Source organism: Cytobacillus oceanisediminis 2691, assembly GCF_000294775.2.
Lineage (GTDB): Bacteria > Bacillota > Bacilli > Bacillales > Cytobacillaceae > Cytobacillus > Cytobacillus pseudoceanisediminis.
Genome location: NZ_CP015506.1, coordinates 1,133,259 through 2,056,004, shown reverse-complemented (window position 1 = coordinate 2,056,004; position 922,746 = coordinate 1,133,259). Strand labels below are relative to the sequence as shown.

Annotated in this window: 919 protein-coding genes, 19 tRNA genes, 3 rRNA genes, 5 pseudogenes, 6 riboswitches and 2 other annotated features (2 of these 954 running past the window's edge); of the genes and pseudogenes, 233 read left to right on the top strand and 713 right to left on the bottom strand. The window is 40.7% G+C overall.

Annotation, left to right across the window (positions count from 1 at the left end; genetic code table 11):
- From A361_RS10435 to A361_RS10405, 6 genes are all read right to left on the bottom strand, one after another.
- A protein-coding gene (locus tag A361_RS10435) for a hypothetical protein (RefSeq protein ID WP_019381841.1) crosses the window boundary here: on the bottom strand, positions 1–635 show its 5' portion. Its footprint begins 448 nt before the window's first position; 635 of the gene's 1,083 nt are visible here — the first part of the coding sequence; its start codon is at positions 633–635; its stop codon lies beyond the left edge, outside the window.
- 667 nt (positions 636–1,302) lie between these two features.
- Positions 1,303–1,746: a GIY-YIG nuclease family protein gene (locus A361_RS10425; protein ID WP_019381839.1), complete on the bottom strand. Its 444-nt coding sequence runs from the start codon at positions 1,744–1,746 to the stop codon at positions 1,303–1,305.
- A 232-nt stretch (positions 1,747–1,978) separates the two neighbouring features.
- Positions 1,979–2,296, bottom strand: a complete 318-nt coding sequence (locus A361_RS10420) for a hypothetical protein (protein ID WP_019381838.1) — start codon at positions 2,294–2,296, stop codon at positions 1,979–1,981.
- A gap of 13 nt (positions 2,297–2,309) precedes the next feature.
- Positions 2,310–2,567, bottom strand: coding sequence for a hypothetical protein (locus A361_RS10415; protein WP_019381837.1), 258 nt, complete (start codon positions 2,565–2,567; stop codon positions 2,310–2,312).
- A 27-nt stretch (positions 2,568–2,594) separates the two neighbouring features.
- Complete coding sequence (locus A361_RS10410; RefSeq protein ID WP_019381836.1) at positions 2,595–2,837, bottom strand: hypothetical protein; 243 nt, start codon at positions 2,835–2,837, stop codon at positions 2,595–2,597.
- Positions 2,838–2,958: 121 nt separating this feature from the next.
- Positions 2,959–3,204, bottom strand: a complete 246-nt coding sequence (locus A361_RS10405; RefSeq protein ID WP_019381835.1) for a hypothetical protein — start codon at positions 3,202–3,204, stop codon at positions 2,959–2,961.
- Positions 3,205–3,366: 162 nt separating this feature from the next.
- Between A361_RS10405 and A361_RS10400 the strand changes: the two genes are divergently transcribed.
- Positions 3,367–3,588, top strand: coding sequence for a helix-turn-helix domain-containing protein (locus A361_RS10400; RefSeq protein ID WP_019381834.1), 222 nt, complete (start codon positions 3,367–3,369; stop codon positions 3,586–3,588).
- A gap of 662 nt (positions 3,589–4,250) precedes the next feature.
- Here A361_RS10400 and A361_RS30825 read toward each other — a convergent pair.
- From A361_RS30825 to yneA, 8 genes are all read right to left on the bottom strand, one after another.
- On the bottom strand, positions 4,251–4,448 hold the full coding sequence (locus A361_RS30825) for a hypothetical protein (RefSeq protein WP_019381833.1): 198 nt from the start codon (positions 4,446–4,448) through the stop codon (positions 4,251–4,253).
- Between the two features lie 5 nt (positions 4,449–4,453).
- Positions 4,454–5,377, bottom strand: coding sequence for a tyrosine-type recombinase/integrase (locus A361_RS10390; protein ID WP_019381832.1), 924 nt, complete (start codon positions 5,375–5,377; stop codon positions 4,454–4,456).
- A gap of 194 nt (positions 5,378–5,571) precedes the next feature.
- Positions 5,572–5,787, bottom strand: coding sequence for a YneF family protein (locus A361_RS10385; RefSeq protein WP_009330559.1), 216 nt, complete (start codon positions 5,785–5,787; stop codon positions 5,572–5,574).
- Positions 5,788–5,873: 86 nt separating this feature from the next.
- Positions 5,874–6,311 (bottom strand): sporulation inhibitor of replication protein SirA, encoded by a 438-nt coding sequence (gene sirA / locus A361_RS10380; RefSeq protein ID WP_009330560.1) that lies wholly within the window; start codon positions 6,309–6,311, stop codon positions 5,874–5,876.
- Positions 6,312–6,586: 275 nt separating this feature from the next.
- Positions 6,587–8,593 (bottom strand): transketolase, encoded by a 2,007-nt coding sequence (gene tkt, locus A361_RS10375; RefSeq protein WP_009330561.1) that lies wholly within the window; start codon positions 8,591–8,593, stop codon positions 6,587–6,589.
- Between the two features lie 230 nt (positions 8,594–8,823).
- Positions 8,824–9,057, bottom strand: coding sequence for a DUF896 domain-containing protein (locus A361_RS10370; protein ID WP_009330562.1), 234 nt, complete (start codon positions 9,055–9,057; stop codon positions 8,824–8,826).
- A gap of 143 nt (positions 9,058–9,200) precedes the next feature.
- Positions 9,201–9,848, bottom strand: a complete 648-nt coding sequence (locus tag A361_RS10365; RefSeq protein ID WP_009330563.1) for a YneB family resolvase-like protein — start codon at positions 9,846–9,848, stop codon at positions 9,201–9,203.
- Positions 9,849–9,857: 9 nt separating this feature from the next.
- The gene (yneA, locus tag A361_RS10360; protein ID WP_009330564.1) at positions 9,858–10,190 is read right to left on the bottom strand and encodes a cell division suppressor protein YneA; all 333 of its coding nucleotides are present in this window, start codon (positions 10,188–10,190) and stop codon (positions 9,858–9,860) included.
- Positions 10,191–10,345: 155 nt separating this feature from the next.
- Between yneA and lexA the strand changes: the two genes are divergently transcribed.
- Together lexA and A361_RS10350 are read left to right on the top strand one after the other, a co-directional pair.
- Complete coding sequence (lexA, locus tag A361_RS10355) at positions 10,346–10,969, top strand: transcriptional repressor LexA (protein WP_009330565.1); 624 nt, start codon at positions 10,346–10,348, stop codon at positions 10,967–10,969.
- A gap of 285 nt (positions 10,970–11,254) precedes the next feature.
- Positions 11,255–11,539 carry a DUF4257 domain-containing protein gene (locus A361_RS10350; protein ID WP_009330566.1) on the top strand — a complete coding sequence of 95 codons (285 nt, stop codon included), beginning with the start codon at positions 11,255–11,257 and terminating at the stop codon, positions 11,537–11,539.
- A gap of 837 nt (positions 11,540–12,376) precedes the next feature.
- Here the strand turns inward: A361_RS10350 and A361_RS10340 are convergent.
- The 7 genes from A361_RS10340 to hflX all read right to left on the bottom strand — a co-directional run bounded on the left by A361_RS10340 (position 12,377) and on the right by hflX (position 18,730).
- The gene (locus A361_RS10340) at positions 12,377–12,844 is read right to left on the bottom strand and encodes a CBO0543 family protein (protein ID WP_019381830.1); all 468 of its coding nucleotides are present in this window, start codon (positions 12,842–12,844) and stop codon (positions 12,377–12,379) included.
- Positions 12,841–13,332: a CBO0543 family protein gene (locus tag A361_RS10335; RefSeq protein WP_009330567.1), complete on the bottom strand. Its 492-nt coding sequence runs from the start codon at positions 13,330–13,332 to the stop codon at positions 12,841–12,843. Before A361_RS10335 ends, A361_RS10340 begins: the two co-directional genes overlap by 4 nt.
- Positions 13,333–13,448: 116 nt before the next feature.
- Positions 13,449–13,679: an HNH endonuclease gene (locus A361_RS29355; protein ID WP_019381829.1), complete on the bottom strand. Its 231-nt coding sequence runs from the start codon at positions 13,677–13,679 to the stop codon at positions 13,449–13,451.
- Positions 13,680–14,152: 473 nt separating this feature from the next.
- Positions 14,153–15,487 (bottom strand): type I glutamate--ammonia ligase, encoded by a 1,335-nt coding sequence (glnA, locus tag A361_RS10325; protein ID WP_009330568.1) that lies wholly within the window; start codon positions 15,485–15,487, stop codon positions 14,153–14,155.
- A gap of 105 nt (positions 15,488–15,592) precedes the next feature.
- On the bottom strand, positions 15,593–16,000 hold the full coding sequence (locus tag A361_RS10320) for a MerR family transcriptional regulator (RefSeq protein ID WP_009330569.1): 408 nt from the start codon (positions 15,998–16,000) through the stop codon (positions 15,593–15,595).
- Between the two features lie 188 nt (positions 16,001–16,188).
- The gene (locus A361_RS10315; RefSeq protein WP_019381827.1) at positions 16,189–17,460 is read right to left on the bottom strand and encodes an aminotransferase class I/II-fold pyridoxal phosphate-dependent enzyme; all 1,272 of its coding nucleotides are present in this window, start codon (positions 17,458–17,460) and stop codon (positions 16,189–16,191) included.
- 13 nt (positions 17,461–17,473) lie between these two features.
- On the bottom strand, positions 17,474–18,730 hold the full coding sequence (hflX, locus tag A361_RS10310; RefSeq protein ID WP_019381826.1) for a GTPase HflX: 1,257 nt from the start codon (positions 18,728–18,730) through the stop codon (positions 17,474–17,476).
- Positions 18,731–18,968: 238 nt separating this feature from the next.
- Here hflX and A361_RS10305 point away from each other — a divergent pair, with 238 nt between their 5' ends.
- Entirely contained in the window at positions 18,969–19,586 is a 618-nt protein-coding gene (locus A361_RS10305; protein ID WP_009330572.1) for a trimeric intracellular cation channel family protein, read from the top strand.
- 17 nt (positions 19,587–19,603) lie between these two features.
- On the opposite strand, the gene A361_RS10300 is transcribed toward A361_RS10305, so the two are convergent.
- From A361_RS10300 to A361_RS10290, 3 genes are read right to left on the bottom strand one after another with little or no spacing between them, the layout of a single operon-like run.
- Positions 19,604–20,884 (bottom strand): TRAP transporter large permease, encoded by a 1,281-nt coding sequence (locus A361_RS10300; protein WP_019381825.1) that lies wholly within the window; start codon positions 20,882–20,884, stop codon positions 19,604–19,606.
- Positions 20,885–20,903: 19 nt separating this feature from the next.
- Positions 20,904–21,476 carry a TRAP transporter small permease gene (locus A361_RS10295; protein ID WP_019381824.1) on the bottom strand — a complete coding sequence of 191 codons (573 nt, stop codon included), beginning with the start codon at positions 21,474–21,476 and terminating at the stop codon, positions 20,904–20,906.
- Positions 21,477–21,495: 19 nt separating this feature from the next.
- On the bottom strand, positions 21,496–22,491 hold the full coding sequence (locus A361_RS10290) for a DctP family TRAP transporter solute-binding subunit (RefSeq protein WP_019381823.1): 996 nt from the start codon (positions 22,489–22,491) through the stop codon (positions 21,496–21,498).
- 404 nt (positions 22,492–22,895) lie between these two features.
- On the opposite strand from A361_RS10290, the gene A361_RS10285 reads away from it, so the two are divergent.
- Both A361_RS10285 and A361_RS10280 read left to right on the top strand, forming a co-directional pair.
- Complete coding sequence (locus A361_RS10285) at positions 22,896–23,960, top strand: YeiH family protein (protein ID WP_009330576.1); 1,065 nt, start codon at positions 22,896–22,898, stop codon at positions 23,958–23,960.
- A gap of 157 nt (positions 23,961–24,117) precedes the next feature.
- A complete protein-coding gene (locus A361_RS10280; RefSeq protein ID WP_009330577.1) occupies positions 24,118–24,813 on the top strand; it encodes a FadR/GntR family transcriptional regulator in 696 nt (231 codons plus the stop codon).
- 68 nt (positions 24,814–24,881) lie between these two features.
- Here the strand turns inward: A361_RS10280 and A361_RS10275 are convergent, their stop codons facing one another.
- From A361_RS10275 to miaA, 8 genes are all read right to left on the bottom strand, one after another.
- Positions 24,882–25,967 (bottom strand): Ldh family oxidoreductase, encoded by a 1,086-nt coding sequence (locus A361_RS10275; protein WP_019381822.1) that lies wholly within the window; start codon positions 25,965–25,967, stop codon positions 24,882–24,884.
- A gap of 74 nt (positions 25,968–26,041) precedes the next feature.
- On the bottom strand, positions 26,042–27,199 hold the full coding sequence (locus tag A361_RS10270; RefSeq protein ID WP_019381821.1) for a UxaA family hydrolase: 1,158 nt from the start codon (positions 27,197–27,199) through the stop codon (positions 26,042–26,044).
- A 2-nt stretch (positions 27,200–27,201) separates the two neighbouring features.
- Positions 27,202–27,546 carry a UxaA family hydrolase gene (locus A361_RS10265; protein ID WP_019381820.1) on the bottom strand — a complete coding sequence of 115 codons (345 nt, stop codon included), beginning with the start codon at positions 27,544–27,546 and terminating at the stop codon, positions 27,202–27,204.
- Positions 27,547–27,657: 111 nt separating this feature from the next.
- Positions 27,658–28,608, bottom strand: a complete 951-nt coding sequence (locus A361_RS10260; protein ID WP_019381819.1) for a hydroxyacid dehydrogenase — start codon at positions 28,606–28,608, stop codon at positions 27,658–27,660.
- Between the two features lie 326 nt (positions 28,609–28,934).
- Positions 28,935–29,168 carry a glutaredoxin family protein gene (locus A361_RS10255; RefSeq protein WP_009330583.1) on the bottom strand — a complete coding sequence of 78 codons (234 nt, stop codon included), beginning with the start codon at positions 29,166–29,168 and terminating at the stop codon, positions 28,935–28,937.
- A 78-nt stretch (positions 29,169–29,246) separates the two neighbouring features.
- Positions 29,247–30,197, bottom strand: a complete 951-nt coding sequence (gene spoVK / locus A361_RS10250) for a stage V sporulation protein K (RefSeq protein ID WP_009330584.1) — start codon at positions 30,195–30,197, stop codon at positions 29,247–29,249.
- Between the two features lie 414 nt (positions 30,198–30,611).
- Entirely contained in the window at positions 30,612–30,845 is a 234-nt protein-coding gene (gene hfq, locus A361_RS10245) for an RNA chaperone Hfq (RefSeq protein ID WP_009330585.1), read from the bottom strand.
- Between the two features lie 27 nt (positions 30,846–30,872).
- Positions 30,873–31,835: a tRNA (adenosine(37)-N6)-dimethylallyltransferase MiaA gene (gene miaA / locus A361_RS10240; protein WP_019381817.1), complete on the bottom strand. Its 963-nt coding sequence runs from the start codon at positions 31,833–31,835 to the stop codon at positions 30,873–30,875.
- Positions 31,836–32,110: 275 nt separating this feature from the next.
- Here miaA and mreBH point away from each other — a divergent pair, with 275 nt between their 5' ends.
- On the top strand, positions 32,111–33,118 hold the full coding sequence (gene mreBH / locus A361_RS10235) for a rod-share determining protein MreBH (RefSeq protein ID WP_009330587.1): 1,008 nt from the start codon (positions 32,111–32,113) through the stop codon (positions 33,116–33,118).
- 193 nt (positions 33,119–33,311) lie between these two features.
- Here the strand turns inward: mreBH and mutL are convergent, their stop codons facing one another.
- From mutL to A361_RS10220, 3 genes are all read right to left on the bottom strand, one after another.
- On the bottom strand, positions 33,312–35,234 hold the full coding sequence (gene mutL, locus A361_RS10230) for a DNA mismatch repair endonuclease MutL (RefSeq protein ID WP_009330653.1): 1,923 nt from the start codon (positions 35,232–35,234) through the stop codon (positions 33,312–33,314).
- 15 nt (positions 35,235–35,249) lie between these two features.
- Positions 35,250–37,853 (bottom strand): DNA mismatch repair protein MutS, encoded by a 2,604-nt coding sequence (gene mutS / locus A361_RS10225; RefSeq protein ID WP_009330654.1) that lies wholly within the window; start codon positions 37,851–37,853, stop codon positions 35,250–35,252.
- Positions 37,854–38,229: 376 nt separating this feature from the next.
- Positions 38,230–38,553: a YvbH-like oligomerization domain-containing protein gene (locus A361_RS10220; protein WP_082919431.1), complete on the bottom strand. Its 324-nt coding sequence runs from the start codon at positions 38,551–38,553 to the stop codon at positions 38,230–38,232.
- Between the two features lie 332 nt (positions 38,554–38,885).
- On the opposite strand from A361_RS10220, the gene A361_RS10215 reads away from it, so the two are divergent.
- From A361_RS10215 to A361_RS10200, 4 genes are read left to right on the top strand one after another with little or no spacing between them, the layout of a single operon-like run.
- Positions 38,886–40,097, top strand: a complete 1,212-nt coding sequence (locus A361_RS10215) for a tyrosine-type recombinase/integrase (RefSeq protein WP_019381814.1) — start codon at positions 38,886–38,888, stop codon at positions 40,095–40,097.
- Positions 40,033–42,339, top strand: coding sequence for a site-specific integrase (locus A361_RS29350; RefSeq protein ID WP_162272002.1), 2,307 nt, complete (start codon positions 40,033–40,035; stop codon positions 42,337–42,339). The genes A361_RS10215 and A361_RS29350 overlap by 65 nt, the downstream gene beginning before the upstream one ends.
- Positions 42,320–44,113, top strand: coding sequence for a hypothetical protein (locus A361_RS10205; protein WP_019381812.1), 1,794 nt, complete (start codon positions 42,320–42,322; stop codon positions 44,111–44,113). Before A361_RS29350 ends, A361_RS10205 begins: the two co-directional genes overlap by 20 nt.
- Position 44,114: 1 nt before the next feature.
- A complete protein-coding gene (locus A361_RS10200; protein WP_019381811.1) occupies positions 44,115–44,594 on the top strand; it encodes a DUF6262 family protein in 480 nt (159 codons plus the stop codon).
- A gap of 222 nt (positions 44,595–44,816) precedes the next feature.
- Here the strand turns inward: A361_RS10200 and A361_RS10195 are convergent, their stop codons facing one another.
- The 11 genes and pseudogenes from A361_RS10195 to A361_RS10150 all read right to left on the bottom strand — a co-directional run bounded on the left by A361_RS10195 (position 44,817) and on the right by A361_RS10150 (position 54,296).
- The gene (locus tag A361_RS10195; RefSeq protein WP_019381810.1) at positions 44,817–45,704 is read right to left on the bottom strand and encodes a hypothetical protein; all 888 of its coding nucleotides are present in this window, start codon (positions 45,702–45,704) and stop codon (positions 44,817–44,819) included.
- A gap of 478 nt (positions 45,705–46,182) precedes the next feature.
- A complete protein-coding gene (locus A361_RS10190; RefSeq protein WP_019381809.1) occupies positions 46,183–46,641 on the bottom strand; it encodes a putative iron-sulfur cluster-binding metallochaperone in 459 nt (152 codons plus the stop codon).
- 43 nt (positions 46,642–46,684) lie between these two features.
- Positions 46,685–47,080, bottom strand: coding sequence for an Hg(II)-responsive transcriptional regulator (gene merR / locus A361_RS10185; protein ID WP_019381808.1), 396 nt, complete (start codon positions 47,078–47,080; stop codon positions 46,685–46,687).
- A 93-nt stretch (positions 47,081–47,173) separates the two neighbouring features.
- Positions 47,174–47,794 carry a class I SAM-dependent methyltransferase gene (locus A361_RS10180; protein WP_019381807.1) on the bottom strand — a complete coding sequence of 207 codons (621 nt, stop codon included), beginning with the start codon at positions 47,792–47,794 and terminating at the stop codon, positions 47,174–47,176.
- A gap of 163 nt (positions 47,795–47,957) precedes the next feature.
- Entirely contained in the window at positions 47,958–50,090 is a 2,133-nt protein-coding gene (locus tag A361_RS10175; RefSeq protein WP_081836702.1) for a heavy metal translocating P-type ATPase, read from the bottom strand.
- Entirely contained in the window at positions 50,083–50,451 is a 369-nt protein-coding gene (locus tag A361_RS10170; protein ID WP_019381805.1) for an ArsR/SmtB family transcription factor, read from the bottom strand. The genes A361_RS10175 and A361_RS10170 overlap by 8 nt, the downstream gene beginning before the upstream one ends.
- A 173-nt stretch (positions 50,452–50,624) precedes the next feature.
- Positions 50,625–51,281, bottom strand: a complete 657-nt coding sequence (locus A361_RS10165) for a CadD family cadmium resistance transporter (RefSeq protein WP_019381804.1) — start codon at positions 51,279–51,281, stop codon at positions 50,625–50,627.
- Between the two features lie 848 nt (positions 51,282–52,129).
- Positions 52,130–52,420 (bottom strand): annotated as a pseudogene (locus A361_RS10160) (PH domain-containing protein); the annotation flags it as partial.
- A 117-nt stretch (positions 52,421–52,537) separates the two neighbouring features.
- Entirely contained in the window at positions 52,538–52,987 is a 450-nt protein-coding gene (locus tag A361_RS30695; RefSeq protein ID WP_372675451.1) for a VOC family protein, read from the bottom strand.
- Between the two features lie 288 nt (positions 52,988–53,275).
- Positions 53,276–53,587: pseudogene (locus A361_RS31390) on the bottom strand (VOC family protein); the annotation flags it as partial.
- A 163-nt stretch (positions 53,588–53,750) separates the two neighbouring features.
- The gene (locus A361_RS10150; protein WP_019381802.1) at positions 53,751–54,296 is read right to left on the bottom strand and encodes an outer spore coat protein CotE; all 546 of its coding nucleotides are present in this window, start codon (positions 54,294–54,296) and stop codon (positions 53,751–53,753) included.
- A gap of 316 nt (positions 54,297–54,612) precedes the next feature.
- Between A361_RS10150 and A361_RS10145 the strand changes: the two genes are divergently transcribed.
- From A361_RS10145 to A361_RS10135, 3 genes are all read left to right on the top strand, one after another.
- A complete protein-coding gene (locus tag A361_RS10145) occupies positions 54,613–54,987 on the top strand; it encodes a hypothetical protein (RefSeq protein WP_009330658.1) in 375 nt (124 codons plus the stop codon).
- Positions 54,988–55,031: 44 nt separating this feature from the next.
- Entirely contained in the window at positions 55,032–55,328 is a 297-nt protein-coding gene (locus A361_RS10140) for a hypothetical protein (protein ID WP_009330659.1), read from the top strand.
- Positions 55,329–55,393: 65 nt separating this feature from the next.
- On the top strand, positions 55,394–55,744 hold the full coding sequence (locus tag A361_RS10135) for a hypothetical protein (RefSeq protein WP_009330660.1): 351 nt from the start codon (positions 55,394–55,396) through the stop codon (positions 55,742–55,744).
- 101 nt (positions 55,745–55,845) lie between these two features.
- Here A361_RS10135 and A361_RS10130 read toward each other — a convergent pair whose 3' ends face one another.
- From A361_RS10130 to A361_RS09475, 132 genes are all read right to left on the bottom strand, one after another.
- Complete coding sequence (locus tag A361_RS10130) at positions 55,846–56,271, bottom strand: RicAFT regulatory complex protein RicA family protein (protein WP_009330661.1); 426 nt, start codon at positions 56,269–56,271, stop codon at positions 55,846–55,848.
- Positions 56,271–57,821 (bottom strand): tRNA (N6-isopentenyl adenosine(37)-C2)-methylthiotransferase MiaB, encoded by a 1,551-nt coding sequence (miaB, locus tag A361_RS10125; protein WP_180321087.1) that lies wholly within the window; start codon positions 57,819–57,821, stop codon positions 56,271–56,273. Before miaB ends, A361_RS10130 begins: the two co-directional genes overlap by 1 nt.
- A gap of 460 nt (positions 57,822–58,281) precedes the next feature.
- Positions 58,282–59,148, bottom strand: a complete 867-nt coding sequence (locus A361_RS10120; RefSeq protein ID WP_009330663.1) for a 2-oxoacid:ferredoxin oxidoreductase subunit beta — start codon at positions 59,146–59,148, stop codon at positions 58,282–58,284.
- A complete protein-coding gene (locus A361_RS10115; protein ID WP_019381801.1) occupies positions 59,149–60,885 on the bottom strand; it encodes a 2-oxoacid:acceptor oxidoreductase subunit alpha in 1,737 nt (578 codons plus the stop codon).
- 300 nt (positions 60,886–61,185) lie between these two features.
- Positions 61,186–62,142: a dipeptidase gene (locus A361_RS10110; protein ID WP_051005555.1), complete on the bottom strand. Its 957-nt coding sequence runs from the start codon at positions 62,140–62,142 to the stop codon at positions 61,186–61,188.
- Positions 62,143–62,263: 121 nt separating this feature from the next.
- Complete coding sequence (gene spoVS, locus A361_RS10105; protein ID WP_009330666.1) at positions 62,264–62,524, bottom strand: stage V sporulation protein SpoVS; 261 nt, start codon at positions 62,522–62,524, stop codon at positions 62,264–62,266.
- Positions 62,525–62,804: 280 nt separating this feature from the next.
- The gene (locus A361_RS10100) at positions 62,805–63,602 is read right to left on the bottom strand and encodes a TIGR00282 family metallophosphoesterase (RefSeq protein ID WP_009330667.1); all 798 of its coding nucleotides are present in this window, start codon (positions 63,600–63,602) and stop codon (positions 62,805–62,807) included.
- A 129-nt stretch (positions 63,603–63,731) separates the two neighbouring features.
- Positions 63,732–65,294, bottom strand: coding sequence for a ribonuclease Y (gene rny, locus A361_RS10095; RefSeq protein ID WP_019381799.1), 1,563 nt, complete (start codon positions 65,292–65,294; stop codon positions 63,732–63,734).
- Between the two features lie 774 nt (positions 65,295–66,068).
- Complete coding sequence (recA, locus tag A361_RS10090) at positions 66,069–67,109, bottom strand: recombinase RecA (RefSeq protein WP_009330669.1); 1,041 nt, start codon at positions 67,107–67,109, stop codon at positions 66,069–66,071.
- A 271-nt stretch (positions 67,110–67,380) separates the two neighbouring features.
- The gene (locus A361_RS10085) at positions 67,381–68,631 is read right to left on the bottom strand and encodes a competence/damage-inducible protein A (protein ID WP_009330670.1); all 1,251 of its coding nucleotides are present in this window, start codon (positions 68,629–68,631) and stop codon (positions 67,381–67,383) included.
- Positions 68,632–68,658: 27 nt separating this feature from the next.
- Entirely contained in the window at positions 68,659–69,237 is a 579-nt protein-coding gene (gene pgsA / locus A361_RS10080; RefSeq protein WP_009330671.1) for a CDP-diacylglycerol--glycerol-3-phosphate 3-phosphatidyltransferase, read from the bottom strand.
- A gap of 120 nt (positions 69,238–69,357) precedes the next feature.
- Complete coding sequence (locus A361_RS10075; protein ID WP_019381798.1) at positions 69,358–70,278, bottom strand: helix-turn-helix domain-containing protein; 921 nt, start codon at positions 70,276–70,278, stop codon at positions 69,358–69,360.
- A gap of 21 nt (positions 70,279–70,299) precedes the next feature.
- A complete protein-coding gene (locus tag A361_RS10070) occupies positions 70,300–71,091 on the bottom strand; it encodes a YmfK family protein (protein ID WP_009330674.1) in 792 nt (263 codons plus the stop codon).
- 233 nt (positions 71,092–71,324) lie between these two features.
- The gene (locus tag A361_RS10065; protein ID WP_009330675.1) at positions 71,325–71,582 is read right to left on the bottom strand and encodes a DUF3243 domain-containing protein; all 258 of its coding nucleotides are present in this window, start codon (positions 71,580–71,582) and stop codon (positions 71,325–71,327) included.
- Between the two features lie 116 nt (positions 71,583–71,698).
- Positions 71,699–72,421: an elongation factor P 5-aminopentanone reductase gene (gene ymfI / locus A361_RS10060; protein WP_019381797.1), complete on the bottom strand. Its 723-nt coding sequence runs from the start codon at positions 72,419–72,421 to the stop codon at positions 71,699–71,701.
- A gap of 58 nt (positions 72,422–72,479) precedes the next feature.
- Positions 72,480–73,769, bottom strand: a complete 1,290-nt coding sequence (gene yfmH / locus A361_RS10055; protein ID WP_019381796.1) for an EF-P 5-aminopentanol modification-associated protein YfmH — start codon at positions 73,767–73,769, stop codon at positions 72,480–72,482.
- Positions 73,769–75,049, bottom strand: coding sequence for an EF-P 5-aminopentanol modification-associated protein YfmF (gene yfmF / locus A361_RS10050; RefSeq protein WP_019381795.1), 1,281 nt, complete (start codon positions 75,047–75,049; stop codon positions 73,769–73,771). Before yfmF ends, yfmH begins: the two co-directional genes overlap by 1 nt.
- Positions 75,050–75,638: 589 nt before the next feature.
- Positions 75,639–76,598, bottom strand: coding sequence for an ABC transporter permease (locus tag A361_RS10045; RefSeq protein WP_009330679.1), 960 nt, complete (start codon positions 76,596–76,598; stop codon positions 75,639–75,641).
- Entirely contained in the window at positions 76,599–77,645 is a 1,047-nt protein-coding gene (locus A361_RS10040; RefSeq protein WP_019381794.1) for an ABC transporter permease, read from the bottom strand.
- Complete coding sequence (locus tag A361_RS10035; RefSeq protein ID WP_009330681.1) at positions 77,638–79,173, bottom strand: ABC transporter ATP-binding protein; 1,536 nt, start codon at positions 79,171–79,173, stop codon at positions 77,638–77,640. Before A361_RS10035 ends, A361_RS10040 begins: the two co-directional genes overlap by 8 nt.
- Before the next feature lie 238 nt (positions 79,174–79,411).
- Positions 79,412–80,518: a BMP family lipoprotein gene (locus tag A361_RS10030; protein WP_009330682.1), complete on the bottom strand. Its 1,107-nt coding sequence runs from the start codon at positions 80,516–80,518 to the stop codon at positions 79,412–79,414.
- Between the two features lie 68 nt (positions 80,519–80,586).
- Positions 80,587–81,312 (bottom strand): GntR family transcriptional regulator, encoded by a 726-nt coding sequence (locus tag A361_RS10025; RefSeq protein WP_009330683.1) that lies wholly within the window; start codon positions 81,310–81,312, stop codon positions 80,587–80,589.
- A gap of 427 nt (positions 81,313–81,739) precedes the next feature.
- Positions 81,740–84,067 (bottom strand): DNA translocase FtsK, encoded by a 2,328-nt coding sequence (locus A361_RS10020; RefSeq protein ID WP_019381793.1) that lies wholly within the window; start codon positions 84,065–84,067, stop codon positions 81,740–81,742.
- A 164-nt stretch (positions 84,068–84,231) separates the two neighbouring features.
- A complete protein-coding gene (locus tag A361_RS10015) occupies positions 84,232–84,453 on the bottom strand; it encodes a YlzJ-like family protein (RefSeq protein ID WP_019381792.1) in 222 nt (73 codons plus the stop codon).
- Complete coding sequence (locus tag A361_RS10010) at positions 84,450–85,202, bottom strand: ClpP family protease (RefSeq protein WP_019381791.1); 753 nt, start codon at positions 85,200–85,202, stop codon at positions 84,450–84,452. Before A361_RS10010 ends, A361_RS10015 begins: the two co-directional genes overlap by 4 nt.
- 127 nt (positions 85,203–85,329) lie before the next feature.
- Positions 85,330–86,997, bottom strand: coding sequence for a ribonuclease J (locus A361_RS10005; protein ID WP_019381790.1), 1,668 nt, complete (start codon positions 86,995–86,997; stop codon positions 85,330–85,332).
- 356 nt (positions 86,998–87,353) lie between these two features.
- Positions 87,354–88,220 carry a 4-hydroxy-tetrahydrodipicolinate synthase gene (gene dapA, locus A361_RS10000; RefSeq protein WP_009330688.1) on the bottom strand — a complete coding sequence of 289 codons (867 nt, stop codon included), beginning with the start codon at positions 88,218–88,220 and terminating at the stop codon, positions 87,354–87,356.
- Between the two features lie 126 nt (positions 88,221–88,346).
- Positions 88,347–89,591: an aspartate kinase gene (dapG, locus tag A361_RS09995; protein ID WP_009330689.1), complete on the bottom strand. Its 1,245-nt coding sequence runs from the start codon at positions 89,589–89,591 to the stop codon at positions 88,347–88,349.
- Positions 89,592–89,632: 41 nt separating this feature from the next.
- Complete coding sequence (gene asd, locus A361_RS09990) at positions 89,633–90,682, bottom strand: aspartate-semialdehyde dehydrogenase (RefSeq protein ID WP_019381789.1); 1,050 nt, start codon at positions 90,680–90,682, stop codon at positions 89,633–89,635.
- 291 nt (positions 90,683–90,973) lie between these two features.
- Positions 90,974–91,573 carry a dipicolinate synthase subunit B gene (gene dpaB / locus A361_RS09980; RefSeq protein ID WP_019381787.1) on the bottom strand — a complete coding sequence of 200 codons (600 nt, stop codon included), beginning with the start codon at positions 91,571–91,573 and terminating at the stop codon, positions 90,974–90,976.
- The gene (dpaA, locus tag A361_RS09975; RefSeq protein ID WP_009330693.1) at positions 91,570–92,472 is read right to left on the bottom strand and encodes a dipicolinic acid synthetase subunit A; all 903 of its coding nucleotides are present in this window, start codon (positions 92,470–92,472) and stop codon (positions 91,570–91,572) included. Before dpaA ends, dpaB begins: the two co-directional genes overlap by 4 nt.
- Positions 92,473–92,840: 368 nt before the next feature.
- Positions 92,841–93,095, bottom strand: a complete 255-nt coding sequence (locus A361_RS09970) for a YlmC/YmxH family sporulation protein (RefSeq protein ID WP_009330694.1) — start codon at positions 93,093–93,095, stop codon at positions 92,841–92,843.
- A gap of 148 nt (positions 93,096–93,243) precedes the next feature.
- Positions 93,244–94,479: a M16 family metallopeptidase gene (locus A361_RS09965; RefSeq protein ID WP_019381785.1), complete on the bottom strand. Its 1,236-nt coding sequence runs from the start codon at positions 94,477–94,479 to the stop codon at positions 93,244–93,246.
- 40 nt (positions 94,480–94,519) lie between these two features.
- Positions 94,520–95,536, bottom strand: a complete 1,017-nt coding sequence (locus tag A361_RS09960) for a polysaccharide deacetylase family protein (RefSeq protein WP_019381784.1) — start codon at positions 95,534–95,536, stop codon at positions 94,520–94,522.
- A gap of 180 nt (positions 95,537–95,716) precedes the next feature.
- On the bottom strand, positions 95,717–97,837 hold the full coding sequence (gene pnp, locus A361_RS09955; protein WP_009330697.1) for a polyribonucleotide nucleotidyltransferase: 2,121 nt from the start codon (positions 97,835–97,837) through the stop codon (positions 95,717–95,719).
- A gap of 317 nt (positions 97,838–98,154) precedes the next feature.
- The gene (rpsO, locus tag A361_RS09950; protein ID WP_009330698.1) at positions 98,155–98,424 is read right to left on the bottom strand and encodes a 30S ribosomal protein S15; all 270 of its coding nucleotides are present in this window, start codon (positions 98,422–98,424) and stop codon (positions 98,155–98,157) included.
- A 122-nt stretch (positions 98,425–98,546) separates the two neighbouring features.
- Positions 98,547–99,497, bottom strand: a complete 951-nt coding sequence (gene ribF, locus A361_RS09945; protein WP_019381782.1) for a bifunctional riboflavin kinase/FAD synthetase — start codon at positions 99,495–99,497, stop codon at positions 98,547–98,549.
- Positions 99,498–99,562: 65 nt separating this feature from the next.
- Entirely contained in the window at positions 99,563–100,480 is a 918-nt protein-coding gene (gene truB, locus A361_RS09940) for a tRNA pseudouridine(55) synthase TruB (RefSeq protein WP_009330700.1), read from the bottom strand.
- Positions 100,481–100,543: 63 nt separating this feature from the next.
- Positions 100,544–100,924 (bottom strand): 30S ribosome-binding factor RbfA, encoded by a 381-nt coding sequence (gene rbfA / locus A361_RS09935; protein WP_009330701.1) that lies wholly within the window; start codon positions 100,922–100,924, stop codon positions 100,544–100,546.
- A 16-nt stretch (positions 100,925–100,940) separates the two neighbouring features.
- Positions 100,941–101,222 (bottom strand): DUF503 domain-containing protein, encoded by a 282-nt coding sequence (locus tag A361_RS09930; protein ID WP_009330702.1) that lies wholly within the window; start codon positions 101,220–101,222, stop codon positions 100,941–100,943.
- Positions 101,222–103,459, bottom strand: a complete 2,238-nt coding sequence (gene infB / locus A361_RS09925) for a translation initiation factor IF-2 (protein ID WP_009330703.1) — start codon at positions 103,457–103,459, stop codon at positions 101,222–101,224. Before infB ends, A361_RS09930 begins: the two co-directional genes overlap by 1 nt.
- 19 nt (positions 103,460–103,478) lie before the next feature.
- Complete coding sequence (locus A361_RS09920; RefSeq protein WP_009330704.1) at positions 103,479–103,781, bottom strand: YlxQ family RNA-binding protein; 303 nt, start codon at positions 103,779–103,781, stop codon at positions 103,479–103,481.
- Positions 103,778–104,062: an RNase P modulator RnpM gene (gene rnpM, locus A361_RS09915; protein ID WP_009330705.1), complete on the bottom strand. Its 285-nt coding sequence runs from the start codon at positions 104,060–104,062 to the stop codon at positions 103,778–103,780. Before rnpM ends, A361_RS09920 begins: the two co-directional genes overlap by 4 nt.
- A gap of 17 nt (positions 104,063–104,079) precedes the next feature.
- Positions 104,080–105,237, bottom strand: coding sequence for a transcription termination factor NusA (gene nusA / locus A361_RS09910; protein ID WP_019381780.1), 1,158 nt, complete (start codon positions 105,235–105,237; stop codon positions 104,080–104,082).
- 259 nt (positions 105,238–105,496) lie between these two features.
- A complete protein-coding gene (gene rimP, locus A361_RS09905; protein ID WP_009330707.1) occupies positions 105,497–105,964 on the bottom strand; it encodes a ribosome maturation factor RimP in 468 nt (155 codons plus the stop codon).
- Positions 105,965–106,376: 412 nt separating this feature from the next.
- Positions 106,377–110,687 (bottom strand): PolC-type DNA polymerase III, encoded by a 4,311-nt coding sequence (locus tag A361_RS09900; RefSeq protein WP_019381779.1) that lies wholly within the window; start codon positions 110,685–110,687, stop codon positions 106,377–106,379.
- Positions 110,688–111,127: 440 nt separating this feature from the next.
- Entirely contained in the window at positions 111,128–112,831 is a 1,704-nt protein-coding gene (locus A361_RS09895; RefSeq protein WP_019381778.1) for a proline--tRNA ligase, read from the bottom strand.
- A 139-nt stretch (positions 112,832–112,970) separates the two neighbouring features.
- A complete protein-coding gene (gene rseP / locus A361_RS09890) occupies positions 112,971–114,233 on the bottom strand; it encodes an RIP metalloprotease RseP (protein WP_019381777.1) in 1,263 nt (420 codons plus the stop codon).
- Between the two features lie 81 nt (positions 114,234–114,314).
- Positions 114,315–115,457 (bottom strand): 1-deoxy-D-xylulose-5-phosphate reductoisomerase, encoded by a 1,143-nt coding sequence (locus A361_RS09885; protein ID WP_009330711.1) that lies wholly within the window; start codon positions 115,455–115,457, stop codon positions 114,315–114,317.
- A gap of 132 nt (positions 115,458–115,589) precedes the next feature.
- Positions 115,590–116,384, bottom strand: a complete 795-nt coding sequence (locus A361_RS09880; RefSeq protein WP_009330712.1) for a phosphatidate cytidylyltransferase — start codon at positions 116,382–116,384, stop codon at positions 115,590–115,592.
- 17 nt (positions 116,385–116,401) lie between these two features.
- Entirely contained in the window at positions 116,402–117,181 is a 780-nt protein-coding gene (locus A361_RS09875) for an isoprenyl transferase (RefSeq protein WP_009330713.1), read from the bottom strand.
- A 350-nt stretch (positions 117,182–117,531) separates the two neighbouring features.
- Positions 117,532–118,089, bottom strand: a complete 558-nt coding sequence (gene frr / locus A361_RS09870; protein ID WP_009330715.1) for a ribosome recycling factor — start codon at positions 118,087–118,089, stop codon at positions 117,532–117,534.
- Complete coding sequence (gene pyrH, locus A361_RS09865; RefSeq protein WP_009330717.1) at positions 118,089–118,814, bottom strand: UMP kinase; 726 nt, start codon at positions 118,812–118,814, stop codon at positions 118,089–118,091. Before pyrH ends, frr begins: the two co-directional genes overlap by 1 nt.
- 119 nt (positions 118,815–118,933) lie before the next feature.
- Positions 118,934–119,815 (bottom strand): translation elongation factor Ts, encoded by an 882-nt coding sequence (gene tsf / locus A361_RS09860; protein ID WP_009330719.1) that lies wholly within the window; start codon positions 119,813–119,815, stop codon positions 118,934–118,936.
- Positions 119,816–120,005: 190 nt separating this feature from the next.
- Positions 120,006–120,707: a 30S ribosomal protein S2 gene (gene rpsB / locus A361_RS09855; RefSeq protein WP_009330721.1), complete on the bottom strand. Its 702-nt coding sequence runs from the start codon at positions 120,705–120,707 to the stop codon at positions 120,006–120,008.
- 147 nt (positions 120,708–120,854) lie between these two features.
- Positions 120,855–121,454: a DUF6115 domain-containing protein gene (locus A361_RS09850; protein WP_009330724.1), complete on the bottom strand. Its 600-nt coding sequence runs from the start codon at positions 121,452–121,454 to the stop codon at positions 120,855–120,857.
- 9 nt (positions 121,455–121,463) lie between these two features.
- Entirely contained in the window at positions 121,464–121,775 is a 312-nt protein-coding gene (locus tag A361_RS09845) for a hypothetical protein (RefSeq protein WP_019381776.1), read from the bottom strand.
- Positions 121,776–121,831: 56 nt separating this feature from the next.
- The gene (locus tag A361_RS09840) at positions 121,832–122,191 is read right to left on the bottom strand and encodes a hypothetical protein (protein WP_236888016.1); all 360 of its coding nucleotides are present in this window, start codon (positions 122,189–122,191) and stop codon (positions 121,832–121,834) included.
- A 151-nt stretch (positions 122,192–122,342) separates the two neighbouring features.
- Positions 122,343–122,537, bottom strand: a complete 195-nt coding sequence (locus A361_RS29865; protein WP_009330730.1) for a hypothetical protein — start codon at positions 122,535–122,537, stop codon at positions 122,343–122,345.
- Between the two features lie 4 nt (positions 122,538–122,541).
- Positions 122,542–123,297 (bottom strand): FliA/WhiG family RNA polymerase sigma factor, encoded by a 756-nt coding sequence (locus A361_RS09835; protein WP_019381774.1) that lies wholly within the window; start codon positions 123,295–123,297, stop codon positions 122,542–122,544.
- Positions 123,298–123,507: 210 nt separating this feature from the next.
- A complete protein-coding gene (locus A361_RS09830; protein ID WP_009330734.1) occupies positions 123,508–124,005 on the bottom strand; it encodes a chemotaxis protein CheD in 498 nt (165 codons plus the stop codon).
- On the bottom strand, positions 123,998–124,639 hold the full coding sequence (locus A361_RS09825) for a chemotaxis protein CheC (RefSeq protein WP_009330735.1): 642 nt from the start codon (positions 124,637–124,639) through the stop codon (positions 123,998–124,000). Before A361_RS09825 ends, A361_RS09830 begins: the two co-directional genes overlap by 8 nt.
- Entirely contained in the window at positions 124,636–125,112 is a 477-nt protein-coding gene (locus A361_RS09820) for a chemotaxis protein CheW (protein WP_009330736.1), read from the bottom strand. Before A361_RS09820 ends, A361_RS09825 begins: the two co-directional genes overlap by 4 nt.
- Before the next feature lie 32 nt (positions 125,113–125,144).
- Positions 125,145–127,181 carry a chemotaxis protein CheA gene (locus tag A361_RS09815; protein WP_019381773.1) on the bottom strand — a complete coding sequence of 679 codons (2,037 nt, stop codon included), beginning with the start codon at positions 127,179–127,181 and terminating at the stop codon, positions 125,145–125,147.
- Between the two features lie 19 nt (positions 127,182–127,200).
- On the bottom strand, positions 127,201–128,298 hold the full coding sequence (locus A361_RS09810) for a protein-glutamate methylesterase/protein-glutamine glutaminase (RefSeq protein ID WP_019381772.1): 1,098 nt from the start codon (positions 128,296–128,298) through the stop codon (positions 127,201–127,203).
- Between the two features lie 6 nt (positions 128,299–128,304).
- Complete coding sequence (locus A361_RS09805) at positions 128,305–129,177, bottom strand: MinD/ParA family protein (protein ID WP_019381771.1); 873 nt, start codon at positions 129,175–129,177, stop codon at positions 128,305–128,307.
- Positions 129,174–130,322 carry a flagellar biosynthesis protein FlhF gene (flhF, locus tag A361_RS09800; RefSeq protein WP_019381770.1) on the bottom strand — a complete coding sequence of 383 codons (1,149 nt, stop codon included), beginning with the start codon at positions 130,320–130,322 and terminating at the stop codon, positions 129,174–129,176. Before flhF ends, A361_RS09805 begins: the two co-directional genes overlap by 4 nt.
- Positions 130,319–132,355 (bottom strand): flagellar biosynthesis protein FlhA, encoded by a 2,037-nt coding sequence (flhA, locus tag A361_RS09795; RefSeq protein WP_009330741.1) that lies wholly within the window; start codon positions 132,353–132,355, stop codon positions 130,319–130,321. Before flhA ends, flhF begins: the two co-directional genes overlap by 4 nt.
- A gap of 192 nt (positions 132,356–132,547) precedes the next feature.
- Positions 132,548–133,633 carry a flagellar biosynthesis protein FlhB gene (gene flhB, locus A361_RS09790; RefSeq protein ID WP_019381769.1) on the bottom strand — a complete coding sequence of 362 codons (1,086 nt, stop codon included), beginning with the start codon at positions 133,631–133,633 and terminating at the stop codon, positions 132,548–132,550.
- A 1-nt stretch (position 133,634) separates the two neighbouring features.
- Entirely contained in the window at positions 133,635–134,411 is a 777-nt protein-coding gene (fliR, locus tag A361_RS09785; protein WP_019381768.1) for a flagellar biosynthetic protein FliR, read from the bottom strand.
- A gap of 4 nt (positions 134,412–134,415) precedes the next feature.
- Complete coding sequence (gene fliQ, locus A361_RS09780) at positions 134,416–134,685, bottom strand: flagellar biosynthesis protein FliQ (RefSeq protein ID WP_009330744.1); 270 nt, start codon at positions 134,683–134,685, stop codon at positions 134,416–134,418.
- Positions 134,686–134,702: 17 nt separating this feature from the next.
- Complete coding sequence (fliP, locus tag A361_RS09775) at positions 134,703–135,368, bottom strand: flagellar type III secretion system pore protein FliP (protein WP_009330745.1); 666 nt, start codon at positions 135,366–135,368, stop codon at positions 134,703–134,705.
- Positions 135,361–136,047, bottom strand: coding sequence for a flagellar biosynthetic protein FliO (locus A361_RS09770; RefSeq protein ID WP_019381767.1), 687 nt, complete (start codon positions 136,045–136,047; stop codon positions 135,361–135,363). Before A361_RS09770 ends, fliP begins: the two co-directional genes overlap by 8 nt.
- A 26-nt stretch (positions 136,048–136,073) precedes the next feature.
- Entirely contained in the window at positions 136,074–136,436 is a 363-nt protein-coding gene (locus A361_RS09765; protein ID WP_009330747.1) for a response regulator, read from the bottom strand.
- Positions 136,437–136,454: 18 nt separating this feature from the next.
- Positions 136,455–137,753, bottom strand: coding sequence for a flagellar motor switch phosphatase FliY (gene fliY, locus A361_RS09760; RefSeq protein ID WP_009330748.1), 1,299 nt, complete (start codon positions 137,751–137,753; stop codon positions 136,455–136,457).
- Positions 137,743–138,741 carry a flagellar motor switch protein FliM gene (fliM, locus tag A361_RS09755; RefSeq protein WP_009330749.1) on the bottom strand — a complete coding sequence of 333 codons (999 nt, stop codon included), beginning with the start codon at positions 138,739–138,741 and terminating at the stop codon, positions 137,743–137,745. Before fliM ends, fliY begins: the two co-directional genes overlap by 11 nt.
- Before the next feature lie 40 nt (positions 138,742–138,781).
- On the bottom strand, positions 138,782–139,210 hold the full coding sequence (gene fliL / locus A361_RS09750) for a flagellar basal body-associated protein FliL (protein ID WP_019381766.1): 429 nt from the start codon (positions 139,208–139,210) through the stop codon (positions 138,782–138,784).
- The gene (locus A361_RS09745; protein ID WP_009330751.1) at positions 139,197–139,421 is read right to left on the bottom strand and encodes a flagellar FlbD family protein; all 225 of its coding nucleotides are present in this window, start codon (positions 139,419–139,421) and stop codon (positions 139,197–139,199) included. Before A361_RS09745 ends, fliL begins: the two co-directional genes overlap by 14 nt.
- Before the next feature lie 54 nt (positions 139,422–139,475).
- Complete coding sequence (gene flgG, locus A361_RS09740) at positions 139,476–140,282, bottom strand: flagellar basal body rod protein FlgG (RefSeq protein ID WP_009330752.1); 807 nt, start codon at positions 140,280–140,282, stop codon at positions 139,476–139,478.
- Positions 140,283–140,359: 77 nt separating this feature from the next.
- Positions 140,360–140,749 carry a TIGR02530 family flagellar biosynthesis protein gene (locus tag A361_RS09735; protein WP_019381765.1) on the bottom strand — a complete coding sequence of 130 codons (390 nt, stop codon included), beginning with the start codon at positions 140,747–140,749 and terminating at the stop codon, positions 140,360–140,362.
- 14 nt (positions 140,750–140,763) lie between these two features.
- Positions 140,764–141,216 carry a flagellar hook assembly protein FlgD gene (flgD, locus tag A361_RS09730; protein ID WP_009330754.1) on the bottom strand — a complete coding sequence of 151 codons (453 nt, stop codon included), beginning with the start codon at positions 141,214–141,216 and terminating at the stop codon, positions 140,764–140,766.
- 12 nt (positions 141,217–141,228) lie between these two features.
- Positions 141,229–142,482: a flagellar hook-length control protein FliK gene (locus A361_RS09725; protein WP_019381764.1), complete on the bottom strand. Its 1,254-nt coding sequence runs from the start codon at positions 142,480–142,482 to the stop codon at positions 141,229–141,231.
- A gap of 29 nt (positions 142,483–142,511) precedes the next feature.
- Positions 142,512–143,123: a MotE family protein gene (locus A361_RS09720; protein ID WP_009330756.1), complete on the bottom strand. Its 612-nt coding sequence runs from the start codon at positions 143,121–143,123 to the stop codon at positions 142,512–142,514.
- A gap of 8 nt (positions 143,124–143,131) precedes the next feature.
- The gene (gene fliJ, locus A361_RS09715) at positions 143,132–143,575 is read right to left on the bottom strand and encodes a flagellar export protein FliJ (protein WP_009330757.1); all 444 of its coding nucleotides are present in this window, start codon (positions 143,573–143,575) and stop codon (positions 143,132–143,134) included.
- Positions 143,576–143,578: 3 nt separating this feature from the next.
- On the bottom strand, positions 143,579–144,895 hold the full coding sequence (fliI, locus tag A361_RS09710) for a flagellar protein export ATPase FliI (RefSeq protein ID WP_009330758.1): 1,317 nt from the start codon (positions 144,893–144,895) through the stop codon (positions 143,579–143,581).
- Positions 144,892–145,677, bottom strand: coding sequence for a flagellar assembly protein FliH (gene fliH / locus A361_RS09705; protein ID WP_009330759.1), 786 nt, complete (start codon positions 145,675–145,677; stop codon positions 144,892–144,894). The genes fliI and fliH overlap by 4 nt, the downstream gene beginning before the upstream one ends.
- Positions 145,661–146,677: a flagellar motor switch protein FliG gene (gene fliG, locus A361_RS09700; RefSeq protein WP_019381762.1), complete on the bottom strand. Its 1,017-nt coding sequence runs from the start codon at positions 146,675–146,677 to the stop codon at positions 145,661–145,663. The genes fliH and fliG overlap by 17 nt, the downstream gene beginning before the upstream one ends.
- 12 nt (positions 146,678–146,689) lie before the next feature.
- Complete coding sequence (gene fliF, locus A361_RS09695; RefSeq protein WP_019381761.1) at positions 146,690–148,291, bottom strand: flagellar basal-body MS-ring/collar protein FliF; 1,602 nt, start codon at positions 148,289–148,291, stop codon at positions 146,690–146,692.
- A gap of 152 nt (positions 148,292–148,443) precedes the next feature.
- Entirely contained in the window at positions 148,444–148,749 is a 306-nt protein-coding gene (gene fliE / locus A361_RS09690) for a flagellar hook-basal body complex protein FliE (protein WP_009330762.1), read from the bottom strand.
- A 12-nt stretch (positions 148,750–148,761) separates the two neighbouring features.
- Complete coding sequence (flgC, locus tag A361_RS09685; RefSeq protein WP_009330763.1) at positions 148,762–149,214, bottom strand: flagellar basal body rod protein FlgC; 453 nt, start codon at positions 149,212–149,214, stop codon at positions 148,762–148,764.
- 2 nt (positions 149,215–149,216) lie between these two features.
- On the bottom strand, positions 149,217–149,612 hold the full coding sequence (gene flgB / locus A361_RS09680; RefSeq protein WP_009330764.1) for a flagellar basal body rod protein FlgB: 396 nt from the start codon (positions 149,610–149,612) through the stop codon (positions 149,217–149,219).
- Between the two features lie 429 nt (positions 149,613–150,041).
- On the bottom strand, positions 150,042–150,821 hold the full coding sequence (gene codY, locus A361_RS09675) for a GTP-sensing pleiotropic transcriptional regulator CodY (protein ID WP_009330765.1): 780 nt from the start codon (positions 150,819–150,821) through the stop codon (positions 150,042–150,044).
- A 136-nt stretch (positions 150,822–150,957) separates the two neighbouring features.
- Positions 150,958–152,361, bottom strand: a complete 1,404-nt coding sequence (hslU, locus tag A361_RS09670) for an HslU--HslV peptidase ATPase subunit (RefSeq protein ID WP_009330766.1) — start codon at positions 152,359–152,361, stop codon at positions 150,958–150,960.
- 18 nt (positions 152,362–152,379) lie between these two features.
- Positions 152,380–152,922 carry an ATP-dependent protease subunit HslV gene (hslV, locus tag A361_RS09665; protein WP_009330767.1) on the bottom strand — a complete coding sequence of 181 codons (543 nt, stop codon included), beginning with the start codon at positions 152,920–152,922 and terminating at the stop codon, positions 152,380–152,382.
- Positions 152,923–152,994: 72 nt separating this feature from the next.
- Positions 152,995–153,897, bottom strand: coding sequence for a tyrosine recombinase XerC (gene xerC / locus A361_RS09660; protein WP_019381760.1), 903 nt, complete (start codon positions 153,895–153,897; stop codon positions 152,995–152,997).
- 64 nt (positions 153,898–153,961) lie between these two features.
- Positions 153,962–155,269 (bottom strand): FADH(2)-oxidizing methylenetetrahydrofolate--tRNA-(uracil(54)-C(5))-methyltransferase TrmFO, encoded by a 1,308-nt coding sequence (gene trmFO / locus A361_RS09655; RefSeq protein WP_009330769.1) that lies wholly within the window; start codon positions 155,267–155,269, stop codon positions 153,962–153,964.
- A 247-nt stretch (positions 155,270–155,516) separates the two neighbouring features.
- Positions 155,517–157,592 (bottom strand): type I DNA topoisomerase, encoded by a 2,076-nt coding sequence (topA, locus tag A361_RS09650; protein ID WP_009330770.1) that lies wholly within the window; start codon positions 157,590–157,592, stop codon positions 155,517–155,519.
- Between the two features lie 499 nt (positions 157,593–158,091).
- Complete coding sequence (gene dprA / locus A361_RS09645; protein WP_009330771.1) at positions 158,092–158,967, bottom strand: DNA-processing protein DprA; 876 nt, start codon at positions 158,965–158,967, stop codon at positions 158,092–158,094.
- A 114-nt stretch (positions 158,968–159,081) separates the two neighbouring features.
- Entirely contained in the window at positions 159,082–159,984 is a 903-nt protein-coding gene (gene sucD, locus A361_RS09640) for a succinate--CoA ligase subunit alpha (protein ID WP_009330772.1), read from the bottom strand.
- A 109-nt stretch (positions 159,985–160,093) separates the two neighbouring features.
- Positions 160,094–161,254 carry an ADP-forming succinate--CoA ligase subunit beta gene (gene sucC, locus A361_RS09635; RefSeq protein ID WP_009330773.1) on the bottom strand — a complete coding sequence of 387 codons (1,161 nt, stop codon included), beginning with the start codon at positions 161,252–161,254 and terminating at the stop codon, positions 160,094–160,096.
- Between the two features lie 304 nt (positions 161,255–161,558).
- Entirely contained in the window at positions 161,559–161,855 is a 297-nt protein-coding gene (locus A361_RS09630; RefSeq protein ID WP_009330774.1) for an EscU/YscU/HrcU family type III secretion system export apparatus switch protein, read from the bottom strand.
- On the bottom strand, positions 161,852–163,711 hold the full coding sequence (locus tag A361_RS09625; RefSeq protein ID WP_019381759.1) for a hypothetical protein: 1,860 nt from the start codon (positions 163,709–163,711) through the stop codon (positions 161,852–161,854). Before A361_RS09625 ends, A361_RS09630 begins: the two co-directional genes overlap by 4 nt.
- An 11-nt stretch (positions 163,712–163,722) precedes the next feature.
- Positions 163,723–164,502: a ribonuclease HII gene (locus A361_RS09620; protein WP_009330776.1), complete on the bottom strand. Its 780-nt coding sequence runs from the start codon at positions 164,500–164,502 to the stop codon at positions 163,723–163,725.
- A gap of 86 nt (positions 164,503–164,588) precedes the next feature.
- Positions 164,589–165,461, bottom strand: a complete 873-nt coding sequence (gene ylqF, locus A361_RS09615; protein WP_009330777.1) for a ribosome biogenesis GTPase YlqF — start codon at positions 165,459–165,461, stop codon at positions 164,589–164,591.
- A 42-nt stretch (positions 165,462–165,503) separates the two neighbouring features.
- Positions 165,504–166,055 carry a signal peptidase I gene (gene lepB, locus A361_RS09610; protein WP_009330778.1) on the bottom strand — a complete coding sequence of 184 codons (552 nt, stop codon included), beginning with the start codon at positions 166,053–166,055 and terminating at the stop codon, positions 165,504–165,506.
- Positions 166,056–166,254: 199 nt separating this feature from the next.
- Complete coding sequence (gene rplS / locus A361_RS09605) at positions 166,255–166,599, bottom strand: 50S ribosomal protein L19 (protein ID WP_009330779.1); 345 nt, start codon at positions 166,597–166,599, stop codon at positions 166,255–166,257.
- A 137-nt stretch (positions 166,600–166,736) separates the two neighbouring features.
- Complete coding sequence (trmD, locus tag A361_RS09600; RefSeq protein WP_026041703.1) at positions 166,737–167,474, bottom strand: tRNA (guanosine(37)-N1)-methyltransferase TrmD; 738 nt, start codon at positions 167,472–167,474, stop codon at positions 166,737–166,739.
- Positions 167,474–167,995 carry a ribosome maturation factor RimM gene (gene rimM, locus A361_RS09595; RefSeq protein ID WP_009330781.1) on the bottom strand — a complete coding sequence of 174 codons (522 nt, stop codon included), beginning with the start codon at positions 167,993–167,995 and terminating at the stop codon, positions 167,474–167,476. The genes trmD and rimM overlap by 1 nt, the downstream gene beginning before the upstream one ends.
- A 12-nt stretch (positions 167,996–168,007) precedes the next feature.
- The gene (locus A361_RS09590; protein ID WP_019381758.1) at positions 168,008–168,394 is read right to left on the bottom strand and encodes a YlqD family protein; all 387 of its coding nucleotides are present in this window, start codon (positions 168,392–168,394) and stop codon (positions 168,008–168,010) included.
- Positions 168,395–168,831: 437 nt separating this feature from the next.
- Complete coding sequence (locus A361_RS09585) at positions 168,832–169,062, bottom strand: KH domain-containing protein (protein ID WP_009330783.1); 231 nt, start codon at positions 169,060–169,062, stop codon at positions 168,832–168,834.
- An 11-nt stretch (positions 169,063–169,073) separates the two neighbouring features.
- Entirely contained in the window at positions 169,074–169,346 is a 273-nt protein-coding gene (rpsP, locus tag A361_RS09580; RefSeq protein WP_009330784.1) for a 30S ribosomal protein S16, read from the bottom strand.
- Positions 169,347–169,456: 110 nt separating this feature from the next.
- Complete coding sequence (ffh, locus tag A361_RS09575) at positions 169,457–170,809, bottom strand: signal recognition particle protein (protein WP_009330785.1); 1,353 nt, start codon at positions 170,807–170,809, stop codon at positions 169,457–169,459.
- Positions 170,810–170,821: 12 nt separating this feature from the next.
- Complete coding sequence (locus tag A361_RS09570) at positions 170,822–171,154, bottom strand: putative DNA-binding protein (RefSeq protein ID WP_019381756.1); 333 nt, start codon at positions 171,152–171,154, stop codon at positions 170,822–170,824.
- 266 nt (positions 171,155–171,420) lie between these two features.
- Positions 171,421–174,201: a VWA domain-containing protein gene (locus tag A361_RS09565; protein ID WP_019381755.1), complete on the bottom strand. Its 2,781-nt coding sequence runs from the start codon at positions 174,199–174,201 to the stop codon at positions 171,421–171,423.
- A complete protein-coding gene (locus A361_RS09560; RefSeq protein WP_019381754.1) occupies positions 174,185–175,957 on the bottom strand; it encodes a vWA domain-containing protein in 1,773 nt (590 codons plus the stop codon). Before A361_RS09560 ends, A361_RS09565 begins: the two co-directional genes overlap by 17 nt.
- Before the next feature lie 7 nt (positions 175,958–175,964).
- Positions 175,965–176,831: a DUF58 domain-containing protein gene (locus A361_RS09555; RefSeq protein WP_019381753.1), complete on the bottom strand. Its 867-nt coding sequence runs from the start codon at positions 176,829–176,831 to the stop codon at positions 175,965–175,967.
- Entirely contained in the window at positions 176,831–177,835 is a 1,005-nt protein-coding gene (locus tag A361_RS09550) for an AAA family ATPase (protein WP_019381752.1), read from the bottom strand. The genes A361_RS09555 and A361_RS09550 overlap by 1 nt, the downstream gene beginning before the upstream one ends.
- 5 nt (positions 177,836–177,840) lie before the next feature.
- Positions 177,841–179,427 carry a hypothetical protein gene (locus A361_RS09545; protein ID WP_236888014.1) on the bottom strand — a complete coding sequence of 529 codons (1,587 nt, stop codon included), beginning with the start codon at positions 179,425–179,427 and terminating at the stop codon, positions 177,841–177,843.
- A 56-nt stretch (positions 179,428–179,483) separates the two neighbouring features.
- Positions 179,484–180,332, bottom strand: a complete 849-nt coding sequence (locus tag A361_RS09540) for an ABC transporter permease (protein ID WP_009330793.1) — start codon at positions 180,330–180,332, stop codon at positions 179,484–179,486.
- A complete protein-coding gene (locus A361_RS09535; RefSeq protein ID WP_019381750.1) occupies positions 180,329–181,264 on the bottom strand; it encodes an ABC transporter ATP-binding protein in 936 nt (311 codons plus the stop codon). The genes A361_RS09540 and A361_RS09535 overlap by 4 nt, the downstream gene beginning before the upstream one ends.
- The gene (locus tag A361_RS09530) at positions 181,261–183,636 is read right to left on the bottom strand and encodes a hypothetical protein (RefSeq protein ID WP_026041702.1); all 2,376 of its coding nucleotides are present in this window, start codon (positions 183,634–183,636) and stop codon (positions 181,261–181,263) included. The genes A361_RS09535 and A361_RS09530 overlap by 4 nt, the downstream gene beginning before the upstream one ends.
- Before the next feature lie 291 nt (positions 183,637–183,927).
- Complete coding sequence (gene ftsY, locus A361_RS09525) at positions 183,928–184,932, bottom strand: signal recognition particle-docking protein FtsY (protein ID WP_019381748.1); 1,005 nt, start codon at positions 184,930–184,932, stop codon at positions 183,928–183,930.
- A 71-nt stretch (positions 184,933–185,003) separates the two neighbouring features.
- Positions 185,004–188,570 carry a chromosome segregation protein SMC gene (gene smc, locus A361_RS09520; RefSeq protein ID WP_019381747.1) on the bottom strand — a complete coding sequence of 1,189 codons (3,567 nt, stop codon included), beginning with the start codon at positions 188,568–188,570 and terminating at the stop codon, positions 185,004–185,006.
- Positions 188,571–188,613: 43 nt separating this feature from the next.
- On the bottom strand, positions 188,614–189,354 hold the full coding sequence (gene rnc / locus A361_RS09515; RefSeq protein ID WP_009330798.1) for a ribonuclease III: 741 nt from the start codon (positions 189,352–189,354) through the stop codon (positions 188,614–188,616).
- 615 nt (positions 189,355–189,969) lie between these two features.
- Positions 189,970–190,203, bottom strand: a complete 234-nt coding sequence (locus A361_RS09510) for an acyl carrier protein (RefSeq protein WP_009330799.1) — start codon at positions 190,201–190,203, stop codon at positions 189,970–189,972.
- A gap of 90 nt (positions 190,204–190,293) precedes the next feature.
- Entirely contained in the window at positions 190,294–191,037 is a 744-nt protein-coding gene (fabG, locus tag A361_RS09505; protein WP_019381746.1) for a 3-oxoacyl-[acyl-carrier-protein] reductase, read from the bottom strand.
- A complete protein-coding gene (fabD, locus tag A361_RS09500; protein ID WP_019381745.1) occupies positions 191,034–191,981 on the bottom strand; it encodes an ACP S-malonyltransferase in 948 nt (315 codons plus the stop codon). Before fabD ends, fabG (A361_RS09505) begins: the two co-directional genes overlap by 4 nt.
- A 26-nt stretch (positions 191,982–192,007) precedes the next feature.
- A complete protein-coding gene (plsX, locus tag A361_RS09495) occupies positions 192,008–193,012 on the bottom strand; it encodes a phosphate acyltransferase PlsX (RefSeq protein ID WP_019381744.1) in 1,005 nt (334 codons plus the stop codon).
- Between the two features lie 20 nt (positions 193,013–193,032).
- Positions 193,033–193,593 carry a transcription factor FapR gene (gene fapR / locus A361_RS09490; protein ID WP_019381743.1) on the bottom strand — a complete coding sequence of 187 codons (561 nt, stop codon included), beginning with the start codon at positions 193,591–193,593 and terminating at the stop codon, positions 193,033–193,035.
- A 263-nt stretch (positions 193,594–193,856) separates the two neighbouring features.
- Positions 193,857–195,905 carry an ATP-dependent DNA helicase RecG gene (gene recG, locus A361_RS09485; protein ID WP_019381742.1) on the bottom strand — a complete coding sequence of 683 codons (2,049 nt, stop codon included), beginning with the start codon at positions 195,903–195,905 and terminating at the stop codon, positions 193,857–193,859.
- A gap of 232 nt (positions 195,906–196,137) precedes the next feature.
- Complete coding sequence (locus tag A361_RS09480) at positions 196,138–197,814, bottom strand: DAK2 domain-containing protein (RefSeq protein ID WP_019381741.1); 1,677 nt, start codon at positions 197,812–197,814, stop codon at positions 196,138–196,140.
- A gap of 16 nt (positions 197,815–197,830) precedes the next feature.
- The gene (locus tag A361_RS09475) at positions 197,831–198,193 is read right to left on the bottom strand and encodes an Asp23/Gls24 family envelope stress response protein (RefSeq protein WP_009330806.1); all 363 of its coding nucleotides are present in this window, start codon (positions 198,191–198,193) and stop codon (positions 197,831–197,833) included.
- A gap of 448 nt (positions 198,194–198,641) precedes the next feature.
- Between A361_RS09475 and rpmB the strand changes: the two genes are divergently transcribed.
- On the top strand, positions 198,642–198,830 hold the full coding sequence (rpmB, locus tag A361_RS09470; protein WP_019381740.1) for a 50S ribosomal protein L28: 189 nt from the start codon (positions 198,642–198,644) through the stop codon (positions 198,828–198,830).
- Between the two features lie 146 nt (positions 198,831–198,976).
- Here rpmB and spoVM read toward each other — a convergent pair whose 3' ends face one another.
- The 17 genes from spoVM to A361_RS09385 form a co-directional block, all read right to left on the bottom strand.
- A complete protein-coding gene (spoVM, locus tag A361_RS09465; RefSeq protein ID WP_019381739.1) occupies positions 198,977–199,057 on the bottom strand; it encodes a stage V sporulation protein SpoVM in 81 nt (26 codons plus the stop codon).
- Positions 199,058–199,234: 177 nt separating this feature from the next.
- A complete protein-coding gene (locus A361_RS09460; protein ID WP_019381738.1) occupies positions 199,235–199,882 on the bottom strand; it encodes a thiamine diphosphokinase in 648 nt (215 codons plus the stop codon).
- 70 nt (positions 199,883–199,952) lie between these two features.
- On the bottom strand, positions 199,953–200,603 hold the full coding sequence (gene rpe / locus A361_RS09455; protein ID WP_009330809.1) for a ribulose-phosphate 3-epimerase: 651 nt from the start codon (positions 200,601–200,603) through the stop codon (positions 199,953–199,955).
- Positions 200,604–200,606: 3 nt separating this feature from the next.
- Positions 200,607–201,488 carry a ribosome small subunit-dependent GTPase A gene (gene rsgA, locus A361_RS09450; protein ID WP_019381737.1) on the bottom strand — a complete coding sequence of 294 codons (882 nt, stop codon included), beginning with the start codon at positions 201,486–201,488 and terminating at the stop codon, positions 200,607–200,609.
- Positions 201,489–201,503: 15 nt separating this feature from the next.
- The gene (gene pknB / locus A361_RS09445) at positions 201,504–203,498 is read right to left on the bottom strand and encodes a Stk1 family PASTA domain-containing Ser/Thr kinase (RefSeq protein ID WP_033196565.1); all 1,995 of its coding nucleotides are present in this window, start codon (positions 203,496–203,498) and stop codon (positions 201,504–201,506) included.
- Positions 203,491–204,255 carry a Stp1/IreP family PP2C-type Ser/Thr phosphatase gene (locus tag A361_RS09440; protein ID WP_019381735.1) on the bottom strand — a complete coding sequence of 255 codons (765 nt, stop codon included), beginning with the start codon at positions 204,253–204,255 and terminating at the stop codon, positions 203,491–203,493. Before A361_RS09440 ends, pknB begins: the two co-directional genes overlap by 8 nt.
- Before the next feature lie 4 nt (positions 204,256–204,259).
- Complete coding sequence (rlmN, locus tag A361_RS09435) at positions 204,260–205,345, bottom strand: 23S rRNA (adenine(2503)-C(2))-methyltransferase RlmN (RefSeq protein WP_019381734.1); 1,086 nt, start codon at positions 205,343–205,345, stop codon at positions 204,260–204,262.
- Positions 205,346–206,701: a 16S rRNA (cytosine(967)-C(5))-methyltransferase RsmB gene (rsmB, locus tag A361_RS09430; RefSeq protein ID WP_009330814.1), complete on the bottom strand. Its 1,356-nt coding sequence runs from the start codon at positions 206,699–206,701 to the stop codon at positions 205,346–205,348.
- Positions 206,698–207,648 (bottom strand): methionyl-tRNA formyltransferase, encoded by a 951-nt coding sequence (fmt, locus tag A361_RS09425; protein ID WP_019381733.1) that lies wholly within the window; start codon positions 207,646–207,648, stop codon positions 206,698–206,700. Before fmt ends, rsmB begins: the two co-directional genes overlap by 4 nt.
- Entirely contained in the window at positions 207,645–208,130 is a 486-nt protein-coding gene (gene def, locus A361_RS09420) for a peptide deformylase (RefSeq protein ID WP_009330816.1), read from the bottom strand. The genes fmt and def (A361_RS09420) overlap by 4 nt, the downstream gene beginning before the upstream one ends.
- 187 nt (positions 208,131–208,317) lie before the next feature.
- Positions 208,318–210,732: a primosomal protein N' gene (gene priA / locus A361_RS09415; RefSeq protein ID WP_019381732.1), complete on the bottom strand. Its 2,415-nt coding sequence runs from the start codon at positions 210,730–210,732 to the stop codon at positions 208,318–208,320.
- On the bottom strand, positions 210,729–211,937 hold the full coding sequence (coaBC, locus tag A361_RS09410; protein WP_009330818.1) for a bifunctional phosphopantothenoylcysteine decarboxylase/phosphopantothenate--cysteine ligase CoaBC: 1,209 nt from the start codon (positions 211,935–211,937) through the stop codon (positions 210,729–210,731). The genes priA and coaBC overlap by 4 nt, the downstream gene beginning before the upstream one ends.
- A 197-nt stretch (positions 211,938–212,134) precedes the next feature.
- A complete protein-coding gene (gene rpoZ, locus A361_RS09405) occupies positions 212,135–212,356 on the bottom strand; it encodes a DNA-directed RNA polymerase subunit omega (protein WP_009330819.1) in 222 nt (73 codons plus the stop codon).
- A gap of 2 nt (positions 212,357–212,358) precedes the next feature.
- Positions 212,359–212,973 carry a guanylate kinase gene (gene gmk, locus A361_RS09400; RefSeq protein WP_009330820.1) on the bottom strand — a complete coding sequence of 205 codons (615 nt, stop codon included), beginning with the start codon at positions 212,971–212,973 and terminating at the stop codon, positions 212,359–212,361.
- Positions 212,974–212,983: 10 nt separating this feature from the next.
- Positions 212,984–213,247, bottom strand: coding sequence for an extracellular matrix/biofilm regulator RemA (gene remA, locus A361_RS09395; RefSeq protein WP_009330821.1), 264 nt, complete (start codon positions 213,245–213,247; stop codon positions 212,984–212,986).
- A 60-nt stretch (positions 213,248–213,307) separates the two neighbouring features.
- Positions 213,308–214,180: a YicC/YloC family endoribonuclease gene (locus tag A361_RS09390; protein ID WP_019381731.1), complete on the bottom strand. Its 873-nt coding sequence runs from the start codon at positions 214,178–214,180 to the stop codon at positions 213,308–213,310.
- A 178-nt stretch (positions 214,181–214,358) separates the two neighbouring features.
- On the bottom strand, positions 214,359–217,037 hold the full coding sequence (locus tag A361_RS09385) for a calcium-translocating P-type ATPase, SERCA-type (protein WP_019381730.1): 2,679 nt from the start codon (positions 217,035–217,037) through the stop codon (positions 214,359–214,361).
- Positions 217,038–217,496: 459 nt separating this feature from the next.
- On the opposite strand from A361_RS09385, the gene A361_RS09380 reads away from it, so the two are divergent.
- Positions 217,497–219,212, top strand: coding sequence for an Rqc2 family fibronectin-binding protein (locus A361_RS09380; protein WP_019381729.1), 1,716 nt, complete (start codon positions 217,497–217,499; stop codon positions 219,210–219,212).
- 54 nt (positions 219,213–219,266) lie between these two features.
- Here the strand turns inward: A361_RS09380 and pyrE are convergent, their stop codons facing one another.
- From pyrE to spoIIGA, 24 genes are all read right to left on the bottom strand, one after another.
- On the bottom strand, positions 219,267–219,899 hold the full coding sequence (gene pyrE / locus A361_RS09375) for an orotate phosphoribosyltransferase (RefSeq protein ID WP_019381728.1): 633 nt from the start codon (positions 219,897–219,899) through the stop codon (positions 219,267–219,269).
- Complete coding sequence (pyrF, locus tag A361_RS09370) at positions 219,889–220,605, bottom strand: orotidine-5'-phosphate decarboxylase (RefSeq protein ID WP_009330826.1); 717 nt, start codon at positions 220,603–220,605, stop codon at positions 219,889–219,891. The genes pyrE and pyrF overlap by 11 nt, the downstream gene beginning before the upstream one ends.
- Positions 220,577–221,518, bottom strand: coding sequence for a dihydroorotate dehydrogenase (locus A361_RS09365; protein ID WP_019381727.1), 942 nt, complete (start codon positions 221,516–221,518; stop codon positions 220,577–220,579). Before A361_RS09365 ends, pyrF begins: the two co-directional genes overlap by 29 nt.
- Positions 221,515–222,291, bottom strand: a complete 777-nt coding sequence (locus A361_RS09360) for a dihydroorotate dehydrogenase electron transfer subunit (RefSeq protein ID WP_026041700.1) — start codon at positions 222,289–222,291, stop codon at positions 221,515–221,517. The genes A361_RS09365 and A361_RS09360 overlap by 4 nt, the downstream gene beginning before the upstream one ends.
- Entirely contained in the window at positions 222,291–225,503 is a 3,213-nt protein-coding gene (carB, locus tag A361_RS09355; RefSeq protein ID WP_009330829.1) for a carbamoyl-phosphate synthase large subunit, read from the bottom strand. Before carB ends, A361_RS09360 begins: the two co-directional genes overlap by 1 nt.
- Positions 225,482–226,588 carry a carbamoyl phosphate synthase small subunit gene (locus A361_RS09350; RefSeq protein WP_019381725.1) on the bottom strand — a complete coding sequence of 369 codons (1,107 nt, stop codon included), beginning with the start codon at positions 226,586–226,588 and terminating at the stop codon, positions 225,482–225,484. The genes carB and A361_RS09350 overlap by 22 nt, the downstream gene beginning before the upstream one ends.
- The gene (locus tag A361_RS09345) at positions 226,585–227,871 is read right to left on the bottom strand and encodes a dihydroorotase (protein WP_019381724.1); all 1,287 of its coding nucleotides are present in this window, start codon (positions 227,869–227,871) and stop codon (positions 226,585–226,587) included. The genes A361_RS09350 and A361_RS09345 overlap by 4 nt, the downstream gene beginning before the upstream one ends.
- Positions 227,834–228,772 carry an aspartate carbamoyltransferase catalytic subunit gene (locus A361_RS09340; RefSeq protein ID WP_019381723.1) on the bottom strand — a complete coding sequence of 313 codons (939 nt, stop codon included), beginning with the start codon at positions 228,770–228,772 and terminating at the stop codon, positions 227,834–227,836. The genes A361_RS09345 and A361_RS09340 overlap by 38 nt, the downstream gene beginning before the upstream one ends.
- A 150-nt stretch (positions 228,773–228,922) precedes the next feature.
- A complete protein-coding gene (locus A361_RS09335; RefSeq protein WP_009330833.1) occupies positions 228,923–230,227 on the bottom strand; it encodes a solute carrier family 23 protein in 1,305 nt (434 codons plus the stop codon).
- A 139-nt stretch (positions 230,228–230,366) separates the two neighbouring features.
- Positions 230,367–230,912 (bottom strand): bifunctional pyr operon transcriptional regulator/uracil phosphoribosyltransferase PyrR, encoded by a 546-nt coding sequence (pyrR, locus tag A361_RS09330; protein WP_009330834.1) that lies wholly within the window; start codon positions 230,910–230,912, stop codon positions 230,367–230,369.
- Positions 230,913–231,121: 209 nt separating this feature from the next.
- Positions 231,122–232,033, bottom strand: a complete 912-nt coding sequence (locus A361_RS09325) for an RluA family pseudouridine synthase (RefSeq protein WP_019381722.1) — start codon at positions 232,031–232,033, stop codon at positions 231,122–231,124.
- On the bottom strand, positions 232,005–232,502 hold the full coding sequence (lspA, locus tag A361_RS09320) for a signal peptidase II (protein WP_009330836.1): 498 nt from the start codon (positions 232,500–232,502) through the stop codon (positions 232,005–232,007). Before lspA ends, A361_RS09325 begins: the two co-directional genes overlap by 29 nt.
- A 79-nt stretch (positions 232,503–232,581) precedes the next feature.
- Entirely contained in the window at positions 232,582–232,869 is a 288-nt protein-coding gene (locus A361_RS09315) for a hypothetical protein (RefSeq protein WP_009330838.1), read from the bottom strand.
- A 199-nt stretch (positions 232,870–233,068) separates the two neighbouring features.
- Entirely contained in the window at positions 233,069–235,840 is a 2,772-nt protein-coding gene (gene ileS / locus A361_RS09310) for an isoleucine--tRNA ligase (RefSeq protein ID WP_009330839.1), read from the bottom strand.
- A gap of 95 nt (positions 235,841–235,935) precedes the next feature.
- Positions 235,936–236,198, bottom strand: a binding site (T-box leader).
- 51 nt (positions 236,199–236,249) lie between these two features.
- Positions 236,250–236,768, bottom strand: a complete 519-nt coding sequence (locus A361_RS09305; RefSeq protein WP_009330841.1) for a DivIVA domain-containing protein — start codon at positions 236,766–236,768, stop codon at positions 236,250–236,252.
- Positions 236,769–237,021: 253 nt separating this feature from the next.
- The gene (locus A361_RS09295) at positions 237,022–237,795 is read right to left on the bottom strand and encodes an RNA-binding protein (RefSeq protein WP_009330844.1); all 774 of its coding nucleotides are present in this window, start codon (positions 237,793–237,795) and stop codon (positions 237,022–237,024) included.
- 62 nt (positions 237,796–237,857) lie between these two features.
- On the bottom strand, positions 237,858–238,121 hold the full coding sequence (locus tag A361_RS09290) for a YggT family protein (protein ID WP_009330847.1): 264 nt from the start codon (positions 238,119–238,121) through the stop codon (positions 237,858–237,860).
- Between the two features lie 6 nt (positions 238,122–238,127).
- Complete coding sequence (locus tag A361_RS09285; RefSeq protein ID WP_009330849.1) at positions 238,128–238,571, bottom strand: cell division protein SepF; 444 nt, start codon at positions 238,569–238,571, stop codon at positions 238,128–238,130.
- Between the two features lie 4 nt (positions 238,572–238,575).
- A complete protein-coding gene (locus A361_RS09280; RefSeq protein WP_019381718.1) occupies positions 238,576–239,262 on the bottom strand; it encodes a YggS family pyridoxal phosphate-dependent enzyme in 687 nt (228 codons plus the stop codon).
- Positions 239,263–240,090 (bottom strand): peptidoglycan editing factor PgeF, encoded by an 828-nt coding sequence (gene pgeF / locus A361_RS09275; RefSeq protein ID WP_009330853.1) that lies wholly within the window; start codon positions 240,088–240,090, stop codon positions 239,263–239,265. It abuts the gene before it with no gap.
- 69 nt (positions 240,091–240,159) lie between these two features.
- Entirely contained in the window at positions 240,160–240,429 is a 270-nt protein-coding gene (locus A361_RS09270; protein ID WP_009330854.1) for a YlmC/YmxH family sporulation protein, read from the bottom strand.
- Positions 240,430–240,523: 94 nt separating this feature from the next.
- Positions 240,524–241,303 carry an RNA polymerase sporulation sigma factor SigG gene (gene sigG / locus A361_RS09265; RefSeq protein WP_026041699.1) on the bottom strand — a complete coding sequence of 260 codons (780 nt, stop codon included), beginning with the start codon at positions 241,301–241,303 and terminating at the stop codon, positions 240,524–240,526.
- Between the two features lie 167 nt (positions 241,304–241,470).
- Positions 241,471–242,190 carry an RNA polymerase sporulation sigma factor SigE gene (gene sigE / locus A361_RS09260; protein ID WP_009330857.1) on the bottom strand — a complete coding sequence of 240 codons (720 nt, stop codon included), beginning with the start codon at positions 242,188–242,190 and terminating at the stop codon, positions 241,471–241,473.
- Between the two features lie 44 nt (positions 242,191–242,234).
- Positions 242,235–243,173, bottom strand: coding sequence for a sigma-E processing peptidase SpoIIGA (gene spoIIGA / locus A361_RS09255; protein WP_009330859.1), 939 nt, complete (start codon positions 243,171–243,173; stop codon positions 242,235–242,237).
- A 394-nt stretch (positions 243,174–243,567) separates the two neighbouring features.
- Between spoIIGA and hmpA the strand changes: the two genes are divergently transcribed.
- Positions 243,568–244,797 (top strand): NO-inducible flavohemoprotein, encoded by a 1,230-nt coding sequence (hmpA, locus tag A361_RS09250; RefSeq protein WP_019381716.1) that lies wholly within the window; start codon positions 243,568–243,570, stop codon positions 244,795–244,797.
- 114 nt (positions 244,798–244,911) lie between these two features.
- On the opposite strand, the gene ftsZ is transcribed toward hmpA, so the two are convergent.
- The 24 genes from ftsZ to A361_RS09130 all read right to left on the bottom strand — a co-directional run bounded on the left by ftsZ (position 244,912) and on the right by A361_RS09130 (position 271,567).
- On the bottom strand, positions 244,912–246,057 hold the full coding sequence (ftsZ, locus tag A361_RS09245) for a cell division protein FtsZ (protein WP_009330863.1): 1,146 nt from the start codon (positions 246,055–246,057) through the stop codon (positions 244,912–244,914).
- Positions 246,058–246,208: 151 nt separating this feature from the next.
- Positions 246,209–247,495 (bottom strand): cell division protein FtsA, encoded by a 1,287-nt coding sequence (ftsA, locus tag A361_RS09240; RefSeq protein WP_009330865.1) that lies wholly within the window; start codon positions 247,493–247,495, stop codon positions 246,209–246,211.
- A 123-nt stretch (positions 247,496–247,618) separates the two neighbouring features.
- Positions 247,619–247,987 carry a small basic family protein gene (locus A361_RS09235; protein WP_019381715.1) on the bottom strand — a complete coding sequence of 123 codons (369 nt, stop codon included), beginning with the start codon at positions 247,985–247,987 and terminating at the stop codon, positions 247,619–247,621.
- On the bottom strand, positions 247,987–248,718 hold the full coding sequence (locus tag A361_RS09230) for a DUF881 domain-containing protein (RefSeq protein ID WP_019381714.1): 732 nt from the start codon (positions 248,716–248,718) through the stop codon (positions 247,987–247,989). Before A361_RS09230 ends, A361_RS09235 begins: the two co-directional genes overlap by 1 nt.
- A gap of 74 nt (positions 248,719–248,792) precedes the next feature.
- A complete protein-coding gene (locus A361_RS09225) occupies positions 248,793–249,524 on the bottom strand; it encodes a DUF881 domain-containing protein (RefSeq protein WP_009330872.1) in 732 nt (243 codons plus the stop codon).
- The gene (locus A361_RS09220) at positions 249,472–250,263 is read right to left on the bottom strand and encodes a cell division protein FtsQ/DivIB (RefSeq protein ID WP_009330874.1); all 792 of its coding nucleotides are present in this window, start codon (positions 250,261–250,263) and stop codon (positions 249,472–249,474) included. The genes A361_RS09225 and A361_RS09220 overlap by 53 nt, the downstream gene beginning before the upstream one ends.
- A gap of 287 nt (positions 250,264–250,550) precedes the next feature.
- Complete coding sequence (gene murB / locus A361_RS09215) at positions 250,551–251,459, bottom strand: UDP-N-acetylmuramate dehydrogenase (protein ID WP_009330876.1); 909 nt, start codon at positions 251,457–251,459, stop codon at positions 250,551–250,553.
- 66 nt (positions 251,460–251,525) lie between these two features.
- Positions 251,526–252,629 carry an undecaprenyldiphospho-muramoylpentapeptide beta-N-acetylglucosaminyltransferase gene (gene murG / locus A361_RS09210; RefSeq protein WP_019381712.1) on the bottom strand — a complete coding sequence of 368 codons (1,104 nt, stop codon included), beginning with the start codon at positions 252,627–252,629 and terminating at the stop codon, positions 251,526–251,528.
- Positions 252,630–252,931: 302 nt separating this feature from the next.
- Positions 252,932–254,032: a stage V sporulation protein E gene (gene spoVE, locus A361_RS09205; RefSeq protein WP_009330880.1), complete on the bottom strand. Its 1,101-nt coding sequence runs from the start codon at positions 254,030–254,032 to the stop codon at positions 252,932–252,934.
- A 170-nt stretch (positions 254,033–254,202) separates the two neighbouring features.
- Positions 254,203–255,555, bottom strand: a complete 1,353-nt coding sequence (gene murD / locus A361_RS09200) for a UDP-N-acetylmuramoyl-L-alanine--D-glutamate ligase (RefSeq protein ID WP_009330883.1) — start codon at positions 255,553–255,555, stop codon at positions 254,203–254,205.
- Positions 255,556–256,530 carry a phospho-N-acetylmuramoyl-pentapeptide-transferase gene (mraY, locus tag A361_RS09195; protein WP_009330885.1) on the bottom strand — a complete coding sequence of 325 codons (975 nt, stop codon included), beginning with the start codon at positions 256,528–256,530 and terminating at the stop codon, positions 255,556–255,558. It lies immediately after the preceding gene.
- Positions 256,531–256,532: 2 nt separating this feature from the next.
- Positions 256,533–256,982 carry a hypothetical protein gene (locus A361_RS09190; RefSeq protein ID WP_009330887.1) on the bottom strand — a complete coding sequence of 150 codons (450 nt, stop codon included), beginning with the start codon at positions 256,980–256,982 and terminating at the stop codon, positions 256,533–256,535.
- A 1-nt stretch (position 256,983) separates the two neighbouring features.
- Positions 256,984–258,444, bottom strand: coding sequence for a UDP-N-acetylmuramoyl-L-alanyl-D-glutamate--2,6-diaminopimelate ligase (locus A361_RS09185; protein WP_019381710.1), 1,461 nt, complete (start codon positions 258,442–258,444; stop codon positions 256,984–256,986).
- Between the two features lie 236 nt (positions 258,445–258,680).
- Positions 258,681–260,597: a stage V sporulation protein D gene (locus A361_RS09180; RefSeq protein ID WP_009330892.1), complete on the bottom strand. Its 1,917-nt coding sequence runs from the start codon at positions 260,595–260,597 to the stop codon at positions 258,681–258,683.
- Between the two features lie 97 nt (positions 260,598–260,694).
- Positions 260,695–262,917, bottom strand: a complete 2,223-nt coding sequence (locus A361_RS09175; protein ID WP_019381709.1) for a penicillin-binding protein — start codon at positions 262,915–262,917, stop codon at positions 260,695–260,697.
- Entirely contained in the window at positions 262,917–263,279 is a 363-nt protein-coding gene (gene ftsL, locus A361_RS09170) for a cell division protein FtsL (protein ID WP_019381708.1), read from the bottom strand. Before ftsL ends, A361_RS09175 begins: the two co-directional genes overlap by 1 nt.
- 54 nt (positions 263,280–263,333) lie before the next feature.
- Positions 263,334–264,266 (bottom strand): 16S rRNA (cytosine(1402)-N(4))-methyltransferase RsmH, encoded by a 933-nt coding sequence (rsmH, locus tag A361_RS09165; protein ID WP_009330901.1) that lies wholly within the window; start codon positions 264,264–264,266, stop codon positions 263,334–263,336.
- A gap of 111 nt (positions 264,267–264,377) precedes the next feature.
- Complete coding sequence (mraZ, locus tag A361_RS09160) at positions 264,378–264,809, bottom strand: division/cell wall cluster transcriptional repressor MraZ (protein WP_009330903.1); 432 nt, start codon at positions 264,807–264,809, stop codon at positions 264,378–264,380.
- Between the two features lie 277 nt (positions 264,810–265,086).
- Positions 265,087–266,721 carry a bacillithiol biosynthesis cysteine-adding enzyme BshC gene (gene bshC, locus A361_RS09155; protein WP_019381707.1) on the bottom strand — a complete coding sequence of 545 codons (1,635 nt, stop codon included), beginning with the start codon at positions 266,719–266,721 and terminating at the stop codon, positions 265,087–265,089.
- A gap of 144 nt (positions 266,722–266,865) precedes the next feature.
- Positions 266,866–267,252, bottom strand: coding sequence for a DUF3397 domain-containing protein (locus A361_RS09150; RefSeq protein ID WP_009330907.1), 387 nt, complete (start codon positions 267,250–267,252; stop codon positions 266,866–266,868).
- A gap of 24 nt (positions 267,253–267,276) precedes the next feature.
- Positions 267,277–268,161 (bottom strand): 2-dehydropantoate 2-reductase, encoded by an 885-nt coding sequence (locus tag A361_RS09145; protein WP_019381705.1) that lies wholly within the window; start codon positions 268,159–268,161, stop codon positions 267,277–267,279.
- Between the two features lie 187 nt (positions 268,162–268,348).
- A complete protein-coding gene (locus A361_RS09140; RefSeq protein ID WP_019381704.1) occupies positions 268,349–269,890 on the bottom strand; it encodes an acyl-CoA carboxylase subunit beta in 1,542 nt (513 codons plus the stop codon).
- Between the two features lie 105 nt (positions 269,891–269,995).
- A complete protein-coding gene (locus tag A361_RS09135) occupies positions 269,996–270,208 on the bottom strand; it encodes an acetyl-CoA carboxylase biotin carboxyl carrier protein subunit (RefSeq protein WP_009330910.1) in 213 nt (70 codons plus the stop codon).
- A 15-nt stretch (positions 270,209–270,223) separates the two neighbouring features.
- Positions 270,224–271,567 carry an acetyl-CoA carboxylase biotin carboxylase subunit gene (locus A361_RS09130; RefSeq protein WP_019381703.1) on the bottom strand — a complete coding sequence of 448 codons (1,344 nt, stop codon included), beginning with the start codon at positions 271,565–271,567 and terminating at the stop codon, positions 270,224–270,226.
- Positions 271,568–271,830: 263 nt separating this feature from the next.
- Between A361_RS09130 and A361_RS09125 the strand changes: the two genes are divergently transcribed.
- Entirely contained in the window at positions 271,831–272,304 is a 474-nt protein-coding gene (locus A361_RS09125) for an N-acetyltransferase (protein ID WP_009330912.1), read from the top strand.
- Between the two features lie 77 nt (positions 272,305–272,381).
- Here A361_RS09125 and A361_RS09120 read toward each other — a convergent pair whose 3' ends face one another.
- The 4 genes from A361_RS09120 to A361_RS09105 all read right to left on the bottom strand — a co-directional run bounded on the left by A361_RS09120 (position 272,382) and on the right by A361_RS09105 (position 274,865).
- Entirely contained in the window at positions 272,382–273,014 is a 633-nt protein-coding gene (locus A361_RS09120) for an RsfA family transcriptional regulator (protein ID WP_019381702.1), read from the bottom strand.
- 134 nt (positions 273,015–273,148) lie between these two features.
- On the bottom strand, positions 273,149–273,907 hold the full coding sequence (locus A361_RS09115; RefSeq protein WP_019381701.1) for an enoyl-CoA hydratase/isomerase family protein: 759 nt from the start codon (positions 273,905–273,907) through the stop codon (positions 273,149–273,151).
- Positions 273,908–274,048: 141 nt separating this feature from the next.
- The gene (gene rpmF / locus A361_RS09110; protein WP_009791160.1) at positions 274,049–274,222 is read right to left on the bottom strand and encodes a 50S ribosomal protein L32; all 174 of its coding nucleotides are present in this window, start codon (positions 274,220–274,222) and stop codon (positions 274,049–274,051) included.
- 118 nt (positions 274,223–274,340) lie between these two features.
- Positions 274,341–274,865, bottom strand: a complete 525-nt coding sequence (locus A361_RS09105) for a YceD family protein (protein WP_009330916.1) — start codon at positions 274,863–274,865, stop codon at positions 274,341–274,343.
- Positions 274,866–275,067: 202 nt separating this feature from the next.
- Here A361_RS09105 and A361_RS09100 point away from each other — a divergent pair, with 202 nt between their 5' ends.
- On the top strand, positions 275,068–276,282 hold the full coding sequence (locus tag A361_RS09100; RefSeq protein WP_019381700.1) for a nucleotidyltransferase: 1,215 nt from the start codon (positions 275,068–275,070) through the stop codon (positions 276,280–276,282).
- 115 nt (positions 276,283–276,397) lie between these two features.
- Here A361_RS09100 and A361_RS09095 read toward each other — a convergent pair whose 3' ends face one another.
- Both A361_RS09095 and A361_RS09090 read right to left on the bottom strand, forming a co-directional pair.
- Complete coding sequence (locus tag A361_RS09095) at positions 276,398–277,408, bottom strand: SepM family pheromone-processing serine protease (RefSeq protein WP_009330918.1); 1,011 nt, start codon at positions 277,406–277,408, stop codon at positions 276,398–276,400.
- The gene (locus tag A361_RS09090; protein WP_019381699.1) at positions 277,405–278,196 is read right to left on the bottom strand and encodes a patatin-like phospholipase family protein; all 792 of its coding nucleotides are present in this window, start codon (positions 278,194–278,196) and stop codon (positions 277,405–277,407) included. The genes A361_RS09095 and A361_RS09090 overlap by 4 nt, the downstream gene beginning before the upstream one ends.
- A gap of 338 nt (positions 278,197–278,534) precedes the next feature.
- On the opposite strand from A361_RS09090, the gene ylbJ reads away from it, so the two are divergent.
- Positions 278,535–279,752, top strand: coding sequence for a sporulation integral membrane protein YlbJ (ylbJ, locus tag A361_RS09085; protein ID WP_009330920.1), 1,218 nt, complete (start codon positions 278,535–278,537; stop codon positions 279,750–279,752).
- An 82-nt stretch (positions 279,753–279,834) separates the two neighbouring features.
- Here ylbJ and coaD read toward each other — a convergent pair whose 3' ends face one another.
- The 4 genes from coaD to A361_RS09065 all read right to left on the bottom strand — a co-directional run bounded on the left by coaD (position 279,835) and on the right by A361_RS09065 (position 283,159).
- Positions 279,835–280,314: a pantetheine-phosphate adenylyltransferase gene (coaD, locus tag A361_RS09080; protein ID WP_009330921.1), complete on the bottom strand. Its 480-nt coding sequence runs from the start codon at positions 280,312–280,314 to the stop codon at positions 279,835–279,837.
- A gap of 60 nt (positions 280,315–280,374) precedes the next feature.
- Positions 280,375–280,929 carry a 16S rRNA (guanine(966)-N(2))-methyltransferase RsmD gene (rsmD, locus tag A361_RS09075; protein ID WP_009330922.1) on the bottom strand — a complete coding sequence of 185 codons (555 nt, stop codon included), beginning with the start codon at positions 280,927–280,929 and terminating at the stop codon, positions 280,375–280,377.
- Between the two features lie 345 nt (positions 280,930–281,274).
- Positions 281,275–282,687, bottom strand: a complete 1,413-nt coding sequence (locus A361_RS09070; protein WP_019381697.1) for a stalk domain-containing protein — start codon at positions 282,685–282,687, stop codon at positions 281,275–281,277.
- A gap of 178 nt (positions 282,688–282,865) precedes the next feature.
- Positions 282,866–283,159, bottom strand: a complete 294-nt coding sequence (locus A361_RS09065; RefSeq protein WP_236888012.1) for a hypothetical protein — start codon at positions 283,157–283,159, stop codon at positions 282,866–282,868.
- A gap of 150 nt (positions 283,160–283,309) precedes the next feature.
- Here A361_RS09065 and A361_RS09060 point away from each other — a divergent pair, with 150 nt between their 5' ends.
- Positions 283,310–283,699 (top strand): DUF7147 family protein, encoded by a 390-nt coding sequence (locus A361_RS09060; RefSeq protein WP_009330925.1) that lies wholly within the window; start codon positions 283,310–283,312, stop codon positions 283,697–283,699.
- A gap of 40 nt (positions 283,700–283,739) precedes the next feature.
- On the opposite strand, the gene A361_RS09055 is transcribed toward A361_RS09060, so the two are convergent.
- From A361_RS09055 to A361_RS09035, 5 genes are all read right to left on the bottom strand, one after another.
- A complete protein-coding gene (locus A361_RS09055) occupies positions 283,740–284,015 on the bottom strand; it encodes a YlbG family protein (RefSeq protein WP_009330926.1) in 276 nt (91 codons plus the stop codon).
- A gap of 122 nt (positions 284,016–284,137) precedes the next feature.
- Positions 284,138–284,578 (bottom strand): YlbF family regulator, encoded by a 441-nt coding sequence (locus tag A361_RS09050; protein WP_009330927.1) that lies wholly within the window; start codon positions 284,576–284,578, stop codon positions 284,138–284,140.
- A 59-nt stretch (positions 284,579–284,637) separates the two neighbouring features.
- Entirely contained in the window at positions 284,638–285,066 is a 429-nt protein-coding gene (locus A361_RS09045; RefSeq protein WP_019381695.1) for a hypothetical protein, read from the bottom strand.
- Positions 285,067–285,244: 178 nt separating this feature from the next.
- A complete protein-coding gene (locus tag A361_RS09040) occupies positions 285,245–285,487 on the bottom strand; it encodes a YlbE-like family protein (RefSeq protein ID WP_009330929.1) in 243 nt (80 codons plus the stop codon).
- 12 nt (positions 285,488–285,499) lie between these two features.
- A complete protein-coding gene (locus A361_RS09035; protein WP_009330930.1) occupies positions 285,500–285,907 on the bottom strand; it encodes a YlbD family protein in 408 nt (135 codons plus the stop codon).
- 162 nt (positions 285,908–286,069) lie between these two features.
- Between A361_RS09035 and A361_RS09030 the strand changes: the two genes are divergently transcribed.
- Positions 286,070–286,567 (top strand): PaaI family thioesterase, encoded by a 498-nt coding sequence (locus A361_RS09030; RefSeq protein ID WP_009330931.1) that lies wholly within the window; start codon positions 286,070–286,072, stop codon positions 286,565–286,567.
- A gap of 14 nt (positions 286,568–286,581) precedes the next feature.
- Positions 286,582–286,962, top strand: a complete 381-nt coding sequence (locus A361_RS09025; protein WP_009330932.1) for a hypothetical protein — start codon at positions 286,582–286,584, stop codon at positions 286,960–286,962.
- Positions 286,963–286,975: 13 nt separating this feature from the next.
- Here the strand turns inward: A361_RS09025 and A361_RS09020 are convergent, their stop codons facing one another.
- The 3 genes from A361_RS09020 to A361_RS09010 form a co-directional block, all read right to left on the bottom strand.
- A complete protein-coding gene (locus tag A361_RS09020) occupies positions 286,976–288,073 on the bottom strand; it encodes a CAP domain-containing protein (RefSeq protein WP_019381693.1) in 1,098 nt (365 codons plus the stop codon).
- A 235-nt stretch (positions 288,074–288,308) separates the two neighbouring features.
- Positions 288,309–288,740 carry a CBS domain-containing protein gene (locus A361_RS09015; protein WP_009330934.1) on the bottom strand — a complete coding sequence of 144 codons (432 nt, stop codon included), beginning with the start codon at positions 288,738–288,740 and terminating at the stop codon, positions 288,309–288,311.
- A 3-nt stretch (positions 288,741–288,743) separates the two neighbouring features.
- Positions 288,744–289,385: a CAP domain-containing protein gene (locus A361_RS09010; protein WP_009330935.1), complete on the bottom strand. Its 642-nt coding sequence runs from the start codon at positions 289,383–289,385 to the stop codon at positions 288,744–288,746.
- Positions 289,386–289,620: 235 nt separating this feature from the next.
- Here A361_RS09010 and A361_RS09005 point away from each other — a divergent pair, with 235 nt between their 5' ends.
- Entirely contained in the window at positions 289,621–289,980 is a 360-nt protein-coding gene (locus tag A361_RS09005; RefSeq protein WP_009330936.1) for a YugN family protein, read from the top strand.
- Positions 289,981–290,080: 100 nt separating this feature from the next.
- Here A361_RS09005 and A361_RS09000 read toward each other — a convergent pair whose 3' ends face one another.
- A complete protein-coding gene (locus tag A361_RS09000) occupies positions 290,081–290,431 on the bottom strand; it encodes an Asp23/Gls24 family envelope stress response protein (RefSeq protein ID WP_019381692.1) in 351 nt (116 codons plus the stop codon).
- Positions 290,432–290,589: 158 nt separating this feature from the next.
- Between A361_RS09000 and ytvI the strand changes: the two genes are divergently transcribed.
- Positions 290,590–291,648: a sporulation integral membrane protein YtvI gene (ytvI, locus tag A361_RS08995; RefSeq protein ID WP_009330938.1), complete on the top strand. Its 1,059-nt coding sequence runs from the start codon at positions 290,590–290,592 to the stop codon at positions 291,646–291,648.
- Between the two features lie 72 nt (positions 291,649–291,720).
- Here ytvI and A361_RS08990 read toward each other — a convergent pair whose 3' ends face one another.
- The 8 genes from A361_RS08990 to cyoE all read right to left on the bottom strand — a co-directional run bounded on the left by A361_RS08990 (position 291,721) and on the right by cyoE (position 299,812).
- A complete protein-coding gene (locus A361_RS08990; RefSeq protein ID WP_019381691.1) occupies positions 291,721–292,893 on the bottom strand; it encodes a GNAT family N-acetyltransferase in 1,173 nt (390 codons plus the stop codon).
- Between the two features lie 130 nt (positions 292,894–293,023).
- Positions 293,024–293,491, bottom strand: coding sequence for a DUF420 domain-containing protein (locus A361_RS08985; protein WP_009330940.1), 468 nt, complete (start codon positions 293,489–293,491; stop codon positions 293,024–293,026).
- Positions 293,492–293,726: 235 nt separating this feature from the next.
- Positions 293,727–294,629: a cytochrome c oxidase assembly factor CtaG gene (ctaG, locus tag A361_RS08980; protein ID WP_019381690.1), complete on the bottom strand. Its 903-nt coding sequence runs from the start codon at positions 294,627–294,629 to the stop codon at positions 293,727–293,729.
- A 191-nt stretch (positions 294,630–294,820) separates the two neighbouring features.
- Positions 294,821–295,156, bottom strand: coding sequence for a cytochrome c oxidase subunit IVB (ctaF, locus tag A361_RS08975; RefSeq protein WP_009330942.1), 336 nt, complete (start codon positions 295,154–295,156; stop codon positions 294,821–294,823).
- Positions 295,157–295,160: 4 nt separating this feature from the next.
- Positions 295,161–295,790, bottom strand: coding sequence for a cytochrome (ubi)quinol oxidase subunit III (locus A361_RS08970; RefSeq protein WP_009330943.1), 630 nt, complete (start codon positions 295,788–295,790; stop codon positions 295,161–295,163).
- Positions 295,790–297,658 (bottom strand): cytochrome c oxidase subunit I, encoded by a 1,869-nt coding sequence (gene ctaD / locus A361_RS08965; RefSeq protein WP_009330944.1) that lies wholly within the window; start codon positions 297,656–297,658, stop codon positions 295,790–295,792. Before ctaD ends, A361_RS08970 begins: the two co-directional genes overlap by 1 nt.
- 27 nt (positions 297,659–297,685) lie before the next feature.
- Positions 297,686–298,762: a cytochrome c oxidase subunit II gene (coxB, locus tag A361_RS08960; RefSeq protein ID WP_019381689.1), complete on the bottom strand. Its 1,077-nt coding sequence runs from the start codon at positions 298,760–298,762 to the stop codon at positions 297,686–297,688.
- A 111-nt stretch (positions 298,763–298,873) separates the two neighbouring features.
- Positions 298,874–299,812, bottom strand: a complete 939-nt coding sequence (gene cyoE, locus A361_RS08955; protein ID WP_019381688.1) for a heme o synthase — start codon at positions 299,810–299,812, stop codon at positions 298,874–298,876.
- A gap of 648 nt (positions 299,813–300,460) precedes the next feature.
- Between cyoE and A361_RS08950 the strand changes: the two genes are divergently transcribed.
- Positions 300,461–301,438, top strand: coding sequence for a COX15/CtaA family protein (locus A361_RS08950; protein ID WP_019381687.1), 978 nt, complete (start codon positions 300,461–300,463; stop codon positions 301,436–301,438).
- A 193-nt stretch (positions 301,439–301,631) separates the two neighbouring features.
- On the opposite strand, the gene pyc is transcribed toward A361_RS08950, so the two are convergent.
- From pyc to glsA, 4 genes are all read right to left on the bottom strand, one after another.
- The gene (pyc, locus tag A361_RS08945; protein WP_019381686.1) at positions 301,632–305,072 is read right to left on the bottom strand and encodes a pyruvate carboxylase; all 3,441 of its coding nucleotides are present in this window, start codon (positions 305,070–305,072) and stop codon (positions 301,632–301,634) included.
- A gap of 180 nt (positions 305,073–305,252) precedes the next feature.
- A complete protein-coding gene (locus tag A361_RS08940; protein ID WP_009330949.1) occupies positions 305,253–306,455 on the bottom strand; it encodes an FtsW/RodA/SpoVE family cell cycle protein in 1,203 nt (400 codons plus the stop codon).
- Between the two features lie 258 nt (positions 306,456–306,713).
- Positions 306,714–306,995 (bottom strand): YlaN family protein, encoded by a 282-nt coding sequence (locus tag A361_RS08935; protein WP_019381685.1) that lies wholly within the window; start codon positions 306,993–306,995, stop codon positions 306,714–306,716.
- A gap of 127 nt (positions 306,996–307,122) precedes the next feature.
- Positions 307,123–308,055, bottom strand: coding sequence for a glutaminase A (glsA, locus tag A361_RS08930; protein WP_019381684.1), 933 nt, complete (start codon positions 308,053–308,055; stop codon positions 307,123–307,125).
- 138 nt (positions 308,056–308,193) lie between these two features.
- Between glsA and A361_RS08925 the strand changes: the two genes are divergently transcribed.
- Positions 308,194–308,691, top strand: coding sequence for a hypothetical protein (locus A361_RS08925; protein ID WP_019381683.1), 498 nt, complete (start codon positions 308,194–308,196; stop codon positions 308,689–308,691).
- A 460-nt stretch (positions 308,692–309,151) separates the two neighbouring features.
- Here the strand turns inward: A361_RS08925 and A361_RS08920 are convergent, their stop codons facing one another.
- Positions 309,152–310,483, bottom strand: coding sequence for a PhoH family protein (locus tag A361_RS08920; protein ID WP_180321099.1), 1,332 nt, complete (start codon positions 310,481–310,483; stop codon positions 309,152–309,154).
- 338 nt (positions 310,484–310,821) lie between these two features.
- Here A361_RS08920 and A361_RS08915 point away from each other — a divergent pair, with 338 nt between their 5' ends.
- Complete coding sequence (locus A361_RS08915; RefSeq protein WP_019381681.1) at positions 310,822–311,427, top strand: YhcN/YlaJ family sporulation lipoprotein; 606 nt, start codon at positions 310,822–310,824, stop codon at positions 311,425–311,427.
- Between the two features lie 92 nt (positions 311,428–311,519).
- Here the strand turns inward: A361_RS08915 and A361_RS08910 are convergent, their stop codons facing one another.
- A complete protein-coding gene (locus tag A361_RS08910) occupies positions 311,520–311,975 on the bottom strand; it encodes a pyridoxamine 5'-phosphate oxidase family protein (protein WP_019381680.1) in 456 nt (151 codons plus the stop codon).
- A 237-nt stretch (positions 311,976–312,212) separates the two neighbouring features.
- Between A361_RS08910 and A361_RS08905 the strand changes: the two genes are divergently transcribed.
- Positions 312,213–312,413 carry a YlaI family protein gene (locus A361_RS08905; RefSeq protein WP_009330956.1) on the top strand — a complete coding sequence of 67 codons (201 nt, stop codon included), beginning with the start codon at positions 312,213–312,215 and terminating at the stop codon, positions 312,411–312,413.
- A 148-nt stretch (positions 312,414–312,561) separates the two neighbouring features.
- Here A361_RS08905 and A361_RS08900 read toward each other — a convergent pair whose 3' ends face one another.
- Genes A361_RS08900 through typA form a run of 3 tightly spaced genes read right to left on the bottom strand, consistent with a single transcriptional unit; the run spans position 312,562 to position 315,047 of the window.
- The gene (locus tag A361_RS08900) at positions 312,562–312,852 is read right to left on the bottom strand and encodes a hypothetical protein (RefSeq protein WP_009330960.1); all 291 of its coding nucleotides are present in this window, start codon (positions 312,850–312,852) and stop codon (positions 312,562–312,564) included.
- Positions 312,853–312,867: 15 nt separating this feature from the next.
- Positions 312,868–313,182, bottom strand: coding sequence for a YlaH-like family protein (locus A361_RS08895; RefSeq protein WP_009330961.1), 315 nt, complete (start codon positions 313,180–313,182; stop codon positions 312,868–312,870).
- Positions 313,183–313,208: 26 nt separating this feature from the next.
- A complete protein-coding gene (typA, locus tag A361_RS08890; protein WP_009330962.1) occupies positions 313,209–315,047 on the bottom strand; it encodes a translational GTPase TypA in 1,839 nt (612 codons plus the stop codon).
- Positions 315,048–315,261: 214 nt separating this feature from the next.
- On the opposite strand from typA, the gene A361_RS08885 reads away from it, so the two are divergent.
- The gene (locus A361_RS08885; protein ID WP_019381679.1) at positions 315,262–315,447 is read left to right on the top strand and encodes a YlaF family protein; all 186 of its coding nucleotides are present in this window, start codon (positions 315,262–315,264) and stop codon (positions 315,445–315,447) included.
- Positions 315,448–315,485: 38 nt separating this feature from the next.
- On the opposite strand, the gene A361_RS08880 is transcribed toward A361_RS08885, so the two are convergent.
- The 3 genes from A361_RS08880 to A361_RS08870 all read right to left on the bottom strand — a co-directional run bounded on the left by A361_RS08880 (position 315,486) and on the right by A361_RS08870 (position 317,163).
- Positions 315,486–315,956 (bottom strand): GNAT family N-acetyltransferase, encoded by a 471-nt coding sequence (locus A361_RS08880; protein ID WP_019381678.1) that lies wholly within the window; start codon positions 315,954–315,956, stop codon positions 315,486–315,488.
- Positions 315,943–316,743 (bottom strand): inositol monophosphatase family protein, encoded by an 801-nt coding sequence (locus A361_RS08875; RefSeq protein WP_009330965.1) that lies wholly within the window; start codon positions 316,741–316,743, stop codon positions 315,943–315,945. The genes A361_RS08880 and A361_RS08875 overlap by 14 nt, the downstream gene beginning before the upstream one ends.
- Before the next feature lie 225 nt (positions 316,744–316,968).
- On the bottom strand, positions 316,969–317,163 hold the full coding sequence (locus tag A361_RS08870; RefSeq protein WP_009330966.1) for a hypothetical protein: 195 nt from the start codon (positions 317,161–317,163) through the stop codon (positions 316,969–316,971).
- 195 nt (positions 317,164–317,358) lie between these two features.
- Here A361_RS08870 and A361_RS08865 point away from each other — a divergent pair, with 195 nt between their 5' ends.
- The gene (locus A361_RS08865) at positions 317,359–317,979 is read left to right on the top strand and encodes a YktB family protein (protein WP_009330967.1); all 621 of its coding nucleotides are present in this window, start codon (positions 317,359–317,361) and stop codon (positions 317,977–317,979) included.
- 78 nt (positions 317,980–318,057) lie between these two features.
- On the opposite strand, the gene A361_RS08860 is transcribed toward A361_RS08865, so the two are convergent.
- Together A361_RS08860 and A361_RS08855 are read right to left on the bottom strand one after the other, a co-directional pair.
- Positions 318,058–318,333: a UPF0223 family protein gene (locus A361_RS08860; protein ID WP_019381677.1), complete on the bottom strand. Its 276-nt coding sequence runs from the start codon at positions 318,331–318,333 to the stop codon at positions 318,058–318,060.
- A 57-nt stretch (positions 318,334–318,390) separates the two neighbouring features.
- On the bottom strand, positions 318,391–319,350 hold the full coding sequence (locus tag A361_RS08855; protein WP_009330969.1) for an NAD(P)H-dependent flavin oxidoreductase: 960 nt from the start codon (positions 319,348–319,350) through the stop codon (positions 318,391–318,393).
- A gap of 329 nt (positions 319,351–319,679) precedes the next feature.
- Here A361_RS08855 and A361_RS08850 point away from each other — a divergent pair, with 329 nt between their 5' ends.
- Positions 319,680–321,149, top strand: a complete 1,470-nt coding sequence (locus A361_RS08850; RefSeq protein WP_009330971.1) for an aminotransferase class I/II-fold pyridoxal phosphate-dependent enzyme — start codon at positions 319,680–319,682, stop codon at positions 321,147–321,149.
- Between the two features lie 41 nt (positions 321,150–321,190).
- Here the strand turns inward: A361_RS08850 and A361_RS08845 are convergent, their stop codons facing one another.
- Together A361_RS08845 and A361_RS08840 are read right to left on the bottom strand one after the other, a co-directional pair.
- Positions 321,191–321,325, bottom strand: a complete 135-nt coding sequence (locus A361_RS08845) for a GapA-binding peptide SR1P (RefSeq protein ID WP_019381676.1) — start codon at positions 321,323–321,325, stop codon at positions 321,191–321,193.
- Positions 321,326–321,535: 210 nt separating this feature from the next.
- Positions 321,536–321,835: a DUF3055 domain-containing protein gene (locus tag A361_RS08840; RefSeq protein WP_009330973.1), complete on the bottom strand. Its 300-nt coding sequence runs from the start codon at positions 321,833–321,835 to the stop codon at positions 321,536–321,538.
- A 171-nt stretch (positions 321,836–322,006) separates the two neighbouring features.
- Between A361_RS08840 and A361_RS08835 the strand changes: the two genes are divergently transcribed.
- Positions 322,007–322,444, top strand: a complete 438-nt coding sequence (locus A361_RS08835) for a DUF1885 family protein (protein WP_009330974.1) — start codon at positions 322,007–322,009, stop codon at positions 322,442–322,444.
- 39 nt (positions 322,445–322,483) lie between these two features.
- Here A361_RS08835 and A361_RS08830 read toward each other — a convergent pair whose 3' ends face one another.
- The gene (locus A361_RS08830; RefSeq protein WP_019381675.1) at positions 322,484–323,341 is read right to left on the bottom strand and encodes a polysaccharide deacetylase family protein; all 858 of its coding nucleotides are present in this window, start codon (positions 323,339–323,341) and stop codon (positions 322,484–322,486) included.
- A gap of 371 nt (positions 323,342–323,712) precedes the next feature.
- On the opposite strand from A361_RS08830, the gene A361_RS08825 reads away from it, so the two are divergent.
- Positions 323,713–325,239, top strand: a complete 1,527-nt coding sequence (locus A361_RS08825) for a glycine betaine uptake BCCT transporter (RefSeq protein ID WP_019381674.1) — start codon at positions 323,713–323,715, stop codon at positions 325,237–325,239.
- Positions 325,240–325,289: 50 nt separating this feature from the next.
- On the opposite strand, the gene A361_RS08820 is transcribed toward A361_RS08825, so the two are convergent.
- Complete coding sequence (locus A361_RS08820; protein ID WP_009330977.1) at positions 325,290–325,535, bottom strand: hypothetical protein; 246 nt, start codon at positions 325,533–325,535, stop codon at positions 325,290–325,292.
- Positions 325,536–325,823: 288 nt separating this feature from the next.
- Between A361_RS08820 and A361_RS08815 the strand changes: the two genes are divergently transcribed.
- The gene (locus A361_RS08815) at positions 325,824–326,210 is read left to right on the top strand and encodes a hypothetical protein (protein WP_009330978.1); all 387 of its coding nucleotides are present in this window, start codon (positions 325,824–325,826) and stop codon (positions 326,208–326,210) included.
- A 47-nt stretch (positions 326,211–326,257) separates the two neighbouring features.
- Here the strand turns inward: A361_RS08815 and lpdA are convergent, their stop codons facing one another.
- From lpdA to A361_RS08790, 5 genes are all read right to left on the bottom strand, one after another.
- Positions 326,258–327,667 carry a dihydrolipoyl dehydrogenase gene (lpdA, locus tag A361_RS08810; RefSeq protein ID WP_009330979.1) on the bottom strand — a complete coding sequence of 470 codons (1,410 nt, stop codon included), beginning with the start codon at positions 327,665–327,667 and terminating at the stop codon, positions 326,258–326,260.
- 6 nt (positions 327,668–327,673) lie between these two features.
- The gene (locus A361_RS08805; RefSeq protein ID WP_009330980.1) at positions 327,674–329,020 is read right to left on the bottom strand and encodes a dihydrolipoamide acetyltransferase family protein; all 1,347 of its coding nucleotides are present in this window, start codon (positions 329,018–329,020) and stop codon (positions 327,674–327,676) included.
- Between the two features lie 87 nt (positions 329,021–329,107).
- Positions 329,108–330,085: an alpha-ketoacid dehydrogenase subunit beta gene (locus A361_RS08800; RefSeq protein ID WP_009330981.1), complete on the bottom strand. Its 978-nt coding sequence runs from the start codon at positions 330,083–330,085 to the stop codon at positions 329,108–329,110.
- Positions 330,086–330,088: 3 nt separating this feature from the next.
- On the bottom strand, positions 330,089–331,204 hold the full coding sequence (gene pdhA, locus A361_RS08795; RefSeq protein WP_009330982.1) for a pyruvate dehydrogenase (acetyl-transferring) E1 component subunit alpha: 1,116 nt from the start codon (positions 331,202–331,204) through the stop codon (positions 330,089–330,091).
- A 601-nt stretch (positions 331,205–331,805) separates the two neighbouring features.
- Positions 331,806–332,474 carry a YkyA family protein gene (locus tag A361_RS08790; RefSeq protein WP_019381672.1) on the bottom strand — a complete coding sequence of 223 codons (669 nt, stop codon included), beginning with the start codon at positions 332,472–332,474 and terminating at the stop codon, positions 331,806–331,808.
- Between the two features lie 264 nt (positions 332,475–332,738).
- On the opposite strand from A361_RS08790, the gene A361_RS29345 reads away from it, so the two are divergent.
- Both A361_RS29345 and def (A361_RS08785) read left to right on the top strand, forming a co-directional pair.
- Positions 332,739–332,873: a YjcZ family sporulation protein gene (locus A361_RS29345; RefSeq protein ID WP_019381671.1), complete on the top strand. Its 135-nt coding sequence runs from the start codon at positions 332,739–332,741 to the stop codon at positions 332,871–332,873.
- Between the two features lie 170 nt (positions 332,874–333,043).
- Entirely contained in the window at positions 333,044–333,595 is a 552-nt protein-coding gene (def, locus tag A361_RS08785; RefSeq protein WP_009330984.1) for a peptide deformylase, read from the top strand.
- A 67-nt stretch (positions 333,596–333,662) separates the two neighbouring features.
- Here the strand turns inward: def (A361_RS08785) and A361_RS08780 are convergent, their stop codons facing one another.
- Entirely contained in the window at positions 333,663–334,439 is a 777-nt protein-coding gene (locus tag A361_RS08780; RefSeq protein WP_009330985.1) for a Cof-type HAD-IIB family hydrolase, read from the bottom strand.
- 614 nt (positions 334,440–335,053) lie between these two features.
- Between A361_RS08780 and A361_RS08775 the strand changes: the two genes are divergently transcribed.
- Both A361_RS08775 and rnjA read left to right on the top strand, forming a co-directional pair.
- Positions 335,054–335,266, top strand: a complete 213-nt coding sequence (locus A361_RS08775; RefSeq protein WP_009330986.1) for a DNA-dependent RNA polymerase subunit epsilon — start codon at positions 335,054–335,056, stop codon at positions 335,264–335,266.
- Between the two features lie 3 nt (positions 335,267–335,269).
- On the top strand, positions 335,270–336,937 hold the full coding sequence (rnjA, locus tag A361_RS08770) for a ribonuclease J1 (protein ID WP_009330987.1): 1,668 nt from the start codon (positions 335,270–335,272) through the stop codon (positions 336,935–336,937).
- Positions 336,938–337,028: 91 nt separating this feature from the next.
- Here rnjA and A361_RS08765 read toward each other — a convergent pair whose 3' ends face one another.
- From A361_RS08765 to A361_RS08755, 3 genes are all read right to left on the bottom strand, one after another.
- Positions 337,029–337,688, bottom strand: coding sequence for a potassium channel family protein (locus tag A361_RS08765; RefSeq protein WP_009330988.1), 660 nt, complete (start codon positions 337,686–337,688; stop codon positions 337,029–337,031).
- Between the two features lie 133 nt (positions 337,689–337,821).
- Positions 337,822–339,645, bottom strand: a complete 1,824-nt coding sequence (locus A361_RS08760) for an ABC transporter ATP-binding protein (RefSeq protein WP_009330989.1) — start codon at positions 339,643–339,645, stop codon at positions 337,822–337,824.
- An 11-nt stretch (positions 339,646–339,656) separates the two neighbouring features.
- Positions 339,657–341,411: an ABC transporter ATP-binding protein gene (locus A361_RS08755; RefSeq protein ID WP_019381670.1), complete on the bottom strand. Its 1,755-nt coding sequence runs from the start codon at positions 341,409–341,411 to the stop codon at positions 339,657–339,659.
- Positions 341,412–341,748: 337 nt separating this feature from the next.
- On the opposite strand from A361_RS08755, the gene A361_RS08750 reads away from it, so the two are divergent.
- Entirely contained in the window at positions 341,749–342,609 is an 861-nt protein-coding gene (locus A361_RS08750) for a mechanosensitive ion channel family protein (RefSeq protein WP_019381669.1), read from the top strand.
- A gap of 108 nt (positions 342,610–342,717) precedes the next feature.
- Here A361_RS08750 and A361_RS08745 read toward each other — a convergent pair whose 3' ends face one another.
- The 8 genes from A361_RS08745 to A361_RS08720 form a co-directional block, all read right to left on the bottom strand.
- Positions 342,718–343,842, bottom strand: coding sequence for an N-acetyldiaminopimelate deacetylase (locus A361_RS08745; RefSeq protein ID WP_019381668.1), 1,125 nt, complete (start codon positions 343,840–343,842; stop codon positions 342,718–342,720).
- A 120-nt stretch (positions 343,843–343,962) separates the two neighbouring features.
- On the bottom strand, positions 343,963–344,673 hold the full coding sequence (gene dapD / locus A361_RS08740; protein ID WP_009330993.1) for a 2,3,4,5-tetrahydropyridine-2,6-dicarboxylate N-acetyltransferase: 711 nt from the start codon (positions 344,671–344,673) through the stop codon (positions 343,963–343,965).
- 92 nt (positions 344,674–344,765) lie between these two features.
- Positions 344,766–345,662, bottom strand: a complete 897-nt coding sequence (locus A361_RS08735; protein ID WP_019381667.1) for a LysR family transcriptional regulator — start codon at positions 345,660–345,662, stop codon at positions 344,766–344,768.
- A 151-nt stretch (positions 345,663–345,813) separates the two neighbouring features.
- Positions 345,814–347,313, bottom strand: coding sequence for an MDR family MFS transporter (locus tag A361_RS08730; RefSeq protein WP_033196564.1), 1,500 nt, complete (start codon positions 347,311–347,313; stop codon positions 345,814–345,816).
- Positions 347,314–347,458: 145 nt separating this feature from the next.
- Entirely contained in the window at positions 347,459–347,905 is a 447-nt protein-coding gene (cbpB, locus tag A361_RS08725; RefSeq protein ID WP_009330996.1) for a cyclic-di-AMP-binding protein CbpB, read from the bottom strand.
- A 71-nt stretch (positions 347,906–347,976) separates the two neighbouring features.
- Positions 347,977–348,120, bottom strand: coding sequence for a hypothetical protein (locus tag A361_RS29695; RefSeq protein ID WP_019381665.1), 144 nt, complete (start codon positions 348,118–348,120; stop codon positions 347,977–347,979).
- A gap of 51 nt (positions 348,121–348,171) precedes the next feature.
- The gene (locus A361_RS29860; RefSeq protein WP_019381664.1) at positions 348,172–348,321 is read right to left on the bottom strand and encodes a hypothetical protein; all 150 of its coding nucleotides are present in this window, start codon (positions 348,319–348,321) and stop codon (positions 348,172–348,174) included.
- 104 nt (positions 348,322–348,425) lie between these two features.
- Complete coding sequence (locus tag A361_RS08720; RefSeq protein ID WP_019381663.1) at positions 348,426–348,662, bottom strand: YkuJ family protein; 237 nt, start codon at positions 348,660–348,662, stop codon at positions 348,426–348,428.
- Between the two features lie 184 nt (positions 348,663–348,846).
- Here A361_RS08720 and A361_RS08715 point away from each other — a divergent pair, with 184 nt between their 5' ends.
- Both A361_RS08715 and A361_RS08710 read left to right on the top strand, forming a co-directional pair.
- Positions 348,847–349,797 (top strand): MBL fold metallo-hydrolase, encoded by a 951-nt coding sequence (locus A361_RS08715; protein WP_019381662.1) that lies wholly within the window; start codon positions 348,847–348,849, stop codon positions 349,795–349,797.
- A 59-nt stretch (positions 349,798–349,856) separates the two neighbouring features.
- Positions 349,857–350,099 (top strand): glutaredoxin family protein, encoded by a 243-nt coding sequence (locus A361_RS08710; RefSeq protein WP_009330999.1) that lies wholly within the window; start codon positions 349,857–349,859, stop codon positions 350,097–350,099.
- An 85-nt stretch (positions 350,100–350,184) separates the two neighbouring features.
- On the opposite strand, the gene A361_RS08705 is transcribed toward A361_RS08710, so the two are convergent.
- From A361_RS08705 to A361_RS08695, 3 genes are all read right to left on the bottom strand, one after another.
- Complete coding sequence (locus tag A361_RS08705) at positions 350,185–350,892, bottom strand: DUF3993 domain-containing protein (RefSeq protein WP_019381661.1); 708 nt, start codon at positions 350,890–350,892, stop codon at positions 350,185–350,187.
- A 255-nt stretch (positions 350,893–351,147) separates the two neighbouring features.
- The gene (locus A361_RS08700) at positions 351,148–351,387 is read right to left on the bottom strand and encodes a hypothetical protein (RefSeq protein ID WP_019381660.1); all 240 of its coding nucleotides are present in this window, start codon (positions 351,385–351,387) and stop codon (positions 351,148–351,150) included.
- Positions 351,388–351,465: 78 nt separating this feature from the next.
- Positions 351,466–352,683, bottom strand: coding sequence for an EAL domain-containing protein (locus tag A361_RS08695; protein WP_009331002.1), 1,218 nt, complete (start codon positions 352,681–352,683; stop codon positions 351,466–351,468).
- A gap of 180 nt (positions 352,684–352,863) precedes the next feature.
- On the opposite strand from A361_RS08695, the gene A361_RS08690 reads away from it, so the two are divergent.
- Positions 352,864–353,646: a C39 family peptidase gene (locus A361_RS08690; RefSeq protein ID WP_009331003.1), complete on the top strand. Its 783-nt coding sequence runs from the start codon at positions 352,864–352,866 to the stop codon at positions 353,644–353,646.
- 45 nt (positions 353,647–353,691) lie between these two features.
- On the opposite strand, the gene fadH is transcribed toward A361_RS08690, so the two are convergent.
- Positions 353,692–354,456, bottom strand: a complete 765-nt coding sequence (gene fadH / locus A361_RS08685; RefSeq protein WP_009331004.1) for a 2,4-dienoyl-CoA reductase — start codon at positions 354,454–354,456, stop codon at positions 353,692–353,694.
- Positions 354,457–354,704: 248 nt separating this feature from the next.
- On the opposite strand from fadH, the gene A361_RS08680 reads away from it, so the two are divergent.
- From A361_RS08680 to A361_RS08660, 5 genes are all read left to right on the top strand, one after another.
- A complete protein-coding gene (locus A361_RS08680) occupies positions 354,705–355,580 on the top strand; it encodes a metallophosphoesterase (protein ID WP_019381659.1) in 876 nt (291 codons plus the stop codon).
- A 124-nt stretch (positions 355,581–355,704) separates the two neighbouring features.
- A complete protein-coding gene (locus A361_RS08675) occupies positions 355,705–356,202 on the top strand; it encodes a L,D-transpeptidase family protein (RefSeq protein ID WP_009331006.1) in 498 nt (165 codons plus the stop codon).
- Positions 356,203–356,338: 136 nt separating this feature from the next.
- Positions 356,339–356,953: a helix-turn-helix transcriptional regulator gene (locus A361_RS08670; RefSeq protein ID WP_009331007.1), complete on the top strand. Its 615-nt coding sequence runs from the start codon at positions 356,339–356,341 to the stop codon at positions 356,951–356,953.
- Positions 356,950–358,224, top strand: a complete 1,275-nt coding sequence (locus A361_RS08665) for an MFS transporter (RefSeq protein WP_009331008.1) — start codon at positions 356,950–356,952, stop codon at positions 358,222–358,224. Before A361_RS08670 ends, A361_RS08665 begins: the two co-directional genes overlap by 4 nt.
- 96 nt (positions 358,225–358,320) lie before the next feature.
- The gene (locus A361_RS08660) at positions 358,321–358,788 is read left to right on the top strand and encodes a YkyB family protein (RefSeq protein ID WP_009331009.1); all 468 of its coding nucleotides are present in this window, start codon (positions 358,321–358,323) and stop codon (positions 358,786–358,788) included.
- A gap of 383 nt (positions 358,789–359,171) precedes the next feature.
- On the opposite strand, the gene A361_RS08650 is transcribed toward A361_RS08660, so the two are convergent.
- From A361_RS08650 to A361_RS08635, 4 genes are all read right to left on the bottom strand, one after another.
- Positions 359,172–360,077, bottom strand: coding sequence for a chemotaxis protein (locus A361_RS08650; protein WP_009331010.1), 906 nt, complete (start codon positions 360,075–360,077; stop codon positions 359,172–359,174).
- A gap of 269 nt (positions 360,078–360,346) precedes the next feature.
- A complete protein-coding gene (locus A361_RS08645) occupies positions 360,347–361,666 on the bottom strand; it encodes an MFS transporter (protein ID WP_019381657.1) in 1,320 nt (439 codons plus the stop codon).
- Positions 361,667–362,069: 403 nt separating this feature from the next.
- Entirely contained in the window at positions 362,070–362,534 is a 465-nt protein-coding gene (locus tag A361_RS08640; RefSeq protein ID WP_019381656.1) for a DinB family protein, read from the bottom strand.
- Between the two features lie 395 nt (positions 362,535–362,929).
- The gene (locus A361_RS08635) at positions 362,930–363,469 is read right to left on the bottom strand and encodes an RDD family protein (protein WP_019381654.1); all 540 of its coding nucleotides are present in this window, start codon (positions 363,467–363,469) and stop codon (positions 362,930–362,932) included.
- A gap of 278 nt (positions 363,470–363,747) precedes the next feature.
- Here A361_RS08635 and A361_RS08630 point away from each other — a divergent pair, with 278 nt between their 5' ends.
- Positions 363,748–363,951 (top strand): hypothetical protein, encoded by a 204-nt coding sequence (locus tag A361_RS08630; protein ID WP_009331014.1) that lies wholly within the window; start codon positions 363,748–363,750, stop codon positions 363,949–363,951.
- Positions 363,952–364,060: 109 nt separating this feature from the next.
- A complete protein-coding gene (locus A361_RS08625; protein WP_009331015.1) occupies positions 364,061–365,212 on the top strand; it encodes an aminotransferase A in 1,152 nt (383 codons plus the stop codon).
- A 120-nt stretch (positions 365,213–365,332) separates the two neighbouring features.
- Here the strand turns inward: A361_RS08625 and A361_RS08620 are convergent, their stop codons facing one another.
- The 14 genes from A361_RS08620 to A361_RS08555 form a co-directional block, all read right to left on the bottom strand.
- Positions 365,333–365,512 (bottom strand): hypothetical protein, encoded by a 180-nt coding sequence (locus tag A361_RS08620; RefSeq protein ID WP_009331016.1) that lies wholly within the window; start codon positions 365,510–365,512, stop codon positions 365,333–365,335.
- 74 nt (positions 365,513–365,586) lie between these two features.
- Positions 365,587–366,465, bottom strand: coding sequence for an NAD(P)-dependent oxidoreductase (locus A361_RS08615; protein WP_009331017.1), 879 nt, complete (start codon positions 366,463–366,465; stop codon positions 365,587–365,589).
- A 194-nt stretch (positions 366,466–366,659) separates the two neighbouring features.
- Positions 366,660–367,121, bottom strand: coding sequence for a hypothetical protein (locus A361_RS08610; protein WP_019381653.1), 462 nt, complete (start codon positions 367,119–367,121; stop codon positions 366,660–366,662).
- A gap of 501 nt (positions 367,122–367,622) precedes the next feature.
- A complete protein-coding gene (gene ptsP / locus A361_RS08605) occupies positions 367,623–369,338 on the bottom strand; it encodes a phosphoenolpyruvate--protein phosphotransferase (RefSeq protein ID WP_009331019.1) in 1,716 nt (571 codons plus the stop codon).
- On the bottom strand, positions 369,338–369,604 hold the full coding sequence (locus tag A361_RS08600; protein ID WP_009331020.1) for a phosphocarrier protein HPr: 267 nt from the start codon (positions 369,602–369,604) through the stop codon (positions 369,338–369,340). Before A361_RS08600 ends, ptsP begins: the two co-directional genes overlap by 1 nt.
- A 454-nt stretch (positions 369,605–370,058) precedes the next feature.
- On the bottom strand, positions 370,059–370,349 hold the full coding sequence (locus A361_RS08595) for a hypothetical protein (RefSeq protein WP_009331021.1): 291 nt from the start codon (positions 370,347–370,349) through the stop codon (positions 370,059–370,061).
- 85 nt (positions 370,350–370,434) lie between these two features.
- The gene (locus A361_RS08590) at positions 370,435–371,232 is read right to left on the bottom strand and encodes an ABC transporter permease (protein WP_009331022.1); all 798 of its coding nucleotides are present in this window, start codon (positions 371,230–371,232) and stop codon (positions 370,435–370,437) included.
- Between the two features lie 11 nt (positions 371,233–371,243).
- Positions 371,244–371,903: an ABC transporter ATP-binding protein gene (locus tag A361_RS08585; RefSeq protein ID WP_009331023.1), complete on the bottom strand. Its 660-nt coding sequence runs from the start codon at positions 371,901–371,903 to the stop codon at positions 371,244–371,246.
- A 114-nt stretch (positions 371,904–372,017) separates the two neighbouring features.
- Complete coding sequence (locus A361_RS08580) at positions 372,018–372,332, bottom strand: hypothetical protein (protein WP_019381652.1); 315 nt, start codon at positions 372,330–372,332, stop codon at positions 372,018–372,020.
- Between the two features lie 25 nt (positions 372,333–372,357).
- Positions 372,358–373,257, bottom strand: a complete 900-nt coding sequence (locus A361_RS08575) for a hypothetical protein (protein WP_019381651.1) — start codon at positions 373,255–373,257, stop codon at positions 372,358–372,360.
- On the bottom strand, positions 373,254–374,450 hold the full coding sequence (locus A361_RS08570) for a DUF58 domain-containing protein (RefSeq protein WP_019381650.1): 1,197 nt from the start codon (positions 374,448–374,450) through the stop codon (positions 373,254–373,256). The genes A361_RS08575 and A361_RS08570 overlap by 4 nt, the downstream gene beginning before the upstream one ends.
- Before the next feature lies 1 nt (position 374,451).
- Positions 374,452–375,390 carry an AAA family ATPase gene (locus tag A361_RS08565; protein WP_019381649.1) on the bottom strand — a complete coding sequence of 313 codons (939 nt, stop codon included), beginning with the start codon at positions 375,388–375,390 and terminating at the stop codon, positions 374,452–374,454.
- Positions 375,391–376,063: 673 nt separating this feature from the next.
- On the bottom strand, positions 376,064–376,807 hold the full coding sequence (locus A361_RS08560) for an SDR family oxidoreductase (RefSeq protein ID WP_009331027.1): 744 nt from the start codon (positions 376,805–376,807) through the stop codon (positions 376,064–376,066).
- A gap of 148 nt (positions 376,808–376,955) precedes the next feature.
- Entirely contained in the window at positions 376,956–377,150 is a 195-nt protein-coding gene (locus A361_RS08555; protein WP_009331028.1) for a hypothetical protein, read from the bottom strand.
- A 275-nt stretch (positions 377,151–377,425) separates the two neighbouring features.
- Between A361_RS08555 and A361_RS08550 the strand changes: the two genes are divergently transcribed.
- Positions 377,426–377,614 carry a YkvS family protein gene (locus tag A361_RS08550; protein ID WP_009331029.1) on the top strand — a complete coding sequence of 63 codons (189 nt, stop codon included), beginning with the start codon at positions 377,426–377,428 and terminating at the stop codon, positions 377,612–377,614.
- Positions 377,615–377,814: 200 nt separating this feature from the next.
- Here A361_RS08550 and A361_RS30820 read toward each other — a convergent pair whose 3' ends face one another.
- A complete protein-coding gene (locus A361_RS30820) occupies positions 377,815–377,925 on the bottom strand; it encodes a DUF6254 family protein (protein ID WP_019381647.1) in 111 nt (36 codons plus the stop codon).
- 252 nt (positions 377,926–378,177) lie between these two features.
- On the opposite strand from A361_RS30820, the gene A361_RS08545 reads away from it, so the two are divergent.
- Positions 378,178–378,789, top strand: coding sequence for a CPBP family intramembrane glutamic endopeptidase (locus A361_RS08545; RefSeq protein ID WP_019381646.1), 612 nt, complete (start codon positions 378,178–378,180; stop codon positions 378,787–378,789).
- Positions 378,790–378,996: 207 nt separating this feature from the next.
- Entirely contained in the window at positions 378,997–379,671 is a 675-nt protein-coding gene (locus A361_RS08540; RefSeq protein WP_236888010.1) for a hypothetical protein, read from the top strand.
- A 49-nt stretch (positions 379,672–379,720) separates the two neighbouring features.
- Here A361_RS08540 and A361_RS08535 read toward each other — a convergent pair whose 3' ends face one another.
- The gene (locus tag A361_RS08535; RefSeq protein ID WP_019381644.1) at positions 379,721–380,779 is read right to left on the bottom strand and encodes a GerAB/ArcD/ProY family transporter; all 1,059 of its coding nucleotides are present in this window, start codon (positions 380,777–380,779) and stop codon (positions 379,721–379,723) included.
- 197 nt (positions 380,780–380,976) lie between these two features.
- Here A361_RS08535 and A361_RS08530 point away from each other — a divergent pair, with 197 nt between their 5' ends.
- Complete coding sequence (locus A361_RS08530; protein ID WP_019381643.1) at positions 380,977–383,121, top strand: ATP-dependent Clp protease ATP-binding subunit; 2,145 nt, start codon at positions 380,977–380,979, stop codon at positions 383,119–383,121.
- A 51-nt stretch (positions 383,122–383,172) separates the two neighbouring features.
- On the opposite strand, the gene A361_RS08525 is transcribed toward A361_RS08530, so the two are convergent.
- The 3 genes from A361_RS08525 to A361_RS08515 all read right to left on the bottom strand — a co-directional run bounded on the left by A361_RS08525 (position 383,173) and on the right by A361_RS08515 (position 387,144).
- On the bottom strand, positions 383,173–384,867 hold the full coding sequence (locus tag A361_RS08525) for a M3 family oligoendopeptidase (RefSeq protein ID WP_009331037.1): 1,695 nt from the start codon (positions 384,865–384,867) through the stop codon (positions 383,173–383,175).
- 135 nt (positions 384,868–385,002) lie between these two features.
- The gene (locus A361_RS08520; protein WP_009331038.1) at positions 385,003–385,458 is read right to left on the bottom strand and encodes a MarR family winged helix-turn-helix transcriptional regulator; all 456 of its coding nucleotides are present in this window, start codon (positions 385,456–385,458) and stop codon (positions 385,003–385,005) included.
- A gap of 102 nt (positions 385,459–385,560) precedes the next feature.
- Positions 385,561–387,144: a bifunctional metallophosphatase/5'-nucleotidase gene (locus A361_RS08515; RefSeq protein ID WP_019381642.1), complete on the bottom strand. Its 1,584-nt coding sequence runs from the start codon at positions 387,142–387,144 to the stop codon at positions 385,561–385,563.
- A 130-nt stretch (positions 387,145–387,274) separates the two neighbouring features.
- On the opposite strand from A361_RS08515, the gene A361_RS08510 reads away from it, so the two are divergent.
- Positions 387,275–388,777: a PAS domain-containing sensor histidine kinase gene (locus A361_RS08510; protein WP_009331040.1), complete on the top strand. Its 1,503-nt coding sequence runs from the start codon at positions 387,275–387,277 to the stop codon at positions 388,775–388,777.
- Positions 388,778–388,812: 35 nt separating this feature from the next.
- Here A361_RS08510 and A361_RS08505 read toward each other — a convergent pair whose 3' ends face one another.
- Positions 388,813–389,805 carry a phosphotransferase enzyme family protein gene (locus A361_RS08505; RefSeq protein WP_019381641.1) on the bottom strand — a complete coding sequence of 331 codons (993 nt, stop codon included), beginning with the start codon at positions 389,803–389,805 and terminating at the stop codon, positions 388,813–388,815.
- Positions 389,806–389,951: 146 nt separating this feature from the next.
- On the opposite strand from A361_RS08505, the gene A361_RS08500 reads away from it, so the two are divergent.
- Both A361_RS08500 and A361_RS08495 read left to right on the top strand, forming a co-directional pair.
- Positions 389,952–391,187 carry an MFS transporter gene (locus A361_RS08500; protein WP_019381640.1) on the top strand — a complete coding sequence of 412 codons (1,236 nt, stop codon included), beginning with the start codon at positions 389,952–389,954 and terminating at the stop codon, positions 391,185–391,187.
- Positions 391,188–391,364: 177 nt separating this feature from the next.
- On the top strand, positions 391,365–391,685 hold the full coding sequence (locus tag A361_RS08495; RefSeq protein ID WP_009331043.1) for a hypothetical protein: 321 nt from the start codon (positions 391,365–391,367) through the stop codon (positions 391,683–391,685).
- Positions 391,686–392,128: 443 nt separating this feature from the next.
- Here the strand turns inward: A361_RS08495 and A361_RS08490 are convergent, their stop codons facing one another.
- The 10 genes from A361_RS08490 to A361_RS08445 form a co-directional block, all read right to left on the bottom strand.
- A complete protein-coding gene (locus tag A361_RS08490; RefSeq protein ID WP_019381639.1) occupies positions 392,129–392,413 on the bottom strand; it encodes a ferredoxin family protein in 285 nt (94 codons plus the stop codon).
- On the bottom strand, positions 392,413–393,708 hold the full coding sequence (locus A361_RS08485; protein WP_019381638.1) for an FAD-dependent oxidoreductase: 1,296 nt from the start codon (positions 393,706–393,708) through the stop codon (positions 392,413–392,415). Before A361_RS08485 ends, A361_RS08490 begins: the two co-directional genes overlap by 1 nt.
- The gene (locus A361_RS08480) at positions 393,701–394,726 is read right to left on the bottom strand and encodes an electron transfer flavoprotein subunit alpha/FixB family protein (protein WP_019381637.1); all 1,026 of its coding nucleotides are present in this window, start codon (positions 394,724–394,726) and stop codon (positions 393,701–393,703) included. The genes A361_RS08485 and A361_RS08480 overlap by 8 nt, the downstream gene beginning before the upstream one ends.
- A 24-nt stretch (positions 394,727–394,750) precedes the next feature.
- Positions 394,751–395,569, bottom strand: a complete 819-nt coding sequence (locus A361_RS08475) for an electron transfer flavoprotein subunit beta/FixA family protein (RefSeq protein ID WP_009331051.1) — start codon at positions 395,567–395,569, stop codon at positions 394,751–394,753.
- A gap of 250 nt (positions 395,570–395,819) precedes the next feature.
- Complete coding sequence (locus A361_RS08470) at positions 395,820–396,053, bottom strand: aspartyl-phosphate phosphatase Spo0E family protein (protein WP_009331053.1); 234 nt, start codon at positions 396,051–396,053, stop codon at positions 395,820–395,822.
- A gap of 304 nt (positions 396,054–396,357) precedes the next feature.
- Entirely contained in the window at positions 396,358–396,900 is a 543-nt protein-coding gene (locus tag A361_RS08465; RefSeq protein WP_009331055.1) for a 1,2-dihydroxy-3-keto-5-methylthiopentene dioxygenase, read from the bottom strand.
- 53 nt (positions 396,901–396,953) lie between these two features.
- Positions 396,954–397,589: a methylthioribulose 1-phosphate dehydratase gene (locus A361_RS08460; RefSeq protein ID WP_009331057.1), complete on the bottom strand. Its 636-nt coding sequence runs from the start codon at positions 397,587–397,589 to the stop codon at positions 396,954–396,956.
- Positions 397,586–398,248 carry a 2-hydroxy-3-keto-5-methylthiopentenyl-1-phosphate phosphatase gene (locus tag A361_RS08455; protein WP_009331059.1) on the bottom strand — a complete coding sequence of 221 codons (663 nt, stop codon included), beginning with the start codon at positions 398,246–398,248 and terminating at the stop codon, positions 397,586–397,588. Before A361_RS08455 ends, A361_RS08460 begins: the two co-directional genes overlap by 4 nt.
- Positions 398,241–399,473, bottom strand: coding sequence for a 2,3-diketo-5-methylthiopentyl-1-phosphate enolase (locus A361_RS08450; RefSeq protein ID WP_019381635.1), 1,233 nt, complete (start codon positions 399,471–399,473; stop codon positions 398,241–398,243). The genes A361_RS08455 and A361_RS08450 overlap by 8 nt, the downstream gene beginning before the upstream one ends.
- Positions 399,474–399,559: 86 nt before the next feature.
- Positions 399,560–399,663: riboswitch (SAM riboswitch) on the bottom strand.
- A 92-nt stretch (positions 399,664–399,755) separates the two neighbouring features.
- On the bottom strand, positions 399,756–400,928 hold the full coding sequence (locus A361_RS08445) for a pyridoxal phosphate-dependent aminotransferase (RefSeq protein WP_019381634.1): 1,173 nt from the start codon (positions 400,926–400,928) through the stop codon (positions 399,756–399,758).
- Between the two features lie 143 nt (positions 400,929–401,071).
- Here A361_RS08445 and A361_RS08440 point away from each other — a divergent pair, with 143 nt between their 5' ends.
- Entirely contained in the window at positions 401,072–401,857 is a 786-nt protein-coding gene (locus A361_RS08440; protein WP_019381633.1) for a carbon-nitrogen family hydrolase, read from the top strand.
- A 36-nt stretch (positions 401,858–401,893) separates the two neighbouring features.
- Here the strand turns inward: A361_RS08440 and A361_RS08435 are convergent, their stop codons facing one another.
- From A361_RS08435 to A361_RS08420, 4 genes are all read right to left on the bottom strand, one after another.
- Complete coding sequence (locus tag A361_RS08435; RefSeq protein WP_019381632.1) at positions 401,894–402,475, bottom strand: metalloregulator ArsR/SmtB family transcription factor; 582 nt, start codon at positions 402,473–402,475, stop codon at positions 401,894–401,896.
- 124 nt (positions 402,476–402,599) lie between these two features.
- Positions 402,600–403,100 carry a methylated-DNA--[protein]-cysteine S-methyltransferase gene (locus tag A361_RS08430; protein WP_019381631.1) on the bottom strand — a complete coding sequence of 167 codons (501 nt, stop codon included), beginning with the start codon at positions 403,098–403,100 and terminating at the stop codon, positions 402,600–402,602.
- Positions 403,097–404,932, bottom strand: a complete 1,836-nt coding sequence (locus A361_RS08425) for a PAS domain-containing sensor histidine kinase (RefSeq protein WP_236888062.1) — start codon at positions 404,930–404,932, stop codon at positions 403,097–403,099. Before A361_RS08425 ends, A361_RS08430 begins: the two co-directional genes overlap by 4 nt.
- Positions 404,933–405,097: 165 nt before the next feature.
- Positions 405,098–406,903 carry a methyl-accepting chemotaxis protein gene (locus A361_RS08420; RefSeq protein ID WP_019381629.1) on the bottom strand — a complete coding sequence of 602 codons (1,806 nt, stop codon included), beginning with the start codon at positions 406,901–406,903 and terminating at the stop codon, positions 405,098–405,100.
- A 507-nt stretch (positions 406,904–407,410) separates the two neighbouring features.
- Here A361_RS08420 and A361_RS08415 point away from each other — a divergent pair.
- Both A361_RS08415 and A361_RS08410 read left to right on the top strand, forming a co-directional pair.
- Entirely contained in the window at positions 407,411–408,451 is a 1,041-nt protein-coding gene (locus tag A361_RS08415) for an acyltransferase family protein (protein WP_019381628.1), read from the top strand.
- A 254-nt stretch (positions 408,452–408,705) separates the two neighbouring features.
- A tRNA-Arg gene (locus tag A361_RS08410) sits at positions 408,706–408,779 on the top strand.
- A gap of 407 nt (positions 408,780–409,186) precedes the next feature.
- Here A361_RS08410 and A361_RS08405 read toward each other — a convergent pair.
- From A361_RS08405 to A361_RS08380, 6 genes are all read right to left on the bottom strand, one after another.
- On the bottom strand, positions 409,187–410,443 hold the full coding sequence (locus A361_RS08405; RefSeq protein ID WP_019381627.1) for an amidohydrolase: 1,257 nt from the start codon (positions 410,441–410,443) through the stop codon (positions 409,187–409,189).
- A 229-nt stretch (positions 410,444–410,672) separates the two neighbouring features.
- Positions 410,673–411,668 carry a type II asparaginase gene (locus A361_RS08400; RefSeq protein ID WP_019381626.1) on the bottom strand — a complete coding sequence of 332 codons (996 nt, stop codon included), beginning with the start codon at positions 411,666–411,668 and terminating at the stop codon, positions 410,673–410,675.
- 46 nt (positions 411,669–411,714) lie between these two features.
- Positions 411,715–412,818 (bottom strand): threonine synthase, encoded by a 1,104-nt coding sequence (locus A361_RS08395; RefSeq protein WP_019381625.1) that lies wholly within the window; start codon positions 412,816–412,818, stop codon positions 411,715–411,717.
- A 64-nt stretch (positions 412,819–412,882) separates the two neighbouring features.
- Positions 412,883–413,257 carry a RidA family protein gene (locus A361_RS08390; protein ID WP_019381624.1) on the bottom strand — a complete coding sequence of 125 codons (375 nt, stop codon included), beginning with the start codon at positions 413,255–413,257 and terminating at the stop codon, positions 412,883–412,885.
- Positions 413,258–413,404: 147 nt separating this feature from the next.
- The gene (locus tag A361_RS08385; protein WP_019381623.1) at positions 413,405–414,421 is read right to left on the bottom strand and encodes an ornithine cyclodeaminase family protein; all 1,017 of its coding nucleotides are present in this window, start codon (positions 414,419–414,421) and stop codon (positions 413,405–413,407) included.
- Between the two features lie 101 nt (positions 414,422–414,522).
- Complete coding sequence (locus A361_RS08380) at positions 414,523–415,629, bottom strand: D-TA family PLP-dependent enzyme (RefSeq protein ID WP_019381622.1); 1,107 nt, start codon at positions 415,627–415,629, stop codon at positions 414,523–414,525.
- Between the two features lie 372 nt (positions 415,630–416,001).
- Between A361_RS08380 and A361_RS08375 the strand changes: the two genes are divergently transcribed.
- Both A361_RS08375 and A361_RS31445 read left to right on the top strand, forming a co-directional pair.
- Positions 416,002–416,652 (top strand): helix-turn-helix transcriptional regulator, encoded by a 651-nt coding sequence (locus tag A361_RS08375; RefSeq protein WP_019381621.1) that lies wholly within the window; start codon positions 416,002–416,004, stop codon positions 416,650–416,652.
- 422 nt (positions 416,653–417,074) lie between these two features.
- Positions 417,075–417,170, top strand: a pseudogene (locus A361_RS31445) (hypothetical protein); the annotation flags it as partial.
- 465 nt (positions 417,171–417,635) lie between these two features.
- Here A361_RS31445 and A361_RS08365 read toward each other — a convergent pair.
- The 9 genes from A361_RS08365 to A361_RS08325 form a co-directional block, all read right to left on the bottom strand.
- Positions 417,636–418,325 (bottom strand): N-acetylmuramoyl-L-alanine amidase, encoded by a 690-nt coding sequence (locus A361_RS08365; protein WP_019381619.1) that lies wholly within the window; start codon positions 418,323–418,325, stop codon positions 417,636–417,638.
- A gap of 121 nt (positions 418,326–418,446) precedes the next feature.
- Complete coding sequence (locus A361_RS08360; protein ID WP_026041693.1) at positions 418,447–418,713, bottom strand: phage holin; 267 nt, start codon at positions 418,711–418,713, stop codon at positions 418,447–418,449.
- A gap of 2 nt (positions 418,714–418,715) precedes the next feature.
- Positions 418,716–418,991, bottom strand: coding sequence for a hemolysin XhlA family protein (locus tag A361_RS08355; RefSeq protein ID WP_019381617.1), 276 nt, complete (start codon positions 418,989–418,991; stop codon positions 418,716–418,718).
- Positions 418,992–419,220: 229 nt separating this feature from the next.
- Positions 419,221–419,430, bottom strand: coding sequence for a hypothetical protein (locus tag A361_RS08350; protein WP_019381616.1), 210 nt, complete (start codon positions 419,428–419,430; stop codon positions 419,221–419,223).
- Positions 419,431–419,466: 36 nt separating this feature from the next.
- Positions 419,467–419,667 carry a hypothetical protein gene (locus A361_RS08345; RefSeq protein ID WP_019381615.1) on the bottom strand — a complete coding sequence of 67 codons (201 nt, stop codon included), beginning with the start codon at positions 419,665–419,667 and terminating at the stop codon, positions 419,467–419,469.
- A 135-nt stretch (positions 419,668–419,802) separates the two neighbouring features.
- Positions 419,803–420,249, bottom strand: a complete 447-nt coding sequence (locus A361_RS08340) for a hypothetical protein (protein WP_019381613.1) — start codon at positions 420,247–420,249, stop codon at positions 419,803–419,805.
- Positions 420,250–420,417: 168 nt separating this feature from the next.
- Positions 420,418–421,137, bottom strand: coding sequence for a LutC/YkgG family protein (locus A361_RS08335; protein WP_009331075.1), 720 nt, complete (start codon positions 421,135–421,137; stop codon positions 420,418–420,420).
- Entirely contained in the window at positions 421,134–422,564 is a 1,431-nt protein-coding gene (locus A361_RS08330) for a LutB/LldF family L-lactate oxidation iron-sulfur protein (protein WP_009331076.1), read from the bottom strand. The genes A361_RS08335 and A361_RS08330 overlap by 4 nt, the downstream gene beginning before the upstream one ends.
- A gap of 131 nt (positions 422,565–422,695) precedes the next feature.
- Positions 422,696–423,412 carry a (Fe-S)-binding protein gene (locus tag A361_RS08325; protein ID WP_009331077.1) on the bottom strand — a complete coding sequence of 239 codons (717 nt, stop codon included), beginning with the start codon at positions 423,410–423,412 and terminating at the stop codon, positions 422,696–422,698.
- Between the two features lie 205 nt (positions 423,413–423,617).
- Between A361_RS08325 and A361_RS08320 the strand changes: the two genes are divergently transcribed.
- Positions 423,618–425,366, top strand: coding sequence for a B12-binding domain-containing radical SAM protein (locus A361_RS08320; RefSeq protein ID WP_009331078.1), 1,749 nt, complete (start codon positions 423,618–423,620; stop codon positions 425,364–425,366).
- A 30-nt stretch (positions 425,367–425,396) separates the two neighbouring features.
- Here A361_RS08320 and A361_RS30440 read toward each other — a convergent pair whose 3' ends face one another.
- Positions 425,397–425,552, bottom strand: coding sequence for a hypothetical protein (locus A361_RS30440; RefSeq protein WP_009331079.1), 156 nt, complete (start codon positions 425,550–425,552; stop codon positions 425,397–425,399).
- On the bottom strand, positions 425,552–425,713 hold the full coding sequence (locus tag A361_RS30435) for a hypothetical protein (protein WP_019381612.1): 162 nt from the start codon (positions 425,711–425,713) through the stop codon (positions 425,552–425,554). The genes A361_RS30440 and A361_RS30435 overlap by 1 nt, the downstream gene beginning before the upstream one ends.
- Before the next feature lie 168 nt (positions 425,714–425,881).
- On the opposite strand from A361_RS30435, the gene A361_RS08315 reads away from it, so the two are divergent.
- Positions 425,882–426,232: a DUF3905 domain-containing protein gene (locus A361_RS08315; RefSeq protein ID WP_019381611.1), complete on the top strand. Its 351-nt coding sequence runs from the start codon at positions 425,882–425,884 to the stop codon at positions 426,230–426,232.
- Between the two features lie 72 nt (positions 426,233–426,304).
- On the opposite strand, the gene A361_RS08310 is transcribed toward A361_RS08315, so the two are convergent.
- The gene (locus A361_RS08310; protein ID WP_009331082.1) at positions 426,305–427,669 is read right to left on the bottom strand and encodes a TrkH family potassium uptake protein; all 1,365 of its coding nucleotides are present in this window, start codon (positions 427,667–427,669) and stop codon (positions 426,305–426,307) included.
- A gap of 138 nt (positions 427,670–427,807) precedes the next feature.
- Here A361_RS08310 and A361_RS08305 point away from each other — a divergent pair, with 138 nt between their 5' ends.
- The 4 genes from A361_RS08305 to A361_RS08290 all read left to right on the top strand — a co-directional run bounded on the left by A361_RS08305 (position 427,808) and on the right by A361_RS08290 (position 432,085).
- Positions 427,808–428,926 (top strand): CdaR family transcriptional regulator, encoded by a 1,119-nt coding sequence (locus A361_RS08305; protein WP_019381610.1) that lies wholly within the window; start codon positions 427,808–427,810, stop codon positions 428,924–428,926.
- A gap of 105 nt (positions 428,927–429,031) precedes the next feature.
- On the top strand, positions 429,032–430,444 hold the full coding sequence (glcD, locus tag A361_RS08300) for a glycolate oxidase subunit GlcD (protein ID WP_009331084.1): 1,413 nt from the start codon (positions 429,032–429,034) through the stop codon (positions 430,442–430,444).
- The gene (locus A361_RS08295; RefSeq protein WP_009331085.1) at positions 430,441–431,772 is read left to right on the top strand and encodes a (Fe-S)-binding protein; all 1,332 of its coding nucleotides are present in this window, start codon (positions 430,441–430,443) and stop codon (positions 431,770–431,772) included. Before glcD ends, A361_RS08295 begins: the two co-directional genes overlap by 4 nt.
- 112 nt (positions 431,773–431,884) lie before the next feature.
- Complete coding sequence (locus tag A361_RS08290) at positions 431,885–432,085, top strand: alpha/beta-type small acid-soluble spore protein (protein ID WP_009331086.1); 201 nt, start codon at positions 431,885–431,887, stop codon at positions 432,083–432,085.
- A gap of 49 nt (positions 432,086–432,134) precedes the next feature.
- Here the strand turns inward: A361_RS08290 and A361_RS08285 are convergent, their stop codons facing one another.
- The 7 genes from A361_RS08285 to A361_RS08255 form a co-directional block, all read right to left on the bottom strand.
- On the bottom strand, positions 432,135–433,280 hold the full coding sequence (locus tag A361_RS08285) for an anti-sigma factor domain-containing protein (RefSeq protein WP_019381609.1): 1,146 nt from the start codon (positions 433,278–433,280) through the stop codon (positions 432,135–432,137).
- Positions 433,277–434,020, bottom strand: coding sequence for an RNA polymerase sigma factor SigI (sigI, locus tag A361_RS08280; RefSeq protein ID WP_009331088.1), 744 nt, complete (start codon positions 434,018–434,020; stop codon positions 433,277–433,279). Before sigI ends, A361_RS08285 begins: the two co-directional genes overlap by 4 nt.
- A gap of 117 nt (positions 434,021–434,137) precedes the next feature.
- Complete coding sequence (locus A361_RS08275; protein ID WP_162272001.1) at positions 434,138–435,346, bottom strand: DUF5667 domain-containing protein; 1,209 nt, start codon at positions 435,344–435,346, stop codon at positions 434,138–434,140.
- Between the two features lie 202 nt (positions 435,347–435,548).
- Positions 435,549–436,025: a hypothetical protein gene (locus tag A361_RS08270; protein WP_009331091.1), complete on the bottom strand. Its 477-nt coding sequence runs from the start codon at positions 436,023–436,025 to the stop codon at positions 435,549–435,551.
- A 162-nt stretch (positions 436,026–436,187) separates the two neighbouring features.
- Positions 436,188–439,475 (bottom strand): efflux RND transporter permease subunit, encoded by a 3,288-nt coding sequence (locus A361_RS08265; protein WP_026041692.1) that lies wholly within the window; start codon positions 439,473–439,475, stop codon positions 436,188–436,190.
- 205 nt (positions 439,476–439,680) lie between these two features.
- Positions 439,681–441,078, bottom strand: coding sequence for a Na+/H+ antiporter NhaC (gene nhaC / locus A361_RS08260; protein ID WP_019381604.1), 1,398 nt, complete (start codon positions 441,076–441,078; stop codon positions 439,681–439,683).
- A 446-nt stretch (positions 441,079–441,524) separates the two neighbouring features.
- Positions 441,525–443,102: a peptide chain release factor 3 gene (locus A361_RS08255; protein WP_009331094.1), complete on the bottom strand. Its 1,578-nt coding sequence runs from the start codon at positions 443,100–443,102 to the stop codon at positions 441,525–441,527.
- 458 nt (positions 443,103–443,560) lie between these two features.
- Between A361_RS08255 and A361_RS08250 the strand changes: the two genes are divergently transcribed.
- Complete coding sequence (locus A361_RS08250) at positions 443,561–444,436, top strand: metal-dependent hydrolase (RefSeq protein WP_019381602.1); 876 nt, start codon at positions 443,561–443,563, stop codon at positions 444,434–444,436.
- Between the two features lie 188 nt (positions 444,437–444,624).
- A complete protein-coding gene (locus A361_RS08245) occupies positions 444,625–445,842 on the top strand; it encodes a NupC/NupG family nucleoside CNT transporter (RefSeq protein ID WP_009331096.1) in 1,218 nt (405 codons plus the stop codon).
- Positions 445,843–445,890: 48 nt separating this feature from the next.
- Here A361_RS08245 and treC read toward each other — a convergent pair whose 3' ends face one another.
- The 5 genes from treC to A361_RS08220 all read right to left on the bottom strand — a co-directional run bounded on the left by treC (position 445,891) and on the right by A361_RS08220 (position 452,075).
- The gene (gene treC / locus A361_RS08240; RefSeq protein ID WP_019381601.1) at positions 445,891–447,576 is read right to left on the bottom strand and encodes an alpha,alpha-phosphotrehalase; all 1,686 of its coding nucleotides are present in this window, start codon (positions 447,574–447,576) and stop codon (positions 445,891–445,893) included.
- Positions 447,577–447,615: 39 nt separating this feature from the next.
- On the bottom strand, positions 447,616–449,292 hold the full coding sequence (locus A361_RS08235; protein ID WP_019381600.1) for a glycoside hydrolase family 13 protein: 1,677 nt from the start codon (positions 449,290–449,292) through the stop codon (positions 447,616–447,618).
- 88 nt (positions 449,293–449,380) lie between these two features.
- Positions 449,381–450,787, bottom strand: a complete 1,407-nt coding sequence (gene treP / locus A361_RS08230) for a PTS system trehalose-specific EIIBC component (RefSeq protein WP_019381599.1) — start codon at positions 450,785–450,787, stop codon at positions 449,381–449,383.
- Between the two features lie 283 nt (positions 450,788–451,070).
- Positions 451,071–451,244, bottom strand: coding sequence for a twin-arginine translocase TatA/TatE family subunit (locus A361_RS08225; protein ID WP_009331100.1), 174 nt, complete (start codon positions 451,242–451,244; stop codon positions 451,071–451,073).
- Positions 451,245–451,361: 117 nt separating this feature from the next.
- A complete protein-coding gene (locus A361_RS08220; protein WP_009331101.1) occupies positions 451,362–452,075 on the bottom strand; it encodes an NAD-dependent deacylase in 714 nt (237 codons plus the stop codon).
- 146 nt (positions 452,076–452,221) lie between these two features.
- Here A361_RS08220 and A361_RS08215 point away from each other — a divergent pair, with 146 nt between their 5' ends.
- The 7 genes from A361_RS08215 (at position 452,222) to A361_RS08185 (ending at position 457,401) form a co-directional block, all read left to right on the top strand.
- Positions 452,222–452,635: a YkvA family protein gene (locus A361_RS08215; RefSeq protein WP_019381598.1), complete on the top strand. Its 414-nt coding sequence runs from the start codon at positions 452,222–452,224 to the stop codon at positions 452,633–452,635.
- Between the two features lie 73 nt (positions 452,636–452,708).
- Positions 452,709–452,817: riboswitch (TPP riboswitch) on the top strand.
- 108 nt (positions 452,818–452,925) lie between these two features.
- Entirely contained in the window at positions 452,926–453,930 is a 1,005-nt protein-coding gene (locus A361_RS08210) for an ABC transporter substrate-binding protein (RefSeq protein ID WP_019381597.1), read from the top strand.
- A gap of 13 nt (positions 453,931–453,943) precedes the next feature.
- Positions 453,944–454,237, top strand: a complete 294-nt coding sequence (locus A361_RS08205) for a thiamine-binding protein (RefSeq protein WP_009331104.1) — start codon at positions 453,944–453,946, stop codon at positions 454,235–454,237.
- Positions 454,234–455,001 (top strand): ABC transporter permease, encoded by a 768-nt coding sequence (locus A361_RS08200; RefSeq protein ID WP_009331105.1) that lies wholly within the window; start codon positions 454,234–454,236, stop codon positions 454,999–455,001. Before A361_RS08205 ends, A361_RS08200 begins: the two co-directional genes overlap by 4 nt.
- Positions 454,998–455,732 carry an ABC transporter ATP-binding protein gene (locus A361_RS08195; RefSeq protein ID WP_019381596.1) on the top strand — a complete coding sequence of 245 codons (735 nt, stop codon included), beginning with the start codon at positions 454,998–455,000 and terminating at the stop codon, positions 455,730–455,732. The genes A361_RS08200 and A361_RS08195 overlap by 4 nt, the downstream gene beginning before the upstream one ends.
- A gap of 11 nt (positions 455,733–455,743) precedes the next feature.
- Positions 455,744–456,511 (top strand): TatD family hydrolase, encoded by a 768-nt coding sequence (locus tag A361_RS08190; RefSeq protein WP_019381595.1) that lies wholly within the window; start codon positions 455,744–455,746, stop codon positions 456,509–456,511.
- 146 nt (positions 456,512–456,657) lie between these two features.
- Positions 456,658–457,401, top strand: coding sequence for a hypothetical protein (locus A361_RS08185; protein ID WP_009331108.1), 744 nt, complete (start codon positions 456,658–456,660; stop codon positions 457,399–457,401).
- A gap of 100 nt (positions 457,402–457,501) precedes the next feature.
- On the opposite strand, the gene A361_RS08180 is transcribed toward A361_RS08185, so the two are convergent.
- The 5 genes from A361_RS08180 to A361_RS08160 all read right to left on the bottom strand — a co-directional run bounded on the left by A361_RS08180 (position 457,502) and on the right by A361_RS08160 (position 462,038).
- Entirely contained in the window at positions 457,502–458,371 is an 870-nt protein-coding gene (locus A361_RS08180; RefSeq protein WP_009331109.1) for a carbohydrate ABC transporter permease, read from the bottom strand.
- A complete protein-coding gene (locus A361_RS08175; protein WP_309246103.1) occupies positions 458,368–459,354 on the bottom strand; it encodes a sugar ABC transporter permease in 987 nt (328 codons plus the stop codon). The genes A361_RS08180 and A361_RS08175 overlap by 4 nt, the downstream gene beginning before the upstream one ends.
- Positions 459,355–459,405: 51 nt before the next feature.
- Positions 459,406–460,701, bottom strand: coding sequence for an ABC transporter substrate-binding protein (locus tag A361_RS08170; protein ID WP_019381593.1), 1,296 nt, complete (start codon positions 460,699–460,701; stop codon positions 459,406–459,408).
- Between the two features lie 217 nt (positions 460,702–460,918).
- Positions 460,919–461,527 carry a hypothetical protein gene (locus A361_RS08165; protein ID WP_019381591.1) on the bottom strand — a complete coding sequence of 203 codons (609 nt, stop codon included), beginning with the start codon at positions 461,525–461,527 and terminating at the stop codon, positions 460,919–460,921.
- On the bottom strand, positions 461,502–462,038 hold the full coding sequence (locus tag A361_RS08160; protein ID WP_019381590.1) for an RNA polymerase sigma factor: 537 nt from the start codon (positions 462,036–462,038) through the stop codon (positions 461,502–461,504). Before A361_RS08160 ends, A361_RS08165 begins: the two co-directional genes overlap by 26 nt.
- A gap of 724 nt (positions 462,039–462,762) precedes the next feature.
- Between A361_RS08160 and A361_RS08155 the strand changes: the two genes are divergently transcribed.
- Positions 462,763–467,058, top strand: coding sequence for a S8 family peptidase (locus A361_RS08155; protein WP_180321098.1), 4,296 nt, complete (start codon positions 462,763–462,765; stop codon positions 467,056–467,058).
- A gap of 50 nt (positions 467,059–467,108) precedes the next feature.
- Here A361_RS08155 and abc-f read toward each other — a convergent pair whose 3' ends face one another.
- From abc-f to A361_RS08130, 6 genes are all read right to left on the bottom strand, one after another.
- A complete protein-coding gene (abc-f, locus tag A361_RS08150) occupies positions 467,109–468,887 on the bottom strand; it encodes a ribosomal protection-like ABC-F family protein (protein WP_019381588.1) in 1,779 nt (592 codons plus the stop codon).
- A gap of 337 nt (positions 468,888–469,224) precedes the next feature.
- Positions 469,225–469,425: a hypothetical protein gene (locus tag A361_RS08145; protein ID WP_019381586.1), complete on the bottom strand. Its 201-nt coding sequence runs from the start codon at positions 469,423–469,425 to the stop codon at positions 469,225–469,227.
- A gap of 319 nt (positions 469,426–469,744) precedes the next feature.
- Positions 469,745–469,882, bottom strand: a complete 138-nt coding sequence (locus A361_RS29330) for a YjcZ family sporulation protein (RefSeq protein WP_019381584.1) — start codon at positions 469,880–469,882, stop codon at positions 469,745–469,747.
- A 48-nt stretch (positions 469,883–469,930) separates the two neighbouring features.
- The gene (locus tag A361_RS29325; protein ID WP_019381583.1) at positions 469,931–470,032 is read right to left on the bottom strand and encodes a YjcZ family sporulation protein; all 102 of its coding nucleotides are present in this window, start codon (positions 470,030–470,032) and stop codon (positions 469,931–469,933) included.
- 175 nt (positions 470,033–470,207) lie between these two features.
- The gene (locus A361_RS08135; protein WP_009331117.1) at positions 470,208–471,764 is read right to left on the bottom strand and encodes a flotillin family protein; all 1,557 of its coding nucleotides are present in this window, start codon (positions 471,762–471,764) and stop codon (positions 470,208–470,210) included.
- A 15-nt stretch (positions 471,765–471,779) separates the two neighbouring features.
- A complete protein-coding gene (locus tag A361_RS08130) occupies positions 471,780–472,301 on the bottom strand; it encodes a hypothetical protein (RefSeq protein WP_019381582.1) in 522 nt (173 codons plus the stop codon).
- 296 nt (positions 472,302–472,597) lie between these two features.
- Here A361_RS08130 and A361_RS08125 point away from each other — a divergent pair, with 296 nt between their 5' ends.
- Positions 472,598–472,900 carry a hypothetical protein gene (locus A361_RS08125; RefSeq protein ID WP_019381581.1) on the top strand — a complete coding sequence of 101 codons (303 nt, stop codon included), beginning with the start codon at positions 472,598–472,600 and terminating at the stop codon, positions 472,898–472,900.
- A 121-nt stretch (positions 472,901–473,021) separates the two neighbouring features.
- Positions 473,022–473,828: a glycerophosphodiester phosphodiesterase gene (locus tag A361_RS08120; RefSeq protein ID WP_372675452.1), complete on the top strand. Its 807-nt coding sequence runs from the start codon at positions 473,022–473,024 to the stop codon at positions 473,826–473,828.
- Between the two features lie 182 nt (positions 473,829–474,010).
- On the opposite strand, the gene A361_RS08115 is transcribed toward A361_RS08120, so the two are convergent.
- Both A361_RS08115 and A361_RS08110 read right to left on the bottom strand, forming a co-directional pair.
- On the bottom strand, positions 474,011–475,474 hold the full coding sequence (locus A361_RS08115) for a UDP-N-acetylmuramoyl-L-alanyl-D-glutamate--2,6-diaminopimelate ligase (protein WP_019381579.1): 1,464 nt from the start codon (positions 475,472–475,474) through the stop codon (positions 474,011–474,013).
- 222 nt (positions 475,475–475,696) lie between these two features.
- Positions 475,697–476,437 carry a hypothetical protein gene (locus A361_RS08110; RefSeq protein ID WP_009331122.1) on the bottom strand — a complete coding sequence of 247 codons (741 nt, stop codon included), beginning with the start codon at positions 476,435–476,437 and terminating at the stop codon, positions 475,697–475,699.
- A 280-nt stretch (positions 476,438–476,717) separates the two neighbouring features.
- Between A361_RS08110 and A361_RS08105 the strand changes: the two genes are divergently transcribed.
- The 4 genes from A361_RS08105 (at position 476,718) to A361_RS08090 (ending at position 479,194) form a co-directional block, all read left to right on the top strand.
- The gene (locus tag A361_RS08105; RefSeq protein ID WP_019381578.1) at positions 476,718–478,154 is read left to right on the top strand and encodes a carbon starvation protein A; all 1,437 of its coding nucleotides are present in this window, start codon (positions 476,718–476,720) and stop codon (positions 478,152–478,154) included.
- A gap of 198 nt (positions 478,155–478,352) precedes the next feature.
- Positions 478,353–478,475: a hypothetical protein gene (locus A361_RS08100; RefSeq protein WP_019381577.1), complete on the top strand. Its 123-nt coding sequence runs from the start codon at positions 478,353–478,355 to the stop codon at positions 478,473–478,475.
- A gap of 14 nt (positions 478,476–478,489) precedes the next feature.
- Entirely contained in the window at positions 478,490–478,756 is a 267-nt protein-coding gene (locus A361_RS08095) for a hypothetical protein (RefSeq protein WP_009331124.1), read from the top strand.
- Between the two features lie 15 nt (positions 478,757–478,771).
- Positions 478,772–479,194, top strand: coding sequence for a pyridoxamine 5'-phosphate oxidase family protein (locus A361_RS08090; RefSeq protein WP_009331125.1), 423 nt, complete (start codon positions 478,772–478,774; stop codon positions 479,192–479,194).
- 89 nt (positions 479,195–479,283) lie between these two features.
- Here the strand turns inward: A361_RS08090 and A361_RS08085 are convergent, their stop codons facing one another.
- Positions 479,284–479,847 carry an HAD hydrolase-like protein gene (locus tag A361_RS08085; RefSeq protein ID WP_009331126.1) on the bottom strand — a complete coding sequence of 188 codons (564 nt, stop codon included), beginning with the start codon at positions 479,845–479,847 and terminating at the stop codon, positions 479,284–479,286.
- A gap of 196 nt (positions 479,848–480,043) precedes the next feature.
- On the opposite strand from A361_RS08085, the gene A361_RS08080 reads away from it, so the two are divergent.
- Together A361_RS08080 and A361_RS08075 are read left to right on the top strand one after the other, a co-directional pair.
- Positions 480,044–480,280: a helix-turn-helix domain-containing protein gene (locus A361_RS08080; RefSeq protein WP_009331127.1), complete on the top strand. Its 237-nt coding sequence runs from the start codon at positions 480,044–480,046 to the stop codon at positions 480,278–480,280.
- 154 nt (positions 480,281–480,434) lie between these two features.
- Complete coding sequence (locus tag A361_RS08075; RefSeq protein WP_009331128.1) at positions 480,435–480,764, top strand: hypothetical protein; 330 nt, start codon at positions 480,435–480,437, stop codon at positions 480,762–480,764.
- A gap of 142 nt (positions 480,765–480,906) precedes the next feature.
- Here the strand turns inward: A361_RS08075 and A361_RS08070 are convergent, their stop codons facing one another.
- Genes A361_RS08070 through A361_RS08060 form a run of 3 tightly spaced genes read right to left on the bottom strand, consistent with a single transcriptional unit; the run spans position 480,907 to position 483,919 of the window.
- Positions 480,907–481,635, bottom strand: coding sequence for an exonuclease domain-containing protein (locus A361_RS08070; RefSeq protein WP_019381576.1), 729 nt, complete (start codon positions 481,633–481,635; stop codon positions 480,907–480,909).
- Complete coding sequence (locus A361_RS08065; RefSeq protein ID WP_009331130.1) at positions 481,635–482,615, bottom strand: DUF294 nucleotidyltransferase-like domain-containing protein; 981 nt, start codon at positions 482,613–482,615, stop codon at positions 481,635–481,637. Before A361_RS08065 ends, A361_RS08070 begins: the two co-directional genes overlap by 1 nt.
- 35 nt (positions 482,616–482,650) lie before the next feature.
- The gene (locus A361_RS08060) at positions 482,651–483,919 is read right to left on the bottom strand and encodes an ammonium transporter (protein ID WP_019381575.1); all 1,269 of its coding nucleotides are present in this window, start codon (positions 483,917–483,919) and stop codon (positions 482,651–482,653) included.
- Positions 483,920–484,197: 278 nt separating this feature from the next.
- Between A361_RS08060 and A361_RS08055 the strand changes: the two genes are divergently transcribed.
- A complete protein-coding gene (locus tag A361_RS08055; RefSeq protein WP_009331132.1) occupies positions 484,198–484,392 on the top strand; it encodes an alpha/beta-type small acid-soluble spore protein in 195 nt (64 codons plus the stop codon).
- Positions 484,393–484,491: 99 nt separating this feature from the next.
- Complete coding sequence (locus A361_RS31220) at positions 484,492–484,617, top strand: hypothetical protein (protein WP_019381574.1); 126 nt, start codon at positions 484,492–484,494, stop codon at positions 484,615–484,617.
- Between the two features lie 68 nt (positions 484,618–484,685).
- On the opposite strand, the gene A361_RS08050 is transcribed toward A361_RS31220, so the two are convergent.
- The 5 genes from A361_RS08050 to A361_RS08030 form a co-directional block, all read right to left on the bottom strand.
- Entirely contained in the window at positions 484,686–485,606 is a 921-nt protein-coding gene (locus tag A361_RS08050) for a COX15/CtaA family protein (protein WP_236888008.1), read from the bottom strand.
- A 164-nt stretch (positions 485,607–485,770) separates the two neighbouring features.
- A complete protein-coding gene (menC, locus tag A361_RS08045) occupies positions 485,771–486,880 on the bottom strand; it encodes an o-succinylbenzoate synthase (RefSeq protein ID WP_019381572.1) in 1,110 nt (369 codons plus the stop codon).
- Positions 486,881–486,892: 12 nt separating this feature from the next.
- Positions 486,893–487,711, bottom strand: a complete 819-nt coding sequence (locus A361_RS08040; protein WP_019381571.1) for a GNAT family N-acetyltransferase — start codon at positions 487,709–487,711, stop codon at positions 486,893–486,895.
- 72 nt (positions 487,712–487,783) lie between these two features.
- Positions 487,784–489,166, bottom strand: a complete 1,383-nt coding sequence (locus A361_RS08035; protein ID WP_019381570.1) for a YjiH family protein — start codon at positions 489,164–489,166, stop codon at positions 487,784–487,786.
- A 48-nt stretch (positions 489,167–489,214) separates the two neighbouring features.
- Complete coding sequence (locus tag A361_RS08030; protein ID WP_019381569.1) at positions 489,215–490,069, bottom strand: MurR/RpiR family transcriptional regulator; 855 nt, start codon at positions 490,067–490,069, stop codon at positions 489,215–489,217.
- Between the two features lie 507 nt (positions 490,070–490,576).
- Here A361_RS08030 and A361_RS08025 point away from each other — a divergent pair.
- Together A361_RS08025 and A361_RS08020 are read left to right on the top strand one after the other, a co-directional pair.
- On the top strand, positions 490,577–492,217 hold the full coding sequence (locus A361_RS08025; protein ID WP_009331138.1) for a PTS transporter subunit IIBC: 1,641 nt from the start codon (positions 490,577–490,579) through the stop codon (positions 492,215–492,217).
- A gap of 2 nt (positions 492,218–492,219) precedes the next feature.
- Positions 492,220–493,005, top strand: coding sequence for an endonuclease/exonuclease/phosphatase family protein (locus A361_RS08020; protein ID WP_009331139.1), 786 nt, complete (start codon positions 492,220–492,222; stop codon positions 493,003–493,005).
- A 35-nt stretch (positions 493,006–493,040) separates the two neighbouring features.
- On the opposite strand, the gene A361_RS29320 is transcribed toward A361_RS08020, so the two are convergent.
- The 5 genes from A361_RS29320 to A361_RS08000 all read right to left on the bottom strand — a co-directional run bounded on the left by A361_RS29320 (position 493,041) and on the right by A361_RS08000 (position 498,565).
- Entirely contained in the window at positions 493,041–493,223 is a 183-nt protein-coding gene (locus A361_RS29320) for a GNAT family N-acetyltransferase (protein ID WP_257781379.1), read from the bottom strand.
- A 63-nt stretch (positions 493,224–493,286) separates the two neighbouring features.
- Positions 493,287–494,261, bottom strand: coding sequence for a proline dehydrogenase family protein (locus A361_RS08015; RefSeq protein ID WP_009331142.1), 975 nt, complete (start codon positions 494,259–494,261; stop codon positions 493,287–493,289).
- 596 nt (positions 494,262–494,857) lie between these two features.
- Entirely contained in the window at positions 494,858–495,988 is a 1,131-nt protein-coding gene (locus A361_RS08010) for a Ger(x)C family spore germination protein (protein WP_019381566.1), read from the bottom strand.
- A 14-nt stretch (positions 495,989–496,002) separates the two neighbouring features.
- Positions 496,003–497,085: a GerAB/ArcD/ProY family transporter gene (locus tag A361_RS08005; protein ID WP_019381565.1), complete on the bottom strand. Its 1,083-nt coding sequence runs from the start codon at positions 497,083–497,085 to the stop codon at positions 496,003–496,005.
- Positions 497,086–497,122: 37 nt separating this feature from the next.
- The gene (locus A361_RS08000) at positions 497,123–498,565 is read right to left on the bottom strand and encodes a spore germination protein (RefSeq protein WP_019381564.1); all 1,443 of its coding nucleotides are present in this window, start codon (positions 498,563–498,565) and stop codon (positions 497,123–497,125) included.
- A 169-nt stretch (positions 498,566–498,734) separates the two neighbouring features.
- On the opposite strand from A361_RS08000, the gene A361_RS07995 reads away from it, so the two are divergent.
- Entirely contained in the window at positions 498,735–498,953 is a 219-nt protein-coding gene (locus tag A361_RS07995) for a hypothetical protein (RefSeq protein ID WP_019381563.1), read from the top strand.
- Positions 498,954–498,990: 37 nt separating this feature from the next.
- Here A361_RS07995 and A361_RS07990 read toward each other — a convergent pair whose 3' ends face one another.
- The 29 genes and pseudogenes from A361_RS07990 to A361_RS07860 form a co-directional block, all read right to left on the bottom strand.
- On the bottom strand, positions 498,991–499,995 hold the full coding sequence (locus A361_RS07990) for a DUF3231 family protein (protein ID WP_019381562.1): 1,005 nt from the start codon (positions 499,993–499,995) through the stop codon (positions 498,991–498,993).
- A gap of 314 nt (positions 499,996–500,309) precedes the next feature.
- Complete coding sequence (locus A361_RS07985) at positions 500,310–500,999, bottom strand: N-acetylmuramoyl-L-alanine amidase (protein ID WP_019381559.1); 690 nt, start codon at positions 500,997–500,999, stop codon at positions 500,310–500,312.
- Positions 501,000–501,228: 229 nt separating this feature from the next.
- Positions 501,229–501,709, bottom strand: a pseudogene (gene tnpA, locus A361_RS07980) (IS200/IS605 family transposase).
- A 161-nt stretch (positions 501,710–501,870) separates the two neighbouring features.
- A complete protein-coding gene (locus A361_RS07975; protein ID WP_019381556.1) occupies positions 501,871–502,137 on the bottom strand; it encodes a phage holin in 267 nt (88 codons plus the stop codon).
- Position 502,138: 1 nt separating this feature from the next.
- Positions 502,139–502,375, bottom strand: a complete 237-nt coding sequence (locus A361_RS07970) for a hemolysin XhlA family protein (RefSeq protein ID WP_051005558.1) — start codon at positions 502,373–502,375, stop codon at positions 502,139–502,141.
- A gap of 83 nt (positions 502,376–502,458) precedes the next feature.
- Positions 502,459–502,605 (bottom strand): hypothetical protein, encoded by a 147-nt coding sequence (locus A361_RS29850; protein ID WP_019381554.1) that lies wholly within the window; start codon positions 502,603–502,605, stop codon positions 502,459–502,461.
- Positions 502,606–502,706: 101 nt separating this feature from the next.
- Positions 502,707–503,099, bottom strand: a complete 393-nt coding sequence (locus A361_RS07965) for a hypothetical protein (protein ID WP_019381553.1) — start codon at positions 503,097–503,099, stop codon at positions 502,707–502,709.
- 20 nt (positions 503,100–503,119) lie between these two features.
- Positions 503,120–506,965 (bottom strand): phage tail spike protein, encoded by a 3,846-nt coding sequence (locus A361_RS07960; RefSeq protein WP_019381552.1) that lies wholly within the window; start codon positions 506,963–506,965, stop codon positions 503,120–503,122.
- Positions 506,962–508,386, bottom strand: coding sequence for a distal tail protein Dit (locus tag A361_RS07955; RefSeq protein ID WP_019381551.1), 1,425 nt, complete (start codon positions 508,384–508,386; stop codon positions 506,962–506,964). Before A361_RS07955 ends, A361_RS07960 begins: the two co-directional genes overlap by 4 nt.
- A gap of 1 nt (position 508,387) precedes the next feature.
- On the bottom strand, positions 508,388–511,093 hold the full coding sequence (locus A361_RS07950; protein WP_019381550.1) for a phage tail protein: 2,706 nt from the start codon (positions 511,091–511,093) through the stop codon (positions 508,388–508,390).
- 3 nt (positions 511,094–511,096) lie between these two features.
- Positions 511,097–511,327 carry a hypothetical protein gene (locus tag A361_RS07945; protein ID WP_019381549.1) on the bottom strand — a complete coding sequence of 77 codons (231 nt, stop codon included), beginning with the start codon at positions 511,325–511,327 and terminating at the stop codon, positions 511,097–511,099.
- A gap of 110 nt (positions 511,328–511,437) precedes the next feature.
- Positions 511,438–511,890 carry a tail assembly chaperone gene (locus A361_RS07940; RefSeq protein ID WP_019381548.1) on the bottom strand — a complete coding sequence of 151 codons (453 nt, stop codon included), beginning with the start codon at positions 511,888–511,890 and terminating at the stop codon, positions 511,438–511,440.
- A gap of 62 nt (positions 511,891–511,952) precedes the next feature.
- Positions 511,953–512,210 carry a hypothetical protein gene (locus A361_RS29690; RefSeq protein ID WP_099049170.1) on the bottom strand — a complete coding sequence of 86 codons (258 nt, stop codon included), beginning with the start codon at positions 512,208–512,210 and terminating at the stop codon, positions 511,953–511,955.
- A 10-nt stretch (positions 512,211–512,220) separates the two neighbouring features.
- Positions 512,221–512,478: a phage major tail protein, TP901-1 family gene (locus tag A361_RS29685; RefSeq protein WP_099049169.1), complete on the bottom strand. Its 258-nt coding sequence runs from the start codon at positions 512,476–512,478 to the stop codon at positions 512,221–512,223.
- Positions 512,479–512,490: 12 nt separating this feature from the next.
- A complete protein-coding gene (locus A361_RS07930) occupies positions 512,491–512,895 on the bottom strand; it encodes a DUF3168 domain-containing protein (RefSeq protein WP_019381547.1) in 405 nt (134 codons plus the stop codon).
- 1 nt (position 512,896) lies between these two features.
- Entirely contained in the window at positions 512,897–513,316 is a 420-nt protein-coding gene (locus A361_RS07925) for an HK97-gp10 family putative phage morphogenesis protein (RefSeq protein ID WP_019381546.1), read from the bottom strand.
- Positions 513,309–513,635 carry a phage head closure protein gene (locus A361_RS07920; RefSeq protein ID WP_019381545.1) on the bottom strand — a complete coding sequence of 109 codons (327 nt, stop codon included), beginning with the start codon at positions 513,633–513,635 and terminating at the stop codon, positions 513,309–513,311. The genes A361_RS07925 and A361_RS07920 overlap by 8 nt, the downstream gene beginning before the upstream one ends.
- Entirely contained in the window at positions 513,622–513,963 is a 342-nt protein-coding gene (locus A361_RS07915; RefSeq protein ID WP_019381544.1) for a phage head-tail connector protein, read from the bottom strand. Before A361_RS07915 ends, A361_RS07920 begins: the two co-directional genes overlap by 14 nt.
- Before the next feature lie 10 nt (positions 513,964–513,973).
- Positions 513,974–514,279 carry a hypothetical protein gene (locus A361_RS07910; RefSeq protein ID WP_019381543.1) on the bottom strand — a complete coding sequence of 102 codons (306 nt, stop codon included), beginning with the start codon at positions 514,277–514,279 and terminating at the stop codon, positions 513,974–513,976.
- A gap of 17 nt (positions 514,280–514,296) precedes the next feature.
- Entirely contained in the window at positions 514,297–515,271 is a 975-nt protein-coding gene (locus A361_RS07905; RefSeq protein WP_019381542.1) for a phage major capsid protein, read from the bottom strand.
- A 16-nt stretch (positions 515,272–515,287) separates the two neighbouring features.
- Complete coding sequence (locus A361_RS07900; protein WP_026041686.1) at positions 515,288–515,881, bottom strand: DUF4355 domain-containing protein; 594 nt, start codon at positions 515,879–515,881, stop codon at positions 515,288–515,290.
- A 163-nt stretch (positions 515,882–516,044) separates the two neighbouring features.
- A complete protein-coding gene (locus A361_RS07895) occupies positions 516,045–516,227 on the bottom strand; it encodes a ribosomal-processing cysteine protease Prp (protein ID WP_019381540.1) in 183 nt (60 codons plus the stop codon).
- A gap of 11 nt (positions 516,228–516,238) precedes the next feature.
- Positions 516,239–517,252, bottom strand: coding sequence for a phage minor head protein (locus tag A361_RS07890; protein WP_019381539.1), 1,014 nt, complete (start codon positions 517,250–517,252; stop codon positions 516,239–516,241).
- The gene (locus A361_RS07885; RefSeq protein WP_019381538.1) at positions 517,249–518,625 is read right to left on the bottom strand and encodes a phage portal protein; all 1,377 of its coding nucleotides are present in this window, start codon (positions 518,623–518,625) and stop codon (positions 517,249–517,251) included. The genes A361_RS07890 and A361_RS07885 overlap by 4 nt, the downstream gene beginning before the upstream one ends.
- A 9-nt stretch (positions 518,626–518,634) precedes the next feature.
- Complete coding sequence (locus tag A361_RS07880) at positions 518,635–519,837, bottom strand: PBSX family phage terminase large subunit (RefSeq protein WP_019381537.1); 1,203 nt, start codon at positions 519,835–519,837, stop codon at positions 518,635–518,637.
- Entirely contained in the window at positions 519,837–520,649 is an 813-nt protein-coding gene (locus tag A361_RS07875; protein WP_019381536.1) for a terminase small subunit, read from the bottom strand. Before A361_RS07875 ends, A361_RS07880 begins: the two co-directional genes overlap by 1 nt.
- A gap of 49 nt (positions 520,650–520,698) precedes the next feature.
- Positions 520,699–520,929 carry a hypothetical protein gene (locus tag A361_RS07870; RefSeq protein WP_019381535.1) on the bottom strand — a complete coding sequence of 77 codons (231 nt, stop codon included), beginning with the start codon at positions 520,927–520,929 and terminating at the stop codon, positions 520,699–520,701.
- 73 nt (positions 520,930–521,002) lie between these two features.
- Positions 521,003–521,194, bottom strand: coding sequence for a hypothetical protein (locus A361_RS07865; RefSeq protein WP_019381534.1), 192 nt, complete (start codon positions 521,192–521,194; stop codon positions 521,003–521,005).
- A gap of 131 nt (positions 521,195–521,325) precedes the next feature.
- Positions 521,326–521,793: a LuxR C-terminal-related transcriptional regulator gene (locus A361_RS07860; protein WP_019381533.1), complete on the bottom strand. Its 468-nt coding sequence runs from the start codon at positions 521,791–521,793 to the stop codon at positions 521,326–521,328.
- Positions 521,794–521,956: 163 nt separating this feature from the next.
- Here A361_RS07860 and A361_RS30430 point away from each other — a divergent pair, with 163 nt between their 5' ends.
- Positions 521,957–522,130 carry a hypothetical protein gene (locus tag A361_RS30430; protein ID WP_019381532.1) on the top strand — a complete coding sequence of 58 codons (174 nt, stop codon included), beginning with the start codon at positions 521,957–521,959 and terminating at the stop codon, positions 522,128–522,130.
- Between the two features lie 7 nt (positions 522,131–522,137).
- Here the strand turns inward: A361_RS30430 and A361_RS07855 are convergent, their stop codons facing one another.
- Positions 522,138–522,320 (bottom strand): DUF3954 domain-containing protein, encoded by a 183-nt coding sequence (locus A361_RS07855; protein WP_019381531.1) that lies wholly within the window; start codon positions 522,318–522,320, stop codon positions 522,138–522,140.
- Positions 522,321–522,492: 172 nt separating this feature from the next.
- Here A361_RS07855 and A361_RS31215 point away from each other — a divergent pair, with 172 nt between their 5' ends.
- On the top strand, positions 522,493–522,651 hold the full coding sequence (locus A361_RS31215) for an aspartyl-phosphate phosphatase Spo0E family protein (protein ID WP_019381530.1): 159 nt from the start codon (positions 522,493–522,495) through the stop codon (positions 522,649–522,651).
- Between the two features lie 123 nt (positions 522,652–522,774).
- On the opposite strand, the gene A361_RS07850 is transcribed toward A361_RS31215, so the two are convergent.
- From A361_RS07850 to A361_RS07840, 3 genes are all read right to left on the bottom strand, one after another.
- Positions 522,775–523,458: a DUF421 domain-containing protein gene (locus A361_RS07850; protein ID WP_019381529.1), complete on the bottom strand. Its 684-nt coding sequence runs from the start codon at positions 523,456–523,458 to the stop codon at positions 522,775–522,777.
- Between the two features lie 23 nt (positions 523,459–523,481).
- Positions 523,482–524,060, bottom strand: coding sequence for a CBO0543 family protein (locus tag A361_RS07845; protein WP_019381528.1), 579 nt, complete (start codon positions 524,058–524,060; stop codon positions 523,482–523,484).
- Between the two features lie 205 nt (positions 524,061–524,265).
- Positions 524,266–525,753 carry a phospholipase D-like domain-containing protein gene (locus A361_RS07840; protein ID WP_019381527.1) on the bottom strand — a complete coding sequence of 496 codons (1,488 nt, stop codon included), beginning with the start codon at positions 525,751–525,753 and terminating at the stop codon, positions 524,266–524,268.
- A gap of 241 nt (positions 525,754–525,994) precedes the next feature.
- On the opposite strand from A361_RS07840, the gene A361_RS31210 reads away from it, so the two are divergent.
- Positions 525,995–526,126 carry a hypothetical protein gene (locus tag A361_RS31210; protein WP_019381526.1) on the top strand — a complete coding sequence of 44 codons (132 nt, stop codon included), beginning with the start codon at positions 525,995–525,997 and terminating at the stop codon, positions 526,124–526,126.
- Between the two features lie 24 nt (positions 526,127–526,150).
- Here A361_RS31210 and A361_RS07835 read toward each other — a convergent pair whose 3' ends face one another.
- The 9 genes from A361_RS07835 to A361_RS07790 all read right to left on the bottom strand — a co-directional run bounded on the left by A361_RS07835 (position 526,151) and on the right by A361_RS07790 (position 532,664).
- The gene (locus tag A361_RS07835; RefSeq protein WP_236888006.1) at positions 526,151–526,444 is read right to left on the bottom strand and encodes a hypothetical protein; all 294 of its coding nucleotides are present in this window, start codon (positions 526,442–526,444) and stop codon (positions 526,151–526,153) included.
- A gap of 69 nt (positions 526,445–526,513) precedes the next feature.
- Positions 526,514–526,601, top strand: a riboswitch (cyclic di-GMP riboswitch).
- A gap of 723 nt (positions 526,602–527,324) precedes the next feature.
- On the bottom strand, positions 527,325–528,350 hold the full coding sequence (locus A361_RS07825; RefSeq protein ID WP_019381522.1) for an HTH domain-containing protein: 1,026 nt from the start codon (positions 528,348–528,350) through the stop codon (positions 527,325–527,327).
- Between the two features lie 159 nt (positions 528,351–528,509).
- Positions 528,510–529,439, bottom strand: a complete 930-nt coding sequence (locus A361_RS07820) for a recombinase RecT (RefSeq protein WP_019381521.1) — start codon at positions 529,437–529,439, stop codon at positions 528,510–528,512.
- A complete protein-coding gene (locus A361_RS07815; RefSeq protein ID WP_019381520.1) occupies positions 529,439–530,380 on the bottom strand; it encodes a YqaJ viral recombinase family protein in 942 nt (313 codons plus the stop codon). Before A361_RS07815 ends, A361_RS07820 begins: the two co-directional genes overlap by 1 nt.
- Positions 530,381–530,490: 110 nt before the next feature.
- A complete protein-coding gene (locus A361_RS07810; protein ID WP_311315958.1) occupies positions 530,491–530,712 on the bottom strand; it encodes a YqaI family protein in 222 nt (73 codons plus the stop codon).
- A 373-nt stretch (positions 530,713–531,085) separates the two neighbouring features.
- Entirely contained in the window at positions 531,086–531,349 is a 264-nt protein-coding gene (locus A361_RS07805; protein WP_009330644.1) for a helix-turn-helix domain-containing protein, read from the bottom strand.
- Between the two features lie 143 nt (positions 531,350–531,492).
- Positions 531,493–532,194, bottom strand: a complete 702-nt coding sequence (locus A361_RS07800; protein ID WP_019381516.1) for an ORF6N domain-containing protein — start codon at positions 532,192–532,194, stop codon at positions 531,493–531,495.
- Positions 532,195–532,383, bottom strand: coding sequence for a helix-turn-helix domain-containing protein (locus A361_RS07795; RefSeq protein ID WP_026041684.1), 189 nt, complete (start codon positions 532,381–532,383; stop codon positions 532,195–532,197).
- Between the two features lie 53 nt (positions 532,384–532,436).
- On the bottom strand, positions 532,437–532,664 hold the full coding sequence (locus A361_RS07790; RefSeq protein ID WP_019381514.1) for a helix-turn-helix domain-containing protein: 228 nt from the start codon (positions 532,662–532,664) through the stop codon (positions 532,437–532,439).
- Between the two features lie 193 nt (positions 532,665–532,857).
- On the opposite strand from A361_RS07790, the gene A361_RS07785 reads away from it, so the two are divergent.
- The 5 genes from A361_RS07785 (at position 532,858) to A361_RS07765 (ending at position 537,571) form a co-directional block, all read left to right on the top strand.
- Positions 532,858–533,286 carry a helix-turn-helix domain-containing protein gene (locus A361_RS07785; RefSeq protein WP_019381513.1) on the top strand — a complete coding sequence of 143 codons (429 nt, stop codon included), beginning with the start codon at positions 532,858–532,860 and terminating at the stop codon, positions 533,284–533,286.
- Positions 533,287–533,291: 5 nt separating this feature from the next.
- Positions 533,292–533,732: an ImmA/IrrE family metallo-endopeptidase gene (locus A361_RS07780; RefSeq protein ID WP_019381512.1), complete on the top strand. Its 441-nt coding sequence runs from the start codon at positions 533,292–533,294 to the stop codon at positions 533,730–533,732.
- 248 nt (positions 533,733–533,980) lie between these two features.
- Positions 533,981–535,981 carry a DEAD/DEAH box helicase gene (locus A361_RS07775; protein WP_019381511.1) on the top strand — a complete coding sequence of 667 codons (2,001 nt, stop codon included), beginning with the start codon at positions 533,981–533,983 and terminating at the stop codon, positions 535,979–535,981.
- Positions 535,982–535,985: 4 nt separating this feature from the next.
- Entirely contained in the window at positions 535,986–536,267 is a 282-nt protein-coding gene (locus A361_RS07770) for a hypothetical protein (protein WP_019381510.1), read from the top strand.
- Positions 536,268–536,371: 104 nt separating this feature from the next.
- Positions 536,372–537,571, top strand: coding sequence for a tyrosine-type recombinase/integrase (locus A361_RS07765; protein ID WP_019381509.1), 1,200 nt, complete (start codon positions 536,372–536,374; stop codon positions 537,569–537,571).
- A gap of 98 nt (positions 537,572–537,669) precedes the next feature.
- On the opposite strand, the gene A361_RS07760 is transcribed toward A361_RS07765, so the two are convergent.
- Positions 537,670–537,742: transfer RNA gene (locus tag A361_RS07760), tRNA-Val, on the bottom strand.
- A 245-nt stretch (positions 537,743–537,987) separates the two neighbouring features.
- Here A361_RS07760 and A361_RS07755 point away from each other — a divergent pair.
- The 4 genes from A361_RS07755 to A361_RS07740 all read left to right on the top strand — a co-directional run bounded on the left by A361_RS07755 (position 537,988) and on the right by A361_RS07740 (position 540,622).
- Complete coding sequence (locus tag A361_RS07755) at positions 537,988–538,752, top strand: SurA N-terminal domain-containing protein (RefSeq protein ID WP_009331163.1); 765 nt, start codon at positions 537,988–537,990, stop codon at positions 538,750–538,752.
- Between the two features lie 166 nt (positions 538,753–538,918).
- On the top strand, positions 538,919–539,533 hold the full coding sequence (locus tag A361_RS07750) for a YczE/YyaS/YitT family protein (protein WP_009331164.1): 615 nt from the start codon (positions 538,919–538,921) through the stop codon (positions 539,531–539,533).
- 109 nt (positions 539,534–539,642) lie between these two features.
- A complete protein-coding gene (locus A361_RS07745) occupies positions 539,643–539,861 on the top strand; it encodes a hypothetical protein (RefSeq protein ID WP_009331165.1) in 219 nt (72 codons plus the stop codon).
- 176 nt (positions 539,862–540,037) lie between these two features.
- Positions 540,038–540,622 carry a hypothetical protein gene (locus tag A361_RS07740; protein ID WP_019381508.1) on the top strand — a complete coding sequence of 195 codons (585 nt, stop codon included), beginning with the start codon at positions 540,038–540,040 and terminating at the stop codon, positions 540,620–540,622.
- Between the two features lie 67 nt (positions 540,623–540,689).
- On the opposite strand, the gene A361_RS07735 is transcribed toward A361_RS07740, so the two are convergent.
- From A361_RS07735 to A361_RS07725, 3 genes are all read right to left on the bottom strand, one after another.
- Complete coding sequence (locus A361_RS07735) at positions 540,690–542,648, bottom strand: TRAP transporter permease (protein ID WP_019381507.1); 1,959 nt, start codon at positions 542,646–542,648, stop codon at positions 540,690–540,692.
- On the bottom strand, positions 542,638–543,168 hold the full coding sequence (locus A361_RS07730; protein WP_009331168.1) for a DUF1850 domain-containing protein: 531 nt from the start codon (positions 543,166–543,168) through the stop codon (positions 542,638–542,640). The genes A361_RS07735 and A361_RS07730 overlap by 11 nt, the downstream gene beginning before the upstream one ends.
- A gap of 136 nt (positions 543,169–543,304) precedes the next feature.
- Positions 543,305–544,300 carry a TAXI family TRAP transporter solute-binding subunit gene (locus tag A361_RS07725; RefSeq protein ID WP_019381506.1) on the bottom strand — a complete coding sequence of 332 codons (996 nt, stop codon included), beginning with the start codon at positions 544,298–544,300 and terminating at the stop codon, positions 543,305–543,307.
- A gap of 267 nt (positions 544,301–544,567) precedes the next feature.
- Between A361_RS07725 and A361_RS07720 the strand changes: the two genes are divergently transcribed.
- From A361_RS07720 to A361_RS07705, 4 genes are all read left to right on the top strand, one after another.
- The gene (locus A361_RS07720) at positions 544,568–545,293 is read left to right on the top strand and encodes an alpha/beta hydrolase (RefSeq protein WP_019381505.1); all 726 of its coding nucleotides are present in this window, start codon (positions 544,568–544,570) and stop codon (positions 545,291–545,293) included.
- A gap of 186 nt (positions 545,294–545,479) precedes the next feature.
- Positions 545,480–545,998: a YjcG family protein gene (locus A361_RS07715; protein ID WP_009331171.1), complete on the top strand. Its 519-nt coding sequence runs from the start codon at positions 545,480–545,482 to the stop codon at positions 545,996–545,998.
- Positions 545,999–546,004: 6 nt separating this feature from the next.
- Entirely contained in the window at positions 546,005–546,427 is a 423-nt protein-coding gene (locus A361_RS07710) for a GNAT family N-acetyltransferase (protein ID WP_019381504.1), read from the top strand.
- A 102-nt stretch (positions 546,428–546,529) separates the two neighbouring features.
- Positions 546,530–547,204 carry a DUF421 domain-containing protein gene (locus A361_RS07705; RefSeq protein ID WP_019381503.1) on the top strand — a complete coding sequence of 225 codons (675 nt, stop codon included), beginning with the start codon at positions 546,530–546,532 and terminating at the stop codon, positions 547,202–547,204.
- Positions 547,205–547,220: 16 nt separating this feature from the next.
- Here the strand turns inward: A361_RS07705 and A361_RS07700 are convergent, their stop codons facing one another.
- Positions 547,221–547,505 carry a hypothetical protein gene (locus A361_RS07700; protein WP_019381502.1) on the bottom strand — a complete coding sequence of 95 codons (285 nt, stop codon included), beginning with the start codon at positions 547,503–547,505 and terminating at the stop codon, positions 547,221–547,223.
- Between the two features lie 201 nt (positions 547,506–547,706).
- On the opposite strand from A361_RS07700, the gene A361_RS07695 reads away from it, so the two are divergent.
- On the top strand, positions 547,707–550,025 hold the full coding sequence (locus A361_RS07695) for a UvrD-helicase domain-containing protein (RefSeq protein WP_009331175.1): 2,319 nt from the start codon (positions 547,707–547,709) through the stop codon (positions 550,023–550,025).
- Positions 550,026–550,062: 37 nt separating this feature from the next.
- Here the strand turns inward: A361_RS07695 and A361_RS07690 are convergent, their stop codons facing one another.
- The 7 genes from A361_RS07690 to A361_RS07665 form a co-directional block, all read right to left on the bottom strand.
- Positions 550,063–550,317, bottom strand: a complete 255-nt coding sequence (locus A361_RS07690) for a stage VI sporulation protein F (RefSeq protein WP_009331176.1) — start codon at positions 550,315–550,317, stop codon at positions 550,063–550,065.
- A gap of 144 nt (positions 550,318–550,461) precedes the next feature.
- Positions 550,462–550,575, bottom strand: coding sequence for a YjcZ family sporulation protein (locus tag A361_RS29310; RefSeq protein WP_019381501.1), 114 nt, complete (start codon positions 550,573–550,575; stop codon positions 550,462–550,464).
- A gap of 158 nt (positions 550,576–550,733) precedes the next feature.
- On the bottom strand, positions 550,734–551,090 hold the full coding sequence (gene spoVAE / locus A361_RS07685) for a stage V sporulation protein AE (RefSeq protein WP_009331177.1): 357 nt from the start codon (positions 551,088–551,090) through the stop codon (positions 550,734–550,736).
- Between the two features lie 28 nt (positions 551,091–551,118).
- Positions 551,119–552,132, bottom strand: coding sequence for a stage V sporulation protein AD (gene spoVAD, locus A361_RS07680; RefSeq protein WP_009331178.1), 1,014 nt, complete (start codon positions 552,130–552,132; stop codon positions 551,119–551,121).
- Positions 552,132–552,602: a stage V sporulation protein AC gene (gene spoVAC, locus A361_RS07675; RefSeq protein ID WP_009331179.1), complete on the bottom strand. Its 471-nt coding sequence runs from the start codon at positions 552,600–552,602 to the stop codon at positions 552,132–552,134. Before spoVAC ends, spoVAD begins: the two co-directional genes overlap by 1 nt.
- 15 nt (positions 552,603–552,617) lie before the next feature.
- Complete coding sequence (locus tag A361_RS07670; RefSeq protein WP_009331180.1) at positions 552,618–553,088, bottom strand: YhcN/YlaJ family sporulation lipoprotein; 471 nt, start codon at positions 553,086–553,088, stop codon at positions 552,618–552,620.
- Between the two features lie 335 nt (positions 553,089–553,423).
- Entirely contained in the window at positions 553,424–553,777 is a 354-nt protein-coding gene (locus A361_RS07665) for a DUF1360 domain-containing protein (RefSeq protein ID WP_019381499.1), read from the bottom strand.
- Positions 553,778–553,908: 131 nt separating this feature from the next.
- Between A361_RS07665 and A361_RS07660 the strand changes: the two genes are divergently transcribed.
- Complete coding sequence (locus A361_RS07660) at positions 553,909–554,412, top strand: CotY/CotZ family spore coat protein (RefSeq protein WP_009331183.1); 504 nt, start codon at positions 553,909–553,911, stop codon at positions 554,410–554,412.
- Positions 554,413–554,477: 65 nt separating this feature from the next.
- Here A361_RS07660 and A361_RS07655 read toward each other — a convergent pair whose 3' ends face one another.
- The 4 genes from A361_RS07655 to mgtE all read right to left on the bottom strand — a co-directional run bounded on the left by A361_RS07655 (position 554,478) and on the right by mgtE (position 559,296).
- Entirely contained in the window at positions 554,478–555,020 is a 543-nt protein-coding gene (locus A361_RS07655) for a CotO family spore coat protein (RefSeq protein ID WP_009331185.1), read from the bottom strand.
- 116 nt (positions 555,021–555,136) lie between these two features.
- On the bottom strand, positions 555,137–555,907 hold the full coding sequence (fabI, locus tag A361_RS07650) for an enoyl-ACP reductase FabI (RefSeq protein ID WP_019381498.1): 771 nt from the start codon (positions 555,905–555,907) through the stop codon (positions 555,137–555,139).
- A 137-nt stretch (positions 555,908–556,044) separates the two neighbouring features.
- Entirely contained in the window at positions 556,045–557,904 is a 1,860-nt protein-coding gene (locus A361_RS07645) for a monovalent cation:proton antiporter family protein (RefSeq protein ID WP_019381497.1), read from the bottom strand.
- 12 nt (positions 557,905–557,916) lie between these two features.
- Positions 557,917–559,296 (bottom strand): magnesium transporter, encoded by a 1,380-nt coding sequence (mgtE, locus tag A361_RS07640; protein ID WP_019381496.1) that lies wholly within the window; start codon positions 559,294–559,296, stop codon positions 557,917–557,919.
- A gap of 386 nt (positions 559,297–559,682) precedes the next feature.
- Here mgtE and prpE point away from each other — a divergent pair, with 386 nt between their 5' ends.
- The gene (gene prpE, locus A361_RS07635; protein ID WP_019381495.1) at positions 559,683–560,417 is read left to right on the top strand and encodes a bis(5'-nucleosyl)-tetraphosphatase PrpE; all 735 of its coding nucleotides are present in this window, start codon (positions 559,683–559,685) and stop codon (positions 560,415–560,417) included.
- Positions 560,418–560,443: 26 nt separating this feature from the next.
- Here prpE and A361_RS07630 read toward each other — a convergent pair whose 3' ends face one another.
- The 4 genes from A361_RS07630 to A361_RS07615 all read right to left on the bottom strand — a co-directional run bounded on the left by A361_RS07630 (position 560,444) and on the right by A361_RS07615 (position 563,350).
- On the bottom strand, positions 560,444–561,328 hold the full coding sequence (locus A361_RS07630) for an RluA family pseudouridine synthase (protein WP_019381494.1): 885 nt from the start codon (positions 561,326–561,328) through the stop codon (positions 560,444–560,446).
- 77 nt (positions 561,329–561,405) lie between these two features.
- Positions 561,406–562,200, bottom strand: a complete 795-nt coding sequence (locus A361_RS07625) for an NAD kinase (protein WP_009331194.1) — start codon at positions 562,198–562,200, stop codon at positions 561,406–561,408.
- Between the two features lie 25 nt (positions 562,201–562,225).
- Positions 562,226–562,864: a GTP pyrophosphokinase gene (locus tag A361_RS07620; protein WP_009331195.1), complete on the bottom strand. Its 639-nt coding sequence runs from the start codon at positions 562,862–562,864 to the stop codon at positions 562,226–562,228.
- Between the two features lie 120 nt (positions 562,865–562,984).
- Positions 562,985–563,350, bottom strand: a complete 366-nt coding sequence (locus A361_RS07615) for a hypothetical protein (protein ID WP_009331196.1) — start codon at positions 563,348–563,350, stop codon at positions 562,985–562,987.
- Positions 563,351–563,573: 223 nt separating this feature from the next.
- On the opposite strand from A361_RS07615, the gene A361_RS07610 reads away from it, so the two are divergent.
- The 5 genes from A361_RS07610 (at position 563,574) to A361_RS30425 (ending at position 567,038) form a co-directional block, all read left to right on the top strand.
- On the top strand, positions 563,574–564,164 hold the full coding sequence (locus A361_RS07610) for a CYTH domain-containing protein (RefSeq protein ID WP_009331197.1): 591 nt from the start codon (positions 563,574–563,576) through the stop codon (positions 564,162–564,164).
- 33 nt (positions 564,165–564,197) lie between these two features.
- Positions 564,198–564,839 (top strand): lytic transglycosylase domain-containing protein, encoded by a 642-nt coding sequence (locus A361_RS07605; protein ID WP_019381493.1) that lies wholly within the window; start codon positions 564,198–564,200, stop codon positions 564,837–564,839.
- A 448-nt stretch (positions 564,840–565,287) separates the two neighbouring features.
- Positions 565,288–565,692 (top strand): protozoan/cyano globin family protein, encoded by a 405-nt coding sequence (locus A361_RS07600; protein WP_009331199.1) that lies wholly within the window; start codon positions 565,288–565,290, stop codon positions 565,690–565,692.
- Positions 565,689–566,564 carry a ClpXP adapter SpxH family protein gene (locus A361_RS07595; RefSeq protein WP_019381492.1) on the top strand — a complete coding sequence of 292 codons (876 nt, stop codon included), beginning with the start codon at positions 565,689–565,691 and terminating at the stop codon, positions 566,562–566,564. The genes A361_RS07600 and A361_RS07595 overlap by 4 nt, the downstream gene beginning before the upstream one ends.
- A gap of 300 nt (positions 566,565–566,864) precedes the next feature.
- Entirely contained in the window at positions 566,865–567,038 is a 174-nt protein-coding gene (locus A361_RS30425) for a hypothetical protein (protein WP_019381491.1), read from the top strand.
- 102 nt (positions 567,039–567,140) lie between these two features.
- On the opposite strand, the gene pepF is transcribed toward A361_RS30425, so the two are convergent.
- From pepF to A361_RS07570, 5 genes are all read right to left on the bottom strand, one after another.
- Positions 567,141–568,958 (bottom strand): oligoendopeptidase F, encoded by a 1,818-nt coding sequence (gene pepF, locus A361_RS07590; protein ID WP_019381490.1) that lies wholly within the window; start codon positions 568,956–568,958, stop codon positions 567,141–567,143.
- 121 nt (positions 568,959–569,079) lie between these two features.
- Positions 569,080–570,270 carry a competence protein CoiA gene (locus A361_RS07585; RefSeq protein ID WP_019381489.1) on the bottom strand — a complete coding sequence of 397 codons (1,191 nt, stop codon included), beginning with the start codon at positions 570,268–570,270 and terminating at the stop codon, positions 569,080–569,082.
- Positions 570,271–570,457: 187 nt separating this feature from the next.
- The gene (gene mecA, locus A361_RS07580; protein WP_009331203.1) at positions 570,458–571,120 is read right to left on the bottom strand and encodes an adaptor protein MecA; all 663 of its coding nucleotides are present in this window, start codon (positions 571,118–571,120) and stop codon (positions 570,458–570,460) included.
- A gap of 415 nt (positions 571,121–571,535) precedes the next feature.
- Positions 571,536–571,931, bottom strand: coding sequence for a transcriptional regulator SpxA (gene spxA, locus A361_RS07575; RefSeq protein WP_009331204.1), 396 nt, complete (start codon positions 571,929–571,931; stop codon positions 571,536–571,538).
- 474 nt (positions 571,932–572,405) lie between these two features.
- Positions 572,406–572,981, bottom strand: a complete 576-nt coding sequence (locus A361_RS07570) for a GNAT family N-acetyltransferase (RefSeq protein WP_019381488.1) — start codon at positions 572,979–572,981, stop codon at positions 572,406–572,408.
- Between the two features lie 248 nt (positions 572,982–573,229).
- On the opposite strand from A361_RS07570, the gene A361_RS07565 reads away from it, so the two are divergent.
- Complete coding sequence (locus A361_RS07565; protein ID WP_009331206.1) at positions 573,230–573,418, top strand: hypothetical protein; 189 nt, start codon at positions 573,230–573,232, stop codon at positions 573,416–573,418.
- A 115-nt stretch (positions 573,419–573,533) separates the two neighbouring features.
- Here the strand turns inward: A361_RS07565 and A361_RS07560 are convergent, their stop codons facing one another.
- The 6 genes from A361_RS07560 to A361_RS07535 form a co-directional block, all read right to left on the bottom strand.
- Positions 573,534–574,739, bottom strand: coding sequence for a putative glycoside hydrolase (locus tag A361_RS07560; protein WP_019381487.1), 1,206 nt, complete (start codon positions 574,737–574,739; stop codon positions 573,534–573,536).
- A 400-nt stretch (positions 574,740–575,139) separates the two neighbouring features.
- On the bottom strand, positions 575,140–576,075 hold the full coding sequence (locus tag A361_RS07555) for an ABC transporter ATP-binding protein (RefSeq protein ID WP_009331208.1): 936 nt from the start codon (positions 576,073–576,075) through the stop codon (positions 575,140–575,142).
- Positions 576,076–576,077: 2 nt separating this feature from the next.
- On the bottom strand, positions 576,078–577,145 hold the full coding sequence (locus tag A361_RS07550) for an ABC transporter ATP-binding protein (RefSeq protein WP_009331209.1): 1,068 nt from the start codon (positions 577,143–577,145) through the stop codon (positions 576,078–576,080).
- Between the two features lie 12 nt (positions 577,146–577,157).
- Positions 577,158–578,075, bottom strand: coding sequence for an ABC transporter permease (locus A361_RS07545; protein ID WP_026041682.1), 918 nt, complete (start codon positions 578,073–578,075; stop codon positions 577,158–577,160).
- Positions 578,075–579,010: an ABC transporter permease gene (locus tag A361_RS07540; protein ID WP_009331211.1), complete on the bottom strand. Its 936-nt coding sequence runs from the start codon at positions 579,008–579,010 to the stop codon at positions 578,075–578,077. Before A361_RS07540 ends, A361_RS07545 begins: the two co-directional genes overlap by 1 nt.
- Positions 579,011–579,105: 95 nt before the next feature.
- Complete coding sequence (locus tag A361_RS07535; RefSeq protein ID WP_019381486.1) at positions 579,106–580,752, bottom strand: peptide ABC transporter substrate-binding protein; 1,647 nt, start codon at positions 580,750–580,752, stop codon at positions 579,106–579,108.
- A gap of 612 nt (positions 580,753–581,364) precedes the next feature.
- Positions 581,365–581,584, top strand: a binding site (T-box leader).
- A 110-nt stretch (positions 581,585–581,694) separates the two neighbouring features.
- Here A361_RS07535 and trpS point away from each other — a divergent pair.
- Entirely contained in the window at positions 581,695–582,684 is a 990-nt protein-coding gene (gene trpS, locus A361_RS07530) for a tryptophan--tRNA ligase (RefSeq protein ID WP_009331213.1), read from the top strand.
- Between the two features lie 32 nt (positions 582,685–582,716).
- Here trpS and A361_RS07525 read toward each other — a convergent pair whose 3' ends face one another.
- The 9 genes from A361_RS07525 to A361_RS07485 all read right to left on the bottom strand — a co-directional run bounded on the left by A361_RS07525 (position 582,717) and on the right by A361_RS07485 (position 593,063).
- Positions 582,717–583,463, bottom strand: coding sequence for a YjbA family protein (locus A361_RS07525; RefSeq protein ID WP_009331216.1), 747 nt, complete (start codon positions 583,461–583,463; stop codon positions 582,717–582,719).
- 506 nt (positions 583,464–583,969) lie between these two features.
- Entirely contained in the window at positions 583,970–584,890 is a 921-nt protein-coding gene (opp4C, locus tag A361_RS07520) for an oligopeptide ABC transporter permease (protein ID WP_009331218.1), read from the bottom strand.
- 12 nt (positions 584,891–584,902) lie between these two features.
- Positions 584,903–585,868, bottom strand: coding sequence for an oligopeptide ABC transporter permease (opp4B, locus tag A361_RS07515; protein ID WP_019381485.1), 966 nt, complete (start codon positions 585,866–585,868; stop codon positions 584,903–584,905).
- A 99-nt stretch (positions 585,869–585,967) separates the two neighbouring features.
- The gene (gene opp4A / locus A361_RS07510) at positions 585,968–587,698 is read right to left on the bottom strand and encodes an oligopeptide ABC transporter substrate-binding protein (protein ID WP_019381484.1); all 1,731 of its coding nucleotides are present in this window, start codon (positions 587,696–587,698) and stop codon (positions 585,968–585,970) included.
- A gap of 35 nt (positions 587,699–587,733) precedes the next feature.
- On the bottom strand, positions 587,734–588,753 hold the full coding sequence (locus tag A361_RS07505; protein ID WP_009331221.1) for an ABC transporter ATP-binding protein: 1,020 nt from the start codon (positions 588,751–588,753) through the stop codon (positions 587,734–587,736).
- Positions 588,750–589,775, bottom strand: coding sequence for an ABC transporter ATP-binding protein (locus A361_RS07500; protein ID WP_009331222.1), 1,026 nt, complete (start codon positions 589,773–589,775; stop codon positions 588,750–588,752). The genes A361_RS07505 and A361_RS07500 overlap by 4 nt, the downstream gene beginning before the upstream one ends.
- A gap of 157 nt (positions 589,776–589,932) precedes the next feature.
- Entirely contained in the window at positions 589,933–590,601 is a 669-nt protein-coding gene (locus A361_RS07495; RefSeq protein ID WP_051005554.1) for a DUF2268 domain-containing protein, read from the bottom strand.
- A gap of 242 nt (positions 590,602–590,843) precedes the next feature.
- The gene (gene fabF / locus A361_RS07490) at positions 590,844–592,082 is read right to left on the bottom strand and encodes a beta-ketoacyl-ACP synthase II (RefSeq protein ID WP_009331224.1); all 1,239 of its coding nucleotides are present in this window, start codon (positions 592,080–592,082) and stop codon (positions 590,844–590,846) included.
- A gap of 48 nt (positions 592,083–592,130) precedes the next feature.
- Positions 592,131–593,063, bottom strand: coding sequence for a beta-ketoacyl-ACP synthase III (locus A361_RS07485; RefSeq protein ID WP_009331225.1), 933 nt, complete (start codon positions 593,061–593,063; stop codon positions 592,131–592,133).
- Between the two features lie 215 nt (positions 593,064–593,278).
- Here A361_RS07485 and A361_RS07480 point away from each other — a divergent pair, with 215 nt between their 5' ends.
- Positions 593,279–593,662, top strand: a complete 384-nt coding sequence (locus A361_RS07480) for a hypothetical protein (protein ID WP_009331226.1) — start codon at positions 593,279–593,281, stop codon at positions 593,660–593,662.
- A gap of 14 nt (positions 593,663–593,676) precedes the next feature.
- On the opposite strand, the gene A361_RS07475 is transcribed toward A361_RS07480, so the two are convergent.
- From A361_RS07475 to A361_RS07450, 5 genes are all read right to left on the bottom strand, one after another.
- Positions 593,677–594,576: a nuclease-related domain-containing protein gene (locus A361_RS07475; RefSeq protein ID WP_236888003.1), complete on the bottom strand. Its 900-nt coding sequence runs from the start codon at positions 594,574–594,576 to the stop codon at positions 593,677–593,679.
- Between the two features lie 607 nt (positions 594,577–595,183).
- Positions 595,184–595,378, bottom strand: a complete 195-nt coding sequence (locus A361_RS07465; protein WP_009331228.1) for a ComZ family protein — start codon at positions 595,376–595,378, stop codon at positions 595,184–595,186.
- Positions 595,379–595,404: 26 nt separating this feature from the next.
- Positions 595,405–596,364 carry a BMP family ABC transporter substrate-binding protein gene (locus A361_RS07460; protein ID WP_019381479.1) on the bottom strand — a complete coding sequence of 320 codons (960 nt, stop codon included), beginning with the start codon at positions 596,362–596,364 and terminating at the stop codon, positions 595,405–595,407.
- A gap of 118 nt (positions 596,365–596,482) precedes the next feature.
- Positions 596,483–597,316, bottom strand: coding sequence for a hypothetical protein (locus A361_RS07455; RefSeq protein WP_019381478.1), 834 nt, complete (start codon positions 597,314–597,316; stop codon positions 596,483–596,485).
- A gap of 81 nt (positions 597,317–597,397) precedes the next feature.
- Positions 597,398–598,135, bottom strand: a complete 738-nt coding sequence (locus A361_RS07450) for a serine aminopeptidase domain-containing protein (RefSeq protein WP_019381477.1) — start codon at positions 598,133–598,135, stop codon at positions 597,398–597,400.
- A gap of 214 nt (positions 598,136–598,349) precedes the next feature.
- Here A361_RS07450 and A361_RS07445 point away from each other — a divergent pair, with 214 nt between their 5' ends.
- Positions 598,350–598,541: a DUF2929 family protein gene (locus A361_RS07445; RefSeq protein ID WP_009331232.1), complete on the top strand. Its 192-nt coding sequence runs from the start codon at positions 598,350–598,352 to the stop codon at positions 598,539–598,541.
- A gap of 69 nt (positions 598,542–598,610) precedes the next feature.
- On the opposite strand, the gene clpB is transcribed toward A361_RS07445, so the two are convergent.
- Together clpB and A361_RS07435 are read right to left on the bottom strand one after the other, a co-directional pair.
- Positions 598,611–601,208 carry an ATP-dependent chaperone ClpB gene (gene clpB, locus A361_RS07440; protein ID WP_019381476.1) on the bottom strand — a complete coding sequence of 866 codons (2,598 nt, stop codon included), beginning with the start codon at positions 601,206–601,208 and terminating at the stop codon, positions 598,611–598,613.
- Positions 601,209–601,373: 165 nt separating this feature from the next.
- Positions 601,374–601,553, bottom strand: a complete 180-nt coding sequence (locus A361_RS07435; RefSeq protein WP_009331234.1) for a YjzC family protein — start codon at positions 601,551–601,553, stop codon at positions 601,374–601,376.
- Positions 601,554–601,724: 171 nt separating this feature from the next.
- Here A361_RS07435 and A361_RS07430 point away from each other — a divergent pair, with 171 nt between their 5' ends.
- Positions 601,725–602,537: an undecaprenyl-diphosphate phosphatase gene (locus A361_RS07430; protein ID WP_420480832.1), complete on the top strand. Its 813-nt coding sequence runs from the start codon at positions 601,725–601,727 to the stop codon at positions 602,535–602,537.
- A gap of 36 nt (positions 602,538–602,573) precedes the next feature.
- On the opposite strand, the gene argF is transcribed toward A361_RS07430, so the two are convergent.
- The 10 genes from argF to glp form a co-directional block, all read right to left on the bottom strand.
- Positions 602,574–603,530, bottom strand: a complete 957-nt coding sequence (gene argF, locus A361_RS07425) for an ornithine carbamoyltransferase (protein ID WP_019381474.1) — start codon at positions 603,528–603,530, stop codon at positions 602,574–602,576.
- The gene (locus A361_RS07420; RefSeq protein WP_019381473.1) at positions 603,527–606,652 is read right to left on the bottom strand and encodes a carbamoyl phosphate synthase large subunit; all 3,126 of its coding nucleotides are present in this window, start codon (positions 606,650–606,652) and stop codon (positions 603,527–603,529) included. Before A361_RS07420 ends, argF begins: the two co-directional genes overlap by 4 nt.
- The gene (locus A361_RS07415; RefSeq protein ID WP_019381472.1) at positions 606,645–607,724 is read right to left on the bottom strand and encodes a carbamoyl phosphate synthase small subunit; all 1,080 of its coding nucleotides are present in this window, start codon (positions 607,722–607,724) and stop codon (positions 606,645–606,647) included. Before A361_RS07415 ends, A361_RS07420 begins: the two co-directional genes overlap by 8 nt.
- A gap of 77 nt (positions 607,725–607,801) precedes the next feature.
- A complete protein-coding gene (locus tag A361_RS07410) occupies positions 607,802–608,959 on the bottom strand; it encodes an acetylornithine transaminase (protein ID WP_019381471.1) in 1,158 nt (385 codons plus the stop codon).
- The gene (gene argB / locus A361_RS07405) at positions 608,956–609,729 is read right to left on the bottom strand and encodes an acetylglutamate kinase (RefSeq protein ID WP_009331242.1); all 774 of its coding nucleotides are present in this window, start codon (positions 609,727–609,729) and stop codon (positions 608,956–608,958) included. Before argB ends, A361_RS07410 begins: the two co-directional genes overlap by 4 nt.
- Positions 609,730–609,741: 12 nt before the next feature.
- Positions 609,742–610,971, bottom strand: a complete 1,230-nt coding sequence (gene argJ, locus A361_RS07400; RefSeq protein WP_019381470.1) for a bifunctional ornithine acetyltransferase/N-acetylglutamate synthase — start codon at positions 610,969–610,971, stop codon at positions 609,742–609,744.
- A 13-nt stretch (positions 610,972–610,984) separates the two neighbouring features.
- Positions 610,985–612,016, bottom strand: a complete 1,032-nt coding sequence (argC, locus tag A361_RS07395) for an N-acetyl-gamma-glutamyl-phosphate reductase (RefSeq protein WP_019381469.1) — start codon at positions 612,014–612,016, stop codon at positions 610,985–610,987.
- A gap of 196 nt (positions 612,017–612,212) precedes the next feature.
- Positions 612,213–612,932 carry a YwiC-like family protein gene (locus A361_RS07390; protein WP_019381468.1) on the bottom strand — a complete coding sequence of 240 codons (720 nt, stop codon included), beginning with the start codon at positions 612,930–612,932 and terminating at the stop codon, positions 612,213–612,215.
- Between the two features lie 158 nt (positions 612,933–613,090).
- Complete coding sequence (gene mobB / locus A361_RS07385; protein ID WP_009331246.1) at positions 613,091–613,633, bottom strand: molybdopterin-guanine dinucleotide biosynthesis protein B; 543 nt, start codon at positions 613,631–613,633, stop codon at positions 613,091–613,093.
- Positions 613,621–614,886, bottom strand: coding sequence for a gephyrin-like molybdotransferase Glp (gene glp, locus A361_RS07380; protein ID WP_019381466.1), 1,266 nt, complete (start codon positions 614,884–614,886; stop codon positions 613,621–613,623). Before glp ends, mobB begins: the two co-directional genes overlap by 13 nt.
- Positions 614,887–615,399: 513 nt before the next feature.
- Between glp and ric the strand changes: the two genes are divergently transcribed.
- A complete protein-coding gene (gene ric, locus A361_RS07375; RefSeq protein ID WP_009331248.1) occupies positions 615,400–616,092 on the top strand; it encodes an iron-sulfur cluster repair di-iron protein in 693 nt (230 codons plus the stop codon).
- Between the two features lie 112 nt (positions 616,093–616,204).
- On the opposite strand, the gene moaA is transcribed toward ric, so the two are convergent.
- Entirely contained in the window at positions 616,205–617,221 is a 1,017-nt protein-coding gene (gene moaA, locus A361_RS07370; RefSeq protein ID WP_019381465.1) for a GTP 3',8-cyclase MoaA, read from the bottom strand.
- A gap of 286 nt (positions 617,222–617,507) precedes the next feature.
- Between moaA and A361_RS07365 the strand changes: the two genes are divergently transcribed.
- Positions 617,508–618,209: a Crp/Fnr family transcriptional regulator gene (locus tag A361_RS07365; RefSeq protein ID WP_009331250.1), complete on the top strand. Its 702-nt coding sequence runs from the start codon at positions 617,508–617,510 to the stop codon at positions 618,207–618,209.
- Between the two features lie 29 nt (positions 618,210–618,238).
- Here the strand turns inward: A361_RS07365 and A361_RS07360 are convergent, their stop codons facing one another.
- From A361_RS07360 to A361_RS07350, 3 genes are all read right to left on the bottom strand, one after another.
- Positions 618,239–619,366, bottom strand: a complete 1,128-nt coding sequence (locus A361_RS07360) for a TIGR04053 family radical SAM/SPASM domain-containing protein (protein WP_019381464.1) — start codon at positions 619,364–619,366, stop codon at positions 618,239–618,241.
- A gap of 217 nt (positions 619,367–619,583) precedes the next feature.
- Positions 619,584–619,892 carry a metal-sulfur cluster assembly factor gene (locus A361_RS07355; RefSeq protein ID WP_009331252.1) on the bottom strand — a complete coding sequence of 103 codons (309 nt, stop codon included), beginning with the start codon at positions 619,890–619,892 and terminating at the stop codon, positions 619,584–619,586.
- Between the two features lie 73 nt (positions 619,893–619,965).
- Positions 619,966–620,733: an alpha/beta fold hydrolase gene (locus tag A361_RS07350; RefSeq protein WP_019381463.1), complete on the bottom strand. Its 768-nt coding sequence runs from the start codon at positions 620,731–620,733 to the stop codon at positions 619,966–619,968.
- A gap of 280 nt (positions 620,734–621,013) precedes the next feature.
- Between A361_RS07350 and A361_RS07345 the strand changes: the two genes are divergently transcribed.
- The 3 genes from A361_RS07345 to A361_RS07340 all read left to right on the top strand — a co-directional run bounded on the left by A361_RS07345 (position 621,014) and on the right by A361_RS07340 (position 622,301).
- On the top strand, positions 621,014–621,832 hold the full coding sequence (locus A361_RS07345) for a Cof-type HAD-IIB family hydrolase (protein ID WP_009331254.1): 819 nt from the start codon (positions 621,014–621,016) through the stop codon (positions 621,830–621,832).
- 128 nt (positions 621,833–621,960) lie between these two features.
- Positions 621,961–622,113 (top strand): hypothetical protein, encoded by a 153-nt coding sequence (locus A361_RS30420; protein ID WP_009331255.1) that lies wholly within the window; start codon positions 621,961–621,963, stop codon positions 622,111–622,113.
- A 2-nt stretch (positions 622,114–622,115) separates the two neighbouring features.
- Entirely contained in the window at positions 622,116–622,301 is a 186-nt protein-coding gene (locus A361_RS07340; RefSeq protein ID WP_009331256.1) for a DUF3813 domain-containing protein, read from the top strand.
- A gap of 38 nt (positions 622,302–622,339) precedes the next feature.
- Here A361_RS07340 and A361_RS07335 read toward each other — a convergent pair whose 3' ends face one another.
- Positions 622,340–623,095 (bottom strand): BsuPI-related putative proteinase inhibitor, encoded by a 756-nt coding sequence (locus tag A361_RS07335; protein ID WP_009331257.1) that lies wholly within the window; start codon positions 623,093–623,095, stop codon positions 622,340–622,342.
- A 19-nt stretch (positions 623,096–623,114) separates the two neighbouring features.
- Positions 623,115–623,945, bottom strand: a complete 831-nt coding sequence (locus A361_RS07330) for a YitT family protein (RefSeq protein ID WP_009331258.1) — start codon at positions 623,943–623,945, stop codon at positions 623,115–623,117.
- Between the two features lie 357 nt (positions 623,946–624,302).
- Here A361_RS07330 and A361_RS07325 point away from each other — a divergent pair, with 357 nt between their 5' ends.
- Both A361_RS07325 and A361_RS29300 read left to right on the top strand, forming a co-directional pair.
- On the top strand, positions 624,303–625,157 hold the full coding sequence (locus A361_RS07325) for a DegV family protein (protein ID WP_009331259.1): 855 nt from the start codon (positions 624,303–624,305) through the stop codon (positions 625,155–625,157).
- A gap of 106 nt (positions 625,158–625,263) precedes the next feature.
- Entirely contained in the window at positions 625,264–625,395 is a 132-nt protein-coding gene (locus A361_RS29300) for a DUF3941 domain-containing protein (protein ID WP_009331260.1), read from the top strand.
- A gap of 45 nt (positions 625,396–625,440) precedes the next feature.
- On the opposite strand, the gene A361_RS07320 is transcribed toward A361_RS29300, so the two are convergent.
- A complete protein-coding gene (locus A361_RS07320) occupies positions 625,441–626,304 on the bottom strand; it encodes a S1 RNA-binding domain-containing protein (protein ID WP_009331261.1) in 864 nt (287 codons plus the stop codon).
- A gap of 158 nt (positions 626,305–626,462) precedes the next feature.
- Between A361_RS07320 and A361_RS07315 the strand changes: the two genes are divergently transcribed.
- Positions 626,463–626,954 carry a YajQ family cyclic di-GMP-binding protein gene (locus A361_RS07315; protein ID WP_009331262.1) on the top strand — a complete coding sequence of 164 codons (492 nt, stop codon included), beginning with the start codon at positions 626,463–626,465 and terminating at the stop codon, positions 626,952–626,954.
- A 118-nt stretch (positions 626,955–627,072) separates the two neighbouring features.
- On the opposite strand, the gene A361_RS07310 is transcribed toward A361_RS07315, so the two are convergent.
- Positions 627,073–627,576 (bottom strand): GNAT family N-acetyltransferase, encoded by a 504-nt coding sequence (locus A361_RS07310; protein WP_019381462.1) that lies wholly within the window; start codon positions 627,574–627,576, stop codon positions 627,073–627,075.
- Positions 627,577–627,696: 120 nt separating this feature from the next.
- Between A361_RS07310 and A361_RS07305 the strand changes: the two genes are divergently transcribed.
- Entirely contained in the window at positions 627,697–628,566 is an 870-nt protein-coding gene (locus A361_RS07305) for an SDR family oxidoreductase (RefSeq protein ID WP_019381461.1), read from the top strand.
- 183 nt (positions 628,567–628,749) lie between these two features.
- Here A361_RS07305 and A361_RS07300 read toward each other — a convergent pair whose 3' ends face one another.
- From A361_RS07300 to A361_RS07280, 5 genes are all read right to left on the bottom strand, one after another.
- Positions 628,750–629,796 carry a LacI family DNA-binding transcriptional regulator gene (locus A361_RS07300; RefSeq protein WP_009331265.1) on the bottom strand — a complete coding sequence of 349 codons (1,047 nt, stop codon included), beginning with the start codon at positions 629,794–629,796 and terminating at the stop codon, positions 628,750–628,752.
- 120 nt (positions 629,797–629,916) lie between these two features.
- Complete coding sequence (locus A361_RS07295) at positions 629,917–631,455, bottom strand: alpha-amylase family glycosyl hydrolase (RefSeq protein ID WP_019381460.1); 1,539 nt, start codon at positions 631,453–631,455, stop codon at positions 629,917–629,919.
- Positions 631,456–631,549: 94 nt separating this feature from the next.
- Positions 631,550–632,392 carry a sugar ABC transporter permease gene (locus tag A361_RS07290; protein ID WP_019381459.1) on the bottom strand — a complete coding sequence of 281 codons (843 nt, stop codon included), beginning with the start codon at positions 632,390–632,392 and terminating at the stop codon, positions 631,550–631,552.
- Between the two features lie 2 nt (positions 632,393–632,394).
- The gene (locus tag A361_RS07285; RefSeq protein ID WP_009331268.1) at positions 632,395–633,678 is read right to left on the bottom strand and encodes a carbohydrate ABC transporter permease; all 1,284 of its coding nucleotides are present in this window, start codon (positions 633,676–633,678) and stop codon (positions 632,395–632,397) included.
- A 300-nt stretch (positions 633,679–633,978) separates the two neighbouring features.
- Positions 633,979–635,271 (bottom strand): extracellular solute-binding protein, encoded by a 1,293-nt coding sequence (locus A361_RS07280; protein WP_009331269.1) that lies wholly within the window; start codon positions 635,269–635,271, stop codon positions 633,979–633,981.
- Positions 635,272–635,588: 317 nt separating this feature from the next.
- Here A361_RS07280 and A361_RS07275 point away from each other — a divergent pair, with 317 nt between their 5' ends.
- Together A361_RS07275 and A361_RS07270 are read left to right on the top strand one after the other, a co-directional pair.
- Entirely contained in the window at positions 635,589–637,358 is a 1,770-nt protein-coding gene (locus tag A361_RS07275) for an alpha-glycosidase (RefSeq protein ID WP_019381458.1), read from the top strand.
- 125 nt (positions 637,359–637,483) lie between these two features.
- Complete coding sequence (locus A361_RS07270) at positions 637,484–638,833, top strand: MATE family efflux transporter (protein ID WP_009331271.1); 1,350 nt, start codon at positions 637,484–637,486, stop codon at positions 638,831–638,833.
- 176 nt (positions 638,834–639,009) lie between these two features.
- Here A361_RS07270 and asnB read toward each other — a convergent pair whose 3' ends face one another.
- Entirely contained in the window at positions 639,010–640,857 is a 1,848-nt protein-coding gene (gene asnB, locus A361_RS07265) for an asparagine synthase (glutamine-hydrolyzing) (RefSeq protein ID WP_019381457.1), read from the bottom strand.
- Positions 640,858–641,014: 157 nt separating this feature from the next.
- On the opposite strand from asnB, the gene A361_RS07260 reads away from it, so the two are divergent.
- Positions 641,015–641,578: a DUF2777 domain-containing protein gene (locus tag A361_RS07260; RefSeq protein WP_009331273.1), complete on the top strand. Its 564-nt coding sequence runs from the start codon at positions 641,015–641,017 to the stop codon at positions 641,576–641,578.
- 355 nt (positions 641,579–641,933) lie between these two features.
- Here the strand turns inward: A361_RS07260 and A361_RS07255 are convergent, their stop codons facing one another.
- From A361_RS07255 to A361_RS07235, 5 genes are all read right to left on the bottom strand, one after another.
- Positions 641,934–644,855, bottom strand: a complete 2,922-nt coding sequence (locus A361_RS07255) for an EAL domain-containing protein (RefSeq protein ID WP_019381456.1) — start codon at positions 644,853–644,855, stop codon at positions 641,934–641,936.
- Positions 644,856–645,058: 203 nt separating this feature from the next.
- Positions 645,059–645,415, bottom strand: a complete 357-nt coding sequence (locus A361_RS07250) for a YisL family protein (protein WP_009331275.1) — start codon at positions 645,413–645,415, stop codon at positions 645,059–645,061.
- A gap of 195 nt (positions 645,416–645,610) precedes the next feature.
- Entirely contained in the window at positions 645,611–646,519 is a 909-nt protein-coding gene (locus A361_RS07245; protein ID WP_019381455.1) for a fumarylacetoacetate hydrolase family protein, read from the bottom strand.
- An 84-nt stretch (positions 646,520–646,603) separates the two neighbouring features.
- Positions 646,604–647,791, bottom strand: coding sequence for a DUF418 domain-containing protein (locus tag A361_RS07240; protein WP_019381454.1), 1,188 nt, complete (start codon positions 647,789–647,791; stop codon positions 646,604–646,606).
- Positions 647,792–647,989: 198 nt separating this feature from the next.
- On the bottom strand, positions 647,990–649,582 hold the full coding sequence (locus A361_RS07235; protein ID WP_009331279.1) for a long-chain-fatty-acid--CoA ligase: 1,593 nt from the start codon (positions 649,580–649,582) through the stop codon (positions 647,990–647,992).
- A gap of 205 nt (positions 649,583–649,787) precedes the next feature.
- Here A361_RS07235 and A361_RS07230 point away from each other — a divergent pair, with 205 nt between their 5' ends.
- Genes A361_RS07230 through A361_RS07205 form a run of 6 tightly spaced genes read left to right on the top strand, consistent with a single transcriptional unit; the run spans position 649,788 to position 651,712 of the window.
- Positions 649,788–650,009, top strand: a complete 222-nt coding sequence (locus A361_RS07230; protein WP_009331280.1) for a spore germination protein — start codon at positions 649,788–649,790, stop codon at positions 650,007–650,009.
- Between the two features lie 12 nt (positions 650,010–650,021).
- Positions 650,022–650,261, top strand: a complete 240-nt coding sequence (locus A361_RS07225; RefSeq protein WP_009331281.1) for a spore germination protein GerPB — start codon at positions 650,022–650,024, stop codon at positions 650,259–650,261.
- A gap of 30 nt (positions 650,262–650,291) precedes the next feature.
- Complete coding sequence (gene gerPC, locus A361_RS07220) at positions 650,292–650,903, top strand: spore germination protein GerPC (RefSeq protein ID WP_009331282.1); 612 nt, start codon at positions 650,292–650,294, stop codon at positions 650,901–650,903.
- Complete coding sequence (locus A361_RS07215; RefSeq protein ID WP_009331284.1) at positions 650,900–651,076, top strand: germination protein GerPD; 177 nt, start codon at positions 650,900–650,902, stop codon at positions 651,074–651,076. Before gerPC ends, A361_RS07215 begins: the two co-directional genes overlap by 4 nt.
- 6 nt (positions 651,077–651,082) lie before the next feature.
- On the top strand, positions 651,083–651,481 hold the full coding sequence (locus tag A361_RS07210; protein WP_009331286.1) for a spore germination protein GerPE: 399 nt from the start codon (positions 651,083–651,085) through the stop codon (positions 651,479–651,481).
- A gap of 12 nt (positions 651,482–651,493) precedes the next feature.
- A complete protein-coding gene (locus A361_RS07205) occupies positions 651,494–651,712 on the top strand; it encodes a spore germination protein (protein ID WP_009331287.1) in 219 nt (72 codons plus the stop codon).
- A gap of 35 nt (positions 651,713–651,747) precedes the next feature.
- On the opposite strand, the gene A361_RS07200 is transcribed toward A361_RS07205, so the two are convergent.
- From A361_RS07200 to addB, 3 genes are all read right to left on the bottom strand, one after another.
- Complete coding sequence (locus A361_RS07200) at positions 651,748–652,059, bottom strand: hypothetical protein (RefSeq protein ID WP_009331289.1); 312 nt, start codon at positions 652,057–652,059, stop codon at positions 651,748–651,750.
- 191 nt (positions 652,060–652,250) lie between these two features.
- Positions 652,251–656,009, bottom strand: coding sequence for a helicase-exonuclease AddAB subunit AddA (addA, locus tag A361_RS07195; RefSeq protein WP_019381453.1), 3,759 nt, complete (start codon positions 656,007–656,009; stop codon positions 652,251–652,253).
- Entirely contained in the window at positions 655,987–659,493 is a 3,507-nt protein-coding gene (gene addB / locus A361_RS07190; protein WP_019381452.1) for a helicase-exonuclease AddAB subunit AddB, read from the bottom strand. Before addB ends, addA begins: the two co-directional genes overlap by 23 nt.
- A gap of 147 nt (positions 659,494–659,640) precedes the next feature.
- Here addB and A361_RS07185 point away from each other — a divergent pair, with 147 nt between their 5' ends.
- Complete coding sequence (locus A361_RS07185; protein ID WP_019381451.1) at positions 659,641–660,795, top strand: MFS transporter; 1,155 nt, start codon at positions 659,641–659,643, stop codon at positions 660,793–660,795.
- Between the two features lie 33 nt (positions 660,796–660,828).
- Here A361_RS07185 and A361_RS07180 read toward each other — a convergent pair whose 3' ends face one another.
- From A361_RS07180 to fabG (A361_RS07170), 4 genes are read right to left on the bottom strand one after another with little or no spacing between them, the layout of a single operon-like run.
- Positions 660,829–661,209: a GNAT family N-acetyltransferase gene (locus A361_RS07180; protein WP_236888001.1), complete on the bottom strand. Its 381-nt coding sequence runs from the start codon at positions 661,207–661,209 to the stop codon at positions 660,829–660,831.
- On the bottom strand, positions 661,161–661,466 hold the full coding sequence (locus A361_RS30810; RefSeq protein WP_236887999.1) for a hypothetical protein: 306 nt from the start codon (positions 661,464–661,466) through the stop codon (positions 661,161–661,163). Before A361_RS30810 ends, A361_RS07180 begins: the two co-directional genes overlap by 49 nt.
- Positions 661,447–662,625, bottom strand: coding sequence for a thiolase family protein (locus A361_RS07175; protein ID WP_019381450.1), 1,179 nt, complete (start codon positions 662,623–662,625; stop codon positions 661,447–661,449). The genes A361_RS30810 and A361_RS07175 overlap by 20 nt, the downstream gene beginning before the upstream one ends.
- Positions 662,626–662,679: 54 nt before the next feature.
- Complete coding sequence (gene fabG / locus A361_RS07170; protein ID WP_019381449.1) at positions 662,680–663,420, bottom strand: 3-oxoacyl-ACP reductase FabG; 741 nt, start codon at positions 663,418–663,420, stop codon at positions 662,680–662,682.
- Between the two features lie 251 nt (positions 663,421–663,671).
- Here fabG (A361_RS07170) and A361_RS07165 point away from each other — a divergent pair, with 251 nt between their 5' ends.
- Positions 663,672–663,998, top strand: coding sequence for a hypothetical protein (locus A361_RS07165; protein ID WP_019381448.1), 327 nt, complete (start codon positions 663,672–663,674; stop codon positions 663,996–663,998).
- A gap of 148 nt (positions 663,999–664,146) precedes the next feature.
- Here the strand turns inward: A361_RS07165 and lepB (A361_RS07160) are convergent, their stop codons facing one another.
- The 4 genes from lepB (A361_RS07160) to A361_RS07145 all read right to left on the bottom strand — a co-directional run bounded on the left by lepB (A361_RS07160) (position 664,147) and on the right by A361_RS07145 (position 668,958).
- Positions 664,147–664,701, bottom strand: coding sequence for a signal peptidase I (lepB, locus tag A361_RS07160; RefSeq protein WP_009331306.1), 555 nt, complete (start codon positions 664,699–664,701; stop codon positions 664,147–664,149).
- Positions 664,702–664,728: 27 nt separating this feature from the next.
- Positions 664,729–665,352, bottom strand: coding sequence for a TVP38/TMEM64 family protein (locus tag A361_RS07155; protein ID WP_019381447.1), 624 nt, complete (start codon positions 665,350–665,352; stop codon positions 664,729–664,731).
- A 131-nt stretch (positions 665,353–665,483) separates the two neighbouring features.
- Positions 665,484–666,413 carry an LCP family protein gene (locus tag A361_RS07150; RefSeq protein ID WP_026041679.1) on the bottom strand — a complete coding sequence of 310 codons (930 nt, stop codon included), beginning with the start codon at positions 666,411–666,413 and terminating at the stop codon, positions 665,484–665,486.
- Between the two features lie 559 nt (positions 666,414–666,972).
- Positions 666,973–668,958 carry a S9 family peptidase gene (locus A361_RS07145; RefSeq protein WP_019381445.1) on the bottom strand — a complete coding sequence of 662 codons (1,986 nt, stop codon included), beginning with the start codon at positions 668,956–668,958 and terminating at the stop codon, positions 666,973–666,975.
- Between the two features lie 232 nt (positions 668,959–669,190).
- On the opposite strand from A361_RS07145, the gene A361_RS07140 reads away from it, so the two are divergent.
- Positions 669,191–669,580, top strand: coding sequence for a hypothetical protein (locus tag A361_RS07140; protein WP_009331313.1), 390 nt, complete (start codon positions 669,191–669,193; stop codon positions 669,578–669,580).
- A 98-nt stretch (positions 669,581–669,678) separates the two neighbouring features.
- Here A361_RS07140 and A361_RS07135 read toward each other — a convergent pair whose 3' ends face one another.
- The gene (locus A361_RS07135) at positions 669,679–670,233 is read right to left on the bottom strand and encodes a competence protein ComK (protein WP_019381444.1); all 555 of its coding nucleotides are present in this window, start codon (positions 670,231–670,233) and stop codon (positions 669,679–669,681) included.
- A gap of 199 nt (positions 670,234–670,432) precedes the next feature.
- Here A361_RS07135 and A361_RS07130 point away from each other — a divergent pair, with 199 nt between their 5' ends.
- Positions 670,433–670,669 (top strand): IDEAL domain-containing protein, encoded by a 237-nt coding sequence (locus A361_RS07130; protein ID WP_009331381.1) that lies wholly within the window; start codon positions 670,433–670,435, stop codon positions 670,667–670,669.
- A gap of 63 nt (positions 670,670–670,732) precedes the next feature.
- Positions 670,733–671,377, top strand: coding sequence for a Type 1 glutamine amidotransferase-like domain-containing protein (locus tag A361_RS07125; RefSeq protein WP_019381443.1), 645 nt, complete (start codon positions 670,733–670,735; stop codon positions 671,375–671,377).
- Positions 671,378–671,422: 45 nt separating this feature from the next.
- Here A361_RS07125 and A361_RS07120 read toward each other — a convergent pair whose 3' ends face one another.
- The 3 genes from A361_RS07120 to A361_RS07110 form a co-directional block, all read right to left on the bottom strand.
- Complete coding sequence (locus A361_RS07120) at positions 671,423–672,715, bottom strand: M48 family metallopeptidase (RefSeq protein WP_009331383.1); 1,293 nt, start codon at positions 672,713–672,715, stop codon at positions 671,423–671,425.
- 166 nt (positions 672,716–672,881) lie between these two features.
- Entirely contained in the window at positions 672,882–673,187 is a 306-nt protein-coding gene (locus A361_RS07115; protein WP_009331384.1) for an AzlD domain-containing protein, read from the bottom strand.
- Positions 673,180–673,908, bottom strand: coding sequence for an AzlC family ABC transporter permease (locus A361_RS07110; RefSeq protein WP_019381442.1), 729 nt, complete (start codon positions 673,906–673,908; stop codon positions 673,180–673,182). Before A361_RS07110 ends, A361_RS07115 begins: the two co-directional genes overlap by 8 nt.
- Positions 673,909–674,043: 135 nt before the next feature.
- On the opposite strand from A361_RS07110, the gene A361_RS07105 reads away from it, so the two are divergent.
- Positions 674,044–674,595: a helix-turn-helix domain-containing protein gene (locus tag A361_RS07105; RefSeq protein ID WP_009331386.1), complete on the top strand. Its 552-nt coding sequence runs from the start codon at positions 674,044–674,046 to the stop codon at positions 674,593–674,595.
- A gap of 99 nt (positions 674,596–674,694) precedes the next feature.
- Here A361_RS07105 and A361_RS07100 read toward each other — a convergent pair whose 3' ends face one another.
- The 7 genes from A361_RS07100 to A361_RS07070 form a co-directional block, all read right to left on the bottom strand.
- Positions 674,695–675,489: an ABC transporter ATP-binding protein gene (locus A361_RS07100; RefSeq protein ID WP_019381441.1), complete on the bottom strand. Its 795-nt coding sequence runs from the start codon at positions 675,487–675,489 to the stop codon at positions 674,695–674,697.
- Entirely contained in the window at positions 675,464–676,486 is a 1,023-nt protein-coding gene (locus A361_RS07095) for an ABC transporter permease (protein WP_019381440.1), read from the bottom strand. The genes A361_RS07100 and A361_RS07095 overlap by 26 nt, the downstream gene beginning before the upstream one ends.
- Before the next feature lie 55 nt (positions 676,487–676,541).
- Positions 676,542–677,552 (bottom strand): ABC transporter substrate-binding protein, encoded by a 1,011-nt coding sequence (locus A361_RS07090; RefSeq protein ID WP_019381439.1) that lies wholly within the window; start codon positions 677,550–677,552, stop codon positions 676,542–676,544.
- Positions 677,553–677,743: 191 nt separating this feature from the next.
- Complete coding sequence (locus tag A361_RS07085; protein ID WP_009331393.1) at positions 677,744–678,520, bottom strand: enoyl-CoA hydratase-related protein; 777 nt, start codon at positions 678,518–678,520, stop codon at positions 677,744–677,746.
- Between the two features lie 126 nt (positions 678,521–678,646).
- A complete protein-coding gene (locus A361_RS07080) occupies positions 678,647–680,203 on the bottom strand; it encodes a fatty acid--CoA ligase family protein (protein ID WP_019381438.1) in 1,557 nt (518 codons plus the stop codon).
- Positions 680,204–680,407: 204 nt separating this feature from the next.
- A complete protein-coding gene (locus tag A361_RS07075; RefSeq protein ID WP_009331397.1) occupies positions 680,408–681,397 on the bottom strand; it encodes a lipoate--protein ligase in 990 nt (329 codons plus the stop codon).
- Positions 681,398–681,409: 12 nt separating this feature from the next.
- A complete protein-coding gene (locus tag A361_RS07070) occupies positions 681,410–682,144 on the bottom strand; it encodes an MBL fold metallo-hydrolase (protein WP_009331399.1) in 735 nt (244 codons plus the stop codon).
- 227 nt (positions 682,145–682,371) lie between these two features.
- Here A361_RS07070 and yhfH point away from each other — a divergent pair, with 227 nt between their 5' ends.
- On the top strand, positions 682,372–682,506 hold the full coding sequence (yhfH, locus tag A361_RS29130) for a protein YhfH (RefSeq protein ID WP_019381436.1): 135 nt from the start codon (positions 682,372–682,374) through the stop codon (positions 682,504–682,506).
- Positions 682,507–682,558: 52 nt separating this feature from the next.
- Here yhfH and A361_RS07065 read toward each other — a convergent pair whose 3' ends face one another.
- From A361_RS07065 to hemE, 5 genes are all read right to left on the bottom strand, one after another.
- Positions 682,559–684,727 (bottom strand): YhgE/Pip domain-containing protein, encoded by a 2,169-nt coding sequence (locus A361_RS07065; protein ID WP_019381435.1) that lies wholly within the window; start codon positions 684,725–684,727, stop codon positions 682,559–682,561.
- 73 nt (positions 684,728–684,800) lie between these two features.
- The gene (locus tag A361_RS07060) at positions 684,801–685,373 is read right to left on the bottom strand and encodes a TetR/AcrR family transcriptional regulator (protein WP_009331405.1); all 573 of its coding nucleotides are present in this window, start codon (positions 685,371–685,373) and stop codon (positions 684,801–684,803) included.
- Positions 685,374–685,486: 113 nt separating this feature from the next.
- Positions 685,487–686,926, bottom strand: a complete 1,440-nt coding sequence (gene hemY / locus A361_RS07055; RefSeq protein ID WP_019381434.1) for a protoporphyrinogen oxidase — start codon at positions 686,924–686,926, stop codon at positions 685,487–685,489.
- A 30-nt stretch (positions 686,927–686,956) separates the two neighbouring features.
- Positions 686,957–687,889, bottom strand: a complete 933-nt coding sequence (hemH, locus tag A361_RS07050) for a ferrochelatase (RefSeq protein WP_019381433.1) — start codon at positions 687,887–687,889, stop codon at positions 686,957–686,959.
- 126 nt (positions 687,890–688,015) lie between these two features.
- Entirely contained in the window at positions 688,016–689,062 is a 1,047-nt protein-coding gene (hemE, locus tag A361_RS07045) for a uroporphyrinogen decarboxylase (protein ID WP_019381432.1), read from the bottom strand.
- A gap of 304 nt (positions 689,063–689,366) precedes the next feature.
- Between hemE and A361_RS07040 the strand changes: the two genes are divergently transcribed.
- Positions 689,367–689,879: an antibiotic biosynthesis monooxygenase family protein gene (locus A361_RS07040; protein WP_019381431.1), complete on the top strand. Its 513-nt coding sequence runs from the start codon at positions 689,367–689,369 to the stop codon at positions 689,877–689,879.
- A gap of 192 nt (positions 689,880–690,071) precedes the next feature.
- Here A361_RS07040 and A361_RS07035 read toward each other — a convergent pair whose 3' ends face one another.
- Genes A361_RS07035 through liaF form a run of 3 tightly spaced genes read right to left on the bottom strand, consistent with a single transcriptional unit; the run spans position 690,072 to position 692,584 of the window.
- Entirely contained in the window at positions 690,072–690,710 is a 639-nt protein-coding gene (locus tag A361_RS07035; protein WP_009331415.1) for a response regulator transcription factor, read from the bottom strand.
- Positions 690,707–691,753, bottom strand: coding sequence for a sensor histidine kinase (locus A361_RS07030; RefSeq protein WP_009331416.1), 1,047 nt, complete (start codon positions 691,751–691,753; stop codon positions 690,707–690,709). Before A361_RS07030 ends, A361_RS07035 begins: the two co-directional genes overlap by 4 nt.
- 6 nt (positions 691,754–691,759) lie before the next feature.
- Entirely contained in the window at positions 691,760–692,584 is an 825-nt protein-coding gene (liaF, locus tag A361_RS07025) for a cell wall-active antibiotics response protein LiaF (RefSeq protein ID WP_009331418.1), read from the bottom strand.
- A 249-nt stretch (positions 692,585–692,833) separates the two neighbouring features.
- Between liaF and A361_RS07020 the strand changes: the two genes are divergently transcribed.
- On the top strand, positions 692,834–694,240 hold the full coding sequence (locus tag A361_RS07020) for a hypothetical protein (RefSeq protein ID WP_019381429.1): 1,407 nt from the start codon (positions 692,834–692,836) through the stop codon (positions 694,238–694,240).
- A gap of 38 nt (positions 694,241–694,278) precedes the next feature.
- Here A361_RS07020 and A361_RS07015 read toward each other — a convergent pair whose 3' ends face one another.
- The gene (locus A361_RS07015) at positions 694,279–694,941 is read right to left on the bottom strand and encodes a phosphatase PAP2 family protein (RefSeq protein ID WP_019381428.1); all 663 of its coding nucleotides are present in this window, start codon (positions 694,939–694,941) and stop codon (positions 694,279–694,281) included.
- A gap of 149 nt (positions 694,942–695,090) precedes the next feature.
- Here A361_RS07015 and A361_RS07010 point away from each other — a divergent pair, with 149 nt between their 5' ends.
- Complete coding sequence (locus A361_RS07010) at positions 695,091–696,299, top strand: M20 family metallopeptidase (RefSeq protein ID WP_019381427.1); 1,209 nt, start codon at positions 695,091–695,093, stop codon at positions 696,297–696,299.
- Between the two features lie 305 nt (positions 696,300–696,604).
- On the opposite strand, the gene A361_RS07005 is transcribed toward A361_RS07010, so the two are convergent.
- From A361_RS07005 to A361_RS06995, 3 genes are all read right to left on the bottom strand, one after another.
- Entirely contained in the window at positions 696,605–697,330 is a 726-nt protein-coding gene (locus tag A361_RS07005) for an EcsC family protein (RefSeq protein WP_009331422.1), read from the bottom strand.
- 63 nt (positions 697,331–697,393) lie between these two features.
- Positions 697,394–698,614, bottom strand: coding sequence for an ABC transporter permease (locus tag A361_RS07000; protein ID WP_019381426.1), 1,221 nt, complete (start codon positions 698,612–698,614; stop codon positions 697,394–697,396).
- The gene (locus A361_RS06995; RefSeq protein WP_009331424.1) at positions 698,607–699,347 is read right to left on the bottom strand and encodes an ABC transporter ATP-binding protein; all 741 of its coding nucleotides are present in this window, start codon (positions 699,345–699,347) and stop codon (positions 698,607–698,609) included. The genes A361_RS07000 and A361_RS06995 overlap by 8 nt, the downstream gene beginning before the upstream one ends.
- 647 nt (positions 699,348–699,994) lie before the next feature.
- Here A361_RS06995 and A361_RS06990 point away from each other — a divergent pair.
- The 3 genes from A361_RS06990 (at position 699,995) to A361_RS06980 (ending at position 702,327) form a co-directional block, all read left to right on the top strand.
- Positions 699,995–700,414 (top strand): HIT family protein, encoded by a 420-nt coding sequence (locus A361_RS06990; protein ID WP_009331425.1) that lies wholly within the window; start codon positions 699,995–699,997, stop codon positions 700,412–700,414.
- Positions 700,415–700,588: 174 nt separating this feature from the next.
- Positions 700,589–701,671, top strand: a complete 1,083-nt coding sequence (gene serC, locus A361_RS06985) for a 3-phosphoserine/phosphohydroxythreonine transaminase (protein WP_009331426.1) — start codon at positions 700,589–700,591, stop codon at positions 701,669–701,671.
- Positions 701,672–701,799: 128 nt separating this feature from the next.
- Entirely contained in the window at positions 701,800–702,327 is a 528-nt protein-coding gene (locus A361_RS06980) for a tryptophan transporter (RefSeq protein WP_009331427.1), read from the top strand.
- A 42-nt stretch (positions 702,328–702,369) separates the two neighbouring features.
- Here A361_RS06980 and A361_RS06975 read toward each other — a convergent pair whose 3' ends face one another.
- On the bottom strand, positions 702,370–702,561 hold the full coding sequence (locus A361_RS06975; protein WP_009331428.1) for a hypothetical protein: 192 nt from the start codon (positions 702,559–702,561) through the stop codon (positions 702,370–702,372).
- Positions 702,562–702,750: 189 nt separating this feature from the next.
- Between A361_RS06975 and A361_RS06970 the strand changes: the two genes are divergently transcribed.
- The 4 genes from A361_RS06970 to A361_RS30805 all read left to right on the top strand — a co-directional run bounded on the left by A361_RS06970 (position 702,751) and on the right by A361_RS30805 (position 705,086).
- Positions 702,751–703,107 carry a YtxH domain-containing protein gene (locus A361_RS06970; protein WP_009331429.1) on the top strand — a complete coding sequence of 119 codons (357 nt, stop codon included), beginning with the start codon at positions 702,751–702,753 and terminating at the stop codon, positions 703,105–703,107.
- Between the two features lie 288 nt (positions 703,108–703,395).
- Positions 703,396–703,971 (top strand): HTH-type transcriptional regulator Hpr, encoded by a 576-nt coding sequence (locus A361_RS06965; RefSeq protein WP_009331430.1) that lies wholly within the window; start codon positions 703,396–703,398, stop codon positions 703,969–703,971.
- Positions 703,972–704,201: 230 nt separating this feature from the next.
- Positions 704,202–704,750, top strand: coding sequence for a DUF3267 domain-containing protein (locus tag A361_RS06960; protein WP_009331431.1), 549 nt, complete (start codon positions 704,202–704,204; stop codon positions 704,748–704,750).
- Between the two features lie 156 nt (positions 704,751–704,906).
- The gene (locus A361_RS30805) at positions 704,907–705,086 is read left to right on the top strand and encodes a hypothetical protein (protein ID WP_009331432.1); all 180 of its coding nucleotides are present in this window, start codon (positions 704,907–704,909) and stop codon (positions 705,084–705,086) included.
- A gap of 87 nt (positions 705,087–705,173) precedes the next feature.
- Here A361_RS30805 and A361_RS29290 read toward each other — a convergent pair whose 3' ends face one another.
- Positions 705,174–705,266: a YjcZ family sporulation protein gene (locus tag A361_RS29290; protein ID WP_019381425.1), complete on the bottom strand. Its 93-nt coding sequence runs from the start codon at positions 705,264–705,266 to the stop codon at positions 705,174–705,176.
- Positions 705,267–705,331: 65 nt separating this feature from the next.
- Positions 705,332–705,415 (bottom strand): YjcZ family sporulation protein, encoded by an 84-nt coding sequence (locus A361_RS06950; RefSeq protein ID WP_019381424.1) that lies wholly within the window; start codon positions 705,413–705,415, stop codon positions 705,332–705,334.
- 360 nt (positions 705,416–705,775) lie between these two features.
- On the opposite strand from A361_RS06950, the gene A361_RS06945 reads away from it, so the two are divergent.
- On the top strand, positions 705,776–706,672 hold the full coding sequence (locus tag A361_RS06945) for a peptidylprolyl isomerase (protein ID WP_009331433.1): 897 nt from the start codon (positions 705,776–705,778) through the stop codon (positions 706,670–706,672).
- A gap of 59 nt (positions 706,673–706,731) precedes the next feature.
- Here A361_RS06945 and A361_RS06940 read toward each other — a convergent pair whose 3' ends face one another.
- From A361_RS06940 to A361_RS06915, 6 genes are all read right to left on the bottom strand, one after another.
- Positions 706,732–706,917, bottom strand: coding sequence for a sporulation YhaL family protein (locus tag A361_RS06940; RefSeq protein WP_009331434.1), 186 nt, complete (start codon positions 706,915–706,917; stop codon positions 706,732–706,734).
- 264 nt (positions 706,918–707,181) lie between these two features.
- Positions 707,182–708,126, bottom strand: coding sequence for a 3'-5' exoribonuclease YhaM (gene yhaM / locus A361_RS06935; protein ID WP_019381421.1), 945 nt, complete (start codon positions 708,124–708,126; stop codon positions 707,182–707,184).
- Between the two features lie 207 nt (positions 708,127–708,333).
- Positions 708,334–709,023, bottom strand: a complete 690-nt coding sequence (locus tag A361_RS06930; protein WP_009331436.1) for an LrgB family protein — start codon at positions 709,021–709,023, stop codon at positions 708,334–708,336.
- A complete protein-coding gene (locus A361_RS06925) occupies positions 709,020–709,358 on the bottom strand; it encodes a CidA/LrgA family protein (protein ID WP_226280758.1) in 339 nt (112 codons plus the stop codon). Before A361_RS06925 ends, A361_RS06930 begins: the two co-directional genes overlap by 4 nt.
- 172 nt (positions 709,359–709,530) lie before the next feature.
- Positions 709,531–712,524, bottom strand: coding sequence for an ATP-binding protein (locus tag A361_RS06920; protein WP_019381420.1), 2,994 nt, complete (start codon positions 712,522–712,524; stop codon positions 709,531–709,533).
- Positions 712,525–712,547: 23 nt separating this feature from the next.
- The gene (locus tag A361_RS06915) at positions 712,548–713,768 is read right to left on the bottom strand and encodes a metallophosphoesterase family protein (RefSeq protein ID WP_009331439.1); all 1,221 of its coding nucleotides are present in this window, start codon (positions 713,766–713,768) and stop codon (positions 712,548–712,550) included.
- A 212-nt stretch (positions 713,769–713,980) separates the two neighbouring features.
- Between A361_RS06915 and A361_RS06910 the strand changes: the two genes are divergently transcribed.
- Positions 713,981–714,613: a LysE family transporter gene (locus A361_RS06910; protein WP_019381419.1), complete on the top strand. Its 633-nt coding sequence runs from the start codon at positions 713,981–713,983 to the stop codon at positions 714,611–714,613.
- 297 nt (positions 714,614–714,910) lie between these two features.
- Here the strand turns inward: A361_RS06910 and A361_RS06905 are convergent, their stop codons facing one another.
- Together A361_RS06905 and A361_RS06900 are read right to left on the bottom strand one after the other, a co-directional pair.
- A complete protein-coding gene (locus tag A361_RS06905) occupies positions 714,911–716,161 on the bottom strand; it encodes an ABC transporter permease (protein WP_019381418.1) in 1,251 nt (416 codons plus the stop codon).
- A complete protein-coding gene (locus A361_RS06900; RefSeq protein ID WP_019381417.1) occupies positions 716,154–717,053 on the bottom strand; it encodes an ABC transporter ATP-binding protein in 900 nt (299 codons plus the stop codon). Before A361_RS06900 ends, A361_RS06905 begins: the two co-directional genes overlap by 8 nt.
- Before the next feature lie 180 nt (positions 717,054–717,233).
- On the opposite strand from A361_RS06900, the gene A361_RS06895 reads away from it, so the two are divergent.
- Positions 717,234–717,419, top strand: coding sequence for a YhzD family protein (locus A361_RS06895; RefSeq protein WP_009331443.1), 186 nt, complete (start codon positions 717,234–717,236; stop codon positions 717,417–717,419).
- 202 nt (positions 717,420–717,621) lie between these two features.
- Here the strand turns inward: A361_RS06895 and A361_RS06890 are convergent, their stop codons facing one another.
- The 4 genes from A361_RS06890 to A361_RS06875 form a co-directional block, all read right to left on the bottom strand.
- A complete protein-coding gene (locus A361_RS06890) occupies positions 717,622–718,413 on the bottom strand; it encodes an enoyl-CoA hydratase (RefSeq protein WP_019381416.1) in 792 nt (263 codons plus the stop codon).
- A 164-nt stretch (positions 718,414–718,577) separates the two neighbouring features.
- A complete protein-coding gene (locus tag A361_RS06885) occupies positions 718,578–720,203 on the bottom strand; it encodes a long-chain fatty acid--CoA ligase (RefSeq protein WP_019381415.1) in 1,626 nt (541 codons plus the stop codon).
- A gap of 147 nt (positions 720,204–720,350) precedes the next feature.
- Positions 720,351–721,865: a coproporphyrinogen III oxidase gene (locus A361_RS06880; protein ID WP_009331446.1), complete on the bottom strand. Its 1,515-nt coding sequence runs from the start codon at positions 721,863–721,865 to the stop codon at positions 720,351–720,353.
- A gap of 214 nt (positions 721,866–722,079) precedes the next feature.
- A complete protein-coding gene (locus tag A361_RS06875) occupies positions 722,080–722,946 on the bottom strand; it encodes a Cof-type HAD-IIB family hydrolase (protein WP_009331447.1) in 867 nt (288 codons plus the stop codon).
- Positions 722,947–723,175: 229 nt separating this feature from the next.
- A riboswitch (TPP riboswitch) is annotated at positions 723,176–723,277 on the top strand.
- Positions 723,278–723,365: 88 nt separating this feature from the next.
- Here A361_RS06875 and A361_RS06870 point away from each other — a divergent pair.
- The 5 genes from A361_RS06870 to A361_RS06850 all read left to right on the top strand — a co-directional run bounded on the left by A361_RS06870 (position 723,366) and on the right by A361_RS06850 (position 727,460).
- On the top strand, positions 723,366–723,971 hold the full coding sequence (locus A361_RS06870) for a YkoF family thiamine/hydroxymethylpyrimidine-binding protein (RefSeq protein ID WP_019381414.1): 606 nt from the start codon (positions 723,366–723,368) through the stop codon (positions 723,969–723,971).
- Position 723,972: 1 nt separating this feature from the next.
- A complete protein-coding gene (locus A361_RS06865; RefSeq protein ID WP_009331449.1) occupies positions 723,973–724,569 on the top strand; it encodes an ECF transporter S component in 597 nt (198 codons plus the stop codon).
- Positions 724,553–726,253: an ABC transporter ATP-binding protein gene (locus tag A361_RS06860; RefSeq protein ID WP_019381413.1), complete on the top strand. Its 1,701-nt coding sequence runs from the start codon at positions 724,553–724,555 to the stop codon at positions 726,251–726,253. The genes A361_RS06865 and A361_RS06860 overlap by 17 nt, the downstream gene beginning before the upstream one ends.
- Positions 726,240–727,019, top strand: coding sequence for an energy-coupling factor transporter transmembrane component T family protein (locus tag A361_RS06855; RefSeq protein ID WP_009331451.1), 780 nt, complete (start codon positions 726,240–726,242; stop codon positions 727,017–727,019). The genes A361_RS06860 and A361_RS06855 overlap by 14 nt, the downstream gene beginning before the upstream one ends.
- 240 nt (positions 727,020–727,259) lie before the next feature.
- The gene (locus tag A361_RS06850; RefSeq protein ID WP_009331452.1) at positions 727,260–727,460 is read left to right on the top strand and encodes an alpha/beta-type small acid-soluble spore protein; all 201 of its coding nucleotides are present in this window, start codon (positions 727,260–727,262) and stop codon (positions 727,458–727,460) included.
- Between the two features lie 70 nt (positions 727,461–727,530).
- Here the strand turns inward: A361_RS06850 and A361_RS06845 are convergent, their stop codons facing one another.
- The 3 genes from A361_RS06845 to A361_RS06835 all read right to left on the bottom strand — a co-directional run bounded on the left by A361_RS06845 (position 727,531) and on the right by A361_RS06835 (position 729,786).
- Positions 727,531–728,055 (bottom strand): D-glycero-alpha-D-manno-heptose-1,7-bisphosphate 7-phosphatase, encoded by a 525-nt coding sequence (locus tag A361_RS06845; protein WP_019381412.1) that lies wholly within the window; start codon positions 728,053–728,055, stop codon positions 727,531–727,533.
- Positions 728,056–728,184: 129 nt separating this feature from the next.
- Entirely contained in the window at positions 728,185–728,535 is a 351-nt protein-coding gene (locus A361_RS06840; protein ID WP_009331454.1) for a YlbF family regulator, read from the bottom strand.
- A gap of 105 nt (positions 728,536–728,640) precedes the next feature.
- On the bottom strand, positions 728,641–729,786 hold the full coding sequence (locus A361_RS06835) for a DUF445 domain-containing protein (RefSeq protein ID WP_019381411.1): 1,146 nt from the start codon (positions 729,784–729,786) through the stop codon (positions 728,641–728,643).
- 224 nt (positions 729,787–730,010) lie between these two features.
- On the opposite strand from A361_RS06835, the gene A361_RS06830 reads away from it, so the two are divergent.
- The 4 genes from A361_RS06830 to A361_RS06815 are packed head-to-tail and all read left to right on the top strand — an operon-like array spanning position 730,011 to position 735,027.
- Positions 730,011–731,426, top strand: a complete 1,416-nt coding sequence (locus tag A361_RS06830; protein WP_009331456.1) for a YheC/YheD family protein — start codon at positions 730,011–730,013, stop codon at positions 731,424–731,426.
- Complete coding sequence (locus tag A361_RS06825) at positions 731,386–732,489, top strand: YheC/YheD family protein (RefSeq protein WP_009331457.1); 1,104 nt, start codon at positions 731,386–731,388, stop codon at positions 732,487–732,489. Before A361_RS06830 ends, A361_RS06825 begins: the two co-directional genes overlap by 41 nt.
- Positions 732,467–733,831, top strand: coding sequence for a YheC/YheD family protein (locus A361_RS06820; RefSeq protein WP_009331458.1), 1,365 nt, complete (start codon positions 732,467–732,469; stop codon positions 733,829–733,831). Before A361_RS06825 ends, A361_RS06820 begins: the two co-directional genes overlap by 23 nt.
- The gene (locus A361_RS06815; protein ID WP_019381410.1) at positions 733,828–735,027 is read left to right on the top strand and encodes a YheC/YheD family protein; all 1,200 of its coding nucleotides are present in this window, start codon (positions 733,828–733,830) and stop codon (positions 735,025–735,027) included. Before A361_RS06820 ends, A361_RS06815 begins: the two co-directional genes overlap by 4 nt.
- 57 nt (positions 735,028–735,084) lie before the next feature.
- On the opposite strand, the gene A361_RS30415 is transcribed toward A361_RS06815, so the two are convergent.
- Positions 735,085–735,258, bottom strand: coding sequence for a hypothetical protein (locus A361_RS30415; RefSeq protein WP_009331460.1), 174 nt, complete (start codon positions 735,256–735,258; stop codon positions 735,085–735,087).
- Between the two features lie 96 nt (positions 735,259–735,354).
- On the opposite strand from A361_RS30415, the gene A361_RS06810 reads away from it, so the two are divergent.
- On the top strand, positions 735,355–735,561 hold the full coding sequence (locus tag A361_RS06810) for a YheE family protein (RefSeq protein ID WP_009331461.1): 207 nt from the start codon (positions 735,355–735,357) through the stop codon (positions 735,559–735,561).
- Between the two features lie 90 nt (positions 735,562–735,651).
- A complete protein-coding gene (locus A361_RS06805) occupies positions 735,652–735,837 on the top strand; it encodes a hypothetical protein (RefSeq protein WP_009331462.1) in 186 nt (61 codons plus the stop codon).
- Between the two features lie 311 nt (positions 735,838–736,148).
- On the opposite strand, the gene A361_RS06800 is transcribed toward A361_RS06805, so the two are convergent.
- Positions 736,149–736,409, bottom strand: a complete 261-nt coding sequence (locus A361_RS06800) for a metal-sensitive transcriptional regulator (protein ID WP_009331463.1) — start codon at positions 736,407–736,409, stop codon at positions 736,149–736,151.
- A 128-nt stretch (positions 736,410–736,537) separates the two neighbouring features.
- Between A361_RS06800 and A361_RS06795 the strand changes: the two genes are divergently transcribed.
- Positions 736,538–737,431 carry a PucR family transcriptional regulator gene (locus A361_RS06795; RefSeq protein ID WP_009331464.1) on the top strand — a complete coding sequence of 298 codons (894 nt, stop codon included), beginning with the start codon at positions 736,538–736,540 and terminating at the stop codon, positions 737,429–737,431.
- A gap of 113 nt (positions 737,432–737,544) precedes the next feature.
- Positions 737,545–738,654, top strand: a complete 1,110-nt coding sequence (locus tag A361_RS06790) for an ABC transporter ATP-binding protein (protein ID WP_009331465.1) — start codon at positions 737,545–737,547, stop codon at positions 738,652–738,654.
- A 49-nt stretch (positions 738,655–738,703) separates the two neighbouring features.
- On the opposite strand, the gene A361_RS06785 is transcribed toward A361_RS06790, so the two are convergent.
- Positions 738,704–738,946, bottom strand: coding sequence for a hypothetical protein (locus A361_RS06785; RefSeq protein ID WP_019381408.1), 243 nt, complete (start codon positions 738,944–738,946; stop codon positions 738,704–738,706).
- 295 nt (positions 738,947–739,241) lie between these two features.
- Between A361_RS06785 and A361_RS06780 the strand changes: the two genes are divergently transcribed.
- A complete protein-coding gene (locus tag A361_RS06780) occupies positions 739,242–739,460 on the top strand; it encodes an alpha/beta-type small acid-soluble spore protein (protein WP_009331467.1) in 219 nt (72 codons plus the stop codon).
- Between the two features lie 68 nt (positions 739,461–739,528).
- Here the strand turns inward: A361_RS06780 and fumC are convergent, their stop codons facing one another.
- From fumC to A361_RS06730, 10 genes are all read right to left on the bottom strand, one after another.
- The gene (gene fumC / locus A361_RS06775) at positions 739,529–740,911 is read right to left on the bottom strand and encodes a class II fumarate hydratase (protein WP_009331468.1); all 1,383 of its coding nucleotides are present in this window, start codon (positions 740,909–740,911) and stop codon (positions 739,529–739,531) included.
- 428 nt (positions 740,912–741,339) lie between these two features.
- Entirely contained in the window at positions 741,340–743,352 is a 2,013-nt protein-coding gene (locus A361_RS06770) for an ABC transporter ATP-binding protein (protein ID WP_019381407.1), read from the bottom strand.
- On the bottom strand, positions 743,349–745,106 hold the full coding sequence (locus A361_RS06765; RefSeq protein WP_019381406.1) for an ABC transporter ATP-binding protein: 1,758 nt from the start codon (positions 745,104–745,106) through the stop codon (positions 743,349–743,351). Before A361_RS06765 ends, A361_RS06770 begins: the two co-directional genes overlap by 4 nt.
- An 884-nt stretch (positions 745,107–745,990) precedes the next feature.
- Positions 745,991–746,779: an alpha/beta fold hydrolase gene (locus A361_RS06760; RefSeq protein WP_009331471.1), complete on the bottom strand. Its 789-nt coding sequence runs from the start codon at positions 746,777–746,779 to the stop codon at positions 745,991–745,993.
- Positions 746,780–747,266: 487 nt separating this feature from the next.
- Positions 747,267–747,584, bottom strand: coding sequence for a YbjQ family protein (locus A361_RS06755; RefSeq protein WP_019381404.1), 318 nt, complete (start codon positions 747,582–747,584; stop codon positions 747,267–747,269).
- The gene (locus tag A361_RS06750) at positions 747,565–747,768 is read right to left on the bottom strand and encodes a hypothetical protein (protein WP_019381403.1); all 204 of its coding nucleotides are present in this window, start codon (positions 747,766–747,768) and stop codon (positions 747,565–747,567) included. Before A361_RS06750 ends, A361_RS06755 begins: the two co-directional genes overlap by 20 nt.
- A gap of 14 nt (positions 747,769–747,782) precedes the next feature.
- Complete coding sequence (locus A361_RS06745; RefSeq protein WP_009331473.1) at positions 747,783–747,983, bottom strand: hypothetical protein; 201 nt, start codon at positions 747,981–747,983, stop codon at positions 747,783–747,785.
- Positions 747,980–748,330 carry a YxlC family protein gene (locus tag A361_RS06740; protein ID WP_019381402.1) on the bottom strand — a complete coding sequence of 117 codons (351 nt, stop codon included), beginning with the start codon at positions 748,328–748,330 and terminating at the stop codon, positions 747,980–747,982. The genes A361_RS06745 and A361_RS06740 overlap by 4 nt, the downstream gene beginning before the upstream one ends.
- Positions 748,284–748,874, bottom strand: coding sequence for an RNA polymerase sigma factor SigY (sigY, locus tag A361_RS06735; RefSeq protein ID WP_019381401.1), 591 nt, complete (start codon positions 748,872–748,874; stop codon positions 748,284–748,286). Before sigY ends, A361_RS06740 begins: the two co-directional genes overlap by 47 nt.
- A gap of 124 nt (positions 748,875–748,998) precedes the next feature.
- Entirely contained in the window at positions 748,999–750,285 is a 1,287-nt protein-coding gene (locus A361_RS06730; protein ID WP_009331476.1) for an MFS transporter, read from the bottom strand.
- A gap of 269 nt (positions 750,286–750,554) precedes the next feature.
- Between A361_RS06730 and A361_RS06725 the strand changes: the two genes are divergently transcribed.
- Positions 750,555–750,878, top strand: a complete 324-nt coding sequence (locus tag A361_RS06725; protein WP_009331477.1) for an HPr family phosphocarrier protein — start codon at positions 750,555–750,557, stop codon at positions 750,876–750,878.
- A 351-nt stretch (positions 750,879–751,229) separates the two neighbouring features.
- Here A361_RS06725 and A361_RS31205 read toward each other — a convergent pair whose 3' ends face one another.
- Both A361_RS31205 and A361_RS06715 read right to left on the bottom strand, forming a co-directional pair.
- Complete coding sequence (locus tag A361_RS31205; RefSeq protein WP_256815488.1) at positions 751,230–751,355, bottom strand: hypothetical protein; 126 nt, start codon at positions 751,353–751,355, stop codon at positions 751,230–751,232.
- Between the two features lie 50 nt (positions 751,356–751,405).
- Positions 751,406–753,493, bottom strand: a complete 2,088-nt coding sequence (locus A361_RS06715) for a transglycosylase domain-containing protein (protein WP_019381399.1) — start codon at positions 753,491–753,493, stop codon at positions 751,406–751,408.
- A 498-nt stretch (positions 753,494–753,991) separates the two neighbouring features.
- Between A361_RS06715 and A361_RS06710 the strand changes: the two genes are divergently transcribed.
- Complete coding sequence (locus tag A361_RS06710; RefSeq protein WP_019381398.1) at positions 753,992–754,528, top strand: universal stress protein; 537 nt, start codon at positions 753,992–753,994, stop codon at positions 754,526–754,528.
- A 52-nt stretch (positions 754,529–754,580) separates the two neighbouring features.
- On the opposite strand, the gene A361_RS06705 is transcribed toward A361_RS06710, so the two are convergent.
- Positions 754,581–755,048, bottom strand: coding sequence for a helix-turn-helix transcriptional regulator (locus A361_RS06705; RefSeq protein WP_009331481.1), 468 nt, complete (start codon positions 755,046–755,048; stop codon positions 754,581–754,583).
- A gap of 270 nt (positions 755,049–755,318) precedes the next feature.
- Here A361_RS06705 and A361_RS06700 point away from each other — a divergent pair, with 270 nt between their 5' ends.
- From A361_RS06700 to A361_RS06675, 5 genes are all read left to right on the top strand, one after another.
- Positions 755,319–756,458 (top strand): histidine kinase N-terminal domain-containing protein, encoded by a 1,140-nt coding sequence (locus A361_RS06700; RefSeq protein ID WP_019381397.1) that lies wholly within the window; start codon positions 755,319–755,321, stop codon positions 756,456–756,458.
- A gap of 131 nt (positions 756,459–756,589) precedes the next feature.
- A complete protein-coding gene (locus A361_RS06695; RefSeq protein ID WP_019381396.1) occupies positions 756,590–757,132 on the top strand; it encodes a GNAT family N-acetyltransferase in 543 nt (180 codons plus the stop codon).
- 244 nt (positions 757,133–757,376) lie between these two features.
- Positions 757,377–758,669, top strand: coding sequence for a hemolysin family protein (locus A361_RS06690; protein WP_019381395.1), 1,293 nt, complete (start codon positions 757,377–757,379; stop codon positions 758,667–758,669).
- Positions 758,670–759,021: 352 nt separating this feature from the next.
- A complete protein-coding gene (locus A361_RS06680; protein WP_082919370.1) occupies positions 759,022–759,423 on the top strand; it encodes a MerR family transcriptional regulator in 402 nt (133 codons plus the stop codon).
- Positions 759,424–759,487: 64 nt separating this feature from the next.
- Positions 759,488–760,843: a hemolysin family protein gene (locus A361_RS06675; RefSeq protein ID WP_009331486.1), complete on the top strand. Its 1,356-nt coding sequence runs from the start codon at positions 759,488–759,490 to the stop codon at positions 760,841–760,843.
- Between the two features lie 47 nt (positions 760,844–760,890).
- On the opposite strand, the gene A361_RS06670 is transcribed toward A361_RS06675, so the two are convergent.
- Positions 760,891–762,312: a sensor histidine kinase gene (locus A361_RS06670; RefSeq protein ID WP_019381393.1), complete on the bottom strand. Its 1,422-nt coding sequence runs from the start codon at positions 762,310–762,312 to the stop codon at positions 760,891–760,893.
- On the bottom strand, positions 762,302–763,003 hold the full coding sequence (locus A361_RS06665; protein WP_009331488.1) for a response regulator transcription factor: 702 nt from the start codon (positions 763,001–763,003) through the stop codon (positions 762,302–762,304). The genes A361_RS06670 and A361_RS06665 overlap by 11 nt, the downstream gene beginning before the upstream one ends.
- A 183-nt stretch (positions 763,004–763,186) precedes the next feature.
- Here A361_RS06665 and A361_RS06660 point away from each other — a divergent pair, with 183 nt between their 5' ends.
- The gene (locus A361_RS06660; protein ID WP_019381390.1) at positions 763,187–763,825 is read left to right on the top strand and encodes a hypothetical protein; all 639 of its coding nucleotides are present in this window, start codon (positions 763,187–763,189) and stop codon (positions 763,823–763,825) included.
- A gap of 82 nt (positions 763,826–763,907) precedes the next feature.
- Positions 763,908–764,225 (top strand): ArsR/SmtB family transcription factor, encoded by a 318-nt coding sequence (locus A361_RS06655; RefSeq protein ID WP_009331490.1) that lies wholly within the window; start codon positions 763,908–763,910, stop codon positions 764,223–764,225.
- A 13-nt stretch (positions 764,226–764,238) separates the two neighbouring features.
- Here A361_RS06655 and A361_RS06650 read toward each other — a convergent pair whose 3' ends face one another.
- Entirely contained in the window at positions 764,239–765,162 is a 924-nt protein-coding gene (locus A361_RS06650) for a cation diffusion facilitator family transporter (RefSeq protein WP_009331491.1), read from the bottom strand.
- Positions 765,163–765,363: 201 nt separating this feature from the next.
- Positions 765,364–766,659, bottom strand: coding sequence for an NCS2 family permease (locus A361_RS06645; RefSeq protein ID WP_009331492.1), 1,296 nt, complete (start codon positions 766,657–766,659; stop codon positions 765,364–765,366).
- Between the two features lie 89 nt (positions 766,660–766,748).
- A riboswitch (purine riboswitch) is annotated at positions 766,749–766,850 on the bottom strand.
- Positions 766,851–767,136: 286 nt separating this feature from the next.
- Here A361_RS06645 and A361_RS06640 point away from each other — a divergent pair.
- The gene (locus A361_RS06640; RefSeq protein ID WP_019381389.1) at positions 767,137–767,451 is read left to right on the top strand and encodes a DUF948 domain-containing protein; all 315 of its coding nucleotides are present in this window, start codon (positions 767,137–767,139) and stop codon (positions 767,449–767,451) included.
- A gap of 31 nt (positions 767,452–767,482) precedes the next feature.
- On the opposite strand, the gene A361_RS06635 is transcribed toward A361_RS06640, so the two are convergent.
- Positions 767,483–768,385, bottom strand: a complete 903-nt coding sequence (locus A361_RS06635; RefSeq protein ID WP_019381388.1) for a YihY/virulence factor BrkB family protein — start codon at positions 768,383–768,385, stop codon at positions 767,483–767,485.
- A 349-nt stretch (positions 768,386–768,734) separates the two neighbouring features.
- Between A361_RS06635 and A361_RS06630 the strand changes: the two genes are divergently transcribed.
- Positions 768,735–769,628 (top strand): YitT family protein, encoded by an 894-nt coding sequence (locus tag A361_RS06630; protein ID WP_009331495.1) that lies wholly within the window; start codon positions 768,735–768,737, stop codon positions 769,626–769,628.
- 170 nt (positions 769,629–769,798) lie between these two features.
- On the opposite strand, the gene A361_RS06625 is transcribed toward A361_RS06630, so the two are convergent.
- The 11 genes from A361_RS06625 to A361_RS06570 form a co-directional block, all read right to left on the bottom strand.
- Positions 769,799–770,575, bottom strand: coding sequence for a sulfite exporter TauE/SafE family protein (locus A361_RS06625; RefSeq protein WP_019381387.1), 777 nt, complete (start codon positions 770,573–770,575; stop codon positions 769,799–769,801).
- A 61-nt stretch (positions 770,576–770,636) separates the two neighbouring features.
- Positions 770,637–770,864: a sulfurtransferase TusA family protein gene (locus tag A361_RS06620; protein WP_009331497.1), complete on the bottom strand. Its 228-nt coding sequence runs from the start codon at positions 770,862–770,864 to the stop codon at positions 770,637–770,639.
- A 58-nt stretch (positions 770,865–770,922) separates the two neighbouring features.
- Complete coding sequence (locus tag A361_RS06615) at positions 770,923–772,044, bottom strand: MBL fold metallo-hydrolase (protein WP_009331498.1); 1,122 nt, start codon at positions 772,042–772,044, stop codon at positions 770,923–770,925.
- A 40-nt stretch (positions 772,045–772,084) separates the two neighbouring features.
- The gene (locus A361_RS06610; protein ID WP_009331499.1) at positions 772,085–772,663 is read right to left on the bottom strand and encodes a sulfurtransferase TusA family protein; all 579 of its coding nucleotides are present in this window, start codon (positions 772,661–772,663) and stop codon (positions 772,085–772,087) included.
- 30 nt (positions 772,664–772,693) lie between these two features.
- Entirely contained in the window at positions 772,694–773,170 is a 477-nt protein-coding gene (locus A361_RS06605) for a DsrE/DsrF/DrsH-like family protein (protein ID WP_009331500.1), read from the bottom strand.
- Positions 773,171–773,886: 716 nt separating this feature from the next.
- A complete protein-coding gene (locus A361_RS06595; RefSeq protein ID WP_009331501.1) occupies positions 773,887–775,299 on the bottom strand; it encodes a SpoVR family protein in 1,413 nt (470 codons plus the stop codon).
- 128 nt (positions 775,300–775,427) lie between these two features.
- Positions 775,428–775,979 (bottom strand): PepSY domain-containing protein, encoded by a 552-nt coding sequence (locus tag A361_RS06590; protein WP_009331502.1) that lies wholly within the window; start codon positions 775,977–775,979, stop codon positions 775,428–775,430.
- Between the two features lie 95 nt (positions 775,980–776,074).
- On the bottom strand, positions 776,075–776,767 hold the full coding sequence (locus A361_RS06585; RefSeq protein WP_009331503.1) for a PepSY domain-containing protein: 693 nt from the start codon (positions 776,765–776,767) through the stop codon (positions 776,075–776,077).
- Positions 776,768–776,837: 70 nt separating this feature from the next.
- The gene (locus A361_RS06580; RefSeq protein ID WP_009331504.1) at positions 776,838–778,190 is read right to left on the bottom strand and encodes a HAMP domain-containing sensor histidine kinase; all 1,353 of its coding nucleotides are present in this window, start codon (positions 778,188–778,190) and stop codon (positions 776,838–776,840) included.
- On the bottom strand, positions 778,187–778,882 hold the full coding sequence (locus A361_RS06575) for a response regulator transcription factor (RefSeq protein WP_009331505.1): 696 nt from the start codon (positions 778,880–778,882) through the stop codon (positions 778,187–778,189). Before A361_RS06575 ends, A361_RS06580 begins: the two co-directional genes overlap by 4 nt.
- A 126-nt stretch (positions 778,883–779,008) precedes the next feature.
- The gene (locus tag A361_RS06570; RefSeq protein ID WP_009331506.1) at positions 779,009–779,326 is read right to left on the bottom strand and encodes a DUF3889 domain-containing protein; all 318 of its coding nucleotides are present in this window, start codon (positions 779,324–779,326) and stop codon (positions 779,009–779,011) included.
- Positions 779,327–779,531: 205 nt separating this feature from the next.
- Between A361_RS06570 and A361_RS06565 the strand changes: the two genes are divergently transcribed.
- Complete coding sequence (locus A361_RS06565; protein WP_009331507.1) at positions 779,532–779,786, top strand: YhdB family protein; 255 nt, start codon at positions 779,532–779,534, stop codon at positions 779,784–779,786.
- Between the two features lie 59 nt (positions 779,787–779,845).
- Here A361_RS06565 and A361_RS06560 read toward each other — a convergent pair whose 3' ends face one another.
- The 6 genes from A361_RS06560 to A361_RS06535 form a co-directional block, all read right to left on the bottom strand.
- The gene (locus tag A361_RS06560) at positions 779,846–780,382 is read right to left on the bottom strand and encodes an NADPH-dependent FMN reductase (protein ID WP_019381385.1); all 537 of its coding nucleotides are present in this window, start codon (positions 780,380–780,382) and stop codon (positions 779,846–779,848) included.
- Between the two features lie 141 nt (positions 780,383–780,523).
- Positions 780,524–781,171 (bottom strand): response regulator, encoded by a 648-nt coding sequence (locus A361_RS06555; protein ID WP_019381384.1) that lies wholly within the window; start codon positions 781,169–781,171, stop codon positions 780,524–780,526.
- Positions 781,172–782,302 carry a GAF domain-containing sensor histidine kinase gene (locus A361_RS06550; protein WP_019381383.1) on the bottom strand — a complete coding sequence of 377 codons (1,131 nt, stop codon included), beginning with the start codon at positions 782,300–782,302 and terminating at the stop codon, positions 781,172–781,174. It lies immediately after the preceding gene.
- Between the two features lie 147 nt (positions 782,303–782,449).
- Positions 782,450–783,172 carry an SDR family oxidoreductase gene (locus A361_RS06545; protein WP_009331511.1) on the bottom strand — a complete coding sequence of 241 codons (723 nt, stop codon included), beginning with the start codon at positions 783,170–783,172 and terminating at the stop codon, positions 782,450–782,452.
- 42 nt (positions 783,173–783,214) lie between these two features.
- Positions 783,215–784,960, bottom strand: a complete 1,746-nt coding sequence (locus tag A361_RS06540; RefSeq protein WP_019381382.1) for a phospho-sugar mutase — start codon at positions 784,958–784,960, stop codon at positions 783,215–783,217.
- Between the two features lie 158 nt (positions 784,961–785,118).
- The gene (locus A361_RS06535) at positions 785,119–786,621 is read right to left on the bottom strand and encodes a bifunctional GNAT family N-acetyltransferase/carbon-nitrogen hydrolase family protein (protein ID WP_009331513.1); all 1,503 of its coding nucleotides are present in this window, start codon (positions 786,619–786,621) and stop codon (positions 785,119–785,121) included.
- Between the two features lie 382 nt (positions 786,622–787,003).
- Between A361_RS06535 and A361_RS06530 the strand changes: the two genes are divergently transcribed.
- Both A361_RS06530 and A361_RS06525 read left to right on the top strand, forming a co-directional pair.
- Positions 787,004–787,444: a disulfide oxidoreductase gene (locus tag A361_RS06530; RefSeq protein WP_009331514.1), complete on the top strand. Its 441-nt coding sequence runs from the start codon at positions 787,004–787,006 to the stop codon at positions 787,442–787,444.
- Positions 787,444–787,914 (top strand): thioredoxin family protein, encoded by a 471-nt coding sequence (locus tag A361_RS06525; protein WP_019381380.1) that lies wholly within the window; start codon positions 787,444–787,446, stop codon positions 787,912–787,914. The genes A361_RS06530 and A361_RS06525 overlap by 1 nt, the downstream gene beginning before the upstream one ends.
- A gap of 30 nt (positions 787,915–787,944) precedes the next feature.
- Here the strand turns inward: A361_RS06525 and A361_RS06520 are convergent, their stop codons facing one another.
- Positions 787,945–788,343 (bottom strand): YhcU family protein, encoded by a 399-nt coding sequence (locus A361_RS06520; RefSeq protein WP_009331516.1) that lies wholly within the window; start codon positions 788,341–788,343, stop codon positions 787,945–787,947.
- A 344-nt stretch (positions 788,344–788,687) separates the two neighbouring features.
- On the opposite strand from A361_RS06520, the gene A361_RS06515 reads away from it, so the two are divergent.
- Positions 788,688–789,608, top strand: coding sequence for an RluA family pseudouridine synthase (locus A361_RS06515; protein WP_033196558.1), 921 nt, complete (start codon positions 788,688–788,690; stop codon positions 789,606–789,608).
- Between the two features lie 115 nt (positions 789,609–789,723).
- Here the strand turns inward: A361_RS06515 and A361_RS06510 are convergent, their stop codons facing one another.
- The 3 genes from A361_RS06510 to helD form a co-directional block, all read right to left on the bottom strand.
- Positions 789,724–789,984, bottom strand: coding sequence for a GlsB/YeaQ/YmgE family stress response membrane protein (locus A361_RS06510; protein ID WP_009331519.1), 261 nt, complete (start codon positions 789,982–789,984; stop codon positions 789,724–789,726).
- A gap of 220 nt (positions 789,985–790,204) precedes the next feature.
- Complete coding sequence (locus A361_RS06505) at positions 790,205–791,026, bottom strand: aldo/keto reductase (RefSeq protein WP_019381377.1); 822 nt, start codon at positions 791,024–791,026, stop codon at positions 790,205–790,207.
- A gap of 300 nt (positions 791,027–791,326) precedes the next feature.
- Positions 791,327–793,594, bottom strand: coding sequence for an RNA polymerase recycling motor HelD (helD, locus tag A361_RS06500; RefSeq protein WP_009331523.1), 2,268 nt, complete (start codon positions 793,592–793,594; stop codon positions 791,327–791,329).
- Between the two features lie 392 nt (positions 793,595–793,986).
- Between helD and A361_RS06495 the strand changes: the two genes are divergently transcribed.
- The 4 genes from A361_RS06495 (at position 793,987) to A361_RS06480 (ending at position 796,835) form a co-directional block, all read left to right on the top strand.
- Positions 793,987–794,250, top strand: a complete 264-nt coding sequence (locus tag A361_RS06495) for a CD3324 family protein (RefSeq protein WP_019381374.1) — start codon at positions 793,987–793,989, stop codon at positions 794,248–794,250.
- A 138-nt stretch (positions 794,251–794,388) separates the two neighbouring features.
- Positions 794,389–795,027 (top strand): FusB/FusC family EF-G-binding protein, encoded by a 639-nt coding sequence (locus A361_RS06490; protein ID WP_019381373.1) that lies wholly within the window; start codon positions 794,389–794,391, stop codon positions 795,025–795,027.
- A 179-nt stretch (positions 795,028–795,206) separates the two neighbouring features.
- On the top strand, positions 795,207–795,824 hold the full coding sequence (locus A361_RS06485) for a DUF47 domain-containing protein (protein ID WP_009331529.1): 618 nt from the start codon (positions 795,207–795,209) through the stop codon (positions 795,822–795,824).
- Positions 795,825–795,836: 12 nt separating this feature from the next.
- Positions 795,837–796,835, top strand: coding sequence for an inorganic phosphate transporter (locus A361_RS06480; protein ID WP_009331531.1), 999 nt, complete (start codon positions 795,837–795,839; stop codon positions 796,833–796,835).
- Positions 796,836–796,872: 37 nt separating this feature from the next.
- Here A361_RS06480 and A361_RS06475 read toward each other — a convergent pair whose 3' ends face one another.
- Both A361_RS06475 and A361_RS06470 read right to left on the bottom strand, forming a co-directional pair.
- On the bottom strand, positions 796,873–797,532 hold the full coding sequence (locus A361_RS06475; RefSeq protein WP_009331533.1) for an HAD family hydrolase: 660 nt from the start codon (positions 797,530–797,532) through the stop codon (positions 796,873–796,875).
- An 84-nt stretch (positions 797,533–797,616) separates the two neighbouring features.
- Positions 797,617–799,287 carry a M20 family metallopeptidase gene (locus A361_RS06470; protein WP_019381372.1) on the bottom strand — a complete coding sequence of 557 codons (1,671 nt, stop codon included), beginning with the start codon at positions 799,285–799,287 and terminating at the stop codon, positions 797,617–797,619.
- A 279-nt stretch (positions 799,288–799,566) separates the two neighbouring features.
- Here A361_RS06470 and A361_RS06465 point away from each other — a divergent pair, with 279 nt between their 5' ends.
- Positions 799,567–800,868: an NCS2 family permease gene (locus tag A361_RS06465; RefSeq protein ID WP_009331536.1), complete on the top strand. Its 1,302-nt coding sequence runs from the start codon at positions 799,567–799,569 to the stop codon at positions 800,866–800,868.
- Positions 800,869–801,003: 135 nt separating this feature from the next.
- Complete coding sequence (locus A361_RS06460) at positions 801,004–801,585, top strand: YitT family protein (protein WP_009331538.1); 582 nt, start codon at positions 801,004–801,006, stop codon at positions 801,583–801,585.
- A 41-nt stretch (positions 801,586–801,626) separates the two neighbouring features.
- Here the strand turns inward: A361_RS06460 and A361_RS06455 are convergent, their stop codons facing one another.
- On the bottom strand, positions 801,627–803,015 hold the full coding sequence (locus A361_RS06455) for an L-cystine transporter (protein ID WP_009331540.1): 1,389 nt from the start codon (positions 803,013–803,015) through the stop codon (positions 801,627–801,629).
- A 219-nt stretch (positions 803,016–803,234) separates the two neighbouring features.
- Positions 803,235–804,050, bottom strand: coding sequence for a pyrroline-5-carboxylate reductase (proC, locus tag A361_RS06450; RefSeq protein WP_009331542.1), 816 nt, complete (start codon positions 804,048–804,050; stop codon positions 803,235–803,237).
- A gap of 132 nt (positions 804,051–804,182) precedes the next feature.
- Between proC and A361_RS06445 the strand changes: the two genes are divergently transcribed.
- The gene (locus A361_RS06445) at positions 804,183–804,788 is read left to right on the top strand and encodes a DNA-3-methyladenine glycosylase (protein WP_019381371.1); all 606 of its coding nucleotides are present in this window, start codon (positions 804,183–804,185) and stop codon (positions 804,786–804,788) included.
- Between the two features lie 77 nt (positions 804,789–804,865).
- Here the strand turns inward: A361_RS06445 and A361_RS06440 are convergent, their stop codons facing one another.
- A complete protein-coding gene (locus A361_RS06440; RefSeq protein WP_019381370.1) occupies positions 804,866–806,008 on the bottom strand; it encodes a cation:proton antiporter in 1,143 nt (380 codons plus the stop codon).
- Positions 806,009–806,301: 293 nt separating this feature from the next.
- Here A361_RS06440 and A361_RS06435 point away from each other — a divergent pair, with 293 nt between their 5' ends.
- Entirely contained in the window at positions 806,302–806,535 is a 234-nt protein-coding gene (locus A361_RS06435) for a hypothetical protein (protein WP_019381369.1), read from the top strand.
- Positions 806,536–806,941: 406 nt separating this feature from the next.
- Here A361_RS06435 and A361_RS06425 read toward each other — a convergent pair whose 3' ends face one another.
- Positions 806,942–808,156 (bottom strand): homoserine dehydrogenase, encoded by a 1,215-nt coding sequence (locus A361_RS06425; protein WP_009331550.1) that lies wholly within the window; start codon positions 808,154–808,156, stop codon positions 806,942–806,944.
- Positions 808,157–808,268: 112 nt separating this feature from the next.
- Positions 808,269–808,370, bottom strand: a riboswitch (SAM riboswitch).
- Positions 808,371–808,445: 75 nt separating this feature from the next.
- The gene (locus A361_RS06420; protein ID WP_019381367.1) at positions 808,446–809,084 is read right to left on the bottom strand and encodes an NUDIX hydrolase; all 639 of its coding nucleotides are present in this window, start codon (positions 809,082–809,084) and stop codon (positions 808,446–808,448) included.
- 203 nt (positions 809,085–809,287) lie between these two features.
- Here A361_RS06420 and A361_RS06415 point away from each other — a divergent pair, with 203 nt between their 5' ends.
- Positions 809,288–809,902, top strand: coding sequence for a general stress protein (locus tag A361_RS06415; protein ID WP_019381366.1), 615 nt, complete (start codon positions 809,288–809,290; stop codon positions 809,900–809,902).
- 58 nt (positions 809,903–809,960) lie between these two features.
- Here A361_RS06415 and yhbH read toward each other — a convergent pair whose 3' ends face one another.
- The gene (yhbH, locus tag A361_RS06410; RefSeq protein ID WP_019381365.1) at positions 809,961–811,133 is read right to left on the bottom strand and encodes a sporulation protein YhbH; all 1,173 of its coding nucleotides are present in this window, start codon (positions 811,131–811,133) and stop codon (positions 809,961–809,963) included.
- Between the two features lie 304 nt (positions 811,134–811,437).
- A complete protein-coding gene (locus A361_RS06405; RefSeq protein WP_009331558.1) occupies positions 811,438–811,623 on the bottom strand; it encodes a hypothetical protein in 186 nt (61 codons plus the stop codon).
- 118 nt (positions 811,624–811,741) lie between these two features.
- Here A361_RS06405 and A361_RS29845 point away from each other — a divergent pair, with 118 nt between their 5' ends.
- Entirely contained in the window at positions 811,742–811,882 is a 141-nt protein-coding gene (locus A361_RS29845; protein ID WP_019381364.1) for a hypothetical protein, read from the top strand.
- Between the two features lie 401 nt (positions 811,883–812,283).
- Here A361_RS29845 and A361_RS06400 read toward each other — a convergent pair whose 3' ends face one another.
- The 5 genes from A361_RS06400 to queG form a co-directional block, all read right to left on the bottom strand.
- The gene (locus A361_RS06400) at positions 812,284–814,179 is read right to left on the bottom strand and encodes a PrkA family serine protein kinase (RefSeq protein WP_009331560.1); all 1,896 of its coding nucleotides are present in this window, start codon (positions 814,177–814,179) and stop codon (positions 812,284–812,286) included.
- A gap of 409 nt (positions 814,180–814,588) precedes the next feature.
- Positions 814,589–815,338: an oxygen-insensitive NADPH nitroreductase gene (gene nfsA, locus A361_RS06395; protein WP_019381360.1), complete on the bottom strand. Its 750-nt coding sequence runs from the start codon at positions 815,336–815,338 to the stop codon at positions 814,589–814,591.
- Positions 815,339–815,435: 97 nt separating this feature from the next.
- Positions 815,436–815,909 (bottom strand): tRNA (uridine(34)/cytosine(34)/5-carboxymethylaminomethyluridine(34)-2'-O)-methyltransferase TrmL, encoded by a 474-nt coding sequence (gene trmL, locus A361_RS06390; protein WP_019381359.1) that lies wholly within the window; start codon positions 815,907–815,909, stop codon positions 815,436–815,438.
- 62 nt (positions 815,910–815,971) lie between these two features.
- The gene (locus A361_RS06385) at positions 815,972–816,850 is read right to left on the bottom strand and encodes an amidase domain-containing protein (RefSeq protein ID WP_019381358.1); all 879 of its coding nucleotides are present in this window, start codon (positions 816,848–816,850) and stop codon (positions 815,972–815,974) included.
- A gap of 200 nt (positions 816,851–817,050) precedes the next feature.
- The gene (queG, locus tag A361_RS06380; RefSeq protein WP_019381357.1) at positions 817,051–818,184 is read right to left on the bottom strand and encodes a tRNA epoxyqueuosine(34) reductase QueG; all 1,134 of its coding nucleotides are present in this window, start codon (positions 818,182–818,184) and stop codon (positions 817,051–817,053) included.
- A 107-nt stretch (positions 818,185–818,291) separates the two neighbouring features.
- Here queG and A361_RS06375 point away from each other — a divergent pair, with 107 nt between their 5' ends.
- On the top strand, positions 818,292–818,960 hold the full coding sequence (locus A361_RS06375; protein WP_019381356.1) for a B3/4 domain-containing protein: 669 nt from the start codon (positions 818,292–818,294) through the stop codon (positions 818,958–818,960).
- Positions 818,961–819,084: 124 nt separating this feature from the next.
- Here the strand turns inward: A361_RS06375 and A361_RS06370 are convergent.
- From A361_RS06370 to A361_RS06325, 10 genes are all read right to left on the bottom strand, one after another.
- Positions 819,085–819,158: transfer RNA gene (locus tag A361_RS06370), tRNA-Gly, on the bottom strand.
- Positions 819,159–819,505: 347 nt separating this feature from the next.
- Positions 819,506–820,474: a sugar phosphate isomerase/epimerase family protein gene (locus A361_RS06365; RefSeq protein WP_019381355.1), complete on the bottom strand. Its 969-nt coding sequence runs from the start codon at positions 820,472–820,474 to the stop codon at positions 819,506–819,508.
- 18 nt (positions 820,475–820,492) lie between these two features.
- Positions 820,493–821,530, bottom strand: coding sequence for a Gfo/Idh/MocA family protein (locus tag A361_RS06360; RefSeq protein ID WP_019381354.1), 1,038 nt, complete (start codon positions 821,528–821,530; stop codon positions 820,493–820,495).
- A 9-nt stretch (positions 821,531–821,539) separates the two neighbouring features.
- A complete protein-coding gene (locus A361_RS06355; RefSeq protein ID WP_019381353.1) occupies positions 821,540–822,568 on the bottom strand; it encodes a Gfo/Idh/MocA family protein in 1,029 nt (342 codons plus the stop codon).
- Position 822,569: 1 nt separating this feature from the next.
- On the bottom strand, positions 822,570–823,310 hold the full coding sequence (locus A361_RS06350; RefSeq protein WP_019381352.1) for a ThuA domain-containing protein: 741 nt from the start codon (positions 823,308–823,310) through the stop codon (positions 822,570–822,572).
- A 16-nt stretch (positions 823,311–823,326) separates the two neighbouring features.
- Positions 823,327–824,055, bottom strand: a complete 729-nt coding sequence (locus A361_RS06345; RefSeq protein ID WP_019381351.1) for a response regulator transcription factor — start codon at positions 824,053–824,055, stop codon at positions 823,327–823,329.
- Position 824,056: 1 nt separating this feature from the next.
- Positions 824,057–825,847 carry a sensor histidine kinase gene (locus A361_RS06340; protein WP_019381350.1) on the bottom strand — a complete coding sequence of 597 codons (1,791 nt, stop codon included), beginning with the start codon at positions 825,845–825,847 and terminating at the stop codon, positions 824,057–824,059.
- 147 nt (positions 825,848–825,994) lie between these two features.
- On the bottom strand, positions 825,995–827,281 hold the full coding sequence (locus A361_RS06335; protein ID WP_009331572.1) for an ABC transporter substrate-binding protein: 1,287 nt from the start codon (positions 827,279–827,281) through the stop codon (positions 825,995–825,997).
- Between the two features lie 69 nt (positions 827,282–827,350).
- Positions 827,351–828,178, bottom strand: a complete 828-nt coding sequence (locus A361_RS06330) for a carbohydrate ABC transporter permease (protein WP_019381349.1) — start codon at positions 828,176–828,178, stop codon at positions 827,351–827,353.
- Positions 828,178–829,119 carry a carbohydrate ABC transporter permease gene (locus A361_RS06325; protein WP_009331574.1) on the bottom strand — a complete coding sequence of 314 codons (942 nt, stop codon included), beginning with the start codon at positions 829,117–829,119 and terminating at the stop codon, positions 828,178–828,180. Before A361_RS06325 ends, A361_RS06330 begins: the two co-directional genes overlap by 1 nt.
- Positions 829,120–829,303: 184 nt before the next feature.
- Here A361_RS06325 and A361_RS06320 point away from each other — a divergent pair, with 184 nt between their 5' ends.
- A complete protein-coding gene (locus tag A361_RS06320) occupies positions 829,304–830,212 on the top strand; it encodes a nuclease-related domain-containing protein (RefSeq protein ID WP_019381348.1) in 909 nt (302 codons plus the stop codon).
- 467 nt (positions 830,213–830,679) lie between these two features.
- Here A361_RS06320 and A361_RS30215 read toward each other — a convergent pair whose 3' ends face one another.
- The 22 genes from A361_RS30215 to A361_RS06215 all read right to left on the bottom strand — a co-directional run bounded on the left by A361_RS30215 (position 830,680) and on the right by A361_RS06215 (position 838,690).
- Positions 830,680–830,880, bottom strand: coding sequence for a hypothetical protein (locus A361_RS30215; protein ID WP_019381347.1), 201 nt, complete (start codon positions 830,878–830,880; stop codon positions 830,680–830,682).
- Between the two features lie 53 nt (positions 830,881–830,933).
- A tRNA-Leu gene (locus A361_RS06310) sits at positions 830,934–831,015 on the bottom strand.
- A gap of 23 nt (positions 831,016–831,038) precedes the next feature.
- Positions 831,039–831,127: transfer RNA gene (locus A361_RS06305), tRNA-Leu, on the bottom strand.
- Positions 831,128–831,155: 28 nt separating this feature from the next.
- Positions 831,156–831,229: transfer RNA gene (locus A361_RS06300), tRNA-Cys, on the bottom strand.
- An 18-nt stretch (positions 831,230–831,247) separates the two neighbouring features.
- Positions 831,248–831,322 (bottom strand) — tRNA-Gly (locus tag A361_RS06295).
- Positions 831,323–831,326: 4 nt separating this feature from the next.
- Positions 831,327–831,401 (bottom strand) — tRNA-Gln (locus A361_RS06290).
- Between the two features lie 58 nt (positions 831,402–831,459).
- A tRNA-His gene (locus A361_RS06285) sits at positions 831,460–831,535 on the bottom strand.
- Positions 831,536–831,546: 11 nt separating this feature from the next.
- Positions 831,547–831,620 (bottom strand) — tRNA-Trp (locus A361_RS06280).
- A 7-nt stretch (positions 831,621–831,627) separates the two neighbouring features.
- Positions 831,628–831,711 (bottom strand) — tRNA-Tyr (locus tag A361_RS06275).
- 17 nt (positions 831,712–831,728) lie between these two features.
- Positions 831,729–831,804 (bottom strand) — tRNA-Thr (locus A361_RS06270).
- Positions 831,805–831,822: 18 nt separating this feature from the next.
- Positions 831,823–831,895, bottom strand: a tRNA-Phe gene (locus tag A361_RS06265).
- A 23-nt stretch (positions 831,896–831,918) separates the two neighbouring features.
- Positions 831,919–831,995, bottom strand: a tRNA-Asp gene (locus A361_RS06260).
- A gap of 3 nt (positions 831,996–831,998) precedes the next feature.
- A tRNA-Met gene (locus tag A361_RS06255) sits at positions 831,999–832,072 on the bottom strand.
- Positions 832,073–832,081: 9 nt separating this feature from the next.
- Positions 832,082–832,157, bottom strand: a tRNA-Val gene (locus A361_RS06250).
- Between the two features lie 4 nt (positions 832,158–832,161).
- A tRNA-Glu gene (locus A361_RS06245) sits at positions 832,162–832,236 on the bottom strand.
- Between the two features lie 16 nt (positions 832,237–832,252).
- A tRNA-Ser gene (locus tag A361_RS06240) sits at positions 832,253–832,343 on the bottom strand.
- 3 nt (positions 832,344–832,346) lie between these two features.
- Positions 832,347–832,421: transfer RNA gene (locus tag A361_RS06235), tRNA-Asn, on the bottom strand.
- 20 nt (positions 832,422–832,441) lie between these two features.
- A 5S ribosomal RNA gene (gene rrf / locus A361_RS06230) occupies positions 832,442–832,558 on the bottom strand.
- A gap of 186 nt (positions 832,559–832,744) precedes the next feature.
- A 23S ribosomal RNA gene (locus A361_RS06225) occupies positions 832,745–835,680 on the bottom strand.
- A complete protein-coding gene (locus A361_RS31200) occupies positions 835,675–835,806 on the bottom strand; it encodes a hypothetical protein (protein WP_257780738.1) in 132 nt (43 codons plus the stop codon). Before A361_RS31200 ends, A361_RS06225 begins: the two co-directional genes overlap by 6 nt.
- 181 nt (positions 835,807–835,987) lie before the next feature.
- A 16S ribosomal RNA gene (locus A361_RS06220) occupies positions 835,988–837,537 on the bottom strand.
- The 16S, 23S and 5S rRNA genes sit together here with 16 tRNA genes alongside, the layout of an rRNA operon.
- A 277-nt stretch (positions 837,538–837,814) precedes the next feature.
- On the bottom strand, positions 837,815–838,690 hold the full coding sequence (locus tag A361_RS06215) for a nucleotidyltransferase-like protein (RefSeq protein ID WP_019383518.1): 876 nt from the start codon (positions 838,688–838,690) through the stop codon (positions 837,815–837,817).
- Between the two features lie 150 nt (positions 838,691–838,840).
- On the opposite strand from A361_RS06215, the gene A361_RS06210 reads away from it, so the two are divergent.
- Positions 838,841–839,197 (top strand): YgzB family protein, encoded by a 357-nt coding sequence (locus tag A361_RS06210; protein ID WP_009335859.1) that lies wholly within the window; start codon positions 838,841–838,843, stop codon positions 839,195–839,197.
- A gap of 113 nt (positions 839,198–839,310) precedes the next feature.
- Here A361_RS06210 and perR read toward each other — a convergent pair whose 3' ends face one another.
- The 7 genes from perR to A361_RS06170 form a co-directional block, all read right to left on the bottom strand.
- Positions 839,311–839,748, bottom strand: coding sequence for a peroxide-responsive transcriptional repressor PerR (gene perR / locus A361_RS06205; protein WP_162272000.1), 438 nt, complete (start codon positions 839,746–839,748; stop codon positions 839,311–839,313).
- A gap of 108 nt (positions 839,749–839,856) precedes the next feature.
- A complete protein-coding gene (locus tag A361_RS06200) occupies positions 839,857–840,414 on the bottom strand; it encodes a cob(I)yrinic acid a,c-diamide adenosyltransferase (protein WP_019383517.1) in 558 nt (185 codons plus the stop codon).
- Between the two features lie 606 nt (positions 840,415–841,020).
- Positions 841,021–841,491: a thioredoxin-dependent thiol peroxidase gene (gene bcp, locus A361_RS06190; RefSeq protein WP_019383514.1), complete on the bottom strand. Its 471-nt coding sequence runs from the start codon at positions 841,489–841,491 to the stop codon at positions 841,021–841,023.
- Between the two features lie 73 nt (positions 841,492–841,564).
- Positions 841,565–841,978, bottom strand: coding sequence for a potassium channel family protein (locus tag A361_RS06185; RefSeq protein WP_009335854.1), 414 nt, complete (start codon positions 841,976–841,978; stop codon positions 841,565–841,567).
- Between the two features lie 139 nt (positions 841,979–842,117).
- A complete protein-coding gene (locus A361_RS06180; RefSeq protein ID WP_009335853.1) occupies positions 842,118–842,903 on the bottom strand; it encodes an ABC transporter permease in 786 nt (261 codons plus the stop codon).
- A gap of 3 nt (positions 842,904–842,906) precedes the next feature.
- Positions 842,907–843,698, bottom strand: a complete 792-nt coding sequence (locus tag A361_RS06175; RefSeq protein WP_009335852.1) for an ABC transporter permease — start codon at positions 843,696–843,698, stop codon at positions 842,907–842,909.
- Positions 843,699–843,731: 33 nt separating this feature from the next.
- A complete protein-coding gene (locus A361_RS06170) occupies positions 843,732–844,739 on the bottom strand; it encodes an ABC transporter ATP-binding protein (RefSeq protein ID WP_009335851.1) in 1,008 nt (335 codons plus the stop codon).
- 193 nt (positions 844,740–844,932) lie between these two features.
- On the opposite strand from A361_RS06170, the gene A361_RS06165 reads away from it, so the two are divergent.
- The 3 genes from A361_RS06165 to A361_RS06155 all read left to right on the top strand — a co-directional run bounded on the left by A361_RS06165 (position 844,933) and on the right by A361_RS06155 (position 852,706).
- Positions 844,933–846,225 carry a glutamate-1-semialdehyde 2,1-aminomutase gene (locus A361_RS06165; RefSeq protein ID WP_019383513.1) on the top strand — a complete coding sequence of 431 codons (1,293 nt, stop codon included), beginning with the start codon at positions 844,933–844,935 and terminating at the stop codon, positions 846,223–846,225.
- A gap of 414 nt (positions 846,226–846,639) precedes the next feature.
- Positions 846,640–851,112 (top strand): glutamate synthase-related protein, encoded by a 4,473-nt coding sequence (locus tag A361_RS06160; RefSeq protein ID WP_026041856.1) that lies wholly within the window; start codon positions 846,640–846,642, stop codon positions 851,110–851,112.
- 514 nt (positions 851,113–851,626) lie between these two features.
- Complete coding sequence (locus A361_RS06155; protein WP_009335847.1) at positions 851,627–852,706, top strand: FUSC family protein; 1,080 nt, start codon at positions 851,627–851,629, stop codon at positions 852,704–852,706.
- A gap of 59 nt (positions 852,707–852,765) precedes the next feature.
- On the opposite strand, the gene nikC is transcribed toward A361_RS06155, so the two are convergent.
- The 10 genes from nikC to fabL form a co-directional block, all read right to left on the bottom strand.
- Positions 852,766–853,626: a nickel transporter permease gene (nikC, locus tag A361_RS06150; protein ID WP_050807843.1), complete on the bottom strand. Its 861-nt coding sequence runs from the start codon at positions 853,624–853,626 to the stop codon at positions 852,766–852,768.
- Positions 853,627–853,680: 54 nt separating this feature from the next.
- On the bottom strand, positions 853,681–854,685 hold the full coding sequence (locus A361_RS06145; RefSeq protein WP_009335845.1) for an ABC transporter permease: 1,005 nt from the start codon (positions 854,683–854,685) through the stop codon (positions 853,681–853,683).
- Positions 854,686–854,804: 119 nt separating this feature from the next.
- Positions 854,805–856,415 carry an ABC transporter substrate-binding protein gene (locus A361_RS06140; protein ID WP_019383508.1) on the bottom strand — a complete coding sequence of 537 codons (1,611 nt, stop codon included), beginning with the start codon at positions 856,413–856,415 and terminating at the stop codon, positions 854,805–854,807.
- Between the two features lie 78 nt (positions 856,416–856,493).
- Complete coding sequence (locus A361_RS06135) at positions 856,494–857,462, bottom strand: ABC transporter ATP-binding protein (protein WP_009335843.1); 969 nt, start codon at positions 857,460–857,462, stop codon at positions 856,494–856,496.
- A complete protein-coding gene (locus A361_RS06130) occupies positions 857,437–858,453 on the bottom strand; it encodes an ABC transporter ATP-binding protein (protein WP_019383507.1) in 1,017 nt (338 codons plus the stop codon). The genes A361_RS06135 and A361_RS06130 overlap by 26 nt, the downstream gene beginning before the upstream one ends.
- A gap of 320 nt (positions 858,454–858,773) precedes the next feature.
- A complete protein-coding gene (locus A361_RS06125; protein ID WP_009335841.1) occupies positions 858,774–860,522 on the bottom strand; it encodes an ABC transporter ATP-binding protein in 1,749 nt (582 codons plus the stop codon).
- A 175-nt stretch (positions 860,523–860,697) separates the two neighbouring features.
- Positions 860,698–861,228: a DUF402 domain-containing protein gene (locus A361_RS06120; RefSeq protein WP_009335840.1), complete on the bottom strand. Its 531-nt coding sequence runs from the start codon at positions 861,226–861,228 to the stop codon at positions 860,698–860,700.
- Positions 861,229–861,519: 291 nt separating this feature from the next.
- On the bottom strand, positions 861,520–861,771 hold the full coding sequence (locus tag A361_RS06115) for a YgaB family protein (protein ID WP_009335839.1): 252 nt from the start codon (positions 861,769–861,771) through the stop codon (positions 861,520–861,522).
- Between the two features lie 209 nt (positions 861,772–861,980).
- Positions 861,981–862,172: a gamma-type small acid-soluble spore protein gene (locus A361_RS06110; protein WP_009335838.1), complete on the bottom strand. Its 192-nt coding sequence runs from the start codon at positions 862,170–862,172 to the stop codon at positions 861,981–861,983.
- A gap of 86 nt (positions 862,173–862,258) precedes the next feature.
- Positions 862,259–863,008 carry an enoyl-[acyl-carrier-protein] reductase FabL gene (gene fabL, locus A361_RS06105; protein WP_009335837.1) on the bottom strand — a complete coding sequence of 250 codons (750 nt, stop codon included), beginning with the start codon at positions 863,006–863,008 and terminating at the stop codon, positions 862,259–862,261.
- A gap of 281 nt (positions 863,009–863,289) precedes the next feature.
- On the opposite strand from fabL, the gene A361_RS06100 reads away from it, so the two are divergent.
- Positions 863,290–863,514 (top strand): hypothetical protein, encoded by a 225-nt coding sequence (locus tag A361_RS06100; protein WP_019383506.1) that lies wholly within the window; start codon positions 863,290–863,292, stop codon positions 863,512–863,514.
- A gap of 32 nt (positions 863,515–863,546) precedes the next feature.
- On the opposite strand, the gene mutY is transcribed toward A361_RS06100, so the two are convergent.
- A complete protein-coding gene (gene mutY / locus A361_RS06095; protein ID WP_019383505.1) occupies positions 863,547–864,647 on the bottom strand; it encodes an A/G-specific adenine glycosylase in 1,101 nt (366 codons plus the stop codon).
- Positions 864,648–864,880: 233 nt separating this feature from the next.
- Here mutY and A361_RS06090 point away from each other — a divergent pair, with 233 nt between their 5' ends.
- Positions 864,881–865,861 (top strand): metal-dependent hydrolase, encoded by a 981-nt coding sequence (locus tag A361_RS06090; protein WP_019383503.1) that lies wholly within the window; start codon positions 864,881–864,883, stop codon positions 865,859–865,861.
- 32 nt (positions 865,862–865,893) lie between these two features.
- Here the strand turns inward: A361_RS06090 and A361_RS06085 are convergent, their stop codons facing one another.
- On the bottom strand, positions 865,894–866,163 hold the full coding sequence (locus A361_RS06085) for a YfhJ family protein (RefSeq protein ID WP_009335833.1): 270 nt from the start codon (positions 866,161–866,163) through the stop codon (positions 865,894–865,896).
- A gap of 128 nt (positions 866,164–866,291) precedes the next feature.
- Here A361_RS06085 and A361_RS06080 point away from each other — a divergent pair, with 128 nt between their 5' ends.
- Complete coding sequence (locus A361_RS06080; protein ID WP_009335832.1) at positions 866,292–866,462, top strand: small, acid-soluble spore protein K; 171 nt, start codon at positions 866,292–866,294, stop codon at positions 866,460–866,462.
- 20 nt (positions 866,463–866,482) lie between these two features.
- The gene (locus A361_RS29285) at positions 866,483–866,641 is read left to right on the top strand and encodes a YpzG family protein (protein ID WP_019383502.1); all 159 of its coding nucleotides are present in this window, start codon (positions 866,483–866,485) and stop codon (positions 866,639–866,641) included.
- 43 nt (positions 866,642–866,684) lie between these two features.
- On the opposite strand, the gene A361_RS06075 is transcribed toward A361_RS29285, so the two are convergent.
- Positions 866,685–867,014: a YfhH family protein gene (locus tag A361_RS06075; protein ID WP_009335830.1), complete on the bottom strand. Its 330-nt coding sequence runs from the start codon at positions 867,012–867,014 to the stop codon at positions 866,685–866,687.
- A 227-nt stretch (positions 867,015–867,241) separates the two neighbouring features.
- On the opposite strand from A361_RS06075, the gene A361_RS06070 reads away from it, so the two are divergent.
- Positions 867,242–867,913: an SDR family NAD(P)-dependent oxidoreductase gene (locus A361_RS06070; protein ID WP_019383501.1), complete on the top strand. Its 672-nt coding sequence runs from the start codon at positions 867,242–867,244 to the stop codon at positions 867,911–867,913.
- 18 nt (positions 867,914–867,931) lie between these two features.
- Here A361_RS06070 and recX read toward each other — a convergent pair whose 3' ends face one another.
- Positions 867,932–868,735: a recombination regulator RecX gene (gene recX / locus A361_RS06065; protein WP_026041855.1), complete on the bottom strand. Its 804-nt coding sequence runs from the start codon at positions 868,733–868,735 to the stop codon at positions 867,932–867,934.
- A 259-nt stretch (positions 868,736–868,994) separates the two neighbouring features.
- Between recX and A361_RS06060 the strand changes: the two genes are divergently transcribed.
- The 3 genes from A361_RS06060 to A361_RS06055 all read left to right on the top strand — a co-directional run bounded on the left by A361_RS06060 (position 868,995) and on the right by A361_RS06055 (position 870,380).
- Positions 868,995–869,900: a TIGR01777 family oxidoreductase gene (locus tag A361_RS06060; RefSeq protein WP_019383499.1), complete on the top strand. Its 906-nt coding sequence runs from the start codon at positions 868,995–868,997 to the stop codon at positions 869,898–869,900.
- Positions 869,901–869,973: 73 nt separating this feature from the next.
- Positions 869,974–870,099 (top strand): YfhE family protein, encoded by a 126-nt coding sequence (locus tag A361_RS29280; RefSeq protein WP_019383498.1) that lies wholly within the window; start codon positions 869,974–869,976, stop codon positions 870,097–870,099.
- 92 nt (positions 870,100–870,191) lie between these two features.
- Positions 870,192–870,380, top strand: coding sequence for a YfhD family protein (locus tag A361_RS06055; RefSeq protein WP_009335826.1), 189 nt, complete (start codon positions 870,192–870,194; stop codon positions 870,378–870,380).
- A 309-nt stretch (positions 870,381–870,689) separates the two neighbouring features.
- Here A361_RS06055 and A361_RS06050 read toward each other — a convergent pair whose 3' ends face one another.
- A complete protein-coding gene (locus A361_RS06050; RefSeq protein ID WP_019383496.1) occupies positions 870,690–871,193 on the bottom strand; it encodes a DoxX family protein in 504 nt (167 codons plus the stop codon).
- A gap of 308 nt (positions 871,194–871,501) precedes the next feature.
- Between A361_RS06050 and A361_RS06045 the strand changes: the two genes are divergently transcribed.
- Both A361_RS06045 and A361_RS06040 read left to right on the top strand, forming a co-directional pair.
- The gene (locus A361_RS06045; protein ID WP_019383494.1) at positions 871,502–872,563 is read left to right on the top strand and encodes a M20 family metallopeptidase; all 1,062 of its coding nucleotides are present in this window, start codon (positions 871,502–871,504) and stop codon (positions 872,561–872,563) included.
- 73 nt (positions 872,564–872,636) lie between these two features.
- Entirely contained in the window at positions 872,637–873,305 is a 669-nt protein-coding gene (locus A361_RS06040; protein WP_019383493.1) for a vWA domain-containing protein, read from the top strand.
- Positions 873,306–873,392: 87 nt separating this feature from the next.
- Here A361_RS06040 and A361_RS06035 read toward each other — a convergent pair whose 3' ends face one another.
- The 8 genes from A361_RS06035 to A361_RS06000 all read right to left on the bottom strand — a co-directional run bounded on the left by A361_RS06035 (position 873,393) and on the right by A361_RS06000 (position 882,756).
- Positions 873,393–875,222 carry an ABC transporter ATP-binding protein gene (locus tag A361_RS06035; RefSeq protein WP_009335822.1) on the bottom strand — a complete coding sequence of 610 codons (1,830 nt, stop codon included), beginning with the start codon at positions 875,220–875,222 and terminating at the stop codon, positions 873,393–873,395.
- Positions 875,215–876,945: an ABC transporter ATP-binding protein gene (locus tag A361_RS06030; protein WP_009335821.1), complete on the bottom strand. Its 1,731-nt coding sequence runs from the start codon at positions 876,943–876,945 to the stop codon at positions 875,215–875,217. Before A361_RS06030 ends, A361_RS06035 begins: the two co-directional genes overlap by 8 nt.
- A 164-nt stretch (positions 876,946–877,109) precedes the next feature.
- Complete coding sequence (locus tag A361_RS06025; RefSeq protein WP_019383492.1) at positions 877,110–878,090, bottom strand: glycerophosphodiester phosphodiesterase family protein; 981 nt, start codon at positions 878,088–878,090, stop codon at positions 877,110–877,112.
- Between the two features lie 105 nt (positions 878,091–878,195).
- Complete coding sequence (locus A361_RS06020; protein ID WP_009335819.1) at positions 878,196–878,906, bottom strand: ABC transporter ATP-binding protein; 711 nt, start codon at positions 878,904–878,906, stop codon at positions 878,196–878,198.
- Positions 878,899–879,672, bottom strand: a complete 774-nt coding sequence (locus tag A361_RS06015) for an ABC transporter ATP-binding protein (protein ID WP_009335818.1) — start codon at positions 879,670–879,672, stop codon at positions 878,899–878,901. Before A361_RS06015 ends, A361_RS06020 begins: the two co-directional genes overlap by 8 nt.
- On the bottom strand, positions 879,644–880,621 hold the full coding sequence (locus A361_RS06010; protein ID WP_019383491.1) for a branched-chain amino acid ABC transporter permease: 978 nt from the start codon (positions 880,619–880,621) through the stop codon (positions 879,644–879,646). The genes A361_RS06015 and A361_RS06010 overlap by 29 nt, the downstream gene beginning before the upstream one ends.
- A gap of 12 nt (positions 880,622–880,633) precedes the next feature.
- Positions 880,634–881,509: a branched-chain amino acid ABC transporter permease gene (locus A361_RS06005; protein ID WP_009335816.1), complete on the bottom strand. Its 876-nt coding sequence runs from the start codon at positions 881,507–881,509 to the stop codon at positions 880,634–880,636.
- A 92-nt stretch (positions 881,510–881,601) separates the two neighbouring features.
- Positions 881,602–882,756 carry an ABC transporter substrate-binding protein gene (locus tag A361_RS06000; RefSeq protein WP_009335815.1) on the bottom strand — a complete coding sequence of 385 codons (1,155 nt, stop codon included), beginning with the start codon at positions 882,754–882,756 and terminating at the stop codon, positions 881,602–881,604.
- A 299-nt stretch (positions 882,757–883,055) separates the two neighbouring features.
- Here A361_RS06000 and A361_RS05995 point away from each other — a divergent pair, with 299 nt between their 5' ends.
- From A361_RS05995 to A361_RS05985, 3 genes are all read left to right on the top strand, one after another.
- Complete coding sequence (locus tag A361_RS05995; RefSeq protein ID WP_009335814.1) at positions 883,056–883,973, top strand: proline dehydrogenase family protein; 918 nt, start codon at positions 883,056–883,058, stop codon at positions 883,971–883,973.
- A gap of 153 nt (positions 883,974–884,126) precedes the next feature.
- Positions 884,127–885,590 (top strand): sodium/proline symporter PutP, encoded by a 1,464-nt coding sequence (putP, locus tag A361_RS05990; RefSeq protein ID WP_009335813.1) that lies wholly within the window; start codon positions 884,127–884,129, stop codon positions 885,588–885,590.
- Positions 885,591–885,712: 122 nt separating this feature from the next.
- Complete coding sequence (locus tag A361_RS05985; protein WP_019383490.1) at positions 885,713–886,942, top strand: PucR family transcriptional regulator; 1,230 nt, start codon at positions 885,713–885,715, stop codon at positions 886,940–886,942.
- Between the two features lie 547 nt (positions 886,943–887,489).
- Here the strand turns inward: A361_RS05985 and A361_RS31195 are convergent.
- Positions 887,490–887,624, bottom strand: coding sequence for a hypothetical protein (locus A361_RS31195; RefSeq protein WP_019383488.1), 135 nt, complete (start codon positions 887,622–887,624; stop codon positions 887,490–887,492).
- Between the two features lie 88 nt (positions 887,625–887,712).
- Positions 887,713–887,898, bottom strand: a complete 186-nt coding sequence (locus tag A361_RS05980) for a hypothetical protein (protein ID WP_009335811.1) — start codon at positions 887,896–887,898, stop codon at positions 887,713–887,715.
- Between the two features lie 226 nt (positions 887,899–888,124).
- Here A361_RS05980 and A361_RS05975 point away from each other — a divergent pair, with 226 nt between their 5' ends.
- From A361_RS05975 to A361_RS05955, 5 genes are all read left to right on the top strand, one after another.
- Positions 888,125–888,973 carry a YitT family protein gene (locus A361_RS05975; RefSeq protein WP_009335810.1) on the top strand — a complete coding sequence of 283 codons (849 nt, stop codon included), beginning with the start codon at positions 888,125–888,127 and terminating at the stop codon, positions 888,971–888,973.
- A 198-nt stretch (positions 888,974–889,171) separates the two neighbouring features.
- Positions 889,172–889,801: an NAD(P)H-binding protein gene (locus tag A361_RS05970; RefSeq protein WP_019383485.1), complete on the top strand. Its 630-nt coding sequence runs from the start codon at positions 889,172–889,174 to the stop codon at positions 889,799–889,801.
- 15 nt (positions 889,802–889,816) lie between these two features.
- The gene (locus A361_RS05965) at positions 889,817–891,424 is read left to right on the top strand and encodes an FMN-binding glutamate synthase family protein (protein ID WP_019383484.1); all 1,608 of its coding nucleotides are present in this window, start codon (positions 889,817–889,819) and stop codon (positions 891,422–891,424) included.
- A 224-nt stretch (positions 891,425–891,648) separates the two neighbouring features.
- Positions 891,649–892,026, top strand: coding sequence for a hypothetical protein (locus tag A361_RS05960; protein ID WP_019383483.1), 378 nt, complete (start codon positions 891,649–891,651; stop codon positions 892,024–892,026).
- On the top strand, positions 892,023–892,526 hold the full coding sequence (locus tag A361_RS05955; RefSeq protein ID WP_019383482.1) for a hypothetical protein: 504 nt from the start codon (positions 892,023–892,025) through the stop codon (positions 892,524–892,526). Before A361_RS05960 ends, A361_RS05955 begins: the two co-directional genes overlap by 4 nt.
- Positions 892,527–892,677: 151 nt before the next feature.
- On the opposite strand, the gene A361_RS05950 is transcribed toward A361_RS05955, so the two are convergent.
- From A361_RS05950 to A361_RS05925, 6 genes are all read right to left on the bottom strand, one after another.
- Positions 892,678–893,460 carry an alpha/beta fold hydrolase gene (locus tag A361_RS05950; protein ID WP_019383481.1) on the bottom strand — a complete coding sequence of 261 codons (783 nt, stop codon included), beginning with the start codon at positions 893,458–893,460 and terminating at the stop codon, positions 892,678–892,680.
- A 16-nt stretch (positions 893,461–893,476) separates the two neighbouring features.
- The gene (locus A361_RS05945) at positions 893,477–893,806 is read right to left on the bottom strand and encodes a GNAT family N-acetyltransferase (protein ID WP_082919369.1); all 330 of its coding nucleotides are present in this window, start codon (positions 893,804–893,806) and stop codon (positions 893,477–893,479) included.
- A 205-nt stretch (positions 893,807–894,011) separates the two neighbouring features.
- Positions 894,012–894,620 carry an ankyrin repeat domain-containing protein gene (locus A361_RS05940; RefSeq protein WP_009335798.1) on the bottom strand — a complete coding sequence of 203 codons (609 nt, stop codon included), beginning with the start codon at positions 894,618–894,620 and terminating at the stop codon, positions 894,012–894,014.
- Positions 894,621–894,662: 42 nt separating this feature from the next.
- A complete protein-coding gene (locus A361_RS05935) occupies positions 894,663–895,886 on the bottom strand; it encodes an amidohydrolase (RefSeq protein ID WP_019383479.1) in 1,224 nt (407 codons plus the stop codon).
- A 27-nt stretch (positions 895,887–895,913) separates the two neighbouring features.
- Positions 895,914–897,152 carry an amidohydrolase family protein gene (locus A361_RS05930; protein WP_019383478.1) on the bottom strand — a complete coding sequence of 413 codons (1,239 nt, stop codon included), beginning with the start codon at positions 897,150–897,152 and terminating at the stop codon, positions 895,914–895,916.
- A gap of 80 nt (positions 897,153–897,232) precedes the next feature.
- Positions 897,233–898,810 (bottom strand): glutathione ABC transporter substrate-binding protein, encoded by a 1,578-nt coding sequence (locus A361_RS05925; RefSeq protein ID WP_009335795.1) that lies wholly within the window; start codon positions 898,808–898,810, stop codon positions 897,233–897,235.
- 279 nt (positions 898,811–899,089) lie between these two features.
- Here A361_RS05925 and A361_RS05920 point away from each other — a divergent pair, with 279 nt between their 5' ends.
- The 7 genes from A361_RS05920 (at position 899,090) to A361_RS05890 (ending at position 905,835) form a co-directional block, all read left to right on the top strand.
- Positions 899,090–899,995 carry an ABC transporter permease gene (locus tag A361_RS05920; RefSeq protein ID WP_009335794.1) on the top strand — a complete coding sequence of 302 codons (906 nt, stop codon included), beginning with the start codon at positions 899,090–899,092 and terminating at the stop codon, positions 899,993–899,995.
- Between the two features lie 22 nt (positions 899,996–900,017).
- The gene (nikB, locus tag A361_RS05915; protein ID WP_009335793.1) at positions 900,018–900,938 is read left to right on the top strand and encodes a nickel ABC transporter permease; all 921 of its coding nucleotides are present in this window, start codon (positions 900,018–900,020) and stop codon (positions 900,936–900,938) included.
- Positions 900,939–900,958: 20 nt separating this feature from the next.
- Positions 900,959–901,975 (top strand): ABC transporter ATP-binding protein, encoded by a 1,017-nt coding sequence (locus A361_RS05910; protein ID WP_009335792.1) that lies wholly within the window; start codon positions 900,959–900,961, stop codon positions 901,973–901,975.
- 1 nt (position 901,976) lies between these two features.
- Positions 901,977–902,972, top strand: coding sequence for an ABC transporter ATP-binding protein (locus A361_RS05905; protein ID WP_019383477.1), 996 nt, complete (start codon positions 901,977–901,979; stop codon positions 902,970–902,972).
- Positions 902,973–903,065: 93 nt separating this feature from the next.
- Positions 903,066–903,836, top strand: a complete 771-nt coding sequence (locus tag A361_RS05900; protein WP_019383476.1) for a sensor histidine kinase — start codon at positions 903,066–903,068, stop codon at positions 903,834–903,836.
- On the top strand, positions 903,833–904,525 hold the full coding sequence (locus tag A361_RS05895) for a response regulator transcription factor (protein WP_019383475.1): 693 nt from the start codon (positions 903,833–903,835) through the stop codon (positions 904,523–904,525). Before A361_RS05900 ends, A361_RS05895 begins: the two co-directional genes overlap by 4 nt.
- Positions 904,522–905,835: a hypothetical protein gene (locus A361_RS05890; protein WP_019383474.1), complete on the top strand. Its 1,314-nt coding sequence runs from the start codon at positions 904,522–904,524 to the stop codon at positions 905,833–905,835. Before A361_RS05895 ends, A361_RS05890 begins: the two co-directional genes overlap by 4 nt.
- 110 nt (positions 905,836–905,945) lie before the next feature.
- Here A361_RS05890 and A361_RS05885 read toward each other — a convergent pair whose 3' ends face one another.
- The 9 genes from A361_RS05885 to A361_RS05845 all read right to left on the bottom strand — a co-directional run bounded on the left by A361_RS05885 (position 905,946) and on the right by A361_RS05845 (position 916,428).
- On the bottom strand, positions 905,946–906,314 hold the full coding sequence (locus A361_RS05885; protein ID WP_019383473.1) for a cupin domain-containing protein: 369 nt from the start codon (positions 906,312–906,314) through the stop codon (positions 905,946–905,948).
- A gap of 26 nt (positions 906,315–906,340) precedes the next feature.
- A complete protein-coding gene (gene allE / locus A361_RS05880) occupies positions 906,341–907,105 on the bottom strand; it encodes a (S)-ureidoglycine aminohydrolase (protein WP_009335786.1) in 765 nt (254 codons plus the stop codon).
- Between the two features lie 24 nt (positions 907,106–907,129).
- Positions 907,130–908,392, bottom strand: a complete 1,263-nt coding sequence (allC, locus tag A361_RS05875; RefSeq protein WP_019383472.1) for an allantoate deiminase — start codon at positions 908,390–908,392, stop codon at positions 907,130–907,132.
- Positions 908,393–908,435: 43 nt separating this feature from the next.
- Entirely contained in the window at positions 908,436–909,827 is a 1,392-nt protein-coding gene (gene allB / locus A361_RS05870) for an allantoinase AllB (protein WP_019383471.1), read from the bottom strand.
- Between the two features lie 133 nt (positions 909,828–909,960).
- Positions 909,961–911,196, bottom strand: coding sequence for an amidohydrolase (locus A361_RS05865; RefSeq protein WP_019383470.1), 1,236 nt, complete (start codon positions 911,194–911,196; stop codon positions 909,961–909,963).
- A 72-nt stretch (positions 911,197–911,268) separates the two neighbouring features.
- The gene (locus A361_RS05860; protein ID WP_175502135.1) at positions 911,269–912,816 is read right to left on the bottom strand and encodes a glutathione ABC transporter substrate-binding protein; all 1,548 of its coding nucleotides are present in this window, start codon (positions 912,814–912,816) and stop codon (positions 911,269–911,271) included.
- 140 nt (positions 912,817–912,956) lie between these two features.
- Positions 912,957–914,429, bottom strand: a complete 1,473-nt coding sequence (locus tag A361_RS05855; RefSeq protein WP_009335781.1) for an amidohydrolase family protein — start codon at positions 914,427–914,429, stop codon at positions 912,957–912,959.
- Entirely contained in the window at positions 914,426–915,910 is a 1,485-nt protein-coding gene (locus A361_RS05850) for an amidohydrolase family protein (protein WP_019383468.1), read from the bottom strand. Before A361_RS05850 ends, A361_RS05855 begins: the two co-directional genes overlap by 4 nt.
- 152 nt (positions 915,911–916,062) lie before the next feature.
- The gene (locus tag A361_RS05845; protein WP_009335779.1) at positions 916,063–916,428 is read right to left on the bottom strand and encodes a DUF488 domain-containing protein; all 366 of its coding nucleotides are present in this window, start codon (positions 916,426–916,428) and stop codon (positions 916,063–916,065) included.
- A 115-nt stretch (positions 916,429–916,543) separates the two neighbouring features.
- Here A361_RS05845 and A361_RS05840 point away from each other — a divergent pair, with 115 nt between their 5' ends.
- On the top strand, positions 916,544–916,768 hold the full coding sequence (locus tag A361_RS05840) for a hypothetical protein (protein WP_009335778.1): 225 nt from the start codon (positions 916,544–916,546) through the stop codon (positions 916,766–916,768).
- Positions 916,769–916,806: 38 nt separating this feature from the next.
- Here A361_RS05840 and hemG read toward each other — a convergent pair whose 3' ends face one another.
- From hemG to A361_RS05825, 3 genes and pseudogenes are all read right to left on the bottom strand, one after another.
- Complete coding sequence (gene hemG, locus A361_RS05835) at positions 916,807–918,192, bottom strand: protoporphyrinogen oxidase (protein WP_009335777.1); 1,386 nt, start codon at positions 918,190–918,192, stop codon at positions 916,807–916,809.
- A gap of 144 nt (positions 918,193–918,336) precedes the next feature.
- Positions 918,337–919,398, bottom strand: a pseudogene (locus tag A361_RS05830) (C45 family autoproteolytic acyltransferase/hydolase).
- A gap of 175 nt (positions 919,399–919,573) precedes the next feature.
- Positions 919,574–920,590 carry a DUF1835 domain-containing protein gene (locus A361_RS05825; RefSeq protein WP_236888061.1) on the bottom strand — a complete coding sequence of 339 codons (1,017 nt, stop codon included), beginning with the start codon at positions 920,588–920,590 and terminating at the stop codon, positions 919,574–919,576.
- Positions 920,591–920,734: 144 nt separating this feature from the next.
- Here A361_RS05825 and A361_RS05820 point away from each other — a divergent pair, with 144 nt between their 5' ends.
- From A361_RS05820 to A361_RS05805, 4 genes are all read left to right on the top strand, one after another.
- The gene (locus tag A361_RS05820; protein WP_019383464.1) at positions 920,735–921,211 is read left to right on the top strand and encodes a glutathione peroxidase; all 477 of its coding nucleotides are present in this window, start codon (positions 920,735–920,737) and stop codon (positions 921,209–921,211) included.
- A gap of 27 nt (positions 921,212–921,238) precedes the next feature.
- Entirely contained in the window at positions 921,239–921,679 is a 441-nt protein-coding gene (locus A361_RS05815) for a MarR family winged helix-turn-helix transcriptional regulator (RefSeq protein ID WP_019383463.1), read from the top strand.
- Positions 921,680–921,766: 87 nt separating this feature from the next.
- Complete coding sequence (locus A361_RS05810; protein ID WP_019383462.1) at positions 921,767–922,069, top strand: DUF5634 family protein; 303 nt, start codon at positions 921,767–921,769, stop codon at positions 922,067–922,069.
- A 94-nt stretch (positions 922,070–922,163) separates the two neighbouring features.
- Positions 922,164–922,580 (top strand): VOC family protein, encoded by a 417-nt coding sequence (locus A361_RS05805; protein WP_019383461.1) that lies wholly within the window; start codon positions 922,164–922,166, stop codon positions 922,578–922,580.
- Between the two features lie 41 nt (positions 922,581–922,621).
- Here the strand turns inward: A361_RS05805 and A361_RS05800 are convergent, their stop codons facing one another.
- Positions 922,622–922,746: the 3' portion of an AAA family ATPase gene (locus A361_RS05800; protein WP_009335770.1), read on the bottom strand. Its footprint extends 628 nt past the window's final position; 125 of the gene's 753 nt are visible here — the last part of the coding sequence; its start codon lies beyond the right edge, outside the window; its stop codon occupies positions 922,622–922,624.

Sequence of the window (922,746 nt, the reverse complement as noted above, 5' to 3'; positions counted from 1 at the left end):
TACGGTTCAAAAAACAATCCATCCATTTCACCACTCTCATAAGTTTCCAGAGACCGATGAAAGTGCTTAACGGGATACTTAACTTTGTAGTTTCTACCCTTTTCCCGATACATAAGGGTTCTTGTCTCAGGTTCTGCATCACTTAACAACATAAATTCAAGCCCATTAAAATCATCCATTTCCCATGCAATTGGATAATCAGTAGTTGTCTGAGTGTAGTTTATCTGATCAAGTATGCCATTCTTTTTTATTATGTAATCAACTTCTACGCTAGTTCTGGCATATCCGAGGATTTCCTTAATGTCCTCTACATTGATTTTGAATTGACCGTATTTAACGTATCTGTATAGCCAGGTGATGAAGTAATAGTACGAGTAAGCAAAAGCTATATGTGTGGAATTGGCACCCTCATTCTGTCCTCTTTTATTTCTTATCCCTTTTAAAGTCTCAACTTTGATAAATTTATGGGGTCGATTTCTTACTTTTTGTGCTGCTATTTCTTTAAATGGCTTTTGAATATCACTAAATATTTCATTAGGCATAAAGACGTTTGATTCTTCCTCTTGATAATTTAAGAATTTGGCAATGACTGCTTCCCGGTACTTTAATACCTTCTTAGTTTTTTCTTCTTCCATTAAGTTACCTCCGATTGTTTCATTTTGATTTTATTTGGATTATGTTATTTGCTTAATTTGTATTGCTCTAGAGCAGTTTGAAGCTCCTCATTTATGAAATACAACGAATAAATTTTCCCTGACTTAGGTTCCTGGCCGATATGTATAAAAGGAACTCCTTGGCTAGTTAACCAGTCAGATACGTGCTTTTTATAACAATAAAAGAAATTACTGCGAGTTAATGTCATTTTTGATCCACCTCCTTTCTCAACTTAATCATTTTGTATTTTTTCTGAAATATCCCTTTAACAAAAATTTGTTAAACTATAGTTAGCCAAAATGCAGTATAGCTTTTAATCTAGACCCCCTAGATATATATTCAGTCCGATCACCTTAGTGAGTGGTCGGATATTTTTTTATTCCCGATAAAATCAGTATTTTAATGTGTTTTATATCTTACTAGTTGAATTACGGTATAATCGTACTTATATAGGTAATTTAGTATTGCTTTTTACATTTACCGATGATATACTTTGAACATAAGGAAACTGGATAAATATATCCTCAAAGCTAAAAAGAGAATAAAAAACTAAGACGACATCAAAAGATGGATCGTCTATTTAGCATTTATATAGTCATACTTAATTGTATTAAATTATTTAATTTTAGTCCATACTTTTTTATCAAATTAAGACTCTCTAAAACTGTTATATGGGGTCTGTAATTTCATAGCTACATAAACCTCAAATAATGTTCGAGCATATTCGTTATCTATTTCAATCATTCTTACAAAGAAGTTTTCATACATAAAAGACCTTGCTTCAACTGGAGTGATATTCTTTTCTTTAGCAATTTTATAAGTAAGATTCGCTTGAGCTTTTTGTATTGCTCTATGGTCAACTCCAATTCGTACAGCCATATTTCTAGATCTTCCAACATACAAAGGGTTGTCACTTTTGTTACTAATTAAATATATACCATGTATTGGATCTTTCTTGTTAAATACTCTTTCTATTGTACTTTTAGTAAGTGTGCTGAAATTAAGTCTGTCGCTGCCAGTTAATTTTTCAAAAAGTTCCGGGAAGGATTTAACCAAGTCATCAAAGGTTTCAATATAGTTTTCGTAATTCAATGCGATACCCCTCTTAAAAATCTTAATTTTTTATGCTTTTTGCAAATTTAACCTTATTATACTGTAAATATTTGAATAAAATATAAGCAATTTTCCACTTTTTTAATGATTCTACAATTTGAAATGATTGATTTAATTGATTTCAGTCTATATAATAACGACATTAGATAATGATCTATTCATAAATGCACTGGCCTCCAAACCTCGCATTTATGAATAGATCATTTTTTATTTAAACCCTCTTAGGTATGCTGCTTATAATATCTGGATCTGATTGGAAGCCCTCAATGAGCAGCTGAGTGAGTTTATAATAAGTACCTGATGAAATGTATTCCACGATACTTCCCTTGCTTTTTTCAGCCAATACTAGGCTCATAATTTTAAAAGTAATCGTTTCAATGATATAAGTTACATCAGGTTGTTTTAAAGCGTTAATCATTTGAATAACTGATTCTTTGTTCTCCTGAATACATTCGGCTGCGAAAAGCTGTAAAACCTCTGTATCGGTCTCCTGGGGCTTCAAGCAAGGGAATTCTAAGACGCTATTCATTTATACTCCTCCATTAGCTAACTACTGATAATTTAATTAGTCTAGCTGCTGCTTGTTTTATTTCTTCATCTGAAATTGAAAACTCTTCAATAATTTCTGAAATTTCTTCTTGGAAGCCTGCATATTCTTTTTCATCTAGATTACTTAAGTAGTCCAAATAATGGTCTTCAAGATCCCCCTGAAGGATGAAGTCTACTGCAAGAATATATTTTCTCATTAACTTTAAAGGGGAATCGCTGTAATTGTGTATTGATTGATCTTTTGAATACATTATTTTACCTCCTAAGAATCTGTTGAGTTACAAAGTATAATTTATATCGTCACTGAGAATTGGTAAGCCTGTTTCTGGGCACAAGGTATCAAGCTGCACATTTTCAAATTCATTTACATCTAAAGTAATTTCCTGACCATCTGCCAAAACCAGTTTGAGCTTGCCACCGATAAGAGTTTGAGGATGTAGCTTAGTCTTTACATCCGCTGAAGACATTTCACTTATTAGAGCAGAGACATTTAACGTAATTGATCCATTTAAGAATTTCATTTTCATTTCCCCCTATTATGTAATATTTAGTTTTTTAACTGGCCTGAACGATCCATCCCCAAGAATAATCCGACTAAAAACGTGAACAGACTGTAAATCAGCATCCAAATAAACAATTATTTCACTCTCCCTTCTCAATTTCATCACATACTGCAATAATTGCTTGAGCAAAACTCCTTGCATCCATTGTAGATACGCTGATTAATGCATCAATAGCGTTTACATCTTCATGACCCATGTAAATACTTACAGCATCTTTTTCCCCTTTGCCTTCTACTGGATTGACATAGGTGGATTCAACAGCAGCGTAACAAGTTGGATTGTCAGATAACTCGTATATGTGTGAAGCTGTTGGACTGTTTGACATATACACCCTTCTTTCTTTTGATTTATGAATATTTCTTTAACTTTCTAAAGATAGTATATACTTTACTAAACAAAAACGTCAAGGGATTTCCGAAAGTTTTTTTAATCTTTTTAAAGATGTGATACAATATAGTAAAGAAATCTTTAGAAAAGGAGAATGAGAATGATTTCTTATGCACCCTTGATGTCCACATTACATCAGAGAAAGATATCAAAGACTGATCTACAAAAGCTTATAAATGTTTCTTCAGCAACAATAGCTAAGATAAGTAAAGATGAATTAGTATCATTAAAAGTAATTGATGATATTTGCACAGTTCTAAATTGCAAAATTGAAGATGTTATTGAACATGTTAAAAAAGACAATAATAAGACCACTGAATAATCAGTGGTTATTTTTTTGCTTTATTATGATGTTTTTATTTGATTTTGCTTTTGGTTTTTGGCTTGATGGGTTGAAAATTTAGGAAACGGCTTGGGTGAAAAATTGGCTACCTACTAACGAAACATTGAAAAAAGAATCGTTAGCAAGTAGCAGACGATTCATAAAATACTTGATGGTATATCAAACTAGGTATCCGTATTGTAATGCCCTATTAATCGCTAGAGTCTCCTCTAAACAAGCCTACTGTAATCAAGTAGCCCTAACAGTTTGGATTAACTTAAATCCTCTGTGGCTTGTCCTACAGCGTCCGTAAACGCTCTACCCTTCCTTCGATCAGCACTTAAAGGCAGCTTTCTCCTTTCAACAGGTTCAGTAATAGGAAACTGATTAACCTGCCTATCTCCATTTGTCGCTTTGGCTGGATCAATACCTGACGTAATTTATTTACTTGTGTTTAACGGCTACTCACAAGGGAATTCCCCTAAAAAAAGACAATACTTAATAAACCTTGCATCATCAAATTTTTTTCGATAAAATAAGGGTAGGGAAAATTCCATATTCAATTTTAGGGTTAGTTCCATATTTTTGTTTATGGGATTGATAATTCGTCTGAGATCCGAGCTGCAACTCGGGTCTTATTTTTTTGTTTACTATTTGTTAACTTAAAAATTCTTCCTATAAAAATCTAAATTAGGTTTTTCTCCTCGTATTATTTGTTCAACCCAATTACTTAACTCCTTTTGATCATCTGTAAATCTGAAATTCGGATTATGTTTGACGGTGTAACATAACTGTCTAATTTCTGTTAATATATCTTCTGGTTCTGCTTCATCAAAATTGTCTAAGATGTCTGGTTTCATTGTAATTATCTCCTGTTCAAATTCATTAAAGGACTAGAAGGCATAGCTTTCTCTATAAGTTCGAAATCTTCTAGTGTTGATAAATATCTCTGAGTAGTACTGATTTCGGAATGTCCAAGGAGTTTACTTAAAGTGTAGATGTCTACATTTCCATGAAAGTTAGCATTCAATAAAAATTGAGTTGCAAAGAAGTGACGAAAACTATGAGGAGATACCCTTTTCCCTTCAACCCCTGCCTTATTCCCAGCTAATTTAATCACGTTGTCCAAACCAACATGCGATAACTCTGTACCTTTATAAGATAAGAAGTAATGATCTGTTGTAATCTTATCTTTAAAGTGTTGATTCTTAATTCGCTCATACTTAATTAGAATTCGCTTTAAAGCTGGACTAATAAAAATTAATCTCTCCTTATTCCCTTTACCATTAACTAATATTGAGGTTTCTTTAACATTTACATTTAACAAACCTCTCAACTCCATTGCACGAAGTCCACAATCTGCGAGCATCGCAATAATTGTCTTGTTCCTTGCTTCTATATAATTTTTAAAAGTAAAAGCATTTATCATTGCTTGAATTTCACTAGCATTAAACCCTTTCAGAACCTTCTTTGGAACCTTCGGAGTCTCCACTCTTTTAGCTATATTCTCTTTTAAGTACCCTTCTTTTTCGCACCAGGAAAAGAATGCTTTTATCATCTTGAACATTGAAACGATACTCTGAGGCTGCAATCCCGCCTGCTGCTTAAATCGAACATAAGCCTTCAAATCAAATGGAGTAACACTTTCGAGTTCATTAATCCCTCTCCGCTCCACCAAGTATTCTTTGATTTGCTTCAGTTCCTGTCGCTTATTTTTCATCGTCTTTTGTGTATAGCCCTTTGCCATACAGTGATAGAGATACTCATTTAAAACATCCTCTAAAAACACAAAAAACCACCTCTCTCCGTTGAATCTTTCAACAGAAAAAAGTGGTTAGTTGTAAAATGATGAAGGATAAAGCAATTCGATAATAAATTATGATGAAAGATTCACCATTTCACACTTAAAGTTTGTGAATTTTATTAATCTAAATTACTTTTAACCCTTTAGAAACCCTTTTATATCAAGGTTTGTGTCCCTGATTACTTGCCAGTCTGCTTGTTCATGGCATTCATCATTTGGTTGATCTTCTTCTGAGATGGCTTCATGCCCATTTGCATCATCATCATTTTAAGCATTTGTTCATTAATTGGCGGATTTTTCTCCAGGTAGCTCATCATATATTTTCGAGCAATGAAAAATCCTAGTGCTACACCGGCAAGAAGCGCCAGTACACCAACTAGAATGTACATACCCATACTAACTTCCTCCTTCATGTTGTCTATCATACAGTGTACTAGACCAAAGGTTATTATACAATATTTGCTTCATTTTTTCTCATATTTTAGACGAATTTTCTCTCTTTTATCGGTTTTAGCCACCCATAGCGCTTATGCTTGAGGTCAACAGCCAGGAAGGAGGACTCGCTTTTTCGCAGTACTTCGAAAAATACCGTCTCTGCCTCATAGCTGCCGGCCGCTTCTAAAACCAGGCTCCGTTCAAATACTTCAAGCTTCGCCCTGCTTCTTTTGCTCATCTCTATATAGTATGCACTTTTTTCTATGATAAAGTCCTTTTTTCGCTGCAGCTGCTGATGGATGTATTGATGCACTTTCAAACCCGGGATTGGCTTAGTCACAAAATCAATTTGCTTCGATAGAATAGACTTCATTTCACCTGACGAATGCTCATACTCTTCAAACAACTGAAAAAACATCCGCTCTCTGCCAAAATAATGGGCCGCAAATTCATCTTCTATTAAATACAATTGATAAGCTCTCATCTGGCCCCTCCTTCCGGGACAATCCATTTCTTTCAATTATAAGCAACCAAAAATAAGGAATGTGTCTGAAGATGTTAAAAACTTTCACTAATTTTGTCGAAAACGAAGAATTCAGTTGATTATGAGGATTCTTGCTGGGAGAACTGCTATAATAGCTGCTCAAAATATTTACTTCGTCATTTTCCCGGTTTTACTGAAATTCAATCCTGTTTTTTAAATATATACCTATCTCACAAAAAAGGAAGAGCCTCTCAGCTCTCCCTTTCCGGTAAATATTATCCCTGCAGCAATGCTTTTACGCGTGCCACAACGTTTTCAACTGTGAATCCGTATTCTTCCATGATCTTCTCACCTGGTGCAGATGCGCCGAAGGTATCGATTGCAAGAACATCGCCTTCGTCTCCTGCATAGCGGTGCCATCCAAGTGAAGATCCCATTTCAATGGCAAGACGCTTCTTGACTGTCTTAGGAATTACGCTTTCTTTGTACTCTTTTGATTGAGCTTCGAAGCGGTCCCAAGCAGGCATGCTCACTACAGATGCATGGATGCCTTCGCCTTCAAGCGCTTTTTGTGCTTCAACAGCCAGGCTAACCTCAGATCCAGCAGCAAGCAATAATACATCCGCGTTGCTGTTGGAAGCTGGTGAAACAACATAAGCACCTTTTTGTACTCCTTCGTATGCCGCTGAATCCGTTCCTTTTAATGTAGGAAGGTTTTGACGGGTCAATACTAATGCAGTTGGCTTGTTTGTTGATTCAATTGCTGTTTTCCATGCAGCTGCTGTTTCATTTCCGTCAGCAGGGCGGACAACAGATAGGTTTGGCATTGCACGCAATGCAGCAAGCTGTTCTACAGGCTCATGTGTAGGTCCGTCTTCACCTACAGCGATACTGTCATGTGTGAATACATACGTAACAGGCAGGTTCATAAGTGCAGCCAGACGGATTGCCGGGCGCAGGTAATCAGAGAACACGAAGAATGTTCCGCCGAATACTTTTAATCCGCCGTGAAGGGCCATACCATTAAGTGCAGCACCCATTGCAAATTCACGTACACCAAACCAGATGTTGCGGCCGTCAAATGACTCAGCTGTAAAGTCGCCTGTACCTTTAATCATTGTTTTGTTGGAGCCTGCAAGGTCTGCAGAACCGCCAAAGAAGGAAGGCAGGTTTTGTGCGATTGCATTTAGCACTTCTCCGGAAGAAGCACGACTTGCAAGGCTCTTTCCTTCTTCATAAACAGGGATGTCTTTATCCCAGCCTTCTGAAAGCTCGCCATTGATTGCCTGCTCCAGCTGTTTTCCTAACTCAGGATGCGCTTCTTTATACTGTGCAAAAAGGTCTTCCCATTCCTGCTGCTTCTTAGAGCCGCTATCTACAACCTGCTGCTTGAAGTGATCATATACTTCCTGAGGAACATGGAAATCCTCTTCGAAAGTCCACTTATAGGCTTCTTTCGTTAATTTCAATTCATCAGCACCCAGTGGAGCGCCGTGAACATCAGATTTACCTGATTTGTTTGGAGAACCGTAGCCAATGACTGTTTTAACCTCAATCATTGTTGGTCGGTTTTCATCCTGCTTCGCTTCCTCAATTGCTTTTGCAATTTCGTGAAGATCATTGCCGTCTTCTACGCGGATATACTGCCAGCCGTATGATTTGAATCGCTGTTCAACACTTTCAGAGAAAGACTTATCAAGGTCACCATCAAGTGAGATATCATTTGAATCATATAGAACAACCAGTCTTCCAAGCTTTAAGTGGCCAGCAAGGGAAGCAGCTTCAGCCGAAACGCCTTCCATAAGGTCTCCGTCACCGCAGATGCTGTATGTATAGTGGTCAACAACATTGAAGTTGTCTTTGTTGTATGTTGCAGCCAGGTGGCGTTCAGCCATTGCCATACCAACAGCCATTGCAATACCTTGACCTAATGGGCCTGTTGTTGCGTCAACACCTGGAGTATGGCCATATTCAGGGTGACCTGGCGTCTTGCTTCCCCACTGTCTGAACTCTTTAATGTCATTCATGGAAACATCATAGCCAGAAAGATGAAGAAGGCTGTATAAAAGCATGGAGCCATGTCCAGCAGAAAGGACGAAACGGTCACGGTTGAACCATTCAGGATTTTTCGGGTTATGGTTCATGAAGCGTGTCCAAAGCGTATAAGCCATTGGCGCTGCACCCATCGGCATCCCCGGATGGCCGGAATTCGCCTTTTCAATGGCGTCGATTGATAAAGTACGAATGGAACTGATGGATAGTTCATCTGTGTGATTAAACATTCAATACATCCTTTCGAGTAGTAATTCTTTACTCTTTTAATATTATCGGGTGTCCTTTTTTTTCACAACCAATAGGGTCAGGAAAAGGACAAAAAAGCCGGTTTGTTACTATATTGACACAAAAAGACCCGGCGTATGTAAAAAAAGCGGAGATAGCCGGTAATAGAAGTCATCTCCGCTTTCTATTAAAAGAAGGAATACAGCATTGTGTATCCCTTGCAATTATAATATTAGTGAAGGCGGTTTTTATTTTGGAACTCTTTTAGCTTTTTCGGAGTTACGTCATTTCCTTTCGGGTCAACGATTGTAACACCTTTAAGCGTGTTCAGCATGCCAGAGCGAAAAGTCTCCAAATACTCTTTGCGGAGAGAAGTCTGTTCTTTTGCTTCTGCTTCTGTTAAACCTGATTCCTTTGCCTTCTTTGCCAGTTCATTAATTCGGGCAAGTTTTTGTTTTGGCAGCATATATTAAAGCTCCTTTATATCAAAAGTTTACCTTTGGATATTCTGATAGAAGTTTTTATTATACAATAGCTTCAGATATGGAACAATACTGAAACTCAACTGCCATCATACTAAAAAAGAACACTTTTGACAAGAAAAGTGCTCTATTCAGCAAGTGATTCCATATACTCTTTATACCTTCTGTGGACTGTTGCTTTTGAGATATTATAGCCAAAGCCTCTGAGTGTTGCAGCAATCTCTGCAAATGTTAACTCGTTTTTCCTTAGCCGGACAATTTCCTCTATCGGCACCTCTATTCTTTCCCTGCCGCCATTTGCTCCCTGATTGCTTAAGTTCTTCTCGGGGCGGTATCCCTTATCAACAGCCCGCTGCATGCCGCGTCTAATTTTGATGTTATGAAGCTTTCTCTGATATTCTTCTACCATCCCAACAATGTTCAGCACCATCGAATCTGATTCCGAAAGCTCGAGCTGGCCGTTATTCGAAATGCTGTACAGCTGAACTTCTTCCTTTAGGATGCAATGGAGTATCGCTATCTTTGCATTACCCCGCCCCAGCCTGGTTTCATCCTGAATGAGGACAACCTTGATATCCTTTTCTTTAATTAAGTCTAAAAGCTCCAATATACCGTCTCTTTCAAGGTCATATCCACTGGCCTGTTCGCGTATCACCTTGACTACTTCAAAACCATGCTTTTTCGCCAGATTCACCAGCTCTTCTTCCTGTCTTGAAAGGGACGTTTCCTGAGTATCCTTTGTTGTACTAACCCTGCAGTAAATAATTGCTTTCATAACTTCTCCTTATTCGTAAAGGTCTGAACTGGCAAGCTCTTTATAAGGCTCGTCATCCAGTGCTTTTACTGGAATAACAATTTCATCGCCCGGAAAAATCCTGCCTGCCGCTATCTCATTATTTTGTTCGACCCAATTAATAAATTGATCTGTAGACAGCGAATGTTCAGCCGAAAAACTCTCAGCAATTTCCCATAAAGAGTCACCTTCTGCAACAGTGACTTTCACAAACTTTTCCGTATCAGGTGTCTCTATCTGAATGAGCATAATAAACGATGCTGTCAGGCTTAAAACGAAGAGAATAATAGCATAAGAATATGATTTCCACAATTTTTTCAGCATGATATACCACCTCTAAAAGAATGTATGTTCGCATTTGATGTTTTTATTATAGACCGAACATTTGTTTTGTGTCAATAAAAATTCGAACTTATGTTTGTATCATATGGTAATTGATGCTATAATTGAGACAACAAAAACATACGAGGTGCGTAAAGATGGTGAAATTATCAAAAAGGCAGCAAGATATATTAGAGTTTATTAAGGAGGAAGTTAAATTGAGAGGCTATCCGCCTTCTGTAAGGGAAATCGGGGAAGCAGTCGGCCTGGCTTCAAGCTCAACAGTTCACGGCCATCTCGCCCGTCTTGAAAGCAAAGGGCTGATCCGCAGAGATCCTACTAAACCGCGCGCCATTGAAATTTTAGATCTGGACGAGTCTTCTCACATCCCTAAGGTCAGTGCAGTCAATGTTCCGATCGTCGGTAAAGTAACTGCAGGGCAGCCGATAACAGCCATTGAAAATGTTGAAGAATACTTCCCGCTTCCAGAAAGAATGGCACCAGCTGATGAGCATGTATTCATGCTTGAAATCATGGGGGAAAGTATGATTGAAGCCGGAATCCTTGATGGCGACTATGTCATCGTCAAACAGCAGAGCACTGCTAATAATGGAGATATCGTGGTTGCCATGACAGAGGAAGATGAAGCAACTGTCAAAAGATTCTTTAAAGAAAAAGACTATATCCGGCTTCAGCCGGAAAACTCTACAATGGAACCTATCATCCTTCGAAATGTTTCCATCCTTGGCAAAGTTATAGGTGTATACCGCCATATGCATTAATAGAATGATAAAAAGCAGGCAGCCACTGCCTGCTTTTTATTTTTTCCAATTTTAAGAAGGTTATCAGTTCCTATTACCTGATGCTATTAGCGAAATCATACGAAAGTAACTGATACCTTTTCTGTTGGTACTAAGTTACAGTCATGTATGACTATTTTATTATTCAGAAAATTCGGTATTTTTATGCATATTATTTTATAGCCACTTTCTATATAATGGTAATACACCGAGAATCAACCTAAGGTCGCTTGTCCAAAATCTCGACTTTAGGAGTGTGAAGAAAAAATGTTTTTGAACATTACCTTCGCTTTGTTGATTGGTGGGCTGGTCGGTGTCGTTGGACATATTCGGAAAGAAGGCAAAATGGTCAAACCCAGAAGGACAAAAAAATTCATCTATCTGGGGGTCTTTGAAGAAGTAATCATGGGGGCTTTAGCGGCTGTTTTTTTGGTCGTATCTTCAGATCCTGACTCTGCCTTAAAGGTAGTGCTCCTTGCGGTGATTGCAGGATTTGGAGGAGATGCACTGCTGACATGTCTCGATTTCCTAAAGATCAGACATAAAGAATAGAGAGATGCAGGGAAATACAAATTAGTTAAAACCTCGTTCACTTAGAAACGGGGTTTTTGTATTTGAGCTATGTAAAAACCCCCTGCTCATGCAAACAGAGTGTTTTCGAATTTTTAAAGTAATTGCTCATGTAGTGTTCGTTGCTCCAAGGGATGTACTTGCGTACGAAACATAAATACTAATCCTTGCCGTTGGAAATCCCATTTTTTTTACTCTTTAACTATTTTTTCAAAACTGCTCCTTCTGCTGAACCAATGGGCAATTAAGTATAGTGAAACTAAGATAAAAAAGGAATAAGTATAGGCCCAGTCGATTTTTTTATATAAGTGCAGCATTGGTGTTTTATATCTTTCACAAACCCTTGAAAACAGGACTAAACCGGCTAGCAACCATATTTATTCTTATCTTAGCTTTAGGGAATATTGTGACTGGCTTTATACCAGCAGATATAAATCTATTTTGGCATTCAATAGCAGCTCAACTTGACATGATAACTGTTTTGCCCGGTCTTTGGCTATACGCAAAATCTTTAGAAATTGGAAAACGCTGGACTCAATACTGTTTAGTTACATTACTAGTCATAGTCACACTCTATATGTTAATAATTTTCATCCCTATGCACGCCGGTCTATTGCAAAGGTTATACTATTTAGTGATTTTCATATGGGGCACTGTACTGGCGTTTATTTTAAGTAAATGATTTGTTGCCACGCCTTTATCGCCTGAGCTCTTAATTCTTATTCTTAATTTACGCCCTCTGCCTTGGTTAAATTAGTCATCTAACACAGAATCCTTACTCTTAATATTTCTTGGGGGGAACCTAGATATTTCAACTCGTTACACCAGACCTTTTTTAAACCAAAATATATATATCTTTACAACATAAAGAAGAATCATGTTGGTAATTAATCCAAAGAACCAGTTCCAGTGAATATAGTGATACAATGAACTAAATTTTTCGAGAAGATAGGAGTAAGTTGTTATCCCCATTGAAAATAGTAAGTAGTACAAAAATGTTCTTCTTGTCCCTTTTTCTTTTGGATAAAAAAGTATAAAAAACACCGCAATTGTGGGATAAACAATATAATGCAATGAAAAGCTCATATTTGTCGCTTTATTAAATTCTCTATAAGGAAACTCAACTAATCCAAATACCAATTGTATATATTCATGTATCCATGCTATTGCTTGAACAAGTATAAAGGTTATCCAAGATAACCTTTTACTTTCGGTTGGGATGTATCTTAACAACAAGTACAATGATAAAATCCACGAACATACTAAAATCAGGACTTCTCTGGTCATTTTAAGTCCACCAAAATTAATCTTTTAGAAAACCATCGATAAAATTTATCATTTATATATAGAGAAATCATTACTGTTACTAGTGTCCAATACCATTTCCATTCGTGGTACTCAACCAGTTTGGTTTTAGATTCTAATACAGCCTCTAAGAAGGTAAAAAATCCAGCAAAGAAAACATAATACAATAGTGAGCCAAACCCTTTTTTCTTCCTTGGAAAATACAAACTAAAAATAATGGCGACTACCGGGAATAGGAAGAACTCAAAGGAAAAACTAGTCCTATTATATAAATTTGCCTTAGGGTACAATTGAATCGGATATTCAATCCAACCCATTTCTACTGCTATTAAACCGGCTGGCCATGTAATGACCTGCAGAAATAAAAAGATAACCCACGCTTCTCTAACCTTGTCTCGCGGCACTAGCAGCTTGAGGCACATGATACTTAGTATTAATACCCCCAATATAATCCATCTTTCAAGATTCATTTAAGTCACCTTTCATTGGAATTATTTAATACTATTTGTTCACATAATTTAAAAAATCGATACTTAAAATCATGCTGCCATTTGTTTGGCTTCATATTTTTGAAGTCTGGGCCATGTTATTTGTTATGGCAATCGACACAAACAGTATCCATGTTATCTTCACCAAACGCTAAGTCTGGATGAAGCTCGAGCTCCTTGATATGGTGAACAAGCAACTGGATCTTCCTACCCTTACCACTCTCACTGTATTCATTTGTTTCAATGCTTAAGCGCCCCTTCCGTTTACATTCCTGGCATTCATAGTTGTCACGCTTCTTGATTACTACTCGTAGCTTCTTCCATTCCACACTGTTATAAAACTACTCATAATGTTGCCTGAAATTTACGATTATTTTTAGGAAGGTATAAATTTGGTTTCTTTTTACATCATTTTAGGAATCCATGTTACTTTAATAATTGATGCCCTTAATTTTGGAAATTTGGTATAATTCAGAAAAAAGGTGTGATAAGAGTGTCACTTGCCTATTTGCTAACTTTTATTCCTCTTTTGATTATTGGTATGATAATTTCAAGATTTGAAAACCTCTCAGCTAATGCAAGGGTTTTTCTTCCCATATTACTTGTAATTCCAATTTATTACTTAATAACTAAGATTCCTGGAACCGATTATAGAATTAAAAAAGGTTACGGAATTACATCGATTGGCTTGATTGTTGTATTTTTTTTCTTACTATGAACTAAGGTTCTTGTGGTAATTTTTTAAATAATTTACCCGAAAACAAAAACCCCTCAACACCTATGGTGTCAAGGGGTTTACTTATTAGTACATGCTCAGGTACTGCTCGCGCTCCCATGGATGCACTTGCGTACGGAACATATCCCACTCAATTTCTTTCGCTTCAATGAAGTGTTCAAAGATATGGTCGCCTAGTGCGGATACGATGACTTCATCCTTCTTAAGCTCATCAAGGGCAGCAGCCAATGTAGCCGGAAGATCCTTGATGCCTTCTTCTTCACGTTCCTGCTTGTTCATTACATAGATGTTGCGGTCTACAGGTGCCGGTGGAGTCAATTTGTTCTTGATTCCGTCAAGACCAGCTTTTAGAAGTACAGCCATAGCAAGGTATGGGTTAGCAGCAGGGTCAACGCTGCGAACTTCAACACGTGTGCTTACACCGCGTGAAGCCGGGATACGGATAAGCGGTGAACGGTTTTGAGCAGACCATGCAACATAGCAAGGTGCTTCATAACCAGGAACCAAGCGCTTATAAGAGTTAACGATTGGGTTTGTTACAGCAGTAAATGCTGTCGCATGGTTAATGATGCCTGCGATAAAGTGGCGAGCATCTTCACTTAATTGAAGATCGCTTGTTTCGTTGAAGAATGCATTTTTGCCATCCTTAAATAATGAAACATTACAGTGCATACCTGATCCGTTAACACCGAACAGCGGTTTTGGCATGAATGTCGCGTGCAGGCCGTGCTTGCGGGCAATTGTTTTAACAACAAGCTTGAATGTCTGGATCTGGTCACAAGCTGTTAATGCATCCGCATATTTGAAGTCGATTTCGTGCTGTCCAGGTGCAACCTCATGGTGGGAAGCTTCAATTTCAAAGCCCATTTCTTCAAGCTCAAGCACGATATCGCGGCGGCAGTTTTCACCAAGGTCAGTTGGCGCAAGATCGAAGTATCCGCCATTATCGTTCAGTTCAAGAGTTGGCTCTCCAGCCTGGTCAAGCTTGAATAGGAAGAATTCCGGCTCAGGCCCTAAGTTGAAATCAGAGTATCCTAACTCTTCCATCTCTGCCAAAATACGTTTTAAGTTGCTGCGCGGATCGCCAAGGAATGGAGTTCCATCCGGATTGTAAATATCACAGATCAGACGTGCAACTTTTCCTTTTTCTGCTGTCCAAGGGAATACCACCCATGTATCAAGGTCTGGATATAGATTCATGTCTGATTCTTCAATACGCACGAAACCTTCGATTGAAGATCCGTCAAACATCATTTTGTTATCAAGCGCTTTTTCAAGCTGGCTGATCGGAATTTCTACGTTCTTGATTGTTCCAAGAATATCCGTAAACTGTAAACGGACGAATTTTACATTTTCCTCTTCTGCAATACGCTTAATGTCTTCTTTAGTAAACTTTGCCACTGGTAGTTCCTCCCTTAAAAAATTACATGAGTGATTTATTTTTTGCTCTGTTAATGTTTCTCTCAGAAATCCAAGACAATATCAACGAGCTTAAAAACGGCGTTTTTAATGGAAAAAGCGGTGCATGTTGCCTTGCCTCAATGATGAGCGATTAAACCGGCCTGCCTGCACAATTTCCTTGCGAAGAAGTTTCCGGATTTCTTCATCTGATAGATCGCGTCTCGCTTTTTCTGCCTGCTTATTCAAGTTTTCGGTTATCGCTTGCTGTTCTTTCACGAAAAATAGCTGCTTGATCCCAGCCATGTTCACGCCTTGATCAATCAAATCTTTGATTTCCAAAAGGACATCGATGTCGTTTAAGGAAAAAAGCCTTCTATTTCCGTCAGTTCTAGCTGGAGAAATTAATTGGTGCTCTTCATAGTAGCGAATCTGCCTGGCGGTCAGGTCAGTCAGCTGCATGACAGTACCAATCGGGAAAAGCGGCATGGAACGTCGAATTTCGCTTCCAGTCAACTATTTCTCCCCCTTTTCAATTACTTCTTGAGATTATTATATGTAATGTCAGATAATCTGTCAACTATATGTTAGCTTTTATAACATGATTTTTTCAAAAAATTTTTGCCTTTCATATTTTCATATAATTCTCTGTAAAGCAACAGAAAAGGACAACTAACTATGTAGCTGTCCTTTTTAATATTCACCTAATTTATTTGGACTAAACCTTTTTCCAGCAATTGGTCCAGCGCGATGCATACAGCCATTTTCACATGTGAATAAGTCAGCCCGCCCTGAACATAAGCAACATAAGGCGGCCTGATAGGACCATCAGCGGTCAGTTCAATGCTTGCACCCTGAATAAAAGTCCCAGCTGCCATGATTACATCGTCTTCATATCCAGGCATATAAGCAGGATAGGCAGTTACATGTGAATTAACAGGAGATGCAAATTGAATTGCCTGGCAAAACGCCACCATTTTTTCTTTATCATCAAATTGAACAGATTGGATTAAATCAGTTCTATTACTGTCCCACTTTGGGTTGGAGTTCATGCCAAGCCGTTCAAGAAGCGCTGCTGTAAAAACAGCCCCTTTCAGCGCCTGGCCGACAACATGGGGAGCCAGGAAAAAGCCCTGATACATTTCCTGAAGGCTGTAAAGGGACGCACCCGCTTCTGCACCAATTCCCGGTGAAGTCATTCGGTAGGAGCAGGCTTCCACCCATTCCTTCTTCCCGACAATATAACCGCCCGTCTTTGCAATCCCGCCGCCAGGGTTCTTGATGAGCGACCCGGCCATCAAGTCTGCCCCAACATGGCAAGGCTCACGGTCTTCAACAAACTCACCATAGCAATTGTCAACAAACACAATCGTATCCGGCTTAACTTCTTTTACAAACTGGATCATTTCTTCAATTTGTTCAATTGAAAAAGAAGGTCTTGTCGCATATCCTTTGGAACGCTGGATACCAATCATTTTCGTGTTCGGCCTGATTGCTTTTTCAACGGCAGGATAGTCGATGCTTCCATCTTCGTTCAGCGGGATGCTATTGTATCCAATGCCGAACTCTCTCAGCGAACCGTTACCTGTTCCCCGAATCCCAACAATTTCTTCCAGTGTGTCATATGGCTTGCCGGTGATATACAGCAATTCATCACCTGGCCGCAGTACGCCAAAGAGTGCAATGGAAATGGCATGCGTGCCTGATATTATCTGCGGGCGGACCAATCCTGCTTCCCCGCCGAAAACTTCTGCATATATTCCCTCAAGCGTATCCCGGCCGATATCATCATAACCATAGCCGGTTGAAGGATTGAAATGCGAATCGCTGACTTTGAAATTTTGAAAGCTCTTTAAAACACGGAATTGATTCTCATCAATCCGCTCATCAATGCTCTTTAATACCTCTGAAATTTGCTGCTCCACTTCTTTTACAATCGGCTGGAGCTTTTCCCCTTGTGATAACTGTTGAAACATGATGTTCTCCTAACTATACGGTATATTTCATTAAAGGCCCTGAAATCTGATGGTCTTCGAGGTAATAGCCCTTGCAAACATAAAGTTCTTTGTCTTCGTTGAAAGTCAATTCCCGCAGGATGGTTTCGTTCTTGAGCTGCGACAGCAGCTTTCCTTCTGTTGACGGCACCTCTACATGGTAATGCTTCATCATTCCCAGAATCATCTGCTCGATTTTCCGTTTCAGCTCATTGCGGTCATCTTCTTCAAAGGCACTGATCTGAATCGTTTCTGTTCTGGCAGTCGGGACAAAATCAGGATGCTTTAAATCTCTTTTATTATATACCGTCAGCTGCGGTATTTTATCATTTTCCAAATCTTCTATCAGTTTATTGACTGTCTGCTCATGCTGGTAATAATCCGGATTGGACATATCGACCACATGAAGAAGAAGATCTGCTTCATTAACTTCTTCCAGAGTGGAACGGAAGGCTGCAATAAGAGTAGTCGGCAAATCCTGAATAAAACCGACCGTGTCTGTCACAAGTGTAATAAATCCGCTTGGCAAAATCAGTTTGCGGGTCATCGGATCAAGTGTGGCAAACAACTGGTTCTCTTCATAGGATTCCGCCTCAGATAGCCTGTTAAAAATGGTGGATTTACCTGCATTTGTGTAGCCGACAAGTGCAATTTGAAATGCTTTGTTTTTCTTCCTTCGTTCACGATACCTGTCACGGTGCTGCACAATGACGGAAAGCTGGGTTTTAATATCATCAATACGGCGGCGGATATGCCTGCGATCTGATTCAAGCTTGGACTCACCTGGTCCCCTTGTGCCGATTCCCGCTCCAAGTCTTGAAAGCTGAACACCCTGGCCTGACAGGCGCGGCAGCATATACTGCAGCTGTGCCAATTCGACCTGCAGCTTCCCTTCTTTAGAGCGCGCCCTCTGCGCAAAGATATCTAAAATCAGCTGTGTGCGGTCAATGATCCTGGCATCCAAATCTGCTGATAAGTTGCGCACCTGGCTTGGTGAGAGCTCATCGTTAAAAATGATAATATCTGCTTCCATTTCTTCCTGAAGTGCAGCCAGTTCCTCCACTTTCCCCTTTCCTATATATGTAGACGGATGAACTCGTTCCCTTTTTTGAGTAATCGAAGCTAAAACTTTTCCGTTTGCCGTTTCAGTCAGCGATTCCAATTCTTCCATTGAATATTCAAACCGCTGGTCATCTTCATCAGTATGGCAGCCGACAAGAATGACTTTTTCATAATCTGGCTTACGTTCCAACCAGCATCCCTCTTTCATATGCTTATTTTAATTGATAACATCATAACAAAAATCATATTCAAATACTAATTTTTACCGCTAATCACAGGCCTTTGCACCGTCCATTTGAAATGATAAAAAAAATGGTTGTATTTCTTTTTTTCCGTGTTAAAATCATATTGTTTGGAAAGAATTTACGTTTTTAAATAACTTAAACTTAAATAGATTTATAGATCTGCATCAAGAGGAGAAATGGCATATGACATGGGAAGTTTTAAGTATGATCGGCACTGTTGCTTTCGCTGTCAGCGGTGCAATTGTGGCGATGGAAGAAGAATATGATATTTTAGGTGTATATATCCTTGGGATTGTCACCGCTTTTGGCGGCGGAGCGATCCGAAACCTGCTAATCGGTGTTCCTGTCTCTGCCCTTTGGGAACAGGGTTTATTTTTTCAGATTGCCCTTTTATCCATCACAGCAGTAATGCTGTTCCCGAACAACCTGCTCAAACACTGGCAAAGATGGGGCAATTTCACTGACGCAATCGGGTTATCCGCCTTTGCCATCCAAGGAGCACTGTACGCAACGGAAATGAACCATCCTTTAAGCGCCGTAATTGTGGCTGCTGTATTGACTGGAAGCGGAGGGGGCATCATCCGTGACCTTCTTGCAAGAAGAAAACCGCTTGTATTGCGGTCTGAAATCTATGCGGTCTGGGCTATCCTTTGCGGTTTTGGAGTCGGACTCGGAATCGCCTCAGCACCATTTGAACTTTACACTTTGTTCATTATTATTACAGCTTTACGGGTTTTATCTTACACATATAATTGGAAGCTTCCGGTTAAGAGGCTGGGAACAAGTAAAAGCATCGGCTAGCCGATGCTTTTAAATATTTATAGGGTTGTTAAAAACATTGATATAGCAGGGAAATAAGTAATAATAAATAAATCAAAAACCATTACAGCAATAAAAGGAATTACAGCCTTTATTAATTTATCATAGGAAACTTCAGCTATTCCCTTCACTATAAACAAATCCAATCCAACTGGAGGTGTAATTAAACCGATTGATAAGTTAACAACCATGATTAATCCAAAGAAAACCGGGTCAATGCCTGCTCCGAGAGCAATCGGGAGAAGCAATGGCGTTAGGATTGTAATCGCTGCTGATGCGTTCAGGAAGCACCCTGCAATAAAGAAAATAATATTGAAGATAAATAGTATCAAATATTTATTTTCTGTTGCGTTCATGACAAGCTGTGCAAGCTGCTGCGGAATTTGTTCAGCCGTTAATAACCATCCGAATAAATTTGCCCCGGCTATAATAAAGACAACCATCGCAGACATTTTTCCTGCGTTTATAAACGCTTCGGGTATATCCTTCCAATCCATATCTTTATAAACAAACTTATTAATGATAAAAGCATATGCAGCTGCTACTGCACCGGCTTCAGTAGGAGTAAAGATCCCTCCCCTGATGCCGAAAATAATGATTAACGGCAAGAGCAAAGCCAATATCCCTTCATATAAAGTTTTCCGGAATGTTGTGAATTCGAATGTCCTTTTTTCTTCAGAATAATTGTTTTTCCTGGTTAACCAGTAATTTAACATCATTAAAGACAAGCCTATTAATATCCCGGGTATGATGCCTGCTGTGAACAGGTCTCCTATGGATACTCCTGCGGTTACACCGTATACAATCATGGGAATGGATGGAGGTATAACCACAGCTATTGTTCCTGCACTTGCAACAGTGGCAGCTGCAAACCCTTTATCATATCCCTTTGACTCCATCATCGGTATCATCATTTTACCTACAGCAGCTGTATCTGCAGCACCTGAACCGGATATCCCTGCAAAAAACATACTTGTTAAGGTTGAAACCTGTGCAAGACCTGCCCTTACCCAGCCCACAGCAGCAAAAGCAAATGCTGCTATTCTTTTCCCCATGCTTCCTGACATCATAAATTCCCCTGTAAGCATGAAGAATGGAATTGCCAGCAGCGGAAAGGAATCAACTGATGTAATCAAACGCTGTGGAACCACTTCAAGAGGAATATAATATATGCTTGATATAAATCCGGAAATGGAAGCTATAATTAAAGATATTGCAATTGGCACACCCAGAATCATTAATAAAAACAATACAGCCAATATTATTATTGCTACCGTCATCAATTTCCCTCCCTTTCAACTAACCCATATTTGTATTTTGGGATTCTGCTTGAACGACCACTCTTTCATCTCTTTTTGCAGTGCGGAGCTCCAAAATATTGACCGATGAGTGAACAAAACAGACAATTGAACTGACTAGGACTGCTCCGTAAATAAAAGTCATATTCAGCCCAAGCGAAGGAGAAATCTGCTGAATGGAGAACTTCAATATTCTTGATCCATAAATAATGAGAAACAGAAAAAGTGCACTGTTAATACATTCAACCAGCAGCATTACTTTACTTTTCCATTTTTCAGATAAATAATGATGGAGAATTTCTACTTTTGCATGCCCTTTGCTTTTATATACGATTCCGATTCCTAAGAACACGATCCATACAAACATGTACCTGATAAGTTCTTCAATCCAGGTTAAGTTGAAAATACTGAAATCTGCAAAAGGGAGTATACTTTTTGCAAACGCACTTTGCAGGACGTATCTTGAAAATACTTGATACACTGTGGAGATAAAGGCAATGACAAAAAATAAGATAACAATTTTTTTCGATATCTTATCCGCTTTGTCACTCAATTTCCTGAAAAATTCACTCATTTTTCTACACCCCCGTCATTTATTTTAAGCTTTCTATCTTATCAAACAGTTCCTTTCCTATCGTTTCTTCATATTCCTCATAAACCGGCTTTACTGCTTCTCTAAATGAATCCAAATCTGGATTTTCTTCAATTTCTATCTCCGTCTTTTTAAGGTCCTCCAACAGTTTTTTCTCATCCTCCATTGCTACTTTGCGTTCATAATCAACTGCTTCTGCAGAGGCTTCAGATACTGCCTTTTGCAGTTCTTCAGGCAATGTGTCGAATGTTGTTTTACTCATAAGAAAAACAGCAGCATCATAGTTATGGGCAGTTAATGTCAAATAGCTCTGCACCTCTTGAAATTTATTTAAATAGATTTGCGCAAGGGGATTTTCCTGGCCGTCGACCACTTTCTGTTCCAAAGCAGTATATAGTTCACCGAATGGAACAGGAACAGGAGTTGAGCCAAGAGCTTTAATGAATGAGATGTATGGAGGTGACTCCTGGACCCTCAATTTTAATTTCGCTGCATCGGCACTTGTCTTAATGGGTTTCTTATTATTCGTCATATGCCTCCAGCCGTTCTCCATATAGCCGAGGTTGATAAGGCCCCTGTTCTCTAAATCAGAAGCTATCTCTTTGCCGATCTCCCCATCCAGGACCCGAAAAGCATGCTCCCGGCTTTCAAATAAATATGGAAGGTTAAGCAAATTAAATTTAGGGGCGAAATTGGTTACTGGTGCTACTGAGCCAATATGAAAATGGATGGAGCCAATTTGCGCTCCTTCTATTTGGTCTCTTCCATTTCCTAATTGGCTGCTTGGAAATATATCGATTCTTATCCGCCCGTTAGATTTTTCTTCCACCAGTTCTTTAAACTTCAATGCCCCTTTGTGGTAAGGGTGAGTTTCCGTTTGAAGATGGCCCAGTCTCAAAACATATTCTGCATCCCGCTCTTTGCCATTAACATTGCTGGAGCAGCCGCTCACAAATATTAACAATAGGATTGATAAGATAGACAGGTATACTCTCATATAATTCGCCTCCCGCACTATATTGTAAGCCCTTACAAATACATGATTGAAAAACTGCTAATATCCTCAGATTTACCGCCGCCAAGTCTACACAAATAAGTTGTTAATTGATTAGACTAAATTGATTTTCACTTAAAATTCCTCCTTTTTATTCACTAGCCTGCTGATCTATTAAAATCTTTATGGACTGACTTTTCTTAAAGGAGAATACTTAAGTTATGGTACAGTCACCCAACCACTATCCATATTCTATTTATAATTTTCTAAAAAATCAATACTTTCTAAATTTTTTTGTTTAATTTTTATATTTTTCTTGATAACTCTTTTTAAAAATGCTTAAATGAGATTATATTGGTTGGGTTTCCTGACCATTGGACCAATTTTGCGGAAAAGGAGGCAGAAGATTGAGCAATGCTGGAGCAACAAAACTGCATAAAGCAAAAACAGTTCCCCTTCACACAAGAAAAAAAATTAAAACCCTAAAGTTGCAAAAGGGCTGGCTAAAAGGAGTCCTGCTAACTTTAATACTTGCTGTATTAGCTGGTTCCATAGCGAAATTGCCTGTTTTTTCAGTAATGGGAATTATGATTGTTTCCATACTGCTTGGCATGAGCTGGAAAGGAATAATGGATGTACCAGCCGATGCATCTGCAGGGATCACATTCAGCAGCAAGACTCTTCTTCGTGCGGGTATTATTCTGATGGGATTAAGACTGAATGTTGAACAAATCTTTGCCGCTGGTTTCTCTCTTATTATTGTCGATATCCTTGTAATCGCTTTCACTCTTGTCCTTATGATGTATATCGGAAAACTTCTCTCGATCGACCGCCATTTATCAGCACTGATTGCCGTTGGAACAGCAATATGCGGGGCTGCTGCCATAGTTGCTGTTGCCCCCCTGATCCGGGCTAAAAATGAGTTTACTGCAATCTCCGTAGCTTTTATTGCCATTGTGGGTACTATTGTGACAATCATTTATACTTTTTTGTTCCCCGTACTGGGCCTGAGCCCTTATGATTATGGAGTTTTAACAGGGGCAACCTTGCATGAGCTTGCGCATGTCATTGCAGCTTCTGCTCCAGGAGGAGATGTGAGCAGTGATACTGCCATTCTGGTAAAACTGGGACGTGTAGCATTATTAATTCCTGCAGCGATTATACTTGGAGTGATATTTAATAAGAACAGCTTAAAGAAACAAAAAACAAGATTCAGAGATTTGCCGGTCCCCTGGTTCATCTTCGGCTTTCTGATTATGTGCCTGGTTAATACGGCTGGCATATTATCTGATAGAATGACCCAAATGCTGATCGCACTAAGTATCTTCTTATTATCCATGGCCATGGCAGGCTTAGGTTTAGGAGTTAATTATACTGAATTTAAAAAGTTAAACAGCAAGGTGATTTTTACTGGAACTTTCGGAGCTGCCGCCTTAGCAGCCTTGGGATTTTTAATCGTTTATTTCATTTAAAGCTGCCTATGAAGGCAGCTCTATTTACCTTTTTGAGAAAATTAAGATAGCGGTGTTGATTACTTGACCCGTTAATGATTTAATAAAATAGGTTGGGCCATTGAACCATTTTTCCTATATAAAAAGCCCATCAGTAAATTTGCATGGAGGGGTATATTTGGACATTAATAGAAAAGGAATTTCGGAGCAGGTAGCCGATAGTATAAAGAAAAAGATCCACAATGGCGAATACAGAGCAGGTGAAAAAATCCCCGGCGAAAGAGAAATGGGGATGGAGCTTTCTGTCAGCAGAAATACAGTAAGGGAAGCCTATAAAATACTCGAAGCATATGGTTATTTAACCGCCAAACATGGAACAGGGGTCTTCGTCGCTTCTCCTGAGCAGCAGATACAAAAAATGACTGAAGCTTTTTTTGTATCCTCTGATCAATTTAAGGATTTCTTCTCCGTCAGAAAAATTCTTGAGGAATGGACAGTAAAATGGTCCATAGAGAATTCAAGCCCGGATCTTATTCAGCAATTAGATCAAATCCTAAAGGAAGCAAACGAAATTGTAAGCGGTGACCAGGATTTTGACCGTCTGGCTGAGTTGGACCATAAATTTCATATGACGCTTGCTGATCATTCAAATAATGTGGTTCTAGTAAGGATTATGCACTTTTTAATCGATCTTCTGTCAGAGTCACGTACAAAATCAATTAACATTCCGGGCCGTGCTTTAAAATCTGTCCAGGAGCACGAAAGGATTCTTGAGGCAATAAAACAGAACAACATTGAGTTGGCTCAGGAACGTATGATTGACCATATTGAAAGTGTAGAATGTTCGATTTCTCAAAATACATTATCCAGCTAAAAAAAGCTGTTATGGTGTTTATATGCCTCATCCAATTGGATGGGTCAATAATCACCATACAGCTTTTATTAAAGAGAAAGGCTTTTACTGGAATGATCAAGTGACCTTGCCTCAGGAAACGGGATATTGAACTTCTCCCCCAAATCTTTTAATTCCTGTTCAACATTGCCTGATAATTCAATACCTGTTAATAGCCTGCTGGCACTTTCTCTTTTTCTTCTTTCTCCCGGATAGCGTATTTCACTTACATCTGGTTTCTTAGGAACTTCTTTCATTTCCTGCAGCAGATTTTGAATAGAGGTAAAGAACAATGTTAAATCCATAAATTTTTTAATATCTAATAACAAAAAGAAGTGTCCAACATTCGCATTCTCTGTTTCATTGTCATCATAAAGATTTTTCACATGGGGGCCAAATGCTGCTCCTGAAAGTACACCAGTTAATATCTCAACAGCAAGCGCGAGTGCAGCCCCTTTTGCTCCTCCAAGCGGAAATACAGACCCTTTTAAGGCAGCCGCCGGATCCTTGGTGGAATTCCCATCTTCATCAATTGCCCAGTCACCAGGTATTTCATTCCCCTGCTTTGCGGCCAATATGATTTTCCCTCTGGCCACTATACTGGTTGATAAATCAATAATTACAGGCTGTTCGTTGCCAGTTGGAAAGCCAAAGGCGATTGGGTTGGTGCCAAAGAAAGCTTCCTTCCCTCCCCAGGGTGCGATCCCTGGCGGGGAATTAGTAAAGCCTATACATGCGAGATTCTGCTCGCATGCCATTTGGCAAAAATACGAAGCAGTCCCAAAATGATTGCTATTACGAATCGCGATTGCTGCTGTGCCATTTTCTTTTGCAGCTTCTATGCCTTCTCTAATTGCCTTCCAGCTGACTACATGGCCCAGGCCATTATCGCCATCAATCTGGAGCACGGATGGGGCTTTTTTTGTTACTTTAATATCCGGATTCACATTTATTCTTTTATCCATAAATCGTTTGGCATAAATGGGAAGTCTGCTGATCCCGTGGCTATCCGTGCCTTCTAGGTTTGCTTTTACCAGTGAATCTGCGACAACTTCCGAATAATCTTTCCGCATTCCCATTTTTTCAAGAACTTTTTCACAGAATTCCTTTAGATCCGACTCATTATATGTGTTCATGTCTAAACTCCTTTTTTTGTACTCTCTTTAAAAAAGGATTCTCCCTGCTCAAAAATGTGCAGGGAGAAATTGAATCAGGCGCTTCGGTATAGTTTTGTCATGACAAATTCACGATGTCCCAAAGCTTCAGCACTGGTCAAGCGGCCATTTACCGTGCGGCAAATAACTTCCATTAATTTGTCGCCTGCTTCTTCCAGGGAAATCTGACGGGACAATAATCCCTGTACATCTACATCAATATGCTCGCTCATTGTTCCTGCAGTTATGGGATTTGCGGTAATTTTCACAACAGGCTCAATTGGATTTCCGATAATGTTCCCCTGCCCTGTTGGGAAAAGATGGAGTACTGCTCCGCCAGCTGCCATTAACGTAATGCATTCTGCGGCTGCAGAAGAAGTATCCATAAAATACAATCCACTTCCATTATCTGGATTTTCTGCCGGATCAAGGACCCCAATTACTTCCTTTGTACCTGTTTTGGCGATATTACCAAGAGCCTTTTCTTCTATAGTTGATAGGCCTCCTGCAATATTTCCCTGTGTTGGCTGTGAACCTAGCAAATCTACTCCTTTGGATTCGATTTCGCCAACATAATCTTCATAAATAGCCATAAACTTTTCATGAAGTTCAGGAGTTGCCATTCTTTGTGCGATTAGATGCTCCCCACCAGTCAATTCAGATGTTTCCCCAAAGAATACCGTCGCACCGGCATCAACCAGGCGGTCAACTGCCTGAGATACTGTTGGGCATGATCCCAGTCCTGTAGTCGTATCCGATTCCCCGCACTTAATGCTGATCGTTAAATCTTTTAGTTCAATCGGTTCTCTCTGCAGTTCAGATGCCCATTGAACATACTCTTTTGCTTTCCATGATGCTTGACGGATGGTTTCAAAGTCGCCATTTCCCTCGATAGAAAAATAGGATACAGGTTTGCCAGTTTCTGCAATACCTTCCGCGATCTTCTTGGACCAGTTTTCTTCAATGCCGATGACAATAACCGCTGCCACATTTGGATTTGAGCCGGTTCCTATCATTGTTCTGAAATGAAGATCAAGGTCCGGTCCATACTGGAGTCTTCCATATGCGTGTGGAAGTGCCATCGTTCCTTGAACTTGTCTTGCAACAGCCTCACAGGCAGCATTTGAGATATCATCAACAGGCAAAATGATGACATGATTGCGTATTCCAACTTTTCCATTTTCTCTGCGGTAACCCATTAGTGTATTATTCATTTCTACCACCTCGCCGTTTTAATATTATGAGTATGGACATAATCTCCTACAGCCCATTCTGTTGTAGTTAAGCCAATTTGAATTCCGTATTTTAAGACTGGCTGATTACTCTTTAAGTCTACTAATGAAATTTTATGCCCTAAAGGAATATCCCCGCGAGACTTTACAGACACCTCAGAATTATCATCCATAAAGATTCCGATAACCTGTTCTCCTTCTTTTATTGGACTAGTCGCTACCCCTACATGATCTCCCTTATGATGAATTAAAAACTTATGTGTGCTAACCTCTTTAGACTCAGGAGAATGCGTGTCTGCCAGAGTTGTAGATTGACTGTTATTACTCATTCAATTGCCTCCTTTTGTATTTGGTTGGGTGACCCAACCACTATTTATAGGTTAATTAAACCACTCCCAAATGTCAAAGTCAATTATTTATTTAAATTTTCGGAAACTTTTTTAAATTACACATAATGACGGCTGATTTTTCATAACCTTTGCTACTTCCTTTGCCACCAATAAGGAAGTTCTAATTTGTGATTCTTCAGTTAAACCAGCAATGTGCGGAGTAATAACAGCATTCGAGCATGTCAATAGTTTGTTCGACGGAAGGATTGGTTCTGTCTCAAGCACATCCAGAAACGCTCCTGCAATCGCACCATTGGTTAAAGCAGCTGCAAGATCACGTTCATTTATAATACCGCCTCGGGAGGTATTAATAATATAGGAAGAAACCTTCATTGAATGAAGTTCTGACTCGGAGATTAAATACTTGGTTGAAGGTGTAAGCGGAACATGCAAGGAAATAAAATCAGATTCAGCAAGCAGATCTGCTAATGATTCTATTATTTGAACCCCTGTTTCAGAAACAATGTGATCATAATCCGCAATAAAGGGATCATAACCAGCCACTTTCATTCCAAACGATATTGCTCTTTTAGCAACGCGATGAGAGATTTCCCCTAATCCTATAAGGCCCAGCGTTTTACCCGCAAGTTCCATGCCGGTGTATGTTTTTCTATCCCAATTGCCGTTCCTGACATCATAATCAGCAAGATGAAGAGGCCGGGAAACACTTAACATGGCCATCATCACATACTCGGCCACCGAAGTAGCATTGGCATTTTTAGCATAAACCACTGGGATTCCCATTTTCTTTGCTGATGCTGTGTCTATATTATCAAGTCCAACTCCAAGCCTGCCTATAACCTTTAATTGAGGACCAGCTGCCATTAATTCCTGATCTGCAATTGTTTGATTTCTTACAATTAAACCATCGTAATTGCTGATTTTTCTTAATAATTCTTCACGGTTACTCCATAGATTCTCGTCATAATCCACTTGGAAGCCATTGTTTATTAACTCTTCAATTCCTTCTTTCCAGATTAATTCAGTAATTAGGATTTTCATTTTCTCAAGCTCCTTCCAAAATAAATGGTTAGGTGACCCAACCACTATAATTATTAAAACACCCCCGGGAAGTTCGGTCAATGTTTTTAGAAAATTCTTTCTTTAAAATCAAAAACATCAGATTATCCTGATATATTTTTAAACTTATACATAGATATTTATTTGCCGGTTTAAGCTGTTTGTTTGCAAGTTCATGTACTTTCATTGCAAAATTTCCTATTTATTTGCGAATACAGCTGCTTTTTTTGCTAGTATGCAATTTTATTTGCAGAGTTCACAATTCAAAAAAAAAGACCTGCTCAATCCACGAGCAGGTCCCCTCTATATTATTGCTTCACATTTGCCATAATCGTATTTGGATCAAAGCCAATGACCCAATTGCCATTCACATTGATCTGCGGCACTCCCATTTGTCCAGTGGTTGCAACCAGTTTTTGTGCCTCTCGCTGGTCATTCTGCACATTAACCTCTTTATACTCCAGCCCTTTCTCATCCAGAAAATTCTTCACCATCGTACAGTAAGGACATGTATTGGTCGTATAAACCGTAATATTATTCATTTTATATTCCTCCTTCAGTAAAAAGACAATGCCAATGTTCTTTGACACTGTCTTTTTTATTACAATATCAATATCCCCTTAATCGGCTTCTTCAAACAACAAATCATTGCTTCTGATGGTCATCAGATCATGTTTGTCATAGCTGTTTTGCATTAATAGGCGCATGGCCTGTGCCCGTATAGATTTTTCAATGATATTCCGGATATAGCGCCCATTCGAAAAACTGTTTGGGCTGAGATTATTTTTCACAAAATGTAAGTGCTCTCTCAGCTTCTTTTCAGATTCGTGGCTTAATGTATATTCCCGTTCCTTCAGCATCCGCTCGCCGATTTCCATCAGCTGCTCAATCGAGTAATCAGGGAAGTCAACAACCAGGGGGAACCGGGAATGAAGACCAGGATTCAGCGTCAGGAAGTGATTCATTTCTCTTGAGTAGCCCGCCAGTATCAGAATAAATTCATGCTGGCGGTCTTCCATATGCTTTACGAGAGTGTCAATGGCTTCCTTGCCAAAGTCTTTTTCTCCGCCTCTTCCTAAAGAGTATGCTTCATCGATGAACAGGATCCCGCCTATCGCTTTTTTCACCAGATCCCTTGTCTTCTGGGCAGTATGACCAATATATTCACCAACAAGATCAGCCCGCTCAGCTTCAATCAGATGGCCTTTTGACAGTACATTCATTTTTTGAAAAAGCTTGCCTATTAATCGGGCAACCGTTGTTTTACCGGTGCCGGGATTGCCTTTGAACATCATATGCAATGCCTGCTTTCCAGCTTTGAGACCGGCTTCCTCCCGCTTTTTATTCACATAAATCCACGCATAGATCTCCTTGATCATTTTCTTCATCTCTTCCATTCCCACAAGAGCGCCAAGTTCTTCTTCAATTTCTTTCAGAGCTGTATGCTCAGGCGGAATGGCTTTTGGAGCCGCTTGGGATTCGGGAAGCTCTTTTGTGTATGTTTTTCTCTTTTGTGAATTGAGCACGATGCTGATCTGTCCGTTATTCTTCAGGCGAATCGGCTGGTCCAAAAGCTATCACCTCACATTCTTAGCACAGTATACGCATAGAAGTAATCGTTGTGACAAAAGCCTATATGCATCCGCGAGTTTACGGTTATTAGGCTAAAATCCGACATATTCCCGCGCATTTCTGCAATCACTGATGCAGGAGTGTCGGTTCATGCGGTTTCCCGAGAAATAAGGTGAAATTTTCACCTCTTCGGGCTTTCCTCCGCTTTAGATGCTGCTGATACCTGGGAGCATACTGCCTGTTCATGGGAAACAAGCCCTGCAGTCAGGCTCCCTCATATCTACAATAAATTCTCATATCTATATGTATTCAGCCAACCTCCATTTCATTAAAAATATTTGTGCTGTCTTTGCATAAGAAAATAGCCCGCTTCAATCAAAGCGGGCTTTTCTTGTGCATGTGCAACTTTTATATTATTGCTGGTTTTCCATATCCAGCTGAACATTGCGCTGTGGAACGAAGGTAGAAATGGCATGCTTATAAACGAGCTGCTGCTTGCCTTCTGACTCGAATAATACCGTGAAATTATCAAAGCCTTTGATTTGGCCTCTAATTTGGAATCCATTTAACAAAAATACAGTACAATTAATATTATCCTTGCGTAGCTGATTAAGAACCTGATCCTGAATATTGATTGCTGATTTCATTATAATCCTCCTCTTTTATCTCTATCATTATGTATTCGATTTTATTTTCAGCTTTCCTTCAATATGAGCAGAAATTTCAGCGAATTTTTTTTCAAACTCATGAGGGTCGGCTGTACCGGACATATCAAACCATTCCACATTCATCTTGTTTCGAAACCATGTTAGCTGCCTTTTTGCATATCTTCTTGAATTTTGCTTCAGATTTCCAACGGCATCCTCCAGTGATACACGTCCATTAAAGTATTCATACAGTTCTTTATATCCGATGGCCTGTATGGACTGGCAATCCTTTAATCCCAGATCATACAGGGCTCTCACCTCTTCAAGCAAGCCTTCCTTCATCATGATCTCAACCCGGAGATTGATGCGTTCATATAAGGTATCCCGGTCCATGGTCAACCCAATCAGCGCCGTATCATAAAGAAGTGCTGGATCCTGATTCTCCTGATACTGAGACATCGTTTTCCCTGTGCAATGGTAAATTTCCAATGCCCTGACCACTCTTCGAATGTTATTGGGGTGAATTTTTTCCGCACTTTCAGGGTCTATGGCCAAAAGCTCCTTGAAAAGGGCATCGTTCCCTTCCCTTTCGGCGCGTTCCTCCAAAGTTTTTCTGAATTCTTCATCTGAAGAGGCATCAGAAAATTGGTAATCATAAATAACGGATTGAATATACAATCCAGTGCCTCCAACGATCATTGGAAGTTTGCCTCTTGAAGTGATCTCTGTGATTTTGCTGCGGACCAGTTCCTGAAATTCAGCTGCCGAAAAGGGATCTTCAGGATTTTTGATGTCAATTAGATGATGCGGAATTCCTTCCATTTCTTCTTCTTTAATTTTCGCCGTGCCGATATCCATGCTTTTATATATTTGCATAGAATCTCCGCTGATGATCTCAGCATTAAAACTTTTCGCCAGAAGAATGCTTAATTTTGTTTTTCCTACAGCTGTAGGGCCAATCAGCACTGCAAGCTTTTCTTTTTCACTCATCTGTTCACTGCCTTTACTGCCATTCTAATTATTATCCTACCATATAGCAGGAAAATTTTTCAGGTATCATCTTACCATTCTTTTTATAAAAACAGAACATTTATGCATTATGAACAAGTTTCACCTTTCCTATTCGACAAGTTTCCTAAAATTTTCTTATAAAATTACATTTTATTAACGATTCCATAACAAACAAAGGGTAACCCCCAAAATCATGTTAATTTATTAGAAGGTTATATTGTTACAATATAAATTTGAAATTGGGTGAAGAATTCATGTTAAATACATCTGAAATTGGAATTGACTTAGGAACTGCTAATATACTTGTATACAGCAAAACAAAAGGCATCATCCTTAATGAACCTTCTGTAGTAGCAATTGATACAGAAACGAAAAAAGTGTTAGCTGTTGGTAAAGAAGCAAAGGAAATGATCGGGAAAACACCAGGCCGCATCGTTGCCATCCGTCCGCTCAAAGACGGGGTTATTGCCGATTATGACACCACTACTGAAATGCTTCGCCAGGTTATGCGAAAAGCATCGAAAAAAGTAGGATTTGCAATCAGAAAGCCGAATGTCGTTGTTTGTACGCCATCTGGTTCGACAAGTGTTGAAAGAAGAGCCATCCATGATGCTGTCCGCAATGCGGGGGCGAAGAAAGTACATCTGATCGAAGAGCCTGTGGCAGCAGCAATTGGTTCAGGCATGCCTGTCGATGAGCCTGTCGCGAACGTGGTTGTTGACATTGGCGGGGGCTCAACAGAAGTAGCCATCATCTCTTTCGGCGGAGTGGTAGCCTGCAATTCCATCCGGATTGGCGGCGACAGACTTGACGATGATATTATTCAATATGTACGTAAAGAATACAACGTTCTGATCGGAGAGAGAACAGCCGAACATATTAAAATGGAAATCGGCTACGCGCTGGTTGACCATGAAGAACTGACAATGGAAGTGCGCGGCCGCGACCTTGTTACCGGCCTGCCTAAGACGATTACTCTAACTTCCTATGAAATCCGTGATGCAATCAAAGAATCATTGCTTCACATTCTTGAAGCAATCCGCGCAACATTAGAAGACAGTCCGGCTGAACTCAGCGGAGACATCGTAGACCGCGGTGTGATCCTTTCCGGCGGCGGTGCCCTTTTAAACGGCATGCAGGAATGGCTTTCACAGGAAATTGTAGTCCCTGTACACCTTGCACCAAGCCCGCTTGAATCTGTAGCGGTTGGAACAGGAAAAGCCCTGCAATTTATTGATAAGCTGCATACGGCAGTGAGATAAGCTATAAGAAAAGCATCCATTCCGCGAAATGGATGCTTTTTTGTTTTGTATATTGTCCTTTTGAGCGAAATAAAGTTTTATGAGCGAAAAAAGAAAAAATTATGGACCAAACACCACTTAGTTTACATAATAGAATTATCGTCGTCTATGAATAAAAAAACGCCGAACCACTCTGGTTCAGCGTCGTTCTTTTCTACATTACCCTCTTAAACATTTTCTCCATCTCATAAGTGGAGTAATGTATGATGATCGGCCGTCCATGCGGGCATGTGAACGGATCGGAAGACCTCCGCAATTCATCAAGCAGCGCCTGGATTTCATCATTGCGGAGATGGTGATTCGCTTTAATGGAAGCTTTACAGCTCATCATAATGGCAGCTTCCTCACGCAGCTTTTTAATATCGACTCTCTTCATGGCTAAGAGCTGTTCAATCATATCCTCAATAATTTCCTGTTCCTCGCCTTTAGGCAGCCATTGCGGATGAGAACGGACAATAAAGCTGTTATGTCCGAACTGCTCCAGAAATACCCCCACTTTTTCAAGCTCGCCTTTGTATTCATCAATTTTAATATAATCATCCGTTGAGTATTCAAATGTCAGCGGTATAAGCATTTCCTGCAATTCACTTTCAACCTGGCCGACTTTCTCCCTGAAATACTCGTACTTGATCCGCTCCTGGGCGGCGTGCTGATCAATGATATAAAGGCCCCGGTCATTTTGGGCAAAAATATATGTCCCATGCATTTGCCCAATCGGATAGAGCGGCGGCACCCGGGATGGCTCATCCACTGTGGCGGTCTCTGCCAAAAACTGTTCCAGTCCTGCAGCTCTCGGCTCTTCGGGCTGGAATATGTGCTGATCAGCTTCAGGCAATTCTTCAGCTGAGGGGCTTAAATCTATGAGAGGAGCATCCTGCAAATCAGGATATTCAGCTGCTGCCGGTTCACCTGGTAGACTTTGCGGGCTTTGCGGATCTGCCCCATTCGGGTACTGCCGGATAGCATCCTCCCTCGCTTCACGAACAAAAGAAGGCACATGCTCCCGATGCTCAGGCAAATGATCCAGTTCAAGAGCCGTCTGTTCTGACTTAGGCTTCATGGTCTTCGGCTGTGTAAATCCGGATGGGATCAGTTCCTCTTTTTTAAATGCAGCCTTCAAAGCATCTGATACAAGCTCATTCAATTCATGTTCCTTGCTTAAGCGTACCTCCATTTTCGACGGATGGACGTTCACATCGACAAGGAGCGGATCCATTTCAATGTTCAGGAGCACAATCGGGTAGCGGCCGATTGGCAGCAGAGTATGATACCCCTCCTGAATGGCTTTGGCCAAAGAATAATTCTTGATGAAGCGGCCGTTGATCATGGTAGAAATGTAGTTTCTTGATGCTCTTGTAATCTCCGGCATTGCTGCATATCCGCTGATTTTAAAATCAAGTGAGCTTGCTTCAATCCGAACCATCTTTTTCACAATATTGAGCCCATAAATAGCTGCAAGCACCTGCCGGACATCCCCGTTTCCGTTCGTCTGCAGGAGCTTTCGCTCATTATGGATCAGGCGGATGGCGACCTCCGGATGGGCGAGCGCCAGCCTGTTAACCACATCTGTAATATTGCCAAGTTCTGTGTGAATCGTCTTCATATACTTAAGCCTTGCCGGCGTGTTGAAAAATAAATCCGTCACTGTCAGGTCAGTCCCTTTTCTGCCGGGTGCCTTTTCCATCACTTCCACTTTTCCGCCTTCTATGACAACACGTGTGCCGTCATCCCCAGTTGAGGTTTTCATTTCAATCCTCGATACCGACGCAATACTTGGCAATGCCTCGCCGCGGAATCCGAGCGTGCGGATGCGGAAAAGGTCATTTTCGTCTTTAATTTTACTGGTGGCATGGCGATGAAAGGCATTCAGGACATCATCTTCCTCAATGCCATCGCCATTATCGATAATGCGGATTTTGGCCAGGCCGGCTTCTTCCGCTTCAATTTCAATAATAGTACTTCCGGCATCGATCGAATTCTCCATCAATTCTTTTACCACCGATGCTGGCCGCTCCACCACCTCGCCGGCAGCAATTTTATTAGAAAGCGCATCATCCAGCTGAATGATTTTCCCCATCTCGTCACCCCCTGTTTATTGATTCTTCAATTTTCTGTGCAGTTCATATAATGTATTTAATGCCTGCATTGGCGTCATATCAAGGATATCGAGCGCTTTGACTTTATCAATAATCTTTTTTTCCTTAGAGCTTATTGAAGGTTTCTTCACATCTTCAGAATCCTCAAAGAAAGATAATTGGGCAGCAGGCTCTGCCATTTTTTCTGCGGCAGGAATCTCTTTTTTCACAGGAGCGGGATCGTTCGATTCCAGTCCCGTTAAAATTTCATTTGCCCTTACAATTAGTTCATTAGGGAGCTCTGCAAGCTGGGCAACATGGATTCCGTAACTCTTATCTGCCGCTCCTTCCTTAATTTTATGAAGGAACACAACCCGTCCATTTTGCTCGACTGCGCTGACATGGATGTTTTTCACCTTCTGCAGTTCTTCTTCAAGCACCGTCAATTCATGATAGTGCGTGGAAAATAAAGTCTTCGCACCAATCCGGTTGTGAATATACTCAATGATTGCCTGCGCCAATGCCATCCCATCATAGGTGGATGTTCCGCGCCCGATTTCATCGAACAGAATCAAACTGTTTTGAGTGGCATTCACAATAGCATTTCGCGCTTCAAGCATCTCGACCATGAATGTACTCTGGCCGGAAATAAGGTCATCGGCGGCTCCGATTCTCGTAAATACCTGGTCAAAAATCGGCAGCACGGCTTCAGAAGCAGGTACATAGCAGCCGATTTGGGCTAAAATCGCAGTCAGGGCGATTTGCCGCATATACGTACTTTTACCGGACATATTCGGCCCTGTAATCAGCAGCACTTCCCGGTCCGCATCCATATAACAGTCATTCGGCACATATTCTTGTGCGTTCAGCACTTTTTCAACGACTGGATGGCGGCCGTCTTTGATATAAACCCGTCTTTCATTTGAAAAACTTGGCTTTATATAATGCCTTTGCTCGCTGACAGCGGAGAAGCACTGAAGAACATCCAGCTCACTTACCGTTTTCGCCAGCTTTTGCAATCTCGGAATAAATTCTTTTACATGTTCGCGGACATTCGTAAATAATTCATACTCGAGCTCCACACACTTTTCCTGTGCTTCCAGTATGAGTGATTCTTTTTCCTTTAATTCAGGCGTAATAAATCGTTCGGCATTGGTCAGGGTCTGTTTGCGCTCATATTGCCCTTCTTTTAGAAGATGAAGGTTAGCGCGAGTAACTTCAATATAATAGCCAAACACACGGTTAAAACCGATTTTCAATGATTTAATGCCTGTTTTTTCACGTTCCTGCTTCTCAAGCTGGGCAATCCAGGTTTTCCCGTTGCGGCTGGCATCACGGTATTTATCCAGCTCTTCATGATAGCCGTCCTGAATGATGTTTCCATCCTTCAATGACAGCGGCGGATTTTCCATTATCGCGCTTTCCAAAGTATCCGTGACTTCTTCACACGCATCCAGGCGCTCAGCAAGCCTCACTGCTTCCTCATTCGGCAGATTTGAGACCATTTCTTTTAGAACAGGTATCTGCTGAAGAGATTTCTTAAGCTGCACAAGGTCGCGGGCATTTACATTTCCAAACGCCACTCTTCCTGCAAGGCGTTCCAGATCATAGACTTCCTTCAGTTTTTCTCGGATTTCTTCCCGTTCAAAGAAAGAGTGAATAAGCGTTTCAACCAGCGAATGGCGGCGTTTGATTTCCTGTTCATCAATAAGCGGCCTGTCGATCCATTGCTTTAAAAGCCTGCCGCCCATGGCAGTCTTCGTTTCATCCAGGAGCCATAACAGCGAGCCCTTCTTGCCTTTGCTGCGGATGGTTTCTGTCAGCTCAAGATTCTTTTTAGAAAAATAATCGATTTTCATGTATTGATTAATCTGATAAGTAGCCACCTTTTGAAGGTGATCCAGGCTCCTCTTCTGCGTACGGTACAGGTAATTAATCAGTCTGCAAGAAGTTGTCCTGAGCTTGTCCTGATTTAAATCAGCCAGAAGTCCCTCGAAAGAGTCCCGGACTCCGCAATCATCCTCGAATGAAATCGCCATGACGGAGCGTTCTTTCATTCTCCTCTGCCATTCTCCATCAAAGTCGGAAGAGATGACTACTTCCTTTGCACCTGACATAGACAGCTCGTTTAAGACCTCATCAAACCCGCTGCTTAACATCGTTACCTTCGTCTCACCTGTTGATAAATCATTGGTGGCAAATCCAAAGGTTTCATCTTCAAAGACCGAAATCGATGCAATATAGTTGTTTTCTTTTTCCTGAAGGCCTTTGCCTTCCATCATTGTTCCAGGTGTGATAAGCTGAACGACTTCCCGCTTCACAACTCCTTTTGCCTGTTTCGGATCTTCTGTTTGCTCGCAGATTGCGACTTTGTATCCTTTTTCAATCAATTGTTCAATATAAACCGGTGCTGAATGATACGGCACCCCGCACATGGGAATCCTTTCTTCCGTGCCTCCCTCGCGGCTGGTTAATGTGATTTCAAGCTCCTGTGATGCTTTAAGTGCATCATCGAAAAACATTTCGTAAAAGTCTCCAAGGCGAAAAAATAAAAAGGCATCCTGATATTCTGCCTTTACCCTTAAATATTGCTGTATCATAGGCGTGTATGCTGCTGCCATAACTTCCTCCAACGATCCATAATCTATTATTTTATAATCCTGTTTTAGAGATTTCCTCTAAAAACGTCTTTTTCATTATATCATAGATTATCGGCTGACTCAGAGGTGCAATATTTGCCTTGGCTATTCTCTTATATTGATAGGCTTATATATTATGCCGTTGATTTCAGCACGGGACACTTGCTTTCCGCGGGTAGGTTCCCGAGCCTCCTTGGCTTTGCCTGCGGGGTCTTTCACTTCCCTCTCCTCCCGCTTGAGTCAAATATCCTCCGCTGCGATCAAAGCAGTGGTTAAACTATACTTGCGTTTAATGAGCAGTAGAAAGTCTTGCCACAAAAAAAACAGCAGCCCCCAAATGGAGAGCTGCCAGGATTTCTTAGTTATTTATGTATTTTTCAAACACATATCCGAAGTCTTTCACATTATATTTCTTGCGGCTGTTCATCAGCCAGTTGAAGGCTGTTTCATTTAGTACACGGAAATTGTCCACCACATTGGCGTCCTGATTGGACACTGAACGTCCAAGAGTGCTTGATGCCAAATTCAGGCTTTTTTCAGCATACTCCATGGACACTTCATTTTCGCGGCAGATTTCGGAAATGCGGATCAGTGCTTTATATAAATCTTTCAATTCTTCGATATGCTTTTTATGTACGTCAATAGAGAATGCCTGAGATCCAATCACGAATTTGATTTCCACATCCAAATCTTTAGTAAACTATCTGTCTACCATTAATATAATCGTAGACAGCTTCTATTTATATCCTATTTTATTGTGGATTAATAGTATACAAATAATTTTATATGTACACTTTACAAAATATTCATAACATTATATGATATCTGTAAAGTTTAGAGGCAAAAATAGTATTTCGAGGGCATATTTGTATTTTTATTGGAGGGCAAATTCCCGCAGCGGGTAGCGGAAGCTCTAAATAAAAGTAATAGTAAATATAAGGATTAAAATAAAAAATAAAGAGAAACATTACTAGATAGAATTACTATTAAAGAAAGGGGGAGAATTCAATTAGAATGACTAGTAATAAAAAAAGAGAAACATATGGTTTAGTGGTTGAAAAGGGTCTAAAACATATTCCTAATACTGGTGAAACAAGAATACAATATTACATTACTGAAGATGATCTACCCCTTTATGAAATTAATAGATGGTTAGAAATTGTGAGTTTAGGTAGCTATAAAACCGGTGAAAGCTATGCTAACAAATTAGTTATATTTCTTAGGTATTTAAAAGTTAAATATCAAATGCATTATAGAGATGTTCAATCAAAGGCCATTATAGAAGAGTATATTAAATATCTTTTATATGGCGATGAGGTAATGGTAAAAATGGAGGGAAAACGATCACTAAGTTCGATTGAACAATATATTAGCGTTTTAAAGGGGTTTTACGAATGGTTAGAAGATCAAAAGGAAATAGAACAAAACCCTATAAAATATGGAGTAAAAAGGAATAAGAAAACTGGTAATAGACATCTAAAAAAGAGGTTTCTATACGGACAAATATATAATTTCGAAATAAATGAAAACAACATTACAGGTAAACTCAGATATAAAGAAAGACGTAGCCATTTAAAATGGTATAGCGAATCCCAAACTGAAAGAATAATTGATTCCCTTCCATCCAGACGGGATAAAATAATTTTTAAAATCTTACTAGAAACTGGAATGAGGATTGGAGAATGTCTTGGACTCCACTTAAAACATCATGATTTTCATGAAGGAATTTTGAGTTTAGAAAAAAATTATGATAACCAAAATGAAGCTACTGTTAAGTCAAAAGAACGTGAATTATACATTAGCGATTCGTTAAACGATGAAATTCTTGATTATATCCGGTCAGATAGACATGAGGTGGACAATAAATTATCCGAGTTCCTATTCCTAAACCATAAAGGTCCAACAACAGGAAATCCTGTAGAACGAAGAAACTATTTAAAAATTTTAAAAGAGGCTGCAGAAAGAGCAGGTTTTGATCCAAAAAAGATTATAACACATGCCGGAAGAAGTACTCATGCACAATACCTTTTAGATTTACTTGAAGAAGGTAAAATAACAGAAGGTTTTATCAAAGAACAGATGGGTTGGAATTCCATTGATACTCTTAAAAACTATGTAAAAGTGTTCGATTCAAGAAAAAGAGCTGAGATTGCAAAGGATATTGTCGAAAGGAAAGCTAAAAAGCGTACAAAATCTAGAAAGGAAAATTCAATTGTACACGATTAGTATTTTAGACAAACACATTACTAATGGCCTGATATGTTTCAAAATAAACGAATATGAATTTCAGATAAGAAGAACAGTTAATTTTATAGAAAATGAGCTTTTAAAAATACTGACAAAGCTAAAAAAACGTCTCGCTGATAAAGATACTGCAGGTATCGCCAAGATATTAGACGATAATAAAAACATTAATACAACATTATTTCGTTTTATGGAATTTTTGTGTCCTACTGAATTTGAAAACTATTGTTCATACCTCTGCCATTATTTTTTCGACGATTTAAAGGAACCAAAAATTAGTTATAGAACTATTTTTAGATTTATGAAAACTAATGATGTAAAAGAAGCCTTAAATGGCATATTGACAATGAGAACCGATTTTATCAACGAGATAAAAACACCAAAAAGAGTAATTCAGAGACACTTAGATGAAAGATTTAACAAATTTATTGTTGCCTGTAAAAATGATGATATTGAATCAATCCGAAAACTCTCCCCTCCGCTTGGTGATAAGTCTTTAATTAAAAGGATTTATTCAACTAATGAATACATTAAAGTCTTTGAATCATTTGTCCGAAGAATTGGAGATAGATTAATAAAAGAAGATCAACCATTATCAAAGATTGAAGTCGCAAGGTATATTTTTAAAAATACCACCAAAAAGAGTGAGGTTGGGGATGCACTTACTCAAATTGGAAGATTAAATATTTTTAACGAGGTTGCCTCCCATGTTTATAGTACATTGAGTAGTAAGCCATCATCATATAGGTATGAAGACGATATATGGATTATTAGAGAAAAAAATTTGCAAGGCTTCGGAAATCATACATTAGATTTTTCACCCCTTTCAGATATTGATAAAAAGCATTTAAAAGCCCATATTCATGAATTAATAAAAAAAACTGCTATCAAAGAAAGGGCATTATATACGCGTGTGTATGCCGTAACAACCATTTATAACAGGTTTACTGAACTCCCTTATAAAGACGTTTATTCTATTTTCGATATAAATTACTATCACCTTCTTCACCTATTAGACTATTTACAACAAATCAAAAAGGTTGATGGTCAAGATTACTACAATTTAACAAGTATTTATAATCTATTCCAACAGACTAGATTATTTTTTGACTGGTATATTGAAAATATAGATTCAGAGCAGAACAATTCATTCAGAGAAATTGAAATGCATAATATAAAGTCGTTTAGTGAAAGCACAGATTATATGCCAGAGGAAGTAATTGGAAAACTAGAAGAAGTAATACATGAATTACCGGAAATGTACCAGAATGCTTGGACCATTATGATGAATACTGGATTACGCTTTTCAGACATTCAAGAACTCAGTTCTGAATGCATTACCTACGATGAAGAGAGTCAGTCCTATTTATTTACATATTTAAATGTAAAAATGGAAAACCAAAGAGTTCAAAGCGGGGAGTCAAAATATCATACAATACCTGTTTCCCATGTCGTTGTCGAAGCTGTAGAAAAACAAAAAGAATTAACTGCTGATTTAAGAATCGTAGCGGATACCGATAGAATATTTATCACCCTTAATAAACATTCAAAGGTTGTAGAATTTGTCGGAAGACCCCTAGCGAGAGCTATCAATAGGTTGATTAAAAAACATAATATACGAGACGGAAACAACGAACTCTTCCATTATACTAATCACCAGTGTAGAAAGACTATCATCGTGGACTTATTATCGAAGGGACATTCTTTAAGAAAAGTTGCTGATTACATTAATCACTCGGAGGAAACATCAGCACGTTATTACAGGGATCTTGAATTAAAAAAGATAGCTGAATTAGACAGTAAGCTTTTCCAGCAATTATTTGAAGAAACGATTGATAAGGAAATCAAGAATCAATACACCGAAGAGGAAAAAAAGGCCCTATTTAGAGAAATAAAACTCGGTGCTAGAGAAACACCAGAAGGACACGGAACCTGTGTAAAGCATGTATCTTTTGGTCCCTGTCATAAGAAAAAATGCGTTGGCTGTAAAATGCTTATATCTGGCCCACAAAAGTTACCCAAATGGTATGACTTATATAGAGAGCAACAAGATTTTCTTAAAGAGTTAGAAGTGGAATATAAAAATTCTGGAATTGACAATTATCAAGAACACCGTGTATATCAACAAGAATTACATTTGCTTAAAGTCTATTCTGAAACAATTAAGAAAATGGAGAGTTTTGCTAAAGAGAGAGGAATTTCTATTGAACAATATAAAAAATAAGCTAAGTGAGACGCCTGTAATTAATACCGGTTTAGAAACATTTAAACAACAGCTAAAGTTGAAAGTACACCAATATGGAGACTTTCAATTTGAAGATGATTCATGGTATTACAGTAAAAAACATAGAACTACTGCCGAGAAAGCTGCTTACACAATAAACTTTAGTACAATTCCACAAGAATTTAAAGTTTTGATAAAATACTTCGCTCTCATGCTAGATTATGGTGTACCAGTAATCAAAGGAAAAATTAGTCGTATAAATCTCTTTTTAGAATTTTTTCGAAATGAATTTCCTTCCATGCCTCTTTCAAAAATCAATCGGAAAATTATCGACTACTACGAAAAGTATTTAAGAGAAAAAGATGACCTTTCAGACAATATAAGGAATAGACGCTATGGGGTACTACAAGATTTCTTTTCAAAGATGAGTGCATTTCCAGAATTTCCAAATAAAGTATCAATCAAAAGTAAAAATCCCTTCCAAGTAGAATCAAAGACAGACCCTAACAAATATATTCCTACTGAAGTGGTTAAACAATTTGATGAAATAATGAAGAATGAAAATCATGAAATTCCAGATGCCTTTAGACTTGCTTATTGGTTGCAACGCTCTTTTCCAAATAGAATCACAGAGGTCACTTCTATACCATTTAATTGCCTTAAACCGCTTTACAATATGTATGTAATTAATATTCCAACTCCCAAACAGAGTGGCGGATACATTACAGCAGAAATTAAAACTATACCAGTGTTAAATTCAGGTCACGGTAAATTTATAGTTGAATTAATAAAAAAGGTTCAAAAACAAACAAAAGAGTTATTAAAAAAATATTCAGTTGATGACAAAGATAAAAATTTCCTCTTACTATCATTGAGGTTTAATTTGACTAGTAACAATGGAAAGATCGTTTCTTATTCATCCGGTGAAACATATCATAAGTTACTAGAATTTCGAAAAAAATACCCTAACGATACCAATAAACAATTATCTGCAAAACTAAATTTGGCGGGGTACTCTATTCCCAAATATACAGTTAGAGATAGATTAAGAATGGGAATAAGCGAAGAATATATTACATTAGAGCCTTATACAAGTCCAAGATTTAACAACACATTAAATAGAATAGCAGAATTGTGTAATGTTACAGATAGTAACGGCAAAATTTACAAAATTTCAAGTCATCAATTTAGGCATAATGCAACAACTGACAGACTTTATATTGGCGGGTACACAATGGATCAGGTAATGGCAATCAGGAATGATAAAGGTACAACGATGCCAATGCATTATGTCCACCAACAAAAAGAAATGCATAAACAGATGTGGATGGAGTCAACAGGATTAAAAAGCCCCACAGAAGCTCCCGTTGAGTTTAAAGGGCGAATATTCAACCTAGATGACCCAAAAGTGATAGAACGCCTCTCCAAAGATCCAAGAATGTACCTTACATGGGAAGCCAACAGTAAAAAAGGGGTTGGTTTGTGTAGTATGATTTCAAGTTGCAAACCAGATGGAACTTCAATTCATTTTGAGTGCTATGAATGTAATTGGTTTGTTCCTAAAGCTCAATATTACGAGGATTATAAAATTGAACTATCATATTGGCAGGATATTATGAATAATACTGCCGGTCAACCAAAACGTGCAGCTACTTTTGAGAACGCAACAAAAAATGTGAATTGCTTAGAGAGAATTATTCAAATATGTGAAAATGGTATTGAAAGGCATACAGAAGAAATTAGACAAAAGGTGAATACCGGAGTGATACAGTAAAATGATAAAAATTAATAAAGGTATTGAAAAGCATCAAAATGAACAAAGGCAAAAAACAATCGAAACAATTAATCAAGCCATACAAGATATAAAAGATATGGAAGGTGAAAATTGCTTTATTACTGCAAGGAAACTTCAAGAATATACTAACCTATCTCGTTCTGCACTTTATAAAGAACATGCCCTGAAAATATGGAATAAAAAGTTATGGGAAGAAAGATATGTAGAAAAATCAAGAATTGAAAAGAAATTAGAAGTTAAATTTTCACAGGAATACGAAGTACTTCAAAAACAAATTGAAGGTTTAAACAATCAACTTATTAAATATCAAAAAAGAATTAGCAAATTAGAAGCTGATTTGGACCTTGAAAAGAAGCGAAGAGAAGTAAAAGAAGTAGAGCTTGATGAATCTAAAGAAAAAAATATGAAACTCTTAGCTGAATGCCAAAGATTAGAGAATATAATTCATGTGCGTAGCTAAGTAAGGAAGCTTTATTTCGGAATTGGTAAAAGTATTTGAGAGATTTTGACATTCCTTACCTTCAACATTTGGATATTTTGGTGGCTAACACTTCATAAATACCCATAAAAAAATCACTTTCCTCTATTAAAATAATATGATGTAAAGCGTAAAGTTTCCAATCGAAAATTTTATGCTTTACATCATATTATCTCATGTTTTGTTGAATAAAACTTGTATGGATTATTTTGACTTGTAATTCTTTGTTCTTTCTTCAGTTAATTGACGTTGCAGTTCTTCAATTTTTTTCTCGTATGATTGACGTTGTTTATCCATGTTCTCGTAAAATTCTTTGAGCTTGTTGCTATACTCATTATTAGCGTTCGCAAGAGCCTTCTGGTGGTCTCTTTCAAGAGCTAACAGAACTTTCTCCTGCTCGACATCCTTACGCTCTTCAAAACGCTCTAAGGCCGTTTTATGAGCCTCTATGAGCCTGTCCGTTTGCTGTTCAAGCTCTTTGATAATAGATGCCTTTTCATCGTTCTGATGGCCTAAATCAGCAACCTGCGATTGATGCGAGCTTCGCTCATTTGCCAATATTTCTTTAAGCTGTTCATTTTCTTTGGCATAACCTTCATATTTGGCAACCAACCCTGTGAGTGTGTCGTTTTTTATTTTGTATTCACTGATTAATAGCTTGTTTGTCTCCAAGATTTCACGGAGTTCCTCTAATTGCTTTTCGAGATCAACCTGTACTTTTTGTGATTCTTCAAGTTTTACGCTTGCTTGTTCTTTTTGCTCGGTCATTTCGTGGAGTTTTGACTGAAAGCTTGCAGTGATTTCACGTTGTTGTTCCAACAATTTCTCTAAGTCTCCAACAGCTTTATCCCTTAAATAGATACTTTTTTGAACCATGTTTGACATCAATTCAAAAATTCTCGTTGTATGTACTTCCATTTCACTTAAATCTGATGCGTAATCCGATGCTCCTTCTTTAACCGACTGCAATTCAGCTGTTGCAACAGCTTTCTGGAACCATTCTTTTGCCGTCATTCCTGAAGCCTTGATTAAATTTTGAGCCTTTTCTCTCAATTCATCTTCAACTTTGAACGAAATCGTTGTGTCAGCCACATTTACCATCTCCTAATAGTTTACCTTTTGCTCCTTGATATATAAGGGGTTTACCTAGTTTCTCCAAGTTTACCTATATTTTACCATTTTGCTCGATTTGAAACTATTACTTTATCAAAATTTAAAATACGAAAATTTGATAGTTGAACAATGTTGCGTAGATATGGAATATATCAAAGAGAGCATTAAAGAGACGGAATAAAATTCGGCTCTTTGTTATACTAGCGTATCTGTTAAATAAGGTAAAAGAGGCATGATTTGGCTATGAGAATGGACCACATATTTCGTGTTTTTGACTATCATTTGACACAGAATTTACCACCTATTGCCAAAGCGTTTACCAACAAAGTAATGCCAAGAAAAATAGATGTGTCATAGAATTTTGGGAAATAAAATAAGTCTAATTCCTCTCCATTTTTACCGAGGAATTAGACGAATGATACACAACAATCGCGCCCTTTAATTGAGTATATACAGGTTAGGTTAGTTCTTTGATATAGCTTGTAACATTTGCCAAGCAACAACTACCTTGAGGGTTATTCACATCACAACCACATCGGTTTTCCTTTATGTTCTCTCGAATATGTTCTACTGGATTAGGAGTAAGGCCTTTTTCTACGTATTCCTTTATTTTCTCTTTTGTCCAATCAAAACAATAACAAATCGGTGTAGTTACTGAGGCATCTTTTTGATGAACGACCACCTTTATGTCAGATAAAAGGTACTCTTTATTATTCGTATCAAAATAGACTACATCACAATCTTTGGTTGAACAAAAATAGTGATTTTCTTTAGCATTTAATGTTTCTAATGCAGATGGTTTAAGCATTGATTTTAATGTTATCAACTTTACATTTTTAGATCTATTTTTACAAGATGGACACTTTACAACATTTTCATTTTTAATTTCTTTAGTGTTATTACAACAATCTGACATCATTCTCCCACCTTATTATGATACATATTTTGTGCTATCTTTTCTAATTCATCAAAGTTTCAATAATAGGACATTCATGTAGAGATTTTTCATCAGGACAACAATCTTTTAAATTAATTAGCATGTGTTCGATTCTTTTTAAATCCTTAATTTTCTTTTGAACTTCATCAATTTTATGAACAACAAAATCATACATATCCTTACATCGTTCGTCGTCTTTATCAACAACTCCAAGTAGTTTATCGATCTCGGCTAAAGAAAAACCTAAATCTTGCATTCGTTTAATAAATTGTAGGCGATCCACAGACTCTTCTGGATACATCCTATATCCAGCTTTTGTCCGAGAAGGTTCCGAAAGGAGACCCAATCTTTCGTAATATCTTATAGTTTCTTTATTGACCCCACACCTTTCTGCAAGTTCACTAATGCGATAATTCATTTCATTCACCTCAGATAAATTATAAACCCTGTACCATAGTACAGGGTAAAGAGTAAAAGGTAATTTTGAAATTTTTAATTTGCTCAAACATAATCAACTAACTTTACTAATTATTATTTTTCTGTACATTCCATTCATCATTACATTTTTATCTTCGTTTATCATTAGATTTATACTATTTCTACGGTACAGATCTTCAAAATTCAATCCAATATCTGTTCCTAATACTTTTATTAGTGGTCTAAGAAGCTTTTTTGAAAAAGATAATTTATGTTCTTCAGATACGAATTTGTCAAAAATAATTATTTTGCCTCCTTTTCTTAAAACCCTCGTCATTTCTGTTAAACACTTATCTGCATCAGGCACTACAGAAAGAATTAGACTAGCAACTACATAATCAAATGTTTCATTATCAAACTCCATATTTTGAGCATCCATTTCTATGAATTTAATAGGTGAATTTTTAAATTTCGCACTTGCCTTTTTAAGCATATCAGGTGAAAAATCAATTGCCTTTATATCTAAATCAGATTGAGTTATTAACTCTAAATCAGCACCTGTTCCTACACCAACAAAAAGTACCTTTTGATTACTATGAAAGGGGATATCTAGAAATATTTGTCTGCGTGCATTTAAAAAAACACCCGAATTAAAAATCTTATCATAAATTGGAGACCAAATTTTATAAATCACTCGATTCCAAGAATTATTCATTATCTTCACTTCCGAATGACTGAATTTAAATATCCTTTAAGAGTATCCCTTTTTTAAAAACAAGAAGGGCGAAAAATCACATTGAAGCATCATACCTTTTCATTCAGTAAGAAATCATATAAAGGGATAATAAAACCATTATCCCTTTATATGAAACAGTATTTTATTCTTTAACTTTTAATAATCGTAAGCTGTTTAAAGTTACAAGCAATGTTGCCCCCATATCGGCAAATATAGCTATCCATAACGTTAACCAACCCGGTACAACTAAAAGTAAAGCAATAGCTTTAACTACTAGAGAGAAGGTAATATTTTGCTTAATGGTTCTCAATGCTTTTCGACTTAGTTTCATCGTAAACGGTAATTTACTTAAATCATCTGACATTAAAGCAATATCGGCTGTTTCAAGTGCTGTATCCGTTCCAGCTCCACCCATTGCAACCCCAACTGTTGATGCCGCAAGAGCTGGAGCATCATTTACTCCATCTCCAACCATCGCCACACTATGATACTTTTCGCGAAGTTGTTTAATATAGTTCAATTTATCTTCTGGAAGGAGATCGGCCTTAATATCAGATACACCAACCTCTTTACCAATTGCTTCTGCTGTACGTTGGTTATCACCAGTAAGCATAACAGTTTTTTCAATTCCTAGTTGATGAAGTTTTTGAATAACTTCTTTAGATGTTTTTCTTACTTGATCAGCCACAGCAATTAAACAGAGAATTGCGTTGACGGTTCCAAGAATCATGACCGTTTTTCCTTGTGTTTGTAGGGTTGAAATTTGTTCAGAAATGGTTTTATCTATACCATTTGGAAGAATTTCCTCAAACATACTAGGACTTCCTACATAATACATCTCGTCCTTAACTTTTGCTTTTATACCCTTACCAGTTATAGATTGAAAATCTTCAACAGATACTTCATTATAATTTAATCCGTTTGCTTCTGCTTTTTTCATAATTGCTGAAGCAAGTGGATGTTGTGATCCTTTTTCCAACGCTGCTGTGATGGTCAATAACTCATTTTCATTTCCGCCAAATGTTACGATTTCTGTTACTGCTGGAACCCCTTTTGTTAATGTTCCTGTTTTATCAAAAGCAATAACCTTCAATGCACCGGCTTCTTCTAGGTGGATTCCACCTTTGATTAAAACACCATTTCTTGCTGCGTTTCCTATTGCGGTCACAACAGAAACAGGCGTAGAAACAACTAATGCACAAGGACAACCAACGACTAGTACGGATAACCCTTGATATATCCATTCGCTCCAATCTCCGCCAAATAATGGTGGGACAATAGCGATTAAAAAGGCTAATACAACAATTGCCGGAGTATAATATTTGGCAAATTTATCAACAAATGCTTGAGAAGGAGCGCGTTCTGCCTGAGCTTCTTCTACTAAATGAATTATTTTCGAAAGAGTAGTATCTTCCACTAATTTAGTTACTTTTACTTCTAATAATCCTTCTTCGTTCAAAGTACCAGCGAATACTTCATCATCAATGGTCTTTGTCACCGGGACAGATTCACCTGTAATCGCAGCTTGGTTTAAGGTAGATGTCCCTTTTACAACGATTCCATCCATAGCCAACTTTTGACCCGGTTTCACGATCATAATGTCGCCTACTTGAATGTCATCAACGCTAATCATTAACTCTTGATTTCCACGTCGTATTAAAGCTTCCTTTGGAGCTATATCCATCAAGGACTCAATGGATTGACGAGCTTTGTCCATAGAATAGCGTTCTAAAGCTTCACTAATGGCAAAGAGAATAACAACTGTTGCTCCTTCTCCCCATTCACCAATTAATGCAGCCCCAATAATAGCGATTGTCATAAGAGTATTCATATCAAACTTAAATCTGCTTAGATTTTTAAAGCCTTTAATAAATAAGGAGTAGCCACCAATTAATATAGATGCCGCATATCCGATTGTTGGTACAATATGACCTTCTCCGAGTTGTTCTCCTAATAACCAACTAACGATTAATAATAGGGCTGAAATATACACTTTAACGTTTTCTTTTTGCTTCCAAAAAGGTTCACGTTCTACTTTTTGTGCTTTTTCATCTCGTAATTTTAAGTTATCAAAAGCTCCTGCTTTTTCAAGCGCTTCAACCGTTGTATTTCCTACAACTGTTATTTTAGCAGCACCAAAATTAACTTGTGCATCCAAAACGCCATCCAGACGTTTCACGTTCTCTTCGAACGTTTTTGAACAGTCTGCTCAGGTGAGTCCTTGAACTCTGTAAGTTTTAGCTTCTTGGTTGTTTATTTTAGCTTGTTCAGACATTGACTTTCATCTCCTTTTTATGAGTTAATGCAATAACCATTAACTGTCTAATATGTTCATCATCAAGCGAATAAAAGGCTAGTTTGCCTTCTTTTCGGTATTTTACAATCCCTTGTTTATGAAGGGTCCTTAAATGGTGAGATGTCGTTGCAACAGTAGCCCCAATGATATTAGCTACATCACACACACAAAGTTCATCATCTTGACATAATGCATAGGAAATTTTTGCCCTATTTTCATCTGCAAGTGCTTTAAATAATTGGGAAACACTAGATATATCTTCTTTTTGCATCTCACCTTGTATTCGTTTGACTTTTGCTTCGTCATAACAATAAATATCACAAGTATCTTTCTTACTCATTACTCATTATCCCTCCTTTTATTCAAGTGTATGTTTGAATATATTATATATTATTACCCTAACATTATTCAAATGATTATTTGAATAATGGATAAAAAATTAAATAACTCAATAAATTCCATATCCAAACCTACTTATATTAGCAAATGATCATAACGATCAAAACTGTTACATTATTTGAATAGATTTATCAAAGAAGTAAATAGTTCATTTTCTAGCATGATATATATTCCCAATCCTATAAATACAATTGGAATAATCCATCGCCCGTATTTCTCAAGTGTTTCAGAAACAAATCTGAATCTCGCAAGACGGTAACCCAGTAAACACCAAATTGCAACCATTATAAAGAATGTAACTACAGTAATAATTAATTGATTTGTTTCTAACGTTGAAAAAATCGGAACATAAATTCCAATATTGTCTCCACCATTAGCAAAAGTGATAAAGGCTACACTTAAATAAAACTTATTAAATTTGTTTAACCTAGAAAGAATATTATCATCATCATCATCTTCACCTTTGATGAACAGTCTAACTCCTAAATACATTGGAATTAGGCCAAGTAAACCAACCCATTGATCAGCAAGAAGTGTTATCCCAAAGGTTGCTAAAAGACTGATTAAAACTAGAAGTGCAAAACCTAGATATTGACCAATTACTATATCTCTTGAGTTAATACGTTTCGAAACCTTGTTAACCGTTTGACCATTACTTGTTTTAGATTGTGACCTTGCCATAGAGAATAACATCATCAAGACAAAAATATCATCAATATTGGTTACAATAAAAGCACCAAGAGCAGAGATGATTATTAAAATTAAATCCACCTGATTCAACCCCTTTATTTTTTATTAATAATTTAATACTCATTAACATTCAAATATTTATTTGAATGTTAAATTTCATTTTCTATTTTACGTTTACATAAACAAATAGTCAAATGGATATTTGAATAAAGAATAAATCGACATGAAATTAGCACTTTGAAACTAAAAAAGGATGATTACTTTTCTATTAGGTAATCATCCTTTTTGGTTATCCAACCATTATTTATTATGAACTGTTACTGTAAATACCATGTAACCCTCTGGACTGTCAGGATCATAAGAGTCGATTTTTATTGCTTCTTTCTGAGTATCCGGACCATCTATTCTGGGGATTTTTGGTATTGTTTATATCTAATTGGGAACGTTCCGTTAGGTTTGGTTTGGGTGTACAACAATTATCAGTCATAATTTCTCCTATATTTCACAATAACATTGTTAATTAACTTACTATGTATTATCAATAACTTTCTTTATAGGTGTTACTCAATTATATGGCCCGATTGTAGAACAAGAAAAAACCCTACATATCAATATACAGGATTTATGATCAAAATTTATACAAATTATAAAACCTTATTATAAATGGTCAGACTTTTTATAATTAATTAAGGAATTCCCAAAGAAACAATTATGAAACTAGTTAGCATTTATATATAAAAAACTCTAGGATTTAATTTCGACATACCTTAAAAAAATTTTCTAATTGAAAAGCGAATAAATTGATTATTGAGACTGAACAAGAAACGACTGACTCTTTTCTAAATCATAATTTCTATTTTAACAAAGTTGTGAAAGAATTTACTATTTAATAGTGTACATTAATCGTGTACAGAGTATAGTTAACTAAATAAATCGACTGTACCAGCTGTTTCCAGCATCACATTTGAAATGCTGTATTCGCGGTAGCTGTAGCGCTTTAGAGTTCGTTTTTTGCTGACAGCACTTGTACCATCCAGATGAATTAGCGCCTTATTCGTAAAGCAGTATTCATCCGATTTGGACTTAATCAGGAAGTAAATTTTCTCATTATCTTCGTGAAGGACGTAATCGTCAGCATCAACTTTGTCATAGTCAGCCGGCTGGATGACGCTTCCCACATCGCTTAATCCCAGCACATCAGAGGCAACCTTTTTAAACATAACCCCTCAACCTTTCTGCATTCATTTTACTACTTTGCTATTTTAACATATTTAGGAAAACGATGGCTTATTCAATTAAAAATTTACGCTGGAAAAGCTCCCGGCAAACCGGAAGCTTCATATTCCTGGCGTATTCATTAATACAATCGGCCATCCATCTGGATCTTCTATTGTCACTCCGCCTCTGCCCCAATATGGATTTTCCGGTTCTGTTTCCATATACCCATAAGCAGCAAGCCTTTCGGCAATGTTATCACGCTCCAGGCGGTCTCCCACATAAAAAACTAATAGATGCTCCTTTGTCGGCTGCGGAAGCTCCATTTTTTCCTTAGATTGAGTAAATTCAAGATGGTATTGGCTATCAGGCAGACCAATCATAATACCATCATAGCCTTCATGATTCCAAAACTCGCCAACTCTCTTCAGACCCAGTCCTTTTTCATAAAAGGAAATGAGTTTATCAAGCTGGTTTGTCGGACGTGCAATGCGAAATTGCACAGCCGGGATGCTCCCTTCCCATTCCTTCCTCACAATCACTTCATAAGGATATTCCTGATGCTGAAACATAACATCCCTTGGTCCTGATGCAAATACTTTAATTGGTGAAATAACGGAAGCCCTTTCTGTTGGATACCAGTTCCGCCCTTCCTTTACAAGCACAAAAACCCCTTTCCTGTCTCCGTAAAAAGCAAACGTCTCACTGGAATCCATCTGTTCATTGTACAGATACTGATCTAATTCCTGCTCCATTGCAGCTACATCATTGACTGGCAAGCCAACTTCCCCAACATCATGCCAGCGGAGACCATCCTTTTTCACACCATCCAAAGGCCGCTCGAGCATCTCCATAATATTTCCGTCCGGATCGATAAAATATGCCTGCTTTCCTTTCCAAAACATACTGTACTCGCCGCTCTCATTTGGCAGCAGCACACTTTCAGCACCTAATTTCTGATACATATGTTCAAAGTATTCAGCATTAGTCCGGAAACACACATGATAAAAGGGGATTGCTGCATCTTTCTCAAAAAGAATCTTTGTTGAACCGGCCATAATCGTAAAATAACTCTGAGTCTCCGTCAACAGTTCCATCTCCAGCACATTTGTATAAAATTCTTTCATCCTGTCTAAATCATGGCACTTCAAATTCAATTGAAATATTTTCATCCTCGCCTCTCCCCTTTACATCTTATACCTCCATTCTAAGGTAAGGCTCTGCAGATGCATTCAGACTAAAGGCGGAAGGTGCTGTCATTAATTCGCTTGAATTTGGCTGACATTATGAAAATATAAAAAGAAAAACTAGGAAGCAAAACCTCCTAGTTTGTCATTACTCTTCTTCAGTTCCCACCAAGAAATCCGGATTTAAATCCTCGAATTCTTCATCCTCCACATCAAGTCCCCAAGCGTCATCATCGCACTCGCACTTGTCTGGATGAACAGCTACACAAACTTTTGTTTCGCCGATCACCTCGACCATGAACTCTCTTTCCACAGTGACGATGATTTTGTTGCCATTTGGAGAAATGACTGCTTCACAGCAGCTCGGCTGCTGCAGAACACGGGCGATGACATCATGATCATCCAAACAGTCCGGATCACGGTACTTCAATTTAATGACATCTTTATACTCAACCCGTTCGGTAACAACTTCGGTTTTTGTATTATTGTTGAAAGAGTACCAAACGTTAATGTCATAATGGCCGCAGATTTCCACTGTTTTTCCAGCTTTTTTCGCCTCGTACGTATGGTTTATGATCCAGCAGCCAAGTATGCTTGACGGATGGTGTGACGGGCAGATCGTATGATTGGACTGTGTGAATTTACGTCCTTTCGCAACGACCGCTTTCGTTATAATCTCTCTGTAATCTCCCATTGCGAGCGAACCCTCCTCATTCATTTTCAATTCATCCTATGCGGGATATTAGACTAGTGTGCGATAATTTTTATGAATGTTAGGCAAAAGTATTGGCATGATTTATAGTATGCCGGGAGCGGGCGAATGTTCCGGTCTGAACAAATCCAGCAGGAGAATTCTCTATATAAATAAGGAAACTGCCTGCCTATGGTAAGGACTTAAAACTCACTAATAGGTATGTAATTGAAAAATGCACGTTTGTCCTACTGCATTTGCGGAGACAGCTTGGCTCTTGAATCAATATAATAAACTATCGATAAGGAGGTGAACAGGAATGGCAGACAAGGAGAACTCCAACTATAAAGTTTCAATCAATGGCAAAGAGATGACAGGGGAAGAAGCAAAACAATATGCAGAAGAAATGGTGGCCAAGTTTACGGAAACATTGGGCGGATTCTATACAAAAGGATTAGAAAAAATTCAGTCTGAAGAGTTAAAAGGAAATCTTATGGAATCTCTTAAGCCGTTGAGAAACTTAGAAGGGCTCTTCACAAAAAATTCCTCCGGGATCGGGAATATGATTCCTGCATTAAAAAATCTGCTGCCTGTTGTGGAAACATCCGAGGATTATAAACAGGTGAAACTATCTGTAAACGGTAAGAAACTTCTGGATCTGGATCTTTCAGACATGATGAAGAAAGACTCATAATCTGGAAAACAGCCACTTCAATCAATTGAAGGAGGTGAAAAAATATGCTATCAAGATGCTATGATGATTACGAAAAAGACAATGGCGTATTGCCGAGCGGCGGAGCAGTAAATGGAGCAGACAGCGGCAATGAAGCGGAAGCTTTTACTTTCGCTGCACAAGCAAACCTTCCTCAAACAAACCTAAACGGCCAATTGCCGATTTCTGGTGGAGGATTTGCTGTTAACGCTGCACTGATCAACATTCCAATTCTTTCAGCCCAATACAATATTGCAAATGGAGGAGACTCCACAGCCATTTCTGTGAACACTACAACTCAGCAGCAAAGCAACAAAGCGTAATTAAAGATAAAGCAATTCTTTCTATGCAGAGTCTAAAAATGTCCAAAAAGAAGGGAGGGAGTACCATGCTAAGTCAAAATATGCAAAAGCTGGATCTGGATCCGGAAGTCCTCAAGCAGCTGGGTATTCCAAAGGAGTTTATTGATATGGCTGCAGAAGCCGGAATACCGTCGATTAATAACCATGCTGCCGGCGGAAAGGGCGGACGGGCCATCAATCTCACATATGTGGATAATTACTCGACATTGCTTCTTGTGTATACTTTTCTCCTCAACTTTTTGGACAAAAAATCTGATGATGCAGGGACTAAAATGCTGAATCAATCCCTGCTGTCAACGTTAAATGCAGCAATCATCGAACAGCAGGAGTACAGAAAAGAATTTTTAAAGGCAGTAGAACTATTGCGAAACCAATAAAAGGCCCCCCACAACCCATGGCCAATACCAATTCCTCCCTTAAATATAGAACGTAAAAACACCCTGCACCAATTGGTGCAGGGTGTTTCACTATCTGTTTATTAATGTGTACAGCTGCTGTTGCTGATTTTTGATCCTGTTTCGCCGCTCAGGAGATTTCCGCCTGTAGAAGTAATGACTTCGTCTGTTACAGTGTTGGAAATCGTATTAGCCACAATCTGCAGCAATTCATTAACATCCACCTGGGATTGCTTGAATTCCTGAACAACCGGGATTTCATCCAGCTGCTGTTCCAATTGGGCAATTTTTTCTTCCGTTTTCTTTAATGCTTCAGCTTTACCATAGTGCTGAAGATTCACAGCCTGCTTTTGCAAGCCTTTGATTGTTGTAATGGTAGCACTAACCTTATCGTTTTCATTAATCTGTGCTTCAGCACGCTTGAAGAAATCCACTTCTTCTGTCTCTGCAATCATGCGTGCCAATTCCTTAGCACGTTCTACAATCTCATCTTTTGTGTATTTAGCCATTACTGCTTCACCTCAACCGCGTCTAGTTCTTCTACCATTTCTCCGTTTAGGGACCAAGTCTTCGCATCAGTTACTTTGACATTCACAATTTTGCCGATCGCTGTTTTCGGTCCCTTAAAGTTTACCAGCTTGTTCTTTCTTGTGTACCCTGCAAGAATTTCAGGATTGTTCTTGCTTTCCCCTTCCACAAGAACTTCGACAGTCTGGCCTTTATATTTTTTCATTGCTTCTGCCGATAATTCATTAACAACTGCATTCAGGCGCTGAAGACGTTCTTTCTTCACTTCCATTGGCACATTATCCACCATTTTGGCCGCTGGTGTGCCTTCACGAGGTGAGTAAATGAATGTATAAGCAGCTTCAAAGCCTACCTCCCGATACAGGGATATTGTTTCTTCGAATTGCTCTTCTGTCTCATTAGGATAGCCGACGATGATATCAGTTGTGAAAGTAGCCTCTGGAATAGCCGCTTTAATCTTGCGAACAAGTTCCAAGTATTGTTCCCTTGTATATTTACGGGCCATGATTTTCAGTACATCTGTTGAACCCGATTGAACTGGAAGGTGAATATGCTCTACCAGATTGCCGCCTTTGGCCAGCACTTCAATCAGATGATCATCAAAGTCGCGCGGATGACTTGTTGTAAAGCGGACTCGCGGAATGTCTATTTTGCGCATTTCATCCATTAAATCGCCAAGACCGTAATTCATATCCTCAAAGTCTTTTCCATACGCGTTTACGTTTTGCCCAAGCAGGGTAATTTCCTGGTAGCCCTGTGCCGCTAACTGGCGCACTTCCTGAATGATATCCTCAGGACGTCTGCTCCGCTCTTTTCCTCGTGTATAAGGTACGATGCAGTACGTACAGAACTTATCACAGCCATACATAATGTTGACCCATGCTTTAATATTGCCGCGGCGCACTTTTGGAAGGTTTTCAATAACATCCCCTTCCTTAGACCATACTTCTATAACCATTTCCTTCGACATATACGCTTCTTGAAGAATGTTAGGAAGACGGTGGATGTTGTGTGTTCCAAATATCATATCTACCTGGTTATATGTTTTAAGAATCTTGTTAACAACAGATTCTTCCTGTGACATACATCCGCAGACACCAATTAGAAGATCGGGATTTTCCTTTTTTAAATGTTTAAGATGGCCAAGTTCGCCAAATACTTTATTCTCCGCATTTTCACGGATGGCACATGTATTAAGCAAAATGACATTTGCATCTTCCACTGATTCTGTATGCTCATAGCCAAGACCAAGGAAAATACCAGCCATAACTTCGGTATCATGCTCATTCATCTGGCAGCCGTAAGTGCGGATATAGAATTTGCGGCCATTCCCCATTCCATGAAATTCTTCTGGAATGTTAAAGTCTTTATGATATTTCACTTCTTCTTTACCGCGTTTTTTCGCTTCCTTTAAGGAAGGTGCAGTATAAACAGTTTCAAAGTATTTGCTGTAATCCTTGACGGATTTTTTGTCCGAAGGATTTGCTGTTTGCACTTGCTGGCTTTCTAAACGCTGTTTTTCGTTCATCATGTATCCCCTTTCTCTTTCTCCTGAGCAGCATCTATCATTTAAACTCATTTTTCATCTATTATTGGTGTGCATTTTATATATGTGCACATTATTATAGTATAAGGCTTTCTTATAGTTAAAACAATAGAAAACCGCACTCAGCCTCTTATCAGCAGCTATTACTTGTATGTACGTTCTGGTAAAGTTTTAACCCTTCACAACCACTAATACTAGACTAAAATTAACATTTTGTGTGTGATAAGTGTCACATTATATTCAATCTCCCTAAGCTTCGTCTCTGGTGGAATGCTTTCCCCATTTTGCAGATTTTTATCCCGGATTACTCTAAACTTTCCCTATTTTTCTGATTGCTACTTCAATCCTGCTTTCATATCCCCAGTTTTTACATATTATTCGCCAAATTCACAATAGCCGTATCTGCCTCAAAAAAAGAAGCCCGGGAGCCCCGAGCTTCTTTCCATTACATAAATTCAGCTGCAAGTTTATCAAAGTGAGCTTGATCTAGTTCAAGATCTGCTTGTGATAAAGGAGTTTCAGAGTAACCTGAAAGCAATTCCTGATAAGACTTCCGCTCTGTGTCCTGATAGATTAATCCAGTTACAAGGCCGCTGTGCTTCATAAGAGTCTGCATGGCCATTTCACGGCTTGAATTATCATAGCCTTCCACATCGCTAAGCTTTGTCAGATTTTCTTTAAACCAGTCATATGTGTTTACTTTATTGTATGTAACACATGGGCTGAACACATTAATTAAAGAGAAGCCATCATGCTTAATGCCAGCTTCGATTAACGCAGTCAGATCTTTAAGGTCAGTTGAGAAGCTTTGTGCCACGAAAGTCGCACCAGCAGTTAATGCCATTTCCATTGGAGAAATCGCCTGCTCAATAGAACCTTGAGGAGTGGACTTAGTTTTGAAGCCAGCCGCAGAACGCGGTGAAGTCTGTCCTTTTGTTAAACCATAGATTTGGTTATCCATGACGATATAAGTGATGTTCACATTACGGCGGATCGCATGGATCGTATGGCCCATACCGATCGCGAATCCATCTCCGTCACCACCGGATGCGATAACTGTTAAATCGCGGTTTGCCATTTTCACACCCTGGGCGATTGGAAGTGAACGCCCATGAATGCCGTGGAAACCGTAAGAATTGATATAGCCGGAAATACGTCCGGAACATCCGATGCCTGATACAACAGCTAAGTTCTCAGGCTCTAAACCAACATTTGCTGCCGCACGCTGAATCGCAGCCTGCACGGAGAAGTCTCCACAACCTGGGCACCAGTTTGGTTTTACATTATTACGAAAATCTTTAAATGTGGCCATTTAGAACAACTCCTTGCATTTTGTGTGAATTTCATGCGGCAAGAATGGATTTCCGTCGTACTTTAATAGCTTATGTACTTTCTCAGCATGTCCGACGTTCATCTTCATGATGTTCGCTAATTGTCCTGTAGCGTTGTTTTCAACTACAGCGATTTTCTTAGCTGATTTCACAAGCGGCAATAACTCATCAGTTGGGAAAGGATGAATCAGGCGAACTTGTGCATGGTTCACTTTAATACCGTCCTGTTCCAGTCTGCTCATTGACTCCTCAATTGCACCGCGTGTTGAGTTGAAGCCGACAATCAGCAAGTCTGCTTCTTCATGAGGAGCATGCTTGTGAACAGGTGTATTGAATTTAATATTTTCAATCTTGCGGAAACGCTTATCCATTTGCGCATTCCGGTTTGCAGCTGATTCTGAAGGTTTTCCAGTTTCATCATGTTCCACACCTGTCACATGGTGAATTCCGTTCTTCATACCTGGGATTACGCGAGGTGAAACTCCATCTTCTGTAACCTCAAAGCGCTTGAAGTAGCCTTTGTTTTCAATTTCAGGAAGATCTTCTGTAACAAGCTTTCCACGGCGGATTTCCACTTTGCTGAAATCAAGCGGCTCCACTGTCTGCTTTCCAAGGGAAAGCTGCAAATCTGAGAGAACAATAACCGGGCACTGATATTCTTCCGCAAGGTTGAAAGCTTCAGCCGTATCATAGAATGCTTCCTGTACCGTACTTGGAGCAAGCACGATTTTTGGAATTTCGCCATGAGTTCCGTAAATCATTGCCATTAAGTCAGATTGCTCCTGCTTTGTCGGAAGTCCTGTAGAAGGGCCGCCACGCTGCGTATCAACGATAACAAGCGGTGTTTCAGTAATCCCTGAAAGGCCTATCGCTTCCATTTTAAGGGAAAGTCCCGGACCAGCAGATGCTGTAAGTGAGCGGACACCTGCGTAGTTTGCACCTATTGCCATAGTAACTGCGGCAATTTCATCTTCTGTCTGGATGACAGATCCGCCAAGTGCCGGAAGCTTTTTAATCAGATATTCCATGATTTCGGATGCAGGTGTTATTGGGTAAGCGGCCATGAAGCGGCATCCGCCTGCCAGCGCACCAAGAGCGATTGCATCGTTTCCGATCATGAATAAACGCTTCAGCCCGTCAGCTTTTTCAAGCTCCATTAATTCCACATCATCACTAAGCTTTTCTTTCATGAAATCAAAGCCAGCCTGAATGGCTTCCATGTTCTTATCGACAACCTGCTGTCCTTTTCGCCCAAAAATCTCTTGAACTACTTCTTCAAATACTTTAATATCTAAATTTAGAACCGCACATGTCGCACCAACAGCAACCATGTTTTTCATCAGGGATGTTCCAAGCTCTGTAGCAATCTCTGTAAAAGGGACTGCAAACAAAGCTGCATTCGTATCTTCTGGCTGTTTAGGATCAAACTTTGCATCTGCAATCATGATCCCTTTATCGTGTAGTTCTTTGTAGTTTAAATCGATTGTTTCCTGGTCAAAAGCTACCAGAATATCTAAATCGTCCGAAATAGAACGAATTTGTGACGTGCTGACGCGAATCTTGTTGTTCGTGTGCCCGCCCTTAATACGTGATGAAAAGTGGCGGTAACCGTACAGGTAGTAGCCTAAACGATTTAGCGCAATGGAAAAAATCTCCCCGGTACTTTCAATACCTTCCCCTTGCTGTCCTCCAACTTTCCATGAAAGTTGATTGATCATGTCTTACACCCCTTTAGATACGTTAAGAAATTATGTAAAAACGTTTATTTAATATAAGTGTAGTACTTGTCCAGTCAAACCGGTCATTCAACATGCCTTTAAGGCTATATTTTTGGAAGATGGATGGGTACTAAACGCTTTCAATTCTAGACCTATGCGTCTAAAAAAGCAACCCTTTCTGAATATTTATTGGCTAAAAGATGAATATTTTTTTATTTTTTGAAAAATACTAAAAAGATCATTCTATTTTGGATTCAATAGGTCTCTAACAACCCTTGATATACAGTTTTTTCACCATTTTCACCTTGGAAATCTGCTATAAAAATTCCGAAATAGAAAATTTTCAGCTTGTATATCAGAATAATATTTTATTAGTTCATTTATCAGGCTGTCGTATTTTCTTGCATCCTCCAAACCTGTAACTCTTCCATCGGTGCCGTCAAAATCCGAACCAAATCCAACATGATTTTCTCCTCCAAGTGAACAAACATGTTCAAGATGTCTTAGGATATCAGTAATTGTGGCTGATTGTTTTCCTGATAAAAACTCCGTCACAAATGTAATGCCCATAACACTGTCCCGGTCAATCAGGGCTTCAATCTGTTCGTTTGATAAATTGCGGGGATTTGGGCACAGCGAATAGCAGTTCGAGTGAGAGGCAAAAGGATAATCCGCCCATTCCATCACATCCCAGAACCCGCGTTCAGAGAGATGGGATACATCGCACCATGCTTTGCTGGCATTTAATTCATAAACCACTTGTTTGCCAAACGAGGAAAGCCCTGCCCCCCTCTCTTCAAGCACTCCATCAGCAGCACAGTTTGCATAATTCCAGGTCAGTCCCACTGAAGACACCCCCAGCCTGAGAAGCGTCTTTAATTTAAGCAGATCGCAGCCAACGGCATCACATCCCTCCAGTGTCAGCACTGCCCCTATTTCATCATCCTGCAGCAGGTCGATGTCCCGGCTGCTTCTAATGAGCTTTAATTGAGGGCTGGGCTTAAGCACTTTGTCGTAAAACAGATCGGCCATATATAGGGCCGCGTTGAACTTCATTTCCGGATGTACAGTTTCAGGAACATATATGGCAAAGCACTGAACTTTGAAACGGGAGGCCTGCAGACCTTCCATGTTTACCTGAAGACTTCCTGAATTTTTAAAATCAACCTCTCTGTTCAAAAACATTTTATATAGGACATCACAATGTGCATCAAATATTTTCACGCTGTCTTCCTCCCTTTTTCTGTATAGCTTCATCTTATTAAAAAAAGAACCTGTTTGCCTATGATGCAAACAGGTTTTAATATTTTTTCACGAATTTATATTTTGCTGACTTATGCATATGACAATGGATGATTTCCCATTCTGAAGCTTTTGGCTAACGCGGCTCCACAATCAGCTTAATGGCAGTCCGCTCTTCGCCGTCAATCAGAATATCCGTGAATGCAGGGATACAAATTAAATCCACTCCGCTAGGCGCTACGAATCCTCTTGCGATCGCTACTGCCTTAACAGCCTGGTTCAATGCACCCGCACCAATTGCCTGGATTTCTGCATTTCCTCTTTCGCGAAGAACTCCAGCAAGCGCACCAGCTACAGAATTAGGATTAGATTTTGCTGAAACTTTTAATATTTCCATTCCTAGCTCCTCCTCGTTTTACCCCTCCTGTATGCATTGCTCAAAGCGCTGATTCGCCTTCTGCAAAGGCCGAATGCCTTCAGAGAGGCAATTACTTTCCGTTCATGTCATACTGCTTTGATGGAATTTAGCACCAGGTCTATATATCATTCCATTGCTACTATATTCAGCTTGGAATTCACATATTCCGGCTTGGACAAAAAAAGCAGGGTTTCAGGCTGATTTTCATGAAAAAAACTAAAAACTGCATTCGGACATCCGAATGCAGTTTTTTATCTGTTTATGTGTAAAAAGGGTGGTCATCGTTAATTAAGATCCGGTCAATTTTTTTTGCGAGCCCCGTTTTTGGGTTCAGCTCAATGAATGCTGCACTTAATTGGGTCCTGCCTTCTTTCGGAACCTCAAATCGAACCGGTAATCCAGTCAAAAACCTTTTGATCACAGCTTCTTTTTCAACACCAAGGATACCGTCATAAGGGCCTGTCATTCCTACATCAGACATAAAAGCTGTCCCGCCAGGCAAAACACGGTTATCGGCTGTCTGCACGTGCGTATGCGTACCTACTACTGCTGATACTTTTCCATCCAAATACCAGCCCATTGCCTGTTTTTCACTTGTTGCTTCCGCATGAAAATCAACAAAAATGAACGGAGTCCTTTCACGGGCTTCCTTTATCAGTTCATCCGCCTTTTGGAAAGGACAATCACTTGTATTCATAAAAGTCCTGCCCTGAAGGCTGATAACCGCTACTTCCTCTGTATTGAATTTTAAAAACACCATGCCTTTGCCAGGATTATTTGAAGGAAAATTGGCCGGACGGACCATGTATTTAGCGCGGTCAATGAATTCAAAAATCTCCCGGTTATCCCATGTATGATTACCGAGCGTTACCGCCTGAGCACCGGCCTCCAGAAATCCCCGGTATATCTTTTCTGTTATTCCCTTTCCCCCTGCTGCATTTTCCCCATTAATAATCGTGATATGCGGGCGGTATTTTTCTTTTAGCTTCGGTACATATTCAGTGATCATATCACGCCCCTGGGATCCCACTACATCTCCGACAAACAATATATTCATGTCATATCCCTTTCTGTTTTTAAAGATATATGTATGCTTTTCCAGTCTTTTTTATTAGTTTAACACAGTTTCCTGCATCAATATAAAGCACACCCCGAAAAAGAAATAAAGCGATGCATGTGCATCGCTTTATTTTGCATATTCAACGGCCCTCGTTTCACGGATAACCGTGACCTTGATGTGGCCCGGGTAATCAAGTTCCTCTTCAATCTTCTTACGGATATCCCTTGCCAAACGATGAGATTCAAGGTCATCAATTTGTTCAGGCTTAACCATAATGCGAATTTCCCGTCCTGCCTGAATGGCAAATGATTTTTCAACGCCATCATAGGATTCTGAAATCTCTTCAAGCTTTTCCAGACGTCGAATATAATTTTCAAGAGTCTCTCTTCTTGCTCCAGGTCTTGCTGCTGATAAAGCATCAGCTGCAGCGACAAGCACGGCAATGATCGAAGTAGGCTCTGTGTCACCATGGTGGGAAGCAATACTGTTGATGACAACAGGATGCTCCTTATACTTAGTGGCAAGTTCCACACCGATTTCAACATGGCTTCCTTCCACCTCATGGTCGATTGCTTTTCCAATATCATGAAGCAATCCAGCACGGCGTGCCAATGTTTCGTCCTGTCCTAATTCGGCCGCCAGCAAACCTGAAAGCTGAGCCACTTCCATTGAATGCTTTAACACATTCTGACCGTAGCTTGTACGGAATTTTAAACGGCCAAGAATTTTGATTAAATCTGGATGCAGACCGTGAACACCAACTTCGAAAGTAGTTTGTTCACCAATTTCGCGGATGTGTTCATCCACTTCACGGCGGGCCTTATCAACCATCTCCTCAATCCGAGCTGGATGGATGCGTCCGTCCTGAACCAGTTTGTCTAAAGCTAAGCGTGCAGTCTCACGGCGAATCGGATCAAAACCGGATAAAATAACCGCTTCCGGCGTATCATCGATTATGAGATCAATTCCAGTCAGAGTTTCAAGAGTACGGATATTACGGCCTTCACGGCCAATAATGCGCCCTTTCATCTCATCATTTGGCAGGTTGACAACTGATACTGTAGTTTCTGCTACATGATCAGCTGCACATCTTTGGATAGCCAGTGACAAGATTTCCTTCGCTTTCTTATCTGCGTCCTCTTTCGCTCTAGTCTCGCTCTCTTTTACCATAATAGCGACATCGTGAGCCACTTCCTGCTCCGTGCGCTCTAAAATGATGGACTTTGCCTCTTCACGAGTCAAGCCTGAGATGCGTTCCAGCTCAGCTTGCTGCTCTTTAATCATCTCGTCCACTTTGCTTTCCATCTCTTCAATATGCTGTTGTCTTTTGCTAAGAGAATCGTCCCTCTTTTCTAAAAGCGCTTCACGTTTATCTAACGTTTCATCTTTGCGATCAAGGTTCTCTTCTTTTTGCATTAAGCGATTTTCTTGTTTTTGCAGTTCATTTCTTCGATCACGAATTTCACTTTCCGCATCTGTGCGAAGCTTGTGAATTTCATCTTTCGCTTCAAGCAGGGCTTCTTTCTTCGTAGCCTCAGCTTCTCGCTTTGCGTCTTCCAAAATCTGCTCAGCAGCATCTTTAGCTCCTGCAATTTTTGCTTCGGCAATAGATTTGCGAACAAAATAGCCAACAATAGCACCGACGATTAGGCCAAGCAAAATGGAGATGATTGCTGTTACTAGATCCATCATTTCACCTCCTCTTGCTATGAACTTGTTTGTGTTACGTTTTTTAAAGTGTCGGCATGTACATTGTCCAATTCAACATACAGCACTAAGGCTTTTAAACGTTTCAATCTCAATAAAGCACTGGGCATCCATTTGAGGGCTGGCATAATATTAACGTATGAATAGCCAATGGAGCCTGGAGAAAGACAAAGTCTAACTCAGTAAGAATTTCTTTACATATAAAATGTAAAATATACATTTTTAATTGTAAAGCTGTGGAATTTCATTGTCAAGGGTTTGTCCTATAGGCTTTTCTTAATATTTCGATTGGTTTGAACACTTTTGATCATTTAGTCAATTCATTTTTTTATGTCTTAAGATTACAACTGGTTACAATTAAGATTTTGTTTAGCGTCCGTTGAATATGGGTGTTGATTTCTGATGCAGTCACTCAGCGGCCGAGGGCGGTCCGGGAGCCTCCTCAGCGCATTCGCGCCAACGGGGTCTCCCGTTTACCGCACTCCCGCAGGACATTGAGTAAGCTCCTCTGTTAAACACCGCACGAAGAAAATGCGTTAGCATTTTCGAGGATCTCGCGCCTTCCACTACAATCAGCATGTACTAATTAAGTAATTTTAGTTATCAAAACCCTTAAACCGATATTTCAAAGGATATTTTCAATACTACTGATGAACTGTCGTACCATGAGCTCAAATCCACATGTAACCTTCCCGTTTACATAATTTCATACCTATAAGAAAAGCAAAGCCGCCCGGGCTTTGCTTTTGCTTTGTATTAATCGATCAGCTCGAATTCTTCCTGCTCTTCGTCTCCGCTGATTACTTTATCTCCATCAAGTCCATAGTGTTCACGGATTTGTTTTTGGATAGTGAGGCGGATTTCAGGGTTTTCTTTTAGGAATACTTTGGCGTTTTCACGGCCTTGGCCAAGGCGCTCTTCATTGTATGAGTACCATGAGCCGCTCTTTTGGACAATATCCAGTTCAGAGCCAAGATCGATGATTTCGCCTTCCTTAGAGATTCCTTCACCGTACATGATATCTACTTCCGCCACTCTGAACGGAGGAGCGACTTTGTTTTTGACAACTTTGATCTTTGTCTTATTACCAACCATTTCATTGCCCTGCTTAAGAGTTTCTGCACGGCGCACTTCAAGACGGACAGAAGAGTAGAATTTCAAAGCGCGTCCGCCAGGAGTGGTTTCAGGGTTTCCGAACATAACTCCGACTTTTTCACGGATCTGGTTAATGAAAATCGCAATGGTTTTAGATTTGTTGATTGCGCCTGATAGTTTACGAAGTGCCTGGGACATAAGGCGGGCCTGCAAACCAACATGGGAATCACCCATTTCCCCTTCAATTTCAGCCTTTGGCACAAGGGCTGCAACAGAGTCAATTACCAGAATATCAACAGCTCCGCTTCGAACAAGTGCTTCTGCAATTTCAAGCGCCTGCTCTCCTGTATCCGGCTGGGAAAGTAAAAGCTCATCAATATTCACACCAAGATTTTGTGCATAAACAGGGTCTAGAGCATGTTCAGCATCGATAAAAGCAGCTTGTCCGCCGCTTGCCTGAACCTCTGCAATTGCATGCAGGGCTACAGTTGTTTTACCTGAGCTCTCAGGTCCATAAATTTCAATAATGCGTCCTCTTGGATAGCCCCCTACCCCAAGAGCTGCATCAAGGGCAAGGGATCCGCTTGGTGCAGTGGAAATTTTCCGGTCAGTCTGTTCACCAAGCTTCATAATAGAACCTTTACCAAATTGCTTTTCTATTTGTTTTAACGCCATTTCAAGAGCTGCTTGACGATCACTCACTAATAGTTCCTCCTTTTATATAGACGAATCTATCTTTTGATTAGATTCGTTTTGTCTCATCTCAAAACCTAACTCTACTATAAACCTTTTCAATGCATTTGTCGAGCAAAAAGTCGAACATCCATTCGATTTTTTTCACCAGGACATTTTGCCCGAAAATATCAATTCATGCTGTGGAAAATGTAATTTTCAGATGTGAATCAATAGAAGAAATGGCATTTCGATAAGAATTCTGTCTATTTTTCAGGCTATTAAAAAATCAGAACGCTTTTCAGGCGCTCTGACATTCTTTTAATGCTTTTATAAGAAAATGGCAGCCATATTTTACCGTACGGACACGGTTTGCCGCCCTGGTTCCCCCAAGGTTCAGCTTTTCAGTCTGGACAGGCTTACCTTTTATCCAGATGCCTATATATACGGTTCCCACCGGGTTGCCTTCCAGTTCGTCAGGACCAGCAACACCTGTGAAGCTGATTCCGATATCTGAGTTAGTCAGACTGGCGACATTCTCAGCAAGCTCTGCTGCACACTGAGCACTGACGACCCCCTCGTTATCAATCGTTTCTTTGCGAACTTTTAAAACCTCAGCCTTAACTTCGTTTGTATAGCAAACCACTCCGCCTTTTAGAAGTCCGCCTGCTCCCGGAATGGATGTAAACTCCTGCTGAAACATGCCGCCTGTTAAACTCTCAGCAGCGGAAATAGTCATATTGTTTTCCTTGATCAGCTTGGTGAGCTCATGCATCAAGGAAGTGTCATCGTAGCCATAGAAGAATTCGCCGACACGGCCGAGGATTTTAGCTTCAGTTTCATCCATCAGCATCATTGCCGTGTTAGGCTGGCTATGCTTTGCCGTAAGCCTTAGCGTGACTTCTCCGTCAGAGGCAAGCGGAGCAATTGTTGGATTACTCTGCGCATCGATAATATCTTCAATCTCAGTTTCAAGCATGGCTTCTCCAATCCCGAAAAAGTGCAATACCCGGGAAACAATCACATCATCTGTGCCCAGCTTGGATTGCAGGGCCGGAAAAGCATGTTTCAGGAACATAGGCTCCATTTCATTTGGAGGTCCCGGAAGTAGCATAAAAACATGCCCGCCATTATCGGAAATCATTCCAGGAGCCATTCCATGCTCGTTAGGAAGTACTTGTGCATCCTCAAGTACAAGTGCCTGTTTTTTATTATTCTCAGTCATCTCTCTGTTGGTCCGTTTAAAATACATCTGTATGGATTCAAGCGCCTGCTCATCCATGACAAGCTCTTTGCCTAGATGGCGGGCAATCGTTTCTTTCGTCAAATCATCCTTTGTCGGCCCCAGCCCGCCAGTGAAAACGATCAGATCTGATCGATCTTCCGCAATTTTGATCACAGACTTCAGGCGCTCAGGGTTATCGCCAACCACTGAATGGTAAAAAACATTAATGCCCAGTTCAGCAAGCTGCCGGGAAAGAAAGCGGGCATTTGTATTAACGATTTGTCCAAGTAAAAGCTCAGACCCGACAGCTATAATTTCTGCATTCATTCAAAAGCCCCTTTCTGGCTAAAAAAATTATTTTGAGTTAATGAAGGCCTGCTTGTTTTTTGCAAAATAGTCCCAGCCGGACCAGATGGTAAAGAACATCGCAACCCAAAGGGCAATCAGATCAAACGGAATTGAAACCATTTCAAAAATAATATTATGTAAAAGCAGTGAAGAAATGGCCACAATTTGAGCCCATGTTTTGATTTTGCCTAGCTGATTCGCTGCGACTACTTCTCCTTCCCCCGCCAGAACAAGCCTTAAACCTGTTACGGCAAATTCACGGCTAATGATAATAATCACAATCCAGGATGGAGCCAGCTCAAGATCAACAAGGACAATCAATGCTGCAGAGACAAGGAGCTTGTCTGCAAGCGGATCAAGAAACTTACCTAAATTTGTAACCAGATTGTATTTGCGGGCAAAATAGCCATCAACCCAATCGGTAACTGAAGCAATGATAAAGATAAGAGCTCCAATCAGGTGGGTTACCGGCATTTCCGCTCCAAGGAATTCTATATTTCCCCACGAAAAAGGAACAAGCATTACGAGCAGAAATACGGGTATCATCATGATACGTGACACTGTAATTTTATTTGGCAGATTCATGTTTTACCTCCAAGTATAGTAAATGAAGCTTCTTGCAGAAAAAGGTGTCAGACATTCGCTGCAAACCTTTTAATGATAATTTTTACATAAAAAGCGAAAATAGTCATCTAAAGAAGATGACTATTCGGTCTTCGGCGCGTACTTAATGGTTATATCCTGCTTGACGGATTGTGAAGGCGGCACCTTATACTCAATTTTTTCGCCGTTTACATAGATTTCAGTTTGAGTCGAATTTCCGACTACAATAGAAGCTTCCGTTTCCTTTGAAAAGTCTACCTTCTGGCTTTTCGTGCCATCAGCTGTCAGCATTCCCTGGTAGAAGGAATTTCCTTTGCCGTTTTTGATATTCACCCAAGTTTCTCCTGTAGACACAACTTCCAGTTCAAACTTGTCCGCATTTTTCAATTCATAAACCGTTCCATTTCCGCTGGATTGCACCACAGCAACCTCCTGCTTTGGCGCTTCCTCGGCTTCTTGATCCTCGGCAGTTTCCTCAGCAGAGTCTTTGTCAGCAGATTCTTCTTTCTCTCCTGCTGATTCATCTTTATCATTTTCATCTTTTTTACTATCTGAAAGGTTTTCAGACTCTTCTATGACCGTCTGCCCATCTGTCCGATCAGATGGCTGCTCTTCATTATCCGCCTGATCTTTGGCACCCAGGAAATTATAAAGGACTGCGATGAGACCAATTATAAAGACACCAATAAGTACCTTTGGGAGAATATCGAATACCTTTGAAGTCCTGCCAGAAAGATCTTTTCTGGATTGAACACGGGATAGCTTTTCCGGAATATCATCATTCATCTGTGCCGGAATGTCATTTTTATACTGCTCGAAAATTTCTTCAGGCTCAATTCCCACCGCTTCAGCATACTGCTTTATAAATGCCCTGACATAAAACTTCCCGGGCATCATGCTATAATCGCCCTCTTCAATACCCATCAAATAGCGCTTTTGTATTTTTGTGACCTTTTGCAGATCGTCAAGGCTCATATCCTTAGCCAGCCGCGCTTCTTTTAAACGATTTCCTAGTTCTGTCAATTTACAACACCTTCCAACTTACTAAAAATCAAAGCCTCCAAAATCAGATTCAGAGAACATACTGTTTTTCTCTACTACATCATAAGTAATCTCTTCCTCAGGATCGTGTCGGAGCTCAATAATATAATCGAAATCATTAAGGGAGTATTCAGTGTTTTGCACAAAGATATCCGGATGCTCTACTACTTTTACTGCAGGAAGGCGCATAATTTCCCGCACAAGCTGCCAGTGACGTTCATTTGCACGTCGGGTTGAGACAATTCCGTCTATTATGAACAAATTGTTTTCATTATATTCATCCTCGATCAGCTGGTTGCGTATCGTCTGCTTTAGCAGAGTGGATGAAACAAATAGCCATCGTTTGTTGGCACAAACACTTGAGGCCACAATGGATTCAGTTTTTCCAACCCTTGGCATTCCCCTGATCCCTATAAGCTTGTGCCCTTCCTGTTTAAATAATTCCGCCATGAAGTCGACTAATAAACCAAGCTCGTCCCTGACGAACCTGAACGTTTTCTTGTCGTCGGCATCCCTTTGAATGTATCTTCCATGGCGCACAGCAAGACGGTCTCTAAGTTTAGGCTCCCGGAGCTTAATCACTTTAATTGTATCCATAGTATTTAAAATCGATTTTAAGCGTTCAATCTGTTCGTGGTCTTTAGCCAGAATCAGCAATCCTCTTCGGCCTTCATCCACACCATTGATGGTAACGATATTTATGGAAAGCATACCCAGCAGGGAAGAAATGTCACCAAGCAAGCCGGGACGATTCTTTTGGATTTCATATTCCAAATACCATTCTGTTTTCTCCACCGGAAAACCTCCTCCTGCATGATGCGCGGCTCATTGCGCATTTTATATGTATATGTATATCTTTTATTAATGTAAATTTTTATTAAACCTACCCTGAATTTTCATCTAGATTCTATAATATATGATTTTTTACCAATATGAAAGGAAAAACCCGTCTGGCTGTGGAGGAAATTCTTTTTGGGGAAAACGAAAAGAGAGGATTTCCTCTCTTTTCGCTGATTTACATTAAATTCTTATTGAGAGCCGTCGTTTTGAACAAGCTTTACCATCATATTTGCAATGGCATGCTGCTCATCCGGGCTTGCTACAGACCAAAGATCAGCCAGGATTTTTTCCTGGTCATTCTTCGGCTCCACTTGCTTGGCTAAATAATCGCCGATTTGGTAAGCAAGGTCATTTACAGTTTCCTTATTCATCCCCTGGTTCTGTCCCTGATGAAGACGATCTCCAAGGAAGTCTTTCCACTGCTGCCAGTTATCTAGTACAGACATAATTATTGCCTCCTTTAAATGTTGTACAATTATATTGTGCTTAGGGGCTGAATAAAATATGCATGCACTAATACACATGAACAAAAAATATGTGAAACTTCAATGAACGATAGGAGTTACGTATACCAGCCGCCATTTACAGCCAAGACCTGTCCGGTAATATACGAGGCCCTTTCTGAAAGAAGGAAGGAAACGGAGTTGGCAATGTCAGCAGGCAAGGCAAGCCTGCCCATAGGAATATCGCTTTTTACGGCATCCAGCTCCTCTTCAGTAAAATCATTCAGCATAGCTGTCTCGACTGCACCTGGGGCAACCGCATTAACCCTCACTCCGCTTAGGGCAACTTCCTTGCTTAAAGCTTTTGCAAAAGCAATTTGGGCGCCCTTAGCTGCCGAGTAAGCAACTTCACAAGCAGCACCCGTCTGGCCCCATATAGAGGAAATAACGATGACATTCCCGCTGCCCTTTGAAATAAGTTTTGGCAGAAGCTCTTTGGTCAGCAGAAGAGGTGAGGTCACATGAAGGTTCATCAGCGCCTCAGTTTCCGCTTCCGGCAATTCCGTCAGAAGTCCGTATTGTGCTGACCCGCTATTATGGATAATGGCATCAAGCGAAAAGATATTTGGTATAATTTTTTTATAGCCGCCTTGTACAGACAGGTCTGCCTGGATTGGAATATATTCTCCATCAAAGGCCTGCAGGCGGTCCAGCAGACTGTTTATACTTCGCTTATTTTGATTGTAATGCAAATAGAGCGAATAGCCTTCCTCCGCCAGTTTAATGCTGATTTCCTGGCCGATTCCTCCGCTGGCTCCAGTTATTAACGCAAATTTCCTCATTTCATACACTCCCGAAAAAAGCAAAGCGCCTTTTATGGCGCTCTGCTGAAACAGCTTTTTATTTTTTAGGCACAACCTGACAAACCGTAAATCGTTCTTCGCTAATCAAATGACCAGCCGCATTTTCCACATCCTCAAGTGTGATGCTTTCAAGCGTCGGCACAACATCAAACAAATCCATCTCATTAAAAGCATACCGGGTAAATTGATTGGCTATATACTCAGGTGAATTGACAGCACGCAGGAATGCACCTATTTTCTTCTTTTTTGTCCGATCAAGTGTTTCCTGTGAAATAGCTCCCTTTTCCCTTGCATCCAGCAGCATCTTTTGCAATGTATCAGCTAAACGGTCAGGATCATTTGTGTCCCCGCCGACCATGGCAAATCCAAAGCCCTGTTCCTGTGTATAATCAAAGGAGAATGTGTCATCAATTAACCCTTCATTATACAGTGAGCTGTAGTGCTCAGAGCTTTTACCGAATAAGATATCCAGCAGCACATTCAGACTCAGTTCATTTTTGAGCATTTCTTTGCCGGACTGATTTGCATTACTGCTCTTTATCCCAACAAGGCACTTTGAGGTCTGAACATTCATCTCAAGAACCTTTTTCTTTTCGGCCGCTTCAGCAGGCTCTTCTTCGAATTGGCGTTTAATTTCCTGCATCTCTTTATAATCCTTCTTGCTTTGATTCGTTCGAACCTGAGACATAATCTGATCCGGATCAACGGGTCCAACGATGAACAGCAGCATGTTGCTTGGGTGGTAGAAGGTTTCATAGCATTCATACAGCATATCTTTTGTAATATGGGAAATGGACTCGATCGTACCTGCTATATCGATTTTAACCGGGTGGTTTTTATACATATTTTCGATCAGTCCAAAATATAAGCGCCAGTCAGGATTGTCATCATACATGGTGATTTCCTGGCCGATGATGCCTTTCTCTTTTTCAACAGTCTTTTCTGTAAAATAAGGGTCCTGCACAAAATCAATCAGAGTCTCAAGGTTCAACTCTACGTTCGATGTGCTGGAGAATAAATAAGCAGTCCTCGTAAAAGAAGTAAATGCATTGGCTGATGCTCCCTGCTTGCTGAATTGCTGGAATACATCTCCGTCTTCTTTTTCAAAAAGCTTGTGCTCCAAAAAATGGGCAATCCCATCAGGAACATTTACAAAATCATCTTTCCCGGGGGGCAGGAAATGATTGTCGATCGAACCATATTTCGTTGTAAACGTGGCATAGGTCTTGTTAAATCCCTTTTTCGGCAAAACATATACATCCAGCCCATTTTCAAGGTTTTCATAATACAGCTCTTCCTGAAGCTGGTCAAAAGTGATTTTTTCCATTACTTGCCCGCCTCCTTTCCTGTCAGGAAATACACTGTATCCAAACTGACCTTCTTAGCTGTTTCGGCAATTTCCTCTTTAGTTACCTTATTCATTTCATCCATCCAGGTTTGAAGCGTAATTTCTTTGCCTGACACAACATTATGATAGAGGACTTCGACAATCCCGCGGGCTGTATCAACAGTCTCCAAAAGCTGATTTTTTATGACAGCTTTGGTCTGCTCCATTTCCTGTTCCGTAAAGTCCCCGTTTTTCATGGCTTCCAGCTGTTCTTTAATAATATTAACTGCCTGGTCATAATTACTATTATCGATCCCCGACATAACCATCATTAAGCCTTTATGGCTTTCAAGGCGGCTGGCTACATAGTATGCGAGACTGGCTTTTTCGCGGACATTCAAGAACAATTTTGAGTGTGAAAAGCCTCCAAAAATTCCATTGAATACCTGCAGGGCATAATAATCAGAATCACCGTAAACGACTTTTGTCCGATAGCCGATATTTAGTTTCCCCTGCTTCACATCCTGTTCTTCCCTGACTTCGTTAACAGATTCTCTGATTCTTCCTCTAGATGCCGGCGCTGCCTGCGGGGTTCTTTCCTCTAAAGATAAAAGCTCCCTTGCGTAGGATTCGGCATCTGCCTCGTCCACATCACCTATTACATATAAATCAAGTTCATCCTGCGCCATTGCCTGCTGATAATATTCATATAGACTTTCAGGCGTAATTTTATCCACATCTTCTTTCTCGCCATGCACATGGAGCGCATATGGCTCATCCTTGCACATTTCCTGTACCAGCCGAAAATTGGAATAGCGCATTTTATCATCATAAACGGATTGAATCCGCTGTTTCAGCGTCCTTTTTTCTTTTTCAACCGTATCCTGGTCAAAAGCCCCGCCTTGCACATTTGGCTTAGTCAGGATCTCCGATAAAAATTGGAACGCTTTTTTCAATAGAGGCGTTGGGTCTGAAAGAAACTTCTCATTTGCAATTTCAACAGAAATGGTAATGACATGATACTCACCCTTTTTCGCCAAATCGACAAAAAGAGTTGCACCATATAATTCATCTAGATAAGAGCGCAGCTTTCCGGTTGCAGGGTATGACGAACTGCTGCTTTGCAGGACATGCGGCAATAAAGATCTTAATGTAACAGTATCCTTTTCAAGCGGAGCTTTCATTTTCCAGACCAGTGTATTGGTTTTATATTTCTCTGTTTTAACTACATGAAGCTTAAAGCCATTCATGGCTTTTACGGATTCAGAGATTACAGCCATTTCTTTTCCTCCTGTCGGTAGATTGATGAGTCCAAAGTACGGTCAGTATTAAGAATAGGGATCAACACCTATATGTAAACACTTTGCTGCTATCTTCTATAATATCCTTTGTATTAAATCATATTCTTACTATACCTTGCCCTATTTCTTTATTTCAAGTTATTGGCTGTCTTGGAAGGTTATAGAACAAAATAAAAACCCCTTTTAGGGGTTAGCTTACAAAGACTGACTTAAGTTTAGTATCATGATTTTTCATCACTTTTCCGCATTCAAAATGCACCTGGTTTTTCCCGGTATTCTTCGCCTGATACAGATACTAAACGATTCACTATTCCATCGTAAAGTGCCGGAAAGTACCGGCAAATAAAACAACAAAGCCGCAGCGGCCAAAAAAAGCCAGCGCAAATAGGAAAAAATCTTTTCTGTTTCATAATCATCTATATATAAGGAAAAACGCATAATCAAACCTCTAATCTCTTATCTAATTAACAAAATATTAACACATTTGCCTCAATGAATCACAAATTAAAATAGGATAAGATTTGCGCTGAAAAAAGCCCCATTTCTAAATGAAATGAGGCTTTGCTGTTTAGCGCTTTCCTTTTATATATGGAGTACCAGATGCTTTTGGAGCATCGGCGCGTCCTATGAAACCAGTCAATGCCAGAATCGTTAAAACATATGGTGCTATGAGAAGATATACATTTGGAATATTCTCAAGGAATGGAAGGCTCGAGCCGATGATACTCAAGCTTTGCGCAAACCCAAAGAATAAAGCCGCCCCCATAACACCAAGCGGATGCCATTTACCAAAGATCAATGCTGCCAATGCCATAAATCCCTGGCCGCTGATCGTTGCATGGCCGAAATCTGAAGAAATGGATTGTGCATACACACCGCCGCCGATTCCTGCTAGGGCACCGGAGATTAATACCCCAATGTATCTCATTCGGGTAACATTAATACCCATTGTATCTGCAGCCATTGGGTGTTCACCAACCGCTCTCAGCCTTAGCCCGAATGGAGTTTTAAACATCACAAACCAGGCAAGAAATGCCACGGCAATCGCTGCAAATGAAGTATAGTATGTGTTTGAGAAAAACAGTTTTCCTATTACGGGTATATCGCTCAAAAATGGTATATCCACCTTGCTGAACCCTTTTTGAATAATATCCGTCTGGCCTTTTCCATAAATGAATTTAACCAGGAACAGTGCAGCTCCAATTGCCAGAAGGTTAATCGCAACACCTGAGACTACCTGGTCTGCTCTAAACGTAATGGAAGCAACAGCATGCAGGATGGATAAAAGTGCTCCTACAACCATAGCTGCCAATAATGCTACCCATGGGGTCATGCTGCCAAATACATCTACGAACGTAAGGTTAAAGACTATGGCAGTGAATGCTCCAATTACCATCAATCCTTCTAAACCAATATTTACAACACCGGAGCTTTCTGAAAAGTTTCCGCCCAAACCAGTGAAAATAAGCGGGGCTGCCCAAAGCAATGTTGATGGAATAATAATTAATAGGATCTCCATTAAGCCCACTTACTTCACCCCCTTTTTGCTGATACGGTCAATAAAGATGCGAATCATATAGCTTGCTGCAACAAAGAACACAATAAGAGCAATGATAATATCCACCAGTTCATTTGGAACTCCAGCTTCAAGCGGCATGTTTAAGGCGCCGACCTTCAAGCTTCCGAATAGCAATGCTGCAAAAATAATTCCGATTGGACCGTTACCGCCCAGAAGGGCAACCGCAATACCATCAAACCCTACTCCGGTAAATCCGCCTTTGATGGCTGCGTATCCGAATGTACCCAAAGCTTCCATCGCACCTGCAAGACCAGCAAATGCTCCTGAGATTACCATTGAAAGAATAATGTTTTTGCTGACGCTCATGCCTGCATATTCAGATGCATGCTGGTTAAAGCCTACAGAGCGCAATTCGTATCCCTTTGATGTTTTTTCTAATAGGAACCACATTATAAACACACAAGCTAAAGCAATTAAAATTCCCCAGTGCAGACGGGAATAGTCAGTTAAGCCCTCAAGAAATGGGGAACGCAGTGATGCAGAGTCTGCAATCATCTCCGTACGGTCACTTTTGTCTGAAAGGACCGTACGGATTATATAGTTCGTTACATGCAATGCCACATAGTTCATCATGATCGTGACAATTACTTCATGGACTTTAAACTTGGCTTTCAGCAATCCCGGAATAAATGCCCATAGTGCACCCGCTGCTGCAGCTGCAAGAACAGCCAGCGGCAGATGGATGAACTTTGGAAGTTCAAATGCAACCCCTACCCAAACAGCAGCAAGCCATCCGACGATTAGCTGCCCTTCAACACCGATGTTAAATAAGCCTGTACGGAAAGCAAATGCAACTGCCAATCCGGCAAGAATATAAGGTGTGACCTGTCTGACGACTTCACCAGTGTAGTAGATTTCTCCAAAAGCACCGTTCCATAGGGCATTAAATGCAGATCCGGCATTATACCCTGTTGCTATCATTATGATTGTACCTACTAATACGCCGAGCAGAACGGCAACTAGAGGCACGACAATATTCTTCATGCGATTAGACATGGTTTTCGCCACCCGCTTCCTTCCGTTTAGAACCGGCCATCAATAAACCTAATTCTTGTTCAGTTGTTTGTTTCGGGTCAACTACTGCTACAATTTCACCCTCATAAATAACAGCAATACGGTCGCTGACATTCATGATTTCATCCAATTCAAATGAAATAAGCAGCACAGCTTTCCCCTGGTCACGCTGTTCAATCAGACGCTTGTGAATGTATTCAATTGCTCCGACATCCAATCCGCGTGTCGGCTGAGCAGCGATCAGGAGATCTGGATTGCGGTCAATTTCACGTCCGATTATGGCTTTCTGCTGGTTACCTCCGGAAAGTGCCCTAGCAAGTGTATATTCACTTGGGGTTCTGACGTCGAATTCTTTAATCAGCTTTGTTGCTTTGCTGTAGATTTCTTTAAAGTTCAGAACACCTTTTTTAGAGAATGGAGCTTTGTAATAGGTTTGCAGAACCATATTCTCTCCAATTGGAAAATCAAGTACAAGTCCATGCTTATGACGGTCCTGAGGGATATGCCCTACGCCCGTCTCCGTTACTTTCCGCGGTGACATATTAATAATTTCTTTGCCATTCAATTTAATTGAACCGCTTTCAGACTTCCTCAAACCTGTAATAGCTTCTATTAACTCAGACTGTCCATTTCCATCTACACCGGCAATACCGACAATTTCCCCGGCCCGTACATTAAGGTTAAGCTTATTAACCACGCCAAGCCCCCGGGAATCTTTTACATTTAAATCCTGAATTTCAAGCACTTGCTCCTGTGGCTTCGATACTGTTTTATCCGTTTTAAAAGTAACTTCCCTTCCCACCATTAAACTGGCAAGTTCATTAGGATTCGTCTCGCTGACATTAACCGTACCGATGCCGACCCCTTTGCGGATGACCGTTACTCGATCACAAACTTCCATTATTTCCTTCAGCTTGTGGGTGATTAAAATAATAGATTTGCCTTCCTGGATTAAGGTTTTCATGATCTGAATAAGCTCTTTAATTTCCTGTGGAGTAAGAACTGCAGTAGGCTCATCAAAAATAAGGATTTCTGCTCCCCGATAAAGGGTCTTTAAAATCTCTACCCTCTGCTGCATTCCTACAGAAATATCTGAAATTTTCGCCTGCGGGTCAACAGCAAGTCCATATCGCTCAGAAATTTCCCTGACTTCCTTCTCAGCCTTTTTAATATCTATTTTTCCGCCTTTAGTCGTTTCTTTTCCTAGAATAATATTTTCAGTGACGGTGAAACGGTCTACTAGCATGAAATGCTGGTGGACCATCCCGATGCCCAAGTCGTTTGCTATATTTGGATCGGTGATGCGCACCGGCTTTCCTTTAACTTTTATTTCACCCTTTTCAGGCTGATATAAGCCAAAAAGGACGTTCATTAATGTTGATTTGCCCGCACCATTTTCGCCAAGCAGCGCATGAATTTCACCTGGTTTCAGCTGAAGCGTGATATTATCATTTGCTACGATTCCAGGAAACTCCTTGCGGATGTTGAGCATTTCAATAACATAATCCATTTGTTTCACTCCTTGCTCAAAATATATGGAAATCATTAGTAGTAAGAGGTCAGACCTTGGCAATTCTTAGAAAAACCTGGCCAAAATGCCAAGCTCATCTTAATGAATAGAAAAATATGATTATTGCATTAAAAATCTAAGTGAAATACAGAATTTTTTCTGTCCTTCAATTAAACTTTTAATTTTAAAAAAAGGAATAAGAGGCCGCAGTGCAACCTGCTTATTCCTTGTAAGTAAATTATTCAGCTGAAAAAGAAGCCAGTTCATCTTTTGTAGATGGAACAGTCAGGTCACCATTCTTGATCTTTTCCTGCCATTCTTTAACTGCACCTTCGATTTCTGCTTTAGTAGATACTTCCGGATTGATAGTAGCAAGGCCTACACCGTCTTCAGCCAATCCGTAAGTAGTCGTTTCTCCGCCAGGGAAGCTGCCGTCTTTTGCCTTTGTAGAAAGGTCCTTAACAGCATTGTCTACACGCTTAAGTGCAGATGTAAGGATTACATTGTGCTCTTTGCCATCGATTTCAACTACACCTTCAGCTGTCTGGTCTGAGTCAACACCAATTGCCCAAAGTTCTCTTGCCGGGTCTTTCTTTTTAAGGTCACGAGCTTCCTTGAATAGACCGTTGCCTGTTCCGCCAGCAGCGTGGAAGATTACGTCTACGCCAGAAGAGTACATTTTAGAAGCAATTGTCTGACCTAATTCAGCTTTATCAAATGCTCCAGCATATTGAACTTCTACTTTAATATCAGGGTTTACCGCTTGAACACCAGCAAGGAATCCAGATTCGAATCGCTCGATAACCGGAATCTCCATTCCGCCGATGAAACCAATTTTGTTTTCTTTAGTTGCTTTTGCTGCAGCAACACCTGCAAGGAATGCAGCTTCCTGCTCTTTGAACATGATGCTTGCTACGTTTGGCTGATCAACAACCGCGTCAACGATTCCGAAATGCGCATCCTTTTGCTGCTGGGCAATCTCATTGATTGCACCTTCCATTAAGAATCCGATACCGAAAACAAGATCAAAATCTTGACGAGCTAATGTATTAAGGTTTGTAGAATAGTCAGCATCTGACTGTGATTGAAGATAGTCAAATCCGCCTTTTCCTTTTTCAAGTCCATTCTCTTCACCAAATGCCTGTAATCCTTCCCAGGCAGATTGGTTAAATGATTTATCATCTACACCGCCGACATCTGTTACCATCGCTACAGAGAATGCTTTTTCTTTTTCGTCTCCGCCAGCTGTTTCTCCGCCTTTTTCTTCGCTTTTGCCGCAAGCACCCAGAATCGTTCCAGCAGCAAGAACTAAAGATAGCGCCAATCCGAATTTACGCTTTTTCAAGGTTGGTACCCCCTAAGAAATTGTTTTTGCATTAGCGGAATAATTGTGTTTTCGTATATCCCCAAAAGCTAGATTCTCTTTCTGAGGACATGGAAACTGAACTTATCAGCTCTGAAATAATTGACCGAATAGAGAATCGGTGTATCCGCTTCATCGAAATGCATCTGCTTTAATACCAGCAATGCAGTTTCAGGGTCACATTCCAGAATAGGTGAAATTTTCTCGTGATAGCCAATAGGCTCGATTTGGGCAACAGCATAGGTGATTTTCCGGTTTGCCTCTTCTTCAAGCATGTTGAGGAGCGACTCTTGTTCGTGGGAAAATGTGTCCGGGAGAATATCCTCAGGAACTTTATCCACACAATAAACGACCGGTTCACCATTTGCAGTTCTCACCCGCTCAATCACGGCAATCTCCTGGTCTAACGAACATGAGAATCTGCGGATATCATCTTCAGTCGGTCCCATAGTTACAGAACTTAAGAAAACGGTTCCCGGCTTCATCCCTGCCTGCAAAATCATATTTGTGACACTATTAAGCTGTTCGATGCCTGATGTGAAAAGCGGCTTTGCATTGACAAAGGTGCCTACACCATGACGGCGGATAATTACGTTTTCTTCTTCAAGAATGCGCAATGCCTCCCTCAGTGTAGCTCTGCTAACACCAAGCTGTTTGGCAAGATCAAATTCAGACGGAAGTTTTTCTTTTTCTTTATAAACTCCATCTTCAATGTCTTGTTTTAATCGATCGATGACTTGCAAATATAAATGCCGGTTATCTGACTTAATAGACATGCAGGGTTCCTCCAACTTCAGTTCTCAAGACATCAGACCTCTGATGTTCAATCATTCCTACTAATCGAAAATACTATAACACTTTTTACCCAATAAAGAAATAGAAATTTATCAATTTGTCGAAAAAAGGTGAAAAGAACAAAATGTTTGTGAATCCCTCTGTACCAATTCCTTTTTTCTGGTATAATACTACTTTGAAAACGATTACATTTAAGATTTCTGCTAAAAAAGTAACTGACAATGAATCCTATTTTGTGATGAGTTGAAAGTACCATACCTCTTCATTTTATGTAAGCGTTTTTAGTAGTATGGCATATTCCCATACCTTTTTTTATTGACGTCATTTTTTTGCCCTATATCTCTCAAATACATTAAAAAATGGCCGTCCGAAGACTGGCCATTTTTTAATGTGTCATTCTTATAAAGTTTAGGAACTTGCTTCTTCCGAAGGCTTGCCCTGCAGCACAGCTCTTGGCTTGCTGCCTTCATATGGACCGACAATGCCCCTTGCTTCCATTTCATCAATCAGCCTTGCAGCTCTGGTATAGCCGATCCTGAATCTCCTTTGAAGCATGGATACAGAAGCAGTCTGCATTTCCAGAATCAATTCAACAGCTTCTTCATAAAGATCATCATCCACTTCTCCTGACGCTTCAGGGATATCCTCTGGAATCATCTCTTCCTGATATTGTGCCTTCTGCTGACCAATGACGAAATCCACGATCTCTTCTACTTCTTCATCAGACAGGAATGCACCCTGTACACGGACTGGCTTGGAAGCACCTACAGGCAGGAAGAGCATATCGCCTCTTCCCAGAAGTTTTTCAGCACCGCCCATATCTAAAATGGTTCTGGAATCCGTCATGGATGAAACGGCAAATGCAATCCTTGATGGTATATTCGCTTTGATCACACCTGTGATAACATCTACTGACGGACGCTGGGTTGCGATGATTAAATGGATGCCCGCTGCCCTTGCCATTTGAGCAAGGCGCGTGATGGCATCTTCGACATCGGAGGACGCTACCATCATTAAATCTGCAAGCTCGTCCACTATAACTACAATGTACGGCAGAAGGGGCTGCTGTGCTTCCTCTTCGGCATTATGCCTTTTTACATACTCATTATAGCCTTCGATATTTCTTGTCCCGGTATGGGAGAAAAGCTCATAGCGCCTTTCCATCTCATTGACGACTTTTTGCAGCGCCTGAGCTGCTTTCTTCGGATTTGTCACTACCGGCGCCAGCAAATGCGGCACCCCGTTATATACATTCAATTCCACCATTTTTGGATCGATCATCATTAATTTTACTTCATGCGGTTTTGCCCTCATCAAAATGCTGGTAATGATTCCGTTAATGCACACACTCTTCCCGCTTCCTGTTGCACCGGCAACAAGAAGATGGGGCATTTTGTTGAGTTCTGCAAGGACAGCCTCTCCGGTAATATCACGGCCAAGCCCGATTAATAGCTTCGAGTCCGGTTTGTCGTTTTGCTTGGATTCAATAACTTCCCTAAGAGAAACCATGGCTACTTCAGAGTTAGGAACTTCTATTCCTATGGCGGATTTTCCGGGAATTGGTGCTTCTATCCGGATATCCTTGGCTGCCAGTGCCAGTGCCAAATCATCATTCAGACTAACGATTTTGCTTACCTTTACCCCAACATCGGGATGAACCTCATATTTTGTAACAGCGGGTCCTAAATGAACCTGTGTCACTCTCGCTTTTACCCCAAAACTCTGAAATGTTCTTTCGAGCTTAGCAGCATTCGCATGGATAAGCTCATACTCACCACTTTGATCCGTCTGCCTTGGCAATTTCAATAGTCTGATTGGCGGCAGCTCATAGTCTTTGTTTTCCACTTCAGTAAACGTAATTGGCGGCGCATTCTCATCCTCCGGTTCAGTCTCTGCTGCTTCCTGAACCTGATTAGAAGCCGCTTCCTGAGGATCCTCCTGATAAGCTCTTTCGGCAAAGCTTGAAATAATCGGTTCTGGCGCCGGTTCAGCAGTATTATTGATGGTAATAACAGTCTCTGGTTCTTCTTCGTGCTGGAGAGCCTGCTGTTCTTCTTCTCTTCTTGACTGTCTTTCTTCTCGTCTTGCCCTGCTTTTTTGTTTCCATTCTTTCATATCATCTATAAAAGCAGCCCATTGTTTTTTACAGAAATTCAGCATTGCGGCCATCATTTTTCCGGCAGCATCTCCGAACGTTTTTCCTGTAATGAGAACGAAACCGATAATAATTAATAAAAAGGCCACAATCTTTGAACCTGCTTCATCAAAAAGATAATAAAACAGTGCGAAAAAAATTGCCCCCAGCATTCCGCCGCCTAAATCGGTTGTGCTTGTTTCTCCCCGGACCTCCATCCGGAATAGTTCCCATGTATTGGCTATCACACTTGGATCATCAAACTTCCCGCCATTTGAGAGAAGCTGAAATAATGTGACATGGCTTAACAGCAGCAGGGAGCTGATAATGAGATAAATGCCAATTAATTTTGTGTGGAATAGATAGGGAAGAGATCTCTTCCACATCAGGTAACCTGAAAATATGACTAATCCTATCAGGCTGAGCATGTACCATTCTCCCATAAAGAAACGGAAAAAAAGCACGGTTGCTTTGCCGACCGCTCCCAGTTTAGCAATTGATATTACAGCAAGTGCCAGTATGATCAGCGCAATAAGTTCAAATTTCATTGTCCGTTTCAGTGTTTCGCTCTTTTTAGATTTTCTTTTCTTTCTTTTGGCCATTTTATCACCTTATCATTGTTCTTATTAACAGCATCATCAAAAATCCATTATGTAATACATCATGTCTGCTATGAAAGAAGAAGCAGCCATTTTTTGGCTGCTTCTAAAGTTACTTTTATTATATCATATCAATTCTTAATTAAGTTGTTTTTTGAATGTATTTCTCAGCTTAACTGCGTCAAGGTGATCATGGACCCGGGAGTATATCTTTCATCCATATAATGGGAGGGGTCGCTGCTCATGATTCTTAAGATTCGGCATTCCTGTCCTGAGTTCATTTCAACTAAGAGCGGGATTCCTTCATAAGACACAATTTTCTGTTTGCCAAAATCATCCTGCTCATTTTGGTAAATGAGCTCTTGGGGCATCATTGTATAAATGATCATTGAACCATCACTTCTTCTTTAGGTTTATTCATATCTATCAGCTCATTCAGCTTTGCCAGCGCAGGCCCTACCCCGCCAACTTCATCAATCAGGCCATATTCAACAGCATCCCTGCCGACCACGTTTGTCCCAATATCCCTGGTTAGGTTGCCTTTATCAAACATCAGGTCTTTAAATTTCTGTTCGGAAATATTTGAATGCTTTGTTACAAAATTAATAACCCGATCCTGCATTTTATCCATATACTCAAAAGTTTGCGGCACACCGATTACCAGGCCGGTCAGTCTTATAGGGTGGATGGTCATCGTAGCCGTCTCTGCAATAAATGAATAATCGCATGAAACAGCAATAGGCACACCAATGGAATGGCCTCCTCCAAGGACAATGGAGACGGTTGGCTTTGATAAAGATGCCAGCATTTCTGATATTGCCAGTCCGGCTTCCACATCACCGCCTACTGTATTCAAAATGACCAAAAGACCTTCTATCTTTGGGTTTTGCTCAATCGCTACAATTTGAGGAATTAAGTGTTCATATTTTGTTGTTTTATTTTGCGGCGGAAGCTGAAGATGTCCTTCTACTTGTCCGACAATGGTCAGGCAATGAATTTTGGAATCCTGAGACAGCTGAGGCACATTCGTTTGTCCAAGCTGCTGAATCTTCTCCATAAGAGCAGATGGTTTATCCTCTTTTGGCTGTTCTTGCCCTTCCCCGCCCTCATTGCGGTTATTTTTCATATCGTTTTCCATCCTTATTTCTCCCTTCAAGCAATATATTGTTAGTATGAACGCGGGATTCTTTTTCATGCGTTTTATTGCTGAAGACAGAAGGCAAAAAACACAGCCTGGCATTGAATTCCAGGCTGTGTTTTATTTGTTATCCCTCCATCAGAATTGGAAGGATCATTGGTCTTCGTTTTGTTTTTTCATACAGATACTGATTCAGGCTGTCACGCATATCCTGCTTAATGCCGGACCAGTCAAAGGATTCTCTGGCAAGGTTTTGCTCTACCGCTTCCTTTACTATTTTTACAGCTTCCTCCAGAAGCTTTTCTGATTCCCTGACATATACAAAACCTCTTGTAATGATTTCAGGGCCAGCTGATATTTTCTTTTCCTTTTTATTAAGAGTGACCACCACTAATAAGATTCCATCCTGCGAAAGCAGCTTTCGATCCCTTAATACGATATTTCCGACGTCGCCGACACCGATTCCATCAATCAGCACATTTCCTGAAGGGATTTTTCCTCCGGGAACGATTACACCATCTTTAATTTCTGCTACATCGCCTTTATCAGGGATGAAAATTTGTCCGCTTGATATTCCGCAGTCCCTGGCAATTTTAGCATGCGCTTTCAGCATACGGTATTCCCCATGAACTGGAATGAAGAATTTCGGACTCATCAGATTTATCATAAATTTAAGTTCTTCCTGGCTGCCATGGCTGGAGGTATTAAAAGTTCCCTTTCCAGGGATGACTTCAGCACCAGCTCTAAACAGCATATCAATCGTTTTAAAAATTAATACCTCTGTTCCCCTTAATGGAGATGCGGCCAGTAAAACGGTATCATCCTTTTTGATATTCACCTGTCTATGAGACTGCTTCGCCATTTTTTGAAGGGCTTCAATCGGCTCCCCCTGATTACCTGTGGTAAGAACAACGATCTGGTCATCACTGTATTTGCTGATTTCAGCGACAGGTATTATCACATCTTCTCCGACCTGCAAATATCCAAGCTGCATGGCAATATCAAAGATCTTTTGCAGACTTCTCCCGACCACTGCCACTTTTCTGCCCGTTTCCATGGCCGCATCAAAAATATGCTGTATGCGGATTAAGTCAGAAGCAAAGGAAGCTGCAATGACTCTCCCCTTAGCAGCATAGAATGCAGCTGTCATCTCTCTGGCCACTTTCGATTCTGAGTTGGTGTACCCCGGCTTTTCTGCTTCTGTACTGTCAGATAGCAGGCAAAGAACCCCCTCTTCCCCTAAGCGCGCCATTTTGCCGATTTCAGGTTTGTATAAGGCAGTCGCTGCCTGATCAAATTTGAAGTCTCCTGTATATACAATCGCACCTTCGGAAGTATGGATAGCCACTCCGACACTATCCGGTATGCTATGGCCAGTCCTGAAAAAAGTTACATCTGCCGAATCAAATTCAACCTTGGTATCTGAATTTATTTCAATAAACTTTGCTTTGCCTCTGTATTCCTGTTCCTTCATTTTGGCTTTGGCCAGCGCCAGAGTCAGCTTTGTCCCATAAACAGGAACATTGACCTTTGTCAGCACATAAGACAGGCCGCCAATATGATCCTCATGCCCATGTGTCAGAAAAATTCCTTTCACTCTTTCCTTGTTTTGAACTAAATATGTAATATCCGGTATCACGATGTCAATTCCGAGCATTTCATTTTCAGGGAACATTAATCCGGCATCGATTACATATATGTCCTCGTCCACCTCTGCCAAATACATATTCTTCCCAAGTTCTCCGACTCCTCCGAGTGCTGCTAGCTTGATGCTTTCATTCTGTCTCTTTTTCAATGTACGTATCCTCCCATGCATGTTCAGCCGATCAAGATCAGTTATCCATATTATACTTGAAGTCATAAAACCATGACAACCAAATTTATACATAGGGCTTAATAGGGCGGGCAAGATACTTTTGCCTTCTCATAAACTTAAAGAGTTTCATTGTAGAAAAATGTTGGCTCTGGTTTAGGGTACTTGGAAGACCCATGACGACCATTTCCACTTTCAGCTTTTGATTTTGGGCTTCATGCGGGCTCCATGGCCATTCATCTCAAGGCATTATATTTCTGGTTTCATGGAAGCTCGAAAGACGGCTTATTAACAAAAATAAAAACCAACCAGCAAAACACTGGTTGGCAAGCACGGAATTATTTAAATAGGGCAGCAACTGCGCTGCGTTCCTGTTCTGTTAACGGAACCATAGGAAGACGGACGGATCCGACATCCAGCCCTCTAAGCTGCAGCGCTGTTTTTACAGGCACTGGGCTTGGGGCAGCAAAAAGGCCTTCCATGATCGGAAGAATTTTCTGATGGATTTTTGCAGCCTTTTCATTTTCACCATTCAGGTAAGCTGTGATCATTTCCTGCATTTCATTGCCAATCACATGGGAAGCCACAGACACGATTCCAGTTCCCCCAATTGCCATGCATGGAAGAGTAAGGCCGTCATCACCGCTATAAAGCATAAAGTCCTCATCCGTATTGGCAATGATTTTTGCCATAGCATTCAGATCTCCGCTTGCTTCTTTAACTGCCGCAATGTTTGGAATTTCCGAAAGGCGGATGATCGTTTCAGGCAGAATATTGACCGAAGAGCGTCCAGGAATATTGTAAACCATTACTGGGAGGCTCGTGTTTTCTGCAATTGCCTTGAAATGCTGATAAAGCCCTTCCTGATTTGGCTTATTGTAATAAGGTGCAACGATCATGATGGCATCTACACCAATTTGCTCTGCTTTTTTCGTTAATTCAATGGATTCGTACGTATTATTGCTTCCAGTGCCTGCAATTACAGGCACACGTTTGTCAGCCACTTTCACTGCGTGTTTGAATAATGCCAGCTTTTCCTCTTTGGTCAATGTTGGCGACTCGCCGGTAGTTCCGGCAATAACCAATGAATCTGTACCGTTTTCAATAAGATGATTGATAAGCTGTGTTGTTTTAGGGAAATCAATATGTCCCTTATGATCGAATGGAGTTACCATTGCTGTTGATACTCGGCCAAATAGAACCATGTTTACACTCCTTGCAGATGTTTAAAAGACCGGAAGAAACGGGCGGATCTGCCGAATAGGATGCAAATCCGTCGTTAACCGCTGAAGGGCTTTCTTCCCCTTTTTAAACATGATATTTTTCTTAGATTAAATGTCTGTTCTCTCATATTCTGCCAAATCTTCTTCCAGGCGAAAAGCATCGTGCAATGCATTAACAGACTTTATCAAATCTGCCTGCTTCACCAGAACCCATATTGTTGTATGGCTGTCTGCAGATTGCAAGATACGAATTCCCTGCTCGGACAATGCTGTCACAATTCGTGAAGCCACACCAGGAACACCCTGCATTCCTGCACCTACAACCGAAACCTTTGCGCACTCTCTTTCAACCAGTGGATCGTGACCCAGGCCCTTTAGAATACTAATCGCTTTATCAGTCATTTCTTCCGTAACCGTGTAGTTGACGCCATTTGGATATATATTGATAAAGTCGACGCTGATCCCCTGGTTTGCCATCGCTTTAAAGACCTCAGACTGAAGATCATATTGATCTTTCTTCGCAAGAACCTTTATTTGAGTCACATTGGATACGTGGGCAATTCCTGTTACGGAGCGCTCTTTAATATCTGTCCCGCGCCTGTTCTTATTCAAAGTTGTGACAAGTGTTCCGAGACTATCGGAGTATGTTGAGCGGATTCTGATCGGAATCTTGGCCTGCATGGCAATTTCGACAGCACGAGGGTGAATAACCTTAGCACCCTGATACGCCATATTGCAGACTTCCGTATAAGTGACAACTGATAATGGGCGTGCATTTTCGGCTATGCGCGGATCAGCAGTCATGATGCCTTCCACATCAGTAAAGATATCAATCCACTCGGCATTTAGGGCTGCGCCAAGAGCCGCTGCGGAGGTATCACTGCCGCCCCTTCCGATCGTTGTGACATCACCGGTTTTAGAAGAACCCTGAAAACCTGCAACGACGATGACATCTTGATTCTCAAGCTCTTTCAATAGTCTGTCGCACTTCATATCGATAATTTTTGCATTTGTATGATCATTATTTGTTCTAAATCCTGCCTGTGCCCCTGTTAAAGCTGCTGCTGTGATTCCATGTTCATTCAGCATGTTTGAAAAAACGACACTTGAGATGACTTCACCGCAGGATAAAAGCAGATCCGTTTCGCGTTTGCTGATCTTGCTGTTATTGCCTTCTACAAGCGAAAGCAGTGTGTCTGTTGCATAAGGATCGCCTTTTCTGCCCATCGCTGAAACAACAACAACAACCTTATATCCGTCAGCCAGCGCTTTTTTTATGTGCTTAAGCGCATGTTCGCGGCTATTTTCATCGCGAACTGATGTGCCTCCATATTTTTGAACGATGATATTCATTAAAACACCTCTAACCTCTCAACATAAAGAGAATACGTTAACTATTTCACTATTCCAAGTTTAATTAAGCTTTCGGCGATCTGCACGGAATTCCATGCAGCCCCTTTAAGAAGATTATCAGAAACCACCCACATATGGAAGCCTTTATCCTCATCCAAATCTTTGCGGATACGGCCGACAAACACATCATTTTTACCGACACAATCAGCAGGCATTGGGTAAATCTGATTATCCGGATCATCCTGCAGGACAACACCTGGTGCACTTTCAAGAAGGCTCTTTATTTCATTTGCAGCAACGCCGTCTGTATCCACTTCAAAATAAAGGGACTCTGAGTGTCCGGTTGCCACCGGGAGACGCACACATGTAGCAGCCACTTGCAGCCCTGGCATATGCATGATTTTCTTTGTCTCATTGATCATTTTCATTTCTTCAAAAGTGTAGCCATTATCCTGAAACTTATCAATTTGCGGAATCGCATTGAAAGCAATCTGATAGTGTTTTTTATCGCTCTTAACAGGAAGAATTGCAGGCTCATACTCTTCATTATTTATAATGGCTTTTGTCTGCTCATTCAGCTCTTGAACTGCAGCTGCTCCTGAACCTGAAACAGCCTGGTAAGTAGAAACAATCACTTTTTTCAAACCGTATTTTTCTTTAACCGGCTTTAGTGCTACAACCATTTGAATCGTAGAACAGTTTGGATTGGCGATAATGCCATTATGTGTATGAAGGTCGTCTTCATTTACTTCAGGTACGACAAGAGGCACATTTGGATCCATACGGAATGCACTTGTGTTGTCTACCACAATGGCACCATGTTCAACCGCATGTGGAGCAAGTTCCTTGGATACGCTTCCGCCGGCACTGAATAATGCGATGTCCACGCCTTTAAAGCTCTCTGGCTTTGCTTCCTGAACCGTATACTCCTGTCCATTGAATGTTACCTTCGAGCCTGCAGAACGGGCTGATGATAAAAGTGTTAATTCAGAGATTGGAAATTCTCTATTTTCAAGTGTTTGAATCATTTGCTGACCAACTGCACCAGTTGCTCCAACTACCGCGACATGAAATCCTTTTTTCTGTTCCAAATTTCTTTTCCCCTTCCAGTACCATTATATTTTTCTAGCAAAATTAGTTTTTTAGTGAAAAAGCAATATGCCCAAAATTCAATAGAACGGCAGCCAAATACAATTGGCAGCCGTTTTCCTGCCTGATTTTGAAGATGGCAGGCTTCCATTTATATTATCAGCATATTGTCATTACTCCAAGGTGTTAATATTAAATTAAACACAGCTTGGAGGTTGGTTATCTTAATAACCTTTATTCTAACATATTCGTTCACTAAAGGACTAAAAATTTTTGCTAGAAAAAATAGGGGGCTAACTTTCGTCTTTATATCTTTCCACTAAAACAGGCTGCAGCTGCTTGCCTTCCATGGCATGAATCACTGTATCAGATAATGCTGTCATTCTTGCCACCATTGAATTTGGCTTCTTTACAGGATCGTCCTGGCCATATGGAATAAAATAAATATTTTTCGTAGCCATTAGTCTCATTAAGTTTACCCCGTTTAAACCCAATGCATCATTGGTGGATATTCCGAGCACAACTGGTTTGCCGTTTCTTAAAGTTGCCTTTGCTGCCATCAGGACGGGCGAATCGGTCATGGCATTGGCAAATTTGCTCATGGTATTTCCAGTTAGCGGGGCAATCACCATACAATCTAGAGGTATCTTAGGTCCCAGCGGTTCCGCTTTCACAATTGAATCGATCACTTTATTTCCAGTCAGATCTTCAATTCTTTGAACCCAGTCTTCCCCTTTCCCGAATCTAGTCTCAGTGCTCTTTACCGTAAAGGTTACAACCGGAAGCACTTCAGCCCCTGCAAGAACGAGCCTTTCTATTTCCGGAAACACTGCATCGTATGTGCAATGTGATCCTGTTAAACCAAATCCGATTCTTTTTCCTTTCAAACTCATTTTGTATTCCCCTTTCTCTTTTGCAAATCTTCCATAATCAATTGAGAAAGAACATTCGCCAGTATCTGCCCCGCTGTTTTCGGAGCAACGATTCCAGGCAGGCCTGGTGCGAGCAGCGCTTTCACTCCCCGTTTTTCCGCATAGCGAAAATCGGTTCCTCCGGGCTTTGAAGCCAGGTCAATGATAAGCGTATGTGTAGGCATTTTCGAAATGACGGACGCTGTTACAACTAAATGAGGAGCAGTATTTATGCAAATATCAACATCTTTTACAGCATCTTCAATCTCTTTCAGGTTGAATGGGGTAAGACCCATTTCTGTTATCCGGGCAATGTGTTCACTTTTTCTCGCGCCTACTTTTACTTTTGCACCCAGTGCACGAAAGGTTCTTGCTACACTCATTCCAACTCTGCCAAGGCCGATTACGGCTATATTAGATCCATGAATGGTGAAATCAGTATGCTGGATCGCCATCATGATAGTTCCTTCTACTGTTGGAATTGAATTGTAAATGGCTACATCATCTCTTTCAAATAATTGAACAAGACGGCGGTCTGCCGACTTGGTAACTCCTGTTAAATACGAGTTGGTTATGCCGGAATAAACTGTACAGTGTGCTGGAGTCTGCGAGAGAATTTCCTCTTCAAGAGTCACCTTTTCATTGGAAAAAATTGTTTCAATCTGCCCCTCAAGGCCCGTGCCGGGAACAGGCAAAATAATCGCGTCTATATGGGAAAAATCCACTTCATCTATTTTTTCTTTTACCGCACCAGAGAACGCATGATCCAGCTGCTCAAATCCGATTAATGAGAGCTTTGCATCAAGCTCAGTCAGTTTCCGGATGATTTCGAGCTGCCTTGCATCACCGCCGATGACTGCTATTTGGGTTCCTGTCAGCATGCAACACTCACCTTCTTTTTTCTTTCTTTTTAAGAAAGCATTTATTTTTGAAGCCAATGACCGCATGACTCCTGGTAAAAAATATCCTCGCACCGGCATCGCCACTATACAACAGCTGCGGCACGAGACAGCAATTGCACAAGCAGATTTATCTTAAACGAAATGTGGCGTTTTTTTTGGCCGGCAATTCATCTAATAACCATAAGGGAATTGTTGTATTGAACTACTTCAACATCTTATGTATGAAGGGGGCAATAGGTGAGTTTTCCATTTAAAAGAAAATGGATCAGCGTGGAAAGAAATTTTTAGACATTAAGAAGATGAGATTCCAAAAAACAAAAAGGACCTAATCGGCCCTTCTTTCAAGATTATTCCTGCTGACCATCATTTTCCGGAATATCAATAATGATCATGTCATTGCCTATCTTTCTTATATGCTGCCATGATACCCGAATTTCGTCTCCTTGCCGCTTGAAGCCGAACCACTTTAATGAAGGAATGAGCAATGCCTGGATCTGTCCACTTTTTTCATTTATTTCAAGATCTGTCTGCCCAAGCACCCCAAGCCGTTCCGCACGCTTCACATCCACGATTTCCTTTCCGCTCAGCTCACTTAATCTCATCCTCTGCCCTCCTCTTTTCTCTTTCTCTATATTTTTATCGTTCTGGGAGAATTTTTAGAAGTCCAAGACAAAAGAAAACAGCCTGCAGAATACAGGCTGTTTCTCTCATGTTGATTTCCGGTTTTGCAATCGGGACACATCAAATTTATTAAAGGTTTTTCGGAAGTTCTCCCTCCGGGCTGATTAAAGCCACAGAGTAATGCTCTGTGAAAATGGAATTCGCCATGTCATTCACGCCTTGCATGGAAACTGCATCGATTTCTTCTACAATTTCATCCATAGAACGATGGCGGCCCAGCAGAAGTTCGTTTTTGCCATTGCGGCTCATTCTGCTGTTTGTACTTTCAAGGCTAAGCATCAAGCTTCCTTTAAGCTGTTCTTTGCTGTTATTCAGCTCTTTATCTGTGATGCCTTCTTTTTTAAGAGTGGCAAGAGTTTCCTGAATCGTATCAAACAGTACATCCAGCTGTTTAGCGCCTGTTCCGCCGTATAGCGTCACTATACCGCTATCCTGGAAGGCAGAATGATAAGAGAAAACAGAATATGCCAATCCTTTTTGTTCCCTGACATCCTGGAATAAGCGGCTGCTCATGCTTCCGCCCAAAATATTATTTAAAACAATCAGATTGTATATATCCTCATGCCCTACCTGCAGCCCCTCGAACCCCAAGCAAAGATGTGCCTGCTCGGTATCCTTTTTACGGGCAAGATGGTTTGAATGGAATTCTGGCTTCTGCTCTGAGCGTTCTCTATTTCCGCCTTCATAGGATCCAAAATATTTTTCTACTTCTTTGATGAAAGACTCGTCGATATTTCCGGCAATGGAAATCACAACGTTTTCAGGTGTATAGGTTTCATGCATATACTGCTTTAATGTTTCACCATTAAACGTGGCTAGCGTTCCCTCAGTGCCAAGGATCGGATAGCCAAGAGAGTGGTTTTCATAGATTGCCTTACTCAAAAGATCATGTACAATATCATCAGGCGTGTCTTCATACATTTTGATTTCTTCATAAACAACATTCTTTTCTTTGTTCAGTTCCTCATCCACAAACGTGGAGTTAAAAAACATATCAGAAAGGACTTCAAGAGCAAAGTCAGAATGGGTATCGAGTACTTTTGCGTAATAACATGTATATTCTTTTGAGGTGAATGCGTTCACCTGGCCGCCAATGCTATCAAAGCTCTCGGCAATTTCCCGGGCTGATCTTGTTTTCGTTCCCTTAAAAAACATGTGCTCGAGGAAATGAGAGATTCCATTATTTTCGGGAATCTCGTTTCGTGAACCTGTTCCGATCCATACTCCGATCGCAACAGAACGGACGGTTGGAATGTTTTCTAGTACGACTCTTACTCCGTTTTGGCATGTATATTTCTTGATCAAGTAAATTCCTCCTGTTCTGAAACCCAAAGACATACGTCCATTAGTTTATATTATTATTGTTATTTTTTCCAAAATCCTGATTATTATTTTCCCGATTCTGGATTCTCTTCTCGCTTAACAATTCGGATACAGTTCCAATCTGAAGGTTCTTTTGCTTAAGCCCCGTAATAAGTCTATCGAGTGATTTTTCGGTGGAGTCAGTAGGGTGCATCAGAATCAGTGCTCCATTATGAACCTTTGATAACACCCTATTTATCAGCACATCCGGGGATGGCTTTTTCCAATCCACTGTATCAACAGTCCACATAACAGTGCCGAGGTTCTTCTCAGCAGCAATCTTCACTGTTTCATCTCTATAGCTGCCACTTGGAGGAGCAAACCATGTAATGGGCTTACTCAGTTTTTCATCCATCGTGGCTTCAATCACATCATTTGTCTTTTGGATTTCTTCCCTTGTTTTAGCAGAAGAGATCACCTTCATATCCGGATGAGTGTACGAGTGGTTGCCCACTTCATGTCCTGTATCCATAATCATTCTGGCAAGTTCCGGATTATTCTTTACCCATCTTCCTTCAAGAAAGAAACTTGCTGACACATTATGTTCCTTTAAAGTTGCCAGCATACCGGACAAATATTCATTTCCCCATGCCACATTGATAATGAAACTGACCATCGGTTTATCGGGATGGCCTTTATATACAGGTGACGGAGGGAGGTCCTTTAGCTTCACCTTCGGTTCAATTTGTTTAAATACAAGCTTATCTTCATTGAACCTCTTCTCTGATTTCATCTTTTTATAAGATGCCTCAACATCTACTTCAATTCCGTTAAGCCCTGGAATGGCTTTCCATACACGGTCTATTTTTGCATCCTGTGCAGGAATGCTGTATTCATCTTTTTTTGCTGTAATCTCTTCATAAAGTAAATCCTTAGACTTGGAAACAGGTACGGCTCCCGTCTCCTGTTTGAGGCCAGATACATACTGATCAGTAAAAGGATTATTGATAAAAGCAAGTGCCATAACAAACATGATGGCGATATGGATAAACTTTCTCATTCTTCATGCCTCCTTCAATTCATAGTATGATTCAAAGGGACAAGGTAGAACGGAAGCAAATTACAAAGGTATAGGGCAAACGCCCCCATGGATATTCGTATATGTAAAAAGCCAGGGTTTCCCCTGGCTTCTAGGAAATTCAGCCCAGCAAAATGCTTCTCTTCTAAATAGAGGTTAGTATTATTGCTGTGCTTTTTCCTTTTGCTCACGCTGTTCACGCAATACGGCTTTGCGGGAAAGGTTTACGCGGCCTTGCTTATCGATTTCAGTAACTTTTACGAGAAGTTCGTCACCGATGGATACAACATCTTCCACTTTTCCTACACGCTCTTCAGCAAGTTCAGAAATGTGAACCAAACCATCTTTACCGGAGAAGATTTCAACAAATGCACCGAATTTTTCAATTCGTTTCACCTTGCCAAGATACATTTGTCCAACTTCCACTTCACGTACGATATCTTCAATAATCTTCTTCGCTTTTTGATTCATCTCTTCATCTACAGATGAGATGAATACTGTGCCATCTTGTTCGATATCAATCTTAACGCCTGTTTCTTCAATGATCTTATTGATCTGCTTTCCGCTTGGCCCAATGACATCACGGATTTTATCAGGGTTAATTGACATCATCAGAATCTTAGGAGCATATTCAGACAGCTCTTTTCTTGGCTGCCCAATAGTGCTCAGCATGGAATCAAGAATCTGCATGCGGCCTTTTTTCGCCTGCTGCAATGCTTCCTCAAGAATCTCACGAGACAAACCTTCAATTTTAATATCCATTTGCAGGGCAGTAACACCCTTGGATGTACCCGCCACTTTGAAGTCCATGTCACCCAGGTGGTCTTCCATACCCTGAATGTCTGTCAGGATTGAATAATGCTCGCCTGATTTAATAAGACCCATTGCTATACCGGCAACTGGCGCTTTAATAGGCACACCTGCATCCATCATTGCCAATGTACTTGCACAAATACTTGCCTGTGATGTTGAACCATTGGACTCTAATACCTCTGATACTAGACGGATTGTATAAGGGAAATCCTTTTCAGATGGAATGATCGGCTCAAGAGCGCGTTCTCCAAGAGCTCCATGTCCGATTTCGCGGCGTCCTGGCCCTCTAATTGGCCCAGTTTCACCTACACTGAAGTTAGGGAAATTGTAGTGGTGCATGAATCTCTTTTCTTCTTCAATGCCCAGACCATCAAGAATCTGTACATCTCCAAGAGCTCCTAATGTACAAATGCTCAGAGCCTGAGTTTGTCCGCGTGTAAACAAACCGGAACCATGTGTGCGCGGCAGAAGGCCTACCTCTGATGATAGCGGGCGGATAACATCCAATCCGCGTCCATCCGGGCGAACTTTATCTTCTGTGATTAGACGCCTCACTTCAGCTTTAACAATTTTATCAAGAATCTGCCTGATTTGCTTCAGCTTGTCATCGTCTGCTTCTTCACCTTCATATTTAGCTGTAATTTGTTCTTTAACTGCTTTAATGGCAGCTTCTCGGGCATGCTTCTCCTGCACCTGGATAGCTTGAATCATATCTTTCTCACAGATGCCGCGTACTTCAGCCTCAAGGTCCTGATCAACCTGGTATAGAACAATTTCCATTTTCTCTTTGCCGATTTCAGACGCAATTTCTTCCTGGAAAGCAATAAGGCGTTTGATTTCCTCATGGCCAAACATAATCGCCTCAAGCATTGTTTCTTCAGGCACTTCATCTGCACCTGCTTCTACCATGTTAATTGCATCCTTTGTACCGGCTACAACCAGGCTGATATCGCTCTTTTCAGCCTGATCCACAGATGGATTAATGATGAATTCTCCATCGATGCGCCCTACGCTGACTCCTGCAATCGGTCCGCCGAATGGAATATCCGACACAGAAAGAGCTAATGATGACCCAAACATTGCAGCCATTTCAGATGAGCAGTTTTGATCCACACTCATCACCATGCTTACAACCTGTACATCATTTCTGAAACCGTCAGCGAATAATGGACGGATTGGCCTGTCAATCAAGCGGCTGGCCAAAATCGCTTTTTCACTTGGACGTCCCTCTCTCTTAATAAACCCGCCGGGAATCTTACCAACAGCATATAAACGTTCTTCATAGTTAACTGTCAGCGGAAAGAAATCCAGATTTTTCGGTTCTTTTGATGCTGTAGCAGTACTTAATACTACAGTATCGCCATAGCGCACTAAAACCGCACCGTTAGCCTGTTTTGCAAGCTGGCCAATCTCAACGGTCAATTTGCGCCCAGCCCACTCAAGGCTGTAGACATGTTTATCTTGTCCCATATTTGTACCCCTCTCTGCTTTCACTTAAGGACAGGCGTCTATTCTGCCTGGTCCGTTCAATTGTTATTTATCCTGCATTAGCTGCAGATAATCCTGCCATGACATCAGCATAGACTGATATCCTCTGCATTGCCAGCAGTCCAGTTTTATATAAAAGCATGAAATGCTCTTTAATCATAATAAAATTAGGCATCTTATAGTATGCACAATTTTTCCGTTTGCTAAAATAAGAATAACTTATGTATGTACATGATTAGGAACAAAATTCAAGTTTTTAAAGCTAATAAAAAAGCGGGAAAAAATCCCGCTTCTGTTGATTATCGACGTAAGCCAAGCTTATTAATTAACTCACGGTAACGAGCAACGTCTTTGTTGCGAAGGTAAGTTAATAGGTTACGGCGCTTACCAACCATTTTCAAAAGACCGCGACGTGAATGGTGGTCTTTCTTGTGAGTACGTAAATGGTCGTTCAAATTGTTGATTTCTTCAGTAAGGACAGCGATTTGAACTTCTGGAGATCCAGTGTCGCTTTCATGAGTTTTGAACTCATTGATTAGCTCATTTTTACGTTCTTTAGTGATTGCCATCCGGTTCACCTCCTAAATTTTCAATCCCCTGTTACTGAGCAAGCGTCGGTGACTCGACTTGCCAAGCAAAGGTTCATTTGGTACGTTACTTAGAATACAACTTTTTATGACAAAAAGCAAGGCTAAACCCTGTTTTTCTCAAAATATTGCTCAGTCTGCTGTTTATCCTTCGCAATTTGGGCGATTAATTCCTGAACGCCAGCAAATTTCCTTTCGTTTCTAAGATGTTTATGCCATTCAACCGTAACTTTCCTGCTATAAATATCTGAAGAGAAATCAAAAATATGGACTTCAACCGATGGCCTGTCCCCCTTTTCCTTATTAAAGGTAGGTTTGTAGCCAACATTGCATACCCCTTCATACCAGCTGCCATCTACTAAGAATCTCACAGCATATACACCTGGCGGTGGGATGATACAGTCATCCGAAACATCCACGTTCGCAGTAGGAAAGCCGATTGTACGGCCCCTCTTATCGCCATGGATAACGGTACCTGATGTTTTATAATATCTTCCTAAAAGGTCGGGAAGCTCAGCTGTTTTCCCTTCCCGGATGTATTTCCTTATAAGCGTAGAGCTGATTTTTTCGTCTTCTTTTGCAAGCTTTGCAACGACCGAATAATCAAATTGATCCCTTGAATGGAACAATAGTGTTTCCATTGTACCGCGCCCCATTCTCCCATAGGAATAATCAAAGCCTGCTACAACATGCTTTGCATTAAGACCAATCAGGTATTGATCAACAAACTCCTGCGGCAGGAGATTTGCAAACTCCCTTGTAAAATTGATGATAAACAAATAATCTATGCCCAAATCAGCCATGATAGCAATTTTATCCTCAAGAGGCGTAATATACTCCACATGCTGAACGCTTTTCCCCAAAACAACCGATGGATGCGGGTCAAATGTCATAACAGCACTTTTTAATCCTTTTTGTTCCGCTATTGATTTTGCTTCACGGATGACTTTCTGGTGACCCAGATGAACACCATCAAAATATCCAAGTGCTATTGCCATTTCAGGCAATACGGTTCTATCCATTCGATGGGGATGATTTATATGAATAACTTCCATATTATTGATTCACCTTTTTCTACAGAGCCTGGACCTATAAAAATGCACAGCTTTTTAACTAGTGCTTATTGATCATTTCTTAACACCTTTACTGGCTTCATCATCCCAGGTTTGCGCGGATGATGCTCATAGATAGCCAGCACGAGGCCTGCCTCTGTTTCCACTGCAATTGGCCCTTTAGTGTTATGCAAATGATCAGGGATAGTTAATACAGCCCCATTTTTTACTTTCTCTGCTACTTTATCACTTATTTGAAATTTCGGCAAATGAGAAAGCGCGGCTTCCATAGGACGAAGAACCTCGTCCATTGTCCCCTTCTCCACTCTTTCTTCTATTTCTTCAAAAGTCAGGCAATCATCAAGTGTCAATGAGGCAGACTGGATTCTGACCAGCTCAGACATATGAGCAGGGTATCCAAGTTCACTTCCAATCATGACAGCAAGAGTACGTATATATGTTCCTTTGCTGCAGGCTACACGGAAACGGAAGGTAATATTCTCACCCTCAAACATTTTTCTGCCATCGAGCAGTTCGATAGAGTAAATAGTAACTTTCCTGGACGGTCGTTCTACTTCTATTCCCTGTCTTGCATATTCATAGAGGCGTTTCCCATTCACTTTTACTGCTGAAAACATAGGAGGTGTCTGAGTAATTTCCCCGGTCAGACTTTGAAGTGCATCCATTATTTGATTTCTGGCAATAGGTGCTGTAACATCTTTTCTCTCCACGACTTCTCCTGATGCATCTTCTGTTGTCGTAGAAAAGCCTATTGTGACTTCTCCCTCATATGACTTTCCAGCATCTGTTATGTATTCAGCCACCTTTGTTGCCCTCCCAAGGCAGATTGGGAGTACACCAGTTACGTCTGGATCGAGTGTGCCAGTGTGGCCGATTTTTTTCATCCGCAAAATCTTCCGAAGCTTAAAGACACAATCATGGGATGTCATTCCTTTAGGTTTAAAAAGCGGCAAAATTCCTTCCATATCATGTACCACCTTGTCTTGTAATTAGAAAAAAATGGATAGACAAAATGTCTATCCATTCCATTATTCTTCTTCATTGGAGCGATCCTCATCTTTGGAACGGCCTTCGTCCTGAATTTGATGGAGCAATGATTCTATACGGTTTCCGTAGTCGATTGATTCATCAAATTCGAAAAGAATTTCCGGCGTTTTTCTCAGCCGGATTCGCTGGCCAATTTCAGATCGGATAAAGCCTTTTGCTTTAGCCAGACCCCGAAGCGTATTTTCCCTTTGTTCCTCATCACCCAGAACTGAGATAAATACGGTTGCCTGCTGGAGATCCCCAGTAACTTGAACATCGGTGACTGTTACAAATCCAACCCGCGGGTCCTTTATTTTCCTGCCGATGATTTCGCCCAGTTCTTTTTTCATTTGTTCTCCAACTCGATTTGCTCTAAGGCTCATTCTATATCACCTCTTCTTAAAGCCACTCTAAATCTGTAATTGTCCGTTCTATTTCCGGGAACGAATCAATCATCTTAAGCGCATTTTGCAGCTCGTGTTCCGTTGAAACCTGGGTGGACGAAACGGCCACAATGGCAATTTTTGTCCGCTGCCATAGGTCCTGATAGTCCACCTCAGATACAGATACATTGTATCTTTGCTTCAGCCGGGTGAGAATCCGCTGCAAAACAGCCCGTTTCTCTTTCAAAGAATGTGTGTCATAAATGATACATTCACAGGCTGCAAGCCCAATTATCATTAACGTTCCACTTCTTCCATAATATATGCTTCGATAACGTCGCCTTCTTTAACGTCATTGAAGTTTTTGATGGTAATACCGCATTCATAGCCTTGAGCTACTTCTTTAGCGTCATCTTTGAATCGCTTAAGAGCATCAACTTCCCCTTCAAAAATAACAACTCCATCGCGGATTAAGCGGACACCGCTGTCACGAGTGATTTTTCCGTCTGTGACATACGAACCTGCAATGGTACCGATTTTTGAAACTTTGAATGTCTGGCGTACTTCGGCCTGGCCGATGATTTTTTCTTCGAACTCAGGGTCAAGCATACCCTGCATCGCCAGTTCAATTTCCTCAATTACTTTGTAGATGATGCGGTGCAGACGGATATCCACATCTTCAGCTTCTGCTGCACGTTTTGCATTATTGTCAGGACGTACATTAAATCCGATGACAATAGCATTGAAAGCTGCAGCTAAAGTGATGTCAGACTCATTAATGGCACCGACACCTGTATGAAGGATACGAACATTAACACCCTCTACATCTATTTTATGAAGCGCAGCAGTTAATGCTTCCGCTGAACCTTGAACATCCGCTTTAACAACGATGTTTAAGTCTTTCATTTCCCCTTGTTTCATATGTTCAAACAAGTTATCAAGACTTACGCGTGTTTTTTCGTTTCTTTGGGCCTGCAATGCCTGCTGGGCACGAGCTTCACCAATCTGGCGGGCTGTCTTTTCATCATCAAGTACAGCAAAGCGGTCACCAGCTTGAGGAACATCGTTAAGACCTGTAATTTCAACAGGTGTTGAAGGTCCGGCAGTTTTCACCCGGCGGCCAAGATCATTAACCATTGCACGGACACGTCCAAATGTGTTGCCGACAACGATTGGATCTCCTACTTTCAATGTACCGTTTTGCACAAGCAGAGTCGCAACTGAACCGCGTCCTTTGTCAAGCTGTGCTTCGATAACTGTACCAACGGCATTGCGGTCAGGATTAGCCTTGTATTCTTCCACTTCACCTACAAGAAGAATCATTTCAAGCAGTTCATCAATTCCATCGCCTTTTATAGCAGAGATTGGAACAAAAATTGTGTCTCCGCCCCATGCCTCAGGAACTAGGTTATGTTCAGTCAGTTCCTGCATGACACGGTCAGGATTTGCTGCTTCCTTATCCATTTTGTTAACAGCCACAATGATTGGCACTTCTGCTGCTTTTGCATGGTTGATTGCTTCAACCGTTTGCGGCATAACACCATCATCTGCTGCAACAACGAGAATTGTAATATCGGTAATTTTCGCACCGCGGGCACGCATAGTCGTAAACGCTGCGTGTCCAGGAGTATCAAGGAAGGTTATCTTTTTGCCGTTCTCTTCAACTTGATAAGCTCCGATATGCTGTGTGATCCCGCCAGCTTCTCCCGCTGTTACTTTCGTGTTGCGGATGGAGTCTAGCAATGTTGTTTTACCATGGTCAACGTGTCCCATGATGGTTACAACAGATGGACGTTCCACTAGTTCGGCATTTTCATCTTCTGTGAAGTATACTTCAAGATCGGTTGTATCGACCAGCACCTCTTCTTCTACTTCTACACCATATTCACCTGCAATCAGCTCAATGGCATCTTTGTCAAGATCCTGGTTAATGGTTGCCATAACACCCAGCATGAATAACTTTTTAATGATTTCAGAAGGTTCGCGGTGAAGCTTCTTTGCCAGTTCCGCTACAGTCAGTGATTCGCTGAAAGTAATTTTTGAAGGAAGCTCCTTCACTTTTTTAGGAGCTGGGGCCACAAAAGTCTGCTGCTGTTTGCCTTTGTTGTTTTTATTCTTATTGTTGTTTCTGTTATTGTTTCGGTTGTTGTTATTGTTGCTTCTATTGTTGTTATTATTGTTTCTATTGTTGTTGTTATTGCCCCGGTTATTGCTGGACTGGCTGCCCTGCCCCTGGTTTCTGTTTTCACCTGGTTTATTCTGGGGCTTGCCTTTAACAGCTGTTGAACTGGCAGCACTATTATTTGAAGCTGGTTTTTGATTCCCTTGCGGTTTTTGCTGGTTTTGAGGTTTGCTCTGTTTTTGAGACTGGCTGTCATTCTTGATAAAGATGCCGTCAAGTTTCTGGACTGCAGCCGGCTCAATCGTAGTCATATGATTGGAAACCTCAATATTCATGTCTTTTAATTTTGTAATAACATCCTTGCTTGAAATGTTATGTTTTTTCGCATATTCATATACGCGCATTTTACTCATACTTTCACCCCCGCTAGTATTAATCGAGCAACGTTAACAGCTTTTTTGCAAATCCGGCATCTAACACTGCCACAACAACGCGGGCTTCCTTCCCTATAGCCTTACCAAGCATTTCCCGGTTTTGAATCAGCTTATAAGGAACCCCGAATGATTTACATTTATCTGTAACTTTCTTTGCCGTATTTGCGGATGCATCTGCAGACAGCAAAACAAGCTTTGCTTTGCCATTTCTGATCTCTTTAACAGCAAGCTCTTCTCCCGAAGTAATTTTCCGTGCCCGATTGGCTAAGCCAAGCAATGACATCCATTGATTTGAGTTCATTTGGATTGCCGTTTCTCCTTCTCTATTAACTCCAAGAGTTCTTCATAGATAGCATCATCTATGGAAACTTCTAAATGATTGGCTAAGATATTCTTTTTCTTTGCTAATAAAACTGCTTCCTTTTCTTTGGAAAGATAAGCCCCGCGCCCTGATTTTTTTCCGGTCGGGTCTACAGATACTTCCCCTTCTTTGGAGCGAACGATGCGAACGAGTTCTTTTTTCGGCCTCATTTCACCGGTAGCGACACATTTTCGCAAAGGAACTTTTTTACGATTGTTCACGATCATTCACCTCTTCCCTATTCTTTTCCCTCTAAAAGATTATCCTGAAAATCGAAGTCTGCATCATTTTCGTAGTCTTCGTTTTCGTAACCATCATTATCAAAGTTCAACAGTGTTTCATCCCGCGGATAAATTCCGGCTTCACGGGCATCTGTTTCTGATTTGATATCAATTTTCCAGCCTGTAAGCTTGGCTGCAAGTCTTGCATTCTGGCCGCGCTTTCCGATTGCCAGGGATAGCTGATAATCCGGGACTACAACTGTTGTTGCTTTGTCATCTTCATTTACGATTACGTCAAGCACCTTTGAAGGACTAAGTGCATTTGCAACGAAAACTACCGGATCTGAAGACCACTTTACAATATCAATTTTTTCGCCCTTAAGCTCATTTACTACCGCCTGTACACGTGTTCCCTTAGGGCCTACACATGAACCTACCGGATCTACTTCTTCATTGTCTGAATGTACGGAGATCTTAGAACGGTCCCCTGCTTCACGCGCAACAGATTTGATTTCAACAGTTCCATCATAAATTTCTGGAACTTCAATTTCAAATAATCTCTTCAGCAGACCAGGATGCGTTCTGCTAACAAAGATTTGTGGTCCTTTTGTTGTCTTTTCTACTTTTGTAATAAAGACTTTAATGCGGTCATGGGGCTGATAACGCTCATTTGGCATTTGTTCGTTCGCCGGAAGGATTGCTTCAATCTTTCCAAGGCTCACATAGATGAACTTAGGATCTGTACGCTGAACAATTCCCGTCATGATATCTTCTTCACGGTCAATAAATTCAGAATAAATGATGCCTCTCTCCGCTTCACGGACACGCTGTGTAACAACCTGTTTGGCCGTTTGGGCAGCAATGCGCCCAAAGTCCTTAGGAGTTACTTCCATTTCGACGACATCTTCCACCTGGTAGTTCGGGTTGATCTTTTGAGCATCTTCAACTGAAATTTCAAGACGCGGATCAAATACTTCATCCACTACCTCTTTGCGTGCAAAGACTCTCATCGTTCCGTTTCCTAGGTTTAAATCAATGCGCACATTCTGTGCCTGGTTAAAGTTTCTGCGGTAGGCTGACACCAATGCAGCTTCAATTGCTTCGATAATCACATCGCGAGAAATGCCTTTTTCTTTCTCAAGCAATGTCAGAGCATCCAAAAGTTCACTGCTCATGAGATTTATATCCCCCTTTATTTCTCTTATAAAAATGATCAACTCTAAAGTAGCAATTTGCTTTAATTAATAAGACAAGTAAGTATTGGTTTTTGAACGTCAATAACTGTCTAGCTCAAGCTGCCTCCCCCCTCGAGGTGAGGCCCCAGGATGAGGGTCATGCAGACGTTGCCACAGGACACGGCGCTCTTAGTCTGCGTTCCTTCGTGGGCAAGACGCTTACGCTTTTCTTAATAAGCAAGCCCGCAATCAGCCGTCATTAGAAAACAACGGCTAAACGGGCATTCGCTACCTTCTCATAAGGAATTTCGATCCTTTTCTTCCTTGTTTTGATTGTCACTTCAACCGTAACGGTCTCCCCGTCAAATTGGGTTAATACACCTTCGAACGTCTTTTCTCCATCAATCGGCTCGTATGTTTTTATGAAAACATTCTTGCCAACTGCCTTAACAAAATCACTGTCTTTCTTTAGAGGGCGTTCAGCTCCCGGCGATGAAACTTCCAAGAAATAGTTGTAAGGAATCGGATCTTCAGCATCAAGCTTTTCACTAAGCCTTTCACTGACCGTTCCGCATTCCTCGATATCAACACCAGTTTCTTTATCAATAAATACGCGAAGGAACCAGTCTTTCCCTTCTTTTACATATTCAATGTCGACTAATTCTAAATTAAGTTCATCCACAATAGGGGTGACCAGTTGTTCCACCGTTTCAGTCACTTTGCTCATTCATTTCCCTCCTTTTTACTGGATTCTTAGCTCTTGTTTTACAAAAGTTTTATTTTGATATACAGGAAGACTTTTTCGGATATATTGTTGTTTTTCATCTATCTATATTGTCCTTTGATTTTCGCTCCAGGCTGCTCAGCGAACCGCGTGGCGGGCGGTGAGCCTCTCCCGCATAAGTCTTCGCACCTTCCGCTACAATCAACTCAGCAAATAATATACAAAAAGCAACAAAACTTACGAAAACAATCTTCAGGAAAAAACCGTACACAACACGAAAGAGTGGGTTGCCCCACTCTTCCTTTTGCGAGAGTTATTCTTAGTATTTCCAATAAAACTATACCATAACCAATTTTTTTATGCAAATGGAATAGCTGTCAGCAGAAGGGGGCGGACCATTTGCCTGCCCTCTTTTTTAGAATAGTGAAAGCTGATTTTGTTCAGGAAGAGATTCAAGGCAGCCGTGATTATCCAGATACTCGATAATCGTCTTGGACACTTTTCCGCGCTGCTGCAAATCTTCTTTGGATAGGAATTCTCCTTCTTCCCTTGCTTTAACAATATTGAATGCTGCGTTTGTACCCAATCCTGGAATGGAATTAAACGGCGGTATCAAAGAATTTCCATCAATGATAAACTCATTTGCGCTAGAGCGGTATAAGTCCACCTTTTGGAAGTTAAAGCCCCTTTCGTTCATTTCCAAAGCCAGCTCCATTACAGTTAATAGATTTTTTTCTTTCGTAGAAGCATCAAGTCCCTTTGCATTGATTTCTTCGATGCGGGAACGTATCGCCTGGGATCCTTTAACCATGGCATCAACGTCAAAGTCCTCTGCACGAACAGTGAAGTATGCTGCATAGTAAAGAAGCGGATGGTGCACTTTAAAATATGCAATCCGGACTGCCATTAATACGTAGGCTGCCGCATGGGCTTTAGGGAACATGTATTTAATCTTTTTACAGGAATCAATATACCATTCCGGCACTTCATTCTTTCTCATTTCAGCTTCCATTTCATCGCTCAGGCCTTTACCCTTACGAACCGATTCCATAATTTTAAAAGCAAAAGCAGGCTCAAGCCCCTGATAGATTAAATAAACCATAATATCATCGCGGCACCCGATTACTTCACTTAAGTTACAAATATTATTATGGATCAATTCCTGGGCATTCCCGAGCCAAACATCTGTACCATGAGAAAGACCCGAAATCTGGACAAGTTCTGAGAAAGTGGTCGGCTTTGTATCTTCAAGCATCTGGCGGACAAATCGTGTACCAAATTCCGGTATGCCTAGTGTTCCAGTTTTACACATGATTTGCTCTTCTGTCACACCAAGTGATTCCGGCCCGCTAAAAATTTTCATTACTTCAGGATCATCTGTCGGAATCGTTTTTGGATCAATACCGCTAAGATCCTGAAGCATCCTTATGACGGTTGGGTCGTCGTGCCCCAGTATATCGAGTTTTAATAGATTATCGTGAATTGAATGGAAGTCAAAATGAGTCGTTTTCCATTCAGATGTCCGGTCGTCAGCAGGGAACTGAATAGGCGAAAAATCATAAATATCCATGTAATCCGGCACAACAATAATACCGCCAGGGTGCTGTCCAGTTGTCCGCTTTACTCCTGTGCAGCCGGAAGCAAGCCTGTCAATTTCGGCACCCCTGATTTGAAGATTATTATCCTGCTGGTATGCTTTGACATAACCATAAGCTGTTTTGTCTGCCACAGTACCGATTGTTCCTGCACGGTATACATATTCCTCCCCGAATAGCACCTTTGTATAGTTATGTGCCCTCGGCTGGTATTCCCCCGAAAAGTTCAAGTCAATATCGGGAACCTTATCTCCCTTGAAACCAAGGAACGTTTCGAACGGGATATCATGTCCATCTTTTTTATATTTTGCTCCACAGTTCGGGCAGTCTTTATCAGGCAGGTCAAAACCGGAGCCAACTGACCCGTCATTGAAAAACTCGGATGTCTTGCATTCCGGGCAAACGTAATGGGGAGGCAGCGGATTTACTTCAGTTATTTCGGTCATCGTCGCAACAAAAGAGGAGCCGACTGATCCACGGGAACCAACAAGATAGCCATCATCCAGTGATCTTTTTACAAGCTTATGTGAGATCAGATAGATAACCGCGAACCCATGCCCGATAATACTCTTAAGTTCTTTTTCAAGGCGGGCTTCAACGATCTCAGGTAGCGGATCACCATAGATTTTCCTAGCCATTCCGTAACTCATGCTGCGCATTTCTTCATCTGCGCCTTCAATTTTTGGTGTATACAAATCATCTTTAATCGGCTTAATTTCTTCAATCATATCCGCTATTCTGTTCGTATTCTCTACCACAATTTCCTTCGCTTTGTCTTTGCCAAGGAATGAAAAAGCATCAAGCATTTCATTAGTAGTCCTGAAGTGAACATCCGGGAGCTGATGGCGATTCAAAGGATTTGCTCCTCCCTGTGAATTAACAAGGATTTTCCGATAGATTTTATCATTTGGATTCAAGTAGTGTACATTGCCTGTCGCGACAACCGGCAGATCAAGCTTTTCTCCCAGCTTTACAATATTGCCGATAATCTCTTCCAGCGCTTTTTCATCTCTTACAAGTTCAAGCTCCAAAAGGTGTGCATAGACAGCTTTCGGGTGCACTTCAAGATAATCGTAGAATTGCGCTGTATCTTCCACTTCATCTGGAGATTTCTGCATCATGCCTTCAAAAACTTCGCCTTTGTCACATCCCGATCCAACCAGAATTCCTGCACGATGTTTTTGCAGGACTGACCTCGGAATGCGGGGCACTCTGTAAAAATATTCAAGATGCGAGATGGATACGAGTTTAAAGATATTTTTCAAGCCTTCTTCTGTCTGAGCAAGCAGGGTGCAGTGCGCTGGTCTTGCACGCTGATAGGCATTTCCCTGACCCATATTATCATTGAATTGATCATGATATTCGATCCCTTTTTCATCTGCATGCTTAAGCATCTTAAGAAGCAGATAACCTGTGGCTTCCGCGTCATATATAGCACGGTGATGCTGGGTGAGTTCAACGTCGAACTTTTTGGCAAGCGTGTTCAGACGATGATTTTTCATGTCCGGATATAGAAAGCGTGCAAGTTCAAGAGTATCTATTACAGGATTAGACGCTTTGCCTATGCCCATTTTTTTATAGCCTACATTTAGGAAGCCCATGTCGAAGGATGCATTATGAGCTACTAAAACAGCATCTCCTGCCCATTCATGGAACTTCTTCAGTACCTCTTCCACTTCCGGTGCATTCTCCACCAGATCATCGGTGATTCCAGTCAGATTGATCGTTGTTGCCGACAAAGGGTGATGAGGGTTTGCAAAGGATTCAAACCGATCAATGATTTCACCATCATGAATCTTAACCGCGGCAAGCTCAATGATCGTATCATATACAGCTGATAAGCCTGTTGTCTCAACGTCAAATACAACATACGTATCTTCAGTAAGCTTGCGATGCGCATCATTATAGGCAATCGGCACACCATCATCCACAAGGTTCGCTTCAATTCCGTATAAGATCTTTATATCATTCTTTTTCCCGGCACCATAGGCTTCAGGGAATGATTGAGCAACAGCATGATCAGTAATGGCAATAGCTTTGTGTCCCCACTTTTTCGCCTGTGAAACAAGTGCACTGACAGATGAAACTGCATCCATTTGGCTCATCGGTGTATGAAGATGAAGTTCAACCCTTTTTTCTTCAGCAGGTGATGTATCCTGTCTTTGAATAGGTTTAATTTCATTGATATCGTTCCCGATCATTACCAGGTCACGTACAAATGTATCGTTTTGTATGCTGCCTCGGACCTTTAGCCACATACCTTTTTGCACATGCTGAAATAAAGCAGCATCCTCTTTGTCCCGCGAGAACATTTTTACAAGAATGGAGCTGGTATAATCAGTAATTTTGAAAGTTAAGAGTGTCCGGCCGCTGCGGAGTTCTCTCGTTTCAGCAGCAAACACATAGCCTTCAACGGCTACTCTGCGCTCTTCATCAACTATATCAATCAATTTGCGGTAATCTGCATCATCCTTAATGGTAAGACCGATTGTAAGCGGCCCCTGAGGTGCTGAAGGATCTGCTGATTCAGCTTCTGCTTCTTTCTTCTGCATCTCGATTGCTGCCTGGAGACCGCGCTCCTGATCTTCTTTGCGTTTGGCCTCCATGAATTTTTCATATTCTTCATTGGATCCTTCAGAAGATACTTCTGTATCAACTGTTAAGGCCGGAAAGCCAAAAACTTGAAAAACATCTGAAATAGTGCCGGCATACTTTTTCTTGATAGACAATCCTTCCAATTCATTTCGGACCTTAATGATAAGTTTGTTGCCCTGAACAGAAGGAACCTGTTCATTCAGAAGCTTTATGAGCGGGGGCGCCATGCCATCCATTTCTTTGATGCAGTTGTGCCAGTATTCAAGAACAAGCTGTTCAGTAAAATCCTGATTTTTCACAGATATGCTGTAGGAAATTTCTGCAATATGGGAAAATGTCTTTTCCAGCTGATCTGTGAAGCGGCTATATACACTGCAAGGCACAATCTTTGGAAAAGCAAAATAAAAATGCCATTTCCGTGACTGTCTTTCGACTATGACCCTTTCGATCTGGGCATCATGAAAGTGCTGCACAAAGGCATCTTCAGTTAGCTGCATCTGCTGGAGCAAGAGCTGAAATCTAGAAGGTTCGCTCATCTTTCTCTCTCCCATCTAATAAACTTGGTTTCTATGTTTTACACTTTTGTTATAATCCTTGTTTTAATTCAATATTCTGCCCGTTGATTTCATCACGTGGCACTTGTTTCCCGCGGGGAGGAACAGGGCTCCTCGGCTCCGCCTGTGGGGTCTCCCACTCCCTCTCCTGCCGCAGGACTTTGAATAATCATCCTGACTTAGCACCGCACGAAGAAAATGCGAAAGCATTTTCGAGGATCAAGTACCCTCCACTCCAATCAACTCAGCATTAGAAATATTGTTATAATGTTAGAAAACTGAAAATAAATAAGCACCGCCATATTTAGAAATGGACAGACGGACTTAATTATAACATATCGAATCAGATAGTGAATGAAAAAACGGATTCCATTTTGGAACCCGTTTTTTCGTCTAAATCAAAATGAACACTGCCCATATTTTTATATTGCAGACATCATTTCAGCAATTTTATCTGCAAGCTGATCTTTGTGAATTTCCTGCATTTCACCTGTTTTTCTAACTTTCACTTCGACGATGCCTTCAGAAGCTTTTTTGCCCACAGTTATGCGGATTGGCAAACCGATAAGGTCGGAATCTGCAAATTTGACACCGGGACGTTCCTGGCGGTCATCCATTAATACTTCATAGCGATCACGCTTTAGCATTGTATATAATTCCTCAGCAACTGCAGACTGAGTTTCGTCCTTCATGTTAATAGGGATGAGATGCAAGTCGAATGGAGCCAGGGAGCGCGGCCAGATAAAGCCGTTCTCATCGCTGAACTGTTCGGCAACTGCAGCCATAGTACGGGAAACTCCGATGCCATAGCAGCCCATAATCATTGGCTGTGTTCTCCCATTTTCATCTAAAAAAGTCGCTTCCATTGCCTCACTATAGCGGGTGCCCAGCTTAAAGATATGTCCAACTTCAATTCCTTTGGCAAATTGAATCGTTCCTTGTCCATCTGGTGAAGGGTCGCCCTCTTGAATGAAACGGAGATCTGCATATCGGGTTACATAGAAATCACGATCTGGATTAGCATTGACATAATGAATTCCTTCTTCATTTGCGCCACATACACCATTCACAATGGCTTCCACTGCATGATCTGCAATGATCTCAATATCCTTCACTCCAATAGGTCCCAAAGAACCAACAGCACAGCCAAGAATTTGCTTAGTCTCTTCGGCATCAGCTAGCTCAACGGCAGCGGCTTCAAGCAGATTTTTAAGCTTGATGTCATTTACTTCATGGTCACCGCGGACAAGAACAAGAACATATTTTTCATCAGCTTTAAAAAGAAGCGTCTTTATGCACTGCTCTTTAGCCACGTTTAGGAAAGTTGAAACTTCTTCAATTGTTTTTTTGTTTTCTGTTGCTGCCTTTTCCAGTTCCTGAGGCTCCTCATTGCTCTTTGAGTATTGTGCAAGAACCGGAGCCATTTCAATATTGGCAGCGTATTCGGAAGTATCTGAGTATGCGATAGTATCTTCTCCAACTTCTGAAAGAACCATAAACTCATGTGTGTCTTTACCGCCCATTGCACCCGAGTCAGCAATGACAGCTCTGAAATTCAGGCCGCAGCGTCTGAACACATTAGAATAAGCTGTAAAAAGTTTATCATACATTTCATCAAGGCTTTCTTGATTTGAGTGAAAGGAATAGGCATCCTTCATGATAAACTCACGCCCGCGAAGAAGCCCAAAGCGAGGACGCTTCTCATCACGGAACTTTGTCTGAATCTGATAAAGAGCCAATGGTAATTTCTTATATGATTTTACTGCATCACGAACCAGGCTGGTAATCACTTCTTCATGAGTGGCACCCAAAGCGAACTCTCGCTCATGGCGATCCTTCATTCTCATCAGTTCAGGTCCGTATGTATACCAGCGCCCGGATTCCTGCCATAGTTCAGCCTGCTGAAGGGCTGGCATCAGAAGCTCGACAGCCCCTGCATTATCCATTTCTTCTCTGATAATAGCTTCAACCTTTTGCAGAACTTTTTTCGCTAAAGGCATATAGCTATAAATTCCGCTTGCGTTCTGGCGGATAAAACCAGCCCTCAGCAATAATTGGTGGCTTCTGGTTTCCGCATCTGCAGGCACTTCTTTTAATGTAGGAATAAGCGTCATGCTCTGTTTCATTTATTTGCACCTCAATTAAAAATATGTAATGAATCTGCTTCCTCAACAAAAGAAGGGTCTCCCGGTCTTCAGAAAAAGCTAATAGCTTCCTAAAGACCAGAGCCCTCATCCTTCTTCTGCATGCAGCTCTGCTAAGTTTTTACAGGAAAAATCTCTGAATATCATTCCAAGTGACCACGAGCATTAATAGCATTAAAAGGGCAAACCCAATAAAGTGGACCATTCCCTCTTTATGGCGGTCAATTGGCTTCCCTCTTACAGCTTCAACAGCAAAGAACATTAATCTTCCGCCATCGAGAGCCGGAATTGGAAGCAGGTTCATAATTCCCAGATTTATGCTTAGGATACCTGCCCATTTCATTAAGTAATAGATACCTGATTTGGCTACTGTATCTGTTGAAACATAGATACCTACCGGGCCTGATAATGCATCAATTGAGAACTGTCCAGTGACAAGCTTGCCTAGCATGACAAAAATCTCTTTAGTCCAGAAATAGGTTTCCTTAGCTCCATAGGTAATGGCCTTTAAAGGTGATTTCTCCATTGGACTATATACTCCAATGATTCCAATCTTTTCGCCTTCAACATCCTGAACCTTCGGAGTAACCGGTATTGTATGTTCCTGGCCGTTTCTTTCCACCAAAAACTCCAATTCTTCACTTGGGTTTTGTCTAATGATTTCTACTACATCTGACCAGCTTGAAATTTCTGCTCCATCGACACTTTGAACCAAATCGCCTTCCTTAAGCCCAGCTTCATAAGCTGCACCATCAGGGGTCAGCTTGCCTAGTGCAGGTTCATTAGTCGGAATACCCTGCAATAAGGCTATTAGTACAAAAACAATAAAAGCCAGAACAAAATTCATCATCGGGCCTGCGAAAATCGCCATTGTTCTCTGGCCCAATGTCTTTGATGCAAATTGACGGTCATACGGGGCAATGAGCGTCTCTGTTCCATCCTCAACCAGCACAGCTGAACGGCTGATTTTAAAAACTTGGATTGACTCTTCCTCTTCACCCTCAACATACCCTTTTATTTCAAGGGCATGCTCAATGTCAGCATCTTCAACTTCAACTATTCTTGCATCTGGATATTTATCCTTATTGTTTAAAATAATTTTGCTTACTTCCTCGTTATCATCAAGGATCAGGCCGATGCGGTAGCCAGGTTTAATTTCCACCATCTCGGGATCTTCACCGGCCATGCGCACAAACCCGCCTATTGGCAATAGACGAATCGTATAAACTGTTTCATCTTTTTTAAAGGAAAACACTTTAGGGCCGAATCCAATAGCGAATTCGCGGCAGAGAATTCCTGCTCTTTTTGCAAAAATTAAGTGTCCCAGTTCATGGAAAAATACCAGTGCCCCGAAAATAACAATAAAGGCTATTACTGTACTCAAGTTTTAACCACCTTTTTTTAGAGGTTGTTCAAATGTGCTGGTGAGTGTTAATAAATTTATTGCAGCCATTTGAACGCAAGCTTATAGAAGCGAGTTAACATATTTCCTCGTTTCCAAATCTGTTGCCTGGATCTCATCAAGACTTGGATTTGAGATAATATTATGGCTGGCCAGTGCTCTTTCGATGAAATCTTCTATTTGCAGGAAGGTAATCTTTCCATCTAAGAATGCAGCAACAGCAGCTTCATTTGCAGCATTTAATACAGCTGGCATTGATCCGCCAGCTTTTCCGGCTTCATAGGCAAACTTCAGGCAGCGAAAGCGCTCAAAGTCCATTTCTGCAAAATGGAGCTTGCCAATTTCAGCAAGATTCAGCCGGTTTGCTGTTCGGAGCGGGAGCCTGTCAGGATAAGTTAAAGCATACTGAATCGGTACTCTCATATCCGGGGTGCCAAGCTGTGCGATTACACTGCTGTCATGAAATTCAACCATGGAATGGATAATACTTTCTTTATGAAGAAGGACGTCAATTTTACTGTAATCCATGGAGAAAAGCCAATGTGCTTCAATTACTTCAAGTCCCTTATTCATCATGGTAGCAGAATCGATGGTGATTTTTGCTCCCATTGACCAATTCGGATGATTAAGTGCCTCTTCAACTGTCACATTTTCTAATTCCTTGCGTGAGCGGTCTCTGAAGCTTCCTCCAGAAGCTGTCAAAATGAGCCTTTCAATATTTTTCTCTTTTTCCCCCTGAAGGGATTGAAAAATAGCCGAATGTTCACTGTCTACAGGAAGAAGCATAACACCGTTTCGCTTTGCTGCTTCCATGACCAGATGGCCGGCAGTCACAAGGGTTTCCTTATTTGCGATGGCGATTGTCTTTTTTTCCTCAATCGCCTGCAATGTGGAATCAAGTCCTACGCTGCCTAAAACTGCATTAACCAGTATTTCAGATTTTGGATAAACAGCTACTTCTATCAAACCTTCATGTCCATATGTAAATGTTATGCCGGGAAACTCAGCTTTAAGAATATCTGCAGAACTTTTTTCTGATAGTGAGACAAGTTCCGGCTGAAAGTCAGAGATAATTTTCCGGGCAAGGTCTATATTTCTGCCTGCAGACATGGCTGCTAGCTTAAATTCTTCTGGGTGTTCCTTAATGATATCAAGGGTCTGTGTCCCAATCGACCCTGTTGCACCCATTAAACTGATATGTTTCATAGTCTCCTCCTAAAAGAAAAGCGGAAGCGCCTTGCCCACCTCCGAATATTGGTTTGACACCATTAGGGGGCAGGCGCTGGAGCTAGACAGTTATCTATTAATCAAATGCGGACTGCTCCCTGGCCACCAGCTTTAGAGCAAGTGAAAAAAGTGCAGCAATGGCAGGACGAATAATAAGCTGTCAAAGCGGTCCAGAATTCCGCCATGGCCAGGCAGAATATTTCCTGAGTCTTTTACATTATAATGACGCTTTAATGCTGATTCCACTAAATCCCCTATTTGCCCGAACACTGACAAGATTGCTGTAATCACTAATAATCCCAGCATGGACTCATCAATATCTGTGAAGATAATAAATAATACCGCAACGGCAAGAGCACAGACCACACCACCAAGTGACCCTTCCACAGTCTTATTCGGGCTGATTTCAGGCCAAAGCTTCTTCTTTCCCATTGCTTTTCCTATAAAGTAGGCACCTGAATCTGTTGCCCAAATAAGAAATAATGCAAAAAAGAGATATGTCAAACCCTGATCTGCGAAGCGGGTCTCAATAAAATAGAAAAACCCAATGCCAACATATAAAGTAGACATAATCGAAAAAGCCACATCATCAAAAGTAAATTTATTTTTTGTTGCAACAGTATACGTTAGGAAAAGAAGCACCCCAAAAAGAGCTACCTCAATTTTTGTATAATTCAAATCATCCAGGATTGACTGAAATTCTTTAGGCAATAGGAAAACCCACAATAATAGTAAAGAAATAATGCCTGGAATCGAGAATAAACTTAAATTTCTCATTTTCAATAGTTCATATAGTGCAATGGATGCCAGCAAGTATGCCAGGATGATTATTGGCATGCCTCCAAAGATAATGACTGGCAGGAGGACTGCACCGAATATAATTGCTGTGATAATACGCTGCTTCATTCAATTTTTCAACACCTTTATTGTACTCCCCCAAAACGCCTTTGGCGGCTTTGGAATACTTCGATTGCTTCGAGCATTTGCTCTTCATTGAAATCCGGCCACAATACATCTGTAAACCAGAATTCCGTATACGCAAGCTGCCAAAGCATAAAATTGCTTAATCTGATTTCACCGCTTGTACGAATCAGCAGATCAGGATCCTGCAGTCCGCCCGTCATGAGGTAGGATGAGAATTTTTCTTCATTCAATTCATTTTCATCCATTATACCACTTTTGCAATCATTTAAGACATGCTTGACGGCTTCGAGTATTTCGGCTCTGCTTCCATAATTAAGTGCAAAGTTCAACACTAGGCCTGTGTTATTTTTTGTCTCTTCCATCGCTTTGGAAACTGCATTTCGGGTATGGGCAGGCAGGTGGTCAAAATAACCAATCATTCTTACTTGCACATTCTCTTCTACCAGCTCTGGCAGGAAAGTTCCCAGAAATTCCTCAGGCAGTTTCATAAGAAAGTCCACTTCCATTTTAGGCCTTTTCCAATTTTCAGTAGAGAATGCATATAGAGTTAAGGTCTTTACTCCAATATCGCTTGCAAATCTGGTAATTTTTCGGACAACTTTCATTCCCTCATGATGGCCGGCAACTCTTGGAAGAGCTCTTTTCTTCGCCCATCTTCCATTTCCATCCATAATGATGGCAACATGCTCAGGGATTTGCAATTCTTTTATTTTTTCAACTCTCTCTCGGAGATCGGAAGAACTGTTTTGGGACTTCCATAACTTCATTTTATCAAACATAAGTCTGCTCCTTTAAAATAGGTTAATCCTCCGATAAAAGATAAGTGAAACTTCAATCAGCAGGGGCTTGATCCCGGATGATTGATAGCTGATATTCATTCATAGTATCTTTTAGAGATTATTCTAATGGTAAATTATGATATTGCCTCTTTCCGCATGATAATATCATACCAAAAATAAAAAAATATATCTCTATAAAAGAGTATGTTACCAGAAACTAAATTCAGGATAGGAATACTGGCTTCTATACATATTCCAGCGAAGTCAGCATGCAAATACACAAACTGATTATGTAGCTCCCAAAGAGTAAAAGAACCCCCTATTGATAGAGGGTTCTCAGTATAGAGTCATTAGACTGCAAGAATTTCTTTTTCTTTTTCTTTTGTTAATTCGTCAATCTTACTGATGTGATCATCAGTAAGTTTTTGAATGTCATCAGAAAAACCGCGAAGATCATCTTCTGTGATATCTCCATTTTTTTCAAGCTTTTTAAGGTCATCATTGGCATCGCGGCGAACATTGCGGATAGCAACTTTTGCGTCTTCCGATTCTTTTTTGACAACCTTCACGAGGTCTTTGCGGCGTTCCTCAGTAAGCTGAGGAATAGCCAGTCTGATAACACTGCCGTCATTAGACGGATTTAAGCCGATATCAGATTTAAGGATGGCTTTTTCAATTTCTCCAAGAATGGATTTGTCATAAGGAGTAATGACTAAAAGGCGCGCTTCTGGAGCAGATACCCCGGCTAGCTGATTTACAGGAGTCGGTGCACCATAGTAATCAACAGTAATGCGATCAAGCAATGAAGCATTTGCTTTACCTGCTCGGATGCTCGCAAGCTCCCTTGTATAAGCTGAAATTGCTTTAGTCATTCTTTCTTTTGCATCTGCAATAACTTGTTTTGGCATTATTTTTTCCCCCTAACGATTGTTCCGATTGTTTCACCCATTACGGCGCGGTTAATATTGCCTTTTTCCATAATTGAGAACACAATTAATGGAATGTTGTTATCCATGCATAAAGATGAAGCTGTAGAATCCATAACAGCCAATCCTTCTTTCAAAACATCAAGATAGGAAAGCTCATCATATTTTTTAGCATTTTTATCAATGCGAGGGTCAGCTGAATAGACGCCATCCACATTGTTTTTCGCCATTAGAATTACTTCTGCTTCAATTTCTGCAGCTCGCAATGCTGCTGTTGTATCAGTAGAGAAGTAAGGATTTCCGGTTCCTGCAGCAAAGATCACAACCCGCTTTTTCTCAAGATGGCGGATGGCTCTTCTGCGGATGTACGGCTCAGCGACCTGCCTCATCTCGATTGAGGTTTGAACTCTCGTCTCCACTCCGAGATTCTCGAGGCTATCCTGCAGCGCCAATGAGTTCATGACAGTAGCAAGCATTCCCATATAGTCGGCATTTGCCCTGTCCATACCCATTTCTTCTCCAATCTTTCCGCGCCAGATGTTTCCTCCGCCGACAACAACGGCAACCTCAACACCTAATGCAGCCAGATCCTTAACCTGTGCAGCAATTGATTTAATCACTGAAGGATTAATTCCAAATCCTTGCTCCCCTGCTAAAGCTTCTCCACTTAATTTCAAGACCACGCGTTTGTATTTAGGGCTGCTCATAAGAACCTCCATATGTAGTATAAAAACTCACCATTGCTTTTTAATTTTATCTCATTCTTGAAAAACAGGGAACACAAAGTGTTCCCTGAATCATAGCTGAATTAATTAATATTAAAAAATTACTTCTTAACTTGGTTCATTACTTCTTCAGCGAAGTTGTCTTCACGCTTTTCAATACCTTCTCCAACTTCGTAGCGAACGAACTCACGGATTTTTCCGCCTTTAGATTCAACGAATTTCCCTACTTTTTGATCAGGGTTTTTAACAAAAGCCTGGTCATTTACGCAAACATCTTCGAAATATTTGCCAAGGCGTCCTTCTACCATCTTAGCAACGATGTTCTCAGGCTTGCCTTCGTTAAGAGCTTGCTGAGTCAATACTTGACGCTCGCGCTCTACTTCGTCCTGTGATACTTCATCACGAGATACATATTTTGGGTTTAGGGCAGCAATATGCATTGCAACATCTTTCGCTGCATCCTCGTCAGTTGTTCCTTCAAGAACTGTTAGCACACCAATGCGTCCGCCCATGTGAAGGTACGCACCGAAAGCATCGCTGTCAGTTTTTGTTTTGATTTCGAAGCGGCGAAGAGAAAGCTTTTCTCCGATTTTAGCAATCGCACTGTTGATGTGAGATTCTAATGTTGCACCGTTAGCCATTGTCTGGCCAGCTGCTTCTTCAACAGAAGCAGGCTTTACAGAAAGCAAATGCTCTGCGATTTCTTTAACAAGAGTTTGGAACCCTTCGTTTTTGGCAACGAAATCTGTTTCAGAGTTTACTTCAAGGATAACAGCTTCGTTTCCGTCTACTTTAACAGAAGTAAGACCTTCTGCAGCAATACGGTCACCTTTCTTAGCAGCTTTAGCGATTCCTTTTTCACGAAGGAAGTCGATTGCTTTTTCCATATCACCTTCAGTTTCCTGAAGTGCTTTTTTGCAGTCCATCATGCCTGCGCCTGTTTTTTCACGAAGTTCTTTAACCATTTGAGCAGTAATTGCCATTATGAGATCCTCCTTAATGAGTTATGTAATAATATCTTTACCATTTATAGCTGTATGGAAAACTAAACTTTGCCTTTTCTTTAAAAAAAGGTGATAAAGGGTGCTCCCTCTTATCACCTTCTTTTAAATCAAGAAAAAAGCACCTTAGAGCAGTTCAGCTCCAGCGCTCCAAGGCGCCTCCGCTTTTCTATTAAGCAGTTGTAACTTCTTCACCTTGTTTAGCTTCAAGGATAGCATCTGCCATTTTGCCTGTTAACAATTTAACAGCGCGGATAGCATCATCGTTTGCAGGAATGACAACATCAATTTCATCCGGATCACAGTTAGTGTCAACGATACCAACGATAGGGATGTTTAATTTATGTGCTTCTGCAACAGCGATGCGCTCTTTGCGTGGGTCAATGATGAATAGAGCATCCGGAAGGCTCTTCATATCTTTGATTCCGCCTAAGAACTTCTCTAAGCGCTCTTGCTCTTTCTTCAATTGAACAACTTCTTTTTTAGGAAGAACTTCGAAAGTTCCGTCTTCAGACATTCTTTCGATATCCTTTAAACGCGCAATACGCTTTTGAATTGTTTCAAAGTTTGTTAAAGTTCCACCCAACCAGCGCTGGTTCACATAGAACATACCAGAACGGATTGCTTCTTCTTTAACAGAATCTTGAGCTTGTTTCTTAGTTCCTACGAAAAGGATTGTGCCGCCGTTACCAGCAAGCTCCTTAACGAAGTTATAAGCTTCTTCTACCTTCTTAACAGTCTTTTGAAGGTCGATGATGTAGATGCCGTTACGCTCAGTGAAGATATATTTCTTCATCTTAGGGTTCCAGCGGCGAGTCTGGTGTCCGAAGTGTACACCAGCTTCAAGCAATTGCTTCATTGAAATTACTGACATTTGTGTTTCCTCCTAATGGTTTTTAGTTCCTCCGCCCATATCATTTTCAGCCGGCAACTGCATTTGAACAGCACCATCCGGCTAAATCCATAAGCGTGTGTATTAACACCATTTGTTAATATAGCATAAGTGTTTTTCACAATCAAGCTATTCTTGCTGATTTTGACGAAATTTAAGCATTAACTCGATTTCTGTCTTCCCTTTTCCTAATTTCTTTGCAATATCTTCCACATTCAGTCCCTGTTTTTTCATCATAAGCACTTGATCTTCCATTGATGAAGGAATCTCTTCTTTAACCCGCTGACTGTTATCTGACTGCATTACAGATTCAGGTACCTTTAAAGATGCTAAACCTTCTGATTCATTCGATTCTTCCTCCGCAGCCCTCAAGTTCTTTTTGTAGGCTTTAGATGCCTGATATACGGATGCTCTGGCTAATCGCAATGATTTCTCAGCAGCTTTAGCTATATTTTCATCACTTTTTCTTTCGGGATTTACCCTGATGCTTTTTTCTTTTACAAATGATTGGTTTTTAGCATTTATCTGCGAAAATTTGTTAATAAAGTCATCGTTTTCTTCCTTCATTTGAATTAGGTAAGAAGATATGACTTCTTCCATTTCAACAAGCATTTTTTCCTGTTTTTTCTCTGTTTCCATTAATTTGTTCTGACGCAGAAACAGCAAAATAATGGCTAATAACGCTACAATATTCAGCAGCAGGCTAATAGCTAATAGAAAAGCTGTCATGATATCCCTCTATCCGCTGTAGTCAATAACCTTCCCTTTGTATGGATGGTTCTGTATGTCATTGCTGTCTTTTTTCTGATTATCTTTCCGTTCATGTCCCCCGGCATCATTTTGGCTTTCGCTGTCATCATTGCCAAGATTGACATTTTGTTTTTGCTCATGTTTGATCACGGTCTTCCGCTGCTTCTCAGCATTTTCCCGTATACTCTCGGCAGCAAACCCGCTTATTGTCTGTCCCCTCTGCTGAAGCTGTTCCTGGATTTTACCTGCGTCAAACGTTCTCGGCAGTGCTATCTGCATTTCTATTGATTTTAAACTCATCCCGGATCACTTCCTTAATAAAGGATCGTTTCTCCCTGTTTCTAAAGGATTACTTCTTATTTCTCCCTTTGAAAAATGGAACTTTGAAGATTTGAACTGTCTGGCGAATCACTTTTGAATATTTTCCAAAATGCATAGAAGTGTTTGGATAGACCTTCCCATAAATAACAATCGAAGCTTTCATTTTTCATCTTTATCTTTTTCCAGTTCGGTAGCTCTTCATTTATTTTGGTCAATTTAACCTGCAAATGAGCTTTGGTTGCCCTTTGTTTGAGAATAATGATTCTATGTTCTTCCGACAGCTTTCCTGTAAGCCTTGCCATTTCTGTCAGTCTTCCATCAATACTATCCAGCTTTTTGATTGCTTCCTGCAGTTTGGCTGATTCGTTTAGGAGAGCTTTATCGGCCTTATCCAAATCGGTGTCCATCCCTGTAAAAAGCTCCGTTTTAGTAAATAGGTGATTGCCCAGCTTTTAATTTTAACAGATATGCATCACTGCCGTTTTCTGCAGGAATTCCTTTTGATAATAGAATGGGGTATTCCACTGAGAAAGGATTTCTGCAGATTCACTGGATTACTTCTTCGCTCATACCAAATGTGATTTTTTCGTCAGCAAGCAGTTTGTACAAATCTTCAGGGTGGACGGCTCTATCAAGTTTAATATCTGACGGCTGAATCAATGCAGCTAAACGTTGAGCATCAACTAAAATTTGAAATTGGCTTTTCATGCTGATTCCTTCCTTTGCAGAAAGAAATGACACTAGATTATATTGCTTTTTCCAGCAGCTGCCTCAGCTTAAAAATTGACTTTGAATGAATTTGAGATATACGGGAGGTAGATAGGCCCATCACTTCGCCAATTTCTGTCAGTGTTAATTCCTCTTTATAAAATAAACTTAGCACCATCTGCTCTTTTTCATTTAATTGTAAGATTTTTTCAGCCATTTCTTCCAAAAGTTCATTCTTTAATACCTTTTCTTCTGGAATAATTGCTTTTTCATCCTTAATGGAGTAGCTGCCATCCTTTTCGTCAGCATCGGGCTGTTCATCAATTGAAAGGATGTTTGCGTAAAAATGTTCATTCATAACAGAATACACTTCATCTTCCTGCATCTCTGCTTCTTCAGCAATTTCATGCACAGTTGCATTGCGCAACAGCCGCTGCTCCAGCTTCTCAATGGCAGCATCTATTTTTTTCGCTTTATCCCTCGTACTTCGCGGAAGCCAATCTTCCTTCCTTAATCCATCCAGAATTGCACCGCGAATGCGAAAAGAAGCATATGTATCAAATTTCAAATCTCTTGCAGGATCAAATTTTTCCAGAGCGTCATATAACCCCATTAGCCCCAGGCTACGAATATCATCTCTTGAAACATTCTTCGGCAGGGTAGCGGATATCCGCTGTACATGATAGCTTACAAGAGGCAAATATTTTTTCACAAGAAAATTCCCCGCTTGAGCATCACGAGAGTCGACCCATTTAGCCCAGTATGTGCTTTCTTCGGTTATCAGGTCTGTCATGGCCATCCTCCTCAAACGTTTCCATTTCTATTAACTATTGTTAGTATATCAAAATGTTTCCTATAAAAATATTAACTTCAGCCTTCACCGCTCGCTTTTAACCCATAAAGAGGGGACGTGTTCTTCGGAGAGGTTATTGGAGAGATTTATAAAAAAGCCGGAAAAAAAAAGCTGATTCTCTAAAAACTGCACATAATTAAAAACAGGAACTTAAATAATCATTTGGCCTTTGTTTACAGTCCGAATCATCAATTCACCTGATTGAGGGTTGAATTCGATTGTTCTGCCGCTGTGGCCCCCAACATCTTCACCTAAAATGGCAATTTTCAAGAATGAAAGTTCCTGTTTTACTGCCTCTACGTTCCTGGGACCAATCCTCATTAAATCACTTCCGGAGGAGTACTTAAACATTTGGGCTCCACCGGCAATCTTCGCTTTTAATCCTGAAGGCCTTGCCCCGCCTTTCGCCAGAAGGCTCACTAAGTCCCTGATTGCAGTATCAGCATATTTAGCTGAATTAAAGCTTGCACCTTTGGCAAGAGAGGAGTCAGGCAGCATAATATGTGCAAGTCCGGCAATTTCTGCGCTAAGGTCATAAAGAACCACACCTACACAGGAACCAAGTCCTGATGTCCTGATTAAGCTGGGGGTTTTAACAATATTCATATCTGCGATGCCTACTTTTACAACTTCAAGAAGATTATTCATGATCCGGGACTCCCAAGGCCTTAAAAATGATTTGAAATGATTCAGGATCGGGAAGCAAAAAAAAGTGGCCATTTACAGCATCCGTATTTTGAAATTCTTCATTTAAAGCTGTATCAATTACAATCGCGTAATCGCTCAACTGTGAAATTTCCAGCAGCCCCGTGCCAATTATTGCTCCCACCATATCAATGCTCAGCATTGGCACAGAGGGGAAAAGTGATAGTTTGGTAAAATCAGATAAAGAAGATAAATAAGAGCCTGAGAGAATGTTTCCAAGCTCCTGCAGTGCCGATAGGGCAAGCTCATCATATGGCAATTCATCTGCACAGAAAGGTATGTTTCCAGGCAGTTCCCGAATGAAGATTTCAGCCTGTTCAAGAGGCAGTACAAAAAACATGCTGCCTGGGGCGTCTCCGTCTATCCTCAGAAACACCCCGGCCACTACATTGTCTGCCCCTCCAGCCATATCGATCATTTCATCAAAAGAAACAATTTTCACATCCGGCACAGACATATCAATTTTTTTATTGAGAAGCGTTGATAATGCAGTCGCCGCATGCCCAGCTCCAATATTCCCGATTTCTTTAAGAATATCCAATTTCAAGCTGCTGATATTCTTGTCTAGAAAACTCATCCCGCTATCCCTTGTCCATCATGGGCTGTCAACTCTTCAGGATTCAGGACTCTTTCCAAATCTATCAGAATAAATAATCGCTTATCGATTTTCGTTACACCTTTGATAAAATCGGCCTCTTCAGTACCGATTACCTCCGGCGGGGGTTCAATAGATTCAAGGTCCACATCAATGACATCATTTGCAGAATCTACAATCAGGCCAACTTCCATATCATCCAATACCGCGATAATTACTCGTGAATGCTCATTATATTCAGCCTCTTCCAGATTAAATCTGCTTCTGAGACTAATAATCGGCGTTACAACCCCCCGTAAATTGATTACTCCTTTTACAAAGCCTGCTGTTCGTGGAACCCGGGTTATATGCTCAACCTTTTCAATTGAACGCACCTGATTCACCGGAATTGCATACTCTTTCTCTTTCAGCTGGAATACAATCAATTTTAAATCTGCGGCTGCCGTTTCACTCATCCTGTTCACTCCTTTATAAACGTCAATCTTAATTATTTAATCAATGCATTGCAGTCCACTATCAGGGCGACCTGTCCATCACCTAAAATGGTTGCACCGGAAATGGCAAATACGCTGGTTAAGTAGTTTCCAAGGGATTTTAAAACCACTTCCTGCTGTCCAATAAAGGAATCTACAACAAGCCCTGCCATCTTTTCCCCTTTTCTGACGATGACAACGGAAATGAATTCTTCTTCATGATTCTCAGATGGCACTTCAAAGATTTCCTTCAAAGATAGGAGCGGAACCACTTTTCCTCTGAAATCAATCACCTTTTGATTATGCGCACTTAAGATGTCTTCTTTTCTGATAATAGCTGTTTCAATAATAGACGATAGAGGGATTGCATATTTTTCCTTCTCAATCTCAACGAGCATGACTGAAATAATGGATAAAGTTAATGGCAGCTGTATGGAGAAAATGGAACCCTGCCCCATTTTTGAATCAATTGAAACTGATCCTCCCAATGACTCGATTGTATTCTTTACAACATCAAGCCCCACACCCCGTCCGGAAACATCTGAGATTTTATCCGCAGTCGAGAAGCCAGAAGCAAAAATCAGTTCATAAGCCTGTTTGTCCGTTAGAGCAGAAGCTGTTTGCTCTGTAATGATGCCGTTTTTCAGTGCTTTCTTTATAACCTTATCTTTGTTTATACCTGCACCATCGTCCTCTATTTCAATGAACACATGATTGCCGCTGTGATATGCCTTTAATACGACATTTCCTTCTTCACTCTTTCCGTTTTCTTTGCGGACTTCCGGCGTTTCAACCCCATGGTCCAGTGCATTTCGAATTAAATGAACAAGCGGATCGCCAATTTCATCAATAACAGTCCGGTCTAGTTCGGTTTCTGCCCCGACTATTTCGAGATTGATCTTTTTATTTAAATCTCTTGCCAATTGTCTGACCATTCTTGGGAAACGATTAAATACCGTTTCTATTGGGACCATGCGCATATTCAGAATAATATTCTGAAGGTCTCCTGAGATCCTTGACATATGCTCAACCGTTTCATGCAGTTCCTGATTGTTTAATTCCTTGGATATTTGTTCAAGCCGTCCCCTGTCAATCACCAATTCTTCAAACAAATTCATAAGGATATCCAATCTCTCGATATTTACCCTAATCGTTTTATTGCTAACCTGCTTTACTGTTGGGGCTTTTTTGTCCTCTTTTGGCATATCTGAAGCAGCCTCTGCGGCCACTTCCGCGGCAGGCGGTGCAGCTTCTGCCTCTTTCAAAGCTTCCTGAGTGCTGTAGTTCTCCATAGATAGCCGCAGCACTTCAATTCTTTCCACTTCCGATACCTTCAAAAGTTTTTGACGGATATCTTCAGGCGTTTCTTTGGTAACAATTGTTACAGAAAATTCCTGATCAAATTGCTCTTCTTCAAGCTGCTCAACTGAAGGTGTGGCTTTGATCACTTCCCCGCTCTTCTCAAGTACTTCAAAAACCATAAATACTCTGGCGGCTTTCAGCAGACAATCTGCCCGCAATGCTATTGATATTTCATAGGATTCAAAGCCCTGCTCCTTGGATTGCTGAATAACTGTCCATTCAAAATCATCATATGTACTCTTGATCATTCCTTGCGGTTCTGCAATTGCTGCTGCCGTTTCGGCTCTTGCTGCAGACTGCACCGGACTTTCCCCTTTTTCGATCAGCATTAATTTTTCTACAGCTTCGGAAACATCCCTTTTGCCGTCACCGCCTTCTGCAATTGACTGGACCATTGCTTCAAGATCATCAACAGCCAGAAAAACGACATCCAGAATTTCAGCATTCACTTTTATTTTCTGATTTCTGATTGCATCAAGCACATTTTCCATTTGATGGGTTAGATTTGCGAGATCTTCATACCCCATAGTGGCTGACATGCCTTTTAGCGTATGCGCTGATCTGAAGATCTCATTAACTATTTTGATATCCTCAGGATTTTTCTCTAATTCCAGAAGCTGCTCATTGCACGCCTGCAAATGCTCCTTGCTTTCTTCAATAAATACCTCTAAATATTGATTCATCTCCATGTGCCTGCACCCCTCGGCTTTAAACAAATTTCAATATGGATTCTGCTATATGTTCAATATTCTGCACATCATCTGCCAGACCGGATTCAATCACTGCTCTTGGCATTCCAAATACTATCGATGTTTCTTTTGATTCAGCAATAGCCTTTACTTCACCGTTTTTCTTCATTTCCATCAGGCCATTTTTTCCATCTGCACCCATTCCTGTCATGATGACAGCAATTTTTTGAATCCCTTTGATTTCACCTAAGGACTCAAACATCACATCAACTGAAGGCCTGTGTCCGTTCCTTGGCGGTGAATCATCCAGATGGATAACAAGATCCTTGCCTAATCTTGCAGCTGTCAGATGAAAGCCTCCTGGAGCTATATATGCCGTGCCGTTCTGAAGAATATCACCATCCTCGGCTTCCTTTACCGATAAATCTGATAAACCATTAAGTCTGCTGGCCAGCGATTTCGTAAATCCGGCAGGCATATGCTGAACAATGAGTACCGGCGCATTCAGATTTCCAGGGAGGTCACACAGCACTTTTTGAAGAGCCCGCGGTCCGCCTGTGGAAGTACCTATGCAAATTAACTTTCTGAGATTCGAACTCGATACGGAAGAAGAACGGCCGATCTGCATAAATTGACATGGTTCTATTTTACTAAATTTTTGCTGTAATACAGCAGTTTTTTTTCCTTTAGCCGGAAATTTAACCAGCCCTTTCATATTTGCATTGCTCGCCTGCACTATTTTTTCTGTTAATTCAGTTTTTATTTTATGCAGGTCCAGTGAAATGGGACCTGATGGCTTGGCAATAAAATCTACTGCACCATATTCCATAGCTGTGAAGGTGTTTTCAGCACCTTCCTTCGTGGTGCTTGAAAGCATCACTACAGGGACCGGCATGGTCTTCATAATAATTTTTAGAGCTTCCAGGCCATTTAGAACCGGCATTTCAACATCCATGGTTACTACATCAGGATTTAATTCTTTTATCTTCCTTAGTCCCTCTTCCCCATTTCTGGCTGTCCCGACAACTTGAATTCTGTCATCTTCAGAAAGGAAATCCCCAATCAGTTTTCTCATAAAGGCTGAATCATCTACTACAAGCACTTTGACTGTCTTCATGCTGGTTCACCCCCTATTAAAAAGAAATTCTTTCAGTTTTGATATAAATTGGACAGAATGGTGTTCACCAGTATGTCCGATAGGCCTGCCGCCAACTTTCTCAGTCATATTCCGAATTGCTTTTGAAGCAGCTGAATTCCCTTGATGCAAAATGAAAGGGATTTGCCGTTTAACAGCCTGCTGTACGCTGCGATCATCCGGAATGATTCCTAAGAGGTCAGCCTTTCTCCCTAAAAATCTTGATAAGACAGCTGAAATCCTCTTATACGTTTCCTTCCCTTCTCTCTCTCCTTCAGATCGATTAATGACCAAATGAAATGGGATTGTCCCATCCAAAAGATGTATATGTTTCATTACAGAGTATGCATCAGTGATAGACGTTGGTTCAGGTGTCGTAATAACTGCAATTTCCTGGACCGAGAGTATGAACTTAGCCGATTCCTCTGTAATGCCTGCACCCATATCAAAGATGATATAATCATAGTTTTGGATGAGATCAGCAAGTTCGGCTGTGAATCTTGAAATTTGCCCAGCATCCAGTTTCACAAAATGCGAAAGGCCAGTCCCTCCGCCAATATAGTCAAGTCCAAAAGGACCCTCAGAAATAATATTTTTCAATGGGATATTCTTTTCTAAAAAGTCAGCAATCGAATATTTAGCCGACCTTCCCATTAGAATTTCAAGATTCCCCATACCAATATCCAAATCGAATAACAATACCCTGTGGCCAGTTCTGCATAGGGAAATGGAAAAATTTAATGAGAAATTGGATTTGCCTACTCCCCCTTTTCCGCTTACAACTGCTATTGTTTTAACTTGATGATTTCGGCTGTCTTCTTCTTTCAGCCTGGTTCTTAGCCTTTCTGCCTGATCGTTCATTTCTTATTCCCCATTAGTTGTTTTACAATAGCCTCTGGCCCTGCCATCAGAATATCATCAGGAACATCCTGTCCATTTGTAATATACGCGGCACCTTTTTTATATTTATGAATTATGTTGTACATGGAACCATAAGTTGACGTTTCATCTGCCTTTGTAAAGATAAGCTTATCAATGTCTATAATTGAAAATTGATTATAGATCTCTTCCATATCCTTTTGTTTCGAGGTTAGTGAAAGCACTAAAAAGGTTTCCATTTCATTTTCAAAATCAATGACATTCTTTAAATCTTCTACATACTGTTTGTTTCTGAAATTCCGCCCTGCTGTATCAATTAAAACCACGTCAAATTCTTTCAGTTTATCGGCAGCCTGTCTGAAATCTTCTATTGTATAGCAAACTTCCAAAGGCATGTTCAGGATACTTGCATAGGTTTTTAATTGATCGATCGCTGCTATCCTGTAAGTGTCGGCTGTGATAAATGCAGCCTTTTTTCTATGTTTAATAACACACTCTGCTGCCATTTTCGCCAATGTAGTGGTTTTTCCAACTCCTGTTGGGCCTGCTACATTGATATATTTTTTGCTGAAAGAAATCCCTTCGAATGGAATATCCTCTATTTGCTTTATAAGTTCTTCGTGCAGCCAGGCCTCTATTTCAGAATCCTTAGCATTCGCACCGCGCAGGTACCATTTTTCCAGCAATGCTTGAAGAACATGATCCTGAACGGACTTATCAATTTCCTGTTCATCAAGAATGAACTGGGCTTTTCTTATCGCTTCGGGATGAACAGGAATTGCCTGGTTTGAACTGGCCAAAGAGGACATCATCTGTTTCAGGCTGCTTATCTCCCTAATCAGCTCATCTGAAGTTTTCAAGCTGGAAAATTGAGCATCTTCTGTATTCCCCTTGTAATCGTCTGAATGATCTTGGACAGCTGCCGGCTTTACCGAAGGCTTTTGTTCTGATTCCTGATTTGCATCCAGCGCGGCCATTACTTCAATATTCCTTTTTTTAAAAAAGCCCAGAACTCCGCCGGTATATACTACTCTTGAATTTAGAATTACAGCATCCTTGCCTAGCTCCGTCCGGATTTGTTTCATCGCATCAGGCATCGATGCTGCCATAAACTTTTTTACCTTCAATCAATATTCACCACCCCGACACTCTGAACTTCCGCATTTGCTTCCAGTTCGTTATAGGAAAGAATCGGTATTTGCGGAAAATACCTTTCTGTTAATTGCCTGACGTACATTCTGACTGCTGGAGAACAAAGGACAATTGGCGTCTGCTCCATCAGTGAAAGCTGTTCCACCTGCGAAGCAATGGATTCCAGGATATTCTGCGATACTGTTGGGTCCATGGATAAATAATTGCCATGCTCTGTCTGCTGAACACCTTCTGCAACCAATTTCTCGACTTTCCCTGATAGGGTTACGACTTTTATGGAGTCACCCTGCTGTGAAAACTGGTTAGTAATTTGTCTGGCCAAAGCCTGACGGGCATACTCGGTAAGCAGGTCTGTATCACTTGTAGATTTTGCGAAATCAGCAAGTGTTTCAAAAATAACCGGCAAATTCCGGATTGAAACGTTTTCCCTTAATAATTTCGCAAGCACCTTTTGAACTTCCCCCACTGACAATGGGTTTGGGGTCACCTCTTCAACAAGGATTGGATAGCTTTCCTTGACATGGTCAATCAGCTGTTTTGTTTCCTGGCGGCCTAATAGCTCATGGGCATTGCTTTTTATTACTTCTGTAATATGAGTAGAAACAACAGATGGAGGGTCAACGACTGTATAGCCAAATATTTCTGCCTGCTCTTTCATTTCTTCTGTTATCCATTTTGCCGGCAGACCAAATGATGGCTCAATCGTATCAATACCTTCTATGCTATCATCTTCAATACCAGGACTCATGGCTAAATAATGATCGAGCAGAAGCTCGCCGCGTGCCATTTCATTTCCTTTTATCTTCAGCCTATATTCATTCGGCTGCAGCTGAATATTGTCACGTATCCTTACCACAGGTATGACAAGTCCCAATTCGATCGCCAGCTGTCTCCTGATCATAACAATCCTGTCCAGAAGGTCACCGCCCTGATTCGTATCGGCAAGAGGAATCAGCCCATAGCCAAACTCGAATTCAATTGGATCTACATTTAAAAGATTAACCACACTCTCAGGACTTTTCATTTCATCGGTTTCAATTTCTTCTTCCATCTCCAGCAATTGTTCCTTATCAGGCTGGGGAGTCTTTGCAATCGTGTAACCTCCGAAAATCATTAAGCCGCCAATCGGCAAAGTTAGCACTAGCCCTATTGGTGTCAGTAAACCTAAAAGAATAATAGTACCGCCAGTAACATATAACATTTTCGGATAAGCAAACAGCTGGGAAGTAATATCTTTACCAATATTTCCATCAGATGCTGCCCTTGTAACCACAATACCTGTTGCAGTGGAAATTAACAGTGCCGGGATTTGGCTGACAATTCCGTCACCAACCGTAAGCGTCGAATATTTCATGGCTGCCTCTCCAAACGGAAGCCCAAGCTGCATCATCCCGATGACCACTCCGAACAGAAGGTTTATTAGAGTTATGATGATCCCAGCAATGGCGTCACCTTTAACAAATTTGCTCGCACCATCCATTGAACCGTAAAAATCAGATTCACGGCTGATTTTTTCGCGGCGTTCCCGGGCTTCATGCTCTGAGATCATACCTGCATTCAAGTCTGCATCGATACTCATTTGTTTACCCGGCATTGCATCAAGTGTAAAACGCGCAGCTACTTCGGAGACCCTCTCAGATCCCTTCGTAATAACGATAAACTGGATAATGATGAGTATTAAGAAAACTACAAGACCAACAATGACGTTTCCTCCGGTTACGAAAGAGCCAAAAGTTTCAACAACTTTACCGGCTTCCCCTTCTGATAGAATGGATCTGGTCGTAGAAACATTTAACCCCAGCCTGAATAATGTCATTAACAATATTAACGAAGGAAAAATAGAAAATTCGAGCGCTTCCTTCATATTCATGGCTGTCAGCAAAACCATAAGTGCAAGCGCAATATTAATGATGATCAGTACACTTAAAAGCCATGGCGGAAAAGGTATAATAAGCATGGCTACTATTAAAATTACACTCATCAATACTGATAAGTCTCTTACTTGCATCGAAACTCTCTCCTTACAAGAAAAGCGCAAGCGCCTTGCTCACCCCCGACACCTCGAGGGGCTAGGCGCTGGAGCTAGACAGTTATCGCAGTTCAAAGATCAATACTTTCTTATTTTACAAAAAGCGGAAACGCCTTGGCAGCCATTCAACAGCTTCCTAAGACCAGCTATTTCTAATAAATATTTATCTGGTTAAATTTTGTTTTTGGTTCTGTACACATAAGCTAAAATCTCTGCAACAGCTTTAAAAAATTCTTCAGGGATGGCCTGGCCAATTTCCGCCTGGCTGTATAGAGCCCTTGCAAGCGGCCTGTTTTCAACAGCAATCACATCATGTTCCTTTGCGATTAATTTAATCTTTTGGGCAACAAAGTCAACACCTTTTGCCACTACGATGGGGGCATCACTCTTGGTTTCATCATAGCTCAGAGCTATCGCGAAATGAGTTGGATTGGTGATGACCACATCCGCTTTAGGAACTTCCTGCATCATCCTTCTCATCGCCATTTCCCTCTGCCTCTGCTTCATCTTGGATTTTATTAATGGATCCCCTTCAATATTTTTGTACTCATCTTTAATATCCTGTTTTGACATTCGGATGTTCTTTTCAAAATCATATTTTTGATATAGATAATCCAGGACGGATAAAAACAGGAGTGCCGCTGAAGCAATTAAACCCATTTGAACGGTCAGGCTGGCAAGTGTGGCCATCGCTGTTCCAACCGATTTTTGAGAAAGAATTAATATTTCATCTATCCTTAACCATAAAACAGCAAACGCAGCGACACCTACGAAAGCAATTTTGAGCATCGACTTCAGCAGCTCCACAATCGCTCTCATGGAAAAAATCCGCTTGAATCCTTTTATTGGATCCATTTTCTCCAATTTAGGCTGTATAGCTTCTGTTGAAAAAAGAGTGCCCACCTGCATAAAGTTTGCAGTAATCCCCGCCAGCATAGCAACCAGCATAATTGGACCTAAAAAAAGAACCAATTCTTTTAAGACATCGAGAAAGATTACCTGTATATTCGCCTCTGTCAGCGGCATCAACATATAATCATTAAATGAGTGCGTAAAAATATATAAGATGATATTCTTCAAATACGATCCCGCAAACAGCAGAAACAGAAACACTGCAAGAAGGACGATGGCTGTATTAACATCCTGGCTTTTTGCTACTTGTCCTTTTTTTCTGGAATCCTGCCTCTTTTTCGGTGTGGCTTTTTCTGTTTTTTCTCCGGAAAAAAGCTGAAGATCTAAAGAGAGCAATAACTTCATTCTATGACCCCCCCATAAGTTCCATGAGCCCTCTCATTGTCTGCAGCATCGTTTCAAACGCAAGGGAAACAGCATACATTAATACGCTCATAACAATGACTAGAACAATAAAACTAACGCCAATTTTCAAAGGAAGGCCGACGACAAAGACATTTAGCTGCGGAACTGTCCTGGCAACAATCCCTAATGCGACATCTACAAGAAATAGACTGCCGACAACAGGAATGGACATCTGAAAGGCAATAACGAACATTGTATTCAGGGCTTTTATGACATATTCAGCCATATCCTCATCTCCAAAAGAAATCCATGCCTGATCCAGAGGAATAAAATCGTAGCTGTAGAACACTCCATCAAGCATTAAATGATGCCCATTGACAGTTAATAGAAAAAAGAGCGCTATCGTATACAAATACTGTCCCATTAATGGACTTTGTGCGCCTGTTTGAGGATCAATCACATTTGCAATGGCAAAACCCATCTGGAAATCAATGAATCCCCCCGCAATTTGAATCGCAGAAAGAATCAAATACGCTATAAATCCGACCATCAGCCCTACTAATGCTTCTTTAATTATTAAAAGAAAATATGTGCCGTCAATTTCTAGCATTGGCACATCCATTCCCAGGAACATTATCCATGCCAGAAAGAAGCCAAGGCCAATTTTATGTGCGGCCGGGATGGATCTGTATGAAAAAAGGGGCATCATTAAAAAGAAAGATGTCACCCTTACAAAAATAAGTAAAAAGGCAGGAAAAGAAGGCAGAAAATCTAACATGTCATCAGCCAACAAACCTGGTCAAATTAGAAAATATTTCATTTGCATAAGAGAGCATATGACTAAGCATCCATGGCCCAAAGAAAACAACACCTACAAGGACCGCTACAATCTTAGGAATAAATGCCAGAGTTTGTTCCTGAATTTGTGTTGTTGCCTGAAAGATACTGACAACCAAGCCTACTACTAGAGCCAGAATTAGCAAGGGACCGCAAATCATAAGTACGGTGATAATCCCTCTTTCTGCAATGGATATAACTGTTTCTGGAGTCATTCTGAATGTTCACCTGCTTAAAAGCTTTGTAAAAGGGATTTAACTACTAAATACCAGCCGTCTACAAGTACAAATAATAATATTTTAAACGGCAAAGAAATCATAACCGGAGGAAGCATCATCATCCCCATGGACATTAATACACTGGCTACAACCATGTCGATAACGAGAAATGGAATAAAAATCATAAAGCCAATTTGGAAAGCTGTTTTGATCTCACTTATGGCAAATGCCGGAACAAGACTTGTAAGCGGAATATCTTCAATGGAAGATGGCGCTTCCGCTCCGGAATATTGAAGAAATAAAGCCAAATCTTTCTGTCTTGTGTGGGCACTCATAAACTCTTTAAAAGGGATTGAAGCTTTTTCATAAGCTTCTTCCAGATTAATTTCTTCATTAAATAAAGGTGTTAAAGCCTGTTCGTTCACTTCTTGCATCGTCGGTGCCATTATAAAAAATGTCAGGAACAAGGACAAGCCGATTAAAACTTGATTCGGCGGCATTTGCTGAGTAGCCAGCGCCGTTCTGACAAAGGAAAGAACGATGATAATCCTTGTGAAGCACGTCATTAAAATTAGAATACTGGGCGCGAGAGAAAGTACCGTCAGCAATAAAAAAAGCTTCACAGATGTAGATACATTTTCAGGAGAACTGCTATTAAAAAACTCCATGAATTCATTCATCTTTCTTCTGGCCCTTTCTTTCTAACTCATCAAACAGTTTCTTTCTGCCCTTTTTGATATCGTCCAGCTGCATCCCGAGCAGCGAGCTGAAGTTTGGGCTGCTTTGCTTGCTTCCTTCTGTTTGCTGTGTTCTTTTCATCACCTTTGTCACAATATCGCTTGGACGGATAAGCTGTTCCAGTTTGTCATTATGCTCTTTGATGATTTGACTGTATTCTTCCGAATCGTCTATTTCTTTTAACAGCTGAATATTTTCTCCTACCCCTACTACAAAAATGCGATTCCCCACTTTTATCAGCTGAACTGATCTGTTCGCACCCAAAGCTGTACCCCCGAGGTTTTCAACTAACTGCGACCTGTTATATACCTTACTTTTTTTGTTAATGAACTTTAGAAGAGCGTACAAAAGTCCGATAGTAAAGCCTGTTGCTAAAATCATCTTTATAAAGTCCCAAAAAGTAAGACCAATTTTGCCGCTTTTATCCTGCTGAATCTGCCCTTCGTCTGTCTTTAAATCTTTTGATTCCTTTGTTTCCTGCTTCTCGCATTCCTTAGGATTTTCCATACATTCTTTAACACTATTATTCAATTGCTCTGCCTGGGCCAGCGGCTGCAAGCCCAGCAGAACAATTGAAAACAACAGCAGCAAAGAAATCACTTTCTTTACATTCAACACCATTTTGCACCCTCTAAAAAGAATAATCACTAGCCCAAAGTTTTGCCGATTGCCTCAAGCACTCTATCAGCCTGGAAAGGTTTTACGATAAAATCCTTGGCGCCAGCCTGAATGGCATCTATGACCATTGCCTGCTGGCCCATAGCAGAACACATAATGACTTTTGCACTCGGGTTTAATTTTTTGATTTCTTTTAGAGCTGTAATTCCATCCATTTCCGGCATGGTAATATCCATTGTGACAAGATCAGGCTGAGTTTCCTTATATTTTTCAACTGCTTGTGCACCGTCAGCAGCTTCACCCACTATCTCATAGCCATTCTTGGATAAAATATCTTTTATCATCATTCGCATAAAAGCTGCATCATCAACTATTAAAATTTTATGTGCCATTTTAATAACCCCCGCTTATCATCTTAGTTTTTTTATTCGGTCGCTCTGGCTGATAATATCTGTAACCCTCACACCAAAGTTTTCATCAATGACAACCACTTCACCCTGGGCGATTAATCGATTATTCACCAGAATGTCAACAGGTTCACCTGCCAGTTTATCCAGTTCAATAATCGATCCTGAAGACAGTTCAAGAATTTCCTTAACGGAACGTTTGGTCCTTCCAAGTTCGACCGTTACCTGAAGCGGTATATCCAAAAGCATATCTAAATTCTTTGTTTCATGATCCTGCATGTGGTATGGTTCAAAGCTCGAAAAGGCTGCCGGCTGCACATTCGGCTGTACTCCATTTGCATAAGAGCCTCCGAAATGCTGTGGACCGGATTGCTGAGCCTGGTTTTGAGCCGGTATATAGTTTTGAGGGCTTGATGCCTGATTCATAACCGGCTGTGAATATGCCGGCTGCTCTCCGGAAAAACCTGTTTGAGTGTAAGACTTGTCTAATCCGCCTGTTTGTACTTCAGGTTTCTTATCAAACGGAAGCTGGCTTTCCTGATAATCGGGCTGTCCTTGCGCTGCTTGATTCTCTCCTGAAACAGCGCTATCTGCCGGAAGATCCTGACCCGGATTCAATAATTCATTTACTAGGCTTTTGCCAAATTCCAGAGGAAGCAGCTGCATAATATTCGAGTCGATCAGACTTCCTATTTTTAGTCGGAATGAAATCCTTATAAGCATGTCATCAGCAGGAACCCGATCAGCCCCTTCTCCCTGCGGCAAATCAAGTATATCAATTGCCGGCGGTGAAATATCAACCTTTTTTCCAAAGATGGTTGACATCGAAGTTGCTGCAGAACCCATCATCTGGTTCATTGCCTCCTGAACCGCGCTTAACTGAATTTCACCCATGAGTTCAGCCGGGTTGGTTCCATCTCCCCCAAGCATCAAGTCAGCAATGATGGCTGCATCCGATTGCTGAATTACAAGCAGGTTGCTTCCGAAGAAACCTTCCGTATAATTCACTTGAATTGCTACATAAGGATGCGGGAATTCCTCAGCTAATTTCTGACGCAAAACAACTGAAACAGCTGGAGTTGTGATATCAACTTTCTGATTCAATAATGTAGACAATGCTGTTGCAGAGCTCCCAAATGAGATATTGCCGATTTCCCCTAACGCATCCTGCTCCATATGGGACAGATAATCTTCAGTTTGAAAAAATGCCTCATTATAACTTTCTGTTTCATCGCTGTCGTCAGCTGCTCCCCTTAATAGAGCATCAATTTCATCTTGCGAAAGCATATCATCACTCATCATCCTCATCTCCCCCTTTCACAGTGTCTAAAATTTGCACGGCCATTTTTTTATTCATTTTCCCAGGCTGTCCGATGAATTTAGGAATATTACCGACTTTTATTATGAGCGCCTGGTCAATTCCCTGATTTAACTCAATGACATCACCAATATCAAGAGATAAGAAATCCTGAATGGCTATGTCAGAACTGCCGAGTTCACATATGACTGGAACTTCCGCCTTATGAATATTTCGTTCTAGCCGGGCAATGACCTCCGGCTCCCTTTCCTTTTTGTCCGTCTGCATCCAATAATGTACAGACAGCTTTGGAATAATGGGCTCGAGAACGACGTGAGGTATACATATATTAATCATCCCGCTTGTTTCCCCGATAGTCGTGTTTAATGAAATAACGACGACTGTTTCATTTGGAGAGACCATTTGCAGAAATTGCGGATTCACCTCAAAATCAGCCAAAAGCGGATCAATATCCGCGATTGTGCTCCAGGCTTCCCTTAGGTTTTCAAATGCCCTTTCAAATGTAGCAGACATGATTTTTGTTTCAATTTCTGTTAAATTGTCAACCTTATTTATGCTTGTCCCCCTGCCGCCCATCAGTCTGTCCATCATGGCATAGGCGACATTTGGATTCACTTCCATAAGAATTCTTCCATCCAGAGGCGGCACTTCAATTACATTAAGTATTGTCATTTTCGGGATGGACCGGATAAATTCCTCATATGGTATCTGATCCGCAGAAGCAACCGATATCTGCACATAGGTCCTCAGCTGGGCAGAAAAAAAGGTGGTTAAGAGCCTGGCAAAATTCTCATGTATTCTTGTTAAGCTGCGAATCTGATCTTTAGAGAATCTTAATGCTCTCTTAAAATCATAAACTTTTACTTTTTTCTCTGTTTGTTCTTTTTTCAGCTCATCTGCATCCATTTCTCCTGTAGAGAGAGCGGAAAGCAGTGCATCAATCTCGCTTTGCGATAAAACCTCACCTGACATGAATCCTCACCTCCATCTATTGCAGTTAGTTATTTGGTTATCACTGGAGGAGAGATTCAGTAATGTACACCTGAACGATCTTTCCTTCTTGCATTAAACCGTTAATCTTAGTTTTCAAATCTTCCTGCAGCTTGATTTGGCCTTCTTTTCCCTGTATATCCTCTGCTTTCATTTCAGACAATTCCTGAATGATGAGGTTTTTCACCTGAAAATCTCTTTTCTGCAATTCCTCTTTAGCTTTTTTGTTTTCAGTCTGGATTTTAAAGGAAATCCTTATATAATCATCACTCGCTAAATTGGCTGTAATTTGCGGGATATCAACAGAGGCTTCCAGTACATCATCAATGGTCGGCTCTTTTGTTTCATCCTCACCCGAAAATTTCATCACAATCACCAGAGCAATAGCTCCTACAAGTGTGATCGCTACAAGCATCATCAACATTATCATTAACAGCTTATTGTTCTTCATTTTCATTTCCCTCCGCCAGCTGCTGCCCCAGAAGATTAACAGATTGATAGAATCCTAGTATCGATTGCATGACTTGATCTTCAGATTCCTTTACAACATACTTCTTTCCATTTGTGAGCGTTATCGTCGTATCTGGAAAAGATTCCACTGTTTCTATGTACAAAGCATTTAATATAAAAGTTTTGCCGTTCAGACGAGATACTTTAATCAATGTTTATTCTCAGGGCTAAAGATTCTTTGCCTTCAGCCCTGACCCTCCTTTAGATTATCGTTTTAAATTAACAAGCTCCTGCAGAATTTCATCTGATGTTGTAATAATGCGAGTATTTGCCTGGAACCCGCGCTGAGCTGTAATCATTTCAGTGAATTCTTCTGAAAGGTCTACGTTGGACATTTCCAGGGTTCCGGAAACGAGTATTCCTGCACCGTCTTCTCCTGGGGTTAATGGGACTGCATCACCTGAGTTTACAGTGTCCTTATATAGATTGTCTCCAATTTTTTCAAGACCGCCATTATTATTAAAGCGTGCTATTCCAATTGGTCCGGCAGCCTGCAATGTATCGTTACCATCTATTAAGAAGTTTATAGTTCCGTCATTCGATATACTTAAGCTTTTAATTACGGTAGCATCCCCTCCATTTAATTGGATAGCTGCCCCATCAGCTCCTTTTATTTTATCTCCTGATGCCGTAACAAGGTTTGCATCATCATCAAGATACAAATTTCCAGCGCGGGTATAATAGGTGTTATTCCCTCGCTGAACCATCAAGTAGCCATCACCTTGAATCCCTATATCCAATACACGGCCAGTGGTTTGCAGGCTCCCCTGTGTATCAATTGTATCTATAGATGATAATTGCGAACCAAGACCTACCTGCTTAGGATTGATACCGCCCGAATTTTCTCCGCTTCCTGTTGCACCTGAAATAGTCTGACTCACCATATCTTTAAAATTCACGCGACCTTTTTTATATCCAAATGTATTAACATTCGCAATATTATTCCCAATAACATCCAGCTTCGTCTGAAAGTTTTTCATCCCGCTTATACCTGAATACATTGAACGTAGCATTAATTTTTGCTCCTCTCTTTAATGCTGCTTCTGTCAGTCGGCAGCATAGGCTTCCTTAAAAGGTCCAGCCCTTATTTTTATTGATCCAGAATTATGGTTCCGTCAATATTAGTGAATATTTGTGTTCGAGTTTCCTTACGATCCATCGCAGTGATTACTTTATTATTCTTAGCACTGACTACAAGTGCTGCGTTATCGAGCAATACCAAGGATTCTTTAACACCCATTGCCTTGGCTTCCTTTACCTTTTCTTCAATTTGCTTCCACCGCTCTGCACTTATATGTATACCTCTCTGTTCAAGTCGCTGCTTTGCATGTTTGCTGACAATTAAATCGCCCTCAGTCTGCAAGGCTGTTTGGAGGTGGTCAGAGAATTTATTATGTGATTGCTTAGAAGTTTGAACAGCATTCCCCTTTGGTGTTATTACCGGCTGGGTGTGGATCGGACGAAAAATAAGTTTATCCACCCACTCACTTCCTTTTATTCATTTAGTTGAGAAATATTTGCAGGTTCAAGCTTTGTTCCATCATCCAAAATAAATACTGCTGTATTATTCTTATACTGGATAGAAACTACTCTTCCAGTTCCCTCTTCAATAATTGGCTCCTCGTTTGGTTCACTTGATTCAGTCAATTTATGCCAGGTGACATTTTTGCCTAAAAAGTTATTGTAAGTCATTAGCTGGTTCTGTTCCTGAAAAGCCACTAACTTCTCCATCGTCTTATTCATATTAGTCATCTGCTCCAATGATGAAAAGGTTGCCATCTGTGCAATAAAGTCCTTGTCCTGCATAGGGTTCATTGGATCCTGGTTTTGCAGCTGTGTCATTAGAATTTTTAGAAAATCATCTTTGCCTAATATATCTGATCCCGTTTTTCGGGTTTGGCTTTGGTAGTTTGATAGCATTAGGGAAGAATCTATTGTGTTTGCCAATTACTATCACTCCTATGCTTCTGTATTAAGAAGTGCTTCTTCAAAAGAGCTGTTAAATTCGCTCTCAGGCTGCAGATCATTCTCATCCTTGTTCTGCTGCTGCCTCTGTTCCTGCTGCTGGGGGTCCCTGTTAAAGGAGCGATCCTGCTGCGTCATTTGCTGAGAGATTTCAATTCTCTCAATCTGAATGTTTTGTGAACTGAAGGCCTGCTTTAGACCATTAATATGTGAATCAAGAATTTCTTTGGCGGAGCCAGTTGATGTAAGTATCCTGGCAATCATTGCAGAGTCCTTTTGAATAAGCTCTATGCGCAGCGCTCCAAGATGTTCAGGATTCAGCTTGATAAATAACTTTTGTGTTCCTCCCGTTTTGAGAAAGCTGCTCTTGGATAATATGTTTTCAAATTGCTGCATAAGCTGATCTGGACTTACTGTCCTTCCCTGCGGATTCAGCAGAGCCATCTGTTCCGGTTTTGAAAATGATTGGACCTGAACGAATCCCTGCAAAGCAGTTTCCGGTCTGATAATGATTTTATAGGCTCCCTTACCCAAATTTTCATTAGCAGAGCTATTTTGTTGTTTTGCAGTGTTTAATTCGTTTGCAAGCGGGGTAAAAACCTTTTGTATCATACTGCCTTTATCAACAGAAGTACTGTTTATTAACCCATCAATTTTTACTTGGACATGATTTAGAAATTCCTTCAGATTGATTTTGCTGCTGAAAAAATCCTTCTTTGCAGATAGAATATCAAACAATTTCAAAGCTTTTAATGCTCCGCTAAAATCTTTTCCCTGCAGGATCATGCCTTCTTTCTGATCAAAATTTGAGATTGCTGAAATTAATAATTGGATTTTGCTGACACCATCTAAATCTTCTACAGAATATACATCTTCAAGCTTTACACCCGGCAGAACCTGGTCCATAAAACCCTCCAGCATCTGCACCAATTCTTCCTGTGAAAGATTTAGCTGCTCTGAAATGACCACTATAATGTCAGATTCTGTTTGCAGGGAAATCTTCTCCAAAAGCCCACTTCCGTTTTCTAATTCGGTGATCTCACTCACTTTAAGAAACTCCATTAATTCTTTTAACTGTTCGATCTTCTCCTCATCAGCTGCTGCAGGTAAGCTTTCTGCTTGCGGTTTGGCAGTTCCGGTTAAAGAAAAGAAAAGACTCCCAAAACCAGTGCTGCTCATATCTTGAAGAGATCTTTTATCTTCCGATGAATATTGTGCCTGAATAAATCCTAATCCTCCGATTTGCACTTAAATTCACCTCCTCTCAAGACTTTTTGTTAATTATTCGAACCGCTTTTTTCTTTGGCAGCGGTCAGGAGTGCTGTATACCGTGCTGCATCCTCCGGGTTCATCTTCTCCATAATGGCAGCCAGCGTGTCAGAATTAACATTTGATAATATTTTTACAGCTTCTTCATCCTTCATCTCTGTTAAAATGGGTGCTGCTTTTTTAGCGGAAATATTTTCATAGGTCTTTACGATATCTTTAAATGCTCGCTTGTTTTCTTCCTTTATTGCCGTAAGCTCGTTGATTTCTTCTTCCAGCCTCTGCTTTTCGAGCCCTGCTCTTTCTAATTCCAGGTCTTTGCTGTCAAGCTGGCTTTCCAGTTGAGATATCCTTGCTTCTCGATCCTTAACTTCTGCCTGCAGTCCGATGAGCTCCTCCTCCATCACTTCCTGTGAATGGGATTTCTTGTCATCAAAAACGGAAGCTAAAAATGGCACCTTTTGGCTATATTCTCTGGCTGTTTCAAAAATATTGTTTCCTGATAATGTAAAAACCAGCAGGGCTACAGTTATTCCAAAAAGGATCGGAATCAAGAAAACGAATATAAACCATTGAAACCTGCTTGTTTTGGGTGTCTCTTGTTCTTCTGGCATTCTTTCCATTTAACCACCTAATTTCCTCGATTCATATACAGCTGAATCGAGATATCATCCATTTGCCTTCCTTCTGCTTGTTTCATGCTTTCCAAAAAGCCAGTTAAATCTTTTTCCTGCATTTTTTCATATTTCTTTACTTCAATATTCTTTTCCATTAGTTTTTCCTGCTGGAAATTCATTTGGGTTCGCGCATTGGCGACCATTTTTTGATAATGGTCAATGGTTTTTTCAAGGCTGCTCACAAAATGCTGGTGATGCCTGATTTCCTGAACCGGAAGACCTTCAGCCAGTCTTGATTGCTGATATTCCTCCAGATCCTCTTTCTTTTTCAGAAGATCGTACAGTTTCCTGGCAGTTTCTTCAAATCGTTTGACAGCCTGATTGTATACATCAAACGCCTGATCTTTTTCTCTTTCTTTTATCTTCAAGATTTTATTGAACTTAAATTGATACTGCAATTTTTATTCCCCTTTTCCAGCTAATCCTTTTAATTGGCCAATGCTTTCCAAGATAGAAATTTTTTCATTCGTTTCTTGTTTCAAGAAAGAGATAATCGAAGGATATAATCGAATGGCTTCGTCTATTTCCATCGATGATCCGCGCTTGTAGGCTCCAATATTAATCAAATCCTCTGCATTTATATATGTGCTAAGCAGTTCCCTTACTTTTTCTGCTGATTTAATATGGGAGGCATCTGCAATATGGTTCATAACCCGGCTTACACTTTTCAGGACATTAATAGCCGGATATTGCCCTTTGTTCGCTAACGCCCGATCCAGAACAAAGTGTCCATCCAGGATTCCCCTGACTGTATCAGCGATTGGTTCATTCATGTCGTCACCGTCGACCAATACGGTATAAAATGCAGTTATAGAGCCATATTCATTTGTTCCTGTTCTTTCAAGCAGTTTAGGAAGAACAGCGAAAACCGAAGGTGTATATCCTTTTGTTGTTGGCGGTTCACCGACTGCGAGGCCGACTTCACGCTGCGCCATAGCCACCCTGGTTACTGAATCCATCATTAACATGACATTTAAGCCTTTGTCCCTGAAATACTCAGCAATTGCTGTGGCAGTGTATGCACCTTTAATTCTCATGAGTGCCGGCTGGTCTGACGTAGCTGCCACCACGATGGACCTTTTTAATCCTTCCGGGCCGAGATCCCTCTCAATAAACTCCCTAACCTCTCTGCCCCTCTCACCAATAAGTGCTATCACATTTAAATCTGCATTAGTATTGCGGGCTATCATTCCAAGAAGTGTACTTTTTCCGACACCGCTTCCGGCAAATATCCCGACCCGCTGCCCGTTTCCAACTGTCAGCATGCTATCGATCATCCTTACTCCTACTTCAATAGGTTCAGAGATTGGCGGTCTTTTCAAAGGATTAGGAGGCGTTTGTTCGGTTAGTACTGGCGTTAAACCCTTTGGCAAATTCCCCCCATCAAGAGGCTGTCCCAGTGAGTCTATTGCCTTTCCTATAAGAGCAGGACCAATTTTCACCTCAAGAGGTCTCGAGGTTGTCTCGACAAGAGAGCCTGGTGAAATATCCTGTACGTCTGTATAAGGCATAAGAATCACATTCTCATTCTTGAAACCGACTACTTCAGCCTGGATCCTTCTTGTCCGTCCTTTGCCAATATGAATAATGCATACATCCCCTATTGAACTTTCCGGACCTTGAGACTCAATCATCAAACCGACTACTCTTTTTACTCTGCCAAAACGCTTAAAGCTATCAATTTTATCCACCTCGTGGATCAGCTGTTCAAGTTTCAATTGAGTTCACTCTCCAGCATCTCAAAGAGTTTTCTTTTTATTTCTTCTAACTGGCTGTCAACACTGGCCTCAATTCGTCCATTTGCTGATTCAATAATGCAGCTTGTGTTGCTTAGTTCCTCATTTGGATATATATATAAATCTGTCTCTTTTGGAAATACCCTGGTTAGTTCATCCTTATGGGATAGAATCATATCATAATGCATAGGGTGTACATGGAGCTGAATCTCAGTGTATTCTCTCGCTTCCTTTATTGCTCTTTTTACAATGGAAAGGAATTTGTCACTATTTTGTTCAAGAACTTCTCCAAGAATTCTTTCTGCAACCTTTAACCCCAAATTTAGAATGGTCTGTTCTGATGATTCGATATGCTGCTGATAATCATGTTTGGCTGAGTTTACAACTTCTCTTGCCATATGAATCAGTTCGCTGTATTCCCGGAGACCGCTTTGTCTGCCTTCATCAGCTCCAGCAGCAAATCCCTCAGAGCGGGCTTCCTCAAGAACCTTTTGTTTTTCCTTTTCTAGCGCTCCTAGCTGCTCCTCAATTTGCCGTGTCATATTTTCTGAATCTACTCTCGCAGTATTCACAATCCTTTCAGCTTCCTCACGGGCACTTTTCAGCATGGCCTGAAGTTCTTCGTCAGTTCTAACCGCGTTTTGCTCCATTGCATCAGCAATTTGATTTGAATTGCTTTGCAGAAGTCTAATAGAAATGACTTTCTTTTCTTCTTTCGGCACTGCGGAAGAATATGATTTAATAAGCCTAGACAATAATATCATCCCCTCCGCCGCGAGCGACGATGATCTCTCCTGATTCTTCTAGTCTTCGGATAATGCCGACTATTCTTGATTGAGCTTCCTCAACATCTCTTAATCTTACAGGACCCATATATTCCATCTCGTCCTTAAAGGTTTCAACCATTCTGGATGACATATTTTTAAAGACGATTTCCTTAACTTCATCACTGGACACCTTCAATGAAAGCATGAGGTCCTCACTTTCACAGTCGCGGATAACACGCTGGATGGCGCGGCTATCAAGCGTTACGATGTCCTCAAATACAAACATTCTCTTCTTAATTTCCTCAGCAAGCTCTGGATCCTGAATCTCCAGTGCATCCAGAATAGTCCTTTCTGTCGCCCGGTCAACCCCATTAAGAACATCGACAACTGATTCAATTCCGCCAGTCTGAGTATAATCCTGTGTTACAGTAGAAGACAGCTTTCTCTCGAGAATCTGTTCAACTTCATTGATAATTTCCGGAGATGTACTATCCATAACGGCAATCCTTCTTGCAATATCCGCCTGCATTTCCTGCGGCAGCTCTGACAGGATTTGCCCGGCCTGCGCTGGATCCAGATAGGACAAGATCAATGAGATTGTTTGCGGATGTTCATTTTGTATGAAATTCAAAATTTGTGCCGGATCTGCCTTTCTGGCAAAATCGAATGGCCTTACCTGAAGGGAAGACGTCAATCTGTTAATAATGGCTGAAGCCTGCTCGGTGCCAAGTGCTTTCTCGAGAACTGTTTTCGCATAACCAATACCGCCCTGAGAGATATAGTCCTGTGCCAGTGCAATTTGATGGAATTCTTCAAGTATTTCTTCTTTAGCAAACGAATCAACTTTTCTGACCCCGGAGATTTCCAGTGTAAGCTTCTCAATTTCATCCTCGCTTAAATGTTTATAAACAGAGGATGCAACATCAGGACCAAGTGAAATAAGAAGAATTGCCGCTTTTTGTTTACCTGTTAGTTCTCTTTGCTCTTTTTTTGGCATTTTTCATCCTCCTTAGTCTTCTGCGATCCAAGTGCGAAGCAGTTTTGCAAAGTCTTCAGGCTTTTCCTTCGCCATTTTTTCCAGCTGCTTGCGTCTCACTGTACTTTCTGTTTCATGCTCTTCATTTACATCCGGAAGATTGAATGTCTCTGCAGTTTGTACTTCCATCTCTTCTTCTTGCTTCTGCCTCTTTCTCGCTTTAACAAAAAGGAAGATTAATAGAACAATGATTAAAAGCAGTACTCCTCCGATTGCATAAATCCACCAAGGAATGCTGGTGCTTGTCTCATTTGTGAACTCAACTTTACCATTGAAAGGCTGTACTGAGACGACAATCTTATCCTGAATTGCCTCATCTGTTAATTCTGCATCAGCTGCAGCATCCTTATTAATGGTTGTACGAACAACAGTCCCAAGTATCTGGGTAATATCATTAATTCTTTCCTGCGGAAGTGATGCAGGATCATCTGCCGTCGGCGGCTCCACCATTACCTGAATGCCTAGGTCTCTGACTTTATACGGGCTTTCGACAATTTCCCTGCGGATTTTATTTACTTCATTATTAATAGTCTCTTCTATCCGTTCATAATCACCGCTTGAATCCCCGGTCGCTACATATGAATCTGTCCCAGCTGGTTCATCGTTTCCTCCCAGCGCCGGAGTTCCTCCTGCCCCTTCGCCATTGCCGGTAAAAGTCTCCGTAATCTTTTGAGCACTGATAGCTATACCTTCCATATTTTCTTCATCAACAGGCGTAACCAGGTTTTCTTCCCTGTTTTCCTGTGTGAAGTCAATATCAGCGGTTACAGATACAACAACCTTATCCTGCCCCATTAAAGTGCCCAGCATATTTTGCACCTGGCGCTGTACATCGCGTTCTATTTCTTTTTTAATTTCGTGCTGTGCTGCAAAAGTGCTTTCTGATGAAGAATTTTGTTTATTTTTTAAGTCAAAATACTCAAAAAACTGATTGGTAATGACGATATTATCAGTGGGAAGATTTGGTATACTTTTCGCAGCCAGGTGATAAAGCGACTGGATTTGCGATTCTTCAAATTGATAGCCTGGCTTGGTGTTAAGAACAATAGAGGCAGATGCTTCCTCCGAAGAATCATTTACAAAGATGCCTTTCTCCGGAAGGTTAATCATTACCTTGGCATCGTTTACTCCATCGATCCCTTTCATCAAATTCGCAAGCTCAGTCTGCATTGCTTCAAGCTTTAGAACATTAAATTCGTTTTCAGTCATACCGATGCCGGCATTCTGGCTGAAAAATGAGTAATCAATGCTTCCGGATTTCGGAATTCCTTCAGCTGCCAGTTCTACCTTCAGAGTATCCACTACCTCTTCAGGTACTTTGATCGTTGTTCCCCCATCTGCAATTTCAGATACAACGCCCCTGGTATCGAGACTTTCTTTGATCGTCCCAGTCTCCGAGGGAGTTAAATTGCTATAAAGAGGAACTAGAGTAGTCCTAGTACTTAGGAATGCGGCAGCCGCAATCAGCAATATACATATCGCAGCGGCACCAATCATAACCGTCTTTTGTTTTTTTGTCCTGCTGCTCCAGTATTCTTTCACTTTACCTATATATCTCTGTAGTGTCTCATTCATTACAATCCTCCGGTTATTCTGTCTAAGCTAATAACCGCCATAACTAGTTTTTAGCTTTAATCATTTTCATTCATGAAAAAATTGAAAAAATCTCACCATAAGTGGATCCTTTCAATTTTTTTAATTTTTATTCCAAGGGAACAGCTGTAAAATTAAACTTGCATTCTCATCGCTTCCTGATAAGCTTCAATTACTTTATTTCTGATTTCCAGTGCAGCCTGCATTGTAATGCTCGCTTTCTGTGATGTAATCATCACCTGGTGAAGATCGACATTTTCTCCCTTTGCTAGCTTTTCAGTCATAACATCTGACTGAATCTGTGCATTATTAATTTTTTCAATTGATTGCTTTAAAACGGACGAAAAACTTTGCTGAGCATCGAATGCTGTATATGTATGAGTCTTTTGATTTTCAGCAGGCTTTAAAGCATTCACTGGCATAAAAGTTACATTATTCATTTAACGTTCTCCTTATTTGCCGATTTCCAAGGCTTTCATCATCATGCCTTTAGAGGCATTAAAAACAGTTACATTGGCTTCATAAGATCTTGTCGCACTAATTAGATCCGTCATTTCTCTTAAAGGGTCCACATTTGGCATTTCAACATATCCATCCTCATTAGCATCGGCATGGGTGGGATCATAAACCATTTTAGTTGGCGTCTCCCGATCTTCTACAATTCTTGATACCTTTACACCGTTTCCTGCAGAGCTTTCGCCTCTTCGGCTCATTGCCATATTTAAAAAAGATGAAAATTGTCCTTCTTTCGGTTCCAATACTACTGATTTCCTTCTGTAGGGTCCATCTCCATTCACACTTCTGGTAGAGTCCGCATTGGCCATATTAGAAGAAATTACATCCATGCGGAGCCTTTGGGCAGTAAGTGCCGATGCTGTGTTATTCATACTATGAAACATAGACATTACTATTTTCCTCCCCGCAATACATTCTGCAGACTAGAAAACTTGCCGCTAACCCGTTCAATCACTGCATTATAGTAAATCTGATTTGTAGCTAATTCCGCCATTTCCTTATCTACATCTACACTATTGCCATTATGATTGTAAGAAGCATTGCGTTTTGTAATTACACCTTGCGCTGAGGATAATCCATTCTTAAAATCGTAATGCCTGATGTCACTTTTGTTTGCTTCCATTGATCCTTCTAGAGCGCTCTGAAAAGCCTCTTTAAAGCTTGCATCTTTTGCTTTATAGTTTGGAGTGTCTGCATTTGCAATATTTTGAGATATTACCTTTTGCTTCAGCGAAGAGTAATCCAATGCTTTTTCTAAAGTTGATATAGTGCCTGAAAACAGTTTCAATCATAACACCTCATATAAAAACAATTTTTATCATGGTAATTATTGTAGAAATTTGGTGATAATGGACAAATTATGTCATCATAAACATTATTGTAATGAATATGAAATAATATGTCTATGAACATAAGGTTAATTTTAATGATTCTTTTGTCCTATTTTCCGCAAATCCTTTAAATATGCTGAAAGTTATATTGATTTATTTCTATTAATTACCAATGGCACATGATTCTTTCTCCCAACTGAAATTCACCTACATCCTCTTCGTGGTTCTTTTGAACTATCTATTATAAACATGGCAAATGCTTATAATGTAAAATAAGTCTAAAATCCTTATAAAAAATGATAAAAATTCATAAATTTACCAACAGCTTATGTAATCTATTTGTAATAAAAAACCCGTCATTTAAGGACGGGTTTTAGAGGACTATATTAGTTAGATTTAAGTTTTTCTAATTCAACCAGAAACTTATCGTTTAGAACTTTGATATAAGTACCTTTCATACCTAAAGAGCGGGATTCAATAACCCCTGCACTTTCCAGTTTTCTTAGAGCATTTACGATTACTGAACGCGTAATGCCTACACGATCAGCAATTTTTGATGCTACAAGAAGCCCTTCGTTGCCATTAAGCTCTTCAAAGATATGCTCGATCGCTTCCAGCTCACTGTATGAAAGTGAACTGATTGCCATTTGTACAACAGCCTTGCTGCGTGCTTCTTCTTCAATTTCTTCAGCTTTTTCACGAAGGATTTCCATACCAACTACAGTAGCACCATATTCAGCAAGAATTAAATCATCATCATGGAACTGTTCCTGTAATCTGGCAAGAATTAATGTACCCAGACGCTCACCGCCGCCGATGATTGGAACAATAGTAGTCAAACCGCTTGCGAAAAGATCCTTGTTTTCAACCGGGAATGCAGTATATTCGCTTTCTACACCCAGATTTGATGAAGTTTCCTGGATGTTAAATAAATTTTTAGTATATTCTTCAGGGAATTGACGATCTGCAAGCATTTGCTTCATACGCTCATTTTCAATTTGCTGGTTTACAGCAAATCCAAGCAGTTTGCCTCTTCGGCTCACTACGAAGATATTTGCTTCGATTACATCACTTAGTGTTTCTGACATTTCTTTGAAGTTAACCGGTTTTCCGGCCGCTCTTTGGAGCATTGCATTAATTTTTCTTGTTTTTGTTAATAAATCCATTGTATTTCCTCCTATTTGCTACAACCATAAACATATATTTTGTTAAGATTAAATAACTTATTACTTCTTGAAGATTCGTAAAAAATTTAAGATTCATTCCTCGTGTACCCTATGACATGGTTCTTTAAACAATGGGTCATAGAATAAACTGGCTTAAATCCTTATTGCGGGAAATGGCTCCCAGTTTCTCCTCAACATACTGAGGGGTAATTGTGATTTTTTCCATTGTGACATCCGGTGCTTCAAATGATAGATCCTCAAGCAGTTTTTCCATGATCGTATGAAGACGCCTAGCACCAATATTATCTGTATTTTGGTTAACTTCGAAAGCAAATTGAGCAATCCTACGAATAGCATCGTCAGAAAATTCAATTTGTATACCTTCAGTTACCAATAATGCTTCATATTGTTTTATTAATGCATTATCGGGCTCAACGAGTATTTTGTAGAAATCTTCAACGGTTAGTTTCGTGAGCTCCACACGGATCGGAAAACGTCCCTGTAATTCAGGAATCAGGTCGGAAGGCTTAGCCATATGGAATGCCCCGGCAGCAATAAACAATACATGGTCTGTCTTTACAGAACCGTATTTGGTTACTACTGTTGAACCTTCTACCACCGGCAAAATGTCTCTTTGAACCCCTTCCCTTGAAACATCAGCTGAAGAACCTCCGCTGTTTTTGCTAGCTATTTTATCGATTTCATCAATGAAAATAATTCCTGACTGTTCAGCGCGGAATACAGCCTCCTGGCCGACTTCGTCCATATCAATCAGCTTTTGGGCTTCTTCATTTGTTAAGATCTTTCTTGCTTCCCGTACAGTCAGTTTCCTTTTCTTCCTTTTTTTCGGCATAAGGCTGCTGAGAGCATCCTGCATATTCATGCCCATTTGCTCCATACCAGAGCCCTGCAGCATATCAAACATGGAAGGCTGCTGCTCCTCTACTTCAACGGTAATTACTTCATTTTCCAATTCGCCAAGAGCAAGCTTCTCTTTTACAATCTTGCGTTTTTCCTGGAGGTTTAAATCTTCTGTCTGATACGTATCCTGCTGCTGATCATTACCTCCGCCAAATAGCATTTCGAGAGGATTTTTATAGTTAGCTGCCTTTTTGGCACCCGGTACAAGCAGTTCAAGTATGCGGCGGTTGGCACTTTCTTCTGCTCTTTCCTTTACACTGGCCATCTTCTCTTCTTTAACCAAACGGACGGATGTTTCTACAAGGTCCCTGACCATGGATTCAACATCCCTGCCCACATATCCGACCTCGGTGAATTTGGTTGCCTCCACTTTAACAAATGGTGCACCGACCAATTTAGCCATTCTGCGCGCAATTTCAGTCTTTCCTACACCAGTCGGGCCAATCATCAGTATATTTTTAGGATTTACTTCATCCCGTAATTTTTCTTCAAGCAAGCTGCGGCGATAGCGATTTCTAAGTGCAACAGCGACTGCTTTTTTTGCATCTTTTTGACCGATGATAAATTGATCCAAACGCTCAACAATTTGGCGGGGAGTTAAATTTGTTCCTTTACCCATGCAACAGCACTCCTTTTATTAGAGTTCTTCCACAATGATGTTGTGGTTTGTATATACACATATTTCCGCAGCCATTTCAAGCGAGGCCTTCGCAATTTCTCTTGCTGACAGGTGTTCGCCTGCAAATCTCTTTAAAGATCTTCCAGCTGCGAGGGCATAGTTGCCTCCTGATCCAATAGCCAGAATTCCATCATCCGGCTCAATCACTTCACCTGTACCGGAGATAAGCAGCAGACTATCCGTATTCATAACAATAAGCATTGCTTCGAGCTTGCGCAAAACCTTATCGCTTCTCCACTCTTTTGCAAGCTCAACAGCTGCTCTCTCAAGGTTTCCATTATACTCTTCAAGTTTTCCTTCAAACATTTCGAATAATGTAAATGCATCGGCTACTGAGCCTGCAAATCCAGCCAGCACCTTACCATTAAATAGCTTTCTGACTTTTCTTGCAGTGTGTTTCATCACAACTGCATTTCCAAAGGTAACCTGGCCGTCGCCGGACATTGCACATTCTCCATTATGATGCACAGCAAATATTGTTGTAGCATGAAATTCGGACATGAAAGACTCCTCCTTTGGAGCATATTGCCTTTGATTTTTTTCTGCAGACTAGTTGGTATTGACTTTCTTTTGCTAAGCCCGCGGATGATGGGCCATATAAGTTTTTTTCAAGTATTCATTCGTAACATGTGTATATACCTGGGTTGATGATAGAAATGCGTGTCCAAGTAATTCCTGAACTGTTCTCATATCAGCCCCATTTGCCATTAAATGCGTCGCAAATGTGTGGCGAAGCATATGGGGATGAATTTTGCCTGTTAAGGAGGATTTCTCGATTATTCTATCCAGTATAGTCCTGATTCCCCTTGCTGTAAGCGGACCACCCCGGGCATTCAGAAACAAATTTTCCTGCACGTTCCCATTGGCAAGCAATTTTTTACGTCCATGGTTTATGTATGTGTCAAGTGCATCCTGGGCAAAGCTTCCGAAAGGGACATACCGCTCTTTACTGCCCTTGCCGCGGACTAGAACCGTTGATAGATACATATCCAGGTCTTTTAAGCGGATTTGGCTGCACTCGCTGACGCGGATGCCGGTTGCATACAATAGTTCAAGAAGTGCCTTATTTCTTTGCCCTAGAGGAGTGCTGGCTTCACAAGCATTGAAAAGCTGCATCATTTCCGCCTCATAGAAAAATTCCGGCAGCTTTTTCTGCGCTTTCGGAATCGAAACAAGTGCAAAAGGATTTTCAGCGACTTTTTCTTCTCTGAGCAAAAATTTAAAAAAGCTCCTTAAGCTTGATATTTTCCTGGCAACTGACTTACGGGACATTTTTTTATCGTAAAGTTCAGTAAGATATATCCTGACATCCTGATATGCGACTTTGGTTAAATCAGCAATGGCTTGTTCAGCCATGAACATAAAAAATTCACTAATATCATGCTGGTAATGCTCAATAGTATATTGTGAATAATTTTTCTCAATTTGTAAATATTCAATAAACAACTTTAAAGAAACGTTCACATTTTCAGACATTAAATGTTCACCTCGCAAGGGCTACTAAATAGTATCACAACTCAGCAGCCCAACGCAACATAATTTACAAATTTTTCACAAAGTTCTGAATTGTTCCTAATGCTCTCTCCGCATGCTTCTCATTTCTTTCTTTTTTTCCTCTGATTTTTTCAGGAAGTTCAGGAAACAAACCAAAATTAGCGTTCATTGGCTGGAAACTTTTCGGGTTAGCAGTGGTAATATAACGCGCCATGCTTCCAATCGCTGTCTCATGAGGAAACTCTATAGGATCTTCTCCTTTAACAAGCCTTGCAGCATTGATGCCTGCCACAAGTCCGCTGGCAGCAGATTCAACATACCCTTCAACCCCTGTCATTTGCCCTGCAAAGAACAAATCATCCCGGTTCTTGAATTGATATGTTGCGCGCAGAACTTTTGGAGAGTTGATAAATGTATTCCGGTGCATAACGCCATACCTTACTATTTCAGCATTTTCGAGACCAGGAATCAAGCGTATTACTTCTTTTTGCGGCCCCCATTTCAAATGTGTCTGGAAACCTACAATATTATAAAGAGTTCCGGCAGCATCATCCTGTCGAAGCTGAACAACTGCATATGGCCTTTTTCCTGTTTTCGGATCTTCTAAACCTACCGGCTTCATCGGGCCAAAGAGCATTGTTTTCTTTCCCCTGTTTGCCATGACCTCTATTGGCATACAGCCCTCGAAAAAGATTTCCTTTTCAAATTCCTTTAATGGAACTGTTTCGGCCGTGGTAAGAGCCTCATAAAAACGGTCGAATTCTTCTTCTGTCATAGGGCAATTCAAATATGCCGCTTCTCCCTTATCATACCGTGATTTCAAATAAACTTTATTCATATCGATTGAGTCTTTTTCTAATATTGGAGCAGCCGCATCATAAAAATATAAATAATCTTCTCCGGACAGCTCTTTTAATTTTCCGGATAGGGCTTCACTTGTCAGCGGTCCAGTAGCAATTACAGTTGGCCCTTCCGGAATATCTGTCACTTCTTCGTTGATTACCGTTACATTCGGATGATTTTTGACTTGCTCTGTAACACGAGCGGCAAAATCATGCCGGTCAACTGCCAATGCGCCCCCAGCAGGAACGGCACTGCTGTCAGCTGAATGAATGATAACAGAATTCAGCTTCCGCATTTCTTCTTTTAATACACCAACTGCATTTGTTAAAGTATTTGCACGCAGAGAGTTGCTGCAGACAAGTTCTGCAAATTTATCTGTGTGGTGGGCAGGAGTCTGCCTTACTGGCCTCATTTCATAGAGCTTTACTTTTATTCCCCTGCTGGCCAGCTGCCACGCGGCCTCACTGCCTGCTAATCCCGCTCCTATTACATTTACTGCTGTATCTTTCATAAAATGAACCTCCATATATACTTATGATGACGATGTCATGATTAATTTATATTTTTTAAAAACAGTCTCTCTTACTTTACCCTGTTCTTATTCATTTTGCCATTTTACAATACGATTTAAAAATAAAAAAGTTTCGTGAACGATTTGAAGCTAATATACTTTGAAACAAACCAAAAGGAATACACCGGCTGGAAGTATTCTGGATACACATCCCGCAATAGAAAAGAGTGAGCATTTAAGCCCACCCTTAACTTTGCTTTTCTTCCTTATAGTCGCATTCAACACACTGAACCTGGACACCTTTTTTGAGTTTTTTCTCAACTAGAAGGTTATCGCATTTAGGACAGCTTCTTGGCAGCGGCTTATCCCATGAAATAAAGTCACATTCAGGGAATCTGTCACAGCCGTAGAAGATCCTGCGTTTTTTGCTTTTTCTTTCTATAATATTTCCTTCTTTGCACTTCGGACACTTCACACCAATATCCTTTACAATTGGTTTGGTATTGCGGCAGTCAGGGAAATTGCTGCATGCCATGAATTTTCCATAGCGCCCCATCTTGAACACCATTGGATTTCCGCATTGCTCACAATCTTCACCTGCAGGTTCATCCTTAATTTCTACTTCCTGCATTTCTTTTTCCGCTATCTCAAGATTCTTTTCAAAATCTTTATAGAATTCATCAATGATCTGTACCCAATTGACCTTGCCTTCTTCAACATAGTCCAGGTCCTTTTCCATCTTTGCTGTAAACTCGATATCAAGGATTTCAGGGAAGAATTCCATGATCAGCTCAAGAACAATTTCCCCCAGTTCAGTCGGAATAAAACGTTTGTTGTCCAGAGCAACATAACCCCGTTTTTGAATTGTGTCAAGAGTCGGAGCAAAAGTGGATGGCCGCCCAATTCCCTGTTCTTCAAGTGTTTTTACCAGCCTCGCCTCAGTATACCTTGGAGGAGGCTGAGTGAAGTGCTGTTTGGGTTCGATGTCTTTTTTAAGGACTTCATCCCCTTCTCTTAGGTCTGGGAGCATATTATCTTTTTCCTCTGACTGATCATCTGTACCTTCAACATAGACTTTCATAAATCCAGGGAACTTCACTTTTGAGCCTGTTGCCCTGAAGATCACTTCTCCATTCTTTAAATCTACACTCATTGTGTCCATAACAGCTGGTGCCATTTGGCTTGCAACAAAGCGTTCCCAAATGAGCCTGTATAATCGAAGCTGATCACGCGACAAGTATTCTTTTAAACTTGCAGGCGACCTTAGTGTGCTTGTCGGGCGGATGGCCTCATGGGCATCCTGGGCGTTGCTGTTTTTCTTTTCTTTTTTCTTTTCACCCTGCAGGAATTCTTTTCCGTAAGAATTTTGAATATAATCTGCTGCTTCATTTTGCGCAATTTCAGATATGCGTGTTGAATCAGTTCTCATATAAGTAATTAAACCAACAGTTCCTTCTTTGCCGAGGTCAATTCCCTCATAAAGCTGCTGTGCAAGCATCATGGTTTTCTTGGCACGGAAATTTAATTTCCTTGCAGCTTCCTGCTGAAGTGAGGACGTAGTAAAAGGGGCGGCAGGATTCCGCTTTCTTTCCTTCTTGGTAACCGATGCCACCTTAAATTTATTGCCCTTCATTTTACTTAATATATTTTGAACATCGCTTTCAGACTTCAATTCCACTTTTTCATTCTCCAGCCCGTAAAAAGCTGCATCAAAGGCTGTTTTTCCTTTTAGGAACTCTCCGTCAATGGACCAGTACTCTTCTGGTATAAAGTCCTTAATTTCCTTTTCGCGGTCGATAATCAAACGGACTGCAACAGACTGTACTCTGCCCGCACTTAATCCTTTTTTCACTTTCTTCCATAATAATGGGCTGATATTATAACCGACTAACCGATCAAGCATCCGTCTTGCCTGCTGGGCATCAACAAGATCCATGTTGATTGGCCTTGGATGCTTAAAGGATTCTTTAATGGCATCTTTCGTAATTTCATTAAAAACAACACGGCAGTCCGAAGTAACGTCCATGTCCAGGCTATGTGCCAGATGCCATGCAATTGCTTCCCCTTCTCTGTCGGGGTCAGCCGCGAGATAAATTTTCTTGGCTTTTTTGGCCGCTGACTTAAGTTCCTTTAAAACTGGGCCCTTTCCACGAATGGTTATGTATTTTGGTTCAAAATTATTTTCCACATCTATGCCCATTTGGCTTTTAGGAAGATCCCTGACATGTCCCATGGAAGCTTTAACTTTATATTTTTTTCCTAAATAACGCTCAATCGTTTTTGCCTTTGCAGGTGACTCAACGATTACAAGAAACTCTGACATCAGTAGTCCTCCTTGAGAGGGATTTTTAAACATTCAGGCAAAATCATCTTTGAATGCTGCATTTTTTACATGCTAAACTTGCCTGCTTTCATTTATCAATAACCTATATTAAACAGCCTCTGGGTTGGATATTTACATCCTGAGGAGCGGCTTAAGTGTCTTATAGCATAATTGAAGTAATATTGCTTATTCTTCGCCAGCTTGCTGATATCATCAGCTTTACTGCTTGAGTATTGAAATATTCATTATTATTCTACATTCTATTCAAGTTTGTCAAACTTAAGCGGAATATTTCCGCAACCGTTTCCAAGAAAATATTCTAAAGCGAATAAAGAAGCAGACTTTTTCTTTCCATAATACCTGTTGCAAAATGTATAACAGTTTTAATAGAATTTCAACCTTTTTGTAAAAAATCCTTTAAATTAACACATTTAAAATGAGCTGAAGTAAGAAAAAGGAGCACTTAATCTATAGCAAGGCTCCTATTTCATTTTCCTGATTAGTAAAGGAATTCTTCTAAGATCTCCTCAGCTGATTTTACCAATTTAGCGCCTTGCTGAATTAATTCATTAGTTCCCCCAGAGAATGGGCTAAAGATATTTCCAGGGACTGCAAAGACTTCTCTTCCTTCATGAACCGCATAATTTGCTGTAATAAGAGAGCCGCTTTTGCTTTTAGCCTGGATTATCAATGTGCCTCTGCTAATGCCGCTGATGATTCGGTTTCTCATTGGAAACTGCCATCTCGAGGGTCTTGTGGCTGGCGGATATTCAGAAATAACCAGCTGATTTTTCATCATTTCATATGCTAGCCTTTGATTAGCCTGAGGATAAATATGGAACAGCCCGCCAGCTATGACACCAATTGTTTTCCCTTTATTTTTGATTGCTTCCTTATGCGCAATGGCATCAATACCAGCTGCCAGCCCGCTTACAATAATAACTCCTTTTTCGATAAGCTTTGGAAACATGTATTGAATGGCTTTTTCTCCATACTCTGTTGCCTGTCTGGAACCGACAACGGCCAGGTGAGTTCCGCTATTCAGAAGACTGATATCACCTCTTGCATAAATAACCCATGGCGGCTGATACGTTTCTTTTAATAGAATCGGATATTCCTTATCAAAAATTGTAATGGTTTTAATGCCATTTGGTGAATATTGGCGAATTTGTTCCTGGATTTGATCTGAATGAAGATCTTGGAGTACATTTGAAAGAGAATCTTTGGTGGTGAATAACTGGGGTATTATTCGAAAAAGGGTATGATTATACATACAATTTAATTGGGGATCTTTCTTAAGAATGTTATAAATCATCTTCCAGCTCATTCCTCTGCAATGATGGAGATGGGTGAGCCTCATATTAAATTCATTCATGGGGAGCCTCCTGAATTTTTTTATAAAGCGGGGTATGTGCGGGGATAAACCGATTTGGCAATGCAGAAATAGTCCCTCAAACAGAGGGACTACTCTTAAGTTATTTAAATAGGATTAATGAGTTTTACACTGATCATAAAGGCCTTTTTCTTTTAAAACCTTTATCAGGGTTTCACCCATTACGGATGGAGTATCTGCTACTTGAATACCGCATTCATTCATAACACGGATTTTTTCATCAGCTGTTCCTTTGCCTCCTGAAATAATTGCGCCGGCATGGCCCATACGCTTACCTGGAGGTGCAGTGCGACCGCCGATGAAGCCTACAACAGGCTTAGTCATGTTTGCTTTAACCCACTCTGCAGCTTCTTCTTCAGCTGTTCCGCCGATTTCACCAATCATGATTACAGCATAAGTTTCTGGATCTTCATTAAATGCTTTTAATACATCAATGAAGTTTGTTCCGTTAACCGGGTCTCCGCCGATACCAACAGCAGTGGACTGGCCGATTCCAGCCTGTGACAGCTGGTGTACCGCTTCATATGTCAATGTTCCAGAACGGGAAACAACCCCAACATGACCTTTAGTATGGATATATCCAGGCATAATGCCGATCTTACACTCATCAGGAGTAATAACACCAGGGCAGTTAGGACCTACAAGGCGAGTCTTCTTGCCTTCCATATAACGCTTAACTTTAACCATATCCAATACAGGAATATGCTCGGTGATACAAATGGCAAGATCCAATTCTGCATCTACCGCCTCAAGAATAGCATCTGCAGCAAATGGAGCTGGAACATAGATAACGGAGGCATTGGCACCTGTAGCCTTAACTGCTTCCTCCACAGTATTGAAGACAGGAACACCTTCTACTTCAGTACCGCCTTTACCAGGAGTTACACCGCCGACAATTTGCGTTCCGTATTCAAGCATTTGCTTAGTATGGAAAAGGGCTGTTGAACCAGTAATCCCTTGAACTATAACTTTAGTATCTTTATTAATAAATACGCTCACGTTAATTCTCCTTTCTGGTCTAAAGAGTGCCATTCTGTACTCAAAGGTCATAAGCAAAATGGATCCCCCCAAATGCCTTAGACACTGAACGGCCGCTCATTTTTGATTCCTAGCCTACTAAAGAAACGATTTTTTGTGCGCCGTCAGCCATTGATTCAGCCGCAATGATATCGATATCGGATTCAGCAAGGATCTTCTTGCCCAATTCAACATTTGTACCTTCCAGACGTACAACTAAAGGCACAGTCAAGCCTACTTGCTTCGCTGCTTCCACTACGCCAGTGGCGATGACGTCGCACTTCATGATTCCGCCAAAGATATTAACAAAAATACCTTTTACGTTTTTATCAGAAAGGATGATTTTGAAAGCTTCAGTAACCTTTTCAGCAGTTGCACCGCCCCCAACATCAAGGAAATTGGCCGGGTCTCCGCCATAGTGTTTGACGATATCCATAGTAGCCATCGCCAATCCTGCACCGTTAACCATGCAGCCGATATTTCCATCAAGGGAAATATAGCTCAGGTCATATTTGGATGCTTCGATTTCCTTTGCATCCTCTTCTTCAAGGTCACGAAGAGCCATGATGTCCTTTTGACGGTAAAGAGCATTTCCATCAAAGTTCAGCTTTGCATCCAGAGCCATTACCTTGCCGTCTCCAGTTACTACTAATGGATTGATTTCAGCGATAGAGCAATCTTTTTCAATGTAAGCTCTGTATAAGCCCATCATGAATTTAACAGCTTGTCCGACAAGCTTTGATGGGATATTGATATTAAAAGCGATTCTGCGCGCCTGGAATGCTGTTAAACCAAGCACAGGATCAATTTCTTCCTTGAAGATTTTTTCAGGCGTCTGTTCAGCTACTTCTTCGATTTCTGTGCCGCCCTCTTCAGAAGCCATTAAAACTACGCGTGACGTTGCGCGGTCCAAGACTAGACCAACATAATATTCCTTCTTAATGTCACAGCCCTCTTCAATCAGTAAACGCTTTACTTCCTTGCCTTCCGGGCCTGTTTGATGTGTAACAAGTGTTTTCCCCAGGATTTCACTTGCATATGTACGAACTTCGTCAAGATTTTTGGCAACTTTTACACCGCCAGCTTTACCGCGTCCTCCGGCGTGGATTTGTGCTTTTACCACACATACCTCAGTGCCAAGTTCTTTAGCAGCTTCAACAGCTTCTTCTACTGTAAATGCCACTTTTCCGTTCGGAACTGCGACCCCGTATTGTCTGAGGACTTCTTTACCTTGATACTCATGTATATTCATTTCCCATCCTCCTATCTAACTCTTCAAAAAAATAACTGCGCTTTCATTTTATAAAATGACACAACCCTTGTCTACCATTTACTCTAAAATATTATATTTCTTTAAAAATTAAAAATATTAAAAAGTGCAGAAACCCTGTCATAATAGATGTTTTACACTTATTTTATTTTAAAATTATTTTTTTAAAATAAAGAAAAACTGCCTTTTCGACAGTTTTCTTTTTTATTAGACTCAAGTAAAATCCCGGTGTCATCCCTTCGAATTGAATTACTGAGAATAAACCATATTGGTTTACCAGAATAGATTATTCTTCATTTTCCCTCTTCCCGGCTTCCTGATCAGCCCTGTAGATAAAAACAAACACCTCAGCAACAGCCTGATATAGTTCTTCCGGTATACCCTCATTGATGTTAAGCTTGCCAAGAAGCTCTACAAGAGCAGGATCTTCCTGAACCGGAATATCATGTTCCTTAGCCTTCACAAGGATATTTTCAGCAACCAGTCCCTTCCCCTTTGCGGATATCCTTGGTGCTCCCTGATTCACAGGATCATAGGTTAATGCTACCGCTTCTTTCCTTTTTTGATCATGAACTTTTTTCATATCCTTATATCTACTCCGCTAAATTGAATTGATTGCACAATCGATGTCATTGTATCTTTTCCAATAGGTGACTCCCCTGCAGACTCCGGCTTTTGGACTGAAACAGAGGACAGCTTATAATTTAATTTTAATAGATTTTCTTTTAGTTCAGCGGCAAATGGAGCTGTTAAATCCTTTATTTCTTTGTGCTCATTAATAACTGAAATTTTAATAATTCTGTTTTGAACTTGAAGATCGACAATAGTTTCATTCAGATGCTCTAAATTCAAATAAAATATAACCCGGCAATGGCTGGGATCAATTTTCCCCTCTTCCGTTTTGCGGCCGCTCCATTGCATTGTCAAATCGGAGATTTTCCCCCATAAAGAAACAGGAAGCTGAAAAATATAGTGCTGCAATGGGCCGGATTCCTGCGAGAGAGCCTGAAAGCCGGTTAATTTATGCAGAAGCCGTTCAGCTGCATCTTTAGCTATGTGCGAAGTTTCTTCATTTATAAAGCCCATCAGGAGCGGTTTAAGGGTATCCAGCTTTTCGGAAGCTCCTTCATCGGAATGTTTTAATAAATTTATGAAGTCATGTTCATAAGAAAGCCCCAATGTTCTGATTATTCTCTTCAATTCACTATGAATATTCCGCTGGTCATATGTAAGGTTAACCTCTGTTTGCAGGCTATTTTTCAGTTCTTCCATCATTGTCTTTTCCCGCAGATTGAGAGCCGCTGCTGCCAAAGGTTTCTCACCTGCCAGTAATCTCCCCGCCTGAACAGCAGCCTGCTTTATCCCATAAGCATCTGACAATAATTGGTCCAAATCATCATTTAATGTGTGGGAAAGAGCTGATTTGAAAAGGGTGTTAAGCAAATTCTTTTCTGCTGGAAAAGAATTCTTTCCATTTCGAATATCATTGAATAAGATTTCCAGAGTTTGAGATAGTCCACTGCTTTCCGATCTTTGTGCAATAAATCCATTTAGCTTTGCCAAGTTCAATATAAATTCCTGCCTGTTCCCGGAATCGTTTGCTTTCATAATTTCCGTCAGGACATGACTAATCGGTTTATTTGGGATGCTTACCTCCATAAGCTTCTGTAAAGCCGCATCCTCGGCCGTTTCACCCGGCATCAGCCCCAATACTTTCAGGAGCTGGAAAGCAGTGTGTGAACTTGCCTGGTTTTTTGTATTCAGCCATTCAGAAAACAATCTGTATATTGCCTGCTGACCCCATTTTTCTCTTGAAGTCTTTGTCAGATCAACAAGCAGCGAATATATTTGCTGCCCTTTAGTTGATAAACCACCACCCTTTAATTCATCCAGCAATTCCCCCATAAGGGATGAAAGAGAGTCCCCATGCAAGACTGAGGATATCGCTGAAAAAACATCCTTTGAAAAGGGAAGCTGCCTTATAAACAGCTCTTTTACTGTCCGCAGTCCATCTTCAGCTGATCGGCTTTCCTTGATCCATTCAGATGCCATCTTCAGAGTTTCACCTGTAATCGGAACCTGTTCTCTAAGAAAAAATTGAATAAGCATCTTATTTTCTCTGGATAACTGCATTCCCAGCTGTCTTAGAAGGCTTTCAGCCGGAGCTTCCGCACCTGGTCTGTCTGCTGATTCCATTACCTTTAAGCGCAGCATTCCCTCACCTGGCTCAACTTTAAACCAATATCTGATGTTGGCTGATAAAGGGATTTCCAGCTGCGCTATCGCTTTATGTGACCCAATTTGCACCTCTGCCGTCTGGTTTGGAAATAGCTTTACTATCTTTCCGCTGACAATTTGGCCAGGTATAAATGCAGCCGTTTTTACTGCATTGTTCTGGTCATGCCTTATTATTCTTTGGATAATATCAGACGGCTTCATGCCTTCACCTTCTATTCTATTTCACTAATAAGATTTTTTATTGGTGCAAAGCTTTTCCGATGATAAGGAGATATTCCATGCAGTGTGATGGCTTCAAGATGCTCCTTCGTCCCATAGCCCATATTTTTCTCGAATCCATATTGAGGAAACTCTTTACCTATTTCAGCCATCATTCTGTCTCTCGTGACTTTAGCTATGATAGAGGCTGCAGCAATCGAGATGCTTTTGCCATCTCCCTTAATGATAGCTTCCATTGGGTAAGGAGTTAATAGTTTTACGGCATCTGCAAGCAGGAAGTCCGGTTTTGGGCTCAGCCCTTCAATTGCTGAAAGCATTGCTTTTTTTGTCGCTTCAAATATATTGATGCGGTCGATTTCTTCCGGATCAATGATTCCAACGCTGAACGCTGCAGCCTTAGCCTTAATTATCTCAGAAAATTCTTCTCTTTTGCTCTCCGGCACCTTTTTTGAATCATCTAAACCCGGGAGGAAGAAGTCTTCTGGCAAAATAACTGCTGCAGCTACCACTGGTCCTGCAAGCGGGCCCCTGCCTACTTCATCAATTCCGGCAATAAACTGAAAACCCTGGCTCCGGTAACGAACTTCATACTGACTCATTTCTTTATGCTTTTCATATATCTTTTTTTGCTGCAGATTTCGGGAATGCCATCTTTCTAATAGCTGCTGTACTCCTTTTCTTTCATCATGCTTTATGGAATAAAGGAAAGGGTCATCCTCTGACTTAATTGTTTTGATTTTTTCTTCTATTTGACGAATAGTTAATTTTTCCATAGACTTCTCCATTTCAATCTAATGTATGTATCGGCATTTCCGCAAAAAAATAAAGGCCTCCTGTGAACAGAAGGTCTTCATCTAAATTATTCAGCTTCACTCCGAACTCCCATCTCTTCGGGCAATTCCAAAGTGATTGGCCCCAATTTTTCAGAACGGAATTCTCTGATTACCAGCTCTGTTACCTTATCATAATCAATTTCGCCGCCGCCCATCAGGCAGCCGCGCAGCCTGCCGATTTTATCAAATACTTCCACAATATCCTCCGGAATTTCATCAAGCTGATATCTCTCATGCAGGCGATCTGGATACCTGAGGCCGAGAAAGCGCAGAGCATATACTGCAACATCCTGAAGATTTAATATAGTATCTTTTATTGCTCCAGTCAGAGCAAGCTTAAGACCTACTTCCTGATCTTCAAATTTTGGCCATAGAATCCCAGGGGTATCGAGAAGCTCCAGCTCTTTCCCTACCTTTATCCATTGCTGGGCTTTCGTAACGCCGGGGGTATTTCCTGTCCTGGCTATATTCTTTTTGGCCAGGCGATTGATAAGGGTAGACTTTCCAGCGTTTGGAATACCTACTATCATTGCCCGGATTGCTCTAGGCTTAACACCCTTCGCCTTCATTCGATCGAACTTTTCCTGAAGAATACTCTGAGATGCGGAGACGATTTCCTTCATGCCTTGTCCCGCCTGCGAGTTTATCGCAAGAGCTCTTATACCCTTATCTTCAAAATGTTTGATCCACTTTTTTGTCGCTTCTTTATCAGCCATGTCAGCTTTATTCAATAAAACAAGCCGCGGTTTGTGCTGAATAATTTCATCGATCATCGGATTTCGTGATGAATAAGGGATCCTTGCATCAACGAGCTCAAAGATGATATCGACCAGTTTTAATTTTTCTGTAACCTGCCTGCGGGCTTTCGCCATATGGCCGGGAAACCACTGGATCGTCACAGCTGGTCACCTCCATCCAATATGTATTTATTAAAGAAAGAATCAATCAACGATTCGAATGTCCTCTATAGGCCAGTATATTACTCCGGCATCACCCAGTACTTCTTCCATCGGAACAGGGCCAATGTGACGGCTGTCCTTGCTGAAGCGGCGGTTGTCACCCATTACAAATAAGTGGCCTTCAGGCACTGTTTCCTGTCCTATCTTTTCTTTTAAAGTAAACGGCTCTGTCAGCGGCCCATCGATTACCTGCTTTTTATATTCCTCCAGGTAAGGCTCTTCATAAGCTTTCCCATTTACATAAAGAGTATCATCTTTGTATTCAATCTTATCTCCAGGAAGGCCTATTACCCTTTTGATGTAATCTTTGTTTTCAGGTGCATGGAAAACAATGATGTCGAAGCGCTCGGGCTCGCCAATCTTATAACTGAACTTATTAACAATCATTCGATCCTGATCATGCAATGTTGGCATCATGGACAAGCCGTCAACCACAATCGGAGCAAATAAAAAATATCTGATGACTGCTGCTAACAGGACTGCGATTACAAGTGCTTTTGTCCATTCCCATAATTCATTTTTCTTTTTCGCCATTAAATCCCCCACCATTCTTCTAAGCCATTAATTAATCTGCATGGAAAGTGTTGTCTTTTTTATTTTACAAAAATTCTTCTTAATAAACACGATGGGAACCTTATTTATATATTATTTAACATTTATGTAATATTATTTATATTCTGCTGTTTCATGAAAGAAAAAGGAGCTTGATTTAACAAGCTCCTTCTTTTCTTTATTATCGAATTTCTTTGATACGAGCTTTTTTACCGCGAAGGTTACGCAGGTAGTAAAGTTTCGCACGGCGGACTTTACCGCGGCGGATAACTTCAAGCTTCGCAATCTTAGGTGTGTGTACAGGGAATGTACGCTCAACGCCTACACCGTAAGAAATCTTACGAACTGTGAAAGTTTCGCTGATTCCACCACCACGACGCTTAATCACAACACCTTCATATACCTGAACACGCTCACGAGTTCCCTCAACAATACTTACGTGTACACGTACAGTATCACCAGGACGGAAAGACGGAAGGTCAGTACGAAGCTGTTCTTTTGTGATTTCTTCAATTAGTTTTTGCATCGTTTTCAACTCCTCTCAGCAGACGCTCTTGCACAACCTATATGTTTGCAGCGGAACATCTTTATCAGACGAAAACTGAACAAGTTCAGCCTAAGTCACAAAAAGTATCATACCATACTTGGACGGCAACTTCAATGTTATTTATCTTCTTTTTTAATTTCATCCAGCCACTTTTGCTGTTCTTTTGTTAATTCTGCACCCTCAAGAAGATCAGGACGCCTTAAATACGTCCTTCTTAAGGATTCTTTGGCTCGCCACTCGTCGACAAGGCGATGATTCCCTGACATGAGGACATCCGGCACTTTAATGCCCCTGAATTCCGCTGGACGGGTGTAATGAGGGTGTTCAAGAAAACCTGTGCTGAAAGAGTCCTTTATGTGTGATTCTTCGTTGCCCAATACACCTGGCAGCAAACGGACAACACTATCGATTACGACCATGGCTCCAAGCTCTCCTCCAGTCAGGACAAAATCACCAATCGAAATTTCATCGGTTACCACATGTTCACGTATTCTTTCATCATACCCCTCGTAATGTCCGCAAACAAAAATCAGGTGATCCATTTCAGCAAGCTCTTCAGCTTTCTTCTGTGTAAAGCGTTCTCCTTGAGGACACAGGAGAATAACCCTCGGGGACGCCCCGCTTTTACTGCGAAGATCATCTACAGCATCAAATATGGGCTGGGGTTTTAAAACCATTCCCGCCCCTCCGCCATATGGATAATCATCTACGGTTTTGTGCTTATTGTCGGCATATTCCCTAAAGTTGACCACGTTGTAATTCACTGCTTCATTTTCAGCCGCTTTTTTTAGGATGGAATGTCCAAAAACGCCTTCAAACATTTCAGGAAACAGAGTGAGCACATCAATATTCATCATGAAAGCAATCCTTCTATCGCATTAATTTTCACAAGTTTGTCTTTCACATTAACTTCCTTAACAACATCTTCAATATACGGGATCAGTATTTCCTTGCCGCCTTTTGCTTTGATTACCCATACATCATTTGCTCCAGGAGAAAGAATTTCCTTGATTTTACCTACTTCCGCTCCATCAAGCGTTTCAACAGTACACCCTATGATTTCATGGTAGTAAAACTCATCTTCTTCAAGATCGCCTAGCTGATCTTCCGAAATTTTCAGGATGCCGCCCTTCATTTTTTCAATCCCATTAATATTTTCGTATCCTTCAAAGGTAAGCAAATCGAATGTTTTATGGGTACGGTGAGTTTTCACTGTCAGCTCAATTGGATCACCTTTTGTATCAGGCATGAACAAATAAAGTTTATTTCCCGGCTTATACCTTTCCTCTGCAAAGTCTGTTTTGGAAATGACCCTTGCTTCCCCTTTTATGCCATGGGTGTTCACGATTTTTCCTACGTTGAACCATTTCTGCATGTACTATCACCTCTAGCGTATTTCATCAACAATTCCATCTCTTATGATGATGGTTTTCCCTTTTTCTATATCTTCCCAGCGGGCACCCTTTTGAACCTCAATAATCGCCTGGACTTCTTTTTCTTTTAATTCGCTTCCTAATGGTAGCATATGTAATTGTTCTATTTGAAAATCGAGCAGCTGGACTTTTTCCTGCCTCATTTGAATTTCCTTTTCAAAATGCTTTTTTAGACTGGCCGGATGCAGTTTTTTGGTTTTTTCCTGTTTTTTCAGTTCAAACCTCAGCTGATCACTTTCTTTCTGCAGCTGCTTTTTTTTGGCCATATAGCCTTCCAGCAGTTCTTTCTTGCTGTTCTCTGTCAGCACCTGCTTAACTGTAACCGATTGAATGATGTTCACGTACAGCGCCTCCCAAATTGATCCGATTAAAAAACGGCTTTACTGACTGCTGTCAAATTCTTAGTTGGCGATGTTTATATTTTAACTTTTCTCGTGTAATGCTGTGTTACTTTATATATTCTGCCCGCTGATTTCAGAACGGGTCACTTGCTTTCCGCGGGGAGAGATGAGAGCCTCCTCGGCTTCGCCTGTGAGGTCTTTCACTTTCCTTACTTCCCGCAGGAAATTTGATAAGCTTCCTCGAAATTACACCGCACAAAGGAAATGCGTCAGCATTTTCGAGGATCAAGTGCCCCTCCACTCCAATCAACTCAGCAGATTGAATAATATTTTAAATCAGAGGACAATAAAGTTCAAACAGCAGGATTTTTTAGATTGTAAAAAAAAGAGGGGAAGCCCCTCCTTTTTTTGGTAATACCCTGCTCAATGCAGGATAATTATTCTATGATCTCTAAAAAGATCTTCTTTTGTTCTGATGAACCTGCTGCATAGACAACGGTCCGTATTGCTTTCGCAACGCGCCCTTGCTTCCCAATTACTTTCCCCATGTCATTCTTGTTGACGGAAAGCTGATAGGTTACGCGCTGATCCTCTTCTTGGACATTCACTTGAACATCTTCCGGAAAATCAACTAGGGGCTTAACAATCGTTTCGATAAGCTCTTTCATCTTATAATGAATTACTTACCGTTTTTAGCGTTATGGAATTTCTCCATAATGCCTTGCTTAGAGAAAAGGTTGCGTACTGTATCAGATGGCTTAGCACCTGTCTGAAGCCATTTAAGAGCCAACTCTTCATTGATTTCAACGATCGCTGGTTGAGCAACCGGGTTGTAAGTTCCTACTGTTTCAATGAAACGTCCGTCACGAGGAGAACGAGAATCAGCTACAACAATACGATAGAAAGGGTTTTTGTGAGCACCCATACGCTTTAAACGAATTTTTACTGCCATTTTAAATAAGCACCTCCGAATAGTTTCACACATGATAGTATAATATCAGATTGTTAATTAGTTTGTAAAGGTTTTTTTCTTTACATCTTATGAAAAGCTTTGCTGACAGCTTAAAAAGGGTTAAAAGGAAGCTTAAATCCGCCTTTTTTCTTGCCTTTTTGCTGCATGCCAGCCATTTGCTTCATCATCTTTTTCATGTCTTCAAATTGCTTCAGCAGACGGTTAACTTCAGGCACGGTTCTTCCGCTTCCCTTGGCAATCCGTTTGCGGCGGCTTGCATTGATGATTTCAGGGTGAGTTTTCTCTTCCTTCGTCATCGATTTAATAATCGCTTCAACATGAGTGATTTGCTTCTCGTCGATTTGGATATTATTCAAGCCTTTGATTTTGTTTGCACCAGGCATCATTTTCAGCAGCTCATCGAGCGGTCCCATGCTGCGGACCTGACCAAGCTGATCCAAAAAATCATCGAATGTGAAAGAAGCCGTGCGCATCTTCTGCTCAAGCTCTTTTGCCTTTTCTTCATCCACATTGGCCTGTGCTTTTTCAATTAGGGATAGGACATCTCCCATACCTAATATACGGGACGCCATCCGTTCTGGATGGAACGCTTCAAGCGCATCCAGTTTTTCCCCAAGACCGACGAATTTAATCGGCGTGTTTGTTACGGATCTAATGGATAGAGCGGCACCGCCTCGAGTATCGCCATCCAGCTTCGTCAGGACAACCCCAGTAAGACCCAGCAGATCATTGAAGCTTTGCGCTACATTAACCGCATCTTGACCAGTCATGGCGTCTACAACAAGGAAGATTTCATCTGGATTGGAAAGCTCTTTGATTTGCTTTAGCTCATCCATTAAGGCTTCATCCACATGCAGCCTTCCTGCTGTATCGATCAGAACATAATCATGATGATCCTCTTTTGCCTTTGCGATTGCCTGTTTTGCAATTTCAACAGGACTGACTTGATCACCAAGGGAGAAGACCGGCATATTTAGCTGTTTGCCAAGTGTTTCGAGCTGTTTAATCGCCGCAGGGCGGTAAATATCTGCAGCAACCAGCATCGGATTGCGGTTATACTTTTTGCGGAGCAGGTTTGCAAGCTTTCCGGTTGTAGTCGTTTTACCGGCACCCTGAAGACCGACCATCATAATGACTGTCGGGGGACGATTGGAGACAGCAATTTTGCTTTGCTCTCCGCCCATCAGTTCCGTTAATTCTTCTTTAACAACCTTAATGACTTGCTGTCCTGGCGTCAGGCTCTTTAATACTTCCTGTCCGACAGCACGTTCGCTGACTTTTTTGACAAACTCTTTGACGACTTTGAAGTTTACGTCCGCTTCCAAAAGGGCGAGACGGACTTCACGCATCATTTCTTTTACATCCGCTTCATTGATTTTGCCTTTTCCGCGGATCTTCTGAATTGTATTTTGCAGTCGGTCGGCCAATCCTTCAAATGCCATATATGCCGCCTCCTAATCTAATTTCTCAAGCTCTGCCACTGCTTCTTCCAATGCTTCTCGGGAAGGGGAGCCTTTCTGAAGCATCACTTTTATTTCTGCAATCAGCTTGCTGCGCTCTTGAAATTTATGAAATAATAATAGCTTTTCTTCATACTCTTCAAGCATTGCTTCTGTTCTTTTAATGTTGTCATATACCGCTTGCCGGCTAACATCATATTCCTCGGCAATCTCTCCAAGCGAAAAATCATCCAGGTAGTACAGGGACATATAGCTTCTCTGCTTAGGAGTTAACAACGATTGATAGAAATCATATAGGTAGTTCATCCTCGTTGTTTTTTCGAGCATTCCCTATTCCCCCTTGTTAAGTGAAAAGCCTTTACAAAGTAAGTTTACATAGAAGTTCATAGCATGTCAAGAAAATATCTTTACAGGGTTAATTTTTCATTTTATTTTCACTTTATAATTTAGCCCGTTGATTTCAGCACGGGGCACTTGGCTTTCCGCGGGGAGGAATGGGAGCCTCTGAGCAGGAGTCAAGTCCCTCCGCTGCAATCAGTTCAGCGATCTATAATACTTTTCTAAATCCAGCATATGTTATTGAAAAATCCCACTTACTTTTTCCTGTTTTTTGCATCCAGCAGCCTTTTCATGCGTTCTTCTCTTTCTTTCGGCGAGGATTCTGCTGGAGGTTTTGGCCGGTTTGTTTTTTTCTTTTCTTTTGTTTTTTCCGGTGTTTCTTTTACAGTAGTTCCCCCTTGAAGTTTATCAGGCATCTGCACGGAAGGAGATTTTTTTTCCCTGGAAGCTTTAAGGTTTTGAATTTTAATAGGAGCCTCTGGCTTTTCCTTTTTATTTCTGTTTTTCTTCAAAATTCCCGCAGCGATAGCAGTTAAGCCAAAGCGCCTTAAAGCGATTTCTGAAAAAAAGATCAGGAATGCAGCGAGAAGCAGCCATTCGCTGATTGGCTGTTTGGTGCTGGCTGGTTTTTTCAGCGGTCGGAAAGCTTCTTCTCCGCTTTTCAGCTCCTTGCCGCCAGTCATTTTTGAGAGTGTCTCCAAATGCTCTTTATTTGTACCCTTTTGCAAATACTCTTCTGTATAGGGAATAGTAAAACCAGTCTGATGAACCTGTATATTCCCATTTTGATCTGTCTGTTTAATATTTAAAAAATACATTCCTGCACTTTCAGGCATTGCCGCCTCATATTTACCTGGAGCAGTAAGCCTAATATTGGCTTCTATCTGATCGCCCGTTTCCGATACGATGGATGCCTCAATTGGCAAAGATCTGCTTGCCGCAGACTCCAGGCTGAGCACTGTATTGCCATCCTTATTCTCAACAGCAACCCTGTATGGTTCACTTTCATATTGCGGCAGGGTTTTGGTGACAAGCTGATTAATAAATGATGGCCACTTTTCCCATCTGGCCCAATCTCCTGACCATTTGCCCGAGGAGTCGGATGTAAAGGCAGCTGCCCGCCCCATTCCGTATTGCCATTCAGCAAGTACAGGATCCTCTTTTTCGCTTAACAGCGGCACCTGTGCTCGCGGCTTGGCCGTAGCAGCTATATAGGCATTCATTTCCGGAACACCTTTTTCAAAGAGTGAGGACCAGTCCGGGTAGGGCTGAACACTTGGAAAGAATGGATTGTCTTCGATATAGGTTCTCGTAGCCATTACGGTTTCACGTGATAAAATGCTCGGAATGACGGAAGAGTCTGTAACATCATAAAAACGCCCTAATCCCATTCCCGCAAGATCTTCAAGAAGCCCTCTATCAGCATCCTGACCAAGTGCAACAGTTGATAGAGTGATATTTTTCTCTTTCCCGCCTTCGATTAAAAGCTCATAGTCTCCATTTGTGGCAGATTGGCCATCTGTCAGCAAAATAATATGCTTTCTCTGAAGCTGCAATTCTTCAAGCTCACTGTAGGCTTGTTCCAGAGAAGTAAAGATTTCTGTCCCCCCGCCTGGAGTTATAGATCTGATTTTTTCAATTGCCTTCTTTTTATCTTTGAGAGGCTCGGTTTCAAGGATTTCCCATGGCCGGTCATCAAATGCAATGAATCCGAGTGTATCTTCTTCACGCAGCAGTTCCACTGATCGGACAGCCGCTTCTTTTGCCAATTCAATTTTATTCCCGGCCATGCTTCCAGAGCGGTCCATAACTAATACCAGGCCTAAGGAAGGCATTTCTTTCTTGCCCTTGATATCCATATCCACCGGCAGCAATTTCTCAATCGGAGTTTTAAAATAGCCCCCCAGCCCGAAGCTTTCTTCACCGCCGAACATAATAAAACCAGTGCCGAATTCCTTAACTGCCTTCTCCATCAGCGTCATTTGATGCTCTGAGATAACTGTTGCAGGAACATTATTAAAAATAATCGACTGATATTGCAAATACCCTGAGAGAACGGTTGGAAGCTTCTCTGGGAGAACCGTGTCTGTCTCGAGGCCTGAACCTTTTAACAGATTCGCAATATCACCCGCGTCCTTCCCTTGTACGATCAGGACCTTAGGAGTTCCCTTAACATTAACAACCGAATGCAGTGTATTGTTTTCAGAGAAGGTGTCCTGGTCAGCAGCTATCTCTGCTTTATATACCGTTAATCCTGCAGTATCTGCCTTGTGAGTAAAGGTATATACATTTTTCCCTTCATTCACTTGAACGCTTTCCTTTAAAACCTCTTTATGATTTACAGATAATCTGATATCAGCTTCTTTGGCAATATTGCTGGTAACTTCTATTGTAATCGGAGCCTCTTCTCCTAAATAAAGTGATGGAGGCATCTTTAATTCTGAAATTGATACATCGTCACCTGCTGCTGTTCTTAATGGCACATGGTCAATCTCGATATTTCGATTCTTTAAAACCGAGGCAGCCTCCAGGCTTTTGCCTGCCGTTTCATTTCCGTCCGTCATCAAGACAATTCTGCCAGAAGAATCCCTCGGAATGAGTGAAGCGGCAAATTGCAGGCCTGCTTCCAGATTCGATTGAGAATCATCTGCTTTCCCGTTAAATTCGGTAATAGCTTCACGGTTCCTGCCCAAATTCTGTTCAAGCACTACATTTTTGCCAAAAGCCGCCACCGCAAATTGATCCTCACTTTTCCTTTTGCTGGCACTGTTTTCTATCCAGGCAAGTGCTTCATCATTTGAACCGATGCTTGCAGAGCGGTCTGCAAGATATACGACGGTCTGCCCCTTAACCGGAAGGAGGACCTGCGGGACGGTTAGTGCAAAAATTAACAATGAGAAAATGACCAGTCTTAGACTGGCAATCCAAAATTTTTCGTTGCCTTTTCCTCTGTGATTTCGAATAAACAAAAAAACCATAATGACAGCAGGAATCAGGAACAGAAACAGGAAGGGATATTTAACCTCGATGCCCACGGCGATATACCTCCCATTCGATAGCAATCAGTATAAAAGCAATTAAAGCCAGCCAGAACCAGAGGCTTTCGTTGGGCCTTTGGATCATGCTGTTTTTTTCAGATGATTTGTCATTCACTGTAAAAGATTCTGCTATTTCTGCATTTTTCTCCCTTTCATCCAGAAGGACAGAAAAATAATAAATTTGATTTCCTGATACCGCCTGGTAAGTTCCGGGAATCACAGGAGCTTTAAAGTTTTCTTTGTTTAGATCAAGGGAGTAGAGATTTTCGTCTTTATTATTGAAAATCTCCCATCTTCCATTTCCTTTGCCAATATTTATCCATCTCTCTTCTCCGGCGCTGAAATATCCAAGGAAATCTGATTGCTGGGATAACCACTGGTAAGAGTTATACAAAAAGATCGGAAAACCTGGCAGGAGCGGCCAATCTGTGTCGGATAGATCGAAATTGACAATAATAATTGGCTGTCCATTCTGCATTCCCCTCTGTATTAAAGGAATGTCTCCACTTTTCAAAACAGTCTCCCATTCTCCTTTCAATGCAGCGGAAGCGGAACTGATATACACACGCCCAAAGTCTGCATATTCAAATAAAGGATCCTCATCCCCCGAAATTGCCTCTTTTAGTTTTGTTTTTTCCTTGCCTGTGTTAAAAAAGATCATTGGCAGCTCTGGAAGTTCCGATAATGTGCTTCCTTCTGCTACAACCACACCCTTCATTTCAAAACCTTTGAGAGCAGCTGGATCCGTCTGCAGCAATTCGGCTCCTATGGTTTGAAAGCCCTTCACCGCAAACGGATTTACATCCCCCATTGTGTATACCTTTGGTTTTGGGTCTGTGTAAATAGAGGCTGCGAAATTATCTGCTCTGTAGCCGTCATTAATGGAAACGGATGCCTCATAATAAGGTTTTTCAGGCAGGTTTTTAATTTGGACGGTTGTTTGTTCATTTGCTTTCAATGATAAATTTTGTTCAAACAAGACTTCATCCTCAAATTGGACGGTAAAACCTGTTTCTATATTTTCGGAAGACTGGTTTTCTATCACCGCAATGGCTGAGATACCATCACCAGCTGCAGCTGTACCAAACGATTGCAGCGAGACGTTCCTTGCATCCTCTCCGATATTATGTGCAACAGTGTATAGGCCAGCCAGTTCCTCCATTAAATCATTCTTTACAGCCGAATCTGAAAAAATATGAAGAGCTGTGTCTTTTCCAGAAGATAAGGAACCTGCCAAAAGAATGGCTTTATCCATATTTTCATGTTCATAAGTAAGTTTCAGCCCATCAATGGTTCTGCGAATGGCATTTGGATCATCTTCACGGCTTAATAGGATCTCATTTTTCTCTCCTGCTTTAATCAGGGTTACCTGATGGCCATTAAGTTTGCCGGCAAGGTCAAGCATTTCCTCTTTTGCCATCTCAAAACGGCTCTTTCCTCCGTGTTCAGCCGACATAGAGGCGGATGGGTCTATAATGATGATTAAATGTTCTCCTTTTAAAGAATCTTCAAGCCAAAATGGGCGCACAAGGGCCAGCATCAATAAGATCAGAGCCAATAATTGCAGCCAAAATAATAGATTCTGCTGAAGATTTTTCAGCCAAGGGGAAGCCCGCCATTCGTTCAGCACCTGCTCCCAGAGCAGATTGGATGAAACGGTCTTTTCAGTGTACTGCTTCCGAAAGAAATAAAATAAGATAACTGCCCCTATGAAAATGGCTAATACAAAATAGATAGGATTTAAGAATTGCATTGTGTCCTCACCTGACCAGCCCCTTCGCATACAGATCCCTGAAAAGAACGGACTGAAGATCTCTTGTTTCCGGAGCAAAGATATACTGACCGCCATACCGTTTGCATATAATCTCAAGCTGTTCATTATGTTCTTTTAGGCGCTTTTCATATTCAGCTAATATGGAAGGGCTCATGCTGACATTTACAGCAGTCCCAATTTCACTATCAATCAACTTTATATCTCCAGAATATGCAGGAGTAAGCTCTTCATCTGCCTGCACCTGAAATAGCCAGAACTCCTGTTTTAACCCCCTGAGCTTCCTAAAAAGGCTTTCCCAATCCTGAAGGGGCTCAAAGCCATCCGCTATTATTACAGCAAGCTGCTGATGTTTAGAAAGAGTTTCTTTCAGACAGCCCAGAAAGTTTGTGGACTGAGCTGCAGGTTCAATTTTTTGGATTTCCATGAACGTTCGCCTGCTGTAAACAGAGCCTTTCCTTTTGATAGGCTGTACGCCTGCAGAAGAAACTGCTGAAAAGAAAAGCCGATCTTCACTTGAAAGCACCATAAAGCTTAAAGCTGATGCCAGCGCTTTGGCATATTCCCATTTCTGCTGGATTTTTGTCATTGAAGACGTTGCATCCAGGTAAACCGCAATAGAAAGCTCCTGCTCATCCAGGAAGCGTTTAATATAATGTTTTTGTGTTCTGCCATAGACATTCCAATCTATTTGCCGAATATCGTCACCAGGCTGATAGGCCCTGAAATCAGAGAATTCCATGGAAGATCCGAATTTATGGGATTTCCTGGACCCTGAATGATATCCTCTTTTCCTTGTCTTTGCAGCAATCTTTCGTTTTTGAAGCTTTCCAAGAATAGCTTGATGGCTGTTCATCAGCTCTTAGCTCCCCAGGAAGTTTCTTTTAACAAAACTTCAATAATTGAATCCGCTGAAATACCCGCTGCTTCTCCCTCAAAGTTCAAAATAAGACGATGCCGCAAAACCGGATAGGCAACGTTTTTAATGTCCCCTATTGATACATGGAATCGTCCGGAGCACATGGCTCTTGCTTTTGCCATACTTATCAGACTCTGAAGGCCGCGTGGACCGCTCCCATATTGGACGTGCTTTTTCACTGTTTCTGGTGCCCCCTCTGAATCCGGGTGCGTTGCAGTGACCATCCAAACGGCATAATCCAGGATTTCATCTGATAGGAGAATTTCTCTCGAAAGCTCCTGAAGAGCAATGACATCCTTCAATCCGGCAGCTTTATTTAAATGGATTTTTTGCGACCCCGTTGTCCTCCTGGCAATTTCTTTTAATTCTTCTTTAGTCGGATACACAACATTCACCTTGCATAAAAACCGGTCCGTTTGTGCTTCCGGCAAGGGATAAGTCCCTTCCATATCAATCGGGTTTTGAGTTGCGAGTACAAAAAATGGCTTTTCCATCTTTTTGGTTTCGCCCATAATCGTGACCGTTTTTTCTCCCATTGCCTCGAGCAGGGCACTTTGTGTTTTTGGTGTTGCCCTGTTAATTTCATCTGCCAGAATGATGTTGGCGAAAATGGGCCCTTTATGAAAACTGAATGTTTGCCTGCCAGCCTCATCAGGCTGAAGCAGCATGGTTCCAGTTATATCGGAAGGCATAATATCAGGGGTGAATTGAATGCGTGAAAATTTAAGATCAAGTACTTCAGCAATGGTTTTAATGAGCATAGTTTTACCCAGCCCTGGCAAACCTTCAAGCAAAACATGCCCTCCTGAGAATATGCTCCATAGTACATGTTCGACCACTTCTTCCTGGCCGACTATAAATGATTGAATTTCATCTTTTACTCTTGCAATGATATCTGCTGCTTGTGCGAATTTCTGTTCTTTTTCCTGTGTTACCGACATTGCAGTCACTCCTTGTCAGGATCTATACTAGTAAAATAACTTTTAACGATTTCCTCTAAATCAGCTGGAAGCTTGTACCGGTCCGTACTTTGCCTGTATGCCTTTTCATAATTCCCAAAAACTTCACTGTATGGTCTGATATTCCCTTTTAAGACAGGACCTTCCCCTTCAAACTGTTGTCCTGGTTTCCCCTGTCCAAGGCTGCCGTTGTCATTTTCAATATTCGTCTTCCCTTCCATGCCAGATGGGATGGTGAGCAGCTCCCTAGACCCCTGTCCGAGCCCGGCACCTCCTCCAAGACCGCTGCCTGAACCATTCCCTGAGCCAGCCCCGGTACCAGATCCCGAACCATTTCCTGAGCCGGTTCCATTTCCTGAGCCGCTGCCTGAACCCGCTCCGCTGCCATTGCTGCTGTTTGAGCTATTGCCAGCTTGATTTTGATTATTTTGCTGATTTGAATTATTCTGCTGCCCCTGCTGAGGCGTATTGGAGGCGTTTCCTGAACTGCCAGGCTGGCCAGGCGGCGAAAACGCTAGCTGTCCCGAGGGCATTCCATTCGCAGCCATCTGCTGCTGTAAAGAAACCCCTGAACTCTGCAGAGCTTCCTGTGCTGCAGCCAGCTGTTTTAAAAGCTCTTCTGATTGCAATGCCTTTTCGAGCTGATCCAGGAGACTTGTCAGCTCTTCTTCAGACAACTGTGCATCACTTCCAGTAAGCTCTTTCAAGGCATTTCTTTGATATTCATTAAGTTCCTTTCTCTGCTTATCAAGCTTTGAAAACTCTTCCCTAAAGGAAGCCAGATCTTTTTCTTTCAGCATTCGGCTTAATTGTTCTAACCCGCTCTTATCAAGATTATTTTTAATATTATCCAGGGCTATTGATTTTTCTTTTTCTTTAATTGCTTTCAACTCAAAGCTTTTTGTTTGTTTCTCTAATTCCTTCAAAGCTTCCTCAGCTGACTTTTTTTCTGCAATCTTGTCTTTTGCTTCTTCTAATGCTTTTTTCACTTCAGGATTCTTTTCTTTCTCAGCTTTTTTCTCAAGTTTCTCTTTAGCTTCTTCAATTATCTTGATTTCTTTTTCCTGTTTTAGCGCCAATTCCATTTTCTCGCCGGGAATCATGTACAAAAGAACTGCCAGACCTAGGAAAGACAAAAACATTAGAAAAGGTTTAGGAAGAATGAAAGTTTTCTTCCTGCCTAAAACCTGATGATGCACCTTTTTCATATGCTTTACTGCATCTGCCAGCTGCAATCTTGCAAGAATGCCATCATCGTGAAGGAAAGAATGGGCTGTAATGACCCTGTCTTCAGCTACAAACGTGTTATACAATGATGCAGTCTGGATCATGTCAGGACGCTTCTTCCAAATTCGAAAAGCTGCATAAATAGCAGACAGAAATAAAATCAGCAGGAGATAGTTTTGGAGAAATGGGATAACAAAAAATCTTGCAGCCATCATAAGAAAAAAGGCCAAGACAGCAGCCGATAAAAGGAACACCTGGAATTCCTTAACGATCAGCTGAAATAGGAGCTGTCTTTTTACCGGTTTTAAAAGTCTAAGATATTGATTGCGGTTTTCCACCGATATCATTCCCTTATTAAAATTTACGGGCAATCCCGTCTCCCAGGGATTTGCCCGAATAAATACTAGCCCTTTTTCATATTGGGACGGAGTTTTTTTATGCTCAGCAGAATAGCTCCAATGAAAATTAATGTGTACGAAATTAAGTATGAAATCCATAAAGGAAATTCAATGCCTGTTGATCTAGTAATTTCATTGGTCATTTCCGGCTCAAAGGTGCTCATTAGAATAATGACCGGGTTAAGCATAGCCGGGAAGTATGCAAGAGGATTTGTTGGCTGAGTCCCTGTATAGCCATATGCATTGGTTAATTGCATAAAAATCAAAGTCAGGAATGCCGTTCCTCCAGCTAGAAATAAAGTAACCCCATAGGTGGTAACCATCGAGACAATTGTTTTTCTAATGAGCGTTGAGAATAAGACCCCGAGACTTCCATAAACCAGGATGGTAAATAAATAAAATCCCATTGTCGTAAGCAGCTGACCTGGGGAAATACCTCCAAATAAAAATACAAAGCTATAGAGAGGCAAACTTGCCGCAATAAGCAAAATCAAATATGAAATGGAAGAAATCAGCTTGCTCAAAATAATGCTAGAAGAGCTTTGGGTCGTCGTGAGCATGATATTTAAGGTCTGCCTCTCTCTTTCACTGCTGATAACCCCAGCTGTTAAACCGGGAGTAATAAACAGAATTAAGCCAAGCTGCAATATAGATAGGACCATAAACATTGTCCGGCTCTGATCAGGTTTAAAAAAGCCCTGCATGTTATTTGACAATGATTCTATAAAGATAAAACCAACAATGATCAGCCCTAATGCCAAGAGGTAAAAGAGTACCCCCAGGTAGCTTTTAAAGCTGCGGAAGCGGAGCTTAAACTCTTTATTCAGAACAGGATTTACGACTAAATTCTTCATGTCAGCTCAACTCCCTTTGTAATTTCCATAAAGACATCTTCCAGATCCGTTTCTGCTTCTGCAAAGCTGGTGATCGCTAAATTATTTAAAATGGCTCTTTTCAGCAGTTCTGTTTGTTCTTCAGCTGTCCCTTTATAAATAAACTGAAAAGATGCTCCGTCTTCCAGTAAAGCCAATTTAAATATATTAGGATCATCCTCAAAGAAAGAAACGGCCTTTTTTGAACTTCCATGAACTTTTACAATGATCAGCCTTTCTCCCCTCAGCTGTGACTGAATATCAGCAACAGACCCCTGAGCCACCAGTTTTCCCTGGTCAATAATGCCGATGGTATCGCACATTTCTGCAAGTTCAGGCAGTATATGTGAAGATATTAAAATCGTTTTGCCCATGCTTTTCAATTCTTTTAATATTTCCCTCATTTCAACCCTTGCTCTTGGGTCAAGTCCTGATGCAGGTTCATCCAGAATCAGCACTTCAGGATCATGGATAAGACACCTGGCCAGGCAGAGACGCTGCTTCATGCCTCTTGATAATAGGTCTACATATGACTCTCTTTTATTTGACAAGTTGACTAGGTCGAGAAGCTGCGGTATCAGCTTCTCGCGTTCTGCGAATGGTATGCCGTAACTCGCACCGTAGAAGTGCAGATATTCATCAGCCTTAAGCTGGTCATAAACCCCGAAGAAATCTGGCATATAGCCTATCTGCTTCCTCACGAGTTTTGAATCCTTTTGAACATCATACCCGTTTACGTACGCAGAGCCCGAAGTGGGGGCAAGTAAGGTTGCCAAAATGGAGAAGGTTGTGGATTTTCCTGCACCATTCTGTCCGACAAAACCAAATACACTGCCTTTTTCTATATTTAAATTTAAAGAATCAAGTGCTGTAAATTTTCCGTATCTTTTCGATAAATCCATAATTTCGATCATTTTGCCACCTCCCCTTTGATCGTAACAGCCGGCAATTGAACGAAAGGATCACCCTGAGCTGATTTATTCAGCTTCATAATAAAACGGCCTTCTTTCGAAACGTACTGGGTTAAGTCATCTTTACTTGTCAGCTTTATGCTCCTTTGATCTGGTTCAATCGGCAGCCACTCACCCGTTTTATGGTTTTTTATCGAATACTGTACGTTTTGGCTATTGATCCTTACCGAAATTTCTTCTAATCTATATGTTTTCTCTTTTAGCTGCTTCGGGAGGCTGAGAATATATTCATATTCTCCGTCTTCAAGCATCATTTCTGCATTCGTGCTGCCCATGCCTTTTTCATAAATCTGACCCTGGATCACATTCCAATCAGCTGCCATCATTCCATCCTTCAATGTAAAGGATCCGGAGAACTCATTTATGGCCTCAAATGGCTGAAGGATCAGATTTGTGTTATTCTGTTTTTCCTTCTTCCCTCTCATGGCTACATCAATAATTGATTCTTTTGTAATCCCCGCAAGGACTGGCTGAGCAACATCCCCAAGCAGAAATGTAGTGGAGGCATATTCAAGCTTTTCTCTTCTTAACCTATTTATATCATTTTGGCCATTGGCAGGATATGCCCCATTAAAAGTTCCTCCATATGGTCTGCTCAGCAGGGACTGCTTTATGGTTTTATCCACTTTAATTGCCTCATCTTTCTTGATTGGCCCTAATTTGATTGCTTCATTGCCTGACCAAATATATAATTCTTCAAAATCATACTCACTTTCGTTTTTGATTGTTCCAGTTAATCTCTTTTCCTTAAGGGTGAGGTCCGCTTTAAACTTCCCATTGATATCGGTCTGGGCCTTTCCGTAAATTGTTTTGGATGACCAATATTCTACCTCAGGGAAAATAATCTCATTGTTTTTTACCTTTTCAGCCATGATTCCGCCTCTAAGGGGATCTGATGTATTGGAATTGTTTGAATAAACCACTGCATTAAATTCACCTTTGGGCATTGAGAGGGTATATTCACCGCTTTTATTTGAAAGCAGGGTTGATGCCTGATATCCGGTAAGCAGATTGTTATTCACGTTATAGATCCCCATCTGGTTCAGCTGCGGCTGAGAAATTCTATCTTTTGCTCCCATTCCAAAGACAGCTGTCCCCATTAATATGGCGATGGAAGGAATGATCCACCAGGAATGCTCCCGTTTATCAAGCTTTCTTAATACAAAATAAAGAACAGGCACTATCAGAATAATATAACCGGTAAAAAGGCCAATAAGCTGCCCGATTGAAAAATTGGATGCAGGAAAGAATTCATTCACTTCTGCAAATTCCCAATACAGCTGGTCCAGGTAATCCTGAGAATATGGGCTGGATCCAATGCCGGCACCTGTTGCCTGATTAATAAAGTCTGCAAACCATGTGTTGTATCCCTGCCATGAAGATAAAGGCTCATCTCCCAGTGAAAAAGCTGTCTGCAGAATCGTCCCGCTTCCATACTCCTTTTTCACTGCTGCTGGAAGATCCCCGCTTTCAGCGATAACTTCTGCACCCGCTTTAATGGGACCAGTAAAGAAGTTGAGTTCTTTAAAATCCGGCTCCTCGCTTTTTGCTGACTGCAGGAATTTTACTGTACCGGCGGCCTCGTTTTCAGATTTCATTGGCAGCAAAGAATATAGTTCTCCATAGGCACCGCTTGCATCAGGTCCTCCTCCGGCAATCAATGCTCCACCGTTGTATACCCAGTTCCTTATAGCTTGTTGCTGTTTGTCACTAAGCTGGGATATCTTGAATTCATCAATCAGCAAATAATCGAGTGTTTCCAATCCTGTCGCTTCATCCGGCAAATCTTCCTTATTAAGTTCAATCATCGATTTTGAAGGAAGCGTCCTCAATTCTTTTACACGGTCATAGTTTTCACTGAGAACACCAATTACTTCAGTTGCCGTATCTATAAATTTCGGCTTTAATGTATTTTCGCCTTTAAAACTAACCTTTTTTCCGTCTTTCCAATCACCTTCATAAAGAGTCAGTAAAGGAATGTTCTGATACATGGAAGGGTGGTCCTCTGTCATGCCAGGGATGGAAACCAGGTATTCCTTAGCTGTTCCGGCAGGAAGCTCTACTTTTACAGTAACCGCACCGCTCGTATTGTAGGATGGATGGTAACTTATCAGCAAATCCCCGCTAAAAGCCTCTCCTGTATTTTCCATCTTAATCCGCAGAGGAAACCCCTCTCCTCTTTTCACTTTTCCGCCAAAGCCCTCATCTATAGAAACTTTGATGTCTGTGCTGGCAGCTTCTGCTGTTTGGAATGGATGAAACATTAACACAAAACAGAATAAAGCCATGATGATCACTTTTAATTTTCCGTGCAACCCAATCTCCCCCATTAAAAATCTTAAGTATCTGCCTTGTGTTTTTTTTAGGCAGTCTTTAAAAATATAAATTATTGCCAGCCTGATGACTTCTTCCTTAGTATAGACGCAGCCGGCTGACAAAAAGTTCCTGCGGATATTTATTTAATTTGTTTGTCAGACCAAACTTGAAAGACATTTATTAACACAGTGTAATTTTACACTAAAAAATATAAATTTCAAACTATTTTTTATATTTTAAATTTCGTAAAAAAACAGCCGGAGAACTCGCTCTCCGGCTGTGTAACAATTTTATTCTTCCTCTTCTTCTTCTGCTTCTCTTTCGACTATGTCGGCAAAGAGTCCATAGACATACTGTTCTGCATTGAATTCCTGCAGGTCATCCATTTTTTCACCTAAACCTACAAATTTCACCGGGATTTCAAGTTCATTTCTGATTGCAAGAACGATGCCGCCCTTTGCAGTTCCATCCAGTTTTGTAAGAACAATACCAGAAACATCAGTTGCTTCCTTGAAGGTCTTAGCCTGAATCATGGCATTTTGTCCAGTTGTAGCATCAAGTACTAGCAATACTTCATGCGGGGCCCCCGGTACTTCCCTTTCTATTACACGCTTTACTTTCTCTAATTCTTTCATCAGATTGACTTTATTCTGCAGGCGTCCCGCAGTGTCACAGATTAAAATATCAGCTTTGCGGGACTTGGCAGATTGAACGGCATCATACATGACAGCTGCAGGGTCAGAGCCAGCTCCCTGCTTAATGACATCAACGCCGACACGTTCTCCCCACACCTCAAGCTGTTCAATCGCTCCTGCACGGAAGGTATCTCCTGCTGCAAGCAGGACATTTTTTCCTTCACTTTTGAACTTATGGGCAAGTTTTCCGATCGTGGTCGTTTTACCGACTCCGTTAACACCAACAAATAGGATAACAGTTAGTCCCTCAGATTGAATATTTAATTCTGTGGAGGTTTCGCCTGCACTGTCATAAATTTCTACAAGCTTTTCTGAGATGACAGCCTGCACATCGCGAGGATCCTGAATATTCTTGCGTTTTACTTCCCTTCTCAGCTCTTCGACCAATTCCATGACAGTATCGAATCCAACATCCGCCCCAATTAAGATTTCTTCCAGTTCCTCAAAAAATTCCTCATCCACTTTACGGTACCTGGATACAAGGTCATTTACCTTATTTGAAAAATTATCGCGCGTTTTGGTTAATCCGTCTTTAAACTTTTCAGTAACACTATCTGTCTGCTTAGTGATTTTTTCTTTTAGTTTTTTAAAGAAACTCATGTTTTCACTTCCTTATAAAAGCAATATGTATTAGTGCGGAACAGGTTGTAAACTGTCCCGCATTAAAGCTGCTATTGAGTAATTAGTTCCCTGGTTTCTTCCAGACGTACAGATACCAGTTTGGAAACACCGGATTCCTGCATGGTTACACCGTAAAGGACATCCGCTTCTTCCATTGTTCCTTTTCTGTGGGTAATAACGATGAACTGGGTGACGTCGCTGTATCTCTTTAAGTATTGGCTGAACCTTTGCACGTTTGCTTCATCCAAGGCTGCCTCTACTTCATCAAGGATACAGAATGGAACAGGACGTACTTTCAAAATGGAAAACAGCAATGCAATTGCTGTAAGTGCCCTTTCTCCTCCAGATAATAATCCGAGGTTCTGCAGTTTCTTGCCTGGAGGCTGTGCGACAATTTCCACACCTGTATTCAATAAATCATCAGGCTGGGTCAAGCGTAAATCGGCTCTGCCGCCGCCGAATAAAGATTGGAAAACCGACTCAAAATGGAAACGGATCCCTTCGAAGGTTTCTTCAAATCGCCTTTTCATTTCAACATCCATTTCATCGATAACCTGGAATAACGTATCTTTCGCTTCCTGAAGGTCTGTTTTTTGTTCAAGCAGGAATTCATATCGTTCAGATACTCTGTCATATTCTTCGATTGCCCCGAGGTTCACAGCCCCAAGCTCTTCGATTGCCAGCTTTATGAGTTTTACTTTTTTTCGTGCTTCATCAATCTCAATCTCCAGCGGATATTCCTCTTTAGCTCCTTCAAAAGAAAGCAGATATTCTTCCCTTAAATGATTCAGCTTATTTTCCAGCTCAACATCAAGCCGGTTCTGCTTAACTTCCTCATCTTTCAAAACTTCTACCAGCCCTTTATGCTGGCGTTTTAATTCTTTTGCCTCAAGTTCCAAGTCCTCTAAAGATGTTTGGAGCTTTAAGCGCTCATCCCTTCTTGAAGCAATCAACTCAAGCGTTTCATTCTTTTCCTTTAATTTTTGCTGTGCTGCCTCTTCCAGATGCTGCTCACCTGAAGAGCTATTCGTCATTTCAGATGATAGCAGTTCTAAATCCTCTTTTACTGTTTTCAGCTTATCCCTGTTAGCAGCAAGCTCAGAAATTAGTGCGGCTAGTTTGTCCTCAGCATGATTCAGCTGTTCACTTTTGGAAGCGAAGCTGATTTTCAGCTCATTTATTTCAGATACAAGAGTTTCCTTTGAAGTCTGCTGGGTGTTTTTTCTTTCTGTTAATGCTTTAATCTCATTATCAAGATCAGCTATTTGTTTTTGCTGCTGCTCCAATAGATCTGCAAGCTCACTCTTTCTGGTCAGCAGTCTTTCTCTATCTTCCGAAAACTGTGCTTTGTCCATATCATAAAGAGATAAGCGCTCATTAATGCTTTTCTCCTCAAACTCTACTTCTAGAAGCTCTCCTTTTACCCTCTGTTCCATCAAACGAAGCTCTTCACCTGTTTTTCTAAGCTGTTCAATGCGTGTTTCCTGTTTTTGAATTTCGCTTTTTTGCAGTTTCACTTGTTTTTCGAGGTTAGCTGTTTTGGATTCCATGTCCAAAATTCGTGATTTCAGCTCTTCAAGTTCACCTTTGCGTGAAAGAATGGAAGTGCTTTTCTGTTTCAGGGCTCCTCCCGTCATGGACCCGCCGGGATTAACCACATCTCCATCAATAGTAACGAGTCTCACACGGTATTGAAGAAGCTTCGCCAGTTCATTGGCTCCTTTAAGGTCACGTGCAATAACAACATTGCCAAGCAGGTTTTCAATAGCAGACTGATGCCTTCCTTCAAACCGGATCAGCGTAGCAGCTTCACCAATAAAGGCGGGATGGCCTTGAACCGATTGCAGTTGCCCGGTATTAAGCCTTTTCCCCTTCACTACGCTTAACGGCAGGAAAGTTGCTCTTCCGTATGAATTCTTTTTCAGGAATTGGATGGCACTTCTCCCATCCTGCTCATTTTGTACGATGATATGCTGCATGGCACCGCCAAGAGCAGTTTCAATCGCCGTTTCGTACTCTTTTGGCACCTGAATTAATTCCGCTACGGCTCCTTCAATTCCCTGCAGCTTGCTGCCCCTTGCTTTCAATATTTCCTTTACACCTTGGAAAAAGCCCGAAAAGTCTTCTTCCATTTCTTCAAGCATTTCCTGCCTGGATTTTGCCTGCTGCAAATACTGATAAGCCTGATACAATGTTTTTTCCTGCTTTTGATAATTATTCTTTAATGATTCAAGCTTGCGGTCTTCCGTTCGAAAAACATGTACCTGACTCTCTATTTCTTTTTGCAGGCTTTCAAGTTCTGATTGTATCTTTTGCTTTTTCTCTTCATTTTTCTTGCGGTCGGCAATATACTTTTCGTTATCCATCTCAAGCTTAGAACTGCGCTGACCCTGCTGGCTGAGCTGCTGATCAATATTCTGCAGTTCGTTTCTTGAAGCCGCCTGGCTATTCAGCACTTCAATATAATCACTTTTCAGCGATTCAATTTTCTCTTCCGTATTTTCACTGAAGAGTTTGAGCTGTTCCTGCTTTTCCTTTAATGCTTTCTGAAGTTTAACTGCTTCTTCCTTTATTTTTCCTTTGAGAGCCGACTGCTTTTCTTCTTGCTCTTTTAATTCAGTTATCTTCGAAGAAAGTTCCTCCATGTTTCGATGAAGCTGGTCTTTATTCTGGCTGGCATTTTTCTTTCGCTCTTTTAGGACTTCTTTTCTGCCTTCCAGTTTTTCAAGCTCTTCACTGGCATGAAGGAGTACGTCCTGTAAATCATTTACTGATTCATCGATTGCAGCAATATGATCCTTTAACTCTTCCATTTTGGCTTCTTTGTTCTGAATAACTGCCGATAGCTTCATTTCATCTTCTGTATGCCGTTCAAGCTGACGTGAAAGCTGCTCCCATTTTGAATGCAGGTCTTCTATCTCATAGACTGTAAGGGCAACTTCAATTTTCTCAAGCTCTTCCTTCTGCTGCAGATAATCTTTTGCAATCGAAGCCTGAATTTTCAAAGGCTCTACCTGGCTTTCAAGTTCATGAAGAATATCATTCACCCTGTTTAAATTATCCTGGGTTTCAGAAAGTTTGCCTTCCGCTTTTTTCTTTCTTGTCTTATATTTAAGCACACCAGCCGCTTCTTCGAATATCGTCCGGCGTTCTTCAGCTTTGCTGTTTAGAATTTCCTCTACCCTGCCCTGGCTTATTATTGAAAAAGCTTCCCTGCCAAGGCCTGAATCCATAAATAAATCTACGATATCTTTTAATCTGCATGTTTGCTTATTGATTAGGTATTCACTGTCTCCAGATCGGTAAACCCTTCTTGTAACACTGACTTCACTGTATTCAATCGGCAGACCCTGATCGCCGTTATCAAGGGTCAGTGTAACCTCAGCAAAATTCTGCGCTCTCCGGGAATCACTGCCAGCAAAAATGACATCCTCCATTTTCGCGCCGCGAAGGGACTTAGCTGATTGTTCCCCCAATACCCAGCGTATGGCATCTGTTATATTGCTTTTTCCGCTTCCATTTGGACCTACAACTGCCGTAACGCCTGGAACAAAATCAACCGTGATCCGCTCAGCAAATGACTTAAAACCAATAACATCAAGCCTTTTTAAAAACAACCTTGCTCCCCCTCTGTCTCCTCCAAGTTTCTATTCTTCGATGTCACTTGATATGATTCTTCAATACTTCAAGGGCCATTTGGGCTGCATGCTGTTCCGCTTCTTTCTTTGATCGGCCGGTGCCTGTCCCAAGCTCCCTGCCATTTAGGGAAACAGTGGAAACAAATTCTCGATTGTGGGCAGGCCCTTTTTCCTGAAGGATTTTATATTCAATTGTACCTGCACCATCCCGCTGCACAAGTTCCTGCAGCTGGCTCTTGAAATCCATCACATGCGAAAAAGCACCTGAATCAATCTTCGGAAAAACAACTTTCTCCAAAAAACCGACAACCGTATCTAATCCTTTATCCAGGTATAGTGCACCTATAAAGGCTTCAAATACGTCTGCAAGCAGGGCCGGACGGGTTCTTCCTCCTGTCATTTCCTCCCCTTTTCCAAGCAGTACCAGGCTGCCGAAGGACAATGCATGGGCAAATGAGACCAGGGATGGTTCGCAAACAACCGCTGCCCTCAGCTTAGTTAATTCCCCCTCGCTCATCATGGGATATTTTAGGTAAAGGAACTTCGAAACAGTCAGTTCAAGTACAGCGTCACCCAAAAATTCCAGTCTTTCATTGTCTTCATAGGGCTTTCTCCGATGCTCATTCACATAAGATGAATGGGTAAAAGCTTGCTTTAATAATTTTTCATTTTCAAATTGGATTCCGATTTCCGTCTGGAATTCTTTAAATTGTTTTTCGATTGCGCGAAATGATTTTCTTTCCTTATCCTTATTGCTGCGCATAATGCATCCACCTTGCTAATATTAATATTCTTTTTATTATTAGGGACATCTCAAAATGATGTTCTAGTTTTAACTAAGCCTGTTGATTGCCGCTGCATGTACTCAAGCTTCCGTGTGGGCTGCCTGGACTCCTCGACGCTCTGCGTCTGCGGGTCTCCCTTGGTATGCTGCTCCCGAAGGAAAGCTTCCTCGAACAACTGCGCACGAAGAAAATGCGGTAGCCTTTTCGGAGATCTCGCATCTTCCGCTCCAATCGCTCAATGTAAATATAGATAACTGCTCAAAACCCGCAAAAATTAAGTAAACTGAAATTCATATAAAGCTTAAATGGTCTTTTCTAAGTTTACGTAATAAAAATCAAAAACGCAAAAAAATTTCTATTTACAAAACACTTTTAAGTTTCATTCGGATACAGCCATCTTCACAGAAGAAAGCCCCGTTATTCAACGGAGCTTTTGCCTAACATATTTACTGTCCACAGCCACCTGCTGCCGTGCGACAGCTTTATCCATGCTGTCCTCTATGCCACAGGTAACACCGGACAGTAAACATCTGCTGATAAAAAATTGCTGCAGCGAGGGGTTTACCCTCACTGCAGAGTGGTCCAACTAACGATTATTGGCTAGCTTTTATGTAATTTACAGCGTCACCGACTGTTGCGATTTTTTCAGCATCATCGTCAGAAATTTCCATGTCGAACTCGTCTTCTAATTCCATTACTAATTCTACTACGTCAAGGGAATCAGCACCCAGATCATCTTTGAAAGAAGCTTCCAATTTCACTTCAGACTCTTCTACACCAAGACGGTCCACGATGATCTTTGTTACACGTTCTAATACTTCTGCCATGCTTGTCACCTCCCCTCAAGTATTATAGATTATTTTTAGCCTTTATTGAAAGGTTTTATAAAAAATTTTGCATTACAAGCCTGTTACAAACTACATGACCATACCGCCATCAACATGAAGGGTTTGTCCTGTCATATAGCGGCTGTCCTCTGAAGCAAGAAATACTGCCACATTCGCAATATCTGCAGGGTCGCCAAAACGCGCCAAAGGAATTTGCTTAAGCATCTGCTCTTTTACATCCTCGTTCAGCTTATCAGTCATATCAGTTGTGATAAAGCCTGGTGCAATAGCATTGACCGTTATGCCTCTTGTTGCAAGTTCCTTTGCAGAGGTCTTTGTCAGGCCAATAACACCTGATTTGGCAGCGACATAATTAGCCTGGCCAGGATTGCCGCTGACACCAACGATGGATGAAATATTGATAATGCGGCCGCTGCGCTGTTTCATCATCTGCCTTGTAACAGCTTTTGTACAAAGGAATACACCTTTCAGGTTAATGTTAATAACATCATCCCATTCGTCTTCCTTCATTCTCATAAGCAGGTTGTCCCTCGTAATTCCAGCATTATTAACCAAAATATCAAGCTTGCCAAACTTTTCTACTGTTTCTTTAACCATGCTTGCCACGGAATCACTATTTGACACATCGCAATGGATAGCAAAAGCATTTCTGCCTAATGCTTTTATTTCATCAACGACTTCGTTCGCCCTTGCCTCACTTCCGGAATAGTTAACCGCGATATCTGCACCTTGCTTAGCAAGACCCAAAGCAATTTCTCTTCCGATTCCGCGGGAAGCTCCCGTTACTAATGCGGCTTTTCCCTCTAGCTTCATCTCAATTCCTCCTTTAAGGATTCTGTAACTGCCTGGCAGGATTCAGCATCGGAAACGGCATACGTCTTAAGGGAACGATCTACCTTTTTCACTAAGCCTGACAGTACTTTCCCTGGTCCAATTTCAATAAATGTATCTACTCCTAGCTCTATCATCCTGCGGATTGAATCCTCCCAGAGTACAGGTGAATACAGCTGTTCAATTAATCTGCTGTTTATTTCTGCAGCAGAAGTCATTTCAGAAGCTTTTACATTTGCAATGACAGGAACAACTGCATCTTTGATCTCAATATCGTCCAGGACTTGCCTGAACTTCTCCGCAGCAGGCTTCATTAATTCAGAATGGAAAGGACCGCTTACCTCCAGTGGAAGCACTCGCTTGGCACCTTCTTCTTTAGCCTTTGCAGAAGCTTGTTCAACACCTGCCCTTGAACCTGAAATAACAATCTGTCCAGGACAGTTCAAATTTGCGAGCTGAACCGGATTGCCGCCTGCAGTAACCTCTTCTGTGACAGCAGTAAGCTTGTCCCTGTCCAGTCCCAGTACCGCTGCCATTGTTCCCTCACCGTTAGGAACTGCTTCTTCCATGAACTCTCCTCTTTTACGGACAGCATAAACACCGTCCTCAAAGGATAGTGCTTCCGCTGCAACGAGTGCAGTATACTCTCCAAGGCTGTGGCCAGCCACAAAATCAGGTGCTACGCCAGATCTTTTAAAATAATCGAGTATGGCAATGCTAGTAGTCAACAATGCCGGCTGTGCATTTGTTGTTAACGTCAATTTTTCCTGAGGCCCTTCAAAAATAAGTTGTGATAGTGAAAAGCCAAGTTTTTGATCAGCACTCTCGAAAAATGATTTTACTTTCTCATCCTGTTCGGCTAATGCTTTTCCCATTCCCGCAGCCTGTGATCCCTGCCCAGGAAATAAAAAGGCGATTTTACCCATCGTGATTCCCCCCAAATAAAATAAGTTTATTTAACGGCTGTTTTTTCTGCTTCTTTTTCAACAGCTTCCTTAATCGTTTGAGCGACATGGTTTTCTACCATAACCCTGGTCTGTCTGACTGCACTGAATAAAGCAGTCGCATCTGAGGAACCATGAGCCTTAATAACAGGCGCCTTTAATCCGAATAATCCAGCACCGCCGTATTCCGAATAATCCATCTTAGATTTAAGCTGGTATAAATCAGGCTTTAAGGCAGCTGCTGCCAATTTCGTTTTAAAGCTGCTGGTCAGAGCTGTTTTTAGCATTTTAAACACAGAAAGAGCAGTACCCTCAATTGTCTTTAGGACCATATTTCCGGTAAAGCCATCTGTCACTACAACATCTGCAGCTCCCTCAAGCAAATCGCGTGCTTCCACATTACCGATAAAATTGATATCAGCATTCTTCAGCAGGTCAAATGTATTTTTCGCCAGTTCATTGCCTTTTTTCTCTTCAGTTCCTATATTTAGAAGGCCCACTCTAGGATTGGAAACACCCCGGACTTTTTCTGTATATATCGATCCCATGATCGCATATTGAAGAAGATGCTCAGGTTTCGCGTCAACATTCGCCCCTACATCCAGCAAAAGGAACCCTTCCCCGCCTATCGTTGGAAGCGTAGGTGATAATGCCGGGCGTTCAATGCCATCAATCCTTCCTACCACAAAAAGGCCTGCTGCCATAAGAGCACCCGTGTTTCCTGCAGAAATGCATGCATCCGCTTTACCGTCTGAGACAAGCTGCGCTGCAAGCACCATTGATGCATTTTTCTTTCTGCGCACAGCCCTCACTGGTTCATCATCCGGCAAGATGACTTCATCTGTATGTAAGATCTCAATCCGCTCGTTTGAAGTAAGGTATTCCTTTATTTTTGACTCATCGCCAACAAGAGTAATGTGTATATCCTTAAACTCTGCGGCAGCTTTCATTGCGCCAAGGACAATTTCCTTCGGGGCATTGTCGCCTCCCATTGCGTCTATGGAAATTTTCATGATGCTTCATCCTTTAGTGATTATTTTTTTCTGAACATGTCGAATTCGCCCTTAAATACCTGTTCGTTATTCACAAAGCTATTGACTTCAACAATCGTCCTCCCGCTGTCAACATCAATTGTAAGGACCTTGGCTTTAGCTATAACACGTTCATTTAATCGCACTGGCCTTGTGAATTGAATATTGGCTTTCGCTGTCAATGCCAGTTCATCATTTATTACAGCAACTGCCAGTGAGTTGGCCTGTGCAAACAAGTGATGCCCCCGGGCTATTCCATTCCGCTTGAATACATGTTCATTTTTTACATCGAAAATGGAAATTGCCGTTTTATCCAATTCTATATCTATTATTTCACCGATTATTTCTTCTATGGGTAAAGATCGGACTTCATCCTCGAAAGTTTTTTCAGCAACATGCTTGATTCTTTCCCGCAATTCCGGAATAGATAATTCCAGGCGGTCGAGCCTTATTGTCTGGACGCTGACAGTGAACTTTTCTGCAAGTTCCTCGTCCGTGACAAATGGATTTTCTTTTATTGTGTCCGTTAATAAATGCTGGCGTTCTTTTTTATTTCTTTTCATTAAAAATCCCACCGTCCGAGATATTAAGACTAGGTACTAATAGTAGTATATAATCAAAAAAAGCAGATTGCAAGGAAGAACTTTTCTGCAATCTGCTTTAAGTGTGATTGAATATTTGTTTAGCTTACATATTCTGTCCGTTGATTTCCGCTGGGAGGAACAGGAGCCTCCTCAGCCAGCACCGCACGAAGGAAATGCGAGAACATTTTTCGAAGATCAAGCTCCCTCCACTCCAATCAGCTCAGCGTGTGACATTCGATCCTTTAGTCCAGTTTTTCCCCTTCCAGCACTCCTGTTTCCTTTAAATAATTTCTCAAAGGCAGGTACTCATCTGAATGCCAGAATTCATGGGATTCAACAAGAGAAGCTGCATCGTTTCTGGCGGTTTCGAGAGCGCGGTAATCATGGACCATATCGGCGACTTTAAATTCCGGGAGCCCGCTTTGTTTTTTTCCGAAAAAGTCCCCAGGTCCCCTCAGCTCAAGGTCCTTTTCACTTAGTGCAAATCCGTCATTGGTTTCCGTCATGATTTTCATTCGTTCTTTTCCAACTTCCGATTTGGGGTCTGCTAAAAGAACACAATAAGATTGTTTATCTCCTCTCCCTACCCTGCCCCTTAATTGGTGCAGCTGTGCAAGTCCAAAGCGCTCAGCATCATAGATCACCATAATCGTTGCATTTGGGACATTTACACCCACCTCGACAACTGTAGTAGAAACAAGAATTTGAGTTTCATTTCGGCTAAAAGCCTTCATTACATTTTCTTTTTCATCTGGGTGAAGCCTGCCATGCATGAGGCCCACATCATAGCGGCCATGAAAATGATGCATCAATGTTGCATGGACATCTATAGCATTTTGAACATCCAGCTTGTCCGACTCCTCAATTAGGGGACATATCACATATACTTGCTGGCCTGCTGAAAGCTCCTTTTCCATAAAACCAAGTACTCTATCAAGCATTTCAGGTTTTGCCCAATAAGTTTCAATCGCTTTTCGCCCTGCCGGCATTTCATCTATGATGGAAACATCCATTTCCCCAAAAACAGTAATGGCCAATGTTCTCGGGATTGGCGTGGCAGTCATAAACAGAACATCCGGACTCTCGCCTTTTTCCCTGAGGATGCGCCGCTGCCCGACACCAAATCTATGCTGTTCATCAGTAATAACAAGCCCCAGTTTATTAAATTCCACTTCTTCCTGGATAAGTGCATGTGTGCCTATAAGAACATCAATTTCTCCATCCTTTAAATGCTGAAGAATTTCTCTTCTGCGCTTTCCTTTGACGGAGCTTGTCAGGAGTTCACATCGCAGGCCAAATGGCTCAAGCATCGTTTTTAAAGATTCCGCATGCTGCTCTGCAAGGATTTCGGTCGGCACCATTAAAGCTCCCTGGAAATCTGCTGTCCTGCTGGCAAATAGGGCGATTGCCGCAACAGCCGTTTTGCCGGAACCAACATCCCCCTGTAATAGCCTGTTCATCCGATAAGGCGATTTCATGTCAGTCAGAATCTCATTAACCACCCTTTTCTGGGCATTGGTTAAGGCAAATGGCAGAGAGTCTATAAACTCCATCAGCCTCGAAAGATCATAAGCTTGCGCAATCCCTTTAGACTGCTCTCTTTCAATCTTTCTTAGTGCCTGCATTTTTAATTGAAAATAGAAGAATTCTTCATAAACAAATCGCCGTCTTCCCTGTTTAAGTTCCTGATCATTGGCAGGAAAATGGAGCGATCTCATAGCATCTCGCCTATCCAAAAGCCTATATTGCAAAAGATATTTTTCAGGCAAAGTTTCTGATATCTCATTTCCATACTGTGAAAAAGCCAGTTTTATAAAACGTCTGATTCCCTTGACAGTGATATTTCCTTTCACAGCGTAAACAGGCTCAAAATCCTTGTTACTGGAGGCACTCCCTATTTTTAATTCATTGGCTGTTATGATCTGGCGGTGCTGGTCCCATTTGCCTGTCACTGTCACAGTTTCGTTCAATGTAATTTTATTCTTTAAATATGGCTGATTAAACATGACCACTTGTATCAGATATCTGCCTACAAGAACTCTCACAGTCAGCCTGGACCGTTTCCTTCCATAATAGGCGAGTGAAGGTTCACTGTGGATCTTTCCTTCCACAGTTACTCTTTCATCATGCTTAATCTCTTCCAGATCCTTGAGCCTGTAATCCTCATATCTATATGGGAAATATTCAAGCAAATCTTTTACAGTGTTTATGTTCATTTCAGCAAGTGATACTGCTGTTTCCTCCCCGATGCCTTTAACAGCTGTAACAGACTGATTATAATTTGGATTCACGTTTATTGAACGGCTGCCAAATATATTTTCTCAAGGCAGTCCGCCACCCCTCCCTGCTCAATTACTTTTAACTGCAGGCTTATACAGCGCCTGCTTTATAACTAGCACACTATAATCTAAATAGGCAAGTAAGCAATCTTTAACCAAATAAATTAATATTTCCGAAGTTCACTAAAATGTAATCGTTTTAAATGGACAAAAGCGAAGGCTGGGCCCTCGCTTTTTTTATTGTTTATTCGATTGAAAATATAAAAGAGTATAGCGGCTGTTTGCCATCATGCACTTCGACTTCAACATCTTCATACTTATCTTCAATATAGCTGATAAGTGAATCCACTTCCTCTTCTGCCGCATCTTCACCTTTTAATACGGTTAGGATCTCAGAGTCTTCATCAATCATTCCATCGAGAAGATCTTTGGCAGCCTGCACTCTATCCTTGTTCTTGACAACAATTTCCCCATCTGAGATGCCCATAAAATCATCTTTTTCAATTTCGAGGCCATCGATGCTTGTATCACGGACAGCAAATGTAATTTGGCCTGTCTTCACATGCTGAAGGGCATCTGTCATGCCTTCTTCATTTTCTGCGAGTCCGGCACTTGGATTAAAAGCAAGCAGGGCAGCCATTCCCTGAGGGACGGTCTTGGAAGGAACAACTACTGCTTCTTCTTCAGTCACTTCTGCAGCCTGCTGTGCAGCCATGATGATATTTTTATTGTTTGGCAAAATGATTACTTTCTTGGCATTCACTTCTTTGATGGCCTTTACAATATCTTCCGTACTAGGATTCATCGTCTGGCCGCCCTCAATGACGGCATGTGCTCCGATGCTTCGGAAAAGATCCGCAATCCCGCTGCCCATTGATACTGTAACGATTCCGTATTCCTGCTTTTCCTTTGGCTTAGCTTCAGCTGCCAATGGTGTAGGAACGTCATCAATCAAATTGGTGTGCTGCTGGCGCATGTTTTCAATCTTCATATTGATTAAGCTCCCATAGCGCTGTCCGTATGTCAGGCAATCTCCTGGCTGTTCAGAGTGGATATGTACTTTTACAAGCTGTTCATCCGCAATCACAAGAAGCGAGTCGCCATATTTGCTTAAGTCCTGGCGGAACTTGTCTTCTGAAAAAGGATTAGCAGATAGCTTTTCAGTTTCGAACTTGACCATAAACTCTGTGCAATAACCAAATTCAATATCTTCAGTGTTCATAAAACTATGAACATTTTTATGGTGTTCTGCGCTAACCAGGTCATCCATCTTTGGAAGGGCTGCTGGTGTATCAGGAAGTTTTTCGCCCTTGAGCTCTGCAAGGAATCCTTCATATACAAAAACAAGACCCTGCCCGCCGCTGTCTACAACCCCAACTTCTTTTAAGACAGGAAGAAGATCCGGAGTCCGGTTTAAAGAAGCCCGTGCTTCTTTTAACACTTCCTCCATAATCACTACGATATCATCTTCATTTTTTGCAGCCTGCACCGCTTTTTTAGCGGAATCTTTAGCAACGGTTAAAATTGTTCCTTCAACCGGCTTCATAACAGCTTTATAAGCAGTTTCCACACCTGAATTCAAAGCATCAGCAAACTCTTTGCCATTGATGGAAGATTTCTGTTCAATATGCTTTGAGAAGCCTCGGAACAGCTGGGAGAGAATTACTCCAGAGTTCCCGCGGGCCCCCATCAGCAAACCTTTAGAAAGAGCAGAGCCCACCTTCCCAATATGTTCCTGAATATTAGCTTTTACTTCCTTTGCACCGGAAGTCATTGACAAATTCATGTTCGTTCCTGTGTCTCCATCAGGAACAGGGAAAACATTTAACGCATCCACTAATTTTGCATTAGCAGATAAATGGTTCGCTCCTTGTATGACCATTTCGGCAAAAAGCTTCCCATCTAAATCTCTTTTTGACACAAGTCTTTCCTCCTCACTACGGGTTCGTTACACGAACTCCCTGAACGTAAATATTAACCGAGTCCGTACTTAGCCCAACTGTTTTATCAAGGGTGTATTTCACTTTAGATTGCACATTGTGGGCAACCTCGGAAATTTTCGTTCCGTAACTTACAATAATATACATATCGATATGTACTTCATCTTCTTCCTGGCGTACAATAACACCGCGGGTAAAATTCTCTTTTCGAAGTATATCTGTAAGGCCATCTTTAATTTGATTTTTAGAGGCCATCCCTACGATGCCGTAGCAGTCAACTGCTGCTCCGCCTGCGATTGTTGCAATTACGTCATTAGAGATATCAATTTGCCCGAAATTCGTTTTTAATTCGATGGACATGGTTCGTTCCCCCTTTGGAAATTGCTTTTAATAAAAGCTTCTTCAAGCGCTCCCGCTTTACGGAAACGCTGGCGTTCCCCCTTAATTGTAAAATGGAGGCAAGCTTGCTGTTAAAGGAGAATGCATCCTTTTCAGCTGGGCAGCGATCTTTCTAACTCCAAAGCTTTATGCATACCTTATGATATTTTACTATATGGGCTGTAATATTGAAAGCCATACTTCCCCATCCCTATTATAGCTCATGTTCCATACCCCTATGTCAAGGAAATTTTCTTGAAAGCAAACTATTGCAATCAGAAGGGTTGTATGATAAATTATTAAAGTATCTTTTAATGTCGAGATCCGAAACGGAATTCCTCATTAATTCAGATGGATGAATCTGACTATTGCAAATGAAAGCATTGAAAAATAGTTTCAGCTTATGCTTTTAGTAAGGAGGGAAACATACATGCCACGCAAATGTGTTGTAACTGGTAAAAAAACAACTTCAGGTAACGCACGTTCTCACGCGATGAACGCTAACAAGCGTACTTGGGGTGCTAACCTTCAAAAGGTACGTATTCTTGTAGACGGTAAACCTAAACGTGTTTGGGTATCTGCAAGAGCACTTAAATCAGGTAAAGTTGAGCGCGTTTAATCTGCTCAGGGACATCCTTCTAGGATGTCCTTTTTATTTTCCTTTTTATAATCCACTATTCATTCTCCCCCATTGAATCAAAAAATAAAAGCACCCCAGAGAGGTGCCCAGTTTTTAATGCTATTTTCTTTTTCATTTATGGGAGTTTACCCCTTTTTGAAGGTCCCTAACATGGCACGCACAATGCCCCCTAAAAATTTAGGAAGTTTGATTGTATAAAATCTCATTACTCGTGTCCCTCCTCACGATCTTACGCATCCATTCTGTCCTTAAATCGTCTTTACCATCTTATTCAAATAACGAAAGATGAGTACTCATGATTACAAAAAATGATCAGAAAGCAATTCATGCCAGCACTCATATCCAGATTCCCAGCACCTTGCAGGGCAGCACTGGCCCGGCTCTTAATCCTTGCTTCTTACAACCATTAATATGCCTTCAGTAAAAGAAAAAGTACCACAATCATCAATAAGTTCATTGCTGATACAAAGAGTAGAACCGGCAGAGACGGTCCGATCTGTGAGCGGATACTTGAAATTTCTTAATGTGAGGCCCTTAATTTCCATTGTGATCGGGACAAAAGAAATGTATTTGAAATTTGGATTTTGCTTTATGGTGTATTCACCTGGAGCTTTAATATTAATCTTATTTTTTTTGTCAATAATTTCGACAGGAACAAAGTTTCCTTCAAGTACAGGCTTTATTAACAGCTGAATATTTGCAAATAAGTGGTCAAGCCGGCCGCCTGTGGCGCCAAACAGACGGATTTTCTCAGGATTTTGTTCCAGTGCCCAATTCAGGGCAAGCTCCATGTCGGTTTCGTCTTTCTCCGGCTTGAACCTGTTCAGCTCTTTTACTTTTTCTTCAATGATTAATAGTTCTTCATTTGACACAGAATCAAAATCGCCAAATGCCATTTTCGGCTGCATGCCATTTTGAATGAGTGTAAGCACTCCTCTATCTACCCCGACCCAATTGTCACCGGCATTACTGAATGAAGACAGTTCAGGCAGCAAATCCTCAGGGCCGCCAGCTAAAATATTTATAATCATTTCATATTGCTCCAATCATGATATATATCTTATATTATAAAAAGCCAGCTCTATTCAAGCTGGCTCTTTTTTATTTCGAACCTTTTAAAGCAGCAATCGCCACGGCTCTGTCTTTCTGATTATAAATTGCCGACCCGGCAACAAGCACATTCGCTCCAGCTTCAATGCACAATTGTGCTGTTTCTTCATTCACTCCGCCGTCCACTTCAATTTCAATATTTAGACCTTTTGCGTCAGCCATTTCCTTAACCGCCTTAATCTTAGGAAGAACGCCAGGGATGAACTTTTGTCCTCCAAAACCAGGATTAACAGTCATAAGCAATACCATATCAATATCATCAATAATATGCTCAATCATATTAACTGGTGTAGCCGGGTTAAGAACCACTCCTGCCTTGACCCCGAATGATTTAATAAAATGAATCGTTCTGTGAAGGTGTTTGCATGCTTCTGCATGTACAGTGATATAATCTGCCCCCGCATTAGCAAATGCCTCAATGTAGTTATCCGGATTTTCTATCATCAAATGAACATCCAGGGGCAGCTTTGTCACAGGACGGATTGCATCAACAATTAATGGACCAATTGTAATATTCGGTACAAAATGGCCGTCCATTACATCGACATGAATATAATCAGCTCCGCCGCGCTCTACATCTTTAATCTCTTCTCCCAATTTGGAAAAATCTGCCGATAAAATCGAAGGTGCGATTTTTACCATGAATTAATACCTCGGCTTTCTATCTTTTATTTCCTGCAGAAAGGTTTTGTAGTGTTCGTATCTGTAGGAAGGAATTTCACCGTTTTCACTGGCGGCCTTTACAGCGCATTTCGGTTCTGCCATGTGCAGGCAGCCTCTAAATTTGCATTGATCGCTTTTCTCCTGAATTTCCGGAAAGCAATAATTCAGATCCTCCAATTCGATATCTGTAAATTCAAGGGAGCTGAATCCCGGGGTATCAGCAACAAGCCCTTTCCCAACCTCTATCAGTTCTACATGCCTGGTTGTATGCTTTCCCCTGCCCAAATGTGAAGAAATATCATTTGTTTTCAGCTCTAAATCTGGTCTTAATACATTTAACAAAGATGATTTCCCCACACCTGACTGTCCTGCAAAAACGGAGATCTCGCCTTCCAGATATGGCATTAAGTCTTTAACGCCTTCTTCTGTTTCGGAGGAAGTCAGCAAAACATCATAGCCGGCTTTGCGGTAATCTGATGCATATTGCTGGATTTCCTTATACCCATGTTCGTCTGTCAGATCTATTTTAGTAATGCAGATGATTGGCTTTATACGATTGAATTCAACCAGCACCAGGAAACGATCTAATAGAGAGGTGCTGAAGCCCGGTTCAACAGCTGAAAACACTAGAATGGCCTGATCAACATTTGCAATTGGCGGACGGATCAACTCATTTTTCCGTTCTTTTACTTCTAAGATGTATCCTTCTGTAATACTTTCTGCCTGAAACACGACTTCATCACCGACCAGCGGGTTAACCTTATTTTTCCGGAAAACTCCGCGGCCTCGGCACTGAATGATTTCATTTCCGCTAAAAACATAATAAAACCCGGCTAAGGCTTTAATAATTTTGCCCTCAGGCATAGCAACACTCCTTGCTTATGATTCTTCTTCCGGATAAGGGATTTCCTTTTCTTCAAAAACCTGGCCATCCCGCAGAACCTTATAAGTGGCATTCTGTCCGGGAGCAATTGTTATATCAATTGGGATTACCGTATCTTCATAAATCAGCTCTGTATGAACTGGTTCAGAACCAGGATTATTCATATCCTTAATGATAATCTGAACTTCATTTGGCTCACCTTCGGCTGCAGGCTCATAGGGAACGCTGATCTCAATATTTTCTGTCTTAGGAAGAAGTTCTTTTTTCCCTTTTGAAAGAACCACCGTCACTTTCTGTCCGCTTGCCAGGTTTGTGCCTGGTGCCGGATCCTGATTGATGACTAGTCCTTCTGGGACTTCCTCATGAAATTCTTCTTCTCCATATTCTACTTTTAATCCCGACGATTCTTCGTACTCCTGCAGCCCCTTTTCGTTATAGCCGCGCAGGTCTTTTAAGGCAATTGGCGCCGGACCTTTGCTGACAGTAAAAATCAATTCTGTATCCTCGGGAACGACAAGATCGCCTTCTGAGAAGTTTTGGTCCAGGATTGTCCCAGCCGGCTCACTCTCATTATTTTCTTCTGTTTTTTCAATGCTTTTAAAATTTTTGCTTTCAAGCAAGCGGACTACATCGTCGTATTGCCTGCCCTGGTAATCAGCTAATTCAAATTTTTCCTTGCCAGTGCTTTCATAGATATCAATGGAAGTTCCTTCTTTTACGGTTCTGCCTGCTTTCGGATCTGTTTTTACTACCAGACCTTCTTCCACATCAGGGTCACTTATCGGCTTTGTATCCCTAACCGTAAACCCAGCGGCAATAAGCTCTGCTACTGCGTCTTCCACCTCTTTTCCTGACACATCAGGAACCTGGACATCCTTGGGCGCAATAAGATCAGGTAAAACAGTTATGGCCAGGATGCCTAACACAGCCAGAAACAAAAAGACGGATACCAGAATAATTGGCCATTTCTTTTTCTTCTTTTTTTTCTTTTTTTCCTTCTTCTTCTTTTCAGGAAGAGGTTTTGCCACAGGCTGCGTGTCTCCCTTTGGATCCTTAGCATGTATAAGTGTTTCGTCCATGCTTTGGTATGGGCGGTCATCCGTAATAACAGGGATTGCCTTTGTAGCATCATCGTCAATCGGGACCATAAACTTTCCTTCATGAAGCCTTTCGGGTTCAAGCGCTGTACTGATATCCTCTTCCATATCTTCAACAGAATCATACCTGTGAAAAGGATCTTTAGCTGTCGCTTTTAAAACGATATTTTCAACACTTTGCGGTATTGAAGGATTCCATCTCTTAAGGGAAGGCGTCTCTGACTGCAGATGTTTGAGAGCTATTGATACAGCGGATTCACCTGAGAAAGGAAGCCTGCCTGTCAAAAGCTCAAACATAACAATGCCAAGGGAGTAGATATCAGACTTTCTGTTGGCCATCCCCCCCCTGGCCTGTTCCGGAGAAAGATAATGAACAGAGCCTAAAACAGAATTGGTCTGAGTTATACTGGTAGCGCTTAATGCCATGGCAATTCCGAAATCAGTAATCTTTACATTACCATGCCTATCTATCAAAATATTATGCGGTTTAATATCCCGGTGTATGATATGGTTTTGATGTGCATGAGATATGGCTGAGGTGAGCTGTTTCATAATTTCCAGCGAATCATCTATGCGAATCGGGCTGTTTTGCTGTATGTATTGCTTTAACGTTTGTCCATCTACATATTCCATCACAATATAATAGATTGAATCCTCTTCGCCAACATCATAGATACTGACGATGTTCGGGTGGGCTAAGCTGGTAGCTGATTGGGCTTCACGATGAAAACGGCGGATAAATTCTTCATCTTCGGCAAAATCCATCCGAAGCACTTTCACCGCTACATCTCGATCCAGAATCATGTCATGGGCCAGGTAGACATTTGCCATGCCGCCTCCGCCAATCATATCAAGAATCTTATAGCGGCCGCTTAATCTTCTTCCCTTAATCATCATTTATCATCCCGCTCTCATTGCTTTCAAAATACTCAGCAATCACGAGCGTAATATTGTCTTCGCCGCCATTATTATTGGCCTGTTCAATCAGCACTGAGGCTTTTTCCTCCAGAGTTCGTCCGCTTTTGAGGATTTCAATCATTTCAGCCACATCTACCTTGTTGGACAAACCGTCAGAGCATAATAATAATAAATCGCCCTCTTCAAACGTTATGGTTTTGATATCCATCTCAACCGCTGCTTCAGTTCCCAATGCCCGGAGGAGCACATTTTTTCTTGGATGATGCTCAGCATCTTCCTTGGTAATCTGCCCGGACCTTACAAGTTCATTCACTAGGGAATGATCTTCCGTCAGCTGCTGAAAACCCGATTCATTCAAGATATAACATCTGCTGTCGCCGATATTGGCAATTGTCGCAAAACGATCAGTACAGATTGCAGCCACAACAGTTGTTCCCATGCCTTCACATTGTTCATTTTCTTTCGAATGTTCATAAAGAATGGTGTTGACCTCTGCAATATACTTCCGCAGCCATCCTTCCGCCTCTTCGGCAGTCTGAAAGTCATCTGTCTGATCCCAGAATCCTTTTAAACTTGTTAGCGTCATTTCGCTTGCCACATCGCCAGCCCGGTGGCCGCCCATGCCATCTGCTACGATGGCAAGGCGCTGCCCCTTGCTGTTCACATAGATGCCGCCATTATCTTCGTTATGCTGCCTGACTTTGCCTTGATCTGTCATAAAAACAGCTTTCATTCTGTCACCTCGTCTCCTCTTTTCGCTCCTTTGCACGAAGTTGTCCGCATGCTGCATCTATATCATGACCGTGCTCCCTGCGAATGGTTACATTAATGCCGTGGTTCTTCAGTGTCTTTTCAAAAGCAAAAATTTGATCCTTGGGTGTCCTCACATAATCTCGTTCAGGCACATAGTTTACTGGAATCAGGTTAACATGGCACTTCACATTTTTTATTAGCTTTGCCAGCTCTTCGGCATGTTCCACCTGGTCATTGACCCCTCCGAATAATCCATATTCGAAACTCACTCGTCTGCCTGTTTTATTTATATAGTACCTGATTGAATCCATAAGGTCCGGCAGCTTATAAGCTCTATTTATTGGCATCAGGCGGCTTCTGATTTCTGTGTTTGGAGCATGTAATGAGATCGCGAAATTGATCTGCATATTTTCATCTGCAAATTTATAGATTTTTGGGATGATTCCGCTAGTCGAAACAGTGATATGGCGCGCACCGATATTCAGCCCTTTATCATGGTTGATTATCTTCAGGAATGACAGCATACTGTCATAATTATCAAATGGCTCACCGATCCCCATAATAACAACCGAGCTGACCCGTTCATCTGTCTCATCTAGTGCCTGTTGTACTTTTACGACCTGAGCAACGATTTCTCCTGCTTCAAGATTCCGTTTTAATCCGCCTAAAGTTGAAGCACAGAATGTACAGCCGATTCGGCAGCCCACTTGAGTAGTTACACATACTGAATTACCATAGTCATGCCTCATCAGTACGGTTTCAATGGAATAGCCATCATGAAGTTCAAATAAAAATTTTATTGTCCCATCAGCTGACTCCTGCTGAATGATCGTTTTAAGAGTTGTCAGCGAAAAATTTGCTGATAGCGTATCTCTTAACCCTTTTGACAGGTTCGTCATATCCTCAAATGATGTGATTCTTTTTGTGTAAAGCCAATCAAAAATTTGCTCAGCCCTGAAAGCTTTCTCATTATTTTCTTTAAGCCAATCCTTCAGCTCATTCAGCTGTAAAGTATAAACGGATGGTTTTTGTTCTGCTTCTGTTATTTTCTCTGCTGCTGTTTGTTCCATTTATTGCACCTTCTTTCTCAGACAGGCTATATAAAACCCGTCCGAACCAATATCCTGCGGTAAAATCTGCAGTTCAAAATTATCTATAAACGGAGCAATTGCTTTAGGCATTCGCTCACGAACTGATATATCTCCCTCAAATTCCGCATTATTCTTTAAAAACGACTGGACAACATGCTGATTCTCTTCCTTGTCCACTGTACATGTACTATAAACAAGAATACCACCTTTTTTCAGCAAAGGTGAAACGGCATCCAAAAGATTTCTTTGAATCTTATGAAGATGATATAAATCATCTTCTTTTTTTGTGTATTTCATATCAGGCTTTCTTCTCATAACTCCAAGGCCTGAGCATGGGGCATCCACTAAAATACGGTCAAATGATTCTTTTTCATAATGCTCCTGCACTTTCCTGCTGTCAAGGGCATTTGTCTTAATATTCGATAGTCCCAGTCTATCGGCATTATCATTAATCAGCTTTACTTTATGCTCGTGAAGGTCCAGCGAAATGACTTGTCCAGTATTTTGCATTTTTTCTGCAATATGTGTGGTTTTTCCTCCGGGTGCTGCGCAGGCATCCAGAATCTTTTCATTTGGATTTCCTCCAAGGGCATAAGCAGCGAGCATGGAGCTTTCGTCCTGAATAGTAATCAGGCCATCTTTGAAGACACGCGAATTGGCAAGGTTTCCTCTTAAACATTTAATGGCAACTGGTATAAACTGACTTGGTTCCACTTCAAATCCTTCTTCCTTAAGAAGTGACAAGCATTCTTCCCTCGAGGCCTTTACCTCATTTACCCTTGCAGTCTGAAGTGGAGCAGTCAAGTTAATTTCACACATTTTCTTTGTTTCTTCAAACCCAAGCTGATCGGCCCATCTTTTTACAAGCCACGCGGGATGACTAGTCTCAATGGAAAGGCGTTCAACACTGTCTTCAATTTGCTCAAGATCAGGAAGCCCCTTTCTTTGAACGTTCCTGAGCACGCCATTGACCATGCCGGAAATCCCTTTATGCCCCCATCGTTTTGCTATTTCTACTGCCTCGAAAATAGCTGCGCGATCTGGAATTTTATCAAGAAAAACCATCTGATACAGTGTAAGCCTTAAGAGCTGGTTTACCCAGCTTTCAATTTTTTTATTGCCTGCTAAAAAAGGCTGCAGGTAAAAATCGAGTGTCATCCGGCGTTGAAGGGTACCATAAGTCAGTTCAGTAAGAAGACCGATGTCCTTCTGGTCAATTTCGTTCTTTTTTATGGCGTTATTAAGTAATAGATTGCTGTAGGACTGATTTTTTTCAATGGCTTCGAGAAGTTCCAGTGCAGTTTCTCTTACATTTTTCTTTTTTAGCTTTTTCATTCGGAGTCTCCCAAACGGCCGCCGGGAGTTAGATGGGATCCTGAGCCTCTTAAAAATTGTTCTGCTGGCATCTTTTTCTTTCCGGAAGGCTGCAGTTCTGTAATTTTAATGGCTGTCTCATTCCCTGCTGCCACAACGATTCCATCTTCCTCAAGCCTGATAATTGTTCCCGGTTCTTTGTTTTCAGCAGATTTAACCTTCTCCGAATTCCAGATTTTAATCACTTTGCCGTCAAAAGTTGTATAGGCAACCGGCCATGGATTTAACCCTCTAATGTGGTTATAGATTTCTTCACCAGTTTTGCCCCAGTCGATTTTTTCCTGTTCTCTTTTAATGTTATAAGCAAAAGTGGCTTCTTCATCATTTTGCCTGATGGGAGTGAGTTCACTATTCAGGAGCTTTGGCAGTGTTTCAGACAAAAGCTTTGACCCAGCAGCGCTAAGTTTATCGTGAAGAGTGCCAACTGTATCTCTTTCCGTAATCGGCACTTCCACTTGTGTTAAAATATCGCCGGCATCAAGCTTCTCAGCCATGTACATAATGGTGATTCCCGTTTTTTCTTTCCCCTGCAGAATGGAGTAGTGAATAGGTGCACCGCCGCGCAATTCAGGGAGCAATGATGCATGTACATTTATGCAGCCGAACTTGGGTGCATCCAAAAGCTCCTTCGGCAAAATTTGTCCAAATGCAGCCGTGACAACCAGGTCAGGCTTAAGAGCAAGAACTTTCTCCAGCTCTTCTGGCTGGCGGATTTTTTCGGGCTGATACACAGGGATGCCCTGTTTTTCAGCTTCGACTTTTACAGGCGGGGGAGTAAGAACCTTTTTCCTTCCAACAGGCCTGTCGGGCTGAGTAACCACTCCGATTACTTCATATCCGTCCTCTATTATTTGCTTCAGTACAGGCACTGAAAAATCGGGTGTGCCCATAAATACGATTTTTGTCATTCAGCTTCCAATCCTTCCAACTCTTCTTCGTTCAAGTATCTTGTAACTTTTGAGGTAAATAGCACCCCATGCAAATGATCAATTTCATGGAGGATCGCTCTTGCCAGGAAATCCTCAGCCTCGAGGGTAAAATATTTCCCTTTTCGATCCTGCGCCTTGATTTTTACATATTCAGGCCTTGTTACTTCACCATATAACCCAGGAAAGCTTAGGCACCCTTCAGGGCCTGTCTGTTCCCCATTCGTTTCAAGGATTTCGGGATTAATTATTTCAATTGTTCCAAATTCATCATCTATATCAACAATGGCAATTTGCCTGCTAAGCCCGATTTGCGGAGCAGCAAGCCCGACACCATCGAATTCGATCATCGTATCATACATATCATTTAACAGCTTGCCCAGCTTTTTATCAAACACCTTAACGGGTTCGCATTCTGCCTCCAGAACCTCAGCCGGATAAGATACAATTTTTTTTACTGCCAAAACATTTCCTCCATTTTTATCTATTTTCAACCAAATTGAGTTTATTCATAACCACAAAAACAGAAGCTCCTGAAAAGCTCCTCCTAAATAGCTAACGCTTTTAGACTTATGATTTGAAGCTGTAAAACGTTCTTTGTAAGGCCAACAGTTCTCTAAGTTCAAACAAACTAACCTTATGGTTAAGAAATTACATTAAAATATAAGGATTCAGGTCAATTGAGACGGATAGGCCCCCAGTAGCAATATCCTGCTGATAATTATCCAGGACTTTCTTCAGCGCCAGGCCAAGTTCCGGCTCCCGCTTGTATTTTATCAGACATTGATACCGATATCTATTATTGATCCGCGGTATCGGCGATGCAACTGGACCAAGGACTATGCTCTCTGCAGATAATTTTGACTGAATATACTGCGTGATTTTCTCAGTTACCGAAACAGCCTTCATTAATTCCTCGTGGCTGACGGTGACAAGGGATATATAGTAGAAAGGGGGATATCTATGAATTTTGCGGACCATCATTTCTCTTTCATAAAATTTATCGTAATCCTGCTCCCCCGCCAGTTCAATACTATAATGTTCAGGAGTGTAGGTTTGAATAATTACCTCCCCTTCCAATTCATGCCTCCCTGCACGCCCGCTTACCTGAGTCAGAAGCTGAAAGGTTTTTTCAGAAGATCGGAAATCAGGCAGGTGCAGCATCGTGTCTGCCGATAGTACGCCTACTAAGGTAATATTGGGGAAATCAAGACCCTTAGCAATCATCTGAGTCCCAAGAAGAATATCTGCATGCCCATCCTGGAATTGATCAAGGAGCTTTTCATGTGCTCCCTTCCTGCTGGTTGTATCGACATCCATCCGGATTACCTTCGCTTCCGGCAAAATTTTCGCCAATTCCTCTTCCACTTTTTGAGTGCCTGTTCCAAAATAACGGATATGCTCACTTTCGCATTCCGGACATGCATTTGGAACGGGTGCCTCATAGCCGCAGTAATGGCATTTCATCTGCTGGTTATACCGATGATAAGTCAAAGATATATCACAATGAGGACAATTAATAACATATCCGCAGTCCCTGCACATAACAAATGAGGAATGTCCTCTTTTATTTAAAAATAATACGATCTGCTCTTTTTTCCCGAGACGGTCTTTAATTTTTTCGAGGAGTTTCCTTGAGAACATCGAGCGGTTCCCTTCACGCAGCTCTTCCCGCATATCAATGATATCAACGGAAGGGAGAGCCTGATTGTTCATTCTATTTTCGAGAATGAGGAGATGGTAAACTCCTTTATGTGCTCGCGCAAAAGATTCCAATGAGGGAGTTGCACTTCCAAGCACCACAGGACATTTATGATTTCCCGCTCTTTCGATGGCGACATCCCTTGCATGGTATCTTGGGTTCTCTTCCTGCTTATAGCTGGTTTCGTGCTCTTCATCAATGATAATGATTCCGAGGTTTTCAAAAGGGGCAAAGATAGCCGATCGCGCTCCCACAACAACCTTGACTTCCTTCCGCTGAATCTTTCTCCATTCATCATACTTTTCTCCAGCTGAAAGGCCGCTGTGCATTACGGCAACCTGATTGCCAAATCTGCCCTTGAAGCGTTTGACCATCTGCGGAGTTAAAGAAATCTCAGGAACAAGGACAATGGCTTCTTTGCCATTCTCAAGCACTCGCTGAATGGATTGCAGATACACCTCAGTTTTTCCGCTTCCTGTTACCCCATAAAGCAAAAATGTTTCATGCCGGTTATTTTCAATAGAATTAAGGATCGGGATTATAGCCTTTCTCTGTCCATCGGTCAAAAAGAGCGGTTCAGTTCTTTCGAATTCACGGTCTCCAAATGGATTTCGATAAATTTCCACGTCCCTCTGGCCAAGCAGCCCTTTTTGCATAAGCCCTTTTATGGTGGACGATGTTATTCCAAACAAGGAAAATAACTCTTTCTGATCGACCGGTCCTTCCTCATGAAGAAAATACTCAAGCACTTCTTTCTGCTTGGTTGCGTTGCCCGGAAGCTGTTGAAGATAATCAGCAAGCTTATTAGGGTCAGCAGCCGCGAATACCTGCTTTACTTTTTTCTTTTTCACTCGTTCTTTTACTTGGTAGATAATTTCGATATTTCCATTGGATGCTTCCTTTTGAAGAAGCGGCAAAGCTCCGCTCTTTACTGCATCATCCCATAAAATTTCTTCAGTTTTCTGAAAGAGAGCAGATACTCTTTCAGGAAGCAGTTTACGATCTGCATTTTTTGCCATTACAAGCTTCTTTTCGTATTTTGCCTTCAATGCTGCAGGCAGCATTGCCTGAAAGGCAGAGATTTTGTAGCATAATGTTTTTTCTGTCAGCCATTCACCTAGAGTCAAGAGCTCCTGATTAAGGACTGGATTTAAGTCCATCGGCTCTGAAATGGATTTAAGCTGCTGAAAATCGGACTCTGCTTGTAATGCTGTTACAAACCCCTGGATCTTCCTAGGTCCAAATGGAACAACAACCCTCATGCCGGGGAGAATGACACCTTCCAGATGAGAGGGTATTTTGTAGTCAAATGCCCGGTCTGTCTGTTTGGCAGGTACATCGACAATGACTCTCGCAATATTCATTCATGCTCATCCTTTAGCAAGATCGCAGCTTCTTCAAGAATTTTTACTGCAACATCCTTTTTTGCCATAAGCGGAAGCTTTTCCGAAGACCCATCTTTTTTAAAAAATGTAACAATATTGGTGTCTGTTCCAAAGCCTGCTCCTTCTGCAGTTACATTATTGGCTACGATCAGATCGGCATTTTTCCTCTTTAGCTTGCCCTGTGCATACTCATCAACCTGTTCAGTTTCAGCCGCAAACCCTATAAGGATTTGCTTCTTCTTTTTTTGTCCCAATTCGAATAATATATCTTTTGTTCTTTCAAGTTCCAATAATTCATCCCCGGGCTGTTTTTTCATTTTTTGCGCAGAAGTCACCTTTGGACGATAATCGGAGACTGCAGCGGTCTTAATGACAACATCCGCATGATCAAATTCGCTTATTGCCGCTTGATACATTTCCTCAGCAGATTCTACCTTTATCAGTTTTAAGCCAGCAGGAGCATTAATTGTAACCGGACCGGATATCAATACAACTTCAGCTCCTGCAGATACAGCTGCTTCCGCAATTGCATAGCCCATTTTACCTGAAGAATGGTTTGTAATATAACGGACAGGATCAATTTTTTCCCTTGTTGGGCCGGCAGTTATGACCACTTTCCGGCCAGATAGCTCCAATCTGGAAGGCTTAAAAAATTCTTCAATTGTATCTATAATTTTCTCTGGTTCTTCCAGCCTGCCTTTTCCAACATAGCCGCATGCAAGATACCCTTCTGAAGGCTCTATGAATCTGCATCCAAAACGATATAAGGTTTCAATATTTTTCTGGACAGCAGGATGGCTGTACATATGTACATTCATTGCAGGCGCAATCCAGATTGGTGATGAGGCCGCCAAAAGGGTTGTTGTGATCATATTGTCTGCAATTCCATTGGCCAGCTTTCCGATTACATTTGCTGTAGCAGGAGCAACTAGAATCAAATCGGCCCAATCAGCCAGGTCGATATGAGCAATTACTTTCGAATCTTTTTCATCGAAAGTGTCGGTGTAAACATCATGTCTTGAAAGAGCCTGAAAGGTTAATGGTGCTACAAACTTAGCAGCCGATTCACTTAGGATAACTTTCACCTGCGCTCCAGCCTGAGTAAGCTTGCTCGTTAAGGCTGCAGCTTTATAAACAGCAATTCCGCCGGTTACACATAATAATATCTTCTTTCCAGTCAGCATTATATGACCCCACCAATCTAAAAAAATAATTCATCTCTATGAAAAACGGCCTGCTATAATATTTCTATAAGCAGCACTGGCCGTTAATGGCTTAGTTTTCATGATAGTTTTATTATGCAAGAAGAGCAGTGAATTTTCATCTAATAAAACCTTTAAACAAAAATAACAACCTTTTAAAAGGTTGTTATTCAGCGATTTTACTCGTATGATTCATTCGCAGTCTTTTCACCAAGCCGATAATGAAGCTGGTCCGCATGGATTTCCTCAAGTGCTTTTCCCACATTTTTATGTGATTTATAGCTCTCAAGCTGTGGTCTGGCATTAAGCTGAAGCTTACGGGCACGCTTGGCAGCAACAGAAACAAGTGAATATTTGGAATCAATCTTTGTCATTAGAGAATCAATAGAAGGATAAAGCATATTTATTCTACCTCCAGCATCTTTTTGTATTTAGGTTCTACACGTTCCCTGCGGCAGTGTTCTGCTACTACAATGGATTTAATTCTTTCGCAGGCAAGATCGATTTGATCATTCTCTACAACATAATCATATAAGTTCATCATTTCGATCTCTTCTTTCGCTGCACTCATGCGATTGTTAATTATATCTTCTGTCTCTGTTCCCCTGGTTACGATACGGTTCTTAAGCTCGGATAAACTAGGTGGAACCAGGAAGATGAACAAGCCGTCAGGGAATTTCTCACGCACTTGGCGGGCACCCTGAACTTCGATTTCAAGAAAAACATCTTTGCCCCGGTCCAGTGTTTCTCTTACATAATCAACTGGCGTTCCGTAGTAGTTACCGACGAACTCTGCATATTCAAGCAGCTTATCCTGCCTGATCAGCTCTTCAAACTCTTCACGCGTTTTGAAAAAATAATCAACTCCATTGACTTCTCCTGCTCTCGGAGATCTCGTTGTCATTGATATGGAGTATTCAAACGCAGTATCAGGCTGAGCAAATATCTCTTTTCTTACTGTTCCTTTTCCTACACCTGAGGGTCCGGATAGAACAATCAATAACCCTTTTTCTTTCATTTATAAAATCCTACCCTTCCTCAACAATTTCATCACGGTCATTTAATCGGTGCGCAACAGTTTCCGGCTGGACCGCAGACAAAATGACATGGTCACTGTCCATAACGATAACAGCCCGGGTGCGCCTTCCATATGTAGCATCTATTAAAGAGCCCCGGTCACGTGCGTCCTGAATGATCCGTTTAATCGGGGCAGATTCTGGACTGACTATTGATATTATCCGGTTGGCAGAGACAATATTGCCAAATCCGATATTGATCAGTTTAATTGACATTTGGGTCCTCCAATCATCAGTTATTTATTTTGACCCCCAGAGCCGGAATCTAAACAACTGCTATTCAATATTTTGAACTTGTTCCTTCATTTTTTCCAGTAAACTCTTTATTTCAACCACTTCGGCAGCTATCTCAGCACTGTTTGCCTTGGAGCCGATTGTATTGGCCTCCCGGTTCATTTCCTGCAGAATAAAGTCAAGTTTTCTTCCAGCCGGTTCTGAAAGCTGAAGGGTCTTTTCAAATTGGCTAATATGACTTTGAAGTCTTGTCAGTTCTTCACTGATATCCGCTTTATCAGCGAACATCGCTACCTCTGTTAAAATTCTCGGTTCTTCCACCTGGCCATCAAGAAATTCTCTCATACGCTTTTCCAATCTCTCCCGGTAAAGCTGCACGACCTTTGGAGTGTACTCTCTCAGCTTGAGGACCCTGCTGCTTAAAAGACTAAGATGGCTTCGTAGATCTTTTTCCAGCTCATCCCCCTCAAGCCTCCTCATCTCAGTTAACTGCAGGCATGCTTCTTCAGCAGCAGAAAGGACCAGCTGGCTCAATTCTTCATTGCCGGACTCCTTTTCTTCTATACCAATCAGTTCTTCCCGTATGATATTCCCGATGGATAGATCCGTTGAGATTTGGTACTTTGTTTGAATTGCAGTTATGTATTGATAATATTCATCCAATAGTTCCCAATCAACATTAACTTTCCTGCTGGACAGGCCATCGCCGTCAATGGTGATATAAACCTCGATTCTGCCTCTTTTGATATGCCCGTTAAGCTTTTTCTTAATCTTGTCTTCGATATGCATCAGCTGTCTGGGCATTCTGATCTGAAACTCGGAAAAACGATGGTTTACAGTCTTTATTTCAACCGTAATGGAACATTGCCCGGATTCTTTCTTGCTTCTGCCATAACCAGTCATGCTTACTGCCATTTCTCACACTTCCTTTTGGGAAAAGCACAGCTTATAAAAAGCACTATTACTTTCAGTTAGCGGCATGATGCCTGTGCAGTTATGTATAAAAATCAAGTAATGATGTAGATTTATATGTTTGCGCAAAAAAGAAAGGTAATAGAGTTCTTCTCTACTACCTAAAGGATTATAACATATTTCATTTTGTTTTTCTTGCCAAAAATGTGCCTGCCAGTAAAAATGTTGGTACGGCTGAGAGTCCTGTGATCATAAACCAGTCGCGCAATTCAATTGGGACGGTGTGAAAAATTGGCTGAAGCGGCGGATAGTATATGACAACCAGCACTAAAGCAAGGGACGAGATGACTGCCCAGACTAAATATTTATTGCCGAAAGGATTTCTCGAGAATACAGATTTTTCACTGCGGCAATCAAATACATGAATCAGCTGTGCCATTACCAATGTAGCAAATGCTACTGTCTGTGCATACGCAAGATGTTCCGGATTTGCCCTATAGGCAAAAATGAACGCCAGCAATGTCACAAGGCCAATTAAAAAACCTCTGGAAACTACTTTCCAGCCAAGCCCTCTTGAAAATACACCTTCCTTTGGACTCCTCGGCTTCCGCTTCATCACATTTTCCTCTGGCTGGTCAAGGCCAAGAGCCATTGCAGGAAGTCCATCCGTTACAAGGTTCACCCAGAGAATCTGGATTGGCACTAAGGGCAGCGGAAGGGCAAGAAGCATAGCAAACAGCATAACCAGAATTTCACCAACATTGGATGCAAGCAGATATCTGATAAACTTTCGAATATTCTCGTAAATATTTCTTCCTTCTTTTATCGCGGCTTTTATGGTAGCAAAATTGTCATCGAGCAGTACCAGAGCGGAGGCCTCTTTGGCAACATCGGTCCCTGTTATGCCCATCGATATTCCGATATCTGCTGCTTTAATGGCCGGGGCATCATTGACACCATCCCCTGTCATGGCAACAATATGGCCTCTGTTCTGGAGAGCCTTTACAATTTTCAATTTATGCTCAGGTGATACTCTGGCAAATACTGCGACATCCTCAACCACATCTTCAAGATCTTCAACCGCCATCTCTGCCAGGTCTTTGCCCTGAAGGACTTTAGAGCCTTGTGTTAAAATGCCTAACTGCTTGGCAATTGCCTGTGCAGTAATCACATGATCTCCTGTAATCATGATCGTTTTAATTCCTGCTTCCTTGCATTCCTTGACTGCTTCCCTTACCTCAGGCCTTGGCGGATCAATCATCCCCTGCAGCCCGATAAATGTTAATCCCTTCTCCGCCTCTTTCTCATCAAGAATGACATTTTTTGAGGGGATTTCCTTAAAGCCAATCGCTATCGTTCTCAAGGCTTGAGAAGCTAGATCTTCTATCGCTCCCTGAATTTCACCTGTGAGCTCCCTCGAAAGAATCTGACGCTTCCCCTCCCAAAGAACCGATTCACTCTTTCCGACTAATACATCGGGTGCTCCTTTGGTTACTATAAATTGCCTTCCGTTATGATCCTTTACCACAACACTCATCATTTTTCGGGCTGAGTCAAACGGAAACTCATTGATAATCTGGAATTGGTTTAACAGACTGCTCCTGTTATAGCCCGCCTTCATGGCCGCTACTAGCAGAGCCCCTTCTGTCGGATCTCCATCAATCACAAACTCATTATTTTTCTGCTGTATTTCAGCATGGTTGCATAACATGCCAAACATCAGCATTTGCTGGAGTGCTTTATCACTTTTCGGTTCAATTTGATTCTCATTTCTATAAAAATGGCCTTGCGGCTCATAGCCGATACCATCTACTCTCCACTCTTTCCCGCCGCTCCAGAGATGCGTAACTGTCATTTTGTTTTGAGTCATAGTGCCAGTTTTGTCTGAACATATCACAGATGCACAGCCCAGTGTTTCAACCGCTGGAAGCTTCCGGACGATTGCTTTTTTTCTTATCATTCTTTGTACCCCAAGCGACAGAGCTACCGTCACGATGGCCGGGAGCCCTTCTGGAATGGCTGCTACTGCCAAGGAAACACCGGCAAGGAACATTGTATATAATTCCTGCCCCTGCACCACACCAGCCACAACAACAAGGACAGTCAGTAAAATCGCTGCCGTAATGAGGATTTTGCCCAGCTGTTCCAATCTTCTCTGAAGCGGAGTCGTCATTGTTTCAGCATTCTGCAGAAGATCAGCAATCTGCCCCATGGCAGTATTCATCCCTGTTCCGACAACTACGCCCAGTCCATTGCCACGGGTTACCATAGTCCCCATAAAAGCCATGTTCTCCATATCTCCAATAGCCAGATTAGCAGTTTTCAAGGAACCGGTCCTTTTTTGGACAGGAAGAGATTCTCCAGTCAAAGCGGATTCCTCAATTTCCAGGCTATTGGACTCTACGATTCTCATATCTGCTCCAATTCTGTCACCTGTCGCAAATTTCAATAGGTCCCCTGCCACCACTTCTTTGGAAGGGATCTTCTTCCATTGTCCATCACGCAATGCAATAACTTGAGGAGCTGATAATTCCTTAAGTGCGTGCAAAGACTTTTCCGCTTTTCTCTCCTGAAAGAAACCCAAAAAGCCATTTATGACTACAATTGCAATAATGGCAATTGCATCAATATATTCACCAAGCAGCCCTGATATTAAGGTTGCTGCTAACAGGACAAGAACCATGAAATCTTTAAATTGACTAAAAAATAAGAGTAAAGCTGACTGCTTTTCTCCCTCTTTCAACTCATTATAACCATATTGTTTATGCCGTTTTTTTACATCATCCTCTGTTAAGCCCGCCTTAATATCTGTATTTAAGGCTTGCTCAACCTCCCTTTCATTCATTTCATGGAACTTCATCCGGACATCACACTTCCTCCTTTGTGGTTTGAGAAAAGCCATGAGCTGCATGGAGAAGGGATACAATAGTAAAGAAATTCATCAGCACTCACAGCCAGACTTTAAGTGAATCCGCCAGATGGCAGACCGTCCTGCTTCTTCTGGTCAATCAAGTGAAGCAGAGTTGTCCAATCTCACTCTAAAGAAAGCATATTCAGCCCTGTCCAAAAAAATGCTATTATTAAAAAGAAAAGCGGAAGCGCCTTGCCCACCCCCGGTATCTCGAGGGGGTAGGCTGCTTGCGCCAGACAGTTATCGAAGTACGAAGATATATATTCTGATATTATAGAAAAGCGGAACCCCCTAGCGAAGACATTAAGCCAAGTCTTAAAACTTGATTTTTATTATTTAAATGAAAGAATAATGTATATCTGCAGCAAGTGATAGGCTGTTATTAATAATAGAAGAGGATGTTCCAATATGTCATTTGATGGTTTGTTTACAAGAGCAATGACGAAAGAGCTTATAGATACTTTAAAGGGCGGCAGAATCAATAAGATTCAGCAGCCTTATAAGAATGAAATTATTTTAGTTGTGCGGGCAAATGGGAGGAATCACAGGCTCTTGCTGTCAGCCCATCCAAGCTATGCGAGAGTCCAGCTTACCAATGAAGCACATGAAAATCCATCAGAGCCTCCGATGTTCTGCATGCTTTTAAGAAAGCATCTGGAAGGATACATACTTGAAGATGTCCATCAAATCGGGCTTGACCGTATAATCGTGTTTGAAGTTAAAGGCAGGAATGAGATTGGTGATACATCCTATAAACAGCTGATTGTTGAGATAATGGGCAGACACAGTAATATTACATTGGTGGATAAATCCCGCAATATTATTCTAGATAGCGTCAAACATGTATCTTATGCAGTTAATAGCCATCGTGCGATTTTGCCTGGACAGGAGTATATTCTCCCTCCGTCCCAGGATAAAATGAATCCTTTCGAAGCAGACAAAGACGATATACTTCGTAAGATCGACTTTAACAGCGGGAAAGTGGATAAACAGCTCGTAGCGAGCTTCGCTGGAATTTCACCGCTTTTTGCAAAAGAAGTCATACACCAAGCTGGTCTTATAAACAGAACAACTGTTCCAAACAGCTTCCAGCAATTAATAGGCTCCCTAAAGGACCATTCCATAAGGCCAGCCATTACAGCAGGTGAACAAAAGGAAAGCTTTTATTTATTGCCTCTCCAGCATATAAAAGGGGAAAGCAGGGAATTTAATTCCTTGAGCGAAATGCTGGACCGCTTTTATTTTGGAAAAGCGGAAAGAGACCGGGTCAAACAGCAATCCAATGACCTTGAACGATTTATAGTAAATGAGAAAGAAAAGAATGAGAAAAAAATTGAAAAGCTAAAAAGAACCCTCCATGAAGCAGAAAATGCCGATAAACATCAATTATATGGAGAATTAATCACAGCCAATATTTATGCGATCCAAAAAGGGATGAAGGAAGCGGAAGTCATCAATTATTACGATGAAAATGGCGGAGCGGTTATCATTCCGCTGGATCCACAGAAGACTCCTTCAGAGAATGCACAAAAATATTTTACAAAATACCAAAAAGCAAAAAATGCAGTAATTGCCGTAAAAGAGCAAATTAAGAAGGCGGAAGAGGAAGCGTCATACTTCGATTCTCTTCTGCAGCAAGTAGAAACTGCATCAACAAGAGACATTGCCGAAATTAGAGAAGAGCTTGTTGAAGGCGGTTATATTAGAGAAAGGCAAAGACGGGGCAATAAAAAACAGCAGAGCCTTAAGCCTGTTCTTGACCGCTATACTTCCACAGACGGAACCGAAATATTGGTTGGAAAAAACAACAAGCAGAATGATTATTTAACGAACAAGTTGGCCGCAAGGGATGAGATCTGGCTGCATACAAAGGATATCCCTGGTTCACATGTGGTTATCCGAAGCAAGGAACCGGCAGAAAATACAATTCTTGAAGCTGCATCTCTCGCAGCATACTTCAGCAAAGCCCGTAATTCCAGTTCAGTACCAGTTGACTTCACCCAAGTCCGGCATGTTAAAAAACCAAGTGGAGCGAAACCTGGATTTGTCATATATGACCATCAGCAGACAGTTTACGTTACGCCTGATGAAGAAACGGTGCTGTCATTAAAGCAAAGTCTGTAAATAAATGAAAAAAGCAAGCTCAGATGCTTGCTTTTTCATTTATCAAAAACTGCTTTATTGTGTTACTTTTCCCCACTCTGCAGGATCTTTTCGCCATTCTACCAGCTTCTTCATATCCTTTTCCTGAATATAGCCATTTTCAACGGCTACTTCTGTCAGAGCTTCAATATCGGTCAGGGTATATGCTTCAATTTTCTCTTTGTCCAGCATTTCCTTTCCTTTTTCCAGCTGGTATGTAAAGATAGCTGCAACACCCAGCACTTCACAGCCCGCTTCTCTTAAAGCCTTGACAGCAGTGATAGCACTTCCTCCTGTTGAAATCAGATCTTCAACAACAACAACCTTCTGGCCTTTGTCAGCTTTTCCTTCAATTTGCTTGCCTTTCCCATGGCCCTTAGCCTTTGAGCGGACATAGCACATAGGCAGTTCCATAATGTCACTTACCCAGGCAGCATGCGGAATGCCTGCTGTTGCTGTACCTGCAATTAGTTCTGCTTCAGGAAATTTGTCCAGAATGATTGATTTAAGGCCAGCAGCTATTTCTTTTCTAACTTCAGGGTATGACAATGTAAGACGGTTATCGCAATAGATTGGAGCACGCAATCCTGAAGACCATATAAATGGATCGTTTGGGTTTAATGCAACTGCTTTTATATCTAATAATTTTTCTGCTATTTTACGCTTCATTTAGAACGCCCTCCCAAGATTGCTTGCATTGAATATATTTTTCAAATGGATTTTCCGCTCTTGTAATCGATCGGCCTACTACAATTGCGGAAGCCCCTTCCTTTCTGGCGAATTCAGGTGTTGCCACTCTTTTCTGATCTCCGGAGTCGTCAGATAACAGTCGTATTCCCGGTGTTACAGTCAAAAAGGAAGATCCTATTCGCGAACTTATCTCCCTTGCCTCAAGACTTGAACATACTACCCCATCAAGTCCTGCTTCTTTGGCAAGCTTGGCATAATGAAGAACAGATTCGTTTAATGAAGCAGGAATTAACTGCTCTGATTTCATTTGCTGTTCGGATGTGCTTGTCAGCTGCGTCACAGCAATACAAGATGGCCTTTTCCCTGAACTTCCGGCTTCAAGTCCTTCACGTGCTGCTTCCATCATGGCTTTTCCTCCTGCGGCATGGACATTAACCATATCGCAGCCAAGCCCGGCAAGCCTCTTCATTGCACTTTTAACAGTATTAGGAATATCATGAAGCTTGAGATCAAGGAAGATCTCATGCCCTTGTTCTTTTAGTTCGTGAACGATGGAAGGACCCTCCTGATAAAATAACTCCATGCCGACCTTTAGAAATAATTTTTCATTTTCAAAGTTTTTCAGAAAATGATTAACTTCCATTTTCCCTGAAAAATCAAGAGCAATAATGAGCGGCTTTTTCATTCTTCTTCCAGCTCCTTCCTATACAATCTGAAATATGTTCATATCCAAGGTTTTCAATAAGTTCGGGCAGCCTATCGATAATTTTCGGACACACAAAAGGATCTACGAAGTTAGCTGTTCCAACCGCTACTGCACTTGCACCCGCATAGAAGTATTCGATTACATCCTCTGCAGATTCAATGCCGCCCATTCCGATTATCGGAAGGGACACCTGCTGGCTCACTTCATAAATCATCCTTAGCGCGACAGGCTTAATGGCTGGCCCTGAAAGTCCCCCTGTTCTATTTGCCAAAATCGGATTGCCTGTTTTTAGATCGATTCTCATGCCAACAAGCGTGTTGATCATTGTTAAACCGTCAGCTCCGCCATCTTCCACTGCTTTCGCCATTTCTACAATATTTGTGACATTTGGTGAAAGCTTTACATAGACAGGAACCTCTGAAACCTCTTTTACTTTTTTCGTTAGGTTTTTAGCAATTTCCGGTATAGTCCCAAAGGCAATTCCGCCTGTTTTTACATTCGGACAGGAGATGTTGAGCTCAAGCGCATGTACATTCGGGCTTTCAGAAATTCTTTTGGCAACCGCAACATAATCCTCTTCCTGCGAACCAGCTACATTGGCAATGATCGGTACATCATATTGTTCAAGCCAGACCAGTTCTTCATTCACCACTTTTTCCAGTCCTGGATTCTGCAGTCCTATTGCATTCAGCATTCCTGCTGAGGTCTCAGCCACTCTTGGTGTTGGATTTCCAAAACGGGGCTCAAGGGTTGTCGCCTTAATCATGATCGCACCCAATTGGCTCAAATCATACATCTGGCTGAATTCTCTTCCGAAGCCAAAGCATCCTGATGCAGGCATGATTGGATTTTTTAATTCCAGTCCAGGCAGACTGACATTTATTGAGTTCATAGAACTACCTCCCCTGCTTTAAAGACCGGTCCGTCACTGCAGACTTTTTTATAACTGTATCCATCAGGATCATCCCCTGTATGGCAAACGCATGCAAAGCACGCTCCGATGCCGCAGCCCATCCGTTCTTCCAATGAAAGGTATACGGTTTTATGAGAGTATTGATTTTCAAGCGCCTTCAGCATCGGCGTTGGGCCGCATGAATATAAAACATCGAAATTAATATTAAATTTATTAATAACATCTGTAACAAAGCCTTTCGTTCCTGCACTTCCATCAGATGTAGCCAGATAGGTCTCGCCCAGCTGAGCAAACTTTTCTTCATAGAAAACGGCACTTGCTGACTGAAAGCCAAGGACATGTATCACCTTAACACCATGGCTTACAAGCTGTTTGGACAACTCATATAGAGGGGGGACTCCAATTCCGCCTCCCACTAGAAGTGCTGTATCCCCCCGGCCAGCTTCACTGATAGGAAACCCATTTCCCAGCGGCCCCAATACATCTGTGTAATCGCCAGGTTTTTTTTCTGAAAGCATCACCGTTCCCCTGCCTTCAGCACGATATATCATCTTAAACTGGCTTTCATCAGGTAAAATCTCTGCAATGCTGATCGGCCTTCTTAGCATCGGGTCATAACCCCCGGATATTTTCAAATGCACAAATTGCCCGGGCACTTTCATTTCATGAACAAGCTCACCTTGAAGGGTGAGCTCGTAAATGTTTTCAGCAAGTTTAATTTGCGATATTACAGTGCATTGTTCCTGTCTGATCAAGATAAAACCGCCTCCCGGACTTGTTCTGGCTTATCCATCGCATCTGCTGAGAAATTCATTGATTCGATTACTTGAAGGATTGCTTCTGCCGTATCCAGGGAAGTAAGGCATGGCACGCCATTTTCCACCGATTCACGGCGGATGCGGAAGCCATCTCTGGCAGGCTGCTTTCCTTTTGTTAGAGTATTTATAACAAATTGCGCTTCGCCATTTCTGATGACATCCAGAAGGTTTGGCCCTTCTGAGCCGATCTTTCCAGTCACCTTTACAGGAATGCCGGCAGATTTAAGGAATAACGCTGTTCCGCTCGTTGCCATTAGCCTGTAGCCGATGGATACAAATCTCTTTGCCAGCTGCAGCGCCTCATCCTTATCCTTATCTGCGACAGTCATTAGTACGGTTCCAAACGGCTGGATTTTCATGCCGGAAGCAACAAGACCTTTATAAAGGGCTTTTTCAAGCGTTGAATCTTTTCCCATAACTTCTCCAGTTGACTTCATTTCAGGCCCTAAAGTGATGTCTACTCTTCTTAATTTTGCAAAAGAGAACACTGGGACTTTTACAAACACGCCTTTTCTCTCCGGCAGGAGGCCAGATCCGCAGCCCTGCTGAGCCAATGTTTGGCCCATGATAACTTTCGTGGCGATTTTGGCCATTGGCACGTTTGTAATCTTGCTCAAGAAAGGAACCGTCCGGCTTGAACGCGGGTTGACTTCCAGGACATATACTTCCCCTTTTGCCACTACATACTGGATATTCAGGAGACCTATAATGCCAAGGCCCTTAGCCATCTTCTCGGTATACTCAACAAGCTTGTCTTTGATTGCTTCTGATATATTTTGCGGAGGATAGACGGCAATGGAATCTCCTGAGTGTACTCCAGCTCTTTCAATATGCTCCATGATGCCTGGAATAAGCACATTTTCTCCATCCGAAATGGCGTCCACTTCTATCTCCTTCCCAGTCAGATACCGGTCGATCAATACTGGATGCTCTGGATTTACTTTAACAGCGTTTTCCATATAATGAAGAAGCTCGGCTTCTTTATATACTATCTCCATGGCCCTTCCGCCAAGTACATATGATGGTCGGACAACTACGGGATAACCGATTTCACCAGCAACCGCTACTGCCTGCTCCACTGATAAGGCAGTCTTTCCTTTTGGCATCGGAATGCCAAGCTCTGCAAGAGCTTGCTCAAATTTATCCCGGTCTTCTGCCCGGTCTACATTTTCAAGAGAAGTTCCGAGAATTTTCACGCCTCTCTTTACCAGATCTGCTGCAAGGTTAATCGCTGTTTGTCCGCCAAATTGCACAACTACACCTTCTGGCTTCTCAAGATCAATGATGTGCATAACATCTTCAATCGTCAGCGGCTCAAAATATAGCTTATCGGAGATGCTAAAGTCAGTCGAAACAGTTTCCGGATTATTATTAATGATGATTGCTTCATAACCTGCTTCCTTGATGGCCCATACTGCGTGGACAGTTGAATAGTCAAACTCCACTCCCTGGCCAATTCGGATAGGACCTGAGCCGAGAACAACAACACTTTTGCGTCCGGTTACATCCGATTCGTTCTCATCTTCGTAAGTTCCATAGAAATACGGTGTTTCAGATTCAAATTCTGCTGCGCATGTATCAACCATTTTATAAACCGGTACAATATCTTGTTCTTTTCTCCAGCTGTATACTTCCATTTCACTTGAATCCCACAGCCTGGCAATCACCAGATCGGCAAATCCCATTTCCTTTGCAGCTTTCCCTGTTTCAGGGTCAAAAGGATTTTCTGTTAATACACTCTCAAAATCTATGATTTTCTTAATCTTATGAAGGAAGAATAGATCAATCATACTCCATTCATGGATCGTCTCGATGGTGACTCCCCTTCTGATGGCTTCTCCGATATAAAACAAACGTTCATCGCCTGCTTTTCGAATCCGCTTTTCGATCAATTCATTCGAAATTTGGTCAGCGTCCTTCAGCTCAAGATGATAAATGTTGGCTTCAAGTGAACGGACTGCTTTCAGAAGAGATTCTTCAAATGTGCGGCCTATTGCCATCACTTCACCTGTAGCCTTCATTTGGGTCCCAAGCGAACGGTTCGCAGATTCAAATTTATCGAACGGCCAGCGTGGAATTTTTGAGACAATATAATCCAATGCCGGTTCAAAGCAGGCATATGTTTTTCCTGTTACAGGATTCATCATTTCATCAAGTGTCAGCCCCACCGCTATCTTGGCTGCCAGTTTGGCAATCGGATATCCTGTTGCCTTGGATGCAAGTGCTGATGAACGGCTGACACGCGGGTTAACTTCAATGATGTAATAATTGAAGCTATCCGGATCAAGTGCCAGCTGGACATTGCATCCTCCTTCAATCTCAAGGGCGCGGATAATTTTTAATGAAGTGTTTCTAAGCAGCTGATATTCACGATCACTTAAAGTTTGGCTTGGAGCTACAACAATGGAATCACCTGTGTGGACACCTACAGGATCGAAGTTTTCCATATTGCAGACAACAATCGCATTGTCATTGGAGTCTCGCATCACTTCATACTCAATTTCTTTGAAGCCCGCAATGCTCTTTTCAAGCAGGCACTGTGTTACAGGGCTGTTCTTCAAGCCGCTTGTCACAATTTCGATTAACTCTTCTTCATCGTGGCAGATTCCCCCGCCTGTCCCCCCTAATGTAAAAGCAGGGCGTACGATGACCGGATAGCCAATCCTATTTACAAATTTATATGCTTCTTCAAGATTATGGATAATTTCACTTTCAGGCACCGGCTCGCCTAGTTCATTCATCAGATTTCTGAAAAGATCCCGGTCTTCCGCTTTTTGAATAGCAGATAATTTTGTACCGAGGATTTCAACCCCGCATTCTTCCAACACACCTGATTCAGCAAGTTCTACTGCCAGGTTTAATCCTGTCTGTCCCCCAAGAGTAGGTACAAGGGCATCAGGGCGTTCTTTTCGGATGATGCGGCTGACGAATTCCAGCGTAAGCGGTTCTATATATACTGCGTCAGCAATTTCAGTATCTGTCATGATGGTGGCAGGATTGGAATTTACTAGAATGACACGATAACCTTCCTCTTTCAACGCAATGCAAGCCTGTGTTCCAGCATAATCAAACTCTGCTGCCTGTCCGATGACAATTGGTCCTGATCCGATAACTAAAATGCTTTTTATATCTGTACGCTTTGGCATGCTGCAGCACCTTCCTCTTTATGTGATTCAATCATTTGCAGGAATTGTTCAAATAATCCATTTGCATCCTCCGGTCCCGGTGAAGCCTCAGGGTGATATTGCACAGTGAACGCCGGGACTTCTTTATGTTTCAAACCTTCAATCGTTCCATCGTTTAATGCAATATGTGTTACTTCCAGAAGACTACCCGAGATGGAGTTTTCTTCCACTGAATATCCATGGTTTTGAGATGTTAATGCGACTTTTCCGGTTTGCAAATCTTTTACCGGATGGTTTGAACCGCGATGGCCGAATTTCATTTTTTCTGTATTGGCACCGCATGCGAGGGCAAAAAGCTGATGTCCCAGGCAAATCCCAAAAATCGGCACGTTTCCTAACAGACCTTTAATCATTGTGATGGCTTCCGGAACATCTTTCGGGTCTCCCGGCCCATTTGAAAGCATAACCCCATCCGGGCTCATGCTGAGTATTTCTTCAGCTGTTGTATTATATGGTACAACAATCACATCACAATCCCGTTTGTTTAATTCTCTTAAGATACCGTGTTTCATGCCGAAATCTACAAGGACTACCCTTCTGCCGCGTCCGGGGCTTGGATAAGGTGTCTTAGTTGAAACTTGCTTAACCTGATCGTTTCGCAGCTTGGTTGCCCGCAGTTTTTCTAAGATTAATTCCGGGTTTTCACTTATGCTGCAAATAGCACCTTTCAGCGTACCATGCTGCCTGATAATCCTTGTTAATTTTCTAGTATCAATCCCAGCGATCCCAGGGATGTTTTTCATCTCAAAGTATTCAGCAATTGACTGTTCATTTCTCCAGTTTGATGGAAACTCGCTTGCTTCTTTTACAATGAACCCGGAGATGGCAGGGGAGATGGATTCAAAATCATCTCGATTAATTCCATAATTTCCGATTAAAGGGTATGTCAATGTTACAATTTGTCCACAGTAGGAAGGGTCAGAGAGAATTTCCTGATAACCCGTCATTCCTGTATTGAATACTACCTCTCCAATCGAATTCGTATCGCTTCCAAAGCCTTTTCCAATAAAAATTGTTCCGTCTTCCAGAATCAGCTGTTTTTTCATGCTTTTACACTCCCTCTGTTCCAAACAATTTTTCCTTCAGCTATTGTCATGACTGGCCAGCCTTTACAATCCCAGCCAGTAAATGGCGTGTTTTTCCCTTTTGATAAGAACTGAACAGGGTCAATCTTTTCCTGGCGGTTTAGATCTAGCAGGACAAGATCAGCGATTTCACCTGCTTCCAGTTTTCCTGATTGAATGCCGAACGCCTTTGCTGGCTTGATCGTTAAATAATCAATCACCTGTTTTAGCGTGAATATCCCCTTCTCGACAAAGTGTGTGTATAGAAGCGGGAAGGCTGTCTCAAGTCCAACAATCCCAAAAGGCGCCAGCTCCATCCCCTCTTCTTTTTCCGCTGCTGTGTGAGGTGCATGGTCGGTCGCGATAAAATCAATCGTGCCGTCCAATAATCCTTCTATTAAGGCAGCTCGGTCATCTGCCCCTCTTAATGGAGGATTCATTTTAAAGTTTGCATCCAGACCTGGGATATCCTCTTCACATAGAAGGAGGTGATGAGGTGTCACTTCGGCCGTTACCTTGATGCCTGCCCGCTTTGCATCTCTTACCACCCTGACAGACTCTTTCGTGCTGATATGGCAGACATGATAATGGCAGCCAGCAGCTTCGGCAAGGAGTACATCCCTTGCGATTTGTACTGATTCACAGACGGAAGGAATACCATTTAAACCATTCTCTTTAGCAAAAACTCCATCATGCACTGAACCTTTGTTAATGAGGGTATTTTCTTCGCAGTGCGCAACAATCGGCATGCTTATCTCTGCGGCATTCCTCATTGCCTGCAGCATCATGGCTGCTGACTGAACCCCAACTCCGTCATCTGTAAAAGCAAACGCTCCAGCTTCTTTCAGTGCTTTAAAATCTGTTAATTCCTGGCCAAGCTCACGGATCGTAATCGATGCATATGGCAAAACCTTGACCGACGCAGTCTCTTCAATACGGCAGTTCAATTTATCAAGCTGTTCTTTCGTATCAGGTACAGGCCGGGTATTCGGCATGGCAGCAACCGTTGTGAAACCGCCTTTGGCTGCTGCTTTAGTGCCAGTTTCAATGGTCTCTTTCTTTTCACCGCCAGGTTCACGCAAGTGTACATGGAGATCTATAAAGCCTGGTGCAATCAATAAGCCTTCAGCATCAATCACTTCCTGTGCCTTTTCCTCGATACCTGCACCTATCCCGGCAATTTTTCCTGACTTTATGTAAATGTCAGTTTTTACAACGTTCCCTTCTTTAGTAAGCAACTGGCCATTTTTGATTAATATTGACATGATTAGCTCCCCCTTCAATATGTTCAATCGATCTTTTTAGTACAGCCATTCGGATGTACACACCATTTTGCATTTGTTTGAAGATTCTGGAACGCTCACATTCCACCAGGCAATCTGCTATTTCCACACCCCGATTTACAGGGGCCGGATGCATGATAATGCTGTTTGGCTTCATTTTTGTTTCACGCTCTTCTGTAAGGCCGTATGCCAGGTGGTATTCTTCAGCCGTTTGATTGGCTTTGGATTCATGCCGCTCATGCTGGATTCTCAGCAGCATGACAGCATCAGCGGTTTCAATAGCTGTATCAACATCTTCATACATGCCATTTTCAAGCAATTCTTCATTGAACCATTCTTTTGGTCCGGAGAAAACAACCTTCGCACCGAGCCGGACAAGTGCATCTGCATTGGATCTTGCGACACGGCTATGGGCAATATCACCGATGATGGCTACTTTTAATCCTTCAAAGGAACCGAATTCCTGTTTAATTGTCAGCAGGTCTAGCAGGGATTGTGTTGGATGGTGGCCGCAGCCATCCCCTGCATTAAGGATAGAAACACCGCTTTTATCTGTTAATTCGTCAAAGTAGCGGTCCTGGCTATGGCGAATGACTACTGCATGCACTCCGATTGCTTCAAGTGTTTTTACCGTATCGTATAGTGACTCACCCTTCGATACACTTGACGTACTGACTTCAAATGGGATTATGTCCAATCCAAGCCGCCTTTCCGCAACTTCAAAGCTGCACTTTGTCCTTGTGCTATTCTCAAAAAAGAGGTTGGCGACAAAAACCTTTTGTTCAGGAGTCCATGTTCCGCCGTTTAAAAAGTATTGTGCATCATTAAGTATTTTATTGATTTCTTTAATCCCTAGCTCTGAGGTAGTGAGCAAATGTTTCAATTTTTTTCCTCCTCTTCAAAAAAAGCACCCTGCCGATTTGGTCAGGGTGCTGCAAAGTTGAGGCAGCCAGATATACGGATACACCGATCCCCGTATAGCAGGTTTGCCGCCAACACCCTTATAAGCCTCTCGGGACTTAGTTAAAAAGCGTTAAGCTACATTATTTTTTTTTTCATTTTCAGCTTCAAACATATCTTCCTTAGCCTCTTCTCTTCCAGGGAGAATCAGGTTCAGGAGAACTCCGCTGATCGCTGCCAGAGCCATTCCTTCCAGTTTGAATGCCCAAATTTCGATATGGGCTCCGCCAATTCCGAGTACAAGGATGACGGATGCGATAACCAGGTTACGGTTGTTTCCAAAATCCACCTTGCTGTCAACAAGCATTCTTAAACCTGATGAAGCGATGATCCCGAACAGCAGGATCGACACGCCGCCCATTACTGGAGTAGGGATCGAGCTGATCAGTGCTGTTACCTTGCCAATGAATCCGAAGATGATGGCGATGACTGCAGCACCTGCCAGTACATAGACACTGTATATTTTTGTGATGGCCAGTACGCCAATGTTTTCACCGTAAGTTGTCTTTGGCGGACCCCCGATTAATGCCGAGATCATTGTTCCTGTTCCATCAGCAAGGATGGAGCGGTGAAGACCCGGTTCTTTAATATAGTCTCTCCCAACTACTTTTCCAAGGACAAGCTGATGACCGATATGTTCAGAGATTGTCACAACAGCCACCGGAATCATTAGAAGTGCCAGATCCAGGGTTATCCTCACTTCATAATCAGCGAACGGAATTATGAACTCCGGCATTTCGAACCAGGCTGCCTGCTGTACAAGTGAGAAGTCTATAAGGCCCACAGCCAGTGAGTAAACATACCCGATGATGATACCTGCAAGAATCGGCACCATGCTGAGCATTCCTTTTGCATAGATGGAGAAGATAATTGTTGCACCTAAAGTGATGAGCGCCGCTGAAAAATGCAGCATGCTGTATTCACCCGTTTCAGGGTTGTTCATGGCCATACCGACTGCTGTGCCTGCTAATGCCAAACCGATTACGATGATAACCGGGCCGACCACGATGGGTGGAAGCAGATTCATAATCCAGCGGTAGCCTGCTTTTTTGATGATTAATGCTACGGCTCCATATACTAGTCCTGCCATAAAGCTTCCGATCATGGCAGCACCTGGTCCGCCAGCTGCTTTTGCTGCGATGATCGGAGCAATGAAAGCGAAAGATGACCCTAAGTATGCCGGTACCTGCCATTTTGTTATGATGAGGAAAGCGATTGTTGCCAGTCCGCTTGAGATTAAAGCTATGGCAGGATTTAATCCTACTAAGAAAGGTACAAGTATAGTGGCTCCGAACATTGCGAATAAGTGCTGTAAACTTAATGTCAGCCAATGGGCTGGTTTTGGAACATCTTTTATATCTAGAATAGGCTTATGCATCCCAATCTCTCCTCTTCATTTTATTAAAAAACCCTCCTTGCCAGATCCGCAAAGAGGGTATAAGAGCACAGCAAAAGACAGACTGCTTCTGCTGAGTTCCCCTTTGCCAGCCTCTCTGGACTGCATTTAAAAGGGCTATTTAATTTTCAAAAATGCTTACTTGATCGTTTTCATCCACTTCCTTCAGCTCAACAACAATTTTCTCCGAACTGGAGGTTGGAATGTTTTTTCCTACATAATCAGCTCTTATCGGAAGCTCCCTATGGCCCCGGTCCACGAGTACTGCCAGCTGAATCTGCGATGGCCTTCCGATGTCAATCAGCGCATCAAGAGCTGCTCTGACCGTTCTTCCTGTATAAAGAACATCATCGACCAAGATCACTTTCTGATCATTTATATCTTTTGGAACATCTGAGCCTTTGACTAGCGGCTCCTGATTATCAGTCTTTTTTGTAAGATCATCTCTATAGAGAGTGATATCAAGTTCGCCTACATCAATTTTGGCACCTTCTATTTGTTCGATCCGCTCGGCCAGGCGGTTCGCCAGGTAAATCCCCCTTGTGCGGATTCCAATCAGGATGCAATGTTCGATCCCTTTATTTTTTTCTATGATTTCATGAGCTATCCTTGTCAGCGCTCTCCTGATTGCCTGGTCATCCAAAACAATTGCTTTTTGCTGCGGCATTCTGACTCACCTCTATTATCTGATTCTCTTCTGTTAATGTTATATATAAAAAAACCCTCTCACCGATCGGGCGAGAGGGTAAACGATTCTGTTGCTGCAGAATAAGGGATACAAATTTCCTTATTCAATCCGTTTCCTTCCCAGCCTCACGGGACTGTTTTAAAGGACTTATTCAACTATTGTCATCTTAAAGCACAATTGGACAATTGTCAACGATTATTTGCCAGTTTATCTAATAGCTCCTCGAAATAAGCAGGTATAGATGCCTCAAATTCCAGGTACTCTCCTGTTCTTGGATGTTCAAATCCAAGAACACCTGCATGCAGTGCCTGTCCGCCAATATCAAGAGTCTTTCTTGGACCGTATTTAGGATCTCCTGCCAGAGGATAGCCAATATATTTCATATGAACACGGATTTGATGAGTTCTTCCCGTTTCCAGCTGGCATTCCACAAGTGTGAAATCCCTGAAACGCTCCAGGACCTGAAAATGAGTAACCGCATGTTTTCCATTGTCAACAACGGTCATGCTTTGACGGTCTTTGGGATCGCGGGCAATAGGCGCATCAATCGTACCATAATCATGGGGAATAACTCCATGAACAACGGCACGGTACTTACGTGTAACCGTTTTATTCATCAGCTGGTTCACAAGACTTTCATGTGCCATATCATTCTTAGCAACCATAAGAAGTCCTGATGTATCTTTATCGATTCTATGAACGATTCCTGGCCTCATAACCCCATTAATTCCTGAAAGATCTGTGCAATGTGCCATAAGTCCATTAACAAGAGTGCCAGTACCATGCCCGGCTGCCGGATGGACCACCATTCCTTTTGGTTTGTTTACCACCAGGACATCTTTATCTTCATAATAAATATCCAGATCCATTTTTTCCGGCACGACATCTAATTCCTCAGGTTCAGGAATTGATATTTCAATTTTATCATTTGCCGTACATTTGTAATTGGTTTTCGGCTTCTGCCCATTTACAAGGACATTGCCGTCTTTGATCCATTGCTGAACCTGCGTTCTTGACCAATCCGCATTCAGTGTGGATAACACTTTATCTATTCTTTCTCCTGCCTGTTCATCAGGAATGATGTGTTCCATTTTCTCCATAAGATTTCTCCTTTTTCTTTGCTTCTCTCTCTTCAAGCAGCATCTGAATCATCAATAATCCTACACCAATGACCAGTGCCGAGTCAGCAATATTGAAAACGGGAAAGTCATAGCCAAAAATATAAGTGTTTACAAAATCCACCACTTCTTTTCGAAATACCCTGTCAATAAAGTTTCCAATCGCTCCGCCCAGCATCAGGCCCAAAGAGACTCCAAGAAGCAATTTGCCTTTGGCTGCTTTTTGAATGTAATAAATGATACCAATTATGACAATAACGGTTATTACGTAGAAAAACCACATTTGCCCCTGCAGGATGCCCCAGGCAGCGCCACGGTTGCGGTGCGATGTAATATAAAGAAAGTCCTCAATAACTTTAACACTTTCCCCTAATTCAAAGTTCTTAACAATCAGCCATTTCGTAAACTGATCAAGTGCTATCACGAACAATGCAATTATGTAATAAAACACAAAGGCAACCCCCAAATCTCATATCATTACCTTTGCATTTTAGCACAAACTGAATAAAAAACACAGCACACGCCTAAACTCAGTGGAAAATAGATTTTCTGTAGAATTTCCCAAGCCTGCTGCAATCCTCCATTGTTTTTAAAGTAGGGATCATATGAAGCAAATCTGACGGGAGCAGCTCACCTGAAATTTCACATATGCCAAAGCTTCCAGTTTCAATTTTGCTGAGTGTTTGCTCGATATCATGCAGTTCTTCCAATAAAATAGGTTTTATCAAAGCGGAACTATTGCCTTCCATTAGTCTTTCCAATATTTCCTGTCTTGTATTACGGAGTTCTGTATATAGCCCTTCTGCCTTTGCATCCATGCCGTTTCCTCCGTTCTATAATGTTTACTTTATTATCTTCTCGGAACGGATTTCAGACACGGGCAAACTTTTAGCAAACGGCACAACATTTAGTGAAGGTGGAATTATTTATAAAATGGATTTCGCATTCGCCTTAGGATAAAAAAGAACGTCATTTATCAAAAAAACAGTCCCCCAAATATTTGAGGGACTGCAGTATTTAAGCCAAGTGGCTATAATTATTCTTTACAACCTCAGCACAGCGGGGGCAAAGAGTGTCATAGCCTTCTGTCTGGCCAACTTCTGGAGTAACTGTCCAGCAGCGATCACATGTTTCGCCTTCTGCTTTGGAAACCACAATTGCAGTATTTTCAAATTTCACGGCATTTTCAGGTGCATCTGACAGGCTGCCTGCAACCTCAAATCCAGAAACGATAAAGATTTGCTGAAGATTTTCCTGAATTGAATCCAGCAGGCTCTTTGCTTGATCGTTTACATAAAGTGTCACTTTAGCAGTCAGAGATTTGCCGATCACCTTTTCATTACGCGCTTCCTCCAATGCTTTAAGAACATCATTGCGAAGCTTCATAAATGCAGTCCACTTTTCTTCCAGCTGTTTCGCGTTCGGAAGCTCTTGATATTCAGGCATATCCGTCAATTGTACACTTACTTCCTTCACATTCGGAATAAAGCTCCAAACTTCATCTGAAGTATGGGAAAGGATAGGTGCAACAAGTTTTGTCAAAGCAATAAGGCTCTCATATAAAACAGTTTGGATAGCACGGCGTTCTGCATTATCTTTCGCTTCAATGTATAGGACATCTTTAGCAAAATCAAGATAGAATGCACTTAGATCCAATGTACAGAAATTATTGACAGCGTGGTAGATGCTGGCAAATTCATAGCGGTCATAAGACTCGCGAACATTCTTGATCAGTTTATTCAGCTTAACAAGCATAAACTGGTCAACTTCACGCAGGTTTTCAAATGAAACCGAGTCTGTTGCCGGGTTAAAATCATCCAGATTTCCAAGCAAGAAGCGGAACGTATTGCGGATCTTTCTATATACTTCTGCAACCTGCTTCAGAATAGCATCAGATACCCGGACATCTGCCTGATAATCAACTGACGCCACCCATAAACGCAGAATGTCAGCACCAAGCTGATTCATGACTTTTGCCGGAACAACTACGTTTCCGATGGATTTACTCATTTTTCTTCCTTCGCCATCAAGTGTGAACCCGTGGCTCAGGACACCTTTATAAGGAGCTTTGCCTGTTACTGCTACAGCAGTTGAAAGTGAAGAGTTAAACCAGCCTCGGTATTGATCAGAGCCTTCAAGGTATAAATCTGCAGGACGCTGTAAATCGTCGCGCTCTAAAAGAACTGCCTGATGGGAAGAACCGGAATCAAACCACACGTCCATGATATCCGTTTCTTTTGTAAACTGGCCATTCGGGCTTCCTGGATGTGTAAATCCTTCAGGCAGCAGTTCTTTCGCTTCTCTCTCGAACCAGATGTTCGAACCATGTTCACGGAAAAGATTAGACACATGTTCAATTGTTTCATCTGTGATAATTTCTTCTCCATTTTCCGCATAAAAGACAGGAATTGGCACGCCCCATACACGCTGTCGGGAGATGCACCAATCACCGCGGTCCCTGACCATGTTAAATAGTCTTGTCTCGCCCCATGCAGGATACCAATTTGTTTCCTTAACAGCTTCCAGAAGTTCATTGCGGAAATCTTTAATGGATGCAAACCATTGGGCAGTAGCACGGAAAATAACTGGTTTTTTCGTTCTCCAGTCATGCGGATAAGAGTGAGTAATAAAAGTAAGTTTTAATAAAGCCCCGGCTTCCTCAAGTTTTTCAGTAATCGGCTTATTGGCTGCATCATAGAATAAACCTTCAAAGCCAGGAGCTTCACTAGTCATGTTTCCTTTATCATCAACCGGGCATAATACGTCTAACCCGTATTTCATGCCTACATGGAAATCGTCTTCCCCATGGCCAGGAGCAGTGTGAACACACCCAGTACCAGCATCAGTTGTAACATGCTCACCCAGCATGACAAGGGAATCACGGCCATAAAGGGGATGCTCGGCAACTACATTTTCGAGGTCGGTCCCTTTTACTGATTGGACAACTTTATAGTCTTCCCATTCAAATTCTTTAGCCACTGAAGCCAGTAAATCTTCAGCAACCATAAACTTTTTGCTGTTTGCCTCAACTACACTATAGGTAAGGTCCGGATGAATTGAAATTCCAAGGTTTGCCGGAATAGTCCATGGAGTAGTAGTCCAGATGACAATATGAGTGTCCTGATCTAATACGTTCTTGCCATCTTTTACTTTAAAAGCAACATAGATGGACGGTGAACGCTTATCTTTATACTCAATTTCAGCTTCAGCCAGAGCTGATTCAGATGATGGTGACCAATATACAGGCTTTTTACCTTTGTAGATATAGCCTTTTTTCGCCATTTCCCCAAATACTTTTATTTGCTGGGCTTCGTACTCAGGCTTTAGAGTGATGTATGGATTCTCCCAGTCACCGCGGACGCCTAAGCGCTTAAATTGACCGCGCTGGCTGTCAATCTGCTCGTATGCATACTCTTCACAAAGCTTGCGGAACTCAGCAATACTCATTTCTTTACGCTTTACGCCTTTGTTTGTCAAGGCCTGCTCAATTGGCAAACCATGTGTATCCCAGCCAGGAACATATGGAGCATTATAGCCAGTCATTGACTTAGAGCGTACGATGAAATCCTTTAAGATTTTATTCAGCGCATGGCCGATGTGGATGTCGCCATTCGCATATGGAGGACCATCATGCAGAACAAACATTGGACGGCCTTTGGTCCGTTCCTGGACCTTCTCATAAATATTCATCTCTTCCCATTTTGCCTGAATTTCTGGTTCGCGCTTTGGAAGATTGCCGCGCATTGGGAATTCGGTTTTTGGCATTAATAAACTATCTTTGTAATCCATTCCTTTGCCTCCTGTTTATAACTCATTAAATACCATGATAGCCAATGAGAGCTGATAAAAACCACAGTAAAATACAAAAAAACCTTCCCATCCCAAAAAGGGACGAGAAGGTTGTATTCTCCCGCGGTACCACCCTTGTAGATGAAAAATGATTATGTTTCATCCGCTCAAAGAATTCTTAACGTGAATGAACCGCCTTGGCCTACTGATGGTTATACGTTCGGCAAGGAACTCAAGGGTGATTTTCCAGCTTTTGCTTATACCCGGGCTTCCACCATCCCCGGCTCGCTTACAGAGTAAGAATGCCATTCTGTACATAAGCTTTGAAAGACTGTACTGTCCCTCTCATTGTTGATAAACATCGTATTTTACTTTGTTTTAAAATTATATGCGATATTTCCAGCTTTCGTCAAGCCAGTGATTCTTCTTCTTCTCTTAATGACTTAAGTTCAGTGGAATCCAGCTTATATTCCATTAAATGATCCCAATCATCGTTGTTTAGCATATCCAGCTGTGCTTCAACAAGCATCTTGAAACGTGTTCGGAATACTTTGGACTGTTTCTTTAAATCTTCAATATCCAGTGCGATTTTTCTCGCTTTAGACAGGGATTCGTTCACAATTCTGTCAGCATTCTTTTCAGCTTCTTTAATGATTAGCTTCGCTTCTTTATGGGCATTGCGCTTTACTTCCTCTGCTGCTTCCTGTGCAACCACAATAGATTTATTAAGTGTTTCTTCAATTGTAGTAAAGTGGCCTATGCGTTCGTTTGTATCATTGAGCTTTTCTTCAAGCTCCTTTTTTTCCCTGATCAGGATTTCGTAGTCCTTTATGATCTGGTCGAGGAATTCGTTTACTTCATCTTCGTCATAACCGCGGAATCCTTTGCTGAATTCCTTGTTATGAATATCTAACGGTGTTAATGGCATGTGTGCCACCTCCCAGGTCTGTTGATCTTATGTAAATTGGTTTGAGCCTGCTGGTTCATTTTAATTATAGCAGACTCCGTAGTCTTTTGATTATTTATTCGACAGGTTGTTTCAAATTCCTTCAAGATTATAAAAAATTTTATCTGTTTGCTTAAGTGTTGACTTCCGCTGCAGGCACTCAGCGACGGCGGGCTTCCGGCAGCCTCCTGAGTGCGCTGACCCCAGTAGTCTCGCTCCATACTTCGCATATAGGCTATCTCTGCCTCCCAGCAATAATCCTCCATTTGTCCTTCTTTGTTTTCCCATCTATATCTATGATTTTGGAACGGCCTTGACCCCTGACTGAGATGATGTCGCTTTGCTGGCATTCAAATGAGGGGTTTTCTATTTGCGTCCAATTGACTTTGACTAATCCCTGCTGGATATAGAGCTGGGATTTTTGCCTGGAGATATTGTAGATGGCTGAGATGACTGTATCCAATCTCAGGGATGAAGAGGTGATGGAGCTTTCTTTCCACACTTCTGCTGATTGGATTGCCTCTGAAAAGGGCAGTTTTTTCAGGGACACGGAAGCTCTGCCAATTGACTGCAGCTGCAGGCTGATGTAATCTTCAATTTCTTGTGCTGCAAAAAACTGGATTCTGTCGTCTTCAAAAAGGATATCACCGAATTTTCCTCTTTTTAGCCCCAGAGACATTAGACTGCCCAGGACTTGCGGGTGTTCTATGGTGACAAACTTTTTTGGGTATTCCAGTTCAAACAGCCGAATTTGAAAATCACCCTCATCGCTTTCATAGTAATCCGGAAATATGAGGGCTCTCTTTCTCTCAGCATTTGGAGTTCCGCCAAATAAAGCAAATAAGATTCCGGCATGCTGCCCTATGACGCTTTTAAGGATTTGCTGCTCCCTTGGGTCAAGAAAATCAGTAAGCTTTGGTGCATATGTATTTTCTACAAGGTCTTTCCAGTTAAGAACCTGATCGATAAATTCTTTTTCTTCCGGCCGGAAGTGCTGATAAATGGTCATCTTTAAGGAACCTCCTTTTTACACAAATAAAAAAGGGCCATTTGATAGCCCTGTTTGTAGTCTTATGAAATCCAATAAAAAAGCTGCTGCAAACCTCCAGTGGCAAATCGCAAAACTAAGATAGCCACAATAGGAGAGATATCAATCATTCCAAGCGGAGGTATGATTTTGCGGAATGGCTCAAGGTACGGTTCACAAATCCTTGCAAGAAACTGGCCAAAAGCTGATTCCCTGGCATTAGGGAACCAGGACAGCAAAATATAAATAATCAGTGCCCACGAGTAATAATAAATTGCAGATGACAATATCCCAAATACTAATTCCATTAAATGCTACCACCTCGTATTTTCTAATTCTTGTTCTTTCATCAGCTGAGAGATGTTTCCTGATACCTCAACATTGTCAGGGGTACATAGAAAAATATCAGTTCCAATCTTTTGAATATCTCCGCCAATTGCATAAACGGTTCCGCTAAGGAAGTCAACAATCCGCTTTGCCTGATCTTTTTCTATTCTCTGCAGATTGACAACAACAGCTCTTCTGTTTTTCAGCTGATCCGCAATATCCTGTGCTTCTGCATAAACACGCGGTTCAACAAGAACTACTTTAGAAGATTTCTGCACACTTTGGAGGCTGACGATGTTTTGTTTTTGAACTGGCTGCTGCTTCTGCACCTGCTTCACCGGCTCTCTTTCTTCTTCGATGATTTCCTCTTCCTTATAGTCATATTCATCATCCAGGAAGAAAAATGTTTTAAATTTTGATTTTATACTCATTTTATCAAACCTCCTGACTCTTTTGACCTACTAAAGCAGTACCAATCCTCACCATTGTGGCACCTTCTTCAATTGCCAGGGAAAAATCATTAGACATGCCCATTGAAAGCTCAGTACAAGGAGCAAAATCAAATCCCAGATCTTTCACCATTGTTTGCAGGTTCTTTAGCTTCCGGAAACAGGAACGAAGCAATTCCTCGTCATCTGAAAGAGGTGCCATTGTCATAAGGCCGATAACATTGAGATTTTTATAATCAGCCAGGCATGAAATAAAGTCAGCTACCTCTTCAGGATTTATTCCCTGTTTCGACTCTTCCCCTGAGACATTAACCTGAACAAAACAATTTATCTTTCGATCAGCCCGCTTGTCGATTTCCTTTGCGAGGGAAAGCCTGTCCAGTGAATGGATATAATCAACTTTATCAATTATATTTTTCACTTTGCGCGTTTGCAGCGTTCCAATAAAATGCCATGTCGGCTTGTCCTTTAACACATCCCACTTGGCAAGCAATCCTTCATCCCTATTTTCACCTAAATGAACAATTCCTGCTTCAAGTGCTTCTTGTGCCCGTTCGGCTGATACATACTTAGTAACAGCAATGAGGGTAATTTCTTCTGGCTTACGGTTGGCCTTTGTGCACGCTTCCTTTATAGCTGACTCAATTTGCTTTAAATTATCATTTACTCTCATTTAGCTTCCGACTTCCTCCTTCCAGCCAATAAAGCTCATCATTCTGCCCGTCTTTCCCCTATCTCTTCTGTGGGAGAAAAAATAGTTTTCATGACAGCTTGTGCAATAATCAGTAATCATAATATTTTCATGAGGAATTCCTGCATTTGTCAGAATTGTCCGGTTTAGTTCTTTCAAATCAAGCTGGAATTGATTGTCACTAATTTGATTATATGGCTTAATATCGACATCTTCTAGTATTTTTTGCACTTTTGAAATAACATGGTCATCAACTATATAACAATTACCGCAAATGGAAGGGCCAATCACGGTTTGGACCTCACTTAAGTCAATGCCTTCTTTGGCAAATAGCTCGGCCATCTTCCTGCCAATCCCCCCGACAGTACCTTTCCAGCCTGCATGGGCCATGCCTATGGCTCCTGTCTTTTCATGCAAAAAGTAAAGCGGCACACAATCCGCATAGCAGAGAGTCAGCATGACACCTTTAGAATAAGTGAAAAACCCGTCAGTACCAGAAAAGGAATCCTCGTAAACAAGAGCACCTTTCCCTTTATCTTTTCTGGTAACTTTTTTTATGTTTATTTCATGAGTTTGTTCAGCACCAACCCATTTTTCATGAGAAAACCCAAGCAAGTCAGCCACATGCTGCCGATTTCGGCTGACTGCTTCATTGCTGTCGTTCACGTGCAATCCTACATTAAGCGTTTTGTATTCATTACGGCTGCAGCCGCCATTTTTAGTTGTAAAACCGGCAGTTATATTAGGAAAACGATCTGCCCACTCTTTTATGACAAAATACTCTTCCGTTTTTAAAGAAAATGGTTCCATGCGATTAACCCCATCTTATTTTTCTATAGTTTACCACAAGGCAGGCAGTGATGACACCATTAACAACTCTTATGCTTCCTCCTCAATATATTTTGGCTCAATCGCATCCTGATAGCGGACCAGTATGACATCCTCACCAATTTTTATAATATTTTTCCACGGTATGACAATATCAGCATCTCTCCCAAAAAAACCTAACACTTTTCCCGTTCCCCCGATAATGACGGCTTCAATTTTTCCTGTATTTATATTAATATCTATATCCCCAATATTTCCAAGCTTTTTGCCGTCAGCTACATTTACAACATCCTTCATTTGAAATTCAGATATTTTCACCATCGACATTTCACTCCCAATTTATGTTCTTATTCAATATATGTTTGCCCCTATAGGAAAAATGTTTGGTAAATATAAAAAGCAGCCAAATTGGCTGCTAGCTTTGAATATTTTTATTCATTTGTTTGATTGCCGCTTTTTCAAGCCTTGAAACTTGAGCCTGGGAAATGCCGATTTCCTCTGCCACTTCCATTTGAGTTTTGCCCTGGAAGAAGCGTTTTCTAAGAATCAGTTTTTCCCGTTCATTCAGTCTTCTCATTCCCTCTTTTAAGGCTATCTCTTCAATCCATTGAATATCTTTGTTCCGTTCATCACTCAGCTGATCCATCACATAGATCGGATCTCCGCCATCATTATAAATGGGTTCAAATAAGGAGACAGGATCCTGAATTGCATCTAATGCAAAAACGATTTCTTCATGAGGCACATCCAGCTCTTTTGCTATTTCTTCCGCCGTAGGCTCTCTGGATGTTTTGCTCATTAAACGTTCTCTTACCTGCAGAGCTTTATAAGCAATGTCCCTTAATGAACGCGAGACGCGGATCGGGTTATTATCACGCAGATACCTGCGTATTTCCCCAATGATCATCGGAACTGCATAGGTGGAAAACTTAACGTTTTGACTTAGATCAAAATTATCAATAGATTTCATTAGACCGATACAGCCGACCTGGAAAAGGTCATCAACAAATTCGCCTCTGTTATTAAAACGCTGAATCACACTTAATACGAGACGCAAATTGCCGTTGACGAGTTTTTCCCGTGCGGTTATATCCCCCTTATGCATTTGCTTGAAGAGCTCTCTCATTTCTTCGTTTTTTAAAACTGGAAGCTTTGAAGTATCAACACCGCAAATTTCTACTTTATTTCGAGTCAATCCATTTCCCTCCTCACAGGAGCTGCTGTACAAAAAACAGTATCTCCTTGGAAAGGAAAAATATGCACCGGCTAATCCGACTGCCGGATGGGGAAACGGTCAAAGCATCATAAACACTAGGTTTTCTCCTTGCAAAATTTTGTAAAAAAATATTCCTGTTTAAAGTTTCAAACCATCTTATTAAATTCTTTTTTTAATCTTTTTATTATTCGTTTTTCCAGTCGTGAAATGTAGGACTGAGAAATACCCAGCATATCTGCCACGTCCTTCTGAGTTTTTTCTTCACCCGATCCAAGGCCAAATCTAAGCTCCATTATCTGTTTTTCCCGATCTGAAAGCTGATGCAATGCCTTTAGCAAGAGCTTTTTATCAACATTTGCTTCAAGGTCTTTTGTGATGATGTCATCCTCAGTGCCAAGCACATCGGAAAGAAGGAGTTCATTGCCATCCCAATCAATATTGAGGGGTTCATCAAAGGAAACTTCAGAACGGATTTTATTGTTCCTTCTTAAATACATTAGAATTTCATTCTCAATACAGCGGGATGCATATGTAGCCAGCTTGATTTTTTTCTCTGGATTAAACGTATTTACAGCTTTGATAAGCCCAATGGTTCCAATGCTGATCAAGTCCTCTATATTGATGCCTGTATTCTCAAACTTTCTGGCGATATATACAACAAGACGCAGATTTCTTTCAATTAAAATGGATCTTGCAGCTTTATCTCCTTTCGGAAGCTTGATCAGGAGCATTTCTTCTTCTTCCTTACTAAGTGGAGGAGGTAGTGCTTCGCTGCCGCCTATATAATATACTTCATCTGTTTTGATCCCCAGCTTAATCAATAATTTATACCAATAGTAGGATAAGCGAAGTTTTAACTTTTTCATGATTTGTCCTCCTTCTAAATTAGGTTTTTGCAGAGTATAGTATATTAACTTACTTTTGCATCCTGCTTCATTGTACTTGTACCTGTAAGCATCTTAGGATGAACAATGCACTGGAACGCATCGTCCGCAGATAGCTGCTGCATGGAAAAGGAAACTAATCCTCGCTCCGATTCTATTATTTCATTCTCTTTTTCAAGGAGAATGCGGTCAGGCTTGAATCCTATAATCAACTGGTGTTCTTGTCCAACAACCTTACATGGAATAACCCTCATTTTATGCTCCCAATTCCCGCCAATTGAATCACTGCCCATAATGATATCTTCCGGGTTCCCTGCCATTTTAATTATTTCAGGCGGGAACTCGTCAAGCCTGTCTTTAATGGATATAAACATCACTGGCATTTTCGAAATGGGATCGTATAACTGGTTGCCGCTGTCAATCAGGCCTCTGAAACGGAATTCTGTTTCATTGATAACAACACGCACCATAATTAAAGAGTCATATTGTATTTTTGTCATCTCAATTCCTTCAACGTTTCTCTTAGAGAAATGCCAGGCAAGAGGAAACCCAAGAAGTACAAACAGCCAGCTGATTGGATCACCAAAGCCTTTAACACTGGCGAGCATGACAGATGAAGAAAGCTGAAAATCAAAATTAATAAAATAATGAATGCCTATTAATGAGCCTCCAACTAAAAAAGTAGCAAAATAAAAAGTCATGAGCCCTTTTAGAAAGTAACGCAAACGCTTAAAGCCAAAAACAGCCAATACCATTGCAACCGAGAATAATAATTTAGTGACTGGGTGACCTGAAAATTCATTAAATGGTGTAAATACTAATAAAATGATGATCGATCCTATTAAGCCGCCTGCAAAAATCCTCCAAAGCCTGATTTCCCTTTTTAGTATTATGGCTGTTAGATAAAGGAGAAGGCTGTCAAACATAAAATTCAGCGCCCAGATAATATCCAAATAGACTGTCAATTATCTTCCCCCTTAGAAAAGCGCAAGCGCCTTGCCCACCTCCGACACCCCGAGAGGTTAGGCGCTAGAGCTAGACAGTTATAAAGATTATAGTTATACTTCTTGCTTCCTCTTCAAAATCAGCATCTGGCAGATTGACTTTAGCAGTCAAATTCTCTCATATATTTATTGTGCTATGATTCTGTTAGAAAAAAGTATAGCGCATTTCAGTAAAGGAAGTGTGTCGCTTTCTGTATGCAAAAAGATAGAAATTTTCCCTATTCCCAACGGATTTTGTCATTATTTTTCTATTTAATGCTCCTTCATTTTTCACTGGGTGTGATTTATATCACATTTATTATTTTCAATATCAACTATAATGACAGTGAAAATAATAAAAAGGAGTTTTGCTGATATGCTGGACACAAAAACAATTGAAATTATTAAAAGCACTGTACCTGTACTTGAAAAACATGGCGAAGATATTACGAAAACCTTTTATAAGTTAATGTTTACAAATCACCCTGAACTGCTGAACATCTTTAATCATGCTAATCAGAAACAGGGACGACAGCAAAAAGCACTGGCAAATTCAGTATATGCTGCTGCAAAATATATCGATAACCTGGAAGCTATTCTCCCGGTTGTCACACAAATCGCTCATAAGCACCGATCCTTAGGCATTAAGCCTGAACATTATCCGATTGTTGGAGAGCATTTAATTCTTGCAATCAAGGAAGTGCTGAAAGAGGCTGCTACTGAAGAAATTATTGATGCATGGACTAAAGCTTATGGTGTGATTGCGGATGCATTCATCGGATTAGAAAAGAGCCTTTATGAGGATGCCGCTGATAAGCCAGGAGGCTGGGATGACTTCAGAACATTCACTGTTGCAAAAAAGGTGAAAGAAAGTGATGTAATTACTTCCTTCTATTTTACACCTGACGATAGGGGGAATATTTCCAGTTATCTTCCTGGCCAGTATATTAGTGTGAAATTAAATATTCCAGGAGAAGATTATACACATATCCGCCAATACAGCCTTTCTGACTCTCCGGAAAAGTCATATTACAGAATTTCTGTTAAGAAAGAAGAAGGCCATTCTGAAAAACCGGACGGAAAGGTTTCCAGCTATCTTCACAATGATCTGAAAGAGGGCGATCATATAGAAATAAGTGCTCCTGCCGGAGAATTTGTTCTGGATAAAATGAATAATCCTGTCGTTCTGCTTAGCGGCGGAGTAGGCATTACACCAATGCACAGCATGCTGCGTCATCTTGATGCAACAGGAGTAAATCATGAAACTATTTTTGTTCATGCTGCACTAAACGGGAATGTACATGCATTTTTAGGAGAAGTACATGAAATTGAAAAAAGGAATTCATTGGTAAAAACATATTTCTGCTATGAAAGTCCAACAGAACAAGATATAGCCGAAAAGACCTTCAGCAAAGAAGGCTATATTACTTCAGACTGGTTAAACACCATAGTGCCAAATAAAGATAGTATGGTTTATATGTGCGGGCCAGTACCATTTATGCAGGCTATGTACGAGGCATTGCTTGAAGCAGGCTTTCAGAAGGAAAATATCCGATATGAATTCTTTGGACCTTCTATGCAGCTAAAGGAAACTCAGATGGTTTAAATATAATTTTTGCATGGCTCATAGAGCCATGCTTATCTGTGTAAAAAACCTTCAATAACAATTCTAAAAAACCCCTGGAATCAAATTGATTACAGGGGTTTTTTCAATCAAATTTTATCTTCTGCGGTTACGGTTGCGTAAGAACGTCGGGATATCCAAAGTTTCTTCCGGCTGTTGAGATTGGCTGCTTCTTACAGGTTCTTGCGGAGCTTCCTCTCTCTTTGGTTCACGCTTCATAGACGTTCCCATGCCTGGGGAAGATTTAGGCTGTCCGAATGTTGGCCTCATAGGCTTAGGCTGGATCACCTCTTCATTAAATCCAGTTGCAATAACCGTTACAACAATTTCATCTTTAAGGTTTTCATTAATTACGGAACCGAAGATCATATTCACGTCCTGATCTGAAGCTGAAGCAACAATGTCAGCTGCTTCCTGTACTTCATATAGGCTTAGATTTGATCCGCCAGTAATATTCATTAAGACGCCTTGTGCACCATCAATTGATGTTTCAAGCAAAGGTGATGAAATCGCCTTTTTCGCCGCTTCTGCTGCACGGTTCTCTCCTGCAGCGACACCAATACCCATTAGTGCAGAACCTTTATTGGACATGATTGTCTTCACATCTGCAAAGTCGAGGTTAATTAATCCTGGAACAGCAATCAAGTCGGAAATACCTTGAACACCCTGGCGCAGAACATTATCCGCTTCGCGGAATGCTTCAAGCATCGGAGTGCTTTTATCAACAATTTCCAACAGTCTGTCATTAGGAATGACGATCAGCGTATCAACCGCTTCCTTCATAGCAGCAATACCGCCGGCTGCTTGAGTGGAACGCTTGCGGCCTTCAAAAGTAAATGGGCGGGTTACAACACCAACAGTCAGCGCTCCTAAATCACGTGCAATCTGGGCGATAACTGGAGCCGCTCCTGTTCCTGTACCACCACCCATACCAGCAGTGACGAATACCATATCAGCACCTTTCAGTGCTTCTTCTACCTGCTCTTTACTTTCTTCTGCTGCTTTTTTACCTACCTCAGGGTTGGCACCTGCTCCAAGTCCCCTTGTAAGTTTGCCTCCGATTTGCATTTTCACTTCTGCTTTTGATAAGTTCAGCGCCTGAGCATCCGTGTTAACAGCAATAAACTCGACACCTTGAACACCATGCTCAATCATTCTGTTTACTGCATTGTTACCGCCGCCTCCAACGCCGATGACTTTTATAGTTGCTAATGAATCCAAATTTGTATCAAATTCCAACATGACTAATCCTCCTAATTCGTCGATATTCCTAAGAACACCTTTTTTGATTCGCTTTTTTATACGCACTCCCAAAATGGCTTTTCAGTGCATTTTTCTATCCGCCGTATGGCTTTTGATTTCCGTTTCCCTAACCCTTGCGAATCAAATCAAGTTATTCGAAAAAGTATCCGAGGAACTTTTTAACTCTTGATGTGATTTTTTCTTCCGGCTGTTTTTCCGGCTTTGTTTTCGGTTGCGGTTGCGGTTTTTGCACTCGTTTTTCTTTAGCTTCAGGGACAGTCACTGGCTGCTCCATTTTTCTGCCCTGTATTTTAGCATTCTTATATGCGAACTTAATCAATCCAACAGCAGTCGTATACTGCGGTTCCCTCACGCCAATATAATCAGGGATTGCGATACGCACTCTATTTTGGAATATATCCTGTGCCAGTTCAAGAATTCCCTGGGTATTAGCTACGCCTCCAGATAGTACATAGCCCCCTGGAAGATCTTTTGCTCCAAGACGTTTCACTTCGTGCTGGATAAGATCAAAAATCTCTTCCATCCGGGCTTCAATAATATCTGAAATTTCCAATTGATTAAATTGCTGATGCTGATCGCTTCCGATGATGGGAACACTGAATACCTCATCTTCAGATGCATGGTCATAGAACGCGTAGCCATATTTTGTTTTGATTTTTTCTGCATCTTCTGTAGATGTGCGGAGTCCGATAGATAAGTCTTTTGTGATATGGTCTCCCCCTACAGGAAGCACACTGGTTGCCTTTAATGATCCATTTTCAAATATGGCAATAGTTGTGGAGCCGCCGCCAATATCAACAAGTGCAACTCCCAGATTTTTCTCATCTTTTGAAAGAGCGAATGCACCTGCTGCCAGAGGCTGAAGCGAAATATCCATGATTTCAAGGCCAGCGCGTTCAACACAGCGCAGGGTGTTATGTAAAATCGTTTTCGATCCTGTAATAATGGTGCCTTCCATTTCCAGCCGCACACCAATCATTCCGCGGGGATCACTGATCTCGTCCAATCCGTCAACGATAAACTGTTTTGGAATGACATCAATAATATCTCTTTCCGGCGGGATCGATACAACTTGTGCCGCGTCTATGACTCTAGCAACATCTTCGTCTGTAATTTCCCTATTTTCACTCGAGACTGCAACAACACCATGGGATGGCTGAAGCATAACATGATTGCCGGTAATTCCTACAATCACATTCTTTATCTCCATTCCTATCATTCTCTCAGCCTGTTCGATTGCCTTTTTAATAGAATGAACGGTTTCGTCTATGTCAACAATGGAACCCTTGCGTAACCCTTCTGACTGTACATTGCCAACACCAATAATATTTAAAGAGTCATTGACCATTTCCCCAATGATTACTTTTACACTGGATGTACCGATGTCAAGACTAACATATATTTCATTGCTGTTCATTCTCTGGCACCTCCTTTTTTTTGCAATTCCGATTATTGAACAACAATCTTTTCTTGCTGTTGTTTGTTTTAGTAAGTTAGTTTATCTATAAAATTATTCGTCAAAACTAATACTTTCCCTTTTTTAAATATCATTTTTTTCTGTTTTTTCTCTGTTTTGGGACCATTTTGCGATTAAAATTCTTCTGATGACCGCAATATTTTGGAAAAGCCTGACCCCAAAAGCAAATACTGCTGCTAAGTACAAGTCTACACCAAGATGGACACCCAGAAAAGCTAAACTTGCTGCCAGCAGGATGTTAAAAAAGAAACCGGAAACGAAAACTTTTTCATCATAAATATTTTGAAGCTGCGCCCTGATCCCTCCGAATAGAGTATCCAATGCAGCAAGAACAGCAATGGAAAGATAATTCGAGTATTCATCCGGCACTTTTATATCTGTCATAAGTCCAAGTATCACACCAATGATCAATCCTAAAACAGGAAGCCACATTATGATTTGCCTCCTTCGTCAGGTTTCACAGGCTCCATATGTCTGATTCTCAATGCCTCATCATATGCAGGAATCGTGACAGGCTCTGCAGACTTTTCCACCTTAACCCTCAGATTGTCAATGAAAAATTCTTCGGCAGTATTTGATACTTGCATGCGATTAAAAAGCTTCTCGGCAGATTGGGCATTCTCAGTTATTACTTTCACTTCTATAGGCAGGCGATTTAAGGCAAATCCATCTATCATGGTCTCACTGTTGATATCCCTTATGACTGTCGTGTTGATGATCCTTCTGCCTCCAATGGAAATGTGCTTGGCATCATACATATTTAACTCATTGACAAGCCTCTTGAGCAAATCCGGGGAAACAGAATCAGCCTGTTTGCCCAGAAGAAGCTCCTCATGCACCGGTTCAATGCTTATGATTATGCCTGGTCCCGTCACTTCACTTAGTCCGGCTTCCATTTTTAATTCTTCCAGCGTATCACGAAGCACTTGCTCTTTGCTTTGTTTGCGCTTTGTTTCATATTGGGCAATTTTTTCTTCATTTGAACTAATTTCCCGCAAAAGTTTTAATTGCAGTTCTTTTTCTTTAAGGATGTCACCTCTAAGCTGCCAGGTATCCCTTGTATCCCGGACAGCCGGTTCCTTAACTGTTTGAAACTGTATGGCAATCATAAAGCCAATTATTACGGTTATAAAGGTAAAGCTGAATTTCTTCTTGCTGTCCACTTTAATTCCACCTTGCTTTCCCGAATAAATTATTCTGTGGACAAATTAATACTGCTTACAATGCTGGATTGGCTTTACGAACCCAGTAATGGTTCCATGATGATTTCGCCCTTTTTTTCTAATGTGAAATGGATGTTTTCATCCACCAATGTGTCTTTTACTCCGCCTGTCAGATTCAGAGCAGAGGAAAGCACCTCGGCATCACCAATGGCAGTGATGACAAAAGGGGCGGGATGCTGGTAGCCGTCAACTTCTATAACAGGCCCATTGCAAACAATATAGGAACTGTGTGATAATCTTTGGCCATTTATAGCTACTGCGGAAGCTCCGGAAATATAGAGTTCATTAATAACCTTAAAAACATGGTGTTCATGGACGATATAATTGTTAATATTATCTTCATCCGGATCGTAGTCACCGTCTGCCAGAGTTACTTCCACTCCTGTACCTTTTACTTTTACTTTACCAAGATGCATCCTGTACTTCTCAGCATCCTCGGCAAGATTAAAATAAACCTGGGCTTCCTGTGAAAGCTCTTTTTCAATGTCAAGAACGTTTTCCTGTTTTGTATTTAATTCTTTTTGAAGAGCTCTGTTTTTTTCCTCCAATTCGACAAGCTGATTACGAAGTTCCAAATCTCTTTCCCACTGTTTTCCGCTTAATGCCGGCTTTTCATCTTCTCCCTGTGTAAGGTGATAGGAAAAAGCCATCATGTAACCCAGTACGAGAAACACCAGGGAGAATATTACATGATTACCCTTCACCTTCATTTTCTTTTTCAACTTCTTCAGCTCCCTCTGTTTCATAAGCTTTAAAATAAGAGCCTACTTCCAAGTCGATGATTCCTTTTTTCTCAGGATCCAGCTGGCTTATGATAGAAGGGTAGTGTGCCATTTTTTCTGAAAAGCTTCTTAAAGTAGCACTTACTTCAAAACCATCATTCATATACAAAGTAATATGGTTGGAATCTGTCTTTTTGGGAGAATGATGGATTTCGGAAATCGAATTTAACACCTCTTCAGGCAGTGATTCAAGCTCCCCAATCATCATGTTAAGGATGTCGCCCTCAGAAAAGTCATTAAGGATGGGAGCGTTGACAGGGATTTCCGCAACCTTTTCATCCTTTAATATGCTCCCATTCTCCATAACAGGAAGGTAATGCTTCTCTTTCGCTATGTAGGCAATGCGCTTCAGTTCATCTACCTGTATATTAATTGTGCTTGGCAGCTGAATTTTAACAGTTGAAGATTTTATTTCAGGCAGTTCTTTAAGCTTACCCTCAATAGCCTCTTCGTCAACCTTCCAAATATTTGTTTTTTCAGTAACACCGCTAATTTGAATAATTTCTTCTTTATCGTAAATTGAATTGCCGGATACCTTAATTTGTTTAATATGGCTTAAGGGCGATTGAAAGTAAATAACTAAAACAATCAGCGAGAAAAAAAGCAGCAGCAAAAAGATCAGTCTTCTGTTCGCTTTCTTCTTTCTTTGCTGTTTAAGCTTCGGTATTCGATCCTCAAGCGAGACAACCTTACTTTTCTCCACTTTTATCACCCCATTAAGAAAAGCACAAGCGCCTTGCCCACCCCCGACAACTCGAGGGGATAGGCGCTGGAGCTAGACAGTTATAGAAGTTTAGAGTATACCTTCATATTTTTTCAGAATAGCGCAAGGACAATAAATTAAAACAAAGCAGCTTGTCCAGCAAAATTTATGCAATACTGAATTAGGGAAGAGAACGGCATGTAAACCATGCCGTTTTTACTACATTTACTGTTATCTAATAAATTATTATATCACAATAAATGGTATACGTAAGGTATTATTCCCCGTTACTTTCGACCGATTATTTCCACTTCTGTCTCCATCTTTACTCCATACAAATCAAAGATTGTATCCTTAATATGCTGAATTAATGCAAGTACATCTTCCGCTTTGGCATCTCCCGCATTTACGATGAAATTCCCATGCATATTGGAAATTTGCGCACCGCCGATGCTATGGCCCTTCATTCCGGCTTTTTCTATCAGCTGGCCAGCATATTCCGGAAGCGGGTTACGGAAAATACTGCCTGCACATGGGTAGTTCCAAGGCTGGGTTTCCTTTCTGTAATCCTTATTTTTTTGCATTGCAGAGGAAATTTTTTCCCTGTCTCCCTCTGTAAGCCGGAAAACGGCCTCCAGAACAATACCCGGACGTTTCTTTTGAAGGACGGATGTTCTATAAGAGAATTCCATTTCTTCGTTCGTGAGCCATTCCATCTTCCCATCTTCGAAAAGAACATGTGCTCTGGTCAGGATCTGCGAAATATCAGAACCGTGAGCACCAGCGTTCATATAAACTGCTCCGCCTACAGACCCCGGAATTCCGCTGGCAAATTCAAGACCTGACAAGCCTTTTTTGCTGATAATTGTGGAGAGGGCAACCAATGAATAACCCCCGCCTGCTCTTAATTCCGCACCATTAAGATCCAGTTGATCCATGCCGCGGCCCAACTTAATGACCACTCCTTCTATGCCTCCATCAGATACGAGCAAATTAGATCCTCTTCCAATTGCTCTCCATTTCATTTCATAGCTCTGGATCAGTTCCATCGCTTTTGCCAGGTTTTCTATGGAAGAAGGCTCAATAAACAAATCGGCGGGTCCGCCAATTTTCATTGTTGTATGATTAGCCATCGGCTCATTTTCTTTAACTGTTCCGATGTTTAATTCTCTAAGCTTGCTGATAAATTCGTCCATATTTACCTCCCTTTCTATTGATCTGTGCCTAAATTTATTTATTCTATGCAAATTTACTATTTGGGGCTACTTCACCTTATTGGAAACCAATTCGGCCATTAATGTGTATAGCCTATTTGAAGCATCACGGATTCCAAGTTTTTTTGAAGCTTCCTTCATGTTACTCATCTTATCTTTATCGAGAATGATTCGGTCGATGCTGTCAATAAGCTTTTTCCCTGTTAACTCTTTTTCAAGCAATAGTTCTGCAGCACCATGGTCGCTTAGCGCCCTTGCATTTTTCTCCTGGTGGTTATTTGTTACATATGGGCTTGGGATTAAAATGCTCGGAATTCCTAAAGAGGTAATCTCTGCCAAAGTTGTGGCTCCAGCACGTGACACGACCAGGTCTGCTCCGGCCAGCACTTCTGGCATATTGTGAATAAATGATTTAATCATTACATTTTCAGGGCTTCCGACCAGTTCTATTTCTTTTTGTACATCCTCATAATGGACGTCCCCTGTGATATATAAAACCTGATATGGCTTTTCACCCAGCTCAGCCAGAGTTTTTAGAACTGCATCATTAATTGGCCTTGCCCCTCTGCTGCCTCCAAAGATTAACACAGCAGGGACACCCGTTTTTAATCCTGCTGATAGTCTCCCCCTGATCCCATCCTGTCCCAGCACCTCTGAAGCACGAGGATTTCCTGTCATGACTGTTTTAGTATCCGGAAAAAAAGCCTTTGCTTCTTCAAAGCAGACTGCGATTTTATCAACATATCTGCTTAAAAACTTATTGGTTAATCCCGGGACGCTGTTTTGCTCATGGATTATGGTTGGGATGCCAAGCTTTGATGCAGCATATACAACAGGACCACAAACATAACCGCCGGTGCCGATCACGACATCCGCATTAAATTCCTTAAGCATCTTTTTACTTTCACGAACGCCTTTCAGGAACCTTAAAACAGTTTTAACATTTTCCAAAGAAAGTTTTCTTTTAAAACCCGTTATATGTATTGATTTAAAAGGGATATTTTCACGATTGACAATCGTATTTTCAAGCCCTTTTTCAGTTCCAATATATAAAAATTCGGCATCTTTATGTTCTTTCTTTATTTGTCTTATAAGCGCAAGTGCCGGATATATATGTCCGCCAGTTCCTCCGCCGCTAACAGCAATTTTCATTCTTTCACCTCAAAAAAGAGTCTAATTATCAAAGAAATCAAAGCTTTATTTTATGAACAAATATAAAGCTTACAGATTTAGTGAAGGTCATCCAGCGTTCGAGCGGAAAACACTCCCCCTCTTTTCCCTATTCTACTATATTCAAAACAAATAGATAGGAACGTACATCATAATGTTAAAGAAATGTAATAATGTGCAAAATTGCAAAGAAGTTTGATAATTCTTCTATGCTGGATAAATTATTTCTTCCAAAAAAGAAACCCTGCTTCACAGGGTTTCCGAAATGCATGTTATAAAATGCGCTAGTACCTTGCATATCTGCTTATATTAAGCAGAACCCCTATAGCCATGAGCATCAGTGTCAAAGACGATCCCCCGTAGCTCAGAAACGGAAGTGTGATGCCAGTAACAGGCATCAGTCCTGTTACTACACCAATATTTATCATTACCTGAATAGCGACCATTGCTATGATCCCAACAGCCAAGAAACTCCCATATAAATCAGGGGCGCCCAGTGCTATGCGGATGCCGCGCCATAAAAGAAGTGCAAATAATAAAATGACAAAGGATCCGCCTATAAATCCCAGTTCCTCAGCTAAAATAGCAAAGATAAAATCTGTCTGCGGCTCAGGAAGATAAAAAAACTTCTGTCTGCTCTGTCCAAGGCCAAGGCCAAACAATCCTCCAGGCCCTATTGCATATAAGGATTGGATAATCTGAAATCCGCTGCCCAGAGGATCTTCCCATGGGTCTAAAAATGAAGTAATCCGCTTTATCCTGTATGGGGCTGACAGAACAAGTGCGACAAATCCGGCTAAACCTGCAACGCCAAACCAGACAAAGTGGCTGATCCTCGCTCCCGCGATAAAAATCATGACGACGCAAGTACCCACCATTACAGTTCCAGTGCCTAAATCAGGCTGCAGCATTATTAATCCAAATGCTAAAAATACAAGCCCTAAAGATGGAACAAGACCTTTTCTGAAAGAGGTGATCAGCTTTTGTTTTTCGGAGAGGAATTTTGCCATAAACACAATCATGGCAAGCTTCATAAACTCGGAAGGCTGAACAGAAAATGCTCCTACACCAATCCAGCTCCGCGAGCCATTTCGCACATTGCCGATTCCCGGAATGAGCACCAGGAGCAAAAGTACAAAACAGACAATGATTAAAACCTTTGCCCATGTTCTCCAGGTCCAATAATCCACATTCATGATAAAAAACATCGCAATAATTCCAACTCCGGCAAAAAGCATTTGCCTTTTCGCAAAAAAGAAAGAATCATCAAATTTATAATCTGCCCAAATTGCACTTGCACTATATACCATAGTCAATCCTACAGCAAGCAGCATAAAAGTGACGATCATTAATATAACATCGGGAGTGGTTTTTTTGGTCGGCAACGAAAACACCTCGAATGCAAGTTTTAGGGCTATCAAGGAACTTTTTTCCTGCCGCAAATAAACTTACCTGTTTTCCGGAAGTCTTATTGCGTTCCTTATTAAAGCTCTAAATGTCACGCGAAGCAGATGTATGCCTTTGCTGAAGTTCCCATAGTCCCGCAGACAAGCCCTTAATTAAGCTTATGCACCGCATCTATAAACATGTCTCCCCGAACCTCAAAAGTTTTATATTGGTCCCAGCTTGCACAAGCAGGAGAAAGCAGAATCACATCTCCTGGCTCTGAAAGCTTAAAGGCGGCAGGTACGGCTTTTTCAACATTATCGACACGCTCAATTGTTTTTATTCCCGCTTCCATCGCTGCATTTTCAATCTTTTCAGCTGTTTGTCCAAAGGTTACAAGAGCTTTTACCTTTTTGAGAGATGGGATGAGTTCATCAAAGCCATTTCCGCGGTCAAGACCGCCTGCAAGAAGAATGACAGGCTGATCAAATGCTGACACTGCATTCTTCGTTGCTAAAATGTTCGTTGCTTTAGAATCATTATAAAATTTCCTGCTCTGGTATTCGCCTACATACTGCAGGCGGTGTTTGACTCCGGTAAACGAACTTAGAACTTGGCTAATGGCTTCATTCCCGACACCGGTCAGCTTGGCAGCAGCCACTGAGGACAGGATATTCTCAAGATTGTGCTCTCCCGGCAATGAAACATCTTTTCTTTTCATCACTTGTTCATCATTAAAATAAATCCAGCCATCTTTGACATATGCCCCTTCAGACAGGACTCTGGAGGTTGAAAAAGGTATTATTTTCGCCTCTGACCGTGCAGCGGCTTCCATTACTTTATCTTGATCGGCATTGACTATGAAATAATCCTTTTCAGTCTGATTCATCGTAATATTGGCTTTGGCTGCATGATACTCTTCTCTAGTACCATGATAATCCAAATGGGCATCATATAAATTTGTTAAAATGGCGATTCTCGGCCTGAAATCCTGAATACCCATCAGCTGAAACGATGAAAGCTCAATCACGATATTATTTTCTTCTGCAGCATTCTGGGCAACCTCGGAAGCTACTGTTCCAATATTTCCTGCTATCAGCGGCATTTTGCTTCCTGCCTGAAGCATTTCAAACACAAGAGTAGTTGTGGTGGTTTTTCCATTGGTACCTGTAATCGCAATAAAAGGAGCTTCAGAGACCTGAAAGGCAAGCTCCACCTCTGTAATGACCGGTATGCCCTTTTCAAGAGCTCCTTTTATCATTGGATTATGGTAAGGAATACCCGGATTTTTTACAATCAGCTCGAACCCCTCTTCCAGAAGTTCAATTGGATGGCCCCCGCATATAACCGTAATCCCTTGTTCAAGCAGTCCTTGAGCTTCAGGATTTTCCGCAAGAGGCTTAAAATCGTTAACAGTTACAAATGCTCCAAGCTTATGTAAAAGGGAAGCTGCACTCACTCCGCTTTTGGCCAGACCCAGTACTAATATTTTTTTATGTCGATAGCGATTGACTTCTTTCACTTACACCCACACCTCAATATAGATTCCTAAGATTGCAAATAATAGGCCTACGGTCCAGAATGTAACGACAACACGCCATTCTGACCAGCCCACCAATTCATAATGATGATGGAGCGGGCTCATACGGAAGATCCGCTTCCCGGTGGTCTTAAAAGATGCCACCTGTAAAATAACAGATAATGTTTCAATAACAAAAACACCGCCGATAATAATCAGGATGATTTCAAGTTTTGTCAAGATGGCTATGGTCGCAATAGCCCCTCCCAAAGCCAGTGATCCTGTATCTCCCATAAACACCTTTGCAGGGTGGGCATTAAAGACAAGGAAACCCAATACCGCTCCCACTACAGCTACAGAAAAAATGGAAACTTCAAATTGGGATTGATTCCATGCCAGTACTGCAAATGCTCCAAAAGCGATTGCAGCAGTTCCTGAAACAAGACCATCAAGTCCATCTGTCAGATTGACAGCATTCGAGAATCCGACCAGCCAGAAAATAATAAATAAAACATACCACCAGCCCAAATCAATCGAAATGTCTGTCAGCGGAATATGCACTTCTGTTGAAAAATCATTTTGCTTGAAAACAAAATAAAAAATAACAGAAATAATGATTTGGCCCAGCAGCTTTTGCTTTGAAGTCAGGCCTAAGTTGCGCTTTAATACTACTTTAATAAAGTCATCAAGAAAACCGAGGAGTCCAAAGCCCAGGGTAACCAGCAGCAGCAAATAAGTTTCTACAGTAGGCCCTGAAAATTTCCCGGTCATAAGCAAAGTGGTCACCGTAACAGAAAGAAGAATCATGATTCCGCCCATTGTCGGGGTACCTGTCTTTTTCTGATGGGATTTAGGGCCTTCTTCACGGATGCTCTGCCCGAATTTCAGTCTTCTCAGGAAGGGAATAAAAATGGGAGACAGCAAAACAGTTATTAAAAAGCCTGCCAATATTGTGAAAAAAATAACTTGCTCCATCATACTTATCCCCTCCTTTCCCGCTTGGCATTTCCTGCAGCTTCCGCTAATCTTTCAGCCATCACAGCAATATCATATGTTGCTTCGTTTTCTTTAAGACTTTTTTCACCTGAAATAAGGAAATTAGTTGTGTTCATCTTTTCTTCTGATTTGTTTAATTTTTCTATATATAATTTCATGATGTCCTTTAAGCCTTTCGTTAAGTCGTTAGTATAAAAAATAGGGAAATGATTAGGGGTATATGCCGGCGTCTCTGCATTCTCATGCCAGAGAGCAGCAACAGCCCCATTTTCTATAGCTTCTTTCAGATTTCCGGCCTCTCCAAAAGGAATATAAATTCCTTTTGGCTGCAGAGCGGAAGAGGAGGAAGCGACCGTATGAAATTCAAGCTCATTATCCTTTATCCCTTTTACGGACGGAAACAATACCGCTAAATCCCGATACATCAAATACATTTTATCGCTCCTCTATAGCCTCTTTTGCGACAAGACGGTCATCAAAGTCGAAAACCTGGTTCCCTACCTGCTGATATGTCTCATGGCCCTTGCCAGCTATTAAAATAACGTCTCCTTTACTGGCATTTTTCACGGCATAGTGAATGGCCTCTTTTCGATCGGCGATTGTTTTATAACTTTCACCTTTTACTCCCTCTTCCATATCCCTAAGGATTTGGATTGGGTCTTCACTTCGGGGATTATCAGAAGTAAAGATTGGGTCTGTACTGTACTGGCATGCAATTTCAGCCATTAGCGGCCGCTTGGATCTGTCCCTGTCTCCTCCGCATCCCACGATGGTAAAAATGCGTTTCAGGGCAAATTGCTTTACCGTTTCCAAAGCATTTTTCAGGCTGTCAGGAGTATGTGAATAATCAACAATCACAGAAAAATCCTGACCTGCATCTACGGTTTCAAATCTGCCTGCTACGCCTTTAACTTCTTCAGCAGATTTGATGATTTGCGAGATTGATATCCCTGAAGCGATCCCTGCACCTATGCTGGCAAGGACATTATAGATGCTGAATTTGCCTATCATTTTCAGAGAAACTTTATGCTTTCCAAATGGAGAGATTAAGTCAAATTCTGTCCCGCCAGAAGTCATCTGAATATTAATTGCCCGAAGGTCAGCTTCCTGATCAATTCCATAGGAAATGACATGAGCTGCCGTCGATTTTTCATATTCTGCAGAAGCAGGGTCATCTGAGTTTAAAATGGCATATTTCGGCTCTTCATGATTATAGGAGCTTCCGAGCTGGGCAAAAAGCAGCCCTTTTGCTCTCCTGTATTCATCCATTGTTTTGTGATAATCCAGATGATCCTGAGTCAGGTTTGTAAATACGGCTATATTAAAATCACACCCATGAATGCGTCCTTCATCAAGTGCATGTGAAGACACTTCCATTACGGCTGAATCTACACCTGCATCTGCCATTTTTCTAAATGTGCTTTGCAGAGTCAAACTTTCAGGAGTGGTATTTTTCACTTCAAAGGTTTCATCGGCAATCTTCGTATACATCGTGCCAATTAAGCCGGTTTTCCTTCCTGCATCAGCAAGGATCTTCTCTATTAAATGGCTTGTTGTTGTTTTGCCATTGGTTCCTGTTATGCCAATTAAATGAAGCTGCTTGCTCGGCTGTCCATAAAAAGCATCAGCCAGCACAGCCATGGCCCGTTTTGTATTCTTTACCACTATAACCGGGATATCCAAATCCAATTCTCTTTGGGCAATGACTGCTGCTGCACCTTTTTTGGCAGCAGAAGCCGCAAAATCGTGGCCATCCACCGTATAGCCCTCAATACAAACAAACAGACTTCCAGGTGTAACTTTCCGGTTATCGTTAACAATCGCTGTAATTTCCGGGTTTTCCCCTTTAAAAGTCATATATGGCTGCAAAAATCGCAGCAATTTATGTAATTCCATGTCTACCAATCCTCTCGTGTTAAACAGAACAATCTAATCCTTTTTTACTGCCTCTTGTCATATTCATTTCTAAGTTCTCAAACTAACATTCTATATGATGGCGATATATATTGTACATGATAATTGCTTTTTTAGCTATTTAATATATAGAACCCAAACCCTGAAAGTATGTTGCAGTTTCCTTACAAACAAAAAAATTCAGGCGGCGCAGGATAATGCCGCCCTCAGTCCTATTCTTATTTGTCGTCAAAATACAGCCGGATCGTTGAACCTTCCTTTAACTTGATGCCAGGCTGAGGCGTTTGCTTGACCACTGTATTTCCTGTGCCGCTCGCATCAATTTTCAGGTTAAGGTAGAGCTCACCCAGATCCTTCTTTGTCAGGCCGACCATATCAGGAACTTCAATCATTGGTGAATCCATCCATGTCAGTTCTTTTTCAATTTGATTTTTCCGCGGCTTTACACCCATCGCCCGCAAGCTGTCCCCCATGATCTCTCCGACAATTGGAGCAGCAACTACCCCGCCAAATTGAATAGTTCCTTTTGGATTATCCACAGCCACATAAACAACAAGCTGCGGATCATCTGCAGGTGCGAATCCTATAAATGATACAATATGGTTATTTTCCAGGTAACGGCCGTTTTGCGCTTTTTGTGCAGTTCCAGTTTTACCGCCTACACGGTACCCGTCTACAAAGGCCTTTTTCCCCGACCCTTTTGCCACAACTGATTCAAGCGCTTTTCGGATTTCATCTGATGTTTCCTTTGATATTACTTTTCTCTTTGCATCAGGTGATTTTTTCATTAATATTTCCCCGGTAGCCGGATTAATAAGCTCTTTGGCTATATAAGGGGTATATAATGTTCCCCCATTAACGGCAGCCGAAATGGCTGCTACCTGCTGAATCGGAGTCACAGAAACTCCCTGTCCAAAAGCAGTAGTTGCCTGCTCAACTGGGCCAACCCGGTCGAGATTAAATAGAATCCCTTTCCCTTCGCCCTGCAGGTCGATACCGGTCTTTTCTCCGAATCCAAAGTCGCGGATGTATTTAAACAGTTTATCTTTGCCTAATCGCTCACCGAGCTCTACAAAACCAGGGTTACAGGAATTCTGAACTACTTCCAAATAAGTCTGGCTGCCATGGCCGCCCTTTTTCCAGCATCTTAGTCTTGCACCGCCAACTTCAACAGATCCCGGATCATGAAAATGATCCTTTTCCAAGTCTACCTTGCCCTCTTCTAACGCAGCTGCCAGAGTGATGATTTTGAATGTAGAACCAGGCTCGTATGTACTCCAGATTGGCAGGTTGCGGTTGTAAATTTCCGGGGGTACATTCCTAAAATTCGCAGGGTCAAAATCAGGCCTGCTGGCCATGGCAAGAACTTCCCCGTTATTTGGATTCATGGCAATTGCTATTATTCCATCAGGGTTGTATTCAGCCTGAGCAATATCAAGCTCCCTTTCTACGATTGTCTGAATCTTGGAATCGATAGTGAGCTTTAAATCCATACCATCAACCGGCGGCTTGTAGTCATCCGCCATATCGTTCATCCGTTCTCCCTTTGCATTCGCATAAAACTTAACAGATCCTTTTTTTCCTTTTAGTTCTTCATCATAATATAATTCCAGCCCCATAAGACCCTGATTATCAATTCCCGAAAACCCCAAAACATGTGAGAGATAATTCCCGAAAGGGTAATGGCGTTTTGAATCTTCACCAATGTATATGCCTTCAATTTCCAGTGCACGGATTTCTTTCGCTTTTTCATGGGAAATTTTTCGGCCTTCAGGGATTTTCACACTTGATTCTCTTTTGGTGATCAGCTGGTAAGCTTTTTCTTTTGACATATTCAGCACCGCAGCCAATTTCTCTGCAGCATCAGCAGGATCTTTTATTTGCCTGGGTACAACATAGACAGTTGGAGCACTGACATTCGTAGCCAGTGGAATACCGTTGCGGTCGACGATTTCTCCTCTTTCCGGTTCGAAAGGGATGTCTCTGCTCCATAGTTCCTTTGCACCATCTGTAAGCAAATTCCCCAGAAAGAATTGAACATATCCAAGACGCAAATCAATAATAAAAAAAACGAGAATACCAACAAACAACGCTACAGTCAGCCGTTTTCGAACGGTTACATTTGAAACACGCATGTACGGACGAACCTCCTTAGATTATGGCTCGTTCCAATATATGCTTGTACATAAATGAATAGAACGCACTGCCGCTCATCCGGCAGTACGTTCTAATTTAATCCAGCACTGCTTCCTCTTCTTCCTGCTGCTCTTCTGATTGTGCATTTTCCTCATTATATTTCTCTGCAGGCGGCTCAAGTTCGACGATTAAATAGTCACCTTCCCTGAGTGCAGAACCAGCCTTCAGATTTTGCTTCACCACATATCCGCTTCCTACAGTATTCAGCTTTAAGTCAGCAAGCTTTGCCACCTTCATAACGTCCCTCAGCGACCATCCATTCATATCGGGCACTGTTAAATCGCCTTCAGTCTTTAAGATTACTCGTTCTCCTTCCAGCAAATTGTACATATTTCCAGGGACCTGTCTTTCAACCTTGCTTCCCTTTCCCAGTACAATAGCTTCAAAACCGGACTTTTTCAATTCTGCTTTTGCTTCCTCAACTGTTTTCCCTTCCACTTCAGGTGCCTGTTCAGAGTTCGCCTTCAGTTCCTTTGCCGGCTCGATATTTAAATATTGAAGACTGCTTTTCATAACCGGTGTAAAAATCTTGGAAACCGGCTCTGCACCGTTTGTACTCAGGTCAATATCCGGCTGCTGGACAGCTACATAGATGATCAGTTCAGGATCATCTTTTGGCGCCATGCCTAAAAAGGAGAAGATAAAATTTTCATGCCCAGTTAAATATCCTCCGCCATTTGGGTCAGGGATTTGGGCAGTCCCCGTTTTTCCGGCAACCTTGTAGCCCTCAATATTATACCTTTTGTAACCCGTTCCGTTTTCAGAAGACACAACCGTTTCCAGGATATCCCTTGTTTTCTTGGCCGTTTCTGCTGAAACTGGATTCCCCTTCACTTCCGGCTTTGTTTTTTTTAATACTTCATTTTTATCACCATCAACAATACTGCTGATCACATGAGGCTTCATCATTTTGCCGTCATTTGCAATGGCAGTAGCTGCCTGTACCTGCTGAATCGGCGTAATGGCAGAACCTTGCCCGAATCCGGTAGTTACCTTATCAAGCGGCCACTCGTAAGCTATTTTTCCGCCTGTTTCATTCGGCAGGTCAATTCCAGTTGGATTTTCAAATCCAAACTTTGTTATATATTCCCTGTATTTTTCATAACCAAGCTTCTCTTTAACTATTTTCGCGAAAGCCACGTTCGACGAACGCTGAACGCCTTCAAGGTAAGTAATGGACCCCCAGCCCCGTCCCTGGTTATGGTCGCGTATAGCCGGTGAATTTTCTGTTACTTTATAACTTCCTGATTTATACCATTCATTCGGATCAAATTCTCCCTCCTCAATGGCTGCAGCCAAAGTAAAGATCTTCATAGTTGAGCCGGGCTCAAATGAGTTTTCGATCACTTCATTATGCCACGTCTCTTCAATGCCTTCCTTTGTTTTCGGGTGGAAGGATGGCCTCTGTCCCATTGCCAAAATCTCACCCGTTTTGGCATCCGCGACAACAGCAACCATCTTTTTCGGCTTATACTCTTCGTCTACTTTATTCATGGAATCTTCGAGGAAAGTCTGGATTTTCTTATCGATTGTCAAATACACATCTTTGCCATTTTGAGCCGGCTGGATTTTTTGATCTCCATTTGGAAGGAGATAGCCCCATATATCGCTTTCATAGCTGAACTTTCCATCTTTTCCTGTAAGCACATCATTCAAACTCTGTTCAAGACCCAGCATCCCTACTGTATCGGTCTTATTCGTCTTCGATTTTTTCTTTTCAACATATCCGACTAAATGCGAGGCGAAGACGCCATTTGGGTAGAACCGTTTGGAATCAGTTATGAATGTAATTCCCGGTAAATTCATATCTTCAATTTCTCTTTTTGTCTTTAACGGAAGATCGCGCCCTTCTTTACCAAATTCAACCTGGAATGGCGGGTCCCCTTTTTCTGTTTTCTTCGTTAAGATTCTATATATCTCCGACTCTTCCAGATCGATTGCTTTCGAAAGCGCCGCTGCTGTTTTTTCAGGGTCTTTCACATAATCCGGCTTCATACTTTTGTCAAGGATTGCTACAAGCTTGTAGGAAATAGTATCCTCGGCAATGACTTCACCATTGCGGTCATAGATAGTACCCCTTTTGGCTTGAATTGTCTTTTCACGTTCATATTTTTGCTGAGCTTTTGCCGCAAGTGCATGTCCCGCTGCTTCCCCTGTAACCTGAATGGAAACAAAGCGGAAAATTAATACAAAAAAGAGCAGGCTGAATATTAAAAATAATATCGCTGCTCCAAAATTGATATTTGGCTGTTTCTTCATTAATCTTCCACTACCTTGACATTATTTCCGCTGAATTTAAGTCCCATTTCCTCAGCTTTTTCTTTAATGCGCTCGTATGTACTTAATTCGCCCACTTGCATTTTGAGATCTGTATTCACTTTATTCTGCGTTTGGATTGCTTCTTCTGTTTGCTGAATTTCTTTATTCACTTCGTATATGGCTGCCTGGTTTGAAACCATTTGTACAGCACCAAAACAAACAATGCCAGTGAAAGCAAGTCCCAGTATTTTTTCCCCGGGGGAAAGCCATGACTTTTTTGATAATTTCTTGGGAGCTGGAACGGGCTGGGTTTGGATATCAAATTGTTTTTCTTCTTGAATTTTTCGGGCTAAATTGCTCATAATTCCCCTCCTGTAAATTTTTTATTTATTCTCTACATGAGTATTCGTAATCCCTTAAAGCTTCTCTGCTATTCTCAGTTTAGCGGACCTTGCCCGATTATTGTGTTCCAGCTCTTCTTCTGAAGGCAGAATCGGCTTTCTGTTAATGAGCTTTAAGATTGGTTTATATTCATCTGGAATAATCGGGAGGCCGGGAGGAAGATTTGGTGTTTCACTGGCTTTTTTAAATGCCGCTTTACAAATCCGATCCTCCAGTGAATGAAACGTGATCACGCTGATTCTTCCATTGGGATTTAATATGTCAATAGCCTGGTGAAGAGAATCCTCAAATACACCAAGTTCATCATTAACAGCTATTCTAATGGCCTGAAATACACGCTTGGCGGGATGCCCGCCTTTTCGTCTGGCAGGAGCAGGTATTGCCTCTTTAATCAGCTCAACCAGCTGGCCTGTTGTTTCTATCGGGGAAACTTCCCTGGCCGCTTCAATCTTCCTCGCAATTTGCTTCGAGAATTTCTCTTCTCCGTATCTGAAGAAGATTTTCACAAGTTCACCATATTCCCATCTGTTTACTACGTCATAAGCGGAAATGTCAGCGCCTGTATCCATTCTCATATCAAGCGGGGCATCATTATGATAGCTGAAACCTCTTTCAGGTGTATCCAATTGAGGTGATGAAACGCCAAGGTCATATAAAACACCATCTACTTTTGACACACCCAGGTTTGCAAGCTCTTCCTGAAGATACTTGAAATTACTTTTGATGATCGTAATTCTGTCACCATATTCAGCCAGTTTTTCTTTTGCGTGAGCAATCGCTGTGTCATCCTGGTCAAATGCATACAGCTTTCCCTTTTCAGACAGCTGGGAAAGAATTAATTCGCTGTGGCCTGCACCGCCCAGCGTACAATCCACATACACTCCATCAGGATGGATATTTAAGCCTTCTACTGTTTCTTTTAATAGTACTGTTGTATGTTCAAACATTGTTGTATGAATCCACCTTTCCAATCCGAGAAGCACGAGATGCATTAATGGCACCTGGAGCTAAACAAATATCTTTGTATCATGGGAAATTATATTACTAAAACATTCCCATTATATATCAAACCCAATCATGTTTTCCGCAATATCAGCAAAAGATTCCTCTGATTCTGCAAAATAATCTTCCCAAAGATTTTTGCTCCATATCTCGATCCGATTGGAAACGCCCAGCACTACACATTCTTTTTCCAATTTTGCATATTGCAGAAGAGGGGAAGCAATATTTATTCTTCCTTGTTTATCAATTTCACATTCAGTGGCACCTGAAAAGAAAAAACGGGTAAATGCACGGGCATCTTTTTTGGTAAGCGGAAGGCCCTTTAATTTTTCTTCAAGCTGCCTCCACTCATCCATGGGGTAGCCAAACAAACATTGATCAAGTCCGCGTGTCAAAACAAATGTTTCACCCAAGTTATCACGAAATTTGGATGGCACGATGAGACGGCCTTTATTATCAACGTTGTGATGGAACTCACCCATGAACATACCCACTGCACCCACTTTCTAACTCAAATGTACCACAATCCCCCACTTTCCTCCACATGTTTTTAATTATTCTACCACTTCATATAAAATCCTGCTTCCCATAAGGTATTCCCCCATTTTCCGTTCGTCTTTTTATTACATTTTCTTTAAATTCTTTACTATGCTTTTCACAGATTTTCACGCTGGGGAATAGTCAGGATATAAAGGGATTTCATCTTTTTTCATCAAAAAAAAGACCTCATCCGTATGGAAAAGGTCCGAAGAATAATGGCGAATATTAAATTTTTATGACTTTGTGTGTCCCATCGAAATGAAAGGAGTACTCAATCAATTCTTCAAGGAAATTCATCCCATATTTATTAAGGTAATAGAGAACATTCCAAACTCTCTCCTGAGGAACTCCACCCGGCCTCAGTGAGTTTTCAGCTTTTTCATATTTCATAATGATTACTTCATGTTTTTGCTGGATGGACTTCTGGATTTTATTCTCCATGAAATCTATCTGCCTTATTAAAAGATCTTCATTTTTCTTTAACATAGGAAGAAGGGCGTGAACCTCTTTCATTGTAAGTTCTTCGATTAGCTCATAGTTTTGTTTTACTTGAGCTTTTGTTTTTTGGAATTGGGCTTCTATGCTTTCATTTTTAATACTCCTCAGATACTCATCTTTCTCTGCTTTCGTGCCTGATTCAAGCACGCCCTGCAAATCAAGTCCTAATTCTCTCAAATCACTTTCCACAGAACGTTCTAAGATAGTGATATTTAAACGGGGCATAATCGGAGGCATTTTCATTCCAAACCATTCAAATGCCATTTTTAGTTCAGCCCAATAGGCAATTTCGCCAGGACCGGCTATAAAGGAAAGAACCGGAAACAGGCATTCCTGTGTGATAGGCCTTGTCACCACATTATTGCTTAGTCGTTCGGGATGATTTTCTGAAATCTCCAGGAGCTCATTCATTGAGAACTCGTGAGTTTGTTCCCTACCGGTAAATACCTTTTTTTCCTGATTGAACTCCAAAAGTATTCTTTCTTTATGCTTTTCATCATAATAAAATAGGTTTGCAGCATTTTCACTTAAGTCAATAGCATTTGGAAACCCGGCATTCTCCAAGTTTTGCTGCTGGCTTTTCACACGCTTTGTGATATCTTCAAAACCTTTGATCTGTTTGCCAAAAATGCTGCTTTCAAGTCTGCGAAGCTTTTGGTCACCTGAATCAACCAGAAGAAGCCCTGTTTCTTTAAATAAATGCATAATAATGCCGGCAAAGAACTCCACATAGGTTTGTGAATGCATAATAATTCCTTCTAAACTCAAAAGAAGGTCTTTTGTATGTTCCGTCTCTCCGAAAGTCTCAATGATGTCTTCCACCCATGCCCTGCATTTTTCACGGTTCAAAGGGATATTTGAAACCATCTTCTTCTCTAAAACTTTTTCAGGATAAGTCATTTTTTCCATTTTATTATTCTTCTCGATGAAAATATGATTTACTTCCTGATAATCATGATCCTCCCCCGCAATCCAGAATACCGGAACAACAGGGATTCCCAGCTTACTTTCCTGCTGTTTTGCAAGATTTATGATTGAGATGATTTTATGTATAGTATATAGGGGTCCCGTCAAAATACCTGCCTGCTGCCCTCCGATAATCACGGCACTATCTTCTTGCTTCAGCTTATTTAGTGAGTCATGAACAGCCGGGGAAGCAGGGAATTGATCCATAAACTCTCCAATATATTCAGAAAGTTCATTTCTCATAAACGACCGGCCCTTCAGTTCAGCTAACCGTGCTTTATAATCAGAGTCGGAATTATAACGATAGTGAAAAAACTGCATAATTTCTTCTGTTTGTGCAATATAATCTGTTGCAAACCGGTTTGTTGCCGGCAATGAGAGATTAAGAATCTCCATTAATGAACTTCCTTTCTCATAGCTGATCAATTTTAATTTTCATCTTATGAGTATAGCATTGTCTTAAATGAAAAGAAAAAAACTTTGCTTACCTAAATGCTTTAATTCTAGAGGTAAAATAATTATATTCCGGACCTGCTTTACTTATGGAATGAAGACAACAGAAGTTACCCTTTGAACAAGCCCAATTAACATTAGAACTATATAAGCGGTGAAATAAAGTAAAAAATTGAATCTCCAGAACCCTTTGAATAAGGCACGCAGATTGATTTCCTGCTTAATTCTCCAATGCATGATAATAAAAGTGACCGCTGTAATCAGCAGTGATAGGACTATCATCCATAGATAGGATTTATCCCAGATTACGACAATTAAATAGTGAACCGCCAGAATAAAAAATAATGTGCTGACATCCAGGGCAATATGTACAGATCTTTTGTGTTTTTTAGTGATTTGTTTGCTGATAATAAAAACAGCCAGATATCCGAGCAGCGGTATGGTCACCAATGTTGCAATTAGGCTTGAGAACACAGTATTCAACTCATTTCCCCCTTTTTACTCCCTGCCTTTGATCTGACAATAAAGACTTTCAGAATATGGAGCAGACATCTTCTTCTTTTCAGCTTCCTCAAGGATATATCCTAAAATAGCATCTATCTCTGTTTCTCTGCCTTCTTCGATATCCTTAAGCATTGAAGATCTGTTCATCCCTGTTTCCTCACAGACACTTTTTACATGGGTTAATGCACCTGCTTTATCAGGAATGCCTAATATGCCACTTACCTCGTCAAACAACCTCAAAAATAACTGATAATAATATTTATTAGCTAAGAGTTCACCATTTCTCACACGGAGAACTGCTGTAAGCGGATTTATAACACAGTTTACGATTAATTTTTCAATTAGCATTTCTATGTGATTCTCGGCAAATATAAAAGGAAAATAACAAGATGCCGAATCGGATATTTTCAATAAAAGTTCCACATCTCCCTTTAAAGCAGCCACTTTGGTTACCCCAATTCCAGTATGCAGCACTGTGTCAGGCTCTGACTTTAAAGCACCATGCTCTACACTGCCCACATAAATATTTTCCGCTTCAAGCATTTCAGCCCATTTCAAATGCCCCATGCCATTTTGCAAAAACAAATATGATCCACACTTGCCAGTATTCATTTCCATTAAGTCCTTTACAACTTCAGGAATGCTGTATTGCTTAACAGCAATGATTGTTAAATCCTCTTCTCCCTTCCATTCTTTGAAATGGAATGCCTTTAAGGGGGCATTGCTGCGAATGCCTTTTCTCTCAGTTGTAAGTCCTTTTTTGCGCAGCTTTTGCAATTGAGTACTGTTTCTAATATAAACACGCACTTCATGATTTTCATTTAAATAATGGGCAAACAGAAGGCCAATGGCGCCTCCACCGATAATAGCTATTTTCATAACAGACTCCACCATTTTTACTTTTTAAGCATATTTTAACAAAATAAGATAAATTCATGGGTAAATTGGAATGTTTTAATTACTAATTCCAATATTTATTTTCTTTATTCCATTTTTCATCAGCTAAATCCTTTAAAAAAATCCCTTTTTCGAAGATCGAAAAAGGGATTTTTAAAAGGATAAAGTATTAAACTGGATAAACCGGATGTTTGCGGATGCTGAATGTCAATTCTTTAGTCTCATACAGGTTAAAACGGTTAATTAAAACATTTCTTAATTCTGAAGGTGCAACAATATCGTCAACAATTAATTCAGAGGCAAGTTTGTAGATATCAATTGTTTCTTTATATTCCTGCTGTTTTTCCTGAACATATTTAATCTTTTCTTTCGGATCTTCAATCGCATTGATTTTATTGGAATAAACCGCATTTACTGCTGCTTCAGGACCCATAACTGCGATTTGTGCTGTAGGCAGGGCGATACAGCAATCAGGTTCAAACGCTGGTCCAGCCATTGCATACAACCCGGCTCCATATGCTTTTCTGACGACAACTGAAATTTTCGGCACTGTTGCAGAACTCATCGCAGCAATAAGCTTTGCACCATGCCGGATAATCCCTGCTCTTTCCACCTTAGTCCCAATCATAAATCCAGGGACATCTGCAAGGAATAATAGCGGAATATGGAAAGCATCACAAAGCTGAATAAATTTCGCTGCTTTATCAGCAGAATCCACAAATAATACCCCGCCTTTAACCTTTGGCTGGTTGGCAATAATCCCTACAGGATTCCCCCCAATCCGGGCAAGTCCCGTAATGAGTTCCCCTGCAAAAAGTTTCTTAATTTCAAAAAAGCTGCCTTCATCAATTAAGGAATCAATACACTCATACATATCAAATGGGGCATTTTGATTTTTAGGGATAATTTCTTCGAGGCTGCGGCCGGATTTGGGCATTACCGCCTCGAGCTTCACTGGTTTTTCTTTAAAACTTGCAGGAAAGTAAGCCAAATATCTTCTTGCTGAATCAATGGCCTCTTCCTCACTATATGCAAGCAAATCGCCACAGCCGCTGACAGAACAATGCATGCGGGCACCGCCCATTTCTTCAAGGGTAACCTTCTCCCCAATAACCTTTTCTGCCATTCTTGGTGAACCCAGATACATAGATGCATTTTGATCTACCATAATAACAATATCACAAAACGCAGGTATATAAGCTCCGCCAGCAGCAGAAGGTCCAAAAAGCAGACATATCTGCGGTACCATGCCTGAAAGTTTTACCTGGTTATAAAAAATTCTCCCTGCTCCTCGTCTATTCGGGAACATATCAAGCTGATCCGTAATACGGGCACCGGCAGAGTCAACCAGGTAAAGGATCGGAACTTTTAATTTCTCCGCCGTTTCCTGTATACGGATAATCTTTTCAACCGTCCTCGCACCCCAGGAACCGGCTTTTACTGTGGAATCATTAGCCATTACACAAACGGTCTGGCCATTTACCCTGCCAACTGCTGTTACAACCCCGTCTGCCGGAAGATCACTTTCCTGACAGTTCGCAAACTTGCCATCTTCCTCATAGAATCCGTCATCAAACAGGAGTTCAAGCCGTCTTCTGACAAAGAGCTTATTTTGGGCTTCATTCTTTTCATGATATTTTGGATGTCCGCCAGCTTCTATTACCCTGCTTCTTTCCTGCAGCGTCTCTGTTAATGTCTTTGCAGTGGTCATTCCCATCCTCCTAAAATATAAATTTCCCATTCTTCGTTATACTTGCTTATTGCTGCACGGTACTCAGCATCAGCCACCTGTATTGGATTTCCGGTCTCAGCCTTCTTATTCGAATACGATTAGCACATCGCCTTCGTTAACAAAATCTCCTATGCTTACCTTCACTTCAGCTACTTTTCCAGCAGCTTCGCTTTCAACTGGAATCTCCATTTTCATGGATTCAAGCATTAATACTTCCTGGCCTGCATTAACCTCCTGACCCGCTTCAACCAAAACATTTAATACAGTACCTGCCATTGATGATGTAATTTCTTTCATTGTATTTTCCTCCTTTTAGTTAACGGCAAAAGCCTTCTTTGCTAGAAATGATGTAGAATAATTCCCTTTACGGAAATCTTCGTCTTTTAATATTTCTTTAAATAACGGTGCATTTGTTTTAATGCCTTCAATTCCCAGTTCCTCAAAGAATTGTAAGGCATTTTCTATCGCTTCATCCCTTGATTGGCCATATATAATGCATTTTGCAATCATTGGATCATAAAATGGGCTGACTGCCGTATTTGAAGCATATCCATAATCAACGCGTATTCCTGGGGTATCTTTCCATTCAAATTTAGACAATTTGCCTGGAGAAGGCATAAAGCTTACAGGATCCTCAGCATACAGCCTAAATTCAATTGAATGGCCAGCCTGCTTGATGCTATTTTGCTGCAGCGGCAGCTTTTCTCCTCTTGCTGCAAGCAGCTGCCATTCTACAAGATCCAGCCCAGTTACTTGTTCAGTTACGGGATGTTCAACCTGAAGTCTTGTGTTCATTTCAAGAAAATAAAAGTTCTCCTGCTCATCCACAATAAATTCAATTGTTCCGGCATTTTTATAATTGACTGCTTTGGCAGCAGTCAAAGCCGTTTCATACATCTTTTGTTTTGTTTGCTCTGAAAGGAAAGGTGACGGTGATTCCTCTACTACTTTCTGATGTCTCCTCTGAATAGAGCAATCTCTTTCAAATAAATGTACGATATTCCCATGATGGTCACCAAACACTTGTATTTCGACATGTCTGGCATTTTCTATATATTTTTCAATAAATACTTCATCAGATCCAAAATAGGCTTTGGCACGCGCTTTTGTGGAGTCGAAAGACTTAGCGAGCGCTTGCTCATTTTCACAGCGCACCATTCCAATACCTCCGCCTCCCCCACTGGCCTTCAGCATGACTGGATAGCCCATAGAATCCGCAAGCCTGCATGCTTCCTCAAGATTGGATGTTCCCTCTCCGCTTCCTGGGACAACCGGCACTCCCGCTTCCTTCATAGTATTGCGGGATACAATTTTATCCCCCATCAATTCAATGGTTTCAGGATCTGGTCCAATAAAAGCAATACCCGCATTAATTACGGCTCTTGCAAAGACGGCGTTTTCTGATAAAAAACCATATCCCGGATGAATTCCATCTACATTTTCCCTCTTTGCAATTTCCAAAATGGCCTCTGTCTTTAAATAAGATTTATTAACAGGCGGTTCACCAATACGGAAAGCATATGTAGCTTCTTTAACAAATGGCAGATCTTTGTCTGCATCAGAATATATGGCAACAGTCTCAATTTCCATTTCACGGCAGGTTTTAATTATCCTTAAAGCAATTTCTCCCCTGTTGGCAATCAGAATTTTTCGCACAATCGGTCCCCTTTCTCATTGTAGTAATCCTGCAATAATATATATTTCTACAATCTTCTGCCTATTTCCTTCTGTTTTTGTAAACGCTTTCTGATTTTTATAAAAAAACTAAAAATATATTAAGTTTTTCATATGTGCAGAATTTTTTGTTTACTTGTTATATAATAATAGACATAGAAAAAACCTTTCAACTATTAGGAAGGCATTATAAAGCGGTTACATCTGCAGAATTCCTATACATCGATGGCTAAGGGGGAGATTTTATGAACTATAAAGTTGAAAAATTAAAAGTAAATTATAAAACACTGGAAGAGTTTAAGAAATTCAAAGAGTATGGACTGCAGGAGCTATCCATGCTCGAAGACCTTGAAGCTAATATTATTGAAAATGACAGCGAGTCGCCTTTCTACGGCATTTATTTCGGGGATAAACTTGTAGCACGTATGAGCCTTTATCAGATAGAAGCAAGATTCGATCGATATTTCGATCCCGCACAGGATTATCTGGAGTTATGGAAGCTTGAAGTCCTGCCTGACTATCAAAACAAAGGCTACGGCCAGAAACTTGTAGAATTTGCCAAAGGATTTGGACTTCCTATTAAAACAAATCCACGAGTAAAATCGAAAGTTTTCTGGGAGAAAATGGGATTTGAACCCGTCAATTATGATATGGAACGCGACCTGGGAGAGAATCCGCTGGCCTGGTTCCCGGCAGGAGTTAAAGAACAAACCCATTAAGATGCTGTCTACTACTACTAAGTCATTAAATAAGCGGACTATTGCAGTCCGCTTATTTCTATTTATTTTCGCTACATCTATTTCTCCACCTTCTCAGGCTTTATATCGGGATTCACAGTAAAATTCAAGTTTTTGTGGCGGGTGCCGTCTTTGAGCCCGACAAGCTTTCTTGCACTTTCCATAATTTCTACCAGAGCTTTGTAATCCTGCTCCATTGTATTCAATTCTTTAATTAATTTTTCATTTTCCGCTGCCAGGTAGTACATTTGCTTCTCAAGCTCCTGAATGCGTTTTTTAGGATAAGGATCTTCTGAGACAGCAGGCTTCTGAGCTTTTTCATATAACTCTTTCAGGAAAGAGGCTAATTCCTCAAACTCGATAGTCCTTTTAATTGACTGAACTGAGTTTTCATTTCTTTTTTCCGCATTTTCCTCTGGAACAGCTGGAAGCTCTTGTTCCACTTCCACAGCCTGCGGACTTTTCTTCATTTCTTTCCTCTGCTTTTTTGCCAGTTCAATTCCTGATGTATATTGCTTTCTTACAAAGGAATTCCAGCGAAATCCGCAGGCAGCCGCGGTTCTGCTTAACTGTTTGCCAACTTCTTCAAATGCCTGAAGCTGAGTTCCTCCTTCACGAATATGACGGAGTACGATTTCTGCAAGCAGTAAATCCTCATCTTGAGACCAAGCATCCTGACGGGTTGAAGACATCAGTGTATCCCTCCTAGTGTTTTTCTTTATACATATGCCAATGCTAGAAAAGATAGACTGATATCGTATTATAAAGTGTAACTTTATTCATCCCCAGGAAATTAATGGTTTTTTCTAATTTTGGAAGGATATGCTTAAGGCTTATTCAGGAAACTGTCAACTTTATTATGGTGCGCTTCTCCCTCCCATAAAACCGAACAGCGACGCACTTCTTGATCAATTCTCTCTTCTAAGCCAGCTGCAGCCCACTTTTTTACAAGAAGGTCTTTATAAGCTTCCAAAACCTCACTCTCAAGCTTAAGCATTCTTTCCAGAAAGCTCTTGCACCCGTCGATTGGATTCCCTTCAAAGACAGAATGTATGAAGCCTAATTCTTTTAATTCTCCATCAGAATATAATTTTGCTTCCATCAGCATTCTCATGGCATTGGCAGGAAGCATCTTTTCCATAATGATGGAACCGCCGCCCCAGCCGGTTGTTATGGCTAAAGTTCCCTGGATAAAACCGGCTTTAATTCCTGCATTGGCAATCCGGTAATCACATGCAGCAGCAAGCTCACAGCCACCGCCGACAGCTGTTCCATTCAATATGGCAATAGTTGGTTTTGGCAAGAATAGTATATCTTTTAAAAGACCAGCCATTCTGCTTAGCATTCCAAAAGCTTCATCTTCCGTTTTTAAGCTGTGAAAGGAAGATAGATCACCTCCCGAGCAAAAAGCCTGGTTTCCCTCTCCTGTAATCGCAAGTGCCTTAACTGATTTCTTACCTGCTTTATGAAGTGCGTTCTCCAGGCCATCCATAACTTCATAGCTTATGGCATTCCTTTTTTCAGGCCTGTTAATCTTAAATACTAAAAGTCCATTCTCGAATTCTTCAATTATGTAAGGGTTCATGGCTGCCTCCTTGTAATTGGTTAAACTATTTATAATATTAGCAAAAATATACATAGACAGGTACTTATTGATGAGGCAAAATCACTGCCTAAAAACGACAAAAGCACAAGAACTAAGTTCTTGTGCTTTATATCTAAAGGATTAGTCGTTTACTACTTCTTTTCCTTTGTAAGTTCCGCAAGCTTTGCAAACGCGGTGAGCAAGTTTCATTTCACCACAGTTTGGGCATTCTACCATACCAGGAACCTGTAATTTAAAATGGGTACGACGTTTTCTCTTCGCAGTTTTAGATGTTCTTCTAAAAGGTACAGCCATTCTTCCCACCTCCTTAAAGAGTATTAGAGGATGTCCATAGGAATTGGACACACCCATTAAGAAAGTTATGAAGGCCAGAGCAAGCTGGTGTCTTCAAGTGCTTCTTGTTTTTCTTCCGTTATGAATCGGAAGAAGGATCATTCTGATCAAAAAATTGAGCAAGTCCGGCAAGACGAGGATCTACTTTATCCTGTTTATCCTGCTCCTGAATGACCTCCCAATCCTTACCGGATTGAGGAGCTCCTTCTTCACTGCTGTCTTCGCAGAAAACTTGCATTGGGACTTCGAGTAAAAGGATCTCATGAAGGATCGGATTTAAATCAATCACATCCCCTTTTACCTGGTGAACCTCCTCTTCAGTCTCATAATCAAGACCTTTTAAAAGGAAAGTTTCAGTTGTTTCAACATTAATTGGATAATTTACGTCAACTAAAGTACGAGAACAAGGTAATATTAAATGACCCTTTATATTTAAATGAAAAGTCACTTTGGCAGAATCAATATCCGTACGGCCCGTCACATGCATTGGTGATGCACCGCGTATTTCCGGATTCAATTTCATGACCTCATCAACATTGACAGTTTCATCAATGGGAAAATCCTTGCTTCGATATTTTTGTAACTGACTTAAAGTCCATTTCATACGAATCACCCCAAGGCAACAAAGGTAATTATAGCCTTCCTATAATTATTTGTCAATATTTTTTCTTTACACTATAATGTAGCTAATATCCTACTATTGAAGGCTTCTTCAGTAAAAAAAATTTTGCAGGATTTAAAGATTTTGTTTCTTAATACTTTTTCCATTACATATCTTTTTAAACCTTTTCGAGGAGTATGTCAATATGAATGCAACAGGTGTAATTGTAGAATATAATCCTTTTCATAACGGCCATGCTTTTCATTTGGAGCAGGCAAAAAAAGTTTCAGGTGCAGAAACCATTATAGCTGTCATGAGCGGCAACTTTCTCCAGAGGGGGGAACCTGCATTAGTTTCCAAATGGAAACGTGCTGAAATGGCATTAAGAGCGGGTGCAGATATTGTATTTGAGCTTCCATACCAGTTTGCTGTTCAGCAGGCAGATATTTTTGCAAGCGGAGCTGTATCCATTCTGGAAGCAGCCGGCTGCAGGAGCCTTTGCTTCGGAAGCGAATCCGGCAGTATGGAAAGCTTTCACCAAACTTTATCTTTTCTTGAGGAACATAATTCTGCCTATCAAGAAAGGGTCAGAGTGCATCTGGATGCTGGCTTCAGCTATCCCAAAGCAACATCGATGGCATTCCTCGATCTGAACCCTGAAGGTGAATTGGTAGACCTTTCAAAACCTAATAATATTCTTGGCTTTCAGTATTTAAAGTCAGCCCGAAGGCAATATTCATCCATGGAACTTTTTACAGTTGCAAGAAAAAGCGCAGGATACCACGACGAACAATTTGCTTCTGATTCCATAGCAAGTGCCACAAGCATAAGAAAAGCACTTTTTTCCAAGAATGGAGAGATTGAATCCATTCGCCAATATGTTCCGGAAACTACATATCTAGGTTTACTTCAGTATAAAAAAGAGTTTGGCGGGTTTCACCAATGGGAACAATATTGGCCCTTCTTAAAATTCCGACTGGTTCATCTACAGCCGGAAAAGTTACGGGACATTTATGAAATGGAAGAAGGCTTGGAGCATAGGTTTTTATCAGCAGCACTCCAGGCTCAAACTTTTCAGCAGTTTATGGAGAAGATTAAAACTAAGCGTTACACCTGGACAAGACTTCAGCGGGCATGTGTGCATATCCTTACAAATACAGAAAAGTCAGAGATGCCCAACAAACCATTAAAAGCAGATTATCTGCATCTTCTGGGGATGTCCAAGAACGGCAGGAAGTATTTAAACAGGCATAAATTCGAATTAAAACTGCCGCTGATTTCAAGAATTTCTTCACACGCTGCACAGCAGCTGCAGCTGGATATTAAAGCTTCCCGGGTATATGCAATGGGTATAGATGGTGGTCGGGACCGTACTCTAATGCAGAAGGAATTTAATCAGCCTCCTATTATGGTTGATTAAATTATGAACTCCTTAATTCTATAAACTGAAAGCTGCAGTTTGCCAGCAGATAATAATGAACAGCCAGCGGTTTCTTGATTGCCGCTGGCTGTTCAATGCTTGGTGCAAGCTCCTGTTAATCCAGGCTCCTTAAATATTCAACCGCATCATCAAAGGTTTCCACAGGAACGATTTTCATATCAGTCTTGATATCCCTGGCTGTTGCAACAGCGGCTTTGTAATTGGAGTCTTCTGCTCCTTTTTCATTAGGGGCAAGGAAGATTTCTGCTCCGGCTTTGTCAGCGGCCACAATTTTTTGCTCGATGCCGCCTATTCTTCCGACTGTACCTTCCGAATTAATAGTTCCGGTTCCAGCTATTTTATAGCCTCCAGTCAAATCTTCTTTTATAAGCTGATTGTAAATTTCAAGTGAAAACATCAGCCCGGCGGAAGGGCCGCCAATTTCTTCACTGTCAATATTCACTGCCGGTTCAACCTCTATTTCTTTGTCATCAACCAGGGTAATTCCCACTCCCGGCTTTCCTGTTTCTTTGAGTGTCTTTAAAGGAATCGAGGTTTCCTTAGTCTTATCCTGGCGTTCAAAGGTTAATGTTATTTCACTGCCCTCCTGTTTATTGGAGACCATGCTGATAAATTCATCAGAGGATTTGAACTCCTTGCCATCCACTTTAAAGATGCGGTCACCAGCCTGCAGTTTGCCGTGAGCAGGCATATCAGGGAGCACATTAAGGACATATACGCCATTATAATGATAATGAATAGGTATGCCAGCTTTTTTATAGGCAGTTTCAATAGCAGCCAATTTGGATGTTGCCATCAGATGCAGCTGCCGTACATTATATTCTTCTTCTGTTTCATTTTCGGAACGTATTTCTTCTACAGGGTATAGTTCCTGATACTTGCTGAATTTAGCAGCTGCGTATGCATATATATTAGCCCGGCCCATTCTTACAGTCGTAAGCATAAAGCTGCCTTGTTCTTCATTGCCGTTTTCGACCTCAATAATTGGTTCCAGTTCTTTAGCCATACCTGGCTTTGATACATAATAAGGCAGATAATAAAACGAACTAACCAGAAGAATAACTGCCAAAACCAAGAAGGAACGGGTATAAAACTTGCTTCTCATCTGTCGGGATGCTCCTTCCACTTTGTTATGTAATGATGAACACTGTCAATATGCTTTTTTGCTTCTTCTTCGCCGATTTTGATGATTTCTTCTATATTGGTAAATGCACGGGAGCTATACATTTCCACCCGGGGCCTGATCATAAAATCGGAAGCTATCTCCCGGTGAGTAACCAGCTCCATCTGCATGATATCCAGACTTTGCATAATAACATCATAGATTGAAGTGATTTCCGCATTCGTTTTGACATGTGAGACATCGATGGCGATGATAATATCAGCCCCCATTTCTTTAACAACAGACACAGGAACCCTGTCCACTACTCCTCCGTCCACTAAAAGGCGCCCGTTTAATTTTTCAGGCACAAAAATGCCTGGGATGGAAATGCTTGCCCTTACAGCATCAGAAATGGGGCCGCTTTTAAAAACAACCTTTTCTCCAGTCATTAAATCAGTAGCCACAACATTGACAGGAATATCGAGGTCCTCAAGATTTTTTCCATGAGTAAATATACGGATCAGTTCCTTTACTCGTTTCCCTGCAACAAAACCCATTTTAGGAACCGTGAAATCTAAATAATACTTCCTTTTAAATGCTTTGGAAAGTTTATATAAACGATCAACATCAAGTCCGGCCCCATAAAAGCAGCCTACCATGGCACCCATGCTGCTGCCGGCAATATAATCAATCGGTATGCCGGCTTCCTTCAAGACCTTGATGGCACCCAGGTGAGCGAATCCCCGAGCTCCTCCCGAACCAAGTGCCAATCCTATTTTCGGTCGCTGCAAAAGACTCCCCCCTCAAACGCCAATGGCCGATTAGAACTTTTGCCTTCAAGTTATTCTATTCTATTTATTTCCAAAAGGAGCATACAATAAAAATCTTCAGCTGAAAAATACAATATGCCTGTACCTAATTCTATGGTCTATTTTAAAGTTCTATGAGTATATTGGGTTATATGGGGACAAGACTTGACAGCAAAAGTTTGACCCTTGTATACCTGCATTTCGTTCATTCAAGTAAAATAAATGAAAAAGTCATGAGAAAATATATATTTAAACGCTTCTTTATTTTACCATTGTTTAAAATCATTGCACAGTCAGTACAACTTGAGGGAGGCTTGTCCGTGTTTCGTTCCAAATTAAAAACGGTTACTCTTGCACTCTCTGTAACCTTAATAGCCATCTCATTAATTTCCTTTCCCCAGGAATCGGTTGATGCATCAATCAGGGGATTAAATATGTGGTGGGAAATTGTGTTCCCCTCATTGCTGCCTTTCTTCATTGTATCGGAAATGCTGATCGGCTTCGGTGTAGTAAAGTTCATCGGGGTACTCCTTGAACCTTTGATGAGACCTTTATTCAGAGTACCTGGAGTCGGAGGATTTGTATGGGCAATGGGGATGGCTTCAGGCTATCCAGCCGGTGCCAAACTGACCGCAAGACTTCGGCAGGAAGGACAGCTATCAAAAACAGAAGCAGAGCGCCTGGTTTCTTTCACTAATTGTTCAAATCCTTTGTTTATCTTTGGCGCAGTATCTGTTGGTTTTTTTAATAACGCCAAGCTTGGTGTTATATTAGCCCTGGCTCATTATCTCGGCAATATTACTGTCGGTTTATTAATGAGGTTCTACGGAAAAAAAACCAGGCAGCCTCCACCTGGTTCAGAGACGTCAAAACCATCGTTACGGGCAGCCTTATCAGCTCTTCATCGGACAAGAATAAAAGATAATCGCCCTATAGGCAAGCTTCTTGGGGATGCAGTCATGTCATCCATCCAAACACTTTTAATGATTGGCGGATTTATCATATTATTCTCTGTTATTAACAAACTTCTATTTCATCTGGGAATCACGGCATTCCTTGCTAAAGGCTTAGAGGCGGTACTGTCAATATTTAGTCTGCCAACCGAATTGAGCATCCCATTCATTTCAGGGTTATTTGAAATAACACTTGGCAGCCAGATGACAAGCCAGGTTCAGCAGGCAACATTAATGCAGCAGGTCATTATTGTCAGCTTCATACTCGCATTCAGCGGATTCAGCGTGCAGGCTCAGGTAGCAAGCATCCTTGCCCAAACTGATATTAATTTCAAGCCATTCTTTTTCGCAAGAATCCTTCACGGCTTTGCTGCTGCCTTTTATGCATACATCCTTTGGCAGCCTATTTATGAACGGTTTTACAATACAGAACAGCCATCCAATGCCATTCCGGTCGGATTTTTTGAGAAATATTCATTTTTCGGCAAATTATTTGATGGAATAGCTGCTTCAGGACCGCTTATAACCATACTTGCACTTTCTGTTTATACCTTTATGCTCGCAAGGCGCTTGGATAAGAGATAACAAAAAACGGGTACCTATCAATCGGGCACCCGTTTTATATTATTCCAGTACAATCAGCAGGAAAGACACCACGCTCTAGTGTTTAGCTAAACTTGGTCTTAAGAGCCTTTTCTACAGTGTCAGGAACGAGTTCTGATATGTTCCCGTTATATTTTGCCACTTCTTTCACAATACTTGAACTTAAGAACGAGTACTGATTATTAGTCATGATAAAAAAGGTTTCCACTTCATCATTCAAGACTCTGTTCATGGATGTTATCTGCATTTCATATTCAAAATCAGAAACAGCCCGCAAGCCCCGAATGACAGCACTCGCATTAACCGATTTTGCATAATCCATCAGAAGCCCCTGAAACGAATCTACTTTAACATTTTTAAGATCCTTTGTTACTTCTTCTATCAGCTGAATTCTTTCTTCAACAGTAAAAAGAGGTTTTTTTGAAGAGTTATTCAATACAACTACATAAACCTGTTCAAATACCTTTGCCGCCCTCTTAATAATATCCAAATGGCCATAAGTTATTGGATCGAAGCTGCCTGGACAAACCGCGATGCCTCCCATTGATATCCCCCTGTCATGTTCTTATTATGTATCGTTTTCCATAAGCATTCTAAGTATGTATTATTCAGCCCAGCTGTAGATTGAGATAGAAATTATCCCGTAATTTTCATGTTTCCGCTGAACCAGTCTTCCGACTGAATCAGGGAGCTCTACATCAGAACCATGTTCGCATAGAATCGTTCCCTGAACCGAAAGCAGATCATTCTCATCAATTAACTTCAGAAGCTTAAGAAGCTGCTGCTTGCGGTAAGGCGGATCGAGAAATATATAATCGAAAACCAGATCCCTTTTTAATATTGCCTTAATGGCACGATCTGCATCATTTCGATATACTTCCGCCTTTTCTTCAAAACCGCATGTCCGAATATTTTCATGGATGGTTTGAATGGCCTTCCCATCCCGATCCACAAAAATAACCTTATCTGCTCCTCTGCTGAGGGCTTCAATGCCAAGACCGCCGCTGCCCGCAAATAGATCAAGCCCAAGGCCCCCTTCGAAATACGGCCCAATTATATTAAAAATAGCTTCTTTAACTTTATCAGTAGTCGGACGGGTTGAACTGCCCGGAACAGCTTTCAATATCTTCCCTTTTCTTGTTCCTGATACCACTCGCATACTATCACCGCTAACCTGCAAATTGTCAATTTTCCTGTCTGCTGAGATCGGAAAACTGCTTTTTTCTATCCTATCCTACCATATCTTACAATTGGTAGCCACCCGGCAAATTGTAAGCGGAATCATCAGCTGAAAAAATTTATAGCATGAAGTGTATATCCGTGAGGATTGTGGAAATAATGTAATTAACAGCATCTATTCGAGGATGTTGTTGCCAACCGCGGAGAAGACTTACGTTTCCCCATAAGTTCTTCCTCCGGTTTCTCCTCTCCCTTTGCCTTCTATCCTGAAAAGGATATAGAAGGACCCTGCAGTTATCTGCAGGGCTTTTTATTTTGGATTCATTTAGTCTGGATCGGACGTCAGATGAATCTCGTCTTCTCTTTCTTCAGCAGTCACTCCAAACAGTGATTTAAACCATTGGATTTCTATAAATACGGTTCCGTTTTGATTGGTTAATGGATTTTCAAGCAGTCCATAATCTTCTTCATTATAAATGAAAACATTTTTATTTAAGTAAAATCGATAGCTGTTATTCCCTTTTGACAAAAGCATCGTTTCCTCACCGGATAGGATCTTAACTTCATATCCTAATGACTTCATCGTCTCTGCAAATGGAAGAAGCCTCTTTCCATCCCTATAGATTAAATCAATGTTTGCTTTCTCAGCACCAGATACCAAAAGCTTTTTTTCTTCCTGGAAATACAGAGGAACAAACGGAGCATCGCTTTTTGTATTCATCGTGAAAAACTGTGTGCTAAGACCTTTCACATCACTTAAGAGCTTGTCCAGCTTTTCTGGAGTCAGAGAATTCACCTTGTTTACTATCATAAAGAAAGCTTTCAGCTCATCATTGGTTAACTCTCCCTGCAGCTCCTGCAGTACTATGCTTCCTTTTTTTGAACTGGGTTTCAGATCTAATAAGCCTGAGGATAAAACATCGATTATCCACACTTGAGTGCTGTCTGCAAGCTTTCTTCGAAACTGCAATGTAATAATATCTTTTTCCAGCATTTTGGCCTCAGTGCGGGGAGATGCAATAAGGATATTTTCATCCTTATATTCAGGATATTGATCAGTAAAGATAATCGTCAAGAATGGGAAATTTCCAATCTCATTTAGTTTTTGGAAATTTAAGCTGGCTGCCTGTATGTCTTCTGAGTATACTTCTGCGTTGTTAACAGCTTTCTTTAACAGTGGTTTTTGCTGCCAGTAAAGTGGTGGAACATTCCCTTTGCCCTCGAAATAATAATAATCGATAAGTTCTAATTTCTTTCGGGCTTTTAGGGGGATTCCCGCTGCCCACGAACCCTCTCTTTTGAAAGAATCCGAAATAGTAATAGACAAGCTTTCAGCCTTAATGCCGGGAATTTCCACAAACCAATCAGTTAACAAAAATGCCTTATTTCTTTCATTTATCGGTACAGCATACTCAAATACCATCTGATCATCAGAAGAAAAAAAGGTAAAAGGATTTTCATCTGCTGAATCACAGGCTTCTCCGGCTCCATTCTTGCATTTCCATTTGAACAGAGCTTCGGGGATAACAAGCCTATATTCTTCCTGTGCCATAAGTCCGTGTATCTTTTGAGTGATTTTAAGTTCATTTAGACGTGTGTCAACTGTGATATCCTGTGTAATCGCCCCGGAACTCTCCAAGGCAATCGCATGCTCAGAATAAGCCTGCCACTGCCACAACAGCATGCCTGAAATGATTCCAGACAAAATTATAAAAATAAATAAAGATGCCTTCCACATTGCTATTCCCTCTTAGTCAATTTTCTTCTAACCTAACAATACCAAAGGGAAGGTCATCCGTCACAATTTTTTTGTATAATTTGTATGAAATTTCATATTTTATGCCCGGGAATTTTTTCATGAACAGAGATCATAAAAAGGACCATAAAAACTTCTCCGCCGGTTACGTTACTTTAATTTATGCAAAATCAAAGTCCACACCATGATCTAAAATACCGCTCACATCCCCAATGCTCATGCAGGTAATTGCCCAATCATCAAACGATACACCTTGTGACGACGTAAATTCTTCAAGTTCACCAAGTGTCAGAGAAAAGACATCCATATTATAAGCTGCTGTCAGCATCCCCTTTGCACTGAGTGCTGCAATGATAGAGACCACAATAAAACCATTCATATGATGAATATGCTTTTTTTCAATTGCAGAAATATCCCTCTTTACCAAATATGCTGCCCACAGAAAAAATGTCATCGAAAAAAAAGGTAAAGCATACATACACTCTCCCCTCTGCTTTTTAGGTGCTACTTCTATTTTTATGCTGAAAATGATAAAGTATGGATGGACAAAAGGCATTTTATTTTTAAGAAGTGAATGCTATGAGTTTTAAGGGGGGCTTTAATTTTGATACAGCGTTTTATAGAAATTGGTGAAGGTTACTCTGATATTTATGAATTAATTGAAATTGCCCAGGCAAATAAGCATCGATTGTCCCACATGGCTGCTTTCCATACGAGCATTAATAATAAAGAAGTGACATCCCTGGCAGTGATACTGAAGCCGACAGACCCTGGCGGATTTCAGCCTTTATATATTTGCCGGGAAGGGATACCTAATCCAAAGACATCACCAAATAAACGATATGATTTATTTGCGGATGCTGCGAAAGCACTTAATAAGGAAATTATTCAGCTGGCAGTAAAGCCTTCTGCTATTTTTAATGAAAAGGAATTATATTATCAGTATTTGATTGGGATTTTAAGGCTTAATCACTATATTGCACCGCTGCAGTAAAAGATTTCACAAAAAGGCATGAGCTTATGCTCACGCCTTTTTAGATTCCCATCTTATAATCATATTCTTTAGCCTTGTCCGGTTTGGAATTTTCAAATTCCGTTTTTAGGAACGGCTTATAGGATGGTTCCACTTTTTTAACAAAAGAATATGAATTTATCTTCTCCATAATTGTTTCCGTATCAGCAAGATCACAATATAGCACAACATATTTCAGCCGCTTTGAAACATAATGCACATTTCCAAATCTTCTTAACATTTTCGCCTGCTTTAATGAATAAAGCCAGACAATTATTCCTTGCCTTTGACCAAGCATATAGTTTTCCCCTTCAGCGATCGTTTGTTTTATTTAGTCTAGCATAGAAAAATGTCAGTTTTCAATGGGAAGGTTCAAACTGTGTACTAATCCAAAACAAAAAACCAGCATTTGCTGGTTTTTTAAGCAGAGCAGCCACAGCTGCCTCCAGAACCGCAGCCCCCTCCGCAGCTTGATTCAAAGAAGGGATTGCCGGCAGGAACTTTAATATGTTCAGAAACAGAACGCCCTATCATCATGCTTATCTCATCCAGCAGATTTTGCAGGCCCGTTTCAGCTCTTCTGAATTCTGCCACATGGTCATCCATATCCATGTCGCGCTTTAGCTCTCTAATAGACATCATTACCCTTTTGTATTCGGGATGATATTTGCCAAATCGCTGAACTTCTTCATACAGTTCTTTCATTTTGACAAAATCCTGTATCTTCCTTTGTGTTTCACTGCTGTTCTTTAATTTATATAAACTTTTGCGGTAATGTTCCGCTTCTTCAGATTCTGTAATCATAGCTGCAAGTTCGTCAGCTTTGTCCAAAATAGCCATTCTTTCTAATGTAGCAAGCAAAACAGCTCACCTCCGTTTCTTATTTTATCATGAAACGGTTTAAAGCTAAAGCAAGTAAACTAAGGGATCACCACAATAAACTCTCTTTTTGAAGATGCTTCAGCACTTTTGCCTTTTATGAGCTCCAATCCAATTCGATGTTTGCCTGATGGAAGTCCTTTGACTATAAAAGCAGCAGAATGGATTTCATCCTTTTTCTTTCCGTTTACATACAGAAGAATTTTGCCCTTTTCTTTGCTGCTTTGTTTCCTAAAGGAAACATCCTGCACAATACATTCAACGAAAATGTCTCTTCCTTTCACCTGGTGTCTGACATAAAAAGGATCTTTAGCTGCGCTTTCAACACCTGAAGGACCCATAAGCGATGCTGCTTCAACTTCTTTTACCGGACTGGCTTCCAATTTTGTTTCTGGTTCTGGCAGATCTTTCTGGCATGCTGCAAGTACAAAAATAACCAGCAATAATAAAATGCATTTTTGCCTCTTCATTATTTTACACTCCTTAATGATGTCATCCGTAACCATCTGATAAAGATAGTGTTTGCCCAGCAGCTTATTTTTACTCTGTAATTATTAAAGTGACAGCTCCTTGCCTGCCTCTGACAAAAGTCAGGCGGAGAGCAGGACAGAACAAATAAAAAGCTCTCTCGGGTAACGAGAAAGCTTCCTAACTGGATTGAGAATTCATAGCCTGAAACATGCTCATCATCATGGAAGCCATTTGCACTCCATTAGTAAATTTTTCAACTTGGTGGGGAATCGTTTTTTTGTAATAATGCAGTGCGGCCACTTCAAGAGATTGAATTTCATTTGGATTTCTGCTCAGTGTTCTATACCAATGAGGCTGCTCACGGATAAATTGCTTTAGTTCCTTTTTTTGTTCTAGATACTCGACAATATCTTTTCTCATCTGTTTAACCCCTTAATCCTTTTTAAATGTAAAAGGGCTGCTTGGTTTAGACACACTTGATTTTGAGCCTCCTGATGGTTTCTGGCCGCCGCCCTGGAATTGGGAAATGACACCCTGTACTGCTGAAAGGGCCTGGCTGAGATTACTGATGTACCCCTGCATTTGATTCGCATCCATTTGCTTAAGAGTACCCATGATACTTCCCATCCAGTCATTTTTTTTCTCTTCTGGCTTTTGTGCTTCATCTTTGTTTTCTTTATAGGAATCCCACCTTGAATCTTCTTCCCCAAGCAAATACCAATCCTCATATAATTCCTGCCAAGTTGTATTTCCAGCCCTGACTTCCTTGATGATTTGCGGATTCTGTTTTACAAACTCTTTAAACTTTTCGACTGAGGGATGAAGTTTCGTTTTAGTCATGCCATATCACCTCGTTCTGATGCAAATGCCTATAATACCATATGAATAGGAATGGAAAAGGTGAATGAAATGCCTGCTCTATTCAGCCATTAAAATAAATTCAAAAATTCTGCCATTAATGATAATATATGAATGCAGAAAGTTATCGAAAGGTGAATTAGAATGAACAGAGAACTTATGGAATTATTTGATCAGTGCACCAAGAATGCAACTGAGGAAGAATTGAGCGCCTTAGAGTCCCTTCTATTAGGTTTTCATAAAAGACAGACCGGTCAAAACAGTTCCTATATCGGCGGACTTCTTCATATGGAACGGCAAATAACCGCGGATGAATGCATTCTGACTGTTCCTTTAAGTCAGATAGTCAATAATCCGCTGGGCATTCTCCATGGAGGAATAACCGCAACCATTATTGACTCTGCCATGGGAACACTTGCAGCATCACTTCTTCCTGAAGGCTTTGGGGCTGTTACGACACAGTTGAACATTCATTATCTTGCAGTTGGTAAAGGAGAATACGTGACATGCAGAGCGACGATTGACCATAAGGGAACAAAAAGCATGGTATTATCTGCAGATGTACTCCGCTCGGATGGAAGAAAAATTGCTCAGGCAACAGGCAGCTTTTTTATCATTGAAAAGAAGAACGTTAATAATTAAAAGCAGGTGGGAAAATGGTCACCGCTATCGTTATACCAATTATTTGCCTTTATTTTTTTTGGCTGACAAAAAAGGAAATGCGTGAGGGTTATGAGAAGTGGGCAAGCTTAAAAAATGTCCCTGAAGAGGCCATAATGTCCGGCGAAGTCGTCCAGATCAGCGAGCGCAGGCAGCGCTATAATTACAGCCGCTATGTTCATGTTCTTGAGCTGACCATCCAAACAAAGAGCAACAAACATTCCAATATTAAAAAAATCACCCCTTTAATGAAAAATACCAGAGTCCCTTCTGTAAAGATTGGCGATTCTGTTCACCTATATGGAAATTGGAAGGATGACTTTTTTCAGGTTGGCCGTATTCAAATTGCAAAAACTGAAAAAGAGCCTCATACTTAGGCTCTTTTTAATTTTAGGTTTCTTCATCAGTTTTTTTTATGAAATTTTGCGTATAATGCTTTTTATAAACTCCAACTCCAAGATGTGTAAATTCTTCGTTCAGCAGACTATCCCGATGGCCTTTGCTGTTAAGCCATCCTTCAACGACGGCGGGGGCATCCGTATAATTTGCAGCTATATTTTCCCCTGCAGCCTCATATGAGACTCCCCCAGCTTCAAGGCGGTCCGACAAATCTCCATAAGTTTTAGAAGTATGAGAAAAGTCATTGCTTTCATACATATCTTTACTATGGGCAAAAGCTGCAGCTGCAGTCATATCATCCCATTTCAACGGCTGTAAATGATGTCTGACCCTTATTACATTTGTAAGGTCAAGAATTTGCTTTTCTTTCGCTCTCTCTACATCTTCCTCAAAGGCAGGAGAAGCCAGGGGGGGCTCCAATAATTCACCACGGTAAACCATTTCATACGGGCGAAGCTTAATTAAGGTGGCTGCATCCATTACTCTCACACTGGAGAGTGTCCCTGTAAATCTATCTATATTCAGCTGTGCATAATACTCTCCAACCATAACCAGCGGCCTTGTATTCAGGTCATCTTCGGACAATTCGAAACGATATGAGCTATCTTTTACTTTAAGGTTGAAATCTGTTTCAAAAAAGACGGATGCATATAATTCACCAATGGGCTGCCCTATTTTGAAAGGATAAATGTCTGCATCTTCACCTGTCGCAAACAAACTAACCACTTTATTTTTGCTTACCCCAGCCTGAATGTACTCAGTACCGCTTTTATTATATATCCACCATTCGTAGCCATAGAAAGAAGGATCTATTCTTGAGGGTGCTCCTAAACTTTCTTTAAGCTCCGCAGCGGATTTCCCTATAAAGGATACCATGCCTTTTTCAGGGAACCCTGTATTGGAAGATAAATTATTGTCATCGTTACTTATATCCTTAATTGCACCAGGCTGTGTATTTTCCTGATTGACAAGTATTTCCCCTTTCTCATTACGTCCAATATCTATGTAAAAGCCCGCTGCCAGAAAAATGGAAATCAAAACTAAAATTCGAAAAAGTGCCCTCAGAGAACCGTCCCTCCCTTCTCTCATTCATTGTATTTAATGTATGTAAAAAGTATAACTTGCAGTGTGTTCTGCATAATGGAACCTAATTAAAATCATGCAATCTATACTATTAATCATACCATTAGGTGTATTGTTTATCTATTCTTTTCACTGAGTTCCCCATGTAAAATAATCTATGTATACAAAGAGCGGTTTCCTTATTAGATTGCTGTTTTGGTCTAGGCAGATAATAAAAAAAGAACACCCTAATGGTGTCCTCTTAATGCTGTGCTTCAGTTCCGTGTTTTGAAATATCAGTAAGCGCTTCTCCAGCCTGGTCATCCGTTAAATGACGGACAGCAAAGTCCCCGAGAGATACTATTCCAACAAGCTTGTCACCTTCCACAACAGGAAGCCTGCGAATTTGATGTTCAGCCATCAAGCGTGCAGCTTCCCGAGCCTCTGTATCCCTGGTAACGGTTACTAAATGGCTGCTCATAATATCTTCTACTTTGGATGAAGCAGGGTGTTTTTCTGCCACACAGCGAAGAACTATATCCCGGTCAGTTATCATTCCTACTAGCTTCTCATTATCCACAATTGGGATAGCCCCTACGTTTAATTCTTTCATCTTAACTGCCACTTCATACACATTGTCCAGTAGAGAACAGCTTTCAACATGGCCGGTCATAATATCACGAATCATTTCCATTTTTTATCCTCCTTGTTTTTTCTCAACAATAAATATGGTCCAATAGTGACCGTGCAGGCCTCCTTGAATATAGCCAACACCAATATGTGTTGCCTTTTTGCTTAGAATATTTTCCCGGTGGACTGAGGAATTCATCCAGGCAGCAAACATTTCATCAGCTGTTTTATAGCCCGCCCCAATATTCTCCTTTACGGTCAGGAAAGAAATCCGCTGATTCCTTAACATTTCAATAGGATTTCCATATGTAGGAGAATTATGTGAAACATATTCTAATTTCATCATGTCCAAAGACTTTTTCTTGGCTGCACCATTCAGATGCAAATCGGCAGATAATGGTTTAAGCCTTAATTCTTTTCGTTTTTGGTTGGCAAGCTTGATAAGCTCAATTTCATTCACATCCATTTTGGGAATAGCAATTTCCCTTCCATCACCGGGAATGATAATAATTTCACCAGGAAAAATTAAATCAGGGTTTTCTATTTGGGGGTTGCTATTAATAATTTCTTGTAAATCCTGCTGGAATCTTAGCGCAATTTCCCAAAGAGTGTCCTTTTGCTCAACCCTGTAATCTGTTGCTGCGCCCGCATGATCTGCTGTGAAAAAAATAAGAAAAAAGAAGATAATAATGGTTTTGAATTTCCGCAATTGACGCTTCCCCTTTCACAGTTTGGCAGCACCGAGTTTATATTTGCTAATGTTAAGGCAGCCAGTCATTCAATTATGGCATTTCAACTAACGTTCTTTCAGAGATCGATGTTTTCTTGCATGAATCCGTTGCAAGTTATCCTTTTTTCTACTATTATTAAATTTGAGATAAACTTGTTAAAATTATGCATGGATCGTTCATCTGAACCATGGATTGTTTTCAGGAGGGACAATTATGAAATTTGAAAACACAGGTCTGGAAAATAAAAAAGCAGACTTAACCCGCTTAGATGAAGTAATGCTTTCACACGGCCTGGTCCGTGAAGGGCAATGGGATTATGAAAGAGTTACATATGACCGTAAGTTCGAATTAAAAGAGGGTGTATTTTACCTTCGTGTGTTTGGATATGCTGCTGAAGGAGATGTAGGTGCACATAGAGCAAATATCCAGCTTATGACTCCCCTGCTTGGCAAACATTATTATCCGCATGGGGTAGAATACGGTGAAGGAGAAACCTTCCCTAAATCATTAGTAAGTCAATGCGAAAAAATTCTAAGTGAGATCAAAGCAGAGATTGACCAATTCGCTGAGTAATTTTTGCTTTTTCATTATGATTTATGAATTTATTTTTAACATGGAAAAGACGCATGAACATCATGCGTCTTTTTACATTAGCTGTATGACCTTCAAAAAATCATCGTTCCGGAAGACTGTTTCCCGCAGGTATAATTTTTTGAATTGAGAGATCAACTCTTTTAACTTCCAGTCCGGTTAAATGAACAATTTCATCTTTGATTTCTTCCTGAATCTGGAGAGTTTCTTCCAAAATATTTTTTCCCTTTATAAAGTTAAGCTTAATCTTCAGATATACTTCAGTGTTTTTAAAAGATATTGAGATCGGGTCTTTTATTTTCTTAAAGAATGTGAATCTTTCATGATTAAGAGGAATGACGCTTTCTCTTTCCTGCAGGGTCGATTCTACGATTGCGGAGATTATATCACTGGCTGCCTGAATCGTCTCGAAGTCAAGATGATCATTATGCATCTTTCTTTCACTTCTTTCTGTACGATTTATTATATATCGGGCAATAATCTCTCAGTTTTAAACCAAATTACTTTCAGTTTTTATAATATTTAATGCATACTATAATCAAAGTGTTACGATCTTTTGATGGTTAACAAAATTGGGGAAGGGGACTTATTTTGTCTGCGATATTCACAAAACGTTTTTTATTAATATTGATTGCTGTAATTCTTATAACTGCCGTTTTTTATTTCATTTTGCCTGTTTCTGTTCCGCTGATTGTTGCATTTATTACCGCATTAATCCTGGAGCCGGTTGTGAAACTGCTGCAAAATAAAATAAAAATAAACCGAAGAGTATCCGTGCTGATTACTTTTCTAGGATTTGTCCTCTTCATTGGCTTATCAGGCTATTTTATTACGACAAAAGTGATAACTGAAGCCATTAAACTTGTTGAGAATGCTCCTATGTACATTAATGAAATCACAAAAGCATGGCTCAGGGCAGAAGCGGACTTTTCCAATGCCGCCAAAGACCTTCCTAAAGACCTTGTTGATGAAATAAGCAACCAGATTCAATCCTTCTTGAATAAAACGAAGAATGACCTTGTCGCTTACGTAAATATTGATAGCTTAAAAGCACTTCTGACAAACATCCCGAATTATCTTGTCAGTTTCATCGTATATTTGATTGCATTATTTTTGTTTTTAATAGATCTTCCCCGATTAAGGAAAGGCTTATATAATCACCTTACAGAAAAAACAGCAGATAAAGTCAAGTTTATGACTTCACGGCTGTCCTATGTCGGATTTGGCTTTTTTAAGGCCCAATTTCTAGTAAGTGTGATTATCTTTATCGTTTCCCTGATTGGATTATTATTCATCAATCCAGAAATGGCATTGATCATGTCTATAATCATTTGGATTATTGACTTTATCCCTATTATTGGCTCGATTGTCATTCTTGGCCCATGGGCATTGTTCCACCTGCTGACAGGAGATTTAGCTATGGGTACACAATTGGCAATTCTTGCAGCCGTCCTGTTAATTATCCGCAGAACAGTAGAGCCAAAGGTAATGGGCACCCATATAGGGCTATCTCCGCTTGCTACGCTAATAGCCATGTATCTAGGCCTGAAACTCATTGGAATACTGGGATTCATTATTGGCCCATTACTGGTCATTGCGTTTAATTCCGCAAAAGAAGCAGGACTTATTAGGATGAATTTCAAAATATAAACTCAATGAATAAGTAAAAAAGCGTCCGCTAGGACGCTTTTTCTTTCCTGCATATATCTCTACTGAGTTTTCTTAAAAAAAGTCATAGAAAAAGGATTGTTGAACAGGAATTTTTCTTTCCAGTATCTCAGCATCATTTCTTGGTCCTTTAATTTCGCCTAAATCATATAACTCCATTGGCCTCTTATAGCCAATTATAATCGCTGAAAGGGCATTGATAGACAAGCGCAGACCTCGAGCTGGAGGTTTTGTGCATTGGCTTCCTTCTTTCTCTTTAAACACCCTGACACCATCGCCTGCAATTAAGTAGCTTCCATTATTCCATGGTGCATGGTGATCCTCAATATGCAGAAAGACATTTTCACTATTTTCATTGAATGAATATTGGCTGAGACACTTATCAGCATTGACGATTCTCCCCATAAAGTAAGGGAAAACTTCCATTTTTAAATGTGGCTGATTCAGGTAATAAGGAAATGGATCGTGTACTGATGTAATGATCTTTACTTCCTCAACCATCGAATCATGCTGACAGATAAAATTCCATAAATTCACTCTGGCTTCCTGATTTAAAGCTGCAAATTCTTCGACCTCCATTTTATTGTCTTTTACTTTGAATAAAATATAGCCCTGTCCTTCACCTGCTTCGTCAAAGTACACCGCAACCTGATAGTCTGAATAAACAAAGTTCTCCCACCAATATGCGTCTCTTACAAGCCCGCCTGAATACCGCAGCATATATTCTTTATAAATTTTTTCTATGGTTTTTGTGTGCTGGTTCTTAGTATATCGTTTAATGGTCCCTGAAGGTTTTCCGGCCATTTGTAAATCTTTTTTGTTAATAAGGGTTTTCTTATATTCGGTGAATATCTCCCATCCGAATTTCCGATAGAAAGAAATATTAAAAGGATGCAAAAATGAAAAAAGCTGATCCTTTTTGTCCATCTCGATCAAAGCGTGCTTTATCAGGCTGCTTACATACCCTTTTCTCCTGAATTCAGGATATGTTGCCACACCTGCAACACCTCCCATGTTCCATTCAAATCCATTAATATGAACTTTAAGTGGGATGATGTGGAGCTTCGCAGCCAGGCTTCCCTCTTCCCAGATACCAAAAATGGAATGATTATTTAATCGGTCCTTCCTGGCTGGGATGTCGGCTTCAGGCACATTGTACTGAAAAGCATACATGGAAAGCTTCATGGCCTCTATATATTCATTCTCTGATAATTTTCTTACAGACACAAAATTCACTCCCAATTAAATATCCTTATAATATTCGCCATAAACTTAATAAGTCCTTTTAAAACAGGAAGTGGATATAATTATGAGCATAAAAAAATACCGCTGAATAGATAGCGGCATCTTTAACCTGTTACGTACCCAAAATCGCCTTAATGACAGAGGTTGTTTCTCCGCCGTGATAGAAAACATACAGCAGCAAATAGACTGCAACACCTGTTATGCCAGTAAAGAACCAGACTACACTAGTAACCGGGCCTAATTTTCTATGTGCTGCCAATTTATTTTTATAGCCTGTATATAATGAGATAATTCCTAATACTGCTCCTACAGTTGCAAGCGTAATATGAAAAATCAAGAAAATTGTATAATAAATTTTTATATCATCAGGGCCCCCAAAAGCAGTATTTCCTATAAATACTGTTCTGCTGGCATATATGATAAAGAAAATAACAGCAAACACAGCAGCCAAGGTCATTGTTTTTTTATGAGCTTCAAGCTTCTTTTGGCTAATTTGAACCCATCCAATCGCAACCGTTATTGCACTGAGTACAATAAAAGTAGTGCTGATGGTAGGCAGTATAGGCAATGAGTATTCCATAGATTCTTCCTCTCTCCAATATCGGTTTGAAATTCAGCAGTATGTTGTTGATTAGTACAAAGTTAATTTTAGTAGAGTGCACTGTTTTTTTCAACAAACTGTAAGGGCTTTTCATAAAAGTTCCTTAATTGTTCAATATTTATCAATTAGTAAGTGATAGATTTCATTGCTGGTTTAAGAAAAAGGAAAAATAAGTATTTTATAAAAAAAACTCCAGCCGCTGACTGGAGTTTCATTATTTTACTAAATGCGGATTTAGCATTGTTTCTTCCTCTGAAGGTGTAATTTCCTGTTCTTTTTTATACCATGCATAGAAGATTTGCGCGAGGATGATGCCATAGACAATTTCCTGGATGATCTTCATAATTACGCCGCCAAGCTGCTGGTCGTGTATAAGTGACATTGAATTAAACATTTCGGGTCCGCTGAGGTTCAGGCTTGCCAGTGTTGCAGAAGGGACACACAACTGAAGCGCCTGCGCCCAGGCATTCGGATCAGAATATGTGTTGTACATTGGAGTATCTGCAAATATGATCAGTGCACACGCTGGTGTCAATAAAACACCATTGGCAAAAACATATCCTACCTTTTTCAGACCGTCAAGGGATTCCATTTCAGGGAGCTCATTAATCGTCGGCCACCACATAAAGATTGCAAGCAGGAACAGAGCAGATGTATACACAGTATGGAACATCATATCTGTTTTGACTACATCAAAAACATCCGGTATGTGGTAAATGGAAAATACTCCATTAAACAGGATTATGGCTATTAATGGCTTTGTAAAAAGACGGAATACAGGTTTAATAGCTTTGTGATTAATCACTGCTCTCCATAACCATTGAGGGACTCCCATGACAACAAGGGGAGGAACAACTAAATACAGGATAGCCATTTGAATCATATGTGCATAGAACATTAAATGGCCCATCAAATCCACAGGGGAGCCCTTAATTACATATAACACGATCATCGCGACAGTAAAATAAACACCCTGCCTTCTAGTTAAAGGCTCGCTATTCTTGAACTTTCCGCGGTACTTTATTGTAATCATATAGTAGCCTGTAAGTATCAATAGTACAAATAAAAAGAAATATGGACTCCAAAGTGCACGAAAACCGAATATTTCTAAAGACATGCTTTCACCTCATTCAATATTGCTCAACTGCCATAAACGCATCCTGCCATGAATATTCTGCTTTCCATATTGACAAGTATCATTATACTCTTTTCAGCCTGCAATCTCAATAAATCAATAAATGCTTATTAATTTGCTAAAGCTGCGTTACATAAAAAGAAAATCGGCCATCAGCCGATTTTCTCTTATACTTACCACCAAATAACAGTCAAGAAAGCAATGATTGTGATAAATCCGACTAATGCTCCGGAATATAAGAACAATGCAGGTGCTTCATGACCTTTGTGACTCATATGCATGAAATAATATAATTGAAAGATTACTTGCACAATTGCAAGAATCAGGATGAATGGAACAATAAACCATCCAGAGAAACCTTCATAACCTGCTGCTACGAACGCAACAATTGTCAGGAAGATCATAAGTGCAAAGGTGATAACTTGATGTTTCATCTCTTCTGCACTTTTTTTGCGTCTATATTCAATGTCTACTCTTGGGTTACCTGAGTTTGGTTGTTGATTGGCCATCAGTTTATCCCACCATTCCCATTAAATATACTACAGTGAAGATGAATACCCAAACAACGTCGATGAAGTGCCAGTACAGGCTGGCAACATAGAACTTAGGAGCATTGTAAAGGCTTAATCCCCTCTTGCTGTTGCGGATCATTAAAGTAGTGATCCACAGTAAACCAAATGCAACGTGACCACCATGGAAGCCGACTAATGTATAGAAAGCTGAACCAAAGGCGCTGCTTGTAAAGCTATGATGGAATTCATGCACATAGTGATTGAACTCGTAAATTTCCAATCCTAGGAATCCAAGTCCAAGCAAAACAGTAATTCCAAGCCATAGCTGCATCTTTTTAAAGTTAAAATTCTTCATGTGGTACATAGCGTACACGCTTGTTAACGAGCTTGTTAATAATAGCATCGTCATAATGAATGCCAATGGAATTTCAAACAAGTCCTTCGCTAAAGCCATATCACTGCTAGGTACTTTATCTTTTAAAGCAAGGTATGTTGCGAAGAGGGATGCGAATAGAACCGTCTCTCCCCCAAGGAAAAACCAGAAACCTAAGAATTTGTTCTTGGCTTCGAGGGTTTGCTTTTCAGGCGACGCCGGCCAAGTTTCATAAGTCATTTTTTGTTCAGCAGCCATTATGCCTTAACCCCCTTATCATTATTATCTTCCAAATCTTCTTTATGAATGTGGTATCCATGATCATCCTTAACAGAACGAACAAACATAGAACCTAAGGTAATAAGCATACCAGCGATTAGGACTGGAATACCCCAGCTATGCTCCGCTCGGTACATTGCACCAAATGCAGCAACAAATAGACCTAAAGAAATTACAAATGGAATGAAAGAGTTGTTTGGCATATGAATATCACCAAGCGGTTCAGCAGGTGACATGCCTTTTTTGCCTTCCATTTTTTCAAGCCAATATGCATCAAGACCGCGAACCAGCGGAAGCTGCTTAAAGTTGTAGAATGGTGGCGGTGATGGAATGGCCCATTCTAAAGTACGGCCATCTCCCCAAGGATCATTGCCAACTTTTTCATTTTTAACACTTGTAATGACAATATTAATTAACATAATGATTACTGCAGCTGCCATGAAGAAGGCACCGACAGTACTAACCATATTTGCCGTTTCAAGTCCCTGTCCAGGAAGGAAAGTGAAGATACGGCGAGGCATTCCCCAAAGGCCGAGGAAATGCTGGATAAAGAATGTTAAATGGAATCCAATAAAGAATAATACGAATGTAATTTTTCCAAGGAACTCGTTTAGCATTGTTCCGAACATCTTTGGCCAGTATAGATGTGCACCTGCAAATAATGCAAACACAACACCGCCGACAATAACGTAATGGAAGTGAGCAACTACAAAGTAGCTATCATGGTACTGATAATCCTGTGCAGCAGATGCAAGCATTACACCAGTTACACCGCCGGCTACGAAGGAAGGAATAAAGGCAACAGCCCAAAGCATTGGAGTTGTGAACGTTATGCTTCCGCCCCACATTGTAAATAGCCAGTTAAAGATCTTAATACCAGTCGGTACTGCAATCGCCATAGTGGCAACAGCAAAAATTGCGTTAGCAATCGGCCCCATACCAGTTGTAAACATATGGTGAGCCCAAACCATGAATCCTAAGAAACCAATAAGAACCGTTGCGAATACCATGGAAGAGTATCCGAAAAGACGCTTTCTTGAAAAAATCGCAAATATCTCAGAGAAAATACCGAAAGCCGGCAATACCAAGATATAAACTTCAGGGTGACCAAAAATCCAGAAGAAATGCTCCCAGATAATTGTATTACCGCCCATTGCCGGATCAAAGAAGTTAGATCCAAACATACGGTCGAAAATTAACAGGAATAATCCTACTGTTAAAGCAGGGAATGCAAACAAAATCAATGCAGATGTAACAAAAGTTGCCCATGTGAACATCGGCATACGCATGTATGTCATACCAGGAGCACGCATGTTAATGATGGTAACAAGGAAGTTAATACCCCCGATTAACGTACCAGCCCCTGATATCTGCAGCCCAAGTGCATAGAAGTCGATCCCATGCCCTTCAGAAGCAATTGATAAAGAAGCATAAGAAGTCCAGCCGGCATCAGGAGCTCCGCCTAAGAACCATGATAGGTTCAAGAAAACTCCGCCAAAGAAAAACAGCCAGAATCCTAAAGAATTCAAGAATGGGAACGCAACGTCACGCGCACCGATTTGAAGTGGCATAACTGCATTCATAAAAGCAAAAATTAGTGGCATAGCCGCCAAGAAGATCATCGTTGTACCGTGCATTGTTAATATCTCATTATACAATCCGGCACTTACAAAGTCATTATTTGGTACTGCTAGCTGGATACGGATGAACATGGCTTCCAATCCGCCAAGCAAGAAGAAAAATCCGCCAGCTATAAGATAAAGGATTGCGATTTTTTTATGGTCAACTGTTGTTAAGTAATCCCATAAAACCGCTCCGAAACCTTTTTTTTGTGCTAAGGTACTCACAATTTTACCTCCCTTTTCAAAAATCCCCTATTGTTCGGTAACTTTCAAGCCCATTAAGTATTCTGTAAGGGCATCAAGCTGTTCTTCAGTCAATTCGCCATACGTACCTGTCATTTTATTTCCAGGCTTGAATGTCTCTGGATCTCTTAACCAATCCTTAAGATCTTCCTCAGTATGGTCAAGGATACCAGCAATACGGTCACGATCACCGAAGTTCGTTAAGTTAGGAGCTAGACGAGCTGCTTCAGGAGCAGTGTTAGCCGGTGTTACAGCATGACAGCCGATACAGCTGTTATTGAAGACTTCCTGACCAGCTTGAGCCAGATCTGTCTCTGCCTTTTTAGGTTCTTTAACGTCCTGCATGGCAGTTACCCATTGATCGAATTGATCTCGTGGAACCGCTTTAACTTTGAAATCCATTAGAGCGTGGGAAGGACCACAAAGCTCAGCACATTTTCCATAGAAGAAATTATCAGCCTCAGCAGCCTTTTCACCATCAAATTTCAGCCAGAATTTGTTCACATTGTCAGTGTTCGTATCCAGCTTACCGCCTACAGCAGGGATCCAGAAGGAGTGCTTAACATCTGAAGCAATAAGATTGAAATAAACTTTTTCATCAGTTGGCACAACCAATTCCTGGCCAGTGATAATTTCCTGGTTTGGATATTCAAATTCCCACCAGTATAAGTTTGCACGCACATTAACAACAAGTGCGTCTGTTTTGCCTTCTTCATTCTTCTTTTCCATTGGGCTTACATCTGCAAGCTTAAAGGTAGCAGAAACTGTAGGTACAGCAAGAATTAGAAGCAAAAGAATAGGAATAACAGTCCAAATGATTTCCAGTTTGTGGCTTCCTTCAACTTGTTTTGGAATTCTGTCGTCCTTGCGGCGGAATTTAAAAACAACAATAAAGAAGATTACTGTTACGACCGCAATTACTCCTACCATAATTGCAGTACTTAACACCATCAAATCAAATTGTGTTTGCGCCACTTCACCGGCAGGATTCAGCGTAGATAAATACGGTTTGCCGGAGCAAGCGGAAAGAATGAGCGCCATCATTGCAAACAGAGAAAAAAGACGCCACTTTGCAAGCCTTTTCATAGCTTAATCAAACCCCTCTTTCGTAAAAATTTCATTTTTTGAATTGTTTGATCAAAAAATATGGATAAATCCTCTCTCGTTACTAGCGAAAGAAAGAATTTCCTAACTAAGTTAGATAAGTGTGATGATCAACATAGCTACAAACATGATGGTCAGATATTGCAGGGAGTATACAAACATTAATGTAGCCCATTTTATATCATTGTTAAATCTCCTTGCATATAATCCCGTCAATAACCATCCAATATTCAATACTGTGGCCAGGATTAAAAAAGGCAATCCAAGTGATGGCATAAGAAATGGCAGCGGCAATAAAGCTGCAACCCATATGTAAATATGCCTTTTGGTAGCTTTAAACCCTTTTACAACTGGAAGCATGGGAACTCCCGCAGCCCGGTATTCCTCCACCCTTCTCATTGCTAAAGCATAAAAATGAGGAGGCTGCCAGATAAAAACGATAGCGAATAGCACCCAAGCCATTGGGTCGAGATTGCCATCGGCAGCTGCCCACCCGATCAGCGGGGGAACTGCTCCTGAAATGCTGCCTACAATCGTATTGGATACAAATCTGCGTTTCGTCCACATTGTATATAAAACAACATAGCTGAAAACGCCAATTAATCCAATTACAACTGCTGCTGCTGTTGTAAACATTAAAAAGGCCGTACCAAGGCCAATAAGCAGAAAGCTCAAAAGTGCAACCTTGCCCGGGTTTACTTTCCCAGTAACAGTTGGCCTCCCTTTTGTTCTTTCCATTAATGGATCAATGTCGCGGTCAATATAATTATTTAGGCTGCAGGAGCCTGCAATAATCAATGAGGAGCCAATGACTGTATAAAGAACCAGATCAAGATTATTGAAAAATCCCTTTCCGGAAAAATGCAGTGCAAGCCAAAGTCCGGTGAAGGTTGTAATCAGATTGGAGTTCACAATGCCTATTTTGATTAGGGCAAGAAAATCCTTCCAAACTGTAGTTTCAGGTATATCTTTGTGAAGGCTTCGCTTACTGTCCTCAATAGCAGCATCACTCAAAGCCCGTGAGTTAGACATATCTTTTCCTCCTTTATCTCTTATCGCAGACAAAAGCTATCTTTGCACAACACTTACTATAAAGCATAAATGCCTGCAAAGCTATGTACGCGATAAAAAACGAGGGGTAAACCCTGGATGAATAATAATAATCCTAATAGTTTTCTTCCATTAATAATGTATTAAAACTGTTTATTATCTAAATGAAACTAAACCATTTCTCTGTATATTAAATCACACTTTAAAACTCTTTTGTGAATTTTTTTAGAATAATTTATGACTAATTTGTGTCAAAAAATAAATTCACTTAAAGAATGGTTGCTTTTTTGAGATAATAAAACTGCTTCAGAAAACTACAGAAGAAAAAATATACTCACTTTTATGTATTTTGTGATACTTTCCGCGACAGGGGTTATCCATTTTATACCCCCTTTATATTTCTAGCAAACTCCATTACAAGTTTCAACCTTTTTTACTATAATTAACTTTATAAATTTTATAACTGTTGTAAAAAAAGCTTTATTCCTGTACTATCGAAAAAGTAAAATGACGCACATTACTATATGGCTTTTTATAGAATCTTTGATAAGATAGATAACGGACAAATACTTAGTAATTCAATTGTTTTCCCATTGATAGACATAGAATATTTAAAGAAGGTGAAAGGCTTTGCAACGATCTTTAAAATGGTTTGCCGTTCTTACAACTATCGGCATGCTCTTAATTTTGCTCGGCGGTGCCCTGGTAACTAAAACTGAATCAGGAATGGGATGCGGAAAATCCTGGCCGCTTTGCAATGGCGAATTTGTTCCAAGCGAAATTACTCCTGAATTGATTATCGAACTGGCGCACAGACTTGTTTCAGGCTCAGTTGGTTTTATGGTCCTGATATTATCGATTTGGACATGGAGAAAATTGGGACATATAAGGGAGACAAAGTTTTTATCACTCACTTCATTCTTCTTCCTTGTCCTCCAGGCTTTAATTGGAGCGGCCGCAGTAGTATGGGGGCAATCTGATTTTGTACTTGCCCTTCATTTCGGGATTTCCTTAATATCATTTGCTGCAGTACTGCTTTTGACTTTGCTTATCTTTGAAGTAGATAAGAAATTCGAAGCCGAGAAGCTCATTATTGATAAAAGAATGAGGAAACATATTATTGGAGTTTCTATATACAGCTATGCTGTTGTATACACTGGTGCACTTGTGCGCCATGTTAATGCAAGTCTTGTCTGCCGTGACTGGCCGCTTTGCTTTAACGGTTCTTTCGCTCTTCCGGAAAATATGTATGAATGGGTGCAAATGGGCCACCGAGCTGCTGCCGGATTAATTTTCATATGGATCGGTTACATTACTTATCTTGCAATTAAGCATTACAAGGAGCAGAAAGTTGTTTATTGGGGCTGGATTATTTCATTTATCTTAGTAACCCTGCAGGTTGCTGCTGGTGCATTAGTTGTTTTAACACGACTTAACCTGTATATAGCTCTTGCCCACGCCTTCTTTATTTCCTGCTTATTTGGGGTATTAAGCTATTTTATTCTTCTGTCCTCACGGAGCAGGAAGAATGAGCTTGCTGTTTCAGCTGTTAGGGAAAATGAGAAAAATGATGAAGCTGCTATCCCGACCATTACTTCCATTCCATAATTGCTTTAAACAAAAGAGCTTCGGCAAACTGCCGAAGCTCTTTTGTTAATTTTCGCAGTCTAATGGGAGTAAGACCCCCACTTCATGACACAGTGGAATTAAGAAGGATAGAAGGGCCCAAAAAGAAGAACACTATGGGCCTCCTCAACTAACAACCAGTGGGGATAAGATCCACACTGATTGCAGTTTCACTTTATTTTGACAGCTCTATCAATAAGTCTCCTGTTTGAATTGCTTCACCGTTCGAGACGTGGATGTCTTTAACTGTTCCAGAAAATGGCGCTTGTACAGTTGTTTCCATTTTCATAGCTTCTGTAATCATTAAGTGATCGCCCTTTTCGACTTTTTCACCTTTTTCCACAAGCACCTTGATTACAGTTCCCGGCATGCTGGCAGCAATATGACTTTCATTATGCGGATCAGCTTTTGCCTTGGAGGCTACAGTTGCTTTAATGCTTTCATCTTTTATGCTTACTTCGCGAGGCTGGCCATTCAGCTCAAAATACACAATTCTTGTGCCATCAGCTTGAGGCTGGCCAATAGAAACTAATTTTACTATCAATGTTTTACCTGTTTCAATTTCAATTTCGACTTCCTCACCAAGCCTTAAACCATATAGGAATGTTGGGGTGTCAAGAACAGAAATATCACCAAATTGTTCACTGGTCTTAATATAGTCCATAAACACTTTTGGATACAATGCATAGGCAATCGCATCAAAGCTTGTAACTTGCCTGCCCAGTTCTTTAAAGAGTTTTTCTTTTAAAGCTTCGAAATCCACATCTTCAAGAAGCTCACCCGGGCGGACAGTGATTGGCTCTCTGTCTTTCAATATGACCTTTTGCAGTTCTGCCGGGAATCCTCCATACGGCTGTCCTAAATAGCCTTCAAACAATTCTACAACTGAGTCTGGAAAATCCAGAGATTTGCCTTTATTCAAAACATCCTGCTCTGTCAGCTGATTCTGGACCATAAATAACGCCATATCACCAACGACCTTGGAAGAAGGTGTAACTTTAACGATATCACCAAACATTTGATTCACACGGGAATACATGTCCTTAACTTCATCCCACTTATCTCCAAGGCCAACAGCTTTAGCCTGCTGCTGAAGATTACTGTATTGTCCGCCAGGCATCTCATGCTGGTAGACTTCTGAATGAGGGGCCTTCATGCCGCTTTCGAAGTCCTGGTAATATTTGCGTACATCTTCCCAATAGTAAGATAATTGCTCAAGCGACTGGATATCAATTTTTGGCTGTCTGTCATTCCCCTGCAGTGCGTAATATAAAGAATTAGCACTTGGCTGGGATGTTAAACCTGCCATTGTGCTTAGGGCCGTATCCACAATATCCACTCCAGCTTCAATAGCTTTTGCATATGTGAAAATTCCATTTCCGCTCGTATCATGAGTATGAAGATGAATTGGAATATCAACAGTCTCTTTCAATTCAGATATAAGGGTGTATGCTGATTGCGGCTTCAATAAACCAGCCATATCTTTGATTGCCAGTATATGGGCTCCCTGATTCTCTAACTCTTTTGCCAGGTCTTTATAGTATTTAAGATTGTACTTTGTTCTGGCAGGATCCAAAATATCACCTGTATAGCACATGGAGGCTTCTGCAATTTTCCCTGTCTGGCGGACAGCGTCAATTGCTACTTCCATCCCTTTAACCCAGTTAAGGCTATCGAAAATCCGGAAGACATCAATGCCAGCGTAGGCTGATTTTTCAACAAACTCTCTTATTACATTATCCGGATAGTTTTTATATCCCACTGCATTTGAAGCACGAAGAAGCATCTGGAATAAAACATTTGGCATTTTTGCGCGCAATGTCAGCAGTCTTTCCCAAGGATCTTCTTTCAGGAATCTATACGCGACATCAAAAGTTGCACCGCCCCACATTTCAAAGGAAAACATATCAGGAAGCAATTTTGCTGTCGGTTCTGCGATATGCTTCAGGTCATTCGTCCTTACTCTTGTCGCCAGCAATGATTGATGGGCATCACGGAAGGTCGTATCAGTAATTAAAACTTCTTTTTGCTCTTTAATCCATTTAACAAGTCCTTCAGGACCGTGATTATCTAATATTTGTTTTGTGCCGTCCTGGTAATCTGTGCTGTATTTTAATTTTGGCACCCGCGGCTCATCAAATACCGGACGTTTCTTCTTTTCAATTCCCGGGAATCCATTAACAGTTACATTCCCGATATAACTCAGCATCTTTGTTCCGCGGTCTTTCCTTTTTGGGAACAGGAATAGTTCAGGTGTTTCATCAATAAATGATGTATCATATTCCCCTCTTAAGAATTTCTCATGTTTTACTACATTCTCAAGGAAAGGAATATTTGTTTTAATGCCCCTGATTCGGAACTCTTGCAGGTTCCGCACCATTTTTGATGCTGCCTGCTGGAAAGTCATAGCGTGCGTTGAGAGTTTAACAAGCAGTGAATCATAATAAGGGGTGATTACTGCCCCCTGGAAACCGTTCCCCGCATCAAGCCGCACGCCGAAACCGCCGCCTGATCTGTAAGCCATTAAACGCCCAGTATCAGGCATGAAGTTATTTAAAGGATCTTCTGTTGTAACACGTGATTGAATGGCAAATCCATGAATGTGAATATTTTCCTGTTCCGGAACACCCACTTCTTTACTGTGCAGCGAGTAGCCTTCAGCCACTAAAATTTGTGTTTGTACAATATCTACTCCTGTTACCATTTCGGTGATCGTATGCTCAACTTGCACACGCGGATTTACTTCTATGAAATAAAACTGATCACCTGATACAAGGAATTCCACAGTTCCTGCATTAATATAATCTACATTCTTCATAAGATTGACAGCAGCCTGGCATATATCATCTCTTAATTTTTTGGAAAGAGATACGCAAGGTGCTACTTCTACAACCTTCTGGTGACGCCTCTGGACTGAACAATCTCTTTCATACAGGTGGACAATATTCCCTTCATTGTCACCAATAATTTGTACCTCTATATGTTTTGGCCTTTCTATGAATCTTTCAACATAAACTTCATCATTTCCAAAAGCAGCTTTAGCTTCCGACTTTGCACGCTCATATGATTCTTTAACATCTTCCAGGCTCCTTACGATGCGCATGCCTCTTCCGCCGCCGCCAAGTGAAGCTTTAATGATAATGGGGAATCCGTGATTTTTGCCAAAGCTAATCACTTCATCCAGGCTTTCTACAGGGCCATCACTGCCTGGAATAACCGGAATTTCTGCAAGCTGTGCCTGGGTTCTTGCTTTAACTTTATCCCCAAACATGTCCAGATGCTTAGAAGTAGGACCGATAAATATGATGCCCTCTTCCTCGCAGCGTTTTGCGAATTCAATATTTTCCGACAGAAATCCGTATCCCGGATGAATGGCATCAACATCACTGCTTTTCGCAATGTCAATGATTCCTTCAATATCCAGATAGGCATCAATCGGTTTTTTTCCCTTCCCTACCAGGTAAGCTTCATCTGCTTTATAGCGGTGATAGGATCCGGAGTCCTCTTTGGAATAGATGGCTACCGTGCGGATATCCAGCTCTGTGCAGGCACGGAACACTCGAATGGCAATTTCTCCTCTATTGGCTACTAATACCTTGTTAATTCTTCTGCTCAACCAAAACACCTCGTCTTTATGTATTTTTTGGCAATATTCTGCCAAATCCAAGTTGAGGCCGGGTGGGTTTCCCGCTGGCCGGCCTTAGTAACTTTGAATTGGCTGCTCCCTGATGGAAGCAATTATGTAATCAGCTTCTGCTGATTGATGTATAAATAAAGCACTGAAAAGTTTCTGTGCCTATTTACGAATGGAAAATGTTTTTTCGGAAGCCAGTTCCATGGATTCCGGTTTTGTCTGTTCATTTTTATTTTTGTATTTTTGTTCATAATTTACAAACATAGATACATTGACTAAAATCCCCATTGCAATCGAAAGCTGAAGCAGAGATGAACCTCCATAGCTGATAAATGGAAGTGTGACACCTGTCAGCGGCATAACACCGGAAATCCCTGCAAGATTGATGAATGCCTGAATACCTATCATAGCTGATATGCCAATAGCCAATAAGCTGCCAAAAGCATCTTTACACTTTAAACTGATAAAGATTCCCCTCAGGACAATATACCCGAGAAGCAAAATTACAAAACCTACTCCAAATGCCCCAAGCTCTTCAGCAATTACAGCCATAATGAAGTCTGTATGCGCTTCAGGAAGATAACCAAGCTTTTGTATGCTTTCGCCAAGACCCAGCCCTTTTAATCCGCCTGCACCAAGGGCAATATAGGAATTCGATAGCTGATACCCGAATTCTGATCCAAAGGGATCCCTAAATGCTTCGACCCTGCCCAATCGATAAGGTGCGAAAATCTTATCTTTTAACAGAAGGATAAAAGGCGCAGCTAATATTACCCCGAATAGTCCTAGCCTAAATATGTTTTTGAAATTCATGCCTGAAGTAAAAATGACGGCAGCTGCTACCAGAAAAATAATCATCGCAGAACCAAAGTCAGGCTGAACTGCAACAAGCAAAGCAGCTAGAATCAGATAAGCAAGCGGGGGAAGAACCCCTTTATTAAACTCATTAATATAGGGCTGCTTTTTTGCATAGACAGCTGCTAAATATATGATGACTGAAAGCTTGACAAATTCTGCAGGCTGAAGGCTTCTGCTCCCGATTTCAAACCAGCTCATCGCCCCGCCGGCTACTTTACCAAAAATAAATAGCGCAATCAGGCCGAATAACGAAATGAACACCATCGGAACAAGAAATTTATTGCTTTGCATTGCTTTGTAAGGAAATAGAGCGACAATAATAAAAACAATTGCACAGATAATTAAATGCATTTTTTGCTTATTATAAAAATAGTCGCTTTCCTGATCATAGATCTGCACCGCTGTTACCATGCTTGCACTGAATACCATAATGAGTCCAAAAACAGATAACAGGGCAACTGCAATAATCAGGGTATAATCATATGATTTTAATATTTTTTTAAACATCCAGCCCTCTTCCCTTATCTTCTAAAGTTTATTACTTATTCTACTATAGTATTGAATATCCTGCTTTGAAGAAAAGAAAAGTTAATTTAAATGTAACACAGCAAAGAAAAAAATTCTATAATTATGCCATACTAATTTAAAAATAAGTTATACAACTTAGAGATTTCTTTTCTTGTGGATATACTATTTCATTTCTTTTAAAATTCATGCAGTTATAAAAAAACTCAAACAATCTTTAAAAGATGTTTGAGTTTTTTTTTATTTTTTTACTGAGGCTTCGTGGAGCATGGATAGCTCCCTTTCCAATTCATCTAAAATAGCCTTGCCTTCAGCCTCTTCAATTAATCCAAGACGGACAGCAAAATCTATTTCTCTGGATAAGCCAAACATCTGGGTATCAAGAACCTCTTCATATAGAGGACATTGAGGCATAGTCAGATTATCCATTTGCACCTTAATTAATTTTAATATTTTAGCAGCATCTGCCTTTAATAGAGCATTTGCTTTTTCTTTGTGATCAATAATCATGTCAGAAGCCAACTTTCAATCCCTCCATTTCCGAGCGATCATCCTATCTATAAATTTTATACTTAAGCTTGGAAAAAAGCAAGGATAATAAGGGATTCGACCAGGAATTCCTTCATAATATACTCACTTTCCATATATTTCAAAATATACTGTAGTCATTTCGATTTGAAAGCATTTCAAGCACTTTTACACCAGCGATGCTATTTCCTCTCTTGTCCAGGGAAGGGCCGAATATGCCAATTCCGCATTTATTTGGCACCACAGCTAGTATTCCACCGGATACCCCGCTCTTTGCTGGTATGCCAACTTTAATAGCAAACTCTCCAGAAGCATTATACATCCCGCATGTCACCATTAACGTCTTGCAAACCCGGGCAATATCAGACGGAATAACCTCTTCATATGTTTCAGGATCTTTTCCATCCAATGCCAGTACTGCACCTGCCCTGGCAAGATCAAAGCAGTTCATTTCGATTGCACACTGTTTTGTATAAATGTCTATTAGTTCCTCTACATCACCATTAATTACACCATGCTGTTTCATAAAATAGCATAAAGCCCTATTAAGCCATGAGGTTTCAAATTCAGATTTTGCAACTATTTCGTTACAAGATACATTTTTATCATTTACGAGCCTCCCCACAAACTCTATTATACGATGCCATTTTTCATCGGAGCTCTCACCTTTTATCATATTAGTTACTGCTAAAGCTCCTGCATTAATCATTGGATTTAATGGTTTAGAAGGGATTGAAGTTTCCAGTTTGGAAATAGAATTGAACGGGTCACCAGTTGGTTCCATTCCCACTTTTCCGAAAACATATTCGTATCCCATATCCTGGATCGCCAAAGCCAAAACAAGAACTTTGGATATGCTTTGAAGAGTGAATTTATTTTGATAATCACCCGCGTAAATACAGCTTTTTTCTTGGATATTATATACAGCAGCTGAGAGGTCATGCCTATTTACCTCTGCAAGTGCGGGAATATAGCCTGCCACCTCTCCATAAACAGTATGCAGGGCTGCCTCATTAACAATCTTCTGAAGATCAGCGTTTGTATGACATGTCATTTGTGGACCTCCCGGATTCGTTCTTTTCATATTGATATCTTGTCCCAACTCACTGCGGGGAATGCCTGTATGACAAGCCGCACAAAAATCTGTATACTTACCCTATACATACATTAATGCGCCGACAGGAGGATCAATATGGAAAATATAATTGCCTTTAAAGGAAACGTTAAATACCAAATCACCTTAGATCCAGGAGTCTGGATATTCGATGATCGGAGACTCGATTTGACAACATACTTTATTCAAGATGGCATCAGGAAAAATGAACTTGAGGAATATACCAAGGCAGTCTCAAAGCACTGGGATAGAGAAATCATGGAAGGCGCAGTATTTCCTCCAACACTTAAAACAGAAAAGAAATTTGAAAAAGAAAAGGTTCTGACAGGCACTTTCGGTATACCTTTTAAGCCATTTCTTAGGAATGCAGAACCAAAGGAGAATGCTGAAACTGTTATCATTGAAAGTGAAGATGGGGAAACTCGATTAACTTTATCTCAAGCCGACGATTTGATATTAGGGTTCTCAAAGGATGGAAAACCTTTAAAAGAAGATGGGCCAGTTCATGTCTATTACGGGGATGGAAGCAATCAAAACTCACCCATAAAAAGAGTGAAGGCATTTAGAGTGGAATGACCGGAGAGGGCGATTGTGCATCGCCCTTTTATTTAATATATAAAATATTTGAACGCCCAAAAATATCTAGCGAATGAAGCCTGCCCCCCTCGAGGTCACATGCTTGTCTAGCTGAGGCTCCTAGGGACGAAAGACTAGCCAATCCCTTTCCAGAAGGAAAAAACACCTTCATGCAGGACTTTCTTATGCTTGTCGTCCCTGGGCAGTCGCCTGCACATTTCGGGCAATCCTCCCAAAAAGGCAAAGGACGCCTTTCCGGGAGGCTCGTCTTGTGCTTGAGGCCCCAGGACAAGGAAAGGAAAGCTTCGGCTGCATAAAATTCGCACCACCTAAAGCGGTAGCTTTTGGGAGGACGTGTTGTTCTTAATCTGGTTTATTCGTGGGCAAGGCGCTTGCGCTTTTCTTTCGGGAGCCAAACGGGCATAAAGACTGCAGATTCCAGAGCCGCTTTCATTGCAGGCTATAATAGGTCAGCAGCAAGTTGGGCAAGGCCAGATCTCTCACCTTTAACAAGCTTAACATGCCCTGAGATAACCTGATCTTTAAATCTCTCCACCACATAGGTGAGCCCGTTGTTATAAGCATCCAAGTAGGGATGATCTATTTGCTCAGGGTCTCCCATCAGGACAATCTTACTTCCTTCCCCCACCCTGGTTAAAATAGTTTTAACTTCATGTTTTGTCAGGTTCTGTGCTTCATCAATAATAATAAATTGATCTGGTATGCTTCTCCCCCTAATATATGTCAGAGCTTCAACCTCAATAGAGCCCATACCAGCCAATATCGCATCCAATTCACCTGGTTTTTTGACATTAAACAGGTACTCTAAATTATCATATATCGGCTGCATCCACGGCCTTAACTTTTCCTCTTTTTCTCCGGGAAGGAATCCCAAATCTTTTCCTACCGGTACAATGGGGCGAGCCACCAGTAATTTTTTGTACTGGCCATAATCTTCTGTCTGCATTAATCCGGATGCCAGCGCCATAAGAGTTTTCCCAGTCCCTGCCTTTCCGATAAGAGTAACAAGCGGCAGATCATCTCTCAGCAAGAGCTCAAGAGCCATTGTTTGCTGGACGTTCCTTGGCTTGATCCCCCAAATATGATCATGGTCAAAAATAAGCTTTTTCACTTTTTTTCCACCTTTGTCCACAATACCAAGCGCAGACGAAGATGAACCCAGCGCATCCTTCATCACCAGAAACTGATTAGGGTAGAAAGGATGGTTCGCTATTTCTGATAACGGCAGTTCTCCTTTTTCATAAAAGCGGTTCATAATATCGAGTCCGATATAGACTTCCAGAAACCCAGGATATAAATGATCATTTTCAACCACACGGTCACTTAAGAAGTCTTCTGATATTAGCCCGATAGCATCCGCTTTAACTCTGACAAGGGCATCTTTGCTTACAAGAATAACCGTTCGTCCATTTTCTTTTGTCTCTTCCTCAAGTGATAGGTTTTTTGCAACTGCCAAAATCCGATTATCATTTGTTTTTTCTACAAAAATCTCTTGAAGTTCATGAAAAGACCTATGATTTAACTCAATTCGCAGGCTTCCGCCATTTTCAAGAGGTATTTTCTCATGCAGCTTACCCGTCTCCCTCATGCTGTCAATCAGCCGGGATACTTGCCTTGCATTCCTCCCAATTTCATCCATATACCTTTTCTTAGAATCAACTTCTTCTAGTACTACAGCCGGAATGACTACTTCATTTTCTTCAAATGAAAATATGGAATTAGGATCCTGCAACAAGACATTGGTATCTAATACGTAAATTTTACTCAATATGATGCCTCCTGCTCCTCTTGTGTCTTTATTTAGCAAATTACAAAAGCGAGGTCCCCTGCTTGCGGATTTGCAGCTTCATGAAAGAATCACCTTCAATCTTGATGGATATTCTCCTGTTGCTTTATATTATTCATTCTTTTACAGATGTTGATTAATCAGGAATAAAGCTACCTAATGAAGTGGACAAATCTATCTTGGTAAAAATATATGTAATGCCGAATAAAGATAGAAGAAATTTTGCACAATAACATTAAAGAATCTCATTATTCCTGAACCTGAAAAGTCAAGTGAACCAATTTCATTTTCAGGGAAATTTTGATCGCCCGGAGGTGTCAAATATGAATAGATGGCTGCTGATATGCATGACAGGATTGCTATTATCAGGGTGCGGTATGAACGGCAATCAGGCGCTAGACCATCAGGAACAGCAAAATACCAACTCGATAAATGTTAAAAATAGTACAATACAGGAAGTTGACAGGGAGACTGGACAGCAAGTTTCCAGGCATCTTGTCAATTTGGCTACCCGAGTTCCTAATGTGAATGATGCCACTGCTGTTGTCCTTGGACGTTTTGCTATAGTCGGAGTAGATGTGAACAAAAACCTCGACCGTTCTGAGGTTGGAACAATTAAATATTCAGTTGCCGAAAGCCTCAAAAATGATCCTCATGGTGCAAGAGCAATTGTAGTGGCTGATCCGGATATTAACGCAAGGCTGCGGGAAATAGCTGATGACATCCAAAACGGTGAACCCTTGCAAGGAATCATGAATGAACTGGCAGATATCGCAGGCCGGCTTATGCCTGAAGTTCCAGCCGATTTAGTTGATCCCAAAAAGAAAAATGAGAAAAACGCAACCGAAGATCCAAAGAAAAAGCTCGACAATGATCAGGAAAAACAGCTCGAACAAAAACAGGAAGAACAATCGAATTATCATAAATAAAAGGGTGACAGGCATCTATAGCTTTTTAGCTAATCGGTATAGGTGCCTGCCGCTTTTTAGCCCCCCAAAAAAAGCTTAGTTCCAAGAGGGAACTAAGCTTTTTTCATCGCTTCCATAACCTGTTTATCCAAACGGGCTGCTGCGTCTTTATCATATGTTTTATCATATTGCGGCTCTACAGTGATCTTAGACCCGTAAAACATAACATCACGGACTTCTTTCACAGTGATTTCCATAAGGGCAAGCTTAAGAGGTACTCCTTCCATCTTTTCTGCCTTAACAGAAGCTTTACCAGCGATGGAATATGTAGATTCATTCGCAATAATATTCAGAACAACCATGTTATTGCTATTTATATTTTGAACAATCCTGGAACGGTTATCGACTGCAAAATACAATGTTTCCTCATTTTTTGCCAAAACCCATGAAATCGCATTGACATTAGGACCGCCGGTTTCAAAATCAACAGTAGCAAGTGTAACAAAACGTTCCTTTTGCAGTTCGTCATATAATGGTTTAATTAATTTCGGTTCTACCTGATTTGCCATTCTTTTCCCTCCTTTATTAACTTCATCATAGTATGATAACGCTTTTCTTTCAACCAATAACATCCTATCCTTAAGTTTGGTTGAAGCCTTTGCACTTTCTATACTAATATGAACTAACACAATAAACCCGATACGGTCTGACCGTAAAAATTTTAATTTGCCGTTAAAGCATTCGAATCAATCCTTAACTTATACTATAATGGTATTAACAACAGCAAAAACAATATGAGGTGTCCTATGCGAGTAAAATGTGTACTTTGTGATAAAATCGAATCAATTGAAAACGAGTCCTTACAGGCTAAACGGCTTCGAAACCGCCCTATTCACACATATATGTGCAAACCATGTGAAACAAGAATTACCGAAAAAACTCAAGAAAGAGCAGATACCGGAAACTTTAAGCTCTACCGAAGCAAAGTCCAGGAGGAAGAATGGTAAATCGGGCAACACCGATCATGAAGAGCAGAATAAAAGCGGAAGCGCCTTGATCAGCTGAAGTTCAACTAAAACCGCCACGTCCTGTATATTTTATAAATTCCTAAACTATAAAAAAGCCGTCCCTAACAACATATAGGGACGGCTTTTCTTAATCCTCTGGATAATTCACATACTTTTCTGGTTCATTTTGAATCTGATTAAGCATCACTTCTATTAATTCACGGGGAAAACGGCTCTTTTTCCGTTCTTTATCCTTAGAATAATGCACAAAGTACATTAGATCATCTTTCTCAACTTCGATATCAGAAATCTTATGCTCTTCTGAAAGAATGTCAAAAAACATTTTTTCTGTGTCTGCTGCTGCTGTATCATCCGGACGTTTATCACAGACAATTTTTATCGTTAACCAGTTATACAGTGAATCCTGCAAAGATTTCATCTCAGCCTCTCCCGGTTATTCCGCCTTTGCCTGTTCTTTCTTTTCCTGGTGAAGGCGGATTTTATAGATAATCAAGATTAACGCAGCCACAACAAGACCTTCTGCTACAGGAAGGAATACCCCAAGAAATGTAAGCACGGTACATCCTAAAATCAAGAAGGTATATATAACAGCTGATTTTATTATAGGAAGTTTCTTGGCAAACCCCAATTTAAAAACCAGTATGGATAGTAGAACAATTGTTATATATAGAAGCCACATTCCAGTTGTGGGATTCTCATGGACTTTGAACAAAGCAGCGAAAAAAGAAAGGCGCTGTGAAACATCCATATCCTTCTCTCCTCCCCTTCTTAGCCTTAGTTAGTTTCGGCGTATTTCTTCTTTTTGGCCATTCTTTCACGTTCATTTTTATCAAGAATTTTTTTGCGCAGTCTGATTGACTCAGGTGTTACTTCAAGCAGCTCATCATCATTCAAATATTCAAGAGCTTCTTCAAGAGTCAAAATACGCGGCTTTTTAATTACATTCGTTTGATCCTTATTAGCAGAACGGATGTTGGTTGCATGCTTCACTTTAGTTATATTGACAGTAAGGTCATTTTCGCGAGTATGCTCTCCAACTATCATTCCTTCATAGATTTCAGTACCTGGTTCAACGAAAATGGTACCTCTATCCTCTACTTGCATAATACCATATGTGGATGACTTTCCGCTTTCCATGGAAACAAGCACACCCTTGCTTCTGCCTCCGATTTGTCCTTTAATTTCAGGCTGGTAGCTGTCAAATGTGTGATTGATAATACCATATCCGCGAGTAAGCGTCATAAATTCTGTAGAGTAGCCAATTAGTCCGCGGGCTGGGACGTTGAATGTTAGTCGCACTTGGCCATTTCCGTTATTGACCATATCAAGCATTTCACCTTTACGTGTACCCATTGATTCAATGATTGAGCCGGTATTATCCTCTGGCACATCAATTTGAACACGTTCTACCGGTTCGCAGCGAACACCATCAATCTCTCTAATAATTACTTCAGGCTTGGAAACCTGTAATTCAAAACCTTCACGGCGCATATTTTCAATGAGGATTGATAAATGAAGTTCTCCACGTCCAGATACAACCCAAGCGTCAGGTGAATCTGTATTTTCGACACGAAGACTCACATCTGTCTCAAGCTGGGCACGCAATCTTTCTTCAACTTTTCTGGCTGTAATATACTTTCCTTCTCTTCCTGCAAATGGGCTGTTATTTACAACGAAAGTCATTTGCAATGTTGGCTCATCTATTCTTAGAACAGGAAGTGCTTCCTGATGCTCGACAGGACAGATGGTTTCTCCAACGTTGATGTCCTCCATTCCGGAAACAGCGATCAGATCTCCAGGAAATGCTTCTTGAATTTCCTCGCGCTTAAGCCCGAAGAATCCAAAGATTTTTGTAACGCGGAATTGCTTGACCGAACCATCAAGCTTCATTAAAGCAACTTGCTGGCCGACCTTGATTGTTCCACGGAATACACGGCCAATACCGATTCTTCCCACATAATCATTGTAATCTAAAAGGGCAACCTGGAATTGGAGCGGCTCTTCACGATTATCAGCAGGTGCTGGTATGTGGTCAATAATTGCTTCATAAACCGAATGCATATCATCATCCTGTTTATCAGGAGTTGTACTTGCAGTCCCAGCAATAGCTGAAGCGTATATGACCGGAAATTCAAGCTGGTCTTCGTCTGCACCAAGTTCGATAAATAAATCGATAACCTCATCAACAACTTCTGTTGGGCGGGCAGATTCCTTGTCAATTTTATTTACTACTACGATTGGTGTTAATTTTTGCTCCAAAGCCTTTTTGAGTACGAAACGCGTTTGAGGCATACACCCTTCATATGCATCAACTACTAATAAGACACCATCAACCATTTTCATGATACGTTCTACTTCACCGCCAAAATCTGCGTGGCCAGGCGTATCCAGAATGTTAATCCTTGTATCTTTATATTTAACTGCAGTGTTTTTAGCTAAGATCGTAATACCGCGTTCTCTTTCCAGATCATTTGAATCCATCGCGCGCTCTTCCACATGCTCATTTGAACGGAAAGTCCCGGACTGTTTTAAAAGCTCGTCAACCAATGTTGTTTTACCATGGTCAACGTGGGCTATAATTGCAATATTTCGAATATCTTCTCTTAATTTCAAAAGATTTCCTCCTATTTATAAAAACTGAATCACTTTTTAACATTTTTCACAACTGATACATTATATCACAATTACTATAGAAACCTAAAAGCTTTTTGTGTAAAATAATGTAGAAAAGGATTTATTCCTCATGTATGCTTTTTATTTTTATTCTCTTTACATATTTTTCGCCAGTATTTACTTAAAATAATCCGCTTGGGAGTGGAAAAAATTTATGGACAAAATCAAGTGGCCTTTATTAGCCTTTGCGATTGGCGCAGCTCTATGCATGATGGGCATAGGCGTTGCTGTAGCTGAAAGAAGCATTATAGGCATGATTATTGCCATCATTGCTTTAATTTTTGTAATGGGATACGGTTTTAAAACAAAGAAGAAAATGAGGGAAGACGGTTTATTATAGAAACGGCATAAAAGCTGCAGCTCTGCGCTGCAGCTTTTTCAAATTAATGGACAGACCATTATTAAGAATTCTTTTTCATCAGGAGAAGCCTCCATTTTGAATTGCTCAAAACCGGCGTCAGCTAAAAAATATATCCAATTTTGCCGGTTTTCAGGAACACCCGCAAAGAAAGACTTTTCTCCTTTTTCCTTTAATTCTGCGGCCAACTGCTCGATAATCTTAGTACCGATTCCTTTCCTGCGAATACTGTTCTTAACCAGAATCGTACCGAGCCATGGTTTCCCGTTAGAAGGAGATGAATTCACATGGAATGTGACGGCTATCCGTTCTCCATCAAGCCTCCAAATTCTCCACTCACCATTCAATTTCTGATACCTGGCCATATATTCCATTAGGTTATGCCCGCTTTTCTCTTCTTCTTCCCAAGCAGCACTATCCTTGATGATCTCTAAAAAAAATGTCAAGTCTGCATGTGTGACGCTGCTGCTCGATAAATTACCAATTGCCATTTTTTAAGTATTCTTTCATAATTTCCTGATGAAGCCCTGGCTTAGAGACAAAAACAGAATTGTTTTCAAGATAGTTCAGCGGATCACCTTTAACGGTTGTTGCAATTCCTCCCAATTCCTCGATCATGATCACACCTGCGGCGAAATCCCATGGAGCCAGACGCATTGTTATGTATGCATCAACCCTCCCGGATGCAATATATGCCATTTCAATTGCAGCTGAACCATAGGATCGAGTTCCTCTTGCATTTCTAACAAGAGGAGCCAGGAGTGATGGATCAATTCTTCTATTTTCCGTAACCCATGTAGCATTCAGTCCGATTATTGCCTTTGATACTTCCGTTTCCTTTAATGGCGGAAGTTCCAAATCATTCATGAAAACACCCTGTCCCTTCATGCAATGATATAACTCATCATGGACTACATCGTAAATTAATCCAATTTTCCCTTTTCCATTTTCATAAATGCCTACTGATATGGCAAAGTTTCTTTGCTGATGGACAAAATTCATCGTTCCGTCAATTGGATCAATAATCCAGACAATTCCTTCCATATCACTTAGCTTATCCCCGAAACCCTCTTCACCAAGGATTCGATGGCCGGGATATTTTTCATTAATTTTTTTTATGAAGAATTGTTCTGTTTCCTGATCTATATCTGTCACTAAATCGTTTGCATTTGACTTGGTGGTGATGGTCAACGTTTTGCTGAAAGAATTTTTAATATTCTCGCCGGCCTCTCTAATCAAGGCTTTGGCATATGTATGAATTTCACTCCAATTTGTCATTGGTCAGCCCTCCGCTTAGTATATCATTAAAATATAACTAGCTTAAATGAATTAGCAAGGTTCTTCAAGTTATATACTCTCCTATGATGCGGGTTATCATTTGCAGTAAAAAACAATTGCCAAAATAATAAACGAACTCCTCATGTAATCAGGGAGTCCGTTTCTAATTATTCTTTCTTTTCTTTTGCATTTTTTCTGCCTTATCTCCTTTAGTCACAATTAATCTTAAAGTGCTTTTAATCTGAGAAGTTCCTGCCTGATTTTTTCAAGCTTTAGTTTTGATTGTTTCTGGAGATCTTCATTCCTTTCTGACATGGCATCAAACAAAGTAGCTAACTCATAATCCATTTCCAGCCTTAAGACCGCTGTTCTTTCCCTATCACCATTTTTCTTCTTCACTGTATTCATAAGTTGTTTCATTAGACAGTACACCCCTTCCAATAGTGTTTAATTTTCTGATTATTTTTACTATTATCATATGAAGGACAATTCTCAGTTGCAACTAATTTGTGCGATAACCTAAAACTTTATTTAGTCTCTTCTTTAAAGCTTAAAATTTTTCGATTGTTCGAGGTTATGCTACAATATTTGACAAAGCATATAGGAGGTTAGCTTATGTCTTTTCCTGGTTTCACAAACGATGATTTCGATGTCTTTAAAATAGATGGACTTGATGAAAGAATGGACAGGTTAAAATCTGTTATTAGGCCTAAGTTAGAAGAGTTGGGACGCCATTTTGCACCCTCTCTCTCAAACCTGTCCGGAGATGAAATGTTCCCTCATGTTGCTAAGCATGCCAGAAGAACAAAGAATCCGCCAAATGATACTTGGGTCGCATTTGCAGGCAATGCAAGGGGATACAAAATGCTTCCTCATTTCCAGATAGGTTTATGGGAAACGCATGTATTCATCTGGTTTGCCATCATCTATGAAGCACCGAATAAAGCTGCCGCAGGCAAGTCTTTTGAGAACAGCCTGGATAAATTTTATAAAGAAATACCCAAAGATTATGTCTGGTCCGGCGATCACACAAAACCAGATGCTGTTATGCATAATGAACTTTCCAAAGAAGAATTGAGATCCATGTTTCAGCGCCTGCAAAATGTTAAAAAAGCTGAAATTCTTTGCGGCTATCAAATTTCTCGAGAAGATGCCGTTCTCATGTCACCTGATCAGTTTATTGAAAAAGCTGAATCTGTATTTAGAAATTTATTACCCCTATACAAAATGGCATAAACATGTTTCGCATAACGTGGATCAGGCAGCTCAAAAAAAAACAAACCTTCAATTTGAAGGTTTGTTTTTTTACCAAGTCTATTTCTGCATTCTTACTTTATCCCCAGGTGAAAGTTCTTTGGCCAATTTAACTGTCCGGTAAGAGGAATAGCCGCTTTGTTCTTCAAATTCATCACAGATGTTTTTCTCCTGGGCTTTTCCCGGAACAATTTCCTTAAAGCGTCTATATGCATTCATGAATTGTTCTCGTTCAATTCCTTTTTCGTATGCCATTTCAATGCTTTCAAAATATTTGATGACGTCAACTATTTCTTCTGTTGACCAATCCAGGTCAATCGGGTATTGATATTCCACTTCACTTCACCTCATTTATGATAATTCATGGTGCTTTGTCACATTATTTTATCATAATTATTTAATCCATTTCCCTCTGATTGATTCTCCATCTGCAATGATCCGCTGGAATAATTCCTCAACAGACGGGATATCCTTAATTAATCCCATAACTTGTCCAGCCCATGCAAATCCTTCATGGTCTTTCCCTTCATATATATATTTTTTATTAGCATTCCCGCTAATGTAGTCTTTTAACTGCTCATAGCCGCCGTTTTGTTTTTCGATATCGAGTATTTTTTCCGACCATGAGTTAGCGATAACCCTTGCGGGTGCTCCTATAGTTCTTTTTATGACTACTGTGTCATTTTCTGTGCCTTCGACTAAACGATTTTTATATAATTCAGAAGCATGTACGCATTCTTTTGTTGCAACAAATCTTGTCCCCATCTCAATACCCTCTGCGCCAAGACTTAATGCTGCCATCAGGCCCCTGCCGTCTCCGATTCCTCCTGAGGCTATAACAGGAATTGATACAGCATCAGCCACCTGAGGTACAAGAACGAAGGTTCCAATATCGTCCCTGCCTAAATGTCCGCCGCCTTCCTGACCGACAACCATCACAGCATCGGCCCCAAGTTCCTCCGCCTTTACCGCCTGCCGTTTTGCCGCCACAAGTACAAGTTTCTTAACATTTACACCCTTTAATTGATCAAATATAGGAGCAGGATTTCCCCCTGTCATAGAAATAACAGGGACTTCTTCTTCAATCGCAACATCCAGGTAGTGAGAAAATGGCCTTCCATGCTGTCCAATAGCAAAATTAACCCCGAACGGCTTGTCTGTCAATTTCTTCACCTTTTGTATCTCATCTCTAAGTTTTTCCGGGCTGCTGAGAGACATTGCGGTAACCTGCCCTAATCCTCCGGCATTTGAAACAGCTGCAGCCAAATCTGAATAGGCAAGATGGGCAAGACCGCCCTGTATAATTGGATATTTAATTTTCAATAATTCTGTCACACGTGTGTTCCAGTTCATTTATATAACCTCCATTTCTTCCTAACTTTTATTTCTATTTGTAAGGTTTAAATTCCTGTTAACTTCTAAAACTAATGGCAAACCGAAATAGCAGGCGACTGCTCAGGGACGGACGGCAAGCACAAGACGAGCCATGCGAGGAGGTATTCTTTCCTTCCGGAAGGAATCGGCAGGTCTTTCCTCCCTAGGGACGGAAACTAGACAGGCATTAACAGAATCAGTATGCAATAAAACTTTCTATGCAAAGGGATTGAATAATGCTATAATGCAAATGTTTTATAACAGCATGAGTATATTGAAATATTATTTTAAAGAGGTGTGGGAATAAGTTGTCTCAATACAAAACACCGCTGTTCAGCGGTTTGCTTGCACACGCAAAAAAGGATCCGGTACAATTTCATATACCCGGCCACAAAAAAGGTGCCGGGATTGATCCGGAATTCAGGGAATATATAGGTGATAATGCACTGGCTATTGACCTGATTAACATTGGTCCTCTTGATGATCTTCATCAGCCCAAAGGCATTATAAAAGAAGCACAGGATCTTGCAGCAGAGGCCTTTGGGGCGGATAGAACATTCTTCTCTGTACAAGGAACGAGCGGAGCCATCATGACCATGGTTATGGCTGTCTGCGGGCCAGGGGATAAAATCATTGTTCCGAGGAATGTTCATAAGTCCGTCATGTCTGCAATTGTGTTTTCAGGGGCAACCCCTATTTTTATACATCCTGAAATTGATGAAAACTTGGGAATATCTCACGGAATAACAACTGAATCCGTCTCGAAAGCCCTGGAACTTCATCCGGATGCCAAAGGGGTATTAGTAATTAATCCTACCTATTTCGGTATTTCTGCCGATCTAAAAAAAATTGTTGAAATAGCCCATTCATACAATGTGCCTGTCCTTGTGGACGAAGCCCATGGTGTGCATATTCACTTCCATGACGAGCTTCCATTATCCGCCATGCAGGCCGGAGCTGATTTAGCAGCAACATCAGTCCACAAACTGGGCGGGTCCATGACACAAAGTTCAATCTTAAATATGAAAGGGAATCTTGTTTCTGCCAAAAGGGTACAATCCATTTTAAGCATGCTGACAACAACTTCCACTTCTTATTTACTGCTTGCCTCATTGGATGTTGCCAGAAAACGTCTTGCCACTGAAGGAAAGGAACTCATTCAAAAGACTATTGATTTGGCCCAGTCCATTCGCCGCCGCATCAATGAAATTGACCGGCTATATTGTGTCGGTGAAGAAATACTGGAAACAAAAGCGGCGCATGACTACGATCCGACCAAATTGATTATTTCTGTCAAAGAACTTGGCATGAATGGTTTCGATGTGGAAAATTGGCTTCGGGAACATCATAATATTGAAGTAGAAATGTCCGATTTATATAATATCCTTTGCATTGTTACCCCCGGTGACACGGAAAGAGAAGCTGATATTTTAGTTTCCGCTCTTGCCGAACTCGCTAATGAGCGTAAAGGAAATACTGAAAAGCTTGAAACTCAAGTGCTGCTGCCTGATATTCCCGTTTTATCGCTTACTCCCCGTGACGCATTTTATGCTGACACAGAACTGGTTCCATTTGACGAATCAGAAGGAAGAATTATCGCCGAATTCATTATGGTTTATCCTCCCGGAATACCTATATTTATTCCAGGAGAAATCATTACTAAGGAAAACCTGCGTTATATTAAAACGAATATGGAAGCGGGACTTCCAGTTCAAGGGCCGGAAGATTACGACTTCAAATATCTTCGTGTCATTGAAGAGCACCGGGCCATCAGATAATGCAAAAGAGCCTTCCATTTTAGGAAAGGCTCTTTTTATTATTAACGATTATTTTTTGTATTCTCTGTTTTTTCTCCATCACAGCAATTGCATTTTTTTGAATATAGTACTGTTACTTTTTCATCCTCAAAGTGATCAATAGTTGAATTGCAAGCCTGGCATACGATTGTACCCATCTTTTCATTCTCCTTTTCAATGAGTTTTAGAATCATTTGAAAGCGCTTTATCTATAAATCAATAATAATATAACATTATTAAATTATCAAGCCTAATTGTATAACATAATTATTGTTTTTTATTGGTATTTACGTTGACAACATTTATAAACCTTTATTAATAGTATGACATAATAAAAAAAACAGACCAATTCGGCCTGTTTTTTTTGTTTAATCGTATTGTTCTTCGAAACGTGCACCAGGGATCGCTTCTATGAAAAACTCGCTTAAATCAGCTGCCTGTTCATATAAATCAAGCTTAAATGCCTTTTGCAAGTATTCGATGTCTTCGAGATCTTTTGGGTCAAGGAGAGTGGAGCGGCCGGTCTGCATACAAATAACCAGAGGCTTAGAAAAGAAGAGGTTTGTATAAACAATTCCAAAATCATACCGTGTTGACTCGGTGGTAAATCCAACAAAACGGACATTCACGTTTTCATGCTCATCATAGAGCTTCTCAAAATAATCCATAAAATACCTCCCTTTTAAATAAATATTTAGAATATTATTATAATTTATTTTAGGCGCTTTGACAAGTAATTTAAATTTACCTTACTATTTTAAGTTGTCATAAGATTTTATCTAATGCTAGAATGAAGGAAGATGTTCATTACCATAATTATGGGGATAATGGGGGGAAAGATGTTGGCGGCTAATTCTTTTATCAAGCTGGTTCCTTCATCAGCTAAGGAAAATATTTCAACAGAAGAGCTTAAAGAACTTTTCTTATATTATAAGGATATTACAGGCAAAACAGGCAGCCAGATTAAATGGGAATATAATGATGCCGCTTTTCCTTATGAGATTAAAGAGAAGCCTGAAGCAAAAGGAACCTGGTTTTACCTATATTCAGACCATGACCGATATAATGCCATATTGCTTGGCATTGATAAAGAAAAAGTTATTGAGGAAGACGGCTCTGAACGGGAGCAGGCCTACATACAGGTTACATTGCCGGAAACTGCAACTTTTGGAGATAAAGGTAAAGCTAATGAATTTTGCAAATTTCTTGCTAAAAAGCTGCAAGGTGAATTGCATCTCTTCAATGGAAGAATCATGTACTATTATAAAAGAAAATAATTCATTTATAAAAAACGTTGAGAACAGCAGCTGCTGTTCTCATTCTATTTCCTGGCTGATCTGAGCAGGATCGACAGGTGTAAATCCTTTATTCCGCAACCCTTTCACAATATCCTCTAATGCTTCTTTTGTCCATTGCCTATCATGCATCAATAAGTTTGCACCATTCACTAAAAAGGGTGAATTAATCATTATATCTGCCAAAGCTTCTTTTGATTGATATTCCTTTTCCCAGTCATATCCGTATGTCCAATTCATGAGAATCATGTTTTCATCCTTAGCAACCTTTCGGCTGTAGTCTGAAATGGATCCAAATGGTGCCCGGAAGAATTTTGGCCTCTCTCCGATAATCTCTTCTACTCGATCATTAAGACTAACAATCTCATTATATTGCTGTGCCTCGGATAAGGTTTTTAAGTTGTAGTGGCTGTATGTGTGATTACCGATAGCAAAACCAAGTTCGTGAATTGCCTTCAAAACTTCTGCTTCTTCCGGAGTATCAATGAAGTGTCCATTAACAAAGAAGATTGCAGGTGCTGAAAGTTTTTTTAAGATCCTGGCCATCTCCAATGCATTTTTATCTGGAGCATCGTCAATAGTCAGTAATACAACCTTTGAGTTTGCATGATTCATTGGTTCTACTGTCCAATTACTTGCATTTATCTTGTATTGCGGCTCTGATAAGGATACTGCCTCTTCTTTAGGCTCTCTTTCGTCATCTCCCTTGTTCTTCTGCAATTTTGATTCATGAACTTTGGAATGGTCATCCGAATTATTTTCTTCTTGCTTATACTCTTCTTTTTCCAATTCTGATGGCTTTTCAACCGCAGTAAGATCCGTGCAAGAAGCCAAAATCATTAGAAAAAAAACACCTATGATAAGCCCCGTTATTTTCATATTGCCCCCCCTACAGTGCATATCCCTTTAATCTCACTCCAATTAGTGTTAGTATGTGAAATGGCCTTTTAAAGGAGTTGTCCCCCTTTTTGACACCTTACCATTACCTACTGATTTTACCCGAAATAGATCCGTTTTGAACATTCAAAAAGTAAAATTTAGAATTTCTGTGAGGATCTATACATCCTTTAGATTTTACATAGTCGATCTTTTTCGGGAAGCTGCTCTCCCCTGCTGAGCTTCAAAATGCTTTAAAAATCAAGCTATAACTGTCAGGAATGCGGAATTCTTATTTTCCTGCATTTTTAGGATTGGGAGTTTTACGGAATTATTTTATTTACGTTCATTATAATAAGATTTGGAGGGATTTGATGAAGAAACTGACACCAGTATTTACGGTTTCAGTCATATTCACAGCAATTTTTATTTTATGGGGACTTGTCCCAAAGACTATACTGCCAAAAGGCAATCTTGATTCTGTTACAGCATCTGTTCAAGGATTCATATTGGAGAAGTTCGGCTGGTTTTACCTTTTATCAGCTTCTATCTTTTTAATTTTTTCTATCCTATTAGCATTCAGCAAATACGGCAATATTCGTCTGGGCAAGGATGCAGATAGGCCCGAATATAGCTATTTATCATGGTTTGCCATGCTCTTTAGTGCCGGGATGGGAATAGGCCTGGTTTTTTGGGGAGTGTCGGAACCTATGTATCACTTTTATGCCCCCCCTTTTCTCGAAGGACAGACACCTGAAGCAGCCAGGGCTGCCATGAGGTACTCCTTTTTCCATTGGGGTCTTCATCCATGGGCTATTTATACTGTCATTGGGCTTGCATTGGCGTATTTCCAGTTCAGAAAAGGAGCACCGGGAGTTATCAGCTCCATTTTGAGGCCAATTTTAGGAAGCAAAGTGGACGGGCCGCTGGGCGTATTAATTGATTTTATTGCCGTCTTTGCTACTGTTTTCGGAGTTGCAACATCATTAGGTCTGGGTGCCATTCAGATTTCCGGAGGACTTTCTGGAATATTCGACAGTATCGGTAATAATTTCAACACTCAATTAATTATTATTGTCGTTGTGACGGTCTTGTTTATGTTTTCAGCCCAAACCGGATTAAACAAGGGAATAAAGTATTTAAGTAACTTAAATATTATCTTAGCAATATCCTTATTATTATTTCTGCTGTTTGTAGGTCCATCTAACTTTATTATGGACCTGTTCACAACGACAATTGGGTCTTATATTCAAAACCTTCCATCCATGAGCTTCAGGCTCAGCCCTTTTGATCAGGAGCTGACATGGTTTCAGGATTGGACCATTTTTTATTGGGCATGGTGGATTGCCTGGGCGCCATTTGTCGGTACGTTCATAGCAAGAATATCCCGTGGAAGGACAATAAGAGAATTCGTCATTGGTGTGCTTGCTGTTCCAACCCTATTTGGAGCCCTTTGGTTCTCTGTTTTTGGAGGAACAGGTATATACCTTGAATTCTTCGAGGCGAAGCCTATCTTTGAAACAATCGAGCAGCAGGGAATGGAGGTAGCACTATTTACTGTGTTTGATAACTTCCCTTTCAGCACTGTTCTTAGCTCAATGGCTATTTTCTTAATCAGTACATTCTTTATTACTTCTGCAGACTCAGCTACTTTTGTTCTTGGCATGCAGACGACTAACGGAAGCCTGAACCCTCCGGGAAAAGTGAAATTTGTCTGGGGCATTATTCAATCAGCATCTGCAGCCATCCTTTTATGGACAGGAGGTCTTGAAGCTCTCCAAAGAGCTTCCATTATAGCTGCACTCCCTTTTACCATCATTATGCTTCTAATTGTGGCATCGCTGGTTAAATCGTTTAAAGAAGAGGACATCCTGAAAAAAACAGCTGATAAAGCCAAATAAAAAATCGGCACCTAAAAAAGGTGCCGATTTTTTTATCCTTATACTTATCTTTACCAATGGGACAGGTAGGACATTGCAAAATGGAAAGATGCATATAAGCTTAAGCTCATAACAGTTACCATAAATGTTTTTTTTGCAGACTTAATTACCCAATTTCCAATGTTTATTGCCAAATAGAAAAAAACAAAAAACATAATGACTTTATATATGAGCTGGTCATATTTTGACAGCCATTCAATAAAAGTATATCCGCTCCAAATTAACATCTGCAGCAAAAGAGCTGTATAAATCTTCATGCACTCCACCACCAAATTTTTTAATCCTTACCCGCTTTTTTAATAGAAGAAACACTTGTGTATGTAATATATGTTGAAAAGGATATTCTTATTTTTCATTTCTGTAACATTTGAATGACAAGCCAAAATTTTCTTTCACTATATGATAAAATACTCATAAATATTAGGAGATTATTATGAATTGCTCATCAACTGTCAGAAGACTGGAAAATCACCGAGACTTCTATACTGCTTTAGATAAAACAATCTTATGTCATACGGTGGAATTTATAATAAAGTGAGGGCAAAATGATGAAAGGTCTGCCGCTGATCTTAATTACTGCACTCTTGTTTGTAACCTCTTCATGCAATCATAAGGAAGTAAAAAAAGAGCTGAAGATAGACGATAGTGTTAAACAGCTCATTTTTTTCACGGATAAAAAACAATATGAACAGGAAATATCCTATTATGATGCCATCATCGAATTAAAGAGAAGCTATCCGGATCTGATCAAGAATATGAAAATCATAACAGCATCTGAATCCAGCCATATAAGCAATTATAATGTAGAAAACTGCCCTGCCATGCTGCTGGTCTATCAAGATAAAGTGATTGTAGAAATTAATGGCACGGTACCTAAAGAGAAGATCATTCATCCGCTTGCTGATGCAATGGATGAAAAAGACGAAAAATAGTCATCATATACAAAAAAATCCTCCCCTGGCAGGGAGGATTTTTTTAATTATTTTACAATGTGAATTGGGCTTCCAATAGCAACTTCTGCTGCTTCCATTGTGATTTCACCCAATGTTGGATGAGCATGAATAGTCATGGCAAGATCTTCTGCAGTCATACCTGCTTCAATAGCCAATCCAAGCTCAGCAATCATATCAGATGCACTTGCACCAGCGATTTGCGCACCGATTACAAGGCCATCCTCTTTGCGTGTCACTAGCTTTAAAAAGCCGTCAGTGGAATCAAGTGCAAGGGCACGGCCATTTGCTGCGAATGGAAACTTCGCTGTCGTTACTTCGATTCCTTCTTCTTTAGCCTGCTGCTCAGTATATCCTACAGAAGCCAATTCAGGTTCAGAGAATACCACAGCCGGGATTGCTAAGTAATCAATTTCTGCGTTATGGCCTGCAATTGCTTCTGCAGCAATCTTGCCTTCGTAAGAAGCTTTATGAGCCAATTGAGGACCTGCAACAATATCACCAATTGCATAAATATTGCTTACATTCGTACGGCATTGTTTATCGATTTCAATAACACCGCGTTCAGTCATCTTAATGCCGGCTTGTTCTAAGCCCAGTTCGTCTGTATTTGGACGTCTTCCAACCATTACAAATACATAATCTGCATCAAGAGATTTCTCTTCGCCTTTTTCTTCAAACTTAACGGTAACTCCATTTTCATTCTCTTCAACACCTTTAGCAAGTGCCTTCGTAATGAATTCAACGCCTTTTTTCTTTAAGTTCCGTTTAACAAGTGATGTCATTTGCTTCTCAAAACCGACAAGGATATCATCCGCACCCTCAAGAACCGTTACTTGAGAACCAAAATTCGCATAAGCTCCGCCAAGTTCGATTCCAATAACACCGCCGCCAATAACGACGATTTTCTCTGGAATCTCTTGAAGTGCCAGTGCACCTGTTGAATCAAGAACTCGTTTAGAGAATTTAAACGTTGGCAATTCTATTGGACGCGATCCTGTAGCAATGATTGCATTTTTAAATGTATAAGTTTGTGCCGAATTATCATCCATTACACGAAGGGTATTCGCATCAACGAAATAAGCTTCCCCGCGTACGATGTCAACTTTATTGCCCTTTAAAAGACCTTCTACTCCTCCAGTAAGCTTATTAACTACACCGGATTTAAATTCTTGTACTTTTGTAAAGTCAACTTTTACATTTTCAGCTGTAATACCCATTACATCTGAGTGCTTTGCATTTTCATAGCGGTGGCCTGCTGCGATTAAAGCCTTTGAAGGAATACATCCAACGTTTAAGCAAACACCGCCCATATTAGCTTTTTCTACGATTGTTACTTTCTGTCCAAGCTGTGCTGCACGAATCGCTGCAACATATCCACCAGGACCCGCACCAATGACTATAGTATCTGTTTCGATTGGGAAATCTCCTACTACCATTTGTTATTACGCCTCCATTAACAATAGTTCTGGATCGTTCAGTAAACGCTTGATGTGATTTAATGCATTTTGTGCAGTTGCTCCATCAATAATTCTGTGGTCAAAGCTTAGTGACAATGCCAATACTGGAGCAGCAACAATTTCTCCGTCCTTCACTACTGGCTTTTCAGCAATACGGCCAATTCCAAGAATGGCAACCTCTGGATGATTGATAACCGGAGTAAACCATTGACCGCCGGCAGAACCAATATTTGTAATTGTGCATGAAGCACCCTTCATTTCATCTGGAGCAAGCTTGCCATCACGGGCTTTACCAGCCAGCTCATTGATTTCATTAGAAATGGCAAATGTCGACTTGCGGTCTGCATCCTTAACAACTGGCACAAGAAGACCTTTTTCAGTATCCGCTGCAATACCGATATTGTAGTAATGCTTATGGATGATTTCACCTGCTGCATCATCGATTGAAGTGTTTAGTGCTGGGAATTCACGCAATGCACTTGTTAATGCTTTTACCACATAAGGAAGGAATGTAAGCTTAATTCCTTTATTAGCTGCAACTTCTTTAAACTTCTTGCGGTGTGCAACAAGTTTCGTAACATCAATTTCATCCATTAATGTTACGTGTGGAGCTGTATGCTTAGAGTTTACCATAGCTTTTGCAATTGCTTTACGGATTCCGCTCATTTTCTCGCGAGTTTCTGGATATTGTCCAGCAGGAATCGCCTGTGCAGCTGCAGGTGCAGTTTCTCTTGCTTCAGCTTTTGGTGCGTCTTCTTTAGCAGTGGCTTCAGCAGCTTTTGCTCCGCCATTCAGGAATGCATCAATATCATCTTTCTGAATGCGTCCATTTTTGCCGCTTCCAGCTACCTGGCGAATATCTACACCTTTGTCACGAGCGTATTTTCTAACAGACGGCATAGCAATAATACGGCGATTAGGATCTACTTCCGTCTCAGAAATAACTACTCCTTCTTTTGGTGCATCTTGAGCAGGAGCTTCTTCCTTCTTCAAATCCTGGCCAGCTTCAGCAGTTGCCTGAACTTGCGCTTCTGTTTTTTCTTCTTTAGGAGCCTCATCTTCATGATCTCCCTTGAATTTAAGGTCTTCATAACCAGGAGCATCAAAAGTAATCAATACTTGACCTACAGTTGCAACTGTACCTTCTTCAACAAGGATTTCTTCAACTTTACCTTTAACTGGGGAAGGAATCTCAACAACCGCTTTATCGTTTTGAACTTCACAAAGCACGTCATCTTCTTGTACTTCGTCACCTGGCTTTACAAACCACTTGACGATTTCACCTTCATGGATACCTTCACCGATATCAGGCAATCTAAATTGGAATGCCAATGGAATTCACCCTCCTATTATTTCGATCGTTCATTATAAAACACGTCAGGGGGATATTTCCCCCCTTGTGTCATCAGTTAAATGCGATTAAAATTCAAGAACTTTTTTAGCTGTTTCAATAACATCTTTATAGTTTGGAAGCCAAACAGTTTCAGCTTGCGGGAAAGCAAAAACAGTATCTGGAGCAGCTACACGCAGAACTGGTGCTTCCAGGCTGAGAATAGCACGATCATTGATTTCTGCAACGACACTTGCTGCAATACCAGCCTGCTTTTGTGCTTCTTGAACAACAATTGCTCTTCCTGTCTTTTCAACAGAAGCAATAATTGTTTCAATATCAATAGGAGCAACTGTACGCAAGTCGATAACTTCTGCAGATTTTCCTTCTTTTTCAAGCTCTTCAGCCGCTTTTAGAGATTCATGAACCATTGCTCCGTAAGTCACAATAGTCAGGTCGGAACCTTCACGTTTAACTTCTGCTTTACCAAGAGGAATTGTATATTCTTCTTCAGGCACTTCCTGACGGAAAGAACGGTACAATTTCATATGCTCAAGGAAGATAACAGGATCGTTATCGCGAATTGCAGAGATAAGCAGTCCCTTTGCATCATAAGGAGTTGACGGAATCACAACCTTTAGCCCAGGCTGTTGAGCCATTAAGCCTTCCAGGCTGTCAGCATGCATTTCAGGAGTATGTACCCCTCCCCCGAATGGTGAACGGATTGTAACTGGTGAATTATATCTTCCGCCGGAACGGTAACGCATGCGTGCCAGCTGGCCGGAAATAGAATCCATTACTTCATAGACGAATCCAAAGAATTGGATTTCAGGCACCGGACGGTAGCCTTGTAAACCAAGACCGACTGCCAGACCGCCGATTCCGGATTCAGCTAGAGGTGTATCAAATACACGCTCTTCGCCGAACTCTTTTTGAAGGCCTTCGGTAGCACGGAAAACGCCGCCGTTTACGCCCACATCTTCACCGAATACCAATACATTCGGATCGTTGCGCAATTCTGTGCGAAGAGCATCAGTAATTGCCTGAATCATTGTCATTTGCGCCATGGCTTACTTCGACTCCTTTTCTTTGTATATTTCATACTGTTCTTTTAGGTTATAAGGCATTTCTTCATACATAATGTTCATAAGGTCAGTAACCTTTTGTTTAGGTGTATCATCAGCCTTTTTAATAGCTTCTTTAATATCTTCTTTTGCTTGTTCAATTACTTCGTTTTCCATGTCTTCATTCCAGATGCCCTTATCCTCAAGGAACTTGCGGAAACGAACAAGCGGATCTTTCTTTTCCCATTCATTATCCAGGTCAGAAGTACGGTAACGCGTTGGATCGTCACCGGCCATTGTGTGTGGTCCGTAGCGGTAAGTCAAAGTTTCGATTAGTGTAGGACCTTCACCATTCAATGCACGTTCACGCGCTTCGCGAACAGCTGCATAGACAGCAAGAGGATCCATACCATCAACCTGAATTCCAGGAATTCCGGCAGCCACTGCTTTTTGTGCAATTGTTTTTGCTGCTGATTGTTTTTCTACTGGAGTAGAGATTGCAAAGCGGTTATTCTGAACAATGAAGATAGCAGGTGCTTTGAATGCTCCTGCAAAGTTGATGCCTTCATAGAAGTCACCTTGTGAAGCACCGCCGTCTCCAGTATAAGTGATGGCAACCTTCTTTTCGCCGCGCTTCTTCATTCCAAGGGCAACCCCTGCAGTCTGAATATATTGAGCTCCAATGATAATCTGAGGTGAAATGACATTTACACCTTCAGGGATGTTTCCGCCTTCAAAGTGTCCGCGGGACCATAGGAAAGCCTGGTATAACGGAAGGCCGTGCCAAATGATTTGAGGAACATCACGATATCCTGGAAGAATGAAATCTTCTTTCTCCAATGCAAAATGAGATGCTAGCTGAGAAGCTTCCTGTCCGGCAGTAGGAGCATAGAAGCCCAAGCGGCCTTGTCTGTTAAGTGAAATGGATCGCTGATCAAGAATGCGAGTATAAACCATACGGCGCATTAATTCCTGAAGCTGCTCGTCGCTTAAGTCAGGCATTGCTGATTCATTAACAACCTTGCCTTCTTCGTTTAAAATTTGTAGAGTTTGGAACTGTTCTTCAACTGTTTCGAGCTGTTTTTTAGCATCGAATTGTGCCTTCTTTGTTTTAGAAGCCATATCAGTCACCCTTTCCTTTCATAAAAAGACGTTTATAGAGTTTTATACACAAAAATTAGGTTACCCAAAACGAAGCCATATTAGATACTCTTTCCAAAGGCAAAAAGTTTTCTCTTTCCGGCATGTTTTATTAAGCATCTCTAAAAAGCAGAACATTCGTTTCTGCCATATGCATACTTTTAAATAGTGTTCCACAGATCACTTCTAAAAAAACGTCTTTCTGTTCATCTTTAACTATCATATTCTGTATCAATTTATTTTGCAACATAATTGATACAGAATTAATTACGAGATTTAGTTTAATACACCTCCAAGACCTTAGTCAATTACCTTGCTTTTTGTTTTTCACAGTTTCCATACTTTTTATATTTTTTATTGATAATCAAAACTGTATTATCGACTGAATCGCATCTGTACTATAAAAAACTATTATATTTCGATGTGTTATAGTAAAGAAAACCCTCCCGTCATTATTTTAAAATAAAAAGTACCGCCCTCAAAATAAAGCGGATTCATCCCGAGCGGCATTTCCTCTCATTCAATTGCTTTTAAGAATAGCAAAAGCAAAAAAATGCCGGGCATTAATATGCCGGCATTAATATTATCCTTCTGTTTTTATTTCAAGTCCTGCTTCTTTATAGAAATCCAGTTTGGCTTCGTTATACTCTTTTGTTTTTTCATTGAACTGTTTATTTGAAGCCAGTATCTTTTCATACATATCATTTATTTTGCTCACTTGGCCTTCCAGCTGTTCTAGAGTAAGATCCTCCTTTTTAAACATGGCATACAACTCTTCATCTAATTGAGTCGCTTTAGAATAATCCTTGTAAAGAGCATCATGGATTTTATACCTTTCCATCATGATCTCATACAGCTCTTTAGCTTTATCTTTCAATTTTTGATCCTCTATCTCCTCTATGGTCGGAGATAATGTCTCAAATTCTTTTTTCGACGCCTGGATGCTTTCCTGCTCTTTCTCCATGTGAGCTACCCGCTGATCCACAATGGCGGAAGCTTCATCAGACAGCTTTTTAATTTCCTCGAAATCCTTCATTCCCAGGTTGATAATTTTATCGTATAATTCCTTTTCTCTTTTCTCCAGCTTCACGAGCGGTTCCTGCTGCTTTTCAAAATCCTTTTCTTTAGCTACAACACTCTCCAGCACATCATATATTTTTTCCTCGGGATCCGGACTGTTCATACAGCCTGTGAGGATGAAAGCCCCTATGATAAAAACAAGCAGCAGTCTACTTTTGTTCAAAATCAACACCTTGAAACCTCCTTACTTATAACATTTTTAACTATAAAGGTACCTGCCCGGTTTGACAATAGCCCTTTGGTTTGACACTCTTCGCATCATTGCAGAAGCTTGTCCTCATTACAAGTATAATTTAAATCTATTCACTCCATTTTTCCTTTATGACTTGGGCATAGGCCTACACCAAACATCATTAAAAACATAGGCTATATTAATCGTCCGATGCGGCAATTCAAAAAAATGGACGATAATCTTACTTTAGGGAGGTTATCCTTCATGTACGGATATGGCGGTTACGGTTTTGGATGCGGATATCCAGTAGCAGGAGCCGGCTGCGGCAGAGGTTTTGCGTTAATAGTAGTATTATTCATTCTCTTAATCATAGTTGGCTGCGCTTGCTGGAAGTTTTAATTATTTGGGAAGGTGCCAAAGGCGCCTTCTCTTATTAACTTTTTTGCCCCGCTCTGATAGACTGAATATAATTAAATAGACTCATGGTTTTTTTTGGCTATGTCATTTGATCTTCTTGCCAATAATTTAGCCATTTTTCTATTCTTTATTACTTAGCGGGAGTGATAATCATGCTGAGCATGAAAGATATTATTCGCGACGGCCACCCAACTTTAAGGAAAATTGCCGCGGAAGTGAACATGCCACCATCTGCAGAAGAAATACAAATCTTAAAAGAAATGATGGAATATGTAAAAAACAGCCAGGATCCAGAGCTTTCTGCAAAATATGGCTTAAGGGCAGGCATTGGTTTAGCTGCTCCTCAAATTAATGTTTCCAGGCGGATGATCGCTGTTCATGTAACCTATAACCAGGATCTATACAGTTATGCTCTCTTCAACCCTAAGATCATTAGTCATTCTGTGCAGCTTTCTTATCTGGCTGAAGGAGAAGGCTGTTTATCTGTTGATGAATCCATACCCGGTTTTGTACCCAGATATGCAAAAGTGACAGTAAAAGGTACTGATTTGCAGGGCAATGAAGTAAAACTCAAGCTCAAAGGGCTGCCAGCCATTGTATTTCAGCACGAAATTGATCATCTGAACGGAATCATGTTTTACGATCACATTAATAAACAAAATCCGTTTCATCCAATTGAAAATGCAATTGCTATAGAGCGGTAGCTTGCTGATCCATAGCATGACAAAAGGAAAGCCTCCAGCTAATTACTCGGATGCTTTCCTTCATTTCCTATATTAATTGATGTTCCTTTAGCCCCTTCCAAATTCCTTCATCGTCAACACCGGAGGTTACATGGTCTGCAGCCTTCTTAACCACATCTTCTGCGTTGCCCATTGCTATTCCGGTTCCTACAGCGTTTAGCATCTCTATATCATTTAGTCCATCTCCAAACGCGTATACATCCTTCAAATCAAACCCAAGCCTTTTAATCATTTGTTTTATTCCCTCAGCTTTAGAACCGCCTGCAGGCAAAACATCAACAGAGTATGGATGCCATCTGATAAAGCCAAAATCAGGATATATAGAAGAAGAAATATACTTTTCCTCATCTTTTTCCTCGCAGAACAGGAGCGATTGATACAATTCCCTTCCGCTGTAAAACTCACGATCTTCCTCAGGATGCGGAAACTTTAAGCTGCCCATGCTTTTTTCAATAAATGCATGGTGGTGTACTGTGGATTTCATCGTTTTCTCATTCATAAACACCAATGGATGCCCATTTGACTGTGCATGAAGATATAGCTTTTCAATCTCAGATGATTTAAGAGGATTACGATAAATGGGTTCGTTTTCGAATACTACATATTGGCCATTAAAGCTGACAAATGAATCAATATCAAGTTCTCTGCGAAGACTTTCAAACATGAAAGGCGCCCTGCCAGTGGCAATTGCCACGAAAGTTCCGTTCTTTTTCAGCTTGCCGATTGCCTCTCTCGTACTGTCCGGCAAGTTTTTATCGTGATCCAATAAGGTCCCATCTATATCAAAGAAAACAATCTTTTTCATTTTAAAATTAACTTCCTTTCAAGCGTTTTTTTACTGGCTGCTATGACATGATTTATCGTAATAAAACACTAAACCCATAAAGTTAAAAAGTCAATTTCCATGCTATTAACAGACAACATTTCCATTTTTACCCATGAGAGATTTAACTATTTTACCATATAATATAATTAAGAAAAGCAGATGCGCCTGCCCCGCCCCTTGACAACTCAAGGCGGTAGGCTCCCTGCGCTAGACAGTTATTAAAAGAGACCTCATTATTTACAAAAATCTGTTTAAAACGTCCTTGCTGCCTTTACTTTGGACAAGGATCGTTTAAAATAGAAAGTAAGGAGTTGATCCACTATGTTAAAGAAGCTGAGAAAGAAGCTTTTAAAACAGTGGAATGAAATGCTTCGAAAAAAATCAATTGCCTGACAAATTTGAGCCCTTCAAACTTGCGAAGGGCTCCTTCCTTATTGTAAATTGGTTATCAGTATACTTTTTTACATAGATTCGGGAGCATATTAGCACTGAGAAGAATTTATTATTCATATCCGGCAGGAAAAAACATGTAATACATGTTATTATTTTATATATTAGATAAAAGTTTTTTATCGGATTAAGGAGAGATAGAAATGATTTTCAAGGTATATTATCAGGATTCTAAGACAGAGGTACCGGTTAGAGAAAAAACAAAAACCATTTTTGTGGAAGGCGATTCTGAGAGAGACGTTCGCTTAAAGCTGGCTGACCGCAACTATAATATTGAATTTGTAACATCTGTCCAAGGAGAATTCCTGGAATACGAAAGACAAAATGAAGACTTTAAAGTATTGGAGATTGAGTAATTTATGAAATTTGTTAAAAATGATCAAACAGCCGTTTTTGCCCTGGGCGGACTGGGTGAAATCGGAAAAAATACTTACGCTGTCCAATTCCAGGATGAAATTATCCTGATTGATGCTGGAATTAAATTCCCTGAGGACGAGCTACTTGGAATCGATTATGTTATTCCTGATTACACTTACTTAGTGAAAAATGAAGATAAGATTAAGGGATTATTTATCACTCATGGGCACGAAGACCATATCGGTGGAATTCCATATCTCCTAAGAGAAGTTAACATCCCTGTCTACGGCGGAAAGCTGGCCCTTGGCCTACTAAGAAACAAACTTGAAGAACACGGACTCTTGAGACAAACCACTCTTCATGAAATCAAGGAAGACGATATCATTAAGTTCCGGAAAACTTCTGTGACTTTTTTCCGGACGACTCACAGTATCCCTGATTCATATGGCATCGTTGTTAAAACGCCGCCTGGACAAGTTGTTCACACTGGGGACTTCAAATTCGACTTCACTCCTGTGGGAGAGCCGGCCAACTTGACAAAAATGGCTGAAATCGGAAAGGAAGGCGTCCTTTGTCTGCTTTCTGACAGCACAAACAGTGAAATACCTGAATTCACCATGTCTGAACGCCGAGTTGGCGACAGCATACATGACATCTTCCGCAAAGTTGAAGGACGGATTATCTTTGCCACTTTCGCTTCTAATATTCACCGTCTTCAGCAGGTGACTGAAGCGGCCGTCACGAATGGCCGAAAGATTGCAGTTTTTGGAAGAAGCATGGAAGCAGCTATAAATATCGGACAGGAATTGGGTTATATTCAGGCACCAAAAGACACCTTTATTGATGCGCATCAAATTAATAGACTTCCAGCCAACCAGGTGACAATCCTATGTACAGGAAGCCAGGGAGAGCCAATGGCAGCCCTATCAAGAATTGCTAACGGAACGCATCGCCAGATCCAAATCATTCCTGGCGACACTGTTGTATTCTCTTCCTCACCCATTCCCGGGAACACAATTAGTGTCAGCAGAACTATTGACAGACTTTCCCGTGCAGGTGCAGAAGTCATTTATGGCAAATTAAGCGATATTCATACATCCGGTCATGGCGGCCAGGAAGAACAAAAACTAATGCTTCGTTTAATTAAGCCGAAATTCTTCATGCCGATTCATGGTGAATACAGAATGCAGAAAATGCATGCCAAATTAGCTGTGGATTGTGGAGTAGATGAAGAAAACTGCTTCATCATGGATAATGGTGAAGTCCTGGCCCTGAGCGAAGATTCTGCTCAAGTAGCAGGTAAAATACCGTCTGGTTCTGTTTATATTGACGGAAGCGGAATTGGTGATATCGGAAATATCGTTTTACGGGACCGCCGCATTCTATCTGAAGAAGGTTTAGTGGTTGTCGTAGTGAGCATCAATATGAAGGATTTCAAAATTGCTGCTGGCCCTGACTTAATTTCCCGCGGATTCGTCTACATGAGGGAATCCGGAGATTTAATCAATGATGCACAGGCACTCATTACAAAACACTTAAGCAAAGTTATGGAACGCAGAACAACTCAATGGTCAGAAATCAAGAATGAAATCACTGACACACTTGCACCCTTCCTTTATGAAAAAACAAAGCGCCGTCCAATGATTTTACCGATTATCATGGAAGTTTAATAACCTTCATGGGCTCGTGTGAATCTATAATGTATTTAGTATAAGAAAAAAAGGCTGTATCTCTCTAGTAAGAGATACAGCCTTTTTCAAATTAAGACATCACTTTCTTTTCAAAACGGTTGATATCTACGTCTGCTCCAATAACTATAAGGATGTCGTCAAATTGTATTTTTTCATTCGCCTGCGGAGACACAATAATTTCATTTTTTCTTTTGATGGCAACAATGTTGATTCCGTACTTTGCACGGATATCAAGATCAATAATGCTATGGCCAGCAAGTTTTTCATTAGCAACAATTTCTACTATGCTATGCTCATCTGATAGTTCCAGATAATCCAGAACATTATTTGAAACGATACTATGGGCTATTCTTCTGCCCATATCCCGTTCAGGATGAACAACATGATCTGCCCCTATTTTCCTCAATACCTTTGCATGATAATCATTTTGAGCTTTAACCGTAATTTTTTTAACTCCTACCTCTTTTAAAATTAAAGTCGTCAGGATGGAGGCTTGAATATTATCGCCAATTGCTACGATAACATGGTCAAAATTGCGTATTCCCAAACTCTTGATAACGGATTCATCCGTGGTATCGCCAACCACTGCGTGTGAAGCGATTTTCGCGAATTCGTTCACCCGGTCTTCATTTACATCAATCGCCATTACTTCCATTCCTTCTTCAGCCAGAGCATGGCAGATGCTTCCTCCAAAACGTCCAAGTCCGATAACAGCAAATTCTTTCTTCATCCTATCTTCCCCCAGAATAGTTAGCAATATAGACAATAATACCATATTAGCATAAACAGAAGTATAGCTATTAGATATTCCTTCCTGATAAAATAAAACCTCCGCTCGGACGCTCGGAGGTTTTTTTGTTCATTCACATTGCATCAAGCATATTGAATTGTGCTTTTACCAAATGATAATATTCACCTTTTGCATTCATTAATTCTTCATGATTTCCTTTTTCTAAAATATTTCCATGATCAAGCACAAAGATTTGATCGGATTCACGGATTGTGGATAGCCTATGGGCAATAATAATTGCCGTTCTTCCCTTTAAGAGTGTTTTTAAAGCCTGCTGGATTTTGACCTCTGTCTCAGTGTCAATACTGGCAGTAGCTTCATCTAGTATAAGAATACGAGGGTCTGCAAGTAAAGCACGGGCAAAGGAGAGGAGTTGCCTCTCACCCACCGATAATATATTTCCTCTTTCCTCCACTTCAGTCTCGTATCCCTTTGAAAGTTTTGCAATAAACCCATGTGCACCAACGGCTTTGGCTGCTTCCACTACTTCTTCATCAGTTGCATCAGGTCTGCCAAAACGGATGTTATCATAGATTGTTCCGGAAAATATGAAAGTGTCCTGCAGCACCACACTGATTTGCTTGCGCAAACTTGATAAAGATACATCCTTCAGGTCATAGCCATCTATTTTTACAGAACCTCCCGAAGGATCATAAAAGCGGCTGATTAAATTTGCTATGGTCGTTTTACCTGATCCTGTATGCCCCACAAGCGCCGCGGTTTGCCCTGCTTTTATCTCAAGGCAAACCCCATTTAAGGCTGTTCTTTTTTCATCATAGGAAAATGTGACATTCTCAAATTCAATCTTCCCTTTTATCTCCTGTAAATGAAATGCATCGTTCCTTTCTGATACAATTGGTTTCTCATCAAGAAACTCAAAGATTCGTTCAGAGGAAGCCATTCCCATGAGAAGCTGGTTATAAACCATTCCAAGACGGGAAATAGGCTCCCAGAACATCCCTAAATAAAAGGCAAAAGAAACAAATACACCGATTGAGATTGACCCATCCTGAATCAGATGTGCCCCAAACCAAATCAGTACAGCGGTACCCAGGGCATTGGTCAATTCAACCAGCGGCCTGAACATTGCATTTTTCTGAGATGCATTTCTCCAGCTTTCAAAGTTCTCAGTATTCACACCATCAAAGAATGCCATATTCTCTTTTTCCTGTGTAAAAGACTGGGTAATCCTTATCCCCTGAATGCTTTCATTTAAGTGAGAATTCAATTTGGATTGTTTTAACCGGACCGTTTGCCACGATCTGCGGATATTTCTGCGCAAGCTGGTCGAGATAAAAAACATGATGGGCAAAATGACCATGATTGCCAGAGTCAGTTCTGGGCTTAGTGTAAATAAAATAATAAAAATCCCTGCCAGCATAATCAGATCCATCAGCAGATTTATGACCCCATTGGTAAACAGCTCCTGAAGCGAATTTATGTCATTCATAATCCTTACCAGTATGGATCCTGCTGAACGCTGATCAAAAAAACGATGCGAAAGCGTCTGTACGTGTGTAAATAAATGTTTCCGAAGATCATAAATTACACTTTGGCCAAGCTTATTCATCCATTTTATCCTGTAATAGTTTGCAGCATATGAAATGGTATAGAGTACTGCAATCACTGAAACCAGAATGGCGAGCAGCCTGCCGTCCTTTTCAATCAAAGCTTTATCTAACGTATACACACCGATTAAGATGGGAATTATAAGCCTGACTGCTGTATTTATTAATACCATAATAATTGAGAGCGGAAGTAAATTTTTTCTGTATGGCTCCATATAACTGAATAAGCGCAGCATTTGCTTCCAGTTAAAAGGCTTCTCAATAATTTCGTCGGCTGAGTATTGAAATCTATTTAACACATTTTCATTTTTTGTTTTATTTTTTTTCAAGGAGGCACCTCCTAGCCTGCATTTGATTGGAGAACCTTATCGCGGTCCTGATATTGAATATCGTAAATCCGCTGATATGGGCCATTATTTTTAAGAAGCTTTTCATGTGTTCCCCGTTCTGCCACTCTCCCGTTCTCTAGTACAAGTATTTCATCTGCATGCTTCAGGGAAGAAATCCGGTGGGCAATGATAAAGGTAGTTCGATCAGCCATTACTTCTTTCAAGGCTTTTTGTATTCTGAATTCTGTTTCCATATCCACAGCACTTGTTGCATCATCCAATACTAAAATACTGGGATCTGCACAGATGGCCCTTGCTATCGCAATCCTTTGCTTCTGGCCGCCTGAAAGCCCCATGCCCCTTTCGCCAAGAACGGTATCGTATTGATCAGGAAGCTCCATGATAAATTCATGTGCCTGTGCACGTTTGGCAGCTTCAATGATTTCCTCCATAGTGGATTCAGGCTTTCCGAATGCAATATTTGCTTTAATCGAAGAAGAAAACAAAAAGGATTCCTGGAGAACAAAGCCGATATTTCTTCTCAGAGATTGAAGAGAGTATTCCTGCACATTTACACCATCTATAATCACATGACCTTCAACTGGCTCATAAAATCTTGTCATAAGCTGTGTTAAGCTCGTTTTTCCTGATCCTGTCGAGCCTATTAACCCAATTACCTTTCCTGGCTCAGCATGAAAAGAGATGTTGGATAAAGCGTCATTATCATCCTGGGTATATTTCAGCGTAACATTGCGAAATTCCACCTCACCCAGCAAACGTTCTGCTTTAACACATGATTCTATATCCTCAATTTCATTATCTGCCTCAAGGATCTCAATAAGCCGCTCTCCGGAAGCTTTGGACTGAGAAAAGAGATTAACGATGAATCCAAGGTTCATAATAGGCCACATAATATACCAGAGAAGGCTGTAAAAAGCGACAAGCTCCCCTGGCTTCAGACTGCCAGCCATAACAAGATAACCTCCGTAAGCCAGGAGCAATACAACACTTAAATTGCCCAGAAACTCCATTAAAGGAAAATACTTAGCCCAAATATCCGATGTAAAGAGATATTTATCTTTATAGTCACTGTTAGAGTCATTGAATTTATTTATCTCAAAATCTTCCCGTGATAATGACTTCACTGTATTAATTCCGCTTATATTCTCCTGAACTTTTGTATTCAGCCGTCCGAATGATTTGCGGATGCTCCGGAATGCCGGATGCACAGCTTTATCGAATTTAAAGGTGACTACCGCAAGAAAAGGCAGCGTAATAAGAGTGACAATCGCCAGTGGAATAGAATAATAAAACATGACCGAAACACTGATAAAGATCAGTAAAACAAAACGTATGAGTTCAGAAAATCCGAATGAAAGAAAAAAACGGAACCCCTCAACATCAGCAGTAAGCCGAGACATTAAATCGCCTGTTTTTGCATTGTCATAATATCGAAACGGCAAGAACTGCAGCTTTTCATAAAGTACATTTCTAAGTTTATAGACCGATGTGATCCCAAACAAATCACCAGTGTACTGATGGATATATGTCGCTGCCCCTTTTACACCCATTATGGCAATGAAGCCTAAAGCCAAATAAGGTATCCACCCATAATTTCCCCCAATGACAACCTCATCAATTGTCAGCTGAAGGATCATTGGATACACAACCGTAATCGCTGTCACAATAAACAGAAAGAATATGGACCAGAGAAAGTAATGTTTATATGGCCAGTAATATTGCTTTAACTTTTTAAATGTTTCCATCTGCATGCCCCCTTTAATTTGCGGAAAAATTAGAAAAGTTAGAACGTAATATTAAATATATCGAGTTTCGAAGTATTTTTCCACCCCTTTTTGTTTGATTTTTCCACTTTTTTTAAGCTTATCTTCTTAATGAGTCTATTCAAACTCCTAATCTTTATTAATACCCTTTGAAATCGCTAAAAGGCTTTCGATCTAAAATCCTGCATATCAGTAATTTAGTTTTTCACATCCAGCCAGTATATAGAGCTGCCCGAATGATAGAAAGGCTAACCGTTTGCATATAAAGTGCTGTTGCGATAAAATGATGACTTTAATCATACTGAAAGGAAGCGTTAGAATGGAGAATCTAAATTTATCGCAAATAAATTGGGAAGCCCTGCTGATTGATGCCGGACTTATTCTATTAAAGCTGGCAGCTATCTATTTTGCATTTTTAATCGTTAAGTCTGCGGGGAATAAAATAATACATAAAAGTTTTGAGGGAATCGGGAGGAAGGAAAGAATATCTCCGGGAAGATCGAAGACACTGCAAAGTCTTGCTAAAAACATTTTCTCTTACGTACTTATTTTTATTTTTGCTGTTACGATTCTTCAGATTTTCGGTATAAAAGCAACTGCCATTCTTGCCGGTGCCGGGGTAGTCGGATTGGCGGTCGGCTTTGGAGCTCAAGGCCTTGTCAGCGATGTAGTAACAGGATTTTTTATATTGCTGGAAAGGCAAATTGATGTCGGTGATTATGTTACTACCGGAAGCTACTCAGGAATAGTGGAGCAAATTGGATTAAAAACTACTCAAATCCGCGGTTTTGACGGTACATTGCATTATATCCCGAACCGGGAGATTACCAGTCTGAGCAATCATTCCCGCGGCAATATGCGCGCACTGGTTGATATAGGAATCTCCTATGATGACAATATTGATGAAGCTATCACAGTACTTCAGGAAACCTGCGACAAAATCGCCGAAGTAAACCAGGCGATTGTGGAAGGACCTAATGTCATTGGCGTACAAACATTAGGCTCATCGGATGTTGTATTAAGAATTATTGCAAAGACAGAAAACATGGAACAGTGGGCTGTCGAACGGCAGCTGAGAAAAGCACTGAAGGAAGCCCTGGAAGCTAACGGAATCGAAATTCCATTCCCTCATCAGGTGCTCATTCAAAAACACGCAGGATCAGAAAGTGCTGCCGGATAAAACCGTAAGCAAAAAGCTGATTTCGCAGAACCTAAAAAGGTGCTGCGAAATCAGCTTTTTTAACATTTCCACTTTATTTAGTAAATACTTATTGCAAAATGAGCTGACTTATCCTTTATACCTTAAATATGCTGCAATCAATTCAATCGCTTTTTCGATTGCCGCTTCATTTGGATTCAGCCTGGCATGATGAAGTCCGTATTCTGAATCGACCCCAAGCCAAAACATGAAGCCTGGAATTTCTTCAAGCATATATCCGAAGTCCTCACCTGTCATGGCTTCCCGGCATTCAACAACGTTTATGTCTGTGTTGGAACGCGCAAACTCCATGAATTCCTTCGTTAAGGCTGTCTCATTGTAAACCTGATGATACATGCTTCCATAGTCGATTGAAGCTTCACATTCATACCCAACTTCAATTCCTTTTACTAGCGCCTGAATCCTGCTTTTTACCTTTTTCATTGATTCAGGGGATAACGTTCGGATGGTACCTTCAAGCCTCGCTTTTTCAGCTATGATGTTTTGAACGGTGCCACCTGTAATTTTTCCGATTGTAACGACTGCACTGTCCAAAGGATCAATGCTCCTTGAAATGATGGACTGAAGCTGGCTGACCAAAGTACATGCTGCCACAACCATATCATTGGTATTATGCGGATATGCTGCATGTCCCCCTTTTCCTTTTAAATCAATGAAAAGTTCTGAGGTATTTGCAAACAGCAGCCCTTCTCTCAATGCGATTGTTCCGACGGGATATTCTGGAGCAATATGGAGAGCCAATATCATATCCGGCTTCCATTCTTTCATTATTTCAGATTTAAGCATGGGTTCTGCTCCGCCAGGCCCTTCTTCTGCTGGCTGAAATATAAACAGTAAATCATCGTTAATGCGTTCTTCTATAAATTTTGCTATTAGGCCAAGTGCAATCGACATATGAAAATCATGTCCGCAGGCATGCATTTGTTCACTATGCACGGATTTGAACGGCAGGCCTGTTTCCTCAATGATTGGGAGGCCGTCTATATCAGCACGATACCCAATCATCTTGGACGGATTCCTGCCGCTGATTTTCACAAGAATACCTGTTTTCCAAGTTTTAATTTCCATGCTGTCCTGAGGAAGAGAATACAGGTAATCTAATAGAAACTGCTGTGTTTTAAATTCACGGAACCCTAACTCCGGTATTTTGTGCAGCTCCCGCCGTAATGCAACGAATGGATTGTTTGTGTCCAAACTTTCTTCCCCCTTGTTAAAAATGCCCCTTATATTTCATTAACGCTATAGCAGTCTTGGGTAACCAAAAGGCTTTCACCTTTAGAAAAAGCGCGGATCGCAATCCACGCTTTCAAACTCTTATAATTGGCGAAGCTCCTGCTTAATTTCTGTTTTAGACTTAGTCTTTTCATCAATCTCTTTAATTACACGAGCTGGTGTTCCTGCCACCACAGTGTAAGGAGGCACATCATCAATGACAATCGCACCTGCCGCAACTACTGCACCCTTACCAACAGTTACACCTTCCAGAACCACTGCATTGGCTCCTATAACTACATCATCTTCTACAACAACAGGTTTTGCTGAAGGAGGCTCAATAACTCCAGCCAACACAGTTCCTGCTCCAATATGGCAATTCTTGCCGACTGTTGCTCTTCCGCCAAGGACAACATTCATGTCAATCATTGTACCTTCTCCGATCACTGAACCAATATTAATGGATGCCCCCATCATGATTACAGCGTTATCACCGATTTCAACCTGGTCGCGGATGATTGCCCCCGGCTCAATGCGGGCTTTAATATTTTTCATATCAAGCAGTGGAATCGCTGAGTTTCTGCGGTCATTCTCAATAACATAATCTTCAATTTGTGACTGATTTGCTTCAATTGCCTGGCTAATTTCAGACCATTCACCAAAAACCACACCGGTACTGCCATTTATAAAGGCCTTTGCTGAATCACCGAAGTCGATTCCTTCTAATTCACCTTTAATATAAACCTTTACAGGTGTTGATTTTGTGCTGTTCTGGATAAATGAAATAATCTCATTGGCATCCATCATTTTCATATTAAAAATCCTCCTCTATGTATAACATTGCAACTAGCATTACTTTAACAAACAAAAGCGCTGAAAACAAGAAAAATAAATGAAAATAGAAGTCATGGGTGATATCCTTTTCCTTCTTCTTCAATATGCTCCTTAATTAACTCAACAAATGCCTGAACTTGCTTGAGCTGAAAGGCGGATTCATATCCCAGCAGCCATGTATCACGCTTAATCGGCAAATTATTTTCATCCAGCAGCGGGATTTTAAAAATATTTTTCTCCGCACCATTCAGTGTAATGGCTGGAAGAATGGCATATCCTATTCCATTGAAAGTCATTTGCTTGCACGTCTCAATTTGATCAACTACTATTGTCCGTTTTGGAGACGTTTTGAACTGCCGCAGCCACCAGTCCTGAATTTCCTGATAATAGTTGGAATCACTCTTAAACTGAATGAAGGGCCTGTCTGTTTCAAGGACCTGCTCCGGCCTTGTAATCTCTGTATCCACTAGATAAAGACTGTCCTTAAATAAAGGGATTTTAATCCCCTTCCAGTCCGGAGTCCCTCTAATAATTCCAATGTGAACCTGATCATCATAGAGCGATTTTAATATTTCACTGCTCCAGCCGGTGATCAGTGAAATTTTTGCCTGGGGATAGCGGCTGACAAACTTCTTAAGAACTTGAGGCAGCCAATTCTGCCCTACGATTGAAGCAACTGCAATTTTTAAGGTGCCATGGACCTCTGAATTCAAGGCTGTAATTGACTCCCTGACCTTTTCTTCCTTCGCAAGAACTTCATTAATGAATTGTAATACGATTTCTCCAGCGGGCGTCAGTGACAAACCCTTTTGTGAGCGGAGGAATAGTTTGCTGCCCCATTCCTTTTCAATATTTACAAGACGCTGTGAAAGGGCTGGCTGCGAAACAAATAAACGTTCAGCCGCTTTTCTCATATTCATTTCCTGTGCCAGCACTGATAAAAGGTGAAATTCCGTAAGTGAAGACATAAACATCTTCCCCTCATAACTTTTTCTTATAGTATATCTTAATTGAATTAGAGTTTCATTATCATTAGAAAGGACATCAGCACCTTAAAAGCTTACAGTTCTTTAAGAATATAAAAATCTCTGCAAATTAAATGCAGAGATCTCTTGCCGTTTAATCGGCAGCTTCCTTTTCATGCTTTGGCAGAGCAATTACCAGTAAGAAACTTATAACAGCAAATAATAGTACCGCATAATACACTGAATGAAGTGAAATGGTGAGACCATTTTGCAGGATTTCCTTCACTCCCGTATTCAGGCTGTTTCTCGCTTCTTCATTTAAAAGTACATTTGCTGAATCTAAAGATAGGCTGGAATCTATGCCTTCACCATTATTCTGTATATATGATTTTATCTGGCTGTTCAGAATCCCGCCCAGCAAGGCTGCTCCTATAGTGTTGCCAAGATTTCTCATAAACATATTGGCAGCAGTAGCTATTCCTCTTTGCTTCCATTCCACTGTACTCTGAATGGATACAATAAAAGCAGTGCTAGTTAATCCCATGCCGGCCCCGACCAGAAAGCTTCCAGCCGCCGCCCATACAGGTCCTGCTTCAGGAGTGAGTGTGACAAATAATAAGCTCCCTGCAATTAAGAATACTCCCCCTATTACAGAGGTGCTTCTAAAACCAATTTTCAAAAGAAGCTTGCCTGCAGCTGCAGAAGCTATTGGCCAACCTATCGACATGGTCGTAAGTGTAAAACCTGCAACAATCGGCGACCTTTCCATCACACCCTGGACAAATGCCGGCAGAAAACTGGAAATCCCTATCAGCATCACACCAGTTGTCAGTGAAGCTAAATTAGCAATTAAAATCGGTTTTTCCTTCCAAATATTAAAAGGCATCATCGGCTCTGCAGCTTTTTGTTCCTGCAGGATAAATAAAATAAAGGAAATCACACTAACCGCTATAAGGCTGATTGCTTCGATGGAATTCCATGCCCAATTTGTTCCTCCCTCAACAAGCACAAACATCAGAGATGAGATGGAAACCGTTAATAGCACAGCCCCTGCATAATCGATCTGATGCTTTTTTCTTTCCACATTCTCATGAAGGAAGAGCCATAAGCCTGCTATAGCCATAATGCCAAGCGGAATGTTCACCCAAAAAACATATCGCCAGCTGACGAATTCAACTAGAAGCCCTCCTATTGCAGGACCCATTATGGCTGAAATACCCCATACGCTTGATAAATAACCCTGAACCTGTGCCCTTTCCTCTTTTGTATAGATATCCCCGACTATGGTGGTTGCTATCGGCATGACTGCTCCAGCTCCAACCCCCTGGATTAATCGGAAAATGATCAGTGCTGTCATCGATTCAGCAAAACCGCATAAAATGGAACCAATTAAAAATATGATAATCCCGAATGTCAAAACGGGCTTCCGCCCAAATAAGTCTGAGAGCTTGCCATAAATTAAAACAGTCACAGCATTCATTAACAGATAAGCTGAAAACACCCAGCTATATAAAGCAAATCCGCCTAAATCCCCTACAATGGCAGGCATTGCGGTTGAAACAATGGTTGCCTCTATAGCTCCCATAAACATGGCAAGCATAACTGAAGCAAGCACAAAAGGCTTTTTCGTAACTTTTCTCTTTCCTTCCGGCATTTTTTTATGTAAAGTCTGACTCAAGCATTTCCCCTCCAAAATGAATAAAAACATGAATAACGCCTGCAAGTAGCGGAAATAAATACACCGGTACTCTCATCATTGAAAATAAAGCAAGCTCCCACTGCTGGGAGCTGAATGATGTTTATCGCTTATTTAATCGTCTGATGTGCTTATTTAATTGATCCAAAACTGTTCTGCGAGTCAGTATTCCCTCAAAGTAGCCTTCCTTGTTTTCTATACATATAAAGGGATGGTCAACTAAAAGCTCGATCGATTGCTGTATAGAGGACTCAGCATCAAGCCGCGGGATATTTCTGTTCATAGCCTCTTCAACCCTTTTTTGCTCCAGCTGCTCAAATTCGATCCGCTCTAGCCCGAGAATAGAATCCATGATTATGGGTGTGCTGATTAAGCCCTGCAGCTTATATTGCGGGTCTAGTACAGGTATTGCTGTATATCCGCTTTTTGTTAACACTAAGAGGGCATGCTCCAGGTTATTGCCAACCTGTACATGTGCTACCCGTTCAGAAGGAATCATGAAATCACTTATGTTAAATTCTAAAAATTCCTCGCTATGGAGACTGATCATCGCCGAAAACTCCTCAAAAATTAGTTATACTTCTTACCCATTTTATCATAGTCTCCGGCATTTTGCCCCTATTAACCTTTGCTCGTTTGAATGTCTTTTACTTCATAGCCGCAGTCAGGACAGCGAAAAATAACATTTTGATTGGACTGTGCGGTTAAAACGGCATCGATGTCTTTTTCAGCCATGCATCCTGGACATGTTACAATTGGCATCATTCTGCTTCACCTCAAATCAAAGGGTCCTTTATTACTTATTGTTCTCAATACCTATTTTTTCGAGTCCTTATTATCTTTTAAAATTTCTTTCATTTCTTCAAGAGTTTTCCTGATCCGGATTACTTCTTTTTTTGTATTAATTAAATCTGCAAGCAAAAGAAGAACTGTAAAAAACAGCAAAATCATGAGCAGATAATACATTTCACACCTCTGGAAGATTGATATTTCATATTATAGCACGCTTTTTCTTCAAGCTGTTTTTAATAAGAAAAGAGGCCCAAAAGGCCCCTTATGTATATGGTGGATTATTGAATCAAATCGAAAATTTCGATCGTAATCATATCAATGTTGTCGAATTGATATCTTTTTGGCTTTTCTTTATCGTAATATACTTCCAGTTCAAATGTTTCATTTTTCGGATGAAAAGTTACCTGGCATTTCCTTTCACCATTCACCTCAAAAAATCTTTGCATTGGCTCTCCGCCTGTTGCTTGTTCCTGTAAGCTCTTTAAGCGTGTTAATATACCTTGAAGCTGTGACATGCTCTCTCTCCTTTCCAAAACAAAACCCATAATTCTACATTTAGGTTTCTCTTTTGGCATGTTTCTATCCTAAAGAAATAAATTCAGAATATTCAAGCTCGATGCTTTACATACCAATATTAACAGAATAAAATATTGTCAGGTGTTTGTACAAGCAAAAGCTTTATAAAGGATGTGATTTTTTTTGGCAAAACCTGAAAAATTAGCGGAAAATCTATATTTAATTGACGATTTTGATCTTTCACTGGAAAAACGTACCGGTACATATGTCTTAACAGAGGAAAAGCTGACTTTGATTGAAACTTCCGCAAGCCCTTCAATTCCCTACATACTGGAAGGGCTAAGCCAGCTTCACATTCGGCCTGAGGAAGTTGAGTATATCATCGTTACCCATATTCATCTTGACCATGCAGGCGGCACAGGCCTTTTACTAACCCATTGTCCGAATGCAAAGGTTATTGTCCACCCGAAAGGCGGCAGGCACTTAGCAGATCCTTCACGCTTAATTGCTGGTGCAAAAGCTGTTTACGGAGATAAATTTGATGGACTGTTTAATCCTATTTTGCCTGTTCGAGAGGATAAAATTATCACAAAAGAACATGAAGAAGAGCTTAAAATAGGACCAAATTGCACTCTGAAATTTTTTCATTCACCTGGGCACGCTAATCACCACTTCAGTATCTTTCATCCTGCTTTAAATGGAATGTTCACAGGAGACACGGCTGGTGTATCTTATCCTCAATTAAAAGAAAATGGAATTGAAATGTATCTGCCCTCAACTTCACCAAACCAATTCGATCCAGGCAAAATGCTCGAATCCATTGGCATGTATGAAAAAATGGATCTTGATTTTATTTTCTTTGGCCATTATGGAATGAGTACAAACCCAAAAGAGGTCTACAGGCAAATTAAGGATTGGCTTAAGATATTCCTCCATACAGGCAGAATTGCCGTATCTGAAGGCGGTTCTATTGATCAGCAGACACAGGCAGCGCAAGCCATGCTTGAAGAAAAAATTAAAGCCAATCTAAATGGCAGAGGCATCCCATCTGACCACCCTGTATATAAGATCCTTTCTGTGGATATCGCTGTCTGCTCTATGGGATTGATAGATTATATGCAAAAAACAAACTGATTGCTTACTTTAATATCCTGCATTATGATGGAATAACAAAAAACTCAGGGGGAAGCACTTTGAAAGAAATTGTTTTATACACACAGCCGGATTGTCCGCCCTGTGAGATTACGAAGATGTTTTTGAATGAAAAAGGATATATTTATACGATAAAAGATATTAAAAAAGATGCAGCAGCCCACAAAGAGCTGACCAGACAATATAAATCTTTTTCCACTCCAACAATTGTCATCGGAGATACTGTCATTAGGGGATTTGACCTGGAAAGACTGCAATCTGTATTAGATGATGGCATAAAGTGAAACTTCAATTGCATGGATCTCCTGCCTGTCAGGCTGCAATAATAAAAATAGGAGCTTAAAAGCTAAGCTTTTAAGCTCCTATCATCTAATTGGATGCCAGCTGCCCGTTTAATTCCTGATGTTCAAATAAAGCAATTATACCTTGTTTATTATCTGTTAAAACCATACTTCCGGAACGAAACAAAGCGTCGAATGGATTCAGCAGGAAACCGAATTGATACGACGGTTTGTTAATCCAATTTGGATTTTCAGGTGTTTTAAATGAGCTTTGTGTTGCTGCTTCTTCATTACTCTCGGCTTTCTTTAAAATTTTCTCGGGTATATTTTCACCCAGGAATTTGGCGACTTTAAATTCCCCTTCTTGTTCCACAAGTAAAAGTCCCTCATAGTGACCTTCGTATTCTACTGGGCCTTCATTATTTTCCGGAAAGTATTCATACACATAAATTTTGCTTCCTTCTTTAACTACTTTTGTACTATCTGAATACGTAAAGAAGGGAATGTAATATGCAGCAGCATCAGATCCAAGGGTAAAATACTTGCCATTCTCTGAAACAAGGTTTTCATTCAGAAATTCAGCTTTAGGCTCTTCAGAAAAATATGGGTCAAGCAATTCATCGACTTCCTTCATGCTTCGCTCTTCCTCGCTCAGCGAAACCTGTGTATGAAATGCATTTTGCAAGAATTTGTATACCTCTTGGTTATTGTTAAGGCTCTCGGCATTTGTATGGGAAGGAATCGCTGCTGCCATGACTGCAATTGTTATAATAATTCCTGCTAAGTGCTTGTACATTCCACTCTCCCTTTCTTAATCGTTTACTATTGTGTACCATCAATTTTACCAGCAAATAAAGCTGCTGTTGCCGGTTTTCGCACCCGAAATTCTCTTACGTTTTGACATAATAATTCTTTTCTTGTTATGAATATACCCGAATTGACAAAGAATTAACGCAATAAGCGGAAAAGTGTATATAAATAATGATGTAAATATTGTTAATCAGCTGCATGTACCCATTTCAATAAAAAAAGACCCTGCCTATGAGGGTCTTTACCAATTCCATGTAAGTGCAAAATAGATAATCATAACAAGAACAATTCCAAAGAAAATCACATACGTTAGAAAAATCGGATTTCTAATATATGCATGCTTCTGAACATTATCCGGCAATTCTGCATCAATATCGCCCTTTACGGCTTTTCGCTCTTTTGCAACAAACAAAGTGTAAACTAAGGAGTATCCAAGGATACCCACTCCAATTAGTAAAATGATCAATGTGTACATGCTCATGTCTAATCTCTCCTCAAGGAAAGTTCTACACTTACATTTCCTCAAATTAAGATTGTTTATACTTTTAAAATTTTATGCTTATAATAACCCATCATGGTTGTATAAAAATTCATACGATAGATCCACAAATAAGTAATCATTGGTATTAAGCGGAAAGGAAAACGTCCTGATTGTTTCACCTGTCTCAATATCAGTATACAAATCAGAGAGGATACCTTTTTTATTTATTCGCATTTTCATGATATTTTCAAGAAAGTATGGCCGCCAGCTCCAGTTTTTGTGAAGATATTCTTCCTGGGTTATCCATTCCCCATCCCGTTTGAAGTAATTCGCAGATTTCTGGAATCCATCTTCATCGCAAATATACAGGCGAAAAGCTGCACCATCCAGAAGAACCGCAATCTGCTCCAAGGTTTCTTCATATACAAAAACCTTTTTATTTTTATTTGCAAAATCAATCATCTTTTCGTTGAACTCAAGTGTAACCTGATACAAGGACTCCAGTTTTTTCTTTTCATGTACAATAAACCGATGGCATTCACTTCGAAATTTTTCCTTTAAAATATCTCTATCAGTGAAATTTTCAGCCGGTTTTTGCAAATAATAACCTTGATAATAACGGCCTCCATTTTTCCAGGCAAACTGAAGCTGGTAAACCATTTCAATATTTTCAAAAAGCATGCTCGCTCCTATTTTCCTGGCAAGCATGGATAAAGAATAGAGGATATCATTAAAATTATAAGCAGAAGCATTTGATTTCATGGACTCCAGATCCACCTTTAAAATGTCGGGAGCCAATTGCCCGATCCTATCGAGATGACTGCTTTCATTTCCAAGTTTATCTATTGCTAATTTAATTCCATAAGTCCTGTAATAATTCAATAGATGGTCCAGATGGTCAATATCTCCCTTATAATTCCGTTCTGTAATTTCCAATACAATCCTGTCAAGGCTTATTCCTTGTTTTTCATATTCCTGGAGGGTATTTAAAAATTGTTCCCCGTCATTATACATGAGCAAGTCAGCATCCCTGTTGACAAAAAGCAAAATATCCTTATCCAGGTCCCGGGCCTTATCCAAAGCCTTTTTTAATACTTCATAATCTACTTCAATCCGGTATTCTTCAGGAATATTCTCATCCTGGAAGAACGGCCCCAGACTACTTATAACTCCATCAGATCCTCTATATCGGCCTAAAACCTCATAACCAATGACACGATGCTCATCTGCACTGAATATTGGCTGGAAATAAGGAAATACATTATCCAAATCTGTAAGGATATCCAATGCATCCATGTCCTAGCCTCCCTATGTATATTAATGAGTTATTATACCATATTCGCTTAAAACTTTTACTATTCAAAATATAGATTCCACTTTTTGATAAAACAGCATTGTTTGGCAAAAGCTTTGCATCATATTGCCGCGCCTTCTCTCACAAGCTAATATCAGGACATCAAAGAAAGAGGGTATTTCATGAGAAATCTCCTATTTATATCCCTTCTTATTCCTTTGCTTGGCTGCGGCCATTCAGAACCTGCCAGTCCTTTGCAAAAGCCTGACATGGCCTCAAAAGATCTGGATGCACAAATACCAGTAAAGGCAAAGAAGGTACAGCAGAAAGCAACAGCCCAATCTCCGAAAACTCCTGCGGCTGTGAAAAAGGAATCTGTCATCATTGATGTTCCACTAATCAGACAAAACCCCGAATTGAAGTATGGATGCGAAGTAACCAGCCTGACAATGGTCCTGCGGCATGCAGGTGTGCAAGTAGGGAAAATGGATTTGTATAATGCAGTAAAGAAAGATAATGATCCGCTGATACGTTCAAAAGGCGATATTTTAAAATGGGGTAATCCAGCAGAAGGATTTGTAGGAGATATGACCGGGACAAGTGCAGGCTACGCTGTTTTTGATAAACCAATTGAAGAATTAGTGAATAAATATCTTCCCGGAAGAGCCGTAAATTTATCCGGCCAAAATTTTGAAGCGATTCTTATGCATGTATCCAAGGGATATCCTGCTGTGGTCTGGACAACAGGAGATTATAGGCTTCCTGACCGCTGGGAGTCCTGGACTCACTCCGGCAAAACCATTAAAACTCCTTTAGATCTTCATGCAGTCGTATTGGTAGGCTATGATGAACAGTTTGTTATTCTAAACGATCCCCTCTCAGGGAAAAAACAGGTGAAGGTTTCTAAAGAACGATTCATCTCATCATGGAAAGCATTGCAATCCAGAGCAGTAAGTTACCAATAGATAATGGCAACCGGCTGAAATTAATTCAGCCGGTATTCATAAGCATTAAAATGGAAATTGATTCAGCCACTGTCCTCCATCCATAGTGATGCACTCCCCATTAATATAACCTGCATGCTCAGAGAAAAGGAAGAATGCCAATTCTGCGATTTCTTCCGGCTTACCGAGCCTGCCAAGGGGCACACTTTGGAGTGTCCTGTTTGCAGCTTCTTCTGATTCCCAAAGCCTGTCAGCCCCTCCTGTCCTTTCAATCGGACCTGGGGCTATTGCATTCACTCTAATTCCGTATTTTCTTCCCCATTCTACAGCCAAGGTTCTTGTCATGGATAATACACCTGCTTTTGCTGCTGCCGAGTGTATAACACCCGCTCCAGCATCCCATGCATATGTAGCCACCATATTAATGATGCTTCCCTTAACTCCTTTTTCAATCCAGTGTTTACCGACTTCACTCGAACAATAAAAGGTTCCATTCAAGACAATATTAATAACAGAATTCCATCCATTTGCACTCAAGCTCTCTGCAGGGCATATAAAATTTCCCGCTGCATTATTAACAAGGAAATCAACTTGTCCAAATACATTTAGTGTTTCGTTGAGCATATGTTTAACATGTTCAATTTCACGGACATCCATTTGAATTGTCAAAACTTGACCCTGGAAGGTTTGAATTTCAGCTTTTGCTGTCTCGAGGCGTTCCGGATTCCTTCCTGTTATCACCACATTCGCTCCGGCTTCAGCAAACCTCTTTGCCATATATTTTCCCATACCGCTGGAACCGCCAGTAACAATGACTGTTTTATTCTTCATTCTAATTCCCCTCTCAAAAAATGAATGATCATTCATTTATATTTTACCATTAAATATAGAATTTTCGAATTATTATTTACAAATTAATTAATAATTTTAAGGAAAATGAAGGATAAAAAACAAGCATAGTTATTTCTTCTTTTTAATAGGATAGTTTGATAGTATTAAAGATACTGCTATGAGAAGCATTGCCTTTACTCATGCTCAATACTTCAAAAAAAATTTTAATAGATAGGTTGGTATGCTAAATGCCGGAAAAAGTGTCCAGAAGATCTTTTTTAAAAAGAGCTCTCGGCTTTTTTGCTGCTGTTTTTGGTATTAGTGCAGGCGGCTATTATTATGCACGGGATATTGAGCCGCGGCTCTTGGAAATCACAAACTACAAAATTTCTGACAACGCTATTCCACAAGCGTTCCATAATAAAAAAATCATCCAATTCAGCGATACCCATTTAGGATTTCATTATGACCTGAAACAGCTTGAAAAATTGATTGAAAAGATAAACAGCTTGAAGCCTGATATTGTCTTCTTTACAGGTGATCTGATGGATGAACCCAACAAATATAAAGAGGCAAACCAAATCGCCCCCCTCCTGAAAAGGATTCAGGCGCCGCTTGGAAGGTTTGCTATTTATGGAAACCATGATCACGGGGGCTATGGTTCTGATATCTATAAATCTATTATGGAAGAATCCGGGTTTATTCTTTTGCTGAATGAAAATCGGAAAATCGAGTTTTCCGGAAGCAGCATCCAGATTATCGGCATTGACGATGCCATGCTCGGCAAACCGGACATAAAGCTTGCCAGCGGAAGTCTGGACGATTCTTCCTATAACATTTTATTGTCCCATGCACCGGATTTAGCAGATGAAGCCTCAGCTTTCAACATCAATCTGCAGTTGAGCGGCCATAGTCATGGAGGACAAATAAAACTGCCGTTCATTGGAGCGTTAGTTAAACCGCCGCATGCTGAAAGATACTATGAAGGCTTCTATGAAATCGGCAGCCAACGCCCTTTAACTCTTTATGTAAACAGAGGGCTTGGTACAACCCGGCTGCCCTTCCGGTTTTTATCCAAACCTGAACTGACGGTATTTACCCTACAATCAAACAGCGGGAATTAAAGGAAAGCACACCTTTGCAGCTTTCCTTTTTTTGCTGCCTTCGTGACACAATTTATTCAATAAGTTACAAGATCATTTTTGCAGGCATATATTTGAATAGACCTTTCAGAAAGAGGTGATTGTTATGTACCATATAGTAAAACCTGGTGAGACATTGTCTGTCATCGCAAAGAATTACCGCCGCCCTTTAAGCGAGCTTCTGGGGGCAAACCCTTCCATTGTAAACCCAGGCCTGATCTATCCCGGCCAGCGATTAGTAATACCAGGGCTGCCGGAACCAGATTCCATTCCGTATACCATCATTGTTTCAAGAGGTAAAAGAAGCTTAACTCTTTTATATAACGGTGCCATTCAAAAAGTGTACCCCATTGCCGTCGGAAAAATGCTGACACAGACCCCAATTGGAGAGTTTGTTATTGTGAACAGAGAACCTAATCCCGGCGGCCCATATGGTGTCATGTGGCTTTCCCTGTCGAAAGCCGGCTATGGAATTCACGGAACTAATAATCCTTCCTCAATTGGCCAATCTGTTTCCCAAGGCTGTATACGCATGTATAACCAGGATGTGCTCGAATTGTCACGCATAGTGCCAAATGGCACCAGGGTACGGATACAGCCTTAGCTGTTACTTACAATCGTCCTTTCAACAAAACTTTCGCTGAAAAATTGCGAAAGTTTTTATTTTTTAGTTGATATTTTTTTAAACACAACATATCATATTGATATATCAGCATGATACATTGAAAGGAGTTTTATAATTGTCTATAGAACATACCATTCTTGCTGTGCTAAGCTTTTGGCCCAGCACAGGATATAATATTAAATCTGAATTTGAACACAAAGCTGCTGGCCTTTATTGGGGAATGAGCTATGGGAGCATTTACCCGAAATTAAAAAAGCTGGAGGAAGAAGGATTTATCTATGCAATCGAGCAGGAAGATGAAGGAAGAAAGAAAAAAATGTATGAGCTCACTGCAAAAGGCTGGAAAGAGTTTGAGAACTGGCTGAAGATTCCTCCTTCTTTCCCGGTTATTAAAGATGAATTGCTAATGAAAATGTCAACATGGCATGAAGATATGGATAATGAAGTGTTAATTAGCCATTTATTAAAAAGAAAAGAAGAAACCTCTGATATTCTAAAATTTGTACAAGAATGGCCGCGAAATGGATACTCCTATGTCAGCAAGCTTGGCTGCCTCTCTATTCGATATGCAGAAATGAAGCTGGAAACAGAAATTAAATGGATTGAAGAATCAATTGAAGCGCTGCAAAATAATAATCTGCCAGATGGCCAGGACCCTCATGGCAATACTGAAAAGCTGCTAAACAGGCGAAGGAGGGCCATTGGCGGGGATAAGGGGAATTGCCAATGAAACCCGGCATTTTTAAACCACTCAAGCTGAAATCCTTTCGCTCTCTATTTGGTGCCCAGTTATTTTCCGATTTGGGTAACTGGCTCGATTTTATTGCTTTGCAGGTTATTGTCGCTTATCACTGGGGGCTTGATGAAACGGCAATTGCCTCTGTTATTATTGTTCTCGGCCTTCCCTGGGTCATTATCGGTCCATTTGCAAGTGTATTTGTGGATAGATTACCGAAAAAAGCTGTTATGATCGTTTGCCTCCTTTTAAGAATTGTCTTTGTCGGAGGCTTGTTTTACGCTCCCAACCTATACATTCTGCTATTATTTGTCTTTTTAAAGGGAACCGTATCAGCCCTTTACGACCCGGCAAGGCAGAGTGCTATCCGGATGATTGTACCTGACAGCATGCTGCCTGAAGCAGTAACTCTAAGCCAGCTTTCAGTCAATACCATGAAAATTGCCGGGCCAGCATTAGGCGGAGGGATAATAGCAGTTTTCGGACCAAAAAGCCCCTTTCTATTTGAAGCAGCAGGATTCATTGCAGCCATTGTTTTCCTTCTATTTCTTCCCAGCTTAACTTCTTTTGAGGAATCAGATAAAAGAATGGCAGAAGACTATACTGTCAAAACAAGTTATTGGAAAGAATTTTCAGAGGGCATAAAACATATTTTCCACACTCCCCTTTTAAGGGTCTCAATTATTCTTTCTTCTGCAGCATTTTTCATCATTTTCCTTTATGATGGGTTATTTATTTTTATTGCAAAGCAGATTGGATTTAATGAGGGCAATTTTGGATTACTGATCAGTGCAGTGGGAGCAGGCAGTGTTGCTGGCTCACTTTTGCTGGGCCATTGGACAGGGTGGAACCGAAAACCCGTCCATTTAATGAGTTCTTCGGCCATATTAAGCGGCACTTTTATTGTAGCTGTTGGACTTGGAGGCTTAGGTCTTCTTAATTTCCCTCCACTGGTCTGGATAATCGGTGCATGTCTATTAGGTCTTTTAGGAGCTGGAGAATCTGTTCCTTACGGCTATGTGCTCCAATCTGAAACACCAAAGCAAATGATGGGCAGAGTTTCGGCTGCCGCCATGTCCCTGCAGACTTTTTCCATGCTTATTGCACCTGCTGCAGGAGCTCTTCTTGCAAAACAGCTAGGTGCCTCTTTTGTTATGATTGGCGCTGGCTTGGCAACAACATTATTAGGTTCATCAATGCTGATGGTTATATGGAAAAAGTCAGGATCCTTACAACCTATAAGCAGAAAGCAGCTGGATGGATAAGCTTTTGTATTAAAAGCCTTATCCAAGTTGGTTTTATTGACTAAAAAGGGTATAATATTGTTTATACCCCTTTATAATTTGAAAGGAGATTGGAAATTGAATTCTGATAAGAAACAATATCCCCATCTGCAACCAACGGTTGAAAACCTCTCTCAAGCCATCTTCACCGTTAACCGCCATGCAAAGACAGCACCAAACCCTAAATTTTTGTATAAATTAAAGCACGATGCACTTCAAAAGTTAATTAGAGAAGGAAAAGCCCAGAAAGCAGGCCTTCACTATTCTGGCAATCCAAAAAACAGCCAGCAGCAGTCAGATGTTCTCGTAAAATGCGGGAATTATTCTTTCCATCTTCCGCCTTCTAAAGAGGATTTCTCAGAGCTTCCCCATTTGGGCAAACTCGATTCCTTCGTCAGAAATCCAAAATCTTCTCTATCTCTTAATGCGGCGAAAAAATTGCTTATGTCATATACAGGGCTAAAAGAGCTTAATAGCAAGCCAAATGCAAAAAAGCACCGCTATGAAAAACCTGTATTTAAGAAATTAGGAGAAAGTTACTTTTAATCAAGAAAAGCGCAAGCGCCTTCGGAACAAGCCAAAACCGCTTGTTCCTGCGAAGAACATCCAAGGAAGCTTTCCCTAGGTGCTCACCCCCGAAAAGCCTAAGACGGGCCTCATGGAAAGGCGTCCTTTGCCTTTTTAGGAGGATTGCCGAAATGTGGAGGCGGCTGCACAGGGACGACAAGCATGAGACGAGCCATGCAAGAAGGTGTTCTTTCCTTCTGGAAGGGTTTGGCTAGGCTTTCGTCCCTAGGAGCCGCAACTAGACAGGCTTGTGACCTCGAGGGGGCAGGCGCTGGAGCTAGACAATTATCAAAGTTCAAAGTTATACTTTCTTACCTAACAAGAAAAAGCTGGAGTATTCCAGCTTTTTCTTTGTGGTGGTTCTATAATGCATACTGATCTATCAAAAGCACCAATTCTGCAATTTCAGGCTTGCTCACCTGCGCATTGGCTCCAACCATCTGACCCTTGTGGCGAAGATCTTCGGTAATCAATGAAGAAAAAATAATAACTGGAATTTTTGCAAGCACAGGATGATCTTTAACTTTTTTAGTAAGGTGATGCCCATCCATTTGCGGCATTTCGATATCAGTGATCATGATTTGCACTTCCTCAGTGACATCACGCCCCGACTCGGCTAAGGAATGCAAATATCTATAAGCATCGTATCCATTTTCAAAGAATTCAATTTGACAAAAGCCAGCTTCATTTAAAGTATCATTCAAAAGCTTTCTTAGGAGTGGAGAGTCTTCAGCAATAAGCAGCTTCTTGTCAGACCTTTCACGCTTTCCAAGTTTCTGCACCTTCTGGATGCTAATCCCTGAATCAGGATTTATCTCAGTGACCATTTTTTCAAAATCAAGGAGCAGCACCATCTCATCCTCAAGCTTTATGATTCCGATAATCTGGCTTTCCTGACCCTGATACATTTCAGAAGGCTTCTCAATTTGGTTCCAGGAAATGCGGTGAATTTTTGAAACATTATGAACATGAAAAACAATTTTCTGCTGATTAAACTCTGTCACAATAAACTTATCCTGCTGAGGGCTTTCTGAGGCCGGCATATTTAATGATGATGCTACATCCACTACTGGAAGAACCTCTCCCCTCAGTTCAATGATCCCTTCAATATTACGATGAGAATGCGGGACAGGAATGACAGGGACAGGATTAATAATTTCCTTCACTTTAATAACATTAATCCCAAATTTATTCCTTCCTATTGAGAATTCAACAATCTCCAGTTCATTCGTTCCGCTTTCCAGTAAAATGCCTTTTTTCTGTTCCACTTTTTTCGCCCTTCCTTTTTCATATGCTTATATCTAAGTTCGCGGCTCCTGTTTGTATGACACTTGTTTTATGAGCAGCAAGACACCGAATATGAATTATGAATCTTTTTCTCTATTAATATACCATGAATGGATAAAATTTCTTATAAAAATTTCAGTTCATTATGAAAAAAGTCCTTATTTCTGAGACTGGAAGTCAGCTGCTTTGCTAAAACAAGAAAAAGCAAGCCATTGGCGGCTTGCTTCTTACATGCGATACAGATGCATACCTATTCAGGAATGCTGTCATCCTTAATTTTTGAATGAACAAGCAGTCCAATTATAGTTAATATCATCAATGAACCTAAAGCAAGTCTGCTTGCCAGGTTTCCATAGCTGGCAAAGATCAAAGTAATGCTTCCATAAATAACGGGTCCGATTATGGAAGATACTTTCCCTGAAAATGCAAACAAACCAAAAAACTGCCCTCTTTTATCTTCTGGAGTCAATTCCACAATATAAGTCCTTGTGGTAACCCACATGGACCCCAGAGCGACGCCAAACATGCTGCCCGCAATCCAAAACATGATTTCATTGACAGCCCCAACAGCAATTGCCAGAGCAACAAGAAGAAGGATCCCAACGTATTTAACCGCTTTGTTGGGCCCTTTCGCCTTGGTAATATATCCAAATACAAAAGAACCAATTATACTGGACACCGTTGAAGCAAGATATAGCAAAATGAATTGGCCAGTTGAAAAGCCGACAATGGTTTTTGCGTAAACAGCCATCATGGCAATCGTTGTGGCAATTGCATCATTTAAAAAAAAATAGGCAATCATGAAAGTGAAAATCGCCTTATAATGTTTCATATCTTTAAAGGTCTGCCAAATTTCCTTATAGCCTGATAAAAATTTTTGTTTTTCTTTTGCCTGGTAAGGCTTATCTTTTACAAAGAAAAACAGCGGCAAAGAAAACAGCAGAAATAATATGGCAGTTGGTATAAAAGATTCGTGAAAACCGTCATCTCCTACAAATAAATAAACTGTCAGCCCTACAAGGGTTCCGATATAGCCAACAGCCACTCCAAAGCCTGAAATCAGCGGTATATCCTGCTTTGTTCCCAAATCGGAAATCATGGCATCGTAAAAAACCAGACTGGAATGGAAAAAAAACTTTGCAATAATAAAACATATAATAACGAGTGCAAGATAAACTGGAAGCCCAAATATTTTCCCGCTAATCTGGCTTGATGCAAAAACCCCCATTAAAATGGTCGCCATTACAGTAATAAGCGTAAAGATTACTATATATTTCTTTTTTCTTCCTGTCCTGTCTATCATAACCCCAAACAATGGAGAGAACAGGACAAGAAAAAAGCTTGCCAGCGCATTTGAATAAGAAATAAAGGTGCTCGCTATCTGATTCAAAACTTCATTCTCTCCTATTACTTCCTGCAGGTAAAAAGGAAAGAAAATGGTATTAATATTTGAGGAAAAAATAGTATTCGCAAAATCGTAAAGTGCCCATGATACAACGGGCAGTGTCATATACAGCCGCCAGGAATTGAAATTCCCCTGTTTCTGCAGCTCCGTTTTTTCTATTTCCATGTCATCAGCTCCTTCAGGTAAAAAATACCTTAATCCTTATTCAAGACCTTTCTTTAAAACCCTTTTATTTTACCAAATTTTATTCAATGCAACATTTTTGAAATTTTTATGAATATTCAGATAAGTTTGTTATGCAATAATGGCAGAAATTAATTTAAAGAGGGGAAAAGCGAAAAGAAATGAACAAAAAGCAATTAATCTACTTGTCTGATTTGTGAAGGCCAAAACAGGGGAGGAGTTAAATGAACAGGCAGAATCTTCCCGTATTGCCGCAATGATGGTGCCTTCTTTTTTGGGCATTTTGTTTTATTGAGTGCATCATCCCGATCAGGAGCCTCTGCCTGTTTTGCTGCATGACGTTATAGCATCTTACTTTACAGTAAAATCGGACTGCCAGCCTGTGTTATACACTGATGCCGGCTGCATGCATTATTTGCTTTTTATGGTGAATGTCATGTTCTATAAAGTCTGCAAAATAATCGCGCACAGTTAAGCTGGTGCCGCCGATTTTAAAAGCTGTATCCAGTTTTTCTTCTGACATGCCTTGAAGCATCTGAAGAAATTGACTCCGTACTGATAAAAGTTCTTCAATAATCTCTAATTGTGCATGCTTTTTAGCGTATTCTCCTGCAGCGTCATTCACACTTTGAAAATCAGGATAGTTCTCAAGTACTGCACCCTCTTTAAAAAATGGAAAACGCTGTTCAAGAGAATATTTATCCCAAAATAACAGATGGGCAACTACTGCCGCAACCGGCCATTTTCCATCCGAGACAGGCTTTACCCAATTTTCACGGCCAAGATCTTTTATCGACTCAAGCCATACAGAATATGATTCGTAGTGAGTAACAATATCTTGCTTCTTCATTTTCATCCTCCCTTCCTAAAAATATATTCTGCATGCAGATAATAAATCCTTCCTATTGCTGACCCCAAAAAAAGCTGCGTTGCAACTCAGTTGCCCAGCAGCTTAATTAAGAATTATTATTGGTCTATCTGCATAGAATACCGTTTTGCTTATGAATACTGCCCGTTGATTTCAGCATGGGACATTCAGCGAACCCGAGGGGAGGAATGAGAGCCTCCTTGGCTCCGTCTGCGGGGATTCCCTCACTTCCCGCAGGACCTTGATTAAGCTTCATTGTATGAATCCCGCACGAAGGTAATGCGTCAGCATTTTCGAGGATCAAGTGCCCACAGCGAAGATCAACTCGTTTTTTAAACTTATTATTCAGTAATAAAGTAACTACTTTACCAAATACCTTATTTTTTTAATACGACTGTGCTTGCAATTAAATCATGCAATGCCTGTTTTTTCTCTGTAAAGGCCGCAATGATATAGCCGATAAGGAAAATTCCAGACAGAATGGCCATGGCCAAATATCTTCCAAGCGCCCTCCAGAAAGAAATACGGTTACCATTTAAGTCAGTCACTTTTAATCCCAGCAGCTTTTTGCCCACAGTTCCCTGCCATTTGGATGCGTGCAGGCCTGCAAAATAGGCAACAGCAACAACAAGATTGACAAGAAAGGTTACTCCAAGTGCGCCAAAATAAGATCCCATGAATGCAAAAGCTTCTTCATTGGTCATTTCTGTTTCCATATAAGATGGGTCGCTTATCATCGTATTAAAAGCGTCAGAAGTGCCAAAGAAAATCATAAAGATAACAATGCTTAGAATTGTAAGCGGAATTCCAACAATAATAGAATCGATTAAATAGGCCGCAAATCGGAGCCAGAACCCGCCATACTCCTCATATTCCTTAGTGCTTTCATAAGGCTGCTTCTCTAAAGATGTCTCCACTTTAAAACCTCCTTTATTTATTCAGCTGGAAAACTAACAAACTAAAAATGCAGTTTCCACTATCTACTAATGTTAATCTCTAAATGAATTATATTCAACTATTTGTAAATTTTTACACTCATTTATTTTTTACAAAAATTCCTCTAAAACGTTTTCATCTTGACTTTTTTGTGAACAGTCTTATAACAGTGTAGACACTGTTTTTACCAAGTCATAAAATAAGTTTTGTAAAGCTGAAAGTAAGTTTTACATAAATTAAAAAAGAGGTGCGATCAGGCATGAAAGGTACAGCAATCCTTTACCATGATGAACATAAAGTTACAATCCTGGAAAATGTGGAGCATTCTGTGTTTGAGGAAATGAAAGATCAATGCGGCGACAAACATTGCCGATGCCATATAGAAAATAAAGTAATCGATTTTGGTGCTGTATCCCCGGTATTATGGCATGAAGACGAAGTCGATTGGGATTACGGATACTAATTTTATTTTTGGAGGCTCTGAATAGAATTCAGAGCCTGTTTTATTTTTTTCTGTTTGCTCCCGCATCAAAGTGATAGAATATACATTATGATTATGCGAGGTGAACACATTGGAACATTTAATTAACCAAAGAGTGAAGGACATTGAAATTTCCGGAATCAGAAAGTTTTTCAATATGGTTGCCGGCACCAGGGACATGATTTCTCTTACAATTGGACAGCCTGATTTCCCGACGCCATTACATGTTAAAGAAGCAGCTAAACAGGCAATCGACGAGAACTTTACCTCCTATACACACAATGCGGGCGATATTCGATTGCGGGAAGCTGCAGCTTCTTTTGTAAAAACAAAATATAACCTTACATATAACCCTGAACTAGAAGTCATTGTAACATCGGGGGCAAGTGAAGCTATCGATATTGCATTCCGTACAATTCTGGATGAAGGATCGGAAGTAATTCTGCCTGGTCCTGTTTATCCCGGTTATGAGCCAATCATAAAGCTTTGCGGTTCAGTTCCGGTACATACTGATATTTCCAGAAACAAGTTTAGATTTACTGCGGATTTAATTGCAAAACATATGAGTGATAAAACAAGGTGTATTGTTCTTCCATATCCTTCGAACCCGACAGGTGTCAGTCTGAGTTTGGAGGAGCTTGAGGAAATTGCTGCTCTTGTTAAAGGCAAAGATATCTTTATCCTTGCTGATGAAATTTACAGCGAACTGATCTATGATCAAACACACCACTCAATCGCCTCCCTTTTGCGGGAGCAAACTATAGTAATTAATGGACTTTCAAAATCCCATTCAATGACAGGCTGGCGCATTGGTCTTTTATTCGCACCGGAAAACCTGGCTAAACATATCTTGAAGGTGCATCAGTATAATGTGACATGTGCAGCTTCTGTCTCCCAAATGGCAGCTCTTGATGCGCTGACAACAGGAATCAACGACGCCCTGCCAATGAGGAATGAATATGCCAAACGCCGTGATTATGTATATGAACGATTAATACAAATGAACCTGGATGTAGTCAAACCGGATGGTGCATTTTATTTTTTCATAAAAATACCAGATGTATCAATGAACTCCTTTGAATTTGCCCTTTCTCTCGTTAAACAAGCAGGAGTTGCAGTAGTTCCAGGCAGTGCATTCTCCTCATATGGAGAAGGTTATTTCCGGATTTCCTTTGCATATTCCATGGATACATTAAAAGAAGGGCTTGACCGGATTGAAAAGTATCTGGAGGGTATATTGTAGCGAATCACTCAGTCAATAGCGCCATTTTCCTTTTTAGTAGGAATGGCGCTGTTTGTATATTCATTGCTTCTAATTTCAATCAAAGCAAAAAGGCAGGCTTCCTGCCTGCCTTTATCACCCTTACTGCCCCTGATAGTGCCCGTTGTTTTTTGATGCTTTTTCCTTTTTGGCTTTATCCTTATGAATTTTATTTGTGTCAGCACTTCCAAATTCGTGGGAGAATTCAGAATCAATGACAGCGGAATCGAAGCCTTTTTTGTTCTTTTGCTGAGGATCGTTTTTCTTATTTTTTTTAGCCACCTGTCTAACCCCCTTTTCACTTTCATTATTAGTTTGAAGTGAAAAAAGGGGCTTTATTCATTAACGGGCGCAAATTACTTATCCCAATATTTATATAACGCCTGTGTACCGCTGTTTTCTTCCCCTTTTTCAGAAAGCTCGGCATACATTTTTTTTGCAAGAGCAAGCCCTGGAGTCATCATGTCCATTGCTTCTGCTTCATCTAAGGCGATATTCATGTCCTTAATAAAATGTTTTATATAAAAGCCGGGTTCAAAGTTGCCATCAATTATTCTAGGTGCAAGGTTTGATAGTGACCAGCTGCCTGCTGCACCAGATGATATGCTTTGAAGCACCGTCCTTGGATCTAAACCTGCTTTTTCAGCATAAACTACCGCTTCACACACCCCGATCATATTTGATGCAATCGCAATTTGATTACACATTTTCGTATGTTGTCCGGCTCCTGCTTTTCCTTGATAAACGATATTTGTTCCGAGAAGGTTGAAAATCGGCTCCACAGCCAGAAATGCGTCCCTGTCTCCTCCGGCCATTATTGAAAGCTTTGCATCCCTGGCGCCGATATCTCCCCCTGAAACAGGGGCATCTATTGCATGCATTCCTTTTTTGCCTGCTTCTTCGTATATCTTTTTGGCCAATGTAGGTGTCGAGGTGGTCATGTCAATTACATATGTATTTTCTCTGCCATTTGTGATAATGCCATTTTCCCCAAGATACACTTCCTCTACATCTGCCGGATAACCAACAATCGTAATTATGACATTTGCCTTCTTTGCAACTTCCAACGGCGTCTCAGCCCACTCTGCCCCATGTTTTATTAGTTCAGAAGCTTTTTCTTTGGTTCTTGTATAAACAACTAATGGATAACCTGCTTTCAGCAGATGTCCCGCCATGCTCTTGCCCATAACCCCTGTTCCCACAAAACCGATAACTGTATTTTCAGGTGAAATCAATGTACCCGCTCCCTTTAAATATCTGAATTTTTTATATTAATTCTACCATTCCTTTTCTCATATTAAAAATATTAGATGTCCCAATAAAGACAAAAGACCAGGCAAATACCTGGTCCATCCCCAATTTTATGCGCGTAATTAATATTACCCAATTTAGATAAAAACAAAACTCCTGTCATCACATTTGATTCTATTTAAAGCTGTGATGTAAAATTATTTAAGAATGCTCTAGCGATCACTACCTCCTCATTTAAGATTTCTACAGATACCGCATCTTCATTCACGATCATTTCTTCTATTTCGAAAACATGCAGGTCCTGTGTAAGAGGAATGGGATTCATAAAAATAAAGTTTCCCTTTTCATTATTGACTTCTATATATTCCCCGTCGATTATCGTGTCCTCCCCATATACAAACTCATCCGTACCCAGGGCAGCTGCCAGTTTTTCATTATGTATGGAAACTTTTACTTTGTATAATTCTTCTTCTGAAAGGATTTTATCATTAATTTTAAACCGGAACTGCAGCTCATTGTTTTTAGTCAGCAAGGCTTCAGCATGACTATTAACGATTGAGTCCTGGGGACCCTGCATGCAGCCTGACAAAGACAGGGCTAATATGGCGGTAAGGATTAGGCAAATGAGCTTTTTATTCATAAGAATTCCTCCTTTTTCATCACCTTTTCCATTCTCGCCTTAAGATAAACCCCAATTATAAAACTAAAACGTTACCTTAATTTAAGCTCACAAAATACAAAAGAAACCCTTCCGGGCTTCTTTAGTGGAGGACACGGCTTAAAAATGAGCTCTGCTTCTCATATAAGTCGTTTTTCTGCTTATCTTTAATACATCTATATCGGTCATGAAAGAGAAAGCTGATTATCATGGTAACCATTTTCCATCTCTCCTTTTTATGTTGTAGCTTTATTATAGGAGAGTTTCAGATTCCGGATAACAATCATAAGATGTGATTGCCGTCATCCTTAAGGCTGAATGGCAGTTTCGACTGGAGAAGGATAAAAAATAAACCGGCCATTATTGGCCGGCTTAAAAAGGGGGGAAAATGAGAATGATCAGCTTACTTAAGACTGACCTAAGTGCTTACTTCTTATTTACCCGGGAAATTATATTTAAAACTCTTTAATTATTTCAATTTAATTACAGTTTCGCTGCTTCTTTTACAGCTTGGACTACTTCTTCTGCTGTATTCATATGAAGCGCTTTTTCAGCCAGTGCTTCCATGTCTTTTTTGTTTAGGTGACTGATTTGAGAACGAGCTTTAAGGATCGACGTAGCGCTCATGGAGAACTCATCAAGTCCTAATCCCAGCAGCAATGGAATTGCAGTTTCATCCCCAGCCATTTCACCGCACATGCCTGCCCACTTTCCTTCCTTGTGTGCTGCGTCAATAACCATTTTAACTAAACGCAAGATTGCAGGATTATACGGCTGGTAAAGATAAGAAACACGCTCATTCATTCGGTCTGCAGCCATTGTGTACTGAATTAAATCGTTTGTGCCTACGCTGAAGAAATCAACTTCTTTAGCAAATTGCTCAGCCATAACAGCAGTTGAAGGAATTTCAACCATAATACCAATTTCAATGTTGTCAGCAACCTGTGAGCCTTCGCTTATAAGCTTTTGTTTTTCTTCTTCAAGGATTGCTTTGCCCTGACGGAATTCATCGAGAGTTGCAATCATAGGGAACATGATTTTCAGGTTTCCATAAGTGCTTGCTCTTAACAAAGCCCTTAATTGTGTCCTGAACATATCCTGTTCTTCCAGACATAGGCGAATCGCCCTGAAGCCCAGGAATGGGTTCATTTCCTTAGGAAGGTTTAGATAAGGAAGCTCTTTATCCCCGCCAATATCAAGCGTACGGACTACAACCGGTTTTCCGCCCATTCCTTCCAGGACAGCTTTGTAGGATTCAAACTGCTCCTCTTCAGTTGGAAGCTGGTCTCTTCCCATATATAAAAATTCCGTGCGGTAAAGGCCAATTCCTTCTCCGCCATTTTCAACTACGCCCTTCAGATCTTTTGGAGTGCCGATATTGGCAGCCAATTCAACATGATGGCCATCAGCAGTAACTGATTTTTCGTTGACTAGCTTTGCCCACTCAGCTTTTTGATCCTCGAATTTGCGGTGTTCTTCTTTGTATTCGGCGATGGCCTCTGGGGTCGGATTAATATGTACCAGACCTTTTAATCCATCCACGATAACCAGGTCACCATTTTTAATTTGCTTTGTGGATTCCTTTGTCCCCACTACTGCTGGAATTTCCATGGAACGGGCCATAATGGCAGAGTGAGATGTCCTGCCTCCAATGTCAGTTGTAAACCCTTTTACGAACTGGCGGTTCAGCTGAGCAGTATCGGAAGGGGTCAGGTCTTCAGCAATAATGATTACTTCTTCTGCAATCATGCTGGGATTCGCAATTTGCACTCCAAGCAAATGAGAAAGTACGCGTTTTGTTACGTCACGGATATCCGCTGCACGCTCTTTCATGTATTCATTGTCCATTTGTTCGAACATTGTAATGAACATATCTGCTGTCTCTTTTAAAGCAGATTCAGCATTTACTTTATCTGTTTTGATTTTATCTTCAATTGGCGAAATTAATTCCGGATCACTTAATACAAGAAGATGAGCATCGAAAATAGCAGCTTTATCAGCCCCAAGTTCTTTATGGGCATTATCGCGGATGACTTCCAATTCACCTTTAGATTCAGCTAATGCCGACTGAAAGCGTTCCACTTCTTGTTCAGCATTTTCTACTGTCTTTCTATCAAAAGAGAGATCCGGCTCAACCAAACGGTATGCTTTCGCTATTGCGATACCGCTTGACGCCGCAATTCCATTTAAAAAGCTCATTATTCAGCCAAACCTTCTTTTTTCAGTGTTTCTTCAAGGCTGTTAAGGGCATCCTGTTCATCACTGCCTTCAGCAATAATAGTTATATCTGCACCTTGTCCAACACCTAAAGACATAACACCCATGATTGATTTTAGGTTTACCTTCTTTTCCTTGTACTCAAGGTGAATTTCTGAGTCAAATTTGCTGGCAGCTTGTACAAGCATTGTAGCTGGACGAGCGTGAATTCCTGTTTCTGCAATTACTTTAAATTGTTTTTGAACCATATGGGATCAATCTCCTTCTTATTAATGATTGTATTAAGATGTGCAAGGCGTTGCCTCACGAACTTAAAGACGGGAACTGGAACTTATTCTGCAAATCAGCAGCAGGATGAAACAGTAATGATGCCGGATATTTCGTCCTATATGCTGTTTTATTTTTTCCAACGCCCTATTATTCATGTATATAGTTGTTCAAAAAGGCTGAGAAAAATTAATAAAATCACTTCGTCTCGAAGCTTCTCTGCACTTTGAAAACTTCCATAAAATCAGGAAATATTACCTGGCTGCAATTAAGTCATCGGACAACTTACATCTCAGACAAAAGAATAGCATTTCACATTCATTTAGACAATGAAAAACCCTTAATTTTTCACGTTTGTTCACACTTTTTTGAGTAAAACGCTTTCATTTGCCAATGATTTCTACTTAATGTTTCAGATCCAATATTCCTTTTGATTTATGGCTGTGGATGATACTTATCTTGTTTTCTAACCAGTTTTGAAGTTTCTTTGTATTGAAGTACATTATAGCTGATTCGCATTTTTGAAATGGTTCCCTTTAGAGCCGTTTCATGATCGCATTCCCGGTCCGTATACAATGTGGCAAGATCCGATACGGATCGCGAAAGCATTTCTATGACATGTTTCAAGTCTTCATGATTATAAGAAGTGCTGTCTTCCATCAGATGCTCTAAAATATCTTGAGATAAACTTTTCACTCTTAATGCTTTTTCGGATTCAACTTTCATTATTTTATCCCGCCTTTTTGATTGATTTTTTCATTATATGCGGGCCAGAAGAGTGAAATGCTGTGAGCTTAGGCTATTAAGCAATCTAGTTCTTTCCTTCCGGAAAAAATTGGGCATCCAGATTGAAAAAATTCCTATGAGCCAGAAGGATGAATAAGATTACCGATAAACCTACGCTTCCCAATATCCCCAGCAGAATAACAATCTGATATTCAATCGCAAGCAATGGGCTGACTCCTGATAGAATCTGCCCTGTCATCATCCCAGGCAAAAATATGATGCCCATTCCCAGCATATTATTGATAGTCGGCAGAACAGCAGAATCAAAAGCATGATTAACATATGGCTTAACTGCAGCTTTTGGATCAGCGCCAAGCATTAGTGCACCCTCAATCATATCTTTTTGAGTTGTAAAGGAATTTAGAAGCTCCTTTACACTTAAAGTAATGCCTGTCATGGAGTTGCCAATTATCATCCCTGCTATTGGAATAAAGTAGCGTGGATCATACCACGGCTCAAAATGAATAACTACAAAATTAAAAAACACAAGACAAAAGGATGTACCGGCTATCATGGATATCGCAATGGTTTTCTTAAGGTTTACTGAAAGCCTGGTTCCAGCCTGTTTATATATTGTATAAATAGCAAAACCTTCCATAATCAAGATAACACCTAATGTCAACAGCGGATTGGAAAATTCAAACAAGCAAGTTAATACATAGCCTGCAATTACGAGCTGAAGTGTCATTCTGAAAGCTGCAATAGTCAGCTTTTTCTCACGGGCGATTCCTCTCACTTTAAAGATAATGATAAGAAGAAGCACAAATAAATAAGCTGATATTAGCCGCCAAAATTCAATATCAATAATGGAGCTATTTTCCATCATAATCCCCCTTAGATATTCTTCTCCATCTCCTCCCTGAACGGCAGCTGGGATAAATCAATCCTTTCATCTGCATATTGCTCATTGACTTTCCTGGAGTGAGTAATCATGATTAATGAAGCATGCTTCTTTTTAATTTCCGCGATAAAATGACCCAAAACCATCATTTCGGTGTCTTCGTCCAATGCAGCAGTCGGTTCATCCAGCAGATAGACATCAGCTGCAAGAAGCAGAATTCTTGCCAATGCCAGCCGCTGTTTTTCCCCGCCGGAAAGAGTCCCTGCATCTTCATCAAGCTCCTTAGTCATTTGCATATTATGTAGTGCCTGCTTAAGTACTTCATCACCATCAGGTTTAGATCCGTTGAGCATATAACCCATCATCAAGTTATCTTTTATTGTGCCAGGAAATATTAATGGAACCTGCGATAGCATGACTGCCTTTCTTCTGTGCTGGACAGAATCTATATCTTTTAGCGGGGCGCCTTCATAGAAGATTTCACCAGAATCCGGGGAAATCATTTTGTTCAGCAATTTCATGAGAGTTGACTTTCCAGCGCCGCTTTCACCCGTAATACAAGTTACTTTTTCTTTTCTTATGTCAAGATGATCCACATTCAAAATATTATTAACCCTTACTCCTCTTATTGCGAATAGCAAATCTGTTGTCATATGCAGCTCCTTTTCCAGTTTCCGTATACCCTCTAGCTTATCCCTTTAATCGCAATAGCTTGTATTGGTTTTAAGAAAGCCCTTTCCCATATGAGAAAAGACTATACACATTATTTATTTAGAGTTTTTCTTTGCCTGTTTCCTTTTCAAATTTTCCTTATGAATCCTTTTTATTTCTTTTTTTATTTGATCCACTGCATGTTTATATTTCTCAACGCTTTGAGTGGACATGTTATTGCTGTATCGGACTATTTCATAGGCATCTACAATCTTTTCGGGGTCCTTGAGCCCTATTCTATCAAACCATTCAGGCAAGCTTTCGGACTCTTTTCTTCCCAGGTCAAATTTAGCTGCATGTCTTTCCAGGTGAAAAATCTCTTTACGGATTTGATTTTCAGGAGCAATATGCTGAAACCTCCTTGACAGCAATGTTCCTTCATCTTCAATCTGCTGACTATAAGAGGCAAATACAGCTCCATTTTTTCACGAATCTTACCTTTATAGTTTTTTTATAAATATAAATGAACAGAAAAATGATAACTATAATAAACAGGATAGATATTAAGGCAGCAGGATCTATGTATTGCCCGCTTTCCCCCAAATCAGCAGGTTCCTTGAAGAGTACATCGTTATCACGGCTTTCATTCTCAGATAAGAACTTCATATGCACTGCCCAATCCTGTTTCTCTGCCCAATTAAACAGCGGTGAAGCAATGATGGCAGCTGCAGAAGCAATTAATTTTAGGATACCAAAGAAAAGGAACTTGACAGTTCCCATACCGAAGGAAACTACCATGCCAACTGCAAGAATTGAAGCAGTCAGTGACAAGAAATAAATTAAAAACCTTTTCTTTTCTTTCGCATTTGCATCCGATTCAATTATACGTTTTATAAACCCTCCAGAGATGATAAAAAACAGTTCAAATATCATTAATCCCACAATTTCTCCAGTATAAGCACCGTCCTTTATGGCCGAAAAGATAACCAGGAAAGTTCCGAAGAAAACCGTAAGCAGAATCCACCAGCCCTCAGGCCGGTTATTATGTTCATTGAAATGAACATAAGTTCTCCAAAAAACCAAAAAACTCATCAGTACTATAAAAAACCAGGAAAAAGAGAGAAAATTTCCAATTACATATAATAAAGGAAGCTCTAAAAGAAAAAAAAGAACCTTCCCTTTTTCTCTAAATCTGATGAGCAGAATTATAAAGGCCATTCCTGCAGGAAAAACAAGCACAAAATATTCAGTGAGAGGAACAGCCGCTTCATTAGCCATATAAAAAGGGAATAACACTAGTGCTCCAAAAATGATTTCAATGCCAAGAAGAAAACTCACTTCAAACATTTTTTTCATTGTATTGCCACTTCCTTCGCTTTCACTTGAAGCGGCCTCAATTCGGCTTCTTCATTAAGCAGTTGCAGTTCAAATAAAAATGCTCCTTTTCGGCTGATATTAGTTATTGCGCTGGAAGCCGCTGGATTCAATTCTCCTGCATGAAGGAAATAAGGCTGACTAGTCAAATGTCTTTCATAAAAGGAAAGCATTTTTTCATAAGGGTAAATAGAAGAATGATTATCTACAACAGCCAGCATTTCAAGCACCTTTTGCAGATGATCTTTCCCAGATGCAGCAGATATAAAATAAAAGGGAGTGCTGCCAGCAGTCCGGATATTTATACACATGGAAAAAGGGATATTTTCCTTAACACAAATATAGGCAATTTCTGCTGCGCTGCTGATGCGTTCTTCCAGTTGTGCAGATATTGAATGTCCAGCTGAAACATTAAGCGAAATATTCCAGCCTGTTTCCGCAGCTTTTTCAAAGACCTTTGTTTGCAAACTCTGTTTCCTCGCACTTGCCTTCCAATTGATCCGATTAAAACTATCAGATGAAACATACTGCCTTGTTCCGGCTGGCGAAAAATGATCCTCAAAAAGTGAATAGGCGGAAAGAAAAGTGCCTGGGCGGTCTGTAAAGAGTGACAGGATATTTTTAACTGGCAGACGACTTGGATAGACCAATGCATCCTGCAGCAGTTGAGCACGATATTCAAGAATGGTTTCTCCAAAACCTATAAAGTTAGGAATATATAACTCCAATTTTCTTATTTTTGAAACTCCCCTTTTCCTTGCAGAAATGGGGATTGTTATTATTTTTCTTTCATTATGATTTAATGAAAAAGGGATAGAAAGCTCAAAATTCCCCAGCCTGGGCTCCAGATTTTGATCCACCGGACAAATACAATCGTCAAATAAAATCCTTAATTCTCCCTTTAAAATGGGAAGCCCTTTATTTTCAAATTCCAAAATCCATTTTGCTTCTTGTCCGGCAAACAATTTGTATCTGACCTTCGTGTTTTGCAGACTCAGCTTTTCCCCCAGGTGCTTCATATAATATGTATTGGCAGATATTATAAGCAGAAAAAGGATTGATGCCAGAAATACTTCCCATGATTTTAAATAAAAGCTTGCTATTAATAAAAATACGGAGAATACACTTGAAAGGGACAAATACCCGTCTTCAGCATGATACTTTTTCCACTCCATACTAGAGAGCACCTGACTCTACAGGAACTGGCACAGATTCCAGCACTTCTTTCAGAACCGACTCAGGGCTTTTTGTCATAGAAGCTTCAGTGGAAAGGAAAATCCTATGACCAAGCACAAATGGAACCATTTCTTTAATATCATTAGGTATCACATAGTTTCTTCCCTCCATAAGCGCTTTGCCTTGGGAAGCTTTCATTAAGGCAAGCATTCCTCTGGGACTTACCCCCAATTCAATATCCGCATGTTCACGTGTCTTCCTTACAATATCCAGCAAATAAGCTTCAACAGGCTCATCTAGAATAATTTTGCCGGCATCCTTCTTTAAATTAATGATTTGATCTAAGATGAAAATGGCATTGACTTCCGAAGGAGCGGCACCGCTTCGATACATTTGAAGCATCGCCTTTTCCTCTTCCCTGCTAGGATAATCCATTTTAAGTTTCATAAAAAAACGGTCAAGCTGAGCAACAGGTAGCGAAAATGTCCCCTGCTGAGATTCAGCCGGATTCTGTGTAGCTATAACCATAAAAGGTGGGTCAAGTCTAATTGTGTGTCCATCAATGGTGACCTGGCGCTCCTCCATAACTTCGAGAAGACTTGACTGCGTTCTTGGTGCTGCACGATTAATTTCATCAGCAAGTACAACATTCGAGATAATTGGCCCAGGATGAAATTCAAATTCCTGATTTTTCGGATTGAAGAAACGTATGCCCGTGACATCACTCGGCAAAACATCCGGTGTAAATTGAATGCGTGAGAAATCCCCATTAATAGTGCGGGCAAATGCTTTGGCAAGCATTGTTTTTCCAGTTCCAGGCACACTTTCCAATAAGATATGGCCATTGAATATTAAGGAAATGGCCATCAATTCAATTTCCAGGTCTTTCCCTGATATTACTTTCCCAATTTCTGTTTTAAGCTTGTCCATATATTTCATTTTTGCCCTCCTGTTCACTTCCATGCTGCTCTCTGCGTTTTAGATTGACTGGTATAATTTTACTAAAAAATATTATTATTTACAATTATCTGATAGTTCGCCTGACAAAAAGAAAAACGCATGAATAATAAATCCAATACGCTAATTCCTGACTAATCAGCTTATAAAGTTTTCAGTTTGTTCATACGAAAATTAAAATTCCGGCAGCAGTAATAGCGGCTCCAATAGCAGTACCAGGAAGAAAGGCATTAATCTCCGTTACCAGGACCAAGGATGATTGGAAGCTCTATATAATAAAGCCAGAAATGCCACAAGTAAACCTATATGGACATGGACAGGCGTTAATAGGTATGAATGAGTACTTGACATACAATACCCAAGCAAAATTCCCACCGCAAATTAAACGGATGAAATCATAATCATAGTAATTCCCACTAGAATCACTCGCTCTAATTGTTCTAAAGCATTTAAAGGATATGAGCCTGTTCGTGTTTATAACTTATTTATCATTTTTCACAGTAAATTTACAAAGAACTCACCGCGATTTAACGAGGCTATTTTACAATGTCTTTAAGACAGGAGGCGAGAATAATGATTAACATCCTGCTATGCCTTATTTTCATTGGTGCAGTTTTTGTGCTGAATATCGTATTATTAAGAAAATAGACAGTTATTATGGTTCATAAATCATTTTCCTTGTCATGCCTCCATCTACCGTTATGTTTTCTCCTGTTATAAAATCATTTTCTGGATCGGCTAAAAATAGGCAGGTCCTTGCAATGTCCCCGGGTTTTCCAACCCTGTTGGCAAAATGCTGTTTATGATCAATCTTCCTGAGACTTTCATAATCTCCTGTTTCAATCCAGCCGGGACTTATACAATTAACTCTGATCCCTTTTTCAGCGAGCGTGCTGGCCAAAGCATGGGTGATCGCCATAATTCCTCCTTTTGATGCTGAATATGCTTCTGTATTGCTTTCAGACATTACAGCTCTCGTAGATGAGAGATTAATAATACAGGATCCTTGTTTCATCAATTTGGCAGCTTCCCTGCTGCACAGGAAGACACTTCGAAGGTTCGTATTGATCACTTCATCCCACAATTCCACAGTCAGCTCAAAAAATGAATGAAACTTTGAGATGCCAGCGTTATTTATTAGAACATCAATTGCTCCAAATGAATCATAAACCTTTGTTATAAGTCCCTTGATTTCTGCTTCATTCTTAACATCTGTTCTGATAAACATGCTTATAAGTCCATTTTTGTTCAAGCTTTCTTCTAAATTTTTCCCCTTCATCTCATCTAAGTCTGCGATGACTACATTGGCCCCGTTCGCTGCGAACGTCTCGGCAATTCCCTTGCCAATTCCGCTGGCTCCTCCGGTAACGATGACTGTTTTTCCTTTAAATTTGCTCATACCTTTTCATTCCCTTCAAACTTGCAATATTGCTTTTATACCCTGCTTGCTTATCTTTCTATTCAATTTTTCATAAAGGCTTGCAGGAAAGACACCTGAGACACTCAGGTGTCTTTCCTATGCTTTATATTTCAGTGTCATTCCTTTTTTAGCTCCGGGGCGAATCTAAATATTGATATATAACGTGTCCGCCTCTTTGGGCAACTCCGCGGAAGTGTTTAAAATCCTCCCTGTTCACTATGACACTCCGAAATGGAAGAAAGTCATCTTTTGACACATGATATTCAGAAATGATTCCATTTTTTAATTGATCGAGCACTTCCTGGATTTGTTCATGATTCATTACTCAGAACTCCTTTTATTTCTATTCTTTCCTTATCATAAATAAAGTGCTGTCAATTTTGAAGTATCTAATATTATATTTGCATACCAATCATTTTTTCTGAATATTAAATAATTTGAATGTACAAATTTTTTTTATCTGGTATAATATTACCAACCTAATGCTGTAATAAATTACCTAAGCATCAGTGGAATTGCAAAATTCTTTACGCATTTCATAATATAGTGCAAACTGTTATTACCAGCGAAAGAAATGGACAAAAGGAGAGATGCTTTTTGAAGAAAGCAGAGGTTGGCAATATTATTGAGTTTCGTGACGGATTACAGGGAATTGTAGAAAAAGTAAATGAGAATTCTGTTATTGTTGATTTAACGTATATGGATAACTACCGTGATTTGGAATTAGATCAAAGAACAGTTGTCAATCATAAAAATTACAAGGTAGTAAGAGAATCAGCAGTATAAAAGAAAAAATGAAAGCGTATTCTTTCGGAGTCTAAAAAAAGCAGCTCTCTTGCTGCTTTTTTTTATTTTTTTATTTTATCTTTGCCATTCAAGCCTTTTGATGCTTTTTGCTCCACCGTCCTCTTTTTAGTTTGCAAATTAAACAGGCGCAGCCTTGGAATTCTGCACATACGCGGCCTCCTGAATAGGAGGCCAAGATATTATTCCTTTTCCCCTGACAGTTCTTTTAAGGATTTCACTTTGCCATGAGGATGCTGATCCTGCTTTCTTACCGTCCAGGCACGCTCTTTTTCTCTTTTTGATTTCGTCATTATACATACCTCCCTTCTCATGGGTTTATGATTAGCATTTCTGCATTATTTTATCTTATCGTTTCCAAAGAAATCTTTTCCTTACTTTTTAGGATTGTTTTTTGTTAGAATAGTGTTTGGTTATTTTTAATAGATAAGAAAGTTTTTTTGCTTTGAGAACTGTCCAGCTGCAGCGCCTGCTCCCTCGAGTTCATAAGCTTGTTGGGGGTGGGCAGGGCGCTTCCGCTTTTCTTATTGAAAGGAGATTAAAAATTGAAGAGTGTTGCCGCAGATCTCCGCTTTATTGGCGGGATATTACTCGCTCATCTGCTTATGTATTTTACATTTCAGGATAAATCAATTTTTTGGTATATCTTTTCTGCCTCTTTACTGCTTCTAATCAGTTATTCCATCATAATGGAGGAAGTGGAAGACAAGGCCTCATTTGGGATATTTATTACCTATGGGGCCCTTTCAGGTTTTCTATTGTACGGTCTTTTTTGGGCCGGCTACAGTTTATTTGAAATACTCAATCTTCCCCTTGTTAATCAGGTTGAAAAACTATATGGCCGTTTTTCGCCTTCCTTTATCTGGCACTATATTGTGCTGATTTTAATCATTGTTCCAGGAGAAGAAGTCTTTTGGAGAGGGTTCGTTCAAAAGAGATTGATGAAACTTACGACTGTTAAGTTATCCATCATCCTATCGTCTCTCCTCTATTCTTCAGTTCATTTTTATTCAGGATACTGGATGCTGGCCTTTGCAGCGTTAATCGCAGGCCTCTTCTGGGGATGGCTTTACGCATGGAAAAGAAGCATTCCGCTAGTAATCGTTTCCCACCTGATTTTTGATTTATTGATGTTTGTCCTGCTCCCTTTTTATTAAAATGGCCACGTGCAGATTCAATGTTGATTAGACAATCCTTAATGGATTGTCTTTTTTTAAAGTTTTTGTTGAGTCTTGTCGATGTTTTACATAAATGGTAATGTACTAATTAATAGGAATTTATATGTAACTCTTTTATTCCACTTACGTCTAATTATGCAAAAGCGCTAGAAGTAACAACGGGAGGATGGAACATTAATGAAATTCATGGCGAAATTTATGTTAATTCTGGGTTTATTTGCTGTTATCCTGGCAGGCTGCGGCACGTCTCAGAATGATTCCGGCAATGGATCAGATCCTGGGCAAAATGAAGAAGAAACAGCTTCAGATGGACAGGATGGACAAGAGCAAACTGAAGAACAGGATCCAGCAGAAGAGGGCACTGTGGATGAAGGACAGAGCGTAATCAGAATCCTTGAACAGAACATGACTTATACGGTTGAGGGTGAAGCCAAGGAAGAGACTGCCTTCCTGAAACATAGTGATAATCAGAATTATTCTATGTACGTTCTGCCCGCCTATGAACTAACTGCCGAGGAGCCTAATAAGGATGTTTTATACCTTTCAGAAAATGATCAGGTATTCATGCGTATTGAACTTCTTCCGAATGATGCAGATTGGAACATGATCGAAGAAAACACAAAAGCACAATTAGGAGCTGTTAGCGAAAATGTGCAGACAGCTGATGCTCCTTCAGATGATTTTTACAAAGATGCTAATGTTATGAAGGCTGAAGGAAACGGCGAGAAGGTTTCAGCCTATCTAGTGAAAAACGAAGATCTTTCACTGAAGCTTACCCTATTCAATAAGGAAGAAGCTGATCATGAAGAGGCTTTCCTTCAGATGGCGAAAACCATTATGAAAGAGGAGCCGCAAAAATAATGGAGTGAATAAGAGATCCGTGCAATACGGATCTCTTTATTTAGCTTTTTTAAGCTTTCTTGCCTTTACTTCCATTATCAAATGGTTTCATCCACAGAAGAATAATAAATGTCAAACTTACATATCCGAAAACCGGATATAAATAGGAAAGCAAGGTTCCGTAATTGATCAAACTGATAAAGTAACAAACTATAAAGATAAAGCCCACAATTATAATACTCGGCACGGAAATATATTTTTTTACCTGCCTCTCGATCCCAAACACATTCCCAATAACAGAAGTGAAAATTTCACCATAGATGACAAAAACAAATATCCAATAGAAAGATGATGCCAATGTCTTCACAATTGCGGCCATTGGGATATCATAAGCCTGCTGATTTGGGAGCATCATCAGTGTCAAATGGCTGGAAAGCAGGATAAGAGTCAGTGCGGCTCCACCAAGGTATCCACCCCACTTTATTGTCCGATCATCATTTATTTCTGAAGCCACAGGCACTAAGACTGCTTGTGCTAATGTCAAATTCAGAGCCGTATATGAAAACGGAGCCACAACTGCTTTCCATCCATCTTCAGCATATGGGATAAATAGAACCTGATCTGCAAAACTAGGAAGCTTCATGCTTATGAACAATAAAATAAAGCTAAATGCAATCATCATTGGAACAACAAACGTATTCACAGCGAATAATCCGCGAATGCCCACTATCATTGTGATAATCGTTAACCCTATCGTTATGAGCAACCCTGCAGTTTTGCTGATGCCGATCTGTTCTTCAAACACTGCACCAGCTCCCGACAGCATGACGGCGCAAACGCCCAGCAGCATAAACAGCATCAATATATTAATGGCAGAACCAAAAAATCTTCCAAATAAATATTCATTCAATTCCTGATATGATGCAGCCTTTATTCGTGCAGAGATTCTCATTAATTTGGAACCGAGAAAAATAAAGATATAGCCGCTCATTATAATCCCAATTAATCCGATAAAACCAAATCGGGAAAAAAACTCCACAATCTCTCTGCCAGTGGCAAAGCCCGCTCCCACCACGGTTCCCACATAAACGGCAGCGATCTGGAAAGCTGCCCCCCAATTTGTCTTCACTTAATCTCCTCCTTCCTTTCCAATATATGTAGGCTAGTACAAACAAAGACGAGCTTTTTTGCATTATGGCTAAACTTCAGTTTTGGTTAAAAATAACAATACAAATCACTTGAAAGTCAAAGAAGGTCAAATTATAATGTGGATATTAGGTCAAATATAGTCAAAGTCAGACCAAACTATTAATGGAGGGATGCAAAATGCTTTGTCAAAAATGTCAAACAAAACAAGCAAATGTACAATTAAGACTGAATGTGAATGGAAATGAGCGTAATCTACACCTATGCCATAACTGTTATGAAAAGCAAAATAGCCTTACTTCCTTTGGGCCTGCTTTGAGCGGTTTTTCAGGTTTTGGCCAAATGCCATTAGAGGATTTCTTCAAGAAAATGGCTGCATCCCAAGGGAATGAAAACTATGCTCTAAACGAAGCACCGGGATACAGTCATGGCAACGGCGGTTTTATAGATCAATTCGGACAAAATCTTACACAGCTTGCCAAAGCTGGTTTAATCGACCCAGTCATCGGACGGGACGATGAAGTATATCGTGTGATTGAAATATTAAATAGAAGAAGCAAAAATAATCCGGTCTTAATCGGTGAACCAGGAGTAGGAAAAACAGCTATTGCCGAAGGGCTAGCCATTAAGATTGCCGAGGGAAATGCACCAAAGAAACTTCAAAATAAAGAAGTCTATTTGCTTGATGTGGCGTCTCTGGTTGCAAACACAGGCATCCGCGGCCAATTCGAGGAACGCATGAAGCAGCTGATCTCTGAGCTTCAGTCACGGAAGAACATTATTCTCTTTATAGATGAAATTCATCTTCTTGTCGGAGCAGGATCAGCTGAGGGGTCAATGGATGCAGGCAATATTCTGAAGCCAGCCCTTGCAAGAGGAGAGCTTCAAGTGGTCGGAGCAACCACTTTGAAAGAATACCGCCAAATTGAAAAAGATCCTGCACTAGAACGCAGATTCCAGCCTGTACATGTAGATGAGCCGACACCTGATGAGGCAATTAATATCCTGTTTGGACTGAAACAAAAATATGAAGACTATCATGATGTTTCTTTTACAGAAGATGCCATCAAGGCATGTGTGCAGCTGTCAAGCCGCTATATTCAGGATCGGTTCCTGCCTGACAAAGCCATTGATTTAATGGATGAAGCAGGTTCTAAAATGAATCTTCAATCAGGATATATACCTGCAGATGATATTGAAAATCAGCTGAAAGAAATCAGCAGGCAGAAAGAACTTGTATTAAATGAAGAAAAATATGAAGAGGCTGTAAAACTCCGTGAAAAGGAACTAAAACTCCAGCAGGCACTAAACGGGGACAACAAGGCAGAACGGCCAGTTATTGACGTTAGCCATATTCAGGAGATTATCGAAAAGAAAACCGGGATTCCTGTCGGCAAATTAGCAGAAGATGAACAGGAAAAAATGCAGAACCTTGAGGAAAGCCTTGCTGAAAAAGTAATCGGACAGGCGGAAGCCGTGCAAAAAGTTGCAAAGGCAATTCGCCGAAGCCGTGCAGGACTTAAATCAAAGGACCGCCCAATTGGATCATTTCTATTTGTCGGGCCAACAGGGGTCGGAAAGACTGAGTTAACCAAAACACTTGCCCAAGAGCTATTCGGCTCAAAAGAAAGCATGATAAGGCTTGATATGAGTGAATATATGGAAAAACACAGCGTATCAAAAATTATCGGTTCCCCTCCAGGATATGTGGGTCATGAAGAAGCCGGACAGCTTACTGAGAAGGTGCGCAGAAACCCGTACAGCATCATTCTGCTTGATGAGATAGAAAAAGCACATCCGGATGTACAGCACATGTTCCTTCAAATTCTGGAGGATGGACGCCTGACAGATAGCCAAGGCCGCACTGTCAGCTTTAAAGATACAGTCATTATCATGACCAGCAATGCAGGAGCTGGGCAAAAGGAAATCCATGTTGGATTTGGCACAGCTGACGCCGTCATGGAGTCAAACATTCTTGAATCACTCGGCAGCTTCTTTAAGCCTGAATTCCTGAACCGTTTTGATAGCATTATTGAATTTAAAGCTTTGGAAAAAGAGCATTTATTGAAAATTGTCGACTTAATGCTCAATGACCTTCAGGAAACATTAAATGAGCAGGATATAGAATTGACTGTTACCCAGGAAGCCAAGGAGAAATTAGCAGCAGAAGGATATCATCCTGCTTTTGGCGCACGGCCATTAAGAAGGATCATCCAGGATGAACTTGAAGACAAGATTGCTGATTTCATCATTGATCATGGCGGAAATAGCCAATTACAGGCCAATCTCGAAGACGAAGCAATTGTTATTAAACCCATCCGCTAAAAAGAACGAAAAGAGCCGGAATTAAATAACTTCCGGCTCTTTTTTATTTGTTTATAAACTTTTATCATCCACTGAATTCAGCCAATTCTCAATTTCCCCGATAACTGACTCGACACATCCCTCTTCAAAAGGAGAAATCAACCCAGCTTCTTTTACCAGTCCGGTAAAAGGTTTGCTGCCGCCAAGCTGGCACAGTTTCAAATAATCTTTCCATGCTGCTTCCTGATTCTCCCGGGACCGTTTCCAGAATTGGAATGCACAGATCTGTGCCAATGTATAATCGATATAATAGAAAGGTGAATTGTAGATATGGCCCTGCCGCTGCCAGAATCCGCCGTTCTCCAAATACTCATTGCCATCATAATCTTTATGCGGCAAGTATTTCTTCTCAATTTCTCTCCAAGCCTGTTTTCTTTCCTGAGGTGATGCATCCGGGTTTTCATATACCCAATGCTGGAATTCATCAACTGATACGCCATAAGGCAAGAATAGCAGTCCTCCACTCAAATGGGAAAACTTGTATTTCTCAGTATCATCTTTAAAGAAGCCCTCCATCCATGGCCATGTGAAAAATTCCATACTCATGGAATGAATTTCTGCAGCTTCATAAGTTGGCCAGTTATATTCAGGTATCTCATAATGACTGCTTGAATACACCTGGAATGCATGGCCTGCTTCATGAGTAAGAACATCAATATCTCCTGACGTCCCATTGAAGTTTGAGAAAATGAATGGGGATTTATAGTTCTCAATATAAGTGCAATAGCCGCCCCCTGCTTTTCCCTTTTTGGCCACCAGGTCCATAAGATTATTTTCTCTCATATAAGAGAAAAATTCACTGGTTTCTCTGGAAAGCTCATCATACATTTTTTGTCCGTTTTCAATAATCCATTCAGGATTGCCTTTGGGTACAGCATTTCCTGTTTTAAATTCAAATCCTTCATCGTAAAATTTCAGCTTGTCAACGCCAATCCTCTCTCTTTGCCGTTCCTTTAGCCTTGTGGCGATTGGGACGATGAAATCCTTCACCTGCTTGCGGAAATTTGCAACCATTTCGGCGTTATAATCAGTTCGATACATACGGAAATAAGCCAGTTCAACAAAATTCGAATATCCAAGTTTATGGGCAATCTCTGTTCTAACCTTGACAAGCTCATCATAAATACGGTCCAGCTCTTTCTCATTATCTGCCAGGAAACCAAAGCGTGCCTCGCTTGCTTTTTTGCGCATTTCCCGATCTGTAGATTCAGTAAATGGCTCCAATTGGGCAAGAGTGCGTTCTTCACCTTCAAAATGAATTTTGGCTGAAGCAATTAACTTAGTATACTCTGATGAGAGCTTATTTTCTTTTTGCAAAAGCGGAACAATCTCTGGCGAGAACACCTTCAATTGGGCTTCCGCAAGTGCAAAAAGCTGATTCCCCCATTTTTCTTCGAGCTCTGCCCTGAACCTGGAATTAACCAAAGCCTGATAATACTTTGTAACAAACCCTTCTACTTCAGGCTGAATCTCATCCATATAATCCTGCTCTGCTTTGTAAAATTCATCATTCGTATCGACTGAATGACGGATATAACAAAGGTTGAACATAGTGCCGACATCATTGCGAATATCATTAATTTCTTTCATAGCTTGATTTTGCTGGTCTGCAGAAGCTGCGTTTTCAAATTTCTCAAGCGCTGCTTCGAATTTCCCCTGTACTGTATCAAGATCCGGACGAACGTATGTATAGTCTTCAAATCTCACATTATTGCCCCCTCGTGTATATGTAAATCGATTTTAATTAAACCACTAAACTATTTCGACAATATTTGGTTAATTCCTCCCCTGAACATATCTATAAAGCACAAAATAAAAAACAGCCGGTCAAGGCTGTTTTAGTTATTGTAAGCTATTTTTATCATTGGAGATAGATAGTCCAAGCTTCTTTAATAACTCAATGGCTGTTCCTTTTTCTTCTGGAGTAAGCTCGGACATTAAAGAATGGATATGCTTTTCATGGTCAGGGAATATGTTTTCGATAAAGTCTTTTCCCTTATCTGTTATTTGCGCAAAGGTAACTCTTCTGTCATTAGGGCATGCGACCCTTTTCAACAAGCCTTTCTGCTCAAGCTTGTCCACTACATAAGTGATGCTTCCGCTGGCCAATAGTATTTTCCCGCCGATTTGCTGCAAAGGCTGGTCACCCTTATGGTATAGCAGTTCCAGAACAGCAAATTCAGTTGGATTCACTCCATATGTTTGTATTAGTTTATTTACATTTTCATTTATTGCCCTATATGCCCTGGACAGGACAATAAACAATTTCAACGATTGGTCAATTTGTTCAGACCCCATTTTATCCAATCCCTTTTCCTTTTAATTAGTAGCGTATACATAAATTCAATTCTCAATCATTATAGAAAACAGGAAGAAAGCTGTCAATTTAACACATCCGGATCATTTGCCCGAAACAACCTCCCAATTGTGATTAAGAGTTGGAATTACCTTTTTCTTTTCCAAAAAATAGTCTGCAATCAATTCGGTCATATCGGTTAAAATCTCTTTCACCACTGGCTTATCCTTGAACATGTTGTAGCCTCCCCCGCCTGCAGCGCGGTAATTGTTCATTACTACATGATACTCGTCATCTTCCCTGATTGGATGCCCTTTATACAAAACCTTTGTAATCCGGCTGCCCTTTTGTCGTGAAACATCTATTTTATACTCAATACCTTCCCACATATCGTAATTATAATGCTGTGGCTTTGGATTTGAAAAATCAGGATTCACTATAATTTTTCCGTCACTGTTCAATTCAAAATAAGCTGCAGACCGCTCCAAAGCATCTTTAATGTCCTTTCCTGCAACTCTGAGGACACATAATGAATTTGGATAAATATAGTTAGAAACAATTTCTCTCATCGTTACTTTAGACTTGAATCCTGGTGCCCCCTCATGAAATAAGGCAGTGCAGGAAATATCAGCACCTGAGGCTTCCATCTGCACTTTATTAATGAATTCAATCAGCGGATGCTCCCCTGTACGTGCCTCAAATATATCATCAATCAGCATATCACCATCAATTTCACCGATCTCCGTATCCAGCCATTTCTGGGTTTTGGATTCATAATACCCAGCCAGCTGCAGAACCTCATTATCAGACGGTATTCCGTCGGGATAGATTAACGCAGAGTGTTTATCATCAATCAGCCAATCATTATGTTTCTTTCTGAATTTAACGGTGACCTTTGCAAGCGCTTGACCATTAAATCCCGGCTGAACAACAGCCACACCATTTACTTGTTCTCCTTCAATAAAACGGTGCTGATGCCCGGTAATCAGAACATCGATTCCAGGAACTTCTGTACAGATCCGGTATGCTTCATTTTCTCCTGTTTGTTCTTCCGTCTCTTCACCAGTTCTGATATCCTTTTCAAAGCCGCCATGATAAGAGACAATAATCACATCCGGCTTTTCTTCCTCCTGAATATATGAAACCCACCTTTTTAAGCTGATCACCGCAGATTCAAAAACAAGATGTTCAATATGCTGCCTTTTCTCCCAATTGGGAATATACTGGGTTGTAACACCTATAACTGCTGCTTTCAAGCCATTTGGGAAGGATTTTATTTTATAGGGAAGCCCGAAATACGTTTCTTTTGTTGAATTAAATAATATATTGGCTGACAGCCATGGGAAATTGGATTCACTGACAGCTCTTGCAAGTGTGTTCTTTCCATAGTTGAATTCATGGTTTCCGATTACAGCTGCATCGTATTCAAGTTCATTTAATATTTGAATCATGGGATTTTTTTGGTTATTTAAGTATCTGGAATAATAATAAGTTAGAGGAGTTCCCTGGATCAGATCCCCGTTATCAATAAGTATTGAGATCTCAGATTGTTCCTTTTCTTTCTTTATTATTGCTGCAAGCTTGCCCAGCCCATGACCAGCATGCTCACCAGTTCCATAATAATATGGATAAACATGTCCATGGACATCACTTGTAGCCAAAACCGTGAGAAAAACTTCTGATTTCATCAAACCCCTCCTTACATATAAAATATCATTCCTTTGTTAGAAATAAACCTCTTTTAACACAAAATGGTATAATATTGATAATGTCAGTTAGATATGAATAAATTAACCTAATTATGCTGGAGTTAACCTGATGAAAAGTCGAAAACGAAATTTACTACTATATTTAATCGCAGTAATTATTCCCACTTTGGCCGGCAGCATCTTTTTCTTTATGGACTCTGTTAAACAAAATGATGAGGAAAGGCTGGAAGAAGCAAAATGGATTGGCTCCATACACCAAAGAAGCTGGGACCAGTTTATTTCCGAAACTGTGACCACACTTGATATGTTATCACTGACTGCAGGAAGTGCTGACACTCCCTCTGATAAACTGGAGCCTCTGCTCCAAAAAGCCAATCAGCTGGATCCGCGATATGGCGGAATTTACCTTCTTAATCCCAGCGGAAAGGTTCTTACAGGGTCCAATCAATTCTTAGCGAACTCCGATTTATCTAATAAGAAATATCTTAAAGAGGTTTCGCGCACGAAAGATATTGTAATCTCTAACTCCCCTGAAACACTAACCAATGGGCAAACAGTCGTTGGGATAGGAAAACCCGTGTTCAATGACAATGGAGATGTAATCTCTATTATTGTGGCACATATGAGGGTGGATTACGTACAAAATATCATGAGACTTCTTACTCCAGAAGCAAGACTTTCTGTCCTTAATTCTGAAAGGGAAACGATTATGGATATCAACATGAATGGTGACTCATCATTTTCCAGCCAGAATAGCATCTCAATTCCAATTGACAGGCTTCCCTGGAGTGTAAAAGTAGAATTGCCGCCAAGAGATATGCTGGCAATTGTCAAAGATGCTTTTAAGGCTATCCTTGTATTAATGATTATAAGCCATATTCTATTTCTCTTTATTAAGTATTTAAGGCTTAAAAAGCAGAATGAAGAGGAAAAAAAGGAAAATGAGCTCCAAAAACTGGAACTGGTGGGTACTCTGGCTGCCAGCACAGCCCATGAAATCAGGAACCCTTTAACAGGAATAAAAGGTCTTATACAGCTATTAAGTGAAAAATATACGAATACACATGACCAGTATTACTTTTCAGTTATAAATGATGAGATCAGCAGAATTAATGAAATTGTAAGTGAATTTTTAATTCTGGGTAAACCTGCAGCTCAAAAGATGGAAACCCTGGATTTGAGAAACATCATAAAGGAATTGGAACCGTTGATATTCTCCGAAGCCAATTTACACAATGTCACTTTTGAATCTGCTATTTCAGATGAACCTGTCATGGTCGAATGTACGAAAGACCAGATGAAACAGGTTATCCTGAATTTAACGAAAAACGCTTTTGAATCGATGGAGGGCGGAGGAAAGCTGACAATTAAACTAAATAAAATGCATTCTAAGTGTCAGCTTAAAATTGCGGACACAGGTTCAGGCATCTCTGAAGATGAAATTGAAAAGATTTTCCATCCATTCTACACTTCAAAGGAAACGGGCACGGGCCTTGGCCTCGTAGTCTGCAGGCGCATTCTGCATTCTTTCGGCGGTGAAATTTTTATTACAAGCAAAGAAACTAAAGGAACGCATGTAGATATTTTTCTGCCCATCAAAAACGACGCATAAGAAGGAAGGTGCTCGCTCGGAGGCACCTTCTTTTTTTAACTCACATAGATTGGAGCATTTCTTTCAATTCTTTTCTTGATCGTCTCCATCATAAATAATAGCTGCGAATTCCTTTCCTCAGGTGCGATTTTTTTATGCAGGACAGAATAAAGTGTGATATCTCTCAGTCTCAGAAATAAGGGCAGCTGCCTTCCCAAATCTTCGGGAATTTCATTTTCCAGCCGATAGCCATCCAAAAAGGAGTCAAGGAATTGCTTGCCGAATATTTCCATTTCCGCTTGATCCGCCTCTTTAAACTTATATAAAAGTGAGTAATACAGCGGTATGGCTATATCTGATGCAAACCAATGATAGCAGCAGTCATCGAAATCAAATACTTGTATATCTTTCCCATCATAAAAGAAGTTTCCGGAATGGAGATCAGTATGAATAAGGCCATAATTGTTTATATGTTTTGGCAAATTTTGAAGCAGATTCAACAAATCTTCTGTATGCTTAATGACCAATTGATCCTCTTCAGGTATATATTTCTCAACTTTAAGCAATTCTTCGTCATCCCATTGCATCCGCGGTACAATTCCAGCTGATGGCATATATGATTTAGTGGCTGCATGCATTTTCCCTACCGCACTTCCCCACGCATGAAATAACTCCTTATTGAATTCCGGTGCCCGAACACTTATTGGTTTTCCCTCTGCTTTTGAAAACAGGCAGGCGTAAAAGGCAGAATCGTCCCCAGCTGTTAACCGCTCAACCAAATTCCCATTCTGTGATGGAAAAACTTCTGGAACCTTTAAACTCTTCGATATCAGATAACTCATCCAGTCTGCTTCTGATAAAAGCTCCTCAAGCATGCGGTGAGATGAGTGGGTAATCCTCAAAATATATGCTTTTTCATCTTTATAAACCTCATAAACATAGTTTTCAAAGTCACCCAGCTTTTTATAATTTCCTATATTTAAAGAATAGATTCTAAGGAAATTAGTGAGAATATCGTCCGTCATTAAAGCATCAACTGCTTTTTCCATTGGCTTCCCTGCCCTCTTATTTAATCTGAATAATGTAAATTATATAATATTTAATAGATTTCCAAAATAACTATTTTGAAAGGCTAATGAATAAGGTAAACTATATTTAGTTTTACGAAATGTTCAGTGAAAAAGGAGACTATACTATGAGTACTACCGCTGCTTCAGTCAGTCCAAGATATGAGCCACATCAAAAAACGGCCTATCGGATCTTATTCATTATTGGCCTTTGCCACCTATTAAATGACTCTATTCAATCTGTCATTCCAGCCATGTTTCCCATTTTAGAAAAATCTATGGGGCTTTCATACTCACAGCTGGGTATGATTGCCTTTTCACTTAATATCGTGTCTTCAATCATGCAGCCGGTTGTTGGAATGGCCACTGATAAAAAGCCGTTCCCTTTCGCCTTGCCAATCGGTCTGACTTCAACTTTATTTGGCATATTAGGATTGGCTTTTGCCCCGGATTATAAATGGATTATTATATCAGTATTGTTCATTGGTCTCGGTTCAGCTGTATTCCACCCGGAAGGATCTAGGGTTGCTTATATGGCAGCTGGCCAGCGCAGAGGTCTGGCCCAATCAATCTATCAGGTAGGGGGAAACACTGGACAGGCACTTGCTCCTATCATTACGGCCCTTATTCTTGTTCCGCTAGGTCAAATGGGTGCTGCCTGGTTTACTGCAGTTGCTGCTATTGCAGTCGGGCTGCTGATTTATATAGCGTTTTGGTATACTGGACGCCTTCAGGAGGAATTGATTGCCGGCAGAGCAAAAAAACAAGCTGGTGGCCATAATAATAAAAGGATATCAAAAAAAATATGGAGTGCACTGATCCTGGTTCTCTTTTTGATATTTGCCCGTTCATGGTATATTTCGGGTATGACAAATTTCTATGCCTTTTATGCGATAGAAAAATACTCTTTCTCCATTAGTCAGGCGCAGCTCTTCTTATTTGCATTTTTAGTATCAGGTGCATTGGGCACATTTTTTGGCGGGCCGCTCGCAGATCGGTTTGGAAAGAAAAGAATTATTTTTCTGTCCATGATCCTGACTGTTCCGCTATCCGCCATGATCCCTTTCGTTCCATCTCCTATTGCATTTATAATGCTGGTGGCAAGCGGATTCATATTGATGTCAAGCTTTTCGGTGACGGTAGTATACGCTCAGGAATTAGTTCCCGGCAAAATCGGCACTATGGCGGGACTTACAGTGGGTCTGGCTTTTGGTATGGGGGCAATAGGCTCAATCGCTCTGGGCTATATAGCGGACACTGTTGGTCTGGTAAATATGATTATTATTACCGGTTTTCTTCCCGTACTGGGGTTGCTGACATTATTACTCCCACCGGATGAAACTGTTTCAGAATGGAATAAATAGGTAAGGAGGAGGGGGCGTCCCTCCTTTTTATAAAGGATATAGATTATTTTTATTAAAATTTTCTAAAAATTTTAATAATTGTGTGCAATCTTCTTCTTTTTTGCCATATAATAAAGGTAAGATATTAGCTCTCTTTGGCGCAGCTAAATACCCTGTAAAATGTTAGGAGGGATAACTATGCATCTGCCAAACTACTTTGATTTTTATCAAAAATGCCTTATTCCTGCAAATGGAGCTGATACATTCCTTCCGGCCGGGCAAACCCATTGGCTAATTGCTCTGGAAGGACAGCTTAAGGAACAGGAAAAAGAATATTACCTCTGGAAAGTAACCTTATATCCATCCAATTCAGAAGGAAGTTTTATATGGAATAAGGCGCTTTATTCTTCATCTCTGTACGAATGCATCCATAAAGCTTTTGAACATGCTAAAGAACTTGAAGCCAATGTAAAGGACTCCCAGTTCAATTTTTTAAAGAGACAAGAGAAAATCAGCTAACCTCAAAATCCATTCCCCTATGCGTTACTCTTTTTTTACCCTCGAATGTGAAATAACATACATATAGGTAATTTCTACTTTTAATCAAAATCCCAAAAAGTGAATTCTTAATTCAGATCAAAAAAAGAGCCTAGACTTCTCTAAGCTCTCCAGATTATAGGGGGTCAACTATAATAGTCCGACCACATTTAGTTTAACAAATCCTGCCTAAAAAATTAAGATACTAAAGTACTATTACTTAAAAGCTTTAACGCGGTAATTTATAATAAAAAAACAGAATGATATGTATGCTGCAGGATTAATAGTTTTGATATATGTTGTTAACAGTTTGTTAATATTTCTTATCTATAATATAAATGTACCGAAAGATAAAACCTTTTTCATTACCCCCCTTTTCAAACCGGCCAAATGCGGCCGGTTTTTGTATGAAATAGGGGTTAACTTTATGCAAGCCTAAATACTATACCATGGCCGCCTTTTGGGTATTCCCATTTAATATTCTGATATGGGCATCCAATCCTGCAGCTGCCGCACTCATGGCATCCTTCATAACCCACCTGCATTCTCAATCCTTCCCACTTATACACCTCAGCCGGGCAGAAAATAGTGCATATTTTATCGGGGCATTTTGTCATACAGATATCATGATCCAATACGGTAAGATGTGATTTGGTGTCTGCCTTAAAACGAACTAAATATTGCTTTTCTTCGATCGTTTTCGTTGACATTATTTCACCGCCTTCCATGCCCTGTACATGTCTTGAAGCACACGAATGGTCCCGCGTTCACTGGTAAAGCTCTTCATAATTTCTTTTTGCTTTTCTTTCTTAGGAGTTCCATCAACTGTAAAAAATTTGCTCGCTGCCCTGTTAAGCATCGGAACATATTCTTTAAAATACTGAGGGTAGTGTTCAAACGTGTGAGTTGCATCTTTATATTTTTCCAGGTCTTTAATAATAAAGCTTTGGTAAAGTGTTTCCCTGTACTGATTCAAGCTTGTTTCGCTAAAGTCACCCCGTTTTTTGGCATCAATGATGGTTTCTGCAGCCATTGTTCCGGAAGCCATTGCCATATTGGAGCCTTCGCGGTGTATGGCATTAACCAGCTGTGCAGCATCACCTGCAAGAAGGACACCATCCCCGGCCACTTTAGGCACTGAATGGTAGCCCCCTTCAGGAATCAAGTGAGCCAGATACTCGGCAGATTCTCCTCCTTCTATTAAGGGTCTTACCATAGGGTGTGTTTTTAAATAATCCAGCAGGTCATAAGGCTTAAGCTTCGCCTTAATCATACTTGACAGCGTGGTTCCCACACCAATATTAATACTATCTTTATTGGTGTAAATAAAGGCAGTTCCCAGATTGCCTTTCGTGGAGTCCCCGAATATTTCAATCGTACAGCCCTGGTTGTCTTCCAGGTTAAAGCGGTCATTAATTTTGTCTTTAGAAAGATTAATGACTTCCATTACCGTCAGTGCCACTTCATCAGGGCGAAATTCTTTATGGTAGCCCAGCTGTTTTGCCAGCAGTGAATTTACACCATCTGCCAAAACCACTACATCTGCATATACCTCCCCATCCGGCCGGTCAGTTCTTACACCAACCACTTTTCCATTTTCAGTCAGGCACTCAAGTACGACTGTTTCATTTATTAATAGAACGCCCTGTTCAACCCCTTTTTTTGCAAACCATTGGTCAAATGGCGCCCGGAGTACTGTAAAATTATTATATGGTTCCTTCCCCCACTCAAGACCTTTATAGCCAAAACTCACTGTCGATTCTTTATCCATCATCCAAAACCGCTGCTCTACGACAGGCCGCTCCAGCGGTGCTTCTTTCCAAAACTCTGGAATGATTTCCTCCATTTGCTTACGGTATAAAACTCCACCCATTACATTTTTGCTGCCGGGATATTCTCCTCTTTCAATTTGAAGGACTTTTAGACCGTTTTTGGCGCATGTGTAAGCACAGGAAGTTCCTGCAGGCCCTGCCCCCACCACGATGACATCAAACTTTTCAGACATAACTCATTTCACCCCCTTTTTCCCTTGCTTCCTTTAACTCTTTAATCAGCTTCGGCACAATTTCAAGTGCATCACCCACGATTCCGTAGGTTGCTACATCAAATATAGGTGCGTCTGGATCCTTGTTAATCGCAATAATGAACTCTGAATTCTTCATGCCTACGACATGCTGGATTGCCCCTGAAATCCCAATAGCAAAATAGACCTTTGGGGTAATGGTTTCTCCGGTCTGCCCTACCTGCTGTTCATGCGGCAGCCATCCTGCCTCCACTACATCCCTTGTGCCCCCTACAGTTGCTCCAATTGCATCAGCCAGGTCATGGATCAGCTGGAAATTCTGAAGATCCCCCATTCCTTTTCCGCCCGCAACAACAACATGCGCATCTGCTAAATTCACTTTTTTTGTGACATCTTTCACAATTTTAATTACCTTTGTGCGCATATCATCTTCACTTAGGGTAATCGCTTCTTCTATAACCTGGCCCTGTCTATCTGGATCTGGCTCCAGGGCTTTCATAACCTTCGGACGGACAGTAGCCATTTGTGGCCGGTGCTTTTTACAAAGGATGGTTGCCATTATATTTCCCCCAAACGCCGGGCGGCTAGCTTCAAGCAGCCTTTTATCCACTTCGACATCCAGCATGGTTGTATCAGCAGTCAATCCAGTGCTAAGATCTGTAGCAACAGCACTGGCCAAATCTTTACCATTGGAAGTGGCCCCATAGAGAAATATCTCAGGTTTATATTTTTCTGCAAGATTGATTACTGCCTTCATATAAGACTCCGTCCGGTAATCTTTCATCACTTCATGGTCAATGACATATACCTGATCAGCTCCATAAGCGATCACTTCCTGGCATAAAGACTTTATTTCATATCCAAGCAGAACACCGGAAAGAGGCACATCCAGCTTATCTGCCAGCTTTCTGCCTGCACCGAGCAATTCAAGGGAAACCCCTTCGATTTTCCCATCATTTTGTTCTATGAATACCCACACTCCCCGGTACTCATCCATCATGTAAATCCCCCCTAATTATTCCCGTTATCGGCTTACAAACAGCTCTTTCTTATCATTAAGCAGCTCCATCAGCTGCTTAACCTGTTCTTCCGCATTCCCTTCAAGCCTCTTTCCGCCTTCCGGCTTGGGAGGGGTAAACATTTTTCCCACTATCGTAGGAGACCCTTTCAACCCGAGCTGTGTACGATCTACTTCCTCAAGATCATTTACAGACCAGATAACCGGCTCATACCTGGCAGCTTTTATCATGTTTGGCATAGGGGAGTATTCTATGCTATTAATCTCTTTTTCAACGGTCAGCAGGCAAGGGACTTGAGCTTGTATTAATTCATATCCGTTCGTAATTTTCCTTTTGATCAGTATCGTTTTTTCACCTTCATTAAGTTCAGATACCTCTATAACATTTGTAACAGGCGGAATATCCAGCCTTCTTGCTATTCCTGGTCCCACCTGGCCGGTATCTCCATCAATGGCATGTTTTCCGCATATGATTAAATCCACAGGCATATCTTTTGAAATACGCTCCAATGCTTTAGACAGAGCATAGCTTGTTGCCAGTGTATCTGCGCCGGCAAATGCACGGTCTGAGATTAAAAAGCCGCGGTCTGCTCCTATTTCGATGCTTTTCTTAATAACAGCAACAGCCTGTGGAGGTCCCATGGATAAAACCGAAATGGTGCCTTTTCCTATGGTCTTTGTTATTTTCACTGCTTCCTGTACTGCATGGGCATCATAAGGATTTAAAATGGCAGGTGCACTGCGCCGGTCAAGAGTGTTGGTTTTGGGATTGATTTTAATAATTTTTGTATCAGGCACTTGCTTGACACACACTACTATGTGCATTTTTTACTTTCCCCCCTCTAAACTTAAAGCTTCTATAAGTATAGTTCGCTTTAAGAGATAGATAAAAAAGCTTTGTATTACGATATGATTCTCGATACATGCATAGTACTGCTATGAAGAATTAATAAGAATTGTGCAGTTCATTACTAAGAAAAGCGAGAACTGGCGCCAACTAAAAAAAAGAATCCTCAACGGATCCTTTTTTTTCTTCCCTATTATATGTTCAATCTATGTGCTTGGAATTTTAAAATTATACAACAGCTTTCTTCCATAAGAGAATCATTTCCCGGAAGGAAATCCTCATTCTTTTCTTTTGTTCCTTCTCTCTTTTAACGACGCATTGATATTCAAAAATTAATTGATCAAGTTCCTGGCTGCAGCGAACCGTTTCCTGGCTCGCCATTCCATTTTTCTTGGCCGTTTCTATCATTGTTTCCCTTTTTTGCTGAATTTCAGTCAGCAGCTGTATTCTTTTATAGCGCAACTTTCTTCCTCCTACTCCTATCCCTTTATCCGATATAAATGTGTCTACTTGAAGCATTATTACAAGAATTTCTATAAATGTAAATAGATTCGCAATATTAGACAATCTTTTTCCGAATTTATTTTTATCGACATCAATTTCAATTCGCCCTCATGGGGTTTCGACACATTCTGCTAAATTTATTATGTGGCATCAACGGGATTTGATAAAAAAATCGCAAGACCATAATATGTTAAAAAAATATCCAATTGTTATAGCAGGAAAATAAAAACCCAATGCCGGGGGCAATGGGTGGGTCATTAAATTATTGATGAACTTCCTTTTTTTCATAAATTGGCACCCATCCTTCTGCGGTAACAAAAATCCGGATGGCTACTACTTTTCGATCCTCCTGAAGAGTAAAATAATGACGGATGTTTTCGGGTACGGATATTAAATCGCCAGGATTCAGGAATACTTCAAAGAACTCTCCATCTTTTCCTTGTATAATAAAGACTCCATGACCGCTGACAATAAATCTCACCTCATCATCTGTATGATGATGCTCCTGCTGGAAATTCTGAAGAAGCTGTTCTAAATTCGGCGTATTCTCTGAAAGGGAAATTACATCCTGTGCCTTATATCCTCTTCGATCAGAAATATCCTTAATTTCTTCAGCAAATGCAGCCAGAATTTCTTGTTTCTCATCATCGGAAAGTAAATATTTTTCCTGCAGATTTTCAGGCAATTTATCTATTGCCCATTGCTCATAGATAACCTCCTGCTTTTCCAGAAAAGCAGCAACCTCTTCCTGATTCCTAATTTCTTTTTTTGAATTTTTCAGTACGATATATGCCAATCTAATCATTCCTCTCTATTATAATTTTTTTCTCGCATGATTTAATAACAGCAGTTCATATATTAAACTACTTTAATTAGCTGATCGGGCTTATATGCCAGGAGCCTTAACTGATAACGGAACAGAAACTCTGAAGCCTCAAGGATCTTTTTAGCCTCAAAGGAGGTTCTGCCCCATACTGTAATTCCATGATTTCTTATCAAGACGGCACCTGAATCTTCATGTACATGGGAAGAAAAACACTTTGCCAGCGTTGGAATATGCGCATGATTCGGAATAATCGGAATCTCGAGAACAGCATCTTCCTCCCACTTATCAAATGCTTTAATCAGCTCTTGCCCTTTAAATGTAACCGCCGCCTGATCACCATAAATTTCTGAAATGACATTATTGTCAATAGTATGTACATGAAGACTGCATTCAGCTTTCGTTCTTCGATATATCTCAGAATGCAGAAGTGTTTCAGCAGAAGGCTTTAAATGTGTTTCCCCTGCCGGGTGTCCATATTCATCAACAAGGAGAAAGTCTTCATCAGTGCGTTTCCTTTTATCCTTTCCGCTTGCTGTTACGAGGAATTGAAGGGGATGTGAGCTGACCTTAATGGCCAGATTTCCGCTTGTTCCCATAAACCAGTCCCTTTCTGCAAGCTCTTCCTTAATATCTGCAAGCTCATTCCATTTTTCCCCAACTCTGCTCATACCCTCACCTCATTTAATCTTTTTAAAAGCTCAATGCAATCATAGAATGTTTCAAAGGCAGAATGATTTAGGTTCATCTCTTTGCTTTTCTCCAGGAGCAGATCTCTGGCAATGACAAAGTCTGCCTGTTTGGCAGCCTCCAGATCGGTTACTGAATCTCCGATCACCACTTTAAAGGTGTTCTCATCCACCAGTTTCCTCATAATAGAAGGCTTGCAGCAGCCGCAATTCTTATTGCATTTTTCATCGCAGCTATGGGGCCATAAGATATTAATTGTATCGCCGCTAAAATCAGAACTATTGCAGAACACCTCTTCAAAGGGTCCATACTTATCCAGTACAGGAGCCACAAAAAAATCTATTCCTCCGCTGACTATATAAAGCGGTATTTTTTCTTTTTCCAGATAATCGATAAATGGCTGAAATCCCTCTCTTACTCTTGCATTTTCTAAGATGAAATCGGTGATAGCATCTTTCAGACTGCTTGGCAGAAGGGAAAACATCTTTCCTACTCCTTCTTGAATGGTAATTTCCTGTCCCAGAACTTGATTTTTTATCCCCTCCCATTGAGAAGGAGCAAAGTGCTTCATGATATGAATGATGTTATCGTTTTCGGTAATAGTTCCATCAAAATCACAAAATACCGCCACTTTAGCCATTCTTTACAGCCACCTCTTTGTACCCCCACAGATCAATCGCTTTTTTTAATTCAGGGAAGTTTGATGGAGCATCTGTTAAAGAAGCCCCATTTAAAATTAAATCTATTGCCTGGCGGAATGCCAAACCGCCTCCTCTTGCCCCATCCGGATGCCCATGTACGCCACCTCCGGCATTAATTACACTGTCTATTCCGAAGTCTTCGAAAAGCAAAGGTACAAGACCCGGATGGATGCCGGCTGATGGAACCGGAAAGGTTCTTTTGCAGAAATCATTCCTAGTCAGGGTATCCCCAATTGATAAGGCCAGAGTTTTTTCAAGGGCAACCGATCCATAAGGTGAAGGGAATAGAGACAAGTCTGCGCCTGCATACCTGAGGAGTTTGCCTAAAAGCAAAGGATAGGAAATCCCATAAACACTTGAAGCAGAAAGAGCTCCACTAACTGCAGGATGTGCCATGATAGGCAGCCCTATCTCATCATCTTCTCTTAATGACTGCAAAACATCGAGCCCATACGAGAATACGTTGAAGAGAAGAAGATCTGCACCAAGTCTGGATGCTTTCCTTGCCTTATCTTTTAAATCAAAAGACCTGCCTGTTAAATTCACAGCATATAGGGTACGGTGGCCTGTTTCCTCATAAACCTGCCTTAGCACTTCTTTGCCTTCGGTTATCCGGGCTTCAAAAGGTGTAAGGCGGTTTTCAAATAGAATTTCATCATCTTTTACAAGGTCGATGCCGCCAAGGGCCTGTTCCCTCAGCTGCGAAGTTAAAAAATCCATGTCTTTGCCCAGCACCCCTTTGAAGATGCTCATCAGAAGGGGTCTATCATATACATTCAGTTTTTCCCTCAGTCCGTCAATCCCGAATCGTGGCCCAGGAAAAAAGCTTTTAAGTTCATTGGAAAACTGTAAATCTAACAATTTAATCTTTCCATCCAATGATAGTTTTCCAAAGACTGTTGTTAATATTGCCGGTAAATCAGGACTGAAATTAACAGTTGGATAGGCAATCTTAATGACTGCGGCTGTTTCCTTTTTTTCTTCATCTTTAGTATAGTCTTCAACAGAAACGACCCTGCCTTTATGCTTTTCCAGCTGCTGTTTTTCTAGTTCCGGCAAATGGGTCCATGACCCGACCGTTAAGCCTAAAGCGATCTCCTCGGCCTTTTTCTCCGGGTTATGTTTTTCATCATGAACCAGATACGTTGCAATAATTTCACTCATGTATATTCTTCCTTTCAAAAATCAAAGAATGAAAACAATAAAAAACCTCTTCAAATAAGAAGAGGTTAGGATAGCAATCTAACATCTTCTTATCTTTCAGCTATAAGCTGCAAGATTTAGCACCGTGCTCATGTATAAGTCGGTTGCCGGGCTTCATAGGGCTAGTCCCTCCGCCTGCTCTTGATAAGAAAACGAAACGAGTATTCAGTTAATTTAGAATTAAAATTTAATTAGAATTATGACAGTGCTTAATATTTTTGTCAATTGAATTATGAGAAAAATTTAAAATAAATTTAATTTTTTTATTCTGCCCACTGCTTCTTTAAGTCTCTCCTCAGATGTCAGTAAACCCGCTCTCACATACCCTTCTCCAAAATCACCAAATCCGATGCCTGGTGCAACCGCAATATGCGCTTTATCCAAGAGATAGTCAGCAAACTCTTCCGATGTAAATTGTTCAGGGACCTTAAGCCATGCAAAAAAAGAGCCTTTAGGAGCTTGAACATTCCAGCCGATTTCCCTGAGGCCAGAGATGAATGTATTACGTCTGGATTCGTATATGGAATTCAATTCTTTAACACAATCCTGTGGTCCTGACAGAGCAGCTGCTGCAGCTTCCTGAACAGCACCAAACAAGCTGACGTATAGATGATCCTGCATAAGGTTCAGTGCTGCGATGACACTTGCATTTCCAGCTGCAAATCCAACTCTCCAGCCTGCCATATTAAATGTTTTTGAAAGTGTATAAATTTCAATTCCGACCTCTTTTGCCCCTTCTGCCTGAAGAAAGCTTTCAGGCTTTATGCCGTCAAAGCCAATTCCTCCATATGCAAAATCATGGACGATGCAAATACCATGGCTTCTGCTCAAATCAACTGTTTCTTGAAAAAAGTCCTTGTTTGCCACTGCTCCAGTGGGATTATTTGGATAATTAAGGAACATCAGTTTTGCTGCATTAAGCTGGTCTGCTGACAATTCACTGTATACTGGCAGGAAGTTATTTTCTTCTCTTAGAGACATTGTCACCATTTTTGCTTTGGCAAGTGCAACACCTGACCAATAATCAGGATATCCCGGGTCCGGAACCAATACGCTGTCCCCAGGGTTTAAAAGGCATTGAGGGATTTCAACCAGTCCGGCTTTACCACCAAAAAGGATGGCTATTTCGGTTTCAGGATCCAATTCAACATTAAATTCCCTTTTATAAAAGTCAGCAGCTGCCTTTTTTAAATACGGGAAGCCCTGGAAAGGGGAATATTTATGGTTTTGCGGATTATCGGCTGCACTTTGAAGACTCTTGACAATATGCTCTGGTGTAGGCATGTCAGGATTGCCCTGTCCAAGATTGATGACATCATGCCCTTGTTGGAGTTTTCTCCCCACTTTGGCTGTCAAAGATGCAAAAAACTGTTTAGGCAGACTTTTCAAAAGATCTGATTGCGGATAATTTACCAAATTGTTCACCTGCTTAAAAAAAAGATTGAAAATATAGTCACAAATGATATAACGTAAATGGTAAGATGTAAAGTAAAATTTTGAAAATTTCCATCTATCGGACTAATTTTACCATAAGGATATGATGATTGCGGGGGAGTTTTATGAAATTAAAGATTGCCTGTTTGCAAATGGATATTGCATTTGGAAAACCTGAGGATAATTTTAAAGCAGCCGAAATCATGATTAAAAAGGCGCTTAGGGATAAACCGGATGTTATTGTGCTGCCGGAACTTTGGACGACTGGTTATGACTTGACCAGATTGGGTGAAATTGCAGACCAGGATGCAGAATCATCGCTAGTCTTTTTGAAAAAGGCCGCACAGAGCAATCGGGTTCATATGATTGGCGGATCTATTGCAAAGAAAACACCCGAAGGCATTTACAACACTCTGCTGATTGTAGATAACCAAGGTGACCTTATACATGAATACAGCAAGCTGCACTTGTTCAAGCTGATGAATGAACATCTCTATCTGAACGGAGGGACAGCGAAGGGAGTTTTTTCACTGGAAAATAGGAAGTTTGCAGGGATGATTTGTTATGATATCCGTTTTCCTGAGTGGGTGCGGACCCATACAGCGGAAGGTGCTGAAGCTTTATTTGTAGTAGCTGAATGGCCATTGGCCCGGCTGGCACATTGGCGGGCACTTTTGATTGCGCGTGCCATTGAAAACCAGTGCTATGTAATTGCATGCAACCGCTCCGGGTCTGATCCTGACAATGTCTTTGCTGGCCATTCGATGATTATAGATCCTTGGGGAGTAGTGCTTGCAGAAGGTTCTGAAACGGAAGAAATCCTATATGCTGAGATAGACCTGGATAAAGTGAAAGAAGTCCGCAGCATGATTCCGATTTTTACCGATCGCAAACCGGATTATTACTATTGAAGGCATGCAGGGCCCTAACTGGGGCCCTGCCTTGCTTTACCCTTCTATTTTCGCCCACATTTCCGGAGGGTTTAATTCATAAATGCCATTTTCCCTGTACATATAATGATTTATAATAAATTCTCTGCGTATCGTAGCATAGTCTTCATGATACTGTTGAATATATTCGTTAAGCTCTTTTTCTTCATATTTTTTCCCCATTTTCAATCCTTTGATTAGATGCTCAAAAACCATGAGTCTCTTCTTCCTCTGTGCAGGAATATTCTTCAGCTTTCCTTCTTTGGTAAAGAAATTTTCAATAACCTTCTGGCTTTCTATATTTTGTTCTTCCATTTTCTTAACCTCCTCTTTATCTGCCAATTTTGCAAGAACACCTGATTGATGTTTCAGTACGGATTCATTTAAATAAAAATAAACAGTATTTTTATCTCTTCTCTGATAAACAAGGTTTATTTCCCTCAGTTTATTTAAATGATGAGTAATGGTTGGCGGAGTTAAACCAAGCTTCCCCGCTATCGCCTGTCCATGCAAAGGACCTTTGGCAAGGAGAAAAACAATCCTGATTCTGGTTGGGTCTCCCATTGTCTTATAAAAAGCTACTAAACGATTTAATTGCATATTTTCAGCGCCCTCATTTCGATCGATATCTAATTAGATGATAATCGAATCCCACTCATTCAGTCAACCATATATATAATACCCCCATAAAAAAATCACCTAAGAGGTGATTGTTAAGATTGAGCTATTTTATATAATTAGACCCTTCGAGTGCTAGCAGTACTTCTTTAATTTCAGTCCTGTTTCCTGCATAACCCGTTAACGATTTATTTTTTCCAATCACGCGATGGCATGGAATAATGATCGGAAGGCGATTGGCCTTGTTTGCCTGACCAATGGCACGCACTGCTTTTTCTCTCCCTATTTTAAAAGCAATGTCCTGATAACTTCTTGTCTCTCCAAATGGGATTAGGCACAGCTCTTTCCAGACTGCCTTTTGAAATTCAGTGCCATGAGGTTCTATGGGGATGTCAAACTCTTTCCTATGCCCTTCAAAGTATTCCTCAAGCTGATTTGTACACCTTTTAATTAAAGAGTCGGAGGGATCCAATTTCAATGATAAAACGTCTTCCCCTTCGAGAAAATCTTCTTCCCCAATGTATAAAGCCGAAAGGATTCCATTCTCAATGACAATGTAAATGTCTCCTGCCGGTGTGTATGTTTTAGAATAAACTCTGCCTTTCATTTCATTCCCGCCTTTAAAGAATAGGGCAAATGGATGTGGAATACAGTTCCTTCCCCCAATTTGCTTTCCACTTCAATTGTTCCCTTGTGTTCTTCAATAATTTTATATGTAACCATTAAGCCAAGTCCAGTGCCTCTTTCCTTTGTAGTATAAAAAGGTTCACCAAGCTTTTTTATTTTATGCGCAGGAATTCCTGTCCCTTCGTCCCTAATGGTTATGTGAACTTTATGGTCAAACCCTTTCTGAATGGATACAGTAATATATCCACCTTTAGGCATGACTTCAATGGCATTTTTTATAATATTGATAAAGACCTTTTTCATTTGATTGGATTCACAGAAAACATTGGGCAAATTCTTTTCATAATAAGTCCTGAATTGAACATTATGGAGCACAGCCTGAGCACTAAGGAGATCGACTGTTTCCTTCATGATTTGAGATATGTCTTTTTCCACAAATTTGACAGCTTGAGGCTTAGCAAGTATGAGAAATTCATTAATAATTGAATCAATCCTGCTAAGCTCAGTGGTAATCACATTGAAATACATAGTATGATCTTCCTTCACACTGTCCTCCAGCAGCTGTATAAAGCCTTTAAGTGCTGTCATGGGGTTTCTTATCTCGTGGGCAATCCCTGCTGCCAATTCTCCAATCACATGCAAAGTGTCTGATTTCCGAAGCTGTTCTTCCATTTCCAGCTTCTCAGTAATGTCTTTAAATGTTGTCATACTGATATTAGAAAAAATATTCAGCTTGTTGGAAAACTCAAAAAATTTCTTTCTGCCTGATTTCAGAGTAATGGAAAGGTTACCGTCTGATTGCCCCGCAGAGTGTATGTTTTTTATCTGCTCCTTTAATTCATCATCGGTTATATTGCAGTCATTTAAAATACTATGCAGCGAAACACCAATAAGCTCCTTTTTTGTCATCTGGAGCATTCTCTGACCTGATTGATTAATATCGACTATTTCAAACTGATTGTTCCAGAGCAGAATCCCTTCAAGGGCACCTTCAAATATCATGCGAAATTTTTGTTCGCTTTCCCTCAAGCTTTTTTCCATAGCGTGACGCTCACTGACATTTCTGAAGATTGTCATATGGTAGCCTTCAACGGAGTTCAATTTCACTGTAAACTCCAAAGATTTGAACTGGCCATTTGGCATAAGAAAAACTAGCTCATCCCGTATGCTTCCCTTAACGAACATCTCTTTAACAATGCTTTTGTATCTTTCCGATTTTTCATATACAAAATCTTTGATCTTTTTATTGAGAAGCTCATCATGAGTACATTCAAAAATTCGGCAAGCAGCTTCATTCGCATCAATGATCTCACCATTTCCACGCCAAAAAATGATTCCATCCAGGGCTTCAATAAATAGGTCAGCATACAGCTCTTCATTCTTTTTCACTTTTCGTTCGAGGAGCCGCTTACTCGTTACATCTCTTAATATACACATATAAAGACCGTCCTCATTAAGGATGCTGGTAGTAAAATCAAACTCTATTATCGTTCTGCCGTTATATATTGGCAGAATGCCCCTGACACTTTCCTTCTTCTTTAATAATTCCCTTTGCTTTTCAAGCTTGAAATGTCTATTTTTCGGCACGATATCAGACAGTCTCCTGCCGATCAGGTCTTGTTTATCAGTCTTTATACTTTCAGCAAATGATGGATTGACATCAACAATTCTCTCCTGGCTATCAAAAATTAAAATTCCATCATTTGAGCGTGAGAATATATTATATTTAAGTGAATGATTATTGGCCAAAATATTATTTTCCTTTTCCAAAGTCTCAATCCTGGCATAGAGTCTCCTGATTTCCTGATTCATAATGACCACTCTATTTCCTCCTATTGGGATATGCAATTAATTAAATATTTCTACAATATCTGACTAAAACCTTTAAATCTCCGAGAAAACTGTCTTATTAATTTTTCATCTCAAATGTCTGGGGAAAGGACAAGGCATACCCTGTGTAGAGAGTATGCCTGGATTTTACAATTTGAATTTTGCAATCATCTCATTTAATTGTTCTGCCAATTCCGACAAGGACTGTGCATTTTCTGAGATTTCCTCCATTGAATGGTTAGTCTGAGCCATTGATGCACTCGTTTGTTCGATGCCTGCCGCAGATTCCTCAGACACTGCGGCAATATTGCCAATGGACTGGTTCATATGGGCAGAATTAATGGATACCTGCTCGAGGCTGCGGGAAATGTCACTGACATTATTGGACATTGAGTTAACTGCCTCATAAATTTTCTGAAATGTTTGTCCTGTCAATTGAATTTGCCCGGTTCCCTTTTCAACTTGAACATAGCCTGTTTGAAGGGATGTGGCCACACTGTTTGACTCCGTTTGAATACCCCCGACAATCTTAGTGATATCTGAAACCGAGAATGATACCTGCTCAGCCAGTTTCCTCACCTCATCTGCCACTACTGCAAAACCTCTTCCATGCTCACCGGCTCTGGCAGCTTCAATTGCTGCATTTAATGCCAGAAGGTTGGTCTGGTCTGCAATTTCCTTTATAACCTTAACTAATCTGGAGATTTGTTTTGTCTGATCATCAAGTCCATTTACCTTGTCAACAGAAGACTTCATTATTTGGTTAATTAATCTCATTTGTTCCTGGGATTCTTTCATTAGCTTGTTTCCATTCTCAGTAAGCGATAGCACCTCTGTGGAAGCACTCTTTATTTCATTACCGCTGTATGAAGCTTCTTTCACTTTTTCCAGGTACTCGTCCATCATTAAAGATAAACGCGTTGCAGAACCCGCCTGATCCTCGGCTCCTCCGGACAGTTCCTGCATGGTTGAAGCCACCTGCTGACTGGCTGCTTTTACTTCATTTGCAGCAATATTCAGTTCTCCGCTTCTTTCTGTCACATACCCAGAAACTGCATTAATTTCCTGAATCATGGTCTGCAGCTTTATTTTCATGGAGTTCATGGCTCTGCTAAGCTGTGCTACTTCATCATCACCTTCATATTCCACTGAATTTGCATTGAGGTTTCCTCCTGCAATTTCATTTGAGAATTGGACAATGGCAGTTAGTTTTTTAGAAATTATACTTCCAATAAAAAGGATGCTCGCGATTCCCAGGATAGCAGAAATGATGATTGAAATACCAAGTACTATTAAAGTAAGGATAAGACCATATTTGGCAGAAGACACAGCCTTTTGCTGATCCTCCTTCATCATTCTGCCAAGGGTATTTAACTTATCAACCGTTTCAGAAATAATATTATCTGCCTGCAATTTCCCCAGCCTATATTCTCTTGCATGCTGCAGTTTTACTTCTGGCTCGATGACATCATGAAATAAACTGGTGATTTTTTGATCATTTTCATCGATTTGCCTAAAAAGGGTTTTTGATTTTGAATCGCTCAGTTCCGGAGAAATTTCCTCTTTCAATTTATTAAAATCCTCTGTCAGCTCATCAAATGTTTTTAAATGTTTGGGGTTGGAGTCAATGATAAAGTTTCCAATCGTGCTCCCTTTATGATGAAAAGTGGCCGCTGATTCTGTAATCTTAATGGCTTTTTCCCCAGAATCCTTAACAGTCTCCAGTTTTGAATTGGCAATTGTCAGCAAGAAGAAAGTTAGAACGGTGGAAACCGTGAATAGTCCAATGGTCACAAAAAGCGCAACCCCATATTTCTGGCCAAGCTTCAGGTTCCTCCACCATTTCGTGCTCGCCATTTTATTTAAATACTTGCCTATTTTAAACTTTTTTGACCTGGACGATTCTTTTCTTTCCTTATTGCCAGGTATAAATTTTCTTACCCCTTTCAACATAACTTCCCCCTTTATGATTGAACCAGATGCGAACAATTGAACTAGTATGTACCTAATTCTTTTTTACTATTCTTTCAATTCATTATAATAGAACAAAAAAGACATTTGAAGATTATTTTTCCAATTTTTCATTTTAATAAAGCCTTCCCTGCACCTATTCCCTTTAAAATCTTACCTTAAAAAACCTGATTTTCTCACGTCAGCATCAGTCATGACATACTAATCGGACTACTCCCTTTTATCTGCGACAAAAATGATTTTCTTTAAATAAAATTTGAAACAGATTTAAATTAAATCCATTCAAGCCATATAATATATGAAGTAACAAGCAATATTTATTTGTATAACAGTAATTTCTAATTAGTATGACAGCATTTTCAGAGTTAGAAGTTTTTACTTTTTCTGGAAATTAAACCTTCTATTTACACGAGAAAAGAAGTTTGCTTCATGTTAAAGTGGGTAAAGAAAGAAAGAGTATTTATGGGGGTCTTTAATAGAGGAGGACTTATGAAACAACGTGACTATTACTTCGACAACACGAAGTTTATTTTAATCTTCTTTGTCGTTTTCGGACATTTACTCCGCTCTTTTATTGAAGATAATGAAACAATCTATACTTTATATAAGGTAATCTACACGTTCCATATGCCAGCATTTATACTGGTATCCGGTTTTTTTGCAAAAGGCTTTTATAAAAAAGGCTATATAAAGAAAATTGCAAAAAAGCTCATACTGCCATATATTATTTTTCAGGTTATTTATTCGATCTTCTATTATTTTTTATATAATAAAGGCACCTTTGAGTTGGATCCTTTTAACCCGCATTGGTCTTTATGGTTCCTGATCAGCATGTTTTGCTGGAATATCATGCTTTTATTCTTTGCAAAGTATAAAGCGGTTTATTCCCTGGCAGCTGCTTTTATCATTGGGCTTGCTGTCGGATATGCCGATTGGATTTCAAACTATTTAAGTTTATCGAGAACATTTGTGTTCTTTCCTTTATTCCTATTGGGTTATTATTTAAAGAAGGAGCATTTCTATGCGCTATTCCAGCCAAAGTTCAGAATTAGTGCATTTGCAATCTTTGCTGTAGTCTTTATAGGCTTTTACCTCTATCCTGAAGTGGATTATAAGTGGCTGCTTGGCTCAAAGCCATATACTGAAATGGGGGCAGCTTCAATTGGGGCAGTCTTAACGAGATTGGGCTTTTATGTCCTAAGTTTGATAATGGTATTTAGCTTCTTTGCTTTTGTGCCCCGCAAACAATATTTCTTTACTGATTTAGGAAAAAATACACTTTATGTCTATCTGCTTCACGGATTCTTTGTACGGGTATTCAGAGAAAGTGATGTACAGGGCTTTTTCAGCAAACCGGAAAACTTCCTGCTGCTTGCCGGAATATCGCTGCTGCTGACTTTGCTTCTCTCAAGCAAACTGATTACTTCATTTGCGCAGCCTATTATAGAACTGAGAACATCACAGCTAAAGAAGCTAAAAGATAGATCAAAGGCATATGCCAGATTTTATCGTAAAAAACTTACAAGTTAGAACAGAAACCGGTCATGTATTAATGGCCGGTTTTTACTTTAGTCATAACTATTGACCATTTTTGATTATGGGATTATAATAAATAACTGTGTTATATTATTTTGTCCCAGTAGCTCAGCTAAGCGTAAACATCCCTGAATTACATCCCTGTAGCTCTGTTTCGACGCATTTGCTCCCTTGTATTGGGCTTGCAGAGGAAAAAACAGGATATACCAGTCTTATCTGCACTACAAAAAATATACTTACGCCAATATGTCCCAGTAGCTCAGCTGGATAGAGCGACAGCCTCCTAAGCTGTAGGTCGTGAGTTCGAATCTCGCCTGGGACGCTACAAAAGAAAAGCGCAAAACCCATTTATATCAAGGGTTTTGCGCTTTTTATTTTATTCAATATGTTTATTCCTAATCCTTAGAATACCAAGTTTGGGGTCGGTTTGGGGTCGAACCGATTTTTATTTATGATTTCATACCTCTAATCGGCCACTAAAGCCCCTGTTGTTGGTTAAGACATCAGTGTTGTTTAAAAAGAAAAAGCTGCCTGATTAGCAGCTAATGTTGAAGTTAAGAATCCGTTAGTTAATTACATTCATCTTCAATAACACATGAATATATTAAACATAAAAAAGTGTAATAGAGGAATCACATTAATCGGGACTTCTCAAATTTATGCTGATAAACACTTCAAATAAGTTATGATTATTCACTTTGTGACCGATAACCTAAATCCAAATAATAATTATTTTAATATTCGACGTGCAATTCGGTTAAACAATTCAACTGCATGCGGAAGAATTTCTTCTTCAATATCAAACTTTGGATTATGATGCGGTGCGGGTATAGTGGAACCTACAATCATATAAGTCCCTTTTCCCCCTAAATCTTGGACTCGTTTTATCATAAAGCTAGCATCTTCACTCCCGAGTCCTTTACCTTCACCATTTCCAAATGATGTAAATCCTTCTGCTTGCTTTGCCTCTTCTATAGTTAACTCAACCAGTTCATTGTCACAGGTAATTGGGATAGCGGCACCAATAACTTCAATTTGATGATCAAGCTCATGCATAGATGCACTGTGAGTAATGATATTTCTAACTCTCTCCTCCAAATCTTTATTCTCCTCTTCGGTAAGAGCCCTAGTCTCAATATTCATTTTTGCATATTGGGGAATGATATTAGTTGCTGTTCCACCCTCTAAGATTCCTACGTTAACTCGGGTGGGTCCTGTACTAAAGCGCGGGATAGCATGTATATTTAATAAGGCGGTACTAGCACCCAACAAAGCATTTCTACCCATTTCCGGATTACCGCCTGCGTGAGCAGCAACACCATAGTAGTGAGCTATCATTTTCGTGGAGGAAAGGAAGTGCGTTGAACCACCATGGAACTCACCAGTCGGAACATCTGCACCTAGATGATGACAAAACATATAATCCACATCATCTAATAACCCCTTCTGTACAATTGCATATGCTCCGCGAACTCCTTCCTCTGCTGCCTGAAATATCAGCTTTATTGTCCCAGCAAACTGACCATCCGCCAGTTTTTCAGCGAGCCCCAAGCCTATGGCAGTATGGCCATCATGCCCACAAGCATGCATATTCCCTTCATATTTTGAACGGAAACCATTTACTTTAGGATAATGGTTCTCATCCTGACTCTCTGCAATTGGCAAGGCATCCATATCAAAACGAAATGCAACGGTAGGACCCGGTTTTATACCTTTTAAAACTCCAATTACAGTAGTATAGCCACCTTTCATTTTCTGAAGTATATTCGGATTAGCACCATCCAGTAATGCCCTTTGATATGCCATCTCTAAAACCGCATTGGATGGAACTCCTCTCATAAAATCTCCGTCCATTGCATCTCTCCCATAGATTAAATGATATCCAAGCGAGTTTAACAGCTCCACTATCTTTGAAGCCGTTCGAAATTCAGTAAATCCAACCTCAGGGTGCATATGAAACTCTCGCCTTAAAGCTATAATATCCATTTTTGATCTCCTCTACTAAATTTTTTAGAACTCTAGCATTTCCCCTCTCCTATAAAACTGGAGTTGGTCTCTTAAACCAAACTTTTTATAATAATCCACCTTATTCTTTCTGGCATTACACCATTTTTTTCACACCGTGAATCTTCGCTTCCTTCAAAAATCATTCGTTGAATGAAATCGTGAAAAATCAAATCTTTTTTTTTCATTCTTCTAAGGGACACTCAAAAAATTAGTATATATGAAAATACTGTTGAATCTCATTTTTATCATTTGTTAAGTTTAATGCTAGCATAAGAAGAATCCTTGCTTTTGGAGGATTTAATGATTCAGATACGATATATGCGTGTTGATTATCCATATCAGTACGGCTAACAATTCCCGTATTGAGTCGAGATGATCGTATGACGATAACCCCTTTGTTTATCGCATCATGAATTCCAGCCTCTGCTTCTTTAGAGATTGTATAGCCCCCAGCAGTAGTTACAATGATTCCCTTTGTATCTGCTTGAACGGCTGCGTCGTATAAATATCGTTCATCTCCTTGATGAGTATATATAATTGAAACCTTAGGCAGCTTACTAATGGAGCTAACATCAAATATGGTTTCAGTCGTATGAAGATAGGTGATATCTTTATAATAAAAATAAACTTTCCCACCAACAATTGATCCGATATAACCTTGTTCGAGAGCTTTAAACGAATCGACTGCTGTAGCATTCATTTTAGTGATATAACGTGCAGAACCAATTCGGTCATTAAGGACAACTAATACACCTTTTCCATGAGCTTCTTGATTACAAGCAACTTTTACACCATTGTAGATATTCAACGGACCATCTGCACTTATCGCTGTTGCAGGTCTTACTGCTCCAACAATCACGACTGGTTTATGGCTTTTAATCACTAAATGTAAAAAATAGGCGGTTTCTTCCAGTGTATCTGTACCATGTGTGATCACAACACCATCTATTTCTTCATCTAATAATATGTCATTGATATATTTACTCAGTGTCAATAGTCGTTCTGTTGTCATATCAACACTATCAATATTAAACAATTGTTCAACTTTTAAATTTGCAATGTTGACTAAATCCGGTACTTCTTTTAATAAGTCATCAATAGACAAAGCTCCTGGTTGATAGCCTGTGGTCATTGTACTCGAAGTTCCAGCCCCTGCAATTGTTCCACCGGTTCCAATAATTTTTATCGTTGGCTTACTTTTCATGCTTCTCTCCTATATTCTCTATTACATCCAACTAGCTCCTCTTGGTTTATTTCGATTTTATACCTGCACCACAAAGAGGTATTATTATTTTTTCATCCGATTTTTTTCCATATTTTAAATAACCGGCATAGTTGGTCGCTGATGTCACTTCAACATAAAAACCTTTTTCACTAAGCTTCTCCCGTGCTCTTAGAATCTCATCTTCTTGAATCTCAATAAATGTACCATTTGTTTCCCCTACAGCTTCTAAAATTTGTTTTGAACGTGCTGGAGCTGCAATGGCGATCCCTTCCGCTAAAGTACCTTCGTTCATAATAGGTTTCGCTGTTACCTCACCATGTTTGTAGGCATTTACAAGAGGCGCACAATTCGCTGCTTGGATAGCAATGATTTTCGGCATTCTTTCTATTAATCCATTTCCCAATAACTCTTTAAAACCATAATATGCACCAAGTAAAAGTGTACCGTTACCAACTGGAATTATTAATGCATCAGGCGCACCTTTTAATTGTTCAAAAACTTCATAAGCATATGTTTTTGTTCCTTCATAAAAGTATGGATTATACACATGACTTGCGTAAAATACATTTTCATTTTTTACTGCTTTTTGGGCAGCAGCTGCAATGTCCTCTCGTGTACCACGAATTTCTTTAATCGTTGCACCATGAGCTTTTACTTGAGCAATTTTTTTCGGGGATGTTTCGTCGCTTAAATAAATATCACAGGCAATATTACAACGTGCTGCATAAGCTGCAATCGCCGTACCTGCATTACCACTACTATCAGCAATGACCTTTGATACCCCTAATTCTTTAGCCTTCGTCATCAAAACAACGGCCCCTCGATCTTTAAAGGATAATGTAGGCATCATATAATCAACTTTTACATACGTATTTGGCTCCATAGGATCTAGAACGATTAATGGTGATTGACCTTCACCCATTGTCACGGATTCCCATGTCTTAGAATCTTTTGCGAATGGCATAGTTTCAAAATAACGCCATAATGAGTTTGGATAGTTATTCCAAGCTTTAATATCAACTTTCGGGGTATCTTTTACTATGTTTAAGACTCCTCCACATTCACATTTCCATATAGTTGGTGTAATATCATGCTTTTTCCCACAACTGTTACAAATAAATTGTTTCATCGTTAATCAACCCTTTAAATGATATTAACTAGATTTTTTCATACAAAACAGGAAAAAAATATGACTAAATATATGCAATGGCATCAATTTCAATTTTGAAGCCAAAATGTAATTGATTAGTTGGTACAACGGTACGTGCTGGTTTATGTTCACCGAAAAATTCCTTATAAACAGCATCTACTTTATCCCATAATTTCACGTCCGGAGTATATAATGTCATACGCAAAATCTTCTCTTTTTTACTTCCAGCTGCTTCTACAATCATTTCCACATTCTTAAGTGCTTGTAATGTTTCTTCTTCGATTGTGCCAAATTTCTTTTCACCGGTTTCTGGATTAATGGCAAATTGCCCTGATACATAGACAGTGTTCTGATGAACTGTTGCTAATGCATAGTGTCCATTAGATTTTAAATTTCCTACTTCAAAGATGCTTTTCATTTGATTCCCCTTAACTTGACTTATTTTTGATTTCATCCAAATAACTACTTTGGAAATGCCTAACTTAGATGCGACCTTCTCAACAGATCCTTCTTATAAACAGTTTTAATGTTGGAAACTACTAAAGCTCTTATTTTCCATTAAATATTATTCGTAAATATTTAAAAGTTTTCCTCTGCCAAGTGATATAGCTTTTTCATATACAGCGACTGCAGCAGCTGTATCTTGAATCGCACTACCTGTGGTATCAAAAATAATAATTTCCTCAGAATTTGTTCGTCCATCAATTTTACCAGTAACAATATCCCCAAATTCTCCATAAACATCCCCAGTAGACATTAGATTTGCATCCATAGCATGATGGAGCTCTCCTACATGTGCACATTGTTCTAGAATATCCACAACTAGTTTTCCACTTGCCAAAAGTTGCGGGTCAAGTTCTTGTTTATCTGGGCTGTCTGCACCAACTGCAGAAATGAAGGTCCCAGGGCGAACATACTCTTCGTGCAGAAAGAATTTTTTTGCAGAAGTACAAGTAATAATAATATCGCTTTTAGGTGCAACATCGGCTAAATTATCAGTAGCCTCAATGTTCACTTTAAGCTCCTCTGACATTTCTTTCGAAAATTTTTCTATCTTGTTCTGGTTAGTTCCCCATACGTATACTTGAGAGATAGAAGAAATGACATTCATAAGAGCCTTCAGCTGAACTCTCGCTTGGTTTCCACTGCCACAAATAGTGACTGTTGATGAGTCTGAACGGGCAAGATATTTTGCTGCCACTGCTGTTGTTGCAGCAGTACGCTTTGAGGTGATTTCCGTTGAGTCCATGATGGATAAGGGTCTCCCATTCGAACCATCAAACAGTATAATCAATCCGATAATGTTTGGTAAGCCGAATTTGGTGCAATTTCCGAAAAATCCGCCATTTGCTTTCAGCGCAAAATACGTCTTGTCAATTTTAAGTCCGCCACTCTTAATATGAAATTCTCCGTCTTCTACATCCGCGTGCATTAATCCTGGAACTAGAGCTCGACCTTCAGACCGTTTTCTAAAAGCACTCTCCATTGCCGTTAAGTAATCATTAGATGAAATCATGGAGGCAATTTCAGACCTACTAAGAAGTAGAAACTCAGTGTTTCCCATTGCACTTAAATCGATCATTGTAACTCATCCTTTCCATTATCAAATTTGTGAATAAACTGATTCAATCAGTCCAAACTCTATAAGAGATCTTATAATTGAAACTGAGAATACAAAATTATTTACTGCAGTTTTGCCCGGCAGTCGATAGGGATTTCTTCAACAACTTCGCCTTTGGAAAGCAAATAAGCTTTTTCATATAAATTACAAACCGGACAAATATGGTTTGGGATAATTTGTACTTTATCTCCAATATTTACTTGATTACGGAAATCTCTATTGTAAATGATCGCATGTTCGTCGAAAACACCGTGAATATAGACATCTTCAAACTCCTTTATACGCCCCAAACCATTTGTGGTTGTATGTCCCTCGCTTCGTGTTTGGGCTGTAATTCCTTTTGCCCCAACATCTGTAATCACCCGTTCATTAGTAGGTTTACTGATGATTGTTGTAAGGACCGATGCTGCACATCGCTCATATGTGCCAATAACGTTTGCCTGTGAGGAATCCATTAAAATATAGGTACCAGGCCTAATTTCAGTAACCCCGTCCGGTATCTCGAAATTGAGCATGAAAGGAGGAGTCGAGCCAATACTTATTACTTCAGGTTTAACTCCCATCTCTTCTGCTATTCTTGCAAAGTGCAAGGTTCGGTTTACACTTTCAAGATAAAGCTCTTTACATTCATCAATGTTTTCAGCTTTATAGGAATGCCCATCATGTGAAAAAATCCCTCTAAGTTCAACATGTTTACAAGCCTTTACGTTTTCTAATAATGTTCTGAAATCACTTTCTTCCATAATCCCTGAGCGTTGTTCTCCTACTTCAATTTCAATTAGAACCTGGGCTTTTTTCTCTGCTCCTTTGAATACTTCTTCAATTTCAGTTACATGGTAACTATTATCTATACCAAACGAGATATCGATGGTCTCAGCTAATTTTCTAATTCGTTGAATTTTTGATTTTCCAACAATCTCATTGGCAATAAAGATGTTTTTCAAGCCGTTTTTAGCCATAATTTCAGCCTCACCGACTTTTGCTACTGTAATTCCAACTGCGCCTAATTCTTCTTGTAATCTAGCAAGCTTAGGCATTTTATGAGTTTTGGTATGTGGACGTAAATGTACTTTATGTTCATTAGCGTAATTTTGCATGAAGCGAAGATTATCCATCATTATTTCTCTATCAATTAAAAGTGCTGGTGTATCTAACTCAACATATTTCATTTTATCGGCTCCTTTTTATTTTTTTGATAAGCTTGTGGAGTGAGTATTTTCATGGTTGCAATTGAGTAGGTAGGATTTAAAAAACTTTTTTATCAACTAACCGATGACCAAAGTAGTAATTAGTTTAAGTTAATTGTAAAAATTACAAAGGAGATTAACTATTCAATTCAAGAAAAGAAACTTTTATATATTTTAAATTGAAAACACATAAAAAATTATATAAAATAGAACTAAATCATTATTATTTATTAAAATTATATAAAAAGTTATACAAAAGTCAACACAATAAAGATTTTTATATAAAAAAATATATATTTCATGTTAGAAATGATTCAAATAAATAGATATCGTTTAAAAAGAAGGGACCATCTTATGAATATCAATAATAAAGAATTAAAAAAGTACATCCCAATCGCTAATTTAATCGCAAAGACCTTTGGACGGTATTGTGAGGTCGTCATTCATGACTTAACCGTTCCTCAAAACTCAGTGATTTACGCTGTTAATAATCATGTAACAGGAAGAAAAGTTGGACAGGCTTTCGATCACCTAGTGAAGCAAGTGCTTCTATCTAGTAAATTTGAGAACGATTATTTGGCAAATTATAAAATACGTACCGACGATGGAAAGGAAATAAAATCATCTACAGCTTTAATTAGAGATTCGAACGAAAAAGTTATTGGGGCACTTTGTGTTAATTATAGTTTGGAAAGCATGATTCATTTTAAGGAATTTCTAGATGATTTTATGGGTATTGGACAAGATGAGGAAGAAAAAGAAAAAGAAAATGTGGAACTTATGGAAAATGTAGTAGAAATTGCAGACGATTTAATAGATCGCATTATTGCCAATTACGGAACCGAAGAGTTAAAAAGAAAAGAAAAAATTAAATTAATCAAGTTTATGGATGAGAAAGGGATATTTCTAATCAAAGGATCTGTAGATAAAGTGGCAGAAAAGCTTGGTATTTCAAAAGTTACCGTATACAGTTATTTGGATGAAATAAAAAAAACAATTGACTGAGAAATGAAAAAACCAGTTTTATATAACTGGTTTACAGTGTAGACAAAAGGCATTTGGAAATGTCCTCATTTTCCAAACGCCTTTTAATTTTATAGATAATTTTTTTCCCTATTTAAGAATGATATTACTGAGAATGTGAAGGAAATCAATCCTGAAGGCTGCTTTGCCGTTTTAATACTTATATTCTATAATGAGTTTTGCAACTGTAAAGTTGCTATGACTAGATAAGCCCTTTCTTCGGATGGGGCTTTTTATATTGCCTGCTGGATTAAAGTCAGGTAATTCTTGCCGAAATAATTATTGGGTGATAACATGTATGGAAGTATAGGTATCAATTTAAGAATGTTAAGGTTCGAAAAGAACAAGACTCAAAAAGAAGTAGCAGAAGCTACTGGGATCTATATTAAAAACTCAGTTACTACGAATGTAACAAAATTAATCCCTCACTGGAGGACCTTGAAAAGTTGGCGAGATATTATGGAGTACCCGGGGAGAAAATTAAAGATGTAATATACTAAAGCCCCTCTCGAGTGAGTAGGGTTTTTAATATTGATTGCTAAAAAGCGACCTATCGTTTTCCCTGTTTTCTCTTTCTGTCAAGAACCCAACAATGAACCCAAACCATATAATTGAAGCCACAACCGCGACGCCAGCTGCACCTATATAGATTAAATACCAAACCAGAACGCTGAAGAAAACTGTAACTGCCAGGCAAGTAACTATATATAAAAGATATAAAATCTTTCATTCCTCCTTTATAAACAACTAATACGCTAAAAATAACACAAAGGGTTCTTGAATAATTTGATTGTTCCAAAGTGGAACTTTTTGTTTATGAAAAAAATAATGCCCCGGATTGTTCATCCTGGGCTGACCTTTAGATTATTTTGCACGAAATATTCCTGCCTACTAATCCATCAATTGCTAAACCATGATGGGCTTGATTTTCCATAACCACTCTCGATCGAAAAAGGGTTTATTTATTATTTGACACGTAAGCGCTGACCAACATAGATAGTATAGTCTGCATCAAGATTGTTCCAATCCCGGACCTGCTGGATTGTGCTCCCATAGGTTCTGCTTAAAGAATATACAGTATCTCCAGATACAACAGTGTGGTAGACCGCTGAACTCTTCTTGGGAAGATTAAAGCTCTTCACAATTCCATTAACATGTCCACGGGCTAAATTTTCAATAAATGTGCTTGATTTTAACTTTGTTGCATCATTGGCATTGTCAATAAATCCATTTTCAGTTAACAAAGCAGGCATCAATGTTTCACGAAGTACATGGAAGTTTGCCTGCTTTTTACCGCGATCATAATAATCTACCAACTTAATTACTTCAGCATGAATATTGTTTTGGTAGGTGGACGTAGGTGCTCCAACTCCTGGATAAACATAGTCTTCATATCCTGTTCCCCCGCCTGCATTAATATGAACTGACAAGAAGTAATCAGCTCCCCATGCATTGGCAGCATTTGTACGCTCAGATAAAGATACTGTTTGATCTCCAGTTCGGCTCATACGGATGGAAATATTATCATATTCAAGGGTTAGAATATCTTTTATACGTGTAGCGATTTGAAGTGTTAAATTCTTTTCCTGAAGACCATTTCCTACTGCACCTGGATCAGTGCCGCCGTGACCTGGATCAATAAAAAGTTTTACCATATTTAAATCACCTCTAATAATATTTTTATTCACAAATCTATTAACTGCTTGTACTGCTGTCCTTAACTCACATGACCCTCACCCCCTTTAAGGAATAAGAAAAGCCACCCAAAAGGGCAGCTTATTTAGGCCATTGATAGCGTTTTGCTTGTTGACTATCCTCTATTCCTTTTGTTGTAGGATCATTTAAAGCATTCCACACACTCACCACTATCAGCAGTAAAACATATGGATTAGAATAAGCTCCGACCAGCAAATTAAAAACAGAACCCCAAGTAGTGAGGTCCTGTGCAGTCAAACCATAGTATCCTAGTATTGGTGCAAAAAAAGCTAGAAATAACTGTGCTAGAAATACAGGATTTTTAAAGCGAATCTTCCAGTTGATCATGTTCATTGTCCCCCTCTTAAAACATTATAAAAAATTGCAATCGCTCCCCCAATGATTCCAGTACTGATTGCAGTGATAATGGCTGCTGTAATTGTTCTTTTTATCCATGTTGTATTTTCGTCAATTTTATTTAGCTTTTCATTTATTGAAATAATTTGTTGATCCTGTCGAGTTGTAATTTTTTCAAGATTGTTCACCCGATTCTCAATATCTCTAAGATCCCCTTTTATTTCTGCAATTTCTTTGTCGTACATATTTTCATTAACCGTCTCCTTCAAGATAACCAACCTCCATATAAGGATATCTTGTGCTTGTCCAGCTATATGGACTTAAGTGGCTAAAATTTATATTCTTTTCCACATTGAGCACTCTATAAGGTAGTAAATGAAAACCTTCTGCATCAAGTAACGGCAACTATCTCCATTTTGCATTAATAGTTCTTCTACAAAGTAATTTACTTTCCCTAACCTTTAAACACTGTAAAGATAATTGCAATACCGCCGCCAATTATAGCAGTGAAAACGGACATAATAATGGCATTTGTAATTGTTCTTTAGTATCTTCTTTAATTTCCTTTAGGTCACCTTGGATGTTCTGGATTATTTGGTCTTGTAAGAGTGTTTTATCCTGTAGCCGGCGAATATCACCTTTCATTTCTTCAATGTCTTTCTTTACAGATGTCTTCCATAAATCCATTGTTTCCGCCTCATTTGTCACTTACAATACCTCCTTTGAAGGTAATAAAAAGAACCCTTAAATCTTAGGTTCTTTTGTACCATTTGCTTCCTTTGATTCAATTAGATTATTTTCAAGTTCCTGGATTTTCTGCTGCAATTCTTTGTTTTGAGAAACCACATTAAATTGTGCCTTCAAGATAATATTTTCGTGTTTTAGTTTTCCAAGTTCATTTTGAAGATAAGGGTCTATAGAAATTTTTTGATTATCTCCGCTCATAATGTAATTTCTCCTCCTATTTGGGCTTTTAGATTTTCTAATTCTGTAAGCGCCACATCTAATTTTGGGGATAATTCCTGAATGGCTTTCCATTCCATAACGTCTATTGCATACCCACAAGCGCCTTTTGTGGTGTTACAATATCAACAGGCGCTTCCTGATAGGTAAGACCAAGCCTTTTTTATCTACTCCCGGAATATCACCTTCTAAGTAATACTGTTTCACAGGAGTTGCAAGGATTTCTTTTAGTGCAGATTTGGTATACAATTCAATTTCACTTTTTAGTTCTTCATCAGAAGTATAAGTGGTTGAACGTACTTTCAAATCATTCCTCAGAATATTAACATTCCCACAAGATCCGGCTACAAGGGTTAGTTCACCGCCTGGCCTTTCATTTCTTACAGTGAGACCTTCGCTGCTGGCGCTACCAAATCCGAAATATGCACTTCTTGTAGTACCGGTTTTAAAGAACTCAATATAACAATTCGTTCTCCCATAAAGCTGCAATAAATCACTGTCGGCTCCAATCCAAACTTTATCTTTGAAAACAAATTCCCCTCTGTTTATGTTTTTAAATGTCATTCCATCATAGAAAATGTGAACATTTCAAATAAACTAGCTACTGATATTCTAAACCTTCTTCCTCTTATAGAAGCTGATCTCGCCTGGGACGCTTTCAGAAAAAAACGCCAACAAAAGTTGGCGTTTTTTTCTCGTACTAACAAACCAGAATGCCAGGTGTCAAAGGCATTATAAATCTTCAATAACAATATACGCAGCCTTTACAGGCCCATGTACACCAACAACGAGGTTCATCTCAATATCAGCGGAGTTGCTTGGTCCAGTAATGAAGTTAATGCAGGAAGGTGCCAGCTGCCCTGAGTTTACCCTTTCCCTAATGATCCTTGCAGCCTGTGTCATACGCGGGACCAGGGTGCTCTTCGGAATAAGGATGATAGAAGCAGCAGGGAGAAAGCTGACTGTCCGCCCGTGATCTTTGCTGCTGAACAAGACTGCTGTGCCGGATTCAGCCAGAGTTATCTCACTGACCGTAATTCCGATGTTAGCATGTTCTGCGTAGTCAATATTTCTTCTTTCTTCAGAAAAATCCCACTCATATACCTCTACTTTCTCTTTTGGCCAAATTTCCTTAAATAGCGGTGTAAGCCCAAACTGTCTATAGCGGTCATCCTTCCAGGTCACAACTGGCCCCCCGCCATATTGGGCTACAATTTCTTTGAGCGTTTCAGTCAAATTGTCAGCATTGGTTACAACAAGATCAGTGTGGATTTTCGTACACTGTGTCTTTAATGCTTCAAGAAGCTCATCAGCATCTGCTTCTTTCAAGACTGCATCCTGCGGGTTAAAGCTCCATTTTGGTCTTTCCACTCCAGTAACTCTTTTTTCTCTGCCTAATCTGCCTGCAATTTTACTTAAAAAAGCATCTCGATTCTGAATTGTTCCATTCACTGCTGTCCGCCTCCTTTCGGCCGATTTTTGAACCAATCGCGAAATCTTTCTTTATTAGGAGCTGGAAAATCCCTGATTTCTGTCCAGGCCTTTAATGGGCCTGGTCCCTTTGTAATTTTGTCGCCTGCGGTAAATGGATTCATGGCTGCCGGTGCCAGCTTTGACCCCAGTTTGTAAAGGGACGGTGAAGCTGCTCCCAGTCCAAAAGCCTTCATGGTCATCTTTTCCGATATGGGAGCTCTTCCTTCTTTTTCGACAATTACCTGCCGGTGTTTATGAAGAAGTTCATGAAGAGGGATTTTGACTGGACAGGCTTCCGTGCAGGCTCCGCAAAGTGTTGATGCATAAGGCAATTCCTTATAATCATCATAGCCGCCTAAAAGGGGTGACAGGACCGCTCCAATCGGGCCTGAATAGATGGATCCGTAGGAATGACCGCCAACATGCCTATATACGGGACAAACATTTACACAAGCAGCACAGCGGATACATTGGAGAATGGAGTGAAACTCTCCTCCTAAAATCGAAGAGCGGCCATTGTCCACTATAACCAGGTGGAATTCTTCAGGACCATCGACATCGAGTTCTTCTTTTGGACCTGTCAGAACAGTAATATAGCTCGTAAGCTTTTGTCCAACAGCGCTCCTTGTCAGCATGCTTACAAGCACTTCCATTTCCTCGTAAGTCGGGACCAGCCTTTCCATGCCCATTACCGTAATTTGCGTCTTAGGCAAGGCAGTGACAAGATCTGCATTGCCTTCATTAGTCACTAATGTGATTGAACCGGTTTCAGCAACAGCGAAATTGCAGCCCGTAATGCCAACATCGGCGGTTAAGTATTCGTGGCGCAGCATTTCTCTCGCATGCCACGCAAGTTCTTCCGGCTTTTCTGTGTTCTGATAGTTCAATTTTTCTGCAAAAACATCCCGAATCTGCTCTTTATTCTTATGAAGGGCAGGCGCCACTATATGTGAAGGGGGATCATGGTCGTCTACCTGAAGGATGTATTCCCCCAAATCAGTTTCAATGACCTGGCATCCGGCCTCTTCCAGTGAGGCATTTAAATGAATCTCTTCGGTTACCATCGATTTTGATTTAACTACTTTTCTTGCATTCTTCTTTTCAATTACTTCCCGTATATAGGCAGAGGCTTCTTCAGCAGTTTCAGCAAAATAAACGTGCCCTCCCCTTTTAGCTACATTTTCGCTGAGCTGGTATAAGTAAAAATCAAGATTTTCCAGTACATGCTGGCGAATTTCTTCTGAAAGCGACCGCCATTCTTCCCAATTTCCAAGTTCTGCTGCAGCGTCTAGCCTTCTTGTCTGAAGCCTTTCCTGTGCACCTGAAACTGCCCCTCTCATAAAGGAATTGCTTATTCCGGAATCTACACGATCCTTAAAGTCGTTTGTTCCTATTTTCATAGCCATTTCTATTCCCCCTTAAGCGCAAGCGCCTTACCCGCCAGTGTCACACGAGGCGCCAGGCTGCTTATGCTAGACAATGATCAACGTTCAAATCTGTCTATCCTGCTTTTTAAGAAAGCATGTCCATTAATTGCTTAGCGGCAATTTAACACTTCAGCAATATGCATAACCCTTATTGGCTTTCCCTGCCTACCGATCCTGCCTCCAATATTCATCAGGCACCCCGCGTCAGCTCCAATGAGAATTTCTGCTTCTGTCTCCTCTATATGTCCAACCTTCTCATCTACCATTTGTTCAGATATTTGAGCCATTTTCACAGAGAAAGTACCGCCAAAACCGCAGCATTGCTCCTTGCCGGGAAGCTCTTCGAATTCCAGACCCTTCACATTTTTTAATAATCTCATAGGTGCTTCTCTCACTCCAAGAAGCCTGGTCATATGGCAGGATGTATGAAAGGTGGCCTTTCCTTTTAATTTTGCACCTACATCGTCAACGTTTAGAACTTCAACAATAAATTGAGTAAGTTCGTATGTTTTTTCGGCAAGCTTTTTTGCTCTGGGTTCCCACACAGAGTCACCTTTAAAAACATGAGGATACTCCTGAAACATATAAGCGCAAGATCCAGAAGGGGAAACAACATATTCTGCATGTTCAAATGCTGTGATCATCCTTTTCATAGCTTCCTTTGATTCCTTCACATAGCCGCTGTTGTAGGCAGGCTGGCCGCAGCAGACCTGTGCATCCGGAAAATCTATTTCACATCCCAGGCGTTCTAGCAGTTCAACAGCTGCCTTGCCTGCATTTCCCTGAAACATATCTACCAGACATGTTGCAAAAAGACTTACCTTCATTCATTCCCTCTCCCAGCTAGATATTATATTTTTCTACTATCTTACTATAGTTATAATACAAATTGTTGAATTTTTATAAATATTATAATAATTAGTATAATTTATTTTCCTTATTATATGTCAATGTTTTACTTCCTTTTTTTCATTAAAAAATATGATACAATTATATGATGTTTAAGTAGCTAAAAAGGGAGTTCAAAAATAAATGAAAGTTATCGCCAGTACGCTTAATGCCAAATACATTCATACAAATATAGCGATCCGCTATCTAAAGGCATATGCTCAGCCTGATTTCGATGTGGAATTAGCCGAATATACAATTAAAGATCCGGTAATGAATATCGTTACAGATCTGGTCCGCAAAAAACCTGATGTGATCGGATTCAGCTGCTATATATGGAATATCGAAGAGACCATTAAGGTCATTAAAATGATTAAAAAGATTGACCCCTCCATTCATATTGCAGTCGGAGGACCTGAAGTAACATATGATGTTGCGGATTGGATGAACAATGTAAAAGAATTTGATTACATTGTTATCGGTGAAGGTGAGGAAACGTTCAAACAGCTGCTTACAGAGCTGAATGGCACAATGAATATGGAAAATGTGCATGGTCTTGCTTTCAGGGAAAATGGCCAGGTTCGTATTAATCCTCAGCGGAATAAGCTGGATTTGCGCGAGCTGCCCTCGCCATTCCGCTTTGAAGAAGATATTCCCCACCTTTCTAAACGGGTCACTTATATAGAAACCAGCCGGGGATGCCCATTCAGCTGCCAGTTTTGCCTTTCCTCTATTGAAGTAGGCGTGCGATACTTTGACAGGGAAAAAATTAAGGACGACATCCGATATTTAATGAGGAATGGCGCAAAAACCCTTAAATTTGTGGACCGCACATTCAACATAAGCCGCAGTTATGCCTTGGAGATGTTCCAATTTTTAATTGATGAACATCTGCCTGGTACTGTCTTTCAATTTGAGATCACTGCCGACATCATGAGACCTGAAGTGATTGAATTTCTAAACAAGGAAGCTCCAGCAGGATTATTCCGATTTGAAATTGGTGTGCAATCTACAAACGACTATACAAATGAATTGGTCATGAGGAAGCAGAACTTTAACAAGCTTTGCCGAACAGTCACAATGGTAAAGGATGGAGGGAAAATTGACCAGCATCTTGACTTAATTGCCGGACTTCCTGAGGAAGATTATGATTCATTCAAAAGAACATTCAACGATGTATTTGCAATGCGGCCAGAAGAGCTCCAGCTCGGCTTCTTAAAAATGCTGAGAGGCACCGGGCTTCGCTTGAGAGCAGAAGAACATCAATATATTTATATGGACCATTCTCCATATGAAATACTTGGAAATAATGTTTTGTCCTTTGATGACATCATTCGCATTAAACAGGTTGAAGATGTATTAGAGAAATATTGGAATGATCATAGAATGGATGCGACTGTTGAATATTTAGTTACAAAAGTATTTCCGACTCCATTCGATTTCTTCCAGGAATTCGGCAGTTATTGGGAACAAAAAGGATGGTCCAGAATTGGCCATCAGCTTGAGGATCTTTTCAAACGGCTTTTTGAATTCCTGCAGTCAAAAAACATTGCTGATTTGGAGATAGCAGAAGGCCTTATGAAGCTTGACTATATTTCAAAACAAAAATACAAGCCAAGAAAACCCTGGTGGCAGCCAAGCTTTGAAAAATCCGAGAGATCAAAGCTTTACCAGTCTCTGCTTGAAAATCCAATCCAGCTGGGAGAAGACTTCTTAAGCCTTCAGCTGAATGAAAAAGAAATATACAAACATACCTTAAGTGAAAGATTATCTTTTGATATTGAAAAATATATTAAGGATGGAATAATTGAAAAGAGAGACTCAGTTTTGCTTGCCTATTTCGACTCAAGCTCAGAAAAAGTTTCCATCTTTACTGGCCCTATACATGATTGATAAAACCGGCAGAAATCTGCCGGTTTTTTTTTAGCATTTATCCCGATCTTTCTTATTATCTTTATCACGGTTCATAAATGGCAGCTCATAAAGTTTTCCGGCATTTATATCACCAAACTCCATACCGAATTCAACATTGGCCGAGCCATTTTGCCGTCCTTTTTTTCGTTGTTTATTATGATCCACTAGGCTCTTCCCTCTTCCCCATGCTTGGAGTTGCGGTTAGCCATTTTCATGGGATTTTCTCCCTGGCTGAATTCTGCTGAAAACTCTGATTCCTGAAGGTTCTTCTTAGGCGTCTTGCTGTATTTTTCAACTGCATTATACTCAGCTTTTCGTTTGGCCATCCCAATCTCCCCCTGAAAAAATATTTCATAGTGCTAAATCCATTTTAAGGTTTAACACAGCTTTATTTTTAGTAAAAAACATGGTTTCATTCCTATCTGAGTCTTCCTTATTTTACAATCATAAATTTTACTGCGGTGCAAAAAATAGAGTAAAAAGGAATGAGCGATATGACTAATAAAAAGAATAAAGATAACAAGAGCATTGGCATTGATGAGACACTTCCACATCAAATAGAAGCACCGAGCTTTAAAGACACAGGCATGAAACTTCAGTCGCCTTTCAAGAATTCTTTTGGCGTAACCATTGGGGACAGTTATTATTCTTCTGACAGTTCACCGCTGGAAAACTGGAGCGATGAAACAGATCCTGCAGTGATGGCAGGTGAGGATTGGATTCATCCGACAAATGATATCGGCTGGAATACATCGGAAAACAAAGAACTCCTTGAAAGCAAAAAGCCGCCTCAAGCCTCCCCATTCATGCATCCTACTAAAGATGTCAGCCGCGGTACGGATTAATAAGAAAAGTCTTGCGCAAGGCGATGGGGACAAGAAAAAAAGCAGTCCGGAATAATCTTCCGGTCTGCTTTTTTAGCCAATAATAACGCGCTCTTTAGGATAATGAAAATTCGGCTGTTTTTCTTTGCCGCCTATAATAAATAAGAAGGAAGTTAATCCAATTCTTCCAATAAACATTAAGGCCATTATGATACATTTCCCGATCATTGATAATTCCGGTGTGATTCCTAACGACAGACCCGTGGTACCAAAAGCTGAACAGACCTCGAAAATAATTTCAATAAGCTCCATCTGCTTTTCTGTAATGCTTAGAATAACAACAGAGAAAAAACACATTCCAATAGCAAGCAAAGTGATAGCAAGGGATTTCAGAATATCATCTTCATGAATTTCTCTTTTAAATATTTTTATATCCCGATTTCCTTTGGCAAAGTGATATATAAAGAGGATATTCACAGCAAATGTAGTCGTCCTGATGCCCCCGCCGACAGAACTTGGTGATGCCCCAATGAACATTAAAATACTCATTATAATGAGAGTAGGCATTGTAAACTCATTAACATCCATGGTTGATAACCCGCCGCTCCGGGTGGTAGCGGATTGGAAAAATGCATAAAAGAAGCTTTCATGCCAGTTCATGCCTTTGAAATATTGATTAAACTCCATGATGAGCAAAATAACGGTACCAAACACAAGAAGGGCGGCATATGTAACGGTCGTCAATTTTGCAAATAAGGAAAAGCGAAAAGATGGTTCCTGGTCCCATTTATTCCTAAATAGATATTGCTTTAATTCGATAAGAACAGGAAAACCTATAGCTCCTAAAGTAATCAGAATAATATTGATCAGCTGCACGAAATAATCACCGGCATATGGTTTAAGAGAGGCTCCTGTTATATCCATGCCCCCGTTGGTTGTAGCACTGACAGATGCGAACAGCGCATGCAGGAATGCTTCATCCCATGCAGGATAATATTTAAGAAAATGAAAACCCAATATGAGCGCACCAAGCGTTTCAATCACCAATATAATTTTAATGATTTCTTTTACTAAATTGACTAGGCCGGACAAGGCATACTGATTATGATCGACCATGATGAGGCGACGCCCTCTTAATCCAATCTTACGGCCCAGCAGGAGCCAAAAGAATGTGCCTAGCGCCATGATCCCTATCCCGCCAAACTGAAGGATGAACATGATGACAAAATAACCAAAAACACTGTATGTTTCCGATATATCAACCACTGACAGACCGGTTACACTCACTGCACTGACAGCCGTGAAAACTGTATCAATAAATGCAACCTCCACTCCTGGTTTATGTACAGCCGGTATTCTTAATAAAAGTACCGATACAGATACTGCCAATAAATAATATCCGGATATTACTTGGGCAGGTGTCAGTTTATCCAGCCAATTTCTTACGTCTTTCCACATATCATACCTGTCCCCTTCAAAATTTTTCTAACCCTTATCATAATGAATATACCCGGTTTTTAAAAGGGATATTAGAAAATTCGCAGGAAGTTTTTTATTTATATATAATAAAGTCAAAAAATCAAAGGGAGATATAACATGTTGTTGCCTGACCTGGCTGAAAAAATTATAGCTGAAGTGCGTCAGTTTCTTCAGGAAGATATCATAGTTGCCAATACCTGCGGGGTAATCATTGCAAGTACAGATGCAGGCAGAATAGGCAGTTTTCATGAAGGCGCACTGATTTGCATAAAAAATAAAGAAAAGCTGATTATTACCAGGGAGGATCAGTCTCGCCTTCAAGGTGTAAAAGCCGGCATTAACCTGCCGATCTTTTTTAAAGGAGAAACAGTTGGCGTAATTGGCATAACCGGAAATCCCGATAAAATTTCCCCATTCGCAGAAATCATCCGCAAGCTTACAGAGTTATTTATCAGTGAAAGTTACTTTGCAGAGCAGCTCGATTGGCAGGCTCGTGCACTGGAAGGTTTTATGTTTGACTGGCTGCAGGCAAAAGAATGGGATCCCGCATTCAAAGAACGGGCTCATCTTCTGAAAATTAATCTGGCTGTGGACAGACAGGTTTCTATCGCAGAATTCAGGCAAAATAGCCAATTGCTTCATAGGGATCTTTGGAATAGGATATTATCCTGGAGGGAAGCTGGCCCTCATGATATTCTGATCCGCTGGGGCAATAACCGGATAGTGCTTTTAGCTGGAGCTTCTTCAGCACAAAAAGAGAACCTGATAAGAGAAAAGGTCACTCGCTTTCATCGTTTTCTTGAGAACCTTCTGGCCGCTGAAGTAAGTATGGGCACCGGTAAACCACTGCCTCCCTTCAGCCTGTCCGAATCGTTTATGCAGGCAGAACGTGCTTTAAAAATTGCAAAAGACCGTGGCACCATAATTTTTGACCAGGACTTGACCATTGAAATGATTTTTGATGACCTCTCACCAGAAACTAAAAAGGACTTTGTAGAAAGAACAATTGGGACATTCATGAATGAACAGGATCTTATGGTAACCCTTCAGGAACTTTTCAGGCAAAATCACTCTTTGAAAAATACTGCTGAAGCATTGCATATACATATTAACACCCTTCATTACAGACTCAAGAAAATATCGGATCTTTCCGGCCTATACACATCAAATCTGAATGATTTAATGAAATTATTCATTGCGGTAAAACTTTTAGATGAAGGTACAAAAAACAATTAAAATATCCATGAATATTTGTATAGTTAACCATAGCAGGGCATTCCCTGCTTTTTTTATACTTAAAGAAATAGATATTGACAGCTTCCATTAAAGGAGAGGATCCATTTGGTTGACGTACAAATAAAAGAAGAATTAATAGCCGTTGTCGGCGCAGAAAATTATGATGACTCAAAAGCAGGGCGCCTCGTCTATTCATATGACGCTACTCCAAATTTCCAATCGATGCCCGACGCAGTGATCAGTCCGCGAAATACACAGGAAGTATCAAGTATCCTCAAGATTTGCAGCAGCTCAGGAATTCCAATCGTACCAAGGGGATCGGGCACCAATTTATGTGCAGGCACCTGTCCTACAGAAGGCGGAATTGTACTCCTGTTTAAGCATATGAATAAAGTGATTGAAATCGATGAAGAAAATCTTACGGTTACAGTACAGCCCGGTGTCATCACGCTTGACATGATTAACCAGGTTGAAGCAAGAGGGCTTTTTTATCCTCCAGATCCAAGTTCGATGAAAATAAGCACAATCGGAGGAAACATCAATGAAAATTCCGGCGGACTGCGTGGATTGAAATATGGAGTTACAAGGGACTATGTAATGGGGCTGGAAGCTGTACTTGCGGGCGGAGACATTATTAGAACGGGCGGCAAGCTTGCGAAGGACGTGGCAGGATATGATTTTACCAGACTGCTGGTTGGATCTGAAGGAACTTTGGGGATCGTTACGGAAGCAACATTAAAATTAATCCCGCTTCCTGAGTCAAAAAAGACAATGCTTGCTTTATATCAGGATCTTGAACAAGCTGCAAAATCAGTCTCAAAAATCATCGCTGACAAAATCATACCCGCCACCCTTGAGTTTTTAGATCAGCCTACATTAAAGGCAGTTGAGGATTTTGCCCAAATTGGATTGCCAACCGATGTCCAAGCAGTACTTCTTATTGAACAGGATGGTCCGATTGAGGTGGTGGAAAAAGATATGCAGAATATGGCTGAAATCTGCAAGAAACAAGGGGCTGTATCTGTACAGCTCGCAAATTCCGAAATGGAAGCAGAAGCCTTGCGGACTGCAAGGCGTGCCGCATTATCGGCCCTTGCACGCCTTAAGCCCACAACCATTCTTGAAGATGCTACAGTGCCAAGATCTGAAATTGCCAACATGGTAAAAGCAATAAATGAAATTTCCAAAAAATACGGACTTTCCATCTGTACATTTGGCCATGCCGGTGATGGAAATCTGCATCCGACCTGCCCTGCAGATGCCCGGGATAAAGATGAAATGAAACGGGTTGAAAACGCTTTTGAAGAGATTTTTATCAAGGCGATTGAACTTGGAGGGACTATAACAGGCGAACATGGAGTGGGGGTCATGAAAGCTCCCTATCTTGAACTGAAACTTGGCCAGGCTGGCATTGATGCAATGAAAGCTGTTAAGACTGCTTTAGACCCCAATAACATTCTTAATCCCGGCAAAATTTTTGCCAAGGATGACAGAAAACGAGTGGTGGTTGCCCAATGACAACATTAAAAGAACAAATAATCATTCAGGAAGAATTTAAGAACCGAATGAATGAAGATGAACTCCTGAATTGCATGCGCTGTGGCTTTTGCCTCCCTTCCTGCCCCACCTATGTCGAGTCAGGCTTTAAAGAAACACACTCTCCAAGGGGAAGGATCGCGTTAATGAAAGCTGTTGCTGACGGATTAATTGAACCGGATGAAGACGTAGAGAGATCTCTTGATCTTTGCCTGGGCTGCCGGGCATGCGAGCCTGTATGTCCTTCAGGAGTAAAATATGGGCACTTGCTGGAAGAAGCAAGAGATATTATAAATCAGAATAAGAAACATTCGCTTCCGGTCAAAGCGGTTCGCAGTTTGGTCTTTAATGGGCTGTTCCCCCACCAGAACAGAATGAGGGCAGCTGCCGGGCTATTGGGCTTTTATCAGCGTTCAGGTCTCCAATCGGCCGCCAGAAAAACAGGAATGCTGAATTGGCTTCCAAAAAACCTCACGGCCATGGAAAAGGTACTGCCTCAAGTGCCAAAATTAAAAGAAATGAAAAATAGGCCATCATATCTCTCAGCAGATAAACCTATAAAAAAAGCCGCTTTTTTTACTGGGTGCTTAATGGATACGATGTTCCTGGAAACCAATAATGCGACAATAAAACTTCTGCAGCTTGCAGGATGTGAAATCCATATTCCTCAAAATCAAGCCTGCTGCGGTGCTCTTCATGGCCATAGCGGTGAAAAACAGGCGGCTAAAAACTTGGCAAAGCGGAACATAGAGGCTTTTGAGAAGCTGGACGCAGACTATATCATTACAAATGCAGGAGGATGTGGAGCATTCCTTATTGACTACGGCCATCTTCTTAAAGATGACCGGGAATGGCATGAAAGAGCTGTAAAGTTTTCGCAAAAGCTCAAAGATATCAGCGAAATTCTATACGAACTAGAATTCCACAAAAAAGTTAATCTTGAGCTGCCAGGGCAGATCCTAACTTATCAGGATTCCTGTCATTTGCGCAATGTCATGAAAACCTCAGCAGCCCCGCGCACTCTTCTGAATTCAATTAAAGGCATCGAATTCAGGGAAATGAAGGATGCAGACAGATGCTGCGGTTCTGCCGGTATTTATAATATTGTTGAATCTGACATGTCAATGCAAATACTTGATCATAAAATGAGTCAGGCCAAGTCGGCAGATGCAGCAGTAATTGTGACCTCTAATCCGGGCTGTCTTCTGCAGATGAAGCTGGGGATAGAACGTGAAGGTTTATCCGGAAACGTAAAGGCCGTTCATATCGCAGATATTCTTCTGGAAGCTGCTGTTCATAAAGAAACATAAAGAAACTGCTTATGCCGAAATATTACCACTTATGAAACTCCCTTTTTAATTCATACTAAAAATACAGAGGGAAGATAAACTCTGTAAGACCAATAAAAAGGAGTTGAATACAATGGCAAGAAGCAGCAATAAGCTTTTAGTTCCTGGGATTGAACAATACATGGACCAGGTAAAATATGAAATTGCCCAGGAATTTGGTGTTCAATTAGGCTCTGATACTGTATCCCGGGCTAACGGATCTGTGGGCGGAGAAATTACTAAGCGACTAGTACAGCAAGCACAGGCACAAATGTCCGGCCAAAATAATCAATAACAACTTCATATAAATGGAAAAAGTCCGGAGCCATCTCCGGACTTTATTCTTACTTATTCCCTCTGTCATTATGCTTCCCTTGATTGTTTCCGCTGGCATTATTTCGATTGTTCCTGTCTTTCTGATTCTTATCAGGACCATTACCGCCTCTGTTTTTCCCATTATCTTTTTCTTTGGGATTTCTCTCGGGGTTTTTTCTGTTTTCATTAGCTTTATTATTTTTTTTTTCGCTTGGACGATTTTGATGTTTTTGGGCTTTTACGTTATTTTCTTGATTTATCTTTTCTTTATTATCATGCCTTTTTCCAGGATTATTTCCATTGTTTTTACCGCTGTTATTCTGCTGGTTCCCAGATTTCTTTATTTGCCCTGGAACAGCAGGTTTTTCTTTATGATCTTCTATTTTCTCCTGCTTTTTTAATTGGATTTGCGTATTTTCTGCCGGCTTTTGCGGAGCAGGAATTTCTTTATCTGTCTGTTTAACAGGATTTGCAGGTTCAGGCATTTCTATCTTGTCAGCGTCAGCTTTTATTTTATTTTCTTTATATAATCCAGGTGAGAGCCCTTTTTCAATAGCAGCTTCTCTTTCCTCTTCACTTGCTTCCAGTAAAGTTACTTCAAGCTGCTCTTTTTGTGCAGCTTGTTTTATATCTGCCAGCTCCTTCTGAATACGCTTATCCGCTTCTTTACTCTGTTCTGTATAAACGGCAGCAATGACTACTTCTTTATTTTCTTTAAAATAACCCTGTTTCTTTATCTGAAGAAGAATTTTGTCAGCTACATCATGAATGCTGTTTTTTTCCCATTTCTTGATGTTTTGTATAATTAGTTCTCCTTCCTCATTATAAGGAACGAGCTTTACTACCTGATATTTTTGATTGACCCCTAGTTCAATACTCGGATTAACGTCGATTGACATATATGCATACACTTCGTCATTTTGCAGGAACGGCAGAAATGAAACGATAGCGAGCATTAGTGCAAAAGCTGCTGCCATTAATCCTTTTCCTTTAAATAGATTAAAAATAGTTAAAGGCGACGACTTTTTTCCGTTTTTCAGTTCTATTGGGAAGAATTCAATTTCCTGGCCAAGTGTATATGCCCCATCTTGTTTTCGGGCCCGCAGAAATTCACCTTCCGGGGTTAATAGTGTTAAAAAACGTTCGTTTATTTCCATGATAATTCCTGTTTTCACGTTTCCAACACCCCTTTTATATAATCCTTTAGAAAGATATAATCGCCAGTTAATATCAGTGATATGGCAATTATATATTTCCTATTTCTCTCTATTGTTTTTCTGCTTAAGGATACATAGCTCTCAAGCTGCTTTATCGGCAGCTTTTTTTTATCATAAAGTATGTTTTTGAGTTCATCATTTTCAACCAGAATCTTGGCTACTGTCATCGCATTTTTTCGTGCATCAGCATGTTTTGGAGACTGTTCGATCAGATCGCTGAAGGTAAGATCGAATTCCTGCAGAACCTGTGTAAACTGGAGAATTTCTTCTTTTCTCAGTTCTTCATCCGTTTTTTTCCTGAAGTCTTCAATGGACAATTCGTCTTCAATCGCAGAACCCGTATCATCATCTTCCTGATTAGAGCCTCCATTAAAACTAAGATTCTGAAATTTGGATTGCTTACGGATATAATCAATAACCCGTCTTTTAATCAGCACTTCCGAAAAACTGATCAATGAACTCCCTTTATCAGGACTATACTTTTGAATGGCTTCATTAAAAGCGATGAGACCAATGCTGAATTCATCATCTGATTCGTGTATGTATCTCTTGCAGACTGATGATACTGTTTTAGCAATAAACGGCTTATATGACTCTATTAGCTCATTATTTAATGCTGTATCTCCCTGCTGTATTAACTCTACCGTTTCTTCGAGCGTTCTTTTACGCTTCTTTGCCAAAAACAATAAACTTAGCAATTGCCCCACCTCTTTTCAAAACACATTATATCATACGGTGTCCAGATTATTTTTTTTAGGGTGGTTTTATTGGCAAAGGAAATGAAAGCCTCGAGGCGCTTTCTTTTCCAGCATAAATCAGTTGCCTTTATTCTCTTTTCCTTGACCTTTTACTTCTTCAGCTTTCAATTTTCCTTTGCCGGCATGGCTCTTTGCCTCTGCCTGCTTTTCTTGAACTTTCTTTGCCTGCTGTTCTTTTGCTGCTTTCCAATCTGCCTCACGTGCTGCTTTTTCAGCTTGTTTAGCTGCATCGCGTGCTTCCTTTTCTGCTTTTTTAGCTTCTTCTCGTGCCGCCTTTGCTTCTGCTCTCTTTTTAGCCTCTAAAGCCTTTGCCTCTTTTTTCTTCTCAGCTTTAGCTGCATCTTTTACCTCTTTAGACACCTTCACGGCATTTTCAGGTAACACAGTTTTCTCTTCAGAAGCTGATTCATCCATCTCTTTCTCCGGATCTTCTGCTGCTTCAGCTTCTTCAGATTTAATCGGAGCAGGCGCCATTTCTGAAGATTGCCCAGCCTGGTCAATTCCAGTATATTCTTTTTCTTCTATCAATTGTTCAGACCATTTTTCAGTGAACTTAGCAATGTTCTTTTGCATCGCTAAAACAGAGGGATGGTTTTCATCGAATCTTTCTGAAAACTTAGCAAGATTTGCCTGAAGGGCAATGATATTCTGGGCAAGGATTTCTTTTATTTCATCTTCAGTTTCCTTGTTGGCCGTGTCATTATCAGAAGAATCTTCACGGTCTGCATCGTCTTCATCTGGAGTTTCCACTTCAGCTGATTCGTCTAGATTACCGTTGTCCTCCTCATCTGATATTGATTTTCCCAGGTCTTCATTCGCTTCTTCATCAACGATAGTTTCAGCGTTTTCCATCTGTTCCAGTGCTTTTTCTATTGCTTCTAAAGCTTCTTCTCCCTTTCCTTCAGCAAAAAGTGCTTCTGCTTCCGCCATACGCTCTGAAGCATAATCGGCAAGCAATTTTGCATCTTTAATGTCATCAAAAGTTAGAGCAAGCTTCACTTTTTCCAATGCAATCTTTGCAAAGTAGAAGAAGCTTCCAGGCAATAGAGATGGGGCTTCTTCATCAAGCTCTTCTTTATCATTTTCAATGGATTCTGCTGCATCTTTTTTTGATTCAGCAGTTGCTTCAGCTGAAGGATCATTTTTTATTTCAACTGTTTCAAATTCTTCATCTTCCTTGTTCTCACTTGCAAAGGCTGTTGCGGCTGAAAATGTGAATGTTCCCGCAATTACCAGTGCAAGTGTGCTTTTTGCCATTTTATTCATTTCTTTACTGGATAAAAATTTCAATAATTTCACCTCAAAATTTAATTAAAGCGGCCGCTTGTTCATTACAACTGTACGGATTCATGAAAGAGATTTTTGGGGGTTATTAAAAAATTTATTTTTAAAAAAGATAAAAAGCTTTAACATCACTAAATTGATTAGTGTGCCAAAGCTTTTTTCATTAATTAAATGATGTGCCATCTTAACTTTCCACCGGGTGCTTTCTACATTTCAAAATGATCCACCTGATCAATAGACCGGTGAATACACCCGGAATTACAAAGAGCATAGGAAGAAAGACCGGTCCGAAAAAAATCCCAAATAATTTCAGCTTGGTTGAGTACATAAGTCCTACTGTCACAAAGTAGGCACTGAACACAAAGGGAAGGAAAGATAATTCTTCATTTTCCGGCATAGCAGTACGATATGCATCCCACATTGCAAACATGTAAAGACAAGGGTAAAACATGAGCCACTGATAATTTAGGACATGAACCGCTTTGTCAATTTCTCCCATGAAACTGAGCATGATGGCTGAATTAAAATGGCTGTATACATTAATGATGAATTCAAGCGCGACAAATAAAGTTCCCTTCCACAGCTTCCCCATTAATAATTGGCTAAAACCAGGCAATGCAATACTCCAAAAAACTGCTTCTAGTTTACTGAATTTTTTCATTTCATTACCACCAGCTACAAGTCGATACTTTTATTGTGCTCTGTTTATAGGTCAATTATCAATGAATTTTCCAGATATTTTCCTGAAAATCCAATAGGAAGTTATTTCCATTTTGAAATGCCATGACAAAAGGCCCCTTCTTATCGAAGGAGCCTGCACGGATTAAGTATTTTCATCCTTGTTGTGTTCTTTTTTTTCTTTGTTATTTTCTTTTACAATTTTTAACAACTCTTCTAGCATGGCTGCCATATCATCTCTGCTGTAGGAACTGGCTTCAGAGGTTTGAAGCTGATTTTTGTCTTCTGCACTTTTATTGTGATTCCAATCTTTATCCACTCTTTCTTCAAGCAGATAGGCTGGCACTAAATGGCCATCCGGTGTTGCATACATTTTATTTAACCGCCTTGTATCCTTGTCAAAGAAACTATATACAACAGGTATCACAAATAGTGTCAGGAATGTACTGCTGATCAGCCCGCCTATCAGAGCAATTCCCATAGGCTGGTTAATTTCAGTACCTTCCCCTAAACCAAGGGCAAGAGGAACTAACCCAAGTATGGTTGTTAAAGCTGTCATAAGTATCGGTCTTGCACGGTCCTTAACGGAAATAATTATGGCATCATAGGTCTTAAGGCCAATTTCTTTCTTTTGGTTAATATAATCGACAATGACTATTGCATTATTAACTACAATTCCTGCCAGCACAATAATCCCGATTATTGCTGTTAAGCTAATAGGTGTTTGGGTTGCTGTAAGAGCAATTGCCACCCCGATCACCATGAGAGGCACAGTAAACATGATAACTAAAGGATACTTCAGCGACTCAAATTGGGCTGCCATTACAAGATATATAAAGATGATTGCCAGAACAAAGGCCAGAATCAGGTCATCAATGGATGATTCCAGCAACTCCCTGTCACCGCTAAAAACGATTTCCGTTTCATCCGGCAAATCCAGATCAGCAATTTCTTTATCCACTGCTTTTGACATGGCACCCATGTTTGTTGAAGACTTGTACTTTAATGTAAATTGAACAGCATCCTGCTGGTTGATGCGCTGAATATTGACCGGCCCTTCTCCGCGTTCTATATTAGTTACGTCACTCAGAGTAGCATAATTTCCATCAGGCTTTTTTATAAGCAATTTTTTTAAATTATCAATATCCTGTGTGACTTCCCGATCGTACTCAACAAAAACGCCATATATATTCGATTCTTCATCTATCATTTGTGTTGCCCGATTGCCACGTGTTACATCATTTACTGCCATGGCTACCTGGGCAGGAGCCAGGCCTTGCTCAAGTGCCTTTTCACGGTCCACAGTAATTTGAATTTCTTCAACTGTATCCATAAGGTCAGTGGATAATTCTGTTACATCATCTAAGTCCTTCAATCTATTATAGATTTTATCTGCATTTTCCGTTAAGCGATTTGGATCTGTATCCTTTACACTGAAAGTCAGAGTATTCGGAGCTGTACCGGATGAGGATTGCATGTTAAATGAGAGTTCGGCAGTTTCATTAACCTTTGATGCAGCATTTTCCAGATCCTTTTTGATATCATCGGCAAATTCAAAGGTTGATCTTTCACGCTGATCAAGCCCTTTCATTTTGATGTACAATTCAGCGATATTGGCATTCTTCGAGCCCCGGAAGGATCCTTCCTGTGTAGTTCCGATGAGGCCGACATATGTATCTACCTCTTCTTCATCCTTTAATTCTTCCTCTAAAGCAGATATAACTTTTTCAGTTTCTGAAAGTGCAGTGCCATTTTCAAGCTCCATACGCACCGTAAAGAAGCCTTCATCTGTATTTGGAAGAAATTGTGTGCCTAAGGTGGTCATTCCAAAGCTTCCCGCTGCCAATAACAGCATGGTGATCGCTATTACCACTGCGCGATTCCGCAAAGACCACTTAATTGATTTTTCAAGTGAACGCATTAAGCCTGATTCCTGCCTTTTTGTCTCAATATTTGCTTTTGGAGACTTCAGCAGCCGGCTCGCCAGCATTGGCACAACTGTCAGTGCAACAGCTAGAGATGCAAATAAGCTAAAGGAAATGGTCAGGGCAAACTCCTTAAACAATTCACCGATGATTCCAGTAATAAATACTACTGGAAGGAATACAGCGACAGTCGTTAGTGTGGAAGCAGTAATCGCACCTCCTACTTCTTTTGCTCCATCGCTGGCCGCCGTTTTAGGATCTTTCCCCATTGATAAATGGCGGTAAATATTTTCAATAACTACAATGGAATTATCCACCAGCATCCCAATTCCAAGCGCTAATCCGCCCAGCGTCATAATATTTAAGGTGAAATTTGAAAAATACATTAAAACAAACGTAAAAATAACAGAGTAAGGAATTGAGATGCCAATAATAAGCGGGCTTTTAACATTCTTCAAAAAGAAAAATAGCACAATCATCGCAAAAGCACCGCCAAGAATCAGTGAATTGGAGATATTCTCTATTGCAAGTTTTATGTAATCCCCCTGATCAAAAAGAATTTCTGATTCAATATTTTCAAACTGTTCTTTCTCAAGAAGATCATCCAATTTCTGTATGAATTGATTTGAAACTTCTGCCGTATTAGCGTCTGACTGCTGCAGGACACTCAGCAAGACAGATGGAGACTGGTTTGTGCGCGTGATAGTGCGATCATCCTGGCTGGCCAGCTGAACCTCTGAAATATCTTCAAGGCTTACTTTATCGCCTGTTGCAGGGTCAACTGTTACAGTAAGTTTTTTCAGCGTTTCAAGGGAATCAATGGAACTAATGATCCTGGTTGTCAGTTCTTTTCCCTCAGTCAAAACCGGATCACCCGGCATTGAAATATTATTGGATTCAATTACATCGACAACATCTGCCTGGCTTAGTTTGAAATCTCTTAGTTTTTCCTGATCAAGTTCCACCCTTACTTCCTTAATGGCTGTTCCGGAGAGATTTACGCTTGCTACTCCTTTAACCTTGGTCAGCTCCAGGTTCAGTTGTTCTGCAAGCCTTCTCAATACTTCAGGCTCTTCATCTGCACTAAGGGATAATTGTATGATAGGAAACTGGGCAGGATCAAACTTCATAAATCGCGGTTTATCGGCTTCATCAGGAAGCTGTGTCTGGTCCAGTCTTTGAATAACCTCATTTTGTATTTCATCAATATCTGTCGTCCAGGAAAATTGCATCAGAATGAAATTTGCGCTCTCTTGCGAGGTAGAAGTTAAGGTTTTAATCCCCGGCAATGTTGCCAAATTTTCCTCGAGCGGCTTTGTTACTTTTTCCACAACTTCATCGGGACTTGCTCCTGGATACGAAGTTACTACTACTCCTACAGGAGGATTCAGATCGGGTATGAGCTTTAATGGAATATTCATGAGGGAGACAGCCCCTAAAATAAGCACTAAGAACATCGTAACCAATGTAAAGATTGGCCTTTTGATTGAAAAATCACTTATTCGCACACATTCTGCTCCTTTCAAAGTCAGTAATTAATGACGGCTGCAAGATAGATATAAACACATTTCAACTATATTAAAGCAGCTATCACTATGCAAGAAATCAGTGTGCTGCTGAATGGTGATAGAGAACAATATCTATGACTTTAAAGGGGCTCAATCACCCCAAAAAAGACATTGCCTAAACCTTTGCCCACAGAAAAAAGCAGCATTACACAGCTGCTTTTTTCTCAATTTTTTCGATTTTTAAACCAGTGAATCCATAGATAAGAGTAATAACTGGACTTAGTATGCAGAAGAACGCAAACGGCATGTAAGCTGCTGTTTCCACCCCTAGTACACCTGCCAGAAAAACTCCGCAAACACTCCACGGGACTAACGGGTTTACCACGGTGCCGGCATCCTCAAGAATCCTTGAAAGATTTTTCGGGTGCAGACCGGCTTTTTCAAAAGGCTCTCTGAACGCATTCCCAGTTAAGAGAATCGACAGATATTGTTCTCCAAGCAGGAAGTTAATGCCGATTGCTGTTCCTGCTGCTGCTGCCACTAGAGAGGACACACGATTCAAAACACCTTTGATTCCTTCAAGCAAAGCTGGAAGAATGCCAAGCTTAAAGAATAAGCCTCCCATGGAAAGTGCAAGCAATACCAATGAAATAGAAAACATCATACTTTCCATGCCGCCTCTTGATAATAGTGCGTCTACTTCCTCTGAACCACTTTTTGAGACATATCCTGAAAACAGCAATGACATCACTTTTTCGAAACCGAAGCTGTTTTGAACAAAGATGGCCAGGATTAAAGCCGATAAAATTCCGGCTGACAGCGTGATGATAGCCGATACTCTTTTAATGGCCAGTATTGTCAAAATGACAAATGGAATTATGGAGTACCAATGTACCAGCCCCTCATCCAGCAGAGTTTTTTTCAGCTGGGCAATTTTTGAAAAATCAGATGCTGCCTCGCCTGGTGACAGCACAGCAAAAATTGCCAAAGAAATAATAAACGAAGGGATCGTTGTCCATGCCATGGTCTTTATATGCTCAAATAAATCCACCTTAACTGTCGATGATGCCAGATTAGTTGTATCAGACAACGGAGACATTTTATCTCCAAAAAAAGCACCGGAAATAACTGCACCTGCTGTAATCGCATCCGAAAGACCCAAAGCAGAGCTGACTCCCATAAAGGCCACTCCCAATGTAGCAGCCGTTGTAAGCGAGCTTCCAATGCTCATGCCAATCACTGATGCTACCACAAACACAATGGCATAAAAGAACTTTCCATTAACAGCTTCCAAAGCCATGTAAATAAATGTTGGAATGGTTCCGCTTGCCATCCAGCTGCTTATCAGCATGCCGATTAAAAAGAAAATGAAAATCGCCCCTAATCCGGACTGGGCACCTTCTATCAGCCCCTTTTCCAGCTGTGTAATGGATACTTTTTTTATTAAACCGTAAGCAATTAACCCCATTATCGCGAAAACAACGGGAATATGAGGCACTGCCCCTGCGAAAATAATAGAATAACTGATCCCTCCAAGGATTAATAGAGTGACAATAAGTGCCTCAAGCGGCTTCAAATTCAATGCTGCATGTTCCTGATGCATAATGTATTCCTCCTAAAAAAATACAAGAAATTCGAGAGCAAACAAAAAGAGCCCTCTCGCCTATAGGGACGAAGGAGCTCCGCGGTACCACCCTAATTGATAAGCCATTTATGCTTACCCGCTTAAAGAGAATGTCCTGTGAAATGCAGTTGTATTTCGACCAATTGCTGCCTGAATTTTCATCACCCATTCAGTTTCTATCTGCTGCCGGCAACTGCTCTACTTTCTTCTGCGGACAAAGTCTATATTTTTATCGAGATTGAACTTCCTGCTTTTTAACTTAAACGCTTTTTAGTACTAAAGCGGATGTGTTAATACTATATTATCTATTGATGAATATGTCAATAGGAGTGACAGAGGAATTTACAGGAATTGAATCAGGAGAAGAGAGGCTGATCATTTACAGGGACCAAAAGCAGAAACGGCCCCTAAAAGAGGCCGCATGATTATTCTGAGTCCATCGGATTATATAGTTTTACATCCGGGTTTTTTTCCTGGAACCACCGGAGTGCAAAGTCATTTTCAAAAAGAAAAACGTTTTTGTCATAACGGTCTTTAACCAGGAGACTTCTTCCGCTGGAAAGATTTTCGTTGACCTCATCGCCTTCTACCCAGCGGGCGATTTTGGAGCCTTGCCTTTCCATATAAACTTCTGTGTTATATTCATTTTTCATGCGATGTTCAAAAACTTCAAATTGCAGCTGTCCAACTGCACCGAGAAGGTATTCTTCCATTTTTACTGTTTTAAACAGCTGGATGGCTCCTTCCTGCACCAGCTGCTGGATGCCCTTATGAAAATGTTTTTGCTTCATGACATTTTTGGCAGTTACTTTTACAAATAGCTCAGGTGTAAATTGAGGTAGACGTTCGTATTGGAAATTATTTTTACCTGCCGTTAACGTATCGCCAATCTGGTAAGTTCCCGGGTCATAAATTCCAATGATATCCCCGCTTACGGCAGTATCGACTGTACTTCTGTCATCAGCCATGAATTGTGTGGACTGCGCAAGCTTGATGGACTTTCCGATTCTTGGTATATTTACAGCCATGCCTCTTTCAAATTGGCCTGAACAAATTCTTAAAAATGCTATCCGGTCGCGATGAGCAGGATTCATATTTGCCTGAATTTTAAATATGAAGCCAGAAAATTCTTCTGACAGCGGATCAATTTCACCTGCTGAAGAATTCCTCGGCTGCGGCGGCGGTGCAAATTGGAGATAAGACTCAAGGAATGTCTGTACACCAAAGTTGGTCAGCGCGCTTCCAAAAAACACAGGGGTCAATTCTCCCTTTGCAATTCTCTCTCTTGAAAACTCATTGCCCGCTTCATTTAACAGCATAATTTCTTCAAGAGTCTGATCATATAGACCAGAATCCTTAATGGAGTGGTTTCCCTCTATTTCGCCTTCCTCATTCAGTGAAATAAAGCGGTCCTCTTCCTCTACTCTGAATTGCTCAATTCGATTATTAAACCGATCATAAATTCCGAGGAATTCTTTCCCCATCCCGATTGGCCAGTTCATAGGATATGATTCAATTCCCATGACCTCTTCTAATTCCGCAAGGAGCTCAAGCGGTGCCTTTCCCTGGCGGTCAAGCTTATTCATAAATGTAAAGATCGGAATTCCTCTCATGCGGCAGACCTTGAATAATTTAAGTGTCTGCTCTTCGATGCCTTTCGCTGAGTCAATGATCATAACAGCACTATCAACGGCTGTCAGCGTACGATACGTGTCTTCACTGAAATCCTGGTGACCAGGAGTATCTAGAATATTAACGCGCGCACCATCATATTCAAACTGCATCACACTGGAGGTAACAGAAATACCGCGCTGCTTTTCAATTTCCATCCAGTCGCTTGTTGCATACTTGCCTGTCTTCTTTCCTTTAACTGTACCCGCGTCACGAATGGCACCCCCGAATAATAGGAGTTTTTCTGTCAGCGTCGTTTTACCGGCATCCGGGTGGGAAATGATTGCAAAGGTGCGGCGGGATAAAACTTCTTCTTTAAAATTTTTGGACATATTGGTTCCTCACTTACTTATATGAAAATTTGTTTATCGCAGTCTAACGGTCAGTTTGACTCCCATGTCGTACACATAGCAAATTGAGAATGGGTAAGCGGGAGTCTAAACTGCCCGTATAGGCCCGAATGAAGCACAAAGACTAAGAATGCCACGTCCTCCCAAAAGCTGCCGCTTTCGGTCGTGCGATGTATCGCTCTGTAGCTTTCCTTATCCTGTGGCAACGTCTTTGTGACCCACATCGTGCGGGCCTCAACTTACAATCAGCGGGGGATGAACCCCCACAGATTGAAGTTTCACTTTATCAAGCAATCAATGTGACACTTAATTATTGCAATACCTTCAATTTTATCGCTCCGAAGTAAAGTTTGCAACGCATTTTAAGATTGCATATTTCTTTTTATAAATCTTTTTCAGGCTTATAATAGTGAAACAAAATATAAAAAAGGAGGTTGCAAATGGACACAATTACTCATACTTTATTCGGCTTGGGCCTTTACGGTGCAGTTAATAAACGAGATATGGATAAGAACACCAAGAGAGCGTACTTGCTTACCGCCGTGGGGGCAAGCCAAATTCCGGATATTGATGTCATCTCCCGCTTATGGGATACAGAAGGACTTTATCAGATGTGGCACAGAGGCATTACCCATTCAGTTTTTCTTACTCCGGTTTGGGCTCTGCTGTTTTTTCTGCTATCCTTCCTGCTCTTCAAAGTTAAGGATAAGAAGCTTTTCCTGCTGGGTTGGCTTGCAGTTTTCATACATAATACAAGTGATTTATTCAATGCATGGGGAACGGGATACTTGGAGCCATTTTCAAATATGAGGATTACCTTTGGCACGATTCCTATTGTTGATTTAGTGATTTGGTTCATCATGGGAACTGCTTTTATTTACTCTAGAAGAAACAAACTGAAATCACCTTACTACTTTAGAGTGGCATGGGCCTTTTTGTTGGTGCATGTTATCATCCAAAGCACTCAGGGATTTATTATTTATAAGCAGTATGATGATCAATATGATCAAGTTGCCCTCTCGGCAGATTTTATTCCATGGACCTTTTCAGTTATAACCAAAAAAGACGATGAGGTAATCATCTTTAATGATAACCTTTTTAAGAAAGAGGAAACTCAATATGTGCTTCAATCCAGAGAAACTGCTGATTTAGATAAATTGTTTTCTCAGCGTCCTGAAGCTAGAACCCTTTATGAATGGTCCCCATTTGTCGTTCTTGTTGATGATGATGAAAGGCTTGGCCTCTATGATCCCCGATTTTACAGAAACGGTCAGTCTTTTCTGTTTGAATATATCGAGAAAAATACAGAAAGATGAGCATCTTGCTCATCTTTTTTATTTTCACCATGTATGCTGCATGCATAGATTTTTTCATTAATTTATTCCTTTTGCACATAATACAACTATTGAGCTTTACAAGCAGTTTCATTAGGGAATAGGAGTACTGCCAGAATCCTCCCTTGAGCTTCCTTTAAGGGAAAATTACATAGTTAAGAGGTGTTAATATGAATTTTATTTGGGGAATATTCGGTATCATTGTCGTTTTAGGATTAGCTTTCCTGCTCTCAAGCAACAGAAGGGCCATTAGTTTAAGAACTGTTGCGGGTGGGCTTGCCATTCAGCTGATTTTCGCCTTTCTCGTTCTAAAGTGGGAAGGCGGCAGAAAAGGTTTAGAATGGCTAACAATGAAGGTAAACGATATTATCAATTACGCTAATCAGGGAATTAATTTTTTATTTGGCGGCCTTTTTACAGATGAATCGGGTATCACCTTCGTTTTCGCACTTCAGGTCCTGCCTGTGGTAATCTTTTTTTCATCATTGATTTCTGTCCTCTATTATTTAAGGATTATGCAGTTTTTCATAAAAATCCTTGGCGGGGGGCTGTCAAAGCTACTCGGAACCAGAAAAGCAGAGTCCATGTCGGCAGCAGCAAATATATTCGTAGGGCAAACAGAGGCTCCGCTTGTTGTCCGTCCTTATATTGCCAATATGACAAAATCTGAGTTATTTGCGGTAATGACCGGCGGCCTTGCTTCTGTGGCAGGATCTGTTTTAATCGGATATTCCCTTTTGGGTGTGCCTCTTGAATATCTCTTGGCTGCAAGCTTTATGGCTGCACCGGCGGGTTTAATACTGGCCAAAGTCATGCTTCCTGAAACAGAGGATAAAGAAGAGCCTAAAGAATTCGATATGGAAGTGGATAGCGACTCAGCCAATGTCATTGATGCAGCCGCAAAAGGTGCAAGTGTCGGGCTGGAACTGGCTTTGAATATCGGAGCGATGCTTCTTGCCTTTATTGCTCTGGTTGCATTGATTAACGGTCTCCTTGGATGGGTTGGAGGATTATTCGGCTTCGAGGGATTAACGCTCGAAATCATTCTGGGTTATGTTTTCTCGCCTCTTGCATTTGCAATAGGCGTTCCATGGTCAGAAGCTGTGCAGGCCGGAAATTATATTGGCCAGAAGTTAATTTTGAATGAATTCGTTGCTTATTCTGCTTTTGCACCGGATATTCCAAATTTATCTGATAAAACGGTCGCAATCGTCAGCTTTGCCCTTTGCGGATTTGCCAATATTTCTTCATTGGGCATTCTGCTTGGAGGGCTTGGCGGACTCGCACCTAACCGCAGGCAGGACATTGCGCGGCTTGGCCTGAAGGCAGTTGCAGCAGGTGCCCTGGCTTCTATGTTAAGTGCTGCCATAGCTGGAATGCTTTTTTAAATATCATGTGAAAAATCCTCCCGCTGTTTACGGGAGGATTTTTTGATCTTATTTCTTTAAATAATAGATAACGGATTCATACGGCCTTAATTTAATGGTCTGTGCTGCCGGAGGTGACTGATTGTAATTGGACAGTAAGATCTCATCTTTATATTCGTCTGCCTGATGGTGTTCAGGAATGATAAATGATGTTTCTTCCCCATAGAAATTATTCACGACCAGCAGCTTTTCATTATTGCCATTTCGAACATAAGCAAATACCTTAGGATGCTCCTCAGAAATCAGTTCATAGTCTCCGTACGTGATAATATCATATTGCTTGCGAAGCTGGATCAGCTTCTTATAATGATAAAAAATAGAATCTCCGTCCTTCAATGCTTTTTCGGCATTTATTTCCATATAATTTGTTGCAACATTTATCCATGGCGTTCCATCGGAGAAACCGGCATTTTCAGAACTATCCCACTGCACCGGGGTCCGGGAATTGTCGCGAGACTTGCTTTTGAGAATATTTATGATTTCTTCTTCACTCATTCCCTTTTCCCTAAGGATATTATAAACGTTCAGTGATTCTACATCTCTGTAGTCTCCAATGTTTTCAAAGCCTGGGTTTGTCATGCCAAACTCTTCACCCTGATAAATATAAGGGGTTCCCTGCATCATATGAATGACTGTCGCCAGCATTTTAGCAGATTCACGATGATATTTCCTGTCATCACCATATCTTGACACAATTCGGGGCTGATCATGATTGCACCAGAATAAAGCATTCCAGCCTCCGCCCTTGTGCATCTCAGTCTGCCACCTTGATAAAATCTGCTTTAACGCTCTAAAGTCAAATTCAGCGATTGCCCATTTCTCTCCATTTGGGTAATCCACTTTCAAATGATGAAAGTTGAAAGTCATGCTCAGCTCTTCCCTCTCAGGATTGGAATACTTTATACAATGTTCAATGGAAGTGGAGGACATTTCGCCAACAGTCATACTATCGTATTTTGAAAATACATTTTCATTCATTTCATGCATAAATTCGTGTACACGAGGTCCGTCTGTATAGAATTTTCTGCCGTCTCCCGGAGGCACAGATCCGTCATCATCGGGAAACTCCTGGTCTTTAGAAATCAGATTGATTACATCAAGTCTGAAGCCATCTACACCTTTTTCAAACCAGAATTCCATCATGTCATACACTTTTCGGCGAAGCTCTTCATTTTCCCAATTTAGATCCGCCTGCGTGACATCAAAAAGATGGAGATAGTATTGGCCGGTTGCTTCATCATATTTCCATGCATTTCCACCGAATTTTGATTCCCAGTTTGTCGGTTCGCTTCCATCGTCCTTAGGGTCTTTCCAAATATAAAAATCACGGTATGGATTGTCTTTTGATTTTTTTGCTTCCTGGAACCATTGATGTTCTGTGGAAGTATGGTTTACTACAATATCCATAATGATTTTAATGTCCCGGCTATGTGCCTCTTCAAGAAGCTTTTCAAAGTCAGCTAGAGTTCCGTATTCTTCGTGAATGCTGAAATAGTCACTAATATCATATCCGTTGTCGCGCTGCGGAGATTTATAAATTGGTGTCAGCCAGACGACGTCCACACCTAATTCTTTTAAATAATCAAGCTTGGCAATAATTCCAGGAATGTCTCCAACCCCATTTCCTGTCGTATCGTTAAAGCTTTTTGGATAAATTTGATATACTACTGATTTTTTCCACCATGGTTGTTTCATTAGAATCACACCTGTTTTAGTTTTTTAGAAATTGAGTTTTTAGCTGTTAAAAAGAAGGACCTGAGCTTCATAGGGACGCAGCTTAATTGTTCTGTTAATTTGTATATCTTTATAATTCCCAATCAGTGCCTCAAATTTCTTTTCCTGGATGTATGCAGGGGGTTCTACTTCAGGGTTTCCTCCATAGAAGTTGCACAAGACAAGAAGGATCTGATTGCCCAATGTTCTTGTATAAGCGTACACTTCAGGATGTTGATCAAGTATTAGGTTATACCTGCCGTAAACAATAATTTCATTTTTCTTTCTAAGTTCAATAAGCTTTTTATAGTAATGAAAAACAGAATCAGGGTCTTTCATGGCCTTTTCCACATTAATGTCTTTATAGTTAGGGTTTACTTTTATCCAGGGGGTTCCATCCGAAAAACCTCCGTGCTCGGAAGAATCCCATTGCATCGGCGTCCGGGCGTTGTCACGCCCTTTTGCGTATATGCTTTCAAGGGCCTTATCCTCTGTCCAGCCATCGTTAAGTGCTTCTTTATAAAAATTAAGTGTTTCTATATCCCTGTACTCTTCAACGCTTGAGAAACGGACATTCGTCATTCCAATTTCTTCGCCCTGATAAACATAAGGAGTTCCCTTCATCATATGAAGCAATGTTGCGAGCATCTTAGCCGACTTTTCCCTATACTCTCCGTCATTGCCGAATCTTGAAACAGAGCGGGGCTGGTCGTGATTATTAAAGTAAAGGCTGTTCCAGCCAGCTTTATCCAGCTCATTTTGCCATTTTGTCAGGTTTAGTTTTAAGTCACACAGATCAAGGGGTTTAAGATCCCATTTGCCGTTTGGCCCGTTGTCCAGGCTAACATGTTCAAATTGGAAGACCATATTTAACTCATTTCGTGATTCCCCTGTATATTGCCTGGCCCACTCAGGAGTCACACCGGGCATTTCGCCAACAGTCATAACATTAAACTTCGCTAACGCCTTTTCATTCATCTCCCGCAGGTATTCATGAATTCTGGGGCCGTTTCGATAATACTTGCTTCCAGAAGCATATTTCTTTCCAGGCTTTGGTTCATCATCAGGAAGTCCCTCTACTTTGGAAATAAAGTTGACCACATCCATTCTGAATCCATCAATGCCTTTTTCCAGCCACCAAGTCATCATGTCGTATATTTCATTTCTTAGTTTCGGATTATCCCAATTTAAATCTGGCTGTTTCTTTGAAAACAGATGCAAATAATATTCTCCTGTTTTATCATCAAGTTTCCAGGCGGATCCCCCGAAATTGCTTCCCCAGTTATTCGGCTCTTTTCCATTCCTTCCTTCGCGCCATATATAATAATCCCTGAATGGATTGTCTTTGGATTTCCTGGACTCTGCAAACCAGATATGTTCGTCTGAACTATGGTTCACCACCAGATCCATAATGAGTTTAATCTCTCTCTTATGCATCTCTCCGAGAAGTTCTTCCCAATCTTCCATTGTTCCAAACTCACTCATAATATCCTGATAATCGCTTATATCATAGCCATTATCATCATTTGGCGATTTATATACTGGAGAAAGCCAGACCACATCAATCCCTAGCTCTTTCAAATAATCCAGCCTGGAGATGATACCCTGCAAATCTCCTATTCCATCTCCATTGCTATCCATGAAGCTCCGCGGGTATATCTGGTAAACTACACTTTCTTTCCACCATTGCTTCTTCATATGGCGACCTCCGATTTTTAACATTTGTGTGCATGCCCCAAGAAATGGCGATACCATGGAATCATAGAACCCCATGGCATCAATCTTTCTATTCTGCTTTTTTAAATTTAGAGAAGGCTAAGGTCAATACAAACGGTACGACAAGTGCAATACCCATTCCGATAAAGAAAGAACCCCAATTTCCCGCAAAGATAGAGAAGAATGCCGGCAAGCCTCCTACACCTATCGACGGTGCCTTAACTCCATTAATAGTGATGAAGATTCCTGCAATTGCTGACCCAATAATCGCTGCAAAGAAAGGGTACTTAAAGCGAAGATTTACGCCAAACATTGCCGGTTCTGTTACGCCCAGCCACGCTGATACTGAAGAAGTTAGCGCAAGCCCTTTCAGTTTTTCGTTCCCTTTGCTTAACAGCATCATGGCAAAAGCGGCGGAACCCTGAGCTATATTAGACAATGCAACCATCGGCCATAAAAACGTGCCGCCAATGCTGCCGATTAACTGCAGATCAACTGCCAGGAACGTATGATGCATACCAGTGATAACGAGAGGGGCATATAATCCACCGTAAATCAAGCCTCCAAGGGCTGGAACAGCATCAAAGATTCCGACAACCCCATTTGTAATCCAGCTGCCGATCATGAATGTGATCGGTCCAATAGCAATAAAAGAAAGAAACCCAGTGATCAGTAAAGCGATCGGCGCGACAGTTAGAAGCTGAAAAGCATCAGGGATTCTTTTTCTCAGAAATACTTCTATCTTAGCCAATACGTATGAAGCAAATAATACAGGCAATACCTGCCCCTGATAACCTACCTTTTCTATTTCTAACCCGAATAAGTTCCACTTCGGAACTTCTTCAGCAGAACCATAGCCCCATGCATTTAAAAGATCCGGATGCACTAGCATTAAACCTAGCACAATACCAAGAAGAGGACTTCCGCCAAACCGGTTTACAGCACTCCATCCAATCAAACCGGGAAGGAATACGAAAGCAGTATTGGCAATCAGGTTAATGATGCCAGCCAGATCAGCCCAGTTAGTATAAACTTCAACAAAAGACTTATCATCAAAGAAAATATCCGGTGCTGTCATAATATTGTTTATCCCCATCAGCAAACCGGCTGTTACGATAGCTGGAAGGATTGGAATAAAAATATCTGCGAGTGTTTTAATGCCGCGCTGCAATGGATTTAAATTCTCAGCAGCAGCACTTTTTGTTTCTTCTTTTGATGATTCGCCTATTCCAGTTGCTTCTGTCATTTCTTTATACACTTTATCAACAAGGCCTTGTCCAATGACAACCTGGAATTGTCCATTTGTGGAAAAGGAACCTTTCACTACATCTATATTTTCGAGTTTTTCTTTATTGACCTTCCCCTCATCTTTTAAGGCAAAACGCAGACGTGTAACACAATGAGTAGCCGCTGCGATATTATCCTTGCCCCCGATAGCTTCTACAATTTGCTCTGCTGACTCTTTATTCGTAGCCATTCTTCGCTCTCCTCCTGTTACCGTTTTCATATTATAGAAAAAAACAGTTATAAGGTTTTTATTTATTGTTCTCGCCATTTACAACTCTATCCAATTTAGCAAACCAACTTGTATATACATGAACTGTTTACGCTTTCATTTTATCTTGTATATACATGTTAGTCAACCATTTTTTCATTTCTCTCTTTTCTATACCCATTCACTCGCTTCGAAAGCCAGAAAATAAAAAACCGGCTTCGAGACTAATTTGTCTGCAAAGCCGGTTCTAAACCACTTGAATAGGTTATTTCCTTTTATCATTGTCATCATCTTTTGTGAGCTCACGGGTAGATTTCTTAAATTCTTTTAATGTCTCCCCGAACGCTCTTCCTATTTCAGGAAGTTTCTTAGGTCCAAAAATAATCAGAGCCAAAACCAGGATTAGAATTAAACCTGGAATACCGATGTTTGATAACATGCTGAACACTCCTTATATATCATATCGCTTGAGGCAGTAGTAATCATGTTCATTGTCCATTATAGTTGATTGATAAAAAAAATCATAGCATGAGTGCTATGATTTCATGTTTTTTGACTATTTGAAGGCTCTATCAAGTTCATCCAGCACTTCACCAATTTTGCGGTCATGAATCACTTTATCAGCATAAATATCGAAATCCGTAGGTTCCATATTAATAATCACAAGTTTTGCTCCTTTTTGTTTGGCTATCAGCGGAAACTGATTTGCAGGTGTTACAGTCAAGGATGATCCCAGAACAATAAAAAGTTCTGCTTTTTCTGTTTCATCTGCTGCGAAATCTAAGGCCTCCTCAGGGAGCATTTCCCCAAACAGAACCACTGAAGGACGGAGCACACCCCCGCAACGGCATTGGAATTGACCATGCAAATACCCCTCGCTCGGGAACTCTTTTTTACATTTCTGGCAATGGAGTGTCTGCAGATTCCCATGGAGCTCTGATATTTTTTCACTTCCCGCGAGTCCATGAAATCCATCCACGTTCTGGGTAATAATGCTCTTAATAATACCTCTCTTTTCCCAATCTGCAAGAATATAGTGCCCTTGATGGGGATTACACTCCTTAAGCCCGATTACCCTGTGCCGATAAAATTCTATAAATTCGTTCACATTTTCATTCAATGCTTTTGTACTGGCTATTTTCCCAGGATCTTTCCCATTCCATAATCCATTATTGGCAGACCTGAAATCAGGCAGTCCGCTTTCTGTCGACATTCCTGCTCCAGTCAATATTACTGTATAATTTGATTCTTTCAGCCATTTCTCAAGCATAGATATCAGCTCCCAATAAGGTTTTGTCACAGGTTAAATTTGATTTCCATTTATTTCTCCCAATGAAATGTTTATGTCATGTCAGGTATGCGGTAAATACTAGATTATAACTGTTTATGCGAATTATCAATATAGGAGTGATAGCTATGCCTGAAATAGAAACCAAAGTTTATAAGGACGGCTATAAAAAATTTTCATCCAGGGCTAAACGTTATGCGGACGATCCTGAAAAAACAAAAGGACTTTTAAGAAAGGCTACACTTAAAGCAGATAAAAACCAATCTTCATTAAGTGATATATGGGAAAAGTTTCAGCTTCTGATCGATTTAGTAAAGTCATGGTCTAAAGGCGATTACCGGCATATTTCAAAAAAATCGATTATCTTTATTATTGCTTCCATACTATACTTTGTTTCCCCAATAGACCTTGTTCCTGACTTTTTAATAGGAATGGGAATCTTAGATGATGTAGCAGTCCTTGGTTTTGCCGTTAGCCAAATTACAGGTGAACTTGAAAAATTCAGAATTTGGAAAGAGAGCAGGACGATTGGAATGAAATAATTATTTTCTGTGCATTTTAATATTATTTGCTATAATAATGATGGAAAGTATTTATGCTGTCAAAATTAAATAGCAAGAAATGTAGGGGAACCGGTATGCCGGTTGAGACTTCATCATTAAGATGCTGACCCTTTGAACCTGATCTGGCTCATACCAGCGTAGGGAACATATTCTTAAACATACTAAATGTTTTTTATATGCGCCCTGGTTTATACCGGGGCGTTTTTATTTTTCAGGGCAGACTATCATTAACTTTCCTTATTACATAACGTTTTTTAGGAGGAGTACTTATGAAAAAGTGGATTGCAGCTATCTGTTCGCTGCTGCTTCTTTCAGGCTGTGCCGGCAATGGACCGGATAATCAGACTGGAAGCGAAGATTCAGACAGCAAACAAGATTTGAAAAAAGTTACTGTTGTACTGGATTGGACACCTAATACCAATCATACCGGCTTATATGCCGCAAAGGACAAAGGATATTTTAAAGAAGAAGGGCTCGATGTAGAAATTATAATGCCAGGTGAAGCAGGTGCAGATCAATTGACTGCATCAGGCAAGGCTGATTTTGGTGTCAGCTATCAGGAAAGCATCACGGAAGCACGTGTACAGGGCGTTCCCCTTGTATCGATAGCAGCTGTTATTCAGCATAATACTTCCGGTTTTGCATCCCCTGCCGAAAAAAACATTAAATCGCCGAAAGACTTTGAAGGAAAAACTTATGGCGGCTGGGGGGCACCTGTAGAAAAATCGGTAATAGACTCCCTAATGAAGAAGGAAAACGCTAATATTGATAAGGTCTCAATTGTTAATATGGGGGATGCTGACTTTTTTACAGCTGTTAAAAGAGATATAGACTTCGCATGGATTTATTATGGATGGACAGGTGTAGAAGCAGAACTTCGGGGGGAAAAGATTAATATGGTCTACCTTACCGACTACTCAGAAAAACTGGATTACTACACGCCCGTTCTCGCAACCAGCGAAAAAATGATTGCAGATGATCCGGATACTGTCAAAGCATTTGTAAAAGCAGCAGCAAGGGGATATGAATTTGCAATCGATCAACCTGGCGAAGCAGCAGATATTTTGTTAAAGAATGCTCCGGATCTGGACAGCGAATTGGTCAAAAAAAGCCAGGAATGGCTATCCCCCCGCTATCAGGATGATGCTTCAAGATGGGGTGAACAAAAGCTTGAAGTCTGGGAAAACTATGCAGACTGGATGCATGAAAATGGTCTTTTAGATAAAGAATTAGATGCAGGCAAAGCATTTACTAATGACTTCCTGCCGGAATAAGGAGAGTTCAAATATGGCAAACGCACTTGTAAGCATTCAGATCATACCGAAAACAAAAGATGGGGAAAATGTTATACCTTACGTTGATGAAGCAATTAGTGTCATTCAGCAATCCGGTGTTAAGTACGAAGTGCACCCCCTCGAAACAACGATGGAAGGCGATTTAGACCATTTATTGAAAATCATAGCTGATATGAACAGAAAAATGATTGAAAGAGGAAGCAGCAATGTAATCTCACAGGTAAAGGTTCTATATCAGCCGGACGGTATTGAAATGAGTGATTTAACGGAGAAATATCGTCCATGATAAATTTGTTCAGAAAAGGATGGAGGCCGGCTGCGGTTCTCCTTCTTTTATTCATTGCTTGGGAAATGGCAGTAAATCTGGCAGAAGTCCCTGCATGGCTCCTGCCTCCGCCAACAGAAATCGTTCTGGAAGCGATTTCGGGCTGGGAGGGCTTCAGCCACCACCTTCAATCGACAGTCATGCTTTCCCTATTGGGATTTGCCATTGGCACCGTCATAGGTTTAATCACAGCCGTTATACTGCACTTATTGCCTTTTATAAGGGAGTCGGTTTACCCTCTCCTCATACTTTCACAAAATGTGCCTATAATTGTTCTGGCTCCTTTGCTGGTTGTTTGGTTTGGTTTCGGGATACTTCCAAAGCTGATTGTCATCACGCTGGTTTGCTTCTTCCCCATTACTGTTGCTGCATTGGACGGCTTTCGCCAGACACCCGGAGAACTTAGGCATTATATGCTGATGGCAGGGGCCAGCAAAGGACAGCTGTTTTGGAAGCTGGAGCTTCCCTATTCCCTTCCCTCTCTATTTTCAGGGCTAAAAATCTCCGCAACCTATAGTGTGATGGGTGCTGTAATATCCGAATGGCTCGGAGCTAAAGAAGGAATAGGTGTTTATATGACTCTGGCATCTTCTTCATTTCGGACAGACCGTGTTTTTGTTGCCATTTTTGCGATTATGCTGTTAAGCTTGCTGTTTTTTGGAGGAATTTTACTGGCTGAACGTTTGCTGATTAAATGGAAGTCACGGGAGAGTGCCAGGAAATGATACAATTATCCGTTAATCATTTAACCAAAAGTTTTGATACTAATCAGGTTTTAGACAATTTGAGTTTTCATGTAAATGAAGGGGAATTTGTTTCGATTTTAGGTCCTTCAGGGAGCGGAAAGAGCACCATTTTCAACCTGATTGGCGGGATGCTTCTGCCGGACGAAGGCTCCATAACGCTTGGGAATGTGAAAATCAACGGCAAACGCGGTTCAATAAGCTATATGCCTCAGACACCTTCCCTGATGCCCTGGAGAACCATTCTTCAAAACGTTCTGCTTGGACAGGAGCTAATGGGTAAAACCGATTCGGAAGCGGCCAGAAAGATGCTTCAAAAAGCTGGTCTCGGCGGCTATGAAAATGCATACCCCCATGAATTGTCAGGGGGAATGAAGCAAAGGGCTGCCTTTATCCGGGCATTATTAAGCCCGCAGCCTATCATTTTGCTGGATGAACCTTTTTCAGCTTTAGATGAGCTTACCCGCCACGATATGCAAAAGTGGCTTCTCGATATTTGGAATGAGCATAAGCCGACAATTCTGTTTGTAACCCACAATATCGAAGAAGCCATTTACCTCTCTGATCGAATTTTAGTACTGAGCAGCAAGCCTGCTAAAGTAATTAAAGAATATAAGGTACCCTTTAACAGGCCAAGAATGGAGGAACTTTATCTCAATGAAAATTTCCTTGCCTGCAAAAGAAGCATCCATCATGCGCTGAAAAATCATTAGGAGGCAACAGCATGGATAAGTATATTGATGCCCATATTCATCTTGATAAGTACAGCAATATTGAATTAGAGAAAATGTTTCATGAGTTGCCGTTTCAGCTTTCACTTGTTACAGTTTCAAGCGATTTAGCATCCTGCAAAAGAAATCTTGCTCTTGCAGAAATTTATTCCTTTGTTAAACCTGCCTTCGGTTTTCACCCTGAACAGGTTCTGCCCAGTGATCATGAAATTTCAGAGCTTTTCAGCTGGATAAAGATTCACATAGAACAAATGGCTGCTGTTGGCGAGGTTGGCCTTCCATACTATTTAAGGTCTGAAGGGAGAAAGCAGCTTGGGGGATATATTGAACTTCTCGAAGAATTCATTAAGCTCGCTAAAAGGTGGGATAAGCCCATTGCCCTCCATGCAATTTATGATGATGCACCGATTGTGTGCAATTTATTGGAAAAGCATTCGATTAAAAAAGCTCATTTTCACTGGTTTAAAGGTGACAGCGCAGCGGCAAGCAGGCTGATTGCCAATGGCTATTACATCTCCTTTACTCCAGATATCGTGTACGAAAAAGAAATACAGGACCTTGTACGGGATTACCCGCTGGATAAATTGATGGCAGAAACGGATGGTCCATGGGAATTCGAAGGCCCTTTTAAAAACAAGCCTACCCATCCAGCCATGATGGCCCATTCCATCAGTGCCCTTGCTGAACTAAAAGAATTAGCTTTCAGCAGCGCTCTTAAGAAGCTGTATGATAATACAAAAAGCTTCTATAATATTGATTAATCAGCCTTATAGTCTTTTGCCATAAGGCTGTTTTTTTTATTCAGATTAGATAAAAAATACTAGATAAATATAATCATTTCGCACCATTCCTAATTTTGGAAATATAGGTTAATCTTATATTGGACAATACGTTTAGGAGGTATGTAATGAAAAGGTATATTTTCTTGTTATTGACTATTTTACTAGTCTTCTCAGGCAATGTTTCTGCAGAAACCAAAAGCCGTTCTGCTGATTTGACTGAGAAAGATTTCATGAAAGCCGTATTAAAGGCTGATGAGTTTAAGGAATTTAAATCCTCCATTTTAAAAGATGCAGCCGCCAAGCCAAGAGCTCTTGTTGATGAAAAAGGAAAACAATATGGCTGGACAGTTCAATATGAAATAGAATACAAAGAAAAAAATGTTTTCTTAGATAGTAAAGCCCTCGTAAATTTCTCGTCACTTCTATCATTTTCTTATGAGTCCGACGGAAAAGGATTAAAAGTCCGGCTCGTCGATTACAGCAGGTTAATTGAGGATCAGGCTTTTTATGTAAAAGACCTGAAGTCAAATGAAGAAACCAAAATAGATATATCGAAAGACAGCATCTTTACTGATTATTTGACAGAGGTAGAAAGGAAGAAAACGCATTTGATTGAAGAAGCAGCAGTAAGCAATGCTGTCTCTTCCGATAAAATCACTGCAGCAGCCGAGTTATGCTACTACTGTACAAAATATGAATGGCGCGGCGGATACCCTTGCTCATCCGCAAATACTGAGCCTGAAGTTTCAGTGTCTTCCCAGCTAAAAGAAAGCGGACTAAATCCAGATTCGGTAATCATTGACTGTTATGTACCCCGCCATAAAGTATGTGTTAGCGGGGAATGGAGAACATATTGCCCTATTCAATAAGAAAAGCGGAGCGCTTATGCTTATCATCGACATTCATAAGCCGATGACGCCTGAGCTGGACAGTTATAAAACCGGCTAAGCAGATGCTTAGCCGGTTTTATTATCCCTTAGTACCTGATGCGATATTTGATCCTTCTATAAAGTGCTTCTGGAAGAAGAAGAATAGCAGTACAACTGGCAGGAGGACCATGACTGACATGGCCATCAGGTAATGCCATTGTGTCTGAACTGTTCCCTTGAAGGTCTGAAGCCCGATTTGCAGTGTGTACAGACTTTCATCATTTATATACAATAATGGTCCGAGAAGATCATTCCATGCCCCATTAAACGAAAAAATGGCCACTGTAATAAGAGCCGGCTTCGTCAGAGGCAGCATAATATGCCACCAGATCTGCAGATGATTCGCACCGTCAAGCACTGCCGCCTCTATTAGTTCATTAGGAATGGACATCATAAACTGGCGCAATAGGAAGATGAAAAAGGCACTCCCCAAAAAAGCTGGAACAATCAGCGGCAGGTACGTATTTACCCAGCCAAGCTTCGAAAATAAAATGTATTGAGGCACCATCGTGACAAACCCTGGGATCAGCATGGTTGATAACACAACTATAAACAAAGCATTTCTTCCTTTAAAACGGATTTTCGCAAACGCATATGCAACGAGTGAATTGACAAGAACACTTCCAGCCATTCCACAGAGGGCAATAAAAAACGTATTCATTGCCCAGCGGGTAAACGGCGCTGTTTTCCATGCTTCAACATAATTGGAAAAATGGAATTCCTTTGGCACAAAGGTAGGCGGATATTGCGCAATCTCAGCAGGAGATTTCAATGATGTCGAAATCATCCACCACAGGGGAGATAATACCAGTACACTTCCCGCTAATAAAACGATAAAAATAATCGTCTGCTTTAAATTATCTTTGAATTTTTTTGTCTCATAAAACTTCGGTGCTGCGGCAGTTCTCATTTATTATCTCCCCCCTCATAATGGACCCATTTTTTGCCGAGTTTCATATTAATGATTGTCAGTACCATTACGACAATAAACAGCAGCCAGGCCATTGCAGATGCATAGCCCATGTCAAACACTTCAAACGCGTTATTCCACATATGCAGATTGTAGAATAGGAGTGAATTTCCTGGTCCTCCGCTTCCGTTTTCTGTCATGACATATGCTTCTTGAAAGATCTGGAAGGCACCAATGGTACTAGTCAGCACATCGAAGAAAATGATTGGTGAAATCATTGGCAGGGTGATAAAAAAGAATTTCTGCATAACACCTGCCCCATCAAGATCCGCTGCTTCATACAGTGAAGCTGAAACTCCCTGCAGACTTGCAAGGTAAAGCAGCATTCCGCCTCCGACACTCCACATTTTCATCAAAAGCAAAGCTGGTTTCGTCCATTCAGGATCAAACAGCCAGGCTGGCCCTTCAATCCCAATCCATGCAAGGAACGTATTTACCAATCCTGTCGAAGGACTTAGCAGCTGCATCCACAAAAAGTAAACCGCAACACCCGAGAGGATAGCAGGCAGATAATAAAGTGTGCGGAAGAATTTCATGCCCCTTACTTTCTGATTTAAAAGAACCGACAGAAAAATCGCCCCTGCAGTAGTCAGCGGGACAGAAAATAAAACGTAATAAAGGGTATTCCATAAAGACGTTTTAAAAAGATCATCGATTGTAAACATGCGTTTAAAATTATCAAGGCCGATAAAATTCATCCTTGAAGTAATATTATAATCTGTAAAACTGGCAAATAAGGAAAATAAAAGCGGACCAAGTGTCAGTCCAAGGAAACCAATTATCCACGGGCTGATGAATAGATATCCAAAGATATTTTCTCTTGTTTGGCGGGACATCCGTCTGCGTGATGTCTTTTCTTTTTTTTCCGCAAGACCCGCTCCCCGGCGAGCAATCGTTGTATCATATGATTTCAACCCATACACCTTCTTTTATTTATTTTTAAAGAGAGAAGGAGGCCCCTTCTCTCTTTTGTTCTATTTTCTCTTTAGTTTTTCAACATCTTTCTCTGCTTTTGCCAGCGCTTTTTCTGGCTTCGTTTTTCCTAGCAGCACACTGTCTATATGCGGATTGATGCGGTTTTGGTAATCAGGATACTTTACTGGAACCGGAAACAATTGCGTTTGATCCAGGTTTTTCACCGAAGCTTCATATACGTACTTATCATCGCCCTTTAGTTCATTAACAACTGCTTCTGCAGCTTCTTTGTTTGCGACATTATCATAGTTTTTCATAGCCCAGTATTTTTGTGCCTCCGGGCCAGTTAAATACTTGATAAATTTCATAGCTTCCTCAGGATGTTTGGCTCCTTTCGGTATTTCAGCTACGAAACCGCCGCCATCGCTCCAATTCCCCGAACCTTTTTCAAATGCAGGAATTGGAGCTACACCAAAGTTCATATCCTCTCCGTAGTCACGAATCTGTGTGTAAAACGTGCCGATATCAACCCACATTGCCACTTTGCCTGCTATGAATGGATTTGACTGCTCACTGCCAAATTCAGCTTCAAAAGATTGAACTGTCTTCTCACCAAGACGCTCTTTCCATCCCAGCAGCCATTGAAGCGCTTCCTGCTTTTTAGGTGTATTGATATAAAGTTCTCCATCTTGAATGAATCCTTTTCCGCCGTCAGCGCTTGTCATCCAGCTGGCCGCACCAATGCTGCCCCATAGCGGATAAAAGCCAACTCTCTCATATCGGTCTCCATCCTTTATATCAAGCTTTGCGGCGTACTCCTCCAGTTCCGCCCATGTTGCTGGCGGCTTTTCCGGATCAAGTCCAGCTTCTTTAAAAGCATCTTTATTGTAAAATAGCAATCTTGTATCTGTATTGAATGGAACTGCATAAGGTTTGTCCCCGTACATTACCGTTTCCCATAAATGAGGATAAAATTGATTTTTGAAGGATTCATCGATATACTTGCTCAGATCTTCTGATTGGGCGTTTTCAGCTCGCTGGGCGACTGAATTAATATCGTTTATAATAACATCAGCCGGGTTTCCCGCTGCGACGGATGCCAGGTTCTTTGTCCAAATATCTCCCCAGGGCAAATATGTATGCTTTACAAAAACCTCATCCTGTGAATTGTTAAAATCCTCTATGATTTTTTCTATGATCGGACGCCTCGTTTCCGAACCCCAGAAGCTCCAAAAATCAACAATTACTTTTCCATCCTTCGTTTTTTCTGCCTGAACACTTTCCTCACCAGAACAGCCTGCCAAGGTGCCAATAAGCAGGATGGCGGAAATGATAAAGATTAATCCCTTTTTCATGATGCTCCCCCTAAATCATATTTAATCTTCAGCTTTAAGCTTGTGCCTAACCCCTGCGCAAAGGAAAAATACTGGCCAGCAAATAAATTAATTAACAACTAAGATAGTACTACCCTGATATTTGGGGATAAAACATTATTTTGAAAAAATTCTCGTAATATGTAAATTTTCAGGGCTTTACGCCTAATAAAAAAAGACCCCTAAAAAGGAGTCTGAATTAAGGAGTTTTTTGAATACTGTGTGCAATGGCTTCCAAATACTCAATGAATATGGCACCTTCTTCAGAGGGAACTGCATACATTATCTCACTGTCCATTGACTTGAAATATACTTCACCACGCTCGTTCCAGACTTTCACCTTTACAGATTCTTTGCCTTTCATAATAAATTGGATATCATATAATGGTTTGGAGTCGATGACGGCCTCTGCAGGCATTGCCGAATTTATGGCAGTTCTTGCCGTGCTTTCCCACTTTTCATCTTTTACAGTCGCGGTTTCAGCAGAATACGTTCCATCAGCAGAGAAGGAATTCTCAGTTTCTGATAGAGCAATAGCTGTTTGACTGATAAAACTATCTCCAAGTATATCTGCACTGCTGCTGCCCCCTGTCGTTGATTCCTCAGAAAAAATAATGAAAGCGAACATAATACAAGCAGCCATTACTGCGGCAGCAGATAAAAATTTAGGAAAAATATTTTTCTTTCTTTTTGGCCTATCCTCTATACCACTCCATATTTTTTGCAGGCTATCCTGTTTTTGCTTTTGCGATCGCGGAATACGGTCTAATTCACGAAAAGAATTATCGAATCCGAATGAGCTCTTCATGGATTTCCCCCCTTTTCTGCAATTCTTTTTTTAGTGCTGCGAGTGCCCTGGAAGTGGTGATTTTAACTTTGTTTTCGTTCCAATTCAAGATTTCGGCCGTTTCTTTGATTGAAAACTCCTTTATTTTTCTCAAAATCAGCACTTCTTGATAGCTTAATTTCAAATGTCGGATTGCTTCATATAAGAGTGTAACTTTTTCACCCTTAATCATAATCTCGGTTGGAGTCTCTTCATCTGATTGGAGCTGGAATTTTTCAATTGAGAAAAATTTGAATCTGTTTTTTTTACGCAGATAATCAATGGCTACATTTCTTGATATTCGGACCAGCCATGTAAAGATCTGGGATTCCCCATTAAATTGGCTCATGTATTTATAAGCTTTAATAAAGGTGTCCTGTGTCAGATCTTCGGCGACTTCCTTATCATTCACGAGAAGAAATATGTATCCATAAATTCGATCGCTGTATTCGCTGTATATATCTTCAAAAGCTTCTGCCGATATTCTCTCCATTTTGGCGCCCCCTCGCGTATTATTAGACGAATGAAAAATAGAAAAGAAACACTATTCCAATATTTATGTAAAATAATCAAATCAAATTTCATGCAGGTCAAAATACAAATTCTGTTCATTTATCCTATTTTTCCTAAATGTTCTGATTCCTTTGTATTAATTAAGACGAATTCCGAAGAAAGAGTCCTTTTCACTGTAACCATTCTTCCAGCCAGAATTCATAAGTAATACAAAGAAAGTTACACTTCAAAATACCCATTTTCATATAATTTACTTGCTATTTTCCTATTGGATTGACGAAAGGCATCTTTTAAAGTTCCCCCTCTTTTTATTCATTTTATCATTCTGGAAAAATACTGCCTCCCTCCTTTTTCTTATTTTTTCCAAAAATTATTATTATTCCAATATTTCTGGGTAAAAATGATTCCTTTCATCTAGATATAACCAGGTTAAGTTGATTCTTTAAGACTGTAACCTTATGAATGCTCTAAAACCTTCTAGCTATTTTATTCATTCCCCAGCAATAAACCTCATTTTTCGACAATCTCCAGCTGATTATTCAGCTAAAGTTCTTGTTAGCGGAAGGGTTTTCCATTTTTGGAAGAAACCCTTAGGAGGTGATCGAGTTCATTCTGCCGGAAGACACTATTTAAGGAATTAAACAAAACAAGGAGGGAATTTTTTGAAAAGAAAAAGAAAATCATTGAATCGCATTCTTTATGTGATGCTGACAGCTTTTTTGATTTTGCCCCTGATGTTCCCAGGCATGGGATCAGCTGAAAGTAAAAGCTCTCCGCATACCTCAGTTAAGCAAGCTGCACCTCAGACAGCAAAAAGCAAAATAAACAGCTCATTGCTGAAACAATTTGATAAAAAAGATAAAGTAACATTCCTGATAAAATTTAAAGAACAAGCTGATACTTCAGCAGCAGCCAAGAAAGCTCAAAAAGCGGCTGCATCCCAAAAACTGACAGCCTCTAAATCCAAGTACATGAAACGCTCTGCAGTCCTATCCTCACTAAGATCTACAGCTATTGAAACTCAAGGCCAAGTCACAAATTTCCTTCAAAAGCAGGAAAAAGACGGCAAGGCAAAAGATGTTCAATCCTTCTACATCGTCAACGCCATTGCAGTAACAGCTACAAAGGACGTTATGGAAAAAATTGCCATGTTTCCTGAAGTAGAAAAAATCCTTCCAAACGAAACCAGACAGCTTCATAAGCCAGTAAAGGAAGCCGAAAAAGCTCTCAAAACACAAGCAGAAACAAGTTCAATCGAGTGGAATATTGACCGTGTCGGTGCTCCTGCAGTATGGAAAATGGGAATCGACGGATCGGGTACTGTCGTTGCATCCATTGATACAGGTGTTCAGTGGAACCACCCGGCGTTAAAAGAAAAATACCGGGGCTATAACCCAGCACAACCTGATTCACCAACGCATGAATTCAGCTGGTTTGATGCCACTGCAGGCCAGACAGCACCATATGATGATCAGGGACATGGTACCCACGTAACTGGAACAATGGTGGGTTCCGAGCCAAATGGAGCCAATCAGATCGGGGTTGCACCTGGTGCGAAATGGATTGCAGTAAAAGCCTTCACTGCAAGCGGCGGAACTGACATAGATCTGCTTGAAGCAGGTGAATGGATTCTAGCTCCAAAGGATGCTGAAGGAAACCCGCATCCTGAAAAAGCTCCGGATGTTGTCAACAATTCATGGGGCGGCGGACCTGGGCTGGATGAGTGGTATCGTCCAATGGTTCAGGCATGGAGGGCAGCTGAAATTTTCCCAGAGTTCTCTGCCGGAAACACAACTTTGTTTAATCCAGGCGGACCTGGTTCCGTTGCAACACCTGCTAACTACCCGGAATCATTCGCAACTGGTGCGACAGACATTAATAATGGTTTAGGCAGCTTCTCATTGCTGGGACCATCACCATACGATGAAATTAAACCTGATGTATCCGCACCCGGGGTCAACATTCGTTCCTCAGTTCCCGGAAGCGGATATGAAGGCGGCTGGAATGGAACTTCCATGGCTGGCCCGCATGTTTCTGCGGTTGCCGCGCTGCTCCGCCAGGTTGATTCAAGTCTGACTGTTGAAGAGATGGAGGAAATTTTACTGACTACCTCTACTCCATTGACAAATGGTACTTATCCTGAGACACCCAATAATGGTTTTGGATATGGGCTCGTCAATGCCTTCGATGCGGTTTCTTCCGTACTGACCGGTCTTGGAAAAATTAAAGGCCAGGTTGCAAAAGAAGGAGATGACTCAGAAGCTCCCGCAGCCAATCACGAAGCACCTCAGGAAACATATGCAGGAATGGATCTGGCACTTGAATTGACGGCATCAGATAATGTAAGCGTCACAAGAGTTGATCTTGAATACTTAAAAGCTGACGGCAGCTGGGCAGCCATTGAGGCCGAAAGAACAGCTGGAAACTATAAAGATGGTACTTACCAGGCAGTGATTCCTGGAGAAGACATCGCCGAGCCTTCAGTTACTTATAAATGGAAGGTCAATGATTTTGGCGGAAATCTAACTGAAACTGACTCCTATGAAGTTGCAGTAAGACCTGGAATCAGCATCGGCTATTCTCAGGACTTTGAAGCACAGCCGGTCGGCTGGACTTCATATGGAGCGGAAAACAGCTGGGAGTGGGGTACCCCATCTTCAGGTCCTGGCAATGCAGCATCCGGAGAAAAAGTATATGCAACTAAACTTGACGGCAACTATGCAAATAGAGCAAACATGAATCTTCAGATGCCTCCTATTGACCTGCCGGAAGGCAATGCCTACCTTCAGTTCAAGCAATGGCACGAGCTTGAAAACCGTTATGATTACGGCCATGTATTCGTTTCCACTGACATGGAAAACTGGGAACAGGTTCTTCGAGTAAATGGTAATACAACAGAGTGGGTTAATGCAGAAGTGGATCTAAGTGCGTATTCAGGACAAAGAATTTATGTAGCATTCAATGTGACTACAGATGGATCAGTACAGAAGCAAGGCTGGTATATCGATGATGTTCAATTATCTGATACTCCAGTTGAACCTGCAGGTAAAGCTCAGCTTGGCATCAGCAAAGATAAACCTTCTGCAGAATTAAAGAAAGAAAAGGTAAATCCGGATAGCATTGTTCCTAAAAAGGATACTCCTGCAAAAGATGATGATAAACAGCAGCAGCCTGCGCCTGTGCTGCTTCCGCTTACTGCCGAAGTAAGTGTGCTGGAATCAGGCAGGTCCGTATTTACCAATCCTCAAAATGGAACGTTTGAAATGACACATGCTTCAGGAGATTTCACTGTAAAAGCGGAAGCTTACGGTTATCGTTCTCAAACGCAAAGCGTAAATATCCCGCAGGATGGAGAAGCGACTGCAAACTTCGTCCTTGAGGAAATACCAAAAGGCACAGTCACAGGTGTTGTGACAAATGAAGCAACTGGGGAGCCTGTTGCGAACACTTCACTACTTTTAATAGAAGATGCAGCAGTACAGCCAGTAACAACTAATGAAAATGGTGAATATACAATCACAGCCTACGAAGGCACATACACTTTAAAAGCTATGGCACCTTCCTACTACAGCAAGGAGCAGAGCATCACAATCGAAGGCGGCTCTTCTTTAGAGCAAAATATTGAACTAAAGCCATTTATCGGATACCCGGGTGAAATCGGATATGATGATGGTACAGCTGAAAATGCACGTGCATTCTACGATGCAGGCAACGGCTGGGCAGTTAAGATGTCCCTTGCATCCGGCCATGACAGTGCGATGGTTACTGGCGGCTTATTCCGCTTCTGGGATACCAGCTGGCCGACTCCGGGCGGAACAGACTTCAAAGTGGAAGTATATGATGCAAGCGGACCAGATGGGGCACCTGGCAAAAAGCTGGCAGGTCCATTTGAAGCAACAGCCTTAAGAAACGGTGAATGGACACATGTAGATCTTAGTGACGAAGGAATCGTTACAAATGGCGACTTCTATCTGGTATATATCCAATCAGCACCAAACCCTAATGCTCCTGGTCTTGGTACAGATGAGGATGGAGAAAATGCAGGACGCAGCTGGCAGCTTGTAGGCGGTGCATGGTCTCCTGCTCCAGAGGATGAAGGAAACTATATGATCCGTGCCACAGTGAACTATGAAGTAACTGCACCAGTCATCACTTCTCCGGCTGACGGAGCCTTCACAAACCAAGGGAAGGTTACAGTTGAAGGTACTTCGGCTCCTACAACTACTGTAAAAGTATTTAATAATGGAGAGGAAGTCGCATCAGCAGAAACAACTGAAGAAGGTACATTCTCAAGTGAAGTTTCACTTTCTGAAGGGGAAAATACTCTTACAGCGAAGGCAGCTACAGAGTCTGGGTCTACTGATGCCTCTGAATCTGTAAAAGTAATATATGACAAAACAAAGCCGGAATTGACAATATCAAGTCCTGCAGATAAATCCAAAACAAATAAAGAAACAGTCACTGTTAAAGGAACCGTTTCAGATGATAACCTTGATTGGGTTAAAGTAAACGGCCAGGCAGCAAAGATTACAGATGGTGAATACTCTCTTCGCATCCTGCTGGATGAAGGTGAAAACACCATTACGGTAACAGCACAGGATAAAGCGAAGAACACCGAAGAAAAAACGATCACGGTCGAAGCTAAGTATACCGCTCCAGCCATAGAAAATCTTCTTCCTGCAGAAGACAAGGAACTTAAAAAAGGCGAATCGGTAAAAATCGAATTTGATAGTGAACCAGGGTTAAAAGCGACGTTTGCCATCAGAATGCCTTTAACAAATGCAGGGGGACAGCTGAATAACGCTACTGAGCTTCCAATGATGGAAACTTCCCCAGGCCATTATGTCGGCTACTATACTGCCACTTCAAATGTAAAGGCACCTGGTGCCGAAATTGAAGTGAAAGTAACGGATGACTACGGCAATGAAACTCGCAAGACAGCAGAGGGCAAACTGTGGATTAATGCGAAAAAGAATAATAACAGCACTAAAAAGAATTAATAATCAGATGAAAAGGCGGGCCATTTTTATTAAGGCCCGCCTTTTTGCACTTATTGATTTAATAATTTTCTTTTTTTAGTTATTAAGCCATTAAACTCTTTATCCAATTCCGCATATTTGCTGTCACCCGGAACAAGCAGACTGAGTTCTCCCAGTATCACACTGATGCGGTTATCAATAACCATAATTTGCTCTTTCATGGAGTCATGATCTTTTTCCTGTTTAGAATTCCTGGATTTAATCTGATATTCCTTCAGGTCCATTTCAAATCTGGTAATTTTATTATCTTTAAATACAAGTAACCTTGAGCTTAACTTCTCCAAAAAGTATAGATCATGAGAAATAATGATGAGCGTCCCTGAAAATTCTTTGAGTGTTTTTTCAAATTGTTCCCTGCTTGGCAAATCCAAATGATTCGTCGGCTCATCTAGTATTAGCACATCATATTCTTTTAAAAGCATATCTGTAAGCTTGACCCTAATTCGCTCTCCCATACTAAGCTGTTCAATCGGCTGATTTAACTTCGCTTCCTTCATCCCCAAATTCGCTAACAGGGTCCTTGCCTTGTAAATCATTTCACGATCGGTGAGATCAAGTGCCTCAACGGCATTTTTGGTTAAGGGCAAATCATTGATATCCTGATTTAAATAAGCAATCTTTAAAGTGCTGCTGACCCAAAGTTCTCCATCAGAAGGCGGTACTTCATCTAAAAGCATTCGGATAAATGTGGTCTTGCCTGCCCCGTTTGCTCCAAGAATCCCTATTTTTTCACCGTGCTTGATATAAAATTGGCTATCCTCGAAAAGAGTCCGATCGCCAAAGCTTTTTGAAAGGTTTTTAGCTTCAATGATTCTCTTCCCTCTTTTGCCTGACGCATCAAATTGAAAATGTACTTTCCCCTCTTCTTCCGGCTTCTCAACTTTATTTTTATCCAGCTCCTGCTGAAGTCTTTTCATTTTTGACTTAATCTGCTGATCCATCTTTTTGGCTTTCACTCTGTGATATTCTTTAAATCCCATCTGCCTATTCTCAGAAGGACTTCCGCCTTTAGTTGATTCCCTGTGAGCTTTTTCAGACCACTTTTTTAAATTGGACATCTGATTTTCGATTCTTTCGATCTCTTTCTGCTGTACATTAAATTGATGTAGCTGATCATCAAAGTTTTTCTGCTTTTGCTCCCGGTATGCTGTGTAATTACCCTGATAAATGGTGAGAATGCCTTCCTGTAATTCGAAAATTTTCCCGACTGCCTGATCAAGGAAATGACGGTCATGGGAAATGATCAGAACCGGGCCGCTGAAATTGCAGATTTCGCTAATTAGCCATTCGATGCCCTGTAAGTCCAAATGATTAGTAGGTTCATCCAAAATCAGCATATCCGGGTTAGATGACCAGACTTTAGCTAAAGAAAGCTTCAGTCTTTCACCGCCGCTCAAAGAATCAAGTCTATCCGGCTCCCATTCATGGAGTTTTGAAAGGCCTAGTTTGCTTGCCTGCTGAAGAATCTCTTCATCTGGAGATTGGTTGAAATCGCGAATTTCACTGACAGAATAGTCTGCCGACTGATGCAGGTAGCCAATTCTGCATGGCTCCTTCATCCGCTCGATAGTGCCTTTATCCGCTTGAATACTGCCGAACAAAATATCGGCCAGTGTAGTTTTACCTGTGCCATTTAAGCCAACAAGGCCGATGCGGTCCTGCTGATAAATATCGAAGTCCAAATTAGAAAACACCGTTTTATCACCGAATGACTTTTGAAGACCCCTGGCCATGAGAATCGGCAGGTTATTATTGTTCTGATTGCTGATTATACGTTTATTTGCACACATAAAAAAACCTCCCCATACCCGGAGAGGATTGTGCACCCATCATTGGAAATGGTGCAAATACATAAAAAACATGCGCCTAAATAAAATTTGATCCGCTTACAGACAAATATAGTAACCATCAGTTCCGATAAGGGATGACTAAAAAAGGGCACACTAATCCTATGTTCTCCGGGTTAAACTTTTTAAATATAAAAAGATACCAGAAAAAATAAGATTATAACTTCATGCCCCTAAATCATCCTTTCAAACTCTTTGATTGTAGTATATAAGCTTCTGGCTTTTATTGTCAATAGGCAAATGATCAGCAGCTTTAATGCAAGTATCTGCCTGCTTGTCATTAATCAATCCTGATATGCTTGTTGGTTAGCTCCTTAAGCATATTTAATATCGTTGCTCTTTCCTCCAGGTTAAAACCGCTTACCCACTCTGAAACAAGCTTGTACTCGCTTTTATGCATTTCCCGCTGAAGTCCACCCTCCAATATCGAGTATATTTCCCTCATCGTATTTTCCCGATCCTGAGTTTTAAGTTCATCCATTTTGCAAACCTCCCATTTTCGTTTATGCTGCTTCTTTTCCCTATTTGGCTTAATAGGAAACACGAGTTTGCAATTAGTGAATTTGCTGACTGATTTCAGGTTTTTGTATGCGGAGACGGATTTTTATGCGCGGGTATTTGTTTGTATTGCGCGGGATTTTTCCTTTTGCGCGCACTTTTTTTTTTTGCGCGGAGACAGACTCTTTGCGAGTGGATATTTTCATTTTCAAGCGGAATTTGCCGTGGCTTCTCACACTCACATCCAAAGGTATGTATGCATATAAAAGAAAAGCAGGTCCCCCTGCTTTTCTTTTAATCTATTACCACTTAAAGCAAGAAGCACCTACGATGATCAACAGGATGAACAGAACAACGATTAGCGCAAAACCGCCGCCGTATCCAGCTCCGCCATATCCAGCTCCACCATATCCACAGCCGCCATATCCGTAGCCATACATTATAGAATCCCCTCCCTTACTAATAAACTCTGTCTCCATGTTTAATTATTAGAATCCGCCATAACCCCAAGAAGCACCGATAATAATCAGTAAAATAAACAAAACAACTAAAAGGGCGAAACCGCCGCCGTATCCACATCCGTCTGACATAGTCAATTACCTCCTTTGTTTGATTCAATATATCCTATTCAATTCACCCAATTTGTGCGATAGACGAATACACAGTTTTCATCGCAAAAAAGAAGCCTTCCGTGTGAAGGCTTCTGCTTTTTGCTGATATAACAGTATTTCCAGACTATCTTCCTTGAAAAAATAGGCAATTTTATTATTTTTTATGAGCTAGAGTGGCTTGGATTCCTTTAGCGGATTGGACGGGTTCTTTTTCTTTAATTTCCTCAGTCAGCTGTTCCAGGCTTTGCCGGACGTTTCCTTTGCCAGAAAAATTTTGGAGAAGCTCCTTCACGTCTATGCCAGACGAAGCTTTCAGGCTTTCCTGCATCGTGGACATCAGGTTGGTGGCATAGCCAGTTACTTTATTGGCCCCGCCATTATTGCTGTCACTTCCTGTATCTACCACTGTAATCTTATCAATATTTGATAGCGGGCTTGCAAGCTGCTTCGCATATTCCGGAAGCATGTTAATGACCATATCCATCATGGCCGCCTGGCCATACTGTTCAAACGCTTCAGCGATTTTCCTCTTTGCCTCCGCTTCCGCCAGTCCTTTGAGGCGGATGATTTCGGCTTCTGATTCACCTTGAGCGCGCTGTGAATCAGCCTTCGCCATCCCATCTGCCCTAACTCTTTCAGCTTCGGCACGGGCCTGTGATTCAATCCGATATTGGTTTGCATCCGCTTCGGCAATCTGCTTTTTCTTTTCAGCCTCTGCTGCCTGCTCAACAGCGTACCTGTCTGCATCAGCTTTCTTTTTCACTTCGGAATCATATTGGCGTTCTCTTCTTAAGATTTCTTTTTCTTCAAGCTCAATTTGCTTTTGGCGTTCAATGATCCTGATCTGCATTTCATGCTCCGTAACTTCTTGCTTTGCCCTGGCCGTTTCAAGGTCATATGCCTGGTCAGCCCGGGCTTTGGCAATATCCTGTTCCCTTCTGTAATCAGCCATTTTCATTTGATTTTCCTTCTCAGCTTCTGCTATCTCTGTCGCTCTTTCAAGTTCTGCCTTTTGGGCATCCTTGGCTGCTTCCGCCCGTTTTATCCGGGTTTCCTTTTCAGCTTCAGCTGTGGCAATATCCGCATCCCGCTTAACCTGAGCAATTCTTGGCCTTCCCAGTGAGTCCAGGTAGCCATTTTTGTCGCGGACATCTTTGATTGTGAAAGAAACGATGATCAGGCCCATTTTAGCCAAATCCTGTGATGCAACCCTTTGAACCTCCTGGGAAAATTTATCCCTATTTTTGTATATTTCTTCGACTGTCATAGAACCCAGAATTGACCGTAAATGCCCCTCTAGAACTTCTTTCGCTTCATTTTCACGATCTTCCTTTGATTTACCAAGGAATTGTTCTGCAGCAGTAGCAATTTCTCCAATACTCCCGCCGATTTTTATGATTGCAGTACCATCTGCCATGACAGGGACTCCCTGTTCGGTATATACTTCCGGAGTGGTAACCTCCAGTTTGCTTGAAAGGAGACTCAATGGCTCTGCCTGCTGAAAGACCGGCAATACAAATGTTCCTCCGCCTCTAATTATTTTTATCTTATTTCCGGATTCGTCCACATGGACATTTTTGCTGCCCAAATAACTTCCTGTTACGATTAACGCTTCATCTGGCCCTGCAGTCCGATATTTTGTAATGAACACACCAAGAAGCGCAATTAGCAAAAATGCTGCAATTCCAATTACAACCCAAATCATTAGCATTATATGTCCCCCTGTCTATAATTCTTTATAATCGATAACTTTAATAACTCCATTTTCCACTTCAACGATCAGCACATTGCTGCCTTCTGCTATAAACGTATTTTCATAGCTTAGGGCAGGCTTGGAAATTCTCCCGCTTATATTTTCAATCAAAACCTCACCGAAACCATTCTCCGGTATAGGTATTAATACCGTACCTAATCTTCCCCTTAAGGATTCATCTGTGTAAACGAGAGATTCTTCAGCAGATGATAATGGAATAAGAACAAAGATATTCAGCAGTACATCCAGCAGTCCTGCAATTCCAGCTCCTATCAAGAGAATGACCACGCTATTAAGAGAGGTTGCCGTTTCAAAGATATAGCCTGCAGCGGAAAGAAAAGTGATAAATGCAAGAATCAGTACAGGATTTAGAAAACTTCCCTCCCCAATTCCGTCAGCAATATCTCCAAAAAACACATACAAAATAATTAAGATGCCCGAAAAAATAAGTGTGAAGAGATATATTGTCTGAATAGGAAAACCAAATAGTTCCATTACATCACCCTATCCATATTTTATTGTCCATCTATTCTATCCCATGCCTCCTTTCCCTTTTCCCTTAACGGATTAATTTATATACGGACAAAAACCTGTAATTGTTTCATTTTTCGCAGTTTTTTTCCATATTCATACCTCTATCTGTTCAGCTTGTCTAACTTTCAGCCCGTTTTTGTCATTTTCATCTCTATTTCTGCATACCTTATTTTGGGACTAAAATTCGCCACTGGGGATTAAATGCCGAAAATTGGTGGAATAGACGAATATATCTAGTTAGCGGAGGGATAGGGAACATGACAAGATCTGAATTGCATATGGGGAAGCCAAAGAGCAAATTTATGCTGATGTCAATTGTCCTATTGGGCTTTTTTGCTGCTGTCTTTACAGCATTATATTTTTATTCTCAAAGCCTCATTAATATAGAAGCCCCTAAAAAAGAACTAGGTGAGAAAATTATTATCCAGCTTCCTTCCGGAAAGAGTGTATTTACATATGAGAACCTGGTTGTTAAAGAAGAAGGAAAGCTTTTTTATAAGGGCGAAAGAAATACTCTGGATCTGACTGGCGGTACTATTGTTTATGAAGAATGGGAATAAACAGAGATAAGATACTCTGCTCCTTATCCCGGGGCAGAGTCATTTTATTTTGAAGAAATCCACTGGCAGTTGACAAAATGTTTTTAAATCCTTTAAGATGAGCAAAAAATGGCGAGGAGAAATGACTTTGAAGGTAATGAAAAATGTTTTTTTTACAGCTTTGGCTACAGTTATTTCATTTTTCGGCATAAAAAAAATGACAAGCACCACTCACAAAATGAAAAAAATCGGACATCGGGGAGCAGCCGGCTACTGTCCTGAAAATACATTCCCTTCATATGACCGTGCGATCGAAATGGGTGCAGATTATCTGGAAATTGATGTCCAATTAAGCAAGGATGGAAAGATTGTTGTGATTCACGATTCACTTGTCGACCGCACAACTGACCATAAAGGCAAGGTGTCCGATTTTACCTTTGACGAGCTCAGAAAGATGGATGCCGGAAGCTGGTTTTCCCAAAAATTCCGCGGTGCCTGCATCCCTTCTTTCGAAGAGGTTTTAGACAAATATGCAGATCGCGTCGGGCTTTTAATTGAATTAAAAAAACCGTCCCTATACCCTGGCATTGAAAAAATGATTGCAGAGGAACTAAAGAAAAGAAATTTTCACACAAAAGGGGACGACCATATTATTGTTCAGTCATTCGAAACCGAATCAATGAAAAGATTCCATGAATTGGTGCCGGAAATCCCTGTCGCCATCTTAATTAACTATCCGCCTGACACTGTTGAGATTAAAAATATTGCTGAATATGCCAGTTACCTGAACCCAAAATGGACTGTGGTTAATAAACGCGTGATCGATCTGATTCACTCAAATCGCATGAAAGCAATCGCCTGGACTGTGCGTTCCAGGAAAGAGGCAGAAAAGTTGAAGCATTATCCACTGGATGGGATTGTTGCCGATTATCTAGATCTTATTGAATAACAAAAGATGCAGACCAATAATGGTCTGCATCCTTTATTTTGAAAGATAAGGAAGTATAAAATTCCGAAGGCCGACAACTGTCTGTACAAACAGCCTCCCCCCTCGGGGTGAGGCCCCAGGACATGCGAGGACATGGCGTTCTTAGTCTGCGTTCCTTCGCGGGCAAGGCGCTTCCGCTTTTCTTATAGCACCGCCTGTTTTCTCCCAGATTCCAGGAGCAGCTTCAGGGTTTCCAAATCACTTTCAGCCGGAAGAGCAAATGGCTTTTGATAAGCTTCCGGCCCCTTTCCGGTAATAAAAATCCAGTCACTCTCCCCAGCTTCCCGCCATGCCTTCTGAATAGCCAAAGTACGGTCGGGAATCACTTCCCCCTTACCGCATCCAAATTCTTTATTCAGCCGATGCAATTGGCTTATCATCTCATCCTCAGATTCATCGTTTAAATCATCAGCCGTTAAGTAAAATTTATGGCAGTATTTTGCAGATGCCTTAATCATGTCCATGCGCTTAGATTGATCTCTTCCTCCGCGGAATCCATAGATTTGAAAGATTCTTTCCGCTCCCTGTTGCCTCGCTGCTTCCAGGCAATATTCAAACGCATCCACAGTATGGGCATAATCCACAACGAACTTAGCTCCTGAAGGGTGGATTATAGTTTCAAAACGGCCCGGGATGCCCGGGAATCCATCCAGGGCCTTAATAATATCTGCAGTGTCTATCCCCAGATCAACGCCTGTCAAAAAAGCCATTGCTGCATTATAGACATTATGGTGTCCCGGAAGAGGAAATTCAATTTCAAAAGACTGACCTTTCATCTCCAAAATAAATACTGTTCTCCCATTAATAGCAACGTCTTTTATTGAACAGCACTGATCATCACCAAGCAAAATCAAAGGAATCTTTTCTTTTTGCAGGTCCTCTGCCATTTTTTCTCCCCATGAATTATAGAGATTTATAACTCCTTTACCGCCGTCTTTTAGTAAGGTGAAGATTTTCTTTTTATCAAGAAAATACTGATCCATATTTTCATGATAATCAAGATGGTCATGAGCCAGATTAGTAAATAGTCCGTAATCTAATTCCAGACCTTCTGTTCTCGATTGTTCCAGCGCATGTGAAGAAATCTCCATAACGACAAACTCATCAAGGCTTTTACTCAGCATTTTTTGGATCTGTAAAGCATCTGGTGTAGTATTGCTGGTCTTATATTCCCTGTTATTAATAATATTGGATACAGTTCCCAAGAGGGAACATGTCCTGCCTGCAGTCTCCAAGATATGCTTTAAAATATAGGCAGTGGTCGTTTTCCCATTTGTTCCTGTTATGCCAATTATTTTATGTTTCCTTGATGGACGATCATAAAAACAGCTTGCCAGCTTCCCCAAACTGGTTCTGCTATCCGTTACTTTTATATAGGGCACATTCAATTCAAGGGCTTCTTCACCCACCACGGCAGCCGCCCCATTTTCAACAGCTTGTCCAATAAAATGATGTCCATCTGTCTGAAAGCCTTTAATCGCAACAAAAAGGCTTCCTTTCCTCACTTTGCGTGAATCCATTTCAATCCCTCTAATTTCAGGATCGTTTGTAAAAACATCCATCTCCCCACTATCCTTTAGGCACTTAATAACCTGGGATAATTTCATATTTCTGTCTCCTTTAATGTTTAAACATCAAGTAATTTGGTGTATAAGTCTATATTCATTATCTTTTGTTTTCCCATATTTACAGGAAATATGCCTCTAAAGGACACAAATAACGGGGGATCGGAAAATCGTCTTAATATACTAGAATTGAGGATAAATTTGGGTGAATGGCTTCTGGAAAATAAGCGATTCACCCTATTGAAATACCAGCTTACTTGCGTTTTAGACTATAGACAATGGCCGCTTTGCAAACTGGGATAAATACTTCACATTCAACCGGCTGTGCTGTGAAATAAGATAAGCATCCCTTGTAGCACCTGGTTTCCTTAACGTATTAAGGGCTCTTATCATCCCTGCTTCACTTTCCATGCCAACCCCATGCCCAAAGAACATCCCTCCGCCCAAATATACGGAATTCTCACCTGTCCAAACTGGATGACCATAATCAGGATTATAAAAATAAACCACATCACCAGGTATGAAATTCCTGCCTCTTTTTGTAACAATCGATAGATCATGGTCATAATTCCAGTCCCAAACAAGAAGCCCCTGAAATAGTGTATTGAAGCGGCTGACAGAGATAGAGTCCAAGACAGCTTTATAAAAAATCAGCACAATGGCTGTTGTACATTCAAAAGCATATTCCCAGCTGTTCGTAAACACATCCATAATCGCATCTGACGGTAAAACGGATGGATCGAGCAGGTATCCATATTTTGTCCCTCTCCATATGCGCGGATTGAAACGCGATGTGTTAAAGGGTGCAAATTCAACTCGGCTGGCATAAAGCTGCCTGGCTGCTTTGATGATGTTCTCCCTTAGAAGGATATCAAACAGCAGTTCATGCATTGAATCATATTGATGAGTCTCCGGACTGCTCTCCAGGGCAAGATAAATTTCACGCTGAACACCAAAAAAGCTGGAAACCCCCGGTTTATTTTGATTATTCGAAAGGATAATCATTGTCTTCCCCCCTTCAAATGGACTTATAGTAGCTTATGGTTTCTTTTGCAGGAGGGTTCCTTCAATATTTTTCTTCTCTTTTTCTACTCTTCCGAAAATGGAAGCGTTATTTTTCTTCTCTTTTTCTACTCTTCCGAAAATGGAAGCGTTATTTATTATCGGAAAATATCTTTTTTCTGAAATAGACTTGCTTTTCCTTCCATTTTACTTGTACAATATTCCACATATTCATAAGTTTCAGACTTTAACGATAATTCATTTTCAACAGGAGGCTTGTTTCATGGTGACTTTTTTAGGATCGATTGTTTTGCTGGTGGCAGGATACGCCACTTATTCGAAAGTAGTAGAGAAAATCTTTGGTATAAATGATAACATTCCTACACCGGCTTACACAGAAAATGACGGAATGGACTATGTTCCAATGAGCTGGTGGAAAGGCAGCCTGATCCAATTATTGAATATTGCAGGACTGGGTCCGATTTTCGGTGCTATCATGGGGGCTTTATATGGACCAGTTGCTTTTATCTGGATAGTGGCCGGTTCCATTTTTGCCGGCGCCGTTCACGATTATTTTTCAGGGATGCTCTCTTTGAGGCATAAAGGCGAGCAATTTCCCTCTATTGTTGGCAGATATTTAGGAAAACCGGCCAAAACAGCCATTAATATATTTTCTATTCTCTTAATGGTACTGGTTGCCGCTGCATTTACTGCTGGACCGGCACAGCTTATTTCCAGCATAACACCATTAAGTTTTATAGCTTCATTGTTCATTATTTTTGCTTACTTCATCCTGGCAGCTGTGTTGCCTGTAAACCGGATTATCGGAAAAATTTATCCTTTTCTCGGAGCTATTTTAATTTTTATGGCTGTATCCATTGCAGTCGCATTGCTATTCAGCGAAAAACCCATACCGAATGTAACGCTTTCTAACTTTCATCCCGGAGAGCTTCCTATCTGGCCTTTACTGATGGTCACCATTTCCTGCGGTGCCATTTCTGGATTTCATTCAACACAAAGTCCGATTGTCTCACGCACGCTGAAAAAGGAAAGCGACGGTAGAAAGGTTTTCTATGGAGCAATGATTGGAGAAGGAATAATCGCTTTAATATGGGCTGCAGCGGGCATGACCTTTTTCGGGGGAACAGGAGGTCTTCAGGAAGCTTTAGCAGCAGGAGGCCCAGCTGGAGTCGTTAATGAAATTTCGAGCAGCCTCCTAGGTACATTCGGAGGGATACTTGCTATCTTAGGCGTTATTATCCTCCCGATTACAACCGGTGATACAGCTCTCCGCTCTTCAAGAATGATGCTGGCTGAATCGCTGTCCTCTTTTATGAAAACGGATGGCAGATGGAAGGTTGTCATCACCACCTTACCGGTGGCTCTTCCAACTTTATACCTTGCAACAATCGATTACTCTTTCTTATGGAGATATGTTGGATGGACAAATCAGGTTACAGCTGCAGTCATGCTTTGGACCGCCACGATGTATCTCTTGAAAAATAAGAAATTCCACTGGATTTGCGGTGTGCCTGCCTTGTTTATGACAGGTGTAGTATCGACGTATATCTTCTATGCACCTGAAGGCTTTCAGATGGATTATCAATTGTCGATGATCATCGGTTCAGTCATTACGCTTGCTATTGCAGTATGGTATGTTTACCAGATAATAAAACATAGACAGCTTGGCAAAAATAGTACCAGCTTAACAGCAGCCTAACTGTAAATGCACCTCATTCACAAGAATGAAGGTGCATTTTTTTATTTGCTGATATCCTTCAGACCAATACCCTTTTTTCAAATTTAGTTGCTGTCTGTCTTTCTATTCTGTTAGTCCTGCACTCTGGATATCTGGCCCGTTGCGTTTTACTCTTCATGAAGCGGGTAATGAATACTAACAGTTAAAGGAGGTTTTACAATGTCAGATAAATACAACTCAGAAAAAAATAATTCTATAGAACAAGAAAAAAAGAAAGAAAACAACAAAGATATCGAGCCCCAAAGAGAGCCGGAAAAACCTCAGGAAGAGAAGCCGAATTAAGGAGGATGTCTAAAATGGCTGACAAAAACATTCAGGATGGAAAGATGGATAACCCCGAGCAATATAAAACCGAAAAAGAAAGTTTATTTGACAAGTATGAAAGTGAGAAGAATGTAGATCCTATTCCAGTGGAAGACTTAAAACAAGAAAAAGAAGAAGAAAAAAACGGCTCAAATATAAAGAGCAGTTCTTCTACAGAGGAAAAGTACAAAGCTGACTTTGAAACAATCAAAAAGAAAAAGCTGTTTGGCGATAAATATGACGATGGAACAAGGACATAAGAAAGGCTGGATACTATGAGCCAGAATAACCTAAAGGAAAAAATCATAAATATACTGGAAAACAGCAAAATAGGCATCCTTTCTACCGTGAAGAACAACAAACCCTATTCCCGCTACATGACATTTTTTAACGATAATCTTACCTTGTTTACACCCACCAGCATTCAGACAGATAAAGCAGATGAAATTAAAGCCAACTCAAACGTTCATATCTTAGCAGGATATGAAGGTGAAGGGTTTGGTGATTCCTATGTAGAAATTGAAGGAACAGCCTCTATTAATGATTCGGATGATTTAAAAGAAAAACTATGGAATGAAAATATGGAACCCTGGTTCGATGGTCCGAACGATTCCAATTTAATTGTTCTTGAAATTAAACCGGTTAAAATAACGCTGATGAACACAAAAGAAAATTCACCAAAAACACTTGATTTATAAACCAAGACGCCTGGCATCTAATGACGTGCCAGGCGTCTTGTATTGTATCTACCATAATTTTAGCCAGGAGCGTATTTTCTATGAATGCTTTATTTTATTATCTTATTAAAATCTCTATAGTGACTCAAATAGTAATCTGCTCCTGGAGTATTATTCTGAAAGAGGCAAGTTTTTATGCCAAGCTCCTTTGCCGGCAAAATGTCTATTTCCCTATCTCCAATTGCTATATCCACTTTATGCTTCTCATGCAGAAATTCATATGAAGCGGTGTGAGGCTTGCGGGGATAGCCGTCGTCACCTGCTACCATATCGGTAAAGTATCCATCCAAATTATGGAACTGCAATATAGATAGAACATCATCTCTTTCCTTGTGAGTCATAATAACATTCTTATCAGCCTGCTTTAATACATGCTCAACCTCAGGAAAAGGCGTTAAATCTTTGGGCCGCAACTGTCTCGCCATGTTCCTGATTGCTTTAATTTGTTCATCATTTAAACCGAAATGTTCAAATGCATCACTGAATGATACCTTTAACTGCCAAAAAATCTCTTCTCCCGAGATCTTTTCATCTCCCATTACTTCCCTGACAATCGCTGTATAGGCTGGGTATGTATCAAACAAAGTGCCGTCAAAATCCCAAAGTAAATTCAACAGGCAAAGCTCCCTTCTAAATCCTTTTCTCCCCTTATTTTAGTAATTATACATGCAGCTAATCTATTAAACTGCTTTTCCATTGTAATTAAATTACTTTGACAAACCTATAGCACAATGCTAATTTAATAGCTATAAGACTAAAAAAATCTTGCCCTGATAAAAAATAGGGAGAATTTTCAAAGGATGAATTTGAATGAACAAAGAGATTATTAAGCTAATCAGAAAAAGCTATAACATGACACAGCGTGATTTCGCAAGAGTTGTCAGCTGCAGCTTCTCTCTAATAGCTCTGGTTGAGGTAGGCAAGAGAAGAGTAACAGCTGATCTTGAAAATAAAATTAAAATTGCTTTTGACCTCGATGACCAGCAGATGCAATCACTCACTTCCCTTGTTTCAGAAATCAGCAAAGGTGTTCCCCCCTTCATGTAAAGACAGATACGGCTGTTTAAAGACCTTCCCTTCAGATGATACCGATCACAAATTAGCAGCCGGCAATTAAAATAGGCATTTGCCGTGTCTCTCCGCCCACTTATGCATACCTTATAAGGAGTTATAGGATTTTTGCATAAAAGGAGAGTGCCCAATGTATCCATATGGCTATTATCAAGGTTATCTTCCTCAGCCAGCAGCCCACTTCACCCCTGAATATGATTATCAGCAGTACGAACAATATGATGACAGACAGCCCCAGCAGCTCGAAAGAAGGGTTACAGCTTTGGAAAGGCAAAATCAGGAGCAATCCAGAGAGATTACCCGGCTGAACAGGCAGCTGGTAAATTTGACTGACCAGGTTAAAATGCTGAACCAGACCGTTGACCGCCATACACGAAGGCTTAATCGGCTGAACCAAAGGCTAAGGGCAGTTGAGAATAGACTTAACATCCCTTTTACTCCTTTTGACGGGGAATTCTAAGGGAGAACTTTGTGCTTACTGCCGTGAGCCTTAGGAATAACAACTTTGCCCCAATCTCATAGTGATTGGGGCTTTAATTTACCTATTGGTTTATACGCAAACTTTGTAATTACTGTCCGGCCAGTGTTAGGGCATCTACTGTTTAGCTAAACCTGGCTATTCGCTCGTAAACCTCTTTTAAGTTGGAGCATCCTAATTTATGAACCTCCTCGATCAAACGGCACCATAAGAGAGCAGTAAGCTTTGCATCTCCCAGGGCATGATGGCGGTCTTTAACAGGGATGCTATAAAATTCACAAAGGTCTTCTAATCTCCAGAATGATTTTTTATGATCAGCTATCCTGTAAAGGAAGGAAGTATCTAATATCCTATACTTGAATGGCGTACGGAATAGCTTCCAGCAGCTGTGCTGCATAAAGCTTTTCTCGTGGTTCGCATGATGGGCCACAAGCGGCATATCCTTCACAAATTCAAGGAAACTAATCAATACTTCCGAGAGAGGAGGGGCTTTTTCTAAATCAGCCTCAGATAAACCCGTCAGCTCCTTAATTTCGTTTGAAAGTGGCTTTTCAAATCGGGCGAGTGAATAAAAATTGTCTTCACTGACTTTCCCTTTAATAATTTTAACCGCACCAATCGATATAATCTGATCCCCTTTATCCGGATAAAATCCAGTTGTTTCAATATCAAAGACAGCCACATTCAAATTTCCGAATGGAATAGCCATTGAATCGGTATTCTCCAATTCCCTCTGCATTTGCCTTATAAATGCCATTTGCTGTGGATTTTGACCATTCATCCCACCAAACATATTAGTTTGAAGTTTTCCTTGAATACCTCTGACAAATTGGACAAAAGGATGGAATCCCATTAACCTGCACCCTTTTCAATGGCCCTGATTACAAATTGATGAAGCTTTTTGCCATCCTTTAAAATATTTTTCAATTCATTTCTTTCAGATTTTGATAAGGATTTCAGCTGAATGTAATGAGTATCATCATAGGTATCTGTTTGCCTGTAAGATTGAAGTCTCCATTTTAACAAAGCGGCAAAATTACTTTCATATTTACCCATTTCCTCATCATAGCCATTCATTTTTTTGAGCTTACCCATTCGGGCAATAGTGGATGTCTCCAATATCCCTTCTTTGACAGCAAGAATTCTAACCGCATTTACATAAGGTATAAATGCTGCATATTTTAGATCCAGCTCTCCTTGATGGCTCCCCTTTTCCTCTGTCAGAAGCTGGCCAAATGGACCAACTGATTTTTTTATATGCATACTGGTCTCCATCATCCTGGTCAGCAAATGAGGGCTTTTTTGAATGTTCGTGTGGATACTGGACTTCAATTCACCTATATATTCCTCCTGGCCCGCAAGAACTCTGCTGTCATAGAAAATGTGGAGATTTCTTATCGTCTGCAGACTCTCCTCCTGCATCCATGCTTGAATCTGTCTTTTCCATTTAGAAAGCGACTTGCACCACAGCGGATTTGAACTCATCACATTCCCTTCGCAATAGGGATATCCAGCTGCATGCAGACCTTTTGAAATTTCCTCCCCCAGCTGCAAAAAATACGCTTCTGCTTCTGCCTCACCCGGTTCAAACACCAAGCCATGGTCCTGGTCACTCAGAAAGCCCTGTTCCATTCTCCCGCCGCTTCCCATTGTAAACCAGGCAAACTTCCATGAAGGTGATCTTTCTATTTTCAATCGCTCCAAAGCTATGCTAATAACAGCATTCATGATAAGGTCGTGAAATTCATTCAGGGCACTGGTATCATAGCGATATATTATCTGTTCCTCTTTCCACTTTTTCAGGGATTGATAAGAATTAAATGATGATTCCATCCAGGCACTTCCTTTAAAGAAAGCTCGAGTCCTGCTTATGAGCTTAAACTTTTGTTTTCCTCAGCCATGAAGACTTCCGGATATCCGTAGCTTCCATGTTCACTTAAATCTAATCCCATAATTTCTTCTTCTTCTGTTACCCGAAGTCCTCCCAATACTTTCTTGGCAGCTGCCAAAATAATGAAGGATACAGCAAATGCATAAAGACCGGATACAGCTACACCCATGAACTGGACTCCCAGCTGTTCAAAACCGCCTCCATAAAACAATCCTGGCTTTCCGACTGCTGCCAATTCAGGTGTCGCAAAGAATCCAGTGGATAATGTTCCCCAAACCCCAGCTGCACCGTGAACAGATAGGGCAAAGATGGGATCATCGATTTTCCTCTTTTCAAAGAATCGCACACTGTAGAATACCAGTATTCCTGCTACAAACCCTATGACAACAGCCGCCCAAGTATCCACAAATGCACAGGAAGCTGTAATAGCGACCAAGCCCGCAAGAGCACCATTAAGCATTGTCGGCACATCGGATTTCCCCATAACCACCCAGGAAATAATCAGTGCTGATACTGCGCCTGCTCCCGCAGCAAGATTTGTATTAAGAGCTACAAATCCAAAGAACCCATCGTCAACAGTCAATGTACTCCCAGCGTTAAAACCGAACCAGCCAACCCACAGGATCAGCACACCCAAGGCTGTATATACTTGGTTATGACCATAGATATTGTTAGCCGAACCGTCCTTGTTAAACTTTCCAATTCGGGGCTTAAGTAAAATAGTAGCGGCCAAGGCTGCCATAGCACCTGTTAAGTGAACAACTGTTGAACCGGCAAAGTCCTGCTTGCCGTGTTCTGCAAGCCAGCCCCCTCCCCAAATCCAATGGGCAACAACAGGATATACAATTGCGGAAAATAATACGGTGAAAATGAGGTAAACGGATAGTTTTGCACGTTCAGCAAATCCGCCGAGTGCAATCGTGATGGCAATACCGGCAAATGCCAGCTGGAATACGAAGAATACCGAAGATGATAAGCCCATTCCCTCAAGTTCAGCACCTGAGTAAAAGAAATTGGTAAGCCCGACCAGGATATTTGCGTTACCGCCAAATATGAAGCCAAAGCCCACTGCCCAAAACACTAATGATGATAGACCAAAGGTAAAGATCGTTTTTCCTGCAATATGCCCCGCATTTTTCATCCTGGTAGAACCTGCTTCCAGCATAATAAAACCGCCAAGCATAAAAATGACTAAAATTGCTCCCAGCATAACCCACAGACTGTTCATTAAAAATGTGGCATCCAATTGTCATTCCTCCCTGTTATTTTTTTGATGTAAGAATTAATATAAATTTAATGTTATATTATCTAACATCATTTAATTTAATCCTTATTTTACTCTAAATTTTATAGAAGTCAATCTGTTTTTAGAAAATTTATAATTTTTGTGTTATATAATCTGACATGAATTTTATTATCAGATTATAATGATTGGCAATTTTATAGTTGCATCTGTTTTTCATTAATCGGATAAGTTAAAAACGAGCATTAATTTGCTCAAATAATCGTGGGGAGTGATGTATCATGGCAAGAAACAAACTATTGGTACCCGGTGCAGGAAATGTATTGGATCAAATGAAACAGGAAATCGCCAATGAGTTTGGAGTTCAGCTTGGTGCTGATACGACCGCACGAGCAAACGGTTCTGTCGGCGGGGAGATGACAAAGCGCCTTGTCGCAATGGCAGAACAGCAGCTTAAAAACCAGCAAAATCAGTAGAGGATGTTTTTTTGCTGGACTTAACCGGCCCTGCCCATGGGCCGGTTAATAAAAAAATGGTTTCACTCAAAAGCTTAATTACCGAACGGAGGCATACTTATGACCAACAAAAATGATAACCGCGAAAGAAAAAACAAATATCCTAAAAACCAAAAACAGGATACGGAATTCTCAAGAGAGGCAGATATCAGAAGCGAAATGACAAAAAAAGATCTGCAAAAATAAAAAGTCTCACACAAAAAAGGCACGTCACTTGACTGCCTTTTTTTGGGTGGTTGTTATTCATTCTTAATTTAACCAAAATACTTCTGATAACGGATTATTTTCCCTGGAGTAATCACCCTACTTAATCGTGATACAAAAACTCCTGCCTCAAAAACAATTGCAAATAACACTGTCCCAAAAGCAAGATGGATAACGGCCCAGGATATTTCAATGTAACTTATAATGGTAAGAATTCCGATAATGATTTGGATTAAAACAAGCAAGGAGGCAGCCATGAGCCGATTCTGCAACCCAGCCTCCCATTTATTTTTAAATGAAAGATACGTAAGAATAAATATGTAAAATGCCACAACTCCAGCCAGAATCCTATGTCCGGTCTGGACCATTGCAGGAATAGATACAGGCATAAAACCATTTGCACATTCAAGCCATCCGCATGACAATCCGAATGATTCATGCTTAATATAAGCACCAAGGAATAAAGTAAGAAGCGTCACAATCAGCAATCCGTTAAATTTATTTTGCAAACTATTATCTTTTCCGAATACAGCAAGTGATCGCTGTTCATCAGCATTTCGCCAGATCCAGATCAGTGCGGCCAGGAAAAGCATAGACACGATTAGGTGAACAGAGACAACTACAGCAGGCAAATCCATCCAAACCACAGCAGCCCCCAGTAAAATTTGAATTATTAAAAGCAGCATCAGTACCTTAGAAACTTTATCAAGTTCACGCACCGGATTTGATTTTTGAATACTAAAATACAACATTGCCGTCATTATTCCAAGTGCTGCACCGATAACCCTGTGAGCATATTCAATTAAGGTATCTCCTTCTAATATCGGGATTACCAGACCATTGCATAAAGGCCATTCCGGCCCGCATCCCATGCCTGACTCCGAAGATGCCACATACCCGCCGAATACAATCAGAAAATAGGTAAGGACAATTGTTAAAAATGCCAGCCGCTTTACCTTCAAAGCACACACCCCTTATTTTGCAGCATTTACAATTTTGCAATCAGTTTATCAAAAGCAGGACAAACTTTCAGTGATATGAATCACAAATTTAAGCGGGCCCTAATGCAATTTTCAACATAAGAAAAAAAAAAAAAAAACGCCAGAGTTCCCCCTGGCGCAGCTATGCATGTCATTTATTTTGAATAAGTACGGCTATAAAGGGTGACATCCTCTAGTTTAGAACGATTAGGTTCATAGCCTATTCCAGGCCTTTCAGGCACGAATATAAATCCATCTTCCATAGTGACTTCAGGATCGATGATATCTTCCTTCCAGTAGTGAGATGATGGCGCTGTATCTCCAGGAAGCGTAAAATTGGACAGCGAAGTAATGGCAATATTGTGCGCACGGCCTATTCCAGCTTCAAGCATTCCGCCACACCACATCGGAATGTTATGATCTTCGCAAAGGTCGTGAATTCTTCTGGACTCTGTCAGTCCTCCAACACGGCCGATTTTAAGATTTATGATTCTGCAGCTTCCAAGCTCAATCGCTTTTCTTGCATCCTCAAAGGTATGTATACTTTCATCAAGGCAAATTGGCGTTTTCAGATGACTTTGAAGCTTGGCATGGTCGATAATATCATCATGATCTAAAGGCTGTTCAATCATCATAAGATTAAACTCCTCCATCCTTTGAAGATGATCAATATCATTAAGTGTATAGGCGCAATTGGCATCAGCCATAAGCTGTATTTCAGGAAATTGGGCACGAATGGATTTTAAAATATGCACATCCCAGCCGGGCTTGATTTTCACCTTAATCCGCCGGTAACCTTCATTTACATAACCTTCAATTTGCTTGAGCATCTTTACTTCCGACTCCTGTATGCCCACACTTACGCCCACTTCTATTTTTTCCTTTACTCCGCCTAAAGCTTTTGCGAGAGAAATCCCCTTCTCCCGGGCATAAAGGTCCCAGACAGCACCCTCTAGCGCTGCTTTGGCATTAAAGTTTCCCCTGATAGGCCTGAATGCCTCTGAAACATCATCAGGGTGCCGGATTTCTGATGCAAAAAGGATCGGTATTAAATGATCACTCATTATATGCCAATTTGTTTTAACTGTTTCTTCATTGTATATCGGCTCCATAATGGAAACCGATTCAGCCCAGCCTGACTCGCCGCTTTTTGATTTTACTTCTACCAGAATAAAGTCCTTATCCACTTCCGTTCCGACACTTGTTGTAAATGGATTCAGCAGCTCCATTTTGACGTGCCTTAAAACGATGCTTTTAATGTCCATCTTCCCATTCTCCTAGCAGTATCCCTTTTCTTTTTCCAAGAGATATAAGTATTGGTTTTCCGCGGTTATGTCCCTTATCAGATCCGTTACAATCCAGCCTTTGCTGAGATAATGAACGAATACTTCTTTCGTGCTCTCCCTCCATTTCAAAGCCAATTCAAAATCCCGCTTTTTTATATCTTGAAAATTCCCCGGAACCGGGATAAGAATTTTTTCATTTTCATGAAACAACTGTGTATTATCAGGAAAATAAAAGCCATCCGCCATACCTGTTTCCAATGCCATCGGCAGAACCTCTTCAGACCATTGACGTTCAGGACATTCCCCTTTAATTCGCCACTCCACTACAAATCGGTCTGATGGTATGCCTGCATTCATATGGTCTGACATTTCACCATAAGCATTTTCAATATATTGAGTGCATACCGCACCGAGTTTATGCAGATTGAGATTGGCATTAACCGTTTCAAGCGGGTCATATGTCCACGAAATGAGATCATAGCCTTTCTCAAGCGCTGTCTTTTTTTGAGCATGTTTCAGCTTTTCTCCAATCCCGAACGCCCGGTACTCCTCGTGAACCCCAAGGCTGTGAGAGCAAAGATATACCTTTGTGCCGTCAAAGCCAGGAAAGCTGTATTGAAATCCAATCAGTTCCTCTTCAAGGAAAGCACCTAACACAAACCCGCCATTTTTAACCGTTGCCACCGTATGATTAACCGGCACCGCTTCTTCCACACTCCATATGCGGGTTTCAAGTTCGTATACAGCTTCAAGCTCCTTAACTGTGTGAAGGTTTTTAATTACCAGTGATGTTAATGCTTCTTGCCTCATAACCTTCCCCTTCCTTGCATACCCAAAGATTTTCCGGTCTATATGCTGCCTTTTATGAATGCTATAAAGTTTCTAAAAAATAATATGAGCCACAACTGCTACAATTGGCAGTGTTATAATAGTACGCAGAAGGAAAATTAGAATTAAATCCTTAATGCTGACAGGCAGATTTGAACCTAATAGCAGGCCGCCCATTTCAGACATATATACCAGCTGTGTTACAGAGACACAGGCAATAATAAATCTTGTCATTTCACTTTCAATGCCGCTGCCGATGACAGCTGGAAGGAACATATCTGCAAATCCAACCACCATTGTCTGGGCTGCTTCAGCTGCCTCCGGAATTTGCATCAGGGCCAGGATCGGTTCAAACGGCTTGCCAAGAATAGTAAATGCAGGGGTAAATTCAGCTATTACCAAGGCAACCGTTCCAATCGCCATAACAATTGGCAGTACTCCCATCCACATGTCCAAAACATTTTCAACACCTTCTTTTACAACAGCGGCTGCACTATTATTTGTACGCGCTTTCTTAATAGCATTATTTAATCCCCATTTAACAGGTGTAGTGTGTGTAGGGATATTCGTTTCCGCCTTGAGCTCTGTCCCTTCATAAGCTGTATCCGCTTTCCTTGATAAAGGCGGTATCCGAGGCATTACTATAGCTGCCACCAGACCAGCCAGAATAATCGTTAAATAATAATGAATGAAGTATTGCTCTAAGTTTAAATATTGAATAATTACAATTGTAAAAGTAATGGAAACAACTGAGAAGGTTGTTGCCACCACTGCTGCCTCACGCTTTGTGTAATACCCTTCTTCGTATTGTTTTGTCGTTAACAGGACTCCAATTGTCCCGTCACCTACCCATGATGCCAGACAATCAAGCGAAGAACGCCCCGGCAGCTTAAAAACTGGCCTCATAACTTTGATCAATAATGCACCAAAAAATTCGAGGAGACCGAAATTTAATAGAAGCGGCAGCAATAATCCTGCCAGAAGAAATGTAGTAAATAGTATAGGAATTAAATCATAGATTAAGAGCGCACCCGTATTCTCTGAATATATCGGTTCCAAACCGAACTCAAATAATGTAATAATAGCAAAAACTGTTCCAAATAAACGGGCCGCCACCCAAAACTTGCTCACATTCAGTAATTTGTTCAGATATGGACTGTCCAAGATAAAGCCCGGTTTAAAAATTACTGCTATCAGTGAGCCAATTACTGAAAGAGCCATGATCAAAACTGTAATTGAAGGTATGGAATCTCCCAGTAAACCATTAATTTGATTTGCTAAATAAGCAACGGGGATGGTAATTCCATCAGCTCCTTGAATCGGTACCATAAATAGTAAAACCCCGATTAGAGAAGGAATTAAAAACTTTAAATAGTCCCCGGTTGTGTAGGATGGCCTTTCCTCCTTCTGAATCATCTTCTTTGATAAACTGCTCATTCATTTTGCCCCCTTTATTTCTTGTATTAACTCCCCTGCTGTTCAAACTTACTCAAAAAACCGCTCTTGTTCAGCATATAAGATTTCCAGTTCCTGCTGTCTTTTTGCAATTCTTTCATGATCCCGTTCATCGATACCTGCAATCAGTACCTCCAGTAAACTAATTACGGAAGCTGCCGAATGATGTCCTGAATCCATAAGCTCATCCGTAGTAAGCGTAACTGCTGCCAACTGCCCGATAGGCGACAGCTGGCGGTCTGTTATGGCAATAATCCCGGAATCTTGCCTTTCAGCAAAAGAAGCAAGCTTTAACGCTTCTTTCCGATAGCGAGGAAAAGAAAAAATGACAACGGCCGATTGATCTGTTAAATCACACACATCCTCAGAAAGAAAACCGTTAGGGCTTGAGATATAAACATTTCCCCTTATTTGTTTAAGTGTGTAATAAAACCAGTATGCTGCGGCAAAAGAGCTGCCAAAACCACCAACATAAACCCTGTCTGCACGGATTAATGCATCAATCGCTTTCCAGATTTCCCTTTCATCAACCTGATCAAGCAATTGCCGAAGTATCTTCCTCTCCTGATCAATGACTCTCCTAAACAGATTCTCTTTCGCAGCATTTTCTATGGAAGAGTCATCTTCAAAATAATCCATCTGTTTCCCGGCAAGCCACTCTTTTCTAATTCGATCCTGCATTTGGGAATAACCGCTGAACCCAAGTGCATACGCAAGACGGATGACCGTTGTCTCACTGACTCCTGCATTTTTCCCAACTTGAAATGCTGTTAATAGAACAGCTTCATCAGCATGCTCCATAATAAATTCAGCAGCTTTCCTCTGTCCTGGCGAGAGTGAGGAATAGCTTTCTTTAATCAACTGGCTCATTGTTTTCTTATCCATGCCGGCTCCTCATGAATAGTGAAGGAAAAACTTCTTATGCAAAGTATAAAGCATGAAATGCTTCTCTAACAAGAAGAATTTCCACTATTCAAAATTATTTTTATCAATATCTATTTAGAAATCTATTCTTTTACATGAAGGGAATCCTTCTTTAAGAGAATTTTAAAGGATGAAATACTTCTTTAGCAAGAGAAAAATGTATTTTTAGTAAAAGTAATTTATTTTTATGCATTTAATCCATAAAGAAACTCTAAGGCATTTATTTATAGATGTATGACTTGGGAAAATATAAGAGAAATTCCTTAGATATTCATAAAAGATTAAAAAAACATTTTACGCAAACGGTTGCATCATTTTTCTACCCGTGTTATTTTAAGATAATAATAAAGCTAAATAGTACTTTCACAGAATAAATTCATTCATATATCGAAATTTTTTTCGTCAAATTATGAAAATACTTTTTTAGACCATTTAATGAAAGCCCATACAATAAGGGAGAGAAGAACGATGAAAAAACTATTTTCTTTTGATTTCTGGCAAAAGTTTGGGAAAGCATTACTTGTTGTAGTGGCCGTAATGCCAGCTGCAGGTATTATGATTTCACTTGGAAAGCTTGTTGGCATGACGGGTACTGACATAGCATTTGTGCAAGCGATTGCACGAGTACTGGAGGATATCGGATGGGCCATTATTACAAATCTTCATATCTTATTCGCAGTAGCAATTGGCGGTTCCTGGGCTAAGGAACGTGCAGGCGGAGCGTTTGCAGCTCTTATTGCTTTCATTCTGATTAATAGAATCACAGGCGCCATATTCGGAGTAAAGTCCGACATGTTAGGTAATCCTGAGGCCGCGGTAAAATCCCTGTTTGGACAAGACCTTATTGTCCCGGACTATTTCACTTCTGTTTTAGGCGCACCAGCATTGAATATGGGAGTATTCGTCGGGATTATCTCAGGTTTTCTTGGAGCCAATTTATTTAACAAGTATTATAACTATGATAAATTGCCAAATTCACTTTCCTTTTTCAATGGAAAGCGCTTTGTTCCCTTCACTGTAATTGTCGGCTCTGTTGCAGCTGCGTTGGTCTTATCGATTGTGTGGCCATTTATTCAAGGATTATTAAATGATTTCGGACAATGGATTGCTACATCACGAAATACGGCGCCTGTTATTGCTCCATTTGTTTTTGGTGCACTGGAACGATTGCTTCTTCCATTTGGATTGCATCATATGCTGACTGTCCCAATTAATTACACGGAGCTTGGCGGAACTTACAAAATCCTGACAGGCTCTAATGCAGGTTCAACGGTGGCTGGACAAGATCCGCTATGGCTTGCATGGATTGCTGACCTAAATAACTTTTTGACTGCAGGAGATACAGAAAGCTACAAGCAGCTGCTGAATGATGTTACTCCTGCCCGTTTCAAAGTAGGCCAAATGATTCTATCCGCTGCTGCCCTGCTGGGAATTGCGCTTGCAATGTACCGCAATGTAGATCATGAAAAAAAGAAGAAATACAAATCGATGTTCTTATCTGCTGGTTTGGCAGTATTCCTGACTGGAGTAACTGAACCAATCGAATTTATGTTCATGTTTGCTGCTCCTCTTCTTTATATCGTGTATGCAGTTATGACAGGTCTGGCCTTTGCAATTGTTGATATTATAAATATCCGTGTCCATTCTTTCGGCACCATTGAATTGATTACAAGAACACCAATGATTTTAAAAGCTGGCTTATGGCTGGATCTTGTAAACTTTGTAATTGCCTGTCTAATATTCTTCGGGTTAAACTTTGGTGTTGCCAATTTTATGATCCGAAAATTCAACTTCCCTACACCAGGACGTAATGGAAACTATATTGAAGAAGAAAATACCGCTGCATCATCGGATACTTCAGTCAAGAAGAATTCACTAGCCCCAGTGTTAATTGAATTATTAGGCGGAAAAGAAAATATTGAAGATGTTGATGCCTGCATGACCCGCTTGCGTGTCACAGTAAAGGACACTTCATCAGTTGCTGGTGAACAGGACTGGAAGAGGAATGGAGCTTTAGGTCTTATCGTTAAAGACAAAGGCGTTCAGGCAATTTATGGGCCCAAAGCAGATGTCCTTAAATCTGATATACAGGACTTGCTGGGAGCTTAACAATGAAATTATTAACTCTAAACTGCCACTCATGGCAGGAGGATCAGCAGCTGGAAAAAATAAAAATTCTTGCTGAGGCAATTAAAGAGAACCTCTATGATGTCATCGCTCTGCAGGAAGTCAGCCAGCATATCAAAGCCCCTTTGATAGACGGCCATATCAGAGAAGATAATTATGCACTGTTGTTAATTGAAGAATTGAGAAAAATTGGTGTGAAAGATTACGTTTTTAAATGGGATTTTTCACATATTGGCTACGATATATATGAAGAAGGTCTTGCAATCATAACAAGGCATGAAATAAAAGAAGATCAATCATTTTTCATTACAAAAAACCGAGACCAGAAACACTGGAAGACACGGAAAATAGTTGGTATTAAATTACTTCATCAAGATAAGCCTATCTCCTTCTATTCTTGTCATCTCGGCTGGTGGCACGATCAAGAAGAGTCCTATAGATTCCAGGTTGAATCTCTACTTTCAAAAGTCCCAAAGGATGAATCCGCCATTTTAATGGGAGATTTCAACAGCTCCGCTTATGTCCGCAATGAAGGTTATGACTTTCTGACAGGCAATGGGCTCTACGACACTTATGAATTAGCTTCCAGGAAGGATTCTGGTGTTACTGTTAGAGGAAAGATTGCCGGCTGGGAGAACAATAAACATGATATGCGGATTGATTTAATTCTTTCGGCTCAGCCTATACAGCCGAAATATTCTCGGGTTATTTTTAACGGCATACACAAACCCATCATTTCAGATCATTATGGCGTTGAAATTGAAATATAGGCAAAAGTCCCTGACAACTCTGTCAGGGACTCTTTTTACACTTTTAGCTTGTAGATGGGCTCAGGATGGAAGGCCTGAAAGAGCTCACCTGTTGGTTCGAAACCAACTTTCTCATAAACACGAATACCTGGCTCATTCTCCTTGATGACTGATATGTAGATTTCATTACAAGCATACAGCTCTTTCATTTCCTTTATCACAAGTTTTATAGCCGGTATACCGTACCCTTTTAAGACAAAATAGCCTCCCTGCTTAAATAAAACAGGGAGACTTTCGCAGTATTATTTCTTCCGTTTCTTTGTCAATCTGCCTAATAGGAAAGCTCCTGCAGCCACACCAATCACAGTATTGGTTTTCTTAGTAAATACCTGCTTGGCAACAAGGTTTAAATTCTGCGGCCTTTCAGCCAGACGCCTCATGAAGTAGCCGTACCAGTCATTCCCAAAAGGTACATAGGTACAGAAATTATAGCCTTCACCAGCAAGCTTCAGCTGCATATCCTTGCGGAAGCCATAAAGCATTTGAAATTCAAATTTCTCTTTAGGGATATTGTTAGCCCTTACAAAATCTTTTATATGATTAATTACTTTATGGTCATGTGTTGCAATAGATGTAAATTTGCCATTCAGCAAATGCCATTCTATTAATTTTATAAAGTTAGCATCGATGTCACTTTTGTCCTGATAAGCAATTTCCTCAGGCTCCTTATAAGCCCCTTTTACAATTCGCAAGCGGAAATCCTTATATTTCATTAAATCTTCTTCAGCACTCAGGAAATAGGCTTGAATAACTGTACCTATGTTATTATATTCTTTAGATAATTCATCCAGTATATCAAAGGAAGGCTGCAAACGCTTAGAGTCTTCCATATCCATATTCACAAAAATACCATAATGGCTTGCTCTCTCTACTATCTCCCTAACATTTTCAAGACAGAAAGAGAAGTCGATATCCAGGCCTAATTGGGAAGGCTTTAAAGATATATGTGCATCCACCTGATTTTCATGAATGGCTTCTATCACTTCAATTATTTGTTTCTTCGCTTCTGCCGCCTCTTCTTTTTTATATACAAATTCCCCGAGGTTATCCACAGTACAAGAGATGCCATGAGCGTTAAGCTCTTTTATGCTTTGAATTGCTTCATCTAAATTTGTTCCCGCAACTACACTCTGCGCTCCCAATTTCAACCCATATTTCTTTGCAGCGCTATTCAGAAATTCGTTTTGGGAAAGGCCGATAAACAGATCTTTCAACATAGAAATATCCCCTAACTCTTGTAATTTCACAATGAAATTATAGCATAGATTTTTAATAAAAATTATTTTGTGAATTTTTATATTTTAACGATTCCCTATCACTGTTTCGTTAAAACATTGCAGGGGTTCCCACTTTAAAAGCAACCCCCTGTAAACAAAAAAAGTGCCTGGCTATCGGCAGCCAGACACTTTAAGTATGATTCCGACTGGGTTCGAACCAGCGACCTCTACCCTGTCAAAGTGGCAAACAGATATGGAAGGAATAAGGTGAATATGGAAAATACCTTATATATCAAGGCTTCCGTAGGAATGAAATATGTTCCTGTGAGTTTAATATCGGACATTGTTGACTGTTTTCGTCAACAATTCGTCAACAACCCTATAAAAGAGAAAAAATTTGCACAATGAAAATGATAATAGACTACCTCCTAAGCTGTAGGTCGTGAGTTCGAATCTCGCCTGGGACGCTACAAAAGAAAAGCGCAAAACCCTTTTATATCAAGGGTTTTGCTTTTTTTATTTTATTCAATTTGAGTAGTCATAAACCTTTGAATTCCAAGTTTGGGGTCGATTTGGGGTCGTAACGAAATTTTTTCCTAATTAACTGCTCCAGGCCGCTTAATTTCTACAGTTATATTTGGCTTTATCTTTAGTGCAGAATACTTCTCACTTAATTCTCCATTGCTTAAATGAGAATATTTCCTTAAACTTTTTATTTTTCTTCCAATTCCTATGGGATCTGTTTCTAAGATTTTTAATTCCTCAAGAATTTTCTCGAATTCATTTTTAAGTTCTTCACCAATCAAGCGCTCTAATTTTCTTGTTGATTCTTTATCAATTATGGAAGCGGATGGCTGAGTTTCTAATATTGAAACTGAAATAGACGCGTTTAAGTTTACTATTTCATTATTAACTACCTCAATTTTCCCGTGATAATTGATAGGGTGTAAGGTAATTTTATACTTTTCATTTTCTGCATTCTCAGAGATAAGTACTCCAGTTTTCTCTAATTTATCAGAAGGTATCGTTAAGGTTAAATCCCCTAAGAAAGCATTTTTGTTAGTGAATAATTTTATGTAGAAGGTTTTGATTAAAGAAATAGAACCAACCATTTTATCATCCCTGAATAATGCTACTGCTTCTATAAAAGGTGCTTCACCTTTAATATTTTTTATAATAGGCAGCGTAGGATCAATGCCACTCTCATATAATGCGGAAACAAAGTCATGCAAGTTAGAGTTTATTAACATTTCTTTTTTCTCATGTTTGTCCAGTAACTGATACATATAGGAACCCATTTCAGGAAACTCTTCATATTCTTTACTATTTATCGTTTCCTCCGATTTGTCTGTGATCGCTAAGAATATGAGGGGATTTATGCTGGTGTCTCTTAGCATCGTATCAAGAAATGAAAATATCCCTTCCTCAGCCATTTTTTTATCAAATAAGATGGTTCTTAATTGTCCAGAGGAAATGTCATGGCTTGTTTGCTGCTCCAGCCTTTGTCGAATTTCTTTACTGGTAGAACCCTCAGCAGAAATGGTAGTACTTGTCTTTCCCTGTGAACCGTCAAATTGCAAAAGACTTATTGTGCCTTTGTAAGTCTCATCATCCAGTAAGTCAAAACCAAGAATAGTTGAAATACCCTGCATCTCGATTATTTTGCTTGGAGGGACACATGAAGTACAGATAAGGGTACAAACCAAAATAAAGAATCTTAATTTCATTATTTCAACTCCCCTTATGAACGACCAACGATTTTTGATTTAATGGTAATGATGCCATATAAAACTACAGGGTATACAAACCATAAATAAAATCCAATTTGAGCAACTTTATCTATAAAATAATCATTATCAACTCTTTTGGTGATAAAAAAACTGCAGATAAAAATGATAATTGAAATTATCCATATTCCATATTTCTGCTTTATGCGAAAAATCTGTTTAACACCATTGGAAGATAAAAATAACGATATACACAAGTTAGGAAAAATTACGATTATCCATATTGAAACTACTATAAATTCAAAGCGCTCAATAAACGGAAAACGCATAGTACTGATAATGCTGACAAATGGCCAGATATTTAACTCTAATTCTTTTGAGCTAAAAAACAATATAGAGAAAATGGTAATGATTAAAACAAGAAATGTTGTAAACCATATTGCCAGTTGACTGTATAAGTGGACCTTTTTTTTCTCCTTGAAAAATGGAAAAAGAAAAAGTAACGCCTCGAAGCCCAACATTGTATAGCTACTTTTGTAGACTCCATTCATAATTTCAGTCGGCCTAGTCGATAAAATGGGTAATATTCTATCGAGATTTAAACTTTGAAGAGGTTGATACAATACGAATAACATCCATATGACAATAATAAAAGATAAAAAACAAATACCAGCAACAACTCTGAATCCGCCAGACACACCATAAATTGTTATCAAAACTAATGACAGGACACCGACCCATTCATAGAGACCTTCATAACCCCACGTAAGTGATAGTTCAACATAACTTATGGTGATTGAATAATGAACTGCCATAAAGTAAACGACAATTACGACATTAATGATGCTGCCAAACATACGTCCAAATAAATTTTCATGTATTTCAAATAGCGTACGATTTTCATTCTGTTTAAGTATGGATATCATTATCCAAGTTATAAAGCTAATTGCTATACCAGACAGTAAAACCGAAATCCAGGCATCTTTCTTAGATTCTAAGTACACGATTCTTGGAGCTCCAAGGATACCCATACCAAATTGAGATGTGTGTATAATAAAAAAGGCCATAAAGGCATTGACAATGGTATTTGACTTCATTTTCCACCTCAAATTTCATGTGAATTTGAACTTTTTATTACCTCTCCCTTATTCGAATTGTATCTTTTGGGCGATTGACTACAGGGCGTTTGGTATAAAAATGGTGGGGGAGCCGAAATAGAAAGTATTTTAAATCCTCCTTTCTGAACGGATATAATGGCGCAAGATAGGGCTTATTTAAAGACGTAAGCTTTAACAAATGAACCATTAGTATACAAACACTAATCATAATCCCATTCAAACCCCATAAACCAGCCAAAATAATACATGGAAATCTTGCTATCCGAATCGCAGTACCCATTTCATAAATAGGAGCCAGAAAAGCCCCTAGTGCACTGAAGGCAACTATAATAATTAAAATATTACTTGTTAATCCTGCCTCAACTGTAGCTTGGCCTACAACAATTCCTCCAACAATCCCCATTGTTTGACCTACTTTAGAAGGGAGTCGTGCACCAGCTTCTCTTAGTAATTCAATTAATAATTCAAGTAAAAGAGCTTCTAATAAAGGTGGAAAAGGAACTTGTGAGCGCGATTGTCCTATTATAATCAACAATTTAGAAGGTATCAGTTCAAAATGATTGGTCATTGTAGCTACATAGAATGCAGTTAAAAATAAAGATACTATCATAGCAAAAATTCGAGTAAATCGTATAAATGTACTTAGCGACCATCTTAAATAGATATCTTCTGTTGATTCAAAGAACGAAAAAAAGTTAGCTGGCCCAATAATAGCTACTGGACTGCCATCCATAAATACACCAATTCTTCCGTTCAAAATCGAGTAAATAAATCGATCGGGTAATTCTGTTAATAGAAGCTGCGGAAAAAATGTATAGTGATCGTCTTCTAGGCATTGCGCTAAAACTGAACTGTCATTAATATTATCTGGTTTTATTTTTTCTAATCTTTCTTTAAGGTTATTTAGTGTTTCATCATTTGCTATATCTTTTATATATACGATTCTTACTTCCTTCTTAACACGTTCCCCAATTGTTAAGCTATCAGTACACAAATTATAATCATTAAGGTTTTGCCTGATAATCTTGATATTTGATGATAATGACTCTGTAAAGGATATCTTAGGTCCATATACTAATGATTCTGTTTCTGCCTTCTCAATTGATCTTTCAAGAGTATTATTGCAATTTACCATAAAACCTTTTTTCTCATTTAAGAAATAAATATAAGAAAATCCTTTTAAAAGAGATGAGATGATCTCATTCTTTTCGTTTTCAGTTTTTATTTCCTCAATTGGTATGTTATTAACCAAATAAGTGTAATTTAAGTGTTTTTCTGGAATTGTTTGCATGTATTTAATAACATATTCATTTAGGACTTCCTGATTAATTAAATTCTTCATAAAAACGATTTGAATAGTTTGCCTTCCCAATTCCATTTTTCTACACATCAAATCTGGCGAGTCATTAAGCACGGTTCTTATTTCCTGATAATCTATGAAGTCATTTTTGCTTTTCATTTGTGACCTACCCTTTAATCATTTCTTTTAGTTTTTGTTTCTGGGAAGAATTTATACGCAACATTGAAACTTGGGTTAAAACATTGATATTATTTGAAATTTTTCACAAATTAGACACAAGGACTTTTCTCCTGTTAGCTGAATTGTTTAGCTGAAGGGAGGGATAAAATTGAAAACCAAAAATAACATTAATCCGCATTGCCATGTTTGTATTGAAGAATTTAAGGTGGGTGTAGATGTAGTAATGAATGGTACCTTTAAAGGGATCATACATGCAGATTGTAATTATCTGCCACCGGGTGAGATTGAAGATAGAGGGAAATTTGAGGCTGTTGTCATGAGGAACCAAAAGTGGTTTAGCCAATTTAATCATGTTATAAGGCACTGAAATTAACGCCCCTCTCGATTGAGAAGGGCCTTTATATTTATACTTCTTTTGCTAATTCACTTCTATTTGGAGCAAGTGGCGGCTGTTCTAACCATTTATTCTTAACCATAAGATCAAACCATTTCTTTGTAACCATGAGATTTTTGAGAATTGTGGCTTCATAAGTAGTTACAAGGTCTGTTCGCATAGCCGAAGCTAGTCCTGCCCCATGGTAGTTTTGAGAAGCTTGATATAGGAATCCTATGTGATACAGCATTAGCTTATCGGAGAAAGGAGAATCCGTTGAAGTTGTCACTTCTGTTTCCCAAGATTTCGGAACGGGTAAATTATCTCCTTGCATGATCTTTGAAAATGTTTTTATTTGGGCATCAGCTGTTTTCTCTGAATCGGTTAAAAACTTCCTAACATCTTTCGATTGAGCAACTTGACTGAAAGCGATAGAAAGGGTTTTAGCCATAATGCTTTTTTTAAGATTTAATGAAATGCTAATGATTTCTGTAGAGGCTAATTTTCTGCCCTTTCCGAAATATCCATCAGTAAAATCTTGGCTTGTTACATATTCAGGGTTTTTAGCAGGATAAAACAAAGGATCTCTTTGGAAGTTTCCTTTCTCAAGCAATAACTCAATTGTTCGATGATACATTATTTTTGCATCGGTATCACAAGAATCATAAAAGTCCCTTAAGTCTTTTCTAACGGAAACACCTAATGCAGTGCTGTGTCCTAGCAATCCATGTAACGTCATGATATGTAAATAATTCAAGCAAAAAATATCCGTGAACAATCTTTGTTTGCCTTTATAGAGGTCAGATTCAGTAAATCCTATTGGTATTGGGAACCCCTCTTTCTCCAAAAAGGTTACGACTTGATTCTTCTGTTTTTCAAATGTATTAATAGCATCCTCAAAAATGTTTTTTATTGTTTCATCGTCAATAATAGTGACCATATATCGATTTACCACGTCTACCAATGTACCATTCACATATTCTCCCCATAGTGTACCTATCTCGGAAGATGTGAGTTTTAATTTATTCTCTTCCACAAAATCACCTCATGTATCAAATACTTATCCTATTTATTCCTTTTTTGAGTTTCATAAATGCACTTTACCATCTGCATGGTTTTAAGACCTAAAACTGTAATAATGATGGTATATATTGTTGTTAAAATTATCGCAGAATATCCTAAATATGTAATGTTGCCTGTTGTTTTAGAAAATCTCAAAAGACTCACTTCCTTTGAATGAACTTGTATAATATTGTTCCCAATCTAAAAGCTTCAATGTATTATGAATTCCTTTTATCAAAATTTCCATTTGATTAAGAAGCCCCTCTCGATTGAGAAGGGCTTTATACATTACTTCACTCGAAGTACTTGTCCTACATAAATGGTGTAATTATCATCAAGGTTGTTCCAATCTTTAATTTGTTTCATAGTGCTTCCGTAAGTTCTGCTCAGTGAATAAACAGTATCACCAGACACAACAGTGTGATAAACTGCTGAGTTCTTCTTAGGAAGATTAAAGCTTCTTACAATTCCATTGACATGACCGCGGGCAAGATTTTCGATAAAAGTGGCTGATTTTAACTTAGCTGCATCATTAGCATTATCGATAAACCCATTTTCAGTTAATAAAGCTGGCATATTGGTTTCCCTTAGAACATGGAAGTTTGCCTGCTTTTTACCGCGATCATAAAAATCAACGAGCTTAATTACCACAGCATGGATATTGTTTTGATATGTGGTCGTAGGTGCTCCAACTCCTGGATAAACATAGTCTTCATATCCTGTTCCCCCGCCTGCATTAATGTGGACCGACAAAAAGAAATCAGCTCCCCATGCATTGGCTGCATTTGTGCGCTCAGATAAAGATACCGTTTGGTCACCAGTTCGGCTCATGCGGATTGAAACATTATCATATTCCAGGGTCAGAATGTCTTTAATACGTGTTGCGATTTGAAGTGTTAAATTCTTTTCCTGAAGACCATTTCCTACTGCACCTGGATCCGTGCCGCCGTGACCTGGATCAATAAAAAGTTTGACCATATTTAATCACCTCTACTAATATTTTTATTCACAAAATCTATTAATTGCTTGTACTGCTGTCCTTCCTTTCACATGAGAATCCCCCCTTTCAAAAAAATAAAAACCACGCGTGAGAACGCGTGGTTTTCTCTGCGGCTGAAAGCCTTTGTTGCTGACCAGACCCTAAAGGGCCTCTGAAAGGTTCGCCAAATGTACTACTTTTACTGGCCAGACCTCAAAGGCCTTCTATTTATTTCCGTTTCTTTTTCTGCACCTCTTCACCTGTAAATGGGTCAATATATTCCATCATACTTAATTGCTCTGCGACTATATCATCCTGTATTTGATTGCGTATATATTCTTCAATTACCTTCTTGTTTCTCCCTACCGTATCTACATAATAACCAGTACACCAGAATTTTCGGTTCCCATATCTATATTTCAAGTTGGCATGACGATCGAAAATCATTAAGCTACTTTTTCCTTTTAAATATCCTACAAATGCAGATACACTTATTTTGGGTGGAATACTAACGAGCATATGTACATGGTCTTTACACGCTGTTGCCTCTATTATCTCTACACCTTTTCTTTCACAGAGAGTGCGAAGTATTTCTCCGATATCTTTTTTGATCTTTCCATAAATGACTTGCCTTCTACTTCGGCGCAAATACAATGTGATACTTACAATTCCATGTTGTGTGTGCTAAACTATTAGTGTCTTTTGACATAAAAACTCCTCCGTATGCTGATATGTTGGTTGGCGAACCAAAAATATTCTAGCATCACGGAAGAGTTTTTTTAATACCACGCTGAAAGCTTTTCTGAACCCTAGGCCTAGCCTAGGGTTTTCTTTTCCATAAAACAAGAAAAGCCACCCTCGGAGGGTAGCTTATTTTGGCCATTGATAACGTTTTGCTTGTTGACTATCCTCTATTCCTCTTGTTGTGGGATCATTTAAGGCATTCCACACGCTCACCACTATCAGCAATAAAGCATATGGATTTGAAAAAGCTCCGACCAGTAAATTAAAAACAGAACCCCAAGTAGTGAGGTCCTGTGCGGTTAAGCCATAGTATCCTAGTATTGGTGCAAAAAATGCTAGAAACAGCTGTGCAAGAAAAACAGGATTCTTAAATCGTATTTTCCAATTAATCATCTTAACTTCCTCCTTTAAAAACTGTGAATATAATCGCTATACTTCCACCAATAATCCCCGTGCACATCGCAGTAACGATTGCTCCAGTAATTGTCCGCTTTATCCAAGTGGTGTTTTCATCGATCTTATTTAACTTCTCATTTATGGATATAATCTGTTGATCATGACGATCTGAAGTTCTTTCCAGTTTATTAACCCTTACCTCAAGGGACTTTATTTCGCCTTTCATTTCAGCCATTTCTTTTTCATATTCATTCACTGCTGTCGCCTCCTGTGACACTCACTTTCCCCCCTTGAAGGCAAAATAAAAAGCCTATTTCATTAGGCTTCTTTTTTTTCTTCTATTATCTTTATTAAAGCGTCTTGTTGAGCGAGCAATACAGCATTCTCTCTCTCAAGCTTTGCAATTCTTGATGTTAAGGTGTCGACAATTAAATCCATGTCAATTGGCAGCTTGTTCGGATCCATTCATTTTACCTCCTTCATTTAGTCTCGCCTCTAATTCGGCAATTTTCGTTTCTAACTCATTAACCCTTTCCTGTAGGTTCTCTGGCTTAGGTTCCACCGGGTCAGGTCGTTTCACTATTGGATTCAACTTTACCATCGTCAATCACCTCAATCTCCCTCGGCTCAAGGAATACATATTCTCCTCGGTAGGCGCCGTCTGGGGTCGTCTGCACGGTCATCAATCGGTGAAATAGCTTACTGTCCTGGTCGTAGTATGCAATCGTGTCTCCTCCTAGGTACGTCACCAATAGCCGGTAGTCATAGCCTTCTTCGCCCTCAACGATGTACAAGTCGTGAAGGACGGGCATTGTACTATCATAGTACAAGTCGAACTCCACCGAAGGGAGGGCGAAGGAGTCGAGTGACCCCTCGCCTATACTTACAGCTTTGTCCGTATGTTCAAGTTCAAACCCCGTCATGTACCGCCGGTTTTGAACTGTTTTTCGTTCGATCATTTAAACGCCTCCTTATCGGTTTACGGTTCGAAGATAATGAGCAACCGGACCGTAATTGTGTAGTTCGTAGTGGAAGTATCGTGCCGTGGCAAGTAAATTCTGAATCCAGTTGACGACTGATTATAAATACGAGCACTAACCCTGTAAGAGTTATTGTTGTACGGCGTAGCAATAACGTGGAAGATATTCTCCGCACCACTAAAGCTAAAGTCCTTGTACACCAAGTTCTGTCCGTCTAAAGTTATGTCGGTTTCCGTTACAAAAAATATGGTGTTAGCATTTTGGACTCCGTGAATATCTTCAATCCTCGAAGCTATTTGAGCACCGGCTGCCCAATAGTACTGATCGTTATCCGCCCGTAATAAAGGACGAGGGATATACGATTTGTCCGTGTAGAAAGCAGCGTAGGTCGTACCGTCGACATCCGTGTCCACGCGCATCATTTGCTTTTCTGCGCCATTCCCCGTTCCTCTGTACTGCCATACTTCGAATCCGAATCGCTTGTTAGACGCGTTTGGTGTACTGTTATCTCGGCCTGTGTTAACGATAACTCCGGACCAATAAGTCGGGTCTGCAGTGCCCCCGTTTGTGGTGTAGTTATTTAACTTCATCATAGGGGTTAGTTGGTCTGCAGTCCCGCCTTCTCGGGTAGATTTAAGGATGAGTCTACCACGGTCAATCCCAGGTATGTTGGTTCCAGAGATAATTGTCTCCTCGTATTTCTTACTCATTGAGATCCAAGGTCTAGCAAGGTCATCGTCAATCATAAACCCGATGTCCAAACCATCACGATAACTGTTAATCGCCAGGCTTAAGTCTCCGGACTCGGTGCCACGCTGGTCTCGAATTATACCGACGCTGTCATCGTTCACTTGATCATCATAGATATGAAAGCCCCGCTTATTAATCGCGGCTATCTTGTTTCCATTTCGGAATGCTTCAATCTCCCCATTGTTTATGATAACTTTACTTCCGAGTCCATCATCAGTTTCAAGCTTTACACCTGTTAGTTCACCGGCGGTAACCTTACCAAGATTGGCGACTATCGCGGACAAATTCGATACGTCGATGTGATTAGCTTTGATGATGTTTGCTTCTATTTGCGTTGTACTATCAACAATATTTGGACCTTGAGGGCCGACAGGACCTTGAGGACCTTTAGCTGCCGCTGGACTAAAGTAGAGGTCGTAAATATGAGGACTCTTAGAACTAGCCGTTGCGAACGAACTATCTACCGATAGGGTAAGACCCGAAGAGGCAGCGACTGACCTCACGAGGTTTCCGTTATGGTAATACCTAACTTCCGTATTATCGTAGACAACAGAAAATACATCGCCAACTGAAAACGGAATTGCCGTACCTCTACTTTCTCCACTCTCATAGAAACTAAATGTGCCTGCACTTCTTAAATAGAATGCATAATCTATGCTAGTGTAGCTGGCATCCGTTGCCGGGTCAGAGTTTAGACCGATCATAATGTTATTTGCATTGACTCCTGCCTTAAACGTTAGAAAAGCTCCTCCTGTGTAACTCTCAGTTGAATATGCCTGTGAGTCCCATGTAGAACTTCCTGTTAATTTTGACAGCCTTCCCTGAGGATCAACATATACAGTACCAGTTGTATTCCAACTTAAAACGAACCCAGGCTGCCCTTGAGGACCCTGGTCTCCTTGCGGTCCTTGAATCAGTGACCACGAGTAATCAGCGTAGCTAGTCGATTCAGTTGCGGTTGTTTTGTTATAAGCGATCCCCATGTACTTCTTACCTGCAGGCGAATCGCTCATGCCCGAAGTTGGGCTGTCGGCGTATTTAATCCACGTATAGTACGTCGTACCGTCCTTACCGGCTGGCCCAGGAACACCCTGATTGCCTTCGAACTTTGACCATGTATATTCTGAGGGATTTGAGGACTCAGTGGAATCCGTCTTGTTATACGCAATACCGATGTAAGACTTACCTGTCGGGATTTCGCTCATGCCATTACCTAGTTCGTCATCAGCGTATTTTATCCAGGTATATAGCGTCTGCCCATCATTCCCCGGAGGCCCGGGAACGCCTTGCGGACCAAGAAACTTAGCCCATGTGTAATCGGCGGGGTTGGACGATTCGGAGGAGGTCGTCTTGTTGTGCGCCAAACCTATATACGATTTCCCGGTTGGGCTGTCGCTCATGCCTGTTCCACTCGCACTTTCTGCGTACTTTATCCAAGTGTACGTCGGTTTCCCGTCTGCTCCCGCCGGACCTTGCACGCCTTGCGGACCTTGGATTAATGACCATTCGTAATCAGCCGGATTGCTCGACTCGTTCGATGTCGGCCTATTATACGCAAGCCCGATGTATGCTTTGCCCTCTGGATATTCACTCATGCCGTTACCACTAGCATTGTCCGCATACTTGACCCACGTATAAAGTGATTGTCCGTCAGCCCCGTTCTGTCCATCATATAAGTCAGCAATCGTAAACTGCCCCGTTTGGATAACTTCTCCCTGAAAACCAATGTCCACAAAAAATGTTGCTTTTGTATCCACATCTGAAGACGCTACTGCGATAGATTTTCCTGCACGAGCAAACGCCATATCGCGTACACCGTTTTTGTCATGCTTCGTCCAGCTGTAGGAATACAGGTCGCCGTCTTCATCTACCTCTGTACCGGTTAGAAAAACTCGAGATGTTAACGTAGTGGTACCGGCTCCATTCTTAAAAACATGACCGGCAGAGGATTCAACATTAACGATAAGTAATTTAGCCAGCTTTCGCTGAATCTCAAGCTGCATAGAGTTCCATAGTGCATGGATATCTTCCTCACTATATTCAATGAAATCACCTAGGACAAACTTCTTCTTCGATGGGTCACTTATTGATCGTTCCTGTGTATGCACTCGGGCATCAAGGTAAACCGGAGGCTCAAATTTTGAATCCTTAACCCGAATAGAATCACCGAAGCGAACCTTTTTGTTCTTCAGTCCAGGTACATTCTCAAGGTCAGCTGCTTCTGCAGTATACTGGATAATTGTATTAATCCGTTTCTGGAGCTCGCTTTCAGTCAGCGTGGTCAGACGTTCTAGCGTCATGCCTTGATCATTGGACTGAGGCTCATAGGTTTCGATGATGTGAGCACGCTGACCCGTCACAGGGTCTACTCGGCCCCATCGCTGCCATGCATCTGAATCTGAAACCGTAACTTCTAGGCGAGTGCCATCTTCACGCTCTGGTCCAATACCTACCAGTGCAGTAACGATGTTATCTGCGTCCTCGATGCGCTCAATACCAACTAAGTCTTGGCCGAACTCGACTTCACGCCCGCGCCAATCACCTACACGCTTAACCAGGTCAACGTAACGGCCGATAATCCGGTTAGACCTGACTTCTATACGAAATTGCAGTTCCAAATTGAATTCAGTTGCGATCATTTTTAAAAGGGAGTAGGGGTCTGTGTACTTTTCGATATTTATTGTTCGGGTACCGTATCCTTCAAGCCTGCCCGCGCGCCATTCAGTGCCCCCGATTGCCAGCGATGTAAGGGTTGAGAGTGATTGTGACGATCGTTTACCAGGAGAAATCACCTTTGCCTTCCGGAGATCCAAGTATGATGCATTGGCTTTGACCGCTGTATATTGAGCGCCTTGCCCGGTTCGGTATTTTCTAGTGTTACTAATAATAAACTCTAGATATCGGCCATCTTCATCTGGAATAACAACACGGTTCCTTTTGCTTAAAAAACTGGCAAACGGCTTGTCCCCAAATGTAACGAAATCAAACGTCTCCATCGAATCCCGTAACGACTTATAATGAATGTCATCCCAAAACTCCCCTAAATCAATGACTGCCCATATTTTGTCTGTTAAACCATCGGCAACATGAATCATTTGAACCTCTCCCTGTAAGTGACACTTGCCTTAAATGCACCTTGCGGCAGCAGCGTTAAAAGATTCTTTCCTTTTTCGAAAGAGAAATAACGAGCTCCAAACGCTTTTAAGTCCGTACGGTCGAAACCATTGATTAAAATGTCTTTGGTTTTATGATTAAATGTAATGACATCACCGGGGTAAGCAATGTACGGCGTTTGGTCAACTGTTGCTTGCGATAGACCATAAGCACGAATATAGTCAATACGGTTCGTATGTGGAGATGGGGTACTTCCGTGTTTCTCGATGAATATCCCAACGTACTTAAGACTCCCCCGGTGCGCGTCGTTAACCGTAGTCCACGTCTGGGTTAATGGGTTCATGTGGGTACCATCCCCAAGAATGCGGGCTACATAGAATTCAAAAGTATCACCGACCCTTTTTAGCCTTAGATAGACAGGGAAGTTTTCCCACTCGTATCGGTAATTACGAGAGCTTACTGCGTAATTAACAAAATCCCCGACGTATGGCCCGACACGTCCCTCAGCTGACTTCCGGTGCATCGAAGTGATAATATCAACTGCGTTCATCATTGCGATGTTCCGTAATTGGTCGTCAAATAACGAAAATCCGACACGTCCCGTTTCTGGGATACCTGACAACAACTGTCCACGCATCTCGACTTCAAAGTCGCCCGTTAAAGGCACTTCTTTATAAACGAATGGACCGTGATATGAGGAACCGGTACCATAAGAAGGTGCTGTGATTCCGGATCCGTCATAGCCTATAGTTCCTTCTGACGATCCCATTTCAGGAATTGCAGGCTGCCATGTTCCAATTGTTGAGCCGTCCTCGGAAAGTAATGAAGTGCGAGTGTCAACCGGAGTGGCTGTGACTTCTGCCGGCTCACCAATCAACATATATTCGTCTACTCCTTTTTGAACCATCGCAAAAGTTATCTTCTGGGTAACCTCCAAGTTAATTATTGGAGGAGTCTCGGCAGAACCACTGTTTGTGATTATGCCGTCTGCAGGAAACGGAATCGTTTTTTCTTCCCCATATTTGTATGGATCAGGGCAAATGAATGTAATTTCACCTCTGCCATAGTCTACAAGGTCTTCAATATCAAGTGAACCATCTACAGCAGCGTAATAGACCCTATCCGGTTCATCGTCAAAAATTAATTCTGCTGGTTGATCTGTTATAAGCCAATCCGCTAAATCTTCCTTTATTTTCTCAATATCTTTGATTTCAGATAAACTCTTATCAATTAAAATAGGCTCTGGAAGAATTCTTATCTGTGTTTCTGTGCTGACTAGATGGGCACCAGGCATACCTGGAATAGTTAACAGGTTTCTCTTTATGGGGGCAAAAGCAGGTCTTCTTTCAGATGCCAGGAGAACAACATAATCTTTTTTTATGCCATTAAACGTAAAGCCCATCCTACTGCCCCCCTTTAAAAGTTTGAATTCTGTGATCTTTGAAATTCTGGATTTCAGTTATATCATCAACAAGCCATTCTGCGAGCACGCGTAAGTCTGGAGTTACCATTTGTAAAAGTAATGGTTGTTTTTCAGTACGATTACCACCATTTCCTGCTTCGTACCCTTGGTGATATACTGCCAATTCGACACTGAGCTCATCTTTAATCTGCTGTTTGATTTCAGCCATTTGGAAACCAGCATCAAGTGAAGTACGGCTTATATCCATATTTGAAACGGCTAATTCCGGACTAAAGGCGCCAGTAATTGCTGAAGCCATATTGGCAGTTGTCTTAGCAGCTGAGCCTGTCATCTTTTTAATACCGACAATGACACCGGAAACTATATTCTTCCCGATCATATCCCTCATCCATCTTGATGGTGAGTGAATGCCCAGGGCACCTTTAATTTTGTTTTTAATATTCCCGGCAACGTCAGCAATAGCAGACCCTACTGCTCCGACCATCGATTTAATACCTTTTATCAAGCCTTGAATGATGTTTTTACCAATGCTTGAAAGATTAATAGATGATAAGAAGGATTTAGCAGCGTTCCACCCATTTACTATGGCGTTCTTTACGTTTCTCATTGCGTTGCTTACAGTTGTTTTTAAACTGTTAAACGCCCCAGTTACAATGGATTTTATGGTGCTGGTTACTGTGTTAACAGTTGAACGGATGCTATTCCAAATCGTTACAATAACCTGCTTGATTGCATTCATCACATTGGAAATTGTCCGATTAACTGCATTAAAGGAACCTGTAACAAATGATTTAATCGTATTAAGAGTATTTGTAAAAATACCTTTGATAAAATTCCATGCAGATTTAATTAGATTTTTAGCAGAGGATGCAAATCCTTTAAGTGGTCCCAGGAACTTACCGATAAAGTAAAGATTGATCCATCCCCAAAGAATCTGTAATGCTCCTTTGAAAATCTGTTTAATTCCTTCCCAGACCTTTGAAAAGTCTCCGGTAAAAATACCCGCAAACACCTTAATAATCCCTTGGATAACATTCAGAGCGCCATTGATGATACTCTTAATCGCATTCCATGTGGAAATTATGGTAGCCTTAATAATCATCCATGCTACACCAAGAATCGGAACAACAACTGCCATCGCTGCAGAGAAGATTCCTTTGATGATACTCCAAACATTTGATATTGCCTGTGTAATCTGTGCCCCATTTTCTGCCCAAAACAGTTTCATTTGGTCCAGCTTTTCTTTAACGAATGTCGTAACAGCAGTTATTGCTTGATTGATATAAGGGCTTAAGAATCCCCATACAGCAATTGCAGCCTCTTTGATAGAGTTCCAAGCTGAAATAACAGCATTTCTGAATCCTTCATTAGTCTTCCACAGATAAATAATTCCGGCTGTTAGACCGACTATCGCAGCTGAAACAAGTAAAACAGTACCCATCATTGCTGCATGCCCAGTTATTATTGGTCCTAGAATAGGCCAAAGTGAACCCCATGCTGCTACTAATCCTCCTACTAATCCAATTCCTATAGCTAATGGTGATAGTATTAATGTCAGGGCTGGTATAAGCATCATTATCCCTTGAATGATTTTCGAAAGGACGGGATGGGCCTCATTAAATTTAATAGCCATGTTTGCTATTGCAGTGATGAAATCATAAATCTTGATCATGACAGCTCCAAAAACTTCAACCATCGGCTGAAAGGCTTTTCTGACGGCTGCTGTCATTCTGTTAAACGACTCTTCATATCCTGCTACACTATTCATGGCTGCTTGATGCAGACTTGAATATAGCAGAGCTGATGTGACCGCTGCCCCTAGTGCTACAGCGTTCATCCTCATAAGCCCCTGAGTAATCATCATGGTCATGTCATTTAACTGCTTCATTGATGCAGTTGGACCAAGTAATCTCAAGGCGACTGCTGCCGGCTGTCCTGCGTTAGCAATTCGATTTAAGCTATCTGCGACTCTGAGAGCTCCTGCATTTACCGAGTAAAATGGATTTCCCATGCGTTCATAGTTTGAAAGAATCTTGCTGGCCTGAGTAGACCGGGCTAACATCGTTCCAATTGATTGCAAAAAGGCAGTTCGCATTTGCAAACTATTTCCAATCATTTGGTCATTGATTCGCCTTTGCCGATTCCCTAACTCCTGCAAACTATCCATAAATTCACGTGTGGAGCCGGTATAATCTTGAGATGATCGAGCCATCTGAAAATATCCATATTGAACTGCTATTTGGTCATCACGCAAGCTCCTCATGCTTGCTGATTGACCATAAAAAGCTGTCCGCATTTCCTGACTCATTCTTTGCGCTTCTGCAGAAGTACCTCTATAAACCTGCCTTATATGGTGTCCTACCTGCTGAAATTGACGGCTATTATATGCCACATCAACCGGAACTGAAATAAGCTGTCGGGTAAGCGCTAAAGCACGCGCTTGAACTTGCCGCATTTGCCTGTTAAAGCGAGTGACATCGGCAATCAAATTCGTTTCTCTTATTTGAGGTATTCGATCTAGCAGCCTATTTGCATCATTAATGCTTGCCAAAAATCGAGTAATATTAGCTGTGATTGGCGCTGTAGCCCCAAGTGCCGTTCTTCGAATCGTTTCGTCAACTCTAGCCATATCACTTAAAAATCCATTAATATCGGCTGTAATTCTAGCAGCAAAATCCTCTTGCATACCTTAACCTCCTTTCATCCTGTAAGCTTTCATGGCCTTTTGTGCTGCTCGATAGCGATCTGTATTAATCTTTGGTTCTCGGCTTTCCTTCCAATTCCCAGTGCCGTTCATGACCCGTTTTCTTGCTGTCTGGGCATCAAACATTTTCTTTTCTTTTGCCCTTTTTGAATTTTGTGCATAGCGATTAAACATCGCCTGTTTAGCCATGCCTTCGTATTGGTCTACAATTCGCAATTGAGCCCCTTTAATAAAGTTCTGAAATTCTCTGGGGGTCCAGGATAAAATTAATTCAGTGTCATAAACCTGCAGATAATGCGCAGCATTTACAAAAAGCTGATCGTAATCTATTCCTTCATTTCGTTGAATGCTTGGATGAGAACCTCTACCTGCTGGGCCTTTTCCGCTTTCTCTTCTTCCGTTTTCCCTGTCTCTTTGTAAGCGTTGATATTTTTCCAATAGTTCTTGGCTTGTTTCTTGAAAAAACCCGATTCGTCCACCGTATTAAAGGCTTCTTTAAACAATTTCTCTGTGTCCCCATCCTCTTCAATCCGTTGTTCGATGGCTGCCTCTATCTCCTCAAGTTTCGGCTTGTCCTTTACCAGGTAATCTAAAGCGCAATCCCAAAAAGCCAGCAAATGTTTATTTGAATACTGAAGAAGGTTTGTGTAAATCCCGTGGAAGCCTCCAACATCGTTCCCCTCTTGGTCTTGCTCTGAGTACTTTTTATCTGCTAACCTTTCAAAACGAAAATTACATTTTGCCTCTAATTCTTTGCCGTTGATTTCTAAAAATGCCATTTTCCATATCCTCCAATAAAATAGAATAGAAAAAAGGCAGGAATAACTCCCGCCTTTATTTGTTATACGCCTGTAGTACCCTGTGTTTGTTCAGGAAATTCTCCAGTAGATGTTCCTGGTGCCTCAAAGCCATACCGTGCAAATTCAATCATTTCTGCAGGTAAAGGATCAATTTCTCCTTCTTGGGTGGATCCAATAACCTGGACAGTTGCCGATACTTCCACAAACCCATCTTGCGGGCTTGATTTTTCAGCACTTTCCACAATGCAGTAGCCAAAAACAGTGGGATGCTTACCAGCTTCATTAAGATTCAGGTCCACTTCCCACACCTTAATTTGTTTTTTTGTTCTTTATTGCATTTAATACTGCTTTTTGTCCTGGATCCCCCGTTTCGCCATAGGCTGTAAATTCAAAGGACTCACTATTCTGTCCATAGCCAACAATGCGGCCAAACTTTGTGGACTCATCGATTATGTCATTTTCAATCGAGTAGGTATTTTCAGTAAGATTTCCAATTAAGAGGCCATCTGTACCTAATGCTGCATCCGTAGACTGCACAAGCAAAATGGAATCTTTCCCTTGCTGCATTCTGATCACTCCTTATATGTTTTTTACTGTGTATTTCATTCTTAAGACACCATGTTTAATCCGTGGATCAATATCATCAAATACCTGCATGCCCAATCTCTCTGCCTTTAAAATCTTAAAATCAGAGAGTTCGAGCTTATAAGCTAATGCCTTTTGGCAAGCATTAAGAATCTCGTAAGCTTCTTTCTTTCCCTCGTAATCAGACCAAACATGAATCACGATAGATAATTCTTCACCAAACGTATTTTTTGTATCAAACGGAAGAGTAGAGGGTTCACCTATTACTACATAGGGATAAGGTTGGTTTTCAGGTACAGAATCAAAGACATCTGCTACCTTTTCAATTAGCTCTTTATCTGCTGCTAAACGCTGATATATTGACTGCTGAAGAGGCCATAAGGCTGTATCAAAATACATGTTAAATCACCAACCTGCTCATTTCTGTATGGAAATGCCTGCGCCCCATTTCAATGGCTGGGAACCAAAAGGGCTGAGCCCTCATCCCCTTAGTCCTTACGAAACGACCAAGCTTATCAGAGTAATAGGTCCAAGGAGTCTGTCTGCCATCACCATTAACAGCGTAAATGCCAGTGCCAAACTCGACATATATTGCATAATGAGCACCCACCGTTACCACCGCAGTAAGTCCTCCATCTCTGATCTGCACCTCAATAGACTTTTTAAGATTCCCATCATCCTCTGGAGCCAAAGAACGAGCATTCGCCTGGATCATATAGGCTGTTTCAACCACAATCCTTTTTGCCTCATCAATAACTCCCTCACCGAACCTCTGAACCGCCCTGGAAAGACGTCTGCTTCCAAACCGAATGTTAGCCATTGGCAATCAATCTTAAAGGGAGACGCATGATTTCATGCTGTCCCCCCTGATCTTGTGGCCTGCCGGTTATCTCATAGGTTTCACTTTCAAAGGAAACACGCATATCTGTGGTAATATCCGTACGGTACGGATAATACAGGACCCGGTCCAGAGGGTTATCAAGTTTTTGAGCCTCATAAACTTCTCTGCTCGATGGAGAATCCATAAAACCATTGATCTGCAGAACGGCAGCATAGCCCTTTTCGTGACCGCCCCCGCCATCTGGTATGTTCCTTTGCTCCCAAAAGGTCAAGGAATGCGGAAATTCATCGCTGAGCATGAAATTTCACCTTCCTATAGGGACGCAGGTATTTATATAGACTTTCTGGAAACTCAGTTTCATACGAATAGGACACAGATCCCATATTCCTGCTTTTTAAGCCAGCCTTATTTTCATTGAACTGAATTGCTTTCGCTATGAAAAGTTTAACTCCACCAGGGAGGGCAAGAGGCTCCGAATCTGTTTCCCCGAAAGTGTTATTGCAATACTCCTTAACCTGGTCAAAAATAATAGGAAGCATTGCCCGGTAATATTCATCTTTCGCCGTGCCTTGCTCCCCATTAATCAATTTAATTTCTTTGATTTGTTCAGCTGTAGGCTCCCACATAAGCAGGCACCTACTCTCCAGTAATTAACTTGATTAAATCATCTTTATTATCACTTGATTTATAGCTAATGCCTTCTTTGTCTAAGAATGCCTTTAGGTCATCATTCTTAATCTCTTGCAGCTCTTCTGCAGAAAGAGTGAAATAATCAACCTCACTAGTATTTGGATCTTGGGCTTTATTGGACACTTCATTGACTGGTTTAAAGCCCTTACCTTTGTAAACAATATTGTAGGCGCGCTCAGTCACCTTTAGTTTTTTCCCTTGGTCATTTACTACTTCAATAATGCTGTCTGAAGCTTTAACGTATTTTGCCAATCAAAACGCCTCCTTTATTAAACTGCTGGCGCTGCTGGAGTTAGTGCTCCGAAAGCAGCCGGCTTAATGTTCATGTACCCGATGTGCATGGTGGCACGCAGGGCAAACATATCACGTTCGAAAAGGTTAATAGGTTTACCGGAAGCATCCACGATAGAAGATAGCTGAGCGTCTTCGGAAACAGCGTATTCGATGTTCTGAAGAATTCCATAACGAGCATAATCCCAGTCACCCATTAGAGCCGCAGCTTTAGTAACATCGAAAGCTTCAGGCTTTGCATATGTGACAGCCATACCCTCTACATCGTTGAGGTTAGTGTAGTAACGCTCTCCATTCGTTGCATTTTTTGCACGGCGAAGATCCTGCTTGAACGCATTGGTTGCAACCATTCCATCAGGAGTAAAACCGCCTGCCTCGATAAGGCCCATTAGATCAAATACTTCATCCTGCAGATCATCACCGGATCCTAGAGCGATTAGGTTGCCTTCATCAGTTGCACCAGTAAAGATTGATTTACCGCTTGAGTGTGTAGCAAATGGAGAATTCGTACCGAAAAGAGCAGCAATATCAAAAGTTTCATAGAATGCCTCTGAGATTAACGGTTTTACCTCATTGAAAAAGTCTTTTGCTGTATAACGTAAGAATTCCTTAGAGAATGGGATGATAACACCAAGCTTCTCAGCCTGCATGGATGCTGTTAGCCATTCCACTTTAGAGGTCTTGATAACTTCCGTTTCAGAAACCCAGTAAGCGCCTGCCCCTTTTGCTTTAAAGGAAAAAGTCTTTTTCGGCTTTGTCATTGGCTCATATTTTGCCAGCTTCATAACAGTTGAACCTTTGATAACATCCTCTACAATTAACCCGCCTTCTTCAACAGGAATAAGCCCTGTTTTGGCATCCTGCATTAGAACATTATCAGGTGTATAAGTTTGCTCTACGAATTGTTTAATATTCAGAGGTAAAAGCCCTGAAATCATTACTGTTTTTGCCATTTATATGGCCTCCTTTTTATTGGTTTTGTTGTTGATTGCGAATATTATGGGCAGCTGCCATTTCCTGAATGGATTTGATATTAGTGTTGCCGGCTCCGCCACCCTGATTAATTTGACGCCCATTCTCTTTAAACTTGCTGTCAACAGCAGCCTGAACAGCCTTTGTATAAGCCTCCTCAAGCTTAGCAAGGTTGGCAGTAGTTTTTTCTTCATCTTCAGCCAAGAAGAAACTTACAATGTCAACTGGCAGTTTCTTTTCAGTTGCCTGTTTCATAGCAAGATTCATGAGCTTTTCACGCTGGGCCTCTTTCTTCTGTTCTTCAAGAGCCTTTTCAAGAGCTGCAATCCTTTTTTGCTCTTCAGTTTGGGCCGGGTTTCGCTTAGCAACTTCTTCAGCAACCAAAGCTTCCAGGTTATTTGCTTTCCAAGTTTCCAAGCCTTTAGTAAAGTAGCTGTCCAACCTTGGCTGGAGTAGCCTCTTTCCGTCTTCGGTATTAAGGAATCCTTTCACCTTGTCAGCTGACACGGCCGAAAGCTCTCCGAGATAAGCCTGGACCTCAGCATTATCTTTGTTGTCCGTTAGGAACTTTTTCACAGCTGTCAAATTGATTGAGCTTTGATCAAACTGTTTAATATTTAGGGGTATAAACGGTAATTTCTTTTGCATTTTAATTTGCATATCTTTTCCTCCTAGCCATGCAGTACGAGCCTACATGTCATTTTGGGTATAAAAAATAAGCCTGTTTATAGCGTCTATTGCTTAAAGACGAGTGTTATTGTTCTTCTTTGATTATGACATTCACATCTTCAGGGTATTGAGCAGACAGATCCTGGAGAAACCGCACTGAAGACTGTAAGAGGGTAGATACTGAAGCACAAACAACACTTTGAGCGTGACCTTTAGCTTCAATCTTCATGTAGCCATCCTCAGCAGTGGTTATGTTAATTTCAATCAACTTAACACCTCCTATGAAGTAAATTTCTTCTTCCAGTCTTCATAAGTCACATAAGGCACAGTGGTTGATGGAGGTTTTAAAGCCTTCTGAGCTTTTTTCAAGGCTTGGATATATGTTAACCCTTCATCAGTCATTATCTCGTCAATGCACCCTGCCAGTTTCTTCTGATAATCTGCATCCATGTAATCCCTGCCCCGCCGATATTCAGGAAACTTCCCATTTACAAGATGAATCGTTGTACATCTACAGTTGATATCCATGTTTGCCCTGCCCCAGAGGTGAGGCCCCTTAGCTTTCAAGCCCTTGTAATGGAAATATCCGTTTTTATCAGCTTTCTGACCATCCAGTTCGCGATGAGAAGTTCTAACTCTAAGATCCAGACTCGATGCCCAAACCTTGTCCATTTTGGCATACTTGGCAGCTTGCTCTGAAACAGCTTCATCACTAAGACTTCTTACCCTTCCAGTCTCCGTCCGGGCAACTGCGCGCGCCTTTTTTTGAGAGAATCCAACTGCATTTTCAATTCTTTTCGCCATAGTGGAATAGCCTTCACCAGCTAACAAGGATTGGCTGATTTCAATATTAATCTTTCTAACTATTTCATTGCGATGTTCCTGAAGAACAGCTGGCAGCGTTAATTTATCAATCGGATTTTTTATTGCTTCCTGGATAACTGACATACTCGGAAGGGTGAAGCCCATATCTACAGAAAGTCCTAACTGAAATAAATACGCATGACGCAAGTAATTCTCTGTGTACTGTATTTCAAGGGATCCATTAATTAATTTAATGATTTCCTTATAATCATTTGTAAAAGCCTTTCCTATAAGCTCCATTTCCTTCTGGAAACGATTGTATTTATTCAGCTCTGTATAAGAGAGCTCACCGTTTTTTTCATATTTCCGGTACATCTCACTGATCTGAAACAGTATGGACTTTAAACGGAGACCAAAAACTCTCTCGATGGCACTTTCTGTTTTTGACAGCAGCTTATCAAGGAATTCAAGGATTTCTAACTGATTCATTCGCCTCCACCTGAATCATCATCCGGATTATCTTCCAATGGCTCAAGTTCGTTCCAATAAAGCACTGCATCCTTTTTCATTTCTTCCATTTCCCATTCCACATCATCCACAAAGGAGAGTAAGCCCAATCTCGTTTTCTCACTTACCAATCCTTTCAGCTGGATATTGGACTGCGCCTCATCCAGAATATTCGCTGGAAGGTTCCGTTTAAATCCAAAATACACTTTAATGTAATCTTCTTTGCTGAAACCTTTCCTCTTTGCCCAGGCACTGAACAGCACTTTAAACTGATAGCGCAAAGAAGAGGCAAATTTTCGCTCCATGGTAATACACTTATTTTCAAGAGCCATAAGCTTATATTTCATGGCTATGCCGGTAATGTTTCCGCCGAAAGATTCATCAGAGAAGTTAACCGACTTAGCAAAACGCAGAATATTTTCTTCCAGCCTATCCAGGTGATGTTCTATTAGAGCATCATTAATATCTTTGGTGAGATAGCGAACATCATCTTCTTTTCCAAACAGCTCAAAGACACCATTTTTCTTAAGGTTGGCTAAAAACTCTTCGTCTGCCCCCATCCCTTTCAAAATCAGATAAGCCAATCGATATTGCTCAATCTCATTGCTGGCGTCAGAAAGAGTCCTGTCGTACGCATCAATTAGAGAGAGAACCTTCTCCGCATCCCCTTTTAACTCCTTATTATTTGCCACACCAAAGAGTGGATCGTATTCGAACATATGAGGTTTCTTGTCGTATAAGTCGTATTGCCCGCCTTGATTTGATTTATAGAAGTAAATATTCGTATCATCATAGAATTCTGCAAAAACATCCTCATCACGGTAATAATATCGCAAGGAATAATCTGGCTCGTGGATGTCATCACCGAGAAAAACTACTTCCCATGGATCAATGTTTGTTATACGCTCATATCCATCTGTATCGATGTACACCAGCCGAGCAGCATATCCACAAATAGCTGCCATTTTCCCATATTCCGAATCATTGTCTTCAGCATTATTCCTTAATAAAAAGTCAGCAAGCTCCTTCTTAAGCAAATCATTCTGTCGGTCAGCTTCATAACTAATAGGATGACCAAACATATATCCTATTTTGGTGTCCACAATATCTGCATCAAAAGCATTATTTAATCGATTATTCACCTTATCATCCAAACGCCGAATGTTACCGCCTGTTTCAAAATCCTCATATTCAGCAGCAGTTCGGGAAAAGATTTTTGGTCCATCCGGATCTGCTTTATATCGTTGATAAAGATTGATCATCCGGTCCCTATCTTTTTTATGCGCATCGATGATTTCCAGCACCGTTTTGGCATCGATTCCGTTTTTGTCGATGTATTCCTTGAATTTGATCATTTGTCTCACCTACCCTGTTTTCCGTCGTTGCGGTTTCAAATGTGTATAAATGGCATAACGCAGTGCATCCAGTACATCATCCCATTCCTTTACCGGCTCTCCTGTTTTCGGGTTCCAAACATACATAAATATCTCTTTCCTAAATCGGTCCACTTTGTCCTTAACAACTTTCAGTTTATTAAGTTTGAAAAGACGACTAATTTCCTCTATTCCTGATATAACAGCTTTATCAGCATTAATTGCCCTAATACGTTCTCTCCTGAAACGGATAATATGTTCTGGACGAGCTGTATCACAATAAAAATTAATGTTGCCATAACGGCTTTTAATTTCCTTCGCAATTTTCACCCAGTAATCTATTTCCTCGTGCTGTTTAGCATGTTCCTCCAAGAGGTATATATCGCCTTGGTCATCTTCTCCCAGAACGACAATTGAACCAGGATGTTCATATCCCCAGTCAACTCCTGCCCAATAGCGAACCAACCTTAACTCTGCTACCTCTTCAGAAGTGACATAGTGAATTTTTTGATTGAAGTCCTTATAAATAACTCCCTCGGCAGCTACCCACATCCCGTATATATCTCGATCAGTAAACATTCCTGTAGGAGTGGCAGCAATAATACTCTCCACATACTCTTCATCCAGATAAACATTGTCAAACAGAGTAAAGTGAAATGCTTTAATGTTCAGCTTTCCGTTTTTCAACTTCTGACCATCTTTATCGATGTAATCCGTTTTAACAAAGTGCGCAGGGTTTTCTGGGTTAGTATCAATCAGAACGCGTGCGCCCGGGTATGAACAACGAGAAATGACTTCCTTAACGAACATGTCATGCAAGGCTGTTCCTTCGTTCAGCAGAGCTCCTGCAGCTGTAAAACCCCTTGCTTTCTTCCAGGCATCAGCATTGGTTCCATCAAAGCAATAAACCTTGTTGCCGAAAATACTTATAGCATTGGTTTTATCGAGCTTAAGTTCCTTCCCCAAAATCTCTTCCATATCGTTCAGGATATTTCTTCGAATGGATGCCTGAGTGGAACCGCCAATAATAAAAGATAATCCCTGACCTTCATATTTAGCGATGTGCATTAAAAAAAGCAGGATGAAAACAAAGGTTTTCCCTGCACGTTTTGCGCCACTGGCGAGGAGTATTTTAGGTTGTTCCTTAATGAAACAATCCCATACTTCTTTTTGTTTAGGTGTCAGTTCGGCCATTAAGTACCACCCGCCATTCTGCGCAACATTGCAGCGACTTCACTTTCTTGGGTTCCTGAACCGTCATCACCTTTTATTTTTTCAATTTCAACTTTAAGCTTTTCATTCTGCAGCTTCTTGCGATCATTCTCAGACAGAAGGTCAGTGTATTTCGATAAGAACTCTAGGGCCTTCATCTTATCCGCAAGCTTTACAGAGACTCCCTCTTTGCCTTTTTTTACTTCAGTAATCAGGGTGCCATCTACTTCATCAGCATTCTTAAGATGAACGTAACTATATGAATAAGTGACCTCATCACCGTTTTCATCAATCATCGGTTCTAGGTTGTGATCAAGTTCTTGCCTTTTCTCTTGCCCGAATTCAACAAAGTCTGTAATGTCAGCAAAGGCAATATCGATGTACTTCTGGAGAACTGCTTGAGCATCTAACAAGACCCCATTAAACCTTTCTTGTTTCAGCCGCTCAATTTCCCTTCTCACTCCATCTTTCCCCATCAACCTATAAGCAATTGATTCAGCAGTATTACGGTCAACTCCATAAGCTTTTTGATATGCCTTAGTAGCATTAAAATACTTGATGTAGTAAAGGCAGAACATTTTTTGCTTATCGTTTAAATCATCAGATTCAATCACTGGTTCCAGGGTTGCAACCTTTTGCTTTTGGGTTGCATCCTTTTTCGTTGGATCCCTTGACCACCCTTCACGGCTTTTTCTGCTTTTTAAGGTTCCGATTTTGATATCGTGTTTTTCGGCAAGGGCCTTTAATGTGATCTTAGAGGTCTCAAATTCCTTTCTTATTTCATCCCAATTCATTACATGGCACCTACCTCCTTTTAATTTTTTGCAAAAGAAAAAGCACCCATTACTGAGCGCTTTGAATACCTGGTATATAACCATTAACGAAAGAGTAATACATTACTGCTAAAAGAACAGCTGTTGAAAGATAATGAGCTAGTTGTCCTGGAACCCTTATAAATCTTAAGACAATAAAGGCAACTACATACGCTAGTGCGCACATAGCCAGCAGCAACACCAACTGTACTGCTATTTTATCTAATGTTTCTTTCACTGGGTTAAAATCTACTATCTCCATATCACACCTCCACAATATGTATCGGAAAGGTATGGGGATTATCCATATAAAAAAGCACCCCGAAGGATGCTCACTACATATCATTTTCGTCGTAAATTCGGAAAGATAGAACCTTATCCATATTATAGTAAATTTCTGTATCTTCATCTTTAACCCATTTATTTGACTGTAAATAGTGAGGGGGATCCGTCATAACATTACACTTTACTTTAATAAAGATTTTACTTTCTTTATCATAATTAAACTGTACACTAAAAGTTTTCATAGTAATCACCCCCTGTCAGAACTAAATTCGACAAAGAGAGATATTTCCCTGCAAACATTCACCGTGGGTGAACCATCGAACAAAAATAGAGGAAGCAGCTTGCTAACCGCCTCCCCGTCCTGCCTTCAAGTTTAACAAGCAGATTTATGTTTTTGCAATTTCGTATCATTTGTACCGTTTGTAACATTTGGAACATAGCCACTCATTTTCTTAACAATTGAATCTTTAAAACGCGCAATGTGGGTATGAGACAACCCCATGTGCATAGCAATCCAACGATAACTTTTCCCCTCAAGCAGCCAATGAAGAACCTCGATCTCCCTATCATCCGTAATAAGATGCATCCGATCCTGAATAACAGAAATCTTTTCTTCGAACTTATGAATAACTGAAAATCGCTTCTCCCTGCGTACACACTCTCTATAAACAGGGTCGCTTGTGGTACCTTGAACTTTTGGCATCCCAGCTGCATCTCCATATTGAGCAGTGAGCCCTTCTCCTGCACCTTTCATTGAGTCCCTGAGTATCTTAATTGAGTTTATCATCCAATGATAGTCCTTAAGAATGGATTCAATTTGTTTGCTGGCAGCTTCTTTCATTAAAAACACTCCTTTGGATAAAATAAAAATGGACACCAAACAACGCTTAATACGCCATTCAGTGCCCCTGGTTGTTCCAGTAGACTTATTTTGTCTTTTTATGAATTTTTTATTGAGCAATTAAAAATAATAAATCTAATAAATACAAAGGAGATGAACAGCTATGACATACCACAAAATGATTCGAAGTGTCCTTGGTGTTGATGTACGCCCCCGTTCCAGCAATGAACTAGATAATACTTTCACACACGATCCCTTTGCAAACCCAATAATACATAAACAAATAAACGGTACTGAAATTGTGCCAATTAATCTTAGAAAGTTATGGGGTAAATAAATTGTACCTATAACTTGATCGAATAATTCAATTCATAATGAGAAGGCTTCCCTGATTGCCAGGAAATCACTTGTTTACCATACCCTTTTGGCGGGGTATCGGCTAATACTAGATGGCCGTCTTTTACGATATACACTGCATTTTTCATTAAATCGATTTCAGCTGTCATTTTTTCTATATTGGTTTTCACCAGGAACCCCTCCCATGTGTTAAAATTATATTAGGTCGGCCGGGAGAAATCCTGGCTTTTTCTTATTACTAATTTTTGTCGTTTTTTGACAAGTTTTGTCGAAATCATTTAATGTTTTTCCTTTATCTGTAATAATGGTTCCTGGACTTTTATTATTTAAAGGAGCAAAATAATGTGTCGTTTCTGCCGAGAGCTTAGAAAAAAGATTAAATTTTATAGAAAAGTGCTTTTGGAAACCGGATTAAGAAAAGGGTTAGATGACCCTGAAACTATAAGAAACAGTCAATCTCTTGATAAATTAATTTTCAAGTATCAATCAAAATGCAGATAACATTTTAAATTTCAAATAAGAGTCGAGATACAAATTCTCTGTTTCATTTTTTATAAAAACACTAATTAATATTTAAAATCCAAATGGCCATTCACAAACATATGCTAATATCCTAATAGAATTTTAAAATGGACTAATATGAATTCCTTCATTCTCTCGCCAATCTGCGTAGAGTATACGTTTAACATTATCATAGCCATTGGTAGTTAATTGATTATCTAACCACTGTTGATCAAATCCGAGTTCATGTAAATTATCCCTTAATACTTCCCCATCTATAATTAACGCTGTTGGGAGGTATACTGAACTTTCTAGAAGACTGAGATCTTGCTTGTCTGGTTTTTGATACTTCGATTGTAATAATATACTTATTTGCCCATTAGCTTCCAATATACCGTATTTGACTTCGCGAACAGAAAAAACCTGATTTTGTCGAAGTATACTTAATACTTGATTTACATCCAATTTGTTCTTTTTAAGTAACTTTCTATCCATTACACCATCCCGAATAATGATGTTAGGATCGCCCAATAAGAGAGAACGTGTCGATTTATTTTTTAGAGTCAAGAACTCTATCCCCAACATGAGAAGCGTCCACAATCCGATGGCATATAAAAAGTGAAAAATCCCTACCTTATTTTCATAAATGGTATTTCCTAAAAAATCTCCAAGTACTAACACAAAAACTAAGTGAAACGGGGTTAACTGATAGATGGATGTTCTGCCTGTTATGATAATGATAAAAAATAAAGTTGCAAAACCAACGATGACTTTGATCGTCAGTAAACCAATATTAACTTCTTCCAAAGTTTTTTCCTCCAATTTAAATTTTACTTAGTTGTAAGATCTTGAGGTTTAGATAAAGAGGCTAGTTTTAGTATTAAAGCTCGAGTTACAATTCCAACAATGATGTAATATATGAATGAATATCTGTATCTCCACTCTAAATAATTAACAAGTTTGACCCACTCGCAAAAGGGTTCACCTATATAGGCATATGTTAGTGCCATAATGATCTGGGCTAAAATAAAAGATTTCCATGTTCTAAAATATTGATATAACAACATGTAAGCTACAGGTACCATTGAAAAATCAAAAGGAAAGGCCCGAGGAATAAAAGGTAGGAATGCAATGGGGTAATCCCAAAAACTATATTGTGCACCAACTACATCTAATAAGGTTGTTGTCAAGATAATTATGGTACCAAATAACAAAATTTCTAAAATATTGTCTCGTTTAACAAGTTTAGCCCATATAACCCAAGGCACAACTAAAAAAACGACTAGTATCCACCATTCCCAAGTTAAAAACTCATTTTTTAGCCAACCATTTAATTCTAAATGATACAGCTTATCTTCTAATAAACGTATTTCATTAAGATTTTCAAATATATTATCTATTGATATCACCCCTATATTTAAATTAAAAGGTAACAGATATTTTTGAATTCAAACTCTTTGAACTGCCTTTTTAGTATTAACGTTTTTTAGTAATGAATTCCATCGTAAATAAGAAAAAAACCCATGTTGAAAGTTCTTCTAACACGGGTTTTCGACTTTTTTCAAATGATAAATCTAGATTTAAGATAGAACAATAAAAACAGAATACATCAACTTATAATAATGGAGAAAGCAGGCGGGCACTCTGTTCAACAATGCGCTCGGTCAGGGGGCGTTCCAGCAAGTCTTCAATATTTAATGGAATAGAGTCCATTAGATCACGTTCGAACTGATCTGTGAGTTCCCTCGCCACATCAGTACTGTACAAGACTTGACATACCTCATAATTCAGGCGAAAACTTCTCATATCATAGTTTGCTGAGCCTACGGCAGCAATCTCCTCATCTATAGTCAACACCTTGGTATGAATCATTCCTTTGTCGTACTGGTAGATTTGTACACCAGCTTCTATAAGTTCCCCATAATAAGTACGGCTTGCAAATTCCACGATTTTTTGATTATTATGGCGAGGAACCAGCAACCTTACGCGCACACCACGAGCTACTGCTGTCTTTAATGCCATGATAATATCTGTTTCCGGTACAAAATAGGGTGTTGTTATATCAATAGTCTTAGTAGCCTGTGTTATACATATAAAGTAAGTTTGACGTATAACCGGGGTAGGAATTCCAGGATTTCCTTCCAACGTATGGATATACGCTTTTTGCAATGTCCTTGTTTTTGGCGATATGTCTATCTCATTATAATCTAGGGTGCTCAACTCTGATCCCAATTCGGCTGACCATCTGACATGATCTTCTCTGCCGATTGGATTGATTACATCAGACTTTGTTTTCAGGTTAGTTTTTGATTTTATTTTTTCCGGCACTGCCATATTCCAATGAACCTCAAAAACAGTCTGTAAATCGACCAATGCATCTCCTATGATTTGCAAATGAGTATCCCGCCAAAAGCCAACGTCTGGCTTCAATCCTGTATATTCATATCCTACGTTCATGCAACCAGTAAAAGCTTTCTTTCCGTCGATTGTTACAATTCTACAATGATCACGATAATTCCAATAGGACAATATCCAAGGAAATCGTAAGGGAAATATTGTACGGCATTCTATCCCTGCTTCGACCATCTGTCGGGTTTTTTCACGCGAAAATTTATAACTCCCCAAACCATCTCTCATAAAACGAACCCGCACTCCGTTTACTGCTTTTTCGATTAGTAGTTCCGTGATGCGACTACCAATTTGGTCATTCCTAAATATGAAATATTCCAGATCAATCGTTTTTTGGGCTTTTTGGAGGGATTCAATGAGTTGTTCATATTTTGCTATTCCATTGTCAAATACTTGGACTTGGCCCGTTCGTATCCCATTCACAGTGAAGTGCCGTAAAGCATCGGCGATTAACGATGCTGAATCACCAAATGTATCAGGTAATTTATTAGATACACTTTTAGAAGAGGTCAATCTTTTCCGATGAATAAACTTAGGATTTGATATGCTAAGATAAAGCAAGAAACCAATGATAGGAAAAAGAAGGACTATTATTATCCAATTCAATGCCTTGGCAGGCCTACGTACTTCCCAAATTGCTATGATTAAGATAAAAAACGTATTTATCAGGTATAGATAAAAAATCCATTCCAACTAAAAGTCCTCCCTTGTTTTTCTCTTAACATCTACAAAAAGTGTTGAGATTATACTTTTAGATTAGGAATGAAATGTTGTTTAGATATATGGCTTACGCCTCTTATGCAGTTCTTTTTTCGCCATAATTTCATATTTTTCATCCAACTGGGAACTTTAAACTTAAACGAGCTGGACCAACCTTCCAACGAACGAATAAAAGTGCTCCAGGTCCATGCTCGCATACAGTTGAGGTGAAAATATGTTTAACTGGATTGATCAAAATACTTTAAAAAATGTATATTTCGTAACGCTTGGAGTTCCAAGTATATTGTCAGCTTTTTGGCTCTTAGTAGTTGCTTGGACTTTTAGAGCTGAGAAAAAAGGTAAATGAAACTAACTCCTTATTTGGTTAAATTCAACACCCGCTACAAAGCCACTGATTTATTTTTGTTTTAAAGATATCTAATCCACCAAATAAACCCTCTTCATCAATATGAAGCGCGTATCCGGAGAAGTCAGGTCCCTGATAAAAGTAAACGTCCTTGTATTTCTCATGCTTCCGAATAAGCAGCCGTTCATTTCCTCTGAAAAATTCCAACTCCTCACCCTGTTTTAGTCCAAAGATCTGATCCTCAAGGGCGAAGGAAAATAAATCTAATTGCTTCATTCCCTCACCGCCTAGTACCCCTAATAATGCTATTTTTCCCATTCGTAAACATCATTACATTTTCGTTACAAAAACCGACAAAATATGACATTATACCTAAATTATGCTAGTATTTCCTCTGGGCAAATTTTACGAAAGTAAAAGACGCAAAGCCACGGGCCTAAAACAGTTTATTTGTCATGGTAGCCGGGTTGCACAAGTATATTACCTATACATTACCTTTCTAGTTTGCCTGTATTTTAGCTAAGAAGGGTTGGAAGTCATGATTTTCCCAACAGTTTACTGTAAAGAGACGGGTATAAGACATGTAGTTAAAGACCGAAACACATGTATATGTGGTTTTAAATATCATGTGTTTTCTACTTTTACAAAAAGTGATTTTAAGAAGATTCAATTTAAGAAAGTAGATAATGTCTCCTGCCCTAAGTGTAAAGCCATTATAACTGCTCATCACTCTAAAAATACTACATACCGATTTTATTAACTTCAGACGGCATTGTGTTTTTCTGAATAACATTTAACGCAGGGACCTTCAACGAAGAAATAATTTGGCTTTCCACAAACCTTGCAGGTTTTTGAGTAAGTATTCCAGCGTTTATTGCAGTCCCTGCATTCAAGTAATAAGAGATTATTTCGATGTCCTATCACTGTCCCCTTGGCCAGACATTTTGGACAGCGAGTAACTAATTTAACATTTGTGATAGTCATTTTTCATATCTCCCTTCAAAACCAGTTATTTTGTGTAGCCTCTGTATTAATCTCCCGAAAAGATGCCAGTAAAAGCTCATATTTAAGTTCCTCGTAATCACAATCGTGGATTCTCTTTCCTGACTGAGCCTTAGAAATATTCAGTTCTGACAATCTCTTGATGAGGATATTCCTTTTCTGTTGCATAACGGATTCATAAAGGATCCCCATGTTTTCAACTCCCTGATCTTAATATTTTTAGCTTTTCATTTAGTTCTGCCTTTTTACGGGCCAGCTCATCTTGATTGTTAGGCACTTCCCGCTCTTGCATTTTCCTCAGCATTTCATCAAGTTCTGCTTGATCTGCAGCAATTTGGTCAGGTGATTTTTCCTTTATCGGTTGTTTAGGTTGCTCATTTTCATAAAACCAATCTGGCAGCATTTCCGTACGTATTGGCTTGGATCGCATACCCTTAGGTTTATAAGAATTATTGCTTTTAAAAGGCTTAACGTTTTTAGCTGCTACTTTTGCCTGTTCTCTTGCTACTAAGGCATCATAATGATCCATGATGTATTTTTCGCAGTAACCAAAGGCTTTGATGGCTCCATTTGGCTGACGTTCTTTGTATTCAGCAAAACACTGTTCAAGCAATTTGATTGTTTGTGGCAACGGCATACCACGGGCGACAATCCGGGCGATTGCTTCATAATCTTTTGTTGTTGGGTAAACAGAACGTCCTTCTTGTATCGTTCGTAACTCTATGAATCTTTCAGCAATAATATCTACAGGGTCATTTTCTTTAGTAATAGTAGTATTATTTATCTTTGTAATATCTTTATTAGAGTGGACACTTTTGTCCACATGACTGGACATTTCTGTCCACTCTGGACTAGACGTTTTTGTCCGGTCTCTTTCAGACTGGACATTTTTGTCCACTCTCTCTTTGCTGTATTTTTTGGAGTTTTTCACAGTTATAATATATCCATAAGGTGCTCTAGTGATCTTTATGTAACCATGTGTTTCCAGGTCATCCAGCCACCTTTGAACAGTTCTTTCGCTAACTCCAAAAGGTTCTGCCAACTCTGAGCGTTTCAATGGCTTATTTCCTAACACGATGCCCCAGGTTACTCCATCTCGTTCAATTTCTTTTGTAGTGGAGCTGACGCACCAGAGAAAAAGCCACAATGCTGATCCAATTTTTTTGTAATGTTTCGGCTCTAATAATCCTGAATAAGTTGGAAATGGATAACTTTCGGGCACCGTATCACCTAATTTCTAATGCATATTGCCATTCTGTTTTTAACGCCTTTTATCGTATAATCCGGATACCTCCGCATGTACTCTAAAACAAGCATTTTCAAATGTTCTCTATCTCTTGCCTCCTCCCAGATCCATGCTGGAAGGAGGACATTTGTTTTTTTACTCTGCATCTTCAAAATCTATGTCCAATGATTCCTGGGCGGACATATTTTTACTAGTTTTTTTCTTCTTTTGATCCGTATCAATAATTTCAGGCTCTTCATCTGATACATGCTCTTCCTTGCTTGGAGAGTCGTACTGAATTGGCTCATCATACTCATTGGCCTCATCCGTAATATCTTTTACCTCACGTTCCTGCTCATCTTCTGAGAATGCTTTTTGCATTTCGATGGACAAGATGCCCCATTTGCCTAACATGTTCCTAAGAACCGTTTTCATTGCCATGGCATCGTAATCAGAACGCCAGACATTATTAAGTGATTTCTTATCTTTTGCCTTGTTATGCTTAATCCTGTGCGCCTCTATTTCGTCCCGAGTCCAATAAACCGTTTTTTCAAAGCCATTGACCAATTTAAAGTAACCGCAGTAACCGATAACCTTATCACTTTTCTTTGCATCTAAATCAAGATCTATTTCCTCTGTCAGACGATTCCACTTTAGAAGCTCCCCTTCATACACTGGTATCACGTTAATCGCTTTGTACTGTCCGCTTCTTAAAGCCAGCTGAATGTAGCCTTTATATCCTAGCTGGAACTGGGCTGCCTTATATCCCTTTTTCGAATCATAAAATGCGACTATCCAGGCATAACCTAAGTTTTTATCCACTGGAAGATCGAGAGAGGCAGCAACCATTGCACTGGATACAATGGACATAGGCTCAGCTTCCCTCAGACTGGCATCTCCGTTATATAAATTAAGAACCGATGCCATAAATTGTGGTGCTTTATTGGCTAATACTTGTTCAAATTTCTTTTGCATTGTTGGCGTATTTAGTAAACTTTTAAGGCCAAGCGACTGAGCTGAAACTTGCTTTGCTGCTGCCTCCTGTCTATTTGCTAATTGATTCTTCAATTCTGTATTGGTCGCCATCAATTAATCTCCTTTACAGCAAATTTTCGGAACGAGGATTCTTTCAAAACTTTTTTGTAAATGTCCGGATACTTCTCTTTCAGAGCTTTCGAATCTACACTTTTTCTGCTCTGATTCTTCCAAGTGACTATAAATTGATCAGTAATACCTGTTTCAGCATCCTTCAATACTTCTTTTAATTTGTTTTCAATTTCCGTTTTTGCAATTTTAATCAGCTTTTCATCGGATTTCAATTTCTCATATTGAACCAGTAAATCCTTATAATCAGATGGAAGGACAATTTCTTTATCCTTCTCAGCACGATCGTACTTCTCTTTCAAATACTTCTCAGCTGCGCTGGATCCGTCTAGCTCTGGAGCATGCCCTTGCAGTACGTGATATTCCCAAAAATGCTTTTCAGCATTGAAAATCATCTCGATAAGCTCCTGGTCTCGCTCTACTTCCTTCCAGATGAACTTGTTTCCGCCGACAAGGACAGCGATATAACCCTTTTCCTTGTCTGTAACTCCAAGATAATGTTGGAGCTGCACAAGGTAGCTTGCCGGAACTTCTTCACCTTCCCACTCTTTAGCGAGGTAGGCACTAGCTGTCTTGCATTCCAAAACTGCTGATTCTCCAACAACTAAACGATCAACGTTTGCTTTTATAAATGGATACTTGACATGGCTGTACATGAAATTTGTTCGGCGCACCTTTTTACCTGTACGCTTTTCAAACTCCTTGGCAACCACATTTTCCATTTGATTTCCCCAGTAAATTGCTTCATTATCATTTTCATGTGGTTCGACCTGGCCAGTTTTTTCTAGCCAAAGCTCAAAAGGTGTACGAAACTTATTAACACCAAGGATGATTCCAGCATCACTCCCGCCGATTCCTTTAGCCCGTTCTTGCAGCCATTCATAACGGCTCATTTCTTTTGTACATACTGCATTAATGGCCACTATTGAGTCCTCCCTTTACCGCCAGGGGCCTATATGCTACAATGACGGTACTATAATTGTTTTTTCGATTTTCATCGAACCCGGACACCTGCCTCCCAACAGGTGTCTTTTTATACTGTTTTAAATTCAAATCCCATGACCTCTGTTAAATACCGTTCCAAGTTATCCCTCAAAATAATTTCACCGTCATATTCAACAATGTCATCACCAAAAAGCATTTCATCACCAAAATAATCTAGCCCCACGTGTTCAGGCTGTTCGACCATATTCGGGTATCCAGACCTCTCTATTTGGTCAATCATAGGATGATTCATTTTTATCCTCCTCTCTATGTATTAGGTGCTTTATTCACACCGCGATAAGCCGAAACGTAGATGATGGGGGAATGGCAGATATTCGTTCCGACTTATCGCGACAGGAACAAAGGTTCTTGCCGCCCTATTCTAGTGGTGTTAGAATAGAAGTATCGACGATTAAGTGGCAGTGAGCTGTGGTGAGCTTACTGCTTTTCTTTTTGATTTGAAGTAAAATCCCCAATTAAAATTCCCATGATGAAAATAAAATAGGTTCCGAAAATCATAGCTAGGACATAACCCAAGTCCACTTATGAACCCTCCTTTGGAGAACAGATTCTAGCAGCCCAATCAATCTTTACTCCTTGGCTCTTTAATTTCTTAATCAATTGTTCCAGCTTCTCTTTTCTGGTTAAAACCATTGGATTATTCCTCCTATCAACGGCATTAACTGCTGCAATATCATCACTGGATCTACCCCTGTCACAATGGCACATGCCACATCTTTAGCTGAGGTAACATCTGCCCACTTGATTAAAGTAGCGACATCTAATGTTTTTTTATCTGTTTCAAATTTTGAAATACAACTCCGTGAACGATGAAGCTTCTCTGCGATTTCCTCCTGTGTAAGACCTGCTCGCTCCCGGCATGCTTTCAATACTGCGCCGAAAGTCAATCCTTCTTCCCTCCCTTCTATGTTCCAATTTGGAAAGGTTCCAGTATGGAACCGACAAATTAATAGATTGTTATTAAAATTAATAGATGAAAGGAAGTGCACCGAATCTTTTAGAGCCTGGCAGCTTCGTTCGGTGCCTTCGCTCACGAAACTTTTCTAGGAAACCAGTTTTCTATGTAGCTGAGGGCTGATTGAAGCTCCTTTCTCTTAATGTCTTTGTAGCTTGCTACACCAAAACGGTTCTTTAATTCTCGATGTAGTTCCCTAAATAGCTTTGAACGGAACTCTGGATTACTTTCCAGCTCATAAACCTTTTGAGCGATTCCTTTCTGCACACGTCGTTGTTCGCCACTGGATAGAGTGATATGCTCTTCGACTTTATGATCAATCTCATAGACTAACTTTCTGATTTTATGTTGTTCAGCTTTAATGGTTTGAGTATCCTCCATAAGATCTGCAGTTGTTCTCAGCACCGTTACCAGAGCCTGATCTTTTGATAGAGGAACCATGTCTTCTTTAATCGTGTAGTATTCATCGACCAGCCTTTCATATGCATCCCATGCTTGCTCAGTATTTAGTGATTTAGCGTGAAGCCAAGCTCCTTTTTCAGTCCAAAGATAGAGAATAGAAGTAAATTTAAGGCTGTCGTCAAATTGACGTGACCCTTTGAATTCCCGTAATTCTTCTCCGGATAAGGCAAAATAATGTTTGCCTTGAACATACCGATCAGCATTTCTTTGAAAGTTCCGGTTAATAATTTTTGCTTCTGTTCCAAAAGCTGCTGCAAGCTGAGTGGTTGTTAATACTCGCTTACCTCTTTGGCAAATAGGCTGCAATTGATTCATTTACATAGCCTCCAGACTTTTTTGTTCTTGGTCTCGCATCCAGGCATTTATTGTTTCCAAGGAAAAGAAGATTCTCCGTCTAACTCTGAAATGCGGGATTTGCTTTTCACGGACCATCGTATAAATCGTGTCAGGATGGACACCAATATAATCTGCCACTTCCTGAGCTGTGAGTGTTTTTCGCTGCACTTTGAAATGATCCTGGGAAATTAACTTTCTGAGCTCCATTCTTTTACCTCCTATTATGCCGTGGTCTTATTCAACTTTATGTTGAATTCTTTATCAAAAAAATTTGAAGGGGAAACTCCTAATATGTTAGATATAATTTCTAATTCGTTTGTTGTTATTGGTCTTTTTCCAGTCTCTTTCATACTGTATGACTGAACTGTAATGTTTAACTTATTAGAAATTACTATCTGGCTAATATTCTTAGCTTTTCTTACTGCTCTAATTTTTTCATGTAATTTCATATCATCACCTCCAAAATTAAACGTAAAGTTTAAAATTATAGTTTTATTATATCAACGTTTCGTTTAATGTCAACATCAAATTTAAAAATAATCAACTTTTTGTTTATTGTGTTTAACGTAGCGTTTATTTAATATAAAATAATCTAATATAAGATATTGTAAAAAATATGGAATTAGGATCTGGTGATTTTTCATGAGTTTAGGTATTCGTTTAAAAAAGGAAAGAGAGAAAAGAAAATGGTCACAAAAAGAAGTTGCTGAGAAAGTCGGTATCACAAACGCAGTTCTTTCCAATTATGAAAGAGATTACAGAGACCCAGATACTGAAACTCTAAAAAAGCTTGCAGATCTATATGAAGTGGAGACAGATTATCTATTAGGTAGGTCTGATTTCCAAAAATCAAATGCAAATTTGCAAAGCAAAGATGAAAAAGACATTGCAAAAAGAATGGAGAAAATTCGTCAGGACCTTTCTGAAGATGATGGCTATATGTTAATGGGGGAACCGATTAGCGAGGAAGCAAAGGAATCAATCATGGATGCCATGGAATATGCAATTAGACAAGCCACCAGGATTAACAAAAAGTATATTCCTAAGAAATATCGTGATAAACAGGACTGATTTAGATGAAGGATTTTATTGTTGCTGAAGTTCAAAGATTAATTAAGAAATTCAAGACAAGAGATCCTTTTCTAATCGCTGAGAAACTAGGTGTCCATGTTGTACCATGGGATTTTACGGATGAAGTCCAAGGAATGTACAAATATGAGAGAAAAAATAAATTCATATTTATAAATAACAACTTAGGCAAAGTCCGTAATTTTGTCATGGGGCATGAATTAGGTCACTCGGTTCTTCACCCCAAACATAATGCTTCATTTCTTAAGAAGAATACTTTCTTTCCAGAAAGCAAATACGAAAGGCAAGCAAGTCAATTCGCTGTAGAGTTGCTACTTCCAGACGAATGTCTAAGTGAATATGAAGATACACATCTTTCAATCTATGAAATTGCTGAAATATATGGTGTGCCAAGAGAAGTTGCTTACTTAAAAAAATTTAAACACTAGATAGGTATATTTACTTGAACCAAACTGACCACGTGATTAATACGTGTTTTTATTTTAGGTATCACTGGGTTTTATACCCATAAATTCATAATTAAGGGGATGATTTTAATAATTTAACTTTCTTAAAACTAGAAAAGATTGTTAGACACTATTATCATTAATACAATAAGCAATCAATTAGACGTACTAAATATTTTAATATCTAAATATTAAAAACTAACTTATTATTGATTGGAGTGGAGTTATTTATGACTATTTTTCAGAAGGTTAAAGCAAATATTGATAGAAATGCAGCTTTATTTAACGTGCAACTTCAGGCATATAATGCAGCACTTGCTCATTATACCGAATTTAAAGACTGGAATCATCGGGAAACATTAATTGTAATGCCTACTGGTTCAGGAAAAACTGGTGTAATGTCAATTCTTCCTTTTGGAATTTCAAATGGCAAGGTTTTAATCATAACACCAGGAAAGATAGTTAGAAAAACCGTTTATAGTCATTTTGATTCGGTGCAAAATCCCGAAAAAACCTTTTGGATAAAAAGAAATATAATTTTTGATAGAAAGAGCCTTCCAAAGAGTTATCTTTACCAGGGTTATAATCCCAAAAATGATGGTGCAAAGGAAATCACCATAAAAAAATTACGGGAAGCTGACATAGTGATCACAAATGTACATAAATTAGGAAGTAGTAATGAAGAAGTGAATTTAATGCGATTGGTTGATCAAGATTTTTTCGACATGATAATTATTGACGAGGCACACCATGTTGCAGCAACAATGTGGCAAGATGCTTTAGACTATTTCAAAGCAAGTAAGATCATTAAATTAACTGCTACCCCATTCCGAAGTGATAAACAGGCAATTTCAACTCACGAATATGATCCTATTTTTGAATATACCCTGGGTGAGGCTATTACTGATGGTCTAGTAAAAAATATAGTTAAGCAGGAAGCTGTACCAGGGGAACTATCTTTTACAGACCGTAATACAGGAAAAAAATATAACCTTCAAGACGCTAAAATTGAATTGGGTAATGACTTTGTTAGTAAGTCCATTGCGATGTCTGAGTCATGTTCTAAACAAGTAATCGAAAAAACCAAGACTATATTAAGTAATAAAAGGAAAAGCTATCCTAAACATCAAGTGCTGGCGGTAACCTGCAATGATGATCATGCACAAGATGTTTGCAGGTGGTTTAATGAACTGGACTTAACAGCTACCTATGTTAGTGTCAAAACCTTAAGCGATAAAGAAATTGAACAAAGATTAAATGACTTTGCAAATGGCATTTATGATGTTATGGTCAGCATTCAAATGTTAGGTGAAGGTTATGATAACCCTAACATTTCAATTATCTCACTATTCAGGCCTTTCAAAACCCTAGGGCCATATGCTCAGGCAGTTGGCCGAGGGCTTCGTAAAATAATGGCACCAGATGTTACTCCCCTAGATAACTTCTGTAATGTTGTTTATCACCAGGAGTTAGGTTTAGAAAAGCTATGGGAATATTATAAAGAGCAAGAGACATACGGACAAATATTGCTTAAACAAAAGAAGGATTTAGTTGAGCAACTGTCTTTTGAATTTGACGAATTAGGTTTCGTTGAAAAAAAACCTAACCCTTATTCGGCTAAAAAAGATGGGGAAAGTGAGGAAGATTTATCTTCTCTGAATGCTTCTTTTCTTCTTGATGTCTCGGCATTTTCTCCGCATAACCTTGGAAAAAATGATTCGTTTACACAAGACGGTATAGAAAACTATAACCAAGCATTGGATGCTGTTCTACAAACTGAACAAGATAAATTAGAGCAATACAGGTTAAAACTACAGGAAATGGTCGATAAAGGCTTCCTGTCTATTAAAGAAGCTGAAACTTTATTGGAAAAACATGAAATTGAAACACAAAATAAGGTTAATACAAGCTATGATACATTCAATGACTTAATTGTCGCCGAATCTTTACGTAAGGACTTTATAAATTGGGTAAATACAAAATTAGAAGAATTTTTTAAAATGTCTTCATTAGCTAAAGAGGATATTGATCTTGTTAGGGATTATTCTCTTGTTGACAATGAAAAGATAAATAATATAGGATTTATCTCAAGAAACATTAGACAGTCCCTTTATGAAGAATCTAAGAAAAATATATCTTTGTACAATGATGCTGACTTTGCTAGAGCTAAAGATCGGGTAATAGAAAAGCTTTCCTTCTGGTTAAAGCAGTATCCAAAAAAGGAGGAGTAAGAAAATGAAACAAACTATCCGGGAGACAAAAAAAATAAGTCCTGAAATTCATTATCTTGATGTTTTTACCAAAATATTATCTAAAGGCGGACAAATCTCAAACATGTGTTTTACTAATGGACCCGAATCTTTGCAAATTAGCTTTGAATATTCCTTTAAGGGCTTCCCTTCTAAATTCAAAGAGGAGTTCAAATATGATAACGAAAGAAAACTTATCAGCTGGATTACAACAGCAAATGAAAAGAAATATTCAATTTATAATTCTTCAATTTATAAAACTGCTTAATACAAACAGAAGAAAAGCCCAGCTGGGCTTTTCTTTTCAACTCGAAACAGAACATATATTCCCTTTCGGAAATCTTGATGAATTTAATAAGGAGGAAAAAATTAATGGCAAGCGTTCAAAAACGAGGAGCAAACTCTTTTATGCTTGTTGTAGAGATCGGATATGATTCAAAAGGCAAAAGAAAGAAAAAAACCAAAACTATTCGAATTAAGGATCAGTCTTTATTAAAAACAAAAAAGAAATTAAATGACTACTTGCAGTCAGAGTTAGTTAAGTTCCAAATGGAAATTGAGTCAGGCGAGTACATTTCTCCTGAAAAAATGATTCTTGCAGAGTTCGTAAAAGACTGGCAGAAAAAATACGCCGAAAAAGGCGGTCTAAGTGAACAAACATTGGATGTGTACCTCACCCACTTTAAAAACCACATCCTCCCTACTCTTGGCAATATGCGACTAGATCAGATAAAGCCGATTCATATCGTAAACTTTTTATCTCAATTAAAAAAAGTAGATGGCAGTCCTATGGCTGTCTCCACTGCTCAATATGTATATCGTGTCCTCAGAAACATTCTACAGCGAGCTGCAGATTGGAAGATTATAAAATATAACCCTGCAGCAGATGTCAGCAAACCCAGCCAACGAGGTATTTTGGAAAAGGATATAAACGTATATGATGAAAATGAGGTAGCCATATTGTTTGATGCCGTCCAGAAAGAACCAATACATTGGCGAGTATTTACATCTCTTGCTCTTGCTGCTGGATTAAGAAGGGGTGAATTATTAGGGCTGGAATGGTCTCATATAGACTTGGAGAAGGGTATTATTAAAATCAAACAGATTATTAGTCGAGGTACTGGTGGAAGGCCGATTTTAAAAGGTCCAAAATCCAGGAATTCAAAACGGGTTATTTCTTTGCCGCCTATGATGGTCGAAGAGCTAAAAAAATACCATATACACTGGAAAAAAGAAAAAATGCGGATGAGAGATTTGTGGATTGAACATGAGCATGAATTTGTCTTTTGCAATGAAAACGGAAAACACTATTATCCCACTACCCCTACTACCTGGTGGAGACGATTTACCAACAGGGCTGGAGTCCGATTTATCCGGTTACATGATCTGCGACATACTTCAGCAACTCTACTAATAAATCAGGGTGTTCACGCAAAAATAATTTCAGAGAGACTGGGTCATTCAAATATCCGTATAACCATGGATACATACGGTCATGCTTTACAAACTGCAGATCAGGAAGCAGCTAACAAATTAGACTCACTTTTTACACGGCAAAAAAATAGCATTTAAAAATTTCGTCAACAATTCGTCAACAATTGGGGTTTACTCTATATTTTTAAGAATATAGAAAAAGCCTAGAACCGTTGAGGCTCTAGGCTTTTAACTGATGATTCCGACTGGGTTCGAACCAGCGACCTCTACCCTGTCAAGGTAGCGCTCTCCCAGCTGAGCTACGGAATCGTTATGATATTCCCTGTATTGGGGACAATATAAAATATACTTCCTTCTAACATAAAAGTCAATACCTATATTTCATCCATAAACTATAAGGTTATCAGCTTGGAAACTAGATTACATTCCCATTACAAATTCTGCATTTATGCCTTAAAGGTATCTTTTTAAGAGTATATGCTTTATAATGCCCTCTATATGATTCTTTTGTTAGCTGAATCAAATCATACAGGGTTACGGAAGGAGAAATATTAATGAAAAAACTAATGTATCCCTTTTTACTAGTATTAATATCTGCCGTTTTAGCTGCTTGTGGAGCTGATGATGAAAGCAAGAGTGCAGATAAAAAAGAGGAAGCGAAAACAGCTGAAACCGACCAGCAGGACCAGCAGAAGCAAATGGAAGAAATGCAAAAGAAAATGGACAAACAAAAGCTTGATGAAGAAAAGACTGTTGCAATCGTTAATGACCAGGAAATCCTTGGCCGCGAGTATAACAGCGTGCTTACTTCATCACAAATGATGTATCAGCAAATGGGACAAGACCCTACTACCAAAGATGCTGCAGATAAAATCAAGGAGCAGACACTCGACAGTCTAGTCGGCCAGACACTTCTTCTCCAAGAGGCAGACAAAAAAGGCTACAAAGCTTCTGATGAAGAAGTCAAAAAGCAGCTGGAAGAAACAAAAGGACAATTCAAGGACGACAAGGAATTCGAAACAGCAATGAAACAGGCTGGCCTTAACCCTGACTCATTAGAGAAGGAAATTGCCAACAATATTAAATATACGAAATATATTAATGGCGAGATTAAACCAGGGGAAGTTACAGATGCTGAAATTCAGAAATTCTATGATGAATATGCCAGCCAGGGTGGTGCTGAAGGACAGGAGCCGCCTAAATTGGAGGAAGTAAAGCCTCAGATCAAGCAGCAGCTCGAACAGCAAAAACAGCAGGATATGCTGGTTAAGCATGTAGAAGAATTGAAGAAAAGTGCAAAAATTGATATTAAGGTATAAGTATCTTTAAAACAGTTCCCATTTGGGAGCTGTTTTTATGTGTTAGAGTATTAATAAAAGTGCTATTCCCCATACTGGCCTGTTATGAATACTCAATAAGTTTCTTCCTTTTCTTTCCCTTGAGAATTTATTTAATTACGGTAATATTTATTGGGGAGGATACACCATGATTAAACACACAACATTCATTCAAGTAATTGCAGGTTATTTTATTCTTACTCTCGGTGTCTCATTAATTATCTTATCCAATCTCGGTGCAGGTGCCTGGGACACTGTTTATGTTGGCCTTTTTAATAAGTTCGGTCTGACAATCGGAACATGGTCATTTCTGGTAACAGCATCCCTTATATTCTTCAATGCTCTGCTGACCTGGGAAAAGCCCCAGTTTAAATCATTTATTGGAACCATTTTAGCGAGTGTGGGGATCGATTTTTGGATGGAGCTTGTTTTCAGCGGCATCACAGTTACAAGCTTTTCCCTTCAGATCCTTGCCTTCATCACAGGTGTCTCATTTCTGGGCTTCGGGGTATCTATATATATCCGTCCGCAATTATTCAGCGGCCCAATTGATGGATTAATGATCGCAACTGCCAAAAGGCTAAATATCAGCATTAAGACCGCACGTATAATTAATGAATTATTGGCATTGGCCATTGGCCTTATTTTAGGCGGTCCAGTTGGATTAGGCACATTGTTCGTTGCCGTCTTTTTAGGCTATGCCATACAATACGGCACTGTTTTGCTTAATCACTTGAAAAATAAGGGTTTAAAGATTATTTAAAAGACTTCACTTGTGAAGTCTTTTTTTATACGAACAAATTTTCGCATTCTACTTGATAAGGAACACGTGTTCGTGTATAATGTAAATAAAAGTAAGGGGGGATTTCTCTATGAAAGGAATTCTTTATCGAGCTATGGAAGAGAGAAAGCCTGTGGAAATCATTTATCTCTCCAAACGGAATTCATTTACACAAAGAAGAATATTAATAAAAGAACTTCGAGGCAGCACGATTTTAGCCTATTGTTTATATAGAAAACAAATGCGCATTTTCAACTTGAACCATATCATGTCCATTTTGCCCGAAAAGAAAGCTCGCCAGATCAGCTAAAAGGAGCCTTCTTTCAAAATATTTCATTATATTCATCAAAGCCTGTATTTCACATGGAAGTACGGCTTTTTATTATGCTCCTTTCTTTCTCCGATTATCTGGTCCTCATTCGGGTATATACTCTCTAACCGGGATTTGGCCCTTAAATAATTTAAGCTAAAGAAAGGAAGGATTTTATGAAAAGCTACTCATTGATTGCTGCTTTGTTTTCAGCAACCCTTATACTGGCAGGCTGTAATCAGAATGAAGAGCAAATTGTAGAGGATGAAGACAAGAATAATCCTTCTACGGAAGAACAGCGGGCGGAAACAGAGGAAGCTCCGGAAGATAACAAAAAGATCACTGAAGAAGTTGGTTTAGGAGACACACGGGATCTTTTCACAAAGGCTTATGGGGAAAATAAAAATAATGATGAAATTGCCCGCTTCAATGGAAACAGTATGCTGGTAGAGTTTCAAACGCATCGGGCAGTAAATGTTGAGCTGCAATTTGAAGATATGGAAAAAGATATGAGTAATGAAGAGGTTCTTGCTTTTGTCGAAAAACGCATTCCGAAAGATGCTGAAGAGGTTAACAGATTTAAAGAAGATAACAATGAGCGTGAAATCATTGAATATAAAAGCGAACTATTAAAAGAAACCCTCAGTGATGAAGTATATGAAGGAGATGAACCCGGTACATTCTCTGTGTTATTAACCAGCAGCGAAGATGATTATGTTAATGCCACCCTTTCAATCGGCCATAGCGATCAGGGATCCTGACAGGCTATAAGCTGCAGAAGCAAAAAGGAAGGATCTCATCATGTGAGCATCCTTCCTTCTTTAATTATTATGCTGTTTGCGGCTTTGCCTGATCGTCTTTTTTAATGAAGACCTGCAATGCAATCAACAGGATAAAAATAACTAATCCTACTATATCAGTAACCCCTTCAGGGTAGATAAGCAATAGTCCCCCTGCAATTCCCAGCAGTCTTTCAAAAATATTCAATTTACGCAGCCAGTAGCCAATTACCCCAGCGCCGATTGCCATCATACCTGCCAAAGCAGTGAATACTACCCAGATTAAATAATACCAGGTTGTATCAATCATCAATAACTCCGGTGAAAGGACAAACATGTATGGAATAATAAAAGCCCCGATGGCAAGCTTTGATGCTGTTACTCCTGTCTTTATCGGATCTCCGCCGGATACACCAGCAGCCGCAAATGCTGCAAGAGCAACTGGAGGTGTGACATCTGCCACAATACCGAAGTAGAACACAAATAAGTGAGCAGATAAATCAGGTACGCCCAGAAGGATGATTGCTGGGGCAGCTATAGTTGATGTAATAACATAGTTTGCAGTTGTTGGTGATCCCATTCCAAGGATAATCGCTGCAACCATTGTCAGCATCAAAGTCGGGATCAACAGTCCGCCTGAAAGATCAAGGAGGCCATTCGCCATCTTTAATCCAAGACCTGTCTTTACAACTACCCCAACAATAATACCTGCCGCAGCAGTTGCTGCAGCAACGCCCAAAGCCGTGCGTGCACCATCAACTAAAGCATCGATAGCATCTCTGAATCCAATGCGCGTTTCCTTGCTAATCATACTTACTGCAACCGTAATTACAATTGACCAAAGAGCTGCACGTATTACACTCATTCCGCTCATTAGCAGGATGATAACTGCCAAAATCGGCAGCAGCAGATAAATCTTCTTCAATACTTCCTTACGGTTAGGCATCTCTTCATCTTTCAGCCCTCTAAGTCCTACACGTTTTGCTTCGAAGTGAGTCATTATCCAGACCCCGGCAAAATATAGAAGGGCTGGAATAGCAGCTGCCTTGGCAATATCCCAGTATGTAATGCCGCCGCCAATAAACTCAACCATCAGGAATGCAGCAGCACCCATGATTGGAGGCATAATCTGGCCGCCGGTTGATGCAGTCGCTTCAACTGCGCCGGCGAATTCTTTCTTGTAGCCCAGCTTTTTCATCATTGGGATGGTAAAAGAGCCTGAAGTTACTACGTTAGCTACAGAACTACCGCTGATTGTTCCCTGTAGAGCACTTGAGAAAATGGCAACCTTCGCCGGTCCGCCAGTTCTCTTTCCGGCGATGGATACAGCCAAATCATTAAAATACTGCCCTACACCCGTTTTTACAAGGAATGAACCAAATAACAAGAATAGGAATATAAACGTAGCAGATACGCCTAATGGGGTACCTAGGATTCCCTCGGTCGTAAAGAACATGGTCTGCACCAATCTTTCTAAATCAAGACCGCGGTGCGCCAAAAATGCCGGCATATATGGCCCGAACATAGCATAGGCAAGAAAAATGACGGCAATAATGGTTATTGGAAGTCCAACCGCTCGCCTGGTCGCTTCCAGTACCAGAAGAACTGCAATTAGCCCTACATAAAAATCAATCTCGGTCAGACGACCAGCCCTCATGACAATTTCATCAATAAAAAGCGGCCAATAAGCTCCTACCGCAATACCCAGTATAGCTAAAATGATATCGTACCAGGCAACTTTATGCTTTCGTCCCCTGTCTTTCTTCCTTGCAGGGAATAATAAAAATATTAGGGCTAATGCAAAACCTAAATGAATCGAACGCTGCAGCTGGGCTGTAAGCATCCCGAAAACCCCTGTATATAAATGGAACAGTGAAAATGCTAAAAGCCCAAAAAAGACGATCCAGCCTAATACTCCTCCTAATTTCCTTGTACCAGCCTCTGGATCGTATTTTTCCAGCAATTTCTGCTGCTCCTCAAGAGATAATGTTTCCCCTTTATTTTCCAAGGATATTCACTCCTTTCAACACCTCGAATAAGTTTATTTTTTTTGCCTTTATCCGTACCCATGTGCCAGGTTCGATATAATCTGTAAGGACATATTCTTCGCCTTGCAAGATCATTCTGTGATTCGCTCTGACCTTACCCAGCCTTAAGTCAAATGAAGGAAAAAACCTTTTCATATTCTTAATATAATATTTGCCGTCCTTTTGTTCAAATGTTTCTCCATCTGAAGCATTCTCAGGCATGCCGATGGCAAAATCCTCATACATGAGTTCAAACAATTTAATCCTTCCATCCTCGGTTATAGTATAGCTTTCTACAACATCTGTAAGGTGGATGGAATGTGTATACTTTATCTTAAAGGTTCTGTCCTCTTTAATCAGGAAATAAGCAATCACCTTTCCTTTGTTTTGATACTCAAAAACAACTGCCTGCTTAATGGGTATGAAGAACATGATTGCGATGGTTAAGATTACGAGGAGTGCCAGGACCGCTTTTTTATTCCCTGGCTTATTAAAGTTCATGGAACCTCCACCTAAAAAATATTGTCATCTTTTACAATTGATTGCCATTTCAATTAAAAATTAATTGACCGGCGCAATCACCTTAAAAGGTTTTACAGCCGGCCAAATTTCATCATTAGATTATGTTATTGAAAGATTATTCAGCTTTAAAGCCTTTTTCGTCAAAGTACTTTTTAGCACCAGGGTGCAGTTCAATGCCAGTACCTTTGACAGCATTTTCAGCCTTAATCATTTTTCCTTTGGCATGTGTAACTTTGTCAAGGTTCTCAAAGATTGCTTTTGTAACATCGTAAACTACATCGTCTGAAAGGTCATTAGAAACAACAAGCATTGCCTGTACTGCTACTGTTGGCACAGCTTCTGCAAGTTTATATGTTCCAGATGGCACTTCATCCTGTACATAGTAAGGATATTTTTCGATTAATGCATCGATTTTATCCTGTTCAATCGGAACGATCACAACATCTTCAGTTGCAGAAAGTCCTTCAACAGCACCTGTTGGAGTTCCTGCTGTAACGAATGCTGCATCAATATTGCCATCCTGTATTCCGGCAGTTGACTCATCAAAAGAAAGGTCCTGCTTTTGAATGTCATCCAATTTGATTCCGTGCACTTCAAGAATCTGTTCTGCATTCGCAGCAGTTCCTGAACCAGGAGCTCCTATTGAAACTTTTTTGCCTTTTAAGTCTTCAACAGATTTAATGCCAGATTTTGCAGTAGTAACGATCTGGATCGTTTCCGGATAAAGCGTGCCGATCGCACTCACATTATCCACTGCTGCACCTTCAAACATTAATTTTCCTTCTTGTGCATATGAAGCAATATCTGTTTGAGAGAAAGCAATCTCAGCATTGCCATCTTTCAGTGTGTTCATGTTCTCTGCAGATGCACCTGAAACTTCAGCATTTGTATCAATGCCTGTAGCATCAGAAATAATCTCAGCGAATGATCCGCCCAGCGGATAGTATGTACCGCCTGTTCCACCAGTCACGATGCTCATGAATTTAGGCTTGTCTGCGCCGCCGCCTTCTCCATCGCCGCCGCCTTCATCTTTTCCGCCGCCGCAGGCTGCAAGAACCATAGAAAGCGCTAACAGCAGAGCTGTAGCTAGGAATATACTTTTCTTTTTCATCCTATTTCCCCCTTATAAAGATTAGATTTTATCAATTATATACTAACATAAACCTTATCTGAATTGTCAAATGATCCCTCCTTGCTTTTAAAATTGCTGTTAATTGTCTTTTTGCAAGCTGATTCACCCTATTTGTTAATTTTATCCAAAATAAAGCAGCATGACCCATGAATGAGAATGCATGTAAAAAGCAATTCCTATATATATATGATAAAATCTCATTGTAAACTCTTACATAACATAACAGAACTAAACGGAGGAACAAAAATGATGGATTACCCTAGAGGATCAATACAAGATATTGCAATCAAGAGCAAGGAACTGGGTGAAGAGGTCGAGCTGCTCATTTATTTGCCCGCTTCCTTCTCACCTTTATATAAATACACTGTTGTCATAGCCCAGGATGGCAAAGATTACTTCCAGCTTGGCAGAGTCGGGCGCATCGCGGATGAATTACTAAAAGATAAAGAAATTGAAAATATCATCATTGTTGGTGTCCCTTATAAAAACGTCAAAGACAGATGGAAGAAATATCATCCGGACGGCGAACAGCATAATGCTTATATTCGTTTCCTTGCACACGAGCTGGTTCCATATCTTGACCGAGAATTCCCTACTTATCAAATGGGGATGGGACGTGCCCTTATGGGAGACTCACTTGCGGCAACTGTTTCATTAATGGCGGCCCTGCAATACCCTAATACTTTTGGGAGGTTAATTCTTCAATCACCTTATGTTGACACCTCCGTTACAGAGGCAGTGCAGGAATTTACGCAGGCCCACCTTCTTAATATTTATCACGTTATCGGGAAAGGCGAAACATCTGTAAAGACCACAGGGGGTGAAGAGAAAGATTTTCTTACTCCAAATCGGGAGCTTTCCAGTTTATTTAAGCAGAAACAATTCCCTTACTTCTATGATGAATTTGATGGAAATCATACATGGACCTACTGGCAGCCTGATTTAAAAAGGGCGCTAAAGTCTATGTTTTAACTTTGATGTGTAAAAAGACCTATTCATTCGCTATAAAAAGATTATCTTGACATACTGTTTTTTATTATGAAAAAAGGTATAATTATATAATGAATTTAGAAAATTTGCTATAATAGACCAACCAAGTGTTTTTCATTTCATTTTAGCCTGCCAGTTATAAAAAATACTGAACATGGAGGTTGTTGTATGAACACTAATTACGGCATAGTTATTTTCCCGTCAAAAAAATTGCAGGATTTGGCCAATTCTTATAGAAAGCGGTATGATCCGCATTATGCTTTAATTCCTCCGCATGTAACATTAAGATCACGCTTTGAAGCATCTGAAGAAGAAATAAAACAGCTGACGGAAACACTTCATGGAATAGCGAAGAAACACGAGCCATTTCATATAAATGCTACAAAAATCAGCTCTTTCCAGCCTGTCAACAATGTCATTTATTTTAAAATTGAGCCTTCAGCCCAGCTCGAAGAGTTACATATTGAACTGAATGATCATATTAGCGGCGATACACCTGAATATAATTTTGTTCCCCATATTACCATCGGACAAAAACTCTCCAATGATGAACATTCCGATGTATATGGGAGCTTAAGAATGCAGCCTGTTAATCACGAAGAGGTGGTGGATCGTTTTCATCTTCTATATCAGCTGGAAAACGGCTCATGGACCGTTTATGAAACATTCAGGCTAGGAAAGGAATAGTGAAAAGTGGAAGTAAGAATAGTCTCATCTGAACAAGAATTGCACGATGCCTTCTCAGTAAGGAAACAAGTTTTTATCAACGAGCAAAATGTTCCTGAAGAAGAGGAAATCGATCAGTTCGAAGACGAAGCAGTCCATTTTGTACTATATAATAATGGCATGCCTGCAGGTGCCGGAAGATTTCGCACTGTTGACGGCAATGGCAAAGTGGAAAGAATATGCGTTCTGAAGGAGAACCGTCAGAGCGGCTCAGGAAAAGCAATAATGGATAAAATCGAAGAGCATGCTAAGAAACAAGGCTTGCCTGCCTTAAAATTAAATGCCCAGACGCAGGCTATCCCTTTTTATGAAAAGCTCGGCTATCAGGTAATCTCGGAAGAATTCATGGATGCCGGGATTCCCCACCGTACAATGAAAAAAACGATATAGCGGAAAAGCTTCTGCCAGGATGGCAGGAGCTTTTTTGTATGCAATAATTTGGGGCATTCTGCAAACACTATTCCAGATACAGCATTTTAAGGAGTGGTTTGAATGGAATATTTGCATATCGTAAGTGTACTTGTGATAGGATATTTTTTCTTATTTATTATGGCAAAACTCCTGGGCAAAACACAGATCACACAGATTACTCCTTTTGATTTCATCTCGGCCATCGTGTTAGGCGAGCTGGTGGGAAATGCCCTATATGATCAGGAGACTGGAATCCCCGAAATATTCTTTGCTGTTGCAGTATGGGGGATTCTCATTTACACAACAGAAATCCTTACCCAAAAATTTAAACGGGCACGCAAGCTTCTTGAAGGTGAACCCTCTATTGTTATAAAAAAAGGAAAAATCGTCTATGAAGAACTGAAGAAAAATCATCTCGACCTTAATCAGCTCCAGCACCTCCTCCGTTCAAAGGATGTCTTTTCAATCAGGGAATGCGAATATGCCATTCTTGAAACAGATGGAACGGTCAGTGCATTAAAAAAAACACTTTACTCGACCCCAACCATTGGAGATTTAAAACTCCCTATAAATAATATCGAGCTGCCAGTAACTTTAATTTTAGACGGGGAAGTGATTTGGGATAATCTCAAAAGCATCAATTGGGACGAAACAAAGCTTATTAATGAAATTAAAAACAATGGCGCCAATAATGTCAAAGATGTCTTATACGCAGAGTGGAAAAAAGGAGAGGCTTTGCACGTGCAAACGTACTGAGCCTCTCCTTCTTTTCTTATATGCATTCACTAATATAGCGGCCTTTCCCCGTCAGCTCTCCGTATGTTTCTTCTGCCTTTTTTCTGGTGCTCCGTGTTTGGTTGTCCGCCCGCTGCTGAGGATTTGATTTGGTTAGCCTTCTTTGAATATTAAGAGGAAGCTCATGACGGAAATCTTTTGAATTGGATTGTGCCGATATTTTGGAAACTGGCACGAAATGAAATGGATCATATTTTGTGCCAATCTCTCTTTCTGCATACTGACTATACTGATATGAAGGTACAGGTAAAATGTAGCCCATGAATGCTCCCCTCTCTATTCTCTATGTATGTAATTATTAAAGGTATACGAAACAATCTTTACTTTTATGTACCCGTTTACATAAAATTATAAACAGAAAAGCACTTTAGAATCCTTTACCGGTTTGTTATGATAAAATTTGTCTTGTTATAAGGATGATAAATAATTTAAACTCGGCAATTTATAAAATGGGGTATTTTTTATGAAGACAGCAATTTTACATAATAAAGCAGTGAATCTGGAACAATTGAATCGAGAAAGTTTTCAGCATATTTATGAAGAAGGCAAAAAAGGAAAGCTGCATTGCCCTGATTGCGGAGCTTCTGTCCGTTTGTATTTAGGAATTATGGATGAGCCTCATTTTTATCATATTCAGCAAAGCAGCAGGATGTGCAAGGATATAATAATGAAACAAGAATCAGCTAAGATTGAAACTGAAGAATATATAGAAAGAAACGGCTTTAAAGTTCCTGTTTCAAGGCCCATTGCTTCTGCTGCTGTAAAAGAAATCGAATCAGCCTTTAAAAAAGCTCAGCCGGCAAAAAATATCCCCCCTTATATCCAGGAAAGCACTCACAATCCTAGTTTCCCTGATGAATACCTAAAGTCCCTATCACAAGCAGGAGTCTTTTTGGATGAACAGCAGGCAGCGGCTGTCTCACATATTGATGGGCCTCTGCTCGTTCTTGCAGGAGCAGGGAGCGGCAAGACCCGAGTTTTAACAACCAGGACTGCTTTTATGCTCCGCGAGAAAGATATCGATCCTAAATCAATAATGCTCGTTACTTTTACAGCTAAGGCTGCGGCTGAAATGAAGGAGCGCCTTACCCAATATCCAGGAATGGATTCACGAAAAGTCAGGCAAATCGTTTCCGGCACTTTTCACAGCTTGTTTTACCGGATTCTCTCCTTCCACAATCCGGAAAAATGGTCTTCCGGCAAACTCCTTAATAAAGAATGGCAGCGGGAACAGATCATTAAGGAATCCAGCAAAGACTTAAAGCTCGATGAAAAGGAATTTGCCTTTGACCTTGCCCTCCAGCAAATTAGCTATTGGAAAAACTCTCTTACCGTACCTGGGAGGGTTCATCCAAAGAATGATTGGGAGGAACAGACCGCGATTCTTTATGAAAGGTATGAACAAACAAAATTAAGAAGAGAATTATTTGATTTTGATGATATGCTGACGGGCTGCCATACTCTTTTTCATGAAAAGCCTGAAATTCTTGAACAATATCAAAATCGCTTTCATTATTTTCTGATCGATGAGTTCCAGGATATTAATAATGTTCAATATGAGCTTATGAAAATGCTGTCCGATAAAACAAAGAATGTCTGTGCAGTGGGTGACGATGATCAATCTATTTATGCTTTCAGAGGAAGCGATCCCCAATATCTTTTAGATTTCGAGAAAGATTTCCCTGGTGCTAAAGTTATAACATTGAATCAGAATTACCGCTCTGCTCACGAAATCGTATCAGCAGCGAACCAAATCATTTCTTTAAATAAACATAGACGTGTCAAAAGCATGAATGCCCAATTTTCTGGCGGGCAGCACCCTTTCCTCTTTTTTCCTTTTGATGAGGAAGAAGAAGCAACGATGATTATGACTGATATTCAGGAAAAAATTGAAGAAGGATATGAGCCGCGGGATTTTGCAGTATTATTCCGCACCCATACTGGCAGCAGGGCCATTTTTGAAAGGCTGGCCAATTCCAGCCTTCCGTTTAAATTGGATCAGGATGCCGAATCATTTTATGATCGGTTTATTGTTCGGAGCATGCTTGCTTTTCTAAAGTTATCATTAAATGAGGATGACCAGAATGCCTTGAAAGATATGCTCCCTTCTCTATTTGTTAAACAATCAGTCCTTCAGGATATTAAGGCAGAAAGCATCTTGCAGGATTGCTCAATGCTGGAGTGCCTAAAGTTTATAAAAACAGGATTTGCTTTTCAGGAAAGCAAGTTAAAAAAAGTGATCCCTGTTACCAGATCAATCTCAGGACTTAGTCCCATCACTGCAATTGAAACTGTTGAAAAAGAACTGGGCTTCCAGGACTTTATAAAAAAACGCGGCAATGAAGGCAATAAAATGGATAAAGGCTCTGATGATATAAAAGATTTGAAGGTCGCTGCGCGCAACTTTCAATCTCTTCATGAGTTTCTGGAGCACACTGAACATATGAGAGCCATGAACAAAGAAATCAAGCGCCTCAGCAGGAATAATGATAATGCCATTACATTAAGCACTATCCACCGTTCAAAGGGGCTTGAATATAATGTGGTATATGTTGCCGGTGCAGTTGAAGGAAACCTCCCGCATGATCATTCACTGGAAGCTTACCGTTCAGGTGAGTCTGCACCGCTGGAGGAAGAACGAAGGTTAATGTACGTTGCCGTTACAAGGGCAAGGAAGGACTTATACATTTCTGTGCCGGAAAAAAGGCGGGGACGGAAGGCATATGCCTCAAGGTTCCTTGCCCCCATTACAAGAAGCGGCAGGAATAAAGGCGGAAAATAAACAGAAGACCTGGCTGCAACCCGGCCAGGTCCTTCTGTTATTTTTTATTCATCATCTGGGAAATTGTATTAAAGTCAAGCTGCTTTCCATCAGCAACAATCGATTTCACAATCTTATCTTCCATATCCTTGGAAACGGGTTTATTAGCAATTTGCGAAACTCTTTTGATTACATTTCGTACTGTTTTTTCATCTTTAAAATTTGCATTCTGCAATGAGCCGGCCAGTTCCAATACATCCTTCATATTTACGCCTGTTTTCTTTTCAAGGTTTTTAAAAAAGTTGTTATCCATCCTGCTCAATCACGCTCCTTCATTTACTCCTTTATATCTTATGAAGGTGGGCGAAAAACGTGAAATGTATTAAAAATTTATGTACTGATACGCAAAAAAGCCAACACAAAACCTGCTGCCGGTTCTGAGTCAGCCTTTGTGAATCTAATTGTAGAAACTTGCGCCGACGATAATGAGTAAAATGAATAGGACGACGATTAGAACAAACGTATTCCCATAGCCCCCGCCATATCCGCAGCCTCCATAGCCATAGCCCATGCCTCTCACCTCACTTGGATTTCTTCCTATAACATATGTGAAAATAAAGCAGGGGTATGGGCAAGCTCCCAAGGCAGGCTTGGTTTATTCAGTCAGATTGAAATAAGAGGCTTGTTTTTAAATAACTTGAAGGCATTCTTGTGTATTTACCATATCATTTACCCTTTTGGCTTGAAAATTAGTGCACCGATAAAACCGAAAATTATCGCAGCTGAAATACCGGAGCTGGTTACTTCGAACATTCCGGTCAATACGCCGACAAGCCCGTGCTGATCAGCTTCCTGAAGGGCTCCATGGACGAGGGAATTGCCAAAGCTTGTTATAGGGATTGTCGCTCCGGCCCCCGCAAAGTCCGCAAGCGGTTCATAAAGGCCAACACCATCAAGAACAGCTCCCAATACAACCAAAAGACTTAATGTATGGCCAGGTGTTAACTTAAAAACATCAAATAATATTTGTCCAAATACGCAAAATAGGCCTCCAATTACAAAAGCCCAAAAAAACATAGGCAGCATACAAATATTCCTCCTTTTAACATCCTCTTTAAGTCATTTCGATTGAAACTGCATGTGCAATACAGGGGATGCTTTCACTCTGCTGGAATGTCAATGGTGATAATAAAGCGCCCGTCGCGACAACAAGGATTCTCTTGTAAGTCCCTTGTTTCATTTGATTCAAAAGGTGTCCGTACAAAACAGCAGCCGAGCACCCTGCGCCGCTTCCTCCAGACTGGACTGGCTGATCATCTTTATAAATCATTAATCCGCAATCTTTAAATTTCTCTCTATCTATGTTCAATCCATTATTTTTGAGCAGTTCATAAGCTGTTTCCTGGCCAATTCTCCCAAGATCCCCTGTGACAATCAGATCGTAATGAGATGGATCCAGCTGCATGTCTTTGAAGTGTGCAGTAATGGTATCTGCTGCTGCCGGCGCCATAGCTCCTCCCATATTAAAAGGATCTGTCAAACCCATGTCGATTACTTTGCCGATTGTAGCAGAAGTGGTAACCGGCAAATTCGAACCAGCTGCGTTTGCTGAGACCAGTGCCGCACCTGCACCAGTTACTGTCCACTGTGCTGTTGGAGGCTTTTGGCCTCCGTATTCTGTCGGGTATCTGAATTGTTTTTCAACAGCCGCATTATGGCTGGAAGCTCCTGTCAAAACGTGATCAGCACCACGGTAATTAACAATGAAGGATGCCAGCGCAAGTCCTTCCATTGAAGTTGAACAAGCTCCGAAAACCCCGAAATATGGGATTTGTATCGTTCTTGCACTTAAACTTGAAGGTGTTATCTGATTGATTAAATCCCCGGCAATATAAAATTGTACATCCTCCTTTTGGACATTTGCCTTATTTAAGGCAGTCTGTCCCGCCTCTTCCAAAAGGATCCGATGTGCTTTCTCATAAGAGTCTTCACCCATCCACAAATCATCATGCAGAACATCAAAATCCTCTGACAGATTGCCGTTTGCCTCAAATGGCCCGCCGGAAACACCTGCAGCTGCAATTACCGGACGGTTTTGAAAGACCCAGGATTGTTTTCCCTTTAGCATTAAATAACCCCCCAAATAATTAATAGCGTTTTAATTAGGGCCACGACGAAAGCCGAAAACACACCAAAAAGAATAACCGACCCTGCAAGCTTGAACATGTTTCCCCCTACACCCAGGACAAAGCCTTCCGTTCGATGCTCAATAGCAGCTGAAATTACAGCATTTCCAAATCCCGTTACAGGAACTGCACTGCCTGCTCCGCCGAACTGCCCCAAACGGTCATAAACGCCAAAACCTGTCAGCAGCATGGAGATAAAGATCATGGTAGCAACAGTTGGATTTCCGGCTGTCTGTTCGGTAAAGTTAAAAAAGTAGATATAAAAATAAGTTATTGCCTGTCCAACAACACAGATGAGACCTCCCACCCAGAAAGCACGAATGCAATTTTTCAGGACTGGGCGCTTCAGCTCATGCTTTTGCTCGAGCTTCTCATATTGCTGCTGTTCCGGTGTTTTTGTTTTTTTACTCATGCCCCTGCTCCCTTCCTATGTCATTTCATTTTTAAGCTTTATGATTTTATCAAGTTTCTTTTTAGCCTTTTTGTCTGTAAAATTGGGATCTTTCATTTTTTCCTGGAGTTCTACTGCCTCAATAAAGATTTTATAATCGCTTGAAACAATGAAGTTCTCATCAGGGTATTTCTCCTCAAGCATTTTTGTCATTTTCTTTTCAATTTTTTTCATGTGGAATCGCTGCAAATGCTTCACTTTGTAAGCAACTAGAGTATCCCCATTGCTCTTTACCACTGCAACATCATAAAGTTCTTTCATTTTTTCGACGTCATGTTCAATGTTTTCAACTAAATCCAAATTTCCCTTTGTATTTTTATCAATTAATACAGCAGGGGGATTAGTCGTTTTGAGCAGCGCAAGGTCGCTCTCCGTCACCTTTCCATCTCCGCTGCAGCCTGATAATAAGATCAGTGAAAATGCAATAAACGATAAAAGTTTTTTCATAATAGTCCCTTCCTATGTAGAATCTTTAATTATATTGTCCTCGAATAGTTTTGGATTTATGAATATTACTTCCCATCCTATTTTTCCCAGAAGAAAACAATAAAAAAAGCCGGGACCTCCGGCTATTGAGCTTTCTTCGTTTTTTTTCCGCAGCCGCACCCCTTTTTCTTTTTCTTGCTGACCGGCTGTGTTTTTTCCGCGTGCTGATCCTTATGATTCTTTAACATCATTGAGGCCCTCCATTAACAATAATTTTCCTCTTTTTAATTTATGCTGAGCCTCAAAGCTTGTGTAAAACAAACGCCCACATGCTGGAACAAATAGCTATAAGCAAATTAATTAATTAATTTTTGCACCAGAGATTCTATAATAGCTGCAAGTCCGGCAACTGCTAAAATCAGCAGCACCGGAGTTGCCAATGATGCATAGAAGTAATATAACAAATATAAAAAAACCGCACTCCACACACCAGTACACCAGTAACAGCTTAAAAGTTCTCCCAAGAAACCTCGCAATTTTCCATCTTTCACAACCAAAAAAACTTCAATTTCGCCGTTTTCATCCTTTTCTTCAACCTCTTCCAAAAAAGGCTTGCGCAAAAACTCGGTTATTTTATCAAATACAATCAGTCTGGTCAGCCTGAAGCTTGCAAGAGCAAAAATCAGCAGTTCCATAGGTGTTATGTCCATTTTTTTCACCTCCAATGTAAAAAAATAGCCTATTTTTTCAAAAAACAAGGCGTTTGTCCGTAACCCATAGGGCACTTCGGCAATATGTTAGTAGTGTAGACCACAAGAAACAAACAAGGAGGAAAACAAAAATGGGTTGTGGAAAAAAAGACGACTTCAAAGGCAAAAGCTGTGTATGTGAAGTAGTTCGTGCTATAAAAGATATTCAAGATAACGCAGAAGATGTGTGCGAATGCCCTTCAAACTGTTTCCTGGAGCCGCTTGGAGCGATATCACCTTCAAACAGAAAGCGCCATAAGCGTCCGGATACACGCGTATTCACACTAAAAACTGCGGACGGTTCACCATTCCATGCATTCTTTACAGGAAATGACTGTGCATGTGTTTCGATCTTTTTTAGAGTAGAAGAAGTATTCGATAACTGCTGCGCGGTGCTTCGTGTACTGGAGCCGGTTAACAGAAAAGAAGGCCCTGACAAGACAGTAAACCTTGCAGATGACTGCTGCATCGACTTAAGAAAGGTTTGCGAAGTTGACTACTTCCGCAGTACAAATGACTGTGTTACCGTTGATTTAACATGTTTCTGCGCTGTTCAATGTATTGCAGATGTTGACCTGGATATCTGTGAAGACTAATTAAATGCAGCCAGCCGACCATTCGGCTGGCTATTTTTTTGGCCGATTTCCCCCAGAGTTTAGTTTTACCTTCTTAGTCCAATCATTTTAACTGTATTTAAAGATTGAAGATTTAATTGCTCAATTGTATCATCGAACAACTTAATCTCGATCCATTCTTCATTTTTTGAAACCAGAAATCCCCTTATTGCCTTCTCGCCGGTTTCAAATATACAGGGTATAGGCGGAAGCTGTTTAGGAAAATCAATTAAGTAATCCAGTCGCTCAAGAGTGTCCATTTCCTTAAAGCTTTTTACACGATTGAAAGCCGGCTTTCTTTTTTCCGACGTAAACGCAAAGGATGCACTTTCTTTTTTCTCTTCCCTGCCTGCTTCGAATTCTTCAATAGCTTCCTTCACCTTTATTTCGGTCATATTTTCGTTCTTTTCTTCGGGCATCGCCTGTTCATTTATTTTGTCTGCGGGTTCCGGTACACTTTCTTTTTGTTCCAGTTTACGATCCAGCTCTGCTTTTCTGCTGGAGTAGACTGTTTGCATCCTGGTTTCTGGAAATTGAAAACTCGGCTGCTGTATATAAAATAATGGTTCCTTCACTTTTTTCTCAGCCATTTTTTGCCCACCTCCGCTAATCTTATTGTTCGTCGTATTATATGTATGCAGAAGATGGGCTTTCGTTTCTGATGGAAATAAAAAAAGCCCGCTCACATTGGAGCAGGCAATTTCTATTACAGAATATGATAACCGGAATCTACGTGAATATTTTCACCCGTTATTCCTCGGGACAGGCTGCTGAATAAGAATAAAGCTGTATCCCCTACTTCTTCCGGTGTTGTTGTTTTACGTAGAGGAGCCCGTTCTTCAATTTCTTTCAGGATAGAATTGAACTCGCTGATTCCTTTTGCAGAAAGAGTCCTGATTGGACCTGCTGAAATGGAATTGACCCGAATTCCATCTTTACCGAGGTCGTTTGCCAAATATTTGACACTTGCGTCAAGGGAGGCTTTTGCTACACCCATAACATTATAATTTTTCACAACCTTTTCACCGCCAAGGTATGTGAGAGTCACAATGCTTCCGCCTTCTGTCATTAAGCCTTTTGCTTCCTTGGCAACGGCAGTCAATGAATAAGAGCTGATATTGTGAGCTAAAAGAAACCCGTCTCTTGTGGTGTTCATATATTCTCCCTGAAGTTCTTCTTTATGGGCAAAGGCGATGCAGTGGGCAATTCCATGAATTACACCAGCTTCCTCCTTAATCGTGCCAAAGCATTTCGCGATGTCTTCATCACTTGTTACATCACAAGGAAGAACTAATGAATGTGCATCCTCCAATGATTCAGCCAGTTCACGCACACTTTTCTCAAGTCTTTCTCCCGCATATGTAAAAATTAAACGGGCACCAGCATCATGAAGGGATTTGGCAATTCCCCATGCAATACTTCTTTTATTTGCCACACCCATTACAACGAATGTTTTGCCATTTAGTGAAAGAGTCATTTTAAAATCCTCCTGATTTATTATTACATGTTATTAGTACCTAGTACTAATTGTACATCAATTTACCTGAAAAGAAAAGCCGAAAAAATCCTGCTATTAAAGCAGAACTTTTTCGGCAAGAAAGATGCCGGAGAGCCCTAACACCATTCACAAAATTCAAGTTCCCTTTTTAATTCATCAACGTACTCCTTAGATCCCGTAACAATCAGCCGGTCATTAACATGCAGTTCAGTATCCCCGTGCGGAACAATAGAATCCTTTCCTCTAAATATACGTACGAATATTACATCCCCTGTAAACGGGAATCGCCGAAGCATCATGCCTTCAAACTGCTCATTCTTTAATCGGATCTCGTATAAAGCTGTTTCCTGGTTCGTTAAAATGTTTACCACACTTGGTGATTCGATTAAAGCACGAAGCAGCGCCTTAGACGAAAGAATGGTTGAAAACAGCTCAATATCATGTTCCCGTAATGTTTCTTCCATATCAGGGCTTTCCATCCGGCAAATGACACGATCCACTCCTTTTTCTTTAAAAGCAATAGATAATGTGGCATTTGTCTCTTCATCCCCTGTCGAGATTACTACAATATCTGACTCAACTGCTTCTGTACCTTCAAAATTTTCAATATCAAATTCATCAATTTCAATGATATCAAACAAAGAATCAGCTATCTGCTTTTCCGCCTTTTCCTGCTTTTTATGATACAAAGCTGGTTCGTAAAGGGATGATTTAAGTTCATTATAGATCGGCATCGTCATTTGATTAGCACCAATGAACGATACTTTTAGCTTTTTCTCTTCGGCCGTTTCCATAGGGAATAGCTTTTTAAAGACCACAGGAGTAAATATACTCGTTATGACAGCGACTAAAATCAAGGTTCCGCTCATTTCGGCGGTAATGACATCCATTCTTTCACCAATAGTTGCTGCAGCAATAACAAGGGAAAGAGTTGACGTTAATAAAAACCCTGAAGCAATAACAGTTTTAATGTCATACCATCTTTTTAAAATATAGATTGGTAAAAGTTTTGAAAGCAGCAGTGCAATCAGCAGCAATGGAATAAGCATTAGCAATTTAGGATCTCCAAACAATGTCCATACGTCGAGATCCACCCCTACCATCACAAAGAAAATAGGGATGAGGAATCCATATCCAAAGGAATCCAGTTTATGGATCATTTCCTGATTTGGCGCCAGCAATGATACGAGGACTCCGGCCAGGAAAGCACCTAATATATTCTCTGCCCCAACTGTTTCTGATAACGCCACCAGGAAAATGATCAGTGCAAATACTGCTCTTGTTCCAATCTGAACAGTCCCAGTAGACATCGCTTCAAGAAAATTAAGGTTTTTGAACCTTCTGCCTAGGAAATACAGCAGTACTCCTACGCCAAATAGGACGAGAAGCAGCCAGGTATTCCCTCCGCCTGTGTCATTTAAAGAAACAAACACAGCCAGAAGAATCATCGTAGCCAAATCAGCAATAACGGCAATCAGCAGAATGATTTGGCCGATGCCTGTTTTCATTAAATGGGCTTCCTTAAGTGTTGGAACCACTACTCCCAGAGAAATGGTCGAAATAATTAATGTCATTAAAAAGGCATTATCAATGAATCCTGCCCAGACAAATAAATACGATAGGCCTAATGAAACCAAAAATATTCCTATAAATACAATAGAAGACACAGCAAAAGAGTTTGGCTCAAGCTTCCCGCTTGGGAGCTTTACTCTCTTCTTTGCCGAAGAGAAAGCTGTAAAGTCAATTTCCAGACCGCTCAAGAACATTAGAAATATAAATCCAAGAGTCGAAAGAGTTTCCAGCCACATATCCTCATGCACGATATCAAAGCCGCTTTTACCGATAATCAAACCTATAAGAATCTCTGCCACCACTACAGGGATGAAATTAATTTTCAGCCGGTGCAGCAAAATGGGCGTGATAAAAGCAGCCAATATCACAATGACCAGCGAAGCTACCGATGCTCCATGTTCCATAACATAACCCCCTTAACCTGTTAAGTAGCTCATAAATAATGTCGCCATTCCAAAATAAATTAAAATACTGATTAGATCATTAATAGTTGTAATAAATGGACCTGAGGCTACAGCCGGGTCAATTTTCATCCTGTGCATTAGCAATGGGATCAGCGCACCGGCAAGGGTGGCGACTATCAACGTAAACAAAATTGAAACGCCAACTAAAACACCAAGAAAGAAATTTCCTTTCCAGAAGTAAACAATGAAAGTTACAAGAACGCCGCAAATTCCGCCATTAATTAACCCAGTCCCGGCTTCCCTTATCACCAGTTTCCACTTATTTTCTTTCTCCAGGTCACCTGTAGCAATACCCCGGACAGCAACAGCCAATGCCTGAGTCCCTGTATTTCCTGCCATCCCTGCAATAAGAGGAATGAAAACAGCCAGAATGGCAACCTTATCCAGGGTATCCTCAAATCTTCCGATAAGGCTTGCAGTTAACATACCCAAAAACAGCAGGATGATAAGCCAGGGGAGCCGTTTACGCGCTGCAGAAACTGGATTCCTGTCAATATGATCCATATCCGATACAGCAGCCAATTTGGAATAATCATCAGATGCTTCTTCTTCCATGACATCCATGACATCATCAACTGTAATAATACCCAGCAAATGGTTTTGAAAATCCACAACCGGTACGGCGAGGAAGTTATAGTCCTTAATTTTTCTTGCGACTTCTTCCTGATCTTCGCCAACTGATACGGAAACTACCCTGTCATTTGTAATTTCCGAAATCATCGTATCATCATCACTTACTATTAAATCCCTCAATGAAATAACGCCAATAAGTTTTTTTTCGTCATTTACAACGTACACATAATAAATGGTTTCCGCTCTTGGCGCTTCATTTTTCAGGATATACATAGCAGAACGAACCGTCTGATTGGCTGACAGTGAGACAAATTCCGTCGTCATGATACTTCCTGCTGTATATTCTTCGTAATGAAGCAAATCCTTAATTTCTTTTGCCGATTCATCATCCATAATTGTCAAATAGCTGACAACCTGGTCTTTATCCAGTTCATTTAAAACATCAACCGCATCATCGGCATACATTTCTGAAAGCATATCCGCCGCATAGTGGGGGTTCATCTCAGCAAGGACATCTTTATAATCTTCTTCCTCAATCTCCAGATTTTCAAATAGAGCTGCCATTTCTTCCGGAGAGAGATAAAGATAAATTTTCGCCCGGATTTCCTCATCCAGATCTTTAAAAAATGAAGCCTGATCATAAGGGTGCATATCAAGAAATTCATTCCTGAAGATATCAATTTCTTCATTTTGTAAAGATTGGATTAAAAGGCTGGTATTGATGTGGGAATCTGTCCTTTCCACTGTGTGATCTTCCATAGAGATTACCTCCTCTCATACAATGAAATCATCCTTCTGAAATTCATCCCCAGCATAGGGACCTGAGATAAATGGGAACAATTTCATTCTTGCTGTGGAACTGATATTGCCAGCGGTATTTTTGTTAAACACGAACCACGAGCTTCTTGCCCGTTAAAAAACGTCACAGGAAAACGTACTTCACTATACTAGCAAATCTTTGTTTTTTTGTCGTCTCTGAACATTCATAACTTCAAATGAACGGTTATGAACTTTTCATAATTTTAATTTTCCCATTCCTTAAACTTAAAACCGTTAAAGCTTTCTCTGCAGGCTGAAAATAAACGTCATGATAAATATTATGAAAATTGATATCATAACAGTAGAACTATTAAAGGAGCCTATATATGAGACTTGATATTATTGGTGATATTCACGGCTGCTTTGCTGAATTTAAAGAACTGACTTTGAAAATGGGCTATAGTTGGAAGAGGGGATTTCCTGTCCACACTAGTAATAGAAAACTCGCCTTTGTTGGAGACTTAACAGACAGAGGACCAGAATCTCTGGCAGTCGTCGAAGCAGTATATAACCTTGCCGCAAATGACCTGTCGTACTATGTCCCGGGCAATCATTGCAATAAACTATACCGCTACTTTCTAGGGAATAAAGTTCAAATTACACATGGCCTGGAAACCACAGCAGCTGAATACGAGCGGCTGGACCCGCAATCACAGATGGAAATTAAACGTAAATTTATGGAATTATATGAAAGCGCACCGCTATACCATGTACTTGACAACAATAAACTGGTAATCGCCCATGCTGGAATTAAGGAAAGCTACATTGGGAAGCATTCATCCAAAGTTAAAACCTTTGTTCTTTACGGAGATATAACTGGAGAAAAAAATCCTGACGGGACCCCCGTGAGACGGGATTGGGCTAAACAGTATGAGGGTAAGCCAGCGGTCGTCTATGGGCATACTCCTGTAAAGGAAGTCAGGAAAATCAATAACACCTATAATATTGATACAGGTGCTGTTTTTGGAAATAAATTAACCGCAATTAGATATCCGGAAATGGAATTAATGTCTGTCCAATCAGGCATGCCTTATGCAGAAGAGAAGTTTAGGAAGATTTAATCCAAAAAGCCGGCAAATGCCGGCTTTTACAATAGACAATTCATATCTTCTGGGAGCTCCTGTTCAAACATGAGGGTTCTGTGCAGAAAGGGATGATAGAAGGAAAGGCTGCAGCAGTGCAGTGCCTGCCTCCTGATTAACTGTCTTGTGCCTCCATACAATTCATCACCTGCAAGAGGATAACCAAGCCATGCCAAATGGACTCTGATCTGATGAGTTCTGCCAGTTTCAAGCTTTAATTTTACATGTGTAAATTCTTTGCGCCGGCTGATTACCTGATAATGAGTACATGCATATTGACCTGCCTCACTAACTTCCCGCTCAATAATACTGTCTTTTTTTCTCGCAATCGGCTGTTCTATAGTACCCGCATCCCGGCTGATTGTCCCTTCTGCAAAGGCTTCATACGTCCGCTGGATTTTACGGAAGCGCTGCTGCTGGCTAAACAAATGATGCACGTGCCTGTGTTTCGCAATTAAAACCAAGCCAGAAGTATCCCGATCGAGTCGAGTCACGATATGCGAAGCAGACTTTAAGCCTATTCGCTGATAGTATCCAATCAGCCGATTAGCCAAACTTCCCGAAGGATGTTCTCTGGAAGGAATGGTACTCACACCTGCCGGTTTATTTACTATAAGAAGATAAGCATCTTCATAAAGAATATCAAGGGGCAAGTCTTCCCCCTTCATACCTTTACTGGGAACTTCTTCAGGGAAACCAACCTGAAGAATATCTCCTTCCTTTAGCTCATAGCGGACATTGACTTCCTGATTGTTCACTTTAATGAAGCCCCCAGCAAATTTTATGTCAGTGAGTGCAGTTTTAGAAATATCATTTTCTTTTAAAAATCCCCTGATTAACGAGCCCGCCTGCGGGGCAGTAATTTTCCATTGTAATTCAAAACGCGCCATGAGCTATAGGCTCCTGTTCTGTTAGAAGTAACGGGCTTATTAAAATAAGCGATTCTAAATACTGCAGGGTTTCTTTTTCAATCAGCAACAAAGGAATCGTGTACCCTTTTCCAGAATGGGAATGGCCTGAACCTGGCAAAACGGATTTTTTCATCCGCCACTCTGAATTGTATTGATTTTACATCTTTATGAAGAAGAGTCAAATGATCAATAGTAATTTGAAAATCCGGCTCGTTCACAGGCTTTAGCATGCATGTATGGTGTGCCGGCAGTACGAGCGGAGAGCCCACTGTACGGAATACCTTGTTATTAATGGAAGCCATTTCAGCAAGCTGGATGGCAGGCAAGGAAGGATGCAGAATGGCACCCCCCAGCGCCTTATTATAAGCTGTACTCCCTGATGGAGTAGAAACACAAAGACCATCTCCCCGGAACCGTTCAAAATGCTGGCCGCGTATTTCCACATCCATTACTAATGTACCTTCCACCGCTTTGACTGTCGATTCATTCAATGCAAGATAACGGGTTTCTTTGCCTCCATGCTGGTAGCGGATAATCACTTCCAGGAGCGGATATTCAATCACCTGATACGGGGTTTTGGCAATTGCAATTACAAGCTTTTCGATTTCCTCCGGAACCCAGTCTGCATAAAACCCGAGATGCCCTGTATGTATACCCACAAACGCGGTCTTGTCCAGACGGCTGCTGTATCGGTGAAAGGCATAAAGCAAGGTGCCATCCCCGCCTACCGATATGACTATATCAGGCTCTTCTTCATCATATGTAAGCTCGAAGTCCAATAAATAGGTTCTCATTTTGTGCATGAGTGTATTAGATTTTGAATCTCCTTTTGAGGTAATGGCAAATTTCATCTTATCCAAGCTCCTCTTTTATACGTTAGTTTTCTCCCTTTTGCTGTTTTTCCTTTTTCCTTGTAAAGAATGCCTGGGCATCCTGAATCTCACCGCGAATGAGTGACATTTCTTCATCAAGCCTGAAAGCAGCCTCTGCCGCTCTCTGGAGCCTCATCTGGATATCTTCAGGGAATTGGCCCTTATATTTATAATTTAAGGAATGTTCAACCGTGGCCCAGAAATTCATGGCAAGCGTTCTAATTTGAATCTCTGCCAGGATTTTCTTCTCTCCTTTTATTGTCTGAACAGGATATCGGATCACGACATGGTAAGAGCGGTAACCGCTTGCTTTTTTATGAGATATGTAATCTCTTTCTTCAACTATTTCAAAATCATTTCTTTGTCTTAATAGTTCAACCACTCTCTTAATATCATCTACAAATTGGCACATCATTCTAACACCGGCAATATCCTGCATTTCAGATTCCAATTTGTCGAGAGGAATGCCTTTTTGGTTTGCCTTATCAAGAATGCTTGCAATAGGCTTTACCCTCCCAGTAACAAATTCAATCGGGGAATGAGTAGAATCCATTTCAAATTGGCTTCTCATGCCTTTTAGCTTTATTTTTAATTCTTCGACGGCCTGTTTATATGGCGCCAAAAATAAATCCCAATGCTTCACCTGCAACACCACCAAATATCCGAAGTTAGAAAAGCGCAAGCGCCTCGTTCACCCCCGACTTCGAGAGGGGGTAACACAGCCTATCTCTTTATCCAAGTTTTTCGTTATTGAAACATTTAATTAAAATAAGTTCTCTACTTTTTCTACCATTTCATTTCCATAATTGCTGTTCCCACGGATATTTTCTACTAAATCTCCTAATTCCTCATGAAAGCCTGCCAGTTCAATGCGAGCATGATTACGATCTGAAGCAAATACACGCATCTGGCCATCCAGTGCCTTTTTTAGTTCCGGCCAGACTATTTCCGGAAGCGATATATATGTATAATCATCATTTTGTTCTGCTATGTAAATAAATGAAAGGTTGTCGGAATCAGCCAATATTTGCTGCATGGCAGTTAAGCCTGAGACTGTTCCAGCTTCTATCCCCAAAATTAATTCATTTTCAATCCATTCTGCATTTACAACTGTAAGTTTCTGTTTCATTTTTCTACCTCCATTGTCACTACCTATTCTATCGCAGATTTTATGGACAGTAAAACCCCTGATTCAATTTTCACTGCCCACAGTCCTGCACCCCGAAAGTTCAGTTAAACATGCAAACTCCCCTGATGACTTTATCACAATAATAAAAAAAACTTCAAAGATTGAAGTCCATGCTGATTAAGGAGATAATACAGGAAATTACTTATAGCTGAGGTGTAGTGGCTTGTCTAACAAAAATATTGAAATTGAATTTAAAAACATGGTCAACAGAGAAGAATTTTCCTCATTAATAGATTTTTTTAATATAAGAAGCGAGGATTTTTCCGAACAGGAGAATCATTACTTCGATACACCGGATTTTTTATTGAAGGCTAAAGGAAGTGCCTTAAGGATTAGGGAGAAAAACGGCTCATTTGAATTGACTCTTAAACAGCCTCACCCTGAAGGGCTATTGGAAACCAATGAGAATCTTACTGAGTCCGAAGCTGCAGAGATGATCCGGACTGGGAAAATCCCGGCTGAGCTGATAATAAGATCCATAAAAGAGCTGGGCATAGAGACAGATAAACTTCAATACTTTGGCACTCTCGCAACAAAACGTGCCGAAAAGGAATACATGAAAGGATTGGCTGTTCTTGATCACAGCCGATATTTAAATAAGGAAGATTTTGAGTTAGAATATGAAGTGGATAACAGGAATGAAGGTGAATTGACATTTCTTAATTTGCTCAAACAGCTTAACATTCCTGTCAGGAAGACCGAAAATAAAATTAAGAGGTTTTATAACGAAAAATACAGACAGCAAAAGGATTAACAGAAGTACACCTTTTGCCAAGGAGCAATACTAATGAACGTAAATCAGTTAAAAATATTAATGGAGCTGCAGGCACTGCAAGGTTTTAATAGTTCTACGCAAACGAATACTTCAAACCCTCTGTTTCAAGAGCTATTGGCCGGGTTAGTTACGGAAAGTCCCGGTTCATCACATCAAGTCACAGGAGGACTAGGAGCAATTGCGTCTCTGGAACCTTATATTAGTTCTTTACAAACAGATTCCCTTGCAACTGCAGCTCTTCCACCCCTTAAACTAACCAAATTTGCCGAAACTTCCAAAAGTGATTTTGATGATTTGATTCAAAAAGCCTCAGATTTGTTTAATGTACCTGTTAACCTGATTAAGTCAGTCATTAAACAGGAATCAAATTTTAATCCGAATGCAGTCAGCCATGCAGGTGCTTCCGGGCTTATGCAGCTGATGCCCGATACAGCCAAGGGGCTTGGCGTTGAAAATATCTTCGACCCTGAAGAGAACATTTTTGCAGGAGTCAAATATTTACGGCAAATGATGGACAGGTATGGGGAAAATGTTGAACTTGCACTGGCTGCCTATAATGCCGGACCTGGAAATGTAGATAAATACGGGGGAGTCCCCCCTTTTAGAGAAACACTGAATTACATAAAGAAAGTGACCTCTTCCTTTATGGCTTAAGGCTAATTTCCGCCGCCCGAATTTACCGGGCGGCTTTTTCATATCCTTTTCTGTGAATGTTTCGGATTGACGGCATGTGCTTAATCCATACTATAAGAAAAGCGCAAGCGCCTTGCCCATGAAGGAACGCAGACTAAGAACGCCACGTCCTGCCAAAAGCTACAGCTTTCGGTCATGCAGACGTTGCCACAGCTTACCTGTCCTGTGGCAACGTCTGCATGACCCCCATCCTGGGTGCCTCACCTCGAGGTGGCTCCAGACAGTTATCTGCTTGAGAATTTATACATTTTCTTTTAAAAAAAGAATCAAAGAGCGGGCGAAAGGGCTCAGTAAGCTATTTGTTTGAGATATAAATCCCTCATTGATAGAATATAAAGAGATCACATCACTCAATATTAAATAGGAAGTTTTTTTTCAAACGAATTAACTCATAAAAGGAGTTTTAAATATGGCCGAGAAAATGCACACTCCCTTCGACGCTATTGGTGAGGAAAAGCTTCACCAGCTAATTGACGCTTTTTACCGGCGCGTAGGACAACATCCTGATCTCGTTCCTATTTTTCCAGATGACCTGACAGAGACAGCCAGAATACAAAAGCAGTTTATGACCCAGTATTTAGGGGGACCTCCTTTATATACTTCAGAACACGGACATCCGATGCTTCGTGCTCGGCACATGCCTTTTCCCATAACGGAAACGCGGGCAAAGGCCTGGCTTTCATGCATGAATGAAGCAATGGACGAAATTAGGCTGGATGGGCGCTTGAGAGAAGACTTTTTTGCAAGGCTTGTGCTCACAGCCCAGCATATGATCAATACACCTGAAAACGGCGTGAAAGGTGAAAGCTCGTGAATAAGCCAGAATCGAATGCAAACAAGCTTACATCTCCACATTGCCACGGCAGTGAAAAAAAGCCAATAGAAGTCTATATGTTTGTTGATCCCCTTTGCCCAGAATGCTGGGCTTTGGAGCCAATTTTAAAAAAGCTCCTGATTGAATATGGCCGCTATTTTTCCATAAAGCACGTATTAAGCGGCAGGCTGGCAACGTTAAATATGGGTAAAAGGCAAAACTACGAAAACATTGCTGATTTGTGGGAGAAAACAGCAAGCCGCTCTGGAATGTCCTGTGACGGGAACGTCTGGTTCGAAAATCCGATTTCTTCTCCACACCTGGCTTCAGTTGCCATTAAAGCCGCTGAATTGCAAGGGAGAAAAGCAGGCATCAGATTTTTACGCAAGCTTCAGGAGGTCTTATTTCTTGAAAAGCAGAATGTGTCTAATTTTGAAGTATTAAAGGATTGTGCTAAGGAAGTCGGCCTGGATGTCGTAGAATTTGTTTCTGATATTCATTCAGATAGTGCAGCAAAGGCTTTCCAATGTGATTTAAAAATCACTTCTGAAATGGATGTTCAAGAAATACCCACTCTTGTCTTTTTTAATGAAAATATAGAAGATGAAGGCATCAAAGTCACCGGTTATTATCCCTATGAAATTTATGAACAGATTTTGGAGGAAATGCTTCCTGCTAAACCTGAGCGTGCTGCTTTGCCGCCACTGGAATATTTCTTAAAATACTTTAAGCTAGTGGCCAGCAAGGAAATCTCCGTTGTATATAATATGTCAGACAGCGAAGTGAACAGGGAAATGAAAAAGCTTCAGCTAAAGCAAATAGCTGAATATGTACCTGCAAAATACGGTAATTTCTGGAGATATTCAGGGTAATGTAAAGCTGTGCAAAATGCACAGCTTTATTTTTTTCAATGAAAAAACCATGCATTTCATACGCACGGCTTTTTCGGGTTTTATACGAACAAAGGGGATGGGAGAAATTTTTCACGTCACAAACAAAAGGGGTAAATGTTTGTATGTGATTAACTTCACATCTGTAATATATCATGAGGTAACAGAAAATGACAATAAGTTTGTGCCTTATTTCACAATATTGTCAAAATCAAGTCATGACTGTCTGGACAACCGCATAAAATAATAGGGATGAAATCTTGCCAAGGAGGAGAATGCAATATGAAAAAACTGCCTGTATTATTGATGCTGATGCTCATCTTGCTCTCCTTTATTTTAAATATTTTCGGATTGATGAAGCTTATCCCCATTTTCATCACTTCACCTATTCTTTTTATTTCTCTCCTGATTCTATTTTTATATTTGAATGACCGAAGGCGATTTAAGGGATTTTGAACAATACTTAAAAGGTGCCAGACAAACGCCTGGCACCTTTTTATGAACTGCTTCTTAGCACGCAGCCTGCCCCTCGAGGTGCCTGGGGCAAGGCACTTTCGCTTAAGAAAGCAAGCTTTCCATTTCGTTAAGCTTTTCCTCAAATACTTTGCAGGCATCTTCAATCGGCTTGCTGCTCGTCATATCAACACCAGCTTTCTTAAGCACCTCTATTGGATAATCTGAGCTGCCGGATTTCAGGAATTCAATGTATCTGTCAACTGCAGGCTGACCTTCCTGAAGAATTTGCTTGCTTAATGCAGTTGCCGCACTGAAGCCTGTTGCATACTGATAAACATAATAATTATAGTAGAAATGCGGGATTCTGGACCATTCCAGGCCGATTTCTTCATCAATAACGATGTCTTCTTCCCCAAAATACTTCTTATTGAGCTCATAATATTCTTTTGTCAATGAATCTGCGGTTAAAGCTTCATTGTTTTGCGCCTTTTTATGGATGAGATGTTCAAACTCTGCAAACATTGTCTGGCGGAAAACAGTTCCCCTAAAGCCTTCAAGATAATGATTCAGAAGATACAAACGCTTCTTATCATCATCTATTGTTTTGAGCAGATAATCATTTAAGAGGGCTTCATTACATGTGGATGCAACCTCTGCAACAAAAATTGAATAATTTCCATATGGATATGGCTGATATTTTCTTGTGTAATAGCTGTGAACAGAATGCCCAAACTCGTGAGCAAGGGTAAATAGATTGTTTACATTGTCATGCCAGTTCATCAGTATATATGGATTTGTGCCATATGTTCCCGATGAATAGGCACCGCTTCTTTTGCCCTTATTCTCATGAACATCTACCCAGCGATTTTCAAAGCCCTCTTTTAGAATATTTAAGTAGTCCCCACCAAGCGGCTTCAGTCCTTTTAAGATTAGATCTTTTGCTTCTTTGTATGGGATTTCCATTTTTACTTCCTTCACCAAAGGAGTGTAAAGATCATACATATGAAGCTCCTCGACCCCAAGAACCTTTTTACGGAGTTTGACATATCGGTGAAGTAAGTGCAGGTTATCGTTAATGGTATTGACTAAATTTTCATAAACACTTTCAGGAATATTGTTCGCAGCAAGAGCAGCATGTCGTGCAGATTCATAATTGCGGATCTTTGCATTGAAATTATCCTTTTTAATATTTCCGCTTAGAGTGCTTGCGAAAGTATTGCGGAACTTCCCATAAGTCTCATATACCGCTTTGAATGCATCATGACGGACACGCTGCTCATCACTTTCGAGAAAACGGATGAATCTTCCATGAGTAATTTCAACATCTTCGCCATTTTCATCCTTAATGGACGGAAACTCCAAATCAGCATTATTCAGCATGCCAAATGTATTGCTTGAAGCCCCAAGCACCTCGGAAGCCTGGGCAAGGAGGGATTCCTGCTCAGCAGATAATACATGAGGCCTTTGGAGATTAATTTCCTCAAGGGAGTGCTTATATAATTGCAGCTCCGTTTTTTCCTCTAAAAAACCTGCAATCTTCGCTTCATCCTCAGCAAGCAATTCAGGTACAATATACGCGAGAACACTTGCAGCTTCTGAATATAAATTTTTAATTTTGTCATCCATGCTCTGATAAAATGAGTTTGTTGTATCCTGGTCATAACGCATATGGGCATATGTATAAAGCTTCCCAAGGCGCGAGAGTATATGATCCTGAAACTGCAGCGCTTCATATAATGTTTCAGCACTTTCCCCAAGCCTGCCTTGATACTTGCCTGCATTAGGGATTAGCTTTTGCACTTCATTATATTCCTTGTCCCAATCTTCATCAGAAGGAAAAATATCCTCCAAACGCCAGGTATCTTCTGGTGAAATCTCATTCCTTGCCGGCAGTTTCTTCACAGTAGTCTCATTAGCCATTCATTCATCCTCCATTCAAAAGTCCCATTACACTATCTTCTCTTTCAAGAAACAAATTCCTTCTTTTCAAATAGCGAATGTGCAAATCTTAGATTATTTTATGTTAAATAGATCATTTTCATTAATTGACCTGCAAAGTGCTTTGCGTGATACTCCTATAAAAATCCTCCTCTCTTTGGAGAAGACAGAAGCAATTATCAGGCTCTCCACATGACGCAGTTCTTTTATATAGACCGTTTCCTGTCTGTTTAACAATGTTGAGGTTAATAAGGATATCCAGATATTCTTTAACTGCCAAGACTTCGGATCCGGTTTGAATGAGTGGAATAGACCTGACCCTAATATCATTATTCTTTACCCTATTGCGAAAGGCTGCAACCATCCGATCATGAGAAAAAGGTCTTTCTTTGCCGATGACATCCATGTACAAGTAGGTTTGCCACTGTATGGGCGGCGTCTCTATAAAAGGAGAATGACGGACAGGAAGGCCGATTTCAGGTGGGAGTGAAGCAGGAGCAATTGAGCGGGAGTATAAATCCTGAAGAAAGATATTTTTATAAGCACTGCTACTTTGAGCCAGGAAATTCTTTACTTTTCGAATTTCCTTTTTCCATTCACTTATGTTAAATTCATTTTTAAAATACGGATCAAATAAAAAATCTGGATCAGCATGGAAGATTGTTTTCACATCGTAATGCGCATAGGCATTTCTGACAGTTAGGGGATGGATTTGGCTGACATTGATAAAGGAATTTGTATTGGGGCAAAATGAAGGGATTACCCATTTGCCAGAAGGGGTTTGCCGAAGAAAAAAGTACTGGAAGCCAGATAAAGAAATTTTTGTTTTCCCAATGCGCTTAATATTTTTTCCTGCAAGTATCCATATTGGAACTATACCTGACTGAAAATATGCTTCTGACCGTTTTTTAAATAACTCCTCTGAGATGATTGAACATTGATATTCAAGAGCATAATTTACACCTTCATAATGGACACCTATATCTGGCCGCTGGCAAATGTCCGGATAGTATGGCTCCAGAATTGGATCTAACCCTTTTTTCTTTAGCCATTGAAACAAAAGCAGCTTTCCAGAAATATGGTATTCAGACTCCCTTTCATAGCTTTCTGGACATTCAGAACCCTTTTTGTGGCTAAAATGCGGGATTCTCTTATTACCGATCTTCATAATTACTTCCTCTTTGCATTCTGGGCAAAAAAAAGTGTGCTTTTCCCTATACTGTTGTAAATCCGGGATACTCTGTGAACCTAAAAGACTTATTTGAATCCCTTTCTCTGTTGCAGCAACTAACAAATGATCATCTCCTTTCTATGCTAAATGTTCTTTATTAAATTGCTAAATTCCTTTATAACCCTGAAATTCTTTTTGAGATTTTTTGTGCAGCCAAATGCCTATGTTCATCGCTGCAATAAAACAGTGTCAGACACGAACGCTTAAACAAATTAAAGCCGATTTCAAAAATGAAATCGGCTTTGCTTTACTATTTAAAGTGTTTTCTAAGATTTTCAAAAACATCATTTTCTATAATCAATTTACCGTACTCCATTACACGGTGAATAGTTGTGCTCGTTTCGTGCCCGTACTCCAGAAGAATGCTTAGCATATTATCTATGTCATCCTCTTCAAAAAGCTCTTCAGGGAACTCTGCGAATAAATAATACTTCCCCTCAAAGGAATATAACTTTGTAGTAATGGAATCAAGAATTGACCGCTTTGATAATGAAATAACGTCTTCAAAATCTTTAAATGATAATAAGAACTCAAGATCGCCTTCATATCCAGGCTCATCTTCATCGGATTTACGGAAATGATGATCGAGCATTTCCTCAATATGTTCATCCACAGGCAAATCTTTCACTTTTTCATCCGGGACAGGAAGTTCAAACTTCTGACCATCCTTTGAAAGCTGGGCCTTTGTTACAAGAACCTCCAGACCCTTATCCAATGCCTGAACCTGAATCCATAAAGGTCCTTCAACAAGAAATTCTTCCTCCTGATGGACTTCATCCATCATTTCCCAAAAGAGTTCCTCACTCCGCTCACGATTGTACCAAATCTCTTCACGGTCAAAGCCTCTTTCTTCTATATCAAGATAAGAAATATAAAATTTAACTGTATGATCATTAATACGTTCGATTTCCATGCAGCAACTCTCCCTTCTGGCTATGATTGAAGGGACTAAATACCCCCAGCAGTCATGTGTTATCCATTTACCCGTAAACCAATTGGTTAATCCCCGATTTAATTGAAGGTAAACTGTATTTTGTACCTTGTACTTTTATTTTATGACAAATTGAGCATAAAGGGAATTAAAAAGTCGTATGTTTAGAAAAACCGTTAAATGCCTATATTGTCGCAAGGTTTCATTCTTATCTAATCTGACTGTAACTATATATTCTCTTATTATATCCATTTTCCTTGTTCTTTTTCACATAACAGACAAAAAGACCTTCTTCTGTTAACAGAAAGAAGGCCTCTTAATTATAAGTATAATTGAGTGAGTTTGTTCATTAACAATCTGGTCTTGAGCTGATGTTCAGTTTTAAATCAAACCAGTTTTAGTTAACCATGCGCTGTGCTTCTCGCAACTGGTAGGTCCGAACTTTTCTTGGAAGGAAACGTCTTATTTCGTCTTCATTATATCCAACCTGCAAACGTTTTTCATCAAGAATGATCGGACGGCGAAGCAGCCCAGGGTTTTCCTTGATCAACTCAAATAAGTCTTGGAGAGGCATTGATTCAAGGTTTACATCAAGCTTTTGAAATGTCTTTGAGCGAGTAGAAATAATTTCATCGGTTCCATCTTCAGTCATGCGCAGAATTTCTTTAATTTCATCAATTGATAGCGGTTCTGAAAAGATATTTCTTTCTTTATAGGCAATCTCATGTTCTTCTAACCATGACTTAGCTTTCCTGCAAGATGTACAACTTGGTGAAGTGTATAATGTGACCATTTTACAAATTCACACTCCTTAAATTAGACATATATGAAACAATCTGAGATTTATATTTGTTTAATCAAATATTTCTAGAGTCTTCTAGATTAAAATTACTTTAATCAAGGAATTTATATTATTTATTATACACCAAACAATATCTATTTGGTATAACTTTTTATAAATATGATAAAAGTATTAAACATTTATTAAACAAATGGATTAAGAATTAGAATCTACTTAATAAGACGAATGAACAAGCAAAAAGTTTCATTTTTTTATATATTTTTTGCTATAATTTCTTCCATAAAGCTTCTTAAGCATTTAGCTCAAGGGAATTTTATGTATTAAATTCTTTTATTTATACTAAATTATTCTATATTTACCCATATGAATTTTGATTAAACCTAAAATAGATAATATTATTTTCTCAATTAATAAATGAAAATGAAAACACAGCCATTTACAAAAATGGCTGTGTTTTCCCAATTCTTAAAGATCCTCCAATACATCCGTCCCATTTTTATTTTCCTCAAAGGTCAGGACCTCTTCTACAGGCTGATAGGACTTCCCATAGAAATGTGCATCTCTGTATGTGTGTATCATTTCATATGTTTTCTTCATGGCTTCATAAATCATTTCTTCACTTTCATTCTCAGGAGACCAATATAGAATTTCCATTGAATTGATTTCATTGGTTGCAAGAGACCGGCGGCTGTATCCAATTGATTGCGCATGCTCAAACCCTTCTCTTTTATAGAACCGAAGGCGCTTTTCTGTATCCGTGTCTTCATAATCAATCGGCTCAACTTCCAAAATGATCGGCTTGCCTTTATCCTTCAGCTTTTGAAGTAATTTATGGCCAAGTCCCTGTCCTCTGGATTCCTTCGAAACAAACAGATAATCAATAAACACAAAGTTATCCAGTTCCACATACATAAGAACATGGTATGGACCTTCGTCTTTATGATAAATGTCTGACCGTTCCTTTAATAAGGTTTCCATGTGTTCTCTGGATTTCATTTCTTCAATAGGGAAATATTGATTCAGTTTTTCATACCAATGCATGGATCTTCTCCTTTTTTTGCTCACAAACGATAAACCGTTAATAGAGCATGAATATTTATTCCAGCATGATAAGCTCCCAGCTTTCCTTTCCACTCACTTCTAAGTTTAAGCCTTATATACTATTTCCAATCAGATAAAGTATTTGTGGAATTACCCCTTTTAATACTGGAAAATTTCGAATAAAATAAGATTAGGGATGTTTATACACTAATCACAGGAAACTGTGAAAAGAAAGATGGAGGTTTATCATGGTTGGTTACATAACTGATTTAACAATTGTTGCGCTGCTCATAATTGGATTTACTGCCTTATTAGGTGTACTAACTAATGGTATTGGAGAAAAGGTATTTGGCGGTAAAAATAAATCCGAATTCGTGGATCAATCTGCAAGGGTGCAGACTGGATGGAAAAGCGTAGGCGGAAAGAAAAAGCGGTAACCTATGCCTCTATACTATGATACCGTATTCAAGTTTGGTGTCAAATGATATGTAACTTAATTAATTGATAAACAAAGCCAGAAGGAGGCCAAAAAAATCGGCCTCTTTCTGGCTTTTATGGTGTATAATCCACTTTTGGTGTATACGAATTACCCGCATTCCATAAAAGGAATTCATTAATTCCCTGTTCGTTCAGTGCCTTTATTTGAGCTTCAACCTCGGCCCTTCCATACTTCTTATAATTTCCGGCTCCTAAATATGAAGCAGTAAAATCCTGCAGCCACGGTCTTGAAACAGGTGGACTATCCAACTCTTCCAACTTCCTATTCTCAAGTTTTGCATATTCAGAAACCAGCTTATAAGGTTCCAGATCTGGTTTGGCAATTCCGAAATAGGAAGTCCAGTGGCTTGGATAAATCATAGAAGAAATTACGTCTACATGTTCTGAGATTTCAGAAAAATTCTGACCAATTCCCGGAGCTTCAGGAAGGGTAGCCGTGTAGCCAAAAATATCAACCGATACCTTTACTCCATATGGCTCAAGCTGCTTCCTTGCATACTCAACAAAGTCTGTAACCGCGCTTACACGCTTTTGAACATTTTCAATCTTAAGATCTTCATATTCACCCATACTGTATTTCAAAGAACTGTCGCGGTGTTCAAAGCCTTCAGGAAACCGGACATAATCAAATTGAATTTCCTGAAATCCCATTTTTGCAGCTTCAATTGCAATTCCCACATTGTAATCCCAAACTTCTTTTAAAAATGGATTTACAAATGATTCACCTCTGCCATTCTTCCATACTGTATTTCCTTCTTTATAAGACCATTCCGGCTTTTTATTTGCAAGGACAGAATCTTTGAAAACAACTACCCGGGCAATCGGATAAATTTGCTTCTCTTCCATGACTTTCATGATTTTTTTTGTATCCTTTATGTAAGGTTTTCCAATCTCTTTATATGGTGAACTGTCTTCAGGAATATAAGTAAGATTTCCCCAATCATCCTTAATATCGATTACCATCGTATTCAAATCGGTATCTTCCATCAATTTTACCAAGGTATTAAACTTTGTGCCGCCTGCAGAATGTCCGGTGACATATATCCCCCTAACAGCATCAGGATATTGAAAATGATAGCCGGAATCAAATTGGAATCGGCTTATTTTTTCTGGCAATGCCTTTACAAGCGAAACATGTTCCCTTTGCGGGTTTCGGCCTGGTTCCTGGTGTTCCTGTTCTTTTGCCTCCCCCGGCTGGGCAGAAATGAATAGACCTGATACTAACATTAAGGCAGCAGCTAAATGTACTGGCTTTTTCAAATGTGTGATGCCCCCTTTATTTAAGTTCTGCTTGTTGTTACCCATTATAAAATTATTTCAATGAATTAAGAACTATCTATATACTAAATTATCTTAATAACTGTTCTTTAAACCAATAATATTTAAAAAATATTAAAATACAGTATAGTTAAATGAATTGACGGAAAAATATAAATAATCGAAAATTCTAATAGTAATATTCTAGAAAATGTTGTATTATATACTAAAGCTTACGTTAGCGAATAAACGTGTTAAAGAGATATTTCCATTATCTACATATATGACTGAGCCATTTACATCTTGGAAACTCCTTTTTACTATAAAAAAGGATTAACATAAGTTTAGCAAACACTGACTTTTCCAGGATGTAAAAAACGATCTCAGTTGAGATCGTTTTTTGTTATTTGGCATATTGAGCTTTTAATTCGTTATACTCTTTTTCAGAACAGTAAACAAAATGTCCCGGAGTAATTTCACGCATTTCCAGCTTTTCATTGTCAGCATAATTGTGAACTGCTGTATCATATGATTTTCTTCTGCGGGAACGTTCCGTTTCCGGATCCGGAAGCGGAATAGCTGACAGCAGTGATTGAGTGTAAGGGTGCATCGGGTTTTTATATAAATCTTCTGCTGGCGCAAGCTCTACCAGTTTACCGAAATACATTACACCAATACGATCACTGATGTACTTAACCATCGATAAGTCATGAGCGATAAACAAGTATGTCAATCCTTTTTCACGCTGCAGTTTTTTCATAAGGTTTACTACCTGAGCCTGGATAGAAACGTCCAATGCAGAAATTGGCTCATCGGCAATAATGAAATCAGGGTCAACCGCAAGCGCGCGGGCAATCCCGATACGCTGTCTCTGTCCGCCAGAGAATTCATGAGGGTAACGGTTAGCATGCTCTTTGTTCAGACCAACTGTTTCCAAAAGCTCATAAACCCGCTCCATACGTTCCTTTTTGCTCTTTGCCAAACCGTGAATATCGATGCCTTCAGCAATAATATCGGCAACAGTCATACGCGGATTTAAGGAAGCATAAGGATCCTGGAAAATCATTTGCATTTTCCGGTTAAACTTTTTTAGTTCTTTTGCAGACTTTTTACCATGAACATCTTCACCTTCAAAAAGAACTTGACCGTCTGTTGCATCGTATAACCTGATAATGGTTCGACCAGTAGTTGATTTACCGCAGCCAGACTCACCTACAAGTCCAAGGGTCTCTCCCTTATAAATATCAAAAGTAATTCCATCAACTGCTTTCACCATATTGGGACGGCCTACATTAAAATGCTGTTTTAAATTTTTAATTTCAAGCAATTTTTCTGCCATTATTATTTTCCCTCCTTCACTAATACAGGCTTTTCAAATGTGGAGGATAATTGGCGCATACGTCTTTTTACTGCTTCCGGCGGCTCAACCTGTGGAGCATCCGGGTGAAGAAGCCAGGTTTTTGCAAAATGTGTTTCTGAAATCTGGAACATCGGCGGCTCTTCTTCAAAGTCAATTGCAAGTGCATATTGATTTCTGGCGGCAAATGCGTCTCCCTTTGGTGGATTTGTCAGATCCGGAGGAGTTCCAGGTATCGCAGCTAATTCAGCTTTATCATCATTTTCTAAGCTTGGCATTGATGCCAGCAATCCCCATGTATAAGGATGACGAGGGTCATAGAAAATTTCATCCACAGTGCCCATTTCAACAATCTGGCCAGCATACATTACAGCTACACGGTCCGCAACATTTGCAACAACACCCAGGTCGTGCGTGATAAAGATAATGGATGTATCCATTTTATTTTGAAGATCTTTCATAAGCTCCAGGATTTGCGCCTGAATAGTAACGTCAAGAGCTGTTGTCGGCTCATCAGCGATAAGCAGCTTTGGATTGGCTGCAAGAGCAATCGCAATCATTGCACGCTGTCTCATACCGCCGGAGAATTCATGAGGATATTGATTAACTCTTTTCTCAGGCATCGGGATACCAACAAGTCTCAGTAATTCAATTGCTCTGTTTTTGCCATCAGTCTTCGTCATATTTTGATGTTTAATCAGCACTTCCATTATCTGATTTCCAACTCTCATCGTTGGATTCAATGACGTCATCGGATCCTGGAAAATCATACTGATTTCTTTACCGCGGATTTTTTCCATTTGTTTTTCTGTTTTTGGTACGATGTCTTCACCATTTAACAGGATTTGCCCGCCTGAAATTCGGCCTGGCGGCATAGGTATTAACTTCATAATAGACTGGGAAGTAACACTTTTGCCTGAACCTGATTCACCAACAATCGCAAGCGTCTCTCCCTTATGAAGGTCAAAGCTGACTCCCCGGACTGCTTTTACTGTACCTCCATATGTTTGGAATGAGACTTCTAAATTTTTTACTTCAAGTAATTTTTCCATGTTCTCACTCCTTTATTTACGCATTCTTGGATCTAGTGCATCACGCAGGCCATCGCCAACTACGTTAAAAGCAAAAATCGTTAAACAGATAAACGTAGCAGGGAAGAATAAGCGCCATGGGTAGTAACGCATAGCCGGCAATCCATCATTGGCCATTGTTCCCCAGCTCGCTATAGGCGGTGTTAAACCAAGTCCAATAAAGCTTAAGAATGCTTCAGTAAAAATAGCAGAAGGGATCGTTAGCGTCATTGTGACTAGTATAGGTCCCATTGAATTTGGAATTAAGTGTTTGCCCATAATTCTGCTTGTATTTGCACCAAGCGTTTTGGCTGCCAGTACATATTCCTGATTTTTAAGAGATAACACCTGACCGCGTACAATACGGGACATATTGATCCATCCTGTAATAGACATTGCAATGATCATAGTAGACAATCCCTGTCCAAGCACAACCATTAACAAGATTACTAATAATAAGTAAGGTACACCATATAAAATATCGGCAAAACGCATCATACCCTCGTCTGTGCGTCCGCCCTTATAACCGGCAATACCGCCCCAAAGCACACCAATGATTAAATCAATTACAGCTGCAGCAACTCCAATGAAGATGGAAATTCGTGCACCTTCCCATGTACGGGCAAATACATCACGGCCAAGATCATCTGTACCAAACCAATGTTCAGAAGAAGGCGGCTGGTTCTTGTTGCTCAGATCATTTGATGCATAATCATATGGAGTCATATATGGTCCAAAGATTGCCATGAAGATTAGCAGTCCTAATAATACTAATCCAAACAGGGCAAGCTTGTTTTTTCGAAATCGAATAAATACATCTTTCCAGAAAGAAAGACTGGGTTTTGAAATTTTTTCAGCTTCACCAAGCTGTGTTCCGACTAACTTGAACTTATCTTTCGAAATCTGCATAATTACTCTCCTTTCTTCCCGCCAGCAAGTTTGATGCGTGGGTCGATGATTCCGTATGCAATGTCAACAAGGAGAATAGATACAAGCAACAGAATACTGTAGAAAACTGTTACACCCATAATTACCGTATAGTCACGATTGTTGATACTTGTTACAAAGTGTGCACCAAGTCCAGGAATACCGAAGATTCTTTCAATAACGAAACTTCCAGTTAAAATACCTGCGGTTAATGGTCCCATATAAGTTACAACAGGTAATAGTGCATTACGGATCGTATGTTTTACTGTAATTACTCCCCTGCTTAAACCTTTGGATTTAGCAGTCTTAATATAATCATTCGCCAGAACTTCAAGCATGCTGGAACGAGTTAACCGGGCTATAAATGCCATCGGTGTGGAAGCCAGTGCAACGGCTGGAAGAACGCTGTGCATAAATGATTCCCATCGTGCTACAGGGAAAATACCCATTTTTATTGCCAGGAAATATTGCAGGAATGATGCCATGATAAAGGAAGGTACAGAGATACCTAATACAGCTACAATCATCGCTGTGTAATCCGGCCACCTATTGTGTTTTAATGCCGCAATGATTCCTAATAGAACTCCTACTGCAACGGCGATAAAAATGGCTTCCATTCCGAGAAGAAATGAAACAGGGAAACCTTCATTAATCAGGTCGTTTACAGTTTGGCTTTTATATTTAAATGATGGTCCAAAATCCCAGTTGACAATTCGAACGAGATACTCCCAATACTGTGCATACCATGGCTTGTCCAGCCCAAAGTGGGCATTCAGGTTTGCTTCAATTTCGGGAGGAAGTTTTTTCTCAGATGCAAAAGGGTTTCCGGGTGCAATGCGCATGAAGAAAAACGTTGCTGTAACAATCATCCAAAGAGACAGAAGCATGTACACCAAGCGTTTTCCAATATATTTCGCCATTGTCAAACACCTCCAATTTATTACAATGCCTTAATCAGAAACGAAGGTATATGGGATTGAGCATCCCATATACCTTTCGTAAAGTTTAGCTATGTTTATTCGAAGTATGCCCACTTATATTGGACATCACCTAGACCGGATACTGCAACATCTTTAAGGTTCTCAGCCTGTACCCAGTTGTTAGTATAGAAATAGATTGGAGCTACTGGCATATCTTCCATGAAGATTGCTTCAGCATCCTTCAATAACTGCTGGCGAGCTTCAGGGTCAGTTTCTGTTGCAGATTTAGCAAGCAGATCCTGGAACTCTTTGCTTTCCCATCCAGTATTGTTGTTACCGCCATCAGCGTCACGGTACATTTCTAAGAAGTTGATTGCATCGTTAAAGTCACCCAACCAGCCCATACGCGCTACCTGGTAATCCATTTGGTTTACATTATCAAGGAATACATTCCACTCAGCGTTATCAAGTGTTACTTCTACGCCAAGGTTCTGCTTCCACATATCCTGGATTGCCTGAGCAATCTTTTGGTGTGCCTCTGAAGTATTGTAAGAAAGAGTTACTGCTGGTAGTTCAGAAGCATCTTTCAATCCAAGCTCTTCAAGACCTTTTTGTAAATATTCTTTAGCTTTTTCTACATCGTTATCAGGGAAATAACCCTTTTCGTTTTCTTCAAACATTGAAGGTGGAACAATTGCCATTGCAGGAAGCTGTTCACCCTGAAGGATGTTATCAATAAGCTCCTGACGGTTGAGAGCATGTGCAAAAGCCTTACGGATATTGACATTATTAAATGGTTCTACAGTTGTATTAAACTTGTAATTGTAAATACCTGCGATAGGCTGAGTAACTAAGCGGCCTTCGTCTTTAAGAGCCTGCATAGCGTCAGTTGGAAGGGCACCTGTTGGAGCTCCAGCCCAATCTAGTTCGCCGTTGTCAAACATTGATAATTCAGTATTAGGATCATTGATCATGATCATTTCAATGCTGTCCAGCTTAACTGTTTCAGCATCCCAGTATGTTTCGCTCTTTTCAAGAACGATCTTGTCACTGTGAGCCCATTCAACTAAATGGAAAGGACCGTTAGTAGTGAAATTTTCACCAGCGTCAGTTGCCCAATCTGGGTTAGCTTCAGCAATCTTGCTGTTGACTGGCAGATAAGTATAGAAAGCTGTTAATTCTTCAAAATATGGCGTTGGATTTACTAATTTAACTTCTAGTGTTTTCTCATCAATAGCTTTAACACCAACTGCATCCTTTTCACCTTTGCCTGTGTTGAATGCTTCAGCGCCTTCAAGGTAGTAAAGCTGGTATGCATAAGTTGAGTTGTTGGCAGGATCTAATGCCCATTTCCAAGCATATTCAAAGTCTTGAGCGATTACAGGATCGCCATTTGACCATTTCGCATCGCGAATTGTGAATGTATAAGTTTTTCCGTCTTCAGAAACTTTAATGTCATCTGCCATTGCTTTTTCAGGCTTACCATCTTGATTGATGCGAGTAAGACCTTCTAATACGTTACGAAGTACAGTTCCAGAAGTTGAATCTTCTGCAAGTCCTGGATTTAATGATGGTGGTTCAGTGTTGATGTTTACTCTTAACTCCTGCGGTACATCAGACTTTCCGCCGTCGTCTCCGCCTTTTTCGCCGCCGTCAGCATTGTCTCCGCCGCCGTTACATGCAGCAAGGAACATGCTTAGCACAAGCAGCATGCTAAAAAAGATCGATAATCTTTTGTTCACGGTATAACCCCCTATTAAATTTCCTCAAACAATATCCTTACGCTTGCCTTTCACAAAAAACACAACTGTGCGCCCCAGATATATTGCTCAAATAGTCTGTTAATTCAATTTAAAAAATTTGCAGACTATTTAGAAGGCAACAAAAAAAGCAAGTTTATATTCTCTTAAAGATAGATTATCCTTATATTCTGATAATTCAGATTAAAAGGAGTAATCTATAAGATGTAAGCTATAAACTTACTCATTATGCACCATACTCTCGCTATCTGGAGTGATATAGTTTTGTTGTAAATGTAACAAAATCGTAAAGATTATGTTTGTTACGTTTATTATAAATAGTTTAAAAACTTATTGCAAGTGGCTTTTTGTACATGCAATCCAATCGAGTATGACATTTTTCGTCAAAAAGTCTTATAAATTAAGAATTTTTGAGATTTAAAAAAATTTTTCTTTTTAAGATTTTTTACTATTTTAATAGGAATCATCACCCATATATTGTCAAGTGCAGCCTTGAAATAGAGGCTATCGCTGACTTCATTTTTCCCTTTATTAACTTGATTTTTGTATCCGGATAGTTTAATTTATTATATAATACAAATATAAATTAATATCTAGTCGGCAATGAAAAAAGAGTAGTACATTTACTGAGGGTTTAACAGAGAGTCTGTGGAAGGTGCAAACAGGCAGCCCGGTAAATCGAATGGACTTTTGAGCTTCTGAATTTTTCAGGCGCTTCCCTGCGTTATCGGGGACCTATGCATTATTCTGCATAGGGCAGAGTGACTCAGTATTTGAGTAATTAGGGTGGCAACGCGGACCATTCGTCCCTATTTTATAGGGATGAATGGTTCTTTTTTATGCTTTTTTATGCTTATAGCACAAAAATTCCCCTTCACCGCCTGTCAATTCATGATCTTTTAAGCCGATTAAAGGAGGAAAAACATGAAAACTATATTTTCCGGCATCCAGCCCAGCGGTACAATTACCCTTGGGAATTACATCGGTGCCATGAAACAATTTGTTGAACTGCAGAATGACTACAATTGCTATTTTTGCATTGTTGACCAGCACGCAATAACAGTACCCCAGGACAGACTGGAATTAAGAAAAAACATCCGAAGCCTTGCTGCACTATATTTGGCTGTTGGGATTGATCCTGAGAAATCCACCCTATTCATTCAGTCGGAAGTTCCGGCCCATGCTCAGGCAGGATGGATGATGCAATGTGTTTCTTACATCGGTGAACTCGAACGCATGACCCAATTCAAAGACAAATCAGAAGGTAAAGATGCCGTATCTGCAGGACTGCTGACCTATCCCCCTTTGATGGCTGCCGATATCCTTCTATACAATACTGACTTGGTTCCGGTTGGAGAGGATCAAAAGCAGCACCTGGAATTAACTCGCGATCTTGCAGAAAGATTCAATAAGAAGTACAACGATATCTTCACCATTCCTGATGTAAGAATCGCCAAAGCAGGCGCTAGGGTTATGTCTCTTCAGGATCCATTAAAGAAAATGAGCAAGTCTGATCCCAATAAAAAGTCATTTATATCATTATTAGATGATCCAAAACAAATTGAAAAGAAAATAAAAAGTGCTGTAACAGATTCTGAAGGCATTGTTAAGTATGATAAGGAAAACAAACCTGGAGTATCCAATCTCCTTTCCATTTACTCAATTCTTACAGGGAAAACTGTTGCGGAAATCGAAAAAGAATACGAAGGCAAAGGATATGGAGATTTTAAAGCCGGCCTGTCAGATGTTGTTGTTGGAGCAATTAAGCCAATTCAGGATAAATATTATGCGCTAATGGAATCGGAAGAACTTGATCTTGTACTTGATCAGGGAGCTGAAAAAGCGAATAAGGCTGCATACAAAATGATTAAAAAAATGGAAAGTGCCATGGGACTCGGCCGTAAGAGAAAATAAAAAACAGCCTTTTGGCTGTTTTTTTATTTTTTCTAATTCACTTTTGGACCATGCTCCATTTCCCACATCTTCTCAAAAAACGGCTGTCCTTTAATTAAATTTTCACAAAACTTCTCGTGTTTACCTGACCAGCCGTATTTACTTTCATCGTAAAGTTCATACCATGCCTCTTCAAAGTTCATTGACTGTATTTTCGAATAGCGTTCCGGGCTCCACTCCGTATACCAATATCGGATCTCAGCATCATTTTTGGAAGAGTGAAGCTGATCCAGCGCCATAAACAGCAGCTGTTTAAGCTGTCTTTCTTTTCTCGTCAGGCCTGCCATCAAATCCGGAGATGGAGAAAGGATATGAAATTCCTTTAATGCTGTTTGATCATTAAACGAATAGGCTGCCGTTTCCTGATTTTCAAGCATTTCATATGCCAGCTGCTCCTGCCGCGGGATAAGTCTGCTTTTTCTGATAGGGATATTGTAGCCGATCGTATCGACTGCCAATATGCCTGTCCCGTCTGAAACAACAAAACAATACTCCAATTGAATGCGTTCATGATTTTTCCTTAAGTAAGCTTTTTGATAAATATCGTCTAGCAGTTGTTGTGGCAGCTCAGAAAGATCATTTTCAATATAATTAAAAAGAACCGGGTCAATCTTTAACAGCGGAACCTGATCAAGCAGTTCTACGCCATCATCTTTTCTCCATTCATGAAAATGGCATACATTGTATCCATTCTCCTCTCCTTCAAACCAATTCACCCAAACATCATGAAGATACAACATTTTTCAACCCCCACTTCAACAAACTATTTGTCACTCAGTATGGGCAGTAGGCCGTAAATTTATTCCTATATTGCACTCGCAATCCATTTTTTGTAATAAATTTTGTAATGACATTGCTGAATAAATACCTTCCCTTTATTCATTCACACTTGAATAAGGAAAATATATGCTTAAAGTTATAATAATAATACCGATCGGAAGCAAATAACATTCTGGACGCGAGATAATAAAATAGAGATATTCTTTGAAGGTATGTCCAGTTGTAAGCAAATTTAAATACCCTATTACACTGACTCCTCCTGAAACAGAAATCCCAAAACCAGTTAAAAGCCAAAATGCCCTAAATAACATTTTCTTTACTATATGCGTGAGTCCCAAAAGGTCTTAATGCTGCCATAAACTCACTCCCAGTCTTTTTTTACATGTATATGAAGGAAGCTGTTCGGATATGTACAAGCTATTAGCCTGAAAAAAACAAAAAAACGCCTGAAATAGGCGTTTCTTAACTATCTGTTGGATTTAGGATTGAAGGCATCTTTTAAGCCTTCTCCAATGAAGTTGATCGATAGGATTGTAAATGTTAAAACCGCAGCTGGCGGAATCCATATCCACCACTTACTGGTTAAAACATCCGGACTTCTTGCTTCCTGAAGCATATTCCCCCACGTAGGAATGTTGATCGGAACACCGAATCCCAAGAAGCTTAGGCCTGTTTCAGCTACAATCATCGCTGCCAGTGTAATGGTTGCCTGAACGATAATGGTTGACATTACATTCGGCAGCAAGTGTTTAAAAATGGTCTTTGGTGCAGAGCATCCGATGGAAACCGCACTCATAATATATTCATTTTCCTTCTCAGCCATGACCTTGCTTCGCACAAGACGGGCAGTTCCTGTCCAGCTGAGTACACTTATTACGAATATAAGGGTTCCTGTACTTGATTCGATAAAAATTGATTTTAATACGATAACAAATAGCAGGAATGGGAAGTTCATCATAAAGTCTGTAAATCTCATTAGGGCATTATCGACCCAGCCGCCAAAATACCCCGCAGTAGCACCAACAAGAGTACCAATAGTAATAACAGCTAGCGTGATAGAGAATGCAAGCAAGAGTGAAGTCTTGCCGCCGTGCAGAGTTCTGGCAAAGACGTCTCTGCCTGACTTGTCAGTGCCAAAGTAGTGTTCAGCAGATGGTTCTTTACTCATTTGTGTTAAATTGATCTTAGCTGTCTCCTCAACTGGCATAGTTAGCGGCTCAGCCAATATGGACATTGCACAGACCAGCAGCAGGAAGACCAGACTGACCATTGCTACTTTATTGCGCAAAAACTTGCGGCGGGCGAGAGCCCATGGTGATTGACTCTTCGGAGGTTTAACAGGTTCTGCTAAACCTGGCGAAGTTTGCTGTGATATTGATGGTTCCATACTCCCACCTACCTAACTTAAACGAATACGCGGATCTACTAGACCATATAGTAAATCTGCAACTAAATTTCCAATCAGGGTCAAAATAGTCAGCATCATGGCAATGGCCATCATGACAGAATAATCACGTGCATTAACTGATTCTACGAATAAATAACCGATGCCAGGGTATGTGAAAATGGTTTCTGTGATAATTGCCCCTCCAAAAAGATTGGCAATATCGAATCCAAGTAATGTAACAATAGGTATGATTGAGTTTCTTAGAATGTGCTTATTATAAATCGCAGATTCTTTCGTACCTTTAGCTCTTGCTGTACGAACATAATCCTTGCGAGAGCTTTCGATCATATCATTTCTCAAGAACTGTGTGTAAGCGGCTGTAGCCATGGCTCCCAGGACAATAGCCGGCAATACTGTATGTTTTGCTTTACTTAAATAATATTCCAGTGTTCCCGCTTCTACCCCGCTGCCGATACTTCCACTGGCTGGAACCCATCCAAGATTGATGGCAAAAATATAAATGGCAACCAAAGCTGCAACAAAGCTGGGAATTGCAAGTGCTAGATAGTTAAAGGCTGATATTAAATAATCTCCCATGCTATAGGCAAATCGCCCAGAGTATCTTCCCATTAAAAAGGCTAATAAATAAGTAATTAAAAGAGCTGATATTCCTAAAATGATCGTGTTCGGCAAACGGTCACCAATTAATTCCATAACCGGGCGCTTATGAACAAATGAATCTCCAAAATCTCCTTGGACCACACCACTCATCCAGCGGACATACTGCACAGGAATAGGATCATTCAATCCCATCTGCTCACGCATTTCTTCAATATACTCCGGATCTGAGTTTAATGGGTCAATTTTTCCAGATAGGGCATCACCAGGCATAAGCTTTGCGAGGGTGAAAACCACTACTGAGATAAGGAAAATTATTGGAATCATACCTATGAGTCGTCGAATTGTGTACTGTAGCATTTCCATTCCCCTTACCAAACAAAAATTTATTCGCTGGTTAAACTTGTATTCCTTGGGAGAACAAAATCCCCCCAAGGAATACAGGTTCCTTTTACCCTATTACTCTACAATGTGCCACTTGTGGAACTCATCAGTTCCAAATGGAGTTACTTTCACTCCGCCAACACGCTTGTTGATCGCCCATGGATCTACACGCTGCTCGAAGAAAATGATCGGCAATTCTTCGTTAACAAGCTTTTGCCATTCGTTGTAGACTTCCTGACGGTGTTCAGTTACATCTTTACTAGCATCTTCAGGGAAAGATACCCCTTTCTTGATTAGCTCATCAGACTTTTCACTGTACCATCTCCACATGTTCCACTTGTCAGTAGATAACCAGATTCCAGCTGGATCTGGATCATTAGCAAGTCCCCAAGCACCCATGAATGTTTCAACAGATGGGTCATCTGCTTCAATAGTGTCATAGAATAGGTTGAAATCTTTTAATGAACCGCCGTTTAGCTTAGCATTTAAGCCAACTTCCTGCCAGGATTGAAGGATGAATTGAGCACGGGCTTCTGAAGTTTCAGCGCCTGCCATTGCATCAAAATTAATTGTAAATGGCTTGCCTTCTGGATCTTCACGGAAGCCGTCGCCGTCTTTATCTACATAGCCTGCTTCGTCAAGTAATTTCTTTGCTTTCTCTGGATCATACTCATACTGATTGAGTTCTGAATCATCAATTTTTGCCCAAGATACTGATGGGAAAGGAGTGTTTAATGGTTTTCCTAATCCGTTTGCAAAGCCATCGATAAATGCCTGACGGTCAATTGCGTGTGCCATAGCATGGCGAAGGGATTTGTTCTGGAATTTCTTGTTATCAGAAACTACTACACCTTTTTTAGTGTCATAATGACCCCAGTCAAAAGCGATATAGCTGTAAGACATGGCATCTGCTTCTACTGGATTTACATTGTCAAGAGCTTTAATAGCTTCCCACTGATCTTTTGGAGCTTCAATAACATCGATTTCTCCGTTTTGCACTAAACCTTGCGCAAGAGAACCATCAATAATTTTGTAAACTACACCATCCAATTTAGCTGGTCCTTGCCAGTAATCATCAAAACGCTCAAATTCAACCATTTCACCAGGTACGATGTTTTTCACCTTAAAAGGCCCTACACCGATTGGAGTTTTACGGATTTGATCTGAGTCCGGAAGCTCTTTAGAAGAAATATCCCCGTAATGGTGCTTTGGCTCAGGATAAACCCAAATATTTTCCAATAAGTTAACAGAAGGCTCAGTTACTGTCACTTCAATTGTATAATCATCAACTACCTTGATCCCTTCAATTGACTCAGCTTTTCCGTCTTTATATTCTTGAGCACCTTTGATCATTGCTACGTTAGCAAAACGTGCACCTTCATAAGTTGGATCAGCAATTAAATACCATGCAAATTCCATATCTTCTGCTGTTAATTCTTCACCATCATGCCATTTAACTCCTTGCTTAAGCTTGAAAGTTAATTTAGTATTGTCTTCAGATAACTCATAATCTGCCAGATTCGGTTCAGATATAAGCTCATCATTTACTTTGAGCAAGCCTTCATGCATAAACTGAAGGGCATTGACATCATCTTCACCCTCGTAATAAGCATAAGATAAAACACCTTTAAATGGCTGAGTGTAACCGAATGTTACTGTTCCACCCTCTTGAGCTTCTCCTGATGCTTTCCCATCATCTTTTGGTTCCTTTTCAGTGCTGGCTTTCTCTCCGCCGCCAGAACATGCTGCCAGGAATACAGACATGACCAGCAGAAGTGATAGCAGCCAAAATGCTGATTTCTTCATTAGTTTCCCCCCGAAAAATATTTTTTGACAAAGCCTTATTTATATAAGTGACAAGCGACTCTATGCCCAGGCTTCACCTCCTTTAAGTGCGGTTTTACACTTTGGCACTCCGGCATTGCATGCGCGCAGCGCGGATGGAAGGTACATCCTTTTGGAGGATCAATCGGGCTTGGCACATCCCCCTCTAAAATAATTCTTTCCTTTTTCTTGCGCGGATCCGGTTCCGGGATCGCAGAGATTAGAGCTTGAGTATAAGGATGCAAAGGCTCTGCATAGAGGCTGTCCTTTTCAGCGACTTCTACAAGGCCACCAAGATACATAACCCCAATCCGGTCACTCATATGTTTAACTACACTCAAATCGTGGGCTATAAATAAGAAAGTAAGATCAAATTCATCCTGAAGCTCTTTCAGCAGATTCAATACCTGAGATTGGACCGATACATCCAGGGCGGAAACAGGCTCATCCGCAATAATGAGCTTTGGTCTTAAAGCCAGTGCCCTTGCGATTCCGATACGCTGTCTTTGCCCGCCGGAAAACTCATGCGGGTATTTATAGTAAGCATCTTCAGGCAGCCCCACTTTCGCAAGAAGATCCATTACTTCCGGCTTAAGTTCTTTTTCGGATTTGCTGTTATAGTTCCTGATGGGCTCTGACACAAGATGCCCAACCATCATCGTGGGATTTAATGATGCATAAGGATCCTGGAAAACCATCTGGAAGTCCTGGCGGATTTTCCTTAGACTGGTTCCTCTTACATTTGTGATATCCTGTCCGTCAAATATGATTTGTCCGTCTGTTGGTTCTAGAAGTCTGAGGATCGTTCTGCCTGCGGTTGATTTTCCGCAGCCTGATTCCCCCACCAGCCCCAGCGTCTCCCCTTTCTTAATTTCAAAGGAAATATCGTCGACAGCCTTAACGACCGCCACAGTCTTTCTAAGGATTCCGCCTTTTATTGGATAGTAAGTCTTTAAGTTCTTAACCTCTAAAAGCACTTCATTGCTGCTTTTATCCTTTTTTAAAACAGCTGTGTTATTATGCTCTGTACTCATCATGCGTTCACCTCTTGTTTCGGCTGGCTTGTCTCGTAAAGCAGACAGGCAACCTCATGTCCTGCTTCATTTTCTGCCAATCGAGGTGTAACAGTCAGGCATTCAGGCATTGCCTTAGGGCAGCGCGCCGCAAATTTGCACCCTGTTTTAGGCATATTTTTTAATGAAGGCACAATTCCTTTTATTGTGCTTAGCTTTTCCACTTCTTCATCCATTTTCGGAATAGCTCCCATCAGGAGCTGAGTATAAGGATGTTTTGGATTGTGAAATAAGGAATCTACATCAGTCCGTTCTGCTATCTTTCCTGCATACATAACAATGACCTCATCACACATCTCGGCCACAACACCCAGGTCATGAGTAATCAGAATGACGGACATATCGTTGACTTCCTGGATTTCTTTTAAAAGCTCAAGAATTTGGGCTTGTACAGTAACATCCAGAGCAGTTGTCGGCTCATCGGCGATCAATAGCTTCGGCTGGCAGGCAATGGCGATGGCGATCATGACCCTTTGCCTCATACCTCCTGAAAGCTGATGCGGATATTCATCTACAATTTTTTCAGGCCTTGATATTCCCACACTTTTTAGAAGTGCGATACTCTTAAGCCGCGCTTCTTTTTTGGAGATTTTCATATGATTGAATAATACTTCCTGCAGCTGGAACCCAATAGAAAAAACAGGATTTAAAGAAGTCATAGGCTCCTGGAAAATCATTGCGATGTCTTTTCCCCTGATTTTATTAATCTCTGAATCTGTCATCTTCTCCAAATGAATACCGTCAAAGATGATTTCTCCATTTCGGATTTGGCCAATTCCTTTAGGCAGGAGCTTCATGACAGAGAGGCTCATTACAGATTTACCGCAGCCCGACTCTCCTACGATTCCAACTATTTGTCTAGGCTTAACTCTAAAAGAAACATTATCAACTGCATTATAGTATGTACCATCTATGGAAAAAGCCGTTTCTAAATTCTTCACCTCTAGTAATGGTGCGTCTTTATGTTGACGGGGATTTGCGCTCATAGGACACCTCTTACCTTTTCGAATTATTCTGTTAATTCATTCTATTTGTCTAAAATATTATTACAAAGTTATTACAATTGCAAGATTTTTTTAAAATTTGTTAAGATTCATTTTCCTCCACTAAAAAAAAAGCCCACATTTTAGGGCTTTAAAGCGATTACGACTCCAGTTTATATAAAGTTTGATCCACAAAATATTCGGATGGCGCACTAAAAGATAGTTTTGTAGAAAAACTTTTTTTCTCTCTAAATCCCCTTACAATTTCGTAGCCAGCAGCATAACCAAGTAATGGAGGGTAGGGTCTTTCACCATACAGTATCTTCTGATGAAGCCTCTCATTCTTTTTTAATTTCAGATGAATTTTAATCAATTTATCCCAGAAATTCCTGATTTCATCTTTTGAGTATCTGCTGCACCAGGACCCTCTGAATTTCTTGCCACAGTGAATTTCTACCGCATGTTCGGCAAGCCCTTCCAATATGATGGAATCTAGCAGCGTAAATTCTTCAAGCGTTTTTTTCTGTGAGTTAATTCTGCAAGCATGGTGATATTCATGCACAAATAAAGCCTCTATTTCGTCCTCTCCTATATCAGAAGGAAGAAACAGAAAGATCATATTCGCAAATGAAACTCCCGATTTTCCGGAATGCCGCGAAAAAGGGCCTCCTCCTGCCGACGGGAATATATAAACATCAATTTTAGGACCGCCCCACTTCTTCCTATACTTTAAGTATATTTTTTCTGCTAGATTCCATGTTTCTTTTTCTTTTAATTCCTTAAAATCATTCCTGCTGAACCGGTCAGGTTTATACATGCCGAAATCCATTAAGTATTCGTATATTTTTTGGGGGTTATGATCATTAAAGGGTCCTATAAGTTTTTCACATATTTTAAGCGGTTCATTAAAACTTTCTTCGAGCCATAAATCTGTTTTGACTATCCCATTTTCCCACCTCCATTTATTCGATAGTTAATAAATTTTATGTATGCGGCAGCATTTTGTTCTTCAAAATAAAAAGCCGATTCAAAGGAGGTTCATCTTCCATTGAATCGGCTCTGGTTTAGTTTTTATTCATATCTTTTAAAGACGATGGTTGCATTGTGGCCGCCAAAGCCAAGGGAATTGCTCATTGCAGCTGTTATTTCTTTTTCCCTTGCCTTATTTGGAACATAATCCAGATCACATTCAGGATCCGGGTTTTCAAGATTAATGGTCGGCGGCAGGATCCCTTCCTTCATAGCCAGAACTGTGAAAATGGCTTCAATTCCGCCTGCAGCTCCCAGAAGATGTCCCGTCATGGATTTAGTCGAGCTTACTGCCAATTTATAAGCATGCTCCCCGAACACCTCTTTTATTGCCAATGTTTCAAATTTATCATTATAATCTGTACTTGTACCATGGGCATTAATATAATCAATATCTTCCGGCTTTAAGCCGCCGTCTTCAATCGCCATTTTCATGGCTCTTGCTCCGCCTTCTCCGCCTGGAGCAGGTGCAGTGATATGATAAGCATCCCCGGTAGCGCCATAGCCGACGATTTCAGCATAAATTTTTGCGCCGCGGGCAAGTGCATGCTCCAATTCTTCAAGTACGACAATCCCTGCACCTTCTCCAATAACAAATCCATCACGATTTTGATCAAATGGACGGCTTGCTGTTTTTGGATCTGGATTGGTTGAAAGCGCAGTGTTGGCACAAAATCCAGCCACAGACATTTTTGTGATTGGCGCTTCTGCTCCCCCGGAGATCATCGCATCGGCATCGCCGCGCTGAATAACCTTAAAGGCATCGCCAATTGAGTTTGTACCAGTGGCACATGCAGTTACAGTACAAGAGTTAAACCCTTTCGCCCCTAAGTAAATGGAGACCTGACCCGTTGCCATATCCGGAATCATCATTGGAACGAAGAAGGGGCTCACCCTTCTGTACCCGCGTTTCATAAATGTCTCATATTGATTTTCAAAAGTTTCCATACCGCCAATGCCTGAACCAATCCAAACACCGATCCGATGCGCATTTTCATCTGTGATCTGAAGGTTCGCATCCTTTACAGCCATAAAGGCTGAAGCAACAGCATAGTGTGTGAAGCGGTCCATTTTTCTGGCATCTTTTTTGTCAATATATTCTTCGGGATTGAAATCCTTTACCTCAGCAGCTACCTTAGCCGGATATTCATCTGCATTTAATCTAGTCAGAGGACCAACACCCGAAACCCCTGATTTAATATTGTTCCATGTCGTCTCTGTATTATTTCCAAGCGGTGTTACAGCTCCGATGCCTGTAACGACAACTCTTCTTTTATTCATTTTGATGCAGCTCCTTTTAAATTATCATCATATTTAAAATGAGGTATCTTATCTTCCCCATCTCATCGCAATGGCTCCCCAAGTTAGCCCTCCGCCGAAGCCGACCATCACGAGCAAATCATCATCTTTAATTTTACCCGCTTCCAGTTCTTCCACCAATGCAATTGGAATAGATGAAGCAGAAGTATTTCCGTATTTATCCACTGTTTTCGACATCTTCTCAACCGGGAGTTCCAATCTTTGGCGGGAAGCTTCCATAATGCGGATATTCGCCTGATGAGGAATTAGGAAATCTACATCTTCTTTGGATAATCCAGCCTTATCAAGTACGTTGATGCAGCTTTCACCCATTTGGCGAACCGCAAATTTGAACACTTCGCGTCCATTCATAATGATATATTCATCCTGATATAGGTGTTTTGCTCCTGTACCATCTGCACCTAATTCAAAGGATAATATTCCTCTGCCATCTGAGACTGGCCCGATTACAGCTGCACCTGCTCCGTCTCCAAATAATACGGCTGTATTACGATCATTCCAGTCTGTAACTTTTGAAAGCTTTTCAACACCTACTACTAATACATGTTTGTATGTCCCTGTTTCAATAAACTGTTTTGCCGTTATGATACCATACATAAAACCTGCACATGCAGCGCTAATATCCATTGCCGCCGCCTTGCTTGCTTTTAATCGTTCCTGAAGCATGCATGCAACAGATGGAAATGGATGATCCGGTGTAACCGTTGCAACTAAAATAAGATCTAAATCCTCTGCTTCAATGCCTGCATTTTCCAAGGCTTTAAGTGCTGACTCATAGGCCATATCAGATGTATCTATGCTATCGTCCGCTATTCTTCTTTCCTCAATTCCAGTCCTGGTCCGAATCCATTCATCAGAAGTATCAACTATTTTCTCCAAATCTGCATTTGTTACCACTTTTTCAGGAAGATATCTTCCGATTCCTATAATACCAGCATTCATGGAGTCCCACTCCCTTTCATATTTACAAACCCATAAGCATTCTCTATTTTAATATTATTATCAATTATTATGACTTGGTACTAATTTTATCAAAAGTATATATAATAACGCAACACTTTTTACCGTCCTTTACTTATTACTGCACAAATGTCTATACCCAGTTAACTTTTCTTCATATGCTGTTGTATAGGCATCTGAAAGGAGGAGAATGACATATGTTTGATAAGGATGATAAAGTCAAAAAAAATACAGAAGACCCTTTAAGCCATTTTCTTTTTGGTGATAGAGTAAGAAGACATGAGTCAGATGAAGTTGAAAAAGAATTCGAAAAAAGTGAAGAAGCTCAGGGAAAAGGTGACTGGCTTTTTGGGGACAGGAGCAGTAATGCACATGAAGCCGATGAATGGCTGCTTGGCGGAAGAAGCAGAAAAAGCGATGAAAAGGAAGATCCCCCTAATGAAAACGGAAAAAATATCCTGAATAACATCAACTTTGAGGAACTAATGGGCAACATTGATACACTCATGACTTCTGCTCATCAGTTAAAGCCATTGCTGAAAAAAGCAGGGCCTTTGCTGGAGATGTTTTTGAAGAAGTAGGGGCAGGGCAAACCTTATCCGTTTATTTTAGAATATATCCTTTTTTTAGCTGGTCCATCACCGGATAGATTTAAAGATTTTAATATCCTATATGCTGTATGCCTGGATTCAAGATTTAAATAATCCCGGCATTCTTTATTTGTTATCTTTGAATTAAAAAGCAAAAGATAATCTGTTATTGCTTCCATATGACTCGTTCTTGAAATCATTTTACATTTAAGACAACACCATTGTCCGTCTTTCCTCACAACAGCAAAAGATTTGCAGGAATCACATTGAACACCTCTTAGTAAATCCTTTCGATTAATTCCGTAAGTATTTAAAATATCATTATCAAGAGGACTATTTTTGCACATAATCTTTTCATTCAGTCTATTTATGTCGTTTGGCCATAGTATTTGTTTGTTATATTTTGATTTGGCATCCGTAAATCTATCAATTATTTTTTCAGTATGAACAACTCTTTTCAAAATAGAGCTATTTTCTTTCTCTGTTTTCAGATAGGTAGCAGGATTAGCAATAACGACAAAATACTCTATTGGCATTTCTGGAAACTTCTCTTTCAACAGCCATTCTTTAAATTGGGACACTTGACGCAATACCTGCGAAACTGGATTAGGAATCACTTTTTCCTTCTGGCCGTGTGTTTGAATTACTTGATCAGATATTGGTTCAAAATATAGGGTTCCAGAATAATTTTTGACTTCAATTATTCCTGCGAAGAATGGAGTAATAAGCAGGGAATCAATTTGAAAAGGAGTATGAAGGATAAGTCGAAGATCATTATAAATTCTAAAATCTTTACCTGGGAGAAAACTCAAATAATAATCCAGCTGCTTCTCTCCATTAAAACCTAATAGCCCATTTCTATAATCTACTTCTATTTCTGACCTTTTCCTGTGGTAATCAGGCAATCTGCGCAGCAGCGCCTCCAGCTGTAATATTCTTAACGGCTTGGATCTAGGCTTCATTAACATAGCAAACCTCCTTTGGAACATTATCTCCAAAGTTATGAATTCGGTATGGATATTGAATAATCCTTTGTTTTATATGTAGATTTTAGGTACCTATTCTCTTTTCTATCATGAATTACTTAAATTTTGAGGATGGCCCTTACCGTTTTGGCGCGGGCTCTTTGGGTTTGCGCGCGGTTTCTTCCCATTTCGACGCGACCCCCTGCCTTTTGCGCCCGGATCTTCTTGGTTTACGCGCACACGCCTCCTTTTCGCGCGGGCTCTTTGGGTTTGCGCGCGGTTTCTTTCTATTTTGGCGCGGATTCCTGCCTTTTGCGCGCGGATTTTCTTGGCTTACGCGCTCTCGGCTCCTTTTCGCGCGGGCTCTTTGGGTTTGCGCGCGGATCTTCTTGGTTTACGCGCACACGCCTCCTTTTCGCGCGGGCCCTTTGGATTTGCGCGCGGTTTCTTCCTATTTCGGCGCGGACTTTTTTGTCTAACACGCCAACCTTTTTTCTCAGCTGTCCTTTCTCACGATCCCAAACAAAAAACCAGCCTAAAGGCTGGTTCACTCACTCTCTTTCAAAGCATCCGCTTTGCCCATTTCGTAGGCTTCGTTCATGACTTTGGTAAATAGATTCATGAATGGCTGGATCATTTCCATGGATAGTTCAATGCCTGCTTCGTCAAGCTGCTGTTTGGCTTCTGGCAGGTATTTCATGGCGATTTGCATGAATTCCATATTTTTTTCGTTTAGCTGCATCATGTAGTACCTCCTATGTATAAAAATTACTCGTTGGGCAGTTTGCCTGTTTTTTTGTAATTCTCAATGGCAGCGTTTAGTTCTTTTTTGAATTCTTCGTCGACGTCAGGGCTGAATTTCCCAAGTGAAATAACTTCATCCTCGAAATCAAAGGTTAGATTTCCTGATTCCAGTTCGCCTTCGTTGAATTTTTTTGCCACTAGTTCATACAAAACATCGACATGCTGAACCGTACTGGTCAGGACGACTGATTCACCCAGATCAGACTGGTCGGAAATATAGCCGATGGCGTAGAGCCCTTCCTCTTTTAGTTTCTCGATGACAGGAACATTATACCCATCTCCAGCTGGATAGACAACATCTGTCTTATTGGCAATCATTTTGTCCAAGAGAGCTATGGCTTTATTATCATTGTCCCAGTTGCCGACATATTGGATTTGCACGTTTATACCTTCATCAATTTCGCTTACACCTTGATAAAAACCTTCTACCTCCGGCTGCCATTCAAAAGCTGCGAGTATTCCTATGTTATTGGTTTTCGTCATATGGCCAGCAACCATGCCGCCAAAGAATCCCATTGCATAGGCTTCAAAATTCAAGCTGGTGGTGTTGTCATTTTTGGCATCGCCATTAAAGCTGACAAAATGAATGTCAGGGTATTTTTTTGAAATGTTATTAAAGTATGCCGCGTATTCATTGCCATGTCCAAAAATCAGGTTTACACCTTTTTGATCAAACTCTTTAACAGCTCTTTCAACAACCATCTCAGAATTCATGCCCTCTTTATAATAAACCTCCACATTATAATGGGATTGAATCTTTAACATGCCTTTATAGCCTTTCGTCCCCCATACCTGATCATTGACGGTATCGGGCACTAATAATCCAGCTTTTTCAAGTTTTCCTGTAGACATCGATTGTCTGCAGGAGGCCAATAAAAGAAGGCACAAAAGAAGGATCCCGAATTTCACTAATGTCTTATGCATCTCCTCTTTCTCCGCCTCTCTGTCTTTCACTTCATACTAATGGTATGACCGGTTTATTTTACCAGACTAATTCAATTCTACCTTGTCTGTATGTTAATTGAAAAGTTTTTTTTCTAGTTTACAAACCATCCGGGATCTCTATAGAAAGAATATGGCTTCTTTGCTTCTCAAGACCTTCGGAGTATTTCACGGAACACACAATCGCTTTTTCAATTACTTTTCCTTTTGCCAGATCGGGACTGTCCCAATTTTTATTATAGACAAGTGAAAGGTAATCTGCACATTTTTGCCAATGCCCAGTGACGCTGCTCATTAAAAGGCAGGATTCTCCTAAAAGCTTATCTGAACAATTCGATAAGAAACAGATAAGATCCTCAATGAAAATAGCGTCATGTATCCATTCCCTTTCATTTATCTTTACTCTTTTTATATTAGCAAGAGCCTGGTGAAAACTAAATTCCTTTGGCTGCCAAGGACCGTATATAACAGGCAGGTAAAAGCATGAAACTGAAATGTTGTTTTCTCTAAGGATGTCAATAGCATCTTCCAAGCTGCTGTGTGTTCTGCTGATGTCTTTAAGCCACTGAATAGGGAAAAGGAATGCAATTTTCACTTGCAGGTCCTTGAATTCATCCAAATTTTTTATAAGAAATTCCTCAATAAGCTCCTTCTCCCTTAAAGAGGCAAGCTCATTCTTTATATATAAATCGTATATATCTATAAAAATTACATCATTTTTTATTATTTCTCTTTTAGAATTAATCCATGATGAATAGTTTTTTTCATAGAAGTTGGCATTCCGTCCGATTGCAAGGCGTTTTTCGTTGATTAAAGCATCTTCTTTTTCCTTATTATAATGAATTCCATCTATCTCACAGCCCTGTTCAAGCAGGTGCTTGCACAGACTGAATCCTATAAATTCAAACGTCCCTACTATTACTGCCCTGTCCATTTTCAGTCCTCCTTAGAAGCATATTAATGTATACTATGCTTCAGGGATTGTCTTTATTTCTTTGCGGAATGGCAGCTGTTTTTATAGAACTTTTTCATATTTTCTAAAGAAGTTAGTCATTTGAGAAGACATTCGCTGTTTTTTATCTGGAAGGATATAAAACACAGAGATAGGGCTATTTTCATTTTCCCATTGTATTGATCGTTTCTTTAAATAATCTGATTGCTTGTAAGCTCTTCCGCCCGCCAGTACCTGTATGATTCTGACTGGCACTTTAAGGCCCGTTGTAAGGTTTTTTTCATGCCTGCTGAGCAGATCCGCTATTTTATCCGTTTCTATTTCATATGAAACTGCCAGTTCTTTTAATAGTTTCTTGTAAAAAAACTTATGCTCTTTTTCCTGCTCGAGATGATGCTTTAGTGAAAGGATGGGATTGATTAATACAGCTGAACGGATTAAATCGCTCATTTCATGCAATAATCTAAGGGCTACCAATGCTCCCATGCCCTCAGCAATAATATGGATCTTTTCGTTAATAATTTCCGTTCGCAGAATATGTTCATACAAGCATTTAGCCTTATCAACAGCCTGGTCGTTCCCCCAGTGCCTCCCGTAAAGATTTGAATAAAAAATCGTATAGCCATCTTCCCTGAGCTTCTTAATTAATGAATATTTCCCTTCATTTTGAGTCCAAAAACTGCAGTTTCTGTCAACAAAGTGCCGATCATCCCCAATAATCAGGATACCGAAACCACTAGGTTTATCTGGGTAATGAATCATGCACCATTCTGTATCCAGCTGGAAGTTCCGGCTTTCCATAGTAAAACTCCTTTGCAAGTTTGTTCATAATAATGTATGTGAGTAAAATTAAAATGAATGGGGGATTTGCCTAGTTTTAGACAAGTTCAATATGAAGCAGGCTGTATCCAATCAGAGAGTTGAAAAGTACATGTATAGGATGTAAAAATAAATTTATTTCTTTAATAGCTTATGCTAATATGAAAAGGGATTAATTATGTTAGAGGTGAAATAGATGAGATTCTTTTGGACATTCTTCTGGACTTTCCTTCTTGTTCAAATGTTAACGTACGTAGTTTCTTCAATGCTAGGAGCGCCATACGATTTTGTAACCGGCTCCATTCTGGCGGTTGGGACAAGTGTTTTAATTTTTGTTGTCGCTTCCATCATTCCTGAAGGTCCTGTTGAGAAAGAAGGACTTCATTAATCTGCTGCTTATGCAGGAAATGAAAAGAGTCATCCTGATTGATTCAGGATGATTCTTTTCATTTGTTCCCTATTTTACCAGCAGTTCCATTTTGCCGTTATCTGCGGATATGACAACTTCACTGTAATCCTTAATTTCACCTGCGATTATTTTGCGGGCGAGTGCTGTTTCAACGTTCCTTTGGATAAAACGCTTGAGCGGCCTGGCTCCATAGATGGGATCAAATCCGTTTTCTGCAATATATTCTTTGGCATTATCATTTATACTCAACTTAATATGCTGATCGGATAATCTTGCTTGAAGCTGAGTAATTAATTTTAAAACGATACTCTTTATTTCATTAAGAGCCAAAGGCTTAAACAGAATAATTTCGTCCACTCTGTTCAGAAACTCTGGACGGAAATGGCTCCGCAGCTGTCCAAGGACAGTTTCTCTTGTTTCTTCAGATATATCTTCTTCACCAGAAGAACGTTCCAAAAGAAAATGGGAGCCGATATTGGAAGTCATAATGATAACCGTATTTTTAAAATCAACCGTACGGCCCTGTGAGTCAGTGATTCTTCCATCATCAAGCATCTGCAGAAGGATATTGAATACTTCAGGATGGGCTTTTTCAATTTCATCAAGCAGGATTACTGAGTATGGCTTCCTTCTGACAGCTTCTGTCAGCTGACCGCCTTCCTCATATCCTACATACCCCGGAGGAGCACCAATCAATCTTGATACAGCATGTTTTTCCATATATTCGGACATATCAATTCGGATTATTTGTTCTTCACTATCGAATAGTGACTGTGCAAGTGCCTTTGCCAATTCTGTTTTTCCTACCCCAGTAGGGCCCAGGAAGATGAAGGAGCCAATAGGGCGGTTAGGATCTTTAATTCCTGCCCTTGCCCTAAGGACAGCATCTGACACAAGCTGGACAGCTTCATCCTGGCCAATCACTCTTTTGTGAAGAATGCTTTCAAGACGAAGCAGCTTTTCGCGTTCTCCTTCAACAAGTTTAACTACTGGAATACCTGTCCACCTTGCCACAATGCCGGCAATTTCTTCTTCTGTTACTTCCTCTCTCAGCAGCCTTTCCCCTTGATTCTCGTTAACAGCACTTTCAAGATCTTTCAACTCCCTTTCCAAAGAAGGGATTCTTCCATGGCGCAGTTCTGCAGCTTTATTCAAGTCATAATTATTTTCTGCTTCTTCCAGTTCACGGCGTATTTTCTCAAGCTGCTCCCGTTTTTCCTGAACTTTCTGGATTCCTTCTTTTTCAAGCTGCCATTTTGCTTTCATGCTGTTAGCCTGGTCTTTTAATTCAGCCAGTTCCTTTTGCAGGTCTGCAAGCCTCTGCTTGCTTCCTTCATCACTCTCTTTTCGTAAAGCTGCTTCTTCTATCTCAAGCTGCATGACTCTTCTTGTAACTTCATCCAACTCCGATGGCATTGAATCGATTTCCGTCCTGATCATGGCACAAGCTTCGTCAACCAGGTCAATCGCTTTATCAGGAAGGAACCGGTCAGTAATATATCTGTCTGACAAGGTTGCGGCAGCCACTATAGCCCGATCGTGGATATTGACTCCATGATGGATTTCAAAGCGCTCCTTCAGTCCTCTGAGAATTGAGATTGTATCCTCTACATCCGGCTCCTGCACTAATACCTGCTGAAAACGCCGTTCCAGGGCTGGATCCTTTTCGATATATTTGCGGTGTTCCTCAAGAGTGGTAGCTCCTATACAGTGCAATTCACCTCTTGCAAGCATAGGCTTCAGCATATTCCCTGCATCCATTGCTCCTTCTGTCTTGCCCGCTCCAACAATGGTATGAAGTTCATCAATAAAAAGAAGAATTCTGCCTTCGCTTTTCTTAACCTCATTTAATACAGCTTTCAGTCTTTCCTCGAATTCCCCCCGGAATTTGGCTCCAGCAATTAAAGCGCTCATATCAAGGGCAAAAATGGTTTTATCCTTAAGGCCCTCAGGCACATCTTTACGTACTATTCTTTGTGCCAATCCTTCGACAATAGCTGTCTTTCCTACCCCAGGTTCGCCTATTAAAACTGGATTATTTTTGGTTTTCCTTGAAAGGATGCGAATGACATGCCTGATTTCACTATCCCGGCCAATTACAGGATCAACTTTCCCCTGTTTCACCTCTGCAACAAGATCTCTTCCATATTTTTTTAAAGCCTCATATGTTGATTCCGGATTTTGCGATGTCACCCTCTGATTCCCCCTAATCTCCTTAATCGCCTGCTCCACTTTTTCTTTATTGATTCCGTAAGCCTTTAAAACTGCTGCCGTTTCGGTTTCCGCTGCTGCAGCAGCCATGAAAACATGCTCAACTGACATGAATTCATCCTGATAGATCTTCATATAATTTTCTGCTTCCGCCAGCAGCCGCTGCAGCTTACCGGATATATACAATTTTCCTTGATCCATTCCTGAGCCGGACACCTGCGGTTTTTTCCTCAGTGCTTCCTTCATTTTATTATTAAAAGAATTAGCCGGAATCTGCATTTTTGACAGTAATAATGATATCAGGCTGTTTTCCTGTCCCGTTAAAGCCAGGAATAAATGTGCTTCATCCACTTCCTGATGCTGCTCGCGTATTGCTATGGACTGTGCATTTAATAACCCTTCCTGAAGCCGCTCTGTCATCCGATTTAAATCCACTGTGCAACCTCCTATTTGACCTTTTTTGACCTTTAATTTTATTATAATCCAATCTTTTCATATGTAAAGTTTCCAGCAGTTTATTCTCAGTCTAAAAAGCCATCCGCAATTGGGATGGCTACTTTGTTTATACTATTTCCCCATCTTCTTTATCATTAATCAAAATCAAGGCTTTCTTTTATACGTCCAAAGCCGGTTATGATTGGATGTTTCCGGAAATTGATCCCCGGCTCTCATTTTAAGCATTTGAGGATTATTGACGTTACTTCCCGTTTCGCCAATTTCTATATAAATTCCATTATTAGGCGCTTTCTGGCCAGGCTTGAATTGTCTGTTTTGCCCCATGCTGAATACCTCCTTTAATCGTAAATCACTTATTATTATTTCCACTCTTGCATCTCTCATGAGGGAAACTATTGGCATCGCACAAAAGCAATGAAAAGGATATCACTTTACTCTGATGCCTTTTTTATAGTTAAATGGGTGGTATGAGATTTGATTATGGAGGATTTACTTGTGACTGATTTTCTAACATTGCTTAAATACTTGTTTTTGGGATTATTTCAGGGATTTACAGAGCCTATTCCCATTTCATCGAGCGGGCATCTGGAGATTGCCCAGCATTTTTTCGGGCTTGACATCAAAGGCCTTAGCTTTGCCCTCCTTGTAAATACAGCCTCATTATTAGCTGTGCTGCTTATATACAGGGAAGATATTATGAGACTCATCCGAAACGGCCTTGCATACATTACAACCAAAGATAAACAGGCGGAATCAGACTTTCGATTTATCATTTACTTGATTATCGGAACCATTCCTGCAGGTGTCATCGGCATTTTGCTCGAGGATTTTATCGATATGCACCTTGCAAATATAAAAACAGTTGGGATTACTCTTATCTTGACAGGACTTGCACTGTGGCTGATCCGCAATTTACGCGGACGGAAAAATGATGCTGAATTATCTTATAAGGATGCAATTATTGTAGGACTTGCACAGGCAGTTGCCCTGATACCGGGAATCAGCCGTTCCGGTGCCACTATTGTAGCGGCAATGGGGCTGGGGATGAAACAGGAAACAGCTCTAAGGTTCTCTTTCCTTTTATATATCCCGGTAAGCGCCGGCGGAATGATTCTTGGTTTTAATGACATTTTAACGGATCCCAATTTATCTGAATATGCGATTCCCTATACAATCGCCTTTGTTGCTTCACTAGTTGCATCTTACTTCTCTTTAAAATGGTTTATGAATATTATGGCTAAAGGAAACCTGAAGTATTTTGCGATTTATTGTTTTATTGTTGGACCGCTGGTTTATTTCCTATCTTAATGAAAAAGCCTTCTCTGTGCTGAGAAGGCTTTTTCATTATAATATCTCTGAAAGAATGGCTTTTTGAACATGAAGCCTGTTCCCAGCCTGCTGAAAGACAGCGGAATTATTTCCATCAATGACCTCCGCTGTAACTTCCTCACCGCGATGGGCAGGCAGGCAATGCAAAAAGACGTAATCTTTTTTGGCTTTTTGGACAAGATATTCATTAACCTGATAATCAGCAAAGTCTTTCAGCCTCTGTTCATTCTCATCTTCCTGTCCCATGCTCGTCCAGACATCTGTATAGATGGCATCGGCATTAGCAACCGCTTCTTCAGGGTTAGATGTTATCTTTACCTTTGAACCGCTTTGTTCGGCAAACTCTTGTGATTGCTGGAGAACAAAATTATCTGGCTCATACCCTATAGGACAGGCAATCGTGATATTTACCCCCATCTTGGCAGAAGCAATCATTAAAGAATGGGCCACATTATTGCCATCGCCTACATATACCAGGTTTTGGCCTTTTAACTCCCCATTTTTCTCTTCAATTGTAAGGAGATCGGCAAGAGCCTGGCACGGATGATAAAGATCGGTCAAGCCGTTAATGACCGGAATGTCCGCATGATGAGCCAGTTCCTGGATCTTTGCATGGGAGAATGTGCGGATCATAATCGCATCAACATACTGTGAAAGCACTTTAGCTGTATCCGCAATGCTTTCTCCTCTTCCAAGCTGCAGGTCCTGGCTGTTTAAATATAAGGCATGGCCCCCAAGCTGCAGCATACCTGCTTCAAAGGAAACTCTTGTGCGTGTAGATGACTTTTCAAAAATCATGCCAAGAATTTTGCCTTTTAGGATGGGAGTTTCTGCACCCTGCAGATGAGCTTCTTTTAATTGCTTTGCTTTTTCCAGCAGCCCCTTAATTTCCTCTGATGAAAAGTCTGCAAGTGTTAGAAAATCTTTTCCTTTTATATTTATACCCTTATCCGCAGCCTGAATTGAAATCATAAGACGCCCACTTCCTTTTCTCCAGTATTATTTTTAATGCCCTGCCAATCTTCAATGGATTTAACATCCCAATCGCCTGCAGACATTGATTTTAATAATGCAATAAGCGTTTCTTTTTCACTGAAAGTCAAAATTCTGTTTTTGGTTCCCATTTCTCTCATTCTCTTATCTTCTTCACTTATGCCAGGATTATATAAGGCGAAGGTTTCCTGGACATTCCAATCCATATTGCCTTGAGTCAGAAAAACAGGTACTACTTTAGCCTTATTAATATAATGAGTTAGTTCTTCTGTTTCTGGAGAGTTTGCAATTACGACACATTTGCCTTTAGCATCATTTAAACCAGCATGGAAAGACTTTCTGATTGCCGCCTCAAAATTTGGTGCGAGTGAAATGGCCTCTCCTGTTGATTTCATTTCAGGACCTACTTTGCTGTCCAATCCCTTTAAAGCATAATTAGAGAAAACCGGGAATTTCACACATACAAATGGGAGTTTTGCAGCATCCGGAATTTCATCTTTCGACAAACTATATTTCCCAAGCAATATTTTTGTCGCAATCCCCACTAGCTGTACGCCTGTTACCTTGCTGATAATTGGTACAGTTCTGCTTGCACGAGGGTTTATTTCAAGAATAAATACTTCTTCGCCGTTAACGATATACTGAATATTCATGAGTCCTTTATACCGGAGCTTTTGCACAATGGCTTTTGCATAGGCTAGCATTTTATTCTGGACATTTTCTGAAAGATTTTGCGGCGGGAGAACGGACATGCTGTCGCCAGAGTGAACACCCGTTTTTTCAATATGCTCCATAATTGCAGGTGCACAGATATGATTTCCGTCTGCTGCCAGATCAAGCTCAGCTTCTGAAGCATGCACGAATTGATCAATTAAAATCGGATAAGGGACATCACCTTTCGCTAAATAACCCTCCAGCTCAGATGATGAAGAAATACGTTCCATCCCTCTCCCTCCTATAACATAGGATGGGCGGACAAGAATCGGGAATCCAATGTTTTCGGCTGCTTCTTTTAGCTCTTCTTCTGAGTGGACAACATCACCTTTTATCCGCGGAATATTCAAATCATCCAGCAGCTGATAAAATAGCTTCCGGTCCTCTAATGCATCTATGGTATTTGAGTCAGTTCCAAGCAGGGTAACACCATAACTTTCAAGTGCGGATGCCAGATTCAGAGCTGTCTGCCCGCCAAGCTGCACAATGACTTCTGAAATCCCTTCTGCTTCAATAACATTTAAGATATCCTCAAGAATTAGCGGTTCAAAATAAAGCCTGTCAGCGGTTGTATAATCCGTACTTACCGTTTCAGGGTTATTATTGATCATGATTGTCTCAACGCCTTCATCCCTCAGAGCAAATACTCCCTGAACGGAGCAATAATCAAATTCAATGCCCTGGCCAATTCTGATGGGGCCGCTTCCAATAATCAGGACTTTCCTCTTATCACTCTTTACTTGTTCATTTTCGCCAAAATAACTGGAGTAATAATAATTAGATTGTGCTTCAAATTCAGCTGCACATGTGTCAACCATTTTATAGGCAGGCAGAATGCCAGCTTTTTTGCGTTTGTCCCTGACTGCTTTTTCCGAAACTTTCCATTCCAATGCAAGAAACTTATCACTAAAGCCCTTTTCCTTAAATAGCTGCAGCTCTTCTTTTGTTGCTTCATCAAGTGTTAAAGCAGAGATTTGCCTTTCCAGCTTTACCATTTCATTGAGTATATTGAGATAGAAATAATCAATTTTTGTGATAGAGTGTAAAGCTTGCAATGAGTAATTTCTCCGGAGTAATTCAATTACGGTAAAGAATCTTTCATCAGTCTGCTTTAACAGCAGTTCCTCAAGTGAGGTAACCGATTTAGCTGATAAGCCAGGTGATTTCAAATCATTCACCTTCACTTCAAGTGAATGGATTGCCTTTAAGAGAGCCCGTTCAAGATTCCGGTCAATCCCCATTACTTCTCCGGTTGCTTTCATCTGCGTTCCGAGTTTGCGGTCCGCAGAAGGAAATTTATCAAATGGCCATTTTGGAAACTTAACGATGACATAATCCAGGGCTGGTTCAAAGCTTGCAAAAGTATCTCCTGTTACAGGGTTGATAATTTCCGATAAGGTATACCCGACGGCAAGCTTTGCAGCCATTCTGGCAATTGGATAGCCTGTTGCTTTGGAAGCAAGGGCAGATGACCTGCTGACTCGAGGATTGACTTCAATTAGGTAATAATTCTTGCTATGAGGATCAAGGGCAAACTGAATGTTGCACCCTCCAATAATGCCAAGCTCGGATATGATCTTGATAGAAGCTGTTCTCAGCATCTGATACTCATCATCTGTTAAGGTTTGTGAAGGTGCGACAACAATTGAGTCACCGGTATGAACTCCTACAGGATCAATGTTTTCCATATTACATATAGTGATGCACGTATTCTGTGAATCCCGCATGACCTCGTATTCTACTTCCTTAAATCCTGCTATGCTTTTTTCAACCAGGCATTGGCTGATCGCACTCTCTTTTAAACCGCCCTGCACCAAAGATGTCAGTTCATCAAAATCTCCTGCTATACCTCCTCCTGTTCCGCCAAGAGTATAAGCTGGACGGACGATAATAGGAAATCCAATTTCGCGGGCAAATTGGATGGCTTCATTTACTTCATGGACAATGATGCTTTCGGGAACAGGTTCGTTAAGCTCGTTCATCAGCTTACGAAAAGCTTCCCGGTCTTCGCCTTTCTTAATGGATTCAATGCTGCTGCCCAAAAGCTTCACTCCATAATGTTCAAGCACACCTGATTCACTCAGTTTAAAAGCAAGATTTAAACCTGTCTGGCCTCCCAGTGTGGCAAGCAGGCCATCGGGACGTTCTATCTTTATAATCTTCTCAAGGCTGTCAGCTGTCATCGGCTCAAAGTAGACTTTGTCTGCAAAAGCTTTGTCAGACATAATGGTAGCCGGATTGTTATTAACAAGGATAACCTTATAGCCTTCTTCCTTTAATGCTGCGCAGGCCTGTGTTCCTGCGTAGTCAAATTCTGCTGCCTGCCCGATGACAATCGGGCCGGAGCCGATTACTAATATGGATTGGATGCTGGTGTCTTTAGGCATAAGCGAAAACTCTCCTATTCTCCTCTTGAATCATGTTCATAAACTCATCAAAAATATAATCACCATCCGCAGGTCCCGGATGGGCTTCCGGATGGAATTGGACCGTATGGATTGGCAGGACCTTATGCATTAGTCCCTCAATTGACTGGTCATGCAGGTTTACATAGCGGGTTTTAAACCCGGTATCTTTTATGCTTTCTTCATCAACCACATAGCTATGATTTTGTGATGACATAAATACTGTGCCCTTCTTCATGTCCGCAATCGGGTGGTTGGCACCCCTATGGCCGAAGGACAGTTTTTTTGTGTTGCCGCCAAATGCTAAAGCAGCCAGTTGGTGGCCAAGACAAATTCCCAATGCCGGATACTGCTCCAGCACCTTTTTTAATTCCGGAAGGATGCTTTTTAATTCTTTAGGATCTCCAGGCCCGTTTGAAAGCACTACACCGTCTGGATTTAGTTTTTTAATCTGTTCAAAGCTTGTATTGTAAGGAACAGATGTAACCTTGCACGCTCTTTTCAGCAATGAATCCACAATTGATTTTTTAGCGCCAAAATCGATGACAACTATATGAATGCTTCCCTCTCCACAGCACTCCATTGTTTGCGAAGATACTTTGCAAACTTTTTTATCCTTTCGAAGCAGCAATCCGCCGGGGGCAGTTTCCGAAGAAGACATTTTTGCCGGCATGCTTCCTTCTGAACGGATTTTCTTTACAATTGATCGGGTATCCATATGCCCTAATAATGGAATATTCCATTTCTGAAGGTATTCCTGAAGCGAATAAGCCGATTTGTAATGCGAAGGATTTCTGCTTCCTTCATAAACAATAACCCCTGCCACATGAGATTTCTTACTCTCAAAATCAGACTCATTTATTCCGTAATTTCCGATTAAAGGATAGGTAAACACAATAATTTGGTCCTTATAAGAGGGATCTGTCAATACTTCCTGGTAGCCTGTCATTCCTGTAAAAAAAACGATTTCCCCTTCTACATCCTTTTCAGGCTGATCCGTCAGCCATTGGCCTTTATAGGAATGGCCGCTATTTAAATGAAGGTATCCTTCCATTATCAACACCCCAAAGCTATCTGTATATTTATATAACCTAGTTAATTTTTATTCATACACTTGAAAAATAATACAGCTTAAACAGCTGATTTTGAAAATTCCTTTAGTGTGGATTGCAGAATTTGCACCGCTTCATCTATTTCAGATTTTGATGCTGTCAGCGGAGGCAGCAGCCGCAAAACATTTTCCCCAGCAGGCAATGCAAGCAAGCAATTGGCTCTTAATTCCTTTAACAAAGATGGAAGGGGGATATCTAATTCAATACCGACCATTAAACCAAGATAGCGAATCTCCTTAACAGCTTCAATCTGTTCAAGCGATTCAGCCAATTTGTCAGCAAGATATGCACTCTTTTCCTGAACGCCTTGTAAAAAATCATCATCAAATATTGTCTTCATTGTAGCAATAGCTGCTGCAATGCTGATCGGGTTCCCGCCGAATGTTGATCCATGGCTTCCTGGTCCAAATACTTCTTCCAATGCTTTTTTTCCAATCACTGCGCCTATTGGCAATCCGCTTCCCAGGCCTTTAGCTGCGGTTACGATATCGGGCGTAAGGTCAAAATGCTGAAATCCAAAGGCTTTACCCGTTCTGCCAATGCCGGTCTGAATTTCATCTACAATCAGGAGCGCCCCATATTCTTTGCAAAGCTGCTCAGTTTTTGTAAGAAACTCCTGATTCCCAATGTGAATCCCGCCTTCACCCTGTACAATTTCCAGCATTACAGCCGCTGTTTCCGCGTCAATCTCTTCCTCCAATGCATTAATATCATTAAAAGGAACATACTTAAAAGTCTCAAGCATGGAACCATAGCCTTTTTTAATTTTTTCCTGGCCCGTTGCAGCCATTGTGGCAAAGGTTCTCCCGTGGAATGATTGCTGAAAAGTAATGATTTTTTTCCTTCCCGAAGCTTTTCTTGCAAGCTTAATCGCTGCTTCATTTGCTTCTGCTCCGCTGTTGGCAAAGAATACAAGGTCCATGCCCGCAGCTTCAGAGAGAGTCTTTGCTGCAGCCTCCTGCTGATCCTGTATATATAAATTGGAAACATGCCAGAATTTATTCAGCTGTTCATTGATTGATTTTTGTACAGCTGCTGGACGGTGACCAAGATTGCAGACTCCAATCCCTGAGGTGAAGTCCAAATAGCGCTTCTTATTTTTATCAAAAAGATAACTTCCTTCTGCTTTTTCCGGCTCCACTTCCCACCGGGCATACGTTGGAAATAGATTACTCAAGTTAAGACCTCCTTCTTGGCAGATATATTCGTACCGTTCCATATGCCTTCCTCATAAAACTTTTCTTTTCCTGATACAATCATTACGCTATTTAGCCCTTTGCTGATTAGGTTCAAGGCAGAGGTAACCTTTGGAATCATTCCGCCTGTAATTTTTTTATCGTTAATATGCTGTTCAATTTCATCCGCGTCAAGCTGAGGAGAGAGGTTGCCGTCAATGAATATTCCCTTTACATCCGTTACAAAGATGCAATGTTCAGCTTTAATGGCATTGGCAACGGCTGCCGCCGCATAGTCGGCATTGATATTCAATTTCATCCCGCCTTCTGCAGCTGCAATAGGAGTAATGACAGGGACCAGGTCTTCATTAAATAACATTTCCAGTACCGACTGATTAACTGCCGTTATTTCACCAACCAGTCCAAGCTCATCCTGATTGATAAATTCTGCCTTTAGCAACCCCGCATCACTGCCATTTACGCCAAACCCTCTCAATCCATGCAGTTCGATCATTGAGGTAAGCTTGCGGTTGGATTGTCCTGACAAGACCATCTCTGCTACCTCCAGAACTTCCGGAGTCGTTTTTCTTAGCCCATTGACAAATTCATGAGGGATATTAAAAAGTTCCAGCATGCTGTTAATTGCCGGCCCTCCACCGTGAACAAAAACAATCTGGTATTCTTCCTTCTTCAACTCTAAAAGACTATCAAAGAAAGCGTCTCCCAGCTCTTCCATTACACTGCCTCCGCACTTAATGACAATACTTTTCAAATGGCATCCCCCTCAGGTACGATAGCTTGCATTGATTTTGACATAATCATAGGATAAGTCACATCCCCAGGCCTTCCCTTTTCCTGCTCCCTGGTGAAGATTCACAGTAATCTGAATGGCGGCATTTGATAAGTACTCTTTTGCTTCTTCTTCAGAAAATGCCAGTGGAACACTATTTTTCAGCATGACTATAGGTCCGATTGCGATATCTACCGAAGACGGATCAATAGCTGGCTGGCTCTGTCCGATTGCCCCGATAATTCTGCCCCAATTGGCATCCGCTCCATATATAGCAGTCTTAACAAGGTTCGAGCCGACAATCTGTTTAGCAATCATTCTGGCATCGTCATCCGACTTTGTCCCTGATACCTCCACTTCTATCAGCTTTGTTGCTCCCTCACCATCTTTTGCAATCTGTTTGGCAAGACTTTCACTCGTTTGAGAAAGCATCTGTATAAATACATCCCAATCTGGATGGTTCGGCGAAAGTTTATTTATACCGCTGGTTCCATTGGCCATGACCAATACCATATCATTTGTTGAGGTATCTCCATCAACGGTTATCTGATTGAATGTTCGATCGGTAACCTGTTTCAATGCAAATTGCAAATCTCCGCAGTCTATATTCGCATCTGTTGTGATAAACGCAAGCATGGTTGCCATATTGGGATGAATCATTCCAGACCCCTTTGCCGAGCCGCCCATTGTAACGGTTTTCCCATCGATTACTGCCGAATAGCAGCACTTCTTCATCACTAAATCCGTTGTTAATATAGCTGTTTGAAAATCCTCTGAGTGTAATGCCTCATTGCCTGGCTTCAGCATCTTAATGCCCTCTTCTATCTTATCCATCTGCATATATTCTCCAATGACACCAGTAGAGGCAACCGCCACATGCTGTTCCTTTAAATTGAATTTATCTGCAGCTGATTTTCTCATTTGATAAGCATCCTTTAGCCCCTGGTCCCCTGTACAGGCATTGGCACATGCACTATTTACTATAACAGCCTGAATGAGGCCTTCTGCTGCCATGCTTTCCTGAGTAACTTTTAAAGGGGCAGCCTGAAAATGGCTTGTTGTATAGACAGCTGCACATTGTGCAGGAGTATCGCTTAATATAATTCCCAGGTCCTTTTTTGAATAGCGCAGCCCTGCATGGACGCCAGCTGCGGTAAAGCCTTTCGGTGTTATGATGCTTCCTGTCGGCAGTTCGGTTACTTCAGTTTGAGATACTAATTGCATTTATCTTTCCTCCTTATGGATAGAGCGGTACAAATCCGAGACCTGCTTTTTCATCCAATCTGCTCATAATATTGGCATTTTGTACAGCCTGCCCGGCTGCTCCCTTCATTAAATTATCAATCACTGAAACTATTGTCAGTCTGCCCGTTCTGGAATCCACATGAACACCTATATCGCAAAAATTAGAGCCTGCCACCTCTTTTACGGAAGGGAAAGAATTTTCAGGACGAATTCGAATAAACGGCTGTTTTTCATAAACTGATTGATAAAGTTCAAGAATTTGAGAAGAAGTGTATTCTTTTGTCAGCTGAACATAGCTGGTTGTCATAATGCCTCTTGTAATAGGAAGAAGATGGGTCGTGAATGTAATCGGCTTTAGAGCGGAATTCCATTTCATCAGCTGCTGTTCGATCTCAGGTGTATGCTGGTGCTGGTTTACCTTATAAACACGCAGGTTTTCATTAGCTTCTGCATAGCTTGTTGATCTTGAAAGCGCCCTTCCTGCCCCTGACACACCGGACTTTGCATCGACCACAATGCTATCGGGCTTTATTAAATTTTCTTTTACAACTGGTGCAAGACTTAACAGAGCAGCTGTTGGATAGCACCCAGGATTAGATATGATTTCTGCGGAAGCTATTTCGTCATGATGCCACTCAGAAAGCCCATATACTGCTTTTTCTACCAGAGATTCGTTAGCAGGAGTGTGTTTATACCACTTCAGATAGGCTTGAGCCGGGATTCGAAGATCACCGGAAAGGTCAATTACCTTTATATTCTTGCCTGAAAAATTTTCAGCAAGTTTCCCTGATACTCCAGATGGTGTTGCCAGAAAAACAATATCAGACTGGTCTGCTATTTGAGCTGGATCAATCCCCTGTAAGTTCTTGTCAATGATTTCATATAGATGGGGATATTCATTCCAAATGGGCAGATCTTCTTTCGTTGAATGAATCGATTTAATATTAAATTCTGGATGCTGTTTAAGGATACGGAGCAATTCCGCACCCCCATATCCGGTTGTTCCGATGATTGAAACGTTCATAATTGCTCCTTCCACACTTAATTGTATATTTAATCATTTATATACATATTTATGAATTTATGTTTCTCTTATTATAGAAACTGAAAGAAAAAATTGCAACCTATTTTACTGAAGTTTTAAAGATTTCTAATATTTATTTATACTCAGCACAGCTATTTCTGGATAAATTAAAAAACCGGCCTGGTCAGGCCGGTCTTTAATTATGAATGGCAAGTAATAACATGAAAAAGAATATGGCTGCATTCGCAATTTCATATATCCCAATTTTTTTAGGTGTAAATGATTTCCCATAAAATGCAATGGACCGAAAAAGGCTGGGAAGAAACGCTGCAGATACAATCCATCCACCTGCCAGCAGCCAGAGGATCGGTACCGCAGCATGAAAGATCCACGAAATCCATTTGAAGGAAATGTTTTTCTTTTCCCTGATCATTGATTTTACATAGAAGGTGCTTCCGGCAAAAAATGAAATGGAAGCTGCAAATACTGTCCAGGCCAGCGGTGTAATTTCCCCATGCGGCAAATAGCTGCTCGCAAGGCCTGCTATGGAAAAGGCACTAATGGCACTAAAGTCGTTACCCAATGCCCTATCTCTGTTATTAGACGAATAGCGTGCATTAATGATAAAAAAAGGAATCATAAGAAGTCCAAATATGATAATCGACGGCCTTACCAGTAAAGGGAATAATAGCAGTAAAATAGCCGGAACCAAATAAATAATAGCCCACTTTGCATAAAAAGCCATCCTTTTTCTTTTAAATAGGAGAAGGCCAGGATAAGTAGCCAGATATAATAATATCCATCCTAAAAAAAACGGGATATGAGACCAAATAATATCAGATGCCGCCGCCCCGAGCCAAAATGGCAGGATCAGCATTGCCCAGGCTCCATGCTGTTTTGGCATAAATAACTTCATCCTTAATACCTCCCCGCTGCTTTCTGCCAATAATATATAATTTTCCGCGTAAATAATAAGTGAAGATTATCACTGGTAAACAAATCGCCACAAAACGTTCAACTTTTAGAGAATTATTAAAAACAGCCCCCAAAAAAAATGGACTGTTTTGTTTAATCTTATTTCTTTTTCTTACTTTCGCTCACTAAATACTCAATAATCCACTCAGTGCCTTTGGGATCACGGATGCTGAAAAACGGAGTTTCCAAATCTGCAGCCTTGTGCTTAATCACTTTATCTTCCCAGCAGAAGAGTGCACAGATATTTGTCAGTTCCTCTATAAGGTACCTATCTTCATCACTTCTGAGCATGAGTGCTTTAGGGTATGAAGCCTTTTTATGACCTTCAATAAGCACTACATCAGGCTGCAGCTGCACGGCAATATTAATTTGCTCCTCCAGGCTCCAGCTTTTCTTCTCAGCTTGTAAAAGCAGTCTGCCTCCACCCTCAACAATTGAAGCGGCTGCTCCTGATTCAATATGATTGCTGGAATCCTTTCCTTCTGGGGTTTCGGGTTTGCCGCCATGACCATGATGCTTAATGGTAACGACAGAAAGTCCCTTCCCTTTTAATCCGGAAATTATTTTGTTAACCAATGTTGTTTTTCCACTGTTTTGATAGCCGGATACCTGAAAAATAACAGGTTCCTTTACCATGGCCATTCGCTTCCTTCATGGTCCTCAAGCAATAGCACCTCAACAATGTCGCCCATGCCATAGCCTCTAGTTCCGCCGGGCAGAATCATTAGTGAATTCGCGCCGGCGAGACTCATCACAATGTTTGATTTATCCACTCCGCTTGGCGCCGCAACCAGTCTGCCTCCTGAATAATTCACAGCTGTCCGGACAAATCGTGTAAATGGATTTGCTTTTGGAAACTCAGCCACGAGCTCTGCTGTTTCTTTTCTTAAATGCGGCTTCTCAGAGAACAGCATTTTCCGGATAATCGGTCTTGCAAAAAGCTCAAATCCGACATAGCAGGCAGAAGGATTTCCGGAAAGTCCAAACAAAAGCTTCCCTTCATGCTGGGCAACTGTAGTCACACTTCCGGGCCGCATTGCAACTTTATTGAAAAGGACCTCTGCCCCAAGCTTTTCGTAAATGCCCGGCAGATAATCAAAATCGCCTACAGATACACCGCCAGTAGTAATCAGTATATCCACGCTGTTCAATGCTTCTTTCACAGCATCGAAACATGTATCAAATTCATCAGGGAGCTTTCCATAATAAATAACTTCCGCCCCAGCCCTTTCAATTTGGGCTGTTATCATATGGGCATTGCTGTTTCTGATTTTCCCTGGCTGCAGCGGTTCGTGTACTTCCAATAGCTCTGTGCCTGTTGCAAATAATCCGATAACAGGCTTCTTTGCAACCGGTACTTCGGCATAGCCAAAGGTAGCAAGAATAGCCTGAATTCCCGGGTTGATTTTTGTCCCCTTCTTGACCAGTGAATCTCCTTTTTTCGCATCTTCGCCCTTGAAGGAAACATTGTCTCCACTATTATAGGAGCGTTTAATGGACATAAAATTCTTACCGTCTTCTTCATATGCTTTTGCCAGCTCGAGCATTACTACGGCATCACATTCTTCAGGCATTTGCGCACCAGTCATAATTCTCACAGCCTGGAATGGACCAATGTTTTTGGAAGTTACATGCCCTGCGCCAATATGATCTACTACCTCAAATACTGCGGGATTTTCCATTGAAGCTTCCTTTGTATCTGCTGAACGAACAGCAAATCCATCATATGGTGATCGGTCAAAATGAGGGACATCATGGGTCGCTTTTAAGTCTTCTGCAAGAAAACGACCGTTGCTTTCATTAATGGATATGTATTCTGCACTTCCTTTTAATTGATAGGCCATGATTTTTTTTACTGCTTCCCCAACAGGAATGGGAGTTCTTTTTTCCAGCATTATATCAGCTCCTATGTACTTTTCTTAACGCTTTTTCTATTTCAATTATTATAAACGTACATGAAAACTTATAACATGACAATCATCACACTTTCAGTTTCACATGTGCATGGTTTTACCCAAAGGCCGTTTTCGTAAGGTTTGTTGCTTTTTTTATATTATTTACTGAGTTGATTGTAGCGGAAGGTGCGAGATCCTCGAAAATGCACTCGCATTTTCTTCGTGCGGTGTTTACTCAAGGGAGCTTACTCAATGTCCTGCGGGAGTAGCGGGACAGGTGAGACCCCGCAGACGCGGAGCGTTGAGGAGGCTCACCGCCCGCCCCGCGGAAAGCGAGCAGTCTGGAGCGGAAATCAACGGACAACATTGATAGGCAAAGAACAACAATTTATGCGAAAATAGCCTACCCAAAAAACTTTATAAAAAGCCTGCAAGTGTGATGCCCGTCACCAAATTAAAAAGGAAATTCGTTTATTCTTTAGATAGTTCACAAGATAAAAGGAGGAAAATTCAATGACCATACATCTTACAGAAGACCGTCTGGTAAAAGATATTGTAAATGAATTTCCAAAGACAAGTGATGTTTTTAAACGTCATCGCATTGATTTTTGCTGCGGTGGAAATATTCCGCTGGTGCGTGCAGTTTCTGATCAGTCTGCAGATATGGAGGTTCTGATAAAAGAATTGAACGAGGTTATTCAGAAGGAAAACCAAACCGATGATTTAGAGGTTTGGACAGACAGTGCATCAGAAGACATTATTGAACATGTCATCAATCGATATCATCGTCCTCTTGAGGAGGAACTATCGCTATTAAGCCCGTATGTAACAAAGGTTTCAAGAGTCCATGGAGAAAGCCATGAGGAGCTTTTAAAAGTCCACCAATTATTCTTTGAGCTGAAGCATGAGCTTCTTGAACATACTTCTAAAGAGGAAGAGTCAGTTTTTCCAATGCTCCTGAAGCTTGAAGATCCTCAGGTTGAAAATCGCAAAGAAATCATCAGCTATATCCGGGAGCTTGAGAAAGAGCATGATCATGCAGGTTCAATTTTAAAGGAATTAAGAGAAATTACATCTGATTATACTCCACCTTCAGATGCATGCGGATCGTACCGTCTAGTGTATAAGCGGCTGGAAGATCTGGAAAGCCAAACCTTCATGCATGTTCACCTTGAGAATAACATTCTTTTTCCAAGATATTTATAAACATTACGATCTGTAGCCAATAACGGCTGCAGTTTTTTTGCAGTCTGAACGACAAAATAAAAAGCCTGCCCGCCTATGTCCATTTCTCGTGACAAAGCAAAGCATGCTTTTTTTATCCTCCAATATAGGACATTTCAATTTTTTTCCTGCTGGCAATGGTCTCTTCAGTCCGTTCGTCTGAATATCTGTCTTTTCTGCCGTTCCAAATATTAACAATCTGATCAGTAATTTCTTCATCCGTGGCGCCTTTTCTCATAAATCCCTTCAGATCATGTCCTTCTCCATTAAATAGGCATGTAAAAATTTGGCCGTTTGCTGACAATCTTGAACGTGTGCAGCTTGAACAGAAAGATTCAGAAACAGATGTAATAAACCCAACATCTACATCAGTATCCTTATAACGGTATCGCTTGGCAACCTCTCCGAAATAATCCGGATCTACCGGTTCCAATAAATAATGTTCCTTTAAAATGTCATAAATTTCTTTTTTGGTAACAACCTCGTCCATCTTCCAGCCGTTTGTACTGCCGACATCCATGTATTCAATAAAGCGGAGCTGTAAGCCGTTATCTTTGCAGAACTTAGCCATCGGGACAATTTCAGAATCATTCAGGCCTTTTTTAACAACCATATTAAGCTTGACGCCAAGCCCTGCTTCTTTTGCTGCCTCGATTCCTTTAAGAACTGGTTTGACACCCACATTGCGTCCGTTTATTTTTCCAAACAGCTCATCATCCAAACTGTCCAGACTGATGTTAACCCTCACCAGCCCTGCTTCCTTTAAATCTTTCGCATGTTTGGGCAGCAATACACCATTTGTGGTAAGACCTATATCTTTTAAGCCCTCAATGTCTGAAAGCATTTTTACAAGTTTAGGCATATCCTTTCTCATAAGAGGTTCTCCGCCTGTTAACCTGATCTTCTCCACGCCAAGGCTTACAAAAATTTTAGCCAGCCGTTCAATTTCTTCATAGCTCAGAAGTTCATTTTTTGGAAGGAAAGCGAAATCCGGGCCGAAGACTTCTGCCGGCATGCAGTATTGACAGCGGAAATTACAGCGGTCAATGACAGAAATACGAAGATCTCTTAAAGGTCTATTCAATTTATCTTTAACGATTGTTTTAGCCATTTCGTTCAACTCCATATAAAGAGTGACTTAAATAAGCTTTCTATACAGATGTATATTTTAGCCTTTCCCTTAAAATAACAGAAATAACCCGGTATCTCAAATTAAGGGCTTCTACTATTAGAACATACAATCGTTTCAATGTTAATAGGGAATTGTTTATATAATAACAAAGACACACCATTTCAATAGAAAATGCCACAATAAAGACACAAAAGCCGGCAATGTTTTCACTATACAAATGATACTATTGTGAAAAAAGACAGTTGTTTTATGAAGGAGGATTAATATGGCTCGCACAGCCATTAAACCGACACATTCCATTGAGATTAAAGAGCTTCTTCATTTTGCAGACCGGCGTATGAAAACCTCCAAAGGGGCTTACATTTTTCAGGAAGGTATGGATGCTGCTGAACTTTATATTATACTTTCAGGCAAGATACAAATCAGCAAGATAACAGCTGATGGCAGAGAACTTACCTTCAGGTTATGCGGAGAAAATGAAATTATTGGCGAGCTTACCCTATTTACCAGTAACCCTAAATATTTATTGAATGCTTTAGTTCTTGAAGCTGGCGAAGTAGCTGTGATAAAAAAAGATGTCCTGGAAAAGGAGATATTTAAAAATAGCACATTGGCTTATGAATTTATGAAATGGATGAGCGACCACTTTCGTAATACTCAGACCAAATTTAGAGATCTCGTCCTTAACGGAAAAAAAGGTGCCCTGTATTCAACCCTTATCAGAATGACTAACAGCTATGGCATAAAAGTTAAGGATGGCATACTCATTGATCTGCCCCTTACGAATCAAGAGCTTGGGAATTTTTGCGGCACATCCAGGGAAAGCACCAACCGGATACTGGGTGAACTGAAAAAAGACAGCATCATTACCATTCTAAATGGAAAAATCACAGTCAAAGATCTTGAATATTTAAAAAATGAAATAGGCTGTGAAAACTGCCCTGCCGTATATTGCAGCATCGAGTAGGAGTGCATCCGAACGGCACTCCCTTTCTTTTATGATTTTGCCGCTTTCTTTCTAAGTGCCTTTGGAATATAAACACAAAACGGCTCGCTTTCCATATAATCCCCTGTCATGGCAAATGCCCGTGACCTGGATCCCCCGCATACATAACGGAACTCGCATTGTCCGCATTTCCCTTTATATTTATCAGGATTTCTGAGGTCTTTAAAAATTGGCGATTCCCTGTATATTTCAGCAAGTGGCTGTTCCCTTACATTCCCTGCTTTAACAGGCAGAAGCCCGCTAGGATAAACATCCCCAATATGTGAAATGAAAACAAATCCATTTCCGTCATTCACACCTTTAGGAGCCCTGCCTAAACCATCTATAGAACCCGTTAGCCCTTGCTGTGTAAGTGCATCGAGATATTGAATGTCCTCATTCTGAGCCTTCGCTTCCTTCATTTTTTGCTGAATGACCACTCGGCGGTAATGCTGGGCAGCTGTTGTCTTGATATCGAAAGTAACTTTTTTGCTTAAGTTATACAGCCATGTAAATACCATCTCATGTTCAACCGGAGAAATCATATCTGTTTCCTGCCCTCTCCCTGTTGGGACGAGGAAGAACACACTCCAAAGAACACATTTGAGTTCTTCTACAACTTTAGCCATTTCCTCAAGATAATCGATATTATAACGCGAAATAACTGTATTAATCTGGACTGGAATTTCAAGCTCGTGCAAATATTTAATCCTTTCGATCGTTAAATCAAAGGAACCGGCAGTACCTCTAAAATGGTCATGGATTTCCGCTTTTGGCCCATCAAGGCTGAAAGCCCATCGAGCTAAGCCGACCTCTTTGGCTTTTTCAATAGCTTCTTTTGTTACATTCGGTGTCGCACTGGGCGTCATTGACACACGCACGCCTTTTTTTACAGCATATTCGGCAATGTCGAATACATCCTGCCTCATTAATGGATCACCACCCGTAAAAACAAGCATAGGGTTGTTCATTTCCTTGATTTGGTCAATCAAATACTTCCCTTCATAAAAGGAAAGCTCTCGCGGATCTCTCCTGTATTGCGCTTCCGCACGGCAATGCAGACATTTTAGCTGGCATGCCCTTGTTAATTCCCATATCACAATAAAAGGGTCTTTATTAAAATCTCTATCAAATCCCATTTGAGATGCCTCCTTAACAGCCACAGGTCCTGGATGTTTCATCAACGCAATTTTGTCTTTCCATCGTTAGTATAGGATAATCGGCATGTTAAATAAGTGAACTACCTCACATACAATGCTCATTTTCAAAGAATTTACAGAGATGTGTTCAAAGGAATTAAAGCAAGGGCATAAAAAAACAGCAGGAAAATAATCCTGCTGTTTTTAAGATTCAATCTTATTGTACGCCAAGTGCAATTTTTGCATAGCGGGACATTCTGTCTTTAGACCAAGGCGGGTTCCAGACAATGTTCACTTCAGTGTCCTTTACTTCGGGAATATCAGCCAATGCTGACTTTACTTGCTCAACAATTGTTCCTGCCAAAGGACACCCCATGGAAGTAAGAGTCATATCTACCACGGCTTTACCTTCCTCTTCCATTTTCACATCATATACTAAGCCTAAGTTCACAATATCTATCCCCAGCTCCGGGTCAACAACAAGTTCAAGTGCACCCATGATGCTGTCTTTTAAATCCTGGTCCATTTCTGCAGCACTCCTTCATTATTTACTTTATCTATATCTTAACAAATATTTAAATGAATTGAAAAAATGTTGGTTATAGATGTTCCCCAAACCATTTAACCGTTTCCAGCAGCCCTTGCCTGCTTACTTTGTGCCCCGCCTGTTCATCTGATATAAACATGAGGTTTTCAGGTGAGTCACTATATAAGGGCTGGATGGTCTCATAAAATTGGTATGTATAGGAATAAGGCACAACCGGGTCTTTTTTGCCATGCCAGAACATAAGCGGCCTTCCTCCAAGTTTTTCAGGCTGAAGACTTAGATCCCGCTCCCTTAAGGTCCCCAGCAGATCTGCTAGTTCTTCGCTTGAAAGCGGAATTTTAATATTATTCTTCTTCAATTCATCCAGCTGAAGCTGAGCAAATTTTTCATAATACGGCATACCCATAAGGCTTACTGCAGCTTTGACCCACTCATACTGGGTCAAGGCGCCCAAAGTGACTATTCCTCCCATGGAGGTGCCCACAAGCCCTATTCTTCCCTTGTCGATCAGATCTGCATCCTCATAGACATCCCTGATTATGTTCAATTCCGCAATTGTATTTAGAACAATATCCCATAGCCTGAAATTTAAATCGCTGCCTGATAAACCTTCAGATCTTTCCCCATGAAGCAAGGTGTCTGGAAGCACCACCCTGAACCCTTTTTCAGCTAGCAGATAGGCATAATGCAGATTATGTTCTTTGGCACTCGTAAAGCCATGAACGAAAATAATAAAAGGCAAGCGTTCCCCTTTTACTTCCTGTCTGGCCAGTTCAAGAACAGGAATTTCTTTGATATGCTTATGTTCAATAACAACCACAGTTCTTCCTCCTAAATCTGTTAGGGCACAAGTGAATTTTTTTACAAAATTATAATAATATTGATAACATATATGTATAAAATGATTTTGTAAAAGCTTACGCTCTTGTTTTGATGTAAATTCTTTCTATATTTTCAGTTTAACATGTAGACTTTTTTTTTCCAAAACCTTTACACTTAAAAGAAAAGCGGGGCATACTTCAAGATAAGCAATTGACTGCAGTGCGTAAACTGCAGTTAAATTCTTATAAAAAAGTGCTGAGCGCTTAGAAGGAGATCTTATGGCAGAAAAACATTTAATTGCACTGGACCTTGATGGAACATTATTAAAAGATGACAAAACCATCTCAGCTAAAACTAAAATGATTATTCAAAAGGCACGCGAACAAGGACATGAAGTGATGATTGCCACCGGAAGGCCATTTCGCTCCAGCGAAATTTATTATCGTGAAATGGGATTGACTACGCCAATTGTCAATTTCAATGGTGCTTACATACATCATCCTAAAGATCATAATTGGGGAGTTTATCATACACCTCTGCAAATGAACGTTGCAAAGGAAATTGTAGAAGCCGTTAATAGCTATACAGTTCATAATATTGTAGCAGAAGTTATAGATGATGTTTACCTGCATTACCATGATGAAAAGCTTCTGGATATCTTCGGTTTTGGCGATCCCAAAATTACGACTGGAGATTTACGCAATTATCTTAATGATAATCCGACAAGCATGCTGATCCACACAGATGAAGAACATGTAAAAACAATTAGAGCCCATCTTTCCGAAGTCCATGCCGAAGTGATTGATCACCGTCGCTGGGCGGCTCCATGGCATGTCATTGAAATAGTAAAAACAGGGCTGAATAAAGCTGTTGGCCTCCAAAAAGCAGCTGATTACTTCCAAATACCGCCTGAGCGGATCATAGCTTTCGGTGATGAAGACAATGATCTTGAAATGCTTGAATATGCAGGCTACGGGATTGCCATGGGCAATGCTATTGACCAGGTGAAAAATATTGCCAATGAAGTCACCTTAACCAACGAGGAGGATGGAATCGGAATCTATTTAAATGAATTATTAAACCTTAAAGCACTATAAGCAAATGACCAAAAGAAATTTAATGGCAACCAGTCCTTTAAATTCCCTTTTTAAATCATTCCTTTAGAGCATACTAAGGGATGGAGCAGCACAATGCTGCTTTAAACTCTTTCATGGAGGGGATTCGAATGGGTAAACGTAATAAATCAAAACGCTTCGTACAACAGGGTGTTGATACTGTTAGTAAGCATGATGAACGTATCCCGTACCACATGACCTATGCAGAGGCGGAAGCCCAAAAATTAGCTAATGTGAAAGAATCATCCCTCGGAGGAATATAACGATGGGAAACAGATTATTTCAGGAAGCCAGAAAATATGTGGAAATAGCTAAAAGTTCTGCAGGCGAAGAAACTGTTTCCCGTGCGAAAAATGCTTTAAGTTCCGCGTTTGCCAATTCCACGGCGGCTGAACAGGCACAGCTGCGGGAGATGCAGCAGGAGCTTGAGCAATATTCGCAGAATCGCTAAAAAGAAGCTGGCAGCCTCGATGGCTGCCAGCTTCTTTTTTACCTCCTTTCCAGGATAACAGGAAAGGGATTTATAATATGTCCGTCATTATGGCTTTTTTCATATAAATGCAAAATCACTGATCCGTTTTCAGGCAATTTATCAGCAGGAATGCTTACTTTTATATTATAGTTCTCCCAGTTATTTGAAAGAGCTGATACTCCCTTTTCAGGCAGCAGTTCATTATGGCCATCTTCAACTGTATACCATAGCTTTCCGTTTTTTGGACGCCCTTCAATTGATACTGAATATAAGCCATTCTCTCCAGTAACCTTAACATGGCGAAAGGCAGGATTTTGTCCTGGGATATAGACAGAGGCTTCTGATTCCGCTTTGGTCTCCAGTTCTTTGCCATTTAAGTTTGATGCCAAAAGCCTGGCTTTTACAATGTACTCCCCTTCCTTTACTCTTTTGCCATTGTGCCGATAATCCCACTGCTCTTTCCACACCTTGAATTCATCCGGTTTGACGGCAATGGTCTGTATAGCTTGTAAAAATGCTTTACCTTCTGAAGAGGAATATACCATTTCGCCATTTTGATTTAATATATTTACTTCGTAAAATTGGGAAGTCCTAAACTCAAAGCTTAGCGGGTAATTGGCAGTATTCCTCAGAAGCAATTCTATCTCCATTGTTTCCGTTCCTGCTTGAGGCATTACTTTAAAATCAAATGGCATTTCCTTTTTAGAAGCTTCAAAACTTTGCAAAGGCATAGTGAAGATAATCAGAGCAGCAGCAGTCAAAAGCCGAAGCATCCTTCATCCCTCCATTTATTTAATCCCTGCGGAAGAAACCATAAACACCAGCGGTTTGGACAATATTTGTAAAGGCATTCGGATCTACTTCTTTAATAATTCTTTCAAGGTCGAATAACTCATAACGGGTGATGACAATCATCATCATTTCCTTGTTTTCATTTGTAAAAGCCCCCTTTGCCGGAATGGTTGTAATTCCCCTGACCAGATGGTCATGGATGGCTTTTTTCATTTCTTCCGATTTTTTCGTTATAATTAATGCTGTCAGTTTCTCATGTCTTGTATGAATGGCATCAATGACCCTGGTTGAGGCATAAAGGGTAACAAGAGTGTATAAAGCTTTTTCCCATCCATACAAAAAGCCAGCTGTTATTATAATAATGGCGTTAAGTGTGAAAAAATATGTACCGACAGGCTTGTCTTTCATTCGGGACAATACCATTGCGATGATATCCATTCCTCCTGTAGAAGCCCCCCATTTCAGTGTTATCCCTACGCCAACAGCCGCAATCACACCTCCAAAAACGGCATTAAGCAAAATATCTTTTGAAACATGAATTACCGGTATGATTTCCAAGAAAAATGACATTAAGAATACGCTTAGAAAACTGTAAATAGTAAAAGACCTTCCAACCTTCTTCCAGGCTAAAATGGTTACAGGAATATTTAGAATGAACAGCAGAATTCCTGTTGATCCAAAATCCCCAAGAATGCTTGATAATAGCTGTGCCACACCTGTAAAACCGCTCGCATATACATTGGCAGGTATCAGAAAAAAATTCATCGCAATTGCGTTCAATATCGCGCCAATCAAAACAATAAATACTTTCTTAGTTTCTAACCAAACCATTTTTTACCCCCTGAATTTTTTTATTATTTTCTTTACCCAGTAAAGTGAATCTTCAATCAGCGGGGGATTTTTCCCCGCTGATTGTTAGTTGAGGCACACAGCACAAGGAAGGCTTCGTCAGCATAATCATCGACCAAAAGCTGCAGCTTATGGGAGGAAGCGGGTCACAAATACGTTTTCACAGCATACGGGCAGTTTGCCCCCCGCTTATATCCCTTCTATTCCTTTGATTTCTGAAAGTAAGAGTCTTACTGCCCGTTAGACTTGCGAAAAGTGTCATTTTCAACACAATTCATTGTTTTTTCTCCTTGATTTCTATAAACTTAATTCATATAGTTTGAAAGCAGGTGAAAGAAAATGTCAGTAAAAATTTTAGCTGACAGTGCGTGTGATCTGCCGCTAAGCTTCTATGAAGAAAATGGCGTCACACTTTTCCCATTAAAGGTTCAACTGAATGATACAGAATATGAAGATTTAGTCACCATAGAACCTAAGGATGTTTATGATGCTATCCGTGAGGGCCAGGTGCCTAAAACATCTCAGGTATCCCCTCTCCATTTTGAGGAAACGTTCATGAAGATGGCAGAACAAAATGAAGACGGCATTTATGTTTCTTTTTCCTCCGGACTCTCAGGTACATACCAGACCGCTGTAATGATTTTGGAGCAAGTAAAAGAGAAATACCCGGATTTCAAATTATCCATTATCGATTCTAAGGCGGCTTCATTGGGATATGGATTAATCGTTAAGGCAGCGGCTGCTAACGCACAATCAGGCGCATCCAAGGAAGACATACAGCAAGATATCGAACTTCGATGCCGGCACCTCGAGAGTTTATTCACTGTAAATGATCTCGAATACCTGGCAAAAGGCGGCCGTGTTTCTAAAGCTTCCGCATTTCTAGGCGGACTTTTGAACATTAAACCTCTGCTAACTGTAGAAGATGGCAAACTTGTACCGATTGAGAAACTGCGCGGCAAGAAAAAGCTTCTTCGCCGCATCATTGAGCTGATGAAAGAAAATGGGACTTCGTTTGAGAATCAGACGGTCGGCATCAGCCATGCTGATGATGAAGACACAGCTCTTGAAATGCAAAAATTAATCCTGGAAGAGCTAAAAGCCAAAGAAGTCTATATTACATCCATAGGCTCTGCAATCGGGTCCCATACGGGTCCAGGAACAATTGCGATTTTCTACCAAAAGCAAATATAAACCTAGTGAAGAATACATACTCCATTTCATTCTGACAGACAATATGATTGTACTTCAGTAATATTCTGAAGGATAAACCTCTCAGTGTGAAAGGAGTATTATTATTATGCCGCATACTTCCGATAATGATAAAAAAGCAAAAGACAATAATGCGCTTCTTCACGAAAAAAATATGATGCGCGAGAAAAACCGCAAAGCCGGGAAAAACCAATATTCCAAAAAGACAGATCATCTATAATAATAAAACGGGCAAGCATTGGCTTGTCCGTTTTTAGATTGTGAATTAGTCTTTCTTTATATATGTCCATCCATCTTCCTGATAAACCTTGCCTTCCTTCATAAGCCTTCCCAAGGCCCTTTTAAAAGAAGCTTTGCTTAGCTGAAAACGCTCCTGTATATCTTCTGGCGCGCTTTTATCGCCAAATGGCATCGCACCATTGCGGCTTTCAAGATAAGATAGGATTTTTTCGGAATCATCGTCCAATACCTCATGTTTTCTGGGTATAAGGGAAACATTCACTGTTCCGTCCTCTTTCACATCAACAATCCGTCCCTCAACTTTTTCGCCAAGACGGGGCTCCCTTTTGCGCTGGGATTCATGGATAAAGCCTTTAAAGCCCTCAGCTGTATAAATCCAGCTCCCAACCTTTGCAGTTCTATATATATGTCCGTGAATATTCTTATTAAAATCACTTTTGGCTGCCTTTATTGAAATATCTGTAATGACAGGATCAGTAGCCATTTTTACATAAATTCTGTTATTCTTATTCACCCGGAGTGTAATGTATAACCTATCCCCTTCAATCGGCCAGACGGCTTCATGTACAGGCAAATCTTCCTCACCGAGGAGCATGTCCTTCTGAATGCCGATGTTGATAAATACACCGATGCCGGGCTTTACATCACTTACATGCGCCCATCCATATGTACCAGCCTGAACTTCCGGAATCACAGTTGTTGCTGCAATTCTTCCCTGCGAGTCCATATAAAGAAAAGCCTCGACTTCCTGTCCTTCCTCCAGCTTTTCATCTGTCTCGTTCTGATGAAGAAGAACATCTTCCTCTCCATCCGTCAAAAAATAGCCAAAAGCCGCTTCCCTTGAAACAATCAGTTTAGCAGCACGGCCTAAATTCTCTTCTAAAGCCATCCCTTTTCCTCCTTCTTAGTTTCCAGTAAACAAATATTCATTATATTAAATCTTTCCCAATTAAGATCACATAACTCCTAAAGTTGTTTGAACTGCTATATTTTACTATAATAAGGACAAGAAGTGAAACTTAAAATGTTATCTCCAAGGAGGCTGTCATGTCTAAAGAAAGCTCATTTGATATTGTATCCAAAGTTGACTTTTCTGAAGTAACCAATGCCATTAATATTGCCATGAAGGAAATCTCCACCCGTTATGACTTTAAAGGCAGCAAAAGTGATATAAAGCTCGATAAAGAAGAGCTCGTGCTTCTATCTGATGATGAATTTAAAATGGAACAGCTTAAAGATGTTTTATTGAGTAAATTGATAAAAAGGGGCATACCTGTAAAAAATCTTGATTACAGCAAGATTGAGGGGGCATCAGGCGGAACTGTACGCCAAAGAGCAAAGCTTGTCCAGGGAATTGATAAAGACAATGCCAAGAAGATCAATACCCTTATTAAAAACAGCGGTTTAAAGGTGAAGAGCCAGGTTCAGGATGATCAGGTCCGAGTAACCGGCAAAAACCGCGATGACCTGCAGAAGATTATTGCTGCTGTTAAAGAGGCAGATTTGACTGTTGATGTTCAATTCGTAAATTATCGGTAATTTTAAGCAAACGGAGAAAATCCGTTTGCTTTTTTAATTTTTCAGAAAAACCAGCTTGCTTAAATGAATTTATTTGCTGATTTTATAATTTTCACCGTTTGAGAAAGAATGCTAAGGGTTATTTTACAAATTTATACATCATTAATTCATCTGCATAAGACCCATCGCTTCTTTTAATATGTTTAATTTTGCGTCCTTCCTCCTGAAATCCAAATCGCTTGTACAGATGGATTGCTCTTTGGTTATACGAAAAGACTTCCAGGCATACTTTTTCAAGACCTGGCTCCTCTTGCGCCCACTTCAAAAATTGCTCCATCATTTTGCTTCCCAGTCCCTGGTTACAATGCTTCTTCTGTATTGTGATCCCGAAATAACCCAGATGGTTTACCTTTTTGCTTTTTGAACGCCGAAAGTTCAGCATTCCAATCACTTCATTGTCAACTTCCGCTAATAAAATAAGATCTCCAGTTCTAATGCTCTGCTCAAGCCACGCTTCCTCTTCTTCAATTGTTAAATTAAACTCATCCGCCTCAGTCATTAAAAAATCAGTTTCTCCAAAAGCTTTCCGGCAATGCGCCAAAATGGCTTCTGCATCACTTTTGTCAGCTGATCGAATCTGCAAATCCTGTTCCCCCACTCTTTTTTAAATCCATTATATAAGAGCAATGCAAATAATTTCCATGTTTTTTTACCATAATAAAATGGAATTAAAAGAGTATTAATGATTTGGAGGGATTTCGTAATGTCTAATACTCAAAACAATCCAAAGGAATTTCCGCCTCAGCATCAGGATCATCAGCCCGGCACAGAGGCGCCAATGCAGCCTGAGCCCCAAACTGTTGATCCAAATTATAAAGGGTCCGATAAATTAAAAGGAAAAGTTGTTTTAATAACAGGCGGAGACAGCGGCATCGGAAAATCAGCTGCCATTAATTTTGCCAAAGAAGGAGCCAGCGTGGCGATTGTCTATCTGGAAGAACATGAAGACGCAGAAAAGACTAAAGAGGCCATTCAGGCTGAAGGACAAGACTGTCTGCTGATCTCCGGAGATCTTGGAAGCGAAACATTCTGTAAGGATGCAGTCAGGAAAACACTTGATAAATTTGGGCAAATCGATGTACTGGTTAATAATGCAGCCGAGCAGCATCCTCAAAAAAGCCTGCTCGATATCACTGCTGAACAGCTTGAAAAAACATTCCGAACAAACATCTTTTCATTCTTCCATCTGACAAAAGCAGTACTTCCTCACCTTAAAAAAGGGAGCTCAATTATCAATACTGCTTCGATAACAGCTTATGAAGGCAACGAGCAGCTAATCGACTATTCTTCAACAAAAGGAGCGATTGTCTCCTTTACACGCTCATTGGCCAAATCGCTGGCTGGACAGGGAATTCGCGTAAATGGAGTTGCTCCTGGACCTATTTGGACACCGCTTATTCCATCTACATTCACAGCGGATAAGGTATCAAAATTTGGATCAAATACCCCAATAGGCAGAGCAGGACAGCCTTATGAATTAGCTCCGGCTTATGTCTATCTTGCCAGTGATGATTCATCTTATGTGAGCGGCCAGATGATTCATGTGAATGGGGGCACTATTGTAAACGGGTAGAGTGAAACTTCAATCAGAAAGTGTTCAACTAACCCCTCTGATTGTTAGTTGAACCAATCTGGCCTATACGGGCAGTTTGACTCCCAATGATCTCTTATGAATCCTCTGGAGTCTTCCATTGGTGAGTCTTACTGACCGTTAGACGGCGATAAAAAAGGGAAGCCTGCATCAGGCTTCCCTTTTTTACGATACAATCTGTGGTTCTTCAGTTTTCGGACTGCTGCATGAGCAGCGTTTTACAATTTTATGGGGAATAATAATGCGCTTTACAGGCTCCCGCGGGTTTTCAATTCTGTATATAAGGCTTCGGGCAGATTCAAATCCCAAATCGAATATATTGATATCGACAGAAGTTAGAGGAGGTCTGGACATTTCAGCCAGAAGCACATTATTAAAGCTGATGATAGACATATCTTCAGGAACTTTTATACCCATTTCATCCAGAGTATTCAGGACACCCAATGCCATTAAATCGTCGGCAACCACAAGGGCGGTTGGAGGTTTTGTCAGGGAAATGAGTTCTCTGACAGCTTCCTGGCCTCCTTCTTTTAAGAATTCTTCATGAACAATATACTCATTTACCAGTTCAATTCCAGCATCCCTTAATGCTTTTTCATAGCCGAGCAGACGTTCAACTGTAACAGTTAGATTCAAGTTTCCGCCGACAAACGCAATTTGCTTATGGCCCAGCTTAATCAAATATTCCGTTACTTCTTTGGCTGCACGGAAATTATTATTATCCACGTAAGTGATTTCTTCTTCGTCCGAAAAAGGCTTGCCAATAACAACAAATGGGAAATCCCTATCTTTTAAGAAGGCCAGAACTTTATCCTCCACTTTTGAATACAGCAATATCACTCCATCTACCCGGCCGCCCTGTACCATTTGGACAACACCTTCATAGATCTCATCATCTGTTTTCCCGGTTGTCATATGGAGAGCATAATGCCTTTCATGGGCTCCCTCGCTCAGACCCCTAAGGACAGTTGGAAAGAAGGGGTTCTGAAATACAACATCCGTAGAACTGGGCATTATCAGCCCAATTGCGCGGGTTGATTGGCTTGCAAGGCTTCGGGCAATAAAATTCGGATGATATCCTAACTGTTCCATTGCTTCCCTGACTTTTTGCTTAGTTTTCTCGCTGATGCGAGGATTGTTGGCAATTACCCTTGAAACAGTAGAAGGCGCAACTTTTGCCATCTTTGCTACATCTTTAATTGTGACTGCCAATAGAATCACCCTCTCCGTGAGGTCTCTGTTATTAATATTATAATCAAAACAGGTTTGATTTTCTTTCCTTTTTTAAACAGTTAACAGGAATAGGAAGAAGGGGAGGCTCTAATGCCAAAATTACTCGGATTTCTTCTGTTTTGACCGCTTCCATAAAAGATAGATAAAAATCATAAAGGCTGAATAAACTGCTGCAAGTGCAGCAATCAGCGGAATATTCAATCCCGATTTTTCTGCCAGAACATATACTTCAGCCTCTTCCCGGTCAATGATCATCTCATATTTTCCGTCTTTATCTCGGATGAGATCATCAGCAATCATGCCGCGAAGCTCTTTTCCTTCTTCTAATTGAGTGGAATCAAGTACCGCTTTCTGTGACTTTGTTGAATTATTGATCACAATAACCGTTGTTTCATCTTCGTAATTCCGTTTATAAACGGCAAAACCGTCCTTTTCCTCCAGCAGTTCCATGTCGCCCCTTGTTAAAGATGGCAGCATTTGCCTAACTTCCCCAAGTTTTGCGATATAATCAATCAGTTCTTTATCTGTACGGAAATCCATTTGCCTGCGGTTGTCAGGGTCCTCACCGCCATCCATAGCTATTTCACTTCCATAATAAACAATTGGAATCCCAGGTGTGGTATACATGTATGTTAAGGCAAGTTTCCACCTTGGACCCGGATGATGATTTTTTGTGATAGCATCCCGAGTGAACCTGACAGTATCATGATTATCCATGAAGCTTCCCATTAGATAGGGATTTTCATAAAATGCCTTATTTCGGTCCCAGTTTGCAAAAAGCCAGCTTAACGATTTGTCAGGCTCTGCAAAGGCAGTTCTTAAATGATCATTTAAAGGATAATCAACAAAGCCGTCTATTCCTGTTTTTTCATATTCAGCAATATATTTTGGATCATCCGACCATACTTCCCCCAGCAAATAAAAGTCTTCTTTGACTGACTTTACATTTTTGGCGAATTCGGTCCAGAATGATTTTGGAACATGCTTTACAGTATCAAGACGATATCCATCAATATCCGTTTCTTCGATCCACCACTTTGCTGCATCAATTAAATAGTTTTGTACCTCAGGGTTTTCCTGCTTTAAATCAGGGAGTCCATAAATCCAGCCATTTTCAATCTCAGATTGATTCGTCCAGTTGATGATATCTTGTTTTTCATGGAACCAGTCCTTTTTCCCGGGGTCATTAACCCATTCGTGATTGGTGCCCACATGATTTACAACAAAGTCCAAAATCACTTTCATATCTCTTTTGTGAGCTTCTTGGACTAACTGCTTCAATTCATCCATTGTGCCAAAGTGCTCTTCCGTGTTATAAAAATCTTTAATCCAATAACCGTGATAGCCCTTCTCTTCATTATCAAAAACGGGAGTCAGCCAAATTGCGGTAAACCCCATATCTTTAATATAATCCAGGCGTTCTGTAATCCCCTTAAAATCTCCGCCATGATAAGCTTTTGGGTCCTGAACATCGACTTTAAAGTCATTGTTGGGATCTCCATTGCTAAATCGGTCAACCATTAAGAAATAAAATGTTTCATCTTGCCATTTACGCTCTTCTTTTTCAGCTGCTCCTGCCGGCAGGGCATAAAAAAGAAGAAACGGGATTAAGATGAAGGTTATGATTCCTTTATTCATCGCCGCTCCTCCTTCATTTTTCAAGCCGCTGAGAGACTGCAATCCAGTTCAGTTCGCAGACTGCAGCGGCCAGTAAAGTTTCAGCCCTTTAAGATTAGCCTTTTGTTCCCCCTGCCGTCAAACCAGATACAAAGTATTTTTGGAACATAAGGAACAGTGCAGCAATCGGAATGGCAATTAAAACAGAGCCAGCAGCAAACTTTGTAAATTCATTTCCAAATTGCTTCGCAACCATTTCATACAATCCTACAGCCATTGTGAACTTTTCATCTGTTCTTAATAAAATTCTTGCAAGGATAAAATCCCCAAAAGGAGCTATGAATGAAAATAGCGCAACTACCGCAACAATTGGTTTTGCCAGCGGCATAACAATTTGCCAGAAGACACGCAGATGGCTCGCACCATCCATTTTCGCAGATTCATCAAGTTCTTTTGGAATCGTATCGAGATAACCCTTCATCAGCCAGGTATTCATTGGAATCTGTCCGCCGACATACACAAGGATTAATCCAAGATGTGTATCAATTAAACCTGTTCTTGTCGCTAATACAAATATGGCAATCAGCGCTGCAAAGTTGGGTATCATTTGCAGTATCAGGAAAGTTAATAATCCATTTTTCCTTCCGATAAAGCGGTAACGGGAAAATGAGTACGCGGTGAAGGATACTGTAATAACCGTTAAAATCATGGTCAATGTACTTATTTTCAAAGAATTCCAGTACCATTTAACATAATTGGATTTATCTGAATCAAAAAGGTATTTGTAATGGTCTAATGTCGGATTTTCAGGAAACATTGTGGATCCCGACAAACTTTGGCCTGGATTTAAGGAAGAACCCACTACCCACAAAAGCGGATAAATCACAATAAAGCTCATCAAGGCAATGATTACATAGGAAAAAGTCAGCCGGATAATTTTATTTTTCTTCATGCTCATAGCTACATCAAATCCTCTTCTTGGAATGATTTTGTTCTTCTAAACTGCCATAGGGCTACCGTGATGACTATGAGTGATAGGATCATGGTAACTGCAGCGGCTTTGCCGTATTGGGCAGAAGTCATTGTCAGTTTATAAATCCAGGATATAAGAATATCCGAACCGCCGGCATTTTGGCCCGGAATGGCCGGTCCCCCGCCATTAAACAAGAAGATAACATTAAAGTTGTTGAAGTTGAATGTATACTGAGTAATGATAATGGGTGCCGTTGCAAAAAGAACCAGCGGCAGAGTGATTTTTGTGAATTTCTGCAGGATCGTTGCACCATCCACTGTTGCAGCTTCATAAAGCTCATCCGGAATGGACTGCAGCACACCTGTTGTCATAGCAAAAATGAACGGGAATCCAAGCCATGACTGAATGAAAATTAATGCTAAACGTGTCCAATTTTCCTCTGTCATCCATGGAACAGGACCGATGCCAATTGCATCCAGAATCGTTTTATTAATCACACCAAATGTCTCATTGAACATCCCTGAGAAAATCAGGATCGATATAAATGCAGGAACTGCCCAAGGGAGAATGAAAATTGTTCGGATAATCGCTTTCCCTTTAAGATCCTTCTGGTTAACGAGAATTGCCAGGAAAATACCCAGAGCTACCTGCAAAGAGGTAGCTACAAAAGTCCAGACTATTGTCCAGCCCATTACGCCAAAGAAGGTTTTTCTCCATAAATCCAGCTTGAAGATATCGATAAAATTCTGAATGCCAACCCAATCTACCAGTTTTGCAGGCGGAGAATGATATAGATCATAGTTTGTAAATGCAAGAAGAACTACGAATAAGATAGGAAAAATAACTACGAAAACTAAGAGAAAAAATCCTGGTGATATCATTAAATATGGAAAACCATTATCAAGGAGATTGTGGTACTGTTCCCTGACACTGTTTAATTTCAGCCCCAAATCACGTTTTTTTCCATTATTATATGCATCATAAATATTGAAAGCATATATGATAAGTCCCAATGCTGTTACAATCAGTGCGATAATTCCATCGATCAGGAGAAAAATTGAGTGGTCCAGAACTGGAATTTCCCCCAGTGTAATAAGTCCCCAGAATCCCCAATTTAGTGTGTCATAGAATGCTGCAAAGAACGAAACAGTAAGAATTAAGAATATGGCACCTTTCACGAATTGTTTATTATAAAACTGTCCAAATCCAGGCAGGATGGATAATAGAGCAGCATTTCTTCCATGATTGGATGTCATTTTTTTTGTTTCCATATGGCTGTGGCCTCCCCTTTCTTTATAGGAGAAAGTATTTTCTATTATTATAATTCATTTCCAAAATAATAGCGGCTGTTTTTGTGCAAACGGTTGCTTTAAAGAGGAACAGGAAAGCGGCTTCTGCCGCTTCTATTTAAAGATATGAATGTATTAATTCTGAAGTTGATTAACTGTCTAGCTCCAGACGACAGCGGCTCTTGGAGCTAAGCCGAAGCGGGCTCCTTCTGCTGTTTTTGGCATTATATAAAAATGATGGGCAATACCTCCTGGGAGGTACCGCCCTTTGTCTGTCAAGATTTACTTGGCAGGGTGATTTGTTTCGATATTTGTTTTAATCGTTTTTACTGCATCGTCAAGTGCTGCCTTTGGTTCAGCTTTTCCTGTTGCAATCGTTTGAAGTGCAGAGGCCATTGGTCCCCAGACTTCAGCCATTTCAGGAATGTTTGGCATTGGAACAGCATATTGAGATTGCTCTGCGACTGCTTTTGCAGCTTCATTGTCTGCAATTACAGGATCTTCAATAAGAGATTTTACAGGAGGGATTTCCTGAGTTGTCTCGAAACGGATTTTTGAGTTTTCTTCATTTGTAATATGCTCAACAAATTTTGTTGCCCAATAAGGGTTTTTAGTGAATGCAGTTACATGCCAGCCTTTAACACCCATGAATGTTTTAACAGGCTCACCGTTAGGAAGCTTTGGCATTACAGAAACTCCAACATCAATTCCTGCATCCTTCATGCCTTGAAGTGCCCATGGACCATTCATAACAGAAGCAGCTTTTCCTTCATTGAATAAGCCATCCATTGCTGCTCCGCCGCTTTCCCCGATGATTCCTTTAGGGAATAAGCCCTCACTGTACCATTTTTGAATGAACTCAGCACCTTCAACAGCGCCTTCGTTGTTTAAGCCTACATCTTCACGGTCTAATGCACCGTCATTTTCCTTGAAAACATATCCGCCCATGCCAGCAATAGGTCCGTGTGCGAAATAGAAGTTATCGAATAGAGCCAGGAATCCGTACTGTCCGCCAGCCGTCAATTCTTTAGCTTGAGTGTAAAGCTCATCCATTGTTTCAGGAGCTTTTTCCATTAATGCTTTATTATAGATGAAAACTGGTGTTTCAGTTGCTTTTGGAAGACCATATAATTTTCCGTCAAACATTTGAGCAGTGATGGATGATTCTGTGAAAGTATCAAGAACACTGTCTTCTACCTGGATTTCCTGAAGAAGACCTTCAGTTACAACCTGGCCAATCTGGTCATGAGGAAGTGTAACAACGTCAGGTGCATTTCCCGCAGGTCCATCAAGTCTTAATTGGTCACGGATCTTATCTGCCATGCCCAACTCTTTAAATTCAACTTTAATTCCATATTCTTTTTCAAAAGACTCAATGGCAGGCTTTAAAGCTATGCCTTTATCTGTGTCTTCCCAAACTACTAATTTTTCCGGTTTTGGCTCTTCAGCCTGGTTTTCGCTTGTGCCGTTATCTTTATCTGTGTTTTCCGGCTGTGCCTCACGCTGAGGACCGCAAGCTGCCAGCATTCCGATCACTAATACCAGCATCATAAAGAAAGATAGTGACTTTTTCATGATATTGCCCCCTTTAAATAAATCTGTTGAGTAATGCAAAAAGTACAACCGTTTGCACAAAAGTGTAAACGCTTTTATCTATTTCTAAAAAATATGAGCGTTCACTTAAACTATTACCCAATGAAACCGCTTAATGAAAACGATTGCACAATTTCTAATTTTTATTATACAAGGTTTTTGGGCTTTTACAACTACTTTTTTCTAAATATTTTTAAGCGAAAATTAATTTCAAAAGATTGATACTCATTTCTATACTATATTTTCATTTCTTTCATATGGTATAATGCAAGCGATTGCACTTTGAAAGGGGAATTTCAATGGAAAAAGCAGCTATCATACATTATCCTGCTGATCATTATGTTTATCCCATCAGCAAGAAAACCTTACATATTAGACTGCAAACAAAGAAAGAAGATGTTTCTGAAGTCACTTTAATACACGGTGATCAATATCTTTGGGCAGATGGAAAATGGCAGTATGAAAAAACGGAAATGAAGAAATCCGGATCTGATGGCATTCATGATTATTGGCATGTATATATTGACCCGCCACATAGAAGATCCAGATACGGCTTTCAATTAAAGTCTGGTGATGAAAAATTAATTTTGACCGAAAAAGGTTTTTACGAGGAGGCTCCTTCTGATTCAGGTTATTATTTCAACTTTCCTTATCTGCATCCTGAAGAAGTATTTAAAGCTCCTTCCTGGGTGAAGGATACAGTCTGGTATCAGATTTTCCCAGAAAGATTTGCTAACGGGAATCGCGGCAATGACCCCGAAGGAGTTCTTCCCTGGGGCAGTGAACAGCCTTCTAAGGATAACTTTTTTGGCGGTGATTTTGAAGGTGTCATTGAACATCTTGATTATCTTCACGAGCTTGGCATCACCGGCATCTATTTCACGCCTGTTTTTAAGGCATTTTCCAACCATAAATATGATACAATAGATTATCTGGAAATTGATCCCCAGTTCGGTTCAAAGGATACATTAAAAAGACTGGTTGAAGAATGCCATAAGCGGGATATTAGAGTGATGCTCGATGCTGTTTTCAACCATAGCGGATACTATTTTCCCCCTTTCCAGGATGTGCTTGAGAAAGGAGAAAAATCAAGATATAAAGATTGGTTCCATCCTCATAGTTTCCCGCTAAAAGGCGGGGAGTATCCTAATTATGAGACCTTCGCTTTTGTTGAGCAAATGCCAAAGCTGAATACACATAATCCAGAGGTAAAAAATTATTTGCTCAAAGTGGCCAGTTACTGGATTGAAGAATTTGATATCGACGGCTGGCGGCTGGATGTGGCCAATGAAGTTGACCATCAGTTCTGGCGTGAATTCAGACAGACTGTTAAACGAATTAAACCAGATCTCTATATTTTAGGGGAAATCTGGCACAATTCTATGCCCTGGCTGCGCGGAGACCAGTTCGATGCTGTCATGAATTATCCTTTTACCACGAACTTGCTTAATTTAATTGCAAAAAAATCCATTACCGGAACTGAATTCGCCAACAATATGACCGCTGAAATCCACAGCTACCCGGCCAATGTCTATGAAGCTGCATTCAATCTGGTTGGAAGCCATGATACACCCAGAATTTTAACGGAATGCGAAGAGGATAAAGACAGGGTAAAACTTATTTATACACTTTTATTTACCTTTATGGGTTCACCATGCATATATTATGGTGATGAAATTGGGCTAAGCGGTGAAATGGATCCCGGCTGCAGAAAATGCATGGAATGGGATGAGGAAAAACAGGATCGTGATTTACATTCTCATATTCAAAGGCTGATTAAGCTGCGGAAAGAGGAAAAGCTGCTGGCAAATGATGGCCATTTTGAATTTATTCAAACTGATTCTAATGTAGTTGCCTACCGCAAATACGATGACTTTAAAACAATCATCGTGCTCGCCAATCCTGCGGATGAAAATGCGGAAGTTACTTTGCCTTATCCGCTGAAAGGTGTAAAAGTTACTAATATGCTTACAGACGAAGAATTTGCAGCAGAAGCGGAGAACCTTAAAGTTCAGCTTGATGGGTTTGGGTTTGAAATCCTGTCCTTCCCCGCCAGCTTCAATAAATAGGAAACCTGATTGAAGTAAGGAAAGTTCTTAAGGGCAAGACCTTAAGGCTTTTCTTTTTTCGTTTTTAATTGTCGTCGGCCCCTCCTATTTACATGAAAATTTATTTACAAACAGGGAGAATAACCATGACTAAGAACCAGAAAAAATTGACATTATTTGCATTAACCTGGCCGATCTTTATAGAAATATTGCTTCACATGCTTATGGGGAATGCTGATACGCTTATGCTCTCGCAATATTCGGATGAATCCGTAGCTGCAGTTGGTGTGGCAAATCAGATCCTTTCTCTCGTGATCGTCATGTTTGGATTTGTTGCAACTGGGACGTCCATCCTTATTGCTCAAAATTTAGGCGCAAAAAATAATAAAACAGCTGCTGAAATTTCAATTGTCTCCTTAGGGGCAAACCTTGTATTTGGAATCATCTTAAGTATCCTTCTATATGTATCTGGCAAACCGCTGCTCCGGATGATGGATTTGCCGGTGGAACTTTTAAGCCAGGCAAACGCCTATTTGGTCATCGTTGGCGGCTTATCCTTTGTCCAGGCATTAATTATGACAATTGGAGCCATCATCAGAAGTTATGGGTTTACCAGAGATGTTATGTACATTACCATCGGCATGAACATATTAAATGTTATAGGCAATTACTTATTCATTTTTGGCCCATTCGGCTTTCCTGTATTGGGTGTAGAAGGAGTGGCGATATCCACTGTCATCAGCAGATTGATCGGATTTGCTGCTGCTGTCGCTGTCCTGCTTAGAAGAACAGAAAAAGCGCTTCCGTTCCGCTTACTTTTCCGCTTTCCAAAAAAACATATCAAAAATCTTTTAAGAATCGGGATCCCTTCAGCAGGTGAACATTTATCCTATAATGGGTCGCAGATGGTCATTACCATTTTCATCGCTGCTCTGGGTACAGAAGCTCTGACTGCAAAAGTTTATGCACAAAATATTATGATGTTCATTTTCCTTTTCAGTGTTGCCATCAGCCAGGGCACTCAAATCTTGATAGGCCATATGGTAGGTGGAAAGGATTATGAGGCAGCCTATAAAAGGTGCATGAAAAGTCTGCGCCTTGCCATCATGATTTCGTTCGGAACAGCCGTTATTTTCTCCTTATTCTCAGAAGAATTGATGGGCATATTCACTTCTAATCCAGACATCATAAAGATTGGCAGTGTTCTCATTCTTCTAACCATACTCCTGGAGCCCGGCAGATCGTTTAATTTGGTCGTCATTAACTCCCTCCGCGCAGCCGGCGATGTAAAATTCCCCGTTTATATGGGGATCCTGTCCATGTGGGGTGTAAGCGTCACCCTTTCCTATGTTCTTGGAATTCATTTTGGACTGGGACTTGCCGGCATTTGGATCGCTTTTATTGCCGATGAATGGCTTAGAGGATTACTCATGTTATGGCGCTGGAGATCCAGAGTCTGGGTTAACAAATCGTTTGTGTCATCAAAAGCAGTCTAAATAAGAAAAGCGGAAGCGCCTTGCTCACTGAGGAACGCAGACTAAATACGCCACGTCCTCCCAAAAGCTACCGCTTTCGGCCGTGCGATGTATCGCTGCGGCAGCTTTCCTTATCCTGCGGCAGCGTCTGCATGACCCCCATAATGAAAGCGGCAGTTAAGACTGCCGCTGTTTTTTCATTCTAAAATATTTATATTATAGTCTTTAAACCAAATATGAATCTGTGCAAGATGTGCTAACAGCTGAGGACCAGTCATAAGCTGCCCAAACCATGGTTCCTGGAATGAGTCACCGCCCGATTCTATTATATTCTTCAGCTGGCTGTAATCAAAGAATTCATACAGAGCGGATGACCGGTCTTCCAGGTATCCAGTGAGCATCTTTTGGACTGCTCCCGTATATTCCGGATTATGCGTTTTAGGGTACGGGCTTTTCTTTCTGTATAAGACTTCATTCGGCAGTATGCCTTCGAGTGCTTTGCGCAGGATTCCTTTTTCGCGGTTTCCATGCATTTTGATCTCCCACGGAATATTCCATACATATTCCACCAATCGATGATCGGCAAAAGGCACCCGGACTTCAAGGCTCGCCCCCATGCTCATTCTGTCCTTACGGTCCAAAAGGGTCGTCATAAAGTAAATCATATTAATATAGAAAAGTTCTCTCCTGCTTGCGTCTTCCTTGCTTTCCCCGTCTAAGGCAGGGGTTTCAGAGATTGCCTGAAGATATTTTTCCATGGCATAGTCATGGATATTTAATTTCTTCCTCCAATCTTCTTTCAATAGCCCCTGTCTGGCTTCGAGCGACCTCATCCACGGGAAGCCCTTGCGCTTTAAGTCTTCCTCTCTATGGAACCATGGATAGCCGCCAAATATTTCATCCGCGCATTCACCTGATAAGCTTACAACAAAATCCTTTTTTATTTCCCTGCAAAACCATAGCAGGGAGGAATCGACATCAGCCATGCCCGGAAGATCCCTTACATGCACGGATTCGATTAAATCCTCTGCCAGCTTCTGCTGGGTGATTATACAGCTGTTATGTCTCGTATTAAAGGACTGGGAAATTTTTCGGATAAATGTTCCATCCGAATTGGGCTGAAACTCATTTGCCTTGAAAAACTCTTCATTTCCCTCATAATCTATCGAATAAGTGTTCAATTGGCCCTTTCCATCTCTTTCGTAAGCTTTTGCCGCAATAGCGGTAATCGCACTCGAATCCACACCGCCGGAAAGAAACGTGCATAAAGGGACATCCGAGACCAGCTGCCTTGTTACAGCATCCGTAAATAATTCTCTCACTCGTTCAGCAGTTTCCTCAACATTATCCCCATGATGCGCACTTTTTACATTCCAATAACGCCATACCTTCAGTCCATTTCTCGAAAAGGTCAGCGCATGTGCAGGCCTTAATTCATCAATGCCTCTGAAAACTCCTGACCCTGGGGATCTTGATGGCCCCAGTCCAAAAACTTCTGCCAGACCTTCCCTGCCGATTTCAGCCTTAACATCAGGATGGGCCAAAATAGCCTTCAATTCAGATCCGAATATAATGCCCTGCTTCGTTTCTCTATAAAATAAAGGTTTTACCCCTAAACGGTCCCTGCCTATAAATAATTGTTCTTTCTTCTCATCCCATACAGCGAAAGCATAGATGCCATTCAAAAATTGAAGGCAATTTTCTCCCCATTCTATATAAGAAGTCAGCAAAACCTCAGTGTCAGAATGGCCATCAAACGAATATCCTTTTATAAGGAGTTCTTTACGGAGATCCTCCGTATTATAAAGCTCTCCATTATAGCAAATTGTATAGCGGTTTTGATGTTTTTCCCTAGTCATTGGCTGTTTTCCGCCTGCCGGGTCTACAACAATTAACCTTTTATGGCCGAATCCAGCATGCACATCTGTCCATATGTTTGTTTCATCTGGACCCCGCTTTGCCAGCGTATATGCCATTTTTCCAATTGCTTCCGTTTCTTTTCTCATATCTTTTTGGAAATCAATCCAGCCGGTAATTCCACACATTTTACATCATCCTTTCAAAGCGGAATCGCATGGGCACATTTTTCATGATGCTATTGTATGCACAGCCTAGAAAAAAGTTAATTGTCCACATACAAGCGGTTATAAAAATCGCCAAAACTGTCTAAAAAGAAGTTGAGGAAGTTAATGGAGGTTTTATATGAATAGACAGCAGCGAACAAAGCTTATTGAATATCAATCCCGTGCTTTTACAGAAGGCACTGTAGAGTATATTAATGAACAATGGGTTTTTTTCGACCATGAAACAGATGAAGCATCATTATTGGATGAATTCCTCCATCAGGAAATGGAAATATTTCGCTTTAAACGGTGGAAGAAAGGCATTTTATTTGAGGATGGCAAAGTGGCCTTTGATGATGAAATATTCCACTTAAAGAATCAGGACTCGATCCGCATCCGAAAACATCTTGTTTTCTCCCTCGAGAGATTACTGGAGGAAATGAATGATGATGCCTTTTACCAGTTCGTAACCACTTTAAATTCCATGCAATTTTCGGTTTATGACTGTATTTATTGCTATAATCAGCTGGCATTTTTCAATGATAAAGACAGAAAAAGCGGTGTGAATTTTATCGTTTTTGATAATCAGGATCATATTTGCAATGTGCAGCACCATTTTTGCTATTATGAAAAAATGAGTGATCGGTTTGAATTTACCTTAAACAGCGGAAAAAGAATGGTTATTGAAAAGATTTCTTCATAAGAAATGCGGAAGCGCCTTGACCACGAAGGAAAGCAGACTAAGAACGCCACGTCCTCCCAAAAGCTAACGCTTTCGGTCGTGCGAAGTATCGCTTCCGTAGCTTTCCTTGTCCTGTGGCAACGTCTGCATGACCTGCATCCTGCGGGCCTCAGGCATAAGACGGTTCCTGAAAGAAGGTGTTCTTCCTTCTGAAAGGAAACGGCTTATGACCCCGAGTCCCTATGAGCCGAAACAACACAAGCTTGTGATCTCGAGGGGGTAGGCAGATTGCACTAGTTCGACGTTCAAAATCTTATACTTTTTTCATAAAAAAACAGCAGCCTGCCTTTAATGGCGGTGCTGCTGTTTCTTTATTCTAGCTGTGCGTTTGGGCATATTTAGATAAGCCTTCCTCAAACTCACTGGTCATAAGCGGCTTATGAATATAGAAGCCTTGTGCATAATGGCATTTCAATTCTTTTAACAGCTCAATCTGCTCCTGTGTTTCCACCCCTTCTGCCACGACTTTAACAGCAAGTCCGTGTCCCATGGTGATGATGGCTTTTACAATGGCAACATCGGATGTGTTTAATCGCAGATTATTAATAAAAGACCGATCGATCTTTAATGTATTGATTGGAAGGTCCTTTAAATAACTTAGGGAAGAATAGCCTGTGCCAAAATCATCAATTGATACTTTGACTCCTATATTCTGCAGCGACTGCATGACTTGTATACTGTGCTCAACATTTCTCAGCATCGTGCTCTCCGTCAGCTCCAATGTTAAATATTGCGGCTCCATACCGGAAAGTTCCAATGCCATCTTAACTTCTTGAAGAAATCCTGGCTGCTGGAATTGATAGGCCGATACATTCACAGAGATGGAAAGCGATTTATAGCCAAGCATTTGCCAACGTTTATTCTGTTTACAAGCCGACCGCAATACCCAACCGCCGATATCCTTAATGAGACCTGTCTCTTCTGCAAGAGGAATAAATTCACCGGGTGAAACAAGTCCAAGTTTTGGATGATTCCAGCGGATTAGGGCTTCGCTCCCGTATAAATTGCCAGTGTCAAGATCAATTAAGGGCTGATAGCATAGAAAGAATTCATTTTTCTGCAAAGCTTTTCTTAAGTAGCTTTCAAGCTCAAGTCTGACCATTGCCTGCTGATTCATTTCCATTGAGAAAAAGGTGACCCTGTTTCCTCCCTGCTGCTTGGAGCGATTTGTGGCAATATCCGCATTTTTCAGCAGCAAATGCTCATCGGCCCCATCATCTGGATGCAGGCTCGCACCAATGCTGGCAGTGACAATAAACTCCTGATTCGACTGAGATATAGGATGCGATATTTCATCTAATATCTTTTTGGAGACATTCATAACCTTCTCGATAGTTGCTTCCCTTGATAATACTAAAGTAAACTTATCACCGCTGAACCTTCCCAAATAAGAACCCGATGGCAAAACCCTTTCTATTCTTTCGGAAATTTCCTTTAACACCATATCCCCAGCAAAGTGACCCAGACTATCATTTATGATTTTAAATCGGTCGATATCAATAGAAAGAACGGCAATTTTCTTCTGTTTTTTTCTGGCTCTCTTTAATTGCATTTCCAATTGTTCTGTAAACTTCATTCTGTTTGGCAGCCCCGTATCCCGGTCAAAAAAAGCCAGTTCTGTTATCTTCTCTTCAATCTTTTTCTGTTCTGTAATATTTCTGCCAATTCCATAAATACCTACACATTCCCCATTAACAGTAATCGGAATATTTTTGAGCTGAAAAAGATTGGTTTCGCCAGATTTTGTATTGATATAAACGTTATAATATTGCTCTTTCCCTCTTAACGCCCGGTAAAAGTGCATTCTGACCCTTGGCACATCCGCATCACACACATATGAAAGAGCTGTTTTTCCGATTATTTCATCCTGCATGAACCCAAAAGTTTTCTCGAATGCAGGGTTAATACTTGTGAAATTCCCCTTCAAATCGGTTGAATAAACAAAATCTGCATTATTATCAAATAGAGATTTATAATATTGTTCAGACATTTTCAGACTGCTGTTTAATGCATTAATATCATCCTGAGAAGCATGCATTAAATGAGTCAAAGAAGTAATCGTTTTAAATTGGGCCGTCTTTTCATAAGAATATAGTTTTGGCTGATTCTTTTTTGATTCAGCAACATTTTCTGATAGAGCAAGATATGTAAGAGAATGTCCGACCATCTGCGGCACTCTGCCTTTTCGGAAAGAAATTTCCCCGTATGAAAAGAACCCATTCGCCGGGGCTATCCCCTGGAACATCTCCAGTTCTTTTTCCGTAAAATCTCTTGCAAACTGTTTTCGTGCCATACAATTGTATATAAATATGCTTTCAGGAGCTAACTGGTCAAGCTCTTTTAATTCCTGTAAAGACCGTTCAATGATGTCTTCCAGATTAGCATAAGCAAACGTGAGTGTGTCTCCTTCTTCAACCTTCCTGTTTACTTTAATAGCACCATTTCCGAGTGGTTTTATAATAAAAACAGAAACTTTTTCCCCGCGGTACTTTAACAGGAAAGGGAATTCAGTACCTGATTCCGGTAAATCCTTAATAAAAGCCTCACCCAAATAGTGCTTTAGAATATTTAAGGGCTTCTTATGATCTAAGGAATAGATGATAGATCCTTCGGCCTTTGTAACAGTAAAGCTTTTTCCAATCTCCTGCCACTGATAATTTGCAAACGGACGGACTGAAAGATGGCCGCTTTGAAGCGCAACTGCTGCAAGCCCATCGCTGGTGAGTCCATCTTGAGTAAAAGCTAAGCCCTCCTGAAATAAGCCATTATCTCCCGCAAGGCCCCCTGAAATCACTATATCTGGATGGGTTTCATTAATCCCCTCCAGCAAGGCTGTGGAATCTACATCAAATCCAGCAGGGAAAATAATTACGGCTTCTGTATTGAAGATAGCAAGTTCCCGTGCTAAGGTCTTGCCCATTTCATAACTATTCTTAAAATCAGTCCTGTTAAACAGGAAAGATTTTAATTCTGTTTTTTCAAAGACAGTAAAGCAGATCACTGTTTGTTTTTCCGTAATCCGGCCTTCATGAATTTCACCAGAAGTCGAACAGCCTGCTATTTGTGCAAATGGAAGCTTGTCTGCCAGTTCTTTTTGAAGTTTCGCGATATTTAGACTTTCAGGGTTTCCTGTAAAAACCTGCACCAGCAAATTAGGATATTCATCTAATTCGTTCAAGTCTATAAATCTATTCAGCTGGCTGGTATTCTTATATAAACATGAAATCGTCTTTGCCATAAAAACCCACCATCACAGTAAGATCATTAGAAAAATGCCAGTTACCCGCTAAAGGAACGCTCCTTATACAGCAGAGACTCCCATTTCTAATTTTTTATCATAGAGTTAGTTATATTTTTAAATTACCATATTTAGTGAAGTCATGACATGACAAAATTAGAAAAAGCTGCCTTTTTGGCAGCTTTCTCAAAAAATATCTTTATTTACGTCATAAATGTTAATGGCAATTTAACAAAGCCTAAATATAAAACCAGAATTAAAGCAACAACAAACTGCCCCCATAAAATAGATGTCTTTTTCCCTTTAACAGTTCGGATAATAATCATTTCAAACATAGCTATTACCCAAATGCCTACCAGGGACTTCAGCACATAAAGAAGGTCAATGCTGTTAAGGCTGCTTAAAATCCAAACCCCTGTTCCAATAATCAGCAAATAGAACAGTCTCAAGATCATGTGAACGACTTTTAAACCTTTTTGCTTGCCGCTTTTATGCATCATAAGGGCAATAATAAATAAAACTAGTGCCAAAAACCAAGTTGTTATATGGGCATGTATCATTCCAGTGCCTCCTATAGTAAAATTCGATACCATCATACCATATTGGCATAGAAAATCCTAAAATTATGGTGCTGCTAAGATCATTTAAGAACAACTTTGTGAACTATTTAAGGCAATATGTGATATTTTTCATGGACACTCTGAAAATATAAATTAATACGTAATGGCCTGTGATTTTGTACACAGGCCACCTGTTTATTTTTCTATACAATTTGTTAGAGTTCCTATTTTTTCAACTGTAATTTCCACTTTATCTCCCGGCTGAAGAAAGCGTGGAGGCTTGAAGCCTTTGCCTACACCTGCGGGAGTTCCAGTAGCAATAATATCTCCCGGCTCAAGGGTCATGCCTTTTGACAGGACCGAGATGATTTCTTCGATTGGGAAGATAAAGTTTTCAGTATTTGAACTTTGTCTCAATTCTCCGTTTACCTTTGTTTGAATATCAAGCTGATTCGGGTTTTCAATTGCAGATGAATGGACGATCCATGGACCCATCGGGCATGTGGCATCCAGGCTTTTTCCGATAAAAAATTGCTTATGGCGTGACTGCAGATCCCTTGCTGTCACATCATTAATAATGGTATAGCCAAAGATGTGATCCAATGCTTCTTCTTTGGGGATAGCCCGTCCTTTTTTTCCGATTACAACGGCAAGCTCTCCTTCATAATCCAGCTCTGCTGTAACATTATGATGATTTAATACCGTTTCATTATGGCCTATTACCGTTGTTGGCGATTTCGTAAATACCATTATATACTCAGGAATGTCTTCTTTGCTTCCCATCTCAATTGCATGCTCGGCATAATTCTTGCCTACACAAAAGATATTCTTATCGGGACGGGGAATCGGGGCCTCCAATGCAACAGAAGCGAGCGGCCGGAAGAGTTCTTCCCTGCCGGGATTGCTGCTTAGCCAATCTTTTAATCTATGTACCTTCTCAATGAACTTATCTCCTAAGGCAATACATTCCTTCAAAGTCGCTGGCAAATCACTTTTGCCTTCCATTTTTACTAAAGCTGCATTTAGCGGAACAACCTTTGTGCCGGTTCCGTCCAATAAACCTGCCACACTTCCGCTGCCATCCTTAAAAGTAACAAACTTCATTCCCATCACCTCATTTTATTTTTCACTTTTTTAGTATAATATAAATTTTCAGATTTTTGGACTATTTATAAGTGAACCCAAATATTAACCCTTTCTCTTCCAACTAGGGATTTTCAAATAGGTGAAGCTCCTCCAAAGCCATTCAACCGGTCCATAATAATAGCGGGCAGCCCAGAAGCGGCTGATTATTACCTGAAAAGCGAAAATGAAAATAACCAGAAGTGTCCCCCAAAAAACAGATACCTTTCCATAGAAACCTAATCCATAACTATAAAAAATAAAAGTCGAGATAATAGACTGGAAAAGATAATTTGAGAGCGAAAGTTTCCCAACATATGAGAGCGGCAGCAGGAATCCGGGACCTTGACCATTTTTTATCATCACTGCTATCCCTAAACCATAAGCAATAGCCAGCAGCGGGCCTCCAAATATATCCTGCACGTAATCCAGTCCCAGATTGCTTTCCATCATGTATGGCAGCAATTTAAACAATACCCCTGCAGCCAAAGAGACCAGCATTATTTTCGTGAGGAATGCACGATTTTTTTCCGGTTCCTCCAGCCATTTCAGCTTGGCAGCTCCTCCTCCTATTAAAAATAAAGGAAAAATAGAGGCAATCATGATAGGCAGTGAAGCAAGATTATTAACTCCTGACCAGTCCTCTGCCCGCTGTACGGTAACCTCAGTAAAGCTTCCATTTTGATAGACCTGTAAAGAAGCTAATGCCGCTTGAGGGTCATAGATTGATAGCTCATCAGCAGGAACAAACAGAACAGTTGCAAAAAACAAAAGGGAAAATAACAGATTGGGAATGATGTAAAGCAATATTCCGATCAAAAGCATATTTCTTCCGGACATCTTTACAAACAGTAAAAACATAAAGCCAAAGATTGCATAATTAATTAGAATATCCCCATGCCATATGAGAAAAGCGTGAATGATGCCTAACAGCAGCAGAAGGGAAAATCTCCTTGCAGCCATTACTCCAAATCCAAGGCCTTTAGCCAGTGCACTCTCCCTCAGAATGACTAATCCGTAACCGAACAGCATGGAAAATAATGGATAAAAGCTGGCCTGCACAAAGATATCAATAAAAGCATAGGCTGCTTTATCTGCCGGGCTGTCCCACCATTCAAAAGGATCAATGTATAGATATGGCGAATGGAAAGAAAGCATATTAACCAAAAAGATCCCGAGGATGGCAAATCCCCTCATAATATCCAGCGAAATGATCCGATCCTTCTCCAGCACCGGACTGACTTGCCTGTCCATAAAACGCCTCCTTCTTTGGAAAGAAAATCTAACCTTAATGATAGAGAGCAGAATTCTAATTGTCCAGAAAAGAAATGCGGAAGCTCCTTGCCCACGAAGGAACGAGAGACTAAGGGGGCAGGCTGCTTGTGCTAGACAGCTATCATCATTCTTTTTGAAAAAAAAGACCCCAGCAAATGCTGTAGTCCCGGCTTTCAGTTAATTAACAAAACGGCCTGTTTTCCCTTTCAACTCCCAGTAATCATTCCGAAGATGGATTTTTTGGATTTTCCCCGAAGCTGTTTTCGGCAGCTCTTCGACAAAAGTCACTCCCGTTACAGCTTTAAAGTGGGCAAGTTTCTCCCTGGTAAAACTGATAATTTCCTGCTCAGTCAGTGTTTTCCCGTTTCGCAGCACGATGAACGCGTGCGGCGTTTCCCCCCACTTTTCATGAGGTACAGCTATAACGGCTGCTTCCAGTATTGCAGGATGCTCGTATAAAGCCCCTTCAATTTCGATGGATGAGATGTTTTCACCGCCGCTGATAATGATATCCTTTTTACGGTCTACGATATCGATATTTCCGTATTCATCTACATTTGCCATATCACCGGTATGAAGCCAGCCGCCTCGAATAGCTTCCATTGTTGCCTCTTCATTTTTCCAATAGCCTTTCATCACTCCGTTGCTGCGGACAACGACTTCACCGATTTCCAGGCCATTATGGGCCACTTCTTCACCCTGTTCATTAATTACCCTGACTTCACAGCCTATCATCTGGTGTCCTGCCTTTGCTTTCATCCGGTACTGCTGAGCAAGTGGAAGTTCTTTAAGATGAGATCGAATCGTCGATACAGTGCTTAATGGAGATGATTCAGTCATTCCATATACCTGTATGAACTCCCATCCAAGCTCCTTTTCTACTCTTGTTACAAAAGCTGGCGGTGGGGCGGAACCAGCTATAACAACTCTGACATCTTGTTCAACAGCCGGAACAAATTGTTCATAATGCTGCATCAGCGAATTCAGGACTGTAGGAGCCATATGCATGACGGATACTTTATGTTTTTGCACTTCATCAAAAATCCTTTCCGGAGTCGCTTTTCTTATACACACCTGAGAAGCTCCATTTGCCGTGTAATAAAAAGGAGAGCCCCATCCATTCACATGGAACATCGGGAGGACATGAAGCAATACATCCTGATCACTGACCCTTAAATGATGCATAGTTGACAATGCATGCAGGTAATTGTTGCGATGGGTCAGCATGACACCTTTTGGATTGCCTGTTGTACCGCTGGTATATAGAAGGCTGCACACATCATTTTCATCGAGGACTTCCCTCTGATATGGACTGCTGTCCTGGCTGCTGAGCCATGAATCATAATCACTCTCTTCAGTCTCTTCCTCTTTATAATGCACGAAGATTTTTTTCACAGTTTTCAGCTGATCTTTCACGGGAAGTATAAGGTGATAAAGATCCTGGTCTACAAATAGAATTTTGGATTCACTGTGATTTAATATATACAGATAATCTTCCGGCTTCAGCCGTATATTTAGAGGGACGATAATTCCTCCCAGCTGAAAAATGCCATAAAAGCCCTCCAGCATTTCGACGGAATTTGGTGCAAGAAAAGCCACCCTGTCCCCTTTTTCAATCCCTGAAGCCTTTAAGCCATGGGAGAGCTGATTAACTCTCGTATTCAATTCCTCATATGTAAAAACTCGATCATCTGCAAAAATGGCTTTCTTTGAACCGTAAAGAGACACAGCACGATCTAAAAACTGCGTTACTATTAATGGGACATTCATCTTATGGCCACCTCACTGAAAATTTAGTGAATTCTATATTTTCTATATTATCATAAAAAATATGACAGTTTCACCTGAATTTTGTCTGTTATATAACATTTGCAGGCCTTCTTATTAAACGCATTTCAGATATTTGGGCTAATTAATCACAATCAGCTAGCAGGCACATACGATATACAAGAAATCATTTTAAAGGGTGTTATGTATGCCAGCTATTGTCGGAGTCGCACAGGTCATATCAATCGGAAGCAGTTCTGTCTTCAACATTGGGGATGTCTATAAAATCATGCCTGTTTCTAACGCTAAGACCTTTTCAGGCGCTGGATCGTTTAACACAGGGGATGGCCTGAATGTCTACAATCACCGGAGCACAACAAACACTTATGATTGTGATGGCGTGGATCAGGGCAATTATTTCAATGCTTAAACGGGTGATCTTATGAATTTTTATATACAGCAATCCATTCATATTAATTTTATTAAGATAGGCGGGATTTCAAACTCTTCCGTCATGCAGATTGGAAGTGCAGGCATAATAAAGCCAGCGTCTTATTTGTATAACACTGGCGGCTTTACTGAGCCTGCACCTGAAGCGGAATTGCCAACGCCGGCGGGGCCAGCAGGGGGGAGTGTTTTGCTGGCACCTTCTGTCCCTTTGACTGGAGCGCAGAAACGTTAAGTTCATTTTTAATAAAGCGAGGTGGTGCGCTTGAATCAGCAATTAAATACCTATCTTCAGCAATTGCATGCTTTTGTGGAGGCACAGGAAAAACGAATACGCAGCCTGGAAGCAGCGGTCAAAAAACTTCAGGAAGAGACTGAAGTTCTGAAAAACCGCCCGCCGATGCAGGTCGATCGGATTGAATATAAATTCGACCAGCTTAAGGTAGAGTCTCTTGAAGGAACTTTAAATATTGGCTTAAATCCTTCTGAGCTGCAAAACATTGAAGATTTTGCCGTAGATAACAAAAACATCAAAGCACCTATTTCGCCTAAGAATCAAATGAAGAGAACAATGGAAATTGAAGATGCCATCTATCAATATTTAGAACGGGAACTTCCTGACATTACAGCTTCTGTACAGAAGAAGTTAAATGTCAGTGTGGATGATTCCTATATTGCATTTATCAAAGAGGATATCAAAAAGCAGCTGCCTAACAGGATTGACTTCTATATTAAACAGCAGCAGGCTTCAAATCGATCAGGGCAGGAAAATGATAACGCAGAAATTATTGAGCTTATTAAAAAGGAAATTTACAATGGAGTCCATGCCTTTATCTCGCATTTGCCGGAGAATATGAAAGGGATGAATAACGAATGAATTATCAGGTATATAACAGAGATTTGTGTGTTGGCAGCATAAGAGTGCTCGGTGTATCCAGTTCATCTGTTTTAATGGTGGGAGATACGCAAACGATCCAGCTGGCAGCCACCTTTGATACACCACCAGAATCACTTCTGATTGGGCCGTTTGTGCCTCTGACACCGGAGTAAGCTGCTATGCTGCAAAGAACTTCATCCGTTGACAGAATCAATATTGACACCATCGCCTTTTCTTCTGTATTTGAAATTGGGGACTCCTGTTTTATTAAAGGATTCTCCAGAGCAATTGCCGATCAGCGTGAAGCTGAATATTTCAACGCAAAGGAAGGGAATTTTTCAGTCTATCCCGTATTCAGTGAACCCATTCCTTTAATCCCAATTGAAGAAGACATAACCATGCAGACAACACAGCTCAATCCGATCATTAGGGTTCAAAACATTGATATTATCGGGGTTTCCTCATCATCTGTCGTTCATATCGGCAACAGCGGAAATATTTCAATGGAAGCCCGGGTCAAGCATATCCGTCAGGTTTATCCCAAAACGGCGCTTCTTAAGGATGAAAATTTTTCATAAAGGATGTTTTACATGCCAGCTATAATCGGACCGGTACAAATCATCAATGTCGGCGGGGGGATTGTGCAATTTGGGGACTCCCTTTATATCTCTCCAAAAAGCAATTCAAAATCAACGACCGGACAGGGTGCCGCAAATACGGGCGGCTTAGTCATTACAAACAATGGCCTGAGTGCCAGCAATGTACTGGATACCAGTCTGGTTGATCAGCCAAATGTCGGCAATAACTAATCCATTATCAGAAATTCAGGACGATAGCACATTTGTTATCGTCCTTTTGATTTCCTGTCATTGGACTTTTTGGCTTTCGTTAACTTGGTTGAAGGCTGCTTCCTGATCCATTTCAAATATTTTCGGATTTTATCATCCTGCTGCAATAACTCTATTGAATTCAGCCTTACAGCTAGCTCTGCATTCGTATATAAAGCGTGAATCTGCTTATGGCAGGGTATGCATAATTTCGCGGTGGGCAGGAAGGTGCCTCCCATTTCTTTCGGCGTTAAATGATGGACTGTTATATCAATATCCTCCCGCAGGCATAATTCGCAGGTTCCCGCCTCTATTTGCCTTTTTCCCATTGCAAGCCTCCTTTATATTTAAATTACCCTTTATATTGGGGCGGCAGTAAATTTATATTCTCGTTTTTGCGCGCGGTGATGTTTCCTTTGCGCGCGGGAATTCACTGGTTGTGCGCGGCTTTTCGGCTATTACGCGCAATACCATTCCTAGTAACGCACAAAAAACCGGCAAGTTCTCTTGCCGGCTTTCCCTATAACTTAAGTGTATGAGCCCCGTCAAAGAAGAATAGGTATCTTTCATTGACTTCTCTCTTTAATATTTGTTCCAATGCTCTGGTGTACATATCAATTTGAACTTTGTACCTGTTTTCGAGAACGGGTTTGGCTTCAGCAAAGCCTCCCTTAAACCGGCCGCTGATTCCATCCGTTTTATAATCCAGAAGCACCAGGCCCTGCTCATCTTCAATTACACAGTCCACAATCCCCTGGATGAGAACCGTTTCATCTTCTCCCTTCCAATCTGAATAGATTTCCCGGGCTGGAAAAGATAGACTGAATGGGATTTCTCTTCGTACCGATTTAGCCTGAACGATTCTTTGTCCCAGTTTGGTTTCGAAAAACTGTACAATCAGCTGTGGTTCAATGCTGGCATGCTGCTCTTCTGTCAGCAATTCGTTTTGAAGCATCTCTGCCATTTTGGAAGATATTGTTTCCACAGTTGCAGGCCTGCTGAAATCAATATGCTGCATGACAGCATGCATAGCAGTACCCCGTTCAGCTGGAGAAAGAGATTTTTCTTGCATGAATCGAGGCCTGCCAAGCAGGGGTTTATTGATTTTACGGATTAATTCAGTTCCGCTGTCTTCTTCAGAAAAAATCTCCCGCTGCCGCTTCACTTCCGAAACGGATTGTTTAGATCTAGCTTGAGCAGCCTGCTTAAAGGAATATTTCCAGGAAAGCTGTTCCTCAACTTTATCCTTATAAGCCGATTCAGCCGGAACAGGTTTTCCTTCATAAACCAATTGCAGCAAATCCGTTTCGCCCTCATTGGCTTCTTCTGAAAGAACTGCAGCTTCTTCGCTTTTGATTATGGTTATATTCCAGCAGGAAGGGTGTTCAAGTATTTCTGCAGGAACGAGAGGATGAACCGGCCCTTCTCCTCTCAATGCCTCACAATCTCTATGTCTGACAAGCGATGGACCAATCCAGTCCAGGTAACTGTTTGCAGAAGCCCTGTCATACTCATTCAGGAGCCACTCTTTATGCTCCGATGCCTGCAGCCACTGATTTAATTTTTTATCTGCACTTTTGACGGACGATACCAGGAAAAGCTTTTCCTTCGCCCTTGTTAAAGCAACATATAGGACCCGCATTTCTTCAGCAAGCATTTCCATTTTCTTTTTTCGTTTAAAAGCAATCTGCGGCAAAGAGGGGTAAGAAATTCTCTTCTCGGCATTTACATATTTTGCAGCGAATCCAAATTCCTTATCAAGCAAGTATGGCTTTTTCAGATCCATCGTATTAAAATTGCGGGCAAGCCCTGCAATGAAAACGAAAGGAAATTCCAGCCCTTTGCTGCTGTGGATCGTCATAAGACGGACAACATCTTCCTGCTCACCCAAAGCACGGGCAGCGCCAAGATCATCGCCTCTGTCCCGCATTCGTTCAATAAACCTTAAGAAGCGGAATAATCCTCTGAATGATGTTGCTTCATACTGTCTTGCTCTATCGTACAATGCGCGAAGGTTTGCCTGCCTCTGCTTTCCGCCCGGCATGCCGCCGACGAAATCATAAAATCTGGTTTCTCTATACAGATGCCAAATCAGTTCGGAAAGCGAACCCTGGCGGGCCATCACACGCCAATCTTTAAGCTGGTCAAAAAACGGCCGCACTTTCTCATATAATTCTTCTGTTTCCAGGGTTGGGTCATTCCGGCAAAAAGAAGTCAATGCTTCATAGAAAGACCCTCTTTTATTATGGATTCTGATTTGTGCAAGCTCTTCTTCTGTCAGCCCCAAAATAGGAGATCTTAGAACTGATGCCAGCGGAATATCCTGATACGGATTATCAATCACTTTTAGAAGTGACATCATAATCGCTACTTCCGTTGCTTCAAAATAGCCGCTGGAGAGATTGGCATAAACAGGGATTCCCTGCTGTTTGAACTCCTCCATTATTTGCGGAGCCCATGTCATGGAACGAAGCAGGATGACAATATCCCTGTACTTGGCAGGCCGCCCGGATTCGGTCTTTGTGTTGTAAACTTCTTTCCGATTCCCAATGATTTCTTTTATTTTCGACGCCATAAATCTGGCTTCGAGCTGTGACTGGGCTAACTCTTCGCTGTCAAAACCCTCATCCATTGATTCAGGCTCAGGTTCGTTTTTTTCATTTCCTTCAAGATCAATAATGGCTATTTCCACAGGGTGTTCCTGACTCTCTGAATAAGGTGCTCCTTTAATAAGCTCAGCTGCCTGATCATACTCAATTTCACCAACAGATGTCCCCATAATTTGCTTAAAAATATAGTTGGTCCCGTGGAGGACTTCTTTACGGCTTCTGAAATTTCGCGCCAGATCAATTCTAAGGCCTGTCTCTTCTCCGTCCCGTCCGAACCGGGTGTACTTACTCAAAAACAGATTAGGCTCTGCAAGGCGGAAACGGTAGATCGACTGCTTTACATCGCCTACCATGAAAAGATTCCCATTTTCTTCTGAATCTGCTGTTACCAGCTGCAAAATAGCTTCCTGCACCATGTTGGTATCCTGATACTCATCAACCAGGACTTCTTTGAACTGATTTCTGCAGGCAAGAGCTGCTTCTGATGGCAATAGCCTTCCCTCTTCATCTGATGATGAAAGAATTTCAAGGCAATAATGCTCAAGATCGGCAAAGTCAACCAGCCCTTTTTCAGTTTTAACCTGGTCAAAGCGAATTGAGAATTCTTTAACTAACGAAACAAGCGATTCTATATGGGGCTTCATTTCCGCCATGTCACGCATGAAGCTTTCCTGTTTGCGGAAAAACAGTTCTTCCTGCAGGCCGGTTATGATTTTCTTGGCCTGGTCCCTGAGTTTCTTTGCCTTTTCAACCAGCCCTTCATCATAATCATTGCCTTTACACGTTTTGGCTCTGCCAAAAGACCATGATTGCATCGCTTCATATAGCATCGGCCACGAATCGTTTTTCGCTTCGATTAGAGTATTGACAACGTGCAGATCTGCGATAAAGTTTTCTGCTCTCGGAGCCGGTCCTCCAGGAAGCTTGGTCAGCTCCAGCCCATATTCCAGCAGCTGCCTGGCCCCTTTCAGCTGAAGATCTATATCCTCCAAAAGGGAACGGACAAATGGAAGCTTTTCAAGACTTTCAACACCGTCCACGTTATACATCTCAACAATTGAATCAAGATATTGATCAGGTGAAGGGTTGGAGCGGGCAAAATCGTATAAGTCCCTTATTATATCCTGAAGGGCAGTGTCACTTCTGTCATTTGTAAAAGTATCCACAAGTGCAAAGAATGATTCGTTTCCCTCTTTACCGTATTCCTCTTCAAAAAGCTCCTCGAGTACTTCATCCCTTAAGAGCTGTGCTTCTGTTTCATCAGCGATTCGAAATCCGGGATCAATATCGGTCATGTAGTAATATTTACGGATCATCTCTAAGCAAAATGAATGCAAAGTCGAGATGGATGCCCTGTTTAATAAGCTTACCTGCTTTCTGAGGTGAGCAGACTTCGGATCGGCATTAATCGCTTTTTCAAGCGCCTCGCCGATTCTGTGCCTCATTTCGGCAGCTGAGGCATTTGTGAAGGTCACAACAAGGAGTTCATCGACATTAATAGGATCTTCATCAGCGATAATCTTATTGATAATCCTTTCAACCAAAACAGCCGTTTTCCCTGAACCGGCTGCAGCAGCCACCAGAATATCCTGTCCCTTGGCCATAATTGCTTTCCACTGGTCATCAGTCCAGGTTGCATCTTCCGGCTTAGGCGGTATGGCCATTTTCATCGCCCTCCACCTCCTTCTTGATGATTTCAATCATGTCTTCTTTTGGCTTAGGCACAAATAACCTGTAATCATTGGTTTCGAGCGATTCGTCAAATTGGCATACAGATTTATAGGCACAAAATGTACATGGTGTTTTTTCCTTCATTTTATATGGGGCAATTTTAACATCGCCCTCTGTAATCATATTGCCAGTATTCCTATACATCTTTCTTACGTAGCGCCGCAAATAATCAAACTCCTGCTTGCTAGCCACTTTAGATCGCTTTGAAAGTGTGCCGTCTTTTTTAAATCCGGCTGAGATAATGGATGAATCGCCTGTCTCAATTGTCTGGTCCATTAACCTGATGACATTTTCATCTCCCAGCAGCAGGCCATTCATTTTAAATTTCTTATAGAGTTCCTGCTCGATATCCTCTATGGTCAGCATTTTTGAAGTGCTGACGATTGGATTATGAACATGGAAATAAAGGACTCCTGCCGGATCGGCTTCAGTCCCGATCAAAGAATTGGAATGAGCAATAATGATGTCCAGATACGTGAGCATCTGCAGAGCAATCCCATAATATACCTCACTGACATTCAAATCCTTGGAGCTGGATTTATAGTCAATTACCCGTAAAAATGTCCCGTTTGTATCCTGAGCCTTGTCCACTCTGTCAATTCTTCCGACAAGCTCCATTTTAGTCCCATTTTTAAGAGGAAAAACAAGCGAAGGAAGTTCTCCTTTTGGACCAAACCCCAATTCCAGCCCCACTGGCGAGAATCCGCTTGATTTGGCATGCTCACTGATAACATAGGAAGCCCTGCTGATGATTTGCTCAAGCTTTCTCTTAATATAGTGATGCCTGTTCGAGCTTAAAAGAATTTCATTTTGCAGTTTAGGAGCAAGCATTTCAACTGCTTCTTTTGCAAGGATTTCACACTGTTCCCTTGTCATATCTGTCCATGAAAGCTTCTGGGTCATAACTGTTTCTGCGATAAATTTTAAAGCTGCATGGAATAAATCCCCGATATCCGGAGCTTCTAAGCGGTATACCTGTCTTTCCCGCAGCCTTAGTCCATGCTGTGCAAAATGGGAAAATGGACAGCTATGGAATAATTCCATCCTGGAAACACTCGCCTGAATATGATCACCATACAATTCTTTACTGATGTCTGCGCCAAGCTGAAGTGTCCGGTTTTCATAATTCAGGCTGGAAAGAACCTTTAATGCCGGCCTTCTCCAATGCTCATTGTTAAGATAGCAGTTATAAACATCCCACCACAGGTCATAAATTGGATAGCTGCGTTTTTTCAGCTGAAGCTGTGAAGTCAAATACGAAAGTGCAGTATTTAGATTATCCGCATATTCCAGCTGCTCCGTTTCCGGCAGTTCTGCCGGATCCGACATGAAGGAATGCTGCCTGCAATCAGGGAATAAATCTCCCAATCTCTTAATATAAGGAGAAGGCATAAGTGCTTTACCTTCTTCATTTGCCAGCGGGTAACTGATAAAAAGTTTTTCTGATGGAGTAACAAACGCTTTATAGGCTATAAATTCTTCATCAAGAAGTCGTGTACGGCTTCCTGGCGCCAGTTTCATTCCGTTTGTGTTCAGAATTTCTCTGTCATCATCCGCCAGCACACCGTCCTCTGAGAATTTGGCAGGTATTACTCCTTCATTCAGACCAATGACAAAGGCAGCTTTAATATCAGTTAGCCTTGACCTTTCCAAATCGGCCGCCATGACCTGATCGATGGCAGGCGGAACAAGTGTAAATCGAAGCGACTCCAGACCGGCATCCAGAACGGAAGCAAAGCGCTTTAGCGTCACTTCTTCTTCACCAAGCATTTCTACATACTGATCGAGAAGCTCCATAATGGCATTCCATGCTTGTCCATGCTCCCTTGATTTAACAAGGTTCCCTTTTTCCTCTTCAGCTGATTTCCACTTTTCAATCTTCACAGGCACATCCAATTCTTCCAGGTATAAAAATAAAGCTTCACAATATCCGCGGCCATCAGCAGCTTTTTTTAAGCGCCTGTGCAGCCTTAATATTGGGCCTGTAATCATTTCGCGCAAATCACTTAACTCATCTTCTATTCTCTTCTCGGAATCTGTCTGGGCAACCGCTTCAAACTCCAGCCCCCTGATTCTCCTGTATATCCATCTTTTCTTCTTCGTCCATTTGTCCCCTTGAATTCCATAGGCAAGAACATAGTTCTCAAGTCTGTCCATTTGCTCACGAAGCTTGCCGGCGTTTAATTTGGACGGAAAAATCAGTTCCGTTTTTACTGCTCTGAAGATCGGTTCATACCGCCAATTCCCATTGATGATTTCAAGAGTTGACCTAATTAACTCCACAAGCGGATGATTCAGCATAGTTCTTTTTTGGTCAATAAAAAATGGGATTTCATAGTCATGGAACACTGTTTCAATCATGTCATGATAATCCTGTCCGTTTCTTGCAAGTACTGCAATATCACGATAGCGATAGCCATCTGTGCGAACAAGCTTATTTATTTTTCTGGCAACGCCCTCGATTTCAGCCCTCCTGTTGACAGCCTGTCCGATGTGAATGTCTGCTTCCCCCAGAAATGCCTCAGCAGGCCTGCTGTCAAAATGTGCCTCAAGGTGCCTAAGAGAAGGGCTGCACCACCTTTTTTGCTCAGTAATGAACATTTCTTCAATACCCAATCTGTTGCGGGAAGCCATTTCTTTGATTGTCTGATAGTTTTCTCCGGCCATTCTGAATAAATGAAGTTCTTCAGTTGCACTATGTTTAAACTGCTTGTCAAGTGTCAGTGTAATAGTGACGTTTTTACACTGCTTCATCAGCTGTTCAACAATCGAATATTCCTGTGGTGTAAAGCTGTAAAAGCCATCTATATAAACCTCGGCATTTTTTAGATACTCTGAATGGGAGGCCTTTTCAGCAAGAAGGCGGAAGTAGTCTTCTGAATCAGTATATTTGCCTGCAAGGGATTCTTCAAAATTTTTATAGATTAACTCAAGGTCATGAAGCTTGTCCTGAAGTGCCTTGTTCGATTTTCCTGTTCCTGAGAGCTGCTGCTGCCTTTCAGCCAGTTCATCGGGTGCTACACAATAACGTTTGAATTCAGTCATCATTTGTTCAATTTGCTGAATAAAACCATTTTTATCGGCAGCCCTCTGAAAAAGCTTCAGCTCATCCTTTTTATCTTCGATGATCTTGCGGATAAGCATGCTGATGCCAACACTGTTAAGATGATATCTGCTCATGCCTCCTGTTTCCTGAAGAATTCTCCAGGCAAGGCGCGTGAAAGAATATACCTGGCTGCGTATCATTCCGCCAAGGCCGGGCGTGGTAATTAATTTATATTCTGAAAGGAACGTCATTTGTTCCGGAACTAAATAAATGATTGGATCTCCATCCGGGTTAAGCCGCAGTTCATCGCGGATTTCATTTAGGCAGTATTCCGTTTTGCCGCTTCCGGACCGGCCTATCAATAAACGTACGGTCATATTTTTCCTCCTTAAAAAAACTCTCACTCTATCATTATTTTATCATATAAGCTGTTCAATTTTTCGAATGGGGTTCTTCAAAATTGTGGAAATGACAACTTACCTATACGAGGTTTTGTGCATAAAGTATATCGGCAGGTGATAAGGATGATTTCAAAACAGATCCTGATTGCAACTTCAGTCATTTTGACAGTTACAGGAGTTTTTGTGGCCAGCAATATTTATACACTAATCCCTATTTACGGGGATATTGCTGACTCTTTTCAGGTAAATGAAAATTATATTGTTGGCGGTGGAAGCCTGTTTGCATTTTTTTATGCAGCCGGCCTGCTATTCTTTGGCCCTGCTTCCGATACCTTTGGCAGGCGCAGAATTATTATTACAGGTTTGTTTGCTTCTGCTTTGTCCACTTGTGCTGTAGGGCTTTCTCCTAATGTAGAGGCTCTCTATATAACCAGGTCGATTCAGGGGCTGACTCTTGGGAGCTTTGCTCCTGTTGCCTTCGCTTATACCTTTGATCTTTTCAGGCCGAGGGGCCGCACCCTGCTGCTTGTTTTTATCAATACAGGATTCCTTGTCGCCGGCATTCTTGGACAGCTGATCAGTTCGACAATTACTTTTTATTTTAAATGGAACTATGCTTTTTATTTCTTTGCGTTTTGCTATTTTATTCTTTTCCTTGTATCGTATAAAATACTTCCAGGCACTTCTCCTCCTTCCAAATCAGGGGTTTCCGTTATTTCTATTATGAAAAAACTATTAATGAAGGGAAGCCTGCTCCAAAGCTATGCTATTACCTTTACTTTGCTGTTTGCCTTTGTAGCTTTTTACGATGCAATAGGAAGGAATTTCGAGGGAACCATGGAGGAGCTGTTCACATTAAGAGCTGTGGGACTAATCGGGGCGCTGCTGTCTCTCTTTACGGGAAAATTAATTGAGCGGATTGGTGCCCATTCGACATTAAAGCTTGGTTTACTTTTAGGGATTTTCAGCATTATTAATATGTTTTTCTTCAGCAGCACTATTGCCTTAATGGCAATTTCCATTATGTTTGTGGCTTCCATATCCCTTCTTGTTCCCACTGTTATCACACTGATTGGCATGATTGCAGGGGCTGACCGTGCAAAAGCGCTTTCTCTCTATTCTTTTTTTCTATTAACCGGAGCAAGCCTTGCCCCGCCGGCAGTTATGATTCTTGAATATTATTATGTACTGTATCTGCTTCTTGCCTTTTTCCTGACGAATATCATTCTTAGCTATTACTTGTCAAAAGAATTTACTTTTGTCAGTCAGCCAGAATAAATCTTATAAAGCGCGGAATTATTCCGCGCTTCTTCACTCTTTCCACTCCTTTCTCAGGAGCCCGTATAGATACATATCATGCCGTTTTCCATCGCGCTCAAGAAACTCTCTATAGCAGCCTTCTCTCTGGAATCCAAGACTTTCATAAAGAGTTTTTGCTCTAGTATTATAGGAAAATACAGAAAGCTGAAGCCTATACAGATTCAGCTCCATAAAAGCATAGCGAATCAGGCATTGCATGGCTTCCTTTCCATACCCTTTACCCCATTCGGCTTCATCTGCAATGGCAATGGTGATCCAGCTTGTTCTGTGTGGCCATAGAATGCCGTTTAGCTCCGCATATCCTATCAGTTCATTTGCTTCTTTTAACCTAAGCGAAAATCTGAAGGTGTTTTGCGGACATTCACAAGCCATTTCTTAATTTCCATTTCCTGTTTGGGTTTTACCGGCAGAGCATCCAGGTTTCGCATGATTTTTTCGTCTGCATGCCACTGGATTATCTTTTTAATATCATCCTCAATAAACGATCCCAGAATGATCCTCTTTCCAGACAATATCGTACTGCTTATCACTTTCTTCACCTCCGGAAAAATCAATTCTGCAGGATGGGATCCGCTTATTGGATAAATAAAGAGCCCCCGAAGGAACTCTTTATTCGTACGTTTCCACAAATATTGTGGCTCCCATCCCGCCTCCGACACATAGAGAAGCTATTCCTTTATGGCCGCCTCTTCTCTTTAATTCATGAACGAGACCCACAACAAGGCGCGCACCGGTACATCCAATAGGGTGTCCCAGACTGATTCCGCTTCCATTTACATTTACTTTGTCCCGGTTTAAGCCTAACTCTTTCTCAACCGCCAAATATTGGGCTGCAAAAGCCTCATTTATCTCAATCAAGTCTGCATCATCAAGCGACCAGCTTACATTAGCAAGACCTTTTTGTACTGCCGGCACAGGCCCTATTCCCATTACTTTTGGATCTACTCCTGCCACGGAGAAGCCAGCAATCTTTGCCAGAGGCTTCAGTCCCTTGTCCAGAGCCAGATCTTCCGGCATCAGGACAAGTGCTGCTCCGCCGTCATTCAGGCTTGATGCATTTCCTGCTGTAACAGAGCCACCCTTTCTGAAGACAGGGCTCAAGCTTCGCAGCTTTTCGGCTGTTAAATCTGCCCGCGGGTTTTCATCTTTTGTAACGGTTACTTCTCCTTTCCTGCTTTTCACAGTAATTGGAACGATCTGCGAATCAAAGTAACCGTTTTCAATTGCATGCAAGGCTCTCCTGTGGCTGAGCAAGGCTGCTTCATCTTGTTCTTCTCTTGTAATGGCATGCATTTCTGCCAGGTTTTCTGCCGTTTCCCCCATCATAATATGATGGATTGGATCTTCGAGAATTTCCCATACGGTATCGGTTACCTGCCCATGCTGCATGCGGGCGCCCCAGCGATGCTGTTTTAATACATAAGGGCTGGAGCTCATGGCTTCAACTCCTCCAGCAATCACGATATCTGACATCCCTGACTGAATCTGCAGTGCTGCAGACATAATTGCCTGCATACCGGATGCACACTGCCTCTGGACTGTGAACCCTGTTGTTGTATCGTCAAAGCCTGCAAGCAAAGCTGCTGTTCTTGCTGTATTCGGTTCATCTGTACGCTGAATGCAGTGTCCCAATATCACTTCATCCACCTCATTGCTCTGCAGGCCGCTTCTCCCGGCAGCTTCTTTTAATACAGGCACAATCAAATCCGTCGGCAGCAGATCCTTAAACGCTCCTCCAAACGTGCCAACCGGTGTTCTGACTGCTGATGTTATGACAACATTTCTCATCTTTTCCACCTCATTAATCTTCTGATTATCGAGCACAGGCTCGAAGTCAGTTCATTACATCATGATGCCGCCATCTACATGAAGGACCGTGCCATTCACATAATCCGACTCATCGGAAGCCAGAAACAGGTATGCATTCGCAATATCTTCCGGTTTTCCAAGTCTGCCCAGCGGAACCATGCCCTGCATTTGGCCAATAACCTTTTCCGGTACTTTTGCTGTCATACCGGTTGAGATGAATCCTGGGGCAACGGCATTTACGTTGATTCCTTTTCTGCCGAGTTCTTTTGCCCATGTTTTGGTCATCCCCAATACACCCGCTTTGGCTGCCGCATAGTTTGTCTGTCCGACATTCCCATAGACTCCCGATACAGAGGACGTATTGATTATTTTTCCGCTTCCCTGTTCCAGCATGAATGGAAGGACTGCTTGTGTACAATGAAAGACACCTGTCAGATTCACGTCCATAACCGCCTGAAAATCATCTGCAGCAAGCTTTGCCAGCATCCCGTCCCTCGTAATTCCTGCATTATTGATCAGGATGTCAATTTTTCCAAATGCCGCTTTTACAGCTTCCGCCATACTGTCTATGCTTTGCCTGTCCGAGACATTAACCTGAAAAAACTCAACCTGAAGACCTTTTTCCTTCAGCTCTTGTGCCCTGGTAATTCCCATGTCTGCATCATAATCAGCCATAGCTACCACCGCTCCTTCACCTGCAAACTTTTCGGCAGCAGCCAGACCAATTCCATTCGCCGCACCTGTAATAATGGCGACTTTATCCTTCAGCCTCATCAATTGCACCTCCGTGATATATTTAAATATTCCGACATCGGATTCTGAAACAGATCCTTTCATTTACTCAGACTATTATTCGACAAAGCCTGCAATTTTTCCTTTGTCCCCTGCAATATAATCTCCTGGTTAAAAAGCATTCCCGGTCTTCCAAGGGAACTGATGGTAATTTTTTGAATCGGTTTAGCCGCTGTAAAAAAAGGCTAAGAAATATAAAACAAAAGACAGCAAAATTGAAAGGAGCATTTATCATGAAAGTTGTTTATGGCTTGATGGCTCAAAACGGAGATGCCAAGGAGCTGTTATGGGATTTGGGATTTTGGGAAAGTGAAGAAACGGCAAAGGAATATTTAAATGCCGAAATGGCCAATACACGCGGAGTTACCGTAGAACCCATTACAATTAATGACGCTATCCCAATTCCCCCAGAAGAAATGGAAGAAGAAAAAATGGTTGCCTGCTCCCTTTGCGGAATTGAATACAATCGTGAAGATGTCAATATGACTGATTATGATGAAGACGTATGTGTAAACTGTGAACCTGAATATAGGAATAATCCTAATTTGCATGTTATCTGAGATATCTTGCCTGCAAATTAGAAAAGCGCAAGAGCCTTGCCCACCCCCGACACCTCGAGGGGGAGGCGCTGCGAAAGCTAGACAGTAAAATAAAAGGGACTCGAATAATTAGTATTATCGAGTCCCTTTTTTCACAAGATAAGTTAGTTTAGAATGACGCATCCATTTCATCAAGCGGCCAATAGCGCAGGTTTACTTTTCCTACAACCTGGCCGGCTGAAATAAATCCAAAATGTCTGCTGTCCCAGCTTCCGAGGCGATTATCTCCCATAACAAATAGTTTTCCCTCTGGAACCGTTTCAGTGCCCGTCATCTCCAGGAGTGTAAAATCACCTGTCAGTTTGCCGCCCAATGTTTCTTTCCGGTATTTCTCCAAGTATGGCTCATCCACTTTTTTACCATTTATAAATAGTTCATCATTGCGGTATTCGATTTCATCCCCTGGCATCCCTATAATTCTTTTTACAAAATCCTCTTCATCATTATGATGAAAAACAATTACGTCAAAGCGCTCTAAGTCGCTCACCTGATAACCGATTTTATTCACAATCAGTTTATTTCCATCCTGAAGAGTGGGCATCATGGATTCACCTTCCACAACATAATTGGAGAAGAAAAAAGTCCGTATAAAAGCAAAGATAATGATGCCAATTGCAAAAGCCTTCAGCCATTCCGCTCCTTCTTTTCTCAATCCTTCCTTCACATTTCATCTCCCCCAATGTTTATGCATTCATTGCTTTTTATTCCCGCGATCTTTTTCTACGCTCATATTCATCTTTATTTCAATGATTTTGCCGACATACCAAAGAATGAAAATGGCCAATGCAACAATGGCTGTCCGAATTGGCTGTGTTACTAATGATTTGATATCATATCCGACAAAGCTTATTGTAAAAATCATCACTATTTTGCCACTCAGGACTGCCAGCATATATTGAGCCATGCTGATATTCGAAAGCCCTGCGACAATATTTACGACTGCCGAAGGAGTAAACGGAAAACAGAGCAGGATGAACAATGGTCCAAACCCATGCTTTTCCACCCATTTCATAAGCCTCTGTACCTGCTTATGCTTCTTCAAAAAACGGAGTATTCGTTTCTGGCCATATTTCCTGACCAGCAGGAAAACGAGCAGCGCTCCTGCGACCGCGCCGAGCCAGGAGTATAAGAAACCCAGCCAGAGACCAAATGCACTCGCATTTGCCATAACAAACAAAACCAGGGGCAGAAAAGGCAAAAATGCTTCTAGCATTGGAAGCAGAATACCGGGGAGCGGTCCAAATGAACGATATTCCCGAATTAAATCCATTATATTATCCAATGTAAACCAATCTTTGAACAGTTCAAAATCCATTTAATATCTCCTTGTCCAATATGCAGCAAAGTCCTATTCGTTCGATTATCATTAAAGGGAAGTTTCCCCTAGTTTTACCACTTACCCTTTTATTGTACACCTAATCCGCCAAAAACTGTGTTTCTACCTTTTTATTTCGAAAGAAACTCATGGATAGCCGCTTTGTTTGCCTCTTTATCAATGCCTAAAACAGCAGCACCATTAATTCTCTGGTTTTCAAATGTTCCATCAACAGGAACACGAAGAGTCTCTACATTCCTGTTATCCTTAGATAAGAAATCTTTCCCGATATAAAGAATATCTCCCGTATCCATATTAGTATTTACAAATGGAGTTACTACCCCGATTAGTTTCGGAAGCTTTGTAATGGTCTGAAGGCTTGTAAACTGGCTTGCTACTTCTTTCATTACCTTCTGCTGGCGTTCTACTCTTCCAAAATCCCCTACGGCATCCTGCCTAAACCTGACATACCCAAGGAGATGCTCTCCATCAAGGCGCTGCAGACCCGGTTCCAGAGTAACACCGATATTGGCAGACATTCTTTTTTCTACATCAATTTCTACCCCTCTTGGAAAAGCTTCATCAATTAAATGAACAAAGCCTTCGAAATCAACAATTGAGTAATATTTAATATCTATATCAAAGTTTTCCTTAATCGTCTGCCTTAATAACTCAGGACCACCATAAGCAAGAGCTGAATTTATTCTGTTTTGCCCATGGCCCGGTATGTCCACGTACATATCTCTCATAAAAGAAATAAGTTTATATGTTCCCTTTTCAGGATGATATTGGGCAACCATGATGGTATCTGCCCTTGATTTCTCTTTTCCCCTTGCGTCACTTCCAAGGATCAGAATATTCGTTCCTCCATATTTATCTTTTTCACCGTTAAATTCAAACTCTTCTGTCTGTATATTTGCCTCTCCCTCTGTCTGGGAAACACCTTGCTTGAACTGAAAATACGAATAGCCAAGGGTTCCTGCAATCAAGAGAAACAGAATCAGGAGGACGGACTTCCATTTTTTTTTCTTTTTCTTCTTTTCATGTCTATCTGATCTCATAAGAATAAGTCCTTTCTTTGCAGTTAAATTATAATTCTGCCGCGGGTATGAAAATACCTTCACCTATATTCGACTTCGGTTTCCATAAAAAAGTTTCGATATCACTGCTGGTATATCCTGTATACCCTTATACTTTGCAGATGAATTGGTTTCGTTGCAACTTATTTTAAATAGTTTCTTTACCCTATATGAAAACTGATTTCATTGATATATCGGCGATTTTGATGTTACTTTACAGCTCTATTAGAAAAAGCTCCTTGCCCACCCCCGAAGAGCACAAGTCGAGCCTCACAGAAAGGCGTCCTTTGCCTTTTGGGAGGATTGCCCGAAATGTAGAGGCGACTGCCCAGGGACGACAGGCATAAGACGGTTCCTGTAAGAAGGCGTCCTTCCTTCTGGAAGGAAACGGCTTATGACCCCGAGTCCCTAGGAGCCGAAACAAGACAAGCTTGTGACCTCGAGGGGGTAGGCTGCTTGCGCTAGACAGCTCTCGAAGTACAAAGGTATAAATTTTGATATTATCAAAAAACCGCAAACCCGAGGGCCTGCGGTAACTCTTTTATAGATATTCATCAAACCAGCCGGCAATGTAATTCAGGCGGCTGATTCTTAAATTCGGTTTTCCGCTCCTGGAAAGCTCATGGTTGGCTTCAGGGAACCGCACAAATTTTGCTGTTTTCTTCCGATGCTTTAAAGCTATGAATAATTGCTCTGCCTGCTCAATTGGACAGCGATAATCTTTTTCGCTGTGCAGAATCAGCAGCGGTGTATTCATATCATTCACATAAGCAAGCGGCGAATGTTTCCAAAGCTTTTCTATATCATTCAAATCACTCTTGATTTGCCAATCAGTAAAATAGTAGCCGATATCACTTACTCCATAAAAGCTGATCCAGTTGGAGATGGATCGCTGAGTGACTGCCGCCTTAAATCGGCTGGTGTGTCCAATAATCCAGTTGGTCATAAACCCGCCATAGCTTCCTCCCGTTACGCCAAGCCGGTCTTTATCGATAAAATCGAAGTTTTCCAGCGCATAATCGACTGCATCCATAATATCTTCATAATCCTTGCCCCCGTAATCTCCTCTTACAGCATCTACAAAATGCTGGCCATATCCATGGCTTCCCCGTGGATTGATAAATAAGACCGCATAGCCTTTTGCTGCGAGACATTGAAATTCGTGGAAATATGAATTGGCATACATGGCATGAGGGCCGCCATGGATTTCGAGCACAAGCGGTACTTTTTCGCCCTCTTTCAGATGGGCTGGTTTCATGATCCAGCCATGCAGATCCCAATCATCTGAAGATTTAAACTGAATTGGCTCCGCATCTGCCAACTCTACACCTTTCAGGAACTCTTCATTCACATTTGTCAGCTGTTTTAATTCCCCTGTTGGGACATCAAGCAAAAATAAATCCCCTGGATATGACGGCTTGCTAATGGCTACAACAGCTTTATTGACGCTTCCTCCTGTTGTCAATCCATATACATGCTGCTGATCCAGCAGCGCAGGATATAATTCCCCATCTAAAGAGCCATAATAAACAACTGTATTACCATGGTCAGTTGCCAGGAAATAAAAGCTTCTGCTGTCCTCTGCCCAAAGAATTCCCGGTGTTACTGTACCCTGCTGGAAATCCCCGATGGCATAATCACCAGCCAATATATCTGATTCTGCAGTAAGGCACTGCAGATTTCCAAATTCGAGATTATACACCCAGACCTTTGTATGCGTAGCATTTTCGTATTCCCTTTCATGCCCGAACAATCCTATGTATTTTCCATCCGGCGACCATGTGGCGCTTCCAAAATAACCTTTTCCATTTGTAATCCTTTTCATGTCTTTTGTTTCAAGATGGATAATATAGACATCGCTTAGAAAAGAGAAATCTTTGTCTTCACTTAAATCTGCCGTAACAGCAATCCATTTTCCATCTGGTGACCAGTCTTGCAATTGGTAGTCCTGTTCTCCGGATGTCAGCTGCTCCATTCCGCCAGTTTCAATATCTATTAATGCAACCTGGCTGTACCTTCCGCTCCAAAAACCCTGGGCGTCTGATTTGTGCTTCATTTTTTCAATTTCAAGAGGAAGGGGCCTGTCTGTCTGTTTTTCCTGATTTTCCTTTGTTTCTGCATCTTCTCCAGGCTTTACTGAAAGATTGAAAACAATCTTCTTCCCATCAGGTGACCAAACAGGCTTTGAAGCGCCATTTGCACAGTGTGTCAGCTGTTTGGCTTCTCCTCCTGCTTTGCTCATCACATAAATCTGTGATTTTCCGTCTCTGTCGGATACAAATGCGATTGACTCCCCATCAGGAGACCAGCGGGGCGAATGATTACGATGTTTGCCGTAAGTCCATTGAACCGGCATATTGCCTTTAATGGTATTTAAGTAAAAAATATTTGAACTATATGTATTTTCCTCATCAAGCATTCTGGTCTCAACAAAAGCTAAGTCATTTCCATTCAAGGATAGCTGCGGATCAGCTACTGATTTTAACTGATAAAGGTCTTCCGGTTTAATTGTATTTTTTTGCGTCATTTATTCCATCCTTTCTAACTGTGCTGTCCTCTTTATTTCGACATCAGAAATAAAATCCCTTCTCAATACGCTGCCGGCTGAAACTTTTTTTAATTATTGGAAATGATGAAGAATAACAGCGTTTCGACAAATATAGGCTCTTGCAAGAAAAAACATTCCTTTGTAAAATTAAATGAGAACACTTGTTCTGTAACACTAACAGGATACTATTGATTAAGGGAGCAGAAAAAACATGACCAGAATTCCTGAGGAAGACCGTAATATCATGGAACAGGCTATTTATTTGCCAATGGTGCTAACCATTTTAAATCGCGACTCCATCGTCATTAATAAAAGCCCGTTTAAACTAAAACAGCCTTATCTTGATTTGGTTGAAGAAACAATGAAGGTCATTCAAAGTGAACTCTCTGAGGTAAAACGCTATATGAATAAACACCAGCTTAAGGTACAGGAAATAAAGAGAGATGAGGCATTTACTATGTTCATGTTCCTTTACAAAGGATATGAGGAGCATCATAATTACTTTAACCCCCGCATCCGCAATAAAGTCCAGGAGCTGATGACATATTATCTTATTAAAAAACCTATGCCCAGGCCAGGAAAAAATCTGAAGGCAAATTAATATTTGGAATAAGAAAAGCCTGCAGCTAATAATGTAATATACACACGAAAAACAGAAGCATGAAATTCCGCATGCTTCTTATTTATCCTTTCCCTTCTCTATTGGTAGGCTCCAGTTCTCTCCGAAGCATTCATTATTTTGGAACCATTCACAAAGTACAATGCCTTTCTCTCTGAATCCTCTATCCTCCTTATCAATGTCGTTTTTAGTAAAGCTGTTCTGAGCACCTGATTATTAAGCGTAGTATAAGATACTGGAATAATGAAGCTTTGCTTATTCTTAAAAACCACTTGAGTATGTGCGTTTTCCGCTCGCTTGAAATAATTGATATGATCCAATGCAATCCAGATGCATTCAGGATTGTTTGGAGAAGCCGTCGGGAAAAAATAAATGAAATTTGTGGGGTCTATCGTTATTGGAGCTTTATGGGTAATGCCGGTTAATTGGCGTGTACCCTCTTTTCTGCCTTCATAGCTTGATCCAAAATATTTGCAGCTGCTTTTAATTATATCGATCGGCTTAAAAGGGGAAGTCACCTCATCATCAAGCTCCCAGATTTGCGAATAAACTTTCAGCCCATAAGCGAGGGGTTTGATAATCATTGTATTTGGATTGACTTCATACTCCTCGATCATTTGGGTATTATGGCTCATATGTTTTCATCTCCTATCTATTTTCGCTCTCGCTTTTCCATATTAACACCAATTTATCTAAAAATTACTAATTTATTTAATAGTTTCTAATTTGTTCACAATTTCGACATTCTGAAAATATTTTCTTAAAATTTAAAAAACTTAGTTGAATATTTAGAGGCAATTCCATATAATATTAAAAAGCTCAGGGGTGATTTCCATGAAGGAAAAATCATACACCGAATTGATGAAAACCAGTGGGATAAAACGGAAAAACCATAAGGATTCTTTTGTTCTTGACCTTTATATTGATATGCTTGTTACCGAGATTCTGCTGAATACTGAAAAAGAAAAGCTGATGAATAAAATAGACGCAGCAATTGATGAAAGAAATAAACCGTCATTTATGCATTTATCAAAGCAGTACAAAGAACTTTCCAAACGTTTTGGCACTTAGTAAACCAGTTTGCCCCCGCCAATCGGCGGGGTATTTTATTTTTAATAAGGCAGGAGAAAATTATTGGACAGCAGGCATTTATTTTTAATGGGCGGAAGCCCTCCATTCGGGCAAAGGCTTGGAAAAAAGTTTACGGAGCTGGCTTGTGGAGCGGCTGGCAAAATAGCTATACTCTTTTTGGAAAGGGAAGGCTGGGAAGGCTATATGAATAAGTATACTTCCGGCTTAACTCAAAATGGCGCAAGGAATTTCTGTTATCTGCCTCTTTCCCCTGCACCACCAGAATCTTTTCTTCAAGAATTGGTGTCCTGTACCGGGGTCATCATTGGAGGCGGTGAAACGGAAAAATACAGAAGTTATATTGTTGATACTGAAGTGGGAGAATACATTGGCAAGATGTACAAGAACGGTATTCCTGTAGCAGGTTTTTCGGCAGGTGCCCTAATTATCCCGGAGCATTGCATAATTCCCCCTATTGATACATCTGAAAAACAGCATCTCTTTCTGAAAGGTATCGGGTTAATCAGGGATTGTGTCATTAGTGTCCATTTCACTAAATGGAATGAAGGGGAAAATTTAAAGAGGGCAGCGGGGAAAACCAATGTCACGGCTGGTTATGGAATTGATGATGATGCAGGCATTTATTTTTATAATGAAATTCAGACTGATAGTGAAGGCGGCATACATATTTATAAGAATGAAATATAAAAAAGCAAGCCACATGGCCTGCTTTTTTCTCATATTATTGTCAAATCAGTCTGCCGCCTGCTTCCGTTCTTTTTGCCTCTGTTCCATTTCAAATTCTTCGAGCATGGAAATACGCTCCAGCATGGTTGGATGTCCATACCGGAATATTTTTACGAGAAGCGGCGGATTAACCTGGCTTAAACCGGCACGTGTCAGCTCCTGAAATGTTTCTATTGCTGCTTTTGAGTCCGTCGTCATTTCGATGGCATAGCGGTCTGCCCTTGTTTCCTGATACCGTGAAACAAAATTGGATAGAGGACTTGAAATAAAAAGCAGCATCGAAAGAATCATCAAAAACAGCGGCAGGGACCGAATATCATTTACCGCAGGAATTTTAAGCGCCCGTCCCCATTTATCGACTGCTTTCTCCATTATTTTGGCTGTCAAATAAAGGCCCAGCAGGGAAAGCAGCAAGTAACCGCCAATTCCGATATATATATGCTTTTCCACGTAATGGGCCATTTCATGTGCCATTATAAACAGGATCTGATCTTCAGTTAATTTATTCAGGGTTGTGTCCCATAGAACAATTCTTGAATTTGATCCGATACCAGTCACATATGCATTCAGCGCATTTGTTTTCTCTGCCATATCGACTTCAAAGACATGTTCCGCCGGTATTTTAGCCTGATTTGCCAAATCTAGAATTTTCGTTTCAAGTTCCTTGTTTTTCAAAGGATAGAAATCATTATATAGAGGGTCAATGACAACAGGCTGCAGGAACATCATAAATAAGGTAAATGGAACAGACAATAACCAGGCATAAAGCCACCATCTCTTCCTGCTCTTATTAATCAGCCAGTACAATACAGACACTATGAGAACCATCATTCCATAATTAACCCAAAAATCAATGAGTTCATCCTTCATCCATCCGCTGAAGCTCTGTGTCGAGATATTATACGTTTTTGAAAGTGAAAAGCTGATATAGCTTAATGGCATAGTAGCAATAAACGCGAAAAAAGAAAGCCAAATCAAATAAATCGCCGTTTGCAGGAATTTATAAGGTGCAGTCTGTTCAGCCCACTTCTTAAAAGCCTTCGATAAGCCAAATAAGAGAATGAATAAATAGAAAATCCATTCAAAAGGTGTAGAAATAAAAAACAGCAGGTTTCTTATTTTAGAATATTCCTCACTGAGCATCAGTTCCCTGCCGTTCAGGAAAGTTGCCGGATCTGCCCGTGAGCCTTCATACTCAAAGGGCAGACTGCTGTCAGCAAAATAGAATAAATACCAATAAAAAAATAAACCGTATACAAAAAAGGCCAGCGCCCCGTAAAAGCCTAATTTCCGCGCCATCTGATCCCCCCTTATGGTACAACCTTTCTATATTTAGTTTAGTATAAAAATCTGGAATTAGAACTATTTTGATGGGACAATCCAAGTTATTAGCCTTTCACAGGAGTTCTATTGAAAAAGCCGGTTCTAGAAGGAACCGGCTAAAGAACATCAATAATAATCTTTTCTAAAATAAGAAAGAATATACAGATAACACAGCAATCGATCCTAATACAACAACAATCACATTTGCACCTAAAAAGGCTGCTAGAAAAGCAGCAGCTGCCCCGAGCAGCCCAAACCAAATATCTTCATTTATAAACAGGATGCCTGGAAAAATAAGTGCCCCTAAGGTCGCATACGGCACATTCTTTAATATCCCCTGAACGAACCCGGGAAGCTCCTTCCCCTTAAAAAGCACAAAAGGCAGCAGTCTTGGGATATACGTAACTGCTGCCATCCCAACAATCATCCACACGATATGGCTACTCATGCCCCTGCCCCCTGTGCCTGTTTTTTGCATTTTCAATCCATTCTACTATTACAGCTGACAAAAGCGTGGCCAGCACAATTGCCCAGCCAGTCGATAGCGTATTAGTCAAAGTGAAAATTGTGTTAAAACACGCTGCCAGTGCCGAAAGAAAAACAACTTTTGCACTCTTTTTCATAGACGGAACGAGAAGGCCGACAAACATGGCATAAAGAGCAACAGACATGCTTTCCTGCAAGGTTTGCGGAAGGCTCCCACCAATTAGGTGCCCAAGCCCTGAGCAAAAGACCCAGCTTAAATAGGAAACCGAGATAAGCCCAAGCATATAACCGCTTGTTACCTTTTCTTCACGTACTGCTGCAACTGAGAAAGTTTCGTCCGTAATCCCAAAAGATAAAATTACCTTGTTAGCAGCCTGTTCATCATCCCACTTTTCATTAAGAGAGGTTGACATTAAGAAGTGCCTGATATTCACGATAAAAGTTGTCAAAACAATTTCAAATATGCCCGTTCCCAATGAAAGAAGGCTCAGGGATATGTACTGTGCTGCCCCTGCAAATACGAGCAAACTCATTAAAGCTGTTTCACCAATTGAAAGACCAGTTGTTTTGGCGAGCAGCCCAAATGTTAAAGCGATGGGTGCATATCCTATCGCGATGCTGATTCCCGACTGCACCCCTTTCCTATACTCCCCGGAAGGCTTGCCGACTGCAAGTTCTGCCATAATGCTCACCGCCTTAAAAAATATAATACCAGCCTGAAAATTATACTATAATAGACTTAATATTAAAGCATGATGCGCTGGTATAGTATATTATACATTCGTGCGTTATATTACACAATAAACCTGGAGGATATAATGGAGAATATTCAAAAAAGTATTGGGGAAAACCTAAGGAATATTCGAAAAACAAGAGGATACAGCCTGGATGCAGCGGCAGAAATAACCGGGGTCAGCAAGGCGATGCTGGGACAGATTGAGCGGGGGGAATCCAACCCGACTGTCACCACGCTTTGGAAAATCGCGAGCGGCCTTCAAGTTTCATTTTCCTCACTTATTCATGAGGAACCATCAGATGTCCAACTCATAGAATTGAAGACTCTAACTCCAATAATGGAGAGCATGGGCGATTACAGGGTTTATCCCGTGTTCCCTTTTGACCCCCGCAAGAAATTCGAGATCTTCACAGTCGAAATTGAATCGGGCTGCCAGCATACATCTGATAAACATAATGAGGGTGTTGAAGAATATATCACTGTCATGTCCGGAACTCTTGAAATAGAGATCGGAGACCAGCGAATCACTGTCCGCTCCGGCAATTCAATAAAATTCTCAGCAAATAAAGCGCATACGTATAAAAATATCGGAGCCGAACTGATTCGCTACCAGGCAGTCATGTATTATCCATGAAAAAGTTGGCATATCGCTTCGGGCGGTATGTTTTTTTACTGGAATATTTCCAAAACAAACAAGCCGGACAAAGCCAAAAGCCTTTTGTCCGGTCTCCCTTTAGATTAATACAGCCTTGTCACTGCTCATTTTCTCTCCACGGATTTTTTGGAATTCTTCAAGCAGTTTTTCGACGGTCAAATCTTTCTTTTGGTCTTCATTTGTTTCAAAAATGATCTGGCCCTTGTCCATCATGATCAGCCTATTTCCCAGGTCAAGTGCCTGCTGCATATTGTGGGTCACCATTAATGTAGTAAGTTTATATGTTTCCACAATCTCTTTCGTAAGGCTGGTAATCAATTCTGCACGAGCCGGGTCCAAGGCAGCGGTATGTTCGTCTAAAAGCAATATTTTAGGCTCTGTAAAAGTCGCCATCAACAGGGATAATGCCTGCCTCTCCCCGCCTGACAGCAGTCCAACTTTTGCTGAAAGCCTGTTTTCCAATCCAAGATGCAGCATTTCCAGCTTTTCCTGGAAAAAGTCGCGTCGTTTCTTGGAAACTCCTTTGCGAAGGCCACGTGCCATAGTTCTCGAATAAGCAATGGCAAGATTTTCTTCTATGGTCATGGAAGGGGCTGTTCCTGCCATCGGATCCTGGAAGACACGTCCGATCAGCCTGGATCTTTTATGTTCTTTCACAAGAGTGACATCAGTGCCATCAACCAGCACTTCTCCTATATCAGGAATCAATTTGCCGGAAATCATATTCATAAGAGTAGATTTTCCCGCTCCATTACTGCCAATAACCGTCATGAAGTCGCCTGGCTTTAAATGAAGATCGATTCTGTGAAGTGCTGTTTTTTCGTCTGGAGTTCCCTCATTAAACACTTTATGAATCTGATTTAATTGCAGCAAGATGTTCACCACTTTTCCCGTAGGCATTAGTTTTTTTCGCTTCCGCTAATCTCCGCCGCTTTCTCTGCTTTTCTTTTTGCTGCTGAATAAGCTTTGGCAGAATCAGCGCACCAATCACGATTACTGCTGTGATTAGCTTCATATCTCCTGTTTCAAGAAATTCAACTCTCAATGCAAGAGTGACTATAATACGATATAAAATGGCTCCTCCGATGACAGCCAGTGTTGCTCGGACAATAGTTTTTGCGCCAAAGATTGCTTCTCCAATGATTACGGATGCAAGTCCTATGATAATCATCCCGATTCCCATTCCGACGTCACTGAATCCGTTATACTGTCCCACTAATGCTCCAGAAAAAGCTACAAGTGCATTTGAAATGCCCAAGCCAGCTATCTTCAGGATGTCTGTATCAGCTGAAAAGCTTCGGATCATCGTCTCATTGTCGCCTGTTGCACGTATAGCCAGACCAATATCTGTCTTTAAGAAAAGATCAATCAATACTTTCGCAGCAAAGGCTAATATTAGCATTAAAATCAGAATCCCCCAGGTCTTTGGGATGAAACCCATTCCCAATGCCCCAAACAGGCTTTGAATAGCCTGATCAATCCCAAGTCCCTGCCAGAATGCTGTAAGCTTTGTGATAGCCGTTTCCTCAGACAGCAGTGGAACATTTGACTTGCCCATAATCCGGAGATTGATAGAGTACAATGCGATCATCATTAATATTCCGGACAAGAGGGCATTAATTTTTCCTTTTGTATGAAGAAGGCCTGTAAGGCAGCCTGCTGCAAAACCCGCAAGCAATGCTGTCATTGTTGCCAAAAATGGATTGTATCCTCCTACTATCATGACAGCTGCTACAGATGCGCCCGTTACAAAGCTTCCATCCACCGTCAGATCGGGAAAATCCAGTATTCTGAATGATAGGTAAACCCCCAATGCCATTAAGGCATAAATTGCTCCTGCCTCAATGGAACCAAAGATCGCTGTTGGCATAGTAATCTCCCTTTCTATTAGAAAAGCGCAAACGCTGGTGGGTTATTTACAGGTATTACTCCACAAACTCAGCAAGATCGCTCCATTCCTCTTTTAAGTCAATGCCCATTTCTTCTGCAGCCTTTTTATTGATTACCAGCTTTAGATTCTGCGGATATTGGACAGGAAGTTCGGATGGCTTCTTGCCGTCTTTTAAAATTTTTGCAGCCATTTCCCCAGCTTCATATCCGATATCTTCATAGTCAAATCCGTAAGCAGCAAAGCCCCCGCGTTTAACAGAGTCCAGTTCTCCCACGAAAAGCGGGATGTCATTGTCGTTTGAAACCTGAATGACAGATTCCAAAGCGGAAACAACAGTATTATCCGTAATAATATAGATGGCATCAGCTTTTCCGACAAGAGATTCTGCAGCCTGTTTCACTTCGGAAGAATTGGATACGGTAGCTTCAGCCAATTTCATATCTGTACTTGAAAGAGCTTCCCTCACCTTTTCAATCTGCACCTCTGAATTTTGTTCTCCAGAATTGTAAATAACACCCACTGTGCCTGCCTCAAACTGTTCATTTATAAATTTAACCATGTTGGGTATCGCATCAGGATGCGTATCTGTTGTACCTGTTATATTTCCTTCAGGAGAATCCATTGATTTTACTAATTGCGCACCCACTGGATCGGTTACTGAAGTAAATACAATTGGTATATCCTTTGTTGCATTCAGTGCACTTAATGCACTGGGGGTAGAGTTGGCAAAGATCAGGTCTACTCCATCTCCGGCAAAATTATTGGCAATGGATTGATTATTATTCTGGTCCCCTTGTGCAATCTGAACATCGTAGCTTGCTTCAATACCAGAATCCTCCAATGCCTTCTTAAAGCCATCGAGTGCCGCATCTAACGAGGGATGCTCGACAATCTGCGTAACTCCTATATTAAATGATTCTTCCTTTTCTTTATCAGAAGAGCCTGCATCTCCATTTGTACTTTCACTCCCGCAGCCGCTTAGAAGCAAAGTTCCCATAAGACCTGCAGCAGCTATTGCTTTAAATGATTTTATTCTCTCTAACATACTAGATGATCCCCCTTTTATCTCTATCTTTTCACTTCAGCACTTTTATGCTTTTATGCTTTCATTCACTAAATTATATAGGTAATAGCGACACTATTCAAGATATTTTTTAATAATTTTCTAAAAATTTATTATTTTAATAGAAAGGACACAGCCAAATATTGCCGTGTCCCATTACCCGCTTATTCATTTTATTTCCCTTTAAACTCCGGTTTTCTTTTTTCAGCAAATGCTGCAAGAGCTTCAACTCTATCTTCTGTTGGGATAATTACTTCATATGCCTTCCTTTCAATCTGCAGCCCAGTCTGCAAATCGACACCCATGCCATGTTTTACAGCAAATTTAGCCTGCTGCAGGGCAAGCGGGCCGTTATTAAGCATTTGTCCGGCAAATTCAAAGCAATCATTTAAGAGATTATCTTTTTCAGTCACTTTTGTAAGGATGCCGTATTCAAGCGCTTTTTCAGAAGTAAGCCTTTTAGCCGTCAAAATTAATTCCAGGGCTTTGGCCTGGCCTATCAATCTTGGAAGTCTTTGAGTGCCGCCTGCCCCTGGTATTATGGCCAAACTTGTTTCTGTAAGTCCCATTAAAGTGCCTGAAACGGCGATGCGGAAATCGCAGGATAGAGCTAACTCCATCCCGCCCCCGAAGGCAAAACCGTTAATAGCAGCAATAGTAGGCTGCGGAAGCTGATCAACTAGTGAGAATACCTCACCTATTTTATATATATTTCTGCGGACTTGCTCTTCTGATAGTGTCCTGCGCTCTTTTAAGTCTGCACCAACACTGAATGCTTTTTCTCCAGCCCCTGTAAAAATCACTGCACGCACATCAGGGCTGGTGCGCAGCTTTTCAACTGATTCCTGAAGCTCCGATAAAGTATCAAAATTAAAAGCATTCAATGCATCAGGGCGGTTAATCGTTACGACCGCAATATGACCTTTTGTTTCGACTGCAATAGAACTCATATGTATCTCTCCTCTTTCAAGTACTATCTAATAATTCGATAAATTTCGTGAAAACCCTTTCAAATTTAGTCAATTTGAAATGGGAATAGAAAAGGACAGACACATCCCATGCCTGTCCATAAAATCCTATTTAGTCTGTAGAACCTGATTCTTCAATGCTCTCCTCAAAATTTTACCAGTTGTGTTCTTTGGCAGTTCTTCTAAAAACTCGATCGATGACGGCACTTTATATTTAGCCAGATGCTCAGCACAGTATGCAAGCAGCAGTTCTTCTGTCAGCTGAGGATTTTTAGTTACAACATAGCATCTCACCGCTTCACCCAGATTTGGGTCAGGCACACCCAATACAGCAACTTCAACTACATCCTCGTGATTATAGAGCACCTCTTCAACTTCCCGCGGGTACACATTATATCCGCCGACTAAAATAAGGTCCTTTTTACGGTCAACGATATAAAAATAACCTTCCTCATCCTTTTTTGCGAGGTCTCCTGTATAAAGCCAGCCATCGCGAAAAGTTGCCGCGGTTTCTTCCGGCAGCTTGTAGTAGCCTTTCATCACGTTGGGCCCGCGCACAATCAGTTCACCTACTTCGCCAACGGAAACTTCCTCTCCCAGTTCATTTACGACCTTATTCTCAACGTTCATAATGGATTGCCCGATTGAGCCTGCTTTCCGCGGCTTATCAAGCGGATTGAAGCAGGTAACCGGAGAAGCTTCTGAAAGACCATATCCTTCTGAGACAATGACATTGAATTTTTTTTCAAAGCCATGAAGAAGTGCAACAGGCATGGCAGCACCGCCCGAAATGCAAAGCCTTAACGATTTCAGATCTTCCGTATTTCCATCATCAAACTGAAGAAGGAAATTGTACATGGTCGGAACGCCGGCAAAAACAGTAGGTTCATATTTTTTAGCGAGTCTAAATATTTCTTTCGGGCTGAATTTTGGATCTATTAAAATAGTAGCCCCATTCATCAGCGGTGCATTGAGAGCAACCGTTAAACAGAAGACATGAAACATAGGCAAAGTAGTGATAACCCGGTCATTTTCGTTCATGTGTAAATAGTCGCTGACATCCTTTGCATTGCAGTAGAGGTTTTTATGTGTCAGCATGGCACCCTTCGGCTTGCCTGTCGTACCGGATGTATATAGGATAACGGCTGTTTCATCATCTTTGAGCTCAGGGCCTTTAAAATCCAAATCTCCTGAAGCTATCACTTGTGTAAACGATTTCATTTTTGAGAAAGCTGATAATGCAGACGGATCCGCTTTTGAAGCCTGTCCCTGCGGGGTTTCACAAATAATAAAGTTCTCCACTCTTGGAAGAGCCTGATGCATCTTCTCAATCAAAGGCACTAACAGGTCAAGCGTAACAAGCGCTTTTACATCACCATTATTAACAATGTAGCCAATTTCATCCGGTGTATAAATTGGGTTGATCGGTATAACAGTTGCTCCAAGCCGCAGTGCTCCATGCAGGCCGATGACAAAATGCGGCGAATTCCCAAGTAAAAGAGCAATATGATCTCCTTTTTTCACTCCCAGCTTTGAGAGCCCATCCGCAAATTTAGTCACAGCACCATCAAGCTCCCCATATGTACTGGACTGGTCCATAAAATAATAGGCAGTCTTATTGCCCATTTTGATCGCCGTTTCATGCAGCTGCTCTGTTAAATTCATTTACACTCCCCCTGTAATGAATGAATAGTCATTCATTTTTATTAAATAAATTTTCTAAATATATTATATTGAAAGAAAGTTTTGTATTCAAGTAGGAAAGCGAATTGTTCACAATTTCTTTTTTATAGAGGACTGCCTTTCGCAAAACTTTATATAAATATAAGAAAAGCCGGCATAATGCCAGCTTTCCAATAAATGATCCCATTAATAAACCAGGTTGATAAATTCGGTCTTTGTCACATTTCCGAAGTAATGCTTAATGTCCACTCCTTCAAGGGCATTTTCAATCTCTGACTTTTCATAGCGAATTCCTGTAAGCTTGCTTTCAATTTCGCTTACATCTCCAACCCCAAAGAAGTCTCCGTAAATTTTACATTCCTCAATTTTCCCTTTTGTGACGTTAAGTCTAATATCAATTTGCCCCACTGGGAAACGATGCGAGTGCTGAAGATCAAATTTGGGTGATTTTCCATAATTCCAATCCCAGTTTTGATAGCGCTCCTTGGACAGCTGATGAATTTTTTCCCAATCATCATTCGTAAGCCTGTACTCTGCAATTTCATCTAAATCACCAAAAATATTCTTAAGCAGCAAAGTGCGAAATTCTTGAATTGTGATTTTTTTATCCAGGAACTCTGAGATATTAGCAACACGGCTTCGAATAGACTTAATGCCTTTCGATTCAATTTTATCTTTCTTTACCTTTAATGCCGAAACGACATTTTCTATTTCGGAATCAAACAAGAGGGTACCATGGCTAAACATTCTGCCTTTGGTAGAAAACTGGGCATTCCCGGATATCTTTCTGCCTTCTGCCATCAGGTCATTTCGCCCGCTCAATTCAGCATTAACACCAAGCTTCTGCAAAGCTTCTACAACCGGCTCGGTAAACTTTTGGAAGTTGTGGAAGCTTTCTCCATCATCTTTTGTGATAAAGCTGAAGTTGAGATTGCCTAAATCATGATAAACAGCCCCGCCGCCAGAAAGCCTTCTGACCACATGGATACCATTGTTCTCGACATATTCAGTATTAATCTCTTCAACTGTATTCTGGTTTTTTCCAATAATAATGGAAGGTTCATTAATATAAAAAAGCAAATAGGTTTCTTCAATATCAAGATTCTTTAGTGCATATTCCTCAATAGCAAGGTTAATTCTGGGATCTGTGATTCCCTGGTTGTCAATAAAAAGCATCTGTGTTCCTCCTCAAAAAGTATGGGACCATTGATAATCCGCAATAGAAATAGGACCGGTATATTTTGTTGAAGCCTCTTCCTTCAGCTTTCGCAGTTCACCATAATGAGGCAAATGAGTCAGCAGCAAATTTTTCACCTTTGCTTTGCTGGCCAATGTTCCAGCATCCAAGCTTGTCATATGCCCAGCATTTTTTCCATTTTGATGACCGTAAAAATTGCATTCGCAAACTAATAAATCAGCATTTTCGCTAAATGCTGCCAGCTCTTCTTTATATGACGTATCAGCCGTATAAATAAGCGTTTTGCCGTCTGCTTCAATTCTCATTGCATAGCAAGGCACAGGGTGATTAGTCTTTAAAAAGCGAATTTGAAACGGCCCTGCAAAGAGAGTGCCATCAGGATCATAGCAGACTCCTTTTGTGATATCCTTGTATGTAAATTTGGCAAATTCATACTGATCAAGAGAATGACCATAGATCGGGAGGGTATCTGTTTTCCTGCCTAAAAAACTCTGAATGAGCCTGGCATGCTGCAGAACCCCTATATCCGCAATGTGATCTGGATGGTAATGCGAGATAATCACTGCATCCAATTCTTCTGGCTGAAAAAAATTCTGCATTTTTGAAAGTACGCCGCTTCCGCAGTCGATCAGCAAATGAAACCCATCATGCTCCAGCAAATACCCTGAACTCGCCCCATCAGCTTTAGGATAACCGCCCCAGCTCCCAATTACAGTTAACTTCATCACGTTTCCTCCTTATTAAAAAAGCGTAAGTTCCTACGCTATGACTGATAACCAAACTCTCAGGGAAAGGCCCATCTTTACTATGTCCAATATACTCGATTATGCCTATTTTTTCACTTTTTTAATATTGTATTGAAACAGAAGTTGACACAAAGATACTGTTATAATACAATAAACTTAAATAATCAAATTATTTAGAACAATATTACAAATCAGGAGGCTTCAACATGATTCAAAACATTATGGAGTTTTTCAGAAACCTGCCGGCAAAACAATGTTCAGAATGCGGGAAGTCGATCGAAGAGCAGCATGAATGCTACGGAAACAAGTGTGATGAATGCATGGGAATAACAGATTTATAGAATAATATATTAAAAGCCAGCCCTGTGGGCTGGCTTTGTTTTTTACTTATAATCAATCAGCCTGCCCTGCAGCAGCTGCAAATCTTTTCTTGTGCATTGCAGTAAAGTAAACAAAGGTTCCTGCAATGAACAGGGCAGCGAAACTCAATAGAATGACTGCATTCTCCCACATGAAATCAAAATTCCCGCTAGAAATGACAGCCTTTAGTCCGGAAACGGAATAGGTCATAGGCAAGTATGAACTGATTGGCTGAAGTGCATTAGGAATCAGCTCAAGCGGGAAAGTACCAGCACTTGTTGTCAGCTGGAGAATTAATATGATAATTGCAGCAAACCTGCCAGGATCACCCATTACGGTGACAAAAAATTGAATAAGCGCGATGAACGTAATGCTGGTTATGATGGTAAACAGAAGAAACAAAGGTACACTCTGCACTTCCAGGCCAAGTCCCAGCAATAGAATCAAGGCTGCAATGAGACCCTGAATAATGCCTATTCCAGCAAGAATCCCAAACTTGCTTGCAAACCAGCTAAATCCTGACCGTGGAACACCAGCCGGTTCACGAAGCGGGAATACAATAGAAAGAAGCAGAGCACCTACGAAAAGGCCAAGAGACAGAAAATAAGGCGCGAACCCAGTACCATAGTTAGGAACTTCTGTTATCTTCTCGTTATCTATTTCTACCGGATTTGCCATCATATTATAAGTTTTATCGCTGGCATTTACAGATGAGGCATTTTCAGCGCCATCCGCTAATTTATTTGCTAACTCAGCAGATCCTTCATAGATTTGTGCATTACCTTCGGCTACTTTGCCTGCGCCATCTTCAAGCTGCTTTGTGCCATCTGCAAATGCAGCTGAACCTTGGGTCAGTTTGCCAAGACCTCCTGACAAATCTGCTGCACCGCCTGCTAGCCTGTCTGCTCCGGCTTGGGCTTCACCAAATTTCTGAGCAAATGTTTCCATTCCAGCACCGAAATCTTTATGTCCCTGTACAAGCTGCTGAGAACCAGTTTCCAGATCGGATGCCCCTTGGGCAAGCTGATTTATTCCCTGCTGGAGCTGCAGCTGTCCTTCATTTAGCTGCCCCATTTTTTGGGATAATTCGGCTCCTCCCGCAGATAGTTTACCAGCTGACTCAGCAAGCTGGGCTGATCCAGCCTTCAGCTGGGCAAGCACAGTCTGAAGCTCAGCTTTTTCAGGAGATCCATCAGGAAGCTGCGATATAAAGCCCTGCAGCTTTTGCTCTAAAAGAGCAGTGCCTCCACTGAGTTTTTGTGCCTCCGTTTGCCATTGTTCCAGAGATGAAGATAAGGTTTTCGCTCCATTTTCCACCTGCTCGGTTCCATCAATCATAACAGGAAGTTTTTCCTTTATTGTAACAATCCCTGCTTTTGTTTGTGTAACACCTGCTGACAGCTTTTGACTTCCAGATTCCAGCTGATCAGAAGCTTTACTTAATTCTGATTGGCCTTCAGCTAATTTCCCTAAACCTTCTGAAAGGGATTTAGCTCCTTCTGTCATTTCTTCTGAACCTTTTCTTGCTGAGCTTACACCATTATTGAACTCAATGGATTTATCGGCTAAAAGCGCCAGCTTCTCATGCAGCGTGTCAGAACCATCCTTTAAATCTGCAGCTCCTTCACTGATTTGAAGGGCCCCATCACTTGCCTGTCCAATGCCATCTGCCAGTTCCCCTACCTTATCGAACATCGTTTCAGCATAAGTTTCAGTCACTTTTTCTGACAGAGACGCTTTAATTTTTTCTACAGCTGTTCCGCCAATTTGAGCTGATAAAAAATTGTAGCTCTCATTGGGAACGTAAATCAGGTTCATTTTCTGCGGATTGTCTTCCAGGAGAGTGGTTGCATTCTTGGAAAAATCCTTAGGGATTTCAACAAGCATATAATATTGCTGATCATTTAGATCTTTATATGCTTCCTCTTTATCAACAAATTGAAAATTAAAGTCCTTGCTTTCCTTTAATTTATCAACAAGATCATCGCCCAGATGCAATTCATTATCTTCAAATGCAGCACCTGCATCCTCATTAACGATAGCAACAGGCAGATCATCTAAATGATCGTATGGATCCCAAAATGCCCAAAGAAACATTCCGCTGTATAAAATAGGAATAAACACTACTGCGATAATAGGAATCAGCAGTTTTTTGTTTTTTAAGATTGCTGAAAACTCCTTCAAGAAAAGTTTGTTTCTCACCGTAAATCCCTCCGTAATAACTTAATGACTAATTTCCCCATTCGGTCATTTCTCTGAAAAAATAGAGGACTATCTAGTTCGATAATCCTTTCATAATGTATTGTTCAAACAGCATAGCTATTTTTTCTTTTTCCAAAGGTTCATGACGCTGCTCCCAATCAAATATGAGAGCAATATAAAGCTTCAGCATCACAAAAGATGTCAGTTCCGGATCGCATTTCCGGATTTCTCCTTTTTCAATCGCTTGTGTGACTTTGTCTTTTAAATAACTTAATATCGCATCCTCTACTTTCCCAATTACATCTGTAACAGCAGGAGTTCCCATTTCCTTTGCTTCCTGGAAAAGCTTGATTGTCAGCTGATGCTTCATGCGGAATTCAAGTATTTTATACAAACCCCGATGAACATTTTTATGAAAGGGCAAAGAAGGATCAAGCGCTTCATCAGCTGCGCTTTTCATTTCCATAATGAGCGTATGGATAATTTCATCAAACAGCTCTTCTTTATTTTTAAAGAAATTATAAATAGTGCCTTTTCCAACATTTGCAAGCTTTGCAACTTGATCCATAGTGGTTGCTTTATATCCAAATAGAGAAAATGATTTAGTGGCAGCCTCAATAATTTGCTGTTTCCGATCTGCTGACATGAACTCACCTCTTTAGAAAATGACTAAATGAACAATTTGGTCATTAGTACAAAAAGAAATTTACCATACTCTAAATGAAAAAGCAAGCTGAAATGATCCAATATAAAAAGCTGTCACACACGGACAGCTTTTTGCTTGTTGCTTTGCAAGTATTCAACTGCATTTCGAACTGCCTCTTCTGCCTGATCTATGCAGTCAGGAACGCCAAGACCTTCAAATGAACTTCCTGCCAGAAAAATGCCCGGCAGCTTTTCCTGTGCCTGTTTCTTTGCCAGCCCGACGCGTTCTTTATGTCCTACAGTATACTGCGGCATTGAATCCTTCCATCTTGTTACATAAACAAAGTCCGGATTCATTTTAATATTCATTGTTTTATTTAAATCATCAAGTACAACTTTAACAATTTGGTCATCTGACAGATCCACCACTGCTTCATCACCGGCTTTGCCAACGTAACAGCGCAGAAGCACTTTTCCTTTTGGGGTCGAATGAGGCCATTTCTTATGTGTCCAGGTACATGCAGTAATGGTGTAATCACTATGGCGTGAAACAACAAAACCGGTTCCGTCAATATCCCTCTCAATCGATTGCTCAGGAAAAGCCAGCGCTACAGTTGCCACAGAAGTGGAAGGCATGTCTTTGAACTGCCCAAAAAGTCCCCAGCCAGAGAAAATGCTGCACAGAGCATGGTGGGGAACAGCCATAACCATGCAATCTGCCTGAAGGTTTTCTCCGCCATTCATTTCAACTGTATAGCTTCTGCCAGTCTTCTTGATCGATTCAATTCGATGGCCTTTTAGTACAGTTCCAGGTTCAAGCTTGCTCTCTAGGGCATCGACAAGCGATTGAAGCCCCGATTTGAAAGTAAGGAACATCCCTTCTTTGCTTTTGCGGTTTGCGGCTTGTTTCGGGTGAGAGCCTGTGGACTTTTTCATTCCCAGAATTAAACTTCTATACTTCTGCTCAACCTGATAAAACTGCGGGAAGGTGGCCATAAGGCTTAATTGATCAATATCGCCAGCATAAATGCCAGAAAGAAGCGGTTCAATCAAATTATCGACAACTTCGTCACCAAGCCTTCTCCTGAAAAAGGCACCCAGTGACTGATCATTGGAAGAAGCGGAGCGCGGCAGCACAAAATCTGCCGCAGCTCTTGCCTTCCCTGCGGGAGAGAATAAGCCGGTTGTAATAAAGGGAGCAATTTGTGTAGGAATGCCCATGATTGATCCGCCCGGCATTGGAAATAGGCGCTGTCTTACAAGAACATAGGACTTACCGGATGTATTTCTCACAAGCTCTTTTTCCAGCCCTGCTTCCTTGGCAAGCCGGGACGCACTTTGTTTACGGGCCAGAAAGGAATCTGGTCCTCTTTCGATCACAAAACCGTCTCGTGTTATTGTTTGAATCTTGCCGCCAAGACGATGTGAAGCTTCTATGAGCTTTACATCCAGGGCCATTCCTTTTTCTTTGGCTTCCTTCTGCAGATAGTAAGCTGCAGCAAGACCAGTAATTCCCCCTCCGGCAACAACAACTTTCTGTCTCTCTCCCTGCACGGTAAATCGCCTTCTTTTCTAATTTTTTGCTTATCTATTCAGCAACTTAAAAATGGCATCAGACATCGCATCAATAAACTCTGGCTGTGAATTTGGCATTTCTGGACGGTAATAGCTTGCACCAAGCTCATCAGTGACAACTTTGCATTCATAGTCATTGTCGTACAGCACTTCAAGATGATCTGAAACAAAGCCGACAGGAGCATACACAAATGCCTTGTAGCTCTTGTTTTCATAAAGGTCCCTTGTCAAATCCTGCACATCAGGACCAAGCCATGGTTCAGGTGTGTTTCCTGCACTTTGCCAGCCAACGGCATAGTTTTTGACGCCAGCCTGTACGGCAATCAGGTCAGCTGTTTCCTGCAGCTGATGCGGATATGGATCCCCTGATTTCAGAATCTTTTCCGGCAAACTGTGTGCAGAAACAATTAACACAGCTGAATCTTTTTCTTCAGCAGGCATTTTATCGAATGTTTCCTTTACACGATCAGCCCAATATTTGATAAACTTAGGCTCTTTATACCAGCTTTCAACTGATTTTATAACAGGACCGCCAAGCTTTTCAGCCTCTTCTTTGGCTCTGCCGTTATATGATTTTACACTAAAGGTTGAGAAATGAGGTGCAAGAACAATGCTGACAGCCTCTTCAATCCCATCCTCATGCATTTGTCTAACTGCATCTTCTACGAAAGGTTCAATATGTTTTAATCCTAAATACATTTTGAATTCATAATCGTCCTGAATTTCATTTAAATGCTGTTCAAGTTTTTCAGCCTGATCTTTAGTAATTTCTGCAAGCGGTGATATTCCGCCAATCGCTTCATATCTGCTTCTTAAATCTTCAAGCATTTCCTCAGAAGGCTTTCTTCCCCTGCGGATATGTGTATAGTAACGCTCAATGTCTTCTTCCTTATAGGGAGTTCCATAAGCCATTACAAGTAAACCAACTGTCTTTTTACCCATGTCTTCCACCTCAAATAGTTTTGTATCCAGTCCTTATTGTGCCAAAAATTAAATTGATTACCAAAACTAATGCTCAAGCAATGTGCCAATCGGTTTACCAGACATTGCTCAAAGCTGTCCTAAAGGTTACTTGTTTAGTTTGGAAGCAGAGTACTCATGAATAAAAGCAGTTAATTTCTTTAATGTGTCCGGATTAACCTCCGGGAAAACACCATGCCCAAGATTAAATATATAACCAGGCTGGGCCATTCCTTGATCGAGAATAGCTTTTGCTTTTTCCTCTATAACCTCCCATGGTGCAAGGAGAATAGCCGGATCAAGATTGCCCTGGACTGTTTTGGTGATGCCTTTTGCCCTTGCTTCCTGAATCGGAAGTCTCCAATCCAGCCCAACTACATCAAGCGGCAGATCATGCCACTCCAATGCCAGGTGGCTTGCGCCTACACCGAACATGATCAACGGAACATTCTCTTCTTTTAAGGCAGAGAAAATACGATTCATTACAGGCTTAATAAAATAGCGGTAATCCTCCACATTTAAGGCGCCAACCCATGAATCGAAAATCTGGATAGCTTTCGCACCTGCTTTGACCTGGGATTTCACATATGTAATAGTCATTTCCCCAAGTTTATCCATTAAAGCAAACCAGGCTTTAGGTTCTGCATACATGAATGCTTTCGTTTTGTTGTAATTCTTAGATGGTCCGCCTTCAATCATATAGCTGGCAATAGTAAATGGAGCCCCTGCAAAACCGATTAGAGGCACAGTCAACTGCTCTTGAGTAAGAAGCTTAATAGTCTCCAGGACATATGGAACGTCCTCTTCCGGATTGATTTCCCCAAGCTTTTCTACATCCGCTATGGAACGGATAGGATTTGAAATAACAGGGCCGATTCCTGATTTAATTTCCACATCAACCCCCAGGGCAGGAAGAGGTGACATAATATCTTTATAAAGAATGGCAGCATCATTGTTATATTGCTCTACTGGCAGCCTAGTAACATAGGCACAAAGCTCAGGCTGGTGTGTAATTTCAAATAGGGAGTATTTTTCTTTTATCGCTCTATATTCCGGCTGCGAACGGCCAGCCTGGCGCATATACCAAACAGGAACATAATCTGTCTGTTCCCCCCTTGCTGCCTTCAGAAATGTATCGTTAAATGAGTTCGTCATTAAATTTTATCCACCTTTCAAGACTTGTCTGCGTATTATTGTAATATATATATACCAAAATTAGAAATCGCCAGTATCTATCCTTTATGACTATATCCTTTTTTCTCTGTTTTTGTATAGATTTGAAGGGCAAATGTCAAAAAATTGACGTTTTTAACTATCTAAATAAGGGAAAATTAAAGATTGTAAGGATATTAGCTCATAAAATTTTTCAATTAATGAATGAAATGTTTAACAGCATGATATTTTCACTGAAATGACTTTCAAAAAACACTATAAACTTTTCCAAGTGGAGTGAGAAAAAATGAAGATATATATGGCAAGAGGAACTTACGATTATTTGAAAAAAATTGAAAAAAAGCATTCCAATGAAAACATGGTTGCAATGCAGAATACTGAGAGTGCCTTATTAATCCATGAAACAGCAGGAGCCTCCATCTTTAAAGAACCTCGTTCCTATGAAGTAATTGATTCTTCCGGTACATTCAATGATGCAGGATTTGCAGTTCTGAATAATATACCTGTTACAGATGAAGGCAGGCCGCTTTTTGAGCACCGGTTTAAAAACAGGGCAGGACTTATTGAAAATGAACCGGGATTTACGGCCATCCGGGTTCTGCGGCCACTTGAATCAAACACATATATCATTCTAACACTATGGAAGGATGAAAAATCCTTTAAGAACTGGCAGAATTCCAATGCATATGAAAAAGCACATGAAAAACGCGGGACGGAAAGCGGCATCGATAAGACACCGAATATATTCTCCAGCCCTTCATATGTGACCCAATATTATATCCCTGAAGAAGAGAAATAAGAAAAGCGGAAGCGCCTAGCCCACCCCCTACAAGCACAAGACGAGCCTTCCGGAAAGGCGTCCTTTGCCTTTTTGGGAGGATTGGCTTGTGACCTCGAGGGGGTAGGCGCTGGAGCTAGACAATTATCTAACTTAAGAATTCATACATTCTTTTAATTTAATAAAGGATGAGCTGCAGCAGCTCATCCTTCTCTATGCCTGTCTTTTAATTATGCCATTTCGATTGGCATAAACTGCTGCCTGAGTACGGTCAGTCACACCCAGTTTACTGAGGATATTGCTTACGTGTGTTTTGACTGTTTTGATGCCAATGAACAATTCCTCACTGATTTCCTGGTTTGTCATCCCTTCCCCAATGCAGAGCAGAACATCAAACTCCCTTTCAGTTAAATCATCGTGAGGCTTTTTTTCTTTTTCTCTAAAACGGCTTACCATTTTCCCCGCAACCTTTGATTCAATAACGGACTCTCCTTGTGCAGCTTTCTTAATTGCATTCACAACCTCGGCAGCATTTGCTGTTTTAAGCATATAGCTGAACGCACCCGCTTCAATTGCCGGGAAAACTTGTTCATCATCGTAATAGCTGGTTATGATTATAATTTTGCACCCAGGATAGCTTTTTAAAATCTCCCTTGTGGCTTCAATTCCGTTCCCATTTTCCATCAGCAGATCCATCAGAACGATTTCCGGCCGTTCATTAAGTACAAGCTTTACAGCTTCATTTCCGCTTTCTGCTTCCCCAATTACCTTTATTCCAGCTTCCGTTGCCAAATAAGATATAATGCCTTTTCTTACCATTTCATGATCATCCACTACAGCAACACTGATCATTTCAACCTCTCCCCTTTTGCCGGAATTTTAATATCTATATAGGTTCCTTCATTTTTCTTAGAACGTATTTTGAATATTCCTCCAACTTCTTCACAGCGTTCCCTCATTGTCTTCAGCCCATAGGAGGTGATCCTCTCTTTATGAGGATTAAAGCCTTTTCCATTATCAGCAATAAAAAGATAAATGTAATCTTCTTCTTCCGTTAAGGTTATTTTTATATTCCCTGCATCAGCATGGCGGAGTACATTGGACAGGGCTTCCTGCACAATCCGAAACAAATGCTCTTCCGCTGCTTTTGAAAGATTTTCAATCTCATCAATGCTTGCATTAAAATCGATGTTTGTCTTTGCCTTTAACTCCTGTATCAGCTTAATAATTCCATCGCATAGCCTGTCATCACTCAGCTGCACGGGTCTCAAATGGAGAAGAAGCGCCCTCATTTCCCCCTGCGCTTTCGCAGCGATTTGAGAGATTTCATTTAACTGCTCTCTTGCTTTGTCGCTATCTAAATCGAAAACTCTTAGGGCAGCTGAAGACATCATACTCAAAGCGAAAAGCTGCTGGCTCACTACATCATGCAGATCCCTTGCCAGGCGCTGTCTCTCTTCCATCACAGCAGCTGAATGGGCTGTTTGTGCCAGGATAGACTTTTCATCAGCTAGCCGCTGCATGGAAAAAACTTGCTCCTGGATATTTTCCGCCAGCTGATTCAGTTCATCTGAAATTAACCCTATCTCATCTTTTTCATAGGATTCCATCCGATCAGCATACTTGCCGCTCCTTAATGTTGAAACAAATAATAAAATATCACCGAGCCTGCCTTTAATTAAGTAGCTGCCCTTAAGTCCAAAGTAGGCTCCTGTAAGAAGTAAAATGGTTAAAGCATACAAAAAAAGCGAGAAGGTGCTCTTTATCGTCATTGGCGATTCAGGATTATAAAATAGATACACCTGTAATCCGACAAAAAAGATTAATGAACTTATAATGGCCATCATAATAAAACTCTGTACAAACCAATACCTGATCCCGGTTTTTCTCATCATATACCCCTATACTTTATCGATCCGGATGGATCCAATTTTTACTTGTACAGCGATTCTCAGCTTTCTTGATGCTTCATCGTAACCGGGCGACTTATATTGAAGACTGCGGTTAATGTCACCTGTCTTTTGATCAAAAATGCGAATGTCACCTATATTAATATTTGACTGGATCATCACGGGAATGTTTTCAGGAATGATCATTTTCACATCCCCAATCCACCCTCTTACAATGACAGGTGTCTCTTTCTCCGGGATGAAGGCCTTGCTGAAATCAATAAAATAATCACCGATCATTGTATATAAATCCATTGGCTCCAGAGACCAATTTGGCTGTTTAAAATCCACATCGCCAATCGAAAAACCTCTTATATTTTTAAGCGGCTGCGGGCTTTCGTATTTTGATATATTAATAACCTTCTTCTCCGCTGCACCCTTGTTTTTTTCATATATATCCGCTGGGAAATCCTGTTCAAAATGAATCTTCAAACGATCTCGTTTCAATAAAATATTAATGCCGAAAAAAATAAGGAACAGGGGCCAAAGTTTCCATATTTCCATAAACCTAAATTCAGTTACTTCAAAACGATCAAGGATTAATAGAAAAGAAAATACTATTAGAAATAACCCGGGAAACATTCCGCTCCGGCTTTTCTTCAACATGTATGACAGCAGGTAATGGAGTCCTGCAGCCAATAAAATAAAGGGGTAAATTACGACAAATACCTCTTTTATTTCCAAGGAAATGACACCTATGTTCATAAGGAGAAGCAAAACTCCAACTGCTGATAAAGTTACCGCGAAGATGATCTGATTAACTGACCTGTATCTCATAGGCGTTCCCTTCCTTCTTTTCTCCTATTCTTGTATTCGCTAAAATAGAAACCTTTTCCTTCAATATATTCATTTTATCACTCAGCTGTTTTACCGAAACATTCCGCAGAGTGGTTCAGCCTCCGCCTCCGGACGGATGCAATTCATATCACCATTTATTTCTTCCCATCATATTCTGTAATACATTCCAAATCGGGTGATTCGCCTAAATCGGCGCTTCTCTATGGAATTATGAAAGGGGGAAAATAGATGGGAGTTGAACTTACAGCCATCCATTGGATTTATGTTCTTTTTATTCTGTTAATTATTGGTTTCATGATTATGAGGAGAGATACAACCCTTGTCTGTATTGCAGGCATCTTTTTAATTGCCATAACGGCTACCGGCTCCTTAAGCAGTTCAGTCAGCAGTATTTTTACCAGTTTTATTTTTGCCATTACAGAACTCCTTTCCACCATACTGGTCATTTCAATAATTGTCGCCATGAGCCGGACACTGACCATAACTGGAATCAATGATGTCATGATCTCTCCTTTTACCAAATTAATCAGGACACCAGCGCTCGCCTATTGGACTATTGGGATTTTGATGATGGTCATCTCATGGTTTTTTTGGCCATCTCCTGCAGTTGCATTAATGGGAGCAGTACTTCTCCCAGTAGCCATCCGGGTTGGATTGCCTGCTTTGGGCGTGGCAATGGCCATGAACCTATTCGGACACGGTATTGCATTATCCGGGGATTTTATAATCCAGGCTGCACCGAAGTTAACTGCCGATGCAGCCGGGCTTCCTGTCGGGGAAGTCATATCAGCCAGTATTCCGCTTGTTATTATTATGGGATCAGTGACAACTATTACAGCTTTTTATCTTATAAAGAGAGACATGAAAAGCGGAAAGCTGAATGCAGCAACAGGACTCACCGTGGATACCCCTGCCGAACTTCAGTCTGACGCCAGTCAACAACATTTGCTATCACTTAATCAAAAGCGTTTTTTTGCCCTATTCATTCCTGTCTTATTTGCTGCTGATGTTGCTGCCATGTTTGCACTCGACCTCCAGGGCGGTGACGCAACAGCTTTAGTAGGCGGGACATCGATTTTCATCCTTCTGATGATTTCGCTATCTGCACATCGGAATAAAGGCCTTGAAAAAACAACTGGCTATTTAGTTGAAGGCTTCCAGTTTGGTTTTAGGGTTTTTGGCCCTGTAATTCCAATTGCAGCTTTCTTTTATCTGGGGGACGCTGGATTTACTCAAATGATAGGAGACTTTCTGCCAAAAGACTCTCATGGAATCGTTAATGATCTTGGAGTTGGCCTGGCATCCGCTGTACCTTTAAGCAAAGAAGTAGGGGCCATTACATTAACAGTGGTTGGCGCCATTACCGGCCTGGACGGATCTGGTTTTTCCGGCATATCACTTGCCGGCTCGATTGCAAGCCTGTTCGCGGCAGCCATAGGCACAGGCGCGGCAACCCTAACAGCTTTAGGCCAGGTAGCCGGAATCTGGGTAGGCGGAGGTACGCTTGTTCCTTGGGCCCTCATCCCTGCAGCAGCCATCTGTAATGTAGACGCTTTTGAACTGGCACGCAGGAATTTGCTTCCGGTGACAATTGGTTTAATTGTGACAACTATTGCAGCCATGTTTCTCATTTAAAAAGCAGTAAAGAGACTATCTGCGATAGTCTCTTTACTTTATGCCGAGTCTCTCTGGTGTGAATTTCTTCTGAACATTGACTTTAGTGCTGCGTAAAGTGAAATCGTAATAAATACCCAAATATATCCTGCTGCAAATCCCGCTGCAATATCTGACGGATAATGTACACCCATCACAATCCGGCTGATTCCCATTAGAAAAATCCATATGCCAGCTAATATCGCCGTGATCCATTTTGCAGACTTGGACTTTAATTCGTCAATGATAAAATAGGCCATAACCGCATAGAGGATCATCCCAATCATTGCATGTCCGCTCGGAAAGCTGAGACTCGCCACATCAACCAGATGTTCCTGATCAGGGCGCGGCCTGCCAATAGCCTCTTTAAGCCACTTATTTACTTCATTTCCCGCTGCAACAGCAAAAACAACTGATGCCATCGCTTCATAATTCCTATATTTAAACAAAAGTAACAATAAGAATGCCAATGTGATAATTCCAACACCGGCTTTATCTCCCAAAGTGTCCATAGCTTCAAAAAATGGATGGGTATTTTCTGAAAACAAACCTGTAAAAAATTTCGAAAAATAACGATCAAATTCCAGTGATGCTCCGATATTAACAGAAGCCAAAAAATAGAGAAAAACTGCCGCAGATACAGCCAGGAAAAAGTATGCCCATTTAGATTTATGCGTTTTCAATCTTACTAATCCCTCCCATTTAGCATTTTAATTTATAGTATCATCTCTGATTCATTTGTATTATGTTAAGTTTTAAAAAAGATTTCCCCCTTTAACCTATTAAAGAATGTTATAATAATGAAAAAATTATAAAGATAGGAGAGGAAATCATGTCCGAAACGTTATTTAAAAAACTGGAAAGCTATTACGATGAAATGGTCTCCATCCGCCGCTATCTTCACCAGAACCCTGAAGTATCCTTTAAGGAAGAAAAGACGGCTCACTATATCAAAACCTATTATGAAAATCTGGGGATTGAAGTCCAGGGGCATATAGGAGGTAATGGGGTTGTTGCTAAGATCTATGGCAGCAAACCAGGAAAAACCATCGCTTTAAGAGCCGACTTTGATGCACTGCCTATCCAAGATGAAAAGGATGTCCCATATAAATCATTGGTACCAGGTGTTATGCATGCTTGCGGACATGATGGACACACAGCAACCTTGCTTGTGCTGGCAAAGGCACTCAATGAACTTCGCGATGAACTAGAAGGTACATATGTCATGATTCACCAGCACGCTGAGGAATATGCCCCAGGCGGCGCGAAATCGATGATCGAAGATGGCTGCCTTGAGGGAGTCGACGCCATTTTTGGAACTCACCTATGGGCATCCGAACCAACAGGGAAAATTCAATATCGAGTCGGTCCATTTATGGCGGCAGCAGACAGGTTTGAAGTTTCCATCCAAGGAAAAGGCGGACATGGAGCACAGCCTCACAAAACAAAGGATGCTATTGTAACTGCGGCTCAGCTGGTCGTGAATCTTCAGCAAATCGTCAGCAGAAAAGTAAATCCCATTGATTCTGCAGTAGTAACAGTTGGATCATTCGTAGCTGATAACGCATTTAATGTAATTGCCGATAGAGCAAAATTGATCGGGACCGTCCGTACATTTAACGAGGACGTCCGCACCAATATCGAAGAGGAAATCGAGCGCATTGTTAAAGGAACATGCTACACAGCAGACAGCTCCTATGATTATCAATTCCATAGAGGCTATCCTGCTGTTATTAATCATAAAACAGAAACCGAATTCCTGGCTGAACTTGCAGGGAAGATTGATGAAGTCAAGTGGGTAGAAGAAACAGAGCCGGATATGGGCGGGGAAGATTTCGCCTACTATCTCCAGCAGGTTAAAGGCACCTTCTTCTTTACAGGTGCAAGACCGGAAAACACAGATGAAAATTACCCGCACCATCATCCAAAGTTTGATATCGATGAAAAAGCCATGCTGATCGCAGCCAAAACATTGGGATCAGCAGCTTTAAACTATCATAGCTTTCATGAAAGCAAGGATTCTGTCGAGGTAGGATCGTAAGAGGTAATATAGATTGGGCCAGGCGACTGGCCCATTTCTTTTGTGGTGTGGACCTTTTTATCAGCGGATTTTATGTTTGGAGCTATTGTCTCAATCAATTTCCCATTTGGCGCATACCGGAATATTTTCAGCGCATTCCTCAACCGGCTTGGCGCAATTCCTTCGTTTCAGCGCAATTAACTGTTTTTTTGGCGCTTTCCTCTCCTCTTTTGACGCATACCCGAATCTCTTCGGTACAATCCCTGGCCAAATTGCGCAATAAACTCACTCGCCCCCATCTAAAATTGCCAAAAAAAACCCCAAGCCTAATCAGGTCTCGGGGCAGTCTTTAATATCCTCAGACGATAAGCATTTTTAGCGGTTTCTCCTAAATGGTCAAGCAAATTATAGTTCGCATATGCTCCAACAGCAGCACCTATACCGGGCACCAGCTGGAGCATCTTAACGAAGTCGATATAATCACGGTATTCCTGCTGAAATACCTTCCAGTCCATGTCTGCCAGAGCTTCCTTACGGTCATCCCATTCTTCAATCAGCTTCAGTGTTTCTTTCCTTTTGTCATCGCTGGAAAATGCGAGCTGAAAGACGTGCAGGAGAAACAGGCGCTCCTCATAATCATTTGTATCAAACCCATATACGGCGGCAGCTTCAAAAAGAAATTTCATCTTTATGCTCAGCAGTAAAGGAAAATCTGCCAGGCCAAGGAGAATTCCTCCTGCTCCAGTCCCGGCCCCTTCGACCGCAGCTGTTTTGCGGTAGGTCGAAACCTTCTCTTCAAGCATGTGATCCATTACTTCAAGGCCACGGCTGGCGGAATGTTTTTTTCTGGTGGTTGCATTTGATCCAATCAGGGTTGCCTTTACCATATTCTTTATGCTGTCTGTAATAATTTGATGAGCTTTTTCGGGTATTATACTATTTACCTTTGTTTGAGCTTTTTTCGAAAGGCGGTTCAGCATACTGGAACGCTTATTTATTCGTCTCTTCCACTCTTCAATTTCGTGATACGCTTTTAATTCATACTCCCTCATTTTCATACCTGCCTTCATTCAGGATGACTATATATACGTATGCCAGTCAGCAATGGTTTCATTTTATGCCCGGCTGCCCGCCAGCCGTTTCTGAATATAGAAATGGGTATATACATATGCAAATAAAATCCCTAATGCCAAAGACAGCAGTGATCCCATCCATCCGCCATTGGCCAGGACAGCCAGCGATAAGAGGAGTGCCTGAACATATAGGATGCCAGTAAGCAGCTGTTTAAAGGACTTCTCCTTTATGTCCCCTTTAACCGGGTATAAATTCACCCACAGCTTATCCTGGTGATGATTCCATAAAGGCAGGAGCTGAAAGCCTGTTAAGTACATGAAGAGCGGTACAAGCAGTATTTGTCCCATTCCATACGAGATTAAATAAATCGCTCCAGCACCAATAAATGTTAAACGAATGAATATACCGAAGTAATCACCAGAACGGAGAAACGTTCTAACAAAAAGGTTTTTAAAAGTCGCATCCTGTTTGAAAGGAATGCCTGATATCAGCCAATCAAGCCATTTCCGCCTTTTTACGCGATCTTTCAGTTTTGGAACATCTGTAAACATATTGGCAAGCCTATAGAAAGACGTCATTCTCCTCTCTTCCTGGTCAATCAAAATCTCCCATTTTAGTCCTTTATCCCTGGATTTCATGCTGAAGAACAAGTACAGCAGAATCAGCAGCACGCCTGCAGCCAGCATAAAAATGGGGGAAGCACCGCTAAAAAGGAAATATAGAAACACAGCGTTTACTGCATAGCGGACACATGCATCCAGGATATGCACGCTAGTTTCAATGTAATATTGTATCTTCCAGCGGATCAGCAAATTGATAATTTTTAACGACAGCAGGATAAGCAGAAAAGGTAAAAACGTATTAAAACTGCCATCATTCACTCTGGCATACAAGGGCATAAAAATCCCCAGCCCCATTACCAGGATGTATGCATGCACCAAAAAACTGACTGCCAGCGAGCGTCTAAAATAACTTGAGAGCCTATCTTCAAGCGGCAGAAGAAAAATTTTGTCTGCCTCAGAAAAAAATGTATAAATCGGGCTGTATGTAACCAGAAGGGCTAAAATAATTGCCATTACCGCTGCAGCAGGAAAATGACTGGGAAGTGTCTTTATCCACTCCTGATAATAAAAAGCGGCAGTACCCAGAAGGAACACCATGACAATGACAATATGGCCATTAAAAATATAACGGAGATAGCGGGAAAGCTCTTTGACTGTCCTCCCGAATCTCTCCTTCCATAACTGTTTTTCATCAAACATAATCTTCTTCCTTTGTGAGCTGGATATATAAATCATCAAGGGTTGCTCCCGGCATAGCAAATTGCTGCTGCAGCTCTGCTAAAGTTCCCTTCGCCCTCACTTTTCCTTCATGCAAAATCACAAAACGATCACAATATCTTTCAGCAGTTGCCAGTATATGGGTGGACATAAGGATGCCTGAACCGCTTTCTTTCATTTTTTTCATCAAATCAAGAAGTGATTGAATGCCCAGCGGGTCAAGACCTACAAACGGTTCATCAACAATGTATAATGAAGGCTGCACCAGAAAGGCGCACATAATCATTACCTTTTGTTTCATCCCTTTAGAAAAATGGGCAGGAAACCACTTAAGTCTTTTTTCCATTCTGAATTCCTTTAGGAGTGTCGCCACTCTTGATTTATAGTCTGCTTCAGGCAGGCCGTATGCCATGGCTGTTAAACGCAAATGTTCTTCCAGTGTTAATTCATCATACAAAATCGGCGTTTCCGGAACAAAGGTGAATTGCTTGCGATACCCTTCCTTATCCTTAAGGAACTGCGTGCCATTGATCGTTATTTCGCCTTCCTTTGGTTCCATTAAACCAATTACATGTTTGATGGTCGTACTTTTTCCGGCTCCGTTAAGACCAATCAGGCCGACAATTTCTTTTTCTGCCACATCAAAGGAGACATCCTTCAAAACCGGGTTTCTTGTATAGCCGCCGGTAACGTTTTTAATTTCGAGCAGCGCCATTTTCAACGTCCTTCCTACTATATATGTAAGACCATTGTAAAAAAAGCCAAAGGATATTGTCCAGTTTGGGGATAATCCCTGCATATAAATCCCGAATCCGGACATTCTAATCTATGAAGGGGAAACAAATCATTTGAACAACATTCAGATGATCAAAACTTGAAATGAGGTGTCTGTCGCAGACAGTTTCCTTTCAGTATAAGCTTCAAACGTTCCTAATAAGGGGATGGTTGCATTGCACATGAAACCTGATGATCTTAAACACTTGATCGCTTAATCAAAAGTGGTCACTAAGTCATTTTATAAATGAGGTGTTTGTTAAAGACTATCATCCATGCTTTATACGCCCGTGAATGCATATAAAGATAATAAGGGGATGGTCCGATTGAACAAAGATCGATTTTCTCTAGATATGAACACAATTCATTCATAAATGAGGTGTTTGTTAAAGAGAATTTACCTGAAGTAGAAACGTTCCAATAGAAGCTTCCCCTTCACCGAAGGCAGGATTCCAAGCGGATCCTGCCTTTTATTTTATTAATAGACAATGCAATCATCCCTTCTCCGCAATAATATGTTTCACTTTTTTGTTTTTTGGCGGATATGGTAGAATTGTGTAAAAGTATATTTGGTTAGGAGCTGACATAATGAACGATTGTATTTTCTGTAAAATAATCAATGGCGAGATTCCTTCGGCCAAAGTTTTCGAAAACGAGCATGTGATGGCATTTCTGGACATAAGCCAGGTTACTAAAGGGCATACACTTGTTATCCCGAAAGTACATAAAGAAAATTTATATGAAATGGATGCGGAAACAGCCCGCAGCTATTTCGAATCTGTTCCGGAAATTGCAAGAGCCATCAAGGCTGAATTTGATCCAATTGGTTTGAATTTAATTAATAACAATGGTGAACATGCCGGGCAGACCGTTTTCCACTTTCACTCCCACCTTATTCCCCGTTATGGAGAAGGAGATGGCTTAGGAGTTGTGTGGAAATCACACCAATCGGAATATTCAGCCTCAGATCTTAAGGAGATCTCTGAAGCCATAGCAAAACACCTGTAACTCTCGCATCCTCCTGTTTTTGCAGGGGGAATTTTTTTACCTCCTTCATCCCCTAATTTTCAAAATGTTCATTTTTTTCTCTGTACAAATCAGTAAATTTTGTTAACATATTAAATATCTTTATTTCTTTACAGCGTTATAGTGAATTGATTTTATATTTTTGGAGGGAGAAAAATGTACCGAGCTCTAAATTTTAATGCAGGTCCCGCAGCCCTGCCGGAAGAGGTATTAAAAGAAGCGGAAAAGAATTTACTGAACTTCAGCAATACCGGAATGGGCATAATGGAACTAAGCCATAGAAGCAAAGAGTATCAGGCAGTACATGATCAGGCAATAACACTTTTGAGAAAACTGCTGGCCATTCCGGATGATTATGAAGTGCTATTTATCCAGGGAGGTGCAAGTCTCCAGTTTTCTATGGTTCCGATGAACCTGCTGGGAAAAGATCAAGAAGCCCATTATATCCTCAGCGGCTCCTGGTCGGAGAAAGCTTTAAAAGAAGCAGATAAAATTGGCAAAACCGTTATTTCTGCCTCCAGCAAGGATCAAAAATACCGCTTCATCCCAGCATACAATCAAAATGACATTCCTGATAATGCTGCCTATCTTCATATTACCAGCAACAATACAATTTACGGCACACAATGGAAAACATTTCCTTCAAATAAAAAAACACCACTTGTAGCTGATATGTCCAGCGATATTTTAAGCCGTCCATTGGGAGTGGAGCAATTCGATTTGATCTATGCAGGCGCCCAGAAAAATCTCGGCCCTTCCGGTGTAACAGTTGTCATTATCCGCAAAGAACTATTACAAAGATCATCAGAAAATCTCCCTGCAATGCTGAATTATAATACGTTTGCCAATAATAACTCTTTATATAACACACCTCCCACTCTGGCTATTTATTTGCTTTCCCTGGTGCTTGAATGGGCGGATAAGAAAGGCGGCCTTCAGCAGATTGAAAAGGCCAATGAAAAGAAGGCGAAAATGCTTTATGATGTAATAGATGAAAGCGAAGGCTTTTACATAGGGCATGCTCATAAAGACAGCAGATCCCTTATGAATGTCACTTTTAATCTTCAAAATGAGGACCTCTCCAGGGAATTTCTGCACCAGGCAAAAGAAGCAGGGTTTGTTGGGCTCGGAGGACACCGTTCTATAGGCGGCTGCCGCGCTTCCATTTATAATGCTGTGCCAGAACAGCATGTTGAAAAACTGGCCGCATTTATGAAAGCCTTTAAGAATAATAGTTAAAAATATAACACCTTTTCATCCCGGGGTTATGTGTTATAATTAGTTAAAGTTTTTCGCTGCAGGCAAAGAGTGCACTGCAGGAGAGACGAACAGAGCTTAGTCAGAGAATAGCAGAGGAGAGATGAGAAATGAATACAAAAAATTTAGTGGCCTTATCCCTATTGGTCGGGATGGGCGCAGTGCTTCATGCAGTGGTTCCAGGGTTCTTTCTTGGGATGAAACCGGACATGATGCTTACCATGATGTTTTTGGGCATAATCCTTTTTCCAGACAGCAAAAGCGTTTTGCTTTTAGGTTTGGTTACAGGCCTGATATCCGGACTTACCACAACTTTTCCTGGAGGATTAATCCCGAATATTATTGATAAGCCTGTTACTGCATTCACCTTTTTTGTTTTGTTCCTGAGTTTAAAGAAATTCCGCAAGAATATTATCAGTGCAGCTGTCTTAACAGCAGCAGGAACAATTGTATCCGGAATTGTGTTTTTAACTTCCGCATACCTGATTGTCGGACTGCCAGGGCCATTCACGGCACTATTTGCAGCAGTTGTACTGCCCGCAGCTGCAGTTAACACGGCTGCAATGGTTATCCTATATCCAGTAGCACAATCAATTGCTAACAGAACAAAGCTGACTCAGCAGACGATCAGCCAGTAATAGACAAAGCCCGCAAAATAAAGCGGGCTTTTTCTATTTATATTATTGGAAACTTCCTACAATCATTCCCAGCAGGAACAACAGTGCACCGCCTGCCGCTAAAGCAGCTGCCCTTTTTTTTAGAACATACTTCGGAGGATAGACTCCGGGTTTCTTTATAGAAAGAAAAAAATGAATACCTCCTAAAAACAGAACCACACTCAATGCAAAAATTCCAGCCGCCGCTCCGGACAACCTCTCTCCCCCTTTCGCTTTATACCCCTCTACTGAATTGTATGCCTGTATACCGGGAGCTATGAGGATGTGGTTTACCCTTCTAATTTTTGTGATATAGATAAGAAACGGGAACTTTTCATTTTCCGCTTTAGAAAAATGAGTAATGTAGTAAAATAGACATATATACAAGATTTTGAGGTGATGGTTATGAAAGCCAAATCGTTATTGCTTGGACTATTAGCTGGCGGCGCTGCAGCCGGCATATCAACCCTATTGACTGCACCTGCTTCAGGAAGGGATACAAGACAGCAGTTAAAAAATACTACAAACACCCTGAAGGAGCAGCTGATCGAATTAAAATCCGAATTGCTCGCCATAAAGGATTCAGCATCATTTGCTTCGAAGGAAGGAAAAACCGCATTTAAGGAATTCTCAAACGACATCAAATATTCCATCAGCAATTGGAAAAACGAAATCCTTCCACATCAGCACAGACTGCAAAGAGAATTGCAGGAAATTGAAGCGGCCATCCATGAACTTGAAACAAATTTAAATAATAAGTGAATAAAAAAATCCTTCTTTTTTCTTAAGTAAAAAAGAAGGATTTTTTTATTTTTGACCGAAAACCAATATATTATGAAAATGCTTCAAATTTTTATAAAGCTTTGAACAAGCTCTCATCCCTTGTCCTTAAGCCTTTTATAGAAATATCCAATTATATTTCTAAAAATTTTGTAAATTTATATCTTTATTAATTTTTGTTTTATTGGCATAATGATACTATAAAAAGAAAATGAACTTCTGGCTGTTTGACCAGAAATAATTAATCTTACAAAGTAGGTGAATTTTTGAATGTCGGATAAACCAATTTCTATGAAGGAAGCAATGATCTTCAGCCAGCGAGTGGCACAGCTGAGTAAAGCCCTGTGGAAGTCTATAGAAAAAGATTGGCAGCAATGGATAAAACCCTACGATTTAAATATTAATGAACACCATATTTTATGGATTGCCTATCATTTAAACGGAGCATCGATTTCCGATGTTGCCAAGTTTGGCGTAATGCATGTTTCTACTGCATTCAATTTCTCCAAAAAGCTTGAAGAACGAGGCTTTCTTCAGTTTTCTAAAAAAGAAAGCGATAAAAGAAATACCTATATTAAATTGACTGATGACGGCGAAAAGGTGTTACTAAGTCTTATGGAAACCTATTCACCTGAGAAAAATGCCGTGTTCTCAGGTGCGATGCCATTAAGGGATTTGTATGGGAAATTTCCAGATATCATTGAGATTATGGCGATCGTCCGCAATATATACGGTGACGATTTCATGGAGATTTTTGAAAAGTCTTTTGCTAACCTTGAAAATCAATTTGATGAAGATGAGGGTAAATTAAAGAAAAAAACATCAGCTGAAAAGGAACTTGTTTAAATAGATAAAGTTCCTTCTATCCATATGTAAGCCCTTACAAAGCGAATACATACTATTCGCTTTGTATTTATGAATTCAGTTGCTCATAGTTTCACATTAGTTTCATTATATAAAAAATGTTTTTCGACAAAATGTGTTAGCTTTCCCTATTGATTTTTTTATTTATTCATCGTAAAGTATCTTAAGTAAGTTTGAAAGATTACTATTTTACTCCTTCTGGAGGTATTTTTATGATGAATTGCTGGAAGACGATTAACTTCACGAAGCAATATGGATCGCAAAGGCTTTTTATACTGTCTTCCTTAACCATGCTGGCTACTTTCATATTTACATATGTTCCTGCAACGTATGTATTTGTACCGGGCTCCTTTTACGATAATTATTTTATTTTCTTTGCAGCCGGCTTATGGCTGTTGTATCCTGTGCATAAGCTGCTTCACTATCTGCCTATTGCACACCTTGGAAGTATCGTTAAAAAACAGCTGAAAATTAAATATGGCTTTATGCCAATTCTATATATTCGAATAACGGAGCCTATTTCAAAACGGCTATTCCTGACTGCCACTTTGGCCCCTATGTTTATCATAAACAGCATGCTCCTGGCTGCTTGCTTTATTTTTCCGCATTATGTTCATTATTTAATAATTCTGTTTGCTTTCCATGCAGGCTTATCTTTTTCTGACATTGTGTGCGCCAAAAATGTGCTGACTGCTCCAAATCAATCTTATGTTGAAGAAAATGAAGATGGGTTTGAGATATTGCTTCATTCGAACCAGTAGCATAAACATAAATCCCGGGTATCCTGACAAAGGATACCTTTTACTTACCGGACAGGCAATCTTTAATACTATCTTTTTTTTGTGAACTTTGTTATTGTAAATAACAGACAAAACATGTAAAAGCAATAATATGACTGCCCAAGGAGGGAATCTTGGATGATCTCCATCTTTATTATTTTTGCCGTTTTTATTTTATTTTATATCAACAAGATGACAAATTCGCTTTGTCTCCAAAAAGAGATTCCTGAGGAACGGCAGCCCAAAGTATTCAGAACCATTAACATTCTTATTACCATATTGCTAATCTCTTCTTTTGTAGAAATCTTGTATGCTTAGGATATCCTGAGAGCTCTTAAACATGAGCAAAAGCGGCGGAAATTTTCCGCCGCTTTTTTATATACATTAATTGTAAACATCAAAAGCTTAGCAAAAACAAGCAGCTCCAATGATGATTAACAAAATGAACAGCACGACAACTAACGCAAAACCTCCGCCACATCCATGTCCTCCAGACATATGGTTGCCTCCTCTCAAATTCCGGCACAGGGCCCTCTTTGACTAGACCCTATGCCCATCTTAGATTACAGCCACGCGCATCCTACAATGATTAATAAAATAAACAATACAACGATTAGCGCGAAACCTCCGCCGTATCCAGCACCCATGGATAACACCTCCCCTTCAGGTCGCTACCATATCCTATTCATTTGCCTCTGTGGTCGGATAGGCTTATATCCCGGCTACCCTAATTTTTTTTAGGTGTTTGAACCTCCCATCAGAGGGTTCCATGTATCATATGTACAATTGTCCTGAAGGGGATGGGCGAATACCCAGTTTTTTATAAAAAACGCTGTGTTTATCGACCAAACATTACTTTCTTCTTTTGTTATTTTTTACATTTATGGTATAGTAGGGATTGTGATAAATGCAGGCTCTGTGAAGGAAATTGCTGTTATTGAGAAGTATAAAAATTCCAGTTCCAGCTCACCAGAGCCGAATTGAAAATTAATTTAGGAGTGTTCAACATGAAAAAATGGATGCTATCCCTCTCCATTGCAGCCGGAGTAATTGGATTAAGTGCATGCAGCAGCACCGGCGGGGAATCGGGAGATGTTGTCGTTGAAACAAAGAGCGGAAACATTACGAAGGACGAGCTTTATGAAGCAATGAAGGAAAAGTACGGCGAACAGGCGCTCCAGGAGCTCATTTATGAAAAAGTTCTTTCTGATAAATACGAAGTAACAGACGAGGAACTTAACGAGAAAATCGACGAATTAAAACAGCAGCTTGGCGCTAACTTCGAGATGGCGCTTATGCAATATGGCTATAAGGATGAAGAAGACCTAAGAGAAACTTTCAAAACAGGCTTGCTTCAGGAAAAAGCTGCTATTAAAGATATTGAAGCAACAGAAAAAGAAGTTAAAGAATACTACGATAACTACAAACCGGAAATTAAAGCACGCCATATCCTTGTAGAGGATGAAAAAACTGCTGACGAAGTAAAGAAAAAGCTGGACGAAGGCGGAAAGTTTGAAGACCTGGCCACAGAATATTCAAAAGACCCAGGATCTGCTGCAAATGGCGGAGATTTAGGCTGGTTCGGCCCAGGTAAAATGGTTCCTGAATTCGAGGAGGCAGCTTATGCCCTTGATGTGAACGAAATCAGCGCTCCTGTTAAATCTGAGCATGGTTTCCACATCATTCAAGTAACAGAGAAAAAAGAGAAAAAATCATTTGATGAAATGAAGAAGGAAATGGAATATCAAGTGAAAGTGTCCAAGCTTGACGGTGACAAAATTCAGCAGGCAATGGATCGTGAATTAAAAGCTGCTGATGTTGATATTAAAGATAAGGAACTAAAAGGAGTTCTTGAAGAACCGGAAGCTGGGGCTGAAGGTGAAGCAGGGACTGAAGAAAAATAATGAATAACGGGGCTCCAGGCTGGAGTCCCGTTTTTTATGTTTTTTAGATGGATTCCAAATCAGCCTGCAGATTGCTGAGTGGATTTCCGCTCTTCTTTTTCCCTTTCAAGACGCTTCATATAAATTTCACCCTCACGTTCAATGCTGTCCTGCTCCACCTTTTTCTCTTCCCTGCCCGTCGTCACCGCCATATATGCACTTACAACGATTCCGGCTGCAACAAAATATACCCAAATTGGAATCATCTGTTTCCCCTCTTTCTTTTCATAATGGTTGTCCATTTACTATAAATGTATGTTAAACCAGGAAAAATATGATAAACAGGAAAAAAGAAAAGCGCAAGCGCCTTGCCCAAGAAGGAACGCAGACTAAGATCGCCACGTCCTTTGGCAACGTCTGCATGACACCTCGAGGGGGTAGGTGCTGGAGCTAGACAGTTATCTAACTTTAGAATTTTATATGGATATCTATAAAAAAGCCACCCTTTCCATTAGGAAGGATGGCGGTTATTATTTATGAAAACTGGGCTTATAGAATGAACGGTTATCCAGAGCAAATACCCGCTCGGAGAACTCTCCTGGTTTCACCCTCTCAAGGGCTCTATCAAGCATGTTCATTTTTGCATCAATGTTATCAATGTAATGAAGAATTTCTGCTTCCTTGATAAGCGGTGGTTTTGGACTGCCCCATTCCGCTTTGCCGTGATGGGATAAAACCATATGCTGAAGGATCATAATCTCTTCACCACTGATTCCCAGCTCCTCAGCAGCTTTTCCAATTTCATTGATCATAATGGTAATATGTCCAAGCAAGTTTCCTTCTATTGTGTAAGATGTTGAAATCGGTCCAGACAGTTCTGTAATCTTTCCTAAATCGTGCAAAATGACTCCAGCGTACAATAAGTCCTTATCCAGGCTTGGATACAAACCGGAAATTGCCTTTGCCAAATCCAGCATGGAAACTACATGATAGGCAAGACCGGATACGAACTCATGATGATTTTTCGTAGCGGCCGGATATTCAAGAAAGTCTTTTTGATGCTTCTTCAATAAATGGCGAGTAACCCTTTGGATATTCGGGTTTTTCATTTCAAATATATATTGAGTGATTTTACTCATCATCTCATCTGTACTTAATGGCGCTGTTTCGAGAAAGTCTGCCAGCTTGACCGGGTCTGTTGGGGACGCCGGCCGAATTTGGCGGATTCTTAGCTGATTGCGTCCACGGTAATTTAAAATATCCCCTGCCACTTTTACAATGGTTTCAGGGCTGTAGTTTTTCGCATCATCATCAGACACATCCCAAAGCTTTGCTTCAATTTCGCCGCTTTGGTCCTGGAAAATTAGGGTCAAAAACGGTTTTCCATTACTTGCAATTCCTTTAGCTGCACTTTTGATTAGCAGAAAAAGTTCGATTTGTTCTCCTACTTCGTAATAAACAATTCCTTTTGACATACGCGCACCGACGCTCCCTTCACGAGGTTGTTTAAAAAGGGCACTATGAATTGGACCAGACAGTCTTTGGCAGCCTCATTAAACATGCAATTCTATTAAACTAGTATACCACACAGACCCTGCACTCTCCTAAATTAATCATGACTTTTGCTCGCTATAAAAACCCATTCACGTTTTCATGAATGGGTTTTTAATGGTATTTGAAGGTTACAGCAAAAGCAGCAATATTGGAATGAATAACGAAAGGATAATTGCAGAAGTTGTCATGGCTATGCACCCCATGGCACCTTCTTCCTCTCCCCACATAAGTGAACGGCTGGCTCCCAGCATCTGTGCTGAAGTGCCCATTGCCAATCCTTTAGCGGCTTTACTATTTATTCCAAGCCACTTCAATAGGTTTGGGCCCAGCATAACGGAAAAAAGACCAGAAAATAGCACAAAGAAAACGGTAAAGGCTGTAGACCCTCCCAAGCCATCAGAGACCGTTAAGGCTACCGGAAGTGTTACTGAACGCGGAATAAGAGATGCAATAATCTCCTGATTAAATTGAAAAACCTGTGACATGATGTAAACCGAAAATATGCCTAAGGAGGTTCCGGCAAAGACTCCTGAGAATATTTTCTTAAGATGTCTTTTCATTAAGGGCCACTCCTTATATAAAGGAACAGCAAAAGAGACAACCGAAAGCTGAAGGAGCAGCTCAAACAGACTGCTTCCTTTTTGATAGACTGTTAGTGGGATGTTGCACAATAGAAGAATGGTAATCAAGAGCGCAGTTCCGGTGTATAAAGGATTTAACCAGCTCTTCTTAAACTTCCTGAAAACTTGCAGGCTTGCGATATAACTGGCAAGAGTCATCAAGATGCACCCTATACTATTGAATAAAACAGAACTCATTTTTGGCGCCTCCTTCTTGTATTCTCATACATTTGAACAGAATACGCTGTGCCCAATAAACAGCAAAAGCTGCTTAGAATCAGGACCAAAAGGAAATGAAAATTTAATAGAGGAATAAAATTGGGAGATAAGAATAATCCAATGACAAAGGGGATAAACAGCAGGGACATGTGTTTAATTTGAAAAGATGCTGCTTTCTCTATCCATTCTAATTTAATTGAATTGGTTACCAATAGGATTAATAACATAAGCATCCCTATGACACTTCCAGGAAGCGGAATATGAAAGAACGCAGCCGCAAAATTCCCTGCAATCAGAAAAATAGCGAGTAACAATACTTGAATCAGCCAGGGCAAATTTTATTCTCCTTCCTAACCGCTTTTTATCATCTTACTGAATAACAAAAGAAAAAACATGATATTTGTAAGGTTTCTTTACACACTTTTTTAATGTTTATGAGTTTTTGTAAGATTTACTTACCATACATATAAAAAAACTGCCTGTTAATTAGACAGACAGCTTTTCCTTTGCAACGGATTGTATTTGTTCTTCCTGAAAATGCGGCAGAAGATGCTTATGACAGGTGAAAAATAAAATTTGCCTGCCTGTAAGGTTCTTTAACAGGTTAATCATTCTTTCAGTGCGGACATGATCAAAATTCACGAAGCTATCATCTATAATAATAGGGAAGGGATACTTGCCATAAATCGTCATGGCAAGTGCTAGCCTGAAGGATACGTATATCTGTTCAGCAGTCGCCTGACTCAGTTCTTTTGCTTCAAAAACTGCTCCTGTCTTGCTTTCTATAAGGAACCCGCTTCCTTCTTCTTTAGGAAAAATCCGTACATAGCCTCCATTGGTTAAAAAAGAAAGAAATTGCTCTGCCTTTGCCAGCATTTTTGGCAAACGCTCATTTTTAAAACTGTTTATCGTTCTATCTAATATATCCTTGGCAGCAGCATATTTTGCCCAATCCCTTGCCTCTTCTTCAAACTCAGATTTCAGCAAGGCGAACTTATGAAGGAGTTCCGCATAGGTTCCGCCCTCTTCAAGGATTTGAATTTCATATTTGACCTCTGCAAGTTTTCTCTGCAAACCAGGAATGCTTTCCTGGAGCAGAGCAGCTTCTTCACTGACAGCTTGGATCTCTGCTTCTGGTTTTGTTACATTGGAATATTTATTAATTTCTTCCTGTGAAAAAGAGTTAAGATTAATTTGCTTGCGGACCTGTTTAATCTTTTCTTCTAGTTCTGCTAATTTCTGTGCTTCAGCAGCCTTTTCCCTGTACTCTTCGGCTGCATCGGTTCCGGCAAGGGAAAGCTGATGTTCGTAGTCTTTTTGAAAGTGGCTAAGTTCTGCCAGCACTGTGCTGTGTTCTAGCTTTAACTCATGAAGCGCCGCTTCCCTTTCACCCTGCTTAATATGTTTTTCCGTTTCTTCTTTCAGTCTTTTTTTCAATTGATAGCCAATTTCCTGTACACTCCCAGGCTCGCTATCCAATAAGCCTTTTAGTTTATGAAAAGTATGGAGCTTCTCATTGATTCCCTTTTCTGCTGATGCCTTTCTTTCAGCAGTGTATTTCTTTTCCCTATAGAGGACTTTTAACTGTTCAATCATATTAAAAGCTTCACTCAAAAAGGTTTTGGAGATATCATGAGGCAGAAATAGCTGTTTACCCAGCTGCAGCAGTTCATTTTCAAGTTCGGCACATTCATTCTCCCATTTTTCAAATGAGGCAATGACCTTTTCGTATTTTTCATTTGCCTGTTCGAGCTGAAACAGCAATTGGATAAGCTGATTTTGCCGGTCGCTGTCTTTCTTCAGCTGTGCCTCCAGGCTGGCTGCATGCTGAATGTCAGGCTGCTTTAATTTATCAAGCAGTGAGCGTTCTTTTTCATTCAGAGCTTTTATCTCATTTTTAATAAAGCTGTCTTGCCCCTTAGGCTCTTTTTTATTTGCAATGGCAAAACAAAAGGCTGCACCTGCAAATCCTGCACCTGCAATCACCCATGATTCGCTAAAGATTCCCCAGCCGAACAAAGCAGCAAAAAGGACTCCCAAAAAAAACAGCTGCCTTTTCTCCTGATATGTTTTTTGCCGTCTTGTTTCCTGTTCCTTTTTTTCTGCTCTTTGAAGGAACTGAAGTCTTTCCTGTGTATCCTGCAGTTCTTTTTCGATATTATGCCTATCTGCAGTGAAGCTTAATGTTTCCTTAATGGCTGAAAGTTCCTCTTCATTAAGAAGCTGTTCTTTCAATTCGCCAATTTTTCGTTCCGTGTTCTCCAGCACTGACTTTTCATCGTTAAATCGATCATCCAATTCCTGTTTCATTGCTTGAAGACGGTTACGGCGATTTTGCGCATTTTTAACCTTTTCCATCATAAAAACACTCGTATCAACTTGTTCAAGCTGCTGTTCGTCAATTTGAAGATGAAGTCTTTCCTGAAGGTTTAAAATTTCTTCTGTAATATTTTCCAGCTTAATTGATAATTCTTTTTCTTCTTGGTTTAACTTTTCCAAAAACGGCAGCCCCTCTACCGCTGCATTGATGGAATGCTCATGCTTAAGGAGAAAATGATCTGGCTGATTATTTTCCAGCTCTTGTTCCAGGAGGATTATTCTCGATTCCAGACTAGCTCTGCGCCCTTCCAGGGGCTGAATCACACTTTCAAGTTTCTCCAAAAGAGAAAGCCCATTTGCCGGGAAGGAAATGTGTGCAAATTTTTCCCGTTCTTTAATCAGCTCTTGCTCCTCTGCTATTAATGGATATAAGTCCTGCCATTCTTTTAAACGGAAAAGCTCCTGCTGAGCATGGTCCAGCCTCTGATGCAATCTGTTTAAATCGTTTTCAAGATTTTCTTTTTCACGAAGCAACGTCCAATACTGCTCATTATTTTGCTCCGCTTTTTTCAGATCCTGATGCAGCTGCTTCATCTCTTTTAGCTTTACATTCAGAGAAGGCTTTTTTCCGTTTGGTTTAAAGCGGCTTTCCAATTCCTTTTGAAGTATATTTTCCGCAGAAACCAGATGATCCGTTCCCAGTGAACCTGCTGAAAACAAATACCTCCCCAATTCTTCACCCTTCATTTGATTTACATTTTGCAGCCCATGAATATTAAAGGAGAAAATAGATTGATACAGCCCTTTATCAATGTGATGAAGGAGATCGTTTAAAAGCTCTTCCCCTCCCTTTGTTCCATCTTCAAGCAAGACACTCACATCTCCGGATGCTTTTCCTTTAACACGCTCTATGACTGCCTTCCCTTTATCAGGAAAAATTGCGGTAAGCCTGCCGCCATATTTTGCTCCTTCCTTGGGCTCATACCTTAATTCCGATTGGACCTTTGCTGGAAAGCCAAAAAGAATACTATGTATAAAAGACATGATGGTAGATTTACCTGCCTCATTTTCCCCGTAGATCACCTGCAATGATTGAATACCGGTTAGCATAAAGTCAGTAAGCTTTCCATATCCGTAAATATGTATATCTGTAATTTTCAAAGTTCCACCTCCATTCAATGTCCTTAAGCTTTGTGTAGAAGATCCACAAGCAGTGCTTCGGCTTCCTCTGCGATTCTTTGCTTGTCATCCTTAGTGAGCTCACCCAAAAATCTTCTTGCCAGGGGATGTGCATACAAGATCAGGGCACTTTCACTGCCCTCTGCAAAATGACCCGCAGTTTTAAAAAGCTCACTGAAAAAATCCGATTCATGTGCCAGCTTTTCTTTATTCCACATCCTTTTTTCATTCACGGCTAGGCCGGAAATCCATACAAAAGACTCCTCTTCTGCCTCTTCCTCCTGCAAAGATTCGAGCAGCTCACCATTCGTTATGCTTCTTAATTCGTGATCCGACAAGCCTACTTCGTTGAGTGTCAGATTTATAATTGTTCCCTTTCTGTTTTGGCGCTTTTCTTCAATCAAACTTATGCAAAGCTCATAAATCTCCTGATAGCTTTCCGATTTTGAAGCATCTATTTCTGCATTCTCCCATATAACAGGAGCTGCCTCCAGAAACTCCGTCTTTGCACCAGAACTATCCAGCTCAACTAAATAGCATCCTTTGGGACCAGTTTCTTTCCGGTTCCTTCCCTGTATATTACCAGGGTAAATGACGGGTGGCTGGGTGATTAAGATTTCTCGTTTATGTATATGTCCGAGAGCCCAATAATCAAAGTCCTTTTCAAGCAAATCATTTATTCGGAATGGGGCATATTGAGCGTGATCACTGCTGCCTTCAAAAGAACCGTGAAGGATTCCAATATGCAGATCAGCTCCATTTTCCCTGCTATATTGATCGATCATCCGTTCCGCCACATGTCTTTTAGGGTAGCTGAAACCATAGAGGTGAACGGATGTACCATTTTCAGCAATATGCTTTGCCACTTCGACTTCATGGGAAAAGATATGGACATTCTCCGGCAATGGCAAATGTGCCCATCTCCCATCCATATGATCATGATTTCCATGGACCGCATATACAGCAATCCCGCATTCAGCCAGCCGCTCCATCTCTTTCCGAAAACGTGTTTGTGCCCTTATACTTCTGTCTTCACCATCAAACAAATCTCCGGCTAAAATGATAAAGTCTACATTATGGAAAATGGCTGAATCAACTATTTTCGTAAATGCTTCAAAAGTACTTTCCTGGAGCTTTTTAAAAATGGATGGGGGCAAATGCTTCAGTCCAGACATTGGACTATCCAGGTGCAAATCAGCTGCATGAATAAACGTAACCCTTTTCATGTTAACTTCCTTTCATTCCTTTTCTCTCATTTTACCTCATTCAAAAAGCGAATGCACGTTCCTATTCGAAATTAAATTGCTATATGTGCCGTCTGAAAATTTTCCTGAAGTTTGTTTTAGACCGGGAAGCTTGTGCATAAAAATGTACAAGAACTCTTTCCTCGAGGACAGGTTTGCAGCCTCAAGGAAAATATAAAGGGCGGAGTGGTATATTGGGAATTGGAATATATTTAAGTTATGTGTTTCTCGGACTATCTTTGGCAGCTCCAATCGGGCCGGTAAATGCTGTCAGGCTTGAAAAGGGGATAAAAAATGGATTTTGGCATGCCTGGATTGTTGGAGTTGGCTCCATGTTTGCTGATGCCTTTTATATGCTTGTTGTATACCTTGGGCTTGTCCATTTTTTGGACACCCCTATCGTTCAGATCTTCCTGTGGCTTTTTGGAGGATTTATACTCTTATATACAGGGATCGAGAGCATTGCAAATGCCAATAAAATTTCCCTGAGCTATGTGCGAAGCCGGGATTCATTGTTTAAATGCTTTTTTTCCGGATTTATTATGTCCATATCCAGCCCTCTTTCCATTTTGTTCTGGCTGGGTATCTACGGATCAGTTCTTGCAAAAACAGCAGCATCCTATGGAAAAACAGAGCTCTTTTTATACAGTACAATGATTTTTCTGGGTCTCATGCTCTGGGATTTGTTTGTAGCTGCACTGACCACAGGGTTTCGCCGATTCCTTACTTCAAAAGGAATTATCGTCATCTCGATTCTTTCAGGAATATCGCTGATTGGATTTGGGCTTTATTTTGCATTCGAAGGATTAAAGGCATTGTTTGCATAAGAAAACCCTATTGAAAAAAGCTCTTTTCTAAAATACGGAGCTTTTTTCAATAGGGCCTATTCTTAGAGATAGTAATTTTTCTTATAAATTCTGTCCGTTGATTTCCAATGCAGGCACTTGCTTTCCCTGGGGCGTGAGGTGAGCTTCCTCATGACATTGAATAATCTTCCCAGAATCAGCGGCTCACAAAGAAAATGCGTATGCATTTTCGAGGATCAAGCGCCGTCCGCTCCAACCAACTCAGTGGTTAAACTAAATTAACCGTCTTCAAGACATAAACTTTGATAAACAGCCTGTTTATTCGTTTTTAGTAAGCTGTAATGCTTTTTTGATATCTTTAAAGGAATTTGACTTCCCATACATCAATACTCCGCCCCTGTAGACTCTCGCTCCGAAGACAGCCAGTACTATTATGGCAGCCAGCAGGATCACGATCCCGAGAATTGGCTCCCATACAGGCAGTGACAGCATCCCCACTCTCATGAACATGAGCATTGGAGTGAAGAATGGAATATAAGAGGTGATTGTTACAAAAGGTGCTTCCGGCTGGCCTAAGCCAAACATTGCAATCATAAAGCCTGCTACAACCATCATGGTCATTGGAGTAATCATCTGCTGGATATCTTCAATCCTGCTTACCAGCGAACCAAGAAAAGCAGCCAGTGTGGCATAAAGGAAATATCCAAGAATGAAAAAGATGATTGCATAAGCGATGGTCGAAGCCGGAATGTTTCCAAAGCCAAAGAATTCAAAAAAACCGCCTTCCATCGTATCAAGATTTTGTTTGACTGAAAAATAGCCTACTAATAGAATAAGTGCCATCTGTGTCAGGCTAAGCAGCCCAATCCCCAATATTTTCGCGAACATCTGCTTGATTGGAGAAACACTGGATATTAAGATTTCCATGACACGGGAAGACTTTTCTGTTGCTACTTCCATGGCAATCATATTGGCATACAAGATTACAGCAAAATAAATGATAAATAATAGAACATAAACAAGCCCTCTTGCCTGATTCAATTCTTCTTCTGTTTTGGCGTTTTCTTCAAGAGCGGTCTTATCAAAAGGTACCGGCTCATATAGCTTGCTTAATTGCTCTGGACTAAGATTAATTTGAGTGGCAGCCATTTGTGTTTTCAGCTGCTGCAGCCCGCCCTGCAATTCGGATGGGATGGCTGAATCGGCTATACTTCTGGCTTTATAGGCCGCTTCAGGGAGCTCATCTGTGCTAAAGGATAACAGCAAAAGCCCTTTATAATCTCCATCTTTAACAGCAGTTTCCCCTTCTGCCTCAGACCCTTTGTATTCAATTAAAGTTATCTTGTTATTTAGGGCATCCATTTGTTCCTGAAGAGGAGTTAACAGCACACCAGTCTCATCGATCACTGCAACTCTTTCTTCATCATCCTTATTAAAATAATCAATAATACCTGATAAATTGGCAAGCCCTGCAACAATCACCACAGTAATGAGTGTCGTTGCAATAAAAGACTTGGTCTTCAGCTTGCTTAAATAAGTATGAAGAAGGATCGTCATAAAATTATTCATAGGAAGCACCAGCCTTTTCTATAAAAATATCATTCAGGGACGGCTCTTCCAGTACAAATTTACGGACAAAACCCTTCTCTGCAACCTCCCTGAAAATGTCTTCAGCTGCTTCTTCTCCGGAAATCTGGAGCTGAATTCCCTCAGCTGTCTGCCTGGCTTTCACCACTCCCCTGCTATCCGCCAAAAAGCTTAAATCATAGTCTCCGTGGATAACAAGATTCTTCCTTCCAAATGAACGTTTAATTTCTTTTAGAGACCCGTGCACAACAGGCCGTCCTTTTTGCATGATGCATAAATGCTCACAAAGTTCTTCTACATGTTCCATCCTATGGGAGGAAAAAACAATCGTTGTGCCGCTATCCTTCAAATCCAGCACAGCATCCTTCAGCTGTTCTACATTAACCGGATCCAGCCCGCTGAATGGTTCATCCAATATTAATAGCTTAGGCTTATGTATAACTGCAGTAATAAACTGGATTTTTTGCTGGTTGCCTTTTGATAGCTCTTCAATTTTTTTATTGGCATATTCGGGAACCTTAAAGCGCTCAAGCCAATATGTTAATTCCCTTAAACAGTCTTGCTTTGCCATCCCCCTCAGCTTAGCTAAATAGACTACCTGATCCTTGACCTTTAGCTTTGGATATAGGCCTCTTTCTTCGGGAAGGTAGCCTATCAGCGGACTAGTTGAATAATCAATTGGATTTCCATTCCACGTAATCTTTCCCCCGCTGGGATCCAATAGCCCCAATATCATTCGGAAGGTAGTCGTTTTACCGGCGCCATTCGCCCCCAGAAACCCAAACATCTCACTTTCGGGAATAGTTAGAGATAAATCATCAACTGCAGTAAACTTGCCAAAACGCTTTGTTACATGTTCAAGCTCTAAAGCCATATCGAACTCCTCCTTTGCCTAATAGGTAATACGGCCATAACATAAAAAAAGGTTCACTATTTTTAAAAATTTAGCATTTTAATTTACGGCATTTCTTTTAAAAAATATTTTGCACATTTATAAAAATTATGCAAGAATAATAGTAACTATCTGAATTTTATAATAAAGGAGTATCTTATTATGAAAACATACAAGCTAACTGCATTTGAACAGGATGGAGAAAAGATATTGGATGAAGCATTTCAGGCAGCTACAGATGACGAAGCTAAAAGTGTGGGAGAAAACCTCCTTAAGGAAAAAGGTTTGGATGAAAAAACGCACCGCTGCACCTCACCGGCCGGCAAGCTGATTTTGTTTCATAGATAACAAGAAAAAACGGAAGCGCCTTGTCCGCCCCTGCACCTCGAGGGGTAGGCGCTTCTCCTAAAAGCTAAAGCTATTAGCCGTGAGAGATTGATGCTGTCAAAGCGCTCCTTTTGGAGCAGGACAGCTTAGATAGTTCACCGATGTGCATTCAGATTAGAAAAAAAAGCAAAGGGCTCAGCTCTTTGCTTTCTTCTTTCCATTCTTATTTCCCCTTAAACACAGGCTTTCTTTTTTCGATGAAGGCCTGGATTCCCTCTTTGTGATCTTCTGTTTGCCTCATTTTATGCTGGCCGAGCTTTTCAAGCTCAAGCACTTTCAGTAGAAGGGGGCGGTTTTTATCAGCAAGAATTTTCTTTGTCTTAATCATTGCTTCAGTTGGGCTGTTAAGCCATTTGCTCAATTTTGCATCAACAGCATTATTTAAATCAGCTTCTGCTATTTCGTGAATCAGCCCCATTTGTAAAGCCTCATTTGCAGTCAGCACTTTTCCTTCCCAGATTAAATGCTTGGCTTTATCCTCGCCGATTCGCTGCTGCAGGAAGAAGTGAGACCCTCCATCAGGAATTAATCCAATTCCAATAAAATTCATGGCAAGCTTGCTGTTCTTGTCTGCCAAAATATAATCAGTAGCCAATGCCAGACTTAAGCCCAAACCAGCTGCTGCGCCTGTTACAGCACTGATTGTCAGCTTCGGCATGCTATAAAGAGACACAACCAGCTCGTTGATGCAATCCATCACAACAGGGAAATCGCTTTCATTTGTTTCCAAAAGCATTGTTTTAATATCTCCGCCTGAGGAAAATGCGCGGCCCTTTCCTTTTAATACAACGATATCCACCTCATCCATTTGGCTTATATCCTTCATCGCAGTCAAGAGCCCCTTAATCATTTCCACATTCAATGCATTCAGTGATTCCGGCCTGTTCATCTCAACTGTGGCCACTCGGCCATCAAGCTGTACGCTGACAGTATCAGTTACAAAGTCTGTTGTCAAAATCCTTTCCCTCCTTTTTGTGCTTCTTTTATTATAAAGAGTATTATTATATTTAAAAAGCGTTTTGTCTAAAAATTTTTAATTTTGTCACTTATTAAGGTATTGTGCTGTATTCCAAAACCTGCACAAAAAAACAGCATCCTCAGAAGGATGCTGCACTATATTTACTTTGCATTACCTGTATATTCTTTTTGGACCTGATCTCTTAATGCCATTTTGAGGAATTTTCCTACAGATGTTTTTGGTATTTCTTCAAAGAAAAGAATTTCATCCGGAAGCCACCATTTTGCAAATTGCGGCTTCAGGAATTCATAAAGGTCTTCTTTTGTTGTCTGTCCTTTAAATGGTTCTTTCAGAACAACGCATGCCACCGGCCGTTCCTGCCATTGCTCATGCGGGACAGCAACAACCGCAGCCTCAAATACCGATTCATGAGCCATCATGGCATTTTCGATATCAACAGAAGAAATCCATTCCCCTCCGCTTTTAATCAAATCTTTTGTCCGGTCAACAATTTTCATAAATCCTTCTTCATCAATGGTTACGACATCACCCGTGTAGAGCCAGCCATCTCGGAACGCCTCATCTGTCCGCTCGTCCTTGTAATATTCAGAAGCAATCCATGGTCCTCTTATGGCGAGTTCCCCCATTTCCTTTCCGTCCCATGCTGCTTCGCCATCCTTGCCGGCAATCTTCATTTCCAATCCGGGGACAAGTATGCCCTGCTTGGCTTTTATGTCCAGCTTCTCATCGGGTGATAACTCTTCCTGATAGCTTTTTAAAGTCGAAATAACAACAAGAGGGCTTGTTTCAGTCATTCCGTAAGCATGCATGAATGGAATATTGTGTTTTTGCTCGAAAGCTTTAATCATGCCTTTTGGTGCAGCCGATCCTCCGCACAGAACCGATCGGAGTGAACTCATGTCATATTTATTTTCATCCAGCTCTTTTAATAATCCGAGCCAGATTGTTGGTACTCCGGCTGTTATCGTAACTTTTTCTGATTGGATAAGCTCAGCCAAAAGTTTAGGTGTAAAATATGGGCCCGGCAACACAAGAGTCGTTCCAAACCAGACAGCAGCAAAAGGGAGCCCCCATGCATTTACATGGAACATCGGCACTACCGGAAGGGCGATATCTTTCTCGCTTACCGCTGCACTATCTGCCATTCCCAGTGCCATACTGTGAAGGACGATGCCCCTGTGGGAATAGACGACACCTTTAGGATTGCCTGTGGTTGCTGAGGTATAGCACATTCCAGCTGCTGAATTTTCATCCAGATCATCAGGATATTCGTATGCACCGCTTGCTTCATTGATAAGCGTTTCATAGTGATAAACCGGCGAAAGAGTAGTCTCAGGCAATTCATCTTCATCAGTCATAATAATGAAAGCCTTGACCGTTTTCAGTTCATCCTTAACCTTCTCAATTAAAGGGACAATATCAGGATCAATCAAAAGCACCTTATCTTCAGCATGGTTAATTATATAAGTAATATGCTGAGGTGACAGTCGTATATTAATCGTATGAAGAACGGCTCCGCTGCATGGAATGGCAAAATAAGCCTCCAGGTGGCGATGATGGTTCCAAGCAAGTGTCCCGACCTTGTCCCCTCTTTCCACCCCTATGTTTTGCAGGCTTTCTGCCAGCTTCCTTGTCCGTTCTGCAATCTCCTTATATGTAAATCTCTGAATTCCGCCGGCTGTTCTTGAAACGACTGTTTTCCTTGGAAAATACTTTTCTGCACGCTTTATCATTTGCGTCATAGTCAAAGGTGTCTGCATCATCATTACAATTCCCCCTTTTTAGAAAACGCTTACATTCGGATTCATAGAATTCTATGATCTTTATTACCTATATTCATTCTCTTTATTTTCAGTAATTCCTTTAATTTCTTTCTGAATTTTCAAAAATATAAACTTTAAAAAAATCCCCGCCTATTCGGCCAGGGATTCGTGTTTATTAAAAAGTTCTTTTAATATTTTCAATTTCTCGTTTGTATAATGCTCAAAACTGTCATTATACGATTTAGGATCCTTCGGGTTTGCAAAATGAGTGATTTTCCCTGTCTGAGGATCAATGAACTTACTGGAGGCCCCGCATCCAAGCCCGATGATTGTCTGCTGTTCTTCCATAATCATGATGTTATAGATGCTTTCCTGATTCGGAAGGGCATAGCCGACATTTTCAAGATTGCCGAGAATATTTTTCTGACGGTAAAGATAATAAGGATGGTAATTATGCTGTTTTGTCCAATCCTCAGCCATGTCCATCATTTTTTCAATTTCTTCCCGCTCGGCAACTTTATATTTTTGCTTGTTCTTCGTCATTTCCGAAGCCCGTTTAAAGGATAAAGTATGAACTGTCAGAGATTCCGGCATTAATTTCTCAGTTTCATCCAAAGTATGCGAAAATTCCGGCACACCTTCTCCAGGAAGCCCAATAATCAGATCCATATTGATGTTATTCATTCCCATATTGCGGGCCAGATGGAACTTATCCACGGTTTCTTCCACTGTATGGTGGCGGCCAATGGCTTTCAAGGTCTCCTGAATATAGGACTGAGGATTGATGCTGATGCGGTCAATGTTCCATTTTTTCAGCACTTCAAGCTTTTCGGGTGTGATTGTATCCGGACGTCCGGCTTCCACAGTGACCTCCCGTATGTTTTCAACATCTGGAAAAGAGTCGTACATTTCCTCATAAAGCATATCCATCTCTTCCGCCGTAATGCTTGTCGGAGTCCCTCCACCATAATAGACAGTAGTAATTTTCACATCATTTTCTTTCAGCCACTCGCCAATTTTACGCATTTCGAAATGCAGGCCGCCAAGGAACGAGTTTACTGAACCCTGCCTGCCATTAATCGCATATGCAGGAAAAGTGCAATACGCGCATTTTGTCGGGCAGAATGGAATGCCAATATATATGCTGACTTCATTTTTTAAGTTATAAAGATCCGGTACGACAGCAAGCTGCCTGTCTACGATATTCTGCATAAGCTGGATCTTTTCATCTGTAATCAAATACTCTTCCTTAAGCTGCTGATGGGCTTCATGGAGAGGTGTCTGATGCTGTATGGCACGGTGAAGCAATTTTGTGGGACGTACCCCAGTCAGAATTCCCCACTTCTGGGTAATGCCTGTCCATTCCTGCAAAACAGTCAGATATACGTGGGATACTGCATTTTTTATTTGTTTAAAATTCTCTTTTTCTGTCTCAGACGGTACGAATTCCTTCTCAAAATTCGCTGAATGATTCTTGCCATCTTTATCAGAAAGCTCTGCAATGGCTTTAATGTGCTTTCCATGTTCAAGCTGAAGATTAATTGTAAGGTCGGCTGCATCATTCTCACCCAGCATCACTTCACATTCTTCAAAAAAGAGGTTCCCGATCAGCCGGAGCGGACGATGGAAACGTTCATCCTGTACACCTAAAATTGAAATATTCAAATTGATCACCTTTTTTAGAAAATATATTAATCTGCCGATGTCTTTGTTTTCTTAGGGGCAGCTGCATAGTGTCTATTTTTCATGTTGACAAACTTCTTTTAGTGTACAGAAATGGGGAAACAAGGTCAATATAAGGGAAATGATTCCTAATGGATACCCAGTATCGCAAAGAAAAAAAGAGCCGATTTACTAATCGAGCTCTCTTTGATTGATTTTATTTTAATAGATTCATTTTCTTCAGGAAATCAATTGGATGCTGTTTGCGGAAATGTTCTTTGACCATGTAGCTTACACCGTTCTGATCATTGGATCGTGTCAGCCAGTCTGCTGCTTTTTTGACTTCGGCAGGTGCATTACCCATAGCCACACCGAGGCCGGCGGCTTCAATCATTTCCAGATCATCCTCCGAGTCGCCTATAACGACCATTTGGTTTCGGGAAATTCCGAGATGTTCACATAAATAGAGCAAACCATTCAGCTTTGAAACTCCGGCAGGTACAATATCCATCCGCAGATCACTTAACTTAATGACTTCTACATTTTCAAACATGCCCCTAATGGCTGCCTGGGCATCCTCAAGGTCGTCTTTATCTTCAAAATACACTTCAATTTTTGGCGGTGTGACCGGTTCATCTAAAATGGTGTCACTTAATGAATCCACAAATTGCTGCGAGTAAAAAATGGGATCGCCGGTTGTAAAAACAGTTTTAGCAAGCATATTGGTATTGAGCTTGGTTTTGTTGGCAAGGGAATATTTTTCGTGCACCAGCCTGATTTGACAGGTAAAGCCTTCAAGCAGGCGCACGATTTCAAACGTTTCATCTTCCTGTATCCTTTTTACAAATATCGGCTTTTCCTGAGAAGCTGCAATATAAGCTCCCCTGTGTGTGACCAGCAAGGAATTGATTTTCAATGCTTTGGCCGCTTTTTTCGCGGATGGAAAGCTTCTGGATGTGACAAGTGTTACATAAATTCCTTTTTGCTGCACATATTCAATCGCTTCTTTTGTTGATTTATGAAGTCTTCCATTTGATTGGAGTAGTGTTCCGTCAATATTTAAAGCAAGCATTCTATATATCATCCAATTTGCCCCCTATTCTCGGTGTAAAATTGTCCTATTACACTTTTATGAAGGGAAGGATTGGATTAGAACATGACATGGACAATGCAGAAATTTTTTCATAGCTTATCTGTGTTATTGAAGGCGTTTATCTGTTTTCATTGATCATTTGATTTAAAGAATTGTAAATTAGTCATTTACAATTTGGATGCTCCGTATTAAGATGGAGTCAATAAAAACTGCATATCTTATTTTGCACTAGGGGAGCTTTTTGGCTGAGAAGAACAATCCGTTCTGACTCTTATCACCCGATCTGGATAATACCAGCGTGGGGAAGTGCAGGTGAACGGCTATCATTTCTAGTGTATTGATATCATTCAACTGCATTTCCTTTTGGGAATGCAGTTTTTTAATTTTATATAAACCAGGAGGATGGCAAAATGCAGGAAAATTTCTTATGCGGAACAAGCGAGATTACAGGGTGCAGGTTTTCGATTTATCCAATGACTGACAGGTTTGTGGATGTTATTTTATCTGCTCTAAAAGAAGTGGATACAAGCAAGGTATGGATGGAAACAGATGATGTGAGCACTTGTGTGCGCGGCAGGTCCATTCATGTTTTTGATGTAGTCAAAGCGATTTATCTTGAAGCTGCTAAGCATGGTGATCATGTAGTATTTAACGGCACATTTTCAAATGGATGCCCTGGCGATACTGCCGGAGATGCTTATCTTGCTGAAAATGAAGAGAAGGCGAATGAAAAAAAATCTGCTGGAATCAGCCAGGAAGTCGCTGTCCAGTTCGCACTTTATCCGATGGGGATTCCTGGATACATGAACGTCATTATGAACCAAGTCGAGCTTGCAAAGGCTCAGGGAACGTTTACTGAAGGAGTGCATTATGCTTCAAGATTAGATGGGAATGCACACGATGTTTTTAAAACGCTGGAAGATGCTTTCGAAAGCTGTAAGAAAAGCGATTCCACTCATATTGTCATGACGGTTAATATGTCTGCAAACAGTCCTTCCAAGAAGGGGGCTGTGTAAAATGCTCGAAAAATGGAAGCTTCGTGAGGTCATTGTCCTATCTGTACTCGCTGTTGTGTTTGCAGTTGTATACCTGGTGTTCATGCAATTTGGCAACGTGTTATATGGGATGTTTGGCTTAATTGGCTATGATCTGATTTTTGGCATTTGGTTTATTGTTTCAATCATCGCAGCGTACATAATCAGAAAACCCGGAGCAGCCTTTTTATCGGAAACCATCGCAGCGGCCATTGAAGTCATGATTGGCAATGCAGTAGGCCCTCGCCTGATTCTTTCAGGCATGATTCAGGGGATTGGAGCAGAAGCTGTTTTTGCGGCAACTAAATGGAACAATTACCGGACATGGGTTTTAATTGCTGCCGGCATGGGCTCTTCTGTTACGAGCTTTATTTGGGGCTATTTCATTTCCGGCTACGCAGCCCTCTCACCCGGTTATGTAACTGCCATGTTTTTTGTGAGACTGGTTAGCGGTGCTTTGCTCGCTGGATTACTGGGGAAATGGCTGAGTAAGAGTCTTGCTAAAACTGGGGCATTAAACAGCTTCCCTATCGGAAAAGAGCTGAGAAGGGAAAAATCACAAAATGGCATTTCAGCATAACCAGCCTTTATTAATAACAGAAAAGCTGTCCTTCCGGCATGAAGATGTGAAGAATCCTGTTTTTAAGAATGTGAATTTCAGCCTTAATTCAGGGGAAGCTGTTCTATTATTGGGCCCCAGCGGCTGCGGAAAAAGCACGCTTGCTTTCTGCTTAAATAAATTGTATCCGGAAGCCGTTGATGGCGACTTGGATGGCACCATTTCCTTCAAAGGAAAGATACTGGATGAATTCCCGCCAGGTGAAATTAATCAGCACATTGGCATTGTGTTTCAGGATCCTGAAAGCCAGTTTTGCATGACAACAGTTGAAGAGGAGCTGGCATTCGGCCTTGAGAATATGAAAACACCTCCTGCAGAAATTGAGACCAAGATTGATGAAGCACTGGAACTTGTTCATCTTCTGCCATTTAAGCACGCCTTAATCCACACCCTTTCGGGGGGACAAAAGCAAAAACTTGCACTTGCATGTGTATTGTCATTAAAACCGGATATCCTGATTTTGGATGAACCGACAGCAAATCTTGACCCGGCTTCAAGCTATGAACTTACCCGTATCATCAAAGAGCTAAAAGAGGAGCAATCCTTTTCCCTTCTAATCATTGAGCACAAGCTGGATGATTGGATTGATTTGACCGACCGCTGTGTGGTGCTAAACCGGGAAGGCGAAATTTTATTTAATGGAAGCACTGCAGACTGCTTTAATAAATATGCAGAAGAACTACTGCTTGAGGGTATCTGGCTTCCAAGCACAGTAAGAGCAGGTCTATTAGGAAAAAAGGCAGGGATTTACAAAGGGGAAAAGCTTCCGTTAACTGACCGGGAATTAATTGCTGGATTTGTAAATCCCTATGCTGCACTTCAGATTTTAGATAACAGGAAGACTATACATCAAGTCTTTGAAGATCAGGTCATCCTGTCGGCGGAGAATCTTTCTTTTCATAAGAATGGGAAGGATTTGCTTAAAAATATTAGTTTTTCAGTTAGAAAAGGTGAATTTGTGGCAATAGCCGGTTCAAATGGATCTGGAAAAACAACGCTTTCCAGACTGCTTGCAGGATTATATGCTCCATCCAAAGGCAACATCCTTTTTGATGACCGCTCCCTTTCCCAGTGGCAGGAGCAAGAGTTAAGACTAAAATTAGGATACGTTTTTCAGAATCCCGAACACCAATTTATTGCAGATTCTGTTTATGATGAAATTGCCTTCAGTCTGAAAATACAGAGAATGACAGATGCCGAAATACAAAAAGTGGTTCAAGCTGTTCTGCATCAAGTGAACTTGCTCCAGCACGCTGACATGCATCCTTTTTCCTTAAGTCAGGGACAGAAGCGGCGGCTTAGTGTTGCATCGATGCTGGTGAATGAACAGGATTTGCTGCTCCTTGATGAACCAACATTTGGACAGGATGCCAGGACCTCTGCTGACCTAATGGCGCTTTTGGAAACAAGGATCCATAGCGGAGGCTCCGTGGTGATGATCACTCATGACATGGAAATCCTGCATTCCTATGCCGATAAAGTGATTGTCCTTTCAGAAGGAGAGAAGATATACGAGGGATTGCCTGATTCATTATGGAAGGAACATGAGATTATGAAAATTGCTTCTCTAAAGGTTCCTTACACAGAAAAACTCAGGAACGAACTGGCTGCCGTGGAAGGGATGAACAAGCTTGCTCTTACATGAATTTAACCCAAGCATAAAAGCTCTGACTGTGATTGTCTGTGTATTGATTTTGTCCGTTTTCTTTGACCCGGTTACTCCTTTTCTGACCTTAGTGGTGACTGCAGGAACCACCTTTATTTTTGGTAATGTTTCATTCAAAAGATGGATTTTGCTTTTCTCGCCATTTATCTTCATGGCTATAATATATATTTGGTCAGCTATGATTTTTTCAAAGACTATTGAAGGTGAAACCATCCTATGGACATGGGGGATCTTCACATTGACTGAAGAGGGCTTTCAGCGTGCCCTATCTCTTGGAATGAGGGTTTTAAGCTTTACCTCGCTGTCCCTTCTGTTCATTTTAACCACCAAGCCGACAGAGTTCCTGCTAAGTCTCATGCAGCAATGCCGGCTCTCTCCAAAGCTTGCATATGGAATCATGGCAGGATATCGATTTCTGCCATTAATGAAAGAAGAATTTGAGATTATCAGAAGCGCCCACCGGATTAGGGGGATACCCAAAGCCCGGACACTTTCTGAAAAAATGGCAGAACTTAAGAGGTATTCAGTTCCTCTTCTTGCCGGAGCGATTCGTAAAGCTGAAAGGACGGCAATGGCGATGGAATCAAAAGGGTTTACCGGAGATAGGAACCGGGATTTCTATCAAAAAATTTCAGTTTCCTGGAAGGATTGGGCATATTTCGCCTTTTTTATAGGTGCAGTGCTGGCAAGTGCCTATATTTCATGGCTATTCGGCTTTCTGCAGCTTTATAATGGCGAACTTTAGAAAGCTATGTGCGAATGGCATTTATTTATGTGCGGATGGAGGAAGTTTATGTGCGGATAAGATTTTTTCTGTGCACCTAGGCCCAATTTATATGCGCACAGCTGATTTCAAGTCAAATCCACATTAGAGTCCGCAGGGAAATTCCATAAATTACCACATGCAACTATGAATAAATCTTATTTTCTCTCCTAAAGCTATGAGTGTAACAATCAAGAAAACTACACCAAGGAGATGATTTACATGGCAAGAAACAGCAATTCTAATCAGCTTTTAGTATCAGGAGTCAGCCAGGCAATTGATCAAATGAAGTATGAAATCGCAACAGAATTCGGTGTGAACCTTGGCCCGGAAACATCTTCAAGAGCAAATGGATCAGTAGGCGGAGAAATTACAAAGCGCCTGGTGCAAATGGCTGAGCAGCAGCTTGGCGGAGCACGCTAGTCTTTTTCGTGCAATCATAGTAAAATAAAAAACCGCTTCCAGCCAATCCTGGAAGCGGTTTTTCACTCCCCTATTTAAGCATTTGCAAAATATCTTCCACTGCCTCAAAAAGTGATGAGGCCTGAATATCTGCACTTGTTGGATCAGAGCCGATGAAAACAGTTTTACAGCCGGCCTTCTTGCCTGCCTCAATGTCCCGCTCGTGATCGCCTACCATAATGCTCTTAGCCAGATCAAGATGGTGCCTTTCCGCCAAATCCACCAGCATGCCTGCATTTGGCTTACGGCATTCGCACCCTGCTTTTGGTTTATGAGGGCAATAGGCCACCTCTTTAATATGACCGCCTTTTTCTGCAACAAGCTCCTGCAGTCTTTCATGGATTCTCCTTAGCTCTCTTTCTTTCAAAAAACCGAGTCCTACGCCGCCCTGATTGGTCACAACAAAAATCTCATATCCAGCTTGGGTCAGCTCTGCCACAGCTTCTGCTGCCCCTTCAAGTAAGTATAACTGCTCAGGCTTATTAACGAATTTCACCCTCTCTGATAAAACCTCGTTCAAAACGCCGTCCCGGTCCAGAAAAATGGCTTTTTTCAATTTGCTGCCCCTTTCTTTAAATCAATATCTATCATAAAGGTACCCAAACCTCGTTCAGTTTAATATAAGATGATGCTTTTTCTTATTAAAAAACCCCCGAAATTAATTCCGGGGGTTTCCAATGCTGATTTATTCAACTGCACCATAAAGATCTTCAAGAGGCTTCATGATGATTTTGTTCATTTCTGCAATCATCATGCTCATGCGCTGTTCTGCTTCCATAAGCTTTGAAATTTGGGCGTGCTGCTGTACAAGTGCGACTGTCTTTTGTGCCTGTTCTACTTCTTCCTGTGTAATATCCTGGCCCATCATTTGTTTTTGCTGAAGTTCCATCTGGATTTTACGGAAGTTATCAAACATTGCCTTGGCAGACGGATCTGCATTTACATCATCGTATGCTTGTTTTAATGCCTTATATTCATCGCTTTCCCGCACCGCTTTTTCTAATTCATAGGCTGAATCATATAAATTTACTGCCATAAAAACACTCCTTCCGATTCTCATTCAAAAGGAAAATTCATCTTCCCCGTTTTGAACATCCACTACACTATAACAAACTATGACAGTAAACGCGAGGCGATACCCTTAAGTTATCAATATGGCTATGAATCCCTGAATGAGCCCGATAATCCCCCCAAGGAGGACCCCTAAATTAGTAATCATTTTTAACTCGCTTTTTATTATGGAAAAGACCATTTCTTCCAATCGTTCTACCGAAAAATTGCTGACTTGTTCACGGACAATTTCAGCGAGACGAAGTCTTTCCATGAACATTTCAGTTTTTCCTGAAAGCCAATCAGAAAGCATCTGAACACTTTTAGGAGCCAGTTCATCTATTAATACAGTCCTATAAGGGGCCATAAAAGATGATAAAGGCGTTTTAAATAAACTCTCCAGATTAATGACCTTATGGGCAATATTCTTTATTACTGAAAGAATCTGTTCTTTTTCAAGCTGCTCTTCAATAACTGCAGCTTCCATTTCAAGAACTTTACTCCACTCATTTTTCAAAAGGGTTGTAATCAAATCCGACGTTCCCTCATTACTTAAAAACTTTATGATTTCCGGCTGAATTTTATCTGCAATATTGATGTTCCCCATGAACATCTGCAGCATGTTGCTCAGCATTCCGCTGCGTTCACGGACAAAATCATCTGCCATTCTTTGAATTCTCATTTTGCCTTCAATGCTGGAAAAATAATCAATCCCCTTTTGAAGGATCGTTGAACTGATTGCCGGGATTTTTTCATCCATTTTATCCAAAAGAGTCTGAGGAATAACATCTTTAAGGGGCCGGCTCCGATATTCACTAATGATTTTTTCATATTTCTGCTCAATTAATAAGTTAATGCGGTTTTCTGTTTTCGCTTGCCCATCCGTGATTCCAAACGCTTCAAGTATGTCTTCTGCTGATTTTTCCGACAGCATGATAGTTTCAAGCTCTTTTTGTACCAGCCCAGTCATATCACGCTGAAATTGAGCATTGATGAACTTTTTCTTGATGCTTTCCGGTGTCAAAAGATGATTGACAACAAGCTTACCCATCTGATCAGCCATTTCATCCCGTCGTTTAGGAATCAGCCCCGGGGTAAATGGCACCTTCCATTTACCTATGTAAACGGCATTATAAGGTTTAAAGAGCATTTTAATAGCCAGGTAATTAGTAAACCCGCCAATGAGAGCCCCAATTAACATCATCAAAATTATTGTCATTGCAATTTCCATACTCATCTCTACCTTCCTTAAGTTACAAGCGCCTCTCCAGACGCACCATTTTATTGCCCAGAACATACGATATGGCATCAGCTTTTGCCTATTTTTTCATTATACAGTGAAAACTTAGTCAATGGGAGTTTTGCACTTTCTGCCGCAGGTTAAAATTAGCATTCAATTTGTACACAGCATGCGGATTTTTTGAAAAGGCTCAAATAAAGTTTAGCAAATGAGGAATGATCATGTCAGTTTCTTTATTGCCTATTACGATTGTTCCGGTAAAAATGTTTCAGGAAAATCAATTTCGCATTAAAATTAGCCATTCTCTCGTCCATTACTGGAATATTGATTTGCAAATGCCCCATTTGCTGCAGATCGGCAAGCACACCTTTCAGATAACCATTGAAGGAGCAAACATTACGAAAGATGAGCTTGGTTTCAGTGAGCCGCTTCTTCAGGAATGCTGCTTGCCAATTGAAGATCTCCATTTTGTTGCCAGTTATTCCAGAAAGGACCTTACTATTACTGCCGGACCGATTATAGGGCTGATGACAGATTTCAATGATAATGGCGAAGAGCCTGATTTCCGCTCTATTCATTCTTTTTGCGAAGAATTGCATGAAGTGGTTTCAAATATGGGAGGGTTTTTTTATGTGTTTCACTTTCGGGACTTCATTGCAGGCAGTCTGCATGGATACTGCCTGCAGGATAGAAAATGGATAAAAAGTCCGGTTCCTTTGCCGAGTGTAATCTATAACCGGATTCACTCCCGAATACTTGAAGCAAGTACCTCTTTTCAATCATTTAAAAACAGCCTTATAAAATTTAATATCCCAGTGTTTAATGACCGTTTTCTATCAAAACAGGAAGTTCATGACCTGCTCTTTTCTGAGGATCATATGCAGCCTTATCTGCCTGATACGGCCATTGCAAATGAACAAACCATCAAAGATATGCTGGCCAGACACAGATTATTATTCCTAAAGCCCGTCCACGGCAGCCAGGGCCGGAATATTATCAGGCTAAGTTTAAACGGCGAAGAAATCATGACAGAACTATCGACCGGAAACGGCAGGGAGAATACAATCACTTTCAAAAATTATACCCGTTTTGTACAGTGGTTCCAGCAATACCAAAGAAAATCAATTTTTCTGGCTCAGCAGGCCATCCCTCTGCAAACCTTTAAAAACAGGCAGCTTGATTTCCGGGTGCTCTGCCACAAAAATTTTCAGGATATCTGGAAAGCCACTTCTGCAGTGGCAAGGATTTCTGCTGAGCAGCAATTTGTTTCAAACATTGCCAGAGGCGGTGAAATCATGAAGCCTCTCAGAATTTTCTCGTTGCTGTCTGATCAGAAAACAGCGGTTCAGCAGCTGGCCTTATTGAAAGAGCTTGCTGTTGAAACAGCAACAATCATCAGCCAGAAATGCGAAGGGCTTGTCGGAGAACTCGGAATTGATATTGGTTTAGATACAAATGGAAAGCTATGGATCATCGAAGTGAATTCTAAGCCCTCTAAAAATTTCGAAGACAAAGAAAAAAGAGTAAGGCCATCAGCCAAGGCGCTGATCGAATATGCAACGGCTTTATCATTTATCCAAAAAGGAGGATTACAGCATGCTTTCATTCGGAATCATGACATTGAACAAACGGAGTGAACAGCCATATTTTATGGAATTGGCCAGAAGAGCTAATGAATATAACATTAACTGCTTCCGGTTTGTGCCTTCAGATATCAATCCTATTACAGAAAGAATTACAGGTGATTTCTATAACCCTGCTTCAGACGGATGGGAGCCAGCAGAATTTACAGCGCCAGAAATCCTTTATGATCGCTGTTTTTACGGAAATGATTCCCACTCGAAACAATGCATGTCCATCGTGAATTGGCTCAAGGCAAGAAGTGACATCCAATTTCTTGGCTACGGCTTGCCTAATAAGCTTGAATTATATGAAATCCTCTCCTGCACAAACATTTCACCCTATTTGCTGAAAACAGCACCCTATACTGATGCTGACAGGTTCTTAGACAGCCTCCTGCCTGATCATCCCCTCATATTAAAACCCGCTAGCGGTTCACAGGGGCACGGAATCTATTATATTGAGAAAACAGGCAAAAACATTCTTGTTAAAACAGATAAAAAGAATGCTCAGGTTTCCCGCAGCTTTGAAAGCGCTGAAAAAGCAGCGGGCTGGCTTAATAACCTGACCGCAAAACGGCAGTACCTCTTCCAGCCATATGTGAATCTATCGAACAAGGAAGAACAGCCCTTTGATATAAGGATTTTGCTTCAAAAGGACATGAATGGCACCTGGAAGGAGCTGGGCCGGGGCATCCGGGCAGGCAGAAATGGCGGCATCGTTTCCAATTTAAGCACTGGCGGCAGCAATATTTCTTTTGAGGACTGGATTATTGAATACCCATCTTCATTGAGGAGTTTTCTTTGCGATGAGCTTTATGACATTATCGATACTCTTCCCGCTGCGCTTGAACGAAAGCTTCCTCCGCTATTTGAAATAGGAATTGATATTGGAGTGGAAAACAACGGCTCCATTTGGATTCTGGATATTAACTCAAAACCAGGCAGAAAAACCATCCTGAACAGCCAGCCTGAAAAGAAGGAAGAATTATATACTGCTCCCCTTCACTATGCCAAATTCCTGGCAGCCAATAAGGAATTAGAAAGGAGTACGAATCATGAGAAAACAATATCAAATTGAAATTTCCGATTCTGCCTCCAAAACAGTTTATATTCCTAACGAGCTTAACCTTCATACTCATTTGACGAAATTGGCCTTTGGCACATACTCAAAAGATGCCGCTTTCTTACTTCAGAAAACAAAGAAAAACTCCATCGTCATAAGTAAAGATGTGGCAGATGCACTGCATTTCCCTGATCTCAAGATTCCTTTGCATGCATTTGCCAATAAGGGGACACTGTACCTCGGCCCGCTTGTAGGAATCTTCACATCAGGCTTCACCTCCTTTCCTTTAAGGCCAGTCGGGGACCGGACCCTGTTTTTTGCCAAGTTGCTTTCTGTCAAAAAAACGGTTGGAGCAATTCCGTATTTGTTCGGTGACCAGCATATCAACTGGGAACAAGGAACAATCAGGGGGCTTTTCTATCATGAGGAAGGATGGGAAACGTTTGAAGTGCCTTTTCCGAATGTTGTATATGATCGGCTTCCTAATAGGAAAAGCGAAAGAAGAAACGAACTTAAAGAAGTTCGTGACCGCCTGCAGAAAGACTATTTAATTCCCTGGTATAATCCTGGATTCTTTAATAAATTGGATGTTTATGAAAGACTGCAGAACGATGAGGATATTAGTCACTACTTGCCGGAAACCCACCCTTTTTCTTCATTTTCTGTCATTGAAAGAATGCTGGCTGATTATGGTCATGTTTTCCTAAAACCGATTAATGGAAGCCTGGGGCTTGGAATTCATCAAATAATTTATGATAAAAAGGATGGGCATTATTATTGCCGGTATAGAGTTCGGGATGAAAACCGCCTGAGAAAGTTTAACAGTCTGGAAAATTTGATGGGGAATATTTTTGCAGGACGGAGTTTAAGCCGGATGCTTGTTCAGCAGGGAATCCACTTGCTCCGCCATGAACAGAGGACAATTGATTTCAGGATTCATACGAATAAAGATGAAAATGGGGAATGGAATGTAACAGCTTCAGCTGCAAAAATGGCTGGACATGGCAGTGTTACAACTCATGTTAAAAGCGGCGGTGAAATCAAAACCCTGGAAGAGTTGTTTGAATCCGATGCTGAAAAAGCGGCAGCAGTGGAAAAATTGAGTGAGGCGGCATTAAAAATCAGCAAGGCCCTGGAACGGAACATGGAAGGAATCATTGGTGAAATCGGCTTTGACTTTGGATTGGACCGAAATGGCCATGTATGGCTTTTCGAAGCAAACTCAAAGCCTGGCAGATCTATATTTAAACATCCTCAACTCCGGGAGTTCGACTTTCTTACCCGCAAGCTTTCGCTTGCATTTGCAGTCTTCCTTGCCGAAGCATCCATTATGAAGCCCCAGGAAATATTCAGATGAAGATTTATTATGACTGGGCCAGCAGGACATGGTTCAGCAGCACCAGCTGTACACTTGGAAGGGATCCTCATCCTTTAAGCACCATTGGACCGAAGGCGGAACAAAATTTGATTTCCTTTTCATTGTCAATGCAAAACGATAATGCAGGACCGGTGATAGGAATCCTGACCGGAAAAGGAAAGGACCAGTCTATCGCAGGCAATGGCCCTTTATTTAAGGCACTGCAGAAAAACATACTACAGCAAAATGGAGTTTCCTTTGTATTTACGGCAGAAGACCTGGAGGCGAATTCCGTAAATGGCTATATTTATTTTCCCCAGCTGGATAAATGGATTGAGGCAAGGTGCCCTCTTCCTCATCTTGTCTACAACAGGGTGCCTTTCCGGAAAATTGAAAAAACAGAAGCCTTTCATAAAGCGAGCCGTTTTTTTAAGGAACATAATATTCCATTTTTCAACCCGGGTTTTCTGGACAAATTCGAAGTTTTCCAGTTATTTAAGGACCATCCCCCGCTGCAGGAGTATATTCCTGAAACCATTCTTGTCTCAGGTCCAAAAGAGCTTAAGAACTTTATCCGCAAATATAATAATATCTACTTAAAGCCCGCAAACGGGTCCAAGGGCAAAGGGATTTATCATTTAAGCCAACTGGGAAATGGAATGCGATTGAACGGTCTGCACGATTCATTCAGTTACACTGATTATAAAAATTTCTGGAACCAATGGGGTATTCTCCTGACGAATAAACCTTATATGGCACAGAAAGCGATCAGCCCTGCCAGAAAGGAAGGGAAGCGATTTGATTTTAGAATTCTGGCCCATTTCAGCGAAGGCAACTATTCTGTTACAGGGATAGGCATCAGGCAGTCTAAGGACCAGGATATTACAACACACATACCGAATGGCGGTGTAATGATTCCATATGAAAGTGTCCGTACGCAAGAACATGATGAGTTTATTCATTCTGCAGTTGCGGAAGCAGGAAAGCTCCTTGAGAAGACAAAAGGTTTTTATGGAGAATACTCTATTGATGCAGGATTAACTGACCAGGGCACTTATGTAATTTATGAAATAAATTCCAAGCCAATGAGTTTTGATGAAGTCTGGATAGAAGAAAAAAGAATTGAAGAACTGACCCGCTTATTTTTCTCGCTGGCGGGGTTCTGGCACATCAATAAAAATAGCCGTACACCATAGTGTGCACGGCTATTTTTATGCGATTTTTTACAAGTGCCATCCAAAACCGCAAAAGGATTAATAAGTCGTTACAGGGCTTTTCGCTGTCTTCATTTTATCTTTTTTAGAGGCACTTCCGGCGAATGATTTAAACTGGTCTTTAAGCTTTTGGCGTGCCTCCGGATTTCTCATTAAATAAGCTGCTCCAAGTGCCATGGCTGACATCATAAATTTATTGTTTCTCTTCATCATCTTTGCCTCCTTTTAATGTTAAAATGTTTCTATATCTATTCCATTCCCCTTTTGAGGAACATTAAACGGGATATTACAACATCTGGAGGAATCCTAATGCTGACACACTTTCAATTCAAACCTTTATATGAAAATAAACAATTGCCGGGATGGACATTTTCTTTTTATTTTAAAAAGCAAAAAATGACTGGCATCTATCATCCTGACGGCAAAATTGAATGGACTTCCGGTGACCCCGCCGGGCAGGAGGATAGCCTGAAATCCCAAATCCACGAATTAATGTTATTTCATGTGTATGAATGAGAAAAAAGTTAGAGGATCCATGTATGACCTTATAGCTCTTTTGGAAAAATAATCCCGCCAGGATATATCATTTAAAGGAGCGATTCAAACATGGATAAGAAACGCCAGGTTTCAGAGGACGTGAACTATGAAGGCAGGGACAAAGCTTATATGGATATAGACAGAATCATAAACGAAGGTCTTTCTGGAGGCTCCGTTCATGGACGCGGTGATGATGTTAATATTGAACAGGCTAGGGAATTGCATGAGGAAGAACCTCCAAATGAGGCAGACTAATATTAAAAGGCACCTGACTTCAGGTGCCTCTTAATACGGATTAAATTGTATTAATTCTGAATTAGATACCGTTTAGCTCCTGTACCATCGGCTTTCGGGTCTAAGCCAATCCACCCAAAAGGTTAAAGTACAACCTTTCAGCACGCTCGTCTTATGCTTGAGTCCCACAGGACAAGGAAGGCTTCGTCAGCATAAACATTGCACGACCGAAAGCGGAGCTTTTGGGAGGTGTGAGTCATGCAGACACTGCCACAGGCGTGGCGTTTTTAGTCTGAGTTCCTTTAATAAGCGGGCGCCTTCCGCTTTTTTAATCATCTGCTTTTCACAATCATATTCACTGCTTCCTGAATTGCATTCTCCGCATTTTTGCCTTCGTCAGCAGCTTCCCGAATGCATGTCTCAAGATTTTTAGCTACAATATATCCCATTGCACGGTCAACTGCAGAACGGACGGCAGATAATTGCGTTACAACATCCTTGCAGTGTTTTTCTTCTTCCATCATTCGGATAACACCCCGCACCTGCCCTTCCAGCCTCTTCAAGCGGTTTTTCATTTCCGGTGAATATTCCATGAGTCTCCCCCCTTACACTTTCAATTCACTTTATAGAAACATTCACAGAATAAGTTAATTTTTTCAATTAAATTATAACTGCTATAATATAAGAAACACAAAAATTTATCAAACTAAAGGGTAATGATATGTTAAAAAAATTACATGACCAATATCCGGGCTCTCTGCTTGAAAATGAAAAACCTGATTTTAGCTTTTATTCTGATATGTACTGGCTTCATCATGAGGATTCAGGCCAATGGCTGGGCATCCCATCTCAAGAGGTATCAGCAGACAGTCTGATGGTCTTAAAAACTTTATTTGAATTCCATGACTGCTCCATTCACCATGCTCCCGCTTCCCAGGCCTGGTTTCAATACCTATTTTCCAATGGGGAAATTCCATCATTAGCAAAAGATGTTCCGTACAGGCTTGTTCAATTTAAGATGTCTGAAGGCGATTGGATACGCGAGGATATGGAAGCTGCTTTTAAAGGTTTTTTTGAAAAGGACATTTTGATTTTATGGAACGGACCAGCTAGAGGAGTCATTGTAGAGGAAGCTAACGCCCCACTAGCCGAAGAAGAATTCCTTGCTATTTCCAATGCTTTTGAAAGCGATTTTTTTGTAAAAACGGCCTTTTACATCGGCATTCCGAATAGGTTCGAGGCACATTTGCGCAATTATTTTAAAGAAGAACAGCGTTTTTTTGAGCAAGCCTCCTCTTTGCTTCCAGCCGAAAAGGTGCTGAAATACGAAACGCTATTTCCATCTCTTGTCACCGGAAGTATGGATGCAATTTTAAAAAAGAGCCTGCTTTCACGCCTTTCTTTACTGCAAGAAGACTCTGAACTTCTGCACACCATAAAAGTTTTTTTACAGAACAGCTCCAACGTTTCATTAACTGCGAAAAAATTGTATGTCCACCGAAATACGCTGCAATACAGGCTGGATAAATTCACTGAGAAAACCGGCCTTCAATTAAAAGATTTCAACAGTGCCCTGACTGTTTACTTAGCTTGTTTGCTGGTCGAGCAAAAATGATTGAGCACATTGCATAAAAACGCTTTCAGCTTTTTTGTGCAGTTTGGCCATATGGGAAAACCCAGATATCCATTAAACTGTTATTAAGAAAAGAATATTGGGAGGCAACCCTGATGGCAGAATTAAAGCTCGATAATATTTATAAAATTTATGACAATAAAGTAACGGCAGTAGAAGATTTTAACCTTCATATACAGGATAAAGAGTTTATCGTATTTGTCGGTCCTTCCGGCTGCGGTAAATCCACAACTCTCCGTATGATTGCTGGCCTTGAGGAAATTTCTAAAGGCGACTTCTATATCGATGAAAAACGTGTCAACGATGTCCCTCCAAAAGATCGTGATATTGCAATGGTTTTCCAGAACTATGCACTTTATCCGCATATGTCTGTATACGATAACATGGCTTTCGGTCTTAAGCTCCGTAAATTTCCAAAAGACGAAATCGACCGCCGTGTTAAGGAAGCAGCTAAAATTCTTGGTCTGGAGCCTTATCTTGACCGCAAACCAAAAGCATTGTCAGGCGGTCAGCGACAGCGTGTAGCCTTAGGCCGTGCGATTGTCCGTGATGCAAAGGTATTCCTGATGGATGAACCTTTATCAAATCTTGATGCAAAGCTTCGTGTTCAAATGCGTGCAGAAATTGCCAAACTTCATCAGCGTCTTCAAACTACAACCATCTATGTAACCCATGACCAGACAGAGGCCATGACAATGGCTACCCGCCTGGTTGTTATGAAAGATGGAGTGATTCAGCAGGTTGGCGCACCTAAAGAAGTTTATGAGAAGCCTGAAAACGTATTTGTAGGCGGATTTATTGGTTCACCTGCCATGAACTTCTTTAATGGAAAGCTTGAAGACGGCAAGTTTGTCATTGGCAAAACTCAGATTGCTGTCCCAGAGGGTAAAATGAAGGTGCTTCGTGAACAAGGGTATACAAGCAAAGACATTGTCCTTGGCATTCGTCCAGAAGACATTCATGATGAGCCGGTATTTATTGATGCTTCTGCCGGTTCTAAAATCAATGCCCGCATTGACGTTTCCGAACTGACTGGGGCTGAAACAATGATTTACTCAAGCATCGAAGGCCAGGATTTTGTTGCACGTGTTGATTCCCGCACAGATATTAAGCCAGGCCAAAATCTTGAGCTTGCTTTCGATATGAATAAAGCTCATTTCTTTGATGCAAACTCCGAAAGAAGAATTCGTTCTGAAAAAGAATAATATTGAAGCCCCGTCGAAGACGGGGTTTTTTAATACTGTCAGCTCCATTCTACTCTTTGATAAACTTTACTGAATCCTGACCGCATGATGGACACTTCAGCAAATGCGGACATTCTTCCCTTTGATAATCCTGGGGATAGCCATCTTCCAGTTTCATCTGGTCAATTGGCATATAGGCACTGTAATCATCGTAAAAATCCATTACTCTTCCACTGTCCTCCATACTGCTTCCACAGGTGCTGCAGGTTGCTTCCAGTTTCTCAAACCCGTTGCAGACAGGGCATATCGCCATTTCCAATCCTCTCACTTTCGTTAACTTATCTGATATTTACTATGGTTTGTTTGTTTAAGCTTCGTTATGTAAAACTCCTAATCAGAAAGTCTCTTCAGGAAAAAATTCCCGATTTTCTAAAAGAATAAACTATAATAAATCAAACATAATAGAGAGTAACAAAGCGACATCAAGCACTCGCAAAAAAAAACGATGGGTTACGCCAGGCAGTGGAGCAGGATAAAATCCTTGCGCTGGTGCAATTCCAGCTAACCCAACCAAAAAACCAACACTTATATTTCGAGGAGGAAATCACATGAACAACCAATCATCTAGCAGAAGCAATTCCTCAAACCAATTATTAGTACCAGGAGTATCACAAGCACTTGATCAAATGAAGTACGAAATCGCTACTGAATTTGGTGTAAACCTTGGTGCAGAAACAACTTCTCGCGCTAACGGATCTGTTGGAGGAGAAATCACAAAACGCCTTGTACAAATGGCTGAACAACAACTTGGCGGCGGTTCTTTCTAATAAAGCAAGATAACAATTGAATAAATATGGCTTTGGCCCTCCTTTCTTAAAGGAGGGCCATTTAATAGTTAGATCATTTTTTCGGGTACTACCCAATTCTCATATTGTTCTTCAGTAATATAGCCAGTTTTTAATGCTGCTTCTTTCAATGTTGAATTTTCTCTAAATGCGAGTTTTGCTATTTCCGCTGCTTTTTCATAGCCAATATGCGGATTAAGTGCTGTTACAAGCATTAGTGACCTTTCAACATGCCCTTTAATCACTTCTTTATTAGCTTCCAGTCCCATCATGCAATTTTCATTGAAAGAGGCCATTCCATCTGCAAGAATTCTGATGCTTTGAAGAAGATTATAAATTATAACAGGCTTGAACACATTCAATTCGAAATTCCCCTGACTGGCAGCAAATCCAATCGACGCATCATTTCCAAAGACCTGGCAAACCACCATCGTAAGGGCTTCACTCTGTGTCGGATTTACTTTGCCTGGCATGATTGAACTGCCAGGTTCATTTGCTGGTATCGATAATTCCCCAATTCCGCTGCGCGGCCCGCTTGCGAGCCAGCGGACATCATTCGCGATTTTCATTAAATCTGCTGCAAGCCCCTTCAATGTGCCATGAACATGGACAATTTCATTATGGCTGGTCAGAGCCTGAAATTTATTTTCAGAAGAGCGGAATGAATAGCCTGTAAGTCTGGATATTTCGTTTGCCATTTCAGATCCAAATGACGTATCTGCATTAATGCCTGTACCGACTGCAGTACCGCCAATGGCTAAGTCAAGCAGGTAATGCTTTGCATCCATCAGCATTTTTTCGTTCTTTTCAAGCATGGCACGCCAGCCGCTGATCTCCTGGCCCAATGTAAGAGGAGTTGCATCCTGTAAATGAGTCCTTCCTATTTTCACGATTGTATTAAAGGCTTCCTCTTTCAATTTGACTGTCTTTATTAATTCCTTTAAGGATGGAAGCAGTTTTTCCTCCACCTCGGTATAAGCTGCGATATGCATGGCAGTCGGAAATGTATCATTCGAGCTTTGAGACATATTGACATCATCATTTGGATGAACTTTAATTTCTTGCTGACCCTTCTTGCCCAGCAATTCGTTTGCTTTTTTCGCGACAACCTCATTTACATTCATATTTGATTGTGTGCCACTCCCTGTCTGCCAGACAGCCAGCGGAAAATGAGAGTCAAATTTATGATCAAGAACTTCATCACAGGCCCTTGTGATGGCATCCTTTTTATCATCAGACAGTTTCCCAAGTCTATTGTTGACCACTGCAGCTGAACGCTTTACCTTAGCAAAAGCATAAATCACTTCCATCGGCATTTTTTCAATGCCGATTTTAAAATTATCCTTGCTCCGCTGGGTCTGGGCTCCCCAATATTTATCCGCAGGCACCTTCACTTCGCCAAGTGTATCCTTTTCAATTCTGAAATCAGCCAAATTTCATACCTCCTTAAATTAACACTATGATTCATATTTATTCTTTTCCCTTATTTCCAAACTTTAATGATAAAAATTGGAATAAAAAAACTGCCGGGCGGTAAAGCCGGCAGCTATGCTTTCACAATAGTATATCCTATGAAGTATCCAAGTACCATAATACTTGCAATCACCAAAGTAATAGAAAGTTCCTCCATATGAATCTCCTCCAGATATGTTTGATAATATCAAAGTACCATGAAATGACTGATCAGAAATTTTTTGCCCAGTACTATTTTGTGTCTGAAAAGTGAAATTTTATTGAACAAAATGTTTGTATAAATTACTTGGAATGCGATTTGCGGATAAATCCAAATTCTCTCGGATATGCTCATCATATCAAAGTAGCCTCAAAACAAAAAAAGAAAGCGCCATCCGGCGCTTTCCTGCTATCCAGCAAGTGTGGATCCTTGCTGGAGCTGATACATTTGATAATATTTACCCTTTTGCTCCATTAATTCAGCATGGTTGCCTTTTTCAACTATTCTACCTCTATCCAGAACGAGGATTTGATCAGCATTTCGGATTGTCGATAGACGATGGGCGATAATAAATGTGGTTCTCCCTTTTTTCAGCACATCCATGGCTTCCTGGATAATCAATTCTGTCTCAGTATCGATGCTTGATGTTGCTTCATCGAGTATCAGGATGGCCGGGTCAAAAGCAAGGGCACGCGCAAAGGAAATGAGCTGCCTCTGCCCGCTGGAGAGCGTGCTTCCCTTCTCGATAACCGGCTCATCGAAACCTTTTTCAAGATGCTGAAAAATCTTATCTGCTCCCACATCCTTTAGAGCCTTCTCCACTTTGTCTCGCGTTATTTCTGGGTCATCAAGACTGACATTGGAAGCAATGGTTCCTGTGAACAAAAAAGGATCCTGCAGGACGATGCCCATATGTTTGCGGAGCTCCTGCCTTGGAATCTGTTTTATATCCATTCCGTCGATCATAATTTTGCCTTCCTGGCAATCATAAAAACGGAAGAGAAGATTCATGATTGAACTTTTCCCTGATCCGGTATGGCCTACCAGAGCAACTGTCTCTCCGTGGTTTGCTTCAAAATTTAGATCCTTCAGCACATATTCCTTCTCTTTATAGCCAAAGTGCACATGATCGAATGTCACATCCCCTTTATAGCGGGATATTATATTATCACTAATATCAATGCCCTTTTCATCAAGCAATTTGAACACTCTTTCACCGGCAACAAGTGCCTGCTCCAGATTGGCCAATTGATTAACAATACCCTGCACCGGCTGAAACAGGCGGTTAATGTAGTCTACAAATGCATAAAGCATTCCGAGTGAAATGACAGATAATGCATTTAGCGACTCTCCCCCAAAATACCAGATAAATGCAACAAAGACCACGTTTCTCAGCACTGCCACCAGATTATGTGAGGTCAGTGAATTGAGGCTCAAAAGTTTATTCTGGAAGGTAAAATGCTCTATATTCAGCTTTTCAAAATCCTTTTGTGTATCTTTTTCGCGGCCAAACGCCTGGATGATGTTCATTCCCTGTATCGATTCGTTCACCATGCCATTGATATCACTCACCCTGGAACGGATTACATGATTGTATTTCGATGCATACTTACGGTACACAATCGCCCAAACATATAAAATCGGGAGCAGGATTAAACAGATTGCAGCAAGCTTGGCATCTAAAATAAATAAAGCGATATAAATACCTGAAATATATATGGCACTTGTAAAAAAGGTTGCCAGTACTGTCACATAAAGCTCACGTATGGCTTCTGTATCATTAGTTATTCGGGCAACCACCTTGCCTGCCGGCAGAGTGTCAAAGTAACTGATTGGCAGTCTTTGAATCTGCCCAAAGACATCCTCTCTCATTTGCTGAATGATCCTATTTGCCGACTTTTGCAGAAAAAACCGCTGACCGTACTGAAAAAAAGCAGCGATGACCAGCAATCCAAAGTAAAAGGCCAAAAGCTGAACGATCTTAGGAATCTCAGGTGAATAAAAAAGCATCAGTTCTTCACCAGTCAAAGCCTTCCCTTCATATGTTTCGGTTTGGCCGCTTTTTTCTATAAGCAGTTTGCCGTCTTTATAGGTTCGTTCTCCATCAAAAGCAATGTCACCCCTGATAAAGACGAATTGGCTTCCTGCCTGCAGGATGCGGGCCTGATCTATTTTCTGCTCACCCTGATCAAGGTTTTTCTCTTTTTTATAAAAATGACCAGCGTATTCTACGGCACCTTCTCCGCCCTCTGTCTGATACCAGACTGATTCTATGCCAAGAATATGGTCATCGATCATTTTCTTGGCTATGAAAGGCCCCGCCAGGTCTGCCGCTACAGCTATCGTAAGCATCAGCAGTGCCGCAATAATCGTTTTTTTATAATGAAGTGCATACCGGATTAAACGCTTCCCAGTGGTCATGAAATCACCTCCTCTTCCTCAGAGACTTGTGTTTGCTGCCTCAAAAATTGTTCCTTGTACCATCCATCTGCAGCCATTAAGTCCTCATGAGTGCCTTCTTCTGAAATTCCTCCTTCATCAAGGACGATAATATGATCAGCGTGCTGGACGGCTGACATCCTGTGGGTTGTAATTATTGTCGTTTTACCCTTGCGGTCAGTCCGGATATTATCAATGATCTTTTTTTCCGTTTTGGCATCAACGGCTGAAAGTGAGTCATCAAGGATCAGAATTTCCGGATCCTTCACTAGTGCACGAGCAATGGAAATCCGCTGTTTTTGTCCTCCTGATAAGGCCACTCCCTTTTCACCGACCAGTGTTTCAAGCCCTTCAGGCAGCAGTTCAAGGTCTTTGCGGAAAGCTGCCAAATCAATTGCCTTTTGCATATCTTCTACAGTCGCGTCCTCTTTTCCAAAAAGGATGTTTTCCCGGACAGTTCTGGAGAAAAGAACATGATCCTGTGGAACGTAACCGATCCATCCCCTCGTTCTTTCAAGCTCCTGTTCTTCAATTGGAACATCAGCAATTGCAAGCATCCCGGTGCCTGATGGGTATTCTCTTAATAGCTGCTTTATGAAAGTGGTCTTCCCGCTTCCTGTTTTCCCTACAATCCCCAGCGTTTCCCCGCGCTCGATATGCAGCTTAATCCCTTTGAGGTTAGCCGTTTTTGAAGAAGGATATTGGAAATGAACATCCTTAAAGGTTACACTGGCAGGCGTTTCAACGATATACGGGGATTCAGGATTCTTAATATCCTGCTTAGCGGACAATGTTTCCTGTACCCGATCAAGCGATGCATTTCCTCTTTGCATAACATTAATTAATTCTCCGATAGCGAACATTGGCCAAATCAGCATGCCTAAATACACATTAAATGACACGAGCTGGCCAAGGGTGATGGCTTGATGGAAAACAAGATAAGCACCATACCCCAGTCCTATAAGATAGCTTAAGCCCACAATCACCTTTATGGTTGGCTCAAAAAGAGAATCAATTTTAGCCACTTCAATATTTTTGTTGTAAACATCTTCAGTGAGTTCATGGAAACGCTGCTGATCTGCTCTTTCCTGCACATAAGCGCGCACCACCCTGACTCCCGAAACAGATTCAAGAACCCGGTCATTGAGTTCTCCGAAGGCATCCTGAGCACTCATAAACCGTGTATGAATCTTCTTCCCGTAAATCTTTATCAGATAAGCCATGATAGGCAGAGGCAATATTGCAGCAAAGGTTAGTTTCCAGCTAACCAGAAATCCCATTGTAAATAATATCGTCAGCATAAATACGCTGGAATCCACCAGTGTCAATATTCCAAATCCGGCTGTAACTGATATAGCTTTTAAATCATTTGTAGCCCTGGCCATTAAATCACCGGTCCGGTTTTTCTCAAAAAATGTTGGGGTCATTTTCAATAGGTGTCCCATAAACTGTGAACGCAGTTTTCTTTCTACCAAAAATGCCCCTCCGAAGAGCTGATACATCCAAATATACGTAATTCCATAGGAAACAATTGTGATAATCGCCAATAAACCAAGGTACTCCATGATTTTAGCACTGCTCATTTCACCCAGATGAATGTCATCAATTGCCATTCCTACAAGCCTTGGAGGCATTACATCAAGGATTCCGACAATGATTAGCAGAGTAATAGCAATTGTGTACCTCTTCCAGTTTTCTTTAAAAAACCAGCTTAATTTTCCTAAAATCGAAAACAACGATCTCTCCCCTTTCCCGCATGAAGCTCAAGTTTTAATCAAGAGCTTTCATACATAAACAGCAGCAAATTTCATAACTAGCCTCCATCCAGATCCTCCGGCAAAATTGTCTTTCTCATTCTTAAAGCATTCATAAAATTATCCTCCTATCCTTGTATTGCTGCCGAAACAGCCGCTTATAAAAGCGTACATATATGGATACAGGCTAAGCCTGCAACTCCTACTTTCAACTTTATATAATTGGACAAAAAAAGACATACCGCGGCATGCGATATGTCTTAATAGACAAAAGAGCACACGTTACAAAATGTAACCTGTGCTCCTTCAAAATGTGCAGGCAGATCCTGTTTACATTTTTATATGCTTTAAAGGATAGGTTACAGATTTTCTTTTTTGAATTGTTTTTTGATGATGATGAATTAAGATCATTTTGTAACCCTCCTTTTCATTTTTTTCCATATTGGTAAGATTATCACCGCTCTCACCAAAAGTCAATCAGCCTTTTTCCTATTCTTGAAAATTTTCTGTCATTAACTCATTTAAAAAATTTAAAACCCCGAGAACTGTCTGGCTCCACAAGGAATGCTTCGACAGCTTAATCATCGCACGACTAAAAGCGCTAGCTTTTAGGAGGAGCGCATCCCCCCTCGAGGTCACAAGCTTGTCTTGTTGCGGCTCCTATGGACTCGGGGTCATAAACCGTTTCCTTTCAGAAGGAAGTACGCCTTCTTACAGGAACCGTCTTATGCCTGTCGTCCATGGGCCATGCCGGGGGGGGCTCGTCTTGTGCTTGAGGCCCATAGGATGTGGGTCATGCAGACGTTGCCGCAGGACGTAGCGTTCTTAGTCTGCATTCCTTTTGTGGACAAGGCGCTTCCGCTTTCTTATGATGCCAATCTTCTTTTCTGCCTCCTGATGAAATCGATGGTTATCTGGTTAAAGGCATCAGGTTTATCAATATTGCATACATGTCCTGCACCTGTAATGACTTTGACTGTAGCTGTTTTTGCTTTCTGGGCAATGCTTCTTACAGACTTAATAAACAAATGGTCTTCCTGCCCCATGATGAAAAGGGTAGGGATGTGGGATATGCTTGACTGGATTTTTCCAAGGTAAGGATTGACTGACTTTGTTAAGGACAGCCAGTTGATAAATTCCTTTTGGCACATTTTTGCTGCCTGTCTTACGAAGGCATGTCTTGATTCAAGATGATTTCTTTTTGGCATTATAATCCAGGCAAACAGCTGATAAAGAAGCATATACGGCAGCATATACTTAGTTAAATTGGCAATGGCTATCAAAAATCTTGTACGCCAGTTCAATTCTGTTATCGCTCCGCCCAAAATCATGGAAGCCACTCTTTCCGGATGATCCTGCGCAATTGTCTGAATCACTATTGTTCCCAGCGAGATGCCTACGAAGTGAGACTCGGGGATATGGAGATGATCAAGCACCTCAACTATTTCCAGAGATACTTCCGAAAAATGATCTCCTTCTTCCCATGTGCCTCTTCCAGATTGACCATGTCCCCGCAAATCTACCAGCAGAACATTGAAATGCTTTTTATACTCTCTCATTTGTTTATACCAAATTGCAGAGCTGCCCCCTGCACCATGAACAAAGGTAACCCATGGCAATGATTCATCTTTTACATACGTACGGTAATATAGCATATAAACTCCAATCTACATTCAAATGTCATTTTCATAGTGTTGTTTTTAAAGGCTATTTTCTTAGAGATTGTCTTTTTGCCTATGAACTAAGCCCATTGATTTCGACTGCGGGCAGTTGCTTTCCGCGGAGGAAAAGAGCTCCTCCCTCTTCTCCCGCAGGACATTGAATAAGCTTCCTCGAGTGAACACCGCACGAAGAAAATGCGATAGCATTTTCGAGGAGTCAAGTGCCCTCCATTCCAATCAACTCAGAAAATTAAACTAACTTATATAAACAAAAATAGCCTTATTAAAAGAAGTTTCACTCTATTGTAAAGGATTTCAATGTAAATTGCTTATAAAATCATATAAAATTCACTAGTTTCTTTTTAAGTATTTTCTGCCAAATATTCACCTGCAAATCTTTCCCTATTTTTCACAAAAGAAAACCAGTCCTATCTATCAAAATAAAAAAAACCAGCTAAAGTGTCAGCTGGTTTTTCTCCTGTTATTCTTCAATTATAGCTGCGGTTCCGTATGCAATGATCTCTGCAGCATTTTGCATAACAGCTGATGTCTGCAGCCGCATTCCAATGATTGCGTTGGCCCCTTTAGCTTTTGCATCTTCAACCATTCTGCCTATTGCCTTCTGTCTTGCTTCATCCATCATTTCAGTATATTCGCCAATTTCTCCGCCTACAATTGTTTTCAATCCTGCTAGAATATCTTTTCCAATATGTTTTGTCTGTACTGTACTCCCTCTTACAAAGCCTTTAATTTCTTTAATCTCTTTCCCAGGTACCGCATCAGTAGTCACGATAATCATTTTGCTCTTCCTCCTCTTTTTCTTTTTTTCTTTCTGCAATCAGTACAATAAATATCGCAAAAATCATTAAAGCATATAAGATATAAAACATAATCGCTGCCTTAATATTGATAAACAGCATGGCGATTCCAAGCAGCTGGCCTCCTGTGGCTGTAAGCAGCAGCATCTGTTTTAACTTTTTCATCCTTCATCCCTCAATTAGTCTTTTTTCTGCCAAATCTTTCTGACGAAAATCAAGTAAAACAGCGTAGGCATTGGCGCCTGAATTAAACCGATAATACCCCATAGCCAATAATTGTGGCCATGCTTTCTTGCATCCAGGAATAGGAAGGTACTCTGTGCAATTAAGATGATCCCCACAACAATCAGCAAAGGGAGGGAAATTTCTTCGCTGCTCATGTGCCATTCACCTGCTTAACAAAGCTGACTGTACTATAAGCCATAATAAAAACAGTGACAATTCCCTGCAGAATAAAAAATACAGCTGGAACCTGATACAGCATGAATAATAAAGAAGTTACAATGAGGAGTGCTGCAACAGTGAAGATAGCTAAGTCCCTGATCAATTTCCTTTTCATCGACTGTTTTTGCTCTGCAACTAAGTTTTCAAAAAATTGCAGATCAGGTGTATATACCGGGACATTTTCTTCCAGCGATTCCAATCCGTCTTCTATCTTCTTTACAGCAGCCAGAAAATTCTCATCTTGATGATCGTGATCGAGCTGCAGTAATTTCCTGTTCGTCATGAAGCTTCAACTCCTCTCTTACAGACATGATCCCATTGTGCACTCTTGACTTGACGGTGCCTGAAGATATCTTCATCATTTCTCCTATTTCCTCATATGAGTAGCCATAATAATGTTTAAGTACGATAGGTATCCTTATCTCGTCTTTTAATTTTCCCAATGCCGATAAGGCATCATTCCATTCTTCATTTCGGCTTTCAAGGTGCCATTTCATGCGTCTGGATACTTCTTCCTCTGCTTTCCAGTTCCTCTCTCTTTTCGACTTTCGCTTCTGATCAATATACAAATTCGTCGCAATGGAAATCAGCCAGGAAGAAAATTTCGCCTTGCCATTGAACAGGCCGATTTTCTCAACACATTTGGCCATTGTTTCCTGGGCAAGCTCTTCAGCTGCATCGGGATTCATAGTGATTTTGATTAAGTATTTAACCAGAAAGGGATAGTTATTTTTAAAAAGCATGGCAAAAGCGAGCTGATCTCCTCGTTTGGCGCTTATTATAAGGTCTTTCTCCTCCATCAGCTTCTTTCCTCTCTTCCCTATCATCCCATTGTTACCTATTTATTTCACTCATAAGACGTTCAAGAGATGAAATCGTTCATATTTTATTTTAAAATTTTTTTCATACATAAAAAGCCCCTATAATAGGGACTTTTAGTCTTTTATTACATTATACTGCACCAGTCTGTTTCAAAGAATGTGCTTCACTGCTTTTTTCTGACTTTTTCGTCAATCCCGGAAGGATAAGGCTGTAAAAAACACCAACAAGTGCTAAACAGCCCCCTACCATCCAATAAAGCATTTCTACTTTGAGGAGTCCAGGAAAGCTGACAGCAATAAATCCGAGTGTTAAGGATTGGGAAAGCATCATCAGCGGGCTTATCCATCCCTGTACTCTACCCATCATCTTCGGATCAACAATGCTTGGCATCCAGCCGCCAATGGCAATGTTCACTAAAGGCAGGCCAAATGCTGCAGCAAATAATAAAGAAAGGAAAATGATCGTATTTTCAGCAAAAGAGGCAGCAATGATGAAACTTCCTGATAACAATAATCCGGCAATGATCAGCTGATAAAGTTTGAATTTTTGAGCAAGCAAAGAGGCAGCAAAGCTGCCAATCAGAATGCCAATCCCAAAGGTTATTCCAAGCAGGACTGAGTATTCCTCATAGGCGTGCGGCTCCAGCTTATATTTCAGCATAAAAATTGGCATTATGGAAAACCCGCCGTTTACCACTCCGAAAACGAAGAAACCAACAAGCAAAGCAGATAATAACCTGTGATTTAGAATATATTTCATTCCAAGATTAAAGTCCTTGAGGACAAGCGCTATATTTAAGTCTTTAAGCTTATGGCCGCCATTCGGCAGGCGGACTTCTTCGGGGATATGGCATGATCTTATTAATAATGCACTGATGATAAAGGTAAGAGCATCAGTCATAATTGCGCCGTATACTCCCACTGTCCAGTATACAAAAATGCCTAGACCATTTCCGAACAGCATGAAAAGACTCATCACAACCTGATTTAGGCCCGCAGCAGTGGTATAATCTTCACTTTTCAATATTCCTTGAATCATTGCATGCTCAGCGGGAAAAAAGAATTTCTGGATTGCACTCCTCAGGAACAATACTGCAAATACCAGCGGCATCCAGCCAATGAGAACAGTCAGCAAAAGTACAATTGATAATAATGAGCTGATCCAGTCACAATAATAAGCAATTTTCTGGCGATCCATCCTATCCGCAAACACTCCAACTAAAAAAAACACCGCCAGAGTCGGAACGGAGAACATCAATTCAGTTAATGTAGCATAAAAAGGCTGTTCCGAGAAACGGTCAAGCAAATAAAACATGAATGCTGTTAAACCAATTGTACTGCCCATCTGAGAAGTAAAGTTAGCGAAAAACAATTTCACATAATTGGCATTTTGAAAGATTTCTTTGAATTTTTTCATCCCTTTTACCTCAGTTTCCCGGTTTATATCTCCAGTTTAATTAGTGACAAACAATTGATTAAGCGGCTTTTGACGGTTTTTATCTCCTGCTGGAGACTGATAGTGCCTCACCCCTGATATCATTAGCGACTTAAAAAGGTAATTATTCACACTTTGAATCAGGGTGGTTTACGGTTCAGATTACATGGGTAAATCCCTAGTACAACCACATCATTAATATCATTAATCGATTAATATATAAAATACTTTTTGAAAAGGAGATTTTTAAAATGAAAGAAATAATTTCTACCAATGTTTTAGTCCAAAATAGGTTCACAATGAAGAAAATGCTTGAAATTTATCAAGTAGCAAAACAATTTGAAGGCACTACATACCTCTACAGCAAACACAAAGCTGTGGATGCCTCAAATCTGTCTAAATTAGTGTCTTTCCTATTAACAGTGAAGCCGCAAACGACCCTAAAAATCATTGTTGAAGGAAATGAAGTTCAGAAGCATCTGGAAGAAATCAAAGAAATGTGCAGCAACCATGTTTCAGTTCTTCGCATGTCAGAAAAACGCTTAATCAATTCAGCTGAAACATTTCAGCTATAAGTGACCATTTTATTGCATAGTGATTGGAGTGAAGATAGATGATACGTACAATTTTTATGGTAGTTGGAGCAATTGTGGTAATTGGCGCGATAATCAGCTGGTTATTCTAAATAATTTCTATTAAAAAAAGGCCATTCGGCCTTTTTTTAATTATAAGCTATGATAATTGGCTGAGAAAAACCAGATTCTTCATGGTGAAGCCATTTAAACTGACGGAATCCAGCTTCCAGCAGCAGCTTTTTTAGGCCTTCCTTTTATAGACTCTATACTGGGAATATTATATCTATTTTAGCTGAAGCTAAAGTCTGGGTCCCAATAATGGAAAACAAACCAATATAGAAGAGGATTTTTTTATGCCTTCTTCCGATAATATAATAGATTATCCAGCACCTCTCCCTGTCTGGCAATGGAACGATCCCAGTCCTCAAAAATCAAGTGACAGGCTTCTGCTAAATCAGCATAAAATTTTTCTGCCATGATAAAAAGAGTACAGTTTTTCACTGTACTCTTTAAATGTATATTGTTAATCATTCTTCTTTATCTTTATCTTTATCTTTATCTTTTTCTTTCTTTTTATCTTTTTCTTTCTCTTTACTCCATTTCTCTTTCCATTTTTCCTTTTCTTTTTCAATTTTTTCTTTTATCTTCTCTGTTTCTTTTCTTATGTTTTTCTCCCATGCTTTTCTTTGCTGCTCCCTTTGCCTCTGTTCCATCAGGCCAGCAATTTGAGGGACATTAAATGATTCTGCTTCCTGGTTCTTCAGGGCTTCTGTCATGATTTCCCGGAATATCGGAGCCGTGCCTTCACTGCTGGAGGTTGTAAGATAGTTTTTTGCATCTGTCATATCATGGCCAACCCATACAGCACCTACCAGCTGTGGTGTATAGCCGACAAACCATTGGTCTTTAACGCCATCTATGCCTTCAATGGTCATTTGTGTACTTCCTGTTTTCCCCGCAACTTCTCTGCCGGGTATTTGGGCAGCCTTACCTGTTCCATGCTGAACTACCCCAAGAAGCATGGTCGTCACTTTATCTGCAACATCCTTTGAAATGACTCTTGTGTTTTCACCTTTCCATTCTGCAACTGTCTCTCCATCTTTATCAACTATTTTTGTAATGGAATGGGCTTCCGGCCTTTCACCGCCATTTGCAAACACAGCATATGCCTGTGCCATGGTTAGGGGTGAAACACCTTCATTTGTACCCCCAAGGGCAAGTGCCAAATTTTGATTGATGGCATCTTCAGGTATGCCAAACCTCTTTGCGGCATCCACCCCTTTTTCCACACCAATCTCATCCAAAAGCCATACAGCAGGAACATTCAAAGAATCCTTGACCGCTTCATACATTGGCACATTTCCCCTGAACTGGCCATTATAATTATTTGGCTCATAATCTTCACCAAATGTCATTCGCTCATCTTTAAGTTCATCAGTAATTTCCCAACCCGCTTCCAGTGCAGCTGCGTATGGTACAATCGGCTTTATTGTCGATCCAGGCTGGCCTACTTTATGGACAGCGCGGTTATGTCCCAGAAGGGTGTGTTCACCTCTTCCCCCTGCAAGGGCACGGATTCCGCCATTGTGGGGATCCAGGAGTATGGCTCCGCTTTGTACTGGCTGCTCTCCCGTACCTTTAGGGAATAATTGATCATTTTTGTAGGTTTCTTCTACACTGCCCTGCATATCCTGATCAAGCTCTGTGTATATTTGATAACCGTTGCTAAGAAGATCGTCAAGTGAAATATTATACTTATTAATAGCTTCTTCAAGAACAACATCTACATAGTAAGGGTACTTCCCTTTAAGGGGATCTCCCCCGCCGTCTTCAAAAACAAGCTTTTCATTCTTAGCTTTTTCCCATTCCTTTTCTGAAATAAAGCTGTGTTCCTTCATGCGATCAAGCACGAGATTTCTTCTTTCAATTGCTTTATCTTCATTTTGGTAAGGATTTATTGCAGAAGGGGCTTTAACCAGCCCTGCAAGCAGTGCTGCTTCGCTAATTGAGAGATCCTCAACATCCTTTGCATAGTATTTCATTGCTGCACGCTTTATCCCCCAGGCACCTTCTCCAAAATAAACCTGGTTTAAATACATCTGAAGAATTTCGTCTTTGCTGTATTCCTTTTCTATCTCAATCGCAAGGAAGAATTCTTCCAGCTTCCTTTTATATGTTTTCTCTGCAGATAATAAGGCGTTTTTAGTCAGCTGCTGAGTAAGCGTACTGCCACCCTCAACAATTCCGCCAGCCTTCAGGTTTGTAAAAAAGGCTCTGCCTATTCCTTTTAAATCGATTCCTCCATGTTCATAAAAACGGTGGTCTTCAATGGCAATAACCGCATTCTTCATATGATCAGGAATTTTATCGATTGAAATGCCTTCATTTTTGTTTGCAGAGATCTTGCTGGCTACTTCCTCATCAGCGTCATAAATGACTGTAGATTGTGCAAGTCCTGCTTCAAGTGCACTTATATCCGCATCCTTGTATGAAAAATATACGAAGCTTAAGAAAGCCAGGACTAATGTGGATGCAAGCAATATGGACACCTGTGTCAGGTGCAGCTTTATCCAAGTTGACTGAAACTTTTTAAAAAAAGAAGTTCTCTTTCTCATATTTCCTCCAATATCTCTTGCTGAATATCATTTTGCCCGTATAACGTCAGCCTTAAGGGTATACCGATATCAGCATACCTGCAAAAAATATGTTTTCATATAGTATTTTGTTCCCAGCTAAAAACTATAATTCTCCCAGACATATACATATACCCAAATTATCAAATTTTTTATCATCTTTTGTACATTTTATTTTTAGTCCGTCTGACCCGGAATTTATAATCCAGTTTAAATAGCGACAATCTCCCAAATCCGGCATCAATGAAAAAAAAAAGCAATCGCAGGCCGAATGCTTTTTTGATAAAATGGAATATTTGCAGACGCATAGCATTCCATATGAGTTTGCCTCATTTTTATTAATAGTCTACGAAGCAATATCGTTTTTTATGGGGGTATGCACAAATTTCTCAGGAGCCATTTGATTTACAATGATTGACTTCTAGCAATAAAGGGTATATGACCAATAAGTTTTCTTACCTTAAGAAGGGGTGAACTATTATGTTCTTTGAAAAAATTGTAGTTGGCTATGATGATACAGATGGAAGCAGACAGGCTTTAAATATGGCGATCGAATTGGTTAAGCAGCATCCTGAAGCCCAGCTTCTGATTACACAAGTCTTTGAGGAGACAATTGAAAATGTTCTCATAAGCAATGAGAAAGCAATAGAGCCTGTAAGGACAAATGGCTATCTGCTGGAAGGAATTCAAATACCGCCCCTGCCGGTATATCATGATGAATCCTCTGCCACGACTCACGCAAGAGTGAAACATAGTGTTGACAATACTTTTTTTAATGCAAGGGAAATTCTTGAGCCGTATAACATCAATGTAAAGTTCGATGTTATAGAAGGAAGTCCCGCTGACAGCATATCTGAATATGCCGCTGCCGAAAATGCCGATTTAATTATAGTGGGCAGCTCAGGCAAAGGCGGAATTAAAAAGATGTTCCTTGGGAGCACCAGCTCAAAAATTGCCAAAAATGCACCTTGCCCTGTGCTTATAGCTAAAGATAAGGAAAATCCGCAAATCCCTTAGAACAGGAAAGCAGCCCGGCGGCTGCTTTTTTATATTTAATAGAATACACCTATTATTGAAGGCCTTTATTTTCTGCAGCCAGCTCCTCAAACCGTTCTTTAGAAGATGCTTCATCGAAACTGCTGTAAATTCGAAAATGGTCCTGATCAATAATCCTGTAATGCTGGCTGATGATATTCTGCTGAAGGATCAAACCATTGCTTCTCTTCAATTCCCGCCACCAGAGCTTTCCGCCAAGAGTCTTTTCTTTCCTATAATCGATTCCCTCTCTTGCAATAGTTTCCAGAACTTCAAGGGGTTCGTTTCCAAACAGAAACCGGACTGTTTCCGTTTCCCTGAATAAGGCACAAACAGCCACCACAGTCGACCATCCTGCTTCGGCCCGCCCTTTCTCAATTTGAACCAGGGTCTTCTTTGAAACACCAATAATTTCCGCCATCTTATCTTGTGTATATCCTGCCTCTGTACGGATAAGACGGATCTTATCTGAAACTTTCAGTATAATTTCATCTCTAGTCAATGCAGCTTCATTCCCTTTTCGTTGTTGGTGTAAATTTACACCTGTTTCTATATTATAAAAGAAATAGTGACAATTTTACAAATAAAAAACTGCCTTGTTCTTTAAATATATCAATTATCACAAAAAAATGACTGTGCTTTTTGTCACAAGTATGGCCATATTCCATAGGGTAAAATTACTGATATTTTCCATTAAATTAACAGAGGATTTTGCTGTAATCTATCGAAATCTATGGGATAACTGTTTTAATGTGAAAAAGTGGAGGGTAAAATGACGATTGAAACAAATAAAGCTATATTGGAACTTCTGCTAACGGAAAAAGAAAACCTTTTAAGTGAATGGAATAAAAAAATACTCATTAATAAAGATGATCCTTTTAAAGATAAAATCAAAGATAATGGCACCGCCATGTTCCAATTGATTATTCAATTTCTGATAAAGGAAGGCGATGAACTTGAAGAATATATTCAAAAGCTTGCCTACTCTGTCGCTGAGCAGCGAGTGAAAGCAGAAATTAATATCGGAGACTTTGTTTATAATGTCAACTTGGGAAGAACAATTTTTCTAGAAATATTGAATCGTTCTGAAATACATTTTCATGAACTGCAGAGCCTGTACGAAAAAATCAGTTATTGCTTCGATAAATTCTTATATCACGCTGTATCCAGATATACAGATGCCAAAGATCAGATTATTAAGGAAAAGACACAATTTATCGATTCCACCCATAAAGATAGATTGACTCTGCTGGGCCAGATGACTTCCAGCTTTATTCATGAGTTCAGAAATCCGCTTACATCTGTACAGGGGTTTATCCAGCTGTTAAAATCCGAAAATCCTACCATGAAATACTTGGATATCATTTCAAATGAACTGGAGCAGCTGAATTTTAGAATTTCACAATTTTTGCTCCTCTCTAAAAAGGAACTGATCGGAAAAGAGAAAATCACTTTCTCTCTAAATGAATTAATAGATGAAGTCCTGATATTTCTCTATCCCAGTATCCTGGATGGAAAGGTTAAGATTCTTCAGGATATGAACGAAGATATATATTTGAAAGGCTATGCTGATGAAATCCGTCAAGTATTTATCAATATTATCTTCAATGCCATTGATGTGCTTACTCAGTACCGCAGCGACCCTGTCATTCATATTAAAAGCAAATGGACTCCAGAAGGACACATAAAGCTTGATATTGCCAACAATGGGCCGAGAATTCCAGAGCATCTCGTCAGTTCCATTTTCGAACCATTTGTTACAACCAAAACACTCGGAACAGGGCTCGGTTTATTTGTATGCAGAGAGATAATTGAAAAACATCAAGGGACTCTCACCTGTGATACAGAGTCGGATTGGACCGTTTTCAGCATAACCCTGCCAACTGAAAAACAGACAATAGTCAAAGGCTGACTCCCTATTGAGGAGCAGCTTTTTCATATTCCTGGCTTAAAAGCGTACATGATTTGAACCAAATATATATATTTTTATTTAATTTCAGATTATTATTAATATATTTACAGATTATTGGAGGAGATTATCCTATGTTTTCCTTAAAAGCAGATGAAGATATAGAATTGCAATTGTTCCAGCTTCATCATTCAGAAGAGCTTTTCAACCTGGTGGACAGAAACCGCAATCATTTAAGAGAATGGCTTCCATGGGTAGATAATATGGCTTCACCTGTACAGTATCACTCTATTATTCCAATATGGCTGAAACAGTTTGCCGATAACAACGGCTTTAATGCAGGAATCCGTTATCAGGGAAAACTTGCAGGCTCTATTGGTTTTCACCAGATCGACTGGAATAACAGACAAACCAGCATTGGGTATTACCTTGCAAAGGATTTTGAGGGAAGCGGAATTATGACACGAAGTGTGCAAGCCATGATTAATCATGCTTTCTTTGATTTAAGACTGAACAGAATCGAAATACGGTGCGGGATCAGAAATGGAAAAAGCCGCGCGATACCGGAGAGACTCGGCTTTCGTCAGGAAGGAATCATCCGGGATGGAGAGTACCTTTATAATCGATATCACGACCTTGCCGTATATGGACTTCTGGCAAGAGAATGGAATTATTGAAAAGAAAAGCCGATGGCTCCTGGAGCTAGACAGTTATCTACCTTCAGAATTTATACGTTTCACTTTCGAAAAAGCCTGCCTTCAGGCTTTTTTATTATTTACTGGTTACCTTCCTCCTAATTAAGGGTACTTTCTTATTAAAGAAATCCTTTATTCCAGGTTTATTTGTAAAATTCATGAATAAGGGAAAAGTACTTATAATAAAGGAGGTGCCGGCTCCTTACATATCGTGTAAGGATTTTATATGATCACCCATAACCTATTTTTATTATTTCTCTTAATTGCATTAACTGCTTTTTTTGTTGCATCTGAATTTGCCATTGTTAAAGTCCGGACTTCACGTATTGACCAGCTTATTATGGAGGGAAATGCTAAAGCCCGTTCAGCAAAACAAGTTATAAGCAGTCTGGATGAATACTTATCTGCCTGTCAGCTTGGGATTACGATTACAGCACTGGGCCTCGGCTGGCTTGGTGAACCGACTATTGAGAGGCTGCTCCATCCCCTATTTGAAAGCATTAACTTACAGGCTTCCATAACTCATATCCTCTCTTTTGTTATTGCTTTTTCTGTTGTGACATTTCTTCATGTGGTTATTGGAGAACTGGCGCCAAAAACCTTTGCCATACAAAAAGCAGAGGCAATAACGTTATCTTTTTCAAAACCATTAATAGTATTTTACAGGATTATGTATCCATTTATTTGGATTTTAAATGGTTCAGCAAGAATTATCACAGGGTTATTTGGACTGAAGCCTGTTTCAGAAAGTGAAATGGCCCATTCAGAGGAAGAGCTGCGGATTATCCTATCTGAAAGCTTAAAGAGCGGAGAAATCAATCCATCAGAATATCAGTATGTAGATCGAATTTTTGAGTTTGACAATAGAATTGCTAAAGAGATAATGGTTCCTCGAACCGAGATCGTTACCCTTCCGGAAGATTCATCATTGGCAGAAACCCTGGATCTCATATTGAATGAGCGATACACCAGATATCCTGTTACGGCGGGTGATAAAGATAATATTCTTGGGATTATTAATGTAAAGGAAATCTTAACTGACTGCGTTAGAAAAAAATGCGAAGGCAAACACCCTTTACGGCAATATATTAAACCTGTCATCAGAGTGATTGAGACCATTCCCATTCACGATTTGCTCCTGAGAATGCAGAAAGAGCGTTTCCATATGGCCATTCTCCTTGATGAATACGGCGGAACAGCTGGTGTGGTCACAGTTGAAGATATCCTCGAAGAAATTGTGGGTGAAATTCGGGACGAATTCGATGCAGACGAACTTCCGTTTGTTCAAAAGCCAGGAGAAAATCATTATATCCTGGATGCAAAGCTGCTGATTTCAGAAGCAAATGATCTTCTGGGAACATCATTATCTGATGATGATGTAGACACTATCGGAGGCTGGATAATGACGCAGAAGTATGATGCCGCTCAGGGAGACTTTATCGAAGAAGAAGGATTCAGATTTATTATTAAGGAAATGGAGGGGCATCATATTTCCTATATTGAAGTTGTGAAAATATGACCTTCATAGGGAATGACCGGGAGCGCTTTTTTGGCTCCTGGTTTTTAAATTGCCTTCCGGCTGCTTATACTGAAATAGTATGCCTGTCAGAAGCTGCCTTACCTCCAGATTGCATAAGTCAAAATGGTGATCTTTTAGCACTCACAAAAAAATTAATTTTTCCGAATCTTTTTACTTCATATTTAATGCATAATTTCATAAAATAAATGTAACCCTTTTTTCCAAACTACTACGTTTGACTGTATGGTTTGTGCTAACGTATAATTGATTCTAACTATATCTCTTGATGGAAAGCACTTTCATGAGATATAAGTATTCAAAACAGAGGTGATATGATGGGGCTTACTATCGTATCGGCGAATTAGCCAATATTGCTAATGTTTCTAAAAGAACTATAGATTACTACACTAGCATTGGCCTAATAAAAGCGAAACGCTCAAAATCAAATTATCGCATATATTCAGAAGAAGTTTTGTCTGATCTAAGATTTATTGAGGAATGCAAACTGCTGCATCTTCCGCTTGAAGAGATTAAGAGAAAACTAGAAATGAAAACGAAAAGGGAGATTCAGACAGGGGAAGTTGAAAAGCATATTAACGCAGTCACATTGCAGATTAAACAGCTTCATCAGGAAATAGCTGTTCTCATGCCGCTTATTAATACACTGGATGATGAACAAAAACATGGCTTTTCCAAGAAGCTGACTACTGAAAGCACTGCATTGCTCCGTTCCCTTTCCGACTTAACCAGCTGATCCCATTTTTCACAAAATCAGGAGGTGACACCCTGCCCGTTTAGGCGGGATAAGGGGAACTTATTTGGACATATTAAACTTGGTTTTTATAGCCATTTTAATTGCTTTAACGGCTTTTTTCGTTACATCGGAATTTGCCATTGTTAAAATACGAAGTTCCAGGATTGATCAGCTAATTGAAGAAGGTAATAAAAATGCAATTGCTGCGAAGAAAGTCATTTCGAATTTGGATGAATACCTTTCGGCCTGCCAGCTGGGAATTACCATTACAGCCCTCGGCCTTGGCTGGCTGGGTGAACCGACAATTGAACACCTGCTGCGGCCAGTGATCAACAGTTTCGGATTGCCGTCTTCCATTTCGCATGTTATCTCATTCAGCATTGCTTTTGCTTTTATCACCTTCCTGCACGTAGTTGTGGGGGAATTGGCTCCAAAGACTCTGGCAATACAAAAGGCAGAAGCGGTTACATTGTTAACAACACGTCCTTTAATCTGGTTTTACCGGGTTATGTATCCAATTATTTGGGCGCTGAATGGTTCTGCCCGCCTATTGACCAGCATGTTTGGATTAAAGCCTGCTTCTGAACACGAATTGGCACATTCTGAAGAAGAACTTCGCATTATTTTATCAGAAAGCTATGAAAGCGGCGAAATCAACCAATCTGAGTTTAAGTATGTAAATAAAATCTTTGAGTTTGATAACCGTATCGCGAAAGAAATCATGGTTCCGCGTACAGAAATTGTTTCTTTATCAAAAGATGATACACTAGAAGACTTCCTGCAAATCGTTCAGGAAGAGAAATTTACACGCTATCCCATTATAGATGGGGATAAGGATCATATCATTGGCATGGTCAACATAAAAGAAGTCATGACAGATCTCATTATGAACAGGGAATTATCATCAAGCACCCTAGAATCATACATTCGTCCCATTATCAGGGTCATTGACAGCATACCTATCCATGAGCTGCTGCTAAAAATGCAGAAAGAACGGATTCACATGGCCATCTTAATGGATGAGTACGGCGGTACCTCAGGGTTAGTTACTGTTGAGGATATCATTGAAGAAATTGTGGGTGAAATCCGCGATGAATTCGACATGGATGAAGTGCCCATGGTCAGAAAGACGGAAGAAGGCCAATATATCATTGATTCAAAAGTTCTTGTCAGCGAAGTTAATGACTTGCTGGGAACCGGCATTAATGATGAAGATATCGATACCATCGGCGGCTGGATTTTGACAGAAAATTACGAAGCCAAACAAGGCGATATGATCGAATATGAAAATTACCGGTTTAAAATACTTGATATGGAAGAGCATCATATTAAGTATATTGAAGTAACAGCAGTACCAGAAACAGAAGAGCCGGCACCTGCAAAAGAAGTGCCTTTTACTGAAACCGAGGTATTGTCATAAATGGAATAAAGGAACAGCCTGTCAGAGGGCTGTTCCTTTTTTTTGCCTTATTGAGAAGATGCTGTTTTCCGTGGAAACCTAATCGTAAATTTAGTCCCTTTCTCTTTTTCACTGCTGACAGCAATCTCCCCGCTGTGCAGCTGAACAAGCTGTTTAACAATGGAAAGCCCAATGCCAAATTCACCAAAGGAATGGTTGGTCCTGGATAGATCCGCTTTATAAAAACGCAGCCAGATAGACTCGATTTCTTGAGGATCGATGCCTATACCCGTGTCCTCTATTTCGATCATTGTTTGATCAGGACCTTCATGTCCTCTTAAAAATATGGAGCCTTGATCGGTGAATTGAATGCTATTCTTTACAATATTAACCAAAATTTGAATTAGCCGGTCATAATCTGCATGTACTGAAACCCCTTCTTCTGCCTCAAGATATATCCTGTTTCCCTTTTCCCCTGCCTGAAATTCCAGCTGTTCCTTAACTATTTCAAATGCTTCCAGAAGATCAATATCCATTTTATTCAGCTGCAGCTGATTGGACCGGATCTTTTCATAATCCAGATTTTCGTTTACCAGACGAATAAGTCTCTTGGCCTCCCTGTCAATCAGGATCATCCCTTTTTCTTTTTCCGCTTCCGGAATAAGTCCTCCTTTAATGCCTTCAGCCAAACCGCTGATGGTGGTCAAAGGAGTCCGCAGCTCATGCGAGACATCAGCAATGAATTTCCTCCTTCTATTCTCCAGTCTTTTAATTTCTTCATTAGATTCCTTCAATCTGGCTGCCATATCGTTAAAGTCTTTAGCCAATTCACCGATTTCATCCATATAGGTGTATGGTACATTCACATCATAGTTCCCGGAAGAGATCATAGAGGCAGCATTCCTAAGATCCGTTATCCTCTTGATAAGATTTTTAGAGAGAACCAGGCTCAACAGGATGGTCGCAGAGAGTGAAATAAAAATGGTATATAATAAAAATCGATTTAATTGGCTGATAATCTCCATCGCTCCAGTTATAGGCGACAGAAGCAAAACTCCGCCAACCATATTGCCCCCCTGCATATAAGGCATGGCAACCAGTGTTACCTCCTGGCCGAAGCGTTCTATATCATGCTTTACAGTTACTTTATTTCCTTTCGAAATTTCAGCCCACTCAGATTTGGTGAGCTGAATCATCGGATCTGATTTAAGCTCCGGATACAAGACCCTCCCTTTATGATCAAAGAGTATGTATTTTATATTCCTTGCATCGAGCAGCTGGCTGTATTCTGTTAAAAATTGTTCATCACCCTCTATCCTGACTGTTAAATCAGTCAGGATCTGTTCGCCATAGGAATCAAGCTCTTCCACTTTATTCTCAAAAATATAACTCTCAACAAACTGGGAGAAAAGAAGGCTTAATAACAGGAATGCCAGAATGAGGATGCTGACATGACTTATCAACAGCTGATAAAAATATTTAACCTTCATTATCTGCTGCCGTTTCATCAAATTTATAGCCAACACCCCATACAGTATGGATAAAAGGCTGCTCTTCCGTGCCTATTTTTTTCCTGAGCCTTTTTATATGTACATCTACCGTTCTTTCATCTCCATAAAACTGATAACCCCATACACTATCAAGCAGCTGCTCTCTTGTAAAAACCTGTTTCGGATGTTTTACAAGATAATACAGCAAGTCAAATTCCTTCGGGGTTAAATTCTTGAGAAGCTGCCCATTATAATAGGCCTCTCTGGATTCTTTGCTGATTTTGAAGTATTCACTGGCAACATAGTGGGGTTCATCCGCTGATCCTGTTTCTGCCTGAAACCTGCGTGTCACCGCTTTGATCCTGGCCATTAGCGTCAGCGGACTGAATGGCTTGGTCACATAATCATCAGCACCCATTTCAAGGCCCAGAACCTGATCGGACTCGCTATCTTTAGCCGTCAGCATAATGATCGGGACCTTGCTCAATTCCCTTATTTTACGGCAGAGAGTCACTCCATCCATAATAGGAAGCATCCAATCGACAATAAGTAAGTCCCATCTTTCTTTATTAAAATGCTCAAACCCCTGCTGCCCATCGTGGACAAAGACACCATGGTACCCTTCTTTCATAAAGAACATTTCCAGCATTGAACAGACACTTTCATTATCTTCCACAACAAGTATTTTCATTTTCTCATCACCGTCCCCAAACAGTCTTCTTTTCTTAATGTAATCGAAATGAGTGTTTTTTTTCAATGAATATCTCTGTCCTTAACGTTTTCTTGAAAAAGATAGCCAAATTTATTAATGCTTTCGCTATATCTTGGGAAATGCTATATACGAATTATAATTTTGAAAGGAGTGCAGTGCAGCATGAATAAAAAATTACAATTAGTATTGTCTTTTTGCATTTTACTAACGGGGGCCGCTTTATCCGTTAACGCCGAAACAGCACCAAAGGGACAATCACCGGGACAAGAGCAGAAACATGAACACCATCACCGAATGGTTGATGAATCCTTAATGAAGTCCCTTCTGAAACAAGGATTCACCAAAAAGGAAATCTTCATAGCTGCCCACATTGCAAAATTTTCAAATAAACAGGTTGGGGACGTTTTGGCATTTTATAAAAAAAGTAACTCTTCCTGGGAAAAAACAGCACAACAGTATGGAGTGGATTTAGAGAAAATAAAAAAGCATCAGCATCACATGGATAAGTTCCTTGAAACCAATAAACAAGTTGTTCTGCAAAAGGTCTCCGAGTATTCCGGAAAGTCTCCTCAAGTACTGCAGGGGTATCTTGACAAAGGAATCCCTCTTCGTTATCTTATTTCAGGTGCAGCCATGGCAAAGGCGGCAAATAAGGATCTTGGCGAAATAATTCAAATGAAGGAACAAGGAAAATCAATGCCTGAAATAAAAAAGGAACTGAACCTGGAAAAAGAACAAATCCATACAGAAATGAAAAAACTGGTTGATGAAATTCACCAGGAAGTGAGAAAGAAAAAATAATATGTTAAAACCGCAAAGGGCACACCTCTGCGGTTTCGTTTTTTTTAGAACAGAATTATAATGGAAGGCAGAGGTGAACAAAATGACAGAAGAAAATGCGCCGTACCCAGCCGATCTGGATGAAGAAACCTTATTCATGGTTTCCCAGACATTCAAAGCATTATCAGATCCAACCAGGCTTAGAATTCTTCATTTATTATTTCACGGAGAGTATTCGGTAAATGAGATTGCCGAAAATTTATCACTGCTTCAGTCTACGGTTTCTCACCAGCTGCGCTTTTTGAAAAACCTGCGGCTGGTAAAATTCCGCCGTGAAGGAACCACTCTTTTCTACAGCCATGATGATGAACACGTCATTAGTTTATTGAACCAGGCAATCGAACATAGCCAGCATTCATGAACTTTGGACCCTATTAATTGCAGCTCTCATTATGGCCGGGGCAGCCTTTTCTTTCTCCTTCCACTTGAATTGTACTATGCTCAATGCCATATTCATCATGAAGTACCGATTGCGCCGCATGAAGTACTGCATCGTGACCGCCGTCATGTTCAATCACAAGATGGCAGCTAAGAGAAGGGAAGCCAGAAGTAATCGTCCAGATATGAAGATCATGAACATCTTTTACATGTGCAAGGCCAAGGAGTTTCCTTCTAATATCCTCAGGGTTCAGGTGAGAAGGTGTCCCTTCCATTAAAATATGAAAAGACTCTTTTACCACCCTCCATCCGCTTATAAGGATGAGAAGTGCTACCATTACACTGGCAATCGGGTCCGCAATACCCCAGCCGAAGAAATAAATTAGAAGCGCAGCTGTTATAGCTCCAACAGAACCAAGCAAGTCACCAAGAACATGCAGAAAAGCGCTCCGAACATTTAAGTTGTGGTCCTTATCCCCACTCATTAAAATAAATGCCGCTGCGATATTTACGAGCAGTCCGATTGATGAAATCACCAGCATCCCCATGCTTTGAACAGCCGGCGGCTCTAGAATGCGGTGGTAGGCTTCATAGAAAATATAGAGAGAAATCAGCAGCAGTGTAATTCCATTAATTGAAGCAGCAATAATTTCAAATCGTTTATAGCCAAATGTTTTTGAATTTGTCGCCTTTTTTTCCCCTATTTTGATTGCCAGAAAACTTAAGCCAAGCGCAGCTGCATCACTCAGCATGTGTCCGGCATCCGATAGCAGCGCAAGGCTGTTAGTCCATATTCCTCCAATTACTTCTACAATCATAAATGAAGCAATCAAAATAAATGCCCACATTAAAGCCTTTTTATTGCCTGTGTGATGGTGATCATGTGAATGCCCATGTCCATGACCATGACTGTGTCCCATTCGTTCCACCCCTTTATATGAATATATGCTCATATATATTATGTATGACATTGGCTTATTGTTCAATGATTTTTTGTTGTTTCCTTTTTATTTAGACTAAAAGAGTGGCGTCAAACATTTTATAAAATAGAAAAGCCATTTCTTCAAAGCAATTATAGGATTCACAAAAAGGCTGCCTGAGTATACAGGCAGCCCTCTTCCTTATGCAAGATAAACAAAATACCCCATAAATGCAATACATAGTCCATACATTATTGGATGAATTTCTTTTGGCCTTTTCAATGCCAGCATTGTGATTGGGTATAAGATGAAGCCGAGTGCAATCCCAGTTGCTACACTGAAAGTCAGCGGCATCATTAAGATGGTTACAAATGCCGGAATAGCTATTTCCAGTTTTCCCCAATCGATATGTTTCACTTCCATAGCCATCAGTGCTCCAACAATGATAAGTGCCGGAGACGTAACTTCGGCCGTAATGACACCGAGTAATGGAGAAAAGAATAATGCAATAGCGAAGCATGCAGAGATGATAACAGAAGTAAAGCCTGTCCTTCCTCCGGCCGCAATCCCTGAACTGGACTCAATCATGGAGGCAGTTGTAGAAGTTCCAAGCACAGAACCGACTACAGTAGCACTCGAATCTGCCAGAAGCGCTTTTCCCGCATTAGGGATTTCATTATTCTTCATCAATCCCGCCTGACTTGCAATGGCGATTAAGGCTCCAGCCGTATCAAAAAAGGCAACAAATAAGAAAGTGAATATGACTGCCAGCATTTCCGGGGTAAAGATTTGATCAATATTCTGAAAAACTTCACCAAATGTCGGTTCAAGGCTCGGAATGGCCCCCACAATTTTTTCCGGTTTATCAATAAGGCCAATTAACATTCCAGCAACAGCTGAAATGACCATACCATAAAAAATGGCACCTTTAACTCCCCTTACCATTAACACGATTGTTAGGATAAAACAGAAAACTGCCAGCAGCGTGACTGGGGATTTAAAATCGCCAATTGCAACAAATGTCGCCTCATTTCCTACAATCAAACCGGCATTTTTCAATCCGATAAAAGCAATAAAAAAGCCAATCCCGCCTGCTATTGCATGCTTTAAATCCTTGGGTATAACGTTAATAATTTTTTCCCGTATTTTTAATAAGCTTAAAATCACAAATAAAATCCCTGAAACAAATACACCAGTTAAAGCCGTTTGCCATGGAATGCCCATCCCGATGCAGACAGAAAAAGTGAAGAAAGAATTGAGTCCCATGCTTGGTGCAATCCCAATTGGATAATTGGACAGCAAGCCAATTAATAAAGAGCCAATAATTGCCGACAGCGCCGTAGCCGTAAAGACAGCTCCTTTATCCATTCCAGCCTGGCTAAGTATAATTGGATTTACAATTAATATATATGCCATTGATAAAAATGTCGTTAAACCTGCGATTGTTTCCTGTTTGTATGATGTTTCTCTTTCACGAAACCGGAAAAAAGATGACATGTCATTCCCTCCTTATTTAGTAACCAATAAAAAAAGCTCCGCAATATGCGAAGCTGCCATAAGAAACAGAAGAAAATAGCATGCCGATTCGAACAAGCTATATCCCCTGTAGTCAAGCTATTTACGGCAGCCCGGTAGAAACGCTCAGACCCTATCTCTGAACATATACAGGTAAAATCTATTGCCGCAGCACCTCAATGATCAATGTCCTGCCCAATAAAATTATATATTAATATAATGAAAACAATTCTAGCAAACTCAAATATGATGGTCAATTCTTTAATTTATTCTGAGTATTCCCCTTTATCTTAAAGTTGGTTACAGGGGTTTATGTTAATTTTTTTTTGTAATGGGTAAACAATAAGGAAAACATAGGCGCCTTGGTTACCCCGACACCTCGAGGGGAGAGGCGGCGGGACTAGCAGTAATTGCAGTTCGAAAATTTTCTAAAAAACCAGCATGAGGAGGCAGGTCACAATGTTCATTGTATATGCAAGCTTGATTCTTATTGCAGCGTCCCTGATCTTTCTGGGCATCTATGCTTTTAAAGCATACAAGGATGCCAAACCGGCAATTAAGAAACTGACAGCTATAAGCACTGTTATGCAGCTAAAAGCAGATCAATTAAAAAATGGGATTGACGAACTGACAACAACCCAGAAAGAAATTCAAAGAGATATCAATTATAAGAAACAGACCTTTAATAATACGATATCCGCTGTAAAAGAAACACCGAAGAAAATAAAGAAATGGTGGAACATCAAAATACCTTTTATCCACCAAATTAAATAAAACGAGGTCTGAGCCCTCGTTTTATTTTGTCCTATTTTATTGAAAGTGTACGATAGGCTTCTGCATCTGTTTGCACCTTGGAATTTTCTTTGTCATCTTTCTTTCCTCGGCCCGGCTTGAGTGTATTATTTCTGTGATAGAGGGCACTGATTTCCCCGCCAATAACAAGGGCAAGTCCGGTTAAAAAGAACCATAGCATCAATACAATGACTCCGCCAAGGCTTCCGTATGTGGCGGAATAATTCCCAAAATTGCTTACATAAAATGACAAGCCAAATGATATAAGCTGCCACATAACCGTTGCGGCTATGGCGCCTGGCAAGACCTGTTTGAAAGGAAAATGTTTATTTGGTGCCACCTTATAAAGAATAGCCAGAACTGTAACCATGATTACAAAAGCAATGGCCCATCTCAATACATTGATCAGTATCTGCATCCCATCAGGTATATTAATAAAATTCTCAACAAAGTTCATGATGACTTTCCCGAACACGGGAAGAACCATAGCAATGATGAATGCTGCGAGCAAACCAAGAGTCAAACCTATGGATATTAGTCTTGATTTTATAAATGACCTCGTTTCCTCCACATCAAAGGCGTCATTCATGGCTCTTATGAATGCCTGCATTCCATTAGAAGCGGACCATAAAGTACCTATGATACCGAACGTCAGCAGGCCGCCGTTCGGCTTCGTAATGATATCCACTACATTATCTTCAATAACATTAAATGAATCTGACGGCATTACACTCTGCAAGTATGATAATGCTTTTTGAGGATCCAGTGAAAGATATGGAACAATAGAGATAAGCAGAATTAACAAAGGAAAAATGGAGAGCATATAATAATATGCTTGTTCGGCTGCAAGCCCGGTTGCCCGATCTTTCTTAAATTCCTTTCCGAGCTTCTTGCCAAATTGAATAACCTTATGCATTTTACTACTCCTCCCTTAATCAGCTTATAGCTTGTATGTGTTTATTTCCCCTAAGACCTTTGAGCTAATCGTATTTTAATAAAATATTCATTCCATTTTGATAGATAAATAAAAAAGATACCTTTCCACGGAACGGAAATTATCCTAATAAGGGCTCACAACTTATCATTATGAACTCGATACCCCTCATTTAATATAAGAAATGTTATAATTAGATATAGTTTTTATCAAACTTATCGAATAATTAATTTGAGCTAAATTGGCACAAGCTATCATATTATGTTATTAGCTCATTAAAGATGCTCGTTCAGTTTGACAGATTATTCATCAATTTAAATGGGGGTCATTTATGAACGTTTCACTTGAGACTGCTGTTGGAGCAAATGTACATAAAGGGTTGACTAAAGGCAAGCTTGCAAAAAGAATTTTCTTCATCATACTTGGAGCCATACTTATGGGGGTCGGAATCGAAGAATTCCTAGTGCCCAATAAAATTCTGGATGGCGGAATAGTAGGAATCTCCATTATCCTCTCCCACATGTCCGGCTGGAAACTCGGCTGGTTTATTTTCATCTTAAATATCCCATTTTTTTACATAGGATACAAACAAATAGGGAAAACCTTTGCTTTGTCTACATTGCTGGGCATTGCGGTATTATCAGCCACTACCCTCCTCTTGCATGATGTTCCCGTATTTACAGAGGACTTGCTGTTAGCTACAGTATTTGGCGGTATTGTTCTTGGCTTCGGGGTCGGAATGGTGATCAGATATGGGGGATCTTTAGATGGAACAGAGATTCTGGCCATTCTGGTAAATAAAAAACTACCGTTCTCTGTCGGGGAAATTATTATGTTTTTCAATGTCTTCATTTTTGCTACTGCAGGCTTTGTTTTCGGCTGGGACCGTGCCATGTATTCAATCCTTGCCTATTTCATTGCTTTCAAGACTATTGATGTTGTCATCAGCGGGCTGGATGAATCCAAATCCGCCTGGATTATCAGCGAACAGCACAAGATAATCGGCGAAGCGATTCTTGCCCGGCTTGGACGAGGCGTTACCTACTTAAATGGGGAAGGTGCATACACTGGGGATGACAAAAAAGTAATTTTTTGTGTCATAACCAGACTTGAAGAAGCAAAGTTAAAATCAATTGTCGAAGAAATAGATCCGAGTGCTTTTTTAGCAGTAGCTGATATTGCTGAAGTCAGAGGCGGCAGATTTAAAAAGAAAGCCATTCACTAAGAATGGTTGTAATGGTCTTATGAAAACCTCTCTTAAGTAATATCCTTTGTTGCTAAACCGCCTGGATGCGGCAGTAAAATCAAATAACAAATAAATATGTTAGCAATACGATAAACATCAAAGAGGTTAAAATTAAAAGGGAACAGCACCCGCTGCCCCCTCCCTCTTAATTATAAAATATCCATCCAAATTTTGATTGATGTTGCCAGAATTAAAACAGACAATATGACTTGGAGGATTTTTGTATTCACTCTCTTTCCTGCAGCTGCTCCTAATGGTGAAGCAATTAAGCTGGCAATGATCATTATGGCAGCAGGAATATAGTCCACCTGTCCGGTTGCCAATTTGCCAGCTGTAGATCCAATCGATGAAATAAATGTAATGGCCAGTGATGTCGCAATCGTCATCCTTGTAGGGATCTTCAATACAACCAGCATAATAGGAACAAGTAAAAATGCACCTGCTGCACCTACGATTCCAGCTCCGATGCCGACGATCAAAGCAAAGAAGGCTGCAAGCCATTTATTGAACTTTACTTGATCCAAGGGTATATCATCCAAGCCCTTTTTCGGCACGAACATCATGACTGCCGCTATTAAAGCCAATACCCCATATACAAGATTGATGCCGCCTTCAGTCATAAACCTTGAACCGTAGCTTCCGATTAAACTTCCGATTAGTATTGCTGAACCCATATAAATAATAAGTGTTTTATTCAGGTATCCGCCTTTTCTGTAAGCCCAGACACCCCCGATTGTTGCAAAAAACACCTGTACTGCACTGATTCCGGTTACTTCGTGAGCAGAAAAAGCAGCTAATCCAAATAATGGCGGAATGTATAAGAGCATAGGATATTTAATGATTGAGCCTCCAATTCCTACCATGCCGGAAATGTAAGACCCGATAAAACCAATTAAAAATATAACGAATAAAAAGGTCAAATCCATGTGGCTATCTCCTCCTTTTAGCGATAAAAGGGAGCAGCCCCCCCCTTTACCTTTCAATAGATTAGCCTTTTTTTATCCAGAACTTTAAAGTTCCGCTGTCATCCTCATGTTTTAATAGCTCATGTCCTGTTGACTCTGTCCAGGCAGCCAAGTCTTTAACTGCACCTTTGTCGGTTGTATGAACTTCAAGCACCTGGCCTGATTCGATTTCCCCTATTGCTTTCTTTGTTTTTACGATTGGCATTGGACAAGCTAAGCCTTTTGCATCCAGCACTTTTGCTGCGTTCATGTTTCCATTCCTCCATTGTTTAAAATTATCTAATTTAACGTTATATGAAATCAGATGATTATCTTACAGCACAGCGGTTAGGACCAATTTCCATCTCTCTCTGTTTTTCTTCATCCGGGTTGATTTTCCCCATATTTGTTTCACGGATTTCCTGATAAGCATTTGGCTGAGGAGGAAGGTTCTCAGAAACTAATTTTCTGAACTCTCCTTCATCATCAATTTTTAATCCATGATTCTCAGCAAATAATGTGCCAAGTTTCTCAGAAACACTGCCATCTTCATTTAACTCATCAATGATCATGAAGTGTGCAGGCATAACAGCTAATTCACTTGATAGCTCCTTATATCGCTTATAAAGTGTTTCCCTTAAATCGCCAGCCCAGGCACCGGCTTTTCCTGCAAGGTCAGGTCGGCCAATTGAATCGATGAATAGAATATCTCCTGATAGAAGGTATTGATCATCTACCACAAATGATGTGGATCCAATTGTATGGCCTGGTGAATAAACAGCTTGAATGCTGATCTTAGTAGAACCAATCATTACTTCACTTTCATCTTCAAGGCTTTTGTAATCAAATGTTACTTCTTCAGCATCCTTGGGAGGAAGCCAGTATGAAGCACCTGTTTTTTCAGCAATTTTTCTTCCGCCTGAGATATGGTCAGCATGCAGATGTGTATCAAATACATGCTTGATCTCTGCATTCTTTTCAGCAGCAAAATCAGTAAATACGTCTGTCATTCTTGTTGCATCGACAATCGCTGCTTCCCCATTAGAAATAACCATATATGATAAACATCCTTTACCAATGCGGACAAATTGGTACATTTCGCCCCCGTCCTTCAAGTCTCCTACCTTAACAGGCTCAAGGTGTTCGCTCCATGCTTTCATTCCGCCCTTCAGGTAAGAAGCCTCTCGTCCAGCTTCTTCAAGCATTTCTGCAATCATGACAGAAGATCCTTCTTTTGCACAAACGATTAAAAGTTCTTTATCAGCTGGAATTTTATCCAGAATTGACTCTACTCCATCAAGAAGATCGAAGTAGGGAACATTCAAGTATTCAAAGGTTTTTCCTTCAATCTTCCAATCATTAAAGTCACTTTCATTGCGCACATCCAGTATAAATAGCTCTTCATTTTCAATAACTTTTTTTGTTACTTCTTTAGCTGTCATTGCTTTCATAGTTTTATACCCCCTACTGTATACTTTCTTTTAAAATTTTTTAGTTCACTTTAGTTTCTGTCGGTCCATTCCAACCAGACATACCCGGCACTACATTAATTATGCGGGTGAAGCCTTTATCGCTTAATGCCTGTGAAGCCATACCACTTCGGCTGCCTGTACGGCATACTACATAAATCTTTTTATCTTTATTCAGCTCTCCCATTCGTTCTTCAAGTTCACCAAAAGGGATAGAAACAGCGTTTGGAATATGTTCAAATGCAAATTCAGCCGGTTCCCTTACATCAAGAACGTCAATCTCTGAATTTGATTCAAGTTCTTTTTGAAGATCTTCGTTAGAGGCAATAGTCTCAAAATTTGCTGCTTCTCGCTCTTCATTTTCACTTGCTTTGCGGATATAGTGCATAAGCACATCACCTTCTTCAATTGTTCCAAGATATTGATGTCCTGAACTTTTTGACCAGGCCTGAATGTCTGCCTTTGAACCTTTATCCGTTGCAAGCACCCCAAGTACTTCACCGGGATTTATATTATTTATTGCTTTTTTTGTTCTTACAATTGGCATTGGACAAGCAAGGCCTTTTGCATCTACCGTAAAGTTTGCTTTTAATGTTTTCATTTAGAAATCCCCCTATTATAAAAATTTGGTTTAGATGAATAAGTTTACATTTCCATCTTCTGCATCAGCCAAGTAGGCTGCTACACCAGCATATTCAACGCCATCAATAATTTCATCTGGTTTAAAGCCCAGAAGATCAACTGTCATCTGACAGGCTACCAGCTTTATATCCTGCTCTTTTGCCATTTCAATCAAATCCTTTACTGGCATCGTGTTGTGCTTTTTCATAATATCTTTAATCATTTTAGGACCCATGCCAGCCATATTCATTTTTGAAAGACCCATTTTTTCAGGACCTCTAGGCATCATTTTTCCAAACATTTTTTCCATAAATGATTTTTTCACTTGAATAGACTCATCTTTCCTTAGAGCATTCAGTCCCCAAAAAGTGTGAAAGATTGTTACCTCATGGTCATAAGCAGCTGCTCCGTTGGCAATGATATAAGCTGCCATCACCTTGTCATAATCTCCGCTAAATAGAACAATTGTTGTTTTCTTCTTATCCATTCTTCTCCCCCTCTTACCCCAATGGGTATTTATATAATCAAAAAAATATAGTTTTTTATTGTGTAAAGAAAATCAGCAGCATCATAATCTCCTCTGCATTATTCATTCAATTACAGTTCATATAATATACCCTATATGGTATTATGTCAATAACTTGATCCAATCTTATTGTCAAAAAAAAACACCCAAACGGGTGTTTTTAATCACTGTCTTAACAGCAATCACTTTCGTTGCCTAATAAGACTAGTCTTTCATTTTCCTGATCATGGTCCAGAATCATACTTTCTGTATGCTGCTTGATCTCCGGGTCAAATGCAACTTGAATTTCATTGATTGTCTCGATTATATCGTCTGCTTCCGGCTCATCCAGAGCCAGTCCAATTTGTGGGCCTCCTCAGCCAAAGCCTGCGAAATAAACTCTAATGCCACCCGTATCTTTCTCTTGAAACACTTGCTTCAATAGGTCACGAGCTGAATCTGTAATTTTCAAGATTATCATCCTTTCTTTAGTTTATAAATGGATTCAAGCTATATCAGTAACTGGTAAGTCATTAAATAACCTATTCCAATACCCCCGCCTGTACACGTTAATATTACTGCAATACTCCTTAGGAAGAAAGTATTTAGTTTATATCCTGTCCATTTTTTAATAAACCTCTTTTTATTGCTCAACCTGAAAAAGACGAACCACTTCAGATGTGGTTCGTCCTCCATTGTTATAAGTATTTTCTATGAATGCTCTTCCCGTCGTAAGTGAAAAGCATATTTTTTCCTTCAACCATGGTTTCCATATGAACTCCTCTTCCCCAAAGCTGGTATACGTATGGGAGTACTTTTTCAAGATATTTAAGATCAAGCTCCACTCCTTCAAACCAATGCTTGAGGTAAAGCTCTCCATTCTTCATATAATCGCCGTCATTAACCGTCAAATACGGGAATCCTCCATTTACACGCATGCTGACAAGCTGATCCCGAACATGCTCCCACTGTTTATCAACAATTTTATAATCCTTTCCCTGCTTTTGAAAAAGGTACATATCTTCTCTCATGACAAGGTCTTTTGTTAAATAATTTCTCAAAAAAGAAATATCGGATTCGATTTCACGCACCTCAAACATTTTTTCCCTGCCTGAACCTGGAACTGCACCGCGCCTCTTCATTTCCTCCGTCGGGTTGTTATACCTCTCTTCAATATCTTCAAAAATTTTCAGGCCCAGATAATATGGATTGATTCCGGTTCTGGACGGCTGAACCACTCCGGCATTCAATTTGGCAAATTCAAGCGCTTCTGCAGATGTCAAATCCATTTCCCTTAAAATACGCTGATGCCAATAGGAAGCCCATCCCTCATTCATGATTTTTGTTTCGAGCTGCGGCCAAAAATAGAGCATTTCTTCCCGCATCATAGTTAAAATATCCCGCTGCCAGTCGGTTAGCTCCCTGCTGTAGCTTTCAATAAATAATAGTAAATCCTTTTCGGGTTTTGGAGGGAATTTCTTTTTCTTCTTCTTTGGCTCATGCTTTTTGTTCCTTTCATCCAAACCCCATAAATCATCATAAGGGCTAGGCGCTGCCGTATCACCGCTGCTTTCATATTCATCTTCCGTACTCCAGGCGAGCTTAGGTCTCATAAGAGACGGATCAATATGTTCTTCAATTGCCAGCACTGCATCCAGGAAAGTTTCCACTTCCTTCTTCCCAAACTCAATTTCATATTGCCTGATTCTTTCGGCGGTGGCAGCCATGCTCTCTACCATGTCCCTCTTTGTGTTTTGAAAACGGACATTATTTTTAAAGAAATCGCAGTGTGCTAAAACATGCGCCACAATTAATTTGTTTTGAATAAGGGCATTGGAATCGAGCAGAAACGCGTAGCAAGGATCCGAATTGATTACAAGCTCATAAATTTTTGATAATCCTAAATCATAATGCAGCTTCATTTTATGAAACTGTTTTCCAAAGCTCCAATGCGAAAACCTGGTCGGCATGCCATAAGCGCCGAATGTATAAATGATTTCTGCAGGACAAATTTCATACCTCATTGGGTAATAGTCCAAGCCAAACCCATTTGCAATTTCAGTAATTTCCTGAATGGCATATTCCAATGACTTATTTTCTTCTTCTCGCATTGCCACTCCCCCTTTTAGTCCTTACCATAATCTATGAACCAACAAGAGGATTGATGAGTAGTCTCTTCATAAGCTTGTAACAAATTACATCAAAAAGCGGAGCATTTCGCCCCGCTTTTCATTTGGATTTACTCATCAAATTCGGCTTTTAATACTTTTCCTGTTTCAGCATCAATATCAACATCTGCTTCGCCTTTATTTGTTTGCAGTTCAACTTCATATAGGATTTGTCCATCGTCTTCATCTATTTCAATTTCTTTCATCGTTCCATTAACTTCTTTTTCAGCTATTTCAATAGCCTTTTGTTCGGAGATTACATTTTCCCGATTTACCTCTTTTTCAGACTGATCATCGTCATCATCGTCGTTTCGCTCTTTATTAATTGAAATGACTTCACCATCTAAGGCGTGAACTTTAATATCGAAATCTTCTTTCCCGTTCTCAATATCAATTTCATAATACTGTTTGCCATTTGCTCTTTCCAATTCAATGCTCTCTACTCTTCCCTCTGCTTCAGAAAGAGCAATCTTTTTCGCTTCTTCAACAGTAATCATATCCTGTGCAGCTTCTTTTTTACTCCCAGTGCTTCCTTTTCCATTCGTATCTGCTGCACCTGCTGCAACAGCACCTCCCAGCAATAAGGCTCCTGTCAAAGAAATAACTGCAAATTTTTTGTTCATTTTATTTTTCCTCCTTTTTCTTTTCTACATGTTCAATATAACCGGTGAAAATGAGAGAAAAAGGATAAGAAAATTAAAATTTGATGAGAAAGGGATTAATCATCCCAGGTAACCGACAACACTTCTCCTGTAATAGCATGGATCTCGACAGCTGCCTCCCTGCCATCATCCTTTTCTATCTCAACAAGATAAGAAGGTCCCTTGTCTGTTTCTCCAAAGCTGATATCATCCACTTCCCCAGGTTCATTTTTTAGAGCAATTTGGACAGCTTCCTCTTCGGTTAGATTTTTTACAGGGACCTTTGTTTCCTCAGCAGCACGGGATAAAACTTCTCCATTCAGAGCATCAACAGTAATCTTAATCTTCTCTTCATCTTTCTGAACGATTGCCTCGAAGGCTGATTTTTCTTTATGAGTCACTTTTTTAATGGAGAGTAATTCACCAGATTCTTCTGCCTGAATAATTTCCTTTATTTTTTCTTCATTAAGCTGCTTCTGTTCACCATTAGAAATTTGATCTTTTTTTTCAAAAGAAAGAATTTCTCCTCCGTTTTCACTCAGCTTTATTTGATAGAACCCTTTGCCTCTTTTCATTTCAATCAAATAAGTGCTGTTCACTTTTTTCAAATTCAGAATTTCACCCTGATACCGGTCTTTTATTATCTCCATGGCTTCACTTTCAGTAATTGATTCTGAAGCCGAGACATTTGTGAATTGTATTACAGCAAATACAAGGAGCGCAGCCAGCAAAAGCCCCGAAGCTGAAATTATTATAAGTTTATGCTTCATTTCCTTACACCTCTCCACTTGGCTTATTTCTCTATTATCTGATAATAACATGAGAAAATGATGAGAATGGTTAAGTTATTTTAATTCTTATGGATGCTGCAGTTCCCAATCCTTCAGTACTTTCGAGCCTGATCTCAACCCCAAGAGCATCGGCGATTTCTTTGGCAAGGGACAGTCCCAGTCCCGATCCTCCTGTTTTTCTGTTTCTTGCCTCATCTACCCGGTAAAAACGGTCAAACACTCTTGGCAGATCCTTCTGGGGAATACCCATGCCGCGATCTTCAATCCGGATATAAACCTTACTTTTCTCTGTCCCGATAGTAACCCTTATGATATCATCACTGTATTTCCTGGCATTATCCAGAAAAATAAACAGAAGCTGCTTTAATTTATTTTCATCCGTTTGAATAAAGGTATTTCCAGCCAAACTGGATTCCAACTGTATAGTCCTTTTAAAAGCATCTCCATAAGTCCGGATGACCTGGGTTAAAAAACGGTTAAGATCTATCATCTTCAAATCGAGCATCCACTGATCATCATGCCGTGCAAGCAAAAGAAGCTGTTCTGTCATTTCCTTCATTCTTAATGCCTCTGAATGAATGGCTTCTATTGATTCATTAAATAATTCAGGTTCTTTCAATCCCCTTCTCTTAAGCAGGCTTGAATAACTCTCAATAACAGTTAATGGGGTTTTTAATTCATGGGAAGCATTTGATATAAAAAGTTTTTGCTTTTCATAATTGGATTCAAGAAGATCTATCATATGGTTGAAGGTTTCACCCATTTGATGCAGCTCATCCTGGGATTTCCCCTCCAGTTCAAGACGCTTGAATTGGCCGCTTTTTCTAATTTCTTTCATGGTGGCTGTCATTGTCGCAACTGGCCTTGTAATAAACTTACTGAGGATAGCGCTGGAAATTAGAACTGGAATCATTGCCAGGACTGTCACAATCCCCAGAACGAAGCGTAGAGTCCTTAATATATTTTCTGCACTTTCCATGCTTCTGGCCAGCTGAAAGCTCCCTATTTCACCATCTGGAAGGATCACAGGTGCAGACGCAAACATATAGACCTTCTTATCAATCTCCATTGTTTTTATCAATTCACTGCTGATATACTCTGCAGGTATTTTACTGAGCGCCTTTTCATCGGAGGATGCGGAGGTTACTGCCTTTTTATCTGGCTGAACCAGTCTCACCATTCCGCTTGACGGAACAAAAGCTCTAAGCAAATCATCTTCTGGAACATTCCCGATTGATCTTTGCGCAATCTTTGTAATATTAGCCATTTCATTTGAAATGGATGCCTGCTCATTTTCATATATTAATTTGCTGAAAACAGCATACACAGCGATATTCATGATAAGCAGAAGTACTGCAAAGAGAACAGTTGTATACAAATATATTTTCTTCCGAAGATTCATTTCGTCTCCTTTAATACATACCCTACTCCGCGAATTGTGTGAATAAGAGCTGGCCTCTCAGGCATGTCTATTTTCTTGCGCAAATACCTGATATAAACATCAACTACATTTGTGTCCCCCAAAAAGTCATATCCCCAAACGGCCTCCAAAATCTGTTCCCTGTTCAGGACCTGTCTTTTATTTGTCATTAAATAAACAAGCAAATCAAATTCTCTTGGGGTGAGTTCTATGGCCTTATCTCCCCGGCTGACTTCTCTTGTTTTTTCATTGAGCTTTAAATCTGACACTTCCAGACAGTCATGAACTGCAGGTTCCTCTGTACCTGCTGACTTTATTCTTAGTGCAGCCCGTATCCTGGCAAGCAGCTCTTCAATCTGGAAAGGTTTTGTTATGTAATCATTGGCACCCAAGTCTAAACCCGATACTTTATCTTCCACTGAGCTTTTAGCCGTCAGGAGCAAAATGGGGGTTTGTTTATCCTTGCTGCGAATTCTTCGCAGAATTTCTATCCCGCTAAACCCAGGAAGCATAATATCCAGAATAATTAAGTCCCATCTTCCAGTCCGGTATAACTCCATTGCCTGATAGCCATCCATTGCCTTTGTCACTTGATAGCCCTCGAATTCAAGTTCAATTTCCAGAAGCCTCGCAATTTTAGCTTCATCTTCCGCAACAAGAATTGATTCCTTCAAAAAACTCACTCCCTATATTTGACGGTTTTATTCATAACCCAAGAGTATCAGAAAAATATTTTTTTATCATTATTTTAAATAAGGAGTTTGTTTGCCAAATACAATGAAAAAAGCTCCCGAAGGAGCTTACTGCGTTTTTCTCTCTACAGATAGGCTTACCGCTTTGTTATCCTTAAGGTTATGTGTGACCCTAACCAGCACGGTTACAGGCTTCCCATCTTCCTTTACAGTAAAAGTGAAGGTGTCTGTTACATCTGTTTCAGTAACTTTTTGCCTTCCTCCATACTGATAATCCACCACTTCTTCTCCAGGATAGTCTTCTTTCACAACTGCGATGGCAATTCTCCCATACTTTTCATAATCCGGTTTTTGGACAGCTCCTGCCAGTGAGCCTCCCCCGGCTAATAAACAAACCAGCATAAACATCGATAAATACTTTTTCATATATCCTCCAAAGCATGTGTCGTTAATTATATTTTTGTCCCAGTCATCAATTTTATGTATGGTATTTGTCTTATAAATGGATGTGGCCAATATACAGGTAAATGATGAAAACCCTTGTAAATCAACAAGTCCAAGATTTACTTCGAAATAAAATTCTGCATCATCATAAACTATAATCAACTCCTGAAAGAGGAGGAGAGGACAAATGAATAAAGTGGATTATGACCGGGCGCTATATTATACGCACCGGTCAGAATGGGATAACCTGCTGATCCTGATGGTCAGAACAGATGATCAATTTCTTTCGAAGAAGATCGAACATTTTCTTCATGCCTACAACTTCGAAAAAGACTATTCTGTCATTGAGAAACATTTATATTCACTGCTGAGATATATTGACCATGCCAATGAATTATCGGAAAAACAGCTGCCAAACACTGTATTTTATGAACTAACTTAAAAAAAGAATTCCACCAATAATAAAACACGGATTTTTTGGTCCGTGTTTTTTTTAATTAATTATTTTAATTCCTGCTTAATCTGGCCATATGCCTTCATATATACCTGAAGTTCTTTCATTAACCCCTCAACAAGTTGGGCAGGTTCCTCATAAAGGCCATCATTTTCATAATCAAAACAATGCGGATCCAGGACCAGCTGCTTAGGAATGACATTGGCATATACGCCTCTGCCGGCAATTCTTAAATTATTCAGGGCATTGATGCCGCCTTTTCCGCCTCCTGCCACAACAAGCAAGCCGACTGGCTTATGGGCAAATTGCTCACTTCCGAGAAAATCCAGCGCATTCTTTAGAGCTCCGCTCATGGCACTGTGGTACTCAGGGGAAGCTAGAACGACCCCATCAGAGTCTGCAATCTGCTGGCGCAGCTTTCTAACGGCAGGCAGCTGATATTGATCTTCTGTACCATTATATAAAGGAATTTCTCCAAGACTTAAATCGATCAGTTCAGCGTTATATTTCCTTGCAATATAACGAGACGCTATTCCCGTTCTTCCTTTCAATCGCGGGCTTCCATTAATAATTGTAAGCTTCATCATAAACTCTCCTTTTAGTTCCTATACTACTTAGTATATAGAAGTTTGCATTTTTAAACATCGTCAGTATGGCTGAGTTTTACAAAGCTTATCTTAGGACTAATTCAGTGAATACCTCCTGCAACTTTAGGATGATTTTTCTTAATTTGACTCTGCAATACCATGACGAACTGCATAAAGTGCTGCCTGTGTTCTGTCCGCAAGTTCCAATTTGGACAATAAGTTGGAAACATGGGTCTTGACTGTCTTTTCTGTTATATAAAGGGATGAAGCAATTTCTTTATTGCTCTTCCCTTTTGCAATCTCCCGCAGAACCTCCAGTTCTCTTTTTGTCAGTTCTTCCAGCGGCTGTCTTTCTGTACTGTTTTTATTCGTTAAATGTGTGAGCAGATGGGAGGTGGCTTTTGGATGCAGCTGGTTCTCCCCTTTCATCAGCTGGATAATTGCCTGGACAAGAATATCCGGCTCAATATCCTTCAGCTGATATCCTGAGGCCCCTGCCTCAATTGCCGGAATCACATGATCCTGATCTGAAAAGCTTGTAAGTATCATGATTTTCACTTCAGGGCAGCTCGCTTTAATTTGCCTGGTGGCTTCAATACCATTCATAACAGGCATATCCAAGTCCATTAATACAACATCAGGCTGATTCGTTTGCATCATCTCTACAGCTTCACGGCCGTTCTTTGCTTCTCCGATGATTTCTATTTCCGGCTGTGTTTTCAGAAAAAATACAAGACCCCTTCTTACAACATGATGATCGTCCGCTATTAAAACCTTGATCGCCATCTATTTCCCTCCCTTTTCCAAAGGAATGATAATTTCAATATTCGTTCCTTTGTTTGGCTCTGTTTTTAATTTAAATAAACCATTCAGTGCTTCCGTCCTTTTCTTCATGCTTTTGAGGCCGAGGGAAGGGATATCGTTTTCTCTATAATGAAACCCTCTGCCGCAATCGGAAATCACCATTGAAACTGTTTTTCCATCCACTGTCAGTGCTAAGTCTGCCGTTGATCCACCAGAGTGTTTTTTGCAATTTGCCAGTGCTTCCTGGCCAATTCTCCAAAGTGTCTCTTCAACTTTTCCAGGCAGACAGATCACACCTTTTACTTTTGAATTCAGCTTCAGGCCAAGCATTTGGCTGTATGACTGCATAGCACATACAATCCCATTTTCCAGCCCTCGGGGTTTCAGCTGCCAGATCAGTGCCCTCATCTCGCTTAAAGCTTCCTGTGCGAGATCCTGCATGTAGGAAAAGGTCTCTTTAATTTCAGGGTTATCAGTCATTTCAGCCCCTCCTCTCGCCGTTAAGCTTAAGGAGAACAATAGCTGGTTGACTGAATCATGCAGGTCCCTTGCCAGCCTGTTTCTTTCCGCAGCAAGAGCCGTCTCCTGTTCCAGCTGTGTCAGCTTGATTCGTTTTATAGCCGTTCCGATCTGAAAAGCCACAGATTCAAGCAAAGCCAATTCTTCTTGTGAAAAATGAGTTTTATCAGGTGAGCCGATATTAAGGATCCCAAATTTTTCTTTCCCTGCTCTCAGCGGGACGGAGGCATGATGGGTAAGCCCATTGGTATCCATTCTTTGCTCAGCAATGGCATCTTCTATTCTTTTGCATTCAATAATGTTCGAAGCTTTGTTTAATCTGCCGTCATTATAGCGGTCAATACACCAGCAGTCTCCATTGCACATTGGTTTGCAGTTATCCGCGGCAAGGGCAGGGGGCAGTTTTTCTTCTGCTGCCAGGCGGAACGCCCCTTGGCTATCAATTAAAAATACCCATCCCGTTTCAAGGCCGGTAATATGAAGCAATTTTTGCAGAACCTCTTTAAGAAGGGAATCAATTTCCGTTCCTTCATTCAATATTTCTGCTATTTCTTTTAATATTTTGATTTCAGATTGCCTTTTTTCCCCTAACACCCTTATCCCCCTTGGAACTGTCATATTATGTACTCTCATTATATAACTTTTTTTCCCTTTCTTCCTTGGCATTTGGGAGGAAGCGGACTCCGACCAAAGTTGTATACAGAAAAAACACCGAAGAGCAGGCCTCTTCGGTGAAATCGATTATGCAATTGGATAGTTTTGAACAAATGGATGAAGAACGATTTCGTCTATCATCATGTGCTTCGGCGCAGATGCCATGTAAACAACAGCATTGGCGATATCTTCAACCTTCAGCCAATCTCTTTTCTCTTCAAGCCCCTGCTTAGACTCTGCAAAAAACGTATCTACCATGCCGGGATTAATGGTTCCGACGCGGATGCCGTATTCTCTGACTTCCTGAGCTAAAGACCCTGAAAAGCCCTGCACTGCATATTTCGTAGCTGTATAAGCTGATCCATTGGGGATGGTGTATCTGGCTACGTCAGAAGAAATCGTAATGATTGTGCCGGATTTGCGCTCTTTCATGTGCGGCAGTACTGCCTTGCTTCCGAGGAAAACTCCCTGCACATTTACTTCAAAGACCTTTTTCCACTCGTCCAGTGTTGTTTCATCAACCTGCTTAAAAAATCCCACCCCTGCATTATTCACCAGAAGATCAAGCTGTTTGTACTTCTGAAGAGTTTTTTCAACCGCATCTTTTACTTCGGATTCATCCGAAATATCCGCCTGAATGGGCAGTACATCTGCAAATCCCATTTTTTTGAGATCTTCAGCAGATTGATGAATTTCCTCTGACCTTCCAATCAGGGTAAGCTTCATGCCCTGCTGGGCCAGTTTAACAGCAATTTCCTTGCCGATCCCTCTTGATGCACCTGTTACAATTGCCGCTTGTCCCTTTAACATCGAATCTTCCTTTCTGGCTAATCACCTTCTGGATGTTTAACGCTATTGTATTACCGAACTGCCCATTCTTTCTTCAACGATTTGCATAAATTCACTTTGGACAGATTCCAGTTTTTCCTTGCTGCTGGCCAATGTAGAGGCGCTGATTCCAAAATAGAATTTAATCTTCGGTTCTGTGCCTGATGGCCTTAGGCAGATCCAAGTCCCATCTTCGAAGAAATACTTAATAACATTGGACTTCGGCAGGTCGATTACTTTCTCCATTCCATCTGCTTCCGTTCTGATTCCTGTTAAGTAATCTTCAATAGCCTGGACCTTCATTCCTTTAAGGTCTTTTATCGGATTGGCACGGAAGGATGCCAGGGTCTGCTGGATTTTTTCTGCTCCTTCAATTCCTTTTAGAGTCATTGATTTTAACCCTTCAAGAAAATAGCCATATTCGTCAAATAAGCTAAGCAATGCATCATAAAGGGACATGTCCTTCTTTTTATAAAAAGCAGCCATTTCCGCAGCAAGCAAAGATGCCTGGATAGCATCTTTATCCCTTGCAAAGTCGCCGATAAGATAGCCATAGCTTTCCTCATACCCAAACAGGAAACTGTATTCACCCGTCTCCTCATATTCCTTGATTTTTTCTGCAATAAACTTAAATCCTGTCAAAACATCGATGGTTTCTACACCAAATGATGAGGCAACCCTGCGTCCAAATTCAGATGTCACGATCGTTTTTAGCATAATGCCATTGTCAGGCAGTGTATTCTTCTCTTTCTTCTGAGAAAGTATGTAGTGAAGCAGCAGCGCACCTGTCTGATTTCCTGTCAAAAGGACATACTCGCCATCTTTGTTCTTTGCAGCAATGCCAAGTCGATCGGCATCTGGGTCTGTGGCAATTAGTATATCTGCATTAGTTTCTCTTCCATCTCTCATGGCCAGCTCAAATGCAATCTTTTCTTCTGGATTAGGACTCTTTACTGTTGAAAACTCTGGATCCGGCAGCTCCTGTTCCTTTACTACATGCACATGTTCATAGCCCAAAGCAGCCAAAGCCTCTCTAACCGGCTTATTCGCTGTACCGTGCAGAGGTGTAAAAACTACATGAACATCCGTTTCATTTGCGGCATCAGGGTTTTCGGAAATGGTAAGGAGCTGCTTCTGATAGGCCTGATCAACTGTAGCCCCAATCATTGTGATAAGGCCTTTCTCCTTTAAACTATCCTCGTCCATCACTTCAATAAGCAGTTCGTTTTCTATTTCATTTACTTTGCCGATTACAATGTCAGCTTCAGCAGGAGTCAGCTGGGCACCGTCCGATCCATACACTTTATAGCCATTGTATTCCGGAGGATTATGGCTCGCCGTCACGACTATTCCTGCATAAGCATGCAGGTATCGGACTGCGAATGAAAGTTCAGGTGTTGGGCGCAGTTCGTCAAATACATAAGTCTGAATGCCTCTGCTTGCAAGGGTTTTAGCTGCTTCCATTGCAAATTCCGGGGACATGTGGCGTGAATCATATGCTATTGCCACCCCTCTGTTCTTTGCTTCCAATCCTTTTTCTTCTATGTATGCGGCAAGTCCCGCAGATGCCTTGCGGACTGTATATATATTCATGCGGTTTGTTCCCGGTCCTATTTCCCCGCGCATGCCGCCCGTTCCAAATTCCAGTCCCTTATAAAACGCTTCTTCAAGGAGCTTTTCATTTCCCTGCAGACGTTTCAGCTGTTCAAGTAATTCACTGTCCAAATTCTCATGGTTTATCCATCGTTCTGCCGCTGTCTTCCATTCCATTGTATGACCTCCTAAAAAAAGCTTCACCATATCTTTTTCGAGTTCCAGACGGATATTCCTCTTTAAAACATCCGAGTTATTTTGACAAAATCCACCCTAAGATCAGGTATAAAAAGCATTGAGCGCCAGGTGAAAGGCGCTCAATCTGCAACTATATATTACTTCTTATATTTAATGCTGTAAATATCATGCCTGCGGTCTTTTAGCTGGCGCACCGTGCCATCCTGTCTTTGACGGCGGAGAATTTCCAGATCAACATCACCAATCAGGACCATTTCAATATTTGGATTGGTCTCTCCCACAATGCCATCCCTTGCAAACTCAAAATCAGATGGTGCAAATATGGCAGACTGTGCATACTGAATATCCATATTCTCTGTTTGCGGAAGATTGCCGACCGTCCCTGAAATAACCGTGTATATCTGATTTTCAACAGCGCGTGCCTGAGCACAATAGCGCACTCGCAAATATCCTTGGCGATCCTCAGTACAGAAGGGTGTAAATATAATTTTTGCACCTTTATCAGTCGCAATTCTCGCCAGCTCAGGAAATTCGATGTCATAGCAAATTTGGATGGCTATTTTTCCGCAATCCGTATCAAATACTTTAACTTCATCTCCGCGGCTGATCCCCCACCATTTGCGCTCATTTGGCGTAATGTGGAGCTTATACTGCTTTTCAATCGTCCCATCGCGGCGGAAAAGATAAGCGATATTATAAATCTCATCATCATCTTCTTTAACAAAATGAGAGCCGCCAATTATATTAATATTATATCTGACTGCCAAATCCGTGAATAACTCGATATATTGCTCAGTGTATTCCGTAAGCTTTCTGACCGCCAGGCTTGGTGACCTTTCGTCCAGAAAGGACATTAGCTGAGTGGTAAATAACTCGGGAAATACCGCAAAGTCAGAACCGGAATCAGAAGCAACATCTGTAAAATATTCCACCTGATGGGCAAATTCATCGAAGGATTTAATCTGCCGCATTAAATATTGCACCACGCATATACGGACCGGATAACTTGTTTTGTAAAAGCGCTTAGTCATTGGTCTGTAATCAACATTATTCCATTCCATCAGCGTTGCATATTTATTTGACTGCACATCATCCGGCAAATAGTTCGGGTTAATCCTCATCAGGGTAAAGCCATTCAGTAGCTGAAAGGATAAAACCGGGTCATAGATTTTATGAAGTGAGACCTCATTTACATACTCACGGGGGTTCATTTCTTTCGCGTATTTATGATAATTCGGAATACGCCCCCCTATGATGATACTTTTTAAATTTAAAGATCTGACAAGCTCTTTTCTCTCCTCATACAGGCGGTGGCCAATTTTCATTCTGCGGTAATCCGGATGAACCATTACTTCTATTCCATAAAGGTTATAGCCTTCCGGATTATGGTTTGTTATGTATCCTTTGTCTGTTACATCATCCCAGGAATGACGGTCATCATACTCATCAAAATTGATAATAAGGCTTGAGCACGAACCAATGATTTCCCCATCATATTCTGCAACAAACTGGCCTTCAGGGAAAATATCCAGATGGCTTTCAAGCTGATCCTTCTTCCAGGGTATCATGCCTGGGAAACAGAGCTCCTGCAGGGCAATGATATGATCTATATCTGAATGCCGTGTATTTCTGATAATCATTTTTTTCTCAAACTTCTTTAAATCAAGCTTTGTCAATGGTGGTGCACTCCTTTTGGAAATAATAATTATCATGGGAGCTGATAAGAAAGTTCAGCCTCTCCAGTGACATACGACTCTTTTCCCTTTTTTACTGCATTCATAACACCCTATGAGTTTTCTTAGCCAATTTCCCTCTTATTCTTATCTTGCGTCTTTTCCTTTATATATATTTCTATAAATGTGTTGTATATCTTTTATTAATTTCCGTAATTCCCCCTATTCCTTTCTAATATCAATTAATATTACAAATGCCCTATTTCTGATGGTCCTTTGAACATGTTAATTTACAAGGGATGTCCAATAGCTTTATAATTTTAGAGTACATATTAATAAGGAGATTATTATGGAGAAAACACAAACAGACCGGCGGGAGAATTTGCTGTTTATTGCCTGGGCAGCATCGATTCTGGCCATGTTCGGCAGCCTTTATTTTTCGGAAATCAGGCAATACGAACCTTGCGAGCTTTGCTGGTATCAAAGGATTGTCATGTACCCATTTGCTGTCATATTAGGCTTGGCTGTTATTAAGAAAGATTATCGCATCAGCCTTTATACAATGGTGTTATCTGCAGTTGGAGCAGGGATTTCCATATACCACTATTCCATTCAGAAAATTTCATTTATGGCAGACCATGCAGCAGCATGCGGGAGAGTTCCCTGTACAGGGCAATATATTAATTGGCTTGGATTCATTACGATTCCGTTTTTAGCATTGACAGCTTTTATAATTATTTTTATTTGCAGTTATCTTGTCTGGAAGAAAACCAAGGAGGTAGCAGAATAATGAAAAAGGTCATTGTTTTTCTTGCCATTATCATTGCGTTATTCGCAGCTGTTGGAATCTTAACTAAGATGCAAAATGAAGAAAAAGTTTCTGGGAATAATCCATATGAAAAGGATTCACTTCATCCTGAAACAGTCAAACAGCTTGAAGACCCAAATTATCAAAATCTGATTCTTCCTGAAGAATTGGACAAAAAGTTAAATGAAAATGAAGATGTAACTGTGTATTTTTATAGCCCGACATGCCCTCATTGCCAGAGGACAACTCCTATTGTGTCTCCGCTTACAGAAGATATGGGCATTGACCTGGTTCAATTCAACCTGCTTGAATTTGAAGACGGCTGGGACAATTACGGAATTAAGGAGACTCCAACAATTGTTCAATTCAAAGACGGCAAAGAGGTTAACAGAATTACTGGCTACCAGGAAAAAGAAGTCTTTGAACAATGGTTTAATGAGAATTCGAAATAACCAAAAACGCCTGCGGCTGCAGGCGTTTTTCTATACGAGCATTTCATTTGCGGCTTTGGCGTAGACACTGAACAAATTATTCCGCGGCATCCTTTCTCCGCAAAAATGACTGTAGGCAAATGGAAATGACAAACCGAATTCTTGAAGTATTTGAACATTTTTGGCGAAAATCATCTCATATTTGTCATTCATCTGACGGGATTCCAGAATAGCCATTAGCGTCTGCAGTCCTGCTATAACCTGATAAGCCTCCTTTAATGTTCCGAAGTATTCAAAGTGCCGTGTAGAAGTATGTAAAATCTTCTGCTGTTCAAATTCTCTAATGTCATCATCTGTGAAATAAAGAGGAAACACATTTGAATAGAATTTTCTAATTAACTCTTGAATTTTTTGTTCCTGATCAGGAGTTGATGCAAATACAACTTTCACTGATAACCCACCTTTGTAATCCTTGTAATCAGTTCGTAATATATACATAAGAATATCATATTCTGAAAGCCCTTTAGGGTGGTAATTATACCCATGGAGAAGGGATTTGTTGACATTTATTCCTCCTGCGGAAATAGATGGCACAGTCGTAATGCTTTATAATTAGTTCTAAAGTTCTATATTAACTCCATTTTAAGTAAAATAAAAGGTGGTTTTAAATATTACAATAATAATCTGTGGACACCTATTCCTTTTATCCGCTGATTATAAAGGCTAATATAGTTATTGTAATTAATTTATATGTAGAAAAGTCACGATTATTCAACCAGGATAAGGAGCAATTTATGGTAAAAATACAAAGGTTTGGCGAATGGTGTGAAATAGAGGTGCCTGTTCACTGGGAAGGATATACCGTCGAATACATAGTCCGGACATTATGGGGAGCACCCAAAAAACAGACACACAATATGAGGATGAACAAGCAGGTTGTAACCAATGATGCCCCAGCCAATTGGACAAACCCGCTGCAGGCAGGGGATAAATTAAAATTCCATTTCTTCAGGGAGGAAGATTTGGGACTTATACCCTCTTATTATGACATCGAAGTACTCTTTGAAGATGATCATTTACTTGTTTTGAATAAGCCTGCAGGCATGGACACACATCCTAATTCTCCAGAACAAAATAATACCTTAGCAAACGCTGCAGCCTTTCATATGCAGATGCAGGGCGAATACAGAAGCATAAAACATATACATCGCCTGGACCGAGATACGACCGGTGCCATTTTGTTTGCGAAGCACGCATTGGCAGGAGCAATCCTGGATAAAAAACTGGAAGAAAGAACAATTAAACGTACATATTTAGCATTAGTTCATGGAAGGATTTCTAAGATCAAAGGAACCATCAGCGAGCCAATTGGGCGGGACAGACATCATCCAGCCAGAAGAAGAGTATCTCCCGGCGGCCAGCCTGCTGTCACGAACTATGAACTAATTGAATACTTTCCTAATCTGAAGCTTTCACTTATTAAATGCCGTCTGGATACTGGCAGAACACATCAGATCCGTGTTCACCTCAGCCATATCGGACATCCGCTTGCAGGGGATATTTTATATGGCGGAAAACCTGCTTTTCCACGTCAGGCACTGCACGCCGTAAAACTTGAGATTCCACACCCGTTCTTAGAAGAAACCATAGTCTGTCATGCGCCTTTCTTAGATAATCCTGAGATATTTAAGGGAATTGATCCGTATTGCTTTTAAGAACGATTCATAGCTGCCCTCTAGAGAGGCAGCTTTTTATGTCGCTATAATAAAGAGCAGAGGCTTTCAGCGCAAAAAAAGAAGCCCCATATGGGACTTCTTTCAAATGATTCTATTAGTCATGAGATTTACGCATAGCCTTCATGATGAAGCCTACGATGAATACAAGCACGATAGCACCAATTAAAGCAGGAATAATAGCAAAGTCAGCTACTACAGGACCCCAATCACCAAGAATCAATGAACCTAACCATGCACCAACGAAACCAGCAATGATGTTACCAATAATTCCTCCTGGAATATCTCTTCCCAAAATCATACCTGCTAACCAACCAATGATACCACCTATAATTAATGCCCATAAAAAGCTTAACATTGAAAATCACTCCTCTTTTTGATTTGAATTAGTTTCTGTTCAGATTAAGAATTTCATTCAGCAGCTGCGCAGCTTTTGGTGATCTTATGTGCTTGTATAATTAAATTACCCAGGATTCTCTATCTAAAACCAAAAATTAAAAAACTATTCTTCTGGAAAAATTTTATAATTACCAAAAAAATAAAAAAACATCCCTAAGGATGCTTTTTGAATAGCTTAATTAAAAATCAAAATTGTCCGGGTCAGCCCCAAATCGCTGATCTTTATTTAATGTATTCATTTGTCTCATTTCTTCTTGAGTTAATTCAAAATCAAAAATATTTGCATTTTCCCTTAATCTTTCTTCTTTAACTGACTTGGGGATTACAATAATACTGTTTTGGAAATGCCATCTTAATATAACTTGGGCTGATGATTTGCCGTGACCCGCGGCAATTTCTTTTATGGCAGGGTCCTCCAGCACTCTGCCCCTTGCAATTGGAGACCAGGCTTCCACTTTTATATTGTGCTCATCACAAAATGCCCTCAATTCTTCCTGGGATAGAAGAGGGTGAAGCTCAACCTGATCAGGCTTTTCAGCTGAGTTTTCCATTATGTCCTTTATATGATGAATTTGAAAATTGCTCACGCCGATGGCCCTTACCTTTCCATCCCTATACAGCTTTTCAAGCGCTCGCCAGGTTTCCAGGTATTTCTCCTTAACTGGCCAATGGATTAGATATAAATCGATATACTCTAAACCCAGCTTCTTTAAACTTTTATCAAAGGCATCTAATGTTTGCTCATATCCCTGGTCCGTATTCCACACCTTTGTCGTTATGAAAAGCTCTTCCCTGGGAACACCGCTTTCTTTTATTGCCCTTCCAACACCCTCTTCATTTTCATAAAAGGCAGCAGTATCAATTAGCCTGTAGCCTATGTTGATTGCATTTTTCACTGTGTCTTCAACCTGCTGGCCCTCTTCTACTTTATATACTCCCAGCCCGAATTGGGGCATTTCAACTCCATTATGTAAGGTTAAAGTGCTGCTGATATCCTTCATATAATGAAATCATCTCCTTCATGTTTTTTACTTCATTTTATCATTTGCATGAAAAGGAGACCTACTATTTACACTTCCAAAACAAAAGCGATTGCCCTAGGGAGGCAATCGCCCATCTATATAAACGGCATATGCCGGGATTGTGATATCGCTATTTTTCGTCACCCCTTCTTATGTAAGATTGATTTTCCCGGTGAAAAAATGTCCTAAACAATGGACAAAAAATACTTTTTGAAGCTCTCCGAAACAATTGAATTTAGGCCAAAAAAAAGCAGCCCGAAAAATCAGCTGCTAAAAGTTTTAACCAATAATAAAATTGTTTCTTTCCATTCCATAGAAATATAACCGGTGCAGAGGCCTTGTCATAGCGACATAAAGAAGCTTAATATCCAATTCAGACTTTATAGAAAATTCTTCCTCAAGCGACAGAATTATGACCCCGTCAAATTCCAGACCCTTTGCCAAATAGGAGGGGACGATGACGATTTCATCCTTTGGTATGCTTTCCTGCTCCTGCAGCAGTTTAAAAGGGAGCTTGGCATGCTTTTTAAAAAGGCCATGAATGAGCAGACAGTCTTTCATCGTTTTCCCGATCACCGCAAATGTTTTATAATCTTCTTTTTTCAATGAAATTACCTGTTCCTCAAGCTGCTGTACAAGCCTGTGGCCATTCTCTCTCTTGATAAATTCAGGACTTTTCCCATGGCGGACAACCGGCTCGACTTCAGGGAATGAATAGGGGAGAAGCTTGAGCAATTCATTCGCCTTTTCCATGATTTCCACGGTGGTACGATAGCTTTTCTGAAGCTCTGTATATGTTGCACGAGGAAAAATAAAGTCAAGAACCTCCTGCCAGCTTGTTAGTCCCCTGTAGGAATGAATTCCTTGTGCAAGATCCCCCACTAATGTGAACATATCCGTATCAAGTGACTTTTTTAAAGAGAGGAGCTCCATGAAACTGTAATCCTGTGCTTCATCAATGACGATATTTTTTGCCTTCAGCTCTTTAGGGATGCCAAAAAGGCTTTCCTGCAAGTAAAGCATTAAAGCTAAGTCTTCTCTCTCATAAACCTTTTTCCTGAACAATTTCCTGCAGTACTCACATAGCAGATCTGCATCTTTTAGAGGCAATTTCCCGCCTGACAATCTTGAAAGACGGTTGGAGTCTTCAAACAGGTCTTTATAATAACGGATAAGGCTTTTTTTCGGAAATTGCTTCATGTATTTTGGCACAGCAGTTCTGAAGCTTTTCTTTAATTCTTCCAGCCTGGCAGCTTTTTTATCAAGCGCATCTGAAACATACTGTCTTCTTTTTTCCGGGTCTTTCCCTCTGTTAAGGGCCCTTTCAATTCTCTCGTCATAATACGTTTCAATTTTCTTTATGATATTTTTCTTTTTCTTAGCAAGATCGTTTTGAAGCACAGCCTTTAATTTTTCGAGCCTTCGATAAAGAGGCAGATAATTGTAATCCTCCAAAAAAAGCTGGAAGAATTTCTTATGGCTGAACAGCCTGAATTTATCTACCATAAAATCATCACTGGGGCAGAAGCTATTATAAATTTCTTTTAGGTAATTGGTGAGGATTGTCTGAAAAACGGGCGATCCTTTAATGGATGATGCCCAGGCTGCAAGGTTTACTTCTTCACTGCCATGGTCTTCAAGCAAGTTCACCAATTTACTGTCATCAGCCATTTTAAGATCCTCACCAAGACATGCCAGCACATATTCCTGGAAGGTAGTCTGGCGGACTCTTTCTACCCCAAGCTCAGGAAGAGCTTCTGAAATATAATCAATGAATAGCCTGCTTGGTGCCAGAATCATAAGCTGTTCAGGTGCAAAATTTTCTTTGTACTGATAAATGAAATAACTAATCCTGTGCAGGGCAATTGTTGTTTTTCCGCTTCCTGCTGCCCCCTGAACAATGATGGGCTTATTCAAATCAGCACGTATTATTTTATTCTGTTCTTCCTGTATGGTTGAAATAATTTCTGTGAGGCGGTTGCTTGAGCTTTTAGACAGTGATTCCTGAAGCAATTCATCTGTAGTCGTGAGGTCTATATCCCGGATCTCATCCAGAATCCCATCTTCAATCATATATTGCCGTTTCAATGACAGATGGCCCGTAAAGCTTTCTTCATAGGAATGATATTGAACCTCTCCCAGCCTGCCTTCATAGTATAAATTGGCTATCGGAGAACGCCAGTCAACGATAATCTGCTCCTGATTCTCCCTTGAATACAATGAAGTTTTGCCTATGTATAAGATCTCTTTTTCATTTAAATCTTCTCTTAAGAAATCAATTCTGGCGAAATATGGCTTTTTTCGGGCTTTTTTCAATTGTTTTAATTCATCTTTGGACATTTCAAAGAAACGGGCATTTGTCAATAAAGAAGAGTAACTTAAACTGGATTCAAGCCAATCAACGTCTTCGAAAGCTTCTTTCATATTTTCCTGGAACTTATCTTTGCTGGATTCTGACGTTTTAATTACGACATCAATATAACGTTTCGTAAATTCCAGCCGCTGAGTCTCCTGCTGAAAATCGGGGTGTTCAAATTCAGATGGCATATGTTTCTCCTTTCAATTGTTTTTCAGCCGCAATGGAGAAATACATATGAGCATACGCGTGGGCAGAAAAATATATTATCAGAAAAATCTGCAAGAATCAAGGGATGATAAAGACAAATTTGTTTTTGTCGAATTAGGGTGTTAAATGCATTGGCAATCATGTTAATTTATAATATAGAAAAACACTCTTTAGGAGGTGATGAAAGTGGCCATTGCAGTTGCAATGCCTGATAATGCAGCGTCTCATGCAAAGCCTGATATTGGTGGCGATACTTTGCATGAGGCGGTAATAGACTAATTTATTATCGCCCATTCAGCTAAAACCATTTCTGATATCGGCTTTGCACCTTATTCATTTTTTATTAACAAAAATCAATAAGGAGCTGGCAGAAATGAGTTATGTAAAAGCAAATGCCGTTTTACCGGAGACTTTGATAGCAGAAATTCAAAAATACGTTCAGGGTGAGGCAATTTATATCCCCAAGCCTGAAAAGGACTACCAAAAATGGGGCTCACGCTCTGGAGCGAGAAAAGCCCTGGATGAAAGGAACCAATCTATTAAAGGCGCCTTCCAAAACGGCAAAACAATCTCTCAATTGGCGGAAGAATATTTTCTTTCAGTTGAAACAATCAAAAAAATAGTTTATAAAAAGTAAATATTCGCACTGAACCTTGTTCAGTGCTTTTCATATGCCAAGTTCATTTCCTAATCGTTTTATACATTTACATTTTTATGTAATTCTTTTAAAGTGAAGGTGATATATAAAGGTGCTGTAGGTATAGGAGTGTGTATAATGGAACCTTTCATCAGGAATGATCAATATAATTTTATTAAATATCAGACGCAGGTGCTTATTAATGGCCATGCATCTGTCAATGATACAGGAGTGCTGAATGCACTGAAATCTCTTTCTGCTGAGAAGGTATTGGGCCTTTTTGAAGAACTTAGCGAGGAACAAAGACAGCTTCTTTTACCGGTCAGTGATATAAAAGAAAGAGATCAGGCTGATGCCTTTTTGGCACAAATAAAGGAATATGTAATACCGTTTGCATCATTGACGGAACAATCCATCAAAAAGCTGTTCCCTAAAGCAAAAAAATTAAAGATACCAGCACTTGAAGATATCGATTTCAGGGAAATAAGCTACTTAGGATGGGACGACAAAGGCACAAACAGGAAGTATATAATCAGCCTCATGGATGGCAAACTGACTGGCATATATGGAACATTTAAACCGCTGGGCAAAAAAGGGATCTGTGCCATCTGCAACAAATTCGAAGAAACAGGCATGTTCTTAACTGAAACCAAGGGTACTCAGCTGGGTACCTATACAAAAAAAGGGAATTACATTTGCCAGGACAGCCAGAAATGCAATGAGAATTTAAATTCACTGGAAAAGCTTCATGATTTTATCGGAAGGCTTAAAGGATAGATGAATATCTCCATAATTAAGACACCGCCTTATTTGGCGGTGTCTTCTTTCATCTCTTCGTTTATTCTCATTAAACTGGGGAATATTACTGTAATAAAAAAAACTATCATATTTTGTCGATTTCGTATAAAATAATTACGTTTGATTGAATTTTTCCTAAAATAATTGGGGGTAAAAAAATGGTTTTTAAGAAGAAGGACAAGTTTAACACATTGTTAAGCAATATTTCAGTGAATTTAAAAGATAGTGCAATTTACTTTGCCGACTATAAAATTAACAATGTCAGTGATTTAAAAACCTTTTCAAAAACAATGAAGGATTATGAAACAAAAGGCGATTCCTATGTGCATGAAGTCATTAAGGAATTAAATAACGCTTTTATTACACCGATTGAAAGAGAAGATATCCTCCACCTCGCTATGAGCATGGATGATGTGCTCGATGGTTTTGAAGAATGTGCTGATTTATTTGAAATGTATTCCATGACACAAGCTGATGAGTTTATGCTGAAGTTTGTGGATGCAATTAAGAATTGTGCAATTGAAATTGAAAAATGCGTGGAACTTCTTTCAACTAAGAAATTACTGCAGATCAGGGAGCATGCAATCAAAATTAAAGATTACGAATCCAAATGTGATGGAGTCCGCCGTCAATCAATCAAGCATCTTTTTGCTACTGAAAAAGATCCTATCCGGATTATTCAGTATAAAGAAATTTATGAAACTCTGGAAGATATTGCTGACAGCTGCCAGAATGTCGCCAATACGCTTGAAACCATCATCATGAAAAATGCTTAAGGGGCGATTACAATGGATGCAGTATTTATTATTACAATCTTAATTGTCATTGGAGCTCTGGCATTTGATTTTATCAATGGATTTCATGATACGGCAAACGCAATAGCTACCTCTGTCTCCACTAAGGCTCTTAAACCAAGGCATGCCATCCTATTGGCTGCCGTCATGAACTTTGTTGGTGCCATGACATTTACTGGGGTGGCCAAAACCATAACAAAGGATATAGTGGACCCATTTACTTTGCAGAATGGTTCACTTGTCATTCTGGCCGCTTTAGTTGCTGCGATATTCTGGAACCTGCTGACTTGGTATTATGGCATCCCTAGCAGCTCTTCCCATGCGATCATAGGGTCGATTGCCGGTGCTGCGATTGCGGCAGCTGGATTTTCAGCTTTAAATTATCAGGGATTTTTAAAAATCCTTCAAGCACTTATCTTTTCGCCGTTAATTGCCTTTGCAGTCGGTTTTATCGTTTACAGCATATTCAAGATTGTCTTTAAACACAACAACCTTACAAAAACAAACCGGAACTTCAGGCTGTTTCAAATTTTCACAGCCGCTCTGCAATCATATACACATGGAACAAATGACGCGCAAAAAGCTATGGGTATTATTACAATGGCGCTTATCGCAAACAACTATGTCACTTCAACTGATATTCCATTTTGGGTACAGTTTTCCTGTGCATTAGCTATGGGTCTTGGGACTTCCATCGGAGGCTGGAAAATTATCAAAACGGTCGGTGGAAAAATCATGAAAATCCGGCCGATAAATGGAGTGGCAGCAGATTTAACAGGTGCAATGATCATTTTTGGCGCAACATTTATCCACTTGCCAGTCAGTACTACTCATGTTATCTCCTCTTCCATCCTGGGTGTAGGTTCTGCCCACAGGCTTAAAGGAGTAAAATGGGGAACAGCCCAGAGAATGCTTATTACATGGGTAATCACCTTGCCGATATCGGCAACTTTAGCTGGCCTTGTTTATTTAATTTTGAATGCCATTTTCTAATATAAATAAAAGGAGCTGGCTTAGCCCGCTCCTTTTATTAACTCTCGCCTTGCCCCATTATCAGTTCATCAATAGGTATCTCAGAAAAAGCCTTATACCTCATAACCTTTTCATGGAAGGAAAGAAAGTGCGTAACATCATTTGGAACAGCCGCACAGTGCATTCCTGCCTGAACAGCTGCGATTGATCCATTTACGGAATCTTCAATGGCCAGACTTTCTTCAGGCTCGACGCCCATTTCTTCAAGTGCTTTTATGTAAAGAGCCGGGTCAGGCTTTACTTTTTCAACATCTTCTTTTGTTTTGATAGTTTGAAAATGACCCTCAATTCCAAAATGGTCTAAATAATGCTTAACCCATTCCCTGCCAGAGCTGGATGCGACTCCAAGCTTAAGGCCTTTTTCAATGCACTTTTCTATTAGGTCCTGAATCCCTTCCCTCAGAATTAAAATATCCCTCTGACTCTGGAATGCTTTTTCTGTTTTCTCCTGAACAGATTCACGATTAATTTGAATACCTAATTTACTGTCAATATAATTAAATAGAATATCATCTGTAGTGCCAATCCCCTTCGCAAAATCCTCCAGCCCAAGCTCAAATCCATAATCTTCTGACAGGATTTGTTTAAAAACCTCATACCATAAAGATTCTGTGTCTACAATGGTTCCATCAAAATCAAAAATTACAGCCTTTATCATTCTGCCACCGCCTCCTGAATTCTTTCCCCTTACATTAGACGTTACTGCTATATTAAAGTTACTATTTTTGAAGCAAGCCGGGAACTAGCTTCCCGGCTTTTGAAGTATTCTTCTTGTAACCTTTCGGATAATCTCAGGCAAAACTTCAAAAGTATATGGTTTATAGACCCGTTCAGTCCACTTATGGCCAGCCTTCCCATAAACTCCAAGGTTAATGACAGGAATATTTAAATCCCTCATTGCCTTTAATGGAATTGGAAAAAGGTTTTTTATGGCAGGAAAGTTCTTTTTAAGAGATTGTATATCTTCATCCGAGCCGTCAAAAGACAGGAAGCTTCCATCAGATAAGTAGGGAAAATATTTGCGGACCTTGAATGCCTCACCTGTTTTCTTAGCCTCTTCAGCAAGCACTTCCTCCAGGCAATCTTTCAAAAAGACCCCTCTTTCTGTATTCACATCAACTGTGTTGGCAGGAAGAAAAGGTGTTCCATAAAATAAAACCACTCTAGGTTTCTTTTCAGGGTCTGATTGGTGCAAAGCTTCTACAATATCAAAGGCAATCATTCTGGCATCGGTTTCTTTAAGAGAACTTTGCTTCCTCGCTTCTTCCATAACACTCACTGTATCTATGCCCTTCTGTTCAAGATATACAAGAAAATCATCTAGAGCCGTGACTTCTGTTCCCCAGTCCAGCTGTCTTTCCGGCAGCTTATTTACAGTCCGAAAATCTTTATAGGCACCTTTCAGCCGGTGCTCTACTGCGATGGCTGCATCTTCGGCAATCATCCCAAGTTCTTTCGAAAGCTGCTTCAGCGGTTTTTCATAGAAAAAGTAATTGAAGTAAACTCGGCAGCCGACAGCCGTCTGAACGTCATAGCGTTTTTTATCATCTCTCATATATAAACAGCTTGGAGGAAGCACCAGCTCTCCTTCAAGCTTCTCAGTCAGCTGAAAATTCTGGCTTATACGGGTAGTCAGCTCTGCAGCAATTAATGTTGGATCAATCCCTGCCAGACTTTCGCCTGCATGGGTCTCCCTTCCGAAAATGGAGAAACACGGCAAGATTTTTCCTGCTGTACCGGTGTATATATACTTTGTCGTGTCCCCATCATACAATGGCGAGATAAAATCATTATTAATTGCAGCCAAGTATTCCAGGCCCATTTTTTCTTTCAGCCTTAGCAATTCGGCTAGGGCGGCTCTGCTTCCTTTATGCTCGCCCTCTTCATCAGCATTGAACATGACGAGCAAATTGCCGTTCAATTCGTCGGGATTTTCCGAGAAAAACAGAAGATTGGCCAGATGGACAGCAACTCCGCTCTGCATATCCAATGCCCCTCTGCCAAAAAGCCACTCCTCAGACAGGGCATCTTCCTGCACTTCCGGATCAGAGCCATATTGTACAAAGAACTCCTGGAGCTTATCCGGATCATGGGCCATGCCCTGAATCGGGCCAAAATCCTCCGTGCCGACCGTGTCTAAATGCGCCAGATATAGAATAGTCCTTTTGCCTCCGGAACGCCCCTTGAGGAAAGCAAACACATTCTTGCGGCCCAATTCATCACCAGGTATTTCCTGAGTCCATACTAAATTATCATTATCATTAAAAGATGGATACGAATGTATTATTTCTTTTAGAAAGTCAGCTTTATGCCTTTCTCCATCTGAATGGTTGTAGCTCTTCATCTTCACAAGGGCCTTTGTTAAATATTCGGCCTGCTGACTCAAGTTCATTGATTTAAGATTTGCAAACATAGGCCAACCCCATTTCGTCATCGTTTGACACTAGTGTATAAGCATAATCCATTAATAATCAACCATTTGTATATAATGGCTGTTTCACGGAAAGCAAGTTTCCGTATCGAAGCTTTTTTCTTTATATAAGGATGAAACCGCCAATATATAGAATAATAAAATTAAGGTCTTGAAATCTAAACCAAAAACGAATATTATATTATTTGTGCTTTCTAAACGTTCGTATTTATTGATAACACATACAACCTGAAAGAAGTTTTAGTTTATGGGGGACTTTATATGTTCAAACTGAAAGAAAATCAAACAAACGTAAAGACCGAAATTCTGGCAGGCATCACCACTTTCCTGACTATGGTGTATATTGTGGTCGTTAATCCTGTCATATTATCTGATGCAGGTGTACCTTTTGAGCAAGTCTTTTCTGCAACCATTATCGCAACCGTTGCAGGTACTCTTTGGATGGCACTGTTCGCCAATTATCCGATTGCCATCGCACCTGGAATGGGCCTGAACGCCTATTTTGCCTACTCCGTAGTCGGCACACATGGAAATATTGATTACATGACAGCATTCTCAGCAGTATTTATTGCAGGGATTATTTTCATTATATTGTCGCTTACCCCTTTCCGGGAAAAACTGATCATTGCGATACCAGATAATTTAAAGCACGGAATTACTGCCGGAATCGGCTTATTTATTGCATTTATCGGCTTGCGGCTAACAGGGCTGATTACAAGCCACCCAACAAATCTTGTTGCACTAGGGGATTTGCATTCTCCCCAATCCATTCTTGCTCTGGTCGGCCTTGCTGTGACTTTAATCCTCATGACTCTCGGGATTAATGGGGCTTTATTTTTCGGAATGATTCTCACAGCTCTGATAGCCTTCTTTACCGGCCAGCTCTCTTTTGACCAAGGATTTGTTTCACTGCCTTCGCTTCCGGATGGAATCATCATTTTAAATCCATTCGAAGCAATTGGAGATATTATCCAGCATAGTTTATACGCAGTAGTTTTCTCCTTTCTGCTTGTAACGATTTTTGATACGACTGGAACGATGATCGGCGTTGCCCAGCAGGCGGGATTAATGAAAGGCAAAACGATGCCTAGAGCTCGTGAGGCGCTTTTGTCAGATTCCATTGCTACTTCAATCGGCGCCATGTTTGGTACAAGCCCGACTTCAGCTTATATTGAATCTTCCACAGGTGTGTCAGCCGGCGGAAGAACAGGATTAACAACCTTGACTGTTGCAGGTTTGTTCCTGCTATCAGCTTTCTTCGGACCGCTTGTCAGTGCGGTGTCAGGTCTTGCCGCTATTACTGCACCAGCCCTGATTATCGTTGGAAGCCTGATGATGGGCAGCATTTCACATATTAAGTGGAATGAACTTGATGAAGCATTCCCTGCATTCCTGATCATCTTAAGCATGCCGCTGACATCCAGCATTGCAACAGGAATTGCGCTTGGATTCATCGCTTATCCGCTTATGAAAGTGGTAAAAGGCAAATGGAGAGAAGTTCATCCGCTGGTTTATTTATTTGCAGTGCTATTCTTTTATCAGCTTGCTTTCCTGCCGCACTAAAAAGAAAAGCGGAAGCGCCTTATAACAAAAGCTTGTCCAAATCGGACAAGCTTTTTTGTTTTTTACCGCTTCTATTTAATACCTGACCATTCATATTCTATAAGTATACAATTGGACAAGTTAGGGTGATAGCTTATGTATGAAAAGCTGTTTGCAACTTTAATGGGAAGTTTATTATTAGGCATAGGCATTAACGGCTTCCTTGTCCCCCACCATTTGCTTGATGGGGGCATTATTGGCATAGGGCTGATCCTCCATTATTATTACGAGCTTCCCACTGGATTAAGTATGATTGTCTTAAGCATTCCATTATATGTACTTGCCTGGTTTTATGAGAAGAAATATTTTTTCTATAGTCTGCACGGCCTCCTGATTTCATCCTTCATTATTGATTTGCTTTCTGCTATGCGAGGACATTTTAATCTTTCCATATTGCCCAGCTCGATTTTAGGCGGCTGCCTGGTTGGTTTTGGGATAGGCCTTATGCTCCGCTATGAAACCAGCACAGGGGGAACAGACCTGCTGGCACAGCTGATGACAAAGCTCCTCCCTATTAATATCGGCGCTTTGATATTTGCAATTGATGGATTGGTCATTTTAAGCGGTTTAAAAATTGTCGGTATTGAAAAATTCCTGTACTCGTTTTTAACCATCATATTTGTAGGCGCCATGACATCGTTAACAGTTATAAGAAAAGAGCAGAATATCGTTAAATGAAAAAAGCGACAGGTGCCCGGCACCTGTCGCTTTTCTTATGCTTATGCTTCTGCTTCTATTTTTTCATTCATGTCGCTATAAAGATTTCCATCAATTTCACCGGTGATACGGCTCGTTAAGATGCCGGAGGTCATGGATCCGCTGACGTTAACAGCTGTGCGTCCCATGTCTATCAGCGGTTCAATTGAGATCAGCAAGCCGGCCAGTGCAACTGGCAGGTCAAGGGCAGATAATACCAGGATCGCTGCGAACGTCGCACCGCCGCCGACCCCTGCCACACCAAAGGAGCTGATCGCTACAATGAGAATGACGGTAAAAATAAATCCTGGTGACAGCGGGTTAATGCCCACAGTTGGAGCAATCATTACCGCCAGCATTGCCGGATAGATTCCAGCACATCCATTTTGGCCGATGGAAAGACCAAATGACCCTGCAAAGTTGGCAATTCCTTCAGGAACACCCAGTGACTTTTGTGTTTTAATGTTCAATGGCAATGCACCGGCACTTGTTCTAGATGTAAAGGCAAATGTTAATACAGGAAATGCTTTTTTCATATAGGTAATTGGATTTAAACCGCTCAATGTTAAAAGCAGCAGGTGAATCAGGAACATAATGGCAAGTGCCACATAAGAAGCTATAACAAATTTCCCTAAGTTTAAAATGGAGTCGAAATCACTCATGGCCACTGTTTTCGTCATGATGGCCAACACTCCGTACGGAGTCAAGCGCAGAATTAATGTTACAACACGCATAATAATTGCATAGAACGCATCCACAATTTTTGCGAAAAGCTCAGCCTGCTCGGGTGATTTCCGTCTGACACCCAGGTATGCAATTCCTAAAAAGGCTGCAAATATTACAACTGAAATGGTGGATGTAGGTCTTGCTCCTGTAAAATCAAGAAATGGGTTTGCCGGAAGAAGATCAAGCATCTGCTGTGGGAATGTTCTTCCTTCAATACCCTGATAGGTTTCTTCCAGCTGTTCGCCGCGGGCTGTCTCTGCATCGCCTCCGCTGATTTGGACTGCCTCCAAGTCGAAACCGACAGCTGTTGCAATCCCTATAGCGGCAGCAACTGCAGTTGTACCTACAAGCAGACCAAGGATAAGCACACTGATTTTCCCTATATTATTTGTTAATTTAAGCTTAGTAAAAGCTCCTAAAATGGAAATGAAGACTAATGGCATTACGATCATTTGCAGGAATTTGACATAACCCCCGCCTATTAAATTGAACCAGTCTGCAGATTTGGCAATGATCTCAGCACCCGGTCCGTAAATCAGCTGAAGGGCGAAACCAAACAAAATCCCTAATCCAAGCGCTGTAAACACACGCTTTGAGAATGAAATATGCTTTTTTTGCATAAAGAATAATACGCCTACAAGCAGAAGCATAATGGCAATATTTAAAACTAATAGTCCTGTACTCATCGGACTGAATCCTCCCCAAAAGATGTTCTCATAATGACTTACTATAATACATGTATTCCTATGAGTCAAGTCGGAATTAAAATTTAAATTTTCTTATTATATATTCCATTCTGCCATGAAATGTTCAGTATTTTTCCTTTTGATTTGCGCCTAAATTTCACGAACCATTAGATAACCCGGCAGTTGTATAACTGCCGGGTTTAGGTTAATAAATCTTGTTTAATTGTTTTTCCCTGAAAGAGCCTTTGTTTTTTCAAAACATTGATCCATTGCACTCATTACCGCTGCACGGAACCCTTTTCTCTCCAGCTCGGCAACTGCTTCAATCGTTGCCCCACCTGGAGTACAGACCTCATCCTTTAATTCCGCTGGATGCAGACCTGTTTCCAGCACCATCTTGGCAGCCCCCAAAACAGCCTGTGCTGCGAGCTGATAAGACTGTTCACGGGGCAATCCTGCTTTTACACCGCCATCTGCCAATGCTTCAATGAACATATAGACGTAAGCTGGAGAAGAACCGCTTATAGCAGGAATCGCATCCATCATCTTTTCTTCCATAAAAGCTGCTCTTCCAATGCATGAAAATATTTTTTCCACTTCCTCCATATCATCTGGAGATACTGATTCATTAGCTGAAAGGACGCTCATTCCTTCTCCTACTAATGATGGCGTATTAGGCATGATTCGAATTGCTCTAACTTTCCGGCCAAATGACTGTTCCAGAAAGGTTAGACTAATGCCGGCCGCAATGGTTATAATGATGGCATCGGAACGGACGCTATCTTTAATCTCATCAATAACTTCCCCATGTGCATCAGGCTCAATAGCCAAAAACACTATATCCGCTTCTTCCGCTGCTCCAATATTGGAAAGGCGTGTTTGTATATTCCACCTGCTTTTTACATCGTCAAGCGTCTTCTCCGTTCTTGCTGAAGCAATAATCTGGCTTGGATTTACCAGATTGGATTTGAGTATTCCTCCAATTATGGCCTGAGCCATTTTTCCACATCCGATAAAACCGATATTTTTATTCATCAATGCCCACATCCTGTATAGTATTTCCCTTTGCTATTATACTGCAGGTATGGTTATGAAAAAATAGCAGAGGGTAAAAACATAAGACACGATGCTGCAACACTAATAACATACTGTTTGGAGAGATTGATCTTGAAAGATATAAAACCATATGCCCCACTGCCAGAAGACTTCTTTCAGCAGCCGACACTACTATTGGCGGAAGCACTGCTGGGCTGCTTATTGATCAAAGAAACGGAAGAGGGCATCGCCTCAGGCTATATCGTTGAGACAGAAGCATATATGGGCCCGGAAGACAGGGCAGCTCACAGCTTTGGGAACAGGAGAACAAAGCGGACCGAAATCATGTTCAATGAACCCGGATTTGTCTACACGTATGTGATTCATACCCATTGTTTGGTTAATGTTGTGAGCGGCCCAAAGGAAAAGCCTGAAGCTGTATTGATCAGGGGAATTGAACCTGTAGACGGCCTTGATTTAATGAAGAAAAGACGAAAAATGGATGATCTTAAGAACCTAACTAATGGACCTGGTAAATTAACCAAAGCTCTCAATATTACAATAGATGATTATGGGCGGCGTTTTACAAGCCCTCCTCTTATGATTGCTAAAGGAATTCCTCCCGGGAAAGTCACACGCGGAAAACGAATCGGAATTGATAATTCCGGTGATGCGCGGAATTATCCCTGGAGATTTTGGATTGCTGAAAATCCTTATGTTTCACGGAACAGGAAGTAAGAGGAAGGAAGAAATTAATAAACAGCAAACCGGAAAAACTCTTCAAAAGAAGAGATTTTCCGGAAATTTTTATGCTATTAACCGGAATTCTTCTGCACCCGTGAATGGATCCAGGATGATAACTGAAACAGCAACATGCCGACCAAAGCTGCAATCAGGATATAAGCCCCTGCAAATACTTTAAGGCCTCCTGTGGCCAATCCGGCAATAATTACAGAGAATTCTCCCCTTGATGATAATGATAATCCCGCCTTTAGAGCTTCCTGTTTCGATAGGCCATACCATTGCCCTCCAAAATATCCTGCAGCAAGCTTGTGAATGATGGACCAGGTAACAATAATAACCAGAAGACCCAGAGAAGGAATTTCTTCATTAAACTCAAGCGAAAGCCCGAAATTCAAGAAGAAAAATGGGAGAAACAGATTCCTGACGGGAAGTACAACTTCCTCTGTTTTTTCTTTCACCTCCGTTCCGGCAAGTATGATGCCGGCAAGAAATGCGCCAATAACCTCTGATAGCCCCAGAAATACTGCAAATCCTCCATAGGTAATCGCAACTCCAAGAACAAGAATCAAAAAGGAATCTTCATGAGCAACTTTCTTCATCCAATGCTGGGCTTTATGAAGAACTATTCTGCTCATCCAAACTGCAGCGCCAGCAAGGAGAGATACCTTCAGAAAAATAAACAGAAAGTCTGCAGCGGAGAAACTATTTCCACCGCTCAGCCCAATCAGAACGGTCACAAGAATCGGGGCAGCGAGGTCTTCAAAAATCAGAAGAGATAGAATATATTCAGAGTCTTTATCTTCAAGGCGATTCTTTGATTCCAGCAGCTTAACAGTAATTGAAGAACTGGTTGCATATACGATTCCGCCTATCAATAAAGAGACAAACATATTTTGACCTGCTGCATAGGCAATTCCCGCAGTCACTCCCACTCCCAAAAAAACATCCAATAGCCCGGATTTCCAGACCTTCCTTCCGTTATTCCTTAATTCTCGCACAGAGAATTTTGTGCCAAGCAGAAAGAATAGCAGAATTAAGCCAATTTCACCTGCAGCTTCAATTACTTTCGCCTCTTTGTAAAATCCAAAAATACCGATGCCTGCTCCTAAAATAATATAAATAACGATATCGGGAATTCTTAAGATTTTAATCCCGATTATTGCAGTTATATAAAGGGCAATAAAAATGAGCCCAATTGCAAGAGGCATATTCATATTCCGTTATTCATCCTTTTCTGAAACTGTATTTTTACGGACTATTAATACCCTCTTTGTCTGAATTTCACTCCTGTCAGTTAGATCCAAAATCGGATAGCACAAATTGTTTTATTCCCTCCATGGATTGTTTTTTAGGCTGTATTTAATTTCGGAAATGAATACTTAATTATTTATATAAAGAAAATTCGACAGGTACCTGGCACCAATAAAATTTGTCGATAAAAAAACGAGCTATATTACTGGACTTTTTTTATTAAAGCGTTTATTTTACTATAAAAAGGCAATATTCTATGTATAAGTTCAATAAAACCGAATGGGATGGTGTTACGATGGCAGATAAGAAAAATGTTAAAACTCCCAACAAAGATCTAAATATTGGTGCAAATGTTTCACTAAACGGCCTGGTAACAGCTGTTTTTGATAATATGGTCCATGTCCAGATTGGCGCTAAGATTGTAACGGTCCATGTAAAAGACCTTTATTCTGGATTAAATAATCCTTTGTTAAAAAACCAGCAGGCATAAAGTGAAACTTCAATCAGCGGGGGGGCTTTATAGCCCACTGATTGTAAGTTGAGGCCCACAGGACAAGGAAGGCTTCGTCTGCATGAGCATCGCACGACCAAATGCGACAGCTTTTGGGCGGAAGTATGTTACAAAGACATTGCCACAGGACAAGAAAAGCGACGGCAGCGATACATCGCACGACCGAAAGCGCAGCTTTTGGGAGGACGTGGCGTTTTTAGTCTTTGTTCTGCTGTCGGGCCTTTATGGGCAGTGGACTCCCACTTATCCTCTTTCGATTCCTCTGAGTCTTGAAGAAGGAGGCTTACTGCCCCTTAGACTGCGATAACATCCACCATCTCTAAACATACTTCAGGAGGGGCAGCTCATAAGCTTGCCCCTCCTGTTTTTTCATTATGTTTTCAGGTTATACCGTCTGTACTTGTTTATTTTCCTTTACAGCCGGAGCATAGTCTCCAAGCACCTGATAAGCTTTCAAATCTGATGTATCTAATAATGACACAGCTTCCAATGATGCCTTAAAGATGAAGACATCTTTTGACACTTTACTGATTATTTCACATCCCTCAGGCAATCCTGCATTAGCATCACCCCAAATAATCCAAACTGGCTCGTCAAGAACAGTCCATTCCGACTTGCCTTCCTCAAAGACTGAAGGAATATCTGTTCTGCCTACATGAATCAAATCTTCAATAATTGCGCTGGCTGTCGGAAACATGCCGGCTCCAGGACCCTGCAGGCTGATATTCCCGACTATATCCGCATCAATTGAAACTGCATTTTGCACTCCTTCTACTCTGTACAAGGGATGTGCCTCCGCTGTCAGGACCGGTTTTACAGTACAGCGGATAGCATCTTTTTCCCTCTCAATCGATGCTACATGTTTAAATTTCAGTCCCAGGGAGTCAGCCATACGGATTTGTTCAATTGTAATGTCAGTAATGCCTTCTCTAACAGATGTTTCCTGTGCCGGTGCTTTCCCGAACACCAGCTCACTCAGAACAACCGCTTTGAAAAAAGCGTCATATCCCTCGATATCGTTTTTGGGATCGGCTTCTGCATATCCTTTTTCCTGAGCTATTTTCAGTGCTTCTTCAAATGATAAGTTCTCTTCGCGCATACTTGTCAAAATGAAATTGGACGTGCCATTTAATATACCTTCGATCCGTTCAATCTTGTTCGCATTCAGCAGCTGCTTGATAGTCTGAATTATTGGGATTCCGCCTCCGACTGTTGCTTCAAATCCTAATGATACATTATGTTCTTTTGCGAGCCTCGCAAGCTCACTTCCATGGAATGCAAACATCTCCTTATTTGCAGTAATGACATGGCATCCTCTCAATATTGCCTGGCGCAAATACGTATAGCCTGGCTCCCTGCCAACAATGGCATCAATTACGACATCAAGCTTGGGAAGCTCAATAATTTCTTGAAAATCATCAGTTAAAAGCACGTCATCATCAGGCACAGAATGCTTACTCACATTTTTGACAAGGATGGCGGAGACCTTCACTTCTTTCCCGAATATCGCCTGAAGCCTTCCCTGATGTTTGCTGATCGTTTCATACACTCCTTTTCCAACTGTTCCAAACCCCAATAGCCCAATCGTTAACGCTGACATTTCTCATTCCCCCTGGTTAATATTTAAAGAGCAGATACCTATAAAAACAAAAAACCCCTTCCGTCTATTACAGACAAGAAGGGGTTTGAATTTACATTCCGTTCATTCCGCCTTCTTATCTTCGGAAAATGTATTCCTCTGAATTTGGCACCGTGCATAAATGCTGGTTGCCGAGGCTTCATAGGGTCAGTCCCTCCGCCTCTCTTGATAAGAAGTTTCTAAGTATTCAATTTATATGAATCATAAACATTTATAAGGACTTCGTCAACCTTTTTTGAAATTTTTTTCTTCAACCGCTTTCATTTTCCTCGAAATCTTCAATAATGATTTCAAGAAAATGCTTAAGAATTCTGGCAGTGAGCCCCCAAATAACCTTATCCTCAAAAAAGTAAAATACTTCTTCTACTTTCCTTGTCTGCCAATTGTAATTTTCACCTCCGGCAATCAAGTCAAAAGGAAAATTTTCTTCGGGCTCTACTTTAAAATTCACGTGATACGTTTCCGGCTTTACTCTTTTTAGAAAGGAAAGAGGCACGGTAAAAACTTCTTCTACTTCGTCAGGGTTTGGCACGATCTGGTCAGGATTATGGATAATGCCTGCATAAGGGTAAATAATTTGTCCGAAGGAAATCATGTAATCCAGCGGGGACACATCTGTGATGCTGTCTTCGTTTACACCAAGTTCCTCTGAGGTCTCACGGATAGCCGTATGCTCCTCATCCCTGTCTTCCGGATCTATTCTTCCCCCGGGGAAACAGACCTCCCCAGGCTGCCTTCTCATTGTAAGTGAACGCACCTCAAAAAGGACATGTGTTTCCTTATTTATCTCAACAAGCGGAAGCAAAATAGCGAATTTCGAAAATCGCTCACTCCCTAAAATGACTGGGGTCCTGTTACTTAACCTTTTAGCCAGTTTTTCAATCTCCATATACCCCCACCTCCAGCAGAAATTCCAATTTATTGGCTACATCTTTATCATACTGTATTTACTGTGTTTTATTAATTCATACGGCTTGTACCATGTAATGATACAGGACAGTCTAACTGTCCGCCCTTCAAAAGAAAAAGAAAGTTTCTCCTCCTGCAAATCAGGGGAAATAGAAAATATAATATGACATGAGGAGTGAAAATATGAAGAAAAATATATTAATAGGCGGGTATGCTACACAGGAAGAGCTACGAGAAGCTATTGAAGGGGCAGAGTCAAACGGGTATCAGAAAGACAACCTGGTGATTGTTTCAAAAGATGGAGCGAATCTTGAAAGCTTTGCAGACAATCATGGAGTGAACTTACGAATAGTCGGATCCCAGGAGCTCGGCAATCAGCGCTTTCTTGATTCAGTGAAAGCCCTTTTTATGGGAGAAGATCCAGCCACAAGTTCAGGAATGGATCCTGATAAAAAAGATGGTATACGGTTTGATGAACATGACCTGGATAAATACGCAAGTATGGTGTTTGATGGAAAATATGTCTTAATCGCGGATTACTACGGAAACTATCCCACTACCCAGAAAGGCAATCAGAGGGTCAGTGCTGAAGACTCAGAAGGGTACCTCGAAAGCGCTTCAGCACGGGAAGTTGTCCATGAAACAGATATCAAAACACTGGCAGATAAATCCGGTAGCTCATGTGCTGCCGATAATCAGGAATTTACTCGTGTTCATGTTTCACCAAAGTCTGAAGTTGTGAAAACCAGTGCTGAATTAAACTGGGATAATCGGCTTACAAAGGAAAGGCACAAATAGCAAAGGGCCCCCCGTGTGGGGTCTTTTTTCCCGAATAAAAAAGAGAGGTTCCCCTCTCTTAAGCATACTTCTTCTTATCTTCCTCCTGTTTGAAGAAACTCTTCATCGCATGGAATACATCTGCTTTTTGCTTAAGGATATAATAGCGGAAATCCTCATTTTTAATATTTTTATAGGCTGACATCAAGGTCGAGTGGCGGTTATACTGGTTGACCTCACCGTACCCGAACATATTGGACACCTTCATAAGATCTTCCACCAGCTTAACACAGCGGGCATTGTCAGAGGTCAGGTTATCACCGTCTGAGAAGTGGAAAGGGTAAATGTTATATTTGCGCGGGTCGTATTTGACATCAATCAGTTCAAGCGCTTTACGGTAGGCAGATGAACAAATGGTTCCCCCGCTTTCTCCTTTTGAGAAGAAGTCCTCTTCTGAGACCACCTTTGCTTCAGTATGATGGGCAATAAATTCTATCTCGACTGTCTCATATTTGGTCCTCAGGAACCGGGTCATCCAGAAGAAAAAGCTTCTGGCCATATACTTTTCCCAAATCCCCATCGATCCGCTCGTATCCATCATTGCAAGCACGACAGCCTTTGAATCAGGCTTTACAATTTCATTCCAGGTCTTGAACTTCAAATCTTCCTTATAAATTGGGTGGAAAGCTGCCTTTCCATTCATTGCATTCCGCTTGAATGCCGACATCATGGTCCGTTTCTTATCAATATTGCCCATTAATCCAGTCTTTCTGATATCATTAAATTCAATGTCCTCTACCAGATTTTCATCCTGCTCTTTTCTTTTTAAATTAGGCAATTCCAATTGTTTAAATAAAGCTTCTTCAATTTCCATCAATGATACTTCTGCTTCAAAATAATCCTCGCCTGCCTGGTCGCCTGCCCCTTGCCCTTTTCCGGGTCCTTTCTGGCTGCCGGATCCGTCACGTGCCACTACATCTCCAATCTGGCTATCTCCATCGCCTTGGCCGACATGTTTGTTTTTATCATAGTTATAACGGATTTTGTATTCATCCAAAGAGCGAATTGGAATCTTCACTACTTCCCGCCCATTCGACATTACAATGTTTTCTTCCGTTATTAAATCAGGCAAATTGTTGCGGATTGCTTCCTGGACTTTATCCTGATGACGCTGCTGGTCATCATAGCCTTTGCGATGGAGGGACCAATCTTCTTGGGAAATCACAAACTGATGGTTATTGACATTCGTCATGTTAACCCCTCCTTTTAAATTAAATTTCACACATTACAGCTTTCCAACATACAATATCGCGAGTGTCAAAAAATGATGAAACATCCCCAATTCAGCAGTCTGCCTTCTTTTCATAGACTCATTTCCTGGCAGCAAATTTATTATTAATGCACCAATACAAAGAAATGTTTATTACTCTATCATATGCGAGAAGACAAAATAATTTACAAATAATTTTGACAATAAGACATTCGCATCATCTTTTAGACAAGCCCATTTTTTAATATGGGGATTTGCCTAATTAAACAAAAATGAACCTCCGCTTTTAGCGAAGGTTCTTGTCCTTGTTTTTATGCTGAATGGGATCGGGATATTTATCATAATCCTCTTTTAATTCTTTATTGGTCCGCAAATTTTCCATCTGCTTTCCCAGGTTTTCCATTTCTTCAATATTTTCTGCCATTGAGCTGTTTCTCGGTGTATAATTCTTATCTAATTCTTTCTTTTTCATGAATATCACCTCTGCTGTATTTATACCCCCAATTGGGCGTATCTAAACTTTTAGGCAGAATCTGCTGCATAAAAATGGCCAAGCGAAAATAGGATTATACTAAAGGGGGGGGATTTTTATGAGCGAAATCCTTTGCTGCGGCTGGTGTGGTGAATTATCACTGTATGATCGGACAGTTTATCTTGAAAACAAGCCAATTTGTCCTGAATGCCAGAAAAAAAAGAAAGAAGCTGCACAAAATATAGAGAAAAATAGATGAAGGGGCTTTCGGGCCTCTTTTTTTATATGGGGTATTTTTACCTGGAATCTATCATTTTTAATACATTTGGCGGTTTGCTTTCCGATTCTGACTTTTTCTTGATTGCGACGCTTCTTCAATTATTTGCGCTGATACATTTGATTTTTGCGCTGTAACCCGTGTTATTTGCGCCTTCCTCATTCTTTATTGCCTCTAGTATCATAATTACGCCGATATCCAGCTGATTTGCGCTGCCCATTTTGATTTTTGCGCTGTAACCCATGTCATTACGCCTTCCCTATTCTTTATCGCGTTCTCTTCTGCCATGATTGCTCCTGAACTCCACTTATTTGCGCCCCTCCTAATTCAGCTCTTTATTCATCCGCAAAAAAAGCCTGGCAGCTATCCTGCCAGGCTTTTTTTTAACGATTCAGCAAGCTTCCAACATAGCGGAGCAGTTCGTTTGCTGATGTTGAGTTATAGCCATGTTCGTCAATTAATCTTGCTACAACTTCATTCACCTTCTTCAGCTGCTGCTCATCAGGCGTTTTTGAAGATGTGGTGATCTTCACGACATCTTTCAGGTCAGCGAAAAGCTTCTTCTGGATAGCTTCACGCAGACGGTCATGCGAATTATAGTCAAAGCGCTTGCCTTTTCTTGCGTAAGCTGAGATGCGGATGAGGATTTCCTCCCTGAATGCTTTCTTCGCATTCTCGGAGATGCCGATCTGCTCTTCGATTGAGCGCATCAGTTTTTCATCCGGACTGATTTCCTCACCGGTTAATGGGTCGCGAAGCTTCGCTTTATTGCAGTATGCTTCAACATTATCAAGATAGTTTTCCATAAGCGTTTTTGCAGATTCTTCATAAGAGTAAACAAATGCCTTTTGTACTTCTTTCTTCGCAATATCATCATATTCTTTGCGGGCCAGAGAAATAAAGTTCAGGTATCTTTCCTTCAGTTCTGGAGTAATGGATGGATGCTGATCCAACCCTTCTTTAAGCGACCGTAATACATCCAGCGCATTGATGCTCGTAATATTTTTACGGATGATTGTAGAAGAGATCCTGTTGATAACATAACGCGGGTCAATACCGCTCATGCCTTCATCTGCATGCTCTTTTTTCAATTCCTCCACATCAGCCCTGTTATAGCCTTCAACGCTCTCTCCATCATACAAACGCATTTTCTTAACTAAATCTATATCGCCTTTTTTCGGATCCTTCATGCGGGTTAAAATCGTAAACATCGCTGCAACCCTCAGGGTATGAGGTGCAATGTGCACATTGGAAACATCGCTTTCTCGGATCATTTTATCGTAAATCTTCTCTTCCTCTGAAACCTTTAAATTATATGGGATTGGCATAACGATAATCCTTGAGTGCAGAGCTTCATTCTTTTTATTAGAAATGAATGAACGGTACTCTGTTTCATTCGTGTGAGCAACAATTAGCTCATCCGCTGATATCAAGGCGAAGCGCCCTGCTTTAAAGTTGCCTTCCTGAGTCAGGGACAATAAATGCCATAAAAATTTCTCGTCGCACTTCAGCATTTCTTGGAATTCCATCATCCCTCGGTTTGCTTTATTTAGTTCCCCATCGAAACGATAGGCACGAGGATCTGATTCTGAACCATATTCAGCAATGGTTGAAAAGTCAATGCTTCCAGTCAGATCAGCAATATCCTGGGATTTTGGATCTGATGGGCTGAAAGTTCCAATTCCCACCCTGCGGTCTTCTGAGAAAATGATTCTTTCAATTAAAACATCTTCTATACGGCCGCCATACTCCTGTTCGAGACGCATACTATTCAATGGCGAGAGGTTTCCTTCAATTCTTATTCCATATTCATCATGAAAGTCTTTACGGAGGTGATGCGGGATTAAATGAAGCGGATCTTCATGCATTGGACAGCCCTTAATAGCATAGACCGCTCCCCTATCAGCGTGAGAATATTGCTCTAAACCTCTCTTTAGCATTGTCACTAAAGTTGATTTACCGCCGCTGACCGGCCCCATTAATAAAAGAATCCTTTTGCGGACATCGAGGCGTTTGGCAGCAGGATGGAAATACTCTTCTACCAGCCTTTCCAATGCTTCTTCTAATCCAAAGAGCTGATTGCTGAAAAATTGATATCTTTTTTGCCCCTTCACTTCTTCGACACCGGCATCCTTAATCATATTATATACCCGTGAATGTGCTGACTGGGCAACCCATGGCTTCTCTTTAACAATTTCTAAATACTCTCCAAAAGTCCCTTCCCATTTAAGCTTTTCTTCCTCGTGTCTGTACATCTCAATTTTTTTTAGAATATCCATAAGGACCTCCCCCTGTCGCATTATCAGAGACGATTAATATACTCTATGCGCCCCGGCAATCGAACATGCGTAAACTATTGAGAGTTTGGTTTGTACTTTTTATGGGGATTAATTATAAGGAACACTTTGCTGCGGGATCTAACTGTAAAAAAAACTCCATACTTTTCATTCACAGTTATTCATTTTTGGGCTATAATAAGCTTATATTTACAAGCTTGCCTATTGATATACCGCTAAAGGAGGATTACATATACATGGGTACAATTATTATTATCGGTGTAATGGTTGCTTTCCTTGCTGCTATTTTCGCTGCTGGTTATGATGACAAGCCAGGCGTAAGCAAAAAATAAGCTGCTGATCATTCAGCAGCTTTTCTCTTATTTCGGAACACAGGCTCTTTTTTATAGCCCTACCTCAAATCCATCTTTTTTTTCTGTACAAAACCCTTCATATACATTCGTGTCTGCTTTTCAAGCATGCCGGCGATTTGACCAGTCCACGTGTCATTCCGCTTGCCGCCCGTACGCTCATCATAGTACTCGGAAATGATTTTATTATACACTTCCAGCTCTTCGCGGTAGGCAGTTTCATCCTGCTTATATTCATTTTCATGGTATATGTGCTGAAGAGGAAGCCTTGGCTTTTTATCGTTCTTTTTGGAAGGATAGCCAACAGCCAGTCCAAACAAAGGAATTACGCGATCCGGTGTTTTTAAAAGTTCAGCTACACCTTCAAGATTGTTTCTTATTCCGCCAATATAGCATATTCCCAATCCCAGCGATTCAGCAGCAACCGCAGCATTCTGTGCAGCCAATGCTGCATCAATGACAGCCACCATAAATTTCTCTGTGCTTTCAATGGAGGGAATTACATTAATATTTTCCATTTGTCCCATTACTTCATGACGATGCAGATCAGCGCAAAATACGAAAAAGTGGCCATTTTCTGCTACATAATTCTGGTTGCCTGCAAATTCAGCAAGTTTCGCTTTCTTCACTTTATCGGTAATACCGATTATTGAATAGGCTTGAACAAAACTTGAGGTGGACGCAGCTTGAGCAGAAAGTACAATCGTTTCTATCTGTTCTTTGGACAGAGGCCTATCTTCAAAATTCCGCACGGAGCGATGGTCCATCAGCAAATTGATCACTTCATTCATCACAACTCATCCTTTCCATATATACTTTTTCATTTTACCCAGAAAGGAAAGTATTCTCCAAAGGAAAAGGCCCGAAAAATACCAGGCCAGCTGTTTCCTATTTTAAATGCAAGTAATCCTGCTGCCGCAGTGCTTCATAAACAAGAATGGCTGCAGTGTTGGATAAGTTAAGCGAACGGACTTTATCGTTCATTGGAACCCTTAATGCGCGTTCTTTGTTGATTTCAATGATATTCTTCGGAAGGCCCGTCGTTTCTTTGCCGAAAATAAAATAATAATCCTTCCCGACATTGCTGTAATCGAAAGTGGAATGCGGCTTGGTGCCATACTTCGTTAAGTAGAAGTATTCACCGCCTTCGCTGCTATTAAAGAAATCGTCCAATGATTCATGATAGACGATCTTTACAAATTGCCAATAATCCAAGCCTGCACGCTTCAGCATTTTATCATCTGTCGAGAAGCCAAGCGGCCGGATCAGATGCAATGTCGTATCAGTAGCCGCACAAGTACGGGCTATATTACCAGTGTTGGCCGGAATTTCCGGCTGATATAATACTACATGCAATCCCACTTTTTTCACCTCTGAATTAAATCTGCATGTGTTATTATATCATTTTGAAATCACCTTACAAATTACTGGTCATCAGTTATAGACAAAAATTTATATTTAATATTCGGTGTATAGGCTGTTGAATCTTCATAAGCCCAATAACGCATTCGGCTGTTATAAGTATGGGCATTGACCAGGGGCATTCCTGAGGCATCTTTTCCCGTCACGATGGTTGTATGGTCAAATCGCCCGTCTCCCTGAAAATCATAGCAAATAACATCTCCAATTAAGAGCTGATCCGGACTGGAGACTTCCTCCGCTCTTAACCCCGAATTCGAACTCGGCAGATACCATCGCAATGAATTCGCTACCGTCCAGCTGTAGCTCCAATTTCCGCTTCTCATCCACCATCCTTTTCCGCGGTTAGGATACCCTCTCATCGGGCCGCCGCCTACATGAAGGCACTGTGAAATATAATTGGTGCAATCCACTTCAAATTTTTTATAAGCCGGATTATAGCTGTTCCACCATTTTTCTGCATACTGCACTGCTTTCATGCGGTCATACTCATATACAAGCCTTTCTTCCTCTCCATATTCATGGTCTGGAGACGCTTCATCTTTTTGAATCTCATTAAAAGGGTTTTTCTCCCGATCCTCGACGAACACTCCTTTATAAAAGTCGGCTGTTCGCTCTTCAATTTCTTCTTCCATATAGAACACGCCTTTTTGCTTAATTAAATATCTAAAGTGAACTCTGTATTCAACCTGCTTCACGTCATCCTTCTCCCCGCCGACCTTGATCACTTTTCCGGTTGCCTGGGCTTTAACAATCTCACCGGACCGGGCGGTAAGAGATTCTTTCTTCTTTTCAATCTTAGGGCAGGTATGAATTGAACTTCTTGAATGGGAAACGCACTGCTGCACTCTTTTTATTAACAGCTCCTGAAGCTGGTCCCTCACGCATCTCACTCCTCTCCTATTCAATACATATGAGAGAAAGCAGAGGACTTTGCTTAATTTTTCGTGCAATATAACAGTAAGTCAGCCGGACTGAACAGTTTCTCTGCATTTGAATTTTACTCTTTGCATATTGTTGGACTGAGGAAAAATTAGAATTTTTCATAAAAATGGCATAGAAAAAGAGGGAGATTCCTCCCTCATCATTTCTCAATAAAACTTAAACCTTTTTCAATCTCAGCAATAGCCTCTCCGTCTTTTTCCTGCTGCAAAGCCTTTTCCAGGGCAGCTAATGATTTCTCACCGCCAATTTTCCCAAGTGCCCAGGCAGCCGTTCCACGGATCACCGGCCGAGGATCTTCTGTCATGACTTTAATCAGATCTTCTACAGCTGTTTCGTCTTTGTAGTGAGCCAAGGCGATAATGGCATTTCGCTGGATCGGCTTTTTCCCTCTCCAGGAGCCTGAAACCGGACCATATTTTTCTTTAAATTCACGGTTGCTGATAAATAAAAGCGGCCTTAAAAGCGGCTTTGCCACTTCCGGATCCGGCTCCATCTCTTCGTGCAGATGAAAATCCTTGCCTTTATTTTCAGGGCATACGGTTTGACAGGTATCACACCCATAAAGTCTGTTACCCAGTTTTTCTCTATACGGCTCAGCAAGAAAGCCTTTTGTCTGTGTCAGAAACGCGATGCACTTCTGTGCATCAAGCTGACCTCCCTGAATTAAAGCACCAGTCGGACAGACGTCTACACATTTATTGCAGCTGCCGCATCTGTCTTCCATTGGTTTATCCGGCTCAAATGGCAGATTCGTAATCATTTCTCCTAGATAGACATACGATCCGAATTCCGGTGTAATGATGGAACAGTTTTTTCCGCTCCAGCCAATTCCGGCACGCTGCGCTACGGCCCGATCCACAAGCTCACCTGTATCCACCATGGATTTGCATAACGCCTCAGGTATTCTTGACTGAATGAATCCCTCAAGTTTCTGTAGACGTTCCCTCAAGATATGATGATAGTCTTTACCCCATGAAGCGCGGCAGAAAATGCCTCTTCTCTCACCTCTTTTGCTGACCACTCTGACCTTCATTTTGGAAGGGTAAGCAACAGCTATTGAGATAATGGATTTGGGCTTGTCCAATAGGAGGCTGGGATTCACTCTCTTCTCAATATCGGGCTCTTCAAATCCAGATTGATATTGAAGTTCCTGCTGGCGAATCAGTCTATTTTTCATCTCATCAAAAGTGCTGGCTGCTGTAAAACCGATTTTATCTATGCCAATTGTTTTGCTGTATTCAATCACTTCCTGCTTGAATTGGGCAAAATCCATTGTATAACCTCCTTTCATGAAAAATTGATTTATATGAAAGTCTTTAATTTATTGAATCACCGCTTATTATGATAAACTATTTTAAAGTAATTTTGGAGGTGGAAAGCTTGGAAATTACGTTTGCTCCCGAGTTGTGCAGGTTAATTCCCCAATTTAAAATTGGATTCATTACATATAAAAATATAGAAGTCGGACAATCTCCTCAAATGGTAAAGGGCAGACTCCAATTATTTCAGGAATCAATTTATTTTGACTTAGAGGACAAGAGTGTTACAGAATATGAAGGGATCAAAGAATGGAGACAGATTTTCAAAACAGCAGGCAAGGATCCAAATCGGTACCGCCACTCTGCAGAAGCACTGTACCGAAGAATTAAGAAACAAAATTATCTGCAGCCGGTCAACAGCTCCATAGATATTAACAACTTCTTTTCCCTCGAATATCAAATACCGATTGGCGTGTATGACGCAGATAAGCTTTCAGGCAATCTGACTATCAGGTTAGGCAAAGAAGGCGAAGAATATAACGGTCTAAACGGAAGACCCAACTCACTTGCCAATTTAATTATTAGTGAAGATGCGGCAGGGCCATTTGGCAGTCCGTTTGTCGACTCTGAAAGGACAGCGGTGACGGAACAGACTAAAAATGCCGTTCAAATCGTTTATTTGCGCCCTTCTCTGGAAATGGAAAAGGCTGAAAAAATGGTTGAGTCCCTAATGAACATGTACTCTCAAGTGCATGGTGGAGAAGGAACCTTTAAGGTAATTGGATGTTAAACAAGTTTATTAAAAATCGAGTGGAATCCGCGGATGCCACCCGATTTTTTTGCTCAATAGCCAAAGAACATGAAAAAACGCAATACCTCGTTCTTTTTGAACGAAACACTGCGTTGGCTATGTATGGAGCGGGTGAAGGGAATCGAACCCTCATCATCAGCTTGGAAGGCTGAGGTTTTACCACTAAACTACACCCGCATTTATATGAAGTTACTGACTACTGTTTTTTTCCCGTACTTGCATGCCTCTTCCTCTAAAAGCTTTTTCATGGAAGCCTATGCGTCGAGGCAACTCGGAGATGATTCATGGATGTGTTGGCTCGTGGCTGAGGTTTTACCACTAAACTACACCCGCATTTGTGTACTTATATTTAATCAGTAATGAGATTATGACAAAATCCAATGTCGATTTTTATCAACAGCAAAATAAACATTGTGTCGAATCAACTATTTAATAATACTAAATTCAGCCGGAATGGTCAACCCCAATTGAGAAATTTGTCGAAAATACAGGAAAGGATTTAAAATCCTTCCCTGCTAAGAATGTTACACCCACCACATTTCTGAAGGCTGCTCTTCAATTAAGATCGATTTAAGGTTCCTGACTGCCCTTGTAAATCCTTCTTCTATAGACATAAGCGGATCTTCATGCTCAATGCTGACAACATAATCATACCCAAATGTTCGCAAAGCGCTCATCATATCCGACCATTCCTGCAGGCCGTGTCCGCACCCGACTGACCTGAATGTCCACGCTCTGGTCTGGACATTTCCATACCGCTGCATATCTGTTAAACCGTACATATTAACATTTTCCTGGTCAATATAGGTATCTTTTGCATGAAAATGATGAATGGCATTTTCTTTTCCCAAAATCTTTATTGCTGCCACAGGGTCGATTCCCTGCCACCATAAATGGCTTGGGTCCAGATTGGCACCAATGGCATCACAGGTTTCTTCCCTTAATTTTAGAAGTGTATAAGGAGTATGCACAAGGAATCCGCCATGAAGTTCAAGACCAATTTTCACATTGTGGTCTTTTGCAAATTGCCCGGCTTTCTTCCAGTAAGGAATGAGTTTCTCCTCCCATTGCCATTTCAGCACTTCTCCATACTCATTCGGCCATGGAGCAACCGGCCAATTCGGATGCTCGGCCCCTTCCCCATCACCTGCAGTGCCTGAAAAACAGTTAACAACCGGAACATTCATTAAGCTGGCTAACCTAATCGTGTCATATAACACGCGGTCCGATTCCTCTGCAAATGCTCTATCAGGGGAAATCGGATTGCCATGGCAGCTGAATGCGCTGATTTCAAGACCTCTTGATAAAATCTTTTTCAGATAATCAGCCCGAAGTTCTTTACTTTCTAATAGCTCGTTCAGGCTGCAGTGAGCGTTTCCGGGATAAGCCCCCGTTCCGATTTCAACAGCCTTAAGACCTGCAGATGCCACATGATCAAGCATTTCTTCAAAATTCTTCTCAGCAAATAAAACGGTAAATACGCCGAGCTTCATAAAATCCCCTCCTCGCTTCTAAAGTATTTCTCTTCTGCCCATTTCACTGCTTTTATAAATCGCATCAATAATTCTGGTTGTCTGCAGTGCTTCTTCTGCTTTAACTATGAATTCTTCCCTCCCCAAACAGCTGTCAATAAAGTTCCGTGCCTGCGCCAAAGCATAGTCATCCTCCCCCGGCAGCCATTCTGAGCGTGTATTAAGGAGCATTCCATGTTTGGATTGGTTCAAACTGAATGGGAATAAATCAATTCCTCCACCCTGCCCTGAAAGGCTGAGGCTTTCATCATCCCGTTCGATATTGGCCGACCATGAGGTTTCAAAAAGCAGGGATGCCCCATTGGCAAATTTTATATAAGCTGTCACATGGTCATCGACATTAAAGGATTGATGGTCAAAACCTCCCCATAGATTCACCTGCTCTGGCATTCTGCTCAATGTATTATAAGCTGTACCGGAAACCCCGGTTTCCTCCGGGTTTCCCAGAAGCCAAAGCGAGAGGTCAAGCAAGTGGCATCCATAATCAATCAAACTTCCTCCGCCCTGAAGTTCCTTATTGGTGAAAACACCCCATCCCGGCACCTTTCTTCTTCTCATCGCCCGTGCTCTGGCAGCAAATGGAAGACCAATTTCATCTTCTGAAATGAGTTTTTTGGCAGCCTGAGCCTCTTTCATAAACCGGTAGTGGTAGGCAATGGCCAAAACCTTTCCCGACCTGTCTCTGGCTTCTATCATTTTCCTGCATTCTTCTGCTGTCATGGCCATCGGCTTCTCACACAACACATGCAGCCCGGCATCCAGTGCAGCAGCCGTAATCTCAGCATGAAACTTATTCGGTGTACAAATAACTACGGCATCTGTTTCACTGAATACTTCTTTATAATCCGTAAAAACGCTGCTAATTCCAAACTTCCTTGCAGCCAATTTTGCAGTATCCTCATTCACATCGCAAATAGCTGTTATGGAAGCACTATCCGATAATTTTAGTAAAACGGGAATATGCCTGGACTGGGCTATTCCGCCAGCACCAATAATCCCGATCCGAAGTTTCTTCATTGATGCACCTCACTTAATTCTGACAATCTGCTTTGTTTCGCTCGACTCCAGCGCAGCAAGTATCACTTGGAGCGACTTCATTCCCTCAGAACCAGGAATCGCAGGCTCCTGTTCATTTAAGATGCTTTCAAGAAAATGATCAATGACGCCTGAGTTCTTTTGTCCTCCTTCTTCATTTGTCTGAATCCCGCCAAGTTCGTACTTCACTGTTTCACCGTTTGCATACTGAACAATGAGAGAATTCACCGGATCATCTTCTAATCTCAAAATTGCCTTTTCTCCATAAATAATTGTGGAATTGTCTTCTTTTGAGACATAAGACCAGCTTGCAGCCAATGTACCGATTACACCGCTTTCCGTTTTTAAAACGCATACCGCTGTATCATCGACATCAGCACCCATCTTGGCACTTGTCTCTACGAATGCTCCTGCCTCAGCAAACTCTTCTCCCAGCAGATAACGCAGCAAGTCGGTCTTATGTACACCAAGGTCGCCCATGGCGCCAATAAAAGCCTGATCTTTTTTGAAGAACCAGCTTTCTTTGCCATCTGCACTCCATCCCTCTGGCCCGCCGTGGCCAAAAGCCGTCCGGAAACTATAGATTTTTCCAGCTTCACCTTTTGCAATCAATTCCTTTGCTTTTTTATGAGATGGAACAAAGCGCTGATTATGAGCAATCATTAATTTCTTTCCATTCTTACTGGCTGCTTCAATCATGTCCTGTGCCTCTTCCATAGAAGTTGCCATAGGCTTTTCACATAGTACATGCTTGCCGGCGTTTAATGCTGCAGCTGATATGGGAGCATGCAGATAATTCGGGGTGCAGACACTCACTGCATCTATATCCTTATTAGCCAGCAATTCTCTATAATCGGTGTACACCTGCGCCCCGTACAACCCGGCAAACACATTTGCACGCTCTTCATCAATATCACATACCGCTGCAATGACAGCCCCGCTGCTTGCATGATATTCAGGCATATGCCGATGCTTGGCTATACTTCCGCAGCCAATTATTCCAATTTTGAGTTTTTTCATCTTAATTCTCCACTCCTTCTTGAGTCACTTTGATTCTCTCCAATGGCTTCGCATTTCCATAGACCGGTACGGGAAGATCAGTTGGTTTAGCCCACTTAACAGCATTTTTAATAACCTGCTGAACGTCCTTATGATAATAAGTTGGATACGTTTCATGTCCTGGGCGAAAATAAAAGATTTTCCCTTTTCCGCGCCTGTATGTACAGCCGCTCCGGAAAACTTCCCCGCCTTCAAACCAGCTCACCATTACAAGTTCATCCGGTGCAGGGATATCAAAATGTTCCCCATACATTTCTTCTTTTTCAAGTTCAATATATTCTCCAAGTCCTTCTGCAATGGGATGGCTCGGGTCTACAATCCAAATCCGTTCCTTTTCATCCGCTTCTCTCCACTTTAAATCACAGGATGTTCCCATCAATGCTTTAAAAATCTTAGAAAAATGGCCGGAATGCAGGACAATCAGCCCCATTCCATCCAGCACTCTTTGTTTTACTTTTTCAGCGATTGCATCCTCAACTTCCCCATGCGCGAGATGCCCCCACCAGACCAAAACGTCTGTTTCCTGTAAAACAGCATCACTAAGTCCATGCTGAGGCTCATCCAATGTAGCTGTCTTTACTTTATAATCTTCTTCATTTAAAAAGTCTGCAATGGCACCGTGAATACCATCCGGATAGACAGACCTTACCTTTTCATCCTTTTGTTCATGACGATTCTCATTCCAGACAAGCACGTTGATCATAATCTTCCTCCTTCTGTTAATTCATGCTTCGATATTCATTTGGGGAAATCCCCTCTGTCTTTTTAAAGACTTTGCTAAAGTACTTTTCATCCTGATAGCCGACCTGGAAAGCAATTTCATAGATTTTCAGTTTAGGGTTCTGCAGAAGCTCTTTTGCCTTGTTCATTCGGACATTCGTAATAAAATCCGTTATGGTAGCCTGATATTCATGTTTAAACTTCCTGGAAATGTACTCCCTGCTTAAATAAAATCTGTCTGCAATTTCCTGCAGGTTAATATCCTTGTTATAGCTTTCCAGCAAAAACTGTTCTATTTGCTGAATCACATTCATCTCCCCGCCATGCTCCTTCTGGCATTCCTCTGGAGGACTCTGCTGTTTCCATTCATTTATGGCTTTCTCCAGGGATTCATTCAATATTTCAGGATCAATAGGCTTCAAGATATAATCAAAGCTTTTATAACAGATGGCATTCCTCATATAGTCAAAATCATCATATCCGCTGACGACAATCGTCTTGCTGGATAGATCCGAAGAATGAATCCATTTTAAAAGGCTTATGCCATCTCTCTTTGGCATGCTCATATCAGTGAATATGATTTCCGGGCGATGCTCTTTAATCAGCTTTATGGCCTCATTTCCATCTACCGCCTCCAGGATTGTGTCAATTCCAAAGCGGCTCCAATCCGCAAGAAGCAACAAGCCTTCCCTCACATGTTTTTCATCATCCACAATAATTGCTTTCATCTTATCCACCTTCCATCCTTTTTGGAAGTTTAATAGAAACAAGCAGCCCGCCGCGCTCAAGATTCTTAAGCTGCAGGTATGCACGATTGCCATAATAGAGTTTTAACCGGGTGTAAACATTCTTCAGTCCGATATTCGTTAACTCAACCTTTTGCCCTATCCTGTCACTCATCAAATGCAGTCGGATTTCCTCCAGCCTGCTCTCAGAAACGCCGCTGCCATTATCCCCGATCAGAATATCCAGATAAAATTCATCCTGTCTGCAGGTGATACTAACCTCTCCTGTTTTTTCCCGTGCATCAAAGCCATGCTTAAAATAATTCTCCACTATGGGCTGTAAAATCATTTTCGGCACAGGAAACCCCAATGCTTCTTCATCAAGCTGAAAACTGAACTGAAGCTGGTCACCGAACCGCTCTTTCTGCAGCAGGAGATAGGACTTGGTATGTTCGATCTCTTTTTGAAGAGGAACCATATCCTCCTCCATATTCATGCTGTACCGCATGATTTTAGAAAGGCGGGTAACAGACGAATAAATCTGTGGACCCTGATCTTTTAATGCCGCTGTTCCGATGGACTGCAATGCGTTATATAAAAAATGCGGATTAACCTGGGACTGCAGAACCTTTAGCTGATTGGTCTTGTTCTCAAGCTGAAGTTTATACTCCCGATTGATCAAATCATTTATTTTATCGATCATTTGTTTAAATCGATCACCGAGATAGCCAATCTCATCATTGCCAAAAGATTGAAAACGGACATTAAGGTTTCCTTTTTCAACCTGATCAATATATTTCAGCAGGATTCTGATTGGTGAAGTGATTCTAACAGAGATAAATAGAGTGGCAAGAATAACCAGGATGAGTCCGATTACGCCAAACATGATATTGATTTTCGCCACGCTGAATGCACTTTCATATAAAGTGGTATATGGGACACGCTTAACAAGATACCAGCCGCCAGAATTTTGCGATAATTGATCGTATATCATGACGCCGTTGAATGAACCTTCTTTCCATTCAACCGTGCCATTAACTTTATTTGTACTCATTACCCAATCTATCCAATCAGTCGTTTTAGTATCTTCATCAGTTTCATCAGTTGAATGGTAGATCAATTCCCCTTCAGGAGATATAATATAGAATTCTTCATTTTCCTCCGAGTAAAGATTACGGCTGATATTGGTTATTTGATCTGGTGAGAACTCCAGTGAGATATATGCCAATACATCATCTGATGGAATATTGATTAAAGATCTGTGAAGCGTTATTACATTTTTAGGCTTTTTGTCCTCAGGCTCCTTTATCTTATGAATAGGCTCAAGATACATATTGCTTGGACTTTCTTTTGCTTTTAGGTAAAATTCCTGATTGGCATTTGTCAGCTTCTTTGAAAAAATAACTGTAGAGCGCCTGGAAGCTGTTATAAGACGATCTTCCTTTGCAACAGCAATGTTGACCCTTTTAATATTTTCTTCTGCATACAGTATGGTAGAAATTACATTTCTTACAGCTTCCACTGCCTGATAATTATTTTCCTTTTGGGGATCTTTTAAAAAGTTTATTAAACCTGGATTATTGTAAAGGGATAGTGTTAATCCATCCAGCTCATTTATGTAACCCTCCAGGTTCACTTTTCCTTGATATAATAGGTTGCTATTTTCCTTGATGGCCTGGTCTTTCAATGATTCCGCTGTATGATAATAAGTGATGATTATAGACGCCCCAAATGGAACGATCGTTGCTACCATCAATAGAACAATCAGTTTATTCCTAATGCTCTTTTTGAACATGTACATCCCCCGCTGCTTTGTCTTTTACAATAGTATAAAGTGAACTTCCCTTTTTGGGGATGCCTTTTTGCTATGGGGTTTTGCTTATCATTAAAATATAAAACAGAAAGCATATCTTCCGCAGACATGCTTCCTGTTTAACCAAATTTATTTCAAATTATCCCAGGATGCCTGGAAGCGTTCAACGAGCGTATCATAGTCGATCTTTCCTGCAGCGTACTCCTGGATTGTTGCAGCAAACTCTTTATTTGCACCATCAGGCCATCTGAACCATGTCCAAGGAACAGTTTTCTCTTCCTTAGAATACTCAAGAATATGCTGGCCAAGAGGCCCTAAACCGGTTGGCTCTATATTGTCGAAGGCAGGAATGAACGCAAACTCTTCTGTGATATAACGCTTTCCTGTTTCAGAAGAAACCATCCAGTCAAGGAATAATTTTGCTTCTTCAAGATGTTCTGAATTTTTATTAAGAACCCAGTTGTTCGGAACGCCTACTGGTAAACGGTCTGCTTCAGCTTCATCATCAGTCAGCGGAATTGGAAGGAATCCCATGTTAATTTCAGGGTCGATTTCAAGAATCATGTTTTCTGTCCAGTTTCCCTGTTGAAGCATAGCCGTTTTGCCGGAAGCAAATAGAGTCACTTGCGTATTGTAATCTGTTGTTAATGGATTTTCATTTCCGAAGTTTATTTCAGTATCAAGCACTTCTTTGAACTCTTTAAATTTATCATTGCCAATAATCTTTTCAGATCCGCTGTATAGGCCCTCAATAAATGCCACTGGATCTTCCTGCTGTGCAAATGGAATATTTAATAAATGCTGACCAATGACCCACCACTCTCCGTAACCGGCAGAGAAAGGAGTAATTCCTTTATCCTTTAGTTTTTCAGCAGCATCCTTCAATTCAGAAATCGTATTAGGCGGTTCAGTAATGCCTGCTTCTTCAAATAAATCCTTATTATAAATGAAACCGTATCCTTCAAGGTTTACAGGCATTCCATAAAGTTTTCCGTCTGTATCAGTCATTGGTACTTTTCCAATTGGAAGCACATGCTCTGCCCAAGGCTCATTTGAAAGATCTGCAAGATGCTCCTTCCAAAGCTCCAATTCTTTAAATCCGCCATTGTTAAAAATGTCAGGCTGTTCGCCGGATGCAAACTTTGCTTTTAATGCGGCACCATAATCAGCACCGCCGCCGACTGATTCAAGCTTTACTTTAATATTCGGATGCTCTTTTTCGAATTCACCGATCATTTCCTGAAGCTGATCGGCAATCTCCACTTTAAACTGGAACAAATTTAATGTTACCACTTCATCCTCATTCTTTGAATCATCCTTAGGCTTTTCGTCCCCTGAAGAGCTGGAAGAAGAACAGCCTGCCATAATGCCCGCCATCAGAACCAATGACAGCAGTAATAAAGCAAAGCGTTTCATTTTGTTTCCCCCCTGAATAATTTTTTATATAAACTTTAACAGCCCATATGGCCGCAAAAGTCTCTATAACTACTTGATGGAGCCTTGTGCAATGCCTTTAATAATATGCCTCTGCAGGAACAGGAAGAAAATAACGACCGGTGTAATGCCCATTACAAGGGCGGCCAGTCCCATGTCCCATTGCTTTGTATATTGTGCAAAGAATGAACTTGTGGCCAAAGGAATCGTCCTAAGTTCTGCATCCTGAAGCACAAGAAGCGGCAGCAGATAATCATTCCAGATCCATAATGTATTTAAAATAACAACCGTTACAGTGATTGGTTTTAGAAGCGGAAAAACAATTCTCCAAAAGACCCCAAACTGGCTGCACCCATCAATTCGGGCCGATTCTTCTATCTCTATTGGAACTGTTTTAATAAATCCGTGATACAGGAAAAGCGATAATGGTACACCAAAGCCAAAATACATAATGATGAGACCTGGTATGCTGTTTGTCAGATTCAGCGTGCCTCCCAGCTTCATCAGCGGTATCATGACCGTCTGGAATGGAATAACCATCGCAGAAACAAATAGGGCAAATAGGATTTTGCTGAATTTTCCCGGGGTTCGGACCATCTTCCAGGCAGCCATGGAACTAATGACAACAAGTCCAATATTGCTGATCACCGTAATTATAAGCGAGTTCCAGAAGGCCCGCGGGAAATTAATAATATCCCATACCTTCAAGTAATTGGAGAATAAAAACTCCTGCGGCCACGCTGCAGCATCAATCAAAATATCTGCAAAACCTTTTACAGAATTGATGATCACGAAATAAAAAGGTATGAGGAAAATGACTCCTAATACGATTCCGATAATCTCGAGCAGAAACGTAACCTTCGTATATCTGGGATTCATTATGCCTCAACCTCCCTTTTCTTGGTCATCATAACCTGAACCGTTGTAAAAATAGCCACAACAAGGAAGAACAGAATGGATTTCGCGGTACCAAGACCATACCGGTTATTTTGGAATGCTTCCTGATAAATATTAATCGCTACAGATTGTGTTGAATTAAAAGGACCTCCGCCTGTCAGTGAAATATTCAGATCGAAAATCTTAAAGGCCATTGAAATAGTTAAAAAGAAACAAATCGTAAACGCCGGCAAAATAAGTGGAATAATAATTTTCGTCAGAAGTGTCCAGCTTGATGCCCCATCGATCCTGGCAGCCTCCAGCAATGTCTGGTCAACCCCCTGCAGCGCTGCAATATAAATAACCATCATATATCCGCTGATCTGCCAGGCAAACACAATTACAATCCCCCAGAATGCTGTTGTCTCATCCCCAAGCCATGGGAGCTTAAAAACGGACAGGTCTGTAAGATTTCCAATTGCCGCAAACCCTTTTACAAAAATAAACTGCCAGATGAACCCAAGCAATAATCCCCCGATAACATTAGGAATGAAAAACACAGTCCGCAATAAGTTCCTGGACTTCAATGCTGCGTTCAATAATAACGCAAGCCCAAAACCTAGTAAATTACTAATAATAACCGAAGCTAACATAAACTTGGTAGTAAAAATAAAGGAATCAAAAAACTTAGGATCATTCTTAAAGATCTTTAAATAATTTTCAAGTCCTACCCACTCAACCACAGAACTGACACCATTCCAGGAAGTAAAGGAATAATAAATACCCATCAAAAAAGGAATGATTTGAATCACCAGGAAAAAAATCAATGCCGGTCCTACAAAAGCACTGTATGTTAGCATTTTTTTCAGATTTGCTTTTTTCCTGGATACTGTTTTAACCTCTGAATTGACTGCTGCTTCCCCGACCTCAATCTTTGTCTCCAAATCTTTTCACCGCCCCCTTATCTCTTGCAAACGCTTTCCTACATTATATTTGAAACCGTTTGCATATATAGGTGACTGGATTGACTAAAAAGGTGCAATATTTTGACTTGTTTAAAAGGTTTAACTTGTGTTAATCGAATACATTGCATAGAATGAAGCTATCTTGAATATAGGGATGTGGGCTATGATATTAAAATATCGTTATGAACCGGAAGAATTAAAATTGCTTCAGAGTTTACATGGAAGAATGCGGCTTTCCCCAAAAGATTACAGCCTCTTTCTTAATTTAGAAAAAGGTTTTTCAGGTGAGAAGAAATTTGATGAACTACTAGAACATTCGCCTGAGGAATGGATTATTCTTAATGATTTATTGTTCGATTACAGTAACACCCTTTTCCAAATAGATTCACTATTATTCACTGGAGGCTGTATCTATCTTTTTGAAGTTAAGAATTATGAGGGAGACTTTTATATCGAACAAAACAGATGGTATACAGTACCAGCAAATACTGAAGTTAAAAATCCTCTTCTGCAGCTTCAGCGAAGTGAATCCCTCCTGAGAAGACTTCTGCAGAAATTGGGAGTAGAAACCCCTCTTAAGGCTCTTCTTATTTTTATTAACCCCGAATTTCAATTGTATCAAGCCACAATGAATCTTCCTGCTATATTTCCAGCACAAATTAACCGATTTATAGACAAATTAAAATTGAAATCTCAACCGGCAAATAAGAACCATTTAATGCTGGCAGACAAGTTACTGTCTTTGCATTTGGAGGATATTCCTTATGGAAGGCGATTTGAGTATACATTTGAGGGATTGGAGAAGGGGGTTAAGTGTGCTTCTTGCCAGCACTTTATGGATCGATTGCACAGAGCTGCTTTAGTATGTAAGAATTGCGGATACAAAGAAGATGTCGAATTGGCAATCGTTAGAAGTGTTAAAGAGTTTAGAGTTATGTTTCCCGATATGATGCTAACAACCAATATTGTGCATGAATGGTGTTCTGATATTATTTCAAAGAAAAAAATCCGGAAAATCCTATCAAACAACTTTAATCATATCATTCATGGCAAGACTTCTTACTTTGAATAAAACACAATTATGTTGAGTAGTTTATTTTTAACAGTATGGCATGTCCCCTTCGGCTATCCTCACACGATTCATGAATAAGCAAACATCATTAGATTCTTTTAGATCACACTATCGATACTGAAGGGCTCTATTCAGAATTATTAGTTCCATTCACTGAGGTTATCGAACCTTAATGGCTTTATTCTGCTGCATTAGTTCCGCTCACTTGACATCATGAAACTGAACGGCACTATTCACTTGCATTAGTTCCATTCACGTGACATCTTTGAAACTGAACGGCACTATTCTCTTGCATTAGTACCATTCACATGACATCTTTGAAACTGAACGGCACTATTCTGCTTCATTAGTTCCGTTCACATAAAGTCATCGAATCTTTCTGGCTCTATTTTGGTGCATAAGTTCCGTTCACATAACATCTTCGAAATTTAGAGATTCTTTTTCGCCTCTTCAGTTATTAGTTCCGCTCAATTCACAACATTAGGACACATCGTTTTTTTTCCTCCTGCTAAGTCAATAATTATGTCCTTTTGAATTACTTCCGAACAGTTCAGAACCCCATTTCGAAACCACCCTCTGAATCGTTCGGAACCCTGCATTGAAACAACTTGCATCACAATCAGCAGAAGGGCTGCATTGATATTTGCTTTCCGCTTTAAAATTTGCACAGATTTTAATTAACAACAAAAAAGGTTTCCCTATTAGGAAACCTTTTTTTAGATACCGGTGGTCGGGGTCGAACCGACACTCCAGAAGGAACACGATTTTGAGTCGTGCGCGTCTGCCAATTCCGCCACACCGGCATATTAAAATGTAGTAAATCTTGTGGTGCCGAGGACCGGAATCGAACCGGTACGGTAGTCACCTACCGCAGGATTTTAAGTCCTGTGCGTCTGCCAGTTCCGCCACCCCGGCGTATATCAGCGAATCAAGATTTAGATTATGGAGGCGGCAACCGGATTCGAACCGGTGGTAAAGGTTTTGCAGACCTCTGCCTTACCACTTGGCTATGCCGCCATAAATTGAAGTTTATTCTGGAGCGGAAGACGGGATTCGAACCCGCGACCCCCACCTTGGCAAGGTGATGTTCTACCACTGAACTACTTCCGCAAAATGGCTGGGCTAGCAGGATTCGAACCTGCGAGTGACGGAGTCAAAGTCCGGTGCCTTACCGCTTGGCTATAGCCCATTGATCGTTCATATTACATTTATATGAGAGTTATACTCGTACTGTTACTTTAAAATTATGGGGCGACTGATGGGAATCGAACCCACGAGTGTCGGAGCCACAATCCGATGCGTTAACCACTTCGCCACAGCCGCCATTATAAAATTGGCAGGGGTAGTAGGAATCGAACCCACATCAAAGGTTTTGGAGACCTTCGTTTTACCATTAAACTATACCCCTATATAAATGGTGGAGGGGGGCAGATTCGAACTGCCGAACCCGAAGGAGCGGATTTACAGTCCGCCGCGTTTAGCCACTTCGCTACCCCTCCATATTAACATAAAAAAATGGTGCCGGCGAGAGGACTTGAACCCCCAACCTACTGATTACAAGTCAGTTGCTCTACCAATTGAGCTACACCGGCAAATCAATTCAGTAAAGGTGGCTCAGGACGGAATCGAACCGCCGACACAAGGATTTTCAGTCCTTTGCTCTACCGACTGAGCTACTGAGCCAAATATTATTAATATTGTAAAAATGGCGGTCCGGACGGGACTCGAACCCGCGACCTCCTGCGTGACAGGCAGGCATTCTAACCAACTGAACTACCGGACCAAATTGCGGGGGCAGGATTTGAACCTGCGACCTTCGGGTTATGAGCCCGACGAGCTACCGGACTGCTCCACCCCGCGACAATAATATGGTGGAGGATGACGGGATCGAACCGCCGACCCTCTGCTTGTAAGGCAGATGCTCTCCCAGCTGAGCTAATCCTCCATTATGGTGACCCCTACGGGATTCGAACCCGTGTTACCGCCGTGAAAGGGCGGTGTCTTAACCGCTTGACCAAGGGGCCAATATAGAATTAATAATGGCGGAGAGCAAGGGATTTGAACCCTTGATACGCGGTTAGCGTATACACGATTTCCAATCGTGCTCCTTCGGCCACTCGGACAGCTCTCCATTTGGCTCCGCAGGTAGGATTCGAACCTACGACCGTTCGGTTAACAGCCGAATGCTCTACCACTGAGCTACTGCGGAATAGTGATATTTGTAAAACAGCCCGGCAGCGTCCTACTCTCACAAGGGGACAGCCCCTAACTACCATTGGCGCTGAGAAGCTTAACTTCCGTGTTCGGTATGGGAACGGGTGTGACCTTCTCGCTATCGCCACCAGACTATTTTTCAAAGACAAGTATTATTATACCGTCTTTTTATCATTTTTCAAGAGGAAATTTACTATTTTTCGTTCCCTCAAAACTAGATAATGTATGAAGAAGAATTTGCCGAGTATTCACCAATAACTTGTCTAGCTTCGGCTCCTAACTTCTCTCGAAGTTGAACAGTCGCCTCCGCTTTTCGTTTTGGTTAAGTCCTCGATCGATTAGTATCAGTCAGCTCCACATGTCGCCACGCTTCCACCTCTGACCTATCAACCTGATCATCTTTCAGGGATCTTACTAGCTTGACGCTATGGGAAATCTCATCTCGAGGGGGGCTTCATGCTTAGATGCTTTCAGCACTTATCCCTTCCGCACATAGCTACCCAGCGATGCCTTTGGCAAGACAACTGGTACACCAGCGGTGCGTCCATCCCGGTCCTCTCGTACTAAGGACAGCTCCTCTCAAATTTCCTGCGCCCACGACGGATAGGGACCGAACTGTCTCACGACGTTCTGAACCCAGCTCGCGTACCGCTTTAATGGGCGAACAGCCCAACCCTTGGGACCGACTACAGCCCCAGGATGCGATGAGCCGACATCGAGGTGCCAAACCTCCCCGTCGATGTGGACTCTTGGGGGAGATAAGCCTGTTATCCCCGGGGTAGCTTTTATCCGTTGAGCGATGGCCCTTCCATGCGGAACCACCGGATCACTAAGCCCGACTTTCGTCCCTGCTCGACTTGTAGGTCTCGCAGTCAAGCTCCCTTGTGCCTTTACACTCTGCGAATGATTTCCAACCATTCTGAGGGAACCTTTGGGCGCCTCCGTTACTTTTTAGGAGGCGACCGCCCCAGTCAAACTGCCCACCTGACACTGTCTCCCGCCCCGATAAGGGGCGCGGGTTAGAATTTCAATACAGCCAGGGTAGTATCCCACCGACGCCTCCACCGAAGCTGGCGCTCCGGCTTCTCAGGCTCCTACCTATCCTGTACAAGCTGTACCAAAATTCAATATCAGGCTACAGTAAAGCTCCACGGGGTCTTTCCGTCCTGTCGCGGGTAACCTGCATCTTCACAGGTACTATAATTTCACCGAGTCTCTCGTTGAGACAGTGCCCAGATCGTTACGCCTTTCGTGCGGGTCGGAACTTACCCGACAAGGAATTTCGCTACCTTAGGACCGTTATAGTTACGGCCGCCGTTTACTGGGGCTTCGATTCAAAGCTTCGCTTGCGCTAACCTCTCCTCTTAACCTTCCAGCACCGGGCAGGCGTCAGCCCCTATACTTCGCCTTGCGGCTTCGCAGAGACCTGTGTTTTTGCTAAACAGTCGCCTGGGCCTATTCACTGCGGCTCATCAGGGCTATTCACCCTAATGAGCACCCCTTCTCCCGAAGTTACGGGGTCATTTTGCCGAGTTCCTTAACGAGAGTTCTCTCGCTCACCTTAGGATTCTCTCCTCGCCTACCTGTGTCGGTTTGCGGTACGGGCACCTTTTCCCTCGCTAGAGGCTTTTCTTGGCAGTGTGGAATCAGGAACTTCGGTACTAAATTTCCCTCGCCGTCACAGCTCAGCCTATGTGGTAACGGGATTTGCCTCGTTACCGGCCTAACTGCTTGGACACGCTAATCCAGCAGCGTGCTTACCCTATCCTCCTGCGTCCCCCCATTGCTCAAACGGTAAAGAGGTGGTACAGGAATATCAACCTGTTGTCCATCGCCTACGCTTTTCAGCCTCGGCTTAGGTCCCGACTAACCCTGAGCGGACGAGCCTTCCTCAGGAAACCTTAGGCATTCGGTGGATGGGATTCTCACCCATCTTTCGCTACTCATACCGGCATTCTCACTTCTAAGCGCTCCACGGGTCCTTGCGATCCCGCTTCAACGCCCTTAGAACGCTCTCCTACCACTGACATCGGAAGATGTCAATCCACAGCTTCGGTGATACGTTTAGCCCCGGTACATTTTCGGCGCGGAGTCACTCGACCAGTGAGCTATTACGCACTCTTTAAATGGTGGCTGCTTCTAAGCCAACATCCTGGTTGTCTAAGCAACTCCACATCCTTTTCCACTTAACGTATACTTTGGGACCTTAGCTGGTGGTCTGGGCTGTTTCCCTCTTGACTACGGATCTTATCACTCGCAGTCTGACTCCCATGGATAAGTCTTTGGCATTCGGAGTTTGTCTGAATTCGGTAACCCGATGGGGGCCCCTAGTCCAAACAGTGCTCTACCTCCAAGACTCTTACTACATGAGGCTAGCCCTAAAGCTATTTCGGAGAGAACCAGCTATCTCCAAGTTCGATTGGAATTTCTCCGCTACCCACACCTCATCCCCGCACTTTTCAACGTGCGTGGGTTCGGGCCTCCATCCAGTGTTACCTGGACTTCACCCTGGACATGGGTAGATCACCTGGTTTCGGGTCTACGACCACATACTCATTCGCCCTATTCAGACTCGCTTTCGCTGCGGCTCCGTCTCATCAACTTAACCTCGCATGTAATCGTAACTCGCCGGTTCATTCTACAAAAGGCACGCTATCACCCATTAACGGGCTCTAACTACTTGTAGGCACACGGTTTCAGGATCTCTTTCACTCCCCTTCCGGGGTGCTTTTCACCTTTCCCTCACGGTACTGGTTCACTATCGGTCACTAGGGAGTATTTAGCCTTGGGAGATGGTCCTCCCTGCTTCCGACGGGATTTCTCGTGTCCCGCCGTACTCAGGATCCACTCTGGAGGGAACGAAGTTTCAACTACAGGGCTTTTACCTTCTCTGGCCGGCCTTTCCAGACCTGTTCATTTACCTCGTTCCTTTGTAACTCCGTGTAGAGTGTCCTACAACCCCAAGAGGCAAGCCTCTTGGTTTGGGCTAATCCCGTTTCGCTCGCCGCTACTCAGGGAATCGCGTTTGCTTTCTCTTCCTCCGGGTACTTAGATGTTTCAGTTCCCCGGGTCTGCCTTCTATACCCTATGTATTCAGGTAAAGATCCTATCCCATTACGGATAGGGGGTTTCCCCATTCGGAAATCTCCGGATCAAAGCTTACTTACAGCTCCCCGAAGCATATCGGTGTTAGTACCGTCCTTCATCGGCTCCTAGTGCCAAGGCATTCACCGTGCGCCCTTTCTAACTTAACCTACTTCGGCCAATGATAAGCGGCGAATCTCTGCGTCAGCTCCGTCACTGTGCTCCTCACGTACTCTCGTACGCTCCGGTGCTCGTTCGGTCGCTTCCTTGATCTTCTTGCTTCTCATTGTCCTCATGGTTTGTGCTCTTACTTCGTTTTAAAACAAAAATAAGAGAAAAAAACTAAGATGGCGATTACTCGGTTATTGCTTCTTCATTATCATTATCTAGTTTTCAAAGAACGAATCTTTCATTGAGAGATTGAACTCTCAAAACTGAACGAACAAAACACGTCACGTTTCATGTAAATATCCTTAGAAAGGAGGTGATCCAGCCGCACCTTCCGATACGGCTACCTTGTTACGACTTCACCCCAATCATCTGTCCCACCTTAGGCGGCTGGCTCCAAAAGGTTACCCCACCGACTTCGGGTGTTACAAACTCTCGTGGTGTGACGGGCGGTGTGTACAAGGCCCGGGAACGTATTCACCGCGGCATGCTGATCCGCGATTACTAGCGATTCCGGCTTCATGCAGGCGAGTTGCAGCCTGCAATCCGAACTGAGAATGGTTTTATGGGATTCGCTTAACCTCGCGGTCTCGCAGCCCTTTGTACCATCCATTGTAGCACGTGTGTAGCCCAGGTCATAAGGGGCATGATGATTTGACGTCATCCCCACCTTCCTCCGGTTTGTCACCGGCAGTCACCTTAGAGTGCCCAACTGAATGCTGGCAACTAAGATCAAGGGTTGCGCTCGTTGCGGGACTTAACCCAACATCTCACGACACGAGCTGACGACAACCATGCACCACCTGTCATCCTGTCCCCCGAAGGGGAACGCCCTATCTCTAGGGTTGTCAGGAGATGTCAAGACCTGGTAAGGTTCTTCGCGTTGCTTCGAATTAAACCACATGCTCCACCGCTTGTGCGGGCCCCCGTCAATTCCTTTGAGTTTCAGCCTTGCGGCCGTACTCCCCAGGCGGAGTGCTTAATGCGTTTGCTGCAGCACTAAAGGGCGGAAACCCTCTAACACTTAGCACTCATCGTTTACGGCGTGGACTACCAGGGTATCTAATCCTGTTTGCTCCCCACGCTTTCGCGCCTCAGCGTCAGTTACAGACCAAAGAGTCGCCTTCGCCACTGGTGTTCCTCCACATCTCTACGCATTTCACCGCTACACGTGGAATTCCACTCTTCTCTTCTGCACTCAAGTTCCCCAGTTTCCAATGACCCTCCCCGGTTGAGCCGGGGGCTTTCACATCAGACTTAAGGAACCGCCTGCGCGCGCTTTACGCCCAATAATTCCGGACAACGCTTGCCACCTACGTATTACCGCGGCTGCTGGCACGTAGTTAGCCGTGGCTTTCTGGTTAGGTACCGTCAAGGTACCGGCAGTTACTCCGGTACTTGTTCTTCCCTAACAACAGAGTTTTACGATCCGAAAACCTTCATCACTCACGCGGCGTTGCTCCGTCAGACTTTCGTCCATTGCGGAAGATTCCCTACTGCTGCCTCCCGTAGGAGTCTGGGCCGTGTCTCAGTCCCAGTGTGGCCGATCACCCTCTCAGGTCGGCTACGCATCGTTGCCTTGGTGAGCCGTTACCTCACCAACTAGCTAATGCGCCGCGGGCCCATCTGTAAGTGATAGCCGAAACCATCTTTCAGCTTTCCCTCATGTGAGGGAAAGAATTATCCGGTATTAGCCCCGGTTTCCCGGAGTTATCCCAGTCTTACAGGCAGGTTGCCCACGTGTTACTCACCCGTCCGCCGCTGACTTCAGGGAGCAAGCTCCCGTCTGTCCGCTCGACTTGCATGTATTAGGCACGCCGCCAGCGTTCGTCCTGAGCCAGGATCAAACTCTCCATATAAGAGTTGATTAAGCTCATAAATTGTCTTTTCAAAAAAGACTAAAGAATTAACGTTGACGTTTTTGTTCGTTCAGTTTTCAAAGATCAATTTCTCTTTGTTATATTTTACCTAATCGCTCAGAAGCGACTTTATCAATATAACATGTGTTGAATTTAGTTGTCAACACTTTTTTTATAAGTTATCCGTCGTCTGTGAAAATGTTTTTCGTTCATATCGCAGCGACGGATATAAATATAACAAGGATTTAAATAAAGGTCAATAACTTTTAAAGTTTTTTTACGATAATTTTTTTTTGAGTTTGTAATACCTGTGATAAATTCCTTGCCCTTTTGTTTCAACATTTACTGTTTCGATAAAATGCTTATCAATCAAATACTCAAGAAGCATGCTTAAGTCAACTGCATATAGATAAAGCTCTTCATGGTTCATAATATCGTGGATGGACCATTCATCTTTCTCAGCAAGCACATCTGCAAGATGGCTGATTCCTTGCTTAGTTCTTGAATGAATTAAAAATTCACTTGCAAGAAACAGAAGCTCCAGTCTTTTTTCAAGAGGCTCCTGGCTATTCACCAATTCTTCATATAGCTTCATTATTTCAGGTTCAATTTGCTTTACCTGGTTCCAGACAGTTACCTCAGGATGGAATCCATTTTCAATAACAGCCAGCCTGGCCAGGTGATGAAGGGAATGAACAATATGGTTATAGGCATCAAAATAATGGCGATTTTCAAAAAAGGCTTTGCCATCCATATATCTTCTGATCAGCTTGGCAAACTCAAGACCCATTTTTAATTTTCGCCCATAGAACGGAAATTCTCTTAATTCCACCTTCAGGTTATAAATATATTCATTTCGATCGAATAAAACTTTCCCATTATAGAGCCAATCAAAGATCTTTCGGTTCGACCCCAGCAGGATCCATTCGCGAAGCTGCTTGTCTGTCACAATATGAAGAGCAGCTTTTTTATCTTTATATGTGTAATGTTTAACAAACACAGGTTCATCTGCTTCCTCTACAAGGATCAGCAGTACAGCATCAAATGTATCAGTAGCAGGAATAGCTTTTTGCAGTTTTTCGGTCATAATCACGCCAAGAGTGTTCGTCTGGCTTGCCCGTTCTTGATATATAGGACGGAGAATATCTTCCATCATAATTCCTCCATTTTATTGATAGCGTATATCTTCGACAATTATAAATGAAATCCTTCCTAAATGTGAGACATTTTTCGACACCATTCTATATTAATATTTATTTACGCAAAAGGAGTATGGTATAGTTAGTTTTTAGGAGGGAGCAGAATGGCTAAGTACTCAAATAAAATCAATAAGATTCGTACATTTGCCCTTAGTTTAATTTTTATCGGATTTATCGTTATGTATCTCGGAATATTCTTTAGGAATTCCGCTCTTCTCATGACAATATTTATGCTTCTTGGAATGCTCTGCATTCTTGCTAGCACCGGTGTATATTTTTGGATCGGCATGCTTTCAACAAAAACCGTGCAGGTGGTTTGCCCAAATTGCGGAAAACATACAAAGATGCTTGGCCGAGTTGATATGTGCATGTACTGTAATGAACCTTTAACGCTCGATCCAAAACTTGAGGGCGTTGAATTTGATGAAAAATACAACAAAAAAAATACGAAGCAGAGCTGATTTATCTCTTGCTTCATATTCAAGTTTTAAGAATGACCGGCTAACTGAAAGCCGGTTTTTTTATGGAAAAATAAAAAGCTGACAGCACACAGCCGGCAGCTTTAAATAATTTATTAGTGAGCTTCTTTACTTGCACAATCCGGACACGTTCCGTAAATCTCCATTCTATGATGGCTGATTTTAAAACCTGTAACATGTGAAGCAAGGTGCTCTACTTCATCAAGACCAGGATAGTGGAAGTCTACAATCTTGCCGCAGCTTTCACAAATGACATGATAATGATGAGTGGTTACAAAATCGAAGCGGCTAGATGCGTCACCATATGTCAGTTCCTTTACCAGGCCAACCTCACGGAATACTCGTAAATTATTGTAAACTGTTGCCACACTCATATTTGGAAATTTACCCTCTAATGCTTTGTATATATCGTCAGCAGTAGGGTGTGACATGGAGTTTATTAAATATTCAAGTATCGCATGACGCTGCGGAGTGATACGGACTCCAGTATCTTTTAAAGTATCCAGCGCCTCTTTTAATTCCATATGCGCCACCGCCATGCACCTCTTTTCCAACAAATATTCTTACTTTATAATCTTTATAAATAGTGTACTAATTTTTTACCACATTTGTCAATATTACAAACTCCTTAATAGAGGGAATCAACTCTTTTCAGCGTGAAGCGATTGCTCACCGGAGCCTAAATGGTGATTGACAAACCGGGCAGCAACAAACAGCAGATCTGACAATCGGTTCAGATAAACTAAAACGATCGGATTCACTTCTTCACCGAGCGAGACCGCACATCGTTCCGCTCTTCTCACCACCGTTCTAGCTACATGGAGCGCAGCTCCCGAAGGGTGACCGCCGGGTAATATAAAGTTATTAAGCGCTCCAAGGTCAGCTTCCCACTCATCAATTTGCTTTTCCATGAAGGTGATATCCTCTTGCTTTATCGTCCATTTAACTTCTTTTCCTGCAGGCGTTGCCAGCTCTGCTCCTGCATGAAACAGGTCTGTCTGCACTTTATGAAACACCTGCTCCACTTTTTCTTTCCCGCTGAAATACTCACTTCTTAAATGGCTTAAGGCCATTCCAATCATAGAATTAGCCTCATCACATGAACCGTATGCCTCAACGCGAATGTCATTTTTACTGACTCTCTGCCCGTATATTAATGACGTTGTCCCCTTATCTCCCGTTTTTGTATAAATCCTCATCTTAATACCCTCTTTCAAAATCGATCGCATTAATAATCTTTGTTATTTTTATATATATGTATGAAGGTTATGCTTAAAAATTTAACCAGACTTGGACCTTTTCATTTTCAGCCGGCAGTTTATTTAACATGCCCTAACAAAGTACCAAGCGTAAACTCAGCCATAAGAATTTCATTCCCATTGCATGTTTTGAAATGCATTTCATCTATTCCTGCTGACATCACCATAATCCACTTTATTTTTTTGTCTTATTAATTCTTACCCATGTGTAAAAAATACTTAGCATCATAAAGGATTCCCCGCAGCTTCAAATCCGTCAATAAATAGAAAATCCCCTTAAGGAAAATCCAGTATTGCCTCTTCCTGCAGCTCTTGGGAGGCAAAATGGAAGAAACAATTTTCATAACTACCACTCCATCTTATTTAATTCACCGTTTCACCCCATGCCGCTTGGCAAAAATAATAAACATAAAAAAAACGAACCTGTTCAGGTCCGTTTCGAAAAAGTATCTGAGGAGGTATGCCCTAATAAAATGATATGCAAAACTTGTTCTTCGGAATGGACAAAAGCCTTGTTCCGTTAAAAAATAGGCAACCCATTTGCGGCTAGGACAAATTCTCCTTTATATATTCCAGTGTCTCCTCGACATGCCCTTTTACCTTAACCTTGCGCCACTCTTTAACCAGTTTGCCTTCCTTGTCAATAATAAAAGTGGAACGTTCAATTCCCATGTATTCTTTCCCGAAGTTCTTTTTCAGTTTCCAGACATCATAGGCATCTGCCGCTTTATGCTCCTCATCCGCAAGCAGCAGGAAAGGCAATCCATGCTTTTCAATAAACTTCTCATGCCTGCTGAGCGGATCGGGGCTTATTCCTAAAACGACAGCATTCACATCTGCAAAATTATCATGATTGTCCCTGAAATCACATGCCTGGGTTGTGCAGCCAGGCGTCATGTCTTTCGGGTAAAAATAAAGAACAATATTTTTCCCGAGGTAATCTGATAACTTTACCTTTTCACCATTACTGGCCTCGAGCTCAAAATCCGGAGCTGCTTTACCGATTTCAATTGCCATTTTAATTCCTCCTGTTGAATAGGTTTCTTACTCTAAGCCTATCCAACTTTGTGGTCAAAAACAACTGATAGCATTATGAAACCCGGTCACCTGCATCAAATACTACCCTGGCAACAAATGCTGCCGGGATCACATAACCGATTAACGCTTCCAGTACGGCAATAAGCCTGCCTATACCAACAGGACTGATATCTCCATACCCAACTGAAAAAAGTGTTACCGCACTAAAATAGAAACCCGTCTCCAGTCTCTCGAGGAAACCAGTTTCCATATAGTCAGTGCCGTCCATTAAAACCACCAGCCCATGTAAATCAAGCCATATATATATAAGGCCAAACCCAATCATAATCGTTGCATACAAACTTATCAGATAAAGGAAATTCTCCACAGAAACCCATCTTCCCTTTATCTTGGCGGATGAGAAAAGAGTCTGCAGACTCATGATCATACACAGCACGATTAAAATCAGCGATAAATAAAATGCCATACTGCACCTCATTTCGAAATGCTTATCAATTCATTTATACGCTTATAGCCAGTCCTGTATGACAGCCTGTCTCTGAAACGTCTTTCTGCTTATACTCAGAATTTCCTCCCATAAAAAAAGCCAGGGATTTAACCCGTCTTTAATTGCCCGCACCGCGATAGCGCTTAACACCTGAATTCCAAGCCAGAATCGAAATGCTAAAGAATACTATACCGATTACAGGCGTTAAAAAGGAATACAAAAACCATTCCTCTTTCCCCAAAAAGTATGAAGCTGGATATACACCAACAAAGGCAAACGGAAGCACCCAGGTTAGGACGAAGCGTATGACACTATTATAAATATCAACCGGATACCTGCCATAATTCCCGATGTTGTACATCATCGGCATGATTGATGTTCTGGCATCCGCCCAAAAGCTGATGCAGGCAATCATGACAAAGATGCCACCGTACACAAGCATTCCACCTATCACAAATAAGAAGAATAAGAATGGATCTGTCCAGGATATCTCTAAACCAAGACTGTTTCCGGCGTAAATCATAACCGCAATTCCAGTAACAGCCCCAAAAAGAGATTCAAGTTCCATCCGTTCTAAAACGATTTGGAACAGACTATGGATCGGCCGGGTCAAAATCCTATCGAGTTCTCCTTTTACAATATATCTCTCATTAAAATCCCAAATATTAAAGAATGATGAAAACAGTGCATAGGGCACAAGGAAAAATCCGTAAATAAAGATAATTTCATCCCTTGTCCAGCCCCCAAGGAGAGTTGTATGGCCAAAGACGACTAAGATAAAAATTAAATTGACTGCCTGAAATAATAGATCTGAAAGGATCTCTACAAATAAATCTGCACGGTACTGCATTCTTGTTTTCATATATTGGGCGACATATTGAAAGAAAATGGCTATATAAAACATCTGTCACCCTCCTTGAATAATGAGCTGTTTTTTCGCTATGATCCACAGAACCTGAATTGGCATTATCAGAATAAGAACCCAGATCCCCTGCATAATGATAGCTTGTATAGCTTCGTTATTTGAAAAGCTATTTGTAAAGATCATGCTCGGCACATAGCTAATACCCTGAAAGGGCAGAAATCTTAATATATCCTGTGCCCAGACCGGAAAAAAGCTGATAGGAATCAGAAGACCGGAAAAGAGATCAATCACAACTCTTTTCGCCCGGATAAGCCCAGTATTATTAAATAAGAAGAAAGTGGTAATACCTGTCAATAAATTAATTTGCGTATTTATAAGAAAACTTAATAAAATCGATACCGCAAAGAAAATCCAGGTAGTCCAATCCGCAGAAAATTGGAGCGGAAAAATGAACGAGACAATTGCCATTCCCGGAACCGAGAAAAAGAAGAGACGGAATATCCCTTCACCCAATCCCTGCATCGTTTTCATGCCCAAATAATTATATGGGCGGATCAGTTCCACCGCTACTTTTCCTTCTTTAATCTCAGCAGCCATTTCCCTGTCTATATTATTAAAGTAAAATGCCCTTGCCATCCACGCTACAGCCACATATGTCGACATCTGGATCACAGACATTCCCTCAATCGCATCTTTTTCTCCATAAATGGCGCTCCACAGGAAATAGTAAGCGCCAATATTAATACTGTATATCAGAATGCCTGTATAGTAATTCGTTCGGTAGGCAAGCATCATCAAAAAGCGGATCCGAATCATTTCTATATATTTATCCACAGGAACACCCCCGGTTATAAATAAATCCTTTCATTAAGAGATCCCCCGGTCATAAATATTTCTAATTATTTCCTCTGTTGAAGTTTCTTTAATATTGATGTCTTTCACTTTCAAATCCGCCACGACTTTAGCGATAAGCAGGGAAATCAGTTCATCATTATCCTCCACAAAGGCGGTAAAGATCGCTTCTTTCTCATCCTTTTCCCATTTTACTTCAGATGATGCCGTAATCTTGTTTAAATCAGCAAGGCCCACTTCTTCAAGAAATTGAAATTCTATTTCCTTCCCTTCTCCCCATTTTTCCTTCAGGCTTTTTAATGCTCCATCATAAATGATTTTCCCGTCATCTAACATAACAACTCGTTCGCATAACGCCTCAATATCCGAAAGATCATGAGTAGTCAGGAGAATAGTTGTATTATATTTTTCATTTATTTCCTTTAAGAACTCCCTGATTTTCAATTTTACAAGCACATCTAGCCCAATAGTGGGCTCGTCTAAAAACAGCAGCGGAGGATTATGGATGAGTGCTGCTGCCAGCTCACACCTCATTCTCTGCCCGAGTGAGAGCTTCCGGACCGGTTTATCGAGCAGAGGTTCAATATCTAAGGTTTTGATAACATGCGCCATATGACTGTCGTATTGCTCATCAGTAACCTTATACACCTTCTTGAGAAGCCTGAAGGATTCCTGTACAGCAATATCCCACCAAAGCTGAGATCTCTGGCCGAAGACAACTCCAATCGTGCTGACGAATTTTTCACGGTCTTTATGAGGGTTCATTCCATTCACAATCACTTCACCGCTGGTTGGGGTTAGAATCCCCGTCAGCATTTTTATGGTGGTTGATTTCCCCGCCCCATTTTCACCAATATACCCAACCATCTCCCCTTGCTTTACATTAAAACTGATATTGTTAACCGCTGGCACAATCTTATAATTCCTTGTAAGCAAGTCACGGAAAGCACCTTTTAATCCTGAGCGGCTTGAATATGCTTTAAACTCCTTCTTTAAGTTGCGTACTGTTATTGCATCATTCATCATTACTCCTCCTGCCAATTAATGCCCTAATGAAATAGTTTAGACAAACAGCGCATTCTTCACAACTAGATTGCTCCATTTCCGCTTTCTAAAATACAGAATAGTCCGCCTTCCCCTTAGATTGGACGAAGCCCCTTCCAAACATGTTAAAATAATGATGAACGTATAATTGGATTTTATCAGGAGGATTAACATGCAATTTACTAATTCTGAACGGCTGCATAAACAGGCTTTAGAACATATTGTCGGCGGGGTGAACAGTCCTTCCCGCTCCTATAAAGCAGTTGGAGGCGGCTCGCCGGTTGCAATGGAACGTGCACAGGGCGCTTATTTCTGGGATGTGGACGGCAATCAATATATTGATTATCTGGCTGCTTATGGTCCCATCATTACCGGGCATGCTCACCCCCATATTACAGAAGCAATAAAAACAGCAGCTGAGCGCGGTGTATTATATGGAACTCCTACACCACATGAAGTGAAATTCGCGGAAATGCTAAAGGAAGCAATGCCTAATTTGGATAAAGTCCGCTTTGTGAACTCAGGAACTGAAGCGGTCATGACCACGATCCGTGTTGCAAGAGCCTATACGGGCAGGGACAAAATCATTAAGTTTGCAGGCTGCTATCACGGCCATTCCGATCTTGTACTGGTTGCTGCAGGGTCAGGGCCGTCAACACTTGGAACCCCTGACTCTGCCGGGGTTCCAAAGAGCATTGCCCAGGAAGTGATCACAGTTCCTTTCAATGAAATCGAACCATATAAGGAAGCGCTGGAAAAATGGGGCGACCAAATCGCTGCCGTCCTGGTGGAACCGATTGTCGGCAACTTTGGAATTGTTGAACCCAAACCAGGTTTTTTGGAACAGGTTAACGAATTAACACATGCAGCCGGGGCACTAGTCATTTATGATGAAGTCATCACAGCATTCCGGTTTATGTATGGCGGTGCCCAGGACCTGCTAGGCGTAAAACCAGACTTGACAGCTATGGGGAAAATCATAGGCGGCGGCCTTCCAATCGGTGCGTATGGCGGGAAGAAGGAAATCATGGAAACAGTAGCTCCGTTAGGTCCTGCATATCAAGCAGGTACAATGGCTGGTAATCCAGCTTCGATTCTGTCAGGAATTGCATGTCTCGAAGTATTGAAACAGCCTGGTGTCTATGAATATCTGGACCGGCTTGGCGAATTGCTTGAAAAAGGCATTAGTGCAGCTGCAGAAGAACATAACATTCCCATAACAATTAACCGATTAAAAGGTGCCCTGACAATCTACTTTACGGAAGAAAAAGTTGTGAATTATGAACAGGCGGAAAATACAGATGGAGAAATGTTTGCAAAATTCTTCAAGCTGATGCTCAATCAGGGAATAAACCTGGCTCCATCAAAATATGAAGCATGGTTTATGACAATTGCGCATACCGAGGAAGATATCCACGCAACAATTCATGCGGTTCAAAACGCATTTCAGCAATTAAAAGACTAATAAATATTCATATTTTTATACATTAACGGGAGCAGAAATGCTTCCGTTTTCTTTAACTCCAGTAATGAAAACGTTTACAAACAAGGCGATTTTTTATACACAAACTAATGTCCCCCTTCTAATCATATCCAACTTTTTGTATAAATAATTGATTTCTGAAAATTCATATGATATGATGGGAGAAATCTTTTGTGTAAGAGCGGATTACGCTGACATAAAAAGTTTAATATATTATTAGCCTGTCCCGAATAATCGAACTATTCATTTAATAAATGCCTATGCATTTATCCTTTCAAAACAAGATTAACTTTGCAGCAGCCTCATTTAAAACCCGTAAACACTAAATTTTTATAGATTACTATTTTTCAGGAGGTGAACGGCTTTAAGGCACAGCCTTATTTTCAGCCGAATTTTATGACATTACAGCAATGGAGTCCTTCACTTTTTAAAGAGTTTCACCGCCAGGAGCACGATGCGTGCGGCATTGTTTCTGCAATGGAGAAAAAGAAAGTCCCAACCCGCGAGAATATTTTCAGCTGTATCAATGCACTCGTTACGATGAATCACCGTGCCGGTTTTATAAATGGAGAAGGCGACGGCGTAGGGATTCATATTGATATCCCAAGAGAGCTATGGAAAGAAAAGTTAAAACAAGCAGGAGCAGATCCTAAAGCAGCAGAAAAAGAAGGATTTGTCGTTGGACATGTGTTCATGTCCAGAAAGCAGGATACTGAATCACTTAAAGCCATTTTGCTGCAAAAGCTTGCTGACGCAAATCTAATGGTTATTTATGCATCTGATGAAGTAACCGAGTCCTCAGCTTTAGGTCCCATTGCCATTCAGGAGAATCCTGTATTCTGGCAGTTTGCCTGTTTAGCAGAGGAGAATGGCGGAGAGCTTTCCAAGAAGCTCTTTGAATTGATTGTTGACTTTGAAGAAGACGAACATGTTCATGTCGCTTCCCTTAGCCAGCATCATGCTGTATACAAAGTAATGGGAGCGGGAGACATTCTGCCTAAATACTATCATGATTTAGCAAGCCCGCTTGTTGCTTCAACAATGACTCTTGGGCACAATCGCTATTCCACTAACACATTATCAAGCTTTTTCCGCGTACAGCCTTTTAGTGTGTTAGGACATAACGGAGAAATCAACACGATTGCCAAGCTTAGGGATGAAGCCAAAATGGTTGGCGTTCCGCTTGTAAAAGACGGCAGTGATTCTCAGGATTTGAGCAGAACACTTGAAACATTTATCTGCAGGGATGGATTTACCCTGTTTGAAGCAATGGATGTTATGTTCCCGCCTATCGTGAATGAAATCAAATCATACCCTGATCACCTTCAGGATATGTACGCCTATATCCGTGAAGCATGGGGACATTTTGCTCAAGGTCCAGCAGGAATTATTTCCCGTTTTGCCGATGAAGCTGTTTTCAGTGTCGATGCGCTGGGTCTCCGCCCGCTTTGGATGCTGGAAACTGAAAGTTCTTATCTGTTCTCTTCTGAGCCTGGTATCATCCCATCCAGTGAATATGTAAATGAACCTAAGCCGCTTTCACCAGGTGAAAAGGTTGGTTTAAAATGGGACGGAGATACACTTGCAGTATACGAACACAGCCATTATCAGGCTGAAGTTTTTAACAGATTTTCAAAGCGTGTGAACACTGATAACTTCCGGATTCGCCTGCAATCTCCTAAACTGGAGAAAACCGTCTCTGTAAACTATCCGGATAAGATTCATAACGGGCAGTATAAAGCTTTCGGCTGGGAGAGAGATCATGTCCAGCTGGTAGAGCAAATGGCAGAAAAAGGAGCGGAGCCAATTCGTTCTCTTGGACACGACTCTCCTTTAGCAGCACTAAATCCTCAGCGGAAAAACATCGCAGATTTTATTAAGGAAAGTGTTGCTGTCGTTACAAACCCTGCCATTGACCGTGACCGGGAAACTGAGCATTTCTCAACCCGCACGATTATCGGCCAGCGTCCTTCTTTATTTGAAAAACAGGAGCCAGGGGCCGTAATTGAATTGCAGACTCCTATTTTAATAGAAGGCAAAGCAGGCTATGAATGTTCCGTTGAACTTAATCAGCCGAGCTACGATCAGGTAACCTGCTTCTATCAGGAACAAAAGCTGATATCTTATTTGTCTACCACATTTACGAAAGATGAAACGGTAAAAGAAGCTTTAGACCGTTTATCAGCAGAAGCAGTTGATGCTGTCAAAAATGGCAAAACCCTGCTTGTACTAGACGACGCCAATGCTCATCAGGAGGACGCTTACTGGATTGATCCGCACCTTGCGGTCTCTGCGATCGATCAAGCTCTTGTAAAAGAGGCTGTGCGCCGTGAATGTTCCCTATTGCTGCGCTCAGGTTCAATCAGATCGCTTCATGATATCATCACAGCATTCGGTTTAGGCGCTGATATTATAAGTCCTTACTATATGTTTATGACAGTTCTTGGCGAATCTGAAACACCGCTTAAGAATTTATATTCAGCTCTGACTAAAGGACTGGAAAAAGTCATTTCAACAATCGGCATTCATGAATTAAGAGGCTATGGACGTTTATTCTCTGCCATTGGTCTTCACGAAGAATTAGCCGAATACCTGAATATAGTGAATTTCTTCGGATCTAAGGAGCTTTCATTTAGCTTTAGCGCTTTAAAGGAAGATGCATTTGCAAGAGCAGAAGATTACCAGAATGAAAAAGAACGGATCGGAAAAACATTCAGCCTTTTCCCCCGAATCTGGAAAGCGATCGGCGAAGTTGCCTCAACTGGTGACTACAATGCATATAAGGAAAAAATCACAGAACAGGAAGACCAGAATCCAACAACAATCCGTCATTTAACCGGATTTAAGGAAACTGCTTCTCATTTAAATCCTGAGGATATCAGCCTGCATGTGGGCGAGCATGACCTGCCATTTGTCATTTCCTCCATGTCATTTGGATCTCAGAATGAAACAGCCTTCAGAGCCTATGCTGAAGGTGCTGACCGCTTGAACATGGTCAGCCTGAATGGCGAAGGCGGAGAAATCAAGGATATGCTTGGAAAATATCCGAGAACCCGCGGACAACAAGTGGCATCAGGACGCTTCGGTGTTAATGCCGAGCTCCTTAATTCATCCAACCTGCTGGAAATAAAAATAGGGCAGGGTGCAAAGCCTGGTGAAGGAGGTCACCTTCCTGGATCCAAGGTAACTGCAAAAATTGCCGAGGCACGTAATGCAACAATTGGATCGGATTTGATTTCACCTTCCAACAATCATGACATCTACTCGATTGAAGATTTGGCACAGATGATTCACGAGCTTAAAACAGCCAATGACAAAGCTAAAGTTGCGGTAAAGGTGCCAGTTGTGCCGAATATTGGAACCATTGCAGTCGGGATTGCAAAAGCTGGTGCCGATATAATCACACTGAGCGGTTTTGACGGAGGTACAGGGGCAGCAAGAATTCATGCCTTGCAGCATGTAGGCCTTCCGGTTGAAATTGGTGTTAAGGCAGCCCACAATGCCCTTCTGGAGGCAGGAATCCGCGATAATGTGGAGCTTTGGGCTGATGGCGGAATCAAGAGTGCAGCAGACGTATTGAAGGTTATGCTGCTAGGTGCTAACCGTGTAGGCTTTGGTACACTTTCCATGCTTGCTATCGGCTGTACAACATGCCGCGGCTGCCATCTTGATACTTGCCATGTTGGTATTGCAACACAAATTGATTCAGAAGCACAGGCGAAGGAACATGGTTTAAGAAGGTTTGTTCCTCGTCAATTCGACCTTGCTGTCCAAGGCATCATGAACCTGTTTACTGCTTTTGGCAACGAACTGAAAGCACTGGCAGCTTCAATTGGTGTAAAAAACCTGCAGGATGCAGTTGGACGTTCTGACCTGCTTGTACAGATTAAGGGCCAGGATCAGCTTGATCTGACTCACCTTCTGAAAACACTTGAAATCGGCCAATTCTCAGTCCAGGAAACACCTGAAGCACTAAAGGAAGCCCAGCTGCAGGTGGCTGTTGGAGCAGAGTATCTGGATGCAAGTGTGGAAGAATTACATCAGTCACGTGAGTTCCATAGCATCACTTCCGAGCAGCGAGTACTGGGAAGCCGAGTATCCTGCCACCGTGTAAGAGACAGACTCGACGGTTCTTATAAAACTCTTCCGCAAGTTGATTTGAAATACAAAGGCGGATCCATCCCGGGCAATGGCCTTGGAGCTTACAACAGTTTCGGCATCAACATCGAAGTTGCTGGAGGAGCACAGGATGGCATCGGAAAAACTTCTTTCGGCGGACAAATTAAAATCTTTAAAGCAAAAGGCAAGAATGGCAAGTTTTATAATGGCTCTGTTGGTAAAGGCTTTGGTTATGGCGCTCAGCAAGGTTTGCTTGTGGCACAAGGAAATGCTGACGCCCGTGCCGGAATCAGATTATCTGGAGCAGACATGATTATCGGCGGCCAGCTGCAAAAGCCGCTGCCTGAAAAGGAATACGGCAATATCGGTTCAAATGCAAATATTAAAGGGTTTGCCTTTGAGTATATGACTAATGGCCGAGGCCTGGTTCTGGGTGATGCTGGTCCATGGATCTGCGCAGGAATGACAGGCGGTGTTGTTTACCTAAGACACCAGCCGGAAATGGGCTTAACAAAAGAAGCCATCCAGCGCAGAATTGCCAAGGGAGCAAAAGTCTCTGTTACTCCTCTTTCCGATAAAGGAAAGGAAGATGTAAAAGACCTGCTTGGCCAATACGTTGCACTGTTGAACGATCAAGGCCAGGAAGAAGAAGCCTCAAAGCTTGCTTCCCTTCTTAATCATCCGGAAGACCACTTCGTTCAAGTCATTCCGGTCAAAGAACAGGCAGATCCTTCTGTTTCCACAGAGTGATGACCAACCAAGCCCCAACCGTTTCAGCGGATGGGGCTTTTAGTCTTAGTTTGGCTTTTTTATTCTGTTTTGGCACAACTCCCAGTTTCTTTCACTGCTTCTGTGCTTCGTCCAGCGCACTATTCCGCTCCTTGAGTTCCTTTCGCTACTTCCCCACTTCGCCAAGCGGCACTATTACGCTCCTTGAGTTCCGCTGTTTCAGTGCTCCCCCAGCGGCAATATTCCACCACATGATTTCCATCACTGTTTCCGTGCTTCGCCAGCCGCACTATTCTCCGTTCTCTTAAACTTTTCACATCGTTTAGGCACCTTTATCTTTTTTACAACTTTTAATAAAAATTTCATGAAAATGCCCCTTGAACTTCTTTCCATATCCCTGTATAGTACAATATTGTTTAATAATGAGCAAAACCGTTTAAAGTATGTATAATTACTGTAATTACGGTTTAATTCAACTTGCTTTTTAATGAACCACAAGATAAAAAATCTTAAAGAAAGAAAGGACATTTATTGTATGAAACTTGGCGCCCGCATACTTAAGACGGGAATCGCAATCATTCTAGCTCTTTTATTATCGGAACTCTTTCATCTGCCTGCTCCAATCTTTGCAGGAATTGCAGCTATCTTTGCTGTTCAGCCGACTATTTACAGATCTTATCTATCTATTGTTGAACAGATCCAGGGTAATGCGATCGGTGCAGTAATTGCCGTGATTTTCGTGCTATTATTCGGCAACGATGTCTTCATTATAGGTCTGGCAGCTATTATTGTTATCACGATTAATCTAAAGCTTAAAATCGAAAACACGATTGGACTGTCACTTGTAACCCTGATTGCCATTATGGAAACACCTGGCGATACCTTTTTGCAGTTTGCACTTATTCGTTTTTCAACCATTATGCTTGGTGTATTATCGGCTTTTATCGTTAACCTTGTATTTCTTCCTCCTAAATACGAAAATAAACTTTACTTTAAAATATCCAATAGCACGGAGGAAATTACCAAATGGATCAGGCTAAATATACGGCATGCGTCTGAACACAAACTGCTCAAAAACGATATTGATAAAATGAAAGAAAGCAATGTGAAGCTTGATCAGCTGTACTTAATGTATAAAGAGGAAAGAAATTATTTTAAACGCAATGATCAGGTTAAATCCAGAAAACTCGTTATATATAGGCAAATGATCTCGACTGTTAAACGCTCACTGGAAACGTTAAAAAAGCTTCACCGCTATGAAAATGATCTGCTGCAAATGCCAGAAGAATTTCAGCATGCAGTTCAGCAGCAGCTTGATATCCTTATCCACTATCATGAACACGTCATGCTTAAATTTATTGGAAAAGTCCGGCCGAATGTAGTTTTTGAGGAAGGCGACTTCAGCCTGAGCAGAAAGGAACTGGTGAACCTTTTCCTGGCTCAGCATAAAGAGTATGAGCATGATGAAGAATCCATTCTCCCTCATATCATGCAAGTTGTATCAGCTATTGTTGATTATGATGAACATGTGGAACACCTTGATAAGCTTATTTCCAGTTTTCAGGCATATCATAAAGAGGAAAATGAGGTTTCAATACCGGAGAACTCCGAATAGCCGGGGGATATAAACTAACAATCATAGGAAAAAGCAGCTGATTTCAGCTGCTTTTTTTGTTAGTTCTTCATTCTTGGGTCAAGTGCATCCCTTAATCCATCACCCATTAAGTTAAAACCTAGAACCGTAAGCATAATCGCAAGCCCAGGGAAAATCATCGTCCATGGAGCCTGTATTAGATATGCCTTAGCATCAGAAAGCATTTTTCCCCATTCAGGATTTGGCGCCTCTGCACCAAGGCCAAGAAATCCAAGGGCAGCACATTCAATGATTGCTGTTGCGATGGCAAGTGTTCCCTGTACAATAATCGGAGCCATGCTATTTGGGAGCACATGCCTGAAGAGAATCCGGCTGTTGCTCATTCCGATCGCTTTTGCGGCCATTATATATTCTTCCTGTTTTACACTCAGCACCCTTGAACGAATAAGTCTGCCAAAGTTAGGAATATTGATTACCGCAATGGCAATCAGGGCATTTCTCAATGATGGGCCAAGCACTGCCACAATCGCAATGGCCAGCAAGATGCTTGGGAAAGCCAGCATGATATCGAAAATGCGGGAGATAATTGTATCAACCCATTTGCCATAATACCCTGCTACTACACCTAAAAGGCAGCCAACTACAATAGATCCGATTACGGCCAGAAACCCTACCCATAAGGAGATCCTTGCCCCATAAACAACTCTTGAGAAGATATCCCTGCCGAAGTCATCCGTTCCAAACCAATGCTCGCCTGATGGTGCCTGAAGCCTTTTTGACAGCATTTGCTCATTAATTCCCTGCGGCGCAATAAGCGGTGCAAATACAGCCAGAAGAATGAAAAATAATACAATGATGGTGCCAATTAAAGCTAGTTTATTTTTTCTAAAGCTCCTCCATGCTTCCACCCAGGGGGAAACTGCTTTTTCTTCAGCTGGCATAATAGGCGGCTGAAGGTCTTTTTGTCTTGAAAGTTCCAAGTCCGTTCCCCCTCCTTAATTATATTTAATGCGCGGATCGATTGCTGCATACAGCAAGTCCACAATTAGATTGATCATGACAAAGATAAATGCAATGACAAGTATGCCTGACTGGATAACAGGATAGTCACGATAATTGATAGCCTCATAAATATAACGTCCGATACCCGGCCAGCTGAAAATCGTCTCTGTTAAAATCGCTCCTCCAAGCAATAGTCCCATTTGAAGACCGATAATTGTAAGAACTGGAATGATGGCATTCTTTAACGAGTGCTTATAAACGACCCAGAACATTCTTAAGCCTTTTGCCCTCGCCGTCCTGACAAAATCAGATCTCATTACTTCAAGCATCGTAGAACGTGTAATTCTCGCAATGATCGCCATTGGAATTGTCGCCAGGGCAAATGCCGGCAGAATCAAGTGTCTGATAACATCCCAGAATTGATCCATTCTTCCCTGCAGGAGGGTATCAATCATATATATGTTCGTAATGGCCGTAATCGGATTTCTTACTTCTTCCCTTCCTGAGGTAGGAAGCCAGTCCAGCTTAATGGCAAATGCCCACTGCTCCATTAAACCAAGCCAGAAGATTGGCATGGAAACACCAATAAGTGCAAGCACCATTGCCACATAATCAAACCAGGAATTCTGATACCATGCACTGATGATTCCGGCATTCACACCGATAAAAACAGCAATTAACATGGCAACGAATGTAAGTTCAATTGTTGCAGCCAGATACGGCCAAATTTCCTGGCTAATTTCTGTTTTCGTACGGAGTGATTCTCCAAGGTCCCCCGTGAAGAGCCCGCCAAGGTATGTAAAATATTGAAGGTACCAAGGCTGATCAAGCCCCAGCTGCTTCGTTAATTCCTCTACTGCTTCTTTTGTTGCCAATTGTCCCAAGATAATCTGTGCCGGATTACCAGGAATTGCCCGAATCATAAAAAAGACGATAAGGGAAAGCCCCAGCAAAACTGGAATAAGGGAAAACAAACGTTTTAGTGTATAGGACAGCATTGCCATTTCACCTCTCTTGAAGGTTGTCTAAAATTTGTTGGAATAGAAAAGGGAGCTACAGAACTGTACTCCCTTTTCCTTGAATATAAGAAGTATACCTATCTCACTTGAAAAGCATCTTATTTAAATTCTACAGTTGCCAGTAAATCAGAACCTGTTGGATGCGGCTTGAAGCCTGTGATATCAGCCTTGCCCGCAAGGATTGGCCTTGAGTGGACAAGCGGAATCCATGGAGCATCTTCTTTGATCAGAACCTGAGCCTGTTTGTAAAGCTCTTCACGCTCTGCCTGATCCGCACTAGCCTGAGCCTTTACAAGCAATTCATGCACCTCAGGGTTTTCATAGTAAGTGTAGTTGTTGGAGCCGATGCTGTCCTGGTCAAGAAGCACATATAGGAAGTTATCAGCATCCCCATTGTCGCCAGTCCATCCTAATAGGAATGTATCAGCTTCACCATTCTTGGCTTTATCCAGGTAAGTACCCCACTCATAAGTAACGATTTTTGCTTTAACACCGATTGCATCAAAGTTGGCTTGAAGTGCTTCAGCCACTTTTTGTCCATCCGGCATATATGGTCTAGGAACCGGCATTGCCCATAGTTCCATTTCAAATCCATTTTCATATCCTGCTTCTTTTAAAAGTTCTTTAGCCTTTTCAGGATCGTATTCATAATCTACAACATCATCGTTATAGCCAGCTACAACTGAAGGCATTGGGTTTTTCGCAGGCTCAGCTGCACCAGCATAGAAAGCATCAATTAGCGCTTGCTTATCAACAGCATAGTTCAATGCCTGGCGGACTTTCTTATCTTTTAATGGTCCGCGGGTGCTTGTCAATCCAAGGTAAGCTACGTTTAATGATGGACGTTCAAAAGTTTGAAGGTCCGGGTTTCCTTCGATTTGGCCAACATCACTGAAGTTAACACCATCGATTAAGTCTACTTCACCTGTAGCCAATGCATTTAGACGCGCAGAGTTTTCTGGAATAACACGGAAGATAACCTCATCAAGCTTTGGAAGACCTTCCTGCCAGTATTCTTCATTTTTCACAAGAGTAATGCGATCGTTTGCTTTGTATTCCTTAAATACAAATGGTCCTGTCCCAACCGGGTTGTGAAGGAACTTTTCACCGTGCTTTTCAATAGCAGCCGGGCTGGCAATTCCAAATGGTGACATTGCAAGGTTCTTTAAGAATGGTGCAATTGGCTTGTTTAAAGTAAATTCAACTGTGTAATCATCTACAGCTTTTACTTCAGAGATCTTGTCTCCGAACTGAGAGTTATAGTAATAGAACTGTTCAGCGTTTCCAGCTTTCCATCTTTCAAAGTTGAAGACAACCGCTTCGGCATTAAAATCAGTTCCATCGTGGAACTTTACGTCTTCACGAAGCTTTAATGTATGCTTTAGCCCGTCTTCACTTGCTTCCCATTCAGTAGCAAGGCCAGGCTGAATTTCTGTATCCTGCTCACCAAATTCAATCAGAGTTTCATAGATGTTTTTTGTAACTTTAAATGACTCACCTTCTGTTGTGATAGCGGGATCAAGCGAAGTAGAGTCACCGCCTCGGCCAAATACTAATGTGCCGCCTGAAGACGTTTCTTCTGTATCTGTACCTTTCTCTTTATCCTTTTCGTCTTTCGTTCCGCTGCTTGAGTTGCTGCTGCAGCCGGCAAGAGCCAGTGACAGAAGCAAAGCTGCAACAAGAAACCAAATGCCATTGCGCTTTTTCATTGTTTTCCCCCTTTTTTCTTTTGCCGGTATCGGCTATTAACCTATTTATCATCCATGCAGTTCTGCCCTTTTTATAGCTCAGCTATAAAGATGGCAGGCTGCAAAGTGACCTGGTTCTATTTCCTTCAGCTGCGGCCTCTCTGTTTTGCAGATCTCCATGCATTCTTTGCATCTTGTATGGAATGCACATCCTGTTGGCGGATTCTGCGGACTTGGAATGTCCCCAGTCAATAGCTCCCTGTCTTTCTTTAAAGTCGGATCAGGGATGGGAACTGCACCAAGCAAAGCCTTTGTATACGGGTGCAGCGGTTTATCGTAGAGCTGGTCAGATGTTGTGATCTCTACTAATCTTCCAAGATACATAACACCAACTCTATCACTGATATGTTTAACAACCCCGAGATCATGGGCAATGAATATATACGTCAGCTGGAATTCCTTTTGCAGATCTTCCAGCAGGTTGAGCACCTGTGATTGAATGGATACATCAAGAGCTGAAACAGGCTCATCTGCAATGATCAGCTTAGGCTTGGTCATCAATGCTCTTGCAATTCCAATCCTCTGTCTTTGGCCGCCGCTGAATTGATGCGGATAGCGCTTGGCATGGTAGCTGCTGAGGCCGACAACCTCAAGCATCTCCCTTACCCTCCGTTTACGCTCTTCCTTATTGCCGATTCCGTGGACAATGAGAGGCTCCTCCAAAATCTGCTCAACTGTATGGCGCGGATTTAAGGAAGCAAAAGGATCCTGGAATACCATCTGCATTTCCTTTCTCATTTTGCGCATTTCCGCCGAGTTGAGGGCAGTCAGATCCTTGCCTTCAAAAACTACTTTTCCCTCTGTTGGTTCTATCAGGCGCATCAGCATTCTGCCCGTGGTTGATTTGCCGCATCCTGATTCACCGACCAATCCAAGCGTTTCACCTTTATTGACGAAGAAGCTGATATCGTCAACCGCTTTCACATCGCCTTGTTTTCTTCCAAACAGACCGCCGGATACTGGAAAATACTTTTTTAACTGATTAACTTCCAACAGCACTTCGGTCATTAATGACACCCCCAGACTCATGCAGGAAACAGCGCACCGTATGCTGTTCTGCTTTTTCGACATTGTAAAGCGGAGGACTTTCCGTTATGCAGCGGTCATGGACAAATTCACAGCGCGCTGCAAAACGGCATCCAGTCTTGATGGAGCCCGGTTTTGGGACATTTCCCGGTATGGAATATAGACGCTCCTTCTTTTCTCTTACATCAGGCACTGATTGAAGTAGTCCCTGGGTATAAGGGTGCTTTGGGTTTTTGAATATCTCTTCTACCGGAGCCTCTTCCACTATTTTCCCTGCATACATAACAATTACCCGTTCACAGACTTCAGCTACTACCCCTAAATCATGTGTGATCATAATAATAGCTGTATCCAGTTTTTCATTTAGATTCTTCATTAAAGATAGAATTTGGGCCTGGATTGTAACGTCTAAAGCGGTCGTCGGCTCATCCGCGATCAAAAGGCGCGGATGGCAGGACAAAGCCATGGCAATCATTACCCTTTGCCTCATTCCCCCTGAGAGCTGATGGGGGTATTCCTTCATAATCTGCTCTGCCCTTGGCAGTCCAACAAGCTTCAGCATTTCAACTGCCTGCTGGCTCGCGGCTTTCTTTTTTAATTTTTTATGTAATTTGATTCCTTCTACCAGCTGATCTCCAATTGTAAATAAAGGATTTAATGAAGTCATCGGCTCCTGGAAAATCATAGCCACTTCATTGCCTCTTAATTCACGCATTCTTTTTTCTGATGCATTAACAAGATCTTCTCCATCCAAGAGGATTTCGCCGCCCGTAATTTTTCCCGGGGGCTGTGGAATCAGCTTCATAATGGAGAGTGATGTAACACTCTTTCCACAGCCCGATTCACCTACAATTCCAAGAATTTCACCCTTGTTAACCGAGAAGCTGATATCGTCCACGGCGGGAACTTCTCCATCTGAAGAAAAAAAGGAAGTCCTCAGCTGCTTTACATCTAAAACTGGAGCTTGAGTCACACGGATACTCCTTTCTTGAACGTCCTTTTCTATGAAATGGGACATTTTTAACAATATTGGACCTTAGGTCACTATCTTTTTTTCATTCTATAAAAAAAGATTGGTTAAGTCTACTCATTTTTCTAAATTATTTAAATATAGTAAACATTATATATTTTTAGACATGATTTTGTAAGTAATATCCTACTAATATTTATGAAAAAGATGGAGATTAATGACCGTTATTTGCCGGCAGCAGTTTTAACACTATAGTAATTTAACGCATTGCTATAAAAAAGCGCACAATAAAGCCGGCCCTGTAATAGAGCCGGCTTTTAAACCTAATTTTCAAGCTGCTGAACTTGAAAAAGCTTATAATAATTACCTTGTTTTTTCATTAATTCCTCATGGCTTCCAGCTTCAGAAATTTCACCATGCTCTATCAGGATAATTCTATCCGCATGAGTGATGGTGGAAAGGCGATGAGCCACGATAAAAGTCGTGCGGTCTTTAGCCAATTTTTCTAATGCTTCCTGTATCAGATGTTCACTCTCTAAATCAAGGGCTGAAGTGGCTTCATCCAGCACAAGGATCGGCGGGTTTTTCAAAAAAATTCTCGCAATGGCGATCCGCTGCTTTTGCCCTCCCGAGAGCTTCACACCGCGCTCGCCTACCTTGGTATCATAACCTTCAGGCAAATTCATAATAAATTCGTGGGCATTGGCAGCCTTGGCAGCTTCTATTACTTCATCCTCGTTGGCATCGGGTTTGCCGAGAAGAATGTTTGTTTTAACCGATTCGCTGAACAAAATATTATCCTGAAGCACCATGCCAATTTTATCGCGAAGGCTCCTTACCTTAAATGAACGGATATCAGTGCCATCAAGCAGGATTCTGCCTTCGTTGACATCATAAAAACGCGGAATCAGCCCTACTAATGAGGATTTCCCTCCTCCGCTCATCCCAACAAGGGCAATTGTCTCCCCTGCTGATACATCAAGATTTATTTTCTTTAATACTGGAGGCTCATTCTCATTGTAAGAAAAGCTTACTTCTTCAAATTGGATATGCCCTTTAACATTCCGGCATTGGATTGCATCAGAAGAATCGTCTATATCATATTTCTCATCAATTAATTCGAATACTCGATCCATGGATGCTATCGATTGAGTTAAGGTTGTTGATGAGTTAACAAGCCGTCTCAGCGGGCCGTACAATCTATCTATATAAGCGACAAACGCCATCATGACACCGAGAGAAATTTCCCCCTGGATAACCTGGTATCCTGAATAGCCAATTACTAAAAGCGGTGAAATATCTGTAATGGTGTTAACAACTGCAAATGCCTTTGCGTTCCACTTCGTATGGTCGATCGCTTTTGTCAGGAAATTTTTATTTTGCGCATCAAATTGGGTTTGCTCATAATCTTCAATTGCAAAGCTTTTAACAACTGCCATCCCCTGAACACGTTCATGCAGATAGCCCTGTACTTCTGCAAGAGCCTGAGAACGGGCCCTTGTCAGCTTTCTGAGGTTCCCAAAAAAGTATTTGACTGAAAAAGCATAAAATGGAAATAAAAGCAGAGACACAATCGTCAACGTAACATCCATATTCAGCATAATGACAACTGCTATTAAAATAGTTGCCACATCAAGCCATAAATTCATTAAACCGGTTACTACGAATGTTTTGGTTTGCTCAACATCATTTATGACCCTGGAGATGACTTCCCCTGTTCTTGTATTTGCATAGAACCGGAAGCTTAGCTTTTGAATGTGGGTAAAAAGCTTATCCCGGATATCATATAGAATTTTGCTTGCCACCCATTGGGCAAAGTATTGACGGTAATACTCAATTGGCGGACGGGCGATGACAAATAAAGCAATCATCACAGCCATAACCATTAAAAGTGTGCTGGTCTTATCGCTTTGGCTTAATGCCTCATTGCCAATAATATCATCAATTACATACTTAATCAGAAGCGGAATCAAAAGTGGAATGGCAAATTTAATGATGCCTATTATAATGGTTCCGATAATCTGAAGCCGATACGGCTTTACGAATTTCAAATATCTCTTTATACTGTCCAACCGGATCGCTCCCCCTCTCTTCATCATGCAGCTTTTTTATATTGGACTATCAGCCGATATTTCCAATTATTTTTTTAAACTTACCCCTAAACCTGGTAATCATGCAGATCTGGACAAAAATAAAAACCTGCTGACTCAAGGTCCAACAGGCGTTTTTTCGGCATTCAGCCATTTTTTAGCGTCTGTAAGTAAGATAACGTTCATACCATATATCAATAAAGTCGGGTGCAAAAGGTCCTTTTCTCTGACGGATCCAATGGATGAGATTGTCAACATTCGATTTAAGGATGCTGTCAATTACATCGGGATAATTCATCTCCTGACGGTGCCGTTCATACTCATCTTCGTCAAGCAGATTGAATGTCATATCCGGATACACTTTAATATCAAGATCATAATCAATATACTTTAACGCTTCTCCGTCAAAAATGAATGGTGAACTGATATTGCAGTAATAATAAACACCATCTTCCCGAATCATTCCAATCACATTAAACCAGTGCTGTGAATGGAAATAACAAATGGCTGGCTCTCTTGTCACCCATGTTCTTCCGTCAGATTCTGTTACGATTGTCCGGTCATTTCCGCCAATCACTAAATTTTGTGTCCCTTTTAATACGGTTGTTTCCTCCCAGACGCGGTGGATATGCCCATTATGTTTATAGCTGTGTATTTGCATTGGTTCGCCTTCGATGGGTACCGCCATTTTTTTCCCCTACTTTCCATTCCGGAAGCTTTGCAACCTGAAAATACTTTTTTTGGCGCCATTTAATAGGCGTCCTCCCCTTCATGCCGGCGTTTACTGCACAGCATGACTCAATACTATCCAAAAGAAAAAGGCAACAAAGTACGATTCCTGTTTTCTACTATTATAACGGTAAAAGGAAATTTTTAAAACAAAGAGCCATTGAAATGTATCAACGGCTTTAAAAAAAGGATATATAGCTGATTTTATAGGTATAGAAGAACAGATGGATTTAGGGAAGGAAAGTTATTTTTAAACAGTTACATTTACTTCCTGATAGGAGCGGATGACCTCTTCGGTCTGTTCCTCAAATATACGATGAATTTCTTTCAGTTCTTCTTTCATCCTTGCAATCTCATACTGTACACTTTCAAGCTCCGTTTCCTGCTGAATTGCCTTCAATTCTTCTTCAATCTCTTGGCAGCGTTCCAATTCACTTTGAAGATAAAGAAGCTTTTCCATCGTTTTCATCTGTTCTGAAACTAAACTGTTAAAGTTCTCCATGTTTGTTTCACCGTCCCCATTATTTTTCCTATCTTTATATTTCGATGCACCTTTTTTTAACCCTTTGACTAGTTATGTTGACTTTATGGAAGTTTTGTCGAAGTGATGACCAGAGATAAAAAATTGACTGGGGACTTTAATTCTAATCCGCACAAAAAAGAAGAAACCGCCCTTTCCATTTAAAAGGCGGTTTCTTTCTTTAAATGTTATTAGCGGCTTTGTTTGCCGGCATTTTGACCTTTACGAGCTTCAGCTTGCTGGTTTTGCTGTCTTACTTCAGCAGCGTTTGTTTCGCTGGCAAATTCAGTTCCGAATTGGCCTTGTCCAGCAGATTGTGCGTTTTGTTGTCTCACTTCTTGAACGTTAGTTCCAGCTTGAGTTTGGTTTGGTTGTTTAGCCATTATAATCACCTCCACGCTCATTAATTTAACCGAGAGCGGAGGAAACTATCCAACTTTTTTAAATACCAAAGATATCCATTTTCTCATTAAACAAGCAGTGAAATGCCTCCATCCACAATAATCGTTTGGCCGCGGATCATGCTGGAATCCTCACTTATCAAAAACATTACTGTATTAACCATATCTTCAATTTCCACCATACGCCCTGCAGGAGTTTTGGTCTTTGCTTCTTCGAGAAGCTCTGCACGGTTAGGGAAATGTTTTAAAGCTTCAGTATCAACTGCACCGCCTGAAACAGCGTTTACGACGATATTTTTGGGAGCCAGTTCAATAGCCAAGTAGCGTGTCAATGCTTCTAATGCGGCTTTTGAAACCCCCACAGTCGTATAGTTTTCCAGGTAGCGGATCGATCCCAGGGAGCTGATGCTTACTATTTTTCCGCCGCCATTTTTCTCCATCAGCTTTGCAGCTTCCTGTCCGCAGAAAAGCAGAGCTTTGCTGTTAATATTCATTGTCCAGTCCCAATGGGATTCTTCCAGTTCCATTGCCGGGCGCAGTACACCGGATGCTGCATTGTTTACAAACACATCCAGCCTTCCAAATTCACGCTCAATCTCCTGGAATAGCCCTTTAATTTTTTCTACGTCACCTACGTTTGCTTTTACAACCAGGACTTTTCTTCCCAGTGCCTCAATTTCGGCTGCTGTTTCATTTGCAGCCGATTTGCTGCGTGCGTAATTGATGACAATGTCATAGCCTTCTTTGGCAAGCCTGATGGCCGTTGCCTTTCCAATTCCTCTGCTGCTTCCTGTTATCAGTGCTACTTTTTGTGTCATGATTCAGTTTCCTTTCTGTTATGTATTCCTGTTCCAAACTGTTTTAGGGATTGTTATAACGGGAATTTAAAAATTAAGCTGTTCTCTCTAGTTTGGTGCAAGTGTCCTCCGCTCTAACCAACTCTGCATGTTAAACTTTGTTTGAATTTAACAGCACCAAAATTTTAAAAAACAGCCTAAATAAAACCCCTTACCGATTTCATTTTAGCTTTTTCCATGTATATATGGCAATTCGAATTAAAACACTATTTGTAATCCAAATAAGGAAAGGAAGATGGCAATTGTTTGTCGGACGTGATATGACAGAGCTCTCTATGATGTCAAAATCAGACTGGAAGGACAGTGAGCTTGCTTTTTACCATCATTCATTTCAGCAGATCATGCCTTATTTAAATGCTGAGGGCCAAACCATCCATAGGGAAATCATCGAAGAAATAGAAAACCGCGGCGGCTTGAAAAGACAGGAAGCTGATTATACGCATGGAACCCGGGTAAGCTACGATTAATCATATAGAAAAAGGGGGCACGCCTCCTTTTTCTATCCTCTGCTATCCAAATATAGCTTCCATATTTTCTGGTGGGAAACCGGAAAAGGAAATTCTTTAATTTCTTCAAGGCTGACTAATTTCAAATCATTTTTTTCTTCTTCAAGTATTATTATTTTTCCTTTATACACATTTATGTTCCATGTTAGATGGGAAAAAACGTGTTCAATCTGACCAGTCATTTCTTGTATTTCCACTTCGGCGCCAAATTGTGTGCTGAACACATCTTTCATCTGCTCTTTGTCGCTTACATAAGCAATATTGATTTCTGCCATCGGAAATTCCCAGAGATTAGCAAGAAGGCCTTTTTCAGGCCTTTTGTGTATCAAAATTCTTTCGTGATCATCTATGAGGACAGCTGCTGCTAACTGGACATTTCTTTGCTTCTTTGTTTTAGTTTTTACGGGCAGCTCATGCTGCGTCCCCTCATAAAAAGCAGTACAATGTTCTCTCACCGGGCATAATAAGCATGAAGGTGACGTTGGTGTACAAATTAATGCGCCAAGCTCCATAAGGGCCTGATTGAAATGGGACGGATTTTTATGTGAAATTAATTTTCGGACGGAAGACTCAAAGATCTTCCTGGAAGAAGGCTTGGCGATATCATCCCAGATAGAGAGGATACGCGAAAGGACCCGCATGACATTGCCATCCACAGCTGGTTCCGGTATTCCGTAAGCAATACTGAGAATTGCTCCTGCTGTATAAGGCCCTACTCCTTTTAATGAAGAAATTTCTTTTGGTGTATCTGGAACTCTTCCGCCATATTTTTCATGGACTTCCCGGACGGCCGCCTGAAGGTTTCTTGCTCTTGAATAATAGCCCAAACCCTCCCAGGCTTTTAATACCTTTTCTTCGTCTGCTTCAGATAGATCCTTTACAGTCGGAAACTGTTCAATAAAGCGATGAAAATAAGGAATTACGGTATCCACCCGCGTCTGCTGAAGCATAATCTCGGAAACCCAAACCTTGTAAGGATCCTGGTCCTTTCTCCATGGCAAATCCCTTTGCTCAGCTTCAAACCACCTGAGCAAATCATCTTGAAAACCATTTATATCAACTGATTCAATCGTATTTTGATTAACTTCTTTCAATTTTTAATCCTCCTGATGTTAAACAATCGGAAAATATGGGAATATATTAGTACAGTCGCTTCTTTAATCCTTAGTTCTTGATGATTGAACATTATTCATCAACTCCTTTAAAGGTACCCATATTCAGCTGTTAATACAAGAAATTTGCTGGTACACTAAAAAAGCGGCATCATGTCCGCTATAGATTAAATCAAACACAAGAATCATGTCCCAAGGAAGGAGGTATTTTCCTCTTGGATACCGGCACACATGTAGTTATGGGGCTGGCGATTGGCGGCATTGCCACTCTTGACCCCGTTGTTGCTGAAAGTTCTGCTACAGCAACAAGTGTCATGATTGGAGCCATAGTCGGTTCACAAATACCAGATATAGATACTGTTTTAAAACTAAGAAATAATGCCGTTTATATTCGCAATCACAGGGGAATTACCCACTCCATACCGGCTGTAGTGCTTTGGCCTCTTGCCATACTTGCAGTTGTTTACCCATTTTTTCCAACAGCAGATTTGCTTCATTTATGGCTGTGGACTTTTTTGGCTGTTTTCCTGCATGTTTTTGTAGACGTATTTAATGCTTATGGAACTCAGGCACTTCGGCCCTTTTCTTCCAAATGGGTAGCTTTGGGAATCATTAACACATTTGACCCATTTATTTTTGGGATCCATGTCGCAGGATTATTTATCTGGGCCTTCGGGGCTCATCCTGGTTATACATTTTTAATTATCTATGGCATTATTGTCGTGTATTATCTTCTTCGATTCGCAGCTCAGAGAAGTGTGCTGAGAGCTGTAAAAGTAATTATACCGGATGCCACAGAAATCATCATTGCCCCAACTATGAAATTCAATCAATGGCGAGTTGCCGTGATGAGCAAGCAGCAATTTTTCGTTGGGCGTGCTGTTAAAAACCATGTGAGGATTCTCGATCAATTTAACCGCGTTCCTGTTCCTGAAACACCTGTAATTGAAGCCGCGAAGAAAGACAAAAATCTATCAGCATTCCTATCCTTCTCACCTGTTTACCGCTGGGAAGTGGATGAATATGATGATTATTATGAAGTTCGATTCATTGACCTCCGCTACCGGAGCAATGGACATTATCCATTTGTAGCCGTGGTCCAGCTCGATCGGGAGTTTAACATTCAATCATCCTATACAGGCTGGATTTTCAGTGAGGAAAAACTTCGAAAAAAACTGGATATCATTCCTGGCTAATGAAAACAGGCTGCTAAATAGGCAGCCTGTTTTCAATTCAGCGCATTTTTGTCCTGTTCGAGTAAATGTTTGTATTTAGGATTATTGGCAACAAATTCATGGAGCCTGCTTCCGTGGTTTTCTACCCATTGCCTTACGATTCTTTCTGTCATTTCAGCACCTTTATATTCTCTGCCAGCCTTGGCATAAGTTGCTTCAAAATCTTCCCATAGCAGTTCAATCCATGTCTGGGCCTGGCTTGCTGAAAGCATTTTGTTTTTTTCCAATAAAAGCTCATAAAGCTTTTGCTGGTACTCATTCATAAAAGTCACCTCATTACCATTTATTAATAACCAGTATCCATCATAGCCTTTCGAAAAAAACAAATAATAGTATTACGTGATTGGCTAAGATGCCGTTCACGCTCTTATTCCGGTTTAGGAGGCTGCTTATGCGCAATAAAGCGAGAAATTTCCCAAATCAAAACAATATAAAATTGGAGGGGGAGCCGCGGGCTAAAGCAGAATATGCTTCACGCCGGGCTGATGGCACAATTAATACGCACCCTCAGGAACGAATGAGAGCTTCATCAAACCGCGAAAGTGACACACCAGAATTTTAAAATACGAGGAGGGCTTGGTTATGGGAAACAGCAAAAACCTTTTTGGGGATAACCCTTATTCCAGTCCATTTACTTCACCGCACTTTAGGCCTAAACGTGCACATTCACAAGTAAATGGTGAGACCCAGCAAACTCAAGACCTCATTATTTTAAAACGGCAGATTCGCAAAAATTCATAAAGTGAGTTAGACTGCACTAAAATCAGAAAGAGGATGGTTTACATCATCCTCTTTCTTCCAGTTTTTTCAGCATGGAGATCGGCAAAGCTTCTTCACCTTTGCTTCCATTTAGCCGGAATCCCCAGGCAAACACGCCATTCATATATTCAATTTTAAAGTAAACTCCTGGATCTCCATCGATTTCATAAATTTCACCAGGGGAAAAATCATCAGGATTGAGCAGGTAGGATTTCGCCATTATTACTTTGCGCTCAAGTACGGCAAACTCATTTACCATACCCATCTGTTCCGCTTTCCTTGCTTTTTCATTTAAGCTGGCAATTTCTTGCTGAAGCTCATACGTAGTCATTGTACTGTACCTTTTCTCCTGCATATTAACCCCTCTTACTTTCTCTAGATAATCGTATATTGCTTTGGTTAATTCTTGAAATTTCTGTTTAGTCTTTTAATGTGCCCGTTGATTTCCGGTTCGACATACCTAAGTATATGAGAAAATGCCTGTTTAGAAAAGGGTCCTGCCTTTTGTTTTGATGCTATTTCACAAGTATTGAACTTTTTTGTTAAAATGGTGTTTAAAAGACCTTCAAAGGAGGGAAACATATGAAGTCCGTCATCATTACCGGAGCGGGGTCCGGATTAGGCAAAGAGCTTGCTTTATTATTTGCCAAACAAGGATTCCATATTATTTTAACAGGAAGGACTTTGGACAAACTGCAAAGTGTGGAAAAGGAGATTCTTGAAGCTGGCGGAAGCGCTCAATCCTTTACATTAGATATTACAAAACTCCAGGAGATCAGCAGCTTGATGACGCAAATCCAAAGCCATGAACTTTACGGCTTAATTAACAATGCTGGAGTTGGACATTTTAGGCCATTTGAACGTCTTGGAGAGCAGGAAATACAGGAAATGCTTCAAACAAACGTGCTGGGCACTATTTATATGACTCAGGCTGTTCTGCCTTATTTTAAAGAAAAAAACGGCGGCTTGCTGATGAACATCATTTCGACTGCTGGCTTAAAAGGAAAAGTAAATGAATCAGTGTATGCAGCAAGCAAGTTTGCTGTAAGAGGGTTTACAGAGAGCCTTCAGAAAGAACTCGAAGACACGGATATTAAAGTTAAAGCCGTTTATATGGGCGGAATGGATACCTCTTTCTGGGATGAAAGCGACCATATCAAAAACAAATCCAGGCTTCGTTCTCCTGAAGAAGTGGCAGTAATGATTCTGGATAATTTGAATGAAGAGTCCATTGTAATTGAATCTAAAAAATAACACATGGGCTTCCATGTGTTATTCTTCATCACTTAAATATCGATCAATTAAATCAAACGAAAAGCCCTTTCTAAATAAGGTTTGTTTCATTTTTTGCCTGTATTCGAAATCAGGAAGATTGGCATATTTCCTCTTAGCTTTCTCCGCTTGGTACTTTAGGGCAGCCAATTCTTCATCTTCTTCTTTTTCAATCTCCGTTTCAGATATTGCTTCTTGAATGATGTCAAAATTAAAACCTTTACGCATTAACATCTGCTCCAGTTTTTGTTTGAGGATCTTTGATGAATCACGGCCATATTTCTGTGCATGCTTTTCACACAGCCTTATTGCTGTACTTAATTCAGCTTCCCTTGAATACACCTCCAGCGCCTCATCGATTAATTTAGGGGATATCCCTTTCTCCTTTAGTTCAGTGCGGATTAATCCTTTCCCTTTATCTGATGTGTTCATTTGTGTACGCACAAAAGCTTTTGCATATTCTTCATCGTTTAAAAATTTGTAATCATACAATTTGTGAACAACTTCCTGAATAACCGGTTCTTCAACTTCTTTGTCAGCTAAATGTTTGCGGACTTCGGTTTCTGAGCGCATCCTTCTGGATAAATACTGAATAGCCATGTTATAGGATTTCCGGATATCGTCCTGATAGCCAATTTCATTTAGTGAAAATTCATCAAGCTCGATTCCTTTTTTGAGCTGATGTTTTATTAATACATCTTCATCCACACTAAATGCATATTCTTCACCTTTCCCATAATCCATATATATATTGTAGCGGTCTGTGTTTTTTTTCTGAAATGTGATTTTCGTAATGATCGGCATTTTCTCCACCTCTTTTCTTAAATGTAACATAATCAAAGCCTCTTTTCGTATAAATTGTTGTTTTCCGCTCCAGGCTGCTCGCTTTCTGCAGGCCGCGGGCGGTGAGTCTCTTCGACAGGGTCTTACCGCCGCAATAAACTCAATAAATAATATACAAAAAGCAACAAACCTTGCGAAAACAGCCTTATCAAAAAAGGATTTTGAAAGAGAACGTCGTAAACTGTAACAAGGTATTTGCACTTGAAAGGGGGAATCGCCCATGAGAATAGCCATCGCAGGCGGAACTGGCTTTGTTGGAAACGCCTTGGTGAAAAAATTACTGGAGAAAAAACATGAAATATTTATTCTAACGAGAAATATATCTCATAAGCAGCATTCTAAAAATCTGAATTATGTACAATGGCTGAACGATGATGATTCACCGGAAGATGTTCTGGAAAGCATTGACGTGTTTATCAACCTGGCTGGTGAGTCCATTAACAGTGGAAGATGGACGGAAGATCGCAAAAAACGGATATTAAACAGCCGCATTACAGCCACGAAGGAAGTTCGCCGGATTATCAGCCGCCTTGAAGAAAAGCCGTATACACTTATAAATGCCAGCGCCGTTGGTTACTATGGCACTTCCCAGGTTGAAACTTTCACCGAATCTTCCAGGAAAAGCGGTACTGATTTTTTGGCTGAAACAGTAAGACGCTGGGAGGAAGAGGCAGCCAAAGCAGAAGAATTTGAAGTCAGGACAGTATTCTGCAGGTTTGGAATCATTCTTGAGAAAAACGATGGTGCTCTTCCGCGAATGGCCCTTCCTTATAAATTATTTGCCGGAGGGACTGTCGGAACAGGCAGCCAATGGGTTTCCTGGATTCATTTAGATGATGCCGTAAGCGGAATCCTTTATTGCATTGAACACGAACAGCTTCAGGGTCCCGTAAATTTCACATCGCCCTATCCTGTGACTATGAAGGAATTTGGGCAAATACTTGGAGAAGTCCTTAATCGCCCGCACTGGATGCCTGCTCCGGGCTTTGCTCTAAAAATAGCTCTTGGAGAGATGAGTACCCTGGTATTAGAGGGGCAAAAAGTACTTCCTGAAAAATTGCAGTCATTCGGTTACGAATTTTTATATCCAGAATTAAAGGCAGCTCTTAGCGATATTTATAAATGAAATTTGTATCATTTTTTTCAAATAAGGGAAAAATAAGGGAAGTGTGAACCTTATTCTGAAAGGATGATACAAAGTGGACAAAAAGAAAAGAGACAAATCCAAAAGCACTTTATCAAGCATGCAGGAAGTAACTTATTCAAGAGAATTCAAAAGAGCTGACAAAGCAGGCGGATTTGCAGGCAGACAGTCAAAACATTAATTTCCACCCATACCATCCCTATTAAAGGCACATGATAAAGGTACGGAAACAATTAGTTTCCGCACCTTTATTGCTGAAAGGGGTTATTTGCAATGGGCCGTGCACATGGACATAAAACTCGCGATAAAAACAAATCATCACTTCCACAAGTACCAAAAAACATGAAATCTGACGGCATCGACGTAGAATTTAACCGCGAACTTGCCGATCATGATGATCTCGAGGCAATGGCACGTTCCAAGGCTGCTGATCAGCGGGCAAAGAGCAGACAAAAACGCTAGCCTAAATAGAAAAGCGGAAGCCCATGCCCATGAAGGAGCACAGACTAAGAATGCCACGTCCTGTGGCAACGTCTGCATAACCCGTATCCTGCGGACCTCAGGCATAAGTCGGTTCCTGTAAGAAGGCGTTCTTCCTTCTGAAAGGAAATGGCTTATGACGTCCCTAGGAGCCGCAGTTAGACAAGCTTGTGACCTCGAGGGGGCAGTCACTGGAGCGAGACATTTATCGGCATTCAGAATTCTATGCTTTTCTATTATTAAAGGACAAAAAAAGCAGGAACCTCAGGTTCCTGCCTTTCATATTTCTGCTCAGTGAGTGTGTGCTTCTTTTTTGCCTATTCCGTGACCGCCTTTTATCATTGTTTTAATATAGGGGATGGCGAATCTGTCAACACCCCAGCAGTAAGCACCTGCACCTGTAAATAGAAGGATGATTGCTGCTGTATATAGTATTGGGTTAGTGCTTGTTGTTCCTGCTAATAGGAAATTTAGATTCATGAAAGCTCCTGCGATTAATGCCGGAATGGTCGCTGCTCCAAGTATTAGTCCAATTCCAACGAGGACTTCACCCCATGCAACTAAAGTACTGAATAAATCTGCGTTTGGCAATGCTACATTTTCCAGGAAGCCCGCATACCAGCCCTGCACTGCCGGATGGTCGCCAGCGGCTTGTGCTATGGCCCCCTGCATGAACCCACCTGCATTAAATCCGCCTGCTACCTTATGCCATCCTGCTTCCAGCCATTGTATACCAAGCCAAACCCTTAATATTGTCCACACGACTGCTGTCTTAGGAGTTTTCCACCATTTCATGATAATCATCTCCACGTTATTATTGTGAGAAATTTCACATATTCATTTAAAAATTTTTCCCTATCAGGGAATTTAAAAGCCGGCCAGCTCTCGAGAGGAAAGATTGCTGCCATGAAGTTATTTGTGAAATACTTCACTAACTTTCCTCACTTATAATATACTTCTTTCCATCCCTTTTCGCAATATACTTCACTAATTCTTCGCAAAATATCGGACTATCATTAATAAGGCTGTTTTCATCCGGCCAAAGCGGGAATAGGAATAGTACTGTGTAAATTATTGCTGCATTAAAGGAGGACCTTTGACACATGCTTGAAAGCTTGCTGAAAGATCTCATTGCTATTAATAGCTCTTCAAAGGAAGGAGCAAACCAGGCTATTGAATATTGTCATCAATGGCTGTCGGGCCACGACCTTCCTTCTAGAATAATTGAAAATAATGGATATAAAATGACAGTCTGTGAAATTGGAAGCGGTGATCAGACCGTTATTTTTAATGGGCATGTGGATGTTGTCTCAGGAAAGGATGAACAATTCATTCCTGTAGAACTCCGCGATAAAATATATGGACGCGGGGCAGCAGATATGAAAGCCGGGGTTGCGGCCATGATGTGTGCAGTAAAAGAACTCCGCAATAAGCCAATTGGCGTAAAAATTCAGCTTCAAATTGTATCAGATGAAGAAATCGGCGGTTTTAATTGTTCCGGGTATTTAGCAGAACAGGGGTATCGCGGGGATTTTGTCATTTGTTCTGAACCGACTCAGCTCGGAATTGCGCTGGAAGCAAAAGGAGTTATCAGGCTGGACATCCAGATAGACGGAGATCCGGCCCACGGCAGCCGTCCATGGGAAGGAGTCAATGCCATTGAAAAGGCTTTTGAAGTACATCAAAAACTATTAAAATTGCCTTTTGCAAAAGAGGCGTCTGAATTTTTTCCGCAGCCTTCGATTAATCTGGCAAAAATAACTGGAGGAGATGTTTATAATAAGGTGCCTGAAAAATGTATCATGTCGTATGATATCCGGTACTTGCCTGAACAGGATCATGAAGAGATCATCAAACAAATCGAGAATATCACAGATGGAGAAATAATTATGAATATGTTCAGCAAGCCGCTTGTGACAGCCAGAGACAATCCTTTCATCTTAATGCTTGAACCTATTGTTGAAAAACACACAGAAGATAAAGCCGTTTTCTTTGGACAGCATGGTTCTGCCGATACTGTGTTCTTTGCCAATTACGGGATACCAGCTATCGAGTTTGGCCCAACCGGCATGAACTGGCACGGTGATAATGAATATGTCCTGCCGCATTCCATTCATTTATATGAAAAAATGCTTATCGACTTTGCCATGAAATTCTCGAATTAAGATGCAAATTAAATGCTAATAGTCTCCCAATATGGTAAATTTTCGGTATATGATTAAAGGGGGATTCAGAGTAATGAGCTCTATTAGTTTATTGAAAAAATCTGCTGGAATTGTGCTGCAGAAAAAGAACCTGACAAATGTTACTGCCAGAGTTGGACTTGTACTGGACATTTCCGGCTCCATGCGCAAGTTATATAAAAACGGGACTGTCCAAAGGGTTGTGGAGAGAATCTTAGCAGTTGCCAGCCAATTTGATGATGACGGTGCACTTGATATTTGGGTCTATGATAATGAATTTTCCAGGCTGAAGCCGGTAACAGAACATGACTTTGAAGGATATGTGGATCAATATATATTAAATAATGATCTGATTCACAAATTCGGAAGAAATGATGAACCGCCAGTAATGGAGGATGTCATTCAGAAATATACCACAGAAGATCCTAGTAAAGACCCTGCCTTCATTGTTTTCATTAATGATGGGGGCTGTAAAAGAACGATCAAAAAGCCGGTTATAGCATCCTCCGATAAACCATTATTTTGGCAGTTTGTCGGCATAGGCGATTCAAACTTTGAAGTACTGGAAAAATTGGATGAAATGGATGGCCGCTATATCGATAACGCAAACTTTTTCCACATTAAAGATATCGAGACCATTTCTGATAACGAACTTTATGACCTCTTGCTGAATGAATTCCCTGACTGGCTAAAAGAAGCTAAGGAAAAGAATGTCATTTTATAGATAAGCAAAAAGGCGGATTTGATATTAATCAAGTCCGCCTTTTGCATCCCTGCTGGCCATATACCCATTTTGCATCCAACTGTCATTTCAAGCATTAGCACCCACTGCCGCTTTACCGTGAAGCCGATAGTAAAAGCCTTCCTGTTCAAGCAGAGAATCATGAGTACCTTCCTCAATAATCCTGCCCTCTTCAAGAACAAAAATTTTATCCGCTTTCTGAATCGTATTCAGACGGTGGGCAATGACAAAACTGGTCCTGCCTTTCATCAGTTCCTGAAGGGCATCCTGAATCTTAAGCTCTGTCACTGTATCAATGCTGCTTGTTGCTTCATCCAAAATTAAAATGCCCGGGTTGGCCAGAAAGGCACGTGCAATGGAAAGAAGCTGCTTCTGCCCCTGACTTATGCCATTTCCGTCCTGACTCAGCACTGTCTCATACCGCTGAGGAAGTTTCATGATAAAGGAATGGGCATTGGCAAGCTTAGCCGCTTCCACCACTTCATCATCTGAGGCTTCCAGCCTGCCGTAGCGGATATTTTCGCGCACAGTGCCGCGGAATAGAAAGGAATCCTGCAGCACAAAACCCATATGCTTCCTCAGGCTTTCTTTTTTCACATTGGCTATATCTTCACCGTCAATTAATATAAGGCCTGAGTCCCGTTCATAAAACCGTGAGAGCAAATTGATCATTGTTGTCTTCCCTGCACCTGTCGGACCAACTAAAGCAGCAGTCTGTCCTGCTTTTACATGAAGGTTTACATCCCTTACCGTATTTCCATCTTCCTCATAAGAAAAAGATACATTATGGAACTCTACCTCGCCTTTTACTCCGGTAAGTTCTTTTAGCTGCTCTTCATTTCTGAATTCTTCATCTTCATCCATAATGTCAAATACCCGCTCTGCTCCTGCAATCGCTGATAAAAGTGTGTTAAACTGGTTTGCCAAGTCATTAAGCGGACGTGTGAATTGCCGGGAATACTCCGTGAATATGACGATGACACCGATTGAAATCATACCATTCAGGGCAAAAATGCCTCCAACCCCGGCAATAATGGCAAAGCTCATGTTGTTCAGAACATTCATCAGCTTCGGGATAAATCCGGAATATGTCTGAGCCCAGAACCCTGCCCCCCTAAGTTTTTCTCCTTTTTCCCGGAACTCGGCTATAACTTTCTTTTCCTGTGAAAAGGTCTTGATGATCCTCTGTCCTGATATGGTCTCTTCAATAAAACCGTTCAGCTCTCCAAGATTCTTTTGCTGCTCTTTGAATAACCTTCCTGTCCGTGCTGTAATCCATTTCATTCCAAAAAACATCAGCGGCACAATGATCAGAGTAATGATCGTCAGCAAAGGACTGAGCCAAAGCATAACGGAAACTGTGCCAATCAAAGTCAGCAGGCTGGAAAAGACCTGGATTACTGAACTGTTCAGAGTCGAGCTGACATTTTCAATATCGTTTGTTACCCTGCTCATCAGTTCCCCCTGCTGCCGCTTGTCAAAGAACGGAATAGGGAGCTTATGCAAATGTTTGAAAAGCTTCGTTCTCATTGTAAATACAGTATCCTGTGCGATGCCGATCATCCAATAATTCTGAAACCAAAGTGCAAGCGAGTTCAGCACATATATGACTCCAAGCCAGATCAGTAAGGCAATAAATCCATTGCTGTTCTTTGTGACAATATACTCGTCGATCGCCATCCCGACTAAATAAGGACCAAGCAGCCCCATTGCTGAGCTGATAACCACCATTAATAGAACAAGAGATAACAACCCTTTATTGTAGGCCAAGTATGTCCAGATTCTTTCTAATGTGAAATTAATGTTCTCAGATTTCGGCTTTTTCCCTTTAGTAAATTTACCATTCAAGTCGAGAGGTATCTTTTTATATTGGAAAGGTTCTTTGAGCTGTTTAAGCATAATTTCTGTTCTCCTCTCCAGATTGGGATTGAAAAATCCGCTTATACAATCCCGATGTTTTAAGGAGATTCTCGTGGTCTCCCTCAGCCAGAAGCCTTCCATCTTCAAGCAATAAGATTCTGTCTGCTTCCATTGCTGTACTGATTTTCTGTGTGATAATCAGTGTTGTACAGGTATATTTTTTTAAAGAACTCAAAAGTTTTGCCTCTGTTTTCATATCCAGTGCACTTGTACTGTCATCAAGCAGAAGGATTTTCGGCATTCTTACTAGCGCCCGGGCAATGGATAGACGCTGTTTTTGCCCGCCCGATAAATTAACACCCTTTTGTCCCACTTTTGTTTCATAACCTCGTGGCAGCTTCATAATCGTTTCATGTATTTGTGCATTGACAGCTGCTTCAGTTATTTCCTCCATCACTGCATCTTCCTTGCCCCATGAAATGTTCTCTTTCACACTGCCTGTAAAAAGCAGGGCTTCCTGAGGTACAAAGCCAATTTTCCTGCGGAGATTCTCCATTTTCATTTCCCGGACATCATGCCCGTCAATTTCAACTTTTCCTCCGGTCACATCATATAGCCGGGGGATGAGCTGAAATAAAGAGGTCTTCCCTGAGCCTGTTGCACCTAATATCGCTACTGTTTCCCCGGGATATATTGTAAAGCTGATGCCGTCCAGTACCTTCTCAGAAGTGCCTGGGTAATGAAAAGATACATTATTAAATAGAATTTTGCCCTGACTTACTGTTAGGGCATTCCTGGATTCTGAGCTGTCTGTTAAATCCACATCAGTCTCCAGCACCTCTGCAACACGATTCGCAGAGGCCCGCGCCCTTGAGAATGCCATGATAATCCAGGAAAAAATGGAGAAAGCGGCCGTTATCCTGGTAGCATAGTTAACAATTGCAACAATCTCTCCAACCTTTACATCCCCTGTATTTACCTGTATGCTGCCAAACCAAAGCACGCCAAGAATACTAAGATTCATGATTAAGAGCAAAACAGGCATGGTCACTTCCATTAGGCGCAATGCTTTAACCGTTCCATCTCTAAGATCCTCATTCGTGCGCGTAAATCGTTTCACTTCATGATTTCTGCGGACAAACGCTTTAATTAGCCGAATCCCTGTCAGATTCTCCTGCATGACGCTGTTCACAGAGTCCAGCTTTTCCTGGACTGCTTTAAAGAGCACGCCTCCTTTTCCCATTACCCAAAACAGAAATAGAAAAAGGAATGGGGCCACAGCTGATAAGATAAGAGCAAGTTTCACATTTACCACAAAAGCCATTATAAGGCCGCCAATTATTAATAGAGGGGCTCTCATCATGATTCGAAGACTCATAAAAACGGTATTTTGAAGCTGCGTAATATCATTAGTCATTCGGGTAATTAATGAAGATGTCGGAAAAAGATTAAAGTTGGCAAAAGAGAAGGATTGTACCTTGTCATATAATCTTTTCCTTACATCAAAACCAAAGCTTTGGCTGACATGGGCAGCATAAAAGGAATTAATGACTCCAGCCGCAAAGGCGGCAAAAGAGGCAGCCAGCATAATCCCTCCCCACTTCACTACCTCCTGAAGATTATTCTGAAGGATGCCTTCATCTATGATCTTTGCCATTAGCAATGGCTGAATAAGCTCAACAGCAAGCTCCGTCAGCATTAAGAATAATGCTATTGCCACCGCTATCCGGTAAGGCTTAAGAAATGCTAAAACTTTCGCCATTTATAGTCCCCCAAGCTGTAATTGCAATTTATAATATATGTATAATAAGACAACTAAAATCCTTCGGCAAACTAAATAAACCTATTAATATCATAATCCTTTTTACAAAATTTTTAAATAATTCCATTAAAAAAATTAAAAAACGCCTGGATCAGACCAAGCGCCTATTCATTCTTATATATGGGGGCAATCAGGTCGATCCTGTTTGTCCATATGCCTCCTGAATAATCATCAGGCAGCCGTTCCATGTCTTCCGGTCTGTCAAATCCTTCCGACCAGCTCCCGTCCCCTGCAACCACAATAACTCTTGTGCCTGCATCATCCATTCGATTCAAGAACTTATTTGGCCAGCCCCATAACAGCTTTGTATATGATTCAGGAATATGAAGCTGTGTGTTATGGCAGGAGTTTGGAACATATCCTGTCCACCCCGTTCCTAAATAAGGGAGAAGGCATTCTTTCAAAGTTGCCTTGGACATCACCCTCATTGCAGGCATTTCTTCTATCAGAGCAGCAATAGGTTCGTCTCCTCCATAAACAGATATTTTCTCCAATCTGTCTTCTGAAAACATGGACAGGTATTCAGCAAGCTTTTCTCCTTCTTGGGGATCGTTGCTTTTAATATGGATTAAGAAATCTCCTTCCGGAAACTCTTTCATGACTTCATCAAGGCTTGGCATCATCCCGATTCCTTTACCGCGAAACGGATAGGTTTTTCCATTATCAGCTGTGTAGCCATATCCAATGTCCAGCTTTTTTAATTCCTTCATTGTATAATCTCTGGTATTTCCCTTTGCATTTGTCCGGCATTCCAGCGTCCAATCATGGAATACCGCAAACTGTCCATCCTTTGTAAGCTGAATATCCAGTTCAACTGCATCTGCACCAGCCGCAAAAGCTGCTTCCATGGAAGGAATCGTATTCTCAAGAAAGGAATGCTCAGGCTCGTAAATTCTTTCAGCCGTACAGGTCTCCCCTGTTATCCCTTCCATATGAAAGGTCTGGGCCATTCCTCTATGGGCGAGAAGCAGCGGCTTATCATTTCTTTCTTTTGTAAGCAGGGAGGTGTTGTTTAAAAACATAAATGCGCCGAGAATTAATAAGATTATGATCAGCCGTTTTAAAATCTTCTTTACCTTTTTCATTTGTCCTCCGGTTTTTGCAGAAATAAATCTTTTCTCAACCGATTTTACCATAATCCAATAGGTAAAAATATAAAAGGCCAAATCTAAAGATTCGGCCTTTTATTGTTAGCTTGATTTCCGCCCCAGGTAAGCTTCCATGATTCTAGGGTCATTCAGGAGCTTTTGTGAGCTTCCCTCAGCAACCATTTTCCCTGTTTCCAGGACATACCCATAATCGGATATTTTTAGTGCCTGTCTTGCATTCTGCTCCACCAGAAGAACAGTTGTGCCTGCTTCGTTAATTTCTTTAATAATTTTAAAGATATCTGCCACTATTAGAGGGGCCAGCCCCATTGAAGGTTCGTCAAGAAGAAGCAGCTTTGGTTTGCTGAGGATCGCTCTCGCAATGGCCAGCATCTGCTGCTGGCCCCCGGATAATGTTCCTCCAAGCTGCTTCTGCCTTTCTTCAAGGATTGGGAAACGTTCCATTACATTCTTAATATCCTGGTCAATTTCATTGTCCTTCCGATGGTAAGCTCCCATCTCAAGATTTTCAAGCACTGTCATTCCTGAAAGAATCTGGCGGCCTTCCGGAACAAGGGCAATCCCTTTGCGCAGCAGCTGGTCCGGCCGCAGTCCCGTTACATCCTGCCCCTGAAATTGAATGCTGCCGGCTTGAGGCTTGAGCAATCCGGAAATGGTCTTCATAGTCGTTGTCTTTCCTGCTCCGTTTGCGCCAAGTATCGTAACAATACTGCCTTCTTCCACTTCGAGGCTGATGCTTTTCAGAACCTGGATTTTTCCATAAAAGGCGTTAATCCCGTTTACCTTAAGCATACAAATCTTCCTCCTCACTGCCGAGATAGGCTTCGATGACATCCGAATTATTTTGGATTTCAGCAGGTGTTCCTTCAGCAATCTTCTTGCCGAAGTTTAGCACGGCAATACGGTCGCATAATTTCATGACAAGCGGCATATCATGCTCAATCAGCAGGACGGTAACGCCTTGTTCCTGAATTTTTTTGATGAGATGAAATAATTCGCTTGTTTCTGTTTCGTTCATTCCGGCTGCCGGTTCATCCAGAAGCAGCAGCTGAGGAGAGCTTGCCAGTGCCCTGGCAATTTCCAGCCTTCTTTGCTGGCCGTATGCCAGGCTGTCAGAAACAATATCCGCAAAACCTCCCAGCCCAACAAACTCTAATAGTTCATTCGCTTTGCTGCGGATTCTTTCTTCTTCTTTCCGCTGTGATTTTGTCCTGAATACACTGCTGAACACCCCGGATTTACTCCGGCAATGCTCCCCAACCATCACATTTTCTTCTGCTGTCATCTGGGGAAACAAGCGAATATTCTGGAATGTTCTGCAAATGCCTTTTTTCGTGATAAGGTGCGGCTTTAAGCCATTGATATTGTCTTCATTAAAGATAATCTCGCCTGAGGTAGGCGTAAACATCGATGTAATCAGATTGAACATCGTTGTCTTCCCGGCTCCGTTTGGACCGATCAGCCCAAAGATCTCACCCCGGTTAATAGAGAACGAGACATCAGACAGGGCACTCAGCCCGCCAAAGTTTTTACATGCTTTTTTGATTTGAAGTACCATGCTTTTGCCTCCTCTTTGATGCTTTAAGCTTGAGCCAATTTAAAATATTTACATCAATTAATCCCTGTGGCCGGACAGCCATCATAATAATAATGATCAGACCGTAAATCATGTAGCGGTATTCGCTTATAAACCTGAGCACTTCGGGCATTACAGTTAAGAAGAGCGCTCCAAACACCGGTCCCCAAATTACTTCGCTTCCTCCAAAAACTGCGAAAATCAGTATCTCAACCGCACGGTGATAGGCAAAATCGGCAGGACTTATGTAGGCAAGAACATGTGCAAATAATGCACCTGCAAATCCGGCTACCAGTGCCCCCTGTGCAAATGCCAGGACTTTATAATAAGTAATATTGATTCCCATTGACTCTGCTGCTTTTTCATCCAGCTTAATCGCTGCGAAAGCCCGTCCCACTCTGGAGCGGTTCTGCCTTCTGAAAAACGTGAGTATGCTGATTGTAACCCCTAACAAAATGAGGAAAATAGCTAGAAAAACAAACTGGTTATTTTGGAGTCCAAGTATTTTCGGATCAAAGCCAAATTCTTTTAAAGTATTCAGCAGTTCACGGCCCATATGAGGAATGCCTGATAAGCCTACAGCTCCCTTTGTCATAGACTCCCAGTTTACAAAAATAACCCGGATAACCTCTCCAAACCCGAGAGTCACAATGGCGAGATAAACCCCCTGAAGCCTTAATGTCGGTATCCCGATAAGGATTCCGAATAAACCCGCCAATAAAGTGCCCGAAAGTATCCCCACAATAATAGGAAGGTCAAAGTTCAGCGTCAGAAGGGCCGATGTATAGGCACCGATCCCCATAAATCCTGCATTGGCAAGCGAGAGCTGACCAGTTGATAGAGTAATATATATACTTACCCCTAAAATAATGTTGATTAATATAAAAGAAGCTACCTGTAAATAATATGGATTTATTAATTCTGCAAGCATGAGTTCACCTTCTTACGCTGAAATTTTTTGGCCAAACAACCCCTGCGGCCTGATGAGAAGGATGACGATAATTGCCGCAAAAGCTATTGCATCCTTGTATCCCGAATTGCCGTAAACAACGACAAAGGTTTCCGCCAAGCCAAGGATAAGGCCTCCGGCCATCGCTCCCTTGACATTCCCCATGCCGCCAAGAATGATGATGGCAAGTCCTTTTAGCCCAATGGATAATCCCATCTGAGGGGTAACAGAGTTAAATGCCATTCCGACCAGGATCCCGGCAATCCCGCCCATCGCAGATGCGATAATAACAGTCATCGTAATCGTTCTTTTCACATCAACACCAAGCAGGCTTGCAGTTTCAAGATTTTCAGCAGTTGCCCTTAAGGCTTTTCCTGCCTTTGTTTTGCCTAGCCAAAAAGAAAGGGCGTACATGAGAAGGACAGAAATGATAAAGATAACAATCTGCACAAGATATACGGTTATCGAACCAATCTGGAAACTTATTTCCGCAAAAGAAGCACGGAAAGGATGGTTGCCTGGACCAAAAATATGGTGCGACAGGTTCTCCAGCAGTATCGAAACACCAATGGTACTGATCAATGGCGCCAGATGGGATACTCCCTGTTTATTCCTGAGAGGTCTCAGGGCAAATCGCTCAAGCAGATATCCCATTGCGGCAGTTACCAAAATCGCTGCCATAAAGGCCAGCCAAAGCGGCCCTTTGAATGTGGAAGTGACAACAACACCAATGAAGGCCCCGAACATAAAGATTTCTCCGTGTGCCATATTGATAATGCCAAGCACCCCGAAAACCAATGTAAACCCAAGTGCAACGATGGCATAAATGCTGCCAAGGGTAATTCCGTTTATTAATTGTTCAATTAACACGGTATTCACCTACTAACTTTATTTATATGAATCATTTTCTTAAAAGTAAGCTCTGGCACTGATAGCGCCAGAGCTTCACTTTTGCAGCTTTCTTAATTAAATTCCTTAAATGCCCCGCCTTCGATAACCAAAACGGTCGGATCCATTACGACATCCCCTTCTTCATCAAAAGAGAACTCCCCAAGGATTCCATTAAAGCCTTGGATTTCGGCCAAAGCATCACGAAGTGCATCACGATCAGCTTCACCCGCATTTTTTAATGCTTCAGCCATAATGTATAGTGCATCGTAAGCCTGTGCTGCAAATTGGTCAGGCTTTTTGCCGTATTCTTCCTCATACTTACCGACAAATTCCTTGACCTTATCATCTTCTTTTTCACCATACCATGGAGTTGCCACAATCAGTCCATTTGCTGCATCCCCTGCTATATTGATGACCTCAGGAGAATTGAAGCCGTTTCCTCCTACAAACGGGACATCAATGCCCATTTTCCTTGCCTGATCCATTATGACTGCACCTTCATTGTATAGAGCCGAGGCCAGAATAAGGTCTGGCTTTAAACCTTTAATTTTCGTCAATTGCGCATTATAGTCTGATTGTCCTTTTTGGAACGTTTCAATCGTTAAGATTTCAAGCCCCTTCTCTTCTGCTGCTTTTTTCATCGTGTCAAAGCCGGATTTTGTAAAAACATCATCATTTCCATATAGAATTGCTACTTTTTTAGCATCATATTTCTCAATGGCTTTATCTATTGAAGCAGGAATCGCCAATGCTTCAGGCAGCGAGTTTCGGAAGACATAGTCCCCAATTTGCGGAATCCCTTCTGCAGTTGTTGAAGTCCCCATAATCGGTACCCCGTTCAGATCGGCTTCTGGACCAACTACATTCATTTCTGTACTTAATGTAGGCCCGATAATGCCTGTCACATTCTCTGAATTCATAAGCTTTTGTGCTGCTGTCAATGCCTGATCCTGCTTGCCGGCGGAATCTTCTATAACAAGGTTTATCTCGACTTCACCCTTGCCGTTGATTTCTTCCTGTGCGAGCTTTAAGCCATTTGTGATTGCTTCGCCATAAGCTGCACCCGGCCCGCTGATATAAGAAATAACTCCAATGTCGGCTTTAACTGCTCCTCCGCTGCTTTCCCCATCCTCATCCCCTGCTGCCTGATTGCCGCCGCATGCAGAGAGGACAAGCAAACTGGACAATGCTGTAAATTGCGCAAATTTCTTTAACTGCTTTCTCATTTTCTCTAACCCCCGTTATCAGAAATAAGTAAATATTCAAAACTATATTACTATTTAAATACAAATGCTTGTCAATGTAAACAATAATATGGAAACTTTTCTTACATATTAATTGACAACGGAAAGCGGAAGTTGCCTGGAACTGAAGCAGATGTTTCATCGTCTGGAAAATGCAGCCTTTCATTGTCTTCTGTCAACAATAGAAATATAGAATCTTTGTTTTTTATGAACATTGTCGTAACTTGTCACAGAATTGTAAGATTAATCTAAAGATATAACCATTGGAGGTGCCGGAAGAAATGGAAGCGATTACAAGAGACTTTTTTCTATATTTATCAAAAAATAGCTTACTGAATAAAATTGCCCAGAACAGAGGCGGAAGTTTTGCGGCAGGTAAATTAATTGGAGGGGTTGATTTCAAAAGCAGCGTCCGCTTTATCAGAGATCTGAATAATCAAGGACTTTCTGTAACAGTGGACCATTTGGGAGAATTTGTTGATTCTGTTGAAGTGGCTAATGAACGGACAGAGGAATGTATTTCAACCATTGAAATGATCAGCAAAGAAGGACTTGATTCACAGGTATCCCTAAAAATGACCTCTCTTGGTCTGGATATCGATCGTGATCTTGTTGTGAAAAACATGACAAGAATTCTTGATACTGCCGAGAAGCATAAAATTATGGTGACAATTGATATGGAGGATGTACCGCGCTGCCAGGCCACTATCGATTTGTTTAAGCAGTTTAAAGAGAAGTACAGCTGTGTAAGTACAGTTCTGCAGGCTTACCTGTATCGGACTGAAAAGGACCTCGAGGATTTGGGGAAATATCAGCCTTTTTTAAGAATGGTAAAAGGTGCTTATAAAGAATCACCGGAGCATGCTTTTCCTGAAAAGACAGATGTAGATGAAAACTATAAGAAATTAATTGAGCAAAGTCTGTTAAACGGAAATTATACAGCAATAGCTTCCCACGATGATCAGATCATTGAGTACACAAAAGAATTGGCAAAGAAGCATAACATTCCAAACGATCGCTTTGAATTCCAAATGCTCTATGGCATGAGGAATAAAACACAGCTGGAACTGGCGAAGCAAGGCTATAAGATGCGTGTCTATGTACCATACGGAATGGACTGGTATGGATATTTCATGAGAAGGCTCGCTGAACGCCCTGCTAATATTGCTTTTGCTTTTAAGGGCATTTTCAAAAAGTAAAACTTTAAAATTATTTTTCTTCCAAAACAATAAAATACAGCTATAATAATAACCAACCATTTGTGATTTCTAAGTAATGAGAAAGCAGCCCACTGCTTTCTCATCGCTTATTTTATCTAAATATTTGTAAACTAACAAAAAGGAGGCTTACAAATGGATTATGCATTAATTATATCCATTACCGTGTATATGATTGGGATGCTTTGGATTGGCTATTATGCCTATAAAAGGACTTCCAATCTATCAGACTACATGCTCGGAGGACGAACACTGGGTCCTGCGGTAACCGCTTTAAGTGCGGGTGCATCCGATATGAGCGGCTGGCTGCTGATGGGACTCCCGGGAGCCATGTATGCCACTGGCCTAAGTGCTTCCTGGATTGTCCTTGGCTTAACACTCGGGGCATGGGCGAACTGGCTTTATGTTGCACCTAGGCTTCGCACGTATACTGAGGTAGCCAATGATTCTATTACGATCCCTGGTTATTTAGAAAACCGTTTCGGGGATGCTTCCAAAATTCTGCGCCTGATTTCAGGATTAGTTATCTTAATTTTCTTTACCTTTTATGTATCATCAGGCATGGTATCCGGGGGAGTATTATTCCAAAGCACCTTTGGGCTGGATTACCACACAGGTTTATGGATCATTACAGGTGTAGTAGTAGCGTATACACTATTCGGTGGATTTCTTGCGGTTAGCTGGACAGACTTTGTTCAAGGTTTGATTATGTTTATCGCCCTCATTCTTGTACCATTAGTAACACTTTTCCATGTAGGCGGATTTGGGCCGGCAATTGATACTGCAAGAACAATCAATCCAGCTTTCCTTGATATCTTTAAAGGAACAAGTCTTTTAGGCATCATTTCCCTTTTTGCTTGGGGACTTGGCTATTTTGGGCAGCCTCATATTATCGTCCGCTTTATGGCTATCAGTTCTGTTAAAGAAATCAAGAAAGCCACCCGCATTGGGATGGGCTGGATGATTTTCTCGAGTATTGGCGCTATGCTGACTGGTTTTGTGGGTATTGCTTATGTTGCTGATACAGGCATTTCAATAGAGGACCCTGAAACCATTTTCATTCTTCTTGGCGAGGTTTTATTCCACCCGATCATCACTGGATTCTTAATCTCAGCCATTCTGGCAGCTATTATGAGTACCATTTCATCACAGCTGCTTGTAACATCAAGCTCATTGACGGAAGATTTATATAAAACGTTCTTCCGCCGCTCAGCTACAGATAAAGAATTGGTTACAATAGGAAGATTATCTGTATTACTAGTTTCTATCATTGCATTGATTATTTCATGGGAGAAAAATGAAACGATTCTAGACCTTGTGGGTTATGCATGGGCTGGTTTCGGATCCGCTTTCGGACCTCTTATCATTCTTAGCTTATATTGGAAGCGCATGACAAGATGGGGAGCATTAGCCGGAATGATTGTTGGGGCAAGCACTGTCATCATTTGGTCTCAAGCCGGATTATCTGAAGTACTTTATGAAATGATTCCAGGCTTTGCTGCCAGCTTAATTGCCATCATAGTGGTAAGCCTTCTAACTGCAAAGCCATCTGCAGAAATCGAAAAACAATTTGCTGACTTTGAAAAATCCTTAAAATAACCTAAACGTTTCAGGACTGGGCCAAGAAAATGCCCGGTCCTTTTTCTTTCGGCAAAATTCGAGTGGTGCCTCCCATTGTTTTTCACTATAATAAGAACAGCAATGTTTAGGAGGGAGTCTTAATGAGTCAGCCGCTGGAGAAAATCCTTAATATGACAGATATAGATGAGATTACAGAAATGGTCAGTACTTTTTTAAAGAAGCCTGTTGTCATCGAGGATGAACAATTCTCACTGCTGGCCTATAGCTCGTATTATATTGAACATTTTGATTTGGCGAACCAGCAGACCATATTTTCTAAGAGATGGCCCATACCCATTTTGGAGAAATTTATGGATGAAGGCATTGTTGATCAGTTAAAGACAATTCCTGAGCCTTTTAGAATTAAGAAAATGGAAGAAATCGGCCTTAACCAGCGCGTGGTTGTAAGTGCAAAATATAAAGAGCAGATACTGGGTTTTATTTGGGTTCAGGAAATAGAAGACGCTCTATCTGAAAGCGAAATGAACTTTCTGCATGATGTTTCCTTTCATATTGGAAAGCTATTATATCAGAAAAACCTGAAAAAACTGCGCAAGGAAGAAGAAAAACATCAATTTTATCAAAAGATTATTGATCGTACCTATCAGACGGAAGATCAGATCAAATGGGAGGCGGCCAATGTTAAAATCATCCTCCCTGAGGCCTTTATCATCAATGTATTTTCTGTCGTGCAGGCAGATGAAGAGATATTTGCGGAATTGAATGAAACCGTTCGGCTGTTTGCAAATGCCCTCAGCCATCCAGCTCACATATTTACAAACCAGCATGAAATTATCGTCATGATCGGCAGCAGTTCCCCTGCACCCGGCAGCCTATCAGAAGACGCACATGAATTAACCAATACCGTTCTTAGCCAATTCAGACCGCAGACTGTGTATGCAGGGATCGGAGGAGAATATTCCTCCATCTTAAAACTGCGCAAAAGCTATGCAGAGGCTCTGGAGGTCATCAAAGCCGCCAAATTCATTGGATCACCTGAAGAATTGCCGTATGAATATAAAAAGCTATGGGTATTCCGTTATTTAGAACCTATTGCTCAGCATAACAGCCTGACTAAATATGTAAATGAAGACCTTTTGAAGCTGCAGAAAAAAGACCTGGAAAGCCAAACCAGCCTGCTGAAGACGCTTGAAGTGTATTTATTGAACAACTGCCGCCTTAAGCCGACAGCGGAACAGCTTTTCATCCATACCAATACATTAAAATACCGAATGAAACAAATTACTGATTTAACATCCATCGACTTTGATGACTTTAACACAAGATGCCAGCTGTACATTGATTTACAGCTGCTCAAGCGGAAGAAATAAGAATACTGGCTGGCGGAAGCGATTCATGACGACTTTTTCATGTTTGTTTCCTGATTTGCGGCTCATGAAGCGTCCATGGCGACATTTTTCCCTTTGCTTCCTGATTTTCGGTTTCCTGAAGTGCTCATGGCGACCATTTTTCCCTTTGCTTCCTGACTTTCGGTTTCATGAAGTGCTCATGGCGACCATTTTTCTACTGGCTTCCTGGTTTTCAGCTTCATGAAGCGGTCATGGCGACCATTTTTCTCTTTGCTTCCTGATTTTCGGCTTCATGTAGTGCTCATGGCGACCATTTTTCTACTGGCTTGCTGGTTTTCAGCTCATGAAGCGGTCATGGCGACCATTTTTCTCTTTGCTTCCTGATTTTCGGCTTCATGTAGCGCTGGCGACCATTTTTCTACTGGCTTCCTGGTTGCCGGCTTCATGCAGCGCTCATGGCGACTATTTTTCTCTTTGCTTCCTAAATTTCAGCTTCACGAGGCATTCTCTTCTATCACCGGCTTTTAAACTTACCTGGATTCTCAACTCTAATAGAAACAACTTCTCCTCAGCTTAAACAAAAACGATAGATTTTTAAAGATCCTGCTGAGAGCTTTTTATTTAATGGTTTAACCGGCATGAAGTCGGTGCCTTCCGCAAATTCCTCACCATTGCATATTGGGCATTCCACAATATGATTCACTTCTCTCATCCCCTTCTGCTTATATACAAACCGAGTGGTAAAAGTTCCAAAAAGAAATGCCTGTCCCCTCGCCAGGGAGCAGGCATCATTATTGTTCTTCTTTTTCCGGCTTGAATAAAAAGTATGAGATGACCCCTGATAATAGTGCTGCACCAGCTGCTATCAGCAATCGAATCAACAAATCTATTTGCTGATAATCTTTATTAAGCATCCACATTGCAGCTGCAGCTACAAGAATCATTATGGGAATGACAATAAGCTTCCTATTTTTCAAGATTTTTTACATCCTTTCGCGTCGTGCTAACCAAAACTTATTATATAAGAATTAAGCAAAAATAGATAATATCAGCCCCTCTTGCAAACCCTTCCAATTTTCATAATTATTAAACCTTATTTTTTTGCCCTCATTCCCTTTACAAAGGGGCTTTAAGGGCTTTATAATCCCGTTGTTCCACTTTATACGGATCTCGAGAAAACTATAAAAAAAGGAGGTTGCGGCGATGCGGCAAAAACTATTTTCTTTTATCATGATAAATCTGGGAGCATTCCTGGTTTCTATAAATGTCCATTTTTTCTTGTCCCCCAATAATTTAGCAACAGGAGGGGTCAGCGGATTGTCGATCATCATGAATGACTTATTTCCGGATTTCTCCATCGGTACTTTCATGATTCTTGTCAACTTGATCCTGTTTGCAGTTGGTTTTATTTTTCTTGGATCAGGCTTTGGGGCAAAAACTATATATGCGAGCTTCGCTTTATCTTTTTATGTGTGGGTGCTTGAAAAATTCGCCCCGATGGCCCATCCGCTAAGCGAAGACTTGCTTATTCAGCTGATCATCGGGCAATGCATCGCCGCGACCGGAATGGCAATTGTCTTTAACCAGCAGGCTTCTACTGGCGGGACAGACATCATCGCCATGATTATTAATAAATACTTAAATATTGAAGTCGGCAGAGGAGTGCTTCTTGCGGATTTATTGATCGCCCTGTCTTCCGCCGTTCTGTTCGGCCCGCAAGTTGGCATGTATGCCTTCTTTGGTGTCATAATTAATGGATTTGTCATTGATTATGCACTTCAGCAATTCAATTCAAACAAAGAAGTTGTTATTATCAGCCGCCACAGTGATGAGATAAAAACCTATATCGTTCATGAACTGGGCAAAGGTGCAACCATCCACTCCGCAACCGGTGCCTTCACATCAGATAAAAAAGAAGTCATTACAACTATCCTGGGGAGAAAAGATTTCACAAAGCTGAAAAGTTACATTACCCAGGTTGATAATAAGGCATTTATCACAGTTCATACGATGAATGAAATTCTTGGCCAAAATTTTAAAAGGCTGGCATAAATGGTAAAGCTTCATCCGCAAAGGATGGAGCTTTATTTTATATGCAGTGGCTTTGCTTTGGGCTTCAATCCATGTAATGTTATAGCGAAAACGGAATCATCCTATACGTACGCGGTCCTAGTGGCCGCTTTTTTGTTTGCCTAATTTTGGTTTTAAATAAACCCTATGTGGAAAAAGGGTAGAAAAGGAGGCGTTAGCATGAAAGTTATTGTAATCGGTGCCAATGGAGATGTGGGCGAACATGTAATCAGAAAGCTCGCGGAGAAGAAGCTTGAAGCTCTTGCCGTTGCTGCAAATGAAAACCAGATTGAAGACCTTGTAAAACTGGGTGCATCCCATGCAGTTGTTTATGACGAGCAAAAGCTGATCCCCTTTCTTCAGGCATCAGATGCAGTGATTTATTTAACAGGCGTCAATCCTAAAAAACATACGAGCAAAACAGTCATGGTCGATCACCAATCTATTTCAGATATCATCCAATTGGCACAAGAATCCGGTGTCAGACGATTTGTGATGATGAGTGCAGTCAAAGCGGAGGAAAGGGAAACGGACCCTTCCCGCAAGATTGCTGCGAAGGATCTTCCAGAAGATATGCTTAAAGCAGCCAATTTGGTCTACACGGTTATCCGGATTGGTCAATTAACTGACAATCCCGGCAGCGGAAAAATTACCCTGTCAGAGAAAATCCATGACCGGGATGCTGAGATTTCGCGTGAGGACGCAGCCGAAGTTCTAGTAGAGTCTATTGATAAAGAAGCTATCTTTCATTCAACCATTGAGGCAGCCTCTGGGGACACCCCTATACGAGAAGCCCTAAGCCAGTTTTAATAGAAGGAGGATAAAATGAGTTTAACAGATTACCTTGTCATTGCATTATTTATATTCATTGCATTGGTTATTTTTGTACCAGTCATTCTATTTATTTATTGGTATGTAAAAGATGACAGGCAAAAACAGCACTCCATACTCAGAAACTTTCCGGTAATTGGGAAGGTGCGATACATCACAGAAAAAGTGGGACCTGAGCTAAGACAATACCTATTCAATAATGATACGGAAGGCAAGCCTTTTTCCAGAAAGGAATACCAGGATGTGGTCAAAGCCGGCAAATATAAAGAAAGACTAATAGGATTCGGCTCTATAAGAGATTTTGATGAAGAAGGGTTCTATATACGCAATACCCTGTTCCCTAAACTCGTTGATGAGATGAAGGTGGATAATACACAGAAAGTTAAAACACGTGTTTATAAAGTCGATGGAGACAATCTTTTTTCAAGAAAGGAACACAGCGAAGAAAAATTGGCCAATCCTTACTATCTGCGGGATGAAGATGCGGTTGTGCTGGGAGAAAAAACCTGCCGGCAGCCATTCAGAGTCAAGGGACTTGTAGGACAATCGGCCATGAGCTACGGTTCTCTTGGCGAAAAAGCGATCACTGCACTTTCAAAAGGTCTTGGCCTTGCCGGCGGCACCTGGATGAATACTGGTGAAGGCGGTCTGTCTCAGTATCATCTTGCCGGCAGCCCGGACATTATAATGCAAATTGGCCCTGATATGTTCGGCGTCCGAAAGGCTAACGGGGAATTCTCCTGGGAAGAATTTAAAAAGAAAAGTGAAATACCTGAGGTAAAAGCCTTTGAACTAAAGCTTGCACAGGGTGCAAAAACCCGCGGCGGACATGTTGAAGGTGAAAAAGTAACCGAAGAAATTGCCAGAATCCGGCTTGTAGAGGTTGGCAAAACGATTAACAGTCCAAACCGTTTCTATGAATTTGAGGATGCCCCTTCCATGTTCGATTTTATTGAGGAGCTCCGGAGTGTAGGCGGAAAGCCTGTCGGAATGAAAATAGTGGTAGGAGATCTTGATGCCCTGGAGAGCATGATTTCCTATATGAAGGAGAGCGGCAAAGGCCCTGATTTTATTACAGTTGATGGCGGTGAAGGCGGAACAGGGGCTACTTATCAGGAGCTTGCAGATAGTGTGGGGCTCCCCATCCAATCAGCCCTGACAGTTGTGGATGAAATGCTGAGGGAGTACGGAGTCAGAGACCGTGTAAAAATTATCGCTTCCGGTAAATTAATCACTCCTGATAAAATTGCCATTGCTCTTGCGATGGGAGCGGATCTTGTCAATATTGCGAGGGGCTTTATGATCAGCGTCGGCTGCATCATGGCCCAAGTCTGCCATACAAATCACTGTCCTGCAGGGGTTGCGACAACTGACAAGAAGCTGCAGGATGGATTGATTGTTGATGAAAAGCATTACCGGGTCTGCAACTATGTCATCTCTCTAAGAGAAGGATTATTTAATCTTGCGGCAGCTGCTGGAATCGATAATCCCACCCAATTTGAAAGAAAACATATTGTCCATAAAGATAAATTCGGCAGAGTCTCCCCTATTGAAGATATACTGCATGCAGCCAAACGTGCCCAGCTGCAGAAAGAAAGCTGACAAACTGATGCCTGGTCCCGTCTGGACCGGGTTTTTTGCCCTCTTATTTCTTTAGTTAATAAGCAATAAGATTCACCGCGCGCTCCTTTTTCTTACATAAAAATGGGACTATCGTGTTATTTTGAGGTTATCATTCGAAATCCGCAGGCAATAAAGGTATAATTTAGTTTGGTAAAAAAATAGATAACTAGAAAAAATGTGTTTAAATAAGGGAGGATTTTAGGATGGGATGGGTAATCGCCATATTATTTGGTTCAGCAGTTGTGCTGCTCATTTTATCGTTTTTAAAAACGGCGCAATCCAAATCAAATATTGAGCAGCAAATCGATCAGGTTACTTTTACATTAAAAAATGAAATTCATGAACTGCAGCAGCAAATCAGAAATATTGAATTGGATGCTGAGATTACAGCAAAGCAATCCGGGGCAATGAGCGGGCCATCAGAAGAAAGACTTTTGCTTCGCGAGGTACTGGATTTGCATAAACGCGGATATTCGAATGAAAGCATTGCATTAAAAAAACAGCTTACACCTAACGAGGTCGACCTGATGCTTCTGCCTTATTCAGCGAACAAAGGTGAAAGGAGCATGGTTGCCCAATGACACCAAATACCTTGCGCAGTTTTGCAGCAGGCCTTTTAGCGGCGGCCATCTTGACAGGAAGCGTCTACCTTTTTGGACCTTCAGAAGCAAAAAGTACAGAAAAGCCTTCTGATAAGACAGAGGAAACAGAAAAGCTGTCAGATAAAGAAATGATTGAATTGCTCGCATCTAAAGGCTACGTTATCAACACTGAAGCTGAATGGAGCAAACAGCTCGCTGCTGCAGCAAAGTCCAGCGAGAAGAAAGATGAAAAAACAGAAGAGAAAACTGAGGACAAAACTGGCGAAAAAGTTGTTTACCGGACTATTTTAACCGTATCTATGGGAATGACCAGCATTGACGTTGGGAACGCACTTGAAAAAGCCCATATTATTGAAAGCGGAATTCAATTCTATAAAGATGTAGAAAAACGGGGACTTGAGAACGAATTGCGTCCCGGCACATTTGAAATAGAAAGCGGAATGACTACAGACGAGATCATTTCAGTTATATTTAAGTAAGAAAAGCTCCTTTTCGGTTGAAAAGGAGCTTTTTTTCTATATTTCAATAGTAAAAATGATTAATTTTGCTGTCATAGGAACCTTTATGTGCGGATAACACAAATTTGTGTGCGGATAGAAATAATTATGTGCGCTCAAAAAAAGAGTCTGCTTACTCTTTCAAAAACCTGCGAAGAATCTGAGCCAGTTCTTCCGGTGCTTCGTACATGCTCATATGCCCGGCAGCTTTAATGGTCAATTGTTTGATGTTAGGCCCTTCAACTGCAAATGACTTTTCTGGAGGGATAATCTGGTCTTTGTCTCCAGCAACAAGTAATACCGGGAGCTTTGTACTTTTCAAGACATGGCTGCGGTCCGCACGAAGTTTCATCGCTTTCAGAGCAGCCTTTGCACCTTCAGAGCTTGTACGATAGCCAATCTCTTTGGCCATTTGAATTTCCTTGGGATGTTTCTCACCGGGCGCAAAGAGCTTGGGCACAAGCCCATCAATAAAGGACTCAATTCCCTCTTTATCAATTTTGCCGGCAGCGATATCCCTTCCTTTCTTTCCTTCTTCTGAATCAGGGCTGGCTGTTGAATGGACAAGAGAAAAAGATTTCAGCATGTCTTCATAAGATTCAGCAAATGCAAGGGTTACGTAGCCGCCCAATGAGTGTCCGAAAAGAGATACTTTATCCAGCCCAAGCTCATCTATAGCCCCTTTGATCACTTCAGCCATCTTTTCAATTGACAGTTCACCGGCCGGCAAACTTGACCCCCCATGTCCTGGAAGGTCCACCGCAATGACGCGAAAATCCTCCGCCAAAATTGGAATCATCCTTGCCCAATAATCTTTGCTGCCGCAAAAACCATGCAGCAATACCAGCGGCTCACCTGTGCCTTCATCATAATATGAGATGGCTGTTCCATTTACATTTTTTATTTTTGCATCCATTCAGAAAAAACCTCCTTTATTTCGCGAGTAAATCCTGATATTCGCTCTTTCGGTCAAAAACAGCTTTAGCATATGAGCAGGCAGGAACAATCTTATACCCTTTGATGCGCGCCTCCTGAACGACACTTTCCAGCAGTTTTCCGGCAACTCCCTGACCGCGCAGAGATTCACTTACATATGTATGGTCTATGGTTATGACGGAATCGCCGCTTGGAATATAGGTAATTTCAGCAATCATATTCCCTTCATCATCATTCATAAAAAAACGGTTTTCTTCTTTTTGTATATCTTTATTCATCGCATTTCCTCCTTTATTTAAATATTTCCTTATACTTGATGTTAACATACTGTCTTCAAAATTATCTGAATGTCCTTTCCTATATCTTCCCTGCTAAATAAAACTTTTAAACTTTAGTTTTCTTACTATGCTTTTACATTGCTGCTATTGCTGCTTAGGGAATCAACTTTCAGCACACTTTTATGAACCAAAAGAACTCCCTTTCTGCTATTAAAACAGAAAGGGAGTTCTTTGCCTAAACCTTACTATGCAATTACTCTATACCAGCGGTAAATAAGATATCCTCTATTTCTTTGTATCCTTTTCTTCTGGCGAGCTCAATCGGCTTCACACCATATTGGTCTGTAAGGCTTGTATCGGCCCCGTGTTCAAGCAATATCCTTATGATGGCCTGCTGGGTTTCTCCTCCATCATTCAAAACAATGGCTTCAATCAAAGGTGTCCATCCGCAATAATTGGTATGGTTTACGTTTATATCTGTAGATGTTAAAAGCTCACGAACCACCTCTATATGTCCCTTTTCGCAGGCTGGAGTAATACCCACTCCGCCAAATCTCGTTAAGAGATTAATATCTGCCCCAGCGCTAATCATCATTTTAACTAACTTCAAATCTCCATGAATGCATCCATATAAAAATGGGTTTAAGCTGGTTTGATCTTGAAGATTAATATCTGCCCCTGACTCCGCCAGAAAATGAACCATATCATAATGCTTATTTATCGAAGCAATCAAAATGGCCGTTCGTTTTTTCTTATCCTGAAGATTAATATTAATGCCGCTCTCTAGACAGGCTTTCAAACAGTCAAGGTCACCATTTTCTGCTGCGTCGAATAGCACAAGGCTATCATCAATTTTTAACATATGATCCTCCATAAAATATGGTATTTATATCAGGAAACGTTTTTATGTCAGCTGTCCTGCAACAACTTTCCCTCTAAAAATTACCGCTTCTCTTTTAGGTGTTCTCGCAACTGCTTCTGCCGAACACGAAGCATCGACAAGTACCAAGTTTGCTTCTTCTCCCTCAAGCGGCCAACTCATCTCTCCATCCTTGTTTAATGGGACAGGACCCCCAGTGGCCCATTTTAATGATTGTGCCAGAGAAATTTCATCGCTCTTACGGTAAAGCTCACCATATCTCGTTACTTTTTCCAGCAGATCTCCAGTCCCGAAAGGTCCCCATGAATCATAGAAACCATCGCATCCCAGATAAATATTTACACCTTTTCTGTCCAAGAGTTCAATTGGTGGAAGAGATTTTGTTATAGGAATAGTGGACATGATCGACATTCCAAGCTCATTCAATCTTTCCGCCATTTCTTCTGCTTGCGGGACTGGTACTTCCCCTAAACAAAATGCATGGCTTACAGCAGCACGATTGTGCCACTTTGCTTCTTCTATCATTTCAGCAAATTTATCAATTGTATATAGCCCTACATGTCCTCCATCATGTAAATGGATATCTATATCTGCATCAAATTCTGTACTCAGATTCATGACTTCATAAAGTGACTTTTCAATATTACGGTCAATTCCTGCAGGATCAAGACCGCCTACAATGCTGGCTCCAGATCTCATCGCTTCTTTCATGAGAGGAATTACATGTTCCCTTAAAAGACCGTGTTGAGGGAAAGCTACAATTTCGAATGTCAGTTTGTCGGAATAGTCTTCTAAAGCTTCTCTTACGCCCTCCAGGTTCTTCAAGCCAATATAAGGATCAATATTTACATGGGTACGAATGTGAGTTGACCCCTTAGAAAGGAGAAGCTCAATCATTTTGCTTGCCCGCTGCCTGGCTGTAGGCGCCAATTCCTCAAGCTCCATTGCTTCATACCTTAAACGTTCCTCTAAATTTTTGACCGGCCTGCAAGCCTTCCAATCAAGAGAAAGATAGGTCTTATCAAGATGGTTGTGCATCTCTTTAAAAGATGGCAGTGCCAAAAACCCTCTTCCATCCACTGTATCTTCATTTTTCGAAATTTCATATCCGCTGCTCTGTTTTTCTATTACTTTTCCATCTTCAATTTTCAAATGAAATAGTTCAGTTTTTGTAGTATAAACTCCCTTTTCATCCTGGAGGTATCCAGTTTCAAGCTTAATGTTTGTTAACCAATGGGACTTAGGCATTACTTAACCCTCCTTTTTGCTCTTAAGCTATGAATTTATTATGTTTAGTTCAGTTCGTTTGCTTTCAACCTTATTGCCTTTGAAAAATAATGACTCAACCGGTGCTCTTCTTGCAATTGCCTCTGCTGAACATGTCGCATCAACCAGCATCATCGTTGCATCGTCGCCGACTTTTGGCCAAACCCTTTCACCAGCTTTATTCAGGGGAGTAATACCGCCAGTTGCAAACTTCAAGACTGATGATAAAGAATATTCATCAATCATTCGGAACCTTTCCGCAAGGGTCCCCAGTTTCTGTATGGTGTTTCCTGTTCCGAACGGGGACCAGTGATCGGTGATGCTGTCATGGCCTACTGAAACGGGAATACCATAACGATCAAGGGCAGGAACTGGAATAGCTGTACGATTAATTGGAATGGTAGTGGTCACGTCAATTTCCTGCTCTTTTAATATTGCCGCCATCTCAGCCAATGCTTCTCCGGACAGGTCGGCTAAAGCAATTCCATGGCTAATTGTTGCTCTTCCTGCCATGCCTGCTTCTTTTGTATAATCTGCCATTCTCTCAAATGTAAAAGCTCCCAATGTGTTAGGATCATGAAGATGGATATCGACTCCCTTATTATGCTCTGCTGCAATTTCAAAAATGGTATGCAGGGACTTTTCAATGTTTCTGTCCACGGTAGCTGGATCCACACCGCCAACCAGGGTGGCACCATTTTTCATAGCATCACGAATTAACTGAACAGAGCCGCTCCTCAGCAGTCCATGCTGCGGAAACGCAACAATGTCATATGTAAGGACATCTTCATATTTTTTTAGTGCATTGACAGTAGCTTCCAAGTTTTTCAGGCCAATTACAGGGTCAACATTACAATGTGTGCGAATGTGGGTATGGCCATTTTCCAAATATAGCTCTATCATTTTTTCAGCACGTTCTTGTGCGGTTGGGAGAAGCTTTGGCAGAAGTTCCTTTTCCTCTTCTAATCTAGTGAAAATGCCATTTGTGATTGGTGTACAGGCTTTCCATGGCCCGCCGTAATAGGTTTTGTCAATATGAATGTGCATATCTCTTAAAGAAGGAAGCAGAAGCTTCTGTTTTGCATCAAGTTGGTTTTCATTAGAATCTGGGGCAAGCAGTGAAATTTCTGCAATTTTTCCAGCTTCGATTTTCAAGTGGCAAATTTCTGTGCTTGTCCCTGTAATTTGTTCATTTTCGTAAATGAATCCTTTTTCTAGCCGAACATTTGTAATCCATAGAGCTGTCATTCTGATTCCTCCTAAAATTGAAAATGAAGGAAAAGCACTTTTGCTTCAAAAGTACTTTTCCGTTTCCCTTTTTAATTTACTTACTTAATTACTGCATCATCAATCATTAAATAATTGGCAGCATTCAGCCAAAAGCCGCTTACATTTTTACTGTGCGCAGCCATATGTTCATAGTTTCGGATTGGAATATAGACCGCATCCTCTAATTCCATTTGCATTACTCTTTCATAAAGATCCTTCCGCTTTGCTTCGTCAGTCTCTCTTCGTGCTTCTTCGATAATTTTGTCTACCTCTGGGTTGCTGTAATAAAAATGGTTTCCAGGAGGTCCCTGTGAAGCAGTATGGAAAAGGTTGTACTGATTATAATCACCATCTCCAGTGGCATTTCCCCATCCTCCGATAAATAGATCATGCTCAGATTTATCAATTGTATCGATATATGCTCCATATTCCATTACTTGAATATCTACCTCAACGCCAATTCCCTTTAATTGCGATTGAATAACTTCAGCCATATTGATGCGTTCTTTTCTATCACTTGTCAGTAATTTAAGCTTAAGTCCGTTTTCATATCCGGCTTCTTTTAACAATTTCTTTGCTTCATTTAGATCATAATCATAAGGCTTAACTTTTTCACTGTGGCCAAACACCTTTGGACTCATCGCGGCATTAGCAAGTGTGCCCACATTGTTATAAACCCCTTTAATGATCGCTTCTCTCTCAACTGCATGGCTGATTGCTTTGCGGACTTTAACATCATCCAATGGTTTTTTCTTCGTGTTAAATCCAATATATTCAACTGCAAGCCCCTCAGCCCGGAGAAGTCCCATCGATTCAGAAGCCTCAATTCGCTCAATTTCTGTAACAGGCACCTGATCATTAATGTGTGCTTCCCCTGTTTCAATCATAGCCAGCCGAGTCGCGTCTTCAGGTACAACCTTAAAAACAACTTCATCAATACTTGGACTTTTTCCCCAATAATTTTCATTTTTCTTCAAGGAAATTTCCTGTCCAGTCTTCCAATTTTCAAAAACAAACGGGCCTGTACCAACAGGTTTCTCTGCAAGCGTCTCCTGGTTTTCCGCCAGCGCCTTTGGACTCATGATGCTTCCTTCACTGCTTGCAAGAATAGAAAGCAGCGGAGCATACGGGTAATCAAGCAATAATTGTACTGTGTATTCATCAATTACTTTTACTTCATTAATCATCGCGAATTTCTCACGCTGAGGCGATCCAGTGTTTGGATCCAGCAAACGATCAAAGGTGGCCTTCACAGCTTCAGAGTTAAACGGTGTACCGTCATGAAAGGATACCCCTTCCTTTAGTTTAAACTCCCAGGTCGTATCATCAATGACATTCCACTCTGTTGCCAGCAGCGGCTGAATGTTCATATCTTTATCTGGTTCCACTAAAGTTTCATATACTTTTTGATAAATAATATTTGCTGAAGGAATGTCTGTAATAAAGTGAGGATCTAATTTTGTTGCATCTGATAAACGGACAACTGTCAATGTACCCCCATCCTTTTTACCTTCGGATTCATTGCCAGCTTCCTGCTCTGTTTTTGTTTGTGTAGAACATGCTGTTGACAGCAGCATCATTAAGCTTAGGAAAATCATTAGCAATCCCTTTCGAAAGTGCTTTCTATCTTTCTCCATTTTTCTCTCCCCTTTTTTAGTAAATAATTCCGGTAATAAACTCAATGTTCACCGTCCCTCCGTAAATGCATATCTGCATTATAGAAGATGATGCACTTAGATATTTACAGAATATTTACTTGATTTTTAAATATTTTGACAACTATTTTTAAAAATATTTACTTTACAGGTAATTTTGATAATTTTAACTAAACGTTTGCAATCCATTCTTCTTTTGAAAGGAGGAAGACTGATTTTCAATTTACTGCTAGTAAAAAAATCTTTTAGGGGGGAAATAAGATGACAGTTCAAGTAAAAACGGAGCAGCCAGATATAGCTGTAAAGACATTGATTAGCGGCTCAAAGGAGTCTAGAATAAAAGATTTTCTTTCTATATTGAGGCAAAATAAAGCAGCACTTGCTGGGGCTATTATTATTTTTGTTTATCTGTTAATGGCGGCATTTGCACCGCTGCTGGCTCCATATAGCCCATACGAAATTGATTTGGAAAATAAGCTGACTCCTCCATCTGCAGACCACTGGATGGGAACAGATGATAAAGGAAGAGATATTTTAAGCCGGATTCTATATGGTTCAAGGCTTTCAATGGGGGTCGGATTTGCTGCTGTGTTATTCGGAGCATTTTTCGGAATCATTTTTGGTCTTGTAGCTGGGTATTATGGCAAATGGGTTGACACCATTATCATGAGGATGATGGATGTTATGCTTGCATTCCCAGGGATTCTCCTTGCTCTAGCAATTATTGCAGCACTGGGTCCAAGTCTGATTAATGTGACCATAGCAGTAGGAGCTTTTTCTGTACCTTTATTTGCTAGAATCGTCCGGGGATCTACTTTAGAAGTAAAGCGCCTTGAGTATATTGATGCAATCCGATCGCTTGGCGCCTCTGATTTTGTCATTATATCCAGGCATATTTTCCCGAATATTCTTTCACCCATTATTGTTCAAGGGACTCTGCGATTGGCTACCGCCATTCTGTCAGCAGCTGGATTATCATTCCTCGGCCTGGGTGCACAGCCGCCTTCACCTGAATGGGGAACCATGCTCAGCAGCGGGAGGGATTTCTTATTCTCCGCACCTTATATCGCCCTATTTCCAGGTCTTGCCATCTCTATTCTAGTTCTTGGATTTAATATTTTTGGTGATGGTTTGCGTGATGCGTTTGACCCTAGGATGAAAAAATAAAAGCTTTGAGGAGGTTATATCTATGCTGATGTTTATATTACGCCGGATTTTACAAACAATCCCGGTCATTATTGGAGTTACTTTTGTTGTCTTCTTTATTATGCAGCTCGTTCCAGGGGATCCTGCAGTACTTCTTGCTGGTGAAGGCGCCTCAAAAGAAACGATTGAAGCTATTCGAGACCAGCTTGGATTAAATCAGCCTTTATATATCCAATACTTCGAATATTTAACGAGTGTGTTTAAGGGGGATTTAGGTGTCTCCTTAAAAAACAGCCAGCCTGTTCTTGATGAAATATTAGTAAGACTGCCAATTACCATTGAACTCGCCTTCTTTAGCATCATTATTACAATCGTGCTGGGAATGGCAGCAGGAATTATTTCAGCTGTTAAACCTTATTCTTTGACCGATGTCAGCGTCATGCTTGTTGCACTCTTAGGAATTTCACTTCCAAGCTTCTGGTTTGGCCTCATGCTTATGTATTTCTTCTCTGTTAAGCTTCAAATTTTGCCGGTTGCAGGATGGGACAGTCTGCTCCATGTCATCTTGCCGGCTATTACCCTTGGAGCAGGAGGAGCAGCAATTGTCGCAAGGATGACCAGATCTAGCATGCTGGAAGTTATTCGCCAGGATTATATTCGGACAGCACGTGCAAAAGGGCTTCGCGAACGAATCATTATTTATAAACATGCACTGAGAAATGCCCTGATTCCAGTGATTACGGTTGTGGGCCTGCAGTTTGGCGCACTCCTTGGAGGCACCGTATTGGTGGAATCGATCTTTGCTATTAATGGACTGGGAAGAATGATTGTCGATGCAATTCGAATGCGTGATCTTCCAATGGTCCAGGGAGGAGTATTATTTGCCTCACTTATTTTCGTAGTTGTGAATTTATTCGTAGATGTCTTCTATCGGTTCTTCAATAAACGCATTGAGCTAAATTAAGTTAAGGGTGGTGACTGGATATGAAAGAAAGTAACAGGCCAATACTTGAAGTAAAAGGATTAAAAACCCACTTTACAACAAAGCGGGGAGTCAGCAAAGCGGTTGATGGCATCGATTTTACACTGCATAAAGGGGAAACGCTGGGAATTGTAGGGGAATCCGGATGCGGGAAAAGTATGACTTCCCTCTCTATTCTCCGCCTCATTCCTTCTCCACCGGGAAAAATTGCCGGGGGTTCCGTTCTTTTTAAAGGAAGAGATTTAGTTACAATGCCAGAGGATGAAATGAGAAAAATTCGCGGGAATGAAATATCTATGATTTTTCAGGAGCCAATGACTTCCTTGAATCCTGTAATCCCGGTTGGGGAACAAATTGCAGAAGCTTTGAGGCTGCACCAAAAGATGGGAAAAAAAGCTGCATGGGATAAGTCAGTTGATATGCTGAAGATGGTTGGAATCCCCTCTCCTGAAAAACGAGCGAAACAAGAACCGTTCCAATTGAGCGGAGGGATGCGCCAGCGTGTCATGATTGCTATGGCTCTTGCATGTACACCTGAGGTATTAATAGCAGATGAGCCAACCACTGCCTTGGATGTTACGATTCAAGCGCAAATACTGGAGCTGATAAAAGAGCTGCAAACAAAAATAGGAATGGGTGTTATCATGATTACCCACGATTTGGGAGTTGTGGCAGAAACTTGTGATAAGGTAGCGGTAATGTATGCCGGAAATATAGTCGAGCATGCTTCTACAGAGCAAATATTTGCTGATCCAAAGCACCCTTATACGCAAGGGCTATTGAACTCATTGCCCAAAATCCATGAAGATCAGGAAGAACTAATTACGATAGATGGCAGTGTCCCCAGCCCTTACAATATGCCTGGCGGATGCCGGTTCGCCTCTAGATGCCCTTATGCGGAAGATATATGTGCTGCACACCAGCCTGATCTTGTTTCCTATTCTGAAGATATTAAAGTAAGATGCTGGAAATACACCGACAAGTGGACTGGCAAAAGAGATAAAGAAGGGGTTGTCTAACGTGGAAACGACAGCAGAAAAAAATATCATCTTGCAAGTAGATCGATTAAAACAATATTTCCCGGTTAAAAAAGACTCTATCTTCAAGCCAAAGGCATATGTAAAGGCGGTAGACGATATTTCATTTGAGCTTTTTGAAGGTGAGACATTAAGTATAGTTGGGGAGTCCGGATGCGGGAAATCAACAACCGGACGTGCAATTTTAAGGCTTGATGAACCTACTGACGGAAAGGTTCTTTATATGGGGAAAAATATTTTAACGTTAAATAAAAAGGATATGAGAAAACTTAGAGGTGATTTGCAGGTTATATTTCAAGATCCTTTTGCTTCTCTTAATCCCCGGCAAATGGTGAAGCAAATTTTAAATGAAGCCATGGCCATTCAGAATGTGGTTGAAAAATCAAGGCGAAAGGAAAGAATGCTGGAACTGCTTGGCTATGTCGGACTTCCTCCAGAAGCACTTGACAGATATCCGCATGAATTTAGCGGCGGCCAGCGCCAGCGTATTGGAATCGCCAGAGCATTGGCCGTTAATCCAAAATTAATCATTTGTGATGAAGCTGTATCTGCCCTGGATGTATCTATCCAGGCACAAATTCTCAATTTATTAAAGAAGCTGCAAAAGCAGTTTAAATTGACCTTCCTTTTTATCTCTCATGACCTTAGTGTCGTCAGGCATATTTCAGACAGGGTTATGGTGATGTATCTGGGAAAAGTGGTCGAGATTGCAGAGAAAAAAGAAATGTTCGACTCTCCGCTTCACCCGTATACAAAAGCACTGCTCTCGTCTATTCCAGTTCCGGATCCAACTTTAAAAAGGGACCGCGTCATATTAAAAGGAGATGTTCCATCACCGATTGATCCTCCTGGAGGCTGCAGGTTTCATACACGCTGTCCTTTTGCTGTTGAAAAATGCAAGCAAGAGGAACCTCCCCTTAGGGAGCTGGTTAATAATCACTTTGTAAGCTGTCCTATCGCTGAAACTCTTCCAGTTTAATACAAATACCTCTATTTTGTATAAAATGTTATATTAAAAAAGGGATAGGTTATTATACCTCCCTTTTTTAATACTTAAGGAGAAACGAACCACATGCTGCCTATTGAATCATTCTCCATATACATTATGTTTTGTGTTCTGGTTCCGCTGGCGGGAGCCTTTACCCTGCTATTTTTATTTGTTTTTGAAAAAAGAATTGATTTACTTGAGAGGCAAAAAAGAGAAATAGCGTTAGAATGTGAACTTCAAACAGCTTTATACAATCAATTAAACCAGGAAATCCAGCCGCATTTCTTTTTTAATACCTTAAACTCCATCCTGGCTCTAGCTAGGCTGGACCGTAAAGCAGAATTAATACGGTCCATTGAAACCCTTTCAAAACTGCTAAAATTTAAATATCGGACTTTAAATAATTTCATATCAATTGAAGATGAGCTTACTTATGTTAATTACTATCTGGAGATACAGAAAACAAGATTTAGAGATCGTCTTCATTATGAAATTCATTTGGACAACCATGTGAATAATGCCATTATCATTCCCTTTTTAATACAAACACTTGTGGAAAATGCTTTTAAGCATGCCTTTGAAAGACATATTGGCGAGGCCTTATTAAAAATAAAAATAATAAAGATCGAATCAGCGATTCATGTTTCAGTGTGGAACAATTCTTTAGAGCGCTATGAAACAAGTCCCCAGGATGGCGGCGTGGGGCTGGAGAATATAAAAAGAAGACTTGAACTATTATTTCCCAATGATGAAACTTCTGTGCAATTAACAGACCAGGGAGATGGAACAGCAGTTTTGGCTATATTCCCCCACGTTATTATGTCAGAGAAATTGGAAGGAGAAAGGATGCAATGAATATTCTGCTTGTAGATGATGAACTTATAGAATTGGAACAGCTGGAATATCTCATCAAAAAGAAATTTCCCAATTGGATTCTTTTTAAGGCTCAGGATGCCTCACAAGCTCTTCAAATTATAAAAAAGCACGACATCTTTCTCGCTTTCCTTGATATTCAGCTCCCAGGCAAATCAGGGTTAGATTTAGCTATGGAGCTTTCCGCAGCTGGTAATATTGACTTAATCATGGTTACAGCCTATCAAAACTTTGATTATATTCAAAAATCACTCAGGCTTGGAGTAGTTGATTATATTACAAAGCCCGTCATTGAAGAGGAGTTAATGAGCGTTTTGCGGAGGTATGAACGAATTGGCAGCTACTCTGAGCAAATTGTTAAGGCTTTGCAAATTATTCAAAAGGAATACAATGAAAAGCTTACTTTAAATTATTTAGCATCTAAAATTCATATCAATTCAGCTTATCTGAGCAGAAAATTTCACGAGGAAGTAGGAATGGGCTTTTCCGAATACTTAAATGACTTTCGATTAAAACAGGCACAAAAAATGCTGATTGAAAGCCCTGAATTAAGCATTAGCACCATTTCAGAAAAGTGCGGATTTAACAGTCAGCACTACTTTAGCCAAATCTTTCGGAAAATGACTGGCCAATCACCCAGGGATTACCGCATGAAGGAGACTTCACAATGAAGAAAACCGATTTTCAATACTATATTGGCGGAGCATTTCAGCTGGGAATCGGTTTTGGTGTTGTGAGTCTTTTGTCAAGATGGGTAACAGGCAATACCATTCTTTCATCTCCCGAAACATTAATAAAGTATGGGTTAACCGGAGGAATCGGCTATTCCCTTATGGGGGCTCTTGCACTCATTTTATTTGGAATATTAGCAAAAAAGATTCGAGATCGGTTTCATGACCAGCAAACGATAGGTGATGTATTGCGCAAAAGATTGACTCCACCCGGTTACTGGTTCATGATTTTTATTCTTCTCGTAATTAGTTTCCATTCTATATTCGTTCAAGCTATGGGGGCAGGAATCCTACTGCACATGATTTTTCCCCTGCCTGTTTTTTCTGTTATGGTTTTCTTTTTATTGTTTTGTTTTTTTATTGGGGGAGCAGGGGGCATGCAAAGAATCCATCAGCTTGCAGGCATTAATGTCGTACTCATATTCAGCGCTGTCATCATCATCCCTGTTTACTTTTATATCCAGGAAGGTGTATATCCTGTTTATGAAGGCATTAAATTATATCATCCATACATCCTTTACGTTAAAAACACGGAAGCTATTTTGTTTATTTTCACAGCTATTTTAATTGGCTTTGGACAAGTAATTATTGATCGTGCCTCATGGCAAAGAGTTTTTATTATAAAAAAAGAAAAGCTGAGAATTACTTTTACACTAGCGGGTTTAATTTGGGCAACTATTCCTCTTGCATTATCATCTTTGATCATGATTATTATTTTTGGAAGAAGCTATGATTCCATATATTCCTTGTTATTTGAGTTAATAGGAAAAATCAATTCAACATTGCTTATTGTTTTATTTGTCCTGTTTTGCTTCAGTGCCATTTCTTCTGCAATTAGTGCAGAATTACATGCTGTTGTCACATTGATCATTAAAAATATCGTCGGGATGCTTCGCCCCCTCAGCAATAAAGAAAAATGGGGATTCACCTATCTGTTTTCCGGAGCCATGTGTTTATTATTACTTATTATCGTTAGTATCCTGCCTCCATCTCCTATCGAACTGCTGTTTTTTTTCGGTAATACTTATGCTTCCATGATTGTTCCCATGCTGTATATTATCCTTGGCAGTAAAACCTTGCCTGCCCTTATTCCCCTTGCATCTATTATTGGGACTGCCGGGGGGTTTGCAGCTTTGCCTATTATGGAAAATCTTCTTACGATTTGGATCAGCTTTTCCCTGTCCAGCTTAATTTGCTTAGGTTATTTCATTTACAATCTATTAAGAACGAAGCTGACTGTGAAAGTTTAGCCGGGGTGCTTGTTTGTTATGAACATAAATTGGATCTAATTATACATATCGCTCTCTTCCAGAAAACTGGCTGAGAGCGATACACTTTTTAAAAGACTACAGCCTGCAAGTCAATATCTTGTTATATCCATTGGCAAAGACCCGGCTGCAAATCCAACAAATAAAAACCTGTCCTTCCCGGTATTGCGCATTCCATGAATCTGATTAGGCTTAGCAAGGATCACCATGCCTTTACTTATTTGAATTTCATTCTCCAAGTCAGGAAAGTAGGTTCCTGTTCCCTCCATACAAACCCATATATCATCAACATTGGAGTGAGAATGCAAGTATACCTCCTGTCCAGGTTCCAGACACCAGACAGCTCCTGCCGTTTTATCAGTTTCATAAAAATAGTTCTTTTGCGGTTTATCTGAATCGAACTTTGCTATTTTATCGATTTCAAAAACTCTTTCTTCCATAATCTTCTGTATGTTTGGCACCGCTATTTCTCCTCTCCTGTAATTTTTTATAGTTCCGCATCCCGATTGCAATCTTTTGAGTAGATATATGTTAAATTTTCTCTCCCTATAGCGTACGCTGCCTGGTGAACATAAGGGCCCATGAAAATATAATCGCCTTTTTTTACTGGAATCCACTTGTTATCGAGATTATACATCCCTTCTCCGGAAAGGATATATGCTCCGTGTTCCTGAACATGTGTTTCAATAAACGGGTGGCTCGCAGCAGGATCGAACGAAAGGATATGAAAATTCATATCAAAATCTAAATCAGCAGGCAACAGATCTTTAATGTTGACATTATGCATATCATCGTAGTTCCTGAATTCTATTCTATTTGCATGTCCTGATATAACCCAGGGCTTTCTCCCTTCAAGACGGCGATATTTCTGCTTGTATAAGAAGAGCTTAGAATCCCCATCATTCATATTTTCTAAGTACATTTTCACTCCCGGCGGACAATAAAGGTATCCGCTTTCCTCTAAGATAAATTCTTTTTCATCTGCTGAAGCTTTTATTTTCCCCTCCAGTATGTAAACAAATGTCTGTACTTCCTCCTGTCCGCCAAAGCCTTCTTTATTTCCGCCTTCTTTTTTCATTGTCACATGATAGTCGACAAAGCTTGCCCCAAGCTTAGGAGAACCTAAAATCGAAATATGGCAATGATGAAATCCAGGAATAACATTGTTCACTAATCCTTCAGGTGCAATTAAAGCATATTTTCCATGTTCTATTACAGACCTGCTCGATAATAAATCTTTTGGATAACCCATATATAACTCCCCTTTTCATTAATATTATTTATAAGCCAGTTCATATAAAGTGCTGATCAGTGCTTGAACTCCCTCAGCTAAATCAGCAGGCGCAGTATATTCACCAGGGTTATGGCTAATGCCCTTTTCGCTCGGCACAAAAAGCATAGCCGCCGGAATGGACGGTGCAAAAATTTGTGCATCATGGCCAGCACCACTATACATTACTTTATAGCTCAAATTTTTCTCCTTGCACTTCTTTTCAATCAATTCTGTAATTTCAGGATCCATTGGGACCGGGTCCGTATCAAGCCATTTTTCAATGACCGTTTCAACCCCATGCTCTCGTGATATATCATTTATGTTTTCTATAAATCTTTCAGTAAAATGGGACATCGTATTTTTATCAATATGGCGCAGGTCTAAAGTAAACGCAGCTTTTCCCGGCACCACATTTGCAGTGTTGGGTGAAATATCAATCCTCCCAACGGTTGCTACAAGCGGATCGCCATATTGCTTTGCCATATTTAGTGTTTCATGTATCATTTGGCTGGCAGCATATACAGCATCTTTTCGATATGCCATGGGTGTTGTTCCAGCATGATTGGCTTGACCTTTTACTTCAATTGTAAAACGCCTTTGCCCAACGATGCATTTCACAATACCAACAGATTTTTTCTCAGTTTCAAGGACATTTCCCTGTTCGACGTGGATTTCAACGAATACCTTCAAATCCTGCCGCGGAGATTTTGTTTCATCCCTATAGCTGAACCCCGCCTCACCCATGGCTTCAGAAAAAATTACTCCATTTGAATCTGTAAGATTTTCAACATCTTTTTTATATGCGTATCCGGCAATATTCTTTGAACCCCAAAAGCAATAAGGAAATCTGCTTCCTTCTTCTTCTGCCAGTGAAACAACCTCGAGATTGCGTTCTGGAGTCCCATAATGATCTTTCAAATAAATTAAAGCCAGTATCCCAGCTACTATGCCAAATTGGCCGTCAAACAACCCGCCATTTTTCACGGTATCAATATGCGACCCAGTTAAAACGGTTTCTGTCTGATTTACCCCCTTTAGTATTCCGCTGAGATTTCCAACTTCATCAAACTTTACTTCCAAACCCTCAGTTTCCATCCATCTCTTCAAAGCTTGCTGAGTGTCCGTCCATTGTTGGGAATATAGAAGACGGGTAATTCCTCCTTCTGGGTCCTTTGCAAATGAGCCCAGCCATTCAAGCCTTTTCACAATATTTTTTGCTAAATTTTCATATTCAAGTTTCCCCTGCAAATTGATTAAGTCTGTCATACCCAGTTCCCCTATCTATAATCTTTCTGCGGACTTTTTAATTTCAGATCATATTCAAAGTTGACCTGCCATTTTTTAACTTAAGGGCTTTTCCGAGTGGTTTCCCAACAATCCCCTGATCCAAATCATATACAATCTTGCCGCGGACAAGGGTTTTGGTTATCCGGCAATTAATCATCCTTCCAATGTATGGGCTATGCTTATGCCGATAATATAGGCCTTCCTCCTCAACAACATAGGAACGATTAGCATCAATGAAGATGATATCTGCATCCATTGATACTGCTATTTCTCCTTTATTGGGAATGTTAAAACGTTCAGCGGGATTAGAAGAAATCATCCTTGCAAAATGAGTGATTGGCAGTTTTCTTTTCAAAACCGCTTCATCAAACATTAAATCAACGCTGTTTTGACACCCTGTGATTCCTCCCCACACTTCGAAAAAATTATTTGAAGGACTATGCTTCATTTCAGGCGGACATGGTGAATGATCAGATGTTAACATATCAATCTTGCCTTCTATTAACTTTTTCCAAAGCCTTTCTTGTTCCTCTATACTTCGCAGTGGAGGAGAACATTTGGCAGCCGGGCCAATTTTCTCAAGCTGTTCAGCTGATATCGTAAAATAATGGGGACAGGATTCAAGAGAGACATCCTGACCCGCGCTTCGGGCCTTCATAATTTCTTCTACCGCTTCTGCGGTGCTAATGTGCACAAAATGAATAGGGCACTTCGTTTCTTTTCCAAAATAAAGGGCGCGTTTCACTGCTTCAACCTCTGTTAAAACAGGCCGTGAAAAGACATAATCTGCTGCTGCTGTCCTGCCCTGTGCGGTTAACTCTTCGCCTAATCGATCAGTAATTTGGGCATTTTCCGCATGAATCGACAAAATTTGACCCAGTTCAGCAATCTTTTTCATCCCCGCAAAAAGGGTATAATCATCCACATTAGAAAAATCATCGGGATTATCCGTTCCACAAGTGGACATAAAGCATTTATAGGCGATAACTCCTTCATCTGAAAGCTCTTCGAGTCTTTCAAGATTGTCTGGAACAAGTCCGCCATAAAATGCATAATCAATATAATTCTTCCCCTTGGCTGCTTCTGCTTTTAATTGCAGTGTATGCCTGTCTATCGTAGCCGGAAGGGCATTCAAGGGCATATCCGCATAGCATGTAGTTCCTCCTGCTGCCAGTGCTTTAGTTCCAGTTATAAACCCTTCCCACTCTGTTCGGCCAGGCTCACAAACATGCACATGAGTATCGATCATTCCAGGCATGACATATTGATCAGAGGCATCGATAATCAGCTCAGCTTCATGGTCAATCGTCTCCGCAATCGCTGCAATTTTTCCATTAATAATGGCAATATCATTGTTAACTACCTCGTTTTTAAGAACCACTTTGCCGCCTTTTATTAACAAATCATAAATCATCGCATTTCCCCCGTTACTTTTAATCTTGTTCTGTATTTCGAGGAACCTCATTAACTGATTTATTAAATTGTATAAAAAAATCGAACTATTTTTTTCGGATTCTTTTACTAATTTTTTAGCTTTCTTTACTTCTTCAATTTCTTTTCTTCCCTGCTTTATCGCAAACTAAATTCCCCTTGTAGAACACTGCATGGCGTTCCGCTCTTCTAGCCATAGCCTCTGCTGAACAGCTTGCATCGACAAGGACCATGCTGGCTTCATCTCCAGGGGTTGGCCAGATCTGGTTTCCCTTCTGATCCAGCGGTGTTCTGCCCCCTGTAATATATCTAAATGCTTGCGAAAGAGACTTTTCATCTGTCCATCTATACCGTTCAATTAAGCGGCCTGCTCTTTCCAGGATATCGCCATTGCCTGTTGGCCACCAGGAATCAAAAATATTATCGTTTCCAACAGCAACCTCTACTCCACACTCACTTAACAGATCAACAGGCGGGATTGCCCGGCCAGTCGGGAGGCTAGTAACGATCGATATACTTGCGTCTTTTAAAATTTCTGCCATTTCAGCGGCTTCTGCCCTTGAAACATCACCCAGGCCGAATGCATGGCTAATCGCTACTCTTCCTTCCCAGCCAGCTTCCTTAGTCAGAAAGGCCAGCCTTTTCATTGTAAAGGTACCAAGGTGACCAGGATCATGTAAATGCAAATCAATATCTGCATTGCCTTCTACAGCTAGATCCATCAATTGAACAAGCGAAGCTTCAATATTGTTGTCAACGGTAGCTGGATCGACCGCACCTACAATTCCTGCACCATTTCTAATAGCTTCTCTAATAAGCTGAGGTGTCCCTGAGCGCAGCAAGCCATGCTGGGCAAAGGCAACAATCTCGGAGCTTGCATAGCTTGAAAATTCCTCCAATGCCTGCTGAACTTCAGCTAAATTCTGTAATTGGACTTCAGGGTATATATCCACATGGGTTCTAATGTGAGTTGATCCATAAGATATGAGTTGCTTAAGTAATGCTGTTGATCGCTGATAGGTACTTGCAGACATAGATAACAATGCATTCTTTTCAATTTCACACCGTTCTCTAACACCCGATGCAGGGATGCAGGCCCTCCACTTATCCCCCATATAGGTTTTATCGAGATGGACATGCTTTTCAACAAAGGATGGCAATAGCAGCAGTCCCTTTGCATCTTTTATAGGCAGATCATCAGATGAAGCCTCTAAGTCCTTCGTAATCTTTGTAATGCAGCCGTCCTCTATTAATAAATGAAATCGATCTGTTATAGTACCTGACACTCTATTATTCTCATTTTTGTATCCGCATTCCAAACGCACATTCTTTAGCCAATAGCTATTATTCATTTTCATTCACCTTTCCGGCCCCGGACAAGATAAAAGGGTACCCAGAATGGATATCCCTCTTATCTTAGAGTCTTATTTAATTGAAATGTCATTGATCTCCAAGTATCCAGATGGACTTATAGAGAAGCCTTTTACATCTTTTGAAATAGCAGCCATATTCTCAATTACACGAACCGGAATATAGATAGATTCTTCCATTTCGATTTCCTGAGCTTTTGCATAGAACTCCATCCGCTTATCCGAATCTTTTTCAGCCCGTGCAGCTTCTATTAAGCCGTCCACTTCTTTATTGCTGTAAAAGAAGGTATTTCCGGCAGGGCCGTGTGAACTGCTATGGAAAAGGTTATATTGATTATAATCAGCATCTCCAGTCGCATTTCTCCAGCTTAAAATAAACATCTCGGAATCACCGCGGTTTACTTGTTCGACAAATGTCCCATATTCATATACCTGAATGTCCAGTTTGATTCCTATCCCTTTCAGCTGAGACTGAAGAACTTCCGCCATATTGATCCATTCTTTCTTATCCATTGTTTTCAACGTTGTTTCAAAGCCATTTGGATAGCCTGCTTCGGCCAGAAGCCTTTTTGCCTCATTGAGATTATATTCATATGCTTCTAAGCTTTCATGATATCCAAATACCTTTGGCCCAAGCAGTGAATTGGACTTTTTCCCAACATTCTCAAATACACCTTCCAGGATAGAATCCATTTCAACAGCATGTCCAATAGCTTTGCGGACTCGGGCATCATCGAATGGCTCCTTTTCAACGTTAAACCCAATATATTCTGTACCAAATCCTTCACTGCGGAATATTTCTGCATTTTTGGAGTTTTCCACCGTTTCCATCATTGTGACGGATAAAGGTTCGGCTATGTGAGCTTCGCCTGTTTCAAGCATAGATATCCTTGTTGTTTCTTCAGGGACGATTTTAAAAATGACTTTCTCCAGCTTAGATTGAGTCCCCCAATACTTTTCATTTTTGTTAAAAACAATTTCCTTACCTGGAGTCCAGGATTCAAATACAAATGGACCTGTCCCTACTGGTTCTGCAATAACTTTATTTCCATATTTCTCAAGTGTTTTTGGTGAGATAATGCCGCCTTCATGACTGGCCAATATGGATAGTAAGGGTGAAAAAGGTTCTGATAGTTTAAATTGAACAGTAAATTCATCAACTGCTTTTACTTCTTCAACCATTTTGAATACTACAGCTCTTGGAGATGCAACTTCCGGATCCAATAACCGGTCAAATGTTGCTTTGACTGCATCAGCATTAAATGCAGTCCCATCGTGGAATGTAACATTCTCTCTAAGTTTGAACTCCCAAGTTGTTTCATCTAATTGTTCCCACTTTTCAGCCAGCAGCGGCTTGATTTCGGCATTTTTATCCCGACCAACAAGACCTTCATAAATTTTATTATGTGTAACGCTGGCAGCATTGATCGTCGACATAAAATGATGATCTAAATTTTCTGCGTCAGATAACCGGGCTATAACTAATGTTTCGCCGTTTTCAGATGCTGTTCCCTTGGAGTCCTGATTGCTGTTAACTTGCTTTTTAGTCGAACATCCTGAAATAAGGATCACGATCAGCAGAGCTAAGATCACTAACCCCATTCTTTTTTTCACTTTCAATTACACTCCCCCTTTTTTCAGCTCTAAACTTTGTCTAATTATATAAAATATTCTGATTAATCTGTTTCTACTTTCTTTACATGTTTTTAAACTTTTTCTACTACTTATAAAAAACGTCGTTGCTAATCAATAGAATCAACAAACCTAAAAGAAGGCGGCATCAATTCATTCTCAGGAAGCTCCTGATAATCTCTTTTTAAATAACCTTTTTTCATTTTCATAAAATATTCTTGCGCTTTTCCTTTTAATTCCTCTAAATCAAGGTTGGGTATTTTTCGGTCTGTCATGACTACTTTCCCATTGATAATGGATAACTTTACATCTCTTCCAGTTCCGCTTGCAATCACTGTTCTTAAGGGATCATCTAATACTCCCATATGGAATCCGTCTAAATCAATTGCAATAATATCTGCTTTTGCGCCAGCACAAAGACGGCCCAAATCTTCTCTTCCCAGAAACTTTGCAGCACCTAAAGTTGCAGCACGGTAAAGATCTGAGTATGCTGAGTCTTTAACTTCTTTATTTACGATCCGGGAAAGCATGCTCCCTGTTCTGATATTCTGGAACATGTCCGGAGGAAACGTATCTGTACCTAACGCTAAATTAATTCCTGACTGTTTATATTTTGCAAAGGATTCCATTGCCTGTCCGTGCCTTCCAATTATTAATGGGCAATGAATGACAGTTGTGCCCGTTTCCCTCAGCAGTGACAAATCATCTCCACCACCAATTTTTGCCCCACTGTAGCCAGCAATAAAATGGGCATGAGGAATCGCCGTTCTGGATCCTAAAAATCCAAGATTATATAAATGCCTAATTGGCGTTACGCCATATTTCTCAATCATTGTATGGTATTCAAAATCACCTTGGGCTGCATGCAATTTTATCGGAACTTTATAGTGATCACTATATTGCTTTGTATGGAGAAGACTTTCTTCCGTTTGACTTTCAATCCGCTCAGGGGCAAGCATTCCCCTGACCAAACCATTAAATGAACCATCAAACTCTTCCAAAAAGCGCACAGCTCTTTTTAATCCTTGCCTTCCAGCTTCTTCATCCCAATGAATCTTTATATTGCCATCTGCCTGGACGACCCTTATCCCCGATTGATAGCTTGGACCCAGGTATATACGCAGTCCCAAGTCAGCAGCATGCCTCGCTGCTGAAGCAAGCTCCTCATATGTTTCTGCCCATTTTTTATAATGAACAGAAGTGATTGGCATAGCAGTTGTAATTCCATGAAGGATCAGCTGTGAATAGGCATATAAAGATTTAAAAGCCTCTTCTTCAGCTGTCATAATTTCATGGTGCCCTTGCTTAACATACCTCTCTGACCAAAGCAGATTTTTCTGTCTTGCTGAACTGGCCTCCAAATGCAAGATATCATGATCAATATCGCCTAATGCATTCAAGTCAATGAATCCCGGACTGATTATAGCGCTGCCGGCATCTATAACTTTATCAGCTTGGCCCGAATAACTTTTTCCAACATAAATGATGGTATCATTTTCAAATACAACCTCAGCATTTTCTATCAGGACATGATCTTTTCCATCATATCCAATTACATATTTCCCCTTTAGCCTGGTCTTCATTGATTTTCCCCTTTCTCCCCAATATCAGATTCTTTATCATGATCCATACCATCCCCATAGGTTCGTGTGTGACCCCAAAAATATTTCGTTTGCTTCATGTATTTTTCAAGCCCTGCACGCTTAATTGTTGAGTTAGCTTCTTCATTTGCTTCTGCCAAAACTGATCTTTCATCAACGGAGCAGACTGCTCTGTCTTTCATAAGGACCCTGCCATCTACGATAACATGCCCCACATCAGTTGCATAAGCTTGATGGACGAGCCGATGAATATGCATAAACTCAGGTGTTAAGTGCGGCTGATGCATATTGACAGTTATAACATCCGCCTTTTTCCCCGCTTCAAGAGAGCCCAATTCATCATCCCATCCAATACATTTTGCAGCATCAATCGTAACCACCTCCAGAAGTTTTCCAGGAGGTAAGCAATATTCATCTCTATGAGCTGCCTGATGTATAAATTGTGTTTTTCTCATGGCTTGAAACATGTCAAAGCTAGTGGATGGTGAAGTGCCATCTGTTGATATAGCAACTGTTGTTCCCAGCTCGATCAATTCTATCATCGGTGTGCGGGCATGAATTTGAGAGAATCCAGGAGAGGCACTGACATTTGTTCCGGTTTCAGCTAATATTTTCGCTTCATCAAAGGATATCCCACGGCAATGCTGAAGATGAACATCAGGACCTAAAAGAGCATTCTCCCAATCTTTTACTGCTAAGTGAATCATGCCTCCAAAAGCATCAGAATGGATTCTTGTATTATATTTTCTGGCAATTCCTCTGACTTTCTTTGCTTGGTATAAATCATGCTCTGTTAAATGATGAAGTTTCGCAGGTGAAGTTGGGCCAGATGGTTCAACTGATGTAACAATTACGAAAGGGGTAATAAATGCTCTTGTCCGATCTTGATTGGCATGGTTTAAAGCTTCAATTACTGCTTCAGCACCATTTAACACTTCCTCGTAGGTGACTTCTTTAGTAATTCTTTGACCGTCCATCCACCTGCTGAATGAATGAGGCCATGGCGGATTGCAGGGACCAGTGCAAACAACCTCCCTGACACCAGTTTCTGCATAGGCTCTTGCATGATTGATGGCAAAAACCGGGTCATCCGACCTTGGCATTGAGCCAAGAACAGATACACCTGTTGTTATGCCCGCCTTCAGGCGCTCAAGTGCAGAAAGCTTTCCTTCAAAATACCAGAATTCGTCTGTTACAAAATGCTTATACGTATTCGTCATAATTGGCATCCAAAAATCCAAGCTTTCCATTGCAATTGTCTTAAACATCGAATGGCCGCCATGTCCATGTACATCTATTAATCCAGGCAGGATACAATGATGGCTGCAATCTATCACTTCTTTTGCCTCATACTTTTCCAATAGTTTCTCACTCATATCCACATCCAGGATCCTGCTTCCATTTATGGCAACAGCTCCATCGGTGATTATCCGCCTGTTTTGATCCATAGTCGACAGTTCCATGAATCAGGAGTAAATCAATCATTTCCTTCTCCCTCACTTCTTTTAACTTAAAGTATAGGAAAAAAGAAAACACTTAACTTTCAGAATTATTACTTATTTTTAAAGTATTTCTACCTATTTTTTATTTTTTTCCTTCCTATAAAGTTAAGCTTCTATTTCACCTTCCTTAATAATTCTTCTAATAATACAATTGCATGATTATTTACTGTATCTTTTGCAGCATATAGTAATGTTAGTTTTTGCTTCTTTGATATCTCGTACAGTTCTTCCATCTTGTGAATCTTGTCTGTCTGTGTGCGCAGTTCAATGAGATACTTTTCCCGAAATATACCGAAAAGTTCAGGTTTATGATTAAAAGATTTTCTAAGCTCGCTGCTTGGTGCAACCTCTTTCTCCCAGGCTGATAAATGTGCATCTTCTTTTTTAATTCCCCTCGGCCACAGCCGATCCACTAATACCCGGTATCCATCAGCCTCTTCATACGGATCGTATACTCTTTTTATAGTAATTTCAGCCATTTCTTCACCACCAGATTATTTTCGCGTTTCTATCTCACTTGTCATTTGCTATAATTTATACAAATACAAATTATACAAAATTTTCTAATTCAATTAAATGTGAGGTGCAAGGAATTTGACAGGTACTATTGCTGTAGTGATGACTTTCTCTATTCCCATCATCGCCATCCTGACTTTTCATACACAAAGACTGGCAAAAATTAAACACAATATGATAAAAGATGAAATCACCCTGGAAAAGCTGAAGCAGGAAAACTTTCTGCTTGAAACAGAAAAAATGAAGCTCGAGCTTGAGCAAATGAAAATTGAAGGTCCTAAGGATCATACAAAAATCATATAAGAAAAAAATCCCCATCTTTAGCAGAAGGGGATTTTGGTTTATATACGATCAATAATTTTTCTGGCAGTTTCTACCCCATTTTCGATGCAATCTGGAATTCCTACACCATAATAGGAGCAGCCTGCAAGCCATATTCCAGGGTATTCCTGGTCCAGCCTGTTTTCAAGTGCAGCTACTGTCTGCGGATGGGATATCAAATAGTTTGGCATTTTTTCAGTCCATTTCGTCACTTCACTGGCAGCGGGAACAGATGTAATGCCAAGGCTTTTTTCAATATCGGCCAAAGCCGTCTGCAGCAAATCTTCATCGTTCATTTCCTTTAGAGATGCAAAGGCCGGATGGCTGCTTTTATAAAATAATCTAACAAGCAGATTACCGCTTTCTGAGGTATGCTCCCATTTGCGGCTTGTCCATGTACAGGCATTGCAAGTCAATTCATCCGTATTTGCAGTGATGAAGCCTGTCCCGTCTTCAGGCAGCTCGCTGTCTGGAATATCATAAGCAAGATAGATAGAGATTAAGGAACTGTTCTTCAAAAGTTCGAATTCCGCCTTCAGCTCCTCATGATCGAACAGCGCTGCAGCGGCATTATGCGGAATGCTCAGCACCACATGATCGGCCTCCAGGGTTTCGCCATTCGAGAAATCGACTATATATTTACGATCACTTTTCTCTATTTTAACTGCCTTCGTGTTTTTAAATATTTCTGATTCATCCAATTTTTCCTCATAAGCATCTATTAATCCATCCAGACCTTTTTTAAAGGAAAGGAACTTCTTTCCCCCTCCGCTCTGGAACACCTTTTTATTTTCTTCAAAACCTTTAATGATGCTGCCGTATTTTTCTTTATAATCAAACACCTGCGGAAGAGTCGAAGCAATGGTTAAGTCACTGAGATTCCCGGAATATACACCTGAAAGAACAGGCGCAATTTGCTTTTCCACCAGTTCTTTTCCGAAAAAATGCTCCAGGAAATCGCCGATGGAATCGTTTTTTGTAAAGCTATCATTTTTCGTATAAAAATCTTTCAGGGCTTCAACCTTTCCTTCTGCTGAAACAAGAGCAGATTTGGCAAGAGATTCAACACTGGCCGGTATCCCAAACACAGAATCTGCCGGTATCAGCTTCAGCTCACCATCACTGTATATATAAGACCGCCCCGCAGCATTGTAGACAACGTCTTCCTCCAGCCCCAGCTCCTGGATAAAGTTCATCGCATTCGCTTTGCGGGCAACAATCGAATCAGCTCCCGCTTCTATTACAAATCCGCCTTCCCTGACAGTGCGGATTTTCCCGCCAAGCTGTTCTGCTGATTCTGCCAGTACAAGCCTTATATCCTGATCATTTTCTTTTTTCCACTTATTCAGTTCATACATAGCGGACAATCCTGTTACACCGCCGCCTATGACCAATACTGTTTTCACTCGTATGCACCTCAGTTTACATCCAATTCATATATAAAGTGTACCATAACATGAAGTGATGAAAGAATGTGATGGTTTGTACAAATGATGAATTTATTTTTTCAAAAAAGGAAAAAACGGAGAACACATCTCTCCGTTTCATTATTACCTGAACCAATTCGCCTGTTCATCCATATGCAAAAAAGGAATGTCCGTATCAACTTCACCAGTGATTCTATTCATTTCAATATCCTGTCCATCGAGCCAATGCCCAAAATCAAAAATACTCGGCTCTCTGTCGCCGCCGAGCGCAAACCAGGCCTTCATCTCCCCCGGCAAATAGGCGGATGTATGAATCGTCCCGGCCCAGCTTCCATAAAGATCCGAGAAAACGCCTTTATCGCTATCATTCAAGAGGCGGAAAGCATCATGTGCATCTAATCGCTCACCCTGATGGCTTTTCATGACATCCAGCCTGCGCAGGCTGTCAGCTAGATGGTTGCGATTTTCATCCTTCATGATTTCAAAATGGTTTGTGCAGGCAGTTGTCTGACGGACCTTTACACCTCTCGGAGATGTTCACACTGCATAAGTCTCTCCGCTTGTATCATGCACCACATATGTAAAGGAATGACGGTGCGGTATTTCCTTTAGCATCTCAACCGCTTCTTCCACGTTTGCACATGCCTCCAAAATCAGGCGGCCGATCATACAGCAGATAAAGCCATCAGCAGGCTTTTTCCGATTCATAAAATTATATCCAATCACAAGTCCTTTTTCGTTCATGCCATCCATCCGCCCGGTCACCCTCTGGCTGGGGCCAATCATCGCATATCCCTGATCTGTTGGCTGATAAAAAGTATAGCGCCCCTCATAGGTTTTCGGATGGTAATCATAATTGCGGATCAGGTAATCAGCCCCTGTAAGGATGGAACAGCCCGAGCGGACATAATCGAGGCGATAGCCGCCAAACTCCTGCATAACCCGCTCCATCGGCCATTGCAATGCTTCCCGTATCCCAAGCAGTTCATCCCAAATACCAGGGGCAAACCTTGTAATTGCTTTTTTCACTTCTGCTTCATTTATTGAAAATCGCGGCTTTCTTACCTTCCATTGATCCTCCCGATTTTTCACAGAAAGAGAATCCTTTATAAGTTCTCCCTGCATGAAACCAAAATCAAAGTGGGTTCCGCGGAATTGAATTATATCACTGTAAATCTTTTTCAAGATAAATCCCTCTTCTATTCGTTTCTTTTATTAAGAATAAATGAAACCTGCATGAAATTCCAGCAGATGGCTTTTAGATATTAATTCACTTCAAGTACCGGACTGCTGCTAGACCGAAATAATACTAACACACGATGGACAGGGATAATTGATTACGGTGAAAAACCGGATTCATCTAAAATTCTTTCAGTTTAATGCTATAATACCTCATACTTTTCGGAATTCCTTTTATGGCTAATATTCCGTTATAAATTAAGGATCTTACTCTATACTCTGCAAAGCCATCACCAATTGGCTCATCCAGATGCCCAATCACTTCACCAATTAATCTGGCTGACTTTATAAAACCTTTGTTGCTTTTATGCAGCTTTTTGGCTGACTCGATGATAGATTCATCAAAATAACTCTCTGGTACACTATGTATTTCATTATCTTCCCATATACGCAATACTTCCCTTGTTCTGGAGAGGGACTGCCAATCAGATACAAACCTATTTTTTTCTTCTGCAGATAAAGGGCTTCCTAAGTGTTTTTCCAGCATCATCTTCAGTTTCTCAGGAGCTGCTTCGCCTGAGTGCCTTAAAATGGATTGATGCTTTTTCTCAGGGAAAAGCTCCTTATATGACTGAGCAGTATTAATAACATGCACATTATTTTCTTTGTTTCTTAATAAGTGAAGGAAATACCGTAAACCAGTTTGTTCATCTGCATTGTCAGCTGTCCAGATAACGATCGGTTTGCCCGCTGGAATAGAATTTATCTCTTCAAGTGCTTTAGCTACTTTTCTTTCATATCTCATTTCCAGGTAATCTTCATGCATATTAATGTGATCCATCAGCCATTCTAATCGCTTTTTTCTGCCCTCTTCTTCATGCAGCTTCCAGAGAGGTCCGTTACTAAAAAAATCAGGATAGCCAATGACCTTATTTTCTTTACTAAGCCCAACCTTTAAAGCGCCTGCCGGTGATTCTCCACACACAATATGGTATGTTTCATATTCCCGCTCCAATTTTCTTTCTTGAGAATAAAAGAGTATCCTTTTTTGAATATCATTTAGCAGTTCGAGTATCTCTTCCTGGGAATCAACACTGTTATTCAATAAGTGAACCCGAAGCAATATGTGGAATAGATAGCTCTTCGCTCCCCTCTCCGGGAGTTTCTCAATCGCTTCCCGCAATTCGTCCATCATCATGATCACCCTTTGTAAATGAAATTGAAACCTACCTTTTCTACGAATAAACTTAATGGTAGTTTCATAAAAAGCTGATTTGTTTGCAAAAGGAGTTTAGATCGCTTAAGATTAAATCGCACACGATTAAAAGTAGGAGGTATCCTAATGACAACGGTTTATGATTTTGAAGTCAAAAAAACAAATGGTGAATTGAAATCTTTGAAAGAATATGAAGGCAAGCCTCTGATTTTTGTAAACACAGCCAGCAAATGCGGATTAACACCCCAATTCAAAGGACTGCAGGAGCTTTATGAAAAGTATAAAGACAGCGGCGTTGAAATTCTTGGGTTTCCTTGTGATCAGTTCAATAACCAGGAATTCGATAATATTGAGGAAACAACTGAGTTCTGCCAGCTTAATTATGGTGTATCCTTTCCGATCTTCGCTAAAATTGATGTAAATGGTGACAATACGGATCCATTATTTGCTTATCTAAAAGAACAGAAAAAGGGAATTCTGTCTAAAAACATTAAGTGGAACTTTACTAAATTTCTTGTGGACCGGAATGGCCAGGTTGTAGAACGGTATGCACCTACAACTGAACCAGGAAAAATCGAGGATGATTTGACGAAATTATTGTAATGCTAGAGATTAGAATCAGGTGATTATGTGAAAGACTTTTTTACACTGGACAAACAGCTATGCTTTGCTGTTTATGAAACAGCAGGCGAATTTACAAAACTGTATACAAGTGCCCTTCAGCCATTTGGCTTAACCTATCCCCAATATCTGGTACTTCTGGCACTTTGGGAAAAGGATGGCGTGACAGCAAAGGAGCTTGGAGAAAGACTAAATCTTGGCACGGGGACACTCACACCTATGATCTCCAGAATGATTTCTAATGGCTGGCTTCGAAAAGAACGTTCCAAAGCTGATGAACGCAAGGTGTATATCTTCCTCGAGGAAAAAGCACGCAAAGAAAAAGAGGTTATCACCCAAAATGTCGGAGAGGCCATTCAGGCTTGCAGCATTCAGCTGGAAGAATATGAAGAGCTTATGGAGCTTCTCGGAAAACTTAAATTTAAGTTAAGGAGCAGAGTACTTCGCTGATGCGGAGTACTCTTTTCACAGTTCCGTGTTTAATCCCTGCAAAAAAAGCCATATTAAGGGATAGATAATCGGAAGGGAGCATACGTCATGGAGTTTTTACCAAGAGAGCAAATTATCAGTGCATTGCAGGAGCCATTTCAGTCATATTTAGACAAATATGAAATCGATGATATTGGTATTTTCGAGGAAGAAGGCCAGGATCATCATTGCTATATAGGATACACGGTGAAAAAGGCAGGGAAAACTTATCACGTACATAGTCCATTCATTAAAGATGGTAATGGCGGATTAACTCCTGCAGAAAATGAGTGGACAATTGAATCGGATGAACCAGATAGCATTGACCGAAGAGGCTTCAATAATGTAGATCAAGCACTTCAGGAATTATAAAAATTGTCCTGATTTTCACTTTTTGACTTTTGAACTATATTAAATTTAGAATATTTTGTCTATAATGGAATTGTATTAGGAAGGAGTGAAAGGGATGGCTGTTAATGCCTATCTTAATTTCGAGGGAAATACACGTGAAGCAATTGAATTTTATGTAAAGGCTTTTGAACTGGAAATGCCTGAGATTTCAACTTTTGGTGAATCACCGCAAAATCCTGAATATCCTCTTCCAGAGGAAGCAAAGAATTTGGTCATGCATTCAAGCCTTAACATATGCGGCAGTAATGTTATGTTTTCAGATACTTTTCCCGGTATGCCATTTACAGTAGGAAATAACATTAATCTCGCAGTTGTCATTAATGACCTGGATAAGCTGAGAAAGTATTTTAACAATCTGCAGGCAGGCGGCACAGTAACAATGGAGCTGCAGGAAACTTTCTGGAGCAAGAGCTTTGGCCAGTTAACAGATAAATTTGGTGTAAACTGGATGTTCAGCCACGAAAGTGAATAAGATACATAGACAAAAATGGAGGCATGAGGCCTCCATTTTTATTATTCATCCAGCAAATGATGAAGCATCCTTTTCTTATCATCAAAGAATTGTTTCATGATGCGGTAATGATTCGTTTCCTCCAGCTTCTTTTCTGAAATGCCTTCCTCACTGAATTCATATATCG

Excerpts from the sequence above, each read along its gene's own strand:
- A361_RS10420 (WP_019381838.1), bottom strand. The coding sequence starts at position 2,296 with ATGAATAGCGTCTTAGAATTCCCTTGCTTGAAGCCCCAGGAGACCGAT.
- A361_RS10415 (WP_019381837.1), bottom strand. The coding sequence starts at position 2,567 with ATGTATTCAAAAGATCAATCAATACACAATTACAGCGATTCCCCTTTA.
- A361_RS10410 (WP_019381836.1), bottom strand. The coding sequence starts at position 2,837 with ATGAAATTCTTAAATGGATCAATTACGTTAAATGTCTCTGCTCTAATA.
- A361_RS10405 (WP_019381835.1), bottom strand. The coding sequence starts at position 3,204 with ATGTCAAACAGTCCAACAGCTTCACACATATACGAGTTATCTGACAAT.
- A361_RS10400 (WP_019381834.1), top strand. The coding sequence starts at position 3,367 with ATGATTTCTTATGCACCCTTGATGTCCACATTACATCAGAGAAAGATA.
- A361_RS30825 (WP_019381833.1), bottom strand. The coding sequence starts at position 4,448 with ATGAAACCAGACATCTTAGACAATTTTGATGAAGCAGAACCAGAAGAT.
- A361_RS10385 (WP_009330559.1), bottom strand. The coding sequence starts at position 5,787 with ATGGGTATGTACATTCTAGTTGGTGTACTGGCGCTTCTTGCCGGTGTA.
- sirA (WP_009330560.1), bottom strand. The coding sequence starts at position 6,311 with ATGAGAGCTTATCAATTGTATTTAATAGAAGATGAATTTGCGGCCCAT.
- tkt (WP_009330561.1), bottom strand. The coding sequence starts at position 8,593 with ATGTTTAATCACACAGATGAACTATCCATCAGTTCCATTCGTACTTTA.
- A361_RS10370 (WP_009330562.1), bottom strand. The coding sequence starts at position 9,057 with ATGCTGCCAAAACAAAAACTTGCCCGAATTAATGAACTGGCAAAGAAG.
- A361_RS10365 (WP_009330563.1), bottom strand. The coding sequence starts at position 9,848 with ATGAAAGCAATTATTTACTGCAGGGTTAGTACAACAAAGGATACTCAG.
- yneA (WP_009330564.1), bottom strand. The coding sequence starts at position 10,190 with ATGCTGAAAAAATTGTGGAAATCATATTCTTATGCTATTATTCTCTTC.
- lexA (WP_009330565.1), top strand. The coding sequence starts at position 10,346 with ATGGTGAAATTATCAAAAAGGCAGCAAGATATATTAGAGTTTATTAAG.
- A361_RS10350 (WP_009330566.1), top strand. The coding sequence starts at position 11,255 with ATGTTTTTGAACATTACCTTCGCTTTGTTGATTGGTGGGCTGGTCGGT.
- A361_RS10340 (WP_019381830.1), bottom strand. The coding sequence starts at position 12,844 with ATGACCAGAGAAGTCCTGATTTTAGTATGTTCGTGGATTTTATCATTG.
- A361_RS10335 (WP_009330567.1), bottom strand. The coding sequence starts at position 13,332 with ATGAATCTTGAAAGATGGATTATATTGGGGGTATTAATACTAAGTATC.
- A361_RS10315 (WP_019381827.1), bottom strand. The coding sequence starts at position 17,460 with ATGTTTCAACAGTTATCACAAGGGGAAAAGCTCCAGCCGATTGTAAAA.
- A361_RS10305 (WP_009330572.1), top strand. The coding sequence starts at position 18,969 with ATGACATGGGAAGTTTTAAGTATGATCGGCACTGTTGCTTTCGCTGTC.
- A361_RS10300 (WP_019381825.1), bottom strand. The coding sequence starts at position 20,884 with ATGACGGTAGCAATAATAATATTGGCTGTATTGTTTTTATTAATGATT.
- A361_RS10295 (WP_019381824.1), bottom strand. The coding sequence starts at position 21,476 with ATGAGTGAATTTTTCAGGAAATTGAGTGACAAAGCGGATAAGATATCG.
- A361_RS10290 (WP_019381823.1), bottom strand. The coding sequence starts at position 22,491 with ATGAGAGTATACCTGTCTATCTTATCAATCCTATTGTTAATATTTGTG.
- A361_RS10275 (WP_019381822.1), bottom strand. The coding sequence starts at position 25,967 with ATGAACACATATAATGAGTCGGATCTAAAGGAATTCTGTGAAAAAGTT.
- A361_RS10270 (WP_019381821.1), bottom strand. The coding sequence starts at position 27,199 with ATGAATAATACACTAATGGGTTACCGCAGAGAAAATGGAAAAGTTGGA.
- A361_RS10265 (WP_019381820.1), bottom strand. The coding sequence starts at position 27,546 with ATGAGTAATAACAGTCAATCTACAACTCTGGCAGACACGCATTCTCCT.
- A361_RS10260 (WP_019381819.1), bottom strand. The coding sequence starts at position 28,608 with ATGAAAATCCTAATTACTGAATTAATCTGGAAAGAAGGAATTGAAGAG.
- A361_RS10255 (WP_009330583.1), bottom strand. The coding sequence starts at position 29,168 with ATGAATAATATTACGGTTTATACGACCAATACATGTCCTTACTGTACG.
- hfq (WP_009330585.1), bottom strand. The coding sequence starts at position 30,845 with ATGAAATCAGCAATCAATATTCAGGATCAGGTTCTTAATCAGCTACGC.
- miaA (WP_019381817.1), bottom strand. The coding sequence starts at position 31,835 with ATGAGTGAAAAAGAAAAGCTTGCAGTGCTGATTGGCCCTACAGCTGTA.
- mreBH (WP_009330587.1), top strand. The coding sequence starts at position 32,111 with ATGTTAAATACATCTGAAATTGGAATTGACTTAGGAACTGCTAATATA.
- mutL (WP_009330653.1), bottom strand. The coding sequence starts at position 35,234 with ATGGGGAAAATCATTCAGCTGGATGATGCGCTTTCTAATAAAATTGCT.
- mutS (WP_009330654.1), bottom strand. The coding sequence starts at position 37,853 with ATGGCAGCAGCATACACGCCTATGATACAGCAATATTTAAGGGTAAAG.
- A361_RS10215 (WP_019381814.1), top strand. The coding sequence starts at position 38,886 with ATGACTAGTAATAAAAAAAGAGAAACATATGGTTTAGTGGTTGAAAAG.
- A361_RS10200 (WP_019381811.1), top strand. The coding sequence starts at position 44,115 with ATGATAAAAATTAATAAAGGTATTGAAAAGCATCAAAATGAACAAAGG.
- A361_RS10190 (WP_019381809.1), bottom strand. The coding sequence starts at position 46,641 with ATGTCAGATTGTTGTAATAACACTAAAGAAATTAAAAATGAAAATGTT.
- merR (WP_019381808.1), bottom strand. The coding sequence starts at position 47,080 with ATGAATTATCGCATTAGTGAACTTGCAGAAAGGTGTGGGGTCAATAAA.
- A361_RS10180 (WP_019381807.1), bottom strand. The coding sequence starts at position 47,794 with ATGAATAATTCTTGGAATCGAGTGATTTATAAAATTTGGTCTCCAATT.
- A361_RS10170 (WP_019381805.1), bottom strand. The coding sequence starts at position 50,451 with ATGAGTAAGAAAGATACTTGTGATATTTATTGTTATGACGAAGCAAAA.
- A361_RS30695 (WP_372675451.1), bottom strand. The coding sequence starts at position 52,987 with ATGTTTCAGCATCAGGAATATCCTTATGAAGTGATTGTGAGGAAGGAA.
- A361_RS10150 (WP_019381802.1), bottom strand. The coding sequence starts at position 54,296 with ATGGGAGATTACAGAGAGATTATAACGAAAGCGGTCGTTGCGAAAGGA.
- A361_RS10145 (WP_009330658.1), top strand. The coding sequence starts at position 54,613 with ATGGCAGACAAGGAGAACTCCAACTATAAAGTTTCAATCAATGGCAAA.
- A361_RS10140 (WP_009330659.1), top strand. The coding sequence starts at position 55,032 with ATGCTATCAAGATGCTATGATGATTACGAAAAAGACAATGGCGTATTG.
- A361_RS10135 (WP_009330660.1), top strand. The coding sequence starts at position 55,394 with ATGCTAAGTCAAAATATGCAAAAGCTGGATCTGGATCCGGAAGTCCTC.
- A361_RS10130 (WP_009330661.1), bottom strand. The coding sequence starts at position 56,271 with ATGGCTAAATACACAAAAGATGAGATTGTAGAACGTGCTAAGGAATTG.
- miaB (WP_180321087.1), bottom strand. The coding sequence starts at position 57,821 with ATGATGAACGAAAAACAGCGTTTAGAAAGCCAGCAAGTGCAAACAGCA.
- A361_RS10120 (WP_009330663.1), bottom strand. The coding sequence starts at position 59,148 with ATGGCCACATTTAAAGATTTTCGTAATAATGTAAAACCAAACTGGTGC.
- A361_RS10115 (WP_019381801.1), bottom strand. The coding sequence starts at position 60,885 with ATGATCAATCAACTTTCATGGAAAGTTGGAGGACAGCAAGGGGAAGGT.
- A361_RS10110 (WP_051005555.1), bottom strand. The coding sequence starts at position 62,142 with ATGAAGCTATACAGAAAAAGGGAGGAAGACAGCGTGAAAATATTTGAT.
- spoVS (WP_009330666.1), bottom strand. The coding sequence starts at position 62,524 with ATGGAAATATTAAAAGTTTCAGCAAAATCTAATCCTAATTCTGTAGCT.
- A361_RS10100 (WP_009330667.1), bottom strand. The coding sequence starts at position 63,602 with ATGAATATATTGTTTGTCGGAGATGTAGTGGGATCCCAGGGGCGTGAT.
- rny (WP_019381799.1), bottom strand. The coding sequence starts at position 65,294 with ATGGATCTAGTAACAGCAATCATCTCCATTTTGCTTGGCCTAATCGTC.
- A361_RS10085 (WP_009330670.1), bottom strand. The coding sequence starts at position 68,631 with ATGAATGCAGAAATTATAGCTGTCGGGTCTGAGCTTTTACTTGGACAA.
- pgsA (WP_009330671.1), bottom strand. The coding sequence starts at position 69,237 with ATGAATCTGCCAAATAAAATTACAGTGTCACGTATCATGATGATACCC.
- A361_RS10065 (WP_009330675.1), bottom strand. The coding sequence starts at position 71,582 with ATGTCTGTACTAGATAACTGGCAGCAGTGGAAAGACTTCCTTGGAGAT.
- ymfI (WP_019381797.1), bottom strand. The coding sequence starts at position 72,421 with ATGAGGAAATTTGCGTTAATAACTGGAGCCAGCGGAGGAATCGGCCAG.
- yfmH (WP_019381796.1), bottom strand. The coding sequence starts at position 73,769 with ATGGAAAAAATCACTTTTGACCAGCTTCAGGAAGAGCTGTATTATGAA.
- yfmF (WP_019381795.1), bottom strand. The coding sequence starts at position 75,049 with ATGGCTGTAATCTCTGAATCCGTAAAAGCCATGAATGGCTTTAAGCTT.
- A361_RS10040 (WP_019381794.1), bottom strand. The coding sequence starts at position 77,645 with ATGTCTAATCGCATGAAGAATATTGTCGTGCCTCTAGTTGCCGTTCTG.
- A361_RS10035 (WP_009330681.1), bottom strand. The coding sequence starts at position 79,173 with ATGGATTATGTTATTGAAATGCTCAACATCCGCAAGGAGTTTCCTGGA.
- A361_RS10025 (WP_009330683.1), bottom strand. The coding sequence starts at position 81,312 with ATGTCTATTAAGTCAGATAACCGGCATTTATATTTGCAAGTCATCGAT.
- A361_RS10020 (WP_019381793.1), bottom strand. The coding sequence starts at position 84,067 with ATGGCCAAAAGAAAGAAAAGAAAATCTAAAAAGAGCGAAACACTGAAA.
- A361_RS10015 (WP_019381792.1), bottom strand. The coding sequence starts at position 84,453 with ATGATCATTTATACAATGATGCCCCAAGAGCTCATTTACCAAAATGAG.
- A361_RS10010 (WP_019381791.1), bottom strand. The coding sequence starts at position 85,202 with ATGGAAAACGATATGAAAAATAACCGCAATGAGGGCGGGGAAGGGCAA.
- dapA (WP_009330688.1), bottom strand. The coding sequence starts at position 88,220 with ATGGTTCTATTTGGCCGAGTATCAACAGCAATGGTAACTCCATTCGAT.
- dapG (WP_009330689.1), bottom strand. The coding sequence starts at position 89,591 with ATGAATATCATCGTTCAAAAATATGGAGGCACATCAGTTCGCGATGAA.
- dpaB (WP_019381787.1), bottom strand. The coding sequence starts at position 91,573 with ATGAGTTTGAAAGGAAAAAGAATCGGATTTGGTTTAACAGGATCACAT.
- dpaA (WP_009330693.1), bottom strand. The coding sequence starts at position 92,472 with ATGCTGACAGGAACCCAAATAGCAGTCATCGGCGGTGATGCAAGGCAG.
- A361_RS09970 (WP_009330694.1), bottom strand. The coding sequence starts at position 93,095 with ATGAGATTAAGTGAGCTGAGCGGAAAGGAAATCGTGGATGTGAAGCGT.
- A361_RS09960 (WP_019381784.1), bottom strand. The coding sequence starts at position 95,536 with ATGAGAAAGTTTATCCATATCGCCATCATGTTTGTTATGGCACTTGCT.
- pnp (WP_009330697.1), bottom strand. The coding sequence starts at position 97,837 with ATGGGACAAGATAAACATGTCTACAGCCTTGAGTGGGCTGGGCGCAAA.
- rpsO (WP_009330698.1), bottom strand. The coding sequence starts at position 98,424 with ATGGCAATCACTAAAGAACGTAAAAATGAGCTAATCAATGAGTTCAAA.
- ribF (WP_019381782.1), bottom strand. The coding sequence starts at position 99,497 with ATGGAAGTTATTCATATAAATCATCCCCATCGAATGGATAGAACCGTA.
- truB (WP_009330700.1), bottom strand. The coding sequence starts at position 100,480 with ATGGAAGGAATTTTGCCGCTTTTTAAACCTAAAGGAATGACATCCCAT.
- rbfA (WP_009330701.1), bottom strand. The coding sequence starts at position 100,924 with ATGAGCCTTAGAGCAAATCGAGTTGGAGAACAAATGAAAAAAGAACTG.
- A361_RS09930 (WP_009330702.1), bottom strand. The coding sequence starts at position 101,222 with ATGATAATTGGGCTTGCAGCCTGTGAATGTATCATTTATGACACACAT.
- infB (WP_009330703.1), bottom strand. The coding sequence starts at position 103,459 with ATGAGTAAAATGCGCGTATATGAATATGCGAAAAAACATAACATTTCA.
- A361_RS09920 (WP_009330704.1), bottom strand. The coding sequence starts at position 103,781 with ATGAACTCAAATCAATGGATGTCATTGCTTGGCTTAGCCAATCGGGCA.
- nusA (WP_019381780.1), bottom strand. The coding sequence starts at position 105,237 with ATGAGCAGTGAACTTTTGGATGCTCTGACATTGCTTGAGAAAGAAAAA.
- rimP (WP_009330707.1), bottom strand. The coding sequence starts at position 105,964 with ATGAGCAAAGTGACTGAAACGGTGGAACAACTGGTCACCCCTATTGTG.
- A361_RS09900 (WP_019381779.1), bottom strand. The coding sequence starts at position 110,687 with ATGAGCGAACCTTCTAGATTTCAGCTCTTGCTCCAGCAGATGCAGCTA.
- A361_RS09895 (WP_019381778.1), bottom strand. The coding sequence starts at position 112,831 with ATGAAACAGAGCATGACGCTTATTCCTACATTAAAAGAAGTGCCTGCA.
- A361_RS09885 (WP_009330711.1), bottom strand. The coding sequence starts at position 115,457 with ATGAAACATATCAGTTTAATGGGTGCAACAGGGTCGATTGGGACACAG.
- A361_RS09880 (WP_009330712.1), bottom strand. The coding sequence starts at position 116,384 with ATGAAGCAGCGTATTATCACAGCAATTATATTCGGTGCAGTCCTCCTG.
- A361_RS09875 (WP_009330713.1), bottom strand. The coding sequence starts at position 117,181 with ATGTTTGATAAAATGAAGTTATGGAAGTCCCAAAACAGTTCTTCCGAT.
- frr (WP_009330715.1), bottom strand. The coding sequence starts at position 118,089 with ATGCCAAAACAAGTTATTGCAGATGCAAAAGAAAGAATGACTAAAGCA.
- pyrH (WP_009330717.1), bottom strand. The coding sequence starts at position 118,814 with ATGAGCAGCCCTAAATACAAACGCGTGGTCTTGAAATTAAGTGGAGAA.
- tsf (WP_009330719.1), bottom strand. The coding sequence starts at position 119,815 with ATGGCAATTACTGCTCAAATGGTTAAAGAACTTCGTGAAAAAACAGGC.
- rpsB (WP_009330721.1), bottom strand. The coding sequence starts at position 120,707 with ATGTCAGTAATTTCAATGAAGCAATTGCTTGAAGCTGGTGTACACTTC.
- A361_RS09850 (WP_009330724.1), bottom strand. The coding sequence starts at position 121,454 with ATGACAGCTTTTCTATTAGCTATTAGCCTGCTGCTGAATATTGTAGCG.
- A361_RS09845 (WP_019381776.1), bottom strand. The coding sequence starts at position 121,775 with ATGAGTTTAAAATCAATAGAAATGCAGATAGCACTGCCGAGAACGTTT.
- A361_RS09835 (WP_019381774.1), bottom strand. The coding sequence starts at position 123,297 with ATGACAGACCTGATAACCGAAGAAAGCACATACTGGGCTAAATGGGTC.
- A361_RS09830 (WP_009330734.1), bottom strand. The coding sequence starts at position 124,005 with ATGAATAATCTTCTTGAAGTTGTAAAAGTAGGCATCGCAGATATGAAT.
- A361_RS09825 (WP_009330735.1), bottom strand. The coding sequence starts at position 124,639 with ATGAGTTTTCTAGACAAGAATATCAGCAGCTTGAAATTGGATATTCTT.
- A361_RS09820 (WP_009330736.1), bottom strand. The coding sequence starts at position 125,112 with ATGAGTGAAACGGCAGCCGCAGATTTAAAATTGATTGTATTCCAGCTG.
- A361_RS09815 (WP_019381773.1), bottom strand. The coding sequence starts at position 127,181 with ATGGAGATGAATCAATATTTAGAGGTATTTATTGAAGAAAGCAAGGAG.
- A361_RS09810 (WP_019381772.1), bottom strand. The coding sequence starts at position 128,298 with ATGAAGACAGTCAAAGTGCTTGTAGTAGATGATTCAGCCTTTATGAGA.
- A361_RS09805 (WP_019381771.1), bottom strand. The coding sequence starts at position 129,177 with ATGAACGATCAGGCAGAAAGGCTAAGAACCAGGCTGAAAGAAGAAGAC.
- flhA (WP_009330741.1), bottom strand. The coding sequence starts at position 132,355 with ATGCAAGTAAGAGACTTATCAGTATTGATGAGTGTAATTTTAATAGTA.
- flhB (WP_019381769.1), bottom strand. The coding sequence starts at position 133,633 with ATGAAGTTATTGCTCTCTTTAGATCTTCAGCTTTTTTCCGGAGAAAAA.
- fliR (WP_019381768.1), bottom strand. The coding sequence starts at position 134,411 with ATGTTAGATTTTCTGCCTTCTTTTCCTGCCTTTTTACTTATTTTTGTA.
- fliQ (WP_009330744.1), bottom strand. The coding sequence starts at position 134,685 with ATGACTCCAGAAACAGTTATATCCATTGCAGAAAGAGGGATTATCACC.
- fliP (WP_009330745.1), bottom strand. The coding sequence starts at position 135,368 with ATGAATGAATTCATGGAGTTTTTTAATAGCAGTTCTCCTGAAAATGTA.
- A361_RS09770 (WP_019381767.1), bottom strand. The coding sequence starts at position 136,047 with ATGGTGTTGAATGTAAAGAAAGTGATTTCTTTGCTGCTGTTGTTTTCA.
- A361_RS09765 (WP_009330747.1), bottom strand. The coding sequence starts at position 136,436 with ATGGCACATAAAATTTTAATAGTTGATGATGCAGCTTTTATGCGAATG.
- fliY (WP_009330748.1), bottom strand. The coding sequence starts at position 137,753 with ATGATGAGTGATGATATGCTTTCGCAAGATGAAATTGATGCTCTATTA.
- fliM (WP_009330749.1), bottom strand. The coding sequence starts at position 138,741 with ATGTCAGGTGAGGTTTTATCGCAAAGCGAGATTGATGCACTGCTTTCC.
- fliL (WP_019381766.1), bottom strand. The coding sequence starts at position 139,210 with ATGAAGAACAATAAGCTGTTAATGATAATGTTGATGATGCTTGTAGCG.
- flgG (WP_009330752.1), bottom strand. The coding sequence starts at position 140,282 with ATGCTACGTTCAATGTATTCAGGTATAAGCGGGATGAAAAACTTTCAG.
- A361_RS09720 (WP_009330756.1), bottom strand. The coding sequence starts at position 143,123 with ATGGAAAGAATGCCAGAAGAACAAGAGACACCCAAAACAAGCAGGTTT.
- fliH (WP_009330759.1), bottom strand. The coding sequence starts at position 145,677 with ATGATATTATTGTCTAGGCTTATTAAATCATATTCTTCCGCAGTGCCG.
- fliG (WP_019381762.1), bottom strand. The coding sequence starts at position 146,677 with ATGCCAAAAAAAGAGCAAAGAGAACTAACAGGTAAACAAAAAGCGGCA.
- fliF (WP_019381761.1), bottom strand. The coding sequence starts at position 148,291 with ATGAATGAGACACTACAGAGATATATAGGTAAAGTGAAAGAATACTGG.
- fliE (WP_009330762.1), bottom strand. The coding sequence starts at position 148,749 with ATGAATAATGTAACTTTTATGCCAGTGAATGCTTTAAAGCCTGCTGAA.
- flgC (WP_009330763.1), bottom strand. The coding sequence starts at position 149,214 with ATGTCTATGTTTCATAGTATGAATAACACAGCATCGGCACTTACTGCC.
- codY (WP_009330765.1), bottom strand. The coding sequence starts at position 150,821 with ATGGATTTATTAACAAAAACAAGAAAAATTAATGCAATGCTCCAAAGA.
- hslU (WP_009330766.1), bottom strand. The coding sequence starts at position 152,361 with ATGGGTAAAGGAACAAATTTAACTCCCCGCCAAATTGTTGAGCGTTTG.
- hslV (WP_009330767.1), bottom strand. The coding sequence starts at position 152,922 with ATGTCCGAATTTCATGCTACAACAATATTTGCTGTGCATCATAATGGA.
- xerC (WP_019381760.1), bottom strand. The coding sequence starts at position 153,897 with ATGTCTGAAAATGTGAACGTTTCTTTAAAGTTGTTTATTGAATATTTA.
- trmFO (WP_009330769.1), bottom strand. The coding sequence starts at position 155,269 with ATGAAAGATACAGCAGTAAATGTAATAGGAGCGGGATTAGCAGGCAGT.
- topA (WP_009330770.1), bottom strand. The coding sequence starts at position 157,592 with ATGTCAGAGTTTCTTGTAATCGTTGAGTCACCTGCAAAGGCAAAAACG.
- dprA (WP_009330771.1), bottom strand. The coding sequence starts at position 158,967 with ATGAATGAATTTAATATGAGGCTCACCCATCTCCATCATTGCAGAGGA.
- sucC (WP_009330773.1), bottom strand. The coding sequence starts at position 161,254 with ATGAATATACATGAGTATCAAGGTAAAGAAGTCCTCAGACAATACGGG.
- A361_RS09630 (WP_009330774.1), bottom strand. The coding sequence starts at position 161,855 with ATGAAAAAAGTTCATGATCAAAAAAGGAAAGAAGCGGTAGCATTAACC.
- A361_RS09625 (WP_019381759.1), bottom strand. The coding sequence starts at position 163,711 with ATGAAGCCGTCTGATATTATCCAAAGAATAATAAGGCATGACCAGAAC.
- A361_RS09620 (WP_009330776.1), bottom strand. The coding sequence starts at position 164,502 with ATGGAAAAATTAACTATTCGTCAAATAGAAGAAAAAATCAAAACAATT.
- lepB (WP_009330778.1), bottom strand. The coding sequence starts at position 166,055 with ATGGCGAAAAAGAAAAATGAATTATGGGAATGGACAAAAGCACTTGTA.
- rplS (WP_009330779.1), bottom strand. The coding sequence starts at position 166,599 with ATGCAAAAACTAATTGAAGAAATCACAAAAGAACAGCTTCGTACTGAC.
- trmD (WP_026041703.1), bottom strand. The coding sequence starts at position 167,474 with ATGAATATTGATGTGCTCACTCTGTTTCCTGAAATGTTTGAAGGCGTT.
- rimM (WP_009330781.1), bottom strand. The coding sequence starts at position 167,995 with ATGCAGAAATGGTTCAACGTAGGAAAAATCGTGAACACCCATGGCATA.
- A361_RS09585 (WP_009330783.1), bottom strand. The coding sequence starts at position 169,062 with ATGAAAGAGCTTATCGAAACGATTGTTAAGCCCCTAGTTGATTTTCCG.
- rpsP (WP_009330784.1), bottom strand. The coding sequence starts at position 169,346 with ATGGCAGTAAAAATTCGTTTAAAGCGTATGGGTGCTCACAAAAACCCT.
- ffh (WP_009330785.1), bottom strand. The coding sequence starts at position 170,809 with ATGGCATTTGAAGGATTGGCCGACCGACTGCAAAATACAATTCAGAAG.
- A361_RS09570 (WP_019381756.1), bottom strand. The coding sequence starts at position 171,154 with ATGCTCGAAAAAACAACGAGGATGAACTACCTATATGATTTCTATCAA.
- A361_RS09560 (WP_019381754.1), bottom strand. The coding sequence starts at position 175,957 with ATGCAATTCTTAAATCCTATCTATTTTGTATTAGCCATTTTCATAGGG.
- A361_RS09555 (WP_019381753.1), bottom strand. The coding sequence starts at position 176,831 with ATGAACAGCCATCAAGCTATTCTTGGAAAGCTTCAAAAACGAAAGATT.
- A361_RS09550 (WP_019381752.1), bottom strand. The coding sequence starts at position 177,835 with ATGTCGGTAACACAGGAAAAAGAACAGAAATTCGCACAAGCAGCAGAT.
- A361_RS09545 (WP_236888014.1), bottom strand. The coding sequence starts at position 179,427 with ATGATATCGGTGGAAAACCGCAATCAATATCTTAGACTTTTAAAACCG.
- A361_RS09540 (WP_009330793.1), bottom strand. The coding sequence starts at position 180,332 with ATGAAGAATTTAGTCGTAAATCCTGTTCTGAATAAAGAGTTTAAGCTC.
- A361_RS09535 (WP_019381750.1), bottom strand. The coding sequence starts at position 181,264 with ATGATCGAAATTATGGATTTATCGAAAAGATACGGAAAATTTACAGCA.
- ftsY (WP_019381748.1), bottom strand. The coding sequence starts at position 184,932 with ATGAGTTTCTTTAAAAAACTAAAAGAAAAAATCACTAAGCAGACAGAT.
- rnc (WP_009330798.1), bottom strand. The coding sequence starts at position 189,354 with ATGCGCAGCAATAAGGATAAGGAAAGAAAATCATTTCGCGCAATCGAA.
- A361_RS09510 (WP_009330799.1), bottom strand. The coding sequence starts at position 190,203 with ATGGCAGAAGTATTAGAACGTGTAACAAAGATCATCGTGGACCGTCTT.
- fabG (WP_019381746.1), bottom strand. The coding sequence starts at position 191,037 with ATGAAGCTAGAGGGAAAAGCCGCATTAGTAACGGGAGCTTCCCGCGGA.
- fabD (WP_019381745.1), bottom strand. The coding sequence starts at position 191,981 with ATGGGTAAAATCGCCTTTTTATTTCCTGGGCAGGGATCACAGGCTGCG.
- plsX (WP_019381744.1), bottom strand. The coding sequence starts at position 193,012 with ATGAAAATTTCCATAGACGCAATGGGAGGCGACAATGCCCCGAAGGAA.
- fapR (WP_019381743.1), bottom strand. The coding sequence starts at position 193,593 with ATGAAAAGAAATAAAAAAGAACGCCAGCATTTATTAACGGACACAATA.
- A361_RS09475 (WP_009330806.1), bottom strand. The coding sequence starts at position 198,193 with ATGTCCATCGAATTAAAAACGAATTTCGGGCAAATTGATATCTCTAAT.
- rpmB (WP_019381740.1), top strand. The coding sequence starts at position 198,642 with ATGCCACGCAAATGTGTTGTAACTGGTAAAAAAACAACTTCAGGTAAC.
- spoVM (WP_019381739.1), bottom strand. The coding sequence starts at position 199,057 with ATGAGATTTTATACAATCAAACTTCCTAAATTTTTAGGGGGCATTGTG.
- A361_RS09460 (WP_019381738.1), bottom strand. The coding sequence starts at position 199,882 with ATGATTATAAATATTTTAGCTGGCGGCCCTGAGGATTTGCTGCCTGAA.
- rpe (WP_009330809.1), bottom strand. The coding sequence starts at position 200,603 with ATGGTAAAAATCGCACCTTCGATTTTATCGGCAGATTTTTCCAAATTG.
- rsgA (WP_019381737.1), bottom strand. The coding sequence starts at position 201,488 with ATGCCTGAGGGCAAAATTATTAAAGCCTTAGCCGGGTTTTATTATGTT.
- pknB (WP_033196565.1), bottom strand. The coding sequence starts at position 203,498 with ATGATTAAGGGAAGAAGATTAAGCGGCCGCTATAAGATTCTTGATATG.
- A361_RS09440 (WP_019381735.1), bottom strand. The coding sequence starts at position 204,255 with ATGAAAGCTGTTTTTATGACAGATCAAGGCAAAGTCAGGCAGCATAAC.
- rlmN (WP_019381734.1), bottom strand. The coding sequence starts at position 205,345 with ATGGAACAAACAGCAGCAGAGAAAATAACAGAAGCAGAACAAAAACCA.
- rsmB (WP_009330814.1), bottom strand. The coding sequence starts at position 206,701 with ATGAAAAAGCTAAAAAAGAAAAATGTAAGAGAAACTGCACTGGAACTT.
- fmt (WP_019381733.1), bottom strand. The coding sequence starts at position 207,648 with ATGACAAAAATCGTATTTATGGGCACACCCGATTTTTCAGTGCCTGTA.
- priA (WP_019381732.1), bottom strand. The coding sequence starts at position 210,732 with ATGAATATTGCGAGAGTCATTGTCGATGTACCTGCCAAACAGACAGAC.
- coaBC (WP_009330818.1), bottom strand. The coding sequence starts at position 211,937 with ATGCTGACTGGAAAGAAGATATTATTATGTGTAACCGGCGGAATTGCT.
- rpoZ (WP_009330819.1), bottom strand. The coding sequence starts at position 212,356 with ATGCTTTATCCTTCTATTGATTCTCTAATGACAAAGATTGATTCCAAA.
- gmk (WP_009330820.1), bottom strand. The coding sequence starts at position 212,973 with ATGAAAGAAAAAGGGTTATTGATTGTTCTATCCGGACCCTCAGGTGTA.
- remA (WP_009330821.1), bottom strand. The coding sequence starts at position 213,247 with ATGTCAATTAAACTGATCAATATCGGATTTGGCAATATTGTCTCTGCC.
- A361_RS09390 (WP_019381731.1), bottom strand. The coding sequence starts at position 214,180 with ATGGCAGTAAGCATGACTGGTTATGGCAGAAGCAAGAAAGAATCCGGG.
- A361_RS09385 (WP_019381730.1), bottom strand. The coding sequence starts at position 217,037 with ATGAAGTTCCATGAAATGAATGAAAGGGAGGTTGAGCAAGCCTTAAAT.
- A361_RS09380 (WP_019381729.1), top strand. The coding sequence starts at position 217,497 with ATGTCATTTGATGGTTTGTTTACAAGAGCAATGACGAAAGAGCTTATA.
- pyrE (WP_019381728.1), bottom strand. The coding sequence starts at position 219,899 with ATGAAGCGTAAAATAGCAGAAAAATTATTAGATATAAAAGCAGTTGCA.
- pyrF (WP_009330826.1), bottom strand. The coding sequence starts at position 220,605 with ATGAAAAAGCCGCTCATTATTGCTCTTGATTTTTCAGGGAAAATGGAA.
- A361_RS09365 (WP_019381727.1), bottom strand. The coding sequence starts at position 221,518 with ATGAACTCAATAAATGTCAGTCTGCCTGGACTGGAATTAAAAAATCCA.
- carB (WP_009330829.1), bottom strand. The coding sequence starts at position 225,503 with ATGCCAAAGCGTACAGATATAAAAAGCATTTTAGTTATCGGATCAGGA.
- A361_RS09350 (WP_019381725.1), bottom strand. The coding sequence starts at position 226,588 with ATGAAAAAACAGCTGATTCTGGAAGACGGAACAATTTTTATTGGAAAA.
- A361_RS09345 (WP_019381724.1), bottom strand. The coding sequence starts at position 227,871 with ATGTCAATATTAATCAAAAATGGCCAGTTGCTTACTAAAGAAGGGAAC.
- A361_RS09335 (WP_009330833.1), bottom strand. The coding sequence starts at position 230,227 with ATGCATAAGCCTATTCTAGATATAAAAGATGTTCCAAAACCAGCCCAT.
- pyrR (WP_009330834.1), bottom strand. The coding sequence starts at position 230,912 with ATGCCGCAGCAAAAAGCAATTGTTTTGGATGACCAGGCAATCAGGAGA.
- A361_RS09325 (WP_019381722.1), bottom strand. The coding sequence starts at position 232,033 with ATGGAGAAAATGGAACACATCATTCCTGATGAACAGGCAGGAGAAAGA.
- A361_RS09315 (WP_009330838.1), bottom strand. The coding sequence starts at position 232,869 with ATGGATGCAAAGGCAGAAGGGCTATATACAGAACTCCGTAATACAAGA.
- ileS (WP_009330839.1), bottom strand. The coding sequence starts at position 235,840 with ATGGATTACAAAGATAGTTTATTAATGCCAAAAACCGAATTCCCAATG.
- A361_RS09305 (WP_009330841.1), bottom strand. The coding sequence starts at position 236,768 with ATGCCATTAACACCGTTAGATATTCATAACAAGGAATTCAGCAAAGGA.
- A361_RS09295 (WP_009330844.1), bottom strand. The coding sequence starts at position 237,795 with ATGACCATTTATCAGCACTTCCGGCCGGAAGAAAAAGAATTTATCGAT.
- A361_RS09290 (WP_009330847.1), bottom strand. The coding sequence starts at position 238,121 with ATGGAATTAGTATTTGGGATATTGTCATCTGCAATTTATTATTACTCG.
- A361_RS09285 (WP_009330849.1), bottom strand. The coding sequence starts at position 238,571 with ATGAGTATAAAATCAAAATTTAAAACATTTTTCTTCCTGGATGATGAA.
- A361_RS09280 (WP_019381718.1), bottom strand. The coding sequence starts at position 239,262 with ATGAGAGTAAATGATAATTTAAAGCAAATTGAGTCAGCTATAAAGGAA.
- pgeF (WP_009330853.1), bottom strand. The coding sequence starts at position 240,090 with ATGGAACCATTTTCTTTAAAAACGGAAGAGTATTTTGTCATAAAAGAG.
- A361_RS09270 (WP_009330854.1), bottom strand. The coding sequence starts at position 240,429 with ATGGTGAAAATATCTGAATTTCAAATGAAGGATGTTGTAAATGTAGCT.
- sigE (WP_009330857.1), bottom strand. The coding sequence starts at position 242,190 with ATGAAAAAGTTAAAACTTCGCTTATCCTACTATTGGTATAAATTATTG.
- hmpA (WP_019381716.1), top strand. The coding sequence starts at position 243,568 with ATGCTGGACACAAAAACAATTGAAATTATTAAAAGCACTGTACCTGTA.
- ftsZ (WP_009330863.1), bottom strand. The coding sequence starts at position 246,057 with ATGTTGGAATTTGATACAAATTTGGATTCATTAGCAACTATAAAAGTC.
- ftsA (WP_009330865.1), bottom strand. The coding sequence starts at position 247,495 with ATGAACAGCAATGAAATATATGTTAGTCTTGACATCGGTACATCCAGT.
- A361_RS09235 (WP_019381715.1), bottom strand. The coding sequence starts at position 247,987 with ATGTGGCTTCCTGTTTTAGGATTGATCATTGGTGTGATACTTGGACTT.
- A361_RS09225 (WP_009330872.1), bottom strand. The coding sequence starts at position 249,524 with ATGAAACAGAGGGAGCTGAAGAAGTTGAAAAAGAAAATGAAGGTGAAG.
- murB (WP_009330876.1), bottom strand. The coding sequence starts at position 251,459 with ATGGACGAATTTATCAGCAAGCTTAGAGAATTAAACATCGGAACAGTT.
- murG (WP_019381712.1), bottom strand. The coding sequence starts at position 252,629 with ATGAAAATTGCTGTTAGCGGCGGAGGAACTGGCGGACATATATATCCG.
- mraY (WP_009330885.1), bottom strand. The coding sequence starts at position 256,530 with ATGATGGAGCAAGTTATTTTTTTCACAATATTGGCAGGCTTTTTAATA.
- A361_RS09190 (WP_009330887.1), bottom strand. The coding sequence starts at position 256,982 with ATGTATTTGATGTATCGGGATTTAGCGGTATTGTTTCCGTCCGTAAAA.
- A361_RS09185 (WP_019381710.1), bottom strand. The coding sequence starts at position 258,444 with ATGGAATTACATAAATTGCTGCGATTTTTGCAGCCATATATGACTTTT.
- A361_RS09180 (WP_009330892.1), bottom strand. The coding sequence starts at position 260,597 with ATGCGTGTTTCAAATGTAACCGTTCGAAAACGGCTGACTGTAGCGTTG.
- A361_RS09175 (WP_019381709.1), bottom strand. The coding sequence starts at position 262,917 with ATGAAGAAACAGCCAAATATCAATTTTGGAGCAGCGATATTATTTTTA.
- ftsL (WP_019381708.1), bottom strand. The coding sequence starts at position 263,279 with ATGAGCAATTTAGCCCGAAAAATTCAAGAAGAAAAACAATTTGATATC.
- rsmH (WP_009330901.1), bottom strand. The coding sequence starts at position 264,266 with ATGTTTGAACATACAACAGTACTATTAAAAGAAACAGTAGAAGGCTTA.
- mraZ (WP_009330903.1), bottom strand. The coding sequence starts at position 264,809 with ATGTTCATGGGTGAGTTCCATCACAACGTTGATAATAAAGGCCGTCTC.
- bshC (WP_019381707.1), bottom strand. The coding sequence starts at position 266,721 with ATGGAGATTCTTAATCTCTCATTGCCGGCAACAAACCGGTTTGCAACA.
- A361_RS09145 (WP_019381705.1), bottom strand. The coding sequence starts at position 268,161 with ATGAAAATAGCTATTATCGGTGGAGGCGCCATTGGCCTTCTGTTTGCC.
- A361_RS09140 (WP_019381704.1), bottom strand. The coding sequence starts at position 269,890 with ATGACCACTGCAAAGACATTAACAGAGACGCTGCAGGAAAGAAGCAGG.
- A361_RS09135 (WP_009330910.1), bottom strand. The coding sequence starts at position 270,208 with ATGAAAGAAATTACATCATCAATGGCAGGTACTGTATTAAATGTTTTG.
- A361_RS09125 (WP_009330912.1), top strand. The coding sequence starts at position 271,831 with ATGAACTATAAAGTTGAAAAATTAAAAGTAAATTATAAAACACTGGAA.
- A361_RS09120 (WP_019381702.1), bottom strand. The coding sequence starts at position 273,014 with ATGTCTTCAACCCGTCAGGATGCTTGGTCTCAAGATGAGGATTTACTG.
- A361_RS09115 (WP_019381701.1), bottom strand. The coding sequence starts at position 273,907 with ATGAACCCTTACATAATTGAAGAATTCGAGAATGGACTTTTAGTATTT.
- rpmF (WP_009791160.1), bottom strand. The coding sequence starts at position 274,222 with ATGGCTGTACCTTTTAGAAGAACATCTAAAACTGCGAAGAGAAAACGT.
- A361_RS09105 (WP_009330916.1), bottom strand. The coding sequence starts at position 274,865 with ATGAAATGGACTTTAAGTCAGTTACAAAAATATCGAAGCAAGGATTTT.
- A361_RS09100 (WP_019381700.1), top strand. The coding sequence starts at position 275,068 with ATGAATGCAACAGGTGTAATTGTAGAATATAATCCTTTTCATAACGGC.
- A361_RS09095 (WP_009330918.1), bottom strand. The coding sequence starts at position 277,408 with ATGAGAAGCAAGTTTTATACCCGTTCCTTCTTGGTTTTGGCAGTTATT.
- coaD (WP_009330921.1), bottom strand. The coding sequence starts at position 280,314 with ATGGGAGGCATCGCGGTTTGTCCAGGCAGCTTCGATCCAATAACTTAT.
- rsmD (WP_009330922.1), bottom strand. The coding sequence starts at position 280,929 with ATGCGAGTGGTATCAGGAACAAGAAAAGGGAAGATATTGAAAGCTGTT.
- A361_RS09070 (WP_019381697.1), bottom strand. The coding sequence starts at position 282,687 with ATGTGGAAGGCATCTTTATTTATTTTTATAATTTTGTCTGGAATCATT.
- A361_RS09065 (WP_236888012.1), bottom strand. The coding sequence starts at position 283,159 with ATGACATTTTTTCTGTGGGCAGCATATTTGGTAAAGAGGGATATTTCT.
- A361_RS09055 (WP_009330926.1), bottom strand. The coding sequence starts at position 284,015 with ATGCTTGGTCAAAGGCAAGGAATAATTGTCTGGCTTTATTCATTAAAG.
- A361_RS09045 (WP_019381695.1), bottom strand. The coding sequence starts at position 285,066 with ATGAAGAGGCAAAAATGCATTTTATTATTGCTGGTTATTTTTGTACTT.
- A361_RS09040 (WP_009330929.1), bottom strand. The coding sequence starts at position 285,487 with ATGAGAAAAGATATTGTCGAGTATCTAGAACAAAAAAAGGAACTAAAG.
- A361_RS09035 (WP_009330930.1), bottom strand. The coding sequence starts at position 285,907 with ATGACTAAAACGAAACTTCATCCCTCAGTCGAAAAGTTTAAAGAGTTT.
- A361_RS09030 (WP_009330931.1), top strand. The coding sequence starts at position 286,070 with ATGAACAGAGAACTTATGGAATTATTTGATCAGTGCACCAAGAATGCA.
- A361_RS09025 (WP_009330932.1), top strand. The coding sequence starts at position 286,582 with ATGGTCACCGCTATCGTTATACCAATTATTTGCCTTTATTTTTTTTGG.
- A361_RS09020 (WP_019381693.1), bottom strand. The coding sequence starts at position 288,073 with ATGAGAGAAGGGAGGGACGGTTCTCTGAGGGCACTTTTTCGAATTTTA.
- A361_RS09015 (WP_009330934.1), bottom strand. The coding sequence starts at position 288,740 with ATGGAAATGATTCGTGATATTATGACCGGCCATGTTGAAAGCTGTTCT.
- A361_RS09005 (WP_009330936.1), top strand. The coding sequence starts at position 289,621 with ATGAAATTTGAAAACACAGGTCTGGAAAATAAAAAAGCAGACTTAACC.
- A361_RS09000 (WP_019381692.1), bottom strand. The coding sequence starts at position 290,431 with ATGCATAATGATCATCTTGACTTCGAGACGATTCAGGCAGCCAGTGAT.
- A361_RS08985 (WP_009330940.1), bottom strand. The coding sequence starts at position 293,491 with ATGGAATACTCATTGCCTATACTGCCTACCATCAGCACTACTTTTATT.
- ctaG (WP_019381690.1), bottom strand. The coding sequence starts at position 294,629 with ATGTCTTTAGAAATATTCGGTTTTCGTGCACTTTGGAGTCCATATTTC.
- ctaF (WP_009330942.1), bottom strand. The coding sequence starts at position 295,156 with ATGGCCAATCAACAACCAAACTCAGGTAACCCAAGAGTAGACATTGAA.
- A361_RS08970 (WP_009330943.1), bottom strand. The coding sequence starts at position 295,790 with ATGGCTGCTGAACAAAAAATGACTTATGAAACTTGGCCGGCGTCGCCT.
- coxB (WP_019381689.1), bottom strand. The coding sequence starts at position 298,762 with ATGAAAAGGCTTGCAAAGTGGCGTCTTTTTTCTCTGTTTGCAATGATG.
- cyoE (WP_019381688.1), bottom strand. The coding sequence starts at position 299,812 with ATGTCTAACTCACGGGCTTTGAGTGATGCTGCTATTGAGGACAGTAAG.
- A361_RS08940 (WP_009330949.1), bottom strand. The coding sequence starts at position 306,455 with ATGTTTAAAAAAATATTAAAATCATATGATTATACCCTGATTATTGCA.
- glsA (WP_019381684.1), bottom strand. The coding sequence starts at position 308,055 with ATGACATGTCATACAAACGCTGATCTTCAGAAGATTGTTAATGAGGCA.
- A361_RS08925 (WP_019381683.1), top strand. The coding sequence starts at position 308,194 with ATGGAAAATATAATTGCCTTTAAAGGAAACGTTAAATACCAAATCACC.
- A361_RS08915 (WP_019381681.1), top strand. The coding sequence starts at position 310,822 with ATGAATAGATGGCTGCTGATATGCATGACAGGATTGCTATTATCAGGG.
- A361_RS08910 (WP_019381680.1), bottom strand. The coding sequence starts at position 311,975 with ATGGCAAATCAGGTAGAACCGAAATTAATTAAACCATTATATGACGAA.
- A361_RS08905 (WP_009330956.1), top strand. The coding sequence starts at position 312,213 with ATGCGAGTAAAATGTGTACTTTGTGATAAAATCGAATCAATTGAAAAC.
- A361_RS08900 (WP_009330960.1), bottom strand. The coding sequence starts at position 312,852 with ATGAAATCTTTGCAGGATTCACTGTATAACTGGTTAACGATAAAAATT.
- A361_RS08895 (WP_009330961.1), bottom strand. The coding sequence starts at position 313,182 with ATGGATGTTTCACAGCGCCTTTCTTTTTTCGCTGCTTTGTTCAAAGTC.
- A361_RS08885 (WP_019381679.1), top strand. The coding sequence starts at position 315,262 with ATGGACAAAATCAAGTGGCCTTTATTAGCCTTTGCGATTGGCGCAGCT.
- A361_RS08880 (WP_019381678.1), bottom strand. The coding sequence starts at position 315,956 with ATGGCAATTGGTAATTTATCGAGCAGCAGCGTCACACATGCAGACTTG.
- A361_RS08875 (WP_009330965.1), bottom strand. The coding sequence starts at position 316,743 with ATGACAAATTGGAGTGAAATTCATACATATGCCAAAGCCTTGATTAGA.
- A361_RS08870 (WP_009330966.1), bottom strand. The coding sequence starts at position 317,163 with ATGAAACAACTTATGAATACAGTGAAGAAGAAAAATGGTGATAGGGAA.
- A361_RS08865 (WP_009330967.1), top strand. The coding sequence starts at position 317,359 with ATGTCTTTTCCTGGTTTCACAAACGATGATTTCGATGTCTTTAAAATA.
- A361_RS08855 (WP_009330969.1), bottom strand. The coding sequence starts at position 319,350 with ATGAACTGGAACACACGTGTGACAGAATTATTGAAAATTAAATATCCA.
- A361_RS08845 (WP_019381676.1), bottom strand. The coding sequence starts at position 321,325 with ATGGGTACAATCGTATGCCAGGCTTGCAATTCAACTATTGATCACTTT.
- A361_RS08840 (WP_009330973.1), bottom strand. The coding sequence starts at position 321,835 with ATGGATTATTTTGAGAAGCTCTATGATGAGCATGAAAACGTGAATGTC.
- A361_RS08835 (WP_009330974.1), top strand. The coding sequence starts at position 322,007 with ATGTTGGCGGCTAATTCTTTTATCAAGCTGGTTCCTTCATCAGCTAAG.
- A361_RS08830 (WP_019381675.1), bottom strand. The coding sequence starts at position 323,341 with ATGAAAATAACGGGGCTTATCATAGGTGTTTTTTTTCTAATGATTTTG.
- A361_RS08825 (WP_019381674.1), top strand. The coding sequence starts at position 323,713 with ATGAAGAAACTGACACCAGTATTTACGGTTTCAGTCATATTCACAGCA.
- A361_RS08820 (WP_009330977.1), bottom strand. The coding sequence starts at position 325,535 with ATGAAGATTTATACAGCTCTTTTGCTGCAGATGTTAATTTGGAGCGGA.
- A361_RS08815 (WP_009330978.1), top strand. The coding sequence starts at position 325,824 with ATGATGAAAGGTCTGCCGCTGATCTTAATTACTGCACTCTTGTTTGTA.
- lpdA (WP_009330979.1), bottom strand. The coding sequence starts at position 327,667 with ATGGTAGTAGGAGATTTCCCAATCGAAACAGATACTATAGTCATTGGT.
- A361_RS08800 (WP_009330981.1), bottom strand. The coding sequence starts at position 330,085 with ATGGCGCAAATGACAATGATTCAGGCAATTACTGATGCTCTTCGCACA.
- pdhA (WP_009330982.1), bottom strand. The coding sequence starts at position 331,204 with ATGGCTTCTAAAACAAAGAAGGCACAATTCGATGCTAAAAAACAGCTC.
- A361_RS29345 (WP_019381671.1), top strand. The coding sequence starts at position 332,739 with ATGTACGGATATGGCGGTTACGGTTTTGGATGCGGATATCCAGTAGCA.
- def (WP_009330984.1), top strand. The coding sequence starts at position 333,044 with ATGCTGAGCATGAAAGATATTATTCGCGACGGCCACCCAACTTTAAGG.
- A361_RS08780 (WP_009330985.1), bottom strand. The coding sequence starts at position 334,439 with ATGAAAAAGATTGTTTTCTTTGATATAGATGGGACCTTATTGGATCAC.
- A361_RS08775 (WP_009330986.1), top strand. The coding sequence starts at position 335,054 with ATGATTTTCAAGGTATATTATCAGGATTCTAAGACAGAGGTACCGGTT.
- rnjA (WP_009330987.1), top strand. The coding sequence starts at position 335,270 with ATGAAATTTGTTAAAAATGATCAAACAGCCGTTTTTGCCCTGGGCGGA.
- A361_RS08765 (WP_009330988.1), bottom strand. The coding sequence starts at position 337,688 with ATGAAGAAAGAATTTGCTGTTATCGGACTTGGACGTTTTGGAGGAAGC.
- A361_RS08755 (WP_019381670.1), bottom strand. The coding sequence starts at position 341,411 with ATGGAAACATTTAAAAAGTTAAAGCAATATTACTGGCCATATAAACAT.
- A361_RS08750 (WP_019381669.1), top strand. The coding sequence starts at position 341,749 with ATGGAGAATCTAAATTTATCGCAAATAAATTGGGAAGCCCTGCTGATT.
- dapD (WP_009330993.1), bottom strand. The coding sequence starts at position 344,673 with ATGAAAATGATGGATGCCAATGAGATTATTTCATTTATCCAGAACAGC.
- A361_RS08735 (WP_019381667.1), bottom strand. The coding sequence starts at position 345,662 with ATGTCTTCACTTACGGAATTTCACCTTTTATCAGTGCTGGCACAGGAA.
- A361_RS08730 (WP_033196564.1), bottom strand. The coding sequence starts at position 347,313 with ATGCCGGAAGGAAAGAGAAAAGTTACGAAAAAGCCTTTTGTGCTTGCT.
- cbpB (WP_009330996.1), bottom strand. The coding sequence starts at position 347,905 with ATGATCAGTCTCCATAGCGAGGAATTTTTAGAATTTAACATAAGTGAT.
- A361_RS29695 (WP_019381665.1), bottom strand. The coding sequence starts at position 348,120 with ATGATGCCAATTGTAACATGTCCAGGATGCATGGCTGAAAAAGACATC.
- A361_RS29860 (WP_019381664.1), bottom strand. The coding sequence starts at position 348,321 with ATGTATTATCTGCTCATGATTTTGCTGTTTTTTACAGTTCTTCTTTTG.
- A361_RS08720 (WP_019381663.1), bottom strand. The coding sequence starts at position 348,662 with ATGTCACAGCTTCAAGGTATATTAACACGCTTAAAGAGCTTACAGGAA.
- A361_RS08705 (WP_019381661.1), bottom strand. The coding sequence starts at position 350,892 with ATGTACAAGCACTTAGCAGGAATTATTATAACAATTGCAGTCATGGCA.
- A361_RS08700 (WP_019381660.1), bottom strand. The coding sequence starts at position 351,387 with ATGAGCATGTACACATTGATCATTTTACTAATTGGAGTGGGTATCCTT.
- A361_RS08695 (WP_009331002.1), bottom strand. The coding sequence starts at position 352,683 with ATGGATGCATTGGATATCCTTACAGATTTGGATAATGTATTTCCTTAT.
- A361_RS08690 (WP_009331003.1), top strand. The coding sequence starts at position 352,864 with ATGAGAAATCTCCTATTTATATCCCTTCTTATTCCTTTGCTTGGCTGC.
- fadH (WP_009331004.1), bottom strand. The coding sequence starts at position 354,456 with ATGAAGAATAAAACAGTCATTGTTACTGGCGGTTCCAGCGGTATGGGA.
- A361_RS08680 (WP_019381659.1), top strand. The coding sequence starts at position 354,705 with ATGCCGGAAAAAGTGTCCAGAAGATCTTTTTTAAAAAGAGCTCTCGGC.
- A361_RS08675 (WP_009331006.1), top strand. The coding sequence starts at position 355,705 with ATGTACCATATAGTAAAACCTGGTGAGACATTGTCTGTCATCGCAAAG.
- A361_RS08665 (WP_009331008.1), top strand. The coding sequence starts at position 356,950 with ATGAAACCCGGCATTTTTAAACCACTCAAGCTGAAATCCTTTCGCTCT.
- A361_RS08645 (WP_019381657.1), bottom strand. The coding sequence starts at position 361,666 with ATGGAAATAGAAAAAACGGAGCTGCAGAAACAGGGGAATTTCAATTCC.
- A361_RS08640 (WP_019381656.1), bottom strand. The coding sequence starts at position 362,534 with ATGAAGAAGCAAGATATTGTTACTCACTACGAATCATATTCTGTATGG.
- A361_RS08630 (WP_009331014.1), top strand. The coding sequence starts at position 363,748 with ATGAAAGGTACAGCAATCCTTTACCATGATGAACATAAAGTTACAATC.
- A361_RS08610 (WP_019381653.1), bottom strand. The coding sequence starts at position 367,121 with ATGAATAAAAAGCTCATTTGCCTAATCCTTACCGCCATATTAGCCCTG.
- ptsP (WP_009331019.1), bottom strand. The coding sequence starts at position 369,338 with ATGAGCTTTTTAAATGGAATTGCGGCGTCAAGCGGTATCGCAATAGCG.
- A361_RS08600 (WP_009331020.1), bottom strand. The coding sequence starts at position 369,604 with ATGGTTCAAAAACAATTTAAAGTAATTGCAGAAACAGGAATTCACGCT.
- A361_RS08595 (WP_009331021.1), bottom strand. The coding sequence starts at position 370,349 with ATGAAAGTTGAATCCGAAAAAGCATTAAGAGTGAAAAGTTTATCTCAA.
- A361_RS08590 (WP_009331022.1), bottom strand. The coding sequence starts at position 371,232 with ATGGAAAATAGCTCCATTATTGATATTGAATTTTGGCGGCTAATATCA.
- A361_RS08585 (WP_009331023.1), bottom strand. The coding sequence starts at position 371,903 with ATGACAACAGATTTGCTATTCGCAATAAGAGGAGTAAGGGTTAATAAT.
- A361_RS08575 (WP_019381651.1), bottom strand. The coding sequence starts at position 373,257 with ATGAAAAAAATGTTTGAAGTGAGTTTTCTTCTTGGCATTGAAATCATT.
- A361_RS08570 (WP_019381650.1), bottom strand. The coding sequence starts at position 374,450 with ATGGAGTGGAAAAAGTATCATGCTGAAGACGGGTATTTGTCCCTTTCA.
- A361_RS08565 (WP_019381649.1), bottom strand. The coding sequence starts at position 375,390 with ATGAAATATATGGACAAGCTTAAAACAGAAATTGGGAAAGTAATATCA.
- A361_RS08560 (WP_009331027.1), bottom strand. The coding sequence starts at position 376,807 with ATGAGCAAATTTAAAGGAAAAACAGTCATCGTTACCGGAGGAGCCAGC.
- A361_RS08555 (WP_009331028.1), bottom strand. The coding sequence starts at position 377,150 with ATGAATCATGAACAAATCCAGGAAGTGCTCGATCAATTAAAAAATGGA.
- A361_RS30820 (WP_019381647.1), bottom strand. The coding sequence starts at position 377,925 with ATGACGAAATCAAAAAGAGAAAAAGAGCGTGCCTGGACGGTAAGAAAG.
- A361_RS08540 (WP_236888010.1), top strand. The coding sequence starts at position 378,997 with ATGGCGAAATTTATGTTAATTCTGGGTTTATTTGCTGTTATCCTGGCA.
- A361_RS08530 (WP_019381643.1), top strand. The coding sequence starts at position 380,977 with ATGCTTTGTCAAAAATGTCAAACAAAACAAGCAAATGTACAATTAAGA.
- A361_RS08520 (WP_009331038.1), bottom strand. The coding sequence starts at position 385,458 with ATGGGGTCTGAACAAATTGACCAATCGTTGAAATTGTTTATTGTCCTG.
- A361_RS08515 (WP_019381642.1), bottom strand. The coding sequence starts at position 387,144 with ATGAAATCAGAAGTTTTTCTCACGGTTTTGGCTACAAGTGATGTCCAT.
- A361_RS08510 (WP_009331040.1), top strand. The coding sequence starts at position 387,275 with ATGAAAAGTCGAAAACGAAATTTACTACTATATTTAATCGCAGTAATT.
- A361_RS08505 (WP_019381641.1), bottom strand. The coding sequence starts at position 389,805 with ATGGAAAAAGCAGTTGATGCTTTAATGACGGACGATATTCTCACTAAT.
- A361_RS08500 (WP_019381640.1), top strand. The coding sequence starts at position 389,952 with ATGAGTACTACCGCTGCTTCAGTCAGTCCAAGATATGAGCCACATCAA.
- A361_RS08495 (WP_009331043.1), top strand. The coding sequence starts at position 391,365 with ATGCATCTGCCAAACTACTTTGATTTTTATCAAAAATGCCTTATTCCT.
- A361_RS08490 (WP_019381639.1), bottom strand. The coding sequence starts at position 392,413 with ATGTCAACGAAAACGATCGAAGAAAAGCAATATTTAGTTCGTTTTAAG.
- A361_RS08485 (WP_019381638.1), bottom strand. The coding sequence starts at position 393,708 with ATGTCTGAAAAGTTTGATGTCATCGTGGTGGGGGCAGGGCCTGCAGGA.
- A361_RS08480 (WP_019381637.1), bottom strand. The coding sequence starts at position 394,726 with ATGATGGATGAGTACCGGGGAGTGTGGGTATTCATAGAACAAAATGAT.
- A361_RS08475 (WP_009331051.1), bottom strand. The coding sequence starts at position 395,569 with ATGCACATAGTAGTGTGTGTCAAGCAAGTGCCTGATACAAAAATTATT.
- A361_RS08465 (WP_009331055.1), bottom strand. The coding sequence starts at position 396,900 with ATGATTAGATTGGCATATATCGTACTGAAAAATTCAAAAAAAGAAATT.
- A361_RS08460 (WP_009331057.1), bottom strand. The coding sequence starts at position 397,589 with ATGAGCAGAGTTGGGGAAAAATGGAATGAGCTTGCAGATATTAAGGAA.
- A361_RS08455 (WP_009331059.1), bottom strand. The coding sequence starts at position 398,248 with ATGGCTAAAGTGGCGGTATTTTGTGATTTTGATGGAACTATTACCGAA.
- A361_RS08450 (WP_019381635.1), bottom strand. The coding sequence starts at position 399,473 with ATGAGTGAAATTATTGCAACGTATCTGGTTCATGATGAAAAACATAAC.
- A361_RS08440 (WP_019381633.1), top strand. The coding sequence starts at position 401,072 with ATGAAATTAAAGATTGCCTGTTTGCAAATGGATATTGCATTTGGAAAA.
- A361_RS08435 (WP_019381632.1), bottom strand. The coding sequence starts at position 402,475 with ATGCAATTAAATCGTTTAGTAGCTTTTTATAAGACAATGGGAGACCCA.
- A361_RS08430 (WP_019381631.1), bottom strand. The coding sequence starts at position 403,100 with ATGAAAGGCAGAGTTTATTCTAAAACATACACACCGGCAGGAGACATT.
- A361_RS08425 (WP_236888062.1), bottom strand. The coding sequence starts at position 404,932 with ATGAATCAGGAAATCAGGAGACTCTATGCCAGGATTGAGACTTTGGAA.
- A361_RS08420 (WP_019381629.1), bottom strand. The coding sequence starts at position 406,903 with ATGTTGAAAGGGGTAAGAAAATTTATACCTGGCAATAAGGAAAGAAAA.
- A361_RS08415 (WP_019381628.1), top strand. The coding sequence starts at position 407,411 with ATGAAACAACGTGACTATTACTTCGACAACACGAAGTTTATTTTAATC.
- A361_RS08405 (WP_019381627.1), bottom strand. The coding sequence starts at position 410,443 with ATGGATATTATAGCTTTAAGGCGAGAGTTTCATATGCACCCTGAGGTT.
- A361_RS08400 (WP_019381626.1), bottom strand. The coding sequence starts at position 411,668 with ATGAAAAGTAAGCCAACGATAAAAATTATTGGAACCGGTGGAACAATT.
- A361_RS08395 (WP_019381625.1), bottom strand. The coding sequence starts at position 412,818 with ATGAAACAATTTATTTGTAACAGTTGTGGGAAAAAGCATGATATTACA.
- A361_RS08390 (WP_019381624.1), bottom strand. The coding sequence starts at position 413,257 with ATGAAAAGCATCTTTGAAGTAGGAAATTTAAAATCTAATGGACACTAT.
- A361_RS08385 (WP_019381623.1), bottom strand. The coding sequence starts at position 414,421 with ATGATCGATTTAAGTGCAATGGGAAACACTGAGTTTCTACTTCTTAGT.
- A361_RS08380 (WP_019381622.1), bottom strand. The coding sequence starts at position 415,629 with ATGAAATATGTTGAGTTAGATACACCAGCACTTTTAATTGATAGAGAA.
- A361_RS08375 (WP_019381621.1), top strand. The coding sequence starts at position 416,002 with ATGAATATCAATAATAAAGAATTAAAAAAGTACATCCCAATCGCTAAT.
- A361_RS08365 (WP_019381619.1), bottom strand. The coding sequence starts at position 418,325 with ATGGTAAAACTTTTTATTGATCCAGGTCACGGCGGCACTGATCCAGGT.
- A361_RS08360 (WP_026041693.1), bottom strand. The coding sequence starts at position 418,713 with ATGATCAACTGGAAGATTCGCTTTAAAAATCCTGTATTTCTAGCACAG.
- A361_RS08345 (WP_019381615.1), bottom strand. The coding sequence starts at position 419,667 with ATGAGCGGAGATAATCAAAAAATTTCTATAGACCCTTATCTTCAAAAT.
- A361_RS08340 (WP_019381613.1), bottom strand. The coding sequence starts at position 420,249 with ATGACATTTAAAAACATAAACAGAGGGGAATTTGTTTTCAAAGATAAA.
- A361_RS08330 (WP_009331076.1), bottom strand. The coding sequence starts at position 422,564 with ATGGCTATGAAAATAGGAACAAACGACTTTAAGGATCGTGTAGATTCC.
- A361_RS08325 (WP_009331077.1), bottom strand. The coding sequence starts at position 423,412 with ATGAAGGTAAGTCTTTTTGCAACATGTCTGGTAGATATGTTTCAGGGA.
- A361_RS08320 (WP_009331078.1), top strand. The coding sequence starts at position 423,618 with ATGAAAGTTATCGCCAGTACGCTTAATGCCAAATACATTCATACAAAT.
- A361_RS30435 (WP_019381612.1), bottom strand. The coding sequence starts at position 425,713 with ATGGCCAAACGAAAAGCTGAGTATAATGCAGTTGAAAAATACAGCAAG.
- A361_RS08315 (WP_019381611.1), top strand. The coding sequence starts at position 425,882 with ATGACTAATAAAAAGAATAAAGATAACAAGAGCATTGGCATTGATGAG.
- A361_RS08310 (WP_009331082.1), bottom strand. The coding sequence starts at position 427,669 with ATGTGGAAAGACGTAAGAAATTGGCTGGATAAACTGACACCTGCCCAA.
- A361_RS08305 (WP_019381610.1), top strand. The coding sequence starts at position 427,808 with ATGTTGTTGCCTGACCTGGCTGAAAAAATTATAGCTGAAGTGCGTCAG.
- A361_RS08295 (WP_009331085.1), top strand. The coding sequence starts at position 430,441 with ATGACAACATTAAAAGAACAAATAATCATTCAGGAAGAATTTAAGAAC.
- A361_RS08290 (WP_009331086.1), top strand. The coding sequence starts at position 431,885 with ATGGCAAGAAGCAGCAATAAGCTTTTAGTTCCTGGGATTGAACAATAC.
- A361_RS08275 (WP_162272001.1), bottom strand. The coding sequence starts at position 435,346 with ATGAATAAAATGGCAAAAAGCACACTTGCACTGGTAATTGCGGGAACA.
- A361_RS08270 (WP_009331091.1), bottom strand. The coding sequence starts at position 436,025 with ATGAAAAAATTCAGTAAACTAGAAGCAGTTTTTTGGAGTATTGCATTG.
- nhaC (WP_019381604.1), bottom strand. The coding sequence starts at position 441,078 with ATGCATCAGGAACATGCAGCATTGAATTTGAAGCCGCTTGAGGCACTT.
- A361_RS08255 (WP_009331094.1), bottom strand. The coding sequence starts at position 443,102 with ATGTCCAAAAATTTTAAAGAAGAAGTTTTATCCCGCCGCACCTTTGCA.
- A361_RS08250 (WP_019381602.1), top strand. The coding sequence starts at position 443,561 with ATGGACACAATTACTCATACTTTATTCGGCTTGGGCCTTTACGGTGCA.
- A361_RS08245 (WP_009331096.1), top strand. The coding sequence starts at position 444,625 with ATGAATTTTATTTGGGGAATATTCGGTATCATTGTCGTTTTAGGATTA.
- treC (WP_019381601.1), bottom strand. The coding sequence starts at position 447,576 with ATGAAACAACCATGGTGGAAAAAATCAGTAGTATATCAAATTTATCCA.
- A361_RS08235 (WP_019381600.1), bottom strand. The coding sequence starts at position 449,292 with ATGAAGAAGCAATGGTGGAAAGAAAGTGTAGTTTACCAGATATACCCG.
- treP (WP_019381599.1), bottom strand. The coding sequence starts at position 450,787 with ATGGCTACGAATAAAGAGTCAGCAGAGCAAATTGTAGAAGCTATCGGG.
- A361_RS08225 (WP_009331100.1), bottom strand. The coding sequence starts at position 451,244 with ATGTTATCAAACATCGGTATTCCAGGTTTAATTCTAATCCTGGTTTTG.
- A361_RS08220 (WP_009331101.1), bottom strand. The coding sequence starts at position 452,075 with ATGCTTGAGAAATGGCTGAAAGAATCAAATTATACAGTAATATTGACT.
- A361_RS08215 (WP_019381598.1), top strand. The coding sequence starts at position 452,222 with ATGCCTGAAATAGAAACCAAAGTTTATAAGGACGGCTATAAAAAATTT.
- A361_RS08210 (WP_019381597.1), top strand. The coding sequence starts at position 452,926 with ATGAAAAAGTGGATTGCAGCTATCTGTTCGCTGCTGCTTCTTTCAGGC.
- A361_RS08205 (WP_009331104.1), top strand. The coding sequence starts at position 453,944 with ATGGCAAACGCACTTGTAAGCATTCAGATCATACCGAAAACAAAAGAT.
- A361_RS08200 (WP_009331105.1), top strand. The coding sequence starts at position 454,234 with ATGATAAATTTGTTCAGAAAAGGATGGAGGCCGGCTGCGGTTCTCCTT.
- A361_RS08195 (WP_019381596.1), top strand. The coding sequence starts at position 454,998 with ATGATACAATTATCCGTTAATCATTTAACCAAAAGTTTTGATACTAAT.
- A361_RS08190 (WP_019381595.1), top strand. The coding sequence starts at position 455,744 with ATGGATAAGTATATTGATGCCCATATTCATCTTGATAAGTACAGCAAT.
- A361_RS08185 (WP_009331108.1), top strand. The coding sequence starts at position 456,658 with ATGAAAAGGTATATTTTCTTGTTATTGACTATTTTACTAGTCTTCTCA.
- A361_RS08180 (WP_009331109.1), bottom strand. The coding sequence starts at position 458,371 with ATGAGAACTGCCGCAGCACCGAAGTTTTATGAGACAAAAAAATTCAAA.
- A361_RS08170 (WP_019381593.1), bottom strand. The coding sequence starts at position 460,701 with ATGAAAAAGGGATTAATCTTTATCATTTCCGCCATCCTGCTTATTGGC.
- A361_RS08165 (WP_019381591.1), bottom strand. The coding sequence starts at position 461,527 with ATGAAGAGCTCATTCGGATTCGATAATTCTTTTCGTGAATTAGACCGT.
- A361_RS08160 (WP_019381590.1), bottom strand. The coding sequence starts at position 462,038 with ATGGAGAGAATATCGGCAGAAGCTTTTGAAGATATATACAGCGAATAC.
- A361_RS08155 (WP_180321098.1), top strand. The coding sequence starts at position 462,763 with ATGCTGACAGCTTTTTTGATTTTGCCCCTGATGTTCCCAGGCATGGGA.
- abc-f (WP_019381588.1), bottom strand. The coding sequence starts at position 468,887 with ATGTGTGCAAATAAACGTATAATCAGCAATCAGAACAATAATAACCTG.
- A361_RS08145 (WP_019381586.1), bottom strand. The coding sequence starts at position 469,425 with ATGGATGAACTTAAAACTCAGGATCGGGAAAATACGATGAGGGAAATA.
- A361_RS29330 (WP_019381584.1), bottom strand. The coding sequence starts at position 469,882 with ATGTATGGCTACGGATATGGCGGCTGTGGATATGGTGGAGCTGGATAT.
- A361_RS29325 (WP_019381583.1), bottom strand. The coding sequence starts at position 470,032 with ATGTCAGACGGATGTGGATACGGCGGCGGTTTCGCCCTTTTAGTTGTT.
- A361_RS08135 (WP_009331117.1), bottom strand. The coding sequence starts at position 471,764 with ATGCTAATGATTTGGGTTGTAATTGGAATTGCAGCATTTTTGCTAATT.
- A361_RS08130 (WP_019381582.1), bottom strand. The coding sequence starts at position 472,301 with ATGGAACTATTTGGTTTTCCTATTCAGACAATATATCTCTTCACACTT.
- A361_RS08125 (WP_019381581.1), top strand. The coding sequence starts at position 472,598 with ATGACAAGATCTGAATTGCATATGGGGAAGCCAAAGAGCAAATTTATG.
- A361_RS08120 (WP_372675452.1), top strand. The coding sequence starts at position 473,022 with ATGACTTTGAAGGTAATGAAAAATGTTTTTTTTACAGCTTTGGCTACA.
- A361_RS08115 (WP_019381579.1), bottom strand. The coding sequence starts at position 475,474 with ATGAAATTATCCCAGGTTATTAAGTGCCTAAAGGATAGTGGGGAGATG.
- A361_RS08110 (WP_009331122.1), bottom strand. The coding sequence starts at position 476,437 with ATGATTATCCTTTCGAATAATCAAAATAAACCGGGGGTTTCCAGCTTT.
- A361_RS08105 (WP_019381578.1), top strand. The coding sequence starts at position 476,718 with ATGGTGACTTTTTTAGGATCGATTGTTTTGCTGGTGGCAGGATACGCC.
- A361_RS08100 (WP_019381577.1), top strand. The coding sequence starts at position 478,353 with ATGTCAGATAAATACAACTCAGAAAAAAATAATTCTATAGAACAAGAA.
- A361_RS08095 (WP_009331124.1), top strand. The coding sequence starts at position 478,490 with ATGGCTGACAAAAACATTCAGGATGGAAAGATGGATAACCCCGAGCAA.
- A361_RS08090 (WP_009331125.1), top strand. The coding sequence starts at position 478,772 with ATGAGCCAGAATAACCTAAAGGAAAAAATCATAAATATACTGGAAAAC.
- A361_RS08080 (WP_009331127.1), top strand. The coding sequence starts at position 480,044 with ATGAACAAAGAGATTATTAAGCTAATCAGAAAAAGCTATAACATGACA.
- A361_RS08075 (WP_009331128.1), top strand. The coding sequence starts at position 480,435 with ATGTATCCATATGGCTATTATCAAGGTTATCTTCCTCAGCCAGCAGCC.
- A361_RS08070 (WP_019381576.1), bottom strand. The coding sequence starts at position 481,635 with ATGGGATTCCATCCTTTTGTCCAATTTGTCAGAGGTATTCAAGGAAAA.
- A361_RS08065 (WP_009331130.1), bottom strand. The coding sequence starts at position 482,615 with ATGGAATCATCATTTAATTCTTATCAATCCCTGAAAAAGTGGAAAGAG.
- A361_RS08055 (WP_009331132.1), top strand. The coding sequence starts at position 484,198 with ATGGCAAGAAACAAACTATTGGTACCCGGTGCAGGAAATGTATTGGAT.
- A361_RS31220 (WP_019381574.1), top strand. The coding sequence starts at position 484,492 with ATGACCAACAAAAATGATAACCGCGAAAGAAAAAACAAATATCCTAAA.
- menC (WP_019381572.1), bottom strand. The coding sequence starts at position 486,880 with ATGGACATTAAAAGCATCGTTTTAAGGCACGTCAAAATGGAGCTGCTG.
- A361_RS08040 (WP_019381571.1), bottom strand. The coding sequence starts at position 487,711 with ATGAGGCAAGAAGCATTAACATCACTGGTAATTAAAAACCTTCACACA.
- A361_RS08035 (WP_019381570.1), bottom strand. The coding sequence starts at position 489,166 with ATGAGCAGTTTATCAAAGAAGATGATTCAGAAGGAGGAAAGGCCATCC.
- A361_RS08030 (WP_019381569.1), bottom strand. The coding sequence starts at position 490,069 with ATGGATAAGAAAACAATGAGCCAGTTGATTAAAGAAAGCTATTCCTCA.
- A361_RS08025 (WP_009331138.1), top strand. The coding sequence starts at position 490,577 with ATGAAAAAACTATTTTCTTTTGATTTCTGGCAAAAGTTTGGGAAAGCA.
- A361_RS08020 (WP_009331139.1), top strand. The coding sequence starts at position 492,220 with ATGAAATTATTAACTCTAAACTGCCACTCATGGCAGGAGGATCAGCAG.
- A361_RS08015 (WP_009331142.1), bottom strand. The coding sequence starts at position 494,261 with ATGTTGAAAGATCTGTTTATCGGCCTTTCCCAAAACGAATTTCTGAAT.
- A361_RS08010 (WP_019381566.1), bottom strand. The coding sequence starts at position 495,988 with ATGAAATTAAGATTCTTTATTTTGGTTTGTACCCTTATCTGTACTTCA.
- A361_RS08005 (WP_019381565.1), bottom strand. The coding sequence starts at position 497,085 with ATGAAGTCAAATACCATTGTCAATGCCTTTATGGCCTTTTTTATTATA.
- A361_RS08000 (WP_019381564.1), bottom strand. The coding sequence starts at position 498,565 with ATGAAAAGCAAAAATGACTTCATAGATTATCAGGAAATAAGAACCGTG.
- A361_RS07985 (WP_019381559.1), bottom strand. The coding sequence starts at position 500,999 with ATGGTCAAACTTTTTATTGATCCAGGTCACGGCGGCACGGATCCAGGT.
- A361_RS07975 (WP_019381556.1), bottom strand. The coding sequence starts at position 502,137 with ATGATTAATTGGAAAATACGATTTAAGAATCCTGTTTTTCTTGCACAG.
- A361_RS07970 (WP_051005558.1), bottom strand. The coding sequence starts at position 502,375 with ATGGCTGAAATGAAAGGCGAAATAAAGTCCCTTGAGGTAAGGGTTAAT.
- A361_RS29850 (WP_019381554.1), bottom strand. The coding sequence starts at position 502,605 with ATGGATCCGAACAAGCTGCCAATTGACATGGATTTAATTGTCGACACC.
- A361_RS07965 (WP_019381553.1), bottom strand. The coding sequence starts at position 503,099 with ATGATCGAACGAAAAACAGTTCAAAACCGGCGGTACATGACGGGGTTT.
- A361_RS07960 (WP_019381552.1), bottom strand. The coding sequence starts at position 506,965 with ATGATTCATGTTGCCGATGGTTTAACAGACAAAATATGGGCAGTCATT.
- A361_RS07955 (WP_019381551.1), bottom strand. The coding sequence starts at position 508,386 with ATGGGCTTTACGTTTAATGGCATAAAAAAAGATTATGTTGTTCTCCTG.
- A361_RS07950 (WP_019381550.1), bottom strand. The coding sequence starts at position 511,093 with ATGCAAGAGGATTTTGCTGCTAGAATTACAGCCGATATTAATGGATTT.
- A361_RS07940 (WP_019381548.1), bottom strand. The coding sequence starts at position 511,890 with ATGGCATTTTTAGAAATCAACGGCAAAGAATTAGAGGCAAAATGTAAT.
- A361_RS29685 (WP_099049169.1), bottom strand. The coding sequence starts at position 512,478 with ATGCAGCAAGGGAAAGATTCCATTTTGCTTGTGCAGTCTACGGATGCA.
- A361_RS07930 (WP_019381547.1), bottom strand. The coding sequence starts at position 512,895 with ATGTATTTTGATACAGCCTTATGGCCTCTTCAGCAGTCAATATATCAG.
- A361_RS07925 (WP_019381546.1), bottom strand. The coding sequence starts at position 513,316 with ATGGCTAACATTCGGTTTGGAAGCAGACGTCTTTCCAGGGCGGTTCAG.
- A361_RS07920 (WP_019381545.1), bottom strand. The coding sequence starts at position 513,635 with ATGCTCAGCGATGAATTTCCGCATTCCTTGACCTTTTGGGAGCAAAGG.
- A361_RS07915 (WP_019381544.1), bottom strand. The coding sequence starts at position 513,963 with ATGTGGGAGCCTACAGCTGAACAAATCAAAGAAATTAAATTGATTAAT.
- A361_RS07905 (WP_019381542.1), bottom strand. The coding sequence starts at position 515,271 with ATGGCAAAAACAGTAATGATTTCAGGGCTTTTACCTCTGAATATTAAA.
- A361_RS07890 (WP_019381539.1), bottom strand. The coding sequence starts at position 517,252 with ATGAATCAGTTAGAAATCCTTGAATTCCTTGATAAGCTGCTGTCAAAA.
- A361_RS07885 (WP_019381538.1), bottom strand. The coding sequence starts at position 518,625 with ATGATCAAATTCAAGGAATACATCGACAAAAACGGAATCGATGCCAAA.
- A361_RS07880 (WP_019381537.1), bottom strand. The coding sequence starts at position 519,837 with ATGGCCGAACTGACACCTAAACAAAAAGAAGTATGGGATTGTTTCATT.
- A361_RS07875 (WP_019381536.1), bottom strand. The coding sequence starts at position 520,649 with ATGAATTGGGATGAAATAAGAAAGGAATTTGAGACCTCTAAGATCACA.
- A361_RS07870 (WP_019381535.1), bottom strand. The coding sequence starts at position 520,929 with ATGGAGATAGTAGATTTTAACCCAGTGAAAGAAACATTAGATAAAATA.
- A361_RS07865 (WP_019381534.1), bottom strand. The coding sequence starts at position 521,194 with ATGAAAACTTTTAGTGTACAGTTTAATTATGATAAAGAAAGTAAAATC.
- A361_RS07860 (WP_019381533.1), bottom strand. The coding sequence starts at position 521,793 with ATGAAAGAAGCTGCCAGCAAACAAATTGAATCCATTCTTAAGGACTAT.
- A361_RS30430 (WP_019381532.1), top strand. The coding sequence starts at position 521,957 with ATGACATACCACAAAATGATTCGAAGTGTCCTTGGTGTTGATGTACGC.
- A361_RS31215 (WP_019381530.1), top strand. The coding sequence starts at position 522,493 with ATGTGTCGTTTCTGCCGAGAGCTTAGAAAAAAGATTAAATTTTATAGA.
- A361_RS31210 (WP_019381526.1), top strand. The coding sequence starts at position 525,995 with ATGTTTAACTGGATTGATCAAAATACTTTAAAAAATGTATATTTCGTA.
- A361_RS07835 (WP_236888006.1), bottom strand. The coding sequence starts at position 526,444 with ATGGGAAAAATAGCATTATTAGGGGTACTAGGCGGTGAGGGAATGAAG.
- A361_RS07820 (WP_019381521.1), bottom strand. The coding sequence starts at position 529,439 with ATGGCGACCAATACAGAATTGAAGAATCAATTAGCAAATAGACAGGAG.
- A361_RS07800 (WP_019381516.1), bottom strand. The coding sequence starts at position 532,194 with ATGAATCAATTGCAGCCTATTTGCCAAAGAGGTAAGCGAGTATTAACA.
- A361_RS07790 (WP_019381514.1), bottom strand. The coding sequence starts at position 532,664 with ATGAAATTACATGAAAAAATTAGAGCAGTAAGAAAAGCTAAGAATATT.
- A361_RS07785 (WP_019381513.1), top strand. The coding sequence starts at position 532,858 with ATGAGTTTAGGTATTCGTTTAAAAAAGGAAAGAGAGAAAAGAAAATGG.
- A361_RS07780 (WP_019381512.1), top strand. The coding sequence starts at position 533,292 with ATGAAGGATTTTATTGTTGCTGAAGTTCAAAGATTAATTAAGAAATTC.
- A361_RS07775 (WP_019381511.1), top strand. The coding sequence starts at position 533,981 with ATGACTATTTTTCAGAAGGTTAAAGCAAATATTGATAGAAATGCAGCT.
- A361_RS07770 (WP_019381510.1), top strand. The coding sequence starts at position 535,986 with ATGAAACAAACTATCCGGGAGACAAAAAAAATAAGTCCTGAAATTCAT.
- A361_RS07765 (WP_019381509.1), top strand. The coding sequence starts at position 536,372 with ATGGCAAGCGTTCAAAAACGAGGAGCAAACTCTTTTATGCTTGTTGTA.
- A361_RS07755 (WP_009331163.1), top strand. The coding sequence starts at position 537,988 with ATGAAAAAACTAATGTATCCCTTTTTACTAGTATTAATATCTGCCGTT.
- A361_RS07750 (WP_009331164.1), top strand. The coding sequence starts at position 538,919 with ATGATTAAACACACAACATTCATTCAAGTAATTGCAGGTTATTTTATT.
- A361_RS07745 (WP_009331165.1), top strand. The coding sequence starts at position 539,643 with ATGAAAGGAATTCTTTATCGAGCTATGGAAGAGAGAAAGCCTGTGGAA.
- A361_RS07740 (WP_019381508.1), top strand. The coding sequence starts at position 540,038 with ATGAAAAGCTACTCATTGATTGCTGCTTTGTTTTCAGCAACCCTTATA.
- A361_RS07730 (WP_009331168.1), bottom strand. The coding sequence starts at position 543,168 with ATGAACTTTAATAAGCCAGGGAATAAAAAAGCGGTCCTGGCACTCCTC.
- A361_RS07725 (WP_019381506.1), bottom strand. The coding sequence starts at position 544,300 with ATGAAAAAGAAAAGTATATTCCTAGCTACAGCTCTGCTGTTAGCGCTT.
- A361_RS07720 (WP_019381505.1), top strand. The coding sequence starts at position 544,568 with ATGATGGATTACCCTAGAGGATCAATACAAGATATTGCAATCAAGAGC.
- A361_RS07715 (WP_009331171.1), top strand. The coding sequence starts at position 545,480 with ATGAACACTAATTACGGCATAGTTATTTTCCCGTCAAAAAAATTGCAG.
- A361_RS07705 (WP_019381503.1), top strand. The coding sequence starts at position 546,530 with ATGGAATATTTGCATATCGTAAGTGTACTTGTGATAGGATATTTTTTC.
- A361_RS07700 (WP_019381502.1), bottom strand. The coding sequence starts at position 547,505 with ATGGGCTACATTTTACCTGTACCTTCATATCAGTATAGTCAGTATGCA.
- A361_RS07695 (WP_009331175.1), top strand. The coding sequence starts at position 547,707 with ATGAAGACAGCAATTTTACATAATAAAGCAGTGAATCTGGAACAATTG.
- A361_RS07690 (WP_009331176.1), bottom strand. The coding sequence starts at position 550,317 with ATGGATAACAACTTTTTTAAAAACCTTGAAAAGAAAACAGGCGTAAAT.
- A361_RS29310 (WP_019381501.1), bottom strand. The coding sequence starts at position 550,575 with ATGGGCTATGGCTATGGAGGCTGCGGATATGGCGGGGGCTATGGGAAT.
- spoVAE (WP_009331177.1), bottom strand. The coding sequence starts at position 551,090 with ATGCTGCCTATGTTTTTTTGGGCTTTTGTAATTGGAGGCCTATTTTGC.
- spoVAD (WP_009331178.1), bottom strand. The coding sequence starts at position 552,132 with ATGCTAAAGGGAAAACAATCCTGGGTCTTTCAAAACCGTCCGGTAATT.
- spoVAC (WP_009331179.1), bottom strand. The coding sequence starts at position 552,602 with ATGAGTAAAAAAACAAAAACACCGGAACAGCAGCAATATGAGAAGCTC.
- A361_RS07670 (WP_009331180.1), bottom strand. The coding sequence starts at position 553,088 with ATGAAAAAACTTTTATCGTTTATTGCATTTTCACTGATCTTATTATCA.
- A361_RS07665 (WP_019381499.1), bottom strand. The coding sequence starts at position 553,777 with ATGGACATAACACCTATGGAACTGCTGATTTTTGCTCTTGCAAGCTTC.
- A361_RS07660 (WP_009331183.1), top strand. The coding sequence starts at position 553,909 with ATGGGTTGTGGAAAAAAAGACGACTTCAAAGGCAAAAGCTGTGTATGT.
- A361_RS07655 (WP_009331185.1), bottom strand. The coding sequence starts at position 555,020 with ATGGCTGAGAAAAAAGTGAAGGAACCATTATTTTATATACAGCAGCCG.
- fabI (WP_019381498.1), bottom strand. The coding sequence starts at position 555,907 with ATGACTCTTTCACTAAATGGCAAAACATTCGTTGTAATGGGTGTGGCA.
- A361_RS07645 (WP_019381497.1), bottom strand. The coding sequence starts at position 557,904 with ATGGAACATGGAGCATCGGTAGCTTCGCTGGTCATTGTGATATTGGCT.
- mgtE (WP_019381496.1), bottom strand. The coding sequence starts at position 559,296 with ATGGAAGATCACACAGTGGAAAGGACAGATTCCCACATCAATACCAGC.
- prpE (WP_019381495.1), top strand. The coding sequence starts at position 559,683 with ATGAGACTTGATATTATTGGTGATATTCACGGCTGCTTTGCTGAATTT.
- A361_RS07630 (WP_019381494.1), bottom strand. The coding sequence starts at position 561,328 with ATGGCGCGTTTTGAATTACAATGGAAAATTACTGCCCCGCAGGCGGGC.
- A361_RS07625 (WP_009331194.1), bottom strand. The coding sequence starts at position 562,200 with ATGAAATTTGCCATTACCTCAAAAGGAGATTCAAAATCTAATACACTC.
- A361_RS07615 (WP_009331196.1), bottom strand. The coding sequence starts at position 563,350 with ATGAAACAGAAACTTACAGTTGTAAATGCAGAATGGATTGAAAATGAA.
- A361_RS07605 (WP_019381493.1), top strand. The coding sequence starts at position 564,198 with ATGAACGTAAATCAGTTAAAAATATTAATGGAGCTGCAGGCACTGCAA.
- A361_RS07600 (WP_009331199.1), top strand. The coding sequence starts at position 565,288 with ATGGCCGAGAAAATGCACACTCCCTTCGACGCTATTGGTGAGGAAAAG.
- A361_RS30425 (WP_019381491.1), top strand. The coding sequence starts at position 566,865 with ATGAAAAAACTGCCTGTATTATTGATGCTGATGCTCATCTTGCTCTCC.
- pepF (WP_019381490.1), bottom strand. The coding sequence starts at position 568,958 with ATGGCTAATGAGACTACTGTGAAGAAACTGCCGGCAAGGAATGAGATT.
- mecA (WP_009331203.1), bottom strand. The coding sequence starts at position 571,120 with ATGGAAATCGAACGTATTAATGATCATACAGTTAAATTTTATATTTCT.
- spxA (WP_009331204.1), bottom strand. The coding sequence starts at position 571,931 with ATGGTCACATTATACACTTCACCAAGTTGTACATCTTGCAGGAAAGCT.
- A361_RS07570 (WP_019381488.1), bottom strand. The coding sequence starts at position 572,981 with ATGCATTGGTATGAAAAACTGAATCAATATTTCCCTATTGAAGAAATG.
- A361_RS07565 (WP_009331206.1), top strand. The coding sequence starts at position 573,230 with ATGGTTGGTTACATAACTGATTTAACAATTGTTGCGCTGCTCATAATT.
- A361_RS07555 (WP_009331208.1), bottom strand. The coding sequence starts at position 576,075 with ATGGCAGAAAAATTGCTTGAAATTAAAAATTTAAAACAGCATTTTAAT.
- A361_RS07550 (WP_009331209.1), bottom strand. The coding sequence starts at position 577,145 with ATGGAAAAATTACTTGAAGTAAAAAATTTAGAAGTCTCATTCCAAACA.
- A361_RS07540 (WP_009331211.1), bottom strand. The coding sequence starts at position 579,010 with ATGGCGAAATATATTGGAAAACGCTTGGTGTACATGCTTCTGTCTCTT.
- trpS (WP_009331213.1), top strand. The coding sequence starts at position 581,695 with ATGAAAACTATATTTTCCGGCATCCAGCCCAGCGGTACAATTACCCTT.
- A361_RS07525 (WP_009331216.1), bottom strand. The coding sequence starts at position 583,463 with ATGTTGTATCTTCATGATGTTTGGGTGAATTGGTTTGAAGGAGAGGAG.
- opp4C (WP_009331218.1), bottom strand. The coding sequence starts at position 584,890 with ATGGAACCATCAATATCACAGCAAACTTCGCCAGGTTTAGCAGAACCT.
- opp4B (WP_019381485.1), bottom strand. The coding sequence starts at position 585,868 with ATGCTACAGTACACAATTCGACGACTCATAGGTATGATTCCAATAATT.
- opp4A (WP_019381484.1), bottom strand. The coding sequence starts at position 587,698 with ATGAAGAAATCAGCATTTTGGCTGCTATCACTTCTGCTGGTCATGTCT.
- A361_RS07505 (WP_009331221.1), bottom strand. The coding sequence starts at position 588,753 with ATGATGAGTACAGAGCATAATAACACAGCTGTTTTAAAAAAGGATAAA.
- A361_RS07500 (WP_009331222.1), bottom strand. The coding sequence starts at position 589,775 with ATGAGCGCAAATCCCCGTCAACATAAAGACGCACCATTACTAGAGGTG.
- A361_RS07495 (WP_051005554.1), bottom strand. The coding sequence starts at position 590,601 with ATGGATTTCGGCATGTATAAACCTGACCGGTTCAGCAGGAATGATTTT.
- fabF (WP_009331224.1), bottom strand. The coding sequence starts at position 592,082 with ATGAATAAAAGAAGAGTTGTCGTTACAGGCATCGGAGCTGTAACACCG.
- A361_RS07485 (WP_009331225.1), bottom strand. The coding sequence starts at position 593,063 with ATGAATGCTGGTATTATAGGAATCGGAAGATATCTTCCTGAAAAAGTG.
- A361_RS07480 (WP_009331226.1), top strand. The coding sequence starts at position 593,279 with ATGTTTGATAAGGATGATAAAGTCAAAAAAAATACAGAAGACCCTTTA.
- A361_RS07465 (WP_009331228.1), bottom strand. The coding sequence starts at position 595,378 with ATGCAGCTAAACGAAAAAAATATGGAATTCATGCAAATCGCCATGAAA.
- A361_RS07460 (WP_019381479.1), bottom strand. The coding sequence starts at position 596,364 with ATGCATAAGACATTAGTGAAATTCGGGATCCTTCTTTTGTGCCTTCTT.
- A361_RS07455 (WP_019381478.1), bottom strand. The coding sequence starts at position 597,316 with ATGGACAGGGCAGTAATAGTAGGGACGTTTGAATTTATAGGATTCAGT.
- A361_RS07450 (WP_019381477.1), bottom strand. The coding sequence starts at position 598,135 with ATGGAAAGCCGGAACTTCCAGCTGGATACAGAATGGTGCATGATTCAT.
- A361_RS07445 (WP_009331232.1), top strand. The coding sequence starts at position 598,350 with ATGAGATTCTTTTGGACATTCTTCTGGACTTTCCTTCTTGTTCAAATG.
- A361_RS07435 (WP_009331234.1), bottom strand. The coding sequence starts at position 601,553 with ATGGGGCAAAACAGACAATTCAAGCCTGGCCAGAAAGCGCCTAATAAT.
- argF (WP_019381474.1), bottom strand. The coding sequence starts at position 603,530 with ATGATTTCAATTCAGGCTGCGGATAAGGGTATAAATATAAAAGGAAAA.
- A361_RS07420 (WP_019381473.1), bottom strand. The coding sequence starts at position 606,652 with ATGCCTAAAGACACCAGCATCCAATCCATATTAGTAATCGGCTCCGGC.
- A361_RS07415 (WP_019381472.1), bottom strand. The coding sequence starts at position 607,724 with ATGGAAGGATACCTTCATTTAAATAGCGGCCATTCCTATAAAGGCCAA.
- argJ (WP_019381470.1), bottom strand. The coding sequence starts at position 610,971 with ATGCAATTAGTATCTCAAACTGAAGTAACCGAACTGCCGACAGGAAGC.
- argC (WP_019381469.1), bottom strand. The coding sequence starts at position 612,016 with ATGAACGTTTCAATCATCGGAACAACCGGATATGGGGGTGCGGAATTG.
- A361_RS07390 (WP_019381468.1), bottom strand. The coding sequence starts at position 612,932 with ATGAAGTTATTTATGCCAAAACAGCATGGAGCCTGGGCAATGCTGATC.
- mobB (WP_009331246.1), bottom strand. The coding sequence starts at position 613,633 with ATGGCCATGGTAAAGGAACCTGTTATTTTTCAGGTATCCGGCTATCAA.
- glp (WP_019381466.1), bottom strand. The coding sequence starts at position 614,886 with ATGCTGGAAAAAAGAACTCCCATTCCTGTTGGGGAAGCAGTAAAAAAA.
- ric (WP_009331248.1), top strand. The coding sequence starts at position 615,400 with ATGACCATACATCTTACAGAAGACCGTCTGGTAAAAGATATTGTAAAT.
- moaA (WP_019381465.1), bottom strand. The coding sequence starts at position 617,221 with ATGGCTAAAACAATCGTTAAAGATAAATTGAATAGACCTTTAAGAGAT.
- A361_RS07365 (WP_009331250.1), top strand. The coding sequence starts at position 617,508 with ATGGCTCGCACAGCCATTAAACCGACACATTCCATTGAGATTAAAGAG.
- A361_RS07360 (WP_019381464.1), bottom strand. The coding sequence starts at position 619,366 with ATGGGATTTGATAGAGATTTTAATAAAGACCCTTTTATTGTGATATGG.
- A361_RS07355 (WP_009331252.1), bottom strand. The coding sequence starts at position 619,892 with ATGGACCAGGATTTAAAAGACAGCATCATGGGTGCACTTGAACTTGTT.
- A361_RS07345 (WP_009331254.1), top strand. The coding sequence starts at position 621,014 with ATGGCAGAAAAACATTTAATTGCACTGGACCTTGATGGAACATTATTA.
- A361_RS30420 (WP_009331255.1), top strand. The coding sequence starts at position 621,961 with ATGGGTAAACGTAATAAATCAAAACGCTTCGTACAACAGGGTGTTGAT.
- A361_RS07340 (WP_009331256.1), top strand. The coding sequence starts at position 622,116 with ATGGGAAACAGATTATTTCAGGAAGCCAGAAAATATGTGGAAATAGCT.
- A361_RS07335 (WP_009331257.1), bottom strand. The coding sequence starts at position 623,095 with ATGCTTCGGCTTTTGACTGCTGCTGCTCTGATTATCTTCACTATGCCT.
- A361_RS07330 (WP_009331258.1), bottom strand. The coding sequence starts at position 623,945 with ATGGTTTGGTTAGAAACTAAGAAAGTATTTATTGTTTTGATTGGCGCG.
- A361_RS07325 (WP_009331259.1), top strand. The coding sequence starts at position 624,303 with ATGTCAGTAAAAATTTTAGCTGACAGTGCGTGTGATCTGCCGCTAAGC.
- A361_RS29300 (WP_009331260.1), top strand. The coding sequence starts at position 625,264 with ATGCCGCATACTTCCGATAATGATAAAAAAGCAAAAGACAATAATGCG.
- A361_RS07320 (WP_009331261.1), bottom strand. The coding sequence starts at position 626,304 with ATGGCTTTAGAAGAGAATTTAGGCCGTGCTGCTAAACTGATTGTTTCA.
- A361_RS07315 (WP_009331262.1), top strand. The coding sequence starts at position 626,463 with ATGTCTAAAGAAAGCTCATTTGATATTGTATCCAAAGTTGACTTTTCT.
- A361_RS07305 (WP_019381461.1), top strand. The coding sequence starts at position 627,697 with ATGTCTAATACTCAAAACAATCCAAAGGAATTTCCGCCTCAGCATCAG.
- A361_RS07295 (WP_019381460.1), bottom strand. The coding sequence starts at position 631,455 with ATGAATAAAGGAATCATAACCTTCATCTTAATCCCGTTTCTTCTTTTT.
- A361_RS07290 (WP_019381459.1), bottom strand. The coding sequence starts at position 632,392 with ATGAGCATGAAGAAAAATAAAATTATCCGGCTGACTTTTTCCTATGTA.
- A361_RS07285 (WP_009331268.1), bottom strand. The coding sequence starts at position 633,678 with ATGGAAACAAAAAAAATGACATCCAATCATGGAAGAAATGCTGCTCTA.
- A361_RS07280 (WP_009331269.1), bottom strand. The coding sequence starts at position 635,271 with ATGAAAAAGTCACTATCTTTCTTTATGATGCTGGTATTAGTGATCGGA.
- A361_RS07275 (WP_019381458.1), top strand. The coding sequence starts at position 635,589 with ATGGAAAAAGCAGCTATCATACATTATCCTGCTGATCATTATGTTTAT.
- A361_RS07270 (WP_009331271.1), top strand. The coding sequence starts at position 637,484 with ATGACTAAGAACCAGAAAAAATTGACATTATTTGCATTAACCTGGCCG.
- asnB (WP_019381457.1), bottom strand. The coding sequence starts at position 640,857 with ATGTGTGGAATTACCGGCTGGATTGATTTCCAAAAAGATATGAGAAAA.
- A361_RS07260 (WP_009331273.1), top strand. The coding sequence starts at position 641,015 with ATGAATAGACAGCAGCGAACAAAGCTTATTGAATATCAATCCCGTGCT.
- A361_RS07255 (WP_019381456.1), bottom strand. The coding sequence starts at position 644,855 with ATGGCAAAGACGATTTCATGTTTATATAAGAATACCAGCCAGCTGAAT.
- A361_RS07250 (WP_009331275.1), bottom strand. The coding sequence starts at position 645,415 with ATGATACATGCCCATATAACAACTTGGTTTTTGGCACTAGTTTTATTT.
- A361_RS07245 (WP_019381455.1), bottom strand. The coding sequence starts at position 646,519 with ATGAAGTTTGTTACTTTTAAGGATGGCAGCGGAAGTGTGGCAGGTTTA.
- A361_RS07240 (WP_019381454.1), bottom strand. The coding sequence starts at position 647,791 with ATGGACAGGCAAGTCAGTCCGGTGCTGGAGAAGGATCGGATCATTTCG.
- A361_RS07235 (WP_009331279.1), bottom strand. The coding sequence starts at position 649,582 with ATGAATGTCCCATTAATAGTAACGCAGTTTTTAGATCGTGCTGTGTCT.
- A361_RS07230 (WP_009331280.1), top strand. The coding sequence starts at position 649,788 with ATGCCAGCTATTGTCGGAGTCGCACAGGTCATATCAATCGGAAGCAGT.
- A361_RS07225 (WP_009331281.1), top strand. The coding sequence starts at position 650,022 with ATGAATTTTTATATACAGCAATCCATTCATATTAATTTTATTAAGATA.
- A361_RS07215 (WP_009331284.1), top strand. The coding sequence starts at position 650,900 with ATGAATTATCAGGTATATAACAGAGATTTGTGTGTTGGCAGCATAAGA.
- A361_RS07210 (WP_009331286.1), top strand. The coding sequence starts at position 651,083 with ATGCTGCAAAGAACTTCATCCGTTGACAGAATCAATATTGACACCATC.
- A361_RS07205 (WP_009331287.1), top strand. The coding sequence starts at position 651,494 with ATGCCAGCTATAATCGGACCGGTACAAATCATCAATGTCGGCGGGGGG.
- A361_RS07200 (WP_009331289.1), bottom strand. The coding sequence starts at position 652,059 with ATGGGAAAAAGGCAAATAGAGGCGGGAACCTGCGAATTATGCCTGCGG.
- addA (WP_019381453.1), bottom strand. The coding sequence starts at position 656,009 with ATGAAAATGGCCATACCGCCTAAGCCGGAAGATGCAACCTGGACTGAT.
- addB (WP_019381452.1), bottom strand. The coding sequence starts at position 659,493 with ATGACCGTACGTTTATTGATAGGCCGGTCCGGAAGCGGCAAAACGGAA.
- A361_RS07185 (WP_019381451.1), top strand. The coding sequence starts at position 659,641 with ATGATTTCAAAACAGATCCTGATTGCAACTTCAGTCATTTTGACAGTT.
- A361_RS07180 (WP_236888001.1), bottom strand. The coding sequence starts at position 661,209 with ATGGCTTGTGAATGTCCGCAAAACACCTTCAGATTTTCGCTTAGGTTA.
- A361_RS07175 (WP_019381450.1), bottom strand. The coding sequence starts at position 662,625 with ATGAGAAATGTTGTCATAACATCAGCAGTCAGAACACCGGTTGGCACG.
- fabG (WP_019381449.1), bottom strand. The coding sequence starts at position 663,420 with ATGAGGCTGAAGGATAAAGTCGCCATTATTACAGGTGCGGCGAATGGA.
- A361_RS07165 (WP_019381448.1), top strand. The coding sequence starts at position 663,672 with ATGAAAGTTGTTTATGGCTTGATGGCTCAAAACGGAGATGCCAAGGAG.
- A361_RS07155 (WP_019381447.1), bottom strand. The coding sequence starts at position 665,352 with ATGGATTTTGAACTGTTCAAAGATTGGTTTACATTGGATAATATAATG.
- A361_RS07150 (WP_026041679.1), bottom strand. The coding sequence starts at position 666,413 with ATGAGATCAGATAGACATGAAAAGAAGAAAAAGAAAAAAAAATGGAAG.
- A361_RS07145 (WP_019381445.1), bottom strand. The coding sequence starts at position 668,958 with ATGACGCAAAAAAATACAATTAAACCGGAAGACCTTTATCAGTTAAAA.
- A361_RS07140 (WP_009331313.1), top strand. The coding sequence starts at position 669,191 with ATGACCAGAATTCCTGAGGAAGACCGTAATATCATGGAACAGGCTATT.
- A361_RS07135 (WP_019381444.1), bottom strand. The coding sequence starts at position 670,233 with ATGAGCCATAATACCCAAATGATCGAGGAGTATGAAGTCAATCCAAAT.
- A361_RS07130 (WP_009331381.1), top strand. The coding sequence starts at position 670,433 with ATGAAGGAAAAATCATACACCGAATTGATGAAAACCAGTGGGATAAAA.
- A361_RS07120 (WP_009331383.1), bottom strand. The coding sequence starts at position 672,715 with ATGGCGCGGAAATTAGGCTTTTACGGGGCGCTGGCCTTTTTTGTATAC.
- A361_RS07115 (WP_009331384.1), bottom strand. The coding sequence starts at position 673,187 with ATGAGTAGCCATATCGTGTGGATGATTGTTGGGATGGCAGCAGTTACG.
- A361_RS07110 (WP_019381442.1), bottom strand. The coding sequence starts at position 673,908 with ATGGCAGAACTTGCAGTCGGCAAGCCTTCCGGGGAGTATAGGAAAGGG.
- A361_RS07105 (WP_009331386.1), top strand. The coding sequence starts at position 674,044 with ATGGAGAATATTCAAAAAAGTATTGGGGAAAACCTAAGGAATATTCGA.
- A361_RS07095 (WP_019381440.1), bottom strand. The coding sequence starts at position 676,486 with ATGCCAACAGCGATCTTTGGTTCCATTGAGGCAGGAGCAATTTATGCC.
- A361_RS07090 (WP_019381439.1), bottom strand. The coding sequence starts at position 677,552 with ATGTTAGAGAGAATAAAATCATTTAAAGCAATAGCTGCTGCAGGTCTT.
- A361_RS07085 (WP_009331393.1), bottom strand. The coding sequence starts at position 678,520 with ATGAGTTCTATTGCAGTCGAAACAAAAGGTCATATTGCGGTCGTAACG.
- A361_RS07080 (WP_019381438.1), bottom strand. The coding sequence starts at position 680,203 with ATGAATTTAACAGAGCAGCTGCATGAAACGGCGATCAAAATGGGCAAT.
- A361_RS07075 (WP_009331397.1), bottom strand. The coding sequence starts at position 681,397 with ATGCTTTTTATTGACAACCAGGGAATCACAGATCCCAGAATTAACCTT.
- A361_RS07070 (WP_009331399.1), bottom strand. The coding sequence starts at position 682,144 with ATGAAGTTAACTGTAATTGGGAGCTGGGGCGGTTATCCTAAAGCTGAT.
- yhfH (WP_019381436.1), top strand. The coding sequence starts at position 682,372 with ATGATTCAAAACATTATGGAGTTTTTCAGAAACCTGCCGGCAAAACAA.
- A361_RS07060 (WP_009331405.1), bottom strand. The coding sequence starts at position 685,373 with ATGTCAGCAGATCGGAAACAGCAAATTATTGAGGCTGCCACTAAATCA.
- hemH (WP_019381433.1), bottom strand. The coding sequence starts at position 687,889 with ATGGGTAAAAAGACAGTTGGTTTACTTGTAATGGCTTATGGAACTCCC.
- hemE (WP_019381432.1), bottom strand. The coding sequence starts at position 689,062 with ATGACGAACTCATTTAACGATACATTTCTGAAGGCAGCAAGGGGGGAA.
- A361_RS07040 (WP_019381431.1), top strand. The coding sequence starts at position 689,367 with ATGAAGATATATATGGCAAGAGGAACTTACGATTATTTGAAAAAAATT.
- A361_RS07035 (WP_009331415.1), bottom strand. The coding sequence starts at position 690,710 with ATGATCAGTGTTGCTGTAGTGGATGATCATGAAATGGTAAGAAAAGGC.
- A361_RS07030 (WP_009331416.1), bottom strand. The coding sequence starts at position 691,753 with ATGATGAGAAAAACCGGGATCAGGTATTGGTTTGTACAGAGTTTTATT.
- liaF (WP_009331418.1), bottom strand. The coding sequence starts at position 692,584 with ATGAGATACAGGTCAGTTAATCAGATCATCTTCGCGGTAACTTTATCA.
- A361_RS07020 (WP_019381429.1), top strand. The coding sequence starts at position 692,834 with ATGGGAGTTGAACTTACAGCCATCCATTGGATTTATGTTCTTTTTATT.
- A361_RS07010 (WP_019381427.1), top strand. The coding sequence starts at position 695,091 with ATGTCCGAAACGTTATTTAAAAAACTGGAAAGCTATTACGATGAAATG.
- A361_RS07005 (WP_009331422.1), bottom strand. The coding sequence starts at position 697,330 with ATGAGGGAGTATGAATTAAAAGCGTATCACGAAATTGAAGAGTGGAAG.
- A361_RS07000 (WP_019381426.1), bottom strand. The coding sequence starts at position 698,614 with ATGTTTGATGAAAAACAGTTATGGAAGGAGAGATTCGGGAGGACAGTC.
- A361_RS06995 (WP_009331424.1), bottom strand. The coding sequence starts at position 699,347 with ATGGCGCTGCTCGAAATTAAAAACGTTACCGGCGGCTATACAAGAAAC.
- A361_RS06990 (WP_009331425.1), top strand. The coding sequence starts at position 699,995 with ATGAACGATTGTATTTTCTGTAAAATAATCAATGGCGAGATTCCTTCG.
- serC (WP_009331426.1), top strand. The coding sequence starts at position 700,589 with ATGTACCGAGCTCTAAATTTTAATGCAGGTCCCGCAGCCCTGCCGGAA.
- A361_RS06980 (WP_009331427.1), top strand. The coding sequence starts at position 701,800 with ATGAATACAAAAAATTTAGTGGCCTTATCCCTATTGGTCGGGATGGGC.
- A361_RS06970 (WP_009331429.1), top strand. The coding sequence starts at position 702,751 with ATGAAAGCCAAATCGTTATTGCTTGGACTATTAGCTGGCGGCGCTGCA.
- A361_RS06965 (WP_009331430.1), top strand. The coding sequence starts at position 703,396 with ATGTCGGATAAACCAATTTCTATGAAGGAAGCAATGATCTTCAGCCAG.
- A361_RS06960 (WP_009331431.1), top strand. The coding sequence starts at position 704,202 with ATGATGAATTGCTGGAAGACGATTAACTTCACGAAGCAATATGGATCG.
- A361_RS30805 (WP_009331432.1), top strand. The coding sequence starts at position 704,907 with ATGATCTCCATCTTTATTATTTTTGCCGTTTTTATTTTATTTTATATC.
- A361_RS29290 (WP_019381425.1), bottom strand. The coding sequence starts at position 705,266 with ATGTCTGGAGGACATGGATGTGGCGGAGGTTTTGCGTTAGTTGTCGTG.
- A361_RS06950 (WP_019381424.1), bottom strand. The coding sequence starts at position 705,415 with ATGGGTGCTGGATACGGCGGAGGTTTCGCGCTAATCGTTGTATTGTTT.
- A361_RS06945 (WP_009331433.1), top strand. The coding sequence starts at position 705,776 with ATGAAAAAATGGATGCTATCCCTCTCCATTGCAGCCGGAGTAATTGGA.
- A361_RS06940 (WP_009331434.1), bottom strand. The coding sequence starts at position 706,917 with ATGATTCCAATTTGGGTATATTTTGTTGCAGCCGGAATCGTTGTAAGT.
- yhaM (WP_019381421.1), bottom strand. The coding sequence starts at position 708,126 with ATGTCAAAAGGAATTGTTTATTACGAAGTAGGAGAACAAATCGAACTT.
- A361_RS06930 (WP_009331436.1), bottom strand. The coding sequence starts at position 709,023 with ATGAGTTCTGTTTTATTCAATAGTATAGGGTGCATCTTGATGACTCTT.
- A361_RS06915 (WP_009331439.1), bottom strand. The coding sequence starts at position 713,768 with ATGAAAAGGGTTACGTTTATTCATGCAGCTGATTTGCACCTGGATAGT.
- A361_RS06905 (WP_019381418.1), bottom strand. The coding sequence starts at position 716,161 with ATGAATAATTTTATGACGATCCTTCTTCATACTTATTTAAGCAAGCTG.
- A361_RS06900 (WP_019381417.1), bottom strand. The coding sequence starts at position 717,053 with ATGGCTTTAGAGCTTGAACATGTAACAAAGCGTTTTGGCAAGTTTACT.
- A361_RS06895 (WP_009331443.1), top strand. The coding sequence starts at position 717,234 with ATGAAAACATACAAGCTAACTGCATTTGAACAGGATGGAGAAAAGATA.
- A361_RS06885 (WP_019381415.1), bottom strand. The coding sequence starts at position 720,203 with ATGATGATGCAGACACCTTTGACTATGACGCAAATGATAAAGCGTGCA.
- A361_RS06875 (WP_009331447.1), bottom strand. The coding sequence starts at position 722,946 with ATGATATATAGAATGCTTGCTTTAAATATTGACGGAACACTACTCCAA.
- A361_RS06870 (WP_019381414.1), top strand. The coding sequence starts at position 723,366 with ATGCAGGAAAATTTCTTATGCGGAACAAGCGAGATTACAGGGTGCAGG.
- A361_RS06865 (WP_009331449.1), top strand. The coding sequence starts at position 723,973 with ATGCTCGAAAAATGGAAGCTTCGTGAGGTCATTGTCCTATCTGTACTC.
- A361_RS06860 (WP_019381413.1), top strand. The coding sequence starts at position 724,553 with ATGGCATTTCAGCATAACCAGCCTTTATTAATAACAGAAAAGCTGTCC.
- A361_RS06850 (WP_009331452.1), top strand. The coding sequence starts at position 727,260 with ATGGCAAGAAACAGCAATTCTAATCAGCTTTTAGTATCAGGAGTCAGC.
- A361_RS06840 (WP_009331454.1), bottom strand. The coding sequence starts at position 728,535 with ATGGCAGTAAATTTATATGATTCAGCCTATGAATTAGAAAAAGCGGTG.
- A361_RS06835 (WP_019381411.1), bottom strand. The coding sequence starts at position 729,786 with ATGAGTATGGAAATTGCAATGACAATAATTTTGATGATGTTAATTGGG.
- A361_RS06830 (WP_009331456.1), top strand. The coding sequence starts at position 730,011 with ATGTCAGTTTCTTTATTGCCTATTACGATTGTTCCGGTAAAAATGTTT.
- A361_RS06825 (WP_009331457.1), top strand. The coding sequence starts at position 731,386 with ATGCTTTCATTCGGAATCATGACATTGAACAAACGGAGTGAACAGCCA.
- A361_RS06820 (WP_009331458.1), top strand. The coding sequence starts at position 732,467 with ATGAGAAAACAATATCAAATTGAAATTTCCGATTCTGCCTCCAAAACA.
- A361_RS06815 (WP_019381410.1), top strand. The coding sequence starts at position 733,828 with ATGAAGATTTATTATGACTGGGCCAGCAGGACATGGTTCAGCAGCACC.
- A361_RS30415 (WP_009331460.1), bottom strand. The coding sequence starts at position 735,258 with ATGATGAAGAGAAACAATAAATTTATGATGTCAGCCATGGCACTTGGA.
- A361_RS06810 (WP_009331461.1), top strand. The coding sequence starts at position 735,355 with ATGCTGACACACTTTCAATTCAAACCTTTATATGAAAATAAACAATTG.
- A361_RS06805 (WP_009331462.1), top strand. The coding sequence starts at position 735,652 with ATGGATAAGAAACGCCAGGTTTCAGAGGACGTGAACTATGAAGGCAGG.
- A361_RS06800 (WP_009331463.1), bottom strand. The coding sequence starts at position 736,409 with ATGGAATATTCACCGGAAATGAAAAACCGCTTGAAGAGGCTGGAAGGG.
- A361_RS06795 (WP_009331464.1), top strand. The coding sequence starts at position 736,538 with ATGTTAAAAAAATTACATGACCAATATCCGGGCTCTCTGCTTGAAAAT.
- A361_RS06790 (WP_009331465.1), top strand. The coding sequence starts at position 737,545 with ATGGCAGAATTAAAGCTCGATAATATTTATAAAATTTATGACAATAAA.
- A361_RS06785 (WP_019381408.1), bottom strand. The coding sequence starts at position 738,946 with ATGGCGATATGCCCTGTCTGCAACGGGTTTGAGAAACTGGAAGCAACC.
- A361_RS06780 (WP_009331467.1), top strand. The coding sequence starts at position 739,242 with ATGAACAACCAATCATCTAGCAGAAGCAATTCCTCAAACCAATTATTA.
- A361_RS06770 (WP_019381407.1), bottom strand. The coding sequence starts at position 743,352 with ATGACCACTGGGAAGCGTTTAATCCGGTATGCACTTCATTATAAAAAA.
- A361_RS06760 (WP_009331471.1), bottom strand. The coding sequence starts at position 746,779 with ATGCTATATTACCGTACGTATGTAAAAGATGAATCATTGCCATGGGTT.
- A361_RS06755 (WP_019381404.1), bottom strand. The coding sequence starts at position 747,584 with ATGATTATCGTGACTACTGATGCGGTACCTGGGAAAGAGATTAAAGAA.
- A361_RS06750 (WP_019381403.1), bottom strand. The coding sequence starts at position 747,768 with ATGAAAAAGTTAAAACAGATGCTGCTGCTTACAGCCACAGGAGGCCAG.
- A361_RS06745 (WP_009331473.1), bottom strand. The coding sequence starts at position 747,983 with ATGAGCAGCGAAGAAATTTCCCTCCCTTTGCTGATTGTTGTGGGGATC.
- A361_RS06740 (WP_019381402.1), bottom strand. The coding sequence starts at position 748,330 with ATGACGAACAGGAAATTACTGCAGCTCGATCACGATCATCAAGATGAG.
- sigY (WP_019381401.1), bottom strand. The coding sequence starts at position 748,874 with ATGATAGGGAAGAGAGGAAAGAAGCTGATGGAGGAGAAAGACCTTATA.
- A361_RS06730 (WP_009331476.1), bottom strand. The coding sequence starts at position 750,285 with ATGAAAAAATTCAAAGAAATCTTTCAAAATGCCAATTATGTGAAATTG.
- A361_RS06725 (WP_009331477.1), top strand. The coding sequence starts at position 750,555 with ATGAAAGAAATAATTTCTACCAATGTTTTAGTCCAAAATAGGTTCACA.
- A361_RS31205 (WP_256815488.1), bottom strand. The coding sequence starts at position 751,355 with ATGGCAGAAAAATTTTATGCTGATTTAGCAGAAGCCTGTCACTTGATT.
- A361_RS06715 (WP_019381399.1), bottom strand. The coding sequence starts at position 753,493 with ATGAGAAAGAGAACTTCTTTTTTTAAAAAGTTTCAGTCAACTTGGATA.
- A361_RS06710 (WP_019381398.1), top strand. The coding sequence starts at position 753,992 with ATGTTCTTTGAAAAAATTGTAGTTGGCTATGATGATACAGATGGAAGC.
- A361_RS06700 (WP_019381397.1), top strand. The coding sequence starts at position 755,319 with ATGACGATTGAAACAAATAAAGCTATATTGGAACTTCTGCTAACGGAA.
- A361_RS06695 (WP_019381396.1), top strand. The coding sequence starts at position 756,590 with ATGTTTTCCTTAAAAGCAGATGAAGATATAGAATTGCAATTGTTCCAG.
- A361_RS06690 (WP_019381395.1), top strand. The coding sequence starts at position 757,377 with ATGATCACCCATAACCTATTTTTATTATTTCTCTTAATTGCATTAACT.
- A361_RS06670 (WP_019381393.1), bottom strand. The coding sequence starts at position 762,312 with ATGAAGGTTAAATATTTTTATCAGCTGTTGATAAGTCATGTCAGCATC.
- A361_RS06665 (WP_009331488.1), bottom strand. The coding sequence starts at position 763,003 with ATGAAAATACTTGTTGTGGAAGATAATGAAAGTGTCTGTTCAATGCTG.
- A361_RS06660 (WP_019381390.1), top strand. The coding sequence starts at position 763,187 with ATGAATAAAAAATTACAATTAGTATTGTCTTTTTGCATTTTACTAACG.
- A361_RS06655 (WP_009331490.1), top strand. The coding sequence starts at position 763,908 with ATGACAGAAGAAAATGCGCCGTACCCAGCCGATCTGGATGAAGAAACC.
- A361_RS06650 (WP_009331491.1), bottom strand. The coding sequence starts at position 765,162 with ATGGGACACAGTCATGGTCATGGACATGGGCATTCACATGATCACCAT.
- A361_RS06645 (WP_009331492.1), bottom strand. The coding sequence starts at position 766,659 with ATGTCATCTTTTTTCCGGTTTCGTGAAAGAGAAACATCATACAAACAG.
- A361_RS06640 (WP_019381389.1), top strand. The coding sequence starts at position 767,137 with ATGTTCATTGTATATGCAAGCTTGATTCTTATTGCAGCGTCCCTGATC.
- A361_RS06635 (WP_019381388.1), bottom strand. The coding sequence starts at position 768,385 with ATGCATAAGGTTATTCAATTTGGCAAGAAGCTCGGAAAGGAATTTAAG.
- A361_RS06630 (WP_009331495.1), top strand. The coding sequence starts at position 768,735 with ATGAACGTTTCACTTGAGACTGCTGTTGGAGCAAATGTACATAAAGGG.
- A361_RS06625 (WP_019381387.1), bottom strand. The coding sequence starts at position 770,575 with ATGGATTTGACCTTTTTATTCGTTATATTTTTAATTGGTTTTATCGGG.
- A361_RS06620 (WP_009331497.1), bottom strand. The coding sequence starts at position 770,864 with ATGAACGCAGCAAAAGTGCTGGATGCAAAAGGCTTAGCTTGTCCAATG.
- A361_RS06615 (WP_009331498.1), bottom strand. The coding sequence starts at position 772,044 with ATGAAAGCAATGACAGCTAAAGAAGTAACAAAAAAAGTTATTGAAAAT.
- A361_RS06610 (WP_009331499.1), bottom strand. The coding sequence starts at position 772,663 with ATGAAAACATTAAAAGCAAACTTTACGGTAGATGCAAAAGGCCTTGCT.
- A361_RS06605 (WP_009331500.1), bottom strand. The coding sequence starts at position 773,170 with ATGGATAAGAAGAAAACAACAATTGTTCTATTTAGCGGAGATTATGAC.
- A361_RS06595 (WP_009331501.1), bottom strand. The coding sequence starts at position 775,299 with ATGCGAGAAGAAGAAAATAAGTCATTGGAATATGCCATTCAGGAAATT.
- A361_RS06590 (WP_009331502.1), bottom strand. The coding sequence starts at position 775,979 with ATGAACAAAAAATTTGCAGTTATTTCTTTGACAGGAGCCTTATTGCTG.
- A361_RS06585 (WP_009331503.1), bottom strand. The coding sequence starts at position 776,767 with ATGAAGCATAAACTTATAATAATTTCAGCTTCGGGGCTTTTGCTGGCT.
- A361_RS06580 (WP_009331504.1), bottom strand. The coding sequence starts at position 778,190 with ATGAATCTTCGGAAGAAAATATATTTGTATACAACTGTTCTCTTTGCA.
- A361_RS06570 (WP_009331506.1), bottom strand. The coding sequence starts at position 779,326 with ATGAAAAAGTATTTATCGATGTTTATGCTGGTTTGTTTATTAGCCGGG.
- A361_RS06565 (WP_009331507.1), top strand. The coding sequence starts at position 779,532 with ATGAATAAAGTGGATTATGACCGGGCGCTATATTATACGCACCGGTCA.
- A361_RS06560 (WP_019381385.1), bottom strand. The coding sequence starts at position 780,382 with ATGAAGCTTACAATTATTAATGGAAGCCCGCGATTGAAAGGAAGAACG.
- A361_RS06555 (WP_019381384.1), bottom strand. The coding sequence starts at position 781,171 with ATGGCGATCAAGGTTTTAATAGCGGACGATCATCATGTTGTAAGAAGG.
- A361_RS06545 (WP_009331511.1), bottom strand. The coding sequence starts at position 783,172 with ATGTTAAAGGGACAAGCGGCAATTGTAACAGGTGCATCAAGAGGGATC.
- A361_RS06540 (WP_019381382.1), bottom strand. The coding sequence starts at position 784,960 with ATGGAATGGAAGACAGCGGCAGAACGATGGATAAACCATGAGAATTTG.
- A361_RS06535 (WP_009331513.1), bottom strand. The coding sequence starts at position 786,621 with ATGATTATCAGAAATACACGGCATTCAGATATAGATCATATCATTGCC.
- A361_RS06530 (WP_009331514.1), top strand. The coding sequence starts at position 787,004 with ATGGAGAAAACACAAACAGACCGGCGGGAGAATTTGCTGTTTATTGCC.
- A361_RS06525 (WP_019381380.1), top strand. The coding sequence starts at position 787,444 with ATGAAAAAGGTCATTGTTTTTCTTGCCATTATCATTGCGTTATTCGCA.
- A361_RS06515 (WP_033196558.1), top strand. The coding sequence starts at position 788,688 with ATGGTAAAAATACAAAGGTTTGGCGAATGGTGTGAAATAGAGGTGCCT.
- A361_RS06510 (WP_009331519.1), bottom strand. The coding sequence starts at position 789,984 with ATGTTAAGCTTTTTATGGGCATTAATTATAGGTGGTATCATTGGTTGG.
- A361_RS06505 (WP_019381377.1), bottom strand. The coding sequence starts at position 791,026 with ATGAAGGATATCAGCAGCACTTTAACCTTACATAATGGAGTTGAAATG.
- helD (WP_009331523.1), bottom strand. The coding sequence starts at position 793,594 with ATGCCATCTGAATTTGAACACCCCGATTTTCAGCAGGAGACTCAGCGG.
- A361_RS06495 (WP_019381374.1), top strand. The coding sequence starts at position 793,987 with ATGAGTTATGTAAAAGCAAATGCCGTTTTACCGGAGACTTTGATAGCA.
- A361_RS06490 (WP_019381373.1), top strand. The coding sequence starts at position 794,389 with ATGGAACCTTTCATCAGGAATGATCAATATAATTTTATTAAATATCAG.
- A361_RS06485 (WP_009331529.1), top strand. The coding sequence starts at position 795,207 with ATGGTTTTTAAGAAGAAGGACAAGTTTAACACATTGTTAAGCAATATT.
- A361_RS06480 (WP_009331531.1), top strand. The coding sequence starts at position 795,837 with ATGGATGCAGTATTTATTATTACAATCTTAATTGTCATTGGAGCTCTG.
- A361_RS06475 (WP_009331533.1), bottom strand. The coding sequence starts at position 797,532 with ATGATAAAGGCTGTAATTTTTGATTTTGATGGAACCATTGTAGACACA.
- A361_RS06470 (WP_019381372.1), bottom strand. The coding sequence starts at position 799,287 with ATGTTTGCAAATCTTAAATCAATGAACTTGAGTCAGCAGGCCGAATAT.
- A361_RS06465 (WP_009331536.1), top strand. The coding sequence starts at position 799,567 with ATGTTCAAACTGAAAGAAAATCAAACAAACGTAAAGACCGAAATTCTG.
- A361_RS06460 (WP_009331538.1), top strand. The coding sequence starts at position 801,004 with ATGTATGAAAAGCTGTTTGCAACTTTAATGGGAAGTTTATTATTAGGC.
- A361_RS06455 (WP_009331540.1), bottom strand. The coding sequence starts at position 803,015 with ATGAGTACAGGACTATTAGTTTTAAATATTGCCATTATGCTTCTGCTT.
- proC (WP_009331542.1), bottom strand. The coding sequence starts at position 804,050 with ATGAATAAAAATATCGGTTTTATCGGATGTGGAAAAATGGCTCAGGCC.
- A361_RS06440 (WP_019381370.1), bottom strand. The coding sequence starts at position 806,008 with ATGAATATGCCTCTTGCAATTGGGCTCATTTTTATTGCCCTTTATATA.
- A361_RS06435 (WP_019381369.1), top strand. The coding sequence starts at position 806,302 with ATGTATAAGTTCAATAAAACCGAATGGGATGGTGTTACGATGGCAGAT.
- A361_RS06425 (WP_009331550.1), bottom strand. The coding sequence starts at position 808,156 with ATGTCAGCGTTAACGATTGGGCTATTGGGGTTTGGAACAGTTGGAAAA.
- A361_RS06420 (WP_019381367.1), bottom strand. The coding sequence starts at position 809,084 with ATGGAGATTGAAAAACTGGCTAAAAGGTTAAGTAACAGGACCCCAGTC.
- A361_RS06415 (WP_019381366.1), top strand. The coding sequence starts at position 809,288 with ATGAAGAAAAATATATTAATAGGCGGGTATGCTACACAGGAAGAGCTA.
- yhbH (WP_019381365.1), bottom strand. The coding sequence starts at position 811,133 with ATGACGAATGTCAATAACCATCAGTTTGTGATTTCCCAAGAAGATTGG.
- A361_RS06405 (WP_009331558.1), bottom strand. The coding sequence starts at position 811,623 with ATGAAAAAGAAAGAATTAGATAAGAATTATACACCGAGAAACAGCTCA.
- A361_RS29845 (WP_019381364.1), top strand. The coding sequence starts at position 811,742 with ATGAGCGAAATCCTTTGCTGCGGCTGGTGTGGTGAATTATCACTGTAT.
- A361_RS06400 (WP_009331560.1), bottom strand. The coding sequence starts at position 814,179 with ATGGATATTCTAAAAAAAATTGAGATGTACAGACACGAGGAAGAAAAG.
- nfsA (WP_019381360.1), bottom strand. The coding sequence starts at position 815,338 with ATGAATGAAGTGATCAATTTGCTGATGGACCATCGCTCCGTGCGGAAT.
- queG (WP_019381357.1), bottom strand. The coding sequence starts at position 818,184 with ATGGATTTTGCCCAATTCAAGCAGGAAGTGATTGAATACAGCAAAACA.
- A361_RS06365 (WP_019381355.1), bottom strand. The coding sequence starts at position 820,474 with ATGAAGCTCGGCGTATTTACCGTTTTATTTGCTGAGAAGAATTTTGAA.
- A361_RS06360 (WP_019381354.1), bottom strand. The coding sequence starts at position 821,530 with ATGAAGAAACTTCGGATCGGGATTATTGGTGCTGGCGGAATAGCCCAG.
- A361_RS06355 (WP_019381353.1), bottom strand. The coding sequence starts at position 822,568 with ATGAAAAAACTCAAAATTGGAATAATTGGCTGCGGAAGTATAGCCAAG.
- A361_RS06350 (WP_019381352.1), bottom strand. The coding sequence starts at position 823,310 with ATGATCAACGTGCTTGTCTGGAATGAGAATCGTCATGAACAAAAGGAT.
- A361_RS06345 (WP_019381351.1), bottom strand. The coding sequence starts at position 824,055 with ATGAAAGCAATTATTGTGGATGATGAAAAACATGTGAGGGAAGGCTTG.
- A361_RS06340 (WP_019381350.1), bottom strand. The coding sequence starts at position 825,847 with ATGTTCAAAAAGAGCATTAGGAATAAACTGATTGTTCTATTGATGGTA.
- A361_RS06335 (WP_009331572.1), bottom strand. The coding sequence starts at position 827,281 with ATGAAACGCTTTGCTTTATTACTGCTGTCATTGGTTCTGATGGCGGGC.
- A361_RS06330 (WP_019381349.1), bottom strand. The coding sequence starts at position 828,178 with ATGAATCCCAGATATACGAAGGTTACGTTTCTGCTCGAGATTATCGGA.
- A361_RS06320 (WP_019381348.1), top strand. The coding sequence starts at position 829,304 with ATGATATTAAAATATCGTTATGAACCGGAAGAATTAAAATTGCTTCAG.
- A361_RS31200 (WP_257780738.1), bottom strand. The coding sequence starts at position 835,806 with ATGAGGACAATGAGAAGCAAGAAGATCAAGGAAGCGACCGAACGAGCA.
- A361_RS06215 (WP_019383518.1), bottom strand. The coding sequence starts at position 838,690 with ATGGAAGATATTCTCCGTCCTATATATCAAGAACGGGCAAGCCAGACG.
- A361_RS06210 (WP_009335859.1), top strand. The coding sequence starts at position 838,841 with ATGGCTAAGTACTCAAATAAAATCAATAAGATTCGTACATTTGCCCTT.
- A361_RS06200 (WP_019383517.1), bottom strand. The coding sequence starts at position 840,414 with ATGAGGATTTATACAAAAACGGGAGATAAGGGGACAACGTCATTAATA.
- bcp (WP_019383514.1), bottom strand. The coding sequence starts at position 841,491 with ATGGCAATTGAAATCGGTAAAGCAGCTCCGGATTTTGAGCTCGAGGCC.
- A361_RS06185 (WP_009335854.1), bottom strand. The coding sequence starts at position 841,978 with ATGGCATTTTATTTATCGCTGATTTTAATCGTGCTGTGTATGATCATG.
- A361_RS06180 (WP_009335853.1), bottom strand. The coding sequence starts at position 842,903 with ATGTTTTATATAGCCATTTTCTTTCAATATGTCGCCCAATATATGAAA.
- A361_RS06170 (WP_009335851.1), bottom strand. The coding sequence starts at position 844,739 with ATGAATGATGCAATAACAGTACGCAACTTAAAGAAGGAGTTTAAAGCA.
- A361_RS06165 (WP_019383513.1), top strand. The coding sequence starts at position 844,933 with ATGCAATTTACTAATTCTGAACGGCTGCATAAACAGGCTTTAGAACAT.
- A361_RS06160 (WP_026041856.1), top strand. The coding sequence starts at position 846,640 with ATGACATTACAGCAATGGAGTCCTTCACTTTTTAAAGAGTTTCACCGC.
- A361_RS06155 (WP_009335847.1), top strand. The coding sequence starts at position 851,627 with ATGAAACTTGGCGCCCGCATACTTAAGACGGGAATCGCAATCATTCTA.
- nikC (WP_050807843.1), bottom strand. The coding sequence starts at position 853,626 with ATGCCAGCTGAAGAAAAAGCAGTTTCCCCCTGGGTGGAAGCATGGAGG.
- A361_RS06145 (WP_009335845.1), bottom strand. The coding sequence starts at position 854,685 with ATGCTGTCCTATACACTAAAACGTTTGTTTTCCCTTATTCCAGTTTTG.
- A361_RS06140 (WP_019383508.1), bottom strand. The coding sequence starts at position 856,415 with ATGAAAAAGCGCAATGGCATTTGGTTTCTTGTTGCAGCTTTGCTTCTG.
- A361_RS06135 (WP_009335843.1), bottom strand. The coding sequence starts at position 857,462 with ATGACCGAAGTGCTGTTGGAAGTTAATCAGTTAAAAAAGTATTTTCCA.
- A361_RS06120 (WP_009335840.1), bottom strand. The coding sequence starts at position 861,228 with ATGGCGGTACCCATCGAAGGCGAACCAATGCAAATACACAGCTATAAA.
- A361_RS06115 (WP_009335839.1), bottom strand. The coding sequence starts at position 861,771 with ATGGAGAACTTTAACAGTTTAGTTTCAGAACAGATGAAAACGATGGAA.
- A361_RS06110 (WP_009335838.1), bottom strand. The coding sequence starts at position 862,172 with ATGGCTAAACAACCAAACCAAACTCAAGCTGGAACTAACGTTCAAGAA.
- fabL (WP_009335837.1), bottom strand. The coding sequence starts at position 863,008 with ATGACACAAAAAGTAGCACTGATAACAGGAAGCAGCAGAGGAATTGGA.
- A361_RS06085 (WP_009335833.1), bottom strand. The coding sequence starts at position 866,163 with ATGAATGAGTACCAGCAAAAGCTTTATGAGCTTTTATTGGAAAAAAAC.
- A361_RS06080 (WP_009335832.1), top strand. The coding sequence starts at position 866,292 with ATGCGCAATAAAGCGAGAAATTTCCCAAATCAAAACAATATAAAATTG.
- A361_RS29285 (WP_019383502.1), top strand. The coding sequence starts at position 866,483 with ATGGGAAACAGCAAAAACCTTTTTGGGGATAACCCTTATTCCAGTCCA.
- A361_RS06075 (WP_009335830.1), bottom strand. The coding sequence starts at position 867,014 with ATGCAGGAGAAAAGGTACAGTACAATGACTACGTATGAGCTTCAGCAA.
- A361_RS06070 (WP_019383501.1), top strand. The coding sequence starts at position 867,242 with ATGAAGTCCGTCATCATTACCGGAGCGGGGTCCGGATTAGGCAAAGAG.
- recX (WP_026041855.1), bottom strand. The coding sequence starts at position 868,735 with ATGCCGATCATTACGAAAATCACATTTCAGAAAAAAAACACAGACCGC.
- A361_RS06060 (WP_019383499.1), top strand. The coding sequence starts at position 868,995 with ATGAGAATAGCCATCGCAGGCGGAACTGGCTTTGTTGGAAACGCCTTG.
- A361_RS06055 (WP_009335826.1), top strand. The coding sequence starts at position 870,192 with ATGGGCCGTGCACATGGACATAAAACTCGCGATAAAAACAAATCATCA.
- A361_RS06050 (WP_019383496.1), bottom strand. The coding sequence starts at position 871,193 with ATGAAATGGTGGAAAACTCCTAAGACAGCAGTCGTGTGGACAATATTA.
- A361_RS06045 (WP_019383494.1), top strand. The coding sequence starts at position 871,502 with ATGCTTGAAAGCTTGCTGAAAGATCTCATTGCTATTAATAGCTCTTCA.
- A361_RS06040 (WP_019383493.1), top strand. The coding sequence starts at position 872,637 with ATGAGCTCTATTAGTTTATTGAAAAAATCTGCTGGAATTGTGCTGCAG.
- A361_RS06035 (WP_009335822.1), bottom strand. The coding sequence starts at position 875,222 with ATGCTTAAACAGCTCAAAGAACCTTTCCAATATAAAAAGATACCTCTC.
- A361_RS06030 (WP_009335821.1), bottom strand. The coding sequence starts at position 876,945 with ATGGCGAAAGTTTTAGCATTTCTTAAGCCTTACCGGATAGCGGTGGCA.
- A361_RS06025 (WP_019383492.1), bottom strand. The coding sequence starts at position 878,090 with ATGAAAAAGGTAAAGAAGATTTTAAAACGGCTGATCATAATCTTATTA.
- A361_RS06020 (WP_009335819.1), bottom strand. The coding sequence starts at position 878,906 with ATGCTTAAGGTAAACGGGATTAACGCCTTTTATGGAAAAATCCAGGTT.
- A361_RS06015 (WP_009335818.1), bottom strand. The coding sequence starts at position 879,672 with ATGGTACTTCAAATCAAAAAAGCATGTAAAAACTTTGGCGGGCTGAGT.
- A361_RS06010 (WP_019383491.1), bottom strand. The coding sequence starts at position 880,621 with ATGCTTGCAGAATTAATAAATCCATATTATTTACAGGTAGCTTCTTTT.
- A361_RS06000 (WP_009335815.1), bottom strand. The coding sequence starts at position 882,756 with ATGAGAAAGCAGTTAAAGAAATTTGCGCAATTTACAGCATTGTCCAGT.
- A361_RS05995 (WP_009335814.1), top strand. The coding sequence starts at position 883,056 with ATGGAAGCGATTACAAGAGACTTTTTTCTATATTTATCAAAAAATAGC.
- putP (WP_009335813.1), top strand. The coding sequence starts at position 884,127 with ATGGATTATGCATTAATTATATCCATTACCGTGTATATGATTGGGATG.
- A361_RS05985 (WP_019383490.1), top strand. The coding sequence starts at position 885,713 with ATGAGTCAGCCGCTGGAGAAAATCCTTAATATGACAGATATAGATGAG.
- A361_RS05975 (WP_009335810.1), top strand. The coding sequence starts at position 888,125 with ATGCGGCAAAAACTATTTTCTTTTATCATGATAAATCTGGGAGCATTC.
- A361_RS05970 (WP_019383485.1), top strand. The coding sequence starts at position 889,172 with ATGAAAGTTATTGTAATCGGTGCCAATGGAGATGTGGGCGAACATGTA.
- A361_RS05965 (WP_019383484.1), top strand. The coding sequence starts at position 889,817 with ATGAGTTTAACAGATTACCTTGTCATTGCATTATTTATATTCATTGCA.
- A361_RS05960 (WP_019383483.1), top strand. The coding sequence starts at position 891,649 with ATGGGATGGGTAATCGCCATATTATTTGGTTCAGCAGTTGTGCTGCTC.
- A361_RS05955 (WP_019383482.1), top strand. The coding sequence starts at position 892,023 with ATGACACCAAATACCTTGCGCAGTTTTGCAGCAGGCCTTTTAGCGGCG.
- A361_RS05950 (WP_019383481.1), bottom strand. The coding sequence starts at position 893,460 with ATGGATGCAAAAATAAAAAATGTAAATGGAACAGCCATCTCATATTAT.
- A361_RS05945 (WP_082919369.1), bottom strand. The coding sequence starts at position 893,806 with ATGTTAACATCAAGTATAAGGAAATATTTAAATAAAGGAGGAAATGCG.
- A361_RS05940 (WP_009335798.1), bottom strand. The coding sequence starts at position 894,620 with ATGTTAAAAATTGATGATAGCCTTGTGCTATTCGACGCAGCAGAAAAT.
- A361_RS05935 (WP_019383479.1), bottom strand. The coding sequence starts at position 895,886 with ATGCCTAAGTCCCATTGGTTAACAAACATTAAGCTTGAAACTGGATAC.
- A361_RS05930 (WP_019383478.1), bottom strand. The coding sequence starts at position 897,152 with ATGACAGCTCTATGGATTACAAATGTTCGGCTAGAAAAAGGATTCATT.
- A361_RS05925 (WP_009335795.1), bottom strand. The coding sequence starts at position 898,810 with ATGGAGAAAGATAGAAAGCACTTTCGAAAGGGATTGCTAATGATTTTC.
- A361_RS05920 (WP_009335794.1), top strand. The coding sequence starts at position 899,090 with ATGACAGTTCAAGTAAAAACGGAGCAGCCAGATATAGCTGTAAAGACA.
- nikB (WP_009335793.1), top strand. The coding sequence starts at position 900,018 with ATGCTGATGTTTATATTACGCCGGATTTTACAAACAATCCCGGTCATT.
- A361_RS05910 (WP_009335792.1), top strand. The coding sequence starts at position 900,959 with ATGAAAGAAAGTAACAGGCCAATACTTGAAGTAAAAGGATTAAAAACC.
- A361_RS05900 (WP_019383476.1), top strand. The coding sequence starts at position 903,066 with ATGCTGCCTATTGAATCATTCTCCATATACATTATGTTTTGTGTTCTG.
- A361_RS05895 (WP_019383475.1), top strand. The coding sequence starts at position 903,833 with ATGAATATTCTGCTTGTAGATGATGAACTTATAGAATTGGAACAGCTG.
- A361_RS05890 (WP_019383474.1), top strand. The coding sequence starts at position 904,522 with ATGAAGAAAACCGATTTTCAATACTATATTGGCGGAGCATTTCAGCTG.
- allE (WP_009335786.1), bottom strand. The coding sequence starts at position 907,105 with ATGGGTTATCCAAAAGATTTATTATCGAGCAGGTCTGTAATAGAACAT.
- allC (WP_019383472.1), bottom strand. The coding sequence starts at position 908,392 with ATGACAGACTTAATCAATTTGCAGGGGAAACTTGAATATGAAAATTTA.
- allB (WP_019383471.1), bottom strand. The coding sequence starts at position 909,827 with ATGATTTATGATTTGTTAATAAAAGGCGGCAAAGTGGTTCTTAAAAAC.
- A361_RS05865 (WP_019383470.1), bottom strand. The coding sequence starts at position 911,196 with ATGAATAATAGCTATTGGCTAAAGAATGTGCGTTTGGAATGCGGATAC.
- A361_RS05860 (WP_175502135.1), bottom strand. The coding sequence starts at position 912,816 with ATGGGGTTAGTGATCTTAGCTCTGCTGATCGTGATCCTTATTTCAGGA.
- A361_RS05855 (WP_009335781.1), bottom strand. The coding sequence starts at position 914,429 with ATGAAGACCAGGCTAAAGGGGAAATATGTAATTGGATATGATGGAAAA.
- A361_RS05850 (WP_019383468.1), bottom strand. The coding sequence starts at position 915,910 with ATGGAACTGTCGACTATGGATCAAAACAGGCGGATAATCACCGATGGA.
- A361_RS05845 (WP_009335779.1), bottom strand. The coding sequence starts at position 916,428 with ATGGCTGAAATTACTATAAAAAGAGTATACGATCCGTATGAAGAGGCT.
- A361_RS05825 (WP_236888061.1), bottom strand. The coding sequence starts at position 920,590 with ATGATGATGGACGAATTGCGGGAAGCGATTGAGAAACTCCCGGAGAGG.
- A361_RS05820 (WP_019383464.1), top strand. The coding sequence starts at position 920,735 with ATGACAACGGTTTATGATTTTGAAGTCAAAAAAACAAATGGTGAATTG.
- A361_RS05810 (WP_019383462.1), top strand. The coding sequence starts at position 921,767 with ATGGAGTTTTTACCAAGAGAGCAAATTATCAGTGCATTGCAGGAGCCA.
- A361_RS05805 (WP_019383461.1), top strand. The coding sequence starts at position 922,164 with ATGGCTGTTAATGCCTATCTTAATTTCGAGGGAAATACACGTGAAGCA.